At 51.3% G+C, this 731453-nt stretch carries 417 protein-coding genes, 35 tRNA genes, 11 pseudogenes, 1 riboswitch and 1 other annotated feature (1 of these 465 cut by a window edge); of the genes and pseudogenes, 106 read left to right on the forward strand and 357 right to left on the reverse strand.

Translation table 11 applies throughout. The annotated features are described in order from the left end of the window. From FGI41_RS00355 to FGI41_RS00385, 8 genes are all read left to right on the forward strand, one after another. Positions 1-16963 carry the 3' portion of a non-ribosomal peptide synthetase gene (locus FGI41_RS00355; protein ID WP_139487924.1) on the forward strand. Its footprint begins 2177 nt before the window's first position, so 16963 of the gene's 19140 nt are visible here — the last part of the coding sequence; its start codon lies beyond the left edge, outside the window; the stop codon is at positions 16961-16963. A 75-nt stretch (positions 16964-17038) separates the two neighbouring features. Beyond that, positions 17039-17770, forward strand: coding sequence for a response regulator transcription factor (locus tag FGI41_RS00360; RefSeq protein WP_139487925.1), 732 nt, complete (start codon positions 17039-17041; stop codon positions 17768-17770). Next, a complete protein-coding gene (locus tag FGI41_RS00365) occupies positions 17760-18791 on the forward strand; it encodes a sensor histidine kinase (RefSeq protein WP_139487926.1) in 1032 nt (343 codons plus the stop codon). Before FGI41_RS00360 ends, FGI41_RS00365 begins: the two co-directional genes overlap by 11 nt. Before the next feature lie 90 nt (positions 18792-18881). Further along, complete coding sequence (locus tag FGI41_RS00370; protein WP_139487927.1) at positions 18882-19802, forward strand: ABC transporter ATP-binding protein; 921 nt, start codon at positions 18882-18884, stop codon at positions 19800-19802. Further along, a complete protein-coding gene (locus FGI41_RS00375; protein ID WP_139487928.1) occupies positions 19795-20526 on the forward strand; it encodes an ABC transporter permease in 732 nt (243 codons plus the stop codon). The genes FGI41_RS00370 and FGI41_RS00375 overlap by 8 nt, the downstream gene beginning before the upstream one ends. Positions 20527-20528: 2 nt before the next feature. Further along, complete coding sequence (locus tag FGI41_RS00380) at positions 20529-21788, forward strand: MFS transporter (RefSeq protein ID WP_139487929.1); 1260 nt, start codon at positions 20529-20531, stop codon at positions 21786-21788. 148 nt (positions 21789-21936) lie between these two features. Beyond that, on the forward strand, positions 21937-22083 hold the full coding sequence (locus FGI41_RS24670) for a hypothetical protein (protein WP_176560044.1): 147 nt from the start codon (positions 21937-21939) through the stop codon (positions 22081-22083). Between the two features lie 202 nt (positions 22084-22285). Continuing rightward, a complete protein-coding gene (locus FGI41_RS00385) occupies positions 22286-23575 on the forward strand; it encodes a TolB-like translocation protein (protein ID WP_139487930.1) in 1290 nt (429 codons plus the stop codon). 129 nt (positions 23576-23704) lie between these two features. Here FGI41_RS00385 and FGI41_RS00390 read toward each other — a convergent pair whose 3' ends face one another. Then, positions 23705-24235 carry a CAP domain-containing protein gene (locus tag FGI41_RS00390; RefSeq protein ID WP_176560045.1) on the reverse strand — a complete coding sequence of 177 codons (531 nt, stop codon included), beginning with the start codon at positions 24233-24235 and terminating at the stop codon, positions 23705-23707. A 245-nt stretch (positions 24236-24480) separates the two neighbouring features. On the opposite strand from FGI41_RS00390, the gene FGI41_RS00395 reads away from it, so the two are divergent. Continuing rightward, positions 24481-24927, forward strand: coding sequence for a hypothetical protein (locus FGI41_RS00395; RefSeq protein ID WP_139487932.1), 447 nt, complete (start codon positions 24481-24483; stop codon positions 24925-24927). Between the two features lie 214 nt (positions 24928-25141). On the opposite strand, the gene sstT is transcribed toward FGI41_RS00395, so the two are convergent. After that, positions 25142-26380, reverse strand: a complete 1239-nt coding sequence (sstT, locus tag FGI41_RS00400; RefSeq protein ID WP_139487933.1) for a serine/threonine transporter SstT — start codon at positions 26378-26380, stop codon at positions 25142-25144. Between the two features lie 373 nt (positions 26381-26753). After that, positions 26754-27878 (reverse strand): deoxyribonuclease IV, encoded by a 1125-nt coding sequence (locus FGI41_RS00405; protein WP_139487934.1) that lies wholly within the window; start codon positions 27876-27878, stop codon positions 26754-26756. Between the two features lie 227 nt (positions 27879-28105). Beyond that, positions 28106-28407: a binding site (T-box leader), on the forward strand. Between the two features lie 508 nt (positions 28408-28915). Between FGI41_RS00405 and FGI41_RS24675 the strand changes: the two genes are divergently transcribed. The 4 genes from FGI41_RS24675 to ilvA all read left to right on the forward strand — a co-directional run bounded on the left by FGI41_RS24675 (position 28916) and on the right by ilvA (position 32549). Then, on the forward strand, positions 28916-29074 hold the full coding sequence (locus tag FGI41_RS24675) for a hypothetical protein (RefSeq protein WP_176560046.1): 159 nt from the start codon (positions 28916-28918) through the stop codon (positions 29072-29074). A gap of 204 nt (positions 29075-29278) precedes the next feature. Continuing rightward, positions 29279-30994 (forward strand): biosynthetic-type acetolactate synthase large subunit, encoded by a 1716-nt coding sequence (gene ilvB, locus FGI41_RS00410; RefSeq protein WP_139487935.1) that lies wholly within the window; start codon positions 29279-29281, stop codon positions 30992-30994. Beyond that, complete coding sequence (ilvN, locus tag FGI41_RS00415) at positions 30994-31245, forward strand: acetolactate synthase small subunit (protein WP_176560047.1); 252 nt, start codon at positions 30994-30996, stop codon at positions 31243-31245. The genes ilvB and ilvN overlap by 1 nt, the downstream gene beginning before the upstream one ends. A gap of 56 nt (positions 31246-31301) precedes the next feature. Then, positions 31302-32549 (forward strand): threonine ammonia-lyase IlvA, encoded by a 1248-nt coding sequence (gene ilvA, locus FGI41_RS00420; protein WP_139488319.1) that lies wholly within the window; start codon positions 31302-31304, stop codon positions 32547-32549. Here the strand turns inward: ilvA and FGI41_RS00425 are convergent. Next, positions 32546-33946: an MFS transporter gene (locus tag FGI41_RS00425; RefSeq protein WP_139487937.1), complete on the reverse strand. Its 1401-nt coding sequence runs from the start codon at positions 33944-33946 to the stop codon at positions 32546-32548. The two genes, ilvA and FGI41_RS00425, sit on opposite strands and share 4 nt — an antisense overlap. Positions 33947-34060: 114 nt before the next feature. Here FGI41_RS00425 and FGI41_RS00430 point away from each other — a divergent pair, with 114 nt between their 5' ends. The 21 genes and pseudogenes from FGI41_RS00430 (at position 34061) to FGI41_RS00530 (ending at position 87658) form a co-directional block, all read left to right on the forward strand. Further along, entirely contained in the window at positions 34061-34948 is an 888-nt protein-coding gene (locus FGI41_RS00430; protein WP_139487938.1) for a LysR family transcriptional regulator, read from the forward strand. A gap of 478 nt (positions 34949-35426) precedes the next feature. Further along, complete coding sequence (locus FGI41_RS00435) at positions 35427-51290, forward strand: non-ribosomal peptide synthetase (RefSeq protein ID WP_139487939.1); 15864 nt, start codon at positions 35427-35429, stop codon at positions 51288-51290. A gap of 231 nt (positions 51291-51521) precedes the next feature. After that, positions 51522-51743: a gas vesicle protein GvpJ gene (gvpJ, locus tag FGI41_RS00440; protein ID WP_139487940.1), complete on the forward strand. Its 222-nt coding sequence runs from the start codon at positions 51522-51524 to the stop codon at positions 51741-51743. Positions 51744-51822: 79 nt separating this feature from the next. After that, positions 51823-52728, forward strand: coding sequence for a gas vesicle protein GvpN (gvpN, locus tag FGI41_RS00445; protein WP_176560048.1), 906 nt, complete (start codon positions 51823-51825; stop codon positions 52726-52728). Further along, a complete protein-coding gene (locus tag FGI41_RS00450; RefSeq protein ID WP_176560049.1) occupies positions 52721-53479 on the forward strand; it encodes a GvpL/GvpF family gas vesicle protein in 759 nt (252 codons plus the stop codon). Before gvpN ends, FGI41_RS00450 begins: the two co-directional genes overlap by 8 nt. After that, positions 53476-53727, forward strand: coding sequence for a gas vesicle protein GvpG (locus tag FGI41_RS00455; RefSeq protein ID WP_139487943.1), 252 nt, complete (start codon positions 53476-53478; stop codon positions 53725-53727). The genes FGI41_RS00450 and FGI41_RS00455 overlap by 4 nt, the downstream gene beginning before the upstream one ends. Positions 53728-53740: 13 nt before the next feature. Then, positions 53741-54553: a GvpL/GvpF family gas vesicle protein gene (locus tag FGI41_RS00460; protein ID WP_176560050.1), complete on the forward strand. Its 813-nt coding sequence runs from the start codon at positions 53741-53743 to the stop codon at positions 54551-54553. Between the two features lies 1 nt (position 54554). Continuing rightward, positions 54555-54791, forward strand: a complete 237-nt coding sequence (locus FGI41_RS00465) for a gas vesicle protein (protein ID WP_139487945.1) — start codon at positions 54555-54557, stop codon at positions 54789-54791. Continuing rightward, complete coding sequence (locus FGI41_RS00470; protein WP_139487946.1) at positions 54772-55035, forward strand: gas vesicle protein K; 264 nt, start codon at positions 54772-54774, stop codon at positions 55033-55035. The genes FGI41_RS00465 and FGI41_RS00470 overlap by 20 nt, the downstream gene beginning before the upstream one ends. 24 nt (positions 55036-55059) lie before the next feature. Beyond that, positions 55060-55428, forward strand: coding sequence for a gas vesicle protein (locus tag FGI41_RS00475; RefSeq protein ID WP_139487947.1), 369 nt, complete (start codon positions 55060-55062; stop codon positions 55426-55428). A 146-nt stretch (positions 55429-55574) separates the two neighbouring features. Next, positions 55575-55676: pseudogene (locus FGI41_RS00480) on the forward strand (AsnC family transcriptional regulator); the annotation flags it as partial. A 458-nt stretch (positions 55677-56134) separates the two neighbouring features. Next, positions 56135-63430 (forward strand): SpvB/TcaC N-terminal domain-containing protein, encoded by a 7296-nt coding sequence (locus FGI41_RS00485; protein WP_139487948.1) that lies wholly within the window; start codon positions 56135-56137, stop codon positions 63428-63430. A gap of 27 nt (positions 63431-63457) precedes the next feature. Further along, entirely contained in the window at positions 63458-72208 is an 8751-nt protein-coding gene (locus tag FGI41_RS00490) for a Tc toxin subunit A-related protein (RefSeq protein WP_139487949.1), read from the forward strand. An 81-nt stretch (positions 72209-72289) separates the two neighbouring features. Next, positions 72290-74149, forward strand: coding sequence for a hypothetical protein (locus FGI41_RS00495; protein ID WP_139487950.1), 1860 nt, complete (start codon positions 72290-72292; stop codon positions 74147-74149). A gap of 21 nt (positions 74150-74170) precedes the next feature. Then, the gene (locus FGI41_RS00500) at positions 74171-74713 is read left to right on the forward strand and encodes a hypothetical protein (protein WP_139487951.1); all 543 of its coding nucleotides are present in this window, start codon (positions 74171-74173) and stop codon (positions 74711-74713) included. Between the two features lie 150 nt (positions 74714-74863). Further along, entirely contained in the window at positions 74864-74992 is a 129-nt protein-coding gene (locus FGI41_RS25300; protein WP_255298243.1) for a hypothetical protein, read from the forward strand. A 260-nt stretch (positions 74993-75252) separates the two neighbouring features. Next, positions 75253-76851 carry a M6 family metalloprotease domain-containing protein gene (locus tag FGI41_RS00510; RefSeq protein ID WP_139487953.1) on the forward strand — a complete coding sequence of 533 codons (1599 nt, stop codon included), beginning with the start codon at positions 75253-75255 and terminating at the stop codon, positions 76849-76851. Between the two features lie 284 nt (positions 76852-77135). After that, positions 77136-78356 carry a fibronectin type III domain-containing protein gene (locus FGI41_RS00515; RefSeq protein ID WP_139487954.1) on the forward strand — a complete coding sequence of 407 codons (1221 nt, stop codon included), beginning with the start codon at positions 77136-77138 and terminating at the stop codon, positions 78354-78356. Positions 78357-78377: 21 nt separating this feature from the next. Next, positions 78378-81491: an Ig-like domain-containing domain gene (locus FGI41_RS00520; protein ID WP_139487955.1), complete on the forward strand. Its 3114-nt coding sequence runs from the start codon at positions 78378-78380 to the stop codon at positions 81489-81491. Between the two features lie 45 nt (positions 81492-81536). After that, positions 81537-87104 carry an RHS repeat domain-containing protein gene (locus tag FGI41_RS00525; RefSeq protein ID WP_139487956.1) on the forward strand — a complete coding sequence of 1856 codons (5568 nt, stop codon included), beginning with the start codon at positions 81537-81539 and terminating at the stop codon, positions 87102-87104. 8 nt (positions 87105-87112) lie between these two features. After that, the gene (locus FGI41_RS00530; RefSeq protein WP_139487957.1) at positions 87113-87658 is read left to right on the forward strand and encodes a hypothetical protein; all 546 of its coding nucleotides are present in this window, start codon (positions 87113-87115) and stop codon (positions 87656-87658) included. Between the two features lie 432 nt (positions 87659-88090). Here the strand turns inward: FGI41_RS00530 and FGI41_RS00535 are convergent, their stop codons facing one another. The 4 genes from FGI41_RS00535 to FGI41_RS00550 all read right to left on the reverse strand — a co-directional run bounded on the left by FGI41_RS00535 (position 88091) and on the right by FGI41_RS00550 (position 92403). Then, entirely contained in the window at positions 88091-88657 is a 567-nt protein-coding gene (locus FGI41_RS00535) for a tyrosine-type recombinase/integrase (protein ID WP_255298244.1), read from the reverse strand. A gap of 830 nt (positions 88658-89487) precedes the next feature. Continuing rightward, positions 89488-91014, reverse strand: a complete 1527-nt coding sequence (locus tag FGI41_RS00540) for an MDR family MFS transporter (protein ID WP_438358002.1) — start codon at positions 91012-91014, stop codon at positions 89488-89490. A gap of 575 nt (positions 91015-91589) precedes the next feature. After that, positions 91590-92027 (reverse strand): hypothetical protein, encoded by a 438-nt coding sequence (locus FGI41_RS00545; protein WP_139487960.1) that lies wholly within the window; start codon positions 92025-92027, stop codon positions 91590-91592. A gap of 31 nt (positions 92028-92058) precedes the next feature. Further along, positions 92059-92403 carry an ASCH domain-containing protein gene (locus FGI41_RS00550; protein WP_139487961.1) on the reverse strand — a complete coding sequence of 115 codons (345 nt, stop codon included), beginning with the start codon at positions 92401-92403 and terminating at the stop codon, positions 92059-92061. A 161-nt stretch (positions 92404-92564) separates the two neighbouring features. Between FGI41_RS00550 and FGI41_RS00555 the strand changes: the two genes are divergently transcribed. After that, positions 92565-93776, forward strand: a complete 1212-nt coding sequence (locus tag FGI41_RS00555; protein WP_139487962.1) for a cytochrome P450 — start codon at positions 92565-92567, stop codon at positions 93774-93776. A gap of 225 nt (positions 93777-94001) precedes the next feature. On the opposite strand, the gene FGI41_RS00560 is transcribed toward FGI41_RS00555, so the two are convergent. From FGI41_RS00560 to FGI41_RS00580, 5 genes are all read right to left on the reverse strand, one after another. Next, on the reverse strand, positions 94002-95951 hold the full coding sequence (locus tag FGI41_RS00560; protein ID WP_139487963.1) for an AMP-binding protein: 1950 nt from the start codon (positions 95949-95951) through the stop codon (positions 94002-94004). Positions 95952-96085: 134 nt separating this feature from the next. Next, positions 96086-96496, reverse strand: a complete 411-nt coding sequence (locus FGI41_RS00565) for a hypothetical protein (RefSeq protein WP_139487964.1) — start codon at positions 96494-96496, stop codon at positions 96086-96088. Positions 96497-96651: 155 nt separating this feature from the next. Next, positions 96652-97524: a GNAT family N-acetyltransferase gene (locus tag FGI41_RS00570; protein ID WP_176560051.1), complete on the reverse strand. Its 873-nt coding sequence runs from the start codon at positions 97522-97524 to the stop codon at positions 96652-96654. A gap of 77 nt (positions 97525-97601) precedes the next feature. Then, positions 97602-99719: an Ig-like domain-containing protein gene (locus FGI41_RS00575; RefSeq protein ID WP_139487966.1), complete on the reverse strand. Its 2118-nt coding sequence runs from the start codon at positions 99717-99719 to the stop codon at positions 97602-97604. A gap of 118 nt (positions 99720-99837) precedes the next feature. After that, complete coding sequence (locus tag FGI41_RS00580; RefSeq protein WP_139487967.1) at positions 99838-102609, reverse strand: adenylate/guanylate cyclase domain-containing protein; 2772 nt, start codon at positions 102607-102609, stop codon at positions 99838-99840. 76 nt (positions 102610-102685) lie between these two features. Here FGI41_RS00580 and FGI41_RS00585 point away from each other — a divergent pair, with 76 nt between their 5' ends. Both FGI41_RS00585 and FGI41_RS00590 read left to right on the forward strand, forming a co-directional pair. After that, positions 102686-103072, forward strand: a complete 387-nt coding sequence (locus FGI41_RS00585; RefSeq protein ID WP_139487968.1) for a DUF4280 domain-containing protein — start codon at positions 102686-102688, stop codon at positions 103070-103072. A 131-nt stretch (positions 103073-103203) separates the two neighbouring features. Then, positions 103204-104832: an MORN repeat-containing protein gene (locus tag FGI41_RS00590; protein WP_139487969.1), complete on the forward strand. Its 1629-nt coding sequence runs from the start codon at positions 103204-103206 to the stop codon at positions 104830-104832. Between the two features lie 84 nt (positions 104833-104916). On the opposite strand, the gene FGI41_RS00595 is transcribed toward FGI41_RS00590, so the two are convergent. The 3 genes from FGI41_RS00595 to FGI41_RS00605 form a co-directional block, all read right to left on the reverse strand. Further along, positions 104917-105627 carry a B3/B4 domain-containing protein gene (locus tag FGI41_RS00595; RefSeq protein ID WP_139487970.1) on the reverse strand — a complete coding sequence of 237 codons (711 nt, stop codon included), beginning with the start codon at positions 105625-105627 and terminating at the stop codon, positions 104917-104919. Positions 105628-105656: 29 nt separating this feature from the next. Then, on the reverse strand, positions 105657-106295 hold the full coding sequence (locus FGI41_RS00600; RefSeq protein WP_139487971.1) for a LysE family translocator: 639 nt from the start codon (positions 106293-106295) through the stop codon (positions 105657-105659). 70 nt (positions 106296-106365) lie between these two features. Further along, positions 106366-106983, reverse strand: coding sequence for an FMN-binding negative transcriptional regulator (locus tag FGI41_RS00605; RefSeq protein WP_139488321.1), 618 nt, complete (start codon positions 106981-106983; stop codon positions 106366-106368). Positions 106984-107105: 122 nt separating this feature from the next. On the opposite strand from FGI41_RS00605, the gene pdxR reads away from it, so the two are divergent. Continuing rightward, positions 107106-108485 (forward strand): MocR-like pyridoxine biosynthesis transcription factor PdxR, encoded by a 1380-nt coding sequence (gene pdxR / locus FGI41_RS00610; RefSeq protein ID WP_139487972.1) that lies wholly within the window; start codon positions 107106-107108, stop codon positions 108483-108485. A 95-nt stretch (positions 108486-108580) separates the two neighbouring features. Here pdxR and FGI41_RS00615 read toward each other — a convergent pair whose 3' ends face one another. From FGI41_RS00615 to FGI41_RS00705, 19 genes are all read right to left on the reverse strand, one after another. Next, the gene (locus tag FGI41_RS00615) at positions 108581-110215 is read right to left on the reverse strand and encodes a hypothetical protein (RefSeq protein ID WP_139487973.1); all 1635 of its coding nucleotides are present in this window, start codon (positions 110213-110215) and stop codon (positions 108581-108583) included. Between the two features lie 33 nt (positions 110216-110248). Continuing rightward, positions 110249-112393, reverse strand: a complete 2145-nt coding sequence (locus FGI41_RS00620) for a phage tail protein (RefSeq protein ID WP_139487974.1) — start codon at positions 112391-112393, stop codon at positions 110249-110251. Positions 112394-112400: 7 nt separating this feature from the next. Continuing rightward, the gene (locus tag FGI41_RS00625; protein ID WP_139487975.1) at positions 112401-114671 is read right to left on the reverse strand and encodes a putative baseplate assembly protein; all 2271 of its coding nucleotides are present in this window, start codon (positions 114669-114671) and stop codon (positions 112401-112403) included. A 58-nt stretch (positions 114672-114729) separates the two neighbouring features. Beyond that, a complete protein-coding gene (locus FGI41_RS00630; protein WP_139487976.1) occupies positions 114730-117939 on the reverse strand; it encodes a baseplate J/gp47 family protein in 3210 nt (1069 codons plus the stop codon). Beyond that, positions 117936-118346 carry a GPW/gp25 family protein gene (locus tag FGI41_RS00635; protein WP_139487977.1) on the reverse strand — a complete coding sequence of 137 codons (411 nt, stop codon included), beginning with the start codon at positions 118344-118346 and terminating at the stop codon, positions 117936-117938. Before FGI41_RS00635 ends, FGI41_RS00630 begins: the two co-directional genes overlap by 4 nt. Positions 118347-118386: 40 nt before the next feature. Continuing rightward, the gene (locus FGI41_RS00640; protein ID WP_139487978.1) at positions 118387-119115 is read right to left on the reverse strand and encodes a phage baseplate assembly protein V; all 729 of its coding nucleotides are present in this window, start codon (positions 119113-119115) and stop codon (positions 118387-118389) included. Continuing rightward, on the reverse strand, positions 119112-120227 hold the full coding sequence (locus tag FGI41_RS00645; protein ID WP_139487979.1) for a phage late control D family protein: 1116 nt from the start codon (positions 120225-120227) through the stop codon (positions 119112-119114). The genes FGI41_RS00640 and FGI41_RS00645 overlap by 4 nt, the downstream gene beginning before the upstream one ends. Before the next feature lie 9 nt (positions 120228-120236). Beyond that, entirely contained in the window at positions 120237-120863 is a 627-nt protein-coding gene (locus tag FGI41_RS00650) for a CIS tube protein (protein WP_139487980.1), read from the reverse strand. A gap of 3 nt (positions 120864-120866) precedes the next feature. Continuing rightward, positions 120867-126110 (reverse strand): hypothetical protein, encoded by a 5244-nt coding sequence (locus tag FGI41_RS00655; protein ID WP_139487981.1) that lies wholly within the window; start codon positions 126108-126110, stop codon positions 120867-120869. A 56-nt stretch (positions 126111-126166) separates the two neighbouring features. Continuing rightward, complete coding sequence (locus tag FGI41_RS00660; RefSeq protein ID WP_139487982.1) at positions 126167-126658, reverse strand: phage tail protein; 492 nt, start codon at positions 126656-126658, stop codon at positions 126167-126169. A 5-nt stretch (positions 126659-126663) separates the two neighbouring features. Beyond that, the gene (locus FGI41_RS25655) at positions 126664-126897 is read right to left on the reverse strand and encodes a DUF6760 family protein (RefSeq protein ID WP_368656545.1); all 234 of its coding nucleotides are present in this window, start codon (positions 126895-126897) and stop codon (positions 126664-126666) included. Next, the gene (locus tag FGI41_RS00670) at positions 126852-127229 is read right to left on the reverse strand and encodes a phage tail assembly protein (RefSeq protein ID WP_139487984.1); all 378 of its coding nucleotides are present in this window, start codon (positions 127227-127229) and stop codon (positions 126852-126854) included. Before FGI41_RS00670 ends, FGI41_RS25655 begins: the two co-directional genes overlap by 46 nt. A gap of 123 nt (positions 127230-127352) precedes the next feature. Beyond that, positions 127353-127787, reverse strand: a complete 435-nt coding sequence (locus FGI41_RS00675) for a phage tail protein (protein WP_139487985.1) — start codon at positions 127785-127787, stop codon at positions 127353-127355. A 37-nt stretch (positions 127788-127824) separates the two neighbouring features. Then, positions 127825-129585 carry a phage tail sheath subtilisin-like domain-containing protein gene (locus FGI41_RS00680; protein ID WP_139487986.1) on the reverse strand — a complete coding sequence of 587 codons (1761 nt, stop codon included), beginning with the start codon at positions 129583-129585 and terminating at the stop codon, positions 127825-127827. A 65-nt stretch (positions 129586-129650) separates the two neighbouring features. After that, positions 129651-130454, reverse strand: coding sequence for a hypothetical protein (locus FGI41_RS00685; RefSeq protein ID WP_139487987.1), 804 nt, complete (start codon positions 130452-130454; stop codon positions 129651-129653). Beyond that, positions 130451-131032 carry a Pvc16 family protein gene (locus tag FGI41_RS00690; RefSeq protein ID WP_368656546.1) on the reverse strand — a complete coding sequence of 194 codons (582 nt, stop codon included), beginning with the start codon at positions 131030-131032 and terminating at the stop codon, positions 130451-130453. The genes FGI41_RS00685 and FGI41_RS00690 overlap by 4 nt, the downstream gene beginning before the upstream one ends. Before the next feature lie 15 nt (positions 131033-131047). Beyond that, the gene (locus tag FGI41_RS00695) at positions 131048-133297 is read right to left on the reverse strand and encodes an AAA family ATPase (RefSeq protein ID WP_139487989.1); all 2250 of its coding nucleotides are present in this window, start codon (positions 133295-133297) and stop codon (positions 131048-131050) included. 269 nt (positions 133298-133566) lie between these two features. Continuing rightward, a complete protein-coding gene (locus FGI41_RS00700) occupies positions 133567-135003 on the reverse strand; it encodes a glycoside hydrolase family 1 protein (protein ID WP_139487990.1) in 1437 nt (478 codons plus the stop codon). A 267-nt stretch (positions 135004-135270) separates the two neighbouring features. Then, on the reverse strand, positions 135271-137019 hold the full coding sequence (locus FGI41_RS00705) for a flavin monoamine oxidase family protein (protein ID WP_139487991.1): 1749 nt from the start codon (positions 137017-137019) through the stop codon (positions 135271-135273). Positions 137020-137416: 397 nt separating this feature from the next. Between FGI41_RS00705 and FGI41_RS00715 the strand changes: the two genes are divergently transcribed. Beyond that, positions 137417-137860, forward strand: coding sequence for a GNAT family N-acetyltransferase (locus tag FGI41_RS00715; protein WP_255298246.1), 444 nt, complete (start codon positions 137417-137419; stop codon positions 137858-137860). Positions 137861-137940: 80 nt separating this feature from the next. On the opposite strand, the gene FGI41_RS00720 is transcribed toward FGI41_RS00715, so the two are convergent. The 12 genes from FGI41_RS00720 to FGI41_RS00775 all read right to left on the reverse strand — a co-directional run bounded on the left by FGI41_RS00720 (position 137941) and on the right by FGI41_RS00775 (position 152645). Further along, positions 137941-139692 carry an HNH endonuclease gene (locus tag FGI41_RS00720; protein ID WP_139487993.1) on the reverse strand — a complete coding sequence of 584 codons (1752 nt, stop codon included), beginning with the start codon at positions 139690-139692 and terminating at the stop codon, positions 137941-137943. A 211-nt stretch (positions 139693-139903) separates the two neighbouring features. Further along, positions 139904-140371: a hypothetical protein gene (locus FGI41_RS00725; RefSeq protein WP_255298247.1), complete on the reverse strand. Its 468-nt coding sequence runs from the start codon at positions 140369-140371 to the stop codon at positions 139904-139906. A gap of 70 nt (positions 140372-140441) precedes the next feature. Then, positions 140442-141032, reverse strand: coding sequence for a hypothetical protein (locus tag FGI41_RS00730; RefSeq protein WP_139487994.1), 591 nt, complete (start codon positions 141030-141032; stop codon positions 140442-140444). A 219-nt stretch (positions 141033-141251) separates the two neighbouring features. Beyond that, positions 141252-142472, reverse strand: a complete 1221-nt coding sequence (locus FGI41_RS00735; RefSeq protein ID WP_139487995.1) for a flagellar hook-length control protein FliK — start codon at positions 142470-142472, stop codon at positions 141252-141254. Between the two features lie 471 nt (positions 142473-142943). Next, on the reverse strand, positions 142944-144668 hold the full coding sequence (locus FGI41_RS00740; protein WP_139487996.1) for a glycerol-3-phosphate dehydrogenase/oxidase: 1725 nt from the start codon (positions 144666-144668) through the stop codon (positions 142944-142946). Between the two features lie 149 nt (positions 144669-144817). Then, complete coding sequence (gene glpK, locus FGI41_RS00745; protein WP_139487997.1) at positions 144818-146308, reverse strand: glycerol kinase GlpK; 1491 nt, start codon at positions 146306-146308, stop codon at positions 144818-144820. 37 nt (positions 146309-146345) lie between these two features. Then, positions 146346-147170, reverse strand: coding sequence for an MIP/aquaporin family protein (locus FGI41_RS00750; protein WP_139487998.1), 825 nt, complete (start codon positions 147168-147170; stop codon positions 146346-146348). Positions 147171-147322: 152 nt separating this feature from the next. Beyond that, the gene (locus FGI41_RS00755) at positions 147323-147889 is read right to left on the reverse strand and encodes a glycerol-3-phosphate responsive antiterminator (protein WP_139487999.1); all 567 of its coding nucleotides are present in this window, start codon (positions 147887-147889) and stop codon (positions 147323-147325) included. Between the two features lie 162 nt (positions 147890-148051). After that, on the reverse strand, positions 148052-149971 hold the full coding sequence (locus FGI41_RS00760) for a PTS fructose transporter subunit IIABC (RefSeq protein WP_139488000.1): 1920 nt from the start codon (positions 149969-149971) through the stop codon (positions 148052-148054). Between the two features lie 20 nt (positions 149972-149991). Further along, positions 149992-150903: a 1-phosphofructokinase gene (gene pfkB, locus FGI41_RS00765; RefSeq protein WP_139488001.1), complete on the reverse strand. Its 912-nt coding sequence runs from the start codon at positions 150901-150903 to the stop codon at positions 149992-149994. Then, positions 150900-151652, reverse strand: coding sequence for a DeoR/GlpR family DNA-binding transcription regulator (locus FGI41_RS00770; protein ID WP_139488002.1), 753 nt, complete (start codon positions 151650-151652; stop codon positions 150900-150902). Before FGI41_RS00770 ends, pfkB begins: the two co-directional genes overlap by 4 nt. Positions 151653-152312: 660 nt before the next feature. Then, positions 152313-152645 (reverse strand): winged helix-turn-helix transcriptional regulator, encoded by a 333-nt coding sequence (locus FGI41_RS00775; protein WP_139488003.1) that lies wholly within the window; start codon positions 152643-152645, stop codon positions 152313-152315. 194 nt (positions 152646-152839) lie between these two features. Between FGI41_RS00775 and FGI41_RS00780 the strand changes: the two genes are divergently transcribed. Next, the gene (locus FGI41_RS00780; protein WP_139488004.1) at positions 152840-154054 is read left to right on the forward strand and encodes an MFS transporter; all 1215 of its coding nucleotides are present in this window, start codon (positions 152840-152842) and stop codon (positions 154052-154054) included. A 155-nt stretch (positions 154055-154209) separates the two neighbouring features. On the opposite strand, the gene fdhD is transcribed toward FGI41_RS00780, so the two are convergent. The 3 genes from fdhD to helD all read right to left on the reverse strand — a co-directional run bounded on the left by fdhD (position 154210) and on the right by helD (position 159909). Beyond that, positions 154210-155001, reverse strand: coding sequence for a formate dehydrogenase accessory sulfurtransferase FdhD (gene fdhD / locus FGI41_RS00785; protein WP_139488323.1), 792 nt, complete (start codon positions 154999-155001; stop codon positions 154210-154212). Between the two features lie 120 nt (positions 155002-155121). Then, positions 155122-157473, reverse strand: coding sequence for an FdhF/YdeP family oxidoreductase (locus FGI41_RS00790; protein ID WP_139488005.1), 2352 nt, complete (start codon positions 157471-157473; stop codon positions 155122-155124). A gap of 84 nt (positions 157474-157557) precedes the next feature. Then, entirely contained in the window at positions 157558-159909 is a 2352-nt protein-coding gene (helD, locus tag FGI41_RS00795) for an RNA polymerase recycling motor HelD (protein WP_139488006.1), read from the reverse strand. Positions 159910-160191: 282 nt separating this feature from the next. Here helD and FGI41_RS00800 point away from each other — a divergent pair, with 282 nt between their 5' ends. Beyond that, entirely contained in the window at positions 160192-160950 is a 759-nt protein-coding gene (locus FGI41_RS00800; RefSeq protein ID WP_139488007.1) for a 2-phosphosulfolactate phosphatase, read from the forward strand. Positions 160951-161047: 97 nt separating this feature from the next. Here FGI41_RS00800 and FGI41_RS00805 read toward each other — a convergent pair whose 3' ends face one another. From FGI41_RS00805 to FGI41_RS00815, 3 genes are all read right to left on the reverse strand, one after another. Continuing rightward, complete coding sequence (locus FGI41_RS00805; protein WP_176560052.1) at positions 161048-161680, reverse strand: Imm26 family immunity protein; 633 nt, start codon at positions 161678-161680, stop codon at positions 161048-161050. A 31-nt stretch (positions 161681-161711) separates the two neighbouring features. Then, complete coding sequence (locus tag FGI41_RS00810) at positions 161712-167423, reverse strand: DNRLRE domain-containing protein (protein WP_139488009.1); 5712 nt, start codon at positions 167421-167423, stop codon at positions 161712-161714. A 254-nt stretch (positions 167424-167677) separates the two neighbouring features. After that, positions 167678-167881 (reverse strand): cold-shock protein, encoded by a 204-nt coding sequence (locus FGI41_RS00815; protein WP_139488010.1) that lies wholly within the window; start codon positions 167879-167881, stop codon positions 167678-167680. Positions 167882-168302: 421 nt separating this feature from the next. On the opposite strand from FGI41_RS00815, the gene FGI41_RS00820 reads away from it, so the two are divergent. Continuing rightward, entirely contained in the window at positions 168303-169238 is a 936-nt protein-coding gene (locus FGI41_RS00820) for a GNAT family N-acetyltransferase (RefSeq protein WP_139488011.1), read from the forward strand. Positions 169239-169803: 565 nt separating this feature from the next. Here FGI41_RS00820 and FGI41_RS00825 read toward each other — a convergent pair. From FGI41_RS00825 to FGI41_RS00835, 3 genes are all read right to left on the reverse strand, one after another. Further along, positions 169804-170634, reverse strand: coding sequence for a DUF5995 family protein (locus FGI41_RS00825; protein WP_176560053.1), 831 nt, complete (start codon positions 170632-170634; stop codon positions 169804-169806). A gap of 9 nt (positions 170635-170643) precedes the next feature. Further along, positions 170644-171207, reverse strand: coding sequence for an LOG family protein (locus FGI41_RS00830; protein WP_139488012.1), 564 nt, complete (start codon positions 171205-171207; stop codon positions 170644-170646). Positions 171208-171273: 66 nt separating this feature from the next. After that, positions 171274-171483 (reverse strand): hypothetical protein, encoded by a 210-nt coding sequence (locus FGI41_RS00835; protein WP_139488013.1) that lies wholly within the window; start codon positions 171481-171483, stop codon positions 171274-171276. A gap of 166 nt (positions 171484-171649) precedes the next feature. Between FGI41_RS00835 and FGI41_RS00840 the strand changes: the two genes are divergently transcribed. Further along, on the forward strand, positions 171650-172408 hold the full coding sequence (locus FGI41_RS00840) for a pyruvate formate lyase family protein (protein ID WP_255298248.1): 759 nt from the start codon (positions 171650-171652) through the stop codon (positions 172406-172408). 186 nt (positions 172409-172594) lie between these two features. On the opposite strand, the gene FGI41_RS00845 is transcribed toward FGI41_RS00840, so the two are convergent. Then, complete coding sequence (locus tag FGI41_RS00845; RefSeq protein ID WP_139488015.1) at positions 172595-173995, reverse strand: cytochrome P450; 1401 nt, start codon at positions 173993-173995, stop codon at positions 172595-172597. A 124-nt stretch (positions 173996-174119) separates the two neighbouring features. Here FGI41_RS00845 and FGI41_RS24680 point away from each other — a divergent pair, with 124 nt between their 5' ends. Continuing rightward, positions 174120-174266: a hypothetical protein gene (locus tag FGI41_RS24680; RefSeq protein WP_176560054.1), complete on the forward strand. Its 147-nt coding sequence runs from the start codon at positions 174120-174122 to the stop codon at positions 174264-174266. A 67-nt stretch (positions 174267-174333) separates the two neighbouring features. Beyond that, on the forward strand, positions 174334-174627 hold the full coding sequence (locus FGI41_RS00850; protein WP_139488016.1) for a hypothetical protein: 294 nt from the start codon (positions 174334-174336) through the stop codon (positions 174625-174627). A 112-nt stretch (positions 174628-174739) separates the two neighbouring features. On the opposite strand, the gene FGI41_RS00855 is transcribed toward FGI41_RS00850, so the two are convergent. From FGI41_RS00855 to FGI41_RS00870, 4 genes are all read right to left on the reverse strand, one after another. Beyond that, on the reverse strand, positions 174740-175675 hold the full coding sequence (locus tag FGI41_RS00855) for an acetamidase/formamidase family protein (RefSeq protein WP_139488325.1): 936 nt from the start codon (positions 175673-175675) through the stop codon (positions 174740-174742). 24 nt (positions 175676-175699) lie between these two features. Then, positions 175700-176056, reverse strand: coding sequence for a hypothetical protein (locus FGI41_RS00860; RefSeq protein WP_139488017.1), 357 nt, complete (start codon positions 176054-176056; stop codon positions 175700-175702). Positions 176057-176177: 121 nt separating this feature from the next. Continuing rightward, on the reverse strand, positions 176178-178820 hold the full coding sequence (hrpB, locus tag FGI41_RS00865) for an ATP-dependent helicase HrpB (RefSeq protein ID WP_139488018.1): 2643 nt from the start codon (positions 178818-178820) through the stop codon (positions 176178-176180). A gap of 211 nt (positions 178821-179031) precedes the next feature. Beyond that, positions 179032-179580, reverse strand: a complete 549-nt coding sequence (locus tag FGI41_RS00870) for a hypothetical protein (protein ID WP_139488019.1) — start codon at positions 179578-179580, stop codon at positions 179032-179034. 207 nt (positions 179581-179787) lie between these two features. On the opposite strand from FGI41_RS00870, the gene FGI41_RS00875 reads away from it, so the two are divergent. Then, the gene (locus tag FGI41_RS00875; protein ID WP_176560055.1) at positions 179788-180564 is read left to right on the forward strand and encodes a DUF4230 domain-containing protein; all 777 of its coding nucleotides are present in this window, start codon (positions 179788-179790) and stop codon (positions 180562-180564) included. A 230-nt stretch (positions 180565-180794) separates the two neighbouring features. Here the strand turns inward: FGI41_RS00875 and FGI41_RS00880 are convergent, their stop codons facing one another. The 7 genes from FGI41_RS00880 to FGI41_RS00910 all read right to left on the reverse strand — a co-directional run bounded on the left by FGI41_RS00880 (position 180795) and on the right by FGI41_RS00910 (position 189115). Beyond that, positions 180795-182075, reverse strand: coding sequence for an MDR family MFS transporter (locus FGI41_RS00880; RefSeq protein ID WP_139488021.1), 1281 nt, complete (start codon positions 182073-182075; stop codon positions 180795-180797). Between the two features lie 197 nt (positions 182076-182272). Next, positions 182273-183598: an NAD(P)-binding domain-containing protein gene (locus FGI41_RS00885; RefSeq protein ID WP_176560056.1), complete on the reverse strand. Its 1326-nt coding sequence runs from the start codon at positions 183596-183598 to the stop codon at positions 182273-182275. A gap of 380 nt (positions 183599-183978) precedes the next feature. Further along, positions 183979-184644, reverse strand: a complete 666-nt coding sequence (locus tag FGI41_RS00890) for a hypothetical protein (protein WP_139488023.1) — start codon at positions 184642-184644, stop codon at positions 183979-183981. 192 nt (positions 184645-184836) lie between these two features. Continuing rightward, a complete protein-coding gene (locus FGI41_RS00895; protein WP_139488024.1) occupies positions 184837-185799 on the reverse strand; it encodes an L-threonine 3-dehydrogenase in 963 nt (320 codons plus the stop codon). Position 185800: 1 nt separating this feature from the next. Then, entirely contained in the window at positions 185801-186991 is a 1191-nt protein-coding gene (locus FGI41_RS00900; protein ID WP_139488025.1) for a glycine C-acetyltransferase, read from the reverse strand. Between the two features lie 258 nt (positions 186992-187249). Then, complete coding sequence (locus FGI41_RS00905) at positions 187250-187507, reverse strand: hypothetical protein (protein ID WP_139488026.1); 258 nt, start codon at positions 187505-187507, stop codon at positions 187250-187252. Positions 187508-187894: 387 nt separating this feature from the next. Then, a complete protein-coding gene (locus FGI41_RS00910; protein ID WP_139488027.1) occupies positions 187895-189115 on the reverse strand; it encodes an MFS transporter in 1221 nt (406 codons plus the stop codon). Positions 189116-189393: 278 nt separating this feature from the next. Between FGI41_RS00910 and FGI41_RS00915 the strand changes: the two genes are divergently transcribed. After that, positions 189394-189579 carry a type Z 30S ribosomal protein S14 gene (locus FGI41_RS00915; RefSeq protein WP_139488028.1) on the forward strand — a complete coding sequence of 62 codons (186 nt, stop codon included), beginning with the start codon at positions 189394-189396 and terminating at the stop codon, positions 189577-189579. 224 nt (positions 189580-189803) lie between these two features. Here the strand turns inward: FGI41_RS00915 and FGI41_RS00920 are convergent, their stop codons facing one another. Beyond that, complete coding sequence (locus FGI41_RS00920) at positions 189804-189998, reverse strand: hypothetical protein (RefSeq protein WP_139488029.1); 195 nt, start codon at positions 189996-189998, stop codon at positions 189804-189806. Between the two features lie 14 nt (positions 189999-190012). On the opposite strand from FGI41_RS00920, the gene FGI41_RS00925 reads away from it, so the two are divergent. Together FGI41_RS00925 and FGI41_RS00930 are read left to right on the forward strand one after the other, a co-directional pair. Further along, positions 190013-190885, forward strand: a complete 873-nt coding sequence (locus FGI41_RS00925) for a sensor histidine kinase (protein WP_255298270.1) — start codon at positions 190013-190015, stop codon at positions 190883-190885. A 4-nt stretch (positions 190886-190889) separates the two neighbouring features. Then, a complete protein-coding gene (locus FGI41_RS00930) occupies positions 190890-192272 on the forward strand; it encodes a response regulator (protein WP_139488031.1) in 1383 nt (460 codons plus the stop codon). 130 nt (positions 192273-192402) lie between these two features. Here FGI41_RS00930 and FGI41_RS00935 read toward each other — a convergent pair whose 3' ends face one another. The 3 genes from FGI41_RS00935 to FGI41_RS00945 form a co-directional block, all read right to left on the reverse strand. Then, complete coding sequence (locus FGI41_RS00935) at positions 192403-193734, reverse strand: GntP family permease (protein ID WP_139488032.1); 1332 nt, start codon at positions 193732-193734, stop codon at positions 192403-192405. 20 nt (positions 193735-193754) lie between these two features. Beyond that, positions 193755-195311, reverse strand: a complete 1557-nt coding sequence (gene gntK, locus FGI41_RS00940; RefSeq protein ID WP_139488033.1) for a gluconokinase — start codon at positions 195309-195311, stop codon at positions 193755-193757. A 503-nt stretch (positions 195312-195814) separates the two neighbouring features. Next, positions 195815-196684, reverse strand: coding sequence for a MurR/RpiR family transcriptional regulator (locus FGI41_RS00945; RefSeq protein WP_255298249.1), 870 nt, complete (start codon positions 196682-196684; stop codon positions 195815-195817). Positions 196685-196853: 169 nt separating this feature from the next. Between FGI41_RS00945 and gnd the strand changes: the two genes are divergently transcribed. Next, positions 196854-197750 (forward strand): phosphogluconate dehydrogenase (NAD(+)-dependent, decarboxylating), encoded by an 897-nt coding sequence (gene gnd / locus FGI41_RS00950; protein WP_139488034.1) that lies wholly within the window; start codon positions 196854-196856, stop codon positions 197748-197750. 210 nt (positions 197751-197960) lie between these two features. On the opposite strand, the gene FGI41_RS00955 is transcribed toward gnd, so the two are convergent. From FGI41_RS00955 to FGI41_RS00965, 3 genes are all read right to left on the reverse strand, one after another. After that, positions 197961-199187: an MFS transporter gene (locus tag FGI41_RS00955; RefSeq protein ID WP_255298250.1), complete on the reverse strand. Its 1227-nt coding sequence runs from the start codon at positions 199185-199187 to the stop codon at positions 197961-197963. Positions 199188-199306: 119 nt separating this feature from the next. Next, positions 199307-201073 (reverse strand): ribonuclease H-like domain-containing protein, encoded by a 1767-nt coding sequence (locus tag FGI41_RS00960; protein WP_255298251.1) that lies wholly within the window; start codon positions 201071-201073, stop codon positions 199307-199309. After that, positions 201063-203288 carry a DEAD/DEAH box helicase gene (locus FGI41_RS00965; RefSeq protein ID WP_139488332.1) on the reverse strand — a complete coding sequence of 742 codons (2226 nt, stop codon included), beginning with the start codon at positions 203286-203288 and terminating at the stop codon, positions 201063-201065. Before FGI41_RS00965 ends, FGI41_RS00960 begins: the two co-directional genes overlap by 11 nt. 192 nt (positions 203289-203480) lie before the next feature. Here FGI41_RS00965 and FGI41_RS00970 point away from each other — a divergent pair, with 192 nt between their 5' ends. Next, complete coding sequence (locus tag FGI41_RS00970) at positions 203481-204635, forward strand: MFS transporter (protein WP_139488035.1); 1155 nt, start codon at positions 203481-203483, stop codon at positions 204633-204635. An 84-nt stretch (positions 204636-204719) separates the two neighbouring features. Here the strand turns inward: FGI41_RS00970 and FGI41_RS00975 are convergent, their stop codons facing one another. Together FGI41_RS00975 and FGI41_RS00980 are read right to left on the reverse strand one after the other, a co-directional pair. Next, a complete protein-coding gene (locus tag FGI41_RS00975) occupies positions 204720-205148 on the reverse strand; it encodes a hypothetical protein (RefSeq protein ID WP_139488036.1) in 429 nt (142 codons plus the stop codon). An 81-nt stretch (positions 205149-205229) separates the two neighbouring features. Then, the gene (locus FGI41_RS00980) at positions 205230-206726 is read right to left on the reverse strand and encodes a TROVE domain-containing protein (RefSeq protein WP_139488037.1); all 1497 of its coding nucleotides are present in this window, start codon (positions 206724-206726) and stop codon (positions 205230-205232) included. Between the two features lie 450 nt (positions 206727-207176). Here FGI41_RS00980 and FGI41_RS00985 point away from each other — a divergent pair, with 450 nt between their 5' ends. Together FGI41_RS00985 and FGI41_RS00990 are read left to right on the forward strand one after the other, a co-directional pair. Next, positions 207177-208484 carry a helix-turn-helix transcriptional regulator gene (locus FGI41_RS00985; RefSeq protein ID WP_139488038.1) on the forward strand — a complete coding sequence of 436 codons (1308 nt, stop codon included), beginning with the start codon at positions 207177-207179 and terminating at the stop codon, positions 208482-208484. A 79-nt stretch (positions 208485-208563) separates the two neighbouring features. After that, positions 208564-209274, forward strand: a complete 711-nt coding sequence (locus FGI41_RS00990) for a WYL domain-containing protein (protein WP_176560057.1) — start codon at positions 208564-208566, stop codon at positions 209272-209274. A 74-nt stretch (positions 209275-209348) separates the two neighbouring features. On the opposite strand, the gene FGI41_RS00995 is transcribed toward FGI41_RS00990, so the two are convergent. The 3 genes from FGI41_RS00995 to FGI41_RS01000 form a co-directional block, all read right to left on the reverse strand. Next, positions 209349-209990: a pyridoxamine 5'-phosphate oxidase family protein gene (locus FGI41_RS00995; protein WP_139488040.1), complete on the reverse strand. Its 642-nt coding sequence runs from the start codon at positions 209988-209990 to the stop codon at positions 209349-209351. 240 nt (positions 209991-210230) lie between these two features. Then, positions 210231-210389: a hypothetical protein gene (locus FGI41_RS24685; protein WP_176560058.1), complete on the reverse strand. Its 159-nt coding sequence runs from the start codon at positions 210387-210389 to the stop codon at positions 210231-210233. Next, positions 210367-211203, reverse strand: coding sequence for a GvpL/GvpF family gas vesicle protein (locus FGI41_RS01000; protein ID WP_139488041.1), 837 nt, complete (start codon positions 211201-211203; stop codon positions 210367-210369). The genes FGI41_RS24685 and FGI41_RS01000 overlap by 23 nt, the downstream gene beginning before the upstream one ends. 152 nt (positions 211204-211355) lie before the next feature. Between FGI41_RS01000 and FGI41_RS01005 the strand changes: the two genes are divergently transcribed. Further along, entirely contained in the window at positions 211356-212021 is a 666-nt protein-coding gene (locus FGI41_RS01005; protein WP_139488042.1) for a DUF1361 domain-containing protein, read from the forward strand. A 201-nt stretch (positions 212022-212222) separates the two neighbouring features. Beyond that, positions 212223-213617 (forward strand): MFS transporter, encoded by a 1395-nt coding sequence (locus FGI41_RS01010; protein ID WP_255298252.1) that lies wholly within the window; start codon positions 212223-212225, stop codon positions 213615-213617. 980 nt (positions 213618-214597) lie between these two features. Here the strand turns inward: FGI41_RS01010 and FGI41_RS01015 are convergent. The 7 genes from FGI41_RS01015 to FGI41_RS01040 all read right to left on the reverse strand — a co-directional run bounded on the left by FGI41_RS01015 (position 214598) and on the right by FGI41_RS01040 (position 220604). Continuing rightward, positions 214598-216184, reverse strand: a complete 1587-nt coding sequence (locus tag FGI41_RS01015; protein ID WP_139488044.1) for a DHA2 family efflux MFS transporter permease subunit — start codon at positions 216182-216184, stop codon at positions 214598-214600. A gap of 14 nt (positions 216185-216198) precedes the next feature. Then, a complete protein-coding gene (locus FGI41_RS01020) occupies positions 216199-217431 on the reverse strand; it encodes an efflux RND transporter periplasmic adaptor subunit (protein ID WP_139488045.1) in 1233 nt (410 codons plus the stop codon). A 10-nt stretch (positions 217432-217441) separates the two neighbouring features. Further along, complete coding sequence (locus FGI41_RS01025) at positions 217442-218101, reverse strand: efflux RND transporter periplasmic adaptor subunit (RefSeq protein ID WP_139488046.1); 660 nt, start codon at positions 218099-218101, stop codon at positions 217442-217444. 33 nt (positions 218102-218134) lie between these two features. Further along, positions 218135-218563, reverse strand: a complete 429-nt coding sequence (locus FGI41_RS01030; RefSeq protein WP_139488047.1) for a MarR family winged helix-turn-helix transcriptional regulator — start codon at positions 218561-218563, stop codon at positions 218135-218137. 213 nt (positions 218564-218776) lie between these two features. Further along, positions 218777-218950 (reverse strand): hypothetical protein, encoded by a 174-nt coding sequence (locus tag FGI41_RS24690; RefSeq protein ID WP_176560059.1) that lies wholly within the window; start codon positions 218948-218950, stop codon positions 218777-218779. A 93-nt stretch (positions 218951-219043) separates the two neighbouring features. Next, positions 219044-219469 (reverse strand): hypothetical protein, encoded by a 426-nt coding sequence (locus FGI41_RS01035; RefSeq protein WP_139488048.1) that lies wholly within the window; start codon positions 219467-219469, stop codon positions 219044-219046. A gap of 1 nt (position 219470) precedes the next feature. Continuing rightward, entirely contained in the window at positions 219471-220604 is a 1134-nt protein-coding gene (locus FGI41_RS01040; RefSeq protein WP_139488049.1) for an aminopeptidase, read from the reverse strand. 263 nt (positions 220605-220867) lie between these two features. On the opposite strand from FGI41_RS01040, the gene FGI41_RS01045 reads away from it, so the two are divergent. Beyond that, positions 220868-221695, forward strand: coding sequence for an MBL fold metallo-hydrolase (locus tag FGI41_RS01045; protein ID WP_139488050.1), 828 nt, complete (start codon positions 220868-220870; stop codon positions 221693-221695). Here FGI41_RS01045 and FGI41_RS01050 read toward each other — a convergent pair. The 13 genes from FGI41_RS01050 to FGI41_RS01115 all read right to left on the reverse strand — a co-directional run bounded on the left by FGI41_RS01050 (position 221692) and on the right by FGI41_RS01115 (position 241893). Then, positions 221692-221973 (reverse strand): hypothetical protein, encoded by a 282-nt coding sequence (locus tag FGI41_RS01050; RefSeq protein ID WP_139488051.1) that lies wholly within the window; start codon positions 221971-221973, stop codon positions 221692-221694. The two genes, FGI41_RS01045 and FGI41_RS01050, sit on opposite strands and share 4 nt — an antisense overlap. Positions 221974-222494: 521 nt before the next feature. Continuing rightward, positions 222495-226286 carry a PDDEXK-like endonuclease domain-containing protein gene (locus FGI41_RS01055; RefSeq protein ID WP_139488052.1) on the reverse strand — a complete coding sequence of 1264 codons (3792 nt, stop codon included), beginning with the start codon at positions 226284-226286 and terminating at the stop codon, positions 222495-222497. Positions 226287-226421: 135 nt separating this feature from the next. Next, the gene (locus FGI41_RS01060) at positions 226422-229094 is read right to left on the reverse strand and encodes an aminotransferase class I/II-fold pyridoxal phosphate-dependent enzyme (RefSeq protein WP_139488053.1); all 2673 of its coding nucleotides are present in this window, start codon (positions 229092-229094) and stop codon (positions 226422-226424) included. A gap of 1326 nt (positions 229095-230420) precedes the next feature. Beyond that, a complete protein-coding gene (sleB, locus tag FGI41_RS01070) occupies positions 230421-231044 on the reverse strand; it encodes a spore cortex-lytic enzyme (protein ID WP_255298272.1) in 624 nt (207 codons plus the stop codon). Positions 231045-231225: 181 nt separating this feature from the next. After that, on the reverse strand, positions 231226-232446 hold the full coding sequence (locus FGI41_RS01075) for a threonine synthase (RefSeq protein ID WP_139488055.1): 1221 nt from the start codon (positions 232444-232446) through the stop codon (positions 231226-231228). Positions 232447-232887: 441 nt separating this feature from the next. Next, on the reverse strand, positions 232888-233289 hold the full coding sequence (locus FGI41_RS01080) for a DoxX family protein (protein WP_176560060.1): 402 nt from the start codon (positions 233287-233289) through the stop codon (positions 232888-232890). A 51-nt stretch (positions 233290-233340) separates the two neighbouring features. Continuing rightward, positions 233341-233541, reverse strand: coding sequence for a copper chaperone CopZ (gene copZ / locus FGI41_RS01085; RefSeq protein WP_139488057.1), 201 nt, complete (start codon positions 233539-233541; stop codon positions 233341-233343). Positions 233542-233787: 246 nt separating this feature from the next. Then, a complete protein-coding gene (locus FGI41_RS01090) occupies positions 233788-235341 on the reverse strand; it encodes a M14 family metallopeptidase (RefSeq protein WP_139488058.1) in 1554 nt (517 codons plus the stop codon). A 224-nt stretch (positions 235342-235565) separates the two neighbouring features. Further along, positions 235566-236162, reverse strand: a complete 597-nt coding sequence (locus FGI41_RS01095) for a superoxide dismutase family protein (protein ID WP_139488059.1) — start codon at positions 236160-236162, stop codon at positions 235566-235568. A 122-nt stretch (positions 236163-236284) separates the two neighbouring features. Beyond that, positions 236285-237685 carry an LVIVD repeat-containing protein gene (locus FGI41_RS01100; RefSeq protein ID WP_438358001.1) on the reverse strand — a complete coding sequence of 467 codons (1401 nt, stop codon included), beginning with the start codon at positions 237683-237685 and terminating at the stop codon, positions 236285-236287. A 191-nt stretch (positions 237686-237876) separates the two neighbouring features. After that, the gene (locus FGI41_RS01105; protein ID WP_176560089.1) at positions 237877-238653 is read right to left on the reverse strand and encodes a thermonuclease family protein; all 777 of its coding nucleotides are present in this window, start codon (positions 238651-238653) and stop codon (positions 237877-237879) included. 96 nt (positions 238654-238749) lie between these two features. Further along, positions 238750-239823: an undecaprenyldiphospho-muramoylpentapeptide beta-N-acetylglucosaminyltransferase gene (gene murG / locus FGI41_RS01110; protein WP_139488061.1), complete on the reverse strand. Its 1074-nt coding sequence runs from the start codon at positions 239821-239823 to the stop codon at positions 238750-238752. Positions 239824-240021: 198 nt separating this feature from the next. After that, positions 240022-241893, reverse strand: coding sequence for an Ig-like domain-containing protein (locus FGI41_RS01115; RefSeq protein WP_176560061.1), 1872 nt, complete (start codon positions 241891-241893; stop codon positions 240022-240024). A gap of 239 nt (positions 241894-242132) precedes the next feature. On the opposite strand from FGI41_RS01115, the gene pdxK reads away from it, so the two are divergent. From pdxK to FGI41_RS01130, 3 genes are all read left to right on the forward strand, one after another. After that, the gene (gene pdxK, locus FGI41_RS01120; protein WP_139488063.1) at positions 242133-242951 is read left to right on the forward strand and encodes a pyridoxine/pyridoxal/pyridoxamine kinase; all 819 of its coding nucleotides are present in this window, start codon (positions 242133-242135) and stop codon (positions 242949-242951) included. A 205-nt stretch (positions 242952-243156) separates the two neighbouring features. Further along, complete coding sequence (locus FGI41_RS01125; protein WP_139488064.1) at positions 243157-244494, forward strand: cytochrome ubiquinol oxidase subunit I; 1338 nt, start codon at positions 243157-243159, stop codon at positions 244492-244494. A 25-nt stretch (positions 244495-244519) separates the two neighbouring features. Further along, positions 244520-245563 carry a cytochrome d ubiquinol oxidase subunit II gene (locus FGI41_RS01130; RefSeq protein WP_139488065.1) on the forward strand — a complete coding sequence of 348 codons (1044 nt, stop codon included), beginning with the start codon at positions 244520-244522 and terminating at the stop codon, positions 245561-245563. Positions 245564-245656: 93 nt separating this feature from the next. Here the strand turns inward: FGI41_RS01130 and FGI41_RS01135 are convergent. From FGI41_RS01135 to FGI41_RS01190, 12 genes are all read right to left on the reverse strand, one after another. Continuing rightward, positions 245657-245729, reverse strand: a tRNA-Val gene (locus tag FGI41_RS01135). A gap of 5 nt (positions 245730-245734) precedes the next feature. Next, positions 245735-245827 (reverse strand) — tRNA-Ser (locus FGI41_RS01140). Between the two features lie 13 nt (positions 245828-245840). Further along, positions 245841-245915 (reverse strand) — tRNA-Asn (locus tag FGI41_RS01145). A 12-nt stretch (positions 245916-245927) separates the two neighbouring features. Then, positions 245928-246004: transfer RNA gene (locus FGI41_RS01150), tRNA-Ile, on the reverse strand. Between the two features lie 11 nt (positions 246005-246015). Then, positions 246016-246089 (reverse strand) — tRNA-Gly (locus FGI41_RS01155). A 17-nt stretch (positions 246090-246106) separates the two neighbouring features. Continuing rightward, a tRNA-Thr gene (locus FGI41_RS01160) sits at positions 246107-246182 on the reverse strand. Positions 246183-246191: 9 nt separating this feature from the next. Next, positions 246192-246276 (reverse strand) — tRNA-Leu (locus tag FGI41_RS01165). Positions 246277-246288: 12 nt separating this feature from the next. Then, positions 246289-246365: transfer RNA gene (locus tag FGI41_RS01170), tRNA-Met, on the reverse strand. 37 nt (positions 246366-246402) lie between these two features. Further along, positions 246403-246493, reverse strand: a tRNA-Ser gene (locus FGI41_RS01175). 5 nt (positions 246494-246498) lie between these two features. Beyond that, a tRNA-Ala gene (locus FGI41_RS01180) sits at positions 246499-246574 on the reverse strand. Positions 246575-246849: 275 nt separating this feature from the next. Beyond that, positions 246850-247236: a PqqD family peptide modification chaperone gene (locus FGI41_RS01185; protein ID WP_255298253.1), complete on the reverse strand. Its 387-nt coding sequence runs from the start codon at positions 247234-247236 to the stop codon at positions 246850-246852. Continuing rightward, the gene (locus FGI41_RS01190) at positions 247214-249118 is read right to left on the reverse strand and encodes an OPT family oligopeptide transporter (RefSeq protein WP_139488066.1); all 1905 of its coding nucleotides are present in this window, start codon (positions 249116-249118) and stop codon (positions 247214-247216) included. Before FGI41_RS01190 ends, FGI41_RS01185 begins: the two co-directional genes overlap by 23 nt. Positions 249119-249467: 349 nt before the next feature. On the opposite strand from FGI41_RS01190, the gene FGI41_RS01195 reads away from it, so the two are divergent. Further along, positions 249468-250247: a peptidoglycan DD-metalloendopeptidase family protein gene (locus FGI41_RS01195; RefSeq protein ID WP_139488067.1), complete on the forward strand. Its 780-nt coding sequence runs from the start codon at positions 249468-249470 to the stop codon at positions 250245-250247. Positions 250248-250413: 166 nt separating this feature from the next. Here FGI41_RS01195 and FGI41_RS25310 read toward each other — a convergent pair whose 3' ends face one another. The 6 genes from FGI41_RS25310 to FGI41_RS01220 form a co-directional block, all read right to left on the reverse strand. Further along, on the reverse strand, positions 250414-250548 hold the full coding sequence (locus FGI41_RS25310) for a hypothetical protein (RefSeq protein ID WP_255298254.1): 135 nt from the start codon (positions 250546-250548) through the stop codon (positions 250414-250416). Between the two features lie 179 nt (positions 250549-250727). Further along, positions 250728-251624: a manganese catalase family protein gene (locus tag FGI41_RS01200; protein ID WP_139488068.1), complete on the reverse strand. Its 897-nt coding sequence runs from the start codon at positions 251622-251624 to the stop codon at positions 250728-250730. Positions 251625-251696: 72 nt separating this feature from the next. Further along, entirely contained in the window at positions 251697-251915 is a 219-nt protein-coding gene (locus FGI41_RS01205; RefSeq protein ID WP_139488069.1) for a YuzF family protein, read from the reverse strand. A gap of 71 nt (positions 251916-251986) precedes the next feature. After that, complete coding sequence (locus tag FGI41_RS01210; protein WP_139488070.1) at positions 251987-252526, reverse strand: cupin domain-containing protein; 540 nt, start codon at positions 252524-252526, stop codon at positions 251987-251989. Between the two features lie 148 nt (positions 252527-252674). Then, positions 252675-252890 carry a hypothetical protein gene (locus tag FGI41_RS01215; RefSeq protein WP_139488071.1) on the reverse strand — a complete coding sequence of 72 codons (216 nt, stop codon included), beginning with the start codon at positions 252888-252890 and terminating at the stop codon, positions 252675-252677. Positions 252891-253000: 110 nt separating this feature from the next. Then, complete coding sequence (locus FGI41_RS01220; protein WP_139488072.1) at positions 253001-253555, reverse strand: DJ-1/PfpI family protein; 555 nt, start codon at positions 253553-253555, stop codon at positions 253001-253003. Positions 253556-253864: 309 nt separating this feature from the next. On the opposite strand from FGI41_RS01220, the gene FGI41_RS25660 reads away from it, so the two are divergent. Continuing rightward, complete coding sequence (locus FGI41_RS25660) at positions 253865-255091, forward strand: hypothetical protein (protein ID WP_139488073.1); 1227 nt, start codon at positions 253865-253867, stop codon at positions 255089-255091. A gap of 91 nt (positions 255092-255182) precedes the next feature. Continuing rightward, entirely contained in the window at positions 255183-256496 is a 1314-nt protein-coding gene (locus FGI41_RS01230) for a S8 family peptidase (protein WP_139488074.1), read from the forward strand. A 97-nt stretch (positions 256497-256593) separates the two neighbouring features. On the opposite strand, the gene FGI41_RS01235 is transcribed toward FGI41_RS01230, so the two are convergent. The 8 genes from FGI41_RS01235 to FGI41_RS01270 form a co-directional block, all read right to left on the reverse strand. Further along, a complete protein-coding gene (locus tag FGI41_RS01235) occupies positions 256594-257916 on the reverse strand; it encodes an ATP-binding protein (RefSeq protein WP_139488075.1) in 1323 nt (440 codons plus the stop codon). An 85-nt stretch (positions 257917-258001) separates the two neighbouring features. Further along, the gene (locus tag FGI41_RS01240; RefSeq protein ID WP_139488076.1) at positions 258002-259390 is read right to left on the reverse strand and encodes a hypothetical protein; all 1389 of its coding nucleotides are present in this window, start codon (positions 259388-259390) and stop codon (positions 258002-258004) included. Between the two features lie 706 nt (positions 259391-260096). Further along, a complete protein-coding gene (locus FGI41_RS01245) occupies positions 260097-260909 on the reverse strand; it encodes an N-acyl homoserine lactonase family protein (RefSeq protein WP_139488077.1) in 813 nt (270 codons plus the stop codon). A gap of 33 nt (positions 260910-260942) precedes the next feature. Further along, the gene (locus FGI41_RS01250) at positions 260943-264368 is read right to left on the reverse strand and encodes a GMC family oxidoreductase N-terminal domain-containing protein (protein ID WP_139488078.1); all 3426 of its coding nucleotides are present in this window, start codon (positions 264366-264368) and stop codon (positions 260943-260945) included. Positions 264369-264383: 15 nt separating this feature from the next. Further along, positions 264384-265814, reverse strand: coding sequence for a metallophosphoesterase family protein (locus FGI41_RS01255; protein ID WP_176560062.1), 1431 nt, complete (start codon positions 265812-265814; stop codon positions 264384-264386). Positions 265815-266132: 318 nt separating this feature from the next. Further along, a complete protein-coding gene (locus FGI41_RS01260) occupies positions 266133-266861 on the reverse strand; it encodes a LysE family translocator (RefSeq protein WP_139488080.1) in 729 nt (242 codons plus the stop codon). 37 nt (positions 266862-266898) lie between these two features. Continuing rightward, positions 266899-267525: a lecithin retinol acyltransferase family protein gene (locus FGI41_RS01265; RefSeq protein ID WP_139488081.1), complete on the reverse strand. Its 627-nt coding sequence runs from the start codon at positions 267523-267525 to the stop codon at positions 266899-266901. 134 nt (positions 267526-267659) lie between these two features. Continuing rightward, positions 267660-269576, reverse strand: a complete 1917-nt coding sequence (locus FGI41_RS01270) for a DUF5071 domain-containing protein (protein ID WP_139488082.1) — start codon at positions 269574-269576, stop codon at positions 267660-267662. 248 nt (positions 269577-269824) lie between these two features. Here FGI41_RS01270 and FGI41_RS01275 point away from each other — a divergent pair, with 248 nt between their 5' ends. Continuing rightward, positions 269825-270826 (forward strand): extracellular catalytic domain type 1 short-chain-length polyhydroxyalkanoate depolymerase, encoded by a 1002-nt coding sequence (locus FGI41_RS01275; protein WP_139488083.1) that lies wholly within the window; start codon positions 269825-269827, stop codon positions 270824-270826. 412 nt (positions 270827-271238) lie between these two features. Here FGI41_RS01275 and FGI41_RS01280 read toward each other — a convergent pair whose 3' ends face one another. After that, the gene (locus FGI41_RS01280; RefSeq protein ID WP_139488084.1) at positions 271239-271535 is read right to left on the reverse strand and encodes a hypothetical protein; all 297 of its coding nucleotides are present in this window, start codon (positions 271533-271535) and stop codon (positions 271239-271241) included. Here FGI41_RS01280 and FGI41_RS01285 point away from each other — a divergent pair. Both FGI41_RS01285 and FGI41_RS01290 read left to right on the forward strand, forming a co-directional pair. Then, entirely contained in the window at positions 271534-272028 is a 495-nt protein-coding gene (locus FGI41_RS01285) for a hypothetical protein (protein WP_139488085.1), read from the forward strand. The genes FGI41_RS01280 and FGI41_RS01285 overlap by 2 nt on opposite strands. Positions 272029-272156: 128 nt before the next feature. After that, entirely contained in the window at positions 272157-272540 is a 384-nt protein-coding gene (locus tag FGI41_RS01290) for an OsmC family protein (RefSeq protein ID WP_139488086.1), read from the forward strand. A 604-nt stretch (positions 272541-273144) separates the two neighbouring features. Here the strand turns inward: FGI41_RS01290 and FGI41_RS01295 are convergent. The 3 genes from FGI41_RS01295 to FGI41_RS01305 form a co-directional block, all read right to left on the reverse strand. Beyond that, the gene (locus FGI41_RS01295; RefSeq protein ID WP_139488087.1) at positions 273145-274014 is read right to left on the reverse strand and encodes a hypothetical protein; all 870 of its coding nucleotides are present in this window, start codon (positions 274012-274014) and stop codon (positions 273145-273147) included. Positions 274015-274275: 261 nt separating this feature from the next. Next, positions 274276-276081 carry a hypothetical protein gene (locus FGI41_RS01300; protein ID WP_139488088.1) on the reverse strand — a complete coding sequence of 602 codons (1806 nt, stop codon included), beginning with the start codon at positions 276079-276081 and terminating at the stop codon, positions 274276-274278. A gap of 207 nt (positions 276082-276288) precedes the next feature. Further along, positions 276289-280500, reverse strand: a complete 4212-nt coding sequence (locus FGI41_RS01305; protein ID WP_139488089.1) for an NACHT domain-containing protein — start codon at positions 280498-280500, stop codon at positions 276289-276291. A 247-nt stretch (positions 280501-280747) separates the two neighbouring features. On the opposite strand from FGI41_RS01305, the gene FGI41_RS01310 reads away from it, so the two are divergent. Beyond that, on the forward strand, positions 280748-281539 hold the full coding sequence (locus tag FGI41_RS01310; protein ID WP_139488339.1) for a prohibitin family protein: 792 nt from the start codon (positions 280748-280750) through the stop codon (positions 281537-281539). Positions 281540-281824: 285 nt separating this feature from the next. Here the strand turns inward: FGI41_RS01310 and FGI41_RS01315 are convergent, their stop codons facing one another. The 3 genes from FGI41_RS01315 to FGI41_RS01325 form a co-directional block, all read right to left on the reverse strand. Then, on the reverse strand, positions 281825-282862 hold the full coding sequence (locus tag FGI41_RS01315) for a S8 family peptidase (protein ID WP_255298255.1): 1038 nt from the start codon (positions 282860-282862) through the stop codon (positions 281825-281827). Between the two features lie 125 nt (positions 282863-282987). Further along, positions 282988-283854, reverse strand: coding sequence for an endonuclease I family protein (locus FGI41_RS01320; RefSeq protein WP_139488090.1), 867 nt, complete (start codon positions 283852-283854; stop codon positions 282988-282990). A gap of 294 nt (positions 283855-284148) precedes the next feature. Then, positions 284149-314526 carry a non-ribosomal peptide synthase/polyketide synthase gene (locus FGI41_RS01325; protein ID WP_139488091.1) on the reverse strand — a complete coding sequence of 10126 codons (30378 nt, stop codon included), beginning with the start codon at positions 314524-314526 and terminating at the stop codon, positions 284149-284151. Positions 314527-315136: 610 nt separating this feature from the next. Here FGI41_RS01325 and FGI41_RS01330 point away from each other — a divergent pair. Further along, positions 315137-315625, forward strand: a complete 489-nt coding sequence (locus FGI41_RS01330) for a hypothetical protein (protein WP_139488092.1) — start codon at positions 315137-315139, stop codon at positions 315623-315625. Positions 315626-315737: 112 nt separating this feature from the next. On the opposite strand, the gene FGI41_RS01335 is transcribed toward FGI41_RS01330, so the two are convergent. The 4 genes from FGI41_RS01335 to fabD (FGI41_RS01350) all read right to left on the reverse strand — a co-directional run bounded on the left by FGI41_RS01335 (position 315738) and on the right by fabD (FGI41_RS01350) (position 320665). Then, positions 315738-316529 (reverse strand): tyrosine-protein phosphatase, encoded by a 792-nt coding sequence (locus FGI41_RS01335; RefSeq protein ID WP_139488093.1) that lies wholly within the window; start codon positions 316527-316529, stop codon positions 315738-315740. A gap of 160 nt (positions 316530-316689) precedes the next feature. Continuing rightward, positions 316690-317937 (reverse strand): beta-ketoacyl synthase N-terminal-like domain-containing protein, encoded by a 1248-nt coding sequence (locus FGI41_RS01340; protein ID WP_139488094.1) that lies wholly within the window; start codon positions 317935-317937, stop codon positions 316690-316692. Beyond that, on the reverse strand, positions 317915-318163 hold the full coding sequence (locus tag FGI41_RS01345) for an acyl carrier protein (protein WP_139488095.1): 249 nt from the start codon (positions 318161-318163) through the stop codon (positions 317915-317917). The genes FGI41_RS01340 and FGI41_RS01345 overlap by 23 nt, the downstream gene beginning before the upstream one ends. A gap of 192 nt (positions 318164-318355) precedes the next feature. Continuing rightward, positions 318356-320665, reverse strand: a complete 2310-nt coding sequence (fabD, locus tag FGI41_RS01350; RefSeq protein ID WP_139488096.1) for an ACP S-malonyltransferase — start codon at positions 320663-320665, stop codon at positions 318356-318358. 471 nt (positions 320666-321136) lie between these two features. Here fabD (FGI41_RS01350) and FGI41_RS01355 point away from each other — a divergent pair, with 471 nt between their 5' ends. Next, positions 321137-322162 (forward strand): DUF3231 family protein, encoded by a 1026-nt coding sequence (locus FGI41_RS01355; protein WP_255298274.1) that lies wholly within the window; start codon positions 321137-321139, stop codon positions 322160-322162. Between the two features lie 80 nt (positions 322163-322242). Here FGI41_RS01355 and FGI41_RS01360 read toward each other — a convergent pair whose 3' ends face one another. Beyond that, a complete protein-coding gene (locus FGI41_RS01360) occupies positions 322243-322821 on the reverse strand; it encodes an HD domain-containing protein (protein ID WP_139488098.1) in 579 nt (192 codons plus the stop codon). Positions 322822-322934: 113 nt separating this feature from the next. Beyond that, positions 322935-323474 (reverse strand): CBO0543 family protein, encoded by a 540-nt coding sequence (locus tag FGI41_RS24695; RefSeq protein WP_176560063.1) that lies wholly within the window; start codon positions 323472-323474, stop codon positions 322935-322937. A 162-nt stretch (positions 323475-323636) separates the two neighbouring features. On the opposite strand from FGI41_RS24695, the gene FGI41_RS24700 reads away from it, so the two are divergent. Beyond that, complete coding sequence (locus tag FGI41_RS24700) at positions 323637-324200, forward strand: RBBP9/YdeN family alpha/beta hydrolase (protein WP_176560064.1); 564 nt, start codon at positions 323637-323639, stop codon at positions 324198-324200. A gap of 229 nt (positions 324201-324429) precedes the next feature. Here FGI41_RS24700 and FGI41_RS01375 read toward each other — a convergent pair whose 3' ends face one another. From FGI41_RS01375 to FGI41_RS01435, 13 genes are all read right to left on the reverse strand, one after another. Continuing rightward, positions 324430-325989 (reverse strand): catalase, encoded by a 1560-nt coding sequence (locus FGI41_RS01375; RefSeq protein WP_255298276.1) that lies wholly within the window; start codon positions 325987-325989, stop codon positions 324430-324432. A 636-nt stretch (positions 325990-326625) separates the two neighbouring features. After that, positions 326626-327459: a GTP pyrophosphokinase gene (locus tag FGI41_RS01380; RefSeq protein ID WP_139488102.1), complete on the reverse strand. Its 834-nt coding sequence runs from the start codon at positions 327457-327459 to the stop codon at positions 326626-326628. A gap of 118 nt (positions 327460-327577) precedes the next feature. Then, positions 327578-328570, reverse strand: a complete 993-nt coding sequence (gene cbiB, locus FGI41_RS01385; RefSeq protein ID WP_139488343.1) for an adenosylcobinamide-phosphate synthase CbiB — start codon at positions 328568-328570, stop codon at positions 327578-327580. Positions 328571-328591: 21 nt separating this feature from the next. After that, a complete protein-coding gene (locus FGI41_RS01390; protein ID WP_139488344.1) occupies positions 328592-329284 on the reverse strand; it encodes an adenosylcobinamide amidohydrolase in 693 nt (230 codons plus the stop codon). Further along, positions 329284-329877: a histidine phosphatase family protein gene (locus FGI41_RS01395; protein ID WP_139488103.1), complete on the reverse strand. Its 594-nt coding sequence runs from the start codon at positions 329875-329877 to the stop codon at positions 329284-329286. The genes FGI41_RS01390 and FGI41_RS01395 overlap by 1 nt, the downstream gene beginning before the upstream one ends. Continuing rightward, positions 329877-330779 carry an adenosylcobinamide-GDP ribazoletransferase gene (cobS, locus tag FGI41_RS01400; RefSeq protein WP_139488104.1) on the reverse strand — a complete coding sequence of 301 codons (903 nt, stop codon included), beginning with the start codon at positions 330777-330779 and terminating at the stop codon, positions 329877-329879. The genes FGI41_RS01395 and cobS overlap by 1 nt, the downstream gene beginning before the upstream one ends. Positions 330780-330783: 4 nt before the next feature. Continuing rightward, positions 330784-331443 carry a bifunctional adenosylcobinamide kinase/adenosylcobinamide-phosphate guanylyltransferase gene (locus FGI41_RS01405; RefSeq protein WP_139488105.1) on the reverse strand — a complete coding sequence of 220 codons (660 nt, stop codon included), beginning with the start codon at positions 331441-331443 and terminating at the stop codon, positions 330784-330786. Further along, positions 331440-332579 carry a threonine-phosphate decarboxylase CobD gene (gene cobD, locus FGI41_RS01410; RefSeq protein ID WP_139488106.1) on the reverse strand — a complete coding sequence of 380 codons (1140 nt, stop codon included), beginning with the start codon at positions 332577-332579 and terminating at the stop codon, positions 331440-331442. Before cobD ends, FGI41_RS01405 begins: the two co-directional genes overlap by 4 nt. 48 nt (positions 332580-332627) lie before the next feature. Beyond that, positions 332628-333698 carry a nicotinate-nucleotide--dimethylbenzimidazole phosphoribosyltransferase gene (cobT, locus tag FGI41_RS01415; RefSeq protein ID WP_139488107.1) on the reverse strand — a complete coding sequence of 357 codons (1071 nt, stop codon included), beginning with the start codon at positions 333696-333698 and terminating at the stop codon, positions 332628-332630. A gap of 141 nt (positions 333699-333839) precedes the next feature. Beyond that, positions 333840-334023: riboswitch (cobalamin riboswitch) on the reverse strand. 53 nt (positions 334024-334076) lie between these two features. Then, a complete protein-coding gene (locus FGI41_RS01420; protein ID WP_255298256.1) occupies positions 334077-335105 on the reverse strand; it encodes a peptidoglycan DD-metalloendopeptidase family protein in 1029 nt (342 codons plus the stop codon). 292 nt (positions 335106-335397) lie between these two features. Then, complete coding sequence (locus FGI41_RS01425; RefSeq protein ID WP_139488108.1) at positions 335398-335679, reverse strand: hypothetical protein; 282 nt, start codon at positions 335677-335679, stop codon at positions 335398-335400. A 263-nt stretch (positions 335680-335942) separates the two neighbouring features. Beyond that, the gene (locus tag FGI41_RS01430; protein ID WP_139488109.1) at positions 335943-337154 is read right to left on the reverse strand and encodes a hypothetical protein; all 1212 of its coding nucleotides are present in this window, start codon (positions 337152-337154) and stop codon (positions 335943-335945) included. Between the two features lie 178 nt (positions 337155-337332). Continuing rightward, positions 337333-337539 carry an alpha/beta-type small acid-soluble spore protein gene (locus tag FGI41_RS01435; RefSeq protein ID WP_139488110.1) on the reverse strand — a complete coding sequence of 69 codons (207 nt, stop codon included), beginning with the start codon at positions 337537-337539 and terminating at the stop codon, positions 337333-337335. 380 nt (positions 337540-337919) lie between these two features. On the opposite strand from FGI41_RS01435, the gene FGI41_RS01440 reads away from it, so the two are divergent. Continuing rightward, complete coding sequence (locus tag FGI41_RS01440; RefSeq protein WP_139488111.1) at positions 337920-338795, forward strand: 5'-3' exonuclease; 876 nt, start codon at positions 337920-337922, stop codon at positions 338793-338795. Between the two features lie 123 nt (positions 338796-338918). Here the strand turns inward: FGI41_RS01440 and FGI41_RS01445 are convergent, their stop codons facing one another. Genes FGI41_RS01445 through FGI41_RS01455 form a run of 3 tightly spaced genes read right to left on the reverse strand, consistent with a single transcriptional unit; the run spans position 338919 to position 343199 of the window. Further along, the gene (locus FGI41_RS01445; protein WP_176560065.1) at positions 338919-340112 is read right to left on the reverse strand and encodes a glycosyltransferase family 2 protein; all 1194 of its coding nucleotides are present in this window, start codon (positions 340110-340112) and stop codon (positions 338919-338921) included. A gap of 34 nt (positions 340113-340146) precedes the next feature. Continuing rightward, on the reverse strand, positions 340147-341856 hold the full coding sequence (locus FGI41_RS01450; protein ID WP_139488113.1) for a hypothetical protein: 1710 nt from the start codon (positions 341854-341856) through the stop codon (positions 340147-340149). Between the two features lie 38 nt (positions 341857-341894). Then, positions 341895-343199, reverse strand: a complete 1305-nt coding sequence (locus FGI41_RS01455) for an AAA family ATPase (RefSeq protein WP_139488114.1) — start codon at positions 343197-343199, stop codon at positions 341895-341897. Between the two features lie 217 nt (positions 343200-343416). Here FGI41_RS01455 and FGI41_RS24705 point away from each other — a divergent pair, with 217 nt between their 5' ends. The 4 genes from FGI41_RS24705 to FGI41_RS01470 all read left to right on the forward strand — a co-directional run bounded on the left by FGI41_RS24705 (position 343417) and on the right by FGI41_RS01470 (position 346232). Further along, positions 343417-343590: a hypothetical protein gene (locus tag FGI41_RS24705; protein ID WP_176560066.1), complete on the forward strand. Its 174-nt coding sequence runs from the start codon at positions 343417-343419 to the stop codon at positions 343588-343590. Positions 343591-343743: 153 nt separating this feature from the next. Further along, on the forward strand, positions 343744-344778 hold the full coding sequence (locus FGI41_RS01460; RefSeq protein ID WP_139488115.1) for a YkvI family membrane protein: 1035 nt from the start codon (positions 343744-343746) through the stop codon (positions 344776-344778). A 257-nt stretch (positions 344779-345035) separates the two neighbouring features. Next, positions 345036-345473 carry a hypothetical protein gene (locus FGI41_RS01465; RefSeq protein ID WP_139488116.1) on the forward strand — a complete coding sequence of 146 codons (438 nt, stop codon included), beginning with the start codon at positions 345036-345038 and terminating at the stop codon, positions 345471-345473. A 324-nt stretch (positions 345474-345797) separates the two neighbouring features. Then, positions 345798-346232, forward strand: coding sequence for a hypothetical protein (locus FGI41_RS01470; protein ID WP_139488117.1), 435 nt, complete (start codon positions 345798-345800; stop codon positions 346230-346232). 706 nt (positions 346233-346938) lie between these two features. Here FGI41_RS01470 and FGI41_RS01475 read toward each other — a convergent pair. The 10 genes and pseudogenes from FGI41_RS01475 to FGI41_RS01525 form a co-directional block, all read right to left on the reverse strand. After that, entirely contained in the window at positions 346939-347631 is a 693-nt protein-coding gene (locus FGI41_RS01475; RefSeq protein ID WP_139488118.1) for a hypothetical protein, read from the reverse strand. 316 nt (positions 347632-347947) lie between these two features. Further along, the gene (locus FGI41_RS01480) at positions 347948-348544 is read right to left on the reverse strand and encodes a hypothetical protein (RefSeq protein WP_139488119.1); all 597 of its coding nucleotides are present in this window, start codon (positions 348542-348544) and stop codon (positions 347948-347950) included. A 610-nt stretch (positions 348545-349154) separates the two neighbouring features. Further along, a complete protein-coding gene (locus FGI41_RS01490) occupies positions 349155-349496 on the reverse strand; it encodes a hypothetical protein (RefSeq protein ID WP_139488121.1) in 342 nt (113 codons plus the stop codon). Between the two features lie 29 nt (positions 349497-349525). Further along, positions 349526-349672 (reverse strand): annotated as a pseudogene (locus FGI41_RS25665) (EndoU domain-containing protein); the annotation flags it as partial. A 323-nt stretch (positions 349673-349995) separates the two neighbouring features. Further along, positions 349996-351192, reverse strand: a complete 1197-nt coding sequence (locus tag FGI41_RS01500) for an RHS repeat-associated core domain-containing protein (RefSeq protein ID WP_139488122.1) — start codon at positions 351190-351192, stop codon at positions 349996-349998. Between the two features lie 357 nt (positions 351193-351549). Continuing rightward, the gene (locus FGI41_RS01505; protein WP_139488123.1) at positions 351550-351963 is read right to left on the reverse strand and encodes a hypothetical protein; all 414 of its coding nucleotides are present in this window, start codon (positions 351961-351963) and stop codon (positions 351550-351552) included. A 1-nt stretch (position 351964) separates the two neighbouring features. Then, entirely contained in the window at positions 351965-352687 is a 723-nt protein-coding gene (locus FGI41_RS01510) for an RHS repeat-associated core domain-containing protein (RefSeq protein WP_139488124.1), read from the reverse strand. A 103-nt stretch (positions 352688-352790) separates the two neighbouring features. Beyond that, complete coding sequence (locus FGI41_RS01515; protein ID WP_139488125.1) at positions 352791-354026, reverse strand: IS110 family RNA-guided transposase; 1236 nt, start codon at positions 354024-354026, stop codon at positions 352791-352793. A 164-nt stretch (positions 354027-354190) separates the two neighbouring features. Continuing rightward, positions 354191-354427, reverse strand: coding sequence for a hypothetical protein (locus tag FGI41_RS01520; protein ID WP_139488126.1), 237 nt, complete (start codon positions 354425-354427; stop codon positions 354191-354193). A 10-nt stretch (positions 354428-354437) separates the two neighbouring features. Continuing rightward, positions 354438-354943 (reverse strand): annotated as a pseudogene (locus tag FGI41_RS01525) (recombinase family protein). Between the two features lie 188 nt (positions 354944-355131). On the opposite strand from FGI41_RS01525, the gene FGI41_RS01530 reads away from it, so the two are divergent. Then, entirely contained in the window at positions 355132-355332 is a 201-nt protein-coding gene (locus tag FGI41_RS01530) for a helix-turn-helix domain-containing protein (protein WP_139488127.1), read from the forward strand. A gap of 17 nt (positions 355333-355349) precedes the next feature. On the opposite strand, the gene FGI41_RS01535 is transcribed toward FGI41_RS01530, so the two are convergent. The 12 genes and pseudogenes from FGI41_RS01535 to FGI41_RS01585 form a co-directional block, all read right to left on the reverse strand. Then, complete coding sequence (locus FGI41_RS01535; protein ID WP_139488128.1) at positions 355350-355952, reverse strand: hypothetical protein; 603 nt, start codon at positions 355950-355952, stop codon at positions 355350-355352. Between the two features lie 385 nt (positions 355953-356337). After that, entirely contained in the window at positions 356338-356715 is a 378-nt protein-coding gene (locus FGI41_RS25795; RefSeq protein WP_497497523.1) for a PIM7 family immunity protein, read from the reverse strand. 1 nt (position 356716) lies between these two features. Beyond that, the gene (locus tag FGI41_RS01540) at positions 356717-362245 is read right to left on the reverse strand and encodes an RHS repeat-associated core domain-containing protein (RefSeq protein ID WP_176560067.1); all 5529 of its coding nucleotides are present in this window, start codon (positions 362243-362245) and stop codon (positions 356717-356719) included. Positions 362246-362389: 144 nt separating this feature from the next. Next, positions 362390-367486, reverse strand: a complete 5097-nt coding sequence (locus FGI41_RS01545; RefSeq protein WP_176560068.1) for a S8 family serine peptidase — start codon at positions 367484-367486, stop codon at positions 362390-362392. A 298-nt stretch (positions 367487-367784) separates the two neighbouring features. Then, positions 367785-375368 (reverse strand): non-ribosomal peptide synthetase, encoded by a 7584-nt coding sequence (locus FGI41_RS01550; protein WP_139488131.1) that lies wholly within the window; start codon positions 375366-375368, stop codon positions 367785-367787. Positions 375369-375380: 12 nt separating this feature from the next. Continuing rightward, the gene (locus tag FGI41_RS01555; RefSeq protein WP_176560069.1) at positions 375381-387929 is read right to left on the reverse strand and encodes an SDR family NAD(P)-dependent oxidoreductase; all 12549 of its coding nucleotides are present in this window, start codon (positions 387927-387929) and stop codon (positions 375381-375383) included. Positions 387930-387952: 23 nt separating this feature from the next. Then, on the reverse strand, positions 387953-410749 hold the full coding sequence (locus FGI41_RS01560) for a non-ribosomal peptide synthetase (RefSeq protein ID WP_139488133.1): 22797 nt from the start codon (positions 410747-410749) through the stop codon (positions 387953-387955). A 226-nt stretch (positions 410750-410975) separates the two neighbouring features. Continuing rightward, a pseudogene (locus tag FGI41_RS25735) lies at positions 410976-429527 on the reverse strand (beta-ketoacyl synthase N-terminal-like domain-containing protein); the annotation flags it as partial. Between the two features lie 252 nt (positions 429528-429779). Continuing rightward, a complete protein-coding gene (locus FGI41_RS01570; protein ID WP_139488135.1) occupies positions 429780-430685 on the reverse strand; it encodes a pentapeptide repeat-containing protein in 906 nt (301 codons plus the stop codon). 68 nt (positions 430686-430753) lie between these two features. Further along, positions 430754-439966 carry a non-ribosomal peptide synthetase gene (locus FGI41_RS01575; protein ID WP_139488136.1) on the reverse strand — a complete coding sequence of 3071 codons (9213 nt, stop codon included), beginning with the start codon at positions 439964-439966 and terminating at the stop codon, positions 430754-430756. Positions 439967-439979: 13 nt separating this feature from the next. Beyond that, positions 439980-440750, reverse strand: a complete 771-nt coding sequence (locus tag FGI41_RS01580; RefSeq protein ID WP_139488137.1) for an enoyl-CoA hydratase/isomerase — start codon at positions 440748-440750, stop codon at positions 439980-439982. After that, entirely contained in the window at positions 440750-442009 is a 1260-nt protein-coding gene (locus FGI41_RS01585) for a hydroxymethylglutaryl-CoA synthase family protein (RefSeq protein WP_139488138.1), read from the reverse strand. The genes FGI41_RS01580 and FGI41_RS01585 overlap by 1 nt, the downstream gene beginning before the upstream one ends. Positions 442010-442597: 588 nt before the next feature. Between FGI41_RS01585 and loaP the strand changes: the two genes are divergently transcribed. Next, positions 442598-443173: an antiterminator LoaP gene (gene loaP / locus FGI41_RS01590; RefSeq protein WP_139488139.1), complete on the forward strand. Its 576-nt coding sequence runs from the start codon at positions 442598-442600 to the stop codon at positions 443171-443173. A gap of 277 nt (positions 443174-443450) precedes the next feature. Here loaP and FGI41_RS01595 read toward each other — a convergent pair whose 3' ends face one another. From FGI41_RS01595 to FGI41_RS01650, 12 genes are all read right to left on the reverse strand, one after another. Next, positions 443451-444923 carry a protein adenylyltransferase SelO gene (locus FGI41_RS01595; protein WP_139488140.1) on the reverse strand — a complete coding sequence of 491 codons (1473 nt, stop codon included), beginning with the start codon at positions 444921-444923 and terminating at the stop codon, positions 443451-443453. Between the two features lie 377 nt (positions 444924-445300). Beyond that, positions 445301-446314 (reverse strand): DUF1839 family protein, encoded by a 1014-nt coding sequence (locus FGI41_RS01600; protein WP_176560070.1) that lies wholly within the window; start codon positions 446312-446314, stop codon positions 445301-445303. Beyond that, positions 446311-447237 carry an amino acid--[acyl-carrier-protein] ligase gene (locus FGI41_RS01605; protein WP_139488142.1) on the reverse strand — a complete coding sequence of 309 codons (927 nt, stop codon included), beginning with the start codon at positions 447235-447237 and terminating at the stop codon, positions 446311-446313. The genes FGI41_RS01600 and FGI41_RS01605 overlap by 4 nt, the downstream gene beginning before the upstream one ends. A 15-nt stretch (positions 447238-447252) precedes the next feature. Beyond that, positions 447253-448428: an acyl-CoA dehydrogenase family protein gene (locus FGI41_RS01610; protein ID WP_139488143.1), complete on the reverse strand. Its 1176-nt coding sequence runs from the start codon at positions 448426-448428 to the stop codon at positions 447253-447255. A 3-nt stretch (positions 448429-448431) separates the two neighbouring features. Beyond that, entirely contained in the window at positions 448432-448692 is a 261-nt protein-coding gene (locus FGI41_RS01615) for an acyl carrier protein (RefSeq protein ID WP_139488144.1), read from the reverse strand. A 70-nt stretch (positions 448693-448762) separates the two neighbouring features. Beyond that, on the reverse strand, positions 448763-449371 hold the full coding sequence (locus tag FGI41_RS01620; RefSeq protein WP_139488145.1) for a carboxymuconolactone decarboxylase family protein: 609 nt from the start codon (positions 449369-449371) through the stop codon (positions 448763-448765). A 15-nt stretch (positions 449372-449386) separates the two neighbouring features. Beyond that, entirely contained in the window at positions 449387-450325 is a 939-nt protein-coding gene (locus FGI41_RS01625) for a hypothetical protein (protein WP_139488146.1), read from the reverse strand. Further along, entirely contained in the window at positions 450316-451539 is a 1224-nt protein-coding gene (locus FGI41_RS01630; protein ID WP_139488147.1) for a phenylacetate--CoA ligase family protein, read from the reverse strand. The genes FGI41_RS01625 and FGI41_RS01630 overlap by 10 nt, the downstream gene beginning before the upstream one ends. Then, on the reverse strand, positions 451536-453029 hold the full coding sequence (locus FGI41_RS01635) for a class I adenylate-forming enzyme family protein (RefSeq protein WP_176560071.1): 1494 nt from the start codon (positions 453027-453029) through the stop codon (positions 451536-451538). The genes FGI41_RS01630 and FGI41_RS01635 overlap by 4 nt, the downstream gene beginning before the upstream one ends. Positions 453030-453040: 11 nt before the next feature. Beyond that, entirely contained in the window at positions 453041-453283 is a 243-nt protein-coding gene (locus FGI41_RS01640; protein ID WP_139488149.1) for a hypothetical protein, read from the reverse strand. After that, positions 453280-453570: an acyl carrier protein gene (locus FGI41_RS01645; protein ID WP_139488150.1), complete on the reverse strand. Its 291-nt coding sequence runs from the start codon at positions 453568-453570 to the stop codon at positions 453280-453282. The genes FGI41_RS01640 and FGI41_RS01645 overlap by 4 nt, the downstream gene beginning before the upstream one ends. Continuing rightward, positions 453567-454604 (reverse strand): hypothetical protein, encoded by a 1038-nt coding sequence (locus FGI41_RS01650; RefSeq protein WP_139488151.1) that lies wholly within the window; start codon positions 454602-454604, stop codon positions 453567-453569. Before FGI41_RS01650 ends, FGI41_RS01645 begins: the two co-directional genes overlap by 4 nt. Before the next feature lie 237 nt (positions 454605-454841). Here FGI41_RS01650 and FGI41_RS01655 point away from each other — a divergent pair, with 237 nt between their 5' ends. The 5 genes from FGI41_RS01655 to FGI41_RS01675 are packed head-to-tail and all read left to right on the forward strand — an operon-like array spanning position 454842 to position 467012. Continuing rightward, the gene (locus tag FGI41_RS01655) at positions 454842-457397 is read left to right on the forward strand and encodes a glycoside hydrolase family 2 protein (protein WP_139488152.1); all 2556 of its coding nucleotides are present in this window, start codon (positions 454842-454844) and stop codon (positions 457395-457397) included. Continuing rightward, a complete protein-coding gene (locus FGI41_RS01660) occupies positions 457394-459421 on the forward strand; it encodes an ATP-grasp domain-containing protein (protein WP_139488153.1) in 2028 nt (675 codons plus the stop codon). The genes FGI41_RS01655 and FGI41_RS01660 overlap by 4 nt, the downstream gene beginning before the upstream one ends. A 10-nt stretch (positions 459422-459431) precedes the next feature. Next, positions 459432-460748 (forward strand): ATP-grasp domain-containing protein, encoded by a 1317-nt coding sequence (locus FGI41_RS01665; RefSeq protein WP_139488154.1) that lies wholly within the window; start codon positions 459432-459434, stop codon positions 460746-460748. Positions 460749-460750: 2 nt separating this feature from the next. Next, positions 460751-465721, forward strand: coding sequence for a non-ribosomal peptide synthetase (locus tag FGI41_RS01670; RefSeq protein WP_139488155.1), 4971 nt, complete (start codon positions 460751-460753; stop codon positions 465719-465721). Positions 465722-465743: 22 nt separating this feature from the next. Continuing rightward, positions 465744-467012, forward strand: a complete 1269-nt coding sequence (locus FGI41_RS01675) for an MFS transporter (RefSeq protein ID WP_176560072.1) — start codon at positions 465744-465746, stop codon at positions 467010-467012. A gap of 118 nt (positions 467013-467130) precedes the next feature. Here FGI41_RS01675 and FGI41_RS01680 read toward each other — a convergent pair whose 3' ends face one another. From FGI41_RS01680 to FGI41_RS02000, 55 genes and pseudogenes are all read right to left on the reverse strand, one after another. Further along, positions 467131-467547 (reverse strand): SMI1/KNR4 family protein, encoded by a 417-nt coding sequence (locus FGI41_RS01680; protein ID WP_139488157.1) that lies wholly within the window; start codon positions 467545-467547, stop codon positions 467131-467133. A gap of 12 nt (positions 467548-467559) precedes the next feature. Next, entirely contained in the window at positions 467560-468684 is a 1125-nt protein-coding gene (locus tag FGI41_RS01685; protein WP_139488158.1) for an HNH/ENDO VII family nuclease, read from the reverse strand. A 152-nt stretch (positions 468685-468836) separates the two neighbouring features. Then, the gene (locus tag FGI41_RS01690; RefSeq protein WP_139488159.1) at positions 468837-470321 is read right to left on the reverse strand and encodes a contractile injection system protein, VgrG/Pvc8 family; all 1485 of its coding nucleotides are present in this window, start codon (positions 470319-470321) and stop codon (positions 468837-468839) included. Between the two features lie 6 nt (positions 470322-470327). Beyond that, a complete protein-coding gene (locus tag FGI41_RS01695; protein WP_139488160.1) occupies positions 470328-470735 on the reverse strand; it encodes a DUF4280 domain-containing protein in 408 nt (135 codons plus the stop codon). 6 nt (positions 470736-470741) lie between these two features. Next, positions 470742-471296 carry a serine protease gene (locus FGI41_RS01700; RefSeq protein WP_139488161.1) on the reverse strand — a complete coding sequence of 185 codons (555 nt, stop codon included), beginning with the start codon at positions 471294-471296 and terminating at the stop codon, positions 470742-470744. Continuing rightward, on the reverse strand, positions 471293-472729 hold the full coding sequence (locus FGI41_RS01705) for a pentapeptide repeat-containing protein (protein WP_139488162.1): 1437 nt from the start codon (positions 472727-472729) through the stop codon (positions 471293-471295). The genes FGI41_RS01700 and FGI41_RS01705 overlap by 4 nt, the downstream gene beginning before the upstream one ends. 10 nt (positions 472730-472739) lie before the next feature. Continuing rightward, positions 472740-474164 (reverse strand): contractile injection system protein, VgrG/Pvc8 family, encoded by a 1425-nt coding sequence (locus FGI41_RS01710; RefSeq protein WP_139488163.1) that lies wholly within the window; start codon positions 474162-474164, stop codon positions 472740-472742. Beyond that, positions 474161-474820, reverse strand: a complete 660-nt coding sequence (locus FGI41_RS01715; protein ID WP_139488164.1) for a hypothetical protein — start codon at positions 474818-474820, stop codon at positions 474161-474163. Before FGI41_RS01715 ends, FGI41_RS01710 begins: the two co-directional genes overlap by 4 nt. A gap of 25 nt (positions 474821-474845) precedes the next feature. After that, positions 474846-475622, reverse strand: coding sequence for a DNA and RNA helicase (locus tag FGI41_RS01720; RefSeq protein ID WP_139488165.1), 777 nt, complete (start codon positions 475620-475622; stop codon positions 474846-474848). 53 nt (positions 475623-475675) lie between these two features. Then, positions 475676-478333: an acetate and sugar kinases/Hsc70/actin family protein gene (locus tag FGI41_RS01725; RefSeq protein WP_139488166.1), complete on the reverse strand. Its 2658-nt coding sequence runs from the start codon at positions 478331-478333 to the stop codon at positions 475676-475678. A gap of 33 nt (positions 478334-478366) precedes the next feature. Next, complete coding sequence (locus FGI41_RS01730) at positions 478367-479062, reverse strand: iron-dependent peroxidase (protein WP_176560073.1); 696 nt, start codon at positions 479060-479062, stop codon at positions 478367-478369. Continuing rightward, complete coding sequence (locus tag FGI41_RS01735; RefSeq protein WP_139488168.1) at positions 479059-480465, reverse strand: normocyte-binding protein; 1407 nt, start codon at positions 480463-480465, stop codon at positions 479059-479061. Before FGI41_RS01735 ends, FGI41_RS01730 begins: the two co-directional genes overlap by 4 nt. Then, complete coding sequence (locus tag FGI41_RS01740; protein ID WP_139488169.1) at positions 480462-482450, reverse strand: PP2C family protein-serine/threonine phosphatase; 1989 nt, start codon at positions 482448-482450, stop codon at positions 480462-480464. The genes FGI41_RS01735 and FGI41_RS01740 overlap by 4 nt, the downstream gene beginning before the upstream one ends. A 27-nt stretch (positions 482451-482477) precedes the next feature. Further along, positions 482478-483326 carry a PP2C family protein-serine/threonine phosphatase gene (locus FGI41_RS01745; protein WP_139488170.1) on the reverse strand — a complete coding sequence of 283 codons (849 nt, stop codon included), beginning with the start codon at positions 483324-483326 and terminating at the stop codon, positions 482478-482480. Between the two features lie 5 nt (positions 483327-483331). Continuing rightward, positions 483332-483859, reverse strand: a complete 528-nt coding sequence (locus FGI41_RS01750) for an FHA domain-containing protein (RefSeq protein ID WP_139488171.1) — start codon at positions 483857-483859, stop codon at positions 483332-483334. Positions 483860-483881: 22 nt separating this feature from the next. After that, positions 483882-484466, reverse strand: coding sequence for an FHA domain-containing protein (locus tag FGI41_RS01755; RefSeq protein WP_255298257.1), 585 nt, complete (start codon positions 484464-484466; stop codon positions 483882-483884). Positions 484467-484514: 48 nt separating this feature from the next. Further along, positions 484515-484976, reverse strand: a complete 462-nt coding sequence (locus tag FGI41_RS01760) for a J domain-containing protein (protein WP_139488172.1) — start codon at positions 484974-484976, stop codon at positions 484515-484517. 97 nt (positions 484977-485073) lie between these two features. Then, positions 485074-485499 (reverse strand): membrane-associated protease 1, encoded by a 426-nt coding sequence (locus FGI41_RS01765; protein WP_139488173.1) that lies wholly within the window; start codon positions 485497-485499, stop codon positions 485074-485076. 115 nt (positions 485500-485614) lie between these two features. Continuing rightward, on the reverse strand, positions 485615-487783 hold the full coding sequence (locus FGI41_RS01770) for a transcriptional regulator (RefSeq protein WP_139488174.1): 2169 nt from the start codon (positions 487781-487783) through the stop codon (positions 485615-485617). 498 nt (positions 487784-488281) lie between these two features. Next, entirely contained in the window at positions 488282-489232 is a 951-nt protein-coding gene (locus FGI41_RS01775; protein ID WP_139488175.1) for a serine/threonine protein kinase, read from the reverse strand. A gap of 270 nt (positions 489233-489502) precedes the next feature. After that, positions 489503-489862 carry a DUF7957 family protein gene (locus tag FGI41_RS01780; RefSeq protein ID WP_139488176.1) on the reverse strand — a complete coding sequence of 120 codons (360 nt, stop codon included), beginning with the start codon at positions 489860-489862 and terminating at the stop codon, positions 489503-489505. A 349-nt stretch (positions 489863-490211) separates the two neighbouring features. Continuing rightward, positions 490212-490520: a hypothetical protein gene (locus tag FGI41_RS01785; RefSeq protein WP_139488177.1), complete on the reverse strand. Its 309-nt coding sequence runs from the start codon at positions 490518-490520 to the stop codon at positions 490212-490214. Between the two features lie 432 nt (positions 490521-490952). After that, positions 490953-491459 (reverse strand): hypothetical protein, encoded by a 507-nt coding sequence (locus tag FGI41_RS01790; protein ID WP_139488178.1) that lies wholly within the window; start codon positions 491457-491459, stop codon positions 490953-490955. 549 nt (positions 491460-492008) lie between these two features. Then, positions 492009-492575, reverse strand: a complete 567-nt coding sequence (locus FGI41_RS01795; RefSeq protein WP_139488179.1) for a GNAT family N-acetyltransferase — start codon at positions 492573-492575, stop codon at positions 492009-492011. A 1541-nt stretch (positions 492576-494116) separates the two neighbouring features. Further along, complete coding sequence (locus FGI41_RS01800; protein ID WP_139488180.1) at positions 494117-494776, reverse strand: IS3 family transposase; 660 nt, start codon at positions 494774-494776, stop codon at positions 494117-494119. 40 nt (positions 494777-494816) lie between these two features. Beyond that, the gene (locus FGI41_RS25675; RefSeq protein WP_139488181.1) at positions 494817-495026 is read right to left on the reverse strand and encodes a transposase; all 210 of its coding nucleotides are present in this window, start codon (positions 495024-495026) and stop codon (positions 494817-494819) included. 79 nt (positions 495027-495105) lie between these two features. After that, positions 495106-495513 carry a hypothetical protein gene (locus tag FGI41_RS01810; protein WP_139488182.1) on the reverse strand — a complete coding sequence of 136 codons (408 nt, stop codon included), beginning with the start codon at positions 495511-495513 and terminating at the stop codon, positions 495106-495108. A gap of 68 nt (positions 495514-495581) precedes the next feature. Continuing rightward, positions 495582-495959 (reverse strand): deaminase domain-containing protein, encoded by a 378-nt coding sequence (locus FGI41_RS01815; RefSeq protein ID WP_139488183.1) that lies wholly within the window; start codon positions 495957-495959, stop codon positions 495582-495584. Then, the gene (locus FGI41_RS01820) at positions 495956-502201 is read right to left on the reverse strand and encodes an RHS repeat domain-containing protein (RefSeq protein WP_176560074.1); all 6246 of its coding nucleotides are present in this window, start codon (positions 502199-502201) and stop codon (positions 495956-495958) included. Before FGI41_RS01820 ends, FGI41_RS01815 begins: the two co-directional genes overlap by 4 nt. Before the next feature lie 191 nt (positions 502202-502392). Continuing rightward, on the reverse strand, positions 502393-502599 hold the full coding sequence (locus FGI41_RS01840) for a hypothetical protein (protein ID WP_139488188.1): 207 nt from the start codon (positions 502597-502599) through the stop codon (positions 502393-502395). A gap of 149 nt (positions 502600-502748) precedes the next feature. Beyond that, the gene (locus tag FGI41_RS01845; RefSeq protein ID WP_139488189.1) at positions 502749-505025 is read right to left on the reverse strand and encodes a fibronectin type III domain-containing protein; all 2277 of its coding nucleotides are present in this window, start codon (positions 505023-505025) and stop codon (positions 502749-502751) included. Positions 505026-505277: 252 nt separating this feature from the next. Next, on the reverse strand, positions 505278-506060 hold the full coding sequence (locus FGI41_RS01850) for a ferritin-like domain-containing protein (protein WP_255298258.1): 783 nt from the start codon (positions 506058-506060) through the stop codon (positions 505278-505280). Between the two features lie 215 nt (positions 506061-506275). Further along, entirely contained in the window at positions 506276-512689 is a 6414-nt protein-coding gene (locus tag FGI41_RS01855) for a non-ribosomal peptide synthetase (protein WP_139488190.1), read from the reverse strand. A 301-nt stretch (positions 512690-512990) separates the two neighbouring features. Beyond that, complete coding sequence (locus FGI41_RS01860) at positions 512991-517949, reverse strand: SDR family NAD(P)-dependent oxidoreductase (protein ID WP_139488191.1); 4959 nt, start codon at positions 517947-517949, stop codon at positions 512991-512993. Positions 517950-518100: 151 nt separating this feature from the next. Continuing rightward, a pseudogene (locus FGI41_RS25610) lies at positions 518101-527988 on the reverse strand (SDR family NAD(P)-dependent oxidoreductase); the annotation flags it as partial. Positions 527989-528008: 20 nt separating this feature from the next. Next, positions 528009-536645, reverse strand: coding sequence for an SDR family NAD(P)-dependent oxidoreductase (locus FGI41_RS25615; protein WP_304364761.1), 8637 nt, complete (start codon positions 536643-536645; stop codon positions 528009-528011). Between the two features lie 123 nt (positions 536646-536768). Then, positions 536769-553505: pseudogene (locus FGI41_RS01890) on the reverse strand (amino acid adenylation domain-containing protein); the annotation flags it as partial. A 269-nt stretch (positions 553506-553774) separates the two neighbouring features. Continuing rightward, positions 553775-560848 carry an SDR family NAD(P)-dependent oxidoreductase gene (locus FGI41_RS01895; RefSeq protein WP_139488194.1) on the reverse strand — a complete coding sequence of 2358 codons (7074 nt, stop codon included), beginning with the start codon at positions 560846-560848 and terminating at the stop codon, positions 553775-553777. Then, complete coding sequence (locus FGI41_RS01900; protein WP_139488195.1) at positions 560845-561612, reverse strand: ParA family protein; 768 nt, start codon at positions 561610-561612, stop codon at positions 560845-560847. Before FGI41_RS01900 ends, FGI41_RS01895 begins: the two co-directional genes overlap by 4 nt. A gap of 11 nt (positions 561613-561623) precedes the next feature. Then, a pseudogene (locus FGI41_RS25740) lies at positions 561624-563711 on the reverse strand (type I polyketide synthase); the annotation flags it as partial. A 114-nt stretch (positions 563712-563825) separates the two neighbouring features. Continuing rightward, positions 563826-565001: pseudogene (locus FGI41_RS25745) on the reverse strand (phosphopantetheine-binding protein); the annotation flags it as partial. A gap of 7 nt (positions 565002-565008) precedes the next feature. Continuing rightward, complete coding sequence (locus FGI41_RS25750) at positions 565009-566133, reverse strand: polyketide synthase (protein ID WP_438358003.1); 1125 nt, start codon at positions 566131-566133, stop codon at positions 565009-565011. Between the two features lie 195 nt (positions 566134-566328). Then, a pseudogene (locus FGI41_RS25755) lies at positions 566329-573273 on the reverse strand (SDR family NAD(P)-dependent oxidoreductase); the annotation flags it as partial. Positions 573274-573654: 381 nt separating this feature from the next. Further along, positions 573655-577026: pseudogene (locus tag FGI41_RS25760) on the reverse strand (SDR family NAD(P)-dependent oxidoreductase); the annotation flags it as partial. A 26-nt stretch (positions 577027-577052) separates the two neighbouring features. Continuing rightward, on the reverse strand, positions 577053-584081 hold the full coding sequence (locus tag FGI41_RS01950; protein ID WP_139488197.1) for a beta-ketoacyl synthase N-terminal-like domain-containing protein: 7029 nt from the start codon (positions 584079-584081) through the stop codon (positions 577053-577055). A gap of 114 nt (positions 584082-584195) precedes the next feature. Beyond that, positions 584196-585581 carry an ABC transporter permease gene (locus FGI41_RS01955; protein WP_139488198.1) on the reverse strand — a complete coding sequence of 462 codons (1386 nt, stop codon included), beginning with the start codon at positions 585579-585581 and terminating at the stop codon, positions 584196-584198. Positions 585582-585604: 23 nt separating this feature from the next. Further along, entirely contained in the window at positions 585605-586852 is a 1248-nt protein-coding gene (locus tag FGI41_RS01960; protein ID WP_139488199.1) for an ABC transporter permease, read from the reverse strand. Continuing rightward, positions 586849-587535 (reverse strand): ABC transporter ATP-binding protein, encoded by a 687-nt coding sequence (locus FGI41_RS01965; protein ID WP_139488200.1) that lies wholly within the window; start codon positions 587533-587535, stop codon positions 586849-586851. The genes FGI41_RS01960 and FGI41_RS01965 overlap by 4 nt, the downstream gene beginning before the upstream one ends. A gap of 17 nt (positions 587536-587552) precedes the next feature. Continuing rightward, positions 587553-588296: a hypothetical protein gene (locus FGI41_RS01970; RefSeq protein ID WP_139488201.1), complete on the reverse strand. Its 744-nt coding sequence runs from the start codon at positions 588294-588296 to the stop codon at positions 587553-587555. Between the two features lie 34 nt (positions 588297-588330). Next, a complete protein-coding gene (locus tag FGI41_RS01975; RefSeq protein WP_139488202.1) occupies positions 588331-588963 on the reverse strand; it encodes a DUF4004 family protein in 633 nt (210 codons plus the stop codon). A gap of 118 nt (positions 588964-589081) precedes the next feature. Then, positions 589082-589825, reverse strand: a complete 744-nt coding sequence (locus FGI41_RS01980) for an enoyl-CoA hydratase-related protein (protein WP_139488203.1) — start codon at positions 589823-589825, stop codon at positions 589082-589084. Next, on the reverse strand, positions 589825-591054 hold the full coding sequence (locus FGI41_RS01985; protein ID WP_139488204.1) for a hydroxymethylglutaryl-CoA synthase family protein: 1230 nt from the start codon (positions 591052-591054) through the stop codon (positions 589825-589827). The genes FGI41_RS01980 and FGI41_RS01985 overlap by 1 nt, the downstream gene beginning before the upstream one ends. Before the next feature lie 15 nt (positions 591055-591069). Next, complete coding sequence (gene fabD / locus FGI41_RS01990) at positions 591070-593508, reverse strand: ACP S-malonyltransferase (protein ID WP_139488205.1); 2439 nt, start codon at positions 593506-593508, stop codon at positions 591070-591072. Between the two features lie 13 nt (positions 593509-593521). Beyond that, positions 593522-594475 (reverse strand): acyltransferase domain-containing protein, encoded by a 954-nt coding sequence (locus FGI41_RS01995; protein WP_139488206.1) that lies wholly within the window; start codon positions 594473-594475, stop codon positions 593522-593524. Positions 594476-594986: 511 nt separating this feature from the next. Then, a complete protein-coding gene (locus tag FGI41_RS02000; protein WP_139488207.1) occupies positions 594987-595604 on the reverse strand; it encodes a nitroreductase family protein in 618 nt (205 codons plus the stop codon). A 202-nt stretch (positions 595605-595806) separates the two neighbouring features. On the opposite strand from FGI41_RS02000, the gene FGI41_RS02005 reads away from it, so the two are divergent. Continuing rightward, a complete protein-coding gene (locus FGI41_RS02005) occupies positions 595807-598260 on the forward strand; it encodes an EAL domain-containing protein (protein ID WP_139488208.1) in 2454 nt (817 codons plus the stop codon). 150 nt (positions 598261-598410) lie between these two features. Here FGI41_RS02005 and FGI41_RS02010 read toward each other — a convergent pair whose 3' ends face one another. The 27 genes from FGI41_RS02010 to pabB all read right to left on the reverse strand — a co-directional run bounded on the left by FGI41_RS02010 (position 598411) and on the right by pabB (position 628938). Continuing rightward, positions 598411-599214 carry a DUF429 domain-containing protein gene (locus FGI41_RS02010; RefSeq protein ID WP_176560075.1) on the reverse strand — a complete coding sequence of 268 codons (804 nt, stop codon included), beginning with the start codon at positions 599212-599214 and terminating at the stop codon, positions 598411-598413. A gap of 63 nt (positions 599215-599277) precedes the next feature. After that, complete coding sequence (locus FGI41_RS02015) at positions 599278-601110, reverse strand: acyl-CoA dehydrogenase family protein (protein WP_139488210.1); 1833 nt, start codon at positions 601108-601110, stop codon at positions 599278-599280. Positions 601111-601180: 70 nt separating this feature from the next. After that, entirely contained in the window at positions 601181-601678 is a 498-nt protein-coding gene (locus tag FGI41_RS02020; RefSeq protein WP_139488211.1) for a MerR family transcriptional regulator, read from the reverse strand. A gap of 412 nt (positions 601679-602090) precedes the next feature. Beyond that, positions 602091-602750, reverse strand: a complete 660-nt coding sequence (locus tag FGI41_RS02025) for an FHA domain-containing protein (RefSeq protein ID WP_139488212.1) — start codon at positions 602748-602750, stop codon at positions 602091-602093. Between the two features lie 13 nt (positions 602751-602763). After that, on the reverse strand, positions 602764-604170 hold the full coding sequence (locus FGI41_RS02030; RefSeq protein WP_139488213.1) for a hypothetical protein: 1407 nt from the start codon (positions 604168-604170) through the stop codon (positions 602764-602766). A 2-nt stretch (positions 604171-604172) separates the two neighbouring features. Then, positions 604173-605837, reverse strand: coding sequence for a serine/threonine protein kinase (locus FGI41_RS02035; protein ID WP_176560076.1), 1665 nt, complete (start codon positions 605835-605837; stop codon positions 604173-604175). Positions 605838-605869: 32 nt separating this feature from the next. Further along, on the reverse strand, positions 605870-606505 hold the full coding sequence (locus FGI41_RS02040; protein ID WP_139488215.1) for a hypothetical protein: 636 nt from the start codon (positions 606503-606505) through the stop codon (positions 605870-605872). Between the two features lie 184 nt (positions 606506-606689). After that, complete coding sequence (locus tag FGI41_RS02045) at positions 606690-607445, reverse strand: PP2C family protein-serine/threonine phosphatase (RefSeq protein WP_139488216.1); 756 nt, start codon at positions 607443-607445, stop codon at positions 606690-606692. Between the two features lie 4 nt (positions 607446-607449). Beyond that, positions 607450-609432, reverse strand: coding sequence for an AAA family ATPase (locus tag FGI41_RS02050; protein WP_176560077.1), 1983 nt, complete (start codon positions 609430-609432; stop codon positions 607450-607452). Positions 609433-609454: 22 nt separating this feature from the next. Then, on the reverse strand, positions 609455-610357 hold the full coding sequence (locus FGI41_RS02055) for a hypothetical protein (protein WP_139488218.1): 903 nt from the start codon (positions 610355-610357) through the stop codon (positions 609455-609457). Between the two features lie 51 nt (positions 610358-610408). Further along, entirely contained in the window at positions 610409-611287 is an 879-nt protein-coding gene (locus FGI41_RS02060) for an FUSC family protein (protein ID WP_139488219.1), read from the reverse strand. A 20-nt stretch (positions 611288-611307) separates the two neighbouring features. Then, positions 611308-612231 (reverse strand): hypothetical protein, encoded by a 924-nt coding sequence (locus FGI41_RS02065; RefSeq protein WP_139488220.1) that lies wholly within the window; start codon positions 612229-612231, stop codon positions 611308-611310. Positions 612232-612297: 66 nt separating this feature from the next. Then, positions 612298-612960, reverse strand: a complete 663-nt coding sequence (locus FGI41_RS02070) for a 4Fe-4S single cluster domain-containing protein (protein WP_139488221.1) — start codon at positions 612958-612960, stop codon at positions 612298-612300. A 46-nt stretch (positions 612961-613006) separates the two neighbouring features. Then, on the reverse strand, positions 613007-613954 hold the full coding sequence (locus FGI41_RS02075; RefSeq protein ID WP_139488222.1) for an MFS transporter: 948 nt from the start codon (positions 613952-613954) through the stop codon (positions 613007-613009). 1055 nt (positions 613955-615009) lie between these two features. After that, on the reverse strand, positions 615010-615396 hold the full coding sequence (locus FGI41_RS02080; RefSeq protein WP_176560078.1) for an SLAP domain-containing protein: 387 nt from the start codon (positions 615394-615396) through the stop codon (positions 615010-615012). Positions 615397-615443: 47 nt separating this feature from the next. Then, positions 615444-616877: a (Fe-S)-binding protein gene (locus FGI41_RS02085; RefSeq protein WP_368656544.1), complete on the reverse strand. Its 1434-nt coding sequence runs from the start codon at positions 616875-616877 to the stop codon at positions 615444-615446. Next, the gene (locus FGI41_RS02090; RefSeq protein ID WP_139488224.1) at positions 616831-618300 is read right to left on the reverse strand and encodes an FAD-binding oxidoreductase; all 1470 of its coding nucleotides are present in this window, start codon (positions 618298-618300) and stop codon (positions 616831-616833) included. The genes FGI41_RS02085 and FGI41_RS02090 overlap by 47 nt, the downstream gene beginning before the upstream one ends. A 32-nt stretch (positions 618301-618332) precedes the next feature. Continuing rightward, entirely contained in the window at positions 618333-619058 is a 726-nt protein-coding gene (locus tag FGI41_RS02095; RefSeq protein WP_139488225.1) for a LutC/YkgG family protein, read from the reverse strand. After that, entirely contained in the window at positions 619055-620557 is a 1503-nt protein-coding gene (locus FGI41_RS02100; RefSeq protein WP_139488226.1) for a LutB/LldF family L-lactate oxidation iron-sulfur protein, read from the reverse strand. The genes FGI41_RS02095 and FGI41_RS02100 overlap by 4 nt, the downstream gene beginning before the upstream one ends. Then, on the reverse strand, positions 620554-621288 hold the full coding sequence (locus tag FGI41_RS02105) for a (Fe-S)-binding protein (RefSeq protein ID WP_139488227.1): 735 nt from the start codon (positions 621286-621288) through the stop codon (positions 620554-620556). The genes FGI41_RS02100 and FGI41_RS02105 overlap by 4 nt, the downstream gene beginning before the upstream one ends. Positions 621289-621368: 80 nt before the next feature. Further along, positions 621369-623030 carry a lactate permease LctP family transporter gene (locus FGI41_RS02110; protein ID WP_139488228.1) on the reverse strand — a complete coding sequence of 554 codons (1662 nt, stop codon included), beginning with the start codon at positions 623028-623030 and terminating at the stop codon, positions 621369-621371. 113 nt (positions 623031-623143) lie between these two features. Further along, entirely contained in the window at positions 623144-623863 is a 720-nt protein-coding gene (locus FGI41_RS02115) for a FadR/GntR family transcriptional regulator (protein ID WP_139488229.1), read from the reverse strand. A 126-nt stretch (positions 623864-623989) separates the two neighbouring features. Continuing rightward, entirely contained in the window at positions 623990-624370 is a 381-nt protein-coding gene (locus FGI41_RS02120; RefSeq protein ID WP_176560079.1) for an STAS domain-containing protein, read from the reverse strand. Next, positions 624363-624797: an ATP-binding protein gene (locus FGI41_RS02125; RefSeq protein ID WP_176560080.1), complete on the reverse strand. Its 435-nt coding sequence runs from the start codon at positions 624795-624797 to the stop codon at positions 624363-624365. The genes FGI41_RS02120 and FGI41_RS02125 overlap by 8 nt, the downstream gene beginning before the upstream one ends. A 20-nt stretch (positions 624798-624817) precedes the next feature. Next, a complete protein-coding gene (locus FGI41_RS02130) occupies positions 624818-626497 on the reverse strand; it encodes a SpoIIE family protein phosphatase (protein WP_139488232.1) in 1680 nt (559 codons plus the stop codon). Positions 626498-626523: 26 nt separating this feature from the next. Continuing rightward, positions 626524-627111, reverse strand: coding sequence for an anthranilate synthase component II (locus FGI41_RS02135; protein ID WP_139488233.1), 588 nt, complete (start codon positions 627109-627111; stop codon positions 626524-626526). A 45-nt stretch (positions 627112-627156) separates the two neighbouring features. Continuing rightward, positions 627157-628938, reverse strand: a complete 1782-nt coding sequence (gene pabB / locus FGI41_RS02140; RefSeq protein ID WP_139488234.1) for an aminodeoxychorismate synthase component I — start codon at positions 628936-628938, stop codon at positions 627157-627159. Positions 628939-629642: 704 nt separating this feature from the next. Between pabB and FGI41_RS02145 the strand changes: the two genes are divergently transcribed. Genes FGI41_RS02145 through FGI41_RS02155 form a run of 3 tightly spaced genes read left to right on the forward strand, consistent with a single transcriptional unit; the run spans position 629643 to position 633110 of the window. After that, on the forward strand, positions 629643-630437 hold the full coding sequence (locus tag FGI41_RS02145) for a hypothetical protein (protein ID WP_139488235.1): 795 nt from the start codon (positions 629643-629645) through the stop codon (positions 630435-630437). Continuing rightward, a complete protein-coding gene (locus FGI41_RS02150; protein ID WP_139488236.1) occupies positions 630437-631255 on the forward strand; it encodes an MbnB/TglH/ChrH family RiPP precursor modification enzyme in 819 nt (272 codons plus the stop codon). Before FGI41_RS02145 ends, FGI41_RS02150 begins: the two co-directional genes overlap by 1 nt. A 28-nt stretch (positions 631256-631283) precedes the next feature. Further along, positions 631284-633110, forward strand: a complete 1827-nt coding sequence (locus tag FGI41_RS02155; protein ID WP_139488237.1) for an ABC transporter ATP-binding protein — start codon at positions 631284-631286, stop codon at positions 633108-633110. Between the two features lie 69 nt (positions 633111-633179). On the opposite strand, the gene FGI41_RS02160 is transcribed toward FGI41_RS02155, so the two are convergent. From FGI41_RS02160 to FGI41_RS02180, 5 genes are all read right to left on the reverse strand, one after another. After that, positions 633180-634829 carry a C40 family peptidase gene (locus FGI41_RS02160; protein ID WP_176560081.1) on the reverse strand — a complete coding sequence of 550 codons (1650 nt, stop codon included), beginning with the start codon at positions 634827-634829 and terminating at the stop codon, positions 633180-633182. A gap of 227 nt (positions 634830-635056) precedes the next feature. Further along, positions 635057-635740 (reverse strand): TerC family protein, encoded by a 684-nt coding sequence (locus tag FGI41_RS02165; RefSeq protein WP_139488239.1) that lies wholly within the window; start codon positions 635738-635740, stop codon positions 635057-635059. Positions 635741-636037: 297 nt separating this feature from the next. Next, the gene (locus FGI41_RS02170; RefSeq protein ID WP_139488240.1) at positions 636038-637147 is read right to left on the reverse strand and encodes a GerAB/ArcD/ProY family transporter; all 1110 of its coding nucleotides are present in this window, start codon (positions 637145-637147) and stop codon (positions 636038-636040) included. Beyond that, a complete protein-coding gene (locus tag FGI41_RS02175; protein WP_139488241.1) occupies positions 637144-638346 on the reverse strand; it encodes a Ger(x)C family spore germination protein in 1203 nt (400 codons plus the stop codon). Before FGI41_RS02175 ends, FGI41_RS02170 begins: the two co-directional genes overlap by 4 nt. Then, entirely contained in the window at positions 638339-639889 is a 1551-nt protein-coding gene (locus FGI41_RS02180) for a spore germination protein (RefSeq protein ID WP_139488242.1), read from the reverse strand. The genes FGI41_RS02175 and FGI41_RS02180 overlap by 8 nt, the downstream gene beginning before the upstream one ends. Before the next feature lie 124 nt (positions 639890-640013). Between FGI41_RS02180 and FGI41_RS24710 the strand changes: the two genes are divergently transcribed. Beyond that, positions 640014-640169: a hypothetical protein gene (locus tag FGI41_RS24710; protein WP_176560082.1), complete on the forward strand. Its 156-nt coding sequence runs from the start codon at positions 640014-640016 to the stop codon at positions 640167-640169. A gap of 62 nt (positions 640170-640231) precedes the next feature. On the opposite strand, the gene FGI41_RS02185 is transcribed toward FGI41_RS24710, so the two are convergent. Continuing rightward, on the reverse strand, positions 640232-640732 hold the full coding sequence (locus tag FGI41_RS02185; protein WP_139488243.1) for a hemerythrin domain-containing protein: 501 nt from the start codon (positions 640730-640732) through the stop codon (positions 640232-640234). A gap of 179 nt (positions 640733-640911) precedes the next feature. Between FGI41_RS02185 and hcp the strand changes: the two genes are divergently transcribed. Then, positions 640912-642204, forward strand: coding sequence for a hydroxylamine reductase (hcp, locus tag FGI41_RS02190; protein ID WP_139488244.1), 1293 nt, complete (start codon positions 640912-640914; stop codon positions 642202-642204). Between the two features lie 657 nt (positions 642205-642861). Here hcp and FGI41_RS02195 read toward each other — a convergent pair. From FGI41_RS02195 to FGI41_RS02205, 3 genes are all read right to left on the reverse strand, one after another. Then, positions 642862-644136, reverse strand: a complete 1275-nt coding sequence (locus FGI41_RS02195; protein WP_139488358.1) for a S8 family peptidase — start codon at positions 644134-644136, stop codon at positions 642862-642864. 285 nt (positions 644137-644421) lie between these two features. Further along, entirely contained in the window at positions 644422-644979 is a 558-nt protein-coding gene (hpf, locus tag FGI41_RS02200) for a ribosome hibernation-promoting factor, HPF/YfiA family (RefSeq protein WP_139488245.1), read from the reverse strand. Positions 644980-645095: 116 nt separating this feature from the next. Then, positions 645096-645611, reverse strand: coding sequence for a hemerythrin domain-containing protein (locus tag FGI41_RS02205; protein WP_139488246.1), 516 nt, complete (start codon positions 645609-645611; stop codon positions 645096-645098). A gap of 170 nt (positions 645612-645781) precedes the next feature. On the opposite strand from FGI41_RS02205, the gene FGI41_RS02210 reads away from it, so the two are divergent. Both FGI41_RS02210 and FGI41_RS02215 read left to right on the forward strand, forming a co-directional pair. Next, entirely contained in the window at positions 645782-646489 is a 708-nt protein-coding gene (locus FGI41_RS02210) for a Crp/Fnr family transcriptional regulator (protein ID WP_255298259.1), read from the forward strand. A 138-nt stretch (positions 646490-646627) separates the two neighbouring features. Further along, entirely contained in the window at positions 646628-647383 is a 756-nt protein-coding gene (locus FGI41_RS02215; protein WP_255298260.1) for a Crp/Fnr family transcriptional regulator, read from the forward strand. 126 nt (positions 647384-647509) lie between these two features. On the opposite strand, the gene FGI41_RS02220 is transcribed toward FGI41_RS02215, so the two are convergent. After that, entirely contained in the window at positions 647510-648820 is a 1311-nt protein-coding gene (locus tag FGI41_RS02220) for an NlpC/P60 family protein (RefSeq protein WP_139488247.1), read from the reverse strand. Between the two features lie 414 nt (positions 648821-649234). Between FGI41_RS02220 and FGI41_RS24715 the strand changes: the two genes are divergently transcribed. Together FGI41_RS24715 and FGI41_RS24720 are read left to right on the forward strand one after the other, a co-directional pair. Continuing rightward, on the forward strand, positions 649235-649408 hold the full coding sequence (locus FGI41_RS24715; protein WP_176560083.1) for a hypothetical protein: 174 nt from the start codon (positions 649235-649237) through the stop codon (positions 649406-649408). 347 nt (positions 649409-649755) lie between these two features. Continuing rightward, a complete protein-coding gene (locus FGI41_RS24720; RefSeq protein WP_176560084.1) occupies positions 649756-649926 on the forward strand; it encodes a hypothetical protein in 171 nt (56 codons plus the stop codon). Between the two features lie 109 nt (positions 649927-650035). Here the strand turns inward: FGI41_RS24720 and proC are convergent, their stop codons facing one another. The 31 genes from proC to FGI41_RS02375 all read right to left on the reverse strand — a co-directional run bounded on the left by proC (position 650036) and on the right by FGI41_RS02375 (position 675752). Continuing rightward, a complete protein-coding gene (proC, locus tag FGI41_RS02225; protein WP_139488248.1) occupies positions 650036-650863 on the reverse strand; it encodes a pyrroline-5-carboxylate reductase in 828 nt (275 codons plus the stop codon). A 272-nt stretch (positions 650864-651135) separates the two neighbouring features. After that, positions 651136-651603, reverse strand: a complete 468-nt coding sequence (locus FGI41_RS02230) for a DUF6884 domain-containing protein (protein ID WP_139488249.1) — start codon at positions 651601-651603, stop codon at positions 651136-651138. 2 nt (positions 651604-651605) lie between these two features. Beyond that, on the reverse strand, positions 651606-653006 hold the full coding sequence (locus FGI41_RS02235; RefSeq protein WP_255298261.1) for an HNH endonuclease: 1401 nt from the start codon (positions 653004-653006) through the stop codon (positions 651606-651608). A gap of 147 nt (positions 653007-653153) precedes the next feature. Beyond that, positions 653154-655598 (reverse strand): protein kinase domain-containing protein, encoded by a 2445-nt coding sequence (locus FGI41_RS02240; RefSeq protein ID WP_139488250.1) that lies wholly within the window; start codon positions 655596-655598, stop codon positions 653154-653156. Positions 655599-655661: 63 nt separating this feature from the next. Then, a complete protein-coding gene (locus tag FGI41_RS25250; RefSeq protein WP_218015210.1) occupies positions 655662-656324 on the reverse strand; it encodes an FHA domain-containing protein in 663 nt (220 codons plus the stop codon). A 61-nt stretch (positions 656325-656385) separates the two neighbouring features. Next, the gene (locus tag FGI41_RS02250) at positions 656386-657774 is read right to left on the reverse strand and encodes a serine/threonine protein kinase (protein ID WP_139488251.1); all 1389 of its coding nucleotides are present in this window, start codon (positions 657772-657774) and stop codon (positions 656386-656388) included. After that, positions 657771-658559, reverse strand: a complete 789-nt coding sequence (locus FGI41_RS02255) for an FHA domain-containing protein (RefSeq protein ID WP_139488252.1) — start codon at positions 658557-658559, stop codon at positions 657771-657773. The genes FGI41_RS02250 and FGI41_RS02255 overlap by 4 nt, the downstream gene beginning before the upstream one ends. 9 nt (positions 658560-658568) lie before the next feature. Continuing rightward, entirely contained in the window at positions 658569-659306 is a 738-nt protein-coding gene (locus FGI41_RS02260; RefSeq protein WP_218015211.1) for a PP2C family protein-serine/threonine phosphatase, read from the reverse strand. 5 nt (positions 659307-659311) lie between these two features. Further along, positions 659312-660784 (reverse strand): trypsin-like peptidase domain-containing protein, encoded by a 1473-nt coding sequence (locus FGI41_RS02265; RefSeq protein ID WP_139488254.1) that lies wholly within the window; start codon positions 660782-660784, stop codon positions 659312-659314. Positions 660785-660975: 191 nt separating this feature from the next. After that, positions 660976-662187 carry a PP2C family protein-serine/threonine phosphatase gene (locus FGI41_RS02270; protein WP_139488255.1) on the reverse strand — a complete coding sequence of 404 codons (1212 nt, stop codon included), beginning with the start codon at positions 662185-662187 and terminating at the stop codon, positions 660976-660978. Between the two features lie 9 nt (positions 662188-662196). Beyond that, positions 662197-663894, reverse strand: a complete 1698-nt coding sequence (locus tag FGI41_RS02275; protein WP_139488256.1) for a VWA domain-containing protein — start codon at positions 663892-663894, stop codon at positions 662197-662199. A gap of 204 nt (positions 663895-664098) precedes the next feature. After that, positions 664099-665568: a hypothetical protein gene (locus FGI41_RS02280; protein ID WP_139488257.1), complete on the reverse strand. Its 1470-nt coding sequence runs from the start codon at positions 665566-665568 to the stop codon at positions 664099-664101. Positions 665569-665624: 56 nt separating this feature from the next. Beyond that, positions 665625-666428 carry a hypothetical protein gene (locus tag FGI41_RS02285; protein ID WP_139488258.1) on the reverse strand — a complete coding sequence of 268 codons (804 nt, stop codon included), beginning with the start codon at positions 666426-666428 and terminating at the stop codon, positions 665625-665627. After that, entirely contained in the window at positions 666422-667012 is a 591-nt protein-coding gene (locus FGI41_RS02290) for an RNA polymerase sigma factor (RefSeq protein ID WP_368656549.1), read from the reverse strand. The genes FGI41_RS02285 and FGI41_RS02290 overlap by 7 nt, the downstream gene beginning before the upstream one ends. A gap of 196 nt (positions 667013-667208) precedes the next feature. Beyond that, entirely contained in the window at positions 667209-668189 is a 981-nt protein-coding gene (locus FGI41_RS02295; RefSeq protein ID WP_139488369.1) for a quinone oxidoreductase family protein, read from the reverse strand. A 134-nt stretch (positions 668190-668323) separates the two neighbouring features. Beyond that, positions 668324-669070: a hypothetical protein gene (locus FGI41_RS02300; protein ID WP_139488260.1), complete on the reverse strand. Its 747-nt coding sequence runs from the start codon at positions 669068-669070 to the stop codon at positions 668324-668326. A gap of 298 nt (positions 669071-669368) precedes the next feature. Further along, positions 669369-669442: transfer RNA gene (locus FGI41_RS02305), tRNA-Cys, on the reverse strand. Between the two features lie 10 nt (positions 669443-669452). Further along, positions 669453-669528, reverse strand: a tRNA-His gene (locus FGI41_RS02310). A 27-nt stretch (positions 669529-669555) separates the two neighbouring features. Continuing rightward, positions 669556-669644: transfer RNA gene (locus tag FGI41_RS02315), tRNA-Ser, on the reverse strand. Between the two features lie 19 nt (positions 669645-669663). Beyond that, positions 669664-669746: transfer RNA gene (locus FGI41_RS02320), tRNA-Leu, on the reverse strand. Positions 669747-669758: 12 nt separating this feature from the next. Beyond that, positions 669759-669835 (reverse strand) — tRNA-Arg (locus FGI41_RS02325). 16 nt (positions 669836-669851) lie between these two features. Further along, a tRNA-Gly gene (locus FGI41_RS02330) sits at positions 669852-669927 on the reverse strand. Between the two features lie 18 nt (positions 669928-669945). After that, positions 669946-670021: transfer RNA gene (locus tag FGI41_RS02335), tRNA-Lys, on the reverse strand. 9 nt (positions 670022-670030) lie between these two features. Next, positions 670031-670105 (reverse strand) — tRNA-Gln (locus tag FGI41_RS02340). Between the two features lie 4 nt (positions 670106-670109). Further along, positions 670110-670185, reverse strand: a tRNA-Thr gene (locus FGI41_RS02345). Positions 670186-670222: 37 nt separating this feature from the next. Next, positions 670223-670299 (reverse strand) — tRNA-Asp (locus FGI41_RS02350). Positions 670300-670481: 182 nt separating this feature from the next. Then, a tRNA-Met gene (locus FGI41_RS02355) sits at positions 670482-670558 on the reverse strand. Positions 670559-670692: 134 nt separating this feature from the next. After that, positions 670693-670783: transfer RNA gene (locus FGI41_RS02360), tRNA-Ser, on the reverse strand. A gap of 144 nt (positions 670784-670927) precedes the next feature. Continuing rightward, on the reverse strand, positions 670928-672160 hold the full coding sequence (locus FGI41_RS02365) for an efflux RND transporter periplasmic adaptor subunit (protein ID WP_139488261.1): 1233 nt from the start codon (positions 672158-672160) through the stop codon (positions 670928-670930). A 15-nt stretch (positions 672161-672175) separates the two neighbouring features. Continuing rightward, on the reverse strand, positions 672176-675313 hold the full coding sequence (locus tag FGI41_RS02370) for an efflux RND transporter permease subunit (RefSeq protein ID WP_139488262.1): 3138 nt from the start codon (positions 675311-675313) through the stop codon (positions 672176-672178). After that, the gene (locus FGI41_RS02375) at positions 675300-675752 is read right to left on the reverse strand and encodes a MarR family winged helix-turn-helix transcriptional regulator (RefSeq protein ID WP_139488263.1); all 453 of its coding nucleotides are present in this window, start codon (positions 675750-675752) and stop codon (positions 675300-675302) included. The genes FGI41_RS02370 and FGI41_RS02375 overlap by 14 nt, the downstream gene beginning before the upstream one ends. Before the next feature lie 188 nt (positions 675753-675940). On the opposite strand from FGI41_RS02375, the gene FGI41_RS02380 reads away from it, so the two are divergent. Continuing rightward, complete coding sequence (locus FGI41_RS02380) at positions 675941-677137, forward strand: sensor histidine kinase (RefSeq protein ID WP_255298264.1); 1197 nt, start codon at positions 675941-675943, stop codon at positions 677135-677137. 2 nt (positions 677138-677139) lie between these two features. After that, complete coding sequence (locus tag FGI41_RS02385; RefSeq protein WP_139488264.1) at positions 677140-677823, forward strand: response regulator; 684 nt, start codon at positions 677140-677142, stop codon at positions 677821-677823. Positions 677824-678864: 1041 nt separating this feature from the next. Here FGI41_RS02385 and FGI41_RS02390 read toward each other — a convergent pair. Together FGI41_RS02390 and FGI41_RS02395 are read right to left on the reverse strand one after the other, a co-directional pair. Beyond that, positions 678865-680904: pseudogene (locus FGI41_RS02390) on the reverse strand (glycoside hydrolase family 32 protein); the annotation flags it as partial. Between the two features lie 424 nt (positions 680905-681328). Then, positions 681329-683680: an S-layer homology domain-containing protein gene (locus FGI41_RS02395; protein WP_139488266.1), complete on the reverse strand. Its 2352-nt coding sequence runs from the start codon at positions 683678-683680 to the stop codon at positions 681329-681331. 251 nt (positions 683681-683931) lie between these two features. Between FGI41_RS02395 and FGI41_RS02400 the strand changes: the two genes are divergently transcribed. Together FGI41_RS02400 and FGI41_RS02405 are read left to right on the forward strand one after the other, a co-directional pair. Beyond that, positions 683932-684270, forward strand: a complete 339-nt coding sequence (locus FGI41_RS02400; protein WP_139488267.1) for an Mpo1-like protein — start codon at positions 683932-683934, stop codon at positions 684268-684270. Positions 684271-684445: 175 nt separating this feature from the next. After that, positions 684446-684820: a YxiJ family protein gene (locus FGI41_RS02405; protein ID WP_139488268.1), complete on the forward strand. Its 375-nt coding sequence runs from the start codon at positions 684446-684448 to the stop codon at positions 684818-684820. A gap of 15 nt (positions 684821-684835) precedes the next feature. Here the strand turns inward: FGI41_RS02405 and FGI41_RS02410 are convergent, their stop codons facing one another. Beyond that, positions 684836-685384 (reverse strand): RNA 2'-phosphotransferase, encoded by a 549-nt coding sequence (locus tag FGI41_RS02410; protein WP_139488269.1) that lies wholly within the window; start codon positions 685382-685384, stop codon positions 684836-684838. Between the two features lie 138 nt (positions 685385-685522). Continuing rightward, positions 685523-685963: a hypothetical protein gene (locus FGI41_RS02415; RefSeq protein ID WP_139488270.1), complete on the reverse strand. Its 441-nt coding sequence runs from the start codon at positions 685961-685963 to the stop codon at positions 685523-685525. Between the two features lie 145 nt (positions 685964-686108). On the opposite strand from FGI41_RS02415, the gene FGI41_RS02420 reads away from it, so the two are divergent. Beyond that, positions 686109-686315: a PH domain-containing protein gene (locus FGI41_RS02420; RefSeq protein WP_139488271.1), complete on the forward strand. Its 207-nt coding sequence runs from the start codon at positions 686109-686111 to the stop codon at positions 686313-686315. Between the two features lie 55 nt (positions 686316-686370). Here FGI41_RS02420 and FGI41_RS02425 read toward each other — a convergent pair whose 3' ends face one another. Beyond that, entirely contained in the window at positions 686371-686577 is a 207-nt protein-coding gene (locus tag FGI41_RS02425; protein ID WP_139488272.1) for a hypothetical protein, read from the reverse strand. Positions 686578-686733: 156 nt separating this feature from the next. Between FGI41_RS02425 and FGI41_RS02430 the strand changes: the two genes are divergently transcribed. From FGI41_RS02430 to FGI41_RS02445, 4 genes are all read left to right on the forward strand, one after another. Beyond that, on the forward strand, positions 686734-687183 hold the full coding sequence (locus tag FGI41_RS02430; protein WP_139488273.1) for a coiled-coil domain-containing protein: 450 nt from the start codon (positions 686734-686736) through the stop codon (positions 687181-687183). After that, positions 687173-688219, forward strand: coding sequence for a phosphodiester glycosidase family protein (locus FGI41_RS02435; protein WP_255298265.1), 1047 nt, complete (start codon positions 687173-687175; stop codon positions 688217-688219). Before FGI41_RS02430 ends, FGI41_RS02435 begins: the two co-directional genes overlap by 11 nt. 49 nt (positions 688220-688268) lie before the next feature. After that, a complete protein-coding gene (locus tag FGI41_RS02440; RefSeq protein ID WP_139488274.1) occupies positions 688269-689195 on the forward strand; it encodes an EamA family transporter in 927 nt (308 codons plus the stop codon). Between the two features lie 115 nt (positions 689196-689310). After that, positions 689311-690213: an EamA family transporter gene (locus tag FGI41_RS02445; protein WP_139488275.1), complete on the forward strand. Its 903-nt coding sequence runs from the start codon at positions 689311-689313 to the stop codon at positions 690211-690213. Between the two features lie 99 nt (positions 690214-690312). On the opposite strand, the gene FGI41_RS02450 is transcribed toward FGI41_RS02445, so the two are convergent. Both FGI41_RS02450 and FGI41_RS02455 read right to left on the reverse strand, forming a co-directional pair. Continuing rightward, on the reverse strand, positions 690313-691410 hold the full coding sequence (locus FGI41_RS02450; protein ID WP_139488276.1) for a PRK06851 family protein: 1098 nt from the start codon (positions 691408-691410) through the stop codon (positions 690313-690315). A 106-nt stretch (positions 691411-691516) separates the two neighbouring features. Continuing rightward, positions 691517-692140, reverse strand: coding sequence for an SAM-dependent methyltransferase (locus FGI41_RS02455; protein ID WP_139488277.1), 624 nt, complete (start codon positions 692138-692140; stop codon positions 691517-691519). Between the two features lie 472 nt (positions 692141-692612). Between FGI41_RS02455 and FGI41_RS02460 the strand changes: the two genes are divergently transcribed. Next, complete coding sequence (locus FGI41_RS02460) at positions 692613-693206, forward strand: YdeI/OmpD-associated family protein (protein ID WP_139488278.1); 594 nt, start codon at positions 692613-692615, stop codon at positions 693204-693206. A 262-nt stretch (positions 693207-693468) separates the two neighbouring features. Here the strand turns inward: FGI41_RS02460 and FGI41_RS02465 are convergent, their stop codons facing one another. The 9 genes from FGI41_RS02465 to FGI41_RS02505 form a co-directional block, all read right to left on the reverse strand. Next, the gene (locus FGI41_RS02465) at positions 693469-694461 is read right to left on the reverse strand and encodes a spore coat protein (RefSeq protein ID WP_139488279.1); all 993 of its coding nucleotides are present in this window, start codon (positions 694459-694461) and stop codon (positions 693469-693471) included. A gap of 132 nt (positions 694462-694593) precedes the next feature. Beyond that, positions 694594-696963: a putative bifunctional diguanylate cyclase/phosphodiesterase gene (locus FGI41_RS02470; RefSeq protein WP_139488280.1), complete on the reverse strand. Its 2370-nt coding sequence runs from the start codon at positions 696961-696963 to the stop codon at positions 694594-694596. 134 nt (positions 696964-697097) lie between these two features. Next, positions 697098-697490, reverse strand: a complete 393-nt coding sequence (gene kapB, locus FGI41_RS02475) for a kinase-associated lipoprotein KapB (RefSeq protein WP_139488281.1) — start codon at positions 697488-697490, stop codon at positions 697098-697100. A gap of 254 nt (positions 697491-697744) precedes the next feature. Continuing rightward, positions 697745-698809, reverse strand: coding sequence for a hypothetical protein (locus tag FGI41_RS02480; RefSeq protein ID WP_139488282.1), 1065 nt, complete (start codon positions 698807-698809; stop codon positions 697745-697747). Between the two features lie 136 nt (positions 698810-698945). After that, positions 698946-699218, reverse strand: coding sequence for a hypothetical protein (locus FGI41_RS02485; protein WP_139488283.1), 273 nt, complete (start codon positions 699216-699218; stop codon positions 698946-698948). A 621-nt stretch (positions 699219-699839) separates the two neighbouring features. After that, the gene (locus FGI41_RS02490; RefSeq protein ID WP_139488284.1) at positions 699840-701528 is read right to left on the reverse strand and encodes a M3 family oligoendopeptidase; all 1689 of its coding nucleotides are present in this window, start codon (positions 701526-701528) and stop codon (positions 699840-699842) included. Positions 701529-701691: 163 nt separating this feature from the next. Further along, on the reverse strand, positions 701692-702114 hold the full coding sequence (locus FGI41_RS02495; protein WP_139488285.1) for a VOC family protein: 423 nt from the start codon (positions 702112-702114) through the stop codon (positions 701692-701694). 276 nt (positions 702115-702390) lie between these two features. Next, the gene (locus FGI41_RS02500) at positions 702391-703785 is read right to left on the reverse strand and encodes a hypothetical protein (protein ID WP_139488286.1); all 1395 of its coding nucleotides are present in this window, start codon (positions 703783-703785) and stop codon (positions 702391-702393) included. A gap of 145 nt (positions 703786-703930) precedes the next feature. Then, entirely contained in the window at positions 703931-704893 is a 963-nt protein-coding gene (locus tag FGI41_RS02505) for a DMT family transporter (RefSeq protein ID WP_139488287.1), read from the reverse strand. Positions 704894-705124: 231 nt separating this feature from the next. Here FGI41_RS02505 and FGI41_RS02510 point away from each other — a divergent pair, with 231 nt between their 5' ends. Next, a complete protein-coding gene (locus FGI41_RS02510; RefSeq protein WP_139488288.1) occupies positions 705125-705481 on the forward strand; it encodes an ArsR/SmtB family transcription factor in 357 nt (118 codons plus the stop codon). Continuing rightward, complete coding sequence (locus FGI41_RS02515) at positions 705474-707936, forward strand: heavy metal translocating P-type ATPase (RefSeq protein WP_139488289.1); 2463 nt, start codon at positions 705474-705476, stop codon at positions 707934-707936. Before FGI41_RS02510 ends, FGI41_RS02515 begins: the two co-directional genes overlap by 8 nt. Before the next feature lie 96 nt (positions 707937-708032). Here the strand turns inward: FGI41_RS02515 and FGI41_RS02520 are convergent, their stop codons facing one another. The 16 genes from FGI41_RS02520 to FGI41_RS02595 all read right to left on the reverse strand — a co-directional run bounded on the left by FGI41_RS02520 (position 708033) and on the right by FGI41_RS02595 (position 725400). Further along, positions 708033-708479: an SUKH-3 domain-containing protein gene (locus tag FGI41_RS02520; protein ID WP_176560085.1), complete on the reverse strand. Its 447-nt coding sequence runs from the start codon at positions 708477-708479 to the stop codon at positions 708033-708035. A gap of 170 nt (positions 708480-708649) precedes the next feature. Beyond that, positions 708650-709813: an RHS repeat-associated core domain-containing protein gene (locus FGI41_RS02530; RefSeq protein ID WP_139488293.1), complete on the reverse strand. Its 1164-nt coding sequence runs from the start codon at positions 709811-709813 to the stop codon at positions 708650-708652. 61 nt (positions 709814-709874) lie between these two features. Beyond that, complete coding sequence (locus FGI41_RS02535) at positions 709875-710669, reverse strand: S8 family serine peptidase (RefSeq protein ID WP_176560086.1); 795 nt, start codon at positions 710667-710669, stop codon at positions 709875-709877. Positions 710670-710874: 205 nt separating this feature from the next. Then, positions 710875-711969, reverse strand: coding sequence for a YheC/YheD family endospore coat-associated protein (locus FGI41_RS02540; RefSeq protein WP_139488296.1), 1095 nt, complete (start codon positions 711967-711969; stop codon positions 710875-710877). Positions 711970-712151: 182 nt separating this feature from the next. Then, entirely contained in the window at positions 712152-713153 is a 1002-nt protein-coding gene (locus FGI41_RS02545) for a UCP032817 domain-containing protein (RefSeq protein WP_139488297.1), read from the reverse strand. 93 nt (positions 713154-713246) lie between these two features. After that, entirely contained in the window at positions 713247-714332 is a 1086-nt protein-coding gene (locus FGI41_RS02550) for a GerAB/ArcD/ProY family transporter (RefSeq protein WP_139488298.1), read from the reverse strand. A 10-nt stretch (positions 714333-714342) separates the two neighbouring features. Further along, positions 714343-714570 (reverse strand): hypothetical protein, encoded by a 228-nt coding sequence (locus tag FGI41_RS25800; RefSeq protein WP_497497524.1) that lies wholly within the window; start codon positions 714568-714570, stop codon positions 714343-714345. Next, on the reverse strand, positions 714567-715757 hold the full coding sequence (locus tag FGI41_RS02555) for a Ger(x)C family spore germination protein (RefSeq protein WP_139488300.1): 1191 nt from the start codon (positions 715755-715757) through the stop codon (positions 714567-714569). The genes FGI41_RS25800 and FGI41_RS02555 overlap by 4 nt, the downstream gene beginning before the upstream one ends. Before the next feature lie 6 nt (positions 715758-715763). After that, positions 715764-717365 (reverse strand): spore germination protein, encoded by a 1602-nt coding sequence (locus FGI41_RS02560; RefSeq protein WP_139488377.1) that lies wholly within the window; start codon positions 717363-717365, stop codon positions 715764-715766. A gap of 368 nt (positions 717366-717733) precedes the next feature. Beyond that, a complete protein-coding gene (locus FGI41_RS02565) occupies positions 717734-718672 on the reverse strand; it encodes an RluA family pseudouridine synthase (protein WP_139488379.1) in 939 nt (312 codons plus the stop codon). Between the two features lie 12 nt (positions 718673-718684). Next, a complete protein-coding gene (locus FGI41_RS02570) occupies positions 718685-719416 on the reverse strand; it encodes a glycerophosphodiester phosphodiesterase (protein WP_139488302.1) in 732 nt (243 codons plus the stop codon). A gap of 108 nt (positions 719417-719524) precedes the next feature. Further along, positions 719525-720856, reverse strand: a complete 1332-nt coding sequence (locus FGI41_RS02575; protein ID WP_139488304.1) for an ABC transporter substrate-binding protein — start codon at positions 720854-720856, stop codon at positions 719525-719527. Between the two features lie 39 nt (positions 720857-720895). Continuing rightward, entirely contained in the window at positions 720896-721723 is an 828-nt protein-coding gene (locus tag FGI41_RS02580; protein WP_139488305.1) for a carbohydrate ABC transporter permease, read from the reverse strand. A gap of 21 nt (positions 721724-721744) precedes the next feature. Then, on the reverse strand, positions 721745-722617 hold the full coding sequence (locus tag FGI41_RS02585) for a carbohydrate ABC transporter permease (RefSeq protein WP_139488307.1): 873 nt from the start codon (positions 722615-722617) through the stop codon (positions 721745-721747). A gap of 3 nt (positions 722618-722620) precedes the next feature. Beyond that, entirely contained in the window at positions 722621-723781 is a 1161-nt protein-coding gene (locus tag FGI41_RS02590; RefSeq protein WP_139488308.1) for an ABC transporter ATP-binding protein, read from the reverse strand. 146 nt (positions 723782-723927) lie between these two features. Next, entirely contained in the window at positions 723928-725400 is a 1473-nt protein-coding gene (locus FGI41_RS02595; protein WP_176560087.1) for a methyl-accepting chemotaxis protein, read from the reverse strand. Positions 725401-725655: 255 nt separating this feature from the next. On the opposite strand from FGI41_RS02595, the gene FGI41_RS02600 reads away from it, so the two are divergent. The 3 genes from FGI41_RS02600 (at position 725656) to FGI41_RS02610 (ending at position 730091) form a co-directional block, all read left to right on the forward strand. Beyond that, positions 725656-726135, forward strand: a complete 480-nt coding sequence (locus tag FGI41_RS02600) for a low molecular weight protein-tyrosine-phosphatase (RefSeq protein ID WP_139488310.1) — start codon at positions 725656-725658, stop codon at positions 726133-726135. After that, complete coding sequence (locus FGI41_RS02605) at positions 726132-729422, forward strand: DEAD/DEAH box helicase (protein ID WP_139488312.1); 3291 nt, start codon at positions 726132-726134, stop codon at positions 729420-729422. The genes FGI41_RS02600 and FGI41_RS02605 overlap by 4 nt, the downstream gene beginning before the upstream one ends. 219 nt (positions 729423-729641) lie before the next feature. Continuing rightward, complete coding sequence (locus FGI41_RS02610) at positions 729642-730091, forward strand: GNAT family N-acetyltransferase (protein WP_139488314.1); 450 nt, start codon at positions 729642-729644, stop codon at positions 730089-730091. Positions 730092-730189: 98 nt separating this feature from the next. Here the strand turns inward: FGI41_RS02610 and FGI41_RS02615 are convergent. The 13 genes from FGI41_RS02615 to FGI41_RS02675 form a co-directional block, all read right to left on the reverse strand. After that, positions 730190-730276: transfer RNA gene (locus FGI41_RS02615), tRNA-Leu, on the reverse strand. 24 nt (positions 730277-730300) lie between these two features. Then, positions 730301-730393: transfer RNA gene (locus tag FGI41_RS02620), tRNA-Ser, on the reverse strand. A gap of 8 nt (positions 730394-730401) precedes the next feature. After that, a tRNA-Asn gene (locus FGI41_RS02625) sits at positions 730402-730476 on the reverse strand. Between the two features lie 12 nt (positions 730477-730488). After that, positions 730489-730565 (reverse strand) — tRNA-Ile (locus tag FGI41_RS02630). Between the two features lie 16 nt (positions 730566-730581). Further along, positions 730582-730666, reverse strand: a tRNA-Leu gene (locus FGI41_RS02635). A gap of 10 nt (positions 730667-730676) precedes the next feature. Beyond that, positions 730677-730750: transfer RNA gene (locus FGI41_RS02640), tRNA-Cys, on the reverse strand. Between the two features lie 20 nt (positions 730751-730770). After that, positions 730771-730846: transfer RNA gene (locus FGI41_RS02645), tRNA-His, on the reverse strand. A 27-nt stretch (positions 730847-730873) separates the two neighbouring features. Then, positions 730874-730962: transfer RNA gene (locus FGI41_RS02650), tRNA-Ser, on the reverse strand. A 20-nt stretch (positions 730963-730982) separates the two neighbouring features. Further along, positions 730983-731065 (reverse strand) — tRNA-Leu (locus FGI41_RS02655). 16 nt (positions 731066-731081) lie between these two features. After that, positions 731082-731158, reverse strand: a tRNA-Pro gene (locus FGI41_RS02660). A gap of 9 nt (positions 731159-731167) precedes the next feature. Further along, positions 731168-731244, reverse strand: a tRNA-Arg gene (locus tag FGI41_RS02665). A gap of 8 nt (positions 731245-731252) precedes the next feature. After that, positions 731253-731328 (reverse strand) — tRNA-Gly (locus tag FGI41_RS02670). Positions 731329-731347: 19 nt separating this feature from the next. Next, positions 731348-731423 (reverse strand) — tRNA-Lys (locus FGI41_RS02675). Positions 731424-731453 lie beyond the last annotated feature (30 nt).

The following is a 731453-nucleotide window of genomic DNA, read 5'->3' on the forward strand; positions in this document are numbered from 1 at the left end:
GGAACGCATCTCCGTTGCCCACGCGAAAAAAGCGTTGGCCTACATGGGACCAAATAAAATGCTCCATGTCTATGGCCCAACTGAAAGCACCGTGTATGCCACCTATTATCCGATCAACGAAATCAAGGACGACGCGATCACCGTTCCGATTGGGAAACCATTGGCCAATACATCGGTCTACGTCATCGACCGCGATAACCAGCTCGCTCCGATCGGGGTTCCTGGTGAGCTTTGCATTTCAGGTGATGGTCTGAGCCGTGGCTATCTGAATAATGAGCAGCTGACCTCTGAGAAATTCGTCCCACATCCATATCTCGCAGGAGAGATCATGTACCGTACCGGAGACTTGGCGAGATGGCTGCCAGATGGCACTATCGAGTATCTGGAGCGGATCGACCATCAAGTGAAGCTGCGCGGCTACCGCATCGAGCTGGGAGAAATCGAGAGCCGCCTGCTCCAGCATACAGACATCAAGGAAGCAGTCGTAATCGTCAGAGCGGATCAGGATCAGAACAACTACCTGTGCGCCTACCTCACAGCGTCCAGAGACGTAACCGTAGAGGAGCTGCGCGGATTTTTAGCGGAAACCTTGCCTGAATACATGATTCCTGCCTTTTTCGTGAAGCTGGATGAACTGCCACTCAACGCCAACGGAAAAGTAAACCGCAAAGCCCTGCCAGAGCCAGATGGCAGTGTCCAGATCGGAACCGCCTATGAGGCACCGAGAAATGAGCTGGAAGAGAAGCTTGTGGCGATCTGGCAAGATATTCTGGGCGTCAACCCAATCGGGATCAACGACCATTTCTTTGAGCTCGGCGGTCATTCTCTCAAAGCAACGACACTCGTATCCCGAATGCACAAAGAGCTCAAGGTGGAAGTGCCGCTGCGGCAAATTTTCACCACAGCAACCATCAAGGGTCTCGCCGCCTATCTCCATTCGACCCAGGAAACCGTCTACTCCTCGATCAAAAAAGCAGAGGAAAAGCCATACTATGCACTCTCATCTGCACAAAAACGGCTCTATATTTTAAACAAAATCGCAGATGCCAAAACCTCTTATAACATGCCTGCTGTGATCAGAGTGAAGGGCCAACTGGATGTCGGCCAATTCGAGCATGCGATCAAAGGGCTGGTAGAGAGACACGATGCATTCCGCACCTCTTTTTTGATGGTGGATGGCGAACCCGTCCAGAAAATCCACCAAGAAGTCGATTTCACCATCACATACAGCGAAGCTGGGACAGAGAGCATCGAGGACAAAATCAAAGCAGCGATCCAACCGTTTGAACTCGACCAAGCACCGCTGTTCCGCGTCGAACTGATCAAGGTAAGTGATGCCGAACAGATCATCGTCATGGATATGCACCATATCATTGCCGACGGCGTGTCGATGGGTGTGCTGACCCAAGAGTTCCGCGCCTTGTATGAAGGCAAGACCTTGGCGCCGCTCCAGCTTCAATATAAAGACTACTCCGAATGGCAAAAAGAGCTTTACCTCAAGGACGAAATCAAAAAGCAGGAGAATTACTGGCTTGATGTGTTCAAAGGTGAACTCCCTGTGCTCCAGATGCCGACGGACTACCCAAGACCGCAAAAGCTCAGCTTCAGAGGGAACAGCATCGGCTTTGACATCGACCATGAAGTGGCAAAACGTCTCAATGCCATTGCCCAGGCAAACGGGGTCACGATGTACATGCTGCTTTTGGCCGGATATACCACCTTGCTATCCAAGTATACGGGTCAGGACGACATCATCGTCGGTTCACCGATTGCCGGCCGCTCGCACGATGATCTGAAAAACGTGATCGGTATGTTCGTGCAGACGCTCGCGATGCGTAACCAGCCGAAGAGTGAACTTTCCTTTACTTCCTATCTGAAAGAAGTAAAAGAAAATGCGCTCAAAGCCTACGAAAATCAAGATTACCCATTTGATGAACTGGTAGAGAAGCTCCAGCTTCATAGAGATATGAGCAGAAATGCCTTGTTCGATACGATGTTCGTCCTGCAGAATCTGGATCAAACCGATGCGGGTGTCTCTGGTCTGCAGTTCGAATCCTATCAAATGGAATTGGATATCGCCAAGTTCGATCTTACCTTGACAGCGGTTGAAAAAGGCGGCAGCATCCATTTTGACTTGGAATACAGCACAGACCTGTTCAACAAAGAGACAATCGAACGGATGTCCGGGCATTTCACCCGTCTGTTGACAGACATCGCCCGTCAGCCAGAGTTGAAACTCGGCGAAATCAACATCTTGTCAGAAGAAGAGAGAAACACCCTGCTGCATACCTTCAATGACACGAAAGTCGAGTATCCAAAAGACAAAACCGTCAGCCAGTTATTCGAGGAGCAGGCAGCGCGTACACCTGATCATGTGGCTGTCGTATTCAAGGGGCAGCAGCTGACATACAAAGAGCTTGATGAGAAATCCAATCAAGTCGCCCGCATGCTGCGTGAACAAGGCGTACAACGGGAAATGATCGTAGGCTTGATGGTGGATCGCTCTCTGGACATGATCGTCGGCCAGATGGGGATTCTCAAATCAGGTGCGGCCTATCTCCCGATTGATCCGGAGAATCCAGAAGACCGGGTCCGCTATATGCTGGAGAACAGCGGAGCCAAGCTGATCGTCACACAGGAGCATCTGGTGGAAAAAGCTAACGCCACAGGTGCCGATCTGAGCCTGATCCTCATCGACAGCGAAGCGGTTATGAAGCAGGATCACACAACCATCCAAGAATCTGTGCATGGTCTGCATGATCTGGCATATGTGATCTATACCTCAGGTTCCACAGGCTTGCCGAAAGGCGTTTTGGTCGAGCACGCGTCCTTCGTGAATTTCTGCCAGTGGTTCATCGATTACCACGAGCTTACCGAACACGACCGCATCACGAACTATCTGAAAATCTCCTTCGATGCGTCCAACTGCGAAATTTTCCCAACGTTGCTCACCGGGGCCACGCTTCACATCGTGCCTGACGAGCTGCGCCTCGATATGCACGGGTTAAACGAATATATGGAAACCAACGGCATCACTGTAGCGACACTGTCTGCCAAAGTAGCCGAACAGTTCGTCGGGCTCAACAACCAGTCTCTGCGTATGCTGATCGCAGGCGGAGAACAGCTGAAGCTGCCAACCCAGACCCGCTACCAAGTGATCAACTCCTACGGTCCGACCGAAAGTACGGTTGTAACGACCACCATGGCAGTAGATAAGCTATATGCGACGATTCCGATCGGAAAACCGATTGCCAATATCCAGCTCTATATCGTAGACGCAAACCTTGGCCTGTGTCCGATTGGAGTGGCAGGGGAGCTGTATATTGCCGGGAGTGGGTTGGCGAGAGGCTATCTGAACAATCCTGACTTGACCGCTGAGAGATTTGTGGACAATCCATTTGAACCAGGCAGCAGAATGTACCGCACAGGCGACCTGGCGAGATGGTTGCCGGATGGCAATGTTGAGTTCATCGGACGTGTCGACCATCAGGTAAAAATCCGCGGCTACCGCATCGAGCTGGGCGAGATCGAGAACCAACTGCTCAAGCATCCAGCGATCCAAGAAGCGGCTGTCATCGCCCGAGAAGACAAGGATCACAGCAACTATCTGTGCGCCTATATCGTCTCCCAACAAGCGTGGACGACCGCAGCAGTCCGCGAGCTTCTGGAAAAAGAACTGCCTGATTACATGATTCCAGCCTATGTGGTTCAACTCGATCAATTGCCACTCACCACCAACGGCAAATTGGACCGCAAAGCACTGCCCGAACCGGACCGCAGCGTCAGCACCGATACGGCTTATGAAGCTCCACGTAATGAAATCGAGGAAAAGCTGGTCGACATCTGGCGTGATGTGATCGGCGCCGCAGACATCGGGATCAACCACCATTTCTTTGCTTCCGGCGGTGATTCGATCAAGGCGCTCCAGATCATCTCCCGACTGGCGAGAATCGGTCTGAAGCTTGAGGTCAAAGAATTGTTTGCCCATCCCAAAATCAAGGATCTGGCTAAATACGTCAAGGTCGATCTGCGCGAGCGAAACACTTACGAACTGGTCGAAGGTGACGTCGGGTTAACGCCGATTCAACAATGGTTCTTTGACCGCAACACCGAGGAGCGGAACCATTTTAACCATTCGTTCATGCTGTACCGCACACAAGGCTTTGACGAAAAGCTGGTCGAGCAGGTATTCAACAAGCTGTTGGAGCACCATGATGCCTTGCGCATGATCTATGCTGAGACAGACGGACAGATCAAGCAAACCAACAGAGGCTACAGCGAAAAGCTGTTCCAATTGCAGACCCAAGACGTACGGAATCTGGAGAACCAAGAACTACGCGTCTACGAAGCCGCGACCGAGCTTCAAAAGGAGATCTCGATCACAGACGGCAAACTCGTCAACCTGTGCATTTTCCACGCAGAAGATGGAGACCACCTGCTGATTGCGATCCATCACCTTGTCGTCGACGGTGTATCGTGGCGGATTTTGCTCGAAGATTTCGAGACGTTGTACAAGCAGGCTGCACAGGGCGAGAAGCTTGACATCGGCTTTAAGACCGATTCCTACCAGCATTTTGCCGCTCAGTTAAACACCTACGCTGGCAGTAAAAAACTGGCCAAGGAAGCCGCCTACTGGAGAGAGACTGCAAAAGCGAACGTGAAGTTTTTGCCGAAGAAGCAAGAGATTCTGCGGGACAACTTCGAAAGCAGCAAAACCATCACCGTCACCTTGGATCAAGAGACCAGCTCGAAGCTGCTGAGACAGACTAACCGCGCCTACAACACCGAAATCAACGATATCCTGTTAACAGCCCTGTTCATGGCTACCCGCGAGCTCACGGGTGAGAACCGTCTCAAAGTCAATATGGAAGGCCATGGCCGTGAAGAGGTGCTGACCGACGTGGATATCAGCAGAACGGTTGGCTGGTTTACCACGATCTACCCAGTATTGCTCCAGACAGCGGAAACCACTGATCTGTCCACCACGATCAAATGGATCAAGGGTCTGTTGCGCAAGGTGCCTAATAAAGGGTTCGGCTACGGCGTATTGAAGTACATCGCGCAAGATGCGGATCTGTTGAATGAAGCGCGTGCGCCAATCTCCTTTAACTATCTGGGTGAACTGGATGCAGCGGTTCAACGCGGCGAATTTGCTGAGTCCCGCTTCTCAACCGGCCAGACCATCGGCGGCAAAATCTCCCGGAACAATCCAATCGAGATGAACTCTTCCGTCATCAACGGTCAACTGGTTCTCAACACGACCTTTAATGAGGCAGAATTCAGCGAATCGACCATTCAGCATCTGGTTGAGACGTATATGGCGACCCTTGAAAACGTGATTCATCATTGTGCCAACAAGAGCGAGCCAGAAAAAACACCTTTTGACTATGGTGATCCAGATTTAACGCTAGAGGAACTCGACGACATCAAGTCAGCCTACCAAGGCCACACCATTGAGAAAATCTATCCGTTAGCCAACATGCAAAAGGGGATGCTGTTCCATGCCATGGAGGACGCATCATCTACGGCCTATTTCCAGCAGACGGTCATGCAGCTCAGAGGAGTAGTTGATCCAGCGATTTTAGAGGACAGCTTCAACGAGATTATGCAACGCCATGAAATCCTGCGTGCTTCCTTTGAATTCCAACGAGTCGAGGAACCAAGACAGGTGATCATGGAGCAGCGAAATGCTGAGTTTGCCTATATGGATATACGCGACCTGAGCCATCCGGACAAGGATATGTACGTCGAGAAGGTTCTGAACCAAGACAAGGCAAAAGGGTTCGACCTGAGCAAAGACACTCTGATGCGAGTCAGCCTGATCCGGACAGAAGAGGCCTCCTACACGCTGGTCTGGAGTCATCACCATATTTTATTGGATGGCTGGTGTCTGGGTATCATCTTCGGCGAGCTGTTCCAGATCTATGGTGCGAAGCTCAAAGGCGTAGCCCATCAGTTGAAGGAACCGAAACCATACAGTGACTATATCCGCTGGCTGGTGGATCAGGATACAGAAGAGGGAGAGTCCTATTGGAGAAGGTATCTGGAAGGCTATGAAGAGCAAGCAGCCATCCCGAAAGCTGCGAACAGCACAGGCGACAAGCCTTACGCCAGAAAAGAAAAGCTGCTACAGTTCTCCAAGGAGCTGACAGCTGGCTTGACCCAATTGGCTAACCGCAACAGCGTTACCTTCAACACCGTGCTCCAAAGCATCTGGGGTCTGGTACTCGCCAAGTACAACAATACGGACGAAGTGGTGTTTGGTACGGTCGTATCCGGCCGAGAAGCACAAGTGGACGGAATTGAAGAGATGATCGGATTGTTCATCAATACCATTCCGGTTCGGATTAAGCTTGACAGCCACAGTCGTTTCCAAGACGTCTTAGAGCTGGTTCAGGGTGATGCCATCGAAAGCAACAGCTTCAACTATATGAATCTGGCCGAAGTGCAGGCTCTGAGTCACCTAAACAAAGACCTGATCGACCACATCATGGTGTTTGAAAACTACGCGATCGATACAGGAGCGATTGAACAGGGGAACTCCGGCATCGGATTTGACGTCGCAAGCATCCAGGCAGAAGAGCAGAGCAACTACGGCTTCCTGATCGCAGCCACACCCGGTGAACAGCTGACACTGGCACTTACCTATGATGGCAATCAATATGACGAAGAACTGATTACCAATATCGAGCTTCACATCCGCAGAATCGCAGAGCAGGTGGTTGCCGATGAATCGAAGAAAGTCGCAGAGATCGAGCTGTTATCGGATAAAGAAAGAGACACGCTCCTGCATACCTTCAATGACACCGCAGCGGATTATCCGCGCGACATCGCTATCCATCAGCTGTTCGAGCAGCAGGTCGAGAAAACACCTGAGAACATCGCGGTTGTCTACGAGGATCAGGCATTGACCTATCGCGAACTGAATGAGCGTGCCAATCAGTTAGCCCGTACACTGCGGGAACACGGTGTAGGACCGGATCATCTGGTCGGGATTATGACCGAACGCTCCGTGGACATGATCGTTGGCCTCTTCGCGATCTTAAAAGCGGGCGGCGCCTATGTACCGGTGGACCCAAGCTATCCGGAAGAGCGCATCCGCTACATGCTGGAAGATTCGGGAGTTTCCATCCTTTTGCTGCAATCACATCTCAATGACCGCGTCTCCTTCACAGGTACACGTCTGATTATGGAGAATGCCGAGTGCTACCATGTGGACGGCTCGAATCTGGAAAATGTAGCCCTGCCACATCATTTGGCATATGTCATCTATACGTCAGGAACAACCGGCAAGGCAAAAGGCACGCTGATCGAGCATAAAAATGTGGTTCGCCTGCTGTTTAACGATAGGAATCTGTTTGACTTCAACGATACAGATACGTGGACAATGTTCCATTCCTTCTGCTTTGACTTCTCGGTATGGGAGATGTATGGAGCACTTCTATATGGTGGCAAATTGGTCGTTGTCCCACACGCTGTTGCAAAAGATCCAGCACAATTCCGTGAACTGCTGCAAGCACAGCAAGTGACGATCTTAAACCAGACGCCAACCTATTTCTATCAGCTGCTCCACGAAGAGCTGCGTCATGACTCCGCCGATCTATCCATCCGCAACATCATCTATGGCGGTGAGGCGCTTAGTCCCGCTCTTTTAAAAGGCTGGACGCAAAAATACCCGTCCACCAAGCTGATCAACATGTACGGAATCACCGAAACCACGGTTCACGTTACTTACAAAGAGATCACCCACGTAGAAATTGCGGATGGCCGAAGCAATATCGGTGTGCCGATTCCGACATTGCGTGTCTACATCCTGGATAAGAACCAACAGCTTCAGCCTGTTGGGATTGAGGGTGAGATGTATGTGGCAGGGGACGGTTTGGCGAGAGGTTACCTGAACCGGCCGGATCTGACCGCAGACCGATTCGTTGACGATCCGTTCTTCCCAGGTGAAAAAATGTATAAATCAGGTGACTTGGCGAGATGGCGATCCGACGGGAACATGGATTACCTCGGCCGGATCGACCATCAAGTGAAGATCCGCGGCTATCGGATTGAGCTGGGCGAGATCGAAAACCAATTGCTCAAGCACCCAGCTGTCAAGGACACCGTCGTGATCGCACGCAAAGACCGAGAGAACAACGATTACATCTGCGCTTATTTCACACTCAACAAGCCAGAAGCCGATACGATCGTGACAGACATCAGACAGTCACTGTCCAAAGAGCTTCCTGATTATATGGTTCCGGCCTATCTGGTGAAGCTGGAGCGTATGCCGATCACAGCCAACGGAAAAGTGGATCGCAAGGCATTGCCAGAACCAGAGATCGGCGTCAATACCGGACTTTCCTATGTGGCACCGACCAATCAAGTAGAAGAAAAACTCTTGTCCATCTGGCAAGATATTCTGGGTGCCGACAAGATCGGGATTACCCACAACTTCTTTGAAGTCGGCGGACATTCACTCAAAGCGACTACGATGGTTGCGAGAATCCACAAGGAAATGAAGGTGGAAGTGCCTCTGCGCCAAGTATTCAGCACGCCGACCATCCAAGGACTTGCCCGATTCATCGCATCCACCAGAGAGAGTGCCTACTCTTCCATCCAGAAAGCAGCTGAACAAGCATTCTATCCGCTTTCTTCTGCCCAAAGAAGGCTGTACATCCTCAACCAGCTCGAAGGCAACGGAGTCGCATACAACATGCCATTTGCCTTGAAAATCACGGGGGATTTGGATGTTACACGTCTGGAGCACGCCTTCCAGCAAGTGGTGCAGAGACACGAAGCACTGCGAACCTCTTTTGTCATCGTGGACGGTGAGCCTGTTCAACAGATTGCACCAGATGCCGCTTTCACGATTGTGTACAGAGAAGTAGGCAATGAGCGCATCGAGGACATCATCAAGGGCTTCGTCAAACCGTTCAATCTGGAGCAAGCTCCGCTGTTACGGGTGGAAATCGTCAAAGTAGATGAGCGTGAGCATATGATGATTTTTGATATGCACCACATCATCTCGGACGGTGTCTCCATGGGTATCCTGACCAAAGAACTGGCTGAATTGTACGCAGGTCAAGCCTTGGCGCCATTAACCCTGCAGTACAAAGACTACTCAGAGTGGCAGAGAGAGCTGTACCAAACAGAGGAAATCAAGCAACAGGAGCAATACTGGCAAAACGTCTTCCAAGATGAAATCCCGGTGCTCAACATGCCGACAGACTATGCGCGTCCACAAAGCAGAAGCTTCGAGGGGGATCTGGTTTCCTTTGAACTGAACAGCGATGTGGCCGCTAAACTCCAGCAGCTCGCCAAAGAGCACGGAGTCACCATGTACATGCTTCTGCTGGCTGGGTACACGACATTGCTCTCCCGATACACCGGGCAGGAAGATATCATCGTAGGTTCACCGATTGCGGGCCGACCGCATGATGATCTCAAGGATGTCATCGGTATGTTCATCAACACGCTGGCACTGAGAAATGTTCCGAAGGCCGAGCTGACATTCGTCGAGTATCTGAACCAAGTCAAAGAAACGGCACTCGCCGCATACGAAAATCAGGATTATCCGTTTGATGAACTGGTGGAAAAGCTGGATCTCAAACGCGATATGAGCAGAAGTGCGCTGTTTGATACGATGCTCGTCCTGCAAAACTTTGACAGTGATGAATTCGAGATGGAAGGCTTAACCTTCACCGCGTATAAGTCGGATGATGTGAAATCCAAATTTGATCTGACCCTGACCGCTGTGGAAGCCGAAGACCGCATCCATTGTGTGTTCACTTACAGCACCGACTTATTCAGACGTGACACGATTGAGCGGTTGGCAGTACATCTGGTTCAGATGTTTGCTGGAATTGCCGATCAACCGTCGCAGAAATTACATGAAATCCAGATGCTCTCCGAGGAAGAAAAAGCAGCACTCCTGCGCACCTCCAGCGGAAAAACCGTTGATTATCCAAAAGAGAAGACCGTCCATCAGCTGTTTGAGGAGCAAGCAGCGAAGAACCCAGACCAAGTGGCAGTCGTCTGTGAAGATCAGAAGCTCACCTATCGCGAGCTCAACGAGAAGTCCAATCAACTGGCTCGCTCGCTCCAACTAAAAGGCGCCGCACCGGGTACGGTTGTTGCGCTCATCGTCGAACAGTCTGTTGAGATGATCATCAGCATGATGGCCGTGCTAAAAGCGGGAGCAGCTTACTTACCAATCGATCCTGAACAGACGGCGAAGAGAACGAGTGACATCTTAGCAGACAGCGAAGCCCAACTCGTCCTCGTGACCGGAAGCCTTCCTGAGAACATCACGTTCCATGGAGAAGTGGTGAACGTTGCAGACAGCGATTCCTATGCAACCGACGCGTCCAACCTTACGCCAGTCAGCACACCTGCTGATCATGTCTATCTCATCTACACATCAGGCTCCACTGGTACGCCGAAGGGTGTCTTCATCCGTAACTGCAATCTGGTGAACTATGCATCATGGTTCATCCAAGAAGCGAAGCTGACCACCGCTGATAAAGCCATGCTGATGTCTTCCTACGCGTTTGACTTGGGGTATACGGGCATTTACTCCTCTCTGTTGCAGGGTTGTGAGCTCCATATCGTCAAAAAAGAGGTCTACACCAATGCTCATCAAGCCATGACATACATGGACGAGCATAGAATCACCTATATCAAATTAACGCCATCACTGTTTAATGTGATTGTCAATGACCCTGCCTTTGCAGCGGAACAGACGTTGGAGAGTCTGCGCTTAGTCGTTCTCGGTGGGGAGAAGATCAACACAGCGGATGTAGAGACGTTCTACAGCCATGTGCCGAACAGCCTGATCATGAACCACTACGGGCCTACTGAAACAACGGTCGGCGCGGTCTTCAGACTGATTCCACCGCAAGACCTGCCAGCATTCAAGCAGCGTCCTGTCATCGGCTCTCCGATTCACAACACGAAGGTGTACGTCGTGGATCAACACCTCAACCTGCTACCAGAAGGCGTGTTCGGGGAGTTGTGCATCTCGGGTGAAGGGGTAGCCAGCGGTTATTTCAACCGGATCGAGATGACCCATGAAAAATTCGTGCCAAATCCATTCGAACCAGGTCAACTCATGTACCGCACAGGTGACCTTGTCCGCAAATTGGCGGATGGAAGTCTTGAGCTAGCAGGCCGAATCGACAGCCAGGTCAAAATCAGAGGCTACCGCATCGAGACGGAAGAAATCAAGCGACAACTCGTGAAGCTGGACTCGATCCAAGAAGCGCTGATCCTCGCATACGACAGCAAGGAAGGCAGCAAATATCTGTGCGCCTATATCACGGCAACAGAAAAAGTCACCGTGGAAGCGATGCGTACACATCTGGGCCGGGAACTGCCTGACTACATGATCCCGTCATACCTCGTCCAGCTAGACAGCCTGCCACTGACTGCCAATGGCAAGGTGGATCTCAAAGCATTGCCAGCACCAGACATCAGTGCCGGTGGAGACGTGGAGTTCGAGGCACCACGCAATTATGTCGAGGAAAAATTGATCCAAGTCTGGGAGACCGTCCTCGGATTTAAGCCGATCGGCATCACGCATAACTTCTTCGCATCTGGCGGGGATTCGATCAAAGCACTGCAGATTATTTCCCGACTGTCCAGAGAGGGTCTGACCCTGGCGATGAAGGATCTGTTTGCCAACCCAGAGATCAAATATCTGAGCAAGTATGTCAAAGTACAGGCTACCAAAGATAAACCGTACGAAACCGTCACAGGCGAAGTGGAATTCACCCCGATTCAAAAAGCATTCTTCACGGCGCATCCAGAAGAGCTCCATCACTTCAACCAAGCGGTCATGCTGTATAGAAAAGATGGATTCGCTGAGGGCATCGTCAAAGACGTATTTGAACAAATCCTCAAGCACCATGACGCCCTGCGGATGATCTATCCAATCGACAACGGTCAAGTGAAGCAAGTGAATCGTGATGTAGCCTCAGATCAGTTCGGCTTCTACGTCTACGATGTCTCGATGGAAGCGAACCAACAGGAAAAAGTGCATGAAATAGCCACCCAGCTGCAAAAAGAGATGGATATCCACAATGGCGCTCTTGTGAAGGTTGCGATCTTCCAGACACACGAGGGAGACCATCTGCTGATCGTAGTGCATCACCTTGTCATGGACGGGATCTCATGGCGTATCCTCTTGGAAGATTTTGCACTGGGCTATCAACAGGCATCCGAGCAGGAGAGCGTGCAGTTCTATCCGAAGACCGATTCATACCAGCAATATGCGGCTAACGTACAGACTTACGCGCATAGCAAGAAGCTGCTCGGCGAGAAGGATTACTGGAAGCATACCGCTTCAGCAAAAGTCAACTTCCTACCGAAACGCGCAGATCTCACAACCTACCTGTACGCCGACAGCCAGATCGTCAGCACGGCTCTTGATCAAGACGAAACCAAAAAGCTGCTGAGAGAAACCAATCAGGCTTATCATACGGAAATCAATGATATTCTGATCACCGCTCTCGTGATGGCCGCCCAAGAGATGACTGGCGAAAGCCGCTTGAAGCTCAATATGGAAGGACATGGCCGTGAGCATCTAATTGACGGCATGGATATCAGCAGAACGATCGGCTGGTTTACGAGCAAATATCCGGTTCTGATCGATCTGGGCGAACAGGCCAAAGACCTCCCGACCACGATCAAAACAGTGAAAGAGCTGTTACGCAGGGTTCCGAACAAAGGAATCGGCTACGGCATCTTGAAATACGTCACCCAAGACCCTGATCTGGCGAAGGAAGAAACCGCTCCACTCCTGTTTAACTATCTGGGTCAGATGGATCAGGATATGAATAACGAGCAGTTCTCCTCCTCTTGGTTCTCTACAGGCGAGGCGATCGGCGACAACATCACAAGGGCAACCCCGATGGAAATCAATGCGCTTGTCGTCAACGGTCAATTAACGATCAGCACGACCTACAACACCAAGGTCTACGATCAAGCGACAGCAAGCAGCTTTACCGAGGCCTTCAAAGAAGCGCTTCAGACCGTCATCGCGCATTGTGCCGCCCAAGACCAAGCGGTAAAAACACCGTCTGACTATGGCGACAAGGAGCTTAGCCTCGAACAGCTCGAAGCGATCAAGAAGAAACAGAAGGGTCAGGAGATCGAAAAAATCTACCCACTCGCTAACATGCAGCGCGGTATGCTCTTCCACGCTCTCGAAGACAGCTATTCCACCGCCTACTTTGAGCAGCTTGTATTGAAGGTGAAGGGACATGTGAATGAAGCCTGGTTCGAGCAGAGCCTGCAGGAAGTCATGACCCGTCATGAAATCCTCAGAGCCTCCTTCGAATATGAGATCACCGACCAACCACGCAATGTGATTCTCAAAGACAAACCAATCGGGTTTACCTACCGGGATCTCCGCGGTCTTGGCACGGAACAGCGTCAGGCCAGCGTAGCTGCCTTTGTCCAAGAGGATCGCAAAAAAGGCTTTGATCTCAGCAAAGATACTCTCATCCGATTCGAACTGATCAGAACCGGCGAAGACACCTATACCTTCATTTGGAGCAATCATCACATTCTGTTTGACGGTTGGGGCCGGGGCATTATTCTGGGTGAACTTTTCCACATCTACAGCCAAAAAGCAGCTGGTCAGAAGCACCGACTCGAAGAGCCTAGACCATACAGCGATTACATCAGATGGCTGCAAGAACAGGACAAAGAAGAAGCCAAGGCTTACTGGCAACAATACCTGGCTGCCTATGAACAAAAAGCCCAATTGCCAGCCGTCACCAACAAAACGACCCCTGCTGAGTACCAACGGGCCGAGAAAACCATCCCATTCTCCAAAGCAGTCACCCAACAGATCACACAGCTTGCCAACCGCAACAGTGTCACGTTCTACACCGTGATCCAATCGGTCTGGGGGATGGTACTGGGAAGATACAATGATACGAATGATGTGGTATTCGGTACCGTCGTCTCTGGACGGGATGCCCAGGTGGATGGTATTGAAAAAATGGTCGGTCTGTTCATCAACACAATCCCGACCAGAATCACGCTGGAATCACAAGACAGCTTCCGTACATTGCTCAAGCGAGTCCAAGCACAGGCGATTGAGAGCAATATGTACAACTACATGAATCTGTCAGAGGTACAATCGTTAAGTGAGCTGAAGCGGGATCTGATCGATCATGTCATGGTATTCGAGAATTACGCCATCGACGACAGCCTCACAGAGCAGACAGAGAGCAATCTCGGGTTCGTACTGGAGGAAGTACTGGCAGAAGAGCAGACCAACTATGGCTTCAACCTCGTCGTCAAACCGGGCGAGAAGCTGATCATCAAGCTCACCTATGACGAGAACAGATACCATGAAGCATTTATCACCAACATCGAGCATCATCTCAAAGGCGTGATCGAACAGATCATCGAGCACGAGGATCAGCCACTCAGCGAAGTGGAGCTCGTCACAGAGCAAGAGAAACAGACTCTGGTGGTTGAGTTCAATCAGACACACGCCGACTACCCAAGCGAGAAGACGATCATCCAGCTCTTCGAAGAACAGGTCACGAGAACACCGGATCAACCAGCCGTCGTATTTGGGCATCAGACGCTGACCTATCAGGAGCTTCATGAAAAATCCAACCGTTTAGCCAGACATCTGCAGGCAAAAGGCGTTCAACCAGATACAGTTGTAGGGATTCTCGTAGAGCGTTCACCTGAGATGATCATCGGCATCATGGGGATTCTCAAAGCGGGCGGGGCTTACCTGCCGATTGACCCTGATTATCCGCAAGACCGGATCAGCTACATCTTGGAGGACAGCGGTTCACGTCTGCTTTTGACCAATGGCTTCGATCAGGAGCGCGACGGCAAAGAGATCGTATCGCTTGATGACGACTACAGCCAGTACGCTTCTGATCATCTGGAGCGGACAAGCAGTCCTGACCATCTCGCCTATATCATCTATACGTCAGGCTCCACTGGCAGACCAAAAGGCACGATGATTCACCACAGAGGACTGGTCAACTATATTACGTGGGCTAACAAGGTATATGTCCAAGGTGAAAAGCTTGATTTTGCACTCTATTCCTCGTTTGCCTTCGACCTGACTATCACCTCGATCTTTACGCCATTGATCTCCGGCAACAAAATCGTCGTGTACCAACAGAATGGAGACGAGCCGATCATTCGCAAGGTATTCCAAGACAATCAAGTGGGAATTGTCAAATTGACTCCGGCTCACTTAAATCTGATCAAGGATCTGGATAACAGCCAATCCCGTATCAAACGACTGATCGTGGGCGGGGAAGATCTGAAAACCGAACTGGCGAAAGCCGTAACCGAGAGTTTTAACCACCGCATCGAGATCTTTAATGAATACGGCCCGACGGAAACCGTTGTCGGTTGTATGAGTTATGTCTATGATTGGGAGCGGGACAACCAAGGCTCTGTGCCGATCGGCCGACCTGCTGACAATGTGCAGCTCTATACCTTAGACCGCAATCAACAGATCGTACCGATTGGCGTTGTCGGCGAGCTGCATATCGGGGGAGACGGTGTTGCGAGAGGATATCTCAATCGAGCTGATTTAACCGCAGAGCGGTTTATCCCGAACCCGTTTGTCCCAGGCAAGACCATGTATCGGACAGGTGACCTTGTCAGATGGCTGCCGGATGGCAATATGGAGTTCCTCGGACGAATCGACCATCAAGTGAAGATTCGCGGCTATCGGATTGAGCTGGGAGAGATCGAAAACCAATTGTTGAAGCAAGAGGCAGTAAAAGAAGCGGTCGTGATCGCAAGAAAAGATCACCATCAGCAGAACTACCTGTGCGCGTACGTGGTGTGGGACAATCAGGACAACGGGATGAAGACAGCCGACATCAAGGCACTTTTATCCAAAGAGCTGCCTGATTACATGATTCCATCCCACTTTGTCACCCTGGAGCAATTACCGCTTACCACCAACGGAAAAGTGGATCAAAAGGCACTTCCAGAACCAGATGGAAGCCTCAGCGCTGGCGTAGAATACGTCGCGCCGAGAAACGAACTGGAACAAAAACTCGTTACCATCTGGGAAGGCATCCTCCATATCAAACCAATCAGCATCCATGCGAATCTATTTGATATCGGGGCCAACTCGCTTAGCATCATGTCATTCGTCTCGAAGCTGTTTGCCGAACTGAACTTCCGTATTCCGTTCAAGGACGTATTCGACAAGCCGACGATTGCAAGCTTAGCGGCCTTCTTAGACACTGCCAAGGATCTGTTGAAGGACTACACCGATGACTGCATCCAACTGACCAGCTCGACCAAGAGCGACAAAAAGCTGTTCTGCTTCCCGCCTGCCGCATCGATCGGGATCGCCTATATGGGTCTGGCGCAGCATCTGGATCTGTATTCGGTCTACAGCTTCAACTTCATCAAGGCAGAAGACAGAATCGAGCAATACGTCAAGATCATGACCGATATTCAAGCAGAGGGACCATTTACTCTGATCGGTTATTCAGCAGGTGGTGTGCTTGCGTTTGATGTAGCCAAGGAATTGAACCGTCAAGGATACGAAGTAGAAAACCTGATTGTGATCGATTCCAGATACCGTACACAAGTGGACGAAACCCGCCTCACAGAAGAGGAGATCAGACAGGAACTCTACGACAAATTTGATATGGAACAATACAAGGATCTAGAGAAGCTGGCTACGGATTACCTGCTAGAATTAATTGCAAAATCTTATATGTATGTGCAAAATGCAACAACATATGGTACGATTGATGGGAATATCAGCTACATCAGCAGCTCAGATAAAGAGACAACTGATGAACGAATTATACTGTGGGAAAATGCCACAACCAAGCAGTTCAGAGCGGTCAAAGGATTCGGAGCCCATGAGGAGATGATCTCCAAGACGCATCCAGAGATCATCAAGAAGAATGCCGAACTGATTTACGAGCTAGTAGCTGCCACCATCAAACAGTAAGAATGGACAAGTTGGCATTTCTTTAGGGAAATGCCAGCTTTTTTCTTGCCGTACAGCATAGAACGAGGTGAACAGATGGAAGAGATTCGAGTACTCATCGCCGACGATGAAAAAGAAATCAGAGATTTATTGAAAAAGTATCTGGAACGGGAAATGTACAAGGTAGATACGGCAGTCCATGGAGAGGAAGCTCTTCAGTTGTTTGGGCAAAACAAATATAATCTGGTCATCTTAGATCTGATGATGCCCAAGGTAGATGGCATGGAAGTATGCAGAAGACTTCGAAACATAAGCAATGTCCCAATCCTCATGCTCACAGCCAAAGATAACGAGGTAGATAAAATCGTAGGCTTGAGCATCGGAGCAGATGATTACATAACCAAGCCTTTCAGTATCAATGAAGTGGTCGCCAGAGTGAAGGCGCTGATGAGAAGATTTTTGGTGCTTGGCAGCGAGACCACTGAGAACAGTGAGGGCAGCACACAGGAAAAAGCGCTGATTAAGTATAAGGGCCTGACGATGGATCTCAAAACCTACTCTGTCCACGTAGCGGGCGAAGAGATCCAATTGACAGGCAAAGAAGCACAGCTGCTTACCTTTTTCATAACCAATCCCGGACAGGTATTCACCAAGACCCAGCTCTTCCGCAATGTATGGGACAGCGACTACCTCGAAGACGATAACACCGTCATGGTACATATCAGAAAGCTTCGCAAGAAAATAGAGGCCGATCCTTCTAATCCGCAATTCATCCAAACCGTCTGGGGCATCGGATACAAGTTTGTCGGTGAAAAAGATGACGAATGATAGAGTGTTGTTTCTGCTGATCCTTCAATGCGCCGCTCTCGTAGCTCTTTTGCTTCACGATTTCTATGGCGGCCTGACAGAAATAGTCAGAGTGGGCGCATCTGCCGCCCTTTTGATCACAACCGGCCTTCTGTTGATCAACCGGTTCCGTACCCGCTCCAGACTGAAGGACATGCAGACAGAGCTTAGACGGGCCATCAATGGGAATCTCAAGACCAGACTGTTTGCCCAGGGTGATCCACTATTAGATGAAGTGACGTTCTCCATCAATGAATTGATTGAACAGCTCGAACAGGTACAGGTTCAGACGATCCAATCCGAGGCGGCGAGAAGGAGTCTGTTATCCAGCATTTCCCATGATATCCGAACACCGCTGACCTCGGTCATTGGATATGTGGATGCCCTCAAGGATGATATCGCGGTTTCCGCAGAAGAGAAGCTGGAATACCTAGAGATCATCTCGCGAAAGTCCAAGGGATTAAAGCAATTGATCGATGAAATTTTTACGATGGCCAAATTAGATGCGGATGAGATGCCGATGAAGCCAGAATCTCTTGATTTGGCTGAATTGGCGAGAGAGTCGCTGATTGAGTTTTTGCCTGATCTGAAAAAATACGGAATCGAGCTCAAGGTCAGCATGCCAGAAGATGCCTGCGTGATCATAGCCGACCGACTCAGCCTGATGCGGATTATGGGGAACATCATGAAGAATGCGATCCATTACGGTCAAGCGGGTCGGATTCTGGGGGTGGAGCTTGCCGAGACCGACCGTGACTATCAGCTGTTGATTTGGGATCAGGGGCCGGGCATTTCCAAGGCAGATATCGGCAATGTGTTTGAGCGGATGTTCCGAAGCGATCAATCGAGGAATCCTTCACAGGGGGGCAGCGGTCTGGGGCTTGCGATCGCCAAAGCCCTGGTCGAAAAAAACGGCGGGAAGATCTGGGTCGAAAGCGTCCCATGGGAACGGACGACGTTTGGCTTCTCCATCCCGAAGCAACATCATCCGTACCGATTTTAATTTTAAGAAACAATTAAGAAACAGATAAGTTCCAGTTAAATCCACGATCCTAGAATAAAACCATAAGCTGATGGAAAGAAGGTGTTCCACATGAGCGTGGTTATCAAAACAACGAACCTAACCAAGATTTATGGTGAACAAAAATCGGTTGATCACCTGAATATGACAGTGAAGCAGGGACAGATCTACGGCTTCCTCGGTCGTAACGGCGCAGGCAAAACAACCACAATCCGTATGTTACTCGGTCTGATCAAACCTACCCATGGGGAAATTGAAATATTTGGAGAAAATCTCTTTACCAATCAAAAAGAGATCTTGAGAAGAATCGGTTCGATGGTCGAGGTTCCTGGATTTTATGAGAACCTGACGGCAAGAGAAAATCTGATGATCAATGCCAAAATCATCGGAGTGCACAAAAAAAATGCGATCGATGAAACGTTAGAGATCGTAGGTCTGCACAACGAGACGAAAAAGCTGGTCGGGAAATACTCTCTCGGGATGAAGCAACGACTTGGGATCGCCCGTGCGCTGCTCCATTATCCAGAACTGCTGATCTTAGACGAACCGACCAATGGTTTGGACCCGATCGGCATTAAGGAAATGCGCAGACTGATTAAAGATTTGGCCAACGAACGAAACATTACGATCGTCATCTCCAGCCATATTTTGTCGGAAATTGAGCAGCTGGTGGATCATATGGGGATTATCCATCAAGGGAAGCTGTTGGAGGAAGTCTCCTTTGACCAGCTCCGCAAACGTAACCGCAAATATCTGGAATTCCAAGTCTCTGACGACAATAAAGCAACAATGCTTTTGGAGAATCAGTTAGAGATCAATGATTATGAAGTGCATGATGAAGGACATATCCGTGTGTACTCTCATCTGGGGCAACAGGGGCAGATTAATAGATTGTTCGTGCAAAATGATATCGACGTATCCAAGATTATGATGAGTGAAGATCGATTGGAAGACTACTTCACAAAATTGGTTGGAGGTGGGACCATTGGTTAATCTGTTATATACCGAAGTGTTAAAGCTCAAGCGTTCCAAGATGTTTATGCTCAGTATTCTCGGATCGGCTGTAGCTCCTCTGATGGTGGCGGCTGCGATGTTTGTTCAGATGCAAACAAAGGGAATCATGGCCCAGATGGACATCCTTCTGCTTAATACGAGTATCTATGCGGTTCTCGTCATTGCCGTACCTCTCTACGGGGTCATCACAGCCTACCTCTATAACCGCGAATATGCGGAAGATACCCTCAAGAATCTATTGACGATCCCCGTCCCACGCATCAGTCTGCTTGCGAGCAAATGGCTTCTTCTGTTCGGGTGGATCATGCTCTTGACTGTAGTGACCTGGGGGATGGCGATTCTGTCGGGAGCCATCGGACAGTTTGCAGGTTTTAGTCTGTCCTTACTCTTACAATCTCTCGGCCAATATATGGTAGCAGGGGTTCTGCTTTTTCTTCTGTCAACTCCGATTGTATTCATTACACTGGTGTTGAAAAACTTTGTGCCTACCATTATTGTCACCATTATGATTACGTTGATCAACGTAATGCTGGCTACCAACGAGCATAGAGGCTTGTATCCGTGGACGGCCGCACTGGGGATTGCCAATGGGACTCTGGAGTCTACGTATCCACTGATTGTTTCGTATGTGATCATTGCTGTGACCGCAATCGCGGGACTGATCGCCACCGTAGTCTACTTTAAGCGGGTGGATATCCATTGAGCATGCTGACGATCTTTCGAAACCGTAATTATACGCGGCTGTTCCTGGCTTCCTTCACCTCGCAGATGGGTGGCGTCATCGGCTTAACAGCATTGATGTTTTATCTGCTGGACCGTTATTCGAACCAGCCTGTCTACGCAACGGTTACAGAGCTGATGCTGTCCCTTCCGACATTAGCAGTATTCTTCCTTGTTGGTGTATTTGCTGACCGGCTTGACCGTCAGCAAATCACCGTTTATTGTGACTGGATTTGTGCTGTGGTATCGCTTCTTTTATTGGGTTCTTTGTTAATCGATTGGATTCCGCTGACATTCGCCTTGCTGTTTATCCGCAGTGCCGTGAAAAGCTTCTTTTCTCCTGCTCAAGCGGCTCTGGTACAAGGTGTATTGGTGCGGGAAGAATACTCCACCGCAGTCGGCTTGAACCAGATGGTAGCCAGCTTGTTTATGCTGTTTGGCAGCGGGCTGGGGATCTTTTGTTATTGGACACTTGGCATTACAGGAGCTATTTTGGCGGATGTAATCAGTTTCGTCATTAGCGGACTGCTCATCCAATCCTGCAGCTTGTCCGAACAGGTACGTATGCCTAATGGGAAGCACTCTATCAGGGATCTGCATATCGGGGTCATTTGGAACGATTTCAAAACAGGACTCCGCTATATTTTACAGCATAAGCTCCTCATGGCATTGATCGCCGGGTTTGTTCTGTTTGGCATTGTCAACGGGGGACTCTCGGTTATGCAGGTGTTTTTGTTAAAATACAAGCTCGCCCCCGACAATTATGAGCAAATCTCCATCTACCTCGGCATCGTCTTTGGTGTAGGCTTCTTACTCGGCAGTATTGTCGCGACCAAATTGGTTCAAAAACTAAAGCCCCATCACATGCTGTTCTTGGCGTTGATGGTCTCTGGCGGGGCTACGGTGACCGGTTCCCTCGTGCCAACGGTATGGCTGTATTTCATCTGTTCTGGTCTGATCGCCATGTCCCTGCCAGTGATTAACGTCGCCATCGGTGGATGGGTCCCCAAAATCGTAGAGCCGACCATGATGGGCCGGGTACAGGGGTGGATCAGCCCGCTGATGATGCTCTCTCAATCAGGAGCGCTGCTGTTCATCGCTACGTTTTATCCGGCACTTCTTACGATTGAGACACTGTATTGGATGGTCGGTGGCTGTCTGATTACGGTGGGGGTGTTTTACTTGCTGACGCTTCCGAGGTTTATGGAAGCGAAGCAGCCTGAGGAAGTGAAGCAACCTGCGTAGTTGAGTTGAAATCAGCCAGATGCTTTAGCGGTAGAAGGATCGAAAAGAATACGAGAATGATTTGACATAATTTAATTATGGTTAACAACAATGACTCAGCAGGCATAGAAAAAGAGGAAGCGGGAACGAAACGGGTAGGGGAAGACCCGTGGTTGAAAAAGGTCTAAATCAACTGTATGACAAGCAAAGAAGCTACCAAGGCATCGATGTTGGTAGCTTCTTTGTTTATTTTCAAGGACAATCTGCAGATGAACCTAAAACCGATCCTCCAAGGTTTCCATTTTTACTTGAATAAAATTCAGATTATAAAACGTTTCCAAATGAGACAGATGTTGTATAAAGGAGTTGGATTTGTGTCGCGTATTGGGATACAACGATATTATCCAAATATATACAATTTGTAGAAAATAATAAATATTTGTTAGATTAATGTTGTAAAAATAAATTGATTATACTATCATTGCCTTGTGGTAAAAAAAACCAAGGGAGATGTTTTCATGAAAAAGGCTTTTCAAGCTTTGTCTCTAGCAAGTCTGATGCTCTCGATTTTCCCTACTATGGTATCTGCCTCCGGCGAAGAGATTCAAACAAATGATGTGACCTCTGAGATGAAGAGTACACTTTTACACAACGGAAAGAGTAAGATAAAAGATCTGCTTCAGTCAGAGGGCTCTGGAGACCTTGGCGTTGTAGCAAATGCCAGTACGGTACAATATGCGAATGTCTTTGACTATTCGGATCGTGATATAGCCAAGTCTGTTAAGCAGACGAGCGACGGAGGATATGTTTTTGTAGGTGAAACGAAAGCTTTAGGAAATAGAGATATCTTATTTGTGAAAACAGATGCCGCTCTTAACCTCCAATGGGCGTATGCACTGGGAGGAACATCGATCGAGGATGGAGCAGAAGTAAGACAGACGAGCGATGGTGGCTACATAATTGCTGGGACAAGCAATGCATCAGGTACTAATGATTTTTATCTTATCAAGACGGATGCCACTGGGGCAGTCCAATGGTCGAAAACATATGGAGGTACCCTCTACGAGCAAGCTGAGGCCATGGAAATTGGACCAGATGGCGGGTATATTGTTGTCGGACAGAAGTCGGAAGCCTACGGTAATTATGATTCATACATGCTAAAAGTAGATTCGAGTGGAAACGTTCAATGGACGAAAACGTTAGGACAAACCGGTAAAGATGATGGTTTTCACGCAGTCAGCGTAACACCAGATGGCGGGTATGTAGCAGCCGGGCATCAAGTGGTCCAGGAATCAACAAGCACAAGTGCAGGCTATGGCTATATCGCAAAAGTGACAGGTACTGGCGCAACTGTGTTCTCTACAACGCTGGGCCGCACCGCATACTTCAGTGGAGTGACAGCTACATCCACTGGATACTATGCAGTTGGTAATATCTCTGTCAATTCCACTACCAACCCGATCGACATGTTCGCTGCGAAAGTGAGTACAACTGGTACTACCAACTGGACTCGTTCCTTCAATTATACCAAGGCAGATGATGCCGCTGACATAAAAGTAGCAGCGGATGGTAATCTGATTATTACAGGCATGACGACTCCAGGAAACGTAGGAGCAGAGGACATGCTGGTGGGCAAAATGAACACAAGCGGAACGATGCTATGGGCACAGACTCTGGATTTTGGCGGTACAGGTGAGCATGGTCGCAGTGTAGCCGTCACAAATGATGGAGGATATGTGCTTGCAGGATCATACAGCAATGCGAGTGAAATGTATGATGCTCTGCTTGTGAAATTGTCAATGGATTAAGATAACCAGTAAGATGTAAAAAAGGTTTCATCCCCCGATAGGAACATCTTTTTCGAACCCACCCCTTGACGCATTGGTGGACAGAAAGATAATCTTCGGGGATGAAACCTTTTATTTTTTAGCGGGTCTCTAGCTACGGAAAATCACTGACCAATAAGACCTTCCATCCCGTGTTTGGGAAAGTCCAACACCCATGTAAGTAAAACTGGGGTTCAAAATATTCTCTCTATGGCCCCATGTGCTGACATTCATCCACCAATTCACTGCTTCGGACATGGAACCCGGTTGCCCGCAATAAATGATCCAACCAAATCTGGATGCCGTAATACCTGCGTCCTGTAACATTTTACCCTCGTCTCCACCAAAAGTAGAGCTGTAATGTTCACAACGTCCAGTCGCAGCCATGTCCGTTGCCTTTGATCTGGCGACTCTCGTTAACCGTTCATCTATCAATAAAGGATTTCTCCCAGCTCTTTGTCTTTCTTGATTGATACTGTTTATCATTTGTTGTTCAAATGTACCATAGGGGGAATAACGGTGAATGGGGAAACGGGGCAGGCGAGGCACAAAGGGCGGAACTTGAGTTGGATAAGGAAAATGATATGGTGCTGCATAATGGTAGGTATCATAAGGATGATGGTAAAAAGCGGGGTGATACATGCGTGATCTCCTCCACAAATGTAATGTAGGTACTTCACTGCATATGCTATGCGTAATCAAGAATAGAGGAGTCTGTCTGTTGTTAGACATTTCCAGTCGCTTGCCGGTTCTGGTCTTCGAGTCGCTAGTTCGAAATAGCAGCTTTTGCGAATGGTCGTTCAGGCATAGAAGGCTATTCGAAAAAAACCAGTAGTTCAAACGACTTATGCATGTTAGTCTGTAGATTGGAGGTGTTTATACTAAAAATGTTATACATACTAAAATTATTCTTCAAAACCATTTGGGTTACGATCATCGCTTTGTTCTTTATGGGAATTGTTGGGAGTATTGCGATCATCGTATTTTGTCTTACGATATCCTTTGCCTTTTCTCTGGATGCTGATGCCGTATACTATTATTCTCGGTATTTCTTTTACCCCGCCGCCTTTCTCATCGGATTTCGGGCGGAATGGCGTGGTGGTATCGGCAAGGCGTTGTTTTTTTCAGGAGGCTCGGGACGATCCGTCTCCGCCGGCTCTTCATCTTCCTCTACAAGCGGCTCACGCCATTTTTCGTCAGGAGGAAGTAGAACTTCTTATTCGCAAAGATCGTCCTCCTATTATAAAAGCAAATCTCGTTCCACGAGCGATGACGATTGGGATGATGTTGACGACGAAGAGTATGACGACGATTGGAGTTCCTACAGCTCCTAAGGGGAGTTACGGCGTACCGTTGGCAATCACACTGTACAGAGATAGAGGGGGACGCCCCCGGATTTTACCTTCCAAAGCTGCGTCCTGCTAAATATGTGAAAGCCCGCCAAGCGATTTGGCGGGCTTTTTCACCAGTTATTGAGTTAGCGACCGCTATGGAGATCTGTCGCAAGGACTTCTGAGGCTCTGAAACTCTGAAGCGATGGTTTCTTCCTTATGCCGCTTTAGAGAAAGTTATTTTCTTTCCTTTTTTACGCCACTCTTTATATTCAGCTGTTGCTGTGAAAAGAACGTCGGAAGAGGAGTTAAGTGCTGTTTCAAAGGAGTCTTGCAACACACCGATAATAAAGCCGACTCCGACTACCTGCATGGCCACTTCATTTGGAATACCGAATAAGCTGCATGCCAGAGGAATCAGTAATAATGATCCACCAGCTACGCCTGAAGCACCGCAAGCACAAATAGCAGATACTACGCTAAGGAGGATGGCAGTAGGGATATCAACTTGAATACCAAGTGTATGAACCGCTGCAAGGGTCAAAACAGAAATCGTAACAGCCGCACCAGCCATATTGATCGTAGCCCCTAATGGAATCGATACGGAATAACTATCCTTATTCAAACCAAGACTTTCACATAATTTCATATTCACTGGAATGTTTGAAGCCGAGCTGCGTGTAAAGAATGCGGTAATGCCGCTTTCCTTCATGCACTTGATCACAAGCGGGTAAGGGTTTTGTCTGATCGCTGCATATACAATGAGTGGATTGACAACCAGAGCCACGAAGAACATACAACCAATCAATACCGCAAGTAATTTCGCATAACCGAGTAACGCATCCAATCCATTTGCCGTAATCGAATCAAATACAAGACCCATGATTCCGAGTGGTGCACACTTAATGACCCAGCTGACCAATGTCGAAACCGCATCTGAAATATTACTAATCATCGTTTTTGTCGAATCAGCGGCATTTCGTAAAGCCAAACCGAGAAGGACAGCCCAAGACAGAATACCGATATAGTTCGCATTCGCAATGGCATTAACCGGGTTATCAACCACATTCAACAGCAAGGACTTGAGCACCTCTACTACATCGCTAGGAGGCGTCACACCTTCTGCTCCCTTTGTAAGTGTTAAGCCTACAGGGAAAATAAAGCTTACAATAACGGCGATTGCTCCAGCTAAAAAGGTTCCTAAAAGGTATAAGAAGATGATCGATTTCATATTCGTTTGGTGCCCACTTTTGTGCTGAGCGATGGCTGACATAACCAAGAAGAGTACCAACACAGGGGCGATTGCTTTTAAAGCGCCTACAAATAAAGAACCTAAAACGACTACAGGTGTTGCTGCTTCGGGAACCGTTACAGCCAGGATGATCCCAATAATCAAACCTAGTATGATTTGTTTTACCAGACTCCATTGACCTAGCTTTTTCAGTAAGCTTTTCATAGATTTTCTCCCTTTAGATAGAATAAGTTTCTGTATGATTTCATTTCTTCGATGGATGGCCATGCTTAACACTGTCCATTCCATAAAGAAAAATAAACACCTCTATACTGAATTATAATGTATTTTTGATATTGTACAATCGAAAAATTTTTTTTATAAACAATCTCTTCTCGGTTGATTCGAATTTGAAGGAAATGGATGGCAAGATAGAGAGGATATGGCGTGATTGGTTCTGACTTAGTTGAATTAGATACTATACCTGCAAATATAAGTAATTGATAGGAAATGCTCTTATTGGTTAAAGAAAAAACAGCAACAAGCTCTCCAGGTGATGTGAAGGGCTTGTTGCTGTTACAAATCAGTGTGATATGAATCAACCGGAAAACACTTGCTTGCCGGCCAACCAGGCGCTCAACCGGTGATTGATCTGCTCTTCGCTGAGATCTTCGAACAGTCTCGCTTCCTCGATCATGTCATACAAGCGCTCCATCGGCTCGCGGGGGTCCGCTTTCCTCGCTTTGGCGTCTTTCTTAAGCAGCTCCCATGTGCTGACCACAAACAGGCGATTGTCAATGTCTTGCTTGCGGAAAAAGAACTCCAGCCGCTCTACATGATCAAGAAAATCGCTGCCGAGCCGACTTTCGACGTTACCGTTCAACAAAGCAATTTCTACCTCATACATCGGGCGTTCCTTGCCGTCAACCTTCCCAATCCATGGCGTCTCCAGAATGAGTGGCAGATGGCGGATTTTCTCGTGATGCGCGATATATTTCATCGCATCAAAGCCGATCAGTCCGGCGCCTACAGGTGCATGGCGGTCTTTTTTGGCACCGCGGATGTTCTTACTGTCGTTTAGGTGAACGACGGCCAGCCGATCCAAGCCGATGACCCGGTCGAATTGGTCAAGAACACCGTCAAAGTCGTGGACGATATCATAGCCTGCATCGTGAATATGGCAGGTATCCATACATACTGTCAGCCGGCGATTGTCTTCGACTTTGTCCATGATTGCCGCGATTTCCTCGAAGCTGCGGCCGATTTCCGTCCCTTTGCCAGCCATCGTCTCCAGTGCGATATTCACACCTGTATCTTTGACGGCGCTCAACACTTCGTTAAGCCCTTCGGCGATTCGCGCAATGCCGTATTCTGCATCCTTGTCGGTGTATGCGCCAGGGTGGAGCACGATATTTTTCACGCCAAGGTAGTCTGTCCGGCGGATTTCTTCTTGCAAAAAGCGAACGGCAAGCTCGAACGTGTCTTCTTTATATGAACCGAGATTAATAATATAGGGTGCATGGACGACGATCTCATCAATCCCGTGCTTTTCCATCACCGCTTTGCCTTCATCAACGAATTGATCCTCAATTGGTTTTCGTCGCGTATTTTGGGGTGCCCCCGTATATACCATGAACGTACTGGAGCCGTATGTAACAGCTTCTTCTGCCGCGTTCAACAATCCTTTGCCTGAGAACGATACGTGTGAGCCTATTTTCAACATGGATAAGAACCTCCTGATCTACTAAGAAAAGCGGACTTTTGTGGGTGGAAAGTACTTCCGCTTTTTCATCATCCCATCGTCTAATAATAGTCTTTGATCGATTTCCGTTCAACCCTGAGTTGGAAAAGTTTCACCATTTGCTTGACAAACATCAACCGCCCTCTATATAATCAATTTCAAAATTAAGGTTACAAAATCACCTGACGAAATAAATGATCCTGTTACGATAATGAGCGTAGAAGAGGACGAGTAGAATAAGGCTCTGATGCCCAGAGAGCCGTCCCCAGAGCTGCAAGGACGGTCATCACCCTGATTCGAAAATCACCTCGGAGCTTTGTCTGCGAACGGCACGGTGGGTCTGTGAAGCCTTCACCCGTGAATCAGTAGTGGACAACGAAGTGGTTCCCGTTACCGGACCGAAGTAGGAGCAGCTGATGACGTTTGATATATCAGCGACCGACTTCCCAAGTCCGCCTTTTGCAAAATAGGCGGAGAAGCTGAGTGGTACCGCGAGACTCTCGCCTCAGCAACCGATGGAGTATACATTGTGCGTGTGGACAATGTCGCCAAGCGGTTGTGTGAGGTGGGAGTTTTTCTTTTGGAGCAAGATGAATACCAAGCGTGGAAGAGGAAGAGTAAGATCAGGCCCTGATGTCAGAGAGCCGTCCCCAGTGCTGCAAGGACGGTCATCACCCTGATCTGAAAATCACCTCGGAGCTTTGTCTGCGAACGACACGGTAGGTAGTGAAGCCTTCACCCGTGAATCAGTAGTGGACAACGAAGTGGTTCCCGTTACCGGACCGAAGTAGGAGCAGCTGATGACGCTTGCCGGATCAGCGACCGACTTCCCAAGTCCGCTTTTTGCAAAAAAGGTGGAGAAGCTGAGTGGTACCGCGAGACTCTCGCCTCAGCAACCGATGGAGTGTACATTGTGAGGATTAGACAATGTCGCCAAGCGGTTGTGTGAGGTGGGAGTTTTTCTTTTTGGAGCAAGATGAATACCAAGCGTGGAAGAGGAAGAGTAAGATTAGGCCCTGATGTCAGAGAGCCGTCCCCAGTGCTGCAAGGACGGTCATCACCCCGATCTGAAAATCACCTCGGAGCTTTGTCTGCGAACGACACGGTGGGTCAGTGAAGCCATCACCCGTGTACAAGTAGTGGACAACGAAGTGGTTCCCGTTACCGAACCGAAGTAGGAGCAGCTGATGACAGATCAGCGACCGACTTCCCGAGTCCGCCTTTTGCAAAAAGGGTGGAGAAGCTGAGTGGTACCGCGAAACTCTCGCCTCAGCAACCGATGGAGTGAACATTGTGCGTGTGGACAATGTCGCCAAGCGGTTGCGTGAGGTGGGAGTTTTTTCGTTTTCACTATACATTTTTCCGTTGAGGGGTGGATTGAGATGGAGATGCAAGTACAGTCAGATGAGCAACGTGTAACCATGAGGGGGGCCGACATGGTGATTCATACGCTGAAACAATTGGGGGTCGATACCGTATTCGGCTACCCAGGTGGAGCGATTTTGCCGATTTATGATGCGCTTTATCAGAGTGGTGTGCGCCATGTGCTGACCAGACACGAACAAGCCGCCATCCATGCCGCCGAGGGATATGCCAGAGCAACGGGACGGACGGGAACGGTTTTGGCCACCTCGGGCCCTGGGGCGACGAATCTGGTGACGGGGATTGCCGATGCGTATATGGATTCGGTACCGCTGGTGGTCATTACGGGGCAGGTCGCCTCGCCGTTGATCGGGACGGACGCTTTTCAGGAGGTGGATGTGATCGGGATCACCGCGCCTGTGACGAAATACAGCTTTCAGGCGCGTACAGCCGAGGAGCTTCCCCGATTGCTGATGGAGGCTTATCATATCGCTTCCACGGGTCGACCGGGGCCTGTCCTCATCGATATCCCCAAAGATATTGCGAGTACTGTATGCCCGTATCCTGCGGCGGTTCCCGTTGAGAGGCATATCGAGCTGACTGTACCAGAGCCAGATGCGGAACAGCTAGAACAGATCCGCCACCTCATCGCGCAATCCCGACGGCCGCTCCTATACATCGGTGGAGGGGTTGTGAGCGGGGAAGCGTCGGAGGAATTGCGCCAATTCGCGCAAGCGACCGGCATTCCCGTCTGTTCCACTTTGATGGGACTCGGCGCATTCCCGCCTGATCATCCGCTTTTTCTGGGGATGTTGGGGATGCACGGAACCTACGCCGCCAATATGGCTGTGACGCATTGTGATCTTTTATTGGCGTTTGGTGTGCGTTTTGATGATCGGGTCACAGGTAAGCTGGAACGATTTTCACCACAATCAACCAAGGTTCATATCGACATTGACCCGTCTGAGATCGGCAAAATCGTCTCGGTGGATGTATCGCTGGTCTGCGATGTGAAAAAAGCCCTACAGGAATTGGTGGTACAACCGCCTGTCACTCCGGATTGCGGGGAATGGCGCCAACAAGTGCGGGAGTGGGCGCAAGAATATCCGCTTTCGTTTACACAAGAGCAAGATCGTGGATTGAAGCCTCAGTTCGTGATTGACCTGCTCACCCGGATGACGGACAGCAACGCGATTGTCACGACAGAGGTGGGGCAGCATCAGATGTGGTCGGCCCATTTTTACCGTGCCAAAGAGCCCCGGACGTTCATCACTTCAGGTGGACTGGGGACGATGGGTTTTGGTTTCCCGGCGGCGATGGGGGCGCAAATCGGTAAGCCCGAATCAACCGTGGTATGCGTGGCCGGAGACGCGTCGTTTCAGATGAACCTCCAAGAACTGCAGACGATTGCCGAGGGGAACATTCCGATCAAGGTGTTCATCATCAACAACCGATTTTTAGGGATGGTTCGCCAATGGCAAGAGATGTTTTACGAGAACCGACTGTCCGAATCACAGATTTCCGGCCCTGATTTTGTCAAAGTTGCGGAGGCGTTTGGGGTAAAAGGATTGCGGGCGGCGACCTTGGCCGATGCGGGCAGGGTGATGCAAGAAGCGCTCGCCCATCCGGGTCCGGTTGTGGTCGACTTCATGGTGGAAGAGAGTGAAAATGTCTTTCCGATGGTACCACCGGGGAAAGCCAACAGCGAATTAGTCTTGAAGGGATGGGAAGAGTGATGGAGCATACATTTTTACTGACTGTGAACAATCATCCTGCTACATTTTTGCGGGTGATGGGAGTCTACTCCCGTCGTGGTCTGTTGATCGACAGTATGACGATCAACCGGGGAGCGGCACCGGATGTATCCGATGTAAGCATCACAGTACAATGTGATTCCAGAATGGCAGAGAACCTGATCAAACAATTAGAAAAACAAATGGATGTAATCCAGGTCCGCAACGGCTCTGACAAAAGCTTGGCCTCATAACACATAGAGAAAAAGAAAACAAAACTAGGAGTGGAATAGAAATGGAGACTGTACAAATGAAGCACGTAACGATGGAGGATATCGTATCAGCAAGCCATGTTTTACAAGGAGTGATCGAAAAAACCCCCTTACAATACAGCGCCCGCCTGTCTGAGCGCTACGGGTGCAATGTCTATCTGAAGCGGGAGGATTTGCAAAATGTCCGCTCATTCAAAATTCGCGGAGCGTACCATTTTATCCGCACTTTATCCGCTGAACAATTGGCAAAAGGTGTGGTCTGCGCCAGTGCGGGGAACCATGCACAGGGAGTGGCCTTTTCATGCCATGCTATGGGGATTCACGGGAAAATCTTCATGCCTTCGACCACGCCCCGTCAGAAGGTTTCACAGGTGAAGCGGTTTGGCGGGGAGTACGTGGAGGTGATTCTGACTGGCGACACCTTTGACGACTCCTATCTGACCGCAGTTGATGTGTGTCAGAAGGAGGGGATGACCTTTGTGCATCCGTTTGACGACCATCGCATCATCGCGGGGCAAGGAACGGTCGGTCTTGAGATCATCGAGGAGATGGAGGTTCCCGTCGACATGCTGTTTATGAGTGTGGGTGGCGGCGGACTTGCCTCCGGAGTAGGGGCCTATCTCAGAGGCGCCAGTCCGCAAACCCGACTAATCGGCGTGGAACCGTCAGGAGCGGCGTCGATGAAAGAATCGTTCGCCAATCAAGAGGTCGTCATGCTCGATCAGATCGACAAGTTCGTCGATGGCGCCGCGGTGAAGCAGGTGGGCAAACTGACCTATGAGATGTGCCAAGGTCTCTTGGATGACATCATCACCGTCCCCGAAGGAAAAGTGTGTACGACCATTCTCGAGCTGTACAACGAAATGGCGATTGTCGCAGAGCCGGCTGGTGCTCTCTCGATTGCTGCGCTCGATCTCTGCCGGGATGAGATAAAAGGCAAAAACATTGTCTGTGTCGTCAGCGGAGGCAACAACGACATCGACCGGATGCAGGAGATCAAGGAAAGATCACTCGCCTACGAAGGGCTCAAGCATTATTTCCTGATCACCTTTCCACAGCGGGCAGGAGCGCTCCGTGAATTTATCAACAACGTCCTCGGAGAAAACGACGATATCACCCGTTTTGAATACACCAAGAAAAACAATCGGGAGAACGGTCCTGCTCTGGTCGGGATTGAGTTAAAGCACCAAGACGATTATCAAACCCTCATCAACCGAATGAACCTCCATAACATCCATTATACGGAGCTGAACCGTGAGCCTGATTTGTTCCAGCTGCTGATCTAACCCTCATACATGCTTTGACTCTGCAATTTCTTTGACTCCAGGCGTCGCCAGCTCATGAATACTAAGGACACAGCAATGACCGTGAGGATGATCCCAAGCACGCGAAATCCCCCGAAGCTGAACTTCCCTCCCATGACGATGCCGATCAATAATGAGGAGAGAATGGTTCCCAAGTATCTGGACGTATTAAATAATCCAGAGGCGACACCGATTATGTCTTTCGGTGAGCTTTTGAACAAGGCTGCTTGCATACCGACATTGTTCAATCCGTTACTGATTCCGAATGCAACTAAAGCCATACACACACTGATAACCGGAGAAGTCTGATCCAATGTCACGATCCACACTGACCCCAATGTCATTAATATGGCAGACACGAGCAATGCCGGTCGAGGTCCTGATTTATCGATCCATCGTCCTGCCAATGGAGAAGCAACGAGCGAGCCCAAGCCCAAGCTTAACATAAGAATTCCCGTATCGAACTCGTTGACATGACGTACTAGTTGCAAGTAAGAAGGAAGCCCGAAAAAGAGCGAGTAAAAAAGAACGTTCACGAGCATGAATTCGACATTGACCCACGTCATCGCAGGATATGTGGCGAATATCCGCAGAGGGATAAAGGGGGACGCCGTTTTTAACTCATGCCGTATGAAAGCCAAAAGCAGCACGAGGCCGATCAGTCCGACCATGACATGGAACAAGGAGACATGCCCAGATGATTTTGCTGACAGGAGTCCAACGAGCAGGGCAACCAGACCCACTGTGAAAAGCAGAATACCTGACGCATCCACCATCATCATCCATTTACGCAAGGACATGTTGCCTCCGACAGATGTAGGCGGTTCATCCTTAGGAATCGTCCTCCAAGCTAACAGAAAGCTCGCTATCACGAATGGAATATTAACAAAAAAGATAGCGTGCCAATCCCACCAGTGAAGTAAGACCCCGCCAATAAAAGGCCCAATAGCTGCTGCTCCGGATAGGAATATGGACAAAACAGACAGCGCAGTCCCTTGCTTCTCGGTCATATGAATTCGTACCAGTGCCATTCCGACTGCAACCATCATGCTTGTTCCGATGGATTGCACGATACGGAACACGATGAGCCACCCGAAGTTAGGTGACAGTGGAGCGAGTAATGAGGCAACGAAGGCTACCAAAAGCCCGGTAAGAAATATCCGCTTGCGACCGAACAAATCACTGGCCTTCCCCATGATCGGTTGAGCGATAGCACTTGCGATGTAGAAGGAAAAAAGAATCCAAGAAACCTCTGTGAAATCAAGTTGAAACACATGCTGCAACCTTGGAACAGCAACAGAAACCATCGACGAATTTAATGGGTTCAGAAGGATCCCAAGTCCAATCGAAATCATCAACCACCAGCTACGGGCATTCATTTTTGAGTTCCCCCCAACGTGTTTTACTGATATCGTACTTGGAATCAGGTATTTACTCCAACGCATTTCATGTTATGATTTCATTGACTGGAAGGAATGAGTGGGTGGTTGGGAATGGAACTTCTTCAATTGCAATATTTTCTCGCGGTAGCCCGATTGGAACATATGACCGAAGCTGCTCGAAGTCTGCACGTGACTCAATCGTCGCTGAGCAAAACGATTCAACGTCTGGAGGAGGATCTGGGAGTCCCTTTATTCGACCGAACAGGGAGGAAACTGCGGTTGAATGAGTTCGGTAGTAGTTTCCTTCGCCGTGCGGAGAGGGCTTTGTTTGAATTGGAACAGGGGAAGCAGGAGATTCGGGATCTGTCCAACCGAGAACATAGCACACTCGAATTGGCGGTGACCACTGCGAGCACATTGCCCGGTATCCTTCGAGAGTTTCGGAAAAAGATGCCTACGATCCAAATTCATGTGCAAATGCTGACCACGCAGGAAATGGTTACGCTTCTTCATAGAGGAGAGGTCGATTTCTGCCTGTCCTCCCCTCCGATCGAAGGCGATGACATTGAATGTCAAATCGTGTTCATCGATCCGATCCTTGTCGCGGTGCCAAAGGGGCATCGACTGGCAGACCGAAGCAGCGTATCCTTGACAGAACTCAAGGATGAATGGTTTGTCGGTGTAAAGAGAGGATACGGTACCCGCGATTTAGTGGACTCTGTGTGCACAGCAGCTGGATTTGTACCGCAGTATGTGTATGAAGGGGATGAACCAGCAAGGCTGATCACTCTTGTGGAAGCCGAAATCGGCATAGCCTTCATACCAAGCACGGCAAGAGATTCACGGGAACATATCAAATATCTCCTAGTAGAGAATCACGAGTTAGTACGGGAAATCGCTTTATTATGGCACAAGAGTCGGTACATATCTCGCGCTGCTCTGGAATTCCGTGAGGTCGTTGTAGAATATTTCGGCGCGTTATCCGAGCAGACCATGTAATCATGCTGCACCGCTAATACGGATTCTTTTGGCAGAACAAAGATACGAATGGCAATGAAAAAACAGAAACGAGCTCTCCAGATGATATGGAGGGCTCGTTTCTGTATGTACGAAATATTATCTTTCTATAAAGAAATATTAATAAAATAAACTTGACGGTAAAAATATAAAACATTATCATTGTGGTAAATGATGTCAATAATACATAGTAATACTAAAATTCTATAAAAAAAGTAACATGTTAATAATTCTAGTGTCAATCTATGTTTTATGAGCAAGGTATAGCTCTTCTTTTTTGCCTATTATTATCATCCATGTAATCAGCCAAAGCCCTGTTCATATAGATATGACACAGAATTAGAAGGGGGGACTTACACGGAAAAGAAGGCAATCTAAGCTTACATATTCATATATCAGAATATTCTAAAATTTACCATTCGGATGACCCAACTAATTAGAGAAGCGCTGAGGTGAGCTTATGTCCAAAACATCCAATATCCAAAAGATTTATCCACTCTCTCCCATGCAGGAAGGAATGCTGTTCCATGTACTGCTGGAGCCGACCTCGGCTGCTTATGTGACCCAGACCGAGATGCGGGTTAGCGGAATGGTTGATGCCGAATTGATGGAGAAGAGCCTGAACAAGCTGATCGAACGGCACGAAATCCTGCGTACCGTCTTTGTTTACCAGCAGATCCAGCATATCAGACAAGTTGTACTCAAAGAGCGGAAGGGCACCATTCGCTTTGAAAACATTACCCACTTGCCGGCAGCTGAACAGGAAAGCTATCTTCTCCACGATAAACAGCAGGACAAACAGAACGGCTTTGATCTGTCAAAAGATATCCTGTTCCGCATGAGCATCCTTCAAACCGGGGAGCAAGCCTACCGCATCTTGATCACCTACCATCACATCATCATGGACGGCTGGTGTCAGGGCATCCTGTTCTATGAACTTCTGCAAATCTATGCAGCTCAAAGAGGAGGGCACACTCTCCAACTGGAGCCAACTGTGCCATACAGCCATTATATCGATTATTTGAAAAAGCAAGATAAAGAGCAGGCGCTCAACTTCTGGAGCCAGCATCTGATGGATTACGGCCAACAGGCCACTCTTCCACAAAAGAAGAGAACGTCGTCTCCAAACGAGTATCAAACGGTCAAACATAGCTTCACCCTGGATGAACGGGTGACCAAACAATTAAATGAGCTGGCTGTACGATCCCAAGCCACATTAAATACAGTAATGCAAGCCATCTGGGCAACGATCCTTACCACCTACAGCAACACCCATGATGTGGTGTTTGGCTCTGTCGTCTCAGGCCGGACACCAGAAGTAGCCGGAATCGAAAAAATGATCGGGCTGACCATCAACACGATTCCTGTCCGTATCCAGAGCCATCATCCGCAATCATTCCAAGAGCTTGTAACCTCTTTGCAAAGACAAGCATTTGAAACGGAACCATACCATTATGTTCCTTTATACGATATTCAGTCGCAAACCGAGCTGAAGCAAGGCTTGTTCAATCATCTGTTTGTGTTCGAGAACTACCCGATGGACGTCAATCTGTTCGGGCAGGCAGGAGCGATCGGGTTCACCATTGAAGGTGCGGAGATTGGCGAGGAGACCAACTATGATTTCAACCTGATCATCGTGCCAGGACGGGAGATGACGATTACCTTCAACTACAACGCACTTGCGTATGAAGCAGAGCTTGTGTCACAGATCCAGCAGCATCTTCTCCAAGTCATCGGGGCTGTCACCGTCGATCCAGGCATCGGTCTGCACGAGATTGAGATGATCACTGCAAGTGAAAAACAGCAGATCCTGTTTGATTTTAACGATACGCAAGGAGAATATCCACGGGACAAAACCATTCCGGAGCTTTTTGCAGAGCAGGCGAAGCGTATGCCTGATGAAGTGGCGATCATGTTCCAATCCGAGCAGTTGACCTACCGTGAGCTCGACAAAAGATCCAACCAGCTGGCACATGTATTGCGGGCAAAAGGGGTAAAGAGAGATGACCTCGTGGTGGTCATGATGGAGCGCTCTCTCGATATGGTCGTCGCTATGCTGGCTGTGGTCAAAGCGGGTGGTGCCTATGTGCCGATCGACCCGGCGTATCCTGCTGAGCGGATGACACACATACTTGAGGACTGTCAGGCGAGATGGATTCTCTGTCAAAAACATCTCGCTGACTATCTGCCCAATCCGCAGGTAAACGAGCATGCTGCCAAGGCGGAGGTGATCCTGCTCGATCATGCCACTCTCGATCAGGTTCGCGATGATGAACTAAGTTTCATCAACCAGCCAAATGACCTCGTCTACGTCATCTACACCTCTGGCTCCACCGGCCGTCCAAAAGGGGTCATGGTCCAGCATCGGGGTGTGGTGAGGCTGATCAAACATACCAACTTCATCGATTTTTCACAGGAACGCTGCCAATTGCAGACAGGTTCCATCGCCTTTGACGCTTGCACCCTTGAAGTCTGGGGCGCGCTTTTGAACGGACTTTCCTTAGTGCTTGTTCCCGAACATGTGTTGCTCGACGCTGATCAGGTAAAAGAAACCATCGAGCGTCATCAGGTGTCTGTCATGTTTCTTACGACAGCCCTGTTCGCACAGCTGGCCCAGCAGAATCCTGAGACCTTCGCGGGACTGCGTACCTTGCTCGTCGGCGGGGATGCCTTGAGCAAGCAACCAGTCGAGAAGGTGCTGAAGAAATGTCCACACCTCCAGTTGAAAAACCTCTACGGTCCGACCGAGAACACCGTTATCTCCACCTATTTTGAGTTGGATGCAGACGTGGTTGATCCAATCCCGATTGGCCGACCGATCCAGAATTCCACAGCCTATATCGTCGATCAGCACATGCGGTTGCTCCCAATCGGTGTGGCAGGTGAATTGTGTGTAGGCGGTGACGGTTTGGCCCGGGGGTATCTGAACAACCGACAGATGACAGAGGATAAATTTATCCCCAACCCGTTCGTTACAGGTGAACGGATGTACCGGACAGGTGATTTGGCACGCTGGCGTAAGGATGGGACGATTGAATTCCTCGGACGGATCGACCAACAGGTAAAAGTACGCGGGTACCGCATCGAGCCAGGCGAGATCGAGGCACGGTTGAGCAGCCATGAAGCGATTGAAGAAGTCTTGGTTGTCCCCAGACAAGATGAAGCCAATCAGACGTACTTGTGTGCATATCTCGTATCTGCTTATACGTGGACATTAACCGAGCTGCGGGCATGGGTTGGTCAGGTATTGCCAGACTACATGATTCCAGCCGCATTTGTTCAACTCGAAGCGATGCCGATCACGATCAACGGTAAGATCGACCGCAAAGCGTTGCCAGAACCAACGGGCGACATGCGGAGCGGGATGACCTATATCGAGCCGCAAACCGACGTGGAGAAACAACTGGCAGCGATCTGGCATGAACTGCTCGGAGTGGAAAAAGTGGGCATACACGATGATTTCTTCGCACTGGGTGGCCATTCCTTAAAAGCGACACAGCTCGTCTCCCGCATCCAGAAGCAATTCGAAGTCGTCTTTCCATTGCGCGATGTGTTCACGATCTCGACATTGGGAGAAATGGCTGCACAGATCATGCGCCAAGATACGAGCCAGTATGTATCCATCGAGCGGGTCGAACGCGAAGCATACCCCATCACCCCTGCTCAAAAACGCGTTTTCGTCATGCAACAGCTCGACCCTGATTCGATTCATTACAACGTCCCAGCCCTTTTGCTGATCGAAGGGGCATTGGACAAAGCGCGGCTCCAGACAGCCGTACAATCACTCGTCAACAGACACGACGCTCTCCGCACCTCTTTTGAAAAGATCAATGATGAGTGGATGCAACGAATTCTGCCTGTCACTGAAGCATCAGAAGCACATGTACCGCTAATGGAGCTTCAGACAGGGGAAAAAGACATCGAGCAGGTGGTGCGGGATTTCATCCGACCATTTGACTTGAGCCAAGCACCTTTGATGCGGGTCGGACTGATCGAACATCGAGAGGGAAGCTATATCCTCGTTGTAGATATGCATCACATCATTTCCGACGGCACCTCGCTCAACACCTTTACCCATGAACTGATTCAGCTGTACCAGGGTGAAGAGCTTCCTAAGCTTCGCCTTCAATATACCGACTACGCGGTATGGCTGGAGAGCTGGATGCAGTCAGAAGCGTACCAAAAGCAGGAGGCTTATTGGTTGCAAGCTTTTGCCGGGGAGTTGCCTGTACTGGAGCTTCCGACTGATTACAGCAGACCGCTGATCCAGCAATTCGCCGGCGATCTGCTTGAATTCGAGCTGGATGAGGCGCAGACCCAAGCCCTGCACAAGTTGTGTGCGGATCACGGCGTTACTCTCTACATGACCTTGCTGGCTGCCTATTTCTTGTTATTGCACAAATATTCGGGTCAGGAAGATATCATCGTAGGCACACCGGTCGCAGGACGTAATCACGCCGACGTACAACAGATGATCGGGATGTTTGTTAATACGCTTGCGATCAGAAGCCAGCCGGAAAAAGCAAAGAGCTTCACCGCCTTCTTACAGGAAGTGAAACAGAATGTCATCCGCGCGATGGAGCATCAGGATTATCCGCTGGAGGAGCTGTTGCACAAGCTCAACGGGAAGCGCGATGTGAGCCGTAATCCACTGTTTGATGTGTCATTCATCCTGCAAAATATGGATCAGGATGCAGTTGAGATGGCTGACATTACGCTGACGCCGTATTCGTTCAACCCAAAAGTGGCCAAGTTTGACCTGACACTGGCTGCTGTGGAGCGCAACGGGAAGCTGGCTTTCCAACTGGAATATAGCACCCATCTATTCCAGCACGAGAGTATGCAACGGATGGTTGAGCATTTTATCCAGCTAGTGGAGGCCGTCTGCCATGATCCGAAAGCGGTACTGGGACAAATAAGCATGATCAGCGGGCAGGAGACAGAATTACTGCTGACTCGTTTTAACGATACGCAAGCTCCCTATCCGCGTGATCAAACCATTCAAGAGTTGTTTAGCGAGCAGGCAGACCGTACGCCTGATGCGGTCGCTGTCATGTTCGGTGAGAAGCGTCTGACCTATCGTCAACTGGATGAACGTTCGACGCGATTGGCCCATGTGCTGCGGGGCAAAGGTGTTGGGCCTGACGCATTCGTGGCATTGATGGTGGAACGCTCCCTAGAGATGATTGTGGGCATGCTGGGGATTTTGAAAGCAGGCGGGGCGTATGTGCCGATCGACCCGAATTATCCGGCTGAGCGGATCGGCTATATGCTGGATGATTGTCGTCCACGGATTCTTTTGACTCAAAAGGCCGTCATGGAAGAGTTGAGGGCTTCTTACCCGATGGAGAAGCAGTATGAAAACCATGTGGAGATTCTGTTGCTCGACGAACTACTTGCACACGACGATAGCCACGGTCAGGACAGCGCTGGCTCTGATCACAACCGTGCAGAAAACCTGGCTTTCATACCTTACCAAAACAGTCCGACCGATCTGGCCTATGTCATCTATACCTCTGGTTCCACTGGCCGTCCCAAAGGCGTCATGGTCGAACACCGCAGTATCGTCCGTCTGGTGAAGAATACGAATTATATTAATTTTTCTTCGGAACGGCGTATCTTGCAGACGGGCGCGATTGTCTTTGACGCTTGCACGTTCGAAATCTGGGGGGCGTTGCTCAACGGATTGGAGCTGGTGCTTGTATCGGATCATGTCATTTTGGATGCGGACCGTTTACAAGAAGCCGTCGAGCAATACGGGATTACGGCGATGTGGCTGACATCTCCGCTGTTTAATCAGCTCTCTTCGCAAAATGTGGATCTCTTTGCCGGACTAAAGACCCTGCTCGTGGGCGGAGACGCTTTATCACGCCCGCACATCGAACGGGTAAGACAGCGTTTCCCGTCCCTTCGCTTGATCAACGGCTACGGACCTACGGAAAATACGACTTTTTCCACCACATATGAGATCGGGGAACAGGTGGCTGATCCCATCCCGATTGGGAAACCGATCCAGAACTCCACCGCTTATATCCTCGATGACAGCTTGAAGCTGTTGCCAGTGGGCCTTGTCGGCGAGCTGTGTGTCGGCGGTGACGGGCTTGCGAGAGGGTACCTGAATAACGGGCAACTGACCGCCGAAAAATTCGTGCCTCATCCATATGTACCGGGAGAACGGCTCTACCGCACAGGGGACCTCGCACGTTTTCTGCCAGATGGAAATATTGAATATCTCGGTCGAATCGATCAGCAGGTCAAAATCCGTGGGTACCGGATCGAACCAGGCGAGATCGAGGAGCAGATGCTCGCACATGACAGGATCCAGGAAGCCGTCGTACTGCCACTCCGTGATGAGTCCGACCAAACGTATCTGTGTGCGTATGTCGTATCCGATGTGGAATGGACGCTAAGCCAATTGCGTCAAGAGCTGGGACAAGCTTTGCCGGAATATATGCTCCCGACCGCTTTTGTCCAAGTGGAAAAAATGCCGCTGACTCCCAATGGAAAAATCGACCGCAAAGCACTGCCAGAACCAACCGGCATCATGCAAAGCGGAACGGAATACGAAGCGCCAATCAATGAGCGGGAGCGTGCCTTGGCTGACATCTGGAGCAAGCTGTTGGGAATTGAGCAAGTGGGCAGACGCGACCACTTCTTCGAGATTGGCGGTCATTCGTTGAAGGCGATGCAACTGGTGTCCCACATCCAGAAGCAATTCGAGGTGGAATTTCCGCTGCGCGAAGTGTTCCTACAGCCAACTTTGCAACAGATGGCGGAGAGGCTCGGCACACTTGGCCAGCAACGCTATCAAAAGATCGAGCCGGTGGATGAGAGAAGCTTCTATCCCGTATCACCCGCGCAAAAACGCATGTATGTGATGCAGCAATTCAATCCAGCATCGACCACTTACAACATCCCGTACATCTTGAACATTCAAGGTGCATTGGATATCGAAAGACTCCGGTTGGCAGCAGAGTTGATGGTCAATCGGCATGAGGCGTTCCGTACTTCATTTGAGATGGTGGATGAGACATTACTGCAGCGGATTCATCCGAGTATGGGGCTTTCTTTTGACAGGATATCTGCACAGGAGCATGAGCTGGCAGGATTGGTGGCAGACTTCATCCGTCCTTTTGATTTGACACAGGCCCCGTTGATTCGGGCGGGTCTGATCAGCTACGGTGACGAAGCACATGTGCTGTTGATTGATATGCACCATATCATTTCCGACGGTACTTCGATGTCGACCTTCATTGAGGAGCTGATCGGACTCTATGAGGGTGAGCAGCTGCCGCCATTACGGATTCACTATAAGGACTATGCGGTCTGGCTCGAAGACTGGAGAGGGACAGAAGCCTGTCAAAAGCAGGAGCGTTACTGGTTACAGGCGTTTGACAATGAACTTCCGGTCCTGCAGCTTCCCACTGATTATCCGAGACCATCCGTACGCAGCTTCGAGGGAGACCGGATTGGGGTGAAGCTCTCTCCTGAGTTGACTGCCGCCATCCGGAATGTTGCCAAGGAAACAGAAACAACCGTCTTCATGGTGATGCTGGCTGCTTATACCATCCTGCTTGGCAAGTACAGCGGGCAAGACGATATCGTGGTTGGTACACCCGTGGCAGGCCGAAGTCATCCAGATGTGGACAGAATGATCGGGATGTTTATTAACACGGTGGCCCTGCGCAACCAACCGACAGGAGAGAAGACGTTCCGCCAGTACGTGCAAGAGGTGCGGGACCGGGCGATTCTGGCTTTTGAGCATCAGGACTATCCATTGGAAGAACTGATTGAGAAGCTGGAGCTGGATCGCGATGTGAGCCGTAATCCACTTTTTGACACGATGTTTACCATGCTGAATATGGATCGCGCTACGATTCAACACGACCATCTGAGAATCACTCCATATGAATATGAGTATCACATCAGTAAATTTGACCTGACCTTGGAAGCGGTGGAAGTGGACAATCAGATCGCACTCGGAATCGAGTATGCGACCAAGCTGTTCAAGGCCGACACGATCCAGAGAATGGCGGCTCATTATCAACAGATTCTCGCGCAGATGACAGCTGTGCCTGACCAGACCATAGCGAGCGCGGATCTGCTCACCGAAGCAGAGAAAAGCATGCTGCACGACCTCAACCAGACGACCACCGAGTATCCACGGGAGAAGACGATCCACCAGCTGTTTGCCGAACAGGCAGGGAACACACCAGACAGGGTAGCGGTCACATTCGGGGAGATGTCTTATACGTACCGTGAGCTGGATGAGCGTTCTAGCCGATTGGCCCGTGTCTTGCGGGAAAAAGGAGTCGGAGTAGACCAACCTGTAGCCATCATGGTAGAAAAGTCGCTTGAGCTGGTCATCGGTATGCTGGCGATTCTGAAAGCGGGCGGTGCTTATGTCCCGGTTGACCCATCTTATCCGAACGAGCGGATTGCCTATCTGCTGACGGATTGCCAAGCGAAATGGATGATTGTTCATAAGCGTACAGCCGATCGTATGGCGGAAGCTTCCCTGCAGGAGCTTGTCACAGACATCGATATCCTGCTCGCGGATGATCCGAAGTGGGATCAGGAAGAAGGAGAGCTTTTGACTGAGATGAGTCGCTTGGATTCTCCTGGGCAGCTCGCTTATGTCATCTATACCTCTGGTTCCACTGGTCGACCAAAAGGCGTTATGGTTGAACACCGCAATGTCGTACGTTTGGTGAAAAATACTAATATCGTGGACTTTTCCAAGGAAAGAAGTGTCCTGCAGACAGGGGCCGCGGTCTTTGACGCCTGCACATTTGAGGTCTGGGGAGCTCTTCTCAATGGATTGGAGCTTGTGCTTGTTCCTGAGATGGTCATCCTGGATGCACCTCTGTTGCAACGAGCGATCAAGCAACATGGAATCAGCTTGATGTTCTTGACCACATCCCTTTTCCATACCTTAGCGCAACAGGATGCAGCGATATTTGAGGGAGTGCAGACGCTTGTGGTCGGGGGTGAGGCGTTAGTCTATGAGCATGTCAAACTGGTGAGAGCGACCTGCCCACACGTGCGTGTGATCAATGGATACGGTCCTACCGAAAACACGACCTTCTCCACCTATTACGTGGTAGATGAACACACGGATGATCCTATTCCAATCGGTAAGCCGCTGTCCAACTCGACGGCCTACATCCTCGATGCCCAACAGAAGCCTGTGCCTATCGGTGTGGCGGGAGAGCTTTATGTAGGGGGGGATGGGGTGGCTCGCGGCTATCTCAATCAGGAAGAGTTAACCCGTGAGACCTTTATCCAACATCCATTTGCGTTGGGTGAGCGGCTGTACCGCACCAAGGATTTGGCCCGGATGCGTCGTGACGGGAACATCGAGTACTTGGGACGGATCGACCATCAAGTGAAAATCCGTGGCTACCGAATCGAACTGGGCGAAATCGAGGCGCAGCTGCTCCGTCATGAAGCGATCACAGAAGCAATCGTGCTGGCGAAGCGTGACCGGGCCGATCAAACGGTTCTGTGCGCCTACCTGGTATCTGACTACGAATGGACTCTGTCTGAACTGCGTACGTATCTGGTGCAGACCTTGCCGGATTACATGCTTCCATCTGCCTTTGTCCAACTGGAGAGCATGCCGCTGACCACGAATGGTAAGCTTGACCGCAACGCATTGCCAGAACCTGATCATTACACACACAGTGGAGCTGAGTATGAAGCGCCTATTGAGCAAGTGGAAGCAGAACTGGCAGAGATCTGGAGCAGTGTGCTTGGGATCGATCGGATCGGCAGGAATGATCACTTTTTTGAACTTGGCGGTCATTCATTAAAAGCGATGCAGCTGGTCAGCCGGATTCAGAAGCATTATCAGGTGGACTATTCCTTGCGGGACGTATTTGTACATCCGACCCTGAAAGAAATGGCGGGGCAGATCGATACGCTGGAGTCCCGCCAACACCTCGGAATCGAACCAGCTGAGGAGAGAGAGCTGTACCCCGTATCTTCTGCCCAGCAACGGATGTATGTCGTACAGCAGCTCGATCCATCCGCAGTGCATTACAACATCCCAGCCGTCATGACGGTGGAGGGAGAGCTTGATCTTGACCGATTACGTAAAGCTCTCGGGCAGATGATGGAGCGGCATGAGGTGTTCCGTACTTCCTTTGACATGGATGGGGAAGCGCTGATGCAGCGGATTCATCCGCAGGTGGAACTACCGTTTGCGATGATTGATGCGCGGGCGCAAGGGATTAGACTGGAGCAGGTGGTGCAGAATTTCATTCGTCCGTTTGATCTGCACGAGGCTCCGCTGATCAGAATGGCACTGGTCGTGGCAGAAGCTGACCGACATGTGTTGTTGATCGATATGCACCACATCATCTCCGATGGTACGTCGATGAGCACCTTTACCAAAGAGCTGATCGGGTTGTATGAAGGGGAGGAGATGCCACCGCTGCGGATTCACTACAAGGATTATGCGGTATGGCAACAGGCATGGAGCAAGTCGCAGGCGTATTACGATCAGGAGAGCTACTGGATGGAGACCTTCGCTGACGAACTCCCTGTCCTGCAGCTGCCGACAGATCACCCAAGACCAGCCGTCCAAAGCTTCGAGGGAAGTCGGGTCAGCCTCAGCATAGATGCATCTGTGACAGAAGCCATCCGTACGCTGGCAAAAGACTACGGTACGACGATCTACACCGTGCTGTTGAGCGCCTACAACATCATGCTCAGCAAATACAGTGGTCAGGAAGATATCATCGTCGGGACATCGGTGGCAGGACGAAGCCACGCAGATGTACAGGATCTGATCGGCATGTTCATCAATACACTGGCCCTCCGTAATCAGCCACACGGGCAAAAAACGGTGGAGCAGTTCATCCGAGAGGTCAGTGAGCGTACCATCCGTGCTTTTGGGCATCAGGATTATCCATTGGAAGAGCTGATTCAAAAACTGGATCTGCACCGTGATATGAGCCGCAATCCGTTGTTCGATACGATGTTTAACCTGCAAAACCAAGAACAAGCCAGAATGCAGCGCGACAATCTGGCGTTCATCCCTTTTGAGTACGAGCATCAGATCAGCAAATTTGACCTGACCTTCCAGGCAGCGGAAAGCGCTGATCACTTGGACATGGAGATCGAGTACAGCACCAGGTTGTTCGAAAAAGAAACGATTCAGCGGATGGCCGGGCATTATCTCCACGTTTTGGATCAGATCGTCCGCAAGCCACAACAACTCATCGCCGACATCGAATTGGTACAGGAAGCGGAAAGAGAGCAATTGTTGCGTGATTTCAACGAAACAGCCTGCGGGTATCCGGCTGATAAGACGATTGACCAGCTGTTTGCCGAGCAGGTCGAGCGTACCCCTGATCATGTTGCAGTGGTGTATGAGGATCAGCAATTGACCTACCGCGAATTGAATACACAGGCGAATCACCTGGCCGCGGTTCTGCATGCAAATGGTGTGGAGACCGGTCAGATCGTCGGGCTTTTGACAGAACGTTCGCTGGAAATGATTGTGGGTATTCTCGCAATTCTGAAGGCGGGGGCAGCTTACTTGCCAATCGACCCGGCTTACCCGCAAGAGCGGATTGAGTACCAGCTGGAGGATAGCGGCACACGGATTTTGCTTGCGAACAGCGATACAGCCACTATCTCTGATCGGGTTCAGATCATCCCAATAGATCGAAACACATCGAACTTGGCGACAGCGGCACAAGATGATTTCACCGCCACCCACCAGCCGTCCGACTTGGCCTACATCATCTACACGTCAGGCACAACCGGTCTGCCAAAAGGGGTCATGATCGAACACCGCAATGTCGTCCGCCTGCTGTTCAATGAGCAGAATCTCTTTGACTTCCACGACCGGGATGTATGGACGATGTTCCATTCCTATTGCTTCGACTTCTCTGTCTGGGAAATGTATGGGGCGCTTCTTTACGGCGGCAAGCTGGTCATCGTGCCAAAAGCGGCAGCCCAAGACCCGAAAGAGTTCGCACTGTTGCTGGCACAAGAAGGGGTGACCATCGTCAACCAGACCCCGACCGCTTTTTATGGATTAAGTAAAGAGGCTTGTTCCGATCGGGATGAGGTACTGCCACTTCAGGTCCGTTATGTGATTTTCGGTGGAGAGGCGCTTATGCCAGCTCAGCTGCAGGCCTGGAGAAAGACGTACCCCGCTACCAAACTGATCAATATGTACGGAATTACAGAGACCACTGTACATGTTACTTACAAAGAAATTACAGACACAGACATCGGGCGTAATCTCAGCAACATCGGCAAACCGATCCCAACCCTCACTGCGTATGTGTTGGATGCCAACCGTCAGCTCGTACCAATCGGGGTGGCCGGCGAACTGTATGTCGGGGGAGCGGGTGTCGCCAGAGGATATATCAATCGCACACAATTGACCGAGGAACGTTTTGTCGAGAATCCGTTCGCAACAGTCCCAGGTGAAAAGATGTACCGAAGCGGCGATTTGGCTCGCTGGCTGCCGGATGGCAACATGGAATACCTCGGGCGCATCGACACCCAAGTTAAAATTCGAGGATTCCGGATCGAGCTGGGCGAGATTGAGGCACAGTTGCTCACGCACGAACACATTACGGAAACCTCCGTACTCGCAATGAAAAATGAAGAAGGGCAACCCTTCCTGTGTGCCTATGTGGTAGCGAACAAAGAGGTAACCGTCTCTGAATTGCGTGCCACACTGGCTGAACGATTGCCTGATTATATGATTCCGTCTCATTTCGTGCAGCTGGACAAAATGCCGCTGACCCCCAATGGCAAGCTGGACCGTAAAGCCTTGCCACAGCCAGACGGCCGCATGAGCCGGGGAACCGAATACGAAGCACCGCGCACGGAGCAGGAAGTAGCACTGGCTTGCATCTGGCAAGAGGTACTCGGCATAGAGCAGGTTGGGATTGTGGATAACTTCTTTGACCTTGGCGGTGACTCGATCAAAGCAATCCGCCTCGTTGCCCGCATGGAACAACCATTAGGACGCAAAATCCAGCTGAGAGAGCTGTACGCCCATCCGACAATCAAAGGATTGGCAACAGAAATCCGCCCTGAACAGTCAGGGAAATTGGATAAGATCAAGGAAGAGGTGCTGGCCGAGATCGAAGCTCTGCACATGCAGATCATGGGAGAGGAAACGACGAAACACATGCTCCCAGATGACATCGAGGATGTCTTCCCGATGAGTGATATCGAAAAAGGTATGGCCTACTCCAGCATGAAACACCCGGATGAGGCAGTCTATCATGACCAGATGGTGTATCAGTGGCAGGACGCCAGCTTTGATGCTGATGCCTTGCAGCAAGCCCTGCATTTGTTAGCGGAGAAACATGCTATTTTGCGCTCGCAATTTGATTTTGAGAGATTTGCCGAGCCGGTGCAGTTGGTACGCAGACGCGTGGAGATTCCAGCCGAAGTCCACGACCTGGGAGGACTCCACCGTTCCGAGCAGATTACGTTCATGATGGAAACGCTGGCTTCAGATAGACAGCAACCATTTGATATGGAAGCAGCACCGTTGTGGAGGGTCAAGGTCTTCTTGCTTGACGGAGGTGAGATTCATTTCGCGCTGATTACCCATCATAGCATTCTCGATGGATGGAGTGTGGCCTCCCTCATGACGGAGCTGACCGAACTCTATGAGCGGTGCAAAACAGAACAAGTCAGGGTGTCTATGCTTACGTGCAGCTACAAGGACTATGTCATTGAACAACGCATCGTGAAAAGACAGACCGAAGTCCGCGACTACTGGAAAAACGAGCTGGAAGATTACAAACGTCTGCAGCTTCCGATCAGCAAGGAATCATCTCAGCCAGACGAATTTACGTCGGTGATCCATTCCTTCCCTGACAGCATGTTGCCAGCCTTGCAAGAATGGACGAAGCAAAACCACACGACGATCCGCTCAGCCTGCTTAGCTGCTTACTTCAGCGCACTCCGCATGTTCGTTTACGAAGACCGTGACCTGCTCGCAGGATTCGTGGAAAACGGCCGTCCACTCGTCGAGGACGGTGACAAAATACTTGGCTGCTTCCTCAATACGGTACCGTTCCGCATGAAGCTCGAACCTGGGACAACCTGGCGCCAATGGGTAACCCATGTCCATCAAAAGACAATCGACATGAAGACCTACGGCAGATTGCCTTTGCCTGATATTATGGAGCTGGTCAATGAGCATAGCTACTCAGGCAACCCATTCTTTGACACCCTGTTTAATTACGTTGATTTCCACATACTCGAATCGATTGGATCGAATCTGAGTGCCAAAGCGGACGATACCGCACACATCGGTTTTGGCCGTACCAACACGCTGTTTGACGTAAGCGTGGAGACGACGTTTAACCGATTTACAATCAAAATAGACTCCTGGTCCAGCGAACTGGCTACGCGTTTTATCCAATTCTTCGAGTGCAGCCTGCAGCTGATGCTCAATCACTCAGACCGAGCCGTTAACAAACAGGACCTGTTGTCAGAGAGTGAGCATGAACGCTTGCTGGTGGAATTCAACCAGACCGAGGCAGAAGTGCCAAAAGAATTAACCATTTCCCAGTTATTCGAACAACAAGCACAACTCAACCCCGATCAGATTGCAGTCGTATTCGAAGACGAGGAGCTAAGCTATGCCGAGTTAAATGAAGAAGCCAATCAATTAGCCAGAGTGTTACGCGAAAAAGGTGTGCAGCCAGATACAATTGTCGCCTTGATGACAGGGCGTTCGATAGAGATGATCATCAGCATCCTCGCCATTATGAAGGCGGGGGGAGCCTACCTGCCGATTGACCCTGAATATCCGTCTGAGCGTATCATCTACATGCTGGAGAACAGCAAGGCGAGCTGGCTGCTCACCGAGCGAGAGGTTGCGATGGGCAAACTGCTGGAGCTTGCCAAGCAAGATATCGAGCTTCAGGCTGAACTGATCATGCTCGATGACCTGCTCATGCATGAAGAAGAGACAGACGATTTGCCTAGCGTCAACACGGCGGAGGATCTGGCTTATGTCATCTACACCTCAGGCTCCACCGGTCAGCCAAAAGGGGTCATGCTGGAGCACCGGGGCATCGTCAATATGAATGTGTTCCTTCAACAGCAATGGGGCTTGTCGCAGCATGATCGGATTGTCCAATTTGCCAGTGCCTCCTTTGACGCTTCCGTCTGGGAAATCTTCATGGCGCTGCTGACTGGCGCATCCCTGTATCTGGTGACCAAGGAAACCATCCTTGACGTTGATCGTTTCAGTCAGTTCCTTGCAGAGAACGATATCACTCTCGCGATGCTGCCTCCGACATACGCCGTGCATCTGGAGCCTTCGCAAGCACCGTCTCTGCGCCGACTGATCACAGGTGGTTCAGAATCTACTCAAGATCTGGTGAACAAATGGGGCCAGCATGTGGTGTATACCAACGCCTATGGACCAACGGAATCGACGATCTGTGCCACTCATTGGGAATTCAATCCAGATACCGGCCACTTCGCGAAAAGCGCGGTTCCCATCGGCAAACCAATCACCAACACCCAAATCTACATCGTCAATGCCGACATGCAGCTACAGCCTGCCGGAGTGCCTGGTGAGCTTTGCATTGGGGGGGCTGGATTGGCCCGCGGATACCTTCATAATCCCGAAATGACCCGTGACAAATTCATTCCCAACCCATTCGCGCCGGGAGAGAGACTGTACCGTACCGGTGACCTGGCGACATGGCTCCCCGATGGAAATATCGAGTACCTCGGGCGAATCGACCAGCAAGTCAAAATCCGCGGCTACCGCATCGAGCCGGGCGAAGTAGAAGCCAGACTGCTTGCACATGAACAGATTTCCGAAGCAGTCGTCATCCCGCATCAAGACGGGCAAGGCAACCAGCATCTGTGTGCCTACTATGTCAGCACAAGCACCACAGACTTGACGGTAGTGGACCTGCGAGCCCACATCGGCAGTCAGTTGCCATCGTACATGATCCCGTCCTACTTTATCAGAGTGCCGCAGATGCCACTCACCACCAGCGGCAAAATCGACCGCAAAGCCTTGCCAAAACCAGACGGTCAGATCAATACCGGCCGTGCATACACCATGGCAAGCAATGAAATAGAAGAAAAGCTGGTGCAACTCTGGCAGGAGCTGCTGGGAATCGAAAAAATCGGTACAGAGGATGACTTCTTTGAGCTAGGTGGTAACTCGATGCTCCTGCTCACCCTACAATCCCGCATCCGAATCGTTTTCCAAGCGGAGATCCCGCTCAAGACTTTCCTTGTGAAGACCACCGTACAAGCACAAGCCAGCATGATTCAGGTAAAAATTAGCAGTACCCCATAATTCAAACCGAAACAAAAACAACCCTCCTGTCTCGACTGGTCCATACCAAGACCAGAACATTCGTTTCAGGAGGGTTATTTTTTTATCCATCAAATATGCCCTTCTTCGAGTGTCTAGTCCGAGTGGAACCATTTTACATACGATGAATCATGGCATCTTGGGAAACAGGTGAATACATTGTCAGAGAACTTCCCGGAGCCTCGAGACGCAACAGGGAAGGAGGAAACACCAATGGCTATTCAAAAAAGCGTGGATTCATCCAGCTTGGCGGAAGTAATCGACCGTATCCTTGACAAAGGGGTGGTCATCGACATCTGGGCGCGCGTATCCTTGGTCGGGATTGAACTGCTCGGGGTCGATGCCCGCATCGTCATCGCAAGCGTCGATACATGGCTCAAGTACGCAGAGGCAGTTGGCCTGTTGAAGTCGGAAATGGAAGACACCGCTGTATAAGCAAAAAGCCAAAAAAGCCAAGGCAGTCAAGCTGTCTTGGCTCCCTGACGGTTGAGTGCAACAAGAGGAGGACACGAGATTGGAACACACCGAGCATAGTCTGTTTGTGCAGACTCCCTTTTTTCAGGACATCGTCTCTCGTTCACTTCGTTTTCTCCGAGCTGGCTTCCCGATCCACTTGCTGGGCCCGTCTGGGGTAGGAAAAACGTGCCTGTCCCTCCATATCGCTCGGCAGTTGAACCGCCCGGTGACCGTCATCCGTGGTCATCACTCCTTATCCAACGAAGATTTGCTCGGCGGCTATCTCGGCTACTCCAAAAAGGAAGTGGTCGACAATTATATTCGCTCTGTATATAAAAAACACCAAGACATCAAGCCTGTATGGGTCAATGGACTGCTGATCGAAGCGGTCCAACACGGTCATACGTTGATTTTTGACGAGTTCACCCGCGCCAAGCCAGAGACGAACAATATCTTTTTGTCGGTGCTAGAGGAGAGAGTATTACCGCTCTACGGCTTGCAAAAAGAGAAGCAGATCAGCGTCCACCCTGACTTTTCCGTGATCTTTACCAGCAACCCGGAGGAATATGCAGGTGTCTACAAAAGTCAGGACGCGCTGATGGATCGTCTGATCACGATCAGTCTTGGCTACTGTGACATGGAGACGGAGGAGCAGATCATCCGCGATAAAACCGGGATCGACATCGATTCGGCTCATATGATTGCCCGCATCGTTTCATCGCTTCGGGCCGCTCTCACAGAGAAGCGGCATGCTCCGAGCTTGCGTGCGTCCCTGATGATCGCACAGACGGCCAAGGCGACCGAGACCCCGATTGATCCACGAGACCCGATTTTTCAGCAATTGTGTATCGATGTCCTTTGGCTTTCGGTGTACAAAGGATGTGGCGAGGAAGATCAGCACGCTGTCCAACGTTTGATTACAATGGTATGCCATCAGGTGGGGGATGAATCAGAACATGTCTGACAAACAAGCCGTGTACGTGTTTTGCGCGATCGAAGAGAGTCAGCCCAAGTCATTTGGCAACGTTACGATGGATGGAGCCTTGCGCGAGGTGTATGCCATTGTGCATCAAAATGTCGCCATGGTCGCATGCCAGGTGGATGGTCAGGTCGTGCCGAGCAAAGAAAACATGCTCGCTCATCAAGAGACGATCGGCAAGATCATGAACCAATACTGCGTGATTCCGATGAGTTTTGGCAACGTGTTTCACTCCGAAGCGGATGCCTTCTATGTGCTCACTCATATCCATGACCAATTCGCCACATTGTTCCCGCAGCTGCATGGCAAAATCGAGGTCGGACTCAAGGTGGTGGCTCACAAAGACTGGCTTCAACAAGAAATTTCTCAAGATCCGCAGATTCAAGCGCTCAGACAACAAGTAAACGGCAAGTCGGAGGAAGCGTCTTATTACGACCGGATCAAGCTGGGCGACTATGCACAACAATTCGTCGAGTCATTACGCAGCCAGGCGGAGCAAGAAATCTATGATTCCCTGACGGCTTTATCTGAATCTGCCAAAATGAACAACACTGTCGGCGAACGCATGCTCCTCAATGCCGCTTTTTTGATCGACAAACAAAACGAAGCGGCATTCGACGCGAAAGTAAATGAATGGTACGAACATTACAAAGGCAAGGCCGATTTCAAATACACCGGCCCGTGGCCTGCCTACAATTTCGTCAACATCCGGTTGAGAATCGAGGAATCAGGATGATCCACAAGCTGGTCGCATGGCCAATTCGTGCGCTGATCTTATTGGGGGAAAAAGTAGAGGAAGAAGTGAACCGTGAGCTGTACGACATTCCGCATCTGCAACAACAACTCATCTCCTTGCATATGATGTTCGAGATGGAAGAAATCGACGAAGAGACGTATCTGCGAAAAGAGACTGAGTTGCTTACCCGTTTTCAGATCGCCAAACAGCGCGAATGGGAAGCGATGAGAGGAGACGAAGACGCCTAAGGAGGAGTTCGTGTTGGCTCACTACATCTATGTGTATGGCTTGGTACCGGCAGAGGAGGTAGCCTGTGCACCTGTATCTGTTTTTGCCGGAATCGAGCCGCAGCAAGTGACCTATACCATCGAGGCGGCTGGGATTGTCGCATGCGTCTGTCGAGTGGATGCGACTGATTTTTCCCCCGGGGAGATTGAGCGAAAGATGCACAATCCCTTATGGCTGGAGCAAAAAGCGCTTCACCACCATGATACGATTTCGTTGATTCATCAATCTTTTACTGTGATTCCGATGTCGTTTTGCACTCTGTTTTCCCAAGAGGAGGCTCTCACAGAGCTATTGCACGTACAGGCAGGCAAGCTGCATGAGAGATTTGCCTCGCTCAAAGGCATGCAAGAGTGGAACATCAAAGTCTATCACGACTCCAAAACGTGCGAATCTACGATCGAAACCAGCCATCCCGAGGTGCTGCGTTTACGTCAGGAAATCGACTCGATGCCTGTGGGGAAACAATTTCTGATGAAAAAACGTCTGGCCCAACTGATCAGTCAAGCGGCAGAGGATGAAAAAGAAAAAAGCCTGCAAGTGATCCACCAGAGATTGCAGGAGCATAGTCAGAAGGCCTTGATGCGTCAAAACTGGGGCAAAGAGCTCACAGGGCGATCCGATGAGATGATCGCCAACTTCGATTATCTCGTCCCCAGTCATCAGGTGGCTGTATTTATAGAAGAAGTTGACCGACAGGCAGAGAGTCGAGGGAGGGGTCTGACCATCGAAGCAACCGGCCCGTGGCCTCCTTATCATTTTGCCACTTTACATAAGGAGGATTTATAGCGTGGAGGCAAGATATCCTAGCAAGGAGCTTACGCTAGTCGAGCTATTGGACGGTCTGATTGACAAAGGAGCCGTGTTGAGCGGAGAGCTGTTCATTTCGGTCGCTGGCATCGATCTTGTCTATGTCGATCTGAAGCTGTTGATCACCTCCGTTGAAACCATCGAGCGCAACCGCAAGAATCTGATCGACAACTCTTTAGATTGTGGGGTGATCCATCATGACACGGATCGACATTGACCCGGATGAAGTGGAGCACGGACTCGGGAAGCTGGTCTTGACCGTGATCGAGCTGTTGCGCCAACTCATGGAGCGCCAGGCGATGCGCCGCGTGGAGGGGGAGAGTCTGACTGACGAGGAGATGGAAAGTCTTGGTCTAGCCTTGATGAGATTGGAAGAAAAAATGGAGGAAATGAAAACGATCTTCGGCCTCGAACACGAAGAACTTAACATCGATCTTGGGCCTATCGGCAAACTTTTGTAAATCGCACATGTGAGGGGAGTTCGTATGGCGATCCAACATTCCAACCAGTCGAGCACGCTGATCGACGTACTGGATAAAATTCTCGACAAAGGGCTTGTCATCGCAGGCGACATCAAAATTTCGGTGGCCGATGTGGATCTCTTGAGCATCAAAATCCGCCTGCTAGTCGCTTCCGTGGACAAAGCCAAAGAGATCGGCTTGGACTGGTGGGAACGCGATCCGTATCTATCATCCAAAGCGACGACCCAGTCACTGGAAAAAGAAAATGCAGCCTTGCTTGCGCGGATGAATCGGCTTGAGCAACGGCTTGAACAACAGCTTGAGGAAGCGGGCAGTGAGAATGTAAACAGACGGTTTTTGTTGGAGGATGAGACGAGAGACAAGGATGTGTAGTGAGAAAGGGGAGTCATCGCATCACACGAAAATATCTGGAAGCGATTCCGTAATCCTGATAAAAAAGCGTGTATATCCTGTTAGAGGGGTTTACACGCTTTCTTGTGTGTAGGCTTCTTCGGGTTTCTGGGGAGAAAGGAGTTTATATGCAACTTGATAAAATTGATTTTCAGATTCTCCAGTTACTAATCGAAAATTCACGCATTCAGTGGAAAGACTTAGGGGAACAGATTCATATTACGGGACGTAACCGTGAGTTATCCAGACGTACCCGAAACTGATCAGGACGGCCTTGATGATTATCAGGCCGTTGCGATGTGAAACTCTTTCATTTCATAAATCTTCAGCATGAGAAAGAGCCGCTCGATTCGGCTCCTTCTCACTTTGCCTTCCACATTCCCTTTTTCATTCGAGTTTGATCCTCCATGAGCCATGTATCTGACAAGGCTTTTTTCATTTGCGGAAACCGTCTGCCCTTTTCGGTTGTCGAATTGTTCAGTTTATTTTGCCATTTGCACCCAATTGTGTGTATACTTAATTGAGTAGATCGCTCTTCCTAGCGCTTTCTAGCCTGTTCCAAGGTTAATAGGAAGGTTTTTCTTAGGAATTTTCTACTAAAAACTACAAGAAATTTATGTTGTTTAGTTTTGGGTACTATTTATGTAAAATCATAGAGATTCCAACCTAATTAGGAAGGAGCTGAGTCATGGAACGTAACCCCAAGCAAGTGGGACAAACAAGCCAACAACCTGACCTAACTGTGGTAGAACCCTCACTCCCAAAAGGGGGAGGGGCCATTCGTAGCATCGGTGAAACATTCAAACCACAGTTGTTCACGGGAAGTGGCAATTACTCGATCCCCATCTACGCCTCTCCATGCCGCAATGCAGAACCAACCGTGCAGCTCACCTATAGCTCGACGAGTGGAAACGGCCCATTTGGTATGGGTTTTTCGCTGTCACTCTCGCTGATCTCACGTAGGACGGATAAAGGCATCCCGCGTTACGAGAACACGGATCTATTCCTCTTAGACGATGAACAGCTTGTGGCTGTCCAGACAGAAGTCATAGAGCAGGATGGCAGCGTCTGGAACATCACGAGGTACCGTCCGCGCGTCGAGGGAGCCTTTTCGTTTATCGCTTTTTATCAGAACGCGACCTCCTCGTATTGGAAAGTGATCACTCGTGAACAAGTCACCTCCCTGTATGGACAAAGCGAAGAGACGCGAATCGCTGACCCGGATGATCCGACCCGTGTGTTTCAGTGGCTACTTGAAGAGACCTGTGATGCTAAGGGGAATAAAACCCTGTACCAGTATCAAGACGATCAGCCTCAGGTTGCTAGCCAACTCTCCATAACTACCTCCGCACATACCCTCACCCGCACCTCCAACCGTTATCTTCACAGCATCGCCTACGGCAACTACTATGACGACCAACAGAATGAGAAATACGCGTTTGAAATCGTGTTCGACTATGGTGAATACCAACTGGGTGACACGACACTGGCACAACCTAACTGCAATCCGTATCAAACGACTGGGCAATGGCTGACACGACTTGACCCGTTTTCTTCCTATCGAAGCGGGTTTGAGCTTCGGACATTACGCTTGTGCCGCAATATCTTGATGTTTCATCATATGGAACAGGAGCTGGGCGCCGAGCCTTGCTTGGTGAAAATCACACGCCTGGTCTATGAAGAAAGCGCTATCTTTTCGTTTATGAAGCAAGTGGAAGTGATTGGCTGTCGCCGGCAAGCAGATGGAAGCTATCAGACGAAGGCAATGCCACCGGTTCTGCTTGAATATTCGACCTTCGAGCCGAGCGAACAGACATTCCAGCCTCTCTTGGTCGATACGGCGGGGACCATTTCGGGTGTGCCTGAGCATGGGAAGTATCATTTTGTCGATCTGTATGGGGATGGCTTGGCGGGTTGTCTGTATAGTGATGGGGCGACGACCTTGTACTGGCGACCTAGGGGCAATGGGCAGTTTGAAGATCCGCAGGCACCGTATGCGTTTCCAATTGAGCGCTCTATCGATCAGGTGACATACTCGCTGATGAGTCTTGCAGGCAACGGGAAGTTGGATTTGGTCGTGACCACGGCGATGCGAGGTGGTTTTTACGAGAGCCACTCTGATGGGACGTGGGACGGGTATCAGAGCTTTACCTCCTATCCGAGCGAGGCGACCCATCATGAGCGAGAGTCGGTTGATATGGATGGCGATGGGCTAGCCGATCTATTGATGATGGAGGCAGGCTCGCTACGCTACTATCCGTCACAGAAAAAAGCGGGCTATGGCGCTTCTGTACAGACGGGGATCGCACAGGGGGGAGAAGACTCGTTCCCGACTGCGACGGCTGACTATGCGGAAGAAGTGGTGACGTTTGCCGATGTAATGGGGGATGGACTGGCCCATCGTGTGCGCATTCGCAATGGAAGTGTGGAGTGCTGGCCGAACTTAGGATACGGGCGGTTTGGCGAACGTGTGCTACTCGGTCAGGCTCCGTGGTATGGCTCGGAGCTAAAAGCATCCCGACTGTATCTCGCTGATACGAATGGCACGGGAACAGCTGACCTAATCTATGTTCACTTCGACCGAATGGAAATCTATCTCAATCAGAGCGGAAATGGCTTTAGCGAACCGATTGTGATCGGTTTACCTGAATGTTACACGGATCAAGATGTGATCTCGTTTGCCGATGTAGTGGGCAATGGCTCGTCCCAGTTTATTTTGACGAAAACAGATGGGGTCGTGCGTCATTATGCGCTTGATTTTAGCGGGGGTCAAAAAGCTTATCTGCTCGTTTCGGTGGATGATCAGATGGGCGGCTTTACCCGCGTTAGCTACAGCACATCAGTTGCTTTTTCGCTGGCCGATCGACTGGCAGGGCGGGAGTGGCCGACGCGCGTTCCTTTTCCTGTGCATGTGGTAAAGAGCATCGAGACGCTTGATCGTATCGCGGGTTCTCGCGAGGTGGTTCGTTTTGCTTATCACGACGGCTATTACGATCATGAGGAACGGGAGTTCAAGGGTTTTGGGTTCGTGGAGCAGTGGGACACCGAGACGTTTGATACGTATGGACAGGTGGGGCTTACGACCGATGGCTTTGAGGTGATCGAGCCATCCTTGTATACGGCGCCACTCTATACCAAAAGCTGGTTCCAGACAGGTGCATGTAGTTCAGATGGAGCTTTGCTTGCACCACTTGCCCGCGACTTTTATCAAAAGGATGAACATATCTATCGCATGCCTGCGAGTCTAGTAGATGCAGCAATCGATTCGACCGATCAGGAGACCTTGCGTCAAGCATGCAGAAGCCTCGCAGGGACGTTGATTCGGGAGGAAGTGTATGGGCTAGACGATATGGAGGGGATTTCGGAGCATCCATATGAAGTGAAGATGGCGAATTTTCAGGTTCGTCTTGTACAAGCGGCGGGGGATCAGCCTGGCGTATTTTTCACCCATGAGCGCGAGCAGATTCATTTTACCTATGAGCGCAATCCAGATGACCCGCGAGTGGAGCATCAGTTGGCATTAGAGGTAGACGAGTTCGCCCAAGTACTAAAGATGTGTCAGGTGTATTATCCACGCCGGGTGGGAAGTGACGTTGTGCCCGAGCAGATGACCCTGCTGGCTACGGCTGATACACATCGCTACATCCATGTGACAGATGGCTTCTGGGTGAACGGAATCAACTGCGAGCATGAAAAATTCGAGCTAAACGGCTTGGATCTCGCAGGTGTGACCTATTTCACCTTTGAGCAAGCCAAAGCCCAAGTGGAGCAAGCCCTCGCGAATCTGATCGGACTAGAGCAAGCTTTTACACCCAATACCGAGCAATCTCGTCGTCTGGCGTGGGAACGACGCTATTTTTGGAATGACGCGCAAGATGCACCACTGCCACTCGGTCAGTTGACGGCGCAGGTCTTGTTGCATCATGAGGAAGAGGCAATCTTTTCGTCGGAGTGGATTACGAGTGTATTTGAGCAGAGAGTGACCGCCGATCTGCTTCAGTCCGATGGGGGCTACATCCTACGTGATGGTTACTGGTGGCACTATAAGTCGGTACAGATGTATTTCACCGCAACCGATCTCCATTTTTACCTGCCGCGCTCTCTGGCAAATACGTACGCCCCGGCAGATTCCTATCTGTGTAGCAAAAGCGAGTACACCTACGATACATACAGCCTCGTTCCAACCACGACCACCCAATACCTGACCGATGATCTCGCCAACGTTTTGGTTGCAGAACTGGACTACCATGTGATGCAACCACGAAAAATCACCGACATCAACGGTACGATCACCGAAGTGCTGTTCGACCCGCTTGGTATCGTAGTAGCTACAACGATCTACGGTACGCTTGATGGCAAGGAGCAGGGAGATCAACCGTTACCCTCGTACCAGCCCCGACCATCTAGCGTGCTGGAGGAAGTGCTGTCTGATCCACATGCCTACCTGCAACAAGCGACAACTTTTTACGCCTATGACTTATTCGCATGGATCAACCACAACCAGCCGACATGGATGATCGGTCTGACACGCGAGACCCATGTCAGCGAACTATCCGAAGGCGAAACGAGCCGTCTGATGATCGCCATCACGTACTCAGATGGTCAGGGACGAGAAGTAGAGAAAAAGACACTCGCAGACCCAGGCCCGACGATCACAGGGGACATCGCCGCAAAGCGCTGGCTCGTCTCAGGCCGTACCGTCTATAACAACAAAGGTGGGGTCGCCAAACAATCCTTACCTTACTACTCCACAACCGCTACATACGAACAGCAGCAAGACGTGGAGAAGCTTTTGCCACCACCGACCATGACCCACTATGACGCGCTCATGCGTGTGCAACGGGTCGACACGCCCAAGGGATTTTTCACCAAAATAGAGCGGACTGCATGGGAGGAACGCTATTACGACGAGAACGATACGGTCAAGGACTCGGCGTATTACCAAAGCGTGATGGCCCATGTAACAGATGAACTGACACAAGAGCAGCAGGATGAAGTGGATGCGCTCGAAAAGGCTGCTGTGTTTTATGGTACGCCAGAGGTGACGATATTTGATACTGTGGGTCATCCGATCAGAAAGATTCAGCAGATGGTGAACCCAGCTCCCTCGACCGAACCGCTTTTCCGCAATCTCGTCACCTACAGCCAGGTCGATATCCTCGGTAACGTTCTAATGACCGTCGATCCGCGCCTGTACGAAAGCAATCGAGCGAACGGCACCAACTACGCCAACTTCCAATATACGTATGACATGCGAGGACGGGCTTTTAGAGCGGTCGGTGCCGACGCGGGCACGCGGCTCACCCTGCTCAACATCAATGATCACCCCGTCCATTCGTGGGACGCGAGAGGTTTTCATGTCGCGACCAGCTATGACCGCCTCCAACGCCCGATCAGCGTGCATGTGGATGGCGACGATGGCCATGGACTTGTGCTCAACCAGACCGTCGAGCAGATCATCTATGGGGAGCATTACGGCAGCACCCCAAGCGACTCCCAAGCGAAAAATATGCGTGGCCAAATCTACCAACACTACGACCAAGCAGGGTTGATCCAATACGACAGCTACGGACTCCAAGGTAGTGCGCTCCAATCCTTCCGCCAACTGCGTCTCGATTACAAGACCGAAGCGAACTGGGATGTGGATCATCCACCAACCGACTTACTCGACAGCGAGACATTCCCTACACGTTACACCTATGATGCACTCGGACGGGTGAAGAACGAGACCACCCCTGATTCCGTCACGATCACCCCGCGTTACAACCAGAGCGGCCTTTTCCAAAGCATAGCAATGACGACTGCCCAAAATACCCAGCAACCTTACGTGTTAGATACCCAATACAACGCCAACGGGCAGGTTCTCGCTATCTCGTACGGCAATGGAGTCACCACTACCTACACCTACGAGGAGACGACCCACCACCTCATGCAGACCCGCTCCACAGGCAAAACGATTTTGCAAGACATCTCCTACTGCTACGACCCCGTAGGTAATATCACAAGGTTGCGAGATGCCACTTATCAGACCGTCTTCTGTAACCAACAGATCGTAGAGCCACTCAGTGACTATACGTATGACGCGCTCTATCGACTGATCGCAGGAACTGGGCGACAACACCCCGGCGTCCAAGGCAACACCTATCAGAACGGATTCAAACAAAGCATCTTCATGCCGTTCTGCCACCCCAATGACACGGAAAAACTGGAAAACTACCGTGAACTCTACACCTACGACGATGGCGGCAATCTCACATCGATCAAGCATTACGCCACATCCGCCTCATGGACGAGAGCGATGCAGATCAGCCCAGATTCCAATCGGACCACCTCGATCACGCTAGGCAGTGGCACCGATACCACCCAGACCACCACCTACGATGCCGGCGGCAATCTCAGCCAACTCGACAACCTACGCAACCTCAACTGGAACTATCGCAACAACATCGCCCGCGCCGATGTGATCGTCCGCGAAGATGGTAGCTCGGACAGTAGCTTTTTTGTCTATGATCACACAGGGCAGCGCATCCGCAAAGTCACCGAACGCAAGATCAGTGACACCATCACCGAGATCACCGAGAAACTCTACCTCGGCAACCTCGAATGGAAACGGGTTAAGCGTGTCACAGCCAACCTCACTACGACCACGCTCGACCGTCACTCCTATCACATCATGCGCGGCGAAATCACAGTTGCGATCAGTCACTATTGGGCCAAAGACGACTTCAACCAAGAAACTGACCACCCCGGCGAACGCAAGAACCGTTGGACACTGACCAACCACTTGGGCTCTGCCGCGATCGAACTAGATCATCAGGCCAAGCTAATCAGCTACGAAGAATATTTCCCTTATGGTGGCACCGCACTGATCGCAGGGGATAGCGAGCGAGAGGTATCGCTCAAAGAATACCGTTTCACCGGAAAAGAACGCGACGATTGCACGGGACTTTATTACTTCGGAGCCCGTTATTATCCACCGTGGCTTGGCAGGTGGCTCAATCCCGACCCGGCTGGTGAAGAAGATGGCTTGAACCTTTATGCCTTTGTCAGTGGCAATCCACTTATCTTTACCGATCCAGATGGGCAAGGCAAGGGGAAAGTAGGGGGGAAAAAGAACGCCTCTACCAGCAACAAAAAGAAAGGCACAGGAATCAACCGAGGCTCCAAGAAAATCGCCAAAAAAAACCTTGATGAGGCGATCCAGATACGCGCCAAATTTTCCAAAGGAAGCAAGGAAGACCAAGTACAGATCATTGCAGGGAGACGTGGGGGAAGAACCTTACGGATGAACAAGAGCCGTTTTGCTTCGATCGCCAAGGAGCTCCAGAAAGACTTTGACCGCTCCCAAGTGACCTACGACCAATTCGCTGCACCTCCGACCCATGCACAAAGTGTCCCCTCAAAAGTAGTCGGGGCCGCTGACGTAAAAGGAGGCCTGTTCATCGGCAAGCATGTCTATGTCGAGCAACAACAGCTCGTATCTAAATCAAGCCTCAACGTGGATGGACGAGACTCAACCAATACGACCATGGCCAAAGCCGCACAAGGATTCAATGGAAGCAACTTACCTGCGAGCACCTATTCGGGACGTGACGATTCAAATATCGGAGGATTGGGAGAAGCATGGTGCCATCTGATCGCCCACTGCCTCGGTGGAGCCGAATCAGCCGATAACCTCGTCGCGGGTAGCCAAGGGTCCAATCTGGTACAGCTCGGCCTAGAGCTCGCGGTCAAAGATTTCGTCTCGGACACAGGGAAAAGACTGCTGATCCGTGCAGGGGCCAACGTCCGGGTCAAACCGAACGGCCAGCTCTCCCATATCGCCGACGATTTCTTCTATAACATCCTCGATCCGAATGGAAAGTCGATCTATCACACCAAGTTTTCAGCGACGATCTTACGCGCCGATGTCTTGCAAAAGCAAAAGAAAACAGAAGCAACGACCGCGCTGTACAAATATTTTGGCCTCAAAGTTCCTGCATAAAAAAATAGGTGATATGGAGGTGTCAAAATGTCCCAAAGCGATCAAATCCTCAGCTTGTTTCGTCAGAACAGCGATGAATACAACCTGTTGACGTTCCCGTTACATGATCCAACCGCAGTCAGCCAACTACCATGGCAAAGCGAGGGAGAGGAAAAAGAAAAAAAACTCAATCAGATCAAGAGCTTACAACGGATTGCCCGCTTAACCCCCGTACCTGATATCGATCTCGCGCAATCTTTACATGCAGCTAACCTAGATTCGGCGCACAAGATTACCTCGATGAGCAAAGCCGATTTCGTCAAAACGTATCAACAGGTGGCCAACAGCCTTCCACAAAACGCAGCACCATCAGACCTTTCTCATGAAGAAGTGGCGAACCATATCTACGACAAAGCATCAGAGGTACGAGCCAAAACCCTCCACCTCTGGGCTAACCTGCAAAGCGTCCATGGCTCACCCCATACGCAAGCCATGCGGGTCAATAGCGTACGTGTAGATGACCAAGCGCAACTGGTGGCGGCACTGCCGAGCTACCAAGAGATTTTTGGCAGTCTCAACTATTGCGAGTGCGATCACTGCAAATCGATCTTTAGCCCTGCAGCCTACCTAGTTGACCTATTGCGGATGGTAGATAGCTATATCACCCAGTTGAACCCAAATACCATTCATACCAACTGGAAGCTGGATAGCAGACGCCACGATATCTCGACACTGCCACTTACCTGCGAAAACACCAATGCCACTGTGCCGTATCTATCCATTGTCAATACCGTCGTAGAGAACCTGATCCGGAATCTATCTGTGATCACAAGCGGCATGAGTGTAGACCAGTATCTATCTACAGCGATCTACCCTGTACAGCTTCCATACCACAACCCACTCGCGACGATCCGCTCCACACTGGCTCTACTCAAGACCGACCTGTACACCATTTATCGTATATGTGGCCAAACGGAAGTGGTGCAGACGCGTGAAGCGCTCGGTCTATCGCCCAAAGAATACGAACTCATCACCACACCAACTCCTGCCTCATTTGCGACCGCTGATGATCAAGCGCTTCTGGCGATGTACGGTCTGCCTGCGACTGCAGAACTTTCGGTGCTATCTGATGTAGATACTTTTCTTAACCAGACCGGACTAACCCCAGACGATCTCAACGTATTGCTCTACCAAAACCTAGGGCCAAACGAGATCAAAAGCGGGCTGACTCAAGCGTTCTATATCAATGTAGGCTCGATCCCGCCTTTATCAATCTCAACCGCTGACTCAACCCATATCGAAAATGTGACCAAAACGGCCCTTCATCGGGTGAACCGATTTATACGTCTGGCAAAAACACTGGGGTGGTCATACACCGACCTCGACTGGGCGCTGCAGGTGATCGGGGGAGAAGACCCGCTCGTGACAGGACTCGCCACGCTGGCACAGATCAAGCAGATCAGCGAACGTTTCCAACACTCTGTCGCTGTGACATGCAGCTTCCTTGCAGATATGAAAACGAGTGGGGCAGGGGGGAGCACCCCCTCACAAGCCCTCTTCGATCTCGTGTTCAACACCCCATCTGCAATAGGTGGCAAACCTTCCTATCATCCGCGCGACAAGGGGCAAGGCTCCTACTCCAAGAACCCGCTTTATACGGACTACGACAACGGCCCATCAACATGGGATTGGAACCAAACAGATCATCTCGCCACCATGCAAAATGGAAGCTTTATCGCGTCCGGCGTGGGCGTGAGCCTCGATGAACTAAAACTGCTCGGGACCACATTTTTCACCCAACCGATCGACATGAGCGTATCCAACCTGTCCATCTTGTATCGACACAGCAAGCTGGCATCGGTGCTTGGGCTACGTATCCAGCCGTACCTGACATTGCTTGGGCTCGTCGGGATCAAGAGCGCCACGCTGTCCACTGAGCAGCTCAACACGATCATCCATGCTGCCACATGGGTCAAAACCTCAGGTCTTAGCATCTACCAGTTGGATTACCTGATCAACAACGGCTCCACCACCTATGTCACCGCGAAATATAACCAAGAGGACCCCGATCGTCTCACAAGCTTCCTCAACTCGCTACAAGGTCTGATTCACACGACACAGGCTACCTCTAGCGCATTCGTCGCTGACATCATCAACGAAGCGCTGTCCGCCACGTACTATGATCAGTTGTCGGTGAAGACCGGAGTGTTTGCAAGCGGCATCATGATCGTACCAGCTTCTAGCGTAACCACAGACCAGCTCCAGCCTGTTACCGATCAAGTCATCGCTTCGATCAAAGCGACCCTGCAAAACGCTCGGACCAATCAAACCTTGTTGCAGAACTCATCCTTCGTTGCGACCTTGATCAACCAAGAGCTGTCCAACCAGATTTTTATCACGCTGACCCATGCTGGCCTCATCGACACCAATGGCAATCTTACCTCGTCGTACAGCGATTCAACCGATCTATCAGCCATTTCAATCCTTTTGAATAACCAGATCCAAAACAGTTTGCCAGCATGGGAAGAGATCGCATCTGATACAACCACCAAGCTGATCGAACAGCTAGCATCATTCCTCGGCAGCCAAACGGACAAGATCAGAAGCTTGATCCCCATCGCCGTCGACATGAGCAGGGGGGTTCTCCCTAAAGATGTACCCAACTATCTGCTTGCTTTCTTGAGCCAAACGCCAGATCTTGTCTACATCAACGCTTTTATGAGTGCGCTATCACGCTGGCTGATGCTAACCGACCCGCTGCGTCTGACTTCAAGCCAGATCGATGCCATCGCCAACCGTCCTGGTGTGTTCCAGATCAAGACATTCGCAGACCCGCTTGCCTTTGGCAGCGTGATCGATATCGTCACGTTCCGCCAGCTCATCATCGCGTTCAACGATACCACCGATGGATTCGTGCAACTGGTATATGACCTCTATCCGCCAACTCCACAGACCTTGATCGCCCAATCCGACACGCTCGCCAAGCTGACCAACTGGGACGCGACTCAGACGCACGATCTGTTGGTGGCCTTTTACTCGAACGCGACAGATAGCCCGAACAACGACCCCGAGCAAGACACTACCTTGATGCGCCACATCTCTCGCTTGAAGCAAGCATTCGACCTTGGCAACAAACTTGGGGTGGACATGGCCTTTTTACAGCGACTCAACAACCTCGGCACACTCACAGATGCCGACTGGCAGACCTATCTCGATACCGCTGATGCTGTCATGACCACGGTCAAGTCCAGGTACGATGCAGATACTTGGCCGACCGTCTACAGTAGCGTGAATCAGACATTGCTTGAGAACAAGCGGGATGTCTTGCTCGACACCGCCCTCTGGCAACTGCCCTTACAGCCGAGCGAATCGGGTCTCAATCAAATCCGCTCTGCACAAAGTCTATCCGAATATCTCTTGATCGACGTGGAGATGAGCGGTTGTGCCGACATCTCGCCGATCGTTCAAGCGATCGCATCTGTGCAGCAATACCTACAGCGTTGCCGACTTAACCTCGAACCAGGGGTGATTTCGGTCGGGATTCATCCGATCTGGTGGGAGTGGATGATGAACTACCGCATTTGGGAGGCCAACCGCAAAGTCTACCTGTACCCAGAAAACTACCTCGATCCCGCCCTGCGCAACTCCAAGACAGCGCTGTTCAAAGACTTGGAGAGTACTTTACTCCAAGGTGACATCACTACCCAAGCGGTGGAGGATGCCTACCGCACCTACATCGAAGGCTTCTCCGAACTAGCCAAGCTCAAGCATGTTGACAGCTATAACTGCATCGTAAACGATCCTTTGCGCGGTGATATCGATACGATGTTCCTATTCGCCCGCACGCAGAGTGAGCCGTATATCTACTATTACTGTACACTTGAAGACGGCAAGGTATGGTCCGAGTGGCAAAAGATTGACATCACGATCAATGCCGCGATCATCACCCCGGTTTATGCCTTTAGCAAGCTGTTCCTTTTCTGGGTGGAGCATAAGAACGCCTCCAACTCATCTATTGAATCCACTAGCACAGGCGGCAGTCGTACCGCTGACAACCAAGTGTTCACGGCAAGCACCAAGTTTTCCTTTTACAACTTCCAAGGTCGCTGGATTCAACCGCAGACACTAGGCGAGGAGCAGGTGATCAGTTACCAAGCAGCCGACAGCACGAGCTATCCGTTGACCAATGAGATTCCATTCCGCGATTCCTACGAGCAGGAGGAGTTGTACTGGAACAAGGTATATGCGCTCCGTGTCCTGCCTGATTCCGCCGATAACGAACGCATCTCGATCATGTTCGGTCAGATGATTGCCACCGATAGTGTTGGAATAGTAACGATTCCTGCACTTCCCGACATGAGCAACCCTGACTGCCGCAATTTCAACCTCAATGTCTACAACAGCGCTGTGGTGCTAAACGGTGCGATCTCGACCGCCAACGATGCTCATGTGCCACTCAACCAGATCATGACGCTCAACACCGAGATGCAACAAGATTCGCTGATGCAGAGCAACGAGTTCCTTTTGCTTTCCAAAAACAGCTCAGGCGAATTGAGTCTCCTATTCGAGCCACAGGTAGATACCGTACACGGTCAGTTCTATATCATCCAATCCGACAGTGCGCTGCAGAGCAACTATTTCGGGGATCTCATACCCGTCACCAACCAAGCCAAGACTTCTGTAGCCGTCAATCCGAAATCTTTTACCGACTCAGCCACAGGCATCACCGACGATAGCTCGCAAAAAATCTACGCTGTCCTTGGAACCTATCAGATCATCGACGCTAGCACAGGTTATGTCAGCCCGAGCTTCAACTCCAAAATACCACTTGCCGCTATGCTCGGCACTTTAGTCAACGAGCAACAAGCCCAATTGGTACAGACCAAGCTATTCGAAGCCAAAGGAGATCCGTTGCTGTTCAACAAAATCTCCAAGCAGAACGGAAGAGGACTCGTCGTCAAGAACAAACCCAACTGGCTGATCTTTGATAACGGCGATGAAGCATTTCTATTAAAGCCGAGGGAAGACCTTTACGCCTACCTCACCGATGCACTCAACGTACAAGAGCCACTGATGAGCAAGAGCTCGTTTATCTATGGCAAAGTGGATGCACCTACGTCTGAGAAGGTCTACAACCTCCTGATTACCTACGGCCTAGTCTCTGCCACCACAGGAAAAGTAAACAAGGGAGTGGTCGCTACCTTTGACCTGAATTTGATCCTTGGTACCGTCATCCCTGATCAGCGCCAGCAACGAGCCGTGCGTAATATTTTGCTTAACTATCCGTTGGTTCAACAGAGTTCCCTGATGTCCACTGGGGTGAACACCGAGAACTCCACCAAAATCTATGCGATACTCACGACCTACCAGATCATTGACGATGCAGGCCGCGTCTCACTCGATCTGTTGCCAGGGATGGACTTGAGCCTCTTGTTAGCAGACTTGGGTCTTAGCCCCAAACAGTTGGGAAAAGTACGCAACATGCTCTTTAACGCACCGTCGCTAATGCTACTCGAGTATACAGGCAAGCCATCGTCTACCCAGATCATCAGCCTGCATGACTACACCTTTGACACCTTGCGTCTGACGACATCGGCGATCCGCCATCTAAGCAATAGCCTCTTCATCGGCGGGATCGATCAATTGCTGTCGCTTCGATCCCAACAGATTCCAGTCGTTCCACAGATGCCATTTGACCGTCTAGAGCCTGCTTACAATGTCGTGGCGCCACTTGCGATCGATGGCACACAGGTCGATTTTGATGGAGCATACGGCACTTACTTCTGGGAGATTTTCTTCCATGTTCCGTGGATGATTGCGATGCGCCTTGCCTCCAACCAACAATTCGACGAGGCGCAAAAATGGCTGCAATACATCTTCAATCCAACACTCCAAGAGACACTCCTTGCTCCAGACAGCTTTAGCACGTATACCCGCGACATCGATCCAGCGAGCTCACAGGCGATCTATCAAGCGCTGAAAACAACTCCAACCGTCACTGACTCTACCGATAGCTCGGTGAAAAAGCCAGCGATCGATTCAGCAGGCCGGGTCGAGACTAAGTTCAACGCGCAGACCGACCTTAGCTTCCTCAAGCTAACCACAGGCGCACCACTAACGCTCCAACAGACGAGGGAAGTTCGCAACCTGTTGCTCAACTACCAAGTCGCCACAGACAAAAGCTTCTACTGGCAGTTCCAACCGTTCCGCAACCGTACGCTAGACACCCTCGAGCAGACGTTAAGCGACGAAACAGCGATCCGCAGATGGAACGATGATCCATTCGACCCGCACGCGATCGCGGTCCTGCGCCTAGGTGCTTACGAAAAAGCGATCGTCATGCAATACATCGATGTGCTGATCGATTGGGGCGACTACATGTTCGCCCAAGACAGTTGGGAATCGATCACCCAAGCCACGCTCTTGTACCAATATGCCTATGACCTACTCGGGCCACGCCCGCAAAAAGTAGGCAATGCCAAAGAGCAGCCACCAGCTACCTTCGAACAGATCAAAGCAGCCAACCCAGCCGGTATCCCGCAATTTTTAATCGAACTTGAAAACACGCTGTTGGTTTCACCTACATCCACCGCCACCATCAGCTCGGCAGGCAAACCGTTCAATGATTTCAACGCGTATTTCTGCGTCCCGGAAAACGATCAATTCATCGCCTACTGGGATCGCGTAGAAGATCGCCTCTACAAAATCCGCCACTGCATGAACCTGGCAGGGATCACCCGTCAGTTGGACCTGTTCCAACCACCACTTGACCCGATGCAACTGGTTCGCGCTGCAGCGACTAGCAACAATGTGTTGAGCCTAGCGAACCGAAGACAGCAAGCCATCCCGAACTATCGTTTTATCTACATGCTCGAAAAAGCCAAAAACATGACATCCACCGTCATCCAGCTCGGCTCTGCGCTGCTAGGTGCCTTAGAGAAGAAAGACTCCTCCGGGCTTGAGCTTTTGCGAACCACCCACGAGGAAAACATCCAAAACCTGATAACCCAGATCAAAACACAGCAGGTGGACGAAGCCAAAAACCACCTCGATGCCCTGCAAAAGAGCCTGCGCACCACAACCGACCGCAGCAATCATTACCAGACCCTGATCACCAACGGACTCTCATCCTATGAGCAGTCCAGTCAACAGATGATGGCAGTCGCCATCGCCTTCCAAACGACAGCGATCGCCATCCACGGGGTCGCGATTGCGGGCTATCTGGCACCCAATGTGTTTGGTCTGGCTGATGGGGGGATGGAGTTTGGTCAGGCGATTGACGCGGGGGCGCGAATCAGCGATGGGCTAGCCAACCAGATAAACCAAGGCGCCCAGCTCGCCGCCATGATGGGTGAACACGACCGCCGTCGCGAAGAGTGGGAGTTCCAAAAGCTGATGGCTGACGACGAAGTCTTGCAGATCCAATCCGAGATCGCGGCAAGCCAGATTCGTCTCCAGATTGCCCAGCAAGAGCTTACCGTGCACAAGAAGAACATTAGCCAGACCAAAGAGATCGAAGACTTCCTCAAGTCTAAATTCACCAATGAAGACCTCTATCAGTGGATGATCGACCGTATTTCCCAAGTGTATTTCCAGACCTACAAGATCGCCCTCGAAGTAGCGCAAAACGCCCAGACGGCCTACCAATTCGAGCTAGATAGCGAAGATAGTTATATCAACATGCAGTATTGGGACAGCTTGCGTCGCGGTCTGATGGCAGGGGAGAGCCTGATGTTTGCCTTGACCCAAATGGAGCGTAGCTACCTCGACAAAAATATTCGCCGTCTCGAAATCGAGAAATCGATCTCGCTGATGCAGATCAATCCAGAAGCTTTCCTCCAACTCAAAACCACAGGCAAATGCAACTTTAGCCTCGATGAAATTCTGTTCGACTACGATTTCCCTGGTCACTACTCACGCCAGATCAAGTCGCTGTCGATCACGATCCCATGCATCGTAAGCCCGTATCAAAATGTGAATGCCACCCTAATCCAGACAAGCAACTCGATCGTCACTAGCCCGAACGAGCAAGCCGTCGAGTTTCTGCTCAATCGCAAGCAGGGGACACACCCCACCACCGGCTTGCGTGAGAACTGGGCGCCGAATCAGCAGATCGCCATTTCGCGTGGGGTAGATGATTCAGGCATGTTCGTCCTCGATTTCCGCGATGATCGCTACCTGCCATTTGAAGGAACAGGTGCCGTCTCCTCATGGGAGCTACGACTGCCCAAAGAGACCAATCGCATCAATTATGAAAGTATCACTGACGTTATCATCCAATTCAAATATACGGCGTTGTCAGGCGGAGACTCTTTCCAACAAACAGTCGAGCAAAAGCTTGCCAACCAAGCATCCAGCTATTCGCTCTATGTCAACACCAAGCAAGCCTTCCCTGCCTCATGGAACAGCTTGATGCATACGCCGCCAGAGAATCAGACGAAAACCCTGTCCTTTACCATCGATAGCCGTCTGCTCGTGCCAAATGTCAACCAGCCTGATCTACAAAGCATTTTCATTCGCTTGAACACACCAAGCCCAGTCAATAGCACCAAACTACTGACGGTCAAGCTCCCAGACGGTACATCCAAAGCGATCACGCTACTCAACAGCCTTGGCGCGATCAATGGGTTGCATCTGGCCAGCAGTCAGTTCCTCGACCAGCCATGGGTGATCACCGTCTCCTTGTCAGAGGCGAGCGTTCTGGGTCTTGGCACAGATGATGCACTTGATCCGACCACGTTCATCAATCTTGAGTGGATTTTGGTCTACGGGTCTACCCTTAGCACTCCTTCTCTATAGGTACAATGAGTTACCACATAGCATCACCACTAAAAAAACGCCCTGACTGGCAGACAGCAGGGCACAGGAGGCCAATCGATTATGGGATACGACGCAAATGAATGTAACAAACGCCTAAAGCCAAAGTTCCAAGTCTGCGGCAATGACGCAAATAACCACCACTGCATCGACTTCAACAACACGCCAGGACACGAAGCCCTCTGCCCAGACCCAAGCAGCGAGCATATCTATGATCCAGTCCCATCCATCGAGTGCTACAGCAAGGTGACAGGCGAAATCTACTTTACCAGCATCGACACCATCGCAGCAGACTGTCAAGCAAAGATGCAGCAAGAACCGCAAAAACAGTGGTCATTCCGCCAGTGCTATTGCTGCTGCTCGTGCTTTGCCTACGGTACCCCAATTGCTACTCCAGTAGGGATGAAAGCGATTGAAGAGTTTATCGTCAACGACGAAGTGCTCGTCGCCTCCGAAGTGCAGACCGCTGATGGCAGCATGCAACTGAACTGGGCACCTAAATCTGTCTTGTTCTCAAGCGGTACAGGCCCAGATTCTAGCCAAGCCAGCATGATCTATCTGGCCTATGGGGATGACCAAGGTCTTGTCGTTACACCTGACCATATTTTCATGTTGCCAAACGGCAAGCTCAAGCGCGCCGACAAACTGGTACCAACCGAAGACCAGCTCTTGTCACCAGAAGGAGAGGCGGTACCGATCCACGCCGTCCGACTTGGCTCGTACAAAGGCGGAATCCACCACATCGCGACCGACCTGAACTTTGACTACAAAGTAGAGGGACATCTGCTCAACGCCAACGGGGTCGTCTGCGCCGACTATCTGCTGCAGATCCACTTCAACCAAATGCCAGAAGACATCAAAGATTACGGACATGATGAGCTGCCCGAAGTAGGAACCGAGGAATACATCGCACGCAACATTCACCTCGGTGCTGACCAATTCGCGGCGATGGCTGCTGACAATCCAGCACTCGAAGTCGTCGTAAAAGGCTTCAAACCATATGGCTCCGATCACCGTGCGATTCCAGACCACGCCAAAGCGTTCATCAATGAAGATCAAGAATCCGACATCATCAGCAACCCAGATGCTAAGAAGGTGTCTTTGACCAATACGATCGGCATCTCCTATGTCAACTATCTGACCAAGCTCTACAATGCGTTCTATCCAGAAGTCTGGTTCCACCTCGCATGGGACGATATTCACATCAACTCCTATGCATTCCGCGAATTCGATCGCAACATCGTGTACATCTCAGGTGGTCTTGTTCGTATGCAGTGCCTCAGTTTCGATGGTCTCGCCCTGATTTTGGCGCAACAAGTGGCTCATTTCTATGGCGGCCAGCCAGAAGACAACCACCATTATTCCCAACGCGGCCAAGCCGACTATTACGGTGTGCTTAAAGTAACCCGTGACGCGTTCTTTGGCGATGCATGGTTCAACACCGTCATGGCAGGGATCTCTGAATTGACCACCTTCTTTGGCTACATCAGCGAAGAACGTGCTCAAGGCGAACCAGGCAACGGTAACAACCCATCCATCGCATGCCGTCTGCAAACGATGAATGTAGCATTCTCCGGAGGTTCCTTGCCACCATGCGCAGGTGGAGTCGTACCACACAAGCTTGAAGTAAAAGGTGCTACCGCTGACACTGGCACAACACCTGCGACCATCACCGTAAGCTTTAACCTGCCCGTAGAAGTAAGCTCCGCGATCGATTCGAAGCACTATATCCTGCAACCTGCTACCGTGGTAGACTCTGCCAAAATCAGCGAGACCGATCCATCCCAAGTGATCCTGACCGCTCAACTGGCCACCGATACCGAATACACCCTCACCGTCACCCGTGTATTTACCAAAGACGGTTCCAACCTAAACGTAGACAAGTCAACTGCTACCTTTAGCACCACCACACCAAAGAGCTAAACCAAAGGAGTCTGATGATTGATGGACCTGCAAACCATTGCGGAAATGGAAGGAACAGTAGCCGAAAAATGTATGGAACTCGCTGAAATCCTAGAGCTTACGGAACCCGTTTCCGAAGAAGTTCTGTACGCGGCCATCTATGATTCCAACTATGCACGCAACCTGCTCAACTGCCGCAAGCAACCCGTCTTTTTACAGCATCTACTAGCCAACCCACCAGCAGTACCTGCCGAGAAGAAGGTAGAGAAGCTAGATGCATCCTCACAAGTCGCATTGGTACAAAAGATGGGGGAAGCGCTCTGGAACTGGGGAAAAGTAGGCTTTACCCGCGTCGATGACGAAACCAATCAAAAACGCCTCGCAGCCTGCATGAGCTGTCCCAACCTCTCAGACCCACCAGAAGCACTCATCTACAAAATGGCCGCTGTAGCCGCATCCAACAAACAAATTTGCACCGAATGCGGCTGCCTGATCTCACGCAAAACGCGCTTGCCATCCGAATCCTGCCCATCTCCACATCCAACCGAACCCGATGTAACCAGATGGGGCGATCCGATCCACTAATCGTCACAAATCGTCAAAACAGACCTGGCACAGATCGTAGCTCTAGGTCTGTTTTTTTCTATGAAAATCAATACGGTCAACAATACTCGATATCAGCAATGTGCAGACTTGACGCCCAAGCTTTTTGAGCTGATTCTGAGGCGCATAGAATTGAATCAGTTTAACCCTGATGATACCTTGTTGTTCGGTCTGAAGGGGCAGTCGCTTCATAACAAGCAGCTGAACCGCATCACGAATAAAATATGCGAGGGTCTCGGTTGGGGCGGGGAAGAGGGGTGACGCCGCATGTATTTCGGGCGAGCATCGCAACTATTTTGGACGAACGCGGCAATATTGAGCTTGACGCTATCAAATATCTGCTTGGTCACAGCCATACAGAGAACATACGGTATTATCTGCGTAGGGATCGGCGGATCGGCGCAAAATCAATCAATTGCGTCAGGAGTTGCCGTAGATCGAAGAGGATTTAGAAAAAAGTTTACATAATAAAATTATGGTTGATAAAAGTAACTCAGCCGACAGAGGAAAAGAGGCAGTGGGTGAAAGAATTCAAGCCCCATGAGAAAAAGAAAAAAGAGATGGCAGACATCGACCAAGTCAAAGTGGATGCAGATGTGGCGCGAGTCCAAGGGGATACCTTGTCAGCGGATGCACTGAGCGGCACCAAAAAAGTACTGGTTTTGCTGGTTGATTTCAATGATGTGTCCATCCAGAATACAGAAGCGGTATGGAGTGACCGTTTTTTCGGCACCTCGACAGGTACAGTCCGCAACTATTTTAACGAAGTCAGCAATGGACGTCTGACACTGGCACCAGCCAATGAAACAGCAGGTCTAGCTAATGATGGTGTAATCAAAGTCAAACTCAACTACAACCATCCAAATACCGGCAGTAACACCTCGACAGCAAATAAAACAATCGTCACCAACGCTATCACCGCTGCTGACCCTTACGTCAATTTTTCCAGCTTCGACACAGACGGTGACGGCGACGTAGAAAAAGATGAGCTCTACATTGTTACCGTAACAGCAGGGTATGAAGCCTCCTACAGTTCGAGTTATTCTCCAAGTGTGTGGGCTCACCACTGGTATTCGTCGTCATCCACCCGCGACGGAAAAACACTCAGAGGGGAATACGTACAACAAGGCGAACTTCACGGCTCCCACATGGCTACGATGGGGGTTCTGTGTCATGAACTGGCACACAGCATGACACTTCCAGATCTCTACGATACCGATCAAAGCAGCGCTGGCGTAGGTATTCATAGCTTAATGGCTGCTGGCTCGTGGGGGAGGGTATCCGGACAAACTCCAGCACATTTGGATGCTTGGTCGAAACAACTTCTCGGCTTTGTCAACCCAACCGTCATCACCAGCGAAGGCAACTATACATACACGCTCAACGCCTTCCCAGGTGTCTACAACACGATCAGAATCAATGCAGGCACCGCTTCAAGCGAATACTTCCTGTTGGAAAACCGTCAATTTGATGGGTATGACGCTGGGCTTACCCGCTCAGTCACAGGCAGTGGAGGGATTGCGATCTGGCATATTGACGAGTCGATGACAAACAACGCCGATGACACACACCGAAAAGTAGACTTGGAAGAATCTAACCAAGCGGCTCTTGGCTACAGTCAATTGGATAGCGATATATCCTCCGGCTATGATCATTACTACTATTCCGGAAATGTAAGTCAATGGTCACCGACAACTACACCGAACAGCAATCTATATTCAGGCGCTAAAACGTATGTGAAAGTAACAGCTAACAGTGTCAGTGGCAATGCGATGACTGTCAATGTTCTATATGACCGGACAGCACCGACGGCTCCTTCTAACCTGACTGCAAAAAGCCCTACCTCGTCTTCAATGGTACTCAACTGGACAGCTTCAACAGATACGGTTGGAGTGAAGGAATACCGCATCTACCGTAACGGTTCACTTAGAGCTACTGTCTCCGGCACCAGCACGACGTTCACTGATACTAATCTGGTGATGTACCAGCTCTATTCGTATCAAGTTGCTGCGTATGATGCCATGGGTAATAAGTCTTCTTATAGCAACACTGCGTCGTCTTATACTTATGGCAGTGTTGACGACGATAGAATCGCTCCTGCCAACACGCTGCAAGAGTGATCGGTACGCAAGGCATGACAGAATAAGTTTTTATAAATACGAAAGAGCTCTCCGCATAACATGGAGGGCTCTTTTTGGTAAAAAGGCGGGGGGGTGATCCAAGCTATCACGAGAATGGCAACCCATTCTAACTCACGAATATGCACTCATCTGCCTAAACTCCTGTCGATTTTACACAAAATTAACACCTTGTAATTGCTTGATTATGTAAATAAATGTATAATATCCTTTGAATTTGTAAATAAATTCAAATTTTTTAATCAGAAAGGAGAAAGAGTACAGCAATGTCTAAAAAGCACCTATTTTTATTGCTTATTTGTTGTTTGGTTTTCCAAGCTCAAGGATTTTCTTCTGTATTTGCTTCGAGTAAGGAAACAAAAGCCGTTTACGGAAGCTCCTCTGAGACTCCCCTTCATTCTCTACTAGCTCAACCGGAATCGAAAGAAGCTTCCAAAAAGCCACCTGTCCCCCCAAAAAAAATGAAACCGCCGGTAAAAAAGAATTTACCCAAAACGAGACCAACTCCGCTAAAGCCACCAAAAGGAAATGGACCCACAGCCATTCCGATCGGTTCACATGCACCCGATTCTCCAAGTCTATGGGTAAGTTCCATGGACGGTTCCAGCGTTACGTTGAGCTGGAGTACGGGCGCAGAACAGTACCAATTGGAAAAATGGTCAGATATCACTCAGCAGTGGGAAACGATTTACACTGGAGCAGACACAAAATATATCGATAGCGATATCCAGTCTGCTGAGAGTTATTTTTACCATGTTGCGGGACAGAATGGGGAGGAGTCTTCAGCATGGAATTTTAACGGTGGATATGTCGCCTACACACCATACCCAGATTACACCGGGGCACAAAGCTATTTCACCGTTCATGCGACCAGCACGAAAACAACTTTTACCGGATATGGTGGAGAGTATTATGTACTTTACGAGTGGATCAACAACGATTGGGTGGAATTATACTACGGACCAGATCAGTCTTTCGAAGACCTTGAAGTGATGCCCAATCATGAAAGTATGTATTACGTACTGGTATGGAACGGAAATGAATGGATGGGGACTAATGGCTACGGGTATGTTTCCGTTAATACACCTCCGGCCATGCCACAAAATTTGAAGGCCCAACCCTCTGCAACGGCCATTAAGTTGAGATGGGATGCGGTAAGTGGCGCTCCCCTCGAAGATCAGATTATTAATTATCACATCCTTGTGAATAACGAAGAGATAGGCTCTACTACGGAAACTTCTTTTGTCGTACCAAATGTAAAGCCGGGAACAGAATACACGGTCTCCATATTCGCGGACAATAGCTTGTGGGCCAAAAGTGACCGGAATGAATTGCATGTAAAGACAATGCCAACTACAGGAAAACTATTGGAATACAAGTACAATTCCAAAAACCAATTAGATGAAATACAAGCAGATGGTATTGTCATCGTAAAGTTCCACTATGATGAGAACGGAAATTTACTAAGGAGAGAGATCCTTCAGTAGAAGGCGGGAGGGTAGAACTATATGAGTCTGCAAAAATATAAAGTATTACCCCTGTTAATACCCTTAATCGGTACCTATGTCATTCCAGCAAGTACGTCTGGGGCAATCTCATCCAATTCCAATGCTAATATGGCCACCATCAAACTAACTGGGGAGCGCGGAGAAAAATCGTGGTATATCTCAGACATAGCGTTTTCTTCAACGCAACTGCCTGCAAACTCCACACTTTCAATCAAAATAGACGATGGCGGGGAAATACCAGTCTCTGACTCGTATTCATATAGCGAAGAGGGGAGACATGAAGCTGCTTTTATCGTTAAAGATAAAAAAGATAAAGTGATCGGACAAGCTTCTAAGGGCTTTAAACTTGATAAAACAAAACCAGAAGCCCAGGTGCAGGTAGCGGGTGTTCAGGGAGAAAATGGCTGGCATGTCTCTGATGTGGAAGTATCTGTTGGTTCCACGGATGTTACGTCCAAATTAGCTAAAGTAGACTATGCCATCGATTCTGAAATACTTCGCGCATATCAGGAGCCTGAACGATTTACGGCAGAAGGTGAGCATTACGTCATCGTTGAGTCGAAGGATAATGCCGGGAATGTTACGGAAATTCGCCAGCCATTTTCTATCGACAAAACCAAGCCAATCATCTCAGACGTCTATTTACAAGATGAGTATTATTGGGACCAAGAGTTTCCCATCCTTTTTCAGACGAAAGACTCTATATCTGGTGTTGGTTCTGTTACCGCCACCATTAACGATCGACCCGTTACGAATGGGAAATCCTACCGTTTTACCGAACCTGGTTGGCATACATATCGGATCGAGGTAAAAGATAAAGCTGGTTTGAAAGCGGTCTATGAGACTAAATTTGAGGTGTACATTCCAGCTAACATTTCCTTTCAGCCGGAAAACTTGCAACTAGACTATGGAACCGGGATGTCCACCAACTTCATAGAACTGCCTGAACCTTTTGAACCAGAAAAGATTAAATTCGCCACTGTGCAAACGAATGACAAGACCGTACATGTCCAAGATCCGAAGTATGGATTTGTATTGAATCCCATTGGAGATGAAAATGTAAATGGCATTCGTGAAATGATGGTCAAATATGAACGGGAATCACTTATTAATGTGATTGTCCCAGGTAACGCACAAACGGAAGACAAATGGAAACCTTCTACTGTCACCATGTTTGGTGATTGGGATCAATATCATTTCAAGGGGTATGACCATATCCATACCGTGAACTCTGGCTATACTCCGCCGCCACCGGATGTTACCCCTCCGACAGTTACTTTAAATCCGAGCGATGGAACAACCAATGTTTCCGTAGATGTTACCCCAACTCTCACTTTCTCCGAACCGATCAGGTTAGAAAGCTCTGAAGAGTTAACGGATTCAAAGGTGCAAGAGATCATTCGATTTACAGATGAGCAAGGTCAACCTGTGGAGTTTACAGCAAATTGGGTGAAAAACAGGTATTTTATTCAACTGAATCCCCAAAAACAACTGATGGGTAACCAACGATTTACAATCCACTTGGATAAAAACAGCTTTATCGATTCAAGTTCCAACGGCATCGCACCGATCCATTCGAGTTTCCGTACTGATAAGCATGAAATCGTCTTTCAACCGCCATTACCGATTCCTGTCATTGAAGTGGAACCAGACGAACCAATCGATTCGGGAGAGATTTCGTTTCCGACAACACCATCGACTGGGAATCCACCAGGGGGAAACAACCCCGGCAACCCACCAAGTAAACCACCAGGCGGCACCAATCCGCCACCACCACCAAGTCGACCTGGGGGAAAATTGTTAGCTGTCACCCAAGCAGCATTCATCACCATTACAGGAGCGACCAGCTCAGCTACTATTCATACTGCTATGGACGAGGTACTAACGAGTTTAACCGAGGCCGTTACCACAGAAACTGATGATGTGCTGACACGATTAGGGTGGATTGATAACACAATCAAAACGGTTATGAAGGCGATGGCCGATAAGATGGATCAAGGGATCGTAGCAGAAGCAGATGTGGCGAATCGTGCTCAATCTGTTTTATCACTGGCAAATCAACAAGCGTTCAACCATCTATCCCATGACAATCTTAATCAAGTGGATCGGGCCACAACCGTTGTTTCTCATCTTTTGGATCAAGTGGTCAGTAAATTGGATCAGTCTGCTATGACGGAAGATTTTTCAGCAGAGTTGAGTAACGCGATCCAACACATCGTTGAAACAGAAGGAACCATGAAAATCAAAAATTTCGGGACAATCGAAGACTTATCCGGAGTTACGAAGAGCATATCTGCCAAAATTAATTTGTTTACCAGAAAATTAGGTGAAAAAGCCGACCTGATCGAAATGGACAAAAATATTTTGGTAGAAACAGAGTCGACCGGTCTTACACGAATGAATCTGGATGCTGACGCTGTGAATCAACTCTCAAAGAAAGGGTTTTCCTTGTCTATTACCGATGAACAAGGCGTGGGAATATCCGTTCCAAACCGAGCCATCAAAAGTCTGGAGAATCAGAACGTATCATTCTTGATGGAAATGATTCCGTTATCTTCTGTGACTGCTTCACCTGAGAATGAAAAAGCCCTCAAAGTAAAATTGCTGTTAGATGGGAAATCCCAAGAGAAACCCCTCAAATCACCGTTCATTGTTACCCTTCCTGTCAGTGCGAAAAATAGTTCCCAGCCTATGTTAGCAACCTATTTCGATGAAAACACAAACGCATGGGAGTATGTACGTTCCTCTGACAAACAACCGGTGCTGTTGCTGCCACATAACGGGGTGGTCGCGATCCCAACAAATCGTTTCGGTCTCTTTAAAGTGAACACTCCTACCATCACCAAGATCGAATTGCCAGACAAATCATTACAGCTAAAAGCAAGCTCCACACATCAACTGACCGTCAATGCGATCCTTGGAGATGGTAACAAAGTGGATATTACGGACTCTCAATGGGGAACCACTTACAAAATCAGCAAGCAAAAACTGGCAACCATCGACAATCATGGTTTGTTGCATATTTCTGATAAGGCTAAACCAAAGGACAATTTTATTGTATGGGTAAAACATGCTGACCAATTAGTGAGACTTCCAATTGCAGTAATCAAGTAAAATCATGTTCCACATAGACTGGAAAAGATAAAGGAGAAGGAAAGTATGAAAAGATGGAAGGCGTTAAAACTGGCGCTGTCATTCTCGCTGCTCCTCCCCGGATTCACGTCAGGAATCGCATATGGGGCGGATGAAGCCGAACATGATGGGCGAGCACCCATAAAAATTCCAACTGTATCGAACCCAAAGGATCAAGTACACAGTACAGCCGAGTGGGTCATCAAAGAGGAGATAGAGAAACAAACTGCCGAGATTAATGACAAAGGGAAAAAAGATGGGAAAGACAACTGGAAGGACGACGAAAAAGGCAATCCGAATGAAATCCCAATCTATACGGATGAAGAGATTTTAGCATTGAAGTGGGGTACGCTTACACCAGAAACCGTCGTCAAGCTATATCACGAATTTGATCGGGAAACATTGCTGATTGCCGCTCATTTTTATCCGAATCTGCGAGACTTTTTGTCGAGAAAAGAAAAGACAGCATTGGCCAAGAAAAATGACAAGCCGATCTTGCAGGAACTAAAAAAACTGTCAAAAGAGCAAAAAGCGCTGCTGGACAAGTATACCCCGGCAGTTGAGCAAATCAACAAGCAGTGGGAGGACGGAACATTTGCGGCGGATGCGATTGCATCACCTGAGTTAACTGGTGATATCAAATTCTCGGAAAAACAAATGAAACACGTCTATCAACGACCAAATACACAAAATCCGGTCGATGACTTCTACCGTTCGGCCAACGTCGTTGAAACGGACTTAGCCTTGCAAGGGAAGCATGGGATGGACCTCGTCATTCAACGCCAGTACAATTCGCTGGACAGTAAAACGCGGATTCCTACCGTTGAATATGATGCCGATACCGATGATTGGGATAATCAGAAAGACAGCGAACTCTTCTTTAACGAGTTTCTGCCTTTTGCCCGAGGATGGACATTCAACATTCCAACTTTTACCTATACGGATACGTTCGCTTTCGAGGTTGCCGAATTCTTTGATGGTGATAAAGTACGATATTATCTCGAAGAAGACGAAATAGATCGTTATACCATTACTCTTGATGATGGAACAACACTCATTTATGAGAACGGCACGTTCCTCAACCACCCTTATGAAGGTATCGATTTTGACGTGAATGTATCTGGCAAAAGTTTTGAGCTACGGTTGAACGGAATGGAGTACGACTTTTACAAATCAAGTGATTCCGATTCCCTGACGGTACATAAAACCAATGCCTATGGCGACACGATCAAGTACAGAATGTACAAAGATGACACAGAAGATAACGTCGTCGAAATCGAGGATACCTATGGCCGATTTGTTGTGATGGAGAGAGACAGTGGTGGAGGCATTACCAATCTCAAGCTGTATAAAAATGAGACGGATAAAAATAACGAAGAAAATGAGATCAAGGAACTGGATTACAACATAGAGTACTCCAACTCCAGTGACCCGGATAACAGCAGCTATTCCAAGTTGTTGTCCGTTGAAGAGGGAGATGGAACGACCGATTCTCTGGTGGCTGAATATACTTATGACACGAGAAATGCGGAGTTTAATCTCATTAGTAATTATGTGTTCGATGAAGATGACGACAATTTTGATTTTGAATCCGACGATTATTTGGATGAGGACTATGAAAACCGAAGCAAAACACTGAACTATTTATTGTTGACCGACGTCAACTATCCTGTCTCGGGATTAAAGATGAAATACTATTATTCTACCTATGACTCTGACCCGACCAATCCGAGCAGTCGGGGGGTCGTGCGTCTCTATCAGGATGACAATATTTTGTCCTATATCAGTTATCATCCTGTCAGCTACGTGGATTTCATCTATACCCCCTATGGAGAAGAAGAAGGTCCTCAGTTTTTTAAGGAATATTCTATGTATGACTTAGAGTCTGAGTATACGTGGGAGATATGGAAAAAACCACGTACCTGGTCCTTTCATCGTTTGAAGAATGCCGATGACCGCCACGGTGATATCATTTCAACGATTGAGTATCCTTCCCACGGTTATTCCGTAGAATCGACTTATCAGACGGACGAGTTTGGTAATCATCTGCTGCGCCGCAAGCAAACAGAAATTTTTAGTGCAAAACCTACACTTACTGCAACGGATGGTTCGACTACGTATAGCTTTCAACCGATTGAAGCTGTTTCGTATGCATATGAACCAAGCTTTAATGAAGAGGGTCACGAAGTCCACGGCAGTTTGAAACCGATTTATGAATTCCATTTCATTCCCAATCAGGTTGATGCGGCTGTAAATAAGTTTTTGATGAACCCGAAACTGAATGAAGACGGCACATTGAAAACGGACACCACTACAAAATCAAAACTTTCCCAATACGCCAACATTACGACCTATGACTACAACAACTATGGCGATATTAACACCATCACAGATCCGTATGGTGTGAAAACAGATTATGACTATCGTTACTATGATCTGTGGGAAGCAGACAATGTCTTCCGACCAGTGAACCGTATTACCACCACATCGGCTGATGGGTCTTTAGAAACAGAGACAGAGATCTTCTTTGACGACAACATGTTGGCTGATAAGGAAACAACAACCTATACGTTCCCGACAAATTCAGGCACTCAGGTTGATACGATTACGCGCGAGTATGACTACAATTCCGATCTGGAAGTATCTCAAATACGGGAGACAAGTATATCCGGTAAGCCAGGGCTTTCCTCACCAACATCCGTGGTGGAGTTCAGCTCTTATGACAATTATGGTCATGCCACCACGAAAGTCATAAAGAATGTTAAACTTGGTGGAACGACACAAGATTTGATTACAAAATTTGATTATGTAAACGGGCTTGACTTATTAGACAATCAGACCTTTCCAGACGGAAGTTTTGTCGACTACGACTATGACGAACTTAACCGGGTTACGAGTGAGGAATTTGTAAACGGAACCAACAGAAAAGAAAAAGTCTATACGTACGCCGACTCGCAGCGTAAAGTAACGGTGGAGACCCTTGTCAATAAACTACCCGACCCAGACGGCCTTAAGCTCGTTACCTACTTTACTCCGCAGGGAGATGTACTGTACAGTGAAGAAGTAACGAACAGCGGAACCCGTCCACTCGTCAAAAACAACTATTCTACCAGGTTCGATGGGCGTTTGCTTCTCTCTACACATCCCTATGGTTTGGAAAGCCGCGAAACCTTCTATTTTTATTATTCTAACGGGGCTGTCAAATCAACGCGAAACGGTTTAGGTGAAATCGTAAATTATAATTATGCCAATACGGCATCTACATCCACTTCCTATCTACCACAAAAAGCTGAACTCGTTACCGGAACCAACGGTATAAAAGATTTGAAACTCTACAATCGATACGGCCACCTCCAGATCGCTGAAAGCGAAACAGGGGATCAAACTCAGAAGCTGCGGACTACTTTCCTCTATGACAACATGGGACAACTAACTTCCAAGCGTGTTGCCAACCGTGATGGTCAGTATCGCAACTGGTACTACAAATCTAATCTACGAGAAAAAACCGTTTATCTAAAAGATCCTGAACAAAATGAATACACCTATGATTACGATCCTCTGGGCAATCTGGTCAACATTTATGAAGACGGAACGCTGACCAGTCAATCCAGCTACAATGCGTTGTCATTGAAATTGACTGAGCAGGCAGGAGCGAGTCAACCAGTAGAGCGATTTAGCTATACAGTAACCGGAGATTTGTCCAGCTACACCGATAAAAAAGGGAATGTGCATAGCTACGCATATACGCCTTTTTATGAAGAACAATCGATGACCGTCAGTGATGCCAGCGGAACAAAGTTGTATACCACTACGAACGAATATGATCCACTAACGCGTCAGTTGAAAAAACATACGAACACAGATGGAAACACCGTCGAGTACACCTATGATCCGTACAAACGTATGAAGAGTCTAACCACATTCGGCCGTACGTACCAGATGCAGTTTAATGACGTGGACGACCTAATGGACTCCTTAGTCTATCCAAACGGTCCGACTGTCAGCTACACGTATGACAACTTGGAGCGCCTTTCGACGGTTACAAGCAGTTTAATGGGGACAGTATCATATAGTTATTCGAAAGATACCACAGGCGAAACCCATACAGTCTCATACCCCAACATGTACAGCGAGGAAATTCGTCTTAATTCATTTGGAGAGACGACCAATCTTCAACACAAGCAAAACGGCACAGCCAACTGGACAGAGAGTCAAACGTTCGATGGGTTCGGTAACATCAGCACAATCAACCGCAACGGCAGCACACACAGTTTTACTTATGACAATGTCGATCGTCTCAAAACAGAGTCTTTGCCGACTGGAGAGAGAACGTACACCTATGACGGGCGCGGAAACCGTGAAACGCTAATCGACCCGAATCCAGCACTGTTGAGCAACGCCGACTACACCTATGACGCGCTTAACCGTTTGAAAACAAGCAATGTAAATGGTGTGTCCAGCTCATACAATTATTATCCGGATGGTCTGCGTGCTGTAAAAACCGCCAATGGACAAACGTCCAAATACGTTTATCTAAATGGCCGAGTCATCGAAGAACTGGATCAAAACAATACCGTAAAAGCCCGCAATATCTGGGGCAGTGAGTTGATCTACCGCGAGACATACTCCAACGGCAGCAAAGACAAAGGCGGCTTCTATCTTCACAACAGCCACGGCGATGTGACCAAAATCGTCGATGCCACTGGTCAGACTCTCAACACCTACGATTATGATGTGTGGGGGACGATCACGGCACAGACGGAGAATATGTCCAATCCGTTTACCTTTACCGGTGAGATGTACGATAAAGAAACCGGGTTTTACTACCTACGGGCACGGTATTATGATCCGAGTGTGGGACGGTTTATTACGGAGGATACGTATAAGGGGCAAGTGGATAATCCGCTTTCTTTAAACCGATACACATATGTGCATAATAACCCGTTGAGGTTTATAGACCCTACAGGGCATTGGAGCACAGACATTACGTTGAACTGGATGATTAACGAGCAAAAAATGGGTTATGCAAATGCTAAAACTGATAGCCAGAGAGCCACATATGCTAAACAAGCAGAAGACTATCGAAAGGCTCTAAGAGCACAAGGATATTCTGAAGCCGCTATTATGCAAAGTTCAGATAATATGATTCCAAATGCAGTTGTAAATGAAATTGCTTGGAGTCAAACTGCAAACTGGATAGAAAATGACCCTTATGGTGTTGGTGTATTAGTATTTGCCTATGAAAATGCTCCAACTAAACGTGCATCTAAAGTAGCAAATGGAACAAAAAAATTACTATTTGATGTTGACTTACAATACTTCTCTGGCAAAGCTAGTAATTATGTACCTAATACCTCCAGATGGCATCCTGCGAATAAAGATATGTGGGAGTGGATGAGTGAACACAAATATACTCCTAAGATGGGGAAGGGTACTGATATTGGAAAGATTTACGTTTATAATGGTAAAACAGCTATAGGAGAAATTCATATTGGGCAGTTAGATAATAGAAATAGGGTTTTACAAGCACATTATCAACCTTATAAAAACGATGGAACTACTGATGAGAACTACCATTTATGGTTTAATGATTAGGGGGTACCATGGAAGGTAAGAGAAATACAGTTTATTATTTAGAGGGTTTCGAGAAAAGTGATTTATTAGAACAGGCTCGTCTACTGGGGTGTTTTCTGGACAGAGAGGATATCCTCTTATTTAGTTATTATCATGTTGAAGAAAATGCTCAAACTCTTGAGATTTTAAAAAAATTATCCTCTTTTTTAGAAGAGAGTGATGATGTTTATGAAGATGATAAAGAAACTACAGAATTTATAAGTTCAAGAACAGTAGTAGAAAATACGGAATGGTTATTACCTAGAGAACCTTTTCGAAAGGTAACCAAAGTTATCTGGTTTCGACCAAAAGATATAAGCGAGGTTGTACAATCTATTAAAATTAACCAAAACTTTATTTGTGTAGTATTGAACCAGAAAGACGACTTTTCTAAACACTCTTTTGTCCTATCACCTGTAGATAGTGATAATGGAGTTGAGTTAGAGATAATAGAAAAGGTAAGTGGCAAATTCAAAGAACTAGTTCTTCCTAAACTTCAGAAGGTAATAGAACATTTAAGTTACAAACAAGAGTAGTTTGACTTTCTATGCTATCCCCATTCGAGCCTAAAACTCGTCTGGGGTTTCTTTTTGACCTTACCTTTTACTAGAGCCAGTTTTATCATTGAGGATACGTATAAAGGGCAAGTGGATAATCCGTTGAGTTTGAATCGGTATACGTATACGCATAATAATCCGTTGAGGTACCATGACCAAGATGGTCATAGAGTAAGGGGTATTGATTTTTCGTGGGCGTTTTACACTTACCAATACGGTATTCATGATGGAACATATATAGATGAGTGGCAAGATGGCGATATTACTGACGCAGAATTTTTGAAAGGGGTACGTGAATCGGCTACAATTTCCTAGACAGAAATTTTAAGGTCAAGTAGACTACAACTAACTTACTCAAGGAATATGCTGCTAAAAAGCTTGATAGATCAATGTCTATAATGAACGGTACAGTCACAAAAGTATCAGTGTCAGTGCGAAGAGGGAACGGTAAATCAAACCGTCTCCCTTTTTTGTTGCGCTGGTTCTCCCTGAGTAATGATAAATCAACGGGATCACCATGGGGTGGAGAGGGATGAGATGTTCTTTTTTCCCTTTTCCCATGACACGTACAGTTTGCCCTTCGATATCGATTTGATCCCAATTCAGATCAATACACTCCTGCCGGCGCATTCCGGTGGTGGCCAAGAGCTTGAAAATCAGGTGATTACGGACGGCGTATTTGGATTGATCACTTTCCAGATAACGGAACAACTTCTGTAACTCCAACAACTTCATATACACCGGCACTTTTTTGTCCGCTTTGGGCGCCTGGATACCGGCCATGAAGTCAGTGTCGATCCATTTTTCTTTTAAACAAAACTGGCTGAGCGATTTCAGACACGAGATCCGGCGCTGCAAGGTTTTTGGTTTAATGGACTGATTGATCACCTGATCCTGAATAAAGCGTCTGGATGTAGTCACTTCAGCCGGATTTTTTCGGGCTTGTACCTTTTCATTATTCAAATCATGCAGAACCATACGCAACGTCCTCCAAATTTCTTCGTTTATGGGACGCAACCGCATATTACGGGACGTAACCGGAAGTTATCCGGACGTACCCGAGACTTATCAGGACGGCCTCGATGATTATCAGGACGTTGCGATGTGAAACTTCCTGATAATGAATCTTATCGGAACATGAACCCGCGAGTTATTGGTATTCCTGGTGTTTTCATAAGTTAACATAATATATATTATCGGACTCAAAGTAATTATTTGATCCAAGAACCCTTTCCAATGAACAACTACATAAATTGGGGAAAAACCAATAAAAATAACCTGAAAATGCAAAAAAGAAAGCCGTTTTTACCTGCTTTCCCTTTGTTAACCGTATCATCAGTCATAATAGCAATAAAATCTTTGAAATCTCATGGATGTTCTGCATAAAACCTAATTAGTACCGCAAAAAACGATTATCCTAAATGCTATCAAGCATACTCGAAAAATCATGGGCAATTATCCGATCAGCTCAGTACTAATCATTTATCAGTTTTCCACGTAACCTCAGCCGTGTGAAAGTCTATAAATCAATTGTATCTTCTGATAACTTCTAATTACGTCCTTTTTTCGTCTATGAAAATTGTGCGAACACCATTAGTATGCTCTCAATCTTCTGCTTTATCCTACACCGTTATCTATGTAAAATTTTACTAAATCCATCTCTCGGCACCTCCTTCTTACCCACTCATACTCAACTAACATTCATTTGCAACCGCGATTCGTTTAACAAAAAAAACAGCCCACGACATCTCATCCTTCGAGACATCATGGGCTTCCTTAATATGCAGATACAACATGCAGATACATCGTCATTCCGTTTCGGTCTTCACTTTCGGCGTCATCCCAGACAGCTGAATCCGCCCGATAAAGAACGTCAGCAGCGCACCAAGTGCAACGAAAATCAATCCATACAGGAACACATGCTGCAGCGAATCGACCAGCGTCGTTTTCAATATCGGTACGATCATCTCTTGGATCGGCAACGGAATCTGGGCCAGAGTGTCAGGGCTAAGCAGCATAGAGTAAAGACCTTGCGGTGATTCTTGGATCATCGCTTCGAACTTCTCCACCATGCCGTGTGCTTCGAGCGGCAGTTGTTCCAAGGTCGGAACCAGCTGCTCGGTGAGTGATGCTGAGGAACGGTGGTTCATGACCGCTCCGAGGATGGTCATCCCGAACGTCCCTCCGATTTGACGGAAAAACTGGCTGGAGGACGTCACCACGCCGAGCTGTGATTTCGGGAAGCTTTCCTGCAAGGCCAGGGTGATAACCGGATTGACGAGACCCATACCAAGACCAAGCACCGCCATGTAGGTCATTGCGACGAACATCTCTGTGTCCATATTCATGGTGTGCAGGAGCCAGAAGGCGATTCCGACCAGAATCATACCGATGGTGATCTGTGTGCGTACCCCGATGCGGCGAACCAGCATACCGCCGAGGATACTTGCGGCAAGCATCGAGAGCATCATCGGCATCATCATGGTTCCGGATTGGGAAGGACTCATCCCGATGATCCCCTGCATGAACAGCGGTACGAACATGATCGCACCGAACATCCCGACAGACATCAGGAAACCGATACCGTTGAGGACGGAGAAGGTTTTGTTTTGGAACAGGTGCATCGGAAGAATCGGCTCTTCCGCCTTTCTTTCGATCTGGATAAAGCTTACAAGAAAGACCAGTGCAACGAGGAAAAGCGTAATGATCTGCCAAGAGCCCCATGCGTATTCACTGCCGGCAAAGGTAAGTCCGAGCAGCAGGCTGACGACACCGGCGATCATGGTGAACATGCCCCAGATATCGAACTTGATCGGGCCTTCTGTACGTACATTTTTCAGACCGATACTGATGAGAATCGTCGCGAGGATACCGACTGGCAGGTTGATATAGAATACCCAACGCCAGTTGAGGGTATCGACGATCCATCCTCCAATTTGCGGGCCGATGATCGACGCCATCCCGAAGATCCCGCCGAACACCCCTTGCCACTTGGCGCGCTGTGCACCGGTGAAGATGTCACCGATGATAATCATCGCCATCGGCATCATGACCCCTCCGCCGATCCCTTGAATTGCACGGAAAATGATCAGCTGGGTCATCGAGTTGGCCATCCCGCTCAGTACGGAACCGATCATGAAGATGACCAGACCCGTCACATACACCGATTTGCGCCCGATCATGTCGGCAAGCTTACCGGCAATCGGCACAACCGATGTAGAAGACAGCATGTAAGCCGTGGTCAGCCAGGTCATGACGCCCAAGCCGCCCAGCTCCCCGACGATCCGTGGCATGGCTGTACCGACAATCGTCCCTTCCAGTGCGGAGAAGAGCATCGCCACCAAAAGACCAATGATCAGGATGCTATGGCCCTCTTTTTTCTCGTCGTTGGTCTCTGTGAGGCCTTCCTGAGCTGCTTCTTCTGTTGACAGTGGAACGCTCCATTTGCTCTTTTCTTTTTCTTTAATCATGTGTTGTCTCACCTCATGTCTTCCTATTGTTTTATTGCTTGGCCTAAGCGATTCGGGCCATTTTTTCGTAGTTGTGCCTCAGGGTGTCAATCTCTTCTGCTTCTAGGTGTTGCAGATACTTGGTAATGATTTGCTTATGGTTCGTGATGGACACCATATATTTAATATTAAATAATTTTATTGTTAAAATACTTACCTGATCAACTATATGCTACCCCTAAAAAATTATCAAGCCTAAATCCCGCCTCCCTTGGGTATCAAAATATGGAACATGTCCTTATTGCTGCATAGGCCGTATATACAAAAAAACCTCGTCTCCGCAGTTGGAAACGAGGTTTTTTAACGTTTGAAACAGACCAAGTTTGAAACAGACAAAGCTACAGATAAAACAGGTACAAAGAAAGCTACAGAGCTACAAAGTAAACCAACTCAGCCACTCCCTACCACAATGTCGGCCTGACGACCATAAACCACAGCATGATCAAAAGCAGCACGATGTAGATCCATACCGAACGGTTCAGCTTCTGTACCAATTCCGCCCGGTCGTGACCGTCTTGATCAAACTTCCGGATCGTCGGGGAAAAAGCACGAGCCAAAAACAGCAAGGAGCTGATCAGAACGATGATCGTCATCACGATCCAAGACGTTCCCCACGTCCACGGGCCGAAGACGACGAGCAGGATACCTGATACCGTCAGCACATGACCCGCATGCTTGGCCAACTGATTGGAAAACCGGAACGCATCCAGATAGGCCTGCTCAACGAGACCTTCGGCGGTACGGAGCTTTCGGATGATCGGTAACAGGATAAAAAACGGGCCAATCGATAAGATTGCACTCAGAATATGTACGTATAAAAGGATTCTGTATAACGTCATTTCAACTTTTCAACCATCTGACTCCTATTGGTTAGACCTCACGGAATTCGTGTACCCACACGCGCATCTGCGGCAACCAAGGCATACCTGGGTGCATAGACAGAATGGATTGCTTGTACTCCTCCAGGTTCTCAAAGCCTTCCTGACGGGCATGCTCATCGGTCAATTCACCGAGTGATTGGGAATAGACGCGCTCTACCACGAAATCGCGGCCTTCGAGCGTCATGATCTCACCGATGTCAGCATAGCGGCCATTGCGGCGGGTCGCTGTCTTTTTGCCTGCCAATACTTTTTGTACGTCTTCTGGGACGGTGACCATGCGATCGATTTCACAGGTTTTTGGTGGCAGTGCGTTGTTGTCGTGTTCGGTTGTCATGGATAAATCCTCCTCTATGTTAGCTTTACTTATCAACTTTACCACAAAAAACATCCCTCGGTAAAATCGTGTTTGCAAAAGAACTGTTTTCAGTACGCCGTTATGGGTATATCCGGCCCTCACCTGACACAAATTACAAAGGCAAATCATTCCTAGAGAGGATGATCGATGTGAACGCAACCCAAACACCCAAACGATACGCCAATATCATCCCGATGAAAGAGCTGCTTCGGGCACAAGACCAGCTCAACCCGTTTCCTGTATTAGAAAAGCTTCGCAAGGAAACGCCTGTTCGCTACGACTCCGACCGGGAATGCTGGGATGTCTTTTTGTATGAAGATGTCCACAAAATTCTACAGGACCCTGCCTCCTTCTCATCGAGCCGTGGCTTGGATCAGAAGCAAAGCAGCATGCTGATGATGGACCCGCCGCAGCATACGCAGATGAGAAACCTAGTCAGTAAAGCATTTACCCCAAAAGCGGTACAGGATCTGGCTCCCAAAATCGATGCGCTCACCCACGGCATGGTAGACGCCATGCTGACCCGTGGGGAGATCGATATCGTGGAGGAACTGGCTACTCCCCTGCCCGTTATCGTGATCGCCGAGATGCTGGGCGTGCCCGCTGCGGATAGGAAAGTATTTAAGGAATGGTCTGATATCCTCGTCAGCGGGCCGAAGGAGAATACCGACGAAGCTTTTATGGAAGTGGTCCGGGCCAAAGAGAAAGCCAGTTCGGAATTACATCACTATTTCCGCCAAATTATCGCTGATCGCCGCAGACAGCCTCAAGACGATCTGGTCACCTCCCTGCTGCAGTCCGAAATCGACGGCGAGAAGCTGACCGAGGATAAATTGCTTGGCTTCTGCCTGCTGCTGCTCGTAGCCGGTAATGAGACGACCACCAACCTGATCACCAATGCCGTGCGCGTCTTCACGGAGTACAGCGACGTACAGGATGAACTGCGGCGTGATCCGTCCAAAATACCGTCTGCGGTCGAGGAAGTCCTGCGCTACTACCCGCCTGTCGTAGCGATCGGCCGGACAGCGACCAAAGATCTGGAGATTCGCGGTCAGCAGATTCAGCGGGGACAGCAGGTTGTCTCGTGGATTGCTTCAGCTAACCGTGACGAACATAAGTTCGATGACCCGAATCGCTTCATCATCGGGCGCAAACCGAATGCCCATCTGAGCTTTGGCTTTGGCATTCACTTCTGTCTCGGTGCTCCGCTCGCACGGCTGGAGGCTCAGATTGCCTTAGGGGTATTGCTGGAGAAAACCAAGCAGCTGACCGGGAATCAATTGGCAACGCTCACGCCGATTCAGAGCCCGTTTGTGTATGGGGTAAAAGCGTTTCCTGTGCAGATTTCGTAGCAACATGCAGAGTGTGCAGGAAGGTTGTACGAGATCCAGACGACCATACGAACCACACGAACAGAAAAGCGACGTAAAAAGATACGTAAACACAAAGAAGCACTCGATCCAACCGCTGCTCATGCGGCTCTGGAGGAGTGCTTCTGTACATAGGGGTAAAACGGTTTTTCAAGATTTTTTACTGGGTTGCCTACTGAATGCAACTATTACAGCTGCGTGTCTCTTTTACCGTACCCGTGTCGGCAACAGATTCAGCGCATCCGGATTCATCAGACTCGACATATCCCCCAGCGCCTCTCCGAGAAACTTCTGCTTGATCAATCGGCGCATGATCTTCTGTGTACGGGTCTTCGGTAAATCTTTGACCAGATGCACTTCTCCCGGCTCATACGGCTTACCAAGCATAGCGGTGATGTGCTTTTGCACGTCTGTTTGCAGCTCTTCTGGAGTGGCTGTCGTACCTGGAAGCGGGACGGCAAACACGATAATCTCCTCGCCTTTGATCGGATGCGGCACACCGATGACGGCTGATTCCAGGACAGCTGGGTGCTGGGCCACGACGTCTTCGATCTCTCCCGGCCCTGTACGGCGGCCTGATACCTTGATCACATCGTCAGCGCGGCCCAGATGGAACCAATACCCGTCTTCATCTACCATCACCATGTCGCCTTGCCACCACATATGTTCATTCAGCGTAAAATAGGTGTCAAGATAGCGCTGGCGGTTTTTCCAGAAGCCACGCGTCTGTGCCGGCTGTGGAACGGTGAAGACGAGATAACCCGGTTGGCCTGCAGGTACAGGCTGTCCGGCATCGTCTACCACTTGGGCGCCGACGGCTGGAGTACGTCCGAGACAGGTGGCTTTCTGCGGATGCATCATTGTCGAGGATAGGATTTCGGCGAATACCTCTGTGCCTCCGCTTCCGTTGATGATCGGGGCTTGACCGTCGCGCCAGCTGAGATACCATTCCCATGTTTCCTTGTCGATCGGCTCACCGGTATGACCTAAGATCCGCAGATGGCTGAGGTCAGCTTTTTTGCGGAACGGTTCGGCATAGGTCTTCAGCAGACGAAGCGCGGTCGCCGGAGCACCGAAGATGGAGACTTGGTATTTATCCAGGATCTCATAGAGTCTGCCTGGACTCGGGTGCATCGGGCTGCCTTCATAGATCAGGTACGGTGCGGCTACTGTATGTGCGGAGAACAGCGGCAGCTGGCCCATCATCCATCCGAAATCGGTAATCATAAAAAAGCGGTCATCTGGATGCGTATCGTAGATGAACATCCCCACCTCAGCCGTCTTTATGGCGATGCCTCCATGGACGTGGACGATTCCTTTGGGATTGCCAGTCGTGCCGGATGAGTAGCTGACCATGCAGACCTCTTCCGCATCTGTCTGTACGGTGGCGAATTGATCAGATGCAGTGCTTACGACCTCACTCCACCGATAGTCACGTCCCGCTTGATATACCGCTCCCTGCTGCAGACGCTCGGCGACGACCACCTTTTCGACCGTTGTACAGAGGTGCATGGCTTGATCCAGCATATGCTTGAGTGGAATCGTCTGTCCGCCTCGGAAAGATCCGTCAGCGGTAACGACTGCTTTGGCTTCTACATCGTTGAGGCGCACAGCGACCGCTTCAGGACCGAAGCCCGAGAACAGCGGTACCGCAACCGCCCCCATTTTATAAATCCCATACAAAGCAATCACCGTCTCCGCGATCATCGGCATATAGATGGCGACCCGGTCTCCCCTCGTGATGCCCAGCTCTGTGAGCGCATTGGCAAAACGGTTGGTCTCCGCGTACAGCTCAGCAAAGGTATAGCGGCTCGACACACCGTCCTCACCTTCCCACAACAAGGCCGGGCGGTCAGCCGTGTCTGGATTCAACGCCCATTTGTCCAAGAAGTTGTGGACGAGATTGATCTTGCCGTCGACGAACCACTTCGGCCATGGCATGCCTTCCGACAGATCCACAATCTGCGTATAAGGCTGGTAAAATTCAAGCCCGGCGAACTGGATGAACGAGTGCCAGAACCAGTCCAGCTCCGTCTCCGAACGGGTCAAAAGCGTCTCATAGTCAGCGATCCCATGTGTATCCATAAAACGCTTCAGATTGCTTGCAGCGAGATGTTCTTGCGTGGGTTCCCATGCGATTTGGCGGTTAGACGTCATGATTTAGCCCCTTTGTGTGTTTTTTATTAATTTTCGAATTTTTGTCACACAAAGTCAATATTTGGTTGGGCGAAACTTGCCATGGCGGGACGCAAAGATATCACACCTATAAAAAAGATACGAGTTCGCGTGATTTACGGACGTTTGACGAACGCTTCTTCGATAAAGTCGATGATCTCATCCAGCCGTCTCACTTTTTCAAGATCGATCCAAGCCTCCCGGTTATAGCGGGCCATGCTGCTTGGTGATCTGTGCCGTGCGACGCCTTTTTGAATCATCTGATCTTGTATGATGTGGCCGAACTTTTGACCATCACGTTCAAAATTGTTTTTGCAATACGAAAGCTTCAGGCACATATTGTGAATGTCCAGCTTGGCGAAAAAGCCTGTTCTGCCCTTTCGTTGATAGGCAATCCCTTGTCTGGTGGCTGGATTGTATTCCTCCATAAACTCGCCATACACTTCTTCGATGTGTTCGTGGATAAGTCTGGCCATTCTACGTTCATTGGGAGGAAAAGCGGCGACGACCTCATCAATTTTGGACATGGTAGAATCTCTCCTTTTCAGGGGAAAAATTGGAATCTATGAACCTCTCATTTTACTTTAGCACAAATGACAGCAGATTTCGTAATCAATTTGGAAATCTATATGAAAATACAAAAAAACGCCCGCAATTGACGCAGGCGTTGTTGGGTGTTCGGTTACAACAGCTTTTCCATGCGGTAGACGCTTTTCGTGTCTTGTACCGCTGTGTGGCAGTGGCTTTCGATGAAGTGAATCATCGGTTTGTTCTGCTCCTCTACCACTACGATACCGTATGGGAACACATGGTCTCGGGAGGTACGTTGCAAAAACTCGGCAAGCAGGCTGATTCCCCGTCCCATTCGCTGAAACGGTCTTTTGACGTACAAGATCTTGAGCAGTGCGGTATCGTGGGACTTCGGCTGGATGATGAGCCAGCCTGCTATTTTGCCCAGATGGCGCAGCCCCAGACTATAGCGAGGGTCGATCATCTCCTCGTCGGGAAAAGGAGACAGGTCGGCCGGGTACCAGACATTCTCCCCCTGTCTGATCTCCTCCCTCTCCTCTCTCGTCAACTCCGCCCACGAAAATACCTCAAAGGAATCAGGAAAGCGGTTGTGCTTGACCCATGGCTGTTCGTATAAGAGCCGCAGCTCGCCAGACCAGACGTGGAGGGACGGCTCTGGGGGATTCCACCCCACTGCCTCGTAGAGTGAGGCGTGGGCATGGAGCTCCCGTGCCGTGGTCAAGCATTCATAGACAATCCGCTCGGCGCCTCGTTTTTGGGACTCTTCTGTGAGCTGTGAGAGCAGCAAAGTGCCGATTTTACGGGGGTCAGAACTAATGTTCGTATTCGCTAGATGATGCAGGACAACCGCCCGCAGGCTCTCCATATGATGCGCCAGTGCGATCCCAGCCACTTGGTTCCCCTGTTCGGCTCCTATTACCATCCACTGATGGGGCGAATGGACGATGGCGTTTTGGAGATGGGATGGGATCAGCGGCTGATAGAGCGCCCGTTTTTCATCAGGAATCAGCGAGATGGTGAGCAAGAGGACGGCCTCCTTTTGGGCGGAACGGGAAAACGGTAGAAGTCTACCCGTCCACCGATTTTTCATGGTTGTAATGATTAGTAAGAACTCAGGGTGATCGTTTTCGTAGCACTAAGCGGATTTTTGGCAAAATCAGTTGGGCCGTTGACGACCGCTTTGAAGGTGGCCCCTGTCGGGATCGGATAGGCGGTCATCATACCAGGTGTAAACGTCAATGTGATTTTATTCTGGTCAAAAGCGACCGTGTAATCCACATTGCTTGTAAATAGATGGGCATCATTGAACGTACCGTCTTGGGAAGCGTACAGCTCTACGTATGGCGGTGTGCTCTGCGGGGTTGGGAGCGGCTCTGAGAACGGAAGCGTCAGGGTGTGATTGGCATAGCTGACCGTTCCGACTGTAGGATCGGTCTCGTCGAGAATCGTTGGGATCACTTCTTCATCGGCCACCTGACCATTGATTATCAGCTGGGAGCTAAGTACAAAATGGGAGCTCTCGGTCATGCTGGTCTGCGGATCGAGCAACAGACCAAATGAGTTGGTCCCGATCGTAGCCAGTGATGGATCGTTCACGGACAGATTGATGGTGCCGACCGGTTGGACGTTGGACGGATTGAGTACCTGCATCGAACCAGTGCCTCCGTTATAAGAAAGGAGCTGCATCTGATTGTCATCCCGGACAACCTGAATGAAGTTCCCGAGGCTTCTTTTATTGTAGTTATACGTAGGGGAAAAATCTGAGCTCGGCAGTGTAATTGCATCTTGTTGGTCTGCATATTCGGTATTGATATAGAGAGACGTACCTGTCGGCTGGATATGATAGGTTGATGTGATCAGCGTAAAGGAAACGGTCGTACTGTTGCCAGACTGATCGGTTGCCGTCAGGACGTACGCACCGGAATCGGAGAGGGTGTCACCCAACGCAAAGGCTACAGGTGAGCCGTTTTTGGTCAGGGTGACAGTCTGAATGTCGGTGTCTGCGCTGACTGGCGTCACAGGCTGGTCACGGAGCGAGTCGCCATTGGCTACGCCGGTGATGACTGGTGCCGTCGTGTCAGCTGGCGGTTGCGGCGGTGTTGGTGGAGTCGGTGGCGCCGGAGGCTGTGGTGGTTCCGGCTGCGGTGTGTGGAAACGAATTGAAATCGCATCCGTACTCAATTCACTCTCAGAAGGGCCGTTTTTGGTGATGACTTTGCCTGCTTTGACGAACAGACGCAGGTCATCGCGGCTCTCTGTTGATTCGTGCTTCACTGCTCTGCCGTAGAAGCTGACGAGAAGCTGGTCATCCCCTTGTTTCTCTGTGTGCATGGTCAATCCTTCTGGGACATGTTGCATGTAGACATCGCCTGCGGCCAGATCGCTTGCGAACGTAGCGTTTTTCAAGTGGACAAGGATCGGATTCTCGATTACCCCGTCTGTCGTGGCGGATTCGCTGAAGAGATTGGAGCCAAGCTCCAGGCTCGCTTCGAGATCACGTTTGTCGTTGACGGTGATTTCAAAAGTGGCTTTTTTGCCTGAGACGCTTGCCGTGATGACGGCTGTGCCTGCCTTTTTGGCGGTAACGATGCCGCTCGCGTTGACCGAGGCGACGGCAGGGTTGGATGATTTCCAGCTGATTCGGCTGACTTGAACCAGATGTCCTGCTTTATCGGTAGCCACGGCTTGCAGGGCCAGTGATTGGTCTGTTTCGTCACCGTATGTAAGCGATGCGTCTTGGGACAGATTGATGATGTCGACCTTCTCTACCTTGGTGTTCTTGGGAGCAAGTGTGAAGGAATCCTCATAGGTGCTGCCATCGTAGGACAGTTGGAATTTGACATTGACTTCTGAACTTTTTGGCAAAAGAGGCTGGAATTTGACCAAAGCGGTTTGGGTGTCCGCGTAATAGGTGACTGATGTGATCCGTCTCGTGGTGAGTTTTTCTTCGTTGCCGATCTGGACGGTTAGGGCGAAGTCTTTTTTCGTCGGAGGAGTAGTAGGTGCTGTTGGCAGGTGCAGGACGAGGGTACCGTTTGCTGATACGAGCAATTCTTTCTGCGTCTCGGTCGTGCTTGGGGTGACTGCTGTCTGGTCTAAGCTGTCATAAGTGCGGGTCTGTGCCGAAGCAGTCGGGAACGGGATTGTGGTCAATAGCACTGCCGTAGAAAGCAAAGCACCAGAAACCATTCGCTTGGTTGCGTGTGGTCGATTCTTCATGAGATACCTCCGTAGAAACTTTTCATTGTATTTAAAATGCAGTAGTAAAATATACCTAATTCTACGCGATTAGATGCATGCACATCAACATGTTTTTCATAAATGATCTCCTCCCCGCTTACCAGGTCAGCGTTCCCTTCCACTCGGCGTCCACCCCTGTCTGGAAATATTCATCACAGACGTAGAAATAAAGCTGGGCCGCTTTGTCATCCTCGTTGTGCTTGAGTACGCGCAAAAACGCTTCGCGGGCATCGGTAAAACGGCCTTCCTGATACAGCATGATTCCGTTTTCGAACAGGCCGCGTGTCTCTTCCTTGCGCTTACGCAACGGCTCAGGGTCCCCCTGATAGATGTCATAGAGCTTAAGGCCGTCCGGCAGACCATCGATGTGGACCGATCCAAGCTGACGGTAGCGGACATCCTCTGGCCGCTCCAGCGTACGGAACAGGCTTTCGGTGATCAGGATCGAGGCACCGAGCGGGACGGTCAGGCTCTGGAGCACAGAGGTGAGGTTGACATCGTCGGAGATGACGCTCTCCTCCAGTCGGTCTTTGGTCCCGATGATCCCCATCATGATCGGGCCACGGTGCAGACCGATGCTGATATCGATGGGTTTTGACGGCTGTTCGCGATGATGCTCCTGCTCTTGGCCTTGATTTTGTTCTTGGTTTTGATTGTAGGCGATGAGCTGCTCACGCAGATGGATCGCAGCTTGCAGTGCCTGATCAGAGCCATGGGCAAACAGACTGACAATCCCGCCGTCTCCATACTCCAGTACGATCCCCTGATGATTCGTGATCGACGGGCTAAAATGCTGCAGGAATCGGTTGAAAAAGGCGAAGTTCTCCTCCGGCGTCATGCTTTTGGAGAGATGATAGAACGAGCGAATATAGCAGATGAGAATATTCATTTCTTGCTTCGTATGATCGCCCAACTGGAGGTCTTTGATATTTTCTTTTCCTAAAAAGGTGAAAAATTGCTGGGGCACGAAGCGGAAGCTGGCATCCTTCATCTCTTCGATGTCCATGATGGACCGCTGGATTTTGCCTGACATGTCATTAAATCGGCGACCCAGCTCAGCCAGCTCGTCGCGGGTATTAATCTGCACAGTGACACCCAGCTCGCCGTCTGCCATCCGGTTGACTGTAGTGAGCAGCCCGTTGACCGCTTTTTTCACTGTATAGGTCGTGATGAAGAACCCAATCAGCGTGACCAGTGAGATCAGGATGATTTCCCGCAGCATGTTTTGCGAGAGGTCTCTGACCTGCTGGTAGAACTGGTTGGCGTGCTTGCCCACTTCATAGATGCCCATCAGCTTGCCGTTGGTGTCGGTGATCGGATACAGGGCGTACATCCACATGCCTTCTTCGGGGGTTCCTTGCATGCCTGTGTAGATTTCGCCGTTATCGAGTGCCTCCCACTCTTCTGCCGACATCGTCACCGGATCGAAGGGATGGTATTGTTCGTCCTCCTCGATGATCACGTAGGCAGTTCGGCCGATGACCTTGTAGACCGAGTTGTAAAAGCCCTGCCCCTCATAGTCGATCTGTACGGTGTCACTTTTCAGCTTGAAAACACGGGCCAGATGCCGCTCCATCGCCTGATAGCCCGTACCTGCGTAATCATAGGGCGAGGAGATGGAATCTAGCTGCTCGGCTTCGACGGTATTGTCGACACTGTTGGCGATCAGGGCGAGCTGGCGGTGCACCTCGTCTTTGAGGTTTTTGAAAAAATCAGCCTCTACTTGGCTGTACAGATACAGCATCGCCCCTGCCATCAGCGGGACGAAGATCATCAGCTGCTTGATCATCAGTGACAGACGTTTTTGGAGGGTATGAAGATAGAATGTGCGGAAGGCATACACGATCAACACCACTTCGACGAATGCAAGCAGGCACATGCCCCAGCGGATCAGCATGAAGCTGAGTGGATAGGTATAGCTGGTCACTTCTTGGACGGTCTGGCCGTGGCTGTCGGTGCGGATGAGCTTGTCATGGAGGACGAGGGTTGTGGTGCGGTCGTCATGGAGGTGGAATTGGCGGAGGGTGGTCTGATTGATACCAGGCAGGACGAACGGCTCGACGCGCTCAGGTGCGGCGGGGGCGAGACGGTAGATCTGCTGGTTGCGCGGGTTCTGAAAATACAGGTGGCCGTAGGTGTCCAGCGTGAGTTGACGCGGTACATACGAATCAAAAATCGAGATGATCTCAGACTGGCCTTGCGCGGTGACGCGGTACAGCTGGCCCTTTTTGGTCGCGTACAAGATTTCGCCCGGCGGCAAGCCTGTGACTTCGGTGATGTAGGTATCGGCAGGAAGGGTTGTGTCGAGGACGGTGGAGAGCTTATTGTCGGAGGGATTCCACTTGTGGAGGGTAAGCGTGCTGTCATCTGCTTGGTAAAAATAGAGCACATCGTCGTGGACAATCAGCTGGCGGATGGTTCCGAGTTGGATCATGCGTTCGGTGACGGGAAAGGCGGGCAGGCTTACGTCCAGTTCCCCTGTGGGGGTATAGCGGCTGATCTGGAGGGATTGTACGGAGAGGTCATAGTAGCTGAGCGCGGTGGTCAGCGTGTAGAGATATCCACGGGAGTCGACGGCGAGATCGGTAAAATTATACCGGGACTGTCCCGTATCCGGCTGCTGGAAGATTCGGTAAACGACACGCTGCCGGGCGTCCAGCTTGAGGATCATTTCCCTGCCCCCGGACTCATCGCTTGTGGTCATCAGGTACGTATGGCCAGATGAATCTGTCACCGCCTGTGTGACATGCGCCAATGGCTCTTGTGCCGACAACAGATGGCCAAAATGATCCCGCTCCGCGTACAGGAACCAGCCCAATAGTCCCGCGGCCATAAAAAGGACGGCTGGAAAAATCCATTTTTTTATCATCTTCGCATTTCTCCTTCATTTACTATAATGAGGTGCTTTTCCCAAAAATAAATCCCCTCATAAGGAGGTTACGCAGATGGGCCTATGTGTATGTACAGGCGCTTCGATGACCTGTTCGTTCGGAGCCGCTCCCAGTACGCTCAATGTCCTGCCGACCAACCGTGTCGTGACATCGACTCCCTTGGCGAATATTATGGACAACATCCCGATCGTCAACATCCCCCCTTTTGGCATGTGCAACACCCCGTCTAATCCGATGGTAGCGGCTGCTACAGCGGCGGCGCAAGGGGTTTTGACACCACAGCCCTGTATTCCGGTGACAGTCGCTCCCTGGGTCCCCGGTTCCCCGCAGGTTCTGATCGGCAATATGCCCGCACTCAACAATGATTCCAAGCTGATGTGCAGCTACGGCGGGGTCATCCAATTCAGCGCCCCCGGTCAGGGAACGATCCAAGTACCGTAGAGTTCGCCAGACTCGCGGCGGATTCGAGTATGTGTGCGGCGGGATTCACGTACGTGTAATGATCGGGGCCGTCTTTACCAGTCTTTTCCAATGGATTCCGATACCAAAACGAAAGGAGCTGTGAAACTCCGTTGTTCGCCAAGCTGTTCGCGATTATGCTGCCCGCTCCAGACTCTCTCAAACAATATGTCAGCATCGGAGACTACTATGTAGCCAAGCGGCTGATTGTTTTCATCGTGATCGTGCTGCTGCTTCTCCTCTATCTGATCATCTGGACTCCTCTTTTTTTATGCAGTCTCTTAGGTCTGGAAGCGACGATCTATGAAAAACCGGGCGTGACCATCGACTATACGGGACGCGCCTACGTATATGACACCAACGACAAGCTGATCTATCGCGGTACGCTTGCTGAAGGTCTCTATGACGGACAAGGCAAGCTCTATGATGAACATGGCAAGCTCCACTACCAAGGCCAGTTCGCCAAAGGAAAAATCGAGGGGCAAGGCGAGCTGTACGACGGACAAGGCAAGCTCGTCTACCAGGGGCTGTTCGTCGCGGGTGTCTACTCCGGTGCTGGCACGGTCTATGCGGTTCAAGGGCCACAGCTGACAGGCACTTTTGTCAACGGACTCCTGATGGGTGACGGCGTCGAGTTCTATCCCAATGGAAAAGTAAAGTACGCCGGTGCGTTCGTCGACGGCTCGTATCAAGGTGCTGGCAAGCTGTTCGATGATACGGGGGCGCTGATGTATGAAGGCGCGTTTGTCAAAGGAAAACGCTCCGGCGAAGGTACCGAGCTGTTTCCCGCTGGAGCCGTCAAGTACAAGGGTCAGTTTTCGCTGGATCAGTACAGTGGTACAGGTACGCTGATGCGCCAGGATGGGTCCAAAATCTATGCCGGTGCTTTTCTCAACGGGCAGTATAACGGCGTGGGACAAGAATTTGACGAGCTGGGCAAGGTGGTGTATGACGGAGAGTTCGTCAATGGGAAATATGACGGAGTTGGAAGTCTGCTGGATGCAGAAGGAGTTGTGACTTATAAAGGTTATTTCCGCGAGGGTCAGGAGTATTATGAGGGATTCATCGGACTGACGCCGAAGAAGCTGGAAGAATTGATTGGCAAGCCTTCAGATGCGAGCCAAGATCCGGCGGTGGCGTCGGGTAGCGCCGGGTCTGGGGATGGTGGAGGTGCAAATGCAAGTGCTGCCTCTCCTGATTCAACCGCTTCGAATGCCCCTACAGCTCCTGCGTCTGCCAATTCTACCGTGACTGAATCAGTTTATTCGGGTCAATCTGGATCGCCTAACCCTACTCCACAATCCGGAACAACCGCTACCCAACCAGAATCAGCCGCTCTCGCTCTATCTGCGAACCTACCGATGTCGAGCACTCCACTCCCATCTGACAACCCACTTCCACCCGCTGCCGTCCTCTCCTACAACGACTTCCGTCTCTCCTTCCTCACCTATCCATCCAAGAAAAACCCCAAGGAGACCTATGTCGGCACCGTCCGCATCTGGGATCAAAAAGCGGCCAACCGTCTGCTGGATTCGCTAAAGCAAGCCGACGATCAAGATCTCAAGGAAGGCTCCGGCGGGCAGGTGACCGCATTTGACAAGCAGGTGGATGATCAGACATACATGGTGATTTATCAGAAGGATGGGTTCGTCTACTCGTTCTATTATGTGAATCTGGATAAAAAGCTGACGTATGTGGAGATCTGGTCGAAGGTTGATCCAGAGACAGAGGCCGCGAAGTAAACCTACTGGAACAGAACGATAGACGTCTCATTTCAAGAGAAAAGGACTTACTCCCAAAAGCGGAATAAGTCCTTTTACGTTTTTTCACTTGGTGAATGTCATTTCCCTATGATGAATATCTAACACTTCCATCTTCACGGTTCCACCAAGATGCTGTGACACTACATCAGACAATTCTTTCAGCGCCATATGAAACTCATCGCTTCTTGTTTCATCTATTAATTCAATACAGAGGAATGCATTTTTCGTATGTTCTGTGAGCATCGTCCTCTTCGCTTCACGCCAATTCCAGCATCTGCATATGGCACCCTCATCATCTTTATAGACAATTTCACCTTCATATGGCGGAGCATTTTCATCATTTCCCAATGGGATAAACGGTTCGTTACCATTGGCCAGCGTGAGCCGAATATCGCCTGCAAACGTGTCGATATCTTCTCCACCACACGGAAGCCCATAACGCAACGAAATGGAATTATAGATGTCAACAAGCGGGTTGATTGTTCCGATCTGATTGCCATTCTTCACTCTTTTTAATAAAGCTTCAATGGAACACCTTGCACCCTTCTTTGTCTTGAATTTCTGAAAAGCTTCACGCCAAACGGATATGACGGGATTACTGCTGAATTCCTCCAGACTGAGGAATTTATGTGCTTCTTTCTCTGCCTCTTGAAGCAGCTTCTCGTAGATTTCGATGTCCCTGATTGAATTATCGATCCCCTGGCAAATAACGATGCCTATTTTGGCATGAGGGAATAACGACCAAAAATCATCTTCAATGATAAATCCAGGCATGATATATCTCTCCGTTTCCTTTTCCTTCTTTATGTTTTGGAGGGGCTCGCAAAGGCGGCGAATATCCCTAGAACGATATATAAATAACCAGTGATCCGATTCTGTAGCTTCGAACTCACATGACTGCCCAGAATCCGCTTTCGCATACTTGCTGCAAGAACTGCATACAGACCATCACTAATAAAAGCCATAATAATAAATATAGCTCCTAAAAGCAAAAATTGTATGGTGACGGATCCAGCAGAAGGCGATATGAATTGCGGAAAGAAGGCTAAAAAAAAGAGGGCTGTCTTCGGATTCATGACTTCTACGAGCGCTGATTCGTAAAAAATTGTTGCTAATTTTTTGCGAGGGGCTGTTGGAATTTCTGAAGCCGAACTGTCAGATGCAGAAAATAAAGTCTTGCACCCCAGATAGATCAGATAAGCAGCTCCCAAGTATTTAATGAGATGAAAGGCTGTTGCTGATGTCATCAGGATCGCAGAAACTCCAATGGCTCCGGCTAAAACGTGAACAGAACCACCCAGAGATACACCGAGAACGGATACCAGGCCCGCTTTCTTGCCTTGATCTATACTTCTGGCCATGATATAGAGCACAGCTGGTCCAGGTATGATTAACAATGCAGCAGCAGCCATTACAAATAGCCAAATCGTTGAAAACTCCATAGGATGCAACTCCTTGTTGTATGTTTGCCCATGATGGTATTGCGCTCCTCCTTGATTGGTGAAAGCAGGGTTACCCCTTATTGTTAAGGTTTGCTTTCATCAAGGAGGCCATCTGCTGCTCGTTGGTCAATGAAATCTGTTCCAACTGTTTTATTACGAGCTCTTGTCTGTGTAAGGAATGGTTTTGACTTACCTTTGCTTTTCCTTCGATCCGATTGATTTTTATTTTGAATCCTTGAACGCCTTTGTTCATACCCGCGAGAAATGCAGCATCTACATCCTGCAATCGGTAAGAACTGTCAGGAGCCTCATATTTCAATACCATATCATTCAAGGAACTCATCAACTCGTGTTCATCTTCGATTAGCTCAACTTCTCCGTATACATGAACGGCCACATAATTCCACGTCGGTACTGCTTTATTGGTCTCATACCAAGAGGGAGAGATATAACAATGAGGACCATGAAAAACTGCTAAGACTGTCTGATTTTGAATATCCTTCCACTGCGGGTTCGGACGGGCAAAATGACCGTACAAACAGGTTTTCTCCTTATTCAACGTCAGAGGTAAATGGGTAGCGAAGGGCACTCCATTATGAATGGAAAACAAGGTTGCAAAACTGTTCTCCTGGATGACATCGTAGGCAGCGGTAGCTTCTTTCATCGTAAAATGCTCTGGAATATACATGTAAAATCTCTCCAATCCTTTTTTTGGCATGTAACAGAAATCCTTTACACGTATGATACAATTCAAACTGACATTAAAAAAGGTACAATACTGAACAAATACACATGTCAGAGGGATTCCAAATGAAAACTACCATTTTTACCTTCCATGATCACTCTCCTAAATACAAACAAATCTACGAGAGATTTAAATCATTTATTGAGCAAGGCGACATACTGGCGAATGAAAAATTGCCCTCCATCCGTCAACTTGGAGATTCCTTACAGGTAAGCCGTAATACAGCGTTAATGGCCTATGAACAGCTTGTTGCTGAAGGATATATTCGTGGAGAGGGCCGCAAAGGTTATTTTGTAAATGAGGTTGAGCCCCTACTATCTCAGGAGGCATTCCTCTCTCCTCATAACAAGCAAACAGAGTCACAGAAACCTCCAGTCGTTCATTTCAGAGCAGATGCCGTTGATCAAACACATTTCCCGCTGAAAATGTGGAGGAGAATGGCGAATCAAGTATTAACCTTACCGGATAGCTTTCGATATGGAGAACCATTTGGGGAAGCATGCCTGCGCGAACAAATCTCCACCTATTTATTCCAATCACGCGGAGTGAAAACAGATGCAAATGCTATTATCATCGGAAGCAGTACCCAACAAATGCTTGTATACCTTGGGCATATCCTAAAGGATGAGTTCCAGAGTATGATCGTGGAAGACCCTGGTTACAACGGTGCCAGAGAAGCTTTTCAGTTCCATCATTTTCGGTTTGAAACGTTGCCGGTTGATGAAACAGGTGTTGATCTTTCCCAATTAGAACAAATGAAATCACGATTAATCTATGTAACCCCTTCTCATCAAAGTCCAATTGGGGTAAGCATGTCGATTCAGCAACGGCAAATGCTTATTCATTGGGTTAACAAGATGCGTGGATATATTATCGAAGACGATTATGATAGTGAATTTCGTTATACACAAAAACCATTTCCTGCTCTCGCCTCCATAGATTCAGCAAGGGTCATTTATGTAGGGAATTTCTCCAAATCATTTCTTCCGGGGATCCGTTTATCTTATATGGTGCTGCCAGAGGCCATTTTACATCGTTATCAAACGCAATTTGCTCATTTTGAGAGCTCCACTTCGCTTTTGAGCCAACTCACCATGGCAACCTTTATGGAATCAGGAGAATGGAATCGCCACGTGAAACGAATGCGTCTCGTTTATAAGAGAAAAATGCTGCACCTGGTTTCTGAATGTAAAAAGCAATTTGGCCACACTATTTCTATGATCGGCGAGCAGTCTGGTTTGTACTTATTAATCAAAGTGCACCTGAACCACTCAGAAGAATGGCTTATCCAACGCGCTTCTTCTTATGGTGTAAAAGTGTATCCGACCTCCCCCTACTTTATTAACAATAAGACCGATACCCCAATCATTAAACTTGGATTTAGTCATCTTTCTTGTGAGGAAATAGAGCTTGGTGTCAGGCTTTTAAAAGAGGCATGGCTTTGAATCCACAGGTAATACGTTCAACACAAAAAATCCTGTTTCACTCTGACGTGATACAGGATTTTTCGTATATTCCTTGCTCCTTGTTCGAAACCAGCTTACCCCCACCCATACTCTGCGCTTTGCTTCACCGCCCACCACTGAATTAGCAGCGTCACCGGCTGTTCCAGCTGCTGGGCCTTCACGCCGATCCGAAACGCCCCCTTTTTCGGAAAAAGCACGGTCCCTACCGACAGCTCCGGCACAGTCGGGATCTCCGTCTCCGAATCAAACTCGTCGAACACGCCATGATCGCCAAAGTAAATCCGTTCCCCGCTGTTGCGCATGTCGACCATCGCATGGGTGCGGATATCAATCACGCCTGTGGTGATCAGCAGCCGCCCCTCGCCTAACCCATGGGAGATTTCGTCGGAGAAGAAGCTTTTGCTCCATTTATTGAAAAAGTTCACTCCAGACTTATGACCCGGCTCCAAATCAATCGAGATGACACCTGTAGCAATCTGGGGCGCGTGGGAGTTGGCGCGTGGGACGCTCAGTTGGAAGTCAAACTCTTGTTTGGTCTGATTGAACTCCACCTGCAGCTGTGGCGGCTGGCTGGTCTCGTGGAATTTGGTCGTCGATTTCGCGGCAAACGCAGGCATGATGGCGTGGCCGGATTGTCCGTTCGTCCCTATACTGCCAAGTCGATGCAAAAGGGAATAAGGATGTACATACTCGTCAAACGGGACAGGCTCAACAGCGTGGATGCGGAAGGTGTTGCTGCCGATTTTGGACAGGCTGATCTTGGCTAAGTGGATGCAGGCGTCAGGGGTAGCCTCGAGTGAGGCATCCAGCGAACGGTCAAAATAGTCGCGGATCAGCCGCTCCTGCACCGAGCCGTTGATCACCTGCACGGTCAGCTCGGCATCAGCGAGGAAATCGGCCTGCTTGTCACCGATGATCAGCTGGACGCTTCCTTCCCGGATGGAGATCGTGCCTTTGGTATCGGTTACGTCAGGTGCTTGTAGCTGGTAGCGGATTTCGTAATGGGTTTCTTCTATATAATAAGGCTCGGTGTAGGCAACGGGCTTGGTCTTTTTGCCATCCTCGGTCTGGAACAGGTCGGATTCGGCTTCGAAATCCAGCTTGATTTTGGGGGTATCCACGGTCTTCTCGATCACCAGTGTCACATCGAACAGCTCGCCGGGATTTACATAACGGGGTGCTTTTTGCGTGATGCGGACACGGTTGTCCTGATAGAGCAGGCAGGTGTCCTCTACCAGATGGGTGAGCGGGAAGGTCTCAGGGGCGGGTGCTTCTTCGCGGACGAATAGCCGATAGCTCTCCCCGATGCGGTTGTACTCCTTTACCTCGTCTTGGCGGACGGCGGTGACGGCGACGGAGTGAACCGGTTCTTTTTCGGTCTCGTCATAGGCGATGCAGAGATAGACGTTTTTGTCATATTCGTTGTTGGAGAATCCCTCCAGGGTGGACAGCTTGACCGTCCGCGGTGAGGGGACAACGATTTCGCGTCCCATGCTGTCGAGGGCGACGCCCATTTCGATGGAGACGGATTTGTCATCCACCTTGATCACCGCAAGGCCTGCCACCACGCCGCTGCCGTACAGGAGCCGATTGATCAGCCTACGTTTGTCATTGACATATTTTTGCTCGGTCTCGAAGTCGCGCACGGTCAGCAGCTTGCCGTAAAAATAATGATTGCGCTCAAACGGATAGGTTCGTGCATTCTTCATCCGATCATCCCCTTTTTCCTGCGTCTTGATCTGTTATTCCAGCTTGGAGTCGAACTCCAGCCGGGTGTGAAGACCCAAGCGGTGATCCAGCCCGACATCGATGAGGACGGTGTGATTCGGCATCGCGGTGCGCTCGTCTATGGTCAGCGCGGTCGGCTCGGACACATAGGAATTCACCCCGAGATAGCTGTGCGAATCCAGATACATCCACGGTTCCATGATGACTAGCTTGGCCTCGGTAAAAGCAGGCTTCTGCTCTCCGATGATCTGCTCCACGGTCAGGCGGATTTTGTCTGAGGGGATCGCTGAGGATGGCAGGATCACGCAAAAGGTATACGGTGCCTCCCCAAACAGCTCGTCGGCCAGCCGCCTGTACGCTGGATGCTCGCGTAACGACCGCAATTGAAAATGCTCCAGAATCCACGGACGCTTCCCAGTGTATATCTGCAGAATCCGCTCCAGTGCCTGCTTGGTCCCCCGCTTTCGGTAGAGAGTGGGCGCTTCCTTGAGCAATTCACGGACTTGGGTATCACTCCACGTATCGTCCACCGAGATGCCCAGCCATGTGCCGAGCCATCTGAGATGACCGCCCGTGGTCACATCTACGTCAAACAAGCGCGATATCTGGTCAATCTGCCCCTCCATCCCATCTAGAAACGTCCCAAACAGCGACAGAAACCGCTCCAAAAAGTCCCGGCTTCGCTCCTCCTCCTGATAAATCCCCGGCAGAAAGGACAGAAGTGACATCCCCGGAAAAAAAACGCGGGCACTGCGCAAGACCGGGGCCGTCTGCTCGCTTGCCACCAGATGGATGAACAGCCACAGATACCGACCGCGCGCGTTGTAGCGGCCTTTTGCATCGAGGAAAAGCGCGTCCTTGGGGCTGATGATGGGCTTAGAGTAGAGCGGACGGAGGTTGCGCCATTTTTCATGCAGGGAAATCGTCTCGTCCATGATATAGGCGTCGAGGTCGACATATCGCTCCCCGATCATCACACGCTTGTGGTCGGCGTAGTATACGGAGACTTGAATCTGCGTCTCCTTGGGGATGTCAGCGTCGAGGATCAGCTTGTGCCAGCGCATCTCGGTCTCTGTGCTGTCCACCGATGTGGCGAGAAACATACCTTCCGCAAGACCGCTGCCCTCCATCGTCTGTGTGCGCAGCTCTGGCTCGAGGACGGCCAGTTCTTTTTTGCGGTGGAGGACGAACAGACGGTCTGCGGAATCGATCAGGAGCTTGCGTGCAGCACCGCGAAAGCCGGGCAAGGGAGTGTGTGAATCGATTGTCTCCCCGATGCATTGGATGAACCGATCGTCTTCCTTCTCGCCCGGTGCGTAACGTCCGTCTGAGACGTACAGTCGGTTGCTTGCGTCGATGGCGAAGCTGGATGCTTTTTGTGGGGATAACAAGGTGCTGTAGTGGATGAGTCTTCCGCTCTGGGTATAGCGCAGAAACCGTCCGGTGTGGGTGCAGAGGAGGTTGATCTGGTAATCATCCGTGTCCGTGGCATCACTCGTGTGGTTCCCCGCCGAAACCGCCAGGCAAAAATCGTCCCGCATCCGAAGCAGATCACCTACTCCGGTCGTGGTCAGCGGCTGGGGTGAGAAGTCCCCGATGATCGCACCGCTCGACGGTTGGATGATCAGGCAGACCAGATCCGTGTCGGCCGGAACCTTCAGCCTTCCTCCGCTGTCCTGTGTGACCTGTGTTGGAATGAGGACATAAAGCAATCCATGTGCGGCTGTCACGGCAAGCGGATGAATCGAAATCCCCCGCCATTCGTCCAATTGCCAGACGGCTTGCGCATTGGTGATCGAGTAAGCGGTGACGCCACGGTCAGCGACACACAGCGAATGCGCCGCATACGCGATCAGGGCTTGGGGGCCAAAAAGTCCGTGGCCTTGATCCTGCAGCAGCACCCTGTCCTCGATGTCATAGTGGTAGACCCACAGCTTGGCGGCGGCATCCAAGAGATAGAGGGTCTTCTGCTCCCCCATCGCGATATCGCGGATGGCTGCCATTTCGAGGTGGGGGTCAAAGGAGATGGTGCGTTTGAGCACGTATTTGGGTGTGCGCCCGACTGTCAGTCCCTCGGGGGTCATCTCCAGATTGGCGGTCTGCCCCTTGGCCCAGTCGGCATGGTTGTTCCAGGCGAAAAAGCGGAATGTGCCGTTCATCGTGTCGTCACCTCTCTTTGTTGGGGGAATGAATCACCTCGATCACATGCTCCCCGGAGTAAATCAGCCCGTGCGGCGGGATCGCGATGTTGCCGCTCGCTTCCTTATGCGCCCCCGCACCTGTCGCGTCCAGCCACAGGTCCTGCACATGCAAGACACCGGGTACACGGCTGATCGCTTCATAGAGATCACCTTTATAGACCATCTCGCCAAAATCCCAGCCAGTCACCCCGCCACCCTCTGTCGTGTGCAGCGGTGTCAGCAAATCGAGCAAGGCAGACAAAATCGGACGCGGATGGTCACACCATTTGGGATCGGAGATGACTGTAGCGTGGACGGTTACTTTGATATATTCAGGTGCGATGACATGTACTTCGGTGGTGAGCAATCGGTGCTGCTCCAAGTGCCTGCGTACCGTCTCCAGCATACCCGCGCTGGGTGTCGGTCGGATCGCTTCGCTGTAAGGCACGACCACGATGGTAAGCTGGGCAGGTGCTTGGCGTCGGGGATAGTCCTTCATCCCCGGCTTGTAGAGAGGCAATGCTTTGACACGGGCGACGCGGATACCGGGGATCGCTTGGACGATTCGCTCGTAGTCTTCACTGGTCACGGCTCGGTCGGCCTGCTGCCACTCGTGCTGGATGCGTTGCTTGGCACTCGCAAGCGTCTCCCGCTCAGAGCCCCCCATGGCAAAAGCCGGGTTGGTCAGGGTAATCCCGTTGAAGTCAGGGTGCTTGTGGGCTACCTGCGTGATCAGCCCCGGCTTCACATTCCCCCGCTCGCCCCCGCCGATCCGTGCCTGCAGGATTCGGATGTTATCTACCTCTTCGGTCATCGCATAAGGGATCTCACCGTGCACATTGTCCCCGAAGCGGATCACTTCCTCCTCCCGATCGACCACCAAATGCCGATCATTCGGTCTGGAATGGTCAAAATCATCCACCTCCTGCCAATCCTCCCAGACAAGCCGCCTGCCTGTATCATCGCGCCGCTCATGTCCCACCTGTATGATGAGAGGTCCAGTCAGCACCGAAGCCTCCGGAAAACGAAAGGTCTGTCCTGGAAGCCCGTTGCTTCGCCCGATCTGACGCGGTACATCCGGCTGGTACGAGATGACTCGGATAACCTCTGCGCCCGAACGGGGAATTTTGCCATGCATTCCATCGCCAAACTGGATGATTTTTTTTCGCGTCCGAATCGCCCCATCGGCCTGATCCATCTGCACATCAGGCAAAATCCGATAGACCTCCTCATCCGCTCCGCATCCCGTCCAGCTCTCCACTTCCGTCCACGTATGCCAGAACCCTTGCGAATCACTCACCTGCACCTCGATCCATCCGTACAGGCTGAGATAATCGTTCACTTCCACGATCTGATCCGGCTCTCCCGTGCTGCGGAAGGTCTGGGCGTGACTTAGTGTCTCGGCGTTCTCCACGGACATCATGTGCAGGCTGATCTGCTCGATTTTGGGAGCCAGCTCATACTCGCCTGACTCGACCGTGCATCTCAGCCAGTAACGTTTTTTCTCGTTGGCCGGATGGATCGTGAGCGCGCCCATCGGTTCGGGGATGACCAGCCTGAGCCTGCCACTCTGCGAAAAATGTACGGTTTCATCCCGCACGATCCGAAGCTCCTGCCAGCCGTCCGATTCGCTGTAATACTCCCAGAGCAGTACGGCAGATGGGACAAAAGCGAAGTCGGAACTGTCATCCAAGCAGGCAACCGGATACTGCTCATACAGATCGATCGTCAGGGTAATCTCCACCATCTCCGGCAACGGTCTGTCCAAGCCGATGTAGAGCTGATTCCCCCGCTTCGCTTCTTTGCCAAAAGCGTGGTAGGCGATTCCCGCATGGATGTTCGACGGGGTGACATCATAGGACTCCGTGTCTTGTCTGACGAGAACCTTTTCGATGCGGTGCGGCAACAGGAGCAGGGAGTCCGTCGTCTCGAAGATGAGGTCGCGGGCGCGAAGCTGTAGACCTTTCGGGAGAAAAATAGGTTCCTCGGATTCAAACACCACATCCGTCCGCGCCACACCCGCCTCATGGGGACGCATCCCGAGAAGCTTGAGGAATTTTCGCTCGTTTTTCGCTGTCACGCGGTTGAGGTAGTACTGCTGCATCTCCACCAGCCACGCCAGCATCTCCAGCATCGTGATCCCCGGATCGTGATCATTTTCATCTGTCCACTGGGGGAAGACATGCGGGATGGCTTTCTGGGCTTCTTGGACCAGCTGCTCGAACCTTCTGTCATCTAAGTTGGGTAATGGTAACATCTTGACACCTCCCCTCCGCGTCTTATCGGATTCAATGCTTGTTAGAGACCAGCCCCTTTTATAAGACCACTACCTTCACCTGATGCGTACCGCTTGTGATCACGCCATGCGGGAGGCGTTCCCATTCTTCCAAGGTGATCTCGCTGCGCTGTCCGTCTTCGATTCTGCACACCTGCAGTCCGATCTTCTCCACATGGCTCACCGCATCTATCGGGTTGAGCAGGGCGTAAAAAGCGGACGGATGTACCGTTTTGCCAATTTCCCAGCCTTGTCCGCCGTGGTCTCCATGGAATGGATCGAGAAAACGGTTGATCCGCTGTGTCGCCTCCAGCTCCACCTGGTAAGCCTCATCCAGATTGCGCACAGCGACCGTAGCCGTCACCGACACCTCGATAAAAGCGGGCAACACCACCTGCACCCCGCCGGAATATCCCACCAGATTGGCTGACCGCGCCGATAGGAAGCGCATGAGTTCCCGGCGAATCTCCGGGAAAAAGGCAAGCGATGCAGCCCCTCCGCGCGGCAGAGCAACCAGTGTGATCCGTCCCTGCTCGGGGAGCATCTTCGCGTTGAGGTTGGGCAGGCACTTGACTTTTGCCAGATCGGGGTAGGCTTCTCGGGCTAAGTATTCGTAGTCTTCGGCAGTCACTGCACGATTGCGGGTGCGGATCATCTGCGGCCCGCGCCAGATCACGGACTCCATCGGTTCCGCCTCACTTCCACCGCCGGATGGCTCGTGGTTGGTCACTTCATGGACAAACGCGATCGAGTTGTACAGCTTGTTGATCTGATGGGCCTCCACATTGCCCCGGCTGCCCCCGCCTGTTTTGTAGGAGACTTGTACTTTTTCACTGCTGGTCAATTGTGGGAGCTTACCATGCTTGCCGTCTCCAAAGCGGATCGTGCCATAGGAGCGGTTGATCGTGTAGTGACGGTCGTTCGGCTGTGACTGGGACAAAGACTCGACAGGGCGCCATTTTACCCATGCCTTCAGCAGTTTTTGCTCCGAGTTACGGAAGACTTTTACCTGTTCGGGATCATCTGACGCAAGCTTGCGCAGCACCTCCTCGTCGATCTGTGCGGTCTCATCCACCCAGACCTCTTCATAGAGCACTGGCGTTTTGCTCAACACGTATTCTGTGCCTGTATCGCCGTAACCACCGTCGCTGTGATGGGTGGAACCGCTGTGTCCGTCATGGCTGATACTGCGCTTGACTGGGTGCTCGTTGGTGACGCTCTCCTGCTGGATCACTCGCACGGTGTTGAGGTGCATGCCTTGGACGATGGGCAGTGGTTGATCCGCCTGATCCAGCTTACCGTCGGTGTTGAGCGCGCGAATCCAAAAGCGGCTCTGACCGAACTGCACCGTCTGCACACAGTCATCCGGCACAGCGAATTGGATCGTGCCGCTCTGGGTCAAGCCATTGGTCTCGTCGGCGGTTTTGCAGGTCGTCCAGAGGTGCTTGCCGTTCACATCCCGCAGGTACTGCCACTCGATCTGCGGGATCTGACCAGCGGAGTAGGCTTGCGCTTGGATGGAAAAAAACAGGGTGATCGGGCCGCGGGCAGGTAATGTGTCGAAGCCGAGGTAGAAGGCGGGCTGTGGATGATCCAGCGTGGTGAATGGGGAAAATGCGGGGGAACGGTTGTACAAGTCGGTGGTGCGGTCGATCCATTCGGCGTTGTTATATGTAAAAGCACGTTGGGGCACCTGCATCCCATCGGTTGTTTCCGCACCCCCATCCTCCACTCCTACGCCATACCGATAATTCACCAGCACCCGCTTCACGCGCGGCGACTGAAAAATAGGCTCCGGCCCATGCAGACTGCTCACATTGACAATCCGTGCGCGTATCCAACAGGTATGCTGCGCGTTCACCTCGACCGGCTCCAGATCGGACGGACAGCGGAACACCAGCTGCTTTTGTCCACCCTCGGCAAACATCCCCTCGTATTCACTCTCACTATACAACCGCACCCAGCCGCGTCCGTTCCAATATTCCCATACCACCTGTGTGATGTGGACGAGCAGCGGCTCCGGCTTTTTCGCCAGTTCCGTCTTTTTCATCACCAGCTTCCAGTCGATCGGCACTTCCTGCTCAGGGCGCCACCTCCGTGGAATCAGCTCGACGTCGAGCGTGAGAGTGATCACCGCCCCTTTTTTGCGGAAGGCTTCCTCGCTTGCGATATAAAACAAACCGTACGGCGCAAACATCTCGCCAAACGGGTCAAAATCCTCCGCTTTCTGCTCGATATCATTGGAAAACAGGCGATCTGGTGCAAATCCGCCAACACCGTCCGGATCAAGAAACCTGCTTGCGAGCCTCGCCCCACTGAAGACCAGCTGATTGCTTTGCCACGGAAAGACTGCAGCACTATCAGGACGCACCCGGCAGCGTATCCAGCGGGCACGGACACCGTTGACCTCGGCTGGGGAGATGTTGGCAGCTGAGGAGGCGGTCGTCTTTTTCAACAAAAGAAGCTCTCCTGCAAGTACCACCTCGTCGAACGCCTGCCAGCCACCCTCCACCGAATACGACCACTCGACCAGCTCAGAGGAAGCGAGCGTCTCCCGCAGAAAAGGCTCTTTGTACCGCTCCAGCGAGTTGGTGAGAGACAACTCCACTTGTGACGGATGGCGAAGGAGCAAAAGGTCGTCGTGCGCGAGGTATAAGACATGCGCTTGTAAGTTCTCCCCCTGTGTCGGACTAAATGGGGAGAATACTCCACGGGTTCGGTTCAAAATCTCGCTCGGCAGTTGGGGGATATGACCCGGCTTGTCATAGGGAAACCCGCTGACAGGCACAATACAATCCTGCGCAGCACTGGCAAAAAAAGCGCTCAAAATCGTCGCCGGGGTGATCAGCAGAGGCTTTTCCGTCTCGAACAGGATCGGGCCTCCACCGTCCGTTGCTTCGGCCATCAGGCGTGTCCCTTTTGCGACGAAGACGGGTTCCTTGGCTCCTTCACTCAGCTTGAACGTGACATAGGCGCGGGCAGGCTTGGCGGTGTGGGGCTTGGGGTCTAACAGATTCAGGAAGGCGAGAAAATTTTTATCCGGCACACGGTTGATCCTTCCGATATTGCCCAGAAACATCTCGGCAAACAGCAGGAACAAGGCCGTCCCCGCGTCAGGATCATCCGGCGAGAATTTCCATTCCGGCGTGTAGAACGGGGCCATTTCCTTCATTTGCTGGAGGAGTGCTTGTTTGTCGCGGGTATCGACGATTGGGGGAGCAGCAGGAATAGGTGGTTGGGATGTCCTCATGACTGCACACGCGTCCCTTCATTAATATAGAAAGGATATACCTTGTTAAACAGGTTGTTGGTCTTGCGGATGCGGTAACGGACGGAGATGAGGACTTTGCCCGATTCATCCGAGGCGTTGGCTGCGGTGACCTCCACCTCGTACACGCGGGGCTCCCACTTGGCGATGGCCTGCTCGATCGCCTGCTGCATCTCGTACAAGCTCTGCGCATCGGTCCCGCCGAAGAGAAACTGCTGTACCCCGCAGCCAAAATCCGGGCGCATCACCCGCTCCCCTTTTCCCGTCCACAAGATCAGCCGGATCGCTTCCTCGATATCCTCTTCGTATTCCGACATCCGGATCCGCCCCGTGGTCTCGTCTACCTCGATAGGGAATTTCCAGCCTACTCCTAAAAATTTGGCTCCCATGCCTGTCACCCCCTGTCCCCTGTCTGCCTGCAAACTCCGGTTAGTTGATCTTGACCATGCTGCCCTGGATTTGCACCATGCCGCTTGATTTGATCGAAAGCGAAGCCTGCCCCTCCAGATTGAGTGCCGCCTGTGCCTTGATGTTCATCTGGGCTTGAGCTTCGATATTGATCTGTGTGGATTTGATAGATACGGAGTTGTTGCTGCTTAGAGTGATTTCACCTGTCTGGTTGATTTTGATCGTGGTCTGAGAGCAGGTGAGCGTGATTGAGTTGTCCGTGCCGCCTTTGATCACGATCTGGTTGGCATTATCCTTGCTCGATACCGTCACGGAGTCGGCCTGTGTATCAAAATCGATGATCTGCCCCTTGCTGGTGGCAAGCGTCACCTTGGCCCCGTTGTCATCGTCGTTGAAGATCAGCTCATGACCGGAACGCGAACGGATTTTGCGCATTGTGTTATTCTCGTAGTCTCCGCCGGCTGGGGGCTTGTTTTTGTCACTCCAGAGGGAACCGATGACATACGGGGCCTCCGGATCTCCCGCCTCGAATGCAACCAGCACCTCGTCGCCCACATCAGGGATGAACAGGCTGCCCATCGTGTTGCCGCCCATCAGCGTGGCGACCCGTGCCCAGTCGGTTTCACTGTCTGCTCCAAAAATCGGGATGTTGAGCTTCACTCTGGCTTTGCTGTCCGGGTCTTGGATATTGGTCACGATCCCGACCAGCACGCCCTCTACCTTAGGGATCGGGAAGTCGTCCCGGCTCATATCGCATTCCCCTCTACTTCAAAATCAATCAAATATCCCGAGCGCCCGATCCTGTGCGTCGCCGACGTAATCCGCATCGGCTGATTGAATGATGCCCCCAGCCCGTTAAACGAAAGATAGAGCGCAGCCCGGATCTCCGGAACGCCCAAGCACGAGCCGGAACCTTGCAGCAGGCCCATGGAGATTTTATTGAGGATCGCGTTGGCCAATTTGGACGCTTCGTCTTGGTCCTTTACTTTTCGCTGGACGTATTTGACGTTGGGCTTGTTGAGTGCGCCGATCAGGTCTTTGCCTGTAGTCGAGTTGGTGCCCAGCTTTTTGACGGTCGTGGATTTGCCCTCGATCAGCTTGCGGGTATCGGGATTCCACCACTGCACCACCACTTGATCGACCTGATTGGACAGATTCACTTCGGTTGAAAAGCTCAACAGGGTCTTTTGCCATTCCAGTGTGGTGACAGCGGTTGGTGTGGATGAATTATCACTGGGGGCTTGCTTGAAATAGATCGTCTTGCCCACTACATAAAAATCATAGTTATTCTTCATCGCCAGATAGAGCAGATAGCGGTAGTCGCTCATGTCGTACTGGTTGATCTCTGCCTTTTGGGTCTGGGTCGCATCTGTCTGCACGTCGGACAGATAGAGGGACGCGATATCGGAGACGACGTCACTGTCCTGCATCTCGTTCCATTGCTTAAAATGGTTGCCGCTCATCATCGTAAACGACAGGTCGATCCCATCCACACTGATCTGCGGCGGGCCGTCCTGTGCATAGTCATAGCGGACGGTCTTGATCATCCCGATAAACACGGTCTCCAGCTTGTCGACATACCCCATGCGGATGATCAGCTCTTTGCCGGGGGCGAAGTAGTTGTCTGTGCCGGTAAAGGTGCGGTTCTGGATGTCGTACGCATTGTCTACGGTAAATGAAGCCGTGTCCGCCTCCTCGCCCAGCACGGTGCGGACGGACACTTGGGAGATCGCGTACCCCTTTTTCACCATATTTTCATTCTCGATCAACACTTCAAAAGCCGGTGCGAAAAAGTTCTTGTACTTGCTGCTCAATTCACCAAACGTAAAGCTGGATTGGGTAAACAGCACACTGTTGGTCATATGGGTCTATCACTCCAACCTGGGCAAAGTCAGCTGGCGTCCTGCCTGCAGCAGTCTTGGATTGTCGATCCCGTTAGCTTTGGCGATCTCGCGCCAGACACCTGTGTCTTCGTATTCGGTATGTGCGAGCATCCACAGCTGTTCGCCCTCGTGCAGGACACGCTGCTTGGTACGGTCTGCCGACTCCGGAGAGATGTCGGACAGCTGATCCTGAATGCTGCGGTAGGCTTTGAACGTGACATTGAGCCTGGCGCGGACGGGATTGCCGGATTCGTGGAACATCGTGAAGGTCTGGCTCACTTTTTCGATCAGCCCTTTGAAGCTGAAGCTCCCCCATGTAAACTGCACCAGCGGCGGGGCATGCAGGTGACTGTTGATTTTGAGCAGGCCGGTGATTGTTCCGGTGAGATCCCGCACATCGCTCTGGGTCGCAGTCGTATCGAAAAAAAGCTCCATGCTAAGCGTCTCCGCCTCCCCCGTGATGAACTGGGCCACCGGAGAAGCCAGCCCCGGTACGGTGTGCCACGCGTACTGATTGGCGGTCTCGATCTGGTATTGGGTCGGGTTGAACATGACGGGGATGGGATCAGAGGCTGGGGTGGTGAACGCTTGGATTTTGGCTTTGACCAGTCCCATTTTCTATAGCCCCCTTCTTTCACGGTCTGAGCGCATTTTGCGTTTGATCTCGGTGTAGACCTGATCGACCAGCCTGTTGATGTCGACTCCGGGGAGGTTGGTGGATGAGTGGTTAGGTGTGGTTTGGATGATCGCGGGTGTGGTGGTTACTTTGGATGGTGCGGCGGTGGTTGGTGTAGTAGATGAGTTGGGGTGGTGGGTGCGTTGGCGGAAGTGGTTTAGGTCGGGAGTGGATTGGGCGTAGGCTGGTGGATGATGGTGGATTGGATGATTGTTGGACTTGCTTCTTTCTATTCTATGCTTTGGGAGTGGAAGTTTTTCTGGTTGTCGAGAATCTTTTGGTAGATGGGTGGGTGTTGGTGTTACAAGTTGTTCGACACTGCCGCGGTATGTTTGGATGGCATGTACGGTTCTCGTAGTGATTGGGTCGATTGAGAAGGGCGTTGGGATTCTTCCAGCGTTTAATTTCGCTAGGAAGTGAGCTGCGACAATATTGTCGGTGGATTTTCTCCGATAATTGTTTGTGACCCATTCTCCCTTTATTGAGTGAACAAGCTTGCTAAGCAGCTCTGAAGTGAGGACTTGCTTGATTCGGAGTGACTCAACAATTTGCTGAGTCCCAACCAATCTAACGTAGGATTGCCCGATCGGATTGAGTAAAAGGGTAAAAGGCTGCTTCTCGTGTTGGATACGGTTTTGGATACTGTTTTGAATGCTATTTTGAATGCTGCTTCCGATACGCTTTTTCTGTGTCGTAGTATGGTGTTGAATTAACTTGTAGGCAATTTGCTTGTGAGTCTGCTTGTGGGCCTGCTTGGCAGCCCGCTTCTGATCCAGCCAACGTTCTCTGACAGTCTGGATGATACTCTGAATCTCGTTGGGCCAAATTACTTCCTTGCTCCAGGTACCATTCGGTTTCTGACCAAGCCAAAATCCTGCATGGGGATGGGTCCTGACCAACTTCGAGTTGAGCCAGTACAGTAGTCGGTTGCTTACATTGGCTTGATGCAGAATCGTATACCTCGTCATTCCTTCCTGCCTTGGCTGCATGTGACGAAATGGGGAGGCATCGGGATTTTTAGGGCCTGCTGTCTGATTGCTGATCATTCGGATTAAAATCTGGTTAATCGTGATTGAATCGGTGGACCGTGGATTGCTGATCAGTTGGCTGAGGCTGGTGAGAAGTACGGAAACCGATGTGGCAGCGTTGATCGGGGTAGGATTTTTGCTCTGGTTCGTATGAAAGTACCTGTTGAGCTCTTCCATTAGATTGGTGACGGATGAGTGTTGAGGCTGGGAATGCTCTGTCAGTTGTATGGCGGGTGGTGCAATGGATAGTGTTGTAACTAACTTTTGCAATAATGCATATCCCGACTGAGACGGCAGTTTACGTAAAAGCTTGATGAATTGCCTGATCGACAAATGATTCGTCTGATTCTTCGTCGTTGTTCGGCTTGTTCTGGTTAATGCAGAGGCAATGGATGATTGTCCGGCCGCAGTACGGGATAATCGGTTCACTTGGATGAATCGGTCCGTTCGGATGAGTCCGTTCAATCGCGTTCTAGTATGGGTCGATTGTCCGTTACGTCCGTAATTAGAAAAGATCATGTTGGGGAATATGTGCTGGAGAAAGAGTTTTTCCGCGATGTCTGAGGTCGCTCCCACTCCCGATGATTTCACAAAAAAAGAGCCTGGCAACTTATCTGACTGTCTGAACCATACAGGATTCTCCGACCTGATCGTGAGGTGTTTTTGATTTAATAGAAAAACAATAAGGTCTGGGCGCCTGCTTTGCCAATACTGGTTGACGACCGGTAATTGCTTGTTGTACTCGTATGGGTGTCTGATTGATTCGTGCAGGGATGCTCGGGTTTGTAGCACGTAGTTCTCTTTTAACCGGGTATGTTCCCGGAATTGATTCCACTCGGCAAGCAATGAATTCGCTTGTTCGAAAAGGTCTGCTCGTCGTGCGTGAGCCAGATGGTCTATCAATCGGTATGTCAACGAATAAGTTCTTAGAAGTGGAGAGAACTCTCGGTTCCACGCTTTGTATGGCTTCTTTAGACGATACAGTTTTTCTAGATGATCGGGTATTTTTATTGATGAATAAATGGTTTTCGCAGAATTCGGCAGGGTTGAGAGGCTCCAGTTGTGTGGAGTAAGAATGTTGCCGGAAAACCCAACCGTTCCCCGACTTCTATCCCACATATCCAATTGCACTCGGTTGAAAAGCCAATTATTTATGTGGGAAGTGTAAAACTGCAGCGTATTTGAGAGGACGTCCCGCCGGTGAAAGCGGCCTTGGCTCAACTCAGATGAGGGCGCCCTGTTTCTTAAAAGTATTTGGGGGTCAAAAGCAATCGGCCATCCGCTGTTACTGTCAGTAAAGAACTTGCTTAGATGAAGGAACCCTGTACTTCCCGGACTTCGTGCACTCTCGGTTTTCCCGTTCTTTCGCTTTCCATTTTGAAACCGTGTGAAAGACCGCTCATCTGATACCACCACATTAAAACCAGGCAGGTATACAGATTGAAAAAAGCTTTTGAAGACCTTTTCCATGTCCATCATATAACTTCGTTCGGCGAGTACATCTCGTGTCAGATAAGCCAATCGGATCACATTGACAGGAGGTGTGACGGGGACTCCACCACTCCAACCGAATGCGGAACTTCCTGATTCCGTAGCAAGCTGTACGGTTTGGAATAATGCTCGCAGGGTTTGGGAGATGATGAATTGCTGTGGTGGGTTCGATTGATTTGATTGATTTAATTGATTCGATTGATTCGATTGATTCGATTGAAAAACTGGTTGTGGCTGCAGTAGTTGTAATAATCGGTGAAATCGGTACAGCAGATGCAATGGTTTGGTGATAGGCAACTTGCCTGGATAAACGGACGAATGATTGCTCGTTGTATGACGATTGATGAAATTGATGAATGAGATATTTATATTTTGGGGATTGCTTACGTGCTTTAGATTATTTACATATTTTATATCACTTACATATTTTGGATTTCCCACATATTTTCGATTACTTATATGGTTTAGGATGCTTATGACACTTGGAGCGCTCCTATGGCTCGGGATTCTTACGGTGTCGTTCGTATGTGTAGTGTTTACCATCCCTACAAGGTTCGTTATCTCCGCAAGGTTCCGATTTTGTAGAGGATGAAAAAGATTAGTCTGCTTCCAAGCAGTTTCGACGAATGGGTAACCGTGGTGCAAGTCACTTTTAAAAGGGCGATTGGTATTTGTTATTTCACTTATACGAAAGGAATGGCTCAAATATCTGATAGGGCTGAAATCCCTGATAAGTCTGAACCGAATCACACGAGTGACCTGTCTTGCTTGATTGCCACGTCTTGCATGGTTATCGCGTCTTTCAAGACCGCTACGATTACTCTCAGTCTGTCGACTCCCATTTAGAAAAAGATCTGGTAGAAGACGATCGGCATGCCCCGTCCGCATCGGTTCTTTGAACACGGGTGTGAGGTTATGCCTAAGCCTAAGCGGACTATTTTCGAGCAGGATCATATTTCGGATTATATTTTGGCGCATCTCTAGGGAGTAGATCCGTTCTTGAAAAAAAGATTGCTTAATTGCAAAATGACTCAAAATGTGGGTTGCTCCAGCTGTTACATGCCTTCTGATTGTTCGGCTTATTCGGCTTATTTGAAGTGTAAGATTTTCAGCACTAGTATAGTTTTTATCATTTAGATACGTTTGAGTAGTTGTATGCTTTTGAGTAGTTGTATGCTGGTTAAACGTTGTTTCCTCTTTATTCGTTGCAACCTCTCTCACCATTTTTCCAGCTGTTCGTGTTGTTGCGATTCTGGACATGTGAGCTACTATTCTTTCTGCTTCCGTTCCTGCTTCTGAAACGATCCTCGATCGTAACGAATGCCTCTTCGCCCGATCAAGCAACAGCAAAAATACAACGTGTTCTTCCCATTTCTTTACCGCGAAGGTACCAGATCGTTCACGTGAGGCGCTTTTATCTGAGGAACTGGCGCGAAAAAATAATGAAAGTTTAGAGGATTGAGAAGTTTGATAGTTGAGGGGATTTTTGGAGATGCGTGAGGTGTTGGATATACGAGAGATTGTAGATGTACCAGGAAATGCAGATGTATCAGGGAATTCAGATGTACGAGAGAATGCAGATGTACCAGAGGCTTCAGATACGACAGAGATTTTAGATATTCGTACGTTTTGAGCCCATAACGGAAATCTAGAAGATGGGGTAATGGACGGAGAATATGAAATAGATGAAGCATTTGAAACAGATTGAGCATTTACAGAAGTTGGCGCAATGACTGGAGTTGGAGCATCTACAGGAGTTGGAGCAATGACTGGAGTAGGAGCAGCTAAAGTAGTTGCTGTATTGGGAACCATCTGACGAAGCAACTGACTTATCCACTGATTGCTATTGGCGAGCTCCCCCACTTCTCCTGCACGGCTGCGTCTATGTACGGCTTGGCTGAGCCACATGACTTTTGGTTCGAATTCATCATGGGAGTGCGTCCCGACCAATCGGGTAAAAGAAAAGATGGAGAAAGTTGACGGCATCACACCAGCTGCAGACCAGCGTTCCTGACTTTGGATCGCATCGAGGGAAAATGGAAACAGGTTATTGGACAACAACAGCTCTCTCTTATGGCGAGAATATGGCCCATACAGAGCTTCTTGTGCTCGTTCTTGTTTGACCAGTCCATTGTCTCTGTACGGCCCTTTGCTTACATGGTTGCCCCTGAACAGGCGGGTCAGATTCCGCTGATGTATGGCTGTCGAATTCACTTGATTCAGCCCATAAACCGAAGTGGTATTTTCAATCTTATTGAACCCGCGTATTTCAAAGGCTGAACGTCCCCTACTACCACTAAGATCGGGCAGCTGTTTTGCCTCTTGCTTTTGCCTAACCAAAATGCCATCGCCGTGCCCGACCAGCCGGGTCATCCTACTGCCCGCTCCGCTTCCCAACCGCAGCAACAGCTTCTCCAACCGCAAAAGCCCCGCATATCCAGCCCGCACCGTAGATGTAAGCATCTCTTTTTGCGCCTGAATCTGCCAATGCAGCTGGATGTAATACTGCTCGACCGATTGCCCGTCTCCCCAGCTCCCATACTCGCGGTGTATCAGCGACAACCGACCAAAGCTGTTTCCTACGGCTGAACCATATTTTCCTATAATCCGCTCAGCAAAATTCTGAGACGAGCTCCCTCCGCGAATCCCCCGAACCTGTACATGCAACTGTGCTCCTCCTTTCTGCAAAAAATGGCGCGAAAACAGCCCCCCAACTCCCCACCCTATATCTTCGAATACGGATTAAACGTCACCTTCAACCCCGCATGCACCAACTGCAGCTGCTCAATCGCCACCTCGCTGCGGCTCGCATTCAGCTCCGGGCCGACCCATTTGGTAGGAAAGGCGTCATACAGCTCCCAGCACGCCACCCACTCGCCGGTACGGTCATAGAGGATGATCGAGACATCCATCGGGGAGGGATTGCTGCGCTGGGTGTCGCTGTACCAGCTCCAGAGGATGCGCTCTTTGCTGATACCACGGCGGAGGATAACGGGCGGGTAGCTGGTGACATCTGGAAAATAGTGGACATAGCCGTTGACCCCGCCTTCGCGGTACTCTTCTGTCTTGGTCTCTGCTTCCAGACCTGACACCTCGCTGAAGCCGCCAAGGTCGATCCCGTCGAACTCGATGGTAAAACAGTACGTGCCGATCAGCTGGGTCGTGTTTCGTTTGGAAAAGGTCGTATCCGTTCTATTGCGTTTGGCTGCGGACATAGGTCTCACCTCTTGGAGAAGACATCGAATGGGTTGTCCGGTTCGTCATTGAGCTTGCGGTTGATCTTGGAGATCTGGTCGCACCAGCGACGGCGTTCCCGATGCTCCATTGACATGATTTCGTCGTGGGGCCAGTGAAAATAATAGGCGACAAACGATACCTCCTCGTAAATCTTGTCAATGGGATAGCGGGTTATACCGTTTCCTTCTCCCCCAGAAAAGCCAAATCCACCTCGAATTTATGGTCGCATTTTGGGCAAGTAACCGCGTGAAACGGGTTGTCCGATTCATTGATTTGCTGATAAAAGTTTTGCAGAAAAGCCAGGTCAGCGGTAAACAGGCTCTCGATCACACGGGTGTCGATCACACGCAGGTCGCCAAGCTTTGTGATCACGCGGGCCAGCAAAATAATGGAGAGATAACCGGGATTGGCTTGGACACGCTGGTCACGCATCGGCAGGATCTCGTCTGCGGCGGTCGCCAGTCTCATCGTGCCGCGCTTATGCAGGGTGCCGTGCTCATCTACATAACCTCTTGGAAGCTCAAAAGTAAATTCGGTTTGGAATGCCATCGTAAATCCCTCCAGATTGGTATTTTACATGTTTACGAATACAAAACAGCTGTGGTGAGGCAGGAGGCCGAACAGACGTCTCCTCCTGCCACCGCCATTTTTCACACGTACCATGAAGCTACACTATTTCGCCCGTGTCATCCCTTCATGTGCCAGCTCCAGCGACTCAATCGCCGTCTCGGAAGCAGTCGCGCTGAAATCCGGTGCCGTGTACTTGGTCGGCCATGCCTCGATGATCTTCCATGTCGCTACATCGCTGCCTTCCTCGTTGATCGCGATGATCGTGACGCTTTTGCGGGAGACTTTTCCCTGGATGCAGTCGTTAATCCAGTTCCACAGCTCCATCGAGTCAGTGACGCCCCATTTGAGCGTGATATTGCCGTACTTGGCGAGACCCGGCAGCTTGCGCGGGGTGATCACCTCGTTGCCTTCGCGGTATTCGACGATATCGAGTGATGCGTCAAAACCAGTTACTTCACTGAAGCCCGCCTGCTGGATGCCGTCCATCTCCACACGGTACCGAAAGCGGCGGTACGGGTCTTTACGTTCTCCTGCCATCTGATCGTTCTCCTTCCACTATTAAATCTACTGCGCCCTACTGCTGTTCGTTGGTCTTCTGCGTAATCCGGAAAATCACAAACTCAGCAGGCTTCACCGGAGATACCCCAATCACGCAGATCAGCCGGCCATTGTCGATATCATCCTGTGTCATCGTGCTGCGTCCGATATTGATGTAAAAGGCTTCGCCCGGACTTGCCCCCATCAAGGCTCCATCACGCCAGACACGGGTCAAAAACGAATCGATCGTACGCTGGACACGCGCCCACAGCCGCTCATCATTTGGCTCAAACACGACCCAGTTCGTGCCGCGCTTGATCGATTCTTCGAGGAAAATAAACAATCTTCGGACGTTGATGTATTTCCACAGCCCATTGGAAGAGAGCGTGCGCGCGCCCCACACACGGATGCCCTGACCAGTAAAAGAGCGGATCAGGTTGACACCGCGCGGGTTAAGCAGGTCTTGCTCCCCTTTGTTGTATTGGCAATCAAGTCCGACGCAGGCGCGTACCACTTCATTGGCCGGTGCCTTGTGGACGCCACGGGTGTTGTCCGAGCGGGCATAGATCCCGATCATCGAGCCGGACGGTGGAATGTAGATATTACGCTTATCCAGCGGGTCAAACACCTGCAGCCATGGATTATACATCGCCGCATACTGTGTATCGAACATATTGCGGTGGGAGATGACATCCGCTACCTTTGTCTTTTCACGCGGGATATCCAGCACGGCAAAACGGCTGCGCAGATTCTCACAATGCGCCACAAGTGCCAGCTGTACGCTCGGCTCCGTCACACCTGGAATCGCCATGATGCTTACATCGTCATTGTCGATGAAAGATTGAATCCCGGTACGTTTGCCCGGCCCTTCATTGACGCCCATGTAGATGTCTGGTGTCACATTTTCCTGTGTACCGTCACTGCCGCCTGTAAGCCCGATCGCATAGGTCGCATCCTCGGTCGGCTCGCTGCCTGTGATCACTTGGAACGGATGGGTGATCGTCTCACCTGCTGCAGCAGTGCTGTTATCCGTCACGCGGATCAGGCTGGAGCGGCCCAGTTTTTTCACAATATGACTGGCTGCCGATGCATTGAACGAGACATGCTCATAGGTTTCGATCTGGTCGCGGAACACGACATCAACCGTGAATTCGCAGGTAGTCAAGAGCTTGGTCGGCAAAAGCTCCTTGTCCACGACCGCGTCATCGCCCTCCAGATGAGTTTCCAGTTCGATCACGTTGTCCTGTGCATGGACGACACGGCTGTACTGAACTTTTTCACCGTCAGAGAAAGCGACCACATCGCCCGCGTGGAAACCGGCCGAGGTCTTCACCTGATACAGCTTGGAGTCAGCCGCCGCGCCTTCGATCCCGAGAATCGGCGTTTTGGCCTTGCTGGATGGACGCACCGTCACCTTGAGCTGGTTGCCCCAGACGCCCGGATTTTTGGCGTAGACATGCAGCGGTATCGTTGCCGCTGTTTCCTCTGTGACATTGGCCGCCTCTTTGGCATCGGACGGGGCGACCCGCATGATGAACGCACGCGAACCACCGTTAATGAAGAAATGCTCCACCGCATAGGAGAGAAACCGATAGTCACCAAACGCTTTTTCCGACAGATACGAACCATAGATCTTGGAAAAATCAGCAAAGCTAGTCACCAATTCCGGAATCCCCACCACCGGCCCGCGCTCAGCCAGACCGATGAATCCCGCCGTACTGGTACTGACCCCTTCGAGCGGTACCGCACCACTGTCAAATTCTTCGACATACACCCCAGGAGATAAGTATTCTGCCATCTGTTTCCGAGCCCCCTGACACACTTCACGTCCGAGACCCAGCTCCCCACCTTTCTATTAAGAGATTACAAGCAAAAGCTCCCCAATGCCGTCATCGTGCCCTCTTCCACATCCACCTCCTTCACCTGTGCGGCCACCTCGATGATCACTTGAAAGCTTTTGCGTCTCGTAAACGGGAGATAAAGCGCCAGCTCCCCACGCTCGTCACTTCTCGTCCACGTGATCGGCAACAGCCACGTCCCACGTCGCCAGGGGGTAGACAGCGGGTCTTTCAGACGGTAGCTTCGCTCGCTGATCACTTCTGCAATCTCGCAGATTTCGCGGGGAGGCTCTCCCTCTTTGCCTACCAGCAAAAACCGGCTGCCAACCACCACGCCCCCCGTCCGTTGCATCAGCTCAACCCTCTCACGCGCATTCTCATCCGTATCCTGTGCCAGCCTCGCCTTGTAGCATTCAGGCGTGACGATGGTCGCCTGAGCCTCGATCCCTGCCACTCCTCTGCCTCTCGCATCACGTACAGACGCACGAATGATAGTCGCCCCCGCCGTATACGGATAACAGGGACGCGGCAACAACAGCCGATGTACAACCGGATTCAGCGGCTCCAACCCATCCATCTCCACCTCTATCACTTCATCGAGATAGATATCAGACTCAACCGTCACCTGCCATCTCCCCCGCTGGTCAGGCCCCGGCAGCCCGACGAACACGAAGCTGCCATCCGGCTTGCGTACAGGCTTGGCATCCCATCCGACCAGCCTCACCCTCAACTGCGGATCAGCAGGCGACCCACCCGTGTACGAGTCGATTAGACGCACGACAAACGAACAATGGGTCAACGTAACCTGACCAATCACGATCTCCATCATCTCGCCCCACCTCCGCCAGACAGCTGGTTGGACAAGACGCGGACCGTTCCCCTGCCCGCAGACAACGGATCAATATAGACAGGGCCGACCATCACATCGATAGAAGCTTTATATCCCGCGTTGGGAAAATTCCATAGTTTCGTGAGCGCTTCCAGCGACAAGGTCTGGGTGACGAGACGAAGTGCTTCCTGCGACTCGCCCAGCGAGCCTTGCAAGACCGACCCGCGAAGTGTCAAGGTATGTCCCAGCACCTGAATCACCCTGCCAAGCATCCGGTGTTCGTCCAGCATCCGGGTAGACAGATCAGAACTGGAATGCGCCGTGATTAGATAGTGCAGATTGACCGTCACAGGGGCATGTGCATAAGAAGCAGGGTCAGACGTATGCATCCGGCTCTGTCTCGCATCCGCATTCTCCTCGATCTGATAGAGAAAAATACTCAGGTTCAAATCCCCTTTATCCGCAGGAGACGCAAGCCCGATGTACTCCGGCTGCGTGATCGGCTCCGGCACCAGATACTCCCGCAGATATGTCATCAGGGTTAATCCGACATCAGCAATCGCGGTATAGTTGGCGATAGCACAACACCTCTATCACTGGAAAAAATCGCTCCACTCGTGGGTGAGCACGACTTTTCCCGATTTGGCTAACTCATGCTTGGCAGCGTGGATGATGTGAGACATACGGACAGGCTCTTGGGCCGCAGCGGCGAGGAAGGTGGCGGAGACGACGATATTTTTGATATGCCCCCCGGTCAGCTGGAATTTTTCAGCAAGGAGCGCAAAATCAATCGAATCATCAAGCGGGGTTTCTTCGGGGAAAAGGAAGCGCCAGATCTGTTCGCGGTATTCTGCATCGGGGAATGGAAATTTGATAATATAACTGATCCGCCGCAAAAACGCTTCGTCCACATTTTGCAGGAAATTGGTCGCAAGAACTGTGATGCCCTCGTACTCTTCCATCTTTTGCAAGAGATAGGAAGTCTCCAGATTGGCGTACTTGTCGTGCGAATCCTTCACCTCGGAGCGTTTGCCGAACAAGGCATCCATCTCATCGAAAAAGAGAATCGCCTGACTCGCACCTGCTTCGGCGAACACCTCATGCAGATGCTTTTCCGTCTCTCCGATGTACTTGCTGACAATCCTCGACAGGTCGATTTTGTAGATCTCCAGCCCCAGCTCGCGGGCAATCACCTCAGCGGACATCGTCTTCCCTGTGCCCGGAGGCCCGGCGAACAGCATGCTGATCCCCCTGCCGTACGACAGCTTGCGGTTAAATCCCCACTGATCGTAGACGATATGGCGGTATTTCACTTGGTTGCAGGCTTGGCGCAGCTGGTCCTTCTGGCTGTCGGGCAGGACGATATCCTCCCACGTATACCTTGGCGAAAGCTTGGTCGCCAGCCGCTGTAGCCTATGTTGGATTTGCTTATAACAGGACTGATGTACTTGTTCTAATCCTATTTTTCCATTGGTAGGAAAATACCACTTGTACAAATTTTTCGTAGAGAGCAAGGCATCACCGATCTGTCCCGGCGTAAAGCGGAAGGTACTGGCCAAGGAGCCGAAGTCAAGGTGTCCCGCGTCTAGCCCATACCCCTTGGCATATGTCTCCCAGACCAGCTTGCGCTCAGATTCTGTCGGATACGGCAGACTGACCTCCACACAGACCCGCTCCGGAAAAAACCGCCCGGCATGATGCGCCTTCTGCGATAACACTGCCAGCATACCGGGGTACTCCCGCAAGATTTCGGTAATAAGCGCCAGCTGCCTGACCGCCGACTCGCTCTCCGCAAGCAGCATCTCCAGCCTGTCTACACACAGAACCGCACGATGCAGCATCGCCTCCCGCACAACCTGCTCCAAAAGCGTGCGCAACGGACGGTCATCCTCCACCATCCGTTTTACATCGATGATGAGAAGCGGCAATCCGAGCGATTGGCAGAGATGCTTCATCTGAAGCTTTTTGCCTGATCCAAACGGGCCGGTGAGGGAAATCAGGACCGTTTCCTGACCAGCCATCATAAAAGCCAGCATCTGCTCCTGCACATCGGTGTGGATCAACAATGGTGGCAGGGACCGAGCATCGTCAGGATGCCTCAGGCTGGCAAACGCCGCAAGCCCTCCATACGTCCCCGCATGCCCTACCTTCCCATGCAGGAAAAAATGAACCATCCGCTCGTCCAGCCTAAGCACCCTTGAAAGCGACAGATGCCCGGACACTTGCTCCTCCCCTTTTTTCAGGAAAAAACGGGTGAGCTTGCCGCCCTCAGCAAACGACATCCGCGCCTCCATCATCTCGTGCGGAGTCTGGCAAAAAAGCCGCAGTGCCAAATCCACTGTCGGGTGCTTGATCGTGATATCGTCTTGCAGATAGCCGAACACTTTTTCATACTTGCGGTCGATCTCCACGGACAGGCACAGGAACAGGCAGGCTTGCTCGAACGCAGTCAGGCCGAATACCTCCGCGACATGCGGCAATGGGAGAGTGGTCGAGTCTTTTTGACTCCGTCCCAATCTGTTCTGCGCCAGTCTTGCCTGAATCTCCGCCTCCAATCTGACCCGCTCCGATACCAGCCACTCGATTTCGTGCAAAGTATCCTCTGAAACCTCTGTGCCCACATCGGACTGAGACTGGATCTGAGTCTGTGAACGGCGCAACAAACCCTCGATCTCCTCTGGAGTAACGATCAACCCACGGAACTGGTGAGAATCGTCCGCCGCCTCCCGATACGGGTCGAGCAAAAGCGACAGACGAATCATCAGATCAAGCAGCCTGCACTCGTCCTGGTAATGCTCCCACGAGCTTGTATATGGTTGGTAAACAGGAATAGAAGCAGGCAATGGTGATCCCCCCTGTTATGATCGGTTATACCTCATGCAATACCAAATGTATGGATCAATCTAAAAAAATAGACTGTTTCAACTTACCATTATTTTACATATCCATCCCCGTTTTACTAGACGCAAAAAAACCTCCAAACGTTTATACGTCAGAGGCTTTTCCACAAAAAAATACGAGACTCACTCATTCCATCCTGAGTGCGGCTATTCTGTTGGGGTTGTAGAACAGTTGATATCCAGAGGAACGATCATTTCCCACCCTCAGGAGACTAGAGGTTCTCCCCGTTCGTCCGAATGACGTCCTGATACCAATAAAAGCTTTTCTTCTTAATTCGTCTCAAATCTCGTTCATCCGTCTCATCACGATTGACATAGACAAATCCATACCGTTTTTGGTACCCATTTAACCAGCTTAACAGATCGGTAAATGACCAGCTGCAATATCCAATCAGATCCACACCGTCATGAATAGCCTGCTTACACTGTTCTAGGTGGGAACGGAGATACTCAATCCGATAATCATCATGAACCGTATCATTCTCTTCCAGACGGTCAAACTCGCCCAGACCATTTTCCGTGATGAAGACCGGGAGCTGATATCGGCTGGTAATACGTCGCATCCCTACCCGTAGACCGATGGGATCGATCGCCCAATCCCAGTTGGACGTTTCTAAGTGGGGATTACGCATGGTCTTATACAATCCGGGTACACCTGTTTCTTCCCCGCTGCCTTTTTTCCCCGTACTGTTAAATCTGCCTTCTGCCACACCATCAAGCGGATTGAACTCGTAGGTAATCGTCTGATAATAGTTGATCCCTACAAAATCAGGTCTTCCTTTTTGGAGTAATTCCAGGTCACCTTCCTGTATGGTAGGGGCCAGACCTTGCTCCAATAGATACCGGTACGGGATTTGCGGATATATACCCCAGCAGTAGACATCCAGCCACCAGTGGTTTGTGAATTCCTCGGCATTTTCATATGCCAAGATATCCTTTGGATCGCTGGTTAGCGGATACGCTGGAGAATAAGCAAAGCTGGGGCCGATTTTTCCATCCGGCACATATGTACGGAAGGACTCAATCGCCTTCGCATTGGCCAGAAAAGCAATATGGTTCGCTTCATAGAATCGTTTGCGATCTTGGACACCTGGTGGGTGCAAGGCGGTGATAAAACCATGATGCGTGTTATAGTTCTGTTCATTTAAGGAAACCCAGTATTTCACACGATCGCCAAACCGCTTATATAGGGTGATACAGTTGTTGTTGAAGTCGTCGATAATCTGTCTGGACTCCCAAGCCCCATATTCCTCTACCAACGCGTATGGGACATCCCAATGGTACAGAGTCAGTACCGGCTCAATCTGATGCGCCAAAAGCTCATTGATCAGATCATCATAGAATTGCAGCCCGGCCTCATTCACTTCGCCTTTTCCTTGTGGATAGATGCGGGGCCAGCTGACAGAGAATCGATATGCTTTGAGACCCATCTGTGCCATGAGTGCAATATCTTCCTTATAACGGTGGTAATGATCTACCGCCACATCCCCATTCGATCCCATGTAGGTCTTCCCCGGGATTTTGGTAAACACATCCCACACAGAAGGCCCCTTGCCATCCTCATCCCAAGCCCCTTCTACCTGATAGGCGGCCGATGCTGATCCCCATAGAAAATGTGTCGGAAATGACGTTAACTCCTTATGAATCATGCTGTTCACTCCTGTTTTTCGTTATGATCATCCGTCTTTCCTACCACCCACCTGATCCACTCTCCGTATCATTTCCCTCATCAAATAGGCTTCCTCCGTCTCAGGAATGGACAAGCCCTCATGCGTGATGCCACATGTCCCTCCAAACAGTTTATCCGCATTATCGTCAGATAACATCTTGGACAAAAGAAAAAGAGGCGCTCCTCACGCGGAACACCTCTCGGACTGATCACTCTACCGTCCGTATATGACAACTCATTTACCGTCTTACCAGCCCAGATAGTAGTTTTTATCGAGCCAAGTAGGCCAGTTCAAGCCAAAATGGTCTTGCAGCATATGCTCTGCCACGCAGAACGCCCCTTCTACCCAGCCCTGCTGATCAGAGTAGGCCTCACCGCATATGTAAACCGATTCGTTCTCATACGGTTTGCGCATATATTTCATCACGTCTTTGACCGAATATCCAGCTTTCCACGCATGGTAGCCGCCGCCGTAAGGATCAAGCGTCCAATCCTTGTACCATGTCACATACGGCTCAGGGATCTTCATATCTTCACCATGAAGCTCACGAAGCTGCTCCATCACTTCTGCCACCATGACCTTGGAAGCCTGCACATCCTGCAGGGCATTTACCGCTGTCAGGGAGGTAAGCTCGGTTGGACGTGGCTGGAATTTCTCTTTTGCGTTGGCAAGAACCTCCCAGAATGGGATTGTTCGCATGTCGTTGTAGCTGGATAAGAATAAGGAATGCGAGTTTTCAGGATCTACCCCGAAGTAGTAGCACTGGCGCATCGGCAAATCAGTGATTGAATGGCCTGCGGTCGCGCCAAAGTCCTCTTTCCACCACGGATATTCGAAGCCCATGAGAATTTTGAAGGATGGTTCCATAATAACGGATTGCATGTTATCTTGCAGTTCCGTATTTTCATAGCAGTTGAAAAAGAAATTACGCTGCTCCAGCAATTCCAGCGAACGTCTTGGCATTCCCAAAATAATATGGTTGGCATACACTTTCCAGGTTGTCTTCGATTGCAGATTCAAAAACTCCAATTCGTAACGATAGTTGCCATTGGTTGTCTTACTGAAGGTAATGAGCTGGTTTTGCGCCCAGATCGTATTTTCCGGCTGTTGCAGATACGCCTTAGCCAGTGCGTAAGCGATCTGATCATACCCGCCTTCGATTGTCCGGTAGGCAACGCTTGCATCGGAGAAATCACCGACCATGTAAGGGAAAGCCTCTGCCGCGTTCCAGTTGATCGTATTCGAAAAATATCCGCCTGCGTCAGCGAGGAAGTTGTAGCCTTCTTGGGAGACCCGGTCCTTGATCAGGCTCCAAAACCCGATATCGTTGACCTTCATTCCGTTGTACGGGCCTTCGAAGCAATAGGTCAGATTAGGCTTGATGTCATCCCACTCTTCGCTCGTCAGCTGGAATTCGTATTCGTATGGACTTGGATGACCCACTTTGTCCTGATACTTCTCAACAAACCAAGGATCAGCCATCAAAACATCATACACGACCTTGTTAAAGAGTTGATCCGCGCTGTAGCCGATATCATCTTCATTGAGCTGGTACCGTGTGATGAAGGTTTCACCATTCTTCTGGGCTTCCTCCCATGCGTTGAGACGGGTTCTTTGCTTGCGGAAGTAACCGAAATGGTTCGCATCATCACCCATTGGAAAATCAACATGGCTGAGCCAGTCGGAGAACACATCTTCGATCAGCGTCGTTACAATCTGCTGGGACGTCATGTAACGCATACCTCCCAGCTCGCCGGAAATCGACATACCCGGAAGCGTCACCGATTCCAATCGACCGGCAATGCGATCACTCATATCGAAGATCTGAACACTTCCCGCCGGATAGCTTTTGCCTGTGCTGGTGGTACCTTCCATCATACGATAGGCGGAGTACAATCCGGATACCCCTGCTCCAATTATCGCAACTTCCACTTCCAGACCGTCCTGAAAGCCTGTATTCAGTCGAATATCTCTTACATCTGTAGATTGACTCATTTATTTGATTACCCCTTCGCGTGTGATTTTGAAATGTGAAATATCATACGGGTCCACATGCATTGCCTCACCGATCTAATGGAATGGATATAACATAACTATATCCATTCGAGTAGTCATATGACTATTGACCCAAGTCATCATTTTCTCCGCGGGAAATCAGTCCCAAACATTAAGGCGTCTAGGTTCACCGGATAAGTGGAGCGTATAGCATGTTCTCCTTCAAGTTCAACCCTACCAAAATTCATAAACTCTTCTTGCAAAGGAGTCTAAATGAGATCTATCTTCTGAACAACCCCGCTTGACGTTAAACCGAATCGCTCTCATCGAAAATGTGCTTACGAAACGATTCAAATTCTCCGAACCCTTTTTCTTCCGTGCTCATGAGCCGGGTGACATGGGCTGGATTGTTCATAAACACGGCGTTCTCTATTCACAGGAGTATGGTTGGGACGAACGTTTTGAAGCTCTTGTTTCGCAAATTGCGGCTGATTTTATAAACAACTATCATCCTCAAAAAGAACGGTGCTGGATCGCTGAAATGAATGGAGAAGTTGTAGGATCTGTCCTGATCGTGCAAGAAAGTGAAGCGGTTGCTAAGCTCCGTCTACTCTTGGTTGATCCTAAGGCTCGTGGGTTGGGACTTGGCACACGGCTCACTGAAGAAGCCATTCGCTTTGCTAAGCGAACAGGATATGAAAAGATCGTATTATGGACGAATCGTGTACTCAAGGAAGCCAGACACATCTACGAAAAGTTAGGATTTAAACTGATAGCTGAAGAAAAACATAACAGCTTTGGTCATGAACTTGTCGGAGAAACTTGGGAGTTAACCCTTTGATATATGTTTTTTGCCTACACGTAAAAAGAGATGCTCCTCCTCTGGGAACATCTCTTTTCTTTATAAATCTCTTCTTCGGCTTACTCGCCCGTATATTTATTCTCACGGTGCCAGCGAAGATATGCTTTTTGTCCCTCTGTCGCTTTGATGCGGGGACTTGTATCATCAATGAAGTAACCCAATGATTCCTCATCCAGCTGTGGAGAGATGATGGTAGCCCCATCGTCAGCAAAAGCAAGCCGACCCTGATCAAATAACGCGTAATGATTGTGGCACAGCAAAAGGCCGTTATCCACATCGGAACGCTCTTGGTCGCTTGATTCGCTCCACGGCTTGATATGCGTGGCCACCAGCAGATGCTCATTGGCAATCGCACACAGCTTGCAATTCGCTTCCACGGACATGAGCTGCTGTTTAAAGGAAGACTGGCTGATTCGATGCTTGATCAGCAGCTCTTTTTCAGCGGGAGTGATCTCCGTGCTGTCGATGGCAGGCTGGTCAGGTGCAGTGAGCGCTTCTTGGACATCTGCAATGTTCGGAGTGTCCTGAGCGGATGGCAGCTCCGTAGCAGACTCGGTCACAGATACCGCTTGGGCAGTTTCCACTGGCGTTGGTGCCGATTCGGCGATAATTGCCGAGATCACGGACTCATCTGCCCGCTCCGGTTCAGCTGTGTCTGCTGTAGTGGCAGCCTCCCCTTCGTCGGAAGCGGCTTCTCGGACATCCGCAGGCGTAGAAATGATCGCCGAGATGTGACTCTCGTCAGCTGTTTTCTGTACAGCTACGCTATCGTTGACATCGTTCATTCCAGCGGCTACAGTATCTGCTACTGCCTCCGTTACTGGAACAGTCGTTGTCGTCACATCCGTTGCTGATTCAGTTGCAGCTGCATTCGGAGACATTGCCTCCGCGCTCTGAACTGGAGTTGGGTCACTCTGCTCCGGCTGATTTGTCTGCTCTTGCTGACCAACCTGATCCTGCCCCTCTGCCCGTCCGGCATCCTCCGCTCCCCCGTCCGCATCCTTCTGCGCAAAAACCGTCTGATACAGCGCCTTCAATCCCTCCAACGGCTCATTCTCCCACTGTTCCCCATTCGCCGGGTCTGGTCTGAAATGAACCATCGAGATATCGTTGAGGCTCGCATTCGGATTATGCTCGAACAGCATCTGCATCACCCGTTTTTTCGATGGGTTGAGCAGCTGTTTGGAGGTGGTGTGCTTCAAGGTCACCTTATCAACGATCTTGTGATTCTCAAGCAAAATCACTTGATAACGGAACGGACCAGCCTCGTTTGTTTCCCAGAATCTTTTTACGGTCAACAAATGATATACCGTGTCGCGATCCTTCACATACAGCTTGCGGGTAAGGCCCCGTTGCAGCATTTCATCAACGGTCTCGTCCTTCGCAGCTTTGGTCTTCGTACCAGTTTTCGTCTGTTGCTTGGCAGCCCGCTCCGGCTTTGGCTTCGTGATCTTGGGCAGCTCCACCAAAAAATCGTCCCAGCCTTCATAAGCAAAAACCTGGTCCCTCTGCTCTTCATAAAAAGGGACCCACTGGCTGCCCGGCAAATTGGGATGTCCCATCTCATCAGCGATTCTCGTAAAAAAAAGCTCGCTCGGTAAATGTGTCGTCTGCGTCAGCACGATCGATGACAAAGGCGGCCGGTTGCTGCGGATGCATCTCATCGAAATCTCCGACACCGGCTCGTTCAGGCCTTGTGGGCTGACGGCTCCCCCCAGGGATTTACTGAGCTGACCATACTCAATCGTTTTCTGGTCTTTCGCGGACTGAATAAGAATCGTGCTGATTCGATGCAAGAGTTTCTCGTTCATGGAATCGCTCTCCTCCTATTCGCTGTACATTTCATGTTACGCATATGAGCGTCGATTGATCATAACCATAACCCGTATTTTGTGAATCTCATGGTTCTGCCCGGACCTGCCAATCCGCAAAAAGGTTGCTTCCTGTCACTGTTCCGCGCTTACACCCAACTGCTTTAGCTTGCCCAAACCATTCCTTCTTCAAAACGTTTTTCCGGCAGAATCATCCATGTTTTCGTCCCGTCAACACGAACCGTTTCGCCGTCGTCCGAATTCCTTTTTCCGTCTGATTCGCCGCGATGAATTCCATCAGCCGGTCAACATCACCGTCGACCTCACCAAAGTGCGGGATGATCGGCGTATGCTTCAAAAGAAAAATCAAGTCCTTTGGCGACTGATAATATTCGGTCACGGTGTATTCAAGCGCTTCCAATTCAAGGAAGCCGACTTTCTGCATGTCCTCCATGCAGGTCGCTAGCAATTGACCGTCCGGCACTCCATAAGACTGGCCTCGACCAAAAGCCTCCTTCAGATTCTGCTTATCCGACTCGGCCACCTGCTGTGTCAGGAAGAGGCCGCCACTTTGGAGCACCCGGAACACCTGACCCGCGTCAAAAGGACAATGCCCGCTCAAACAGGTCTGGGTGATTCCCTTCTGACGTGCATTTGATTTTATGAAAGTCCCAGCCATTTTGGAATCCTATTGCCTGATAAAATTGCTCATAATCAAAATCGAATGAGTTCACTACTGCTGCCCCTCCTTATTGGATTGGCATAAAGCTTACTTTCCAGACACCTTGGCTGTTTTGGCGCATCTGAAAGCCGATGAATTCACCGTTCTCCGCCGGGATCTTGAGATATCCCGTTGCTTTGGATGTGTGGATGAATTCGGGTTGATCTACCTCTGCATAAAAAGGAAGAAGCGGATTTGCCGATTGATCAGTCTTTTGTGCCTGCAGATGCTCTTCCCGGCTCCATCGGACGTACTCTGGGTCATCTATGTACAATTCATATTGCGTTTCCCAATCGTTGGCCTGTTCGGCATGCAGATACAGCTTCGCTATCGTAAGCGGTGCCGCCTGCTTCAGCACAAGGTCATCGTAATGGGAGGTAAGAAAAGCTTCGTATAGGCTGTTCTCTTCTTCTGTCAGATGCAGCATGCCTTTGGATACATGCTGATCCTTACCGGGGGTCACAAGCTGTTCCTGAGAAGCACTAGGTGTTGCCTCTGCTGCAGTTGATTGTAGCTGTACTTGGCTGGTGTTCTGCTGGACGGTCTCCTCCGAACAAGCCGAAATCAACGTCGACAGCACAACCGTACCAAGCAGGAGAGACGGTTTGACAGCTTTCAAAAGAATCACCTCAGGAAGTTAAGACGCAACAGCAGAAAAATGGTTTCACAAAAAAACGGGGGTAACTCCAAAATAGTAGCATAAAAAAGAAGCCTTCACCACCAATTGATATAATCAATTCTGCGCAGAAAAGCCAGATAAAAAAATAGGAGCCTGGCAGTCTGCCAAGCCCAAAATTTTGTTTCGTGTAAGTGAATTTTTGGTCTGCAAAGAAACGGTCTACAGCGCAATGTCGATGTTCCCTCGTGTCTTAGCTGCAGACCCCTGTGTGCCCTGCGCGGTCTGTATTGCGGCATCAAAAGTGCTCTCTGCTGTCTCATTCTGTTGATTCTGATTCTGCTGTTGCTGTTGGGATTGCTCACGAGCCTGCTCCCGTTGGCTGTTCATATCGAATCCTTGCTGCTGTTGGTGGTTTTGTGGCTGATGGGTTACTTCCAGCTTGTCTACATTGAGCCCCTGCTGGACGAGTGCGGTACGGAGCTGGGAAAGCTGGTTGTCGATGATGTCTTTGCTCGCCGCATTATCTGCGACGAAGTGAGCGGTGATCAGACCATTCTCCACGGTGATTTTGACATTGACCTGACCCAGTGCCTGTGGATGCAGGATCAGCTTCGTCTCGGTGACACCATTCAAGCCCGCGATCTTCATCTGACGGACAAATACATCTGACACCTCATGCCCAAACTGTGCGGCACGGACGGTGTATCCTTGTGCGGCTTGCAGTCCGGAGTTGTTGGCAGATGAATGGGATGAAGACAGGTTGACTGCCGTGCCGTTGGTGATCTGCTGTGTGTCCTCGGTCCCTTCTGCGCCAGTGCCCGCTTGATTGACACCCTGTTGTTTGTCAGAAAGCATCTCGGTCTGGTACATGGACAATGCATGGTGGACACGCATGGTTTGAATCGGAGTGACACCTTGCTGCTGTTCTTCTGTGTTCGCCTGTGTCATCTGTATGTGGATAGGGGCCAGCACTTTGCCTTCCCATGGACCCTGCGCTTTTTTCACGAGATTTTTTAATGCCTGCAGGAAGTCATTGGCTTGATGGGCCGTCAGCTCTTGGAGTTGCTGTGGGCTAAGCTGTTGCAGCTGCTCCAGCAATGGCGTAAGCTTCGAGGCAAGGTTCAGACCTGTTTTACCATCGAGCAGAGCTGCTGCGTAATCCTGTACCTGCTCCTGTTGGAGTGGATTGAGCTGATCGGTCCCTTGCAGCATAGAGCCCAGCATCGCCATAAGCTCTTCCAAGCCTTGCAGGTCTTCTGGGTTGATCTCCTTCGGCAGTTCTGGCAACAGTTCCGCCTGTTCGAGCAGGAGCAGCGCATTGCCGATCTGCGAAGCAAACATACCCTGAATTGCTTCATTCCCGGTAGCTGTGGACGTCAGGTTCGGATTGGCAGACCCTGTTTTGCTTTGGATTTGCCCCTTTAGTTGAGATACATTCATATCCTCACTTCCCTTTGACTTTGAATGGTTGTGGCTATAACAGCAGGGTTATTGGTTTTTTTACGAATCTGGGCAACGATTTGATAGATGTGGAGAAATCTTTGTATTTTTAATTACAGTGAAAAAATTGTACCTATGTTCATTTCCCACTCTGGTGTTTGTTTAATCTGTTTTTTTCTGGCATGGGGGTGGGGAGAGAGGAAGAGGAGCATCTGTCTTCCAGTCGCCTTTCCCTCACGTTGTTCGGCCGGTCTTCTTACAGACAGATGCTCCTCTTCCTCTCTGCGGTGGTATGGGGATGGAAAGATAAAAGACAAATGAAAAAAGACTGCGAGAGGTTTCTCGGCAGTCTTTTGCTTGGAGTTTTGTTGTAGTTTCCTTGTAGTTTTAGTTTCCTGCATGTTTTGGGATTAAACGATCGTTTAACTTTTTTTTATTTATGGCAGAGTGAGACTCTTAGGTGTATTCGTATTACATCGCATTGGAAAAACGGTTGCTCTCATCCTGTGGGACGACGGCGTCGTAGAGGTGCATGTCGAGTTCGCGGAGGTGCGCTTCGCGTTCGGATTGGGTCCAGTTGAGGTAGTGGCTCATGAAGTCGATGACTGGGAGTTTCCAGGTCTGTACCCAGGCGATATCGAAAAAGAGTGCCCCGGTACGTCTAATGAAGAAATCGATTGGCTTGACGGTCATTTCGGACTCGATGGCGTAGATCAGAGAGGCGTAGAGGTCGGCTGGGAGTCCGTGGGTGTCCACTTTTCCGCCTTCGCGTTGCTGTGCTTTATTTTTCTGGTTGCTTGGCAGGTAGCGGTAGACCTCTTCGGTGTTGGAGCCGTAGAGGCGAACCAGTTTTTCGGCCTGTTGGGAGGTGAGTCCGTAGCTGATGCCTTCTTTTGTTTTGCGGGCGACGAAGGCTTCGTAATAGGCCGAGCCGCCTACATCGCCGCCGGAGATCGGGAGGTGTTTGGTGCGGCATGGGGAGAAATGGCCTTGCCCTGCTTCCGCGAGCAGTTTGGAGACCAGATCGACGACCATCTCGGCCATTTTGCGGTACCCAGTCAGCTTGCCTCCGGCGATCGTGATCAGTCCGGACGGGGATTGCCAGATTTCATCCTTGCGCGAGATTTCGGAGGCGCTTTTGCCTTCTTCGGAGATCAGCGGGCGTACACCGGCCCAGCTGGACTCGACATCTGCTTCCGTGATTTTGACCGTTGGAAACATGAAATTAATCGCATCGAGCACATATTGACGATCCGCTTTGGTCATGCGCGGATGGGAGGTATCCTCTTGGAAAAAGGTATCGGTCGTGCCCACATACGTCTTTTCACCGCGCGGGATGGCGAACACCATGCGCTTGTCAGGCGTGTCAAAATAGATCGCCTGCTGCAGCGGGAACCGCTTGCGGTCGATGACGAGGTGGATCCCTTTGGTCAGCTGCAGGGTTTTGCCTTTTTTGGAGCCGTCCAGTTCACGCAGCTTGTCGACCCATGGGCCTGTGGCATTGACGATTTTTTTGGCATTCACCTGATACGTCTTGCCGTCGAACATATCCTTGACCAGAACTCCTGTAATCAGGCCATGATCATACAGCAGCTCTTCCGCTTTGGCGTAGTTGATCGCTGTTGCCCCGTGTGACACAGCGGCCTTCATCACTTCGATGGTCAGACGCGCATCATCTGTGCGGTATTCCACATAGTAGCCGCCGCCCAAGAGACCTTGTTGTTTGAGCAGTGGCTCCTTGGCAAGTGTCGTCTGTATATTCAGCATTTGGCGTCTTTCCTGGCTTTTCACACCTGCCAGATAATCGTAGACGCGCAGACCCACCGAGGTGCTGAACTTGCCGAACGTTCCGCCTTGGTGGATCGGCAGCAGCATCCATTCCGGGGTCGTGACGTGCGGTCCGTTTTCATACACGATCGCACGCTCCTTGCCGACCTCTGCCACCATGCCTACTTCGAATTGCTTCAGGTAGCGAAGCCCGCCATGTACCAGCTTGGTGGATCGGCTGGATGTCCCCGCCGCAAAATCCTGCATCTCGATCAAAGCCGTCTTCATCCCACGGGTCGCCGCATCCAGCGCGATCCCCGCTCCGGTAATCCCCCCGCCGATGACTAAGAGATCATAGGTGATGGTCTGCATCTGCTCCAGCATTTCACTGCGGTTTTTGCTTGAAAATGTTGATGTTTGGGTTGTCATGGTAGTGCCTCCTTTTTTTGCATCCCATGCCCGAGAAAAAGAAAAAGAGAGACCACGATATACACGCTAGCACTTGGCCATCGTGACATGTGGTCTCTCCTAAGCTCCGGACAATTATTAACTTGTGATCATTATATCATACCTGAGTATTATTTAAAAGCCATTGCAGCATTTACCGCTTTTTTCCAACCGTTGTACAGTTCTTCCCGGCGATCCCCGTTCATCGTCGGTTCGAAGCGGCGGTCGACCATCCATTGACGTGCAATATCTTGGCGGTCTTCCCAATAGCCCACAGCCAGACCAGCGAGGTAGGCCGCTCCCAGTGCGGTCGTTTCATTAATCACAGGACGCTCCACCGGTACATCGAGGATGTCGCTTTGGAAGATCATCAGGAAATTATTTTTCACAGCGCCACCGTCTACCCGCAGTGCTTTGAGCGAGATGTGTGAATCTGCTTCCATCGCGGTCAGCACGTCTTTGGTCTGATAGGCAAGCGCTTCCAATGTAGCACGGATAAAATGCTCCTTGCTCGTTCCACGGGTCAGCCCGAATACCGCACCACGCACATCGCTGTCCCAATACGGAGTACCCAAGCCGACGAATGCTGGTACGACATATACTCCATCAGTTGACTCCACACGGGTCGCATACTGTTCACTGTCTTTGGAATCCTTCAGCATCCGCATCCCGTCGCGCAGCCATTGGATCGCAGAGCCTGCTACGAAAATACTGCCTTCGAGTGCATACTCTACTTTGCCGTCCACACCCCATGCGATGGTGGTCAATAGACCGTGATCGGATGGTACCGCTTTTTCCCCTGTGTTCATCAGCATGAAGCAGCCTGTTCCATACGTATTCTTCGCCATCCCCGGCTCGAAGCACGCCTGACCGAACAATGCTGCCTGCTGGTCTCCGGCCACACCCGCGATTGGAATCTCATGACCGAAGAAATGCTCACCAGCCGTACAATGATATACCTCAGAAGATGGACGCACCTCTGGAAGCATAGATGCCGGGATGCCGAGAATCTCCAACAGCTCCTCGTCCCACTTCAGTTCGTAGATGTTGTACATCAAGGTGCGGGAGGCATTGGAGTAGTCGGTCACATGGCACTTGCCGTCTGTCAGCTTCCAGATCAGCCACGTGTCGATGGTGCCGAACAACAGGTCGCCGCGCTCCGCTTTTTCTCTTGCGCCCTCGACGTTATCGAGAATCCATTTCACCTTGGTCGCGGAGAAGTAGGCATCGATCAGAAGACCGGTTTTGGCACGGAACAGATCGTTGAGTCCTTTGGCCCGCAGCTCGTCGCAGATGTCGCTGGTCTGGCGGGATTGCCATACAATCGCATTATAGACAGGAGCACCGGTGGTTTTATCCCAGACGACTGTCGTCTCGCGCTGGTTGGTGATGCCGATCCCTGCGATCTGCTCCGGCTTCACCTGTGCTTCAGACAGGCAAGATGCGATCACACCTGAGATGGAGCCCCAGATCTCCAGGGCATTATGCTCGACCCAGCCCGGCTTTGGAAAATGCTGTGTAAATTCTTGTTGGGAGGTTCCTACGATCTCCCCTTGTTTATTGAACAGAATCGCCCGCGAGCTAGTCGTGCCCTGATCGAGTGCCAAGATATATGTTTGCATGTGAATGCCCCCTCTGTTGGATTCTTGTACCATCATTTTACGCCACTAATTTGCGTTGTACAGACTCTTGGTGTTTTTTCGGCCCGAAGAGATAGGCGAGCAGCAGGACGATCACCATCGCGCCGAGCACCAGCCACAGGTAATTGGTGACGACACCTTGGAATGCGGCTTGGTAGAACAATCCACCGAACGAACCGCCCAAGAGTGGGCCGACGACCGGAACCCATGCGTATTTCCAGTTGGACGGGCCTTTTCCGTGGATCGGCAGCAGGAAGTGAGCGATACGCGGTCCCAGATCACGGGCCGGATTGATTGCATAGCCAGTCGTACCACCGAGCGAAAGCCCGATGCTGACTACCAGAAAACCGACAACCAGCGGGTTAAGCCCCTCTGTGAATTTATTCGCCCCAATCGCCAGAATTGCCATGACAAGTACAAAGGTTCCGATGATTTCACTAAGCAGGTTGGCGAATGGATTGGCGATCGCAGGTGAAGTGGCGAAGACGCCCAGCTTCGTAGCTGCATCCTCTGTTTCCTTCCAATGCGGCAGATAGTGCAGGTAGACGATGGCCGCTCCGATCATCGCACCCAGCAGCTGTGCCAGTATGTAGCCAGGTACACTCGCCCAGGCAAAATCACCCTTGAACGCGAGTCCGATGGTGAGCGCCGGATTCAAGTGAGCACCGCTGATTCCTCCCACCGAGTAAGCCGCGACAGCAACCGCCAGGCCCCAGCCCATCGTGATGACCATCCAGTCAGAGCCTGCGGCGAAAGATTTTTTCAGTGATACACCCGCGCAGACGCCTCCTCCCAGGATAATCAGAATCATGGTACCAATAAGCTCTCCCCAAAAAGCTGACATGATAACTCCCCCTTTTTTTGTCAATGAGGACACAAAAAAAGAGACCCCAACAAACGCCCTGTAAAAAAGGCGGTCATTGTGGATCTCCGTTTCTCCGTCACTCGTATTAACTTGAAGCCTATGGTAACAGCTGATGAAAGCGTTGTCAACGACTATTTATTTTCTTTCTCGTAGTGCTTCCAAAGGACATGGTTGGAGGTGGTGATCGCAGAAGCCCCGGCTTCCAAAGCACGCTCTACATCCTCTACACTGCGGATCAGCCCCCCGGCAAAGATCGGGATGTTCGTCCGTTCGTATACCTCTTTGATAATGTGCGGCATCGCTCCCGGCAGGACCTCGATGTAATCCGGCTTGGTTTTCTCAAAGAGCGCGTAGCTTTTCTCCAGGGCGTGCGTGTCTAACAGAAACATGCGCTGGATGGCGAGCACTCCCTTTTGCTTGGCCTTGAGGATGACGCTTGATCGGGTGGAAATCACCCCGAACGGCTTGATCTCTTGGCACAGGTACTCGGTCGCGTACTCATCATTTTTCATCCCGTGGATCAGGTCGGCGTGGAGCAGCATCTTTTTGCCTGCCTTGTCTGCCATTTTGACGATGGTTTTGAGCTGGCCTATGTGGGTCTCCAGAAAGACCGTGTGCTTGTACGGGCCCTCAAGGATTCGTTCGAAATCCTTCATATTGCGCGCAGCAGGAATGATTTTTTGATCCATAAATACCATGGTTACTCCCTCTCCATTGGTGGTGCTTGATTTTTGTCTTTGATTCTATCATTTTTGCACGGGGGTAGGATAGTCTGTTTTCATGAGGAGAAAAATGTTGATCGGCAAAATAAAAAGGATGCCCGCATCGTCCCGGACATCCCTTCATTCTATCGGTTATTCTTATGCTACTTTTTTCTTCAAGATATTGAGCATCAGCGCGGTCACGATGGTACCTGCGGCAATCGCTACGAGGTACATCGGCCAGTTGCCCACTACTGGGAGGACGAACAAGCCGCCGTGTGGTGCCGGCAGGGTGCAGCCGAATGCCATGGACAGACCGCCTGCTACGGCAGAACCTACCACGATGGATGGAATGACGCGTGCAGGGTCAGCTGCGGCAAAAGGAATCGCGCCTTCGGTGATGAAGGAGAGGCCCATGACGTAAGCGGTTTTACCTGCGTCACGCTCTTCCGGGGTAAATTTGTTTTTGAACAAAGTAGTTGCAACAGCAAGACCGAGTGGTGGAACCATACCTGCTGCCATGATCGCTGCGTGTGGCAGATAGTTGCCTTCTGCAATCATCGCGATCCCGAATGTGAACGCTGCCTTGTTGACAGGGCCACCCATGTCAAATGCCATCATCGCGCCAAGCACGATCCCGAGCAGGACAGCGTTACCTGTACCAAGACCGCTCAGCCAAGAACCCAAACCTTTATTCAACGCAGCAACTGGGTCAGCTACGATATAAACCATGATCAGACCGGAGATCAGCGTACCGAACAATGGATAAATGAGTGCGGGCTTGATCCCTTCCAAGGACGCGGGGAATCCGGATGTCGCCTTTTTGATCCCCTCTACGACATAACCGGCGAGGAAACCTGCGATAATCCCGCCCAAGAAGCCAGAACCTGCGGTAGATGCGAGCATACCTGCTACGAGACCAGGGGCAAGACCAGGACGATCTGCGATACTCATCGCGATAAAACCAGCCAAAATCGGAATCATCAGACCAAATGCGGAGCCGCCCCCGATGTCCATCAAGGCTTTGGCAAATGGATGGAAGCTCGGGTCATTCGGGTCAGACGCCTTGATTCCGAACATGAAGGAGAGCGCGATGATGATACCACCACCGACTACCAGCGGCAGCATGTTGGATACACCGCTCATCAAGTGACGGTAGAAGGCAGGCTGCTTGCTCTTCTGTGCCTGTTTGGCGGAGTCTACTTTGTCTTTTAAAGATCCTGCATGATAGACAGCCGCATCTTGCTTGACTGCGCGTTGGAGCAGTTCGGTTGCTTTGTGAATCCCGTCTGCGACAGGGACTTCGATCAGCTTTTTGCCGTCGAAACGATCCATATCGACTTGGCGGTCAGCCGCGACGATAATGCAGGTTGCTTCCGCGATATCCTGCTCGGTCAGCTTGTTTTTCGCACCACCGGAGCCGTTGGTTTCTACCTTGATATCGATGCCGAGTTCGGTTGCCTTTTTCTTGAGCGCGTCAGCGGCCATGTAGGTGTGAGCGATACCGGTCGGGCAAGCGGTGACAGCGACGACCTTAGGCTTGCCGGATGCGGCTGGTTGGCTGTCGGTCTCGGCTTGTGCGGCATTGGTATCGGAATCTTCGTTGTTATCTGTGCCGAACAGCTCATCCTGCTTCTGCTCCATGAGTTGGACGAACTCGTCTTTGGTCTTGATCGCACGTAGCTGGGTGCGTACATCGTCGTCCATAAGAATTTGGGAAAGCTGGGAAAGCGTTTCCAGATGTTCGTTATTCGCATTAGCTGACGCTGCGATCATGAAGAACAGGTCAGCATTTTGTCCGTCAAGCGATTCGAACGGCACGCCGGTAAGAGAGCGGCCAAAAGCGATTGCCGGTGTTTTGACCGCATCGGTTTTGCCGTGCGGAATCCCGATCCCTTCGCCGATCCCGGTGGAGCCTTGGGCTTCGCGGGCGAGGATCGCTTCTTTGAACTTGGCTTTGTCACCTAGCACACCGGATTCATCCAGTGCGTTGATCAGCTCGTCTAGCACCTCTTCTTTGTTTGTGGCCGCCAGACTGAGGATCATTCTTTTTTCATCGAGTAGTTGTGTAATCCGCATGTGTATACCCCCTGTATCGCTTATTTTTGTGTAATCTGTACCTGTGGAAGAAGCTCTTCAATCGATTCAGGTGTGCAGAAGCCTTCGTGAAAAGCGGTGGCACTGCCTGACGCCAATCCATAACGGAACGCTTGGAGTTTGTCGCCTGTCTTCTGCCATTGGTAGAGGAAGCCTGCAACGGTCGAGTCACCCGCTCCGACCGAGTTCACGACTTCTCCCTTTGGAACCTGTGCCACATAGGTCACGTGTCCGTCGGTGAAGATCGCGCCACGGCCTGCGAGGGAGACGATGACATTCTGCGCGCCTTGTTCTACGAGCTTCTTGGCGTATGGAATCGCCTCGTCCGGCGTCTCAATCTGTACACAGAACAGATCGCCCAGCTCATGGTGATTTGGCTTAATCAAGAACGGACGGGCCGGAATCGCTTGATGCAGCGCCTCTCCTTTGGAGTCGAGGAACACGGTGACACCTTTTGCCGCGGCCTGTTCAATGATCTGGCGGTAAAAGTACTGAGGAAGCGATGACGGCATGCTGCCAGCCAGGACAAGGGAGTCTTCTGCTGTCAGCGCTTGCAGCTGTTTGAGGAGCTTCGCTGCCGCTTCTTCTGGAATCTGCGGGGAGATCCCGTTGCATTCTGTCTCGTGCGCGGTTTTGAGCTTCATATTAATACGCGTGTCGCCTGCCACCGGGATGAAATCGTGAGAGACCCCCTTGGCATTCAGCTCCATGCGGATGAATTCGCCTGTAAACCCACCGAGAAATCCGAGCGCTTTGCTCTCCATTCCTAGTTGCTTGAGGACGATGGAGACATTGATCCCCTTGCCCCCTGCCATTTTTGCCTCGCGTTCGACTACATGTGTCTCGCCCTCGCTAAAGCTGCTGAGCCAGATATGGTAGTCGACGGAAGGATTCAGAGTAACCGTGTAAATCATAATGGAACCACCTCGATCTTCGCTGTTTGCATCCATAGTTGTCTGTCTTCTTCTGCCAGGTCATCGTCTGTGATGATCACGGCATCCTGTACCTCTGCCACATGGGCAAATGTCACATTGCCGAATTTGCTGGAATCAGCCAGCACATATTTCTCATCCGACAAGCGCAAGGCGGTCGTCTTGACAAACGCCTCTTCTGGGTCTGGTGTCGTCAAACCACGGCCCAGATCCACCCCATTCATCCCCAAAAAGCAGTGATCAAAACGGTACATCGAAAGTCCTGTAATCGCTCCGTTCCCCACCATGGAAAGTGTGGATGGCTTTAGCTTTCCGCCGATTAGAATGGTTTGAATCTGGTGCTCCAGCAATCGGAGCGCGGTATTGACCCCATTGGTGACCACCAATATATCTGGAGGCAGATGTGGAATCATCTGGAGCGTTGTTGTACCTGCATCTAAGAACAAGGAGTCACCCCGTTTTACTTTTGTTGCGGCGTATGCAGCAATCAGTGACTTTTCCCGGTCGTGCTTGAGGCTCTTCTCGGCTACCGTAGACTCTTCTACCTTTCCTTCTAAAAGCTGCGCGCCACCATGGACACGTCTGATCTTCTTCTGTGCTTCTAATTCATTCAGATCCCGCCGAATCGTGGAATCGGATGCCCCTGTCAGCTGAATCAGCTCAGGTAAACGGGCAAATCCCTGTTTTTGCAACAGCTCCAGGATGGCTTGCTGTCTCTCGGGAGTAAGCATATCCCTCACCTCAATTTTTCTCTTGGTCTTTATCTTAATGGAAACGCTGTCAGAAATCAATCACAAACATTCAAAAACGAGCAATAATATTCATGATACGATAGATTCAGTCATAAACGTTCACTATTTATTTCATTTTGCGATCAGTTTGGGTGCGTGAGAGAGGGAGGATGACCTGCTTTCCAGTCGCCTTTCCCCCTCTACGAGGGGCCGGTCTCCTTACAAACAGGTCATCCTCCCTCTCTTCGCGCAGCCTCGGTGAAATAAAAATACAAAAAATAAGCGAAGCATGATGGAATGAAAGTGATCCATGAGGCTTCGCTGCTGCTTGTGAAAGATATCTGGTTGTGGTGTATTATGTCTTGATTGACTGCGGACTGCTGTTTTTGAATGTTTTTGATTGATATTGTTGTCCGTCATCTTACAATCGTCAATTTACGCCTCTCAGCTTCTCTTCTGCATATCCTTATCTTTTATCTTTTATCTTTTTATATCCCCCACCCAATATTGAGGGTGGACGGGTACAATTCCGGCAGAGTGAGAGGATGATCTGTTTGTAAGGAGACCGGCCCCCTCGTAGAGGGGGGAAAGGCGACTGGAAAACAGATCATCCTCTCACTCTTCACCCCAACACAAGAACACCACAACACCCACACATCCTTACTCTATCTTTACCAGTTCACAATCGTTTATGACCATATGCCTCTCGCCCCACGAGCACATCGCATCAAGAATCGGTTTCAATGACCAGCCATAATCGGTCAACGAATACACCACTTTTGGCGGAATCTGTTCAAAAATATGCCGTTTCAACACACCGTCTTCCTCAAGCTCACGCAATTGCTGTGTGAGCATCTTTTGCGTAATCCCAGGCATGAGACGCTTTAACTCGCTTGTCCGTTTTTCTCCTTTGATCAGGTGACACATGATGACGACCTTCCATTTGCCGCCGATGACGTCGAGCGTGGCTTCGACAGGGATATTGTATGCCATGGTGAATCCTCCTTGCTTCTCTATTGATGGGTACTTTTTAGTGCCTATAGTACTTGGGGGTATCTATAGAACTTGAAAGTACGTACTTACTACCTTCATCTATGGGGTCTATAATAGCACTCATGAAGCAAATGTAAAGGGCCCTTTGCATTCTAACCAGAATTTATATAGATGTTATCAGGAGGTAACTATCCATGAATCATGCAAATCACATGTCAGCATCCGCGCAAAAAACAGCATCAAAAAGCGGAAATCTGGCACTACTCGCTCTCGCCATCAGTGCGTTTGGGATCGGGACGACAGAGTTTGTCCCGGTCGGTCTCTTGACTTCGCTCGCTGATGATCTAAATATCGGGATTACGCTGGCTGGTCTTGTGATATCAGGCTACGCAATCGGCGTGGCGGTCGGTGCTCCCATCATGACGGCACTGACCAACCGGATCAACCGCAAAACTCTGCTTATGGCACTCATGGGCATTTTCATCGTCGGGAACAGTGTCGCTGCGCTCTCCAGCTCTTTTGGATTACTGTTGGTCGCACGTATCATCACCGCTTTTTCGCACGGTGTCTTTTTCTCGATTGGTTCTACCATCGCCGTACAGCTTGTCCCTCCCCATAAAAAAGCCAGCGCCATCGCACTGATGTTCACTGGTCTGACGGTGGCAACCGTCACCGGTGTGCCGCTTGGGACGTTCATCGGGCAGGCGTTCGGCTGGCGGGCGACCTTCTGGGGCGTCGCGTTGCTCGGCGTGATCGCTATCATTGCCAGTGCCTTCCTGATCCCGAACAATCTCAAACAATCTCCACCAGCCAAATTCTCTGATATGTTCCGACTGCTCACCAACACCCGTCTGCTGCTCGGTTTTGCGATCACGGCACTTGGGTATGGCGGTACGTTTGTCGCCTTCACCTATCTGACCCCGATTCTGCAGGAAGTGACTGGTCTTAGCGCAAGCATCATCAGTATCGTGCTGCTCGTCTACGGGGTGGCCGTCGCGATCGGTAACTCAGTCGGTGGACGATTGGCCAATGAAAACCCGGCGCGTGCCCTTTTCTGGATGTTTATCGTCCAAGCGGCCATCCTCATCGCGATGACGTTCATGATTCCGTTCAAAGTCGTCGGCCTGATCGGTGTCTTCCTGATGGGACTCCTCGCCTTCATGAACGTGCCAGGGCTTCAGCTCTACATCGTCCAGCTCGCGGAAAAATACGTTCCTTCCGCAGTCGACGTCGCATCTGCACTCAACATCGCTGCGTTCAACATTGGGATTGCCATCGGCTCACTGGTCGGAGGCGCGGTTGTCGATTCCATCGGGCTTGTTCATACACCGTGGATCGGCGGGGTGATGGTCATCTTCGCTGTCCTGCTCACAGGCATTTCACTCAAGCTGGAAAAAGCGCAATCTTAATCTTTTCCATGATGCTGCACTACACTACGATCAGTCCGTATCAATGAAACAAAGCCGGTTCACCTCTAACTTGGGGAGAACCGGCTTTTTCATATGATTGCAACTGAACTTGTCATTTATCAGAGGAAGCGGGAATGGGTTGCCATCGTATCATCCTACTCTTCCACAATCCGCTCCCGATGCGTATACACATTACACTGATTCCCCCGGATAAAGCCCACCACCGTAATCCCCAGATCATGAGCCAAATCCAGCGCCAGATCGGTCGGGGCTGACTTGGAGAGGATGATCCCCACTCCGATTTTAGCGGCCTTTAACAAGACTTCTGACGAGACACGCCCGCTGAAAGCCAGCACCTTGTCCGCGAGAGGGATCCGCGCTTGCAGACAGTACCCGAAGATTTTGTCCAAAGCATTATGCCGCCCGATATCCGTGCGGGTCAAAAGCAAGCCGTCTGCATTGCACAGGGCGGCATTATGCAGACCGCCCGTCAGCTGAAAATAGGTCGAGCTTTGCTGAAGCAGCTCCATCAGCCGGATACATTGACTCGCGGTGATGCGGGTACGGGAGATGATCGTTTTTGCTGTTTTCACATCGTTGTGCAGGTAAAACTGACGGCTTTTTCCACAGCAGGAGCCGATGAACCTTTTGGAGTGAAGCTTGGCGGCATCTGTCTGTGGATTCGCCGTCTTTACATAGGCAAACCCACGCTCTTCGCTAATACTCAGGCTCTCGATCTCATCCGGGAGCCGAATGACACCCTCCGAGGCCAAAAAACCGACGACCAGCTCCTCCAGATCAGCCGGGGTGCAGACCATCGTCGCAAACTCCTCCCCGTTGAGCATGATCGTCAACGGGTACTCGATCGCGATATCGTCCTCCTGCTCGACAAAACCAGCGTCCTTGTTGGTGGACAGCCCACTCTTCAGATCGTTGCCGGTAAGCATGCCGTTCCCGTCCGCGTCGCTCTTCATGCCAGGATTCCCGTTCTGGTTCGCCTCGTTTCCCTTGCCATACCGCAGAATCAGCCGTTTGGTTGTAATCTCACGTTTCATCATAGCCCCTCTTTAACTGATTTCCTGCTCCAGCTCTTCCACTCGTTTTTCGACATAACGCATATCTTTATGCGCGTAAAAAGTCTCCGCCTTCTCTACAATCACCGCACTATTGTACTCAGGAATGCCTGCATATTGCTCGTAGACACCTTTTGGGAACAGGGCGTTGCCTTCTGGCCAATAGACTTGGATGTTGCCGGACTTGGTGTTCTCCAGCTTGGCTTTCCCTTGCATCGTGCCGTATTGGTTGTAGACGACGATGAACTCGCCCTCCACGATGTTAAGCGCTTTCGCATCTTGCGGATGGATCAGCACATCATAGCGATCAGCTGCGTTGAACGGATCTTTCGCACCATAGATCATCGAGTTAAACTGCTTGCCGCGTCGGGTCGTCACATAGAAATGACCCTCCGGCTTGCGGATCTCCGGCAGCTCACATGGGATCAGATTCCCTCTGCCATCCTCGGTCGGGCAGACGCCGTCTTCACACAGCCACGCATTGCCCCATTGGAAAAAATCACCACGGTTCTTCAGATCCTGAATACCGTCATAGTTCGGCGCCACCTTCGCGATCTCTTCCCGAACCGCATGAGCATCCTCGAACCAGATCAGGTGCTTGCGCTCAGGATCGACCCGTGCCGCGAGATCCCGATAGATCTGCCATTCTGCACGGGCTTCCCCGATCCGAGGCCCCTCGATCTCCGGTGAAAAGTACACCATCCGCTCGGTCGAGGTAGATGTCCCCCCGCCCGGCTGCTCATATCGCGTCATCGCTGGCAGAACAATCACGGCCTCCTGTGCGTCTACAAGGGTGGATGTGTTGAGAATGATATCCTGATGCACACGGATATCGACGGATGACAGGCATTTTTTCACAAACTCAGGGTCTGGCATCGTCTCGACGAAGTTGCCGCCTGATGTATAAAAGAGCTTCAGCTTGCGCTCGTGACCTTCAGGGAGCAACGCATTCTCCAGCGTCAACCCGACGATGTCGCCTTGCCATCTCGGCAGCGGGAATCCCCAGAGCTTTTCGATCCGCTCGATATCTTTTCCTTTATAATCGCCGCCCGGCAGGCTGAACGGATCAGCACCCATCTCCCCGGCACCTTGGACACCGGAGTGACCGCGGATTGGCATAAGACCGCAATGCTCACGTCCGAGGAACCCGCGCAACAGCGCAAGATTGGCGACTTGGGAAATATTATCCGTGGCAAAACGGTGCTGGGTCAGCCCCATGCTCCAGACGAACACGGCCGATTTGGACTTTGCGAGCAACTCAGCGAATTCCAACATTCTCGCTTTAGTGAGACCACTTGATTTTTCGAGCAGCTTCCAGTCTTGTTTTTGAATATGCGCCTTCAGCTCTTCGAAGCCATTGGCATGCTCACGGACAAACTCGTGATTGATCGCGGAACCCGGCTTTTTCTCCTCCATCTCAAACCAGTGCTTCATCACGCCGTTCATGAACGCGATATCCCCACCGATATTGACCTGGTAAAAGTCATCTGCGAGCTTCGTCCCAAACAGTGCTGACTCAGCAATCGACGGAATCCAGTATTCATCCATCGCCGGCTCGTGGTACGGATTGATCACGATGATCTTGGTACCTTTTCGCTTGGCGGCGTACATGTACTTGGTGGAGACTGGCTGGTTGTTGGCCGCGACACTGCCCCAGAAGACCAGTACATCCGTCCCGATCCAGTCCTTGTAGTTGCAGCTGGATGCGGCGATGCCGACGCTTCGCTTGAGCGCGGTCTTGGACGGGGAGTGACAGATGCGGGAAGCATTGTCGATGTTATTGGTACCGAGGAAGCGGGCGACTTTGGCCCCGACGTAGTAGGATTCGTTGGTAATCCCACGGGCTGTCAGGTAAAAGGCAAGCTGTTTCGGGTCGATTGTTTTGATTTTGTCCGCGATCAGGTTGAGCGCGTCGTCCCATGTCAGGCGGCTGAAGCGTCTTTCCCCCCTTCGGCGGATCAGCGGGTATGGGATGCGTCCCAGCTTACGCAATGCGGTGCTGTCCAGCTCACGTAATTTTTCAATATCACTGAATAAAATATCGTCCTTGATCGGGCTCATCGTATTGAGCCGCAGGACGTTCAAGCGGGTGGTGCAGAGATGCGGGCCTTGCAGGGTCTGGTCATACAGCCCCGACACGCCCAGCGCACAGCCGTCGCAGACGCCTTGGGTCAGGATGCGGTACGCATAGGGCAGATTGTCGCGGTTGTCCCAGATCACTTTCATGGTGTCGCGGATATGCTGTGGCTTCACTTTGCCCAAGCCGAACGGGACAGGACTGACCCACATCTTCGGATCAGGTGTCGCCGGCAGCTTGGTTGGGCCGGTGTGTTTTGTTTTCCCCATGATTTCTCCTCGATTCTCTTCGTTCTTTCTATATATATGCACGATTTTCTGGGGCAGGTGGGAACCTCTTTCTACACCCCTGCTTTACACGATGAACGGACTTTTTTTACCTACTGTATAAATATGCAGCTCGTGCATCGCTCTTGTACACGCGGTATAAAACAGCTTGCGCTCGCTCTCCCTGCCGTACTGGTTATGCGAACCATTGTAGATGATGACCGCATCGAATTCAACGCCTTTTGCCAAATAGGCAGGGATCACTACGGTGCCGGATTCAAAGGACCCGGACTCGGTGTGAACCAGACGGAAGGATGGTTGCTGCACCGCCACACCCGGCATATTCCGAAGCGCCTCATACGCTTCCTTGCTCTCCGCAGCCGTCTTACAAATCACCGCCAACGTCTGATGCCCAGCCTCATGAAGCTGACGGATACGTTCTGCTACCTTCCCATGCAGCTCGTCAAAATCACTCACCTGTGTCACCGTCGGCTCATCCCCTTCCCGGTTGAACGGCTCAATCTCCCCGCCGCCGGGAATCATTTTGCTGGTGAACTCAATAATCTGCCGCGTCGAACGGTAACTGCGGCGAAGAATCACGGTCTTGGTCTCCTGTGGTTTATAATACGACAGCAGTGTACCAAAACCATCCTCTCCCGGCTTACGCCCCACCGCATGGGCAAAAATCGCCTGATTCAAATCCCCCAGCACCGTAAACTTGGCAAACGGAAACAGCCGCTTGATAAATGTAAACTGGAACGCGGAATAATCCTGCGCCTCATCGATAAAGATATGACGCACCACCGTATTGGTCTGGAAGCCCTCGATCCGCTCTTTGATATACAGATACGGGGTCGCATCCTCGTAAGCAAGCTCCATCCGATCCAGCTTCTCCACGGTCTGGGCACAGATCTCCGTCCACTGCTCTGGCAGCACAGCATCCGGTGCGACGCGGTGCACATAATCCGGCTCGCTGAACAGCTGACGGTATACCGCAGGCACATCGATGAATCCAAGCTTTCTCACCATGCGGCGCAACGGCTTGAAGTGCTCATTGATCACCAAGGCCCCGAGGAACTTATGCTCGCGCTCGTAATCGTCGAAGGTATCCTCGGTGAACCGCTTTTTCTTCTGCAGCTGCTGATAAGCATCTATATAAGAGTCCCGATCCAGCAATTCGATCTCCTGCTCGACCCAGTGCTTTTTGCGCTCCCGTCGTCCGAGGGTTTTGAGCCGGTCGAGCAGCCATTCGGAGACGAGCTGCATCCGGTTAGGAATCAGCAGGGTATCATCCAGCTTATAAAAATACTCCTGTATCTCATCCGCAGAGATCAGCGTCGCCTCTTGGAAGATGATGTCTTTAAAAATCATGCCCTGCCGTCCGAGATGCTCGATATATTTCTCGGTCACATGCATAAAATCAGTCGTCGCCTTATAGCGAATCCCTGCCACCCGTGCCTCATAGCCCGGCTGCTCCATCGCGGTCAAGGTGTATTCCATCTGTTCAAACGGGTCTTCGAGCGTAAATACCTCAGCAAGCCGATGCTCCAGATAGCGCTGGAACGTCGTCTGCTGCATATTCTCCTCACCAAGCTCAGGCAGGACGGTAGCCACATAGCTGTTGAACATCTGGTTCGGTGAAAACAGCACAATATGATCAGCCCGCAGTGATTCACGGTACCGATACAGCAGATAGGCAACCCGCTGGAGCGCAGCAGACGTCTTCCCGCTTCCTGCTGCTCCCTGTACGACAAGCAATTGATTCCGTTCATCACGGATGATCTGGTTCTGCTCCTTTTGAATCGTGGCGACGATGCTCTTCATCTGAGCATCCGAGTGTCGGCCCAGCACCTGCTGCAAAAGCTCGTCACCGACCGTCACCCCGGTATCAAACAGACTACGGATCTCGCCATCGCGGATGATGTATTGCCGCTTCAGCTCCATCTCACCTTGGATCAGGCCGCCTGGTGTCTGGTATTCGGCAGGCCCTGGCGAATAATCGTAATACAGGCTCGATACAGGTGCCCGCCAGTCATACACGAGAAAATGCTCCCCGTCCTTATCCATAAAAGAGCCGATGCCTAAGTAGATGACATCCGTACGGTCTTCGCCCTCTTCCCGGAAGTCAATCCGCCCAAAATACGGAGACTGCTTGAGCTTAATCAACGTCTTGAGCTGGTTGTGCGCGTGACGGTGGCTACGCTCCCGCTCGGACAATACCTCTGCCTGCTGCTTAATACTCGCATACGTCTCCGCCGCCTCATGTGCATCGTCGAAGTTGACGGTCACATCGGTCCAAAAGTTCGTGCGGATCTCAACGATATCTGCCTTGATCTCCCCGACTTGGTGCTCCAACTCGACCATGCGCTTGCCGATCTCATCTACTACATGATCAACCCGCTCTTGTTCTTGTCGCCAATCTTGCTCCGACGCGCTCATGAAATCGCTCCTTTATCAAAGAATTTTTATAATGGTGAAGGTTTGACAGAGGTTCTTTTTTGTGTTATTATATTATTGGGTAATCATGATGATATTGATTATGATTGAACCTACCATGTTCTATTTTAGCATGGGCGTTTTTGGAATTCAATACATAACCCGACTTATTTTGCATGCTTAACGGAGACGCCCACCAGCGCCTCCGTTTTTTGATGTTGTTTTTGATTAAGCGACGAACCCACATCCCACCACTCAAACCCTTATGCCTAGGAGGTTTTCTGAATGTTTGATCAATCCCCGTATGCTTGCCGTGTCGAATGGGGCCAGCACGGAGCCAGAGAGGCCGCAGATCGCGGTGATATCACGATTATTGTGGATGTGCTGAGTTTTTCATCGACCGTGGTCACAGCAGTCAGTCTCGGAGCGGTGATCCTGCCCTATCCGCCGCCATTAAACGAACAGACCCAAGCGTATGCTGACCAGATGGGGGCTGAGCTGTTGTTTGGCCGTGCAGAAGCGGCGAGACTTGGACGACCCTCCCTCTCCCCTGTATCGTTCGGTGCGGAGCAAGCAGGTAAAAAGCTGGTACTCTGCTCACTCAACGGTGCGGCCTGCACATGGATCGCACAAAAGGTTCCCGCCCTCTTAATCGGCAGCCTGCTCAATGCTTCCGCAGTCGCCACTGTAGCCAACCGATTACAGCAAGAGACCGGGGCTACTATCACAGTAGTGCCATGCGGCGAAAAATGGGATGCCCCTCGCGATGGTGAAAATGGCTTGCGCCCCGCTCTCGAGGATTATCTCGGAGCCGGAGCGATCCTCTCCAAGCTCGATGGAAGCAAGTCACCGGAGGCTCTGGTATGTATCGGAGCATTCCAGCAGGCCCAAGCCAATATCGCGGAACTGCTCTGGGAATGCGGCAGCGGTCGGGAACTGCGCGAAAAAGGCTTCGGTGATGATGTTCGGCATATCGCACGATTGGATGTGTATGAGACGGTGCCGAGACTGGTAGGTGAGCAGTTTGTTGATTGTTCTCAGTAAGAAATCAGTCATGCGGTAGATAAAAGGATAAAAGAAGAACCGGGTACAGATGGAATTCTATGGATTCCACTGTACTCGGTTCTTTATGTTGGTAGGGTTATTCTCTTTTGCTGTCTTGCTCTTGTTCTACTATGCCTATTCCTGCTCGATCGTCGCTTGATTCAGCAGATTGTGTCGATGCCTGGGTATCTGGTACATTTGGTGCTGCCACGCCGCCTGTACCTATCCATTTTTGCGGGTCGAAGCGAAGCTCCTCGTACTCCTCCTCCCACGGTCCACCAGCGAACCTCGCCTGAGCAATTCCATCAAAAGCATGGGAGGAATAAGACTCAGGATACGTCAGTTCATCCAGGTCTTGTGGAGTGGCATCCCGGATCACTTCTCCCTCGTAATCAATGACCTGTTCGGGGCCTCCGATATTCTCGGGGCCGGTCAGATACTCTGGATACTTGATAGACGGCAAAGCAACGTCTGTGTTGCCCAGAATCACCCAGTCCCCGTCTTTGATCGACTCATCATCGAGATGGGCAATCGCAAGTACCGGTTGACGGATCAATCCTGTGATGTCGTGGTCTACTCCCTCTAAGAAGACATCAAACAAGATATACAACTTTTCATAGGTTGCAGAGGGACGGTCTGAGACGACCTGCCCAAAGCAGTAGTGTCCTTCCTTCACTGGGATGGCAAAGACATCTCCTGCCTTTGGTTCATGCTTCTTTTTTCGAGCCACAGACATGTTCCTTTCTTTGAGACGGTTTTCATCAGTATTTTACTTTGGTTTCGCCGTAAGAGAGTCCTAAATCCTTCCAATACTTCGGTGCGATTGAGTTAATCTTATTTTGCAGCTTGCTTTTGCCGCCGTGCTTATTGATATAGTACTGTTCCCAGTAGCGTAATTCGCTAAGCTTAATTCTATCTTTTAGCACCGAATATTTGTAGTACTCCCCGGCTTTTTTACCATTGCGGTCATGTGCCGCTCTGCGCTTTTTGAAGGTTTCGTTATTATTGGTTTTCCCGACGTATTTTGCCCCTATATTTTTGCCATTTTTCACGGTGCGCAGATAAATAATACCTGTTTTCGGGTCATTATTTTTGCGGTTATTTTTGACCAGTGTGGCTGTGTTGACAATCGCTCCGGTAGCGGAGAGGGCCATCCCTACCGCGATCAGATGCTCGGCCGCTACGGCTCCACCTACAATCAACGGGATAATGTTGCCGCTTGGGTCGGTGAACATAACCGGATTGTTGTGTGTGTAGAGGTAGAGATGTTGGCTTAATGGCTCGTGCTTGGCACCCGTGACGGTATCCCGTGTGGTAAAACGACCTGTGTTGGCATCATAGTGACGGGCACTCAGATAGTAAAGGCCTGTTGCTTCATCATAACGGTAGCCTGCATAGCGGTACGGATTGCTTGCTGCCAGTTGTCCGGACTGGGAAATGATATTCCCCCAAGCATCGTACTCGTACTCGGCTGCGACTGCACCATTGGCATCAGTCAGCTTGGTGACATCGCCGTGACCATTGAGATGATAGTAATAGGTGACACCGTTTTTGGTAAGTGTCAACGGGTTGCCTTCTGCATCCCATGTGTAGGAGGCTGTGATCGTGCCTGCCGCATCTGTTTCATAGAGAACCTTGTCACCGCTGTAGGTGTAGTTCGTCGTACCCGCCGGTGTGCTCATCTGGATGCGGTTGCCGTCTTTGTCATAGGCGAAGGTTGCGAGGCTTACCCCCGCTTTTGTCTTCACTTCGACTAAGCGGTTTTCTGCATCATAGCTGTAGGTTTTGGTTCCGTCAGCAAGCAGATTCCCGTTGGCATCGTAGCTGTACGCTTGTCCATTGACGGCTGTCAGTTGGGTTGCAAGGTCGTAGGAGTAAGTCGTGACCGTGCTGGTTGTGCCTTTGGTGACGGTCTTTCTGGTGCGGTTGCCGACGCTGTCATATTCGTAGGCAATTGTCGTCCCGTCGTTGAGTGTCTCTTTGGTGAGCTGATTGAGTGCATCGAATTGATACTGGATCGTGTTGGTACGGGTGGTGACGCTTGCGATATTCCCCGATTCATCGTAGCCGTACACATACGAATCCAAAAGATTGCCGGATGCATCATAGTTTTTCACCGATTTGATCCGGTTGGTATCATCGTACTCGGAAGCGGTGTAGGTCTTATTTCCTTTCATGGTGGAAATCAGATTGCCGCGTTCGTCATAGATGAACTTACCTTGTCGGACGCCATTTTGAGTTAGAGTTGTGACTTGGTTGAGCGAATTGTACTCATATTGAGTGTTCAGGGACGTGCTGCCCGCTGTCGCTGTGACCGTAGCCAGGTTGGAGTTGTTATCATAGCCATAGCTGAGTCGGTTTTGACCCGTTGCCTGCTCGGTGATCCGGTCGTTTTTGTCGTGAATGTAGCTGGTCACCTTGCCGGTTGGCACATGGGTGATTGAAGTGGTGTTTCCATTGGCATCATACGTGAACGCCCACTGCTTCACACCGTTGTAAGAGACGTTGTCAATGCGGTTCATCGCATTAAGTGAGCTGCTGACCGTATTGCCGTTCGGGTAGGTCACGTTGGTCAGGGAACCGTTTTTGTTGTAGCCAAACACGATACTCTGGTTCAGCGGGTTGGTGATTTTGGAGACATTGTCAAATTCGTCGTACGCATAGGTAGTGACAGCTGACTTCGCGTTGGTGACGCTTGTCGTGTTGCCCATCCCATCATAGCTGTACTTGGTGACGCCCAGATTGGCGTCGGTCAAGCTGGTCAGTCGGTTGAGCGCATCGTACGCGAATGTGGTCTGCTTGCCTTTTGAATCTGTGATGCCGATACGGTTGCCGGCCTCATCATAATTGTAGGTGATGGTGCGACCGAGTGGATTTTTTACACTGGTGGTGTAATTGCCAGTGGCATCGTATCCATAGAACGTATGGGAGGCGCCCATCTCCATACGGATCGCATCAAACCAAGCTGTCCCTGTCTGGTTGTAATAATAGTAGAAAACGTCAATCGACTGGAACGGCTTGGTCGGCTTTACCTCTGCGGAGACATGCTGCCAGCCGGAACGTGTCTTGCTGAAGTAGTTGGCGTTACTCCAATCAATCGTACCATCTGTATGATTGACCGCTACTTGTACTTGATAGAGACCGCCGTTGATGTTCGCCCCTTCTTGTTTGGACCAGCCTGAGAGGGTCATCGGGGTATTGGCGTCGCCGGACACAACGATCCGTTGCTTGATAAATTTGTTTTTGCCGGCTTCTCCTGTCAACTGGAATGACTTGCTGCCTACATAAGCGTCTGATACCAGCTTGTCATTGGCAACCACATTGGAGCTGACCTCCCAATTGTCCGGAATCAAATCCTGATTGGTGTCGCGCTCCATGCTGCTGTTGTCGACCAGATTGTAAGCACTGAGGACGCTGCCTTTTTCCAACTGAATGCCGTCAAAATAGGCGGTTCCTGTCCCTGGCTCCAGTCCGACAGAAACACGGATTTTGGCAGTATTGGCCGGGACCTTGTCGATGGAAGCCTGGATACGGGTCCAATCATTCGTGCCGACAAGCGTGTAGGAAGTATGTTGGCCCAGCCAGTCATCTGTTGACGTAAGGAACTCCAGCTTGATCAGTGATTTTCCGGTTGCGGCTGCTGTCTTCACATAACCGCTGACCACATAGGATTGACCCGTTGTGTATGGGATCAGGCTGTTAGACATCACAACAGCCCAGCCGGTTGGATTGGAGATGCTGATCGATTTGTTCCCAAATTTAGAAATGGAGCTCAGGCCAAAAGTGGCTGTTTTTCCGGTTTCGGTAGCATTCCACCAGCCATCCGGCCAGTTATCTGCTGTCTTGTCCAATTCAAAGCTCGAGTTGCTGATCTGATTATCGGCTGCCGACATCGAATGCGTGTCATACAACATATTACCGTTCGAAGCATAACGGCTCGCTACTGTCTGGGTGTTGGAATCGATTGCTTCGGTCTGGTTGTTGCTGTCGTCATAATCGTAATCGTTCAAATTGCCGTTGGGGTCCTGTTCACGGGTCAGGTTATTCTGGGTGTCATAGGTGTAGTAGGCTGTCTGATTGAGCGGCTCTTTCACACTCGTGATATTACCGTCTGCATCATAGGTATACACGTAGGTTTCACCGGTGCCCGCTTTATTGGCATTGGCATGAATCACTTGGGTCAGATTGTTGTTATTGTCATAAGCATAAGTGACCACTGCTTTATTCGCTTCATCCAGTGGATTTTCCGTGGTCTGTACGATGTTCCCGTTCGCATTGTAGCTGTAGTCGACACGACGTCCCTCAGCATCCGTCACAGAGGTCACAGAGTATGCCGGATTATATGCGTAGGTGACGGTACTGATCTGACGTGTACCGTTGATCGTGATCGGTCGGCTGACACTGCTTACACGGTCAGAAGTGTCGTAAGCGTAGGTGGTCGTGTTGCCCCGAGCATCTTTTTCCGTTAAAAGATTGTGATTGGCATCATAGGTGTAGCTGGTGATGTACCCGGCCTGATCCGTCACCGTGACCAAATTGCCCTGGGTGTCATACCCGTAGGAAACGGAACGTTTGGCAGGGTCGGTCACACTTGCCAGATGCCCTGTGGACGTATAGCTGAAGGTGGTAACCAGATTTCCCGGTTTGGTCACAGAAAGTAGCTTGCCATCGGTGCCATAGCTCAACGTGCTTTTATTGCCCGCAGAATCCACCATCGAAGCAAGGCGCCCTGCTGTGTTGAAATGAAGCTTGGAGCTGTCCGGCTGTTCAAGCGTGTAGGTTCCATCCGCATTTTTGGTGAGGTCCACATTGACACCGCCGTGAGCGGTATAGCCGCCACTCGGATTTTGTCCGAAGAAGTGGCTGGTCCCATCGCCGTCAATGAAGGTGATCGGCCCAGTCCCGGCATCGATCAGGCGGGCATCCAGGTTGTTGCTCCAGCCATAGCCGAATGTACCTGCCGTCTCTGAGCTGCGGCTGTTATACGTACGGGTGACATCCGTGGTAAAGCCACGGCCTGCCACAGAGACATCTGTTTCTCTCAATGCCAGGTTCCCGTTGGCCGGGTTCACCTCGTCTGTCGTATTCGTCCAATAATCCTCAAATCCAATCCCATCTACGCTATACGTAATGGAGAGACGCGGGGTGTTGTTGCTGCTGTTCACTGTGTTAAAAGAACGATAGGTTGAGGTAGTCTCATTCTGCTGTTTTAACATGATGCCGTAGTTCGGCTGTTTGCCCTGATACCAGTCCTTGACCAGCGGGGTGATATACCATTGCCAGTAGGCTTGCGAGGTGCTGCTGGTTACCGCAGATTCTGCCTGAGCCCCAATGGCAGGCTGGGTGTTCCATGTCGCTGTGCCAAGCCAGTCACTGTTCACACGGTACAGCTCTACGGTTGCAGTCGTGCTGTCTGTTTTATTCTGATACGCGTTAAACGTAGCGCTCTGGATCTTGCTTGCGCTTGGCAAGCTTGGCAGATACAGCTGAAGCAGGGAACGGGTCGCACCATAATACGTATGTGCCCCTGTATTCATGAAGGCTTCGGCTGAGTAGACAGATGCCGGGAAGGTACTGGAGATGAATTGATCTCGGATGACATCCCAGCTATTGATCGTAGGGTCAATCGTCACCGGATAACGCGTGGTACTGTCCTTCAGGAAGGCTTCGTCCGCCACGACATCCACATAGGTTTTGCCGCCAGCTTTGCGCAGCTTCAATTGAACCTGATCGGAATACTTGCCATTGGCGTCGACCATATATGGCTTGGCCAATGACCAGAGAATCTGTCCCTTGGCATCCTGAAACACAATCGTGCCGTCTGCCTGTACCACTTCCTTGATCCCGCGCAGGGACATCTCGAAGCTGAAGGTCTGTCCTGGTGTGTAGGATTTCAGGATGATGTCTTCCTTGACCCCATCGGCCAGTACACGGTAGCGGACATCCGCATTCGGGAACAGCTCAGGGTATGTCACTTCATCGCTTTTCACTGTGGCTTTGGAGGTTTTTGCACCGGCTGGAATCAGTCCGAGCCCTTTGCCGTTCTCTTCGACTGTTACCAGCTCACCATTGCCGGAAGCACTGGCAAATGTACTGGCAAAATCGTTGGCAGCGTTGGTGAATGAGCCTCCTTTTGCCGAACTGGATTTCAGCGTTTTATCGATTTTCTTCCATTTGTGATCGGTTTCGTCCTGATAGAACTGTGGTTCCAGAAAAATCTCTTCGGTAAACGTGCCATCTGGATTCAGATAACGGGTAGAGTATTTCGTTCGCTTTCTGGTCAACTCCAGCTTAGAAGCCGGCAATTTATTGGGGAGATCACCGATGTCAGCTTGGGGAGTTTGTTTCTTCACGGCCCGTTCCGATTGACCGGGGGCCGCGCTGACGATCGGCGTGGAGATCAGATTAAGTCCAAGTGCTGCAGAGAGGAAAATAGATAAACGACGAGTCCAACGTCGTGGAGTTTTACTCATTTTGTTCTCCTTTCACTGAGAAACCTTTTAATCAAAAAACTTTTCCCATGATAACAACCCTCCCTGGCCTGCCGATAGATGGTCTTCGTGGTAACGTTGCCGTCTGCTGGAAGCCCATGTCTTGAACGAGGTATCTTTTATAATGAAAAAAGACGCCCTGATTGGCGTCTTTTACCTGTGCCTGATACGTGATTGAGAGAAAAACAAAAAAACCGCCCCATCAGGAGCGGTTCTTTCCTAGCAGTCGTGTAAGACTACAGTTTTACAACGTTCTCAGCTTGTGGACCACGGTTGCCTTGAACTACGTTGAAGGAAACGCGTTGGCCTTCTTCAAGAGTTTTGAAACCGTCGCCAGTGATTGCGGAGTAGTGAACGAATACGTCGCTGCCGCCTTCAACTTCGATAAAACCGAAACCTTTTTCCGCGTTAAACCATTTTACTGTACCAGTTGTTTCCATGAGTAGGACCTCCAAGAAATGTTATTAATATGCTACTAGTATTTACTCAGTAAATAAAAATTCACATATTAGAAAGGATACCAGGTGGCACTTAATCCGGAATTGATAATCCTTTGTAATATGTGAATTATTAAATCCATCGTATGAGGTTTTTATATTGGTTATGGAAAGATTTTTGAAATCTCAAAGCAACGAAAGCCCTACCTCTCTTCCATCCTTGCGGCTCCTAGACCGCGCCAGTGTGAGTTGAGGTGACAAAAATAGAAGGACTCTGGTTTTATCGTTTTCGCTTGTTTATTCATCTTACGTTATTTGGTTTAGAAAGTCAAGTCGATAAGAGAGTTCTGGATTTACAAGCGAACATTACCAACCTATAATATCTTTACCTAGATATAGTATAACCACAAATAGGAGAGTTTATATGAACAATCTCAACTTTTTTTCCAAGTATTCTTCTGATCAGGATATGCGGGAGCGTCTGTATCCGTTGTTTGATGCGGTATTTGGGATTCCAGTGGATGTACTTCGGGATTTTTATGCGCGTGGCTTTTGGAATCCGAGTTATCAGCCCTACACACTTTTCGATGGAGAACGTGCGGTGGCGAATGCCTCGATGTTTGATATGCCGCTTGTGATCAACGGAACGCAGATTCACGCAGCAGGCATCCAGTCGGTCATGACCCATCCAGAGTATCGTGGTCTAGGCTTGATGAAGCAGGTGTTTGGCAAGATGCTTGAGGAGATCGATGAGCAGTATGAGATCACTATTTTGATGACGGAAAACCCTGCGTTGTATACGCCGTATGGATTCCGTACGGTACAGGAGCATTATTTTACGGCAGCGGCTCCAGATGAAGCTTCTGTTGAAGCTGCTGTGCAGGAACATCGTTCGCTACTACATAACGGTTTATCGACAAATCAATATGCACGTAAGTTAGAATTTTTTGAACAAAATGATCTGCGGATCGTGCGTGAATGTTTTGACGGGCATCAGCCTCTCTCTAAGCGGTTTGCCCCTGTTTCACATCAGCCTTCTTTTGCGTTGAATATGTACAATCCTTATTATCAGGCAAAATTGTACTTCTCTGAGGACTACAACAGTCTACTCATCTTTGATGTCGATGGTGACACACTCCGATTGTTTGACGTGATTGGCCGGAAGTTGCCTGCGATTGAGCAGATTTGTTCTCAGATTGAGGAGCCGTTTAGCCAGATCCAATTTTATTTTGAGCCGGATGCGCTTGGTGTTCGGGCGTATGAGACGGTGCCGTATGAGAGTGGCAGTCATCTGATGGTCAGAGGGCGATTTGATGTGGAGGGACAGCCGTTCAAGTTGCCGATCACGGCGGCGTTTTAGAAAAAGGGTGCTTGCTCCGGCAGGAGCGCGAGGAGCATCTGTTTTCCAGTCGCCTTTCCCTCTCTTCGTTCGGCCGGTCTCCTTGCAAACAGATGCTCCTCACGCTCTAGCGGGTCAACGAACCTTTATTTAAAAAGCGCTTAGGGTATATGAATGCTGTTGTCGTCATCTCCAAGCTGGAGCACTTGGGAAGAATGTCAAATACCGCTATCCACTATCTACTATCCAATATCAGCTCCATAAAAAATGGTCAGCCAGTATAAGATCTGGCTGACCATTTTTTATGGAGCGTATATGCAAACCATCTCCTGCTGTACCAAACCAAATCAAACAGGAAGCCAATCCGATCCATTACTTTTCTACTCTAACTGTCACATCCAGAGATATTGGGTACCCCAACTATTACCTCTCCGCTTTCTCTATCAAATCAGTAGTCTTTTCTTTTCCTCCCACAACCATATCTTGGCTGCGAAGAGCGAGAGGATGAACGGTTTGTAAGGAGACCGGCCGAACGAAGTGAGGGAAAGGCGACTGGAAAACCGTTCATCCTCTCGCTCTCACCCGCCTAAACCGCCGCAGATTGGCTAGGCTTGTCCGGATGATTAAAAGGAACAACGACCGCTTTACGATTAAGCATCTGAATATTACGTACAATATCACTCGATTCACGCAGGCGGATGACCCATAGACCGAAGCGTAAAAGGAACCCCGGCGGCTTGGCTACGATCTGTCCAAGCAGATCCATCTCGATGTCTTTTACGGAGATCTCAGCATGTTGCCCAGAAGCGTCAGCCGGCGCAAGCTTGAGCGCGAAATCCCATGCGAAGTCGCGGGCTTTTTGCATGCTGAAATTGACGATGGCATCGGAAGCTTTGGGGCTGATGTGGTCAAGCAGGTTAATCCACGGGGACAGCTCATTGATCTCGGACTCCACCTCATCAACCAAGGAAGCGAGAATCGTGTTGATCGCCATGAAATCGTCGTGCAGTGACTCGATCTGATCTCCTGGACATGTCTCTGCCGCCGCGATGCCCAGATCGAGATTGATATGGGCGTTCATGCCAAGCAGCAGGTGTTGCAGGATGATTTGCTGTTTCTGCTCGGCTGCCCGGAAGGCGACCAGCCAGCTCTTGCTGCAGGGCTTTCCGTTCAGATAAGCATCGAGGGCTGTCAGGTAGCGGTTGGCAAAGATCACGTCGAGACGCTCCATGCGTGGGCCGTCCTGGAACTGACCTTTGCTGATCCCCTCCTTGACCTGCACAGTAACTCTGCGGTACAGCGCGGCGAAATAGCCAAGTCTGCTTTTTTCGGAGATCGACCACGCGATCACCTCGTCTAACTGTTGAATCACTTGATCGATGGTCTGTGCGCCGCCTGTTTGTAATGGTCTCGTCATAGGTTGCATCTACTCCACAACCAGTTTGCCTGTCGGCGGGACGAAGGCAGCCATTTTATCGAGGAGCGATGCAGGATCGGCGTCCACGATGATAAAGCCCATCGATTCAGCAGGAACGAATTCTTCCTCGATCGCGTGCTCTACCAGCCGGACAAGCGGATCATAGAAGCCTTCGACGTTGAGCAGGCCGACCGCTTTTTTGTGAATGCCGATCTGGGACCAGGTGATGGCCTCAAACAGCTCTTCAAATGAGCCAAAACCGCCGGGAAGCGCGATAAAGCCGTCGGATAGCTCGGCCATCATAGCTTTTCGCTCATGCATGCTTTCGGTATTGTGAAACTCGGTTAAACCGGAGTGTCTTTGGGTGAACAAGCCTTTTGGCATGATCCCGATGGCTTTGCCGCCCTGGGACATGACGGTATCAGCGACGGCTCCCATCAGTCCGACGCTGGCTCCGCCGTAGACGAGCTCAAGGTTACGCTTGACCAATTCTTCCCCCAGCTGTTGGGCTGCTGTACTGTAAGATGGACGTTTGCCCGGTCTGGAACCGGCATAGACGCAGATTCGTTTCAATGGTTCTCCCCCTCTTCTTTGAAAAGGAAGAAGCTACCGTCAGTACTTGGTAGCTTCTCCGCAGTGTTACACACCCATGCGTCTGCGCTGGTTGTTTTGCTTTTTGGTTTGCTGGCTTTTCATCATTTGATTGCCGGCACGTTGATTCGTTTGCGCATTGGCATTGGTTTGCGCTTGCTTTTTCTCAGCCAGCTTGCGCATCATGGCTTCTTTGAGGCTTACTTTGCCTGTGGATTCTTGCACTTCGGCAGAGACGGATTTGTTTTCTTCTGTCATGCGGATGCAACCCCTGTCTTATACGTTTCTGCTCTATTTTACAACCAAATCGAGCAAGAAGAAAGTCAACATTCCTGATATATTACAAAGAATAGTAAGACTATTGGATAGCGCCTGCTTTGGTTCTCCCGCTTTCTTTATAAAAAAATAATCTTATCGTCCTTTCTTGGAAGCGACCCAGCTGCTTTTCACCATGCATAGCTGTCTCCACCTGACCGGCGAGCCTGTGGCGATTGGCCGATTGGATCAGCTGCTCTACCCGTTCTTCTTGGCAGACAACATCAGTGAAGCCAAGGCACAGGAGATCATCGAAGAAGCGGCAAAAGCAATCCTCAGCGGCGGTGCCCACCCGATCCTGATCCATGACGACCGTCTCGTCGAAGGCTTGAAAAACAGCGGTTCCCAAGTCACTCTGGCCAGTGCGCGTGACTATGCCTGCGACGGCTGCTATGATCCGATGTTTGCCGGTCAAACGGAGTTTGCCTTCTCCAATGTGCCGATGCTCAATGCGTTCGAACATACGCTCAACCAAGGGACGGCCTATGCGTCTGCGGGTCCAGTGTTTTTATGTGGTCAAAAGAATTCTCTGCGTACTCCGCATCCGTCCCAGATCACCACGACAAACGCCTCCGCAGTGCGCCAACCGCGTCCGACTTCAGCCCGATCCCTGCTCCACAGGATCTGCCTGCCGAACCTGCGTTCCGCAATATCTACCAAGCGATGTCTAGCTGGGACAATGAGTGGATCAACCAGCATATCTCCAACGCGGCACCAGTCGACTTATGAGCAAGCCGCTCAAAATGCACAGAGATATGACCTCGTGCGTGTGCGCATGGGTGACTGGTCTGAGTTCTTCATTGCGATGCTCCCTGAGCATCAGAAGCAGCACGAGCGCCGTCCATATTTTACGGCAGAATCAGAATAGAAAAAGAGATAACCGGAATTTTGATTAGGGAGTAGGGTAGGAGAGTATAGATAAAAAAGAGCAGGTTGCCTGTTCACGTTCTTCAGACGTGGGGCTTCCTGCTCTTTTGGTTTTGGTCTTTTTCTTGAAACGCAAAAAAGCGAAGAATCCACTGCGATTGACAGAGTGGGTTCTTCGCTTTTTTGCTCAATTAGTCTTTTTCCCCTGTCGCTTCTCCACCCGCATCATCAACCCATGTTTCATTCTCGGCGTCAAATCTGGAACCGGCACAACCGGTGGATGATTCTCTGCCAGACGCAGACGGTATCTCTGTCCCAATACAGCCAGCAACAGCACCATTTCCATCATCGCAAAGTTATTGCCGATACACGTCCGCGTCCCCCCGCTGAACGGGAAATAGGCAAACCTCGGAATACGCTTGCTCTCCTCGGCCCCGAACCGCTCTGGGATAAACTTCTTTGGATCGCTGAAAAAGGCTGGGTGACGGTGGATGACCCATGGTGACATGACGAAGATCGATTTTTTCGGGAAGAGGTGACCGCCTACTTCTACTTCGCTGTAGGCTTCACGCATGATCGTCCAGGCCGCCGGGTACAGGCGCAGGGCCTCCTGCACGATCTGCTGGGTGTAGGTCAGCGCTGGGAAATCGGCAAACGTAGGGGTCCGTCCCCCCAGCACCTCGTCTAGCTCCTGCCACATTTTCTGCTCCGCTTCAGGGTTTTGGGAGATCAGATACCAGACCCATGACATGGAGACAGCTGATGTCTCATGCCCTGCGATCAGGATGGTTAGCAGTTGGTTGCGAATCTCGTAGTCGGTGAGTGGACGGCCATTCTCCTCATCGACGGCTTCGAGCAGCATGGCGAGCAAGTGGTGTTCTCCGGTATGGGCTCCAGCTTCGGTTTTGATTCCAGCTTCGGCGGCTTGCTCCTTTTGCTTGCGCGCTTCCTTAATCAAGGTGTACATCGCGTCATCCAGCTCACGTACGGCTGCTTGGTGTTTGCGGTTTTGTCTGGTAGGGATGAACTTCGGCACCTGGATGAACGAGAAAAGACGCTTGGAGGTAAATTCCAGACAGCCCTCCACCGCTTTGCCGATCCGCTCGGTTCTGTCGCCGAAATCAGTGCCCAACATGGTTTTGTTAATAATCTCCAAGGTCACGTGCATCATATCGTCGGGGATGGGCCTAAGGCCACCTTCGCTCCACGCTTGACCGAGCTTGTCCGCGTATTCAGTGACGATGTCGGCATATCCGGCAATTCTCTGTTTATGAAAAGCAGGCAGCATCATCTTCCGCTGTACATCATGACGCGCCCCTTCTGTCGTGAGCAGACCGTCCTCCACCGTCAGTTCGAGAATACGAGACGGGCGTCCTTTATGAAATTGACTCTCTTTGGTGACCAGAATCTCGCGCACCACCTCGGGGGAATTGATGATATAGGTAGGCTGTATGTCGCCTGGATATAGCTTGACCACATCAGCCAGATTACGCAGGCTAGTCAGGTATGCCATCGGATCATTCATAAAACTTCGAAAATTGCTGATAAGCGGGCCTTTTAGCTGAACTACTTTTGTTGTCGTCGTCATAGATGGGTCTCCTCATGCTTCCTCATGCTGCAAATGCGATTATGTTCCATGTACTAGTAAATGATGCCTATATTGTAAACGATGCGGTAGGAAATGAACATAGGTAGCAATAAGGAGGTAGTTCATGATGAAAAAGAATGCGATTGTCGGTCTTCTGGCTATTGCGGCATTCCTTGTTCCAACCACTGTTACTCCAACGACTTTTGCAGCGAGTGAGAAAACCATCAAAACGGAAGCAACTGGATGGAGACGGTTACTACTATTAAAATAATTGGTGATTTTTAGAAAAATATGTAATATAATCAAGTTGTGTTTTTAACGAAGGAGGTTGGTCGTTCATGATGAAAAAAAATCTTATCTTAGGTCTTCTGACTGTGGCAGCGCTCGTTGTTCCAACCGCTATCACTCCTACAACTTATGCATCCAATGAGAAAACCACCGAATTTGATCAATCACCATGCACCATGTTTGTGACATGGAAAGTCGACTTCCCTGGTGGAGTGCCTGATGATTGGTACTATGTCAGTGTCCACGAATATGGTGGCTACATTCCGCTTACTGCATGGGACCCAGCAGCTAAGGTCGCGACATACCAAGGCGACATTTATCACATCGGTTGCCCTCAGCCATAGAGATAAACAACTCCAATAGGTTCGGGTTAACAACAAAAAGAGGCAGATCCAGATTGGTATCAACTACCACTGGGTCTGCCTCTATTCGTTTTTACGATTCAGGTGAGTCTGTCTACGAACGGCTCTGTCCGCTACATGCTTGCGGGTCAAAACCCGCCTCTGTCGCGTAACGGATCTGCAATTCCATCCGGGCTGTTTTTAACGGGTTGACCACTTGGCAGATCCGCAAGTCACCTGCCGCAGAGAGCAGGCAGGTCGCCTCGTGCATCCCAAGACCCAGCTCATCAGCTAAAAAGTGTACCATGTTGACGGTGGCACGGTTGGCAGCTGAATCGAGATCTTTTGCTGAGGCGATCGTGATCAGATGCTCGTCTGTGATCAGCATCGGGAGCGGCCAGGGCTTTTCTGTGTCTTTTGCTTTGACCACATCAAGCTTGACCGTGACCTGACCTGCGATCTCAACACCACAGATTGCCACTTCCCCGTCCGCCATCGCGGCATGCAGGTCACCGAGCGCAAACAGTGCGCCAGGGACGTTGACCGGAAGCAAAAGAGTGGTGCCTTCGCGGATTTGTTTGCAGTCCATATTGCCGCCATGCTCGCCCGGCGAACCGCAGGAGACAGAACCGGACGCGGGTGCTGTACCGATGACGCCGATCATCTTTTGCAAGGGAACTTTGAGCTTGTCTGTGAGAGCAGCGTAACCATCCTCTATGTTCACGATGCGAATATTGATATTTTCCAGTTCATGTCCCATCACACCGCGTCCGGGGCCGGTGACCATGACGCCCTGGTTATTGATCTCGATGGTTTTAATATGTACGACGAGGATATCGCCAGGTTCTGCCCCTTCGACATACACCGGACCGGTAGCTGGATTGACCCGCGACATGTCGACTTGGGAAAAATCAGAGTCGGTCGAGACGATCTGATCAGAGTAGCAGTCACGGGTCTCCAGTTGGATCGTGCTGCCTGCGGGGACGGTCAGCGCAGGCGGATGGTCTGGTGACATGGCGTAGATCAGGTGTTCTTTTCCGAGGTGGTACATGTGTGACATGCCATTACCTGCTTTCTATGGTTCTATGTGTTGATGGAAAATGTGCTGCATCTGCCTGATTAACTTTGACGCAAGACTCATCATACCAAGCATATCAGCCAGATTGTCCCCGCTCTCTTCATATGGAACCCCAAACACATCCAAAAGTTCAGTCAGAGCGAACGTCTTATGCGGGTTGGCGATCGAGGTCAGCTCGCACCATTTGGTTCCCCGATCCATCGTAAAGCGTACCTCAACCCCGATGCGATCCGAGGTCAGGATGGCGTAGATATTGCCGAAATACTCGGCGTCGTATTGCCATTTTTCGATGTGGAATAAGCCGTCGTTGGTCAGCTCTTGCAAGGTGGTTTGGATTCTTTCTTCTACAGTCATGAGTAACTCCCCCCTTGTTGGATTATCTTACCAATCGTTGCCCTTCGTCAATGAGCGATTTAAAAACGTTGCCATTTGGGGTGGAAGTGTCTAAGAGAAACGGTCTTCCTTTATTCAAAATCTACGTCGTCCTCGGCTTCGCGCGATTCGTCGCCACCGCACTCAACGGATCATCCGGCCAGTGATGCTTCGGGTATCTCCCCTTCAAGTCCTTTTTCACCTCAAAATACGTGTTCTGCCAAAAGCTCGCCAGATCTCGTGTCACCTGTACCGGACGATGCGCCGGAGACAGCAGATGGATCGTGAGCGGTACTCTCCCCCGTGCGATCCGCGGAGTTTCTCTGCATCCAAACATCTCCTGCAGACGGACGGCCAAGACGGGATTCTGCGGGTCACTGTAATCCACCGGGATGCGGGAGCCGCTTGGGACAGTGATGTGCGTCGGAGCATGCTCGTCCAGCTGCTGTTGCTGTTCCCAGGTAAGACCTGCTTTGAGTGCCTCTGCGAGATGGACACGCTGGAGGTCGTCACGGCTTTTCATCCCATAGAGATAAGGAGCGAGCCAATCGGACAAGGTCGAGGTCAAGGCTTCGTCCGATACATCCGGCGACTCGGCGTCATGCTGGTGCATGAAGTGAAGGCGTTGCTGGAGCTGGCGGGTGGTTTTGGACCATGGCAGGATGTCCAAGCCCTCTGTCTGGATGCCTTGCAGGAGTGCGGTCACTACGTCGTCGGGGTCGGGACTTGGCAGTGGCGCGTCTTTTAGCATCAAGGCTCCCAGCCGTAATCGCTTGCGTCCACGAACAGCTTGTGCGGAGCGATCCCATGCGATGACTGCTTCGTCTTGGATCTGGTCTGCAAAATGCTGCTCCAGCTCGCTTCTGTCGACGGCTGCGGCCAGAAAGATGCGGCTCTCCGCACCTTGGTCATCCAGCTCGACAGCGACCAAGTAAGGCTGATTGGCCAGCGGCTGCTGCTCGGTAAAAAAGGCTCCACGCCCGTTGCGCAACAAATAGCGCTGACCGTCCCGGCGTTGAGCGATCCGTTCGGGGTAGGCGAAAGCGAGCAGGAGACCGCAAAAGTGCAGGTCTGCAGAGGAACCCGCATGGATAGCGTTAGACTTGTCTTTTGCAAGAACAGGCTTACTAGTGTCAGCAGATGATTCAAGCGCTGTGAGGCTTTGCTTTAACCGTTGACTCTCCGTAACGATCCTGCGTAATGCTCCAGTGTCAACGGTATCGCCCATGGAGCCAACCGTGGAGAGTCCGTCTCCATCTTCCACTGTTTTTCCATGGTTTCCTCCAGTCTTCACCGCACCTCTTGCTCCTCCTCTCCCCTCCGCCTTACGCAACACTTCCACACGCATGCTGATATCCCGATTCGGCTCGGCACGATCTACTTTGACAAAATCACGCTCACTGAGAATCGCGGCCAGTTCACACGCCAGACCACCCAGCCCGAGCGGTATTGCTTTGAGAATTATATGGGCGAGTCTCGGTTGCAAGCCCATCTCCACAATACGTCTGCCATGATCGGTAACCGTCCCGGCTGCATCCAAGGCCCCCAACTGTTCCAACAGCTGACGCGCTTGGGAAAAGGCGGCTTTGGGCGGTGGATCAAGCCAGAGCAGCTCTGACGGGTCTGCCACACCCCAGACCGCCAGCTCCAATGCGAGCGGTACAAGATCGGAATCGAGAATTTCGGGCGTGCTGCGGGCGGGGAGCATCCGGTCTTCCTGCTCTGTCCACAGGCGGTAGCATACGCCAGGCTCCAGACGACCGGCACGGCCCCGGCGTTGGTCAGCAGAAGCACGCGAGACCGTCGTCGTCTCCAGACGGGTCATCCCCGTGCGCGGGGAAAACCGGGAAACACGCGCAAGTCCGCTGTCGATGACCACCTGCACGCCTTCAACGGTCAAGCTCGTCTCGGCGATCGAGGTGGACAGTACGACTTTGCGCACGCCAGCGACACTTGGGGCGATCGCGGCATCTTGGGCTTCCTGCGGCAGATTGCCATAGAGCGGAGCGATCCGCACCTGTTTTTTGTCCATGATCTCGTGCAGTCTCTTTTCTACCCGATGGATCTCCCCTGCACCCGGGAGGAATACCAGCAGATCTCCCTGGTCTTGGGCAAGTGCATTTTGGATGGCGCGGACGACGGCGGACTCGATCGGCTTGTCTTTTTCCAGCGGTCGGCTCAGATAGCGGGTCTCCACCGGATAACTGCGTCCCTCGCTCGTGATGATCGGGGCATCGTCTAGCATCGCGGCCACCGGTTCGGCTTCCAGTGTCGCAGACATGATCAAGAGACGCAGGTCATCACGCAAAATCGCTTGAGACTGCAACGCCAGTGCCAGCCCCAGATCGGATTGCAGACTCCGCTCGTGGAATTCGTCAAAAATGATGATTCCCACATCCTCCAAAGCCGGATCAGCCTGTAACAGCCGCGTCAATACGCCTTCGGTGATTACCTCGATGCGGGTCTTAGGCCCGACCTTGGTATCATTACGGACACGATAGCCGACCGTCTCCCCGACCTGCTCTCCAAGCGAGCGGGCCATGTAGCGTGCGGCAGAACGCGCAGCCAGCCGACGCGGCTCCAGCATGAGAATCCGCCGGTCGCCAAGCCATGGCTCGTCCAAGAGCGCCAGTGGGACACGGGTGGTTTTTCCTGCCCCGGGAGCGGCGATCAGCACGCAGTTGGGGTGGGTGTGGAGCGTGGTGGTCAGCTCCCCCAATATAGAATCAATTGGCAGTATTGTCATTGCGATCACTCCATACATTAAACATACCCAGCAGGTCTTTCCTGCTAGTTATTAGCTGGTTAGCCAGAGGCAAAAAGCCAAAACGACCTGCGCCAGCCGCAAGTCGCTCATCGTACTGACAGTTCCACGCCATCAACGTTAATCCCTTCATACAGATTGAAAAAATACCTCATTGCCTTACCTTTGCCCAACAAAAAAACGACCAGCCCCATCACCGGTCGTCCTTCCCCAGCCGCCCCAATCCACCATACCACAGCCGTTCATTTGCCTTTTCCTCCACCCAGCGGACGCGGTCACAGATCGTCTCCATCAGCCGTTCGAGATCATCCTCCAGCGTCTCCTGCTGAAAAGTAAAGACCATCTCGCAGCACTCCTCATCTGCTTTATGCCACTCGAGGTGGTATCCGTCCGCCTGATCTACCACCAGCCTCCGTGCTTCGATGGTAGCTTGCAGGTTGAACAATCCGTCCCACTCCTGCGCTGCGTACGTGGTCGTCACCTGCACCTGAATCGCTTGCCCCTCGGGGTGATAGCGGAGCACGACACAATCCTCTTTATAGAAGCCCGCACCTGATCGCAGCTGATCGAGCAGTCGAAACCCAACTCCGGCAGGCAGATCTGCAGGCTTTAATCCCGTGACGAACTGACCTGGTATAAGGAAATGACCATGCTCGTCACAGGTTAATTTCTCACCGAAAACGAGAACGTCCAGCCCACCATCGTTGCTGTCATCCTGTCGTTTTACAATCTCAACAAACATCTTCCGTACACCTCCTACAGCATTCAGTATGGACGTGCCTGTTACTGACCAAACGCGAAGTGGTCATTTTGAATTCCTTATGATATGCCAACAAACCGCAAAAAGTGATGCCTAACGACAAACATCAGGCTGACGGAAGGATTGTCGAATTTTGCGTTGAATATTTATACAATCATACACATGTGCCGATACGAAAGGAGAATCGGGATGAAACCAGACACAGGCAAACTGTTGGGGCAGCTGGAAGGGGTTTTAGAACAGTTGAAAGAGGCAGAACAACAGACCTCTGCCACGATGGCCTCTGATTCTCACTCTCACCTGTTGCCGCCAAAAGACGATCCCCATCCCACTGATCCTTCTCACCCCACTCCCTCTGCCCCGTTTCTGACCAAACGCAGGCTCGCCTATATGCTTGGCACTCTGTTGTTGCTTCTTTTGGCCGCTTTTTTATTTACGGCTCTGTTGCCCAAGCCGATTCATGATACAGAAGTGTTCGTGACCGAGCTGAAGGAGCTCAACCATCTCTCTACCGCCGAGGCGATCGTGATGACTACGGTCGAGGGGGAGGATCATAAGCTGTTTGGACGTGACTTGCCGTTTCATCTGCCTGGGACACAACGCTTCTATTTTCTGGTGGTGCCAGCCAAGGTGACAGCTGGAATTGATCTTAGCAACATTAGCCAAGATGATATCTCGATTGATCATATAAACAAAACCATCCAGCTACAGCTTCCCAAAGCCACCATTCAAAATCAATTGATCCAGCTGGACAAGGTAAAGATCTTTACCGATGAAGGGTTATTCCGCTCCACCACTACGGTTAAAGAGGGCTTATCCTTTATCTCTAATGAAGAAATGACTCGCAAAATCAACAGGGAAGCGACTGATGCAGGTCTTTTGCAATCGGCTGAGAAGCATACGGAAGAGCTGTTGCAGCGTTTTGCGAAGCAGATTGGATACGAGATTCAGGTGGAATTTAAGTAGAAGTTGGTAAGCATCAATTCAACCACTCGTTACTGTTACGAAGCTGTACGAGGGTGGAGAAGGATGTAAGCCACAAGCAATAGCGACACCCGTGCTAATGATCTTTAGCTGGGTGTCGCTATTTATTAGTGTTTAAGTGGAGTGAAATGGAGTTGTACTGTGAATCTACTCTTTTCAAGTGCTTGTTTTCAAAATAGACTGAGCGTTACCCGCTCTCTTCCCACCTCTTCTTAGGCACCTGAGCCCTCCGTCGCAGCCTGCGCTTGGTCTGCTGCGATTTTACGGAACAAAACCGTGAACAGATAGATCGCCATCATCCCCGACAGGAAGAAGATCGTCCCCATCCCTGTCGCAGATACGAACGAACCCACCGTGACGGCAAGCGGGCCTGTCATCTGGTTGACCGAATTCGCCATTCGGTTAAACGCCAGGTAGGTACTGCGGCTCTCACCCGGTATCAGACGGACCATCACTGTCTGTTGGACCGGTACCCAGATGAGCTCGCCTGCGGTAGCGAGGAACATTGCTACAAAAAGAATCCACGGCTGGTTCAACACAGCACACAACGCATAGCCCACCGTATAGGTCACGATGCCGAAATACAATGTGTGCTGCTCGCGAAAACGCCGGATCAAGAATGGGATCATGAGGCCAAGAACCGCGACCAATAGAGCATTTTCTGAGCTGAGCACACCATACATCTCGATTCCGTCTACTTTCAGCTGCCAGCCTTGCCAACTTAAAAGCTGCTGTTCTCCGAATTGTTCCGCCAGCCGCACGCCGATATAGCTAAACCCCATATTCTCAATAGCACCATTGAGAGTGGCTGCCGCACAATACAGCAGAAAGATTTTGTTCGCAAGCACCGACTTATACGAAGCAAGCGAGGCGAATGGATTCGTGATACCTGTTTTCACCTGCTGCACAGTGGCAGTAGGCTGATAGGTTTCTTTAATGAAGAACAACAGCAACCCGATCGCCATGAGCGAGACACAAGCCGCTCCGATGAAAATCTCAAACCGATATGACTGGAAGAAAAATCCTCCGACGATCCCGCCGATGAGCATGGTCACATTCCATGACCAATAGTTGAGCGAGTAGACGAATGGACGGTTCTCATTGGTTGTACAGTCAACTATCATCGCTTCATTGGCCGGTGACGAAATTCCCCAGACGATGTTGATCAGCATCATCATCAGATAAGTAACGACAGGCATCTCCAGCCAAGGTGAATTGACGATGACCAGTCCGATCAAGGCCAAAAAACGCAGACTCTCCGCTGCCAAAATGATTTTTCGTCTGCCAATTCTGTCAGCAAGCGGCCCCCCGTACATTCCCGCGACAATCCCTACCCCAATGTTGACGGCCAAGAGAATCCCGGTTATCGCTGCCCCGAATTTCTGCGCAAAATAAATCGCCATAAACGGGTAAATCATGTTACCCAGCAGATTGCCAAGGAACATCTCATAAAAACGGATTTTGATGTTCGCATGCAAATCACGGAATCTCATTCGCTCCCCACGCTTTCCTTATATAGTTGATTTTTTAGACGAAAATCTATATTACATAATTTTGGGACTTTTAGCAATTCTTTTTTTGCTCTTTTCTATTGGCGAAAAAAAGAAGAACATCCCGATGCGGCAAGAAGCCGGGACATCCTCCTTTGAAGGTGAAGGTGATGTAGTTGGGAACCGTTTGTCACGCCAACTTATGCCGTGGCATAGCTGCTGTTCCTCTGCTGATCACTCATTTGCTCAAGTTTATTAGTTTCCATAATATTTTTATGGTTAACTAATTGAGCTTTCTCATGCATCCTCTCCGCAATATACTCCGCATCGGGTCCGACCCCGATAATCAGCGGTGATTTTTGCTTATGCAGCCAAGGAAGACCGACGAAATAGAGTCCTGGTGAACCGGTCACACCCCGCTCGTGAACCGGGAAGCCTTTATGATCAAACACCGGGACATCAATCCAGCTGTAGTCCGGCTTATAACCAGTCGCCCAGATGATCGTCGTAATCCCCTCTTCGATCAGGTCGAGTGCACGCACCGTCTCAATCTCATCGGTGGCCAGCTCTTGGTCGCGCTGCATCAGATCATCCTCGGGCACATCCAGTCCGTGCTTTTGCACATAATCGTCAACCCTTTTCATGATAGTCCAAGCGAATTGGTCGGCTTTATCCAGATTGTCCTGCAAATCATCTGCGAACACGATCCGCGTCCCAGCCGCATCCTGAAAACGGCCTACCAGCTTGATCCCGTCCCGGGCAAATTGACGGAGGTTGATCTCCTCCCCGCCGTTTCTCCCTGATGTGTGCGGTGTGCAGGCGGTGCGTGCTTTTGCAGATGGGAGCATGTCTGGGGTGCGCTCGTAGAGGCCCATTTGGTTAAACCACCAGATTCCGTCCTTGCCCCGATAGGTTCGCGGGCATCGTCCACAGCTGCTGACTGCCAAAAATACGTTGCGCCCTGCTTCGTGGAGCTCCTTGGCGATTTGAGAGCCGGACTGCCCTGTCCCGATCACCAATACATTGCCTGCCGGGAGCTTGTTAGGATTTTGATAATGGCTGGAGTGTATCTGCTGAACCTGCTTGGTGATGGCTTCGCTCAGATACGGGATTTTTGGCTGTTGGAAAGCGCCGGTGGCGATGATGACATGGGATGCTTCATATGTATGTTTGTCCGTTTCGACGAGGTAGGTGTTGGGTTGGTGAGGGGCGATCCCGACTTTGTGCACAGCTTCGTAACGAACCGGGGCATCGATCAGCGAGGCGTAATGGCGCAAATAGATCACCACATCATCCCGTGTCAAAAAACCGTCCGGATCATTGCCTTGGTACGGAAAACCCGGCATCTGCAGCATCCAGTTGGGTGTGACGAGGTGAAACGAATCCCAGCGCTTACGAAGCCATGTCTCTCCGATCACGCCTTTTTCCAGAATAATATGAGGACGCCCCTGTTTGGTCAGATGGTAGCTCATCGCCAGACCAGCTTGTCCGCCTCCGATGATGACCGTATCAATTTCGTGTCTCATCAATTCCGATTCCCCTTTCATTACATTAGGTTTTAGTTATTAATCGTTTATCCTGATTGAATAAATGTCAGTTTTCAAACATCTGTTTAGTGTCATCATAACGGGTATTCGACAGGAAATGGAAGTTAGTAAAGTGGGGGGATTTTTGAGCGGGGATGTTCGGGGGTTTACTGATTAAGTTTAACAGCAATGATTTATCTAAAATGAAAAATCCCCAATCGTCTCGTTTACGATGGGGATTTATAATACACTTATCATGCTTTACTTGCTATACCACCAATATCCAAGTAATAAAACAGCAATAGCAAGCCAGAAAATGGACTGTTTATATGCGCTTCTATTATGGTTAGGTTGCTTCATTCTAAACACCTCTCTTGAAGTTAACAAGCGGAATACCACCGTGTCGGGACATACATAATACAATCGAGATAAACTCCACATCCCTTATCTTGTCTGATAAAAGCCCAGACACTTAGCCCTGCTGTAGCTGTAATAAAGCTGGTAAGCCACCCTGGTGGAGTAATAGCGAAATAACTTAACGTTGCACTAAGCGCAGCATTGAAACCGGCAACTCCCGCTCCATATAAAGCAAGATTACTGTTTAATTTTTGAACGAATGCGTGAGACCAGTACATTCGAAGTCCCCACCAAGTAAACTCGTAGTCAAATGTTCTTTTCTTATTAATAGATTGTATCATAAAACCCGTATTATTATTGCCAGTTTGGTTTCGAGGTACCAATACTTTCCCATTCTCAGGGGATACGATTAGCTCTTTTCTCAGTCGGTACACTTCTTTATTGGTTTGCTTCAATATCTTTTTTATCTTTTTAAGTTCCACCGCTGTTAGATACTTGCTTGCATCTGATTGTAATTGATATTGTTTCTTCCCTGGTTCAAGCCTGACATATGGGTCTGCGATTTTAAGAAATGCTTCGTCAGTTTCGATCTTAGTTGACGCCATGGCTACTTTAGAAGTAATCGGAAAAATAGTCATAATAGTAATAAGAGCTGCACAAAAAATCAAAATGATATTTCTTCTTAACACTATTTCGTCTCCTCTCATGAAGTATGTGAAGTCCTCAGCCAACTCCTAACTCCATCATAAGATCTTAACGGTGTTATTTCATTATGAAGGGAATGTCATTTTAGTTCAGAACATAAAAAAGACCAAAAATCCATCTACGGACTTTTGGTCTTTCTTCTATTATATAAGGGAAGTATGGGGAAAACTCAGTTCCTAGCTCGCCTTCTCTACCAGCTTCTGACGCAGTTTTTCCAGCATGTCGCGGGTCATCTTATCGAGATCGTAGTCTGCGGTGAAGCCCCACTCTTGCTTGGCTGCGCTGGCGTCGATGGAATTCGGCCAGCTGTCCGCGATGGCTTGACGGACTGGGTCCACATTGTAATCCATCGTGAAGGTTGGGATGTATTTTTTGATCGAAGCGGCCACTTGCTCCGGCTCGAAGCTCATCGCGGTGACGTTGAAGGAGTTGCGGTGGATCAGCTTGCTTCCGTCTGTCTCCATCAGGTTGATGATCGCGTTGAGCGCGTCTGGCATATACATCATGTCCATATATGTGCCTTTGCCGATGTAGGAGGTGTACTTGCCGTCCTGCACAGCTTTATAGTAGATTTCTACCGCATAGTCGGTCGTGCCGCCGCCTGGAGGAGTCACATAGGAGATCAAGCCAGGGAAACGGAGACCGCGGGTGTCGACACCGAATTTGTGGAAATAGTAGTCGCAGAGCAGTTCGCCTGCTACTTTGTTCACGCCGTACATGGTGGTTGGGCGTTGGATCGTGTCTTGCGGGGTGTTGTCTTTTGGTGTGCTTGGGCCGAATGCGCCGATGGAGCTTGGGGTGAAAAATTGGCAGTTCAGCTCACGGGAGACTTCCAGTGCATTGACCAGACCACCCATGTTGAGATTCCAGGCGAGAAGCGGTTGGGCTTCCGCTGTTGCTGACAAGAGAGCAGCCAGATGGATTACGGTATCCACTTGGTATGCTTTTGCGATGTCAAACATTCTCTGGGCATCGGTTACGTCAAGCACCTCGAATGGCCCAGATTGCACGATGATGTCATCTTCCTTTTTACGGATATCGGTGGCGATGACATGATCTGCTCCGTAGACGCTGCGAAGTTTGGTTGTAAGCTCAGAGCCGATTTGACCGAGTGCGCCGGTCACCAAAATTTTTTTCATCCTAGAGAATCCCCATTTCTTTTCCTACTTTTTCATAGATGGCAAGTGCTTGATCGAGCATTTCTTTGGTGTGTGCGGCAGTAGGCATGTTGCGCACGCGGCCTGTGCCTTTCGGGACGGTTGGGAATACAATTGCTTTTGCATAGACGCCTTCTTCATACAGACGCTTGGAGAATTCTTGGGTGGTCTTCTCTTCCCCGATGATGCAAGGGGTGATCGGGGTTTCGCTGTCGCCGATGTTGAAGCCCATGGATTTGAGACCTTTTTTGAGATAGTCGCCGTTCTCCCAGAGCTTGTCGTGCAGCTCTGTGCTCTCCATCAGGATGTCGATCGCACGCTTAGCGGCAGCTACGTCAGCCGGTGTGAGCGCTGTGGAGAACAGGAACGGACGGGAACGAACCTTGAGCCAGTCGATCAGGTTTTGACGGCCTGCTACGTAGCCGCCGACAACACCGATTGCTTTGGAGAGCGTACCGATCTGGAAGTCGATTTTGTCAGAGAGACCGAAATGCTTCACCGTACCTGCCCCTTTACCGAGGACACCGGAACCGTGTGCATCGTCCACATAGGTGATGAGGTCGAATTCTTCTGCTATCTCGACGATTTCAGGCAGCTTCGCGATGTCGCCGTCCATGGAGAAGACGCCGTCTGTGATGACCATCACTTTGCCATACTTGCCAGATTCGACTGCTTCCTTCGCTTTGGCGCGCAGATCGTCGATGTCAGAGTGGTTGACACGGATGATTGTCGCACGGGACAGACGGCAACCGTCGATGATGGACGCGTGGTTCAATTCGTCGGAGAGGATCGCGTCGTTTTTATCCATAACCGCAGAGATCGCTGCCATGTTGCAGTTGAAGCCGGATTGGTAAGCGATCGCTGCTTCGGTGTGCTTGAATTCAGCGATTTTTTGTTCCAATTCGAGGTGAAGCTTGAGTGTACCATTGATGGTGCGAACCGCGCCTGCACCTACGCCATATGTCCGGGTTGCTTCGGTAGCCGCTTCGATCAGACGAGGGTCGGTTGCGAGACCAAGATAGTTGTTAGAAGAAAGGTTGATCAGTTCTTTACCGCCGATTTTGATGGTCGGACCGTTAGGACTCTCCAACGGATCAATCACATTGTATAGTCCTTTTGCTTTCAAATCGGCCAAATTTTCTTGTAAGAATTGCTCCAAAACTTTGCTCGACAACGTAAATCCCTCCATCAGGATGATGTTTTGTACTGGTTTGTAATGATCTTGAGTATACTTATGTCCATTCAGTGTGGACATTCGTTTTTTCAACAAAATCTCATGAATCCTTATTTCATCTGGGTTATTACTTTCGATCTTACCATCATTTATTTTCCGTGTCCATATGGAGAGGACGAAAAAATGTGTTTTTTTTCTATGAGTAAACCTGCTGTCTATTCTCCCCTTTGTTGATGGGTTTCATGACTGTTTGGTGATTCACATTTGCCCCTTGATGAGCTGCTCCATCTCCGCCATGTATGCTTGGATCTGTTCTTCACTTTGGGGTTCCCCCACTTTCCACGGCCACTCATAAGAGCCAAGCCCCTGCATCTTGCGAAGTGCACCTACGTATTGATCCCATTGGAACGTAAACGGACCGATGTCGATGGGATGGGATCTTTCATCGAAGTTATTTTCATTTGCAAAATCAGACCACGTCACCGTATCACCATTGCGCTCGATTCTTGCAGACACCGCCCCGCAGCCTAAGTCCGCACATGCAGGACAGATCATCAATGCTGTCCGTCCGCTCGGAAGGTCTGGCGGGAGTTCTAACGGTAAGCGTTGTCTTTTCTGTGTGTACAAGGTTTTTTATGAACATTATCAAAAAAGCTTGTGGGATGGCAAGTTCATGCTTTACTGCGGAGAATAACAAAACCGACCGTCCACTTCAGGCGGACAGTCGGTGCAAATCTGATCCTCGTTCTTGTTCCTGTAAGAGCGCCCTTTGTACCAATAGATTCAGACAGCGTCTTCCTCGCCACAGGCGGATGCCCAGTACGCAGCTGTTTTTTGTACACAAAAAAGAGCATCCACCCCCGCAACAGACAGGAGTGGATGCCCTTTTTGCCTTATGATGATTTATGATGAGATCGTTGACTGGGATGGAGCAGTTGGCTGGTGCTGTGCGGCTGGATGGCGTTTCCAGATTTTGATCAGGATTGGGATCATCAGCACAAACACCAGCGGGAACACGGTAAATGATACGGTCAAGAGCGACGCCTGGGCAAATGTCTCACGCATCCACAAGAACAAGAGCACCCCGATGATCCGGCCCAAGCCGAGCGGAATCTCGCGGACGACGATGTAATCGAGACGACGACGGTCATAATCTGGGTCAGATTCAATCGCGGCATAGGTCCAGGAGCCGATCGAGGTGGTCAGCATGTTTTTCGCGAGCGGATGCAGAATGCTGAATACGACCAGCACCGCAATCGTCGGATAGAACGACAACACGCCCGATGCGAACGCCACCATCACTGCGCCAATGCCATAGATCAGCAGGCGTCTCTCGGGAGTCGCCACGCGTGCAAGCCAAAGCGAAGCGATCAACGCCATCACGCCTGATACAGTCTGGAAGATCCCCAGATTCTGCTCCCCGCCTGCGATCTGGAAGGTCATCATCGACACGAGGAAGGTGTCATAGGTACCGCCGACCACGCCTTCGCCAAACATGACGGCGAGCATCCCTTTCCACTCGCGGGTCGGGTTTTTGATCACCTGCATGATCTTACTTTGGCGTCCAATCGGCTTGCCCTTGATGCGAAGCGACAACAGCGCAGCGACCAAGAACAGCAGACAGCTGGCACCGAAGATAATCAGATACCCGGTCATTCCTTCGAAGTTCTCGATACAGACCCCGCCGAGTAACGGTGCGGTCATCGTGGTCAGGGAAGTGACAAATCCGCTGTGGTACAAAAAACGGTCACGGTCTGCATTTTTCGTCATATCCAGCACAGCCATATGCATACCAATCGCAAACAGACTGATCGCTGTCCCCATCCACAGACCGAGGATAATCACATGATCGCGCAGCGCCTCCCCATAATACAGTGTGATGCCATACGAGATCACATGAGCAAAAATCCCCAATCGCAGTGTCGTCATCGGACTCGTGATCCGAGACAGCCATGAACAGAGCGGAAAACTGGTCAACACGACGGCAGCCACTACCATGCTGTAAGTCGCAAGCAGGGCGTATGTACTGTCCAGCCGCCACAAAAACACGCCTAGGAAGATCGATGACAGCATGTTGGCAAACGTAAAAAAGCCCATCATCGTCAGATAATAACGGATTTGCAAAGCGCTCTCTCCCATCAAGATCTCTATATTTATCTACTATGAAACAAAAAGGGCCGCCCTTCATTGGAAAACAGGCGGAATTTTAATACACTTTAATAATATATTCATTCAAGTTAGGAGTAAACCTTTTCCCATGGATTGGTTGAGGGGGAATATTCGCTACATACTCCCTGCAACTCCCTGTTGAAGTGATTGCTGTTTTGGCTTATGATGATGCTTCTACCTTACTATTTATGAAACATTCGATATAGAAATGTTTTTGAAGAAAGGAGTTACCCATGGCAAAGAAATCCATGATCGTGAAGCAACAGCGTCTGCAGAAGTTCTCTGTGCGTGAATATACACGTTGTGAACGTTGCGGCCGCCCACATAGCGTGCTGCGCAAGTTCAAGCTGTGCCGGATTTGTTTCCGTGAGCTGGCTTATAAAGGTCAGATTCCAGGTGTGAAAAAGGCGAGCTGGTAAGGGGTTTTTGAGGTAAATAGCCAAAAGGACGTTCCGATTCAGGTCGGGACGTCCTTTTTATTTGTGGGCGGGGGGAACAGGTATTATCTGCGGACAGAATCAAACTCGGAACGGCAACCCTCTTTTTCTCGAATACTCGGACTTTGCTGGCTTCCCTGCTTCTGCACGACTTCTCGCTTCCGTTCTGTTTAATGATATGAAACAGCCAGTGACTTCTACTCAGGTTATGACTTTTGCACTGTTCTTGTCTCCTTCCCAGCTCTCACCTGTCCTCGCCCATTCATCTCCTGCACCGCCCCCGACCTGCTGACGTACAGATCACACGCCTGTGTCGCTGTCAGCGCAGTCTCTGCGTAATGAACCTCTGGCACGGCATACGACTCATCATAATCATTGATCCCCTTCACCAGGCAAGACACAACACGCCCGCCAGATCACGAGACCGCTCGACCGCCTGCTCGTCTCGATTCAGCAGCTGCAGCAGGGGGATTTTACCCAGTCCGTGCAGTTCATGGGGCATGATGAGATCGGCAAATTAGGCGATGCCTACGACGTGATGGTACAGAAGATCAAGGGCTTGATCCAAGATAACTACCTGACCCGGATCGGCCAGCGGGACGCCGAGCTGAAGGCGTTGCAGGCGCAGATGAACCCGCATTTTCTCTATAACACACTCAACACGATCTATTGGGCGGCCCACCAGCGGCAGGAGCCGGTGATCGCGGAGATGGTGTATGCGTTGTCGCAATTTTTGCGCTTACGGCTCAATGATGGAAAAGATGTGGTCTCGCTGGAGCAGGAGTTTGCTCTGATTGAACATTACTTACATATCCAACAGCATCGCTTTGGTGATCGGCTGAGCTACGAAATCATGCTGGACGAGTCGTTGCGGTCGATGATGATTCCGAAGCTGATCTTACAGCCGTTGGTGGAGAATTCGTTGATGCATGGGATTGAACAGGTGCAGAGCGGGTTTGTTCAGGTGTCAGCTGCTGTGGTCGAGGATGCGGTTGTGCTGACGGTTACGGATAATGGGAAAGGGATGTCGGCGGATGTGCTGGCTGGGGTGGAGGCGAGGTTGAGTGGGTTCACCACTGCCTCAACGGACGGAGTCACCGCCCAGACATTACCGAGTGACCCCACGACTCCTCCTCCCCCACGCCACGGTTTTGCCCTGCAAAATATCCAAGAACGCCTAGATATGTTCTACCACAGTGAATCTTCTCTCACCATCCGCAGCCGTGAAGGTCTTGGCACCAGTGTCAGCATCCGATTACCTTACGACAAGAGCAACAAGGGGGAATGAACCGATGTCGATGTATAAACTGATGATCGCCGAGGATGAACCGACCATCCGCCACGGGCTGGAGTCGATGATCCCGTGGGAAGAGTACCAGTTCACGCTTTGTCCTTCTGCCTCCGATGGTGAAGAGGCTTTTGCCAGATTGCTTGAGGTGCAGCCAGACATCCTGCTCTCCGACATCCGCATGCCAATCCTCGACGGTATCCAGCTGCTGGAAAAAATCCGTGCGGCCGGACTTTCAACAGAAGTGATCATTTTGACCGGCTTCGGTGATTTCGAATATGCCAAGCAAGCGCTGAAATACCGCGCCTTTGACTATCTGCTCAAGCCCAGTCCTCCACAGGAAATCCTGCAAGCCATCCTTTCCGTCAGAGATGCACTGGAGGCGAAAAAAGGAAAAGAGCGCAAAGCCTTGCAACTGGAGCGAGAATGGGATAAGCATATGTCGTCGTTGAAAAAACAGACGCTTTTGCAGTGGATCAAGCAGCCGCAGGTGAAAAGCAACCGTGCGACGTTGATCAATGAATTGGGAATGTATATCAAGCCGGATCATATACAGGTGGGGGTTATTGAGGGGATGATAGCTCCCGCTTCTGCTTCTGCTGGGGAATCAGCATCAGCGGATGTTATTCAGCGGGTGAATCTGCTGCGGCAGGCGCTTGAGCCTTTTTATTGGGAACAGTTGGAGATCTGTATAGAGGGTGCGGAGTTGATTTGGTTTGGAAATCCGAATAGTAGGTTCGACGGCACGGAGATGGGAGTTGGCTCTTCTGTCAGAGGGGTTACTCCGGGTCATTCCTGTCATCCGAGGCAGGAGTCAGGGGCAGATTTCATTATGGGATCAGGTTCGAACTCACCCATGGCTACCTTAACCAAGTTACTTTTCACCCTATCACCCACCCTCTCCACCTCATGCTTCATCGGCATCAGCAGCATAAAAGAATCCATCTACGGGCTGGCCCACGCCTACCTCGAAGCAAAAGAAGCCCTACAATCTGCCACCCCGACGGATTGCGTAAGAATCTACGAACAAGCCTCCCTCCCCTCTGCCACGACGACTCACCGGACGGTTCAGGCGGCTCTAGATGTGATCCATCAGGGATACAATCAAAATCTCACTCTGGAGTCCGTCGCCCGTGATGTATTTGTCTCGACCGCGTATCTGAGTACATTGTTCAAGCAAGAGATGGGTGTCAATTTTCTGGACTATCTGCATCAATATCGAATTGAAAAAGCCAAGGAGCTGCTCACTCTCCCGCATCTGAAGGTCTACCAGGTGGCCAACCAGGTCGGGTATCAGGATGAACGGCATTTCAGTACGACTTTTAAAAAATGGACGGGGCAGTCTCCGTCGCAGTATATGAAGCGGCGGGTGGCAGAACTGGGGTAAAAGGTAAGGAACAATCAAGTTCCCCCATGGTACATCAAGCAAAACGCATAAAAAAAACCAAAAACCGACCCATCCACACTCAGCGGATAAGTCGGTTTTTTCATACTCACAGCTTCCTATAGAGCTACCTTTAGCCCACAAATTGAGCCAAGATCAAGATAAACACCAGAGCCGTCACAGACAGAATCGTTTCCATCATGGTCCAGGTTTTCAATGTATCTTGTACACTCATGTTGAAATATTCTTTGATCAGCCAGAAACCGGAGTCATTGACGTGGGAAAGAATCAGGGAACCGGAACCTACAGCCAACACAAGCAATTCTGGACTTGTGCCAGGGATTGTCGCGGCAATTGGGCCGACGATACCTGCTGCGGTCATCATGGATACGGTTGCAGAACCAGTCGCCACACGGATCAGCGCCGCAACCAGCCAGCCCAGTACGATTGGCGATACGGCAGATGATTGCGCCAGTTGGGCGATGTAGTCACCCACTCCGCTGTTCAACAGGACTTTATTAAACGCACCACCCGCACCGATCACCAGCAGGATGGTTGCTGTTGGAGCCAAGCAATCGTTGGTGAAGCGCAAGATGTCGTCTTTGTTGAAGCCACGGTTAAAGCCAAGCGTAAAGAAGGAAACGATCGTTGCGATCAACAGAGAAGTGATCGGGCTTCCGATGAAGTCAGCCCATTGGCGAAGCTGGTCTTCTTTTGGCAAGGTGATATCGGCAACGGTCGCGCCAAGCATCAGGATGACAGGAAGCAGAATGGTGAAGACTGTGATTCCGAACCCAGGAAGCTCACGGTCGCTTTTCGGCTCAGCCAATTGCGCGGCCAGCTCTGGAGCGACACTGCCTTTGATGCGCTTGCTGATCCAGCTTCCGTACAGCGGACCTGCGATGATGGCGGACGGCAGTGCGACGACGATGGAATAGAGAATCGTTTTGCCTACATCTGCTTTGAACAGGTCAACAGCGGCCATCGCAGCCGGATGCGGTGGAACGATCCCGTGTACGATGGAGAGACCCGCGACGAGCGGAATTCCGATTTTGATCAGCGGCATGCCGGTTTGACGGGCAATCGTGAAGACCAATGGAATCAACAGAACGAACCCAACCTGGAAAAAGACTGGAATACCAACGATAAAGGCGACAAACATCATAGCCCAGTGGACGTTCTGTTGACCCATGCGGTTGATCATCGAACGGGCGATCCGTTCTGCACCGCCCGATTCAGCCATCATTTTACCCAACATCGTACCGAGAGCAAGCACGATTGCGATAAAGCCTAGCGTATTTCCCATACCTTCTTTGATCGAATCGACGACCTTGGTCAGCTCCATCCCAGAGGCAATCCCGACGAAGCCCGCGGCGAGCAGCAGAGTGATAAATGGGTTTACCTTGAAGCGGGTAATGAGAACAAGCAACAAAACAATAGCAATCAGCGTAATGACTAATGGCATCAGGAGTACCCCCTTTTTTCTTATGTGCGATCTTGTTGAATCCGGCCACGACGCTGGAACTCGGCAATGAGCGAAAATTCCTCAACCAGCTTGTGGTAGACACGTTCATACAGATAAAACAGCTCGATATAGGTCTCAGAGCGCTGAAGATCAGGCTGATGACGCTCAGCGATTGGAATACGTACTTGCACATCTTCCAAGCGGTCGATCGCTCCGACTGCTTTCATCGCGAGCACCGCCGCGCCAAACCCGGAGCTTTCATGGCTTTGCGGAACCGTCACCTCATAGCCGAACATATCGGACATGATCTGCCGCCATTCCGCAGAACGGGCAAACCCGCCCGACGCCCGGATTTCACTGGCAGGCCCTGCCAAATCCCGAAGCGCGATGCCGACACTGTAGACACTGAACAAAATCCCTTCCAGCACCGCCCGGATAAAATGCTCCCGCTTATGATGCAGGCTCACCCCGAAAAAGGATCCGCGCGCATTGGCATTCCAGTATGGGGCACGTTCACCTGATAAAAACGGCAGGAACAACAGCCCCTCTGCCCCAGCAGGAACATCCTTGGCCGCCTGGATCATCACATCGTACGGATCAATCCCCAACTGGCGCGCCTTCTCCACCTCAGGCCAACTGAACTCATCGCGGAACCAGCGTAGCATCAGCCCGCCGTTGTTGGTCGGCCCGCCGATCACCCAATGATCTTCAGTGAGCAGATAGCAGAAGGTCCGCCCTTTTGGATCGGTCATCGGCTTGGGCACAACAGTACGCACAGCCCCGCTCGTCCCGATGGTAATCGCCACCTGCCCCTTCGAAATCGCCCCGACACCCAGATTCGCCAGTACCCCATCGCTTGCACCGACCACGAATGGCGTGTCCGGATCAATCCCGATCTCATCGGCAAATCTCGTCTCCATCCCCCGCAGAATATGAGTAGTTGGTACAGCCTCACTCAATTGTCCGGCAGTAATTCCCGCCAGACGCAATGCTTCCTCATCCCAATCCAACCGTTCCAGATTGAAAAGTCCGGTAGCCGACGCAATCGAGTAATCTACCACGTACTGCCTGTACAAGCGGTGAATCACATACTCCTTGATCGAGATGAACTTCGCGGCCCGGCGGTATGTATCCGGGTCTTCCTCCCTCATCCAGATCAGCTTGGTGAGCGGTGACATCGGGTGAATCGGCGTACCCGTCGCGAGGTAGATACGATGACCCGTGCCGTCTTGCTTCAGCCGCTCGGTCTGAGTCACACTGCGGTTATCGGCCCAGATGATGCTGTTGGTCAGAAGCTCTCCATCACCATCCACCGCAATCAGGCTGTGCATGGCTGAGCTGACACCGATCCCGCCGATCTCCTGTCGGCTGACACCAGATGCTGCAATCGCCTGCTTGAGAGCCTTGATCCCCGCTGTGAAAATTTCTTTCGGATCTTGCTCAGCCCAAGACGGCTTCGGAACGTGCAGTGGGTAGTCGACATTCCCGACACCCTTGACCGCTCCTTCTTTTGTGAAGACAACTGCCTTGGTACTCGTGGTACCGATATCCAATCCAATAAAATACATGTTTTCCATATGGCTTCATCCTTTTTGTGTATACGCTTTCAGAATGATAAGTGGATTATATCGAAATTTTTTTCATTTGTTAATACCTATGATGAAAATTTTTGTTACTTTCTTTTTTTCAATCTTATTCTGCCTTGTTTTTACTTATGCTTTACTCCACATCATTCTGACTGTCACAGGTTTAAGGGTAGTATTTCCCTAATAAAAAGAACGCCTGCATTCGCGCGGAAGAGATAATTCCACTCGTTTGCAGGCGTTCTCACTTTTCATTTGTTTTTCGATCGTTTTCGTACGTTTGCTTTCCGTCTTCGTGTGTTTACTTTCGTGTTCATTCATCGCCGACTGTTTTTTCTTTGAGCTACTTTGAGCTACTTTGAACTACTGTTAGCGGTGATTTTCACGTAAGCGGTCCCGCGCAATCAACTAATGCGGTTTCTTCATTGGTCTAGTGAACTTACGTATGCCTAACCTGAAAGATATCTGTCTAGCTTTTGATATCCGTCGTCACCTGCTCACAGCCGCTTAAACGAAATCGCTTCCCTGATTTTCTTGATATTCTGCGTGGTCTGCTCCTCCCGCTTGAGCGACACGGCTACATAGAAAAGGTCGATGATACTCAGCTGGGCTAAGCGTGAAGACAAGGCTTCGGTACGGAATTGCGTCTCGCGGGAAACGGTGAACAGACAGACATCGGCCAGCTTGGAGAGCGGTGATTTGCCGTAGCCGGTGATCGCGATGATCGTCGCCCCGGCTTCTTTGGCTACCTTGACCGCTTCGATCACGTCTTTGGTCGCCCCCGAATGGGAAATCGCCACGACCACATCCCCCGCCTTCAGCATGGAAGCTGCCATCACCTGATAATGCGCGTCGGAGTGGTGCTGACACGGGATGCCGGTCCGCATGAATTTGTGGTACGCGTCCTGCGCGATGGCTGCCGAACCGCCCGAGCCGTAGAATTCGATCCGATTGGCTTGGACGAGCGCATCCACTGCTTTTTGCAGGGTGTCACGGCTCATGATCTGCTGGGTATCCCGCAGTGTCTCCTGATTCGCAGCAAAAATCCGCTCGGACAGCACCAAGAGATCCCCCTCGCCTTCTAGATCGATCTCTTGGTGGATGCTCTGCTTCGGCGGTACCACTTCACTGGCCAGCGCTATCTTAAACGCCTGGTACCCCCGAAACCCGAGCCTTCTGCACAGACGAAAAATCGTCGCTTCTGCACACTCGCACAGATCGGCAAGCTCTGTAATCGAATGATGGATGATATCACCGGGATGCTCGAACATATAATCAGCAATCTGTTGTTCTTTTGCGCTCAATTGCGGATACATCGCACGGATTTGCGTGAAAATACTGGGTGTATGAGCTGGAGGTTGTGTCACCAGATAGGCCCCCTGTTTCGTCTATTTGCTCCCCCTATTATAAAAAAAGAGTCAAGCTCTGTCATTTTTCAAAAAAATTTTCTTTCAAGTGATGAAAAAAGAAAATTTTTATCATATACTAGTCCTACTACAACGCAGATGGTATACATCCATAAAGGAGTGTTTTTTGATGAAACTAGCATTACTTGGCCTTGGCAAAATGGGTTACAACCTCGCACTCAACCTCTTGGATCACCAACATGAAGTCGTCGCCTACGATGTCGACCCGAGCCGTGCGCAAGAATTGCAGCAACATGGTGTGATCCCAGCTGCAACGGTTGAGGACGCCATCGCAAACCTTCCGACCCCACGCGTCGTCTGGCTGATGGTCCCGGCCGGAGAGATCGTGGATGCGCTCGTTCAACAGTTGTCCACGCTTTTGACCGCTGGTGATATCGTCATTGACGGCGGTAACTCCCACTACAAACAATCGATGAGCCGCGACGCCCTCCTGCAGGAAAAAGGTATCCACTACCTCGATGTGGGTACCAGCGGCGGCATGGAAGGCGCTCGCCACGGTGCCTGCCTGATGATCGGCGGCGACAAAGGTGCGTTTGACCATGTGGAAGCGGTGTTCCGTGACATCAGCGTGGACAACGGCTATCTTTACGCAGGTGCGTCTGGCAGCGGGCATTTCCTCAAAATGATCCACAACGGCATCGAGTACGGCATGATGCAAGCGATCGGCGAAGGCTTTGAGGTGCTTGAGAAGAGCGGGTTTGGCTACGATTTCGCAGAAGTGGCGCGGGTCTGGGCGAATGGCTCTGTAATCCGTGGCTGGCTGATGGATCTGACCGAACGCGCGTTTCGCAAGGATGCCAATCTGGATGAGATTCGCGGCGTGATGCACTCCTCCGGTGAAGGCAAATGGACGCTGGAGACAGCGCTTGATCTGCAGGCGGCTACACCGGTAATTGCGATGTCCCTGTTGATGCGTTATCGCTCGTTGGATGAGGATACGTTCCACGGGAAAGTGGTGGCAGCGCTGCGGAATGAGTTTGGCGGGCATGCGGTGGAGAAGAAGTAGGGGTTTTTGTTGTTCGGCACCATCTAAGTAAAAAATGGCGTAAAAAAACGGCGGTCTCGGGATCGCCGTTTTTTGCTTTTCGTTTTTTCCCTATTTCCGTTTTAACCTGTTCTAGTATCGTTTAACTTCCGCTCCTATCTTGTCTCCAAATTTATTGCATTCGTTCAGTATCGGTGGATATATGTTGCCATCGCTATGCAAGTCCCTTTACTAATGAGAACGCCCCGGCTCCGGCACCTTCTTCCACACCCACAACATATTCACCAAATACAACACACACGTAATCCCAAGCATCCACCGAATCCCCAGCGCCGCCGAACCCAATCCTCCAAGAAGCGGTCCAGCAAAACTCCCCAAAAAGGTAGCGGCAGAAGTAAAGCCGAACACCATCCCCCGTTGTTCCGGTGACACCAGCCGTCCGATCAAGGCATTCGCTGTCGGCATAATCCCCCCAACGAACAGCCCTAAGCCAAAACGAGACGCGATAAATACCCAAATATTCGGTGCCAACGCCTGCGGCAGATAAAACAATCCCGCCCCAATCATCGAGATGATCAATACCCGGCGATATCCGATCTGGTCACTCCGTTTTCCCAAGAACGGCGATCCAATCAAGTCAGCAAGACCCGTCACAGCAAAAGCAAATCCAGCCAGTGTACCGAGATACTCCGCTCCACCCGTCAGGTCTTTCATAAATACAGGCAACGCTGGCAACACGCTAACGACTGAAAACTGAGTCAAAAACAATACCAAAAACATCACATGAACCGATTTCATCTGACCCACGGTTTTGAATTGTTGGATTAGAGACGGCTTACTCTTGGATTCTGTTTTCCGCTCGAACTTTTCTTTTACGAAAAAAGTAGTAACCAAAAAGGCCGACATGGAAAGCCCTGATGCGAGAAAAAAGACCGCCCGATAGCTATCCAAAAAATCTGCCGCCAAGCCACCTGCCAACGGACCGATCAGCGTCCCAACAATTCCTGCCGTCTGTAACCACCCAAGTGAATACCCTAGCTTCTCTTCCGGTACAACCGTACTGACCAACGCAATCGACGATGCCGAAAATCCGCTAAACACGCCTTGAAGTATCCGAATGATCAGCAACTGCCACGTATTTGCCGCGAATGCCATTAAGATCGTGAAGGACGAAATCGCCAAAGTGGAACGCATCACCATCAGCTTGCGTCCCGTCCGATCAGCCAGTGATCCCCACAGCGGCGAGACCAAAGCAGATATCAGAAAGTTCGAACAAGAGATCACGCCCGTCCAGACTAACACTTCATCAGGATCGTGTACACCTAATTCTTCAACATATAACGCTAAAAAAGGCCCCATACTGGTAAAGTTCATCATCATGATACACTGGACCGCCATCATGGCCCAAAGAGTGGTTTTCCATGAGGAAGGTTCTTTCTCTGTTGCTTCTTGGCCCACGCTGTTCATCTCCCATTACTTGGATGTTCTTTGTTTGTATGTACCATTTTACCGAACCATGAGTAAAAAAGAAGCGACATTCCTCGAAGTGGAACACCGCGTCATCGTATTGATTATGTTCAGTTAAACTTTTCTACCTTTTTTTGCAAACGTTCGATTCTCTTTTCGTGAGCTTGTTGCTCGGACTTGAGCTTACTACGCAACATCCCTGCTTTTTTCTTCCAAATATCAAACGCGTGCACGGAATAATGCAGTGCTTTTTCATAATCCTTGACGTGATGCTCATACAGTTTAGCAACTTCGATCAATACATCTTCGGGAATCAACAGAGAGTCCTGTTCATTCAGGTAGGCTTCCCAGGTGGCCAAGGCTTTGTCATTGGCTTTTTGCTTTTTATAGAGATGTCCAATGGCGATCATCGCTTTTCCCCGCACGGCACTTGGGATGCTTTTTCTGTTGGAGATCGACTGGTATCGAAGAAGTGCTGCATCTACCTGACCTACTGCTTCGTACCATCTGGCAATCTCGTACTGTTCCTGTGGGGATGTGAGAAGGCTTTGATTCATACGAGTGGACGCCATGGAGTCGCTTATATCAGAAGTAGAATTCTCACCTGTATGATCATTTGTATACATGTCTGTAGCAACATTGGCAAACACACTTGTTAAACCAGTCAGATTCTCGTCAGTGACGGTTCGGCCTAACGAATGCTCCGCTGACTGAGTCTGCTCTTCATTGGTCTCCAGCAGCAACTTGGACATATGAATGTACAACGTAATCAACGACAGGACGTCCATCTCATTATGATGCAAGACACCCTGAATGATCTCGGGGTCCTTTTCTCTCAGGTAGTCAAAATAAAGCTCTGGCGCCATATAGCCGGGAACATCGTTGGTACGGTGCACACCGAGCTTTTCTTGTTCAATGATGAACATACGGCAGGATGGCAATTCGTTTTTCCATAGACGTCTGGCTCCATGCAACAGGTCATAGTGACCAAACGCCGGAAGTTGGGGAACCAAGTCACGGACAAGCGTGTGTCTCGTTTTCACCTGTGGCCAATCGAAGGCTTTTCCGTTGTACGTAACGAGATGGGTCAAATCCCTGGCATCGTTGAGAAAAGAGTTGTACAGCGGAACTTCTGCATGCGGGGCAGCCAAGTAATGCTGACGAACGACCACACTGTCCCCCTCGAAGCGGCAATACCCCAGTAGGAAGATGGTATTCCCCGTACCACCATGCAATCCGGTCGTTTCTGTATCAAAGAATAACAGCTTCTCAAGCGTATCCCGCGTACTGGCAAGGGGGTGGGTGTGTTCAGCCCTCTCCCATGCTTCCAGTACTTCGTAGATTTGCTCAAAACGATAATTTCCGTGCTGGTGTGTGATCGGATAACGAACCTCACGCACCATGATATATTCATCGTCGAGGATGTAGGGAGAAGCTTGAAGATTATTCCACTTATCGATATACGGGATATGGATATCGGTGGCGGTAGCGGACGCAGGGTCTGTTGCAGGTTGAGGAGGGTACTGCTGTTCGATTCGTGATTCTACGTTCTGCTGCTCGGGTGACATCGCTAGCTGCTGCGCTGATGATATTACCGTCTGTTGCTCTACTGGTTTCACTAGCTGTTGCTCTACTAATCTCGATGTCTGAAACTCTGCTGATTTCACTGTCTCTTCCTCTTCAAACAGCTCAAAGTTCAACTGTGATTCAACAGATGATTCTTCTACATCAATCAAAGTTAACGAGATTCCCTCTTTATCTGTTACAGTTGACGTGACAGTCTTAGAAATTTCAACCTTCTCCTTCTCTCCCCGCTCAACAGCGCCGAGTCCAGACATATGCCCCTTCAGTCGATTCAACTTATTTTTAAGAGACATACATACTTCCCCCCTGCGCGATCCGGAGCAGTGACAATGCCAACTCCTTGCTATCGTCTTCCACCGCTCCAACACATGACGGACACCCATCCCCACACGGACAAGAACTGATCAGCCGCTCTGCTTGGCTAAGAATCGTCGGCATCTCCTTGTACACCTGCTCACTTAATCCGATACCGCCTGGATAACGGTCATACAAAAAGATCGTTGGCTGCCCAGAATGAATCGCTTTGCGCTGCGGGATGACGTGCAGGTCTGCAGGATCACACATGACGAACAATGGGGCAACATGCTGCAGGACATGGGCCAGTCCAACCAGTCCGCGCTCTACTTCTTCTTTTCCCAGCGTATCTAGAACCGACTCTGCAAAGCTGATCCAAGCAGCATTGGTATGCAACTCTTCCTCAGGTAAGTGGATCGGACCAGAGCCGATATTTTCATGTGTTTCGAATTTGATCTTTTTAAAAATGGTAGCCATGGCGTTAACTGTAACCTCACCGTATGCCACCTCTGTCTGCGGCTGGGTAAGTGTCTGATCTTCCTCCAGCACCTTCAACTGCACAGCCAGATTAGCGTCGGTATAATAATCTACGGCCACTTCACGGACGTAGGCTTTCTTTTCCTCGTAATCAAGCTTTTCCACCTGAAATTGTGTTCCTTGATGAAGATAGATTGCTTCTTCATGCAAAAGCGTCATCGAACTGAATCGATCCATCTCTCCGATCACACGCTCGTTGCCCCGCTCAGTAATGTCGATAATCACCACATTTTCCTGAGAAGCCGAACGCAAGCTGATGTTGTGCGCCGGAAATGATTGATTCATCCAGAACCATTTGCCTTTTGCATAGTGAAGCACTTGCTCTTCCGTCAAAAATTCCAGAATCTCCACGATCTCAGCCTGACCGAAGTGTTCCCCTTCTTTGAAAGGGAGTTCGTACGCAGCACACTTGATATGGTCAACGAGAATAATCAGGTTGTCGGGATTAATCCGCGCTGACTCGGGACTGCGGTCAAAGAAATACTCCGGATGCTGAATCACATATTGATCCAATGGTGTCGAACTGCCCACCATCACCACAACTGATTCACCCTGACGGCGACCAGCACGGCCCGCCTGTTGCCATGTACTCGCTACCGAACCGGGATACCCTGTGATGACGCAAGCCTGCAATTGACCGATATCGACACCAAGCTCCAGCGCGTTCGTACTGACGACACCCATAATGTCACCACGTCGCAGACCCTTTTCGATCTCGCGTCGTTGGCTTGGCAGATAACCACCACGATATCCTTGGATGGTTTTTGGGCCTAGTTTCTTTTTGATCAGCTCCTGAAGATATTTGAGCAGGATCTCCACACGCACACGGCTTCTGGCAAACAGGATCGTCTGGATTCCATTGGTCAAAAATTTCTCGGTAATGTCACGTGCCTCCAACGTGGCACTGCGTCGGATATTGAGCTGATGATTGACCACAGGCGGATTATAGAAAATAAAATGCTTTTTCCCTGTAGGAGCACCATTATTGTTAACCAGCTCCATTTTTTCCTCAGTCAACGCTTCTGCCAGCTCTTTCGGGTTAGCAATGGTTGCAGAGGTACAGATAAACTGGGGGTTGCTCCCATAGTAAGCACAGATCCGCTTCAGTCGGCGAATCACATTGGCGACATGACTGCCAAAAACCCCACGATAGGTATGCAGCTCATCGATCACGACAAATTTGAGATGCTCAAAAAACGATACCCACTTGGTATGGTGCGGCAGAATAGCGGAGTGGAGCATGTCTGGATTGGTAATAACGATATTCCCCGCTTGGCGAACCATGGTACGGATATTAGCCGGGGTATCACCGTCATAGGTCTCCGATTTGATTGACATGCCCATCTCCGTAATCAACTCATGCAGCTCGCTTTTTTGGTCTTGCGCGAGTGCTTTGGTCGGGAACAGATACAAGGCGCGCGCCTGAGAGTCTTCCGAGAGCTTCTGCAAAACAGGCAAATGATAGCACATGCTTTTACCCGATGCGGTCGGAGTCACGGCTACAATGTTTTTCCCTTCACTCACATGGCGAAAGGACGTCTCTTGATGCGTATATAAGGAAGAAATCCCGCGCTTGCTAAGCGTCTCACATATTCGCGGGTCCATAGTAGTTGGGAAAGGCACAGTTTGTGCTTGACGCGGTTCTACGGTATGCCAATGAATTATATTTTGCTTCATCCGTTCGTCCTGTCGAAACTCATCCAACAGTTCGGATATGGTCAATTTGGTATACACGAATCATCACCTTCTTCTCTATTCTATTGTACGAATAGACGTTCGGTGTGTAAATCTATTTATTTGTTGCCCCATTTTTGTTTATAATACGAATACTAGCTTTTGTTAGTCGTTTCCAAGAAAGGAATTGGTTTTGTGTCCGCTGTTATACAAATTTTGCGTGCCTATGATTATTTTTACTTTTCGTTGCTGGCTATGTTTATCTCCTTTTTACCAGTTTATCTAAGCGCCCAAGGATTCTCCGCCACCCAGATTGGAGCAGTCATTGGGACGGGAGCGTTTATCGGAATTTTGTCCCAGCCGCTCTGGGGCTTCATTAGCGATAAAGGTAAAACGATTAAAAAAGTTCTGATTCTGATGCTCGCTATCTCTGTCGTCGTCGGTACACTGTTGTTTCGGTCCTCGGGATTTTTCACACTGTACCTGTTAGCCGGTTTGATGTATTTCTTTTACTTGCCGACAGATCCGTTGACCGAAAGTTTGAACTACCAATTAGCCCAAAAAGAAAAGGTCAGTTTTGGAGCTGTCCGTACATTTGGAGCGATCGGTTATGCAACTACTTCTCTAATGGCAGGCTATATCGCCAGTGCCTTTGGTATCACGATCCTTGGGTGGATGTATCTTGCTTTTGGCTTGCTTACTGTCTTGTTAGCGTGGCGGCTTCCAGATGTACCGACAGTCTCCAAACCCGTCGCGTTCAGTAGTTTGGCTGCATTCTTCAAGCATAGCCGTGCCGTTCGCTTTTTTATTGTCGTGCTGTTGATGGCGCTCCCCCATCGGATGAATGATATCTTTTTGGGTGTCTATATTCAGAGTATTGGCGGTACTACTGGACAAGTCGGACTCGCTTGGTTTATTTCGGCGGCAAGTGAAGCTTTATTTTTTGCGTGGAGTGCCCGCTTCTTACGATCAGGAAGAGAACTCAATCTGATCATCATTGCAGCAGGTCTTTATGCGCTGCGTTATATAGCGACAGCCCTTGCCCCTGGGCCTGAGTGGGTGGCATTTCTGCAATTGCTCCAAGGTGTGACGTTTGTTATCTTTTATACGGCAGCTATCCAGTATTTGTACGGGATCATACCAGAAGAATGGAAATCAACTGGACAGATGGTACTGGCTGTTCTCTTTTTCGGGGTCTCAGGGATTGTCGGTTCGTTTGTCGGCGGATGGATCTTTGACACATTCGGTGGAGCCAGTCTATACAATGTGATGGCCGTGCTCTCCGTGATCGGACTGATTGCAGGTGGTGTCATGTTCCGTAAAAAAGGAGTGGAAGCTGGACAAATATAGTGGTAAGAAAAAAAGGATGCTCACGGAACACTGTTCAAACTCCGTGTAAGGCATCCTTTTTGTTTGCACATCTAGATAGTAGTCTTAGGACGAATATGAGGTTAGATGAATGATTAACGAATCCCCCATTTTGGTCACACTCCAGTTGTTTGACAAAACCTTCTGTAACCATTCCTCATCCGCACCGCTTAATTTGATCTCTTTCAACGATTCGTTTTGATCTATGTAACCTTCGCCTTCTTTTAAGCCGAATCTGGCTTCGAGTAAGGTTTTGATCCCGTTAATCGTTGCGAATTTGATTTGATATCCTTCTGTGATGGCTTGCTCGAACTCATCTTTATGATCACGGGCAAACTCAAACAAGGACGAAAAATTGATCTCACCACTGCCAACCTTTTCGAATGCCTTATTGTCACCATTCCCTGCATAGGTGATGATCTCTTCATCTAAAAAACCGTGGGCACGTAAGAGTTCAATTCGTACTACTAACGGTTGAGAAAGTTTTATCGCCATTTAGAACACCCCTTTTTCTTCCATTATAGACCTGTTCTTGCGATCTTCCCATTGGTTTTTCCGGAAAGGTCTGTATGTTTCCTATCGTTGACCGGCTAGATCAACACTCCTGACCTTCTCCACCATACTCCCATAGCCTTGTGTCTCTTGTGAAATATAGCTGAGTACAGCTTCACTCCAGCCATAAATGTAATGGGTGATTGGATCTGTCGCAGGAACCATCGCATGGCGATAAGGGGCTATATCGATGACAAACGCTTTTGTATTCGGATTGAGCTGTTGCCGGTATTTTTTGAGTTCACGATAGAACGGACTGCCCGAGTTTTGCTGCTCGTCGGTGATAATGATGATGTTGTCGACTTTTATTTGATCCTCCCTAAGTTTCCGTACTGGTGCACCTGTGTCAGTACCTCCCCGTGCCCTGATTTGGCTTGCCTGTGTGATGATGCTGTCATGCAGGGAGGGACGGGCATCGTCAACACGCGTGTCAAATAACCAAAAGAGGCCGTTTCCTTTTGTCTTCTTATAGAGAGAGACAGCGAAAAGGGAGCCTGTGCGGAGGTACTCTCCGTTCATGGAACCAGATATATCGAGGAAAATAGCTGTTTTTCCTGCTAGATCAGGCAGGTTGTCAAACGTCAATTCCACCGCCTGACGCAATGAATCTTGAATGAGAGCGTCTTTTACTTGGTAAAAGGCATTGAGAAAACGAAACGGCAAAATCTTGGTTCTGCGTAAAGCCTCTCTGTCGGTCAGGCGCTCCATAATATAGGAACGGTTCTCCTCAAGCACCCCTGCACGGTCTAGAGCATTGAGGTTGCGTAAAAGAGCCAGCGTTGGCATTTGTTCTAACAGGGCAGTCCATATTGATGGTGTCGGCTGAATCACTCCCGTCACCACTTCGAACGGGAGCCGTCCTTCAGCAATACATGAAATGATTGCTGCCTCAGTGTCGGCCCGCTTGAGTTGTTCCCATGCAGTGATTTGGGGAAGTGCTTCCAACGAGGTTGGCTTTCCTAGCAGGTAGCGAAACAGTGCCTGCTGCTGGTCTGTTTCTGGCTTGGGATGTGTCGTATTGATCACGTCTGTCAGGTTATATCCACGACCACGTCCGTTATATTTGATCGCCCAGTATTCGCTGGTACGGCAGAGGAAACGGTTGATCTGACGTTTGATGGCCCGTCCTCCTTGTCCGCGTCCTTGGCTTTTTAGGATAGTAAGAAAGTCAAAAAGATCAGAAGGGATGAGGATTACTCTTGGGAACACGGCATCGAGCAGATCAGGGCGAGCTTGTGACAGTAACGTTAATCCAAGAATCGGCTGCAACCGCATATAGCCTTCGTGGCGGGCGGTGATGAGAGCTTTAGCCATAAACTCAGGATCGTACTCTATCATGGCCTGATGCATATCCATCGCCTCATCAAGTAATTCCGACTGATCCGTATAATACGTATTCCCAAGTGTATTCGTGAGCAATGTCTGAAGGTATTGCTCTTCCAGTGAACGTTCGTAAGCGGGATAGCCCTCGTGATTTGATTTTGAATTCCGGGCTGCAAATATTTTTAAGACATTTCCCATCTTACTCTCCCCTTCCAATGTCTTGCTAAAGACATAAAGATGACAGGTGAGGAAATGGTGAGAAGGTGTTTGGGATTCAAACCCGAAGGAGCTCCTTTGCCCCTTTTTCCATTAGAATTAGAAGTAGCCCTCTCAGGCGCCTCACCTGTCTGTTGAATAATTGAACGTGCGAAGAAATTGTTAACTTGGAAAGGTACAATGAATATGCTCTACCTACTGAGCTACCCTGCCGAAACAAGGACCGGAATCGAACCGGCGACACTATCCTCACGAAGTAACCCTTCCGTACGCCTCGCACATCCTTATCATGCCAGATCATTCCTTAGCTGAACATGGCAGAAGTATTACGAGTCAGGTATTTTTGTCCCAAATCCATCAAAAATGGCGTTGACAGTCCCAACGCCAAACGAGTACGATGTTGACAAAACCCACATGCGAACAGGTGATCCGATGGCAAAAGAAGCTTTTGATAAAGAAATTCAGCTCTTGCGTATAATCTTTCTTACCGGTGGTGCTTACAACCGCCAGCAACTGGCCGAACGCCTGGGGATTTCTGTACATACATTTGATAAGACACTCAAAAAGCTCAAGGATATCTTTTATACACTCTATCCGCTTATGGAGTTGAACAATGAGCCGTTTAACAACCTACAGTACTACGACATGACCGATCAGCTGTTTTTGTTTCTGTACCGGGCAAAATCGGTTAAGGAGTCAGAGGTAAAGAGGCTGGTGCGTATTTTGACGCTGTTGCGTGATGAAGCTCTGACCGTCAAGGATTTGATCGAACGGTTTGATCTTGATGGTGAGACGTTCACCGATCTGCCTGATGAAAAAACGCTGCGGCAGGACCTCAAGTATCTCGAAGAACTGGATGTCATCAAAAAAGTAACGAAGATAAGACCCAGCCTGTACCGCTACAATGATGACCTGACTTCCATTCTCTCAACCGATGAATTGTTAGACTTATATGACTTTGTTCATATCATGGCGAACACGGAGTTACCTTCTGTTCAGGGATATATTTTGCTCGACGCCTTGAAAAATCAGCTCCAATTCATCCGCGCTGGACGAGATCTGAATGCATTCTTGTACAAATATCATTATTTCTCCCGCATATTAGATGAATATCAAGCCTTCTTTCTGTTCCAAGCGATCCAGGAGTGCAAAACCATACGTTTCACCTATTACACACCCAAACGGAAAGTCCGCTATGAATCGTTAAATACCAATCCCCTGTTCGCAAAAGAGACGGTTGGTGCAAGCCAACATACCATCCCGCTTACTGTCATTTATGATCACCAGTACGGCCGCTGGTACCTCGTCGCCAAAACAGAAGGCCATCCTGGTTTAAGCAAATACCGTCTGGAGGGTATCACCCAGCTCACCGTAGACGGCTCTGTAGATGCAGACGAATTGACAGCTCTTCAGAAGGAAGCGGAAGCCGCACTGCGCCATAGCTGGCTGATTGACACCGGTCATCCCGTCACAGTTAAACTCCGCTTCTACCATCCTGATGGCCATGCTTTTAACTTTATCCACAATCGCGTTGAACTGCAGGGGCAATGGGGAATCATTACGGAACAAGGCGATGAATGGTTCGATTATGAAATTCAAGTAAACGATACGATGGAGATCAAGCCATGGATACGGAGCTTTGGCTCCAGTTGTGAGGTGCTGTCTCCCCGTTCCCTGCGGCATCAAATGATACAAGAATGGAAGGAAATCGTAGGATACTATGAAACTGAATCTATTTGAAAAAATCCATAACTACGGAGTGACGACACGTCTCTTAGAGTCACAGGTATACCCGATCACGAAAACAGAAAAAATCTGGTTGAATACCATGCTTGCTCATCCAGCTGCTCCACATTTTTTTGCACCAGAGACGTATCAGAAACTTTTGACCTTCCTGAAAGATACAGATACATTACAGCTTGAAAAAGTATTTGTTGAAAAAGCGAAATCCAAGGTCAAGCAGTTCTATCATGAGTGGATTCCCAAACTTCGACGTATTATTTTAAACAAAAATGGGTTGATGCTCAGCTGCGAGACCAAGAATGGTGCAATCATTAAGGATCAGGCAGGGGTTCCCTATCGGTTGGAATTTTCAATGGTACGCAAAGAATGGTATCTGATTTGGCTGTTACATGGGGACTCGAAGCTTTTGACGACACCTCTTCGCTTGATTCATAACATCACCGAGCGCGACATACCTGATTGGGAATACGAACGTTCTGAATTGGTTATCTCTCATCTGCATGAAGAAAGAAAGCAAGCCGTAACGATCGAAGTGTTACCGGAGTACACCGGTGAATTACAACGGATTTTGTATGCTTTTTCCTGTTTTGAAAAGACCGGGCGGCTTGATGATGACACGGGGGCATATCATTTGAGTATCTCATTTTTGGATCAGGACAGTGAGTATGTCCTTTCGAAGGTGAGGTTTTTGGGAAAAAGAATTAAGGTACTGGGGAATCCACGTCTACAGGCACGAATGCTGGAAAGTGCGAAAAAGGCGTTAGAGAGGTATGCGGAGCCTTTGTAAACAACGAGAAAAGCCCGCTGTCTGAAAAGGAACAGCAGGATTTTAACATTGATGATCGACTTTATTACCCGGCATTAATAAAGCCGCTTGGTATAGCTCTCCTCCAGTAACTCCGCCACGCTCTCCCCTGTCATTCCCGGTAATTTCACATGGTCAGCCAACATCTTCGGAACGGAAGGCAATTCTTGTGGTTCCAACCAAGACTCAGATTGCCACAGACCCGAACGTTTAAAAGCTTTGGCACAGTGAACGAAGCATTCTTCCACTTCTACTCCGATCCCCAGCAGCGGCGTACGCCCCTTCACTTGCATCTGCTCCAGCAAGTCCTGATCTTGAACAAGGCAGGCTCGTCCATTGATCCGCAGCGTCTCTTCCAATCCCGGAATGAGAAAAAGCAGCCCCACATGTGGATTAGACAAAATATTTCGCATGGAGTCTACACGACGGTTACCGGGACGCTCAGGTATGAGAATAGTCTTGTCGTCCAGTACCATTACAAAACCAGGTGCATCCCCCCGAGGTGAAGCGTCACAAAGACCTTCTCGATTCGATGTCGACAGAAATAAAAATGGTGACTTTGCAATAAAATCCCGGCAATGCTGGTCAAGCTGTGTAATTACTTTATTGCTGGCAAGTTGACTCGGCTTCCCGCCCAGAAGCTCCTGAAGCTCTTCTTCACTGGAGATGGTTTGACGAAAGTAATTGAATGAGGTCATCGATGTTCACACCTTTTCAGCTTGTTTCCTACGATTCTTTTCAAACATGGAATACCATTTTTTCTCTATCATAACACAGCAAATAAAAGAACTTTATGTCTATTCAATCAGGTTGGCAGTTCATAAAGTCGATAGGGTACTGTCGTATGTAAAAAAGCACCGTATCTCCCTGAATAGGCTATACACGCCCACCAAGAAGCACACGGTACTTTTTTTGTCTTGCTTGGTCTTGATCCCAGTTTATTGCTCGTTGTTGTCGATCACATGGATATCCGGCTTGATCCGGTTGTAATAGCTGTCGGATTGGTTCCATTCTCCCTGCAACATTGCCCCATGATCCATCAAACCGTCCAACAGTTCGAGCAATTTCATTTCTTTACTGGGCTGACTCTGTTCCATTCATAATCTCCTCCTTATGTAGCATCGCAAAATGGTAAGGAGGCCACGGCCCTGTCACTTCCAGTGCCCATCCCGCTCCTGTCCGCTCCCCAAACTGACGAATTCCTTCTTGAAAACGTTGGATCTGATTGGCAGAAACCAAATAATCCACGTTGCCGATCATCTCGTCGCCTCTTCCGGTAATTTCTTTGCCGTAGGTACGGCGAACACAGGAGCCTACGCTTCGTTCCTCTAAATGCTGATGAATGGTTTTCCAGCAACGGTCACGTTCCATACTGACAGCCTGCGCGATCTGCTGGGAAAGTTTTTGCTTCATAAGAAACTGACGGTCTGGTGACATCGCGGCAATCTCCTTGCGCAAACGTTCAACATCAGGATGATTCTGCTCAATATACGTCTCCCACTGCTTGTTATCACAGTATGTTTTGACATTCCACTCCTGTTTGCCCGTGATTGCGGATATTTTGGCGTGAAGTGTGTCAGCCCGGTCTCTGAGCGATCTTTTTAATTTGTCCTCGGAGGCAAAAATCGTACAGAAAGACAAGGGCAACACAGTAAATTCTTTATTGATCAGACAAATGCAGTCATGATGGTGAAATGCCTTTTCCTCCAGCCAAGCGGAATTCTTCAGATTCTTTTCCACTTTGGCAGGGGAGTACGCATCAGCGTCTACCCGGCTGACGACAGCGACAATACCGGATTCCTTAACTGTGTAGCTGTGATACTTGGCATCGACGCCGGTAAAGACAGGTACAGGCTTAGCAGCAGTTTCTTCGACGGGAATCAGGCCATACACGTAAATATATCCTGACATACCTATCTCCTCCCTTGCTCACGGTGCGCGTTGTGGTACATCATATGCAAGCACAGAAGGATTTGTTGCCGTACAAATTAATCTGGGACTAGTGCCCCTTGTTTTGGTAAAATGTAGAGATCACTAAAGTGCAACGTGAGGAGAGAAGGAACTTGGGATCTTTTTTGAAAAATCAGGCTTCCATCATCAGATTGGTGCTGCTGCTCGGCTTGTCTTCGGCCATTTGCACCGCTATGTTATATGTTCGGAATCACTACATCCAGAGTGGAATGTTCCTCTGGCTGATCCGTCCCAACTTGATACTCGCATGGATTCCGCTTATTTTTGCTCTGGGGATTCATCTTCTCTGGCAATGGCGGCAAAAAGTAAACGTGATGATGTTGATTCTTGCTGTGCCCTGGCTGCTATTTCTCCCCAATGCCCCCTATATCGTGACTGATATTGTTCACCTCACCTATATCAAGGAAAATGTCCCACCCCAGTTAGATGTGCTTATGCATGTGTTTACCTCGTTTACCGGGCTTTTTCTAGGTTTTGTGGCTCTGTATCTGGTGCATGAGATTGTTGCTGCCTCCCTAAACAAATTATGGGGCTGGCTGTTCGCCCTTTTTGTACAAATTTTATGTGGAATCGGTGTTTACTTCGGTCGCTTTCTCCGTTGGAACAGTTGGGATTTTTTCTATGCACCGCAACAGATTATTGCCGATCTGGAGCGAGTGATCAATGATTGGGTGGCCGCTGCATTTGTAGGGGGATTTTCCATGTTTTTAATCTGCACGTATGCGGTTTTCGTATCTTGTGTCAGGTTGCGAAAATAGAAGCTCCGTGATGACTGGATTTTTCATTGACAAGCGTATGTCATTCACTATGTCTGTCGTTGATGAGCGAATGAGTTGACCACTCTATTGTCAATAGATCAATCCGGTTGTTCGGATGCTTTTTTAGTAAATGTTAATACATTTCATGGTATTATGAAAATAAAGATAATGATTCCACTAAAAATGAATCGGGTGAACAGAATGAGTACGAAAAAATGGCACTATGGGTGGATGATACTGGCTACTACCTTTCTTGCATTATTGATGGCCCAAGGTGTGCGGCTATCTTTTGGGGCTTTTATCCAGCCTTGGGAGGTCGAGTTTCAAACGAATCGGGAGAACATATCCCGCCTGACGCTGATCAGTTATATGATTTTCGCCATTTCCCAGCCGCTGATCGGTAAAATTGTAGACATGTATGGTGTCCGCAAAGTGCTCGGATTTAGCATACTGACAGTCGGTCTCAGTACATTTTTGACCGGGTACGTGACATCTCTGTGGCAACTGCTGTTGTTATACGGCGTAATCTCCTCTGTTGGATTTGGCGGAGCGTCCAACATCGTCGCCACTGTCGCAGTCAACAACTGGTTCAAGGAGAAAAAAGGTGTGGCACTCGGCATCTCTGCCTCGGCAAGTGGTGCAGGTCAATTACTCATTGTCCCAGCCTCCTTGATTTTTATTGAATCAACCAGCTGGCAGTATACGGTGATGCTCTGGGGCGCGATCCTTACATTTGTCGTCTTTCCGCTCGTACTTTGGCTCATCAGGAGCTATCCCGCCGATAAAGGCTTGCTGGCCTATGGAGAGAAGATTCTTGTAGAAAAAGACGGAGTTCCGTCTGGGAAAGGAACAGATTCCAGCCATCTGGGCAATGATTCTCCCGGCTCAATCTCATCATCGGACTCATCAGGCATATTAGACGTATCAGATGTGTCGAAAGAAGCGGCCCCGCCGGTTTCCTCTAGCACACCAGAAACCCCTGGCTTCCTCTCGATCCTTCAGCAGCGGGAATTCTGGTTTTTGCTTATTCCGTTTTTCGTCTGTGGAGTCTCCACGACTGGCTTGATGGACACACATCTGATTCCATTTGCTCATGATCATGGTTATTCAACGACTGTGACAGGCTTGGCGGTGAGCCTGCTGGCCGGATGCAACATCTTAGGAACGGTACTCTCCGGATTTGTCGCAGACCGTTGGAGCAATAAAAATTTCCTTGCGATTTTATATGGTACAAGGGCGTTGTCCATCGTACTTTTGTTGTTGGCGGGTGACCCGATTCTGTTAATGACGTTTGCAGTTATTTTTGGCTTAGTCGATTTTGCCACGGTCTCACCCACTATCATGCTGGCGTCAGAATACTTCAAAAAGGCTACAGGAACGGTCGTCGGTTGGCTTTATCTCAGCCATCAGATCGGTTCCGCGCTTGGTTCGTATCTGCCTGGAGTGATCTATCGTTTGACAGGTGGGTATGAAGTGGCTTTCATCGGAACCATCGCACTGTTAATCGTTGCGGCCGGGATTTGTTACTCATTACCGGAGACGAGAAAACCATCAGCTCCTAAAGGTGCAGCGGATACAAGCAGCGCAGCTGGTTAAAGTCTGTGGGAGTGCAGTTAATGGCTGAAACGTCACAAGCAATATTTAGATATCATTGAAATCACATACCTCATCCAATGAAAAAACACCAGGCGAATATCTGGTGTTTTTTATGTCTAGGACAACTTTGCAGTTAGTGAGGATTCATCAAAATGATAGTTTCGAGCTATCAGACTGTCTGGATTATCATTAGACAACTTTCTTACTAATTGACAGCCCCGTTTCGACACCTGTATCCAACATGATCAAAGCAACTATTCCGAATGATCATATCAGTTATACCGCCTATCCATGCACTAAGGTCAGGCGCATTTCAATATGATTGCGTAGTATTAATTTTCACCATTTTATAAATCGTTATATGTAGCTTAACTATACTTTTGTATTTTTTTGGTGTGTACTGCTTCTATTCGTCGATTGTTGCGCTTTCCCAGGAAACATTAGGAAATCACTAACCATTCAGCAATCAGCAACCGGAACAAACAAAAAAGAGATGCCCTCTGGTCACTTTTACGTACCAGAGACATCCCTTCTGCTTAGCTACATCATACAGCCTGTTCTCGTTACGATCTTCTTCAACGATGATTTGGTCATTCTGCAGTTGAATTTTTAATACTGCATATGGATACTCAGTCTACGGCCGATTCCCAAATTTCATTGCTGTATGTTCATCGTATGTTTGCAGACGTTTTTGTGTTTGCTGTTCGTTCAAACTGCAGCGGATTCGCATATTTCAAACTGTATGTGCATGGTTAGTCTGCCTATCTTTTTGCAATTCCACAGTTCGTTGTTTCTACAGCGAATCTCTATGTTAGAGTCGGTTACGTCCGGAATGCTCATTCTATGTCCAAAGGTCTACAGCTCTACATTTCATGCAGAATCATCAACCTATCACTGAATGTTACACATCCCGGCACAACCTCTATTTCTACTCATTCCCTTAGTAATTCCTTCGTACCCCGAACATACCGCTACCCGCCTTAGCTTGCCGCTTCCGCTGTATCGGCTACTTCTACTTCCTTCGGTGGTGTCTTCACTGCCTTTTTCTTCCGTAAGAAATACAGCAGTGGGATACACAAAAAGATAGGGACAGCCGAGATCAGGAATGTATCTGCGATCCCGCGGACGAACGATTCTTTTTGGATCAGTCCGCCGAGAATCATCATAGCTCCTGCCTTGGACGTTGCAGCGTCTACACCAGATTGTCCGTAGAGACCTGAGAGCATCGTGACGAATTGAGTACCTTGCAGAGAGTCCAAAGACAGGTTTTCACTCATCCGGACACCATGGAAAGTAGAGCGAGTGGACATCATCATCGTCAAGAGCGCGATCCCCAGAGATGACATAACCTGACGGAAAACGTTCCCCAAGGAAGAGGCGCTCCCTACTTTCTGAGGTTCTACCGCGTTGGTTCCCGCTGACGTGAGTGGCATCATACAAATACCAATGGCAAGACCGCGAATGATCAGAATATGGTTCAACCATTCATTTGGAGTGTCAGCGGTCAATGTGCTCAGTTCATAGGTTGATACACCCATCACTGTCAAGCCGACCAAGCCGAGCGGCACAACCCCGAATTTATCCATCAGCTTACCGCTGATCGGCATCATCAAGGCCATTGCAATCGACTGTGGCATCAGTAACAGACCTGTCTCCATCGGTGTGAGACCTTGGATATTTTGTAAGTAAAGCGGAGTCAGGAATACCCCGCCGTACATCCCCACCATGACAAGGCCAGAGGCTAGTGTCCCCATCGAGAATTGAAGATTTTTGAACAGACTTAAATCCATCAGCGGCTGCTCTTTGCCTGTCTCTACATAGATAAGCATTGCCATACTCGAAACAGCAACGAACAACAGGCTTACGATAAAGAGGGAAGTCCAGCCTTCGGACTGACCTTTACTCAGTGCAAGCAACAGTGTTCCGAACGCGATAATGGACAAAATCGCACCTGCGTAGTCGAACTTTACTTTTTTAGTCGGAGTCTCCCGCAGCATGGAAGCCGACAAGAAAATAGAGGCAATCCCGACCGGCACGCTCATGAAAAACAGGAGGCGCCAAGAGAAGTGTTCTAAAATATAACCACTCAGCGTCGGACCGATGGCTGGGGCCACCATCGCGGCGATCCCCCAGAGACCCATGGCCAAACCGATCTCGTTGCGCGGGATGGACGCGTACAGCATCGCCATCCCGACCGGCATGATGAATCCGCCGCCAAGACCTGACACAATCCGGAAAAAGATCAGGCTTGAATCACTCCACGCGATCCCGCACAAAGCAGAACCGACCGTGAAGGCCGCGAGTGAGACCAAAAACACCTTTTTATATCCAAACATATCGCACAACGCCGGACTCATCGGGATCACGACAGCAGAAGCCAGCATGTACCCGGTCAGAATCCATTGCATCGTATCGGTAGTCGAGCCAAATACGTTGACAAGCTGTGGCAAGGCGACGTTTAAGAGACTGTTATTCAGAACAGCGACGAACGTACCAGAGATAATAGCCATCAGTGCGAACCACTTGTATGATGAATCGTTTTGTTGCTGATTGACGGAGTCAGACACCTGATTCGCCTCCTTTATTGCACCCGAACCTTCTCTCCGTCATGCAGCTCGGAGCTTGGATTCACGACGATCTGATCTTCTGGTTTCAGGCCGCTTTTTACAATGACATTGCCATCTGTGGAGCCCTCTGTAGTGATTTCAATCAGGCGCACTACATCTGCTTCCACTTTATATACATAAGATTTGTTCTCCTTTTGGATCAGGACAGAGGTTGGCAGCTTGAGTTCGGTCTCACCTTTTCCTGCAAGGAATACCTCAGCGAGCATACCAGAACGAAGCAGGCCATCTGTGTTGTTTACCTTGATTTTGACCGGGAACGTGGTGCTGTTGGTATCAGATACCGGGCTGACGAACTCAACCACGCCTTTGTAGGTTTTCCCATTGAGGCTGTCTACTTTGATATCAAGGGTGGAGCCGATTTTCACATCGTTGATTTTTTCCTGTGGCACACTCACTTCTACTTTTACCGTATTCATGTTGACGATTGTCATGAGTGGTACGCTTGGTGATGCCATCTCGCCTGGATCAACACTGCGTTTGACGACCATCCCGTTGATCGGCGCTTTCACGACAGTGGAGTCCAATGTGTTTTTCGCCAGTGCCAAGGAAGATTGCAGACGGGTAACTTCCGCTTGCAGAGCGCTGATGGTGTTGTCGGTTGCGCCTTCTTTGGTCAGGGAAAGCTGTTGTTGGAGCTGCTCGTAGCCGGAGCGGGCGCTTTCTAATGAAAGAGAAGCTTTTTCCAAGTCAGCTTGGGAGATCGCGCCAGAAGTGAACAGGGACTGCATGCGGTCGTAGTTTTTCTGAGCCAGATCAAGGTTGACACGCGCTTGTTCCAATGCGCTTTCTTGACGGTTGATCTCTTGGCTTCTCGCCCCTGCTTTGGTGTCATTGAGACGGGCTTGTGCGCTTGCAATTGCGGCTTGGGCTTGGTTCACTTGTTGCTGGTAGTCGGTTGCTTCGAGCTGCACCAGCACCTGACCTTGCTTCACGGTCGTCCCTTCCTGTACACCGACGGAAGCGACTTTACCTGAAAGCTTGGAGACGACTTGCACTTCTTGGTCTGGAATGATTTTACCGCTTGCGATGGAACCGGAATCTGTATAATTCGCCATTTTCATTACTTTTACAAATGGGGTTGTACTGACTTGACTTGTAACCGCCTGATCGCTTGCACAACCTGCGAAAAGCAAAGCAGATGAAGACAATACAGACAGGACAAGCAGGGATTGAATTTGTTTTTTCATTATCTCTCACCTAGCTTCCTTTCACAGTAATTTTGATGATCGCATTCATACCCGGGGATGGTTGCACACCCTGGAGATCATCAAGAGAGATTTTGATTGGTACACGCTGCGTTACTTTGGTAAAGTTACCGCTGGTGTTGGTTGCCGGCAACAGGGAGAACGTGGAGTTGGTTGCTTCGCCCACCTCGATGACAGAACCATAGAAGGTTTTGCCAGGGAATGAATCGACGGTGATCTCTACCGGTTGGCCTGTATGTACTCGACCAATTTCGGTTTCTTCTAAGTTAGCGGACACGTAGACTTTGGATTTGTCAACGACCATGGCAATCGCTTGACCCGGTGCCACTACTTCGCCTTGTTTGGCCAATGTCTTGATGACCGTACCGCTGATTGGAGCTTTCAGCAAGGCATTGTCAATCAGGTTGGTCGGCAGGTTCGTGGTTTCCTGTTGACCCACGATCTGGTCGGACATGACTTGGTCGCCGTCCTTAATCTGCAGATCAATCAGCTTGCCTGAAATCTTCGGCATGACACGGTAGATATCACCAGCCACGCGAGCGTCTTCTGTCTTGACATAGTGCTCACCTTCATACCAGTAGTAGTAACCGATGCCACCACCAGCCACTACCATCAAGATCAGAATGAGGGATAAAATAAACTTTCTTTTCATAAGGTCTCCTCTGCTTTCTCTTTTCTGACTTTTCTATTCGAATTGGGATAGGATTTTGCTCTGTAGTATCTTGGTAATCTGCTCTGCTTCGGCTGGATCGAGTTGACCGAACAATCTTTGAATAAATTCGTTCCGGTTGTCGATAGCCTCCTGGAGTGTTTTTCTGCCATCCTCTGTGATGTCCAGATACACACACCGCCTGTCACCCTCTACGCGAATCCGTTGCGCTGTACCGTTTTCGATCAGCTTATCGGCGAGACCGGTAATCCCACCTGTTGTGATATCAAGCATGTCTGCGAGTACGGATGGCTTTTGCGGTCCATTTGACGCCAGTTCTTCCAAAATGCGCGTTTGAGAATAAGCCATGCCAGTTGGATTCGACTTCTGCCACTCTACTTTCATCTTTTTGAACAGCAAATGGATGCAATTCGCAACATCATATAGTTCTTGGCGTTCGAGCATAGGTTGTTGCCCCCCCTTTCTGAGGCTGGTTTCGTTCGTGCTTCTTCCTTCTTTGAAACAGGGTGTTGCAGTTTTTTAGGATATTCAAAATTGCTTATTCGTTAATATCTTAGTGATAAGATATTTAATAAAAAACTATTGTTATCTTACTACTGGATAGTTTTATAGTCAATATATTTGTGTATAGAAAAATTTCAAGTAAGGAAGGCCGACTTAGTGAAATGCCTGATTTAGCTGGATTGTAAAGGCTTTCAATAATATGGATATTTTTTTATATTTCCCTGATGGAATTATGTGTTTCATCACCATTTCGGAGCCAGCGATTGGAACACTGTGATGAAACAGAAAAACGGCGGGTCTTAGATCGACACCACCGCCTTGTTTCACGATATCGGTACTCCCATTGCGAAGACCGAATACTCACCCGATTATGAACACCGAATACTCGCTGTTTCTTCTATATAAATAGGCGAATATGCTTTAACCGCAAGCAAGCTTTATCGCCTGCTCGTACTGCTTACGCTCAAAAACAAACGGTCCAAAACCGCCATAGTCCCAGTGTCCCCCTGATGAATCTTCCCCCCTGTGCGGGTTATGAAAATCACTCCAGATCACGCGGTCTTCTTCAAGCGTAATTGTAGCCTCCAATGACCAGCAGCCAATCTCGCCACAGGTGCAGGACAGGATTGGCACGTCTTCGGTCTTGCCCTCCTGCATGATATAGGTGAAAAAATCCTCTGTCCACAGTCCCTGATAAGCTCCTGCTATGTTGTATGCGAAGGGTCTTTCATAACTGGCAGCCATGTTAATGAAGTCCTGACCATCGATCTGGATGCGGACGATCGGAACACCCTCAGGAAAGGGGTACGTAAGCTGAAATGAGATCGTATGCACGTATTTCTCCATCTTATTGTCCTTCCATCAACCGGTCCGGATTCAATCCCTGCAGCTCTTCGGGCACGAACAATCCGTCCTTTCTCACCAGCACATCATCAAACCAAATCTCCCCACCGCCATACTCGGGACGCTGGATACTGACCAGATCCCAGTGAAGCGAGCTGCGGTTGCCATTGTCCGTCATCTCAATCGCATGACCAGGAGTAAAATGGAAGCTGCCTGCTATCTTTTCATCGAAGAGAATATCGTTCATCGGGTGCAAAATCAATGGATGAAATCCAATCGCAAACTCGCCGATGAAGCGAGCTCCTTCATCCCGGTCGAGAATTTTGTTGAGCAGTTCTGTTTCATTCGCGGTGGCTTCGATGATTTTGCCATTCTGGAAAACGAACCGGACATCGGAATAGGTCGTTCCATCGTATAGGCTTGGGATGTTGTATGTAATGGTGCCATTCACTGAATCCAGAACAGGTGCGGTGAAGACCTCACCGTCTGGGACATTCATCTCCCCGGATGCGATATAGGCCGGGATGCCTTTGATCGAAAAGGTCAAATCGGTGCCTGCTCCGATGATTCGGACGCGGTCTGTGCGCTCCATCCACTCTTTTAGTGGTTGAGCTGCTTGGTTTACCTTGGCATAATCGATCGTCGACACCTGAAAATAAAAATCAGTGAAGGCTTCGAGCGTCATCCCCGCGTTGTCGGCCAGTGACTGGGTTGGATAATGTAGACCTACCCAGCGCTTTTTGCTCTTTAAGGTGCGGAGCTCCCTCATCGAGGTGAAGTAGGTATTGACCTGTTCGATCGGAACTCCGGCATAGTCGCTGCCATCATGGACGCCGATGATCACAACACGTTTATTGGTTTCCTGCCAGATCGGAGTGTCCCAATTCACTACTTTTTGTACGGTTTCAGCAGTGATGCCACGCAGCCATTCATTATGGAGCATCGGATCGAACACTTTGACAAAAGGGTGTGCTCCACGAGCATAGGCCTCTTTGATAATCTCCTTTGCCAGCTCACGTCCTTCACCGAGGACTTCAATAACAAGGCGGTCGCCTTTTTGGCAATCGAGGGAATAGTCGAGCAATTGCTGGGAAAGCAGATTGATACGGGACAGATTAGCAGCAGTCAGATGGGTCATAGGATCGTACCTCCTTATGCAAATTGGCATTCACGAAAATAATAGTTCAATTCATAATATTTCACTTTATAGGAAAATCATGATCCATGCAATTTTTTTACAAAAAAATTTCTGCTGGATCAATCTGATTTTTTGTTACCCATAAATACATTATGTAACCAAATTGCCCCCCTTGCGCTTTTTGGTAAGCAGTATGGTTTTCTCGCCCGGTGCAAATACTTTGAAGGAAAAATCACCGGTCAAAGAACTGGAGGGATACCGAGATGGCGTCCGAAATCAGGCGTGCGCATGAAACCACGGAGTCCTATGATCCGTTTATCATTCCTTATGATATAGATTGTGTGCGCCTATTCATGGTCAATATCTGTTTCGTCGGCTCTCCAACTGACCCAGATAATTGGGTGCTGGTTGATGCCGGGCTGCCTTTGTCTGCCAATATGATAGTGCAAGCGGCCGAAAATCGTTTTGGGCCGGACTGCAAGCCTAGAGCCATCGTGCTGACTCACGGTCACTTTGATCATATCGGGGCCTTGGAGGAACTCGTCAAGCGGTGGGATGTCCCTGTGTATGCGCATGAGGACGAGTTGCCGTATTTGACCGGGAAAAAACAGTACTTGCCCCCCGACCCATCTGTCGGTGGCGGTCTGATGTCCTGGCTTTCCCCGCTTTATCCGCGTGACGGGATCGATCTGGGTGAGCGCGTGATGGCTTTGCCTAAGGATGGTTCGATTCCGAACATGCCCGAGTGGCGGTGGATTCATACGCCTGGGCATACGTTGGGTCATGTGTCTTTTTTCCGGGAAAGAGACCGTTCTCTAATCGTCGGGGATGCGTTTCTCACGGTCAAGCAGGAATCGGCATTAGCCGTCATGACCCAGCAAAAGGCGATTCACGGACCGCCGATGTATTTTACAACGGACTGGGAGCGTGCTGAGGAGTCGGTCAATCGGCTGGTTGAATTGGAGCCGGCTGTCGCGTATACCGGACATGGTCAGATCATGTACGGGGAAGAGTTGCGACGGGAGCTGAAGCGATTGGCTGATGAATTCGAGAACTTGGCGGTTCCGGATCATGGGAAGTATGTGCATTAGGTAGACGCAGGTGCAGGTGCATTAAGTGGTCTTGGTCCAAAGCGGTCTTGTCCTAAACGGTCGTGGGCCAGTTGCATTAGCAATGCGGTCTCGTACTGAAACCCCCAAAAACCACTTGGCTTGAGTAAGAAGAGGTCAAGTGGTTTTTGCTTTGATACATACATGGCGTTGGCCCGCAGCAGCAGATCTTTTTGTACAATGGCAAGAATGGCGCTTTTGTGCAAAGGGGTGTCGAAAGCATTCGCCAGATTGAGCGCAAGCAAAGCCAGTATCATCAACAGCAACGAGTCCGTCAGATATGCGGTGAGCAGCAGTCATCCGTTGAGCATGGGCATAGCCGCTGATCGAGATGATCTTTTTCACGGATTAGCGGTTGATTAGCGTGCCTGCGAACGGACTGACGACGATTAAAAGGATCGGCCCAGATATGAGATGAGTAACGCTGCTTTGCAAAAGTCGGACGAAAGCACCTCGGTTAGAATTTGCAGGTTGGCAAAAATGCCGAACCACAGACCCGCGATGGACAGAAAATCGGCCAGTAGGATTGTGGCGAGGGAGCAGTTAACGAGAGCATTTTTAAACGGTTGTTTAACTTTTTGCGATCCCCTCCTTTCCCATCTCTAGATGTCTTGGAAATGATATAGAAGGAAGGATGCCTTTAGTCGGAACTTAATTGGTCTTATGAATAAGCAGTATATTTTTTACAGACGGGATTTGAATTGAAATAAGAAAGACGCTTCTTCTGTTATAGAAGCGTCTAAGCTTTATAGTGTTTGGGGTTGTTATTTACTACGCTTACCTATTTCGTCTGTTCTGTTACGGCCATGACAGCTTGCTCATGCTTTATCAATTCTTTAATCAACTGATCGATTCTTTCCATCTCCTGCACAGGATTTTTCCACCAGTTCCGGCTCCATATCCGTGCTATTGTCCAACCCTTATCTTCCAAAAACTTTTGCCGATAAATATCGCGTTCCCTGGCGCTCGGTGAGCTGTGATACATGGCACCATCGCACTCAATACCCAGTATGTATCGGGTTGGGTCATGGGGATGCACGACAGCCAAGTCAATGCGATATCCGGAAAGACCTACTTGTGTATTTACTTCGTACTTCAAATTCTTTAACTGATTGTAAACTTGTTCTTCAAAAGGTGAATCAAACACCAAGTTGCTATGTTGTTTCTGTGTCGAGCTCTCTTGTCCTACTTCTGCCAGTACTTTTTTGATTCTATCCAAATCTAATTGAGAGACAGCTTGGGCATATTCCAGATAGGCCTTAAATAGTTTCGGCCCTCTTTCCTTGGCACCAGCCACATTCAACTCGTGAGGCTCGATGCTTGTGACTACGTGAATTCTTGCTTTAGCCCGTGTGATGGCAACGTTCAGTCTGTTTTCACCGCCCGCTTGATTCAACAAACCAAATCGATTATAAATCCTGCCTTCTTCATTGGGGGCATAACCAATGGAGAACACGATCACATCCCGTTCATCACCCTGTACGTTTTCAATATTCTTAACAAAAATACGCTCGTCAATGTCTCTTGCCATTACTTGCTGGTACACAACAGCAAATTCAGGGTCATTTTCGATTTGACGTTCAATGGTATCCAGAATCTTATCTTGCTGCTTGGCATTGAACGTGATAATCCCAACAGATTGATTAGGATGTCGAATTAGTTGATCCTTCAATAATTGGACAACCTTTTCTGCTTCCGTCTCGTTACTTTGATTGATCCATTTGCCCTCCACTTTTGTCCATGTGATGGCAGCTGGATTAGACAACGGTGCTACGTTAGGCGCAATCTGTATTTGTCCATGGTAAAAAGCATGATTGGAGAAATTAATAAGCTCTTCTGATTTGGAGCGGTAATGCCATTGCAATAATTTTTCTGAAAAGATCCTCTTGGCTTGGCTCAGCAAACTCTCAGCATCATCGAATGTACCGTTAACCTCTTCCTCATCATAATCTGCATCCCCATCCCCATCAGAACTGACCTTGAACAGATTGGAAGGTGGCAATTGCTTTTCGTCCCCCGCAATAAGCACTTGGCGCGCCCGATAAATAGATGGGATACTGTTCTCAACTGTACATTGGGATGCCTCATCAAATATGACCAGATCAAACAATTCTGGTTCCAAAGGAAAAATACTGGACACAACTTCTGGAGATGTCAGCCATACAGGGAACAGTTTCATTAACCCGTCCTTCGTGTATTCTTTTACAAATTTCCGCAATGTCCAGATCTGACTTCTTTTGGACGCTTGATGTTTAATTGCTTTGAACTGCTTTTGATTTTGATAATTCGCCTGACGAACTCCTTCTAACAGATCGGCCTGAAGTAATTTTTTCCCTACCATTTTTTTCTGATCCAGCAACTGGCGAAACGATTCCAACAACTGGCTATATTCAGCTGTCGATACCTTAACCATATGGGGATTCTTTTTCTCCACCTGATCAATCCAATGGGCAAACAGTGATTGCCGTAAGTGTTCGACAGTCTCCTCCGGTCTTACAGGTCCGTTCTTCTCGGCAGGGTGGACAACAGATACCGTGATCAACTTGCGAATTTCCTCTGTCTTTTCTTCAAAAAAACGGTCCATCTCTCTCAGTTCTTCAAAATCTTCCATGATCGCTTGACGTTTTTGTTCCAAATCATCAACAGGGATTTTTCCCTTTGCCACCCCTGTTTTGAGAGAATGGATATGATCGGATACGAAGTACGGTTGAAACGATTCAATCTTCTTGGAGATGTCATCTGCTACGCCGGCAATATCATAAAGGGTTCGCAGGCTCTCTCTGATACTAAGCCACTCTTTTGATGTGATGCCTTTAAACTTTTCCCCTTTTAACAGTTCGTTCAAAATCGTTTTACCAGTAAAAGAGGTCCACCACCACAATCTCAATTTTTGCAGAGTTCGTTTTTGACTTGGATCAAGATCGTGATAAATCTTCTCAAGCTTGTCTTGAATCATCCAGGTATACTCAGGAGTAATACTATCGTCATTAAATACATGGAGATGAGAGGCCGTTTGTTTGGCTTTTTCGATTACATCATCCAGTACTTCAACCAATTGTACTTTATTCTTTACTTCCAAATGGCTAAACGATTTTCGATGTTTTAACGGATAATCTTGTCTGCCAAACCGCTGATAATAGTAAGCGTAATTATACACATGTGCCAACATATCATCCATGTTGTCTTTGTGAAGATGGGAAAGGACATGTTGCAGAGGGATAAATTGATGTACGCCTTGAAATGGTCTTGACAAGCCGTATAAATCGTACGCCCGAAACCCATTAGGTTGTACCTCAAACAAGCTTCTCGCTATTTTATTCAAGTTTTCTTCCCGCTCTTCGATTTTTCGCGAAAGCTGCTTGAACTCGTCTTGTTTAGTATGTTGAGTTTGTGAGCCAGCTTCAATTAAATTGGTCACTTTTGCGTATACCTTGGCTCGATCCATTTTTTCATCATGAATGAGTGCAGCATGACTTGACAGCTGAAGAGAATCCAACCGTTGATAGACTACATCTAATGCTGCCCGTTTTTGACAGACAACCATTACTTTTTTGCCTTGGAACAATGCATCTACAATCAAATTGACGATGACTTGGGATTTGCCTGTACCTGGGGGCCCGTGAACAACCATTCCTTTTTTGTAACGTGCTTCCCGCAGGATCTCTTCCTGTGAGCCATCGGTCTGCATCAGAAATAATTCATTTTCTTCTCGTACGTTAGGAAGCTGATCGTCTTTCCATTCGTAATCATTGGTTTCACCACTCAAACTGTTCGTAAGACCTAACAGTTCATGGATCAGTTGCAAGCCGTCCCCTTCTTGCTTCTCCATTAATTCTTCGTAATCTTTCAAGATAGCTGTATTCCCCTGTGGAAAACTGCCCAGCACGGCATGCAGATCGATTTGAAGCTGGCCTTTTGGCAGATCAGGACATTCATCTGTCTTATATACCGGAAAACTCTGCAGTGTTTGACTCGTTACCCTTACCTTCAAATGGTGTTTTTCCAACCATGACGTAACTGCCGAAATATCACCCGTTCCCGCCACTTCAGCTGCCTCATCAAACATCACTTCATCAATGTCTATTTCGTTTAGCTTTTTTATAGCAAGCAACAAGGAACGGTTTAATTGCGGTTCATTTTCTTCCCGCTTCAGAATCCATTGCTGTCCCCCTGTTTTTTGCAATTCGAGGCGGATGGGAAATAAAAAGAGGGGAGCCCTGAAATAGGATCCATCTAAAAATCGTCCACTTACAAACGGATATCCGATAGAAAGATCATAAAGACCTGTCTCTTCTTCTATCCCTCTTAGATTTCGGTAAAGGGTTGTCAACGCATGAAACGTATTCATCACCTTATCATCAACGAGGTCACGCTTTAACAAAGAGATGGAACTACTACTTTTTGTAGAAAGCTTCTTTAGTATAGATTCCGCGAAGCCCTCTCGATTTAATCTATCAAAAGCAAGTAGATCTATATTCCATTTGTTGTAAAGCTTAAGTAGGCGTATAGACCTATTCCTTTTACTTAGATCGTTTAATTTGTCTTTGAGATGAGTGAGTTTATGTTTGAACATATAGAAATCATCCTAATTTATAACAGATTATTTCCTATATCATACTAAATCCAGCAAAATCCATCAATTAAATAGTTCAAAATAACTAAAAAGCAGGGTGATTCGAATTTCTCCCTGCCTTCCCTTTCACTATACCTATTCCAATCTGCTTGCCCCCGATCTTACTACCGCGCGAATCTCCTCCATCACCTGAAAATGATAGTGATCTGTCGCCTGCACGAACGATGCATGCTGATGAGCAACCGCCCCAAGCCGTTCTTTTTCAAAAGTCGCACCCATGCCAATCAGGATACGCTTGGCTCCAAGCTGTTCAGCCCGCTTGAGCGTCTGCCACAGGCACTGACGATAGAGCCGATGCGAGTCACGGTACCGATAATCAAGACCCACGATCAGCGGGACGACATGCTCCGCTTCTTTAAAAACAGCCACCATCGCAACAGGCATCCCATCCTCTGGCCCACCATGCTCAGGACGAATCCGCAGAACGATCAATTCCCAGCACGGATAGCGAAGCATTTCCCCGAACAGATGATCCGGCAGGGCAAATGTGTTCAACTCCACGTTACGTTCTTTTACATTACGATACAAATGGTAAAAGTGCGCAATCTCCGCCTGGCTGACCTCTCGTCCACCGTGCTCCAGAATCTCGGTGTCATAGACATGTTCGTAGGCGACCATCTGCTCCCGGACATGCTTGCGGGCGGTTTTGGACAAGCCATACAAATATTCGTCTCGGTTGCTCCATGTGACATCGATGGTCAATGTGTCCGGCATCGCGGATGAGGTGAAGCCCTGTTCACGCAGGAACGCCTCCAGTTCAACATCGTGTGCCATGATATCGCGCAGGATCAGCATCGTCGCACCGCATGCGGTCTGATCTTCGCCTGCCTGCTTGAGCAGGATTTTCAGCGCGGTCTTCCAGTCCCGTGTTCGGTCGAGATAGAGATGATTGCCCTCGGTCAAAAGTGAGCCCATCATGAACACGTGGGAGGATAGGAAGTACGGCCCCTTATCACCTGCCCGCAGCTTTTCGATATGCCGGGAGACCTCGGGAGGTTCGTTCATGTCATCTTTGGACAGCGTATCCGTAAAAAACGTTGCCAGCACAGGCATACCCGTCTCGTCTCTGACAAAGTAATAATGAAAGCGCCAATTTTCCTCCGGTTTTTCCCGGTCACAGAACGCTGATTCGAGAAAACGAAGACCTTCCCACGTGTACGAGCCGTTGCTGCCCAGCAGGGAATCCCATTCCTCCTGATCCACCGCGTGAATGGTGGTCTCGTGCTGGAGCGTCAGGCCGTGAGTGGATGGAAGAAGTCCTAAGTGTGGGTGCCTGGTAAGTATGGCAGATTGAGCGGAGATGCTGTGCGGTCGCCCAGTAAGCGTAACAGGTCGAGCAGTGAGATCATGTGGATCAGGTGCATGAGCCTGTTGTTCTGCAAGCGCTTCGAACTGCTCCTCCCACCCGACTGTAACCGCAGCCACCGCAATCTGCTCATACGCTTTCGGTTCAGTCCGTATCTCCCTCATTCGCTCCGGTTGAAAATACATCGTCCCCGACTGATTAAACATCTCATACACCTCACCCAGCGTCGTGCCCTCTTCCGCCAGCGCCTGCGGCAGATGATGAGCTATCGCTTCGACCAGACGACGGATATCCTCAAGCTGGTGATGCATCGTAATCGTAAAACGAACCCCCGACCGCTTGACCGGCACACCGGGATAGATCGCTGGATTCGTATAAAAACCTTCAGTTTGCAAGCGTTTTACCATGTTGTAAGCCGTACTCGGCATCCCCACGCCCACATAGCGGATCGGTACTTCTGACGGTGACACCAGCGGCAGACCATACTGCTCCATCAGGTAGTTGCCGTATTGTATCCGCTCCTGCAAGCCTGCCTGCAACTGGACAATCTCATCGGAGAGATGGATACGGGCCGAAGCCAGCGCGGCACCGAGCAAGGGCGGCTGTACCGGGCCGGAAAAAATCATCGGGCCTCCACAGGTGCGTACTTTTCGCTTCATCTCCTCATTGGGCAGGACAAGCACACCACCCGCACAGCCAAACGCCTTGTTCATCGAGGTAGCCAGCACCATCCGCTCATGCAGTCCAATCTGGGACAATGCGACCCCTCGTCCATGCTTCCCCGCCCAACTCATGCCATGGGCATCATCTACGTACAGGTAGAAGTTTTCATAGCGCTCCAACAATTCCTCAAGCTTATCAAATGGCGCGACATCTCCATACATACTGTAGACACCGTCTGCGAGATACCAGATTCGTTTATGTGTGTTGGACAGAGCCTCAATCCGCTCCTCCAGAAGGTCCATTCGACTATGTCGGACAATCTCGATGGTCGTTCCTTTTGTGCGCACCTGATTGGTCGCCATATGCACACTGTTATGTACTTGCTGATCCAGAATCACTGCATCCTCTTGCTCGATCAACACCGGCAAAGCGGAGAGATGGCCCAATGTCGTCGTCGGCATCATGATCACATGCCCGCCAAAAATCTGGCTGAGCAATTCCTCCAGCTCCCCATACGGAGTAGCGGACAAATACGCCCGGGACGAGGAGAATTGTGTGCCATAACGCATCACCGCATCAACGGCCCCTTTTTTCAGCCGTTCATCCAGCTCCAATCCCAGATAGCTGCAGGAGCCAAAATGAAGCAGCTCCTCTCCCCCGATCTGGATCGTCCTCCCCCCGTATTGTTCGTCCTCGGTAAACAGGTGCATCACCCCCCGCTTTACCCCTTCCGTTAAGGTTTGATCCAGTATGTGCAGTGGATCTGTCTGTTTTCTCATGATTGTCATCCTTTCAAAAGTCTGTAAAAAATAAATCCTAACATGTATTCACGAATTAACAAGATATTACCTGTAAAAAAACGTTTATCGAATACCTTTTTTTACTGATTGACCATTCAAAATCTCCCTGTAGGCGTGAGCACCTATGGTTGGCGGGATGGGCAATCTGTAGTTCAACGCCAATCCCCGCCTGCATCTGACATTGGAAACGCGGGACTTCATTCCGTCCAAAGAATGGGACACCCTGTACCAATTGGCGGAAAGCCTTGATCCGAATGACCCCGTGCCGTCCCTGTAAATGATCAGGAGCCAGCCCTCCACAATCCTTTGCAAGAATCACGCCAATGGCAGTCGATAATTCTCACATGTCCGTTCGGCGGTACGCATGGTGCATCATCTTTTGAAAAAGCCTGTATGGGCACAGAAGACTTACCATCATCAAACAGCATGAAAAAACGAGCCTCGCACTATGCGAAGGCCCGTTCGTCTTGTTTCATACGGTCTGGAATTCCATCCCTCTTTTATTTACCTGATGCACCCTCGTTAGCGACCGTATTTTACAACCGCATTATTTCACGTTTCATAAAATCGTACAGCTTTCGAGCTTTACCTAGATCGGCCGTTAATAAAGGGTAGGAGTTGGACTACATGCCACGGCATCAATATATCTCGGATCAAAACCAAAAAACGTCCAGAACACACCGTTCCATCGATAGCCAGAAACCTCCCCGTATTCTAAACGAGTTGGATAAAACCAAAAACGTTCTCCTGTTATGAGCCAAACATACGTGAATTCGTACATACAATCCACGATATAGGAAACAGATGGTTTGGGAGGGACTCTTCTTGGCGGCGGAGATGTTGGTGCCTGCATTGGATACACCATTTCTTATTCACTCCTTTTCGTTGTATCCTGCATTATATTCTGAACTAACGAAATGGAGTGGACAAAAAGTAGGTAGCCTTCTGGTTTTGAAAAGGTTACGTCTGTGATCCGTCCGGCTTCGTCGATGGACATCTCCATTTCAATCGTGCAGTGTTCCGTCCCTCTTTTATTTTCCTGGAGTATGCGCGTTCGCCACCGCTTCGCCCACACGCGTCACGACAGGGCGATCACTCAAGTATCGTCCATCCCCTTGAGTCGGAATAAACCAAAACACTTCCATACGTGAACACCTCTTGGTATTTTATGCATGAATGAATTACTTAAAATGTAAGTGATTAATTCCGACGAATCAAGTAGGGATTATGGATGTTGCAAAAATATGTAGGGGGTAAGAAAAGACCTGCTTGTACAGCGGGTCTTTTCTCTCATCTGATATCACGTTACCTCGCAAAAATGTGCTCCCCAATCTTCACTGTCTGCGGACGACTCCACATCCAGCCAGACGTTGCCGTATTGGGATTAAAATAATAAATCGCCCCATACGTTGGGTCCCAGCCTCTGGCCGCATCACGGGCTGCCAGATACGCCGTCTTATTCGGTGTCATTCCATACTGACCATCATAGATCGCTGTAAAGGCCCATGGCTCGAAGATCACCCCGCTCACCGTGTTGGGAAACTTCGGTGATTGCAGGCGGTTCATCACGACAGCGGCTACAGCCACCTGTCCTTTGTATGATTCCCCGCGCGCTTCGGCATAGACGAGCTTCGCGAGCATGTCCATCTCATATTGATTCACACTGAATTTTTTCAAGACAGACCAGGTCTGGGCACCGACAACCCCATCAACAGGCAAGCCATACTGATATTGAAAAGCTCGGACAGCACGGGTCACACCAGGACCATAGATCCCATCCGACCCCTGGGTATAGTAGCCGAGCAGATTGAGCCGGTATTGCAAATCCCACACTTCTCCATTGCTGCTCCCAGGCTTCAGTACGGTAGCGGCACTCGCTTGGCCAAAGGGCATCATCATGACCATCAGGCATGCGGCGAAGATCATCATCGCTTGGTTCCATCGTTTCATGGTTCTACCTCCTTTCGCATGTTCCCCATTGTACGAACAGATGCGAACGCGCTCAATACCAAAAAACTGGCATACAAGATCATACAGCAGGTGCCAAACACGAAAAAACCCTGTCACAACAGGCATTCCGCTGTGACAGGGTACAGAGCTTACAAAGCGCTTATCCAATATATGTTTCTGGTAAATCTGAGTCAGGCTGTAAGGTTTTCACATGCATATCGATGGTTTCCGGGTATTTAATGCCAATACCTGTATTGAGCACAACGATGGTGTCTGACTCTTTGATCCAACCGATTTTCCGCAGTTCGCGGGCAGCCGCGACAGTAGCCGCACCCTCTGGACAGATGAATAACCCCTCGGTCGAAGCCAAATGCTTCTGTTCCATAATAATATCACGGTCATCTACGGCAATCGCGCATCCGTCTGTCTCATAGACCGCTTCTAGCACGAGAAAATCCCCTAATGCTTTCGGGACATTGATCCCAAACGCTACCGTCTCCGAATGCTCCCAGAAGACTGATTCCCGCTTGCCTTCCTGCCATGCACGGACGATTGGCGCGCAGCCCTTGGACTGAACGGCAACCAGACGCGGCAGAGGACCTTCCACCCAGCCCAGCTCCTGCAGTTCGCGCAATGCTTTATAAATTCCGATGATTCCGACACCGCCACCTGTCGGATAGAGGATCACATCAGGGAGTTTCCAGCCCAATTGCTCGGCGATCTCTAGACCCATCGTCTTTTTGCCTTCGATGCGGTATGGCTCTTTGAGTGTAGAGGCGTCGAACCAGCCATGTTTTTGTACGGCACGACCTACGATCTTGCCCGCGTCGCTGATCAATCCGTTGACCAGATACAGATTGGCTCCTGCCATCGCACATTCGCCACGAGTGAGAAATGGAGCGGCTTTCGGCATCACAATGGTAGAACGCATCCCCGCCCGTGCGGCGTAGGTGGACCAGGCTGCACCTGCATTGCCGTTGGTTGGCATCGCGATGTCGGTGATCCCCAGCTCTTTTGCCTTGGAGACCCCGACCGCAGCACCACGGGCTTTGAACGAGCCTGTCGGGATGATCCCCTCATCCTTGACATACATCTCTCTGACCCCAAGCTCCCGCGCCAAGCGTGTTGTCGGCAAAAGCGGTGTCATCCCCTCACCCAGTGTGACGATATTGGCTTCGTCCACGACCGGGAGCAGTTCATGATAACGCCAAAGTGTCGCCGGACGCGTTGTCAGACTGCTTTTTTGCCACGCTTTTTTCAGATCGTTCAGATGATAGCGCACCAAAAGCGGCGAGCCGCAGGTACACAGATTTATTTGTTGGTCGACCGGATGAGTCAGACCGCATTTTGGACACTCCAGATGAGATACATAGCTGAACATGGGGAACCGCCCCTTTCTTATCGATCAAGCCAGTTTGTGTAGGCTGTATGAAAATGGTAAATACATATGCAAGCATAGTATATGCGCCAGCCCGCAGATTAGGCACTTGCCCTCCCTTTCATACAGGCACGGTTGGTAAAGCTTGTCACTTGATTATTGAATTTCGGCGGTATCCCTCTATATTCCTTGTGTCTAATTGGTGAAACCGTATGGGGGGTGGGGATCAGGGGATCGGGGAGGAGAGCGGGAAGACCAGCTGTTCTCCAGTCGCCTTTCCCCCTCGTTAGAGGGGCCGGTCTCCTTACGAACAGATGGTCTTCCCACTCTCTGCCGAGTACCTGATTGAAGAGAAACATAGAAAAGGCCAGCCTTAACTCCGGCCGACCTTATTATGCGGGATTAGATATTTTCCTCTAGTAAAGCACCCTCAGATTAAGCTGTTTAAGCGGCTTTCGAGGAAGATGCTGCGCCGTTCTCTTGTTTGGCAGTGGTGTTGGCCATGGCAAGCAGTCCGCCGATGATGATGACGTTTTGCAGGAAGCTCAGTTGCTCTGCGGTAGCCATCTCTGGTGGAAGTGCCCAGAAGTTGTGCATGATGATGTTGGTAGGAATCATGAATAAAGCCAAGGCCGTTGCCACCCATTTGAGTCGGAAGTTGAACAGGATGGCCAATCCCCCGCCTAATTCAGCCAAGATGGCGATCACTAGGCCAATCGGAATCAAGGATGGCGGCAGACCTTTCATAGCCATCCAGCCTGCTGTGGCGTTCCAGGCGATGATTTTGAACAAACCCATGTATGCGAAGACCCCACCAGCCAAAATGCGTGGTATCAAACCGTTCATCATAATTCCTCCTTATACCCATACCAGGTATCTATTATAAGAGTGAGTGACTTAGTTTACATCGTAGCCTTGGTCTTCGATCGCCGCTTTAATCTTGTCAAGAGATACCTGTGTCTCGTCATAAGATACGGTTACGGATTTGTTTGCCAAGTCTACTTTTGCTGTTGCACCAAGGTTTTTCATCGCACCTTCGATGGAAGCGACGCAGTGACCGCAGGACATACCTTGTACTTGAAGTGTTGTGTTTTGCATATTCATCTATCCCCTTTGTGTTTTGGTTGATTTGAAGTTCTTGGTAATAATATACGATACCCCCCTAGGGTACGTCAACACTTAAAATAAAAAATCTCTCCGGGGAAAGATTCCCTTGTTGTCCCACCCCTCCGAAAAGCCAAAAAACGCCCCGAATCGTTCGGGACGTCTTCCACTCGTGACTATGACTAACATGGCACCATGTTTAGAAAGCTCGTTACAGGTTACAGTTTACTGGTTACTGGGCTACGGGATTTGTACCCACACCGCACTCGGTGCACCCCATGCGCCATTTTCATCCTGCGCTTGGACGATCAGTAGCTGCTTTCCGCTTGACAGGCCTTCAGCTGGGAACATGGTGGTGAAGGTCTGGATCGATCCTGCATTCGTCGAATTGCCGAGCACCGCCTGCTTTCCTGTTCCGGATTGGCCAAGCTTGCCGACGAATACTTCTACAGCTTGAATCTTCTGACTGCCATTCCCTGTGTCATTGGCTGTTCCTGTTACGACGACCTGACCGTTGATGACGGACGTCTGAAGCTGGAGAACATCCGGGCCTTCGACGCGCTGATAAGGCTGGTCTTGGATTTTGACACCGTAGAGGAACGGCTGCATGTTTTCCTCGATCAGGGACGGCAGCTCTTTTCCGCTCGGCCAGAAGGACTTGGCAATCTCAAAAGTAAACGACGGAATCTTATGATAGCCATATGCCCAATCTGTCGTGTCTCCCGTGGTGGCATACAGCTTGGAGCCGATCTGTGGCTTATAGGTGTTGTAGGTGGAGAACTTGCGGCCGATTTTTTCCATCCGGGCGATGTCTTGGGCGGCATCGAGCTGTGTCACGTCTTTGGTCCAGTTCCACGGCCACATGATCAGGTTACCAAAGGAGTGCATGTCGACGACCATCTGGAAGCCATTCGGCACATCTTCCGGCGTACCCGTAGGCCCCATGACAGACTCGATCAGCTGTTGGATCGCAGCTGTCTCTGGCTCTGAAAAAGCATACGGGCCACAGTAGATCGAACTGAATGGGTTGGTGCTGGTGCCATAGGCAGGATTGCCCCAGATGCCTGTTGCTTTTTCATTGTAATTGCGGTTGAGATCAACACCGTCACTGCCCCAGCGGATGTCCGTGTTTTTGCGCCAGTTGAGCAGCTGTTCGGCTTTACGGTGGCCGTCGGGATTGAGTACGGGCACGATCCACACTTCACGGCTGTCGAGCATCCAGGTCGCATCCGCATCGGTACCATAACCATTGAGCAGACGGTCGATGTAGGCCAGCATCACCTCTGGAGGTGCGATCTCGCGGGCGTGTGTGCCGCCGATCCAGAGCGATTTTGGCTTATCGGCGTTATTTCGCTCATTGGTCAGCTTCATTGCCAGAATCGGCTGGCCCTCGAACGAATATCCGATGGTGACCACTTCTGCCAGCTTCGGATATTGCTTCGCTTTTTCCACCAAAAGCTTCTGGATGCTGTCGTATGTACGGTAAGCGGAATCGAAGCTTGGGCCATTGGTCTGACGGCTCATTTTGTACGTCCATTGGTCTGCTTGCAGCTGACTGATCTGCTCAGGCGTCAGCGGGGCTTCGACGAAGTTGGGCTGAACCTCCCAGATGTCAATTCCGTACTGCTCCAGCTGGCTGACCGTATGCGCCTCATCAGTGGTAATACGGTACAGGGTGATCGCATTGCTCGCAGCATGAGCGGTATCTGCCAACGGGATCACGGTAAAGCCGCTGATCGCTACACCTGTCGCTACCAAGATCGCAGTGGCATGTTTGACAAAACGATTTTTCATCGGTTTGTTCCCTCCTTTTCATCAATCTATTCTGAATATATAGTTATTATAAATAACATGTATCATTTTTACATTAAAATATGATTTCGTGAAAAATGCTGCATGGAAAAAGCCGATGAACCGTGTCCTCGGACATTCAGCTCACCGGCTTCGTTTGCGCTTTTGCGCCTTTGCGTTTTAATGTTTGCACTTCTTCGTTCTGTTGGCATTCTGACTCTGACCCGTTACGCCGTTCCTCCCATGATCACTCCACAGGCGAGATGCTTGCCGGTATCTCCTGACGGCTGTGTGCGGTAATCATCTGGGTTCTGATGGATGATCACGGCCCTGCCGATCACCTCAGCGGGCAGGAACCGATTGGTATAGAAGCCCATGATCGCGCGGCCATCATTGGAGAACAGCACCGGAAAATCAGAGACGTGGTTGCCGTGCGGCTGATTGGTCGGATTCCAGTGACCGCCTGTGCCTTGGAATGGATTATTCGGATCGCCTATCTCGCAGACTCCTTTTTCATGGATATGAAAGCCAAATGGACCGACTGGATCTTGCCCTGCGGTGGCAGGACGGTATTCCGGCAGACCTTCCACATTGACCGCGACCCATGTACCTCTGCCAAACTCCGTGAACGTGACGATCCCTCTGATCCGCGGAGCCAGCGGACCACCCGTGATGCGGGCCGTTGCTGTACGCGGAAACTGCTGTCTTACCGGCTGATAACTGTATGGCGCAAGCTGTGCTTGATAAGGTACCGGATACCCTGCCGACTGCAAATTCCCATAGGGGTCGTAGTGCCCACCATGATTTCCAAATGGATCATACATCTGTTCCGAACTCCTCTCATTAGGCGAATGTCTCGGTTCTTACGTTCGCTATAGCCTATGCAGGAGCGGAAATCGTGGTTCCTTGTCACCAGTCTGATTTGGTTGATCAGGCTTATGCAGAATTACCAGTCCCCGTTATTTTTTAGGAGAACTTTGAGACCGCCATGCTCGTTGGTCGGCATATTGGATGCGAGTATATAGTTACGGTCGACAAAAACGCCCCAGAAGTTGGTCAGGTTCGGCACATAGCGGCCAATCTCAGTCGGATTCGCCGGGTCTGTGATATCCACAACCCGCACACCACCCGCATAATGAGACAGGTAAAGCGTATTCCCCTGGACTTTTGGATCGTGAACCGTACGGGCAAATGTATTGCGCTGGTTCGGATCGGTCGGAATCGCTGTTGTCAGGTCCGTTTTGAACTCGCTTAAGAGCTTGGGATGACTCTTATCCTTGATATCAAAAATGCGGGTGTAGCCATAGGCCTCCTCATAGCCATCCTTGATTGGCACGTAGATTTCGCGTGTTTCTATTAAGATATTGCCACCCTTGGCAAGCGCCGAGGAGTGCGCAGAGCCTTGCTGGTGTGGGGCAAACTCGGTGCGCCCGAGCAGTACTGGTTGTTCCGGATTGCGGATGTCAAAGATCAGCGTACCCAGATCCCAATACGAGACAAAAGCAGTCGTCCCGGTTTCATCTACCATCGTGCTGTGGTTAAAGGTTGGACGGACTTTGCCATCTGGAGCGTTCCAGTGGTAGCCGTTGAAGTCTTCCTGCACCTCTGGCAGCACGCGCGGATCGAATTGATAGATCGTTGTCGGATTGGACGGGTTGGTGACATCGACGATCTGGAAGTCCCGCTCCTCCCCATGTGTATAGTAATCGGCGTACGGATTGGCGGCGAGCACCAAGGCCCGGTTGCCCTGCATCGTCAGGTACAGCTCGTGGGTTCCGGTGACACGCTTATCCAGCTTCCAGAAGCCGAGTTTTTTCGGATGATACGGATCGGTCACATCATAGAGGAGGAAACCGCCGACAGAGTCGGGATTGGCCTTGTTGACCTGCTGTACGCTGACAACGGCTATGTCACCGTGAAAATCCTTGGTGTTGATGCTTTTGACGATCACCTTTTCATGCCAGGTGCCGGGTACATCATTGTGGGCGAACACAGCTACTTCAACCGGATTGGACGGGTCTTTTAAGTCAAACACACGGACACCGCCGTTCCCCCCGTTGGCTGAATGGGTTCCCAGATAGGCAAACCCCTTGTGTGCGTACACGTCAGCCGTTGAGTTTTTCACGCCAGCCCTGACTTCCTTGAGTGGAACCGATGCCGCTTCACGAAGATTCGCTACGTTTTTGCCACCGGAAAGGACTGGGAGCGCATTCCAGACCTCGGAGCTTTGGCCTTTGTCCACACTGATCTCACCCAGTTCATCGTGAGCCAATATGGACGCATTCCCGCACAAAAGGGTAAGGACCAATACACTTGCTGCCAAGCTGTTTTTCACCGTTTTGTTCAAGCAAGCTTCACTCCTTTGGAAGTCAAAAATTTTGCATGATAAAAATATAATGATCAATCGTTGAAATATTACTGAATTTTTTACTATTTCCCAAGAAGAAAAACAAAAAAGCCACCCTTGTTAGGGGTAGCTCGGATCGCATCATAGCTTGGTTCCTGTAGCGGATGGTATTGTGGCTTGCGATGACTACTCTATTTCGCCCTGCGAAAGCCTGCTGCCTGGGCGTCTTCTTCGGTGGCAAAATACTCTTCTGCTTTGGTGCTGTTATAATAGCGCCCACCGGGGACGTGGTAGATTTTTTCGCCTTTGGAGTTGATGTTACCTTTGATCGGCTTGGTTGGATCGGGGATATCGGATATTGGGTTTTGGGAAGACGTACCGGATGCAGTTGAGTCAGATGACTTCTGTCCAGATGACGGCCTTTGTCCGGTTGCGGCTTCTTTTGTCCCAGAATCACTATTTACTGAGGTTTCCTTCCCTTCTGCTTTCCCTTCATCTTTCCCATCCTCCAGCGCCCACAGTCCGCGGTTCTGCTCCCGCGCCTCCCGTTCGGCTTCAAGGAACGTATCCGCAAACGCAACATTCGGCGGGATCGTCATGATACGGGCATAGCCTTCACGAACCAGCTTTTCGTTGACAAACGTGCCGTCCTCCAGATAGGCGTAGGCCAGCAGACGCTTGTATTTGTCATAAGGTTCGGCGTCGAAGCGCAGGGTGACGGTCTGACCCGTCAAGAGCCCCTTGGTATACTTGCTCGCTTCTTTACCATAAGGCTCCACCGGATGATTCGGCTTCACCGTCTCAGGGGTGTCGACACCGATCAGACGGACACGCTCTCCGGTGCTGAGCTGGAAGGTGTCGCCGTCGGTTACTTTTTCAACCGTGGCGGTCATCTCACCGTTATCCGACGGTTGGTTGGCTGGTGTGGAGCATGCAGCGAGCATGACAGACAGGATGAGTGTGAGCATGATGCCTGTAATAGTGCTTCCGATGGTGTGTCCAATCGTGCGTTGACGACGGATGGTGTATGGTTTTGCGTACAATTTCATGGTTAACCCTCTTCCCTACTTCCTCCCGGCCAGGCGCTTCAGCATCCCGTAGACTCTGCTCAGACTCTCGCCTGTGTTGCCCTTTTCCATCGCAGCCAGATAGGTTGCGCGATTGTCGTGGACAGAGGTAATTCCCCGCAGCAGGGTCTCATCGGTCAGATTTTCTTCCATCAGCACCTCGGCATAGCCTTGGCGCTTGAATGAGTTGGCGTTGAGGATTTGGTCACCGCGGCTCGCCCCTTTGGACAGTGGGATGAGCAGCATCGGCTTTTTCAAGGCGAGGAATTCATAGATCGAGTTGGAACCGGCGCGGGAGACGACCAGATCGGCCATCGCCATCACATCTGGAAGCTCATCGCTGATATATTCGAACTGTTTGTATCCTTTACGGGTAAGTGCTTCATCCACTTGCCCCTTGCCGCAGATATGTACGATCTGAAAGGACGCCAGCAGCGCATCGAGATTGTTGCGGATCGCCTGATTGATCCGCTGGGAACCAAGACTGCCACCCATGATCAACAGCACGGGCTTGCCGCTGACAAAATCACACAGCTTGCGCCCGCGTGCCGCGTCTCCTTCGAACAGTTCTTCGCGGACAATCGCCCCGACATACTCTGCTTTGTCGGTCTTCAGGAAGCGCTCGGTCTCTGGGAATGTCGTACAGACCTTGGACGCGAACGGAATGGAGATTTTGTTGGCAAGCCCTGGAGTGTAGTCAGACTCGTGGATGACCACCGGAATGCGGTTGAGCCATGCACCGAGGACGACCGGAACGGAGACGAAGCCGCCTTTGGAGAAGATTACGCTCGGTTTTTCTTTACGAATCACATTGTACGCCTGAAAAACACCTGCTGCCACCTTGAACGGGTCCTTGAAATTGTTCCAGTCAAAATAGCGCCGCAGCTTGCCCGTGGCGATCTCGTGGTAGCGTACATCGTGGATTGTGCTGATCAGTTGCTTTTCAATGCCGGTTGCTGATCCTATATATACGGTATCCCAGCCGTCCTTTTGGAACTTCGGGATGAGTGCCAGATTGACTGTGACGTGTCCTGCTGAACCACCGCCGGTAAAGAGGATTTTTTTGTTCATGTTCGTGTTGACCTCACTTTCGCGTTACTGCTCTCCCTTTAACGATTATATTTGAGTCGAAAGGTTTTTCACACCATTTTATCACGGATAGGCAGAAAAAGCCCTTGATCATTTTGCCGAAAAAATGGCGGTGATCAAGAGCTTTTTTCATAACAGGGATGGCGTTGCGCTCTGTGGCAGTTCGTTTCTTAGCCTGGCTTATTCGATCAAGGTGACTTGCACCTGCTTGGACACTCCTCTGTAAGTAGCGGTGATGACCGCTTTTCCTTTGGCCATTCCCGTCAAAAAGCCGAGGTCGACCGTGACGATCTTCGGATTACTGCTTTTCCAGTCAGCCAAGCCGTGTACGGCTGCTTTGGTCCCGTCTTCATATACGGCCGTCAAATTGAGGAAGCCCCAATCCTCCTTGTACAGCGTCAAGTTTGATGGACTGATGATCAGCTCTTTTAGGGGTTGATCCGTTTCAATTTTTACGGGGACGGCGGACAGACTGTGCTTTCCATAGAAGGCACTTACACCGGAACCCCCGATACGTTCTGCCTTGAAGACCCCTGGTTCGAGCTTGACCAGCATTGAATTGCTGACAAACCAATTCGCCAGCTCAGTCACATCTTCGGTTGTACCATTCTCGAACGTAGCAATCGCCCTAAACCGGACAATCTCCCCCTTTTTTACCGAGGTTGGGGTCAGCGCCTCGATTTTGACATCTGTAACCGTCTCTTCTTTAGTCAGCTTTCTTACCCGGATCTCACAGATAGCGGTTTTGTTTTTATCAACGGTCTTGACGGTGATCCTCGCAGTTCCTTCTTTGAGTGCCTCAATCCGGCCATCCTGATCCACCTTGACCACCTTTGGATTGCTAGATGACCATGTGACTTTTTTATTCAACGCATTGCTGGGCATGACGACTGCGATCAGTTGTGTCTTGTCTTTGATTTTCATCTGCAGGCTGGTTTGACTGAGTGTGACGCCCTCCACTGGATCAGGAGTAGCCTCGATGTGAACGGCGGAAAGGGTGGCATCCATTTCGGTGTCCCAGCCCTGATAACGACCTCCCGTCAGGAAGTTGTCGTCCGCGAGCGGGAGCAAACAGGTGAAGCGATGTCCCTTACCGACATTCGCCTCCCATAATACGGTTCCGGTCAAATCCATTTTGGTGATTCGCATCGGGAGGCTTTTGTCGTAGACGCTGTTATTATGATGCTGACCGATCAGGATATTCCCGTCTGCGCTGGGGACGACGAGGTCCGCTTCATAATCAGCGGTCAGCTTCAGTACCTGCTTCCACTCCACTTCGCCCAGTTCATTGGCAAGCATCATCGTTCCTGGTTCCTTAAATCTTGCGAAGTTGACATAAAGGTACTTGCCGTTCTTCATAGTCAGGACGTGACTGTCATACGTATTGGGAATCAAGGCTTGCGATATGATCTTCCCCTTGGAATTGACCGTGAACATCCCGCCTTGGGCGACGAGCAGATAGGAGTTGTACGGTTTCGGTACAATATTCACCACACTTGACAATGCTTTCGGTGGTCTAAGCTTCCACTGTAATGTACCTTTCGAGTCTATCTTGACGACCAGACCAAATCCGGTGATCAAATAACCGCCGTCACTTGTCTGGAGGGCATCGCTCGGAGAGTCATTCCCTTGGTCTGCATACGTCTGTTCCCACTGCTTCTCCCCTAGTGAATCTGTCTTGATGACATATAAATCCGTGCCGTTTTCACCAGAAATCCGTGCTGAACCATACAACAGATATCCATTGTCTTTGGTCGGGATTACGTCATAGACCCCCTGTTGTTCCTTATTGGTATAGATCTGTTCCCATTGGATCTTACCGTTCTGATCGAGCTTGATAAACCTTGTATCCAAATAGGAACGTGCGATCGCAACAAACTCGTTATCACCCGTCTGTTGCACGCTCATTAAGTCATCTGGTGCTTCTGTCGCAAAAGACATCTCCCACTTGGTCTCTACTTCGCTTGCATCTGGTTGAGCCGTAGAAGAAACAGCTGCTTTTGCTGCCGAACCATCCGCGTATCCCATGCCTTGATTCCATATCAGGCTCATGATCAAGACCCAAACTGTACACAATCTCACTACCCATTTACTCATATCGAAAAATCCGCCCCTATTACACAAATGATGAAACTGCCACTTTTCAATGAAATGACACAAGGAAAAATTCGCCATAACCCGACAAAATCCTCCCCGTCGCACTTCTCCCACTATACGGAATCCTTTTTTCGTCTTATACTGTTGATGTTGAAAGATTGGAAGATTGTTAACCTATAGGAGTGATATTGCACATGACACTGAAAAAAGCTCTGACCATCGCAGGTTCTGACACGAGTGGTGGCGCTGGTATCCAAGCCGACCTCAAAACCTTCCAAGAACTTGGTGTATTCGGTATGACTGCGCTGACTGTCATCGTCGCGCAAGACCCTCATAATGATTGGTTCCATGCGGTGTTCCCTATCGCCGCTGATACCGTCAAAGCCCAATTGGAGACGGTTGTCCAAGGGATTGGCGTAGATGCTCTCAAAACAGGTATGCTCGGCTCTGTCGAACTGATTGAGTTGGCTGCCAACTTCATCGACACCCACAACCTGCAAAACGTCGTCGTCGACCCGGTCATGGTCTGCAAAGGCGCTGATGAGGTGCTCCACCCTGAGTCCGCACATGCTCTGCGTGACATCCTCTCTCCACGTGCAACCGTCGTGACACCAAACCTCTTTGAAGCAGGTCAATTGAGCGGCCTTGGCCCAATCACTACGGTTGAGCTGATGAAAGAAGCAGCTGCCCGCATCCAAGCCTCCGGTGCAAAATTCGTACTGGTCAAAGGCGGCGGCAAGCTCCAGCACGAAAAAGCAGTAGACGTCCTGTACGACGGCACCACCTTTGAAGTGCTCGAAGGCGAACGCATTAACACCACCTTCACCCATGGCGCAGGTTGCACCTACTCCGCGGCCATCACAGCAGAGCTTGCCAAAGGCAAATCCGTACGTGAAGCAATCGGTACCGCAAAAGAATTCATCACCGAAGCGATCCGTGAATCCTTCCAGCTGAACCAATACGTAGGCCCGACCAACCACGGCGCTTACCGCAACAAGCTGGTTCGTCAATAATCTGCATCGGTCGATACAGGTAAGAAATCTATACAGGAAAAAGCAGGGTGTTTGCGCCCTGCTTTTTTTATTTGCCCCTGTAGACATCCACTTGCATGCCAGTGGTCAAGCTGCACAGCCCCATCTCTGCTGTGCATAATCTGTTTTACCTCATGGAAGGATAATCAGGAAAACAATGGGTAGCAGGTGATAAAGGGGGATCTCTGTGGATGAAATTTTACTAGCCAGGTCAACGTTCGGCACGACAATGGCCTTTCATATTATTTTTGCATCGCTTGGGGTCGGACTCCCCTTGATGATTCTATTAGCCGAGGTGCTTTATCTACGGACCAAAGACTCGGATTACCGGCTGATGGCGAAGCGTTGGATCAAGGGACAGGCCATCCTGCTGGGTGTCGCCATCCCGTCTGGAACCATCGCCGGGGTTCAGTTGTCACTGTTGTGGCCCGGCTTTATGGAAGTCGTGGGAAAAGTGATCTCCCTGCCGTTTCAGATTGAAATTTTCGCTTTCTTTCTAGAGGCGCTCTTCATGTCAATCTATGTCTATGCCGCTGACCGCCTCACTCCTTGGATGAGACTGCTCAGTGTGTTTCTCGTCCTCGTCGGCGCTACCGCATCTGCTGTGCTGATCACCAATGTCCATGCATTTGAAGGAACGCCTGCCGGTTTTGACATCGTGAACGGGCAGATTGTCAATGTCGACCCATGGGCAGCCTTTTTTAATCCCAGCTTCGTCGTGACCGCCCTGCATGTGACGGTCTCTGCTTACATGACTGGCGCATTCGTCATCGCCACAGTGGCTGCGTACAAGATGCTGAAGACACGAAAAGACACCAAAGAATTTCACTTCCATCAAAAAGCGTTACTCATGGGCCTGATCGTCGGTGGGACGTTCTCCCTGCTCACCGCGCTGAATGGTCACGAATCCGCCCAGTATCTGCATCGCTATCAGCCGGAAAAATTAGCGGCTGCCGAGGGTCTGTTCGAGACACAGCCCTATGCACCGCTGGCCATCGGCGGATACACCGATCCCGTGACCAAAGAAGTCAAATACGCCATTGAAATCCCGTGGGCACTCAGCTTTTTGGCGGCCAACCGCTTTGATGAAGTGGTGGTCGGACTCAACGATTTCCCACAAGAATACTGGCCTCCCCTCTTCATTCACGTCTTGTTTAACGGAATGGTCGGGATCGGCTCCTTGCTGATTTTCGTCGGTTTTATCGGCTTTGCTTGGAAAAAGCTGCTCAAACGGGAATCCTATCCGCGCTGGGTCATGTGGATCTTCGTCGCCAGCGGCCCTCTCTCCATCCTCGGAATTGAGTTTGGCTGGGTCTTTGCCTGCACAGGAAGACAGCCGTGGGTGATCTATCGCATGATGACTACGGCGGAAGCGGCGACGAAGGCAGAGGGACTGGGCTTTTTCTTCGCGATCTTCCTTGCGATCTACATCTTGTTGGGAATCGTCACCGTGCTAGTGTTCAAATACTATTTCAGACGTCATCCCCTTCGTCTGCAGGACGGCAGTCAAGAGGCAGCAAAATGATCTCACGTAAAAAAGGGTGGTCGATGTGACAGATACGGTTATCGCTGTGACGCTCCTGTGGATTTTTGTGATGATTTACGCTGTGGCAGCTTCAATCGATTTTGGGGCCGGATTCTGGTCGATGGTCTATCTCAACCACGAAAAGACGCGGGCGACCAACATCGCCAACCGCTATCTGTCGCCTTCGTGGGAAGTGACCAACGTATTTATCGTCTTAATCGTCGTCGCTCTGGTTACGTTTTTTCCCGGCGCGATCTACACGCTTGGCTCGGTCCTGATGATTCCGGTCAGTCTTGTACTCTTATTGCTGTTAATCCGCAGTGCGTTTCTCGTCTTCTCCCATCTCATTGATGAATATCACAAAATGCTGAGCATCGTCTCCGGGATTACGGGCTTCCTGATCCCGGCCCTGTTGATTCTGGTGCTGCCGATTACGCAGGGTGGCTTCATCAAAGTCGTGAAGGATGTGCCCATGCTTGATTTCATGGGACTTTTGACTAGTCCACATGCCTTCTCCTACATCGGGCTTGCGGTCACCAGCACACTGTTTCTCTCGTCTCTCTTATTAAGCGACTATTCCCATGTGTCAGGGGCGACGCAGGCATTCAAGATTTACCGCCGGGACGCGATCCTAATCGGTCCGGTTACGCTTCTGATGGCAATTCTTACGCTGCAGACGATGAGATTGGAGAATGGCTGGCTGTACGACAAGATTTTTGACAATCTCCCGTGGCTTGTCGCCTCTGCGGTCTTTTTCTTTCTCTGTTATATCTTTCTCCTGCTGCCCCAGCGAGCCAAAATCGGGCTCTCTCTGCCAAGACTCTCGGTCATCTGTGCCCTGATCCAATACCTGTTGGCCAGCTATGCATACGGAGCAGCCCACCTGCCGTATATTGTCTACCCGGATATCACGATTGAGTCCGGCTTTACCGACCACGCGACATTTCACGCGCTGTTCGTCAGCTACATCGTCGGCTTTGCTATCTTAATTCCTGGTTTCATCTACTTCTGGCGGATGTTTATGAAGGATGAAAACTACCTGCGGCAACGCCCCAAGCAAAAGACGTGAAACACCAAAAGCTCTGACGCAAATCATTCTTTGCATCAGAGCTTTTCTTATTGGTTATGGGCCACTTTGCCTCATGTCGTTATGTATGAAATATGGAGGATGACGGGATCGAACCGCCGACCCTCTGCTTGTAAGGCAGATGCTCTCCCAGCTGAGCTAATCCTCCGCAGATGGCGGACAGGGTGGGATTTGAACCCACGAGACGGTTCAACACCGCCTACACGATTTCCAATCGTGCTCCTTCGGCCACTCGGACACCTGTCCATCTCATAAAAAATGGCTCCTCAGGACGGACTCGAACCGCCAGCCTACCGGTTAACAGCCGGTTGCTCCACCATTGAGCTACTGAGGAACATATCGAACGTGGTGGGCCTAGGCTGACTCGAACAGCCGACCTCACGCTTATCAGGCGTGCGCTCTAACCAACTGAGCTATAGGCCCGTGAAAAAGAATGGAGCGGGTGATGGGAATCGAACCCACGCGACCAGCTTGGAAGGCTGGAGTTCTACCATTGAACTACACCCGCATTTTTTATTACTATGATGGTGCTCCCGACAGGAATCGAACCTGCGACCTCTTCCTTACCATGGAAACGCTCTACCGACTGAGCTACAGGAGCATATCAAATTGGTGCGGTCGGTGAGACTCGAACTCACACGGGTCGCCCCGCCACCCCCTCAAGATGGTGCGTCTGCCAATTCCGCCACGACCGCAAAATATATAAATGGTAGCGGCGGAGGGACTCGAACCCCCGACCTTTCGGGTATGAACCGAACGCTATAGCCAGCTAAGCTACGCCGCCACATGATTTTGTCAAATATAATAATTGCCAGTAAATCTGGCGGAGAGTGAGGGATTCGAACCCTCGCTACGCTTGCGCATACTAACGGTTTAGCAAACCGTCCCCTTCGGCCTCTTGGGTAACTCTCCATATATGGTGGAGCTGAACGGGATCGAACCGATGACCTCCTGCTTGCAAGGCAGGCGCTCTCCCAACTGAGCTACAGCCCCATGCTTGTCCATGAGTTGTTCCATGCTATTTTTGTTTACGGTGTTATCTAGCGGGAACATTTTTAACTTTATCACATCTTAGCGATGAATTTCAAGAATAAATTTTTACCAGAATCGCATGATCATTTCCACTCGAAGATGATCGGCGCGGCGACTGGACTCTTACTGTAACACGGTTGTCTGGGCAAGATCAAATGCATTTTCTGGAGAAAAAAAGACCTCTTCACATCAGCGCGAAGAGGTCTTTCACTATTGATCTTGCTATGTCATGCTCTCTACTGCTTTTTCCACGTAATCCAGCCGTTCGCCTCAACAATCTCCAAAAACTTGACGAGACGCGGATAGAGCGGCTCAGCTGCTTCCCCGAACGTCTGGCGCAGATGTACGGCGATATCCTCCACCGTTCTCTGTCCGTCGCACTGGGAGAGGACGGCTTCGCCCAGTGCATCCAGCTTGATGCGGATCGCGGCGGGCTGCTTCATATATTTGACCGACAACCGCTCCAGCCAGCTGGTACGAGGGATGACCAGTGCGGCCCCTTCCCCGGATATGTCGAGCTGAAGCCCTTCTCTAATAGAAGGAATCATCGTCAGTAGGTTCTGGCTTCGCGGATTGGTACGGCTGCCTGCGTCCACACGTTTACTTCGCGCGAGCAGACCCACCGCGGTTCCCCCTCATCGCTACCCACCAGAGCAAGAGCGATACCAGAATGAACAGGCCCATGGAGACCAGGCCGCTTTCGGTCAGTACGTTTTCTGGCATCGGTACTTTGAGCCAGATCAGGATCGCGATGACGACACCGATCAGGGACTCACCTGCAATCAGACCGGATGCGAACAACGTGCCTGTTTCGGTACGGAGCTTGCGGGCATTGTCATCTTTGCTGAAGAAATCAACCAGCCAGCTGACCAGACCGCCCACCATGATCGGTGTGCTGACGTGAATCGGCAGGTAGATCCCAACTGCTACAGTCAGGGAGTTGAGACCGAGGAACTCGATTACGACAGCAGATGCTGCCCCGATGAAGATCAGATCCCATGGCAGGTTGCCCTGCATCAAGCCTTCGACGACCAGCTTCATCAAGACCGCTTTTGGCGCTGGCAGATTCTCAGAGCCCATCACATAGGTCTCATGAAGAACGGTCAGGATGAATCCGATCAACAGGCCAGAGACGAGGACACCAATCATCATCGCGATCTGCTGTTTCCACGGAGTCGCGCCGACGAGATAACCTGTTTTTAAGTCTTGGGAGATATCTCCTGCTACAGCCAGTGCGGTACATACGATGGCACCAACGGTCAGAGCTGCGATCATGCCTTCTGTACCAGTCACACCGGAGAGCTTGAATACGACAGTCACAATCAACAGAGTCGCGATGGTCATCCCAGAGACTGGTGAGGACGAGCTGCCCACAATCCCGACGATCCGGGAAGCGACCGTCACGAACAAGAAACCAAAAATCGCCACCGCAATCGCTCCGATCAGACCGATATTGGTCACAGGAGCAAACGCGATAATCAAAATCAGAACGGCTGTACCAAGAATCAGCCAGATGGTTGGGATGTCTTTATCCGTACGTTCGATAGTTACAGTGCCACCGCCTTGACGGCTCATGCTGGCAAGCGTGTCGCGGATGGAGCGATACAGGGTCGGCAGAGTTTTGACCATGGTGATCAAACCACCTGTCGCCACCGCACCCGCACCGATATAGCGGATATAGCTACTCCAGATGCCCCATGCATCCAGATTGGCGATCGGCTCAGTCCCTGGTGCAAGCGGTCCCGCACCCAGACTGCCAAAGTAGCCGATCATCGGAATCAACACGAACCATGCCAATAGACCCCCTGCGAGCATCTGCCCGGCAATCCGCGGTCCGATGATAAAACCAACCCCAAGCAGCGCCGGATAGGTATCGATCCCGATCACGGCATTGCGGAAGTTGAAGAACTGGGTCTCAATCTCGGTCTTAAACCACAGCAGGCCGTCACCAAGAGCTTTGAGCAGCCCGCCAACCACGAAGCCGGAAAAGACAAGCTTCGCGCTCGTACCGCCCGTCTCCCCGGAGATGAGCACCTCTGCACACGCCGTCCCTTCCGGATACGGCAAGGTCTGGTGCTCATTGACGATCAACAGACGGCGCAACGGCACCATCATCAGGACGCCGAGAAAACCACCTGTCAGCACGATGAAGCTGATCATCGTCTGGCTTGGCGTCAGATCCCAGAGAAAGAGTGCAGGCAAGGTAAAAATCGCACCCGCTGCAACGGCCTCCCCTGCTGTTGTCATCGTCTGCACGATATTGTTCTCCAGAATCGATTTGCGGCGGAAGATCCCGCGCAAAATCGCCATGGAAATAACCGCCGCCGGAATGGACGCACTGACGGTCAGGCCGATTTTGAGGCCCAGATAAGCGTTGGCCGCACCAAACACAATGGCGAGTACGACCCCAAGCCCGATGGCGATCGCTGTCATCTCTGGCAAGGATCGAGAAGCCGGTATGTACGGCACGAAAGATGAGGATGAATTGGAAGTGTCCTTATTCAAAAGACTGGCCCCCCTTAACCAATTTTTTTCTACGATTCTCTTGCTTTATAGTTTAACAATAAAACAAAAATCGCATATTTCATGATACCACTAAATAAGATAAGCTCGATTTTTTGTATTTTTTTGTTTATTACGTTATTTTTATCAGGGTGAACAAGTGATTATGCCTAGCAGTATTTCCTTATTCCGATTTTGTACTCAGTTGATCCATGATGTTTTAATCCTTGATTATTCATGAATCATCAGAATTTTTGTCGAAACTTCATTTTTAAAACTTGCAGGAATTTGCAGAACTTTACAGAAAATTGTAATTATGAATCATCCACTTTTATTTAAGGAGGTAGTTATTGTGAAAAAAGTAAGACTGTCGATTCTCACCACGTTCCTCATGCTTGCCACTTGCCTCAGCGGTTACTTCGCTCCATCTGATGCTTGGGCAGCGCCTAATTTCTCCCTGCCGTTCCCTTGCAATCAGACATGGGAAGGACAGACCCGCACCGACCACAATCCACAGCTGTCTGTCGACTTCAACCGTACCGATGACCTGGGCGATCCTGTCGTTGCATCTGCCGGCGGAACCGTCACTACCGTACGTGACCTGGGCGACACCAGCTACGGCAAGTACGTCGTGATTGATCATGGCGGCGGTTGGACTACGTACTATGCTCACCTGAACTCTTTTGCTGTCAGCGTCGGACAATCCATCTCCAAAGGTGCCCGCGTAGGTACAGTAGGCAGCACCGGCGGCTCCACTGGTCCTCACCTGCACTTCGAACAACGTCTGAACGGCGTCACGCAAAAAGCTGTTTTTGACGGTGCAACTGCGCTGTACTACGGCTCTAAGAGCTACACCAGCAAAAACAGCTGCGGTACTGCTAGTGCAACAGGTACCGTCAACACCAGCGGCACTCCTCTGACTGTCCGCTCCGGCCCTGGCACTGGCTACACTGCTGTCGGTTCCCTCGCTGACGGAACCAAAGTAACAATCTACTGCCAAACCCGCGGTACATCTGTGACAGGTACATACGGCACTTCTGACATCTGGGATCGGATCGGTACGGGTCAGTATATTGCTGATGCTTACGTGTATACCGGTTCGGATGGACTGGTAGCGCCGAGCTGTAATTAATGAAAAAACCGACTGCTTTTCGGAAATTTCTCCGGGCAGTCGGTTTTTTTTGTGCTAGAAAGGATTACGATTCGGGTCACTATTGCTCATCCGTGGCGTTGATGCTTGTCCAGTCCGGCGGGAACCCGTCTTTTACAACCTTATCTATTTCAGAATACTCAGTTAACTATCTGCGGTACGAAATCTGTGCAATATCCCCCAGGCTTGTAACCAAGCCGTTTACCATCTCAATCGATTGAAACATGAACAACGGAAGTCCTACACCATAGAGCAATACCTCACCAATCCAAGCTGCCATCATAACTTCCATCTCCTCTCATGATGCCTCTGTAATATGGGGTTGTACATGATAGTTTCCCGGTTTTTTCTATGGGTAAACTTGTATAGTTGAAAAATTCTTAAAAATTACACAATGAAAAAAGACCAGCCATAGCTGATCGGTAATACGGCTACGGAAGGTCTTCTATGTAAAACGTCCCTCTACAATCCGGCGTTGCGTTGCAGCCTTCTGGCGATCTCCATGAAATCCTCGTAGGAGACCCCAGGCGCGAACTCCTCCGGTCTGTCTTCCAAGTCAGTCATAGGGGCGCCTTCTGGTGCACCGATGATCACTTGCAGTGGTTCACCTGTCATTGGGTTGGGGCCGTTCCAGATTTTGTCGATATCACGGTAGTCGGTCTCGCTCCAGGTGTAGAGGATGTTGCTGAGTCCTTTGTTTTCGTATTTGACCGCTGTCTCAAAAGCACGGTTGTCGAGATTAGGGATCGGGAGCATTTTGGTGACATCGGCTCCGGTCAGTATTTCCAGTGCTTTGGCATAAGCGATGATGTGTGTGCCACCGCGGACGAGCAGATAGCCAATCATCTCACGGGCGGTCGGGTGTGAGGTCATCTCATAGACACGCATCTTATGGGTACGTGCGCCACACTCCAGGAAAAAGTTGTGAAGCATATCAAACACGATATTGCCGCTCGATACGACATAATCCCCGCGCCACGGTGAACCCTGCGAATCGACGGGAAACGAGGTCTGGGCGGTCGCGATATAGTGATAAGACATACGCGCATCTTTTCCAGGCTGCAATGGTGCTGTATCTGGGTCTCCAGGGAAGGTAACCCGATCTAAGCACAGGTTGATCGTATGCGAGACCAGCTCTACGTGACCAAACTCTTCGGCGGTGATACTGGCTACGATATCGTAGAACGGCTTGAGTTTTTTGCGTTGACGGAAGTTGAAGGATTGGTACATATAGTTGTTCAAGGTGGACATTTCGCCGAAACGTCCACCCAACAGCTCCTGCACGGCGGCCGCTGCATTCGGGTCAGCAAATTTCGGTTTTGGCAGATCGATCGCCAGACGATCATATCGCTTAAACATGGAATTCCCCCCACATCATCGTAGTTACCCTACAGATGAGATATGAGGGGGGAGGTCTGTCTCATTCCATATTTACTCTGGTCTTACCCAGACGATCTGTTGAATTCGGATGAAAAAGGTGGAATCCGCGATTTGCAGCACGACATGATCCGGTGCGACGTCTGCAACAACTCCCCGAAGATTGCCACGCACCGTTTCGATGGTCACCACATGGCCGCACGCTGCTTGCAGGGTCTGGTACACATATGGATCAAGATGAGCCGTAAAATTCACATTAGGTTGGGTATTCATTCGTGATGTCTCCTCCTCTGGGTGTTTCACCCTATCTTATGAGCAGACTTCACGCATTGGTTCATCGTGGGCTACAGATATTTTTCGAAGCTTTTCTCAACGCTCTTCCATTTAGCGATAGCGGCGAGGATTTTGCCCATTCCTTTTTGGATAAAAAGCGGTACTTTAGGCGTATAGGTCTCCGCCATCTCATACAGCAGGGCGGATTGCCAGATGTTTTTCGGGTGCCCATTGGAATTGATCTGTCCGTCATTGGCCAGTCCATAGCCGATCCTAAAAACTGCTTCAAAATTGCGGGCCGGACGGATTTCGGCTTCGAAGCTGATGGGCCCATCTGTTCTGTTCCAAAAAGCGTGGTGGCTGTTGATCGGTGCGATCGCGGTCTGACCGGGCCTAAGGACATGTGTCTCTTCCCCCACTATCACGGTCAACTCTCCCTGCACGACTTTGAATGATTCTTGGATCGTGGCATGGTAGTGCAGATCGACCCCGCCACCCGGCTGCAGCTCAACGAGTGCCAGCAGGAATTCGCCGTTGGTCTCTTCGGTGGTTTTGAGAAAGGTCATTTTGTCTCCAACGACGGGATTGATGATGGTCCGGCTTTTTTCCAAAATGGATATCCTCCTTATGATCTTGTTCTCGATGTAATTGGAATGAATATCCTATTCTCGCTATTTCGACAAAAACCTCTTTTTATTCACAAGAAACAGCCTCTGCCGGTCGATCTGGCAGAGGCTGCATGTTGATGTCTGGTTATGCCTACTCAAAAGGGTTCGGCTTCGCGCGGGGAATCGGATACTGCTCTTCTGGACGTCCCTCGTCCCCGACGCGGCCCTTGTCGATGGAACCGACTGGTACGGTGTCCTCGACAGCATAGGCAAGCTGATCACGATTGGCATCGGATGAGGATGCGGTCATGGATTGGTTCTGAGTGTTGCTTGGATTGCTGGTTGGGTTGCTGCTGGATTGGTTCATACGGTCACCCCCTCGACATCGGTTAGGATGTACGGGATAGGTGACGGGTATCCGAAACAGGAGGGAATTGGGCTACGAGTGAGCGCTTCCCTTTGCCTTTCTCATGTACGTTATCGGAGCAGCTTGATGAATTCGCGCATGAAGCTAGGCAGATCCGGCCAGGCATGACCAGACACCAGGTTGCCGTGGACATGCAGGGTGCTGCTGCTCACATAGGTTGCGCCGCATGCTTCTACATCAGGGCGGCATGCTTGGTAAGCGGTCAGCTCACGGCCTTGGAGATGCTCACGGACGAGCGCCAGCACCTGTGAACCATGGCAGATGGATGCAACCGGCTTGTTGGTCTCGAAGAAGTGAGCCACGATTGGCTTGAGGTATTCGTTGAGACGGATATATTCAGGCGCCCGGCCACCCGGAATGATCAGGGCGTCGTAGTCGCTTGGATTGACTTCGGAGAATGCCACATGGGATTCAAGGCGGTAAGCTGGTTTTTCGGTATACGTCTCGCTGTGAGGTTCAAAATCGTGGATCACGGTATTGAGCAGCTTTTTGCTCGGGGACGCGATTACGGTCTCGAAGCCTTCCTCCAGACAGCGGTAGTACGGGTAGTAGATTTCCAGTGCCTCAACGGCGTCGCCTGTGACAATCAGTACTTTTTTGCTCATGAGAAGTTCCTCCCTTGGTTGGATGAATATTGAGTTCGTTAGGAAAAATGTTCCTCTTCTGTATTATACATCAGATTGGACAAGTCGATGTCAGTTATTTCGTCGTGCTAAGGCTGTATCGTTGCCGGTTGCTCTCATTAACCGTGTTCGCGCTTTCGATAGCGGATGTCTGACTCGTCAATGGGATATTCGTTGGCGCTCACATCTCGGCGTCCATTCTTTTGTTAACAACTTCCATATTCATACATGAAATCCATCATTTTCGAGATAATAGGAAAAGCATTTTCATACAAGGTTGTGATCTTTCTCATGACGAGGAACTTATCAAATCAAAACAAATCGCCCCGCCGACTAACCGCTTATGTCAGCATCCTTGGCACCACACAGCTTCATTTGCGGAATCCTTGGATAGTCGCGTGGTGGTCGATTGCTTTTCCGGGATTTGGACATCTGTTGCTGGCAAAATATCTGAGAGGCTATATCCTGATCGGATGGGAGCTTGTCATCAACTCCATGTCGAATCTGAATCAGGCGATGGTCTACTCGTTTACAGGAAAATTTGAATTGGCAAAATCAGTGATTGACGTAAGATGGCTGGCGTTATATGCACCGGTTTATCTGTTTGCCGTCTATGACAGCTATCGGACCACGATTGACTTAAATAACCAATTCATTTTGGCCAATAGAGAACGAGCCTTTACTCCGCCATTTCATATGACCGGGCTGGAGATTAACTACATGGACAAACGAAATCCATGGCTTGCACTCTTGTGGTCTTTGCTGATGCCTGGCATGGGTCAATTGTATATACACCGGATTGCGTCCGCTTTTTATATCCTTCTGGCGTGGATTGGTACCACTTATCTGTCACACCTGCTGGAAGGAATTCAGTATACATTGCTGGGGGATTTTCGGCATGCAACCGACGTGCTCGTCCCGAAATGGCTGATGTTTATGCCTTCTATTTATTGTTTTGCTTTATATGATGCCTATGTCAATACGGTAGAGAGCAACAAAGCATTTGATAAAGAACAGCGATACTTTTTAAAAGAGAATTATCAGGTAAGGAAGGCGGATCACATGCGGGTCATCTCATCTTTTGATCATTCCATCTATCTGGAGATGGCTCTCACGGCGCTTGAGGAGAACGGGATCGACCGAAAAAACATACTGGCTGTACCACTCGACCGCATAGCCGATCAACCGAAAAAAATCCTGGATACGATGCACCGCTCAGACGGGATCAGCTACATTGATACCGGGATCGCCTGTGCCACCGCGCTTACCGTGATCGCCTCCTCCATTGGATTCAAACTGGCATGGGGACCGATTATCTGGGGCTTGATCGGTGCTGTGACGGGCTTTTTCATCGGGATGCTGATTGACATGTTGATTCGATCACCGAAAGACACCCGGCCTGTCAGCAAAATCAAAACCGAGGTGGTCGTTCTGGTAGATTGTGATGAGAAACAGATCGAGATGGTAGAAAATATCCTTTGGAAGCATTTTGCCTTTGGAGTAGCGAAGCTGAAGTAGAGAAACACACATTTGCCAAGGGTCAAACACCGTGCCTCTTTTCTCTTCTAACCAATACGATATAGCACTACCGTTGGTTAGGAGGGTTACGATGTTCGGTTTTTCTATGATTCAAACCGTTCGGCGTCACAGTGCCAAGCTGGACCGTACACTGCGTACACAGCTGTTGGAGCTGTATCGTCCGTTTCGGTGGGTCCCCTGTATATTTCACCGGTCATTTGAGGGGCTGGCCAAACGTTTCAAACGGCATGATGTCATTATTGAGTTTCATCATGATGAGACGGCTTGCACAGAAGGGATTCAAAGCGTAAAAGATACCTGCCAACACCATAGCCGTTGTGTCATGGGACATGAATTATCCAGTGTCCACAGCTGTTCAGCCAAACTGACGGCCAATGCTTTGGAGGAATTGCTTACAAATTGCTCTCATATCAAAAAAATTCATACCGATCGACAAGTACGCGCCTTCCTTGATGTGGCTTCCCCATCCATCGGAGCCCATATCGTCAACCGCTCTGGTCTTACAGGCAACGGTGTCACGATTGCGATCCTCGACACCGGAATTCATCCGCATCCAGATCTGACCTTACCCACCAACCGGATTGTTGCCTTTCGCGATTTCGTTAATGATCGCCCAGATCCGTATGATGACAACGGACACGGTACACATTGTGCGGGAGATGCGGCAGGCAATGGTCTCTCCTCCGATGGCATCTACCAAGGGCCCGCACCTGAAGCGCGGCTCGTCGGGGTCAAGGTCTTGAATAAAGTAGGCTCAGGCTCGCTCTCCACGATCATGGCAGGCGTACAATGGTGCATCGACAACCGAGATGAGTACTCGATCGACATCATCTCCATGTCACTTGGCACACCAGCCACCACGCCAGCAGCCGAAGACCCTCTTGTGCAGATCGTCGAAAGAGCCTGGATCAGCGGGATTGTCGTCTGCGTCGCCGCCGGTAACGAAGGACCCGAACCGCGCACGGTCGCAAGTCCTGGGATCAGTCCCCGCGTGATCACGGTCGGAGCCATGGATGATCAGAATACAACCAACCGCCAAGATGATCAGGTGGCCGACTTTTCCAGCCGCGGCCCTACCATCGACGGCCTTGTCAAGCCTGACTTGCTGGCACCCGGTGTCAACATCGTCTCCCTGCGCGCTCCCAACTCCTACATCGACAAGTTGTCACCTGAGACCCGTATAGATGACAACTACACCGTGCTCTCCGGAACCTCGATGGCTACCCCGATCTGTGCCGGAGTCGTCGCCCTTCTCCTGCAAAAATACCCTACCCTCACACCGTTCCAAGTAAAACGTCGCCTCATGATGACAGCCGATAACTGGGGTCTGCCGCCCAATACCCAAGGCCAAGGCTATTTGAATGCGGAAAAAGCCGTCCGTTGACCCGAGCACATAAGAAAAGACACGCGAGAGAGATACTCACGTGTCTTTTTTGCCGTTTTTGACAAGAGGAAAGGATTACTGGGTAGCGCTATCTGTCCTATACCGGGATACGAATATCAAAATGAGTTCTTTTTTCATCAGACTTCACCTGTATGGTCCCACGGTACGAGCGCAATGTATTCAAGACGATTTCCAGACCGATTCCCCGTGATTTGCCATTCGTCTGCTTCTTGGTCGAATATCCACTCTGAAAAATCAGCTCGCGCCTGTCTGGAGGGATCGGTCTGCCTGTGTTTTCCACGACGATCTGGTATTCTTCATTCTGCTTGCGGCAGACCACCTTGATGAACCGCTCATTGGTCGGCATCTCCAGTGTGGCATCCATCGCATTGTCGATCAGATTGGACAGAATCCGGATCAAATCAGCCGACTTCACCTCTTCAAACGAGTCATTCGACACATCGAACAGGCACTCAATCTGCTTTTTCTGGGCGGTCATCCATTTGGTCTGAAGCAGTACCAGCAAAGCCGGATTGTCCACCCGAAGCGACAGGTCGGCGATTTTTACTTCTTTCATCAGCGATTTAAGGTACTGAAGCGCTTTTTCATAGTATTTCAGTTCCAGCAGTCCATATAAGACCTGCATATGGTTGGCAAAGTCATGATGGATCGATTTCACCGAGGTCAAAATCGAACGCAGCTCCTGCTGGTACGCCCGCTCTGTCTCGCCGACTGCATGCTTCAGCTCTTTTTGATACCAGTTGTGAAGCAGGGCAAAAATCACGAACAGGGCCAGTACAAATAATCCGTTGAAGACAAAGGTCGCGAAGCTGCTTCGAATTACCTGTCTCCCTACCTCGTCTACCATCTTCACGTCCATATCGATAGCGACGAAGCCCAGAATTTCACCGTTATCAGCAAGGATTGGCGCACCTGCTGTCAGATAGCCGCCGTACTTGGGATCTTCAATCATGCCAGTGAGAAACGGCTTGCCTGCATACGCCGCCCTCACCTGTGCCTCGGGTACGGTACAAGGCTCATTGATCGGATAACCGGCCACCTCGCGCGGCAACCCGACCACCATCGCATGGGACAGCTTGGGGTTATCAATCCGCAGGGTGTATACATAGAGCGCACCGATTTTTCCCCTGGCGTCGTTGAGGTAATCCCGTATGTGCCAATACTCCTCATTGCGTACGGGATTTTTCAAAAAACGCCGATACGTCTCCTGATCCATCGACTCTGCAATGGACTTTGCTGTCTGCATGGCTTGGTTGGCGATCGACAGCTCTACGGTCTGCTTGGTACTGATATAAGAAACAACCACATTCGTCGCCGTCAACGCAAACAGAATCAAGACGGCGGCCAGAAAAATGAGGGCAATCTTACGGGTTTTGAAAATGGTCATGTGTTTGATCATGGTAAAAATCCTCTGTCATGTTAGTAGGATTGACTATTTTATTATAATAGCAAACCTAACCCGTACAAAACGGCATAAAAATTTGCTATTTATAATCGCCGATCAAGTAGTTGTAGAAAGGAAGGTCAACCCAGAACGTATATGTATGGACCTTCACAGAGGGACTGATTTGGGATAGGGCAGCTACGGTTGGCGCGGATTGTTCATTAAGGGTGAACGTCTGTGCGAGGTAATTGCCTTGGATCATGTAATTGTTGGTGATCTCTTTATACTCCGGCAGCTGGTTCATGGAATAGTACAGAGGCTGCCACCAGGAGTCGATGATCAGACCTGTCATATCCTCTTGGTTGCGCTTGGCATATGCCGAAATCACGCTGTCGAACCGCTTCTTCTGTTCTTCTGTGGCGAACTCAAAATGCAGATCGTACTCTTTGGAATACGCGATATAATTGCCGTCCCCGATCGGCTCCAGCTGAAAATCAGGGGTTTCTTCCGGGATTCCCCACTCTTTGAGATAGAGGAATGCGGATGTTTTTGGTTCCAGCTGTACTTTTGCCGTGAGGTTTTCACTTTTCATCAGGCCGATCAATTGGATGGCGTGGGTGATGCTGCTGTGTCCGTAGGTAATCGTCCGAAGATCGTGGAAGCGCGGAGCGTAACGCAGGTCTTTTAGATTGTAGCCTGTGACCACGTTTTGCTTTAAGGCTTGGTCAACGATCTTTTGCAGGTCGGCCGATTGGATCAGAGGCTGTGTCTGCCAGGCGTGGATCATTTTATTGTAGATATCTGCATCAGCGGTCGTCCCGAGATAGTTCTCATAGGTTCCGTTGAGCACAAGGACTTTACCGAGCAGACAGGTCGCCAAGTCAGCATGCAGAGGCTGGGTCGGATTAAGTGATCCGTACATCGCAGACGGAACCATCTGAAGATCGATTAAGACGGCATATTCCTGAGCAGACTGGTTGGACAGCTGCTTGCTGTAGCGTTCCAGTCCTGCTTTGGTGAGGACGCTGGTGATTTTTTTCTGTGGATACGTCTGTGCCAATTCCTTCAGATGTGCTGCCTCGATCACCTTGCTGACCGCTGCCGTCACCTTGAAATCTACGGTAGCAGCTGGAGTGGCAGACTTGCCCGCGATGACCGCTGTACCTGCGGCTGTTCCTTGAATCTTCAACAGTGCCGCTTCGAATTCGGCTCCGGTAACGTTACCGGAAAAGGAGATGCTGTAGTAGGTTTCGAGATGTTGCCGAAACTCTTCTAATAGAGCTTTTTGCTCCGCTGCCGGTATGGATGGAAGCATTGCTGTGCCAGTCTTGGCTGCTGCGGCTATAAGTGGATTCTGAGTGGTTATTCTTGTTGATGCTTCTGATGCATATCCCGTGGAATCAAAAAGTGCCGTGCTTGCTAACAGCGTCAGTGCCATCGTCGAGATGGTCAGCCTTGTCCGGCCTGCTTTTTTCTGATTTTGCTTCATCTCTTTTCCCTCCATCAAACGATTCTGTGGCATTATTCCTTCCACGGTTGCGTTATTCTAGATCGTTCCCATTCTGGGGAGGAAAAATAAACCCAGTACAACAATTCGCCTTCATTCGACAAATTCCTTTAAGAAAATTGTCATTTCTTAAATATTTACATCAGTCATATTTTTATTAACGAAAAAAATTAGCCAACGGCTTATATTGGCTGGTATTCCGGCTGGGAGAGGGAGTGTGATCTGTTTTCCAGTCGCCTTTCCCTCACTACGTTCAGCCGGTCTCCTTACAAACAGATCACACTCCCTCTCCAGGCGGATGAACCAGCTTTTTATGTGAAAGATGAAAATTGATAAAATAATGGGCTGTCGGATGTTTGGACTGACTACAGTTAAATGAAGATAAAATATATATCGAAGATATATAAAAGAGCGACTTTCTAAAGAATGTAGGGAACTTTTCACAGAGCATCACCCGCTCTTGCTTTTTTATTAACAAGCTTTGCCCCCACCAGAGCGTGAGGAAGATGATCTGTTCATAAGGAGACCGGCTGAACGTAGTGAGGGAAAGGCGACTGGAGAACAGATCATCTTCCTCACGCTCCTGCCGGAGCAACCACCAAACCAATAAAAAAAGACTGCCGACATGAATCGACAGTCCCTTTTCCTATCCAAAGAAGCAGTGTATCAATCGTTGACTTATCCTTAGTTAGATCACCATCGGCGTAATAGCCGGATCATGATTCGCAATCAACAGACAGCAGTCATCCCGCTTAATAAAATCACTCGCATACTCAAGCGAACGGCGAGCCGCTGAGTCACTGGTACGAATGCCCGGCATAATACGCTCGACAAATGACGCATTGGCATATCCCGCATCACTGGCGAGATAGACCCAGCCTGATTCCGTCTTCACCAGCAAGGACGTGTGACCTTCCGTATGACCCGGGGCATTCATGACATAGATGCTTCCATCCCCCAACAGATCGATCCCCTCACGATAGGGGCCGAAGGGAATTTCTTTGGAGGCAAATGTCTCGACCTCCACCCCTTCCCACATCTCAGGCACATAGCTTGGATTCAGACAGTTGGCCGCCTCCCATTCCTGTTCGCTGGTGATGATCCGCTTGGCTTCGGCGACATGCTTGAGGCCGCTGACATGATCGGTGTGAAAATGGGTCAACACCACATAGTCCAGATCTCTTGGGCGAATCCCCATCTCCTCCAGCTGTTCATGGATCGCCTGACCGGGCGGGAGCTTCGCTTTCATGACCAAATTGTTCAACATCCCCAGATGAGCCTGCGCGTCTACGCGGATATCGGTGTGAAGACCCGCATCGACCAGGATCAGGCCTTGCGGGTGCTCCAACAGATAGGTGGAGATGGGAACGTGGAGTTTGTCATCCTCAGAGCGAAACAAGCCGGTGATGGCTAATGGATTCAACGTGCATTCGTCAAAGGCGATGGATCTGTCGATCGTGCAGCTGCCCGTATGGAGAATGTGTAGTTTTACAGTTGGCAATCCTCTCACCTCTTTTTAACCCTGTTGCCGCTCTTAGTTGTGTTGGTCTAAGTCTTTTAAAATGTATGGGAAAACATCCCGGTCCGCATGCTTCCCGATTTCACAGTCGAGATGACCGTAGTTCGGGATTTCATAGCGGTTGTAAAGCCCCGCACCATTGGTCTCGCACAACAGATCGTACGTGATCTCCGTACCTTTTGGCAAAAACACCTTGTTCTCGCCGCCGTGGATATAGGAGATCGGGATCGCAAGACGGTCAAGATGCGGCATGTAGATATCGTCACCATCGATGGAGACCAGCTTCTCTTCACGCCCGATGCGTCCCAGATGTTCAAAGATACGCATGTTGGTCGCCCCGAAGTACTCATGGACGGTCTGATGGGTCAATTCATTTAACTGCTCATGGTTGTAGACCACCCCGTACATGAAGGCAATCCGGCGGCAGATCGCATGGTGGCACTCATCATCCTGTTCCATCGGGTAGAATTTGAGCGCCATGTCAAACAGCTTGTCGCGCCAGCTGCGCTTGCTGTCCACATAGGCATTCAACTCATCTACACCTACCGCGTCGAGGATATCTGGAATGTGCAGACCTACCTTCACCTTGCCGATCAATGGCAGCTTCATGTGTGTACCGATCTGCAGTGCGACGGCAGAACGCACACCCTGCAAGCCGGAGAGCATCGCCATATGGAAGCAGATGGAAGCCACACAGCGGGCTACGACCTGCACCGTATCCGCCCCGGTCACCTCACGCACCTTGGAGACGGCAGCCGGGAAGTCATACTGGGCGACGTCATCACAGCTGAACATCTGCTTGGAAGAATCCAGCACGATGCTCGCACGCCAGTCGAACAGCCAGACATCATAGCCGTTGGCGCACATGTATTCAACGAAATTGGTCTCCACGGTATCGATGGTGTACATCGCACTGGATTGACCCACGCCGTGTGCGACGAGGATCGGTCCTTTTGTCCCGCCTTGGTAACGGGTCAGGCGCAGGCGTACATCATCTGCCGTCTGCAGTGCATACAGCTCAGGTACTGGAGCGCGCAGCGGACGCTTTTTACGCGGAGGTGCATCCGGGTTGAACACCGTTTCTTTGGCAAAAATACCGCCATACGTATCATACAGCTCCCCGAAGAAATACGAACCGAACTTCGCCACGTATTTCATCCGCTCCAGCGCATCCTTGGCATGCGGCACCTTGATCGTCGTCAGCTGTTTGGCAAAATCAAGCGCGGCGATATGCAGGACACCCTCGCCCACTTTTTCACCGTGAAGATCTTCGCCTTTGTAGAGGCTGTAGTAGAGCGTTGTCGTGTCAGACCAGAGATCGAAGCCGTTGTTGTCGCGGATATATTTGCTTCCTTCGAAGTAATAGGCTGTGCCTTCCGCAGACAATAGCTTCATGCTGTAGATCATCTGCTTGGTCTCCACCATATCCTGGGATTTGGTGAACAGCTTGAACGTCCCTTCCGTCACCACCAGCGGCTTTTCGGAGAAGGCTGGAGCCGTCACCGTACCACAGTCGATGATCGCCTGATGATTCGGCTCAGCCAGTGCTTTATCGAGGTTTTCAAACAGAATGGTCAGCGTGAATTCCAGCTTGGATTCGTTACCAGCCGTGTCGGTGATCTTCCCGCGCATGGTCTCGGTGAACTCAACACCCGGCGCTTCCTCCAAGAGCGGTACCGGACGGAATGCTTCCAGACTGTAATCGATGGTCCAGCCGTAATCCTCAGCGATCAGCTTGGCATTGCGCTCAGCAATTGCAGAGATCGTGAACAGCGGATTGACCCCGACCGAACGCGGAACGACAGCGCCGTCTGCCACGTAAAGACCTTGGTAGACCTCATCTCCGGTGACCCCGTAGAATACCTGACCTTTGTGGTTGACGACACCAGTCTCAGCGTCTTCGCCCATCGCACAGCCGCCGAGCGGGTGAACCGTGACCAGATCGTAATTCATATGTTTGTTCCACATTGGGTTGCGGACGAAATCGCCGCCGATCCCTTCGGATGCCTGCTTCAGCTTGCCTTTGATATCGGTAAAAATCGGCTTCTCACCCACACCCGGCCAGGAGATACGCAGATGGTCGTTGTCCAAACGCAGGACTCCGTCGCTGTCATCGTGCGCCATGACGAGATACGTCTGGGTACGGTCAACTGCGCCGTGATAAGCATCCTCGGTCATGCGGCCAAATGCCTGCAGGGAGCCTGCAATCTCCTCTACCGTACCGAGCGGATTCATCGTGGAATCCTGCTCAGCCGTAGCTGCGATTTCTTTGGAAGCACCGTTTTCTTCCAGCTCTTCTTTCTTCTCCATATCGTAAGCCGCTTGGAAGGCGACAGGCAAAATCTTAGCGAGCGCACCCGGAATCGAGCCTTCCTCGATGATCATGCCTTTTTCCACGTCTTCGGTGTTGCGGATGTCGATTACGCCGGTGATGCATGGGCCGACACCTTCCAGCTCGGAGGAATCATGGTTGCCAAAGCCCACTCCGTTGATCTCGCGCGGGCTGTCATAGGTGAAGCCCAGCACGTCGCCGTTGCCGGAAAAGCGCTGACCAAGACGATTGGACAGCTGCAAGCCTTTTTGCTTGGAACGAAGCAGGATTTCCGTCGATCCGAGCGTCCCTGCGGCAAGGATCACAAGCTTGGTTTGGATGACTTGGTTAGCGTAGACTTCGCCGGAATCATCCAACAGTTCAATATGGACGTACCACTCATCACCATGCTGCTCCACATAACGGACACTGGTCTGCACGTAGATCTCTGCTCCGTGATTTTTCGCGTCTGGGAGGTAGTTCATCGCGGTGGTGTTTTTCGAGGTCTGGTTGCACCCGGTCACACAGTCACCGCACAGATTGCAGGCTTGCTGATTGACGCCGACATGGTTGACCCCATCTGTGAAGGTCACGTTGATCGGCACACGGTAACAGGTCTCGCCCATCGAAGCGGCAGAAGATTCGAGCGCTTCTAATTTTGACAGTTTTGGAAAATGAAGCGGATACGCATTTGGTCGAAGCATCTCCTCTGCGCGGCGGAATCCCTCTGCCAACAAGGTTTCGGTGTCATCACGCAAGGCACTCGGCCAGATCGGATCTTGGAAAACGCGGTTGTCCGGTCGAAACGATACGTTGGCATTGATCAGCGAGGTACCGCCAAGTCCGCAGCCCACCAGTGCAGACATATCTTCATTCACACGAAAATCAAACAGACCAAGGCGGGAACCGAGATGCCCGGCATGGGTGTCGACCTGCACTTCAGAGACGGCCTCTAGGGTGGTGTCAGGGAAATCACCTGATTGAAACTCTTTACCGCGCTCCAGCACCGCCACCTTTTGACCGGCGCGGGCCATGCGGGAAGCGGAGATCCCGCCGCCATAACCGGAGCCTATGACAATCACATCGTACTTTTCTTTGATAAAAGAATGTGGAAAGGATAACTTCATCATGAATACATACGCTCCCTATGATGGTAATTTCGAAGCTACTTTGGAAGGTAATTTGGGCATGACCCGCTTGTGATTGCCATTCCACCACTCGAAGTTGACGTCGCCCGCCTCTTCGTTCCAGACATCCTCGTGCTTGTCGTAGAACACGGCAAACGTCACCTGATTCACCCGGACAAACTTGGAATCGACCGTCATATACAAGCGCGGACGCCAGGTTCCCGTATTGATGTAGAGCACTTCGCGGTTATCCCGCTTCTCCAGCGCCGATTGCAGCGGCGAGTGGGTGTGACCATAGAGCACATATTGAATGCGCGGATTGTTTTTCCAGGCAGGCTCCCCATAGGCCGAACGCACATAGGTGTCGTGAACGGTTCCCTCTTGCCCGTCGCTTTTATTGATCATTTCGATGATTTTGCCAAGCGTCATATTGTGCACGATAAACCGCACGATCCGCTTCATCAGACCATAACCACAGATCGGATATGCAACTTTATGCAGCCAATACATCAGCTGGTTGTTCTTTTTGACATACTCCTCCACCCACTCACGGACGAAAGGCACCGTGATCAGGTTATCAACCGCTTCGTTCTTGATCTGCTGAAGCAGTTCTTGCAGCTGTGGGTCTGGCTCGTTCTGGATTCGTTCATTGAGCCAGTGGGCCGTACGCTGGATCGGGCGGATATCGGTGATATATTTGATGTATTCCACCAATTCGTCGCGGAACAGCTCGTTCTGCTCCTTCTCACGGATAAACAGGTCGATAATCTTGACAAAAAATTCGGTCGTCAACACGTCACCCAAGGCGGTTTTGCGCTCCCCCTGTAGGGAAAAATCGGTACCGCCATTGAAATTGACCAGATCGAACTGATGTCCATGTCGGGCAAACACGCCGTAATTTTCCGCCGTGTATTCGTACTGGTACCACCATTCGCCGTATGCATCCACCTGCTTGTGGTCCTCGATGTTGAAGCCGAACAGCTCCTGCAGACGGTCGCGCACCTTCGGATAGGTATTCACCATGCGGTCATGGTTACCCGGCACATAATAGATATGAACAGGTATGCCTAGTTCGTCTTTTACGACTTGGCGAAACTCGTGTTTGAAAAAGTCAAAGGTCTCGCGATTGGCCTCATAGATCGCATTCAAAATCTGGAGGCTGCGGGCTTCCACCGGGCTTTCCCCGTGTACCTCAGGACGATACCCCTTGCTGTCCTGCAAGCCGCGTGCTCCCCATGGTCTGTTTTCCAAAGGTTCATCCAGCCATTGGCGTGTGATCAACAGGTCAACCAAGTCGCCTAAGATCAGCAGCCGAATCTCATGGGCCTGCTTCGTGCGGGCCAAGGAGAGGATATCGTTGACAAAGACGGAACCAAATGACTCATACGACAGGTTAAAGGTCCCAGCCGTCTCATCGCTGAAATGTAGATCGCTTATCACAACCAGCACGTCAATCTTTCCTCTCTTTTCCAATTAAATTCACTCTATTCATATTAAAGCATGTAAGTGTCGAAAAATCAGTAGAAAAGTAGCAAAAAAACCGGAAAAAATTATAAAGATTGTACGAATTCGGGACAATCGTACGGGGACAAAAGGGAGAATTTTGTCGGAAGTGTAACTAGAGATAAAGATTGGTAAAAAAGTACTGTCGAAATACGAAAAAACCCTGTGTCGACGTTGAAGTGACACAGGGTTTGGGATTGGGTTGGGTTATGAGTTGTGGAGTGTGAGTTTTTCGGATGTGTTTGACGCTGTTTTCCTTCTACCTTACCGGTGTTTTTCCAGCGCCAGCTTGATCCCGAAGCCGATGAGCACCAGTCCTGTTGCTTTTTCCATCATGCCTTGGACCTTCGGGGTAAGCAGCCATTCGCGAAGATAGTTGATGAACACGACGTATACCAAAAACCAGACGATTGATAAGACCGTGTGTATGGTCCCCATCAGGATGAGCTGGTAGACGGTGTTGGAGCCGGTTTCTACGAATTGGGGCAAGAAGGTTAGGAAGAATATCGCTACTTTCGGGTTGAGAATGTTGGTAAAAAGTCCTTGTTTAAAAGAAGCGGTTGGGGATATGGCACTATCGGGTTTAGCTAATGTTGATTTTTCTATTGCCGGTTCTCTTGCTGGTGTTGCCGTTGCTTGCACTGTTGCTATTGTTACTACTGCTCCTGTTGCCGCTACCGTCTCTTCCGCTGCCGCTGTTTGATCCATTTTCTTTTTCTTTCCCCAAAGCGAGGTGGCTCCGATGTATATCAGATAGATCGCACCGACGTATTTGACGATCTCGAAGGCAAGTGCAGATTTCATCAGGATGGCCGACAGCCCCAAGGCAGCGGCGAAGGTGTGCACCAGACAGCCTGTGGATATGCCCAATGCCATGTAGAATCCGTTTTTTCGTCCTGACGCGATGGTGGTTTTGGTGATCAACGCGGTGTCGAGACCGGGGCTAATGACGACGAACAGGGATAGGATGAAGAAGCTTAAGAGGCTGGTCATGTGGGGCTCACTCCTTTTTTCGTGGGTTGTGGATGACTCAAATCGTCTTGGTGAACTTCCCTCCACTCCTGCACCATGTAACGAAATGTTCACAGTTGTTAAATAATAGGTTATATTCAGTCTCTCCAAGCCGTGAACGTGCTCGGCTGATCACCATATCTGTATCATATAGACAAGGGCTATCTTTACCTTTTATCTCACTCACATTCAACAAGTTGCCCATTGCAGCCAACTCATCTTCCCTGATGGCTCCATTTGAATAATGGATGATTCGGTTATCACCAATGTAAAGTCCATGATGCTCATATCCAACTCTTTTTACGAATATATGATCGCCCGGTTTATAAATTTCTGCATGATCCTTTACTTTTAACTGACGAAGTTTTGATATCCCGATTTCTACCCCTATTCCAGGAATCCCAAACAGGGCCCCTTTAGGCAATGACCGTCTAGCATTATCAATCGTGTGAGCCGCTCTATCCATTTTTTCAACGACTTCTCCAAGGACGGGGTGGTGCATCTCCGCCAGATCTTTCATGTCATTCTTCATATCCTTGAGATCATTTTTAATATCTTTGAGATCCTTCTTAACTTCTTGTACCATTTCCCTCTTCGTATCACTTATCTCTTCCAATAACCCTTTCACATCTCGGAAAAATCCCATCCGAAACACCTTCCATGCAGAAATTGTTTTTTACATGATACATTTTTTTACAATGAAGGACAACAGAATCTTGTGAAAGTGAAAAAGCCGTTGGGTCTGGATTGACAGCATCAAACCAACTCTTGTCCGTCCTGCTACCCCTCCATCGGACACAAGCGATGGTATATCTCCCAATAAGACGGGTTGACCTTGGCACGCAGCTCTTCCGGCCATTGCGCGATGACGCCATTCATTACGAAGTTGATCCATTCTGCATCTTCGCTCGTGAACACTTCGTCGAGATAAGGCAGGACGTGCTCGCCGATGTCGATGAGGAAGAAGGCGATCTTCCTCGCACCGGGCTGTTTTCGGACACGAATCCATCTTAGCAGTTGAGGCAACAAGTCGCACACTTCCAGATCCCCCATGTTCACGATGGCCTCAGCTTGTTGCCCCCATGTCCATTGATAGCCAAGTGGGACAGATGTTCCATTCAGGTGTTGGAACAGTTCGTCATAGCATACACTGAGAACTTTTTCATAGCTTTTTCCCGGAAAAATGATATCCGTTCGTCTGCATAACTCATAGTGAATCAGCCAAGGACTAATTTCCACTCTGTATAAGAAGCCTGTCAACATCGGACTTTTCCCACTTGATAGATAGGTAGAGCTACTACTGATTTCCCATCTCACATCAGGATATTGATTACGGAATACCTCCATCAAATAAAGAGCTGCATCAAACGCTAAGAACATCCTCGCCATCCGCGATCCTTCAATCAAGTAACCATGTACCAATGATACATCATCAAGCCAATCCTTGATCAGTTGCCCATAAGCTAGAAGTTGCTCATCGGTGAATGGCAACAACTCTGCATCACTCCAGAACCACTTCCACAGAGGGGTAAGTGATTCCACACTTAGATCAAGCTCTGCCGGGTCATTCCCAGCAGCAGCATATCGTTCACGGATATATTCGATTCGTGATGGAATCTGGCTCACGAACCAATCTAGATATCTTTGGGCTTCCCCCTGAGACATCTCGGAAAAAGGCGGCTGTGCGAATGGTGGTCGCATCATCGGTAAGGCTGCCATCAATAGATTCAAATCTCCCGCTTGCTGGATATGATATTCCACGCTCGCTCGCTTTTCCTGCTCTCGTCTTTCTTTATAAATCCTCACGTATGGCTCTGCTTTTTCACGCAACTCCTCCGAGCATTGCTCAATCACATCGGAAACAATGAACCCCATCCAATCCGTGTCGTCACTTTCAAACGCTTCTTGTAAGTAAGGCAAAATCGGTTCTCCTACCTCAACAAAAAACTCCGCAATCTCAACTGCTCCCGGCCAGTTGAGATCCATCAGCCAGTCCACCATAACAGGTAGGTAAGGCTCACAAGCCGGATAGCCCATTCTAATGATCCACTTGGCCTGCTGATCCCATGTCCACTTGTTGCCGGTCCTCAGGTATTCGCTCTGCAGATTCTCCAATAAACCTAGATAGAAAACGAGCAGTCCATCCTCGTCCACTCCCCATTTCTGCCTGTGAATCAGGTGTCCAAGCAGGTAATGCAGGTGCCACGGATTGAACTCTACTCCGAATTGAAATCCGCTGAGCATCGGTTGATTGATGTCTCTCTCGTAGCACTCCCCATTCCCAATCACCCACTGAACCTCTGAATGCTGGTGCCGAAACACTTCACCGAGATACAGCACCAGATCAAAACTAAGAAAAAACTGCTCAAACGTCGGTATCTTGTACCATTTAGCTGCGTACAGCACCAGCCCAAGCCAATCCTGCATCCCCTGATACGTCTGCTCCAGCCCCACCTCTGTGTCTGGCAACAGCTTGTCCCCGCTGAACCATACCCACAGACGTTTCAGTGACTCTTCGGAAAAATCAAGATCATCTGCCTCACCCCCAGATGCCGCATACCGCTCACGCAAAAATTCGATCCGCTCTGGAATCTGCCCGGCAAACCATTCCAAATACCGCTCAGCCTGCTCCCCACTCATCTCGGCGAAAGGCGGCTGCTCAAATGGCGGTTGCATCATGTTCAGCGTCGTTTTCACAAAAATCTCCCCCTTCTCTACCTCACGTCCATGCGAATATTCTGTCCATCATACCGTATACTCTCCCGAAAGACATGTCGCACCCTGTCGACATGTCGCATTATTTTTCCGTCTTTTGTTTCATTTTTGTAACATAATTCACTTTTTATTAGACAAATAACCCTTGTTTTAATTGGCATATAAATTGCAATAACATAATATGTGTAAGCGCTATCATCTCATCGATTAAAAAAAGGAGGAATGTTAAGATGAAGATCAACCGTTTTCTCAAATCGCTGTCCATCATGCTCACGCTCACAATGATGATGTCTGTCACCATGATGACCACACTGGCCACCTCGACTCAAGCCGCTGCTTCTTTTAACGAATACTACTATGGCAGCAACTTTTACTTCAAGGTGTATGTTCCAAGTACATACACAGGTGCTACATCTGTCCCGTTGATGGTCATGCTGCACGGCTGTACGCAGGACCCGGATGATTTTGCGGCAGGCACACGCATGAATACGCTGGCCGAACAAAAGAATTTCATCGTGCTATATCCAGAGATGAACATCCTGGCTAACCCGAACAGATGCTGGAACTGGTTCTACGACTACAACCAGCACCGTGGCGGAACCAGCGAACCTGCAATCATCGCTGGCATGATCAACTGGGTGAAAACCAACTACAAAATCAACTCCGCTGAAGTCAACGTAGCAGGGATCTCCGCTGGTGGCGCGATGACCACTATCATGGGCGCAACCTATCCAGACCATGTCAAAGGAATCGGTGTCAGCGCAGGTGTCATGTATGACGCAGCCGATACCGCCAACTACGCACTCACCGCGATGGCTTATGGCTCTGGCTACGACCCGAACGTCAAAGGTTTATACGCTTACAATGAAATGGGCTCTTACAAGCACCGCATGCCTGTGATCTTGTTCCACGGAACAAGTGACTACACCGTCAGCATCAACAACGCGACCGAAGTCATCAACCAATGGCTGCAAACCAACGACTACATCGACGACGGCTCTGACAACAACACCGTCAACACCGGCGCAGACAGCACCAGCTCTGGTACAACCAACGGACGCAGCTGGACCAAATACGTTTTCAATGACAAAAACGGCGCTTCCCTCGTCCAGTACTACAAAATCACCGGCATGGGCCACGCTTGGTCCGGCGGCAGCTCCAGCGGTTCTTACACCGATACCTCTGGGCCGAATGAATCTCAGATCATGTGGGATTTCTTTGCGAGCCACTAGGTTGTAGGCGGGTTTTTGTATCTCGCATAGTTAGAAAAAGGCAGAAAGGATTTGGCCCAGGTTTTACAGGCTTGGGCTTTTCCTTTTTGGATGGGTTTCATTTTTTGAAATTTATGATTTGGAGCGGTTTTAAAGTGTTTGAAATCGATCAATGGTCTCAATGATTTCGGTTCTGTACAAAAGAGATGCAGAGTACGATGCGGATGATTCGTAAGAGAACCTTGATGTGTTTCCAATCCTTTCAAACCGTTTTAGATGATATTCTATTTTTTAGAGTTACTTAACAGACTACAGACTTTCTACGAGCTATACACAGGCTCAAACATAACGAACTCGTTTTTAACCCGCTATGGAGGTGTTTTTGCATGAAAAAGACAGGACTCTTGCCCACACACTTATTTCTTTTCCCCTCTCAACTATCTGTCGTGAAAAGGATCACGACGTTGCTGTTGGTCGGCTCCGTTGGTTTTGGATTATTGCTTGCTGGTTGCGCTAACGGGAATGCTGGCGATGTGAAAACAACGGATGCGTCATTGAATGCAGTAAGTAGCACTGGTGAAAAAACGACTGCAATAGATAATGCAATCACGTCTGAAACGCCAAAGAAAACCCCAACCGAAAATACAACCACATCCCCAGCAGAAAATGTCCAAATATCTTCTGGAAATACTACAGGATCGTCATCGGCAGCCGCTACTACTACGACCATGCCTACTGACTCCCCCGCCGCTCTCATCACCACCTACTACCAGACCATCTCCAACCGCAACTTCGACCAGACCCTGGCTCTCTACGATCCGTCTTCCCAGCCATTGCCCCCTACTGAGGCCGAAAAATATGCGAAAAACTTCCAACACCTAAAAAGCGTCTCGCTCCACCAGATTCTAGGCGTACAGACGAAGCAGGATCTCGCTCATGCCGTTGTGATTTTTGCCTATGAAGACCAGATGATCCCGCAAAAGCAATACCAGATCACTCAATTCGATCTTGTCAAACAAGACCAAGGCTGGCGGATCGTCTCCCCGGAAACACTGCCGGAGGAAAAGCGGAACACCCTGATCGAGCTGTGGACTCTTCAGAAAAAAGCGATGAACGAGAATGAGGAGCTTCGTAAACAGATAGAATGGGTGCAAGAGCAGAACGAGCTGGCTGTAGGCAGTCTTCCTGCCATTCCTGTGCAGGTTGTGAAGGTGTCCGACTAGGCTAGGCACCAATTCCGACACCCACCTCTTTTCTATTAGACATCCTCCCGCGTAAGTGTTGCACACCCTATGAAACCCCGAGTATTTCAAGTAAAATGGTAGGAAAACGACAGAAATGGTGATGACATATGGAATTTCGTATGATTGATAACGCATTTGAACTGGATGCCCCGTTTGGCCGCCTGCAGATCTCGGGCGATGACCAGTATGGCTTCCGTCCGTTCCAACTGCTGGTTTCCTCTGTGGCGGTATGCAGTGGCGGCGTGTTGCGCAAAGTGCTGACCAAGATGCGTGTTCCTTTTGATGATATTACGATCAAAGCAGAGGTCGAGCGCGTGAAGGAAGAAGCGGACCGCGTGTCCAAGATTCATCTGCACTTTATCCTGACTGGTACAGAGCTTTCTGAGGAGAAAGTGAAAAAGGCGTTGGATGTGACGTATAAAAACTGCTCGATGGTGCAGTCGGTGAAGGATAGTATTGAGATTCATGAGACGTTTGAGATTCGTCGATAATCTCTTTTAGATTTGGTCTCCCTGAGGGAGCTGGGGGGGGGAGAGAGCGAGAGGAGGAACTGTTTTCCAGTCGCCTTTCCCTCTCTTCGTTCGGCCGGTCTCCTTACAAACAGTTCCTCCTCTCGCTCTTCCGGGGTACCGATGATACTCAAAAAAAAAAGATCGAAGAAGTTCACTCGGGATGAGAAAATAAAAAGATATACCCGAAATGAAAGAGAATCAAGAGATGCTACTATGGGCTTCGTTTACCACATGGCTGAGTCCGCATATCGTAACACTACGTTTGCATGCTTTTCCCGGTCACATAACCTAAAACTGATTGCATGGAGAGCCGTTCCTTATGAATGGCTCTTTTTATCATGAAAAAGGTTTGTCCTTCCGATTGTCTCCTTGAAATAACTTTATCCTTACCCTTATCCCTATCAGCCTCTTGTAACTCCCCGTCTTTCGTCTCCCGTACGCTCTGTTCCCTCCCAAATCCAAACAGAAAAAACAGGTGCGCCACTTCAACACCTGTTCTTTCTGCTCATTTCGAGCTTTCTTCCGTTATTGTTCAAACCGTTTCAGGTATGACGGGTAACGCGTTCGTGCGTGTTTCCTATGACTACATCCGAGTTGCTTCTTTAGTCACAGGAGCAGGCGTTTCTTGCTTTTGATTGGAGTGGCCTTGATGCTGCTCGTGGTGATGTTGGTGACCTGGGTGATCCTGAAGTTGGTGGTGGTGCTTGCCGAGTCCTTTCTTTTCGACGATGCGGGGGATGACGATGTTGAAGTGCTTTTTCATTTCATTGGCGGTGTTTTCAGGGAGCTTGCCGGATTTGACGGCTTTGTCCAGTTTCTCGGTATATTGTTTGGTCAGGAGTTGGATCACTTGGTCTTTGGGGACGCCTTGGGTCTGGGCGATTTCGGCGAGGGATCGGCCGGAGCGAAGCTGGTCTTTGAGGACTTCTTTTTCCAGCTTGAGCAGCTTGGCGAGTTCATCGTTTTCCCATGGCTTCTGTCTGCCCAGCACGAGCTTGAATTGGCTGAATTTCATCAAGCCTTTGCGCTCGATCATTTTGGGGACAAAAGCGCCGTAACGCTGCTTCATCTCGTTGGCATTCTGCTCGGAGATTTTGCCGCCTTTGAGTGCTGCGTCTACCTTGGCGTTGTGTTGCTTGGTCAACAGTTGGATCATTTGTTCTTTGCTTACGCCTTGGGCTTGGGCGACTTCGGCTAGAGACTTGCCGGACATCAGCTGTTGTTTGAGGCTCTCTTTATCCATTTTGAGCAGGGAGAGCATCTCTGGACTCATCCAAGGAGCATGAGCGTGCATGCCTTTTCCGTGGGTAAGGTGGGCACCGTCTGTCGTTGGATGGCCAGTGGGGCTGGCAGTGAGTGAGTTTTCGATGGCGGATACGGCGCTAGTGCCTGTGTTCCATCCGGTGAAAAATAAAGCGCCTAGCGCGGTTACCATGGTGATCTGTTTGAACATGTGTCATCTTCCTTTCCAGAATGGTTGACCAAAAAAGACCTGAAACCCTTTTTCACAAGTTCCCCCTTCATCCTCTGTTTCATCGGACTCTTCTTCTATAATCTGGCTTACTCCATGAATTCTCATGTATGAATTCGGTGATTTGGCTTCTATTCAGTTGGTTTGAGGCATCGTCCTGTTAGCGCAGAGGCTGTGTGATCGGAGTTTGGGCACGATAAAAAAGACAGCGAGTCTCGGCCCGCTGTCTTCGTGTCTGCCCCCTTATTGTGCTTTTACTTCCACCAGCTTATCGCCCTGGACTTCGTACAAGTGGTCATCTTTAGAGCGTACATACAGGTGTCCCCCGTTTTGGTCGACCGGATAGGCATACGTAAATCCGCCTGTTTTGGTGTCAATTACCTTGAACCGCTGGAGCTGAATGCCTTCATTGATCTTTTTGCCGTCTGCGTTGAACAGGTCAAATAACGCGTCGTCTGTTCCGAGGTCAGCGACGAAGTATGGTGTATTCGGGGTGCTGCTCATCTGGAATGAGGCGTACCCTTGCTCGTAGCGTTTCTGTTTGTTGGCGTCGGTCAGGTAGAGCTTGTTGTTTTGGTAGACATAATATATATTACGGAAAGTTTCGATTGGCGCCCGATTCTGTTGGGTGTAAACGAGCATGTCTGAGTTGAAATACTCGTTGAGCGTGTTGAATGTCAATTGATCATTCCGATAGTAGGGAATCTCAGTTACTTGTATACCCATGTAGGCATACAGCTTGATTGTTTCCTTATCCCCCGCCCCTGTCTTGACACCGAACGCCCCTCCCGGATATGGGCGACCCAACGCATCCCGTTCCGGAAGTTTGACAAGCTGACTGTCATGGGTCGTGCTCATGATCGTACTGCCCAGATGATCAATGATCTGGTAGCTGTCCCCTTGGCGGATTTTGTAGACCGGATTGTACATCTCAATGGATTTCAGAGGCGCGTCATAGACCTTGTAGTCTGTTGCATTCATTGCAGTGGCGAACAGCATCTGCTTGGCATCATTTACATAAGGAGGGTCTAACGGACGGTTCGGCAGCGGTTTATACTCAAACGGTACCTTGATCTCTTTCGTCAAAACATTCATGATGCCATAGCGACCCGTCTCGTCTGCAAGCAGAAAAATCGGACTGTTCGCATTGACGATCATCGCCCCGGAAGCGTTCATTCCAGCTAAAGTTCCTACGCCGGAGACATAGAGCTGCTTCGTTTTATTCTGATCGGTGTAGGAGACCACAAGGCGGTCAAGATTGGTCTCATCCCGAATCACCGTCTTATCCTCGATGGTTCCCGGAATCGCGTGGAAAGTCTTCGCCTTGAGATCGTAGAACAGGCTCCGCTTGGCTGTGACGATCTCGACAAAGGTTAAATCGGCAGCACCTGCTTCGCGATTTCGCATGTTAGTGGTTTTGTAGACTTGTACCGGTGGCTCAGGAAGCTTGATATTGGCCCCAAGCACCTGTAAATCCAAGGCAAAACGCAGGGAGTACGTCTTCGACTTCGGATGGTAGAACGCAAGGACCTGATAGCTTTCGTAAGCAGGCAGCTTCGGATTGAGAATGAGCTGGCTGTCAGCGAGGGAAAGCCGCTGTGTGCCGTCCATTTTGTTCAAAAAGGTGACCTTTTGCAGCTTACGGTCGTTGATGACGATGTAGTCCTCGGTTTGGAAATTTTGCCCGGTGATCATGGAGATCGTGCCGTCTGCGACGCTGGCGCGTTTGATCGGTTTGCCAGGTGTGGTGATATTGTACAGCTCCATGCTTTTTCCCTTGGTGGTGAAAATGTGGTATCCCGCATTGTATTCACCGAAGCGGATCTGGTCGTAGGTGGGCTGGAGCCAGATTTTATTTTTGTAGGTGACTCCGTATTTGCTGTTTTTTTGGATGATGGCGTAGCCTTCGAATTGTTGGATGGTTTTGTATGCAGGGGTTGGTTTGGCGGTGGCTGCGTGGGCGGTGTCCAGTGGGGTGCCCGTTGGGATGATGGTTGCGGTGAGGAGTAGGGTTGTGGCTGTCAGTAGTTTGAAAATAGATGAGTTCATGGGTGGGATTCCCTCCGGTTCTTGTTGGTTGATATTAGGAATGAAGTAATAAAGCGGGAGAATGTTACAGTGAATTATTATTAGGGATGATTAACATGACATAAGATAATTGTTTGGAGATTGGATATATCTTGTTATGATCACTCTGGTTTGAAAACCAAAAAATAAAGACTCGACTGCTTTCAGTCGAGCCTTGAGCACTTCGTTTTAATTCCTAGCATCCATAACAAATGGTCTTATTTTCAAGCCATTTTTTGATAAGTTAGTGGCTTGTCCATTAAAAAATTCACGTGCCTGATCGATCGTCATCTTCGGAACCTTTTTCTTCCGATCTTCATCAATCCAATAATTGCTCTCGAACCAACCTACCAAGTACAGACCATATTGGTGATGATTACCTTTGAGATAGCGTTCCGCTAGTTGATTTTCCATAGCCGTTTTTAAATCTGGATGCCAGTTACCTTTTACTTCAATAATTACTGTTATATTTTTGAATTGATCATTGGTTCGATCTTTAGTAACAGCATTTACGTGGATATCTGTTCGTTCTCCACCGTATTTGTACCTGGACGACTTTATTTCAACCTCCCTATTTATGATGACTCCTTTTCGTTCCAGTTCTCTTTGTAAATGCCTTGTAATAAAATCTGAGAAGTCGTTTTCTGATATGGGTTTAGATTTCTTCTCTCCCCGTTTTCCCCACTCATCCCATAACGTACCAATTTCCGGGGTTTGACCATTAAGGTCCTCTTGGATTTTATTAAATACTTCTATCAGGATATCCAATAATTGTTCACCGCTTTGTACTAATCCGAAACCCGCATGATCAGCCAAAGTAATTATGTCTACGGGATTTGGTGGAATCCATTCATGGCGTAAAGCTGTTGATTTTGCCTCGTATATGGAGTATTTCAACCATGTCAACTCAGGAAATACTGTCTGAATTCTTGCTAGTTCTTCATACGCTTGGACTGTTCCGCGATTTTCCAATACACGAATAATATTGTCACGGAATTCGGCTACCTTTTCCCTTGGTGTAACTACATGTCCCATATTCTCATTATCAAATGTCGGGTCTTCTTTAAACGGAAATTGTTCCACCATCCATATGTAAAGTTCCGATAACTGCCTTTCGTTAAAATGAGAATACCCTCTGTAACTAGATTTGTTTCTTGCAATTCCAGTTATAACCTCCCGACCGAATTCCGGATCATGTTGAAAAATCGGCCAAGACACATCCCACGATGCATCAGAAGTATCCATAAATAATTTTTGAGTCGCAATTATAGCTTGGGGTCGACGAGAGTTATCATAATCCGTTACAAATCTAGTCACCAGTTTGTTACCGAACTCCAAAGCCCCCTTGACGTCCTGTTTTAATAGGAAGCTAAGAACCCCTCCCATAATCTTTGATTCTATAGAACACTCCTCAATCTTTTCTAATAATTTGGAAGACATATAGTCATCGCAACACGTCTCCAATCCTCTCCAAAAGTGGATATTACTTATTTTCTCATTCTCTTTATCAATTAGTTGCAATAAAGTATTGACAACCTCTTTTTTCACATAGGGATACGCTATCTTTAAAAATGATTTGCGCACATCCTCATAACCACCGCTACCAGTTTGAATCGTAACTATCGTTGAAGCCCATTTTTTCCATACTTTCGGCGATAGGGACTGTATAAATTGAGGTTCAAACCTCCATATTAACCATAGTCCCCTTACTGCACTAGAAGCGGGATCGTACCAATGTGGGTTTTGCAAAAATTCTTTTTCATCAATCATGTATTCGATAATATATTTTTTAGCAGCCTCTATTATCTGTTGCTTCGCTATTTCGTCAACTATTTCCCATCCTGGGAACTTTGTAAGATCTAGATTAGACAAACTTATATTATTTTTGTATAGTTCATCTTTTCCTTCACTAAGAGTAATATTAAGTTCCCACCATGCATCTAGATTTCCCTTGTCGAGTTTATTTAACAAATTTTCGATCGATTCAATTATTGATTGACTGTGGTCGATTATAATTTTTTGTTCCATCTCTTTTTGTTTTAGATAATATTTCTCTTTAAGAGATAATACCTCAGTTGATTGGAGATCCATTGCACTAAATAAATGATTAACACACTTTGCCAGTATATAATTATTCTCGTTTGTAGAAATGGCATATAGTAATTTAACTTGCTCGGGCTTCCTCGAATCAAAATTCCATCTAATAAGATGAGCCCATTTATATTGATGTTCTGTTTTGGCCTCTAAGTATTTGTCAATCAACCACTCAAAATCATTTGGCTGGATTAATCTCCTTATGAAAAGATAGTTGAGTTCCTTTTCTTCATCGTTAATTAATCTAATTATCGACTGTAAAATTAAGCGCCGCCTCTGCTCATTTTTCTCTAAATCATTAATAAAGTTGAGATAATAGAAGACAGACGAATCAACTGTCTTATAAATAACAGAAACCATTAACTCCAACACATTTTTGTAATCCAAATTATCCCAAGAGATTTTCATAATATTTTTAATTAACTCGTTGTAAAATGTGTATCCACGTAAATTTAAATTTAAATCTTTGATTATCCATTCAAGAGCAGCAGGTATATGATTTCTGTCAAAATGTTTAAAAAGATTTCTTGAAATAAACGTTTGGTATTCGCCCGAATAAGCCCATCTTTTCGGTTTGGTTAAAACTGAGAACATTTCCTCTGCTGAAATAACGTCCGGCCACGCTGCTAAAAGAGCTACTCCCTTTAATTGATCATATGGGTCTTCACCATCCTCTAAATAGGTCAATTTAAATAAGTTTAATCGTTGCTCTCTATTGCCGAGTTCCTTGACAACGTAACTTGATTTAACACGTATCTGCAACTTCTCTTCTGAATCAAGTGCAATTTTAACAAACATATCTACCAAACTAAATATTTGGCATTCTTGAGCCATTTCGATTGCCGAACCTCTAACGATAGCATCTTTGCTCCTATCTAGTATCACCGTACTCAACTGACTCCCCAGATCTGGATGATTTAACTTACGATAATACCTTTCAAATTCATAATTTGATTCGAACAAACGCTCTTCTTCATACGCTCTCAGCAGTTCATGAACCAGTTGTCTCTTATCTTCTGGATCAACATTAGCTACATCGCTCCTCAGCAGTACTTGTGGTTCAACATTCATAATGTAAGAAAAGACGTCTGGACACATAGTAGCTAACCATGCTGACACTTCATATAATTGCGGAACCAGCTTCCCCTCTGGATCGTTGGGATGTTTGATCAAATTAATAATATGCTTGATAGGGATTTTGTTATCAATGAAGTAGTAGGCTGCTAGGAATTCCGCATAGGTTTGATGAGCCCATCCCAAGCGATTTTGACCTCTTGCCGAAAACAAACCTGTCGCCAGCGTCTCCTTTATATCCACTTCTTTTATAACTAACTCGGTCTTTATATCCAGCATACCACCATATGAAATTTCCTTGATCGATACATCTTCATCTGGTACATTTCCATAATCAACATCAGTCCAAATCGCATATCGATTGGAAAATACCATTATCGCGGCAATACGAGAAGCTATTTTTAATCGTTCTAATGGGGTAAGCTTTCCGATCTTGTTTGATTCTATCCTACTAGGATTAGTTTCTTCGCATAACGTTTGACATCCCTGTAAATACAATTCTCTTTGAGTAGTCGGGAAATATCCATTCTTTTTATACTGATTAATTAATATTTTAAGTGTTACCGGCTTTGTTGCTAATGGTACAACAGCTTTTTCCTGAATCTGCCGTACAAAAATGTCTCCATCTATTCCGTTTTCTTTAGCGGCTTCTATTACGTCTATCATCCGTAAAGGTGCAAGTCTGTAGACTTTGTATGCTGTCTTGTCCTTGTCCTCGTCCCATAAACGTTCCAAATTACTGCCTAAGGTCATCGGCCAGTCGGCAGTTCGGCATGCAATACGCAAAAACAAGCGTTTGATAGGGAGCATTTTCATTACATCTGCTAAGAAAGCAGCAGCTGTATTCATACTTAATAAGCATTCATCCAAACTGTCCAAGAATAGGTGAAGATCATAGTCTCCGTTTTGCCATGCAACTAATTCGGGATGCTTAAACAATCTATTGTCAAACGACAGTTCGCTACTAAATGACCGTAGATCAATATGTAGAGTTTTTTGTGTTCCTTCAATTGATTGCACACTCTCCTCAATCGTACTCGTTTTACCGATTCCCGGCTCACCAAGTAAAACTAAGCAACGTATATGAGATATTGACACAAAAGAAACACAATTCGGATTATAGATGTTGCCCCATTTCCACTCTGGATCTACAAGAAAACCTCCGTCTGAAAGACTTGCAGCATGCTCAATAGGGCTCCAGAATCGCTTCCATTTATATTTTTTATCGTCCAAGTTCTTCACCTCAGGCTTAGTTAGACTGGAGATTCTGTCTATTTCTTTATTTTACTATAGCTCTTTGTCTGACTCCAAAAATACAGGGGTGTCTTGGACTTATTTTAATATGCATAATTTCTCCTGCAACCCTTCCCCCACTCCCCCGTATACCTAAGCATCACCACAAAACCATACCCAACCTAAAGGGGATGCTTCCATGAAATCCGACTCACCTACACCTCTTCATAAACCCAACCCGCGCTGGATGACCGGTGGTATCATCGGGATCATCGTGGTAGTCCTGCTCGGAATCCTCGGTTTCAACTCCTTCACCATCGTCAACGCCGGTCACCGTGGCGTCGTCGTCCAGCTCGGGGCCGTCCAGCCTAACGTACTCGGCGAAGGAATTCACTTCAAGGCTCCTTTCATCCAGACTGTCATTCCGGTCGAGGTGCGGGTACAGAAGACGGAAAATTCTGCCGTCTCTGCCTCCCGTGATCTGCAGAACGTCACCACGACCATTGCCGTGAACTACCATCTCAATCCAGACGCCGTCAACAAGCTGTACCAAGATGTCGGTCTGGGCTACTCTGAGCGCATCGTCAATCCGGCTATCGCGGAGGCGCTCAAGTCCGTTACGGCCCGCTACACGGCGGAGGAGTTGATCACCAGCCGTCAGGAAGTGAGTGAGCAGGTCAAGGAAAACCTCAGCAAAAAGCTCACCATGTATGGCATGATCCTCGATGAGATTAACATCACCGAGTTTAACTTCAGTGAAGAATTCAACCGCGCGATTGAGCAAAAGCAAGTGGCGGAACAGCAGGCGCTCAAAGCCAAATTAGACCTCGAACGCGTGAAAATCGAGAAGGAACAAACCATCCAACAGGCGCAAGCCGTGGCTGAATCTCTTCGTCTGCAAAAGCAGGAGGTCACGCCGGAGCTGGTCAAATTGCGTGAGATTGAAGCGCAGCTGGAAGCGATTAAGAAGTGGGACGGAAAATTGCCGAATGTGACTGGTGGGGCGACGCCGTTTATTGATGTGACGACTGGGAAGTAGGAATTGTCGCTGTAATTTTAGGCATTTTGGCTGTTCTGGTCGTTCTTCTGTTCTGCTTTTTGGAAGCTTTCTTACTGAAAAAAGATGTTACTCTCCTTCTTTCGAAACTAATCTCCAAAAAGGAGCTTAGTTCATAGGGAGTAGCATCTTTTTTGTTTAATAGTCATCTGGACCGTAGCCATCATTGGAGAAGTTTTTCCCACCAATAATCCGTCCTTTGAAGGATGAGCAGGTGTCTAAAAAGGAAGCTATCAGACCAATCTTGCGGTCTGATAGCAGCTGTTGTTAAACGGTTACAGGTTCTTTATTTTCGTTGACGATCATAGCCGGTATTGGATTGCGAGGACTGGCATATCCGAAAGTCAAATCAAGAAGCCCGTTTCCTTCCACAAATTTACTGTATCCCAAAGATACCGTCCGTTTGATGAGTTGGCCATAAATCTCTGGCTCGGATAATCTTCGACCGAAATCTTTTTCGCACTGATTGATGATGAGTGCAGCTGCACCAGAAACGTGCGGGGTTGCCATTGAAGTTCCGTTTAAGCGAGCATAGCCACTATTTAGATAGGTGGACAAAATATTCACCCCCGGGGCCGCTAGATCCAACTCAGGGTTTGTATTGGTGAAGCATGGGAATCGACCATCTAGAGATACTGCACCTACTTCTACTACCTCATGATAAGCTCCGGGATAAGCATACTCGTGTTTAATTGGGCTGCAGTCTCCACCTTTCGTAAATGACCCTTCGTTACCAGCTGCACAAACAACAAGGATATCGTTCTCAACCGCTCGTTTGATTGCTGCATGAAGTTGTGGATCATTGTTAGGACCTCCGAGAGACATAGAGATGACACGCACTCTCTCTTGTCCGGTTCCTTTCCAGTTAATAGCGTAATCGATGGCTTTAATAATGTTTTGGGTATCCGCACCTTCTTCCATTCTCCCGGTTCGAGGGTCGAATACAGGTTTATCAAAGACTTGTAAAATAAGCAACTTGGCTTCCGGAGCGACCCCAATGACTCCCTTCCCATCAATCACAGCTGCAATTGTTCCAGCAACATGTGTACCATGTCCGATCCGATCAGAGTAGTCATCCGGACCATTACCTGCGTTTGAGAAATTTTTCCCTCCGACGATGCGGCCTTTGAGGTCTGGATGATCTGTCTGGCAACCGGTATCGATCACAGCAACGACAACTCCGTTCCCCTTATGACCTTCCTCCCATATTTCAGGAGCTTTAATCATTTTGACACCTTCAGGAATTTCTTTGATGTCTGTCACAACTGATTCAATTTCGTAGGGAATGAGACGAAAATCACTCACGAGTAAAACCTCCTAAAATGTTTTTATTTACATGTAAAGTATGGCGTATACATTTATTTTTATTAATTACACTTTTTATACTAATACGTGCTAGTTAACTGCTGTCGAGTATCCTCTTCTACTTTCTATTGCCAAATTTTACTAACCCATTCCGGATGATCGATGAATGGATTACGGTTGCCTTGGATGTCATAAATCACTTCGTTGCGGTTGCGTTCAAAATTGTCAACTGGATCTGCGGCATGCCATTGAAGCAAGGTGGAAAGAACGCCGAATTTGGGAATACGGTCTGTCAGGCTATTCACCAATTCCAAGTCCGGTTCACCATTGCCGCCCTCATAGCGGACAGCCATGTAGAGCATCATTCGCGCCACATCGCCTTTCACCTCGTCGCGAGGTTCCCATATTCCTCTCTGTTTATCCCATTCACAGTTTTTGGCTTCGGGGTGTTTGAATGTCTGATCTTCTGGTAACTCATCAAAATCAAAATCATCCCGGTCTGAGTTGACACTCTTATCGGCTGGTCTCAGGTGATGCAGGTCAGTTCCCGCCCCATTTGCTGTTCCAAAACCACCATGAGACTTAGCCCAGACATGTTCGCGGTTCCATGCGTTAGAATCGGAACCGATGTTTCCTTCGTTGCTCGATTTGGCTTGAGAACGTCCGGTGTAGATCAGAATCACGTTGTTAGGGTTATTCGGATCCTGATCGGTTTTCATCAGAGCCGACCAGACTTCAGAGTAATTGAGCTTGCGTTGTTTTTGGATAATCTGATGCAACGCCTTCTTTAGTGCTGTTCCTGTCTGTCCCTGAATGGTTTCATAATAGTCACCCAAAATATCGCTGTCTACAGGCTGGGCAATCGGATATTTCGGCATGTGTGAGTGATCGTTCCCCATCGCTTGAACTGAGGTCGCCGTGACTCCTGGCATCATGGCGGTGGTGATCAGTAAACCAGCCAGCAGGGCTTGTACCGTTTTTTTGGCAGACATGTAGTCATCTCCTTTTGTGTATGTAAGCAACAACCAACCATAGAATTCTCAGGTAATAATCACTTTAACAATCCAATTAATTACATTTTTACCTCCTTTAACATCTCGCGTTCATCCGTTCTCTCCAATTGATTATGAAATTGTAGTATCGGTAAAAAATCTCCAGTCGACAGGGCACAAAAAGGCCCGTAAGATGGTACTTTTTTCAAAGTGTCCGTCTTACGGGCTTATGTTATTTGATCACGGTTCAGAGGTTAAATCTTGGCTTGTTGCTTGTTACCTAGACAAGCTCAATTACGCTTGTACAATCTCCATACCTTGTTCTTTTCGCAGAATTCCCTTGATGATCTCCGCATGCTGACGGACATAGGCGGTGGCGACCATGTCGTCATGCGTTGCTTTGGTGAGATGTTCCGTATAGGTACCGGATGTTGCTTGGTGCCATCTCATATCAGCATCACGGTCGGTGTCGGCGATTGGCAGAATCAGGTGGATGTCCGCTGACACGCTGCCGTCATTGATGATGGTATCGAGAAGCACAGCGTAGTTCTGCATGTTCTGAGTGATGCGTCTGCGGATGTTGGCGACTTTGAGGAAGTCGTCGAGTCCTGCTGATTGGTCAAGAGAGGCAGTCAGTTCGTTGACGGCTTCGACTGCGCTTGGAGCAGCCGGAGTGCGGCGCGCGGAATCCAGCAGGACGAGGTCTTGAACCGTGCATCCTTGGGCTTCCAAGGCTTTGGCTGCCTCGAAGGCGATGTTGCCGCCCGCGGAGTAACCGAGCAGGATATAGGAGCCTGTTGGCTGAATCCGTTTTATCTGCTCGACGTAGTGGGTGATCAGGTTGTCGTGCTCGATGAAGTCGAATGCGTAGACGGAGTAATCGCTGAGCTGATCAGCCAGTTCCTTGAAGGCGAAGCCAAGACCTGCGATTGGCGGGAAGGCGAAGATGATCGGCTTGCCTGCCTCATTGAGCAAGGTGACTGGTGTGTCTTGGCTATTCTGCATGTGGTGGAGGCTGGTGAGCTTGTCTGCCAGCTCCCGGATCGTGCGGTATCGGAAAATGAACGGCAGCGGCATATCCAGTCCAAGTTCGCTGTTGATGATGCTTGTAAGCTGGGCTGCCTTGAGCGAATGGCCTCCGAGATCGAAGAAGTCATCTTCGACGCTGACTTGCGGAAGCTCCAGCAGATCTTGCCAGTAGCCAGCTAAGCGGGCTTCCATCTCGGTGAGTGGTGCAACGTAGATGCTTGTTGTCGTGCGCTCCGGTTTTGGCAGCGCCTTTTTGTCGATCTTGCCGTTGGTGGTGAGCGGCAGATGGTCGAGTTGGACGAAGTAGCTTGGAATCATGTACGCTGGCAGCCTTTGGGCGAGATGGTGGCGGAGATCTGCGGTGTTAATTGCGTCTGCCGCAGTGTAGTAGGCGCACAGCTCGGTCTGGTTGCTGCTGTCTTTGTACGGGATGACCACAGCTTCCATCACTTCTGCATAGGTCAGCAGGCTTGCTTCGATCTCACCTGGTTCGATGCGGTAGCCACGGACTTTTACCTGATCATCGATCCGTCCGAGGTATTCAAGCGTGCCGTCTGGGAGCCATCTGGCCAAGTCGCCTGTACGGTACATGCGGCCTGCTTCTGCATCTGTAGCGGTGGCAAATGGGTTGGCAACGAATGCTTGGGCCGTCAGCTCTGGACGATTCCAGTAACCACGTGCCAGACCTGCACCGGCGATGCAGAGTTCGCCCGGTACGCCGATTGGTTGCGGCTGGTTGGTATTACTCAGGATGTATGCGAGCGTATTCGGCAGCGGTCGACCGATCGGCAAGGCCGTGTCGGTGCGGGCTTCGGCTGTCCAGAAGGTCGTGGCGATCGTTGCCTCGGTTGGGCCGTATGCGTTGACATAGCGGACACGGTCCATCCAGTTCTGTACCAGTTCGGCTGTGGTGGCAGAACCGCCTGTGAACAGGAGTCGCAGGGATGGTAGTTGATCTGGATTAAGATGTACCGCAAATGGCGGCGGCAGGATCGTAGCCGTGATCTGATGACGGTTCACATAGGCGGTCAACTGGCTTGGATCTTGGGCCGTTTCTTTGGTCAAGAGGTACAGGGTGGCTCCGTTCAGCAGGCTGGTAAAGATCTCCCAGACGGATGCGTCGAACGAAAAGTTGGCGAACTGAGTGAAGCGGTCTTGGCTGTTGATTCCGTATTCGGCTGCCATGTGTTCAGTCAGGTTGATCAGACCGTGATGCTCGATCATGACCCCTTTTGGCTGACCTGTGGTACCTGAGGTGTAGATGATATAGGCCAGATCCGTCGGTTTCACAGGCAGGGCGAGATCGGTCGCGTCCCCCCGGTACAGATTCGCATCGGTGAGGTCGAGAATCGTGCCTTGGTAATCAGCTGGTACATGGCTGGTCAGTGACGCTTGAGTCAGCAGGATATCGGCTTGGCTGTCGCCGAGCATGTAGGCGATCCGCTCTGCCGGATGGGCCGGGTCGATTGGGACGTAGGCACCGCCTGCTTTGAGCACAGCAAGGATGGCGATGATCATCTCCAGAGAGCGCTCTGTGAGGATGGCGACAAGTGAATCGGCAGTCACGCCTTTTGCCGTCAAGACACGGGCAAGTTGATTGGCTTTGGCGTTGAGCTGTGCGTAGGTCAACTCGGCGCCTTCGAAGTGAACGGCTGGGTGTGTTGGTTGCTGGGAAACCACAGCTTCGAAAACTCGATGGATGGTCTGGTTGGAATCCGACTGCGAATGCGGGATGTCAGTGGCGGTTACGCCTGTCATCGCCATGGTCTGTGCCTGCTCCCCTGCCCCATTAAACTCAACCAGAATCTGCTTGATCTCCCGCTCGGTCAAAAGGTTCAGATCAGCAAGCTTCACCTCTGGGTTGGCAACGATTTGTCTGGCAATCTGTGTGAGATGACCAGCGATGTTGTTCACCCATGTTTTGTCATAGACGAGTCCATTGAACATGAACTTGACGAACAGTTCCTCCCCTGGGCCAACCACGACGTTGAAATCATAGTTCGTCTGTTCGAACGGCTCCCACTCGTCTGAAATGAATTGCAGCTGTTTGTCCAGCTTAGCGGCGGCTTCGTTGGATGGGGCCGGGTAGTTCTCGAAGGCGACGATGTGGTCGAGCAAGCCTTGTTTGAGGGTGCTGGACGCTTGGATCTCAGCCAGTGACAGGTAGTCGTAGGCGGTGGATGCGAGTGCGCCCTCCTGCAGCTGCTGGATCAGGGTCTGGAAGCTTTGCTCTGGGGTGCAGGTCACACGTACCGGGATGGTGTTGATGAACACGCCCACCATGCGCTCGATTCCCTCTACGTCGGCATTGCGACCAGAGACGATGGAGCCGAAGACGACATCGTTTTGACGGTTGTAGCGGGCCAACAGAATCCCCCAGATGCTTTGGAAAATGGTGTTGAGCGTGGTCTGGTTCTGCTTAGCAAGCTCCTCCATCGCTCGGGTGATATCACGGTCTAAGATGAAAGAGACTTCTTCGTGGGCATATCGGCCGCTTGTAGCCTGTTGCCACTTCGGCAGGGTCGCCAGCTCTTCATAGCCTGCGAGATATTGACGCCAGTAGGCTTCTGCCTCGGTTCTGTCCTGAGCCTCCAGCCATTCGATGTAATCGCTGTATGGCGCGACAGGTGCGAGTGAGACAGGCAGATCGTTGAGCAGGGCGTGGTAGGTGTTGATCAGCTCACCCAAGATGATTCCGAAGCACCAGCCGTCTAGCAAGATGTGGTGGAAGCTGAGGATCATATGGTACTCGTCGCTTCCGGTCGCAAGGATGGCGAGGCGGATCAACACGTCTTGGGTCAGGTCGAAGCCGCGTGCTTTGTCCTGCTGCTTGAAGGTCTGGATGCGGGCCTTTTGCTCCTCTGGATTCAGGTGTATGAGATCCTCGAAGTGAACGGTGGTACGGCGCTCTGAGAGTACGACTTGCAGCGGACGGCTCAGATGCTGCTGGACGAACACGGTGCGGAGCATGTCATAGCGGGCGATGACGGAGTTGAGGCTCTGCTCCATTTTTTCGATATCCATCGCTCCACGGACAGGCAGGGCGTGCTGTTCGAAGTAAGCGAGATTGTCCTGATCGAGCATCGCGTGGAACAGCATGCCTTCTTGCATCGGGGACAGCGGATACAGCTTGCTGAACTGCGTGCTGCCGACTTTGGCTGCCAATGTGTTCTGCACCGCATCCCACTCTTCGATGCTAAGCTGGCTGTAGCCCACATCGGATGGTGTGCTCTCAGTGGTTTCTTTTTGCAGGCAGTGCTGGATGAGAATCATCAGGTTGGCCTGCATGCGGCTGGCGAGCAGCTCCATCAAGGCCGGGTAGAAGGCGTGACGGTTGTACATGACAGACAGATGCAGCTGGCCGTTCACGATCATCCCCGTGATGTCGATGAGCTGCGGACGCTCCATATCAGGGCTGATAAGCTGGCCGCTTGGCATGGTGGAGACGCCGAATACTTCTGTCTTGATATCCTGGTCAAATTGTCCGAGATAGTTGAAGCTGATCTCTGGTGTCAACGGATTGGCAACTTGGCGCTTGTGCCCGTCTGGTGTCAGGTATTTGCCGATGCCATAGCCGACCCCTTTGTTCGGGATGCGGCGCAGGGTTTCTTTGACCTGCTTGATCTGGTAGGAAAGATCGGCGGTTCGGGACATGTCGAGCACAACCGGGAAGGATGAGGTGAACCAGCCGATAGTACGGGTGATGTCGACGCCTTCGATGATATCCTCGCGCCCGTGACCTTCCAGCAGAACCGCGACATGATTCTCCCCTGTCCACTCCTTGACCGCCATACCGAATGCCGTCATCAGGATGTCGTTGATCTCGGTACGGTAGGCACGGTGAACCTCTTGCAGAAGCTGGGTGGTCTCTTGCTCAGGCAACGCGATATCGATCGTGGTCACATCGCTCATGCGGTTCGGGAATTGTTCAAGTGTCACCGGCAATGCCTTGATCTCTGTTGCTTCCAGCTTCCTCCAGTACGCCTGTTCATCCAGCAGTGCTTTGGACGTCGCATAGCCTTGGAGACGTGTGCTCCATTCTTGGAAGGAGGTCGTCTTAGCCGGGAAGGTGACGGCCTCCCCACCCATGGCTTGAAGATATCCGCTGGTGAAATCCTCGAACAGGATGCGCCAGGAGACACCGTCGATGACCAGGTGATGAATCGTGATGAGCAAGTGATCACCTTGATTGGTCTTGAACAACCCGAGCTTGACAAGCGGGCCATGTGTCAGATCGATGCTGGACTGAATCCGGTCTGCTTCCTGCTCGATGAAGCGGGCGATGACGGAGTTGTCCGTCTCTTCCATGAAATCAATGACATCCAGCGTGAAGAATGCCTGTGCTTCCGCAGGGCCAGATGACGGGTTGTTGACTTGGCGTACCTGCTGATCCGGGGTCATTGTGTAGGTCATACGGAGTGCGTCATGGTGATGCAGAATCTCGCCAAACACCTGACGGACGATACTCTCGTCAAACCCTTCGCTTCTGTACAGCATGTTGGCATGGTTAAAATGGTGGGAATCCGTGAACGCTTCGCCGAAGAACCAGCGCTGGATCGGTGTCAGGAGGACTTCCCCTTCGACCGTGCTTTGGTCGAGTGTAACCGTGTTGACCTTGATATGCGGGGCCAACTCAGCAATGGTCGGATATTTGAACAGATGACGCATCTCCAGCTTCCATTGATGCTTGTTCAGTTGAGCAGAGATCTGGATCGCTTTGATCGAGTCACCGCCGCATTCGAAGAAGTTGTCATGGATACCGATTGGCGTGATGCCAAGGATATTTTGCCAGATTTCAGCCAGTGTGGCCTCCAGCTCGTTGCGCGGTGCTGCATAGGAATCGTCACGCATCGCGGACATCTCAGGGCTTGGCAGTGCGGTACGGTCCAGCTTGCCGTTGCGGTTCATCGGCATCTGCTCCAGTCGGACGAAGTAGGCTGGAACCATGTAGGCTGGCAGGCTTTGCGCGATATGCTGGCGCAGTTCGGTCACCGTGGTCTCACTGCGGGTCACGAGGTAGGCGCAGAGCTGCTTTTGCCCGGTTGGGTTGACGTGGACGACGACCGCTGCCTCTTGGACGGCTGGATGCTCATGCAGCTTGGCTTCGATCTCACCCAGCTCGATGCGGAAGCCACGGATTTTGACCTGCATGTCGATCCGGTCGAGGTATTCGATTGACCCGTCTGGGAGCCACTTGACCAGGTCACCGGAGCGGTACATCATCTCCCCTGGGACAAATGGATTCGGTACGAACTTCTCAGCGGTCAGCTCAGGGCGGTTGAGGTATCCCTTGGCTACACCCGGCCCTGCGATGCACAGCTCACCCGGTACACCGATTGGTACCAGTCGGTTGTGAGCATCCAGTACATAGAGCTTGGTGTTGGCGATAGGCTTCCCGATTGGCACGCTGGTCGCATCGGCTGGCAGCTCATCAATCGTATAGGTGGTGGCATAGACGGTGGTTTCTGTCGGGCCGTAGGCGTTGAGCACTTTGCCTGGACCGATGTGCTCGACCGCTTTTCGCATGTGGTGGACGGAGACGCGTTCGCCACCGACGAGGACGGTCTTGATCTGTTTCAGGCAGTCGACATCGTAGTCTACCAGCGCGTTGAACAGAACCACGGTGCTAAAGAAGCTGTCTACCTTCTCTTCGCGGATCACACGGGCCAGCTGCGGGATGTCGAGCACGGTTTCTTTGCGGATCAGCACCAGTCTCGCACCGTTCAGCAAGGCTCCATATGTGTCATAGGTGCAGCCGTCGAACGCATAGTTGGAAAGCTGCAGGAACGTGTAGTCCGGCGTCGGATGGAAATAGTTGGTCTCCTTGACGACACGATTGACGTTGGCATGGGTGTTCAGGATGCCTTTAGGCGTGCCGGTTGTACCGGATGTGTAGATGATGTAGCAGGTATCGTCCGACGTACTGACAGGCTCCAGATTGGCGGTATCCTGGGCGTCGATCACGGCATTGCTCAGGCTCAGCGTCAGCTCGGTCTCAGGGATTCTGTCTGCCAGATGGGCCTGGGTCAAGACGAGCATCGCTTGAGAGTCATCGAGCATGAACTTCACGCGGTCGGTTGGGAACTCTGGATCGATCGGCAGGTAAGCTGCCCCTGCTTTCAAAATCCCGAGCATCCCTGCGATCATCTCGCAGGAGCGTTCCACCATCAGACCGACGACACGGTCCCGCTCTACCCCGATGGCACGCAGGACTCGGGCGATCTGGTTGGCACGGGCATTGAGCTGACCATAAGTCCACTGCTCTTTTTCAAAAGTAAGCGCGATCCGCTCTGGATGGGCCGCCACCTGCTCCTCGAACAGCTGATGGATGGTCTTGTCTTTCGGGAAGTTGGTTTCATTCTGGTTGAACTCAATCAGGAGTTGGTGCTTCTCATCCTCTGTCACCATGTCGATCTCAGACAGACGTGTATCGATAGTAGCTGTGATTGCACGCAACACTTGGGTCAGATGATTGGCAAAACGCTCCATCGTATCCCGTGTGAACAGTTGAGTGCAGTAGCCAAGGCTGAATGCAAGCGCATCACCGAATTCGGCTGCGGTCAGAGTGATGTCGAACTTGGCGGTGTTGTTGCCCATATCATAGGCTGACAAGGTGGCTCCCTCGATGGCTGGCAGTTCTCCTCCCATGTTCTGCATGGTGAACATGACGTCAAAGAGCGGATTGCGGCTTACGTCACGCTGGATATCCAATTTTTCCAAAAGCTCCTCGAATGGATAGTCCTGATGTTCAAAAGCACCGAGGGCGCTGCTCTTCACTTCTGCAAGGAACTGGGCAAAAGTCTTGTCAGCAGTCGGGTATCCACGCATCACGAGGGTGCTGACAAACATCCCGACGATGGATTCCAAATCAGCGTGCGGGCGTCCGGCTACCGCACTGCCTACGAGGATTTCCTGTTGACCGCTGTAGTTGGCAAGGGTTACTTGGAGTGCGGCGAGCAGTACCATGTACATGGTCGTACCCGTATCTGCGGCCAGTTCACGCAGAGCTTGGGTCAGTGCTGCGTCAGCCTGGAATTCGACTTGGTCGCCCTCGAAGCTTTGGACGGATGGTCTTGGGTAGTCGGTCGGCAGCTGGAGTACCGGGATGTCGCCTGCGAGGGCTTCCAGCCAGTAGGCTTCTTGTTTTTGCATCACATCGGTCTGATACAAGGCTTGCTGCCAGACGGCGTAATCCTTGTATTGAACACGCAGTGGTGCGAGGTCTTGACCTGCATACAGGCGGGACAGCTCGTCACATAGGATGTTCATAGAGACGCCGTCAGAGATGATGTGGTGCATGTCGAGCATGAGCAGGTGCTGGTCTTTTCCATAAGTGAGCAGCTCGGCGCGGAACAGTGGTGCTTGGCCTAAGTCGAATGGCTGGGTGAAGGCTTGGACGATGCTGTCTATTTGCAGGCTGGCAGCGTCCTCAGTACTTGCCAGCTCTGATCCTGCTCCGATCTCTCTGTAGGCAAGTCGGAATTCGATCTTCTCGTGTACGTACTGCACCGGTTCTCCATCTACCCATGCAAACGATGTCCGCAAGCTTTCATGACGGTCGATCAGAGCTTGGCATGCGGCTTCGATGCGCTGTGCGTCAATCGTTCCGTCCAGCTTGAGCGCCAGTGGCATGTTGTACGCCAGCTCCGCCCCTTCCATTTCACTAAGGATGAACATACGTCGCTGAGCAGACGAGACTGGATAGAATTCGCGCGGCTCCACCGGTTGGATTGCGGTATAGATGCTCTTCTGGGTCTGTCCGATCAGCAGGGCCAGTTCTTCGATGGTCGGATGGGTGAAAATGTCACGGAGCGTAATCGCCGTATCCAGCTCCTTGTGCAGACGGGAGACGAGCACCGTCGCTTTCAGTGAGTGGCCGCCGAGGTCGAAGAAGTTGTCTTGTACCCCAACGGTGGCAACACCCAGTACGTCTTGCCAGATCGCGGCCAGCTGTTCCTCTGCCCCGTTGCGCGGTGCGACATAGGTAGTGTCGGCGGATGCGCCCTCTGGCTTTGGCAAGGCGCGCTTGTCTGCTTTGCCGTTGCTGGTCAGCGGGATTTTGTCCAGTGTCACAAAATGGGTTGGGATCATGTAAGACGGCAGTGCTTGAGCGAGATGGGCTTTGAGCTCGGACGTGGTGACAGATGGTCTGGCTGTTGCACTGTCTGACGTGCTGGTTGAATCGCTCCGCCCCGCGTTATCCACTGTACGTACTCCTTCTCCCGCTTCATTGCCGATGACGATGTACGCAGCCAGATAGCGTTGGCCCGGTTCGTCTTCGCGTGCGATGACGACGGCTTCTTTTACCACTGGGTGCTCCGTCAGCTTGGCTTCGATTTCGCCCAGCTCGATGCGGAATCCGCGGATTTTGACTTGGCTGTCGATCCGGTCGAGGTATTCGATGGTGCCATCCGGGAGCCAGCGGACGAGGTCGCCGGAGCGGTACATCACATGACCTGATCGGAATGGATGCGGTACGAATTTGTCAGCGGTCAGGTCGGGACGGTTGAGATAACCGAGTGCTACCCCGTCGCCTGCGATGCAGAGTTCGCCCGGTACGCCGATTGGCTGTGGCTGGTTGTCGGCATCCAATACATACAGCTCGGTGTTGGCGAGCGGTCGGCCGATTGGCACGCTGGTCATGTGCGGCGGCAGCTCATCGATTGGATAGGTCGCAGCAAAGACGGTCGTCTCTGTCGGGCCGTAGCCGTTGAGCAAGCGGCCTGGACCGATGTGTTCGAGCGCTTTGCGGATGTGGTAGACGGAGAGGCGTTCACCGCCGACCAGTGCCCCTACTACGCCACGGAGGCAGTCTACATCGTACTCGACCAGTGCGTTGAACAGGGCCACCGTGCAGAAGAAGCTGTGAATCTCTTCTTCGCGGATGATCCGGGAGAGCTCGGCCATTTCGAGGACGTGGTCTTTTTGAATCAGGACCAGCTTGGCACCGTTGAGCAGGGCACCGAAGATCTCAAAGACAGAGCCGTCGAACGCGTAGTTGGAAAGCTGCAGGAAGTTGGTCTGTGCGGTCGGCTGGATGTAGTTGGTCTCCTTGACGGTGCGGCTGACATTGCGGTGGGTGGTCAGGATGCCTTTTGGTGTGCCGGTTGTACCGGATGTGTAGATGATGTAGCAGACGTCTTGGGCGGTGGCTGTGTTCTCCATCTCCAGATTGGAGGTATCTTGGCTGTCGATCCGCTCGTCGGTCAGCGTCAGGACAGCTCCATCGAATGGTACATGGTCTGCGTATTTGGCTTGGGTCAAAAGTACGGACGCTTGCGTATCGGCGAGCATGAACTGTACGCGGTCGGCCGGGAATTCCGGATCGATCGGCAGATATGCCGCACCGGCTTTTAACACCCCGAAGATTCCTGCGATCATCTCAAGCGAACGGTCTGCCAGCAAGCCGACGACACTGCCTCGATCCACACCATGCTCACGCAGGACGCGGGCGATTTGGTTGGCACGGGCATTGAGGGCAGCATATGTCCACGCCTCCCCTTCAAAAGTCACGGCGACACGCTCAGGATGAGCCGCTGCCTGTTCTTCGAAGAGCTGGGCGAGTGTCTTATCTTTCGGATAGTTCGTTTCATTCTGGTTAAACTCAACCAGCAGCTGGTGTTTCTCCGCTTCGGTCAGCATCGCAAGCTCAGACAGACGGGCAGCCGGGTTGTTCACGATGGCACGGAGGATCTGGGTAAAATGTCCAGCCATGCGCTGCATCGTATCTGCGCGGAAAAGGTCGGTGCAGTAGTTGAACTCGAAATGGATCGTGTCGTCTTGCTCCATCGCATTGACGGTCAGGTCGAACTTGGCGGTCTGCGCTCCTGTCGTCTCATTCTCGTACGGAGTGAGGATCGCGTCTGCGAAGGTCAATTCGCTTGAACCTGTGTTCTGCAGGGCGAACATCACGTCAAATAGCGGGTTGCGGGATGGATCGCGGCGGACGTCCAGCACTTCGACGAGTTCTTCGAATGGGTAGTCTTGGTGTTCGTAGGCTTGGAGCGCGTATGCTTTGAGTTCAGCTACCAGCTCGGTAAAGCTCTTCTCTCTTACCGGGAACCCGCGCATGACGAGTGTGCCGACGAACATCCCCACAATCGCTTGCAGGTCATCGTGTGGGCGGCCTGCGATCGGGCTTCCTGTCAGGATTTCCTCTTGCCCGCTGTACTTGGCGAGCATCACATGCAGGGCGGCGAGCAGTACCATGTACATGGTCGCGCCTGTCTCGGCAGCTACCCCGCGCAGAGCCTGGGTCAGTTCCGCATCTGCGGTAAAGGAGACGACATCGCCTGCGAAGCTTTGGACGAGCGGTCTTGGGTAATCGGTCGGAAGCTCGAGGGCTGGGATTTCTCCAGCGAGTGCCGTGAGCCAGTAGGCTTCTTGTTTGTGCATGGCATCTGTCTGGGACTGTTCCTGTTGCCAGACGGCGTAGTCCTTGTATTGGACGCGCAGTGGTGTGAGCTGTTCGCCCGCGTAGAGTCGGGACAGGTCATCGCACAGGAGATTGACAGAGACACCGTCCGAGATGATGTGGTGCATGTCGAGCAGGAGCAGGTGTTGGTCTTCACCGTACGTGATCAGTCCAGCACGGAACAGTGGTGCTTGTGTCAGGTCAAAAGGACGGGTGAAGGCTTGGACGAGCTGGTCGAGTCGGTCGCGTTGGGACAGGTGTTCTGCGCTCTCATCCGCTACAAGGTCCATCCGCTCCAACTGGAACTTCACATTCTCATGGATGATCTGCACCGGCTCCCCATCTGCCCACGCAAACGATGTCCGCAAGCTTTCATGACGATCAACCAGCGCTTGGAAGGCGGCTTCGAGGCGGCCTGTGTCGACAGAGCCTTGCCACTTCAGCACCCCTGGCATGTTGTAGGCGAGCTCGGCCCCTTGGATTTCACTAAGGATGAACAGGCGTTTCTGTGCAGACGAGACTGGGTAGGATTCGCGTGCTTCGACCGGCTGGATCGCGGTATAGCTGCTCTTCTGCGTCTGTTCGATCAGCACTGCCAGCTGTTCAATCGTGGCATAGCGGAAAATATCGCGCAGCGCAATCTCGGTGTCAAATTCCTTGTGCAGCTTGGATGCAAGCACAGTTGCTTTGAGCGAGTGGCCGCCGAGGTCGAAGAAGCTGTCGTGTACCCCGATGCGCTCTGCTCCAAGCAGTTCTGCCCAGATCGTGACGAGCTTCGCTTCTGTTTCGGTGCGCGGTGCGACATACTCGGTGCCGGTCTCTACGTTGTTTTCCGGTTTTGGCAGGGCTTTGCGGTCGATTTTGCCGTTGGAGGTGAGTGGCATCCGATCCAGTCGGACAAAAGCAGACGGAATCATGTACGGCGGCAGGTTGACCGCCAGATGCTCACGCAGCTCGCTTACGGTCAGCTCAGCGTCGGAAATGATGTAGGCGCAGAGCAGTTTTTCTCCGTTGGCATCATCGAGGGCAAGGACGGTGGTTTCTTGGATGTGTGCGTGCTTGAGCAGTTGGGTCTCGATCTCGCCCAGCTCGATACGGTGACCGCGGATTTTTACCTGATGGTCGATCCGTCCGAGGTATTCCATCTCCCCGTTCGGCATCATGCGCGCCAAGTCGCCGGAGCGGTAGAGACGTTCTGCCGGATTATACGGATTCGGGATAAAACGGTCAGCGGTAAGCTCAGGGCGGTTGAGATAGCCACGGGCCACACCGTCTCCGCCGACGTACATCTCACCGACGACACCGATCGGCACCAAGCGTTGCTGCTGGTCAAAAATGTAGGTAGTCAGCGTCGGGATCGGCACCCCGATGTTGGAGAGATTGGTTTCGATCTCCTGCTCCCCGATCTCTTTGAACGTAACGTGTACAGTGGTCTCTGTGATGCCGTACATGTTGATCAGACGGGCAGCTGGGTACTTGGCTTTGTACGGCTTGAGCATGATCGGGTTGAGCGCTTCTCCACCGAAGATGACGTAGCGGATAGCCAGATCACTGTCGGCCTGCTGCATTTCAGCCTGGATGAACGCGTAGAAAGCGGTTGGTGTCTGGTTGAGCACGGTGACGCCTTCTTTGCGGCAGAGCTGGACGAATTCGCCTGCATTCTGGGCCACCACTTTTGGTACGATGACCAGTTTGCCGCCGTAGAGGAGTGCGCCGTACATCTCCCATACAGAGAAGTCGAAGCAGTAAGAGTGGAAGACTGTCCAGACATCTTTTTCGTTGAAATCGTATTGCAGGCGGTCATTGATCATCAGGCGCACGACATTGCGGTGCTCGATCATGACGCCTTTTGGCTTGCCTGTCGTACCCGAGGTGTAGATGATGTAGGCCATGTCCGCTGGTTGGTTGACGTGCGGCAGGTTGCTTACGTCGCCACTATAGAGCGATTCATCTGCGAGATTGATGGTCTCCCCTGCAAAAGGAACCGTGCCGATCAAGTGCGGCTGGGCCAAAAGAATGCGGGCGCCGCTGTCGGAGAGCATGAACTCCTTGCGATCCTCTGGATAATCCGGATCAACCGGTACATACACCCCACCTGCTTTGAGTGTCGCCATGATCGCCACGATCATATCGAGGGAGCGCTCAGTGAGGATGCCGACGAAGCTGTCAGGGGTGATCCCCTTCTCACGCAGGACGCGGGCGACTTGGTTGGAGCGTTCGTTGAGCTGGCGGTAAGTCAGTGTCTCTCCATCCAGTACGACGGCGATGTTGTCCGGCGTCTTGTTCACTTGTGCTTCAAACAGGCTGTGGATCGTCGCTTCTGTCGGATATTGGGCATTAGTCTGGTTGAAATCGACGAGCAGCTGTTGTTTTTCCGGTGCGGTGAGGAGGTCGAGCTCGCGCAGTTTGATCTCAGGGTTGTCCACGATCTGCTGAGCTACTTGCTTGAGGTGTCCGGCGATATTCTCCACCAGCTGGCGGTCGTATACGTTGCAGTTGTACATGAACTTGACATACAACTCTTCGGTCGGTGCGACAACGACGTTGAAATCATAGTTGGTCTGCTCAAACGTCTCCACCTGTTCAAACCCGAAGTGAAGCTGCTTCGCCCATGCGGCAGTCGCGTCTTGGGACGGAGTCGGGAAGTTCTCAAAGGCAACGAGGTGGTCGAGCAGGCCCTGCTTGAGATCGCTGACCGCTTGGATCTCCGAGAGTCCCAGATAATCATACGCTGATGATTCGAGCGCATCTGTCTGCACCTTGTCAAGCAGCTGGGTGAAGCTCATCTCCCCTTCTGCTTTGACCCGTACTGGGATGGTGTTGATGAACAGACCGACCATCTCTTCAATCCCCGCTACATTGGCATTGCGTCCAGATACGATGGCTCCGAAGACCACATCATCTACGCGGTTGTAGCCAGCCAACAGGATGCCCCAGATGGATTGGAAAACGCTGTTGAGTGTGGTCTGGCTCTGCTTGGCGAGCTGCTCCAAACCGCTTGTCACGGCTTTGTCCAGATGGAAGACGTGGGATTCGACGGCGTACTCGACGTTTTCTCTGCGGCTCCATTTTGGCAGGGTCGCCAGTTGTTCGTAATCAGCGAGCATGTGCTGCCAGTAGGAGGTGGCTTCGGCTCGGTCCTGCTGCTCCAGCCAGTCGATGTAATCGCTGTACGGATAGACGGGGTCAAGCTCTGGTGTCATGCCATTGAGCCAAGCATGGTAGGTCTGGATGAGTTCACTCAGGATGATCGGTACGCACCAGCCGTCAGCGAGGATATGGTGGAAGCTTAAGATCATGCGGTAGGCTTGGCTTCCGGTCTCAAGGATCGTCAGGCGAATCAGCACGTCTTGGGTCAGATCGAAGCCGCGTTCTTTTTCCTGTTGTTGGTACGCGGTGATGTACGCCTGCTGTGCCGTATCGTCGAGCGAGCTGATATTTTCAAAATGAATCCGGGTCTGACGCTCACGCAGAACGGCTTGCAGCGGACGGGACAGATGCTCGTGGACAAATACGGTGCGCAGGACATCATAGCGTCCGATCACGGCATTGAGGCTTTGCTCCAAGAGGCCGAGATCCAGTGTGCCTGTGAGCGGTACGGAGTATTGTTCCAGATAGGCGTATGCTTCTTGGTCGAGCTTGGCGTGGAACAGCATGCCTTCTTGCATCGGAGACAGCGGGTAGAGCTTGACGATCTCGGCTTGCTCGTCTTGGGCTGCAACCGTTGCTCGGATGGTCTCCCACTCTTCGAGAGTCAGCGCTGCATTGCCCAGATCGGATGGGGTATGCTCGCTGTCTGGCTTGGTGGTGCAATGATCGATGATGCCGAGCAGATTGGCCTTGATGCTTTCGGTGAATCGCTCCATCTGTTCTGCTTGGAAGGCGTGGTGATTGTACATCACATGAAGCTGGAGCTTGCCACCCACGGTCACGGCATTGATATCGATCAGGTGAGAGCGCTCTGCGTCCGGGCTGATCATCTGGCCTGCTGGTAAGGTTGACAGGCTGAATCCATCTGCCTCCGAGCCAGTTCCAATGCTTGCGTCAAACTGACCGAGATAGTTAAAGCTGATCTCTGGTCGGAGAGCACAAGTCAGATCTCCCCTGTTCTCCTCTGGAGTCAGGTAGCGCAGGATGCCATAGCCGACCCCTTTGCTTGGAATGTGGCGCAGGGTTTCTTTGACATGCTTGATGGAATGGGCGATGTCTCCTGCCTGCTTCATATCGAGTACGACTGGGAACGCGGAGGTGAACCAGCCGATGGTGCGGGAGATATCCGCGTTTTCGATCAGTTCTTCACGTCCATGGCCTTCGAGCAGGACCAGTACGTTGTCATGTCCGGTCCAGTTTTTGACCGCGAGACCGAAGGCCGTCAAGAGAATGTCGTTGATCTCGGTATGGTAGGCACGGTGTACTTCTTGGAGCAGCTGCTGGGTATCGGCTTCAGCAAGCTCTACGCTGTGCACGGTGATATCGCTCATGCGGTTCTCGTACTCGTCCACTGCGGTCGGCAACGGCTGGATGGCGGTCTGCTCCAGCTTGCTCCAGTAGGCGCGTTCGCGTTGGAGCTTTTTGCTGGTGGCGTATGCTTGCAGTCCGCTGGCCCAGTCTTTGTACGAAGTGGTTTTGGCTGGGAAGATGATCGCCTCGCCTCGCATGGCTTGCTGGTAGCCGCTGGTAAAGTCTTCGAACAGGATGCGCCAGGATACCCCGTCAATCACCAAGTGGTGAATCACGATGAGCAGGTGGTCGCCTTCTGTGGTATGGAACAGGCCGAGCTTGACCAGTGGGCCTTGGCTGTCGAGCTGGATGCCGGCTTGGATCTCATCTGCCTTTTGCCCGATCAGCGCTGTGATGTCGGCCTCATCTGTGACATCGCGCAGGTCGAGAGTATCCAGCGTAAAGAATTCGCCTTCGAGACTGCGGTTGATCTGGCTCACACGTCCTTCTGGATGGAGGTGATATGCCATCCGCAATGCATCGTGGTGGGCCACCAGTCGGGCAAATACCTGACGTACCGCCTCTTCCTCGAAGCCTTCTTTTCTGTACAGCATCTGTGCTTGGTTGTAATGGTGCGGATCGGTGAAGCCTTCGCCGAAGAACCATTGCTGGATCGGGGTCAGCGTGACTTCGCCTGCCACCAGTCCCTGATCGGAGGTGACGGTGTTGCCCTTGACCAATGGAGCCAGCTCAGCAATCGTTGGATGCTTGAAGAGCGTGCGCATCTCCAGCTTGAGCTGATGCTTGTTCAGTTGGGCAGTAATCTGGATCGCTTTGATCGAATCGCCGCCACATTCGAAGAAATTGTCATGGATGCCGATTGGCTTGATTCCGAGTACCTGCTCCCAGACGGATGCAAGGATCGCTTCACGTTCGTTGCGCGGGCCGACATAGGACTCAGATGCCAGTGTGTGGCCGGTCGGCTCTGGCAGTGCTTTGCGGTCTACCTTACCGTTGGCTGTAAGCGGCATGCGGTCGATCTGGACAAAATACGCCGGGATCATGTAGGACGGCAGCTGTCTAGCCAAGTGCTGGCGCAGCTCGGAGATGCGGATATCGCCTGTGCCTGCTCCGACGATATAAGCGCACAGATCGGTCTGACCGTTGGCAGCGGTATGCGGGATGACGATGGTCTCTTGCACGGATTCGTGTGCGGTGAGCTGCATCTCGATCTCGCCCAGCTCGATGCGGTAGCCGCGTACTTTTACCTGATGGTCGATCCGTCCGAGGTATTCGATGGTACCGTCTGACAGCCAGCGTGCGAGGTCACCTGTACGGTATATGCGCTGGCCTGGAGTGAACGGGTTCTCGATGAATTTGTCCGCATTCAGGTCGTCGCGGTTGAGATAGCCACGGGCCAGCTGGACACCAGCGATACAGAGCTCCCCTGCTACGCCGACTGGCTGCAGGTGTGCCGGGTTGAGCGGATCGATGACGTAGAGCTGGACGTTGTCGATTGGCTTCCCGATGGAGACAGATGCACCTGTGTCATACGTCGGGTCATAGCGGTGGATCATGCAGCCGACGACGGTTTCGGTCGGGCCGTATTCATTGTAGATGTAGAGCTCACGGCCAAATGCCTCTGTGATGGATTGAGCCAGCGTGGTCTTCAGATCATCCCCGCCGACGATGAAGGTATGGATGATCGAATCGCGCAGATCCATGCCGTCGAGCAGGGTCAAGTGGGCCGGGGTCAGCTTGACGATGGTGGATTTGTTATCCGCCAGCACTTTGTCGAGGACGAAGCCGTCGCCGTTGTCTGGGTAGATGTTGATTGTTCCTCCACTGATCAACGGTGTAAAGATACTTGTCACTGTTAAGTCAAAAGCAATCGAAGAATACAGGGCGAACGAATCTGCTTCCTGTTTGAGATATTGCTTGGTGCCCCATGTGATGTAGTTGACCAGACCGCTGTGCTTGAGCATGGTGCCTTTTGGCTTACCGGTGGAGCCGGAGGTGTAGATCACGTAGACGAGATCGTCGGTTACATTGGTGCAAGGCAGGTTAGCCGTCTCTCCGGTATAGAGCGAGGTGTCGGTCAGATTGATCATCTCACCACCGAAGTCCACTTGTGCCAGCAGCTGTGGCTGACCGAGCAGAAGCTTCGCCTGGCTGTCTTCGAGCATGTAGGAGATCCGCTCTTCCGGTGTGCGGGGAGCCATCGGCAGGTAGGCTGCGCCTGCTTTGAGGACAGCAAAGATAGCGATGATCAGCTCGATGGAGTGTTCGCTCAACAGACCGACGATGGTTCCGCGTCCGACGCCTTTGGCCTGAAGCTTGTAGGCCAGTTGGTTGGCACGTTCGTTGAGCTCGCGGTAGGTGCAGGTCAGATCGTCGTGAACCAGGGCGATCGCGTCTGGTGTACGGGCAGCTTGTGCTTCGAAAAGCTGGTGGATCGTCAGATCGAAGTTCGGATCGGTGACGGTCGTGTCATTGAAGCTGTGGATCAACTGTTCCTTCTCCGCGGAGGTGATCACTTCCACATCAGCCAGTCTCACGTCACGGTTCGCTACAATTGCGCGCAGGACTTGGGTAAAATGCCCGGCCATCCGCTCGATGGTCTCGTGCTTGAACAGCTTGGTGCAGTAGTTGAGGCAGCAGTTGAGCGTATCATCTGCTTCTTGGGCTTCGAGGGACAGATCGAACTTCGCCACCTGGTAGCCCGTATCATACGGGATCCCTTCTGCGTCTCCAAAGGTCAACTTGGCCTCCCCGAAGTTCTGCATGGTGAACATCACGTCAAATAGCGGGTTGCGGCTCATATCACGGCGGATGTTAAGCTTCTCAACGATCTCTTCGAACGGATAATCTTGATTTTCAAAAGCGTGCAGAGATGTCTCTCTGACCTCGTGCAGGAAGTCAGCGAAGCTCTTTTCGCTCGTTGGGAACCCGCGCAGGACGAGCGTGCCGACGAACATCCCGACGATGGACTGCAGATCAGCGTGTGGACGGCCTGCGATGGCACTGCCGACGAGGATGTCGTCTTGACCGCTGTATTTGGCAAGCAACACTTGCAAGGCGGCAAGCAGCACCATGTACATCGTGGTTCCGGTCTCGGCTGCCAGCTCGCGCAGGGATTGGGTCAAGTCGGAGTCGACGCTAAAGAGGTGCAGTTGACCATCGAAGCTTTGGACGGATGGTCTGACGTAGTCGGTTGGCAGCTGCAGGGCCGGGATCTCTCCTGCGAGGGCTTCGAGCCAGTAGTTCTCTTGCTTCTGCATCAGCTCGGTACCGTACTGCGCCTGCTGCCAAGCGGCAAAATCCTTGTACTGGATACGCAGGGCTGGCAGTTCTTCGCCTGCGTAGAGCTGGGACAGCTCGCTGAACAAGAGATTCATAGAGACACCATCGGAGATGATGTGGTGCATGTCGAGCAGGAGGTAGTGTCTTTGTGTGCGTGTGGCAGTTGCTTCTGAGCTGATTCTACTAGGTTCACCCTGATTGATCAGTTCGGCACTGGTGACAGCCTCTGCTTCCTCGCAGGTAATCAGCTCAGCCCGGAACAGTGGCGCCGTCCCCAGATCAAATGGCTGGACAAAACCCTTCAGCAGTTCATCCACCTTCTCCGCCGCAACGTGCGGATGATAGAGCAGACGGAAATCTACCTCGCCATGAACACGCTGCACAGGTTCCCCGTCCATCCACTCAAAAGATGTCCGCAGACTTTCATGGCGTCCAATCAGCGCCTGCAAGGCTTCCGCAAGACGGGATGCATCCAGCTCGCCATCTATTTGCAGCACGACAGGCATGTTGTAGGCTACTTCTGTTCCTTCCAGCTCGCTTAGGATCAGCAGACGTTTCTGCGCAGACGATACGGCATACGCGTCACGCTCTTCCACAGGTTCAATCGCGGTGTAGCTGCTTTTTTGCGTGTGTTCAATCCGTTCGGCAAGCCCTTCGATGGTCGGGGCATGGAAGATGTCGCGCAGAGCTGCTTTTACCTCGAACTCTTTGTGGAGTCGGGAGATGAGCACGGTTGCTTTGAGCGAGTGGCCGCCGAGCTCGAAGAAGTTGTCGCGCACACCGATCCGCTCTACCCCCAAGAGCTCCTGCCAGATGCTGACCAGACGCATCTCGGTCGCGGTATGTGGTGCGACATACTCCACCCCTGTCGCTACACGGCCTGCGGATGGCTCAGGAAGCAGCTTGCGGTCGATCTTCCCGTTGGCTGACAGCGGCATGGCATCCAATTGGACAAAATACGCCGGGATCATGTACTCAGGCAGATCAGTTGCCAAGTACTGGCGCAGTCCGGCAATCGTCAGCTCTTCGCTTGCGACGAAGTAGGCACTCAGATCGTATTGACCGAATTCGTCTTTTCTGGCTACGACGACCGTTTCTTTGACCGCTGGATGCTGGAGCAGGAGCGTTTCGATCTCGCCCAGCTCGATGCGGTAGCCGCGGATTTTGACCTGATGATCGATCCGTCCGAGGTACTCGATGTTGCCGTCAGACATCCAACGTACGAGGTCGCCTGTACGGTACATTTTTTCACCTGGGGTAAATGGGTTGTCGACGAATTTCTCGGCGGTCAGGTCTGGGCGGTTGAGGTAGCCGCGTGCCAGCTGAACCCCTGCGATGCAGAGTTCACCCGCGATGCCGACAGGCTGGAGCTGGTCTGGATGCCGTGGATGAACCACGTAGAGCTGTGTATTGTCGATTGGCTTCCCGATTGGTACGAGGTCGATTTCTTCATCGCTTGCGCAGTTGAAGTACGATACGTCTACAGTCGCTTCGGTCGGGCCGTACAGATTGATTAGCTGTGTCCCGTATCGGTGGTACAGCAGTCGGTTGAAGCGGTTCACATGCGCCACCTGCAAGGCTTCCCCTGAGGCAAAAACCCAGCGCAGACTGGACAGCCGTTCGATGTCGGCAGACCCGTCGATATGCTCTTGGAATGCATGCAGCATCGATGGGACGAAGTGCATGGTAGTGACGCGGTAGGTGTCAATCGCATCGACGATGACGGCAGGCTCTTTTTCACCGCCTGGGGTCAGGAAGGCGACCGATGCTCCGACGAAGGACCACCAGAACTGCTCCCAGACTGATACGTCAAAGGTGTACGGGGTCTTTTGCAGGATCACGTCTGTCTCGCTGATCGGGTATGCCTTCTGCATCCAGCCGATCCGGTTGATCGCGGAGTGATGCTCGATCAGGGTGCCTTTAGGCTTGCCGGTGGAGCCGGAGGTGTAGATCACATAGGCCAAGTCAGTCGGCTTGTTGATGTGCTCCAGATTGGAGTCGTCGCCTTGGTAGACGGATGGATCGTCCACATGGATCACCGTACCTGCAAAGGCCACGTCTACCTGTACATAGGATTGGGTCAAAAGCAGGCTGGCTCCCGAGTCTTCCAGCATGTATTCGATCCGGTCGAGCGGGAACTCAGGTGAGATCGGCAGGTAAGCACCGCCCGCTTTGAGCACGGCCATGATGCTGACAGACATCTCGGTGGCACGCTCGATGATCAGCGGTACGATCGTATCCGGGCCGACACCTGCTGCACGCAGTCGGCGGGCCAGCTGGTTGGCACGGGCATTCAGCTCGTGATAGGTCAGGCTCTCTCGATCGAACAGGACAGCGATCCGATCCGGTGTCTTCGCCGCTTGGGCTTCTAAGATCTGATGCAGGGTCAGATGCTTCGGATAGTCGCAGGCCGTATCGTTGAAGGTGTGGAGGATCTGCTGTTTCTCTGCCTCGCTCATCATGTTGATCTCTGCCAGACGCCCATCACGGTTGGTCACGATCATGCGCAGCACCTGCTTATAATGGCGGGCAAACCGCTCCATCGTCTCACGGCTGAATAGCTTGGTGCAGTAGTTAAGCCAGCACTCGATCTCTTCCCCGGCCTCCTGTGCCTGCAGGATGAAGTCGAATTTCGACAGGTTGTAGCTGTCATTCTGATACGGCGTGACGTTCACACCATCCAGCTTGAGCGTGCTGTCCCCCGCATTTTGCAGGACGAACATCACATCAAACAGCGGGTTACGGCCCAAGTCACGTCTGATAGACAGCTTCTCTACCAATTCTTCAAACGGATACTCCTGATGTTCAAAAGCATGCAAAGTGGTCTCTCTCACCTCTGCCAGATAGTCAGCAAACGTCTTCTCAGCCGCCGGGAAGCCACGCAGCACCAGCGTACCGACGAACATCCCGATGATCGCTTGTAGGTCATCATGCGGACGGCCTGCTATCGGGCTTCCGATCAAGATTTCTTCTTGTCCGCTGTACTTGGCGAGTGTCACCTGCAAGGCGGCAAGCAGCACCATGTACAGGGTCGTTCCCGTCTCGGCGGTGAGCTGGCGGAGCTGTTGGGCCAGTTCTTTTTCTACCACGAACGGTGCGATGTCACCCTCAAAGCTCTGAACAGCCGGACGCGGGTAGTCGGTCGGCATTTGCAGGACAGGGATTTCCCCAGCAAGGGCGTCGAGCCAGTAGGCTTCCTGTTTTTTCATCAGATCGGTCTGTTGGAGGTTCTGCTGCCAGACGGCAAAATCTTTGTACTGGAGGTGAAGCGGTTCCAGCGTCTGTCCGGCATAGAGCTTGGACAATTCGTCGCAGAACAGGCTCATGGAGACCCCGTCAGAGATGATATGGTGCATGTCAATCAACAGCAGGTGCTGGTCTACTCCATAGGTGACCAGATGCACACGGAACAACGGCGCCTGCTTCAGATCAAATGGCTGCATGAAGGATGCCGCGATGCGGTTAAGCTGCTTCTCCACCCGTTCGGAGACGAGATGGGTATGTCTCATGCGGAACACCAGATCATCATGTACCCGCTGGACCGGCTCTCCATCCACCCAGTCAAAAGAAGTCCGCAGACTCTCATGGCGTTCGACCAGCGATTGCAGCGCGTATTCGAGGCAAGTGGCGTCGATTGGGCCATCCAGCTTGAGCATGCCAGGCATGTTGTAGGCAAGCTCTGCCCCATCCATCTCGCTTAAGATCAGCAAGCGTCTTTGTGCGGAGGAGACGGGATAGTACTCGCGTTTTTCCACCGGTTGAATCGCCAGATAGTGGCTCTCCTCCGCCTGCTCGATCAGCTGTGCCAAGCCTGCGATGGTCGGGTTCTGGAAAAGCTCGCGGAGCGAAATCTGGGTATTGCATTCCTTATGCAGCTTGGAGACGAGTACAGTGGCTTTGAGCGAATGGCCGCCGAGGGCGAAGAAGTCGTCATGGATGCCGATGCGCTCTGCTCCCAGCAGCTCTTTCCAGATGCTGACCAGCTTCTTCTCTGTCTCGGTGCGTGGGGCGGTGTAGGCTTGTTGGCTGCCTGTCAGCTCAGGCTGTGGCAGTGCACGCTTGTTGACTTTGCCGTTGGTGGTAAGCGGCATTCGCTCAAGCTGCATGAAGCAGGACGGGATCATATAGGACGGCAGGCTTTGGCCGATGTATGCTTTCAGCTCGCCCGTATCCACTTCGCTCTTGGCTGTGAAGTAGGCGCATAGCTGGCTTTGGCCCGTCGCGTCCTTGAACATCACGACGACCGCTTCCTGTACCGCCTCATGCGCGGTAAGCTTCGCTTCGATCTCGCCCAGCTCGATGCGGAAGCCGCGGATTTTGACCTGTCCATCGATCCGGTCGAGGTATTCGATGCTACCGTCTGCGAGCCATCTGACGAGGTCACCGGAGCGGTACATCGTTTTGCCAGACTGGAATGGATGTGGAACGAATTTCTCAGCAGTCAGGTCCGGACGGTTGAGATAGCCGAGTGCCACACCATCCCCCGCGATGCAGAGTTCACCCGGTACGCCGACTGGCATCAGGCGGTTATAAGCATCGACGACATATAATTCGGTGTTGGCAATCCCATGACCGATCGGCACGGTAGCCGCCGCATCTGCCACTTCATTGATCGGATAGTACGTGGCAAAAACAGTCGTCTCCGTCGGCCCATACACATGAATCAACCGGTCCGTACCCAGAGCCTCCAAAGCCGTCTGGATATGGCGCACCGAGCAGCGTTCACCGCCGAACAGGATTTTTCTCACACCCTGCAGGCTGTCTACCGCCACGTCTACCAACGCATTGAACAGAGCCGTAGTAGCGAAGAACACACTGACTTCTTCACTCTTAATCAGCACGGTCAGCGCTTGGACATCTGGCACGGTTTCTTTTTTCACCAGTACGAGCTTGGCCCCGTTCAACAACGCACCAAAAATATCAAAGGTAGAACCGTCGAAGGCATAGTTAGAGAGCTGCAAAAGCGCATCCTCCGGCGTGATCTCGATGTAGTTGGTCTGCTTGACAACACGGCTGACATTGGCGTGGGTGGTCATGACCCCTTTTGGCTGGCCGGTTGTGCCGGAGGTGTAGATGATATAGCAGAGATCATCCGCTGTGCCCACAGGCTGCTCCAGATCCGCTGTATCGGTACCGAACAGTGCCGGGCCGTCCAACTCAATCACTTGTCCACCGAAAGACTCAACCGCTTGGTGCTGCAAAAGTCTGCTCTGGGTCACGATCACATCCGTCTGGGTATCCGCCAGCATGAACTGCACACGCTCCAGCGGGAACTCAGGGTCGATTGGCAGGTAAGCCGCACCTGCTTTGAGAATCCCGAAGATCCCGGCGATCATCTCGCAGGAACGCTCCATCAGCAAACCAACGACATCACCGCGACGGACGCCATGGGCTTGGAGCTGACGGGTCAGCTGATTGGCACGGGCATTGAGCTGTCCGTACGTCCAGACTTCTCCCTCAAAGCTCAGCGCTACCCTCTCAGGAGCTGCTGCCACTTGCTCCTCGAAGAGCTGTGCGAGCGTCTTGTCTTTTGGATAAGCCGTTTCATTCTGGTTGAATGCATAGATCAGCTGCTCCTGCTCTGCAGCGGTGAGGATATCCAGTTCTTGGACAGTCGCGTGCGGATGCTGGATCGCTTGACCGATCAGCTGTTGCAGATGGGCCGCGATGCTCTCTACCATCCCCTTGTCATACACCTGTGCGTTGTACATGAACTTGACGCACAGACCCCCTCCCGGAAGTACAATCACGTTGAAATCATAGTTCGTCTGTTCGAACACATCCATGCCACCGAAGTCAAAACGAAGCTGCTTTTCCCACTCTGCCTTCTCTTCCGGCGGTACCGGATAGTTCTCAAAGACGAGCAGATGATCAAGCAAACCTTGCTTCAGATCCGTCCCTGCTTGGATGTCAGCGAGTGACAGGTAGTCATAGGCGGATGAGGCCAGTGCATGGGTCTGTACTTGTTGGAACAGTTGGGAGAGAGTCATCTCCGCATTCGCCTGCACACGTACAGGGATCGTGTTGATGAACAGACCGATCATCTGCCCGATGCCATTCACACCCGCATTGCGTCCAGAGACAACCGCCCCGAACACGGCATCATCCACTCGGTTATATCTCGTAAGAAGCATGCCCCAGATCGCTTGGAACGCACTGTTGAGCGTGGCATTGACCTGCTTCGCCAGCTGCTCCAGACGGCTCGTCGTCTCGGTGTCGAGATAGAACACATGGGTCTCTTGCACGTAACCATTGGACTGTCCGCTATGGATCGGCCCACTGTGAGCTTTTGGCAGAGTAGCAGGCTCCTCGTAGCCGCTCAGATGCTCTTGCCAGTAGGCAGCTGCTTCTGCACGGTCCTGCTGCTGCAGCCAGTTGATATATTCGCTGTACGGCTCGATCTCACCCAGCTCCGGTACAAGACCATTGAGCAGCGCATGATAAGTCCCAATCAGCTCGGACAAGATTGTAACCAGAGACCAGCCGTCTAAGAGAATATGATGGAAACTCACGACCATCTGATACTCTTCCACACCCGTCTTCAGAACAGCAAGTCGCATCAGCACATCCTGTGACATATCGAAGCCACGCTCTTTATCCTGTGCTTTGTATGCCTGCAGGCAGGAAGACTGCTCTTGTACACTCAGATGCGAGATATCCACCCACTGTACCTCTGCCCGGCGCTCACCCAACACAACCTGCCACGGACGGGACAGCTGCTCATGGACAAATACGGTTCGCAGAATATCATGACGGTTCAACAGCATCTGGAAGCTTTCTTTCATCTTGTCCAAATCAAAAGCACCCTGCAGCGGAATCGTCGTCTGCTCAAAATAAGCCGGACTGCCCTGCTCCATCAGCGCATGGAACAGCATCCCCTCCTGCATCGGGGAGAGCGGATACACCTTGGTGATCACAGCATCTCCTGCCGTCTCCTGCAAGACAGATTGAATCCGTTCAAACTCTTCTATGGATAACTGCTTCGCCCCCACATCGGACGGTGTCTGCTGGCTGCTTGTCTGCGCCGCGCAGTGCTCGATGATGGCAAGCAGATTTTCTTTAAAACGCTTCGTAAAGCGGCGGATAGTCGATTCGTGGAAGGCCTGCTGGTTGTACAGCACTTCCATCCGAAGCTTACCGCCAAAAATACCGCCGAACAGATCAAGCTGCTGCCCCCGGACAAACTCAGGGCTGATCGGATTGCCCGCCGACAGCGTGGAGGCTTGGAACAGACCTGTCTCCGTATCCTGGTCAAACTGCCCCAAATAGTTAAAACTGATCTCTGGTTGCAGTTTATAACACATCGGTTCATTGACTGAGTGTGTTAAATATTGTAAGATTCCATAACCGACCCCCTTATTCGGAATTCGTCTCAGGGTCTCTTTTACCTGTTTGATCTGGGCAGAGAGTTCATCTGCGCCAGTGTTTAGAATGACCGGATAAGCGGAGGTGAACCACCCTACTGTTCGGGTAATATCCATCCCTGGTATGAACTCTTCGCGTCCGTGACCTTCGAGGAGGATCAGCACATTGTCATCTTGTGTCCACTCTTGGACTGTACGGCTGAGAGCGGTGAGCAGAATGTCGTTCATCTCGGTATGATAGGCATGATGAACCCCTTTGATGAGCTGTTTGGTCGCTGCTTTCGACAGTTCGACGGTAAGCGTTGCACTGTGTTTCATCCGGTTTTCCACAGCCGGCAGATCGGTTGGCAACGGCTTCACATCAGTCTCATCCAGCTTGTTCCAGTACATATTCTCTTTGAGCAGAGTTTTGTCAGTGGCATAGGCATGAAGACGTGTCGCCCATTCTTGGAAAGAAGCGGTCTTCGCCGGGAACACAATTGCTTCCCCGTTGTGCGCCTGGGTGTAGCCTGTGTTGAAATCTTCGAACAAGATGCGCCAGGAGACACCGTCGATCACCAGATGGTGGATCACGATCAAGAGGTGGTCGCCCGTCATGGTTTGGAATAAGCCAAGCTTGATCAGCGGGCCTTGTCCCTTCAGGTCGATGGTTGATTGCAGACGGTTGGATTCCGACTCCACCATCTCTGCCACAACCGTTTCATCCGCTTCGTGTGTGAGATCGATCACGTCAAGGGTAAACAACTGGTCTGTCGCGCCAACGACACCCCGATTACCCTGTTGCACCTGGTTTCCTTCGCCAAAAGTGTAAACCATGCGCAGCGCGTCGTGATGCTCCACGAGGCGGGTGAATACCTGACGGATGATCCCAGCGTCAAAGCCTTCTTTGCGGAAGAGCATGTGCGCTTGGTTAAAATGATGCAGGTCTTCTTTTTGTGTCTCAAAGAACCACCGCTGAATCGGTGTCAGCAGTACCTCACCCTCTACCGTGCCTTGGTCAAAGGTGTTGGTCTCTGTTTTTACATATTTGCCTAACTCCGCAATCGTCGGATATTTGAAAATGTCACCCATCGTAAGCTTACGGCCTTCTTTGCCGAGTCGGGCTGAGATCTGGATCGCCTTGATCGAGTCGCCCCCTGCTTCAAAGAAGTTGTCAGTAATCCCGATACGTTCTACCCCCAGAGCTTTTTGCCAAGCTTCTGCGATCAGAGTCTCTGTCTCATTGCGCGGTGCGACGTATTCGCTCTGCAGGAGGCTGTTGCTCTTGTCAGGCTTTGGCAGGGCTTTTTTGTCGATTTTACCGTTGACAGTCAGCGGCATACGCTCGACGGGGACAAAATACGCCGGAATCATGTAAGCGGGTACATTTTGACCGATATGTTCACGCAGGTCGGTGATGCTCCACTCTGCATCCGGTTCGGCTACGATATAGGCGCACAGCTCGGTCTGACCGCTCTCATCGGTAAGCGCCACGACCACGGTCTCATGGACGGCTGTGTGCTTGAGCAGCTGTGTCTCGATTTCACCAAGCTCGATGCGGAAGCCACGGATTTTGACCTGATCATCCATACGACCGAGATATTCGATTGTGCCGTCCGGGAGCCACTGTGCCAAGTCTCCTGTACGGTACATTTTTGTTTCTGGTGCAAAAGGATTCGATACAAATTTCTCTGCGGTCAGTTCAGGACGGTTCCAATACCCGCGCGCCAAGCCTGCTCCTGCTACACACAACTCACCTGGTACTCCGATTGGCTGTGGCTGATTCCACTCATTGACGATGTAGACCTGTGCATTCGGGATCGGCTGACCGATCGGCAGTACGCTGTCGGTGCGCTCTGTCCCCTGCCATGTCGTTGCGATGATCGAGAATTCAGTCGGGCCATACGCATTCAGATAAGTGACACGGTCTCTCCACTGATTAACGATCTCGCTGGTCGTAGCGGAGCCGCCTGTCACGAGGAGACGCAGCGATTGGAGCTTGTCCGCATCCACATTGACGATGTAAACCGGTGGAATCAGCGCTGTCGTGATCTGATTGCTTTCCATAAAGTTGCCGAATGCAACTACATCGTACACGGTGTCCTGTGTCGGTATGTATAAGGTAGCGCCCGCCAACAAGGCCATCGTGATTTCCCAGACAGAAGCGTCAAACGAGAAGCTGGCGAACTGTACCATCCGATCCTGTTGAGTAAGACCATACTCGTTCTGGAAAAAAGTGGCCAGATTCACAATCCCACTGTGCTCGACCATGACCCCTTTTGGCTTGCCGGTCGTCCCTGAGGTGTAGATCACATACGCCAGATCACCTGGTTGTATGTTCAACTGTATATTGTCCGCTTCCCCACTAAACAGCTTAGCCTCATCCAGCGCAAGCACGTGTCCGTCAAACAATACCTTATCGACCAGATGGCTTTGGGTCAAAAGAATCTTCGCCTGACTGTCTTCGAGCATGTAAGTAATCCGCTCAACCGGATAGACCGGGTCAATCGGAACATAGGCTCCACCTGACTTGAGCACGGCGAGGATTGCGACGATCGTCTCGATTGAGCGCTCCGTCATTATGGCAATGATTTGATCTTTGCCTACTCCCTTATCAATCAGCACGCGGGCCAGTTGGTTGGCACGTGCATTCAGTTCGCCGTAGGTCAGCTTCTGGTCTTCGTAGACGACAGCCAGGTGATCCGGCGCCTGTTGGGCCTGTGCTTCGAACCATGCATGAATCGTCTGATCTGCCTGGTAATCTGCAGCCGTGTCGTTGTAGGTGACCAGCACTTGCTGACGCTCTACCTCAGACAGCATCCCGAGTTCACCCAAGCATTTCTCAGGGTGTGTGATCGCATCATCGATCAGATGCATCAGACGGTCAAAAATCCGCCCCATCTCCGCGTCCGTAAATACCTCATGGCGGTAGTCAAAGTCAAGAACCAGCTCATTGGTATCCTTGCGATCTTTGATATGGAGAGTGAAGTCTTCCCCTTCATGGCCCATAAAAATCGGCTCGGTCACAAAGCGAATCCCGTCTTTTTGCTGGTAATCCATCACTTGATATTCAGCGGTAAAGCTGAACAAGCGGGTGAAATCACGATGCTGCTCGCGCAGTTCATTGACCAGCAGGTTGTACGGATATTTCTGGTGGCGCAGAAGACCTGCCTGTTTTTTCGCTACCTTGCGGATGAACGACAGCACATCATCTCCCGGCTCCACCTGCATGCGGAACGGCACAGTGGCAACGAACATCCCCAGTGTATTTTTCTCTTTGGCACTGGAACGGTTGTGGTAGGTCGTCCCAATCGCGATATCAGCCTGTCCGGTGACACGGTACACGTAGACGTTGAGCATCGACATGAACAGTGGGAACACCCCGAGATTCTGCTCTTGGCAGAACGCCTCAATACGGTTTCGCAAATCCTGCGGCACGACAATCTGTTTGCGTGTCGCCTTGGAGCTGACCGCATAGTGATCGTACGGCTTCAATCCTGTAAATTCTGGAAGTGTTGTAAATTCTTCCATCCAGAATTTTCTATCTTTTTGGAAACGGGAAGACTCCAGATATTCCTGTTCGCTTGCAATCGCTTCCGTATAAGCAGGCCGCTGTTGTTCCTCGCGATCCTCCAGTGATTGTGGTTCACCTGTGATGCTAGCATATTCATCCACAATATGATTCAGGAGCATGACGAGCCCGGCACCATCTGCGATGATGTGGTGGAAATTGAGAAACAGAAAAGCTTCTTGCTCACTCCGCTTGATCAGAGCCAGTTCATACAAGTCATTGTCATACAGTTCAAACGGCGTCTGTACTCTCTCTTGCGCCCAGCTGTACATCTCATCCAGATGTTCTGCACGGCTGTAGTCGTAGAACGGGATCTCTTTTGGCTGATAGGGTGCTGTATATTGTCTGGGTTCTTTATTTTCGTCGTCCACGACAATGCGCAGCCGGACTGCCTCATGCTGGCGCAGGACACTCTGAATCGCCTGCCCCAAGGCATCATAGTCAATTTTCTCAGCCTGATAGGTGATGACCACTCCCAAGTTAGAAATGCTTGTCTCTTTCCATAGCTGTTCCATGTACCAGATGCGTTTTTGCGCATGGGTTAATGGATACCCGTTACCATGCTGATCCATGTCAAATTTCCCCCTCGTAACAAAAATAACTGGATAATTTATCCTAGTGCCATTCTAACTTATTTTTATATGGAATAAATATGTAATTTTTGTCTATTGTGTGTAATTTTTAATTTTTTATATATTTTTATGTTGATGTCCATTTTTTCGCAATTTATCGATATTTTATTCTGGTATATCCATAAAATAACACCGTTATCCTTAATAATATTTAACATTTGTTAATTTCGTCCCACCTTCCAATAACTACCAATCTCCTAGTTGTCACACACGATGACTGCTACCAATTCCCTACCCTTTCCATTTCATGCTTATTTCAGACCATGACAGGCCGTTTTTTTACTGCTTCATGTCGTTATTTTTGTTATTCACACTTTCCGAGTTGACTGGATATGGTCAAACATTTTAGGAGAAATGTGTTATACCAATTCAGTTCGATCTGATTATTTATGTGGGTAAAATAAAAAGAAGCAGCCTGATTGTGATCATCGGCGTGCCCCGGATGTAAAAACTGAATATGAAGCCCATCTCCTTGCCATATTAACAGTAATTTCACTGTACTGGGGTTGTTGCCTAGTATAGATGGCATGAAATTTCCGGAGGCATTTTCATGAATCAAATCATATTGTGGAGCTTATTGATCGTTCCGTGGCTCTCCATCCTCTTTTTGGACAAATCAACTCTGCGACGATATTTGCCGGCGGCATTGTTTGTGACGGTGATCAATACATTGGTCTATCAAGCTGCCTATCATTACAATTGGTGGAGGGAATCAGGGCTTTTTGGATGGGATCGCGTGGCCAACGTTCCGTGGGTATACAGTGCGTATCTGGTGGCGACCATCTGGATTTTGCGGTTTACGTATCAAAAGTTCTGGGTGTATCTAACGGTGAATCTTGTTCTGGACGGCCTATATGTGTTCGTCTGGTATCCGGTTCAACGCCGACTGGGTATGGCAACGGGCGACCTGCCTGCTCTCACGACGTATGCCATGATGATTGCTGTAGCGATTTTGGTATATCTGTATCAGGTGTGGCAGGAAGGCGATCCGGTGGAGGGGCTCAACTGGGAGATCCGAAACCGGGAAAAAGCACGCTAAGCGGCAGGATGGCATCCTCGACGAAGCCCTGTAAACAGCAAAAAGCCCTTTGTTGGATAGCATTCCAGCAAAGGGCTTTTATCGTTATGGCTATGCTTTTTTTCGCGTAGTCTTACTCGGTCAGCAACTCTCTGAGCCTGACGACCTTGCTTCGGTCAATCTCACACGCCTGACACAGATACTCCTCGATTGATCCATGGGTTCGAAGCACATCCTGCAGCACATCATCGAGAAAATCATAGCGCACCTCAAACAATGGCTTCATCTGCTCCGATGTAATCCTAAAAAGGCTGATCCATCTGATGGCCTGCTCCATCTTCTTCGCGCGGGGTCCGATGTGTTCATTGGACAGCAGATAATCCTCCATCACGGTCTGATACGGGACACCGGCCAGCAGTTGAAGGGTGGCCGCCACAAAACCGGTCCGATCCTTCCCGCTTGTGCAGTGGATGATGGCGGGGTAATTCTTCTCGTCTGACAAGGCAGTGATGATCTGCTGGATCTGCTGTTTACGGTCATGCGCCATCTTCTGATAGACATCCTTCATGATCGCTGCAAAATCCAGTTCTTTGGGCTTTTGCGTCAGCAGGCGGAAAAACTCAGAACGGGAGTAGGTCTGGCTCTCATGCTGCATCGATGCATGGATCGTCTCGATCCCGCTCTGTTTGGGAATTCGGCTTGGTTTGGATTTGCATTCGTTGGGCGTTCTCAGGTCAACAATCAGCTTGATCCCGAGCTGTTCAATCCGGGCGATATCATGCTGGCTCAGCTTGCACAGGTCATCCGAACGATAGAGCATCCCTTTTTTCATCATGCGTCCGTCTTCGGTTCCGAAGCCCCCGGCATCGCGAAAATTGGCTACCCCGTCAAATGGTCGTAGCTGGCTTCTCTCTTTATGGTTCATCCCCATCTTTCCTTTCTTCTGGGTCAATCTTGCTCCTGTCAAAAACGTCTTGATGACAGAAACACTCTGACGATAGAAAAAAAGCCAATGCACAAGGCATTGGCTCTTTCGGAACTGCTGTAGCATCTGCTATCAATGCGTTTCGTTTGCCCGCTTATTTTTACCCATTGTTTGGGACACGGCTCAGACAAAGCGCAGTATTGACTCCACCAAATCCCATGCTCAGCGTCAAGGCGTGCTGGATATGGTGTGGGATCGCTTCCTGACGTACCCAATGCAGGTCTGGATCGATTGGGTCCTCCAGATTGCGGGTCGGATGAAGCATGGACGCCTCCATCTGCAGCAGGGTAGCGATCACTTCTACCGTACCAGCGGCACTGAGTCCATGTCCGATGATGGATTTGGTCGCATTGATATAGGCATGGGACAGCTGGCAGTCACGAATGGCGGCAAGCTCTGTCTCGTCCCCGATGTGGGAGCCTGTACCATGTGGGTTTATGTAATCGATCTCCTGTGCGGTCAAATCAGCCTGTGCCAGTGCCTGCTGAATCACACGCACCTCGCCTTCATAGGAAGGATTGGGGTTGCGGTTGGCGTCCATGCTCATCGCCCAACCAGAGAGCCGGGCATATGGCTTGACGTCTTCACCCGCGCGTTCCCGGGCGAAGTCAGCCCGCTCGATGACGACAGCCCCGCAGGACTCCCCGTAGATGAAGCCATCTCGGTTGGTGTCAAACGGACGGCAGGCTTTGGCCGGATCATCGGCGTAGCGTTCCGAACCCATCGCCCCGATCGAACGGAAGGCCTGACACTCCCAATAGGATAAATCCATCAACGCACCCATGGCGATACAGACATCCACCTGACCTGTCTGAACCGCATAAATCGCCTGAATAATCGCGGCCTGTCCACTCGCGGAAGCCCCGCCGATCGTGTACGCCATACCTCTGATCCCAAACTGCTCGGTGCATAGACCGCACACGTCACTGTCCATGAAGGAGACCGCATAGTTGGGACGGATAAAGAAAGCCCGATCGTGATACGCTTCCTGAACCTGTACCAATTCCCGCTGCTGGGTATTGGAGCCGCCGATGATCAAGCCGATACGGTGAGGATCGACCCCGTCCAGCTTGGCATCCTGCCACGCTTCATGCAAAGTGACCAACGCCACCTGCCCGGTATAGGAGGCTGTCCGCAGATTCCGTTTGGAAAAGCTGTCCGGAATGTTCAGTGACGGGATTTCCGCACCGATAAAAGCTGAGTCATGCTGTCTTCCCGGACGCTCCATCACGGAAAAAGCATGCGAGCCTGCCAACAAAGCAGAGGCAAATGCCTCTTTTCCCTGGCCAATCGAAGAAGTGACACCGACTCCAGAGATGATCAGATTAGACTGCGGTTGCTTTTGCATAGAACACTTCAGCCAATTCGCCAATATTTTTTACATTTGCGAATTCAACGCGCGGGATTTGCAGACCGAGTGATTCCATGGTCATCATCACGATCTCAGCACGGTCGAGGGAGTTGGCACCCAGGTCCTTCAGTTGGTCTTCCGGATGGAATGTATGGCCTTCCAATTCAGGCAGCAGCTCAAGAATATGACCAACGATGATTTCAAAAATTTGTTGTTTGCTCATGCTAAATTCCTCCTGGTTGTATTCCTAAGCGGACAAGAGAGCGTATTGCCTGTCTTATTAACTTAGGATGATTTGGTTGGTAGATGTTATTTTTGTATTCTCCCCAATAATAGGTGAAATCTGAAAATTCTACAATGAACTTTTTATATTTTTTTGTAAATATGTCACCTGTTCATGAACCTGTTCGAAGCATTAACCGACAATCGCCGACAGTCTGCGGGTCAGCGTCTCAGCGGTCTCCGTCAACAGCTTGAGGCCAATCTCATCTACGTGTCTGTTACGCCACTCTTCCAGCGGTGTCCCCTTGACCCACTGGTTGAACGCCCCCATAGCAGGACCGCAGTGGATTTGATAGTCGACGCGGTGGGCTTGGTCGCCGGCGAGCGCCAGACGGGTAGAATGGGCGAAATACCATTTGAACACCAGTGACATTTTGTGCTTCGGATTTTTTTCGGCTTTTTCTACCTCGGCTGATGACTTGTAGTCTTTGATCTCTTGATAGACCTCGTCGAAGGTACGGTAGAAGTACTTTTCTTGGATCATCTTTTTGGTTTTGTCGTCGATCTCGTCCAAGGAGTTGAATTGGCGGTAGAGATCGTAGAGCTTATTGGCCCGCGCCGGGAAAAACAGCCCTTTCTTGAGTACCTGTACCTTGGCACCCAACTCGAACATGTCGCCAGCCGGTGCATATTCGTTATCCTGTACGTTGGCCTGCTGGAGCAGGTCTTTCACCGCATCACTGGTTCCTGCCTCCACCGTACATTGGTTGATCGAGCCTGTGGTGATGTATTCCGCGCCCAAGATGAAGGCTGCGGCGGCTGCCTCTGGTGTGCCGATTCCACCTGCGGCTCCGATCCGTACTTTTTTGGCGTAGCCGTATTGCTGTACCTTTTCGTTGCGCAGCTTGATCATCGCAGGCATCAGGGTATAAGCGATTCCCATGTCGGTGTGGCCGCCTGAGTCTGCTTCGACGGTGATGTCATCTGCCATCGGAACGGACTTGAGCCATTCGGCTTCCTGTGACGTGAGTTGGTTTTCCTGCAGGAGTTTTTCTACCATATGCTCGGGAGCCGGACTCAAAAAGACTTCCGCCACCTCTGGACGCGATACCTTGGCGATCAGCTTGTTGGCGGTGTGGATGGTGCCGTCTGCGTTGCGGCTGAGCCCTTTTGCCCGGTATTTGATCAGGGCCGGGGTGATGCTCATGAAGGCAGACGCTTCCATGATTCTCACACCATATTGAAGGTACAGGTCGATCATGTTCATCTCAGCAGTCGGATTGCCCAGGTTATGTAAAAGATTCATGCCATATGCTTGTCCTTGGTTGAGCTCTTGCTGGATGCGCCGGATGGCCTTCTCCACCTGCTCAACGCTCATGCCGCCCGTCCCGTAGAATCCAAGCATCCCGGCCTTCCCGACTCGGATGACCATCTCTTCGGAGGCGATGCCTTTATACATGGAACCGGTCACGTAGGCGTATTTGAGGTTGTAGTCCTTTTTGAACTGCTCATCACCCAAGGAGGAAGCGCTGAGACCAGCGGATTTGGCTGGTGCAGCTGCTTGCTGGGACGGTTGCGGTGTGCTTGAAGGTGCTTCGACCGCTGCAGCCACTTCTGCCATGGCCTGCTCAGCCTCGTCTGCCACCACTAGTGGTTCTGCTTCTCTGCGGATGGTCGTTACCAGCTTGGTCAGTACGTTACCCGGCCCGACCTCGACAATCTCCATCTCCCCACGCCCCATCAGGTAGCGGATGGTTTCGGTCCATTTGACTTGATTGGTGATCTGCTTGACCAGGTTGGTCTTCAGGTCTGCCTGTTTATACGGTCTTGCATGAATATTCGAGATAACCGGAATCGCCAGTGGAGCAAACGGAAACTGATTCAGGTAGTCAGCAAAGATGCGTTCTGCATCGCTCATATAACGGGAATGAAACGCACCGCTTACGTTGAGCGGCAGATAGACCCGCACACCTGCCGCCTCAAAGATCGGCTTCGCCCGCTGGATATCCGCTTTGCGCCCCGCGATGACGATCTGGGACGGGCTGTTATGGTTGGCGATATCAATCTCGGTCAGACCATTCTCTATCAGCACTTCGTTGATTTTTTCCGGTGAGAATCCGATGACTGCCGCCATTCCCCCTTCTGCCGCTTGGCTCATCAATTCGCCGCGCTTTTTGACCAGCTTCACGCCTGTTTCAAAATCGAATGCACCTGCTGCGAACAGAGCATTGTATTCACCCAGGCTGTGCCCGGCTACATAGTCTGGTTTCCGGCCAGTTTCATTTACCTTCTTCAGATAGCTAAGTGCATTCACGACGAACAGTGCCGGCTGGGTAAACTGAGTCTTGCCCAGCTCCTGTGCCGGATCTTCCAAGCACAACTGCTTAATCGAATAGCCTAAGATCTGATCAGCCTGGGCAGTCAGATGGGCAAACTCATCGAAAAGAGTACCCCCCATCCCTTTATGCTGGGAGCCTTGTCCTGGAAAAACATATGTAACCATGTCTCAAACACCTCTCCTACTATGATTCGTTCCCTTTCCAGAAAAATAGAAAATCCGATTACTCTCTGACAAATGTAAGAGTAACCGGATGGGATTCCAGAAAAACAAAATGAGGACATACCTTTCCCAGATCATCTGCATGAAACTTCATACACACTACCAAATCTGATTCCCTATAGACCCTAACATCCTCCAACGTGCCGAAACATCGATTCGATTCGGTTAGGTAACAAATAAATTTTACGAAAAGGAATAAGTAACGTCAAGGCGATATTCCATTATTTTACGGAAATTATTAATTTTTGATACGGAGCGAAGCCGCGCAGAGCCTCCTGATTCTTTTGCGTCATTCTCGTGAAACCTACGGGAACGTCATCCCTTCATGAATGATCCTCTTTTTACGATTCGATGACTAAATCAGCCATTCTCTACAGATTCTATTGAAAACAAGCCACAAGAAAGGAAAGCATGATGGCAGAAAAACCAAATGTGTCTTCAACTGACCATAACATTCGTTTGACGTCGGCCGAAATTGCCAACCTGTGGGGCACGTATATGGGGAATTCGATGTCTGTGTGCGTTCTTCAATATTTTTATGAGCATGTGGAGGATCGGGAAATCAGGGAAGCGCTGGAGTATGCCGTGTCGCTTGCGAAGAAGCATGTCGAACGGGTCAGAGATATTTTTGCGCATGAGGCGTTCCCGATTCCGGTCGGATTCACCAATCAGGATGTAAATCTGAAGGCTCCCCGGCTGTTTTCGGATACGTTTTTCTTGAATTATCTTCATCAGACAACCAAAAGCGGGTTCAATCTCTATGGGGTTGCCCTGCCTAACATCGCCCGCTCCGATGTCCGTGACTTTTTCTCGGAGTGTATTGTCTCGTTGACCTCGCTTTACAACAAGGTGGCCAATATCTCTTTATCCAAAGGTCTTTTTATCAGACCCCCGTATATTACGGTTCCGCATGGAGTCGATTTTGTGGAGTCGCCCAGCTTTCTAGCCGGATTTCTCGGTAAGAACCGCCCTCTCAATGCTCTAGAGATCACCCATATTCATTCAAACATCCAGTCGAATGCGTTGGGGAAAGCACTCGTAATGGGCTTCAGTCAAGTGGCCGAAAACGTTGAGGTGAGAGACTATTTCCTTCGGGGCAAAGAAATCGCGTCGAAGCATATGGATGTATTAAGCGATATCTTTCGAAATGAGGAATTGCCTGCCGCCATGTCTTGGGATCATGATATCATGGATTCCACAGAACCGCCGTTCTCTGATAAGCTCATGCTGTTTCACATCATGGGCTTGAACGCGCTTGGATTATCTAATTACGGTTCGGCTATATCGGGAAGCCAGCGGCATGATCTCGCAGCGACTTACGGACGGCTGTTCAGTGAGATTGGTCTATATTCGGAAACCGGAGCCAAGCTGATGATCAAAAACGAATGGCTGGAGCAGACGCCATTAGCGCCGAACCGGGACGAACTGGTCATGAGTTGATACACAAAAAAGCAGTCTACCCCTTGATTTCAGGTGTTAGACTGCTTTTGCTTGATTCAAGTACGTATTGGTCGAGCGATTCAGTCCGGCTTCTTCACCTTCTCCTGCGTCTCGCCGTCTACGATCTCCCTGATCGCGCGGATGATCGGGTCAAACTGTGCATAGGAACGGCCATATTCCAGATTAAATCCGTAATCAAAATCAGCCGGATTCGCGCCTTGGTTATGCGTAATGATCGTCTCGATTTTGTCGATGGCTTTGACCAGCTTGGCTTCTTTGGTCTCCACTTTGTTGTATTCCCACCAGAGGTCAAGCAGCTTGTTGCGGGTCCGATCGGGCAGGGATTCGGAGAGCTTGCGTACGTCTGCTTCTTCTTTTTCCAGCTGTCCCTCCAGATTCACCTTAATGGTGGCGGAGATATCCCCTTCGTAAGCTTCTCCAAGGTCATGGATCAGGCACATCTGCATCACTTTATGAAAATCCAGGTCAGGAAAATGATCCTCCAGCACAAAAGCAAGCATAGCCAGCCGCCAGGAATGCTCTGCGACACTCTCTTGCCGGCCTTCTTTTGTCCATGCCGTGCGGGTGGTGTCCTTTAGGCGTCCCAGTTCCTTCATGAAGGTGATGAGTTGGTGATAGGTCTGTGTGTGTTCTCCCATCGCTTTGGTACAGCTCCTCTCGTGGCGTTTGAATCTGATCTCTTTATTTTATAGGATGTGGGAACAAAGAAAAAGCAGTCTACGCCTAGTGGGTTCAGGTGCCAGACTGCTTTTTACTTGAACGTGGTGACAGGGATCTCGAAGTGGAAAATCAAAAACAGTGTCATCACAAACGTAAGCACCCACGCCCATAGTGGCCGGGTATGATGAAGGCGGGTTCCAATGAACAGGAACACCCACACAATCACTGACCACCAGTATGTCCAGCCATTATGGTAGCTGGTGAGGCCCATATAATGAAACATTAATTCCACCAACGAAAAAATCGTCGTCCACAGCAGAATGTATCCGGACTGCTTCAGAAAACCAGACGAAAACGGGAAGCGTGACAGATACAGAATCATCATGGGTGGAAAGTTGACAAAACAGATGAAAAAGTCTGCTAGGGTATGATTCGGGATGAATAAGGTCTTCTCAAAATGCCACAGGGGATAATCATACATGAGAACCGTAATCAAAAGATCGACGGAAATAATGTAAATGATCGTTGGATAGTACTTCTTCCAGTTCCTCCAATCACCATAAACCCAAGCGGCCAGCAGGATTATGACGCCAACCAGAATGGTCATCACAGACGCAATGGTATAAAGCAAGACTTCCCTCCCCCATCCAATCTAACACTGACATTGATATTATTTCCATATAGAAGTTCAAATATGATTCCGTTTGCATCGGCTCCGGGGCGATTTGCCAATCACTGTCCAACTCCTTATAATGTAGGCAACATATTGACTTATTCAGGAGGTCAGCCATACATGGAAAAACAAAGCTTGTTGCTCCTCCACGGTCTGGGTGGAAGCGGCCCACAGCATTGGCAGTCGTGGTTAGCGGTAGAATTGAGACAAAAGGGGCTGGATGTCCACTATCCTACCTTTACAGACTTTGATACACCACAAAAGGATGTCTGGCTGCAGGAGCTTGCCGCTGCGATGGAACAGATCCCGGCTGATCATCAGGTCACCGTGGTTACGCACAGCTGCGGCTGTCTGCTCTGGCTGCATCATGCCGCGACAGGGCCTGCGCGGATCGTACAGCGGGCGATTCTGGTCGCACCTCCTGCCCCTTCGCTGGTGATTCCGGAAGCGGCGAGCTTCTCCCCGGTACCGTTGGTGGAGGCTGATCTGAAACAGGCTTCTCACGAGACCTTGTTCGTGATGTCGTCAGATGATCCGTATTGCAGTCTGGAGGAGGCGACCCATTATATGCAGTTGGGCGCGCCTGCTGTGGTATTTCCGAACATGGGGCATATCAATACCGCGTCTGGGCATGGAGAGTGGTCTTGGATATTGGAGCAGTGCTTGCGAAAAGGAGTTATGTAGTCGGTCTGCGGACTGTACCTGCCCGCTCCCGTCAGCAGACTCGTCACAGGACGTATATGTAAGAAAAAAACCGCTCTTATTGTGGCACCCTCCCTGTTGTTGAGAAAGGGCGGGCGTTCGCAGTAAGAGCGGTTATTTTAGGTTGTCCGGTTTATCGATGCTTGTCCGGTTATGTACCTACTTCATTCGGTATTACAGGTATCGTATTACGGTAAATTCTGTTCGCCGATTAATAGCCATCTGTTTGATGGCCCATCTGATCCACTTGATTTGCCACCTGTTGTGCAGCGCGAAAGACACGCCCAGGGTTTTTGGGAGCTTTGGCAAGACCCTCTGACACTCGGCGGCCATAGTCAGGGTCGGCTTGGGTGAAGTAGCTGATCATCTTTTCTTGGATTGCCGGAGCACAGACACTGAGGACGCCTACCAGGTTGGAGATCAGCTCGTCACGCTCGGTATCATCAAACGCGCGGTAAGTCTCCCCTGCCTGCTTGAAATCGTTGGGGCGGTCGATCTTCTCACGCACGAGCTTGGCGTTGTAGTGCGGCTCATGTGGTTCACCCGATTTTGGCGCTTCGCGAAGTCCGTCGATGGTGGATGGTTCGTAGTTGACGTGCGGGTTCTGACCTGGGGCACGATCCACATTGTACTCCATCTGACCGCCGCGCTGGTTGGTCGCCACGTGTTTTTTCGGGGCGTTGATCGGGAGTTGCAGGTAGTTGGTACCTACACGGTAGCGTTGGGTATCGGAGTAGGAGAAGGTACGGCCTTGAAGCAGCTTGTCATCGGAGAAGTCCAGACCATCGACAAGCACGCCTGTACCAAATGCCGCCTGCTCTACCTCTGCGAAGTAGTCTTGTGGATTGCGGTCTAGCACCATGCGTCCTACCGGCAGGAACGGGAACTGATCCTGTGGCCACAGCTTGGTCGGATCGAGCGGATCAAAATCAAGCTCTGGATGCTCTCCATCCTCCATGACCTGTACGCACAGCTCCCATTCCGGATACTCGCCGCGTTCGATTGCTTCATATAAGTCTTGGGTGGCATGACTAGTGTTGTACGCTTGGATCTGGCTCGCTTCTTTAGCCAAAAGGTTCTTGATCGGCTGCTTCGGCTCCCAGTGGTATTTCACCAGAACACCTACACCGTCTTGGTTCACCCATTTGTATGTATTGACGCCTGAGCCTTGCATTTGACGATAGTTGGCCGGAATGCCCCATGGCGAGAAGATGAATGTCACCATATGAGTCGCTTCCGGTGTATTGGAGAGGAAATCGAACATTCTCTCTGGATCGCTCAAGTTGGTCACCGGATCAGGGCGGAACGAGTGCACCATGTCAGGGAACTTCAGCGGATCGCGGATAAAGAAGATCTTGAGGTTGTTGCCGACCAGATCCCAGTTACCGTCCTCGGTATAGAATTTCACCGCAAAACCACGTGGATCTCGCTCTGTCTCCGATGAATGACCACCGTGCACCACTGTGGAAAAACGGACAAAAACAGGTGTACGCTTGCCCTTTTCTTGGAAAAGCTTGGCTCTGGTGTACTTGGAGACAGGCTCTGTCCCTACGGTTCCATACGCCTCAAAATAACCATGCGCCCCTGCTCCACGGGCATGCACGACACGCTCTGGAATCCGCTCACGATCAAAGTGAGAAATTTTTTCCAAGAAATGATAGTTCTCCAGAGTCACTGGACCTCTGTTGCCCACCGTTCTGACATTCTGGTTGTCCGAGATCGGATGCCCCTGACGGTCCGTAAGCGTCATCTCCGTCTCACCCTTGCCCATGCGCGGGTCAGAAGCGCTGCCTACACCATCCACAGCCTGTCCTGTCGGATCTTGGTTCTGATTATTGTTCATACGAGTCCCGCCCTTCAAGAAAAAATTTCTCTACAAATGGGCATTGTATCCAATGAGGAGTTGAAAGATACGCAGGAGAAAGGATCGCTTTACGTAGAAATTGCATCAGGATAAGTAAGATTGAGATAGCATAACACACGTTGCAGAATGTACTCGCGTTTTTGCTCCTAATTTTTCCCCTCCCCTGAATCCTCGCTCTTTTTAATCTTTTTATTTTTATTTATTCTTTCTTCCCATGGCTTTTTTGTTTTGTGGATTCTACTGCTGCCCCGTCCGAGAGGGAGCGGCTGGCAAAGTGCGCGCCTCTTTGGAAATCCCGCTCAGCGGAGAAAAAAGCGCTGGCGTCCCTTTACATCTTGGATCTCTCCCAGTGGCAAACCCCTTCGTTGAATACGCTTCTTCGAACCTTTTTGACACGGACAAGCCAGCGCTTTTTTCGCAGCGGACACCCCCATCATCCTTGCGGATTTTCAAGAAGGCAAGCGATTTTCCAGCCGCTCCCTCTCGGCCACCAAAGCCAACATCAATCCGCATAATAAAAAAAGCCAGGGGCAACCTTCACCCCTAGCGTTTTAACCGTTTCCCCAGCATGTCATAAATCATGCGGAACTTCGGATTATCCAAGAAAACCTCTTCAAATCCACTAAAATGTTCTTTATAAAGCGCAGCGGCCGACTCATAATTCTGCCTTACGCATAATGAGAAGATCTCTTCCAATTTTTCTTCCAGATTGTTGTCCACCAAAACAGGCATCGGCGTCATAATCTCTTGACGCAGATTATTCATCAGCTCATCCAGCTGATTGGTAATCGTAGATGCTGTGGAGAGCTGCTGCATAACGTCATCTGGGATTTTGCCGTCGTACTTGTAGCGAAGCTCATGCTCGTTGACAGCCCAGAAGTTCATGCCGAGCGTGCGGATCTGAATCTCACACGGCAGTGTCCATTTTTCCCCGCCGGAGTAGACCGTGTACGTGCCGATCATGTGGATACTGCGGTAACCGGACTCTTTCGGGGCGTCAATATAGTCTTTTACATCATAGATTTGAATATCTTCGCGCATCTGTATCAATTGCTGAACCTCACGGACGTCGTCGATATATCGGCAGACGCAGCGGAGACCGGCAATGTCAGTGATCTCATTCTTGATGACTTCCTGCCAGTCGTCCTGGTTGAAGTCGATCCGTTTTTCCACGGCTTTGCGCAGTAAGCTGTCGGTTTTTTTGACGCGGCCGACAACGAACTCAATCGGAGAGTAGCGGCCGTTTTTGAGAAAGCCGTACTTAATTCCCTTGAGCTTTAGTTTCAGTTCGTCAACGGCCTGTTCATACGGGGCTAAAAAGCTGACGAGATTGTTCAGAACCTTCTTAGGAATGTTCGGGATATGTGTAGGGGTCATAAATGGATGTACCTCCATAAAAGAGCGTAAAACATAGGGTAACGTAGACAAATTGAATAATTCGTCAAAAAACTGCATGTTCCTGCAAACCCTAATAAATTTACATTAACTTAAAAAATTAATAATATGTTCGTGTTAACCATACAATTAGGACACCAACGAGCATATAACCTGCCGTCGTGGCGATATGCAGCCGAATCGTATCTCGGATATGCCGGGGCACCAGTGGCGTATAAGGCTCCCCCATCCGGGCACGATTGGACTCCACACCTTGATAATAATTCACCCCGCCCAGTTGAATCCGCAGGGCGCCGGCCACAGACGACTCGGTCCAGCCGCTGTTGGGACTCGGATGCTTACGGGCATCGCGCAGACCCATTTTCCATGCTCCTTTGGCGTCTAATCTCATGCACCAAGCAAATATTATAACAAACAAAAAGGTGATTCGTGAAGGAAAAAAATTGAAAATATCGTCCAATCGCGCAGAGGCCCAGCCTAAGTCGCGGTATTTTTCATTTTTGTAGCCTACCATCGAGTCCAGCGTGTTGACTGCCCGATAAGCGAGTGCCAGCGGAGCACCGCCGATGAGTGCAAACAAGAGTGGTGCTGTCACGGCATCTACGATATTTTCCGCTACCGTCTCCACTGCGCCACGGGTGATTTCTTTTTCATCGAGCTGGTCGGTATCACGCCCGACGACCATGGAGAGCTGGAAGCGTGCCTGTGGCAGATCACCTTTGATCAGCTCCTGATAAATCGCCTGGCCTGCCTGTGCTAGACCCTTCGTGGCAATCGTGGTTGCGATCAGGAACACCTCTGTGACTGCTGCCAGAACTGGACTGAATTGGTTCAATAGATATAATAACCAAAACGGGATCAAAAAAGCGGTGCTGACCAAGACGATTGGAAACAGCAGGCCCAGCAGGCGGCCCAGCCATCTGGCTTCGCCCCTTTTTCGCTTGAGCGATTCATAGATCGGACGGATCAGCCGATCGACTCTGGTGATCAGCTTGCCCATGCCGATGACAGGATGGGGCAGCCAGCGCGGGTCGCCGATGATCAGGTCGAGTATGTATGCAAGTAAAACAGTCAAAGGAAACCAGGAATGAATCACGATCGTTACGCTCCTTGTTCAACCCTTTCGAATCTTTTCACGATATACGGCATCAAGGGTGGCATGATGGACGGCAGTCGCCAGCGCATGACCGATCTCAGTGGCGCTGCCGGCATATTGATGGGTGTAGCGGTATGTATGGGACATCGTACAGGCGATCGCCACGGCATCGGTTGTCGTCCCGGTGACCGTGCTGCCTGCATTGTCGGTGAGACCGGCATCCTGCAGGGCAGCGGTTTTTGCCTCGGTGGCAGTGATAACCGCATTGATCAGCGCGGCATCTGTCAGCTTGGCGTCGAGGATCACGATGGTATTGATCGTGTCGGCGAAGTAAGCAGAGTAACGGTTGGGGGCATGACCTGCGCGAACGGCATTGCCGACACCTGCTGTGACGATCGCGCAGAGGCAGAACTCTGGCCCGCTCGCCACACGAATCCCGGCTTCTGCTACATTGGCGGCAGTGAGGAGTCCGATGGCGCGTGTGGGGTCTGCTCCTTTTTCACGGATTCGCTGTACGATGTCTTGAACGGGCTCCATCGAGGAGTAGTCAGCGCCGACACGCTGGTTGAGGATCAGGCTGACGTCCCGGTGCAGTCCGCCTCCCCACAAGGCGCTGGAGAATGTGCGTAAACCAGGTGGATACGTAACCGTGAGCTGATCGTCGGTGATGGTTACACATAGATCAGGGATACTCCCCACCTCATCAGCCATCAACTGACGACACTCCATTCCCCTGTCTGCTCATCGTACTGACACGTCAGACTCGTCCCATGCAGCATCGTCTGCTCAAAATACCGCTTCGGATCACGGTCGATATAAAGCGTCAGGAACAGCTTGATCATCCCCCCGTGACTCACGGCAAGCACCGTCTCCCCGTCTCCATGGCGGCTGAGCAAGCGCGCCAAGAAAGACTCCAGCCGCTTTTGCATATCATCAAGCGACTCTCCATCTGTCGGCTTATGCTCCCATGGATCATCATAAAAACGCACCAATGCATCACCCTCGGTCGGGAACAACTCGTCATAGGTTTTCGCTTCCCAGCGCCCGAAGGCAATCTCACGCAAATCCTCCGTCTTCTCCACGGTCAACCCCGGGTGATGGCTGGCAATCGCTTCGGCGGTACGGACGGCACGTTGCAGGTCACTGCTGTAAGCGGCGTCGATCCGCACGTCTTTTAACTTTTCGCCTAGCTGTCTGGCCTGTTCGATGCCTGTCTCAGACAAGAGTGCATCGTGATGGCCGATATAGCGTTTTTGCTGGTTCTCTGTCGTCACGGCATGACGCGCCCAGATCAATGTCAGCATCAAATAAGACCTCCCATATGTACGATAAAAGCTCCGGTTACAAGCAAAGCCGTCTCGGTGATCTCGGTCAGGCAACCATACGTGTCACCTGTCAGCCCGCCGAGCAGCTTTTGCATACGACGATTAAAGCGGATTGTAATAATAAGCCAAACGATAAGGAAAAGCAATCCCCCGATGGTACCGCTGATCCACAGAACGGTCCCTGCGGCCAAAAGCAGGGCCACTGCAAGCCGCAACGGGGTGAGACCTTCCTTCATACCAGAGCCGATCCCTCCATTGGCATTCAGGTACGGCCAAAAATAAATCGAAAGCAGCAACCCGGCCCGGGCTAAAATCGGCGGGATGAGCAGCATCGTAACCAACAGTCCGGCTATCTCGAAAAAATCACGTGCAATCGTGAACAAGTGCCCGCCTGCCAGCTTAAAAACAAGATCTCCACCCCACGTGCCAAACAATGGAACCAGTGGCTTCGTATCTTCCCATCCGGAAAAAGACAGGGCCATCGTCTCTCGGATACCATCTATGATCGAGACAATCGCGGTGAACTTGACCAGAACGACCAAAACAGCGGCGATCACACCCATCGCTCCGACGCGGCTGTCTTTCATAATCTCCAGCATCCGCTCCCGACTGCGTGATGACCCCACTGCGTCAGCCGTATCCATCAGCCCGTCCAGATGCAGACCGCCCGTCAGCCAAATCCAGCAGACCAGTGTGAGAACGGCGATCAACATCGTCGGCAGGAACGGTGACAGCAAGACCGCCACAACAGCAACAATCATACCGATGATAAGTCCGACCAGCGGATAGTACGCCGTGCTTTTGGCCCATGCTTCTGGTTTGGCTTGGAAGCGGACTGGGATTCTCGTGAGAAATGTAAGTGCTTGGAAAAAAGCGTTCACCCCGTCATCCCTCCCTGCTTCCTTTTAGATACAAGGGCTGACCGGACAGGACAAACATAAACGTCTCCGAAGCGTCCGCCACCAGCTGATTGGCACGTCCCACTGCGTCCTGAAAGGCACGGCCAAGCGAGGTCGCAGCCACACCGCCAAGCCCTACTTCGTCGCTGACGATCACCCAGTCAAGATCGGACTCCTGACAGATTTGCAGAAAACGGGTTGTCTCCACTGCCACTTTTTCCCGCACATGTTGGGTTCCCCATTCGGATTCGGGATAGGACATCAGCAGGTTGGCGATCCAGCCGGAGAGGGTGTCGAGCAGGACGACGCGGTAAGCGGGAGCCGATTCTGTGGCATCGCCAGTCTTAGACGGTGGTTGGGTACAGCTTTCTCCCTCATGATCTGCCCCTTGATGCCCGATCCCCAGGAGACTCCCCTGCGCGATCCGCTCTACGGTCTCCACCAGCTTGAGCGGCTCCTCACACGTTCCCCATTTTCCCGGTCTGCGAACTTGGTGCAGGTCGATCCGCGCCTTCATCTCATCGTCCCACGCCTGTCCGGTGGCGAAATAGAGCACCCCGTCTTGACCTCCCAGCTCCTCTGCGATTTTTTCTGCAAAAGCACTTTTTCCCGAGCGGATTCCGCCTGTGATCAATACGATACTCATCGCAGCCCCTCCTCTGCACTCCGCAGCACAGAGGGTCTGCCCTCTCGAAGCCCGCGGACCACTTGGATGAGCGTATCGGCCATTCGCTCATTTTCTGCACGCGTCTTGACTGCGACACGCAGGTAGCCTTCACCAAGCCCAGGATACATACTGCAGTTGCGGATCAGGATGCCTTTTTCCGCCATGCTCTGCTGGATGGCGTAGGAGGTGAGGCCGTGAACATGCAGGAGCAGGTAGTTGGTTTTGCTGGGAAAGACGTGGATCGACTTGCAGGCCGTGAGCCGTTCTTTGAGCCAGATCCGCTCTTCTGTCACGAAGGCTTGGGTCTTCTGTATGTATTCTTGCTCGTCCAATAGGATTTCACCGGCGGCTTGGGCCAGGTGGTTGACGCTCCATGGGATTTTTTGACTGCTGAGCCGCTCGATGATTTCGGGATGCCCGATACAGTAGCCGAGGCGCAGTCCGGGGATCGCGTAGATCTTGGTCATGGAGCGAAACAGCAGGACATTCGGGAACTCAGCGAGTCTTGGCAGGAGCGACAACTCTTCTCCATCCGGCAAAAAGTCAAGAAACGCCTCGTCCACGCACAGGGTCACGTCGAATTTGCGGCATTGCTCTGCCACTGCGGTAAGCTCTTCGAGACCGAGATGATTGCCCGTCGGATTATTCGGATGCCCGATGAACAGCATGTCGACCCGCTTGATCAGGTTCAACAGCGCCTCTATCCGAGGCAGAAACGCATCCTCCCGCTCTGTAAAATGCGGCACGATCTCACACCCTGCCTTACTCGCCACCGCCTCATACTCGGAAAAAGACGGGTAGATGATCCCTACCCGCTCTGGTTGCAAGGCTGTGACAGCCAGTTGGATGCATTCGGCTGCGCCATTACCGATCAGAATCTGCTCTTGGGCAACCTCATACTGAATGGCGAGCTTGGCGCGAAGATTGCGGCAGATCGGATCGGGATAGCGGATAATCTCCGGCAGTGCCCGCTGGAGGGCGGGAAACAGGCTGTCTGGGACCCCCAGCGGATTAATGTTGGCGCTATAATCGAGCAGGTCGGACGCTTCTGTGCCAAACGTTTTCGCGGCTGACCAGATATCGCCGCCGTGCCCGTATTGTTCAATCCATTTCATAAAGGTTTCCTTTCTTACGGTTATGTAATTCCCCGCTTCGTTGCGGGCTTAGACAGGATCAGGGAGGCCCAGATCGGAGAAGGTGGCCATCTCATGCAGAATCCGGCAGGCTGCTTCCAACAGCGGCATTGCCAGAACCGCACCCGTTCCTTCACCCAATCGCATATTCATATGTAAACACGGCTGTAACCCGATCTCCCGCAGGATGACGGCATGGGCAGGCTCCACAGACAAGTGTGTCGCAAAAAGATAATGACGAAGCACAGGTGCAAGCCGTACCGCGACCAGACCAGCCGCTGAGGCGATCACCCCATCCAAGAGCACAGGACGGTGATGGATAGCCGCTCCGATAATCACACCGACAAGGCCCGCGATTTCCAGCCCGCCTACTTTTGCCAAGGTATCCAGTGCATCGTCTGGGTTCGGCTGATTCACCTCGATGGCGCGTGCGATCACCTGTTCTTTGTGGCTTAGTACCTGATCATCGATTCCTGTACCGCGCCCGACGATACCTGTTGGCTGATTGTTTTGAATCAATACACTGACGAGAGCCGCGCTTGGTGTCGTGTTGCCGATCCCCATCTCACCCAAGGCAAACAGGGTGCTGCCTGCTTCAACGAGCTGCTCCGCCACTTCGATACCTGTCAAGATTGCTTGGATCGCCTCGGCCTCGCTCATCGCAGGGCCTTGTGCCATGTTGTCCGTGCCTGCTTTTACTTTGCGGTTGATCACCTGTGGGGGCAGCTCGGTTGCTTTGCTGCCGATGTCGATCACATGGACGTCAGCGCCCATCTGTCTGGACAGCACGTTGATCGCAGCACCGCCCACAGCGAAGTTACTCATCATCAAGCCCGTCACTTCCTGGGGAAATGCACTTACCCCTTCTGCTACAACACCATGGTCGCCGCACATGATGACGACATCTTTTTTAGCGATCAAAGGCTTATGTTCACCCGTAATCGCAGCGAGGCGTATCACCATATCTTCTAATAATCCCAGACTCTCCGGTGGCTTGGACTTGCACAGCAGCGCACGGCGCACCGCCTCTGCTGCCTGCATGTCCGGTTCGGCTACGCGGGATGTCCATTGATTCAATGTTGCTCGGGTCAAAATCGTCATTACGTGATTCCTCCTCCACAAAAATAAAGCTCCTGCGCTTGTGGTGGTTGCGCGGAGCAGGGTGGACGATTCGGCACAATGGCAGACGAAGAAAACCTTGGCATGCCAGGCCAAGAGGTACATCCCACACCTGCGAGAATGTACTTCTGTCGACTGTAGGCAGGTCTCCTGGCTCTCGGATCGTTGCTCTTCCCTGCCGCACGCCTTCCCAACCGGTTACCGGCCAGTGACTGCGGCGAGCTCCCCGAATACAGTGGCGGGCCCGCGTTGTTTATCTTCCCTATTCTCCTCTTAGATGAGAGGCACCTACAGCTCGTATGCAATTGTCTTATGTCGTTCCTATCTATAAGGTAGCACAGCGAACATAGGTTGAAAAGGTTATTTCCATTCATAAGGCGAGTCTTGGAAAAATGGATTGGGATTGATGTACGTGTTGCCGACCAGCATCCCATAGTGCAGATGCGGCCCGGTGGAAAAACCAGTCGTACCCAGACGCCCGATAATCTGCCCCTGCTTGACCGGCTGATCCACTTTGACATCCAGCTTGGACAGGTGCGCGTAAATCGAGAACAGATTCATGCCGTGATCGATAATAATCGTATTCCCAGTCAGATACATGCTGTCGGCCAACACCACTTTTCCGTTGTGGCTGGCGATGATGGGTGTCCCTTCTTTATTCGCGATATCAATAGCGAGATGGCGGTTGGCTGGTTGTCCGTTCACGACGCGCTGATAGCCGTAGGGAGTGGTCAACTCGCCTTTGGCTGGCATCACGAATGGCCCGGTAAAATACGGTGTCGGTGCAGACTGTGACCGCGCTTTGTTGATCTTGAGCTGATCCGCGTCGATTCGTTCGGTGTTTTGCCTCATGCTGTTCATCTGCTTGCTGACGGTGATCGCATCGGTGTCAAACGTTTTGGCTGCGATGGTAAAGGTCTGGCTCATCTTTTGATCTGTGGACTGGACGGTATAGGTGTATGGCTTGGCTGAGATCGGGACAGGGATGAATCGGGCGTATTCGCCGTTGACCTCTTTTAATTTGTAGGTTTGGTTGAACACTTGGACGGATGTGGCGGCCTGGCTGCGGATCAGGATAACATCGCCGGGGTAGACTGTGTTAGGTTGGACGGTGATTGAGGTAGCCACTGTCGGCTGTTGTGAGGTTGTGGGCTCGGCAGATGATGGATTGGGTTGGACTGGTGCCATTGCTGTAACCGCAGCAGGAGCCTCGCCCGACATCGGGTTCGATGCCGTCTCCATTGTAAAAACAGAATCACCCGCAAAAGTACCATCTGTGACCATAGAGCCCGTCCCATATACAAGTACCCCGCCCACTGCCAAAAGACCAAGCCTCGCCGTGATCAATGCTCTTGTTCCCGTTCGCTTTGAGGTTTTTCTCTTCCGCATCGAAAATTCCCCCTTCTCTTACTAGTATATCGGGTGAATGGGAAAAAACGACAACTCCTTATGGTTTACTCCCACAAAGTTCTTTTATTTTTTTATATTTCAAGGCAGTCTTCTTTTTAAATAGGTTTCGTTACGCACAGGAGGGGGAGGAATATCTGTTTGTAAGGAGACCGGCCCCACTTACGTGGGGGAAAGGCGACTGGAAAACAGATATTTCTCCACCTCCTGCCCCTGAGTAACCACCTATAAAAAAGAACGGCTGCCAACCCCATCTTGGTCGACAGCCCATTCTTTACAATAAATTACGCCGTTTTGACTGCTCTGCCATCAGCTCCAAGATCCCTTGCATTTTGTTTAGCTTTTCGTTTACTTTTTTGGTTTTGTCGGAGAGACGGCGGAAGTCAACCTGCGGTACGAAACCTTTTTTGTTTTTCGCTGATTCCCACTTGGTCAAAAGTCCTTTTGTTTCTGACGGTTTTTTACGTACCAGACGGATGCGTTCCGGGTCTTCCAAGAGCCATTGTTCAAAGTCCGGGCGCTTTTTGAGCAGCTTTTTTACATCTTTCTTTTTCATGTATGACCTACTCCCCTCTCACACAGGTCTTAGTCTGCTGCTGCCAATACGATTACGAGCAGGATATACAGCACCAGTACGAGCACAAAATCGTCATTGCGACATGACATAGCACTTCACCTCCTTTGAGATGACGTGTCTTCTATACCATATGACTAGTCCGCTCCTGCCGTTTGTGCGTTTATCCCCATAAAAAAAGAAAGGGCATCCGTGGAGGGACGCCCTTTCCGATCTTGATCCTGTGATTCGATTGGATTGCTTGATTAGAAGCGGTTGTAGAGACCTTGTTGAGCAAAGCCTTGTGTACCAAATGTGTTGTAAGCAGCACCGTAGCCTACATTGCTGTTGAAGCCGCCTTCACGCGCGATATCTTGACGGACACGTTGTACATCCGTGCCGGCAAAACCTGGTTGGAAGACATCTTGTGCGCTTGTAGCGAGGAGGCCACCTGGTTGGACGCCACCTACAAATCCTTGTACACCTGTGTTGTATGCTTGCAGCCCTACGTTAGTTGTGCCAAGAGCAGCGCCATAGCCTACGTTGCTGTTGAATCCGCCTTCGCGTGCGATGTCTTGACGGACGCGTTGGACATCAGTGCCAGCGAAGCCTGGTTGGAAGACAGCTTGTACGTTGTTAGCCAAGATGCCGCCTGGTTGAACCCCTGCGTTGTATGCAGTTTGACCATATACGGATTGACCGAGGCCTTGAGTGGTTGTGCCATAAGCACCTACTGTACCGAGGTTGCTGTTGAAGCCTTCGCGTGCGATGTCTTGACGCACTTGGTTTACATTCGTACCTGCGAAGCCTGGTTGGAACACAGACTGGACTCCTGCGTTGTATGCAGTTTGACCATATACGTTTTGACCGTAGCCTTGAGTGGTTGTGCCAAATGCACCTACCGTACCGTAATTGCTGTTGAAGCCGCCTTCACGCGCGATATCTTGACGCACTTGGTTTACATCAGTACCTGCAAAACCTGGTTGGAACACAGATTGTGCGTTTGTTGCCAGGATACCGCCCGGTTGCACGCCACCTACATATGCTTGTGGACGGAGGGCTTGGTTGGTGGTTGTAACATATGGAACAGCGTATTGAGTGCCATATGCACCTACATTGCTGTTGAAGCCGCCTTCACGTGCGATATCTTGACGTACTTGGTTTACATCAGTACCAGCAAAGCCTGGTTGGAATACAGATTGTGCGCCAGTTGCGAGGATGCCGCCTGGTTGTACGCCGCCTACATATGCTTGTGGACGGAGGGCTTGATTAGTGGTTGCGCCATATGGAACACCATAATTCGTATTGTAAGCGCCTACTGTACCGAGTGAACCTACAGGAGACAAACCTACGTTGCTGTTGAAGCCACCTTCACGAGCGATGTCTTGACGCACTTGGTTTACGTTTGTACCTGCAAAGCCTGGTTGGAACACAGATTGTGCACCAGTGGTGAAACCTTGGTTTGGTATGTAGTTCATTCTGATTTTCGCCTCCAGATATTCTATGGTGTTGCCAATCTTATTGTTTAACGGTCATGCGAAAAATATTCCTGTGTTCCCTAAAATTTTTGGGTTTTTTACGAGGTAAAAGTGGTAGCAAACCGAAGAAAGGACACCCAAGGGGTGCCCTTTCTCATCCACATATTTACTTGTGTTATTAACCGCGTTGAGCAAGTTGTTGTTCTGCGAAAGAAACCAGACGCTTGGTGATTTCGCCACCGACAGAACCGTTTTGGCGAGCAGTAGTGTCTGCGCCGAGTTGTACACCAAACTCAGAAGCGATCTCATATTTGAGTTGATCAAGAGCTTGGTTTGCTTGAGGGACTAAAAGGTTGTTGCGGGAACCGCCGTTGTTGTTTGCCATAACCTTTCACTCTCCATTCTAAAAATTTTTTGCTGCTAAGGGTCATTAGCAGCATTCAAGATGTTATCTTGATGCTTGCTTGAGGTAATCTCCTCAATGCTGCTAACAACTTCGTATGCTGTGTGTTGGTGAGTAGTAAGCTTGTTGCCTTGCGGGGTGTTTCTCTTATATTGTCCTGCTGTGGAGCGGCTTATTCACTCTTTTTTTGAAGAGATGCTGATGCGATGTGTCGTGGGGGTGTGCCGCTTTGTTGATATTATCTTGTCTAGTTTTCTTTGTTTCATACCCTGTTTTTTATTTCCAATTTTCCGTAGAGTCCATATCGGTGGACAAGCATGGTATAATGGTCTCATTGTCTTTTTTAGAAAGAGGTGTGGTACATGACACAATCAAAACTTCTCCTAATCGATGGGATGAGCTTCCTGTTCCGCGCGTTCTACGCGTCTTCGTGGTCAGGTGCGATCCGTCAGACATCGACAGGTGTGTATACGAATGCTGTTTATGGTTTCACCAAAATGATGCTGGATTATGCAGATCTGGTGAAGCCTACTCATATGATCGTCGCATGGGACGTCGCTGCTCGCGAGACCCTGATCCGCACCCAGTGGTATGACAACTACAAATCCAACCGTCAGGAGCCCCCTGCCGAATTGATTCCGCAGTTCAATCTGGTAAAAGAAGTGACAGAAGCTTTTGCCGTGCCAAATATCGGACTTTCCGGGTATGAGGGCGATGACGTGCTGGGTACTCTGTCGAACCGTTTTGCCCAGGATGGTCATGACGTGACTGTAGCTACTGGTGATTATGACAGCCTGCAGCTGGTGTCCGAGAAGGTCAGCGTCAAAATCTTGAAAAACGGCGGCAAGCATGAGCACTACACCCCGGCGAGCCTGCTTGAGCTTCGCGGGATCACCCCGGCGCAGGTGATTGATGTCAAAGCGCTGCAAGGCGATACCTCCGACTGTATCCCTGGATGCCCTGGTATCGGGGAAAAAACAGCGGTGAAGCTGATCACCGAACACGGCTGTCTCGACACGCTGTATGAGAACCTCGGCATTCTGACTCCAAAAATGCGTGCCAAGCTGGAAGAGCACCGCGAACAGGTCTACATGAGCCGCAAGCTGGCGACGATTCTTCTGGATGTGCCGGTTGAAGTGTCTCTGGAGGAAGCAGCTTGGTCGTATGAAAAAGAGCGCGTGCTGGAAAAGTTCATGGAACTGGAGTTCGGCAAGGCGCTGGTGTCTCGCGTCGGATAGATTAAAAAGGCTGTTGGGTCTCCTGCTTTACAGGATGACTCAACAGCCTTTTTGCATATTCGTACGCACGAGTAATGAGTGCAGCAGCTACCTGATCTCATCTGACAGTACCATTCGTATTCCCTACTTCTGCTTCAACTCTGCGAGCGAATACCGCGTATCCCGCCATTCGATCCCGCCGCGCAACCATGTCAGGATCGCCGCTCTGCCAATCGCATACAGAAAAATCGGCACCGTGACAGGCCACAGCAAAAAGTAAACGAACCACATCGGATAGAATTTGCCGTGCATCGTGAAGTAGACTAGGCACAGCACAAAATTAATCGAAAACAGCGTATGTGCCAGTCCCCAAGAAATCAACGGCCCGATAAACGGCAGCAGATAAAATGCCAGCAGCGGAATCAATCCGCCGACCAAAAACCAGATGCGGTACTCAAACGGCGCCAGCGAGTTTTTCTCCAAGCCCCGGATCATCTCCCCGACCGATGCATACCACTCAACGGACAACAACTGATCCGCGATGGCAAAATCCTGACGAAAGCCGTGAAGCTTCACCTGCCGGCCCAGCCGCAAGTCATCATCCGGGCGCATCCGAATCACTTCATGTGTACCGATTGCCTCATATACCTGCTTGCGGATCAGGTTAAACGCACCAACCCCCATATGGGCGGGCGACCAGCTGAATCGGGCATATTGCGGCATGAAAAACAGCATCAGGTTAAACATGAAAAACATCACAAGCGCACGCAGAAGCAGACTGTTAATCCGCATATTCGGCGTAAGCGCCAGATGATCAAGCTTGTAATGCAAAGCGTGCTTGACCGCAATCGTCAGCGCCTGCGGATTGAAGACAATATCCGCATCGGTAAACAGCAGCCATTCGCCGGTCGCATGCTGGGAGCCATGGTACAGGGCATGATTTTTGCCCAGCCAGCCTCTTGGAAGATCGGTGATGTCAATGACACGCAACTGTGGCGCGTTCCCCCCCGATGATGCCCCAGCTTGCGCAACCTCCTGCTCCACCTCCCGCATGATCTCCCCGGTACGGTCGGTCGAACGGTCATTAACCGCGATGATCTCCATCGCCGGGTACTCCAGCCGCAACAAAGACCGCAGCCCTTCCCCGATTCCCCGTTCCTCGTTGCGCGCGGCGACGATGATACTGATGCGGGGCAGTGTCTCATCAACCGATTCGCCCGCTAGAGGGTCCATGCTGTTACGCGGCGGACGCAGCTGGCGAATCGTCACCAGCCCTGGCAATCCCAGCGCGATCAATACAATCCATATCACTAATAAAACACCAGCTACAATATCCATACCATCCATCCCTACTCAACCCATCTGCAGCAGTTTACTCAAATACATCCAGCAACAGTCCCATCTCCTCATCCCCACGCGTCTCCCATGTCGTCGCAAACCGTACACGATGAGACACGCCAAGGATATCGTACTGCTGCACCAGATGCTGTCTGGCCGACCCGACGATCAGCGAGTGCAGCTTGACCTGCTTGCGTCGGCCCAGATCAGCCAGCATGTCACGCACTGACGGCGTAATCTGTCCGATACCATCTGTCACCATGACAAAATCAGCCCCGCGCCAAGCCTTGCCCTGATCCACGATCTCAATCCCTCGCTTAATCGGCAGGTCAAAATTCGTCCCACCGCCAAACGCCATTCGTGCCAGTCCATAGAATGCCGTCCAATCCGGCTTACGGTAATAGAGCGGCTGCTCCTTAAGCTCACCTTTGGTCCCGAACAAGATCAAGAGAAAATCCCGCTTCTCAAGCATCGCCAGCGCGGCGAAGGTCATCACAAAAATCTGCGCGAGCTTCAGCTTCCCGCCGCGCATCGAGTGGGAGGTATCCAGCATGCAGACGACAGGCCCTTTCGGCGGTTCTTCCACCCAGCCGACCGTATCGTAGGTAAAGAGCTTCTGCTCCACCCATTTGAGCATGAAATACATCTCAGTTTCCTCGTCAGCCAGCAGAGCAAGTTCCGATGGCAGCAGATGCGAGATATCGCCCGACTGCTTCAAGTCGTAATACTCTTCTGGAATCTGCTGGGAGCGGATCTCCTTGCGCTTCACCCGGAAATGATGGATATTGCGTCCCACTTCATGCAGGAACTCGATCAGATCAGGATGACGCTTCAGCTTATCTACCCATTTCAGATACTCCTCATGGGCCTGACGACGCAATTTGCCAAGCTCTGTCCCCCAGCGCCGGTTAGCAATCCGCTGGCTGGCCTGCATCAGCTCGTGCAAAAACGAGGTGTCTGCTTCTTCGCCTTCCAACGACTCCCGCAGTGAGCGGTCGAGCCATTGCCCCAGCTCCTGCTCAATCGCTTCGATTGCTTCCTTTTCCTGACGCACCAGACGGTCATGCTGCTTCTCGCGCTGATTCAGCTCCTCTTCGGTTTTCTTGACCTTTTGCAAAAGCTTGGTGCGCTTGGTGTAGTTGGTGCGCATCTCTTCCTGCAGGTCTTCGATTTTTTTCTTTAATTCTCGGATTTCGGCCTCCACGAGCGGGCGGGTGTCAGAGGCTTCCTGCTTGTCCTCGACGATCCGTTTGCCCTGCTGCAGCGTGTAGCCGATCAGCTTGAGCCGCTCCACCTGCTTGTCTGAGAGTCGTTCGGTCAGCGAGGTGGTAGGCTCTTCGCCCTGCTGTCCTTTTTTCTGCTTGATCCCGACGGCGGCCATCGGAGTCTGTTCTTTTTCCTTCTTTTTGACCTCTTCGGCATAGGTCTCGGTGAGCCACATCAGCGCCTTGATCGCTGTCTTGAACGCCGCACTCTCCTGTGAGTACGTCCGCGGATGGATCGTCCGGTAAAAATGCTGCTTGCGCAGGGTACGGATCATCCAGCGGTGAAACGGTGTCGCGTCCTTGGTCTCATCCACTTCCGGATGCTCCAGAAAAAAGCACAGGAAAAAATCGGCGAACAGCTCCTTGTCAAACCACGGAGCACGCGCCCTCGCCTCCACCATCCACTCCTGTGCCACGCGGGATGAATGAAAATACGCGTCGAACACGTATCGGTCGACGCGGTTGCTACGTATGATCATGACGTCCCCTCCTGCCACGAACCGCACACAGGGATGCCCTACAAGGTGTAATCGTACTCGACGCCCGGAATCTCTCGGTCAAAGATCGTCCGGTACAAGCCCTGTAACATCTGGAGGATTCGCTCTCCCTCAATGCGCAGATGCGCGTACTTTACCGCGTATTTTTCCACGTTGAGAATGAAGTAATTCTTTTTATATATGTAAGCTGGCAGATCGCCCTCTTTTTGCTGCCACTCGACCAGTCGTCCGCGAAGCTCGCGTGCGGTGTCTTCCACTTCCTGACGGCAGACCTCAAGCAGGTTGCGGTAGTTGTCCGCCTGCTCCTTGCCCATCTTCGCGCCGATCTCTTTTTTGAACTGGAAGGCATGCAGGTCGCTTTCCTTCTCCATCCATCTGGCGGCGGTCTGCTGGTAGCGGCGCAGCGGCAGCTCGCTCTCGATCTCCGCCTTGAGCGCCTCGGTAAAACGTGCCTCAAAAATCTCAGTCAGCACAGGCAGGTCCTCCGGCACATCCCACAGCATATGCGGGGTATAGACGGTATCCCAGATCGTCACAGCGTCCCGGTTATTGAGCACTGCTGACGTCTGCCAGACATGTGCGATTTTTTTCAGACGGCGGTCGGAGATCAGGAATTCCTTTTCTTCCATATCCTGCTTGAGTCTGTACAGAAAATAGACGATTGACTCGGGGATCGTGACATTTGGCGCGGTTTCCTTCACATCTTTAACATCATAGAGTGAAAAGACGGTTGGCAACGGCTCTGTCGGCAAATTAAACATCGCCTCATAGCTGGACGCCGTCTTCAAATATTCCACCTCATAACGGATTAAAAAACGGTCATAGAGCGCAGCCAGCTGCTCATTTTCCTCCGGCAATTCGTTGGATGCCGCGATGAGGAACAGGAGCGGCACAGGCTCTTTTTCACGTCCATTGAAAAAGACGCGCTCGTTGAGGATGGACAACAAGGCATTGAGGATCGCACTGTTGGCCTTGAAGATCTCGTCCAAAAAGGCAAACTGTGCGGTCGGCAAATAGCCCTTGGTCTTGCGCACGTATTGGTCCTGCTTCAATTGGGTCAAGGAAACCGGCCCAAAGATCTCATCTGGGGTAGTAAAGCGCGTAAGCAGATAATCATACCAATGCTCTGTCCCAAACAGCTGTGCAATCGCACGGGCCAGCTGGGATTTTGCCGTGCCTGGCGGGCCGATTAAGAGGGCATTCTCCCCGCTCATCATCGCCAAAAAAAGCAGGCGGATCAATTCATTGCGTTCTAAAAAACGCTTCTCCAACAGTACAATCGATTGTTCGACCTTTCGTTGTAGCTGTGCTGCGTTTGGTTTCATCGACTGCGGCGTTCAAACCTACCGAACCATCCGACCAACCTGCTTGTCCGATCCGGTGATCCAACGCCTCCCTCCTGTATTTTTATAGGAGTAATGATGACACAAACCATATAAAAAAGCTAGTTGTGAACTGCCAACTTTGATTAATCAATGCTACGACTTGGAAATAATGGGTAGTATTCCGGCATACTGCCCCATGACTGAAGGAGGACACACCATGCCACGCTTGCAGATGAGCGAAGACGAATACTCCGTGCTCATGGAACGGGTATACAAAATTCTCAATCGAACCGAAGAACTCGATCAAGTGACTCACCACTTGATGTGGGAAATCTGGCGCTTGCTGCATTTCAGCAAATTGGATAGTCCTTCCGAGCAAATCGGCAAATAGCATACCCCCTCTCCCTCTGTCTCATTGGTCTGCATGGTCTGCTGATGTGACCAGGGGGATTTTTTTGTCTTTGTCAGCCAAGCTTTCCTTCTTAGTTCCTATTCTCGTACATAAACTGGTACTGGCATAGAAACTTGGCAAGGAGGTGAACGCGTGAAAGATCTCAATCTTTGGGGAAAAAGCATTCCCATTGCCGCAACGTACATAGGAACGGTGGTCGGAGCCGGTTTTGCCAGCGGTCAGGAGATCTTGACCTTTTTCACCGCGTACGGTGCGTGGGGCACGGTCGGAATCGGTCTGGCCACCCTCTTATTCATCTATCTGGGCTATCAGATGATGGTCATCTCACACCGGCTTGGGACGAAATCATACGAATCGTTTAATAACCGGCTGTTCGGCCCCTATATCGGCAGGGCCATCAATCTGATCGTCTTTTTCACTCTGTTAGGTGTAACGACGGTGATGCTGGCCGGTTCCGGCTCTGTGCTGCAGGAGCAGTTCGGACTGCCCTATCTGGCGGGGATTCTATTGACCATCCTGTTATCCTTGGTTGTTCTGTACAAGGGTCTGGACCGTCTGTTGGTGGTCAACTCGATCGTCGTGCCGATGATGCTGCTCTTTTCTGTCTTGATTTTTTTCACGATCGAGCAAAAAAGTCCATTGCCTGTGCAGCCCCCCACTTCCTATGAATTCATCTGGCGCGCGGTTCTGTATGTTTCGTTTAATCTGGCGATGGCCCAGGCGGTGCTGATCCCCCTTGGCCCCTATATGAAGGATGTACGGATCATCCGACGCTCCGCACTGCTCGGTGGCCTTGGGCTTGGGTTTATGTTGATCATCGCTCACTCGTCCATGCTCTCTAACTGGAACGAGGTGCGGATGGCAGAGGTCCCGATGGTCACCATCATCAATCAATGGGGACCGTGGCTTCAATTGTTTTTTGTGTTGGTGCTTTATCTGGAGATTTTCACCACGCTGATCTCCAATGTGTTCGGGATCACCCAGCAGCTCCACGAGGTGTTTGGACTGGATGAAAAATGGATCCATCTGCTGTTGTTCACCGTCAGTGTGAGCTTTTGTCTGGTGGGATACACGAATTTGTTGATGGTGCTGTATCCGCTGTTTGGATATCTGGGGTTGGCGATCTTCCTCAGGGTGACGATGCAGCCGAGGAGGTTGTATCGGTAGGTAGACTGTACTCTGACCAACTGTTCACAGGAAGGCCGTTCACTCTGATTGAATGTCGTTGGTGATTGTTTTGTCCAATGGTTGTTCCTGATCTGAAAAAAGCCAGCCATGATCTCTGCCAGGAACATTGCGCGGAAGTGGCTGGCCTTCTTCTGGTCTTTACCTACCTTTTTCTCACCTGCTTATAGAAATGATCTTTCTTATCTTCATATACGACTTATGAAACCTCATATTAAGAACAAAGGATGATTGGATTTATGCTAAAAAGTGCTCCTTCTATCTGGATAATCCTGTGGTTGCTCATCTCTGTGTCGTTTTCCGTATGGCGCATGATGACCGCATGGCCGCAGCCGCTTTTACCTCATACAGATCTAATGAATAACGATGTAGCCGCGATGTTTGCCTTTGCACCTTTTTATTACACCGTCTGGTATGGTGTGCTGGGCAACATCTTACATGATGTGCTGTACCGATTGAAGGCGTCCTGGGCATACATAACGATTCCTGTCATGGTTCTTTTCTTCGTGTTGGGCAATCTTCTGCTGTTTCAGATTCTTCCGTACTCGTTTGACAAGTCACTGAAGGTGGCGATGATTGGGTCTTTTTTTGGCATGTTTCATTATTTTTTGACGCTGGCTTTTTTTGCATTGGGGAGAAGTGAGGTTCGGGATACGGAAGCAGTGCAGGAGGGATGAAGGTGGGGCGTTTTTGCAGGGGTATCATTAAGACAGATTGGATCAGATAACTGAGATCGTCAGATTCAAGAGAGCATGGATTAGAAACAGACTGGCATGGTCAAACTCAAGACAGCATGATTTAGACTCAGACTGGCATCGTCATATTCATGAAAACATTGATGAGACTCAGAATAACATCATCCCACCAGCCAAGTTCCAGCGGGCAATCCGTTCGGCAACACGGCTGTTTTTTTATGCGCCTAAACCGCTTCCGCTGCATAGTGTAATGTTATCTTTTTTTGCCTGCTGTTGCAGGCATCTGGCGGAAGGGTGGATGATGGGATGGAGCCGTTTGTGACACAATTGCGGATTGGTTTGGTAGGGATGTTTGCGGTCTCCCTTTTTTGTTTATGCATGTTCTGGCCGTTGCCTGCTGACGTGGATCAGTTCTGGATGGAGGATGCGGGACTGCGGCAGTTTTTCCTAGCGTTGTTCTTCTCCCCTGCTTTTTTCGTGGTGTGGAGCGGGATACTCGGGGGGATTCTGTATCAGCGGTTGGAGATGGGTAGGTATGTTGTGTGGAGATATATTCTGATCGCCGCTTATCAGATTATTGGGGTGGGACTGTTTCTGTATGTGGTTCCGTATGGGTGGGACTGGGAGCTGCGGAATGTCGGGTATGGGGCGGTTTTTGGTTGGATGGTGTTTTGGATGATGGTGTATGTCGGGGGTGTGGATAGGAAGGCGGTTTGTGGTGAAGTCGGCTCTTGCGAATAGGGCTGGGTGTTGTAACACGCAAGGGGTAATACACGAAGAGTTTTTGATTGACAAACTTTCTCATGAAATATACCAGATGTTAAGGCACGCTGAAGTTTTTTCCTCCGGGTTTTAACCCCATGGATTTTTTGAGTTTAACTATAACAAAAGCCTGACTTCATCTATGCGTTCACGACGAAATCGGGCTTTCTTTTTTGCAGTGGTTTACTTGATGTTTTTTTACTTTGTACTTCATCGCCTCCGTAATCTCGCCGATTCCAGACTTGGGGAACGTTTCATATCTTTTGCAAGACTTCTCATTCAGTAAATTGCTAATTTTACTTTCATAGTTCTAAGTCAAACATTTTTTTGAATAGAAATTTGATATAAATATTTATCACCTGGTTCTAACGAGAAATTTAAAAAAAAATGGATTCCATCTAACGTATAAGAACCGTAGATTTCTCAAAAGCCCACTGTCGTCCTATCATTTTTTCTACGTAATCAAATTTATTCTTGGATCCCTAATTAACATTCTATGTTACGGATCCTACTTGCGCCCAAAAGTAGCCACTCGGTTGATTCAGTTGTAGCTGCTAATAACTGTAGCGAACCGTTACATGATCCATCTTGTATTGAGTGGGTGAGCAGGTTTCTATTGTTACCAATAGCAACAATGGCCAATTATTTCGTAATCGCCTCATCAAATCCCCAAAAGTATCCAAAATTATAAAGGCATTATATTTGTATAACATAATTCTTGCTTTTCAATACATACGCTTAAGCGGTACGCTCTTCTCCCCTCAATAATATCTAATAAATTTTGTAATATTTTTTTCTCTTGTTGAATAGTGATTTTGTTGCTTTTCCCAAAATTTCCGATGGAAGTCAGAATATCTTTTGTATGTTTCAATGACTCATTGATGTGTAACATTGCAACTACGATTTCATTTAAGATATACTCAATTCTCGTATTTACCTTCAATAAATATTTGATTTTTTTTAAATCCTCAACAGCTTCAGATGACAAATACCTATCAGCCAATAGCTCTGTAGTAGATGGGTAAATTACTAAAAAATCTTTACATAATTTTTCAAGCAAGTTTTCCTGGATGGTTATGACCTCTATGTATTTCTTCTTACCAATCATGAATTCATAAATATCTTCAAGTTCCATTTGATACAGGGAAGAATGACTTTCCTTATACCCCCACTCCCATTCTTCCAGTAAAGGATCGTTCAGGTCTCTTAGTCTTACTAAAATATCGACGATTAATCTATTTCTCAGGTATTGATCATAACCTTGTTTACAGAATAAATGATATTTCTCATCGGCCCATCTTGATAGTTGTTCAATTTCCGATAGATTGAGCATTACATGTTCTAGTTTTATTAACAGCTCACCGATTATTTTTTCCATGTTATTATCACCTCTATAGTCCAACTAACAATTAATCAATTTTTATATCTACCCAAATCCGGTTTCCGTTTGAATCAGGTATATTTCCTCCACCCGTCTGGATTCAAAATTAGTAGCCACATTTTGTTCAGCCGACTTTCGTCGCTTCCATAAGGGGTGTACATCCGAGCTAGATTACTCGTTTGGGGTTTCAATAAATTAGGCTTGTATACAAAAATTTAATTGCTTCGTTATCTCAACTGCTAGATTATCAGCGGTGGTAAACATATACCAACTAAAAAGGAACCACAACACTATGATTAGTCGTTCATCTCCTCTACTTTTTGATTACAGAAAAATTATTCTTTATTGGTTGGGGATAATCACAGCTTATCAATTTGATGTTGTATTGTTCACGCAATTCATCCGCTTGTATCATACCACCATCCACACTGGTCCCATCCTGGTATTGTTCTGAAAACGAAGCATTTGGAAAACTATGCTGATATCCTTTACTCCGCTCCTCATCGCCCATATAGTACCAAGCCGGTCCTAGGTCAAAATATATGACTTGACTTAATGTTTTTTGGTTAGCAAATGCGATCCCTGAAGAACCATCGGTATTCAGTAAAATTATTTTTTGATTTCCGCTAGTCAGGCGCCCCTTCCATTTGCGGAATTTCCCATTCCCTTCATTCATTCCGATTCCGTCATACTCACAAATCAAAGTGTCTTCAATTACTTTCGTTTCTCCATTAATCATATAAACTAAGCGGAACGGAAACTCACCAGATGTGATTTCGGGTTTTGGTGGGTTTGGCAATGAGGAAATCCCCAAAAATATCATCACCCACGGCCCAACCGTAACATATACGATTCCTGCAACAACAGCTATCAACACCATAATTGGTACTGAAAAAGTGTTGGTCCTCAATTATACCCTGCCTCCTTTAGCGCACTTTCGACTATCCGATCTTGCATGTCTGTTATCCAAAGGTCCTGCCAATGTCCTCCATACTGTTGAGGCAAATATACCGCTTTATCGATAGGTTTACTGAAACCCCTTTCCAAATCAGTTAGAATATCACCTTTCACGATAAATGCAGTCATGCTGGTGCTATAATTGGAAGCACTTAGCCCATATGCCTCCAGATTGACGGTTGCAGGATTGAATATGATGCTGTTTTTATTCGATGCCACCGCATTTGCTGCTGCTTCTGCTCCTACTTTCGAGTGTCCAACCATAGTAATTTCGTTGTTTGCATAATTCTTTACAAATTCTTGCGAAGTTTTTATCGTAGTGGGAGTCTTGTGACACGGCAATTAAAAAGAGGGAGACGTTTTTGTTTACCATTCCCTCTTCACAATGAAAATGTCATATTACAATACAACAATTTTGATGGTTCATAGTCTTGCTGTTTATTTAAAGGTTCAGAGATCAAAGTATTCTTTCGATGGTTTATCATTTTAGGAACATTTGTGTTCAACAAAGAAGGAACTAGTATAAATCAAGGTCTCCCCTTCAGCAATACATATGCAATGAATCATCTGTTTGTTTCTCTGAATTTCCTAAGTTCCACGGTATCAATTTCATAGTTCCAATTAAACGCTTTATTGTCTTCAAGATTTTCATACAGATGGTTAACGATCCTTGTTTTATCTGATTTTATTTCGATTCTGCAAGCATTTCCTATCTCCTCTTCATATACAGAAGGATTACTTAGCACTCGATCAATTACAGTAACGATTCTTTCTCCATCATATTCCCAAGGGATATCAGAGATTAAAAAGTCCGATAACGCATCCATATTCTTTGGCAAATCAATTACTAAGGTTCTAATACCGTTTTCCAACTCTTTAACTCTAATATGATATGGTAAGCCCATACTAATTCCTCCTAACCGATTAGAATAACTTAAGAATACCTAGGAAATGCAGAAATTATCTTGTTTGACGAATCTAAGTACATTTCAATTGACATACCTGATCGGGAAAGACCCCTGTACGTATTCCCTGTTACATGAACTTTATGAGAATAGGCATAGTTAATCGTGTCTATTACTTGATCTTTAGACTAATTGTCAGGAAAGAATGTAGAGTATCCTCCATTATTTGATTTTAGTTCGCCATTGAATTCTACTTGTGCTCAGTAGACACCGTGCTGATTGACTGCTGATTTTGTTCCAGCCTTTATTTTAGCTACACCAGTGGAACCAAGCAACCAATGAAATCCAGTTCCACCTGCCCCTTCCAAAATATGTTTAAGCGCGTTAAATTAAGAATTGGCTACTGACGCATTGAGGACCTGTAGCAGCTTTTTGAACTTTAGTTGCTTTAACAGCTGTCCCCATACTTTTTACAGTTTTAGTAGCTTTAACCGCTTTATTAACCACTCCAGCACTCAGGAATCATATCGGTGGGATCAGTAAAACCACCTCTAATCATCATTTCAACTTCATGTGGTACTGATCCAGAACCATACTTGTAGTAACGTTCCACATTCATATCTCTGGTTTCTTGAGAAAATCCCCACCAGTCTGACATGGTTATTTTCTCAGTCGTACCCCCGATGACATATACATGACCGCTCGGATCAACATACTTCAACGGATTATTCACTACATACGCATACCGATTCAAACTAAGCGGATTATCCACCTGCCCCTTATACGTATCCTCCGTAATAAACCGTCCCACACTCGGATCATAATACCTCGCCCGCAGGTAATACATCTTCGTCTCCGCATCATACATCTCTCCACTGTACGTAAACGGATTGGACATTGTCTCCTGCTGACTGACAATATTCCCCCAAATATCATAGTCATAGGTATTCAGCGTATTACCGCCCGCACCCTTGATCTTCACAATATCCCCGTGGCTGTTCGGATAATAGTACCCGCTGTTCACCGTCGGAGCCAACACTTTTCGATAAACCAGTTGATTCCCCCAGACGTTTTGGGCCTTCACCTGATTATTGGCATCCAACTCTTCTACCACATTACCGTTTACATAGACGTACTTGGTCGTTTGACCGTTTACCGTTTTGGTAGCACGCAGCTCACCTGGATAATAGGTGTAGGATGCTTTTACGGTGCTGTTCCCGAAGGTTTTCAAACGGTTTTTCGCATCGTAGGAATAAGCGGCTGCTCCGAGATCCAGCGGGCTGCTCGCTGTATTTGATTTGCGGTTCCCCCGGCTGTCATAGGTGTAGTCTTTTTTTGCGTTGGGGACGTTTTCGGTTATGACACGGTCGATTTTGTCATAGGCGAGTGTATAGCTCTTGGTCGTTGAATTCACGGCCGTGATGTTGCCAAAACCGTCGTAGGTGTTGGTCTCACGCCAATCTACGGTACTGTTGGCACTGTGGGCTGTCTCTGTGATTTCACCGAATGGGTTGAATTTTTGCTCGACCTTGGTGTTATTCGGGTAGGTGACGGATACCGTCTCACCGGTGCTAGAGGTAGTATAGCCGTACGAGATCAGTCCGGTCAATGTGCTGTTGATCTGAGAAAGACGTCCTGTCGCATCATATTTGTAGGAAATGACTGGTCCAGCGTCATGGTATTGAATGCTGTCCATCTGATCATCAACATCGGTAAAGTTCAGATATTAGATGCGTCCTAATCTGGTTACGCGGTTCACACCGATTGTAGCTGTTGTAACCATAGTTGATGGTGACATTATCAGTTTGGTTCACCTTGCTGAACAGGTTTCCGTTGTTGTTGGCTTATAAATAAGCAGTAAAAAAACCTCGAAGGACTCAAATCCTTGAGGTTTATTAGTTACATGTAAAGAGCTTGTTTTACTTTTTGGTCACGTAAGTTTTAAAACTCACATACAACATTTATTGACTGATTTAGTTTATTCATTTTGGATAAAATAAGAGAATAAAAATCCTCCTTTGATTTGACTACAATACATAAAACTTGAATAGTTTCAGTTGCAATCATCCATTCTTTCAATTGAAATTTGATATAGATACTTTTCATTCAAATCTAAAGAAAAATCAAAGAAAAAATGGATTCCATCTAGGGTATATGAACCGTAAATTTCATTAAATTCCCATTTATCTCCCAGCATATTTTTAACTTCCACGAAAGTGCATCCAATTCTTATACAATTTAAGAAATCCCCTTGATATTTTTCACTTACCGAAATTGACTCTAGTAAATTCGTCTTCTTCGGAATAAAGAATTTAATACTTTCGGTTTCATAAATAATTACTTCACCTGCATCAACTACTTCATATGGAAAATTAATAATGGCTCGCAGACTGTCCGCTGTCATTCCTAAACGAAAAACCCCGACACGCTCACCTGGAATAATCTCACCATTCAAATAAGAACACATATTATTCACTCCCAGCAGGAACTGAAATTGCCATCAGTATTGTTGTGTAAAAATGTGGACTATCATTGGCTGTATCCCACGTAGCCCTCCAATCCTTCATTGTACCAAAAGCCTGTGTAGCTGACAAAGTCGGGGTTACCGAAACATAAGTCCCATCCCCGTCTATCTTGGCTTGGAACAATCCTGTAGAATTAATTGCTTCTAGAGATGTAACCCATGCTGGATACATAAGGTTTGTTGACATGGATAATTGAAAATCGGTACCAGTTTTAGGTTTCTCTTTTCCAACAGGACCAATCATCTTACCTTTGTCTGCCGGTGTATAACTTTGGGCATCAAAATTATCAGTCCGTCTAAATACAAAGGTTACATCACTGTCATCAAAATATCCAACTACTTTTTTAAGGTAATTACGACTTGCCTTCTTTAACATACTTCTAACATTTGGTATAGTGTCACTAATTCTCTGAGCAATATCATCATGTAATTTTTCTCTAATCTGTTTTGCTACCTCAATAAAATGTTCCCGTCGGATACGTTGAGCAGCCTGTTGGATATTTGCTTGAAGTTTCTTGTTCCCAGATGCTTTATACCAGTCTCCGGTTAATTGAATTATCTTTGCTTGATCAGTAGCAGATAACTGATTATCTATACCTTGTATCCAATGTCCATTCGGATCAATATACCTTATCGGATTATTATGCGTATACGTATACCGATTCAAACTAAGCGGATTATCTACCTGCTCCTTATACGTATCCTAAGTTGTAAAGCTGGCTCGTAAAGAGGGAAGGCGGCAACCGCTCAAGTAGTTACCGCCTATTTTATCATCCTGCTTTTGTTTCTGGGAGAGGTGGGACAGTGTACGGGGTCTTGTTCTTCATCATGCCGTAGACGATGTTGACGAGCCTACGCATGACGCAGACCAAGGCTTGTCCCTTCGTCTTGCCTTCCGCTATCTTGCGGTGATAATACTCGTGGAAAAGTGGGTTACGTGGCTTCTGGCTTCCTCTCGCTACTTGGATTTGTTGGACGGCTAGAGAGTAGAGCAAGCCGTGTAGGACACGGTTTCCCTGCTTGCTTTTCTTGTCACGCCCCTTACCGCCTGAGCTGAAATGGACTGGGGCAACTCCGGCGAAACGGGCTAGTTTGTCGGGGGAAGGGAAACGGTTGATGTCGCCTATCTCGGCTACGAGAGCGGATGCCATGACGATATCAACGCCTGTGAGCGTGTGCAGTTGAACGTCTAACAGTTTCATTAGTTCGGTTAACTCCGCTTCGATATGGGCGATTTCCTGCTGTTTAAAGCGTATGTCCCTGACGTGGCTGCGGATTAGGAAGTCTCTCGATTCTTGAAACTCTCGCTTGGTGTCGCCGTCGGCCTCGACTAGAGATAGAATCTGCTCCGCTTTCTTCGTGGAAAGAGCGTTATTACTCTCGTTACGCAAGAATTGGGCAAGTTGCTCTACCGTCACCCCCTGTAGGTGGTGCGGGGCGGGGTAGCAGTCCCAGAAAGCTAAAGCGGTTTTGCCGTCGATTACGGAAAAGAACTTGTCGTAGCTTGGATAGTGGTAACTAAGCTGAGCGTGAAGCTGGTTTTTAAGAGCGGTGAGAGCCTTGACCAGTCCTGTGCGTCTGGTTACTAGTTGCCCGATTGCCCAATACAGGTCGTGTGGGTTAGCGTCTGGCAACGTGTCTAGTTTGTTGACGAGAATACGGGCGAGACATTCAGCGTCCCAGCTATCGCTCTTTTGAGTTGTCGGATAGCTTCGGCGTTCGGCATAGGAAAGAGCCGTGTTTACCTCTTTGACGATATGCCCCTCTTCCAACAGGAAGATGGCGAGAGAGCGACCGTAACCGCCGACGTCTTCTAATCCAAAGACAGGGGTGAGTCCCTTTGTCTGGTACTTCTTGACCTCTTTTATGAGGTTGCGGAAGGCGCTGGGGCTGTTGTCGAACTGGATTTCTCCAAGCTTTTCGTGCCAGCAATTGACGATTACGGCTGTATGGGTTCGTTTGTGTAGGTCTACACCAATGTAGATGTGCTTCTGCTTTTGATGCAAAGGAAGTCCCCCCTGTCTTTTGATTATGGCTCTATGTTGACGATCTGCAAGGAATGAGTGAAAAAAACGTCGGCAACCTCCGTTCAAGCGTTAGGCAGAAGCCCCGCAGCGATACGCAAGCCAGTCCGTTTTCTTCGCTGTGTGTTCCTTACTTTGTCGTTATCTTAGAGAGTTCTTTGTGAGTGAGTTGCTTTAGCCAGACGAATGTGAATCAGTTCTTCCCGCTGTTCCATTTCCACTTTGAAAATGGCTGTCAGGATGTCTTCGAGCATGACCACGTTCATTTCGTGGTAGTTCTGTTTGACATAGGCATTGATTAGGTCTGTGCAGATGTTGCATGTCTGGATTCTTTGAAATACGTTCTTTTCTTCTCGTTCATAGTGGGCTAGTTTTGCGTCCATGATGTTCCCCTTACATAATTGCTTGATGAAGACCGATAGATTCGATCTGACCGTAGCGGTATGTGCCTTGATAGAAGTTCTTACGGTCTAGGATTCGTTTTACCTGTACTTTGGTGAAGGTCTTGCCTTGTGAAGTCTTATAGCCTTCGGCGTTTAGTTGTGCGGCCAGTTGGGATAACGACCAAGTGGGGTGCTGTGGCGCTTTAGTTCCCGTTGAATCAGGACTTTTACCATATCGGCTCTCCAAAGGCGTGAGGTGTTAAGGACGATGACTTTCTTTACGCCGAGCCATTGGAGGTCTGCAAGCATTTCTTGCAAAGCTTCACGTTCGACGGTTAGACCTTCTTCGTCTACTTTTGCACCGCTTATTCCTTCGTCTTTGTAAATGTTGACGAGTTCAAGGTTGTGAGTGGCGCAGTAACGTTCTATTTCTTCTACTTGGTAGGCTAAGCTGTAACCGTCTTTGACCTGTCCCTTCGTGGACACTCGGACGTATCCCACGACTTTTTCCATGATGTTTCCCCCTAGTCGTTACAGGAATTAGAATTGATGTTACGGTTAAGAGTAACGTTATATTCTCATTATATTACGCTTAAACGTAACGCACAATAAAATTCCTTCTTCCTAGTGATTCATCTCATGGAAGTAGGTTATAATTCTTAATACGCTTAAGCGTTATTTTTAGATTGATTGGGGGAGAGACCATGCCTGTCCATGTCAGGCTGAAAGAGATTCTTGCCGAACGTGGCATGTCTCAGCGTGAATTGGCACGATTAACAGGGCTGCGGGCAAGTACCATTAATCATCTTTGCTCAGACAAGGTTGACCGAGTCTATCTAGAGACTTTGGACGTTATCTGTAAGAGGCTAGATATTCGTATTGAACAGCTTTTAGAAGTAGAATAACGCTGGTGACTATTCGATCAAGAGGCTCGATTTCTCTGCGTCTTTCCAACGCTCTCCCTGTGGCTAGGCGGTTCTTCGTCTAGCCTTGTTATTTTTTCTCGAATGGATGCACGTAATCTTCGGATTGTCTCGTGATGTCGCACGCCCATATCCTTCGCTAAATCTTTAAGAGACATTGCGGGTTCGGTATATAGCCGATACAGCAGGTCTCTTTCCTGCTGAGAAAATATGTCGTCTTCTAACAGCAATTTTACCCATACCTGTTTTTCTACATCTACGTTGCTCGGCACGATACTCTCGTCTAAGGAAATTATTTCTCTCTGGAAGCGATCCTTCTTGGATGTCGCCTTTCTAATCACGTCGATTGCTCTGCGGTGAATGGCTAGATCAATCGTTTCATACAGGGTAAACTCGCCGTACCACGTGTAGTTCTCACAAACTGTCCACACTTCCTTCCAGAACACTGTCTCGAAATCATGGCTGGAAAGCCCCCGTCCTGCCCACCTTCTGCCGTAATCTTCTGCTCTACTACGGATTGTTTGGGTAATGATCTCGTGCCTTAACAAGTCATCCATGTCTCTCGTGAGAGCGAACTCTCTCCAAGCGTTTTCGAGGCGCACGATTTTTTGTCTCCGAGATTTGCTCATACGCTCTAAACGTTTCTCGGTTCTTTGGTGCATTAATTCCAAGTCAGAAGGTTGATTCTTGCGAATCTGAGACTTATTCATGGTTTCCAGCACTTCCCTTCGGTAAATGTGTGCGAAAGTCGAGTGAATTTACGAATGTATTTATGAGTGAGCCGAAGGTGAACTCATAAACGCCACCACTAAAAAGGAGGAAGGATACACTAGCCAACAAAGGAACTGTCAATGAGATACATCACTTAATGTCGTAGGGATTGTTTAGTTTGTGACACGGCAATAAAAAAAAGAGGGAGACGGTTTTATTTACCGTTCCCTCTGTAAACATGTCATTTTATGACTATACAATCAATAATTTATTAACTTAATAACCTTCTGCTTCCACTTTGACTACGATATTACTGCACCAAATTTCTATCCTCATTGGTGGTAGTTCTAATTTACATGTGTACAGATTTAGATTAGCGTTGGATATCACCCCCACTGTAACATCTTGTAGAAAATATGGTATTTGTGCCAAAGTCAAATTATTAGATGGTTTCTCTTTAATATATTCTAGAGAATGATCAAAACTTGTTTTATAGCAACCATAAAAATTATACCTTACATTCCCTCCTTTATTTTCATACAATATTGAAACCTCATCCGAGAAATAGTTACATGTAACATCTAGCACCCTTGCATCCCAGTAATTATGTTTATCAATTTCATCCTGTATTTTTTGATAGTCCAATCCATTCAACTCATTTCATGTATGGAATATGCGCATCTGCACTCTTACGATCTACAATATTCAAATTAATATCAAGCGGATTTCCATTTTCATCATAGATATGAACATGATCATACTTTGTAACCTTGTCAGGAGGGTCAATCCTCATTCTAATAAGTCCATTTCCATCTCTAACATGGACAAATCCGTTATTATCAGTATACTTCCATCCACTAGGCAAATGCTCAAGTATTTCTGATTTTGACATACTCGGAATTTTTAAAGTGTCTATTGCTCCAGCAAATTTACCTCCTCTGATCATCCCTACTGATGCAGATAATGGATCAAGATCTGGAACCCAAAAGTTATACGCTTCCGTATATATTCTTAAACCATACGGATCGTTCTCAATCCTTTTCATGGTATATACTCTAGCAAGGGCATTAACTGTCTCTTCAGGGATCATGGCATCTGTGCTTTTCATAATGTCAGCCTCAGCAATACCTGCCTTTCTCATCTGATTCCGAAGTGCTTCCGCTTGATTAGCCCAGTACGTTTTTTGTTCCTTGGTTGTTGCCTTGGCATACTGCCACTTCATCTCATTGATTGTCCAGTTAGCCGTTTTTTCAGTACTCCAATGTCCACTCGGATCGACAAACCTCAACGGATTATTATTCGTATACGTATACCGATTCAAACTAAGCGGATTATCCACCTGCCCCTTATACGTATCCTCCGTAATAAACCGTCCCACACTCGGATCATAATACCTCGCCCGCAGGTAATACATCTTCGTCTCCGCATCATACATCTCTCCACTGTACGTAAACGGATTGGACATTGTCTCCTGCTGACTGACAATATTCCCCCAAATATCATAGTCATAGGTATTCAGCGTATTACCGCCCGCACCCTTGATCTTCACAATATCCCCGTGGCTGTTCGGATAATAGTACCCGCTGTTCACCGTCGGAGCCAACACTTTTCGATAAACCAGTTGATTCCCCCAGACGTTTTGGGCCTTCACCTGATTATTGGCATCCAACTCTTCTACCACATTACCGTTTACATAGACGTACTTGGTCGTTTGACCGTTTACCGTTTTGGTAGCACGCAGCTCACCTGGATAATAGGTGTAGGATGCTTTTACGGTGCTGTTCCCGAAGGTTTTCAAACGGTTTTTCGCATCGTAGGAATAAGCGGCTGCTCCGAGATCCAGCGGGCTGCTCGCTGTATTTGATTTGCGGTTCCCCCGGCTGTCATAGGTGTAGTCTTTTTTTGCGTTGGGGACGTTTTCGGTTATGACACGGTCGATTTTGTCATAGGCGAGTGTATAGCTCTTGGTCGTTGAATTCACGGCCGTGATGTTGCCAAAACCGTCGTAGGTGTTGGTCTCACGCCAATCTACGGTACTGTTGGCACTGTGGGCTGTCTCTGTAATTTCTCCGAATGGGTTAAATTTTTGCTCGACCTTGGTGTTATTCGGGTAGGTGACGGATACCGTCTCACCTGTGCTAGAGGTAGTATAGCCGTACGAGATCAGTCCGGTCAATGTGCTGTTGATCTGCGAAAGACGTCCTGTCGTATCATATTTGTAGGAAATGACTGGTCCACCGTCATGGTATTGAATGCTGTCCATCTGATCATCTGCATCGGTGAAATTCAGATAATAGTTGCGGCCAAATGATGTCACACGGTTCATCCGGTTGAAGCTGTCGTATCCGTAGCTGACCGAGATACTGTCCGTCTCGTTGGTAGAACGGAGCAGATTGCCATTGGAGCTGTTGAATTGGCTTGTCTCTGCATACTGCTGGATTCCTGATGAGTTGTACGTGCGCAACGAGCTTACTTCATAGAACGGAGTGTAGTCGTAGTCGTTTTTATTTCCTGCTTTGTCAAAATAATAATCGACATCCCCGTTAACGGTGTAATGATAAGTCTCCTTCTTACTGTTACTGTTAGCAGGCGTTAGTTCTTGAAGCTTCCAGCCCAAGGCGTTGTAGGTATATTCAGTCGTCTTGGTACCATTTTCGGTGACAGAAATCAGGTTGCCAAGTGGGTCATACGTATACGAGTACGTATTCGCTGCCGGGTCTTGGAGGTAGATAAGGGCACCTCGCAGGTCGTAGCGGTATGTCCAGTTTCTCGTATCATTGGCAGGGACCGATATCTGTTTACTTGTAGGCTGGCCGAATGGGTCATATGCAAATGTAGTGGTTTTAGTCTGGCTGCCCGACTTGAGTATTTCTTTCTCGACGAGTCCATAGCGGTCTACGAAGGACTGCTTCTCCAATCCATTCGGAGCATAAGTGGTAACCGATCCAGTTGGAAGGTAAGTGCCTGTTGTTCCCATGACGTTAGCTGTTTTCTGATAAGTCGTGCGCCCCACTGGGTCTGTGGTTCCGACGAGAGAACCATCCTTATCATATTGATACGAGGTGCTACGGCTTGAGTCATTATACGGCATGCTTACATTCAAATGCGTGCCATCTATTGTGTATGTGTTGCGGACCAGCGGACGTACTGAACCGCTTGCCGAAATCTGTTGCTGATACTCAATATCGCCAAAAGGTGTGTAGTACGTATCGACCGATGTAGAATCCGGCAGTTTTTTCGTGATCTTACGGGACGTATCGTCGTAGGTGTACTGAATGGTACGGGATTGTCCCAAATTGGAAAAGGTTTCTTTAGTAACCCGGCCTAACGAATCGTTATACTCGTAGGTTGCGGTGCTGCCATCTGCAAAGGTCTGCGATAAGATGCGGTCCGAACTGTCGTAGGTCATATTGACTTCCAGAGTTTTGGATTGACCCGGTGCAACCTCGGTGGTTAGGCTGTCACGCAGAAGATTGGTTTCAGAAGTATTGAATTGCAGAGCTCTGGTTAAGGTTTTCGCACTTTTTCCATCCCCGTTGTCAATGGTTTGCACGACACGGGATGGCATTTTTTTACCGGCATCATAGGTATAGGTACGGGTGATTTCGTCTTTGGTTCCGCGACCTGGATAGGTGTGGGAGATGGTTTCAGATGTTAGATTTTTGGTGGTGTCATCATAGACGTACGATTCTTGTGAAACGTATGTCCCATTTGGATTGGATTGGGTGACACTCGCCAACTGACGGAAGGAGCTGGAATACAGTCCCCCTGTTGTCCAATATCGATACGTCCACGTGGTAGTATTCCCTTTCGGATCAATCGTTTTGATGGGGTCACCATAGTTGTTGTAGGTGTTGGTGGTGACATTGGCATAGGAGTTGATTGAAGGTGAATAAGTTGAATACCCAACCACTGTAGGATCTTTCAAGTACTTCAAAATACTCGCTTGGCCTTCTCCCTGCAATTCAGCAAATTCGAATTGATACTTGGGCTTGGTTTTACCAGCTTCGTAAGCGTAGGTCACATAGGAAACCGGATTGTAGCTATAGGTTTTAACGCTGTCTGTGGTACTCATGGTGAAATCTTTAACCGCTTTGGTACGGACAGAACGGAGCAGAGTGTTGCCTTCTTCGTTGACCTGGAACTTTTTCTCTATGATCAAATTCTCTTGTAGAGGAGCTTCAGAGGCATCGGTAGGCAATACTTCGTAGGAAAAAATCTCGTCACCATAACGGTCTGGTTGAGTTTTTAACCGTTCAATCGTGTCTTTCGGTCGTTTCCATACTTCCCAGAACTTTCGACCCGACAGATCACTCAGCTTGTATTCCTTAGAAAAAACTGTCTCGGTTGAAGAGCCATATGGCTTGTAGAGAAAATCTACCTTGGTAACAGGACGGTAGCTGGTATAAGTGAGTGCCTTGCTGTCTTGGTAAAGTCGAACCAACCCACGGTCAGACGGGTTATACGCATCTTTTGTATCGGGGTCGTTGGGGTCGTCGGAGTCTTTGGGGGCGTAAGAGTTGTAGGGGTTGTAAGTATACTTCATCGTCAACCCAACATTGGGATAGCTTACCGTACTGATCAACAAATTGTCTACAGCACCACGTTTTTCTTTATTGTTATCTTCAGTCAAATAACTGCTTGATTCAAAACCAAAATCTTTCTCCAACGTATATTTTTGCCGGAAATTAAATTCGGTCTCATCAGGTGTATTGTAGGTGTAAGTAGCGATCTCTTTAAAAGAAGTATCCGTTCCAGTGACTTCTTTTACACCCGTCAATTTGGAATAGGTAGGGGAACTCGATGAATAAGGAGCATACTCCATGGTATATCTTACTGTCTTGATGATTTGTCTACTCGGTCTGTCTTGATAGGCGGCTAGACTGTAAATCCCCTTATTGCTGTCTTTACTCATGATGACTGTATGACCAAAGCTGTCGGTGATTTCAATGTCACCTGCTCCCTTTGGCATGGTATACCTGATCCACTCGCCATAAGGATTGCGTTTGGTCACAATCAGGCTCTCTGCATCGTAACGATTGTCATAGCCTTTATTGAACTCGTACTCGATCCCATGCACATTCACTTTAAAATGTTGTCCATGCTTGTAATCAACGACAGCGAACGAAATCCCATCATAGGAATAGTTCACCCATTGATCGTTCTCTCGAATTAACGTGGTTCCATCTTCAAGATGAATCACGTATCGCTCCTCATGAGTTTCCATTGGAGCATACGTATAGGAATAGGTTTGGACACGCTCTTCTGTATCTACAATATTATTCGTGTATTCAAAGGAAGGCAGATTAAAGCTCCACCCGGTTGCAAATGGCACAAAATCATTTTGAAACAACCTTTCATCTACCATGTTCGCATAGATTCCGCTTCCTTTGGTGGTTTCAAACCAGCCTGGCTCCATTGTCTGACTGTCCAAGGAGTGGTAACGGCGCTCGATGATGAGATCCATTCCATGCAATCCTTTTAATTCCAGATCACGTTCTACTACGTTGGCCGCACGGTATAGTTCATCCACAGGATTGTCAGTGATCCCTTTGGTATGCAAAAACTTTTGGTTCAATGCGGTATATTTGAGATTGGTCGGATCTCCTACTGGTGAAGTGGCATTGATAGTGGTTACAGTTTGGGCTGTCGTTTCCGATTGGACAGCTTTTTTGTCATCTTTGCCATTCTTTTTTTCTTTCCATCTCTTTTGGGTTTGCAACAGAACCGGAGTAAGCTTTTGCAGGTGATTTTTTTGCGCCTGTGGCAGTACGTCGATGCGTTGACTTACTTGTTCATCATTCCACTTTAATACCTCTACCAACTCTTCTTCTGTCAAAAGATTGCTGAGATTGGAGTAGAAATACGCTGCAAGCTTTAAGGTGTTCCGATCGAATGTTTTGCGGATTTCTTTGACTTCCTTCGCGGTAAATTGATCCCAATGCGCCTGATCAATTTCCGCATCGGATACGTCTCCTCTTTTTTTGCTCTCCGTCTTGTTAACCGGAATATTTTGTTTGATCCAATCAACCGTTGTCGATGTCTCTCCATTGTTTGCGTTTCCTTGTTCCGCTGGTATCTCCATCTGAGCGGTGGGTACCGCCACTTCAGCCGAAACAACCGCGGGGGATACACTGGTGGCGAGCAGGCACATGGTTAAAAAACCGCTGATAAATTTTTTCATTCGTAACCTCCGATGCAGTACAAACTTCATAATCTTTTCAATAGAAATTGAGGGTAGTGATTCAGGTCGAGAAGCAGCCAACCCGACAGCGATTTGCAGCCGGATTGGCTATACGTCTTCTCACCCATTACTTTTGGGCTTGAGTTAATAACTGATCGTCGGATCCCAGTTCATTCCATCACAATAGTTATCCGCCATCCCTTTATTCACGATAAAATAGATTTCTTCCCCGGCCACGACGTCAATCTCGATGTCATGCGACAAACCTACCTGATCATCTGCACGGAGGACGCCCCACTCTTCGTAAGGCCAGATTTTGGTCGCATTCTTCACAACCTTGATCCAGACCCCGTCGCCGCACACCTGGTCATCCATAAAGGCCCGTCCAGTGATGCGGATGTGTCCAGTCATTGGCGCCACCCATTTGCGGACGGAATCACTTTCGTCTGGATGCTGCGTACGGGCGGTAATATCTGTGTAAGGGAAGGAACCCTTCCAGTACGAACCGGTAAAGCTCATATTTTGGTACAGCGTGTCCCACTTATACTCTTGGTAGTACCAGTTGTTCAATCCTTGTACCGGTCCAAAATCGTCTGAAGCGGTATAAGAGGTTTTGAGATTGTCGTAGCTGATCTTTGGGTCCCAGATCGCACGGTCGCACCAGTTATTTTGTGCGCCTTGGTTCATGACAAAGTGAATGGTATCTCCGGCATTCACAGGTACCTGTATATCATGAGGGAGTCCAGTTGTGTCATCGTAATCAATGTATTGCCAGCCGGTGTTTGGCCAGATTTGAGTACCATTTTTCATGATTTTGACTTGGAAGCCGTCTCCGCAATCGGCAAACTGTTGGGCGACATTACCTGTGATACGTACTGTACCTTGGCGCGGTGCCATCCAAGTACGAACGGAATCAAAGGCATCGGTCTCCTGACGGTTCTGATACACTCTTGTGTACAGATATGACCCCATCCAAAAGTTACCATCTGCAACATAACTCAAATCTTGGTACCCTGTCCCGGTCCACTCTTGGTAGTACCAGTTGTTCTGTCCTTGGATGTTGCTGTAGTCTTCTGAGGCGGTGAAGGAATTTTTGGAATAGCTGTAACTGATGGATGGATCCCACGCGGCACGGTCACACCAGTTGTTTTGTGCCCCTTGGTTCATGACAAAATAGACCGCATCTCCTGCATTCACTTCTACTGAAATGTCATGAGAAAAACCTACTGTGTCATCTGCTGCAATATACTGCCAGCCAGAATTCGGCCAGATTTGAGTGTCATTTTTCATGATTCTGACTTGGAAGCCATCCCCACAATCCGCAAATTGCTGGGCTACATTGCCGCTGATCTGGACAGTTCCCTGTCTTGGTGCCACCCATTTCCGCACAGAATCATAGGCATCTGTTTCCTGACGATTCGGGAATACACTGGTGTATGGGTACGAACCGTTCCAATAGTTCCCACTGTCCGTATAGTGTAAATCCTGATAAGCTGTGCCTGTCCATTCTTGGTAATACCAATCGTTCTTCCCTTGCAGGTTACTGAAGTCCTTAGAGGCTAGGTATTGTTCTGGATAAATATTAGCCACATGAACAGGGACTACTTGTGACAGTCCACCGAACCCAACCTTTAGGGAAGCGGCTCCAACTTTAGCCACTTGAAGATAACCAGGCTTGTTCGGATTCGGAACAAAAATACGTTCATTGGATGATAACAGGGTGGCTACTTCTGTTACATCTTTCCAAGTGCCGTCTGGATACTGGGCACGGATTCTGACTGTACGCTCTCCCGGACTCACTTCGATTGGATTTGGATTGATCTGGAGCGATGTAGCCCGTTCTTTTACAACCAATGTATTCCATACCATGGTTTGACCTTGGAAGGTGGTTGTGAATTGAGCTTTCCCCTCTTTTACACCTGTCAGATTCCCCGAAGAATCGATGGTAGCGATATCTGGGTTCAAAGCAGAAAAAGCAACTCCGGATAACTTCCCAATACTGCCGTCTTCATAGTTAGCGTACAAGCTAATCGGAGTGGTCTCACCGATCCGCACCTCATTAAAGCCTGGGGTAACGGAGTAGTTTTTAATCGCGGTCGTAACAACCACATTCACGGTGGAAGTCAACCCTTCTAATGCAACGGTAACAGATGTGTTACCTTTACCGACTGCATAGACCAGTCCCGGTGAAGGCGTCCATTTTTGATTGACAGTGGCTACCGCACTGTTCTGTGCTTCATAGACCGCTACGGCATTAGCGCTTGTTGAGGTTCCATCGAGCATCAATACGGTAACGTTAATCTGTTGGCTCTGCCCCTGCTTCAACGACATCATGGACGGGCTCGCGGTGATGGCTACATAATTGGGGTCCGTTGTCGGAGGAGGGCTTGTTGGCGGAGGGGTTGTTGGTGGTGGAGTCGTTGGAGGTTCTTCTGTATCCGGCGGCGGAGTACTACCTGAAACTGCCTTTCGCTCCGTCAAATTTCCGTTTAGGTCGTATACAAACTCCCATTTTGGGATCTCGATCCCGTTCTCGATCTGATTCACAGATAGAAGCCGGTTGTTGTCATCATATTTGTACGTGTACAGGTATTGTCCTAGCGTAGCTGCATCTATAAAGGCGAACCCGAACGTATTACTGGTCATGCTTGAGGTGGCACCGGTGATAAGCGATGGATCTACCGTAACCGATGCACTGGTGATACTGTTTGCTTTCGTATGCTGAGTAGCTTTTCCACTAAAGCTGATGGTGAATTGTGTGTCACTGTTCCGTGTCACGTTGATGGTTAGACCAGCCGGAAGATTATTCACCCGCACCCCAGATTTGAGATCAGTCTGGACGAAGGTGCTGTTTTCAAGAATGACAATCTGTACGTCTGTGATGCTCCCGTCATTGACTGTGGCTTCGGTAATCGTCGCACGGGTTGCATTGAGCTTAGGTGCTGTTGGGGTGGATGCACCGACATATTTAGCCGTTAATCTAGTGTGCAACGCATCGGTGGATATGGCAGGACTTACTTTGATATAGTACGGGACATTTGCGGTCATTTGATATTGAATCTCCGAAAAGACCGTCGTGCTGTTGGCATTGTCGTTTTGCGCCAACAGGGTGCCAAGGGTAGAGCTGTCATACAGACCAAGCTTCGTGTTGTTACTGACTCCCAATTCCTTATAAGGGCTGGTAAACACCTTATACTTTCCTGATTGGGAAGGGGTAAAGCGGAAAACGATTGACTCTCCTTTTGCTGCCTGTAAATCTTTTGGCAGATCTGTATACAAGATCGGATCGGAAATTCCGCTGATAGTCAGCTGATACGGGTCAGTACTACCCGGATTTTGCAAGATCGATATCCCAATGTAGTATTTGGAACCTGCTGTCACATAGAAGTTAATAGTTTTGACTTGGCTGCTGGTTACATTGGTAAAACCCTCGATCAGATCTCGATTGGCGTCATATACGGCAAAGGTAAAGGTAGCGCCTGCTGGAACTCTCAACGTGGCGCGTGTGGAGCCACTTTGAGAGGCAGTCAATTGAAAAATATCAAAATCATTATCGTCGGGGATTGTACCTGAAACCGTCGTCCCCCACGTCGATATGATGGCGGGGCTGCTAAATGTGTCATTGGGTTCATACCCATCTGCAGTCGCCTGTGTTTCTTCGGTATCATTATCTTCTACAACAGGATGGAAAAGGGAATCATGGTATTTGTTTCTCAATTGCTCCGTTGCTTGTTGCAGTTTACTCAGTTCAGCTTTTTTGGTCTCAAAGTAGGAATCGATTCCGACCTGTAAGGTGCTAGCTTCACTGTCATTGGTAGGTACACGCTCGTACTCATCCGGAAGATCAATGAGTTGAAGATGCTGTTCACGTACCTGTTGGAGTTGTTGTTGAATCTCCTCTGCAAGTGCTGTCATGCCTTTTAGCTCTGCAAGTTCGGCATACCACTTCATCGTTTGAATGGCACCAGTCACTTTGACATCATAGTCGTGGATCAGGGAAATGTTTTGATCCGGGGTCAAGATCGGCGGCTCCGTCGTTGTCTCCTCTGCCGGCAATGGTTCAATCGGCCCATCGGTGATCCCCAGCGCTTTTGCCACATTCACCAAACCATGACCATACTCCCGCTGATCCCCGAGAGGTGTAGCCGATTCGATCAAACGCTTTTTCACGGCGTCATTGGTGAGTTTTCGGTCCGCTCGCCAGATCAGTGCAGCAGCACCTGTCACGTGTGGCGCAGCCATTGATGTTCCGGACTTAGTCCCTGTGCCGCCATCCATCGTGGTACTGAGGACAGTTGAGCCAGGTGCCACCAAATCCAGCTCTTCCCCCATACTGGAGAAATAAGCCCTTTTATAGCTCTGGTTGATCGCACCAACAGACAGGACTTCCGGATAACGTGCTGGATAAGTCTCCGTCTCCTCACCCTGACCCCCATTCCCTGCCGCCGCGATTAAGAGAATCCCCTGATTGTCAGCAGCTTGAACTGCTTCATGTAAGGCTTGACTGTAGGTACTCCCGCCAAAACTCATGGAGATAATATCGATCTTCTGATCAATGGCCCAATCGATCGCCTCGATGACTTGGGAATAACTACCTGAGCCGTTCTGATCCAATACTTTAACGGAATACAGCTCCGCGTTGGGGGCTACTCCGACCACACCGCTATTGTTATTCAGGGCGGCGATGGTACCTGCGACGTGTGTTCCGTGCCCGTTGTCATCGCTGGTGGTGCTGATGTTTTCACCAAAATAGACGGCTTCCGTTACGGACAAGTCTGTATGGGGAGCAATCCCCGTGTCGAACACCGCGATCTTAATCTTTTCGCCCGTCTCTTTTTGTGGTTGAACGAGATCTGCTCCAATCGCACGAATTCCCCATGGGGTAGATTGTGCTTCTGACTGTGCTGCTACCTGATTAGCTGGTTGTTCAAGCTCGTCCGATATCTCCATAGCAGCATCTTCTTCGACATAAGCAACATCCGGGTCGAAACGTAACTGTTGAAACTCGCTATCAGTTACTTCCATCTGAAGTGTTTTGATATGCTTGTTCTTCTTGTGTTTCTTTTTCCCCCAATTCTTCTTCGCCATAAACTCATCAGGGTCAACATCTTTTTTCAATCCAATGATGACCTTGCTCTCCGACTCTTCTGCCGGTTTCTCAGCGATCGTTGTTGCAGGATAAGAGAACCACTGCAGCAACATGCTAAACATCACCAGCACGGTTAGCATCTTGCGTTTCAAAATGTACATTCACCCTTTCCAAAACTTATCAATTAGTTCTATTGGACTATTATAATAAATATGAATATTGCTTAACATAATTTGCACCAAAAAATTTACCAAATTACAAGGATAGTTGATCCAATTAAACAAAAAAGAGGGTAACCCTCAGTCACTATTCATGACTTTCGAGTTACCCTCTTGGTAATTCCTATTTTGTTAATCAAAAGCAAATCTAGTACGGGCGGTTCCGTTCATGATGACCTTCGTTAAGCGAACTTTCATCCGCTGTCATATCAGGTACTGTACTATTCCCCGGCTATTCAAACAACCTGCTCAATTCCTCCTCACTTAACCCTTCTATCATCTCAATACTCTCCAAAATCTTATCCACACTCACAGCCAAAGAATCCTTCGCCTCTGGCATGAGTTCTTGCAACTCTTCTGCAATAGCGGACACGGTCGGACTCGTAAACACCATCTTAATCGGCAGCTCCACACCCGTGCTCTGTTTGATCCGGTTCAGCATTCTCGTTACGAGGAGCGAGTGGCCGCCCAGACTGAAAAAGCTGTCGGTGACACTGATCTTATCCGCTTCCGTATCAAGCAGCTCGGCCCAGATGGCGACCAGCAGTTCTTCTGTCTGGTTTTGCGGTCCGACATAGGTTTCATGTGACTGGGATGCCTTTTCAGGGACGGGAAGGGCTTTTCGGTCGACTTTGCCGTTCTGATTGAGAGGCAGCTTGCTCATCAGGATGAGTCTGGACGGTACCATGTAAGCTGGCAGGCGGGACTTTAGATGGGTTAGCAGCAGTTCTTCCACTTTCTTCGGCCCTACATACTTCAGATCAACATCATTGGTCTGAACAGGAACCAGAGGCTTCACCGCTTCGATTTCTCCCCGCTTCGCAATCAGGTTGCACATCCCACCTTCACTGCCTTCTGGGTAGGTGGATGCGACACTTACTTGGTATCCATGGGCAGTAAGACGTTCTTTTAGCTTACGGATCTCGTCGTCGGCCGGACTGACCGTGATGGCAAACTGTTGAATCTTCGCCCAGTCCTGCTCTTCAACACCATCCAGGATATCCAACGCGCCATGGTGGACGTCGATTCTCACGAAGGTGATAGAAGTCAGACCAAGTGCCCGTATCTGTTCTGTGATCGTGGTCAGGGAGACTTGGACGTGCTGTTTTTCTACTGCCTTGCCTTCGAGGAGGTTCCAGTAGGCGGTGTCTCCTTGCTGTCCGGCATCTGTCAGATAGCCACGGCGGTCGATGATGTCGGTCAGCGTATCCAGTTCCTTCTCTCCCCCAGATAATAGGGACATACCAGGGTAGTAGTCGTACTGCGCTTCTTTTACAGAGCTGGAGAATCCGGCGTGAATCGGGATGATGGTGTTACCACCGAGGATGCGGCTGTTTTTGCTCAGAATCTCGTAAATGGAAGGTACAGGTTCATAGGAATAGATACGCAGCCCTTCTACCTTGGACGCTAAGCTCAGACCGAACATACCGATGTTGGCCCCTATATCGAGTACACAATCTCCTGCCTTCAGGGAAACATCCGGGAACGTGTTCGAGAAATGATCCCGATACAGGATATCTGTCTCATGTCTGCTGACACCGCATACCTGCATGCCGTTGGGGAGGTCATACAGATCGTCATGGGTCAGCGTGCCGTCTTCTTGCATGGAGAGAATATGGTGGCAGGCTGACGCTGACTTCCCTTCTATAGCTGGATAGGCGACCAGTGCATCTTCTCCCTTGATCAGTTCATGCTTGACCACAACGGAACTGCTGACGGCAGGATGGATGTTGAGTTGGTGTTCGATTTCTCCAAGCTCGATTCGCAAGCCACGGATTTTGACCTGAAAATCAAGTCTTCCCAGATATTCGATCTGACCATCTGGCAACCATCTCACTAGATCCCCTGTCCGATACAGCTTGGTTCCTGCCGCGAACGGATTGTCGATGAATTTTTCCTGAGTCAGCGGTTCGTTGTTGAGATATCCCTGAGCCAGACCAGCACCTGCGATGCACAATTCACCCGGAACACCGATTGGCGTCGGCTTCAAGTGTCTGTCCACGATATAGGCCTTGGCGTTGGCGATCGGTCTTCCGATTGGGGTAGCCGTTCCTACAATCTCATGGTCGGAGCAAGAAAAGTACGTTCCATAGATCGAGACTTCTGTCGGGCCGTAGATGTTCTCCACTTTTGCTTGCTTGAATGTAGCGACGGCTTGAGCCACGAGCTCTTTGGGGAATGCCTCGCCTGCGACCATCAGGTATTTGAGCGGGCAGTTGGCCAGAGAGTCAGGACTGGTCTGTGCCGTCTGCAAAAACACGCTCAACACCGATGGAACAAAGTTGATATGGGTCACACCATAGCTCTGAATATGACGGATGATCTCCTGCGGCGACTTTTCATCGCCTGGAGGCAGGATGACCAGATGCCCGTTGCCGATAAACCAGCCAAACAGCTCAGAGATCGAAACATCAAAGCTATAGTTCGTCTTGAGCAGATACGCGTCGTTGGAACCAACAGGGTACATCTCCTCAAGGAAATGGAGCGTATTGAGGATACTTTTGTGGGTGACGCATACGCCCTTCGGATTGCCGGTCGTCCCTGATGTATAGATCACATAGGCGAGGTTTTCATTGGTAACGGCAGTTTTCGGTGTCTCTACGTGTGCATGGCCTGCTTGTGCCAAAGGCTGCCATGATGCTGTGTCATTCAGGTCTACCAAGGTCGGTCGGTTAGCCGCTCCTTGTGTGTCAGCCATATGATCCAGCACCTTGCTCACGCGATCCTTGTACTTGCCAAGTGTCAATACCATAACGGCTTTGCTGTCTGTGAGGATATAAGCCAATCGGTCTTCTGGTGTCTCTGGATCAATCGGGATATAAGCGGCACCCGCCTTTAACACACCGAGCAGACCCGCTACCATCTCGACAGAACGTTCGACCACCAGTGCGATAAACCGGTCAGGCCCTGCGCCTTTTTCCGTTAAGTAAAAAGCAAGCTCTGTTGAAATCCGGTCCAGCTCACCGTAGGTAACCGTGGTGTCCTGATACACGATAGCGGTGCGATCAGGGTTCTCTTGGACGCGGGATTGGAACACCTCGTGAATGCAGACATCGTTCGGGTACGGACGTTCGGTTCTGTTCCAGCCGTTGACGACCTGCTCCCACTCGGATTCAGGCAGGATATTAACCATAGAAGCAAGGGTGTCCTCAGTCGATTCCTGTTCCATCTTGCTGACAATACCTGCAAGAGCGTTCTCCAAGTATCCGATGATCGACTCACATGAAAGAGTTTGATCCACCTGAACCTCGATAGAGAAATGATCGCCCTCGTCATCGATAGACACGAGCATGGGATAGTTCGTACGCTCGACGACACCTACGAGCGACTTCATGCCGAATTGGACGAAATCGCTTTCCCGGTTTTGACCATCTGCTCCCATGGAACGGAAGTTGATCATGGCGTTAAACAGCGGAATATCGCTATCCAGACCCGAACAGCTCTGGGCGAGCGACAGCGATGCCTGCTCGTAGCCGATCAGCTCGCGCAGTGCCCGATCCGTATCGTGCAGGATCTGTTTGACAGACTTGTTGGTGAGATTCACGCGCAGCGGCAGTGTGTTGATCACATTGCCCAGCATGCGCTCACCGCCCTGAATTCCCTGCATCCGTCCAGACAACACTGTACCGAAGACGACATCATCCCGACCTGCGCACGTGGCGATGACCATGGCCCATGCGGCGTGAAAAAGGCTGGCTGGACTTAGATGCATCCGTTTGGCCAGTGCACGTACATGGCCAGACAGCTGTGCGGGAAGCGTCTTGCGTAAATCCTTGACACTGCTTCCGTCCCCATGCACATTGGTCAACCCGAACAGTGCCGTTGGTTCGTCCACATCTCCGAGGGCTCCTTCAAAATAGGTTTTCGCGTCAACCGAATTCTTCTGCTGAATCGCATAGCCGACAAACTCTCTGTACGGGATCGGCTTGCTGAGGCCGGCTTCCTCACCTTTTAGATAAGCGATCACTTCAGCGAACAAGAATCTAAGCGAGGTAGCATCATCTATGAGATGGTGCATATGGAACAATACATACCAGACGCCTGTATGGGAGTCACATGCGGTCTTCAACTGGATCATCGGAGCTAGGTTGATGTTCATCACATGAGGCCCTTGCAACAGACCGCGCATATGGCTTTCTGCATCAATGCCGGGAGCAAGCGTAACCGTATCTAGGTTCAGCTTCGCCTCTCGGTATACAACCTGTACCGGCTGTGAAACACCTTTGCTGACAACAGCAGTCCGCAATACGTCGTTACGGTCGATGACATGCTGGAGTGCAGTGACAAACTGGTCGAGGCGCGCTCTGTTTTCAAAAGAAAACAAGCCAGAGAGCACATAAGGATCATTCTCCGGATCCATCAGGTGGTGGAAAAGAATCCCCTCCTGAAGAGGTGCCAGCGGATAAATGTCCTGAATATTCGCAGCCCCGCCCGGTACGGTCTCAACGATGCTCTCAATCTCCTGTCTGTCTAGTGCCACCAGTGTGAGCATATCCGGTGTAATGTCCGTGCAACCCTCAGGAATCTTGTTCGGTGGCACCACATAGGTCTCCAACACTTCCAAGCTGTCAATTTCGGCGGCCAGACTTGCAAGCGTCGGTGCATTAAAGACACTGCGGATATCTGCCATCACCTGATGATCATGAAGGCGTGAAAGAACCTTCGGAACCAGCAGCGAGTGACCGCCCAAGGCGAAGAAATTGTCATTCACCCCGATTTTCCCGGCATCAAACCCCAGTACCTCCGTCCAGATGTCGACGAGCAGCGCCTCTGTCGCTGTGCTTGGTGCCACATACGCTTCGGATGCATAAGAATCACTTTCTGGGACAGGCAATGCGGCACGGTTGACTTTCCCATTGGTGGTCACTGGGATCTCATCAAGCACGACAAATGCACGTGGAACCATATAATCAGGCAGTGTCTCCTTCATAAACGTGGACAGCTTGCCCCCCACATCTGTACTTGGAACCCCCTCAGCCAGCACCACATAGGCGACAAGCCGCTGATCACCTGGGGTATCCTCACGTACGAGCACCACGGCTGCATCTACATCTGGCGAATCGTTGAGCTTCGCTTCGATCTCACCCAGCTCGATACGCATACCGCGAATCTTCACTTGATGGTCGATCCGGCCGCAGTATTCCAGATTGCCGTCTTTTAACCAACGCACCACGTCCCCTGTCTTATACAACCGTGCTCCCGGTTCATTGGAAAAAGGATCGGGAATGAACTTCTCACTCGTAAGTGCCGGGTTATTGAGATAACCTCTCGCCAGGCAGTCCCCGCCGATATAGAGCTGTCCGCGGAAGCCCACAGCTTGTGGCGACAATTGGTCGTTGAGCACGTAGAGCTTGACATTTTGAATCGGCTTACCGATGGGAACGGTGCTTCCTCCACTGGTATTCGGGCAGTTCCAGTAACTCACGTCGATGGCTGCTTCCGTAGGCCCGTACAGGTTGATGAGCGCAGCCTGGTTTTGTGCATAGTGTCTCTTCACAAGGTCAGGTGGCAGCGCCTCCCCACTGCAAAAGACACGGCGAATCGTTGTGCATTCCTTCCACGCATCCTCACCCAACATGATCCGAAACATCGACGGCACAAAATGAAGCGTGGTCACACCCGTGGACTGGATCAGCGCGCTCAGGTAAGCAGGATCTGCGTGACCGCCGGGCTTGGCGATGACCATGCGTGCACCCGTGATGAGCGGCCAGAAGAACTCCCAGACCGACACATCGAAGCTAAACGGTGTTTTTTGCAGGACGACATCGGATGTGTCGAGGCTGTACGCCTTCTGCATCCAGTCGATCCGGTTGGTCAAAGCCCGGTGCTCCACCATAACGGCTTTTGGCAGCCCGGTGGACCCGGATGTATAGATCACATAAGCGAGATTGTGCACCCCAAGACCGGTTTCTGCGCGCGACACATTGGCGGTAGGCTGGGTTGAGAACACCCCTTTGCGTCCGGACGAATCCTCATCCGTATCGAGATAAGCGACATCCATACCCTCCAGCGGCAGTGAGTCTGCCAGATACGAGAGCGTGAGCATCCTCGTGACTCCAGCATTCTCCACCATATATGTGACGCGGTCAGCCGGATACGCAGGGTCGATCGGCAAATACGCGCCTCCCGCCTTCACAATCCCATAAATACCGATCACCATCTCAAATGACCGCTCTGCACAAAGCGCTACCACCGTATCCGTCTTGACGCCGGACTGGCGCAGATAGGCGGCCACTTGGTTGGCACGTGCATTCAGCTCTGCATAGCTCATCTGTTTCCCGTCGTACTCCAGCGCGATGGCTTCAGGGTGAGCGCTGGCATGCTCTTCAAAGAAATCGTGCAGGCAACGCTCAGATGGAAACGGAGCCTTGGTCTGGTTCCATCCGATCAGCACCTGATTTCTCTCTGCTTCGGACAGATAGCTGTAGCTGCCAATTGGTGCGGAAGGGTTCGCTATCACCGCTGTGATCAGGTTTTGGTAGTGACCCATCATGGACGCGATGTCTTGTGCGTCAAACTTGTTGGCATCGTATTTCAAGCACAGAACGAACCTGTCCTGCTCTTCAAATACCTCCAGCGAAATCTTGAACTCGCCTTCCTGCCCGATCTGCTCAACAAACTCGATCTCACCAAGCGTCGGAGTGCTGGCGTTGATCGTAAACAGATTTTTGTTTTGGAAGGTATATGTAACCTGAAAAACGGGTGGTGCCTGCAGATTGCTCTGAATGTTGAGGTCTTTGACCATACGCGGAAATGGATAGGTGGCATGGTCCATATTTTCTGCGAGTGCAACATTCAGTTCACTCAGGTAATCGGAATAAAGCAAATCATCATGAATCATACTGCGCATCGGCATCATATTCACAAAATACCCGATGGCCTGATAAAACTCGAACTTGGGTCTCCCCATCGTCGGCATCCCGATGATCAGATCTTTTTCCCCTGTGTAGCGTTGGAGCAACGTCTGGAAAATCGAAAGAAAGAAGGCGGTGGGCTTGACCCGATGCTTCGTGCAGAATTGCGATATGGCGCTGTGTTCCGAACCGGTCAGCGGTAACGCGAAGGTCGCCCCTTTGGAAGTGAGATAGACCTCGTTTTGGCGTTCGATGTCAAGCGTCAGAGATGGGAGCTCACCGTCGAGCTTGTCCAGCCAGTATCCTCTGTCTGCCCTGCTTTGCTCTCCGTCCAGATAATTCAGTTCCCACTCAAGGAACTCGTCATAGGTAATGAATTCATCTGATTCACTGACAGCGCCGTTTTTCACCAGCGCTTCATAGGTTGCGAACAGATCAGACAGAAAAACAGAGGTGGACGCGCCATCGAATACCAGGTGATGAACCACGACCAGCACGACATGGTCGGTTGGGGTAGCGCTATAGACGTTCATGCGGATTAGTGGATCGCGGTACAGATCAATCGGCTTTTTCAGCTCGCGTCTGAGCAGGGAGATGAGCTCGTCCCCGACAGGTATGTGAATCTGGGTTGCGGAGAATGTGTGATCACGGAAAGGCTGGGGTACCAAATAAGGTACCCCTTCCTCTTCACTGACCAAGCAGGACAGCTGCTCATGGCGGGTCACAACCACAGCAAATGCCTGCTTAAGCTTTTCTATATCAACCTTGGCACGAATCCGGAAGCATACAGGGATGTTGTAGACATCAGAGGTTGGATCAAGCTTGTGCAGCATCCACAAGCCTTTCTGCCCCTCTGAAAGGGGATATTTGACAGTGATATTCTGCTTTTCATAGAAAGCCAAAACTTCCTCAGAAGTATATTTGCCGCTCTTGAACCCCATCAGAATTTCGAATTCAGTCATATGCGTAACTCCTTACTTTCGGATGGTTTTCTTCAACGCTCCTAATCCAATTTTTCCATTCTTAAAATCTTCCAGCATCTTCAGCTTCATCTCCCGCACGCTGGAAGGATCTTCAACAGCTACGCTGACGGGATGATCGTTGACCGCTGTGGACGACTGGGAAGCCATCTTGCCTGCAAGACACGCAGCAAGCGCATGGATCGTCGTGATGTCCAGCAATTCCCTGTTGAGTAGTTCGATACCGAAATCCTTCTCGACCATGCGCTGGAGTCTCAGCCATGCAATCGAATCGATCCCGAATGCGTGCATGTCCTTGTCGACAGGAATCCGTTCGGCAGACATGCCGGTGTATGCAGCAAAAAAGTCGATCAGGTATGTGCTGAGGTCTGATGGATTGGTATCGGTTTTTTCTATGATGGGTGCATCTATGATCGAGGTAACTGCGACTGGTGTAGCTGGTGCCGGAATAGGTTGCTGAGGTGCTTTCGCAATAGCCCCTTCAGAATGCCAGTATCTTTCGCGTTCAAATGGGTATGTCGGGAGAGAAACGATTTTTCGCGGCGACTGCTGATGCAGGCCGGCCCAATCGACAGGGCACCCTTTTACCCAAAGTGCGGCGAGACGGTCGAGATCTCGGTCGGATACCAATGAGCGTACGAACTCTTCACCACGGCTGCCGGAGATAATCGGCTCCAGCTGGGCAAAGTCGGTTTCGGCATGGCCTGTATAGACGGTCTGAGTCAGATTGGTTGGAGATGAAGACCTATTTAAATAGGAAGCTAAGCATTCCTCCAGCTCATCGACTGACCGGGCAACAAAGGCAAGGCGCAGTGGCATTTCATTGCGGCAGAGCTGCAGCGTATAGGCTAAGTCTGGCAAGGAAACATCCTTGTTCCCGTCTACATAGTGAAGCGCGTTTTCTGCCATCTTGTGCAATCCTCGCTCATCCTTCGCAGACAGCACGATCAGCTGAGGATCAAACTCGGTATCTGTGGAAACGGTGAGTTGGTTCTTGGCTCCGGAATACTCCTCGATGACCAAGCTCACATAGCTTCCGCCTGCACCGATTGAATTGATCAAAGCCCGTCTCGGAGAATTTTGCGCTTCTCCTGTACCTGTCTCCCATGCTTCCAGTTCTGCCGTCAATCGGAATGGCAGATGCTCCAAATCTAGATTCGGATTGATCTGCCCAACGTTTACCATAGGCGCAATTCTTTTGTTCTGGAGTTGCAATACTACCTTGGTTAACTGAGCGATTCCGGAGGCAGCTTCTGGATGACCCAGATTAGACTTGACTGATCCCATCGGAATGCTGTGCGTTGTATTCTTGAAAACTTTGGCCAATGCATTGATCTCTACCGCATCTGCGAGTGCTGATCCATTGGCAGCAGACTCGATATAGCTGATCGCATCCGGCTCAAGCCCTGCACGTTGCAGAGAATCTTCAATCAGTTTGACCTGAGTCTTGGAGCTAGGCGTCATAAAACCGTTGGCCCGTCCACCATGCAGGGACGAACTGGACTTGATCACCGCCATGATGTTGTCTCCGTCTCGGATGGCATCTTGGAGTGGTTTTAGCAGCACGGCACCTACGCCTTCTGAAGGAAGATACCCGTCTCCGTCACGGAAGCTTCTGCTTTCTGGATGGCTTGCAATCATCTGCGCTTGGCTGAGTCCGATATATTTATTCGGATGAATGGTTACATTCACACCACCCGCGATGGCAAGGGTAGCTTCACCTTGCGCCAGCGCGTTACATGCCAGATGGATCGCCATCGTCGAGGAGGAGCACATATTATCTACCGCGACACTCGGACCTTCGAAGCCAAAATAATGAGAGACCCGGTTGGCGATCAAATTGTAAGAGGACACAGAGGTCAATGCATGGCCGACGACATCTGTGCTGTCCGCCTGATACATCTGATACATCGAACCTACATAGACACCGACGCGTCGCTTGTATCGGGACTCTATTTTGGCCTGAGTGATGCCGCTTCCTTCGAGCAGCTTCCAGACCTCTTCCATGAACAGCCGCTGCTGTGGGTCCATCCATTTGGCTTCACGAGGCGTGATCTGGAAGAACAGCGGATCGAAGCGATCCACGTCGTCGATAAAGCCGCCCCACTTGCAGTAAGTCGTGCCAAGGGAGTCTTTATCTGCGTTGAAAAACTCGCTCACATCCCAGCGGTCAGCAGGGACTTCCGTTACACAATCTGTGCCGTTGGCGAGATTGTTCCAGAATTCTTGCAGATTGTTTGCTTTCGGATAGCGGCCTACCATCCCGATGATAGCGATATCGGTGGATTTGGCCTGGGTTGATGGTGATTGTGTCTGAGCATCAACCTGAATTGCGGTTTTCTCATCTGCCTTAGCGTAAGCATTCGCACGCAGTAGTGGTCTGTCTTGCTCAAGTACCTGCTCCGGTTTTGGAGCTGAGGTGATAGCGACCTTTTCTGTGATACCCAACAGCTTGTTCAATGCAACACGGTGATGTTCGATAAAATAGTCAGCCAGCTCACGGACGGTCTGCACCTCGAAGAACAGCGTTTTCGATAAAGTGCCAAACGGTTTTTCAAGCTGGAAAATCAGATCAGCGGCCATCATCGAGTCGATGCCGTACCGTTCCATAGGCGTATCTACCTGCAAGCGGTCTACTGGCAAGGATAAAGCATTAGCGATCAGCTTCTGTAAGTAGCGCACTGCTTTTTCCCGGGTGGCAGGTCCTTCAGACGATTCCGATGCAATGTGACCAACAGACACTTCAGCCGTTTCAGATGCAATCTTGACGACATCCTCGGACTGATCCTCCTGACGTACACCTGCAAAAACAAGCACCTGATCCACATGAGCACGTACCGCAGATCGGAAAGCGGCAAGACCCTGTTCCGTACGCAACACACCGATTCCCATCGCGGCCATGCGCTTGCGCTGGCTTTCGTCCACCTGCATGCCCCCTTCTTCCCAGAGCGGCCAGTTGATCGAAAGGGTCCGGCCAAAGCGACGGCCTTCGCGGACGAGGTGATTGCGATAGACCGCGTATTGATCCATAAATGCGTTGGCGGCGGCATAATCACTCTGTCCTGGATTCCCCAGCTCAGCCGACGCGGACGAGAAGCAGATGAAATAATCAAGCGGATGCGTTTTTGTCGCCTGATCGAGGTTGGCTAACCCTGTAACCTTTGGCATCAGCACGCTTTCAAGCTCTTCCACTGGTTTATTGATAAGTAAACGGTCTTTTGTGATGCCTGCGCTGTGCAGGACGGCGGTCAGTGTACCATATGCTTGTTCTACATGTCTCACAAGACGCTCGACATCCTCGCAGCTACCCATATCAACCATCTGATAGTCCACGGTCGCACCAAGTTCGCTCAGGCGATCCAGTGCCATTTGGTTTTCTGCGGTCAGCGGGGAGCGTCCGCACAATACGATGGTGGCGTTATTGGTGTGAGCCGCGATGTCAGTTGCAAAAATAAGACCAAGCTTGCCCAAGCCGCCGGTGATTAGATAGATTCCGCCGTTTTTCCAAATCGGAGCATGGTGAATCGGGGTTTGCGGCGTGGATGAAACCTCCAGCTCCATCCATTGTTTCACCCGACGTTCCCCCTCCGCTGTATAGCGCACTTCTTGTGCACCGTGATCAGCGGCGTTATGCGTAATGATGTCAATCAGCGCATCAGCATCCGTGACACGACCTGTCTCCACGAGCTGAATACGGATATGAGGATTCTCAAGTGCGACTGTTTTTAACATCCCGACGACACCTGCTATGCATCCCCCTGTGCTCTCTGAAGCATCGGCGATCACGACCTGCACGAGCGTGTCGTTGGTGGTGCGAACGCTGACAAGCGGCTGGATGGCTACGAACAGCTTACGCGCGGCGTCGGTATATTGCTGATCCACGGAAGCACCTTCTACCGGGATAAAGGTAAGCTTGCTTGTACCCGGTACCTGCTGTGACTCATGTGCCTGCTCCAGTCTGCTTTTCACGTCGGCAGGTAGATTGCCTGCCACAAAGATGTGAACGTCTCCTTGCTTACCGTCAATCATTGGATTTGTAGCGGCGTGCAGCGGTACAGAAACCCACTCCGGAGCATACAACGCATATGGCTCATCGCTTGCAGTGTGCGTTTTCAACACTCGGGAGCTTAATCCGTTCAGTTCTGCACAGATGCGACCGTCCGCATCCATCACACTGATATCCAGCTTGCGGACAGCATGATCTGGCGCACTCTCTTTGCTGTAGCGAATCCATGCATAGGCAACAGGTGGGGTCTTAGCGTAGATGTGTACCGAGTCAAGTGCGTATGGCACCCGTGGCCCCTGCTCGGCTTGCTTTTCGGATGCTGCGCCGATGCTCATCGCAAGTGTCGCCTGCAGGGCACTGTCGATCATAGATGGATGTAACACATATTCCGACAGGGTCGCACGGATATCTTCCGGGCAGGACAGCTTGGCTACCGCTTGTGGATAGCCCTTGCTGTCCAAGCCGCAATGAACCTCCACCACTGCTCTGTACGCAGGCCCATAATGAAGTCCGAACTGATCGTAGGCAGAATAGATGGTATCCCCCGTCACTTGCTGTTGGTTGCAAGCTGTGAGTAATTGGTTGAGATCCAGTGCGCTAGGTTCCATTGCCGCGACTTCGAGAAGCCGGCAATTCCCCTGACTGTATACCAGATGCTCTTGACCGGTTCCCGCATAAATCGCATAACTTAGCTCATCGTTGCTACGCGCTTCGATGCGAGTGCGCAGATTCAGCGGTTGATCATCCACAACAGCTGGCTTGAGCCAGACTACTCCGGTTACTGCTATGGCTCTCTTTTGCGTGTCTCCATTCGCACGGACAGCCACTTCCCGCGCCATCTCCAGGTAGGCGACTCCCGGAAGCGTAGGCTGACCATTCACTTGATGGTCTGCGAGGAAAAACTCACTGCCGTCAAAGCTAGATGAGAATGCGACTTCTTGTAAATTGGAGTCGTTCTTGTGCACCAGCGGATGGATCACGGACTCCGTCTTCACCAGCTGTACAGCCCCGCCTTCATGCAGGTCACTCTGTACGTTGCCGCCCTTCACCCAATACCGTTGTTCGTCAAATGGATAGGTAGGCAGGCTGATTCTTTTCACCTTTTGCTCATCGGAATAGATGCGCTTCCAGTCAAATTTGAAGCCCTGAACCCATAGGTCGAGGATCGGTTCATATTTATGTTGGGCTATCCAGCCATCCACCGCTTCCTGACGGGCTTGATCCGCGTTAAATACAGCAAGCGTTACACCGGCCTGCTTGACCGTTCCTTTGAACCAAGAAGTGTAGTCAGGTTGCACGGTACATACTGCTTCAAGCTTCTTCTTAAGCTCCTCCATGTCATAGACGAGAGTGGCCAGTCGCTCTTCCATGGCATCCCGTCCGACTTGAAGCGTGAACGCCAGGTTTGCCAGATCTGGATCACCAAGACCATTCACCTTAACAAAATTCAGCAGATCCTTGGCAGCCTGCATCAGCTGTTGTTCAGAGCGGGCGGACAACACAACCGGATAGCCTGCATGTCCATTGCCAGACGGCTTTGTCATCCCTGCTTCTGATGGAATGTATTCCTCAATCAACACATGTGCATTGACCCCGCCGAATCCAAACGAGCTGATTCCGGCTCTTCGAGGTGCTGCCTCACCATGTTCGTTCTGTGGAGCCTCCCAAGGACGGTTTTCCTGCAAAATATAAAACGGACTTTGCTCCAGCTTGATATATGGATTGATCGTTTCCGTATGCAGGCTCTTGACCAGTGTTTGGTGCTTCATTTGGAGCAGGGTTTTGATCACGCCTGCCACACCGGCCGCAAGCTCTAAGTGACCGATATTGGATTTTACGGAGCCGATGCCACAACCCGGCGTTGGGCTGAGTTGGCTTCCCTTTGCTTCATATAATTCGTGAAAAGCTTTCTTGAGCGCATTGATCTCTACCGGGTCGCCAAGCTGTGTCCCCGTGCCGTGGGCTTCGATATAAGTCACCGTGCTTGGATCGATTCCGGCCTGACGATGCGCGGCTTTGATGACTTCGGCCTGTGCATTCGGGTTAGGCGCAGTGAGTGAATTGGCACGGCCGCCGTGGTTCTCTGCGCTTCCGATAATCACACCGTAGATCTGATCGCCGTCAGCCTCTGCCTGCGCGAGGGACTTGAGAACCAGTACGCCGACCCCTTCGCCTCTCACATAACCATTGGCCTGATCGGAGAATGTCTTGCAACGTCCGTCATCACACAGCATACCTGCACGGGCATAGCTGATGTGCAGCTCAGGACTGACGATGGTGTTCACTCCACCTACAATCGCCATGCCCACATCACCGCGACGGATCAGCTCTGCCCCTCTGTGAATGGCAACAAGCGAGCTGGAGCACGCCGTCTCAATCGGCTCACTCGGACCATGCAAATCAAGCAGGAAGCTGATTCGATTCGGACCGACAGAACCGGATACTCCTGTCGCCGCATAGCTTTCGCCCAGCTGACGTGCTTGGACAAGCAGATTGCCATAGCCACTCGGTGCGGTTCCAATCAAGACGGCCGTATCAGAGCCTGCCAAGCTGGACGGCGCATAGCCGGAGTCTTCCAGTGCACGCCATACATGTGTCATCAGCAGTCGCTGTTGTGGGTCCATCGACTCGGCTTCCCGTGGTGAAATGTTAAAAAACAGCGGATCAAACAGATCTACACCGTCGATGAAGCCTCCCCATTTCACACTGGTTTTGTCCCCATCAGATCTCGGGTCGCCGAACACCTTACGCCAATCCCAGCGGCTTGCAGGGATTTCGGTGATGCAGTCCACCCCGTTTGTCAGGTTCTCCCAGAATCGATCCAGGTCATCTGCTTGAGGAAAGCTTCCGCTCATCCCGATAATCGCGACACGCTGGTCAGCTGTCGGCAACTCTTTTTCTTGAGCCAGTTGGGATGCCGAAGTCTCTTGCTCTGGTGCAGGCACGCGAATAGAAGCCATTTCGATCGAAGGAACTTCAATAGAGGAAGCCTCTATCACAGGAGCTTCCGTGGAAGCAGCGATCTCTATCAATGGCAGGTCCACAGTCAGAGATTCACTGACATCAGAACTCCCCTGCCCGGCAAAAGCCATCCCATGCTCTTCACGAAGATAATCAGCGAAACTGCCCAATGTTGGGTATTCAAAGAAGATAGTCGGCGTAAGCTCAATCCCATATGTATTGGTTATGGTATTGGCGAATTTGGTCAGGCTGATCGAGTCGTATCCGAAGTCGCTCAGTTCACTGTTCAGATCGATATCCTCTGGCTGAACCTTCAGCTGTTCGGTTACCAGCTTCGTTAATACAGCCTGAATCCGGTGCAAAAGATGCTGGTCATTTGCTAGATGGCTTCTGTCACGCTCACCGTGAACGGGAGCGGGAGCGGCAACGGCCTTTATCTTTGATTCTGTTTTTGTCTCTGAGCCGCCTGTGCCTGTTCCTGTTACGGTTCCTGTGCTAACCGCCAAACCCGAATACAGATCAAATGCCTTCATGACACGGGACGTATCACCTGCAAATACACACACCTGCTGGAAGCCAGACTTCAGTGCCTGTCCAAATGCTTCTATCCCCTCACGTGTGCCGAGTGGAATCAGACCCTGCGCGCGAATCAGCTCTTCGGTCTCCTGATCGACACGCATACCGCCTTCTGCCCAGAGCGGCCAGTTTACCGAAAGCGTTTTTCCATGACGCTGCCCAATCAGAACCAGCTCGTCACGGTAAGCCGAGTAAGCATCCATAAATCCGTTGGCAGCAGCGTAGTCCGACTGTCCCGGATTTCCGAGTTCACTGACATTGGAAGAAAAGCTTGCGAAAAATTCAAGACGATGGTGGCGGCTCGCTTCATCCAGATTCACGATCCCCGCGACCTTTGGCGATAACACATCACGGATCGCACTGTGCGATTTAGTACGGATATAGCCATCGTTTAAGGTACCCGCAGCGTGGATGATTCCGGTGAGATCGCCATACGTTTGTTCGATGTAAGCAAGCAACTTCGCCACCGAATTGGCATTCGCGATATCACATGGTTGGTACTCGACCTTCACACCATTTTTCCGCAGGGAGCTAAGAGCCTCCTCTGTACGATAGTCTGGCGTCGTACGTCCGGTCAAAATCACTGCAGCCTGTGTAAGACTGGAGGCAATATGTTCGGCAAAAATACGGCCCAAGCCACCGAGACCGCCTGTAATCAGGTAGGTGCCACCCTCACGCAACGCGATGGTGCTCTTGGACTGGCGATCATCTGTGAGCTTCTCGTACGTTTTGATGGACACGGTACCGTTGGAATAGCGGATATCTCTGACCGGCTGTGCGGCAACCGAGCAGATCAAGTCACGGAGTGTATGAGGTTCAACAGTATCGAACCAACCGATACACTGGGTTCGAATGGACGGATACTCCATGGATGCTGTCTTCAGCAAGCCGGAGATTCCGCTTAGTGTCTGGTAATCCTTTGCTTCATTGTCGATCACAACCACCTGTAAGAGCTTTTTGCGGGAAGCGCCGGTTTCTGCCAGCTCTTTGATCAGCGAAATCACGTTCTGTACGGCAACCTCATAGCGCTCGCTGAGTGTGTTGCCGTCGATGCGGATACGCTCCAGCTCCACTGACTCTGGCAATGCCACTCTGATGCTCTCCATCACTCCCTGATGAACAGCTCCGATCACGACTACCTTGTGGCCACTATCTTGTCCCGCAGGAGGCGCGGAATTGTTCGGGAGATGATTGTTCACAAGATCGTCAGCAGGTGTCCAGACAGGTGCGATGAAGGTGACGCGTTCACCCTGACGCGCTGTGACCTCGAATTCACGCGACGAGAATCCTTTGATTTCCACGCAGACACTTCCTTGGGCGTCGCAAATGCTGATATCAAGCTTTTGCAGGGAAGCGTTCTTGTTCCCTCCCTTGGCATGTCTGATCCATGCATAGGCCTGATTCGGTGTCGGCTGATAGATCTCAAGGCTTTCAAAGGAAAACGGCAGTCTCGCTTTGCCATCCGTCCCCCCTGTTCCACCATTGGCGAATCCCAGTGCCATCGTAGACTGCAAAGCACCGTCCATGATGCTTGGATGGAGCACAAATCCGCTGACATGTGCATCACTGCCTGCTGAAAGCTCCAGCTTCGCCAGTACACCTGGAAGCGAGTCTTCGCCGATCCCTGCTCTTACCTCAACCACTGCTCGGTGTGTCGGGCCGTAGTTTAGGCCGATCTCTTGGTAGATGCTGTAAAACTCGCGGGAAGTGAGCACGCGGTCTGCATACGTGCGAGTCAATCCGGCAAGATCTACCTGAGCGGAAGAGGACTGGGATTCCAGACAACCGGCACCTTGGTTATAGACCACTTCCTGTCCCAACTCATCTGTACTCACGATTTGGTACTCGAACTGCTCACCGGACTTCGGCAGTACACGTACATCCAACGACAGTTCGTACCGACCTTTATCATTGCCGTTTAACATGCCTGGCTGGAGCCAGACGACATTTTGCAGTCTCACTTGTGTCTGGGTTGGTTGCAAGCCGTGACGATTTGAACTCGACGCCGCTCTCATGATCGCTTCACGGGCCATCTCGATATAGACAACCCCAGGCACGACCATGGTCTCCCCGACTTTGTGATCACGCATGAAAAAGTCGTTGCTGCCAAACATCGAGTTGAAGCTGGTCTCGTTCCCTGAAGAGGTACTGCGGTGAATCACCGGATGCAGTCGGCTTTCCCCTGTCGCACGATCCTGCTTCGAGGTCTGAACGGCACTCTCCCGCCAAAAGGATTGCTCGGCAAACGGATAGGTCGGCAATGGGATTCTACGGTACTTCGCCTTGTCAAACAACTGCTCAACCGGAAGCTTATACCCCTTGATATACAATCCCGCCACTGTGGTGAGTGCACGCTTATAGTCGGCCTCACCTGCTACACTGCGGCATACTCCGGCACTCTTCTGAAACAACTCCAAGTCCGCATTGCCACTCGACAACGGAATCGGATTGACATGGCCAGTCTCCACACGGCTGCTGTGATCTTTTTCCAGCCACTTCCTGAGTTCCCTTGACAGCTCGGATGGATTGCTGACGACAAGTGCCAGTCTGTAGCGGAAGTGCTTTCTGCCTACCAGCAAGGTGTAGCTGATAGGACCGAGGGCGGCATCAGGGGTCTGTTCCAGATAGGACAAAAGATTTTGGGCCTGCACTTCCAGCTGTTGCGCATCGCGCGCGGAAAGCACGATCAGGCTGACTGGCCGGTCAGGGTGGTCGGAGTGTACTGCCTCGGTCTCTGGTGCTTCCGAAAGCACGACATGTGCATTGGTTCCGCTATAGCCAAAGGAACTGACTGCGGCATGGCGCAAGCTTTCCCTCTCCGTCTCCCACGGACGACACTGGTCATTGATATAAAAAGGTGTGTGGCTCAGGTCGATGTGTGGGTTCATCTCATGGTAGTGGATGGTTGGTGGAAGAACCTTGTGTTTGATCGATTGTGCCGCTTTGATCACACCAGCCACACCAGCGGCAAAGGCAGTGTGACCGATATTGCTTTTCACAGAGGTTAGGGCACAGTAGTTGCGCTTGGTGGTATACCCGTCAAACGCGCTGGTGAGTCCGTCGATTTCAACAGGGTCGCCGAGTGCTGTACCCGTTCCATGTGTCTCGACGAGCTGGATGTGTTCAGGGTTGATGTTGAATTTTTCATAGATATCCCGCTGAAGCTCGGCCTGTGCATCTGCATTCGGCGCGGTGATCCCATTGGATTTACCGTCTTGGTTAACCCCCCAGCCTTTGATCACGGCATAGATGTGATCGTTGTCTCTCTGTGCATCCTCCAAGCGTTTGAGCATGATGACGCCGACCCCTTCAGCAGGTACGAACCCATTGGCACGGCTGTCAAACGCATAGCAGTGACCATCTGGAGACAAGGCGCGAAGCTGGCTCATCGCCACGTGAAGCCCCGGACCTGGGATGACCCAGACACCGCCTGCCAGAGCCGCATCCGCATTTTTCAACAACAGGCTGTCGCAGGCACTCGCGATTGCCACCAAGGAAGAAGAGCAAGAGGTGTCGATCGACAGGCAAGGGCCGCGCAGATTCAGATAATACGAGATCCGGCTGGAGAGGATCGCCATGCTGGTGCCGAGATTCTGGTGGGCGTTGATCTCATGGATGTCCAGATCGCCACCGTATCCATTGGGAGAACATCCGATAAAGACGCCGCATTTGGTACCTGACAGATTGGACGGGTCATAGCCTGCATCCTCGATGCATCGCCAGCTCTCCTGCAGCATCAGGCGTTGCTGCGGGTCCATGTATTCGGCTTCAATCGGTGAAATATTGAAAAACAGCGGGTCGAACTTGTCTGCTTTCTTCAGTACGCCCATCCATTTGCTGTAGGATTTGCCTGGAACATCAGGCTTTGGATCATAGTAGTCGGATACTGACCAGCGGGAAGGCGGTACCTCTGTAACGCAGTCTTTTCCATTGAGGATGTTTTGCCAGAACTCGTGCAGATTCTCAGCCTCTGGGAAGCTTCCGGACATCCCGATAATCGCGATGTCGCATGTCTGCGTATGTGGGGTTTCCTTGACATCCGGTGTTACGCTTGGGGTTGGTGCTTGGTGGTCATTTCCTTTGACGTTGGATGCCTCGATGGTTTTGACTGCCTCTACGCGTTGCTGCTCTGCCGGGGCTGTGACAGCCCCGGTCAGACCAGCAGATGGTTGCTTGACGGAAACTTGATGAGGTGTTGTACGGCGAGATTTGATCTGGCTTGCATGCACGGGCCGGATTTCGGAATCTGACGCTTTGATCGGCAAGACAGGCTCGATTGGCTTGGCATCCTCAACAGGCTTAGCGGTCTCAACAAGCTTGACAGGCTTTACCTCCACAACAGGAGCCTGTCCTTGCTTGGACACATCACTCAGCCCATCCCTGTGTTCCTCTACGAGATATTCAGCGAACTTTCTGACCGTTGGGTAGCTGTAGACCTTGCTGGCTGGAAGCGACAGTTTCAGTCGGCTGTTGACTTTGCGAATCCAAGTCACCCCGATGATCGAGTCCAGGCCAAGCTCCATGAACGGTGTATCTTCGTCGATCTCATCAGCGCTACATTCCAGTTCCTGCGCTAATGTAGCTTGCAGGTCAGAGATCACTGCGGCAAGTGCTGCTTCGGTATCACCTGACGCAGCAACGGTATGTTTCGCCGAGTCACCCGCCGGAGGACGTGTGCTTCTGTCTTGCACATCCTCATGCCCGGATGCTGTGGCTGACTGTCCGGCTACACTCTCATCTGAGTCCACTGCCGATCCACCCAGTTCGGACAGCAGATGCGAATAAAACTCCCCCAAAGTCGGATGGCTGTAGACCTTCGTCGCTGACAAAGAAACCCCGAAATGCGAGTTGATTTTTCTTACCCACATGACGCCACTTATTGAATCGAGTCCCATCTCAACGAACGGAATGTCAGACTGGACTTCATCCACATCCATATCCAACTCTTTCGCCAGACTGGACCGAAGAAACTGATATACGTCTGGATCTCTTCGATTCATACTGATTCCTCCCAAATTTGTAACTATTGCGTCACGCTGCTCATGTATGTTGCGATTGCTTTTTCTATGAGATGGTTCAGCATGCCCGGTGCTTCGAGCATGCTGAAATGACCGACGTTTTCTATCGATTCGACGTGGATGCCGTAGCGCTTGGCGACATGGAGATTGGTCGGCACCCATGACGAGGAATTGATGAGAGTCAGCGGAGCATGAAGCTTACCGCTGACGCTTGGCATATGGATTACCATTTCACGGAACGATTCTTGCAGAACCTCTTGCCCGACTGACTCCCTGACCGAGTCTACTAATCGGATCAGCGCAGGGTCCGCATCTGGCAGGAACATATCTTTGGTTTCTGCTCCACCATTGAAATAGGAGTCGAGATACATCTCCAATTGTTCATCGGTCATCGGTTTGGGTGCGACGTTATGCAGGGTGTCTACCCCGATTAGGCCGATGACGCGTGAGCGAATGTGGTGTTGGGCCTCGACGATGACTGGCCCGCCCAGGGAGTGACCCACCAGCACTACACTGGTGAGTCCCAATTGATTGATGACAGACGCCACATCATGGGCATAGGCTTCGATCGTCCACTTCTCCCGATTGCCGCCGGAATTGCCGTGACCGGCCAATTCGATGTTGACGACACGGTATTTGTTGCTGAAATATTCAACCTGCTTGGCCCAGAAGCTTGAGTTGCAGCCCAGTCCGTGAACCAGGACGAGCCATTCAGAGCCGCTGCCTGTTACTTCATAGCTGATCGGTACCCCGTCATGGGACAAAACCGTATGACGGCTGTTGAACCCTGGTCCCTGTGGATCAATCAGGACTGGCTTCTGTGCGATAATTCCCACATGCTCCATGCCTTCTTCAGGCGCGTGTTGGGCGCGGCGATCCACGCCTACACTGCTGAAGAAGCCGCATTTTTCCACCATAAATCCAGCGGCCAAGCATTCTCGTTCAAATACCTCAGGGTCCAGTGCATTAATCAGGCTCGGCCCTCCGACCACGTCGGCTGGATCGAAGTGTTCATATACATTTTCAATAAAGCAAGGCCAAGGATCACCTTTCCGCTTGCGCTCCTCATATTCAGGCGCTTTGGACTGCCAGTAGCCGAAGTATGGAGAATCTGTGCTGAGGAAGATTTTTCCTCCTGGCTTGAGCCAGCGATACATCTTCGACAGCGTCAGCCTCACCTCTTCCGGACTCAAGAAATGAATCACCCGGCTTGCGTGGATCGCATTGAACCGGCCATCCTCGAAATCCACATCTGGGAGCTTGCCTTGCTTCAGGCTAAGTCGTTCGCGGAATTTTTCATCGATACGCTGTTCGAGGATGTCGAGGTGTTTTTGCTCCAGATCCATCGCGAAGACCCGGGCACCTTTTTCCAAGGCCGCAATCGTCGCTACGCCGTAGGCACATCCCAGATCTAGAACCTCACCGCCACAAATCCCTGCATATTCAGCAAAATCACTAGAATATGGTATCAGATATTCACACATGACACCCGTTCTGTTCAAGGTTGGAATCATCCCATTAAATCCGATGTCAGCGGCGATTTTTAAGTCCTCCAGCACATCATGCTCCTTGAGTACTCTTTCATTTGTCTCGGTATGGTGTGGCATGGATGATTCTGTGAATGTAGGTTCGGATGCAGCAGGTGTCAGGGTAGACAGCGCGATTGGAGTTGCTCTATTCGCATGAGTCGCAGGTACATGGGTAACGTTCGTAAAGCGGTCGAGTGGTACGAGCGAAATCTTGCCTTCTTTCTTGGCTTCCTGTTCGCTGTGCTCACTCTGGAATTTCGTTACGTACTGGTTCGTGCGCCCTTGAACGATTTCTGACGTCTGAACCACGTCAACCTTCGCCCCGCTCTCAGCTGGAAGTGAATCTGGCTTAGATGCCGTATTGACTGGCTCCCCATCCTGATTTTCATCGAACCAGTAACGCTTGGCAGCGAATGGGTACGGAGGTAGCGCGATCCCTTTTGCAACGGCTTGCTTATCCTGCTTTTGCCAAGACAGGTCGTAGCCCTCGGAATAACGCTGAGCCAAGTCCGTGAGACACTGGAGGTACGCTTCTGGGCCTATGCCCGCCTCGATTAACTGTCGGGACTTACTCGCGACTTCTTGGGTTACGAGTGGTTCAGCTGTGAAATCACGCCCCACCAAGCCGCTGTATGTGCGGCCCACAAGTGCCCCGTTGAGTACGCCTCTCCATAAATCCAATGCTTCTCGCGCCGAAGTGACCACAATCGCACAACGATGTCTGAAGTGATGCTGCCCCGTGATAAGCGTGTCGCTGATTCGTGCCAGCATAGCAGGGCTGATGTCTTCACGCTCAAACATCTCGATCATGGAGGCGATCCGTTTATGAAGAGCCTCTTGTGTCTTGGCTGACAAAACCAGCAAGTAGCCAGGTGCCGGAGTCGGCGCAACATATGTTTTAGGTACATACTCACGAATGACGACGTGAGCATTGGTTCCGCTCATGCCGAATGCACTGACTGCCCCCATACGTGTACGGTTTCCACTGTAAGGCCACTTTTTCAAAGCTTTATTCACATAAAACGGACTGTCATCCCAGTTGATATAGTCACTGTCGTGCTCACAATGCAGTGATGGTGGGATGAGGCCATGTCGGATTGATTCAGACAAGGCGATCAGGCTGACAAGACCGGAGGCCGCAAAAGTATGGCCGATATTGGTCTTGGTCGAGGTGAGGGCGCACCACTTGGCTTGCTCACCTGCACCTGCCTCCCCGAACGCACTGGCTAAGGCATTCACTTCTACAGGGTCACCCAGTCTCGTTCCTGTGCCGTGTGTCACGATATGACCGATGTCGGCTGGATGGATGTTGTATTTTTGATGGATCGAGCTGATCAGTGCCTGCTGGGCATGACCGCTCGGTGCTGTGATGCCATTGGTCTTGCCGTCATAGTTGATGCCGCTGCCGACGATCAGGCTATAAATGGAGTTGCCGTCACGCTCGGCTTGGGACATGCGTTTTAATACCAGAACGGTGACAGCCTCACCCGGCACCATTCCGTCTGCGGACTCGTCAAAGGTGCGGCATTTTCCGGTCTTCGAAAGCATCCCCGCCTGACTCATCGCTACGAAGGACTCTGGCGACAAAATGAAGTTGGCCGCCGACACAATCGCGATATCGCACTCGCCTTGACGCAAGCTGGCGCATGCCTGATGGATGGCAACCAGCCCGGACGAGCATGCGGTGTTCATCGCCAAGACCGGCCCAGACAGGTTTAAGAAGTAAGAGAGTCGGGAGGCCAGGATCGCATCATTATTCGATGTAATCGCCCCGCCCTCAGATACTAGGTGGTAGTCTCCCTGCTCGACTCCGACAAAAACACCGACCGTGCTGCGCGCCAGCTCATCTGGGCCTACACCTGCATCCTCCAGCGCTTTCCATGACTCCTGCAGCAAGTGTCGCTGACGTGGGTCCATGGTTCGTGCTTCCCTTGGCGAAATCTCAAAAAATGGAGGATCAAATTCTGCCACCTGGTCGATGTAGCCCATCCATTTGCAATCTGTCGTCGTCGGCGTAGCCTCTTTGGAATAATAGGCATTCACGTCAAAACGGGACGGCGGGATTTCTTTGACGGAGTCGCGTCCATCCACGAGGTTTTGCCAGAACTGCTCAACCGAGTCTGCCTCGGGAAACAGGCCGCTCATGCCGATGATGGCAATCAGGTCATCCTCTGTGGCAGGTTGGTCGCTGTGTTGGCTGGCATTGGCCTGCTGGGACGGTTCTTGTTGCATCTCTTGTTGCGACTCTGGTTGCGGCGCTTGTTGTAACTCTCGTTGCGATTCTTGCTGGAGCAAAGCCGCAATCTGCGAGTAATGCTTGTCGAGTAGATACCCGAGCAGTTCGGACAAGGTCGTATAGTCGAAAAATACGGAAGGCAGTATTTTTACACCGAATCGATTGGTGAGCTCTCTTGCGAACTGCGCCAATCTGATGGAATCAAAACCAATATCAGAAAAGCTCTTCGTAAGCTCAAGCTTCTCTTCCTTTACATGTAAAACGGATTGGACGATCTCTTTGACGATAGACGTCACCATGATGCGAATGCTGCGATCAGTTAAAGCAGCGGCAGTAAGATTGTCAGCCTGTGCCGTGGTGCTCGGAGTGACGTGGCTTGGTATAACATCGCTCGCTGTGACTTGGCTTCGCATGACATCGCTCGTTGCGACGTCGCTTGGTATGACATGGCCCAGTGCTACTTGGTTCAATCGGCTAGTAGCCGCCAGATACTCGCCCAACACGTGTTCCGCCTTGCCCTCTTTTACATAGAGAACCACAGGATTCGCACACTCGGATTGAAGAACACCAGACAACAGACGCGTCATGTTCGTAAAATCGAGCGGCTTCTGGGCGCTGGATGCCAGATACATCTCCAGCGACTGTTTGTCTTTCCCCTTGCGTGCCAGTGCGCCGAGTCCGCCGTCCTCGAGGAGCGGCCAGCTGATGGCGTACACGTGATACGGCGGTTGTGTTCCTTCCGCCCGTCTGGCACGAGCCAAACTGGACTGGAACCGATTGGCTACCGCGTAGTCACAACTGCCAAAGTCACCCAGTATGGACGCAATCGATGAGAAGTGGCAGATAAAATCAAGGGACTCTGCGCCAAACACCTGTTCAATCGCAAGCGTACCGTACGTTTTCGGGCTTAGGACCTTGTCTGCGTCACCCAAGCTCTTGTCCGTAAGAAGCGCCTTCTCGGCAACACCTGCCAGGTGGAATACCCCGTGAACAGGTGGGTTTTGCTTCTGATCGGCTTCATATCGTGCACGCAATGCCTCGACATCGGTAACATCCGCACGCCAATATGTGATGCGGTCTGACTTGTCCCCGAGGCGCTTGATCCACTCTGCTGAAGTGACATCCACATCGCTTCTGCCGATCAAAATCACGCGGGCGTCATGGGATGTGACGAGCCATTCCGTCAGCTTTTTGCCTAGTCCTCCACTGCCGCCCGTAACAACGTAGGTCCCGTTCGTGCGGAGTACGCTGGCTGTGCCAGGATCGCGGTCGATTGTAATCGGTCGAACCACATGGGTATGTCTGACACCATCTATATATAGCGCGCTGGTACGCTGTGAGCTGTACAGTTCCTGCGATACGATTTGTGCCCAGTACCCAGCATCTGCCGAGTCGCGGCTCATCAGCACCCGGACAGTGGTATCCAAGAGTACCTGCTTGATGGATCTCTCGATGCCGATCAGGCTGTCCAGAGAGGCTCGCTCGACAGAATCACCATATGTGCCTGCGACAATGATGTCGGAGACCAGCAGAGATGAACGGGCGATTGATTGAATCATGCCGATCACATAGGACACATCTGCGAGTGCCCGATTCTCCCCGACTGGCCACATATAGACAACCGAGCAGACATCCGTGAGGTTCTTGTTCAGGGTGTCAAACAGATGTAGCAGTGCATCTGGGTCATCGCTGTCTGCCAGATAGTACGTATCCGATATTTTTTGGAAGGCATCACCCTTGCCAACGTAAATGACCTCCAACGCCGGAGCGTGCTCCATCAAGTAGTCAGCAAACACGTCGCGCGAAGCAGGTTCATTCCAAAAGCAGATGACGGTTTTGCATTCGTCTGTATGCAGCACTTCGATCGGGGATGGTTCCCACGACTCTTCGAAGGTCATGACGGAGTATCCATCACTGGCAGATGGTACAGATAGTACAGATTGCGCAGGATGGGCAGAAGACACATGGCTGACACGCTTCTCTGGTTTGTTTTGGTCATCTGTGATCCAGTAGTACTGTTTGCTGAATGGATACGTCGGAACACTCACACGGGCTGGACGCTGCTGACCGTACAGGAGTGACCACTGCACATGTCCACCCGTTGCCCACCACTTCGCGATCTTAGCGACATTTCCGGTCTGCATCCAACGATTCAGCAGGAAAGCTTGCTCCTCCTCATCACTGATCAGGGAGCTGACACCGTTGCTGTTGTCCGCTTCGCCAGTGAAGCAACGGTGATCCTGTTTTCCTTCAATGAACGATTGGAGTGCTTCGATCAATTCCGTTGCGTCCTGCACGACAAGCACGGTGCGGTATTGCATCGCTACCCGACCTGTCTGCAAGGTATAGGCGATAGAGTCAAGACCGATTTCCGTCCCGACCGGTGACAAAAGGAAGCTCCGCAGATCGGCAGCATACTGCTTGAGATTTTCCGGTTTTTGCGCGGAGAGCGGTACGATGAAGGATGTTTCAAAATCCCTGTTCTTCCGTGCTCTCATATGCTGTGGCAGTGGTGCTTCGAGAATCGCATGAACATTGGTTCCCCCAATTCCAAATGAGCTGAGTGCAGCCCGCAGTGGTTGCGTATGCTGTTCCAGCGGGATCACCCGATCAGCCACATAGAATGGCGATTTTTCAAACGGGATATTCGGGTTAGGCTGTCTGTAATGAATTGAAGGCGGAACGACGCCATTGCGCAGCACCAGCGCTGCCTTCATACAACCAGCCAGACCTGCCGCTGAATCGAGATGTCCGATGTTGCTTTTGACAGAGCCGATTGCGCAGTATTGGTTCTGATTGGTGTACTTGCGATACGCATCAGTCAGAGCCGATAGTTCTACCGGGTCGCCAAGCTTCGTACCCGTACCGTGTGCTTCCACATACGAGATGGTTTCCGGGTGGATCTGAGTGGATTCAAGCACCTGTGTGATGACATCGGATTGTCCTGAGACACTTGGTGCATAGAAGCCTGTTTTGTCGTTGCCGTCGTTATTCATACCGATACCACGGATGATTGCGTAGATGTTGTCGTTGTCTCTCACGGCTGCCTCGGCGTCCTTGAGAAGCAGAACGACCACACCTTCTCCCCCGATCATTCCATCCGCACTTGCATCAAACGGTTTGCAGTGACCATCAGAAGATAAGCTGAGTCCTTCTTCATACAGGTACCCGACGCCTGATGCGGCATAGACCGCTGCACCGCCGACCAGCGCATGTGTACACTGCTTGGACTGGATCGCGTTAAAAGCAACCGACAGCCCAGCCAAGGAAGACGAGCAGTTGGTGTGGATAAACAGGCTTGGCCCTTTTAATCCCAGCTTGTATGAAATCATCGTTGGAATGGTACCCATTTGGGAAAGCAAAAAGTTGACCAGCGCTTCCGAATCTTTTTGATCATGATCGCGTGTCAGGACAGACTGGTAATGCGAATTGCTTGTCGACATATAGACCGCCGCATCTGAGACGTCAGACGGCATGTAGCCTGCATCTTCGATTGCTTTCCACGAGTTGCCAAGCAGCAGCCGTAATTGCGGGTCAAACACCTCGGCATCTTTTGCAGAGACCTTGAAGAAATCTGCATCAAATTCGCCCTTGCCCTCGATCGTCGACTGTACGGGAACAAAGCGTTCATGGTTGATGATGTCAGGATCGACATTCATCTCCTTGAGCTCGTCTGGGGAATAAAAGCGCACGCTCTCGACCCCATTGACGAGGTTGTCCCAGAACTGGCGGTGATTCTCTGCACCCGGCACTTGGCAAGACATGCCGATAATGGCAACGCTGGACTTGTAGTACTCAGGCAGTGAGTCATGCTGGTTCAGCTCTTTTTGCACCGGTTTATCAACTCCATCTCTTACCCATGCGGCACGATCCTCTGCACGATTACCTGCTTGGCGCAGATAGGCGGCGATATCTTGTGCCTTCGGATATTTGAACATGTCCGTCACGGAGAACGGTACGTGGAATGCTTGGCTGATCTTGTTGGCGACAATCGCGGCCGACACCGAGCTGCCCCCGACTTCAAAAAAGCCTTCGTCTGCGCGCAGGTCATGTACGCCAAGCACCTCCTGCCAGATAGCGAGTACGCTCTTTTCATCGTGCCTGTCGGCTTGTGCCGGTTGGGAATCCGAAGCTGGTCTACGCGTAATCGGTCTGCGCTTCAGTGTACCTCTGTCGATTTTGCCGTTAGGGGTCTGTGGCAACTGATCCAGTTCAATAAAGTGAGCCGGTACCATATAGCCTGGCAGAGTTTTCGCCAGATGGATTCTCAAATCAGCCGCGTCTGCATGTGTGCTGGCCGCAGCAGATGATTGTCGGATGAAATACGCAACAAGCTGTTTTTCCTCCCCAAGCACCTTGTCGACCACTACGCATTGTGCGATAGCCGGATGACGCATGAGTTGGGCCTCGATCTCACCCAGTTCGATGCGGTGTCCTCTGATCTTCACCTGAGAGTCAATCCGTCCGAGATATTCAATGGTGCCGTCTGCCTTCCAGCGGGCGAGATCACCGGTTCGATATATGTTTCCATTCGGTACCATTGGGTGATCGATGAACTTCTCGGCATTCAAGTCAGGACGGTTCACATATCCCTTGGAGACGCCATCCCCTGCGATACACAGTTCTCCGGGAACGCCTGCAGGATTGGGATAGCCCTGGTCGTTCAGAATATAGATCTGTGTATTGGCGATCGGTCTGCCGATGGTGATCGGTCCCTCTGCACTCACTCTGTTCACGGTGCTCCATACGGTCGTTTCGGTCGGGCCGTACATGTTCCATGCAAGTGAACCTGTGTCACAGATCTGCTTGCGAAGCGACTCAGACATCGCTTCTCCTCCACACAGGATTTTGAGCTTCTCCGCGTTGCGCCAGCCACAATGGAACAGCATCGACCATGTAGATGGTGTAGCCTGCATGATGGTTGGACGCACCTTTTCGATGAGCGCCTTCAATGCATCACCGTTCTTAGTCGTGGCTGAATCGCAGATATGGCATGTCGCGCCCTGAATCAGCGGCAGGAACAATTCCAGTGCGGCAATGTCAAAGCAATGCGTTGTGACGGCAAGCATGGTATCGTCCGCACAGAGACCAGGGTTCTTCGCCATGGAACACAAGAAGTTGGTTAAGGCTTGATGGTGGATCATGACGCCTTTTGGCTTTCCGGTACTGCCGGAGGTGTAGATGGCATACGCCAGAGTGTCACTGGTTACGACAGAGCTGCTGACCATTGGCTTTGGCATGTTAGCTGCTTGATTGTTGTTCTGTGCAGCATATTCGTCGATCTCAATCACAGCTGGCTTGACGGATGCACTATCGCTATCTAGGTTGCCGATTACCGATTGGAGGTTGGCAACAAGCGAGGACCGAGTCAGAATAATTCCTGCTCCAGAGTCGGACAAAATATGGATTACGCGCTCTTCCGGATATTCAGGGTCCAACGGGATATACGCTGCGCCTGCTTTTAAAATTCCGAGCAATCCGACAACCAGTTCGATTGAGCGGTCCATGTAGATTGCCACAAACTGATTCGGGCCGACACCGAGGCGTTGCAGACCGGCGGCAAGAGCATCACTTCGATCGTTGAGTTCTGCATAGGTGACTTCGGTGTTGCCATAGATCAGCGCGGTCGCTTCCGGTACCTCTTGCGCTTTGCTTATGAACAGTTCATGGACGCCTTTTTCGCGCGGATAATCGGTCGCGGTGTCATTCCAAGTATGCAGCACGAGTTCAGCTTCAGCCGCAGACATCACCGAAACAGCATCCATGCGTTGATCCGGGCACTCGATGAGCGAGTGGATCAAGTTGAGATAATGTCCGTTGAGACGGCTGATACTCTCTGCGTCGTACAAGTCGGCATTGTATTTCCAGTTCAGGGTATAGCTTTGATCCTGACGGGAAGGCTCAAGCACCTCAAGAACCAGCTCGTACTCCCCTTCCTGATGAATTCCTTCCACATAGGTAAATGTTTTGGATTCTGTTGACTCCGCATCAATCCAGTCCTGATACATATAAGCAATCGAAAACAGCGGTGCCCCACCAGCATCGGTAGGAATCCCAAGCTCTCGCACCAGAAGCGGGAACGGGTAGCTGTTCGAGACAGCACGGATGACGGTACGCTGGAGATTTTTGCAGAATGCATCCAGACGTTCTTGATCGTCGATACGTGCCCGGACAGGAACCATGTTGACGAAATTACCGATCACATGTTCATCCATCTGTTCTTCACGGCCATTCACTGGCATGCCGACCACGATATCCCGTTGCTGGGAGTAGACGTGGAGCAACACATGGAGCATCGCCATGAATACGGTGGATGGGTAGACGTTCAGACTGCGGGCCACCTGTGCGATCCCGCGATTCACTTCACCGGACAGGCTGTGGGTATAAGTAGCGCCTTTTGCATCCAGATAGGTGTCTGTGCGTGGGTGATCTGTGTACAGCTCAAGTGGCACAGGTGCATCATGGAGCTGCTCTCTCCAGTATTGAAGACGGTTGGCTCCTTCTTCACTGGCAACCAGCTGCTGTTCTTTCTTGACAAAATCACGGTAGCAAGCGAGCGGCAAAAGACTAGGAAGCGCTCCTCCGCCTGCCACAGCTTCATACGCCGAGAACAGCGTCTTCATCAACACGATGGCAGATTGTCCGTCAAAAACAATGTGGTGCACATTCAACAAAACGAGCGCTTCATGTTCAGACGTATGATAGACGCTCAGCCTGCAGAGCGGGCCTTCCTCCAGATGAAATGGCTGTCTTGCCTCCTGTCTGAGGTACTCCAGAGCATCGGCGTGATTGAGGTGAGTCAAGTTCGCTTCCGTGATAATCGGCGTGATCCCTGCGTATTCAACCATAGCCAGCTTGCCGTTCATCTCACGGACAACAGCATGTAAGACAGGATGCTGGGTGAGTGTGTACTGATATGCCTTATGCAGGGCCTCACGGTTGAGGCGGCTTACGCGGAAGCACATCGGTACGTGATACGAGCTGGACTCTGGGAATGCTTTTTGCAGGGCCCAGATGCCTTGCTGGGATGCGGACAGCGGGTACACGGCTTGCTCTGTCATCTGTGCCTGACTTGCAGGCTGCTGCTTTTGCTCATGAAGCTGCTCATGAAGCGTATCCACATCAGCAGTGGCGGCAAGCTGCAGGATTCCGTCTGGGTCTGGGCATCGTTCACTCAAGTAGGCGGTTAATTCATGGATCGTGGTGCATTCAAACATCACGGCTGATTCAAACAGCGGATCGATGTGTTTTCTGATCAGTTGTGTCATTCGGATGATGGCTTTGGAAGGCAGTCCCAAATCCATGAAGCTTGTGTCATACTGGCTTGGCTGCACGGTAACGGAAGTCTGCTCTTGAATCGCATCTACGAGGAACTGCTGGATCACGTCGTTTGGGTTACGCTCATCCTTTGGACCTGCGTTGTCCTGCATAATTGGATTCAACGGCGCTTCCGCCAAACGTACATGACCTGCCGGATCATCGGAGTTTTGTTGGGATGCAGGTGGTTTCATCTCGATGAATGCCTCAGACTTACGGATGGTCGTTCCTTTCGGAGGCTCCGTCTCCCAATAAAATATTTTTTGGAAAGGATAGGTCGGTAAGCTGACGCGGCGTGGGCGTACAGAGCGGTAAAGCATCTCCCACGGTACCGGATAACCGCCAAGCCAATGAGACGTGATCCACGCATCATCACCAGACTCCATCGCGGTACGCGCCATCGCTTGTGCGGCACCGTCTCTTGCGTATTCTCGGGCAAGCTGATCCACTTGGCTGATCATGACGGCATCGGATAATCCATTGGTCAAAGTTGCCCGAAGCTTCGTCACAAGCTCTTCGACCGTTGAAGCGACGAACAGAATACGAGCTTCCAGCTGTTCACGTCCAACCTGCAAGGTATAGGCGATATCTTCCAGCGAATAATCGCATGCAGGCAGATAGTCAGCCAATTCACGTACAACAGCCCCCAGTCTGTCTACAGATCGGGCAGACAATGGGATCAAGACTGGTGTAGCGGTCTGGTTCATTCTGCTAACAGATAAGGAATCCGATTTCGTTTGGTACTCCTTGACGATTAAGTGCGCGTTGGAACCACCCGCACCGAATGAGGAGATGCCTGCAATCCGAGCGGTCTCCCCTTCTTTTTGTACGGCAGGCAGCCAGTCAGACAGTTCCCGCTGGACGTAGAATGGAGAGTTGGTGAAAACAATCCCGCTGTTGAGCTCTTCACAGTTGATCGATGGAGCCAGCTTGCGATGCTTGATTTGCATCAGTACTTTTGCCAGCGAAGCCATGCCTGAGGCACTTTCACTATGTCCGATATTGGATTTCACGGAGCCGATGGCACAGCGGGCAGAATGATCAGAACCTGACTGAAACGCACGCTTTAGTGCAGAGACCTCGATTGAATCCCCCAGCGTGGTGCCCGTGCCATGTGCTTCGATATAGCTCACCGCAGACGGGTCGATCTTGGCGTTTTTCAATGCCTCGGTGATGACCTCGACCTGTGCTTTGCTGTTTGGCACGTTGTATTTGTTGGATCGGCCATTGGCGTTCACGGCACTGCCTTTGATGATGCCATAGATATGATCACCATTTTTCAGCGCCTGATCGAGTGGCCGCAAGACGACCGCCCCGACACCTTCGGAGGCCAGGAAGCCATCGGCGTGCTCGGAGAATGGCTTGCATGCTTGTCCACTGGTCGTCATGTTCAGGTCAGACAAGAGCTTGAAGTGTTCCAGATTCAACAGGAGATTGACACCGCCGGCAATCGCACACTCATTTTCGCCGCGACGGATGCTCTCCATAGCCAGATGAATGGCGGTCAGTGCCGAAGAGCAGGCTGTGTCGACAGCAAGGCTGGTACCTTGGAAGTCAAACAGATACGAGGTGCGGTTGGCGATGGATGAGTACGCTGCCCGTTGGTTATAGGTGGCATTCATCACCCCTACGAACACACCGATCTTGCGCGTCTCAGCCAGATTCTGTGGCGTATAACCGGCATCCTGAATCGCACCATAAACCGACTCAATGAACACACGCTCCTGCGGGTCCATCATCTTGGCGTCCTGATCCGTGATCCCAAAGAACGGCGCATCAAAGCAGCCTACCTCCTCCAAGAAACCACCGTGACGATTCTCAATCGGAGTATCGTCATACCACCATCTGTCGGCTGGGAATGGGGTGATGCCATTCTTGCCGTTGGCGATGTTTTCCCAGAATTCATGCATAGTAGCCGCTCCCGGCATCCGTACGTTGAGGCCCACGATTGCGATGTCTGGCTGGGTGACAGATTCCGCCAGAATGCTATGGCTTCCTGCTGGTTTGTCGCCTGATGTGCTACCCGCCGTGACTGGAGCACTGGAAGCAATCCCCAACGCCTCAATCGACTCACTGCGCCGTGTTGAGACAAAATACTCGACCAATTCGGATACGGTTGGGTTATCAAACACGAGATTACTGTCAATCTCGTTGAAATCGGAAGAAAGCGCATTATTGATCTTGATAACGAGGATCGAGTCGAGGCCGTATTCAAACAGGCTTCTGTCATCATCGAGTTCTGCAGTGTCGACTTTTAACGCCTTGCCGATGATCACCTTCAGGTAGTTCGCACATGCTTTGCGTAACTCGGATTCAGAAACAATCTGTTCCTTAGCGACAATCGTATCCTCAGTCATAGTCGCTACCTCAGTAATAACCGCTGCCTCCGCGACAGTCGCGTCCGTCGAGATTTCAGAGATCCCCGCCATCGCTTGCAGCTCTGCTGGTCTTTCCGAGAGCAGATAGTCAACAAGTGCCGAGATACACTTCTGTTCAAACAACAGTGAACTGTCCAGACCGTCGAACCACTCAGCCAATGCGTTATTGATCTTGACCACAAGAATCGAGTCGAGGCCGTATTCGTCCAGATTGCGGTCAACCTCCAGCTCGGACTCAGGTACTTTTAGTGCTTCGCTGATGATCTTTTTCAGATAGGTGTGTGCGCTCTCTGTCAGCTTCACTTTGGAACGATTAGAAGAAACATTGGAAACGTTCGAAGCTGGCACAGCAACAGGTGCAACCGTTCGGGATGCTGACACCGGAGCAGCTTGAATAAACCGTTCGGCTCCTGCCTCTTCTGCTTTCTCCTCGGCTGGCACGAATAACGGTACATGAGCAGCACTGTCCGAGATCACCCCATTGCTTGCTGCGACGATGACTTGTTGCCCGAGACCTTTTGATTGTGGATCTGGAAGAGTCGCGTACATATATCCAAGCTCAGTCAAAATGTCGATCCAAGCCTCTCCGGTAAGCCCTGGGCTTCCGGGGATTCTGATCTCCGCATCCCGATACAGCCACCACCCATCGAGCAGACCGAATGTCACGTGGGCCAGAATGGTATTACTGCACATCTCATTGAGCACCACGACGCCGTTGGTTTTCATGACGGACTTAATATTTCGCATCGTATTGCGGATATCGGAGGTCGCGTGCAATGCATTGGTAGAGATGACCACATCGTAATATCCTTCCACAAAGCCCTGTGCGGTCGGTTTTTCTTCGATATTGAGGATGCTTGTTTTCAGGTAAGGGTTCCCATCAGCAAACGTATCTTCTGCATGGATGAGGAACGCTTTGGAAATATCGGTATAGCAGTACTCGTCGATGGAATCGGCATACGGCTTGAGATCAGGCAACACGGTTGCCGTCGTACCACCAGTACCTGCCCCTACTTCCAAGATGCGAATCCGGGCATTTGGATCATCCGTCAGACGAGCTTTGATCACGTTACAGACGACTTTGCTCAGTTCTTTATTGTAGTAATCCACGATCGGGCTTCCTTTATAAATCCCATCGAGGGCCTCCATGGATGAGTTCGGGAAAATAATGTCTGTTGCTTTCTTTTTACCCAACAGAACATCCTGCAGATCTGTGAGGCATGCTTCTACTAACCGCACTTGTGACGTTAACTGTTTGGTTCTCACCCACTCGTGCTTCTCGGTATTCCATCGGTTCCACAGCTTGTTGGTGGAGAGTTCAAGATTCGCGTCCAAGATCAGATGTCCGCCGCTCCCCTGCTTGGCGAAGCCGTTCTCCAGAAGCTGTCTTTTGCACTCATCCAGCCAGCGGTGAAGCTTGCTTGGCAAAAGCTGATACAGGTAGGCCAAGTCAAGGCGGGTATCACCTGCTCTGGAGTTGCCTGACATCTCCTTTAGGATGGCACATACCAGGTGGAGCGTCAGATCATGCATGGATTGGGCAGGCAATAGCTCTGACAGCGTATGAATCTGTTCCGTATTCCCACCGACATTGCGCCATACGTCATGCCCCTCAAGCACATTCGGGATGGTGACGTCTAACTGGCGGGAGTTGCCGGAGATACCGAGTCTCGCAAGCGCCGTATCCTTCAGCGTGTGGACGAGGGCGATCTGGCTATACGGGCTGGACATGAAGCGTTCGAGCTGGGCCATGGATTCATTCGCATCCAGCGAGCCGACTCCCAGAGCGGTCATCCGGTCCTGATAGAAGGAATCGGAGACGATGCCGACAGTTCCCCAGTATCCCCAGTTCATGGTTTTTACCAGAGGCTTACCGCCAGCAGTGCCCGCATCAGTACCCATTGCCTGTGCAAATGAGTCGATAAACGTACAACCAGCCGCATAATTGGCCTGCCCTGCTTCTCTGACAAATGTCTCAATCGAAGAGAAGAACAGGAGAAAATCGAGCTTCTCGCGTGAAAAGACCTCCACCATGTTGACACTGGCATCCACTTTGACCGAGGTCGCTGATCGGAAGCGTGCTTCGTCCATATTGGCGAGGCTTTTGTCAGCCAGCACGATGGCGGAGTGCACGACACCATTGATAGAAGGATAGATCTCCTTGATTTTTTCGTAGGCATGTGTCAACTCTGTCTGATCACACGCATCTGCTGACAGGTAGGTCGGTGCATTCGCCCCGTGCGTTCGGGCCAAAGCGCTCAGAGTCTGGAGCTGTTCCTTGATCCGCTGATCCACAGGACGGCGTCCGATCCATACGACACTCGCCTGATGCTGCTCGATCATGTATCGCGTCCAGAGTTCACCGACTCCCCCGGCACCGCCGATGATCACATACACACCCCGGCGACGATATACAGGCGTGGTAGTACGCATGGTCAGCGTATCGATTGTCTCTAGTTGCTGTGTGAACCACTCACCGTTACGGAGCCCAAGTGTTTTCCCCTGTGTAGAGCGCGGTAAGGAAAAGATTTTGTCAAGCATCACAGGCGTATCACTCGGAATATCAACCAGTCGGACATCCCAGTGTGCATATTCCTTGGCCATGCTGCCGATCAGACCATGCACGCCTGCATGTGCAGGATTCACTCGATCTGTTGCCTTAATCTTTTGCGTGGAGCGTGTAATGATTGTCCAACGCAGCTTTTTGACACCGTAACCAGCGCGAAGTGTCGCTTTCATCAGACGGAACAGGTGGAGCATTCCAGATTCTTGCTCTTCGATTAAGCCTTTGCCATAGGTTTGGGTGTCTGATGCTACAGGAGCAGGAGCAACCCAAATCATATGGCCTACCTGTTGCGCTTCGATTTTTCGCTGGAGTGATTCGATGGTGTCGTCCGGGTTAATCAGGAGATGTCTGCACGTATGATGGAACGCGGAGATTTGGTCGTAAAACGTCCCGCACGCATCGAATACAAGTGCATCCTCCACGTCTGTTGCAGCTTGATTGGAGGAGGACACCGCTTCCGTAGCCACGTCGACAGGCATCCATACTGGAATAATGGTATGTTGCTTCGAGCTTTGCGGCATCGAGCTATTCGGCTGCGGTACAGTCTCGGCTACCGTGCTTGTGCCGGACAATTTACGGTAACGCACCCCTCTCATGCTCACACATACCACTCCATTTTCGTCGATCAGGTCGATATCCAGCAGCTTGGACGAGGTGGTTTTCTTAGCTGGGTCGGCATCGCGTACCAGTGAGTACATGCGCTCCTTGCAGCCGTGGTAGATCTCGATGGAATTCATCGAGAACGGAACCATCGTGCCCTCTGTCTGGAAAAGAGATGCATCACCGCGCTTCATACTGGTGACCTCCGCATCGGAGAGCAGTCCGATCATGCCTTGAATCGCACCATCGAGCATACTTGGGTGCAACACATACTGGTTACCTGCGGAGAGCAATCCGTCTGGTAACGCCAGCTCTGCGACTGCGTATCCAGCCCCTGCCTGATTCCCACGGTGAACTGCATCGATCACCTGAAATGCCTCGCCATAGTTGACACCAGCAAGCTTGATATAGTCGTAGCAAACCTCTTTTTCGATACCCGGCTTGGATGCATGGGCGATCAGCGTCTTCCAATCGACCGTCGAAGCCTGCTCATGTCCACGGGAGCCAACAATCACTTCGCCTTCAGCGTGGCTGACGGACTCATGATTCTCAACACTGACAATGTTGAATTTGATCCGATCATCGTTGGTGGATGCCGTGTTCGCACGTACCAGCTCGATCTCGACCACTTTACCCGTGTCCGGGATGAGGATGGGGCGTACCCAGGAGACATTCTTTAGCTTCATGTACGGTGCTGTGCCGTCTTCGCACTGCATCGCCATAGCGTTGCAGACAGCTGCGCGCGCCATCTCCAACACCGCGACAGCAGGCATCAGAACCTGTCCCGCTACGATATGATCTGCAAGGAAAAACTCGCGTCCGGTGAAAACGGATCGATACTTGATCTGATCAAAACTGGATACATTCTGATGCACCAGAGGGTGTATGCTGCCGTTATCGGTGATAGAGTCGTTGCTTGGAATGGAATCTGTGTGCGCAGCTATTGCTGTTTCCACTGGGCCCTCCATCTGTACTTGAGCACGTCGGCGCGGCCATTTGTATTCTTTTAGCTTGAACGGATATGTCGGCAAACTGAGGCGCTGTGGTTGATAGCCATTGCCTTGGTAATACTTCGCCCAGTCCAGATTTAGACCGGATGCCCATGCACGGGCCAGCTCTGACGTGTCGTCTTTTATCATCAGATGGGACACACGCTGTTCGTCTAACGCTTGATTGCCGTTGCTCTCACGCATCCCAGTTACATAAAGCGGCGATTGCTCACCATTCAGATAGTGCCCCATGCCCTCCAGCAGCTCCTCCAGGTTACGCACAACAAAAGCAACCCGGTACTTCATCGGAGCACGCCCGGTCTGGAACGTATATGCGATGTCACCCAAGAGCCTGCTGGCTGACGCATCATCATGGCCAGAAGCTACCGTCTGTACATAGGCATGCATGGCTTTCACATAATCGTGCAAGGTCGACTGCTCACGCGCTGACATAGGAAGCACATACAGTTCGTTGTGGTTCCCGCTCGTTGCACCCTCATATGTATTTTCACGATGCTCTACATCCACATATTCTTCAAAAATAGCATGTGCATTGGTCCCGCCAAGCCCGATTGAGCTTAATGCCGCTCTGCGCGGTTGACCTGCCGCTGACCACTCCATCGCATCCTGCACAATATAAAATGGCGATTGTTCCACCTTGATTTTGGGATTTGGCGTTGAAAAGTTGATGGTCGGCGGGATCTGCTTGTTGTGCAAGGCGAGTGCCACCTTGATACATCCAGCCAGACCTGCCGCTGTGTCGAGATGACCGATGTTAGGTTTGAGCGAGCCGATGCCGCAATAGGCGGTTCTTGGGGTATAGCGCCGATACACATCGGTGAGCGCCTTGAACTCGACCGGATCGCCCAGCTTGGTTCCGGTGCCGTGTGCCTCGACGTAGGTAATCGTGTCCGGGCTGACGTTCGTCTGTTCGATCACCTTTTGGATGACCCGCCCTTGCCCATGGGTACTTGGGCTATAAAAGCCTGAAGCGTCACCGCCGTCCGTGTTGGTGGCGATTCCCCTCAGCAGGCCGTAGATATGGTCGTTGCTTTCGATGGCATCTGTGGCACGTCTGATCAGGATCGCCCCGACGCCCTCTCCCGCAATCATGCCGTCTGCGCTGGCATCGAACGTCTTGATGCGTCCATCACTGGAAAAGTTAAGCCCCTGTTGATAGACATATCCTTTTGTATCGATATGAGAAATCGCCCCTGCTGCCACCAGAGCGTAATCAATCTGACCGCTCATCAGAGCACGGAATGCCAGATCAAGTGCACTCAGCGATGACGAGCAGTTGGAATGAACCGACACGCTTTGTCCGTTAAATCCAAGCTGATAGGAAATCATCGAGGAGATCGAGCCAGTCTGTGACAACACCCATGACAAATACTGCTCGGGGTCTTCCGTCACTTCCTGCGTGCGGAAGCCATCTTCATGCAACGCGCCATAGTTGTGGTTCGCGGCGGTGATATAGACTCCGGTATTCGGTATGTCTTTATGGTAGTAGCCCGCATCCTCTACAGCCTTCCATGCATGCATCAACAGCTGGCGGAATTGCGGGTCCATATAAGCGACATGGTTCGGTGACAGCTTGAAAAACTCACCGTCAAACAATTCCTTCCCCTCAAGGCCCGCCGAGATCGGAACAAAGTTGGGATTCTCCAATACATCCCGAGGAAGACCAGCCTGCTGCAATGTATGCTCGTCGAAGATCGTCACCGAATTTTTCCCGTCCATCAGATTATTCCAGAACTCATGATAATCACGGGCACCTGGAAAATGGCAGGAGATCCCGATGATCGCTGCACTTTCGCTGTAGTAATCTGGATGGCTTGGATCTTCATCGCTCTGCGCATCAGGAGCTTCTGTCTCCTCAGCAGATGTAACGGGTACGCTGCCTGTTTCAGCGAGGTATTTACTGATGGCATCCACATTCGTGTAAGTAAACAGGTCTGTCGAATCAAAGATCTGGTTGAATTCCAAACTGATCTTCTCTGCTAACGTGATCGCAAGCAGTGAATTGCCCCCCACCTCAAAAAAGGCATCCGTCGGTTCCAAATCCTCAATCTTCAGAACCTCTTTCCAAATACGCAGAACCCGTGTTTGAATCACGTCCCCGTCAACCGATTGCTGCGGCTTCTTGTGCAGCGTGATCTTGCGGTTCATCAGGTCCTTCCGATCCAGCTTGCCGTTTGGGGTAAGCGGCAGACGCTCCAGCTCTACCATGAAATCTGGAACCATATAGGAAGGCATTTTACCTGCGAGATAGTTCTTCAGGTCGTGTGGATCAGCTTGTGTGGTTTTTACTCCTGTCATCATCGGCACGTAGTAAGCGACCAGCTGGGCGGCATCCCCTTGCCCTCTGACGATGACGGCACACTCCTTGACATGGTCGTGGCTGGCCAGGTGATATTCGATCTCATCCAGCTCGATTCGGAAGCCTCTCACCTTGACCTGAAAATCGAGACGTCCCATATACTCGATCACACCGTCTGAGCGCCAGCGCGCCAGATCTCCTGTGCGATAGATTCTCTCACCGGGAACAACCGGGTTCTCGACAAATACCTTATTGGTTAGCTCCTCCTTATTGAGATAGCCTTGAGCCAGACCGACCCCGGCAATACACAGCTCTCCAGGAACTCCGATCGGGGCAAGTCCATTCGATTCTTGATCCAGTATGTACAGCTTTGTGTTGGCAATCGGTCTGCCGATTGGGATGCTTTTGTCATCCTGCTTGCTGTTGGTGCAGGAGAAGTAGGCAGCATAGATAGACGCTTCTGTCGGTCCGTAGATATTTTCCACACGTGCACCTTCGAATAGGGACACACATTTTTGGGCGAGCTCCTTGGGAAAAGCTTCACCGGCAACCATGATATATTTCAGCGATCTGCCTTCACCGCGCGCATAAAGTTCTTTTGCCGCCTCAAAAAACAGGCTCAGCATCGACGGGATAAAGTTGATATGTGTGATGCCATAGCGTCTTACACAGTCCACAAGCCTGCTCGGAGACTGTTCCACACCCGGCGGCGCGATCACCAGAGACCCATTCCCGACAAACCAGCCGAAAAGCTCACTGATGGATACGTCAAAAGCATAGTTCGTCTTCAGCAGGTATCTGTCTTCCTTCCCGACTGGATACTCCTGCTCCAGAAAATACAGGGTGTTCAGTATGCTTCGATGAGTTACGCATACACCCTTTGGACGGCCTGTGGTGCCTGAGGTATAGATCACATACGCCGGACTGTCTATATCGACGTCACTGGTAGACACTACACGCTCCTGCTTGCTGTTGAAAATTTGCTTTCTTCGCTCATCCAAGTCAACAAGGTGGATTCCCGTAGGTCCCTTCCCTCCCTGCTTCAGAGCGTCCTTTACGTAAGCAGTGGTTTTGGGATGGGTCAGTACGATGCTAACATTCGAGTCCTCAAGGATATGCCCTACCCGCTCCGAAGGCGTCTTCGGGTCGATCGGCACGTAGGCCCCGCCTGCTTTGAGGATTCCGAGCAGTGCAACGAGCATCTCCAATGAGCGCTCCACACAGACAGCGACGAGGTCTCCACGGCGGATTCCATTACGGGAAAGGTAGGCAGCCAGTGCATCGGCCTGTTGATTCAGTTCGGCGTAGCTGACGACACCTGTCTCGGTGATGACGGCGATCTCTTGTGGCTTGCTGGCGGCTTTTCGCTCGAACAGCTGGTGGATGCACTCCTCTTGCGGGTAGTCGGCCTGTGTGCTGTTCCAACCATGGAGCAGCAGGTCTTTTCCGTCTGGGGATAACAGAGAGATATCGCGAATCGTGACGGACGCATCTGCCAGAACATGATCCAGAATATTCGAAAAGTGTTCACCCATGCGCTTGATCGTAGACAGCTCGAAAACACTCGCATCGTACTTCCAGTTAAGCAGCATCCCGTCCGGCTTGTTCATCACTTCCAGCGTGATCTCGTATTCGCCCTCTTGGTGAATCTCATCGAGCAAGACGAATCCGCGCTCGTTTTGGGACAAAGAGTCAAGCACGTCCTGATACGCGAACGCCGTCTGGAAGACCGGAGCGACACCAGAGTCAGAACCGAGATGCAACTTTCTTACCAATGAAGGGAACGGATAGCTGCGCGCCATCCCATCGATGACATCATTTTGCAGCGTCTTCAGATAGTGGTGAAAAGAAGTCCCGCTGTCAAGCTGACTGCGTACCGGCACCATGTTGATGCACAATCCGATTACTTTTTCAAAACGCTTTTCGTTCCGCTGGTTCACAGGCATGCCGACCACGATGTCTTTCTGGCCGGAATATCTGTGCAGCAAAATATGAAACACGGCGAGCAGTACCGTCCATGCGTATGCTCTCTCTTTGCCTGCGAATGTTTTCAGCCGCTCGACTTGGGTCAGGTCAATATGTTGACTCCAGGTATGCCCGGCTGTCTCCCCACGCGCAGATGAACGGGCTTTGTCCAGCGGCAGGTTGAGCACAGGCAAGGGCTGTGCAAGCTTCTCCTGCCAATAAGCCAGACTGGCATCGCCATTCATCTCGATCAAGGCTTGCTCTCTTGCTACGTACTCCAAATAGGTCGCATCAACTGCCACGAGTTGTGGTTCGCGCCCGTTCAGATAAGCCTCATACGCATCAAACAGCGTCTCCAGCAGGACAGGTACAGAGCCACCGTCAAAAATAATGTGATGAATCGTGATAAGAACGATACTTTCTCTGTCAGCGGTTTGAAAGACCGAGACCCGGAAAAGCGGCCCCTTTTCCAAGTCAAACGGTTCTTTCACCCGGCGGCGGATATGGGCAATCAGGTCTGAATCTGACGATGAGGAACAATCCTCGATCGTCAGATTCAGGGATGTATGTGCGGATTCAACCTGATACGGAACCGCATCATCCATCATGAAGACTGCCTTTAGAATCGGATACTGGTCGGTAAGGAAATGACACGCCTTCGTAAAGCATGACAGATCCAGACCCGTGACCCTAAAACATAACGGAACATTGTAGGCCGTTGATGCTGTGTTGGATTTCTGGATCGCCCAAAGACCTTTTTGCCCTTCCGTAAGCGGTTGTCTCTTGCTTTGCTGCTGGAGCCGCTGAATCTGTAGCTGCTGTAGGTTCTGTTTTAATGCGGACTTGTCCAACGTGCCGTCCTTGTAGTTGGCAATAAGCTCGCTAATCTTGCCAATATCCATTTGAGACACAACTCCTTACTCAGTCTAGTAACGGTAACACTTCGTCAATATCAAGGAAGCCATTCTCTAACTCTTGCAATGCATCCAGCAGCCTCTGGTCTTGTGACTGTACGTCATGACCGTTCCGAGCTTTGGCCGCTTGTTTGCTTGATTTATTTTCATCGTGCTGTATGACAAGCAGGTTATCTAATGCTGATGGATAGGACTCGGTGAAGAATGCCGCTAATTCGGACACGGTTGTATACGTGAACAATCGGCTCGGCAGAATCTTCGGATCGATCTTCTCGGCAATTTCGGTTGTCATGCTTACGATGGCCGCAGAGGATAAGCCCATTTCAAAGAAGCCGTCATCGACTCTGACAGAACCGACTGGGATCTCCAGCGCATCAGAGACGAGTTTCCGGCAAAATAGGATTGCTTTTTCACTTCGGCTTAATGAAATTTGATCATACTGCCCTGCCTCTGCATCAGCCGTGCGAATGAATGATACCGTGTCTTCATTCGTTGTATGTTTGGCCTGTGGAACTTTTTGCTCCGTATCGTGTAGGGCAATGTGTGGCTCGCTGGCGGTCTCTTCTGGAGCAACGGTAATCCAATAGCTTTCCTTGGCAAATGGGTAGGTTGGGAGATGGAGACGCCCTGGAGAGTGGCTGTACAGCGCTTTCCAATTGATGGTGCAGCCCTTCACCCACAGCTCGGCGATTTTATCTAAGCGGCCTTTCTCCCGCCATTGGGAGAGCATCTGTGCCAGTTCTTCACCGTCGAATACCCCTGAACCACTGGATAGCTCGTCGCATTGTCCATACCAGGTGTTAGGCATCTGTGTCCGTCCTGACAGGAACTGTTGAAAACGGTCACGTACCTCATCCAGACTTGTGGCCCATGTAATAAAGCGCACTTTCAAAGCGACACGACCTGTCTGTAGGGTAAAGGCCAAGCGTGACAGTGTAACGGTATGATCGCTGTCCATAAAGTCAGCCAGTTTACGGATGTATGCAATCAGTGCTTCTTGCGTGTTAGCGGACACGGGGATCAGGACACCTTGGGAGACGTCAACCGTATCAATCACGTCTGATGAGATATCTGTGCACACAGGTGCCTCTTCCAAGATGATGTGCGCGTTGGAACCTGTAGCACCGATTGCACTTACTGCTGCCCTGCGCACGTTGCCTTTGCGGATTTTGTCTTCTGACCAATCGGTTACCTGATCAGGAAGATAAAAAGGTGATTCATCCAGCTCCAGATATGGATTCAGCTCGTTGCCGTGTAACGTATGCAGCAGCTTTTTATGATGCAGTTGCAGGATCGCTCTTGTGACTCCGCTAATCCCGGCTGCGGACTCCGCATGTCCGATAGTGGATTTGACCGAGCCTAGGGCGCAATAGCCTTTGCTCTGGGTATATTTCCGGTAGGCACTTGTCAACGCATCCACTTCGATCGAATCGCCAAGCATTGTGCCTGTGCCATGTGCCTCCACATACCCGATGGTCTCTGGATCGATGCCCGCTTTATCTAAGCAATCCTTGATCACGGACGCCTGAGCGACCGGATTTGGGACATGCATGCCGCTTGATTTGCCGACATGATTGACCGCGCTAGACTTGATGACGGCATAGATCGCATCTTGATCAGCCAAGGCTTGGTCGAGCGGCTTAAGAATCACCACACCGACGCCTTCGGAGGATACATACCCGTCTCCCCCCACTCCAAAAGAACGGCAGCGTCCGTCACTGGAGTGCATATCCATCAGGCCGTAGCTTTGATACTTGCCCGGGTGCAGGGACAGATTCACCCCGCCCGCAATCGCCACCTGACTCTCACCGCTGTAGATGCTTTCGAGCGCCAAGTGAATCGCAGAAAGCGAAGAGGCGCATACCGTGTCAACCGCCATGGAAGGACCGTGGAAGTTACACACATACGATACGCGGTTGGCGATGGTCGATGTGCTGAGCGCCAGCGGAATCGTACGTCCGTTGCGGGATTCCTCACTCTGCAGCATCGCATAATCCTGATGCATCACACCGACGAACACGCCGACCAACCGTCTGTTGTATTCTCCGATCGGGGTGACAAGGTTATCAGGGGTATAGCCTGCATTTTCGATCCCTTCCCAGCATACTTCCAGGAATTGCCGCTCCTGTGGGTCCATCTGGGCTGCTTCCTCTGGGGCAATACCGAAAAAGCCTGCATCAAAGCAATCCACATCGCTGATAAACCCGCCCCACTTGGACATCGGTCTGCCAGTGGGAGATGTCACACCGTCCAAACGGCTGTGATCCCAGCGAGTAGACGGAATCTCTGTGATACAATCGACGCCTTCATAGAGGTTTTTCCAAAACTCTTCGAGATTGCCGGATTGGGGATATCGGCCTGCTATGCCGATCACTGCGACATCTTTGATACCGGATGAGTGGTTGGTGGCAGGTTTTTTCGCTTCATGGTTACCTGCCTGATCACCCGCTCGGGATGGTGAAGTCACCTTTTTGCTCAGTACCCCTGCTATCTCAGCGGAGTATTCTCGTTTTAAATAATCGCAAAGCGAGGAAATCGTTGCATGCTCGAATAACAGTGTTGGCGACAGCTTCACGCCAATCGCTGTGCCGAGTTCTTTGACCACATCGAGCAACATAATCGAATCCAGACCAAGATCATAGTAGCCTTTGTTTTGGTTTACTTCTTGTTCACTTACGCCCAACTGTGCGGCGATCATTGATTTGACAAGGGACTCAAGCGTCTCATGAGAGCCTTGTGTTTCGGGTAATTCCGATGCAAGAATACGTTCTTTTGCTTGGATACGTTCTTTTGCTTGGATAAGCTCCTTTGCTCGGCTACGTTCCGTTGCTTGGATCGATTCCAGCGGGAAGGCTGAGGTCTTTTTCCCAAAGCTATTGTCGCGCACGGCCTTGAGCTTCAGATTGGTTAGCTCACCGATTTTTCGTCCGTCGGTTGAGAAGAACTCTAAGGACAGTGTGACTAGCTCATCTGTTACCGTTATGCTTGCATTTTGGATGCGGGTATAGCATTCTCTGCCGAACGGCTCGCTCGCATGGAACGAGCCATAATACAACGGCAGGTACAGCTTGCTGGTATCCGCGATTTTTCTGAGTAACGTACCGCTTGCGCCCACGACGCTGCCATCGATCAGAGCGGGGTGAAACAGGTATGGATCACTGCTACGGTAATTTTCTTCGTCAACCGTCACGTGTACCCAGCAGTCATGTTCCCCAATCAGCACAGTTCCTCTCGTCTTCATGGCTCCGAGGTGTACCAAGCTTTTTTGGACGTAATCGGAGTAGACATCGTGCATATCAACGGTTTCGTGTGCGAGACCGGAAATCTGCGCTACATCCGCTGTTTCCGCATACGGAACGGCTTCTACACGATGCATGTCAGCGGACACATACAGCACTTCATCTGCTCCAAGCTCACTTGCCGTATCTGACCCAAAGACTTGAAGCATCCAGCAGTCTTTGCCTTGCGATGTCGCCCGGATCGTCAACTTCGCAGGATGCCCTTCTGTCACGATCAAGGGTCGGTAAATAGACAGGTCTTTTAGTTCAAGTGAACGATACGCAAGGCCTGCCTCACCGCACCACTGATAGAGCAGATCAATCCAGGCCAGCCCAGGTAACACGCTCTCCTCGAAAACTTTATGATTTCGTAAGATCGGGTGGTCTGCGGACAGCACATCACTCCACACAAGCGATTTGGTAAAAGTGTGAACGAGGATGCTGTCATCTGCCACTCGAACCAGAGCCTCGCTCTTCATAGGAGCGAGAGTTCTGGCATTCACGCGCTTCATCACGGGGAGTGCCAACGGTCTGCGGGTCGGGTTATATGAATGGACATGGTACTGACCCAGTATCACATGCGCGTTGGTACCACCGTCGGCGAAGCAGTTAATTGCCGCGTACTGGATCGCATGCGGGGTCTTTTTATCGGCCAGTTTAAAATTGGCCCGTTCTAATGAAAAGTGTTCCAATGGCTCTTTGCCGGACAAAAACGGTACCAGAGACTGTTTCTCAAGGATCAGCGCCACTTTAATCAGACTCGCGATTCCCTTGGCACATAGCGGGTGACCGATGTTTGGCTTCATGGAGCCGAGATAAAGCGGTCTTGATGCCTCTGTCCGATAGACTGATTCTACGGCCTTGACCTCGAGGAGATCCGTCACTTCCGACCCTGAGCCGTTCACTTCGAGGTAGCCGATCTGATCCGGCGTGCAGCCGCTTTTGGTCAGCGCTGCCTGCATGACGTCTTTCTGGGCATGGATGTTAGGAATGGCGGGGCCTGCGGTTCTGCCGTCATTGTTGATCGCTATCCCCTTCATCACGGCATAGATGTTGTCGCCGTCGCGTAGAGCTTGCGAGAGTGTCTTGATCATCACAACTCCGCAGCCTTCGCCAAGCACCACGCCTGATGCCCGGCGATCCAAGATGTGGAACTCTCCTTCTGGCTGCAGCAGATTGCGGCGGTCGAACAGCTCGTGTACATATGGGCTGGTCAACAGACTGATACCACCGACCAGTGCAGCATTCACGGAACCACCTTGCAAGGCATCGGTCGCAACCTGCATGGCGACCAGCGACGAGGAACACGCCGTATCAATCACCATGGAAGGACCACTGAAGTTGAAGGCTTGGGAAATGTTGGCCGCCAGATAGTTTTGTCCTACCACTCTGATCGGGTTGCGGGCATTTTCCGTCAGAGCTTTGTCGGTTTCACCGATCGTTCTTGCCCCGATGTATACTCCGATATTGGCACCGTTCACTTCCTGAAGAGTATATCCAGCATGGTAGATGGCCTTCATGCCCTCCTCTAGCAATACGATGGCTTGCGGGTCCATTGCCTTCACATCTTCTGCCGGAAGCGTAAAAAACGCTGGGTCGATCCCGTAAATATCCTCTACCAGTCCGGCATAGTAGTCGTTTGCCGTACCCCAGCAGGTCTCGGGGACTTTTTGGATAGCTCGTTGGCCTCCTGACAGCAGCTCCCAGTAGGCTTCGAGGCTCTCAGCGCCGGGAAAACGGCACGCCATGCCGACGATTGCGATGTCCTCGCTGACTGTGGAGCGGGTTGGTTCGGCATGGGTCACTTGCGGGGCTGGAGCCATGGCATCAGGTTGTTCATTGTGTGGCAGAGGCTGTTCGTTGTGTGCCAGAGGTTGTGAGTTTTGTACCTGAACTCGCTCGGGTGTTATCACAGCCTGCGCGTTCGCTTTCTCTTCAACAACTGACTTCACCGGAGCGGCAGTCTTTTCCGAAAGAATCGGTGCTTCGTCCTGGGCATCGCCACCCATATCCAGCTTGTCCTGATGCGTCTCTGCAAACCAGACCGCCAACGAATCCAGCGTCGAGTACTCCAGCAAAATTGAAGGATCGATGCGGACATCCAGAGCCAGATTCATCTTCTGCAAAATCTGCGCCATCAAGATAGAATCAACGCCAAAGTCAGCAAAAGAGACATCCCCCTCCAGCTGGCCGGGCTTTAGTTTGAGCTCGGATTCAAAGATCGACCGTAAGAACGCTGTGGCTTGTTGTATTGCGTCGGTGCCCGCTTTTTGCCCGATCACCATGGTTGCTTGTTCTGCTTTACCGTTGCCCTGCGATGGCACTTCTTTCACGGCAGTGCGGGTCTCTGTGTTCAAGAGATGGTCCGGTGTCCATCCACTTGGGACAACCACTGGCATGATGACCGGAGCTGACGCGTCCATTCCACTCAGGATTTCATCCAAAATACGCAAGCCTTCCGCATCTGTAATGCTATGGAAGCCGGTATTGAGATACGCCTGATTTTTGATCTCGCCAAAGCCTGTTTCCTTCCAGCTCGGCCATTGGACACTGACCAGCGGCAGAATGGATGCATGCACCTGTGCGAAGTAATCCATAAAAGCATTGCCCATCGCATAGTCGCTCTGACCTGCTCCGAGTGTTGGAACGGCGGCTGATACGGATGAGAACAGGATCACGAATTCCACATGCTCCGGCTTCATAGATCTCATCAAGTTTTCCGTACCCGCCACTTTCGGCGACAGTACACGGGCGATACTCTCTTTATTTTTGCGGATAAACGCTGGATTGATTGTGTCTGCCAAGCCTGCTGCGTGGATGACACCAGATATGTGTCCCATCGAAGACTCTATGGAAGCAATCGCAGAATGGACCGCGTCCGCATCATCGAGCGGGATGGATAGAACTTTGACGGTCACTCCTTGTTTTTCTATGCTTTGGATCGATTTTATTTTTTCCTGTACCGAAGAAGAGAATTGCTCCAGTTGTGCCCACTCGCTTCTGTCAGGGAGCGTCTCACGTCCGGTCAGCACGAGCTTCTTCACACCGTACTTCCCGACCATATGGCGCGCACACAGCATTCCCAAGCCTCTTGTTCCACCGGTCACCAGCAGGACTTGGTCATCACGGAATGAGAGTGTTTTGTGCTCGGTGCGGCGGCTGTCTGACTGGCTCATGCCTGAGTCTGTGAGAACCGACTCGTAGCGGACTCCAGCACGATAGCAGACCTCCACAGCTTTTGTCTGTACCTGAATCTCGCTTTGAATGATCTTAGCAAGCGTGATGAGATTGTCTTCCTTCGGGTCGAGGTCCACATGGCGACTGGTCAGAGAGGTATATTCGCTTTGTAGCATGCGATACAGCCCGGTCAATGCCGCACCATCGATGTTGACCTGATCGTTGTGGAATGCTTCCAGTCCCATCGTCACATGGATGAGCGTAAGACCATTGGCGGATCGGTTCTCGATCAGTTGTTGCAGGTACGGAATGGACTCAAGTGACACCATAGGTTCTTGGATGTCCGCCAGATTCACCCACACGGCGCACTTCTCCACTTGTTGCTGCCAGCCGTCTCCAAGCTGTCCTGCCTCCAGCAACACAGCACTGCCGAAAGACTCAGCCAGACATTCAGCCAGCGCTTGTGTCGAGCGGTTATGATAGATAACCAGATCGCCGTGATTCTCCTCAAGCTTGGGTTTCGGCGCTTCTTTCCACGTCTTCTGCAAATACTTGACGCGGCGGTCGGATGATGCAGCCTGTACGGTGCTGCCTGCAGGACTTACGCGGACTTGGTTGCTGTTCTCAAACTCCGGTACCCAATAGCGTTCTCTGGCAAAAGGATAGGTTGGCAGACTCATCCGGCGAGGCTTCGTCTCCCCATACAGCAATTGCCAGTTCACTTCTAAGCCTGTTGTCCACAGCTCCGCGATTTTTCCAAGCTTCCCTTTCATGATCCATTTGTAGATCAATTCCTGGGAATCTTCATCGGTTGTCAGCAGTTGGATAATCTCTTTATTTTGCTTGACATGTCCTTGGTAGCACTGCTCGATCCCGCTTGTCTGTTGCAGGTAGGCTTCTAATTTGGCAAGAAGCTCTTGGATGCTGCTTACGATAAAGACGACACGCTCTTCCATCGCATTGCGTCCCACCTGAAGTGTATAGGCGAGATCAGCAAGATTGATTTGTGCGTGGGAGGTGCTCACTCTTGGCTCTTCGGTTTTGGTACGAGAATGATAGGCTTCTGCGGCTTCTCGCTGTTGTTCCATGAGATCTGTTGCTACAGAGGCAATGGTACTGTGCTGATCCAGCTTGATTTTCAGCTCAACCTTGAGTTCCTCTTGGAGCTGTTGCTGAATCTGCATGATCTGCACAGCGTCGATGCCGTATTCATTCCATTCTTCTTCTACTTCAATCCGATCTTCTTCCACATGGATCAGACTGGCCAGAACCTTACGAATTGCTGATTCAAGGGTTTGCGCAGGGCTTGTTTTGTTGCCTTCTTGGCCTTGTTGATGATCGTTGTCCACGGACAGCCCCTTGAGGTATCCATGCAATTTCTCTGCATAGGCTTGTAGGCGGTCTTTATTTTTAGCAGAGAGTGGAACGATCACAGATCGGTTTTTTGTCTGCGTGCTTGTCGGAGATTGGTGTAACTCGGATTCGGCTGGGATGTATTCCTCCAGAATGACGTGAGCATTCGATCCGGTCGCACCAAAAGAACTTAACGCCGCACGTCGCGGATATCGAACCTCCCGACCATTCTCTACAATCACTGGCTGCTTCCACTCTGCCATCTGTTGCTGAACATAGAAGGGGGATTTCTCGAAGTGAATATATGGATTCAGCTCATCTGAGTGCAGGGATGGGACGAGCGTCTTGTGATAAAGATTCAGTGCGACCTTATGCAGACCACTGATCCCTGCGGCAGACTCTGCATGGCCCATATTGGATTTGACCGAGCCAATCGCACAGAATTGCTTGTCCTGCGTAAATTGGCGGTAGGCCCTCTCCAGTCCTTGAATCTCGATTGGGTCACCCAGAGAGGTCCCTGTTCCATGTGCCTCCACATAGCTGATCGTGCGCGGGTGAATACCTGTTTTCTCCAGGCACGCCACAATCATATCCGCTTGGGCCACCGGACTTGGTACGGTAATCCCGCTGACGGTTCCTACATGATTGATGGTACTGCCTTTGATCACGGCATAGATCTGGTCGCCGTCTTCAATCGCCTTGTGCAATGGCTTTAAGAGAACCGCACCGATCCCCTCCGCTGACACGTAGCCGTCGCCACCCTTGCCAAATGTACGGCAATACCCATCACTCGAATGCAGATCCATCATTCCATAGGTCAGATACTTGTTCGGGTGCAGGGAAAGGTTGACACCGCCAGCCAGTGCCACTTCACAATCCCCATGCCTGATACTCTCGACGGCGTAATGCACGGCTGTGAGGGAAGATGAACACACGGTATCAATCGCGATGCTCGGGCCGTGGAAATTGCAGAAATAAGAGACCCGGTTCGGAATCTGGGCATAGTTCAGTGACAGCGGGAATGGCTGCCCCGCAGACAAAGCTTCGTGTCCGATAAAGGCATAGTCTTTATGCATGACACCGGCAAATACCCCGACAGGCCGTCTTTTGCTCTGACCCCGAGGCTTGACCACCGTCACAGGTGTATAACCAGCGTCCTCCATCGCTTCCCAGCAGGTCTGTAAAAACAAGCGTTCCTGCGGGTCCATCGTCTCTGCTTCCCGTGGCGAGATGCGGAAAAATTGTGGGTCAAAGCAATCCGACTCGTCGATGAAGCCGCCCCATTTGGAGAGAGGTTTGCCTGAAGGTGAGTTCAATCCGTCAAACTGACGAGATTCCCAGCGCGATGTTGGGATTTCGGTGATGCAATCTTTTCCTGCTTTTAGATTCGTCCAGAATTCTTGGAGGTTTTTGGCGCCTGGATAGCGGCCTGCCATCCCGATGATCGCCACATCGCCCGTGACGGCTGGGTTCGTGACGTTGGCGTTGGATCTCACAGACATGTGACCCTCTGCCACTGGTTTGGACGCGGTTGCTTGCATCGTAACTGGCGATTCAGACTTGGTCGGGTAGTCCGGTGCCGCTTGGACTTGTACAGCATCCTGCGACACTGTACCCGCTTGACCGTAATTCTCCGTAAGATAGCCTGCCAATTCAGCAATCGTCGTATATTCAAACAACAGCGTAGGCACTAAGGTGGTTTCGATTTTGTTTTCAATCGCTGTGACCACCTCTAACAGACCGCGTGAGGTGAGTCCCATCTCATAGTAGCCAGCATGGATATCGATTTGATCCACTGGTTTGTTCAAGCGCTCTGCCATTAATTTGCGTAAAAATGCTTCAAATTCAACAGAGGATGCTGTACCAGAGCTTGGGCTTAAACTTGTGCTTTGGCTTGAGTTTGCACTCGTTGCCGCCGACTCTCTGATCGACGTCTCCAGATGGGAATAGGAATGGCTCACAGCTTGAGCCTCAACCGCCGGCTGCGGACTTGTCGCGCGGTTCGGATTGATCAATCCGGCTTCCCGCACTAATTTATTGATAAACTTACGCAATTCCCCTATTTTCTTACCGGACTCATCGAAGAACTCCATGGTCAGATAGAGGAGCTCTTTCTTTTGTTGCACCGACGAGGCTTGAATCCGCGTGAGGCAACGACTCTGCATGAGAGCCGATGCACGGAAGGATTCATAGTGCAGTGGTAAAAACAGTCGCGGTTCTCCCTCATACCATGCCGGGAATAATCCAGAACCGACTGCACTGGCATCAATGAGCGTCGGGTGGAACAGGAAATCTCCTGCACTAGGCAGTGCCTCTTCGCCCAAAGAAAGCTCGACAAGGGTAGACGCTTGCGCCTCATATACCTTTCCTTCTGCTTTGATAAATCCAGTATGAACCAGTTCCTGACTGCGGGAGCGTGCATATAAGTCTTCCATGCTCTTGATCTGAGTAGCCGATTGCTTGATTGCATGCAGATTGAGAGTTTCGTCAAACACCACCGGATCTACGTGATGCATTTCTGCGGTGATGTACTGCTTTTTATCCGCGGATACGACCCCATTGGATTCCTCTTGACCCTCCACACGAATCTGCCAGTGCCCCTCGCTCATCTGCGAGCACTCGATACGAAGCTGTACACGGTAGTCCTCTCCCACGATCAGCGGGTTGTAGAAGGTCAGATTACGCAGCTCCAGTCGGGAATAGTCATGCCCACGCTCTGAAAAGACTTGATAGAGCATGTCGATATAAGCCAATCCCGGTAACAGTGGCTGACCATATACCCGATGGTGATAAAGAATCGGATCATTCACGCTGATCGTCTTCGTCGCCACGAATTCTTTGCTCTGACTCGCCAGTATTGCAGGTGGTGTCACGACCTTCCGAGGAAGAATCGCTACTTTATTTAATTCCGGTGGAGCGATCGGATGTCTTTTTACCTGTCGGGCTGATAAATCCTCCCACGCTTCCAGAATCACATGGGCATTGGTGCCTCCATCCGCAAAGCAGTTGATGGCGGCCACCCGAGGTCTATTCCCCCACTCCTTGCGATTCCTTGCAAAATAGAACGGAGATGACTCGATATCAAAGTGCTTCGTAGGCTGTTCACCAGATAAAAACGGTACATATTGCTGATTTTGCAGCATCAGAACCACTTTAATGAAGCCTGCGATCCCCTCAGCACTCAATGGATGCCCGATATTTGGTTTGACAGAGCCTAGCCCAAGTGGAGTTGAATCATCGGATCGGTAGATGGATTGAATCGCCTTGAGTTCGAGCAGGTCGGTCACCGTAGAGCCAGAGGCATTCGCTTCCACGTAGCTGATCTCGTCCGCACGTTTGCCACTCTTGTTCAGGGCCGTCTGCATGACCTCTTTTTGTGCCTGTAGATTAGGGGTGGCAGGTCCTGCTGTACGTCCGTCATTATTGATCGCCGTTGCTTTAATCACCGCATAGATCTGATCCCCATCTGCCAGTGCCTGCTCGACGGTTTTCAACAATACCATCCCTACGCCTTCGCCCAGCACGACTCCATTGGCGCGTTGGTCAAACGCATGGAAAGCTGGCTCTGGGTTCAAAATGTCCCGCTGTTCAAACATTCGGTGGGCATCGTCCGTAGTCAAAAGACTTACTCCCCCCACCAAGGCAGATTCAATCTCGCCGCTGTTCAGCGCTTGAATCGCCATGTGCATGACCACTAAGGCAGAGGAACACGCCGTATCCAGAACCATACTAGGGCCCCGAAGATCGAAGAAATGGGAGAGATTAGCTGCCAGATAGTTTTGTCCTGCTGCGACGATCGGGTTCTGTGCTTGACGAAGACTGGATTCATCCGGACGGTGCTGGCTTCGGCCTCCGAGATAGACCCCTACCGATTTCCCTTTCATTTCCTGATGGGTATATCCCGCGTGATACCATACCCTCAGAGTTTCCTCCAGCAATACCAATGCCTGCGGGTCCATCGCTCTGGCATCGTTTTCCGGAATGAAAAAGAATGCCGGATCAAAATGCGTGACATTGTCGAGCATGCCAGCGTAATACTGGTTCTGATAGCCCCAACGCTCGGCAGGCACCGGACGGATCGCCGAGCGTCCTTCTGATAACAATCTCCAATACCCTTCCAGATCAGCAGCACCTGGGAAACGGCAAGAAAGCCCGATCACCGCGATATCGGATGAATGTGGGTTGTTATCGTGCCGTTCACGTTTCAGTGGACGGCTATCATGGCTCTCAACAGATGAGCTTGCAGGCTTCGCCGCAATCGTCTCTGGAGTCCGTCTGCTGTCAGGCTGTGCTGTGGTCTTCCCAAGCGCTCCGATCAGGCTGGTGGCATACGTGCTAGTCAGCCATGCCGCGAACAGCTCGATGGTTGGGTATTCATATAGGATAGACGGATCCAAGTCAGCTTTTGCCAGTTGATTGACCGAGCGCAAGATCTGCGCCAGAAAAATAGAATCGACTCCATAATCCTGGAACGGTGTATCCACCTGCATGTTCGCCGGGTCCATCTTCAGTTCTTTTGAAAACAGGGAGATTAACCAAGTCTGCGTTGCATTCACAAGGCTTTCTGTGTCCGCTGACAGATCAACCGTGCTCAAAGACTGAGACGGAGCAACCTGAGCACTTCGGACACCTTGGACACCCGCTGCAACTGCTTCTTGACCTTTGCGCTGCATCAGCTGCTGTGGCTTCCACATATCCGGATTCACCACCGCCGGCAGAACTACAGGGCCGATCTTTTTAGCCAATATCGTATCTAGTAGCTGTAAGCCCTCTGCATTCGTATGGCTCAACAGACCTGTTTGCTGATACGCCTTGTTTTTGACCTCTCCCATCCCTGTTTCTTTCCAGTTCGGCCATTGGATGCTGACGATTGGAGCATAACGGTGGTTCGCTTCTGCTGCATAATCCATGTAGGCATTGGCTGTCGCATAATCGCTTTGTCCGGAAGCCAAGGTCGGGATGATTGCGGATACAGATGAGAACAGGACAAAAAACTCCAGCGGCTCATATTTGAAGCATTGATAGAGATTATGGAGTCCTGTTACCTTCGGATCAAGAACCTGCTGGATGCGATTGGTCGCTTTTCGGATAAAAGCAGGATTCTGTGTATCATCGGCACCCGCACAGTGAATGACCCCTCCAACAGGCCCGAGGGTCTTCTTCATTTCTTGCAGACTCTGTTGCAGTGCATATTGATCGGTCAAGGAAACCGATAGGACTTCAACCTGTACGCCTTGGGCTTCCAGAGCTTGAATGGCCTTGATTTTTTGCGAGATGGAGGTGTTCTGGTGCAGGGTTGACTCCCACTGATCTCTAGGCGGGAATGCCTCCCGTCCCGTGAGCACCAATCGTTTCACACCATACTTCGTGACAAAATGCTGGGCACATAAGTACCCAAGACCCCGTGTCCCGCCTGTAATCCACAGCACCTTGTCCTCTGGGAACGCAAGCGTCCGATCCGGGTCATTCTCTGAGTGGTATTCCCGCAGTTCAGCACGGTAGCGCTCCCCATTCCGGTAGCAGACTTCGGCATCCTCGGCATCCTCGGCATCGATGCAGAACTCAGACGCGATCTGTTGAGCCAGCGTCCGGTTATCGATGCCTTGCTCCACATCCATATGCCGTGAGCGCAGGTGTCCATATTCGCTCTGTAGCATCCGATACAAACCTGCACGGGCTGCTCCTGACAGATTGACAGACGGATTCAGGTAAGATTCCAGCCCTTTTGTCACACCTAACAGCATCAAGCCCTCTCTGTGACCATGCTCAATCCATTGCTGAAGCCATGCCATCCACTCCAGGGACTCGTCTGTATCGACTCCGCATCCGGTCAGGTCGATCACACCGTCCACGTTTTTCCATTCTGTTTCTGGTTGGAGAAGCTGTGAGGTGAGGTCACGCAGGTCTACGAGTTGACTCTTCGCAAAATAGGGGGCAAGCTGTTCGGCCAACTCCTCTGTTTCGTTCGTTTTGATAATCGCGATGGTTCGGTCAAAGCGTCTGCTTGCAGCAGCCGCCGTGCAAGGCTCCCATTGTTTTTTCAGGTAGCGGATGCTTCGTGGTGTTGTGAGCTCTGTTCGATCCGCTGTGTTGCTGCCAGATGATTTGCCGCCAGCCAACTCGGTTACCCAATAACGCTTCCCTTCAAATGGATACGTAGGCAGACTGATGCGGATGACCTGCTCATTGGCAAACAACTCTTTCCAGTTCAGATCGTAGCCTTTGGCATACAAATCTGCTAACGCCGTGAGCTTGTTGCCGTATTCCGACTCACTCAGCGCAGGACCTGCTGACAACTCTTTAAGAATCGTCTGTCCCACCTGCTCAAAAAGCGGTTCGATCTGTTTTCTTTTCTCGGTGTGACTTACTCTGTAGTACCCCTCTGCCTCACCATTTGTGAGGACGCTCTGGAGCTTCTCTTGAAGTTCCCGAATGTCGCTGACTACGAAAGCAGAACGTACCCCAAACGATTCTCTGCCCACAAGCAAGGTTGCACTGATATCTGACAGCTGGTGGTGTTGTCCTTCTTTCCCCAGCCAAAGCGCCAGGTCTTGTTCTTTTTGCTGCAGGGCTTTTTCAGTCTTGGCAGATAACCCAATCAGATAGCAAGGTTTTTGGCGGCTGGTCTCTCGTGTGATGACAGGTGCTTCTTCCAGCACCACATGTGCATTGGCACCACCCGAACCAAAGCTGCTCACTCCTGCCCGTCTTAGAGGCTGTCCCTCCGGCAATCCCCATGGCTGATTTTTATTCACGATATAGAAAGGCGTATCAGACAGACTGATATGCGGATTCAATTCATGGAAATGCAGAGAAGCAGGAAGCGTCTTGTGCTGCATGCTCAGCACTACTTTTAACAGACCGACAATGCCTGCCGCGGCTTCCAGATGGCCGATATTCGTCTTGATCGATCCTAATCCACAGTGAGGTACTTGGTTTTTCCCGTTTGTCTTGGAGAGCTGAGAAAAGGCTTCCTTCAGACCGCTGATCTCGATCGGATCGCCTAAGGAGGTACCCGTGCCATGAGCTTCGATATACCCTACCGTTTCTGGTTCGACCTTGGCAGCTTGATAGGCTTGGATCAATAATTCAGCCTGTTTATCAGGATTGGGCACCGTAAGTCCGCCCGCCTGACCGCCATGATTGGTCACCGTGCCTTTGATCACGGCATAGACCGTGTCTTGATCGCGGAGAGCCTGTTCCAGCGGCTTGAGCAGAACCATGACCGCTCCTTCCCCGCGCACAAAGCCATTGGCCTCTTTGTCAAAGGTTTTGCACTTTCCGTCCTTGGACAACATCCCTGCTTTATAGTAGGCAATGCTGTTGGATGGGTAACACATGATATTGATTCCACCCACCAAGGCTTGGTCGCATTCACCCTCCTGCAGTGATTTGACAGCTTCATGGACAGCAACCAGCGAGCTGGAACACGCTGTATCAATCTGGATGCTTGGCCCGTTAAAATCATAGAAATAAGAGAGACGGTTCGGCAGGGCCGCCATGGATACCCCGATGGCAAAATGAGCTTCGATCTCCTCCAGATTCTGATCGAGCACCCGGTTGTAATCAGAGCCACTCGCGCCGATGAAAACGCCTGTCTTGCTGCCGGATACCTCTTTGGCTGCATAGCCCGCGTCTTCCAGACAACCCCAGCTCAGTTCCAACAAGATACGCTGCTGCGGGTCCATCAGCTCGGCCTCTTTCGGAGACAGACGGAAGAAGGAGGCATCAAAACGGGAGATATCCTCTAAAAACCCACCCTGATCAATTCCCCGGTGTTCATTCACAGGATCGATATGCCAAGACCAGCTCCATCTGCCCTCTGGCATCTTGCCGACAACATCTTTGCCTTCCAGTAAAAGCTCCCACAGCTGTTCTTTCCTGCGGACCCCACCCGGCAGACGGCACGAAATCCCGATGATGGCAACGTCGTTCTTCGTCGGTGTGGCTGCATGCGCTGTTTCGGCGCGCTCTTCTGTATCAGCATGCTTTTCAGCTTCCGCGTTCGCGGCAACATGTTCTGATTCCAACTCTACGTCTTCGATCTCTACCTCTACATTCTCTAGCAGGTAAGCGATAATCCGCTCCGCTGTATTGTACGTAAAGAAAAAAGTAGATTTGAGCTGGATTTGATATTTGTAACTGATCTGCTCATTGAGTTCGAGCAGGTCGGCTGAATCCAGTCCCATTTCCATCAAAGGACGGGTTAGGGCGAACGCATCTTCTTTGGATTTTCCAAGAATAAAGGTGATCGTGTTTTCGACGAACTCTTGGATCGCAGCTTTCGTCTGTTGCACGGCAGCTGCTTGACGGAGCTTTTCTTTTTCAGCATGTTCGGTGTTGGTCTGAATGGCTTCATTGGTTTGATTGGCTTGGTTTGCTAGGTTCACTTGTTTCGCTTGATTCTCTTGAATCTCTTGATTCGCTTGAATCTCGGTCTCTTCTACCTCTAGCTCTACCTCCTCAATCTCTACATGTTCTTGCAGATAAGCAATGATCCGTTCCGCTGTCTTATATGTAAAGAAAAAAGTAGGCTGGAGCTGGATTTGATAGTTGTAACTGATCTGCTCATTGAGTTCGAGCAGGTCGGCCGAATCCAATCCCATTTCCATCAATGGCCGGGTTAATGCGAACGCATCCTCTTTGGATTTCCCCAGAATAAAGGTGATCGTGTTTTCGACGAACGCTTGGATTGATTTCTTCTGTTGCGCGATGGCTGCATGACGGAGCTTTTCTTTTTCAGCCTGCTTGATGCTTTCGTGGTTCACTTGGATGGCTTGGTTCACTTGATTTTCTTGATGCAGCTGTTTCGCTTGCTTCACTTGAATCTCTGCACGCTTCCGCGTATGGATGTCATATTCCAACAGCACCCCATACCCCTGATTCTTTAGGTCAAGCGGGCGGTAATTGGGAATTAGTTCCTTGATTTTTGCACCGTGCAGCTCATGGAACCGCAGAGTCGTATCAACCAGTCTTCCCTGATCATTGCGAAGCGCAATATATTCCTTCGGAGTGAGATCCGCGTGATTTGGATAGTCTTTGCATCTGGAAATGCCGATGACCGATTGAATCCCGCTCATCAGGCTGCATCGCTGAAGCATGAACTCCAGCAACTGATCGCCCAAATTCCGGTGCTGCATCTCAGGCAGAATATTGACACCCAGCAGTTGTACGATGGTCCCCTCTTTTTGGTGAAGACTTTCCACGGTATCAATCGAATGGGTTTTGACATCCGCTCGGCTGAGCACGCGTTGGGAATAGGTAACACCCACTACCTGCTGATCTAATTCAAGCACCAATTGGCCTTCTGGATACTGTTCCAATCGTTTTCTCAGGACAGACACAGGCGTACGCAAGCCGGGTTCCCAGCATTTCTCTTCTAATAACTCCAGAGCAGGCAGATCTCTCTCCTGCGCGTATCTCACCGTATATTCTCTTGGCGTGAAGTGACTCAGCGTAATTCGACCAAACGGCATGGTTTTCGGATATTTTCGAAACGTATCCTGATTCGGGAATAACCCAATCTCCGCTGCCGCCATCAAAAATTGGTCGGCTTCTACCAGCTGCTGCTGGGAAAATCTATGGTAAGCATCAAAGTGCAAATTTTCACACTTATCGATGAACTTATGGACAATTTTCGGTTCAAGACAATGGACCTCCAGGATGATCAAGCCATGCTTGCCTGTGACAGATGACCACCGATTCAGATGCTCGACCAAGCTCTGCATAACGGTGGTCGCTGGGATGCTGTTCCCTTCCCTGTCCACATAGACGGCTCCAGTCGGGATATTGGCCCGTGCCTCTGCCGCCGCAGGATCTGCCGGAGGAATATAAGGACGGTCATGATCCAAAAAGGAACGGACATGCAAAATATTCTCTACGTCGGTAATGCCGATCTTTTTCAAGTCTGCAATCAGCTGTTCAGGATCGTTGATATCGCCTTTGATGACGATGTGATCGATCTCTCTTAATGTATGGGTCGTTGCTGCCAGTGCTTTTTCATTAAAATCGGCTCCAATCAGCTTAACCGGATACTGGTCAAGATATTGGCCCCGCAGTGATTTGTTTTTGATGATGTTATACATTTTTTGCAGGAGTGAACCATCTCCACACCCCATGTCTGCTATGTATCGGGGCTGTTCCGCAATCGGCGTCTGGTTGAAGATTTCCAGAATGATCTCTTCCATGTCGGTAAAATACTTTTCATGCTGAAATCCACTGCCGATAACATTGAGCGTACGGTCTACATGCAGCTCGTGACCGGACTCGTCCCGCTGAAACACGGATTTGCAATCGCCGAAGATCACTTCGTCCATCTTGGACAGCATCGGTCTGTAGGAAGCCACGGATGCCGTGATAAAAATCCGATCCGCAATAAAACGGCCCATGTCCGAAAACATGAAGGCTCCTTCTTTTTCGGTCAACCAGCCTTGATGGGTAAACAAATCCTTGATCTCATTACGTACAACCGGGGTTACTTTTGAAAACAAGGTGGCGTTTAGATCGTTTGAGTTGCTCTGCAGCATGCCTTTTTCTTTCAACGTAAGCAGCAGCGGCATCACCAACAAGCCATCCAGAAATTCGGAATACAAGGTTTCCTGGAAGCCCCAACGCTGGTTGGACAACCCGATCCACTTTTTGAGACTCTTTCTTTTCCGGTTCTTGGTCAGATAATCATCCATCGGAAACGCCATCAGTTCCATGATGTCGGCTGGAATCTGATCACGCTTCTTTGCTTCAGAAGTCAGCAGATACTCCGATTTGCTGTTTTTTAAGACCCAGTTCAACGACTCCATGATATGCAACGCGATCTGGAGGTGGCCGCTGTTCGCCTGCAGCTTGTTTACCAGGTCATCAAAAGAAACGGGTTGTTCTGTATGTAATACCTCAAAAAGCCCTTGCTTTTTGCAGGCAAGAATAACTGGAACGGTGACATAACCATGTGCGTAATTATTCAAAATAGTTAACATGTTTTCACCCCTAGTATCAACTAAAAAAATAACTCGTAAGCGTCTCTTCGTTACCCAGCCATGTGTGTGGCGCGCTCAAGCACGTATCTGTGAACGAGTGACTGTTACGTTCCTCTATAAATAGAAAAAAGACACCGCTTCGGTCTGACCGTGCCGAGTTCAAGACTCTTGTGCACCAGACGAAGCGGTGTTTTTTCGATTATGGTTCCAGCTGGCAATCAGATCGGGTTGAAAACAGGGCTACATGTTGCCCCAATGCTCTGGACGGGTGAGTGCCGCAGGGATTCGTGTGCTGGCATCCCCTTTTGCCGCGTTGAGCTGGGATTGGGTCAAGAAAATACTCTTGGAAAGGTCTGCCCCTCTCAGGTCAGCATCACGGAAGTCGGCTCCGATGAAATCTGCGCCTCTCAGGTCGGTCCCTCTCAGGTTCGCGGCAATCAGGTAGGCTCCACGCAGGTTGGCTCCGCGCAGATCCTCTTTTCTAAGATCAGCACCGATCAGGTCGGCTCCGCGGCCGATCTGCTTCTTGCGACCTCCGCCTCCGTTACGCGCTCCTCCTGTACGGGCCTTCTGCGCACGACGGGCTTCGGTGCGCACCAGCTCACTGGTCTGGACAAGCACCGTATTCACGGTTGCCCGATGCATGGTCACGTCCAGTTTGACAAGCTCATCTGCGCTGAGGTTCGTCAGGCGTTCTGTCGCTTCGATCATGGACTGGATCTCCCCATGGATCGACTGGGCTGCACGTAACGTCAGCGCTTCGGTCAGATACCAGAGCAATTCATGGAGCTGCATCATTTTTAAAAGAGATTGGTACATTTGATTCGAAGTGTCCGGATTTTTCTGCCAGTCTTGTCCGGCGAAGGTGTCTTGGGATACCTTCTGTCCTGCGCCAAAACAGTCAAAAGTGATACAGCCCTTCAGGCCTCGTTTACTCAGACTTTGGTGAACGGAACAACGAAAATCTGGCTGTAGGTTCAGGCAAGGCTGCCCCGCATCCTTGTCGACTGGAAAACCTTCCGATGCTGAAAATCGCAAGGCGACACAGCACAAGCCGAAACATTTTTCACAGTCACCTTGCAGATGTCGGCGACTCTTACCCTGGGAGGATACATCTTGTCCCTTATTTTCAAAAGGTTGATTCATGTTCTTTTCACCTCAGACTCCAAAATATATCATGTTCATCCATTGTGACATGCGCCTGTTGCGCGTCCTTACTGAACCAATACCGGCTTTTGGCTTCTGGCACTGGATTTGATGTCTGACACGAGCTGTGACACACTCACATCCGGCTGTTGCACGACCGCCTTGAGAATACCGAGATATTGATCCATCATGACTTCCATGGTCGCATGTTTGAAAAGGTCAGCATTGTATTCGAGATAGCCCTGTACGTGTGATGAGGTCTCATGAAGCACCAGATTCAGGTCGAATTTGGCAACCCCTTTGCTCATCTCTACAGGAACTAATGACAATCCAGTCGAGTCTTGCTCTGGCTCCAGATCAGGAATTCGGATCAGGTTGAACATGACGTCAAACAATCGCGAATGTCCTGCCGCATCAGAAGCAGAACGCAGCGTCTCCGCCACTCTGGTGAACGGCACATCCTTATTCGCGTATGCCTCTGTGGCGACTTGTCTGGTCTTGATCATCAGGTCACTGTACCGCATCCCTCTGGTGATACCGATCCGCATCACGACCAGGTTGGCAAAATAACCGATGACACCATCCAGCTCGACACGCGAACGGTTAGACACAGGTGAACCTACACAGATATCTGTCTGCTCGGTATAGCCGCTCAGGAGCGCTGAGTACGCAGACAAGAGCACCATATACAGTGTCACGCCGTTCTGCTGGCAGAATTGGTGTAACTCGTTCACCAGCGCAGATGGCAAGGTTAATTCAAGACTTGCCCCTTTTGCGTTAGGGTTTTCCGTACGGGCAAAGTCGGTGAGAAGCTGTAATCCCCCGCTGCAATCAGCAAGTGTCTTCTGCCAGTAATCGGCCTGCGCATCAAGCCGCTCTTGGTCGATGGCTTTTCGCTGCCAGACGGCAAAATCGCTGTATTGGATCGCAGGCATCGGGAATTCGGTCTGAACAGGTTGGCAGAAGTCCTCATAAAGCGCCTTGAGTTCTCCCAGCAGCACACCGGTCGACCAGCCGTCAAACAGCCCCCACGGACGGGAAATCATCATATAGTGTTCATCGTTGCGGAGTTCCACCCAGTGGAACCGGAACAGATGACGGTCATTTCGGTTAAACGGACGTTTCTTCTCCTCTTGGCACAATTCGACGAACTGGGCTTCGGTTTCAATCTTGCTGAGCTGGATTGTGAACACAGACGGTGGATGTACCATCTGTCTGACCTCTCCCGCCACATCGATGAAGCTGGTACGCAGCATCTCATGTCGTGCGACGAGTTGATTGACACTTCGCAGAAGCGCCTCCAGATTGACCTCACCTGTCACATGATACGTAGAGAGGACATTTTCGTGGCTCGGCACATAATCATCTTCGGAGCGCAGGAACCACAGCTCACCCTGCTCCAGAGAAAGCGGCACACCCTCTGCTGTACGCGGGACCGCCACCAATGGCAGGCTATCGCCGGAAGCCGATTGCAACAGCACCACCTCGGCAAGGGCTTCGACTGTCGGATCATCAAAAATCGCCTTCAACGGAAGCTCTTTTCCCAGTACCTGCTTCACACGGTTGACCAGTCGTACAGCAATCAGCGAGTGACCTCCCAGATCGAAGAAGCTGTCGTAAACTCCCACCCGCTCTACTTCCAACAGCTCTTGGAACAGCTCACAGATCACCTGCTCGACATCATTGCGCGGACCGACATAGGCTGCCTTGACATAGTTCGAATCATCAGGCTTCGGCAGCGCTGTCTTGTCCACCTTGCCGTTCGGCGTCAGTGGCAGGGTCTCCAGCACCACATAAATGCCAGGCACCATGTAATCAGGCAACGTGCCGTTCAAGGATTCTTTGAGCACCTTCGACAGGGACTGTCCCAACATGGAGATCTGCGGATAGTTGGTCAGTCTTGTGGAGACATACGGGCTTCGCGCCTGAACCGGCGGCATATCACCTTTTGCAAAAAGAATATCCAAGCGATCCGGGTCATCCTGCGACCAAGTGGATTCACAGCGATAGCCATGACTCTCTGCAAACCGGATTAGATCTGCAAGCCGTTCGATCTGATAGAAGGAGCTCTGCGGCAAGCGCTGCTCTCTGCTGACAGGGTTGACGACGCCTGCTGCACCTTTGCGGAATACGTCGTGGGTGATTGATACATCATCCTGTACGCGTCCATTGACAAACCCATAGATACCAAATGTAGCATGGGCGTTGGATTCGATCAAATTGTACGTGTTTCCAATGCTTTTGAACTCGTACCACTCCATCGGGGAACTCTCGTACGCACCAGTTCCCGCTTCCCCACGGGTGGTCAGAACGACATCGTATCGGTAGCAAAGCATCTCATTATCGCCAATACCTTTTTTCACCAGAATGTCGACACGCTCGATCTCAGGGAATTGTTCCGTCAGAGACGTGAAGAAAGAAGGGCTGACGAGCAACTCCGTCTCTTGTTGGGCGCGCTTGTGAATACGGCTTGCCAGCACCTCATACTTGGTCGGTGTATTCATCTGGTTGCGCTCAATCGCACACAGATGCGCGTCGAACAGGTCGAGGTTTCTTACATCCCCGATAAAAATGCTCCCGCCTGGCACCACGCATGGCATGAGATTGGAGAGCATCTGCTCCAGATAGAGTCGGTTCGGGAAATATTGAATGACCGAGTTGACCACGACCGTGTCAAAACGTCCTTCGGCAAACTGATCCACATGCAACGCATCGCTCTGGGTCAGCCTGACATGGTTCCACGACTTGCGGTCAAGCTGCTTTTGAATCCCGGCAAGTGCTGATGCAGAGATATCCACGGCTTGAACAAAATCACACACCGGAGCATAGCGGTACAATAATAGCCCTGTGCCGCAACCGATCTCAAGCAACCTGCCAGGTGCAAGCGACTTGATCCGCTCCACGGTACCAGATACCCATTCCTGCATCTGCTCCTGTGGAATCGGCTCGCCTGTATAGCTGCTGTTCCAGCCGATATAATTGGTCTCTGCATCTGCGCCCTCTGAGGCCAGTTCGGCCTCTTCATATTGGTCATCGAAGACCATCGTCCAGCGCTTCAGGTTTTCTTCATTATGAGCACGTGACATCTCATCCAGACATCCGGCAGTTGGAGAGACGTACGCCACCAGTCGGTTGTCGCCCTCCCCTGCGGAGTACGTGGAGACGATGGCATTGGTCACATCAGCGTGAGCGCTCAGAGCGTTCTCGATCTCACCCAGCTCAATTCGATAACCGCGCACCTTCACCTGATTATCGATACGTCCTCTGAACTCGATCTGTCCATCCGGGCGCCATTTTGCCAAATCCCCTGTGCGGTACAGTCGTGCCCCCGGCTTGTCACTGAATGGATTCTCAACAAACCGTTCGCGCGTCAGCTCTGGCTGATTCAGGTATCCTCGGGCCACCCCGTCACCACCGACACACAGCTCTCCTGTAACGCCAATCGGTACAAGACGCATATTCTCATCTACGATATAAGCCTGTGTCTGGGCAATCGGCTGTCCAATCGGTATGATGCTGTCAGCACCGATCTCCCTCGGGATTACGTAGCAGGTAGAGGCAATGGAGTTTTCCGTTGGTCCGTACGCATTGACGATCGTTATATTCTCCAGACAATCATAGATGGCCCTCACGTCACGGGCAGAGAAGGCTTCGCCCCCTACCCCGAGGTATGTTAATCCAACCGGCTGTCTCTTGATTGCTTCAGCGAATGCCGGGAGGAACGCCGCCGACAGCGAAAGCATCGTAACGCCTGTATCATGGATGCACGTGACGATCTGGTTGACATCTTTGGAATCGCCTTGGAAAAGGACAAGCCGTCCTCCATTTAACAGCGGGATGAGCACTTCCTGGCTGCCCACGTCAAATGAAATCGACATATGCTGAAGCACCACGGTAGTCTGGTCAGCCGGGAAATAATCAGGGTTGCGTACCAGTCGGACAACGCCGCGTTGCTCTACCAGCACCCCTTTTGGCTTACCAGTTGAGCCGGATGTGTAGATCACGTAGGCGAGGTGATTCGGTCTAAGACCAGTAGTCGCAGCCGCCACATCAGTCGTAGGACGACCGGCAAACAGAGCTTCTGCGCCTGCTGCACTCATATCAATGATGACTTGATTGGATACGGGCAAATGTTCTGCCAATTGCTCCGTTGTCATCAGCAATTGAATGCCTGAGTCATGGAGAATATGTGTAATCCGTTCCGTCGGATAATCCGGGTCGATCGGTACATATGCCCCACCGGCCTTGAGAATCCCCAAGATAGCGACCACCATCTCTACGGATCTGTTGAGACATAACCCCACCAGCGTATCTGGCACGACACCCTTTTCGCGTAAGTAATCCGCCACCTGATTGGCCCGTGCATTCAACTGAGCATAGGTGACCTGCTCATCCCCGAATACCAGTGCAATGTTGTCCGGTGTGGCGTGAGCATGCTGCTCGAACAGCTCATGCAGGCAGGACTCTGACGGATACGGCTTGTCCGTCTGATTCCACTCGATCAGCTGGGTGTTACGTTCATCCGCTGAAATGATATTGATATCCAGAACAGGCAAGTCCGCCATCTGACTGTCAGAAAGCGCGGTGACAATCCCCTGCAGCGCGGTCTCCATGTAGGACAATACCGCTTCGGTAGAGAGCGAGCGGTCGACCTGAACATTCAACGAGAAGTCATTGCCCAAATCATCGATAGAAAGACCCACGGGATAATTCGTCCGATCAAGTGCACCAAGCCATTCTACCCCAAAATCATCAATAGCGCCACCATCATCAGCAGGTGGATTCTCTTCAAAGTGGCGGAAATTCAGCATCGCTGTAAACAATGGAGCCTCGTTACTTACACCACTGCAGCTCTGGGCCAGGATCAGCGAGGTCTGTTCATAGCGGATCAGCTCTTTCAGCTCTGCATCTGCATCATGTACCGCCTGGGCGACACTTTTTCCATCCAGCGAAATCCGGATCGGCAATGTGTTAATAAAGTTCCCTACCATTCGTTCGACACCTGAGACACCTTGCAGACGTCCGGAGAATACCGTACCGAACACCACGTCTCTGCGTCCGCTGCAGATCGCCACGACCAACGCCCATGCCGCATGGAAAATACTTGCCGGACTGATATGCAGCTCCTTGGCCCTTGCACGGATCTCATCGGCAAGCGGCTGCGGAAGGGAACGCCTCAGATCGTTGATATCACTGCCATCCCCGCGTACATCATACAGACCGAATGGAGAGGTGGATTCGGTGACATCCCCCAGCTTCTCCCGGAAAAATGCTTCCGCGTCATAGGTTCTGAGCTGATGCTGGGTATGCGCCACAAAATTCCGGTATGGCTCAGGCGCAGCCAGCTGTGGACGATCGGATGTGAACATCGCCATGATTTCATGAAACATCAGCTTCAGGGTGGTCGCGTCCTCGATCAGGTGATGCACATACAGCAGGACATACCATACATCCGTCCCCGGCGCTTGCGCTACCTTCAGGCGCACCAGTGGAGCATGTGCAATATCCATCAACTGTGGCTCAAACAGCTTGCCGCGCATCTGCTGTTCGGCATCCATCGCCGGGTCAAGCGTGATCGTCTCGACTGGCAACACAGCATGCCTTAACACCACCTGTACTGCCGTGGACAAACCATCTGCTATCACTCCTGTGCGCAAAGCGTCATGACGGTCGATCACCGTCTGCAAGGCACTGATGAATTGATCCAAACGTTCCTTGGAATGTGTACGGAGCAACAGCGGTATGACATACGGATCATTGGAAGGGTCCATCATATGGTGGAACAAAATACCCTGCTGAGATGGAACTAACGGGTAAATATCCTGAATATTACGCGCCCCACCCTGCACGATTGAGACGATCAGCTCGATATCTTCTATACTCAGTTCAATCAGATTTAACATGTCAGGTGTGATGTGGCCGCACTCTTGTGGAATCAGGTTCGCCGGCACCGTAAAGCTGTTATGCTCGGTTTTGCTGTCCAGTGAAACAGCCAGTGCCTCCAGTGAGGTCGACGTAAACACCGTCAGGACATCGCAGCTGAATCCATGCTCCTGCAGCCGTGCGATCAGTTTGGTGATGAGCAGGGAATGGCCGCCCAATGCGAAAAAGTTGTCATGAACCCCGATTTTATCTTCGTCAAATCCGAGCAGCTCACTCCAGATCCGTACCAGCTTGATTTCCGTCTCGGTACGCGGAGCCACATAGGAATTCGATGAAAAGCCGTCAATGCTTGGCTTCGGCAGAGCCTTCGTGTCCACTTTCCCGTTAGATGTGACCGGTAACTGATCGAGGACGACATATGCGCTCGGTACCATATAGTCCGGTAGCATCGTCTGCAAAAAGCTGCTCAACTCATTGTGATTAGCTGCTCCAGCCCCGTCGCTCTCACCAGCCAGTACCAGATACGCCACCAGCATTTTGTTGCCCGGCGTGTCTTCACGCGCGATCACACAGCAGGCTTCTACCATGGAGTGCTTTAAGAGACGGGACTCAATCTCTCCCAGCTCAATTCGGAACCCCCTGATCTTGACCTGAGCATCCGCCCTGCCGATAAATTCCAGATTCCCATCAGGCAGCCAGCGCGCCAAATCCCCGGTATCATACATACGCTCGCCTTCGATGGTACCGAATGGATTCTCAATAAAACGCTGTTCCGTCAGATCGGCCCGGTTCAGATAGCCTCTCGTTACCCCGGCCCCGCCGACGTACATGCGCCCGGTTACCCCGACAGGCACCAGTGACATCTGGTCGTTGAGCACATACAGGGACAAGTCCGAGATTTTTTTCCCGATGACGCTCTTCTGATTGGTCGTGGTAATGCTTTTACGCAAACGGTGATGGGTGACATGCACCGTTGTCTCCGTGATTCCGTACATGTTGATCAATTGGATGGATTCGTCACCATGCCTGTCAAACCAAGGCTTGAGGATCGCCGGCTTCAGCGCTTCACCGCCGAATACGACATACCGCAGGGAGAGTTCCTCTTTTCTTGCGCCATCGACCGCCACCAGTTGTTCGAAGACCGTAGGCGTCTGGTTGAGCACTGTGACTTTCTCCTCAACAAGCAGCGTATAGAATTCGTCCAGCGACTGTGCTTTGGCCTTCGGTACCACAACAACCCGTCCGCCATAAGCCAGTGCTCCCCACATCTCCCATACGGAAAAGTCAAAAGCAAAGGAGTGAAACATCGTCCACACGTCATCGCTCGTGAAGCCGAATTCGGCATCGGTCGCCTGGAACAGACGAGTCACATTTTTATGCTGAACCAACACACCCTTCGGCGCACCTGTCGAGCCGGATGTATAGATCACGTAAGCCAGATGATCTGCCTTCAGCCCAATAGAAGAGACTGGGATATTGGTGGTATCGTATGAGGTGAAATCATGCTCATCAAGGCATACGACACGCTTTTCACTTACCGGTAACTGTGGAACCAGACTTGTCTGGGTCAAAAGCAGTGCCGCCCCGGAATCCTCCAGAATATAGCGGATACGATCTGCAGGAGAGACAGGATCGATCGGTACATAAGCTCCCCCCGCCTTCAAGATCCCCAGTATAGCCACAACCATATCAAGTGAGCGCTCTACACACAGCCCCACCAAATCATCAGGCCGAACCCCGATAGAACGGATAAAATGAGCAACCTGATTGGCCCGCTCATTCAGCTCGCGGTAAGTCAACCCTGCTCCTTCAAATGTCACGGCAACCCGCTCAGGTGCCGCTTCACATGCTTGTTCGAACATCTCATGCACGCATTGACCCGTGTCAAATCTCTCAACTGGATTCCATTCGACCAAGATCTGCTGCCGTTCCTGCTCACTCAGGTACTCATAATCAGACAGCCTGCGCTCTGGGTTCTCCACTACCCGTTTCAGCAGATTCAGATAGTGCCGGGAGAATCGCTGAATCGTCGTGCGGTCAAACAAATCACTGTTATATTCAATAAATCCTTCCAGACCCTGCCCTGTTTCCTGCAGATCCAGAGTCAGATCGAACTTGGAAATTTTAAAATCATACTCCACTTGGGAAATACTCAGATCCCCCAGCTTATTGCTAACGTTCGTCAATGACTCCTGCAAAACAAACATCACCTGGAACAGCGGAGAATAACTCATGCTGCGCTCCAAATCCAGTGCATCGACAACCGCTTCAAACGGAATATCCTGATGGCTGTATGCATCCAGCGCCGTTGTCTTTACTTGCGCCAGCAGCTCGGCAAAAGTCGGATTGCCGGACAAGTCGCTTCTGAGCACTAGCGTATTGACGAAAAAGCCGATCAGATTCTCAATCTCCGTACGGTTGCGGTTCGCGATCGGTGTCCCGATCGTCAAGTCAGTCTGCTGCGTATAATTCCACAGCAACAGCATATACACGGACAGCAATGTCATAAAAAGAGTCGCATCATGCCCCTCACTCAGCCGACGCAAATCCGCCAGCAGCTCCTGTGGACAATGAAACGGCTCGTGTGCCCCATTGTACGTTCTCACCGCAGGTCTCGGGCGATCTGTCGGTAAAACCAGCTGGGCATTCACATTCTTCAGCTGTTCTCTCCAGTAGCCGAGTTGTTTCTCCTTTAACTGCCCGGACAGCCAAGAACGTTGCCAGCGTGAAAAGTCGGAATATTGAATCGGAAGCGGCGGCAATGGCGAAGGCAACCCTTTGCAAAAAGCGGAATACAAGCTCTCCATTTCCTGAAAGAAGACACTCAATGACCAGCCGTCCGAAATACTGTGATGCATCGTGACCAGGATGATATGCTGGTTCTCCGACTCCTTGAGCAGTCTGATTCGAATCAATCTCTCCGCATTCAGGTCAAAAGGGGCCGTAGCCTCCTCTTCACACAGCCTGCGCAGATGCTCATCAGAGACAACCTCCTCCTCCCGAATGACAAGCGGCCTTGCCTCCTCGATACATTGATACGGAACTCCCCCGCGCTCAACAAATCGGGTTCTCAGTACATGATGCCGTGCAATGATTTCCTCAAACGCGCGAATCAGTGCAGACTTGTCCAGCTTCCCGCTCAGTCGCCATGCACGGGGAATGTTGTAATAACCGCTGTTCCCCTCCAGCTTCGCCAAAAACCAAAGCCGCTGCTGCGCAAACGAGAGCTGGATCTCGTCATCACCCTCCGTCGTACTTCTCGGTATGGTCACATATGGAGTAATGTCGATGCCTTGCTTTTTCAGGAGTGCAATCAACGCTTGCTGCTTGTCAACAGACAGCGTGTTTACTTTTGCTATGATCTCTTGGAGATTATTGTCCTTACTGGTATTCACCATGTTTCTCCCTCCCTTACCTCTGCTCCCATGGAAAGTATCCTGTTTCTACATATGTATAAATCCGTTCCAGGTTTTGTTGATTCATAAACATCTCTCGATTGGATGACAATGCGGCTGATTTGGATTGATACAGCGAATCATTGATCGAATGCATATAACGCTTATACTGAGCGATTCCGGATTCAGGCAGGCATTTCAACCTGCGCAAATGCTTGCGGAGCAATGGTTCGCTCTTCGTATCGTAAGCATCCACGAGACCCCACGCATGTGCCTGTTGAATATGGACAGGCCATGTCATCAACGTGAAATAATGCGCTTTTTGAACACCAATGCGGCGTATTAAAAACGGCAGTACACAAGCCGGGAACAATCCAAATAATAATTCTGACAAACTAAACTGGGCGGTGTCATCCGCAATCACAACATCACAGGCCGCTACGAAGCCAACCCCGCCCGCATTCACTTTTCCACGGACATGGGCAATGGTGATGTACGGCCCAGTCGCCAGCCTCAGCCACAGATCATACAAGGATTCCGGGTCACTGCCTGTACTGCTTCCCTCGTCCATTTTCTTATGGATCTCTCCGAAGTCAGCTCCCCAGCAAAAAACCTCTGGCGACCCTTCCAAGACCACGACCGTCACCGATTCTTGTTCACATACATGTAACACCTGATGAAATTCTTCGATCAACTCATCATTGACGGCATTATTCGCCTCCGGCCGGTGAAACTGAACATAACAAATCTTCTCCTGAAACCGTACCCGTAACGTCCGATTGTTCATTATAACCACCCATACTCCCGATGGAATTCAGAAATTTCTTTTAACACCAGTCTTTGCTTGCCTCGGCTAGCTGCCAACGCCCCCGGTATGAAATCCAAGTCCAGCTTGGCATTACGGGTGCCGAATTTCACCAGCGCACTCTCTGTCAACAAGGCCTCATACTCATCCATCGTCAGTTGGTAACGCTCGTCCAGCTGCTTTTCGATCTCAAAGCGGCGCAGCCTCTTCTGCCCTTGCGCAGTGACCACCCCACTATAGAATTCCGAGCAGCATCCTGACCCATATGAAAAACAGCCGATCCGTTTGGGAGTCGCAAAATCGCCTTGATCAATCGTACTCGCAAGCGATAACAGCACGGTTCCGCCCATGATATTCCCCACACGCTGGCAGTAGTTGATGCCTGGCAGCACCCGCTTCTCAAAATCTGCTTGAATCTCGTTCGGCTTGGCACCTACCATCTTCCGCATCATGTTCCGGTGTGCCCCTTTTACCATACCGCCAAAAGGAGTATGGAAGCACAGATATTGAAATGTCTGCTGATAATCCACATCCGCTACTTTTCGCTGATAATCCAGAAATGTCTGCTCACAGCAATCCAAATAAGAGAGTAATGATACATCCGCATTCCCCGCCTCGCTATCCGGCATCGGACGGCATGTATCCATCACCTCATAGCCGTAGTACCCGTTCGCCCCTGCATCTACTTGATAGACATAAGGCTTGTCACTGACCAGAATCGCGACAGCCCCTGCCCCACCACTCGGCTCGGCATACGACCAGTCCTCTGTCAAGACATCTCCACCCTTGGCAATCAAAAAACGGGAAATATCCGTTGCGATCACCAATGCTTTCGCTCCGGGAGAGGTTTGTGAGAGAACAAAATTCACCGCCATCTGAAAACCGGCTGTTCCTGAATAGCAAGCTTGCTTCAGTTCAAACAGGCGGCAGTTGCGACTAAGCCCCAAATAGTGATGGATATAGGTGCTCATCGATTTCCCAAAATCGATCCCCGATTCCGAACAGGTGATCACCATCTCAATCCGATTTTTCTCCTCTTCCGATAATGCATCTATGATCGGCTTTGCCGCATTCACCCCAAAGGTGATTGGATCTTCATATGGAAGCGCGACCGATTTTTCCTTCATCAACAAATTTTCAAATCGGGTCTCGTCCAAATTCCGATATTTGGCTAGTTGCATCACATCCATGAATGCTGTCCCACCAAAAACATTCAACGCTTCTATTCCGACAGGTCCCATATCATTTATCTCCTTAGCACTGAAAACTGTTTTGTCAATCAAGCCTTTGAAAATAAAAAATGTTTGTTCCTGATTAGATAAGAAGAATCAATCGATTTCTCCTACCCAATCAGTAACAAACATTTATTCATGGTTATATAAAGGCATGAAAATACGTTACAGATAACAGAGTAACTGTATTATCAAAAATTATATAACCAACCTAGTTCATACTGATATGCCGAAACTTTACCAGAACAACTAAGTTTTATTATTGTAACAATAATATACTAAAGGAACATAGCAACGTCAATACAATCGCTAGGATTTATTGGTAAATTCTCTATGAAAATCATTAAAAAAGCCGCCCTAACAAGGCGGCATGTAAACGCTCGGTTATATGAGATTGAAATGAATAGGCTTACTTTATCAGAGTTATAATACATTTCAACCATACTGAACACCGATAGAAAATTTAAAAGAGGTTTGAAATTTGGAAGCACAAACCATATAATAAATCTACATCCCAAATATGTATGGCAAGGACAAATATGAGTATGTTCAACCAATTGTCTATTATATAGAATTAAAGGATGATAGGATGATAGGATGGAATGGTATGCGCTGTATGTAAAAACCGGGAGAGAAGAATTCACGAAAGAATATATTCAAAAAAATCTTTCGGATCTTCATATTCGATGTCTTGTTCCGAAAAGGAAGGTCCCTGAAAAAAGAGGTGGCGTGACCTATCATAGTTTTAAATTAATGTTTCCTGGTTATGTCTTGGTACAATTAAAAATCGACTATAAAAAGTATCATAGGCTAAAAGAGATTCCATCATTGATTAAATTTTTAAATTATGGTTCTGCAAAATATGTTAATCCGCTTGAAGGAGATGGGGATTTCGACCAATCTGATTATTTTGCCAAAATCGATTCCAGAGAAATGGGTCCCCTGCTTCATCTGATTGATGCAGAAGGTCTTATTGATTATTCAGATGTTCTCATTGAAAACTCACGTGTGACCATCCTTTCAGGTCCATTGAAAGACTTTGAAGGGATCATCAAGAAAATTGACAAGCATAAAAACAGAGCCAAAGTCGAGTTGAAATTTTTGGATAAAGTAATGAGTGTGGATGTTGGAGTTCATATCTTGTATCAAAGTGAAGCTGTTGCTGTAAAATAATTGCCGATTTCACATGGCTTGACAGTTCCATACAAGGGTAGTAGGTCTGGGTACCAGCCAATGACCTTTCCCCTGTCCAATGGGAGCATGAACCCTGCACATTATCATATTATAATGTCTCTTTCCCTTTAGTTGTCTATACGAAACCTTTTTTTTAAATTTTTTATGATTATCTTCGAATAGAAGGAGAAATAAAATTACCTGTTGCCTGTAGAATGCAGACAACAGGTAATTCCGTTTCTGTTATGTAATGCACTGGCCTAATGCCTCTGTCAGATCAAGTACCGCAGAACGTCCGGTACGCACAGCTGGATGGCTCAGGCAATGTGGTGTATTCCACCTGTTCCGGGGTGTGGGCAAATGGGTTGGAAAGAGCTGCGAGAAGCCGCTCCATCACGGTGTAGTCTCCCCTACCTGCGCTGTCGAGCGCTTCTTCTACCCTGTGGTTCCGAGGGATTACGGCAGGATTGCTGTTGCGCATCAATTGGTGGGAGGCGTCCTTGGATTCCTGCTGTCGGCCTATTCTCGCCTGATACCTCTCCTGCCACTCGGTGAATTCGGAAGTTCCGGCCAGAGGCGTCTCTTCCATCGTATCAAACGTTAAAGCGCGGAATGTATTGGTATAGTCAGCTTGATACTTATGCATGATCGTGAGGAGGTCTTGCACGAGGGTGGCATCCTCTGTCTCTTCATTAAATATCCCCAGTTTTGCTCTCATTCCGGTGAGCCAATTCTGGTTATACAGCTCCATATAGCTGTTCATCGCATCCTGGGCCAGTTTGAGCGCCTCGTCCTCATTGTCATGCAGCAACGCCAAGAGCGTCTCGGCAAACCGGGCCAGATTCCATCCACCGATCATCGGCTGATTGCCATATGCATAACGGCCTTCTCTGTCAATGGAACTGAACACCGTCTCCGGGTCATACACATCCATAAAAGCGCACGGGCCATAATCAATCGTTTCGCCGCTGATAGTCATGTTGTCGGTGTTCATCACTCCGTGAATAAAGCCGACCAGCTGCCATTGGGCAATCAGCTTGGCCTGACGCTTAATCACTTCCTGCAGCAGGGAAAGATAGCGGTTCTCACTTGTTGCCACTTCTGGATAATGGCGTTGGATGGTATAGTCAGCCAAGGCCTGCAGCTCCTCCTTCGTGCCCCATTTGGCTGCGTATTGAAACGTTCCAACTCGTATATGGCTTGCCGCCACACGGGTCAATATGGCACCAGGCAAGTCGGTTTCGCGCATGACGGACTCCCCAGTCGTCACTACTGCCAGACTGCGGGTGGTCGGGATTCCAAGCGCGTGCATGGCTTCGCTGATGATGTATTCACGCAGCATCGGTCCCAGTGCCGCTCGCCCATCACCACCACGGGAGTATGGTGTCCGGCCTGACCCTTTGAGCTGAATATCAAAACGCTCGCCTTGGGGAGTGATCTGCTCGCTGATCAGCAGAGCGCGGCCGTCTCCCAGTCTGTTAAAATAGCCGAATTGATGTCCGGCGTAAGCTTGGGCAAGAGGCGTTGCGCCTTCGGGTATCTGGTTGCCGGCGAATACTTCTACGCCCCCTTCGCCCTCCAGTGCCTCTGCGTTCAACCCTAAGGATGCTGCCAGTGGATGATTGAGGATGACCAGCTCAGGTGCGCTCACTGGAGTGGCGTTGAGGTGGGAAAAGAATAGTTGGGGCAGGCGTGCATAGCTGTTGTCTAGGTTCCAGCCTGCGGATATTTTGGTTTGTTCTTTTGTCATGGGAACTCCTCTTTTTGCTTTATGGTTTGGTGGTGGTTTGGTTTGTTCAGTTTTATCAGACAAACAGTGAGGAATCATTGCCGTTCTGTGATATTTTTTACTTGTAGTGTCCACTTCTGCCTGTTTATTATACCCTTTTTGGATAGAGATGGCTTTAGTTAGATGTTTGACTGGACACATTACCAATGGTTGATTACGGTTTGGCTCACCCTGAGACAGGATGTCCTTGTAAGCGATAATTGGTACGACATATTAGTGAACCGTTAAGAACGATTCGGAATCAAATGCAAAAAGCCCTTCTCCCAGCCAACAATTGGCTAAGAGGAGGGCTTTTGATTCGTCTTTCTTCCTATATAAATAGGAGTGGATATGGTTATTTACTTAACCCCGACAGCCTCCGCAGCCATCATCTCATCCAACAACCGCATCCCCTTCGCCCAATTCTCCTCCATCGTCAAGAAGATCGGATCAAAATCCGCATCCCGCTTGGAGTTGACGACACGTGCCATTTTGAGCAGCAGGGTTTTGGCTTGGGAAGCAATCGCTTCAAACTCCGTAGCGGCAGGCTCCAGGTTCGCGTGCGGGAGATGTTCGTTGAGCCAGCGCAGATACGTGGCGGCGTGCTCGAAGCATGAGCCACATTGGCGCAGGGTGGCAAACGAATACTTGTGATAAGCAGAGAGCCCCTCTTCCTTCACCCAGACAATATCCTTGTTGAACGCCTCGCGGAAGCGGGCAAACGGATTGGTTGCCGGGCGGCGCTTCAGGTGCAGGCCAAGCAGGATGTACGCTTCCTTCGCCAAGTCTTTTGGCGCCAGATGCTTCACCTGATCCAGCTTGGCGATCTCTACGAAGAGCGGCAGATGATTGGCATCCTTGACATATGCCCCGAGATGGAACTGACCGTCGAAGTCATCGCCTTCCAGCTCAAAATAGCTGGGGCCGTGGAAATAACCGAGCTTACGGTTCTCAAGGTCGATCGACTGCACCGCAATCGTCGTTTTTTCATGATAATTTCGGTAGCTGGTTCCAAGCGTATCCGGCAGGAAGTAGGCATCTGCCTCCATCATGACGAGACGGCCCAGCTCCACTTGCTGGATGGCGTGATCGATGAGCGGACGCCAAATTTGCAGCTCTTGGATGTCGATTCCATAGAGGGAAAACAGGTCGTTGTGCTGATTTTTATAAAAAGTCCACTGGTCTCCTTCAAAATCACTGGTCATCGTGAAGGCGAAGCAGGCGGTCGGATCGAGACCTAACTGATGCAGTACCTCGATGAACAGATCCACGTAGCAGTTGGATTCCTGCCAGAGGCGCTCCTCGCGGTGAAACGGATGCTGCACGTATTGGGCGGCGTCCATGGACATTACTTCTACTTTCGGTTGAGTCATGGCCATAGCTCCTTCCGCACTTCGGCAGGCCATTCTGACGATTTCATGCCATGGGTGGCAAGCAGGGCGAGGACGATGCGTTCTACCCCGAAGCCGATGCAGGAGGTGTGTGCGAGTTGACCGTCATGGGTCATGATTTCGTATTTGCTGGTGAAGTGATCTTGGTGGTAGTTGCAGGAGATCACGGCAGTCCCCTGATCCTGGTCATTCGGGTTGATCTGTACGACCAGCTCGAATTTGAGTCCTTGATCCTTTTGATTGGCTTTGAGCAGGCGGCCACCTGCGCCGAAGAACGGGTCGTTGGCTGGTGTGACATGCAGTGTCAAGCCGAGGTTTTGCAGGAACTGCTGGGCACGCTCGATCCAGCCTTCGCGCCATGCCTGCACCACTTCAGGAGCACCGACACGGACGAATTCGTGCATACGGAAGGATTGCATGCGGGCCGGGTCTTGGGATGGCTCGTGACGGAAGCAGTAGGAGGCGACCTCAATCAGGCGTCCGAACTCAGGCAGGTTCCCGGTCAGCGTCGGATAGATCGGGTAGCAGGCCGCCGGGGTGAGGACTACGTCGCTCATGCTGAGGTGGTGGCCCCATTCGCAGCAGCTGTTGATATCTTCCATCATCGCTCCATATGCCTGCTGGTTGCCTGTGAACGCATGAATCGAGCCTAACAGATGTGGAAAAGAGGACATGTAGCCATTTTTCATGACACTTGCACGGCTCATGACCGGTGGGAACATCATCACTTCGGTATCGCCGTCACGGCCAAAGCGGGTGATATAGTTATCGACCGCCTCGATGATGTCGTGCATCTCCCCTCCGCGTCCGTATACGCCGTCTACACCGGTCTTCAGTAAGTGTCCGTGGGCAAACAGGCGCTCAAGCAGGCTGTCTTGCTGGGTTGTGGTTTGTGTGGTTTCCATCTGTCTCACCTCTTTTTACAGGTTTTTTTGGATCAGGGACAGCTTCGCATTGGTCGCGGTCAAGCGGTCGTTGTTGATCATCAGTGCAGCGGAGAGCGCATCACGCAGATGGCGGCCTACACTGTATGGAGATTCATTGGCATAACCGGCCATGCCGCAGATGAGCAGAGCTTCCTGGACGATCTGGGCGACCAGTTGAGAGGATGTGATTTTGAGCGTATTGATTTTGATCGTATACGCCATACTGTTGCACTTGGCCCGGCCGCTCTCGCCTTCTGCCATCAGCTCCTCATACTCAGAGACTGACGCGATGATATTGTTGCGCATCAGATTGAGCAGGTTGATCGCTTCGGCAAGACGTGTGCTGCCCTGCTGGTCGCCGCCGAGGTTTTTGCGGGCCTTGGCTTGCACGTATTTACGCGCACGGTTGAGTGCATCGGTCGCGATGCCGAGCCAGCAGCCTGCCCAGAGAATGTGGGAGAGCGGTGCCATCGTCTCTGCGGAGATCTGGCTGAATGGAACCGGGACGATCTGTTCAGTAGGAAAAGTGGCCGTGACGTGGAAAGGTGGACTGCATGTGCCTCGCATCCCCAGTGTGTCCCAGCCGCCAGTCTTGGTCAGCTCGACCTCTTCACGCTTGAGGAGTACCAGCACTTGGTCGTTCCCCGCTGATTCTGGTGTGCGGCGGGCGGTGACGAGATAGCTGTCGGCGTACTCCCCGTAAGAGATGACGGTCGCTTCCTTGGTCAGACGGGACATCGCGCCCTCTGTCTCGACAGCAGCGATGCTTGTCCCGATGTCTCCACCGACTCCGGCCTCGGATGTAATCGAGGCGATCAGCAGCTGCTTTTCGGCGATCTCACGCAGATAGTGGCGGAAGAATTGAGAGGAGTCAGCATGTTGAACCAAGCAGGCCACCTGCGCCTGATGCATCGCCCAGATCATCGCGGAAGCGGAGCAGTATTTGCCAAGCGTCTCTGCGATCTGCATAAGCGACTTCACATCAAGACCGAGACCGCCGTATACCTGTGGGATGGCGACAGACAGCAGCCCATTCTGGCGCATCGCGTCCATCGCTTCCTGTGGAAAACGGGATTGGGCATCCACATCAGGAGCAGCCTTGGCGAGTACCTCTTGACCGATTTGATCAACGATTTCGAAAATGGTTCGTTGCCGTACGATGGTCTCCATAGATTAGGCTTCCTTAACGGCTTCTTCTTCTACGCCCAGCTCCAGCAATGCATCACGGATACTGAGAATGCTGGTGAAAACGGCGCGGGCAAGCATACGGTCAGGGAACTCCAGGTCAAATGTGTTCTCCAGTGCAAGCATCACGTTGACGCTTGCATGTGAGGTCATGCCTGCTTCATACAAGTCGGTATCTTCTTTCAGTTCTTCCATATCAATCATCAGACGTCCATGTTCAGCTAAAATTGCGCGGATTTGTTCGATCATTGTATTGTTCCTCCTAGGGATCAGTTGAGTTTTGGGGGTTGGGTTCAAATTTCGTGCTTAGCGGTTCGCTTTAAGGAGTCGTATTCGCGTACGTGGTGCGGGTGTAATCCAACAGCTCCTGCACCAGAGCCTGATCCGGGCAGTACAGTTCGCTCGGAATCCCCAGCCCTGCCGCAAAGCGGTTCCAGAAGTTTTTCATCGAGACAACCGTTGTGATCTCCATCACGGCTTCGGTGTCATAGTGCTTTTTCAATTCATCCATAATCGCGTGATCATAGTTGACCGGTTGCAGGGTCAACGCCTTGGCATAGTGCAGGGCCGCCACTTCCGCCGGGGGGAAGGTATCGCCATGGCTGTAATCGCCCGCCAACGCGCGGAGCTGCTCGGATGTCCATCCGTTGATCAAAGCTTCACCTGCCGCATCGTCAATGCAGTACTCGCAGCCGTTCAATACAGAGGTGTAGAGGCATAAGAGGTCGCGGAGCTGCTTGTTCACCTTTTGCAGGGCGAGATAGATTTGCAGAGCGCGGCTGGTCGTCTGCCAAGCCATTGGAGAGTTGGCGACGACTTGGGTCAGGTTTTTCACCTTGCCGCGACGGGTTTCTTCTATATCATAGGTCTTGCGGATTTGTTCAAATGCTTGCTCTCGATCAAGAAAAGGAACTTTACACTCTTTCATAGGTGCACCTCCGAATTAGGATTGGCCAAGCTCTTGGCGCAGGGCCTCACATACCTTGTCTTTAAAAGCATGCTCGCGCTGTCTCAGCTCTTGTAACAGGCGCAGGTTGCGTGCGCGCTTGGCTGTATGGACAGTGGTTTCGTTCGCCGTCATCATGTGCAGCAGATACCAGCGGTCAGCCAGATCACCGAACTCTTGGGCAATCGGTGCCAGATTCGGATGATCCTCACTGAACCACTGGAACAATAACTGCAGATACTCCCGCTCTCCGGCTACCCGACAGACATTGATCGGCTCTGTATTGCTCCCCGCCCATTCCATAAAAGCGTCCAAGACCACAACATCCTGATCCCAATGCCGCTCCACCGCATGCAAAAGAGCCTGCATCGCCGTATTGGTCACCGCATTGACCGGATTGGCCGGAAGCGACACATACAGGACGAATGGGTCTTCCCGACCTTCGCATGGATGCGAGCGCATTTCTTTATAGTGATCAAGTGTATAACGCGCTGGTGCCGGGTTGTTGGTGTTGTCCAGAATCGTGACCGACCCATCCTCTTTGTTCAGTACGGTTACGGTATGTACCACATGCTCTTTATCGTGATAAGGACTCGGCAGCACAAAAGCATCCACCTCAACTACATAGGGAACACCCGCAGCAATTACCTCGTCCTCATAGGCAGAGGCTGTTTCCCACGAGTCAAACACCATCTTTTTCAGTTGAAGAGAAAACGCTTGGCTGCTCACATCGGCCCAGCGATTACCGCCGTAGAGGATGCCAGGTACCGCTTCTTCCCGCCAGCCGAATCCCCACGAGAGGCAGATTTTGCGACGGGCATCAGCGAGTCCCTGAGCTTCCAGAATGTTAGCAAGATTTTGATAGTGACAAGTTGCGATCGAAGAAAAACCGGTATAAATCGGTTCGACACTCAGCACTTGTTTTTTTACAGACATTTCACAAACACCTGTACCTTTCCACCACGAGTCGGTTCGATATGATCCACGGCTTGGAAGGAAAACGAAGCGTTCGGCAAGATCGAAGCCGCCTCCTTCACAAAACGGTCGGCAATGCCCTGAAGGCTCGTCGGATCTGCGAGCACTAACTGAACGTCGAAGGTGTCCAGTCCGGTTTGATAGACCTGATACTGCATGATGTCGTACCCGGCTTTCAGTATTTTGGTGACGAGGACGTGGAAGACATACGTGCCGACCAGAACGGTACCTTCGATCAATTCATTGCTCCGCCCGCCAAAAGGCCGAAGCTCTGGAGCACTTGATCCGCAAGCACACTGCCCCGTCCCCGACTCGACCAGATCCCCCACCCGATAGCGGATGAACGGCATCGTCTCAAAAATCTGACTCGATACCACCAGCTCATGACCAATTCCTTCCTCCCGCGTGTGCAGTTCAGCGACGACCATGTCGTCTTGCAGATGCATCGTGCCGTGTGGACACTCGTAGGCAATCGTATAGGTCTCACGCGTGCCATAATGGTTGGCGATCGGACAGTCGAACATCTCCGCAAGCAAGTCCCGCGTCTCATCCTGCAGCCATCCGCTGTTGCTCTCGACGAAAACCAGCTTATGCGTAAACCGGCGATTGACCCGCCGCATCCCCTCCGCCAAGACAGCCAGTATCGCGGGATGACCGCGAAGCCATGCGGGCTTATGATAATCGATCTGATCGAGATACTGCTCCACCCGGTCCGGTCGCAGATCAAAAGCAGACAAAATAATCGTCTGATCGGTCTTCGCTTCCTGCTGAATCAACTCACTGGCAGAGACCTGTACACCCGGCGTGAACATCACATCCGGGAAAAACTGCGCACGCGACCGCCAGAGACTCTTGGCCCCCTTCATCAGCTCGGTGCGGGATCGTACAAGCTTAAGTGGAATCCCGGTCGAGCCGCTGGTATATTCCAGTACGGTATCAGGATGATCGATCATCCCCTGCTTGACGATATCTTGCTGGGCTGCCCGCACCTGATCTTTGGTCAGAAACGGCAGATCGGTAAGAGCGGTCAGCGGTGAGGTAAAGTCGATACCATTGAAGCTTTTTTGATAAAACGGAACCTGTTCCTGTGCCTGACGCGCCAAGTTGAGCAGCCGGGCTACCGCCTTTTCGGAACTGATCACCTGTGGATGTGTTGTTGATGTGGCCCGCATCATAGGCTGCTCTCCATCGCGGTGCGGCGGCTGTATTTACCTGACGAGGTGTGCGGCATAGACTCGACGATGCGGATGCGGGTCGGGATGAGGTGTTCATCTGTGCCCACGCGCAGGCTGGCAAAAATCTCGGCAACGGTCAAGCTGTGATCGTCCACCGTCACATCTGCACATACTGCTTGTCCGAGCAGGTCGTCTTCGATCCCATACACCAGGCATTCTCGCACAGCCGGATGAGCGTCCAGCACCGCTGCCTCCACTTCGCGCGGGCTGATGCGGAATCCACGGCTCTTGATCAGTTCGCTTTTACGTGCAACGAAATAGAGATCTCCATCTTCATCCTGATAGAACAGATCCCCTGACCGCAGTCGCGGCTGACCGGCTGGACCCAGCAAAAATTTATCTGCAGTCTCTTCTGGAGCCTTCCAGTAACCTGCCATGACATGCGGCCCTTCCAGCACAAGCTCTCCCGTCACACCGTATGGCAACGGTTCGCCCGTCTCCGATGCGACATAGGCACGGGTTCCGGGAATCGGTCTGCCGACAGAGGTTGGTTTTTGCCCCACTCGCTCAGGTGGTAGAACAAGCGCCCGTTTACACTCGGATAGCCCATACATCAAAAACAGCTTAGCCTGTGGGAAGTGCTGCGTCATTTTCTCGATTAAGGCAGGCGGCAGTGCATCGCCCGTGTTGGAGATATAGCGCAGGTCGGGCAGTGTGGCGTCTTCTTTTTTCACACGCACCAGCGGGACAAAAACGGAGCGCAGTCCCGGAAAACCGGTGATCCGATGCTCCCGCAGCTGACCCACCAGATCAACGGCGGTGCGGAATTCATTGAGGAACACGACCGACGAGCCTGCCTGCATCGCGAGGAAAAGCTGATACAGCCCGTAGTCAAATGACAGCGGCAAAAGCACACCAATCCGGTCGTCCGGCTGATTGTTCAGGAACGCATTGATCGCCGTAACCGCTGCAATCACACTACGGTTGGGACACATGATGCCTTTTGGCTGACCGGTGCTGCCTGATGTGTAGACCATCAAAGCAAGGTCGGTCTCGATGATGCTGTCACTCACACTCCAATCCAACTGCTCACAATCGTCCGCTGCTTCGCGTCTGTCGATGACAAATCTCAGCGCAGCCGACTGCTGATACGCGTCAGCGCGTCGTGTACCGAGATCAACCACCCCGATTGGCTCTGCATTTTCCAGCAGATAGCGCATTCTCTGTGCCGATGTATCCCGGTGAAGCACAACAAAAACCGTCCCTGTCAAAACCGCAGCCAACAGCCATAACGCCGTCTGCATCGGCTCCACATCGACGATAAGAAGCCGTTGACCCGCTCCCGCACCGCGTGCCATCAGATAGGTGGCGCGTTTTTGCGCTTCGGTGAGTGTCTCTTGATAGGTCAGACTTTGCATTGCATCGGTCAAATACAGCGAAGACGGGGTCTGGGCCACCCGATCGAGAAACAAGCTTCGCAGCGTATTCATACTCATCACCCTTATGTCTGTGCGGCCAGCATGAGCCGTTCACAGATGTGATCCAGCGTAGACGGCAAGCCTTCTTCAAAAAAGATCCCGTCATCGACAGCCATATCCAGACTTTTCTCCACATAAAGCAACAAAGCCACGTACTCCAGCGATCCTAGTTCAATCGCTTCCGTCCCTGATTCGAACTGTTTTGGGTCATGACCGCGCTCTGCCAAAAAGGCGAGAACCGCCTCCTGCATGGTCTGCGTGATCATAATGATTTGTCTCCTTCAACAAGCACGGTACCTTCCGCATATTGGTGGCAGGCTGTACGAAGCGTGCTTACCACGGTGAAATTCTCATGCTCTGCCAGTTGTTCGACCGGCCAGAAAATCCCCAGCTCGTCCTCCAGTTGCATAATGATTTTGATCAGATTAAACGAGTCCAGACCTACATCGAGCAGATCGGTATCGTCTGTGATCTTGTCACGGAATTCTTCTGCTACAGCTTCGGCAATAATCCGGTTAAATACAGCATCTAATTGATCGATGGTCATGGTCATGAGCGTACACCTCTTTCTTTAGATTGGCGGCAGGCTTGTCCCAGACGCGCGTCGGCATCCAGCGCCTCTTGCAATTGCTTATAAATAATCGGCAGTGTCCGTGCATTCGGGTAGATGTCATAGCGGGCACAGACCACGTTGACCGTTTTCCATTTGGTATAGGCGTCCTTGGCAAGCGGGAGAATCGCTTCGATCGCAGGATGATCGCTTGAGGCAGCCCCCCATTGCAGCAGTTCTTCAAAAGTCCCGCGGGCATGCATCAGACGGTTGGCCGCAGAGCGTACCAGCCAGATCGTGCGGAAGCTCCCATTCTGCAGGAGGCGGTATGGCACATGAAATAAAATGTTGCGCTGGGATTCGTCATCAGGCAGCGGCGGGTCTTCATTGACCATCACTTCGATTTTGTCAGTATACGCTGTGACGGCTTGGCTGGATGGCTCTCCCAATACCTCGTACGCTTCGAGTGCCTGATCCAAAAGCTCTTGGGCCGGCAGTCTTGTCGCTTGGTTGATTTCCAATTTCCATACCTTCGAACCTTGTTGGGTAATTGATTGCGCAACCAATTCCGATGGCACCATAGAAGAATTCTCCCAGTGCCAAAGATCGATGTTACCCGTACCGTCTGGAGCATCTAACAAAGCGCACATCGTTAGTCCATGTACCTGCTGATATTCCACAAACGACGGCAAATAGTAGGTGTCAACAGCCGCCAGCAACAGGGCATTCTGCTCCTTTGCCGCGCGAATATCGGCATCTACTGTCTCCGGTTGAAACGGGATGCGCTCAATCGAGAGGCCGTACTTTTCGAAGCATTGGCTGGATTCGGTATAGCCGGCAAAATGGTCAGCGGCGGCGTCAAACATCTGCTTGCGCCCAGTCACTGCAGACCAGAGATCCTCCCAGCGCAAGACATATCCCGCATAAGCAGCAGCAGGTGGAACAGGCGCTCCGGCTGTTCGCAAGTAAAACGTCAGGTGTTGATGAAAACAATGTCCAGGTCCATTCGCACCAGAACCGTATGTAACTGCTGTCATCCCTTGCCTCCTTCAAAAAATTTGTCACAAAAATAGATTTTGTCCTAAAAGGTTACAATTACAGTCAGAATTCTTGTCTGATTCCGACAAAATCTATATACTATATTTAATACAGAATTGAAAAAAATTCCATATGTTCAGAATTTATATGCTTTTGTTCGTATATTTACAACATCATTTACGTTTCATATCCGAAAGGTACACTCCCTATTTTTCCAAAAGGTGGGCAATTCTATCATGACTAGAATCCAATCTATTACTACCTATCGCCAAACCGACCTGCTGCACGCATGGGAACTGGCAGAGACCGCTGTCGGTGAAGTCATGGAGCCTGCCGGATTGGCGAATCTGGCCCTTCGCTGGTTGCCGGCACAGGTTCCAGGTACTGTCGCCTCCTCTCTTCAAGCCACACAGCTGTGGGATTCCTATCAACACAAAAATCTGGATGCGAGCGATTGGTGGTACCGGTGCCGATTCTCCTATTCACAAGCGGACAAAACCCAGATGATTCTCCAGCTGAAGGGGTTAGCTAGCATCGCCGATGTCTGGCTGAATGGGACACTTCTCTTGTCGACAGATAATATGTTCCGTGAGTATGAGACAGAGATTACATCCCAGCTTCTGGAGGATAATGAACTGTACCTGCACTTCCACTCTCTTCAGGCGCTCTTGGACAAAAAGCATCCCCGCCCGATGTGGAAGACACGGCTGGTGAACGACCAGCACTTGCGCTGGTATCGTACGACCCTGCTCGGAAGAATGCCGGGCTGGACTCCGCCAATCCGCGCTGTAGGTCCTTGGATGCCTATTTTAATAGAAGAAAGACCTATGAGAACGATTGAAAACTTCCACGTCACACCTACTGTGGTAGGAAGTGATGGCATCGTTGCCTGTCGGGTAACGGTCAATCTGGCCGATCAAGATGATCAGCCTCTGACTCATGCTGTACTAATGGTCTGCGATTGCCAGCAGGAATTATCGTGGGAGAAAGATGGTCATACACTTAGATTGAGCGGGGAGCTTCGTATTGCGGATGTAGAGCTGTGGTGGCCGCATACGCACGGGGAGCAGCCGCTCTATGAGGTAGGACTTGCGCTTCATTTTCCCGATCAGACGATGGAGGTTGTCTCACATCCGATTGGGTTCCGGCAGATTGAGCTTCCGGCCGCTGCTGACCCGGATCTTGCTGACTTTACGTTTCAGGTGAATGGCTGTACGGTCTTTTGCCGTGGTGCGAACTGGACGACCTTGGATATCAACACCCTGTCCGCTTCCCCTGAACAATTGCGCCATACGCTTACCATGGTTCGTGATGCTGGGATGAATATGCTCCGGTTGAGCGGGACGATGATCTATGAGAGCGATGCATTCTATCAACTATGCGACGAGTTGGGCATCATGGTTTGGCAGGACTTTATGTTTTCCAACATGGACTATCCGGTGCAGGATGAGGCGTTCATGACCAATGTGGAGGCAGAGGTTCGTCAAGTGCTGAACCGCCTGCAGTCCCATCCGTCTCTGGCACTTTTGTGTGGTAATAATGAGGTGGAACAGCAGGCTTCAATGCTTGGTTTACCGCGTGAAACTTGGAGCAATCATTTTTTCTCCAAAAAATTGCCTGCACTCTGCGCCGAATACAGTAAAGGTGTGCCGTACTGGCCGTCGAGTCCGAGCGGTGGGGTCCTGCCCTTCCATCCGAATCATGGGAACAGTCACTATCAGGCTCCTGGGGCATTTTTGCATCCGCTTGAAGATGCGCGGCGTGCGGAGGTTCGTTTTGCCACGGAATGTGTGACTTTTGCAAATATTCCAGAAGATCATACGATTGATCTGTTTATTAATCCGGGTGAACTCTCCGTCCTTCACCCCCGCTGGAAAATGCGTACCATGCGGGATAATGGTGTGGGTTGGGATTTTGAAGAGATCCGTGACCACTATATGACGAAGCTGTTCGCTGCTGATCCGACAAGGCTTCGTTACAGCAATATGGAACGTTACTTGGCATTAGGACGGGTTACTCCGGGCGAGGTAATGACAGAAGTATTCGCTGACTGGCGTCGGGCTGACTCTACCTGCCAAGGTGGATTGGTCTGGTTTTTGCAGGATTTTTTGCCGGGGGCTGGCTGGGGCGTGATCGATGCAACCGGATATCCAAAATCAGCTTATTACTATCTAAAACGGGCGTTTGCGCCTACTGCCATCTTCTTCGCGGATGAGGTGATGAGCGGGTTGTATCTTCATGCCGTCAATGAAAAACCAGAGGTGCTTACAGGGACACTGCACATTGGTTTGTACCGATACCAAGGCGGACTTGTCGCCGAGGCGAAGCGGGACTTGACGGTGCTGCCGCGGCAGTCGGTTTCTTTTTCCGTGGATGAGTGCTTCGACGGCTTCCGTGATCTGACGTATGCGTATCGTTTCGGGCCGCCTGCACAGGACTTCATCGTCGCGACACTCTACGACCAAGCAGGACAGCTGGTCAGTGACTGCTTTTATTTCCCCTGCGGCCGCCCCCATACACAAGAAAACGATATTGGAGTGGAAGCGACCGCTGAGGAAAGACCGGATGGGACTTATCTGTTGACCGTCACCAGCAAAAAATTTGCCCAAGCAGTTGCCATCAAGTGTACGAATTTTTTGCCTGATCATAATTACTTTCATATGGAACCGGATGGGCAGCGCCAGGTTGTGCTGTCCAAGCGTACCCCGAACGCACAGCTTCGCGGGAGCGTCCAGCCGCTCAATGCATCCAATCCAACGAGAATCACGATACGACAGGGGGTACTCTCATGACCATGACCACGACTAAAAAACCCGCCTTTGCCCTGCTGGGTGGGTTTGCGATCACCAAATATCCCGCTTACATCCCGGCGATCAAGGAACAGGGACTTACCCTGTTGATCCTCGACGAACCCAACCAAGGTATCCAAAACCGGCTTGACCGACTCGCTGACGATCCGGCTGATCCGTTTCACCAGATCGACGAGGTGCGTTTTCTGTCCAAAAACGATCTGCCCGGCATCATGGAGCAGATGGTGGCTTGGTCGCAGAAGTATGACCTGCGGGGTGTGTGCAGTCTGAAAGAAATTTTCGTGGAATCCGCTGCTCTCTCTGCGGATTACTTGAAGCTCCCCTCCCCTGGCATCCGTGCATCCCGAGTGTGCCGTAACAAGCATTTGCAACGACTGTATTTACAGGAAGCAAGTCCGGCGTATGTGTATCTGCCACCGACGGCTCGTTATGAGGAGGCGCTTCGTTTTGACCAATATCCTGCGGTACTCAAGCCAGTCGGGCGCAGCTCCAGTTCCGGTGTGCAGCTGATTTATGATCAGACCGAGCTGCTTGCTTGTCTGGACAGCTATCCACAGGATGAGGTGCTGTTGGTCGAAGAGCGTATCGAAGGCCGCGAATTTTCCGTAGAGTGCCTGCTGCAAAACGGTGAGATTATCTTTGAAAATGTGACCGAAAAACGGACGAATGAACAGGATACATCCTTTTTTGTAGAGATGGGTCATACCATCCCTGCACTTGGTCTTACCGATGCGGAGCGCGAAGCCCTGCTGGTGGCCAACCGCAACATTCTCTCACGACTCGCCTTCATGGATGGGATCAGCCACGCCGAATACCGTCTGACGGATAATGGACGCGTCTATCTGATGGAGATCGCGGCACGTTGTCCGGGAGACGCCATTCTGCAGCTCTATCATTATGCGACAGGTGAATCGATGGAAGCCGCTATTGTTACCATCGCGATGGGTCAAAAGGTCACTTATCCTGCTCCCCACCGTTATGCCCGTCAAGTCTATATCCAGCATCCAGAAGGGGTTCTTGAGGATGTTCAGGTGAGACATACATGCGGAGTCAAACCTCTCTGGACAGCGGAAAAGGATCATCTGCCTGTTCCACAGCCGGGTGAAAAAACGGAATCCGCTGCCCTCCGCCAAATCCGTGTGCAGCGTAAACACGGCGACAAGCTGTCCGTGATCGCCAGCTCGTTTGAGCGCTCGGTATCCTTTTTGATCGATGCACAGAGTCCACAGGAGCTGGATGCGTGCGAAGCCGAGGTAGTTGGCAGCATCAGCATCATTACCAGCAGTACCAGCAGCAGAACTGCCAGCAACGGTTCCGACTCAGGTGTCACGGTTGCTGATATCGCAGTTCCTACCCCCTCTTCCAGCGCGGCTACCCTCGAAACCGCCGCGACACTTGCAGAAGCAGCACCTGTCAGCACCATGCGAAAAAGAACCCTCACCTTCCCTGATCAATGGTCCAAAGCCCGTCTCAGCACACGTCCACCGGGGACAGACAAGTGGGAAAATATCGCCGAAGCCCGTGGCACAGTTGACATCTCTGATGATGTCGAGCTAGCGATCAGCTTCATCCGTGAACCTCGGACCGATCTCGCCCCGCTGCGTGGCGTGCAAGCAGATGACTTGCAGGCGGTCGATCTCGGGTGGACACGTATCGGGGATGCCGACCTTGCACATGTGCGTCATCTCACCCAGTTGATCGAGCTTGATCTTGGTTCGACACAGGTTACCGACGAAGGGCTTGCTTTTGTCCATGAATTCCCTCTGCTCCGCAAAGTGAAAACAGCCAACACGCGTGTAGGTGATGCCGGAGTCAAGTACATCAGCCGTTTGGAGAATCTGGAGTATCTCGGCTTGCGTGACACCCGGATCACGGATGCTTGTCTGTCTGATCTGCAACGACTAACCAAGCTGCGCTACCTGGACGTGCGCAACACTGGGCTGACCGAAGCGGGTATCGAGTCTTTGCGCCGTTCCTTGCCGCATTGTGAAATCATAACAAACTGAGGTGTAGAACATGACAAAACCACAAGCATTCATCCTGTTCGGTGCGACCACACGCTATACCGCTTTTCTAACCTCCATCCGATCCCATAACCTCACCCTGCTGGTGTTTGATGAACCGTCTAAAAGTCTGCAAATGCAATTCGAACAATATAAGGACGACTCCACCCATCCTTTCTCGATGATCAGCGAATTGTCGCTGGTTCACTATCTGGATCACACCAGTATCATGCAGCAGGTTGATACATGGTCGGATGTATATGAGATTGTCGGCGTCTATAACATCAAGGATGTGTTCGTCGAGGCTGCTGGTATGGTGGCAGATTTTCTGGGCGTTCCTACTCCGGGTCTGCGGGCCAGCATCGTCTGCCGCAATAAGCATTTGCAGCGAATTTATCTGGAAGAATGGAGCCCCTCTTTCGTCTCCATCACGCCTGACAAGCGCAGTGAGGTGCTCCATACCTTCGACGCTTTTCCTGCTGTGCTCAAACCTGTAGGCCGTCACTCCAAATCAGGCATTCAGTTGATTACCGATCAGGCTATGCTGGCTCAACAGCTGCCTACCTATCCGGCAGACGAAGTACTGTTGCTCGAAGCACAGATTCACGGTCGGGAATTCTCCGTGGAGACCATCGTGCAAGGCGGTCAGATCCTTTTCGAAAACATCACCCAAAAAGCGGCGATCGACCGCTCTTCTCTCTACTTCATCGAGATGGGGCATACCGTTCCAGCGGCCAATCTGACCGAGCAGGAGACACAGACCCTGCTTGCTGCGAACCGCGCTATTCTTGACCGTTTGGAAGTAAAGGACGGCATTACTCACGGCGAATACCGCGTCACCGATGACGGTGAAGTCTATCTGATGGAAATCGCCGCCCGCAGTCCTGGTGGTTTCATCAAGGCTCTCTACTATCTCGCTACAGGACAGATGCTGGAGCCGGAGCTGATCAAGGTATCCCTCGGGATGGAAGCCTCCTATCCGAAACCGACCCGTTATGCCCGCCAAATCTACATTTCCTACGAACCAGGCATCCTAGAAGATGTGGTTATCGAAGGTCTGCCTGACGTGGAGGCTTATTGGGCAGAAGAAAAAGGCAAGCGCATCCCGCCCGTTCCCGGTACAGCAGGTGATCCGCCAACGATTCGCCAAGTGACCGTTCTGAAAAAACAAGGGGCACTGCTGAATGAGCCAAAATGGAATGATGACCGTGTCGTATCCGTGCTGATGGATGCCGATACACCAGAACAGTTGGATGAATTGGAAGAGACCGCTCGACGCAGTATCCGCATTTTGACCAAACCAAGACAAAAGATGGGAGTGAGTAAGTAACGATGACCCTGTCTCAGACCTACTCCCAGCCTAATCATCTGCAAACAGGAGAGCGGACTGTTCCGCTCTCTTTTGGTCAGGAACGCCTTTGGTTTTTTGAACAATTCCATCCGGGTACGGCTTCGTATCACATCGCCTATCGTTATCGGATGACGGGATCGTTGCAGGTGCATGCATTGGAAAAAGCATTTGCTGCGATTGTACAGAGGCATGAGATTTTGCGGACACGTTTTCTGGTACAGGACGGTACAGCGGTGCAGGTGATCTCCCCTTTTGAGGCTCTTGAGACATTTTGGTTTCCGGTTGACGACTTATCCTCTCTGCCGGAGGATGAGCGTGAGTTTCTGGCAAAAGAGTTGGCGGAAGCGGATGCCTCCAGGCTTTTTCAATGGGAGCAGGGCGCGTTGTTCCGGGTTCGCTTGATACGGCTGGAAGAGACGGAGCATGTGTTGGTGGTGACGATTCCCTACATGATTGGGGATGGCTGGTCACTTGGGGTGATTGGACGTGAGCTGGGGGTACTTTATACGGCTTTTGTCGGCGGAGAAGGATCGGAGTTGCAGGAGTTGCAGGAGTTGCCGATGCAATACGCGGAGTATACGCTGTGGCAGCGCGAGTTTTTGAGCAATGAACGCGTCGTCTCGCGCCAGCTGACTTACTGGAAACAACAGTTGAGTGGATTGGATACATTTGACCTGCCGACTGACCATCCGCGTCCTGCTGTCCGTACTTTTCGCGGTGGATTGGCGTATGTGAATCTACCCAAACCGCTGATTGATCAGCTCAAGGAGCTTAGCCAGCGGGAAGGAACTACCTTGTTTATGACCATGCTGGCTGCTTTTCAGACATTGCTGTACCGATATACGGGGCATTCGGATGTTCCTGTGGCTACGCCTACAGGTGGACGTCACCGCGGTGATGTACAAAACCTCGTCGGCTTTTTCTTGAATACCTGCATTCTGCGAAGTGACTTGTCAGGCGACATTACGTTCTCTGATCTGTTGCGTCAGGTTCGTAAAATCACCATGGGGGCGCTGTTGAATCAAGATGTGCCTTTTGAGATGGTGATCGACGAGTTGAAGCCGGAGCGCTCCAGCAGTCATAATCCGTTCACGCAGGTGATGTTTGGTCTTCAGACGGCTACGCTCAAAGAATTCGTAATCCCTGGTGTGGATATTACCATAGAAGAAATTCCAACTGGCTACACTAAGTTTGACCTCAATCTGGCCTTGATTGATCAGCCGGATGAGATGGTGGGAACGATGGAATATGATGCAGACCTGTTCGAAGCCGCTACGATTCGCCGGATGCTTCAGCATTTTGAGACGCTTTTGGCATCCATCGTCGCCGCTCCTGACGTACCGCTGTCCCGCTTGCCGCTTTTGCATGAGGAGGAACGGCGGGAACTGCTTGACCAATGGAACGATACGGATACGCTTCTGCCTGATCTGGCTGGGATTGATGAGTTGATTGAACGGCAGGCTGATCAGACACCAGATGCGGTTGCTCTCATCTGCCAGGATCAAACTCTTACCTACGGCGAACTGAACCGTCTCTCCAACCAATTGGCTCACCGCCTGCAACGGCTGGGGGTCGGTGCTGAGACCGTCGTCGGAATTCTGACAAGTCGATCTGTCGAAATGGTGGTAGGCATGCTCGCCATCCTCAAAGCAGGTGGTGCCTATCTGCCGCTCAATCCTTCCCTGCCTGCGGAGCGCCTGAGCTATATGCTTCAGGAAACTCATTCTCCTGTCTTGCTCACAGACACTGCTCTTTTCGGACAGCTTCAATCCCGAATGCAGCTGTCAGGAGAGCACCTGCACATCATCTATCTCGATAACCTCTCTGATTCCGAGCCGGTGGAATGGGCTAACGAACCGATTACAAGTCCCAACCGCGTATCGACCCCAGACAATCTTGCATATATCATGTATACCTCCGGCTCGACAGGAAAGCCAAAAGGGGTGATGATCACCCACGCCAATCTGATCAACTTTTTTACTGGTATGGATCAACGGATTGACTGCTCCCCTGCCGACCGTTGGCTTACTGTGACTAACATCGGCTTTGATATTTCCGTGCTGGAATTGCTGTGGACACTGACGACAGGCTGCTCGGTGATCATTCTGCCTGATGCTGCGCTGATTGTTCCGGAAAAAATCCGCGAACAGCTGCTGATGCATCAGCCGACGATTCTGCAATGCACCCCCTCCTTGATGAAAATCATCAGTGACGATGAGGAGACACTGGCTGCGCTGCGATCGCTACGTCTTGTGCTGCTCGGGGGTGAGGCCCTGCCCGCTTCTCTAGCTGATAAACTGCGCCGTCATCTGGATGTGCGTCTGCTCAACATGTATGGGCCAACGGAAGCGACCGTCTGGATTAGCTCCTATGAAGTGACTGACTCCCGCTCTAGTATCCCGATAGGCCGACCAATTGCCAACACCCAACTCTATGTACTTGACACTCATCTGGAACCCGTTCCTACTGGGTGGATCGGAGAGCTCTACATCGGTGGTGCCAATCTGGCCCGCGGCTATTACAACCAGCCTGAGATGACACAGGAGCGCTTCATTCCAAGCCCATTCTCGTCGTCGAAGCCAGTTCAATCCAACCAGCGTCTGTACAAAACAGGAGACCTCGTGCGGATAAATGCCGCGGGTGAGCTGGAATTCCTCGGACGCATCGATCATCAGGTCAAAATCCGAGGGAACCGTATCGAACTAAGCGAAATCGAGACGGTCATCTCGCAAGAGTCCTCCGTCCACGAAGCAGTCGTGATCGCCCGTGACGATGATCAGGACAATCCGTACCTCTGTGCCTATATCGTGCCTAAACCAGGTACGTCCTTCTCAACCAGTGAGCTTCTCCAGTCACTCTCGACCAAGCTCCCGACCTACATGATCCCGACCTCTTACGTGTTGCTCGATTCCCTGCCGCTCACACCGAATGGCAAAATCGACCGCAAAGCCCTGCCCACCCCAGACCGGAATGCCCGCGAGCGCGAATCCTATGTTGCTCCGAGAAATGAAACGGAACAGCTTTTGGTCAGCATTTTTGAGAGTGTGCTCCGTGTTTCACCAATCGGGGTCTATGACAATTACTTTACGCTCGGCGGTGACTCAATCCGTTCCATTCAGTTGGTGAAAGAAGCTGGGAAACATGGTATTCCTATTCGGCCCGTTGATATTTTGCGGAATCAGACGATTGCGAATCTGTGTGCCAATCTGAGCTATGAAACGACAGCAACGATTCCGTTTCATCTGTTGCCGGAGTTGGATTTGAGTGAACTGGCTTTTGCGGATGAGATCGAGGAGGCGTACCCTGCGACGCGTATGCAGGAGATGATGTTGCGGTATTCTCAGTTGGGAGAGGTAGCGACAGGTGATGCGGAGTTAGTCGGGTTTGCTGATACGGGGATAGAAGCGGTGCTTTCCTGTGACGGTTGGTCTAGGCAAAAGAACGCTGCCTATGGTCTTACCGAGTCTGTAGCAGGAAGCAGTGGTTCGCTTTTTTCTGAGACTGTTCAGGAAAGCGTTGGGAAGGGCCTGTCCCCTTCTGCCTTGTCTTTGCAGGAAGCCGTCTATGTCTTCCAGATGAACTGGTACCTTCTTGATCCCAGCTTCTCTTTGGAAGCGCTGGAAGGAGCTTTGTCACACATCATCGAGGCACACTCCAGTCTGCGTACGGTCTTTTGGCGCCGTGACGAAGATGATTTCCTATGGCAGCTGGTCCGCCGTCCGTTTCCACTGTTGATCAATCGCCATGATCTGATGCACCAAAGCCAGGAGGATCAGGATGCTTACGTGAATGCAGCCTTGCTGAAAGACCGTTGCACTCCATTTGATCTCACTCGTTTTGACAGTCCTCTCTTCCGACTGCATCTGTTTCAACTCTCGCAAAGCGAAGTCCGGCTTTCTCTGACGATTCATCACGCCATTTACGACGGTTGGAGCAATGTACTGGTGGAGAATCAATTGCTCAGCATCTATCAGGATTACAAAAATAAAATGGCACAATCCTCCCAAAACGGCACGGGGCCGGAAATCACAGCTTCTTCTATTTCCACCGTAGAAAAGAGCGGTTCTTACAAAGAATTCGTTGCTCTGGAAGAGGAAATGCGAGATTCTATTGATGCGAAAAACTTTTGGGCACAGTATCTGCAAGGTTACACGGCTATGGATTACCCACCGCAAAAGCGCACGGCAGGAGATTCATTAACTGATAACCAAGTACGCCTCCAGAGCATTAGACACACCATGAGCCACTCTCTTGACACGTCTCATGTTCAACATATCAAAAATCTTTCACAAATGCTGAATGTGTCACAAAAAGCAGTCTTTACCAGTACCTATCTCGATCTGATCCGCGAATACAGCCAACGAGACAACGTGATCATCGGGCTGGTCGCCAACGGGCGCTCAGAACGCCTTTCCACTCCTACGGCTACGGTTGGACTGATGTGGAATTTTGTCCCGGTTGTAAGCCCAGCTCGTTCCAGTGGGAAATTAGGAGGTGCTGAACTTATTCAAGTAGCTGAACCTGCTGAATGCGCTGTACATGCCGAAGGGGTTCAACCTCCTGAGCGTGCTCAATGTGCCCAGCCTGTAGGACACCTTGCACACGCTCCCCTCGCCGAACGCATCCAAGCCGTGCACCACGCTTTGATCGATATGGAGCCTTTTGTCCGTTTTCCTTACACGGATATCCTGCAAACAACGATGATGGATCATCCATTTTTTGCTACAATGAATATGGTCCACTTCCATCACCGCACCCAGAATCAAGACACCCCGCTGACCATACTCCAACGCAGTGGATCTGATCCGTTCCACTTTCCGCTCAATCTGCTGGTTCATATGGACCCGCATACTGAAAAGATTGAGCTGTTGCTGGATTATGATGGAAGCCGCTTTGACTCCGAAGAGATCAGCAGCTTGCTAAAGCGATATGTGGAACTTTTACAGGGATGATCCTGAGTGAGGAGCCGTGATTGTGAACACTAGATTTACCGAATACGCAGAACTTTTTCAAAACAAGGCATACCGCCGTTATTTCAGTGCTACGTCTGTCTCCCGAATCGGTACGGGGATCCGTTTTGTCAGTCTGACGTGGCTTGCGATGGAGCTGACCAATTCCAGCTACGCTGTTGCTCTTACACTGGTCTTCGAATCGCTTCCCGGTATCCTGTTCTCCCCAGTGCTTGGGGTATACGTAGATCGGTTGGACAAGCGGATTTTTTCCACCTGTGTCAATCTGTTTCAGGCCCTGGTGCTGACAGCGCTGTTCTTCGCTATGCAGGCCGGGGTGCTGATGCCTTGGCATCTGTATCTGGTCATCTTTTGCCTGGCGCTGGCAGATATTTTGTATCGGACGCTTCGGGTCACCATCGTGCGTGAGCTTGTGCCAGAAGACAAGCTGCTCGTCGCCAATACAGCGAGCGCGATGGGAGACCAGCTGGGTACTACCCTGGGAGCGGCTGTCGCGGGCCTGGTGATTGCTTGGTTTTCCACACAGGCAGCGGTCGGTGTCTATATCGTCTGTCTGTTGATCGGGGCCTTTTTCTTCTGGCGAATCCGCAAAGGCTATGTGGTTGCCCACACTCCTTCCACTAAGGCCAAAGGCTGGGGCGCGGTGCTGACCGAGCTCAAAGCGGGTTATCAGTACATCGGTCAGCATAAAGAGATTATCCCGATCTACGGAATGATGCTGGTGCTGATTTCGACGCTCAAGACGATTAATGTCTTGCTTCCTCCGTTTGCAAGCGATGTGCTGAAGGTAGGCAGTTCGGGCTTCGGCTATATCGACTCCTCCTTTGCGATCGGTGCAATTATCGGCAGCTTCCTTTTACCGAAGCTTCGCCACCGCTATCCAGATCATCGCCTGATGAGCATCGGGCTGTATGGGCTGTCTGCCAGCCTCATGCTGTTTGCGCTCTCTACCTCCCTGTGGATTGCGATCCTGGGATACTTCTTGATTGGGATTACCTATCAGGTATGGATTCTGAACCAGACCCAGGCGCAGGAGTCGGTTGAGATGAGCTATCAGGGGCGTGTACATGCGGCATTTACGTTCTTTTTCAGTATTGCCTCACTGCTGGTCTATACGGTGATGGGGATGCTGAGTGAGATCGTCTCCCAACGCTGGCTGTATGCGTCACAGGGGGTGCTTGTGAGTCTGGTGTGGGTGGTGCTGTATAGCTTGACTTCGCATCGGTGGAAGAAACAGGCGGTTCAGAATAAGCAGCAGAGTGTGAATATGTAGTAATAAGATGTATCATTTTAAAATTGGTAGATGACACAGTAATGTTTTTTAAATAAAACAATCCACCTATCTCTCAACTGATAGGTGGATTGTTTTATTTAACATCACTAACGTTTATTTATTTAGAAAACCTGTCAATCAAAAATGAAAGGAAGTCATCATACTCCTGAGAACCTACACCTTCGCCTTGATCCCAATCAACAACGGGACATTCTCCATTTTCCATTCTTGAGGTATCTAAACAGTATACTCCAGCTCCGAAATTCTCTATGACAACAAAAGCTTCAGGTAAACCGTATCCTCTCCACTCAACAGTTTCCCTAACACATGTTGGCGTATCCCTTAATCCGCCACCTAAGATCTCTACTCCGATAATACCACCAGTTCCATACTCTTTTAGGAACCACTTATAGCTTTCTGGTAAAGTTATATGTAGTATTTTCTCAATGTTAGATATTTTTTCATCATCCAAATTACCCACAAAAAAACTTTTTCTGGAAGTTTGTATCAACTGTACGATCCGTTCCTTTTTCATTGGTAGTTCCCCCTAATCTTTTAAACTTTTTTTAACTTCCTCTGCCCTCCATATCCAATAATCTTCTCGGAACTTATTATACTGCTTATCCAGATCCGGGTCATTCCGAAAACTACGCTGTTTGGTGGCCTTCCTTTTCTTTCTTATTTTCTCTATTTCATCTATGGACTTATTAGCTTTAGAAGAAAGTTTGTCAAGAGGTTTCAGACGTTTAAATTTTGTTTTCTCTAACAGTCCATGAAGAACTTTATAGTTTTTCTGATGTACGGTTTGAAGAATTTCCAGCATCGGCCCGGGTTCTATTTGTAAGATATGATGTAAGCTGATTTTTTTCCCGTCTTTGCCTATCGGAGCCCATCCCATTTCCATTCGTTCCAAATTGGTCATACCTGTATCCGGGTCTACCTTATTCCAGTCTATATCATTTCTTTGATAGACCTTTCTTCCTTGGAACTCTACCTTTGTATGTGTATCCTTTGGAGCTTTGTTGGTCTTGTTGACTTTCTTACTGGCTGCTTTCTCAGCCATCTCCTTTGCTTCCCAATATCTCCGCTGATTCTCTGTTTGTTTTAATGGTTTGTCAGTTGTTTTCGTGATTTGATTAAAAGATATTTTGGGGCCACCTGCTGTTTGCAGAACCGGTCCATTCCCCAACTGTCCGGCTGCATCTTTTACTTTCTTGACTTGCTTTGCGACCCATTTTGCTCCCTGAGCGATGTCATTCGCATCCCGCTTCAACTTATCTACAACCGCATTCTTCGCCCTCGAGATCGCCCGCTTCGTCGCGGCCAGCGCATTCTTCATCTTCTTCTTCATCTTAGCAAGAAGCTGCTGCTTCGACAGGTTGTTCTTCGGCTTCCTCGCTGCGGTGAGAACCAGGCCCTTCTTGCGCTTTTTCTTCACCTTTTTCATCTTCTGGGCGGCTTTCAGTGCCTTTTTCCCCAGCTTGGCGGCGGTGGCGGCAGCTCCGGCGAACGGGACCATCGCGGCTAGCGAGAGGGCGGCGTCCGCGTAGTTGCCGCGTGCAAGTGAGATCCCCGCATTCACGAGGTCGGCGGCTTCACCAATACCTGGAATTAATCCTACCACGTCCAATGTGACTTGTACACGGTCTAACACCTTTCCCCAGAATCCCATATACCTGCTCTCCTCTTCTGTCGGGTAATAGGGGCAGTTCTTGCTGTCTTCTCCTTACCTTTGGGTTCGATCTACACTGCTCTATCTCTGTTCAATCTACCAGTTCCCTAGCGTTGGCTTTACTCATTCCCAGACCTCTTCTGACACATCTCTTACTCCTCTTCATCCCCCAGATCAGGCACGGAGACGGGAGCTTTTTCTGTACCGACCATCTTGATCGGGGTTCCTTGGATATCGGTGATGCCGTCCATGATAATACCGCTGGCATCACACAGCAGATAGATCGCTTCCCTGGCTTTGACCGTAAGGCGTTTGTCGGCGGCCATCTCTATATCTTTTTTGGACGAGATGACCATAGGCTTGAGGCTGTGTACCTCGACCCCGGTATCCTCGTTCAGCTTGATAAAAATATTGCCTTGCTTGCTCGCAAGCGCCGAGAGCATCAGCTCTTTTCCAGCCATCTTCAGCTCCTTGCCTTTGTCGGTGCCGATGTATTTGGTCCCCGGATCGGATGTCTTCGGCTGACTGCCTCCCCCTTTGCGGACGGAACTGTTGGCGATGGCCTCTTCCTCCCGGTGGCTGGGCAGATACAGCTTCACCGAGTCCCCCAACTGTGGCATGCAGTACCAGCCGCTGTTGCCTTCCGCACTGTAAAAGGTGGAATACGGGAACCAGCAGGCTTTGCTTTTGTTTTGCTCCTTGTCGATGTCAAGATGCACCTTGATCGTGTCCTTGCTGATCTCGATCACCTTTCCCTCCAGAGAGGCTCCGGTCAGCTTGTGATTGTGGATGCGGTTCTGGCGAATACCCGCTTTGGGGCTGGCGAGATAGCGATAGTTCAATATCCCGTCTTCCAATACCGCAGTTGATCGGGCGACGACAAGCTCCTTCCCCTGGCACATCACGGTGTCACCGAGATTCAGATAGGCACTCGTCTCCAGTTCATAGCTGACAAAATCATCTTCCCCCACGCTGGCGTGATCATTGCCCGTCGTTTCCATATACAGAGCAAGCGGCTTCCTCGAACTAAAATGAAAATCCAGCACCTGTGCCTGCTTCCCCTCCGGTACCCCAAACCAGAACTTCGGCTTACCCGCAGCGGCTTCTGGAACGAGTACCGTGCCAACATGCGACGCCATCCGTTTGAGGAACTGCCAATCGGTCTCATCGTATTGGAGGATGAACTGGCCCAATTTGGCTGAATCAGCGGCATTGTCGATAAAATCAGAACCCGGATACGCCCGGATGACCTCTTCGATCAGGCTGGTGTAGCGCATCTCCGTGTCTTGAAAAGTACGGCGCAACCGCTTGAGATCAAGGTCAATCGTGTGCGAGACGGCTTCTACTTCGATATACGTAACCCCGCGCACCACCTTCATCCCGATCTGGCTGACCTTCCCGTTAAAAAGCGTCCTCACCTTGCTGCCCTGATCCACCTGATTGATCTCGATGCTGTCGGTGCTTTTCGCCTTTTCGATATAGGTCTGTGCCTTGTCCTCGGGAATCAAGCCGGTGAGGTACATCGTCGCATGATCGTTGACCGTCTTGACGATCCTAAGCTCGTGCAGGCGTTGGATCGCGTAGGGGGAGTTCACTTGGATATCTTGGTAGCTTAGCGACTTTTCGGATGGGTTCATGCTCACCTACTCCTGTCCATCGTCTTGAATGGAAATCGTTCCGCAATACATGCATTGATTCGTGCATTTGTTGAGCAATGCGGGCTCTTCGTCGATCAGCACGTCGGCTTTGCCGTTGATCCAAGGCATCGTGACGACGGGGATGCACGGCATTTCCTTCAATACCCCGTTGTTGGCAGCGGTGGCGGCAGCCACGGTCGGATTGGATAAGCTGCTGCATTTGCCAAATGGCATGATATGTACCAATGGTGTGAAATCTTTGATATTCATCTGCGCCTTATTTTTAATATAGACCCCGTGACTGAAGGGAGTTTTCAATTTGCTCTGTTCACTGCCAAAGCTGCAGCCGAGCACCGCTCCCGCTACCACATAGCTCTGCTTATCACCGCCAGTGTCCAGAATTTGCACGGACATGATCGTCTATCCCCTTTCCGGTGTTACTTGAGATTGCTTTTCTGCTTGGATCAGTCGAATGCCGGTAAAATCCCGGCGCAACAGACTCTCGGCCACAGCCAGATTGATGATGATGCAGGTCTCGCGTATCCCGTCTACTTGGAAAATGCGGTGGGATACGGCTTTGGCTTTGTGCTCGTCAATCACCAGCCTGCGGAGCGTGCCATCCTTATGAAACTCGCTTTGCAGAGACATGCAGTCCACTTTGGGCGGGAGCATCAGCCAGTAGGTTTCCTGCCTCATCTTTTTCAGATCGGTCAGCACCACGGATTGGAAGTAGGTGTGCTTGTCGTATTTTTGCAAAAGCTGTTTCAGCGGATCGGACAGGAGCGGTGCCGGGGTCTGGAGGTAGTCGACGTATTCGTTCTTGGCTTTGTCCTTGATGAAAAATTGCAGGTTCATCGCTTCCAGCTCGTGGGCGTTCTCCTCGTCGAGCAGCTCGCGCGTCAGTACCTTGGAGACGCCGACGGGTTCGATCGCGTCCGAGATCCGGTTGTCTTGCAGCAGGATAAAATAGTTCATCGTGACCTCCCCACCGTCTGGTTTCCACTTGGGCTGATCCATCTGACGTGTTGGCGCTGTTCCTCGTCCAGAGCGGGTTCGATCATCGCGCGTACCTCCTCTGCAAACGCTGCTTGGGTAAGGTTCGCTCCCTGCCAATAGACGCCCGCAAGCTTCGCGCCGACAAAATTGACTCCCTGCAGGTTGGCTTCCGCAAAGTTGACCATCTCCAGATTGGCTCCCCCAAAATCGGCTCCTTCCAGATCAGCCCCCCAGCACTTGGCCAGCTCCAGATTCGCCTCTGTAAAAATAGCGCCTCTCCCGTCTGCATCCGCAAAGCTGCTCCCTCTCAAGCTGGCTTTGGAAAAGACGGCCCCGCGCAGGCTGGCATTGGCAAACAGTGCGTCATCCAGCTTCGCCTCCGATAAATTCACCGGGAAAAAACCCGGAGCTTCCCACTCCTGCGGGTCAGCCATGCCACCCTCTCCCAGCGCGTAGGCGAAACTGGCTCCCGTAAGATCGCTATGGCTAAAATCAGCCTCGTGAATGAGGCTTGCACTGAAATCTGCACCGGCTGCACGGCATTCCCGGCATTTTGCCCCGACGAGAACGGCTTTGTGAAGATTGCTCTCCGACAGATCACTTCCGGTGAAATCCGTGTACCGAAGATCGATCTCCCCATAATCTCCATCCGACAGATCCAGTCCAGTAAAGCATTCATAGGCGTACGCGTCTTCCTCTTTTTCCTCCAGCCATTGCTTGGTGTCAGCAGAATCCTTGGGGCACAGATCCCGCTTGTAGACGACCTCGCTGATATCCCAGTATTCGCCGACGCGGATTTCCAGTTCGTCTTCTAGTTCAATTTGGTTGAAAAGCCAGGGGTGTTTTGGAATGGGAGAAGCGGCACCTGGATGTGACGTGTTGGCATGCTCAGCCTGAGAGTTACCATCCCCTTGTGCCAACGCATGACGGGCATGCACATCATCATTCATTCGACCCAACGCATACTGCGCCAGCGCAACCACATACTGATGAAACTTCGCCGCTTCCTTCAGCTTGATCTTCTCGATATCCGGCGCCGTCACCGCTCCCATATACGCCTTCCCCGCCTGCTCACACCGCACAGTGAACTCATCCAGATAGCGAAATGCCCATTCTGCCAGATACTCCGCCTGACATTCCGTGCGGTCGAACAACCACTCCTCATTCATTGCTTCTATCAAATAAGCAGGACGGCCACTCAGCAGCTCGATTCGCAGCATCGAGTAGGTGATGTAGCCAATCTTGCCTTTCGTCCCAGCTGCTTGCATCGCGCGGATCTCCCCGCATATATGTTGGATCGACGCCAGGAACTCCACGGCCAGCTCATCCTTATGCTCCTGAAAATATGCCTCCAAAGCGAGCAACTGCTCCAACAGCAACGGCTGCACAACGGTCGTCTCGAAATGCTCCATCGTACTCGCTTTAATTGGTCTTCACTTCCTTCCCGTTGATCACGGTGCTGCCGTCCATTTTGATGCTACTCTGTTTGCAGCTGAGGCTGATCTGCTCCTTCGCTGAGATGATCACCTTTTTCTCGGAGTCAATCATGATATCTTCCTTGGAGATGAACTTGATCGGCTTGGTGCTGTAGATCTGGATTCCGTCTTTTTCGTTCATCTTGATGAAAATCTCGCCGTCTTTTGCCGTCAGCATGATCTCGTTGGGGCCAAACATCAGCTCTTTGCCGTTGGCGGTACGGAATACCTTCACATCAGGATTGTTCACCTTGTTGGTCTTGCCCTCACTGGAGTCTTTGCGCACGGAGCTCATCGCGATGCCGTCTTCTTCCTTATTGCCCGGGAAGTAGATGCGGACGTGGTCATTCATCTCTGGCATGACATACCAGCCACTGTTGCCTTCTGCGGTATAGACAGACGAATACGGGAAAAAGCAAGCCTCGCCCGGATTCTGCTTCTCGTCGATTTCCAAATGCACCTTGACCGTATCGTTGGCAAGCCCGATCACCTTGCCTTGGATCGAGACGCCTGAGATGCTTTCGTTGTAGACCGTTTTTTGGCTCATGCCGTCCTTGGCGCAGAGGATATAGCGGTGCTTGAGCAGACTGTTCTTCATCTCGGTGTAGGCTTCGGATACATAGAGGCTCTTACCCTTGATCTCGACCTTGTCTCCGAGGTCAAGCACTCTGTCCGTCTCCACTTCATAGTAGATGAAGTCGTTTTCCTGAACGGACGGGCCAGAATTCTGGGTCAGCTGGCGGTAGTCGGAGAGCTTCTTTCTGACGGTGTAGTGGAAATCCTCCAGCTTGCCCTTGGAGCTGCCCTCTGGTACACCGAAGAAAAATTTCGGTTTGTCAAATGCAGATGCCGGGATCAGACCCGTGTGCAGGCGGGAAGCCATCCGCTTGAGAAATTGCCAGTCCGTTTCCAGATATTGCATGGTGAACTTGCCGATGGTCGCGCCTTTGGACGCTTCGTCTATGGCATCCAGACCCGGATAGTCGGACGCCACCTGTTTGAGCAGGCTGGAGTAAGCCAGACCTTTGTTTTGAAAAGAACGGCTTTTGCGCTTGATATCCAGCTTGTAGCTATGCGAGACAGCTTCCACCTCGATGTAGTAGATGCCCCTGACGGCTTTGACTTCGATGGTCAGGACGATCCCGTTAAAAATCGGGGTGCTTTTCCCCGTGGCATCCACCTGTGACACCTGGATCGGGGTCTCGGCCTTGGTCATCTCCACATAGCTGTCTTTGAGCTGCTCTGGCACGATTCCGGTAAGATGCAGGCGGGCGTGCTCATTGATTTTTTTCGTGATGCGCAGCTCCAGCAGGTTGGACAGCTCGTATGGCACTATTTCCAAATTGTTGTAGCCAGTGACCGTCAGACTCACGGCTCCATTCCCCCTGTCTGTCGCCCGCTCCCCGTGATCTTGAGCGAATGCATGATCCCCCTGGCGATAGGCTGCCAATCCTGCATCTCATATTCCGTGCAGTTGAACGTGCAGAGCAGTGCCCGCTGATCCAATTGCAAAAAGAACAGCAGATTGTACACCTCCACATCCAACGCGGGGACGACGAATTCGAGAGTACCCACAGGTGTCCCGTTTACGATGGGGAGTTCTTTTCCGAGCCACTCGATCCCAGGCTGTGCCGTTTGCAAAATCTCTGCCATGTAGCTTTGGAAGTCTGCTAAGTCGCTGTCTTCTAGCGGGCTTTGGGTATGGTTGAGCGAGAGATTGATCGAGCCCGCTTCATTGGAGTAGATCAGGCTGGGGCGTCGGCCATTGGGGTATTTGAGCTCGGCCAACTTCTCTGGCATGATCGCAAACTTCTTCGGGAGCGCGATGGTTAGCTGACCGTCCAGCAGGCTTTTTTCTTCAAAAGAGATAAACTCGTCGTCGATCTTCATGATCATTTTTAAGAGGTCTTGGCCCGTGTCCCGTTTGGCTATGGCACCAGAGCCAAAGCGTCCGCGTACGGAATTGCTCTCGGTCTCCTCTTCTTTTTCCGCCAGCATTGCGATGATTTTCTCATCTACATGTTGCATGAATCTCACCTTCCTTCGAATTGATCTACTCCACAATCATCCGCTGCGGCCCGCCTTGTCTGGCGTCCAGCCGCGCACGGCCACCGCCCTTGACCTCATCGAGAATCCGCACCAGATATTTGTGAATCTGCGGATGGGTCATGTCCCGGTACCCCGTGCCCAGCCGATTGCCTATATAATGAAGAATCACGTCGCGCTCCACCGTCTCCTGATTCAGACACTGCATGGCAAAAGCGATGTCATACGGATGAGAGCAGCCACACCTCAGCATCTCCCCGGCAAAGTAGCGCAGGATCGCAGGTGCAAGTGTCGGCGAGGTCAAGCCCGCGTACTCTACATGGATGAGGTTGAGCGTGTTGAACTCTGTCGTGAAGTCAGCCAGATTCTGATAATCCGACCGCAGCCGTGAGCCTTCCTTCAGCTTGAACCGGCCCAGCTCCCGTTCATACGGTCTCACCTGCACCGCTTCATCCAATACTAGCTCGGCATCCCGTGTCGTGAAGTCGTTACCCTCCACCGCTTCATAAAAGCGGATTTTCACAACCGTCTCTTTGCCCGTATTGCGGTAGGGAATCTGCTGATCAGCCTCCAACAGATAGATCTGGCCCGCATGCTTGATGATTCCGCTCGTGATGCTCAGATGATCACGGTGGACCAGCACCTGTGCCCCTGAGATGATCCCATCTGAGTAATCCTGATAGCGCAGCTGGATGAAGTTCCTCGGATAGTCCCGCAGGTTCTCCAGCATCTCGATTTTTAAAATTCGACCTTTTGCAAATGTGGGATAGCGATTGGAAAACAAGGATGTCTCCCTCCCTTCAGTGCCTTCTCCCTTCATCCCCTTACTTCGTCCCATTACTTCATCCCGTCAAAGAAATCCAGCTCGGATAGATCGTTTTCAAAAGCGAAGAACTGTTTTCTGCCCAAGTAAAGCTGCTCATGCTGACGCGCGATCGGTACGACATGGAAGCCCCAGTTGTTTTCATCGGCGAACACACAGAATTTGACTTCGCCATTGCCCACGGCGTCGATGTCGTCCTGCGGAATTTTGCCGTGGAATCGGTCTGCGATCTCTTCATAGACGACCGGCTCGTATTGATCATGACGGTTGGTGTAGATGAACTTATGCCGTACATTCCCTTCGATCCCGCGCAAAAAGAATTCGATCTCCGACACGGTGACAGGCCGGGAAATATAGCCTTGGAACTGAACGAGCCGTTCGTGGCTTGCGATCAGCACCTTTTCCTGACGGCTGTGGGTATAGGCGCTGACCGAGTACGGCACGATCGGCGCATGGTTGGTGATGCTCGCCTCGATGAAGCCCGCTTTCTGCGCATGGAGGAAGCGAATCGCTCCGCGCAGGCAGGAGAGCTTCAGCTCCGCCACTTTCCCGGTATCCTCCGACTTCTGCCGGAACTCGATACTGCGGCCTGGCACGAACTCCTTCAACGCCTCGCGGAACACATCGATTCGGCATGACTGCCCTGTCAGCTTAATGATCGAGTAGTCAGACAAGCGCCCCTCTTCGTAGAAGCTTTCCAAGAACTTGCGAATGATCTCGTAAATATCCGCTTTGATCAGGTGGTTGATCTCCTTGATCGTAAACACGACATCCGGGAAATCATGCACATCGCGGAATCGCCCATCCTCCATGATCGACAGGCTCCAGCGTTCTACCGCCATGATGCGCAGGTCGTGCTCCTCCTGATGCTCTCCCTCGGATTGGAACCGATTGCGAAGAATCCCTGTCTTTCTGAAAAACTCCTTTTTCATCTCTTCTGCAATCTCCCAGAGGAAATAAAAATTGTTCTTCGCCCGCTGGTACTCATCACGCGTCCGATTCTCAAATTCTCTATAGCGGGTCGGGATGACCGCCTCCGCTTCCCGGTAAGCCGATTCGAACTTCTCATAGACCGCATCGATCCCGAACTCATCGACATGGCGGAACAGATCGGTGCCGGGTATGTCGATCAGGCTGTCGATATCAGCCATCCGCTTGCTTCTGGTGTAATAGTTGGCGAAGGCAATCTTCATGAACTGCATGATTTTGTACGTGATATTATTGCCGCCAAAATTGGTGTCGCCATTCTCATAGGTCGTGTGGATGTCGATCTTGTAGGTGATCTGTCCGTCCTCAATCCGAAAACGGCAGGAAGAAAGATCGGTCGTCCCCCCGCCGCAGTCGATCACCAGTGCCTTGTATTCTTCCCCGTCGAGAAACTGATTGCGCTCGATCTGATTGGCGATCGTGTTGTACAGGACCGCCAACCCTTCATCCAGTGAGACACCTGACTCGATCTGATACTCCGGCAGGATACCCGCGAACATCTCGGCGAACTGATTCTTCAGCTTCACCGGGCTTGTGATATGCAGATTCTTGAAACAGCATTTGAACTGATGCTCTGCCGTCTGGATCACATGGAGCAGGTAGGCGCGCAGGATGTCTTTTCGCTTCACGTGGGCGATACGTCCGTGGGGATCGACAAGCTCTTCCGTCTTCTCATAGCTGTTGACCCATCGCTTCAACCCGTGAAAGACGCTGACATGACTGCTGTAGCCGCTCTTTTTCATGTGCTTCTGTGCTTCGAATCCATAGGTGTAGCGGATGTTCTCAGGATCGGAGCAGTCTGTCACGCTGACGACGGTCGGCAACAGCTCGATCCACTCTTCCTCCCGCTGGCCTCTATTAGGAAACGTCACAAAATTGATCTGGTTCAGACGGATTTTCCCATTGAGCAGATCATGACTCGGCGGGGTGGAGATGTAATTGCTGTCGAGAAAAGCACCTGCCGTGGTGTTGGACGTGCCGAAGTCGATCGCAAGCACGGCTTCGGTCGTCTCCAGCGTACGGATCTCCAGATCGGCCACCGGGATGCGGTAATAGCGCAGGACGGCGGGTGGTAGCGGCCGATCCTGATGATAGGCGCGGTAGAGATATTCAGAGTCTTGTTTTTTGAAAAAGAGAAAATGGTAGTGCTTGTTGGAGGTGCGAACAAGCTCCATGCCCGGCTCCATCTGCAGATAATAGACGCCCGGCTCTGACGGGTCTTCCATCAGGTTGAGAATCCCGCAGAGCTCGAAGTGGTCGTTGACGATCAGGATATTGGATTCGCCCACCTCGTTGCCAGTCTCGACGCGGTAGCGGTCCAGCTTGTTGATCCCAAGCCCCTCGTACAGGGTGATCCGCGCAGGGATTTTGATGTGGCCGCTGTCAGACAGAGGTGTCTTGGCATAGGTGTGCAGAGCAGCTTCGACACGGGCGAAGCCATCTGCCACATGGGATTGGATCAGCAGCGTATCCTCTGCATTGCGGAATTGCAAAATCGTACGGATCAGCCCCTCGCGATCCAAGGTGTTGGCAAGCCCTTTGACCAGCTTCTCCTTATAGCAGATTGTCCGTAGCTGAAAGGTCGTCATCTCAGACAGCTCTTCGCGGGTATACGTGTTGGTCTGCCTGTTGCTGCGATCCATCCCGCTTTTATCGGAATACAATCGGTATGAATATCCGTTCAATTGGTATCTCTCCTTCCAAGCCAGCGGTCCGGATTAATAGAGCGCAATGCCCTCCATGCGCATCGTTTCCGTGACGCCCATGACGCCAAAATGATGGTTCCAATAAATCTGTGTGCGGTACGTAACAGGGAGGAAAATCTCTTGAATCACCGCGACCTGGGTACGTGCGATCTCACTCTCCTCCATCCCCATATAAAAAAGCAGCTCATCCTTGTCAGCCCCATTGGCATAGATGATCGGGTGGTGAAAAATCGCACGCATCGTCTCTTTGAACAAATAGACCGCTTCTCCCGTCTCATACAGCCGCAAGATGTGGAGTGCGATCTGCTCCTGCTGCGCTTGATCGAAAAGATGGATATGAGCCTTGACCCTGTCGCCAAAAATACCCGCTTCGATATCCCGCAGCACAAACTGGATATAATACTCCCGCTTGTTCATGCCTTGCATCTTGTCGATCTCCGCGAGAAAATGCACCAGCAGGTCAAACAGCGTGTGGCGCATTTCTTCCTCCTCTGTAAAATTCACATCGAACAGATCGCGGAAAATCTCATGGAAACGATAGTAGGGGTTGATCTCGACCACATGGTATTGCTCAAGCGTAGTCGAGTTGAGATGTTCGAAGCTCAGCTCCATGTAGGGTGAGTAGACTTTGGCTGGTACGAACTGAATATTCTCTAGCGGAATTTGGGAGCGACGGGCTTGGATGAGCAGATCCCAGATGTAATTCATGCCCATTCTCCTTCGCAGCGGTATTCTGGTACATGCCGCTCTACCTCAGATACCAGAAAGCTCATGATCTCGTTCTGGATAAACGGGGTGCCTTCGCGTGGCTTGAAGCGGAGCAGTAGGATGTTTTTGTCCTGATCGACTCTGATCTGGTCGCGGATGAAGGGGTTCATCGGATAGGTGGTTCCACTGAGGTAGCCAACTCCACTGAAATAAGACGTATCATTCAAATTCGTAAACCCGCCCGACTCCCTGATCTCGATATCGACCAGTTCCACATACTTACTCGCTTCAAACGAATGCACAATCCGCAGAATTTCACCTTTTGACCGCACGGCGATCACCTGTTTTTGCGCGAACTTCCCGATAAAACTTTTTTTCCTTCTATTAGATAGCAGTTCGTATTCCAACCGCCCGATCTGATTGTGAACCGGCTGGGTGATCTTCCACACATGCCACATGCCTGCACGCTCTTGGGGCGAGACGATGGTCAGCTCGTCGACGGTGCGTTTGATATAGCGGATTGGTTCACTCCCCGCGTTGGAGTCATCCCCTGCTGCATAGGCATCCACGAGATAGCCGTGCTCGACGCCTGTTTTTCGCAGGGGAAGGACATGCTCGAAGTTGACCCGATCATCTGCTGGTATGGGGAAGCCGCTGTTTTTGAGCGTTAGCCGCTCGATGTTCCACAGCGGGATGACGTCCACCCTTTTAAAAGGCTCGTATTCTTCCAGATCGACGTGAATGGAAATGATCTCGTCCTCGCTTCTCAATCCAGTGGCCCCTGTCAGAATCACATCGAAAAACTTGTGGGCATACGGGTGGTTGACCGTTTTCCACGGGATGTTGTTCTTCTGGAAGGCGTGGTAGAGCTTCTCGATCTCGTGCAGGTAGGTACGGTTGGGTTCGAGCCGGGCTTGGATGGGGTAGATGCCAGAGGTGGTGGTGATCGTGCCGGTAAAGAGGCGAGGTTGGATCGGAGTAGAAGTTCTGCTTGTCATTGCGTGATGATCATCACTGCTTGTTCTGTCAATGTCCGTCACCCCTTGCAACGTCCTGACATCACACTCCAAATAGACGGGCATCAACCGTACATCCTCCCCATTCGCAAGCGCAGAGAGTAACGTAGGCATCTCCCACGTCAGTGGCTCGACATCCTCTGGAATCATCGGAAACAGGAACTCATGAATCGGGTCTACCTCCTGCCGCGCACACAGCGTCGCGTACACATCATGCTTCTCTTCCCAATCCTCGATCTCGTTGAAGACCCGCTCTTCCAGCCTGCGGTTCATCTCCTCCTGATACTCCACCAGGTTCAAAAAAACACCTGTGACGATATTCTTCAGCAATTTGCGCTGCTCCAGATCATCGATTTTGCTCAATCGGTCCAGTATGATCTCTCTCATGGCGTTCCCCCTGCTTCCCGCCGTTGTTCGGTTGTGGCTTCCATGCCCTTCATGTCGGTACCGGATGCTTTTTCAGCGGGTGGTGTGGGGACTAGAGTGGTCGGGGGTTCCATCTGAGTGCGGGTTGGTGCGGTAGAGGAGGTCTGGACATGCTGTGGAGTCTCGGTGTATTGGATGGCTCCGCTATGGGCGGGCTGCGTGGCTGGGATCGGTGGCGTCACTACTCCCTGAGTCGACTGCGGCTGCGTACCGCCGTTCTGAACGGGTTGCGGCGCAGAGGCCTGCTGCTTCGATCCATTTTGCGGAGTCTGCGGCACTTGTTGCATCACCCCAGCCTGACTCTGCGGCACAAAAGCTTGATTCCCGACCATCCCAACACCAATACCAGCAAAACCAGCAGCACCAGCTACTCCAGCCCCCGGCAACATCGCTGACGCCGCCAACGGCTCGGGATTGAGCTTCTCCTGCACCTTCGCGATCTTGCGCTCCACACCTAACACCTTTTCCATCATGCCTGCCTCTTGGTAGATCTCCTGTGCCGTGATATACGCATCCATCGCCCCGTTGTAATCCTCTTGGGCGAGGCTGTCATCCCCCAGCTTTTCCTGCTTTTCTGCATCCAGCTGATGCTTCGCCTGCTGCAAACCTGTCATCTTGGCTTGGGTCTCCAGCATTTTTTGCTTGATCTCCTGATCACCGGCGGTAAAAGAAGCCTCGATCGCCGCCAGCTTCGCCTGTTGATAGATCGCCAGCGCGCCGATGTAATCTTGTTTTTCTGCGCGCAGGTCGCCTTCCTTGACCCAGTTCATCACTTGGATATAGGACTTCATCTGATAGATTTTGTCCTCCAGCTCCTGTTGGTCAAAAAGCTCCTGGTTCTTCGCTTCTTTTTTGGCACTCTCGTATTTGGTCAGCGCTTTGCCGTAATCGCCGTCTTTCGCCAGTGTGTCGCCGTCGACAATCAGCTGGGTGACTCTGTGTTTTTTGCCGATCAGCTGGGTGTGTACTTTGTCCTTTACCTTGATTGCGGCATTGCGGCCTTCGCTGTATTCCTTCAGGGCCTTGGCATAATCTTTATCCTGAACAAAAGCATCCCCGTTCTTGTCATGGTCCAAGATGCTTGCGGCCGTCTCCGCCTGTCTCGCCATGCTCTGCGCCTGATAGTACCACGCACCACCGCCGAGCAGTGCGAACAGACACACCGCGACCGCGACCTGCTTTGCGATCCGCCACTTTTTGCCGGGGTCTTCCTGAAATGTCTTATTGGCAAAAATCGCTGCCGCTGTGTAGTTATCCACATGGCGTCTCTGCTTGCTGAGCAGCACCTCTTCGAGCGTATCCACCAGCTCCTGCGGGTCTTGGGCGGCTTCCACGGCATCGGCCATCTCAGCCCCATCGACCCCTTCCCACATACCAGCGGAGCAGAGCAAGAGAATATCGCCGTCCATCAGGCGCTGTTTTTTGGACAGGAATGGTTCGATGTAGCCCGGTTTGCCGAGGTAATGCAGCAGGTTGTGACGCTCCTCATGCGTATCCAAGCGGTCCTGTGGGATCTCCTCGTTGTTAGCCAGCACTTGGGCGAGACTCTGGTCATGACTTCTCAGATGCAGGTGTCCATTGCGAAAATGATAGAACCGCGCATTGCCGACCGTGGCCCACATGATCTTGGAGTAGTCGGTGACGATCACGACGAGGGTCGCTTTTAGGCGGACACGCTTGCTTTCTTCCTGCAAAAGTCTGTGTGCCTGCCGGATATAGTGCTTGATCCGCCAGCGGGAGAGTGTCGGCTTGTGCATGAAGTTGCCCAAGATGCTTTTTGCCACCAGCTCCGCACTGTCTACTTCTCGATCGGTATCCAGTCCGTGGGCAAGCACCCAGCAGGCTTTATCATCTTGTTCCACGCAGGCGTAATAATCGCGGTTCTGGATATGGGTGCCTGCTTCTGACAGGAACGCGGATATGAACTCGCTGTTGTCCTTTCTCATTCGTCTGCTTCGCTCCTTCCCCCAGGTCTATCTGATTGGTTCCATGATGATGATGGTTGCATTGTCCTGATATTTGAGCCGCTTGCGCTCGACGGCCCCGATGATCTCTTCGGCCGCGTCATGAGGCGAGAGACCTTTGGCGAGAATCCGCTCCAGCTCTACCTCTGTCAGCGTGTTGTAGACCCCGTCACTTGTGAGAATCACCAGATCCCTCCGTCGCAGACGGAACGGTTCTTGGCAGATCTCCATGCTTTTGAAGCCTTCATAGCCAAGATAATTGATCAGCTGATTACGGATCGGACTATGGATCGCTTCGTCCCGCGTCACTTCTCCCGCGAGGTACCGTTCGGTCAAGACCGTCTCCAGCGTGTGCTTCTGGTTCATCACATGAAGCTCGCCATTGCGGTAGATCGAGAGAAGGCTGTCTCCCACCGCGCCCCAGTAGAGCAGGTCGCCTTGGATGATCGCCGCGACCAGTGTCGTCCCCCCGGTCGCTCCCCGAAAACGACGGATGATCTCGGTATTGCTGTGCTTAGCCGCCCTGCCGAAAAAACCAGCCACATCCATCCGACCGTCCAGATGCGTAAACTCGTTGATGAACGTGTTCACTGCAATCGTACTCGCCAGCCGTCCATTCGTCAGACCACTGATCCCGTCAGCCAGCACCGCAATCGTCCCATGCGCAGTGACCGCCGTTGAAAAGTAGTCATCCTGCTCCGCCCGTCTCCCGATGCTCTGTCCGTTACCAATCCGGACCATCTGCTGCGGCCCTGTCTCCCTGCCGAGCAGCAGCATTTTTATCCAAAGTAAAAATAGTAGAATAGCGATAAACCCCAACAAAATCATAAAAGAATGCAGATCAAAATCATCCAGCATATCGCCTACGCCTCTTGCTTCGCATTTTCCCACTCGAAGTGAACGCCACAGAGCGGGATAAAAATGAATTTGCTTCGCCCAAGCTGGATCACATCATACGCGGACAGCTCCACCGGCGAATAGATCGCTTCGTTGTTGTGGTACGCCAGACCGGATGCATCCCCCGGCAGCATGTAAAAGTTGCGCTTTTTCGGATCATAGACGATCACGGCATGATTGCGACGGGAGATGGTGTTGTCCCCGATGATGCGGATGTGCATCTCCTCTGCCCGGCCGATAAAATTCTTCTCCGACATAATCCGGTAATCTTGACCCAGCTGCGGGCCCTCGATGCAGACGAGCCAGCCTGTCACCGGCTCGACTCCCTCTGTCTCGCCCAGATACGGCATCGTTTTGTCGTCTTCCTCATATCTCGGTACGCGTCCACCCGCCCCTGACACCATCTGATCCACGACGATATTACAATAGGGGCATGTGCTTCCGTGTTTTCTTGTACTGAACATGTGTCCATTGGCGCATCTTGTCAAACTCATCTGAAATCTTCCCCCTCGTTCGTTATTTCAACAGAATCCGCGTATTTGCGATGTAGATGATATCGCCAGCTTTGATGATGTGCGGCTTTTGGCTCTCCAGCCTGCTTTTGCCGCTTTGGCTGGCCTCCTTGATCCCTGTTCCGTTACGGGAATCAATATCCTCGATATACCACTGACCATTGGCAAAATTCAGGACGGCATGCTGCTTGCTGATGAGCGACGCATACTCGGTCTCGCTCAGGTCGATATCGACTTCGCCCTGCAACGAGTTTTTGCCGATCAACAGACTGGTCTCTCCCTGCACCGTCCATTCTCTTACGTACTTGCCCTCTTCATCCAAAAGGATCAACTGGGAAATCCCCGTGCTCACCTCGCGAGCAGCCGTCTTGGGCGGCGACTGTGGCCACGTATAGATCACATAGCCCAATGCCGCACCTGCGACGAGGAAGCTGACCGCCACCTTCAGACTGTCATTGGTATTGAATCCAAACGCATAGATGACCGCCGCGATCAAGGTTATCACGATTAGCGTGTTGACGACCTTGACTCCGGGAGACTGCCCCGTTGCTTGCGATTGCGCTTGGTTGGTTTGAATTGCTTCTCTCACGATGAATCACCCTCTCTCATACTCGTAGCTATATGTGATGGTAGCGCGTTACCTTTTTTTCTTGACGTTAAAAAAGCCTTCAAATAGGTTCGTCGTATCAAGCGGATTTTTCTTAGCTTGGTTCTGCTGGTTCAGCGTAGTTTCCCCTGTTCGTGGGTTGAAGCCGAAAAATTGGGCGAAATTCTTTTCAATGTTTTGGAAATCAAATCCATTGGCATAGCCTGCTTGCTGATGCGCTGCTCCGGCACCTGCCTGTTGCTGCTGGGAGCCTCGGCTGCCATGCTTCTGGCCTGCTCCTTGTCCCGCCATCCGCGCATCATAGGCACTTCTCTCTACTTCATCACTTAGCGTGCGGTACGCTTCGTTGATCTGTTTAAACTTCTCTGCTGATTCGGCACTGCCCCCGTTGGCATCGGGATGGTGCTTTTTCGCCAGAACGCGATAGGCTTTCTTGATCTCGGCGGGTGTCGCCTGAGGGTGAAGTCCAAGGATTTCATAGTAATTCGTCATCTTCTTCATCCTTGCTGAAGGGTTTAGTTGGAAAGAGATATGCAAAAGGCATGTCGCCCCCTGCATATCTCATCTCCCTGTACGTTTGCTTTATGAACTAGACAGCGTAGCCGCCTTCGATCTTCGCGTGTTCGGTTTTGTCTTTTTTCTGCTTGATAAAGATCGTGAATTCACCCACGCCCTCGGTATCGCCGAAACGCTCGCTGTAGTCAACCACGAATGCGTTCGGGAAGTGAATTTTGCGAACCACTTGGTCAGCGGCGATGACTTCGAGAGTCAGCTTGCGGTAGCAATCTGCTTTTTCTGCTGGTACAAGGGACCAGAGAGCCAGCTTCATGGTGTCATCGGCATTGTCGCCGTCTACTGCGGTGATGATTTTGCCGGTCATTTTGAGGATGGCACCCACGTCAGTAGATCTTGCGTTGGAGTCGTTCGGAGTGTCTGTCTCATAGTAGACCGTCTTGATGTTGTCCATTCCCAGTTCGATTGTTTCTGCACCTTCAACTTTCAATTTGAAACCCATAGATAATGCCTCCCTTTTCTTTATGGTTCTTCCCATGATCGCTATGTACGTCACGGGTTATATGTATAGAGGAGCGCTCCCAATAGCCTGGGATACACGCCTCTTATACAAGCAGTTACGCCCTGACGGCGGATGTGGCCTTGGTGATCGATACCTCGAGGTTCTTCACGTTGCCGTTGAAGACCAGATCGATCTGGCACGTGTTGCTCTTCTCATCAATGATATAGTTGATGTCGTCACCGTCTTGGATGACGGAGTTGACATAACTTTTGCTGTTCAGCCATCTGCTCTTCTGGCTGCCTGGGTTGTTGCTGAAGAATTTGACGATGTTGTCATGCTTGAAATCACTCGTCTGGAAGCGCAGAATCCGCTCCACATAGGTACTCACGAGTGTTTTGTAGACAGAGTCAAATCCGTCCTCAGTCATCGCGAGGCTTCTCGCTTTGTAGACCGTGATGCGCTTGATGTCCTTGCCTTGCAATTGGGCATTTTCAGACGAGAAGACGAAGCCGAAGTTACGGCGGTTGATCGCATCCTTGATCGTGTTGGTGAAGCCTGTGATCTCCTTCGCCATCGTCGTGACGGTACGCAGGCTGTTGTCCCCTGCCTCGATGTCAAAGCGCACACCTGGGTATTCGCGGCTAACATTTTTGTAGGATTCCTTGAGATAATCCGGGCATTGGCAAGCAGCCATAAGACCTGCTGCGACGAAGCTTGCCCCGACGTAGACGCCCTCGATCCAGAGCTTGAGGATGTCTTCTTTTTCCTTGGAGAGTCGGACGCCGTCTTCGGTTTGCAGCATCTTGCTGTCGATCACGACGCCGGATTTATCTTTGGGGATGATCGTGAAGTTCGGAATGCACGGGATGGCAAATTCACTAAAGTCTTTGCGCACCAAGACACCGCATTTGTCGATGTACTTGTCAATGCCTGAGGTCGCCATACTGTTGAACGTGGTCTCCTCATCGTTCATGAAGCTGAAGAAGAGCTGAATTTTATAGTTTTTGACAATCTCTAAAAGCATCGTCAGTGATTCCATCGTATTGCCGTCCTGCTTGACGACTTTTTCAGTCCCACGGAAACGCTCACGGCTGACCTTTGCTTTACCAGCCGATTCCAGCTCGATGGATGGAACAATCCCAAACCAGATGGTGTCCGTGAAGTCGTTCTTGGAGTTAACGGTGTTAAGATAAGTTTCCAGACGGGGTACGTTGTTGCTCTTGACCATCATGTCCAGCTTGGCATTGGTCACGAGCAAGGTTGGCTGCATGCCCTTGTTCTTGGTCGCGTATTGGTCAAAAAACATCTTGACGCCGAGAATCTTCTCGACCAACGGCTTGACTGTTTTGACGAAATCGTCCTTGGCGTTCTTGTAGAACTCCAGATAGGTGTTGTAGTTCTGCACCTCTGTCTCGATGTCGATCTCGTTCTGCACCGCAGGCAGCGGGCAGAAGGTACGCACCACCAGGTCTTTGACATAGGACGATGGAGTCTCGGTGATCGACTCATAATCATCCTCGAAGACGCTGATCAGACCTGTGCTGCTGTTGTTGTCGATGACCATCAGATCAGTGCTCTCCGCCTTGGGAGCCTCGATGATCTTGAGCTCACCCTTCTCCCCGATGCTCAAGAGGCCGATCTGGATCGCTTCGGACTTGTTGTCCTCCTGCGTGCCGCCCAGGAGCAGTCTCGTCTTGATATCCTCAATCGCGAGAGGCAGCATCGCCATCACGTTGTTGTAGTTGCGGCTGGCATCTTCGAAGAGATTATTCAGCTTGTCGCCAAGCTCCAGCTTCTTCGGATCGCCCTCATCCAAGCTATCGTACTGATTATGTAAATAGTGAATTTCCTTCCGCACCTGACGGATATCATCCATCACCTTTTTCGGTGAGATCATATCAAGCAGGTTCTCAAACTTGAAATCCACATTCGTGATGCCCTGACTACGCTTCGTGTCGATCAGTGTAAACAGCATTTTCAAAAAATCGTTGTTCTGGTCCACCCGGATTTCGGAGATGCAGTCCTCGGAGATTCCCTCCGGCTTTTTCAGGGTATACATCACCTTCTGGTTGGCTGCGTTATAGAACGAGTAGACCGTCGGCGAGAATTTGTCCAAGAAATCATCAAAGCTTTTGACCAGCAATTGTTGATGGATCTCTTTAATTTTGTCGTCGCTTAGGCTGTCGCTGCCCTTCACATCCCCTACGATGGTGATCAAATCCAGCTTCTCCGGGTTGATTTCCTCGAAAAGAATCGTTCGGTTGGTCTGTGTAATGATGTCCATAAGTTTAGTCCCATAAAATTTTGCCAGTCATTTCTGATGGAGACCCGCAAAATCTTATAGTCTCCCCCTTTCTATGACATTTTGATGAGAACGGATAAATCCAACTGTCATTTCATGTTATTTCAAAATTCCTCACTCATCATAGTGAAAAATGGATGATTCTGTCAATAACACCTATTTGTGTGACTTTATTCCCGTTTAACTGTCCTAAATCTCATTTTTTCTGGCACCGTTTGTCCTTTTTTACTAGAAAAGTAAGGATGAATTCACCTGTTTGTGATTGACTTTGCTCAAAATGGTTTAGGACATAAGTTTTTGGTAAAACAAATCAATAGTCTGGAAGTCACCCCAAAAAACTTCTCCTTGTCGAAAAATCTTATAATTCCGTCGATTTTTTCGTTACAAAAAAAAGAGATGTTCTACCCCTTGCAAGTGCGAAAAACACTTCCAAAAGGTGAACATCTGCATAAGACGATGATCCTATCAAAATGGCTAAATTCATTTGGTAACAGGTGCGTCGGTTGGTTTGTCCTTCAAGAAAAAACGTTCGAGCGAAAGTGCTGCCTGGAGAAATCGCAGCGAAAAGCGCCGCCGCGCCGCCGAAACAGTTAAACCCCGCATGATCAGTGATGCCAAAAGCGGGTTCACATTCCGATTCGCACAGGACTGGATCGGCTCGATCTCATCCTCGATCAGCCTCTGGGACACATCCAATGGCGCTTTTCCACAGAGGCAAAAATACAGCACCGCACACAGGCTGTACAGGTCGGAATGCGGCCCCTGCTGCGAGGTGGCGGAGTATAATTCCAGCGGTGAATACCCGATAGAGGTAAAAATACGCTGATTCGTTTGATTGGAAAAGTGAATCGCCGACCCAAAATCGAACAGCTTCAGCTCACCTTTATGATTCACCATAATATTCTGTGGTTTTATATCACGATGGATGATCCCCCTTTTGTGGAGGTGCTCCAAAGCGTCGATCAAGGGGCCAACCGACAATAGGGAAAAAGGCCATCTTTTGTGATTATTGTGAATTACCTTGTCAAGGGTCCTTCCCCGACAGTATTCCGTGACGATATAACTAGTCCCATTTTCCTCAAAATGATCGACATACCTGACGATATGCTTATGACGCACCTCCCGCAGAATTTCCGCTTCGCTGAGGAAGGATTGCTTCAGCTCCTGAAATTGCTTTTTAGTCGAGGGCATCCGGCATAGCACGCCCTTGTGATCCAGATCGCGGATCGCCAAGCTGGCTGGGAAGAACTCTTTGAGGAAGAGATACGTGCGGCTTGTCTGGTGGTAGACGATATAGCCGACGGAGAGCTCTGTCCAGGAGATGGCGCGGCGGATGCGGTATTCCTGCTGGAGGATGGTTCCTTTGGGCAGACTGGTTTCATAGCGTGAGCTAGTTTCTTTGGCCGTTTGGGATTTGAGCGCTTGGGGCATAGAGGTTCCTCCTTTTTGGTGAGGATGAATTGGGATAGTATAGCATTTTCTGGAAGATAGGAAAAAGGGGGCACTCTTGCGTCTTGTGTACGGGAATTGTTAAGCCCGCTTGATATTCATTGGTTGTATCGTTGGTTGAATCTGGTCGGGCTACAGGTAGACGAGTATGCTGAACGAGGGATCGGTCCCGGTATGTATGGCGGTACTACCCGTTTTCAGTAGATGTGAATTCAAATCTGGTCTAGACCGGAATAGATGGGTTCCGTAACGTTATTTTGTTAAACCACGCTCCACTATTTTTCCTGTGGCTGGTTTGATCACTACGTTCAACGCAAAATTGGTCGCGATGAGCTTCCCCGAATCATTGATCCATATAGCCAGATAAGTGACCGGATTTGGAAGTCCATAAAGCAGCCCCGCGTCCTCGATCCTCCAGAGTAGTTGTCCCTGCTGGCTGATGCCGTACACATTGTTAATCTCGTCTGCTCCAATTGAAATCCCTGTGGGGGGCAAGGTAAGGATCACAAGCCGATCATCCATTTCCCTGACAGAGTAAATAATATGTGGAAAATGAAGGATTTTGCCGGCTACCATGATCTCGTTATGATTGAGGCGAAAAGGAATGGGCATGGACTTGCTCCTGACTATGTTTTTCTGGCTCGTATCTCATTTTTTAGTAGCTTCAATAGAGACGGAATGATTGGATCGAGTCGGCTATGATCAAACCAAGGGACGTCTTTCCAAAAGGATGTATATCCCCTTAGCTGTTGGTAGGTGATTAGTAAGGTTTGTAATCGGATGTTATGGATCGACTGCTGTTTTGTAATCATTCCAACAACGATATCAAAACAGATCATTGCTTCCCCTTCCACTAATAGACCTTCGCACAGTTCTCTGGTTGCTTCTCATTCGTCGATTTGTTCCTTGGTAAACATTGTTGCCTCCTCCCCTTCATGACAACAATATGTTTGTCTCTTGCTCACAAAATCACACCTTTTGCCACCAAAAGGCTCCCCTCATACAAAGAAAAACGATGGCCCTTCTGCAATAATTCGTGCGGGGCTTCCTCCACTAAAAATGAAAATTGGGCGGTCACACATAGCTGTTCATCCAAAGGATTCGTCCACGTGATATCAGCACTCCAGTCCGTAGCTGCACCATCTGTAATTGACTGTTGCTCAAAGCGGACGATTGGACAGTATCTCATACCGGCAGCAAGTGGAGTCTTCCTCCCTCCTGCTTCAGGGGGGAGCCAGCAGATTTTGGCTGTTACGGTTTGGTTGCTCATGGGATGGGCCTCCGGTTTCTATGCAATCTGGAAATGAATTGGGTTAGTTCCTGCAATCAACGGATCTGGAGCTGTTAAATGTCATTTAGGTTGCGAAAAACATTGAAGAGTTTGATGCCCTTGTACCAGATTCCTAGTGGTGTCTCTTTCATGCGGTCTTACCTCCAATTTGTTAAGGGGTGCCCCCAGTTAGATGAAATCCTGTCTTTTGCATCTGCTTATTTCCTGCTGCGGAAGTATATACCTCCATCAAGAGAACAAACCATTCGTTATTGATATGGACACACAATCTAAAATGTTATTTCTATAGCTTGTTTACCTGCACGAATCAATCAAATAGTTCTTAAACAGTGAATCTAAGAATTCCTGAGGAACTATATTATTTCTAAAATTTAACGAAAGTAAGCTATCGATCGCTTCGTTCCAATTGAGTCATGAGTTATGCATAAAAATATTGGCATCAATACCACTGTCATCATTAAAAGCCAGTATACATACGCCATATTTCCTCTCGCCCCAGATCGCCCATTTCATTGAGGTTGGCAGCCATACCACGATTTCTGAGTTATATAGGATCGCATCGGCAGGACTCTCTGCCGGACCCTGTTCCAATGTATCCCAGCACTCTTCAGGAGTTGTCGAATCAGGAAAACAGCACCAATTAAAATAATGAAACTCATGCAAATAATAATCAACTGGGTCTGGTTCCAAAACAGCTAAGAAAACTTCTGTATATTTTGAAGCAGCTTTAAGCCGTTCGATTTCCATCCAAAATGACTCGCTCATCGCCATATCGAAGTCAAAGACGAGTGTTTTTTGAAAGTTGATATGAAAGACCTGCTCAGGTAAACGTTTCTTAGCGTCAAACACTTTTGTGATGAACTGATATGCTTTTTCAAACTCTTTTTTCTCCTTCATTAAGTGGACGGTGTTCGCCATGGTGAAGACCCCCCATTTTATTGTTTTCGGATGGTCGAAAATGATACAAATCGGGAGAATAATAAGTTGCTCCATTCGATAAGAAGCCTTGAACGACAATAAAACTAGGCCTATCAAGATCTCGGTGTTAGTTATATTTGTTATAATCAACTTTTAAGGCGATTTCCTTAGCATCATCAATCCTATTTTCATCTAGACATTGATGTATGTTGCTTGACTCCTCCTCCCAATCGGGACCAAAAAAAGCTAGATAAATTGCGAAATCTTTAAGATTTTCAGTTACGTTCGACTCCAAATTTCCTCTACAGCCTCAATCGCATTCATAGGTCACCTCATTTTTGGGATCACTTATGTGGAACCTGCAGTAGAAATGTCATTTCATAGCATGATATCCCTATTGACCATTGATTTCACAGTGTCATCTCTTTTTCCTTTTCATGTCTACGGTTTCATAAGAACAATTCGATCATTCTTGCGCTGATCCTACCCCAAAGAAGCCGACATTCCATTCGCGGAACATCAGCTTTTCACTTTCATACATGTATTCGCTTATGTTGACGTGGAAACGTCGGCTGCTTCCTGAAGCGATTTATTACTTCGTAAAACGGTAATAAAACCATCCAAAATATCGTGACTAACAGAAAATCCTTTCCGTTTATAAAATTCCAAAGCGTCATCATTACCATTGGAGACAAAGATAAAATAATCTTCGACATCATCAAATTGCTTCAACCACTTCATCGACATATGGAAAAGGGTTGACCCGATCCCATACTTCCTGTACTCCTCTTTAAGATAAAATTGGGATAAACAACCTACATTCTTTCTACTGACAGAAGAAAGGTCAAAAAAAGTGGCAAATTCATTTGAATAGGTTTCTTTGGGAGAGATATTGGAGTATACATAACCTACGATTTTATCGTCATCTTTGACAACCACCGTATAATTATGGATGGCCTTTTGGATGGAAGGCATCATCCGGGTGTCAAAATTCATGTTGTCAAATAATTCTGGCTTGATGTATGATTTTGACTTTTGGAAGGCCATGAGTTCATTGCATGCGTCTCTGCAGCATTCGATTTTGGCATCGGGTATTATTTCATATGTGATGTTCATGGTTGGCGCTCCTTTTATGTATCGATTGATAATTCTAGTGAGTTCATTTTCGTTAATTTAAAGGTATTTCCATTTTATCGTATATTGGAAAAGTCCACTAGACTTGCAGATGACTATCTCTATGTGGTTTCGTAACGCCATTTTTTAATTATCCAGGTGATCTATCATATTGCCATTCAGCTTTCGGTATAGACGTCCGGTAGAGCATGAGAAAGGCTTATTTCCATAATACATTTTATTTACTATATCTCGCCTTATATCCCTCATGGTTTTCTAACCAAAACGACGCTGTTCCTGATGCAGGTTTATTTTCAATGAAATTAGAGGTCCACATCTATGAGTTTGGAATATCAATTCCTACATAATCTTGTATTTTTTCAAAAAGCGGAAAAGTATGTGACCTACCTTTTTCTATATACCGATTCATCATATCTTTTTTTATTTTTCCCTTTCCTCTACTGCCACTACAATACTTCCTACTGTAATCAGAAGCTCATTGGGTTCCTTACCCGTTTTAGCTGTCTCATTTTTCTAACGAATCCAGGTTAGTTTTACTTAACACCCGTATTCTATTATTATTTTTTTTGCAACTGTATTATTAGGATCAACTGTCAATACCTCTTTTGCTATGCTAATGGCCTCCTGCATACTCACCAATGGCATAGAGGTTGACTTAGTAATAATGAGGCGAGGTAATGAAGTTCACTACTCTCTCCCGAATCAAATATTAGATCAGTTACAAAGGTGTATGTTATTAATCCTTCATGTTCGTAAGCAATTTCAAGCAAAAGGTTGGTTAATTCCTCCAAGCTGGTACCAGAAATTAATTTCTTTGCTGCTACAAAATCACCTACGAGTATCATATTTTTAAACGTCACCTAGTTTTCAACCTCCATCAACTTCCTTGTAAGCAGTTTCACCCGTTTCATGGTCTTTGGCTAGGTCTTTATCCCCCACTCGATTTCCTCGGTAGGTTACTCCCCGTCGTCTATTTGAACTTTAGTACCGGCTATAAAATAGTTACATAAAGTAAAAGTTTTAACAGTCCCTTAGTAGCATATTTTACTTTATTCTTTGCTGGACTAGCTACCGAAGGACCCCGTCTTCCTGAATTATCCATTCCTGGTCCCTGCTATATCTATTGTCTGTTTGGCAATATAATTTGGTACAATACATATCACCAATATCATTGTCTTGGCCTTGTTAGATCTATATACCTTAGTGGATTGTTGAGAAAACCTAGTGGACTTACCCTATTTTCCTTGATACAAATTTAAGACCAAGCGCTTACTAATGAGATTTCTCATACTCCACTGAACTTTTGTATCCCAGAGCCGAGTGCATTCTTTTGGTATTATAGAACATCTCAATATATTAAAAAATAGCATTTCGAGCTTCCTGCTCATTGTCAAAATGTTTGATTCCAGGCATTAGTTCGCGTTTTAGTGTATTCTAAAAATATTCCATTAACGACATTGTCATATGGGTCACCGAAGGCGGGACATGCTGATTCGGGCTCCTAGAAGCCTCAGTTTTTCTTGCTATCGCTTGCTTGTATATGGAGACCCTCTGCCTGTGTGGACAATTAGACCTTCTTTTGAATGTTCCTTGCCTACAGCTTGCATAAAGGCATCGATGACCAGCTGATCTGTCATCCTTGTGCTAATCGCTCTGCCGACTACTTTTCTTGAAAAAACATCAATGTATGTAGCGAGATACAGAAAGCCTGTTTGTAAGGGGATGTAGGTGATATCTCCCACCCATAAGGCGTTCTTCTTTTCAGTCGTAAAAGCCCGTTTCACAAGGTTCTTCATAATCCTTGTTGCATCGGGCTTTTTCCCATTTTGATTTCGCCTGCGAGAAGAAACAGCAGACAACCCCATTCTCTGCATCAGACGGGCGACGCGATTTTTACTGGTAAATATGCATCGTTTGCACAATTCCAGCGCGATTCGGGGGCTGCCATAGCGGCCTTTAAACTCTTTATAGACATCACGTATCCCATCTTCCAGAACTTCAAGGTCAATGGCTCGGTTACTCTTACGACGCTTTTTCCAATCGTAGTGTAGTAACCTTGTCGAGTAATATTTAAATATTCTACAGAGAAGTTTTACGGTATAGGTAGTTGGATTTTTCTGAATAAAGCGATATTTCGTTAATGTGGACCCTTTAAGAATGCCTGAAACTTTTTTAGAATTCATTCTCCGATTCCAATTCTCTTAGTCGGCTTTTGCAAACGTTTCATCTTGACATCCTTATTAATGACTGGATTCCACTTCCAGAAAAGGCGCTATCGGGGTTCGCTTGATATTCATAGACCCACCAGCTTAACATCGTCGGAATGATACCAATGGCTTTAGCAACTTGAGTCACCTGTTTACCTTCCTGTAGTACTTGCATAACGGCCGCGATTTTAAATGCCTTGTCATATTTTTTGCGAATACAAAACAACCCCTTTTCCCAAAGTTAACGTGGTCTTAACTTGGTGTAAAGGGGGTTGGAAAGTCCAAAAATGTGTACCTTAAAATTCTTATAAGTCTATTCCATATGTTTGTACAATCCGCTTTAACAATGTATCTTCCCTCATAAAAACATCATCAAGATCATTTGGAATGTTTGGCTGATAGTATTCTTTTTTACAAAATTGTTCCCATTTAAGTAATGTTTCTTTTGCTTTAATAAAATTAGTTTTATTACATCTAATAACAAATCCATAAATGTAATCATTACTTTTCAATTCAACTAAAATAAAACACCTAGGATCTTTTGGATCTTTCGCAATAAAAATTTCACTAAACCATTGATTTTCAATCACTCTTTCGAAAACTCCATTTAATTCTTGAAAGTCAATTGGAATATTCATCACCTCGCCCAGTTCTTTTATAATGTCCTCCATATATTCATTCGGAGCATTAATTTCATACTGTTTTAAATCCATAATACAACTCCTTCATAAAAATTTATTCTTTTACCAGCATAATACCTTTTCAAAACTCCTTAAAGACATTATTCACTAAATTGACTTGAAAATTCTTTAGCCCAATATCCGTCGCCATAAAAAACTTCAAGCGTTACATACGGATAACGTGTTTTAAATTGTTCGATAACACCATAGCAACTCACACAAGGATAATTTTCGGTATAAAGATTTATTGTACCATGCGCCTTAAAATTATTGCCAAGCAACAATGAAATTTCTTCAAGAATCTTAGCTTCGGCATCTAGAGCCCTCTGATAATTGTCACTGTATTCAGTGAGATACATTCTTAATGAGGGATCCGCTTGAAACTTCACAAAATCCTCCACATTGTTGAACTTACTATGTGCCATAAGTTCATCTGGTAAACCATCAATATCAATCCACGCAATCCCAAGATTCCCTATTCCCTTTTTAGGTAATTTATAAGGATTCTTTTATATTCTTCATGGATATCTGTTGCTCGCTCGGCTAAATCCTTCCCAACTGCTTCATAACCTTGGGCTGCCTCTATGATTGATTTTATTATTTTCCTTGGGCCCCCCAATGCTTTCTTAGCGCCATTAACAATGCGATAATAATCCTCATTACGAGCCCTTTGTTCAAGCTCTTCAGAAGTAAATTCATATAATCTATAATAGTTACCCGCAGAATATCCGGACTTAATTTTGTAAAAGCCTGAAGGATCAATGTATCCCGTGGGATTATTCTCTACATACGTAAACCTATTCAAACTTAGCGGATTATCCACCTGTCCCTTATACGTATCCTCCGTAATAAACCGTCCCACGCTTGGATCGTAAAACCTCGCGCGCAGATAATAGAACCCGGTCTCATCATCGTAAGATTCCCCAGCATACCTGAACGGGTTGTTCATTCGATCTTTTACTTGTACCTCTGAACTTGAATTCCCCCACGCATCATACTCGTATTGGTTGAGAACTTCGCGGGTATCTTTGTCGATGACTTTTACGACATCTCCGTGGCTGTTGTAGAGATAATAGCCGGATTGGTTAGTTGAAACGTCGTGGCGAAGGATGAGATTGTTGCCCCAGATGTTGCGGGCCATGACATTGCCTATTGCGTCTAGTTCCTCGATGATTTTACCGTTGAGATAGATGTACTGCGTCGTTTGGCCGTCGACAGTCTTGGAGGCGCGAAGGTTGCCGGGGTAGTAGGTGTAGGTCGCTTTCTTTTCCCCTATACTGGCTTTGGTCAAACGATTTAGGGCGTCATACTCGTAGCTTCTGGTTTCCGTCGGTAAGTTGAATGAGCCAAACATATGCTGCTGACGATTACCCAGTTTATCGTATTTGTAGGTTTTGGGCCTGTTTTTGGAGACTGGTACCGATACGGTTGTGGTTACAGATTGAGTTGGCTGGGTTTCTGTTGAGCTGCTTTTCGTGGGCGAATCTGGTTGGGCAGCTGAATCTGTATGACCTGGAGTTGTAGTGTCCGCATCAGATGGGTTACTAACCGGTACAACTTCCTCTTGTTGCATGGTTCCCTGTTCAGGAGTGGCTGCTTGGAGGTTAGCAGTTTTTTCTGGTGGGTTCTCTAATGAGTTTAATGGAGATGGCTGGATCGTGCTGTTTGTACTGGCAATTGCACCAACGGATACAGATGATGGAACAAAAGTAGAAGTGGGTATTGCCGTTGTCGCAGGTGTTGCAGAATTATTTGCTAATCCACTGGTCGTTCCTGATGTAATAACACTGTCCCACGGGTTCTTTTCGTAAACCAATCGGTCAATCTTGTCATATTCGTAGTTCCACGTCTTGTTGTTATGACTGTGGAGTACACGGGAGATATTGCCAAAAGCATCGTAGGTATTGCTTTCTGCCCAGCCGTCTGAATGGGTCGTAGTCTGGATCTGTCCCAAAGAGTTGGCTCGTTGGGTCATGCTGGGTCCGTCTGGATAACTGACTGTCGTGGAGTCGCCGGATGAACCGGTAGTGTAGCTATACTTGACTTCTCCACCCAGCAGATCGAATCCTGTGGTGGAGAGTGATTTGAGACGCTCCAGTTCGTCATACGAGTACTTGATCGTGGTAGTTCCCTCGGTCGGAGATGCAGTTGTCATCCCCGGATACGTGAAGGAATCGATCGCATCGTCCAGGTTGTCGATTTCCGTGTACTTCTTTTCATCAGAGGTGACAGGTACGGCCTCATAAGATAGCTTATATTCCCGTGCTGGCATGTTTTTCCCAGACACGGTGTAGGACGTCATCCGATTGAACGCATCATAACCGTAGCCCAAGGTATACTGGTCGTTCGTCTGGCTCGTGAGCTGGCGGGTTTTCTCGTCGTAGTTAGATTCTTCCGTATAGACGGTAGCTCCTGCCTTGTTGAAGACGGTCAGCTTCTCCAGCTCATAGTACGGGCTGTACTGGTAGCGGTGCTGGTTGCCTGTTTTGTCTGTAAAAGTCGAGACATCCCCGTTTGGTGTGTAGCTGTACCGTTCGACCTTATTATCCAGCAGATAATCCTCCTGCAGCTTCCAGGAGAGCGCATTGTAGTGGTAGCGCGTAGTCGGCTGGTCGTTCTGGATGACTTCGACGAGGTTGCCGAGAGCGTCGTAGGTGTAGTTGTATTCGTTTTTCTCCGGGTCTTGGAGATAAATCAGATCTCCCCGGTTGTCGTACGCGAAGTTGGTGACGCGCTGCTTGTTCTGGTCATCGCTTTTTTCCCATTTCTGCGTGATGTTGCCGAAGCCGTCGTAGGTGAAACGGGTGGTGTTTTGGACACTGCCTGTTTTTTCTTTTTCGACGATCCGTTCCAACTGGCCGAAGCGGTCTTGATAGGAGATGGTAACCAGGCCGTTTGGCTCGATGACCTCATTTACATCGACCGGAAGACGGCTTCCTGGGGTGGTCACGGTGTTGGTCTGGTTGTGGTAGGTAGCAAGACCACGTGGGTCGATCTCCATTTTTTCCGTTCCGTCTGGATGGTACAAAACCGTAGTGCGTCGGTCTGACAGAGCATGCGGATAGGTCGTAACCGGTTGGCGTCCATCTTTGCTGTAGCTTTGGAACACCAGTGGACGCATCGTTTTACCTTCCAAATAGGTGCTGGGCATCGGTGAGCATGTCGATTGCGGGCTTCGCGGTGTGCCGACGTATTCCCCCTGATACTCCACATCTCCAAACGGGGTCAGCGCGCTGACAATAATCCGTCCGTCTGGCAGGTGGGCGTACATGGTGCGCTTGTTGAAGGTGTCATCGAAGCCGTAGCAGGTCGTACGCGGTGTTCCTGTTCCGCTGGCTGGGATGAAGGTCTGTCCTGTCAGGCGGTCTAACATGTCGTAGGTGTTGGTGACTTTGCTGCCGTCTGGATAGGTCTGTTCCTTCAGCAGGCCACGGTCGTCGTATTGGAACGTCATTTCCAGCGTCTTGGTTTCGGTTTTGCTGGTCGCAACGTCCATGGTGGTGCGGATGACATCTATGCCTTTCGGGTCATAGGTAAAATTCTGGGTGAGCGTCTTGCTCTGTGCACCGTAGATGTTCTCTTGGATGGAAGACGGCAGGGTCGGAAAAAGACCTTCGTAGCGGTACACGCGCTCGATGCGGTCGTTGCCGTCGCCTTTTGGATAGTGGTCGGAGATGCTTTCGGTGGAGATCAGCTCCCCTTGATAGGTGTAGCGCTCCTCGTGCGAAAGGCCGTCGCGGGACTTTTTGCTGAGGTAGGTGATTTTTGGGTTAAAAGAAGGACCGTAGTGGTACTGCCAGATGGATGTGTTGCCTTTTGGATCGGTCTCCTGCACTTTGTCGCCGTGTTCGTTGTAGGTCGTGGTCGTGATGTTGGCGTAGTTGGCCAGACGTGGTTCGACGGTGGCGCGGTTGCTTATTTCAGGTTGTTTCAGAAAGCTAAACACTTCCTGATCCGGGATGCCGTCCACAAACCCGTACGTCCGCACCGGATTTGGTTTACCTGGCTCATACTCATAGCTGATAAACGTATTCGGCGTATAGCTGTAGTTGTCTTCTGTCACGGTGGACAGGCTGGAATCCGTGTTGCCGTTGAATTTGACAAGCCGCAGGACGTGCGAGCCTTGGTCGGATTTTGGGTCGATGTTGATGACGTAGGTCTTCTCCAGCTTGCGGTACTTGTAGAAACCCGTATCGAAATCTTCGCAGGAAAAAATCTTGTCCCCGTTCCGTTTGGCGACACCCGCGAGACGTTCGATATAGGATTTCGGAACCTTCCATACTTCCGGTGCCAGCGGTTGTTCTTCCGGCAGGAGCGGTTTGGCTTCGCAGCTGCTGTTGCCGAGTTTGTATTCCTTTCGAAAGGTTTTGAGCTCGGCGGATGACGGGTCGGTACTGTTGCGTCTCATCGTCTGGTAGGAGTATGCCACTTGGGTGACAGGCGCGTAGCTGACGTAGGACAGCGCGAGCGGGTCTTGGTACAGACGGATGACCCCGCGTTCGAATGGGTTTTTGACAGGGCTGACGGGGTCTTGCTCATACGGGCCTTTGTAGTAGTGGCTGTACTTGTATTCCAGATTGAGGCCTTGCAGGGAGTAGTCTACGTTTTTCAAAAGCAGGTAGCGGATCGTACGGCGGGTGCTGAGGTCTTCCTCGACGTACTTTTTCGATTCGATGCCGTTGAAATCCAGTAATACCTTGCCGGTGTCGTCTTTGGGCAGATAGTAGTCTTTAATCAGGTTGAACTCGGCGTTGCCCCAGATGTCAGGGTCATGATAGGTGTAGGATGCGAGCTTCTTGGTCTGCGCCGCGTTTTCAACATTGACCTCCTCGACCGAGTTGAGTTTGGCGAATGGTTCGTTGTTGCTGGTTTTTCGGTATTCGAGATTGTATTTGACGTGCTTGATGAGCTTGCCTTCCGGCGAAAACACCTGCAGCTCCGTGATGATGTTAGGCACTTCTGTCCGGTCGCCATTTGCAGGCTGAGCGTTGGTGAAGCTGACCTTGCCCTTTTTCAATAGAATCGTGCGTCCGACGCTGTCCACGATCTTGATCGGCTCGGTGTTGTTGCCGTATTTGGGATCTGGGACGTAGTAGGTGATTTTGTCGCCGAAGACGTTTTCTTTGGAGACGATGAGCTTGTAGGTATCGTCTGGATAGGGATAAAAAGTGTAGGTGAAGCCGTCGCGCATGACTTTGATGCGGTAGTTGGAGCTGTTGACATCATACTCCTTGAAGTCCATGCCTTCGTATGGCTCGTCCACCCAGTAGCCTGGTTTGTCAAAAGGCTGGACGCGCTCGAAGCTCTCCCCGTCTTCGAAGTGGAAAAAATGATGCGGGAAGCTGTCTTTGATGCGCTGGGTGTAGTGAACCTGTTTGGCACTGTCGCTGTTAATGTCGGCGGTGTAGGTGGTGTCGGCCTTGTCGTAGCTTGGGATGTTAAAGGACCAGCCGGTGGCAAACGGGATGTCGTTTAGCTCTGAGCGGTTGGTCATCGTTTTGTTTTTGTGAGGGCCGTCAGTGGTCGGGAGGATGACCTTGCTGTCCAGCTGGTGGTAGCGTCTGGTCAGGACGAGATCGAGGCCGTGTCTGCCTTTGAGCGAGATTTCGTTCTCGACGACGTTGGCGGCGCGGTACATCTCGTCGACGGGGTTGTCGGTGTTGGTTTTGAAATATTTGAAATGCTGATCCGGACCCTTGTATTTGGTGCTGGGTGGTGCGGCGAGGGTGGTGTTGACCTCGGTGATTTCTGGGATGTAGAGGGCAGAGCCGGAGTTGATGGTTTTGGAGATTGGGTTGGATGAAGCAGTTGGTTTGGTATACTGTGTCGATGTTGCTTTGGTTGATAAAGATTGCTTGGATGATGTGGCCGATTGGGATGATTGGGCTGGGCTTGAGGAGATGGGCTGGGGGGGATTGTTGCCGTTGCCGTTGCCGTTGCCGTTGCCGTTGCCGTTGCCATTTCCGTTACCATTTCCGTTACCATTGCCGTTTTCGTTACCGCAACCACTCCCGTTGCCATTGCCGTTCCCGTTGTTGCCGCAACCGCAGTCGTGACCGTTGGCGTTTCCATTTCCGTTGCCATTGCCGTTCCCATTGTTGCCGCAACCGCAGTCGCGACCATTGCCGTTTCCGTTGCCATTATCGTTCCCGTTGTTTCCGCAACCGCAGTCGTGACCGTTGGCGTTTCCATTTCCGTTGCCATTACCGTTGTTGCCGCAACCACAGTCATGACCGTTGGCGTTTCCATTTCCGTTCCCATTGCCATTCCCGTTGTTGCCACAGCCGCAGTCGTGACCGTTGGCGTTGGCGTTTCCATTTCCGTTCCCATTCCCATTCCCACACCCGTCACCCGGATTGGTCGGATCTCCCCCTTCCCCCGGTGTTGGCGGATCATCCGGGTCATACGGATCTTGTCCCGGCGGCTCGTCTGGCGGATAGCCGGGGGTCTGGTTGCCGTTGTCCTTTTTCTTTTTCCATTTCTTATGGGTGTAACCAGCGATAGGGGTGTATTTGATCAGATGGTTATACTGGTCGATGTGTAGTTGCTCAATCTCCCGCATGACCCGCTCATCGTCCCACGTGTAGATTTCCTCGGTCTCTTGCGGGGAGAGGAGCTTTTGCAGGTTGGTGTAAAAGTAAGCCGCGATCTGCAGCGTACGGCGTTCGAACAACTCGTTCGCCTGAGCAACCGCGTGGGCGGAGAGCTGATCCCACTGCATCTGGAGGATCTGTTCCTCGGTGTAGACTGGTTTAGTGGTCGGATCGGGTTGACCTTCGTTTACTAGGAGGTCCTTGATCTCGGGGTATTGGTTGAATATCCATTCGGACGTAGATGTGGTGGTGCTGTCCAGTTCACTTTTTGTTCGTACCGTGTTGTCCGTCGCTCCCTGTTCATTGAAAAAAGCGTTGCCTACCGTCTCACCGTCTCACCGTCGAGCAACTGCTTAGTCCATTCGGAGACGGGGCTGATCTCTGCTGCATCGGCTGACGGTGGGATGTAGGATGACAGCAGCGTGATGGTGAGCAAAGCATGAAAGGCCGTGGAAAAGCGTTTTTTCCATGTGGATCGTTTGGCAGATTGATGGTTGTCTGCCTTATGCGTTTGACTGCGGTACATTGGTTGGGTAGCACCTCCAGAATAAGAATCAAATGTAGAGAGTGGGGTCGATTTCACTGATGTATGTTCGTAGCTTTCGCAGTCGACGGCTGAGCCAAGCTCGGATGCTTGCTTTTACAGACTTCGGCTGAGTAACAGCTTTTACTTTTTTAAGAAGCAGGTACATTAAAGGGCTGATCACTACTCTCTTCAAGTGCCTCCTCCCCCGGCTTCGTTATATCAAACTCCTGCGGAGACGGCTTCGGTTCCTTACGATAAGTCACCTGCTTCGTATTCCCGTTCGTGTCGTATGTATAGACCCATTCCTGCTCATAGCTGCTTTTGATCCGATCCAACAGCGTCCCTGCGTAGATGTATTCAAACGTAAGCGGAATTGTGCGCACAGTGACAATCACAGGCTTGCTTTTGCCGCCTCGGTTTTCAGCATAGATCGTGAATACGTATGTCTTCTCTTCCACTAGACCCTTGATTTTCACGTTGGCCTTTTTAAAAGTCTTTTGCAGTGGTGATTCACCCTCGCCGTATTGGATCACGTATGCTCGGGCGCGCTTGGCTGGTTCCCACGTGAGATAGGCCGTGATAGAGGTTACCTTGTCGAGGACGATATCCGGAGCCTCTGGTGGGTCGGGCAGAGTGCGGAACGTGGCGATGGCAGAAGCACCGTCTTTGCCCGCTTCATCCAGTGCGCGGAGGTGGAGTTCGTATGGCTTGTCTTTTTCCAGATTGGTCAGGGTGTAGGTGGTTGCTCCTGCAGGGATGGAGAGGTTTTTCTCCCCGTTGATCCACAGGACGTAGCCCTTCGCTCCCTCGACGGCATTCCACTTAAGCTCGGCTGTGGTCTGCTTGATCTTCTCCTTGATCACTTCAAAACCAGTGGGTGCAGGCAGCTCACCCGTTGGCGCAGGCGGGTCGGGCATGTCGGGGATGAACTCCTCATCTCCGGCAAAATACTCCAGATGGGCGCGGGGGCTTGTCCCGGTGATATTGCGGGCGGCCACATACAGGTCGTAGGTTTCGCCTGCCACGATGTTTTCCATGACAAAATGATCGCCGAACGTGCCGGTGCTGCCGAGAAGCTCATCTCCGTTGTAGACGAGGTATTCGGTTGCGTCCTTGACCAAATCCCATGAAAATTCGGCAGATTCGGAGCTGTCCATCTCAGCATAAAGGGTATCTTCATTCGGTTTTTCCGGGGGTGCGGGATGTGTCGGGCTGATCCAGGCAAAAATGTCCTGTGACTCCTCGCTGCTGGTTTCGGTTTCAGCGTTGTTGGTATCTATCGTGATTCCATACCAGGTGGATGGCTTTAAATCAAGGAGCAACGCCTTTGTCTCGGAGACTGGCAGCGTCGGGAAACTCTGAACTTCCTTGCCGTAATCATATCGGCCAGTAGGTGGGTGGGTGCTCAGATAATTCACGTTGTACTTTTCTACGCCATCCAAAGGGGCCCAGTTCAGTCCGATGCTGGTCGGCTTGTTCTCCATAGTGATCGTGGCTGTCCGCTCTGGTGTCAGGGCAAACAGGAACTTCCAATCATCGCTGGCCGTCATCTTCTCCTCGTCGAAAACGGTGATGATCCCCACATCCCACATCGGGAGAGAGACTTTGCCCGTCGGGAGCGGCATGGTGATCGTGGTGTCCGTGGTCATCTCCATGGTAGAGATCTGGTCGTTATCATCGGAACTGACCTCCACCACATAGGATGCGGCCCCGACGACCTTGTTCCACTTGAGTGTGATGCTGGTTGGGGTCATCCGGGTGACGGTGAAGGTAGTGACGTTTTCGTACTCAGGTGTTTCTGCAGTTGTTGATGTGGCACTTGCGGTAGGAACAGTGGTATTCACAGTACTAGATGTCTGGCTCTCGTTGCTTGCAATGCTTGCTGTTCTTGATGTCGTAATTACATGACTTGCAGCGCTTGCATCGTTGCGACCTACAGCATCGCCGTTTTCTCCGGTTCTACCGTTCCCTGCCTCCTCCCCGGTTGTTTTCCCCGGCTTTCCAGGCTTTCCAGGCTTCGGAACCGGCTTCCCCCGCTTCTTCTCCGCCTTTTTCTGCAGGCTGGCATGGACATCTTTTCGCTTTTCCGTCTTGCCTGTCTTCTCATCCAGGACAAGCATCGTCCAGTCCCACTCATCGGTCAGGCTGAGAACTGCCTGTTTTTTGTTCAGAAAAATATTGCCGCTTACGGCTCCGGTGTAAGATCCGATTGATTCCTGATAGATCCAATCCTTCTGTTTTTTATCGGTTTTGCGAAAAAACAACTCACTCGTCCCGAGGTCCTGCACGATCTCGTACAGATATCCCTTGTACGTAGTGCGTTCGATGTACTTCCACTTCTCTTCCAGTTTGTCACCCGCAGCATAGGCAGTGGGCGCGAGCGCCGTGGTGAGAAGCAGACAAAGTACGAGTAACAGCCTGATCATTGTTGGTTTCTCCTCCTCTATGGTACTTTCTGGTCTGATGAATGCAGGTACAAATTCCCCCTTCTTTTGATACATAATCCCTAGGGAAATAACTTTATCTTTTCCAATAAACACCAAAATGCGACTTTTGTCCACATTTTCCCCTTACCAAAAGTTACTTTTCACCCAGTAGACACAAAAAAAAGACGCCAGCTGAATACCGACGTCTTGCTGAGTCAAAGCGTATAGACGCATCAATGAGCGTATAGCACCTTATTGAAGCTTGGAGCCTGGGTGCATCGGACGGTCGCCTGCGAGGTCGGCGCGTCCATCGTAGAGATGATTCATACCACGAGTGAGGGTATCATCTTCGAGCGTGCTGTAGAGATGGTAGCCGAGATCTTCGCGTTCGACCAGGATATCTTCGAGCACTTCGACGGTACCGAAGTCTCTGAGCTGGTGGGCGCGTTCGATCGTTTTGCGGAGCATCTGCTGGATTTTGAGCTCGTGTTCGAGATCGTTGCGAAGATAGTCGCGGAGCGTATAGCGGCCTTCCACTTCATGCTTGATATAGGAAAGCTCATGCTGGGTGATCGGATGAGCGGTAGGTACGCCGCCAAGACGTGCTACGCGCTCACCGATTTCGTCGATATGATCGTTGGTCTTCTCGATATGCTCATTGAGCAGCTCATGAATGCTGAGGAAGCCCTCTGCCCCCTCTGACATCCAGTGATGCTTGCGGTATTGATGGGCGGCTACGCTGAGTGCGCATTGGTGGTCGTCGAGATGGAGGATCATTTCCAGACGTATATCATATGGCAGGCTGATCCCTGCGCCGATTTCCTTGGCGGTGCGTGGCTGCTGACGGAGAATCATGTTGTTGTGTGCAGTAGTGTGGCCTGGCATGTTTGGATTAAAGCCGGTTTTGTCCAGATTAAAACGTCCGTGCCAGTTGGCCAGATTTTGCATGGTGGCAACCAGCATGTTTTGCGGTGGGTATGGGGCCATCATGCCTTCCATTGGCGGTTGCATCGGGGGTTGCATATGATGATTCACGTTCAGGCACTCCTTTAACTGGAAAGTGGGGTCGGTGGTAGTATCTGCTTCACAGGAAAAAGTATGCAAAAAATCCGCCCAAACTCTTGATCCTGAAACGATCCTGTTCACTTGGAAGATATAAAAAAAACGGATCAAAGGAGATTTCTCCCCTTCGATCCGCTCTTGGTCAGGTGCATGATGAGTTTTTGCTCTCATCCACCCTGCTGGTTATCTTATTTCTTTTCCCCGTTGTCTACACGCTTGAGGAAGTCTTTGACGACACCGTTGAACTCTTCGTGGTGGGTCATGAATACCCCGTGACCGCCACCTTTGATCTCATAGTACTCGGTGTTTGGGATACGCTCGTACATCAGAGTGGATTCGTTGTGGTCGATGACGAGATCATTGGATGCTTTGGTGATCAAGGTCGGGACGGTGATCTCTTCGAGCAGGTCAGTCGTGTAATAGCCCTCAGTGGTGAAGACTTCGATCAAGTAATTGACTGCTTTTGGATTGAGGTTGTGGCTGTTGAAGAAGATATCGTAGTACTCTGGGAAGCCGAGCACTTCGAAGTCTTCTTTGATGGTGCCTTCCAGCTTTTCCATGTTGTATACCTTCCACTTGGAGAAGCTGTTGCACAGCGTCAGGGAAGCTACGCGGTCTTTGAACATATGGACAAATTTTTGCCCGACCATACCGCCCCAGCAGATGGCTACCACGTGCACAGGGAAGGTCACATCTAATTCTTCGAGGACATCCATGAAGCCTTGGCTCATGCCTTCGAGAGAGACGACACCGCTCGGATCAGAAAGACCGACACCTGGGATATGGATATTGATCACTTGGTACTCATCAGACAGGTCGCGGAACTGGTAGTAGAAGGAAGCAGAGGTCAGACCGAAGCCAGAGATCAGGAAAATGGTCTTCTTGCCACGGCCGCCGCCTGTGATGGTTGCTTCCATGTTGTAGCCTGCTTTGGTCTTGACGAGTACGCGGTAGAGGGATTGGTCATCGTATTTCATGTACTCTTTTACCGGATCAACAGCATTGAACGGACGGCGTTTTTCGGTGTGCATGCCGATCCAGCGGCCCATGAACTCTTCGGCTGGATAATCTTTTTCTACCTCGAGCAGGTGAATGTTGCTGTTGCCGAATTTGAAATCGTACATGTTCTTCTCAACCCAGTAGCTTTCTTGGGCAAATGGATACGTCGGCAGCATCACGCGTGTTGGTGCTTGGTTGCCGTACAGCAGACTCCAGTCGACATTGGCACCCATGGCCCAGAGCTGTGCCACTTTGTTTACTTTTTTGCTCAACACGAGCGATTTGAGGAATTCTGCACCCTCTTCGCCTTCGATTAGGAAAAGCTCTGCTTTGCCCGCGTCTTTCTTGGAGTTGCCGCGGAAGCTGCCGGCGATCTGTTCTTGACCGTCGATGAAGGCGGACAGCTTGGATTGGAGCTCATCTAAGCTGCTCACGAGCAGGACGAGACGCTCTTCCAAGTCAGCACGGCCTACTTGATAGGTGTACACCACGTCGGACAGGGTGTAGTCCGCGGCAGTGGTGCCAAGGAATGCCAGAAGGTCAGCTGCGTATTCTTTAAGCTTCTCATCGTCTTTTGCAGAAAGGATGAAGGCTTGCTCACCGGCAATCGTTGCCGCAGGTTTACGGCTGGTGAATTCCTCCACGATCACGTGGGCATTGACGCCTGCAAGGCCAAAAGAGCTGACACCTGCGCGGCGCGGTGCTCCGTTGCTCACCCAGTCCTTGGTATCTTGCACGACGTAGAATGGGCTTTGGTCCAGATCGAGGTATGGGTTGAGCTCGGTGATATTGGTGGCACCAGGGAGTTGGCCCTGCTTCATGGAAAGCACAACCTTGATCAGGCTGGCGATACCAGATGCCCCTTCCAGATGGCCGAGGCTGGATTTGAGGGAACCAAGACCAATGGATTGAACAGCTGGGGCGGAATCTTCACTCAATTGGTTAAACGCTTGTTTAATTGCGTTCACCTCATTCATGTCGCCCATCAGGGTAGCGGAGCCGCTGATCTCGATATAGCTGACAGAAGCCGGATCAACCTCAGCTTTTTGGAACGCGTCCACGAGTACTTTGGTCTGTGCTTCTGGGTTCTGGGTGGTGATGGAGTTGCTGTATCCACCGTGGCTGACCGCAGAGCCTTTGATCACTGCATAGATGGTGTCGCCGTCTTTTTGTGCCTGGCTGAGTGGCTTGAGCAGGACGACACCGACCCCCTCGCCGCGCACATAGCCGTTGGCGGATTTGTCAAATACCTTGGTCGCTGGTTCATTGCTGAGCAGACCGAGACGGGTCAGGGCCAGATGCGGATATGGGCTGAGGATCAGGTTGACACCTGCGACAACAGCTGCCTCGCAATCGCCTGCCTGCAGGGCATTGACCGCTTCGTGGAGCGCGACGAGAGAGCTGGAGTTGTCTGTGTCGATGGCGACGGATGGGCCTTGGAGGTTCAGCACTTGGGAGACGCGGTTGGCGATGATGTTGCGACCTACCATGTTGATTTGGTGTGCTTCGATTTCAAGCCCTTCTGCACGCATCACGTCTACATAATCAGAACCCGATACACCTACATAGACACCTGTTTTGGTGCCAGAAAAAGTGGATGGCTTGTATCCGCTGCCTTCGAGGGCTTGGTGAACGGTCTCAAGCAGGAGGCGCTGCTGTGGATCCATCAGCTCTGCTTCGCGCTTGGTGATCCCGAAGAACCCTGCGTCAAACTTGTCCACATCAGCAAGGAAGCTGCCGTACTTGGCATCGGTCCGGCTTTGTTCTTTTTTCGGGTCGCCGTAGAAGGCATCGATATTCCAACGGTTTGCCGGGATTTCGGTGACGAAGTTTTGGCCGTTAATCAGACCGCCGAAGAACTCCTGCAGGTTGGCCGACTGTGGCAGGCGCGCGCCGAGACCGATGATGGCGATTGGTTCGGTTGTGCGGGTATCGGAAGCTTGTTCCGTGTCATAAGCCGCAGTGAGAACCTCTCTCTCCTCGACGGTTACTGCGGCCTCTGCATAAGCTTGAGTCACCGCTTGTGTCTGTGGAGCTTCCGATTGCAGCTGTACCGCATATTCCTGACGCATGGTTTCGTAGTAGTTGCTCATCAGGTAGCCCGCAAAACGGGTAATGGTTGGGTAATCGTAGAAAAGCGTTGGGCTGATGTCAAACTGGAATTTTTTGCGCATTTTGACCATGACATTCGTCAAGCTGATAGAGTCGATCCCGAACTCTTCAAGGTTGGTGTCAAGACTGATCTGGTTGGTGGTGACATTGGCCGCTTCGGCAATCATCTGTTGCAGGTCGGATTCGATATAGTGCAAAAGTCTGTCGTTCATGTTTTCCGCTCCTATCTGTTTTTTAGCTGGTTGTGCCGGTTTTTTCGGTGCTTGGGATTGTGGTGGTGATGTTGGCGCTGGTGATGCTACTGGGGCCGTTTTTGCTTCAGAGACGGTAACATCTGGCTTAACTGGCTTTGCATCGCTTATGGCTTCCGGTGTTTTTGCCGGGGCAGTCCCCTGTGCAGGTTCGACTGGTGTCGATACCGTTACAACAGGTGCCGTCGCCGGTTTCGCTATTGCCGCTGGAACTAGCTTGATCGCGGCATTCGTCTCACGGTCGCCGTATGCTTCGATAATGTCAGCGAGCTTGCTGGTCAACAGCAGTTTTTTATCGATTTTGAGACTCGCCGTCAGTGGGTATCGGTCCATGAATACATAGACGGTCGGGATCATGTACGGCGGGAGCCAAGTTTTCAGTTCGTTTTTGCGTTCTTCACGGTTCATCAGCTGTTCGGTTTCCCGTTTTTTCAAGAAGGCGATCAGCTGCTTATTGCCGTTGAGGTCATCCCGGACAAGCGCCACCGCTTCTTTGATATCACGGTTTTTGAGAAGCGCGTTCTCCACTTCCTCCAGCTCGACACGGAAGCCGCGCAGCTTCACCATGCGGTCAGCACGTCCGATGATGTCGATCCGTCCGTCTGCCAGATAGCGGACGAGGTCGCCTGTCTTGTAGAGCTGTTCACCTGGCTTGAACGGGTGTGGCACGAAGTTCTTGGCATTCATCTCAGGTCGCTCCAGATAACCACGGGAGAGCTGGATGCCGCCAAGATAGCACTCTCCGATAACGCCAATCGGAACGGGATTCATATGTTTATCGAGGATATAAAATTCATTATTGTGATACGGACGTCCAATCGTGATCTTATCCCCTTCGGCTACCAGACCGCTGGAGTTGTAGATCGAGGTCTCGGTCGGCCCCCAGCCGTTCCACACCTCGGCGACCACCTTTTGCAGTTTTTCGCAGAGGTCTTTGGTCAGCGTGTCGCCACCTAGGAGCAGTCGTGCATTCACCTTTTTGCTCCAACCAGCGGAGACAAGCATCTGGCAGGTGGCCGGTGTGAACTGCAGGAAAGTAACCGGATCGTTCTCGATTTTTTCCAGTAGCTTGATGCCGTCTTTGAGGTAAGCCTCTGGTACGATATCAAGCGTGGCCCCGCATGTGGTCGGGAAGAACATATCGATCACAGACATATCAAAACAGATTGTAAACACGCCGAGCATATAGTCACCAGGGCCGAGGTTGAATCGCTTATGTTTGGCGCAAAGGATATTGGTCAAGCCTTTGTGCAAGACCTGTACGCCCTTTGGCTTCCCAGTCGAACCAGACGTATAGAGTACATAGACCGTATCCTCCGGTGTCGCCCGGCGAACCTGCGGCACTTCCTTGGTGGTCGCTTCCTCTACGATCTTCTCCCAGTCGGTGTCGAGCTTGATCGCGCGGCCGTTGAAGTTAGGCAGCTTGTCCACCAGTGCCGTCTGCGAGATCACAATCGGGATTTTGGTCTCCTCGATCATAAAAGAGAGACGTTCCGCCGGATAAATCGGGTCAAACGGCACATACGCCGCACCTGATTTCACGATCCCAAGAAGCGTCACCAGCATCATCTCAGAGCGTTCGAGGAATACCCCGACGAATTGACCAGCCTCTACTCCCTGCTGATTGAGATAGTGAGCCAGGTGTGTCGACATCTCATCGAGTTGAAGGTATGTCAGCTTGGTATCCTGATACACACAGGCGATTGCGTCCGGCGTGCGCTCCACCTGTTCGGCGAAAAGATCGAAGACACATTTTTCGGCAGGGAAATCAGCATAGTGGTCGTTCCACTCGATGAGGATTTTGTGCTCCTCCTCTGTGGTGAGCAGCTTGATTTCGGAGAGCTTTTTCTGCGGGCTTTTGGCGATATCGCTGAGGATTTGCACGTAGTGTGTCGCCATGCGCTGAATCGTCTCGTGGTCAAACAGAATTTGGTTATATTTGAACAGGACCTTGTAGCCGTGAGCAGTCGGGAACAGCTCAAGCGCGATATCATACTCCACCGCCTGATAGATCTCAGGAATCGTCTGAAGCGGCAGAGCCGAAGCGTCGCTGCTGTCGCCCTCCATCCAATTCTGGAAGCTGAAGGAGACGCGGAAAAGACTGGTCGGTGAGCTTGGGCCTTGGACGCGGCGCAGATCTTGAATAATGGAATAATAAGGATAATCTCCGTGCTCCAACCCATTCACGACCGTTCCATGCACCTGTTCAAGCAGCTCCTCAAAGGTCGGATTGTCCGCCAGTTTGGTTCTGACCGCCAGCATGTTAACGAAATAACCGATCACATCACGGTAAGCAAGGTCGGGACGGCCAGCCGCAGGTGTACCCACCACGATATCTTCCTGATTCGTGTAGCGGTGCAATAACACGTTAAATGCCGAAAGCATGACGGTAAAAAGCGTCTTATCCACATGAATGGCAAGGTTTTGTAGGCCCTTGGTCACTTTTTCATCCACTTCGATCATAAAGGCATTGCCTTGGTATGCGGTTTTAAGCGGGCGGGGCTTGTCCAGCGGAAGCTCCAGAGCAGGAATCTCGCCGGAAAATTGGGACAGCCAGTATTCCCGGTGTACCTGTCCGGCCTCTCCGTTGATCATCTCATTTTGCCAATTCACAAAATCCTTGTAAGATACGGATGATTCCGAAAATAAATAAGACTTCCCTGCACTCTCCGCTTGGTAGCACGCTTGAAAATCGCGTTGGAAGATAGCAAGAGAGATGCCGTCAAACACAATATGATGAATGCAAATCAACAGATAATGGCAGTCTGATGCCTGACTGAACAGCGTAGCCCGCAGCATCTGGCCGTTACGCAGATCAAATGGCTGATGGGCTTCCTCTTTCATCTTGTCGATGATCTCCGCCTGCTCCAATCCAGACACATCTGTACAGGTCAGGCGAAAAGCAGCGGCTTCGGTTGTCCGTTGAACCGCTTCCCCCTCGTCATCCATCCCAAACTGAACACGCAGGCTCTCATGATGCTCCACCAAGCGTTGCAGAGTCCGCTCCAGAATCTCTGCATCGAGCGTCTGACGGATCAGAAACGCAATCGGAATGTTATAGGTATGGCTGTTTGGATGGAATTGCCAGTTTACCCACAGCCCTTTTTGTCCCTCGGAAAGCGGATAGGACAAAGGTCGGATCACCACCTGATCGAGCTGTTCAAGATACTGCGTCGCTTCCGTGATGGTCATTTCTTTCGCTGCCACTTTGCGAAAAATCTCTTCTTTCGTCAAACGCATAAGCTCGCTACATTCCTTTCGTAAGGTGGATTCTTCTTCGTTTAGATTGATTGAATTAATATGTTATTTTTATACTCAGAGACTATCTAACTACTATCTAAGAAATATATTCCATCAAGGACTATAACAACTAGTGTAAGTATTATTGCCTAAATAAACAATATATTTTTTGATAAGTTGTTGTGTTTTTTTCTAGCCGACGGGACTCCTGTCCTATGAAGAAAGAGGGGGGAAAGATAGAGTGACGGCTTTCCCCCGTTTCCTGTATAGGTACATCCTGCTACTGCTACGCTACTTCTTCTTACTTCTTATCTAAAATGCTTTGTTCCATCAGTATGGCCTCTTCTGGAGTGAGCTTTCCTTCGCTCAGCTGCTGTAAGAGAAGCTGATAGAAATCAGCAGCGGCTTCGTCTTGCTGTTGCGAATCAGCGGAGGTATTGCCGGCTTGTTGGGTGCCGCTTTGGCTTTGGCTGTTCGTCGTTAGTGACGCCGGTTCTACACCATTGAACAGATCGTGACAGATATAGTTGACGATGTCATGGATGCTGCTCAGATCGGCAAATGCTTTGATAGAAAGGCGGGTATTGTATTCCTTTTCCAGATACTGCATGAGACGCATTCCGGAAAGGGAGTCGAAGCCGTAGCGTTTGAGATTTTCCTTCACTTTGATTTCTTCGACCGGGAGCTTTAATAGGTCGGAGATAAGCTGGGTGATGGATTGTTGGACGCGCTCCTGCCAAGTCAGCGGCGGGGCTGGTGGTGTTTGGGTGTCGGCTGGTGAACCGATCGTAGGCGCTACTTCGAGTGTAGCAGCAGCTTCCAACCTTGCGTTCTGCACAGGCTGCTCAGGTGCAGGCAATGGAGCCCAATAGCGCTTGCGGGCAAATGGATAGGTCGAGAGCGGGATTCGTTTTACCTGACCTGTACGAGGCAGACTGTTCCAGTCTACTTCTGCACCGGATGCCCAGACTTTTCCGAGCATGTTCCATTCTTGGGACTCGATTAATTGCCTGATGAATACTTCACCTGCACGGCCATCGAACATCGAGTCGGTCTCATTAGTCGTGACGTAAGTTCCCGCAGTCGGCTTCCCTGTCTGGTAGGCGCGCAGGGTTTGGATCGCTTCTTCGATGGTGGAAGCCATGAAGGCAAGGCGTTCTTCCATCGCTTCGCGGCCTGTCTGCAGAGTGTAGGCGATGTCGGAGAGGCGGAGTGGTTTGGATACTCGCTCTGCGCCGATCGCCACAGCAGGCGAATGAACAGCGTCAGCATAATAGCGTACCAGTTGATCGGCATGTACCCGAGTCAGATCGTGTAGGAACTGACGCAATGTCGGGCACTCGGCAAATACGTTAGGTACCAGATCAATGCCATACATCGCATTCAGCTGATTGGTCAATTCGACGGAGCCGACAGCATCAAGCCCGTACTCCGCTAGCATTTCGTCCAGATCGAGGTCGTGAGCAGCGATGGTAAGCAGCTGAGCGGTCAGTTGAAGGATATCCCGCTCCAGAAGTGACGGAATGGTTGCCAAATTCCCGGAGTCAGTTGATGGAGTGTCGGCAGAATCCGTTGAAATAGACCCCTCTGCCGCCAGATCGGTATTTTCTCCTGACACTGGGTCAAGTCGGGCTTGCAGGTCAGTCGCCAGCTGGTCGGCATATGCCTGCAGACGCTCTTTGGTGCGGGCTGACAGGATGATCAGCTGTGGTGCAGAATCCTCCTCTTTTGCCCCCGAACATGTAGCTTCTGGTGCCTGATACTCCTCGATGATCATATGTGCATTCGCCCCGCCTGCCCCAAATGCGTTGATCGCAGCACGGCGCGGATAAGTGGTGGCTACCCCGTTTTCGATCAAGACAGGCTGCTTCCACTCAGACAACTCGCGGTTGACATAGAACGGGGTCTCTTCAAACGCGATATTGGGGTTCAACACCTCGGAATGAATGGACGGAGCGATCTGCTTGTGCTTGAGCTGCAAAAGCACTTTGGCAATAGCGGCGATTCCAGAGGCGGATTCCAAGTGGCCGATGTTGGCCTTGACGGAGCCGACCGGACAGTATTGTATATCCATAGTGAAGGGACGGTAGGCCTTGGTCATGCTGTTCACTTCGATCGGGTCACCAAGCGAGGTGCCGACCGCTTGGCATTCGATATAACTGATCGTGCGCGGGTTGATGCCTGTCTGCTTGAGCGTCTGCTCGATCACCCTGGCTTGGGTGTTGAGGTTGGGAACCATGTAGCCATTGGAGCGGCCACTGTGGTTGAGCGCGCTGCCTTTGATCACGCCGTAGATATGGTCACCGTCTGCGATGGCCTGCTGCAGCGGCTTCAACAACACCGCGCCGACGCCTTCGCCCGGCACATAGCCGTCTCCCCCGTCAGCGAAACTGTGGCATTTGCCGTCACTAGACATGAGACCGCCTTGGCTCAGGGTGATGAATTTGTTGGGATGGATCGAGACATTGACACCGCCTGCAATCGCTATTTCACACTCACCGCGACGAATGCTTTCGCAGGCCAGATGGACGGTAGTAAGCGATGAAGAGCACATCGTATCCATCGCCAGACTTGGGCCCTGAAAATCAAAAAAGTACGAGACACGGTTGGCAATCGAAGCAAGCGAATTGCCCGGAATGATGCCCTGTGCGCGGTTATGCGGCTCAGCGCCAAACATCTGATACTGCGCATACATCACCCCGACAAATACACCCACGGACTGCTTGGACAAGCCAGCTGGCGTGTACCCTGCATCCTCTACCGCATGCCATACCGTTTCGAGGAACAAGCGCTCCTGTGGGTCCATATACTCTGCCTCTCGTGGCGAAATCTCGAAAAACAGCGGGTCAAACTGATCCACACCGTCAAGGAAGCCGCCCCATTTGCCATAGGCCTTGCCTGCTTTGCCCTTTTCGGGGTCAAAATCCTGACGGTAATCCCAACGATCAGCTGGAATTTCGGTGACGCAGTCTTTGCCTGCCTTGAGATTTTCCCAATATTCGTTCAGGCTGTTCGACTGCGGAAAACGTCCGTCGATCCCGATAATGGCGATCTCTTGTAGCGTATTGTGTGGATTGCAGCTGTTGGCAGGCTGTTGGGTGATGTCGGAGGATGATCGTGCAAAACGGTTACGGGTTCGTGCGGCACGGCCTTCGGGACGGGTGGAGCTGCCGGGTCTTTGTGCAGACGAGCCGTTATTTTGTTGGGGAGCACGATATGCGGTTGATTTTGTTGGGCTGGTCGCTGTTCGCATGGTCGTTTCGTTGAGCGCTTCGGCTGTTTCGTATGTTGCCACAAGATCTGTTGCTGTCTCTGTAACCCCAAGTGTTTTACGCAAGAGTTCCCCGTAATTTTCGATAAAATAACCGGTCAGCTCGCCAATCGTCTGATATTCGTAGAACAGTGTTTTGGGCAATTCCCCGAAGGATTTTTCCAGTTCTTTGGTAATGCTCATGATGATGATGGAGTCGATTCCATACTTTTCAAAGCGTTGCTTGGACGAGATTTTGCCTGCGGGCAGGTTGATTTCGTTGGATAGGATGCTTTTGAGCCAGTCTTCCGTTGCGTCGCGGAGCTGGTCGGTGACGGGTATCGCAGACGTATGTACCGTGTGTGGAGCGGCTGTCGCAGGTGATTGTGGTTGTTCCACCGCTTTCACCTTCAGCGCCGTACGGATACGCGTCTGATCCCCCTCAAGCACCATCAGATGGGTCGCGTCACCTTGAAGTGCATCGGCAAATGCTTGCACCCCTGCTTCCTCGCTGAGGGCTACGATGCCTGTCGCCTGTGTCAGCTGGGCAATTGCCGCTTCCGGAACCTGCATGCCGCCATCTCGCCAGATCGGCCAGTTGATTGACACAGACTTGCCCGGACGAATCGCCGAACGGTATGCCGCAAAAGCATCCATGAAGCCGTTCGCGTAAGCATAGTCGCACTGCCCTGCGTTACCGATCATCGCCGCAGTTGACGAGAACAGGACAAAAAAGTCGAGTGCCTCTCCCTTCGTCGCTTCATCAAGCCACAGAGTTCCGTATACTTTTGGCGCGAGCACGTCGTCAAGCTGTGCTTTCGTTTTGGTAAAAGCCAGCGAATCACGGAGGAGCCCAGCGCTGTGAATGATACCGTTGATTGTGCCGAAGCAGGCTTTGGTCTCAGCTACCCAGCGTTGTACATCTTCGCGGTTGGACACGTCTCCGCGCAGGTAGAGCACTTCAGCCCCGTTGGCTTCCAGCTGTCGGATCTGTTCGGTCTTATCCGCGCTTAGTTCAGAACGGCCAGTGAGGACGAGCTTCGCTTTGGCCTGCTGAGCAAGATAACGGGCAAAAATCAGACCGAGTCCACCTGCCCCGCCCGTTATCAGGCAGACGCCCTGTGTGGGAAATGAACCGATGGGGTTGGTATCTGGTGCAGACGGTGCTTGGGAGCTTGGATGGGATGGGACAACCACTTCCTGCAGACGTCGGACATAGCGCTTCTCCGACTCATAGCAGACATCTGTCGCCCCCTCTTCCTTGCCTGAAAGCTCCCGCAGAATCGCTCGTCCCACCTGATGGACATCCCGTCGGTCAGATACAGCAAGGGTCTGATAGAACAGCTTCGGATTCTCCATCTGCATCGTTTTGTGAAACCCACTTAAAGCGGTATACAGAGGTTGAACCTGGTCTCTCCCGCCCGGATAGACGTAGAGGAGACGAAGCTGGTCAGCCCATTTTTGCTTGGTCAATGCTTGGGTCAGGTAGAGCAAGGAGTAGACGCTCTCGGTAAGTCCAGTCTGAACCGCTTGTTCGTCTGTGGAAAAGGCTTCATGGCCCCAAGCGTAGACAATCTGCTCCGGCTTGGCGTCCTGCTCATGCAATGCTTGGAGCAGGTGCTGGTAGTCTGCCGGATCAGACGTATTGATGATATATTGATCGGTGCCGCATGCTTGGTACGACTCGCCCGGAGTTACGAGGATCAGGCGGACAGCAGACTCGGAAGCTTTTGTCTGTTCGGATGCTTGAAGCTGTGCTTGGAGTGCATCGCGCAATGCTTCGTTTTTATCAAAAATAAGGAGGGAACCAGCCAAAGAAGCGGCTTTGGCTGGAACCTCGGATATGTGCCATGCAGTGGTGAAGCAGATCGTGCCGGGAGTGTTACGGGTATTCGTACTCGCTGGATGCCCGTCAGATGGCAGCGACTTGATCAACTGGAACGCATCGGTTGCATGGATCGTGCCTGCCTCCAACATTCGTAGGATTTCATTTCTACTTAGACGACTCATAAATCTCCCCCATTAGCTTTTCAGCTTGTGTCGCTTGGATCGTTTTGTTTTCTACCCGCTTTAACAGCTCCATCAGCTGCTCATCTGAAATCCCTTTAGGGGCGGATGCAGCTGTGTGGGAAGCGGCTTTTTCGTGGTGGAGCGACTGGAATGCTTTGACCGTAAAGTCGTGGATCAGAACAAGTGCCTCGCCGGTGGCGGAGACCAGTTGAATATCGTAATGGAACGTATTAGACGATGCCTCTGCCTGTACGCTTGTGTCCTTCTGTGTGACGTAGACGAAGCAGACCTCAGTCAGCGGAGCAAGCACCTCGATGCTGCCGATGGCGTACGGCAGGTATTGAGTGCCGGCTTGGCTGGTGCTGTGCATCAGTCCCGCGACGGTCTGGAGCGCACCGTCCATCAACGCTGGATGCAAGGTATATTCCGCAAAATCAGCCTGAAGCCCGTGCGGCAACGCAAGACGTGACAAGCATTCCCTATTCCCCACATGCAGCTCGGTAATCGTACGGAAGGCAGGTCCATAGCCAAAGCCAGCTTGGGCAAAACCGGTGTAGATCTCCTCGTGGCTGATGGTCGTCGCACAACGGCTGCGGGTCGCGCTGATATCAAGTCGACCAATGTTTACGCTTGCCGCTGGGACTTCCTCCCCTTCCGGTACAAAACGGATCTGTCCGTACGAATGGAGCGTCCGCTCGCCATCGCTTTCATCCGTGGTGATTTCGAAATCAACATCATCCTCGGTGACCGGGTAGAAGCTGATGCGGACTTCTTTTGTCCCGTCTGCTACCGCCACGATTGGCTTCGAAAGAACGACATTATTAATAGAAAGAACGTGAGCCTCAGCGGCAATTTGACCTGCGGCATGGACCATCTCCAGATAAGCAGCGGCTGGGAGCATCGGCTGTCCATTGATTTGATGATCTGCCAGGACATATTCGCTCCCGCGCAGCGTGGTGAGAAAGCGCTGTTCGCGCAGGGTAGATGCGTTGCGGTCTACGAGCGGGTGCAGCTTGCTGACACCACCGCGCTGGGTGGACGCCTGTTCAGCCGTTGTCGCCAGCGGAATCCAAAAGCGTTCCTTGGCGAACGGATAGGTCGGCAGTGAGACCACTTTGGGTGTACCGGATGGATATAACAGGCTCCAGTTGATGTCGACGCCGCTTGCCCAGAGCTGTGCCAGCTTGTCCAGCTTGTGATTTTTGATGATCACCTTGATGAATTCTTGACCCTCTTCGCCCTCTACCATCTGGTTATAGACTGCATCGAGTATATTACCTGTGACAAAACGGTCAGATCGTGCGCCTTGCAGATAGTCGCTGAGATGGTCGATCAGCTCAGCCGTGCTTGTGACGACGGTCGCGAGACGCTCTTCCATCGCTTCACGGCCGATCTGCAGGGTGTAGGCGATATCCGGCAGGTAGAATCGGTTGGCAGTGCTGGCTTGTGTCTGCAACGCGGCGCGCAGGTCGCTTGCGTAGTCGCGCAGACGCTCTTGATTGCGGGCAGACAGGACGATCAGCTGTGGTGTGGTCGGCTCGTCTGTTGATACCGCAGGAGCTTGTGCTTGTGCCGATTCTGGCGCGATATACTCTTCCAAAATAATATGAACGTTCGAACCGCCTGCCCCAAATGAGCTGATGCCCGCACGGCGCGGAGCTTCCATCACACCGCCATTTTGACTGATCACAGGACGGTTCCACGGAGCAAGCTCCCGCTGGACATAGAACGGAGAGTCGGCAAAATTGATATTCGGGTTCAATACATCAGAATGGATAGATGGCGCGAGCTGCTTGTGCTTCATCTGGAGCAGCACTTTGCTGACAGCCGCGATGCCTGCCGCTGATTCGAGGTGGCCGATGTTGGATTTGACAGAGCCGATGGAGCAGTATTGCTTGTCGGTGATCTCGTCGCCAAATGCCTTCATCAAGCCAGTGATCTCAATCGGGTCACCAAGCTGGGTGCCTGTGCCGTGTGCCTCGATGTAGCTGATCGTCCGCGGGTGGATGCCCGCTTTTTCCAACGTCTCAGCGATGACCTCTGCTTGTGCATTCGGATTCGGCACAGTGTAGCCGTTGGTTTTGCCGCCGTGGTTGAGCGAGCTTGCTTTGATGACGCCATAGATCTGGTCGCCGTCTTGAACCGCTTGGGCGAGCGGCTTGAGCAGGACAGCACCGACACCTTCACCCGGTACGTAGCCGTCTCCCCCTTCGCCGAAGCTGCGGCAATGTCCGTCGGTAGAGACGAATTTGCCTTGGGACAGCAGGATGTATTTGTTCGGGTGGATCGTCAGGTTGACACCACCCGCGATGGCCATGCTGCTTTCGCCACGGCGCAGGCTCTCGCATGCGAGATGGATGGCGGTCAGCGACGAGGAGCACATGGTATCGAGTGCCAGACTTGGGCCATGGAAGTTGAAATAGTAGGAAACGCGGTTGGCGATGGATGCGTAGGATGAGCCGACCGCCATGGTGTTGCCAAGCATAGACTGTTCTGCGCCATATAACTGATAATGACCGTACATCACGCCGACGAACACGCCTACTTTGGCCCGTTCGAGACGGCTGCGGGTGTAGCCTGCGTCTTCCACTGTTTTCCATACCGTCTGGAGGAAAAGGCGCTCCTGCGGGTCGAGGATCTGTGCTTCAATCGGTGAAATGCTGAAAAACAGCGGGTCAAACTTGTCGTAATCCTCGATGAAACCACCCCACTTGGCGTAGCTCTTGCCTCGCTTGCCTTTTTCCGGGTCAAAATCCTTGCGGTAATCCCAACGCTCGCTTGGCACTTCGGTGATGGAGTCTTTGCCGGATTTGAGGTTTTCCCAGAATTGTGCGAGGTCGCGGGCTTGCGGGTATTGTCCACTGACACCGATGATGGCGATGTCGTCTTGGGAGTAGGTGCGTTGGCTACCTGGAAGCACCTGGGCTTGGGAAGCGGCTAATGTGCTCATGAAGCGGCTGCGTGCTGATGGCGTGATGGTTTGATTTTGCTTGGTGGCTGGTGCTGGGTTCGTTTCGGTTGCTTGACCGCCTGTCGTGATAACTGTTTGCGGCGAAGATGCGCCTGTAGCCTGTACAGTCGGCGCTCCCACCTTGGCGATCAGCTGCTCGTGGTGTTTGCTCATAAAATATCCGGCCAGATCGGCTACGGTTTGGTATTCGAAAAAGAGCGTTTTGGACAGCTCGCCGAAGTCTTTTTCCAGATGGCGGGTCATCGAGAGCACCATGACGGAGTCGATGCCGTATTTTTCCATCGGGTCGTTGGCGTCGATTTTGGCGGTCTGGACGCGGGTTTCTTGGGCGAGAAGGTTTTTGAGATAGCTTTCGGTTTTGGCGCGGAGCTGGGTGGTGTAGAGGTCGGTTGTGGCTTCCGTGGTGGCGATGGCACCTTTTGTCGCGTTCGCTCCAGTTGATCCGTTGGCAGCGTTGACTACGTTCGCTCCAGTCGATCCGTTTGCACCGCTGGCTACGTTCGCTCCAGTCGACCCGTTTGCACCGCTGGCTACGTTCGCTCCAGTCGACCCGTTTGCACCGCTGGCTACGTTCTCTCCAACTGCGTCAGATGTTTGCTGCTCTTCCGCATTTGTTTTTGGTTGCGCCTCTGTTAGTGCAGCTGCTGCGCCTGCGTGCATTTCACGAAGTGTGAAATCCTTCATCTCGATCAAAACTCGGCCTTCTGGGTCAACCAGCTGGATGTTGAATGTTTTCTCGGATGCACCCGATCCAGTGTCTCCCCGCTTGTTCCCGGAGGTTCCGCTCACTCCATCTGCCAGCGTCACGTACGCGTAGCAGGTTTCGCTGAGCGGTCGAACGATGTCCAGCTGACCGATGGCATACGGCATGTACACCTTGCCCTCTCCCAGCTGCGGATTAGCAAGAAGGGCCGCAACGGTCTGCAATGCGCCGTCCATCAGGGATGGATGCAAGACAAGCTCACTTGCATGTTTCCCAGCAACAACGTCCGCCACGCTCAGCGTAGCAACAGCTTCGCGCTCATTGCGGGACAGCTCACGAATCGCTTGGAAAACAGGGCCATAGTAAAAGCCCACCTGCTGGAAGGCTTCGTAGCAGTCCACACCGCTTTTGGTCTCATGGCATCGGGATTGAATCGCGGCGAGATCGAGTGCGGGTGACGGCTGAGACTGGGCTTCAGACTGCACAGGTACGGACTGGGATGACTCTGCTGATTCCAGTGACTCCGAGCTGAACTCGCCAAAACGAATCTGCCCTCTCCCATGCACGATCCGCTCATCATCCACACGGTTGCGGTTCTGCGTGCTGATCTCAAACTCCACCTCATGTCCGTTCGGATACAGGCCGATCCACACTTCTGTCGGCTCCTGCACGACGAGCGGTCGCGTCCATGTGATGTTGTGGATGCTGGTGACTTTCTGCTGACGGCTGGACAAATCACCTGCCGCTCTCGCCATCTCAGCATAGACCACACCCGGCAAAATCAACTGATTATTGACCACATGATCCCGCACGTACGGCTCTTCGGCGGTCAGCGTCTTCTTGAATACCTGCTCATCAAGCGTCGATACGTTGGCGTCGATCAGCGGATGCAGGGTCGGAAGTGCTCCACGGGTACGATTTTTGCCGGGTTGGATGTTGTTGTCCGGGACCCAGTAGGTTTCTTTGGCAAAAGGATATGTCGGCAATGGAATGCGGCGGATTGCTGTCGCCGGGTAGATCTGCTTCCAGTCGATGGTGATACCGAGCGCCCAAAGTCGCGCCAATTCTGCTGGTTGGTTGCTGGTGATCGCTTGCTGGATCAGAGCCTGTTGCTGATTGCCCAGCTCCTTCAGCTTTGTACGGTTCGTTTTGATATTTCCAACAAAAATATTGTCGAAAAGCTCCTTACCCTCTGCATATGCTCGGAGTCCTGCCAACAGCTCGTCGGCGCTTGAAGCCACGATCACCAGGCGTTCTTCCATCGCTTCGCGTCCGGTCTGCAGGGTGTAGGCGATCTGTTGCAGGGTGGAAGCTGTCGAAATTTTTGTATTTTCTAGGAAATAGACCAGCTGGCTGGCATATTCCTGCAGGCGCTCCTGATTGCGGGCAGACAGGACGAAGATCGCGGGCGTTGCGGGATTGTCACCGGAATCCTGATTCGCTGATCGGTGCAAAAGAGAACCCGTTGTCGGCTCGAAATACTCCTCCAGAATGATATGGGCATTGGCTCCCCCCGCCCCGAATGAACTGACACCTGCACGGCGCGGAAGCACTGTCGTAACGCCGTTTTCACTGATGATCGGCTGCTTCCATTCGGTCAACTCATGCTGGACGTAGAACGGAGAATTGGCAAAATCGATGTTCGGGTTCAAATCAAGCGAGTGCAGCGACGGAACCAGCTGCTGGTGCTTCATCTGCATGATCACTTTGGTGATGGCAGCGATGCCTGCAGCAGATTCGAGGTGTCCGATGTTGGACTTCGCCGAGCCGATCGCGCAGTATTGCTTGTCGCTGGTGTATGGTCGGAACGCTTTGACCAGGCCGTTGATCTCGATAGGGTCACCGAGCGATGTGCCTGTGCCGTGCGCTTCGATGTAGCTGATCGTGCGCGGGTCGATTCCGGTCTTTTTCAAGGTATGGGAGATGACTTCCGCTTGGGCGGTTGGATTCGGTACGGTGAAGCCGCTCGTTTTGCCGCCGGAGTTGATCGAGGAGCCTTTGATGACGGCATAGATGTGGTCGCCGTCCTGCTGGGCTTTTTTCAGTGGCTTCAAAAGAACAGCGCCGACGCCTTCGCCCGGCACATAGCCGTCTCCTCCCTCACCGAAGCTACGGCAGCGTCCATCTGTGGAAGCCATCGTAGCTTGGCTGAGGAACAGGTATTTGTTCGGGTGGATCGTGATATTGACACCGCCTGCAATTGCGATGTCGGATTCGCCGCGCTTGATGCTTTCGCACGCCAGATGGATCGACGTGAGCGCGGACGAGCACATGGTATCGACCGCCATGCTCGGGCCAAGGAAGTCAAAATAATACGATACCCGATTGGCAATTGCGCCGTAGAAGCTGATCGGTGAAAGCTCGCGACCGTTGATTTCGGTGCTCAAGAGCTGGTATTGGCCCCACATCACACCGACATAGACGCCCACCTGCTTGGTGCCGAGGGTGTTTTTGGTGTAGCCTGCGTCCTCCAGCGTTTTCCAGACGGTCTCAAGGAACATGCGCTCCTGCGGGTCCATGAACTCGGCTTCTTTGGGCGAAATGTTGAAAAACAGCGGGTCGAACTTGTCCACATCATCGATGAAGCCACCCCACTTAGCATAGCTGGTGCCTGGGTTGTTTTTCTGTGGGTGGTAGTACTCGCTGTGATCCCAGCGGTCTTTCGGCACTTCGGTGATGCAGTCCTTGCCTGCCTTGAGGTTCTCCCAGAACTGCGCGACGTCGGAGGCCATCGGGTAGCGACCGCTGACACCGATGATGGCGATGTCGTCGTTGGTGGACGGGGAAACGGCTTCTTTTGCCGGGAAAAGTGACGGGGTTGCCGCGCTCTTTCCTCCGTCGATCACCACGTCTGCCGGGGTCAAGCCGATGATGCCTTTTACCCGCTCGATCTCCCCTTCCAGTACGGTCAGGGTCGCGCCGCTCATGCGAAGCGCATCTTCAAAAGCCTGCAGACCGCCCGCGATGCTGAGCGGAGTCAGCCCTGTGCGGGACTTCATCATAGCGACAGAAGAGGCCTCGACATGCATACCGCCGTCTTTCCACAGCGGCCAGTTGATCGAGACGGATTGGCCCGAGCGTCCGAGATCGGTGCGGGCTGCGGCGAAGTTGTCCATGAAGCTGTTGGCGAACGAGTAATCACTCTGGCCCGAATTGCCGATAACGGCGGCAGTAGATGAGAACAGGACGAAGAAATCAAGCTGATCGCCACTTGTCGCTTCGTCAAGCCAGAGACTGCCCCAGACTTTTGGCCCCATGACGGTTTCGATCTCATCGATGGTCTTCTGGACGATAAACGAGTCGCGGATCACACCAGCCGCGTGGATGATCCCGTGAATCGCACCGTGCCGTGCCTTGATCTCGCTGATCAGGCTCTTTACGCTGGCGCGGTCGGAGATGTCGGTCGGGATATAGGTGACGTCTGCGCCGAGTGAGCGGAGCTCTTGTAGTTCCTGCTCTTTGTCAGAAGAGAGCTGGGATCGTCCAGTGAGTACGATGTTGGCTTGTGCTTTTTCCGCGAGATAGCGGGCAAAAATCAGACCGAGTCCGCCTGCGCCGCCTGTGATCAGGTAGACCCCTTTTGGACGGAGAGGTACTGGTGTTGTGGTGGCTTGGTCTGTATCAGGGTTGTAGCGCACTTCTTTCAGGCTCTTGGTATAACGGATGCCGTCTGCGTAGCGGACCTCTGTCTCGTCGTCTGTCTGGCTGAATTCGGTGACGATGATCTCAGCGGTTTGGCTGGTTTCTGTGGGTGTTTTGGGTGTTTTGGATGTTTCGTTTGTTGCGCTTGTTTCGGTTATGGCATCGGCCCCGTGGATTTTTGCCTGTTCACGTCGCGTGGAATGGATCAGCTCCACGGTTTTCAGCGTGAACTTGGGATTTTCCATACGGAGGGTGCGGGCAAAACCGGCGAGTGCCGCGAATTGTGGCTGGGTGATCGTCGGTTCATAGAGATAGAGCATCTGGATGCGGTCCTTTGGCTTGTGCGCCATGAGTGCCTGCGTGAGATAAAAAATGGAATAATAGCCGATGGCAAACAGGCTGCGCAAAGTCTCGGGATCGCCGTCATAAGTGGTAACCGACAGATTGTGAACGATTTTGGTCGGGAAAAGCTTACGTGATGTGAGGTCTTGGATGAGCTGGCTGTAATCAGATGGTTGCTGTGGGTTGATTTCGTAATGGTTATCCGAAACGGCGCGGTAGCTGGCAGATGGTTTCACCAGTATGACGCGGCTGGTTGCACTGGGTGATGCTTGATTAGAGAGTCGGTTGTGCAGAGCATCGGTCAGAGATTCAGCAGTGGTGAACACGAGATAAACGCCTGCGGTGGCTTCTGGAATTGGCACTGTAGTGTTGGTGCTGGACTTTGCTGTGATTGGTGCTGCGGTGTCGGACTGTGTCCATTCGCGGCGGGCGTACATGAGAGAGCCGCTTGGGATGGTACGATTGGCCGCGGGTGGTACGGCTGAGGCTGTCGTTGCGGTTGCAGCCGTTGGTAAAGTTGGAGTGGAAGCACCTGATGTGGCTGTCGTCGTTGTTGGAGTGGAAGCGCTTGGTGTTGCGGTCGTCATTGATGGCTCAGACCCACCAATGCCTAATGCTAGATTCGCATCCCCTCCGATAGAACCTGCCTCTACCGGATAACGTGCACCGAACTCTTCTACTAGATAGCCCGCCAGATCGCGGATGGTAGTATATTCGAACAACAGCGTCGGATACAGCTGTTCGCCCAGTTTGGCTTCGAGCTGTTGGACGAGCTGAAGCAGGTTGCCGGAGTCCAGCCCTTGGTTATAAAAGCCTTCCTCGACGCTGACCTCCTCCGTTGGAATACCGACAAAAGAGCCCACCATGACGCAGAGGTCTTGCTCAATGGCGGTTTGTAGCGAGACTTGAGGCAACGTGTTGTTGGAAGGCGTGGATGGTGTAGTAGACACAGCAGATGGTGCAGGAGTGGCGGTTGCTGTGTCAGTGACAGGTGCATCTGGTACTTGCACAACGCCAGCACCTCCCACCTCCACCGGATACCGCTCCGCGTACTCTTCTACCAGATACCCTACGAGACTTTCAATCGTGTTGTACTCAAATAACAGAGTCGGATAGAGCTGCTCGCCCAGTTTTGCCTCCAGCTTTTGCACCAATAGGAGCAGGTCGCCGGAGTTGAGCCCTTGATCGTAAAAGCCGTCTTCCGTGCTGATCTCATCCGCTGTTTTGCCCAAAAGTTCTGCAACCAGTTCGGACAGGTCTTGGCGGGCGGTACGCTCTACCACTTGTTTGCGGTCGACAGCTGCTAGCGTAGTAGAATGCGCGGGAACCTCTGATACGGCTTGTTCTGCAAAAGCAGCCGAGCCTGCGCCCCCAACAGGTGCGGAAACGGACACCGTTGCGGCCTGTGCCGCTTGTGCGGTGATCGTCACCGATGCAGATGGTTCCGTCACATCGGTTGCCGTCGGGGCCTTCTCCCCTTTTCCACCGTCTACCTTCTCCAGACCAGTGATCAGACCTTCGTGGCGAATCTTTTTGACACCAAGTCGTTTGAACGTGCCTTTCATAGAGCCTTGTTCATCGTAGATATCAATGTTCACATAGCGGATATCCTGGGTTGGTGAGATGGTCACGTGCTTTTGCTCGACGAAGACATAGCATTTTTCCCCGAGACTGCCGAAGGAGCGGAACGACTCGATGAACATCGGGATCGACGGCTTGAGGTCAGGCATCTCGTAGGAATTGGCGTCCTCCCCTTTTTTGGCAAGGAAGAGACCCGGTACAAGTGTAGAGGCGTCGAGGTAAGCCGGATGCATATAAAAGTCAGGCAGATGCGATTGGGCGAGGTCGCTCAGATGCAGCTCGGCAAGCAGATAGCCCTCACCTTCATAGATCTGACCAAGACCCTTCATGAACACAAAATGATTGATATCGATCTGGCGGATAAATGAGTAGGCCGTGTCCATGTCGATGATGTGGCCGGATTTCTTTTTCAACGCTTCTAGGTCAATGGTCGGCGGGGTGATTTCGTCTGCTTTGATCAGCTGGCACTGAAAGTTTTCCACCCAGTCAGGATGGACGGTTTTGCCGTTCTTCACCTTCAGGCTTTTGCAGGTGACGATATGATGCTTGCCGCTTTTGGCTTTTTCGACGGTGATTTCGATTTCCTTGTCATACTCTTCAGAGGTGGCAATCGGTTCTTTGAACAGAATGTTGCGCAGCTCCAGCTTCTTGGGATCTAGACCGTGGGCGATTAACCCACGGCAGATCATATCGATAAAAGTCACACCCGGCATGATACGGACACCATGCACGCGATGATCTCTGACAATGTAGTCTTCATGTCTCATGATGGTATGGAAGCGGATCATATTGGCTTGGCTCATATGCGTACCCCTTCTGATTAGTCTAGAGTAAAAGTGGAATTCGGGTTGATTTTGAGGGCGAGGATGGTGCCGCCGACAGGTTCGGTGCTGGTCGTCGGTTCGGTAACAGCCGCTTCTTGGGTGATGGTTGTTACTTGCTCGACAGCTGCCGCCTGATTGCTTGACACTGCACTCCTGACCGCCTCCGGTACAGGTGTCACGACCGGCTGTACCTTGCTCACTGCCGTTCCATTCGGCATCTTCGGCTGCGGCCAGTAATACTTACGGTTAAACTCGACCGGAGGCAGGGGCTGACGGCGCGGTTGGTAGCCTGCGAGCAGCTGCGGATCGACTCCGGCGATGATGACATGCGCGTTGGTACCACCAAAGCCAAACGAACTGATCCCCGCACGACGGACACCCGGTACACTCCACTCGCGCAGCTCGGTGTTGACATAGAACGGCGAGTTGTCGAATTTGAAGCGCGGATTCGGGCTGTCGCAGTTGAGTGTCGGCGGAATCATGCCGTTGTGGATGGACAGCACCACCTTGATGATACTGGCGATCCCGGCGGCACTGGCGAGATGGCCGATGTTGGTTTTGACACTGCCGACCGCGCAGAACTGGGTCTGATCAGTGGATTCACGGAATACCTTGGTCAGTGCCTTCAGCTCGATTGGGTCACCGATCATCGTGCCTGTGCCGTGCGCCTCGATATAGCTGACCGTCTCTGGATTGATTTTGCCACGGGTCAGTGCCTGCTTGATCACGTCGTACTGTGCTTCCGGATTCGGCGTGGTGATTCCCATCGTGTGGCCGTCGTTGTTGACCGCGGTGGCATCGATGACGGCATAAATCCGGTCTCCGTCAGCAAGTGCCTGATCCAGCGGTTTCAACAGTACCGCCCCACAGCCTTCACCCGGTACAAACCCATTCGCTTTCACATCAAACGTATGGCATTGTCCATCCGGCGACAGTGCCTTGCTTTCGCTCAGGACGATGTAGCTGGTCTCATCAAGCAGGATATCGACTCCCCCTGCCAGTGCGGTGTCGCAATCGCCCATCATCAGGGCTTGGCAGGCAAGATGCAGGCTGACCAAGGAGGACGAGCAGGCGGTGTCGACCACCATGTTCGGACCTTTGAAGTTGAAGAAATGGGCAACGTGGGCGGCGATGAAATTCTGTCCGATCCCGATGATGCTGTTGCGGGTGACCTGCTCCACTTTTGGTGCAAAGGAACCGGCACGGGAGCCGACGAAGACGCCTACTTTTTTGCCGGACAGCTCTTTTTTCTCGTAGCCTGCATCGCGCAGGGTCTGTGCGCTCACTTCGAGGAACTGGCGCATCAGCGGATCGATATAAGGAGCCTCGTCCGCGCTGAATTGGAAGTAAGCCGGGTCAAACAGCTCGATATCATCAATAAACCCGCCCCACTTGCTGTAGCTCTTGCCTGTCTGATGCTCGGCGGAGAACAGCTCGTCGATATCCCAGCGAGATTTCGGGATTTCGACGATGCCGCTTTTGCCTGCGATGAGGTTCTGCCAGTAGGTATGCGGGTCGGTGGCCCCTCCTGGGAAGTTGCAGGCCATCCCGATGACGGCGATTTTGTTGGTGGCTGGGGTTGGAGCAAAAGATTGGGCTGGTGCAGAGGCCTGAGTTGGTTCCAGAGTCGCTGCTTGATAAGTTGATGCGACCGCCCCCCCTGTCATATGACCGCCAACATGTGCGGATCGTACAGTCTGACTCGTGTACGCGGTGGCAGCTGCTTCAGATGCATACCCGCTCGCGGTCACATGCTCATCAATCACATACTCATTCAAATAATCCGCAAGCGACTGTAGTGTCGGATTCTCCAACAGCACAGATGGATCGAGCTTCTTATTCACCCACGCTTCTATCTTCTTGACCAGTTCCGCCAGCATGATCGATTCGACGCCGTAATCACCGAACGGTACGTCGGCTTCCAGCTGGGCAACTGGGATTTTCAATTCTGCCGAGAAAATCGATCGGAGTTCAACCACGGTATCAACCGCCACTTTCGGCGATTCCCCATCTGACAGCGGCTCCTGAGCGAAATACGCGTGTCCGACTGGCTCGCTCGCATGTTCGAGCACATTTTCGTTTAAATATTCAGTTAATGATTCCAGAGTCGGATTCTCCAGCAGTATGGATGGGTCCAGCTTTTGTTTCACCCATGCTTCGATCTTCTTGACCAGCTCTGCCAGCATAATCGATTCGACGCCGAAATCACCGAATGGCACATCGGCTGCGAGTTGTTCCATCGGGATTTTCAGCTCGGTAGAGAAAATCGTACGAAGCTGGTACAGCGTGTCGACGGCGCCAGTGGTGCGATTGGTTGGGTGGGCGGTGGAGGAACCCTCTCTGGACATTGCTTGTGCGGTATGAGACTGCACGGACGATGTGCCTTGTCCTTTCGCATACGGCGTCGCTTGTCCCCCTGCCCCCGCACTCACCTGTGCCTGACGCTGATACAGCAGTACAGCCGGATTGAACTGATCCGCTACAGCTACACTTGGCGCGACCACTGCATGACTTTTCAGCTGGATGGCGCGTTCGAGCATCGTCAGACCGTCTTTGGTCGTGTGTGCGGTCAGACCGAGCTGCAGGTAGATTGGGCTTTTGACTTCGCCCATGCCGATTTCGCCCCAGCTTGGCCAGTTGACAGCGGTGTAGCGGGTGTTGCCCAGACGTGCCTGATAAGCGGCAAAATAATCCATGTACGCATTGGCGAGCGCATAATCGCTGAGTGCCGATGCCATAGACGGATAGACCGCTGAGATAGAAGAAAAGAGTACAAAAAATTCTAAATCATCTTGCTTCAGCAATTCATGCAACGTATGCAGTGCCGGAATCTTCGGCTCACAGATCGCGGTGATATCGGCTGGCTGCTTTTTGATGAAGGCGGGGTTCTCGTAGGAGACTAAGCCTGCGCAGTGGATGACACCTGCGATTGGGCCCATGCTGTTGCGCACGTCGTCGAAGAAACGGCTGAGTGTCTCCCGGTTGGTCAGAGAGCCTGCGTAGACTTTTACCTGGACGCCTTGCTGTTCGAGCGCTTGCAGCAGACGGATTCGGTTGACTGCTTCCTGATTTTGTGCCGGATGCTGTAAGAAGTTCGCCCACTGTTCACGTGGTGGGATGTCTTGACGGCCCATGAGCACGAGCTTGCGGACGCCTTTGGCCGCGAGATGCTTCGCCGTCTCCGAACCGATACCGCGCGTGCCACCTGTGATGATGACGACTTGCTCTGGAGTGATACTGCGGAATGGGTCGCGACTGTACGCATTCGGCTCTGCCTGAATCGGTCTCATGTATGGCAGATAGCGGACACCTTGACGGTAGCAGACCTCTGTCTCCTGCTCCTGCTGGCTCCATTCGATCGTCAGCAGATCACGGAGCGTGTTGGTATCCTGCCAGCCTGCGTCGGTGTCGATGGTGAGCGCCTTGATTTTGCGGTATTCGGCGCCAAGCATCCGGATCAGTCCGGCAAAATTGGCTCCGGCCAGTGTCGGGCGCACGGTGTCTGAAGTCTGGGGTACGGTGTAGAACGGCTGATTCACAGCGTCAAACGGGATCAACCCGCTTGTCAGGTGGAGGATGGTGAACGGCTCGTACTTGGACTCTTGGATGACACCTTGGAGCAGCGTGAGTTTGCCGAGGTTGTCCGCTGGCTTGTCCACCGGCTCACGGTGCAGGTCGGTCAGATCGATCAGTCCGGTGATGAATGCGGCGGCTTGCATGATCTCTGCAGCCACTTGTGTCCCATGATCCGGCTGGGCAAAATCCATATGGTAGCCATTCGCTCCACGCTTGCCACGGGTCGGACTGTTCTCCACGAGGATCGTCATGACATTTTCATGGTTGGCAAAAAGCGCTTCGGCAATCGCCTTGGTCTCATCGTTGGCGAGGATGATCACCGCGCCCTTGATGGAGGATGCTTGGGTGGTGCGGGCAGGTGCGGCTGGCTTCCATGCTTTTTCCAGCAGGTACATCTCGGTGCGGTTAGAAGGGGTAGGGGCAGCTTTGCGGCTTGTGCCTTTTGCTTTTTTCGGTGCGTCAGGCAGCCAGTAGCGTTCACGGGCAAACGGATAAGTCGGCAGCGGCATCCGCTTCACTTGTGTTTGGCGGCTTAACTCTGTCCAGTCGATCTCCACTCCAGCGACCCACAGCTGTGCGAGCTTATTCAGTTTTCGTTCGTTGATGATCGCCTGCAGGAACTCCTTGCCTTCCTTGCCGTCGGTGAGCAGTCCGGTTACAGCTTTGTTGGACTTGACGTTGCCTCGGTAGAGCTGGGCGATGGAGGTTTTTCCTTGGATGAATTCGGTTAGTTTTTGTTTCAGTTCGGCTACGCTTGCGGTGATGAGGGCTAAACGCTCGTCCATCGGTTCGCGGCCGATCTGCAGGGTGAACGCCAGATTTGACAAAACCAGCTCTGTTTCACCCGTTTCTATATATGTTACATGTTTTGTATATATTTTGGTAACTTTTTCTTGATAATATTTCGTAAAAAATGATGCTAAAGACTCAAGGCTTCGGTACTCCATCAAAACAGATGGCTCAATCTCCACCTCATACTGTGCATTAATGCTTGTCGCAAAACGGCTCCACTCCACTGGCTTCAAGTCAAAACTGGACAGATCATCGTGAATCGTGATGTCTGATTCGTCGATTGTCAGCAGGCGGGCTGCAATGCGGCGCAGGTCTTGCGCGATCTCGGTGGTTAGGCCGTTTTCGTCGACAGACAGCACTTTGGCCGGGCCGGATGCTTTGTCCAGATAGGCGACGAGGTTTTGGGCGTAGGCTTTGAGACGCTCTTGGTTTTTGGCGGATAAGAGGATGATCTCTGATTCGTTGTACCCAGGACGCTTGGATTGGCTGAGTTGGTTCGCAGAGTGAACTGAGCTAGCTGACTGAGCTGGGTGAGATTGACCAATTTCCTCAGATGGTACCGGGATATACTCCTCCACGATCACATGAGCATTGGTCCCCCCTGCACCAAATGAGCTGATCCCAGCGCGGCGTGGATATGTGACTTGCTCGCCGTTGTCGCTGATCACCGGCTGCTTCCACTCAGCGAGATGGCGCTGGAGGTAAAATGGCGTCTCGGAAAAATCAATGTTGGGGTTAACCGTCTCGGCGTGCAGGCTTGGCACCAGTGTTTTGTGCTTCATCTGGAGCAGAACCTTGGTGATTCCGGCGATTCCGGCGGCTGATTCGAGATGTCCGATATTGGATTTGGCAGAGCCGATCGAGCAGAACTGCAAGTCGCTGGTGTATTCGCCAAACGCTTTGGTCAAACCCGTCACTTCAATCGGGTCGCCGAGCGCGGTTCCTGTGCCGTGTGCCTCGATATAGCTGACCGTTCGCGGATCAATGCCTGCTTTTCGCAGGGTGTCGGAGATGAGGCTAGCTTGGGCATTCGGGTTGGGTACGGTGAAGCCGTTGGTCGCGCCGTCGTGGTTAAGCGAGGTGCCTTTGATCACACCGTGGATATGGTCGCCGTCCGCAATCGCTTGGGACAGTGGCTTGAGGATGAATACGCCGATCCCCTCACCCGGTACAAAACCGTCGCCGTCGTTCCCGAAGCTGTGGCATTTGCCTGTTGGCGACAGCATTTTCATCTGGCACATGCCGAGGTATTTATACGGGTGCAGGTAGAGATTGACGCCTCCCGCGATAGCGACACTGCACTCACCGCGCTTGAGGCTTTCGCACGCAAGATGGATCGCGCTCAGCCCGGATGAGCAGGCGGTATCTACTGGATAGCTCGGGCCTTGGAAGTTGAAAAAGTACGACACACGGTTGGCGATGCTCCACGGTGATGAGTGCGGGAGTGCTGCGTTGCCGTTGCCGCTCTCAAACTGCTCCAGCCCAAGCAGTGCATAGGTGTAGGAGGTGACAGCCGAGAACACGCCGACACCTGGGCTTTTGTGCTTTTTCACCCAGTCATTGAGATGCTTGCGGGTGTATCCGGCATCTTCGAGAGCGGTCCAGGCCATCTCCAGGAACAGGCGCTCCTGCGGGTCCATCAGCTCTGCTTCGCGTGGGGAAATATTGAAAAACAATGGGTCAAACTTGTCCACATCGTCGAGGAAGCCTCCCCACTTGGCGTACATCTGGCCGTTTTTGGAGGCTTCATCCGGATCGGGATTGAAGTAGTCGTCGGCGTCCCAGCGGTCTTTGGGGATTTCAGTGACGCTATCTTTGCCGTTTTTGAGGTTGTCCCAGAACTCGTCGAGCGTGTTGGCCTGCGGGTATTTGCCGCTGATGCCGATGATGGCGATGTCTTCGTTGCGGTAGGTGATGGCTGGTGTGGTAGATGGTGCTTGGATGGTGCCGGGTGAGGATGTTGATGCAGCTGATGCGGTTTGTTGTGTTGATTGGATTTGCTGAGTTGATTGCGCTGATTGCGCCGTTGGTACTGTTTGTGAACGGCCTTGTTTTTTGGTCTTGCGGCGGTCGCGAATGGATGGAAGCTCCCATGAGTCGTCTGCGGGCTTCCGTTCGGTATTGGTTGAAGACTCTGTTTTTTCTACCGTTTCTGTATTCGCCTGAAGTGCGGTGTTGGAGTCTGACAGCTTCGCCTTTGGCTCAGATTTTGCTTGTGCCGTGCCTTTTGTGTTGGCGTTGGCGTTCACTTCCTCCTCCGCCTTTTCACTCAGTCCAAACAGCTCCACCAATTTTCCCTGATGCATCTTCACCAAGTACTCCGTCAGCTCACCGATGGTCTGGTACTCAAACAGGAGCGTTTTCGGCAGCTTCGCCACTTTCTTTTCCATGCGGGCGTTGAATTGGTTGATGGTGATCGAGTCGACACCGTATTCCTCGAAGCGGATGTCGTTTTCCAGCTCGGAGGTGGATTGCTTGAGCAGCTCGGCGAAGATTTCTTTGAGGAATTGCTCGGTTTTTTCGGATAAAAGCTGGGTGTCCACAGCCGTGGTCGCAGATGATGCTTGAGCTTGTGCCTCGGCTGAAGATGATATCGCAGTGGCAGGTAAGGATTCACTAATTTGAGATACGGATTGGCTGGTTTGAGTCTCGGACGCGCTGGTTTTCTGTGAATCCCCGCTCTCTAGACTATTCGCTTCTTTTACCTGCGCGGCCAAAAACGATCTGATCTTCTCCACTTCGCCATACAGAACGATCATCTGCGCGAGATCGGACGCAATAGCGGTCTCCCATGCTTGCAAGCCTGCCTCAGACGGCATCGGGTGCAGACCCATCTGCGCGGTAAATGCCAAGCCGTCTTCGCCTGCTTGCATACCGCCTTCCTTCCACAACGACCAGTTGATCGAGACGGTTTTTCCGTGCTGTGACCTGCTGGCACGCATGGCGGCGTAATGGTCAAGGAACGTGTTGGCGTAAGCGTAGTCGCTCTGTCCCACGTTGCCTGAGACAGATGCTCCGCTGGCAAAATAGACGACAAAATCGAGCGGCTCATCTGCTGTAGCTTGGTCAAGCCAGATGGTTCCGTAGACTTTCGGTGCGAGGACGTCGGCGATCTCCTCTGTTGTTTTGCGCGGGATGAGACGGTCGCGGACGACGCCTGCTGCGTGCAGGATGCCGTGGATGGAGCCGAAACGGGCTTTGGCTTGAGAGATCAGCTGCTGCACGTCTTCCTGCTTGGAGATGTCGGCTTGGATGTAGAGCACCTCTGCTCCTTGGTGTTCCAGCTTTTTGAGTTCGTCCTGTTTTTCCGCGCTGAGAGCGGAGCGGCCCGTCAGTATGAGCTTGACGTTGCCTTTGCTTGAGAGATGGCGGGCAAAAATCAGTCCAAGTCCGCCAGCACCGCCTGTGATCAGGTAGACGCCATCGGTTTTCAGTGGGAGTGAAATGGACTCGACTGAGTCAGCTTGGCTCTCCACCTCTTGGAGCGTCTTGATTAAGCGTTGTCCGTCGCTGTCATACCGGACTTCGACGGCATCGTCTTGTGTGGTCAATTCATGTCGGATGAACTCTGACATGCGGTTCACGGCAAAAGCCTGATCCCGCCCGGCAAGGTTGATCTCGACTGTTTTATATGTAAAAGAAGGATTTTCCTGACGAATGGTTTTGGCAAAACCGCTCACAGCTGAGCACAGCGGGAGTTGGTTGGTTTCACCTGTAGTAAACAGATAGAGCAGTTGGATTGGCGTTTTTGTCTTTTGCTCCCATAAGGCTTGGCTGAGGAAAAAGAGGGAGTACAGCCCACGCTCCAGGTGTTGGTTGATGTCAGCCTTGTTTGTGGCATAAGTCGTAGGTGACCAGTTATGAATGATCTGATGCAAAATAAAGGATTGATGGGATAATTCCGTAAGCAATCGGCGGTAGTGCTCAGGCTCGGCTGGATTGATCAGGTATGTGCCGTCTGGGCGGCTTTCAAACGTTTCACCCGCGCGAACAGCAACCAACCGGGAGGAATCTCCCAGTTGGCGGCTGAGTGAGCGTGTCAGCTCGTCGCTGTCGGTGAAAACGAGGATGTTGCCGGATAAGGCACGGGGGGCAGACATGGTATCTGCCCGGCCCGCTTGCCAGATCATGCGGTAAAAGATGGACTGAGTCTCGTGCTTCTCGGCTTGAAGTTCCTTGATTAAGCGAAACCCCTCTTCAGATGTAAGCTCGCGTCGTTTGATCAGCTCGATAATGTCTTTTTCGCTTAAACGCTTCTTGTCCATAACTCTCCTCCGTTAGTTTTCAACTTCGTGCAGGTCAGCTTCCCCGCTTTCTACGCGTTTGAGGAACGTGAGCAGCTCGTCGTCGTTCATCTCGCGCAAGGCTTTGAGCGTGTGGGTGGTGGCTTTGACCGTGAAGTTGGTCAGAATCGCCAGTACTTCGCCCGTCTCATCCGTAATGTTGACGTGGAATGTATATAAGCCCTCCTCCCCGTCGGTTTCGCTGACATGGGCGTAACAATTGGATGGGAGCGGCTTTTTGATTGTCAACGAATCCAGAGAATACGGGGTGTACAGGACGTCGGTATGTTGGTGCGACTGCGCCAGGTGGATGATGGTGGTCTGAAGTACACCATCAAGGAGCACCGGATGCAAGGTATATGCTGCGGAGTCTGCGGTCAGGGTGGACGGCAGCTCCAGTCGGGTCAGGATATCTGCGTGAGTGCGGGAGTGGCTGGTATTCTGATGGTTCTGATTGTTGTGGCTGCTCCAAATTTGGCGGATGGCACTAAAGCTCGGGCCGTAAATGAAGCCTTGGGCTGCCAGCATTCGGTAGCAAGCGTCTCCGTCCATCATCTGTGCGGCGCTGTTGCGGATCGCGTCGAGGTCGATGCGGGTAGCGACGGTGCCAAAAGCGGCAGCGGATTGTGTCTGCATTTCAGACGCTGTTTGGTGCAGGCTCATCGTCCCTTGGCACAGGACATAACGCTGTCCGGACTTGTCGGTGTAAATCTCGACATCGATCTCCTCCACTTGCTCATCACCGACTGGCAACAGGCTGATGCCGACGGTTTTGCTGGTGTCCGCAAATGGGATTGGTTTGGCCCAGATGAAATTCTCCATGTGGGTGATTGCTTGTCCTCCGGCGATCTGCCCGGCGGCGCGGGCCATTTCGAGGTAGATCATGGCTGGCAGCGCGGGTTGCGTGTCTTGGAGATAATCTTGGAGGAAATACTCGTGACCGCTGAGGCTGGTAGAAAATGCAAGCTCGCGGAGATTTGACACGTTCTCACCGACGAGTGGGTGCAGGTATGGTCGCTGGCCGTGTGTAGCTGCTGTCGGGAATGCTTCGTGTACCAGTGCTGCGCCATGTGTAGCTGCTGTCGCGTCTACTCCATGTGCCTGTGGTTGCAATCCTGCTTGAGCCTTCGCGTCGGAGGAAGCTTTCGTCTGATTCATCCCGTAGTTGTTGAATACGGTGCCAGCGTCTTCTGCCGCCCAGTAACGTGTTTTGGCAAATGGGTAGGTTGGCAGCGAGATGCGTTGTGGGAAGCCGTCGGTGTAGAGCAGGCTCCAATCGATCACCGCACCTTGGCTCCATGCTTGTGCAGCGCGGTGCAGGTCGGCTTCTTCCGTGGTGAAATGGCCGAAAACCGGGATGTCTTTGGCTTTGAGTCCGCGTGTGTTGCCTTCGTAGCGGTCTTGTCCTTGATTACCATTCACATAGCTTTGGAGCTTGTCGTACAGGTCACGCTCACTGTTGACGATAAAAGCGACACGCAGGTCGAGTGCTTCGCGGCCGGTCTGGAGCGTGTAGGCGATGTTTTCAAGGGTCATGGTGGACATGTGGGCGGCTAGATCGGTGTTGGCTAGATCGGTGTTGGCTGGTTCGCTGATGGCATTCACCATGGCTTGACGATTAGCCGTTTCCTTGTGATCTGCTCCCCCAAAGCCGTATGTTTTCGCCAGATGATGGGCGAGGTCGGTGGCGTAGGCTTTGAGTCGGCCCTCGTTTTTCGCGGAAAGTGGCACGACTTGCGTGCGGTTTACACTATCATGCGAGCCTGCCTGACGACGATCAGTACCTTTTGGCTGGATATATTCCTCCAAGAGCACGTGGGCATTGGCACCGCCGAAGCCAAAGGAGCTGACACCTGCACGGAGCGGGATAAGCTGGCCTTGCTGGTCACGGAGGTGGTTCCACGATGTGGTATTTTGCACTACGTAGAACGGTGTATTCTCCAGTTGAATATATGGGTTGATGGTGTTGAAGTGAATGTTCGCTGGAAGCTGCTTGTGTTTCATCGCCAACAGGACCTTGAGCACCCCGGCGATACCTGCGGCGCCTTCGAGGTGACCGATGTTGGTCTTGACGGAAGCGAGACCGCAGTAGGCGTTGGTCGGTGCCGGACGGCCTTGGCGCTGGAACAGCTCGCCGAAGGCTTTTTTCAGGCCGTTGATCTCAATCGGGTCACCGAGGCTGGTGCCTGTGCCGTGGGTCTCGATATAGGTGACGGTGGCCGGATCGACTTGGCCGTCCTCCAGCGCCTTGACGATCAGCTCGGCTTGGGCGTTGGCGTTCGGTGCGGACAGCGAGTTGGAGCGTCCACCGTGGTTTTCGGCGGTGCTGCGGATGACGGCGTAGATGTGGTCACCGTCCGCTTGGGCCTTGCTCAATGGTTTGAGCAGGATCGCCCCTACGCCTTCGCCACGGACATAGCCGTCGCCCGCTTCGTCAAAGGCTCTGCATCGTCCTGTGCGGCTCATCATGCCGTTCTGGCTGAGTGCGATGTATGGCAGCGGGCTTAACAGCAGGTTGACCCCTCCGGCAATCGCGGTATCGCAGTCGCCGTTTTGGATGGCGAGCACAGCGCGGTGGATGGCGATAAGCGAACTGGAGCAAGCGGTGTCGATGCATTCGCTTGGGCCTGTCAGGTTGAGCAGGTACGAGACGCGGTTTGCGATCACGGTACGGGCTACGCCTGAGACGGTGTAGCCTTCGACACTTTGGCCGCTTTCACGCAGGACGTCCATGTAGTCAAAGCCTGTGACTCCGACGAAGACGCCCATTTTGCTGCCGGAATAGTCAGATGGCTTGTAGCCAGCGTCTTCAATCGTCTTCCAGGTGGTTTCGAGGAAAAGACGCTGCTGCGGGTCCATCAGCTCGGCTTCGCGGCGCGAGATGCTGAAGAACTGGGAGTCGAACTTGTCTACGTCGTCGAGGAACCCGCCCCAACGTGAGCTGGACTTGTTCTCCTCATGTGTCGCATCCCCGTCGAATTGCCGCCAATCCCAACGGTCGCGCGGGATTTCGGTCACCATGTCTTTGCCTGCGAGGATGTTGTTCCAGTAGGCATCGAGGTCTTCGGACTGCGGCATTTTGCCTGCCATGCCGATGATGGCGATCGGTTCACGGTTGCCTGCGTGTGGGTGGTAGGTGGTGGCGTTGGTGCTGGTCGTTGGTTGGGTGGTGGTAAGGTTTGTGTTGCTGTCCGCTGATTGGACGGTGGTAACATTCGTGTTGCTCACCATTGTCGGTGCGACAGCCGCCTCTGCATTTGCTTTTGCCAGTTCCAACTCGCTGATCTTAGCGGCATAATGCGCTATGAGCTGTTCGCGGTGGTCATCCACGAGGTAGCGGGTCAGCATCTCTATCGTGGAGTACTCGTAGAACTGCGCCGGACTTACCACGGCTTGGATGGTATTTTTCAGCTTGACGCTCAGGTTGACGAAGCTGACGGAATCAAAACCGTACTCGCCGATGTGGATGTCCGTCTCGATGTCCTCCGCCTCCATGGCGATCAGCTCCGCGATGACCGCGATGATGTCGGCTTCGACGGCGGTCGTGAGGAAGTCGCGGAGTTCGGTGTCGGTCAGAGTTGCTGGGGTTGGCGCAGCTGCAAAAGTAAGTGCTGGTTCGACGACTGGCGTTGGTGCGACAGCAATCGTTTGTGCTGACTCGACCGCTGGTGTTGGCGCAACAGCAATTGTTTGTACTGACTCGACGCTCGGCACAGAACCCGCTTGCGAACCGCTCACCCCCGCTTTCCCCGCCTTTTTCCCACCATCTTTCCCTGCAAAATCCTTATCCCCATACGTACCATTGATCTCCGCCATCTTTTCATTCGTCAAAAGCTTGCGGTCGATCTTCCGGCTCGGCGTGAGCGGGAAGCTGTGCAGTACGACAAAAAGGGACGGCATCATATGCTGTGGCAGCCATTCTTTGAGCAGATCGCGCAGGTGGGACTTGCCGTTGATCGCAGCGTCTGGCTCCAGCACGACGTAGGCAACCAGCTGTTTGGCGCCGGGATTGTCTTCGCGGACGACAGCAACGGCTTCTTTGACGCCTTTGATTTTTTGCAGGGCGGTCTCGATCTCGCCCAGCTCGATGCGGTAGCCGCGGATTTTGACCAGATTGTCTGCGCGGTTGACGTAGTCGAGATTGCCGTCGGGCAGGTAGCGGATCAGGTCGCCGGTGCGGTAGATTTTGCCGCCGTCAGGATCAAACGGGTTGTCGATAAACTTCTTCTGATTATCCTCTTCGCGGTTGAGATAGCCGCGGGCCACGCCGTCTCCTCCGATGTAGAGCTCGCCTGGCACACCGATCGGCACGGGATTCATATGTCGGTCCAGCACATAGATGGTCGTGTTGGCGATCGGGCGTCCGATATTGATCTTCTCACCCGCCTGAACAAGGCTCATGGTCGACCAGACCGTCGTTTCAGTCGGGCCGAACTGGTTCCACATCTCGGTGCAATGCGGGTGCAGTCTGTCCGCCAAGTCGCGGCTCAGCGCTTCCCCGCCTGTGAAAATGCGGAACGGATGTGTCGCCCCCCACTCTGCGGTCAACAGCATCTGCCACATCGCCGGGGTTGCCGGGATGACGGTGGCTTTGGACTGTTCCAGATGGGCTTTGAGCTTGAGACCGTCTTTGCTGATATGGGTCGGCAGGATTTCGTTCGTTCCGCCGCTCACCAGCGCCAGATAGATTTCCGGCACGGACATGTCAAAAGAGTACGATGCGATCGACAGCATGTAGTCCTCGTGGGTAAAGCCCGGTGACTTCTGCATCGAGCAAAGCAGGTTGACCAGTGATTTGTGCCGGATTTGGACGCCTTTTGGCTTGCCTGTAGAGCCGGAGGTGTAAATCACATAGATCAGATCCTCCGAGGTAGCCAGATTCGGCACGTGTGGCACATAGTCCATCCCGTGCTCGCGCTGGTTGGCTTCGACGAATGCCTGCCATTCTACGTCCAGTCGCAGGATTTGCAGGTCGCGGGTCGGCACTTTATCCTCGATGGACGAGTGGGTGATCAGGATCGGTGCTTTGGTGTCTTCGAGCATGTACGCCAGACGGTCAGACGGATACGTCGGGTCGAGCGGTACGTAGGTGCCCCCTGCTTTGGATACGCCGAGCATGGCGACGAAGCAGTCGATCGAGCGCTCGAGGAAAATTCCGACAAACACACCCGGTTTAATCCCCTGCTGTTGCAGATAATGACCCAGTCTCGTCGATTGGAGACTCAGCTCGCGGTAGGTGATGGTGTCATCCATGCAGACGGTGGCAATTTTATCTGGATAGAGGGCAGCTTGCTCCTCGATCAGCTCATGGATGCACTTGTCGTTCGGATAATCAGTGGTCGTGTCGTTCCACTCGACGAACAGCTTGTGTTGCTCAGATTCGGTCAGCATCGGGACTTTGGTGACCGGTTGCGCTGGATTTTTGACCACGTTTTTGAGGATTTCAAGGTAGTGGGCAGCCATGCGCTCGATGATCGCCGCTTCGAACAGGTCTGGATTGTATTTAAAATAAAGCGTCATCGTCTCAGCTGTTTCGCCAACTTCGAGCGTAAAGTTAAACTCGCCGGACTGGTGGACATGCGGGTAGACCTCGATGTTCCATGCGCCGGATTGGGCTTGTTCGCGGAGCGATTCTTTGACCCAGTTCTGGAAGTGGAACGAGGCCTGGAACAGTCCGTCACTGCCCTTTTCCAATTCTTGCATCAGAGTGAACAGCGGATAGTCACTGTGATCGAGCGCGTCGAGTACAGTGTCATTGACAGTCTTGGCAAACTCGAGGAATGCCGGGCCGTCTGCCAGATTGCTGCGGATCACGGTCACATTGGCAAAATAGCCGAGGACTCCTTCGTATTCTGCGCGCGGGCGGGCCATCATCGGTGTGCCGACGAGGATGTCATCCTGCTGACCGTACCGGGACAGCAAAATGTTGTACGCGGCAAGCATCACGGAGAACATCGGGACATTAGCGGACAGTGCCAGTTCATGGAGCGCACGGGTCAGCTCCGCGTCCACCTCGGTGATGTAGCCTGCTCCACGGTAGGTTGGTGCTCCCGAGAATGGTTTAGATGGCAGTTCCAAAAGCGGCAGTTCCCCGCTCAGCTGCTTGTGCCAGTAGGTGCGCTGGCGTTGGCCTTCTTTGCCTTGGAGCATCCGTTGTTGCCATGCGACATAGTCCTGGTAGCTGACTGTCAGCTCTGGCAGCTGTGGTGTACGGTTGTGAATCAGCGCGAGATAGACCTGCTCCAGCTCGCGGATGAAGATCGGCAGGGAGACCCCGTCGAAGACCAGATGATGGAAGTTCATCAGGAACAGATGACGGTCACGAGCCAGCGTGTAGAGTGTGGCGCGCATCAACGGCCCCTTTTCCAGATCAAATGGCTGTCTCGCCTCGTCCTCTGCCAGTGCGTCGATGGTCGCTTCGGTGGCAGTCCGTGTCACAAAAGAAAGCGGCTGCTCAGCATGCACGGTCTGCACAGGCCGTTCGCCGTCTAGCTGGACGGTTGTGCGCAGGCCTTCGTGGCGCTGTTGCATGTAGCGCAGGGCTTGTTGAAGTGCTTCGATGTTGAGCTCGTTGGAGATCCAGACAGCAAACGGCAGGTTGTAGGCGCTGTTGTCTGGTTTGAGCTGGTGGACGACCCAGACGGCGCGCTGGCCTTCGGTGAGCGGGAAGGTTTTGGCGGTTGGTGTGGTGTCGGCTGCTGTGGCAGTTGCCGTTGTCGCCGCGGCCTCTTCCAGCTGCGCTCCCTCTTTCACCAGATACTTCGCCACGTCTTGAATGTTGTTGAAGGTGAACAGCTCTTTGGCAGATATTTTCACGTCAAACATATCGTGGATCGTATTGATCATCCGCATGCCCGTAAGCGAATCAAAGCCGTACTTTCTCAGGTTGTCATTGACCTTGATCGTACCGGCAGGCAGCTTGAGCAGGCTGCACAGGATGTCTTGCAGGGTGAGCTGGATGCGTTCCTGCGGACTGAGTTGCTCCGCCGGATGACTAGTGACAGCTGTGGCGCTCGCTGTCTGCTGAATCGTCGCGGCAGCTTGGTTACGGGCGGTGTGCAGAACGGTCTGCGTCGGATGGTTACCATAATAACTAGTTACGTCCACTTCTGGCACCCAGTAGCGCAGTTTGGCGAACGGATAGACCGGAAGTGCGATTTTGCCTGGTCGGGTTGTTGGATACAGCAGCGCCCAATCGATCTCGACACCCAGTACCCACAGCTGTGCCAGCTTGGTGTAGTCGCGGGCTGCTACGGTGTGCCGGATGAACTCCTCACCAGCTGTGCCGCCAACCAGTAGCTCTGCCTTTTCGCGGTTGGTCTCGATGTTGCCGCCGTAGAGGTTATGGATGTTCGTGCCGCCTTGGGCGAAGTCAGCCAGCTTGGTACGAAGCTCTGCTACGCTGGTGACGAGGAGCGCCAGACGTTCTTCCATCGCTTCGCGGCCCACTTGGAGCGTGTAGGCGATGTCAGCGAGGTGGAGTGCGTCCGCTTCCGGGCTGTTGAGGAAGGCCGCCATCTCTTGTGCATAGGCCTGGAGCCTGTCTTCATCACGGGCAGACAGCAGAATGATCTGCGGAGTGCTTGTTAGCGCGTCCGTCTGCGTGACTGCTGCGTTGTCCGCGGTCACTGGCGGGATGTACTCCTCCACGATCAGGTGTGCATTGGCCCCGCCTGCTCCGTATGAGCTGATCCCGGCGCGGCGCGGATAGGTGACACCGTTGATCACCGGCTGGTTCCAGTCAGTCAGGGTCTGCTGCACGACAAACGGGCTGTTGGCAAAATCAATGTTCGGGTTCAATACCTCGGAATGCAGGGACGGTGCAATCTGCTTGTGCTTCATCTGGAGCAGCACCTTGGTCAGCCCCGCGATTCCCGATGCGGATTCGAGATGACCGATCATCGACTTGGCCGTGCCGATCGCGCAGTACTGTTTATCCTGGGTGAATTGACCGAATGCTTTGCCAAGACCCGCGATCTCAATCGAATCTCCGAGCGGTGTACCTGTCGCCTGCGCCTCGAAGTAACTAATCGTGCGTGGGTCGATGTTGGCTTTTTGCAGGGTTTCTGTGACCAGCTCGCCTTGGGCGTTCGGGCTTGGCACCGAGTAGCCGTTGGTTCGGCCTCCATGGTTGATCGAGCTTGCTTTGATCACGCCATAGATGCGGTCGCCGTCCGCCACTGCCTTTTTCAGCGGCTTGAGCAGGACAGCCCCGACACCTTCGCCCGGCACATAGCCGTCTCCGCCGTCTCCGAAGCTGCGGCATTTGCCGTCGCTGGAGAAAAAGTTGGCGATCGAGAGCTGCAAGTACTTCAGCGGGTGAATCGTCAGGTTGACGCCCCCGGCGATGGCGACATCGATCTCCCCTCGGCGTAGGCTCTCACACGCGAGGTGGATGGCGGTCATCGAGGAGGAGCAGGCGGTGTCAAGGGCAAGGCTTGGGCCTGTAAAATTAAACAGGTACGATACACGGTTCGCTATAGATGAAAAAGCTGAGAGCGGCAGGAAGCCATTGCCACTGCGGTATTGCTCGGCGGCGTACAGCTGGTATTGTCCGTACATCACGCCGACGTAGACGCCTGCTTTTGCATTGGACAGGCTTTGGCGCGTGTAGCCCGCGTCCTCGATGGTGTGCCAGACCGTCTGGATGAACAGGCGCTCCTGCGGGTCCATCAGCTCGGCTTCGAGCGGTGAGATGTGGAAGAACAGCGGATCGAATTTGTCCACATCGTTGAGGAAGCCGCCCCATTTGGTGTAGGTCTTGCCCAGCTGCCCTTTTTCCGGATCAAAAAATGGGTCGTGGTTCCAGCGTTCACGCGGGATTTCGCTGATGCAGTCGCGGCCGTTTTTGAGATTGTTCCAGTATTCCTCCAGATTGCGCGCCTGCGGGTACATGCCGCTGACACCGATGATGGCGATGTCGTCGTATTCGGCGGTTGGCTGGGTGGATGCAGGTGCCGCTTGGGTTGCTGTTGTGGCGGTAGGTTGCTTCGGTGCAAAACGGGATGGGATTGCAGTCGATGCGGGTGCAACAGGCGACGTTGTCTGCGGAGCCGTAATCGGTGTAATCCCGGCTATTGCTTGGGACGGTCTCAAGCCTGCCTGTGCAACGGATGATCCACTCGTCTGCTGAATGCCAGCGTTCGTGACGTTCTCAGCGACCACTCCCCCAGCCTGCTCCACTTCCGCTGGCACGTTCAGCATCTCCTTCAGACGTGCCGCTTGGTTTTTCACCAGATATTTCCCGAGGTCTGCGATGTTGCTGTATTCGAAGAAAAGCGTCTTCGGCAGGTTCTGGAACTCTTTTTCGAGACGGTTGTTCAGCTCCATGATCATGACCGAGTCGATCCCGTAGCGGTCAAAATTGGTCTTGGCATCGATGCGGCTCGCTGGCAGGCCGATAGTCTCGGACAGCAGGTCTTTCAGATAGGCTTCGGTCGCTTGGGAGAGACGGTCTTCGAAGCTTGCCTCTGTCGATGTGGCCGGAGTTGCTGACTGTCCTGTTGTCGCTGGAATGGCAAGTGTTGATGTCGCTAAGCCAGTCGGTTGAGCCATTGGTGTGCCAACTGCTTGTGCTTGCACCGATGTATGTGTGCCATGTGATTGGGGTAATCCTGCCTGAGCAGATGCGCCTGATACCGTTGCCGCTTGCACCGCAGAATCGCCGAACGCAGCAGAAACATTGCCAGCCGATCCTGCCGCTGGCACGACCGTTTTTAACACACGGTTGATCTTCTGCTGATTCCCGCTTGCGACCACCACTTGGGTAAGTCCGCTCGCCAGCGTCTCGGTGAACGCCTGCAGACCCAGCTCAGGAGTCAAGGCTCTCATGCCGGAATATTCAAAATAAAGCTTTGCCGACTCATCCTGCTCCGGCAGATCCATCCCCCCGCCTGCCCACAACGGCCAGTTGATCGCCAGCGTACGGCCGTAGCGAAGTCCTTTTGCCTGTTGCTGTTCGCGCATCGCGGCAAAGCTGTCAAGGAAGCTGTTGGCTGTCGCATAGCTGCAGCCCCCGAAATCGCCCATCAGCGCCGCGATAGAGGAGAACAGTACGAAGAAGCCCAGCTGCTCGTCGCGTGTTGCCAGGTCGAGGTTGAGCGAGCCTTGGATTTTGGACGACAGCACCTTGGCAAAAGCCGCGCGATCCTGCTGAGTCACTGGCACATCGTTGGTCACGCCGGCGCTGTGGATGATGCCGTGGATTGTGCCGAACTGATTTTTAATAGTAGTGATCAGTGCTTGCACGTCGCTTGCGCTCGATACGTCTGCTTGGGAGTAGACGACCTCTGCTCCGAGCTGCTTCAGTTCGTCGATTTTGGCCTGTCTGTCTGCGTTGAGTGCGGAGCGGCCTGTGAGGACAAGCCGTGCTTGATAGTTTTCTGCCAGATAGCGGGCAAAAATCATCCCAAGTCCACCGATGCCACCTGTGATCAGGTAGACGCCATTGGTGCGGAGTGGAAGACTAGTCGGGTGGGAGGCTGTCGGCGTTGAGCCTGCTGGCAAACTGATTGGTTCAATCACGCGCACATAGCGGACTGCCGTCCGGGTCTCGACCAATGCATTTCTGTCACCGCGAGCATAGCGGATCTCCGTCCCATTGCTATTACCGCGTGCGTTCAACTCATGGAAAAGAATCGTTGGCAGCTGCGCCTGCATGGAGATGTGCCCGTCTTCACCCTCTCCTCCTGTCTCGATCTGCACCGTCACGAGTTCAAAACGGTAGTTCACCGGTGCAATCGATTTCGCAAAGCCTGCGAGCGCCTCATACTGTGGCATCGGATCGGCCTCTGTGCCCGGATAGACGAACAGGCACTTGGTTTTGGTCTCGGATTGCAGTGAGGTTACGGCCTGGAACAGATACATGATGGAATAGAGTCCGTTCTCCAGGCTTTCATCCAGCTTGGCATGGAGTTTGCCAAAATCGGTCGTGGTTGTCAGGGAACCGCCGTTTTGACGCAGGCTCCACAGGTGGACGATCTGAGTCGGGATGATGCCTGTTCCATGCAGATGGGTCAAAAGCGTCTCGTAGTCTTGCGGATTGGCCGGATTAATCGCAAAGTGATTGTCCCCAAGCTCGCGGAATGTGGTGTCGCGGCTGACGCGGATCACCTGCTTGGCTGTGGTGGATGCGTCACTTTTATAGCTTTGATAGATAGACGCAACAGACTCAGCAACCGTCGTTTCCTCATCAAATACAAGCACGGTCGACTTAGCGTCTCCGCCTGCTTCCACAGACACGAGACTCGGTTCCAACGATTCTGCGTCTGCCTGTTGCCAGACTGGACGGAAATAGAGCAGATCCTGTTCTTTGCGCTGGAGCGGTCGTGCGGAGAAATCGTTGATCCGTACCAGCACTTCGCCCGCTTCGTTGAAGATGACGATATCGTATTTTTCCGTGTCGCCGTCTTGCATCTCTGGATGAGTGGAGCGTATCGCGTAGGCATAGCACTCAGCTGTCATCGGCTGATAGATTTCCACCTGCCCGACCGCAAATGGAATCCGCAACACTTGATTCTCCCCTGCCGCCGCCAGTCCGATGCCCCCGACAGAGCGGAGCGCGCCGTCCAAGAGTGACGGATGCAGGACGTATTTGGCAAAATCAGCACGGGACTGCTCCGCCAATTGGAGTCGTACCAGTCCATCGACCGTGCCGCCGAACATCTCCTGTGTCACTTGGAAGGTCGTTCCGTAGCCAAAGCCCATCTGGGTCAGAATCTGATAGACTTCCTGCTTGTCGCGCCGATCACTGAAGCGTTGCTTGATCTCAGCCACATCCACACGGTAGGACGGGTCAGCCAGTTCTGCTGCTTGGTACAAAATACGTCCCGTGGAATGCGTGATTTTTTGCTCGGATTCGATGCTGTAGACCTCGTATGTGACGAAGCTGGTGTCTGGCGAAAGCTCGATGTAGACGTCCTTGGTCATTCCGTCTACCACTACCGGACGCATCCAGAACACGTCTTGGATGATCAGGTGACGCGAAAGACCCGCCAATTCTGCGGCAGCGCGGACCATTTCGAGATAGGCGGCTCCCGGCAGGATCGCTTGACCGTTGACGATGTGGTCTTGGATCACGTATTCGTGGGAATGCAGGGTTTTCTTGAACACTTGGCTTGCCAGTGTCGATTGGTTGAGGTCGACGAGCGGATGCAGAGCTGGGAATTGTCCGTTGGTTGATGCGCCGTCGGTTAAGCTTGACTTCAAGTCGCCTGTCGCTTGTGGAACCCAGTAGCGTTCGCGGGCAAAAGGATAGCCCGGTAAAGCTACATGCTTTCTCATCTGGTCGCTGTGGAGCAGACCCCAGTCGATCGTGGAGCCGACCACCCAGAAACGGGCGACTTTTTCCAGATTGCCGTTGCGGATGAGGGCGTGCAGGTACTCGACGTCTTCCTCTTCTTGGCTGAGCACAGCGGATGTGGTGCCGCCCTGTTCGGTGTTGCCACGGATGATGGTGTGGGCGTATATGCCGGAGTTCGCGCTGGAAGCAGAGTGGTAGGATGAGTCTGTAACGTATGCTTCCAGACCTGCGATCAGCTCCTCCATGCTCGACACCACTAACGCGAGGCGCTCCTCCATCGGTTCGCGGCTGGTCTGGAGCGTGTACGCGATGTCCGCAAGGGATGGTGGTTGGTTGATGGCAGATGTTGTGCTGTTGGCTACGGTTCCTGATGTGTCGTTGACAGAGGCTTCATAGACTGAGGCTTCGCTGTCAGCTGATCCTTCTATCGTTGCTGATACTCCACTATCTACGGATGCTTCCGCAATAGCAGACACTGGGTTGCTATAGTGGGCCAGCAGACGATCTTTTGCTTCTGTTGAGAGATATCCCGTTATCGCCTCGATGCTGCCATAGTCAGCAAAAAGTGCAGCGGTAAGCTCCAGCCCATAGGTTTCATTCAACCGTTCTGCCAGTTTGGCAAGCGTGATGCCGTCGAAGCCGTAGTCTCCGAGATCCACGGTTGGGTCAAGGTCGGCTGTGTGGATGTTTAATAGGTGGGCCGCGGTGGTTTGCAGATCGACTTTGAATAGAACAGAGAGCTGTTCGTCATTTATCGCAGGTTCGCTGGAGGATAGAGGTTGCTGTTCGGTTGATCCGTTCCGTGTTGTTGCATTGGACGGATTCTTTTGACCTAATTCTCCTGCCGACTCGTCACTCTGCGCTGATCCCAGACCTTTGCCCACCGACTTTTTCAAAAAGCCTGCCAGTTTGGATGCATATTCTTTCAGGCGTTCTTCATTTTTGGCGGACAATACGATCAGCTGTGGTGCTGACGCATCATCGGCATCTGCTCCTGTCTGCGCTTCAACCACCATCGCATTCAGCTGCTCATACGCTTCGAGAATCACATGAGCATTCGATCCGCCTGCACCGAATGAACTGATCCCGGCACGCAGCGGCACAAGCTGTTCCTCGCCGTCGACGGTAACGACAGGCTGATTCCACTCGGTCAATTTCTTTTGTACGTAAAAGGGCGACTGGTCAAAATTGATGTTGGGATTCAGCGTGTCCGAGTGGATCGATGGGACGAGCTGCCTGTATTTCATCTGAAGCAGAACCTTGATCACACCAGCTACACCTGCTGCTGACTCGAGGTGGCCGATATTAGACTTGGCAGAACCGATCGAGCAGAATTGCTTATCACGGGTATACTCGCCAAACGACTTGATCAGTCCGGTCATCTCGATTGGATCACCAAGCGATGTGCCTGTGCCGTGCGCCTCGATATAGCTGATCGTGCGCGGATTGACACCGGAGCGGCGAAGCGCGTCAGAGATCAGGCTGGCTTGCAGGACTGGATTGGGGACGGTGTAGCCGTTGGTTTTGCCGCCGTGGTTGACAGAGGTTCCCTTGACGACTGCGTAGATGTTGTCACCATCTGCGATGGCTTTTTCTAATGGCTTGAGCAGGACTGCGCCGACGCCCTCGCCTGGTACGTATCCGTCGCCCCCTTCGCCGAAGCTGCGGCAACGGCCGTCTGTGGAGGCGAACTTGCCTTGGGAGAGCAGCACGTATTTATTCGGGTGGATCGACACGTTGACACCGCCCGCGATAGCTACCTCGCTCTCACCACGGCGCAGGCTTTCACATGCGAGATGGATGGCTGTGAGTGAGGATGAGCACATCGTATCAATCGCGATGCTTGGCCCATGGAAGTTGAAAAAGTAAGAAACACGGTTCGCCACCGATGCGTAGGAGGAGCTGAGTGCGAGCAGGTTGCCCTTCATCGACTCTTCTGCACCGTAGAGCTGGTATTGTCCGTACATCACGCCGACGAAGACGCCCACGGCTGCCCGATCCAGCTGGGACTTGGTGTAGCCTGCGTCTTCGAGCGTGTGCCAGACGGTTTCGAGGAACAGCCGCTCTTGCGGGTCCATCGTCTCTGCTTCACGCGGAGAAATATTAAAAAACAGCGGGTCAAACTTATCCACATCGTCGATGAAGCCGCCCCATTTGCTGTAGACTTTGCCTTTTTTGGTCTTGTCCGGGTCGTAGTCGCGGTTGGCATCCCAGCGGTCACTTGGAATTTCGCTGATGCAGTCCTTGCCCGCCTTGAGATTTTCCCAGAACTCGTCAATGGTGCGTGCCATTGGGAATCGGCCGCTCATCCCGATGATGGCGATGTCGTCGTGGCCGTAATCGTTGTAGGTATGAATAGGTTCGAGTGCGGTCGTGTCGGCTGTCGATTGGGTGTTGCGGTTGTTCTTGGTGCTGGTGTTGGCTGTGTTGCGGGTGGAGTGGTTATGGTTATCGCTTGTGGTGCGGGTAGATGCTGTGCCAAAACGGTTGCCTGTGGCTCGATTGCCTGTGGCACCTTTGCCCGCCATGGATGGGTTGCTTGCCATGGATCGTTGGCCCGCTCCGGGGTTGCTTGCTGACTTGGAGTGGGGCGCTCTGGACTCGGTTAACTCGGTGTTGTTCGTTGGTACAGCGCTGTACGTCTGGGCGACACTGTTCTTTCCTGCCCCGGTCTTGTTCTGACCGGCCGCTTTTCCACTTGCCCCCCCTGTCCCGCCTGATGCTTTTGGCTGAAGCTTGTCACGCAGCTTGTCGATGTGGAAGTCGATGAAATAATCCGCCAGATCGGACAGATTCTGATACTCGAACAAAAGTGTCTTGGACAGCTCGCCGAAGTGACGCTCCAGCTCACGGTTGAGGTTGACGACCATGACGGAGTCGATGCCGTATTTTTCAAGCGGTTCGCTTACATCGATCTTGTTGATCGGCAGCTTGATCTCTTGGGCGAGGACGTTTTTTAGGAAAAGCTCGGTCTCGGCTTTGAGAGCTGTGGCGTCGGTGAAAAGCTCGGTGGCGGCTGGTTCGGTGCTATGATCGGCTGGTGTCGGTTGAGCAAGTCCGGCGCTTTTACCCGCTGACGCTGGTGGTTTAGCGAGTTCGGACTTTTTGCCTGTTGCAGCTGTCGGTTCAGCCTTCACGGTATGTTTACCTGTTGCATCACCGTCACGGTCTGCCCCCCGCTTCGATGCAGTTCTGCCCGCTTCCGTCCGCGTTGCAAGTCCCGCCTGCTTCTTCTCCTCACTTTCTCCGGCAAACATCTGCCGAATTCTCCCCGCATCCCCTTGAAAGGTCATCATGTGCGCAAGTCCAGATACGAGACCCGTCTCAAACGCATGAATCCCGTTCTCCGTGGGTAGCGCGGTCACGCCGAATTTGCTCTCAATCGCTTCCACCGCCTCGTCGGTCACACGCATGCCGCCTTCCTGCCAGTACGGCCAGTTGAGCGCAAGGCTGACACCAGGGCGTCCGAGCTGCTCACGATACGCCGCATACTCGTCCATGAACCGGTTGGCGAATGCATAGTCGCTCTGCCCGATGTTGCCCATCACAGCGGTCGTGGACGAGAACAGGACGAAAAAGTCAAGTGCTTCGTTCTTGGTCGCTTCGTCGAGATGAAGCGTGCCGAAGACTTTTGGCGCGAGGACGGTTGTGACCTCCTCCTGCGTCTTTTGCAGGATAAAAGCATCGCGGATGACTCCGGCGCTGTGGATGATTCCGTTCAATTCTGTGAAACGCGCTTTCGTCTGAGCGATCACGGACTCCACATCGGTACGGCTGGTCATGTCGGCTTGCAGGTAGAGAACCTCGGCTCCCGCCTGTTCCAGCTCGTTCAGCTTGGCTTGCTGATCGGCTTGGAGTGCGGAGCGGCCTACGAGTACGAGACGGGCTTGGGCCTTCCGGGCAAGATGTGTTGCAAAAATCAGACCAAGACCACCTGCACCGCCTGTGATGAGGTAGACACCGTGCTTTTTAAGCGACAGGCTGTTCCCCTTGGACACCTCAGCCTCAGCCCCAGACACATACTCTTGCACAACCCGCACAGAACGGGTGCCTTCCTCATACCGCACCACTGCCTCTGTCGCAACATCTCCTGCCAATTCGCCCGCCAGCACTTTGCGGAAGCGGGATACCGTGTTGCCCGCCAGTGTCGCGCTGTCCAGCTCGATCATTTTAGTGAGAAAATTCGGATTTTCCATGCCGAGCGTCTTCAGAAAACCGCTCACTGCCGCATACAGAGGCTCCACCTTCGCGGTTGTGCGGGTGTAGACGTAGAGCAGACGGGTTTTGTGCTTCGGCTTCTGTTCCATCAGCGCCTGAGTGAGCAGGATCATCGAGGAAAAACCGTGGGTCAGCTGGGTCTGCACCGCCTCCACCTGCGTGTCAAACGCCTGCTCCGACCACATATGCACCACGCTTTGCGGTACCAGCTGTTGATCGTATAGTGTACGGATCAGACGGGAATAATCCTCGCGCTTAGCCGGGTTGATCGTGAAGCGCTTTTGCCCCATGTCGGCGAAGCTCTCACCTGGGGTAACGAGGATGATCGATTCATCCACAGCCTGCCATTTGGGATCGTTGGCCAAAAGCAGTACATGGCCGGACAGAGAAGCCGCCCCCGCCTGCGCGGTGAGCGGTGCTTCTTGCCATGCCGTATGGAAAAACAGCGTGTCGGTTAGACTTTTTCGCTGTTGTTGCTTATCTGGTTGTCTAGTCTGTTGCTTTTGTTGTTGAAACAGCTTGGCGGCCTCCTCTGGAGAAAGCTCGCCGTTTTTGATCATTTCGAAGAGATTTCGTTGGTCTGTAGGTTCTGTCATAAGGTCGCGCCCTCCATTAATTGCTCAACTTCATGGATATCCAGTTCGCCGTTTTTCAACCGTTGGAACAGATCGATCAGGCCGTTGCGGTTATTGAGGGACTCTTTTACTTCTTTCACGGAAAAATCGCGCATGGTCACCAGTACGTGGCCGGATTCGTCGACCAGCTGGACGTGGAAGCTCATCATGCCGCTATTCGTGCTGTGCGGTTCTCTGGCAAACGTCGCATAGGCGTAGCAGGTCTGCGGCAGCTCGCCGTTCCACGTCAGTGCACCGAGCGCCATCGGGATGTAGAGCGCGCCTGCAGTTGGGCCGATCAGCCCAGCGACAGTCTGCAGAGCACCGTCCATCAGGCTTGGGTGCAGCAGGAAACGGTCAAAATCGGTACGGACACTTGCCGGAAGCTGGATCAGAGACAGGGCTTCTGTATCATTGGCTCTCAGCTCCTCAATCGGCTGGAAGGCTGGGCCATAGCCGAAGCCGACGACGGTGAGGTCTTGGTAGCACTCGTGCTTCGACTTGACCGTCGTGCAACGCTCGCGGATGTCGTCGAGATCGATCCAGCTTGGCAGATTGGATTCGATCTGCTCGAAGCTGACCTTGCCCTGCCCGTGTACGGTGATGTTGTCCTGTTCATCAAGGGTGAACACCTCGAAGTCTGCGGCATCCCCGTCCGGATAGAGATGGAGATGGACTTCTGCCCCAGGTTGTCCGGGCGCCGTACCTACACTATCGTCTGTCAGCATGATCGGTTTCGACCACATCACATTGCGGATGTGACCGACACTCTGCTCGGCTGCAAGCTCGGTGGCGATGCGGGCCATCTCGAGATAGGCGACACCAGGCAGTACCTTCTGCCCGTTGACAACATGATCGCGGAGGAAAAATTCATTCCCGGTGAACGTACTGCTGAAGCGCTGGGTCGTAAAGGTCGACGTATTGCGCCCGACCAGCGGGTGAAGCTTGGCTTCGCCCTGACCACCCACTCCGGCAAGTGCTCCTGCGTCGAGGTCGATCCAGTAGCTTTCGCGAGCGAACGGGTAGGTCGGAAGCGAGGTGCGGTACGGGAGGACACCCTCGTTCGGGCCGGTATAGAGGCGCTCCCAGCGGATGGTCATGCCAGACACCCAGAGCTGGGCTAGCTTGGTTAATTTGCGCTCGTGGATGATCACGCTGATGAACTCTTCGCCTTCCGCGCCGCTGAACAGATGCTCCCACTTTTCCGCGTCTTGCTTGCTGTTGCCTGTGTAGATCGCTTGGCCCTTGGTCTTGCCTTGAGCGAACAGGCCGAGCTTCTCGCTCAGCTCCTGCGGAGTGGATGCGACGATGGCGAGGCGTTCTTCCATCTCTTCACGGCCGACCTGTAGGGTGTAGGCGATGTTGGTCAACGAGTGGCTTGTACGTGTATCCGACTGATCGAGGAACGCGCGGAAGTTCTGTGCTTGCTCCATCAGGCGGGCACGGTCTTTGGCGGAGAAAATGAACAGGTGCGGGACGTTGTTGGCTTGCGGAGCATTCGTGTTGCCTTGTGGAGCTTCCGATGAGTCACTTACGGCCCCATGCCCTGCTCCTGTGTACTCTTCCACTATGATATGGGCGTTCGAACCACCAAACCCAAACGAGCTGATCCCCGCGCGGCGCGGAATCTCGTTGCCCGCCACGTCTGTCAGCCGATCCCATGTTTTTTGTTCATCTACGATGTAGAATGGTGAGTTTTTCAGATCGATATATGGATTCATCTTGTCAAAATGAAGCGTGCGCGGCAGGACACCGTGTTGCATCGACAGGATGATCTTCATCAAGCCCGCGATCCCAGAGGCTGGCTCCAAGTGACCGATGTTGGTCTTGACGGAGCCGAGGCCGCAGTATCCATGACGGTTGGCAGCTTGCGGGTCTTGGCGGCTCAGTTCGTTAAAGGCTTTTTTCAGCCCGTCGATCTCGACCGGATCGCCCAGCTCTGTGCCTGTGCCGTGGGCTTCGATGTACGAAACCGTGCTGGGGCTAAGTCCCGCGTCCTCATAGGCTTTGACCAAAAGTGCCGCCTGCGCGTCGGAATTCGGCGCGGTGAGCGAGTTGGCTTTGCCGCCGTGATTGACGGCTGTACCCTGGATGACGGCGTAGATGTGGTCTCGGTCGGCAATCGCTTGGGACAGCGGCTTGATCAGCAGGACGCCGACCCCTTCGCCGCGGACATATCCGTTGGCACGGGAGTCGAAGGTCTTGCATTTGCCGTCTGGGGAAAGCACGCCAAGCTCGCCGACGGTCTGATAGGTATGCGGGGAGAGCAGGAGGCTGACCCCGCCCGCGATAGCCAGCTCACATTCGCCGTTTTGTATCGCTTTGACGGCACGGTGGATGGCGACGGAGCTAGACGAGCAGGCCGTGTCTACGACTTCACTTGGGCCGCGCAGGTTGAGCAGGTACGAGACGCGGTTGGAGATCAGCGCGATTTCATTGCCTGTGGCAATCTGCTGGTGGCGTAGGTGGCTGAGCCGTTCGCGGTAGTCGGAGAACTGCACGCCTGTGAAGACCCCAACCGATTGACCCGAGAATTGGCTTGCCTTGTAGCCTGCATTCTCGATAGTTTTCCAGACATTTTCCAGATAAAGACGCTGCTGCGGGTCCATCAGCTCCGCTTCTTTTGGCGAGATATTGAAAAAGAGCGGGTCGAACTTGTCCACATCGGTGATAAAACCGCCATAGCGAAGTGCCGAATGGTCGCCGTACTGGGTGTGATCCCAGCGATCGGACGGGATTTCGCTGATCAGGTCTTTTTCTGCCTGCAGGTTGTGCCAGAAGTGGTTCAGATCCGCAGAGCCTGGGAAAACGCCGCTGATCCCGATGATTGCGACCGGCTCTTTGGTCTGGCGGCGGACGGTGCTGGATGTGCCTTCGCCAGATTGGGAAGATTGGCTCGCCGTACGGTAACGCGGGTCGAGCAGCTTATATGGAGCGATGACGGGAATGTCGCTGTAACGATTGTTTTGGTTGGAATCTTCGGTTGCGCCTTCGGGAGACTTCTCTGATGCTCCCTCTGTGGATGCTTCCTCTTCTACCTCTACTTCCACCCACTCTTCCACAGTCTGCTCTCCGCCCTCTTTTTGATAGAAAGCGGTCAGCTCAGCGCTGAACTCATCCAGCAGATATTGGCGGATCGCTTGGATAGAGCTGTGGGCAAAAAAGACGGTCGGTGACAGCTCAAAACCATAGGTGTCCCCGATGAGGATCGCCAGCTCTTTGAGGTTGATCGAGTCGAAGCCGTAGTTGCCAAGGTTTTCGGTGATGTCCATGTCGTCTGGGTTCATTTTGAGCAGCGAAGCGGCTTGGGTGCGGACCTCGGTTTCTACCAGATGCTCTGGGGCGGTTCGCTCGGCTTGAGTGGTGGTGACGGTGCGTTTGACCAGCTTTTTGACCTTGGTTTTGGCGGGTTCTTGCGGTTGCGCCTGTCCCATCACCGGCTCAATCCCAAGCACCCGTCTCAGGCGGTTAGGTATCCCGACCATGATGACAACTCGGGAGACACCCCCCGCGAGAATCTGTTCAAAAGCCGCAAGCCCGCTCTCGGTCTCCAGATAAGCCATGCCGGATGTCTGCAGGTATTGTTCTTCTTCTGCATCACTGCCACCGCCCATCCCGCCTTCGCGCCAGAGCGGCCAGTTGATCGAGATGGTCTGCCCCAGACGGGTACGGTTCTCCCGCAGCTGCTCACGAAAACGAGCGTACGCATCCAAAAAGCGGTTGCCGACCGCATAGTCACACTGACCGAAATCGCCAAGAACAGCAGACGTGGATGAGAACATCACAAAGAAATCCAGCGGCTCGGTCTTGGTCAGCTGATCAAGGATGACGGTTCCGTGGACTTTGGGCTTCAGGGTGGCGGCGAAGGTGCTCCATTCTTTTTCGGTAATACGCAGGTCGCCGACATTGCCTGCGGCGTGAATAACACCGTTGATCGGGCCGAATTTTTCACGAGTGGTGAGGATGACCTGCTGCATCTCGTCCAGACTGTCGGCATTGGCTTGCAGGTACAGGACATCGGAGCCGAAAATATTCAGCTCTTGAATCGCTTTCCGCTTGGCGTCGGTGAGTTCAGAGCGGCCTGTCAGCACCAGCTTGGCCTGATAGTTTTTCGCCAGATAGCGGGCAAAAAGCAGACCGAGTGCGCCTGCGCCGCCTGTGATCAGATAGACACCGTGTTGCTTGGGCGCGATACCTGAGAGACTAGCAGGTGTTGCTTCTTTATATTGTCTGATATACCGTTCGCCATTCTCGTAGCGTATTTCGCTTGGATAGGTGACGGCGTGGTTCGCCAGTTCTTCAATCAAGGCTTGATTGAGCTGTTCCTGTGTGGCTGGATCATCGCTCACCTGTACCATCGATAGCGCCAGCGTCGGCAGGACAAACCCAAGTGATTTGGCGTAGCCGCTCACCGCTTCGAGGAACGGATTGGGGATCTGTGCCTTTTCGCTGTAGACGACAAGCAGACGGCGAAGTGATCTGGTCTTGGTCTCGTGGATCGCGTGGATCAGGTGAAACAGCGGGTGGACACCCTTGCCAAGCGAGGTCTGGACATAGGAATCAAGCGCCTGTTGGGCGGTCAGCCCGTTCGGCCCGCCTTGGCTGGCTGCTGGGTCGTACGATTGCCAGCGGTGCAGGATGCGCTCTGGTAGCAGATTGCGTCCGGCGAGATGCTGGAGAAGCCAGATGTAGTCCTCCTTGTTTTCTGGATCGATCTCGTAGGTGTGGCTGTCGAGCTGGGCAAAAGCGGTGCCCGGTTTGACCAATATGGCTTGGATTGGTTGAGTCTGGCTGTCCGCGTTGGACTGGAGCGCGGTCTGGATGCTCAGAAACAGCGTATCGTCGGTGTCGAACAGCACGATCGGGCCGGAAAAAGCGGTTCGTCTGGTGGTGACGGCTGATTTTGGTGGTTCTGCTGTCTCGGACTCAGTAAACGGAGTTCTGACCCATTCGCTGGTGAAATACATGAGTTCCGGCTGGTTGGAACCTCCTGTGATGCTTGGTACTAAGCTGTTCTGATCACCTCGGGCTGTTCGGTTACTGCCCTGTAAATCTGGATTCGTATGAGAGCTACCAATATAAGCGGGCTGAACCTCCCACAGCGTCAGACCTTGGAATCGCGCAACCACAATGCCCTTTTCATCGGTGAGAGTGATGTCGCAGGTCGCATCCGTCCTACCCACAAGCGGGTTGGAGTTGGTGCCTCCCACGCCATTTTTACTCTTGGTCATGTAGGCGTAGCATTCACGCGGGAGAGCTCTGTATATCTCTGCTTGCTTCATTGCAATCGGGATGATCCGCTGATTAGCGTGAGCTTCGAATCCCCCTGCATTCTTTTCACTGTGGATAAAACCACCAGCCACCTGCTGAACCGCTTCCAGCAATACAGGATGGAGGGTGAACGCTTGCTCTTCCGTCTGTGCCACAGCCCTTATCCCGTTCGAATCTGCCAGCTCCTCCGGCAGACTGAGCCGGGCCAAAAGCTCCGCTCCATCGGTCAAGATCTCAGCAACCGCTGCGTGTCCGGATGTTCCACTCCCCATTCCAGAGGCGAGACGGGCATGGATCGTACCAAGTTCAATATGCTCAGGCGTCAGTTGCTCGCTGTCGGTGACATAGCGGATTTGACCTTGTGCGTGAATCGTGCGTTTTTCTTGGGGTTTCGCGGTGCTGATCTGGAACACTAAGCCGTCGTGCTCCGGATACAGGCTCAGCTGGATCTCTTGCGGCTGTTGCGCCTCGTCCCACTCGATCGGCTGAGCCCAGCGCAGATCGGTCAACGAGTGCACGGTTCCTTCTTCAGCAAGCATGGCGGCGGCGTATGCCATTTCGAGATACGTGAGTCCGGCGAGGGTGTCTGCCCCCTGCCCTTTTGTGAAAAATGGCTCCTGTCCTTTCAGTCTGCTCGTGAACTTCTGTTCTCTGACCGTCGAAGTGTTGGTGTGCACCAATGGGTGAAGCTTGGCGGTCTCGCCGGGAGTTATTTGGGTGGTGCCATTTTGGCTGTGTGCTTGTGGAGAATTCGGAGCAGCGGGTTTCGTGGCTGGCTCTGGAATCCAGTAGCGGTCTTTGGCGAACGGATAGGTCGGCATGCTGATGCGGTGGTAATCGGTATGGAGATAAAGACTTTTCCAGTCGATATCGTAGCCGCTGAGATAAAATGTCGCCAACGCAGTCAACTGATTCGAATATTCTGCCAAATGAGCCGCTTCAGGTCGCTGGATGGTGTGGAGCAGGTTGTCCAGCTCTTCATAAGCATTTTTTGGCTGGGCGATCAGGGTTTTGCGTTTTTCGAGTTCAGTCGCCAGATGCTCGGGTTGGTTGAGCAGTGCTACTTTTGCCTTGAGCTCACCGATGGTCTGCGCGACGAAGGTGATCCGCACGGAAAAATGGCTGCGGCCGACGAGCATGGTGTAGGAAATGTCGCCCGGACGGTGCTGATCTCCCGATTTTTCCAGCCAAGTATGCACGTCAGCGAGCTTGGTCTTGAGAGCTGCTTCGTTTTTGGCAGAGAGCGCGAAAAGGAAGCAGGCATGCTCGATGGTGGACTGGGTGGTCGGGATCGGTGATTCTTCACGTTCTGGGGTGGCGGCTATGCTTGCCTGCTGTTTTTGTTGTGGAGCGGCTTCGTCTGCTTCGGTCGTCACCACGGCGTCTGCTTGTGTTGGTTCCTGACCTTCCTCGAGCACCACCTCGACTTCCGTCTCACTCGAACTCCCCGTTAGAATTACCTGCTGTTTCAGAGACTCACTCTCCGTCTGCTCTTCAGCCTGCTTTTCCTCTGGCTTCATTGTCCCTGCTGTTGCCAAAGACTGCTCTGACTCCAGCGCGTCCACTCCATCGTCTGCCTCTTTGACCTCTTTAACCTTATTGGCATCATCGGACTCTGTGACCGCTTTTGTCGTTGTCTCTTTCTTCGCTTTTTTGCTGGATGCGGCTCGTTTCTTCGGTGTTTTCGCTTGGGGTTGCGGGCTGTCGGATGACGGTTCGTTGGTGGTCTGGCGAATCCAGCTCAAAGGGTTATTGCCTAAACGATTATTCTTTTTTGTCATACCTTAGCTAACCCCCCACTCATCAATTCTTGACAAAGCTCAGCGTAATCCCTGGCTCCCGTGCTGTTGGGCTTGTATGTGAAAATGTCTTGCCCGAAGCTTGGGGCTTCAGCCAGCGCGACATTGCTTCTAATGAAGGTTTGGAATAATTGATCACCAAAATGATTGCGGATCACATCGACGACTTCCCGTTGCAGGCGCTGGCGGGCATCGTACTTGGTGATCACGATCCCGGCGATTCGCAGCGCGGCATTCAGTCGTTCCCGGACGATCTCGATTGTCTCAAACAGGTAGCTCATCGCGTCAAGCGGCAGGTACTCCGCCTGCATCGGGATGAGAATTTCATCGGAGGCGGTCAGGGCGTTGACGGTAAGCAAGCCGAGGTTGGGCGGGCAGTCGATCAGGATGAAGTCGTAGTCGTCCTGTACGGTTGCCAGCAGGCTTTTGAGCAACGCTTCCCGTCCGGCGGTCAAAGACAGCTCGGCGTCGGCTCCGGAGAGTGAGACGGAGGATGGGAGCATCGGGATGCCATTGCGCTCGATCATCACATCGTCCCACTCCGCCTCCCCCTTGAGCAGGTCGTACAGGGTATAGGTAAGCGTCCGGTGCTGTACACCCACAGCGGACGTCAGGCTGGCCTGGGGATCGAGGTCAACGAGCAGGACTCGTCTGCCTTGCTGCCGAAGACCTGCGCCGAGGTTGAGCGTGGTAGTGGTTTTGCCCACCCCGCCCTTCTGGTTCATGATGCAGATAATCTTTCCCATAATCGTCACTACCTCTTTTCTGGGGCTTCTTGGATGACCAAGTGACAGTTGGTGCCACTAAAACCAAACGAGCTGACAGCCGCCATACGAGGGATACCGCCTTTCGTCTCCCAATTTTGCAGCTCGGTGTTGACGTAAAAAGGCGTGTCGTTGAAACGGATATGCTCGTTTTCCTGTGCAAAATGAAGCAATGGCGGCAGCTGCTTGTGCTTCATCGCAAGCAGTACCTTGATCACACTGGTCACGCCTGCCGCTGCCGTGGTATGTCCGATGTTGGCCTTGACGGAGCCGATTGCACAGAATTGTTTGTTGGAAGTATAGGTGGAAAAGGCTTCGGTCAATGCCTTGATCTCAATCGGGTCGCCAAGCGGTGTCGCCGTGCCATGTGCTTCGACGTAGCTGATCTGCTCGGGGTTGATCCCGCTGCGGCGGTATACGTCCAGCTCCAGTCTGGTCTGGGACTGCGCGCTCGGTGCGGTGATGCCGTTGGTTTTGCCGTCTTGGTTGACACCTGAGCCTTTGATCACGCCGTAGATGTGGTCACGGTCTTGGATCGCTTGATCGAGTCGCTTGAGTACGATGACACCGACGCCTTCGCTGATCAGCGTGCCATTGGCTTGGTGGTCAAACGTACGCACCCGGCCGTCCGGTGAGAGCATCCCCATTTTACTGGTTCGGATAAAAAGATCCGGTGTAGTCATGATCACGACGCCCCCGGCCAATGCCATGTCACAGTCTTCATTGATGATCGCTTGGCAGGCTTGGTGAATCGCCACGAGTGACGAGGAACAGGCGGTGTCAAGCGAGATCGCAGGGCCTTTTAGATTGAGAAAATAGGAGATACGCGCCGCTAGAATTGACGAAGACATGCCTGCGAAGCCCTCCGAGGTGTTGTCCGCTCCAGTCTGAGCGAGAATTTTGCCATAGTCGCCGGGAGCAGAGCCTACGAACACACCGCATTTGAGGTTGGACAGGGCTTTATCTGAATAGCCCGCATCTTCCAAGGCGTTCCACGATTCCTGCAGGAAAAGGCGCTGCTGCGGGTCCATGAACTCGGCTTCAAATGGTGAGATGTTGAAAAAGAGCGGGTCAAACTTATCGACGTCGCGCAGGAAGCCGCCTTTTCGGCAATAGGTTTTATGCGGGACGCGCGGGTTCTCATCGTAATAGTCGTCGATGTTCCAGCGTTCTTTTGGCACTTCGGTGATGCTTTCCACGCCTTGCACAAGGTTGTTCCAGAGCTCATCCACGGTGTCCGCGCCTGGGAAACGGCCTGCGATGCCGATGATGGCGATGTCCGTCGTGGTTGGACGCGGTGTGTGGTCTGCTGGCTGGGTGGATGGTGCGGTATTAGTGTGGCTTGTGTTGTAGCTCGGGGTTGGGTTCGGATTCTTCCCAGATTGTTGCCCGGTATATGATGCCGCTGTGGAGACTGGCGTGATCGTCGTTGGTGCGGGTTTCGCTGTTGTGACGGGTGTAATCGTCGTCGGTGCGGATTTCGCTGTCGTGACGGGTGTGATCGTCGTCGGTGCGGATTTCGCTGTTGTGACGGGTGTAATCGTCGTCGGTGCGGGTGTCGCTGTTGTGACGGGTGTAATCGTCGTCGGTACGGGTTTCGCTGTTGCGACGGGCGCGATGTCTATGGTTGATTGTGTTGGCTGTGTAAGATTAGTTGGTCTTGCTGGATCAATTGCGGATGTGGATACTGGTTCACATACAGGCCTTGATTGTTGCTGGAGCCGTATTTTGGTTCGTGCCTGCCCAGTGACTGGGGTGTGGGTGGATGCTTGGGCGGCTGTGGTAAGGATGACCCGGCCACTAGAGGAGCGGGTGATCAGAGATGGTGCTGGGTGTGGTGTTACTTGGGATTGGGTGATCGCCGTGTTGCTCTGACCAATAGTCCCGGTCTGTGGAGCTGACGTTGTTTGCTGTGTGAAAAGCGGCGACTGCCCGAAAATTTCCGCAACGTTGATAATCCCCGTGTCTGATAAAGGTGCTTGAGTTGAAGACTCGATTGGCTCTTGCGCGAAAATAGAAGCGAAAGCCGAAGCTGGCGCTTGAACTGTTGGTGAAACCGAATTTAAAAATTCAGCTACCATTGAAGCTGGCGCAGGAGCAGGAGCCGTATGTAGATTTTCATTTGGATTCCAGCTAAAAGTCGTGACGACTTGTGCTGCCCCAGCCTTTTGGCATTCACGTAAGACGAGTTCCGCAAGCTCGTCGACGGTCGGATGATCGTAGAGGACGACAGCATCCAGATTGAGCTGGTAGGTATTGTTGATGTCACGGACGATCTCTACCCCGCTGATCGAATCGATCCCCATCTCGCGAAAGCTGAGATGAGAGCTGATGTCGGCTTGGGCGAGGTGCAGAACGCCTGCAAGGATGGAGATGATTTGCTGGCGGATACTGGTGATGGTCGGGATTGAAGCGGGAGATGGCGAAATCGGGTTGGATGTATTTGTTGATGCGAACGACTGCGCTTCTGCAAAAACAGGTGGCTCCGTAAATGGCTGTCCTTTTGCAAAAATCGGTGGTTCCGCAAACGGCTGTGCTTGTGCCAAAACGGCCGGTACATCCAAAACCTGTGCTTCTGTACCCGCTGGTGCTGATACCACCGCCTGCTTCCCAGCATCCTTTTCCAACCGCCCCACTACCAGCCCCGTCAACTCATGAATGGTCGGATAATCATACAGCACGACTGCATCCAAGTTAAGTTGAAACACTCTGTTCAGATCGCGGATGATCTCTACCCCGCTGATTGAATCGACGCCCATTTCGCGGAAGCTCAGCGCCAGATCCAGCTCATGGGCCGGGAGATGCAGGACATGGCCTGTGATCTCGATGATCTGCTGGCGAATCTGTGCTTGGGATTGAACGGCTGTTCCCGGCTGGACTTGCTGTACTGGCGTTACTTGCGGTGCTGGTGTTACTTGCGGCGCTGGTGAAACCGCAGAAGCATTCCCCCAGCTCTTCTGCCCTTCACGTACCACTACCTGTGCCAACTCATCTACAGTCGGATAATCGTACAGCACGACCGCATCCAGATTCAGTCCGAAGCGTTGGTTCAGGTCGCGGACGATCTCCACCCCACTGATCGAATCGATACCCATCTCGCGGAAGCTAAGTGCAGGATTCAGCTCACCGGGTGACAGATGCAGAACCGCACCGACGATCTCGCCCACCTGCTCACGAACCTGAGCGGGCAGGAAGCTTGTCTGCTTCCCGCCGCTTACGGTTGTGGTTGGTACTGGTGCCGGTGCCGTTTGCGCTGTGGGCGTACTGTTTTTTTGTTGCAGCAATTGCTTTAACAGCCCGATGGCTTCTTGCTTGCTGATCTGGCCGCTTGCGACCTGCTGATAGATCTCTTGTTCACTTACAAACCGCATACGTTCCTCACACCCTCTTTCTTAATTCCATGGCCTGATCTGGCGTAATGTTGCCACTCTCCAGCTCGGTTAACAGCTGCTCGAAGAACCCGTCGTCCAACACTTCGTCTGGCGCAGGCTGGACTGGTACCGGAGTTGGTGCTGGTGCTGGTTGTTGTGTCGTATGTTTTTCCGGGTTGAGGAAAAATTCAATCCGTTGCTTCACTTCAGGATCATGGAAGGTCTCGCTGTGCATATAACGCTCCCGCTCGATGTACTGCGGCAGCTGGCTCAAGATGCGTCCCGCCAGTTCTTTTTTCAGAACCTTGAGCGAATGGAGCGGCTTGTCGGCAAGTCCGCGTGCGATGCGGAGCGCCTCGGCGAGTACGTCTTGCCCCGGACGGAAAATCACGGAGGCCCCACGGTTGTGCAGCTCGGTTCCGACGAAGGATTTCGCGGTCAGCATCATTTCAGTGGCGACGTTTCTGCCTAATTTTTCACTTAAAATGAACGTTGCACCCATCCCCGGCGTAAATCCAAATTTCATAAACACGGCGGTATAGACGGATTCCTCGGACATGACAACGATATCGGAATAGAGGCCAAACAGCAGCCCGCCGCCCGAAGCGTGGCCTTGGATCGCGGCGATGACTGGGATTTCGGTCTCCAGCAGTCCGCGGTACATGAACGGGAAGTCGGTGAAGTTGGCTTTTTTGTCAGCGATGTCGTGGAGGGTGTCTGGTGTGCCGCCCATGGAAAAGATTTTGTCGTAACCTGTGACAATGATCGCCTTGATGCCTGGCATGCGGCGGATCTGGTCAAACTTGGTCATCAGCCCGCGGACGATCTGGTCGGAGAACATGTTTTTGTTCACACGGTCCTGCATGCGGACGATGGCGATCTGGTTGTCGATGATCTCAAGCGTGACCTCGTCGCCATGGTACGGTTGGAATGGTTCGTCGAGCGCTGGGGTCAATGCTTGGATTTGGTTATTTGCTTGGGAGCTGGTTTGTGCATAGTCGCTGGTGCTGAACGTCTCTGGCACACTTCGATGTCCCTCTGCTCCGATTGCTGTCTGTGTTCCATATGTCACAGGCGCTGGAGCTCCACTCGCCACCTGCTGTCCGCTCGCTTTTCCGAGGTAGTTCTCCACCCAGTAGCGCTTCTTCGCAAATGGATAAGTCGGAAGCGTGATGATGCTCGCGTCCGTGCCTGCAAAAAGCGGCTTCCAGTCGATGGTGAGACCTGCAGCCCACAGCTCAGCAAGCTTGGTAAGCTGTTTGGCAGGCAGCAGTTGTTGAACCGTTGCTGGATCAAAGCTATCAAGATCGATACCGCCTTCCCGACGGACGCGGGTGTTGCCTGTATAGATGCCTGTTCCTCCCGCCGTCATCGTGCCTAGATCGTCGGTGAGGTAGCGGGTCAGTTGTTCTTTCAGCTGGTCGGCGTCAGCGAAAACGAACGCCACTCGCTCCTCCATCGCTTCACGGCCAGTATGGAGCGTGTAAGCGAGATCGGCGAGACGAGGTGCTGACGCTGGGTTTTGTGTTGCTTGGTTGAGGTATTGGATGAAGTCAAACGCGTATTCTTTTAACCGCTCTTCATTACGTGCAGAGAGTGTGAATACCCATGGACCGCGCTGTTCCTGTACGGTCTGTGCACCAGAACCAGATGCAAAAACAGTGGTTGCGACAGGCTGCTGATATTCCTCCACCACCAGATGCACGTTCACCCCACCTGCACCAAACGAGCTGATTCCTGCGCGGCGCGGTACTTGTGTCTGCACGCCATCTACGTAAACAACCGGCTGTTGCCACTCGGTCAGCTGTTGCTGTACATAGAACGGAGAATCCTCGAACTTGATGTTCGGGTTGAGTGTCGCCGAGTGCAGAGACGGTGCGATTTGACGGTGCTTCATCTGAAGCAGCACCTTGGTCAAGGCCGCAATTCCCGCCGCTGATTCGAGGTGACCGATGTTGGATTTGACCGAGCCGATCGAGCAGAATGACTTGTCGCTGGTGGTCTCCCCGAAGGCTTTGTTCAATCCGGCAATCTCAATCGGGTCGCCGAGCGAGGTGCCCGTGCCATGTGCCTCGATATAGCTGATCGTGCGCGGGTCGACGCCTGCCTGCTTGAGCGCTTTGGAGATCGACCTGCCTTGCTGGGTCGGGTCCGGTACGGTGTAGCCGTTGGTTTTGCCGCCGTGGGTCATGGCCGATCCTTTGATCACGCCGTGGATACGGTCGCCGTCTGCAATCGCTTTGGACAGCGGCTTGAGCAGGACAGCCCCCACACCTTCACCCGGTACATAGCCGTCTCCACCTTCGCCGAAGCTGCGGCAGCGTCCGTCCGTGGAGACGAATTTGCCTTGGGACAGCAGGATGTATTTGTTCGGATGAATCGACAGGTTGACCCCTCCCGCAACCGCGATGTCGCTCTCCCCTGTCCGCAGGCTTTGGCAAGCGAGATGGATCGCGGTAAAAGCGGACGAGCACATCGTATCCACCGCGATGCTTGGGCCGTGCAGGTCGAGATAGTAGGAGACACGGTTGGCGACAGATGCAAAAGAGGAGCTGAGCGCGGTCACATTGCCCCTAAGCGATTCCTCTGCGCCGAACAGCTGGTAATGACCGTACATGACCCCGACGAACACACCGACTTCCTTCTGATTCAGGCGGTTTTTGGTATAGCCCGCATCTTCGATTGCCTGCCATGCCGTCTGCAGGAAAAGACGCTCCTGCGGGTCGATCCAAGCTGCTTCTTTTGGCGAAATATTAAAAAACAGCGGGTCGAACTTGTCCACATCGTCGATAAAGCCGCCCCATTTGGAGTAGGCTGAGCCGCTCGCATTTTTATCTGGATTGAAAAATTGGCGGTAATCCCAACGGTCTGACGGGATTTCGGTAATGCAGTCACGCCCTGTTCGAAGATTGTTCCAGAACTCGTCGAGGTTGGATGCCATCGGGTAGCGTCCGCTGATGCCGATGATAGCGATGTCTTCGAGCTTGGAGGCTGCTTGGGTTGGCCCACTGTATGTTGTTCCTTGGGCAGTAGCTGCCACTTGGTCGGCCGATGCGGTCATCGGTTCTGTATGATGGGCAAAACGGCTGCGTCTCGGACGGGTTGAGAATGGTTCGGTTGCGAGAGTCTCTTCTTCGCGGTGAACAGGTTCCCCGATTCGGTCTGTCCGGTTAGGTTCTGACGCAGGCTGGACGTTCACGGTTGGCTGAGCGTTACGCGTGTTGGATGAATCTGCTGTTGCTCCCGCCTTTTTCACACCGAACATCTCTGCCAGCTTCTCCCCGTGCTTTTCGGTAAAATACTCGGTCAGCTCGCTTAGACTGCGGTATTCGAAGAACAGCGTCTTCGGCAATTCTCCAAAATGATTCTCCAGCTCACGGGTCAGCCCGATGATCATCACGGAGTCGATGCCGTACGATTCCAATGCTTCGTCGGCGTCGATGCGGGCGACTGGGATGCGGAGGATTTTGGACAGTGTTTCTTTGAGGAAATGGACGGTATGGCTGGTGACAGTCGCTAGGTCTTGTTCGGCAAGTTCGTTGCTGTCGGCTGATCCGTTGGTGGATGCGATGCCAGCAGATGTCGTACCAGCTGTGGACGCGGCTTGTGCATGGGTTGGGTTCGCAGACGCTGTAACTGAATCAGCTTGTTCCCCGACCGCCTCCTCAGCTCCCGCCACATGCAAGACCTTACGCAGTTTATGTGCCTCCCCTGTGAGTACCATCAGCTGGCTGACAGAGGAGCGTAATCCATGTTCAAATGCGGCCAAGCCCATCTCTGCGCTGAGCGGTACGAGACCCCATGCGTCTTGAAGCTGCTTTTGCGACTCGGCATCGATCTGCATCCCGCCGTCCTTCCACAGCGGCCAGTTGAGCGCTAATGTACGTCCAGGGCGGCCCAGGCTGGTGCGGAGTGCGGCGTAATGATCCATGAAGCTGTTGCCGCTTGCGTAGTCGCATTGACCGACATTACCGATTACGCCTGCAAGTGAGGAGAACATGACGAAAAAGTCGAGCGGCATCTCCTGTGTCGCTTCATCCAGCCAGATCGTTCCCAGCACCTTAGGCGCGAGCACGGCCTCCATCTCTTCTTTTGTCTTCTTGATGATAAAGTTGTCGCGGATCACTCCTGCGCTGTGGATAATGCCGTGGAGTGTCTGATGACTGCTCTTGATCTGGGCCATCAGCTGCTCCACGTCCTCGCGCTTGGAGACATCGGAGCGGATGTATTGGACGAAGCTTCCACGGGCACGTAGCTGGGCGAGCTTGGCTTCTTTGTCCGGACTGAGTCGGGAGCGCCCGGTCAGGATCAGGTTGACCTTGGTCTGACTGCTGAGATATTCGGCAAAAAGAATGCCGAGGCCAGTCGAGCCACCTGTGATGAGGTAGACGCCGTTTTCTTTGACCGGGAGCGGTTGGAGTGCCGAAGTGCCAGCCCCGCCGATCTCTGCCGTGATTCTTACATAGCGATGGGCGCTGTCGTATCGGACAGCCGTCTCGTCCGCGCTCCATCCAGCCAGCTCAGCCAGCACGTTCTCCAGCAGGGTCGGGTCGCTGATGCTTGGCAGGCCGAGAGTCTTGTAGCAGAACTCTGGATTCTCCTGTTGGACCGTCTTGGCAAACCCATGGACGGCGGCATACAGCGGCTGGGTTGTTCCTTTTTCCTTGTAGGCATAGACCAGATGAATCGGATGCTTCGGACGCTGCTCCATGATCGCGCGGGTCAGGTGGAACACGGAGAAAAGACCGTGGGTAAGCTGTGCTTGTAGCCCCTCTTCCGTCGCGGTGAAGCGGTCTTTGGACCACACGTGCAGGATGTGAGTCGGGAGCTTGCCTTGCTGTTTGAGTGCTTCGAGCAGACGCTGGTATTCGGCTGGTTCACTCGGATTGATCGTATATTGTGCATCGCTGATCGCTTCATAGCCTGCCCCCGGCTGAACAAGAATCACTGTTCCTTTTGCCAGATGGGCTTGGATGGCCTGCGTCAGTTCGGAGGTTTGGCTGAGAAGGAGGACGCGTCCCAGAGTATGATCAACCGGGTGGAAAATCGGAGTATCGCGCTTCACCCATTCCTGTTGGAAATAAAGCGTCTCCACTGCGTGCCCAGTACGTGCGGTGCCAGAAGCTTGCGCTTGGTACGAGGCGCGAAGCACGAGACCTTGGAGTCGGATGAGCACGTTGCCTTCAAGGTCGGTGATCGTGACGTTGTACGTTTTATTGCCCGTTGTCTGGGCTGTGCCTGTTGCTTCGATGACATGGGCGTAGCATTGGCTGGTGAGTGTGTCGAGAATCTCCACCTGCCCGATGCCAAATGGCAAGTAGAAGCCTTGCCCATCAGCAAGCTCCGTACCGAGCAGTCCCGCGACGGTCTGTAGGGCACCGTCCATCAAGGTTGGATGCAGGACGAACTCACGGAAGCTGTCTGCCACCTGTGCCGGAAGCTCCAAGAGTGCAATCGCCTCGGACTGACCTCTGTGCAGCACGGTGACTGGCTGGAAGGTGGAGCCATAGGCGAAGCCTGATTGTAGCAGGGACTTGTAAAAGGCTTCCTTGGTCAGATGCGCCGGACAGCGTGACAGGATCGCGTCGAGATTGAGCTTGGCCGGAAGAGTCGCAGAGCTGGCAGATTCACTCATGTTCATGTCAGCTCTTGCTTTGCTCGTTGCACGGATCAGACCTGTTGCATGTAAAATGCGGCGGTTATCCGTACCTTCTGTGGTGATCTCGAACTCGACTTGCTCCCCTTCTGGATACAGGCTGATCAGGACGTCTTTGCCTGCTTCGTTCTCCCCGACCCTCACCGGACGCAGCCAGTTGATCTGTGTCAGCTGTTTGGCTTCGGTGGAGCGGGTCGCAAGCTTATACGCGGCACGGGCCATCTCGATGTAGACGACACCCGGCAGGATCACCTGTCCGCCGATTACATGGTCGCGCAGGTAGAAGTCTTCGCGGTTCAAGCGTTTGGTGAAGCATTGCTCGTCTAGCGTGGAGGCATTGGTATCGATCAGCGCGTGCAGCTTGGCGCTCGGTGCTGATGTGTGAACGGTGCTGCCTCGTTTGATTTCGTTAATCCAGTAGCGCTCACGCTCGAACGGATAGGTCGGAAGCGTGATGCGGGCTGGTGCCGGATGCCCGTTCAGGCTGTGCCAGTTGATCTGTGCACCGGAGACCCACAGCTCTGCCAGCTGGTTCAGCTCACGGTTGCGCAGGATCGTCTGCAGGAACTCTTCACCCGCCCGTCCGCGCAGGATGCGGTCGATTTTGTCTTTTTGCGTCTTGGTATTGCCTCGGTAGAGTCCAGATGTATTGTGTTTACCTTGGATGAACTGTTGCAGACGCTCGTGTAGCTCCTCGGTGGTCGTAGCGATGATGGCGAGTCGCTCCTCCATGGCATCGCGGCCTGTCTGCAGGGTGTAGGCGATGTCGGCGAGGTTGAGGGCGATGCTGTCGGCGTTTGTGGCAGGCTCCGTTTTTTGCTGGCTCTTCGCTTGGGAATCTGACTGAAGCTGGGTACCTGACTCGGTTCCGATGTCTGATACATGGACATGTTGCTCCAGCTCAGTGCGGTAGTTTTTCAGCAGCTGCTGTTCTAGCGCCTTGATCGAACCTGCTTCAAGCACGAAGCTTGGTTGCAGTCCGAGTCCCCATTTTTCATTCAGCAGGTTCACAAGCTTCGCAAAGCCCACTGGCTCGAGTCCGTAGTTCTCAAACTCTTCGTTTGGATCGATATCGGCGGTATGGATGAGCAGGATCTCCGATACGTGCTGGAGCAGGTCGTGGCGGACTTTTTCGCTGATGGTGGTATCGATATTTCCCGTGACCGTTGCCGCTGGCGTTGCTTTTTGGCTGTCGAGATAGCGGATTAGCCGTTCGGCGTATGCTTTGAGACGGTCTTCGTTCTTCGCGGAGAGGACGATGAGCTGCGGTACCTTCGGCTGTGACCCTGCCTGGCGTACGGTGTCAGCCGATCCGGCCTGTGCTTCGTACTCTTCGATGATGATATGTGCATTGGAACCTCCTGCACCAAAAGAACTGATGCCTGCGCGGCGCGGGTAACGGCGTTCGATGCCGTTTTCGATGATGACAGGTTGTTTCCACTCGGTCAGCTGGTGCTGCACATAAAACGGTGTATCTGCAAAATTAATATTGACGTTCAGCTCGTCAGAATGGAGTGATGGGACGAGCTGCTTGTGCTTGAGCTGGAGCAGGACTTTGGTCAGCTGGGCGATCCCTGCTGCTGACTCCAGATGGCCGATGTTGGACTTGACCGAACCGATGGAGCAGTACTGCTTGTCACGGGTGTATGGGCCAAACGCGCGGGACAGACCGGATATCTCAATCGGGTCACCGAGCGAAGTGCCTGTGCCGTGTGCTTCAAGATAGCTGATCGTGCGCGGGTCGATGCCTGCCTGACGGATGGTTTCGCCGATCACATCGCCTTGGGAGGTAGGGCTTGGGACGTAAAAGCCGCTGCTTTTGCCGCCGTGGTTGAGCGAGCTTCCTTTGACAACGGCGTAGATCTGGTCGCCGTCTGCGATCGCTTTGTGCAACGGCTTGAGCAGGATGGCCCCGACCCCTTCGCCCGGTACGTAGCCGTCTCCGCCTTCACCGAAGCTACGGCAGCGTCCGTCACTGGATGGGAATCGAAGAGAGGCGAGGAACTGGTATTTTTTCGGGTGCAGTGCGATGTTGACACCGCCTGCGATGGCCATCTCGCTTTCGCCGCGACGGATGCTTTCACAGGCCAGATGGATCGCTGTGATGGATGAAGAACACATCGTATCGAGCGCCAGACTCGGGCCGTGCAGATTGAAAAAGTAAGAGACGCGGTTGGCGACCGCTGAGTAGATGGAGCTTGGCGCGACAATTTTGCCGTTGATTTCGGTTTCGAGCAGCTGGTATTGCCCCCACATGACGCCGACGAACACGCCGATGCGTCTTTTCTCGACGCTGGATTTGGTGTAGCCTGCGTCTTCGAATGCCTGGTAAGCGGTCTCGAGGAACAGCCGCTCCTGTGGATCCATGAACTCGGCTTCGCGCGGAGAAATATTGAAGAACAGCGGGTCGAACTTGTCCACGTCGTCGATGAAGCCGCCCCACTTGCTGTAGGAGGTTCCTTCGTGGGCTTTGTCCGGGTGGAAGGTCTCCTCATAATCCCAGCGGTCGCGCGGGATTTCGGTGACGGAGTCCTTGCCTGACCGCAGATTCTGCCAAAACTCGTCCAGATCACGGGCCTGTGGGTAGCGTCCGGAGAGGCCGATGATGGCGATGTCGCCGGAGTAGGCGGTGTGGGCTGGGTAGGTTGGGTAATTGGCAGCGGTTGTGTCAGGACGGGCATGGTCGACAACACTTGAGCGTCCGTACGTTACCGTTGCGGTTGACTCGTTGCTGTCAAGACCGTCACCGTAACTGACAGTCTCTTCCACCACCTCTTCCCACTCTTCCGTCCACACCACTTCCGGCTCGATCCCGAGCACCTGATAGACAGTAGCTGGTTCGCCTTCGATCACGAGCAGGTGCGGGTCTTGGAGTGTCAGCGCGTCTTGGAAAGCTTGGATGCCGTTTTCCGTCGCCAGCGGTACCATGCCCATCTTCGCCTTGAGGAAGGCTTCGCTTGCTTGGTCCACCTGCATCCCGCCATTTTTCCAGAGCGGCCAGTTGACCGAGACACTGCGTCCCTGACGTGTGCCTTGAAGACGCTTCGCTTCGCGCCATTCGGCGAACTGATCCATAAAACGGTTGGCGAATGCGTAATCCGACTGCCCGACATTGCCGATCACCGCTGTGCTTGAAGAGAAGGTGACGAAGAAGTCGAGCGGCTCGCCTGCACTCAGCTCGTCGAGGTAGAGTGTCCCGAAGACTTTTGGCGCGAAAACGGCTTGCATCTCCTCTGTCGTCTTCTTGAAGACAAATGCGTCTCGGATAACGCCTGCGCTGTGGATGATGCCATGGATGGAGCCAAAGCGTTGTTTAGCCTGATCGAACACACGGGCTACTTCGTCGCGCTTTGTCACGTCTGCCGGGATATAAAGCACTTCAGCACCGAGCGCTTCGATGGCTTTGATCTGCTCCGAGGTCTCTGCACGCAGTTCCGATCGTCCTGTGAGCACCAGCTTGGCATTGGCTTGCTGTGCGAGATGCTTGGCAAAAATCAGTCCGAGTCCGCCGAGTCCGCCTGTGATGAGGTAGACGCCGTTGGTTGTGATCGGCAGTGCTTGTGGTGCTTGCAGTAGTTGTGATGCTTGCGCTATGGATTGGCTTGTTGCTGGTTGGCCCGCTGAGGCTTGGGTTTCTGCACCTCTGCTTGACGCGACGGTTTCCATATCGACGGGGTGAATCGTTTTGTGGTAACGCTTGCCAGCTTCATAGCGGATTTCTGTGTTTTTGGATGAGTCGCTGGTGTGTTCACCTTGAATAAACTCTTGCAGCAGAATCTGAGCCGCCCACTCTGGAGATTGGCTGATGGCTTGCAGTTCGAGCTCCACGGTTTTATAGAAGAATTTCGGATTTTCGAATGCAAGCGACTTGGCAAAACCGCTCACTGCACGGTACTGTGGCTGGATTTCTGTGCCATGGGTGATGAGGTAGAGCAGTTGAGCGGCTTCTTTGGGCTTGTTCGCAAGCAGGGTCTGGCTCAGGTGGAAGACGGAGTAGATGCCGCGTTCCAGCTGGGCTTGCAGGGCTTGGCCATCGGCGGTCAAGGCTGAGTGCGACCAGTTGTGGATGATGCGGTGCGGGATCGTCCCCTTCGCCTGTAAGTCGGTCAAAAGTTGGCGGTAGTGCGCCGCATCGGTTGGATTGATCTGATAGGTATGGGTGCCGTGGCTTTGGGCGTTGTCGCCGTTATCTGCTGTGTAGCTCTCCCCCGGTGTGACGAGGATGACTTGGGCTTTGGTGTCACTAGAAACAGTTGCCCCGCGCCCGTTGAGCTGTTCGCGGATAGCGGTGGTCAGCTGGCTGTTCTCATCAAATACGAGAATGTGCTTGGCTGTGCCAGAAGCAATCTGGCTTGCCGCGATATCCTCCCCGATCTCTGCTGCTTCCCATCTCTGGCTGAAATACATCAATGCCGTGTCATCGTTCGAATCAACAGCAGCAGCCACCTGTGGAGTGGCATCCAGAAGACTCAAATAATTGTCGCCGTACTGCTCAGCCAGATGACCAGCCAGCTCACGGACGTTGGTATATTCGAACAGCAGCGTCGGATAGAGCTGGATGCCCAATTTGTTCTCCAGATTCTGTACAAGCATCAGCAGGTTGCCAGACTCCAGCCCCTGGTCGTAGTAGCCTGCTTCGATATCCACCTGTTCAGCTGAGATCTGAGTCGCTTCGCCGATCATCTGGCACAGGTCTGCTTGGATGAACGCCAACAGATCCGCTTGGTTGAATGCACTTTGCGGGGTGGCTGAGGTTTGGCCAGATGCTTTTTTCACCGTTTTGAAAAGTGGGGTTTGGGTGGTAGTCGCTTTTTTCACCTTGCGTAGGGTGGTTGGCTGGCTTGCGATTGCTTGGGTATTGCTATTGGCAGTAGGTTGTTGGCTTGCATCGACATTGCTGTAAGTATTGGCGCTTTTGTCTGCATGGAAATCGGAGTGTCCTTGAAGGCTAGTAGAACTAGACTCAGCATGGGCACCCGAGCCTGCTTGGTAGCTCCCCACTGCCCCAACGCCGCCTGCCAGCACCTGATATTTGTCTCCGTATGTCTCCGCGAGATGGCCTGTCAGTTCGCGAATGTTCGTGTATTCGAACAAAAGAGTCGGATATAGCTGTATGTTCAGCTTGCTCTCCAGATTTTGCACGAGTGTCAGCAGGTTGCCGGATTCCAGCCCCTGATCATAATAGCCTGCTTCCACATCCACCTGATCGGCTGGAACGTCAATCGTCTCGCCGATCATCTGGCGAAGGTCGTTTTCGATGAACTGACGCAGGTCGGCTTCACTGAGAGTGAATGCCTGCGGTGGGTTTGACGGAGTTGGCGCTCCTGATCCTTGTGGATGACTAGCCGAAGCTGCCTTTTCAGAACGGTGCGGTTGGTTGCCCGTTGCAGTGATCTCACTGACCGGACGCTCCACCGCTTTCGTTCCTTGCACAGACATGGATTGATCTGCCATCCCCGCCGCTTCCTGTGCCTTGATCTGACTCAGATTCTCCACCCGCTCCAGATTCTTCATCAGCCCCTTCGTCCGCACGCGCTTGTAAGAGAGCTTGTCAAAATCAACCAACAGCTCCCCTTTTTCGCTGTAAATCTGGATATACTCACTCTTGATATCCTCAGACGACGTACGATCCTCATGCTGACGGATGTAGACATACACCTTTTCGCCGAGACGACCGCTTGCCCGGAAGCTGCGGATGTGCATCGGGATGAATGGTGTCGGCTCGTCAATCCCTGCAATGCTGTGCTCGAATTGGGACAGGAATGGCACACAGGTGGACGAATCGAGGTAGGCCGGGTGCAGTTCGGCGTGCTTGAGATATTTTTGTGCCAGCTTGCTGAGGGTCTGCTCCGCCAGCAAAAAGTCGCGGCCACGGTAGATCGTGCCGTTGGGCTTCATGAACTCATAGTGGTCGATATCGATCTTGCGGGCGTATTTGTACGCCTCATCCATGTCAAAGGTCTCGGTGGCGGCGCGCTTGAAGTGGTCGATGTCGAGCGTCTGTACTTTTGGCGCAAGACCGGTGTGAACCTCGCACTGGAAGTTCTCCACCCACTCTGGATTGATGATGTGGCTGCCTTTTACCTTGATGCTGCGGGCGGTCAAAAGGCCCGAACCGTTGGGCCCCTTGCGCAGCGAGATTTCGATCTGTTTGTCAAACTGTTCGGTTGTAGCGATCGGTTCCTTGAACAGAAGATTGCGCAGCTCCACCGAGGCGAGGTCGTAGCCTTCTGCTTTGAGCGCTTTGTAGACCATGTCCAAAAAAGTGACGCCGGGCATAATCCGAACCTTGTGTACGCGATGGTCTCTGACGATATAGTCGTGGTTATGCATGATGACCGAGAAGGTAAACTCTTGATTTGAACTCATGGGATCCCTCACCCGACATTGTGGATTTAATAGATTTTGGTAAGTGTCAACAGAGAAGCGATGATCTCGTCCTCATCTCCGTCTGCGATGGACGCTTGGGCAGGCTTGGCGTCGATCCAATAACGCTTGCGGTTGTACTCTACCGGGGGCAGTGCCTCGCGCTTCGGCTGGTATAGAGCCAGCGCGTCTGGAGCGTCGCTTACGATCATGTGTGCATTCGTGCCGCCAAAGCCAAACGAGCTGATCCCCGCGCGGCGCACGCCTTGGCGTGGTATCCAGTCTTGCAGGCTGGTGTTGGGGTAAAATGGCGAGCTGCCAAACTCAAAGCGCGGATTCGGCTTCTCACAGTTGAGCGTCGGCGGCAGTTGCTTGTGGTGAAGCGACAAGCAGACCTTAATGAAGCTGGCGATACCCGCTGCGCTGAGCAGGTGGCCGATGTTGGTTTTGCTGCTGCCGACTCCGCAGAATTGGCGTTCGTCGGTGGACTCGCGGAATACCTTGGTCAGAGCTTTCAGCTCGATCGGGTCGCCGATCATCGTACCCGTTCCGTGTGTTTCGATGTAGCTGATCGTGCTTGGGTCAATCTTGCCTTGACGCAGTGCAGTCTCGATGACGTCTACCTGCATATCTGGATTCGGTGTGGTGATGCCCATCGTGTGGCCGTCGTTGTTGATCGCGGACGCTTCGATCACCGCGTAGATGCGGTCACCGTCTGCCATCGCTTTGTCGAGCGGCTTGAGCAGGACAGCCCCTGCGCCCTCGCCTGGTACGAATCCGTTCGCTTTTTCATCGAAGGTGTGGCACTTGCCGTCCGGGGACAGCGCTTTGCCTTCCGAGAGAATGAGGTAGAGCATCTCATCGAGCAGGATATCGACGCCGCCCGCAAGCGCCATCTCGGACTCTCCGGAGACGATGCTTTGGCAAGCCTGATGCAGAGCCACGAGCGACGAGGAGCAAGCCGTGTCGATCACCATGTTCGGCCCTTTAAAATTGTAAAGATGCGACAGATGCGCGGCGATGAAGTTCTGTCCGATGCCGATGATGCTGTTTTTGGTGTAGTCCTCAATCCGGGGAGCAAAGTTGGCGACACGGGAGCCGACGAACACCCCGACACGCTTGTTCCACAGGTCTTTTTTGCCGTATCCCGCATCATGCATGCTCTCGATGCTGACCTCGAGGAACTGGCGGATCAGCGGGTCGATGTTGGGTGCGTCTTCTTCTTTGAGACTGAAAAATTTCGGGTCAAAATATTCGATGCCGTCGATAAAGCCGCCCCACTTGCTGATGCTCTTGCCTTTTTCATAGGTAGGCGAGTAGAGCTTGTCGATGTCCCAGCGTAAGGATGGCACTTCACCGATACTGTTCACTCCAGTTGAAAGGTTGTGCCAGTAGGCGTCTTTGTCAGGAGCGCCTGGGAAGTGGCAGGCGAGGCCGATGACGGCTATTTTAGATGAATCGGGGTGGGGCGTCGGTGTATGTGTGATGGATGGACTGACATGCTGTGGCCGCAAGTCGTCTGGGGTTCCCGTGTTGCTCACATGCTGCGGCGGCAAGTCGTCTGGGGTTCCCGTGCTGCCCACATGCTGCGGCGGCAAATCATCTGGCGCAATCAGCCTAGACACCACATGATTTCCAACCAACACATGCTCGTCGAGATGAGCCGCCAGCCGCTCGATGCTCGGATACTCAAGTAACAGCGTCGGGTCGATCGTCTGTCCCGACCAATCCTCGATGCGCTTCACCAGCTCAGCCAGCATGATCGAATCGACACCCAGATCGGCAAAAGGCTCGTCAACGCTGATCTGATCGGCTGGGATGCTGAGTTCTGCGGAGAAAAGCTCCTGAAGCTTGGACTGGATGAGAATGGCTGTATTGACTACCACAGCCGCTTTCAATTCCACTTCCGAAACCGCCGCCAAATGTACTTGTGGCGCTTTAACCGATTCTTTTACTGGTGCTTTGACCAGTTGATTCTCCACCAGATAACCAGTCAGCTTCTCGATGCTCGGATACTCCAATAACAACGTCGGGTCGATCGTCTGTCCCGACCAATCCTCGATGCGCTTGACCAGCTCAGCCAGCATGATCGAATCGACACCCAGATCGGCAAAAGGCTCCTCCGCACTGATCTGATCAGCTGGGATGCTTAATTCCTGGGCAAAAATTCCGGTCAACCCAGACAATACGTAGTCGTGCGTCTCTTCTGCCGTTGATGAAATCGGTGCTGGTGTGGAAGCAATCGAAATGGCTGAGCTGTCACCAGAGGCAATCCAAGCAGAAGCGGCTTGCATCCCACTTTGCTTCACATTCCCACTCTGCTCCGCGTTCCCGCTTCCTTTTGCCGCCGCCTCTTGTCCCACATGCAGAATCGTCGCAGGATCAAGCTTCGCCACATCCGCCATCACGGGCAGAATCGTCGTGTGCCCACTCAGACCCATCACCCTGTCAAACATCCTCATCCCCTGATCACGCGTATGCGGGGTGAGTCCAAGCTGCAGATAGGTGTCGGTCAACTCCCATTTCATCCCGACGCCCGTCCAGCCCGGCCATTGAATCGTACGGTAGCAGGTGCGTCCCTGTGCGTTGTGATAAGCGGCAAAATAATCAAGGCACGCATTCGCCGCACCATAATCGCTGACTCCTGCTCCCAATTCTGGGATCGCCGCTGAGACAGAGGAGTACAGCACGAAAAAGTCCAGGTCATCTTGGGCAAACACTTCATGCAAGACCTGTAAGCCGATGGTCTTCGGTTCGAAGGTGCGCTGCATGTCTGCCGCTGCTTTATTGACAAAAGAAGGATTGTTATTAACATGTAAGCCAGCGCAGTGCACAACTCCCCCAATCGGCCCGAGCGTATCACGGACATGGCCGATGAATGCGGTCAGTGCCTGTTGATCCGTGAGCGAGCCTGTATGGTACTCGACCCGCGCTCCCTTGGCTTCGAGCTCTTGAATGAGCCCAATCCGTCCGAGGGTACCTGCATCTGTAGCGCTGTCGCGGAGTCTTGCCTCCCACTCCTGACGTGGTGGGATTGGCTGGACGCCCATCAAGGCTAATTTTCGGATGCCTTTTGACTGTAGGTGCTTGGCTAGTTCTGCACCCAGACCGCGTGTACCGCCTGTGATGACTACGGTTTTTTCCAGGTCGGTGAAAAGTTGCTGGGTGGACAGGGACGGAGACACCTGTAATCCAGCTTCTGCCGCCTCCTCCATCTTCACAGCACTCATCTGTGGAACCCAACGCTCCCCGCCGCGGTAGATTACCTCCGCATGCGGGCTGTTTTGCGTAAGCTCTTGCAGGAGAATCGTTTCCAGTTGAGCGAAGGTTTCTTTTTGCAGGTCAAAATCAATGTCAATGGTTCTGGATTGCAGCTTGCGGTACTCGGCGCCGAACAGTCTGACCAGCGGCGCGAGGTCGGCCCCGGCCAGGGTAGGTGCATCAGTGCGGAACGTCTGCAAGCCTTTGGTGAGGTGCAGGATATGGAAACCGCGAATCCGGTTGTTTTTGATCAGGTCTTGATAGAGTGCCAGTCGGCCATAACGGATGTCGATCCGCTCTGCCGTCTGGGAATGAATATCAGATAAGTCAATTACGGCTCGGATCACCGCTCCACCCGCTTGGATCTCACGCGCTGCCTGCTGACCCTGCTCCGGCCGGGAAAAGTCGAAGCGGTATGCGGTATCAGACAGCTTCGCGTACCCAGCAGAGTCGTGGATGATGATCATCGGTGTCTGTGCGGCATACGGCTTGAAAAGCTGATCCGCGGCGAACGCGGTCTCGTCGTTGACCAGCAGGATGATGTGTCCATGAAGTGCTGGCTGTTGGTTCAAAGTTGGTTGCCCGTTGCCTTGTTCGGTTGAGATGATCCAGGTTTTTTTGAGGTAAACATCGGTCGTATGAGACGGTATGACTGGTGAGACGGATACAACCGTTGATGAAATAGGTGGTGCAACATGTGGTAGGCTCGTTGTTGTGGCAGATGACGCATTATGTGATCCGGCACTTGTTGCAGAAAGTGATCCAGTAGATACTGAGGCAGCTGTTGCGCCCACTGGCGACACTGGCGCAAGCTCTGGCTTCAACCGATACGGATGAGAGTTGAATGCATAGACGGGCAACGCGACTTTTTGGAACGAACCATCCGGGAACAGCGTCCCCCAATTCAGCTGCACACCGCAGAGCCAGAGATCCAGCAGAGCTTGGCGGAACGGGTAGGCGCTGTCTGCTGTCAAGTGGAACATGACCTTGTTCGGGTCGGCGGTGGAGCCTGTCAGGTGTACATCACTATCATTACTGGTTCTACCCACACTGCCTGCACGCCCCACGTATACGGTCAGCAGATTCTCCCCTGCCAATTCCTTGCCTTCCTGCCCCAGCAGCTGCTCCACCCATTGGCTGGGATTGGCAATCTCTACCAACTCCTGATTGTATTTGTGCAAAAAGGCGTATTCCTTCTCCACCGCCATTTTGCTTTGACGACCGTTCAATCCGTTGGCAATCTGGGCTGGATCGGGATCTTCGGTGGTCAGGAGTTGGATCAGGGCCTGCTTGGTCAGCACATCGTCTTCGATCAGGTCAACCATCTCGTAGAAGCGTGGGTCGGCTACGGTTTTACGCTCGGTGAGATCCCATTTGCGGTTCAGTCGGCGCAGGGCACTGGTGATCACGAGCATGAGCAGCAGATTTTCACGGACCGAACCACTTTTGCCGCTCACATCCAACTTCTCAGCCTTCTCAGCCTTCTCAGCCGCTTCAATTGTCTCAAGAATCCGAATAGTACTGACCTGACGAAGCGCGTTATCCCACTCTTCCATATATTTTTTGAAGCTGAATTGGCTGGTCAGGAGTAGCGCAGCCTTTTCGACCATCGGGGCCATAGCATCTGCCGCCGAAGCAGCCAAGCCGTCGGTCAGATCACGTACATATTCTGCGGTAAAACGGAATGGCTGGATCGTCTGACCGTCAAGCGGATTGTAGTAAGGTAGCTGCGGACGGCGGTAAGCAAGCTCGTCCACCGTTTTTTTGCCGCCGAGTACCGCGAGCGCATCTTCGAGCTGGATCATCCCGCTTACTACGAGGCTGGCCCATGTGCCGCTTGCCCCGCTGCCTGTGACGATCTGTGGAGCGAAGCCAAGCTCGGTCAGAGTCTCTACCGCTGCGTATTGGATGATAAAAGAATAGAGCGAGCGGTTTTGCTTGGCCCAGCTTTTGCGCTTGAAGCCTTTGGCGAGTGCCGATTTGTCCTCTACCTGCGATAAGATTGCGAGAATCTGTTCCACATGACGGTTGAAGGCTTCGTTGTCGGTCAGAGCCGCTTCTGCCTGTTGGAGGTTGTCCAAAGAAAGCTCGCCTGTGTGCAGGACGCGGGTCTGCTCGCCTTTTTTCGCGGCGGTGACAGAGGCGATTGCGCTGGAAGCCCGTACAAATGCTTTCAACTCATCCTTATCACGCACCAGCTTCCCGATCCGTCGCGGGAACTGCTCTCGTCCTGTCATCATCGTAAGTGTCAGATCACGCAGCGAGCCTTGCGCAAAGCTCTGCCCATCCACGAAGGCGTTCCACTCGCCAACCAGCTTCTCTAGATCTGAATTGGTTTTGGCAGAGAGGACGAACGGGTAGCCCGCTACAGCGTCTGCATCCCCCTCGTTGCCACTGACTCCAACTGCTTTTCCACCGAGCATGAGGGTCGGGATTCTGCTGTTGCCAGCGTCCTCTCCACTCTGTTGCCCTCCTGCATACTCCTCGATCAGCACATGCGAGTTGACCCCGGCAAAACTGAGCGAGGTCACACCAGCGCGCAGCGGGACGTCTTCTGCCGGGCTGCTCCACTCGGTCAATTCAGTTGGCACCAGGAACGGGGATGAGTCAAAATCGATGATCGGGTTGATCGTCTTCATATTGAGGCTGGCCGGGATTTGGCTGTGCTTCATCATCAAGAGCACCTTGAATACGCCCGCGATCCCTGCTGCCGCTTCGAGATGGCCGATGTTGGTCTTGACCGAACCGATCCGGCAATAGCCTGTCGCATCCGTATATGCGCGGAAGGCTCGTGTCAGAGCCTCGATCTCAATCGGGTCGCCAAGCGAGGTGCCTGTCCCGTGTGCTTCGATGTAGCTAACCGTATCTGGCGTGATGCCTGCATCCTGATACGCCGCGAGGATCATGTCGCGTTGGGCTTCCACCTGTGGGGCTGAGATCGACTGGGTTTTGCCGCAGTGATTGATCGACGAGCCTTTGATCACGCCGTAGATATGGTTGCCTTGCTCGATTGCTTCATCTAAGCGCTGGAGCAGCAGCACGCCCACCCCTTCGCCCGGTACGAAGCCATTGGCGTCTTTGTCAAAGGTCTTGCATTGACCGTCGGGGCTGAGCATCCGTGCTTTGGAATAGGAGATATAGCGGCCCGGATGAATGCACAGGTTGACCGCTGCCGCGATGGCATAGTCACTTTTCCCTGTCACCAGCTCCTCCTTGGCATCATGCAGGGCGACCAGCGAGGAAGCACAGGCGGCATCGAGTACCACACTGTTGCCCGACAGTCCGAGGAAAAAAGAAAGCCGGTTTGCATTGACACTCATATAGTTGCCGTGGTTGGTGTAGCTATCCGTTTTCACACAGGATGAATAGGCAGTCTGGCCATAGTCGTTGGACGACACGCCGACATGCACCGAGGTGACCTTTTCCCGCAGAGCCGCGATGGGGACTCCTGAATCCTCGACACAATGATAGGTTTCTTCTAAGAGAAGGCGCTGCTGTGGGTCCATCGTCATCGCTTCACGCGGAGATATATTGAAGAAAAAGTTGTCAAACCGGTCAAACCCACTCAGCTGCCCGCACCATTTGCTCTGGCTTTTGTTGGGCTCGTTGATGTCGGGGGAATAGTACTGTTCGATATCCCAGTGGTCTGGTGCGATCTCCCGAACCGAGTTGAGTTCGCCCACGAGATTGGCCCAGAACTGGTTATAATCATCGGCATCAGGAAAACGGCAGGCCATCCCGATGATCGCGATGTCTGCGCCCCCTCCCTGCTGCTTCCCTCTCTTCGTCTCTTCCATAGCAACGCACACTCCGTTACACCAGATTTTTCACCAAACAAAAAAATGCCTTGAGGCGACCATGACAAATCGCCTCAAAGCTCCTATGGGTTGCCGACTGATTCAGATCAGCCGTTATACGTTTTTGTAGGTCGTCTCGATTACCGGGTTCTTGCCACGTTGTTTGCCGGAAAAAATCGCACGGAACATGACACCGATGACAGATACTTTTTTCATCCGTTTGGCCATGATGTCCGAAATCTGCTGGTAGCAAAGCTGAATGCCCGGTGTGAGTGTCGACATGATCGAGAAGATCGTGATCACCACGAAGGCTACGAGCACGTCGGCGAATTTGAGGCTTGGGTAGAGATGCTCACCACCGAGTGCATTGGTGATGTCGCCTGATCCGACGTAGATTCCCGTCTGACCGAGGATCAGCGCCAGCGTCGTGGAGAGGACGAACGCGATGCCTAGAGCGATCAGCGACAGGAAGAAGATTTCGAGGAAGACGATCATGAAGCTCTGCATCCGGCTGTAGCCGATGGCGCGGATGGTGCCGAACTCTTTCATCCGTTCGAACAGGTTCATCCGTACGGTCGAGCGCAGGCCCACCGCGATGATCGCGAGGATGAAGAAGATCAGGATGGTGTACATATTTTTGTAGACACCCGGCATGACGGTGTAGAAGGAAGAAGCTTGCTGATACGATTCGGCGCGAAGCACTTGGCTCTCTTCCATCAGGTACGCATCCAGCTTGTTGGCGAACTCGGTCGCTTCACTGCGGTCTTTCAGATGGATCCGGGCGATATCAAAATACTCGTTGTCCATCTCGTAGAGCTTACGGGCGGTCTGGTCAGGCATGAAGGCATACCAGTTGTCATAGGCCGCACCGTTGGCATAGAAGCCCTTGATCTCGAATTCGAGTGAGCCGCGGTTTCCGTTGACCGTAACCCCTTCGACCGTGATCTTGTCACCGATCTTCAGCTCGTTTTGCTTGCCTTTTTCTTCACTCAGATAGATGGCATTGGCTTGATCGAGATTCATCTCGCCTTCCTTCATGTTGAGTGTGTGACTGTCCATCAGCTGGTCGCGGCTCTCTGGAGTCAGACCATAGACGATCAGCGCATCACTTTTTTCTTGATAAAAGAACTGAGCATTGCGGCGAACGGTAGGATAGATGCCTGCCACCCGGTCGCCATTGTGCTGCACGAACTGATTCATGCGGGCGATGGCTGCTTTGTTTTCCTCTGTTTTTTGGCTGTCGAAGCTGATCGTTTCACTCGGATTGATGAAGCGTCCAGGCTCTGCGTTGCTGGTCTTCTTCATCGCTTCCCACATCACGGCGACATCACCTGTCTGGTAGTTGATATAGCCGCCGAGCACCTGTGTATGTACACCGTTCATCGCCGCGTTGGAGAACAGCAGGATGAAGGAGGAGAAGAAAATAGCCAATCCGATCAGGATCGAACGTTTTTTGTTCAAAATGACATTGCGGAACGCCAGCTTTGCGATAATACCCATTGTGTGTTTCTCCCTCCTTGCTCCTAGATTTCTTTTAACGTGTCAACCGGCTTGAGCGATGCGATTCGGTAGCATGGCCAGAAGGATGCGATGAACACCAGTGTCATCACGACTCCCATAACGCTTCCCAGCTGCATCCAATCGAACTGGATGAAAAACTCGCGGCCCAGCAGGTAATCCAGCGGAGCTGCTGCTTTGAGTCCGAAGTTGGACAGGATTTTGACGATAATGCCGCCGAGGGCGATGCCTGCAAGAGCAGCGACGTAGCAGATGATATAGATTTCTGTCATAAAAATCAAAATGTTCTGCATTCTTGAGATACCAATTGCCCGCAGTGTTCCGATCTCTTGTCTGCGTTCCAGACCGATCATGAACAGCAGGTTGACGATCAGGATCGCGACGATGACCATCAGCAGACCGATAAAGCCGTTGAACATGGACATATACAGCGAGACTGTGCTCATCAGGAAGCCGCCCAGCTTGCCAAATGGTGTGATGGTAAGACCAGTGCCGCTCATGCCTGCCGCCGTCATCTCTGCTTGGAGGGACTGGGCTGCGCTCTCTGCCTGAGACTTGTCATCGAGGTAGACAGTCAGATCAGATACTTCGCCATTGGTCAGTCCGACGAGGGCTTGTGCACTCTTGAGGTCCATGAATGCTACTGGAAAACGGAAGTTGGAGATATAGTTCATGTTGCCGATCCCGACAACCTTCATCTCACGTTCGATCGGGTCGCCGTCTTTGGTGACAGATTCCACGCCGATGATGTCGCCTACCTTGACTTCCAGCTTTTTTGCCTGGAATTCAGAGAGCAAGAGCTCGTCTGGGTTCCCTGGCGTCAGGTGGCGTCCCTCTACCAGCTCGAAGCTCTTGGTGTAGGTCTTCGCGGAGGAATCGAGGCCGATGATCATAGATGGCTGTTTTTGTACACCAACACTGAACATCGCATTGTGGCGAACACGGGCGGTTACTTCGGTGGCCCCCAGCTTCTGTTCGATGATTTGCTTCACCTGTGCGGCTTGATCAGCCTGCACGTAGCTGGATTCCCACCATCTTACGTCGGTACGAAACAGCTCGCCTTCAGAGGCACGTACCATATAGTGCCCGGTGAAGGAATCGATCAGCGCATTCTCCAGATTATTTTTCACCGTGGCAAAAAACGAGTTGGATAGCACCATCAAAAGGCTCACCAGGAAGATGAAAAATCCAAGGGTCATGCTTCGCTTAGGGTTCTCCAAGACGTTTTTGAACGAGAGGTTGAACAGCTTCATCGTTTCTCCTCCTTGTTGATCACCCCATCTTGCAGATAGAAGATGCGGTCCGCACGCTGCATGACTTTCGGATCGTGCGTGGAGAAGATGAAGGTGGTTTTTTCGCGGCGGCTGATCTCATGCATCAGCTCGATGATTTCGATCCCTGTCTTGGAGTCGAGGTTGGCGGTCGGTTCGTCAGCGAGCACCAGCTTCGGCTTGGTGGCGAGTGCGCGGGCGATGGCGACACGCTGTCTCTGACCGCCGGAGAGCTCGGATGGCTTATGCTTTGCCAATGCTTTGAGCCCGACCGCTTCCATGAAGTAGTTGACCCGGCTGCGGCGCTCTTCGGCACTGACGCCTTTCATCGCGAGCAGTGGCAATTCGATATTTTCATAGACATTGAGTACGGGAATCAGGTTGAACGATTGGAAAATGAATCCGATGGTGTTTAGTCTCAGGCTGTCGAGTTGCTTTTCGGTCATGGTGTGAACCTGTGTATCCCCAATGAAAATCTGCCCAGATGTCGGGTGGTCGAGACAGCCGATCAGATTGAGCAGGGTGGATTTCCCACTGCCGGATGAACCGGCAATGGTAACGAACTCCCCTTCCTCTACCTGTAAGCTGACCCCGCGTAATGCCTGCACCTTTGTTTTGTCCAACACATACTCTTTCGTCACTTCTTTGATTGCTACTGTCGCCATGATCGGTCCCCTTCTCGTTACAGTTTGATTTGCTGTCTGACGGTAGATGATGGATGGATGTCTAGCGTTCCTTCGTATTCGACCAGTTCAATCTCACACTTCGGGCCGATGACGATGCTCTCGCCCCGCACCACTTGCGCATGGGTGTGTTCGATATACACATGGGTTCCTTCGATTGTCTCTGCGGTCAATTTATTGGCAGCCGTATTGCGCTCCCCCATGAACTGGGCTCTGATCATTTCCCGTAAAAAGGTAAAGGGGAACATCGACATTCTCACATCAATCCGGTCACAGCCGATCTCGCGGATATAGGAGGTGGCTGCGAACTTGATGTCGATGCGGTGGGCATTGAGCAGACCGTTGATGCTCACTAGCCCGGATGCTTGGAAGTGTTCTGCCTCAACCTCTGACTCGCTCTCCAGATTGCCTTTGGAAATCACCTTTTCTGCCTTCAAGCCCTGGATAAAATGGGCGGAGCCACGGTTGATCAAATGCTTGATGCTCGCGTGGTCCTCTACTTTGATCAGGCCGGAGGTTTCCGCAAGCTGGGCGTCGAGCCTGCCGGTGATTTCGGCATTGCCCTGGGTGTAGAGTTCCTTGGTTTCGACTTGTCCGTAGAACGAGGCAGAGCCGGACGTTTTGATCGTCTCCCCCTGAATATCCCCATGAACTTTGCCCAACCCGCTGATTCTTACGTGTTGATATCGTCCACCGTTGGATATTCCTAAGCCGGAAAGCTTTAAATCTTGCAGAGTTTGCATGATGTTCACTCCTCACGAGTATGGATTCCTAAGTCTAGACTTCGCTTCCGATTGGATGCAGTTCTTTTGCACACGATTCCAGATCATACACCTTGAGCTTCTTCGCCAGATGATCCAGATGATAGTCGGCATCCTGCTGCACCAGCAGGGCAAAAAACTCTGTTCCCTTCTGACAGATCACCAGCCGGTACAGCGAATGATTCAGCTTGGGCAACCAATCGCGCACCGTCATGACGATGGCCTCTAGCTGTTCACCGCTCCAGTCGTACTCGGCCTTGGCTTTTCCGAGCAAGTGAATGAAGAGAACCTCCAAAAAAGAAAATCGTTCTTTGCTCAGGTAATCCACAAAGGTGCGGGTCACGGTTGCGTCTAAGATCGGCATGGCCTCTATGTCTGACAGGGTGAACGTCTTGTTGTTCAGCTCCGGGGAAAGCATCTGGGCCAGGTCTTCAAGCGAATACTGGTCCTTGAGCTCGATGATCTTATTGATCCGCTCGAGCATCTTGTCTCGCGGAAAATAGGTCTCCTGCCCCGTAAATGAGGATTGCTTGATGAACCAAGCGTCTGGGATCAGATTCTGCCGTTTCCAGCGGTAGAGTTGGCCGTAGGAAATGCCTGTGATAGCCAGCAGCTCTTTTTTCGAGATCAAATCTTGTTCGGCTTTCATAGAACCTCACCTCTTCATCTTGCGGCTATACGCATGAATGATCGCGTAACATTGTTTTGTTATACTCTTAATGTAACATAACATTGTTTCACTGTAAAGGGAGGTGTGTAACATTGTTTTATTTCTGCCACGGATACTTGCCGCTCTCTAAAAAGTGGCGTACATTCTGCTGAAACAGCGGATCATTCATCAGACGTGCCGTGGTCTCGACAGCGAGCTTCTCCAGCTGTTCATTGATCAGCCACATCCGGCGGAAATACTGCTTCATCTCGCGGAGGGTACTCTCGTTGACGTACATCGTGCGGCTTGTCAGGCGTTGGATGATCTGGCTCAAATCCTCACCCACCTCATCGACAAGCTGCATCTCCCGCGCTTCTTGTGCGGTGATCACTTGTGTCGTCAGCGTCAACGCATAGGCCCGCTGATAGCCGATGCGCCGGATCAGGTACGGCAGCACCATCGACGGCAAGGCTCCCCAGAGTGCTTCCGACAGGCTGAATTGGGAGCGTGGCGTAGCGACGACGAGATCGCACGCAGCCAGCAGTCCAAGCCCCCCTGCTGTCGCTTGTCCGTCCACTTTGGCTACGGTTATCTTGGGCGTAAGGGACAAGGTTTTGATTATATTCATATAGAGAGAGAATAATTCCGGTGATGCTTGCTCACGAAAATCCATTCCGGTGCAAAAAATACCGTTCATCCCTTGCAACACGATCAGCTTGATTGCAGGCTCCTGTTCGGCCCTCTGTAACACCCACGCCAGCTCTTGCAGCAATTCTTGGTTGATGCTGTTGCGGTACTCGGGACGGTTGAGAGTCACTTCGATCCCACCTTGAATTCCGTCGACCAACAGCGTTTTCATCATTAGCTCCACCCATACTTCCGGTGATAGTTGTCAATGCTCTTCAGTACCAGACGCCCTTTGCCTGCGAAGTAATGATCATAGACAGGCTGATAGGCGCTGGTGTCGATGACGCATTCTTTTACACCAAAAAGCAGTTCTTTATTCAGATCGACCAAAAGCTCGTACTCTGGCATGCTCAATGCGTAGCGGCTGTTGAGACTCTCCCGGATGCCCATCGCAGCCTGCACCTCTTTGGAGCGCGGGGTAACGATACCGCTGTAGAATTCGGACGAGCACCCAGAGCCGTAGGAAAACAATCCAATCCGGGTAAATCCGCTGATATCTGCATGATCAATCAGACCGCAGAGAGCGAGATAGACACCGGCGGAGTAGACATTGCCCACTTGGGTGCTGTAGCCAAGCGATGGCAGGACACGCTTCACAAAATCGGCCTCGATCACATCCGGCTTGGCCCGGTAGAGACCACGCAGCATTTTGCGGTGGGCGCCTTTTACCATCCCGGCAAACGGGCAATGGAACGCGAGATAATGGAAGGTCTCGCGGAAATCAGCGTCCTCTACCCGCTCTTGGTAGGCTTTGAAGCTGTTTTCCAGGCAGTCCAGATAAGACAGAAGCGACATATCCGGGTCGCCTGTCTCTTCATCTGGAAGCGGTCGGCAGGTGTCCATCACTTCATAGCTGTACAAGCCATTGGCCCCGAAGTCCAGCTCCAGCACGTCAGGCTTGTCACTGATCAGCATGGCGACAGCCCCCGTAGCTTGGGATGGCTCCGCATAGGAGAGCTTGGCTGATTTGGCTACGTCGGTGGCGATCACCAGCACCTTGCAGCCGGGAGAGGCTTGAGAGGCGATGTGTCCGGCCGCCATCTGGAGGGCTGCCGTCCCACCATAGCAGGCCTGCTTCACCTCAAACAGACGGCAGGTGCGGCTTACACCGAGATAATCATGGACATAAGTGGCGAGCGATTTGCCAAAATCAAGACCGGATTCACTGGAGGTGATAATCATCTCGATCCGGCTCTTTTCTTCGTCAGTCAGGCGGTCGAGGATCGGCTTCGCCGCATTGACAGCATTGGTCACCGGGTCTTCACAGGGGAGACCGACCGCTTTTTTCTCCATCATGAGGTTATCAAAACGCTCCAAATCCAACCCGCGTGCCGAAAACAGCGTACGCACGTCGATGTAGGCAGGACCGCCGTAAAAGTTCATCAATTCAATCCCTACGCGCATGCTCTTCCTCTCCTTCTATGAAAACATGAACCATGTCAGCAAACGTTGGTTGATCAGCTCGACCGCATCGTTCATCAGTTTGACTGCCAGCTGGTCGACGTGACGGTTGCGCCAGTTTTCCAGCTCGGTGCCTTTGAGCCAGTTGTTGCAGGCTCCAAGCGATGGGCCCACATGTACTTGATAATCCAGCTTGTTGGCCGAATCACCTTGGATCGCCAGCTGCATAGCGGTATCGATGTAGCAGCGGAAGACGAGCGCCATTTTGTGCTTCGCATTTTTCTCCGCTTTTTCGATTTCGTGCGGAGCATAGAGGTTTTTGCCTGCAGTGAACATTTGGTCGAAGGTGCGCTTGAAGTACTTCTCTTCCAGCTGGGCACGGGTCTTGGCGTCGATTTCGTTCCAGCTGTTGTGCTGGCGGTAGAGATCATAGAGCTTGTTGGCGCGGGCCGGATAGAAGAGACCTTTTTTGAGCACTTGTGCCTTGGCCCCGATCTCGAACATGTCGCCATACGGAGCGTGGGTGATATCGTCGATGTTCATCTGCTGCAGCATGTCCTTGACGGTCGTGCTGGTAGCGGCTTCCACCGTGCATTGGTTGATCGAGCCGGTCATGATGAACTCGGCCCCTTGCATGAAGACAGACGCGACAGCAGATGGGGTCCCGATCCCGCCTGCTGCACCGATCCGGACTCTGAGCGCGGCTGGGAACTGACTGCTGATCTGCTCACGCAGACCGAGGATGACCGGAAGCAGGGCATGCAGGGAACCGAGATCGGTATAGCCGCCTGCATCCGCAGTGGCACAAATATCGTCAGCCATCGGGATCTGGCGGGAGAGCTCTGCCTGCTCGCGGGTGATCAGATTGTCTGCCAAAAGCTTGTTGATGATCGTCTCTGGGGCAGGTCGCAGGAACGGCTCCGCCACTTCCGGACGGCCCGCTTTGACGATGATGCGGTTTGTCGCCTTGACTTGCCCGTCAACGTCACGGCGCAGGCCTTGCAGACGGTAGCGGACGAGGGCTGGTGTCAGGTTCATGTAGGCAGATGCCTCGATGATCCGCACGCCCAATGAGAGGAACAGCTCTACCAGCCTGTCTTCGCGCTTGGGATCGTTGAGATTGTAGGTCAGCGTCACCCCGTAGGCTTGTCCTGCTGTCAGTTCGCTTTGGATGGCGCGGATCGTGCGTTCGATCTCGCTTGGCTGCAGACCTGCTGTGCCGAAGAAGCCGAGCATGCCTGCTTTTGCCATTTGGACGACCATTTCTTTGGAGCTGATGCCGTGTTCGAGGCCGCTCGCAAGGTAAGGATAGGTCAGATTGTAATCGTGCTTGAGATCCCGGCTGCCGAGTGCTTGGAGCTGGATGCCTGCTGGTCTGTGGGCGGTGCTGTCCTGTGCAGTAGGGGCCGGATCGCTGGTCTGGTCTGCTGAAGGTGCTTGTGCTGCTGCCACATAAGGCTCGGCTCCGGTTGGTTGCGCCTCCTCACTCACCTCTGCCTTCACAGTGATGGTCTCTGGATTACCCGCTGCAAACTCCGCGCTTGCGGCACTCTCCACAACCTCGTCCGTGTCGTCTTGCACCTCATCCGTCACAATCAGTGGCTCGGCTTCACGGCGGATCTGGCGCACCAGACCAGTCAGGACGTTGCCTGGCCCCACTTGGATCAGCTCACCCTCCTCCGCTTTCCCCATCAGATAACGGATCGTCTCCGTCCACTTGACAGAGTGGTTGATCTGCTGAGCGAGGTTCGTTTTGATATCACGGGTCAGGTATGGTCTTGCTGTAAGGTTTGAAATAATCGGAATATTCGGTTCAGAAAAAGCAAACCCGTCGAGAAACTTCGCAAATTCCTCTGCGGACGGGGTCATATAACGGGAGTGGAACGCACCGCTCACCTTCAGGATCACGTAGGCACGCACACCTGCCGCTTCAAAAAACGGCTGCGCCTCCTCCACGGCCTCTTTTGTCCCGGAGATGACGATCTGGGTCACGGAGTTGAAGTTGGCTACATCCAGTTTGTCGAGATGATGCTTCTGGAGTACCTCCAGAACTTGCTCTTCCTTTAGCCCCACGACTGCTGCCATCCCGCCGCCATTCGCTTCGGCCATCAATTCACTGCGTTTTTTCACGAGGCGAAGACCTGTTTCAAAATCAAACACCTCCGCAGCCAACAGCGCATTATACTCGCCCAGGCTGTGGCCTGCGACATAATCAGGGCGCAAACCATCTGTCTCTTCCAGCTTTTTCAGATAATGAAGCGCATTGACCACGTAGAGGGCCGGCTGGGTGAATTGGGTCAGTCCCAGCTGTTCCTGCGGGTCTTCTTCACACAGCTCCCGGATGGAATAGCCGAGGATTTCGGAAGCCTTGTCCGTATACGATTGGTACGCTTCAAACAGACCTGCGCCCATCCCCTTCGCCTGAGAACCTTGACCTGGAAATAAATAAGCCAACATATGTATTTCCCTCCTAGACATTTTGTCCCAATAGTTTTTCAAGATTGGCAGCGTCTTGTGAGTAAGGTGACATGATGGTGTGGCATTCTGATGTGGAGCCTTGTGGCAGGTTATGGTGGACAAAATTCTTCATCGTCCCGCTTGGCCCCATATCGATATAATCGTGGCTGCCGATGCTCTCCAGCGTCTGTACCGCCTGTGGAAAACGGATCGGCTGTCGGGCGATCTCCCAGAAGTAATCCTGCGGCAGCTCGTCTAAGATACCGCCAGTCACACTGGAGACGAATGGAATCTGTGGTTTGCGCAAGGTCAAGCCCTGGAGCGTATCGAGATAGAACGGCTTCACCACATCCAGATAGGAAGCATGGAAGGCAAACCGGACCGGCAGTCTCTGATACAGCTTCTCCTGCTGATCCAAGTACCGCTGGATCACCGCAAGTCCCTCGTCCGTACCAGAGATCACGAAGCTCTGGTGATAGTTGACCGAAGCCAGTTCACTGTTCTCATGAAGAATCGGCTCTTGTTCGAACAGAGCAGGATTGTCGATAATCGTGATCATCCCGCCCGGTGGACAATGCGCCGTCACCATACGGGCCTGTGTGGTCAGGATCCGGATCACCTCATCCACCTCAAGCACTCCAGCCACCACCGCAGATGCGAATTCACCCAGGCTTGTCCCTGCGACATAATCAGGGGTTCGGCCTCCTTCGATCAGGGCCTGTGCCAACGCAACCTCCACCATAAAAATAGCCGGATGAGAAAACGTCAGATTGTCAAACAGCTCTGACTTCATCCGCTTTTGGTCATACAGGTGGTTGAGCAGGGATTCACCTGTCAGATCATACATGATTTCATTTTGTTTAAACATCCACTTACGGAAGGTCTGATTGGTCAAAAAAAGCTCCTTGCCCATCTGATAGTACTGTGAGCCTTGACCGGAAAATAGGAATACATTCGTTCTACTCATAGGTCCGCCTCTTTTCGCCGATGTATTGGGTTCACAAAAGAAGAACCTGCCATTGGAAATAGCTGGTTCCTCTTGAATAATATTATTAATTTTCTGTTAAATTTAATTATTCAGACATAGGTTCCCCCATTCATCTGTACGGGGTACACACTCTGAACTAGTTCCATATTACCACTAGGTCCCCCCAACGTGCCGAAACAGCGATTGAATTTTCCTAGTTTGTTTTAGTATTACGGAAATTAACATAAGTAAAAAGTATTAGTTACAAAACTAATATTTATTTCTTATATACGCAATTTTTACATATTTAGTGACTATGGTCAAGGTTTTTACACGGTTTTACGGGTAACAACATTATTTTTTTACACAATATTAATGATTTTCTTAATATTTTTATATTCACTTTACTTTTTTAACGGTACTACTTTCCTGCAATACCGTGAAAAAGAGCACTCCATCTGATCTACAGACAGAGTGCTCTTTTTTAGTTCTTTGTACCCTGATGATGTGATTAGAAGCTTTCGCTGATCACGAGTTCGTCGAGGCTGAGACGGCCGGATGGATGACCTGGAGCGGCAGCTTTACCGAGGGTGAGCATAACAATTGGAGTGTAGCGGCTAGGAATGTTCAGTTCTTTGGTAACCGCATCACGGTCAAAACCCCGCATTGGGCATGTATCGTAGCCTTTTGCTCTGGCTGCGAGCATCAGCTGCATCGCAGTCAGACCTACGTTGAGGTATGCTTCATCACGGGCATAAGCCTGTCCGCCCATTTGGTAAGCGCCTTCTATTTGACCGATCAGGTTGTTCGCTACTTCTTGAGACATTTGGCCTGCGTTTGCCGCTGCTTCATAGATAGCACGACCAGTTTTGTCTGCTTCGAGGTCACCGAGGATGATGATGACAGCATTTGCATCTACAACTTGCTTTTGGTTGTAAGAAAGCGGGAGAAGACGCTCTTTGATCTCAGGCTTCGTTACCACAAGATAACGCCAGTGTTGCAGGTTCCAGGAAGATGGTGCTTGAGCGGCAAGGCTCAGGATTTCCTGCAGGTCTTCGTTCGGCATTTCATAATCGGTTTGGTATTTGCGAACGCTGGTACGGCCTTTTACGATTTCTTCAAAAGACATGGTAAGAACACTCCCCTGTTTTTATGTATCATATACTCACTACTCATATGCTTCTTACATTAAGTGAGTGACTATATATATTTTATTCGTTGGTTTCGCAACATGCAAGAGCAAAATTTACGGTTTGGGTCACGATTTGCGTCCTACTCTCATATCATACGTAGTGCTGGACGATCCAAGATATAGAAAGAGAGTGAGTCATTTGGCAAAGTCCAACAGGAGTGAAGTGCTGCGAACGTGGACAGGCTTTTTAATCGGAGTAATTAGCGTCATTATTATTTCGTCTGTAGTGAACATCGGTGTCTCTTACATGCTGGATGCTCCCTTTTTCTGGCGGGATGTGACGATGGAGTCGTTGGCGATCATGGGGGCCAGCCTGTACTTTTACGGTCGACTGCAAAAAGGATTGATTCGCTCTACCCGTATCTTGCTGACGTTGACCTGTTTCTATGCAGCCGCCGAAATCCTTTCTACTCCTTACTTGATGTGGATTAGTCCTAAGCCGCTTGGATGGTGGCTGTTGGCCGATCTGTCTGTCTTTTTCCTGGTGATGCTGCCCTTGCATTTTTTTATCCTGAGCAACACGGAGAGACGGTTGATCATGGAGCAGGTGTTAGAGGAGCAGGAGCAGCTGAATCGGTCGTTGTTTGAACAGAATGCGGATGGAGTCTTCTACGTTGATTTGAACGGGCTTTTCGTCAATGTGAACAAAGCTGGGTGTGAGCTGACCGGTTATGAGCCCGAGGAGTTGATCGGACAGCCGTTTCTCCCGTTTTTCGTAGATGAGTATAAGGAGTATACCGTCGAGCGGTTCCTCGCTACAAAAAACGGTGAGCCGCAGCGATTCGAGACGGCCTTCCAGCAAAAGTCGGGGACGGTCACAGACATTGTCGTCACCTCCTTCCCCACCGTAATCTCATGTGAGGTGGTCGGGGTCTATGCCATCGTCAAGGATGTGACACATCAAAAAACGGTGGAACGCAGCCTGATCGAAAGCGAGTCGCGCTACCGCCGTCTGGTCGAGTTCATCCCGGAAGCTTTCGCTGTCTGGGTGCAGGGCCGGATCACCTACATCAATCAGGCGGGTCTGTCGCTGTTGGGCGCCCAAAGCAGTGATCAGGTGCTGGGCAAACACGTTTTTGAGATCATTCGCCCAGATTATCACAAGCTGGTGGAGCAGCGGATGACCGTGAAGCCAGAGGGTGAGATCAATCCACTCACCGAGATGCATCTGGTACGGCTCGATGGAGAGATCCGCGATATCGACGTGGTCTCGATTCATATGAACTACATGGGTGAATCCGCGCTTTTTGCGATGTATCGGGATGTGACAGAGACGAAGGCCGCCATCGCTCAGATCAATCACATGGCTTATCATGACGAGCTGACAGGTCTTCCCAACCGGCGTCTGCTGGAGTCAAGGCTGTCAGAAGCCATCCATCGCAGTAAGCTCCACGGGCATCGCACGGCATTGGTCTACGTGGATCTCGACCGGTTCAAGTGGGTTAATGACACGCTCAGCCACGAGATGGGCGATCTGCTGCTCACGCTCGTCTCCCAACGTCTCCTCTCCTCTGTCCACGATCAGGACATGGTGGCACGGCTGGGTGGAGATGAATTCGTCATCATCATGGAGCAGGTGCAGGACACCGCTCAGATCACGGATACGGTTCAGACGATTATCGAGCGTCTCGGTCTGCCTTTTCAGCTGGGGGATAATGAGATGCGCCTCTCCTGCAGCATCGGGATCACGATCTATCCAGACGACGGGCCAGATGGTGAGACCCTGATGAAAAATGCGGACGCCGCGCTCTACCGTGTCAAAGAAATGGGCAAGAACGGCTACTCCTTCTTCACCGCTGACCTGCAAGAGAAGCTGGCACGCAAAATGAGGCTGGAATTCGGACTGCGTAGAGCTTTGGAGCAAAATGAGTTCATTCTCTATTATCAGCCACAGGTGGATGCCAATACACGCGAAATGATCGGCGTGGAAGCACTGATCCGCTGGGAACATCCTGAGCTGGGCCGGATCTCCCCTGCTGATTTTATCCCGGTGGCCGAAGAGACCGGGCTGATCATCCCCATCGGTGACTGGGTGCTGCGTGAAGCCTGCCGTCAGAACAAACGCTGGCAGGACGAAGGGTTTCGTCCGATCAAGGTAGGCGTCAATCTCTCCGCCAATCAGTTCAAGCAGAGTGACCTGGTGGATAAGATTAAGCTGGCGCTGAAAGAGACTGGACTTGACCCCCACTATCTCGATCTGGAGATCACCGAGTCGATTGCGATGCAGGACGTCGAGACGGTCATCGCCAAGCTGTGCGAGCTACGGGAGCTGGGTGTGCATATCTCGATTGATGATTTTGGCACGGGCTACTCGTCGATGGCCTATCTGAAGCGGTTCCCGATCCATACGATCAAGGTGGCCCAGCAGTTCGTCCGCGACTTGACCACCGACCCGGATGATAAGGTAATCGTCGCCTCTGTCGTCGCCATGGCCAAAAGCATGAAGCTGGATGTGTTGGCAGAAGGCGTGGAGACGCCGGAGCAGCTGGAGTTTCTGCGGCAGTTGACGTGTGATCATATTCAGGGGTATGTCTTCAGCAGGCCGTTGCCGGCTGTGGATGTGCCGGGGTTTTTTCGGGATTTTGGGATGTAGGGACAAAAGTTGATGCTGGCTGACGGGGGTATGCTGTAGCTTCCCTTGCCATGTAAAAAGACCGGGATTGACGATGGCTCGTGAGTGAGCGCCTCGTCCCCCGGTCTTTTTTAACGCTATTGATCAGCAGGTAGTGTCTAATCTACTGTGCTATCCCTTTATACCATAGACGATTTCCATCCGGTTCCCATGGGCATCTGACGGTGGGTCGGCAGGGACTGATACCAGCTGCAGTCGATAGCAGTCTGTGCTTGCTGCTTGCGCCGTCACTGCCAACACCAATGCGTCTACGAGATCATCTCTTGCCACGTCTTTACGCAGGTAACGGCTGAGCGCTTCACCGATGAAGTTCTCCGCCTCTGCGACGTATGATCTCAAGACCCTGAGCCGTTCGCTGTAGCCATCCTGGGTCTTTTTGTTATGGGCCATCGAATGACCGCCGTTCAGACCATGAAAGCACAGCTCTGGATGGGCTTCCCGAAGCCTTCCGCGTGCCTCGGGGTACTTATGCAGGAATTGATCCACCTCACGAATCTTCTGGGTGATCTGCCATGATTGGCGGGACAGTCCCCGCCCAACAGTCTCGCGGTTGCGGGCGTTGGCCTCCCCGTAAGCTTCGGCATAGACGGCGGGACGCGATGGGACGGGGAACACGCTTGATTTTCGCTTCGCATCCAGCAGCTTACGCGCCAGATTGTCACACTCGCGGACGGGGAGGCTCGCGTCGGGCAAGCCGATTGGCATGTCAATCAGGATCAGAGCGGCGGATTCGGCATAGGTCATAAAGAGATGTTCGATGGAGGTGAACACGGTGAGCGTTGGGACCATCGTGGAAGGTGTTACTGATTCTGTGTCAACGGTTGCAGGCAAGACTGGTACGGCTGGTACGGCTGGCAAAGCGGCAGCGATCCATCCGGCCCGGCAACCGTCTACACCGACAAAGAGGGGGTTCATAGGTTGGTCCTCCTGATCGAAATAGGCATGGTTGGGATCAGTGAACATGTAGTTCTGTCCTTTTTACACGCTCCCCTGCTTCTCTCCTGCAGGGTTCCCCACATAAGCGGCTACGCTCTCCACCGACACAGGCTGATACTCCACCAATGGTTCAAAAAACAGCACATCCACCAAGAGATCATCCCGAATGCCACGGTGCACATCGACGGCAAAATGCTTTTTCCAATAGAGCTGGGCCAGCAGATATTTGCGGGCATTCCCGTCGCAGTTCACCTGATCCTGCGCCTCTTCCACGATGCAGAGCAGTGAATAGATGTCGACCATATGATCGGCGATCGCTTTGAGCTTGTAATTGAGGTACATCTCTTCCCGCTTGGTCAGGTAGATGAGATTGTCGCGCAAAAGGGTCAGCTCTTCACTAAGGCGGGCGGCAAAAGGCTGAGATAAAGGGTGGGTCAAGCGGCTTACCCGCTCTGCTGCCACCTCCATGAACACGAGATGTCCGTTTTCCTTTTCCATCACGCGGAGCAGGTCGAGGGCGAGGATGTTGGACGTGCCTTCCCAGACGGTGGTCACTTGGGCATCGCGGAGCAGACGCGGAGTTACGTATTCTTCGATAAAACCGTTGCCGCCGTGGATTTCAATCGCGGTATGGGCGGCTTCGACGGCCTCCTCCCCTGTGCGGTATTTGAGCAACGGGATGAGGAGGCGTGCCATGAGACGGTCTTGCTCACCTGCATTTTCATACGTATATACTTTATCAAAATATTCAATCATCGAAAACACAGCAGCATTGCTCACTTCCAAGTCAACCAGCAGGGAGATCATCATCTCACGTACCATCGGGTAATCGCTGATCGTCGAGCCAAACGCTTTGCGGCTGTCTGCATAATACTTCGCCTCGTAAAAGGCACGGCGCATCATGCCAATCGAAGCGATCGCGTTGCAGATGCGGGAGATGTTGAGCGCTTCGGCCATGTACTTGAAGCCCTTGTCAGGCTCGCCGATCAGGTAGCCCTCTGCCCCTTCGAGGATGACTTCAGCAGATGGGACGGCGTTGACACCCAGCTTTTCTTTGAGCCGGCGGACGGAGATGCTGTTCTTCTCCCCGTCTGGCTTGATCCATGGTACGAGAAAAAGTCCCAGACCCTTGGTTCCCGGCTTACTCGCATCGACACGGGCCATCACGGTCGCGACCATGGCTCCGGCATTGCTTGCGAAAAACTTCTCTCCTGTTAATCGGTAGACATTCTCCTGCCCCTCTACTTTCTCAGCAATGGTCTGATTGGCTCCGACATCTGAACCGCCTTGACGTTCGGTCAGCCAGGTGGCTCCTTCGTACAGGGTGGCATAGTCGAGGGAGGTCAGGCCGGTCAGGTAGTCACTCTTTTGCTGGTGATTGCCATAGCGGTGTAGCAGATAGGCGGCCGACATGGTAAGCGTCACGGGACAGTAGAAGCCCGGCTCGGACTGGCTGAGCAGATAGCCCATGAAGTACGAGTACATGTAGGGAACCGTCCTGCCGAGCTGTGGCACGGGGTTGTACAGATGACCGACGATCCCCGCTCCGTATACCTCCGCGACCGTCTGTCTGTAGCCTTCATTGGTCACGATCTCCGATATATCTTCGCCGAGGCGATTGTACTTGCGCAGCTTGGGCTTTCCTTCGCCACTGTCGGTGTAGGCGGCGCGCTGGTCGATTGGGCCTGCTACGCGTGCGCCGAAGGCTTCGAGTTCTTGTTTGGCCCACTCCTGCAGGCTTGGGTCGAGGTAGCGCCCGATCAGGTAGGACAGGTTGGGGTCAGCGGTGTAAAAGTTGTCATGAAGCGGGTTACGCGGGTGCGGGATGTTGTCTCCGTAGGTGCGGCTGTTGATCTCCCCTTGGATATTTCTCATCGTGATCCTCCTTTGGTGTCGGCACATGCCCTGGGATTGGATTAGGGGGATGGTCGGAGATGAGTTCGGGTTACGAGTCTGATTCGCTTTCCACGCTTTCCGACTCTAGCTCGTGCCATCTCTGCTCGAATTTTTCCTTGAATTGCAGGATTTCTTCCCGCAGCAGCTTAAGCTCCTGGATGCGTTCGTCAATCTCTTGCAGCTTTTGGTTGCCATAAGAAATCGTTCGTTCCAACTGCTTGCGTCCGGTGCGGTCTTCGTGGAACAGCTCGATCATTTCTTTGATCTCGTCGAGGGAAAAACCAAACCGCTTGCCACGCAGGATCAGCTTCAGACGAGCGCGGTCGGAGCGAGTGTAGAGGCGGTTGCCTTTTTCTGAGCGGACGGGTCGCAGGAGGCCAAGCTCCTCGTAGTAGCGGATGGTGCGGGTGCTGATGTCGAGTTCGGCTGCGAGGTCTGAGATGGTGAGCAGTGGGTGGTCGGCTTGCGGTTGAGTGTTTTGGGGCTGATCTGGTTGGGATTGATCAGAATGGGGTTTTCCATCGGATGGATTGGGTTGTTGGTTCATAACGAGAGGCGCCTTTCTTACTTATACTGGTAATCTCATCTTAGTTGACGTTAACGTTAACGTCAAGCTGGCGACTGTCCGCATGGGCTGATAGTGCTTGATTGGAGTTACGTCCTGTTTTCGGGGTGAACATAGAAAAAAGACGTTCCGCTCATCGAAACAGCGTAACGTCTTTACGGGTTTGATCCATCCGGCGCTCTACAGCCCCGGTGTTCTAGCGCTCTTGATCCTCATTTTGCTTGCCGCGAACCTTTTCATTGGTCACGATTTCAGCTGGTTTGCCTTTGCTCATTTCTTGGTGGATGTTGACGTTTTTATTCTTGGACATGGTTGATCCATCCTTTTTTCCGTGGTATTGGGTCTGCACCTGTATTATGTCCGCCGGGTGGATGGATCATGTAAAAAGTCAGGGTTAGAGCTGCACGCGGAAATCCAGATTGGCGATGACCAGTGCATCCCCGTCCTGCAGCGGGTACTCGCGGTCGCGCTCCAGTCGCTGGTGGTTGAGCCGGGTGCCGTTGGTGCTGTGGTCGGCGATGGTGTAATCCACGCCGTTGAAGCGGATGGTGGCATGGCGGTTGCTCACGTACAGATGCTCTTGAAAAAACTCTTTGGCAAAATCCCCGTCGCGGCCAATCACACCGCCGTAGAGCGGGATCTCGATGGAAAAGCCGCCTCGTATGGCAACCAGACGAAGCTGTTGCATGCGGACGGTGTGGGATGCGCCTCCGGTATGAGAAGCGGCCGATGTAGCGGTGGATGGTTGAGCATTGCTTTTCTGATCGGGAGCGGACTGTCTGTTGATGGCAGAGCTGTCCCCGCTCTCCTGACCCGCTGCGGATGATCGGTCATCAGCACCGTTGTCCCGACCAAGTGGGAAAGGCGCATCAGGCGAGAACGGTGCCGTCTCTCCCGGATTCGGGTTCGGAGTCGGAGCAGGCGCCTCCCCTCCTCCCCCTGCCGGGACGCGCTCAGGACGGATGTAGGAGATGTCCATCCGGCACTTTTCACAGTCCATCATACTGATATCGTTGTGGTGGTTGCAGTTTTCACAGATTCGTACTTCTAACATGGCGGGCGACTCCTTACTCCAGTGTCATCCGCTTCGGCTCAGCCGGGCGGCGTGCCGTCTGGTCTTTTGTCTTTTTCAGCACGGTTTTGTTGCGGGTATCGACGATGCGGGCGTATTTTTCGTCAGGGGGAGCGAGATTTTCATTGGCGATCACGATGCCTTTTTCCATCAGCTTCTCTCTGACGGCGCTGTAGTTAGTGCAGAACAGCTCCATGCTCTCCTTGATCTGGAGCTTGTCACGGCTGGTCAGTTCGCGTGGTTCGTCACTGTAGCCTGTCACCTCGAACAAAATACTGCCGTTGTCAGAGGTCATCACGTTGACCGCGGTGTTGTCGGCAAGGCCGTACATGTTGTGCAGGACGTTTCGCTTCGGGGTCTGGATCGTGTCGGTTGCGATGATCTCATAGCCCAGCTCGCGCATCACCTCGTTGACGGTCTCGGCGATGTATTCCTGCTCTTCTTTTTTCCGCAGCTGCTCTTGGAGGGCTGTGATCTGCGACTCCAGCGTCCGAATCGCGGTGGCGGTATCGGCAGTCTGCGCCAGCGTCTCATCCGGCGCGAGCCTAAGCAGTGCCGCGACAGACGTATAGGTCAGGTAGAGTTCTGTCCGCTTCTCTTCTTGTGCCTGTCTGCGTTCGATCTCGACGTCATAGCGTTTTTTCGTGGATAAAAAGGCCTTGGTACGCGATTCGATCAGGGACGCGAGGTATGCCTGATCTGCCTGTTGGCTGGCAAACAGCGCATGAACCGAATCGTACAGTGCATAAATCTCATGTTTACTTTCAATGAACGGGCTGTTCAAATACGGTTCGACCGCGGCTTCGAACACGGCGACGGCCTCGTCCAGATTCACCTCAACTGGCTTAGGTGCGCCTGGGAAATGGACGGGTGTGTGTATATGACTCTCACGCTTCAGGTCTAACGACTGTCTGCGCTTCACTTCCAGCTCGCTTGCCGCCGCGAGAAACTCCTGCTCGGCCCGCGAATAGGCGACCTGCTTGGCATACTCTGTCAGCCGGTCAGAATGCAGCCGCAGCTTGCCGTTCATCGTCTGACGGGTCTGTGACAGCAGACGTCCGATGCCCTGCAGATAGGAGCGCATCGGGTCTACATCACGCACCGAGTAGCTGCCTGGGAATGCGTCGATCTGACGGAGCAGCTGGTCTCGGAGGTGTTGCACAGGCTCGATGTAGTAGGCATCCAGCCCCATTTCCTTCGCCTGATCCAAGCCAGACTGGGCATAGATCGCAAGCTCCCGACGCAGCTGTGACAATTCATCATGGGCTTGTTCAATCTCATGATCCAGCCAGTTCATCTCTTGACGGCGTCGTTCTTCTTGGATGCGGCGCTGGCGTTCTGCCTCCTGCCTGCGCCGTTGCTCTTCTTGTACCGAAAAATCACTGTATTTGGGGCCGCTCATGGTCAGACTCCTTTTTGCACAAGCTTTTTCCACTCTTCGATGTGACGGCTAAAGCCCAGATGATCCAGCCAGGCGAAGAAATATTCATCAGCGAGCAGCTGATTGGCGAACTCCTCCAGCTGACTTCTGTTGGCATAGAGGTAATCGACCAGCTCATCTGGTGAACGGAACTCCTTACGCTGCCACTTGAACACATCGCTTGCTTTGAGCAGGAAGGCGAGACGGAAGTAGATATCCCGTTTGATCTTCGTGCCGCCCCCAGCCGCTTTGCGCAGACTGCGGATCTGCTCTACCTGTGCTTTGTCATACTGTTTATGCTCCATGTAAAATTCTAACGCACCTGTGGTCAGCAGGTTGTAGGCATCCTGATCCACCTCTGGAAGCTTGGCATGCATCTTCTCTGCCAGTTGGAGCAGGTCTTGAAGATTTGTGCCCATCCAGTACAGCGGAGCGTTCGGGTGGAGCGTATAGATCATTTTGAACATCCCGAAATCGAGATTTTTCTCATATTCGACGATGTCCATGATCTTGGAGGCGACATCCTGTCCGACCTGCTTGGCATGGTCGCTGACGAAGCCACGGTAGAGCTGCTTCTTGCCGTCCACCCAGTTTTCCGCAAGCACGGTTGCCAGATGATCCAACTCATAGATTTCTTGCCCGTTAAAACGGTATGGCTTGATGTTAGCGGTGTGGCGGTCTTCCTTCAGCTCGACGTACTCGCCCTTCAGCCACTTGTTGACCTGCTCGTAGCCCCAGCGGTTTTGGCGGTCTTTGAGAGTGAGGCCGCGGATCAGCTGCACCATGCGCGGCTGGAGTCCGGATGGGATCGGCAGCTGGTCGACAAGCGTGATCTTGAGAATCTGCTGGTCGGTCATCCCGTAGAACGGATTGATCCCGGTCACGAGGTACAAGAGCGTAATCCCGAACGAATAGTAGTCAGACAGCGGGAAAATAAAGCCGTTTGCCGTCTCTGGAGCCGCATATCCAAGCGTACGGGAAGCGCTGGTCAGGCGTACAGACTGGTTGTCATCGAGGATGGAAGAGATCCCGAAGTCACCGATGACGACGTTTTGCAGATCGTCTGTGAAAAACAGGTTGTTCGGTTTCACATCGCGGTGGATCATATTTTTTTGATGCAGGGCAAGTAGACCTTCGTTGATGGACGGAATCACGGTTTCCATCAGGAAGTGGGAGTCGAGCGGAGCTTTTTTCAGCAGGTCTCCATTGCGGTAGAACGGCATGATCTCAAAAAAGCGGCCTTCTACCTCACCCGTGTCAAGGATCTGGATGACATACGGGGATTGGATCGATTGGATCAGCTCGACGACTTCTCGCTTTGGATGCTTGGACGGGTGATACAGCTTGGCGACATATTCACGGTTGCCGTCTGAACAGACGAACAGAGCCGCCTCCCCTGTGTTGTCAGCGAGTACGCCGATGATGGTGTACGTGTCTTTGAGCACACTTCCGACGTTGATATAGCTTGGAGCCGCGTGGCGTTGGGCTTGTCCGTCCGTGCCCATCACAGCGGTGGCATTGTTCCCTGGCATGACGACGGTGGCTTGTCCTTCTGGCATCACCATCGTAGCATTGCTGTCCGGCATGACGACCGTGGCGTTGCTGTCCGGCATCATCACGGTTTTTGGTGGTTGTTGATTATCAGACATGAGCATATCTCCTTTACGTTGGGTACGCAAAACTAACGAAGAATCAGATATTTTACCAAAATACATAAAAAGAGAATAATAACGGCGGTCAAAACACCAGACCGAACATAACTCCTATCAAGCTGTCTGTGAGAAGCCATGTCTTCTTCAAGCAATTCCTCACTGCGGACCCGTTGGTAGACTTCAACTAAATCTTTATCCTGTACATCACTTGCCCTGAGGCTGTTACGGATTAAGAGGTCTAGTGGTACCTGTTTGTTTTCGATCATCAGGGAGAGGACTTTCCCTTGCACCTCTTCTTTTGCGAGGTAGTCCTGAACCGTTACTGCCTCTACTAAATCAATGGCATATTCGTTATGTTCCAACAAACGTTCCGACTCCTCGATCATCCCGAGCAATTGGGAATGCAGTGCCAGTACGTGTGTTTGAAATTCATTGACTTGGGAGAGATTGCTGCAGTCCATAGGCAGTGCTTGAATCTGATCCGCCAGTTCATAGGCACGGGCCGAAAACAGCTCCATCTGATGGATCTGTTGCAATCTCTGATACTCCTCACTGCTGATGATTTCATCCTGTAACATCGCTGCAAGCTTATCTTCCGTGTTCATGCAACCCGCGAGAAGACTGGACAGCCTGCGAATCGAATCAGAGAGAATCGCGTCACTCATCACTTTTTCCTACCTTTACTTGCGATCAACACGGCAATGTACGCGTCTCTTCGACCGCCCATCTGCTGATCCACACAGCAGCACCGAAAAGCCCACAGACACTCAGGATCTCCGGCCAACAGCTCATGGACACGCGCGGAGAACTGCTCTACTTCCCGCCTCGCTTCAGACGTTCCCCACTCTTTTATTTACACGCCATCAAAATGACGGTGATATTATCATGACCCCCACGGTTGTTGGCCGCATCCACCAGTGCATGGGCTGCCGCTTCAAGACTCGGCGCACCATCGAGGATGATCTCCATCTCTTCGTCAGAGAGCATGTCGGAGAGTCCATCGGAGCAGAGCAGATAGACGTCATCTCCGCGCGGATCAAGCGCCAGACTCTGCACCTCGACCTGTGGCGGCTGTTCTGTCAGACCGCCGATGCATTGCAACAGGACATGCCGCTTGGAGTGTGTGGCCATCTCTTCGCGCGTGATACGTCCCATGTCAAAAAGCGACTGCACCAGTGACTGATCTCGGGTGATCTGACGCAGGATGCCCATGCGGAAGCGATAAAGACGGCTGTCCCCGACATGAAAGGTCGTGATCGTCTCCCCTGCACAGAAGAACCCGGTCAAGGTCGTGCCAAGCCCCTTAGCCTCTGGATGGGTCTCGCCAAATCGGTAGACCTCCTGATGGATATCCGAGACCGCTTGCTGCAGATCCTCCGGAGTACAGGGCAGCGGAAGCTTCTTCAGCGAGCCAAGCGTCATCTCCGAGGCGACCTCGCCCGCATTGGTTCCGCCCATTCCGTCGGCTACTGCGAACAACAGTGGTGACTGTTCGGCTGAGAGCGAGTAACCGCCCGATTTTGCCACCCTATCATTTACCAAAAAGCCGTCCTCGTTGTGTTCCCGTACACGGCCCACATCTGTCAACGCATAGATCTCAAACATAGAATCACTCGCAATCAATCAGGATGATTTCGTTCTGTTCATAGATTCGGGTGACGTGCACCTGTGCCTGTTCCCGGATTTGGTGGTCAAACAGATAGCGGGACAGCGGATTAATGAAGTATTTTTCCAAGATATTGCCGATCCCACGGCCCCCGTTCTCCAGATTGCCAAAAGCAAGCGTAAGCAGGAACTGACGCGCTTCCGGACCTACCTCCAGCTGGATGTTGCTCTGTTCCTTGAGACGGCTCGTGATCTTTTTGAGCTGGCTGTCAAGGATGAGGATCGCCACTTCTTCACGGATGTAGTCGAAGACGACGATGTTGTTGCCGATCCGGTTGAGAATCTCTGGACGTCCCAGATCGAGCGTGAAGTACTCCTTGATCGACTCGGTAATCCGTTCCTTGATCTCCTTGTAGCTCATGACAGGCGTGATATTCGGCACACGGGCACCGATCTCGTTCTGTTTATAGACACCCAGGTTGCTGGTGAAGACGATGATCGATTCGGAAAAATAGACCGTCTCCCCTTGTCCATCAGTCATCCGGCCGTCTTCGAGAATCTGCAGGAACTTATCGAGGATGGATGGATGCGCTTTTTCAATCTCATCGAACAACAGGATCGAAAACGGCTTTTCCTTGATCGCATTGGTCAACTGACCGCCTGCTTCGTATCCGACATATCCCGGAGGTGCCCCGAGAAGCTTCTGGTCAGAATGGCTCTGCTGGAATTCACTCATATCAAAACGGATACAGTCGCTCACTTCCCCGAACAGATACTCTGCCAAGGTACGTGCAAGCTCTGTCTTCCCTGTCCCGGTCGGCCCGGCGAGGAACATCACCCCACGAGGCTTGCTGGCACTCTGCGAATGCTGCAGACCAGACATCCCGCTGGCGGATCGCTTGATGATGTCGAGTGTCTCGATGATTGCGGCATCTTGGCCTTTGACCCGGTCACGGATGAAATGTTCCGCGTTGGCCAGCTTCTTTGCGCCAAGCTCTGCCCATTTGTTTTCCTTCTGACCATATTTGTAGAGGGTAATCCCGTCGTTGATACGTCCGAGCGGTATCCCTTCCTGCTGACAGAGGATTTTCAGCCCGTTCAGTTCAATATTGGTGAACCCGTCGGTGAGGTCGACAAATTTGTCTTTGTATTTTTTCACTTCTTCCTCGGTATAGGAGGTTTCATTTCCTAAGAAGGATTGCAGCTGGGTATCGATAAAACGTCGGCGGGTATGATGATCTGGCTTATTGATCCGAAGCACCTTGACATATGGGTTGTCGAGATAGAACCAAGCAGGAATATCATTGGCCTTGTTACAGATGATGAACAGCAGATGATTGCCAAGCGGTGCCTCTGCTCCCTCTTCGCGCGGACGAAGCTTGCCTTTTTTCGGTTGCAGGCTGTTGATCAGCAGGCGGGAAAAGGCTTCGCGGTCGCAATCGCTCAAATGATCTGGCGAATTGACATAGCGGGAAGCGAGATTCATCACGACCGCCATCGCACGGGTCTGGTTGGTGCGGTCTTGTCCGTACTCTTTATGCTCCATCCCGGCACGGATCATCTCGCTGGCCCGCTCCAACGAAGCACGGTACCGGCTCTGTGTCCCGCTCCCTGTACGAGTTCCGGTCGCAGTCGTACCAGCAGCCCGTAAAAAGTTGTCGAGATGAGGCTCAGAGCTTTCGTGATTATAGAAACCATCAATATGATCATAGAAAACGATATCTTGGTAGCCGTTCTCATGCAGATATTTATGTAAATAGTGATTCAGCCCAATCAGCTGCCATTGCACGTCTCCCTCCCGTACATTGGGATAGGATTGCAGGTCAAAAATATTGCCCTCGATCACAAAAGTCGTCTTAAAGGTACGGAAACGGTCCATCTCCGAGTGCCACGGGGACAGACGCAGATTAGCGGGTGCTGCTGGCTGACTCGGCAGATTCACGCCCAGAGACGGTGTGCCGAATTCCATGTTGAGACTGGTGGTCATGCTGGTCACATCCTTTTTTCGGTTACTGGGATCCATTTTTTTGATTTACGATGTATTCTTCTGTCAGCTCTGCCATGAGCATCAGCAGAACCAAGAGACTGATCTGATGGTAAAAAATGGCGACTGCTACATTGGCCGCGATCACCAGCATGCAGATCTTGCCGGAAAAGTCAAACCGATCATACAGATAGAAAGCTGCGAGACCGCCACCCATAATCGCCAACAGCGCAAATAAAATATGTAAGCTCTCCGGCAGAAAATAGAGAATAGGCGCACTAAGCACGCAAGCGACGTATTTATACCAGCCCTTTTTCTCGGCAACATCACGCGGAGATGAATTTGTAATAGTTGCCCGAGGCGCTTGGAGGCGTTCTTTGGAGATCGTCCAGTAGAATTCCCTGATGTTATTGTCTGCTTTACCGCTCTGTATCAACTCGTGCAACACCTCGTGCGGCGGTTTCTCTCTGTTTTGTATGATCGCCTGCAAGGCACGGGTCCTCGCCGTATGCTGATCGGGCGGGCCGTGAATCTCCCCGTGGGGAATGAGATGCAGCTGGAAGGCTTTGCTGTTATAGATTCCATAGTAAGCTGATTTTTTCTCCAAGCTGCGCAATTCTTCCACCAGACGGGGCATCTCCCGCTCCAGTTCGGCCACTTGCTCGAATGTCTCACAGCGTTGGGTCAGCCTGTGGATTTGCCGCTGTAGCTGTTGCGCTTCCTCTGACACCACTACGAAATCGCTGATCCGCTGTATTTCGATATAATCCGGATGCTTGCGGAGATGATTCAGGGCGAGCTGGACTTTGGGCTGAGGGCGTTTGGAGATGCTTGCGAGTAACAAAGCCAGTTGGGTGCTGGTGCTGGCGGTGTCGGTTGGCTTGGTCTGACTTGTCCCGGTTGTATGTATTGGCTGTGGTTCACTCATCGCGCTCACCTCCTGCTGGGTATGTTCGTTGTTTTTCGCATGCGGCTGGGATTAGAGAGGCACCCGGCGGCTGTTGCTGGCTATCCCTATTCCGATAAAATGACCCAGGAATCCTAAGATCGGGATGGTAATCACCCATACCAAAATGTCGGTATAATAGACTAGTATGAGCAAAGTGAGAAGCGCTGGGATGATAGCCACCGGTCCCGTCGCAATTAACAACAATACCATAAGGATCCCCCACACCCACCAGATAATAGAGCCCATCACCTCGAAATAACCGTCCGGTGGCAGCCAGCAGATCAGGATGGCGATGATAATTCCGGCACAAGTGGAAATCGAGACAATACGGTCATAGAGTTCTCTATCTTCCTTCTCCTGTTTTTTTGTCCGTGTCGCTTTGTAGGCTATTTCCAAATCAGCGTCATAATCCTTCAACAGTTGTTCGCGGAGGAGTACCCCGGGTTCACGGTGTTTATTTTCCGTCAGGAGTTTCAGAATTTTTTTATACTTGGTTTGCTTTTTTTGTAACTCTTCCACCTTTTGGCGGGAGAGGAGTTCCAGATTGTAGTTGTTATTATTGATTCTGTCTATGGATGTTTGCTCCAGCGACTTCAACTTTTCGGCGTATTTTTTTAATTTCCGCTCCAAGTCTTTTGCTTCCGCCATTGTTTGGCATTCATAGGTAAACTGTTGGATCTCTGAAGCCAGTTCGTGCGCCTTCTGGGAAAAAAGTTCACAATCATGGATCTTCTGAACGGTTGAGTAATTGCGGCTTCCCTTGATACGCTCTTCCAGAAAACGGGCGATTTTGGCCTCATTTCCGGTCACGCCAGCCAACAAAGTCAAGAGCTTCTCCCCGGCTCCTTTTAACTTGACAGAAGCAACATTGCCTTCCACTTGCACCGTATCGTCCGCGTATGTACTCATTGGCTATACCTCCTTGCTGTTTACTTCGAATCGTTCTGTTCGGTTTGGGTTTCAGGGAATGGCCATATCATTGCATGGATCAAAAAGCTGAGCGGTAACAAAAGAATTGCAATGCCCAAATAAGTAAAGACGCCCAAGAAGAAATACGTCACTGCCCAGAGGATGCCCCAGCCGACTATCAAGGCCCCTATATTTGTCAAACAACCATCCAGGCTCCATTCTGTGAAGAAGCCGATCGTCAAAATTACGCCAAACAGCCAGAAAAAAATCTCGTCCCCCCACACGTAATAGTTGCCGGGCAAGAAGTAAGCCACAATCGCCCAAATCACTTCAAGGCCAACGCACAACAAAAACATAAGAATGCCAGACCGGGATTCGTCTGATTTGGCCTGCTCCGCGCTTCGTAGATCCGCATAGGCTGCACTGACCTCGACGTCTTTGTTTTTGCGTAAATAATTCCGCAATACCATAGCCGGTTCCGTTCCCGGATGATCCACGATCAGACCGAGTACTTTGCCCGCTCCGGTTTTTTGTATTCTCATGTCTTCCAGCTTGTGGTTATCAATCAGATCAATCTTATATCGATTTGCCTCCAGCTGCTGTTCGGAGGCCTCAATCATTTCTTTGAACTGAGCTGACAGACGCGCGGCTTTTCGTTTCCACTTAACAGCTTTTTCATACGTATCGATAACAGTGCCAGTTCGTTCGGTTATCGACGGATCAGCGGAAGTGGATTCCGAACGGTCTGTTTTCGCCCGGTTGAACGCGCTGATCTGCATAATCAGCTCTCGGGCCCGCTCCGTAAAGGTGGTGTATTGGTCATAGCTCTGTAAAAGCTGATACCCCTCGCTATCCTTCGTCTCATCAATCACCAGCTGCACAATCGTCTCCTGCCGGCTCGCACACGCGGATAATAAGGTCAAAAGATTATCGGTTCGGTTCATTGTGCATCACTCCATATGAATCAGATTAGCATCAACACTCCTATTTCACAGGTGAGATAGGATCGTCTAGCTGATTCGGTTTCGTTTTGGCTTGTTCGTGGGTGGTTCTACGTGTGAAGCGGTATAATTCACCCCATGTTCCGCAAGCTTTTCCGACAGGCTGTCAGCGCTCCTCTTCACCGGGATGCCGATGGCAAGCAGATCCTGTCCTTGAAAAATCGTCTGCACCGTGCGTTGACCCGTCAGCACCTCTTGGTAGCGCTTGCGGAATTCTTCTTTGAGAAAATGAACCCGCTGGTTGGACGAACCGCGCAATGGTTCATTGTCATTTTGCTCTTCTATGTATACGCCGTCGATCAAAACCGCCGTATGCTGCAGGATGCCGGCAATCGACGGATTTTTTGACTGCTGCATCTCTTCCAGCCGGTAGCCTGTGTAGATCAGGATATCCTCGCTGACATGCTGACTGAGCCATGTGACCAGCTCCGCGAGTTCATCCGGCTGAACGAGCGGGTCGCCGCCTGTGATCGTCACCCCGTCGATTGGGTGTGTGACCGAACCGATCATCTGCTTCAGTCGATTGATCGGGATGTTCCTCGCCGGGTCCTCGTCCCACAGCTCCGGGTTGGAGCAGTTCATACAGGAATGCGGGCAGCCTACCGTCCAGATCCCGATGCGGTTGCCAGGCCCCAGAGTTTTGACCGGGTAAAAGATTCGTGCAAGTTGCATGGTGCTGATCCTCACTCCTTCGCTTTCTCAGTCGGTCTTTTTTGTCCTATTGGTGGAGTGAGTTTCCTGCTTTTGCACGCTGTTTGCGAATCCACACGTGAGCAATCAGTCCGCCATAAATAATCATCGATATGATATAACATGCGAACACGTACAGCGCGACCAGCAAAACAGCGGATTGAAACAGCATTGCGACAAAATAGAACAGTACCATTGTTCCCAAAATGAAAACCCGTCGCTTCCACTCCATATTCCCTTTGCGAATCTGCTGGATACCCATCCCAAACAGAACCACTAATCCACTGACCCCGACTTGCATAAACCACAAGATTAGAAGCTTGCCCATGTCACTGCCAACATTAAAAAAGTAGATGACGAAGGTAACAAAAGCCAGCCACATCCCGTAACTGCCCCCTGTTTTCCATAAAAGTCGCTTGTAATCGCTCTTTTGCTCCTCTGGGGTGAGGTCGGAGTCCTTGCAGAAATTTTGATACAAGCTCTTCACGTACGGGTCATCATTGTACTTCAAATAGTACTCCATCACTCTTCGTGTGGAGGCTTGCGGGTTCGCCTGGTAGACTTGTTTCAGACGAGGATGATGGATGATTTCTGTATTCAGATCAGTTTGATATTCATCTGCCAGTTCCCGCAATCGCACGTAGGCCGCTTGGGAGTCGTCTATTGAATCAGCATTGGCATCGTATTGAAACGTCATCAATTCTTTCTCCAGTTCTCTCGCCCGCGGGGTCAAGAAGCAGTATTCATCAATCTCCGCCAGCAGACGGTATTCCGGTGTCAGTTTCAACGGTCCGATCAGCTGATGGGGTGTTGCTTCTGCACTGATACTGACACTGTTGTTGCTGTTACTGTCAGCGTGTTTCCCTATACTGGCGTTCCTTTCACTGTTGTTGGCGTCAACGTTACTTTCAGTGACGATGTTACTATTAATCGATTCCTTTGTTTGGTTTGGCAAGCTGTCTTCCTCTGTTGACATCGTACCCATCCCCCTTTTATGTGGTAGAACCTTTATACGTAGGTACGTTCCTTTTGATTTCCTATTTTCAGGATAAAAGTCCAGTATAACCTTGCACTTGATTTACATAGATCAATAGTCCTTACTATTTTAACAATGTTATAAAAAAGATAAGACAAAATACTTATATGTTTATTATAAATGAAAAAAAGGATGTTACCTAGATAGTAACATCCTCTTTTGCCTAATTTTTTCATTTTTGAACGACTTTTTTCAGCATTTTCCCAGAAATCTTACAGGAACCATTGACTCAGTCGATAGCAGAATGGTCCGAACAAAAGAATAAATGTAATAGCCATAAAAGTAGTCAATCCGCTGAGACGATTTTGTTGTTGTACCATGTGTAAGCACTCCTTTATTCATCCGTTTTCCTTTGATGCTTTTATCCTACTGGATTCGTGGAGTGTAGCTTGTGATGTTTATCACAGGTAGTTGGGGAATTTTGTGGCAAAAATATGGCGGAGAGGGTGCTTGGGTGGGGGGAGGCGGCGACTGGCAAGAGGCTTCCCTTTTTTTGAAAACCCGAAGGGGTATAGACTGTCCGCTGCGGAAATCCCAAGAGTGGGTCGGGTCAAAAAGCGGTTTTGCTTGGGTGGGGGCGTCAGCGCCTGGCAAGGGGCTTCCCTTTTTCGAAAACCCGAAGGGGTATAGACTGCCCGCTGCGGAAATCCCAAGAGTGGGTCGGGTCAAAAAGGGTTCGGGAAGCGGATTCGTACGAAGGGGTTTGCCCCTTAGCATACTCGGAGAAGTTAGCCACTCTTGGAATCTCCTTCGCTGGGTTGGTTTTCAAGAGAGGGGCGCCCCTTGCCAGCCGCCGCCTCCCCCATCCAGCTTTGGAGATGGGAAAGGGAAAAAGATTAAAAGATAAAAGATTAAAAGACAAAAACAAAAAGCCATCGTCGTTATGTCAACAAACGATGGCGTTCCTTCTTTTCACAGAGAGCAAGCTACACATCAAATTCCATTCTATGAACCCTCAAGACGCGCTGTGCTCTACTATCTCTCTTTTCTTTTCTCTATCTTTCCCCGATCTCAAGCCTTCCGTCTCTCAATTCAATCCCCTGTCTCAGCGTCTCTTTAGGAAAGATAAACGTCCAAGGCGTAGCAGTTTTCGGCCCTACAACCAAAGCTGATATGGTAAAGTGATGCACCGCCATACACTCACCATTTTCCACGTACCTCAATTGGGTATCGGCAAAAGTCAGCGTATCCTCACTTCCATTCTGCACCAGCACCGTAGCCAGTAACTCTCCGCGATGATTCAGCGCTGTGCGAATCGGGGTCAGTTCCACGTCCCCTTGGGATGGTCGGGGCGTGGAAGCAAACAGGCCTCGGATCAGCTCGTCATCTTGGGCAGAAAGGGCTTTAGCCCATTTGGTCTCATAGCAAAGCTCAAAAGGCATAACCGGCGACGCCCTCCCCTGTTCATGTTTTGTCATGTACGAGCCATTTATGACAGTGCTCGATCCAGCAATTCCACGATATGCACGGCCTCCATCTGATCAGACACGCCAGCGCGGTTGACCCCGTGCTTCATCTGGATCAGGCAGCCTGGGTTGGAGGTGACGACATAGTTGGGCTGGGTCTCTTTGACGTTTTCCATCTTATCGTCGAGGATATCCATGGACATCTCATAGTTGGTGATATTATAGATCCCCGCAGAGCCGCAGCAGCTGTCGGCGCGGTTCATTTCCACATAGGTGACACCAGGGATGCTCTTGATCAGGTCGCGTGGCTGGATACGGATTCCTTGGCCATGCGCGAGATGGCAGGAGTCCTGATAGGTGACACGAGCGTTGAGCGGCTTGTCAAACGTAAGCGGTGGCAGTTCCGTCAAGATTTCATTGATATCCCGCTGTTTGGAGACAAAATTCATCGCGCGCTCCATCCAAGCCGGATCATCGTGGAACCAGTGGTGGTACTCCTTGAGTGCGGCCCCGCAGCCACCCGCATTGTTGACCAGATAATCGACCCCGGAGCGCTCGAATGCTTCGATATTGCGTTTGGCCAGCTCAATCGCCCCTGCTTTTTCCCCTGCGTGGGCGTGGAGGGCACCGCAGCAGACCTGGTTCTCGATCATCTCCACGTCACAGCCTGCTTTGGCGAGCACGCGGGCGGTGGCTTGGTTGATCTCGTAGAACAGGACGTCCATCATACAGCCGAGGAACAGACCGACGCGAAGCGTGGCTTTTGGCTTGGTGGACTTGACGATCTTGAGGCGCTTGCGGCGCTGCATCGGGGAGGCGATGGTTTGGATCGCGGCTTGCATCTCGGCCATTGGCTTGGGCAGGATGTTGACCAGCCCAGTGCTTACGGCAAGCTTCTGCATCCCGGTCGCCTGTGCTGTCCAGAGCAGAGTACCTGCGGTCTTGAGACGGGCCGGACTTGGGAACACCTGATCAAAAATCACTTTGCGGATCAAGAGCTGTCCCTTGGTCTGCTTTTTGTTGGTCTCGACTACCTCGCGCGCTGTCTCCAACATACTGCCGTATGGGACGCCTGCCGGACAGGCGGTCTCACAGGCACGGCAGCCGAGGCACAGGTACATGTTGTGCTCGAACTCGTCATTGATGGTGAGCGACTCCTGTGCGACCCCTTTCATCAGGGCAATTCGTCCGCGCGGGCTGGCGGTTTCTTTGCCCGTCTGGCGGTAGGTTGGACAAGCCGGCAGACAGAAGCCGCACTGCATACAGTTCATGATTTCATTCATGTCAAACTTGTTCAGCAGGCTCAGATCGGTACAGCCGGGCACGGTTGGGACACCGGGGTTTGCCGAGTGACCAGACGCCGCATGTGTGCCAGAGCCAGACGCCATAGAGCTGCTTCCACCCGCTTCGCTAGACGGATTGCTTGCTGTCATCATGTTTGTGTTGTGTTTCGTCATGTCCGCACTCACACTTGCTCACCACCACTCTGCGACGATCACTCTTCGCAAAAATTTTGCCCGGATTCATGATGCCGTTCGGGTCGAATGCTGCTTTGATCCTCTTCATCAGGTCAATTCCTGCTTCGCCTACCTTGAGCTCGAGATAGCCTGCTTTGGCAATACCGACACCGTGTTCGCCGGTGATCGTGCCGCCCAGCTTGATGGCTGCGTGGAAGATCTCTTCGAATGCTTTCTCTACGCGGTGAATCTCTTCCTTGTCACGCTCATCGGTCATACAGGTTGGATGCAGGTTGCCATCGCCTGCGTGGCCGAAGGTGCAGATTTGGACATTGTATTTTTTCGCAATCACGTTGACTTGCTCGGTCATCTCAGCCAGATGGGCGCGTGGCACGGTCGCGTCTTCGAGGATGGTGGTCGGCTTGACACGGGACAGTGCAGACAGCGCGGCACGGCGGGCAGCCATCAGCTTGTTGGCTTCATCCGTGGTCTGTGCGAGACGTACTTCGACTGCGCCTTCCTGGTATGCGATTTCTTCGATCCGCATGATATCGCGCTCCACCTGTGCCTCCATCCCGTCCTGCTCGATCAGAAGCATCGCCTGCATGTCGCACGGCAGACCGATTCTGGCAAAATCCTCGACTACCTTCATCGTCGCTTGATCGAGGAACTCCATGGTCGCCGGGATGATCTTCGCCGCAATGACTCGCTGGACGGTACGGGCCGCATCGGTCAGGCTACGGTAGTACGCCACCATCGTACGCTTGGTCTCTGGCAGCGGGAGCAGCTTCGCCGTGATATTGGACACGACAGCAAGCGTCCCCTCGGAGCCGACCATCAGCTTGGTCAGGTCATAGCCTGCGACGTCTTTGGCGTTTTTGCCGCCGACATGGAGGATTTCGCCTGTCGGCAGCACCAGCTCCAGACCCATGATATAGTCCTTGGTCACGCCGTATTTGAGACCGCGCATCCCACCTGCACACTCAGCCACATTGCCGCCCATCGTGGAGATGCGCATGCTGCCCGGGTCTGGTGGATAAAACAGACCAAGGCGCTCCACGGCCGCATGCAGATCGGCAGTGATCACGCCAGGACCGAAGGAGGCGGTCAGGTTGTCTTGGTCGATTTCACGGATTTTGTTGAGGCGGTTCGTATTCATCACGATACCGCCCTCGACAGGAACAGTCCCTCCGCAAAGGTTGGTTCCAGAGCCGCGCGGTACGATCGGAATACGGCGGGCATTGGCAATCTTTAAGATAGCGGCGATCTCCTCCGTACTGCCCGGCATCACCACCGCATCCGGCATCGATTGAAACAGCGGCGTGGAATCGTAGGAATACGCGTACAATTCATTTTCCGTATCCATGAAGTACTTGTCTCCGACGATCTGGAGCAGCTCGCTTCTCACCTCTTTGCTGAGCATATGCATTCTCCTTTGCTGATAAAATGATGGCTTTATTTCTCGTCGAGCACCAGTGCATAGACGATCCCCGGCCCATGCACCCCGATGGTCAGATCATTCTCAATATCGGCAGAGCGGCTTGGCCCGGAGATAAAATGAATCCCCGCAGGCATACCATTCTGGTTCCACTTGGTCACTTCCCGCATCACTTCGCCCATCTTGGTCTTGATCACGCCCGCAGGCACGATCGCGATGAAGATGGTCGGCAACAGGCTGAGTGAGCGACCTTTTTCAGGACTGGACGTGACGACGACAGAGCCAGTGTGGGCCACCGCAAAATCGACGACCGTGATCCCGATATCAGCACCCGCCGCTTTGGCGAGCAGATCGGCCGGGCTGTCCTTTTCCCAGATGGTCATATCGAGGTCGGAGAGCTTCTCATCTACCTTCATCTCTTCCAAAAGTCCGTGCTTGGCGCGGATGATCTGTTTGGCCGACATCCCATGTGCCAGCTCGTCGATGAAAGCCGCGATCTCTTCCTTGGTGGCAAAACGCTTCGCCGTCCCGCCTAAGCTCTCCCAGTTGCGCATGAACAGCTCGATGCGCTCCTGTTCACCGAGATTGTACTCCCGCCAAAAGTCAGGGACACCGCGCACCGGCTGAACCGGCTTTTCCGTGATGCGGTCGCGTCCGAGACGGTTGGCGATATGGGCAAAAAACACCCCTTCTTTTTCACGTGCCTGTTTATCTAATTGTTCAATGAGTGGATGAGGTTTCACCGTTGTTTCCCCCGTTTCGCCACGATCTCTTCCATGCGCTGTTTGATGTCGGCTGGCAGTTCGTTTTTGGTCTGTTTCAATTCTTGATCAAGCTCGCTCCACGAATCACGGAACGATTGGGGCGCCAAGGCAGGTGCATGACGGAAGCTGTTCCACGCTTTGAGCGGGCCGAGCTTGCTTGAAATCATGCCGTTTTTGACGAGCGGCAATTGCGCCACTTTACCAAAACGCAGGACGCTTCGAAACAGTCTGTGGTTGGAGGCGACGATCTGGAAGCCCTTCATGCCGAGCTGCTCTGCTTTTTTCACGATACCCTCTTCCACATTGCGACGGCGGATATAGACCAGCATGTCGTGCAGCGGGATTTTGACCGGACAAGCCTCATGACAGGCCCCGCACAGGGTAGACGCATTGGCGACCTCGCCCCACTGTTCGCGGTTATCGAGATTAAGTACCGGTGTAAGTACCGCACCGATCGGGCCAGAGTAGACCCAGCCATAGGTGTGACCGCCGACATGACGGTAGACCGGGCAGGCATTGAGACACGCCCCACAGCGGATGCAGTTGAGCACTTCCTGAAACTCAGGGTCACCCAGCTGTTGGGAGCGTCCGTTATCAAGGATGATGATGTGCATCTCTTCGGGACCGTCTGAATCTTCGCTGCGCTTCGGCCCGTTGATCGCGGACATGTAGACCGTCAGCTTCTGACCGGTTGCGGCACGCGGCAGAAGCGATGCCATCACTTCGAGGTCTTCAAAGGACGGAATGATCCGCTCCATCCCCATAAACGTAATCTGGGTCTTCGGCACCGTGCTGACCATGCGCGCATTTCCTTCATTAGAAAAGAGCACCATGGAGCCGGATTCGGCAATCGCGAAGTTACAGCCCGTCATCCCGATATCGGCTTCGAGGAATTTTTCACGAAGCTTGCTGCGGGCAAAGCCTGCGAGCGTCTTCGTCACTGGCGGCAGCGTCTCCCCTGCTTCTGCGGAGAACAGGTCGGCTACCTGCTGTTTGTTCTTATGGATGGCTGGAATAATGATGTGCGAAGGAGTCTCCCCCGCAAGCTGTATGATATATTCACCCAAGTCGGTTTCGACGACTTCGATGTCGTTTTCTTCGAGAGCATGGTTGATATGGACTTCCTCAGACACCATTGATTTAGATTTTACCACTGATTTGGCTTTTTTGGCTTCCATAATCTTCATGGTAATGTCGACAGCTTCCTTGGTATCTTTGGCAAAATGTACATAGCCACCTGCTTTGCGCACGTTTTCGACGAACAGGGACAGATAATAGTCCAGATGTGCGATCGTGTGCAGACGGATCATCCGGCCACGGTCACGCCAGTCTTCCCAGTTGCCCAGCTCATCGGTGGCCGACTTTTTGTTGGTGCGAAGCTTCTCGGTCGTGTACTTGACGGCATTGCGCAGGAATTCATCATTGAGCGCGACACGGGCGCGTTCTTCTAACGTAGATGTTGGGTTAAATCCGCTCATGACTGTTTGCTCACCCCTTCATACAAAAGCTCTGCCAGATGCATCACGCGAATCGGTTTGCCTGCATGCTGCAATCTGCCTCCGATATTCATCAGACAGCCCATATCCAGACCGACCAGCACCTCTGCCTGGGTCTCCAGCACATGCTCTGCTTTTTCCGTCACCATCGCACCGGAGATGTCGGACAGCTTGACAGCGAAGGTACCGCCGAAGCCGCAGCAGTCTTCTGCATACGGGAGTGGCACGAATTCCAGACCTTCGACTTTTTCCAATAGCTGGTATGGCTCATCCTTTACACCCAGCAGTCTTGTGCCGTGGCAGGATGGATGATAGGTGACCTTGTGTGGAAAATGTGCGCCCAGATCGGTGATCCCCAGCACCTTGACGAGAAACTGGGTGAATTCATAGCTTTTCGCGATCAGATCCTTCGCTTTTTTCAGATAGATCGGCTCATCGACGAACAATGTCTCATAGTGATGATGAATCATGCTGACACACGAACCGGACGGCGCAATGACAAAATCACTGTCCTCAAACGCGTCAATGATCGTACGCGCTGATTCCCGTGCGGTGTCCCAATACCCGCTGTTAAAAGCAGGCTGGCCGCAACAGGTCTGCACTTCGGGAAAATGCAGCTCGATCCCATAATGATGGAGGAGGCGGGCCATCGCCTGGCCCACCCTCGGATAGATTGCGTCTGATAAGCATGTGATAAAAAGGGATACTTTCATGTATGGTTTCCTCCTGTCAGACGGTTCAAAAAATCTTCGTTCTCTCTCTGTTATTGTAACTCCTATTTTTGGAAATATCGCTACGGAAGCATCCAAGTCAGCACATACGCTTGCAGGTACGTGATAATCCCAACCATGACCAGGAAGAAAATACTGTGTTTGACGGTAAAGCGGAACAAGTCGGATTCTTTGCCCGCCAAGCCTACTGCCGCACATGCAACTGCGATGGATTGCGGCGAGATCATTTTACCAGTTACGCCACCTGTAGAGTTGGCTGCGACGAGCAGACCGTCATTGACCCCGATGTGGTTGGCTGTGATCTGCTGCAGGTTGGAGAACAGGGCGTTGGATGAGGTGTCAGATCCGGTGAGAAATACCCCAAGCCAGCCGAGGAATGGCGAGAAGAATGGGAAGAGTGCGCCAGATCCTGCCAAAAGAAGTCCGAGTGTCGCGGATTGGCCGGAGTAGTTGGCAACAAACGCGAAGCCAAGCACCATCGAGATCGTGTAGATCGGCCAGCGAAGCTCAATGACCGTCTCCTTCAGCGTGGAGAAGAACGATTTGGAATCAAAACGCAGGTAGATGGCGGTGATGATCGCCCCGATAAAGATCGCTGTCCCTGTTGCTGACAGGATGTCCAGCTTGAGCACCGCTTCGTACGGAGTCAGCTCGTTCACGATTGGCTGTGCTTTGAGAACCATCTTGTCGAGGAAAGGAACGTGGATCTTGAATACGAGACCTTCCAGTACGCCGTCTTTGGCGAACAAATCCTTAAACGGCTTGAGGCTCCAGATCGTAACCATGATGGTGAGGATGAGGAAAGGTGACCATGCTTTGGCGATTTGACCGCCTGTGTAATCGCCGACCCGTTCAGATGCTGCCGCCACTTCTGCACTCATGCCTTGGTTTTCAAAGCGGAAGATGCGTTTCGGCTGCCATACCTTGAGGAACAGGGCCAGACATACGAGGGAAACGAGTGCGGAGGTGATGTCCGGCAGCTCAGGACCGAGGTAGTTGGCTGTGATGTACTGTGTAACCGCGAAGGAACCGCCGCCCACGAGTACCGCCGGCCAAGTCTCCTTCACACCGCGCCAGCCGTCCATGATCATGACGAGCCAGAATGGAACGATCAGTGACAAGAGCGGCAATTGGCGACCCGCGATCTGACCGATCTCAAAAGCCGGAATGCCTGTGATCTGACCTGCGACCGTGATCGGAATGCCCATCGCACCGAATGCGACCGGTGCCGTATTGGCGATCAGACAGAGACCTGCTGCATACAAAGGATTGAACCCAAGACCGACGAGCAAAGCTGCCGTGATGGCAACCGGTGCACCAAAGCCTGCCGCCCCTTCTAAGAACGCTCCGAAGGAAAAACCGACGAGCAGCATTTGCAGACGCTGGTCACGCGTAATTCCGACGACAGAAGAGCGGATGATTTCGAACTGTCCGGTTTTGACTGTGATTTTGTAAAGGAAGACAGCGCTTACAATAATCCAAGCAATCGGCCAGATGCCATAGGCGAAGCCATAACCCGCAGATGCGAGCGCCATGCTGACCGGCATTTTGTAAGCAAAGATGGCGACCGCGATAGACAAGAGCACAGTAATCGTTCCCACCACATGCCCCTTCATGCGAAATACTGCCAATGCGACGAAGAAGAAGACGATTGGAATGAGTGCAACCAGCGAGGAGGTTACCACGTTGCCCAACGGTTCATAGACCTGGGTCCAAGTTTGCATACGAACACCTCTTTTTCAAAAAATTTTGTATCGTTAAGCCGAGTGGCGTAACTTCAGAGATGAGAGGTTCTGTTGATCTGGTCATCTGATGACTAGTCTGCAGAAAAAGTCAGTTAGGGTGTAACTGACTTATCATGTAACATGTCACGCTCGACACCGCGCAGATGAGTAAGCATCGCTTCCTCTGCGGCGTTGGGATCTTGTTCTGTGATGGCGTGATAGATTCGCGTGTGTTCGGCGAGCAGTCGCTCTGGTGTGCCGGGATGACGGTACATCTGTTCCCGGTTGTTCTTGAGCGATTTCTGCAGCGTCTCTGAAAGCGATTGCATCATTGATTCTAAAATAGAATTGCGGCTGGCTACAGCGATGGCATAGTGGAACTGCCAATCGGCCTGCTCTCCCAAGTCTCCCTGATGAAGACACGCCTGCATCTCATCAAGGGCCGCTTGAATCTGGCGTAAGTCCTCTTCATTGCGGCGCTCGGCAGCCAGTCTCACAATACCGACTTCCACGATTTTACGGACTTCTAACAAGTCTTGGGTATCCTGATTGGTGAGTGGTTGGATGTGCTCGAAGCTGTTCATCACCTGCTCTGGGTTCAACTTGGTGACGAACGTCCCCTCTCCCTGCCGGATCGTCAAGAGGCCCATCGTCTTAAGCGAACTGATCGCTTCCCGCAGTGTGGATTGACCGACACCAAGCATCTCGCCCAATTCGCGCAGAGACGGCAAACGGTCACCAGCCTGATAGACCCCCGACATAATCTGTTCTTTCAGATAGTCGGCCACTTCCTCATAGGTCTTGCGTACCCGAAACTGTGAACCCTCTTTCATAAAGGCACCTCACGTTCAACATAAGGTCATCTGATGACTGTCTGTTATGTTACAAATTTAGTGGATGGGCATTCAATTGTCAACTGTAATTTTGGACATTTTTCACTTGACATCGTATCTTGTTACCTATTCGTCAAACGTAAAAGGTGTTTGATAACCGTCTTTTATTTTACGGACCGCTTCATCATGAGTGGATACCAATGGAAAGATTAGATGAAGCTTGGAAATCGTGAACAACTGCAATATCAATGGATCAAGGACGAGAATAGCGATTTTTTTGGTGCCGACCCGCTTGGAAAAATGGATCAGTGTCCCGATTCCTGTGCTGTCAATAAACGAAAGCTGGGACAGGTCAAAAATATATCCGTTGCTTGTGATGTCCAGTTCGTTCAATTTTTGTCTGGCGGTATCGGTTTGTCCATAAATAAATTTTCCCTTTAATTGGATCACAGTGAAGCCGTCGCTCTCCTGAATCGTAATCTCAAAAGGTCCCACTGGTTTATTCACTGGTATGCTCTCCCCTCTTGCGTAATCCGACGAGCTGGCGCCCATCGTCTGTCTTCTCAAACCACAGCTCGTCAGCCATCTGCTTCATGATCAGAAGCCCGCGGCCATTTTCTTCCCATAGTCTGTCCTCAAGCGTGGTGCAATACTGCCTGTCGAGGACATCCTGCGGAATTCCTCCGGCTGAATCGATGATATGAATCACCACTTCAGCCGGACTCGCCGTCATCTGCAGACTGACCGTCTCCCGTGTCTCTTCCCCATATGTCTGCTGCGTGGCCTCGATTGCATTGATCAGTGCTTCATGGACGGCAACATACAGGGCATGGCGTCCTGCGAAGCACACTTTTTCCAAGGTCGACTGGTAGGTGCCCTCCATCAGCTCCAGGTACTCGTGCTGTGCGGGACAATCGATTTGTACACGGATCATAAGATGCCTTCCTTCTCTTATCATGAATGTGGGTATCCGTCGGGGATCGAGATTGAGATCAGGCAGATATCGTCTGGTCTCTCTTCCACCTTTTCTACCTGTCGCTTCATATGGCGGATAAAACCGTCGTTGCTCTCATGCTGATGCTCGTGAATCATCTTTTTCAGATAGGCCGGGGCTTGGATATCCGTCTTGCCGAATACCTCCATCAGGCCGTCTGTATGTAGGACGATGCGCGCCGGAGCCGTATAACCGAAACTCCCCTGCTGAATCGGCATCTCCGGAAAAATCCCCAGCGGAATGCAGCCATCTGACAAGGAATAGACCGTATCTCCGCTTTGCAGGATCAATCCTTCCGGGTGTCCTGCATTGATATACTTGATCTGACAGGATTGGGTATCGATTAAGAGGTAGAGTGCGGTGGCGTAGTGGACAACCGGGAGATCTGTGCTCTCGATATAGAGGGAGGTCATATGTCTGTTCAACTCACGGATTACGTGGATCGGCTCAATCGCCGCGGTGAGCAGTCCACGCAGCAAGGCACGGATCGACATGCTGACCAAAGAAGCAGAGACGCCGTGGCCCATCACATCCAGGATGATGACGCCATAGCGGTGCTCGTCGATTCGATACCAGGCGTACATGTCGCCGGACAACTCCTCGGACGGCATATAGATAGCATCGATCTCGATCTGATCGTTGGTGATCGGTGGGGTGAGCACGCTTTGCTGTACTTTTTTGGCGACTTCCAGATCCTTGCGCCGTCGGTCTTCGGCGATCCGCTGCTCGGTGATGTCGGTGAGTGTTCCGGAGGTTCCCAGCACTTGATCGGCTTCTCCTTGAGTGACGCGGGCCAGGACGTAGATCCATTTGTACCCGCCGTCTTTGGTGATCAGGCGCACCTGGTGGTCACACTGCGTCACCTGCCCGCTAAACATTGGGAGGAAGCATTGCAGCTTGTGGTTGCGGTCCTCTTGATGGATATACTCCAACAGTGGTGTCCCGATGCTCTCGGAGGTCGTATATCCCGTGATCTCCGTCCATGCCGGATTCAAGAACGTGATGCGCCCATGGGAGTCCGTCTGGAAGATCACCTCATGGACGTTGGTGATCACGCTTTCGTATTTTTCGTTGATTTGGCGCAGGTTCTGCTCCATCTGACGGGTATGCTCCAAGCTTTTGCGCAGCTCGATTTCGGTCATGACCATCTGGCTGAAATGGCGCAGCAGATCCATCTGCTCCTGTGTAAAAAGACGCGGCTTGATGTCGATCAGACAGAGTGTCCCCAGAATATTGCCGTTCTTGGTGATCAGCGGAGCGCCCGCGTAGAAGCGGATATGCATCGACTGAACCAACGGATTATTTTGAAAACGGATATCTTCTAGCGCATTGTGGACGGTCACCGGTTTTTTCTCGGCGACAACATGCTGGCAAAACGCCATTTCGCGGCTCGTTTCGGTGGTGCCCTCCGGCAAGCCGACACAGGATTTGAACCATTGCCTGTCTTCACTGACCAGTGAGATCAAGGCGATGGGCATCTCAAAGATATCGGCTACCATTCTGGTGATCCGGTCAAACGATTCTTCCTGGGGTGTATCGAGAAGGTTGAGATCATACAGTTCGGCCAGACGCCGCAATTCTTCTTCAACCGAAGAGATTTTGATTCCAGAACGCAAGATCGCTTCATTCCACCTTTTCATCTTGTCCCCCCATTGATTCCGTTCCTTTATGTGTTGATTGATACGAGCCGATTGGTCTCAAAAAACCGGCGAAGAAGAGCATGCCCATGCTCGGTGAGGATGGACTCCGGGTGAAATTGGACGCCTTCGATCGGCAGGCTCTTATGTCGCAGGGCCATGATCTCCCCTGTCTCTGTCTCTGCTGTGATCTCAAGACAAGCAGGCAGTGTCTCGCGTTCTACCACTAGCGAATGGTAGCGGGTCACCCGATACGGACTCTCCAGCCCGGCAAAAACACCCTGCCCTTGATGGTGGATCAACGACGTCTTGCCATGCATCGGCTGGCTGGCCCGCAACACTTTTGCTCCGAATGCCTGTGCGATCGCCTGATGACCGAGACAGACCCCCAGAATCGGGATACGCCCGGCCACGTGACGGATCACATCCAGACAGATTCCGGCCTCATCCGGATTACCCGGCCCCGGTGAAAGCAGGATCGAGTCAGGCTGCGTATCGTCAATCTGCTCCAGTGTCACCTCGTCATTGCGCAGCACCACTACCTGTTCTCCAATCTGATAGAGATACTGTACAAGGTTATATGTGAAAGAATCATAGTTGTCGATAACCAAAACCATACCGCTCACCATCCTGTCTGTTCATGATGTCACGCTTCTTCCAGCTTATACCTCTACGCTCACCGGCACCCACTCGCGCAGACTGTTGATCAGCCAGATGCGGGATGCCTGCTCCAGATCCTTGACGGTTAGCTTACGTTCGTGAATCTGGTCTTGTGCAAGCAGCTCCGCCCGAAATGTCCCCGGAAGTAATCCCGACTCGATCGGCGGCGTGTAGTTGACCCCGTCCAGCTCCACGACGAGATTGCCGATGGTGAATTCGGTCAGCTCTCCTTTTTCATTAATAAGCAGAACATCCATGATATCGGTACGGCTTCCGCGCGCTTTTTCATATAGGCTCCGGTTGGTTGTCTTATGATACAAAAAACGGCTGTTGCTGTTGATCGGCTCCGTCGCCAATGCCACCTTTTGCACGGTGTCTGGCATCGGCTGGAATGGATAGGACTCGACCTGTATCTCACCGCTCTGTGTAAGCAGCAGCCGGACACGGTAGAGACCGCGTGGAACCTGCCCAGCGTGCTCTGCCAGTGCGTCCAGAACGGCCTGACGGTCAAACGAAATGCCAAAATAATCGGCAGACTGCGCAAGCCGCTCCAGATGATGCTCAAGCAACGTATACGCCCCATCCTCCAGACGGATCGTCTCCAGCAGGTCGAATGGCTCATGCTCCGCCGTCAGCAAGGCCGCTTTGGTCAGGATCTCGGCGTATTCGTCCTCCGAGGTGGAGTCCCATGTCACACCGCCGCCTGCCCCATACTCAGCCTCCCCTGTCTCTGTATCGATGAGCACCGTACGGATCGGGATGTTAAATACCGCTTGTCCCGCAGGCGTGAGATAGCCGATCGTGCCGCAGTAGACATGGCGCGGGGTCTGCTCCAATTCGGAGATGACCTCCATCGTGCTGATCTTGGGTGCGCCCGTGATCGAACCGCACGGGAAAAGAGCGGCGAACACATCCTCCAGTGTCACCTCAGGACGGGTACGGGCTGTGATCGTCGAGGTCATCTGATAGACCGTCGGATAGCGCTCAATCTCAAACAGCTTATCCACCTGCACCGACCCAATCTCTGCGATACGTCCCAGATCATTGCGCAGCAGGTCGACGATCATCAGGTTTTCCGCTTGGTTTTTCTCAGAGGCGGCCAGTTCATCGCGGCGGGCGAGGTCTTCCTGTACCCAGCGTCCGCGCTTGGCGGTTCCTTTCATCGGCTTGGTGGTGATGGTCATATTCTCCCTGTCCCAGCGGAAAAACAGTTCAGGCGATGCCGAGAGAATCCGATAGCGCCCCGTGTCGAGATAAGCGGCATAACTGCCCCGTTGCAGACCGCTCAGACGCTTGTAGAATGCCAGATCATCCCCACTAAAACGGGCGCGCATCCGAAGCGTATAGTTGACCTGATACGTATCCCCTCTGGCAATCGCTTCCTTGATTGCGGCGATGCCGGATTGATACTGCCCGACGCTGATGTCCGGCCGCCAGTCTGAGATGGTGTACCCGGTGCCTTTTTGTGCCATATGCGCTGGTGCGTCTTCTTGTACAATCTCGGGTGAATCCGTCGGCCAGCCCCGCTCAGGCTGCCGATAGATGCCAAACCACAGCAGTGGACGTCCCTCACTTGTGACTACCTGATAAGCCGGATCAAAAGCAGGAGCCGCTTCATACGCCAAGTAGCCTGCCGCATAAAAGCCTCTGCCGACCGCTTCCTGTACCCGGCGCAACGCAGGACGTACCTCCCCGACAGTCATTGCCGTGATGATCTCCAAAGGTTCACGAAACAGGTATGGTTGTTGTTTATCGTTAGGATCATGAAATTCAAACAGAAGCATGAAAACCGTATGCCCTCCTTATTCAAGGCCCATAAAAAATCTTCTATCTTCTAATTAAAACATATTCAGTAGGTGATAAGTAGCGGAAAATTTACAGACCGGACACTCCCGGACGTTTCTCTTATCGTGAAAACAGGAATGACCAAAGCCGCTTCTACTCATGTAGCGGTTCAACTGCCTGCAGCATAGGGATTTTATATAAGTATTTACTGTGCGTATATTAATTTTAAAAATATAAATAAAATAATTGATTTTACATTATTTGGTGTTATATGATTCATACATATGATTTATCTGTTTATTTAGGACTGGCTCTTACGTCAGTCTGACAATTGCAGGTACATCTACTTACTATGAATGGAGGTGACTCGTATGATTAAAAAAGTAGCGTCTGCTCCTTCTCTTGACAGACCACCTGTCGATGTTTGTGGCTTGGACTTATGCAACGGCTGTGGTTTTGATATCTGCAGCGCCTAATCCTTGATCCATCTACTCCACATGCAGGAGGTGATACGTATGATTAAAAAGGTAGCGACCGTTGATGCTCCACAACAAGCTATCCCTGTATGTGGGGTAGACATGTGCTATATCGGCTGCGGTATTGACATGTGTGGCGTTTAGTTTTTTCGGAATCTTCTCTCTTTTTCGATGGAAGTCTCTTTATGAAGGCTTCCATCTTCCTATTCTATTGGGGGTGAACCTGCGTGTCCTTAGCACAAATCCAAAGTCTTGTTTTACATCTCACCGTGAACCCAGGTCTCTTAGATGAACTGGAGCAGCAACCTGAACTCGTGGGGCAACGGTTCGGTCTGACCACGGAAGAAGTGGGCTTCGCCCGTCAGATGTCTCGCCCTGTCTTGCATTCTTTCCAGCTTCAGATCGCCAACAAGCGGATGGGTACGAGACATCGTGAATATGTCAAACGCACTACATCCTTATTTGAGCCAAAGCAACGTGCGCAGTTGATGCTTGAATTTCTGTCCAAGCATGAGATGCGTACGAATACCTGGGGGCAAAAAATCCCTGACTATCTTGACTTTTTGAGCGAGAAGCTGACAGATTCCCCATATGCAGCCATCTTGCAAGAGATCCCTGCCTTTGAAAAATGGCTGTATACCTGTTCCCTCCAAGCAGAGCCGACTGGTTCAAGTGAAACAGCAGGTTATGTGCTCTCTGCTACTGTACAGGTACATGCGTTTCCGTTTCCGGCCGAAGAGCTGATTACCGGAAATCTCCCGATGGAATTCCTGGTGCAACGCCATGGGGAGACAGGTTATGTGCTGGGCATGTGGACAGGGACACAAGTGGATCTGTTCGAGATCGACAACAGCTACTATGAATTGATGACCCGCTGCAAAGAGCCGCTTTCGATGGAAGAGCTGCTGGCTGTGGCGGAAGAGATCCGCGTCCGTTTTCAAAAAGACCGTACCGCACAAGAGATGGTGCAGGAACTGCTGGAAATGGCGATTCTCATCCCGATCGGAGAGGTGACAGCGTAATGGCAAGAGGTGTAGGTGTTGGATTCCGCCCTGAATTCGCCGGGCAAAGCGAGCAAGTGCTCAAGCATGTCGATTTTTTGGAGTACAATCAGCGCAGATCTCTGGAAATGGTTCGGCAAGATCTCACCCCGTATCTTGGTCAGATCCCTGTGGTCATACATAGTCTGAATCTATCCCTTGGCTCGGTTCAACCGCCGCCCGAGCACCGTCTGGAGGCGATCAAGCGGACAGCCGATCTGGTCGATGCTTCTTGGGTAAGTGAGCATCTGTCGTACTGTCGTCACGATGATATCGAGGTGGATAATTTTATCGCCCTGCCGTATACCGACGAGTCCATAGAGATCGTCTCCCGTCACATTATCAATCTGAAAAACCTCTTGGGCCGTCCGGTGATCATGGAAAACATCACGCACTCCTTCGTCTGGCCGGACAAGCAATACAGTGAAGCCGAATTTATTAAGCGGGTCTTGGAAAAAGCGGATTGTGGGCTGCTCTTAGACGTGACCAATCTGTACCTCAACTCCACTACGCATGGTTATGATCCGTATGAGTTCCTCCAGACAATCCCGGCTGATCGGGTGGTACAGCTTCATCTGGCTGGTCACAGTGAAGTGGATGGGCAGATGGTAGACTCCCATGTCGGCGGAATCGATGCAACCGTACTCGGCTACACCGAATGGATTCTCAAGCACACAGCCTGTGATGCGATGACGATCGAGCGTGACTCGGAGATGAGTTCATTCGATGACCTGCTGGATGATCTGCAATTGTGCCGGGAGCTCTACACCAAGTATGGGAAGTCTCCGATCAGCAAGTAAAATCAGCATGAGTTGGAAGTGATGCAAAATGATTGGCAGAGGCTTTATCCCCCATGATTGGGGCATGGATCAAAAAGACAGGCCAGCATTAAGCCGGCAGGTGCTGCTGCGGATTTACCGTCATTTCATCCCCTACCGCTGGCTGGCTGGTCTGGTTGTGCTGTGTATTGTGGTCAACACGTTGTTTGGCGTGGTACAGCCGATCTTAGTCCGCTCGGTGGTGGACGTGGCAATCCCACAAAGTAATATCGGACTCTTACATACGATGATCTTGACAATGCTGGGTGTCGCCCTGCTCCAAGGTCTGGTCGGGGTGCTCCTGACCTATCTCAACACGCGGATCGGGCAAGGTGTGATGTATGATATCCGCAACCAGATGTATCAGCATCTGCAACGGATGTCGATCCGTTTTTTTACCAACACCAAATCAGGTGAGATCACGTCCCGGCTCAACAATGATGTGAATGGGCTTCGGCAGGTGGTGACGGATACGTTCGCCTCTTCGATTAACAATCTGCTGAATGCAACGCTGACCCTGCTGACGATGTTCGTGCTGGACTGGCGGCTGACGCTCCTGTCCTTGGTGCTGCTTCCGATCTTCGTGATCCCGACGAAGCGGGTCGGCGCACTCACCTACAAGGCACAGAAAAATACGCAGATGAAGCTTGCGCAGATGTCTGCTTTTATGCAGGAGACGCTGTCTGTGAGCGGTGCCCTCCTGACCAAAACCTCGGGGGCGCAGGAGATGGAGCGTTCCCGTTTTGACAAGATGAACAAAGAGCTGATTCAGTTGATCCTCTCGCAGAGCATGATCGGCCGCTGGTTTTTTATGTTCATCAACATCATTCAGACTGCCGGGCCCGCCTTGATCTACTGGTATGGCGGAAGCATGGTGATGTCGGAGCAGGTGACGCTTGGGACGGTGATTGCTTTTACGATGTTTTTGAACCGTCTGTATACGCCTGTCTCTGCACTGGCCAGTCTGCGGGTGAATCTGCTCGGGTCGGTCGCTTTATTCGAGCGGCTGTTCGAGTATCTCGATCTGAAGGTGGAGATCGACGAAAAACCGGATGCCATCCAACTGCGTGATGTGGCGGGCCGGATTGAATTCGAGCAGGTCTCGCTCAGCTATGATGACAAGCGGAAGGTGCTCGATGACCTGTCCCTGACCATCCAGCCGGGGCAGATGGTTGCCGTCGTCGGTCCGAGCGGCTCAGGTAAAACCAGTATCGCCAATCTCGTGATGCGGCTCTACGACCCCACATCGGGAACCGTCAAAATCGACGGGATCGACCTGCGGGATGTCTCACTCCAGTCGCTTGGCGCCCAGATCGGTGTCGTGACCCAGCACAGCTACCTGTTTCATGGGACGATCATGGAAAATCTGCGCTATGCCAACCCATCCGCAAGGGAAGCCGAGATCCATGCAGCAGCCGAAGCCGCCCAGATCCATTCGCTGATCACCCGCCTGCCCAAAGGCTATCAGACCGTGATCGGGGAGCGCGGCTACAAGCTGTCCGGCGGGGAAAAACAGCGCATCGCCATTGCCCGTGCCCTTTTGAAGCGGCCCAATATCCTGATTTTGGATGAGGCAACATCGGCACTGGACACTCAGTCTGAGGCACAGATTCAGGCGGTCTTAGATGAAGTGACACAATCCTGCACATCGCTCGTCATCGCCCATCGCCTGTCAACCATCCGTCAAGCTGATAAAATCATCGTACTGCACGAGGGTCGGCTGGTGGAAGCAGGCAGCCATGAGGAACTCCTCGCGCAAAATGGGCTGTATGCGCGGTTGTATGAGCAGCAGTTTGCCCATGAGGATCGCGTGGATCGTATGGAGCATGCCAAATAACATACCACACTGGAAAAGGCCAGAAGTCCACAATCGGACGACTGACCTTTTTGATTTTGACATTTTTGATTAGGCTGCACTGCCCAAGTGCTGGACGCGTCTGATGGCAATCAGCTGGTAGTTTTTGTAGTACCAGGTGAGGTCGGTGATCATCATCTTTTTCTGCTTCCAGGCGGCATGGGCCATTTTGTTGTTGCCCATGTAGATACCGACGTGGCTGACCACCCCATTTTTATTGGTGCTAAAAAACAGGAGGTCTCCTGGCTGAAGCTCACTCCGTTTGACCGGCTTGCCGATTTTGGACTGGGCATGGGTGACACGTGGCAGATTGATCCCCAGCTGTTTGTAGACGTATTGAACGAATCCACTACAGTCGAACCCTCTGGGGGTGTTACCGCCGTAGACATATGGCTTGCCGAGGACGGTTTGGACTTGCTTGGTGAGTTTTTGTTGGAAGGTGGGTTGGGGTGCGGGGGTGGGAATTTTAGTGGCGGGGTGTTGGAGTGGTGCTGATGGGGCGGGAGTTTTAACTTTGATTGGTGTTGGGGCTTTTGTTTGGGGTTGAGGTTTGGGTGGTGCTGGGACTGGTGCTCGGGTTTGGGCTTTTACTGGCGTTGGAGCTGGTGCGGAGGTTTGGGCTTTTACTGGCGTTGGAGCTGGTGCGGGGGTTCGAGCTTTTACTGATGTTTGGGTTAGCCCGGAGGTTTGATCTTCAGTTGTCGTTAGTGGTTTATCTGGTTGTTGCGTTACATTGAAATCCGAATTAACAGCCTGATTAGTCAGCTCATTTCCCGTTTCGGAGGCTACTTTAGAATTAGACGGTGCAACAGCCGGGTTTGCCTGTTGTACTGTCGCTTTTGCAGGCTGTACCGTGTTTGTCGGCTGTACCGTCGCTTTTGAGGGCTGTACCGTGTTTGTCGGCTGTACCGTCGCTTTTGCAGGCTGTACCGTGTTCGTCGGTTGTACCACTGCTTTTGCAGGCTGTGCCGCGTTCTCCGGTTGTACCACCGTTTTTACAGGCTGTGCCGCGTTCTCCGGTTGTACCTTCACTTTTGCAGGCTGTACCGCATTCGCTGGCTGTATATCCCTCACTGGCTGTACCGCTTTCCCCGGCACTCCCTGCCAACTCTCCCCTGCCTTTTTCCCCAGCATCCGTCTGTACCCAACCACCTGATCATGCCGGTCGTACCAAGTCAAGTCTGTGATCATGATCTTTTTCTGTTTCCAGGCGGCGTGCACCATTTGGTTGTGACCCACGTAGATGCCGACGTGTCCGATGATGCCGTTTTTAGAGGGGCTGAAAAAGATCAGGTCACCCACTTGCAAATCCTTTCGTTCCACAGGGATGCCCGCGGCGAATTGGTTTTTGGAGAGGCGGGGCAGATCGATCCCGGACTGCTTGTAGACATACTGGACGAAGCCGCCGCTGTCGAACCCTTTGGGCGTAGCGCCGCCTGCGACGACAGGCTTGCCGATCAGCGAATCGACGGTCTGGATCAGTTGCTTGCGCATGAGCTGTTCGAGTGGAGATGGCACCGACTTGATGATCAGCCCTTCTCCAAAAGCAGGCTCGCCCAGATCATCTGAGACGGCGGTATCCTCTTTTTTGTGGCTGACTGGTTTGGTCTTGGTTTTGTTGGCTGCCTCGACCGCAGTCGGCTCCATGGTCAACAACGCTCCGGCGAGTGCCAGAGGCAAGAGCAAGGCTTTCTGCTCCATGTGCATCCTCCTTTCATGAAAAAAGCATGGATGTACAACTACCTCTAGTGTATGGTGCTGGGGGCATTGGGTCTTGTACGTTCGAACTAGCGTGGTGAAAAAAAGTTGTGAACACAAAGAACCAGCCGTTCTTGATCGAACGACTGGTTTTTGGCTTGGATATGGATCTGCGATAATCTGTACAAAGCAGGCCGCTTCGCTTGTCGGCTTGCATAGACAGTCCAGGGTTACGCAGCTGGGTTTGGTTTCGCTGTTTTTTGCTTCTGCATTCTCCCAAGCAAAAGTACACCGCCCACCACGGCAATCGTCAAGAGCCACTTCAGCCATGCATTCTCAGTGAAAAACGGTTCGAGGAACGGCTCCTCCACGATCATCTTCGTCGCAGTCCAAGCCAATACCCCTGCACCGATGTAGATGATCACTGGGAAACGCTCCACCCATTTGAGGATGATCGTGCTGCCCCAGACGACGATCGGCACGCTGATCAATAAGCCCAGCACGACCAAGAGGAAGCTTCCGTGTGCCGCACCTGCAACAGCCAGTACGTTATCCAGCCCCATTACGGTATCCGCGATGATGATCGTCCGAACCGCTGCCGCCAGACTGGCCTGAGTCTGTACGTTATGATCCTTCTCCTCGACCAGCAGCTTGTAGGCGATCCACACCAAGAGCACGCCCCCGATGAGCAAGAGACCCGGAATTTGGAGCAGCCAGACCACGGCCAGTGTCAAGAGCGAACGGATGACAATCGCACCAAGCGTTCCCCAGAAGATGACTTTTTTCTGCTGATCCTTCGGCAGATTGCGGGCTGCCAGACCGATTACGATCGCATTGTCGCCCGCCAAGACCAGGTCAATCACGACGATTGCGAGTAGGGCCGACCAGAATTCAGGTGAAAATAACATGTCCATGCAGCAACACTCCTTCGTAACCAAAATGTTCTACCTATGAAAAAACCTCTGCAGTGTGAAAAGATGGGAAGCATAACCCACACATTCACAAGGCAAAGGTCTCGCAAACAACACTTTGGTTGCCAATAAAGCCGGGGATGGGTTATCCCGTATTGACGACTTTACTGTACCTGCTACTCCCCTTTGGAGGTTATTTCACGATATATATCAAAGTATTACGATATAATGATGTGTTGGTTTCAAAAAAAATAATCATTTTCTCCAAAAAAAACGCCAGATCATAAGACGGCTGACTCATTATGCGGTTTCGCGGTCAGAAGGGGTTGGCCTTGGCTTGATGAATAATCCCACGATATACAGAATAACGGGGAGACTGATTGCGATGCTCAGTGCCCATACCGGCCACACATGCTCCAACAACTCAACCGCGCGCACCTTATCCAACACGATCCAGTAACCAAACGCTGATAACACCAGGGCAGATGGAATGATCATCGGTCGTATGTCTTTTAGTCCGAACAACTGGGAGGCAGCCTGGGATGTGCAGAGAATGCAGATCATCGTCTGAACCAAGGACGTGATGGCAAAAAACGCGACCATGATCATCTCGTATCGATGGATAAACATCCCGATCTCCGCACTGCGGGCCAATTGCATACACGAGACCGTATAATGACCGGTTACTTCCGGCGAAAGCACCCCCACCTCCAGAAGCGGCCACATCCCGACCATAATCGCGCTAAACATGACACCTCCCACACCTGCGCGCGACCAGATCGTTTTTTCCCTGACCATCGGCAGAATCATTCCGGTCATCATGGTGGCCACCGCCCAATCTGTATCATTATGACGGCTGGCGATAAAGGTATTGATCACCCCTGTGTTGAGAAACGGCATCAGCTCCCTGACATCCATCAGGTGAAGCGATCCTATCAGTATCAGTACATTGAGTGAGATGATGGCAAAGACACCGACCAATGCTGTCCTCCCCAATACCTCCAGCCCGTGAAACACGCCATACACGCCGACGATCAAAGCAACGACGATCAATAACAGCACAGGCATTTCCGGTAAAAAGTAATCCAGCATGTGATAGACAAACGTAATCATCACCGTAGCATAAGCACCAAGAAAGAATAGGATTTGCAGCAAGCTGATGAATTTTCCCACCCATTTACCAAAAAGAACGGAAGCGTACTCCGCCAGATTTTTGTCCGGCATACGGCAGATGATCAAGACGGTGAGCAGCATGATCACCGAGCCTTTTATCGTAGAGAACACCATGGCGACCCAGATATCGTTCATGGCTTCTCTGGCCATCAAGCCCTGCGTGACGCCGATTGCCTTGGGATAGACCATGTTGATGATCAGTCCCATCAGAATCCCATTGGTTATCTTGGTCTTCATTTATTCTCACCTCTTTGGTTGACCCGTTCTTCGAGTAAGACAGGGTTGTTGATTTCCGTCTCGACATGCACCCTGACCACGGCGCGCGGGAACTCTTCCTCCCAACGGTCACGGACCTTTTTCCACTCTTTGGGGTACTTGTTCTCGAAGTATTTGCCCAGCTCCAAAAAATCCACCTTGTACGTCCGTTGCGCTGCTTTGACGACCTTCTCCAGCCGCTCTTTGAGCACTTTTTCCAACGGTTCTTCCATCAGTTGCATCAGTTCGGCCTGCGACAAGCGGGAGCGGCACCCCGATTCAACCATGTCCACATACGTTTTGAGACGGACGTCAAAATAAATCTTTCCATTCTGATACGTAGGTTCGACTGTAAACCGCTGATAACGCAGCTCCAGACTGGCCTCATTCTTTTTATCATCCGGACAGGGGATCGGGACGACCGCTGACTCCACCCGTTCGGTGAAATAGAGCAGGGCTTGTGACTCTTTGGAATCGAGAGTGCCGATTAATTTATCTTTGCGGAATATACCGGTGCCGCTCAGCTCCACCTGGTCAATAGATCCGTGCTCCTGCGGCTTCTTGTTGGAGGTTCCCCGGCCTTTGAGGGTAAGCCTCGCCAAGATGGGATGCGAGGTTCTGCTTAGATAAGCAGCCAGCAATTGGCGCATATCTGTGCGGGGGGCCTCCGCCACAATCTCGTTGTAGCGAAACAGCCGGTCAACGGATTGACCGGGAATCACTTCCAATCCGGTCTGGGTCGATACCAATTCGTGGGCGGCATGTGGGGTCACCGCCACCCAGGTTCGCATTCGCAGCTCGTGATTGCGGCTAAAAAAGTCGATGACATCCATGATCCCGTCACGGGCGTAATCCTCATTGATCACGATGACAAAATTATGTGCCCAAAAGATACGGCGCGACGAAAAACGGGCCAGATTGCGGATTGCCTCAAAAATGGTTCTGCCTTCAGCCGATATGGAATAGATCGGCTCCCCTGTCTGGCCGGATGGCGCCCCCGTCTGTCCACGCGCATCAGCAGGGCGGGCAATCTGTGCTGTCACCCTGACTGTCCCCTCCTGCTTCCCTTTGTCCAGCCCCACTGCCATAACCAGCGCCAGATCACTGATCTCCCGTTTCCCACAACCGGAGAGCAGGATTACAAACGCGATGCACAGGCAGACTGACAATGGTTTATTCATCCGATTCGTGCCCTCCTTGGTCGTGGTCGGGACCCGGACGCTGATTTTCCGTCTGTCGGTACATATCCCCCTTCGCCATATGCGGCCGCTTGTCCATCATCCACCAAGGCATACGGAATACCATGTCTTTTTGGTCGGATGGCCGAAATGGTGTAGCAGGTGAAAAATAAGGCTCCCCAAACGAGCGGACCGACATCGCATGGATGACCAACAGCATGAACACCGCAGCAAAGCCCAATAAACCAAGCGTCCCTGATGCGATCATCAAAGGAAACCGCAGCATTCGGATGGAGAAGGATGCTGCATAGTTCGGGATGGCAAAAGAGGAAATCGCCGTAATCGAGATGACAATGACCATAAACGGGCTTACCAGACCCGCCTGTACCGCGGCTTGCCCAATGACCAAGGAACCGACGATACTCATCGCCGAACCGATCGGTCTTGGCATCCGCAGCCCCGCTTCCCGCATCAACTCAAAGGTGATTTCCATGATGAGCGCCTCCATCAAGACCGGAAACGGCACGACCTCCCGCCCCGAAGCGATCGTGAGGGCAAGCGGTGTGGGCACCATCTCCTGATGAAAGCTAAGCAGCATCACATACACCGAAGGCGCAGTCAGACTGAGGAGAAACGCAATATATCGGATCATCCGAAAAAAAGTCCCGACCCAATAGCGGGAATAATAATCGTCAGATGCCTGAATGTATTGCCAGAAATACGTGGGCACAATCAACACAAACGGACTGTTGTCCACAAAAATCGCTGCCCGCCCCTCCAAGAGTGCTGCCGCCACTTTATCTGGTCTCTCCGTGCTTTGGATCGTAACAAACGGGGACAAGGGTACGTCCTCAATCAATTCCTCGATATACCCACTGTCCAGAATCGCGTCAATCTTAATCCGCTCCAAACGCTGAAACACCTCGTCAACCAACCCCGGCTTGACAATTCCATCAATAAAAGCCACGTTGACATCCGTTTTGGAACGCTTCCCGATTTTCATAGCCCGAAAATGAAGCAGCGGATCACGAATTCTGCGACGGACCAACGCCGTATTGGTACGTATACTTTCTGTAAAGCCCTCCCGCGGACCACGGATCACCGACTCTGTCATCGGCTCCTCCACACTCCGCGTCTTCCATCCCCGCGACGAGAGAATCAGAACCTTTTCAAAACCATCGGCAATGATCACCGTATCCCCTGACAATATCGCTTCAACCGCGGCTTCACAGCAATCCACCTGGCTGATCGAAGCATCACTTAGCAGGTGCGTCTGCACATTCCGGATCAAATCATACGAGCCCAGCACCGTTCCATCTAAATGAGTCACATGGTACTGCAAATCCCGAATCGCTTTGTCGATCTGCTTGTCATCAGCCAATCCATCGGTAAAAAAGAAACAGCATGGAATATCCACTTTTTCATGAATGATCACTTCGCGTTTGACAATATCACAGCTTTTGCCCAAGACTTCTTCCATCAGGGCGACGTTATCCTCGTAATCTATGGTAAACTCGCTTTGTAATAGCGCTTCCAAATTTTTCATAAAAGGACCCCACCCCTTATCCATGAGCAGTTACTACTCTGTATCGCCAAGTGTGCCTGCTGTTATTCCCCGTATGTCTATTCTTTTTGGAAAAGGGACAGACTGAGGAATTGGAGGGGGTTTCATGGATTTTTACCATTCGTTCATCTATACGTACATCTTTAATTCCACCTGGTTCATCTATACCGTCATTGCGGTTGTTTGCCTGATTAACATCCTTTCGCCGATCCTGCTCTGGATCATCTTCAGCGGAAAAGGAGGCAACAAGAAAAAAGCCTAACCTCTATCAGTAGAAGGTTAGGCTCTGTATATACGTCCCAAGCAGGAATCCCCCTGCCCGCGCTAGATTCCCCGCAGCGCGTAAGCCCGCGCAATCTCGTCGGCAATCTCGGTCCGCTCCTCCGCCGTCAGAATCACGCTGGCCATCGGAAACAGGTAATGGTCTTCTTTTTCAATATGCTTCTTCAGCAGATAAGCAAGCAGGTTCATCTTCTTCATAAGCTCCGGGTTAGGCTCGCCTGGATTGCGCTCCAGAAACATCTGGCGCACTTCCTCATAGCTGTTGCGGATCACGTCATGCTCCTGCGTGAGCTTCATCACCGGGCCTGCGGTATCACTTGGGATGTGCTTTTGCAGGCGCGGCAGGATGAATTCTTCTTCATAGACAAAATGCTGGGTCAGCTCCTCCCCAATCTCGCGCAAGGCATCCGCATACACCTCTTCATTATATCCCTCACGCACCCGGTCCATCAGCTCGCTCAGAGCCGCATGCTCCTCTACATAAGTATGAAGCTCTGGTGCGATAATCGCCAATACGTCTTCCTGTTGTACCTTTTTATCCATATGAGATTCACTCCTTCATCGGTTGAGACGATTCGTTCTACTGTTATTCATCGTTGTTTAGTCTACTCTTCATGGATTCGGAATGCTGTGATTTTACTCACAACCTCCCCCTCTCCCCCATGCTACCATGTAGCCATAAGACAAACGAACCTCTCACCACTTAGAAGGAGTGAAGATATATGTTCTGTTATCAATGTGAACAAACACCAACCGGAGGCTGCAACGTTCTTGGGGTCTGCGGCAAAAACGAAGATATCGCGAGCCTGCAAGACACGATCATTTTTGCCCTCAAAGGGATTGCCGCTTATGCGACACACGCCCGTCAGCTCGGCTACTCCGACCCATTCGTCGACGCAACCACCCACGAAGCTCTCTATATGACCCTGACCAACTCCAACTTCAACATGCAAGAGCATATCGACATGGCCATGAAAGTCGGCCAAGCCGCAATCCGTGTGATGGAGCTGCTCGACAAAGCCCACACCGACCGCTTCGGTATCCCACAACCAATCACCATCAGCCAAAATAAAATCGAAGGCAAAGCGATCATCGTCACCGGTCACAACCTGTTCGCCCTCGAAGAACTGCTCAAACAGACCGAAGGCAAAGGCATCAACATCTACACCCACTCTGAGATGCTGCCAGCCCACGGCTACCCTGTATTGAAGAAATATTCCCACTTGAAAGGTAACATCGGTAAAGCATGGTACGACCAACGCCGCCTCTTCGAGCAATTCCCAGGCGCAATCCTCGCTACCACCAACTGTGTCATGCCGATCAAAGGCACCTACGCTGACCGCTTCTTCTCCTACGATGTCGCAGGCCTCGAAGGCGTGACCAAGATCGAAAACGACGACTTCTCCGCCCTGATCGAAAAAGCCCTCTCCCTGCCAGAAGCCAACATCGAGTCCGAACAGACCCTGACCACCGGCTTCCACCACGAGACCGTCCTTGGGATCGCACCAGAGATCGTCGACGCAGTCAAAGCTGGCCAAATCAAGCGCTTCTTCGTCATCGCCGGCTGTGACGCCCCAGGCAAAGGCGGCGACTACTACCGCGAGCTGGCTACCTCCCTGCCGCAAGATACCGTGATCCTGACCACCTCTTGCGGGAAATTCCGCTTCAATGATGTGGATTACGGCACTGTGCCAGGCACTGGTATCCCGCGCTACATCGACCTTGGTCAGTGCAACAACTCTGTCTCTACAGTTAAGATTGCGGCGGCTCTTGCAGAAGCATTCGGCTGTGAGGTCAACGAACTGCCAGTCAGCATCGTGCTCTCTTGGTTCGAGCAAAAAGCGGTTGCGATCCTGCTGGGTCTCTTCAGCCTCGGGATCAAGGATGTCCGCATCGGGCCAAAAGCGCCGGAGTTCATCACACCGGGTGTGCTGAACGTGTTGCAAGGTGCGTTTAACCTCCAGTTGATCGGGGATGCGCAGGAGGATATGAAGACGATGTTGGCGTTGAACTAAAGCTTCTCTCCCCCCTCCGAATCTATATCACCGTACCTGTATGATAAAAAAGCGACCGACAAGGGCTCAACGATGATGAGCGGCTTGTACGGTCGCTTTTTGCTGGTTATTTGATGGTTATTTACTCGTTAATTCGTGCGTCCGAGTTATGCTGTTATCAAAAGGAAGCCGACCGCGACGACCAAGATAGCTGATCGCCACAAGTCATCTGTCGGTTCGTATGTAGTAGCAGTAGCAAGGATAATTCCAAGCATGGAGCGGGATGATAGCAGGTTACGGAATGATGCTTTTAGTTTGGTTATAGGGAAAAAGTCGCTCTTACCCTTTCAGCTTTGTCAGCATATATAAGCCCGGCACTAAGATCCCTATGAGTGGGATTGCTGTTTCTGCCAGCATCAGGAAGTTTGGTCCGTGTACCATGGTGGTCACCTCTCTATTCGTTTGGGAGTTGTATAACATAATTTTTCCAATATCTTCTCAATTTTTTATATTGTAACACAGGGAGCCATCTGAAGAGTCTAGGAAAATACTTAGACCAGCCTTTAAGTAAATTAGCTTCGACAATCAAACTAGAAACCACCCACACCCAAAAAAGCCTACCCGCCGCAGCAGATAGGCCTTTTCGTTATGCAATTTTACTAATTATTCAATCAGTTCTTAGTTGTCAGTAGATTTCACGCGTGGGAAGCCAAAGCCACCAGCAATGTCATCGCCTGTAGCTGCATAGTAACCACCATTTACGTCGAGAGTTTTTGCACGGGTTTGGAGCTCAGTACGAACTTGGGAAGCAGACCAAGTTGGGTAAGTAGCCCAGATTTTAGCTGCAAGACCTGCGATGTGTGGAGTTGCCATGGAAGTACCGGAGATGGTGTTGTAACCACCAGTGTACCATGCAGAGTGTACAGAAGCACCTGGAGCAGATACTTCTACGTCACGCTCTTGGATTACGAAATCACCAGCAGTAGTGGAGTTACCACGGGAAGAGAAGTTAGCTACACGGTAGGTGTTACCGGAGATCACGTTCTCAAGAGCAGCTACAGCCACTACATCGGAGAGACCGCCTGGGAAACCGATGGTGTTAGGATTGTAACCGCTGTTACCTGCCGCAGCTACAACGAGTGCGCCTTTAGATACTGCGTAGGTGCAAGCGCTTGCAATCAGGGAGTCTTTAGTGCTGGAGCCAAGAGACATGGAGATAACTACTTTTTGACCGAGAGCAGCACCTTGGTCAGCTGCGTGACGGATCGCGTTCGCGATGTCATCGGAGTAGCCGGAGCCGGAGTCGGAGAGTACTTTGTAAGCCCAGAGTTTCGCTTGTGGAGCTACACCGTATACACCCACACCGTTAGCACCATGGCCGAGTGCAGTACCAGCTACGTGAGTACCGTGGCCGTTTCTGTCGGAGCAAGTGTTGTTAACCATAGAAGAGCTGGTTTGGGTAAAGTCTTTGCACTGTTCTGCTTGACCTGCAAGGCTCTCATGAGCAGTGAACACACCTGTGTCAAGGATTGCTACACGGATGTTAGCACCGCCTTTGGTAGAAGTCAGGCTAGCATCGTTGTAGATGGCATGAATACCCCATGGTGTATTGTCAGAAGTAGCGTCAGTGCCTACTTCGGATTGTGCGCCTTCTTCTTTATATTCAGCGATTTTTTGTACGCTGACGCGCTCAACTTTGAAGTTTTTGTTGTTTTGGAGCGCTTCGAATTGTTGCGGAGTTACTTCTGTGGTAAAGCCTAGGCTGCCAAAGTCATGTCTTTTGCCATACTCTTTTTCCAAACCTGCTTTTTCTGACTGACCTTTTTCTGCATTTACAGAAGTGATGAGGACGCGTACTTTTTCACCATTGTCAGCTGATACAGGATTGGCTGCAAGTGGCAAAAGAAGACCCATTGTTAATGCAAGACCGCTAACTGCTTTCAAGCTTTTCATAACCATTAATCTTTCATCCTCCCTAGGTTTTACCAAGTGCCTTACACCCCTAGTATAACACAATAACATTCCCATTATTACAATTTTTTTCTATATAATAAATAACAAAAATTTTCTGAAAAATAAAATGGCAAATTTGTAATTCGATTAAAAAAATTTCTCTATCATTAAATAATTATATATCAATCCAATAATAAAAATGAAAAACCGCCCTTCCCGGCGCGAGGCTCGGAAAAGGCGGTTGTTGCTTTCGCATTCGAAATGGCTTTACGGATGGGCTGCTGACTATTGATATGCTGGGTCGATCAGACCGTATGCACCATTGTTGCGTTTGTAGACGACATTTACTTTGTTATTTTCCATATTGATAAAGACGAAGAAGTTGTGGCCGAGCAGATCCATCTGCATGACGGCCTCTTCAAGATCCATCGGCTTGAGATCGATCTGCTTGGTGCGGACGATCTCCATCTGATGATCATCCTCCCCTTCTGCCTCAGTAACCATCATGTCTGTGGCGCCAAGGTTAGGTACCAATTCCATCGCATGAGTGTGGCGGGCTTTGCGGTTGACTCGGGTTTTATATTTGCGGGCTTGACGCTCCAGCTTATCAATCACTTTATCGATCGCTGCGTACATATCTTCGCACGCTTCCTCGGCACGGAAGATCATGCCGGCGGCTGGGATAGTTACTTCAACGATATGTTTTTTCTTCAATACACGCATGGTTACGCGGCCTTCTTGGGTCGGGAGCTCGTAGCGGTCCAGACGGTTCAGTTTGGTGGTCACGTATTCTTTGAGAGCCGGAGTTACTTCCATGTGTTCACCGCGGATATTTTGTCTCATACTGAGGACTCCTCTCAAAACTTAGGTTTTCTCTTTACACTCTTAGCTTAGCATCTGGTTGCCAAGCAAGCTGTGAGAAAGATCACTTACTTGTAACCTGTTTTACTAGTTTTGAATCATGTCACGATTTTGTCATCGTCGGTCAGTTGTTGCAGCATACTCTCCTTCTGCTGGGCGCTTAAGAGCTGCTCTGACATCGGGTAGACAATGCTTGCTTCTTTAAAAATATGTTCATTAAGTAATCGGTTGAAATCATAAACCAGATGGACAAGCTCACGGGATTTGACTTGGGTGGATTGGCAACGCGTGAATTCTTCCTGGATCATCTGTCCGAAACGGCGAAGGGTCTCATGCTCATCGATCATCAGTGAGATCGGGTCATTATCTGGCGTCGCATCTTCCTTTTGGCCCAAGGCTTTTGCCATCGCCGGGAAAAGTACCTGCTCCTCATGCTGCATATGTTCTTCCAACTGATGTTGGACAAAATGGATAAACTCTGCGATCAAATCCTCTGTCTCTGCATTCCATTGCCGTTCCATGAGGACGCTGGCGTTGAACTGATCCAAGCAGCTTTCCAATTCGTCATGTTCGGCATAATAATAAGAAAGCAAAGCAGATGTTTTACGTACCATGCGTCTTTCCCCCCTCTTTTTGCGATAGTCCCAGTGTACTGCAATAAGGCTGTCCAGGTTGTGAAGTTCATCACATCACAACATTTTCATCATGACTTGGGGGATACTGAATGATATAATGTAAGGAATGAGCGAATGGACTGAATTTACTGTGTTGGGAGGTTCTACTTTTGGGAATCGGAACTACGTTTATTGAGCAGGTATCTCCCACGTTTGCCAATAGTCTGGATACCCTGTGCACCCGCATGAAGCTTGCCGCAGGTTCAGTACTTTTTATGGACGGTGATCAAGCCGACAACCTGTACCTGATCGCTTCTGGGCAACTGAAGCTTTCGAAGACCACCAATGACGGTAAAGAGCTGAATCTCCAAGTGTTCGGCGCTGGCGAACTTGTAGGTGTCAGCGGTTTGTTTGAGCGGGAGCTTACCTATTCATCCACCGCTGTGATGATAGAGGCTGGCGAGGTCAAGGTCATCCCCCGCCAAAGCCTGGAAAAAATGCTGATTAAAAATGGTGAGTTCTGTGCGGAATTCCTGCGCTGGATGGGCAAGATGAACCGCCGGATGGAATCCAAGTTTCGTGACCTGCTGCTCAACGGCAAGATCGGCGCTCTCTACTCCACGCTGATCCGCATGACCAACACCTACGGTAAGGTGGAAGAGGACGGCAGCATCCTGATCGAGCTCGCCATGACCAACCGCGACTTGGCCCAATTCATCGGCCTTACCCGCGAGAGCGTCAACCGTATGCTTTCTGACCTCAAGAAGCAGGACGTCCTGGACATTCTGCCACACGGATATATTCTGATCAAAGACCTGCAATACCTCAAGGACGCCATCTTCTGTGACGACTGCCCGCCTGATATTTGTCAGATCTAACGATGAAAACGCCAGATACCCCTGCCCGATCAGCTGAGCAGGCCGGATATCTGGCGTTTTTTGCGCATGATAGCCGTGCAAAAGTGACTTTTCTCACAATATTCCTTCCGCTCCCCTGCTACTATAGATGTGGGGAAGATGAATGAACAACCGAACGAACGTCATCTACGAATCACAGCTTGGGAGTTCAAAGAAAAAAGGGAAGTGGCTGCCATGCATGAATATATAAAGATTCTCCATACCATTCCGTTGTTTCAGGAGCTGGATGAGCGAGGATTTGAACAACTGGAGCGTGTTGCTGTACTGCAATGCTACCGGCGTAAATCCCAGATTTTTCGGGAAGGAGAAGCTACGAAATCCGTCTTCTTCGTCCGCTCAGGGATTATCAAGATGGTCCATCTCGATGCACAAGGCAATGAGCAAATCCTCGGATATCTGAAAAAAGGGGACATGTTCCCGCATACAGGCTTCAGCGATCACAGTACGTATCCGGCCACAGCTGAGGTGATTGACTCGGCAGAGCTGATCGAGATTCCGTTCGAGGCGTTCGAGCAGCTGATGCTGTCCCGTCCCACCATCGCCGTCAAGGTCATGCGCGACATGTCTGCCAAAATCGCCGATCTGCAGGCCAAATTGCAGGATTTCACCGCTCAGGATGTAAATCAACGGATCATCTCGTTCCTGCTGCGGCTGTCCCGGGATCACGGGATTGCGCTGGATCATGGCATCCAGATCAATCTCCCACTGACCCACAGGGAATTCGCCAGCATGGTCGGGACATCTCGTGAGACCGTGAGCCGGCTGTTCAATCAGCTGCGCAAGGATAAGGTGCTGCAGATCCAGCGAAAACGGATTACGATTCTGCAAAAAGAGTATCTGGAAGGTTACCGATGAGGATGGAATGGAGCATCCCCGGTAAGCTCTGTACGACCGCCATTGAAGTGATTTGCCTGATAAAATGAGGACAAGCCTCCCCTTTTCTGTATAAAAGGTGGAGGCTTTTTTCGGCTTTGTCCTAGGCTAGCTGCGCGGTACAGGCTTTTGCGGTGGTAATACGTACTTGGTTGGAATAACTGGCGGCTTCTGGGAGTGACCTGTAATCGCCTTACCCGGTGTCCATGATCCTGCGGGCAGGACGCGCTGGGCCGACCAGAAGTTGCTGCCATACCAGTACTTGAAATTGTTAACGATGCCAAGCGATGTCGGATTGTAGTCACCCGTTCCGAGCACCGCAGGCTGTCCGTTGAGCATCCCCAAGTAGATGGCGACATGGCCGATGATTTTGGAGCCGTCGACCGAGCTGTTTTTCCACCAGCACAGAATATCGCCTGGCTTGAGGTTTTCTGTACCGTACAGCTTCCAGTTACCAGTGGCTGGGTCTTGCTTGGAGTAGACGCCGGAGATGCGCGTGCCGACTTGTCCGTACTCTCGGGATACATCGGTCAGCTCAAAATCAAAATCACCATACACCAGCTTGGTAAATTCCGAGCAGTCGACGATCCCGCTGGCCGGGTAGCTGTTCCAGCCATGACCGTAAACGGTGTAGCCGTGCTCCATGTACCAGACGGCTCGTTCGACGATCTTGTCTGCCAGCGAGCCTTTGATATTGGAGTAGGCTTGGCGGTATTGCAGTACCTTGTTCCAGTCGTCGTTACGGTAGGTGGTGTAATATTGCTTGTACTTTGCGACGGCTTGTTCGCGTGTCAAGGATGATGTGATCGCTTGGATCGTCGTGGTGTTGCGGTGGACGATTTTATGCGGTTCGTCCGCCCCGGAGAGCTCGAGGTCGGTCGGGTTCTGCTTTTCAATGGGTAAAAAACGGTTGGGGTCTGGGTCTCGTCTCGATCCCCCATTGGTTAGATCATTGGTCTGGTCTTTGTCCAGCCAGCGGTTCGTCTGGTTGGCACGATCAGGTTGATTCAAGGCATGGTCGTGCCCGATTTGTCCCGATTGTCCATAGCCTGGACCGTTGTTTTGAACACCTGCTTGACCGTATTGACCGTTGGGATTCGCTTGACCGCTCAGGTTGTTTTGATTGTAACGTCCCGGTTGATTGGGTTGGTTATAGCCTGTACCTTGGTTGAGCTGGGTGGCTTGGTTGTAAGTATGGATTTGGCTGGTATTGGCTTGTGGGTTTGCCTGTGTGTTGCTTTGCCCTTGGCTTTGTGTCCGGTTCTGTGCCTGCGTCTGTCCCTGATTCTTCGCTTGATCGTTGTCGTTATTCGCGCCGCAGCCTGTGACGAACAAGGTCGTGGCACAGACGAGAAGCGCATTGGTGCGGAGCCGTTTGACGCTTAGGTTTTGTCGGGTGCAAGAGAGCTTGGTTGTCATATGAGCTAATCCCTTCATTCCTTCTATATAATGTGAATTCCCACCGATAGCTTTCAGCAAAGAAAAGGAATTCATTCAGGGATTTGTCAATCAGGACGAGAATGTATAAGCTCCCCTGACCCGGTACATAATAGGTATGTCGAGTTCAGTGATCACATCTTATGATTATGAAGTCTTCGAACGGAGGCTGATGTGTCATGGATGTTGCAGTTGGTCACCCAGTGAGCAAGGGAAACCTATATCATTAATGGTCTTCACTCTATAACGGAGGTAGATGTGCCAAAAATGATGTTCGGTAGTACCCCATTGTAATAGCTGGACTCGATGGGAACCGTCTCCACTTGGAGGCGGTTTTTTCATACATGTTCGTACATAGGGCGGCCGCACTTACAGACAAAAGGAGCTGAGGCTGGGATGGAAATCAGCGGAAAGTACATTGTCGTGTTAATCATCGCTATGGCAGTGGTCTGGTTTATTCTGATGACGGGAATGTCTGCTTACTTCTTCGGAAGAATGGTGCTCGGGCTGGTAGCTGGCTTTACCATCGCGACGTTCTGGAGCCTGCGGAAAAACAGAACACTGTCGTGACCGTCAGTTGTAAGTTATCAATCAAAATAAGCGTGTATAAAATCCGGTGTTCTGCCCATAATAAGTGTGTCGAGTTCAGTTGATCCACATCAATTGGTTAAAAAGTCTTCTAGGAGGCTGATGTGCCATGGATGTCGGTATTGACCACCTACAGTTGACGGGAAACCTGATTCATTAATGGTCTTCACTCTATAACGGAGGCTGATGTGCCAAAAATGATGTTCGGTAGTACCTCACATTTGTGCTGAACTCGATAGGACCGTCTCCGCTTCGGAGGCGGTTTTTCCTTTCATGGCGACATGGCCTGTCTGTTCTCAAGTCAAACCTTTGCAAAAGGGGCTGATTGGATGAACAAGTGGCATATGGTGGTATTGCTGCTGTGCTTTTTGGTGATCGGCTATGTACTGCTGGCGGGACATCTGCAGCATGCTGTAGGCCGGATTGGTTTCGGTGCGGCTGCGGGGGTTGCGATGGCTGCACTGTTGCCTCGTCGAAGGCAGGATGAGCAGACGGAGTAGCTGTTGGTCGGTACAGGCACATGCCCGTGTAAAAAGGAAAAGGTCCCTTTCCGTTTCATTTCGATGAATGGGAAAGGGACTCTTTTTGATACACCTACAATTCGCTCGGCTATCGCTCATACTGCGCACTGATCTCGTCGGAGCGTTGGGCCGCATGCTTGATCGCCGCCTCGATGGCTTCTCCCCCGCCGTATTTTTCAAGCGCTTCTAGACCTGCGGCAGTGGTTCCGTTGGGGGAAGTGACATTTTCACGGAGCGTTGCCGGGTCTTCTTCGGTTTCCAACAACATTTTGCTCGCACCATAGATCGTCTGTACTGCGATTTCTCGGGCGGTGGCGGCATCGAGACCACCTTCCTGCCCTGCCTTTTCCATGTGTTCAACTAAGTAGTAGACATAAGCGGGCCCGCTACCTGCGATCCCGGTAAAAATACTCATCTGTTCCTCATCGATCACGGTGACATTGCCGATGGAGGTCAGCAGTTGTTCGGCCATGACAAGTTGTTCATCTGTAACATACTGTCCACGGGCAATCGCGGTAGCTGATTCCCCCACCATGCTCGATGTATTGGGCATCACCCGCACCACTGGCTGTCTGCTGCCCAGCCGATCCTCGATGAACTGCGTGGAAATCCCCGCGAGGACAGACATTACGAGCTGATCCTCTTTGATCCGGCCATGAAGGGCATCCAGTACGCATTCGGCGTCTTTGGGCTTCACGGCCAGAATGATAATATCCGCACTCATCGCGGCAGGGTCATCCAAACAGCATGTATGTACGCCATATGATTGGGTGATTTCCTGCCGTCGCTCCAGATTACTGCGGTTGGTCACGATGAGCTGTCCGGGGTCAAGCGTGCCTGTGGCAACCATACCTGCGATCATGGCCTCTGCCATGGAACCTGCTCCGATAAAGGCTACTTTCTTGTTCTTGAGCATGCTCTGCCTCCTTCTTTTTTCCAGATCGTAATTCCCCACTTATGGTAAACATTATCTTATTATTATTCAATAATATCCAAGAAATTGGGGTGGATATGAGCGAGAAAGTTAGCAAAAACGCTTCCATTCCCCAGTCAGCTCCCCTCATCCTGTCTCATCAGCTGAGACTACAGGAGAAAAGGGAAAATCGGAGTTGGATGAACGTGGAAAAAGTGGTTCGGCGCGTCGAAAAAGTACCTAGCGTATAACGGGTGAGTCGTGAAGCAGGTCGGCTACTCCTGTCCGCTTTCGACGGCTTGAGCCAGGCGCTGGAGCATATAGCCGATCCCTTTACATCCCCGCAGTGGATAACGGTAGTGGACATGCGGGCCAAAGGTTTGCTCGACGACCTTGACATATTTTTTGCCGCCCAGCACGGTGATTTCATCATAATGGCTGAGACCCTTTTCACTGAGCTGCTGCTGGAGGCGCCCGATGGTGATCACTTCGTCGGATTTGTGCTGGAAGCCGACGTCGTAGTTCTCATGCAGCACATCTGTCGGGCAAAGAAACCCGTGTTTGGCGGAGAGGATCACCCAGTCCGTGAAAAAACGGTTGGCGTAGCGCTGGCAGGACTTGTGGAATGCGCCGGTGTACGCGTCTTTGGCTTGGGTAGTGCCAGCGTGGGGGTACTTGTCCCAGATTTTGGATTGGCCGCATGGGATGATACAGAGGCGACGGGTCGTGGTATTGGCAGTCATGTTTAAGGTTTCCTCCCGCGTTGTTTTTCTATCATGGATTTTACCTGTTCAACGGTCAGCACTTCGTCTTTGTATCGGTGAATCATCCGGTGACAGTTGGAACAGACGGGTACAAGGTCCGTTTCAGGGACGATCTCCATCTCCCCGCCATCCAGCGTACTAAGCGGTTTGATATGGTGAACCTCGATAAAATTCTTCCCCCGCTCGCCATAGACGGCTTCAAAATCAAACCCGCACGCCTTGCAGATCAGACCGTGGATCTCGATGGCACGTTGGCGGTTTTCCGGGCGACGTTCATAGCGTTTGCCGTAGTAGTATTTGGGAGCGCCGTCTTTGAGCGGATGCTGTTGATCGTTGTTCGGGTAGGCCCCATTGTTCGAAACCGTATCTTGAGTTGGAGTCAAAGCATGGCCCGTGTTTGGTACATTCGCTGCTTTCGTATCAGAGGCTGAATTCACATCATGATCTGATCTTGGATGAAACCACCCGTTTTCGGTATCTTCAGCGTCAATATCTTGGGCAAAAATCTTTTCGTCAATAGGATGTTGCAGTTGGATCAGGTAGACATTGTTCGTGGGTTCATTTGTTTTTCGCTCTAATAGAAGTTTCGGGTTAGACTTCATGTGCTTGTCAATCAATGGGGTATCTTCAGAAAACGGCTTTTTTTGTCCCAACGATTGATGATAATCTGGAAACAAAGCTTCTAGCAGCTGGGCAAAATCCTCATCCCACGACAGCTCGGCACGGAACCAGTGAGGGTATTTCTGATCGACGAGAACCTCTATTTTTGCATGGTAGGTGATGTCTTTATAGATGAATGTAATGGATAGCGGCACACTCGTTTCTTCATCTAATAGACTCCCTTCTTGATACGGGATGGTCTTCCCTGTACGGAAAAATCGGTATACCTCTTCTGTCATGCCAATCCGCTGTTGTGTAAAGGCGTACGGAACCAATTCTACCGCGGCCAGATGAGGATAGACCAGCTTCCATATGCCTTTGCGGTACCGGGTCTCCATCTCTTCTGTTCCATCTGCGATCATTCTGCCAGGTATGATTTTTGGCTGGAGATGGATAGTGGCTGATGGATTGTTTGAAGTGGCAGGATCAGCTTTTTCTGTGTATGTTAGCTCGCTTTGCTTGCTTTTCTTTTCCACATTGATCCCTAGGTTTGCTAAAAATCGATTGGTTTCATGTGCTCCGCCACTGAACTTGTCATGCGTGTACAGATAACCTTTCACATACGCGTAGGCCAGGCAGATCACATACTTCGGCGGATAGCTTCGCCCCTTATGAATGATATCGTAACCAGTAGATTTCTGCCCCTTTGGATAGCCTTCTTGGTCTATCTCTGCCAAGGCTCGCAGGATGTGTGCTCTTTCTATATCTTTTGGGATCGCCACGTTGCTGTCACCTTCCAATAATTAAGCATATTTCACTCCGCGAAAATTTCTCTATTTTTCTATTATAAAAAATTAATTGATTTTGTCTTTACGCGTTTTTCTTTACACAGCAAAAAACCCCACTGATTTCCCAGCAGGGTTCCCTCTCTATTCCGCTTGCGCCACACTGTAAATCTTCCACGTCCCATCCGCCTGTTTATTGAGAGTGAACATCAGCTTCACTTCTTTATCGATGCCCTGACTGGTATCCACCTCTTTTTGTGTAACATAGACCGTCATGCTCTGCTCCGACTTCTCATGTCCTTCGATCCCTGTCGTCTCCACAACGAGATTGGGGTTCCCCTCGATGTATGCCTTGAGCTGCGCGTGGAATTCCGGGGTGACCGTATCCGGCTGAAGTGTAGCGATATAGGCATCCAGCTTGTTGTCGTTGATCGCTTGGGCATTGTCGTAGATTAACTGAATGACCTCCTTGCCCACATATTCTGCGTCCAGCGTCTCGATCAGGGCATCCATACCGGGATGATCCAGACCATTTTTCTTAAAAAAGGCAAAGTCGCTGAGGGCGATGTCATGGAAGGTTTCGCCGCTTGGAAGCATGAGATTGTTGGCTTGACGATACAAGGATTGCGCCTGATCTGCCTGATCCGCGAACAGATGCGCGGGGGCGAGGTTCGTCTTGGCCCAGAGATAGGCGGGATCGAGCTCCAAGGCTTTTTGGGCGCTTGTGATCGCTTCTTCCGGCTGTTGGTTAAACAGGTGCATATAGGCTGTCGTGCTGTAGGCGGTGACCAGCTCGCTCTGGTATTGGGCGTCCTGTTCGGCTAGCTTTTCAAGGCGTTTGACACTGAGGAGGGAATCGTTGAGCGCATTTTTGTAGTATTTCATTTCCAATTCGATGGAGGCGATGATACTGAGGAGTTTGGCTTGCTCCAGCTGGAGTTCGGGGGTATTGTCGGCTTGGGCAAGGATGGTGGTGATTTGGAAGGCTTGCACGTATTTGTACAGGGCGTCTTCGATGTTGCCGTTTTCGTCCAGCTGGCTGGCCTGCAGCTTGTATTGCTCGATCAGCTCGAACTTGCGCTGCTGGATTTCGGCTTCGCTTTCGGGGACCTGCACGCCGTCGCTGACAATGAAGTCGACCGATTGATTTTCACTGACGCTGGTGCCGGGGTCGATTGACTGCTTCATAACCAGACCTTTGCCGAAAAAAAGGCTTTCCTCATAGTTGATCTTGCCAGGCTTGAGATAAGCTTGGGTTAGTTTATCCTTGGCTTCCTCTTCAGACAGAGTGAGCAGGTCAGGCACTAGGGTTTGACGGGAATCAGCAGTGATCGTTGGGGTGGACTCTGGGATTAGATGGGTAGGTTGGGTTGATTCGGGTATGGAGGATACGATGAAATAGCCGACGGCGCTGGAGACGAGTGCGAGCACGCCTGCGATTGCTCCACCGATCCAGAGCCAGACTTTATTGCGTATGGGGGGTGGATTGGGGGTCAGGGTTGTGGAGGTGTATAGTGGGTCTGTTGAAGATGGATGGAGATGTGGGGTAGATGGGAGTGGCGTCGTATGGTTCGGTGCGGGATGGGGGTTAGACGGGAGTGAGATGGTATTTTCCGGCTGATTCCCCTCCGCCTCTGCCAACGCCTGCTGAAGCGCCTGCATGGATTGCAAACGATCGTTTACTTTGATCGCCAGTGCCTGCAACAACGCTCTCTCGGCATGGGGCGGGATGGCTGTTCCCAGTTGGGACGGCGGGACAAGGGTGTCTTCTTCCAAGCGGTCCAGCGAATCAGGCGGTGTCTGACCGACGATGGCACGGTATATGGTAGCGGCAACCGCGTACACATCTGTCCACGCCCCTTGCCTGCCTTTGCTGTGGTACTGCTCGACAGGTGCATAGCCGGGCTTTAGGATCACGGACAGACTTTTGCTGTATTCATTGATCGTCTGACGGGCTGCGCCAAAATCAAGCAGCTTCACTTGCCGCTCTTTGGTGATATAAATATTGTCTGGACTGATATCACGGTGCAATATCCCTTTTTGGTGAACCTCGTGCAGTGCATCCAACACCGGACGGATGATCTCAATGGCCGTTTCGTACGGAATTTTTCCACCGTTGCGTTCCAAGAACTGCTTAAGGGTGATCCCCTCCAAATAGTACATCACGAGATAAGCGGTGCCGTTTTCCTTGAAAAAATCACGTACGGAGACAACACCGGGATGGTTGTTGAACTGCGCAAGCACCCTGGCTTCTTCTAAAAATTTATTCAATCCCTCTGTAAATTGGGTGTACAGATCGCCCGAGTAGACGGAGACACTGGTCTCTTCCTTAGCACGGGTCGCGAAGCCTTGGGGCAGATACTCTTTGACCGCGAGCTTCATGTTGAGATCATTGTCCCAGCCGAGGTAGGTGATGCCGAATCCACCGTGACCGAGCACCCGTCCGATCAGGTATTTACCATGCAGCAGTGTGCCCGGTGCCAGAAAATGCGGGGCTTCCGCCTCTGTCCCCTCAACCCAGCTGCAGGTCGGGCAAGGATCGGCTGTTTTTTCACTCATGCAACCGAGGCATCTTGCGTTCATACTCATTTCGTTCACCTCCGTTGATCGTTTTTGCGTGCGCTCCAGTTTACCTTGTTCTGTCTGTCCGCTTCAATCCCAATCAAATCGATCCCCACAAAGCGGGACGAACATCAGCTGGGTATCTCCCATTTCAATAATGTCATACGCAGTCAGATCAGCGACCAGATCAACCGCTTCATCATTGAGATAGACCATGCCACGGCTCTCCCCCGCGAGTAGGCGGAAGCGTTTCTTTTTCGGGTCGTAGGTAATCGTGGCGTGGTTTTCGCGGGAAATGGCGTTGTCTCCACGGATGTGGATGTCGTTGTTTTCCGAGCGGCCAATGCGGTTTTTCTCGGTATGGATACGGTAGTCTCGCCCACGGTCAGGGCCTTTAATGCAGACGAGCCAGCCGACGACAGGGTCTGCGCCCTTCTTTTTCATATATGCGCCGATGGTTTTAGCGTCATCGGAGGCGGGATGGATTGGATTGGGAGCGCCGTTGTAACCCAGTGGGGCTGTTTTGGCTTCCTGATCGTTGGGATTGTGGAAGGGTGCGGGCTGTGTCTTGCCGATGCCTGCCGCGTCCCATGGATCGAAGGCGGGATTAGCTGGATGGATGGGATGATTCTGATTGGGCGCATGGCCTGATGTTTTACTGTTGAGGTGATGATTGGCCGCATCGCAATGAGGACAAGATGCTGATTGACCCGGGTCGAAAAAATGCCCGTTCGCGCATTGCACCATGGACATAGATACCACTCCTTTTCAATGGTGGTAAAAAGGTAGGATGAATCTAGCGACAAAGGGTGAGTTAATAGTCGCTTGAGCCGATCAGGGAGAGCAGATAAAAGAAGGCGATGGTTCCGAGGAGAACCCAGACCCATGCAGGGGTTTGGGGTTTGACGAGCAGATGTCCGCATTGCTGACAGCGTGGTGAGGATTGAGGCTGGGGTTGGACGGATGCGGTGTGGAGTTGGTTAGAGGTTTGACAGTTGCGGCAAATGATTGGGCGCAAGTGGTGTTTAGGGGGGAAGGGATTACTCTGATTGTCAGATTGATGGGATTCAGGGGATTGATTGGCTTGGTGAGCTTGATGGACCCGAGGGACTTGATGGATATGGTGAACATAGGGGGTTTGCTGAACCTGCCCGGCCCTATTCTCCCCAATTTTCCACGCCTCCTGCACCCGATCTCCTTTCCGTGAAGGAGTCCTGTCTCCATACGTAATCGGACCAGCGAGCAGAGCTGCCTTTAGTTCATCCATGTTTTGTAACCGGTCCTTCGCCTTGACAGCAAGCCCGCGCAGCAAGGCAGATTCCACTGCGGGTGGGATCATCACCCCGAGGCGGGACGGTGGGATCAGGGTGTCACTTTCCAACCGGTTGAGCGATTCTGGCGGTGGTTGCCCGCTAATCGCCCGATAAAAGGTGGCACAGACAGCATATACATCTGTCCAAGGGCCGTGGTTGCCTTTGCTCCGGTATTGCTCCTCGGGGGCATAACCTGGCTTATAGATGATCGACATGCTTTTGCTCCGGTCCTTAAACGCATAGCGGGCGGCACCGAAGTCGAGAATTTTGACCTGCTGGCTGTTGGTCAGATATATATTATCGGGGCTGATATCTCGATGAAGCATGCCCAGCTCGTTAACGGCCCGCAGCGCATCTGCTACGGGGAGCATGATGCGGAGCGCGGTATCTACCGTAATCCTTCCGCCTTTTCGCTCCAGATACTGCTTGAACGTCTCTCCCTCCAGATACTGCATCGCCATATAAGCCGTGCCATTCTCATAAAACGCATCCACGACCGAAACGATCCCCGGATGACGGTTAAACCGCTGTAGCGCCCGCACCTCATCCATGAACCGCCCCAATCCATATTGAAAATACTCACGGTAATTCTCCGTATGCGGTGTGACGCTTTGACTGTTGGGAACCCGCGATGCTACATCAAGTGGTAAAAATTCTTTGATCGCAAGCTTGACGCACTGCCTCTGACGAACATCCAGGCCCAGATAGGTGATGCCAAAACCGCCCTGCCCAAGCACTTTTCCCAGCAGGTAACGTTCTGCAAGCACCGTGCGAAGCGGGAGATACAGCGGGGATGCGGGGTATTTCCTTTCATTAAACCCACACGTGACACACGCTCCACTCCCCTGCCACTCCCTCATGCAGCCCATGCACAGACCGACGCCGTTCATCCCAACACCTCAAACGTTGTTACACCGTTACCGATCCGAAACACGCGCGGCCCTCCGTCTACAGCCCTGCCGACCTCGACCGAACCGTTTAACCGTACCCAGCCACCTGCATGTTCAGTTGCAGCGTAAAACGTACCATTGGTAGACTGCAAATCTTCGACGATCACCACCGTAGGATCATAAGCATCCATGGAGATCCTCACATGAGCGCGGGAGACCTCTTGATTTGGAATCACCAGATTCGCCTGGCTCGGGTCCCGACCGATAACCAGCCCCTCTGCGGGTATAGGAAATGCTGAACCTGCATACATACCAGCTACACATTGGATCGTGACCGGCCCGACGAAATCATCTGTGCCGCGAGCGACCAACGAATGCGGATGCTGATAGGACTGTGCCTGTGCCCATGCACCATTTCCGCCCCCATACTCGTTCGCACCTACCGGATAGGAGGAGTCAAATGCCATCACGATGGCCGGAATCCCCAAAAAGGCTGAACCAAGCCCCCACAGCCAAAAGTCTTTTCCCAGCCGTTCTGCGATCTTTCCGTACAGATAAACGGTAAAAATAATAGCCCCCAGATACGGAATGAGTATCGTCAATAGAAACCAGCTGGAAATCCCTGCACAACGGCAAAGCAGCACCAGATTATAAACCGGAATGAAAAACTCGCCCAATGTCCCGATCCCGAATTTTTGACCGATCCGATAATAGGTATAGGCGGTGAACGCATACACCCCGCCAACAAATATCACGACAATTAATGCCGCAATCCAATCATCCATTTTTTCACCTCACCCGTAATAAAGTGCAATCGCTGAATAGTTGTCATGTTTCCCCGTGGCGCGCTTGAGCAGAATTTGCTCCATCCGGATAAGCCAGTCTTGCGGATGCTGTGATTTACTGAGCGTGACTTCCATCTCGATCTCGGTCACATATTCCCAAAATCCATCGGTACACAGCAAAAACACATCACCTGCCATAAGCTCCACCGGCTCCCCTTGTATCGTCGGCCGTAGATCCTCCTTTTTGCCTAGTGAGCGCAGGACTCGATTGCGGTCTTCGTGGTATCGGATTTGATCCACCCTGATCTCGCCAGCATTGACCATCACTTGTGGCACACTGTGGTCTTTGGTATGAAACAACATTCGTCCGCCGCGAAAATGATACAGCCGCGCATCCCCGATATGGGCCCACATCACCCGCTTGCCGTCGGAGAGGAGCATCACCATCGTGGTCTGCATCGAGGTGAGCATCCGATCGCTCTCCTGTCTGGCAATGATCGCTTCATTGGCGTTATAGATATGCTTTTGCAGGGCTTTCAGTGTAAACGATCCTTTTTGCCGAAATGAGCGGATGATCTCTGTGACAGCCAGCTGTGAAGCGACCTCACCTCCCCTGTGACCACCCATACCGTCGCAGATGACCCAGCAGGTGGTACCAAAGCTCTCATGTTGGGCAAAATCACCGCAATCCTGATTCTGCTCGCGCCCGCCTGCCTTGCATAATACCGGTGCCGTGATAAACGTCATCGCCATTACTCCATTCGTATCTCAAATTGTGTATGGACGGTGCCCAGGTAAAAACGGTCGCCTGAGCGAAGGGCTCTTGGCTGGTGCGGAATCAAGCGTTCACCTGATGCTAAAAAGGTGCCATTGGTTGAACCGCAGTCTTCTACATATACCACGCCCTTGACCCGATCGAAACGCACCATGCAATGCTTGCCGCTGATCTCGCTTGACGTTCCGGGAAACACAATCTGGCTTCGCGCGGGATCTCGGCCAAAGATCAACGGCTGTTCACGCAGGGTAAACTCTTGCGACTTGTAAACGCCGGCAATTCCGATGAGTGCGGCTTTTTGCGGGGACGCAGGGGGAGTGGGATGATGTCCGATGGGAGGGATGGTGTGGGGAGATCGGGGATTAGCCGGGTCGGATGGGGTTGGCGCGGATGAACCTGCACCAATGCTATTTTGAAATTGTCCTCCTGAACTCACTCCCGAACCGTTCGATCCATTGCTAACCCGCCCATAGTGCCCCGCAGGTCTGCTTCCGCCAGGCGACAGCCCCTGCGGCAAAACGCGCTGGCTTACTTCGCGGACGATCACCTGCCCTCTTTTCGTCAAGGTCAGGAAAAGAGCACCACCGCCAAGTGCGACAGCAAGGACGGCGAGGATCAGCAATGGCGCATTTTGATCCCAAGTCTTGCCGAGTGGCGACAACAAGCTGCTGCTGCTCACATCATAGGGGATCCCAAGCGTATCCAGCTCCACCCGCAACTCCTCTACCTGCACGGCCCAGCCGATCCCTTCGCCTTCGGGTACGCGCGTGACGGTGGTCTGCCCGTCTTGACCGACGACGACTGCCTGCACCAATGACTTCATTACATTGATGCCGACGAGTGCCCCTTCTTCATTAAAAAGCGGGCCGCCTGAGTTACCAGGGTTGATCGCCGCATCTGTCTGATAGAGGCCGACGCCATCTGGTGAATGTACGCTTGCGCTGATGATGCCTTTGGAGACCTTGACCGTGACTGCTGCCTCTTGATCAGCCTGATCATCGGCCGCCGCCGGGAAGCCCATCGCGTAGACATTCATCCCCGTCTTGATGTCTTTGCTGTCTGCGAGTTTGACTGGAGGTTTATCCATCGGTTGCTCCAGTTGCAGGATAGCCAGGTCTTTGACCGGTGAATGCCATTTGACCTGTGTCGCGATACCTTGGTTGCCGCCAAGATAAATAAAAGCCTGTCCTCCACTCGCCGTACAATCAACGACGTGCCAGTTGGTCACGACATGGTCCGAGTTACCTGTGAGAAAGCCCGAACCCGTCCCTGTCCCGTTTTCCGTCTGACACAAGATGCGGACGGTACTGCTTTGATTTTCTTCCAACAAGTCATAAGCGTAGGCGACAATCGGGTTGGTTGAGTGTACAACCAGTTGAAGCAGCAGCAGACTGATACAGAGCCGCCTGATCAGGTGTGGGACTGGATTGTGCTCATGGGGGCTGATCATGATGAACCACCACCTTTGTTTAGGGTATGGATTTGATGCTTGGATCTGCTTTGTTGAGTGTGGCTACGGCTGGTTTGGACTGTCGTTTATGGCTACTTGTGTAAGACTGTTGTCTGTGGCTGCGTTTCATGTACGCTCAGGTTTCGGGCTGCGGGCTGCTATCGGGTGAGACGTCGGCGTTGGTTGGGCCGTCAGCGTTGGTTGGGCATTGGCACTGTTTGGGCTGTCGGCGTTAGTGGTGCCTCCTGTTTGTGAAGTGGTATGCTGCCTGTTTTCCCTTCTTGTTTGCCGTCAGGCTGTACCGGTACGACAGCGGGATTGGTTCGGAACCACTTTTGGTACGTAAAATATCCGCCTCCAACCGCTACCACCGCCAAAACGATGAATAAAACACCCCACCATAGGCGCAAACGGTTGCCAAACCTTATTCCTTGCCTGCGTTTTCTTCCTTTCAGATCGACCAGGTCCTCATCAGCCGCTTTTGCATAGCTCGGATGATGACTTAGCTCTTCCGCATAGTCTGACTTACTTTCACCGTCCTGACGAGCATTTGTGTTACTTTTCTGACTATTATTGTGATCAAGGATTCTTTTCCCTGCTGGCGCACTCTGCGTCTCAGATCTCCCGTGCTCCCTTTCCTGCTCATCCACACAAGCCAGGATCGCGACGGTCACATTGTCCTGATACTTCCTTCGCTTGGCGAGCACGCGCTCCAGCAGCATGGTGGAGGCAGTCTGGGCATCGTTTTCCAATGACTCAATGATCTCCCCCTCATCCAGCACACCGTGTAGGCCGTCACTGCATAAGAGGACCTTGTCACCATGGTACAAGGGAAGCGGTTTCACATTCGCGTCCACCTCAGGGATTTCGCGCAGACCGAGATAGCTGGTCAACGCAGCACGGTGCGGATGATTGTCAGCCTCTTCTTTGCTCATCCGCCCCTGGGCCACCTCGTCGTCCAAGCGGCGTGCATACACATGATCTTCCGTCAAGGGGATCAACTGATGATGGCGGTAGAGGTAAATGCGGCTATCTCCCACCGAGACCCAAAACAGATGCTGATCATGGATCACGGTTGCGATCAGCGTCGTACCCACTTGGTTTTCCAAGCCTTGATCCACCGCCATCTGATTCACCACGGCATTCGCCTGATGAAGCGCACGCCGGAGCAACTCCATCACCGGCCCACGGTGCGCAAGCGTCTGGTATTCCATCAACATGGTGCTTACTGCGGCCTGACTCGCTTCGCCGCCCATCGCCATTCCGCCCATTCCGTCAGCAAGCACGGACAAAACGCCTCTTGTGCCCACCACCTCCGCATAATCCCAATTGGAAAAGCCAAACGCATCCTGCTGTTCCTCACGCGCCCCGATATGCTGTGCGTTGCCTGGGATGATTCGCATACGTCCTCCTTAGCTGATAGTGAGACGGAGCTCGGTTCGACCGATGACAAGCTTATCGTCTGATTGTAACTTTTGTCTCCCTACGATGGGTATGCCATTGACGATAGTCCTATACCTGACATGCATATGCTCTAGCTTTGTAAGATACACTTGACCCGCCTCGCACGTAAGCAGGCAATGATGAGGGGCAAGATCCGGGTCTCCGAGTATGGCAAGCGTCCCTTTTTCATGCTTGCTCCCCAGATATAGCTGCTCACCTTCGCGGAGCACGGCCTCATAGACCTGCCCGTTAACACGCTTGGAGCCGATTACGGTAAAACGAAGGTGCAGTGATGTGCGGAAGAAAGACTGTGGTATCGGCGTTTCTCCTGATGCCCCTGGAGAATTTGTCTTACCCGCATCGGCCCTGTCTTGCAACTCGGATAAGCCCGAATCAGTCTGAGAGGTTGAACTTTTCTGCACCGCTTGGCTCGATCCAACCCCAGCCAATTCACTCTTCCCGACGTGAATTTCCCTGCGGATCGCTTGCACCTGGCTTCCTTTTCGCACGATAAAAATAATTCCGGCCACACCCACGACCAGCAGCACCACCAGTACCGTGATGGTCACCGGATTTTTCCATGCCGTTTCAAGGGGAAAAAAGCTGTTGGCTCCCGTCCCTGTCGCTGGCAGATCACTGGACTGTTTCCCGGATGGTTCCCCGCCTGGCACTGGCTGTTGCCCCGAATCGTGCCCCTTCTCTTGGCTAGCCCCCGTCACATTAGGCACGCGGACATCCAGACCATCTGACAGCACTTTAGCCCCATCCTTCACTTGTACCTGCAGCCGGTAGACATTCCCATCTCCCCCGCAAGTCCCACAATCCAAACGTGCCACCAGCCGCTGATGAATCTCCCTGTACACATCAGCATACGCCTCTTGAAGCGACACCTTACGCGGCTGATAGTACTCTCCGCCTGAGCTGCGGGCGAACTCCCCCAGCACAGACAGATATGCCTGCTTTTCATCGGTCAACGGCGCATTGTAAAACCCGATGGCATAGATCGGGATTGAACTGATCTGCATGGCTTTCAGCACTTCTTCTTTAGTAATCCCGCCTTCCACCGTGTCGTGACCATCTGAGAGTGTGATGATCACCCGCCGATTAGGCAGGTCTGCGTCCTTGCGTTGTCCCAACTCCAGCGCCCGCATGATCCCCTGATGAAACGCCGTTCCCTGATCCTGTGCATGGATCCCCTGCACCTTGGCTTTGAGTGCAGATGTGTCTGCCGTGAAATCCTGCAAGACGTTCACCTTTTCACCAAACGTCACAAGGGTTGCCCTATCCTTCACCGTCATATTGCCAACCCAGGTCAGCAAGGCTTCCTTCATATCGCTAAGCTGCCCCGCCCTGATCGATGTAGAGACATCAATGAGAAAAATATACGAAATCCCTTCCCCTGTCTCATCAAACGGCTTCAGATCCACTACCTTCAGCGGATTCGTCCCAAGCGTTGCACTCAGCTGTTCGGGCCGCAATGCAGTCAGCGGCTGCCCTGATGAATCACGCAAATCGAGATAGGTCAGCAGTTGGGGAAAAGCTTCCGAATAGACTGATTCGACATGAAAAGTTGCCACTTCACCGGTACTCGCCGTCGCGGCTGGATAGGCCCAGAGGTTGAACAGAAGCAAGGGAAGCCACACAAAAAAAGGAGCCAGGCGTCTCATCTTGATGTCTCACCAGCTTTCGTCGGGTCTCTGGTATCCATATCTATGCGGCCAAATTCGGTTTACAAGCATACATACATGAAAAAAAGCCGATGTTGTTCATAGACAACGCCTCGGCTGTATGTGAATCAAGGTAGTTTCGGTGCTCATGTGATGATCAATCACGAAGATTTTTGGTATTTACTTCCTGTTCTCGTTCCTTTCCTATTCACCCGAAGAGGCTCGATCAACCTGCCCCTGACCGATTTGACCAAGCTGACCATGTTGACCAAGCTGACCATTTTGACCAACCTGACCGCTTTGCTCCATCCGATTCATCTGCTCCAACTCTTTCTCCAACCCACTGTCATGAATGAGCTGAACCTCTTCTTGCATCAGCTTATCTTCTTCGTACTCTTCGTCCTCATATCTGGTTCGTCCGAACAGGAGCTTCACTCCCCCACCGATCAGCAGCAGGCAGACCACAGCTGTCTGGAAATGTTCCTGAATAAAGTAAAAGATTTGAGCCGTTGGACTGATTTGCCGCAGGAAATCCAAGAAGATATGATCAGCAAGGTAGAACATCCCCAGCAACACTAAAATCGTCCCAAACATCCGACGGCGCTTCATGACCCACTCGATCGGGGCGATATCCCGTCCCATCTGGCTGTTCGGCTGATACTTGCTCACAGCATGCAGCGCATCAAAAAAGCTGTAAAACCACAGAATCGGAATCAAGAAAAAGAAAACGGAGAGATGAAGCACATCCATGATATAAAAGGTAAACAAAAAGGCTCCCATGAACTGAATCCCGCGTGTCTGCAATCCAAGATACATATGCCCCGCTCCGGGGAAAATCGAGAGAAACATCGCCAGCACCTTGCTTTTGTGCCCTTGCTCCCAGTTCTTTTCCATCTCTTCAAAAATGGTTTGATCCGGGACTGACTCTCCCTTGCTCTTGCGCGAGAGTTGTTTAATCGCATCGAAAAAGCTATACACCCATACACCCGGCAACACCAGCATGAAGATCATGAATTTATCGCGGTTCGTCGCAAAAACCAACAGCAGAATCATCAAAAACAACCCGAAAAACGCAATCATAAAGCCAAATCCACGGTTCATCAGCCCCAGACGGAGATGTCCCAAGCCCGGAATAAACGACATGAGCACGGTCAAAATACGTTCCTCACTGCTGACATACTGCGGCATCAGCTGAGGAACAGCTGTTGCTCCGTTCGATCCGTGTCCCTGATAGCTATGCCCATTCGTCCCGTAGTGCGCCTGCCCCTGCTGCTCATAAAAGCCGCCATGATCCAATGACACACCCGCTGCCTGTGTACCATGTGTCGTATACCCGTCATTGGCTTCCCCCACTTGATTCACATTGAGTCCAGATGGATACGGAACTCCACCCATTCCAGGCGCCATTCCCTGCGGACCTGTAGCTGTCAGTTGGCGGTTACTCAACAGCGTGATCACCAAATCCAGCATATTGACCCCCCAAATCACAGGAGCCAATACCAGCATCACCATCGGATCATCGTCGTTTGTCAGCGCCACCAGCATGGCTGTGACGAAGAACAGTCCGAAAAATAGAATCCCGTAAAACAGGCCCCGTCCTTTTTTATTGATATACAGATGCCCCGCCCCAGGTAGGAAGCCGAGGAAAAACGCCGTTAATGCACTTTTATTCATCGAAAAGCCCTCCATTATTCTCGCTCTGTCTGCACGGCCTGCCAGCACGTACGTTTCTATCTATGAATCCAATCTCTCATCAGAGAATCAGACTTTTTCGGTGAAGCATCCGATTCCGATTCTCTCATCGTATCCAGCAGCGCCACCGTATGCTCCACAAACGAAGCCGACAACGGCTCATGCTTGGTCTGTGCAGTCGGCTGGACCAGTTCTGCTGAGCGGCGGAATACCTCCTCGAACACGCCAGACACCAAAAGAGCTACCGTAATCGATGCAGCCACCGTATACTGGAACAACGCCTGTTTGTACAGCGGCTTTTTACGCTTCGGGTTGATTGGCTTCGAAACGGATGAACCTTTGCGGACGGATGTTTTCGCTTCTGATCGCTCCGTTGCCCCTTGTTCCTGCTTCCACCCGTCCTGCCTCCAATCAAATCCTACCGCATGCCCGCCTTGGACAATCCGCTCTGTCGGATTCTCATTACGTTTTGGATTCGGTTTTGGATTCGGTTTCGCATCCGCCTCTGCCACACGCTCCTGTACGTCCAGAACCGCCGCCATGATCCGCTCTGTGAAAGCATCCATAGCTTTGGCTTCCTGCCACTCTGTCGCATTCGCCATCTCGTACACAACGTCTGCATTCACTTTCACAGTGGTTGTGTACTGTTTCACAGCGGTTGCATTCTCGCACACCGCCCGATCATCTGCACCTGCATCCGCTTCTGCACCAAGGCACTCCATATAAATCCCCAGACACTCGTCACACGTGTAGAGATGATCGTCTGCCTGCTCCCGCACATCTGGCAAGAGCCTGTTGTGGATGTAGGCAATCCATTGCTCCTTGCTGTAGTGTTTCACCATGGCTCTTCCCCCCAGTGCTTACGCATCCATTGTTTGGCCCGGTAGAGCTTGGACTCTACGCTTTTTAGGGCGACACCCTGTTCATCGGCAATTTGTTGATAGGACTTTTCCTCAAAATAATAGGCTTCGATCACACCCCGATAATTGCCGGGCATCTCTCTCATTCTCCGACGCACCTGTGATTTCTGCTCACGCTCCATCACAGGCGTCTCGGCACTTTCCGCAGCGAGTGCATCAGATGCGTATATGCCCTCTATGCTTTCTGTCAGTTCCTCTCTTTGACGTTTTTGCCTGCGTTTGAAATCAATCGCTTTGTTCACTGCAATCCGCGTCATCCACGTCTTTAGTCCCTCTGACCGATAGTTGGGGAGAGAGAGATAAATCTGCACAAAAACCTCTTGGGTGACGTCTTCTGCATCTTTGGGATGGTGAAGGACAGAGTTCACGACGCCGAGTAAATAGCTTTGGTACTTTTGGACGAACTGTCGAAATGCTGCCCCGTCGCCAGACTTGATCTGTTGGATAAGTTGATCGTCGCTGATGTCCTCTCCCCCCTCTCTGTATATATGGACGCTCGTTCTCAGTCAAAACCCTGCACATTTTCCAAATTTTTTTCAGGTACATGCTGTAGACTGATTGATCAGGAGAAAAGTCACATCCCCTTCCGGAAAAATTCACTGCAAATAAAAAAGCCGGCCACACCTCAAAAAGGTGAAAACCAGCTCAGCTAAGCCAAATCTCATCTGACGTATCCTATGTAACTTTTCTGACGAAACCATCCTAACGAACCTTCAACAATACCTTCCCTGTCACCTGTCTATTCTCGACCAATCGCTGCGCCTCTGCTGCATCCTCCAGCGCGAAGCGTTCGCCGATCTTCATGGTCAAGCGGCCCTCGGACAGATATTGCAGCACATGGCTGGCCGCATCACGCAAAAGATGAGGGCGCTTGTTTCTCGTCGTACCGAGGCTGAACCCGAGAACAGAGCGGCAGCTGGCATGCAGGTCCTTGGTCTTGATTTGCCCCACCTCACCGCTCGAATTCCCAAAATGAACCAGTCTGCCATACATAGCGAGGCAGTCTAAGCTCTGTTCAGACACCCAGCCCGATACCGAATCCAGGATGATATCCACACCTGTTCCACCGGTACATTCATTCACGCGTTCCGCGAAGCTGCCCTCCGCATAGCAGATCACATGATCAGCGCCTGCCCCGAGTGCGGTTGCAATCTTCTTCTCACTGCCGACGGTTCCGATGACTTGACCCGCTCCCAATATCTTCGCCAATTGAATTGCCGTCGTCCCCACTCCCCCTGCCGCTGCATGGACGAGCACCGTTTCGCCCGGCTGGATTCTTGCGATGTCTGCGAGCAATTTATACGAAAGAAACGATACGATCGGGCTTGCCGCTGCCGTATCAAAATCTACGTTGTCAGGAAGCACATAGGTCAGCACCTCATCAGCCACCACGTACTCCGCATACGAACCACCCTTTGGAAAAGCGATGACCCGCTGCCCCACCTTAAGATCCGTGACCTCCGAACCAACCGCCTCAATCACCCCGGCCACATCCAAGCCTGGAATGAACGGTGGCTGGCTGGCCCCGCGATAATTGCTTTTTCTGGATTTGATATCGGCAAAATTGACACTGGTCGCTTCCACCCGGATCAAAACTTGCTTGGCATTCATCACAGGAAGATCTACCGTCGTATAGGTTAGTACTTCTGGACCACCGAATTCAGTGACAACCACTGCTTTCATCATTCATTCCTCCCGGCTTTTGCCTATATGTACCTGTTGATTTCTTCAATGGGAGGGAAAATCCTTTTCTTCTACAAAAAAACCTCCTGGACAGCATGGTCATTCCACACTCCACAGGAGGTTCGGCTTCGTTTTTATACGGCCAGCGCCAGCTTAAACTGCTCGTCCAATGGTTTGTACATGACCGTCGTATCAACGGCTACATCTGCTGGAACGGTATGTAGAACAGGATGCTCAGCATATACAGCCTTAATTGGTTGACCATTTGGGTCCAGCAATGGTTTGAAACCGAGCATATTCTGGAAGAGGTTCGCGGATTTTGGATTGGTAATCTCTCCAAACATTCCTTTGAATCCTTTTGCTTTTGCCACTTTTTCAAGCAGTTTGAACATCTCTTGACCTACATATCGTTTATTCTTTTCCAAGCGTACGCCGACCATGAAGAGATGAACGTGTTCACCGGTCGTCATCGGTTTTCCTGTGATATGTTCAACGGACTCAATAAATTTTTCTTCCAACGGCATCACGAACTCGGTAATCAGGTTCGCCTGCTCCAGATCCCCCTCAAAAACAACCGGCTCTGCTTTTGGATTAAAATCATCGCAAGCAAGGACACCAACAACACGTCCCGTATCCGGCTCTTTTGCAATGATCGTCAGACCAGTGCCGCCATCTGTTTTCAGATATTCGTAGCAGAATCCGCCAAAGCTTTCTGCGGTAAGTCCCAAGCCGCTCACGACAGGTTCTTGTACTCTCGTATTTCCAATCGTAACTCCTGCGAAGGTTTGCCCCAAGCATTCAGCTGCATCACGGACCAGTGCGTCGTTTGTTTTATCCAGTACCTCGTATACATAAGTAAATGTGTTAGTTTGATTGGCCATGTAATTCAATCCTCCTGTCTAATTTCAAGGATTTGTGTAATGCAATTAAAATATAATTCCTATTTGCGATATAGACAATGGTTCGTTGGTACTAACATCAATCAAAATGAGTCCCAAAAATCAATAATGTCAATTTTCTGTCAAGAAATTTATTCCATCAAATAATTAAATTTACATATTAGCAACTCATTTTGACCCATTCGTATTGGCCCATTGACTGATTTTCGCACAACAACAAAAAAAGCTCTGCGGCTGTATAAATATACAGCTACAGAGCTTTATCTTGTATAAATATGTATGGAGGGAGTACCCGGATTTGAACCGGGGGTGAAGGTTTTGCAGACCCGTGCCTTACCACTTGGCTATACTCCCAAACATAAAATGGGGCGATCGAGGGGATTCGAACCCCCGAGTGCCGGAGCCACAATCCGGTGTGTTAACCGCTTCACCACGACCGCCATAATGAAAAACATTTTGTAGATAAGTGGCGGAGGGAGAGGGATTCGAACCCCCGTGACGTTGCCGCCTAACGGTTTTCAAGACCGCCCCGTTATGACCACTTCGGTATCCCTCCGCAATAGTAGGTAAAGATATGGTGCCGGTAGAGGGACTTGAACCCCCACGGTTTCCCTCACGATTTTGAGTCGCGCGCGTCTGCCAATTCCGCCATACCGGCTTATTCAGATAATGGCGTGCCCTGAGAGATTCGAACTCCCGACCTTTTGATTCGTAGTCAAACGCTCTATCCGGCTGAGCTAAGGGCACATTGTACTAGGTAAAATGGAGCGGACGAAGGGTCTCGAACCCTCGACCTTCGCCTTGGCAAGGCGACGCTCTACCAATTGAGCTACGTCCGCATGTATAGTAGGGTAAAATGGTGAGCCATGAAGGACTCGAACCTTCGACCCTCTGATTAAAAGTCAGATGCTCTACCAACTGAGCTAATGGCTCTCAAAAAAATGGCTGGGGTACTAGGATTTGAACCTAGGAATGACGGAGTCAAAGTCCGTTGCCTTACCGCTTGGCTATACCCCATCAGTGGTGCCGGCGATAGGACTTGAACCCACAACCCCCTGATTACAAGTCAGGTGCTCTACCAATTGAGCTACACCGGCATGATGTGTTATTACTTCGCCTTCTCTTTTGAAAAGATGGCGGAGCTGACGGGACTCGAACCCGCGACCTCCGGTGTGACAGACCGGCGTGAACTCCAACTTCACCACAGCTCCATATTTGTTTGAACGCTACTTAGTGCGAACATGGCTTTGGTTGCCCCCTACGGGGACCACTGATCTCATCTGAGCGAAGAAGATTACTCGACGTAGGACAGATGAAATTTTGGTTGCACTCACGAGTACCACTGATTTTACCTGATCGAAGAAGACTAGGCGACGTAGTTCAGGTAATATGTTGGTTGCGGGAGCAGGATTTGAACCTGCGACCTTCGGGTTATGAGCCCGACGAGCTACCGAGCTGCTCCATCCCGCGACAATTAAAATCGGCACATTTTCAATTATAACACAAATCGTTCATCATAATCAAGTGCCACATTCTTCAAAATGATGTTCCAACCTATAGTCATTCAAGCCTGTAGTCATCCAGTCCTATTGAAGAAAGAAAAATGGCGGAGAGTGAGGGATTCGAACCCTCGCTACACTTGCGCATACTAACGGTTTAGCAAACCGTCCCCTTCGGCCTCTTGGGTAACTCTCCATGTAATTAACGCCGTTCTCTCGGGCGGAATTACAATATATCATACTTCCTAGGACAAAAGCAACTGTTTTCACTAAAAAAAGAAGAACCTCCTGGCTGACGACACCAGAAGGTTCCACTCCCCTGCTCTTATGCTTGATGATGTTACTGTTGAATGCTTACTTTGCTGTTCTCTTTCAGCAAGGTCTGGCCTTTGACGACGACCTTCGCTCCTTCGGTGACGCCGGAGGTGATTTCGATCATGTCGCTGGATTCTTCGCCTGTGGTGACTTCTACTTGCTTGGCGATGTCACCCTCGATGAGATAGACGAATTTTTTGCCGTCACGGTCAAACACAGCTTTACGCGGTACGACCAGTGCTGATTTCTTGGCATCGGTCTGGTTGTCGAATACGACATTGACAACCATGTCAGCCTTCAGCTCATTGGACGGGTTTGGAATTGAGATTTCGATTGGGTAAGCTTTGAGCTGGGCATCCATCACTGGGCTGACTGCAGTTACGTTTGCGGTCAGATCCTTTTGCAGGGACTCAATATGGACCTTGACAGAGGTTCCCACTTTGACGCGGGAGATCTCTTGCTCAGACAGGTTGGCTTTGACGATCAATGGATTGGTCTTGACGATGACCAGCACGGGCGCGGACGGAGAAGCCATCTGTCCGATTGCTCCGTTGACGGTGGACACGTATCCGCTGATTGGTGCGGTTACGGTCGCGTTGGCAAGCTGTGTCCGAGCGGTCTGCAGGCTGACGGCGGCTTGATTGACGGAGGCTTGAGAGACACCTACCCCATTCATCTGCTGGGCCGCTTGGAGTGCTTGCTGGGCGTTGGCATGGGCGGTCTGGGCATTGCTCAGAGCCAGTTGTGCCTGCTCCAGCTGCTGGGATGAGATTGCGCCTTCGGTGAACAACTGCTGCATGCGTTGCTGGTTGCGCTGGGCGTCAGCCAATGCCGTCTCAGCCTGTGCTAAGCCGTTTTTCGCCTGTTCAAGACCTTGGCTGGAGCTGCTGCCGGATTGTTTCAGGTTGGCTTGGGCCAGCTGGAGAGCGGCTTCTGCCTGTTTGATGGAGTTCTGGATATCTTGTTGGTCGAGACTGAATAAGACGGTACCTTGGTTCACATATTGGCCCAGCTTAACAGGCAGCGAGGTGATTTTTCCGGAAATTTTGGCGCTGACCTGTACCTCTTCGCTCGGTGCCAGCTTGGCGGTGAAGCCTGCGCTTGCGCTGACGGTTCCTTTTTTGACTGTCTCGACTTGGACAGGTGTTACGGTTTCTTTGACAGCGGCTGGTGTAGTGGCCGCCTGCTGATTCGAGCATCCGGCCACCAGCAGGACAGCTGCTAAGGCAAGTGCTATCGGTTGTTTTTTCACTTGTATCTCTCTCCCCTCATATCACAGACCGGTTGGCGCTTCTACTGCCGGAGCGACCGGTTTTTGTTTCTTTTTGCGTCTGCCGCGGAACTTCTTGCCCAGATCATCAAACCAAGAGTGAACGACCGGTACGAGAATCAGCGTGATCAATGTGGAGAAGCTGAGACCAAAGATTACGGCGACGGCCATCGGTGCCTGTGACTCACTGCCTGAACCTTCCGCAAAAGCAAGCGGTCCAATCGCCAGAATCGTGGTCAGTGTGGTCATCAGGATCGGACGCAGACGGACAGGTCCTGCATGCAGGATCGCTTCACGCAGCTCCCAGCCTTTGGCACGAAGCTGGTTGACATAGTCGATCAATACAATTGCGTTGTTGACGACTAGACCGATCAGCAGAATGTACCCGATAAAGACGGACACGCTCAGGGTCGTTCCTGTCGAGAGAAGTCCGATCAGTACCCCTGTAATCGTAGGTGGAATGGAGAACATGATGATGAACGGGGTGTAGAATGATTCGAACTGGGCTGCCATGACCAGATAAACCAGGACGATGGACAGGATGACTGCCAAGCCCAGACTGATAAACGACTCAGCCATGTCTTCACTCTGACCGCCATACTCGATGGTATAGCCGTCCGGTAATGACAGTTGGTCTAATTTGGTTCTGATCTCGGTGCTGACCGAGTTGAGGTCGCGTCCATCCAGATCGCTGGTGATGCTTACTTCACGGGTCTGGTTGGATCGGTTGATTGCAAGCGGTGCATCTGCTTTTTCAATATCGGCTACAGCGGACAGGGCTACTTGTGCACCTCCTGCTGTGACGATGCGGAGGTTTTTCAGGTAATTGATATCTTCTTGGTACTGTTTCGGCATTTTGATACGGACGTCGATTTCGTCATCCCCTGTACGATAGAGGGTCGCGGTCTGTCCGTGGAAGGCCGTGTTGACCGTGGAGAGAATTTGGCCGGTAGTGAGTCCGTACATGCTCGCTTTCTCAGCGTCTACGGTTACTTGGAATTCTTGCTGACTCTCATCCAGTGAGCTTTCGACGTTGCTTGTGCCTTTTACAGACTTCATTTCTTCCTTAATAATGCCGCTGATATCTTTGAGCACGTCGATATCATCGCCACGCAGGGTTACTTGGACAGGTGAACCTGTAGACATTCCGTTAGACTGCTCTGCGATCTTGATTTCGGCACCCGGAATGGTGGAGAGTTGATTTTGCAGGTCAGCTATGACTTGCTTGGTAGAGCGCTGACGTTCCACATGGCTTACCAGAGACAGGTTGACAGTGGCACGGTTGGTTGAGAGGTTGCTTAATCCGCCTCCCCCGCCCGCACTGCCGATGGAGGTGTCTACCAGTGTCATCTCAGGCACTTTGCTTGCAACTTCTTGCACCTGTACAGCGACTTTTTCCGTCTCTTCAAGGACAGTACCGTTCGGCATGGTGATGGAGATCGTGATCTTGCCTTGGTCGAGACCCGGCATGAATTCGGCCCCGATCATCGGGATGAGGGACAGGGAACCGAACAGCAGCACGATGGTAGAGGCAAGCACCGTTTTGCGGTGTCCAAGCGCCCATCGGAGTGCACTTTGGTAGCCCTTCTCAACTTTGGTGAAACCGATATTAAACCAGGTAACTGGGTTGAACCCTCGGTAAGATTTTCCTTCGTGGCCCGAATGATCCGGCACTTTTTTGAGGATGCGGGCGCTGAGCATCGGTACCAGTACGATGGAAGCAAGCAAGGCGGCGATGTGGGAGTACACGACGGTCAGAGCCAATGGTCCGAAGATTTCGGAGGCGATCCCATCTACAAGCGCAATCGGTAAAAATACGCAGATTTGCGCAAGCGCGGAAGCAAATACCGCTGTACCTACTTCACGGGAACCATCGAGTGCGGCCTCCACCATGCCTTTTCCTTCTTCCCGTTTGCGGAAGATGTTCTCCAGCATAACAACCGCGAAGTCAACGAGGGAACCAAGCCCCAGCGTCAGACCTGACAGGGAAATCAGGTTGATCGTCTGACCAGTTGCATACATCAGGAGGAACGTTGCTACGATCGAGATCGGCAATACGATGATCGTAATCAGCATCGATTGGAAGCTGCCCAGGAAGAAGAACAGGATGATAATCCCGAACAATCCCCCAAGCAGGGCGTGCTCTGCTGTGGTATAGATGGAATCCTTGATAAAGGTGGAGGAATCATTAACGGTGGTGATTTGTAAGTTGGTTGGCAATTCTTCTTGGATCTCTTTGAGTTCTTTATTGACTTCATCTGCTACTTCGATAGTGTTGCCGTCAGATGATTTGGTGATGTTGATCCCTAAGCTTGCTTTCCCGTTCAGGTAGCTGAGCTGGGAGATCTCTTCTTCGGTATCTGTAATGGTGGCGATGTCCTGCAGGCGAATCGTCCCTCCGCCTACATTGATCGGGGTCATGCTGATCTGTTGGACGCTGGCATACTCACCCTGCACACGGATATTGAGCTTGCCGTCCCCTTCCCGTACAGAACCCGCTGAACCGGATTGGTTGACACTCTGCATCGCGCCGCGGATCTGATCAAGTGTCAGACCGTACGACTCGACTTTGGCCGGGTCTAAGACGACGTCAACGACGCGCTCTTGACCACCGACCAGACCTACACTCGCTACACCTTCGATCCGTTCGAGACGGGATTGGATCTGGTCTTCGGCGATGCTTTTGAGCTTGTTCATGTCGGCTTCACCCGTCAAGGCAAAGGTCATGATCGGCTCACTGTTCGGGTCAATCCGCAAGACTTGCGGAGAGTTGGCCGAATCAGGCAAGGCTTGGCGTACCCGGTCTACTTTGTCCCGAATATCCAGGGTAGCCTGATCCAGATCGGTTCCCCATTTGAACATCATGATAACCTGTGAAGCACCTTGGACCGAGACGGAGGAGACACTGTCCAGATTCGGAACCGTCCCTACCGCCTGTTCAATCGGCTTGGTGACGAGTTTTTCTACCTCACTTGGAGTTCCGCCGTTCACCGATGTAACGACAACCGCTACCGGGAAGTTAAAATCAGGGTACAGATCAATCGCTAGCCGCGGCAGCGAGATCACACCAAAGATCAGCGTCACAATGGTAAGCACCAAAATCGTTACCGGACGCTTAATCGCAAATTCATATACACTCAACTCGTTTCACCTCTCTTAGTTCAGCTGCGGTTGCCTGTTGCTTGACCGCTGTCATCTCCTGCAGAGTACGAAGAGTCTGTCTCATCTGCTTAACCAGCCCTTCGTAGGCCCCACTGTCCCAACCCTCAATCGGGGAGTGGACGTTGTCATCTGGACGCTTGATCAGTGTGATCCACACGACTCGCCCGTCCTTTTTGTCCCGCACCCGCTTGACCACGTTCTGCCGCTCTAACCGGCTGACCAGTCCAGATGTGGTGCTGTAGGACAGATTGAGCGCTTTGTTGAGATCGGCCATCGTCTTGGGTCCGTCTATAATCTGTTCGAGAATCAATACTTGTTGCCAAGTCATATCACATGTGTTGAATTCTTCGTGAGTGATATAGGAAAAAACCGTCCCTGCATCCCTCAGAAGCTTCGCCAACTGAATTAACTCATTCATCCAGGCCTCCCCCTGCCTAATCTCTTTTCATCTTTCACTCCTACATGCCTTATTCTACATACCCTATACACGCCCCGAATCTACCGACGGGTTGAACTTCGGATCGTCGATCTCTATCTCAAGATAGATGACATCGATGTTAGAATAAGAATAAGCAACAGAACCAAGATAGAAAGAAGGATGCTGTTTTGTTGACCTCTATCCGCATGGCGATTCAAAAACGCTTAATGATCATATGGTTTATCGCGCTGTTATTATTGGCCTGGCTCCCCAACGCCTATCTCAGGGAAACGCCGGTGCAGCTCAGCTTGTCGGTGCTACTTTTTTGCTGCTATCTCTGGATGTTCTGGGTCTCCCAACGCTGGTGGAACCCCGTCCGGATCAAATGGTCGGTCATGGTCTTAGGCAGTCTGACACTGGCAAAAGGCTATTGGTTAGGCGGCGAAAGTATAGGTATTATCATGCTGCTCTCCGTGTTCATCGGGCTGCGTATGGAAGACAAAGTCCGCTTGTGGTATGCCGCTGTGTTTCTCATCTTGGCAGCCCTTTTGATGTACGTACAAATCAATGCTCCCTTGAACGCCCTGACTGCTTTTACCCTAACCTATATCGGCTGTTATCTTGGAGCGCTGGGCTATCGTGTCACCAATGAAGCTTTTAAGGAAAAACAGATCCACTTGGAAGAGCTGCAAAAGGCTCACGAGGAGCTGCAGGACGCACATACCTCCCTGCAGGAAGCCACGGTCACCCAGATGCAGATGGCAGTACTCGAAGAGCGTACCCGGATCGCCCGCGATATCCACGATGAGGTAGGCCACAGCCTCACTTCCATCATCGTGCAGATGCGTGCGCTGAAGTACATGCTACAAGACGGCCCGGCCAATGCACAGGAGGTCGTGGAAAACATGCTGTCCGTCGCCAAAGAAAGCTTGGACGAGATCCGCTCGTCGATTCATACGCTGGCGATTGACAAGATGACATTCGGGCTGACACCACTGCGGGCCCTTTTGTCCCAGACGGAGAAAAATACGGGGCTGACGTGCAACTTCACAGCCCCTGACGAGGAAATCTACCTGCCCAATGAAATCATGATCGTCTTGTACCGTACCCTGCAGGAAGCAATTACCAACGCGCTGCGACACTCCGAGGCGACACAGCTCGATGTGACCATGGTGCAGAACGATGACGGGGTCTCCCTCTCCATCCGTGACAACGGGAAAATCACCCCAAAAGACCCAATCACTCCCGGCTTTGGTCTGACGGGCCTGCATGAACGAATCACGAAGCTGCATGGTACGCTGGACTATCGGGCACGCCAGCCGCATGGGTTTCAGATCGATGCGACGATCCCCTATCAATTCACATCAACCGAGGAGGATGTATAAGGATGACTACAGATCAGACAGCTGGAAAAATCCGTGTCGCGCTCGTCGATGATCAGACCATGATCCGTCAGGGACTTGGCTATGTCATCCGGATGCAGTCCGACATGGAAGTGGTGGGCGAAGCGGCCGATGGCGAGGAAGCGGTACAGATGGTGATGGAGATGACCCCTGATGTCGTCTTGATGGATGTACAGATGCCCAAGCGCTCCGGGATCGAGGCGACGAGTGAGATCCTCAAACGTCTGCCGCATGTCAAGGTCTTGATCCTGACCACCTTTGATGTGCAGAACTATGTCGTCGATGGTATCCGTGCCGGTGCGGTGGGCTATATGCTCAAGGATGCCGATTCACAGGAAATGCTGGAGATGATCCGCCGTGCTTACCGGGGCGAAGCGTTGTTTCACACGGTCACCGCTGCGAAGGCGCTGGCCGAGGTGCTCAAGCAGCAAGAGCCTGCCACTGCCCCCGCCGGGAAAAGTCTTGAGCTATTGGATGACTTGACCGAGCGTGAGCTGGATGTCTTGCAACAGCTGGCGTACGGGTATCGGAATGATCAGATCGCACAGAAGCTGTTCATCACAGAAGGCACGGTGAAATCGCATGTCCATCGGATTCTGCAAAAGATGGGGGTCGAGGATCGGACGCAGGCGGTGGCGATGGCGCTGCGGCATCAGTTGGTGAAGTAGATCGGGATTGGACATAACACGAAAAAGAGCAGGGTCGATTACGTGACCACTGCTCTTTTTCCATATCTACGTTTACGGCCTAACCGGCACATTCACATCATCCACGTTGATATGCCCAAACCCACCTGTCGCCTGATCGACCACTTTTACATACACCTGTGTCCCGACATGCCCCGAAGCATCCCACGACACACGCTGATACGTCTCACTGTTGCTGCCTGTTGCTCTGAACAGCTCGGCCCCATCCGATGCACGCACAAGAGCCACGTAGAGGTTCGCGCTGTCATTGCCACCGCTTACGAGAAAATTGATCTCGCCGTCACCGCCGAGCGTAAAGGTGTTGGACTGGAGCACACCTGTCTGGGCATCTCCCCCGTCCCGATAGGAGAAGAGATGAGACGCCCCGTTTTGGTTAAAGGTACCGCCCCACCAATGGGTATCTGTCGTCACATCGAGCGGACTGAATGCATTGCCGCTGACTACGTTCCAACCCGTCAAATCCCCCGTCTCAAAATCATGATTGGTCAGCTCCGTCTGATTCGGTGCAACACTGACCTGCTGGAAGGTTGCCGTACTGTTCCAGACATTCAGACCGAAGCGGCCGCTGGCAAAAGACGAATCGTTCGCGGTAATCACCAGCGTGTTACCCAGATATACCTTGATCTGACTGCCGCTCGTGACCACTTTGAGATGATAGGTGGTTCCCGTCTGCAAGGGAGTTGGATAGGTGGCAATCACGGTCGCCTGCCCGTTGACGAATTTGAACAGCTTGACGACATCATTGAGTGCATCCACATTCGCCAAATAAGCATTGGCCCCGGTCGCATCAGAGCGGAACACCAGCGCACCTGCACCACCGCCGCCTGTCGCACCTACCGTGATGTCGGCTTCGTAGACGCTGTCATATCCTGTGTCAGATGAGAGTAGGAACGCATCCCCTGTGTGGCTTCCCTGTTTCCCACCTGCAGTATCCACCCAATTACCGTTCACAGGTGTGAGATTGTGCAGGTCGGTTACAAAGCCTGATTGATTGGAAACGTTCACATTTTGGAAGGTAGCCGTAGCATTCCAGACATTTAATCCGAGCAAACCGCTGGTATAAGAAGTATCGACCGTGTCGATCACCTGTGAGCCGTTGAGGAAGACCTTGATCGAATCTCCTTTGGTGGTGACCTTCAGTCTGTACGGGGTCTTCGTGTCGAGATTGGCAGGATACTCCGCAATCACCTGTGCCACACCGTTGACCCGTTTGAAAAGCTTGACGACATTGTTGAGTGCATCCACATTGGCGACATAGGCATTGGTCGCATCTTGGTTGGAGCGGAATACGAGCGCACCTGCGCCTCTGCCATTGCCGTCTGTTACGGTCACATCTGCTTCATAGGTGAAATCAGCGGCTTTTTGTTGCGAGAGGATGAAGGAATCATCGGTGCTTCTGCCCTGCTTGCCCGCAATCGTATCGGCCCAGAGTCCATTGACTGAAGACCAATTCGACAGATTGGACTGGAACGGCGAGCTACCCCACACCCTGCCGAGCTGGTGGGTCGTAAGCGATGTCAGCGTCGCATTGCCGCCAGTGGCAAATACCTCCAGACCAAGACTGTTGCGGTCTGGCAAAATCAAGTCCGTGATCACCTGTCGCCCATCATTGCCAAACACCTCAACAGACGAGCGATCCACGAAGATATGCAGCTTCACCTTCTGATTGACAGGGGCTAGCGGCGCGGTATGGCGTCCGGGAACATGCTGGCTGAAGCTGTTGTTGCCTGCCTGTGTACGATCGACGAATAACTGGGAAGCCGCCTTGTCATAGCCGATGGTGGTGGATTGATTTTTCCCTTTTCTCACCTTCAGACCGAATTGACTCGCGGTAGATGTGTCTACTTGGAACTCCGCGATGATCTCCATAGCGTCTGTGGACGTGCCGGACAACAGATTGCTGCCTGTGGACGGGATGACTTGGTTCGTCCAGGTTTTGGTATTGGTACGGAGCTTGGTCAGCTCAGAGACGGGCTTCTGTACCACGCGGACGCCTTCTGCAAACGTTTTCAATTCTAGTTGACGAGGAATCGACATGGCACTTCTCCACGGGGTGGTCGCTACATCGTTGGCATATTGCCAGTTGCTCAGCCAGCCGAGCCAAAGTCTGCGGCCGTCTGTTGCAGGTACATCTGACCACGAGACGGCGGCGTAAAAATCTTTCCCGTAATCGGTCCAAAACGTGGTCTCAGCCGGATTCTCATTGACGAACCTAGTACCGTCAAAGCTGCCGACAAAATACTGCATCCCAGAGCCGCCAGAGACAGAGCCGTTACCGATGCTGACTTGCAGCACCCATTTTTTATGATTCGGGTTGCCATCTACAGGAAGCTCAAACAGGTCCGGACACTCCCATACTCCTCCGTGGTTCCCTTGATTGCTGCCGAACTCGGATGCATAGCTCCAGTTCTTCAGATTGGTCGAGGTGTAGATCCGTATCCGATCCTGTGCCGCCAGCACCATCACCCATCTGTTGCTGCCCTGATGCCAGAACACCTTGGGATCGCGGAAATCAGCAATACCGGGATTGGGGATCACAGGATTACCTGCGTACTTCGTCCAGGTACGTCCCTTGTCATTGCTGTAGGCAATACTCTGTGACTGCACCCCATTGTTATTGTGGGTAAAAATCGCAACGAACGGCTTCTCTGCCCCGGTCTGAAATCCGCTCGTATTGTTCCAGTCCACTACTGCACTGCCGGAGAAGATGTCCCCCAGCTGATCTGGCTCAAGTGCGATGGGCAAGTGCTTCCACGAGACCATATCGGTACTGACGGCATGGCCCCAATGCATCGGTCCCCACTGAAGCCCATACGGATAGTGCTGGTAAAACAGGTGATACTCCCCTGCATAGTAGACCATCCCGTTCGGGTCATTCATCCAGTTGGCTTCGGGCGTAAAATGATACTGCGGCCGGTACGTCTCGTCGTAGTACGCAGAGTCTGCGGCTTGCACGGGTGTGTGGATAGCAAGCCCCAAGCCGAGTAAGGCGATGATTGCTGTTGCACATTTTGGTTTGTTCAGCCTTTTTGGTTGGTACATGGTGGTAGCCTCCTTTGTCTTTTTTGGTTTGTTTTTTGGTTTGGTAGCTTAGGACATGTAATCGCTTACAACAATCCTTGCATGCTCTTGCTTGCTTTTGGTCATTTATGACTGTTTCTGATTATTTTTATTATATTGGGAATGGTAAAAAACTACAACAGAAACTTTTCCATCCGATTTCGGTGTTTCCGGAGGTTGTATCGGGGTTTGTTTATGAAGGTTTTTGAATGAATGAACGACTGAGTGAATGAGTGACTGAGTGAATGGATGACTTGGACATCAGAGCCTGAAGCTAACTATGGAAATTGGGACGAAAAAAAAGACGCCCGTGAAATCTCACGGACGTCTCTTCCTATAGCCAATCTGCCAATCGGATGATGAATGTAAGTTATCAATTCAGGCGTCTCTAGATGACAGAAGTTGCTTATCGCTCTGCTACCACGATCAGGTATGCCTCGTCACCTTTTGCCCAGACGGTGATCTTGTCGGTTGTCTTCACATCAGATGCGCCGAGATCAGAACCGTCGAAGTATTTCACGGTGAAGTCTTTCGCCAGCTTCACGCTGGTACCAAGGTCGGTGTGGAAAAGGAATTTGTCGCCGTTGACACGGGTTTCGATTCCTTTGAACGCTACATTCTCAAGGGATTTTGCACCTTCAGCGGTCGCTGCGATCACTTTGCCGTTGCGGTCGAGCGTGAGGGTAGCCAGCTCGTATTGGTCTACACCTGTGACCGCATCTGCATCGATGGCATCAAAGTCGTTACCCGCCAGATCCACACGTACGCTGGTTACGCTGCCGTTTTCACTCTTCACGGTTACGTCATTCACGAGTCCGGTTACGGTTTTCGCAGCACCGGTGATCGCTTTTACTTTGCCGTCTGCGTTGAGCGTGATGGTGTATTCTTTGTTGTTGGTCGCAGCGTCAGTATCAACGGTTACGCCTGTGGCCAGCTCGTAGGATTTGCCGTCGATGGTGATTGCTTTATCGGATTTCTCGGTGATGAAGCCTTTTGCCGTTACTTTTTCAGCAGAGAGTTCTACGATATCGGTCGTACCGATGGTGTATTTCCAATCGGTGATGCGGTAGTCGTTGAGCTGATCTGCTTTGATTGTGTTGGCAGCTACTGTCTCACCGTCGATGGTGATGGTAGCATCTGCTGTGAGGTGGTAGGTCTTGTTGTTGATCTTCACAGTAGCGAGGACTGGAGCTGTCCCATTGTCACCTGCTGTATAAGCGGTCGTTGCGGTGATGAACTCACCTGTCACGGCAGTTGTACCTTGCTCGATCTTGGTCAGGTTGCCCTCTTCGTCAAAAGTAAGCACCGCTACCTTGTCGTTGGTCAGCTTGGAGAGCTCGGACACGTCTTTGTCATTGACGAGCAGGTCTGTGTCACGGGTAACATCGTACGTCACACCGTTGAACGTGATCGTGTTGGCATCGGTGTCTACTTTGATTGCCGCGGTAGTAGAGAGCTTGGTGTACGCGATTTTTGCTACTTTGCCGTCAGCATCAAGCGTCAGGTCTACGTAGTCACCTACCGCGATTTGATCAAAAGTAGAGTTGGTTGCCGCGGCTTTTGGATTCGCTTTACCTGTAATCGTGACAGAAGAAGCGAGTTGGTAGGTCGTAGTACCTACTTTGATTTCTTTCTTGGTGGTTGTGCCAGAAGTCGTAGAAGTTTTCGCTACTAAGCCTTTTGTCGCATTGTCGTCAAACGTGATCGCTACCACTTTACCGTCTTCACCAAGCACCGCCACGAATTTTTTACCGATGTGGGATGCTGTTACAGAGAGGTTGCCGTCGACTTCGAGAGTTTTCTCGTTGCCGTCCACGATCACTTTGAATTGCTTCTCGTCACCTACCGCAGTTGTAGGGTTGAGCGCCGTTTTGATAGTACCTGTGACGATTTCTGCGTCAGAGGTAATCACGTTGATGAACGCGATTTTGCCGTTCTTCGTGATGTACTCAATCTCCGCGCCGGTTACTACGGTACCAAATACCTGTACGTCATCGGCCAGCTCCAATGCGGTCTCTTTGCCGATCAGCTTCAGGGAGTCTTTGTTCAGGTCAAAGCTTTCCACCGCGCCTTTTTGCACGTCAAGCTTTTTCACAGTACCTTCTGCTTTGCCGTCTTGGTTGTAGTAAGCACCGTTGGCATAGACAGCGGTTTCCATGAATTTGTCGGTGAATTTGGCAATGGTATCACGAGCCGCGTTGGCAGTTGCCGCTTCTTGTGCATCATAGATCCCTGATTTGTTGGCTTCGAGCAGGTATGGGTGGTACCATTGGCCTGTTGTGCTTGGGCTTACATCGATTTTCAAGCCTTGGACAAGTACAGTCAGCGCTTCCGCTACTTTTACATTGTTGTTCGGCTTGAACGTACCGTCTGGATAGCCTTTGATAATGCCTTTTGCTACCGCCAAGTTGATGTAACCAGTCGCCCAGTGGCTTGCTTCCAGGTCCTTAAACTTGGTTGCGCCTGTCATCAATTTCACTTGGTCTTCGGTGTAGCCCATCGCAAGCACAGCGATTTTGGCGAATTCCGCACGGGTTACTTCTTTATCTGGTCGGAAGGTGCCGTCTGTGTAACCCTTCAGGACACCTGCATAGTTCAATTTTAAGATTGCATTTTTATTTGTATTAGCAGCAATATCGTTCATTGGCAGGCTGTTGGCTGCAAGAGATACACCAGGAATCGCAAGCATCGCTGCTACGACAGAACCAGCAAGAGCCTTTTTGAACGTTTGCGTAGAAAGTACGTTTTTGAAATTCATCCAGTTAGTACCTCCGAAATGTTAGATTTGTCAAAGCAGCTCGTTCCTTGTATAATAATAGAAAGAATATTGCTAATTTTAGTATAATATGTCGATTAGGACTTTTGTCTCTGTTGTGTTGTTGTCAAGAAGGAATTTCGTCGGCTGCAATATGTATGTTACACGGATTCCTGCTTGAGTTCATTATGGAATGATTGGTGCTACAGGAAACATTCAGCCAATACGGCTTACCTAACAAGGAGGGTTACCCTATGCGAAGACAATTTTCCCGCTATGAAGAATTCTGGCCGTTCTATGTGTCCCAACACCGACGGAAGGCAACACGACAATGGCACTTCGTCGGTACGTCCCTGGTCTGGGTCTGTGTGTTGTTGGCTCTGGTAAGCAGCTGGTGGTTCTTGCTCCTGGCTCCTGTATTGGCGTATGGACTTGCGTGGTTCAGTCATTTTGTGATTGAGGGGAATAAACCGGCGACGTTCGGTCATCCCTTCTGGTCGCTGCGGGCGGATTTTCGGATGTATCGGTTGATGCTGACGGGGAAGATGGACGCGGAGATTAGAAGGTTGGGGATGGTGCGGGTGCTGGAGTAGGGTTTTAGTTCGTTAGTAGACTCTTATATTATAGAAGTTATGAAAAAGAACCTCGGACGGGAGCGCTGGCAGCAAGGCGGCTCGTCTGAGGTTCTTTTGTATGTGATATAGTGGTTGAATATCATATGTAAAAAATGAATGAGGTATGTGTGCCTCAATATGACGGTGATCAAACATGACAGACCCATCACTTATTCTCCTCAAATTAGCCGATCTGGATAACGAGATTCACCGTCCGTTTCCCTATCCAGATATACATCAGATGCAAAAAGAATTCGAATCTCACTTCTCCATGCTGGGTGGTATCATAACGGCAGATTTTCATGACTACTGTACGACCATCGCCGGAACGATCACCTATGTACGTAGTGGTCATCAGGAAGACATTCAAGAAACACAACTCGCCCTGCTTCCTCACACTTTTTTTGAGAGATTCCCGGAGTATGCGTTTTTGGAAGAGCATCTGGATCGCTATCCAATGTTTCAGAGCGAGTATAATCTTTTTGAGCAAGCGAGAAAATTGTTGGTGGCGCTTTTTCAGTTCAGGTAGATCATTACGCTTACGCTATACTTCTTCAATATATTTCGAATCAACCAAATCAGCCAACCACACTTTTTCATGCCCATAGTAAAAAAGTACTCCCTCATCCCAAGCCTGCTTGGCGTGAATCCGCAACAGGACGGGCTTGGCATCGCGGCGTTTGCCGACGGTTACGGCTGTCTCGGTGTCTGCGGAGAGATGCACGTACTGCCTGCTTTGCGGGCGCAGTCCGTCACGCTTGATCTGGTCGAGGAAGCGCCTGGCAGTGCCGTGGTAGAGATAGTGGGGTGGTTCCATGGGTTCGCGGCTGATTTTTTGCGGAGTCGAGTGGCCGTAGATGGCGCGTATTCGCCCGTCTATGATCTCGAAGCGTTTTTTGTCCGAAGCTTCTAGCATCTCGTGGAGGTGCTGTTCCTGAAGGTTTCTCCAGACAGGTTTGTCGCGGAGAGCAGCAAACAGTTGACCGACAAGGACCCAGCCCTGTTCGTCCAGCTCCAGCTCGTATTCGTGCGGAGCGTGGCGGAGGGCGTAGGAGATTTCTTTGCTGAGCTGGTGGTAGTGGTAGTGTTGCATGTGGGAGACCTCCTTTGATGAGGGAGTGCGTAATAGAAAAAGCTTTATGTAAACAGAGTGACTGGTGTCAGCCTTACTCATCATGCTTATGAACAGATGGTCAGTAACCGCACGTCTCCGTCAAATCCCATTGCCCCCCTACTCCTCCATCTTCCCAAGCACCCAAAACGCCTCCACAATCCCCTTCTCCGCAATCAGACAAGCCAACCCCAGCGGCGACTCCCAGAACATCTCCGGAATCTGCGGGTTCGTCAGTCCAGCCGGGGTGAACAGCACCGAGTAAATCCGCTGCACATGCATCTGCGTCACCGTCGGATCTGCTTCCTTTTGCCCCCGCGCGATGTTGAACACATACTGCATCGAGGAAAAAATACCGTCTCCAGGAATATGTACATACTGCTTGAACAGCTTCGTTTTCTCCTCATAGGGCGCGAGTGCTTCCGGGGCGCCGATCATGCCGAGAAGTTCTTGCGTTTTTCGTTGCAACAGGCGGTAGATGCGGCGTTTTTCCTCGATCATGATTTCGTCCGTAAAGACCTGCTGGGTGATTTCGTACGCTCGTTCTATGGTCATGGTCATGGGTGGTCCTCCCCTGCTCTTTTTGTCGATAATCAGGCTTTTCCCCATCATAAACCATGCGTTTCGGGCAGGCAAATCAAGTACAAGTACCATATGATATTTCAGAATATTTTTACTAATCATCCGAGTCAGGGAGGTATTGCCAATGTCGAGCAACAAAGGGAAAGCAACACCGAAGAAAAAAGGCCCGTCGCCGGAAAATGCGCAACCTCAGATGAAGATTGTGAGTTCCAGCTCCTGTGCCGTGTGCAAACAGCCATGCGCACGCGGGATGCAATACCTCGAACGGATGAAGCAGCCTGGAGCGGTCGGCAAAGGCGTGCCGTGCATATTGACGCTGGGTAAGATGTGAGGCAGCAGTAGAACGGACGGAACACTTGGGCGTTCAACAGCGCAAATGGATGAGATCACTGGCGGGCGGTGCAACAGCGCAAATGGATGGGATCACTCGCGGGCATGGCAACAGCGCAGATGGATGAGACCACTCGCGGGCATGGCAACAGCGCAGATGGATGAGACCACTTCTTACCGGGGCAAGCAATGGTTACCAGTGTGAGTCTCTCTTCTGCGCGGGGTGTCTGCCCGCTTTTTTCTGCTCCCAATATTTTTTTCATAAATCTTTTCCATTCCCCCCCTTCCTTACTCTCCCAAGGCTTTTCACACTCTTCCCTACCACCACCATCCGACAAAATGCAACAAACTCCTTTTTTCATGTGGTATACTAGTGGGGCAACTTTTTACAATCGTGAGAAAAAAGGAGTGAGTCTGTCATGAGTCAAACAACCATGATGGGGCCGACGGAGAAAACTGCGGCTGCATCCTCACCAATTCGTCCTTCGAAGAGAAAAGCATTGGAATCCGCAGGAAAACGGCGTCTGCTGCTAATCGCAGGCTCGGTGCTATTGTGGGCGGGATTGTGCTATGGCGGTTATTCTCTGGCCCACCAGTATATTGTGAATACACAGACATATATTGATAACCGCCTTGCCAATGTCGAGGCGCAGAACAAAGAGATGACGGAAAACCTGCAGACCCAAATCGCCTCCGTACAGACCGAGCTGGATACGATCAAGGAAGAGCTCGCAATCACGGGTGAATCGATCTCTGGCACCGACAAAACCAAGCAAGCCCTGTCTCAGCGCATCACCGCTTTGGACAAGCAACTGGCCGAGCTGAAGACCTCCCTGAAAAAACTGGAGGAAACCGCCCGTGCCTGGTAAATTTCACGCTTTCATGGGGTTCTTGCTTGCCCCGGTGTGCGGGATGATGCTTGCGTTCCATCAGGGGAATCCGTTTGTAGCGGATTATGACAGGGCAGAGATTGCGACGGCCAAGGCTCAGGAAGATATGATCGGGCTGCAGGAGACCGCCAAGGATACCAGCGCGATCCTCAAAGACATGCAGACCGCGCTCGCCAAAGAAAAGAAAGCGGACGAAGCCCAGAAAAATCAGCTCGACCAGCTCTTGGCGAAAAGCCAGTCCAGCCAGCAGGTCTCGACCGAGCTGTTGGACAACCTGCTCCAGACGCTGTTAGGTAAGCCGATCGACCAGCATTTTGGTACGAATTCCCGGATCAAGGTCTATTCGCTACAGGAGGCCGGCTACAGCGGCTACATGGCGAAGGTGCGGGTCTACAACCCGAACGCGCTGAAAATGGTCATGGCCAATGACACCGTCTACAGCCGCGGCGAGACGACCAGCCACGCGACCAAGCGCAAAGGTGCGATTCTCGGCATCAATGCAGGCGGCTTTGACAAGCGAAAAGGTGGCACGCTGGCTCCGCTCGGGATGACCGTGGTGGATGGACAGATCAAGACGTATTCAACCAACCCGAACCTGCGTTTTGTCGGGTTTAACAACTCAGGCCGACTGGTCGGTGGGAAAATCCCGACACAGGCCGAGGTCAAGCAGATGGGGGTGCTGCAAGGGGCGAGCTTCCTCCCTGCTCTGCTGGAGGACGGCGTAGCGAAGCCGATTCCAAGTGCTTGGGCGAACCGCCGCGAGCCACGTACATTGATTGGGAATTTTGAAAATGGTGACTTGCTCATCATCGTCATTGATGGCCGGAACAAAGGCGGCTCCAAAGGTGTCACACTGGAGGAGGCGCAACGCAAACTGAAGGAATTCAAGGTGCGCGATGCGTTCAACCTCGATGGCGGAAGCTCCAGTGTCTTCTATTATAATGGCAAGGTGCTCAACCATCCGTCGAACGGACGTGAACTGCCGCTGACGACGCATTTGGTTGTGATGCCGTAGACAAAATCCCCTTTTAGCCTTACTCTTGGGTTAGGAGGGGATTATTACCATGCGTTATATGATTTTTGTATTCCTCGGGGCATGCAGCTACGGGGTGCTTTCTACTTTTGTCAAATTCGCTTACGAGGATGGCTATATCGTCAATGAAGTGACCGGGAGCCAGATGTTTTATGGGATGATTACCGCATGGATTCTGGTCCTGCTGTTCTCCCGGCAACGGGCGTCGCTTCGGCAATGGCTGGTGATGCTTGGGGTAGGCGTCTCGCTGGGTTCGACTGGGGTTCTGTATTATGCGTCCCTGCAATTCGTTCCGGCTTCCATCGGGATTGTGCTGATGTTCCAGTTTACATGGATCGGCGTCTTGATTGATGCGGGGCGGAAGCGGCAGTGGCCCAGTAAGGATAAGCAGTTGGCACTCCTTCTGCTGCTGGCTGGTACGGTGATGGCGGGCGGCGTGCTTGACGGCGGTGGAGCGTGGGAGTTTTCGCTGGTCGGTGTTCTGCTGGGGCTGGCTTCAGCTTTTACGTATGCGCTGTTTATTCTGTTTAATGAGACAGCGGCGGTGGAGCTGAACCCGTGGATTCGCGGGGCGATTATCTCGACTGGCTCGATGCTGGTCTCATCGGTGGTGTTTCCGCCGGAGTTTATCTTTAATGGCAAGCTGCTGGAAGGTACATTGACACAATGGGGCATTTTGCTCGCGATTTTTGGGATCGTGGTCCCGACTCTGTTTTTTGCGATTGGAGTGCCTCGCATCGGCGGGGATTTGGCGACGATCTTGGGTGCGGCAGAACTGCCGACAGCGGTATTGCTGTCCAGCCTGGTCCTGCATGAACAAGTAACTCCACTGCAATGGATCGGGGTCGTGGTGATCCTCGTCGGCATCGTCATTCCGCAAGTGGCGGACCGGTTCCGGCGCACTACGACACCAGCGACTCAACCGTCTCAATCTGTGAAAACGACTGATCTTACCTAAAGATCGGTCATTTTTTTATAAATAATTCTACAATACTAAAAATTCGGTGAAACGTTCGAATTATAGACAAAACCTCCTCCAAGCTATACTCTTTGTTGAGGAGGCGATTATCGTTATGCGTTATATTTTGCTGGTCTTCCTTGGGGCGTGCAGTTACGGGGTGCTCTCCACTTTCGTCAAGTTCGCCTACGAGGATGGTTATATTGTCAACGAGGTGTCCGGCAGCCAGATGTTTTTGGGTGCGGTGATGGCTTGGATCTTGGTCTTGCTGTTGGCTCGTCAAAAAGCCAGCTTTAAGCAATGGCTGTTACTTGCCGCTGTCGGTACGAACATGGGGTTGACCGGAATCTTTTACTATGCGGCTCTGCAATCGATTCCTGCTTCGATTGGGATCGTTTTACTTTTCCAATTTACCTGGATTGGGGTACTGCTTGACGCGGTGCATAAGCGGCAATGGCCGAGCCGGGATAAGCTGTTGGCGCTTGTCCTGCTGTTTGCGGGGACATTCCTCGCTGGCGGTCTCTTGGATGGTGGCGGCGGTGATACGTGGGAATTCACATTTACCGGGATTGGACTGGGATTGTTGTCAGCGGTGACCTATGCGCTGTTCATCCTGTTCAGTGAAAAAGTGGCTGTAGAGGTCCATCCCCTGTTACGCGGGGCGATCATGACGACGGGGTCGATGCTGATCACCTTTATCGTGTTTCCCCCGACCTTCCTGACCAATGGGACACTGTTTGACGGCACCTTGTTCCAATGGGGCTTTTTGCTCGCGTTCTTTGGGGCGATCATCCCTACCCTGTTCTTCACCATCGGGGTTCCGCGCATCGGCGGGGACTTGGCGACGATCTTAGGAGCGGCAGAGCTGCCGACTGCGGTGCTGCTCTCCAGCTTTGTCCTGCATGAGCATGTCTCGCTGCTGCAATGGATCGGGGTCATCGTGATTCTGGTCGGCATCGTGATTCCCCAACTCAACCAACAACGAAAAAACAGACAAAAGAGGACTGATCCCGCATAGGATCAGTCCTTTTTTCATCAAAGGGGGTGGGAGTAGGCGTTACATCCATGACCAAAAGGTATCGTGTCGACTGATCAGCGGGCTTACACAATCAGCGTGTCAGCGGGTGGTCTGAGCGATTTTGTTCAGCTGGGCTTGAATCTCGTCTTTGACTTTTTCCACTTCACTGAAGTCAACCGCCGAGATATAGGACTTGATCAGCTCAGCGTGTGTTTCTTCGACCTGCTTGAGGTATGCGGTGGCTTCCTTCATCTTTGCGGAGTAGCGGCCTTTGATTTCTTTCAGTTCCTGTTCGTACTGTTCGTCGGTGCCAGCGGTGATCGTGCGTTCGTACATGTCGAGGATCTCATCGGTTGGACGGTCTGGGAAATACTCGTGCGGAGCCGTGCTGTCAAAAATCGCCACGCTCAATTCAGGCAGCAGCACCATATCCAGACTGTTCGGGTCAAATCCGCAGTGGTACACCTGTACGTCAAAGCCGCGCTGATCAGCCGCACTTACGAGGCGCTTGAGCATGGTCGATTTGCCGGAGCCAGGGCGTCCTTTGACAAAATAGCGTTTTTGGATGTCTTCGGTCAGGTTTTGGATGTAGTCGACCGCACCGTTTGGCGTGGCCGCACCGAAGTAGGAATGACGGATTTTGCTTTGCTTTTTCAGTGTGTTGGTGGCGAAGAACAGATCGATCACTTCTTCGGTCACTTCGTTGGCTTTATTGAAATCCATGTTGGAGATATAGATTTTTTCCCATTCATCGTGGACGAGAAGGGCATCATGGAAGGAGTCGGTCGCTTGCTGGTAGAGCGTGGCGATCTGCTCATTGAGCTGACTGATCTCCTGTTGATACGCTTCCAATTTGTAAGTATCTACTGCCCCGCTCAGATTGAGATAGATTTTTTCCACCTGGGATTTGGGCTCGGTGAAGCCTTGCGCCGTGCCGTCCACGATCGCAGTTTTTAAGTTTTCGATGATCAGTCCGTCTACCGCACCATTTTGCGACGGACAATGGATGAAGAGGATGTCATGCCCGCGCTCTGCCATCTCGTCACCGATTTTTTTGATCACGGTGGACTTACCGGTCCCAGGTCCTCCTTTTAGAATGAACAGGCGATCCAGTCCTTCTAATACTGACTCATAAAAGCTAAAAGACCCACGAGCTGTATTCCCACATGCATACAGATTTTTCACATTTCCTGTCATCGTAACACTCCTCTTTCCAGTTGATACGATATGTTATGTGGGCGGTGCCGTATGGGTGTTTGCCCAATGAAAAAAACTTCCTGAAAAAGTCAGGAAGTTTGGCAGGCTAGTTCTTTTTGCGTGCGACGATCACGGTAGCAAAGTGGCGGTGCGGGATATTGCTGGAGTTGCAGTCGAAGATATACTCCAGCAGGTATGGAATCTCAAAGCCAGCCTTTTGATAATAACGCTCCAGCTCGCCGCGTTCGAACAAGTATTCATTCCGCCCCCAGTCAGGTGCCATCTCGACATCAGAATGCTGGGTAAAGGCAAACATCAGATGATAGCCCCCCGGTGCGGTCATCTCCTGCCAGTTGCGGAATTGGCGTGCACGGTTGTCCGGATGGATGTATTGGAGCGTGCCGATCGAGTAGACTGCATCGACTGCTTGATTCAGGGTGAAGTCGTTGATATCTGCTTCGATGGTCGTGACCTCCACTCCCCGCTCCCCGGCGAGACGCTGTACTTTGGCAAGCCCGGCTGGTGCAATATCCATCGCGGTGACACGCAAGCCTTGCTTGGCAAAAAATACGCTGTCACGCCCCTCTCCCGCCCCCAGCTCCACAAGTGTACGACCCACTGGTTCAGCCGCTAAGAGATATTCCATCAGGCGCTTCGCCAGGTTGGTCGGCTCTGTTCCCCAGTAGTAGCCTTCTTGCAGGTAGATTGCTTGCAGTTGTTCTTTGTCCATGTCCATTCACCTCATTGATTTGATACGCTAAGCATAAGGCTTGACGCAGCGTGAAGCTCAAGAGGCAAAATAAAAAAACCTCAGCCTTTTTTACGGAGCAGGTGAGGGTTTCTTATGAGTCAGCGACTCCCTTATTTCCATTTCTTTATATAATAGGTCATTCCGCCGAAGAGTAGGATGGCGAAAAAGAGAATGACGAGCAGCTTCATAGGGATGGGTTCAACTCCTGAGTCTTTTTCGTTTTATTATATAGGAAATTACTCCTTTGGTGGAGGGAGAGAAGCAATATTTCCGAGTGTAAGCTCGTGATGTCCCATTATTGTTACTTTTTGGATCATACTGTATAATTACCGATACACCTTGGCCAACGAGCAAGTATCGGGCAGAATTGCGACATATGCTCTCTGTAACTTTCCACGCCAGATCTGCTCGACAGTCAACTGATCGAAGAATTAATGAGGGGTGTTCCTTGATGACAAATCATAGAATGAATCCGAAGGTCGATGAATTTTTAAGTAAAGCTACACAGTGGAAGGAAGAATATGAAAAGTTAAGAAATATCGTTCTTGACTGTGAGGTGACCGAAGAATTTAAGTGGATGCATCCTTGTTACACGTTTGACCAAAAAAACATCGTTTTAATCCATGGATTTAAAGAATATTGCGCGCTTCTGTTTCACAAAGGTGCCTTGTTGCAGGATGCCCATGGGATTCTAATCCAACAAACGAAGAATGTACAAGCGGCACGCCAGATTCGGTTCACCCATGTTCAAGAAATAGTCGAGATGGAACCCATCCTGAAAGCCTATATTCATGAAGCGATTGAAGTTGAAAAAGCCGGTTTGGAAGTACATTTTAAAAGCAATTCGGAATTCATCATCCCTGAAGAACTTCAAAGTAAATTCGATGAAATCCCTGCCTTACAAACTGCTTTTGAGGCATTGACGCCGGGACGGCAAAGGGCATATATTCTTTATTTTTCTGAACCGAAACAATCCAAAACCCGTGAGTCAAGGGTTGAAAAATATTTGCAGCAAATTCTCAATGGAAAGGGATTAAAGGATTAGGATATTCTCCTTGAACGAACGGGGGCTTATGTGTAAAACGTAGGCTCCCGTTTTTTCGTGTAGGTAGCATTCATTCAGCAACAATCTTTACGAAAACAGCCTAAAAATATAGATAGCCCCTCAAGGATGCTTAGTCATAAACAAAAAAACAAAAGCCAGATCTCCTCAATCATTAATCTCCCCCGAACTAGCTTTCACCTATCCCCTCCCCCACGACAAATAAAAAACCACGCCCCGAAAGACGTGGTCCCAATCCATCCGATTAAGTCAAGCTGCGGTTGTAACGTGTGCCACTGGTTTGGTTATCAACCGTGTGGCTGGTGACAGCTTGATTCTGTGCGGAGTATTGTGTGCTTGGATTGTATTGGTTGTCATATTGATTGAGGGAAGCCATCGCATCAGAAGAGATGTTGCCACGGAACACGAGTGCTGCCGGGGAAACGATGCCGTTGCTTGCCGTGTGGCGTACATCATAGGTTTGACCATTGATGGTAGTAGAAGGAACGCCGCCTACTGTACCTTGGCCCACTTGATTCATCACAGGGGATTGCACGCTGGAGGCAAGAGATGGAGAACCTGCTTGAGTACCATAGTTGCCAGCGCCATAGTTAGCAGTAGAAATAGCCGTTTGGTAGCTATTAGCCTGACCCATTCCCATGCCAGAAGTACCCAAGCCTGCTGTGTTCATCGTACCCATGGTCATTTGTGCGCCACCAGCAGTTGGCTGGTATATCCCCATCATGGTGGAAGTAGTCACATCTTTCATGGTTGGCACTTGGTAGTAGCCGCGTTGGTTCATATATTGCCATACTTCATATGCTTGTTCACTGCAATTGACAGAAGCTTGTTGGAGTGTGCCGCGGATGTGTGGATCTGCTGCTTCTTGAGCGGCACGCATTTTTTCTACTGCACTTACCTTGTGGAGCTGCAGAAGCGCGCTGGAGATGTCGCGGTCATCGATTTCGTTGACAGACATGTTTGGAGATACAGGAGCTGGTTGACGCAGGCCATAGGTTGGGCTTGTCATTTTTGGTGCACGGTATGGAATAGCTTGTTGGTTGCCAGTGTGGTTCAGGGTGTTTACCAGCAGGTTGTAGCCTTGGACGGAGAATTGCATCTGCTTGTCCATGATGCTTGCGAGTTGCTGGTCTTTTACATGCGGACGGTAGAGCTGCATGGTGTTGATGTCATTGATTGTCGCTTCGAGAACCTCATGCATATCAAGGATTTCGTGTGCACCATAATTTGCTGCCATGGATGGTCTCCTCCTACATAATCCGTTGTATTTTGCGATTCATATATCGCCATCCAACAGTATTACCAACCTAACCAAAAATATAAAAAAAAGAAGGAAGAAATTTCTTTCCTCCCTCTTTTGGCTTATATCTTATTGAAGCTGGAGCAAAATATCCTCCAGCTCATGAACCGGAACCGGTCTGCTGAAGAAATAGCCCTGTACTTCCTGGCATTTTTGACTTTTTAAGAACTCCAGCTGGCTCGACTCCTCCACCCCTTCGGCGATGACATTGAGATTAAGCTTGTAAGCCATCGCAATGATCGCGGACACAATGGCCCGGTCGTTCTGATCGGTGGTGATATCACGGACGAACTGCTGGGCGATTTTGAGAGTATCGATGGGGAAACGCTTGAGATAGTAGAGTGAGGAGTAACCTGTACCGAAGTCGTCCATCGAGATGGTGACACCGAGGTTTTTGAGCTCCTGCAGCAGGTCGATGACGATATCCACATTTTGCATCGCGATGTTTTCTGTGATCTCCAGGTCGAGGTATTTCGGTTCGAGTCCGACCTCTTCCAGCACATCGGCGACTAACTCCACCAGATTGCCCTGATAAAATTGGCGTGGGGAGATATTCACCCCGAGGCGGATGTGCGGCAATCCGGAATCTTGCCATTGTTTCAGCTGGCGGCAACCCGTACGCAAGATCCATTCCCCGATCGGGATGATTAAGCCGGTTTCCTCTGCCAGACTGATAAATTCACCCGGCGGGATCAGCCCCAGGGTAGGATGACGCCAGCGGATGAGCGCTTCGACACCGATGATCCGGTCGGATTGGATATCAATCTGCGGCTGGTAATAGATCAGGAATTCGTCGCGCTCGATCGCTTTGTGCAACTCGCGCTCCAGCACCATTTTGCGGGAGAGTGCCTGATTCATATCATCTGTGTAGAACTCGAATCCGTTTTTGCCTTCGTCCTTGACGCGGTACATCGCGGTGTCTGCGTTCTTCATCAGGGTCTCAGGGTCCTCACCGTCGCCTGGGTACATCGCAATCCCGATACTGCACGTGATCCGCAAGTCATGCTCCTCGATCATGAACGGTTCGGAGAGCGCCTGCTGGATGCGTCTGGTGACCGTGATGACCTCCTCCTGACTGTGAATCCCCTCCATCATCAGGGTGAACTCATCCCCGCCTTGCCGGGCCACGATGTCAGAATCACGCATGCATCCCTTAATCCGTTGACCGACGGCGACCAAGAGATAGTCCCCCAACATATGCCCCAGCGTGTCATTGATGAATTTGAAACGGTCGATGTCAAGGAACAGGATCGCTACCATCTGCTCCCGCTCATGGGCCTGATCAAGCGCCACCTTCAGCCGGTCCTCGAAATAACGGCGGTTCGGCAAGCCACTCAGCGAATCGTAGAACGCCATGTTCTCCATCTTGCCAAGCGCCACAGCCAGCTCTTCATTTTTGACCGATAGCTCTTCTGTCCGTTGCTTGACCAGCAATTCCAACCGTTCGGTAAAGGTATGCAGACGCTGTAGCAGGTTGTTGTTTTCCATGATCGTGATGATCTGCCGGGCGACGACCAGCACGATGGAGAGAGTCGCACCGATGATGATCGTATCCAGCTGTTGATGACGCATCACCATGATAATCAACAGAACGGTCATACTGATATACGGCACAGACAGCCGGAACATATCCAGACTGGCTACCTGCACCTGCTGGCGACGGTTCATCGGTTTGAGTGTGTCAAATTCATCATAGAGCGTGGCCAGCCCCAAAAACATCATCCCGAGCGTCCACAGCGGTTCCAGCCAGATCGTATACTCAGACTCATTGGCGGAGGCGATCATGAAGTTCACATCCGCAACGATGATAAGGAACAGACCCGTACTGATACAACTGAGCAAGCGTGGCGGCAGTACGTTTTTGGAAAAATAGAGAACCATCATAATAAAGATAAAGACAAGGTCAGCGACAGGGTACGCTGCCGATACGATGATGGTAAGCAGAGGAACTTCTGTCTGCTGGATAATCGGCTGAATGACAAATTGCCAGCTAAGTGTCGTGACCACGATCATGGTCACCATGACATCGAAGAACAGACGTAAACTTTTAAAATGATTCTTATTTTCATACATTTTAAACAAAATAGCGAGGAGGAGCCCTAGCGCATTAAACAGATAAAAGATATCCGCGACACCTGGGAATGGGGGATCTTGATTCCACACGTACTGGTAATAAGAAGTAATGGTCTCCCCGATGCAGTATCCAGTTGCGCCAATGGCGGCAAACAGCCAAAAGTACCTCCCCTCTTCCTCAACTCGACGGAAAGCGAGATACAGGAGCAGGACCGTCACAATCGGGCCCGCCACCGGAAAAAACTCGGAGGCAAGCTGTATGGTGGAGTTACTGCTCTCACGAAACAAGAATAGCCATGCATAATAACAACCAATGTAGACGCTTATATACCAGCCTGCATATTTACGCCATCGTAACACATCCATAAGCGGTTTCCTCCGTATCCTCGTAATGTCCGTCGTTCAAGATATGAGCGGGGATGCGGGCATGATTGTACCGATACCCATTTGCTAGACATGCAAAAAATGCCGATTCTTGTAGCGAATCAGGCATTTTCTTCTTACTGTACGAGTCCGTAGTCTTTTTTTAATTCTTCTAAAGCGGCAATGGAACGCTTCGCCCATTCATCACCGCGTGCCTGAAGTTCTTGAATTTGGTTTTCTAGGGTCTGAGCCAATGATGTACGGTAATCCGGCAGTTCTTGCGTGTACAGACTGATATTGCCTGGTGGAACATTCACCTTTTCCTGATAGGCCAGTGCCTTGCGTTCATGAAACAATGTCACATCCGTCTGAAACGGGCTATGTAAATCGCCTTGTGTCGGGTGCTTGAGTACGGCAAGGGTTTTGAAGGTGTATCGCTCTGGTGCAGCAGCAATAATCTCACCTGCATAGACACCGGTCCGGTGAATGATCCTGACGATATCTCCTACCTGCAGTGCGCGGTCAGTCATAGGGAATCCTTCCTTTCCATCATCATTATGAGTACATAAATAGAGCAACGGACACTAACGCAAGCACAAGTGATCCGATAAAAATGCCAATGATAATTTTGTTTTCTTTGTTATTGTTTTCTGACATAAGGGATGAAATGCGCCTCCTTGTTATGAATGCCTAACCTTATTCTACCCTGTTTTCCCGAAGAAAAAAATATCCCAATCGACAATAAATCGACTGGGAATATATTTTTTTCTCGAAAATTGTAAATCTATAGGAAGGAACGGTTGTTTTGATAAGGGGTTACACGGGTTGCTTCTGTATGATGGGGCTGATCATGAGGAGCAAATCCCTGGTACGCTGCATTCTGCTCAGCTGACTGACCAGAAGAGCGGTAGGCCGGATGGACATTGTTCACTGTCTCAGCAGAAAAATCACGCGGTACATGGGTAAACGACACCTGTTGGGTGTTCATCGCGTAGTGGGAGCGTCCGCCTGCCTGCTGGTGCCCTGCTTCCCGAGTCGGTGTGGTGTAAGGTGTAGTCGCTGTCACATAGGATTGACCCGCAGGTGGAGTGTTCTGCGCGCTCTCGGTACCCTGTACGTTCTGTGCATAGGCCCCGTGTACACCAACATATTGCTGGCTGGTATGATTGGTCTGGGTCTGGAAGGTCTGTGGCTGCTGCGGATGTTGCTGGTTGGTCAGAGTAGATTGGTACTCAGCAGATGGCTGATAGCGATGGGAGGGCTGCATCTCCCGGCTCTGCTGGTATTGTGAAGATGGCTGGTAGCGTTGCGCCTGCTGGCTTTGCGCTTGGTCTTGGCGGTTGACCCCTACATTGTATTCACGCATGTAGGTGGATGACTGTGTCCGAGCGTTGTATTGGTTGGTGGTGTTGCGGTCGTTATAGGTGTTATGCCCTAGCAGCATGCCCTGTCCTTGCGGGGTGCTGGCATGGGACGGGTAGTATTGGTTGGTCTCATAAGTGGCTTGGCTTTGGGTCAACTGCGTACTCTGAGCACGGCTGCCCTGCCCCTGACTGCTCCCCTCCGGATTGATCGGATAGTGAGCATGCTGGAACTGAACAGAAGCGACAGGATACTGCTCGGTGCTGCTCTGGCGTGCCTCGATGTCTGGCACCCCATCACGCAGGATGGAGCTGACCGGCTCTTGAGCATATGATTGCTGTGGTGTCTGTGTCGGATTGTAGCCGCGCTGGGTAGAGCTGATCGGACGTGTATTGCCTTGGGCTTGATACATATGCTCTGCGGTGGAAATATGATAATTGCCCAGTTCACGCGGGTCAAGCTGTTGGTTATTACCTTGCTGGCGCATCCAAACATCCCCTTTGTGCATCAGATTGGCACTCAGTCATGCCGTCTAGAGTATGTCCGTTTTTGCCCGCAGACATAAGAAAACGCCTTTCTCCATCTGATGGAAAAAGACGCTGGTTTAAGTGGCTTCCCGCCTGTTAAGATGCATATTCACGCAGGTCCAATAAGCCTAGTTTAAATTCGATGTAAGAAAGGAGACGATAAAGCATCTGAATCTCTGATTCAATCGCAACATGCAGCTCCACATTGCCCGGTTCTGTCTTTTGCACATCCGTAAGCAACTTGCGGCTGTTTTCGATCAGATCTTCGTAGCGTTTCTTCTCATATTGCAGTTCTTCCACCATCTCACGGCGCTCTGTAGTCATCTGTGCATCCTCCTTTACCTCAATGAACATTTTTGTCAATTCCATATATTTTGTCCTCCTGTAAAACCTGTTACTACTAGCATAGTGGTTCGCTCTCAAATAAACAAGAGGAATATTCAGTTTATTTTCAACATTTTTAGACATATATATGTCGAGTATTGGCGAAGAGTGAGAAAACTTTTATTGATGTGTTTTTCGGGTCGTAGGCGCGGGGGGTCGGAGGGTTTCGGCGGGACGCCGGTTAGACAGCTACTTGGAAGCATCAGACTGTCCGCCTCGGCTAGGTCTCTTTGGGAGTGGGAGCAAAATGTTTCAACCCCCCGATGAGAGGGGGCATCTGGGTGATTCAAGAAGTGAGACTATTGCTCCCAAAAGCGTCCCCCAAGGAGACCTAGCCGAGGCTGGGAAGCTGTCTAAAAGGCGTACCGCCGAAACCCTCCGACCCCTATGCGACTACGACAAGAAAAAACAACAACAAAATATAAATGAAGGGGAAAGGAAAAGACAGAACTACTCAAGATCAAAGACATTAAGATTACCACAAAAGATATTTTATATCGAATCCCAAAATTGGTTACGATTCGACATCTTTTACTGGTTAATGAAACCTAAGTCTTACTACCCAGACCTTATTACCTAAGTCCTTTCACCTATGCCTAATCCCCACTACCCAATCAATTCCAATTCCTTTTTCGTAAACGCTACCAAATCTGTAAGCATCTCCTCAGAAAAATCAAACGTAATACCTGCAGCCGCGTAGACTTCCGGCAGGGATTTAGATGCACCGAGGGTCAGGGCTTTTTTGTAGTTGGCGAGGGCTTGCTCTGGGTTTTCTTTGTACTGCTTGTACATCTGAAGCGCGCCGATGTTGGCGATGAGGTATTCGATATAGTAGAACGGCACCTCAAAGATGTGCAGGACGCGGTACCAGCTGTTGACGATCTTGTCTTCTTCGCCGGACCAGTCGATGTATGGAGCCAGGTACTCCTTGAAGAGCTGTTGGTACTTAGCTGTGCGCTCTTCGCGGGTGTGGTTCGGATTCTCATACATCCAGTGCTGGAAGGCGTCGATGAGGATCATGCGCGGAGCGAGGTAGATGAAAGATTCCAGCTGCTCTTTTTTGGCGCGGGCGAGGTCGGCTTCGTTGTAGAATTCAGACCAGCCCTCCATGGTGAAGTACTCCATGGACATACTCGCAAGCTCAGCGGATTCCATCGGGACGTCTTTGTAATCGTCGATGGCGAGCGTCTTTTTCAGGTCGTTGTGGATGCAGTGGCCCATTTCATGGACGAGGGTCTGTACGTCACGCTGGGTTCCTACGGAGTTCATGAAGATGAAGGAAAGCTCAGATACCGGCAATGGAATGCAGAAGCCGCCTGGTGCTTTGCCTTTACGGCTGGAGAGGTCGAGCATGCCGCGCTCGTCCATGGTACGGAGCAAGCGGGTGAAATCCGGGTCCATTTGGTCGAAAATACGGGTGGTGCCAGCGATCAGCTCGTCTGCTTCGCTGAAAGGCTTCAGCGGTTTTTTGCCTGCCGGTACAGCGTCCGTGTCCCATGGGCGCAGTTTGTCTACTCCCAGCTCGGCTTGATGGGCTTTTTCCAGCTCTACCTTGAATGGGACCACTTGCTTTTTCACAGCTTCCCCAAGCTTGAAGCAATCTTCAGGGGTATAATCAAAACGCTCATATTCTTTGAACATATAATCACGGTAGTTGGCAAGACCTGCGTTCTGTGCCTTCTGGTGGCGGATGCGGATCAGTTGATCCATGATCTCTTCCAGCTGGTCGGCACGCTTGCTGTATTCACCTTGGATGGTGCGCCAAGCTTTTTCGCGGACGGTGCGGTCGGAGTCTTTCAGATATGGATAGATCTGCTCCAGCGTCTTCTCTTCGCCTTCCCACTCCACATTGATGTTGCCTGTGATGTTAAAATATTCGGTCACTAAGCGGGACTCTTCGATGCTAAGCGGGATGTTCTCTTCGCGGAACAGCTCCAGAGCATTCTTCGTTTTGCGGATCAGAAGACCGTATTCGGCAGGATCAAGCTCGGACAGGTACGGGCTTTTTTCGAATTTTTCGTTCAACTCAGCCTCATACTTGGTGAGCAGCGGCAGAATCACTTCCTGATCGTGTTCAAAATTACGCTGGGCCGTCTCATCATCGGTACGGCATTGAAAATCGGCATAGTGCCCATTGAGGATTTCCTGTACGTGGTTGAACAGTTCGTTTTTCTCACGCAGCCATTGCTCCAGATCCTGTGCGGATGTGAGCTCTTGCTTGACGAGCTTCTGCAGACGTTGCTCCAGTTCTTGCGGGTCGGCTAGTGAGAATGTTTCTATGTAGAAATTGGCCATGTGATAAACTCCTTTGCAAAAGGTAAGGTTGGATTGAAACCATTTTAACATAGTTACGAAGCTTGCAGTCAAAGAAAAAAGCCCTATATATAGGGCAAAATCGACAAGGGAATTTCGACAGGATGTTGATTATCTGGGACTTTTTACATATTTTTCAGATTTCTTACCCGATGCGCATCCCTGAGGTGTTCTGTAAAACGATCCGCCAGCCGTCCGGATCTGCAATGGTGATGCCACTTCCCTTCCAGTATGGATTCTCCGGTTCGACGGCGGGATATCCCATCTCATGCAGGCGGTTGGCGACAGCATCCCGGGCGGTTCTGTCTGGTAGATAGAAAACCAGCAGATTATCCTCGGTCGGTGCCGGGCATGGGCTGCCAGATACATGGCGGGTGAACTCCAGATGATAATCCACGCCGGGAAGTCCGAACATCACACCGTCATAGCCGTCGTGGTTCTCAAACCCGCCGATTCGGGTAAGACCGAGCCCCTCTCCATAAAAGCGGATGATCTCGTCAAGCTTGTCGGTTGGACGAGCGACGCGGAATTGGACGACGGGCATTTGGTTAGACCATGGATTGGTCATGGAAATACCTCCTGATTTAGATGATTTTTATATTAATTATATTTTAAAGTATAAAAAGTATGCTAACAAGTATTTATTTGCAAAATCTTGTAAAAAAATCGACTTCCCCGCGTGATCGTGGATGGATCACGGAAGAAGCCGGCCGTTTTTTGCTGGATGATCATTTTTTTCAGGATCATCTTTTTTCGGATCTGGTTTGAATATTGGCAATCTGGGTTTTATTTGTGATCTATATTTATAGAAGCAAAATTTTTTTTATCACGGGCAACCATCACACTAGATAAGAAAAATCGCTACCACTGTCGTGACCGCCAGACCGACTGCGACGGGTACGAGATTGCGCCGCGCCAGCTCGAACGGGTTGACTCCACAGATGGCTGCTGCCGGGATCAGCGCCCACGGAACAAGCGTCCCTCCCCCTACCCAGATCGCGGCAATCTGTCCCAAAGCGGTCAGAGTGGCGATGCCTGAGCCGATGGCCTGTGCGAACAGCTGGGCGATGGAGCCTGCCAGTGTGATGCCGGAGAAGCCGGAGCCGTCCAGCCCAGTGATGACCCCCACTGTAGTCAGCGTGATGGCCCCCACCTCTTTGCTCAGCGGGATCGTGTGTGCGAGTCCGACTCCTAAGTCATTCACAATGCCGTGTGAGCCTGGCGGGAGGAGTTCCCCGAAGACTTTGACAAATCCGCTGTCCCCCATGTAGAAAAAAGCGGCAATCGGGATGACCGGGCCGAACACTTTGAAGCCGAATTGAAATCCTTTGATCAAGAGTTCGGTTGTCTTCTCAAAGCCCTCATCCTTATGGGCTGCCATCGTGACCAGCAGCATGATACACAATGCCGTCCCGCCGACGAGTGCGGTAGCATCGCCGCCTTTGAGGTCAAAAACAAACATCGCCAGTACATCGAGCGCGAACAGGATCGGCACTAGCATAGCGAAGAAGCAGCGGCTTTTGGCGGGCAGTGTTTTGGTGGATTCCAACAGGTTTCTCGCTGTGGCCATGTCTTGTGCTCCGACGGTGAGTGTCCCCTTTTTCATATCGCGGCGCAGGAGAATAAAGGCGGTGATTGTCGTCACGACGCCCATTACGATCACCAGCGGCACGCTTGCCTGCACGACCTGCTCGACGGGAATTCCGGCGGCTTTGGCGGTAAGCGTCGGCGCACCTTGGATCACGAAGTCGCCGGAGAGCGCGATCCCGTGGCCGAACAGGTTCATCGCCATCGCCACCCCCAGCGCAGGCAAACCGACACGCACTGCGACCGGCAGCATGACCGCCCCGATCAGCGCGACAGCCGGAGACGGCCAGAAGAACCAAGAGATGGTCATCATGACGACCCCAATCACCCAGTAAGCCAGCGTCGGATTGCGCACCAGCGCGGTCATTGGGCGGATCATCGTTTCGTTAATGCCTGTATCGGTGAGAATCTGGCTCATCGCCACAATGATACAGATGACCAGAATCGTCGGCAACAGCTCCGTGATCGCAAAAATAAAGCTGCCAAAAATCCCGCCGACCGCCGCCGTGACCGATCCACTCGCCACCAATCCCAGCGCGGCCACCCCGACAATCGATACCAGACTCGTATCGCGGCGGGCGACCATCATGCCAATGATAATGAGAATAAACGCTACGTAGACCAAGTGAATCAAGGTAAGCTCTACACCCATGCCTATCCCTCCTTTTCTGTACCATATGCCTATTGACGCGGACTGGTGAGGGATGGTAAAAAGCGCAAGGTATGCAAAAAACCGCCATCCTGATTGTGTCAAGATGACGGTTTTACTTTGATGGTTTCGATTTATGGACGGCAAATCAAGCCGTCTTCACTTCATCCTCTGTCCTTCCACCGCTCCCCGGCTTCGCCTTGCCTTCCCGGTTGACGATAATGATCCCCGCCGCTACCAGCACGACAGCCAGCAACACAGACAGATGCACCGCCTCCCCGAGAATCAGCGCCGAGAGCAGCACGCCAAACACCGGAATCAGGAACATGTACATGGAGACACCGCCGACTTTGTTGTATTTCATCACGTTGTTCCACAGGACGAAGCCTCCCGCAGACACAAACGCGAGGTACAACAGCATCAGCCATGCTTTGATACTGAATTCGAACGGAAACAGCCCGACCTTGGACGCGCCTACTGCAACCAAGCCGATGCCACCGAGCAGCATCTGGTACGCAGTCATATAGAGAATATCCATATGCGCCGATTCCTTTTTCGCTAATATATTGCCCAAGCCACCGCAGAACATCGCGATGAGCAACAGCACGTCCGCGATTCCGAGCGTCAGCTGCAGCGAGCCTTTTGGCAGGTTGACGACGATCACGCCGAGGAAGCCGACGATCATCCCGATCACTTTTCGCAGGTTGATCGTATCCTGGCTAAACATGAAGTGCGCCAGCAAAATCTGAAAGAACGAGGTGGTCCCCGCGATGATCGAGCCTTGAATTCCGGTGCTGTAGCTCATCCCGATATAGAAAAAGATATATTGCAAAAACGTCTGGAACAGCCCGACCTTCGCCAGCCTCGGCAGTGTTCCCTGCTGATAGCGGATGCTTTTGCCGATAAACAGGCAGATCAGCAAGATCAGGATGCCCGCCAGCACAAAGCGGTACCCGGCGAACAGCATCTGCTCGAACAGCTCTTGCTTGCCGATCTCAAGCTCCTGATAGCTGCTTTTGATAAACGGGAACGAGCTTCCCCATAAAAAGGTCGCACCACACGCGGCCAACAAGACGCCAGCGGGATGCGTGAAAAATTTTTCAGCGCTCATGTTGTTTCTTCCTCTCCAACTCTTCCGAATCTCTGTACTTTCTGTAATCTCTGTAATAAGGAACATCCGAAATATGAATCCATAATGGTATCATCCTACATGAGAACCGACTGTATGTAAATCATGAATGTGTTTTACTTTTTGACAAAACAAATCAGTCACGAGTAATATGTACTCATGAATTAGTTAAGACTAATACGTAATCGTGTGGATTCGCGATGGAGGTGTAGGATGACACAAAGTACGTTGCTCGATACGAAGATTGCATTTATCAAAGGATTTGCCGATAAGACCCGGCTGCAGATTCTTCTCTCGATACAAGATCAGGAAAAGACGGTGTCGCAGATCGTGACGGAGCTTGCGGGCAATCAGTCGAATATTTCCCAGCATCTCGCCTGCCTGAAGGAATGCGGGATTGTGACCAGCCGTCAGGAGGGGAAATTCACGTATTATCAGCTGCGTAATGAGCTGATTCGTGATTTTCTCGTGAAGATGGATGAGGTGTTTGTCATGGTGCGGGAAGAAGTGGAGTGTTGTCCGAATAATGGGTTGGAGACGGCGAAGCGAGGGGGGCGTGGGGATGAGTGATGAGAGACAAGTAGATTCGTGCTGTTCGGGTAGTGATGAGGAAAAAGCGGACGCTTGCTGTTCGGGCACGCCAAAGCAAACCGCCGACTCCTGCTGCTCGGACTCGCCAAAGCAAGCCGCTGACTCCTGTTGCTCGGACTCGGCAAAGCAAACCGCTGACTCCTGTTGCTCGGAATCGGCAAAGCAAACCGCCGACTCCTGTTGCTCGGACTCGCCAAAGCAAGTCGCTGAATCCTGTTGCTCAGACTCGCCAAAGCAAGTCGCCGACTCCTGCTGCTCTGGAGAGGACAGCTGCGCCTCTTCCAACAAACCAGCGCAGCCTGAACCCGCTCCTACCCTCTCCGCCAACGCCCAGACCTACAACGTCGCAGGCATGGATTGCACCTCCTGCGCCATGACCATCGAGAAGCACATGAGCAAGCTGCCCTATGTCAAAGAGGCACACGTCCACTTTGCCACCGGCAAGCTCCAGATCGTCCACGATGCCACACCGGAGATCATCATTAGCGAGATCAACAAAGCTGGGTACCAAGCATCCCTCGCCACCCGCCGCCTGTCCCGAACGGATGACCCGCTTGAAAAAGGAGCATCAGCCAAAGCCACCTATTCCATGCCAATCCTCGCCGGTGTCCTGATCCTGCTCGGCGTCATCGGCTCATGGACGAACACGCCGCCCCTGCTGGTAATCGGACTGTACGCCGTCTCCATGATCATCGCCGGATCGAAGCCCGCCAAAAGCGCGTACTACGCGATCAAAAGCGGTTCACTCGATATGAACGTGCTGATGACCGTCGCTGCCATCGGGGCCGCCTTGATCGGAGAATGGCTGGAGGGCGCTACGGTCGTCTGGCTGTTCATGCTGGGGAACCTGTTGCAGGCCAAATCAGTCGAGCGCACCCGTGAATCGATCCGCAGCCTGATGAATGTCGCCCCACCCGAAGCCTGGGTGAAGCGCGGTTCGGAGCTAATCCGCACCTCTGTAGATGACATTGGCATTGGACAGATCATCGTCGTCAAGCCAGGCGAGCGCATCCCACTGGACGGTCGGATTGTCAGCGGTACGACGCTTGTCAATCAAGCCCCGATCACAGGCGAATCTCTGCCCGTGGATAAAACGGTCGGTGACGAGGTATACGCGGGCAGCATCAATGAACACGGTGCGCTTGAGGTAAACGTCACCAAGCTGGTCGAGGACACCACTCTCGCCCGGATCATCCACCTCGTCGAAGAAGCCCAAGAGAAAAAAGCTCCGACACAAGCCTTCGTCGACCGTTTTGCCCATGTGTATACGCCTGTCGTCTTTATCCTTGCCGTACTGTTCATGGTCGTTCCCCCGCTTCTCCAATGGGGCACATGGGGTGAGTGGTTCTACAAAGGGCTGGAGCTGCTCGTCATCGCCTGCCCCTGCGCCCTCGTCATCTCGACGCCTGTCGCCATCGTCTCAGCGATTGGCAATGCCGCCCGCAACGGGATTCTGATCAAAGGCGGCACCTCGCTGGAGAAAGCCGGCCATCTGCAAGCCATCGCTTTTGACAAAACAGGTACACTGACCGAGGGCAAACCGACCGTCTCCCGTGTCATCACGCTGGATGGAGCCGATGAGCAACACCTGCTCGCTATCGCCCGTACGATTGAAGAGCCTTCGACACATCCGATCGCACAAGCGATTGTCCGATATACGACCGAACGGCAGATCAACACGCGTCCAAGCGAAGCACACCAAGCCATCGTCGGCAAAGGCGCACAAGCCATCATCGACGCAACTACCTACTACGCGGGCAATCCTAAGCTGTTCCGCGAGATGGGGCTGACTTTTTCCTCCCAGTTAGAAGAGCAGCTGAACACGCTGCAACAGGAAGGCAACACGCTCGTCCTCATCGGTTCCGGGCAAAAGCTGCTGGGTCTGATCGCAGTCGCTGACACCATCCGCGAGACGAGCGTGCAGGCGGTTCGCTCCCTGCGCGAAGTCGGCATCCAGCGGGTCGTCATGCTCACTGGCGACAACCAAGGCACCGCACAAAAAGTGGCGAAGCTGACAGGTGTCGATGACGTCTATGCTGAGCTTTTGCCTGAGGATAAGAGCAACGCCATCGAGCAGGTCAAAAAATCCGGCCTCACCGTCGCGATGGTCGGGGACGGGATCAACGACGCTCCGGCTCTCGCCACCGCAGATGTGGGTGTAGCCATGGGTGGTGCGGGTACGGATACCGCGATGGAGACCGCTGATATCGTGCTGATGGCCGATTCGCTGGAAAAGCTGCCGCATACGATCCGCCTCAGCCGTATGGCGCTCCAAGTGATCAAGCAAAATATCTGGTTTTCGATTCTGATCAAGCTGCTCGCTTTTGCACTGCTGTTCCCCGGTTGGTTGCAATTGTGGATGGCGGTGATCAGCGATACGGGGGCGTCGTTGATTGTGGTGTTGAATAGTATGAGGTTGTTGCGGATGAGGTAAGAGGATGTAAAGATACTAACAAATCATGGAATTCACCAAAAAGATCAGCCAGAGATTTCCTGGCTGATCTTTTTATACTTGTTTCTTCACTTAACTCTAATCGATTTCTTTCGTCTCTTTTCCCTCACATAAAATCTCTAAGGCTTCAGCAGGAGAGTTACCTAGTAGTATTAGTAAATCGTCATAAGCTGCAAATACCCGGCCAGTCGGACTTATCATCATGGTCATATGGGTTTTGTATGCCTGTCCAATCACGACTAAAGACTCACCTATTCTTTCTTCGTAGGTCTCGACTCTTTCGCGCCAAATATCTTCTGCTGCCACACTTGCATTGGTCTGAAAAAAATCATCTGATTTTTTTACCATGTGATGAGGATGTGTCACTTTCAGGCCGCCAAACTCTGTCAAAAATTCAATGGCAGCAGGAAACAACGTGTACCCTTCGTTTTCAAGCACACTGATGTAGTCTGTTATATCAATCTTTCGGTCAGGTTGCCATCCTGCTTTCCTTAGTAGAAGCTGTGTTTTCTCAGATATAACCATTCGGCTAATCTCCTTCGTCATAATCAGAATCAAAATAAGTCATTACATATCCCTGATCTTATTCCACTTATCACTCGACACCTTAGCTCCTCTGGTGGTGATCTTGCAATTATTACAACGTGGATATGGTTGTCCTGTTCTAACCCTTACCGTATAGACTTGGAGATTTTTCATTTTCGCACCATCCAGCAATGCTTTGTTGCAAGCATTAAATTCGGCACAGTTTGATACTCTCCATTTCTCTTTACTTGGATTAGGCATTCGTTTTTGCATCTTAGGATGGATCTTGTCTGGTAGCTCGCCACTATCTGCATGATAAGCTTTAGCCGTTTTTCGGTCAACTGCGACGGAAGTAGCTGTCGGCTGTTTTTCCTTGGCAGCGTTTTTAATTCATTCGCCCGCTTCTTTGCCAAGGTTTCTGCTGTTTCAGCTGCGGCCTTTTTCGTGACAGTCGTTGCACCTTTTGTAGCAGCAGTTGCACCTCTGGCAGCAGCTCCAGCCCCAGTCGCAAAAGGTACAATGGTAGCAGCTACATCCAAAGCCAGATACCCTGCATTTTCCCAGGATGGGTTAGAAACCAATTGATATGTGTCATACGCTACAAAACCGATATCTGCGATGGTATCGATCACATTCCCTGTCGGATCAACATACCTCAAGGGATTGTTATGCGTATAGGTATATCGATTCAACGTTAAAGGGTTATCTACCTGTCCCTTAACCGAATCCTCTGTAATTAATCTACCTACAGCAGGATCATAGTATCTCGCACGAAGATAATAGAAACCAGTTTCCTTATCATATGTCTCTCCAGCGTACAGGAATGGGTTCGACATGGTTTCCTTCGATTCCTCTACGTTCCCCCAGATATCGTATTTATACGAATTGAGGACCGTCCCTGCGAAATCTTTGATAGTGATCACATCGCCATGTGTGTTGTAGTAATAGTAACCTGATTTGTCTGAAGTATAATCCTTACGCCAGATTAGATCCGTACCACCCCAAAGGTTTCGCGCTCTTACTCTGGAGCTTCCATCTAGTTCTTCGATAAGCTGACCATTTACGTAGACATAGTGAGTTTCATCTGTGATGGTTCCGGATGTTTTTTTACTGGCACGCATACCATCTGGGTAGTAGGTGTACGTGGCACTTTGACCTGTCTCACTAAATGATTTCAAACGATTGTTGACATCGTAGGTAAACGTTCCTGTTGCTTGTGCCAGTGTTGGCAAGCCACCGGCTAATTTCCGACTTCCGCGTAGGTCGTAGTAATACGATTTAACCGATCCGGCATTCGAGATTTCTTCTTTGATACGGTCAACTTGGTCGTACACAAAGGTAGATTCCACGACGTTATTGCGGCGAACGGACTGGATATTCCCAAAGCCGTCGTATTCATTTTCTTCCCAAAGCTGTCCTGTCTACACTTCCACCCAAGCTGAGTGAGATGAGGTGGATATGATTTTGGATCGCCCATTCAATCCCTTGGATCACATAGGAATAACGCCCCTGTCCTCTTTGATCCAATACTTTTACGGCATAGAGGCTTGCACCTGAGGAAACACCTACGATGCCGATCTGATTGTTCTGGGCGGCGATCACACCGGCGACAGCGGTACCGTGACCATTGTCATCCTGATAGCTGGTGATCCCCTCTACCGTAGAAATTCCGCCTGCAATCTGCAGATCGGGGTGCGCCGAAATCCCTGTATCCAGTACAGCAATCCGGACGCCTTGTCCTGTCAGCTGTTGACCGAGCGCTGTTTCGACCCCGATATCGCGTATGCCCCACGGGACGACCTGACTCGATGGCTCTGCTCCCGTCGAATTCGCGACCATGTCAGGAGCGCTGTTTTCAGCTATGGAGATCAGAGGATCTTCCTCGATGTACTCGACATTGGGATCGCTCTGGATTTGCTGCACTTCGGCCGCACTCAGTTCGGCGACGAGTATCGAGGGAGCAATCTGCTCTGACTCCACCTCCAGATCATTTGCAGGTACAACTTCATTGAGCATTCGTTGGCCTGCTTTGTTCTGAATCGCTTTCGGAATGGAAGTTGATCCATCCTTCAAGCCGATTAAATACCGCTTTTCCAATTCTTCTGCATGGACTGGCTTTGGTATCGACCAAAAGAATAACTGGTAGACCAGCAGAAAGACAGAAAATAACGCGAAGCATTTCCTGTACATTTGTACCACTTCACACCTTTCCCTATATATGTAATAGGATATTTTTACCAGATTTAGTATAGCTGAATAGACTTGTTTTTCAATCATATTTTTCATAATATTAATATTTTCTTTTATATTTTCAATTTACTAAAATAAAAAAATCTCTGCCGGTTACGATTCGATAACCACCACAGAGATTTTTTACCATTTGACTCCCATTTCTTCACGAAGTCCGTATCTTCTTATGCAGCTCAATCAAATACAACGCATACTGCAGTGGCCGCCTGATCGACTGCTGGTACTTCAGCTTTTGCCCCATCTGCTTAAAAATCTCCCGTCCCGGCTTCGGATTGATCTCGATCAGCCAGACGCGTCCATCCGTGTCGATCCCGATATCAAGCCCAAGCTCCATCATCCGTCCATAATGATTCTCCACCGTCACCGCAGTCTGATGAGCCAGCTCGTGACATTCGGAGAGGATCGCATGTGTCCGCTGCACGCCGAAGCGTGGGGTGAGGAACTCCTTAGCTGGTATCGCTTTACCGCCGCCGTGCAGGTTGGACGTGGCACTCTCCCTGCCACCGACGCGTACGCCCAAGCCGGTGACGCTCCACTGGCCCAGCTCGTTTTTCTGGATCAAAAGGCGCATATCGACGGCCCGGCCAGGTACGAGATTGAGATCAAGACCTTGCTGGATGACGAATTTTTCGCGTTTTTTCCAATTCTCCACCCAGTCGCGCAGGGTGCTGTAGGTTCGGGTCGTGCCCCGTTTTCTCGCACGTTGTTTGTCGCGTCCAAGCAGGTGATAGGCGCCCGCTCTGCGCTCGATCTTGAGGATGCCGCGTCCGCCTGTGCCGTTGATCGGTTTGGCGTACAGCACCGGATAGGCTTTGGTCATCTCGCGGAGCTTGGGACGGCTGTACTCCCATGTCTCGGGCAGCCAGCGGTGCATCCGCTCATCCTGATATAGTACGCGATGAACCGCCCATTTGTTAGCCAGACGGTTGTTGGTATAGAGAGATGTATCGTTTTGGCGATGGGCCACGTAGTCTTTGAATGCCTGATTGGGCGAGTAGCGGTACCGGTCGATCACCGCATCGGGTCTGGGATAAATCCGGCTCACCCAGCCCTTGCCCCCCGCCGGTGCTGGCGTAAACCCTCGCACTCGCTTGTGATCGGGGAACACGTCGGCTGGAGAAAACAAAAACACCGTCGCTCCCAGCTCCTCCCCCTCTTTGCACAGCTGGCGAAAATATCCCGGCTCCGCGAAGGAATTCCCTTCCCGCCACGTTAAGATGCCGATGATGGGCTTTTTCATGAGGAAACACCCTTTCTGCCCGGTCTTACACTTGACAGTCTATTCGCCGCAAAGATGGGACGTGCGCCCAGAAAAAAAGGAGCAGCAGAAGCCGCTCCCAAACACTTCAATTCTATCTACTTCCAAATTCCATCCGGACACTGATTCCGCGTCCGCCCGCCCTCTGATCGGTTTCCGTCTGCCTAGTCTCCTCCCCCACCACAGCTGCTGCAGCTGGAGCCGGAATCACTGCTGCCGTCAGAAGAGTCGCACGAATCATGGGAGCTGTTGCCAGATACATAGCCCCCACAGTTGGACGCCGAGCTGGAATCTGCCTGTTTAGCCCGATCCAGCAGCATCATGTGCTCCGCGTAATCGTCCTGCGCATACAGCGACAGATAGACCGAGCTTGTGGCAAGCATCAGGGGAAGATCATCTTCCCACTGTCGACGGCGAACCCGATCCGCCATGTGGTTCACGTATTCTTTGACAGAGGTCTCACGCATCTCCTGATCGGCCCGCTTGATCTGATTCTGGAGCGTCTCAATCAGATGCTGCACCCCCTTCGCCACATCTGGATAACGGGTAACCGCCTGACTGTTAAAGTACTTCTCGATCAATTCACTCACGGTTTTATTGCGGAAGTCCTGCAGAAGCCGCGGATCAAGCGGATTCTGGAAAAAGCCTCTATACATATGACGACTCGGCGGTGTGCCGGTGAATACCTGATGATAGACCCAGTCGAACCAAGCCCGCTCATGCGGCATCGAGACCGTCTCTGTGTGTGGGGCATGATGGATAAACTGACCTGCGACATGATCACAGATCGTGCTGTACTCGCGGGTGAACATCAGCATCTCGTGCCAGACATCGTCCACCTTGGTACTAAACATGGGGACTTGCTTTAGGACAGCGGTCAGCATCAGATAGCGCTTCAGCTCGAACAATCGCCACATAAACTCTGCATCCTTCATCTTCGGATGCGTCTGCATCACCCGGTACTTGAGTCGGGCGGTAAAATCAGCGTCAAAGGAAGCCTCCAGCCTATCTACCGTCAGCAATAGCTTGGATGCTTTTCGAAGCCCCAGATCTTTTGGGGTCTCAGGATACTTTTCATAAATCCGGTTTGGGTTGAACCATTTGGGTGCGTTGATTCCGATAATAACTGCGATGATGACGATAGCGGCAATGATAAAACCTAACATAACATCGCCCCCCGGCATATGATCCTTTTCTTTCATTTTAACTGAAAAAAAGGAAAAATGTTCAGAGGGCTTTGTTTTGTTTTTGTAAAGATTTTATGTTTTTTCCAATGCGCCTGATTCGAGCTGGTGACGTTTGGGACGGAGGAACAGGTACAGCATGATCGGGACCAATATCTGTACGGTCAAGGCATACATCGGCCACTCGCGGTTGAATTTGAACAGCTGAATCGCGTCACTGAAAAACCAGAACGAACAGACAAAGGTCAGGTACCCCAGCGGTGTGACGATAAAATCAACCGTAAACTGTGGAAACATCCGCTTGATCCCATACGAGACGATGTAGAGGCTGTACGCTACCTTGGTCAGCATGGTCGGCAGCCAGACCCCGATCATCGGAAGTTCAAAGCGGTCTAAAAAGTCGGTTACCCGCAGTTGCCGGACGGTTTCATAGGTGGGATACATCAGCCTTGGCACGATTTGACCACCTAAGATCAACAGCGAGCACATCCCTATGATTATCAAAAGAACGGTTGACAACAGCAGAGCACGGACGCCCAACCGAAACGGCAGGGTACGGTTCGAAAAGATTAGGGCCATCCCAAGCACCTCGCCAAAGTACGGCAAGTTATACCAGGTAGCAATCCCAATCCCTTGCCAGTCATATTCATTGTATGGCATGAGAAAGGAATAATCGAAATCTTTGATTAGGAGTACAGGAATCAATAAGATGACAATCACCAACGCAGGGGCAAAAAACTCTGTCATCCGCCCCAAAATCTCTACACCCCCACGGGCAATCATCACAATAGTCAACACCGTAAGTGAACCTGTCACCCAAAGAGGGGTCTGCGGCAGCAATGTCACATTAAAAAAATCAATGATTAATCGAACGTCTCTGGTTAGAATCATGAAATAGAGCAGGACAAATGAGCCGATTACAAATTTGCCCCAGAACGGATAGCGGCTCGACATCACCTGAAACAAATCTTGATCAGGAAATCGGGCGAGCACCCTGCACAGGAGCCAGAAGATAAACAGGATGATCAGGCAACAGAGGATCGGAGGGAGCCAGACTTGTTGCTTAGCGTATTGGGTCGTGGGAGCCGGCAAGGAAATCAGTGTCGAATTGATGACATACATCGCCCCGATCAAGACGATTTGATGGTTGGAGATTCTCATGGGTTCCCTCCTAATCGTCCTCTCTGAATGGAATGAGGGGATCAACGAGATTCTCCATCCCTACCGTCATATACCAGACATGTTCCGCAGTTCTGGTATAGACCCAGATGGCACTGCTGAGCAAAAGGATAACATAGGTCGCATAGCGGACGGGGCGGCCCAGCTCTTGCAATTGCTTTCGCTGAAAAAACAAAATGAGCAATGAAATAAAGAGCGCACTTACCATCGAGGCAATCATTTTTGGATGTTTCGATCCCTTCTGCCAAACGGCTTGATTAATGCACCTGAATGTTCAATATGGGTATGGACTTCAACCATCACTTTCACTTTTGGATACATTTCGTCCCAACGACCGGAAAATCTTTTCCATTCTTTAGGAAGTTGATTATAGATTGTTTTCCCAAACCCAATCGCGTCTGAATTGTACTTTCGTTGTAATTTCCGGATACCTGATTCCACTGTGGATTTGATGGTTTGAGCTAACACTTTTTCCATATTATGGAGGTTGTGTTTCCTGCCCAGTTCCAGGTTGGATTCATTTTCAATGATCGTCCCGCTCGCCCGTATTTGGATCTTCATCGTGATCTGATCACCTTGGATGACAGGTTGGTGCTTCACGGAAATGAATGGAAACACAGCAGTGATCTTACCCTTGGCTCCCGGGGCCATGATCGTGATCTCCGGACGGGTGGCTTCCCCCATCCCCAATAGAACCCCTTTCGCTTCTTTTCCAGACAGTAAGCCGGTTAACTTGTCCTGATGAAAGACAGCAAGTCCATCCAGCTCGATGGTAGACTTTCCTCCCTTTTCACCAGGTCCGGGAATGGATTTTTTGAGGGAGACGATCGGCAGTACCAAGTCGATCCCATCTGAAAGTATCAGATTAACGACATGCTTAATCGTCCGGGGGTTTTTCATCGAATTGACTGCGAGCTCTCGGATCATCTCTGCCGGGAACTTCTCAATCGGTGCATCCGCATTCAGGATACGGTATCCAGGTCCCTTGGAAATCACGACAAAAGCGGTCATGCGGTTCTGAGGGATGCGACCCAGAACATCCATGATAGGCTCTATTCCATCTCTGGCTAGCCCTTCCCCAATCATAAAGGTACGGCGATGGGCGTAATAGAGAAAACGGGAGACGCTTTTTTGCTGCTCGAGACTAGATTCCCGGATGGTCTCGGCAAAATCCGAAGCATTAAACCACGGCTTGTTGCCGCTCGTCCCACCCCCTCCCCCCTGACTGCCGACCCCGCCCAGTTGGCCAGGCAGTGCGATTTGGAGTGTCGTACGGTATTTGTCTTTCTCCTTGTCCGCTGCTGATCCAACGACGAAGGCGACATCGTTGACCTCTCGGCGGTCCCAGCAACCTGTCAGTAGGCAGGCAGCAAGAGTGATCCAACAAGCAACCCTACGTTTTGGCACGGTTGACTACTCCTCCTGTTGATTCTGAGTGGGATGGGCCTGCAATTCGACGCGGCGGCGGTTCTGCTTGTTAAAGGTAATCGGACGGTATTTCATATTCCACCAAGGGGCACGGACGAACAGATCCTTCATCATGTTCTTCTGATACGGTGAAATACCAGACAGATACGGCACTCCAAACGAGCGGAGATGGCACAGATGCAGCACAATCCACACCATACCGATGACGATCCCAAACAACCCCAGCGCAGCCGCCAAAAACATCAACGGAAAGCGCAAAACTCGAATCGCGATCGCAAAGTTATACTTCGGGATGGTAAAGGAAGCAATCCCCGTAATCGAGACGATGATCACCATCGGCGCAGACACAATCCCCGCCTGTACCGCCGCCTGCCCGATGACCAGCGCACCGAGGATCGAGACGGCCTGTCCGATTGTCCGGGGTAAGCGAATCCCCGCTTCCCGCAGCGCCTCAAAGACGATCTCCATGATCATCGCTTCGACAATCGCTGGGAAAGGGATCGATTCCCGTGAAGCCGCCAGACTCAGTACCAGCGTCGTCGGCAGCATATCCTGGTGGTACGTCGAGATCGCAATATACATCGCAGGGGTCAACAAGGCAATCGCAGCAAAAATAAACCGCAGCCATCGCAATGTCGTCCCGATGAGAAATCGTTCGTAGTAATCCTCGGTGGCCTGTATCATCTGCCAGACCGTCACGGGAGCCGTCAGCACAAAAGGTGTGCCATCCACAAAAATAGCAAACTTCCCTTCCAGCAGTTGACCTGCCACGGTATCAGGGCGCTCGGTATATTGGAACTGCGGAAACGGTGAAAACGGCTGCTCCTCCATTAATTCTTCCAGATAGCCCGTCTCCAGCACCCCGTCTATTTTAATCGCCTTTAGGCGTTTCTCGGCCTCCTCGATCACGCCTGGGTCAGCGATTCCTTCCAGATAAGCGAGTACGACATTGGTTCTCGTCTCCTCCCCGATGATGAACGGCTTGGTTTTTAACCGGGTGGATTTCAGGCGAAAACGCAGAAGTGCCGTGTTGGTCCGCAGATTTTCCACGAAGCCCTCACGCGGCCCGCGAATTACCGTCTCACCCGACGGCTCTGCCACACTGCGCCGGGTACCCCCGATGACATTGAGCATCAGGCATTCTTCATAGCCTGTCACGAAGAGTGCCACATTCCCTGCCAGAACCCCGTCGACGATCTTTGGAATCCGTGTCATGCGGGTGAGCTGTGTCAGCGATACACGCTTCTCCTGCAGTGCCTCGGGACTGACATGATCAGGTATGGTCGTATACTCCAGCAGCAGGGGGATCAAGATGTTGTCATTGATATGATCTGAATTGACAATCCCGTCGACGAAAATGATCAACGCCTCTGTCTCGTCATTGATCACCAGTCGGCGGAACACGATATCTGAGCAATGGTCAAATACCTCTTTGACTCTCTGCTCATTCTCATCCAGATCAGACGAGACAGGTGCGTCTTTTACATTGGCTGCATATTCATCTACGTTCACCTGACTCTGGTTCGTCTCCCGTAAATCCCGTCCCAGTTGTTTGGGGTTTCTTCTTTTCCGAAAAAAGCGGAGCATATCGATCTCTCTCACCCCTGCTTCCTGTTTACTGTATCCGATGTTTTATGTTTCCAATTCAGTTGGTAAGATATGCGTGTATAGGGGAGTGGCGGTAAATGAAGGGCAATTCTGAGAGAGAAGGAGCACGTTAACTGTCCAACCAAAAAAAGAGACCGTTGACGATTCGTCACGCTCCCTTTTTCTAGTATTATTTATGTAAATAAAAGTAAATCAGGTTTTCTCTCATCTCAGCTTCCCGCCCAAAACCCAGCTTCTCCAGCAACCGAATAGACCGCAGTGATGGAAGACTTCAACTATATGATCCAGCGGGAGAATGCGGAGGGTAAGTCTCGGAGCTTCGAAGGTGGGATAGATCATAGGATTCGTCATCTCGTTACAGTCGAGACACTTCGCCCGAGCACCTCCAGATCCCCCGGCATCCCCGCCTCAACCGTCACGACTTCCCCGCCAAACGGATGCACAAACCTCAACTCCCGCCCATGCAGCGCCTGCCGTCCCGCCTTCAGCTCCTTCACCTGCTTCCCACCATACAGCGTATCCCCAATCAACGGATGCCCCAGATACCCCATATGCACCCGAATCTGATGCGTCCGGCCCGTCTCCAGCCGACACTCGACCAGCGTCGCATTCTTATACCGCTCCACCACCCGATAATGGGTCACTGCATGCTCCCCGTTCGGAGAGACCCGCCGTCTCGTCGGATGATGCCTGTCCTTGCCGATAGCAGCATCGATCTTGCCCGAATCCTTCGCCACGACTCCATGGACAAAAGCGATATACGTCCGCTTAATCTCCTGCGCCCGCAACAGCTCATCCAATAAAGCCCCGGCCAGCGCATGCTTGGCATACAGCACTGCGCCCGAGGTGTCCTGGTCGAGCCGATGCACATGGCGCACCTTCGCCTCGATCCCCTGCTTTTTCAGATGACCTGCCACGCGGTGATCCAGCGTATCCTTATGCTCTGCCCCTGTCGGATGTACCAGCAAGCCCGCCGGTTTGTTGACCACCAGCACATGATCATCCTCATACAAGACATCCAGCTCAGATCCAGAAGAAATCACAGGCTCTACCCCATACGTCTCCGGCTGCAACACCCTGAGAGCCACCTTCTGCCCTGCCTTCGTCTGGTGATGCTGCAGCACAGGCTCGCCGTCTGCCACTATCTCTTTGTGTTGAAAAAGCAAGTGGGACGTCTTTTTCGGCAGACCCCACTTGCTTCTGAGCAAATCGCCGTAGGTCATCCCCGCTTCGTTGTCCGTCAGGGTTCCTACCAGCCATTCGCCGTCTTTTTGCATCGGTATCATCATGGTGAAAATCTATCCTTTCAGTGAAAACCAGCGATCCGGGTGGTTGGTGCAGATTTGGATGCCTTCGCTCAATTCGGCGGTCATCGCCATGTGGGCAGACTCGTCAATCGTCCAGGCGACCAATCCTATTCCGGCTGTGGTCAGGTTATGTACGAGTTCTGGGGTGAGATAATGATAGGCCATGGAGACGAGGCTGGCGCCGATATGCTTGATCTGCTCAGGAATCATCGTCGGATAGCCGTAGATGATCGGGCCGACACGCAGGTCAGGGGCCAGCTCCTTCACCTTTCGGACGCTTTCGTGGTTGAACGATGTGACCACCACATGCTGCTCCAGCTCGTAGCGGCGGATCAGCTCGATCACTTTTGCCTCAATGCCGTTCTGCTCATTCATCCCCATCTTCTTCAGTTCAATATTTAACAGTTTTTTCCCCGTGTTGGCAATCAATACTTCTTCCAGCGTCGGAATCCGTTCACCTGCGAATTCTGGGCCGTACCAGCTGCCAGCGTCCAAGGCACGCAGCTCGGCAAACGTATGCTCATGCACAAGCCCGCGCCCGTTGGTGGTACGCTCTAGCGTGAAGTCGTGGATCACAATCGGGACACCGTCACGGGACAGCTGCACGTCGAATTCGATTCCGTCCACCTGCGGATGATGCAATGCTTTGGTGATCGCCGCCAGCGTGTTTTCTGGGGCTTGACCTGACCAGCCACGGTGGGCCATACATGGATTTTTGCGCATAGGTTTTCCTCTCCCTCTCATTCTCCTGCCTGCAATACCTGCAATCCCTTCATGCAAAAACAGGGCATGACACGTCTGCATGGTCACACCCTGTTGATTCGAACAATCTTATTTTAACAGTTTTTGGCCTTTTTCGGCAGCTTTATTCAGGGCGTCCTGAGGGGTGGCTTGACCGAGGATGGTACGTTGGATTTCGGACATGATGGTTTCCTGAAGTTCTTTATAGCCTGGGGCCATCGGGCGTGGCTTGGCGTATTGGAGCTGGTCGATCGCTACCTTGAACTGCGGCTTCTCGGCGTAGAGTGATTTCATCGGCTCGGACTCCAGTGCGGAGGTGCGGACTGGCATGTAGCCTGTCTCCTTGGAGAACTTCGCGGTGCGGTCGGATTCGGTCAGCCATTTCATGAACGCCCATGCTCCTGCTTTCTCTTCTGGAGTGGACTTGGACAGCATGACGAGGTTCGCGCCGCCTGTCGGTACCCCGAAGCTTTCTTTTGCCGGGAGGAAGGCAGTGCCGACGTCAAACTTCGCCTTTTCCAAAATCCCGTTAAGCGAGCCTGTGGAGGTGAAGATCATGCCGACTTTTTGGTTGGTAAAATCAGCTTCAGCGACGTCCCAGGCATCGTATTTTTCACCTGGAGGCATCTTCATCGACTGTTCCTTGATCATATCGCTCCAGAATTGGATCGGCGCGGTTCCTTTGTCGTCGTTGAACTTCACTTGCTTGCCGTCTTCGCTGAGGATCTCGCCGCCAGCTTGGAAGGTCAGCGCTTCATAGAACCAGATGTCGATTGGCGTAGAGAAGCCCCATGTCTGAGCATCCCCTTTGCCTTGGGAGAGCTTTTTGGAGAATTCGCGCAGCTCGTCCCAAGTTTTTGGGCCTTCTGGATTGAGTCCTGCTTTTTTCAGCATATCACGGTTCACATAAAGCAACGGGGTGGAGCGGTTGAATGGCAGCGCGACGAACTTGTCCTGCCAATAGGAGTTGCCGAGCAAGCCGGGGATGTAGTCCTGCATATCCGTGCCATTCTGTCCCTCTGCGAATGGCTTGAGGTCTTCTAATGCACCTGCATCGGCAAAAGCGGCGATCGATGCGATCTCTACCATCGTCACATCAGGCTGGGTGTTGGTCGCAAGTGCGGCTAATACTTTGGCGTGGTTGTCGTAGTAGTTGCCTTGGTACGTAGCTTTTACTTCGACCGCCTGCTGGGATTGGTTGAACTCGTCGACCATCGCTTTGACGATCTCGCCGTTTTTGCCGCCGAGGGAGTACCAGAAGTCGATGGTTACTTTTTGCCCACCAATTGCGCCAGCGTCTGCTGAACCTGCACCGTGGCTGGCATGATCTGCCGACGTACCTGCTGGCTGTGCCTGCTGACCACAGCCTGCCAGCATACTGACCGCTGTCAAGGCGGCGATGATCCAAGATTGCTTTTTCATGAACGTGTTCCCCCACTCCATTATTTTTATTGAAAAGGATTATTTTACGCCCGAATAGACAAACGCACGGATGATCTGTCGTTGGGCCATAAAAAACATCAGAAGAATCGGCAAAACGAGAATCACATTGCCCGCCATGACGATGTTCCAATAGATACTGCCCTCGCTCGATTTGAGCATCGCAATCCCCAGCGGCAGTGTGCGGAACGCGTCATTGTTGGTCATGACCAGCGGCCAGAAGTAATCGTTCCAGTGATAGATGAAGCTGAATAAGCCAAAGGTAATCAGCACCGGCTTTGCCATCGGCAGCATGATCGTCCAGATGATCTGCCACTCGCTCGCCTTATCCAGCCGTGCCGCCTCGATGAGCTCCTCCGGTACCTGCATGAACGCCTGCCGCAACAGAAAAATCCCGAACGCACTCGCCGCATACGGCAGGATCAGCGGCAGATAGGTGTTGAGCAGATCCCACTCACTCATCTGGATGAACACCGGCAAAAATGTCAGCTGCGGCGGTATCATCAAAGCGATGAGCGTCAAGGCAAACAGCACCTTCGACCCACGAAACCGATACCGCGCAAACGCATACGCCGCCGGAACCCCGGTTACTATCTGCAACACCAGAATCGCCACCGCGACAAAGATACTATTGAAGAAATAGGTCAAAAACGGCCCTGATCCCCACGCCTGCGCGAAGTTCTCCCACAGAATCTGTTCAGGAATCCACGTCGGCGGGAAGACATGCACCTCATCCATCCCCTTCAGTGCCGTCAGGGTCATCCACAAAAACGGAAAAACAAACATCAGGGCAATCCCCGCCAAGGCAAGGATCTCCGCCCCTTTACGGAACCAGCGCACAGCACTCATCACGTATCCCTCCCTCGCCTTTTAGCGGTAATGAACTCTGCGGGACAAAATCAAAAAATGAAAGACCGTCATCAAGCCGATCAGCACGAACAGGACAACCCCTGCGGCAGACGCATACCCGATCTTGAAGAACTCGAAGCCATACTCAAAAATGTAATACACCAGCATGTTGGTGCTGTTGACCGGGCCGCCCTGTGTCATGATTTTGACTGTATCAAACACCTGAAAAGACGAGATCGTATTGACCACCAGCAGGAAAAACAGTGTCGGCGACAGCATCGGTAGAGTAATCCGCCAGAACTCACTCCAGACAGATGCTTTGTCCAGCTGGGCGGCTTCATGCAGCTCCTTGGGGATGCTTTGCAGTCCGGCGATACAGACGAGCGTGTTGTAGCCGACCATTTTCCAGACGCTGACCAGTACGAGCGCATAGATCGCCGTGTCATTGTGCGAAAGCCATGGGGACGGCGGCAGACCGATGAGGCCAAGCAGCCAGTTGAGCAGACCGTACTGCGGGTCCATCAGCCAGAGCCACAAAAGCGACACCGAAACCAGCGAGATGATATACGGGCTAAATATCGCGCCCTGCATCATGCTGTACACCCAGCCACTGCGGTTGAGCCAGAGCGCCAGCACCAGTGCCAGCCCGAGCGCAATCAACACCGACAGCACCGTGTAGAGCACCGTATTGCTCATCACCTGATGAAAGTCGGGGTCAGCCAGCAATTCCTGATAGTTTTCCAGCCCGACGAATTCTTTGACAGGATGAATCATGTTCCACGAGGTAAAACTCAGGTAGATCATGTACCCGATCGGATAGAGAAAAAACAGCCAAAAGATCAACATCGACGGTGCCGTAAACAGGTACGGACGAAGCTTCTCCGCTGCCCTCATCGCCTACACCCCTCCGCTCACATCGGCACGGGTACTGAAAAAGGCGTCACGGGCGATCCGCTCCCCATTTTGCGCGAAATAGTGGCAATGCACATAGGGAAAATACACCACAACCGATTCCCCGACACGCAACAGCTCTTCCTGATAGCTCTTGACCATCACGCGTCCGTACAGGGTGGATACGGAGTAGATTGTCTCCGAACCGAGCGCTTCCCGCGTGTCGATGATCCCGGTAATATCGAAGCCATCCGACTTGGACACAAGCGAAAGCGGTGCCTGCTCGTGGCTTACCATCTGCAATTTTTCCGGACGGATGCCAATATGGATGCGCTGTCCGCGTTGGCTGTGCAAGGCAGCGAGATGGTTGGCCGGGAGTGGCTTGGTGATCGGGTGGTTGCCGATCTTCACCTCTTTGCCTGATGCATCGATCATCGCTTCAAACATATTCATCGGCGGTGTCCCCATGAACTGCGCAGTGAACAGGTTGCTCGGCTGATCGTAGACGACCAATGGCTGTGCCGCCTGCTGGATACGCCCCCCGTTCATCAGGACGATCTGATCGCCCATCGACATCGCCTCCACCTGATCGTGCGTGACATAGATGAATGTTGTGCCAAGCTCCTTATGCAGCATGATCAGCTCTTGGCGCATCTGGTTGCGCAGCTTGGCATCGAGATTGGAGAGCGGTTCATCCATGAGGAACACCTTGGGCTTTTTCACCATCGCACGGGCAAGGGCGACACGCTGACGCTGACCGCCGGAGAGCGTAGCAGGCTTGCGCTTGAGATAATCGGCAAGCCCTGTCACCTCGGCGATCTCATCGATCAGCTTTTTCCGCTCGGCACGCGGTACATTGCGGTTCTTCAGCCCGAATTCGATATTTTCGTAGACGGACATCGTTGGGTAGAGCGCATAGCTTTGGAACACCATGGCGATATCGCGGTCACCTGGCGCGGTATTGTTGACCTGTTGCCCGCCGATCCAGATCTCACCGTCTGTCTCTTTTTCCAGACCTGCGATGATGCGCAGTGTCGTCGATTTACCGCAGCCGGACGGGCCGACCAATACGGTGAACGAGCCTTCTGTGATATCGAGGCAGATATCGTCTAAGACGGTCTGCTTCTCAAATGTTTTGGTAACATGCTTGAGTGTTACGGAAGCCATGTCATTCCTCCTTGTACGTCTGCCTCTGACGCTCTGTGATGAAAAAAGAAAACCTCAGTCTCAAACCATCAAAAGTGTTAGTTTTGATAGTAAAAGACTGAGGTTAATTTGGTTTAAACTGGAAGTAAAGGTATCGTAAAGAAACGTCAGGCTTTGTGAACAAGCCCTTCTAACTGCTTGGTCAGCTTCTCCAGCTGCATGAAGCTGTCGACCACCTCTTCGATACGACGGTTCTGTTCCTCGATGCTGGCGAGAATCTCTTCCACAGCTGCACCTGACTCTTCGCTGATCTCAGACAGGCTGGACAGCTCCCTGACGATGCCGGCAGAAGATGCCTTGACCGTGCTGACGAGTCTCTCCACCTCATCGGCGCGCTGCTCGACATCGTTGGTGTTGTGACTGATCAGGTAAAAAATCTCGCCGGTCTGCTCGGTCGCCTGGTAGCTCTCGTGAATCGCCCGTTGCCCCTCATTGACCTGTCCGACCGCCATGCTGGTCTTCTGACGAATCTGTTCAAGGATCACCCCGATGCGAGAAGTGGACTCGCTGGAGTTCTCCGCCAGCTTGCGTACCTCATCAGCGACGACGGCAAAGCCTCTGCCATGCTCTCCGGCCCGGGCCGCCTCAATCGCAGCATTGAGCGCCAGCAGGTTGGTCTGAGAGGCGATATCGCTGATCGTGGTGAGAATCTCGCTGATCTGCTTGGATTGTTCGTCTAAATCGTTCATAATAGTAACGGTATTGTCTACGATCGTACGGACATGGCCGATCCCTTGTACAAGCGAGCTAAGCTGGTCGCTGCCCCTGCCGGTGACGCTGTTGGTATTCTGGGAGAGTGTCATCATCTCTGCAGAGCTTACGCTTACCTGCAAGACACCTTGGTCCACCTCTTTGATGACGTCGCCGATCTCGGTGATGCTTGTGACCTGCTGTTCGACACCGCGTGCTACATCTTGGAAGGCGAGGGTGACTTCCTTGGAAATCTGGCCGGAAGCGATGACATTGGCGTGTACATCTTTGCTGAAATTTCCCAGCACATTGACGGAGTGTCTGATCTCAGTGAGGATCTCTTCTACTTTTTGATTGGCTTCGATAGATTGCTGTTGCTTTTCTTCCATGTCCTTTTGCAGCTTTTCACCGATGCGGGCCTGTGTGATCAGCATACCTGTGATGAGGATGAACATCAGATCGACCCCGATTAAGGTTGAGAACTTTTGCGACGAGAACATGGTCGCCCCAAAGCCTGCCACATAGTAGTAGTTGGTCAGGGCAAGTCCGATCAGAGAACTCATCAGGATCACGCGATAGTTATGATACAACGTGACGACCGCCAGGCTATAGTAGACGAGCAGGTAGGAACCCACTGTCGGACCTGACGTAGCAAGCATATAAGAGATTACGGCAAGCACGATCACGACGAGATACGGCGTCTGCTGAACGAATATCTTTTTGGCTACAAGCACACTGACGGTCAGGCAGCAAAGTACACCTGTAGTCAGCAAGACATGAAGAGTCTGTCCCTTGGATGCTAAGGTGACGAATGTTACGAGTGCGAGTGAGAACCAAAGAAGTTTAGATAAGAGCTTGTTTCTTGAGTGAAGATGTTCAAATTGAGTCATGGAGCCTCTCCCTTTACTTGTTATATTTATCTTTTGACTCCATAGTAATTTATTTTGTTTTATTTTGGAATATATTTAGAAAAAACAACATCCATTACTTTTTATTACAGAAGAAACAAAAATAAGATTTTTATTTTTCTATCATCTATATTTCTAGCAATTATAATGAGAGAGGTTAACTAACAGCTTGCGTATGTGGACGGGAATCGGTGCGTTTGTATACGTTTTATATATGAGAAGGAGGTACTTCTGTCTATGATTCATGTTCTATTCGTCTGTCTCGGCAACATCTGCCGCTCTCCGATGGCGGAGGCTGTCTTCCGTCATCAGGTCGAGCAAGCGGGATTGTCTCGGCAGATCTCGGTAGATTCTTGCGGACTGGGCGGCTGGCACGCAGGTGAACCACCGCACCAAGGCACCCGGAAGATTTTGACGGCAAAAGGCGTCTCCCATGATACTCTGCGGGCGCGTCAGATCGTGCAACAGGATTTTGACCAATTCGACTATATCGTCTGTATGGATGAGGAGAATCTCGCAGGACTCAAGCGATTGGCACCGAATGCACAGCATATCTCCCGCTTGATGGATCATGCTGCCAATACGGGCGAGGCCAATGTGGAAGACCCTTACTATACCGGGCGCTTCGAATACGTGTATGACTTGGTTGAGGCTGGCTGCCAGGGATTGCTCGCGAAGATCTGTGCAGAGCACGGGTTATCCGGGACGGCAAAATGAGCCTGTCACTGACCAAGCAGACCATGAAGCACTGGTGCGGCCAGCTCTCTTATAAAAAAGGGGAAGCCCTCAGTCGCGCCCGAAAAGTCTCTTATACCAAGTATGACCTCGATACCCAAAGCTTCACTGCCACTGTGAAAGCCACCAGCACCCACGACGTCAGCATCCAATTCTATGACAACGGCGATGTGGAAGCCGAGTGCAGCTGTCCTACGCTTGGTTCGTACCATCAGTACTGCCAGCATATCGCTGCTGTCTTGATCAATCTGTATACACTCCAGCAGGACGGTGCAGTATCTCCGCTCTCATCAGACCATTCTGGTAACGTCGAGCCTAGCCACGCTCCCTCTTTTGCCGGAGATGTTGAGTTGACCAACAGTATCCTTGCGCTTTTTGACGACAAGCCCGTCCGTCCGATCAGCAATCAGACCCTGATCGAGACAAGGGAGCTGCTCGAAGTAGAATTCACCTGCCGACTGCTCACCTACAGCAGGCGCACATCGCTGCTCGGTATCGAGCTGAAGCTTGGCCCCAAGCAGCTTTATGTCGTATCCCATCTCAAAGAACTTTTAGACCGAATCGACCAAAGACAGCCCTGCCGCATCTCCCGGAATTTCACCTACGACCCGGACGTCCACAGCTTCACCAAGGAAAATGAAGCCGTCATCCGTCAGCTGATCCAGATGTACCACGAGGAAAAAACATACCGCGACACCTCTCCCATGTATTCCGTACATGCGGCCAGTGCCAGCGCCGACCGGATGATCCTCGTCCGTCCCGCCATGTGGAAAACCCTGCTGCCGCTACTCAAACAGGCTCCCAAGGTTCTGCTGGCTGACGGAGATCGCAAATTCAGCGGTATTGAACTCTCCCATGATAAAATCCCGCTCCACTTCGCCTTTGACCAGGCCGGGCCACAAGCCTATCAACTGGATGTGCAGGGTCTGGAGAAGATCACCGTCTTGGAGTCGTACGGGATGGTTTTCACAGATGGAAGGCTGATCACCTTACCCGCCAGCCAATGCAAGCGCCTTGCCGACCTGACAGACCTCCTGGAAAAATCGGGTCAGGATCACATCCAGATAGAGAGCGGACAGATGGAAGCTTTTATGGAAAAAGTGATCCCCGGTCTAAAGAGGCTTGGCAACGTCCAGATCTCCAAGGCGGTCTCCGAGCAGATCGTGCAGACTCCGCTGCAGGCCAAGCTGTATCTGGACCGCGTGAAGGACAGGCTGCTTGCCGCACTGGAGTTTCAATACGGGGATATCATCATCAATCCGCTGGAGGCAGAGGTCAATGGACAGAACCGCTACTCCGACCGTCTGCTCGTGCGGGACAGCGAACAGGAGCGGCACATCACCGAGCTGATCGAGCGTAGCCCTTTTACCAAAACAGAGGGCGGGTATGTGATGACAGACGAGGAAGCCGAGTACGATTTCCTCTACCATGTCGTGCCCCAACTGGAAAAGCTGGTCAAAATCTACGCGACCACCGCCGTCAAGCTGCGGATTCATACCGGACACAACATCCCCAAAGTAAGCGTCAATGTGGATGTCGATGATCGGATCAACTGGCTCGAATTCAAGCTCAATATGGATTGGATTCCTGAGACCGAAATCCGCAATCTGCTGCAATCCTTAGAAGAGAAGCGCAGGTACTACCGCCTGCCGAACGGTTCCCTGCTTCCCTTGGAGGGCAACGAGTTTCAAGACCTCCATCTCTTCATGAGCGAGATGGGCCTGCACAGCAGTGACCTGAGAGGCACAGAGCTTCGCCTCCCCGCGCTTCGCGGACTCCAGCTGATCGACCCGAACACGCAAGGCCATAACGTCAAGCTGAGCAAATCCGTACGTCAATTGCTGGACAACCTGCGCAATCCCGATCAGCTTGACTATCCGGTGCCAGATTCCTTGGCTTCCACGCTGCGTGATTATCAGAAGTTCGGATTCCAGTGGATGAAGACGCTGGCCCATTATGGGTTTGGCGGGGTTCTTGCAGATGATATGGGGCTTGGGAAGACGATCCAAAGCATCGCATTCATCGTCTCGGTGCTGCCCGACATCAGACAGCAGCAGACACCCGCCCTGATCATCTCCCCCTCCTCGCTCATGTACAACTGGAAGAACGAGATGCAAAAATTCGCCCCAGAGCTGCGCGTCGCCATCGTGGACGGAAGCAAAACCGACCGCAGGCGCATCCTGCAAGACGTGTCCCAGACCGATGTCATCATTACGTCCTATCCCCTGCTGCGCCGGGATTATGAGCTATACCACGATGAATCGTATCACACCCTCATCCTCGACGAGGCACAGGCGTTCAAGAACTATGCGACCCAGACGGCAAAAGCGGTCAAGCTGATCTCATCGCAGTACCGCTTCGCCTTGACCGGGACACCTGTCGAGAACCAATTGGAGGAGCTTTGGTCGATCTTCGATGTCGTCTTCCCCGCCTTGTTCCAGGATCGCAAAGCATTCAACAATCTCACACGGGACATGATTGCCAAGCGCATCAGACCGTTTCTGCTGCGCCGCGTGAAGACCGATGTCCTGCAAGACCTGCCGGAGAAAATCGAATCCCTGCATGCCTCTGAGCTGTTGCCCGAGCAGAAAAAGCTCTACACCGCCTATCTCGCCAAGCTCCAGCAGGAGACCCTCAAGCACCTCAACGAAGGCAGCTACCAGCAGAACCGGATCAAAATCCTCGCCGGTCTCACCCGCCTGCGCCAGATCTGCTGTCATCCCGCTCTTTTTGTCGAGGGGTACAAAGGCAGCTCGTCCAAGTTCGAGCAGCTGATGGAGATCGTCGAGGAATGCAGAAGCACGGGCAAACGCCTCCTGCTTTTCTCCCAATTCACCGAGATGCTCGGCTTGATCGGACGGGAACTGGGCTATCAGGGGATTCCGTATTTTTATCTGGACGGCCAGACCCCTGCGCGCGAGCGTGTCGAGCTGTGCAATCGGTTCAATGACGGCGAAAGCGAGCTGTTCCTGATCTCGCTCAAAGCTGGCGGTACCGGACTCAACCTGACTGGAGCCGACACCGTCATCCTCTATGACCTCTGGTGGAACCCCGCCGTGGAACAGCAGGCCGCTGACCGCGCCCACCGCATCGGGCAGAAAAACGTGGTACAGGTCATTCGCCTCGTCACCCAAGGTACGATGGAAGAAAAGATGTACGACCTCCAGCAGAAAAAGAAGCATCTCATCGACGAAGTGATCCAGTCAGGTCAAGAATCTTTCTCCTCATTGACTGAGCAAGAGATCCGCGAAATCCTGATGATCGGATAAAGGATGGGTTTAGCGATCGATCAGAACAAAAAGAAGCCTTGACCACTGTGCATAGCAGCAGGTCAAGGCTTTTTTCCCGTTCAAAATGATGAATGTCGACCATAGTACGTAATCTACCCCACCGTAATTGCGTTCAGGTTACTGACGATCCATCATGAAAGGATTATAATGGATACGGTAACACAATAACTTGTACATACAAGATAAAGGGGATATATCATGACAGATAATCAAGTAGAATTGGTCGCACTACATTCAGAAAATTGGTACGAATGCTGCAAATTGCAGGTTGCCAACGAGCAAATCCACTACATAGAGCCCAATGCGGTATCGATCGCTCAGTCCAAATTCGAACCTACCCTACAGCCCTACGCGATTTATTCGGATGGCAAGCCTGTTGGATTTCTGATGTACAATACCGTGGAGGAGGAGCTTGGCGGGTATTGGATTTACCGTATCATGGTCGATCAGCATGCACAGGGGCAAGGCATTGGATTAAGGGCGGCCGAGCTCATGATTCAACAAATGGCTGCCCTGCCTGGTTGCCAACGAATCGTGGTCGGCTATCATCCCGAAAATCAGGGAGCAGACCGTCTGTATGCCAGATTGGGCTTTGTCGACAAAGGCGACCGTTTTGGTAAAGAGATGGCGGTCATCCTTGATCTATAGATCGGATAGACAATTGGCAAAAAAGCTCTGACGCAGTGATCTGCATCAGAGCTTTCCTTCTTATATCGTATGTAGCAACATGATCATTTGAAAGAAGTTGGTGCGGCCGAAGGGACTTGAACCCCCACGGTGTTGCCACCACTAGTACCTGAAACTAGCGCGTCTGCCAATTCCGCCACGGCCGCATATTCACATGTTGTTGAGTAAGATGGCGGACAGGGTGGGATTTGAACCCACGAGACGGTTCAACACCGCCTACACGATTTCCAATCGTGCTCCTTCGGCCACTCGGACACCTGTCCATCTGTAATGGCTCCTCAGGACGGACTCGAACCGCCAGCCTACCGGTTAACAGCCGGTTGCTCCACCATTGAGCTACTGAGGAACAATATAAAAGTGGTGGGCCTAGGCTGACTCGAACAGCCGACCTCACGCTTATCAGGCGTGCGCTCTAACCAACTGAGCTATAGGCCCATTTTACTTTAAAAATTGGTGCGGTCGGTGAGACTCGAACTCACACGGGTCGCCCCGCCACCCCCTCAAGATGGTGCGTCTGCCAATTCCGCCACGACCGCAAATCAATTATGGAGGGAGTACCCGGATTTGAACCGGGGGTGAAGGTTTTGCAGACCCGTGCCTTACCACTTGGCTATACTCCCACTGATATGAAAAGATATTATGGGGCGATCGAGGGGATTCGAACCCCCGAGTGCCGGAGCCACAATCCGGTGTGTTAACCGCTTCACCACGACCGCCATAATGAAAAACATTTTGTAGATAAGTGGCGGAGGGAGAGGGATTCGAACCCCCGTGACGTTGCCGCCTAACGGTTTTCAAGACCGCCCCGTTATGACCACTTCGGTATCCCTCCGCAATAGTAAAGTGAAGATATGGTGCCGGTAGAGGGACTTGAACCCCCACGGTTTCCCTCACGATTTTGAGTCGCGCGCGTCTGCCAATTCCGCCATACCGGCTTATTCAGATGAAAAATGGTCGGGAAGACAGGATTCGAACCTGCGACCCCTTGGTCCCAAGCCAAGTACTCTACCAAGCTGAGCTACTTCCCGATCATATAGTGGCGTGCCCTGAGAGATTCGAACTCCCGACCTTTTGATTCGTAGTCAAACGCTCTATCCGGCTGAGCTAAGGGCACATCTGTTATGGAGCGGACGAAGGGTCTCGAACCCTCGACCTTCGCCTTGGCAAGGCGACGCTCTACCAATTGAGCTACGTCCGCATCTTTTTGTTTGGAAAAATGGTGAGCCATGAAGGACTCGAACCTTCGACCCTCTGATTAAAAGTCAGATGCTCTACCAACTGAGCTAATGGCTCCCATAATGGCTGGGGTACTAGGATTTGAAC

The organism is Brevibacillus dissolubilis, assembly GCF_006170445.1.
Classification (GTDB): Bacteria; Bacillota; Bacilli; order Brevibacillales; family Brevibacillaceae; genus Brevibacillus_B; species Brevibacillus_B dissolubilis.

Bases quoted from the DNA above. Each gene is read 5' to 3' on its own strand.
- FGI41_RS00360 (WP_139487925.1), top strand. From the start codon at position 17,039: ATGGAAGAGATTCGAGTACTCATCGCCGACGATGAAAAAGAAATCAGA.
- FGI41_RS00365 (WP_139487926.1), top strand. From the start codon at position 17,760: ATGACGAATGATAGAGTGTTGTTTCTGCTGATCCTTCAATGCGCCGCT.
- FGI41_RS00370 (WP_139487927.1), top strand. From the start codon at position 18,882: ATGAGCGTGGTTATCAAAACAACGAACCTAACCAAGATTTATGGTGAA.
- FGI41_RS00380 (WP_139487929.1), top strand. From the start codon at position 20,529: ATGCTGACGATCTTTCGAAACCGTAATTATACGCGGCTGTTCCTGGCT.
- FGI41_RS00385 (WP_139487930.1), top strand. From the start codon at position 22,286: ATGAAAAAGGCTTTTCAAGCTTTGTCTCTAGCAAGTCTGATGCTCTCG.
- FGI41_RS00390 (WP_176560045.1), bottom strand. From the start codon at position 24,235: ATGTATCACCCCGCTTTTTACCATCATCCTTATGATACCTACCATTAT.
- FGI41_RS00395 (WP_139487932.1), top strand. From the start codon at position 24,481: ATGTTATACATACTAAAATTATTCTTCAAAACCATTTGGGTTACGATC.
- sstT (WP_139487933.1), bottom strand. From the start codon at position 26,380: ATGAAAAGCTTACTGAAAAAGCTAGGTCAATGGAGTCTGGTAAAACAA.
- FGI41_RS00405 (WP_139487934.1), bottom strand. From the start codon at position 27,878: ATGTTGAAAATAGGCTCACACGTATCGTTCTCAGGCAAAGGATTGTTG.
- FGI41_RS24675 (WP_176560046.1), top strand. From the start codon at position 28,916: ATGTCAGAGAGCCGTCCCCAGTGCTGCAAGGACGGTCATCACCCCGAT.
- ilvB (WP_139487935.1), top strand. From the start codon at position 29,279: ATGGAGATGCAAGTACAGTCAGATGAGCAACGTGTAACCATGAGGGGG.
- ilvN (WP_176560047.1), top strand. From the start codon at position 30,994: ATGGAGCATACATTTTTACTGACTGTGAACAATCATCCTGCTACATTT.
- ilvA (WP_139488319.1), top strand. From the start codon at position 31,302: ATGAAGCACGTAACGATGGAGGATATCGTATCAGCAAGCCATGTTTTA.
- FGI41_RS00425 (WP_139487937.1), bottom strand. From the start codon at position 33,946: ATGAATGCCCGTAGCTGGTGGTTGATGATTTCGATTGGACTTGGGATC.
- FGI41_RS00430 (WP_139487938.1), top strand. From the start codon at position 34,061: ATGGAACTTCTTCAATTGCAATATTTTCTCGCGGTAGCCCGATTGGAA.
- FGI41_RS00435 (WP_139487939.1), top strand. From the start codon at position 35,427: ATGTCCAAAACATCCAATATCCAAAAGATTTATCCACTCTCTCCCATG.
- gvpJ (WP_139487940.1), top strand. From the start codon at position 51,522: ATGGCTATTCAAAAAAGCGTGGATTCATCCAGCTTGGCGGAAGTAATC.
- FGI41_RS00450 (WP_176560049.1), top strand. From the start codon at position 52,721: ATGTCTGACAAACAAGCCGTGTACGTGTTTTGCGCGATCGAAGAGAGT.
- FGI41_RS00455 (WP_139487943.1), top strand. From the start codon at position 53,476: ATGATCCACAAGCTGGTCGCATGGCCAATTCGTGCGCTGATCTTATTG.
- FGI41_RS00470 (WP_139487946.1), top strand. From the start codon at position 54,772: ATGACACGGATCGACATTGACCCGGATGAAGTGGAGCACGGACTCGGG.
- FGI41_RS00475 (WP_139487947.1), top strand. From the start codon at position 55,060: ATGGCGATCCAACATTCCAACCAGTCGAGCACGCTGATCGACGTACTG.
- FGI41_RS00485 (WP_139487948.1), top strand. From the start codon at position 56,135: ATGGAACGTAACCCCAAGCAAGTGGGACAAACAAGCCAACAACCTGAC.
- FGI41_RS00490 (WP_139487949.1), top strand. From the start codon at position 63,458: ATGTCCCAAAGCGATCAAATCCTCAGCTTGTTTCGTCAGAACAGCGAT.
- FGI41_RS00495 (WP_139487950.1), top strand. From the start codon at position 72,290: ATGGGATACGACGCAAATGAATGTAACAAACGCCTAAAGCCAAAGTTC.
- FGI41_RS00500 (WP_139487951.1), top strand. From the start codon at position 74,171: ATGGACCTGCAAACCATTGCGGAAATGGAAGGAACAGTAGCCGAAAAA.
- FGI41_RS00515 (WP_139487954.1), top strand. From the start codon at position 77,136: ATGTCTAAAAAGCACCTATTTTTATTGCTTATTTGTTGTTTGGTTTTC.
- FGI41_RS00520 (WP_139487955.1), top strand. From the start codon at position 78,378: ATGAGTCTGCAAAAATATAAAGTATTACCCCTGTTAATACCCTTAATC.
- FGI41_RS00525 (WP_139487956.1), top strand. From the start codon at position 81,537: ATGAAAAGATGGAAGGCGTTAAAACTGGCGCTGTCATTCTCGCTGCTC.
- FGI41_RS00530 (WP_139487957.1), top strand. From the start codon at position 87,113: ATGGAAGGTAAGAGAAATACAGTTTATTATTTAGAGGGTTTCGAGAAA.
- FGI41_RS00535 (WP_255298244.1), bottom strand. From the start codon at position 88,657: ATGGTTCTGCATGATTTGAATAATGAAAAGGTACAAGCCCGAAAAAAT.
- FGI41_RS00540 (WP_438358002.1), bottom strand. From the start codon at position 91,014: ATGCTCTTCTCCGCACTGGAAGGGACGATTGTCGGTACAGCCATGCCA.
- FGI41_RS00545 (WP_139487960.1), bottom strand. From the start codon at position 92,027: ATGACGTTATACAGAATCCTTTTATACGTACATATTCTGAGTGCAATC.
- FGI41_RS00550 (WP_139487961.1), bottom strand. From the start codon at position 92,403: ATGACAACCGAACACGACAACAACGCACTGCCACCAAAAACCTGTGAA.
- FGI41_RS00555 (WP_139487962.1), top strand. From the start codon at position 92,565: ATGATCGATGTGAACGCAACCCAAACACCCAAACGATACGCCAATATC.
- FGI41_RS00560 (WP_139487963.1), bottom strand. From the start codon at position 95,951: ATGACGTCTAACCGCCAAATCGCATGGGAACCCACGCAAGAACATCTC.
- FGI41_RS00565 (WP_139487964.1), bottom strand. From the start codon at position 96,496: ATGTCCAAAATTGATGAGGTCGTCGCCGCTTTTCCTCCCAATGAACGT.
- FGI41_RS00575 (WP_139487966.1), bottom strand. From the start codon at position 99,719: ATGAAGAATCGACCACACGCAACCAAGCGAATGGTTTCTGGTGCTTTG.
- FGI41_RS00580 (WP_139487967.1), bottom strand. From the start codon at position 102,609: ATGATAAAAAAATGGATTTTTCCAGCCGTCCTTTTTATGGCCGCGGGA.
- FGI41_RS00585 (WP_139487968.1), top strand. From the start codon at position 102,686: ATGGGCCTATGTGTATGTACAGGCGCTTCGATGACCTGTTCGTTCGGA.
- FGI41_RS00595 (WP_139487970.1), bottom strand. From the start codon at position 105,627: ATGCCTGGATTTATCATTGAAGATGATTTTTGGTCGTTATTCCCTCAT.
- FGI41_RS00600 (WP_139487971.1), bottom strand. From the start codon at position 106,295: ATGGAGTTTTCAACGATTTGGCTATTTGTAATGGCTGCTGCTGCATTG.
- FGI41_RS00605 (WP_139488321.1), bottom strand. From the start codon at position 106,983: ATGTATATTCCAGAGCATTTTACGATGAAAGAAGCTACCGCTGCCTAC.
- pdxR (WP_139487972.1), top strand. From the start codon at position 107,106: ATGAAAACTACCATTTTTACCTTCCATGATCACTCTCCTAAATACAAA.
- FGI41_RS00615 (WP_139487973.1), bottom strand. From the start codon at position 110,215: ATGAAGAATGCACGAACCTATCCGTTTGAGCGCAATCATTATTTTTAC.
- FGI41_RS00620 (WP_139487974.1), bottom strand. From the start codon at position 112,393: ATGAACGGCACATTCCGCTTTTTCGCCTGGAACAACCATGCCGACTGG.
- FGI41_RS00625 (WP_139487975.1), bottom strand. From the start codon at position 114,671: ATGTTACCATTACCCAACTTAGATGACAGAAGGTTCGAGCAGCTGGTC.
- FGI41_RS00630 (WP_139487976.1), bottom strand. From the start codon at position 117,939: ATGAGGACATCCCAACCACCTATTCCTGCTGCTCCCCCAATCGTCGAT.
- FGI41_RS00635 (WP_139487977.1), bottom strand. From the start codon at position 118,346: ATGGGAGCCAAATTTTTAGGAGTAGGCTGGAAATTCCCTATCGAGGTA.
- FGI41_RS00640 (WP_139487978.1), bottom strand. From the start codon at position 119,115: ATGAGCCGGGACGACTTCCCGATCCCTAAGGTAGAGGGCGTGCTGGTC.
- FGI41_RS00645 (WP_139487979.1), bottom strand. From the start codon at position 120,227: ATGACCAACAGTGTGCTGTTTACCCAATCCAGCTTTACGTTTGGTGAA.
- FGI41_RS00650 (WP_139487980.1), bottom strand. From the start codon at position 120,863: ATGGGACTGGTCAAAGCCAAAATCCAAGCGTTCACCACCCCAGCCTCT.
- FGI41_RS00660 (WP_139487982.1), bottom strand. From the start codon at position 126,658: ATGTCCGCAGCCAAACGCAATAGAACGGATACGACCTTTTCCAAACGA.
- FGI41_RS00670 (WP_139487984.1), bottom strand. From the start codon at position 127,229: ATGGCATTCCAAACCGAATTTACTTTTGAGCTTCCAAGAGGTTATGTA.
- FGI41_RS00675 (WP_139487985.1), bottom strand. From the start codon at position 127,787: ATGGCAGGAGAACGTAAAGACCCGTACCGCCGCTTTCGGTACCGTGTG.
- FGI41_RS00680 (WP_139487986.1), bottom strand. From the start codon at position 129,585: ATGGCAGAATACTTATCTCCTGGGGTGTATGTCGAAGAATTTGACAGT.
- FGI41_RS00685 (WP_139487987.1), bottom strand. From the start codon at position 130,454: ATGATGGAGATCGTGATTGGTCAGGTTACGTTGACCCATTGTTCGTTT.
- FGI41_RS00700 (WP_139487990.1), bottom strand. From the start codon at position 135,003: ATGATTCATAAGGAGTTAACGTCATTTCCGACACATTTTCTATGGGGA.
- FGI41_RS00705 (WP_139487991.1), bottom strand. From the start codon at position 137,019: ATGAGTCAATCTACAGATGTAAGAGATATTCGACTGAATACAGGCTTT.
- FGI41_RS00715 (WP_255298246.1), top strand. From the start codon at position 137,417: ATGGGCTGGATTGTTCATAAACACGGCGTTCTCTATTCACAGGAGTAT.
- FGI41_RS00720 (WP_139487993.1), bottom strand. From the start codon at position 139,692: ATGAACGAGAAACTCTTGCATCGAATCAGCACGATTCTTATTCAGTCC.
- FGI41_RS00725 (WP_255298247.1), bottom strand. From the start codon at position 140,371: ATGGCTGGGACTTTCATAAAATCAAATGCACGTCAGAAGGGAATCACC.
- FGI41_RS00735 (WP_139487995.1), bottom strand. From the start codon at position 142,472: ATGAATGTATCTCAACTAAAGGGGCAAATCCAAAGCAAAACAGGGTCT.
- FGI41_RS00740 (WP_139487996.1), bottom strand. From the start codon at position 144,668: ATGACAACCCAAACATCAACATTTTCAAGCAAAAACCGCAGTGAAATG.
- glpK (WP_139487997.1), bottom strand. From the start codon at position 146,308: ATGCAAACATATATCTTGGCACTCGATCAGGGCACGACTAGCTCGCGG.
- FGI41_RS00750 (WP_139487998.1), bottom strand. From the start codon at position 147,170: ATGTCAGCTTTTTGGGGAGAGCTTATTGGTACCATGATTCTGATTATC.
- FGI41_RS00755 (WP_139487999.1), bottom strand. From the start codon at position 147,889: ATGGTATTTATGGATCAAAAAATCATTCCTGCTGCGCGCAATATGAAG.
- FGI41_RS00760 (WP_139488000.1), bottom strand. From the start codon at position 149,971: ATGCGGATTACACAACTACTCGATGAAAAAAGAATGATCCTCAGTCTG.
- pfkB (WP_139488001.1), bottom strand. From the start codon at position 150,903: ATGATTTACACGGTTACTCTGAATCCTTCCGTCGACTACCATATCTGG.
- FGI41_RS00770 (WP_139488002.1), bottom strand. From the start codon at position 151,652: ATGCTTACTCCCGAGAGACAGCAAGCCATCCTGGAGCTGTTGCAAAAA.
- FGI41_RS00775 (WP_139488003.1), bottom strand. From the start codon at position 152,645: ATGGCATACAATATCCCTGTCGAAGCCACGCTCGACGTCATCGGCGGC.
- FGI41_RS00780 (WP_139488004.1), top strand. From the start codon at position 152,840: ATGAATCATGCAAATCACATGTCAGCATCCGCGCAAAAAACAGCATCA.
- fdhD (WP_139488323.1), bottom strand. From the start codon at position 155,001: ATGCTTACCGGCAACGATCTGAAGAGTGGGCTGTCCACCAACAAGGAC.
- FGI41_RS00790 (WP_139488005.1), bottom strand. From the start codon at position 157,473: ATGGGGAAAACAAAACACACCGGCCCAACCAAGCTGCCGGCGACACCT.
- helD (WP_139488006.1), bottom strand. From the start codon at position 159,909: ATGAGCGCGTCGGAGCAAGATTGGCGACAAGAACAAGAGCGGGTTGAT.
- FGI41_RS00800 (WP_139488007.1), top strand. From the start codon at position 160,192: ATGTTTGATCAATCCCCGTATGCTTGCCGTGTCGAATGGGGCCAGCAC.
- FGI41_RS00810 (WP_139488009.1), bottom strand. From the start codon at position 167,423: ATGAGTAAAACTCCACGACGTTGGACTCGTCGTTTATCTATTTTCCTC.
- FGI41_RS00815 (WP_139488010.1), bottom strand. From the start codon at position 167,881: ATGGAAACAACTGGTACAGTAAAATGGTTTAACGCGGAAAAAGGTTTC.
- FGI41_RS00820 (WP_139488011.1), top strand. From the start codon at position 168,303: ATGAACAATCTCAACTTTTTTTCCAAGTATTCTTCTGATCAGGATATG.
- FGI41_RS00825 (WP_176560053.1), bottom strand. From the start codon at position 170,634: ATGACGAGACCATTACAAACAGGCGGCGCACAGACCATCGATCAAGTG.
- FGI41_RS00835 (WP_139488013.1), bottom strand. From the start codon at position 171,483: ATGACAGAAGAAAACAAATCCGTCTCTGCCGAAGTGCAAGAATCCACA.
- FGI41_RS00845 (WP_139488015.1), bottom strand. From the start codon at position 173,995: ATGACGACGACAACAAAAGTAGTTCAGCTAAAAGGCCCGCTTATCAGC.
- FGI41_RS24680 (WP_176560054.1), top strand. From the start codon at position 174,120: ATGATGAAAAAGAATGCGATTGTCGGTCTTCTGGCTATTGCGGCATTC.
- FGI41_RS00850 (WP_139488016.1), top strand. From the start codon at position 174,334: ATGATGAAAAAAAATCTTATCTTAGGTCTTCTGACTGTGGCAGCGCTC.
- FGI41_RS00855 (WP_139488325.1), bottom strand. From the start codon at position 175,675: ATGTACCACCTCGGAAAAGAACACCTGATCTACGCCATGTCACCAGAC.
- FGI41_RS00860 (WP_139488017.1), bottom strand. From the start codon at position 176,056: ATGACTGTAGAAGAAAGAATCCAAACCACCTTGCAAGAGCTGACCAAC.
- hrpB (WP_139488018.1), bottom strand. From the start codon at position 178,820: ATGACAATACTGCCAATTGATTCTATATTGGGGGAGCTGACCACCACG.
- FGI41_RS00870 (WP_139488019.1), bottom strand. From the start codon at position 179,580: ATGTTTGTTGAGATTGTAAAACGACAGGATGACAGCAACGATGGTGGG.
- FGI41_RS00875 (WP_176560055.1), top strand. From the start codon at position 179,788: ATGAAACCAGACACAGGCAAACTGTTGGGGCAGCTGGAAGGGGTTTTA.
- FGI41_RS00880 (WP_139488021.1), bottom strand. From the start codon at position 182,075: ATGAGATTCCGTGATTTGCATGCGAACATCAAAATCCGTTTTTATGAG.
- FGI41_RS00885 (WP_176560056.1), bottom strand. From the start codon at position 183,598: ATGAGACACGAAATTGATACGGTCATCATCGGAGGCGGACAAGCTGGT.
- FGI41_RS00895 (WP_139488024.1), bottom strand. From the start codon at position 185,799: ATGAAAAAAATTTTGGTGACCGGCGCACTCGGTCAAATCGGCTCTGAG.
- FGI41_RS00915 (WP_139488028.1), top strand. From the start codon at position 189,394: ATGGCAAAGAAATCCATGATCGTGAAGCAACAGCGTCTGCAGAAGTTC.
- FGI41_RS00930 (WP_139488031.1), top strand. From the start codon at position 190,890: ATGTCGATGTATAAACTGATGATCGCCGAGGATGAACCGACCATCCGC.
- FGI41_RS00935 (WP_139488032.1), bottom strand. From the start codon at position 193,734: ATGCCATTAGTCATTACGCTGATTGCTATTGTTTTGTTGCTTGTTCTC.
- gntK (WP_139488033.1), bottom strand. From the start codon at position 195,311: ATGGAAAACATGTATTTTATTGGATTGGATATCGGTACCACGAGTACC.
- gnd (WP_139488034.1), top strand. From the start codon at position 196,854: ATGAAACTAGCATTACTTGGCCTTGGCAAAATGGGTTACAACCTCGCA.
- FGI41_RS00960 (WP_255298251.1), bottom strand. From the start codon at position 201,073: ATGTCTCTTAAAAATAAGTTGAATCGACTGAAGGGGCATATGTCTGGA.
- FGI41_RS00965 (WP_139488332.1), bottom strand. From the start codon at position 203,288: ATGAAGCAAAATATAATTCATTGGCATACCGTAGAACCGCGTCAAGCA.
- FGI41_RS00975 (WP_139488036.1), bottom strand. From the start codon at position 205,148: ATGGCGATAAAACTTTCTCAACCGTTAGTAGTACGAATTGAACTCTTA.
- FGI41_RS00980 (WP_139488037.1), bottom strand. From the start codon at position 206,726: ATGGGAAATGTCTTAAAAATATTTGCAGCCCGGAATTCAAAATCAAAT.
- FGI41_RS00985 (WP_139488038.1), top strand. From the start codon at position 207,177: ATGGCAAAAGAAGCTTTTGATAAAGAAATTCAGCTCTTGCGTATAATC.
- FGI41_RS00995 (WP_139488040.1), bottom strand. From the start codon at position 209,990: ATGACCTCATTCAATTACTTTCGTCAAACCATCTCCAGTGAAGAAGAG.
- FGI41_RS24685 (WP_176560058.1), bottom strand. From the start codon at position 210,389: ATGGAACAGAGTCAGCCCAGTAAAGAAATGAAATTGCTCGAACTGTTG.
- FGI41_RS01000 (WP_139488041.1), bottom strand. From the start codon at position 211,203: ATGTCAGGATATATTTACGTGTATGGCCTGATTCCCGTCGAAGAAACT.
- FGI41_RS01010 (WP_255298252.1), top strand. From the start codon at position 212,223: ATGAGTACGAAAAAATGGCACTATGGGTGGATGATACTGGCTACTACC.
- FGI41_RS01020 (WP_139488045.1), bottom strand. From the start codon at position 217,431: ATGAAAAAACAAATTCAATCCCTGCTTGTCCTGTCTGTATTGTCTTCA.
- FGI41_RS01025 (WP_139488046.1), bottom strand. From the start codon at position 218,101: ATGAAAAGAAAGTTTATTTTATCCCTCATTCTGATCTTGATGGTAGTG.
- FGI41_RS01030 (WP_139488047.1), bottom strand. From the start codon at position 218,563: ATGCTCGAACGCCAAGAACTATATGATGTTGCGAATTGCATCCATTTG.
- FGI41_RS01035 (WP_139488048.1), bottom strand. From the start codon at position 219,469: ATGGAGAAATACGTGCATACGATCTCATTTCAGCTTACGTACCCCTTT.
- FGI41_RS01040 (WP_139488049.1), bottom strand. From the start codon at position 220,604: ATGACCCATCTGACTGCTGCTAATCTGTCCCGTATCAATCTGCTTTCC.
- FGI41_RS01045 (WP_139488050.1), top strand. From the start codon at position 220,868: ATGGCGTCCGAAATCAGGCGTGCGCATGAAACCACGGAGTCCTATGAT.
- FGI41_RS01055 (WP_139488052.1), bottom strand. From the start codon at position 226,286: ATGTTCAAACATAAACTCACTCATCTCAAAGACAAATTAAACGATCTA.
- FGI41_RS01060 (WP_139488053.1), bottom strand. From the start codon at position 229,094: ATGAGAAAACAGACAGATCCACTGCACATACTGGATCAAACCTTAACG.
- sleB (WP_255298272.1), bottom strand. From the start codon at position 231,044: ATGATGATCTTCGCCGCATGCCTGATGGTCATGATGATGCCCTTTGGC.
- FGI41_RS01075 (WP_139488055.1), bottom strand. From the start codon at position 232,446: ATGTTCAGCTATGTATCTCATCTGGAGTGTCCAAAATGCGGTCTGACT.
- FGI41_RS01080 (WP_176560060.1), bottom strand. From the start codon at position 233,289: ATGAACGGTTTGATACCACGCATTTTGGCTGGTGGGGTCTTCGCATAC.
- copZ (WP_139488057.1), bottom strand. From the start codon at position 233,541: ATGCAAAACACAACACTTCAAGTACAAGGTATGTCCTGCGGTCACTGC.
- FGI41_RS01090 (WP_139488058.1), bottom strand. From the start codon at position 235,341: ATGAAAAATCGTTTTGTCAAACATGCCACTGCGATCTTGGTAGCGACA.
- FGI41_RS01095 (WP_139488059.1), bottom strand. From the start codon at position 236,162: ATGTATGATCCATTTGGAAATCATGGTGGGCACTACGACCCCTATGGG.
- FGI41_RS01105 (WP_176560089.1), bottom strand. From the start codon at position 238,653: ATGCTCACACTCATCCTGTCTGTCATGCTCGCTGCATGCTCCACACCA.
- murG (WP_139488061.1), bottom strand. From the start codon at position 239,823: ATGAACAAAAAAATCCTCTTTACCGGCGGTGGTTCAGCAGGACACGTC.
- FGI41_RS01115 (WP_176560061.1), bottom strand. From the start codon at position 241,893: ATGAGCCTGATATGGAATCAAGGCATGGGATACGCGGATGGTTCGGCA.
- pdxK (WP_139488063.1), top strand. From the start codon at position 242,133: ATGACACTGAAAAAAGCTCTGACCATCGCAGGTTCTGACACGAGTGGT.
- FGI41_RS25310 (WP_255298254.1), bottom strand. From the start codon at position 250,548: ATGATGGCAGCTTGGATTGGTGAGGTATTGCTCTATGGTGTAGGACTT.
- FGI41_RS01200 (WP_139488068.1), bottom strand. From the start codon at position 251,624: ATGTTTAAGCGATATGATCGTCTGGCGATCGATCTGCCAAAACCGAAA.
- FGI41_RS01205 (WP_139488069.1), bottom strand. From the start codon at position 251,915: ATGAATACCCAACCTAATGTGAATTTTACGGCTCATCTTGATCCATAT.
- FGI41_RS01215 (WP_139488071.1), bottom strand. From the start codon at position 252,890: ATGAACCAATCCAGCAGCAACCCAACCAGCAATCCAAGCAACACTCAG.
- FGI41_RS01220 (WP_139488072.1), bottom strand. From the start codon at position 253,555: ATGAGCAAAAAAGTACTGATTGTCACAGGCGACGCCGTTGAGGCACTG.
- FGI41_RS25660 (WP_139488073.1), top strand. From the start codon at position 253,865: ATGACGAGGAACTTATCAAATCAAAACAAATCGCCCCGCCGACTAACC.
- FGI41_RS01230 (WP_139488074.1), top strand. From the start codon at position 255,183: ATGTTCGGTTTTTCTATGATTCAAACCGTTCGGCGTCACAGTGCCAAG.
- FGI41_RS01235 (WP_139488075.1), bottom strand. From the start codon at position 257,916: ATGATCAAACACATGACCATTTTCAAAACCCGTAAGATTGCCCTCATT.
- FGI41_RS01240 (WP_139488076.1), bottom strand. From the start codon at position 259,390: ATGAAGCAAAATCAGAAAAAAGCAGGCCGGACAAGGCTGACCATCTCG.
- FGI41_RS01250 (WP_139488078.1), bottom strand. From the start codon at position 264,368: ATGATGAAGTTATCCTTTCCACATTCTTTTATCAAAGAAAAGTACGAT.
- FGI41_RS01260 (WP_139488080.1), bottom strand. From the start codon at position 266,861: ATGACCAGCCTCTTAAGCTTCTTCATCCTATCCCTGTTCGTCGTCATT.
- FGI41_RS01265 (WP_139488081.1), bottom strand. From the start codon at position 267,525: ATGGGATTTTTCCGAGATGTGAAAGGGTTATTGGAAGAGATAAGTGAT.
- FGI41_RS01275 (WP_139488083.1), top strand. From the start codon at position 269,825: ATGAAGATCAACCGTTTTCTCAAATCGCTGTCCATCATGCTCACGCTC.
- FGI41_RS01285 (WP_139488085.1), top strand. From the start codon at position 271,534: ATGCCTACTGACTCCCCCGCCGCTCTCATCACCACCTACTACCAGACC.
- FGI41_RS01280 (WP_139488084.1), bottom strand. From the start codon at position 271,535: ATGGTCGTAGTAGTAGCGGCTGCCGATGACGATCCTGTAGTATTTCCA.
- FGI41_RS01290 (WP_139488086.1), top strand. From the start codon at position 272,157: ATGGAATTTCGTATGATTGATAACGCATTTGAACTGGATGCCCCGTTT.
- FGI41_RS01295 (WP_139488087.1), bottom strand. From the start codon at position 274,014: ATGTTCAAACAGATCACCATGGTAACCGCGCTAGGCGCTTTATTTTTC.
- FGI41_RS01300 (WP_139488088.1), bottom strand. From the start codon at position 276,081: ATGAACTCATCTATTTTCAAACTACTGACAGCCACAACCCTACTCCTC.
- FGI41_RS01310 (WP_139488339.1), top strand. From the start codon at position 280,748: ATGACCGGTGGTATCATCGGGATCATCGTGGTAGTCCTGCTCGGAATC.
- FGI41_RS01320 (WP_139488090.1), bottom strand. From the start codon at position 283,854: ATGTCTGCCAAAAAAACGGTACAAGCCCTGCTGGCTGGTTTACTGATC.
- FGI41_RS01325 (WP_139488091.1), bottom strand. From the start codon at position 314,526: ATGGATCAGCATGGTAACGGGTATCCATTAACCCATGCGCAAAAACGC.
- FGI41_RS01330 (WP_139488092.1), top strand. From the start codon at position 315,137: ATGAATCAAATCATATTGTGGAGCTTATTGATCGTTCCGTGGCTCTCC.
- FGI41_RS01335 (WP_139488093.1), bottom strand. From the start codon at position 316,529: ATGAACCATAAAGAGAGAAGCCAGCTACGACCATTTGACGGGGTAGCC.
- FGI41_RS01340 (WP_139488094.1), bottom strand. From the start codon at position 317,937: ATGCAAAAGCAACCGCAGTCTAATCTGATCATCTCTGGAGTCGGTGTC.
- FGI41_RS01345 (WP_139488095.1), bottom strand. From the start codon at position 318,163: ATGAGCAAACAACAAATTTTTGAAATCATCGTTGGTCATATTCTTGAG.
- fabD (WP_139488096.1), bottom strand. From the start codon at position 320,665: ATGGTTACATATGTTTTTCCAGGACAAGGCTCCCAGCATAAAGGGATG.
- FGI41_RS01355 (WP_255298274.1), top strand. From the start codon at position 321,137: ATGGCAGAAAAACCAAATGTGTCTTCAACTGACCATAACATTCGTTTG.
- FGI41_RS01360 (WP_139488098.1), bottom strand. From the start codon at position 322,821: ATGGGAGAACACACACAGACCTATCACCAACTCATCACCTTCATGAAG.
- FGI41_RS24700 (WP_176560064.1), top strand. From the start codon at position 323,637: ATGGAAAAACAAAGCTTGTTGCTCCTCCACGGTCTGGGTGGAAGCGGC.
- FGI41_RS01375 (WP_255298276.1), bottom strand. From the start codon at position 325,989: ATGGGCAAGGGTGAGACGGAGATGACGCTTACGGACCGTCAGGGGCAT.
- FGI41_RS01380 (WP_139488102.1), bottom strand. From the start codon at position 327,459: ATGACCCCTACACATATCCCGAACATTCCTAAGAAGGTTCTGAACAAT.
- FGI41_RS01390 (WP_139488344.1), bottom strand. From the start codon at position 329,284: ATGGCTGATGAGGTGGGGAGTATCCCTGATCTATGTGTAACCATCACC.
- FGI41_RS01395 (WP_139488103.1), bottom strand. From the start codon at position 329,877: ATGCTGACATTGATCTGGGCGCGTCATGCCGTGACGACAGAGAACCAG.
- FGI41_RS01405 (WP_139488105.1), bottom strand. From the start codon at position 331,443: ATGAGTATCGTATTGATCACAGGCGGAATCCGCTCGGGAAAAAGTGCT.
- cobD (WP_139488106.1), bottom strand. From the start codon at position 332,579: ATGAAATGGATTGAACAATACGGGCACGGCGGCGATATCTGGTCAGCC.
- cobT (WP_139488107.1), bottom strand. From the start codon at position 333,698: ATGACGATTTTGACCCGAGCAACATTGAATCAATGGACATCCCGCGTA.
- FGI41_RS01420 (WP_255298256.1), bottom strand. From the start codon at position 335,105: ATGCGGAAGAGAAAAACCTCAAAGCGAACGGGAACAAGAGCATTGATC.
- FGI41_RS01425 (WP_139488108.1), bottom strand. From the start codon at position 335,679: ATGAAAAAGAAAGATGTAAAAAAGCTGCTCAAAAAGCGCCCGGACTTT.
- FGI41_RS01430 (WP_139488109.1), bottom strand. From the start codon at position 337,154: ATGAACTACATACCAAACCAAGGTTTCACCACTGGTGCACAATCTGTG.
- FGI41_RS01435 (WP_139488110.1), bottom strand. From the start codon at position 337,539: ATGGCAAACAACAACGGCGGTTCCCGCAACAACCTTTTAGTCCCTCAA.
- FGI41_RS01440 (WP_139488111.1), top strand. From the start codon at position 337,920: ATGACACAATCAAAACTTCTCCTAATCGATGGGATGAGCTTCCTGTTC.
- FGI41_RS01445 (WP_176560065.1), bottom strand. From the start codon at position 340,112: ATGGATATTGTAGCTGGTGTTTTATTAGTGATATGGATTGTATTGATC.
- FGI41_RS01450 (WP_139488113.1), bottom strand. From the start codon at position 341,856: ATGATCATACGTAGCAACCGCGTCGACCGATACGTGTTCGACGCGTAT.
- FGI41_RS01455 (WP_139488114.1), bottom strand. From the start codon at position 343,199: ATGAAACCAAACGCAGCACAGCTACAACGAAAGGTCGAACAATCGATT.
- FGI41_RS24705 (WP_176560066.1), top strand. From the start codon at position 343,417: ATGCCACGCTTGCAGATGAGCGAAGACGAATACTCCGTGCTCATGGAA.
- FGI41_RS01465 (WP_139488116.1), top strand. From the start codon at position 345,036: ATGCTAAAAAGTGCTCCTTCTATCTGGATAATCCTGTGGTTGCTCATC.
- FGI41_RS01470 (WP_139488117.1), top strand. From the start codon at position 345,798: ATGGAGCCGTTTGTGACACAATTGCGGATTGGTTTGGTAGGGATGTTT.
- FGI41_RS01475 (WP_139488118.1), bottom strand. From the start codon at position 347,631: ATGGAAAAAATAATCGGTGAGCTGTTAATAAAACTAGAACATGTAATG.
- FGI41_RS01490 (WP_139488121.1), bottom strand. From the start codon at position 349,496: ATGGGCTTACCATATCATATTAGAGTTAAAGAGTTGGAAAACGGTATT.
- FGI41_RS01500 (WP_139488122.1), bottom strand. From the start codon at position 351,192: ATGGACAGCATTCAATACCATGACGCTGGACCAGTCATTTCCTACAAA.
- FGI41_RS01505 (WP_139488123.1), bottom strand. From the start codon at position 351,963: ATGTGTTCTTATTTGAATGGTGAGATTATTCCAGGTGAGCGTGTCGGG.
- FGI41_RS01520 (WP_139488126.1), bottom strand. From the start codon at position 354,427: ATGGACGCAAAACTAGCCCACTATGAACGAGAAGAAAAGAACGTATTT.
- FGI41_RS01530 (WP_139488127.1), top strand. From the start codon at position 355,132: ATGCCTGTCCATGTCAGGCTGAAAGAGATTCTTGCCGAACGTGGCATG.
- FGI41_RS01540 (WP_176560067.1), bottom strand. From the start codon at position 362,245: ATGAAAAAATTTATCAGCGGTTTTTTAACCATGTGCCTGCTCGCCACC.
- FGI41_RS01550 (WP_139488131.1), bottom strand. From the start codon at position 375,368: ATGACTGAATTCGAAATTCTGATGGGGTTCAAGAGCGGCAAATATACT.
- FGI41_RS01555 (WP_176560069.1), bottom strand. From the start codon at position 387,929: ATGAATCGAAGAGATCCAGACGTATATCAGTTTCTTCGGTCCAGTCTG.
- FGI41_RS01560 (WP_139488133.1), bottom strand. From the start codon at position 410,749: ATGGATATTGGCAAGATTAGCGAGCTTATTGCCAACTACAAGGACGGC.
- FGI41_RS01570 (WP_139488135.1), bottom strand. From the start codon at position 430,685: ATGAATCAACCTTTTGAAAATAAGGGACAAGATGTATCCTCCCAGGGT.
- FGI41_RS01575 (WP_139488136.1), bottom strand. From the start codon at position 439,966: ATGGTGAATACCAGTAAGGACAATAATCTCCAAGAGATCATAGCAAAA.
- FGI41_RS01580 (WP_139488137.1), bottom strand. From the start codon at position 440,750: ATGAACAATCGGACGTTACGGGTACGGTTTCAGGAGAAGATTTGTTAT.
- FGI41_RS01585 (WP_139488138.1), bottom strand. From the start codon at position 442,009: ATGGGACCTGTCGGAATAGAAGCGTTGAATGTTTTTGGTGGGACAGCA.
- loaP (WP_139488139.1), top strand. From the start codon at position 442,598: ATGGAATGGTATGCGCTGTATGTAAAAACCGGGAGAGAAGAATTCACG.
- FGI41_RS01595 (WP_139488140.1), bottom strand. From the start codon at position 444,923: ATGACAAAAGAACAAACCAAAATATCCGCAGGCTGGAACCTAGACAAC.
- FGI41_RS01600 (WP_176560070.1), bottom strand. From the start codon at position 446,314: ATGACTCAACCGAAAGTAGAAGTAATGTCCATGGACGCCGCCCAATAC.
- FGI41_RS01605 (WP_139488142.1), bottom strand. From the start codon at position 447,237: ATGGAAACCACACAAACCACAACCCAGCAAGACAGCCTGCTTGAGCGC.
- FGI41_RS01610 (WP_139488143.1), bottom strand. From the start codon at position 448,428: ATGGAGACCATCGTACGGCAACGAACCATTTTCGAAATCGTTGATCAA.
- FGI41_RS01615 (WP_139488144.1), bottom strand. From the start codon at position 448,692: ATGATCGAACAAATCCGCGCAATTTTAGCTGAACATGGACGTCTGATG.
- FGI41_RS01620 (WP_139488145.1), bottom strand. From the start codon at position 449,371: ATGAAAGAGTGTAAAGTTCCTTTTCTTGATCGAGAGCAAGCATTTGAA.
- FGI41_RS01625 (WP_139488146.1), bottom strand. From the start codon at position 450,325: ATGTCTGTAAAAAAACAAGTGCTGAGTGTCGAACCGATTTATACCGGT.
- FGI41_RS01630 (WP_139488147.1), bottom strand. From the start codon at position 451,539: ATGATGCGGGCCACATCAACAACACATCCACAGGTGATCAGTTCCGAA.
- FGI41_RS01635 (WP_176560071.1), bottom strand. From the start codon at position 453,029: ATGAATACGCTGCGAAGCTTGTTTCTCGATCGGGTGGCCCAGACCCCG.
- FGI41_RS01640 (WP_139488149.1), bottom strand. From the start codon at position 453,283: ATGATCACGCAGACCATGCAGGAGGCGGTTCTCGCCTTTTTGGCAGAG.
- FGI41_RS01645 (WP_139488150.1), bottom strand. From the start codon at position 453,570: ATGACCATGACCATCGATCAATTAGATGCTGTATTTAACCGGATTATT.
- FGI41_RS01650 (WP_139488151.1), bottom strand. From the start codon at position 454,604: ATGACAGCAGTTACATACGGTTCTGGTGCGAATGGACCTGGACATTGT.
- FGI41_RS01655 (WP_139488152.1), top strand. From the start codon at position 454,842: ATGACTAGAATCCAATCTATTACTACCTATCGCCAAACCGACCTGCTG.
- FGI41_RS01660 (WP_139488153.1), top strand. From the start codon at position 457,394: ATGACCATGACCACGACTAAAAAACCCGCCTTTGCCCTGCTGGGTGGG.
- FGI41_RS01665 (WP_139488154.1), top strand. From the start codon at position 459,432: ATGACAAAACCACAAGCATTCATCCTGTTCGGTGCGACCACACGCTAT.
- FGI41_RS01670 (WP_139488155.1), top strand. From the start codon at position 460,751: ATGACCCTGTCTCAGACCTACTCCCAGCCTAATCATCTGCAAACAGGA.
- FGI41_RS01680 (WP_139488157.1), bottom strand. From the start codon at position 467,547: ATGAAAAAGGAACGGATCGTACAGTTGATACAAACTTCCAGAAAAAGT.
- FGI41_RS01685 (WP_139488158.1), bottom strand. From the start codon at position 468,684: ATGGGATTCTGGGGAAAGGTGTTAGACCGTGTACAAGTCACATTGGAC.
- FGI41_RS01690 (WP_139488159.1), bottom strand. From the start codon at position 470,321: ATGAACCCATCCGAAAAGTCGCTAAGCTACCAAGATATCCAAGTGAAC.
- FGI41_RS01695 (WP_139488160.1), bottom strand. From the start codon at position 470,735: ATGTCCGTGCAAATTCTGGACACTGGCGGTGATAAGCAGAGCTATGTG.
- FGI41_RS01700 (WP_139488161.1), bottom strand. From the start codon at position 471,296: ATGAACTATTTTATCCTGCTGCAAGACAACCGGATCTCGGACGCGATC.
- FGI41_RS01705 (WP_139488162.1), bottom strand. From the start codon at position 472,729: ATGGAGCATTTCGAGACGACCGTTGTGCAGCCGTTGCTGTTGGAGCAG.
- FGI41_RS01715 (WP_139488164.1), bottom strand. From the start codon at position 474,820: ATGCAACATGTAGATGAGAAAATCATCGCAATGCTGGCGGAAAAAGAA.
- FGI41_RS01730 (WP_176560073.1), bottom strand. From the start codon at position 479,062: ATGAATTACATCTGGGATCTGCTCATCCAAGCCCGTCGCTCCCAAATT.
- FGI41_RS01735 (WP_139488168.1), bottom strand. From the start codon at position 480,465: ATGAGAGAGATCATACTGGACCGATTGAGCAAAATCGATGATCTGGAG.
- FGI41_RS01740 (WP_139488169.1), bottom strand. From the start codon at position 482,450: ATGAGAAAGGACAACAGCGAGTTCATATCCGCGTTCCTGTCAGAAGCA.
- FGI41_RS01745 (WP_139488170.1), bottom strand. From the start codon at position 483,326: ATGCTGGATGATTTTGATCTGCATTCTTTTATGATTTTGTTGGGGTTT.
- FGI41_RS01750 (WP_139488171.1), bottom strand. From the start codon at position 483,859: ATGAGTTTGACAAGATGCGCCAATGGACACATGTTCAGTACAAGAAAA.
- FGI41_RS01760 (WP_139488172.1), bottom strand. From the start codon at position 484,976: ATGACGAATTACTATGAAATCCTTGGACTTCACCCTCAGGCGACACCC.
- FGI41_RS01765 (WP_139488173.1), bottom strand. From the start codon at position 485,499: ATGGGTTTCAAATTGAAAGTTGAAGGTGCAGAAACAATCGAACTGGGA.
- FGI41_RS01770 (WP_139488174.1), bottom strand. From the start codon at position 487,783: ATGGACATCATTACACAGACCAACCGAACGATTCTTTTCGAGGAAATC.
- FGI41_RS01775 (WP_139488175.1), bottom strand. From the start codon at position 489,232: ATGCCCCAAGCGCTCAAATCCCAAACGGCCAAAGAAACTAGCTCACGC.
- FGI41_RS01780 (WP_139488176.1), bottom strand. From the start codon at position 489,862: ATGCCCATTCCTTTTCGCCTCAATCATAACGAGATCATGGTAGCCGGC.
- FGI41_RS01785 (WP_139488177.1), bottom strand. From the start codon at position 490,520: ATGAGCAACCAAACCGTAACAGCCAAAATCTGCTGGCTCCCCCCTGAA.
- FGI41_RS01790 (WP_139488178.1), bottom strand. From the start codon at position 491,459: ATGGCGAACACCGTCCACTTAATGAAGGAGAAAAAAGAGTTTGAAAAA.
- FGI41_RS01795 (WP_139488179.1), bottom strand. From the start codon at position 492,575: ATGAACATCACATATGAAATAATACCCGATGCCAAAATCGAATGCTGC.
- FGI41_RS01800 (WP_139488180.1), bottom strand. From the start codon at position 494,776: ATGAATTCTAAAAAAGTTTCAGGCATTCTTAAAGGGTCCACATTAACG.
- FGI41_RS01810 (WP_139488182.1), bottom strand. From the start codon at position 495,513: ATGGATTTAAAACAGTATGAAATTAATGCTCCGAATGAATATATGGAG.
- FGI41_RS01820 (WP_176560074.1), bottom strand. From the start codon at position 502,201: ATGCAGTGGGATCAGCTCTCCGCCCACGCGGTTGCTCAGGCGAACGAG.
- FGI41_RS01840 (WP_139488188.1), bottom strand. From the start codon at position 502,599: ATGTACCGCAGTCAAACGCATAAGGCAGACAACCATCAATCTGCCAAA.
- FGI41_RS01845 (WP_139488189.1), bottom strand. From the start codon at position 505,025: ATGATCAGGCTGTTACTCGTACTTTGTCTGCTTCTCACCACGGCGCTC.
- FGI41_RS01855 (WP_139488190.1), bottom strand. From the start codon at position 512,689: ATGCGTTTGACGAAAGAAGAGATTTTTCGCAAAGTGGCAGCGAAAGAA.
- FGI41_RS01860 (WP_139488191.1), bottom strand. From the start codon at position 517,949: ATGAGTCGTCTAAGTAGAAATGAAATCCTACGAATGTTGGAGGCAGGC.
- FGI41_RS25615 (WP_304364761.1), bottom strand. From the start codon at position 536,645: ATGGACAAGAAGCGTTTAAGCGAAAAAGACATTATCGAGCTGATCAAA.
- FGI41_RS01895 (WP_139488194.1), bottom strand. From the start codon at position 560,848: ATGACAAAAAAGAATAATCGTTTAGGCAATAACCCTTTGAGCTGGATT.
- FGI41_RS01900 (WP_139488195.1), bottom strand. From the start codon at position 561,612: ATGGGAAAGATTATCTGCATCATGAACCAGAAGGGCGGGGTGGGCAAA.
- FGI41_RS01950 (WP_139488197.1), bottom strand. From the start codon at position 584,081: ATGGAAGAGACGAAGAGAGGGAAGCAGCAGGGAGGGGGCGCAGACATC.
- FGI41_RS01955 (WP_139488198.1), bottom strand. From the start codon at position 585,581: ATGGGTATTATCGCAAAGCTGGCGTTCCGCAATGTCATTTTGAACAAA.
- FGI41_RS01960 (WP_139488199.1), bottom strand. From the start codon at position 586,852: ATGAAGCTGTTCAACCTCTCGTTCAAAAACGTCTTGGAGAACCCTAAG.
- FGI41_RS01965 (WP_139488200.1), bottom strand. From the start codon at position 587,535: ATGGCGACAGTAGCAATCAAAGAAGTGACGAAAGAGTATGTGTTGGAC.
- FGI41_RS01970 (WP_139488201.1), bottom strand. From the start codon at position 588,296: ATGCAAACTCTGCAAGATTTAAAGCTTTCCGGCTTAGGAATATCCAAC.
- FGI41_RS01975 (WP_139488202.1), bottom strand. From the start codon at position 588,963: ATGAAAGCCGAACAAGATTTGATCTCGAAAAAAGAGCTGCTGGCTATC.
- FGI41_RS01980 (WP_139488203.1), bottom strand. From the start codon at position 589,825: ATGATGAAAACGCTGTTGGTCGACGGAATTCAAGGTGGGATCGAAGTG.
- FGI41_RS01985 (WP_139488204.1), bottom strand. From the start codon at position 591,054: ATGCGCGTAGGGATTGAATTGATGAACTTTTACGGCGGTCCTGCCTAC.
- fabD (WP_139488205.1), bottom strand. From the start codon at position 593,508: ATGTTGGCTTATTTATTTCCAGGTCAAGGTTCTCAGGCGAAGGGGATG.
- FGI41_RS01995 (WP_139488206.1), bottom strand. From the start codon at position 594,475: ATGAGTAGAACGAATGTATTCCTATTTTCCGGTCAAGGCTCACAGTAC.
- FGI41_RS02000 (WP_139488207.1), bottom strand. From the start codon at position 595,604: ATGTCTTTTGAAGAAATCGTAAAAGGCCGTACCAGCGTTCGCAAATAC.
- FGI41_RS02010 (WP_176560075.1), bottom strand. From the start codon at position 599,214: ATGAACCCCCTCTTTGTCGGTGTAGACGGTTGCCGGGCCGGATGGATC.
- FGI41_RS02015 (WP_139488210.1), bottom strand. From the start codon at position 601,110: ATGAGAAATATCCAAGGGGAGATCAACAGCCGCACCTACGGAGACAAC.
- FGI41_RS02020 (WP_139488211.1), bottom strand. From the start codon at position 601,678: ATGAACCAACAACCCAATCCATCCGATGGAAAACCCCATTCTGATCAA.
- FGI41_RS02025 (WP_139488212.1), bottom strand. From the start codon at position 602,750: ATGTTAGAAGTACGAATCTGTGAAAACTGCAACCACCACAACGATATC.
- FGI41_RS02030 (WP_139488213.1), bottom strand. From the start codon at position 604,170: ATGAGCGGCCCCAAATACAGTGATTTTTCGGTACAAGAAGAGCAACGG.
- FGI41_RS02035 (WP_176560076.1), bottom strand. From the start codon at position 605,837: ATGTCTGATAATCAACAACCACCAAAAACCGTGATGATGCCGGACAGC.
- FGI41_RS02040 (WP_139488215.1), bottom strand. From the start codon at position 606,505: ATGAGTGACGCGATTCTCTCTGATTCGATTCGCAGGCTGTCCAGTCTT.
- FGI41_RS02045 (WP_139488216.1), bottom strand. From the start codon at position 607,445: ATGTTTGAGATCTATGCGTTGACAGATGTGGGCCGTGTACGGGAACAC.
- FGI41_RS02050 (WP_176560077.1), bottom strand. From the start codon at position 609,432: ATGACCACCAGTCTCAACATGGAATTCGGCACACCGTCTCTGGGCGTG.
- FGI41_RS02055 (WP_139488218.1), bottom strand. From the start codon at position 610,357: ATGAGTGAACCACAGCCAATACATACAACCGGGACAAGTCAGACCAAG.
- FGI41_RS02060 (WP_139488219.1), bottom strand. From the start codon at position 611,287: ATGAGTACATACGCGGACGATACGGTGCAAGTGGAAGGCAATGTTGCT.
- FGI41_RS02065 (WP_139488220.1), bottom strand. From the start codon at position 612,231: ATGAACCGAACCGATAATCTTTTGACCTTATTATCCGCGTGTGCGAGC.
- FGI41_RS02070 (WP_139488221.1), bottom strand. From the start codon at position 612,960: ATGCAACTTGCACGAATCTTTTACCCGGTCAAAACTCTGGGGCCTGGC.
- FGI41_RS02075 (WP_139488222.1), bottom strand. From the start codon at position 613,954: ATGTCAACAGAGGAAGACAGCTTGCCAAACCAAACAAAGGAATCGATT.
- FGI41_RS02080 (WP_176560078.1), bottom strand. From the start codon at position 615,396: ATGCCTTTTGAGCTTTGCTATGAGACCAAATGGGCTAAAGCCCTTTCT.
- FGI41_RS02085 (WP_368656544.1), bottom strand. From the start codon at position 616,877: ATGACGAAACACAACACAAACATGATGACAGCAAGCAATCCGTCTAGC.
- FGI41_RS02090 (WP_139488224.1), bottom strand. From the start codon at position 618,300: ATGCTCAGCAAAGAGGTGAGAAGCGAGCTGCTCCAGATCGTCGGAGAC.
- FGI41_RS02100 (WP_139488226.1), bottom strand. From the start codon at position 620,557: ATGAGCGGATTTAACCCAACATCTACGTTAGAAGAACGCGCCCGTGTC.
- FGI41_RS02105 (WP_139488227.1), bottom strand. From the start codon at position 621,288: ATGAAAGTATCCCTTTTTATCACATGCTTATCAGACGCAATCTATCCG.
- FGI41_RS02110 (WP_139488228.1), bottom strand. From the start codon at position 623,030: ATGCAAACTTGGACCCAGGTCTATGAACCGTTGGGCAACGTGGTAACC.
- FGI41_RS02115 (WP_139488229.1), bottom strand. From the start codon at position 623,863: ATGAAAGAGGGTTCACAGTTTCGGGTACGCAAGACCTATGAGGAAGTG.
- FGI41_RS02125 (WP_176560080.1), bottom strand. From the start codon at position 624,797: ATGATCCGTGTACAAATCGATTGTCCCGCACAGCACGAGTACCTGGAG.
- FGI41_RS02130 (WP_139488232.1), bottom strand. From the start codon at position 626,497: ATGAAAAGGTGGAATGAAGCGATCTTGCGTTCTGGAATCAAAATCTCT.
- FGI41_RS02135 (WP_139488233.1), bottom strand. From the start codon at position 627,111: ATGGTTTTGGTTATCGACAACTATGATTCTTTCACATATAACCTTGTA.
- pabB (WP_139488234.1), bottom strand. From the start codon at position 628,938: ATGCTTCTGTTTGAATTTCATGATCCTAACGATAAACAACAACCATAC.
- FGI41_RS02150 (WP_139488236.1), top strand. From the start codon at position 630,437: ATGGCAAGAGGTGTAGGTGTTGGATTCCGCCCTGAATTCGCCGGGCAA.
- FGI41_RS02155 (WP_139488237.1), top strand. From the start codon at position 631,284: ATGATTGGCAGAGGCTTTATCCCCCATGATTGGGGCATGGATCAAAAA.
- FGI41_RS02160 (WP_176560081.1), bottom strand. From the start codon at position 634,829: ATGGAGCAGAAAGCCTTGCTCTTGCCTCTGGCACTCGCCGGAGCGTTG.
- FGI41_RS02165 (WP_139488239.1), bottom strand. From the start codon at position 635,740: ATGGACATGTTATTTTCACCTGAATTCTGGTCGGCCCTACTCGCAATC.
- FGI41_RS02170 (WP_139488240.1), bottom strand. From the start codon at position 637,147: ATGAAGACCAAGATAACCAATGGGATTCTGATGGGACTGATCATCAAC.
- FGI41_RS02175 (WP_139488241.1), bottom strand. From the start codon at position 638,346: ATGAATAAACCATTGTCAGTCTGCCTGTGCATCGCGTTTGTAATCCTG.
- FGI41_RS02180 (WP_139488242.1), bottom strand. From the start codon at position 639,889: ATGAAAAATTTGGAAGCGCTATTACAAAGCGAGTTTACCATAGATTAC.
- FGI41_RS24710 (WP_176560082.1), top strand. From the start codon at position 640,014: ATGGATTTTTACCATTCGTTCATCTATACGTACATCTTTAATTCCACC.
- FGI41_RS02185 (WP_139488243.1), bottom strand. From the start codon at position 640,732: ATGGATAAAAAGGTACAACAGGAAGACGTATTGGCGATTATCGCACCA.
- hcp (WP_139488244.1), top strand. From the start codon at position 640,912: ATGTTCTGTTATCAATGTGAACAAACACCAACCGGAGGCTGCAACGTT.
- FGI41_RS02195 (WP_139488358.1), bottom strand. From the start codon at position 644,136: ATGAAAAGCTTGAAAGCAGTTAGCGGTCTTGCATTAACAATGGGTCTT.
- hpf (WP_139488245.1), bottom strand. From the start codon at position 644,979: ATGAGACAAAATATCCGCGGTGAACACATGGAAGTAACTCCGGCTCTC.
- FGI41_RS02205 (WP_139488246.1), bottom strand. From the start codon at position 645,611: ATGGTACGTAAAACATCTGCTTTGCTTTCTTATTATTATGCCGAACAT.
- FGI41_RS02215 (WP_255298260.1), top strand. From the start codon at position 646,628: ATGAATGAACAACCGAACGAACGTCATCTACGAATCACAGCTTGGGAG.
- FGI41_RS02220 (WP_139488247.1), bottom strand. From the start codon at position 648,820: ATGACAACCAAGCTCTCTTGCACCCGACAAAACCTAAGCGTCAAACGG.
- FGI41_RS24715 (WP_176560083.1), top strand. From the start codon at position 649,235: ATGGAAATCAGCGGAAAGTACATTGTCGTGTTAATCATCGCTATGGCA.
- FGI41_RS24720 (WP_176560084.1), top strand. From the start codon at position 649,756: ATGAACAAGTGGCATATGGTGGTATTGCTGCTGTGCTTTTTGGTGATC.
- proC (WP_139488248.1), bottom strand. From the start codon at position 650,863: ATGCTCAAGAACAAGAAAGTAGCCTTTATCGGAGCAGGTTCCATGGCA.
- FGI41_RS02230 (WP_139488249.1), bottom strand. From the start codon at position 651,603: ATGACTGCCAATACCACGACCCGTCGCCTCTGTATCATCCCATGCGGC.
- FGI41_RS02240 (WP_139488250.1), bottom strand. From the start codon at position 655,598: ATGAGTATGAACGCAAGATGCCTCGGTTGCATGAGTGAAAAAACAGCC.
- FGI41_RS25250 (WP_218015210.1), bottom strand. From the start codon at position 656,324: ATGTCCATGGTGCAATGCGCGAACGGGCATTTTTTCGACCCGGGTCAA.
- FGI41_RS02250 (WP_139488251.1), bottom strand. From the start codon at position 657,774: ATGAACGGCGTCGGTCTGTGCATGGGCTGCATGAGGGAGTGGCAGGGG.
- FGI41_RS02255 (WP_139488252.1), bottom strand. From the start codon at position 658,559: ATGGATGATTGGATTGCGGCATTAATTGTCGTGATATTTGTTGGCGGG.
- FGI41_RS02260 (WP_218015211.1), bottom strand. From the start codon at position 659,306: ATGACGTTTATCACGGCACCGGTATTATGCAAGGCAGGCGGGCGCGAG.
- FGI41_RS02265 (WP_139488254.1), bottom strand. From the start codon at position 660,784: ATGATCAGCCCCCATGAGCACAATCCAGTCCCACACCTGATCAGGCGG.
- FGI41_RS02270 (WP_139488255.1), bottom strand. From the start codon at position 662,187: ATGCGAATCATCCCAGGCAACGCACAGCATATCGGGGCGCGTGAGGAA.
- FGI41_RS02275 (WP_139488256.1), bottom strand. From the start codon at position 663,894: ATGAGACGCCTGGCTCCTTTTTTTGTGTGGCTTCCCTTGCTTCTGTTC.
- FGI41_RS02280 (WP_139488257.1), bottom strand. From the start codon at position 665,568: ATGAATAAAAGTGCATTAACGGCGTTTTTCCTCGGCTTCCTACCTGGG.
- FGI41_RS02285 (WP_139488258.1), bottom strand. From the start codon at position 666,428: ATGGTGAAACACTACAGCAAGGAGCAATGGATTGCCTACATCCACAAC.
- FGI41_RS02295 (WP_139488369.1), bottom strand. From the start codon at position 668,189: ATGAAAGCAGTGGTTGTCACTGAATTCGGTGGTCCAGAAGTACTAACC.
- FGI41_RS02300 (WP_139488260.1), bottom strand. From the start codon at position 669,070: ATGGCCAATCAAACTAACACATTTACTTATGTATACGAGGTACTGGAT.
- FGI41_RS02375 (WP_139488263.1), bottom strand. From the start codon at position 675,752: ATGAATGAGTTAATTCAGTTGGCGAAGCTTCTGAGGGATGCAGGGACG.
- FGI41_RS02385 (WP_139488264.1), top strand. From the start codon at position 677,140: ATGACTACAGATCAGACAGCTGGAAAAATCCGTGTCGCGCTCGTCGAT.
- FGI41_RS02395 (WP_139488266.1), bottom strand. From the start codon at position 683,680: ATGAATTTCAAAAACGTACTTTCTACGCAAACGTTCAAAAAGGCTCTT.
- FGI41_RS02400 (WP_139488267.1), top strand. From the start codon at position 683,932: ATGCGAAGACAATTTTCCCGCTATGAAGAATTCTGGCCGTTCTATGTG.
- FGI41_RS02405 (WP_139488268.1), top strand. From the start codon at position 684,446: ATGACAGACCCATCACTTATTCTCCTCAAATTAGCCGATCTGGATAAC.
- FGI41_RS02410 (WP_139488269.1), bottom strand. From the start codon at position 685,384: ATGCAACACTACCACTACCACCAGCTCAGCAAAGAAATCTCCTACGCC.
- FGI41_RS02415 (WP_139488270.1), bottom strand. From the start codon at position 685,963: ATGACCATGACCATAGAACGAGCGTACGAAATCACCCAGCAGGTCTTT.
- FGI41_RS02420 (WP_139488271.1), top strand. From the start codon at position 686,109: ATGTCGAGCAACAAAGGGAAAGCAACACCGAAGAAAAAAGGCCCGTCG.
- FGI41_RS02425 (WP_139488272.1), bottom strand. From the start codon at position 686,577: ATGAAAAAAATATTGGGAGCAGAAAAAAGCGGGCAGACACCCCGCGCA.
- FGI41_RS02430 (WP_139488273.1), top strand. From the start codon at position 686,734: ATGAGTCAAACAACCATGATGGGGCCGACGGAGAAAACTGCGGCTGCA.
- FGI41_RS02440 (WP_139488274.1), top strand. From the start codon at position 688,269: ATGCGTTATATGATTTTTGTATTCCTCGGGGCATGCAGCTACGGGGTG.
- FGI41_RS02445 (WP_139488275.1), top strand. From the start codon at position 689,311: ATGCGTTATATTTTGCTGGTCTTCCTTGGGGCGTGCAGTTACGGGGTG.
- FGI41_RS02450 (WP_139488276.1), bottom strand. From the start codon at position 691,410: ATGACAGGAAATGTGAAAAATCTGTATGCATGTGGGAATACAGCTCGT.
- FGI41_RS02455 (WP_139488277.1), bottom strand. From the start codon at position 692,140: ATGGACAAAGAACAACTGCAAGCAATCTACCTGCAAGAAGGCTACTAC.
- FGI41_RS02460 (WP_139488278.1), top strand. From the start codon at position 692,613: ATGACAAATCATAGAATGAATCCGAAGGTCGATGAATTTTTAAGTAAA.
- FGI41_RS02465 (WP_139488279.1), bottom strand. From the start codon at position 694,461: ATGGCAGCAAATTATGGTGCACACGAAATCCTTGATATGCATGAGGTT.
- FGI41_RS02470 (WP_139488280.1), bottom strand. From the start codon at position 696,963: ATGGATGTGTTACGATGGCGTAAATATGCAGGCTGGTATATAAGCGTC.
- kapB (WP_139488281.1), bottom strand. From the start codon at position 697,490: ATGACTGACCGCGCACTGCAGGTAGGAGATATCGTCAGGATCATTCAC.
- FGI41_RS02480 (WP_139488282.1), bottom strand. From the start codon at position 698,809: ATGCGCCAGCAAGGTAATAACCAACAGCTTGACCCGCGTGAACTGGGC.
- FGI41_RS02485 (WP_139488283.1), bottom strand. From the start codon at position 699,218: ATGGAATTGACAAAAATGTTCATTGAGGTAAAGGAGGATGCACAGATG.
- FGI41_RS02490 (WP_139488284.1), bottom strand. From the start codon at position 701,528: ATGGCCAATTTCTACATAGAAACATTCTCACTAGCCGACCCGCAAGAA.
- FGI41_RS02495 (WP_139488285.1), bottom strand. From the start codon at position 702,114: ATGACCAATCCATGGTCTAACCAAATGCCCGTCGTCCAATTCCGCGTC.
- FGI41_RS02500 (WP_139488286.1), bottom strand. From the start codon at position 703,785: ATGGGTGTAGAGCTTACCTTGATTCACTTGGTCTACGTAGCGTTTATT.
- FGI41_RS02505 (WP_139488287.1), bottom strand. From the start codon at position 704,893: ATGAGCGCTGAAAAATTTTTCACGCATCCCGCTGGCGTCTTGTTGGCC.
- FGI41_RS02510 (WP_139488288.1), top strand. From the start codon at position 705,125: ATGACACAAAGTACGTTGCTCGATACGAAGATTGCATTTATCAAAGGA.
- FGI41_RS02515 (WP_139488289.1), top strand. From the start codon at position 705,474: ATGAGTGATGAGAGACAAGTAGATTCGTGCTGTTCGGGTAGTGATGAG.
- FGI41_RS02520 (WP_176560085.1), bottom strand. From the start codon at position 708,479: ATGGTTATATCTGAGAAAACACAGCTTCTACTAAGGAAAGCAGGATGG.
- FGI41_RS02535 (WP_176560086.1), bottom strand. From the start codon at position 710,669: ATGTACAGGAAATGCTTCGCGTTATTTTCTGTCTTTCTGCTGGTCTAC.
- FGI41_RS02540 (WP_139488296.1), bottom strand. From the start codon at position 711,969: ATGAAAAAGCCCATCATCGGCATCTTAACGTGGCGGGAAGGGAATTCC.
- FGI41_RS02545 (WP_139488297.1), bottom strand. From the start codon at position 713,153: ATGTTAGGTTTTATCATTGCCGCTATCGTCATCATCGCAGTTATTATC.
- FGI41_RS02550 (WP_139488298.1), bottom strand. From the start codon at position 714,332: ATGAGAATCTCCAACCATCAAATCGTCTTGATCGGGGCGATGTATGTC.
- FGI41_RS25800 (WP_497497524.1), bottom strand. From the start codon at position 714,570: ATGATTGCCTCGATGGTAAGTGCGCTCTTTATTTCATTGCTCATTTTG.
- FGI41_RS02560 (WP_139488377.1), bottom strand. From the start codon at position 717,365: ATGCTCCGCTTTTTTCGGAAAAGAAGAAACCCCAAACAACTGGGACGG.
- FGI41_RS02565 (WP_139488379.1), bottom strand. From the start codon at position 718,672: ATGATACCGATGCAAAAAGACGGCGAATGGCTGGTAGGAACCCTGACG.
- FGI41_RS02570 (WP_139488302.1), bottom strand. From the start codon at position 719,416: ATGCGCAAAAATCCATGTATGGCCCACCGTGGCTGGTCAGGTCAAGCC.
- FGI41_RS02575 (WP_139488304.1), bottom strand. From the start codon at position 720,856: ATGAAAAAGCAATCTTGGATCATCGCCGCCTTGACAGCGGTCAGTATG.
- FGI41_RS02580 (WP_139488305.1), bottom strand. From the start codon at position 721,723: ATGAGTGCTGTGCGCTGGTTCCGTAAAGGGGCGGAGATCCTTGCCTTG.
- FGI41_RS02585 (WP_139488307.1), bottom strand. From the start codon at position 722,617: ATGAGGGCAGCGGAGAAGCTTCGTCCGTACCTGTTTACGGCACCGTCG.
- FGI41_RS02590 (WP_139488308.1), bottom strand. From the start codon at position 723,781: ATGGCTTCCGTAACACTCAAGCATGTTACCAAAACATTTGAGAAGCAG.
- FGI41_RS02595 (WP_176560087.1), bottom strand. From the start codon at position 725,400: ATGACTCAATTTGAACATCTTCACTCAAGAAACAAGCTCTTATCTAAA.
- FGI41_RS02600 (WP_139488310.1), top strand. From the start codon at position 725,656: ATGATTCATGTTCTATTCGTCTGTCTCGGCAACATCTGCCGCTCTCCG.
- FGI41_RS02605 (WP_139488312.1), top strand. From the start codon at position 726,132: ATGAGCCTGTCACTGACCAAGCAGACCATGAAGCACTGGTGCGGCCAG.
- FGI41_RS02610 (WP_139488314.1), top strand. From the start codon at position 729,642: ATGACAGATAATCAAGTAGAATTGGTCGCACTACATTCAGAAAATTGG.